Source organism: Bradyrhizobium sp. USDA 3262, assembly GCF_054060035.1.
Genome location: NZ_JBSSCT010000001.1, coordinates 6,685,976 through 7,589,372, shown reverse-complemented (window position 1 = coordinate 7,589,372; position 903,397 = coordinate 6,685,976). Strand labels below are relative to the sequence as shown.

At 64.5% G+C, this 903,397-nt stretch carries 843 protein-coding genes, 1 tRNA gene, 2 other RNA genes, 16 pseudogenes and 2 riboswitches (2 of these 864 cut by a window edge); of the genes and pseudogenes, 506 read left to right on the top strand and 356 right to left on the bottom strand.

What is annotated here, in order from left to right; all coding sequences use genetic code 11:
* Window positions 1-834 carry the 3' portion of a molybdopterin-binding protein gene (locus tag ACVWYP_RS35875; protein WP_304496569.1) on the top strand. It extends 276 nt beyond the left edge of the window, so only the last 834 of its 1,110 coding nucleotides appear in the window; its start codon lies off the left edge, out of view; its stop codon occupies window positions 832-834.
* Between the two features lie 9 nt (window positions 835-843).
* Window positions 844-2,793 carry a molybdopterin biosynthesis protein gene (locus ACVWYP_RS35870; RefSeq protein ID WP_304496568.1) on the top strand — a complete coding sequence of 650 codons (1,950 nt, stop codon included), beginning with the start codon at window positions 844-846 and terminating at the stop codon, window positions 2,791-2,793.
* Window positions 2,794-3,062: 269 nt separating this feature from the next.
* Here ACVWYP_RS35870 and ACVWYP_RS35865 read toward each other — a convergent pair whose 3' ends face one another.
* Both ACVWYP_RS35865 and ACVWYP_RS35860 read right to left on the bottom strand, forming a co-directional pair.
* Window positions 3,063-5,624, bottom strand: coding sequence for a fused MFS/spermidine synthase (locus ACVWYP_RS35865; RefSeq protein WP_304496567.1), 2,562 nt, complete (start codon window positions 5,622-5,624; stop codon window positions 3,063-3,065).
* 185 nt (window positions 5,625-5,809) lie between these two features.
* Window positions 5,810-6,067 (bottom strand): hypothetical protein, encoded by a 258-nt coding sequence (locus ACVWYP_RS35860; protein ID WP_311988559.1) that lies wholly within the window; start codon window positions 6,065-6,067, stop codon window positions 5,810-5,812.
* Window positions 6,068-6,649: 582 nt separating this feature from the next.
* Here ACVWYP_RS35860 and ACVWYP_RS35855 point away from each other — a divergent pair.
* From ACVWYP_RS35855 to ACVWYP_RS35835, 5 genes are all read left to right on the top strand, one after another.
* A complete protein-coding gene (locus tag ACVWYP_RS35855; protein WP_453945907.1) occupies window positions 6,650-6,952 on the top strand; it encodes a hypothetical protein in 303 nt (100 codons plus the stop codon).
* Between the two features lie 158 nt (window positions 6,953-7,110).
* The gene (mobB, locus tag ACVWYP_RS35850; protein WP_453945909.1) at window positions 7,111-7,656 is read left to right on the top strand and encodes a molybdopterin-guanine dinucleotide biosynthesis protein B; all 546 of its coding nucleotides are present in this window, start codon (window positions 7,111-7,113) and stop codon (window positions 7,654-7,656) included.
* 54 nt (window positions 7,657-7,710) lie between these two features.
* Window positions 7,711-7,980, top strand: coding sequence for a sulfurtransferase TusA family protein (locus ACVWYP_RS35845; protein ID WP_028332714.1), 270 nt, complete (start codon window positions 7,711-7,713; stop codon window positions 7,978-7,980).
* 323 nt (window positions 7,981-8,303) lie between these two features.
* A complete protein-coding gene (locus tag ACVWYP_RS35840) occupies window positions 8,304-9,959 on the top strand; it encodes an OFA family MFS transporter (protein ID WP_304496564.1) in 1,656 nt (551 codons plus the stop codon).
* A 153-nt stretch (window positions 9,960-10,112) separates the two neighbouring features.
* Window positions 10,113-10,361, top strand: coding sequence for a hypothetical protein (locus tag ACVWYP_RS35835; protein WP_028342462.1), 249 nt, complete (start codon window positions 10,113-10,115; stop codon window positions 10,359-10,361).
* Window positions 10,362-10,442: 81 nt separating this feature from the next.
* Here the strand turns inward: ACVWYP_RS35835 and lon are convergent, their stop codons facing one another.
* The 3 genes from lon to corA all read right to left on the bottom strand — a co-directional run bounded on the left by lon (window position 10,443) and on the right by corA (window position 14,438).
* Complete coding sequence (gene lon / locus ACVWYP_RS35830) at window positions 10,443-12,821, bottom strand: endopeptidase La (RefSeq protein WP_456684273.1); 2,379 nt, start codon at window positions 12,819-12,821, stop codon at window positions 10,443-10,445.
* An 11-nt stretch (window positions 12,822-12,832) separates the two neighbouring features.
* The gene (locus tag ACVWYP_RS35825; protein ID WP_016842263.1) at window positions 12,833-13,240 is read right to left on the bottom strand and encodes an Hsp20/alpha crystallin family protein; all 408 of its coding nucleotides are present in this window, start codon (window positions 13,238-13,240) and stop codon (window positions 12,833-12,835) included.
* A 181-nt stretch (window positions 13,241-13,421) separates the two neighbouring features.
* Entirely contained in the window at window positions 13,422-14,438 is a 1,017-nt protein-coding gene (corA, locus tag ACVWYP_RS35820) for a magnesium/cobalt transporter CorA (RefSeq protein ID WP_304496562.1), read from the bottom strand.
* Between the two features lie 262 nt (window positions 14,439-14,700).
* Here corA and ACVWYP_RS35815 point away from each other — a divergent pair, with 262 nt between their 5' ends.
* Both ACVWYP_RS35815 and ACVWYP_RS35810 read left to right on the top strand, forming a co-directional pair.
* Entirely contained in the window at window positions 14,701-14,976 is a 276-nt protein-coding gene (locus tag ACVWYP_RS35815; protein ID WP_304496561.1) for a hypothetical protein, read from the top strand.
* A gap of 1 nt (window position 14,977) precedes the next feature.
* A complete protein-coding gene (locus ACVWYP_RS35810) occupies window positions 14,978-15,142 on the top strand; it encodes a hypothetical protein (protein ID WP_304496560.1) in 165 nt (54 codons plus the stop codon).
* A gap of 245 nt (window positions 15,143-15,387) precedes the next feature.
* Here the strand turns inward: ACVWYP_RS35810 and ACVWYP_RS35805 are convergent, their stop codons facing one another.
* The 6 genes from ACVWYP_RS35805 to ACVWYP_RS35780 form a co-directional block, all read right to left on the bottom strand.
* The gene (locus ACVWYP_RS35805) at window positions 15,388-16,149 is read right to left on the bottom strand and encodes a slipin family protein (protein WP_304496559.1); all 762 of its coding nucleotides are present in this window, start codon (window positions 16,147-16,149) and stop codon (window positions 15,388-15,390) included.
* A complete protein-coding gene (locus ACVWYP_RS35800; protein WP_304496558.1) occupies window positions 16,146-17,555 on the bottom strand; it encodes an NfeD family protein in 1,410 nt (469 codons plus the stop codon). Before ACVWYP_RS35800 ends, ACVWYP_RS35805 begins: the two co-directional genes overlap by 4 nt.
* Before the next feature lie 114 nt (window positions 17,556-17,669).
* The gene (gene dapA / locus ACVWYP_RS35795) at window positions 17,670-18,599 is read right to left on the bottom strand and encodes a 4-hydroxy-tetrahydrodipicolinate synthase (protein ID WP_304496557.1); all 930 of its coding nucleotides are present in this window, start codon (window positions 18,597-18,599) and stop codon (window positions 17,670-17,672) included.
* Window positions 18,600-18,606: 7 nt separating this feature from the next.
* Window positions 18,607-18,861 (bottom strand): hypothetical protein, encoded by a 255-nt coding sequence (locus ACVWYP_RS35790; RefSeq protein WP_069278093.1) that lies wholly within the window; start codon window positions 18,859-18,861, stop codon window positions 18,607-18,609.
* Between the two features lie 174 nt (window positions 18,862-19,035).
* A complete protein-coding gene (locus tag ACVWYP_RS35785) occupies window positions 19,036-19,311 on the bottom strand; it encodes a hypothetical protein (protein ID WP_304496556.1) in 276 nt (91 codons plus the stop codon).
* 13 nt (window positions 19,312-19,324) lie between these two features.
* Entirely contained in the window at window positions 19,325-19,789 is a 465-nt protein-coding gene (locus ACVWYP_RS35780; protein ID WP_304496555.1) for a hypothetical protein, read from the bottom strand.
* Window positions 19,790-20,291: 502 nt separating this feature from the next.
* On the opposite strand from ACVWYP_RS35780, the gene ACVWYP_RS35775 reads away from it, so the two are divergent.
* The 7 genes from ACVWYP_RS35775 (at window position 20,292) to ACVWYP_RS35745 (ending at window position 28,881) form a co-directional block, all read left to right on the top strand.
* The gene (locus ACVWYP_RS35775) at window positions 20,292-20,381 is read left to right on the top strand and encodes a K(+)-transporting ATPase subunit F (RefSeq protein WP_016846764.1); all 90 of its coding nucleotides are present in this window, start codon (window positions 20,292-20,294) and stop codon (window positions 20,379-20,381) included.
* Window positions 20,382-20,500: 119 nt separating this feature from the next.
* The gene (gene kdpA, locus ACVWYP_RS35770; RefSeq protein WP_304496554.1) at window positions 20,501-22,204 is read left to right on the top strand and encodes a potassium-transporting ATPase subunit KdpA; all 1,704 of its coding nucleotides are present in this window, start codon (window positions 20,501-20,503) and stop codon (window positions 22,202-22,204) included.
* A gap of 23 nt (window positions 22,205-22,227) precedes the next feature.
* Window positions 22,228-24,339, top strand: coding sequence for a potassium-transporting ATPase subunit KdpB (kdpB, locus tag ACVWYP_RS35765; RefSeq protein ID WP_304496553.1), 2,112 nt, complete (start codon window positions 22,228-22,230; stop codon window positions 24,337-24,339).
* A gap of 108 nt (window positions 24,340-24,447) precedes the next feature.
* Window positions 24,448-25,053, top strand: a complete 606-nt coding sequence (locus ACVWYP_RS35760; RefSeq protein WP_304496552.1) for a K(+)-transporting ATPase subunit C — start codon at window positions 24,448-24,450, stop codon at window positions 25,051-25,053.
* A 39-nt stretch (window positions 25,054-25,092) separates the two neighbouring features.
* Complete coding sequence (locus ACVWYP_RS35755; protein WP_304496551.1) at window positions 25,093-27,804, top strand: sensor histidine kinase; 2,712 nt, start codon at window positions 25,093-25,095, stop codon at window positions 27,802-27,804.
* A complete protein-coding gene (locus tag ACVWYP_RS35750; protein WP_028342451.1) occupies window positions 27,801-28,490 on the top strand; it encodes a response regulator in 690 nt (229 codons plus the stop codon). Before ACVWYP_RS35755 ends, ACVWYP_RS35750 begins: the two co-directional genes overlap by 4 nt.
* A gap of 148 nt (window positions 28,491-28,638) precedes the next feature.
* Window positions 28,639-28,881 (top strand): DUF6496 domain-containing protein, encoded by a 243-nt coding sequence (locus ACVWYP_RS35745; protein ID WP_304496550.1) that lies wholly within the window; start codon window positions 28,639-28,641, stop codon window positions 28,879-28,881.
* Window positions 28,882-28,993: 112 nt separating this feature from the next.
* Here ACVWYP_RS35745 and ku read toward each other — a convergent pair.
* A pseudogene (gene ku, locus ACVWYP_RS35740) lies at window positions 28,994-29,880 on the bottom strand (non-homologous end joining protein Ku).
* Window positions 29,881-29,996: 116 nt separating this feature from the next.
* On the opposite strand from ku, the gene ligD reads away from it, so the two are divergent.
* Window positions 29,997-32,639 carry a DNA ligase D gene (gene ligD / locus ACVWYP_RS35735; RefSeq protein WP_304496549.1) on the top strand — a complete coding sequence of 881 codons (2,643 nt, stop codon included), beginning with the start codon at window positions 29,997-29,999 and terminating at the stop codon, window positions 32,637-32,639.
* A 174-nt stretch (window positions 32,640-32,813) separates the two neighbouring features.
* On the opposite strand, the gene ACVWYP_RS35730 is transcribed toward ligD, so the two are convergent.
* The gene (locus tag ACVWYP_RS35730; RefSeq protein ID WP_076823921.1) at window positions 32,814-32,978 is read right to left on the bottom strand and encodes a DUF3309 family protein; all 165 of its coding nucleotides are present in this window, start codon (window positions 32,976-32,978) and stop codon (window positions 32,814-32,816) included.
* A 168-nt stretch (window positions 32,979-33,146) separates the two neighbouring features.
* Here ACVWYP_RS35730 and ACVWYP_RS35725 point away from each other — a divergent pair, with 168 nt between their 5' ends.
* On the top strand, window positions 33,147-33,455 hold the full coding sequence (locus ACVWYP_RS35725) for a polyhydroxyalkanoic acid system family protein (protein WP_016846775.1): 309 nt from the start codon (window positions 33,147-33,149) through the stop codon (window positions 33,453-33,455).
* A 9-nt stretch (window positions 33,456-33,464) separates the two neighbouring features.
* Here the strand turns inward: ACVWYP_RS35725 and treY are convergent, their stop codons facing one another.
* Genes treY through ACVWYP_RS35695 form a run of 6 tightly spaced genes read right to left on the bottom strand, consistent with a single transcriptional unit; the run spans window position 33,465 to window position 47,507 of the window.
* A complete protein-coding gene (gene treY, locus ACVWYP_RS35720) occupies window positions 33,465-36,248 on the bottom strand; it encodes a malto-oligosyltrehalose synthase (RefSeq protein ID WP_304496548.1) in 2,784 nt (927 codons plus the stop codon).
* 4 nt (window positions 36,249-36,252) lie between these two features.
* On the bottom strand, window positions 36,253-38,025 hold the full coding sequence (gene treZ, locus ACVWYP_RS35715) for a malto-oligosyltrehalose trehalohydrolase (protein WP_304496547.1): 1,773 nt from the start codon (window positions 38,023-38,025) through the stop codon (window positions 36,253-36,255).
* Window positions 38,022-40,094 (bottom strand): glycogen debranching protein GlgX, encoded by a 2,073-nt coding sequence (gene glgX / locus ACVWYP_RS35710; RefSeq protein ID WP_304496546.1) that lies wholly within the window; start codon window positions 40,092-40,094, stop codon window positions 38,022-38,024. The genes treZ and glgX overlap by 4 nt, the downstream gene beginning before the upstream one ends.
* 3 nt (window positions 40,095-40,097) lie before the next feature.
* A complete protein-coding gene (gene glgB, locus ACVWYP_RS35705; RefSeq protein ID WP_304496545.1) occupies window positions 40,098-42,245 on the bottom strand; it encodes a 1,4-alpha-glucan branching protein GlgB in 2,148 nt (715 codons plus the stop codon).
* Window positions 42,242-45,547, bottom strand: coding sequence for a maltose alpha-D-glucosyltransferase (gene treS, locus ACVWYP_RS35700; protein ID WP_304496544.1), 3,306 nt, complete (start codon window positions 45,545-45,547; stop codon window positions 42,242-42,244). Before treS ends, glgB begins: the two co-directional genes overlap by 4 nt.
* 10 nt (window positions 45,548-45,557) lie before the next feature.
* The gene (locus tag ACVWYP_RS35695) at window positions 45,558-47,507 is read right to left on the bottom strand and encodes an alpha-1,4-glucan--maltose-1-phosphate maltosyltransferase (protein WP_304496543.1); all 1,950 of its coding nucleotides are present in this window, start codon (window positions 47,505-47,507) and stop codon (window positions 45,558-45,560) included.
* A gap of 203 nt (window positions 47,508-47,710) precedes the next feature.
* Here ACVWYP_RS35695 and malQ point away from each other — a divergent pair, with 203 nt between their 5' ends.
* Both malQ and ACVWYP_RS35685 read left to right on the top strand, forming a co-directional pair.
* On the top strand, window positions 47,711-49,663 hold the full coding sequence (malQ, locus tag ACVWYP_RS35690) for a 4-alpha-glucanotransferase (RefSeq protein ID WP_304496542.1): 1,953 nt from the start codon (window positions 47,711-47,713) through the stop codon (window positions 49,661-49,663).
* Window positions 49,664-49,678: 15 nt separating this feature from the next.
* A complete protein-coding gene (locus ACVWYP_RS35685) occupies window positions 49,679-51,487 on the top strand; it encodes a glycoside hydrolase family 15 protein (protein WP_304496541.1) in 1,809 nt (602 codons plus the stop codon).
* Between the two features lie 233 nt (window positions 51,488-51,720).
* Here ACVWYP_RS35685 and ACVWYP_RS35680 read toward each other — a convergent pair whose 3' ends face one another.
* From ACVWYP_RS35680 to ACVWYP_RS35645, 8 genes are all read right to left on the bottom strand, one after another.
* Window positions 51,721-52,524 carry a Cof-type HAD-IIB family hydrolase gene (locus ACVWYP_RS35680; RefSeq protein ID WP_304496540.1) on the bottom strand — a complete coding sequence of 268 codons (804 nt, stop codon included), beginning with the start codon at window positions 52,522-52,524 and terminating at the stop codon, window positions 51,721-51,723.
* Entirely contained in the window at window positions 52,521-53,009 is a 489-nt protein-coding gene (locus ACVWYP_RS35675) for a gluconokinase (protein WP_051002821.1), read from the bottom strand. Before ACVWYP_RS35675 ends, ACVWYP_RS35680 begins: the two co-directional genes overlap by 4 nt.
* Window positions 53,010-53,037: 28 nt before the next feature.
* Window positions 53,038-53,790, bottom strand: coding sequence for a 6-phosphogluconolactonase (pgl, locus tag ACVWYP_RS35670; protein ID WP_456684272.1), 753 nt, complete (start codon window positions 53,788-53,790; stop codon window positions 53,038-53,040).
* A 1-nt stretch (window position 53,791) separates the two neighbouring features.
* The gene (gene zwf / locus ACVWYP_RS35665) at window positions 53,792-55,285 is read right to left on the bottom strand and encodes a glucose-6-phosphate dehydrogenase (RefSeq protein WP_304496539.1); all 1,494 of its coding nucleotides are present in this window, start codon (window positions 55,283-55,285) and stop codon (window positions 53,792-53,794) included.
* A gap of 120 nt (window positions 55,286-55,405) precedes the next feature.
* A complete protein-coding gene (gene gnd / locus ACVWYP_RS35660) occupies window positions 55,406-56,389 on the bottom strand; it encodes a phosphogluconate dehydrogenase (NAD(+)-dependent, decarboxylating) (protein WP_304496538.1) in 984 nt (327 codons plus the stop codon).
* A gap of 12 nt (window positions 56,390-56,401) precedes the next feature.
* Window positions 56,402-59,248 carry a bifunctional transaldolase/phosoglucose isomerase gene (locus ACVWYP_RS35655; protein ID WP_304496537.1) on the bottom strand — a complete coding sequence of 949 codons (2,847 nt, stop codon included), beginning with the start codon at window positions 59,246-59,248 and terminating at the stop codon, window positions 56,402-56,404.
* 216 nt (window positions 59,249-59,464) lie between these two features.
* Entirely contained in the window at window positions 59,465-59,911 is a 447-nt protein-coding gene (locus ACVWYP_RS35650; protein WP_304496536.1) for a DsrE family protein, read from the bottom strand.
* Between the two features lie 54 nt (window positions 59,912-59,965).
* Window positions 59,966-60,583, bottom strand: a complete 618-nt coding sequence (locus tag ACVWYP_RS35645) for a hypothetical protein (protein WP_304496535.1) — start codon at window positions 60,581-60,583, stop codon at window positions 59,966-59,968.
* Window positions 60,584-61,082: 499 nt separating this feature from the next.
* On the opposite strand from ACVWYP_RS35645, the gene ACVWYP_RS35640 reads away from it, so the two are divergent.
* The 4 genes from ACVWYP_RS35640 (at window position 61,083) to ACVWYP_RS35625 (ending at window position 67,415) form a co-directional block, all read left to right on the top strand.
* The gene (locus ACVWYP_RS35640; RefSeq protein WP_028342433.1) at window positions 61,083-63,026 is read left to right on the top strand and encodes a PrkA family serine protein kinase; all 1,944 of its coding nucleotides are present in this window, start codon (window positions 61,083-61,085) and stop codon (window positions 63,024-63,026) included.
* Between the two features lie 119 nt (window positions 63,027-63,145).
* Window positions 63,146-64,414 (top strand): YeaH/YhbH family protein, encoded by a 1,269-nt coding sequence (locus ACVWYP_RS35635; RefSeq protein WP_304500358.1) that lies wholly within the window; start codon window positions 63,146-63,148, stop codon window positions 64,412-64,414.
* Between the two features lie 4 nt (window positions 64,415-64,418).
* Entirely contained in the window at window positions 64,419-65,963 is a 1,545-nt protein-coding gene (locus ACVWYP_RS35630; protein ID WP_304496534.1) for a SpoVR family protein, read from the top strand.
* A 255-nt stretch (window positions 65,964-66,218) separates the two neighbouring features.
* Window positions 66,219-67,415, top strand: a complete 1,197-nt coding sequence (locus tag ACVWYP_RS35625; RefSeq protein WP_369525536.1) for an ABC transporter substrate-binding protein — start codon at window positions 66,219-66,221, stop codon at window positions 67,413-67,415.
* A gap of 181 nt (window positions 67,416-67,596) precedes the next feature.
* Here ACVWYP_RS35625 and ACVWYP_RS35620 read toward each other — a convergent pair whose 3' ends face one another.
* From ACVWYP_RS35620 to ACVWYP_RS35605, 4 genes are all read right to left on the bottom strand, one after another.
* Window positions 67,597-68,652 carry a 2-oxoacid:ferredoxin oxidoreductase subunit beta gene (locus ACVWYP_RS35620; RefSeq protein ID WP_028332672.1) on the bottom strand — a complete coding sequence of 352 codons (1,056 nt, stop codon included), beginning with the start codon at window positions 68,650-68,652 and terminating at the stop codon, window positions 67,597-67,599.
* Window positions 68,649-70,496, bottom strand: a complete 1,848-nt coding sequence (locus ACVWYP_RS35615) for a 2-oxoacid:acceptor oxidoreductase subunit alpha (protein WP_304496532.1) — start codon at window positions 70,494-70,496, stop codon at window positions 68,649-68,651. Before ACVWYP_RS35615 ends, ACVWYP_RS35620 begins: the two co-directional genes overlap by 4 nt.
* Window positions 70,466-72,265 carry an FAD-dependent oxidoreductase gene (locus ACVWYP_RS35610; RefSeq protein ID WP_304496531.1) on the bottom strand — a complete coding sequence of 600 codons (1,800 nt, stop codon included), beginning with the start codon at window positions 72,263-72,265 and terminating at the stop codon, window positions 70,466-70,468. Before ACVWYP_RS35610 ends, ACVWYP_RS35615 begins: the two co-directional genes overlap by 31 nt.
* Before the next feature lie 290 nt (window positions 72,266-72,555).
* Window positions 72,556-73,227 (bottom strand): DUF4286 family protein, encoded by a 672-nt coding sequence (locus ACVWYP_RS35605; RefSeq protein ID WP_304496530.1) that lies wholly within the window; start codon window positions 73,225-73,227, stop codon window positions 72,556-72,558.
* 184 nt (window positions 73,228-73,411) lie between these two features.
* Between ACVWYP_RS35605 and ACVWYP_RS35600 the strand changes: the two genes are divergently transcribed.
* Entirely contained in the window at window positions 73,412-75,790 is a 2,379-nt protein-coding gene (locus tag ACVWYP_RS35600) for a caspase family protein (RefSeq protein ID WP_304496529.1), read from the top strand.
* A gap of 65 nt (window positions 75,791-75,855) precedes the next feature.
* Here ACVWYP_RS35600 and pip read toward each other — a convergent pair whose 3' ends face one another.
* The 6 genes from pip to pqqA (ACVWYP_RS35570) all read right to left on the bottom strand — a co-directional run bounded on the left by pip (window position 75,856) and on the right by pqqA (ACVWYP_RS35570) (window position 80,312).
* Window positions 75,856-76,827, bottom strand: coding sequence for a prolyl aminopeptidase (gene pip, locus ACVWYP_RS35595; protein WP_304496528.1), 972 nt, complete (start codon window positions 76,825-76,827; stop codon window positions 75,856-75,858).
* A complete protein-coding gene (gene pqqE / locus ACVWYP_RS35590; protein WP_304496527.1) occupies window positions 76,817-78,049 on the bottom strand; it encodes a pyrroloquinoline quinone biosynthesis protein PqqE in 1,233 nt (410 codons plus the stop codon). Before pqqE ends, pip begins: the two co-directional genes overlap by 11 nt.
* Complete coding sequence (gene pqqD / locus ACVWYP_RS35585; protein ID WP_016839838.1) at window positions 78,046-78,354, bottom strand: pyrroloquinoline quinone biosynthesis peptide chaperone PqqD; 309 nt, start codon at window positions 78,352-78,354, stop codon at window positions 78,046-78,048. Before pqqD ends, pqqE begins: the two co-directional genes overlap by 4 nt.
* Before the next feature lie 10 nt (window positions 78,355-78,364).
* Complete coding sequence (gene pqqC / locus ACVWYP_RS35580; RefSeq protein ID WP_028342422.1) at window positions 78,365-79,120, bottom strand: pyrroloquinoline-quinone synthase PqqC; 756 nt, start codon at window positions 79,118-79,120, stop codon at window positions 78,365-78,367.
* A 20-nt stretch (window positions 79,121-79,140) separates the two neighbouring features.
* Window positions 79,141-80,070 carry a pyrroloquinoline quinone biosynthesis protein PqqB gene (gene pqqB / locus ACVWYP_RS35575; protein WP_456684271.1) on the bottom strand — a complete coding sequence of 310 codons (930 nt, stop codon included), beginning with the start codon at window positions 80,068-80,070 and terminating at the stop codon, window positions 79,141-79,143.
* A 161-nt stretch (window positions 80,071-80,231) separates the two neighbouring features.
* Complete coding sequence (gene pqqA, locus ACVWYP_RS35570; RefSeq protein WP_035635412.1) at window positions 80,232-80,312, bottom strand: pyrroloquinoline quinone precursor peptide PqqA; 81 nt, start codon at window positions 80,310-80,312, stop codon at window positions 80,232-80,234.
* Window positions 80,313-80,638: 326 nt separating this feature from the next.
* On the opposite strand from pqqA (ACVWYP_RS35570), the gene ACVWYP_RS35565 reads away from it, so the two are divergent.
* The 9 genes from ACVWYP_RS35565 (at window position 80,639) to ACVWYP_RS35525 (ending at window position 90,496) form a co-directional block, all read left to right on the top strand.
* Window positions 80,639-80,896, top strand: a complete 258-nt coding sequence (locus ACVWYP_RS35565) for a DUF6894 family protein (RefSeq protein ID WP_016839844.1) — start codon at window positions 80,639-80,641, stop codon at window positions 80,894-80,896.
* Between the two features lie 166 nt (window positions 80,897-81,062).
* A complete protein-coding gene (locus ACVWYP_RS35560) occupies window positions 81,063-82,334 on the top strand; it encodes a PQQ-dependent sugar dehydrogenase (protein WP_304496525.1) in 1,272 nt (423 codons plus the stop codon).
* Window positions 82,335-82,454: 120 nt separating this feature from the next.
* Window positions 82,455-83,024 carry a c-type cytochrome gene (locus tag ACVWYP_RS35555; RefSeq protein WP_304496524.1) on the top strand — a complete coding sequence of 190 codons (570 nt, stop codon included), beginning with the start codon at window positions 82,455-82,457 and terminating at the stop codon, window positions 83,022-83,024.
* Between the two features lie 71 nt (window positions 83,025-83,095).
* The gene (locus ACVWYP_RS35550) at window positions 83,096-84,487 is read left to right on the top strand and encodes an amidase family protein (protein ID WP_304496523.1); all 1,392 of its coding nucleotides are present in this window, start codon (window positions 83,096-83,098) and stop codon (window positions 84,485-84,487) included.
* An 89-nt stretch (window positions 84,488-84,576) separates the two neighbouring features.
* Window positions 84,577-85,053 (top strand): glutathione peroxidase, encoded by a 477-nt coding sequence (locus tag ACVWYP_RS35545; protein ID WP_028342417.1) that lies wholly within the window; start codon window positions 84,577-84,579, stop codon window positions 85,051-85,053.
* Window positions 85,050-85,310, top strand: coding sequence for a DUF3297 family protein (locus ACVWYP_RS35540; RefSeq protein ID WP_028342416.1), 261 nt, complete (start codon window positions 85,050-85,052; stop codon window positions 85,308-85,310). The genes ACVWYP_RS35545 and ACVWYP_RS35540 overlap by 4 nt, the downstream gene beginning before the upstream one ends.
* 113 nt (window positions 85,311-85,423) lie before the next feature.
* On the top strand, window positions 85,424-86,593 hold the full coding sequence (locus ACVWYP_RS35535) for a mandelate racemase/muconate lactonizing enzyme family protein (protein WP_304496522.1): 1,170 nt from the start codon (window positions 85,424-85,426) through the stop codon (window positions 86,591-86,593).
* A 183-nt stretch (window positions 86,594-86,776) separates the two neighbouring features.
* Entirely contained in the window at window positions 86,777-87,838 is a 1,062-nt protein-coding gene (locus ACVWYP_RS35530) for a hypothetical protein (protein WP_304496521.1), read from the top strand.
* A gap of 294 nt (window positions 87,839-88,132) precedes the next feature.
* A complete protein-coding gene (locus tag ACVWYP_RS35525) occupies window positions 88,133-90,496 on the top strand; it encodes a TonB-dependent receptor (RefSeq protein WP_304496520.1) in 2,364 nt (787 codons plus the stop codon).
* A 272-nt stretch (window positions 90,497-90,768) separates the two neighbouring features.
* Here the strand turns inward: ACVWYP_RS35525 and ACVWYP_RS35520 are convergent, their stop codons facing one another.
* Complete coding sequence (locus ACVWYP_RS35520; protein ID WP_304496519.1) at window positions 90,769-92,121, bottom strand: malonyl-CoA decarboxylase; 1,353 nt, start codon at window positions 92,119-92,121, stop codon at window positions 90,769-90,771.
* Between the two features lie 158 nt (window positions 92,122-92,279).
* A complete protein-coding gene (locus ACVWYP_RS35515; protein ID WP_028342411.1) occupies window positions 92,280-93,080 on the bottom strand; it encodes an AraC family transcriptional regulator in 801 nt (266 codons plus the stop codon).
* A gap of 74 nt (window positions 93,081-93,154) precedes the next feature.
* Between ACVWYP_RS35515 and ACVWYP_RS35510 the strand changes: the two genes are divergently transcribed.
* The 6 genes from ACVWYP_RS35510 (at window position 93,155) to ACVWYP_RS35485 (ending at window position 100,509) form a co-directional block, all read left to right on the top strand.
* Complete coding sequence (locus tag ACVWYP_RS35510; RefSeq protein WP_304496518.1) at window positions 93,155-94,345, top strand: MFS transporter; 1,191 nt, start codon at window positions 93,155-93,157, stop codon at window positions 94,343-94,345.
* Between the two features lie 205 nt (window positions 94,346-94,550).
* Window positions 94,551-96,095, top strand: coding sequence for an SUMF1/EgtB/PvdO family nonheme iron enzyme (locus ACVWYP_RS35505; RefSeq protein WP_304496517.1), 1,545 nt, complete (start codon window positions 94,551-94,553; stop codon window positions 96,093-96,095).
* Between the two features lie 37 nt (window positions 96,096-96,132).
* Entirely contained in the window at window positions 96,133-96,558 is a 426-nt protein-coding gene (locus tag ACVWYP_RS35500) for a DUF4399 domain-containing protein (RefSeq protein WP_304496516.1), read from the top strand.
* Between the two features lie 157 nt (window positions 96,559-96,715).
* Window positions 96,716-97,462 carry a transporter substrate-binding domain-containing protein gene (locus tag ACVWYP_RS35495; RefSeq protein WP_080686834.1) on the top strand — a complete coding sequence of 249 codons (747 nt, stop codon included), beginning with the start codon at window positions 96,716-96,718 and terminating at the stop codon, window positions 97,460-97,462.
* A 431-nt stretch (window positions 97,463-97,893) separates the two neighbouring features.
* Window positions 97,894-98,712: a formate/nitrite transporter family protein gene (locus ACVWYP_RS35490; RefSeq protein WP_304496515.1), complete on the top strand. Its 819-nt coding sequence runs from the start codon at window positions 97,894-97,896 to the stop codon at window positions 98,710-98,712.
* A gap of 60 nt (window positions 98,713-98,772) precedes the next feature.
* Window positions 98,773-100,509, top strand: a complete 1,737-nt coding sequence (locus tag ACVWYP_RS35485) for a bifunctional protein-serine/threonine kinase/phosphatase (RefSeq protein ID WP_028343697.1) — start codon at window positions 98,773-98,775, stop codon at window positions 100,507-100,509.
* Between the two features lie 142 nt (window positions 100,510-100,651).
* Here ACVWYP_RS35485 and ACVWYP_RS35480 read toward each other — a convergent pair whose 3' ends face one another.
* Together ACVWYP_RS35480 and ACVWYP_RS35475 are read right to left on the bottom strand one after the other, a co-directional pair.
* Window positions 100,652-101,446 carry a substrate-binding domain-containing protein gene (locus ACVWYP_RS35480; RefSeq protein ID WP_304496514.1) on the bottom strand — a complete coding sequence of 265 codons (795 nt, stop codon included), beginning with the start codon at window positions 101,444-101,446 and terminating at the stop codon, window positions 100,652-100,654.
* 238 nt (window positions 101,447-101,684) lie between these two features.
* Complete coding sequence (locus ACVWYP_RS35475) at window positions 101,685-102,908, bottom strand: polyhydroxyalkanoate depolymerase (protein ID WP_028343699.1); 1,224 nt, start codon at window positions 102,906-102,908, stop codon at window positions 101,685-101,687.
* Between the two features lie 174 nt (window positions 102,909-103,082).
* On the opposite strand from ACVWYP_RS35475, the gene ACVWYP_RS35470 reads away from it, so the two are divergent.
* The 3 genes from ACVWYP_RS35470 to ACVWYP_RS35460 all read left to right on the top strand — a co-directional run bounded on the left by ACVWYP_RS35470 (window position 103,083) and on the right by ACVWYP_RS35460 (window position 104,654).
* Window positions 103,083-103,739, top strand: coding sequence for a glutathione S-transferase (locus ACVWYP_RS35470; RefSeq protein WP_304496513.1), 657 nt, complete (start codon window positions 103,083-103,085; stop codon window positions 103,737-103,739).
* Between the two features lie 321 nt (window positions 103,740-104,060).
* Entirely contained in the window at window positions 104,061-104,495 is a 435-nt protein-coding gene (locus tag ACVWYP_RS35465; RefSeq protein ID WP_016848368.1) for a cupin domain-containing protein, read from the top strand.
* 21 nt (window positions 104,496-104,516) lie between these two features.
* Window positions 104,517-104,654, top strand: coding sequence for a hypothetical protein (locus tag ACVWYP_RS35460; protein WP_304496512.1), 138 nt, complete (start codon window positions 104,517-104,519; stop codon window positions 104,652-104,654).
* Between the two features lie 90 nt (window positions 104,655-104,744).
* Here the strand turns inward: ACVWYP_RS35460 and ACVWYP_RS35455 are convergent, their stop codons facing one another.
* The gene (locus ACVWYP_RS35455; RefSeq protein WP_092085747.1) at window positions 104,745-104,969 is read right to left on the bottom strand and encodes a hypothetical protein; all 225 of its coding nucleotides are present in this window, start codon (window positions 104,967-104,969) and stop codon (window positions 104,745-104,747) included.
* Between the two features lie 193 nt (window positions 104,970-105,162).
* On the opposite strand from ACVWYP_RS35455, the gene ACVWYP_RS35450 reads away from it, so the two are divergent.
* A complete protein-coding gene (locus tag ACVWYP_RS35450) occupies window positions 105,163-105,534 on the top strand; it encodes a hypothetical protein (protein ID WP_304496511.1) in 372 nt (123 codons plus the stop codon).
* 106 nt (window positions 105,535-105,640) lie between these two features.
* Here ACVWYP_RS35450 and ACVWYP_RS35445 read toward each other — a convergent pair whose 3' ends face one another.
* Together ACVWYP_RS35445 and ACVWYP_RS35440 are read right to left on the bottom strand one after the other, a co-directional pair.
* A complete protein-coding gene (locus ACVWYP_RS35445; protein ID WP_028343703.1) occupies window positions 105,641-106,744 on the bottom strand; it encodes a mandelate racemase/muconate lactonizing enzyme family protein in 1,104 nt (367 codons plus the stop codon).
* A gap of 223 nt (window positions 106,745-106,967) precedes the next feature.
* Window positions 106,968-108,209 (bottom strand): ABC transporter substrate-binding protein, encoded by a 1,242-nt coding sequence (locus tag ACVWYP_RS35440; protein WP_051002824.1) that lies wholly within the window; start codon window positions 108,207-108,209, stop codon window positions 106,968-106,970.
* Window positions 108,210-108,447: 238 nt separating this feature from the next.
* Here ACVWYP_RS35440 and ACVWYP_RS35435 point away from each other — a divergent pair, with 238 nt between their 5' ends.
* Complete coding sequence (locus ACVWYP_RS35435; RefSeq protein ID WP_304496510.1) at window positions 108,448-109,287, top strand: AraC family transcriptional regulator; 840 nt, start codon at window positions 108,448-108,450, stop codon at window positions 109,285-109,287.
* Window positions 109,288-109,464: 177 nt separating this feature from the next.
* Here ACVWYP_RS35435 and ACVWYP_RS35430 read toward each other — a convergent pair whose 3' ends face one another.
* Complete coding sequence (locus tag ACVWYP_RS35430; protein WP_304496509.1) at window positions 109,465-110,475, bottom strand: polyprenyl synthetase family protein; 1,011 nt, start codon at window positions 110,473-110,475, stop codon at window positions 109,465-109,467.
* Between the two features lie 135 nt (window positions 110,476-110,610).
* On the opposite strand from ACVWYP_RS35430, the gene ACVWYP_RS35425 reads away from it, so the two are divergent.
* From ACVWYP_RS35425 to ACVWYP_RS35390, 8 genes are all read left to right on the top strand, one after another.
* Window positions 110,611-110,838 carry a putative signal transducing protein gene (locus ACVWYP_RS35425; protein ID WP_026193157.1) on the top strand — a complete coding sequence of 76 codons (228 nt, stop codon included), beginning with the start codon at window positions 110,611-110,613 and terminating at the stop codon, window positions 110,836-110,838.
* A 16-nt stretch (window positions 110,839-110,854) separates the two neighbouring features.
* Window positions 110,855-111,658, top strand: a complete 804-nt coding sequence (locus ACVWYP_RS35420; protein WP_304500357.1) for a tRNA1(Val) (adenine(37)-N6)-methyltransferase — start codon at window positions 110,855-110,857, stop codon at window positions 111,656-111,658.
* Window positions 111,659-111,904: 246 nt separating this feature from the next.
* Entirely contained in the window at window positions 111,905-112,816 is a 912-nt protein-coding gene (locus ACVWYP_RS35415) for a S49 family peptidase (RefSeq protein WP_028343707.1), read from the top strand.
* A 116-nt stretch (window positions 112,817-112,932) separates the two neighbouring features.
* The gene (locus ACVWYP_RS35410) at window positions 112,933-113,124 is read left to right on the top strand and encodes a hypothetical protein (RefSeq protein WP_026193154.1); all 192 of its coding nucleotides are present in this window, start codon (window positions 112,933-112,935) and stop codon (window positions 113,122-113,124) included.
* A 177-nt stretch (window positions 113,125-113,301) separates the two neighbouring features.
* On the top strand, window positions 113,302-114,237 hold the full coding sequence (locus ACVWYP_RS35405) for a glycine--tRNA ligase subunit alpha (protein ID WP_304496508.1): 936 nt from the start codon (window positions 113,302-113,304) through the stop codon (window positions 114,235-114,237).
* Window positions 114,237-116,465 (top strand): glycine--tRNA ligase subunit beta, encoded by a 2,229-nt coding sequence (glyS, locus tag ACVWYP_RS35400; protein WP_304496507.1) that lies wholly within the window; start codon window positions 114,237-114,239, stop codon window positions 116,463-116,465. Before ACVWYP_RS35405 ends, glyS begins: the two co-directional genes overlap by 1 nt.
* A 3-nt stretch (window positions 116,466-116,468) precedes the next feature.
* Window positions 116,469-117,062, top strand: a complete 594-nt coding sequence (locus tag ACVWYP_RS35395; protein ID WP_304496506.1) for a class I SAM-dependent methyltransferase — start codon at window positions 116,469-116,471, stop codon at window positions 117,060-117,062.
* Window positions 117,063-117,181: 119 nt separating this feature from the next.
* Entirely contained in the window at window positions 117,182-118,273 is a 1,092-nt protein-coding gene (locus ACVWYP_RS35390; protein WP_304496505.1) for a hypothetical protein, read from the top strand.
* Between the two features lie 224 nt (window positions 118,274-118,497).
* Here ACVWYP_RS35390 and ACVWYP_RS35385 read toward each other — a convergent pair whose 3' ends face one another.
* On the bottom strand, window positions 118,498-118,857 hold the full coding sequence (locus ACVWYP_RS35385) for a DUF1236 domain-containing protein (RefSeq protein WP_028343713.1): 360 nt from the start codon (window positions 118,855-118,857) through the stop codon (window positions 118,498-118,500).
* A gap of 233 nt (window positions 118,858-119,090) precedes the next feature.
* Between ACVWYP_RS35385 and ACVWYP_RS35380 the strand changes: the two genes are divergently transcribed.
* The 8 genes from ACVWYP_RS35380 to ACVWYP_RS35345 all read left to right on the top strand — a co-directional run bounded on the left by ACVWYP_RS35380 (window position 119,091) and on the right by ACVWYP_RS35345 (window position 127,944).
* Complete coding sequence (locus tag ACVWYP_RS35380) at window positions 119,091-119,246, top strand: DUF3096 domain-containing protein (protein WP_016844375.1); 156 nt, start codon at window positions 119,091-119,093, stop codon at window positions 119,244-119,246.
* A 91-nt stretch (window positions 119,247-119,337) separates the two neighbouring features.
* Window positions 119,338-122,247 (top strand): pyruvate, phosphate dikinase, encoded by a 2,910-nt coding sequence (gene ppdK / locus ACVWYP_RS35375; protein WP_028343714.1) that lies wholly within the window; start codon window positions 119,338-119,340, stop codon window positions 122,245-122,247.
* Between the two features lie 25 nt (window positions 122,248-122,272).
* Complete coding sequence (locus ACVWYP_RS35370; RefSeq protein WP_304496504.1) at window positions 122,273-122,536, top strand: hypothetical protein; 264 nt, start codon at window positions 122,273-122,275, stop codon at window positions 122,534-122,536.
* 123 nt (window positions 122,537-122,659) lie between these two features.
* On the top strand, window positions 122,660-124,138 hold the full coding sequence (locus tag ACVWYP_RS35365) for a cell wall hydrolase (RefSeq protein WP_304496503.1): 1,479 nt from the start codon (window positions 122,660-122,662) through the stop codon (window positions 124,136-124,138).
* 390 nt (window positions 124,139-124,528) lie between these two features.
* Window positions 124,529-125,773, top strand: a complete 1,245-nt coding sequence (locus ACVWYP_RS35360) for an MFS transporter (RefSeq protein ID WP_304496502.1) — start codon at window positions 124,529-124,531, stop codon at window positions 125,771-125,773.
* 45 nt (window positions 125,774-125,818) lie between these two features.
* The gene (acuI, locus tag ACVWYP_RS35355) at window positions 125,819-126,805 is read left to right on the top strand and encodes an acrylyl-CoA reductase (NADPH) (protein WP_304496501.1); all 987 of its coding nucleotides are present in this window, start codon (window positions 125,819-125,821) and stop codon (window positions 126,803-126,805) included.
* A gap of 187 nt (window positions 126,806-126,992) precedes the next feature.
* A complete protein-coding gene (locus ACVWYP_RS35350; RefSeq protein ID WP_028343719.1) occupies window positions 126,993-127,571 on the top strand; it encodes a hypothetical protein in 579 nt (192 codons plus the stop codon).
* Between the two features lie 139 nt (window positions 127,572-127,710).
* Window positions 127,711-127,944, top strand: a complete 234-nt coding sequence (locus ACVWYP_RS35345; RefSeq protein ID WP_016844381.1) for a DUF6894 family protein — start codon at window positions 127,711-127,713, stop codon at window positions 127,942-127,944.
* Window positions 127,945-127,969: 25 nt separating this feature from the next.
* Here the strand turns inward: ACVWYP_RS35345 and ACVWYP_RS35340 are convergent.
* The 5 genes and pseudogenes from ACVWYP_RS35340 to ygfZ all read right to left on the bottom strand — a co-directional run bounded on the left by ACVWYP_RS35340 (window position 127,970) and on the right by ygfZ (window position 133,521).
* Window positions 127,970-130,677 (bottom strand): annotated as a pseudogene (locus ACVWYP_RS35340) (DUF2339 domain-containing protein).
* A 109-nt stretch (window positions 130,678-130,786) separates the two neighbouring features.
* Window positions 130,787-131,293 (bottom strand): tyrosine phosphatase family protein, encoded by a 507-nt coding sequence (locus tag ACVWYP_RS35335; protein ID WP_018273050.1) that lies wholly within the window; start codon window positions 131,291-131,293, stop codon window positions 130,787-130,789.
* A 115-nt stretch (window positions 131,294-131,408) separates the two neighbouring features.
* Window positions 131,409-132,020: an HD family hydrolase gene (locus ACVWYP_RS35330; protein WP_304496499.1), complete on the bottom strand. Its 612-nt coding sequence runs from the start codon at window positions 132,018-132,020 to the stop codon at window positions 131,409-131,411.
* On the bottom strand, window positions 132,017-132,643 hold the full coding sequence (locus tag ACVWYP_RS35325; protein WP_304496498.1) for a DNA-3-methyladenine glycosylase I: 627 nt from the start codon (window positions 132,641-132,643) through the stop codon (window positions 132,017-132,019). Before ACVWYP_RS35325 ends, ACVWYP_RS35330 begins: the two co-directional genes overlap by 4 nt.
* Window positions 132,640-133,521 carry a CAF17-like 4Fe-4S cluster assembly/insertion protein YgfZ gene (gene ygfZ, locus ACVWYP_RS35320; protein ID WP_304496497.1) on the bottom strand — a complete coding sequence of 294 codons (882 nt, stop codon included), beginning with the start codon at window positions 133,519-133,521 and terminating at the stop codon, window positions 132,640-132,642. Before ygfZ ends, ACVWYP_RS35325 begins: the two co-directional genes overlap by 4 nt.
* Before the next feature lie 127 nt (window positions 133,522-133,648).
* Here ygfZ and ACVWYP_RS35315 point away from each other — a divergent pair.
* Window positions 133,649-134,984 (top strand): annotated as a pseudogene (locus ACVWYP_RS35315) (dihydroorotase).
* 83 nt (window positions 134,985-135,067) lie between these two features.
* Here the strand turns inward: ACVWYP_RS35315 and ACVWYP_RS35310 are convergent.
* From ACVWYP_RS35310 to ACVWYP_RS35290, 5 genes are all read right to left on the bottom strand, one after another.
* The gene (locus ACVWYP_RS35310; protein ID WP_028332620.1) at window positions 135,068-135,334 is read right to left on the bottom strand and encodes a hypothetical protein; all 267 of its coding nucleotides are present in this window, start codon (window positions 135,332-135,334) and stop codon (window positions 135,068-135,070) included.
* Between the two features lie 155 nt (window positions 135,335-135,489).
* A complete protein-coding gene (locus ACVWYP_RS35305; protein ID WP_304496495.1) occupies window positions 135,490-136,146 on the bottom strand; it encodes an HAD family hydrolase in 657 nt (218 codons plus the stop codon).
* Entirely contained in the window at window positions 136,136-136,513 is a 378-nt protein-coding gene (locus ACVWYP_RS35300) for a TIGR02301 family protein (protein WP_028343726.1), read from the bottom strand. Before ACVWYP_RS35300 ends, ACVWYP_RS35305 begins: the two co-directional genes overlap by 11 nt.
* A gap of 85 nt (window positions 136,514-136,598) precedes the next feature.
* Window positions 136,599-137,018: an NUDIX hydrolase gene (locus tag ACVWYP_RS35295; protein WP_028343727.1), complete on the bottom strand. Its 420-nt coding sequence runs from the start codon at window positions 137,016-137,018 to the stop codon at window positions 136,599-136,601.
* Window positions 137,019-137,060: 42 nt separating this feature from the next.
* On the bottom strand, window positions 137,061-137,561 hold the full coding sequence (locus ACVWYP_RS35290; RefSeq protein WP_304496494.1) for a hypothetical protein: 501 nt from the start codon (window positions 137,559-137,561) through the stop codon (window positions 137,061-137,063).
* Window positions 137,562-137,623: 62 nt separating this feature from the next.
* Between ACVWYP_RS35290 and ACVWYP_RS35285 the strand changes: the two genes are divergently transcribed.
* Window positions 137,624-138,385 carry an SOS response-associated peptidase gene (locus tag ACVWYP_RS35285; RefSeq protein WP_304496493.1) on the top strand — a complete coding sequence of 254 codons (762 nt, stop codon included), beginning with the start codon at window positions 137,624-137,626 and terminating at the stop codon, window positions 138,383-138,385.
* Window positions 138,386-138,788: 403 nt separating this feature from the next.
* Here the strand turns inward: ACVWYP_RS35285 and ACVWYP_RS35280 are convergent, their stop codons facing one another.
* Genes ACVWYP_RS35280 through ACVWYP_RS35270 form a run of 3 tightly spaced genes read right to left on the bottom strand, consistent with a single transcriptional unit; the run spans window position 138,789 to window position 140,108 of the window.
* Window positions 138,789-139,184, bottom strand: coding sequence for a RidA family protein (locus ACVWYP_RS35280; RefSeq protein WP_028343730.1), 396 nt, complete (start codon window positions 139,182-139,184; stop codon window positions 138,789-138,791).
* 4 nt (window positions 139,185-139,188) lie between these two features.
* The gene (locus ACVWYP_RS35275; protein WP_304496492.1) at window positions 139,189-139,668 is read right to left on the bottom strand and encodes a DUF6691 family protein; all 480 of its coding nucleotides are present in this window, start codon (window positions 139,666-139,668) and stop codon (window positions 139,189-139,191) included.
* Window positions 139,669-139,670: 2 nt separating this feature from the next.
* The gene (locus tag ACVWYP_RS35270; protein WP_304496491.1) at window positions 139,671-140,108 is read right to left on the bottom strand and encodes a YeeE/YedE family protein; all 438 of its coding nucleotides are present in this window, start codon (window positions 140,106-140,108) and stop codon (window positions 139,671-139,673) included.
* A 206-nt stretch (window positions 140,109-140,314) separates the two neighbouring features.
* Between ACVWYP_RS35270 and ACVWYP_RS35265 the strand changes: the two genes are divergently transcribed.
* Complete coding sequence (locus ACVWYP_RS35265; RefSeq protein WP_028343733.1) at window positions 140,315-140,749, top strand: lipid-binding SYLF domain-containing protein; 435 nt, start codon at window positions 140,315-140,317, stop codon at window positions 140,747-140,749.
* Window positions 140,750-140,888: 139 nt separating this feature from the next.
* On the opposite strand, the gene ACVWYP_RS35260 is transcribed toward ACVWYP_RS35265, so the two are convergent.
* Together ACVWYP_RS35260 and ACVWYP_RS35255 are read right to left on the bottom strand one after the other, a co-directional pair.
* Window positions 140,889-141,404: a mismatch-specific DNA-glycosylase gene (locus ACVWYP_RS35260; RefSeq protein WP_304496490.1), complete on the bottom strand. Its 516-nt coding sequence runs from the start codon at window positions 141,402-141,404 to the stop codon at window positions 140,889-140,891.
* Window positions 141,405-141,636: 232 nt separating this feature from the next.
* On the bottom strand, window positions 141,637-142,032 hold the full coding sequence (locus ACVWYP_RS35255; RefSeq protein ID WP_304496489.1) for a hypothetical protein: 396 nt from the start codon (window positions 142,030-142,032) through the stop codon (window positions 141,637-141,639).
* Between the two features lie 154 nt (window positions 142,033-142,186).
* On the opposite strand from ACVWYP_RS35255, the gene ACVWYP_RS35250 reads away from it, so the two are divergent.
* Entirely contained in the window at window positions 142,187-143,857 is a 1,671-nt protein-coding gene (locus ACVWYP_RS35250; RefSeq protein WP_304496488.1) for a flavin-containing monooxygenase, read from the top strand.
* Between the two features lie 104 nt (window positions 143,858-143,961).
* Here ACVWYP_RS35250 and ACVWYP_RS35245 read toward each other — a convergent pair whose 3' ends face one another.
* From ACVWYP_RS35245 to ACVWYP_RS35215, 7 genes are all read right to left on the bottom strand, one after another.
* The gene (locus tag ACVWYP_RS35245) at window positions 143,962-144,369 is read right to left on the bottom strand and encodes a hypothetical protein (RefSeq protein WP_304496487.1); all 408 of its coding nucleotides are present in this window, start codon (window positions 144,367-144,369) and stop codon (window positions 143,962-143,964) included.
* Between the two features lie 376 nt (window positions 144,370-144,745).
* Window positions 144,746-146,644 (bottom strand): phosphomethylpyrimidine synthase ThiC, encoded by a 1,899-nt coding sequence (gene thiC, locus ACVWYP_RS35240; RefSeq protein ID WP_304496486.1) that lies wholly within the window; start codon window positions 146,642-146,644, stop codon window positions 144,746-144,748.
* Window positions 146,645-146,802: 158 nt separating this feature from the next.
* On the bottom strand, window positions 146,803-147,411 hold the full coding sequence (locus ACVWYP_RS35235) for a thiamine phosphate synthase (RefSeq protein WP_304496485.1): 609 nt from the start codon (window positions 147,409-147,411) through the stop codon (window positions 146,803-146,805).
* Window positions 147,398-148,180, bottom strand: a complete 783-nt coding sequence (locus tag ACVWYP_RS35230; protein WP_304496484.1) for a thiazole synthase — start codon at window positions 148,178-148,180, stop codon at window positions 147,398-147,400. The genes ACVWYP_RS35235 and ACVWYP_RS35230 overlap by 14 nt, the downstream gene beginning before the upstream one ends.
* 206 nt (window positions 148,181-148,386) lie before the next feature.
* The gene (thiS, locus tag ACVWYP_RS35225) at window positions 148,387-148,584 is read right to left on the bottom strand and encodes a sulfur carrier protein ThiS (protein WP_304496483.1); all 198 of its coding nucleotides are present in this window, start codon (window positions 148,582-148,584) and stop codon (window positions 148,387-148,389) included.
* On the bottom strand, window positions 148,575-149,600 hold the full coding sequence (locus ACVWYP_RS35220) for an FAD-dependent oxidoreductase (RefSeq protein WP_304496482.1): 1,026 nt from the start codon (window positions 149,598-149,600) through the stop codon (window positions 148,575-148,577). Before ACVWYP_RS35220 ends, thiS begins: the two co-directional genes overlap by 10 nt.
* Window positions 149,588-149,728, bottom strand: a riboswitch (TPP riboswitch). Its footprint overlaps the gene before it by 13 nt.
* 171 nt (window positions 149,729-149,899) lie before the next feature.
* Complete coding sequence (locus tag ACVWYP_RS35215; RefSeq protein ID WP_304496481.1) at window positions 149,900-150,424, bottom strand: lytic transglycosylase domain-containing protein; 525 nt, start codon at window positions 150,422-150,424, stop codon at window positions 149,900-149,902.
* A 370-nt stretch (window positions 150,425-150,794) separates the two neighbouring features.
* Here ACVWYP_RS35215 and ACVWYP_RS35210 point away from each other — a divergent pair, with 370 nt between their 5' ends.
* Window positions 150,795-150,992, top strand: coding sequence for a hypothetical protein (locus ACVWYP_RS35210; RefSeq protein ID WP_016840916.1), 198 nt, complete (start codon window positions 150,795-150,797; stop codon window positions 150,990-150,992).
* Window positions 150,993-151,018: 26 nt separating this feature from the next.
* On the opposite strand, the gene ACVWYP_RS35205 is transcribed toward ACVWYP_RS35210, so the two are convergent.
* Together ACVWYP_RS35205 and ACVWYP_RS35200 are read right to left on the bottom strand one after the other, a co-directional pair.
* Window positions 151,019-152,377: an ATP-binding protein gene (locus tag ACVWYP_RS35205; protein ID WP_304496480.1), complete on the bottom strand. Its 1,359-nt coding sequence runs from the start codon at window positions 152,375-152,377 to the stop codon at window positions 151,019-151,021.
* Window positions 152,378-152,379: 2 nt separating this feature from the next.
* Window positions 152,380-153,117 carry a response regulator gene (locus ACVWYP_RS35200; RefSeq protein WP_018273044.1) on the bottom strand — a complete coding sequence of 246 codons (738 nt, stop codon included), beginning with the start codon at window positions 153,115-153,117 and terminating at the stop codon, window positions 152,380-152,382.
* 270 nt (window positions 153,118-153,387) lie between these two features.
* On the opposite strand from ACVWYP_RS35200, the gene ACVWYP_RS35195 reads away from it, so the two are divergent.
* Window positions 153,388-153,765 (top strand): PRC-barrel domain-containing protein, encoded by a 378-nt coding sequence (locus ACVWYP_RS35195; RefSeq protein WP_304496479.1) that lies wholly within the window; start codon window positions 153,388-153,390, stop codon window positions 153,763-153,765.
* 114 nt (window positions 153,766-153,879) lie between these two features.
* Here ACVWYP_RS35195 and ACVWYP_RS35190 read toward each other — a convergent pair whose 3' ends face one another.
* Window positions 153,880-154,140, bottom strand: a complete 261-nt coding sequence (locus ACVWYP_RS35190) for a hypothetical protein (protein WP_304496478.1) — start codon at window positions 154,138-154,140, stop codon at window positions 153,880-153,882.
* Here ACVWYP_RS35190 and ACVWYP_RS35185 point away from each other — a divergent pair.
* Both ACVWYP_RS35185 and ACVWYP_RS35180 read left to right on the top strand, forming a co-directional pair.
* On the top strand, window positions 154,124-154,663 hold the full coding sequence (locus ACVWYP_RS35185) for a PRC-barrel domain-containing protein (RefSeq protein ID WP_028344227.1): 540 nt from the start codon (window positions 154,124-154,126) through the stop codon (window positions 154,661-154,663). The genes ACVWYP_RS35190 and ACVWYP_RS35185 overlap by 17 nt on opposite strands.
* Before the next feature lie 223 nt (window positions 154,664-154,886).
* On the top strand, window positions 154,887-157,955 hold the full coding sequence (locus ACVWYP_RS35180; protein ID WP_304496477.1) for an alpha-mannosidase: 3,069 nt from the start codon (window positions 154,887-154,889) through the stop codon (window positions 157,953-157,955).
* Between the two features lie 84 nt (window positions 157,956-158,039).
* Here ACVWYP_RS35180 and ACVWYP_RS35175 read toward each other — a convergent pair whose 3' ends face one another.
* From ACVWYP_RS35175 to ACVWYP_RS35165, 3 genes are all read right to left on the bottom strand, one after another.
* Window positions 158,040-159,254, bottom strand: a complete 1,215-nt coding sequence (locus ACVWYP_RS35175; protein WP_028342234.1) for an ABC transporter substrate-binding protein — start codon at window positions 159,252-159,254, stop codon at window positions 158,040-158,042.
* 296 nt (window positions 159,255-159,550) lie between these two features.
* Window positions 159,551-161,119 (bottom strand): DUF4403 family protein, encoded by a 1,569-nt coding sequence (locus tag ACVWYP_RS35170; protein ID WP_304500356.1) that lies wholly within the window; start codon window positions 161,117-161,119, stop codon window positions 159,551-159,553.
* Window positions 161,120-161,309: 190 nt separating this feature from the next.
* Window positions 161,310-161,999, bottom strand: coding sequence for a L,D-transpeptidase (locus ACVWYP_RS35165; RefSeq protein ID WP_283069529.1), 690 nt, complete (start codon window positions 161,997-161,999; stop codon window positions 161,310-161,312).
* Window positions 162,000-162,249: 250 nt separating this feature from the next.
* Between ACVWYP_RS35165 and ACVWYP_RS35160 the strand changes: the two genes are divergently transcribed.
* Entirely contained in the window at window positions 162,250-163,473 is a 1,224-nt protein-coding gene (locus ACVWYP_RS35160; protein ID WP_304496476.1) for an acyltransferase family protein, read from the top strand.
* A gap of 23 nt (window positions 163,474-163,496) precedes the next feature.
* On the opposite strand, the gene ACVWYP_RS35155 is transcribed toward ACVWYP_RS35160, so the two are convergent.
* Both ACVWYP_RS35155 and ACVWYP_RS35150 read right to left on the bottom strand, forming a co-directional pair.
* A complete protein-coding gene (locus ACVWYP_RS35155) occupies window positions 163,497-164,279 on the bottom strand; it encodes a sulfite exporter TauE/SafE family protein (protein ID WP_304496475.1) in 783 nt (260 codons plus the stop codon).
* 115 nt (window positions 164,280-164,394) lie between these two features.
* On the bottom strand, window positions 164,395-165,777 hold the full coding sequence (locus ACVWYP_RS35150; protein ID WP_304496474.1) for a TAXI family TRAP transporter solute-binding subunit: 1,383 nt from the start codon (window positions 165,775-165,777) through the stop codon (window positions 164,395-164,397).
* 138 nt (window positions 165,778-165,915) lie between these two features.
* Between ACVWYP_RS35150 and ACVWYP_RS35145 the strand changes: the two genes are divergently transcribed.
* From ACVWYP_RS35145 to ACVWYP_RS35135, 3 genes are all read left to right on the top strand, one after another.
* Window positions 165,916-166,971, top strand: a complete 1,056-nt coding sequence (locus ACVWYP_RS35145; RefSeq protein ID WP_304496473.1) for a glycosyltransferase family 4 protein — start codon at window positions 165,916-165,918, stop codon at window positions 166,969-166,971.
* Window positions 166,972-167,004: 33 nt separating this feature from the next.
* A complete protein-coding gene (locus ACVWYP_RS35140; RefSeq protein ID WP_038383049.1) occupies window positions 167,005-167,694 on the top strand; it encodes a class I SAM-dependent methyltransferase in 690 nt (229 codons plus the stop codon).
* 248 nt (window positions 167,695-167,942) lie between these two features.
* Window positions 167,943-168,560 (top strand): hypothetical protein, encoded by a 618-nt coding sequence (locus tag ACVWYP_RS35135; protein WP_016841638.1) that lies wholly within the window; start codon window positions 167,943-167,945, stop codon window positions 168,558-168,560.
* Window positions 168,561-168,968: 408 nt separating this feature from the next.
* Here the strand turns inward: ACVWYP_RS35135 and ACVWYP_RS35130 are convergent, their stop codons facing one another.
* The gene (locus ACVWYP_RS35130) at window positions 168,969-170,633 is read right to left on the bottom strand and encodes an aminotransferase class III-fold pyridoxal phosphate-dependent enzyme (RefSeq protein ID WP_304496472.1); all 1,665 of its coding nucleotides are present in this window, start codon (window positions 170,631-170,633) and stop codon (window positions 168,969-168,971) included.
* A 34-nt stretch (window positions 170,634-170,667) separates the two neighbouring features.
* Between ACVWYP_RS35130 and asd the strand changes: the two genes are divergently transcribed.
* Both asd and ACVWYP_RS35120 read left to right on the top strand, forming a co-directional pair.
* Window positions 170,668-171,534, top strand: a complete 867-nt coding sequence (gene asd, locus ACVWYP_RS35125) for an archaetidylserine decarboxylase (RefSeq protein WP_304496471.1) — start codon at window positions 170,668-170,670, stop codon at window positions 171,532-171,534.
* 121 nt (window positions 171,535-171,655) lie between these two features.
* Window positions 171,656-172,456 (top strand): NUDIX hydrolase, encoded by an 801-nt coding sequence (locus ACVWYP_RS35120; protein WP_304496470.1) that lies wholly within the window; start codon window positions 171,656-171,658, stop codon window positions 172,454-172,456.
* On the opposite strand, the gene ACVWYP_RS35115 is transcribed toward ACVWYP_RS35120, so the two are convergent.
* Window positions 172,457-174,262, bottom strand: a complete 1,806-nt coding sequence (locus tag ACVWYP_RS35115) for a winged helix-turn-helix domain-containing protein (protein ID WP_304496469.1) — start codon at window positions 174,260-174,262, stop codon at window positions 172,457-172,459. It lies immediately after the preceding gene.
* Between the two features lie 163 nt (window positions 174,263-174,425).
* Here ACVWYP_RS35115 and ACVWYP_RS35110 point away from each other — a divergent pair, with 163 nt between their 5' ends.
* From ACVWYP_RS35110 to ACVWYP_RS35100, 3 genes are all read left to right on the top strand, one after another.
* Entirely contained in the window at window positions 174,426-174,731 is a 306-nt protein-coding gene (locus ACVWYP_RS35110; RefSeq protein ID WP_028332582.1) for a nickel-binding protein, read from the top strand.
* A gap of 78 nt (window positions 174,732-174,809) precedes the next feature.
* Window positions 174,810-175,220 carry a hypothetical protein gene (locus tag ACVWYP_RS35105; RefSeq protein WP_304496468.1) on the top strand — a complete coding sequence of 137 codons (411 nt, stop codon included), beginning with the start codon at window positions 174,810-174,812 and terminating at the stop codon, window positions 175,218-175,220.
* Between the two features lie 117 nt (window positions 175,221-175,337).
* The gene (locus ACVWYP_RS35100) at window positions 175,338-176,165 is read left to right on the top strand and encodes a class I SAM-dependent methyltransferase (RefSeq protein ID WP_304496467.1); all 828 of its coding nucleotides are present in this window, start codon (window positions 175,338-175,340) and stop codon (window positions 176,163-176,165) included.
* A 92-nt stretch (window positions 176,166-176,257) separates the two neighbouring features.
* Here the strand turns inward: ACVWYP_RS35100 and ACVWYP_RS35095 are convergent, their stop codons facing one another.
* The 6 genes and pseudogenes from ACVWYP_RS35095 to ACVWYP_RS35070 form a co-directional block, all read right to left on the bottom strand.
* Window positions 176,258-177,820, bottom strand: a complete 1,563-nt coding sequence (locus ACVWYP_RS35095; protein ID WP_439711112.1) for a FecR domain-containing protein — start codon at window positions 177,818-177,820, stop codon at window positions 176,258-176,260.
* Between the two features lie 159 nt (window positions 177,821-177,979).
* Window positions 177,980-178,306: a hypothetical protein gene (locus ACVWYP_RS35090; protein ID WP_304496465.1), complete on the bottom strand. Its 327-nt coding sequence runs from the start codon at window positions 178,304-178,306 to the stop codon at window positions 177,980-177,982.
* 141 nt (window positions 178,307-178,447) lie between these two features.
* Window positions 178,448-179,062, bottom strand: coding sequence for an inner membrane-spanning protein YciB (locus ACVWYP_RS35085; RefSeq protein WP_304496464.1), 615 nt, complete (start codon window positions 179,060-179,062; stop codon window positions 178,448-178,450).
* Window positions 179,063-179,102: 40 nt separating this feature from the next.
* Window positions 179,103-179,921, bottom strand: coding sequence for a CPBP family intramembrane glutamic endopeptidase (locus ACVWYP_RS35080; protein WP_304496463.1), 819 nt, complete (start codon window positions 179,919-179,921; stop codon window positions 179,103-179,105).
* A gap of 92 nt (window positions 179,922-180,013) precedes the next feature.
* The gene (locus tag ACVWYP_RS35075) at window positions 180,014-181,123 is read right to left on the bottom strand and encodes a helix-turn-helix domain-containing protein (RefSeq protein ID WP_304496462.1); all 1,110 of its coding nucleotides are present in this window, start codon (window positions 181,121-181,123) and stop codon (window positions 180,014-180,016) included.
* 152 nt (window positions 181,124-181,275) lie between these two features.
* Window positions 181,276-181,494: pseudogene (locus ACVWYP_RS35070) on the bottom strand (DUF2147 domain-containing protein); the annotation flags it as partial.
* A gap of 711 nt (window positions 181,495-182,205) precedes the next feature.
* Here ACVWYP_RS35070 and ACVWYP_RS35065 point away from each other — a divergent pair.
* From ACVWYP_RS35065 to ACVWYP_RS35055, 3 genes are all read left to right on the top strand, one after another.
* The gene (locus tag ACVWYP_RS35065) at window positions 182,206-183,441 is read left to right on the top strand and encodes an extensin-like domain-containing protein (protein WP_304496461.1); all 1,236 of its coding nucleotides are present in this window, start codon (window positions 182,206-182,208) and stop codon (window positions 183,439-183,441) included.
* Window positions 183,442-183,554: 113 nt separating this feature from the next.
* Entirely contained in the window at window positions 183,555-183,932 is a 378-nt protein-coding gene (locus tag ACVWYP_RS35060) for a response regulator (protein ID WP_016845813.1), read from the top strand.
* 75 nt (window positions 183,933-184,007) lie between these two features.
* Window positions 184,008-184,706 carry an ABC transporter permease gene (locus ACVWYP_RS35055; protein ID WP_016845814.1) on the top strand — a complete coding sequence of 233 codons (699 nt, stop codon included), beginning with the start codon at window positions 184,008-184,010 and terminating at the stop codon, window positions 184,704-184,706.
* On the opposite strand, the gene ACVWYP_RS35050 is transcribed toward ACVWYP_RS35055, so the two are convergent.
* A complete protein-coding gene (locus ACVWYP_RS35050; protein ID WP_304496460.1) occupies window positions 184,680-185,498 on the bottom strand; it encodes a substrate-binding domain-containing protein in 819 nt (272 codons plus the stop codon). The genes ACVWYP_RS35055 and ACVWYP_RS35050 overlap by 27 nt on opposite strands.
* A gap of 141 nt (window positions 185,499-185,639) precedes the next feature.
* Between ACVWYP_RS35050 and ACVWYP_RS35045 the strand changes: the two genes are divergently transcribed.
* Window positions 185,640-186,344 (top strand): SDR family oxidoreductase, encoded by a 705-nt coding sequence (locus ACVWYP_RS35045; RefSeq protein WP_016845816.1) that lies wholly within the window; start codon window positions 185,640-185,642, stop codon window positions 186,342-186,344.
* Window positions 186,345-186,462: 118 nt separating this feature from the next.
* On the opposite strand, the gene ACVWYP_RS35040 is transcribed toward ACVWYP_RS35045, so the two are convergent.
* Together ACVWYP_RS35040 and ACVWYP_RS35035 are read right to left on the bottom strand one after the other, a co-directional pair.
* Window positions 186,463-187,074 (bottom strand): ferric reductase-like transmembrane domain-containing protein, encoded by a 612-nt coding sequence (locus ACVWYP_RS35040; protein WP_304496459.1) that lies wholly within the window; start codon window positions 187,072-187,074, stop codon window positions 186,463-186,465.
* A gap of 20 nt (window positions 187,075-187,094) precedes the next feature.
* Window positions 187,095-187,583: a peptidase associated/transthyretin-like domain-containing protein gene (locus tag ACVWYP_RS35035; RefSeq protein WP_304496458.1), complete on the bottom strand. Its 489-nt coding sequence runs from the start codon at window positions 187,581-187,583 to the stop codon at window positions 187,095-187,097.
* A gap of 397 nt (window positions 187,584-187,980) precedes the next feature.
* Here ACVWYP_RS35035 and ACVWYP_RS35030 point away from each other — a divergent pair, with 397 nt between their 5' ends.
* Window positions 187,981-190,653 (top strand): flavin-containing monooxygenase, encoded by a 2,673-nt coding sequence (locus tag ACVWYP_RS35030; protein WP_304496457.1) that lies wholly within the window; start codon window positions 187,981-187,983, stop codon window positions 190,651-190,653.
* 435 nt (window positions 190,654-191,088) lie between these two features.
* On the opposite strand, the gene ACVWYP_RS35025 is transcribed toward ACVWYP_RS35030, so the two are convergent.
* The 3 genes from ACVWYP_RS35025 to ACVWYP_RS35015 form a co-directional block, all read right to left on the bottom strand.
* Entirely contained in the window at window positions 191,089-191,931 is an 843-nt protein-coding gene (locus ACVWYP_RS35025) for a GNAT family N-acetyltransferase (RefSeq protein WP_304496456.1), read from the bottom strand.
* Between the two features lie 136 nt (window positions 191,932-192,067).
* A complete protein-coding gene (locus tag ACVWYP_RS35020) occupies window positions 192,068-193,126 on the bottom strand; it encodes a helix-turn-helix transcriptional regulator (protein ID WP_304496455.1) in 1,059 nt (352 codons plus the stop codon).
* 138 nt (window positions 193,127-193,264) lie between these two features.
* Window positions 193,265-193,909: a TetR/AcrR family transcriptional regulator gene (locus ACVWYP_RS35015; RefSeq protein WP_028342209.1), complete on the bottom strand. Its 645-nt coding sequence runs from the start codon at window positions 193,907-193,909 to the stop codon at window positions 193,265-193,267.
* Between the two features lie 187 nt (window positions 193,910-194,096).
* On the opposite strand from ACVWYP_RS35015, the gene ACVWYP_RS35010 reads away from it, so the two are divergent.
* From ACVWYP_RS35010 to ACVWYP_RS34995, 4 genes are all read left to right on the top strand, one after another.
* Window positions 194,097-195,383 carry an HlyD family secretion protein gene (locus ACVWYP_RS35010; RefSeq protein ID WP_456684270.1) on the top strand — a complete coding sequence of 429 codons (1,287 nt, stop codon included), beginning with the start codon at window positions 194,097-194,099 and terminating at the stop codon, window positions 195,381-195,383.
* 213 nt (window positions 195,384-195,596) lie between these two features.
* A complete protein-coding gene (locus tag ACVWYP_RS35005; protein WP_028342207.1) occupies window positions 195,597-197,186 on the top strand; it encodes a DHA2 family efflux MFS transporter permease subunit in 1,590 nt (529 codons plus the stop codon).
* A gap of 740 nt (window positions 197,187-197,926) precedes the next feature.
* Window positions 197,927-198,460, top strand: a complete 534-nt coding sequence (locus tag ACVWYP_RS35000; protein ID WP_304496453.1) for an REP-associated tyrosine transposase — start codon at window positions 197,927-197,929, stop codon at window positions 198,458-198,460.
* Window positions 198,461-198,981: 521 nt separating this feature from the next.
* Entirely contained in the window at window positions 198,982-200,781 is a 1,800-nt protein-coding gene (locus ACVWYP_RS34995; protein ID WP_304496452.1) for an ABC transporter ATP-binding protein, read from the top strand.
* 66 nt (window positions 200,782-200,847) lie between these two features.
* On the opposite strand, the gene ACVWYP_RS34990 is transcribed toward ACVWYP_RS34995, so the two are convergent.
* Window positions 200,848-201,591 carry a sulfite exporter TauE/SafE family protein gene (locus tag ACVWYP_RS34990; RefSeq protein WP_304496451.1) on the bottom strand — a complete coding sequence of 248 codons (744 nt, stop codon included), beginning with the start codon at window positions 201,589-201,591 and terminating at the stop codon, window positions 200,848-200,850.
* A 105-nt stretch (window positions 201,592-201,696) separates the two neighbouring features.
* On the opposite strand from ACVWYP_RS34990, the gene ACVWYP_RS34985 reads away from it, so the two are divergent.
* A complete protein-coding gene (locus tag ACVWYP_RS34985; protein WP_304496450.1) occupies window positions 201,697-202,413 on the top strand; it encodes an alpha/beta fold hydrolase in 717 nt (238 codons plus the stop codon).
* 63 nt (window positions 202,414-202,476) lie between these two features.
* Here the strand turns inward: ACVWYP_RS34985 and ACVWYP_RS34980 are convergent, their stop codons facing one another.
* Window positions 202,477-203,382, bottom strand: a complete 906-nt coding sequence (locus ACVWYP_RS34980) for a transglutaminase family protein (protein ID WP_304496449.1) — start codon at window positions 203,380-203,382, stop codon at window positions 202,477-202,479.
* 185 nt (window positions 203,383-203,567) lie between these two features.
* Here ACVWYP_RS34980 and ACVWYP_RS34975 point away from each other — a divergent pair, with 185 nt between their 5' ends.
* The gene (locus tag ACVWYP_RS34975) at window positions 203,568-203,831 is read left to right on the top strand and encodes a GlsB/YeaQ/YmgE family stress response membrane protein (RefSeq protein ID WP_028342203.1); all 264 of its coding nucleotides are present in this window, start codon (window positions 203,568-203,570) and stop codon (window positions 203,829-203,831) included.
* Between the two features lie 215 nt (window positions 203,832-204,046).
* Here ACVWYP_RS34975 and ACVWYP_RS34970 read toward each other — a convergent pair whose 3' ends face one another.
* The 3 genes from ACVWYP_RS34970 to ACVWYP_RS34960 all read right to left on the bottom strand — a co-directional run bounded on the left by ACVWYP_RS34970 (window position 204,047) and on the right by ACVWYP_RS34960 (window position 207,687).
* Window positions 204,047-206,554 (bottom strand): arylsulfatase, encoded by a 2,508-nt coding sequence (locus ACVWYP_RS34970; protein ID WP_456684269.1) that lies wholly within the window; start codon window positions 206,552-206,554, stop codon window positions 204,047-204,049.
* Between the two features lie 254 nt (window positions 206,555-206,808).
* A complete protein-coding gene (locus ACVWYP_RS34965) occupies window positions 206,809-207,336 on the bottom strand; it encodes a hypothetical protein (RefSeq protein ID WP_304496447.1) in 528 nt (175 codons plus the stop codon).
* Between the two features lie 171 nt (window positions 207,337-207,507).
* Entirely contained in the window at window positions 207,508-207,687 is a 180-nt protein-coding gene (locus ACVWYP_RS34960) for a hypothetical protein (protein ID WP_016840044.1), read from the bottom strand.
* 227 nt (window positions 207,688-207,914) lie between these two features.
* On the opposite strand from ACVWYP_RS34960, the gene ACVWYP_RS34955 reads away from it, so the two are divergent.
* Together ACVWYP_RS34955 and ACVWYP_RS34950 are read left to right on the top strand one after the other, a co-directional pair.
* The gene (locus ACVWYP_RS34955) at window positions 207,915-208,934 is read left to right on the top strand and encodes a patatin-like phospholipase family protein (RefSeq protein WP_026193140.1); all 1,020 of its coding nucleotides are present in this window, start codon (window positions 207,915-207,917) and stop codon (window positions 208,932-208,934) included.
* A 4-nt stretch (window positions 208,935-208,938) separates the two neighbouring features.
* A complete protein-coding gene (locus ACVWYP_RS34950) occupies window positions 208,939-210,390 on the top strand; it encodes a GntP family permease (RefSeq protein WP_304496446.1) in 1,452 nt (483 codons plus the stop codon).
* Between the two features lie 173 nt (window positions 210,391-210,563).
* Here the strand turns inward: ACVWYP_RS34950 and rnpB are convergent.
* Window positions 210,564-210,978, bottom strand: an RNA gene (rnpB, locus tag ACVWYP_RS34945) — RNase P RNA component class A.
* A gap of 146 nt (window positions 210,979-211,124) precedes the next feature.
* Between rnpB and ACVWYP_RS34940 the strand changes: the two genes are divergently transcribed.
* Window positions 211,125-212,024, top strand: a complete 900-nt coding sequence (locus ACVWYP_RS34940) for a LysR family transcriptional regulator (RefSeq protein WP_304496445.1) — start codon at window positions 211,125-211,127, stop codon at window positions 212,022-212,024.
* Between the two features lie 106 nt (window positions 212,025-212,130).
* Window positions 212,131-212,565 carry a PAS domain-containing protein gene (locus ACVWYP_RS34935; RefSeq protein WP_304496444.1) on the top strand — a complete coding sequence of 145 codons (435 nt, stop codon included), beginning with the start codon at window positions 212,131-212,133 and terminating at the stop codon, window positions 212,563-212,565.
* 20 nt (window positions 212,566-212,585) lie between these two features.
* On the opposite strand, the gene ACVWYP_RS34930 is transcribed toward ACVWYP_RS34935, so the two are convergent.
* Both ACVWYP_RS34930 and ACVWYP_RS34925 read right to left on the bottom strand, forming a co-directional pair.
* On the bottom strand, window positions 212,586-212,786 hold the full coding sequence (locus tag ACVWYP_RS34930) for a hypothetical protein (RefSeq protein ID WP_304496443.1): 201 nt from the start codon (window positions 212,784-212,786) through the stop codon (window positions 212,586-212,588).
* 7 nt (window positions 212,787-212,793) lie between these two features.
* Window positions 212,794-212,949 carry a hypothetical protein gene (locus tag ACVWYP_RS34925; protein ID WP_157787882.1) on the bottom strand — a complete coding sequence of 52 codons (156 nt, stop codon included), beginning with the start codon at window positions 212,947-212,949 and terminating at the stop codon, window positions 212,794-212,796.
* 233 nt (window positions 212,950-213,182) lie between these two features.
* Between ACVWYP_RS34925 and ACVWYP_RS34920 the strand changes: the two genes are divergently transcribed.
* A complete protein-coding gene (locus ACVWYP_RS34920) occupies window positions 213,183-213,542 on the top strand; it encodes a YciI family protein (RefSeq protein ID WP_028332558.1) in 360 nt (119 codons plus the stop codon).
* Window positions 213,543-213,611: 69 nt separating this feature from the next.
* Entirely contained in the window at window positions 213,612-214,847 is a 1,236-nt protein-coding gene (locus ACVWYP_RS34915; RefSeq protein WP_038383091.1) for an RNA polymerase sigma factor, read from the top strand.
* An 80-nt stretch (window positions 214,848-214,927) separates the two neighbouring features.
* Here ACVWYP_RS34915 and ACVWYP_RS34910 read toward each other — a convergent pair whose 3' ends face one another.
* Window positions 214,928-215,158, bottom strand: coding sequence for a hypothetical protein (locus ACVWYP_RS34910; RefSeq protein WP_028342192.1), 231 nt, complete (start codon window positions 215,156-215,158; stop codon window positions 214,928-214,930).
* Window positions 215,159-215,278: 120 nt separating this feature from the next.
* Complete coding sequence (locus tag ACVWYP_RS34905; protein WP_304496442.1) at window positions 215,279-216,145, bottom strand: N-acetylmuramoyl-L-alanine amidase; 867 nt, start codon at window positions 216,143-216,145, stop codon at window positions 215,279-215,281.
* 580 nt (window positions 216,146-216,725) lie between these two features.
* Here ACVWYP_RS34905 and rsmH point away from each other — a divergent pair.
* From rsmH to murC, 10 genes and pseudogenes are all read left to right on the top strand, one after another.
* The gene (gene rsmH / locus ACVWYP_RS34900) at window positions 216,726-217,721 is read left to right on the top strand and encodes a 16S rRNA (cytosine(1402)-N(4))-methyltransferase RsmH (RefSeq protein ID WP_304496441.1); all 996 of its coding nucleotides are present in this window, start codon (window positions 216,726-216,728) and stop codon (window positions 217,719-217,721) included.
* A gap of 2 nt (window positions 217,722-217,723) precedes the next feature.
* Window positions 217,724-218,173 carry a cell division protein FtsL gene (ftsL, locus tag ACVWYP_RS34895; protein WP_304496440.1) on the top strand — a complete coding sequence of 150 codons (450 nt, stop codon included), beginning with the start codon at window positions 217,724-217,726 and terminating at the stop codon, window positions 218,171-218,173.
* A gap of 11 nt (window positions 218,174-218,184) precedes the next feature.
* On the top strand, window positions 218,185-219,942 hold the full coding sequence (locus ACVWYP_RS34890) for a peptidoglycan D,D-transpeptidase FtsI family protein (protein ID WP_225162869.1): 1,758 nt from the start codon (window positions 218,185-218,187) through the stop codon (window positions 219,940-219,942).
* Window positions 219,943-220,065: 123 nt separating this feature from the next.
* Entirely contained in the window at window positions 220,066-221,523 is a 1,458-nt protein-coding gene (locus ACVWYP_RS34885; RefSeq protein WP_304496439.1) for a UDP-N-acetylmuramoyl-L-alanyl-D-glutamate--2,6-diaminopimelate ligase, read from the top strand.
* Complete coding sequence (locus tag ACVWYP_RS34880) at window positions 221,520-222,953, top strand: UDP-N-acetylmuramoylalanyl-D-glutamyl-2,6-diaminopimelate--D-alanyl-D-alanine ligase (RefSeq protein ID WP_304496438.1); 1,434 nt, start codon at window positions 221,520-221,522, stop codon at window positions 222,951-222,953. Before ACVWYP_RS34885 ends, ACVWYP_RS34880 begins: the two co-directional genes overlap by 4 nt.
* Window positions 222,954-222,963: 10 nt before the next feature.
* Window positions 222,964-224,071: pseudogene (gene mraY / locus ACVWYP_RS34875) on the top strand (phospho-N-acetylmuramoyl-pentapeptide-transferase).
* An 8-nt stretch (window positions 224,072-224,079) separates the two neighbouring features.
* The gene (gene murD / locus ACVWYP_RS34870) at window positions 224,080-225,480 is read left to right on the top strand and encodes a UDP-N-acetylmuramoyl-L-alanine--D-glutamate ligase (protein ID WP_304496437.1); all 1,401 of its coding nucleotides are present in this window, start codon (window positions 224,080-224,082) and stop codon (window positions 225,478-225,480) included.
* 327 nt (window positions 225,481-225,807) lie between these two features.
* On the top strand, window positions 225,808-226,959 hold the full coding sequence (gene ftsW, locus ACVWYP_RS34865; RefSeq protein WP_028342184.1) for a putative lipid II flippase FtsW: 1,152 nt from the start codon (window positions 225,808-225,810) through the stop codon (window positions 226,957-226,959).
* Between the two features lie 112 nt (window positions 226,960-227,071).
* The gene (murG, locus tag ACVWYP_RS34860) at window positions 227,072-228,172 is read left to right on the top strand and encodes an undecaprenyldiphospho-muramoylpentapeptide beta-N-acetylglucosaminyltransferase (RefSeq protein WP_304496436.1); all 1,101 of its coding nucleotides are present in this window, start codon (window positions 227,072-227,074) and stop codon (window positions 228,170-228,172) included.
* 120 nt (window positions 228,173-228,292) lie between these two features.
* Window positions 228,293-229,696, top strand: coding sequence for a UDP-N-acetylmuramate--L-alanine ligase (murC, locus tag ACVWYP_RS34855; RefSeq protein ID WP_304496435.1), 1,404 nt, complete (start codon window positions 228,293-228,295; stop codon window positions 229,694-229,696).
* A gap of 56 nt (window positions 229,697-229,752) precedes the next feature.
* Here murC and ACVWYP_RS34850 read toward each other — a convergent pair whose 3' ends face one another.
* A complete protein-coding gene (locus tag ACVWYP_RS34850) occupies window positions 229,753-230,088 on the bottom strand; it encodes a GIY-YIG nuclease family protein (protein ID WP_304496434.1) in 336 nt (111 codons plus the stop codon).
* 20 nt (window positions 230,089-230,108) lie between these two features.
* On the opposite strand from ACVWYP_RS34850, the gene murB reads away from it, so the two are divergent.
* From murB to ligA, 10 genes and pseudogenes are all read left to right on the top strand, one after another.
* Window positions 230,109-231,029, top strand: a complete 921-nt coding sequence (gene murB, locus ACVWYP_RS34845; RefSeq protein ID WP_304496433.1) for a UDP-N-acetylmuramate dehydrogenase — start codon at window positions 230,109-230,111, stop codon at window positions 231,027-231,029.
* A 108-nt stretch (window positions 231,030-231,137) separates the two neighbouring features.
* Window positions 231,138-232,124: a D-alanine--D-alanine ligase family protein gene (locus ACVWYP_RS34840; protein WP_304496432.1), complete on the top strand. Its 987-nt coding sequence runs from the start codon at window positions 231,138-231,140 to the stop codon at window positions 232,122-232,124.
* A gap of 68 nt (window positions 232,125-232,192) precedes the next feature.
* A pseudogene (locus tag ACVWYP_RS34835) lies at window positions 232,193-232,517 on the top strand (D-alanine--D-alanine ligase); the annotation flags it as partial.
* Window positions 232,457-233,467, top strand: coding sequence for a cell division protein FtsQ/DivIB (locus ACVWYP_RS34830; protein ID WP_304496431.1), 1,011 nt, complete (start codon window positions 232,457-232,459; stop codon window positions 233,465-233,467). The pseudogene ACVWYP_RS34835 and the gene ACVWYP_RS34830, both read left to right, overlap by 61 nt.
* Entirely contained in the window at window positions 233,464-234,780 is a 1,317-nt protein-coding gene (ftsA, locus tag ACVWYP_RS34825) for a cell division protein FtsA (RefSeq protein ID WP_028332543.1), read from the top strand. The genes ACVWYP_RS34830 and ftsA overlap by 4 nt, the downstream gene beginning before the upstream one ends.
* A gap of 89 nt (window positions 234,781-234,869) precedes the next feature.
* Window positions 234,870-236,660 carry a cell division protein FtsZ gene (gene ftsZ / locus ACVWYP_RS34820; RefSeq protein ID WP_028342177.1) on the top strand — a complete coding sequence of 597 codons (1,791 nt, stop codon included), beginning with the start codon at window positions 234,870-234,872 and terminating at the stop codon, window positions 236,658-236,660.
* Between the two features lie 350 nt (window positions 236,661-237,010).
* A complete protein-coding gene (gene lpxC / locus ACVWYP_RS34815; RefSeq protein WP_304496430.1) occupies window positions 237,011-237,973 on the top strand; it encodes a UDP-3-O-acyl-N-acetylglucosamine deacetylase in 963 nt (320 codons plus the stop codon).
* A gap of 251 nt (window positions 237,974-238,224) precedes the next feature.
* Window positions 238,225-239,133, top strand: coding sequence for an outer membrane protein assembly factor BamD (locus tag ACVWYP_RS34810; RefSeq protein WP_439711111.1), 909 nt, complete (start codon window positions 238,225-238,227; stop codon window positions 239,131-239,133).
* A gap of 13 nt (window positions 239,134-239,146) precedes the next feature.
* Complete coding sequence (gene recN, locus ACVWYP_RS34805) at window positions 239,147-240,817, top strand: DNA repair protein RecN (protein ID WP_304496428.1); 1,671 nt, start codon at window positions 239,147-239,149, stop codon at window positions 240,815-240,817.
* 7 nt (window positions 240,818-240,824) lie between these two features.
* A complete protein-coding gene (gene ligA, locus ACVWYP_RS34800; protein ID WP_304496427.1) occupies window positions 240,825-242,972 on the top strand; it encodes an NAD-dependent DNA ligase LigA in 2,148 nt (715 codons plus the stop codon).
* Between the two features lie 155 nt (window positions 242,973-243,127).
* Here ligA and ACVWYP_RS34795 read toward each other — a convergent pair whose 3' ends face one another.
* Both ACVWYP_RS34795 and ACVWYP_RS34790 read right to left on the bottom strand, forming a co-directional pair.
* Entirely contained in the window at window positions 243,128-244,405 is a 1,278-nt protein-coding gene (locus ACVWYP_RS34795; protein ID WP_304496426.1) for a multidrug effflux MFS transporter, read from the bottom strand.
* Between the two features lie 294 nt (window positions 244,406-244,699).
* The gene (locus ACVWYP_RS34790) at window positions 244,700-246,529 is read right to left on the bottom strand and encodes an aminopeptidase P family protein (protein ID WP_304500355.1); all 1,830 of its coding nucleotides are present in this window, start codon (window positions 246,527-246,529) and stop codon (window positions 244,700-244,702) included.
* Window positions 246,530-246,720: 191 nt separating this feature from the next.
* Here ACVWYP_RS34790 and ACVWYP_RS34785 point away from each other — a divergent pair, with 191 nt between their 5' ends.
* Window positions 246,721-246,906 (top strand): hypothetical protein, encoded by a 186-nt coding sequence (locus ACVWYP_RS34785; RefSeq protein ID WP_304496425.1) that lies wholly within the window; start codon window positions 246,721-246,723, stop codon window positions 246,904-246,906.
* A gap of 18 nt (window positions 246,907-246,924) precedes the next feature.
* Here the strand turns inward: ACVWYP_RS34785 and ACVWYP_RS34780 are convergent, their stop codons facing one another.
* Both ACVWYP_RS34780 and ACVWYP_RS34775 read right to left on the bottom strand, forming a co-directional pair.
* Window positions 246,925-247,431, bottom strand: a complete 507-nt coding sequence (locus ACVWYP_RS34780) for a hypothetical protein (RefSeq protein ID WP_304496424.1) — start codon at window positions 247,429-247,431, stop codon at window positions 246,925-246,927.
* Window positions 247,428-248,312 (bottom strand): 50S ribosomal protein L11 methyltransferase, encoded by an 885-nt coding sequence (locus ACVWYP_RS34775; protein ID WP_304496423.1) that lies wholly within the window; start codon window positions 248,310-248,312, stop codon window positions 247,428-247,430. The genes ACVWYP_RS34780 and ACVWYP_RS34775 overlap by 4 nt, the downstream gene beginning before the upstream one ends.
* 170 nt (window positions 248,313-248,482) lie before the next feature.
* Here ACVWYP_RS34775 and ACVWYP_RS34770 point away from each other — a divergent pair, with 170 nt between their 5' ends.
* Window positions 248,483-248,647 carry a Flp family type IVb pilin gene (locus tag ACVWYP_RS34770; protein WP_028342167.1) on the top strand — a complete coding sequence of 55 codons (165 nt, stop codon included), beginning with the start codon at window positions 248,483-248,485 and terminating at the stop codon, window positions 248,645-248,647.
* A gap of 263 nt (window positions 248,648-248,910) precedes the next feature.
* Here the strand turns inward: ACVWYP_RS34770 and ACVWYP_RS34765 are convergent, their stop codons facing one another.
* The gene (locus ACVWYP_RS34765) at window positions 248,911-250,512 is read right to left on the bottom strand and encodes a phytoene desaturase family protein (protein ID WP_304496422.1); all 1,602 of its coding nucleotides are present in this window, start codon (window positions 250,510-250,512) and stop codon (window positions 248,911-248,913) included.
* Between the two features lie 179 nt (window positions 250,513-250,691).
* Here ACVWYP_RS34765 and ACVWYP_RS34760 point away from each other — a divergent pair, with 179 nt between their 5' ends.
* Window positions 250,692-252,956 carry a spermidine synthase gene (locus ACVWYP_RS34760; protein WP_304496421.1) on the top strand — a complete coding sequence of 755 codons (2,265 nt, stop codon included), beginning with the start codon at window positions 250,692-250,694 and terminating at the stop codon, window positions 252,954-252,956.
* Between the two features lie 46 nt (window positions 252,957-253,002).
* Here the strand turns inward: ACVWYP_RS34760 and ACVWYP_RS34755 are convergent, their stop codons facing one another.
* Window positions 253,003-253,590: a TetR/AcrR family transcriptional regulator gene (locus ACVWYP_RS34755; protein ID WP_304496420.1), complete on the bottom strand. Its 588-nt coding sequence runs from the start codon at window positions 253,588-253,590 to the stop codon at window positions 253,003-253,005.
* Between the two features lie 134 nt (window positions 253,591-253,724).
* Here ACVWYP_RS34755 and ACVWYP_RS34750 point away from each other — a divergent pair, with 134 nt between their 5' ends.
* On the top strand, window positions 253,725-254,282 hold the full coding sequence (locus tag ACVWYP_RS34750) for a DUF308 domain-containing protein (RefSeq protein WP_304496419.1): 558 nt from the start codon (window positions 253,725-253,727) through the stop codon (window positions 254,280-254,282).
* A gap of 105 nt (window positions 254,283-254,387) precedes the next feature.
* On the opposite strand, the gene ACVWYP_RS34745 is transcribed toward ACVWYP_RS34750, so the two are convergent.
* From ACVWYP_RS34745 to ACVWYP_RS34730, 4 genes are all read right to left on the bottom strand, one after another.
* Entirely contained in the window at window positions 254,388-255,236 is an 849-nt protein-coding gene (locus ACVWYP_RS34745; protein WP_304496418.1) for an alpha/beta fold hydrolase, read from the bottom strand.
* A 317-nt stretch (window positions 255,237-255,553) separates the two neighbouring features.
* Window positions 255,554-255,868 (bottom strand): hypothetical protein, encoded by a 315-nt coding sequence (locus tag ACVWYP_RS34740; protein ID WP_304496417.1) that lies wholly within the window; start codon window positions 255,866-255,868, stop codon window positions 255,554-255,556.
* Window positions 255,865-256,968, bottom strand: a complete 1,104-nt coding sequence (locus ACVWYP_RS34735; RefSeq protein WP_304496416.1) for an IS5 family transposase — start codon at window positions 256,966-256,968, stop codon at window positions 255,865-255,867. The genes ACVWYP_RS34740 and ACVWYP_RS34735 overlap by 4 nt, the downstream gene beginning before the upstream one ends.
* Before the next feature lie 75 nt (window positions 256,969-257,043).
* Window positions 257,044-257,838, bottom strand: a complete 795-nt coding sequence (locus tag ACVWYP_RS34730; protein ID WP_304496415.1) for a L,D-transpeptidase — start codon at window positions 257,836-257,838, stop codon at window positions 257,044-257,046.
* Between the two features lie 302 nt (window positions 257,839-258,140).
* Between ACVWYP_RS34730 and ACVWYP_RS34725 the strand changes: the two genes are divergently transcribed.
* Window positions 258,141-258,470: a hypothetical protein gene (locus ACVWYP_RS34725; protein WP_304496414.1), complete on the top strand. Its 330-nt coding sequence runs from the start codon at window positions 258,141-258,143 to the stop codon at window positions 258,468-258,470.
* Between the two features lie 232 nt (window positions 258,471-258,702).
* On the opposite strand, the gene ACVWYP_RS34720 is transcribed toward ACVWYP_RS34725, so the two are convergent.
* The 5 genes from ACVWYP_RS34720 to ACVWYP_RS34700 form a co-directional block, all read right to left on the bottom strand.
* Window positions 258,703-259,464, bottom strand: coding sequence for an ABC transporter permease (locus tag ACVWYP_RS34720; RefSeq protein WP_028342160.1), 762 nt, complete (start codon window positions 259,462-259,464; stop codon window positions 258,703-258,705).
* Window positions 259,461-260,384, bottom strand: coding sequence for an ABC transporter ATP-binding protein (locus ACVWYP_RS34715; protein WP_304496413.1), 924 nt, complete (start codon window positions 260,382-260,384; stop codon window positions 259,461-259,463). Before ACVWYP_RS34715 ends, ACVWYP_RS34720 begins: the two co-directional genes overlap by 4 nt.
* A gap of 142 nt (window positions 260,385-260,526) precedes the next feature.
* The gene (locus ACVWYP_RS34710; RefSeq protein WP_304496412.1) at window positions 260,527-261,219 is read right to left on the bottom strand and encodes an OmpA family protein; all 693 of its coding nucleotides are present in this window, start codon (window positions 261,217-261,219) and stop codon (window positions 260,527-260,529) included.
* Window positions 261,216-261,629 carry a hypothetical protein gene (locus ACVWYP_RS34705; protein ID WP_304496411.1) on the bottom strand — a complete coding sequence of 138 codons (414 nt, stop codon included), beginning with the start codon at window positions 261,627-261,629 and terminating at the stop codon, window positions 261,216-261,218. Before ACVWYP_RS34705 ends, ACVWYP_RS34710 begins: the two co-directional genes overlap by 4 nt.
* A gap of 76 nt (window positions 261,630-261,705) precedes the next feature.
* Complete coding sequence (locus ACVWYP_RS34700; protein WP_304496410.1) at window positions 261,706-264,318, bottom strand: ATP-dependent helicase; 2,613 nt, start codon at window positions 264,316-264,318, stop codon at window positions 261,706-261,708.
* Between the two features lie 293 nt (window positions 264,319-264,611).
* Here ACVWYP_RS34700 and ACVWYP_RS34695 point away from each other — a divergent pair, with 293 nt between their 5' ends.
* Complete coding sequence (locus tag ACVWYP_RS34695; RefSeq protein ID WP_016846258.1) at window positions 264,612-264,785, top strand: DUF1328 domain-containing protein; 174 nt, start codon at window positions 264,612-264,614, stop codon at window positions 264,783-264,785.
* Between the two features lie 42 nt (window positions 264,786-264,827).
* Here ACVWYP_RS34695 and ACVWYP_RS34690 read toward each other — a convergent pair whose 3' ends face one another.
* Window positions 264,828-265,316 (bottom strand): thioesterase family protein, encoded by a 489-nt coding sequence (locus tag ACVWYP_RS34690; RefSeq protein WP_439711215.1) that lies wholly within the window; start codon window positions 265,314-265,316, stop codon window positions 264,828-264,830.
* A 160-nt stretch (window positions 265,317-265,476) separates the two neighbouring features.
* On the opposite strand from ACVWYP_RS34690, the gene ACVWYP_RS34685 reads away from it, so the two are divergent.
* The 3 genes from ACVWYP_RS34685 to ACVWYP_RS34675 all read left to right on the top strand — a co-directional run bounded on the left by ACVWYP_RS34685 (window position 265,477) and on the right by ACVWYP_RS34675 (window position 269,038).
* Window positions 265,477-266,901 (top strand): FAD-binding oxidoreductase, encoded by a 1,425-nt coding sequence (locus tag ACVWYP_RS34685; protein WP_304496408.1) that lies wholly within the window; start codon window positions 265,477-265,479, stop codon window positions 266,899-266,901.
* Window positions 266,902-267,026: 125 nt separating this feature from the next.
* Window positions 267,027-268,406 carry a Spy/CpxP family protein refolding chaperone gene (locus tag ACVWYP_RS34680; RefSeq protein ID WP_304496407.1) on the top strand — a complete coding sequence of 460 codons (1,380 nt, stop codon included), beginning with the start codon at window positions 267,027-267,029 and terminating at the stop codon, window positions 268,404-268,406.
* A 239-nt stretch (window positions 268,407-268,645) separates the two neighbouring features.
* Complete coding sequence (locus tag ACVWYP_RS34675; protein ID WP_028342150.1) at window positions 268,646-269,038, top strand: hypothetical protein; 393 nt, start codon at window positions 268,646-268,648, stop codon at window positions 269,036-269,038.
* 328 nt (window positions 269,039-269,366) lie between these two features.
* On the opposite strand, the gene ACVWYP_RS34670 is transcribed toward ACVWYP_RS34675, so the two are convergent.
* The 3 genes from ACVWYP_RS34670 to ACVWYP_RS34660 form a co-directional block, all read right to left on the bottom strand.
* A complete protein-coding gene (locus tag ACVWYP_RS34670; protein WP_304496406.1) occupies window positions 269,367-271,055 on the bottom strand; it encodes a SulP family inorganic anion transporter in 1,689 nt (562 codons plus the stop codon).
* A gap of 84 nt (window positions 271,056-271,139) precedes the next feature.
* Window positions 271,140-271,871 carry a cytochrome c biogenesis CcdA family protein gene (locus ACVWYP_RS34665; protein ID WP_155258603.1) on the bottom strand — a complete coding sequence of 244 codons (732 nt, stop codon included), beginning with the start codon at window positions 271,869-271,871 and terminating at the stop codon, window positions 271,140-271,142.
* Between the two features lie 596 nt (window positions 271,872-272,467).
* Window positions 272,468-273,208 (bottom strand): FadR/GntR family transcriptional regulator, encoded by a 741-nt coding sequence (locus ACVWYP_RS34660; protein WP_304496405.1) that lies wholly within the window; start codon window positions 273,206-273,208, stop codon window positions 272,468-272,470.
* A gap of 161 nt (window positions 273,209-273,369) precedes the next feature.
* Between ACVWYP_RS34660 and ACVWYP_RS34655 the strand changes: the two genes are divergently transcribed.
* From ACVWYP_RS34655 to ACVWYP_RS34625, 7 genes are all read left to right on the top strand, one after another.
* On the top strand, window positions 273,370-274,401 hold the full coding sequence (locus tag ACVWYP_RS34655; RefSeq protein WP_453945919.1) for a TRAP transporter substrate-binding protein: 1,032 nt from the start codon (window positions 273,370-273,372) through the stop codon (window positions 274,399-274,401).
* 9 nt (window positions 274,402-274,410) lie between these two features.
* On the top strand, window positions 274,411-276,267 hold the full coding sequence (locus ACVWYP_RS34650) for a TRAP transporter large permease (protein WP_304496402.1): 1,857 nt from the start codon (window positions 274,411-274,413) through the stop codon (window positions 276,265-276,267).
* A gap of 12 nt (window positions 276,268-276,279) precedes the next feature.
* Window positions 276,280-277,263: an NAD(P)-dependent oxidoreductase gene (locus ACVWYP_RS34645; protein WP_304496401.1), complete on the top strand. Its 984-nt coding sequence runs from the start codon at window positions 276,280-276,282 to the stop codon at window positions 277,261-277,263.
* 161 nt (window positions 277,264-277,424) lie between these two features.
* Complete coding sequence (locus ACVWYP_RS34640) at window positions 277,425-278,621, top strand: ABC transporter substrate-binding protein (RefSeq protein ID WP_244435725.1); 1,197 nt, start codon at window positions 277,425-277,427, stop codon at window positions 278,619-278,621.
* 19 nt (window positions 278,622-278,640) lie between these two features.
* Window positions 278,641-279,498 carry a branched-chain amino acid ABC transporter permease gene (locus ACVWYP_RS34635; RefSeq protein WP_018273004.1) on the top strand — a complete coding sequence of 286 codons (858 nt, stop codon included), beginning with the start codon at window positions 278,641-278,643 and terminating at the stop codon, window positions 279,496-279,498.
* Window positions 279,498-281,297 (top strand): branched-chain amino acid ABC transporter ATP-binding protein/permease, encoded by a 1,800-nt coding sequence (locus ACVWYP_RS34630; protein ID WP_304496400.1) that lies wholly within the window; start codon window positions 279,498-279,500, stop codon window positions 281,295-281,297. The genes ACVWYP_RS34635 and ACVWYP_RS34630 overlap by 1 nt, the downstream gene beginning before the upstream one ends.
* Window positions 281,278-282,021 carry an ABC transporter ATP-binding protein gene (locus ACVWYP_RS34625; protein ID WP_051447974.1) on the top strand — a complete coding sequence of 248 codons (744 nt, stop codon included), beginning with the start codon at window positions 281,278-281,280 and terminating at the stop codon, window positions 282,019-282,021. The genes ACVWYP_RS34630 and ACVWYP_RS34625 overlap by 20 nt, the downstream gene beginning before the upstream one ends.
* A gap of 1 nt (window position 282,022) precedes the next feature.
* Here ACVWYP_RS34625 and ACVWYP_RS34620 read toward each other — a convergent pair whose 3' ends face one another.
* Genes ACVWYP_RS34620 through ACVWYP_RS34610 form a run of 3 tightly spaced genes read right to left on the bottom strand, consistent with a single transcriptional unit; the run spans window position 282,023 to window position 285,769 of the window.
* A complete protein-coding gene (locus ACVWYP_RS34620) occupies window positions 282,023-283,066 on the bottom strand; it encodes an A4/G1 family peptidase (RefSeq protein WP_304496399.1) in 1,044 nt (347 codons plus the stop codon).
* Entirely contained in the window at window positions 283,063-283,953 is an 891-nt protein-coding gene (locus tag ACVWYP_RS34615) for a phosphatase PAP2 family protein (protein ID WP_304496398.1), read from the bottom strand. The genes ACVWYP_RS34620 and ACVWYP_RS34615 overlap by 4 nt, the downstream gene beginning before the upstream one ends.
* 43 nt (window positions 283,954-283,996) lie before the next feature.
* Window positions 283,997-285,769, bottom strand: coding sequence for an adenylate/guanylate cyclase domain-containing protein (locus ACVWYP_RS34610; RefSeq protein ID WP_028342328.1), 1,773 nt, complete (start codon window positions 285,767-285,769; stop codon window positions 283,997-283,999).
* A gap of 682 nt (window positions 285,770-286,451) precedes the next feature.
* On the opposite strand from ACVWYP_RS34610, the gene ACVWYP_RS34605 reads away from it, so the two are divergent.
* Window positions 286,452-287,744: an MFS transporter gene (locus tag ACVWYP_RS34605; protein WP_304496397.1), complete on the top strand. Its 1,293-nt coding sequence runs from the start codon at window positions 286,452-286,454 to the stop codon at window positions 287,742-287,744.
* Window positions 287,745-287,748: 4 nt separating this feature from the next.
* Here ACVWYP_RS34605 and ACVWYP_RS34600 read toward each other — a convergent pair whose 3' ends face one another.
* Window positions 287,749-288,360, bottom strand: coding sequence for a TetR/AcrR family transcriptional regulator (locus ACVWYP_RS34600; RefSeq protein WP_028342330.1), 612 nt, complete (start codon window positions 288,358-288,360; stop codon window positions 287,749-287,751).
* A 156-nt stretch (window positions 288,361-288,516) separates the two neighbouring features.
* On the opposite strand from ACVWYP_RS34600, the gene ACVWYP_RS34595 reads away from it, so the two are divergent.
* Entirely contained in the window at window positions 288,517-289,749 is a 1,233-nt protein-coding gene (locus ACVWYP_RS34595) for a cytochrome P450 (protein WP_069277964.1), read from the top strand.
* Window positions 289,750-289,949: 200 nt separating this feature from the next.
* A complete protein-coding gene (locus tag ACVWYP_RS34590; protein WP_304496396.1) occupies window positions 289,950-293,669 on the top strand; it encodes an AsmA family protein in 3,720 nt (1,239 codons plus the stop codon).
* Between the two features lie 64 nt (window positions 293,670-293,733).
* Here ACVWYP_RS34590 and ACVWYP_RS34585 read toward each other — a convergent pair whose 3' ends face one another.
* From ACVWYP_RS34585 to ssrA, 6 genes are all read right to left on the bottom strand, one after another.
* Window positions 293,734-294,087 carry a VOC family protein gene (locus ACVWYP_RS34585; RefSeq protein ID WP_304496395.1) on the bottom strand — a complete coding sequence of 118 codons (354 nt, stop codon included), beginning with the start codon at window positions 294,085-294,087 and terminating at the stop codon, window positions 293,734-293,736.
* A gap of 56 nt (window positions 294,088-294,143) precedes the next feature.
* The gene (locus ACVWYP_RS34580) at window positions 294,144-294,419 is read right to left on the bottom strand and encodes a ribbon-helix-helix domain-containing protein (protein ID WP_024580116.1); all 276 of its coding nucleotides are present in this window, start codon (window positions 294,417-294,419) and stop codon (window positions 294,144-294,146) included.
* On the bottom strand, window positions 294,416-294,604 hold the full coding sequence (locus ACVWYP_RS34575) for a DUF4169 family protein (RefSeq protein WP_016841076.1): 189 nt from the start codon (window positions 294,602-294,604) through the stop codon (window positions 294,416-294,418). Before ACVWYP_RS34575 ends, ACVWYP_RS34580 begins: the two co-directional genes overlap by 4 nt.
* Window positions 294,605-294,878: 274 nt before the next feature.
* Window positions 294,879-296,297 carry a class II fumarate hydratase gene (fumC, locus tag ACVWYP_RS34570; RefSeq protein ID WP_304496394.1) on the bottom strand — a complete coding sequence of 473 codons (1,419 nt, stop codon included), beginning with the start codon at window positions 296,295-296,297 and terminating at the stop codon, window positions 294,879-294,881.
* 167 nt (window positions 296,298-296,464) lie between these two features.
* Entirely contained in the window at window positions 296,465-296,986 is a 522-nt protein-coding gene (locus tag ACVWYP_RS34565; RefSeq protein ID WP_057015035.1) for an SspB family protein, read from the bottom strand.
* A gap of 148 nt (window positions 296,987-297,134) precedes the next feature.
* Window positions 297,135-297,490: a transfer-messenger RNA gene (ssrA, locus tag ACVWYP_RS34560) on the bottom strand.
* A 99-nt stretch (window positions 297,491-297,589) separates the two neighbouring features.
* Between ssrA and ACVWYP_RS34555 the strand changes: the two genes are divergently transcribed.
* From ACVWYP_RS34555 to ACVWYP_RS34500, 12 genes are all read left to right on the top strand, one after another.
* Entirely contained in the window at window positions 297,590-298,201 is a 612-nt protein-coding gene (locus tag ACVWYP_RS34555) for a chromate transporter (RefSeq protein ID WP_038383352.1), read from the top strand.
* Window positions 298,198-298,731 (top strand): chromate transporter, encoded by a 534-nt coding sequence (locus tag ACVWYP_RS34550; RefSeq protein WP_304496393.1) that lies wholly within the window; start codon window positions 298,198-298,200, stop codon window positions 298,729-298,731. The genes ACVWYP_RS34555 and ACVWYP_RS34550 overlap by 4 nt, the downstream gene beginning before the upstream one ends.
* Before the next feature lie 92 nt (window positions 298,732-298,823).
* Window positions 298,824-299,324 (top strand): tripartite tricarboxylate transporter TctB family protein, encoded by a 501-nt coding sequence (locus ACVWYP_RS34545; RefSeq protein WP_028332491.1) that lies wholly within the window; start codon window positions 298,824-298,826, stop codon window positions 299,322-299,324.
* Window positions 299,325-299,331: 7 nt separating this feature from the next.
* Window positions 299,332-300,846, top strand: a complete 1,515-nt coding sequence (locus ACVWYP_RS34540; RefSeq protein WP_028342337.1) for a tripartite tricarboxylate transporter permease — start codon at window positions 299,332-299,334, stop codon at window positions 300,844-300,846.
* A gap of 184 nt (window positions 300,847-301,030) precedes the next feature.
* A complete protein-coding gene (locus ACVWYP_RS34535) occupies window positions 301,031-302,011 on the top strand; it encodes a tripartite tricarboxylate transporter substrate binding protein BugD (protein WP_304496392.1) in 981 nt (326 codons plus the stop codon).
* A 174-nt stretch (window positions 302,012-302,185) separates the two neighbouring features.
* Window positions 302,186-302,980 (top strand): thymidylate synthase, encoded by a 795-nt coding sequence (locus ACVWYP_RS34530; protein ID WP_028332488.1) that lies wholly within the window; start codon window positions 302,186-302,188, stop codon window positions 302,978-302,980.
* 20 nt (window positions 302,981-303,000) lie between these two features.
* On the top strand, window positions 303,001-303,486 hold the full coding sequence (locus ACVWYP_RS34525; protein WP_304496391.1) for a GNAT family N-acetyltransferase: 486 nt from the start codon (window positions 303,001-303,003) through the stop codon (window positions 303,484-303,486).
* Entirely contained in the window at window positions 303,486-303,998 is a 513-nt protein-coding gene (locus tag ACVWYP_RS34520; RefSeq protein ID WP_304496390.1) for a dihydrofolate reductase, read from the top strand. The genes ACVWYP_RS34525 and ACVWYP_RS34520 overlap by 1 nt, the downstream gene beginning before the upstream one ends.
* Before the next feature lie 144 nt (window positions 303,999-304,142).
* Window positions 304,143-305,282: an FtsH protease activity modulator HflK gene (gene hflK, locus ACVWYP_RS34515; RefSeq protein ID WP_028342342.1), complete on the top strand. Its 1,140-nt coding sequence runs from the start codon at window positions 304,143-304,145 to the stop codon at window positions 305,280-305,282.
* Window positions 305,279-306,178 (top strand): protease modulator HflC, encoded by a 900-nt coding sequence (gene hflC / locus ACVWYP_RS34510; RefSeq protein ID WP_028342343.1) that lies wholly within the window; start codon window positions 305,279-305,281, stop codon window positions 306,176-306,178. Before hflK ends, hflC begins: the two co-directional genes overlap by 4 nt.
* Window positions 306,179-306,271: 93 nt before the next feature.
* Window positions 306,272-306,472 carry a DUF2065 domain-containing protein gene (locus tag ACVWYP_RS34505; protein WP_028332483.1) on the top strand — a complete coding sequence of 67 codons (201 nt, stop codon included), beginning with the start codon at window positions 306,272-306,274 and terminating at the stop codon, window positions 306,470-306,472.
* A gap of 265 nt (window positions 306,473-306,737) precedes the next feature.
* Entirely contained in the window at window positions 306,738-308,234 is a 1,497-nt protein-coding gene (locus ACVWYP_RS34500; protein WP_304496389.1) for a Do family serine endopeptidase, read from the top strand.
* Window positions 308,235-308,383: 149 nt separating this feature from the next.
* Here the strand turns inward: ACVWYP_RS34500 and serB are convergent, their stop codons facing one another.
* Window positions 308,384-309,289, bottom strand: coding sequence for a phosphoserine phosphatase SerB (gene serB, locus ACVWYP_RS34495; protein ID WP_304496388.1), 906 nt, complete (start codon window positions 309,287-309,289; stop codon window positions 308,384-308,386).
* Between serB and miaA the strand changes: the two genes are divergently transcribed.
* From miaA to ilvC, 8 genes are all read left to right on the top strand, one after another.
* A complete protein-coding gene (gene miaA, locus ACVWYP_RS34490; protein WP_304500354.1) occupies window positions 309,288-310,217 on the top strand; it encodes a tRNA (adenosine(37)-N6)-dimethylallyltransferase MiaA in 930 nt (309 codons plus the stop codon). The two genes, serB and miaA, sit on opposite strands and share 2 nt — an antisense overlap.
* A 447-nt stretch (window positions 310,218-310,664) precedes the next feature.
* Complete coding sequence (locus ACVWYP_RS34485; RefSeq protein ID WP_016841059.1) at window positions 310,665-312,440, top strand: acetolactate synthase 3 large subunit; 1,776 nt, start codon at window positions 310,665-310,667, stop codon at window positions 312,438-312,440.
* Window positions 312,441-312,647: 207 nt separating this feature from the next.
* A complete protein-coding gene (locus ACVWYP_RS34480) occupies window positions 312,648-313,634 on the top strand; it encodes a threonine dehydratase (protein WP_304496387.1) in 987 nt (328 codons plus the stop codon).
* Window positions 313,635-313,655: 21 nt separating this feature from the next.
* Entirely contained in the window at window positions 313,656-314,198 is a 543-nt protein-coding gene (ilvN, locus tag ACVWYP_RS34475; protein ID WP_016841057.1) for an acetolactate synthase small subunit, read from the top strand.
* Between the two features lie 3 nt (window positions 314,199-314,201).
* Window positions 314,202-314,897 carry a class I SAM-dependent methyltransferase gene (locus ACVWYP_RS34470; protein WP_304496386.1) on the top strand — a complete coding sequence of 232 codons (696 nt, stop codon included), beginning with the start codon at window positions 314,202-314,204 and terminating at the stop codon, window positions 314,895-314,897.
* Window positions 314,898-314,932: 35 nt separating this feature from the next.
* A complete protein-coding gene (locus tag ACVWYP_RS34465; protein ID WP_304496385.1) occupies window positions 314,933-315,808 on the top strand; it encodes an EamA family transporter in 876 nt (291 codons plus the stop codon).
* Between the two features lie 7 nt (window positions 315,809-315,815).
* The gene (locus ACVWYP_RS34460; protein ID WP_304496384.1) at window positions 315,816-316,424 is read left to right on the top strand and encodes a LysE family translocator; all 609 of its coding nucleotides are present in this window, start codon (window positions 315,816-315,818) and stop codon (window positions 316,422-316,424) included.
* A 150-nt stretch (window positions 316,425-316,574) separates the two neighbouring features.
* A complete protein-coding gene (gene ilvC, locus ACVWYP_RS34455) occupies window positions 316,575-317,594 on the top strand; it encodes a ketol-acid reductoisomerase (protein WP_018272993.1) in 1,020 nt (339 codons plus the stop codon).
* Window positions 317,595-317,749: 155 nt separating this feature from the next.
* Here the strand turns inward: ilvC and ACVWYP_RS34450 are convergent, their stop codons facing one another.
* Together ACVWYP_RS34450 and ACVWYP_RS34445 are read right to left on the bottom strand one after the other, a co-directional pair.
* Window positions 317,750-318,856: a DUF2336 domain-containing protein gene (locus ACVWYP_RS34450; RefSeq protein ID WP_069277951.1), complete on the bottom strand. Its 1,107-nt coding sequence runs from the start codon at window positions 318,854-318,856 to the stop codon at window positions 317,750-317,752.
* Between the two features lie 193 nt (window positions 318,857-319,049).
* Window positions 319,050-319,754, bottom strand: coding sequence for an adenylate/guanylate cyclase domain-containing protein (locus ACVWYP_RS34445; RefSeq protein WP_304496383.1), 705 nt, complete (start codon window positions 319,752-319,754; stop codon window positions 319,050-319,052).
* Between the two features lie 106 nt (window positions 319,755-319,860).
* Between ACVWYP_RS34445 and ACVWYP_RS34440 the strand changes: the two genes are divergently transcribed.
* The 3 genes from ACVWYP_RS34440 to ACVWYP_RS34430 all read left to right on the top strand — a co-directional run bounded on the left by ACVWYP_RS34440 (window position 319,861) and on the right by ACVWYP_RS34430 (window position 321,555).
* Window positions 319,861-320,124 (top strand): hypothetical protein, encoded by a 264-nt coding sequence (locus tag ACVWYP_RS34440; protein ID WP_304496382.1) that lies wholly within the window; start codon window positions 319,861-319,863, stop codon window positions 320,122-320,124.
* An 818-nt stretch (window positions 320,125-320,942) separates the two neighbouring features.
* On the top strand, window positions 320,943-321,293 hold the full coding sequence (locus ACVWYP_RS34435; RefSeq protein WP_304496381.1) for a lysozyme inhibitor LprI family protein: 351 nt from the start codon (window positions 320,943-320,945) through the stop codon (window positions 321,291-321,293).
* Window positions 321,294-321,321: 28 nt separating this feature from the next.
* Window positions 321,322-321,555, top strand: a complete 234-nt coding sequence (locus ACVWYP_RS34430) for a hypothetical protein (protein WP_304496380.1) — start codon at window positions 321,322-321,324, stop codon at window positions 321,553-321,555.
* A 12-nt stretch (window positions 321,556-321,567) separates the two neighbouring features.
* Here ACVWYP_RS34430 and ACVWYP_RS34425 read toward each other — a convergent pair whose 3' ends face one another.
* Complete coding sequence (locus ACVWYP_RS34425) at window positions 321,568-322,188, bottom strand: hypothetical protein (RefSeq protein ID WP_304496379.1); 621 nt, start codon at window positions 322,186-322,188, stop codon at window positions 321,568-321,570.
* A 107-nt stretch (window positions 322,189-322,295) separates the two neighbouring features.
* Here ACVWYP_RS34425 and ACVWYP_RS34420 point away from each other — a divergent pair, with 107 nt between their 5' ends.
* Window positions 322,296-323,003, top strand: a complete 708-nt coding sequence (locus ACVWYP_RS34420; protein WP_304496378.1) for a TetR/AcrR family transcriptional regulator — start codon at window positions 322,296-322,298, stop codon at window positions 323,001-323,003.
* A 171-nt stretch (window positions 323,004-323,174) separates the two neighbouring features.
* A complete protein-coding gene (locus tag ACVWYP_RS34415) occupies window positions 323,175-324,887 on the top strand; it encodes a sulfatase-like hydrolase/transferase (protein ID WP_304496377.1) in 1,713 nt (570 codons plus the stop codon).
* Window positions 324,888-324,986: 99 nt separating this feature from the next.
* On the opposite strand, the gene ACVWYP_RS34410 is transcribed toward ACVWYP_RS34415, so the two are convergent.
* The 3 genes from ACVWYP_RS34410 to ACVWYP_RS34400 form a co-directional block, all read right to left on the bottom strand.
* Window positions 324,987-326,546, bottom strand: coding sequence for a glycine betaine ABC transporter substrate-binding protein (locus tag ACVWYP_RS34410; protein ID WP_304496376.1), 1,560 nt, complete (start codon window positions 326,544-326,546; stop codon window positions 324,987-324,989).
* Window positions 326,543-327,331 (bottom strand): ATP-binding cassette domain-containing protein, encoded by a 789-nt coding sequence (locus tag ACVWYP_RS34405; protein ID WP_304496375.1) that lies wholly within the window; start codon window positions 327,329-327,331, stop codon window positions 326,543-326,545. Before ACVWYP_RS34405 ends, ACVWYP_RS34410 begins: the two co-directional genes overlap by 4 nt.
* Before the next feature lie 147 nt (window positions 327,332-327,478).
* Entirely contained in the window at window positions 327,479-327,694 is a 216-nt protein-coding gene (locus tag ACVWYP_RS34400; RefSeq protein ID WP_016844293.1) for a hypothetical protein, read from the bottom strand.
* A 230-nt stretch (window positions 327,695-327,924) separates the two neighbouring features.
* Here ACVWYP_RS34400 and ACVWYP_RS34395 point away from each other — a divergent pair, with 230 nt between their 5' ends.
* The 4 genes from ACVWYP_RS34395 to ACVWYP_RS34380 all read left to right on the top strand — a co-directional run bounded on the left by ACVWYP_RS34395 (window position 327,925) and on the right by ACVWYP_RS34380 (window position 330,277).
* Window positions 327,925-328,761: a hypothetical protein gene (locus tag ACVWYP_RS34395; RefSeq protein WP_028342360.1), complete on the top strand. Its 837-nt coding sequence runs from the start codon at window positions 327,925-327,927 to the stop codon at window positions 328,759-328,761.
* Window positions 328,762-328,912: 151 nt separating this feature from the next.
* A complete protein-coding gene (locus ACVWYP_RS34390) occupies window positions 328,913-329,584 on the top strand; it encodes a hypothetical protein (protein WP_304496374.1) in 672 nt (223 codons plus the stop codon).
* Between the two features lie 41 nt (window positions 329,585-329,625).
* Window positions 329,626-329,901 carry a DUF3551 domain-containing protein gene (locus ACVWYP_RS34385; RefSeq protein ID WP_304496373.1) on the top strand — a complete coding sequence of 92 codons (276 nt, stop codon included), beginning with the start codon at window positions 329,626-329,628 and terminating at the stop codon, window positions 329,899-329,901.
* A 106-nt stretch (window positions 329,902-330,007) separates the two neighbouring features.
* Window positions 330,008-330,277, top strand: a complete 270-nt coding sequence (locus ACVWYP_RS34380) for a DUF3551 domain-containing protein (RefSeq protein WP_304496372.1) — start codon at window positions 330,008-330,010, stop codon at window positions 330,275-330,277.
* 33 nt (window positions 330,278-330,310) lie between these two features.
* On the opposite strand, the gene ACVWYP_RS34375 is transcribed toward ACVWYP_RS34380, so the two are convergent.
* From ACVWYP_RS34375 to ACVWYP_RS34345, 7 genes are read right to left on the bottom strand one after another with little or no spacing between them, the layout of a single operon-like run.
* On the bottom strand, window positions 330,311-331,510 hold the full coding sequence (locus ACVWYP_RS34375) for an FAD-dependent monooxygenase (protein WP_304496371.1): 1,200 nt from the start codon (window positions 331,508-331,510) through the stop codon (window positions 330,311-330,313).
* Between the two features lie 10 nt (window positions 331,511-331,520).
* Window positions 331,521-331,916 (bottom strand): hypothetical protein, encoded by a 396-nt coding sequence (locus tag ACVWYP_RS34370; RefSeq protein ID WP_304496370.1) that lies wholly within the window; start codon window positions 331,914-331,916, stop codon window positions 331,521-331,523.
* A 23-nt stretch (window positions 331,917-331,939) separates the two neighbouring features.
* On the bottom strand, window positions 331,940-332,122 hold the full coding sequence (locus tag ACVWYP_RS34365; RefSeq protein WP_304496369.1) for a hypothetical protein: 183 nt from the start codon (window positions 332,120-332,122) through the stop codon (window positions 331,940-331,942).
* A 46-nt stretch (window positions 332,123-332,168) separates the two neighbouring features.
* Entirely contained in the window at window positions 332,169-332,762 is a 594-nt protein-coding gene (locus ACVWYP_RS34360; protein WP_028342367.1) for a 3-phenylpropionate/cinnamic acid dioxygenase subunit beta, read from the bottom strand.
* Window positions 332,763-332,793: 31 nt separating this feature from the next.
* The gene (locus ACVWYP_RS34355; RefSeq protein ID WP_304496368.1) at window positions 332,794-333,600 is read right to left on the bottom strand and encodes an SDR family NAD(P)-dependent oxidoreductase; all 807 of its coding nucleotides are present in this window, start codon (window positions 333,598-333,600) and stop codon (window positions 332,794-332,796) included.
* Window positions 333,597-334,946, bottom strand: a complete 1,350-nt coding sequence (locus ACVWYP_RS34350; protein WP_028342369.1) for an aromatic ring-hydroxylating oxygenase subunit alpha — start codon at window positions 334,944-334,946, stop codon at window positions 333,597-333,599. Before ACVWYP_RS34350 ends, ACVWYP_RS34355 begins: the two co-directional genes overlap by 4 nt.
* Before the next feature lie 56 nt (window positions 334,947-335,002).
* Window positions 335,003-336,238 (bottom strand): ABC transporter substrate-binding protein, encoded by a 1,236-nt coding sequence (locus tag ACVWYP_RS34345; protein WP_439711110.1) that lies wholly within the window; start codon window positions 336,236-336,238, stop codon window positions 335,003-335,005.
* A gap of 130 nt (window positions 336,239-336,368) precedes the next feature.
* On the opposite strand from ACVWYP_RS34345, the gene ACVWYP_RS34340 reads away from it, so the two are divergent.
* Entirely contained in the window at window positions 336,369-337,166 is a 798-nt protein-coding gene (locus tag ACVWYP_RS34340) for an IclR family transcriptional regulator (protein ID WP_304496366.1), read from the top strand.
* On the opposite strand, the gene ACVWYP_RS34335 is transcribed toward ACVWYP_RS34340, so the two are convergent.
* Window positions 337,092-338,069, bottom strand: a complete 978-nt coding sequence (locus tag ACVWYP_RS34335) for a ketopantoate reductase family protein (protein WP_304496365.1) — start codon at window positions 338,067-338,069, stop codon at window positions 337,092-337,094. The genes ACVWYP_RS34340 and ACVWYP_RS34335 overlap by 75 nt on opposite strands.
* Before the next feature lie 198 nt (window positions 338,070-338,267).
* Between ACVWYP_RS34335 and ACVWYP_RS34330 the strand changes: the two genes are divergently transcribed.
* Both ACVWYP_RS34330 and ACVWYP_RS34325 read left to right on the top strand, forming a co-directional pair.
* Window positions 338,268-339,083, top strand: coding sequence for an ABC transporter ATP-binding protein (locus tag ACVWYP_RS34330; protein WP_304500353.1), 816 nt, complete (start codon window positions 338,268-338,270; stop codon window positions 339,081-339,083).
* A complete protein-coding gene (locus ACVWYP_RS34325) occupies window positions 339,083-339,868 on the top strand; it encodes an ABC transporter permease (protein ID WP_304496364.1) in 786 nt (261 codons plus the stop codon). The genes ACVWYP_RS34330 and ACVWYP_RS34325 overlap by 1 nt, the downstream gene beginning before the upstream one ends.
* A 450-nt stretch (window positions 339,869-340,318) precedes the next feature.
* Here ACVWYP_RS34325 and ACVWYP_RS34320 read toward each other — a convergent pair whose 3' ends face one another.
* Window positions 340,319-341,167 carry a helix-turn-helix transcriptional regulator gene (locus ACVWYP_RS34320; protein ID WP_304496363.1) on the bottom strand — a complete coding sequence of 283 codons (849 nt, stop codon included), beginning with the start codon at window positions 341,165-341,167 and terminating at the stop codon, window positions 340,319-340,321.
* Between the two features lie 92 nt (window positions 341,168-341,259).
* Between ACVWYP_RS34320 and ACVWYP_RS34315 the strand changes: the two genes are divergently transcribed.
* Window positions 341,260-342,144 (top strand): SDR family oxidoreductase, encoded by an 885-nt coding sequence (locus ACVWYP_RS34315; protein WP_304496362.1) that lies wholly within the window; start codon window positions 341,260-341,262, stop codon window positions 342,142-342,144.
* A gap of 114 nt (window positions 342,145-342,258) precedes the next feature.
* On the opposite strand, the gene ACVWYP_RS34310 is transcribed toward ACVWYP_RS34315, so the two are convergent.
* Together ACVWYP_RS34310 and ACVWYP_RS34305 are read right to left on the bottom strand one after the other, a co-directional pair.
* Complete coding sequence (locus ACVWYP_RS34310) at window positions 342,259-343,584, bottom strand: 4Fe-4S binding protein (protein WP_304496361.1); 1,326 nt, start codon at window positions 343,582-343,584, stop codon at window positions 342,259-342,261.
* Window positions 343,585-343,882: 298 nt separating this feature from the next.
* A complete protein-coding gene (locus ACVWYP_RS34305; RefSeq protein ID WP_304496360.1) occupies window positions 343,883-344,332 on the bottom strand; it encodes a cupin domain-containing protein in 450 nt (149 codons plus the stop codon).
* Window positions 344,333-344,514: 182 nt separating this feature from the next.
* Between ACVWYP_RS34305 and ACVWYP_RS34300 the strand changes: the two genes are divergently transcribed.
* The 10 genes from ACVWYP_RS34300 (at window position 344,515) to ACVWYP_RS34255 (ending at window position 354,262) form a co-directional block, all read left to right on the top strand.
* Entirely contained in the window at window positions 344,515-345,540 is a 1,026-nt protein-coding gene (locus ACVWYP_RS34300; protein WP_304496359.1) for an ABC transporter substrate-binding protein, read from the top strand.
* Window positions 345,541-345,552: 12 nt separating this feature from the next.
* Window positions 345,553-346,254, top strand: a complete 702-nt coding sequence (locus tag ACVWYP_RS34295) for an NUDIX hydrolase (RefSeq protein WP_304496358.1) — start codon at window positions 345,553-345,555, stop codon at window positions 346,252-346,254.
* A gap of 15 nt (window positions 346,255-346,269) precedes the next feature.
* On the top strand, window positions 346,270-347,034 hold the full coding sequence (locus ACVWYP_RS34290) for a substrate-binding domain-containing protein (protein ID WP_028342380.1): 765 nt from the start codon (window positions 346,270-346,272) through the stop codon (window positions 347,032-347,034).
* Between the two features lie 176 nt (window positions 347,035-347,210).
* Window positions 347,211-348,521, top strand: coding sequence for an ABC transporter substrate-binding protein (locus tag ACVWYP_RS34285; protein ID WP_304496357.1), 1,311 nt, complete (start codon window positions 347,211-347,213; stop codon window positions 348,519-348,521).
* A 22-nt stretch (window positions 348,522-348,543) separates the two neighbouring features.
* Window positions 348,544-349,317 carry an ABC transporter ATP-binding protein gene (locus ACVWYP_RS34280; protein WP_018272977.1) on the top strand — a complete coding sequence of 258 codons (774 nt, stop codon included), beginning with the start codon at window positions 348,544-348,546 and terminating at the stop codon, window positions 349,315-349,317.
* A 4-nt stretch (window positions 349,318-349,321) separates the two neighbouring features.
* On the top strand, window positions 349,322-350,026 hold the full coding sequence (locus ACVWYP_RS34275) for an ABC transporter ATP-binding protein (protein WP_028342382.1): 705 nt from the start codon (window positions 349,322-349,324) through the stop codon (window positions 350,024-350,026).
* Between the two features lie 185 nt (window positions 350,027-350,211).
* The gene (locus tag ACVWYP_RS34270; protein WP_028342383.1) at window positions 350,212-351,093 is read left to right on the top strand and encodes a branched-chain amino acid ABC transporter permease; all 882 of its coding nucleotides are present in this window, start codon (window positions 350,212-350,214) and stop codon (window positions 351,091-351,093) included.
* Complete coding sequence (locus tag ACVWYP_RS34265) at window positions 351,090-352,100, top strand: branched-chain amino acid ABC transporter permease (protein ID WP_028342384.1); 1,011 nt, start codon at window positions 351,090-351,092, stop codon at window positions 352,098-352,100. The genes ACVWYP_RS34270 and ACVWYP_RS34265 overlap by 4 nt, the downstream gene beginning before the upstream one ends.
* Window positions 352,066-353,007 carry a polyphosphate kinase 2 family protein gene (locus ACVWYP_RS34260; protein ID WP_304496356.1) on the top strand — a complete coding sequence of 314 codons (942 nt, stop codon included), beginning with the start codon at window positions 352,066-352,068 and terminating at the stop codon, window positions 353,005-353,007. Before ACVWYP_RS34265 ends, ACVWYP_RS34260 begins: the two co-directional genes overlap by 35 nt.
* Before the next feature lie 172 nt (window positions 353,008-353,179).
* Window positions 353,180-354,262 (top strand): phosphatase PAP2 family protein, encoded by a 1,083-nt coding sequence (locus ACVWYP_RS34255; RefSeq protein ID WP_304496355.1) that lies wholly within the window; start codon window positions 353,180-353,182, stop codon window positions 354,260-354,262.
* A 71-nt stretch (window positions 354,263-354,333) separates the two neighbouring features.
* Here ACVWYP_RS34255 and ACVWYP_RS34250 read toward each other — a convergent pair whose 3' ends face one another.
* The gene (locus ACVWYP_RS34250; protein WP_304496354.1) at window positions 354,334-354,771 is read right to left on the bottom strand and encodes a nuclear transport factor 2 family protein; all 438 of its coding nucleotides are present in this window, start codon (window positions 354,769-354,771) and stop codon (window positions 354,334-354,336) included.
* 125 nt (window positions 354,772-354,896) lie between these two features.
* Between ACVWYP_RS34250 and ACVWYP_RS34245 the strand changes: the two genes are divergently transcribed.
* The 5 genes from ACVWYP_RS34245 to ACVWYP_RS34225 all read left to right on the top strand — a co-directional run bounded on the left by ACVWYP_RS34245 (window position 354,897) and on the right by ACVWYP_RS34225 (window position 361,507).
* The gene (locus ACVWYP_RS34245; protein WP_304496353.1) at window positions 354,897-355,439 is read left to right on the top strand and encodes a bifunctional transcriptional activator/DNA repair enzyme AdaA; all 543 of its coding nucleotides are present in this window, start codon (window positions 354,897-354,899) and stop codon (window positions 355,437-355,439) included.
* Between the two features lie 361 nt (window positions 355,440-355,800).
* Window positions 355,801-357,360: a 2-isopropylmalate synthase gene (locus ACVWYP_RS34240; protein ID WP_069277921.1), complete on the top strand. Its 1,560-nt coding sequence runs from the start codon at window positions 355,801-355,803 to the stop codon at window positions 357,358-357,360.
* Between the two features lie 388 nt (window positions 357,361-357,748).
* Window positions 357,749-358,738, top strand: a complete 990-nt coding sequence (locus ACVWYP_RS34235; protein WP_304496352.1) for a LysR substrate-binding domain-containing protein — start codon at window positions 357,749-357,751, stop codon at window positions 358,736-358,738.
* A gap of 226 nt (window positions 358,739-358,964) precedes the next feature.
* Window positions 358,965-360,590 carry a hypothetical protein gene (locus ACVWYP_RS34230; protein ID WP_304496351.1) on the top strand — a complete coding sequence of 542 codons (1,626 nt, stop codon included), beginning with the start codon at window positions 358,965-358,967 and terminating at the stop codon, window positions 360,588-360,590.
* A 278-nt stretch (window positions 360,591-360,868) separates the two neighbouring features.
* Window positions 360,869-361,507, top strand: a complete 639-nt coding sequence (locus tag ACVWYP_RS34225) for an HD domain-containing protein (protein ID WP_304500352.1) — start codon at window positions 360,869-360,871, stop codon at window positions 361,505-361,507.
* A 118-nt stretch (window positions 361,508-361,625) separates the two neighbouring features.
* On the opposite strand, the gene mobA is transcribed toward ACVWYP_RS34225, so the two are convergent.
* Together mobA and ACVWYP_RS34215 are read right to left on the bottom strand one after the other, a co-directional pair.
* Window positions 361,626-362,258 (bottom strand): molybdenum cofactor guanylyltransferase MobA, encoded by a 633-nt coding sequence (gene mobA / locus ACVWYP_RS34220; RefSeq protein ID WP_028342393.1) that lies wholly within the window; start codon window positions 362,256-362,258, stop codon window positions 361,626-361,628.
* Complete coding sequence (locus tag ACVWYP_RS34215) at window positions 362,251-363,135, bottom strand: formate dehydrogenase accessory sulfurtransferase FdhD (RefSeq protein ID WP_028342394.1); 885 nt, start codon at window positions 363,133-363,135, stop codon at window positions 362,251-362,253. Before ACVWYP_RS34215 ends, mobA begins: the two co-directional genes overlap by 8 nt.
* Window positions 363,136-363,318: 183 nt before the next feature.
* On the opposite strand from ACVWYP_RS34215, the gene ACVWYP_RS34210 reads away from it, so the two are divergent.
* The 4 genes from ACVWYP_RS34210 (at window position 363,319) to dapD (ending at window position 370,523) form a co-directional block, all read left to right on the top strand.
* Window positions 363,319-364,572, top strand: a complete 1,254-nt coding sequence (locus ACVWYP_RS34210; RefSeq protein WP_304496350.1) for a molybdopterin molybdotransferase MoeA — start codon at window positions 363,319-363,321, stop codon at window positions 364,570-364,572.
* Between the two features lie 207 nt (window positions 364,573-364,779).
* Window positions 364,780-366,492 carry an NAD(P)H-dependent oxidoreductase subunit E gene (locus ACVWYP_RS34205; protein ID WP_304496349.1) on the top strand — a complete coding sequence of 571 codons (1,713 nt, stop codon included), beginning with the start codon at window positions 364,780-364,782 and terminating at the stop codon, window positions 366,490-366,492.
* A gap of 36 nt (window positions 366,493-366,528) precedes the next feature.
* Window positions 366,529-369,315: a formate dehydrogenase subunit alpha gene (gene fdhF, locus ACVWYP_RS34200; protein ID WP_439711109.1), complete on the top strand. Its 2,787-nt coding sequence runs from the start codon at window positions 366,529-366,531 to the stop codon at window positions 369,313-369,315.
* Window positions 369,316-369,551: 236 nt separating this feature from the next.
* Window positions 369,552-370,523, top strand: a complete 972-nt coding sequence (dapD, locus tag ACVWYP_RS34195) for a 2,3,4,5-tetrahydropyridine-2,6-dicarboxylate N-succinyltransferase (protein ID WP_304496348.1) — start codon at window positions 369,552-369,554, stop codon at window positions 370,521-370,523.
* Window positions 370,524-371,336: 813 nt separating this feature from the next.
* Here the strand turns inward: dapD and ACVWYP_RS34190 are convergent.
* Both ACVWYP_RS34190 and ACVWYP_RS34185 read right to left on the bottom strand, forming a co-directional pair.
* Entirely contained in the window at window positions 371,337-371,894 is a 558-nt protein-coding gene (locus tag ACVWYP_RS34190; RefSeq protein ID WP_304496347.1) for a cytochrome b, read from the bottom strand.
* Complete coding sequence (locus tag ACVWYP_RS34185) at window positions 371,891-372,754, bottom strand: isocitrate lyase/PEP mutase family protein (protein ID WP_304496346.1); 864 nt, start codon at window positions 372,752-372,754, stop codon at window positions 371,891-371,893. The genes ACVWYP_RS34190 and ACVWYP_RS34185 overlap by 4 nt, the downstream gene beginning before the upstream one ends.
* 156 nt (window positions 372,755-372,910) lie before the next feature.
* On the opposite strand from ACVWYP_RS34185, the gene ACVWYP_RS34180 reads away from it, so the two are divergent.
* Complete coding sequence (locus tag ACVWYP_RS34180) at window positions 372,911-373,378, top strand: MarR family winged helix-turn-helix transcriptional regulator (protein WP_304496345.1); 468 nt, start codon at window positions 372,911-372,913, stop codon at window positions 373,376-373,378.
* A gap of 989 nt (window positions 373,379-374,367) precedes the next feature.
* Here ACVWYP_RS34180 and ACVWYP_RS34175 read toward each other — a convergent pair.
* Window positions 374,368-375,324, bottom strand: a complete 957-nt coding sequence (locus ACVWYP_RS34175; RefSeq protein ID WP_304496344.1) for an MBL fold metallo-hydrolase — start codon at window positions 375,322-375,324, stop codon at window positions 374,368-374,370.
* A gap of 307 nt (window positions 375,325-375,631) precedes the next feature.
* Here ACVWYP_RS34175 and ACVWYP_RS34170 point away from each other — a divergent pair, with 307 nt between their 5' ends.
* The 12 genes and pseudogenes from ACVWYP_RS34170 to ACVWYP_RS34115 all read left to right on the top strand — a co-directional run bounded on the left by ACVWYP_RS34170 (window position 375,632) and on the right by ACVWYP_RS34115 (window position 386,636).
* Window positions 375,632-375,985: a DUF2200 domain-containing protein gene (locus tag ACVWYP_RS34170; RefSeq protein ID WP_304496343.1), complete on the top strand. Its 354-nt coding sequence runs from the start codon at window positions 375,632-375,634 to the stop codon at window positions 375,983-375,985.
* A 1,069-nt stretch (window positions 375,986-377,054) separates the two neighbouring features.
* The gene (locus tag ACVWYP_RS34165) at window positions 377,055-378,059 is read left to right on the top strand and encodes a TRAP transporter substrate-binding protein (RefSeq protein ID WP_304496342.1); all 1,005 of its coding nucleotides are present in this window, start codon (window positions 377,055-377,057) and stop codon (window positions 378,057-378,059) included.
* Between the two features lie 320 nt (window positions 378,060-378,379).
* A complete protein-coding gene (locus tag ACVWYP_RS34160; protein WP_304496341.1) occupies window positions 378,380-378,952 on the top strand; it encodes a TRAP transporter small permease in 573 nt (190 codons plus the stop codon).
* A complete protein-coding gene (locus ACVWYP_RS34155) occupies window positions 378,952-380,235 on the top strand; it encodes a TRAP transporter large permease (protein ID WP_453945923.1) in 1,284 nt (427 codons plus the stop codon). Before ACVWYP_RS34160 ends, ACVWYP_RS34155 begins: the two co-directional genes overlap by 1 nt.
* Before the next feature lie 162 nt (window positions 380,236-380,397).
* The gene (locus tag ACVWYP_RS34150; protein ID WP_304496339.1) at window positions 380,398-380,988 is read left to right on the top strand and encodes a Spy/CpxP family protein refolding chaperone; all 591 of its coding nucleotides are present in this window, start codon (window positions 380,398-380,400) and stop codon (window positions 380,986-380,988) included.
* A 164-nt stretch (window positions 380,989-381,152) separates the two neighbouring features.
* Window positions 381,153-381,228: transfer RNA gene (locus ACVWYP_RS34145), tRNA-Lys, on the top strand.
* A gap of 398 nt (window positions 381,229-381,626) precedes the next feature.
* On the top strand, window positions 381,627-382,031 hold the full coding sequence (locus ACVWYP_RS34140) for a hypothetical protein (protein ID WP_028340060.1): 405 nt from the start codon (window positions 381,627-381,629) through the stop codon (window positions 382,029-382,031).
* 3 nt (window positions 382,032-382,034) lie between these two features.
* Window positions 382,035-382,292: pseudogene (locus ACVWYP_RS34135) on the top strand (helix-turn-helix domain-containing protein); the annotation flags it as partial.
* Window positions 382,293-382,513: 221 nt separating this feature from the next.
* Window positions 382,514-383,764 carry an acetyl-CoA C-acetyltransferase gene (locus ACVWYP_RS34130; protein WP_304496338.1) on the top strand — a complete coding sequence of 417 codons (1,251 nt, stop codon included), beginning with the start codon at window positions 382,514-382,516 and terminating at the stop codon, window positions 383,762-383,764.
* 18 nt (window positions 383,765-383,782) lie between these two features.
* On the top strand, window positions 383,783-384,565 hold the full coding sequence (locus tag ACVWYP_RS34125) for an SDR family NAD(P)-dependent oxidoreductase (protein ID WP_304496337.1): 783 nt from the start codon (window positions 383,783-383,785) through the stop codon (window positions 384,563-384,565).
* Window positions 384,566-384,585: 20 nt separating this feature from the next.
* Entirely contained in the window at window positions 384,586-385,353 is a 768-nt protein-coding gene (locus ACVWYP_RS34120) for a crotonase/enoyl-CoA hydratase family protein (protein WP_304496336.1), read from the top strand.
* A 122-nt stretch (window positions 385,354-385,475) separates the two neighbouring features.
* Window positions 385,476-386,636, top strand: coding sequence for an acyl-CoA dehydrogenase family protein (locus ACVWYP_RS34115; protein ID WP_028340065.1), 1,161 nt, complete (start codon window positions 385,476-385,478; stop codon window positions 386,634-386,636).
* Between the two features lie 36 nt (window positions 386,637-386,672).
* Here ACVWYP_RS34115 and ACVWYP_RS34110 read toward each other — a convergent pair whose 3' ends face one another.
* Window positions 386,673-387,350, bottom strand: coding sequence for a GntR family transcriptional regulator (locus tag ACVWYP_RS34110; protein ID WP_304496335.1), 678 nt, complete (start codon window positions 387,348-387,350; stop codon window positions 386,673-386,675).
* A gap of 146 nt (window positions 387,351-387,496) precedes the next feature.
* Between ACVWYP_RS34110 and ACVWYP_RS34105 the strand changes: the two genes are divergently transcribed.
* From ACVWYP_RS34105 to ACVWYP_RS34095, 3 genes are all read left to right on the top strand, one after another.
* Window positions 387,497-390,898, top strand: coding sequence for a molybdopterin-dependent oxidoreductase (locus ACVWYP_RS34105; protein WP_304496334.1), 3,402 nt, complete (start codon window positions 387,497-387,499; stop codon window positions 390,896-390,898).
* A 53-nt stretch (window positions 390,899-390,951) separates the two neighbouring features.
* Window positions 390,952-392,406 carry a short-chain fatty acid transporter gene (locus ACVWYP_RS34100; protein ID WP_304496333.1) on the top strand — a complete coding sequence of 485 codons (1,455 nt, stop codon included), beginning with the start codon at window positions 390,952-390,954 and terminating at the stop codon, window positions 392,404-392,406.
* Window positions 392,407-392,770: 364 nt separating this feature from the next.
* On the top strand, window positions 392,771-392,992 hold the full coding sequence (locus tag ACVWYP_RS34095) for a hypothetical protein (RefSeq protein WP_304496332.1): 222 nt from the start codon (window positions 392,771-392,773) through the stop codon (window positions 392,990-392,992).
* Window positions 392,993-393,001: 9 nt separating this feature from the next.
* Here ACVWYP_RS34095 and ACVWYP_RS34090 read toward each other — a convergent pair whose 3' ends face one another.
* The 3 genes from ACVWYP_RS34090 to ACVWYP_RS34080 are packed head-to-tail and all read right to left on the bottom strand — an operon-like array spanning window position 393,002 to window position 397,245.
* The gene (locus tag ACVWYP_RS34090; RefSeq protein WP_456684315.1) at window positions 393,002-393,727 is read right to left on the bottom strand and encodes a formyltransferase family protein; all 726 of its coding nucleotides are present in this window, start codon (window positions 393,725-393,727) and stop codon (window positions 393,002-393,004) included.
* A 37-nt stretch (window positions 393,728-393,764) separates the two neighbouring features.
* The gene (locus ACVWYP_RS34085; protein ID WP_304496331.1) at window positions 393,765-395,123 is read right to left on the bottom strand and encodes a hypothetical protein; all 1,359 of its coding nucleotides are present in this window, start codon (window positions 395,121-395,123) and stop codon (window positions 393,765-393,767) included.
* A gap of 58 nt (window positions 395,124-395,181) precedes the next feature.
* Window positions 395,182-397,245 carry a hypothetical protein gene (locus ACVWYP_RS34080; protein WP_304496330.1) on the bottom strand — a complete coding sequence of 688 codons (2,064 nt, stop codon included), beginning with the start codon at window positions 397,243-397,245 and terminating at the stop codon, window positions 395,182-395,184.
* A 751-nt stretch (window positions 397,246-397,996) separates the two neighbouring features.
* Here ACVWYP_RS34080 and ACVWYP_RS34075 point away from each other — a divergent pair.
* The 11 genes from ACVWYP_RS34075 to ACVWYP_RS34025 all read left to right on the top strand — a co-directional run bounded on the left by ACVWYP_RS34075 (window position 397,997) and on the right by ACVWYP_RS34025 (window position 408,135).
* On the top strand, window positions 397,997-398,698 hold the full coding sequence (locus ACVWYP_RS34075) for an RNA polymerase sigma factor (RefSeq protein WP_411781464.1): 702 nt from the start codon (window positions 397,997-397,999) through the stop codon (window positions 398,696-398,698).
* 140 nt (window positions 398,699-398,838) lie between these two features.
* Complete coding sequence (locus ACVWYP_RS34070) at window positions 398,839-399,663, top strand: flagellin (RefSeq protein WP_016844634.1); 825 nt, start codon at window positions 398,839-398,841, stop codon at window positions 399,661-399,663.
* A gap of 63 nt (window positions 399,664-399,726) precedes the next feature.
* Window positions 399,727-401,424, top strand: coding sequence for a flagellar filament capping protein FliD (gene fliD / locus ACVWYP_RS34065; protein WP_304496329.1), 1,698 nt, complete (start codon window positions 399,727-399,729; stop codon window positions 401,422-401,424).
* On the top strand, window positions 401,424-401,867 hold the full coding sequence (locus tag ACVWYP_RS34060; RefSeq protein ID WP_028340075.1) for a flagellar export chaperone FliS: 444 nt from the start codon (window positions 401,424-401,426) through the stop codon (window positions 401,865-401,867). Before fliD ends, ACVWYP_RS34060 begins: the two co-directional genes overlap by 1 nt.
* 101 nt (window positions 401,868-401,968) lie before the next feature.
* On the top strand, window positions 401,969-402,475 hold the full coding sequence (locus ACVWYP_RS34055; protein ID WP_420888141.1) for a hypothetical protein: 507 nt from the start codon (window positions 401,969-401,971) through the stop codon (window positions 402,473-402,475).
* A gap of 237 nt (window positions 402,476-402,712) precedes the next feature.
* The gene (locus ACVWYP_RS34050) at window positions 402,713-403,372 is read left to right on the top strand and encodes a flagellar hook assembly protein FlgD (RefSeq protein WP_028340076.1); all 660 of its coding nucleotides are present in this window, start codon (window positions 402,713-402,715) and stop codon (window positions 403,370-403,372) included.
* 19 nt (window positions 403,373-403,391) lie between these two features.
* Window positions 403,392-404,681 (top strand): flagellar hook protein FlgE, encoded by a 1,290-nt coding sequence (gene flgE / locus ACVWYP_RS34045; protein ID WP_028340077.1) that lies wholly within the window; start codon window positions 403,392-403,394, stop codon window positions 404,679-404,681.
* A complete protein-coding gene (locus tag ACVWYP_RS34040; RefSeq protein WP_028340078.1) occupies window positions 404,678-404,932 on the top strand; it encodes a hypothetical protein in 255 nt (84 codons plus the stop codon). Before flgE ends, ACVWYP_RS34040 begins: the two co-directional genes overlap by 4 nt.
* A 19-nt stretch (window positions 404,933-404,951) precedes the next feature.
* On the top strand, window positions 404,952-405,407 hold the full coding sequence (locus ACVWYP_RS34035) for a hypothetical protein (protein WP_028340079.1): 456 nt from the start codon (window positions 404,952-404,954) through the stop codon (window positions 405,405-405,407).
* Between the two features lie 27 nt (window positions 405,408-405,434).
* Window positions 405,435-407,210, top strand: coding sequence for a flagellar hook-associated protein FlgK (gene flgK / locus ACVWYP_RS34030; protein WP_304496328.1), 1,776 nt, complete (start codon window positions 405,435-405,437; stop codon window positions 407,208-407,210).
* A 16-nt stretch (window positions 407,211-407,226) separates the two neighbouring features.
* Window positions 407,227-408,135 (top strand): flagellin, encoded by a 909-nt coding sequence (locus tag ACVWYP_RS34025; RefSeq protein WP_304496327.1) that lies wholly within the window; start codon window positions 407,227-407,229, stop codon window positions 408,133-408,135.
* A 12-nt stretch (window positions 408,136-408,147) separates the two neighbouring features.
* Here ACVWYP_RS34025 and ACVWYP_RS34020 read toward each other — a convergent pair whose 3' ends face one another.
* The 4 genes from ACVWYP_RS34020 to ACVWYP_RS34005 all read right to left on the bottom strand — a co-directional run bounded on the left by ACVWYP_RS34020 (window position 408,148) and on the right by ACVWYP_RS34005 (window position 411,580).
* Entirely contained in the window at window positions 408,148-409,086 is a 939-nt protein-coding gene (locus ACVWYP_RS34020) for a substrate-binding periplasmic protein (RefSeq protein WP_304496326.1), read from the bottom strand.
* Window positions 409,083-409,370: a c-type cytochrome gene (locus tag ACVWYP_RS34015; protein WP_304500349.1), complete on the bottom strand. Its 288-nt coding sequence runs from the start codon at window positions 409,368-409,370 to the stop codon at window positions 409,083-409,085. The genes ACVWYP_RS34020 and ACVWYP_RS34015 overlap by 4 nt, the downstream gene beginning before the upstream one ends.
* A gap of 76 nt (window positions 409,371-409,446) precedes the next feature.
* Window positions 409,447-411,111: a methanol/ethanol family PQQ-dependent dehydrogenase gene (locus ACVWYP_RS34010; RefSeq protein ID WP_038379118.1), complete on the bottom strand. Its 1,665-nt coding sequence runs from the start codon at window positions 411,109-411,111 to the stop codon at window positions 409,447-409,449.
* A 223-nt stretch (window positions 411,112-411,334) separates the two neighbouring features.
* Entirely contained in the window at window positions 411,335-411,580 is a 246-nt protein-coding gene (locus ACVWYP_RS34005; protein ID WP_304496325.1) for a hypothetical protein, read from the bottom strand.
* Window positions 411,581-411,773: 193 nt separating this feature from the next.
* On the opposite strand from ACVWYP_RS34005, the gene ACVWYP_RS34000 reads away from it, so the two are divergent.
* The 4 genes from ACVWYP_RS34000 to ACVWYP_RS33985 all read left to right on the top strand — a co-directional run bounded on the left by ACVWYP_RS34000 (window position 411,774) and on the right by ACVWYP_RS33985 (window position 414,052).
* A complete protein-coding gene (locus ACVWYP_RS34000; RefSeq protein ID WP_304496324.1) occupies window positions 411,774-412,172 on the top strand; it encodes an EF-hand domain-containing protein in 399 nt (132 codons plus the stop codon).
* Between the two features lie 335 nt (window positions 412,173-412,507).
* A complete protein-coding gene (gene pqqA, locus ACVWYP_RS33995) occupies window positions 412,508-412,588 on the top strand; it encodes a pyrroloquinoline quinone precursor peptide PqqA (protein WP_009031067.1) in 81 nt (26 codons plus the stop codon).
* Window positions 412,589-412,814: 226 nt separating this feature from the next.
* Window positions 412,815-413,699 carry a hypothetical protein gene (locus ACVWYP_RS33990; protein ID WP_439711108.1) on the top strand — a complete coding sequence of 295 codons (885 nt, stop codon included), beginning with the start codon at window positions 412,815-412,817 and terminating at the stop codon, window positions 413,697-413,699.
* 116 nt (window positions 413,700-413,815) lie between these two features.
* Complete coding sequence (locus ACVWYP_RS33985) at window positions 413,816-414,052, top strand: hypothetical protein (RefSeq protein ID WP_028340088.1); 237 nt, start codon at window positions 413,816-413,818, stop codon at window positions 414,050-414,052.
* 5 nt (window positions 414,053-414,057) lie between these two features.
* On the opposite strand, the gene ACVWYP_RS33980 is transcribed toward ACVWYP_RS33985, so the two are convergent.
* Genes ACVWYP_RS33980 through ACVWYP_RS33965 form a run of 4 tightly spaced genes read right to left on the bottom strand, consistent with a single transcriptional unit; the run spans window position 414,058 to window position 416,824 of the window.
* Complete coding sequence (locus ACVWYP_RS33980; protein ID WP_028340089.1) at window positions 414,058-414,411, bottom strand: hypothetical protein; 354 nt, start codon at window positions 414,409-414,411, stop codon at window positions 414,058-414,060.
* Window positions 414,412-414,451: 40 nt separating this feature from the next.
* Entirely contained in the window at window positions 414,452-415,162 is a 711-nt protein-coding gene (locus tag ACVWYP_RS33975) for an ABC transporter ATP-binding protein (RefSeq protein WP_028340090.1), read from the bottom strand.
* The gene (locus ACVWYP_RS33970; protein ID WP_028340091.1) at window positions 415,152-415,889 is read right to left on the bottom strand and encodes an ABC transporter permease; all 738 of its coding nucleotides are present in this window, start codon (window positions 415,887-415,889) and stop codon (window positions 415,152-415,154) included. The genes ACVWYP_RS33975 and ACVWYP_RS33970 overlap by 11 nt, the downstream gene beginning before the upstream one ends.
* Window positions 415,890-415,891: 2 nt before the next feature.
* Window positions 415,892-416,824: an ABC transporter substrate-binding protein gene (locus ACVWYP_RS33965; protein ID WP_304500347.1), complete on the bottom strand. Its 933-nt coding sequence runs from the start codon at window positions 416,822-416,824 to the stop codon at window positions 415,892-415,894.
* 149 nt (window positions 416,825-416,973) lie between these two features.
* Here ACVWYP_RS33965 and ACVWYP_RS33960 point away from each other — a divergent pair, with 149 nt between their 5' ends.
* Entirely contained in the window at window positions 416,974-417,315 is a 342-nt protein-coding gene (locus tag ACVWYP_RS33960; protein WP_371852187.1) for a hypothetical protein, read from the top strand.
* Window positions 417,316-417,439: 124 nt separating this feature from the next.
* Here the strand turns inward: ACVWYP_RS33960 and ACVWYP_RS33955 are convergent, their stop codons facing one another.
* Entirely contained in the window at window positions 417,440-418,264 is an 825-nt protein-coding gene (locus ACVWYP_RS33955; RefSeq protein ID WP_028340094.1) for a quinoprotein dehydrogenase-associated SoxYZ-like carrier, read from the bottom strand.
* A gap of 43 nt (window positions 418,265-418,307) precedes the next feature.
* Complete coding sequence (locus tag ACVWYP_RS33950) at window positions 418,308-419,234, bottom strand: quinoprotein relay system zinc metallohydrolase 2 (protein ID WP_304496323.1); 927 nt, start codon at window positions 419,232-419,234, stop codon at window positions 418,308-418,310.
* Between the two features lie 167 nt (window positions 419,235-419,401).
* On the opposite strand from ACVWYP_RS33950, the gene ACVWYP_RS33945 reads away from it, so the two are divergent.
* Together ACVWYP_RS33945 and ACVWYP_RS33940 are read left to right on the top strand one after the other, a co-directional pair.
* Entirely contained in the window at window positions 419,402-420,277 is an 876-nt protein-coding gene (locus ACVWYP_RS33945; protein WP_304496322.1) for a substrate-binding domain-containing protein, read from the top strand.
* A complete protein-coding gene (locus ACVWYP_RS33940) occupies window positions 420,274-420,828 on the top strand; it encodes a PQQ-dependent catabolism-associated CXXCW motif protein (RefSeq protein ID WP_304496321.1) in 555 nt (184 codons plus the stop codon). The genes ACVWYP_RS33945 and ACVWYP_RS33940 overlap by 4 nt, the downstream gene beginning before the upstream one ends.
* 27 nt (window positions 420,829-420,855) lie before the next feature.
* On the opposite strand, the gene ACVWYP_RS33935 is transcribed toward ACVWYP_RS33940, so the two are convergent.
* The 6 genes from ACVWYP_RS33935 to ACVWYP_RS33910 form a co-directional block, all read right to left on the bottom strand.
* The gene (locus ACVWYP_RS33935) at window positions 420,856-421,152 is read right to left on the bottom strand and encodes a copper-binding protein (RefSeq protein ID WP_304496320.1); all 297 of its coding nucleotides are present in this window, start codon (window positions 421,150-421,152) and stop codon (window positions 420,856-420,858) included.
* 142 nt (window positions 421,153-421,294) lie between these two features.
* On the bottom strand, window positions 421,295-421,912 hold the full coding sequence (locus ACVWYP_RS33930) for a hypothetical protein (RefSeq protein WP_304496319.1): 618 nt from the start codon (window positions 421,910-421,912) through the stop codon (window positions 421,295-421,297).
* The gene (locus ACVWYP_RS33925) at window positions 421,909-422,757 is read right to left on the bottom strand and encodes an ABC transporter permease (protein WP_304496318.1); all 849 of its coding nucleotides are present in this window, start codon (window positions 422,755-422,757) and stop codon (window positions 421,909-421,911) included. Before ACVWYP_RS33925 ends, ACVWYP_RS33930 begins: the two co-directional genes overlap by 4 nt.
* Window positions 422,754-423,575, bottom strand: coding sequence for an ABC transporter ATP-binding protein (locus ACVWYP_RS33920; RefSeq protein WP_304496317.1), 822 nt, complete (start codon window positions 423,573-423,575; stop codon window positions 422,754-422,756). The genes ACVWYP_RS33925 and ACVWYP_RS33920 overlap by 4 nt, the downstream gene beginning before the upstream one ends.
* Window positions 423,572-424,549, bottom strand: coding sequence for a YVTN family beta-propeller repeat protein (locus ACVWYP_RS33915; protein WP_304496316.1), 978 nt, complete (start codon window positions 424,547-424,549; stop codon window positions 423,572-423,574). The genes ACVWYP_RS33920 and ACVWYP_RS33915 overlap by 4 nt, the downstream gene beginning before the upstream one ends.
* A gap of 5 nt (window positions 424,550-424,554) precedes the next feature.
* Entirely contained in the window at window positions 424,555-425,736 is a 1,182-nt protein-coding gene (locus ACVWYP_RS33910) for an ABC transporter substrate-binding protein (protein WP_304496315.1), read from the bottom strand.
* A 144-nt stretch (window positions 425,737-425,880) separates the two neighbouring features.
* On the opposite strand from ACVWYP_RS33910, the gene ACVWYP_RS33905 reads away from it, so the two are divergent.
* Window positions 425,881-426,396 carry a DUF3280 domain-containing protein gene (locus tag ACVWYP_RS33905; protein WP_304496314.1) on the top strand — a complete coding sequence of 172 codons (516 nt, stop codon included), beginning with the start codon at window positions 425,881-425,883 and terminating at the stop codon, window positions 426,394-426,396.
* A gap of 167 nt (window positions 426,397-426,563) precedes the next feature.
* Here the strand turns inward: ACVWYP_RS33905 and fghA are convergent, their stop codons facing one another.
* The gene (fghA, locus tag ACVWYP_RS33900; RefSeq protein ID WP_304496313.1) at window positions 426,564-427,403 is read right to left on the bottom strand and encodes an S-formylglutathione hydrolase; all 840 of its coding nucleotides are present in this window, start codon (window positions 427,401-427,403) and stop codon (window positions 426,564-426,566) included.
* A gap of 30 nt (window positions 427,404-427,433) precedes the next feature.
* Window positions 427,434-428,054 (bottom strand): response regulator transcription factor, encoded by a 621-nt coding sequence (locus ACVWYP_RS33895; RefSeq protein WP_016847801.1) that lies wholly within the window; start codon window positions 428,052-428,054, stop codon window positions 427,434-427,436.
* A gap of 181 nt (window positions 428,055-428,235) precedes the next feature.
* Here ACVWYP_RS33895 and ACVWYP_RS33890 point away from each other — a divergent pair, with 181 nt between their 5' ends.
* Window positions 428,236-429,600: a histidine kinase gene (locus ACVWYP_RS33890; RefSeq protein WP_304496312.1), complete on the top strand. Its 1,365-nt coding sequence runs from the start codon at window positions 428,236-428,238 to the stop codon at window positions 429,598-429,600.
* Here the strand turns inward: ACVWYP_RS33890 and ACVWYP_RS33885 are convergent.
* Both ACVWYP_RS33885 and ACVWYP_RS33880 read right to left on the bottom strand, forming a co-directional pair.
* On the bottom strand, window positions 429,597-430,010 hold the full coding sequence (locus ACVWYP_RS33885) for a YkvA family protein (RefSeq protein ID WP_304496311.1): 414 nt from the start codon (window positions 430,008-430,010) through the stop codon (window positions 429,597-429,599). The two genes, ACVWYP_RS33890 and ACVWYP_RS33885, sit on opposite strands and share 4 nt — an antisense overlap.
* Window positions 430,011-430,040: 30 nt before the next feature.
* Window positions 430,041-431,015, bottom strand: a complete 975-nt coding sequence (locus tag ACVWYP_RS33880; RefSeq protein ID WP_016847804.1) for a helix-turn-helix domain-containing protein — start codon at window positions 431,013-431,015, stop codon at window positions 430,041-430,043.
* 420 nt (window positions 431,016-431,435) lie between these two features.
* Here ACVWYP_RS33880 and xoxF5 point away from each other — a divergent pair, with 420 nt between their 5' ends.
* The 5 genes from xoxF5 to ACVWYP_RS33855 all read left to right on the top strand — a co-directional run bounded on the left by xoxF5 (window position 431,436) and on the right by ACVWYP_RS33855 (window position 436,694).
* Window positions 431,436-433,241 carry a lanthanide-dependent methanol dehydrogenase XoxF5 gene (gene xoxF5, locus ACVWYP_RS33875; protein WP_304496310.1) on the top strand — a complete coding sequence of 602 codons (1,806 nt, stop codon included), beginning with the start codon at window positions 431,436-431,438 and terminating at the stop codon, window positions 433,239-433,241.
* Between the two features lie 122 nt (window positions 433,242-433,363).
* A complete protein-coding gene (locus ACVWYP_RS33870; RefSeq protein ID WP_304500346.1) occupies window positions 433,364-433,846 on the top strand; it encodes a c-type cytochrome, methanol metabolism-related in 483 nt (160 codons plus the stop codon).
* Between the two features lie 50 nt (window positions 433,847-433,896).
* Window positions 433,897-435,006: an S-(hydroxymethyl)glutathione dehydrogenase/class III alcohol dehydrogenase gene (locus tag ACVWYP_RS33865; protein ID WP_024580243.1), complete on the top strand. Its 1,110-nt coding sequence runs from the start codon at window positions 433,897-433,899 to the stop codon at window positions 435,004-435,006.
* A gap of 33 nt (window positions 435,007-435,039) precedes the next feature.
* Entirely contained in the window at window positions 435,040-435,603 is a 564-nt protein-coding gene (gfa, locus tag ACVWYP_RS33860) for an S-(hydroxymethyl)glutathione synthase (RefSeq protein ID WP_018272871.1), read from the top strand.
* 137 nt (window positions 435,604-435,740) lie between these two features.
* A complete protein-coding gene (locus ACVWYP_RS33855) occupies window positions 435,741-436,694 on the top strand; it encodes a hypothetical protein (protein ID WP_304496309.1) in 954 nt (317 codons plus the stop codon).
* Window positions 436,695-436,703: 9 nt separating this feature from the next.
* Here the strand turns inward: ACVWYP_RS33855 and ACVWYP_RS33850 are convergent, their stop codons facing one another.
* Window positions 436,704-437,159: a hypothetical protein gene (locus ACVWYP_RS33850; protein WP_304496308.1), complete on the bottom strand. Its 456-nt coding sequence runs from the start codon at window positions 437,157-437,159 to the stop codon at window positions 436,704-436,706.
* A 190-nt stretch (window positions 437,160-437,349) separates the two neighbouring features.
* Here ACVWYP_RS33850 and ACVWYP_RS33845 point away from each other — a divergent pair, with 190 nt between their 5' ends.
* Both ACVWYP_RS33845 and ACVWYP_RS33840 read left to right on the top strand, forming a co-directional pair.
* Window positions 437,350-438,489: an epoxide hydrolase family protein gene (locus tag ACVWYP_RS33845; RefSeq protein ID WP_304496307.1), complete on the top strand. Its 1,140-nt coding sequence runs from the start codon at window positions 437,350-437,352 to the stop codon at window positions 438,487-438,489.
* A gap of 238 nt (window positions 438,490-438,727) precedes the next feature.
* Complete coding sequence (locus ACVWYP_RS33840) at window positions 438,728-440,446, top strand: metallophosphoesterase family protein (RefSeq protein ID WP_369525534.1); 1,719 nt, start codon at window positions 438,728-438,730, stop codon at window positions 440,444-440,446.
* On the opposite strand, the gene ACVWYP_RS33835 is transcribed toward ACVWYP_RS33840, so the two are convergent.
* A complete protein-coding gene (locus tag ACVWYP_RS33835; RefSeq protein ID WP_304496305.1) occupies window positions 440,443-441,477 on the bottom strand; it encodes an AI-2E family transporter in 1,035 nt (344 codons plus the stop codon). The genes ACVWYP_RS33840 and ACVWYP_RS33835 overlap by 4 nt on opposite strands.
* 85 nt (window positions 441,478-441,562) lie before the next feature.
* Window positions 441,563-442,027 (bottom strand): GNAT family N-acetyltransferase, encoded by a 465-nt coding sequence (locus ACVWYP_RS33830; protein ID WP_069275393.1) that lies wholly within the window; start codon window positions 442,025-442,027, stop codon window positions 441,563-441,565.
* 294 nt (window positions 442,028-442,321) lie between these two features.
* On the opposite strand from ACVWYP_RS33830, the gene ACVWYP_RS33825 reads away from it, so the two are divergent.
* The gene (locus ACVWYP_RS33825) at window positions 442,322-442,954 is read left to right on the top strand and encodes an invasion associated locus B family protein (protein WP_304496304.1); all 633 of its coding nucleotides are present in this window, start codon (window positions 442,322-442,324) and stop codon (window positions 442,952-442,954) included.
* A gap of 69 nt (window positions 442,955-443,023) precedes the next feature.
* Here ACVWYP_RS33825 and ACVWYP_RS33820 read toward each other — a convergent pair whose 3' ends face one another.
* Window positions 443,024-443,497, bottom strand: a complete 474-nt coding sequence (locus tag ACVWYP_RS33820; protein WP_304496303.1) for a hypothetical protein — start codon at window positions 443,495-443,497, stop codon at window positions 443,024-443,026.
* A gap of 46 nt (window positions 443,498-443,543) precedes the next feature.
* Window positions 443,544-443,870 carry a hypothetical protein gene (locus ACVWYP_RS33815; protein ID WP_304496302.1) on the bottom strand — a complete coding sequence of 109 codons (327 nt, stop codon included), beginning with the start codon at window positions 443,868-443,870 and terminating at the stop codon, window positions 443,544-443,546.
* Between the two features lie 114 nt (window positions 443,871-443,984).
* Here ACVWYP_RS33815 and ACVWYP_RS33810 point away from each other — a divergent pair, with 114 nt between their 5' ends.
* On the top strand, window positions 443,985-444,917 hold the full coding sequence (locus ACVWYP_RS33810; protein ID WP_304496301.1) for a LysR family transcriptional regulator: 933 nt from the start codon (window positions 443,985-443,987) through the stop codon (window positions 444,915-444,917).
* A gap of 514 nt (window positions 444,918-445,431) precedes the next feature.
* A complete protein-coding gene (locus tag ACVWYP_RS33805; protein ID WP_259245052.1) occupies window positions 445,432-446,373 on the top strand; it encodes a transposase in 942 nt (313 codons plus the stop codon).
* 57 nt (window positions 446,374-446,430) lie between these two features.
* Here the strand turns inward: ACVWYP_RS33805 and ACVWYP_RS33800 are convergent, their stop codons facing one another.
* Window positions 446,431-447,225, bottom strand: coding sequence for a class II aldolase/adducin family protein (locus ACVWYP_RS33800; RefSeq protein ID WP_035632604.1), 795 nt, complete (start codon window positions 447,223-447,225; stop codon window positions 446,431-446,433).
* Between the two features lie 187 nt (window positions 447,226-447,412).
* Here ACVWYP_RS33800 and ACVWYP_RS33795 point away from each other — a divergent pair, with 187 nt between their 5' ends.
* Both ACVWYP_RS33795 and ACVWYP_RS33790 read left to right on the top strand, forming a co-directional pair.
* Window positions 447,413-448,909: a M81 family metallopeptidase gene (locus ACVWYP_RS33795; RefSeq protein ID WP_028343200.1), complete on the top strand. Its 1,497-nt coding sequence runs from the start codon at window positions 447,413-447,415 to the stop codon at window positions 448,907-448,909.
* Window positions 448,906-449,916, top strand: coding sequence for a glutathione S-transferase N-terminal domain-containing protein (locus tag ACVWYP_RS33790; RefSeq protein WP_028343199.1), 1,011 nt, complete (start codon window positions 448,906-448,908; stop codon window positions 449,914-449,916). Before ACVWYP_RS33795 ends, ACVWYP_RS33790 begins: the two co-directional genes overlap by 4 nt.
* 39 nt (window positions 449,917-449,955) lie before the next feature.
* On the opposite strand, the gene ACVWYP_RS33785 is transcribed toward ACVWYP_RS33790, so the two are convergent.
* The 5 genes from ACVWYP_RS33785 to ACVWYP_RS33765 all read right to left on the bottom strand — a co-directional run bounded on the left by ACVWYP_RS33785 (window position 449,956) and on the right by ACVWYP_RS33765 (window position 455,930).
* A complete protein-coding gene (locus ACVWYP_RS33785) occupies window positions 449,956-450,585 on the bottom strand; it encodes a 2-hydroxychromene-2-carboxylate isomerase (protein WP_028343198.1) in 630 nt (209 codons plus the stop codon).
* A 508-nt stretch (window positions 450,586-451,093) separates the two neighbouring features.
* Window positions 451,094-453,016: a flavin-containing monooxygenase gene (locus ACVWYP_RS33780; protein ID WP_028343197.1), complete on the bottom strand. Its 1,923-nt coding sequence runs from the start codon at window positions 453,014-453,016 to the stop codon at window positions 451,094-451,096.
* A gap of 9 nt (window positions 453,017-453,025) precedes the next feature.
* Window positions 453,026-453,799, bottom strand: coding sequence for an SDR family NAD(P)-dependent oxidoreductase (locus ACVWYP_RS33775; RefSeq protein WP_304496300.1), 774 nt, complete (start codon window positions 453,797-453,799; stop codon window positions 453,026-453,028).
* Entirely contained in the window at window positions 453,796-454,440 is a 645-nt protein-coding gene (locus ACVWYP_RS33770) for a TetR/AcrR family transcriptional regulator (protein WP_028343196.1), read from the bottom strand. Before ACVWYP_RS33770 ends, ACVWYP_RS33775 begins: the two co-directional genes overlap by 4 nt.
* Complete coding sequence (locus tag ACVWYP_RS33765; protein WP_304496299.1) at window positions 454,437-455,930, bottom strand: AMP-binding protein; 1,494 nt, start codon at window positions 455,928-455,930, stop codon at window positions 454,437-454,439. The genes ACVWYP_RS33770 and ACVWYP_RS33765 overlap by 4 nt, the downstream gene beginning before the upstream one ends.
* 171 nt (window positions 455,931-456,101) lie before the next feature.
* Between ACVWYP_RS33765 and ACVWYP_RS33760 the strand changes: the two genes are divergently transcribed.
* From ACVWYP_RS33760 to ACVWYP_RS33710, 11 genes are all read left to right on the top strand, one after another.
* Window positions 456,102-457,361, top strand: a complete 1,260-nt coding sequence (locus tag ACVWYP_RS33760) for an ABC transporter substrate-binding protein (protein WP_369525587.1) — start codon at window positions 456,102-456,104, stop codon at window positions 457,359-457,361.
* 98 nt (window positions 457,362-457,459) lie between these two features.
* Window positions 457,460-458,362 (top strand): branched-chain amino acid ABC transporter permease, encoded by a 903-nt coding sequence (locus tag ACVWYP_RS33755; protein WP_304496297.1) that lies wholly within the window; start codon window positions 457,460-457,462, stop codon window positions 458,360-458,362.
* On the top strand, window positions 458,359-459,387 hold the full coding sequence (locus tag ACVWYP_RS33750; protein WP_304496296.1) for a branched-chain amino acid ABC transporter permease: 1,029 nt from the start codon (window positions 458,359-458,361) through the stop codon (window positions 459,385-459,387). Before ACVWYP_RS33755 ends, ACVWYP_RS33750 begins: the two co-directional genes overlap by 4 nt.
* Window positions 459,384-460,163 (top strand): SDR family NAD(P)-dependent oxidoreductase, encoded by a 780-nt coding sequence (locus ACVWYP_RS33745; protein WP_304496295.1) that lies wholly within the window; start codon window positions 459,384-459,386, stop codon window positions 460,161-460,163. Before ACVWYP_RS33750 ends, ACVWYP_RS33745 begins: the two co-directional genes overlap by 4 nt.
* A gap of 2 nt (window positions 460,164-460,165) precedes the next feature.
* A complete protein-coding gene (locus ACVWYP_RS33740) occupies window positions 460,166-460,924 on the top strand; it encodes an ABC transporter ATP-binding protein (protein WP_304496294.1) in 759 nt (252 codons plus the stop codon).
* Complete coding sequence (locus ACVWYP_RS33735) at window positions 460,921-461,637, top strand: ABC transporter ATP-binding protein (protein WP_304496293.1); 717 nt, start codon at window positions 460,921-460,923, stop codon at window positions 461,635-461,637. The genes ACVWYP_RS33740 and ACVWYP_RS33735 overlap by 4 nt, the downstream gene beginning before the upstream one ends.
* 110 nt (window positions 461,638-461,747) lie before the next feature.
* Entirely contained in the window at window positions 461,748-462,947 is a 1,200-nt protein-coding gene (locus tag ACVWYP_RS33730; protein ID WP_304496292.1) for a CaiB/BaiF CoA transferase family protein, read from the top strand.
* 16 nt (window positions 462,948-462,963) lie between these two features.
* Window positions 462,964-463,098, top strand: a complete 135-nt coding sequence (locus tag ACVWYP_RS33725) for a hypothetical protein (RefSeq protein WP_456684268.1) — start codon at window positions 462,964-462,966, stop codon at window positions 463,096-463,098.
* Window positions 463,099-463,105: 7 nt separating this feature from the next.
* Window positions 463,106-463,741, top strand: coding sequence for an enoyl-CoA hydratase/isomerase family protein (locus ACVWYP_RS33720; RefSeq protein ID WP_456684267.1), 636 nt, complete (start codon window positions 463,106-463,108; stop codon window positions 463,739-463,741).
* On the top strand, window positions 463,742-464,197 hold the full coding sequence (locus ACVWYP_RS33715) for a MaoC family dehydratase (RefSeq protein ID WP_016847346.1): 456 nt from the start codon (window positions 463,742-463,744) through the stop codon (window positions 464,195-464,197).
* A 3-nt stretch (window positions 464,198-464,200) separates the two neighbouring features.
* Entirely contained in the window at window positions 464,201-465,055 is an 855-nt protein-coding gene (locus tag ACVWYP_RS33710; RefSeq protein ID WP_304496290.1) for an HpcH/HpaI aldolase/citrate lyase family protein, read from the top strand.
* Window positions 465,056-465,147: 92 nt separating this feature from the next.
* Here the strand turns inward: ACVWYP_RS33710 and ACVWYP_RS33705 are convergent, their stop codons facing one another.
* From ACVWYP_RS33705 to ACVWYP_RS33695, 3 genes are all read right to left on the bottom strand, one after another.
* On the bottom strand, window positions 465,148-466,299 hold the full coding sequence (locus ACVWYP_RS33705; RefSeq protein WP_304496289.1) for an OpgC domain-containing protein: 1,152 nt from the start codon (window positions 466,297-466,299) through the stop codon (window positions 465,148-465,150).
* A 164-nt stretch (window positions 466,300-466,463) separates the two neighbouring features.
* The gene (locus tag ACVWYP_RS33700; protein ID WP_038383504.1) at window positions 466,464-466,739 is read right to left on the bottom strand and encodes a hypothetical protein; all 276 of its coding nucleotides are present in this window, start codon (window positions 466,737-466,739) and stop codon (window positions 466,464-466,466) included.
* A gap of 161 nt (window positions 466,740-466,900) precedes the next feature.
* Window positions 466,901-467,539, bottom strand: a complete 639-nt coding sequence (locus ACVWYP_RS33695) for a LexA family transcriptional regulator (RefSeq protein ID WP_304496288.1) — start codon at window positions 467,537-467,539, stop codon at window positions 466,901-466,903.
* A 127-nt stretch (window positions 467,540-467,666) separates the two neighbouring features.
* Between ACVWYP_RS33695 and ACVWYP_RS33690 the strand changes: the two genes are divergently transcribed.
* The 4 genes from ACVWYP_RS33690 to ACVWYP_RS33675 all read left to right on the top strand — a co-directional run bounded on the left by ACVWYP_RS33690 (window position 467,667) and on the right by ACVWYP_RS33675 (window position 471,234).
* Complete coding sequence (locus ACVWYP_RS33690) at window positions 467,667-468,227, top strand: GcrA family cell cycle regulator (protein WP_304496287.1); 561 nt, start codon at window positions 467,667-467,669, stop codon at window positions 468,225-468,227.
* 94 nt (window positions 468,228-468,321) lie between these two features.
* Complete coding sequence (locus ACVWYP_RS33685) at window positions 468,322-468,897, top strand: DUF6456 domain-containing protein (RefSeq protein ID WP_304496286.1); 576 nt, start codon at window positions 468,322-468,324, stop codon at window positions 468,895-468,897.
* 352 nt (window positions 468,898-469,249) lie between these two features.
* Entirely contained in the window at window positions 469,250-469,672 is a 423-nt protein-coding gene (locus tag ACVWYP_RS33680; RefSeq protein ID WP_026193083.1) for a GFA family protein, read from the top strand.
* A 299-nt stretch (window positions 469,673-469,971) separates the two neighbouring features.
* Entirely contained in the window at window positions 469,972-471,234 is a 1,263-nt protein-coding gene (locus tag ACVWYP_RS33675) for a CaiB/BaiF CoA transferase family protein (protein ID WP_304500345.1), read from the top strand.
* Between the two features lie 248 nt (window positions 471,235-471,482).
* Here ACVWYP_RS33675 and ACVWYP_RS33670 read toward each other — a convergent pair whose 3' ends face one another.
* A complete protein-coding gene (locus ACVWYP_RS33670; RefSeq protein ID WP_225645895.1) occupies window positions 471,483-471,641 on the bottom strand; it encodes a hypothetical protein in 159 nt (52 codons plus the stop codon).
* A gap of 52 nt (window positions 471,642-471,693) precedes the next feature.
* On the opposite strand from ACVWYP_RS33670, the gene ACVWYP_RS33665 reads away from it, so the two are divergent.
* Window positions 471,694-471,876: a hypothetical protein gene (locus ACVWYP_RS33665; protein WP_016847357.1), complete on the top strand. Its 183-nt coding sequence runs from the start codon at window positions 471,694-471,696 to the stop codon at window positions 471,874-471,876.
* 25 nt (window positions 471,877-471,901) lie between these two features.
* Here ACVWYP_RS33665 and ACVWYP_RS33660 read toward each other — a convergent pair whose 3' ends face one another.
* The 4 genes from ACVWYP_RS33660 to ACVWYP_RS33645 form a co-directional block, all read right to left on the bottom strand.
* A complete protein-coding gene (locus ACVWYP_RS33660; RefSeq protein WP_304496285.1) occupies window positions 471,902-472,222 on the bottom strand; it encodes a cupin domain-containing protein in 321 nt (106 codons plus the stop codon).
* Window positions 472,219-472,905, bottom strand: a complete 687-nt coding sequence (locus ACVWYP_RS33655; protein WP_245288834.1) for a YqcI/YcgG family protein — start codon at window positions 472,903-472,905, stop codon at window positions 472,219-472,221. Before ACVWYP_RS33655 ends, ACVWYP_RS33660 begins: the two co-directional genes overlap by 4 nt.
* Before the next feature lie 94 nt (window positions 472,906-472,999).
* Window positions 473,000-474,292, bottom strand: a complete 1,293-nt coding sequence (locus ACVWYP_RS33650) for an MFS transporter (RefSeq protein WP_304496284.1) — start codon at window positions 474,290-474,292, stop codon at window positions 473,000-473,002.
* Window positions 474,292-475,026, bottom strand: a complete 735-nt coding sequence (locus tag ACVWYP_RS33645) for a hypothetical protein (protein ID WP_304496283.1) — start codon at window positions 475,024-475,026, stop codon at window positions 474,292-474,294. Before ACVWYP_RS33645 ends, ACVWYP_RS33650 begins: the two co-directional genes overlap by 1 nt.
* A 42-nt stretch (window positions 475,027-475,068) precedes the next feature.
* Between ACVWYP_RS33645 and ACVWYP_RS33640 the strand changes: the two genes are divergently transcribed.
* From ACVWYP_RS33640 to ACVWYP_RS33630, 3 genes are all read left to right on the top strand, one after another.
* Complete coding sequence (locus tag ACVWYP_RS33640) at window positions 475,069-476,088, top strand: GlxA family transcriptional regulator (protein WP_304496282.1); 1,020 nt, start codon at window positions 475,069-475,071, stop codon at window positions 476,086-476,088.
* A 164-nt stretch (window positions 476,089-476,252) separates the two neighbouring features.
* Window positions 476,253-477,386 (top strand): alpha-hydroxy acid oxidase, encoded by a 1,134-nt coding sequence (locus ACVWYP_RS33635; protein WP_456684266.1) that lies wholly within the window; start codon window positions 476,253-476,255, stop codon window positions 477,384-477,386.
* Window positions 477,387-477,529: 143 nt separating this feature from the next.
* Complete coding sequence (locus tag ACVWYP_RS33630; RefSeq protein WP_028343175.1) at window positions 477,530-477,733, top strand: hypothetical protein; 204 nt, start codon at window positions 477,530-477,532, stop codon at window positions 477,731-477,733.
* A 13-nt stretch (window positions 477,734-477,746) separates the two neighbouring features.
* Here the strand turns inward: ACVWYP_RS33630 and ACVWYP_RS33625 are convergent, their stop codons facing one another.
* Window positions 477,747-477,932 carry a hypothetical protein gene (locus tag ACVWYP_RS33625; RefSeq protein ID WP_304496280.1) on the bottom strand — a complete coding sequence of 62 codons (186 nt, stop codon included), beginning with the start codon at window positions 477,930-477,932 and terminating at the stop codon, window positions 477,747-477,749.
* Between the two features lie 217 nt (window positions 477,933-478,149).
* Here ACVWYP_RS33625 and ACVWYP_RS33620 point away from each other — a divergent pair, with 217 nt between their 5' ends.
* Window positions 478,150-478,503, top strand: a complete 354-nt coding sequence (locus ACVWYP_RS33620; protein ID WP_028343174.1) for a phasin — start codon at window positions 478,150-478,152, stop codon at window positions 478,501-478,503.
* Window positions 478,504-478,530: 27 nt separating this feature from the next.
* Here the strand turns inward: ACVWYP_RS33620 and ACVWYP_RS33615 are convergent.
* Window positions 478,531-478,792, bottom strand: a pseudogene (locus tag ACVWYP_RS33615) (hypothetical protein).
* 209 nt (window positions 478,793-479,001) lie between these two features.
* On the opposite strand from ACVWYP_RS33615, the gene ACVWYP_RS33610 reads away from it, so the two are divergent.
* On the top strand, window positions 479,002-479,304 hold the full coding sequence (locus ACVWYP_RS33610; protein WP_051002873.1) for a hypothetical protein: 303 nt from the start codon (window positions 479,002-479,004) through the stop codon (window positions 479,302-479,304).
* Between the two features lie 101 nt (window positions 479,305-479,405).
* Here the strand turns inward: ACVWYP_RS33610 and ACVWYP_RS33605 are convergent, their stop codons facing one another.
* Window positions 479,406-479,591 (bottom strand): hypothetical protein, encoded by a 186-nt coding sequence (locus ACVWYP_RS33605; RefSeq protein ID WP_028343172.1) that lies wholly within the window; start codon window positions 479,589-479,591, stop codon window positions 479,406-479,408.
* A 718-nt stretch (window positions 479,592-480,309) separates the two neighbouring features.
* On the opposite strand from ACVWYP_RS33605, the gene ACVWYP_RS33600 reads away from it, so the two are divergent.
* The 10 genes from ACVWYP_RS33600 to ACVWYP_RS33555 all read left to right on the top strand — a co-directional run bounded on the left by ACVWYP_RS33600 (window position 480,310) and on the right by ACVWYP_RS33555 (window position 486,208).
* Window positions 480,310-480,471 carry a hypothetical protein gene (locus ACVWYP_RS33600; protein ID WP_304496279.1) on the top strand — a complete coding sequence of 54 codons (162 nt, stop codon included), beginning with the start codon at window positions 480,310-480,312 and terminating at the stop codon, window positions 480,469-480,471.
* Window positions 480,472-480,726, top strand: coding sequence for a hypothetical protein (locus ACVWYP_RS33595; RefSeq protein ID WP_304496278.1), 255 nt, complete (start codon window positions 480,472-480,474; stop codon window positions 480,724-480,726).
* A gap of 215 nt (window positions 480,727-480,941) precedes the next feature.
* Complete coding sequence (locus ACVWYP_RS33590; protein WP_229188825.1) at window positions 480,942-481,211, top strand: hypothetical protein; 270 nt, start codon at window positions 480,942-480,944, stop codon at window positions 481,209-481,211.
* A 274-nt stretch (window positions 481,212-481,485) separates the two neighbouring features.
* Complete coding sequence (locus tag ACVWYP_RS33585; RefSeq protein ID WP_304496277.1) at window positions 481,486-482,259, top strand: hypothetical protein; 774 nt, start codon at window positions 481,486-481,488, stop codon at window positions 482,257-482,259.
* 72 nt (window positions 482,260-482,331) lie between these two features.
* Window positions 482,332-482,568, top strand: coding sequence for a hypothetical protein (locus tag ACVWYP_RS33580; protein ID WP_304496276.1), 237 nt, complete (start codon window positions 482,332-482,334; stop codon window positions 482,566-482,568).
* 4 nt (window positions 482,569-482,572) lie between these two features.
* The gene (locus tag ACVWYP_RS33575; protein ID WP_028343167.1) at window positions 482,573-482,866 is read left to right on the top strand and encodes a hypothetical protein; all 294 of its coding nucleotides are present in this window, start codon (window positions 482,573-482,575) and stop codon (window positions 482,864-482,866) included.
* 82 nt (window positions 482,867-482,948) lie between these two features.
* Window positions 482,949-483,377: a GNAT family N-acetyltransferase gene (locus ACVWYP_RS33570; RefSeq protein ID WP_028343166.1), complete on the top strand. Its 429-nt coding sequence runs from the start codon at window positions 482,949-482,951 to the stop codon at window positions 483,375-483,377.
* Between the two features lie 407 nt (window positions 483,378-483,784).
* A complete protein-coding gene (locus tag ACVWYP_RS33565; protein WP_439711213.1) occupies window positions 483,785-484,960 on the top strand; it encodes an acyl-CoA dehydrogenase family protein in 1,176 nt (391 codons plus the stop codon).
* Between the two features lie 10 nt (window positions 484,961-484,970).
* Window positions 484,971-485,525 carry a flavin reductase family protein gene (locus ACVWYP_RS33560; protein WP_304496274.1) on the top strand — a complete coding sequence of 185 codons (555 nt, stop codon included), beginning with the start codon at window positions 484,971-484,973 and terminating at the stop codon, window positions 485,523-485,525.
* Window positions 485,522-486,208, top strand: coding sequence for a TetR/AcrR family transcriptional regulator (locus ACVWYP_RS33555; protein WP_018272811.1), 687 nt, complete (start codon window positions 485,522-485,524; stop codon window positions 486,206-486,208). Before ACVWYP_RS33560 ends, ACVWYP_RS33555 begins: the two co-directional genes overlap by 4 nt.
* 6 nt (window positions 486,209-486,214) lie before the next feature.
* Here ACVWYP_RS33555 and ACVWYP_RS33550 read toward each other — a convergent pair whose 3' ends face one another.
* Together ACVWYP_RS33550 and ACVWYP_RS33545 are read right to left on the bottom strand one after the other, a co-directional pair.
* Complete coding sequence (locus tag ACVWYP_RS33550; protein WP_304496273.1) at window positions 486,215-487,090, bottom strand: polysaccharide deacetylase family protein; 876 nt, start codon at window positions 487,088-487,090, stop codon at window positions 486,215-486,217.
* A gap of 12 nt (window positions 487,091-487,102) precedes the next feature.
* Complete coding sequence (locus tag ACVWYP_RS33545) at window positions 487,103-488,200, bottom strand: LLM class flavin-dependent oxidoreductase (protein WP_304496272.1); 1,098 nt, start codon at window positions 488,198-488,200, stop codon at window positions 487,103-487,105.
* Window positions 488,201-488,369: 169 nt separating this feature from the next.
* Here ACVWYP_RS33545 and ACVWYP_RS33540 point away from each other — a divergent pair, with 169 nt between their 5' ends.
* From ACVWYP_RS33540 to ACVWYP_RS33505, 8 genes are all read left to right on the top strand, one after another.
* Window positions 488,370-489,251, top strand: a complete 882-nt coding sequence (locus ACVWYP_RS33540) for an FAD binding domain-containing protein (protein ID WP_304496271.1) — start codon at window positions 488,370-488,372, stop codon at window positions 489,249-489,251.
* On the top strand, window positions 489,248-489,733 hold the full coding sequence (locus tag ACVWYP_RS33535) for a (2Fe-2S)-binding protein (protein WP_304496270.1): 486 nt from the start codon (window positions 489,248-489,250) through the stop codon (window positions 489,731-489,733). Before ACVWYP_RS33540 ends, ACVWYP_RS33535 begins: the two co-directional genes overlap by 4 nt.
* Window positions 489,730-492,120, top strand: a complete 2,391-nt coding sequence (locus tag ACVWYP_RS33530; RefSeq protein ID WP_456684265.1) for a xanthine dehydrogenase family protein molybdopterin-binding subunit — start codon at window positions 489,730-489,732, stop codon at window positions 492,118-492,120. The genes ACVWYP_RS33535 and ACVWYP_RS33530 overlap by 4 nt, the downstream gene beginning before the upstream one ends.
* A gap of 67 nt (window positions 492,121-492,187) precedes the next feature.
* Complete coding sequence (locus ACVWYP_RS33525; RefSeq protein WP_304496268.1) at window positions 492,188-493,441, top strand: ABC transporter substrate-binding protein; 1,254 nt, start codon at window positions 492,188-492,190, stop codon at window positions 493,439-493,441.
* Window positions 493,442-493,494: 53 nt separating this feature from the next.
* Window positions 493,495-494,379: a branched-chain amino acid ABC transporter permease gene (locus ACVWYP_RS33520; protein WP_038379171.1), complete on the top strand. Its 885-nt coding sequence runs from the start codon at window positions 493,495-493,497 to the stop codon at window positions 494,377-494,379.
* Between the two features lie 9 nt (window positions 494,380-494,388).
* Complete coding sequence (locus ACVWYP_RS33515; protein ID WP_304496267.1) at window positions 494,389-495,375, top strand: branched-chain amino acid ABC transporter permease; 987 nt, start codon at window positions 494,389-494,391, stop codon at window positions 495,373-495,375.
* Window positions 495,372-496,142, top strand: coding sequence for an ABC transporter ATP-binding protein (locus ACVWYP_RS33510; RefSeq protein WP_304496266.1), 771 nt, complete (start codon window positions 495,372-495,374; stop codon window positions 496,140-496,142). Before ACVWYP_RS33515 ends, ACVWYP_RS33510 begins: the two co-directional genes overlap by 4 nt.
* Window positions 496,143-496,145: 3 nt before the next feature.
* The gene (locus ACVWYP_RS33505) at window positions 496,146-496,850 is read left to right on the top strand and encodes an ABC transporter ATP-binding protein (RefSeq protein ID WP_028343154.1); all 705 of its coding nucleotides are present in this window, start codon (window positions 496,146-496,148) and stop codon (window positions 496,848-496,850) included.
* 36 nt (window positions 496,851-496,886) lie between these two features.
* Here the strand turns inward: ACVWYP_RS33505 and ACVWYP_RS33500 are convergent, their stop codons facing one another.
* A complete protein-coding gene (locus ACVWYP_RS33500; protein ID WP_456684264.1) occupies window positions 496,887-497,540 on the bottom strand; it encodes a zinc-dependent alcohol dehydrogenase in 654 nt (217 codons plus the stop codon).
* A 25-nt stretch (window positions 497,541-497,565) separates the two neighbouring features.
* Window positions 497,566-498,039: an alcohol dehydrogenase catalytic domain-containing protein gene (locus ACVWYP_RS33495; protein ID WP_456684263.1), complete on the bottom strand. Its 474-nt coding sequence runs from the start codon at window positions 498,037-498,039 to the stop codon at window positions 497,566-497,568.
* A 192-nt stretch (window positions 498,040-498,231) separates the two neighbouring features.
* Between ACVWYP_RS33495 and ACVWYP_RS33490 the strand changes: the two genes are divergently transcribed.
* The 7 genes from ACVWYP_RS33490 to ACVWYP_RS33460 all read left to right on the top strand — a co-directional run bounded on the left by ACVWYP_RS33490 (window position 498,232) and on the right by ACVWYP_RS33460 (window position 504,222).
* A complete protein-coding gene (locus ACVWYP_RS33490; RefSeq protein ID WP_057020509.1) occupies window positions 498,232-499,239 on the top strand; it encodes an ABC transporter substrate-binding protein in 1,008 nt (335 codons plus the stop codon).
* A gap of 38 nt (window positions 499,240-499,277) precedes the next feature.
* The gene (locus tag ACVWYP_RS33485; protein ID WP_018272804.1) at window positions 499,278-500,093 is read left to right on the top strand and encodes an ABC transporter permease; all 816 of its coding nucleotides are present in this window, start codon (window positions 499,278-499,280) and stop codon (window positions 500,091-500,093) included.
* 4 nt (window positions 500,094-500,097) lie between these two features.
* Window positions 500,098-500,883: an ABC transporter permease gene (locus tag ACVWYP_RS33480; protein WP_028343151.1), complete on the top strand. Its 786-nt coding sequence runs from the start codon at window positions 500,098-500,100 to the stop codon at window positions 500,881-500,883.
* Entirely contained in the window at window positions 500,880-501,944 is a 1,065-nt protein-coding gene (locus ACVWYP_RS33475; RefSeq protein WP_304496265.1) for an ABC transporter ATP-binding protein, read from the top strand. The genes ACVWYP_RS33480 and ACVWYP_RS33475 overlap by 4 nt, the downstream gene beginning before the upstream one ends.
* A gap of 3 nt (window positions 501,945-501,947) precedes the next feature.
* On the top strand, window positions 501,948-502,787 hold the full coding sequence (locus ACVWYP_RS33470; RefSeq protein ID WP_304496264.1) for a phosphodiesterase: 840 nt from the start codon (window positions 501,948-501,950) through the stop codon (window positions 502,785-502,787).
* A gap of 296 nt (window positions 502,788-503,083) precedes the next feature.
* Window positions 503,084-503,821, top strand: a complete 738-nt coding sequence (locus ACVWYP_RS33465) for a Crp/Fnr family transcriptional regulator (RefSeq protein ID WP_051002875.1) — start codon at window positions 503,084-503,086, stop codon at window positions 503,819-503,821.
* Between the two features lie 131 nt (window positions 503,822-503,952).
* Complete coding sequence (locus ACVWYP_RS33460) at window positions 503,953-504,222, top strand: hypothetical protein (protein WP_304496263.1); 270 nt, start codon at window positions 503,953-503,955, stop codon at window positions 504,220-504,222.
* A 64-nt stretch (window positions 504,223-504,286) separates the two neighbouring features.
* On the opposite strand, the gene ACVWYP_RS33455 is transcribed toward ACVWYP_RS33460, so the two are convergent.
* The 3 genes and pseudogenes from ACVWYP_RS33455 to ACVWYP_RS33445 all read right to left on the bottom strand — a co-directional run bounded on the left by ACVWYP_RS33455 (window position 504,287) and on the right by ACVWYP_RS33445 (window position 507,188).
* The gene (locus tag ACVWYP_RS33455) at window positions 504,287-505,381 is read right to left on the bottom strand and encodes an amidohydrolase family protein (protein ID WP_304496262.1); all 1,095 of its coding nucleotides are present in this window, start codon (window positions 505,379-505,381) and stop codon (window positions 504,287-504,289) included.
* A 103-nt stretch (window positions 505,382-505,484) separates the two neighbouring features.
* A pseudogene (locus ACVWYP_RS33450) lies at window positions 505,485-506,318 on the bottom strand (Bug family tripartite tricarboxylate transporter substrate binding protein).
* 183 nt (window positions 506,319-506,501) lie between these two features.
* Entirely contained in the window at window positions 506,502-507,188 is a 687-nt protein-coding gene (locus tag ACVWYP_RS33445) for a cyclase family protein (RefSeq protein ID WP_304496261.1), read from the bottom strand.
* Window positions 507,189-507,351: 163 nt separating this feature from the next.
* On the opposite strand from ACVWYP_RS33445, the gene ACVWYP_RS33440 reads away from it, so the two are divergent.
* Window positions 507,352-508,158: an SDR family NAD(P)-dependent oxidoreductase gene (locus ACVWYP_RS33440; RefSeq protein WP_304496260.1), complete on the top strand. Its 807-nt coding sequence runs from the start codon at window positions 507,352-507,354 to the stop codon at window positions 508,156-508,158.
* Between the two features lie 248 nt (window positions 508,159-508,406).
* Here ACVWYP_RS33440 and ACVWYP_RS33435 read toward each other — a convergent pair whose 3' ends face one another.
* Both ACVWYP_RS33435 and ACVWYP_RS33430 read right to left on the bottom strand, forming a co-directional pair.
* Complete coding sequence (locus ACVWYP_RS33435; RefSeq protein ID WP_304496259.1) at window positions 508,407-509,108, bottom strand: molybdate ABC transporter substrate-binding protein; 702 nt, start codon at window positions 509,106-509,108, stop codon at window positions 508,407-508,409.
* Window positions 509,109-509,147: 39 nt separating this feature from the next.
* A complete protein-coding gene (locus ACVWYP_RS33430) occupies window positions 509,148-510,068 on the bottom strand; it encodes a tripartite tricarboxylate transporter substrate-binding protein (RefSeq protein ID WP_439711211.1) in 921 nt (306 codons plus the stop codon).
* A 205-nt stretch (window positions 510,069-510,273) separates the two neighbouring features.
* Here ACVWYP_RS33430 and ACVWYP_RS33425 point away from each other — a divergent pair, with 205 nt between their 5' ends.
* The 3 genes from ACVWYP_RS33425 to ACVWYP_RS33415 all read left to right on the top strand — a co-directional run bounded on the left by ACVWYP_RS33425 (window position 510,274) and on the right by ACVWYP_RS33415 (window position 514,429).
* A complete protein-coding gene (locus ACVWYP_RS33425; protein WP_304496257.1) occupies window positions 510,274-511,344 on the top strand; it encodes an ABC transporter substrate-binding protein in 1,071 nt (356 codons plus the stop codon).
* A gap of 125 nt (window positions 511,345-511,469) precedes the next feature.
* Window positions 511,470-513,569 carry a molybdopterin oxidoreductase family protein gene (locus ACVWYP_RS33420; protein ID WP_304496256.1) on the top strand — a complete coding sequence of 700 codons (2,100 nt, stop codon included), beginning with the start codon at window positions 511,470-511,472 and terminating at the stop codon, window positions 513,567-513,569.
* An 80-nt stretch (window positions 513,570-513,649) separates the two neighbouring features.
* Window positions 513,650-514,429: an enoyl-CoA hydratase/isomerase family protein gene (locus tag ACVWYP_RS33415; RefSeq protein ID WP_304496255.1), complete on the top strand. Its 780-nt coding sequence runs from the start codon at window positions 513,650-513,652 to the stop codon at window positions 514,427-514,429.
* Between the two features lie 203 nt (window positions 514,430-514,632).
* Here ACVWYP_RS33415 and ACVWYP_RS33410 read toward each other — a convergent pair whose 3' ends face one another.
* The 3 genes from ACVWYP_RS33410 to ACVWYP_RS33400 form a co-directional block, all read right to left on the bottom strand.
* Window positions 514,633-515,061, bottom strand: a complete 429-nt coding sequence (locus ACVWYP_RS33410) for a GlcG/HbpS family heme-binding protein (protein ID WP_028343121.1) — start codon at window positions 515,059-515,061, stop codon at window positions 514,633-514,635.
* On the bottom strand, window positions 515,054-518,032 hold the full coding sequence (locus tag ACVWYP_RS33405; RefSeq protein WP_304500344.1) for an FAD-binding and (Fe-S)-binding domain-containing protein: 2,979 nt from the start codon (window positions 518,030-518,032) through the stop codon (window positions 515,054-515,056). The genes ACVWYP_RS33410 and ACVWYP_RS33405 overlap by 8 nt, the downstream gene beginning before the upstream one ends.
* A 132-nt stretch (window positions 518,033-518,164) precedes the next feature.
* Window positions 518,165-518,917 (bottom strand): GntR family transcriptional regulator, encoded by a 753-nt coding sequence (locus ACVWYP_RS33400; protein ID WP_304496254.1) that lies wholly within the window; start codon window positions 518,915-518,917, stop codon window positions 518,165-518,167.
* A gap of 132 nt (window positions 518,918-519,049) precedes the next feature.
* Between ACVWYP_RS33400 and ACVWYP_RS33395 the strand changes: the two genes are divergently transcribed.
* From ACVWYP_RS33395 to ACVWYP_RS33355, 9 genes are all read left to right on the top strand, one after another.
* Window positions 519,050-520,252, top strand: coding sequence for a pyridoxal-phosphate-dependent aminotransferase family protein (locus ACVWYP_RS33395; RefSeq protein ID WP_304496253.1), 1,203 nt, complete (start codon window positions 519,050-519,052; stop codon window positions 520,250-520,252).
* A gap of 159 nt (window positions 520,253-520,411) precedes the next feature.
* Window positions 520,412-521,695, top strand: coding sequence for an MFS transporter (locus tag ACVWYP_RS33390; RefSeq protein ID WP_028343118.1), 1,284 nt, complete (start codon window positions 520,412-520,414; stop codon window positions 521,693-521,695).
* A 386-nt stretch (window positions 521,696-522,081) separates the two neighbouring features.
* Window positions 522,082-523,278: a pyridoxal-phosphate-dependent aminotransferase family protein gene (locus ACVWYP_RS33385; protein ID WP_028343117.1), complete on the top strand. Its 1,197-nt coding sequence runs from the start codon at window positions 522,082-522,084 to the stop codon at window positions 523,276-523,278.
* A gap of 47 nt (window positions 523,279-523,325) precedes the next feature.
* Window positions 523,326-524,123: an enoyl-CoA hydratase/isomerase family protein gene (locus tag ACVWYP_RS33380; protein ID WP_028343116.1), complete on the top strand. Its 798-nt coding sequence runs from the start codon at window positions 523,326-523,328 to the stop codon at window positions 524,121-524,123.
* Between the two features lie 1,057 nt (window positions 524,124-525,180).
* Window positions 525,181-526,158 (top strand): tripartite tricarboxylate transporter substrate-binding protein, encoded by a 978-nt coding sequence (locus ACVWYP_RS33375; protein ID WP_439711210.1) that lies wholly within the window; start codon window positions 525,181-525,183, stop codon window positions 526,156-526,158.
* A 135-nt stretch (window positions 526,159-526,293) separates the two neighbouring features.
* Complete coding sequence (locus ACVWYP_RS33370) at window positions 526,294-527,169, top strand: S-methyl-5'-thioadenosine phosphorylase (RefSeq protein ID WP_028343114.1); 876 nt, start codon at window positions 526,294-526,296, stop codon at window positions 527,167-527,169.
* Between the two features lie 41 nt (window positions 527,170-527,210).
* Complete coding sequence (gene mtnA / locus ACVWYP_RS33365; protein WP_028343113.1) at window positions 527,211-528,311, top strand: S-methyl-5-thioribose-1-phosphate isomerase; 1,101 nt, start codon at window positions 527,211-527,213, stop codon at window positions 528,309-528,311.
* A gap of 76 nt (window positions 528,312-528,387) precedes the next feature.
* Window positions 528,388-528,930 (top strand): tripartite tricarboxylate transporter TctB family protein, encoded by a 543-nt coding sequence (locus ACVWYP_RS33360; protein ID WP_283070085.1) that lies wholly within the window; start codon window positions 528,388-528,390, stop codon window positions 528,928-528,930.
* A gap of 16 nt (window positions 528,931-528,946) precedes the next feature.
* Window positions 528,947-530,458 (top strand): tripartite tricarboxylate transporter permease, encoded by a 1,512-nt coding sequence (locus tag ACVWYP_RS33355; RefSeq protein ID WP_038380818.1) that lies wholly within the window; start codon window positions 528,947-528,949, stop codon window positions 530,456-530,458.
* A gap of 56 nt (window positions 530,459-530,514) precedes the next feature.
* On the opposite strand, the gene ACVWYP_RS33350 is transcribed toward ACVWYP_RS33355, so the two are convergent.
* A complete protein-coding gene (locus ACVWYP_RS33350) occupies window positions 530,515-531,708 on the bottom strand; it encodes a CaiB/BaiF CoA transferase family protein (protein ID WP_038380817.1) in 1,194 nt (397 codons plus the stop codon).
* Window positions 531,709-532,007: 299 nt separating this feature from the next.
* Between ACVWYP_RS33350 and ACVWYP_RS33345 the strand changes: the two genes are divergently transcribed.
* From ACVWYP_RS33345 to wecB, 32 genes are all read left to right on the top strand, one after another.
* Window positions 532,008-533,561, top strand: coding sequence for a lipopolysaccharide biosynthesis protein (locus tag ACVWYP_RS33345; RefSeq protein WP_304496251.1), 1,554 nt, complete (start codon window positions 532,008-532,010; stop codon window positions 533,559-533,561).
* Window positions 533,562-533,563: 2 nt separating this feature from the next.
* Window positions 533,564-535,402 (top strand): asparagine synthase (glutamine-hydrolyzing), encoded by a 1,839-nt coding sequence (asnB, locus tag ACVWYP_RS33340; RefSeq protein ID WP_304496250.1) that lies wholly within the window; start codon window positions 533,564-533,566, stop codon window positions 535,400-535,402.
* A 3-nt stretch (window positions 535,403-535,405) separates the two neighbouring features.
* Window positions 535,406-536,500 carry a glycosyltransferase family protein gene (locus ACVWYP_RS33335; RefSeq protein ID WP_304496249.1) on the top strand — a complete coding sequence of 365 codons (1,095 nt, stop codon included), beginning with the start codon at window positions 535,406-535,408 and terminating at the stop codon, window positions 536,498-536,500.
* 149 nt (window positions 536,501-536,649) lie between these two features.
* Window positions 536,650-537,492, top strand: a complete 843-nt coding sequence (locus ACVWYP_RS33330; protein ID WP_304496248.1) for a methyltransferase domain-containing protein — start codon at window positions 536,650-536,652, stop codon at window positions 537,490-537,492.
* Window positions 537,489-538,058 (top strand): acyltransferase, encoded by a 570-nt coding sequence (locus ACVWYP_RS33325; RefSeq protein ID WP_304496247.1) that lies wholly within the window; start codon window positions 537,489-537,491, stop codon window positions 538,056-538,058. The genes ACVWYP_RS33330 and ACVWYP_RS33325 overlap by 4 nt, the downstream gene beginning before the upstream one ends.
* Complete coding sequence (locus ACVWYP_RS33320) at window positions 538,048-538,899, top strand: class I SAM-dependent methyltransferase (RefSeq protein ID WP_028343105.1); 852 nt, start codon at window positions 538,048-538,050, stop codon at window positions 538,897-538,899. Before ACVWYP_RS33325 ends, ACVWYP_RS33320 begins: the two co-directional genes overlap by 11 nt.
* 3 nt (window positions 538,900-538,902) lie before the next feature.
* Complete coding sequence (locus ACVWYP_RS33315; RefSeq protein ID WP_304496246.1) at window positions 538,903-539,832, top strand: NAD-dependent epimerase/dehydratase family protein; 930 nt, start codon at window positions 538,903-538,905, stop codon at window positions 539,830-539,832.
* Between the two features lie 227 nt (window positions 539,833-540,059).
* Complete coding sequence (locus ACVWYP_RS33310) at window positions 540,060-541,013, top strand: glycosyltransferase family 4 protein (protein ID WP_304496245.1); 954 nt, start codon at window positions 540,060-540,062, stop codon at window positions 541,011-541,013.
* 170 nt (window positions 541,014-541,183) lie between these two features.
* Window positions 541,184-542,998 (top strand): asparagine synthase (glutamine-hydrolyzing), encoded by a 1,815-nt coding sequence (gene asnB / locus ACVWYP_RS33305; protein WP_304496244.1) that lies wholly within the window; start codon window positions 541,184-541,186, stop codon window positions 542,996-542,998.
* Window positions 542,995-544,098 (top strand): glycosyltransferase family 4 protein, encoded by a 1,104-nt coding sequence (locus ACVWYP_RS33300; protein WP_028343102.1) that lies wholly within the window; start codon window positions 542,995-542,997, stop codon window positions 544,096-544,098. The genes asnB (ACVWYP_RS33305) and ACVWYP_RS33300 overlap by 4 nt, the downstream gene beginning before the upstream one ends.
* Complete coding sequence (locus ACVWYP_RS33295) at window positions 544,095-545,312, top strand: glycosyltransferase family 4 protein (protein ID WP_028343101.1); 1,218 nt, start codon at window positions 544,095-544,097, stop codon at window positions 545,310-545,312. Before ACVWYP_RS33300 ends, ACVWYP_RS33295 begins: the two co-directional genes overlap by 4 nt.
* Window positions 545,313-545,450: 138 nt before the next feature.
* The gene (locus ACVWYP_RS33290; protein ID WP_028343100.1) at window positions 545,451-546,092 is read left to right on the top strand and encodes a winged helix-turn-helix transcriptional regulator; all 642 of its coding nucleotides are present in this window, start codon (window positions 545,451-545,453) and stop codon (window positions 546,090-546,092) included.
* Entirely contained in the window at window positions 546,089-546,613 is a 525-nt protein-coding gene (nusG, locus tag ACVWYP_RS33285; protein WP_028343099.1) for a transcription termination/antitermination protein NusG, read from the top strand. The genes ACVWYP_RS33290 and nusG overlap by 4 nt, the downstream gene beginning before the upstream one ends.
* Window positions 546,614-546,731: 118 nt before the next feature.
* Window positions 546,732-547,673 (top strand): Gfo/Idh/MocA family oxidoreductase, encoded by a 942-nt coding sequence (locus tag ACVWYP_RS33280; protein WP_304496243.1) that lies wholly within the window; start codon window positions 546,732-546,734, stop codon window positions 547,671-547,673.
* On the top strand, window positions 547,670-548,266 hold the full coding sequence (locus ACVWYP_RS33275; protein ID WP_304496242.1) for an acyltransferase: 597 nt from the start codon (window positions 547,670-547,672) through the stop codon (window positions 548,264-548,266). Before ACVWYP_RS33280 ends, ACVWYP_RS33275 begins: the two co-directional genes overlap by 4 nt.
* Window positions 548,267-548,353: 87 nt before the next feature.
* Complete coding sequence (locus ACVWYP_RS33270; RefSeq protein WP_080686883.1) at window positions 548,354-549,160, top strand: ABC transporter permease; 807 nt, start codon at window positions 548,354-548,356, stop codon at window positions 549,158-549,160.
* Window positions 549,147-550,664 carry an ABC transporter ATP-binding protein gene (locus ACVWYP_RS33265; RefSeq protein ID WP_304496241.1) on the top strand — a complete coding sequence of 506 codons (1,518 nt, stop codon included), beginning with the start codon at window positions 549,147-549,149 and terminating at the stop codon, window positions 550,662-550,664. The genes ACVWYP_RS33270 and ACVWYP_RS33265 overlap by 14 nt, the downstream gene beginning before the upstream one ends.
* Before the next feature lie 8 nt (window positions 550,665-550,672).
* Complete coding sequence (locus tag ACVWYP_RS33260) at window positions 550,673-552,127, top strand: hypothetical protein (protein ID WP_304496240.1); 1,455 nt, start codon at window positions 550,673-550,675, stop codon at window positions 552,125-552,127.
* 204 nt (window positions 552,128-552,331) lie between these two features.
* Window positions 552,332-553,249 (top strand): class I SAM-dependent methyltransferase, encoded by a 918-nt coding sequence (locus tag ACVWYP_RS33255; protein WP_304496239.1) that lies wholly within the window; start codon window positions 552,332-552,334, stop codon window positions 553,247-553,249.
* Between the two features lie 91 nt (window positions 553,250-553,340).
* Window positions 553,341-555,287, top strand: coding sequence for an asparagine synthase (glutamine-hydrolyzing) (asnB, locus tag ACVWYP_RS33250; protein WP_304496238.1), 1,947 nt, complete (start codon window positions 553,341-553,343; stop codon window positions 555,285-555,287).
* Window positions 555,288-555,365: 78 nt separating this feature from the next.
* Entirely contained in the window at window positions 555,366-556,964 is a 1,599-nt protein-coding gene (locus ACVWYP_RS33245; protein WP_304496237.1) for a glycosyltransferase, read from the top strand.
* 15 nt (window positions 556,965-556,979) lie between these two features.
* Complete coding sequence (locus tag ACVWYP_RS33240; RefSeq protein ID WP_304496236.1) at window positions 556,980-558,173, top strand: glycosyltransferase family protein; 1,194 nt, start codon at window positions 556,980-556,982, stop codon at window positions 558,171-558,173.
* A 21-nt stretch (window positions 558,174-558,194) separates the two neighbouring features.
* Window positions 558,195-560,105, top strand: coding sequence for an asparagine synthase (glutamine-hydrolyzing) (gene asnB, locus ACVWYP_RS33235; protein WP_304496235.1), 1,911 nt, complete (start codon window positions 558,195-558,197; stop codon window positions 560,103-560,105).
* Between the two features lie 22 nt (window positions 560,106-560,127).
* Window positions 560,128-561,366, top strand: coding sequence for a glycosyltransferase family 4 protein (locus ACVWYP_RS33230; RefSeq protein ID WP_304496234.1), 1,239 nt, complete (start codon window positions 560,128-560,130; stop codon window positions 561,364-561,366).
* Window positions 561,367-561,427: 61 nt separating this feature from the next.
* Window positions 561,428-562,441: a class I SAM-dependent methyltransferase gene (locus ACVWYP_RS33225; protein WP_304496233.1), complete on the top strand. Its 1,014-nt coding sequence runs from the start codon at window positions 561,428-561,430 to the stop codon at window positions 562,439-562,441.
* 142 nt (window positions 562,442-562,583) lie between these two features.
* On the top strand, window positions 562,584-564,500 hold the full coding sequence (asnB, locus tag ACVWYP_RS33220) for an asparagine synthase (glutamine-hydrolyzing) (RefSeq protein WP_304496232.1): 1,917 nt from the start codon (window positions 562,584-562,586) through the stop codon (window positions 564,498-564,500).
* Between the two features lie 119 nt (window positions 564,501-564,619).
* Window positions 564,620-565,903 carry a nucleotide sugar dehydrogenase gene (locus ACVWYP_RS33215; RefSeq protein WP_259242320.1) on the top strand — a complete coding sequence of 428 codons (1,284 nt, stop codon included), beginning with the start codon at window positions 564,620-564,622 and terminating at the stop codon, window positions 565,901-565,903.
* Between the two features lie 8 nt (window positions 565,904-565,911).
* On the top strand, window positions 565,912-566,928 hold the full coding sequence (locus ACVWYP_RS33210) for an NAD-dependent epimerase (RefSeq protein WP_304496231.1): 1,017 nt from the start codon (window positions 565,912-565,914) through the stop codon (window positions 566,926-566,928).
* 36 nt (window positions 566,929-566,964) lie between these two features.
* On the top strand, window positions 566,965-567,912 hold the full coding sequence (locus tag ACVWYP_RS33205) for an NAD-dependent epimerase/dehydratase family protein (protein ID WP_028343083.1): 948 nt from the start codon (window positions 566,965-566,967) through the stop codon (window positions 567,910-567,912).
* A gap of 14 nt (window positions 567,913-567,926) precedes the next feature.
* The gene (locus tag ACVWYP_RS33200) at window positions 567,927-568,859 is read left to right on the top strand and encodes an NAD-dependent epimerase/dehydratase family protein (RefSeq protein ID WP_304496230.1); all 933 of its coding nucleotides are present in this window, start codon (window positions 567,927-567,929) and stop codon (window positions 568,857-568,859) included.
* 2 nt (window positions 568,860-568,861) lie between these two features.
* On the top strand, window positions 568,862-569,920 hold the full coding sequence (locus ACVWYP_RS33195) for an NAD-dependent epimerase/dehydratase family protein (protein ID WP_304496229.1): 1,059 nt from the start codon (window positions 568,862-568,864) through the stop codon (window positions 569,918-569,920).
* Window positions 569,921-570,967: a non-hydrolyzing UDP-N-acetylglucosamine 2-epimerase gene (gene wecB, locus ACVWYP_RS33190; RefSeq protein ID WP_304496228.1), complete on the top strand. Its 1,047-nt coding sequence runs from the start codon at window positions 569,921-569,923 to the stop codon at window positions 570,965-570,967. It abuts the gene before it with no gap.
* A 54-nt stretch (window positions 570,968-571,021) separates the two neighbouring features.
* Here the strand turns inward: wecB and ACVWYP_RS33185 are convergent, their stop codons facing one another.
* Window positions 571,022-572,398, bottom strand: a complete 1,377-nt coding sequence (locus tag ACVWYP_RS33185) for a hypothetical protein (protein ID WP_304496227.1) — start codon at window positions 572,396-572,398, stop codon at window positions 571,022-571,024.
* Between the two features lie 471 nt (window positions 572,399-572,869).
* Here ACVWYP_RS33185 and ACVWYP_RS33180 point away from each other — a divergent pair, with 471 nt between their 5' ends.
* From ACVWYP_RS33180 to ACVWYP_RS33170, 3 genes are read left to right on the top strand one after another with little or no spacing between them, the layout of a single operon-like run.
* Entirely contained in the window at window positions 572,870-573,931 is a 1,062-nt protein-coding gene (locus ACVWYP_RS33180) for a Gfo/Idh/MocA family protein (RefSeq protein WP_304496226.1), read from the top strand.
* Window positions 573,928-574,395, top strand: coding sequence for an acyltransferase (locus ACVWYP_RS33175; RefSeq protein ID WP_018272672.1), 468 nt, complete (start codon window positions 573,928-573,930; stop codon window positions 574,393-574,395). Before ACVWYP_RS33180 ends, ACVWYP_RS33175 begins: the two co-directional genes overlap by 4 nt.
* 18 nt (window positions 574,396-574,413) lie before the next feature.
* Window positions 574,414-575,511 (top strand): DegT/DnrJ/EryC1/StrS family aminotransferase, encoded by a 1,098-nt coding sequence (locus tag ACVWYP_RS33170; protein WP_304496225.1) that lies wholly within the window; start codon window positions 574,414-574,416, stop codon window positions 575,509-575,511.
* Between the two features lie 35 nt (window positions 575,512-575,546).
* Here the strand turns inward: ACVWYP_RS33170 and ACVWYP_RS33165 are convergent, their stop codons facing one another.
* Together ACVWYP_RS33165 and ACVWYP_RS33160 are read right to left on the bottom strand one after the other, a co-directional pair.
* On the bottom strand, window positions 575,547-576,077 hold the full coding sequence (locus ACVWYP_RS33165; protein ID WP_304496224.1) for an HAD family hydrolase: 531 nt from the start codon (window positions 576,075-576,077) through the stop codon (window positions 575,547-575,549).
* 104 nt (window positions 576,078-576,181) lie between these two features.
* A complete protein-coding gene (locus ACVWYP_RS33160) occupies window positions 576,182-577,405 on the bottom strand; it encodes a phenylacetate--CoA ligase family protein (protein WP_304496223.1) in 1,224 nt (407 codons plus the stop codon).
* A gap of 95 nt (window positions 577,406-577,500) precedes the next feature.
* Here ACVWYP_RS33160 and ACVWYP_RS33155 point away from each other — a divergent pair, with 95 nt between their 5' ends.
* A complete protein-coding gene (locus tag ACVWYP_RS33155) occupies window positions 577,501-578,652 on the top strand; it encodes an AGE family epimerase/isomerase (protein WP_304496222.1) in 1,152 nt (383 codons plus the stop codon).
* 64 nt (window positions 578,653-578,716) lie between these two features.
* On the opposite strand, the gene ACVWYP_RS33150 is transcribed toward ACVWYP_RS33155, so the two are convergent.
* From ACVWYP_RS33150 to ACVWYP_RS33120, 7 genes and pseudogenes are all read right to left on the bottom strand, one after another.
* On the bottom strand, window positions 578,717-579,556 hold the full coding sequence (locus ACVWYP_RS33150; protein ID WP_018272667.1) for an ABC transporter ATP-binding protein: 840 nt from the start codon (window positions 579,554-579,556) through the stop codon (window positions 578,717-578,719).
* Window positions 579,557-579,737: 181 nt separating this feature from the next.
* A complete protein-coding gene (locus ACVWYP_RS33145; protein ID WP_304496221.1) occupies window positions 579,738-581,021 on the bottom strand; it encodes an ABC transporter substrate-binding protein in 1,284 nt (427 codons plus the stop codon).
* 60 nt (window positions 581,022-581,081) lie between these two features.
* Window positions 581,082-582,155 carry a branched-chain amino acid ABC transporter permease gene (locus ACVWYP_RS33140; protein ID WP_304496220.1) on the bottom strand — a complete coding sequence of 358 codons (1,074 nt, stop codon included), beginning with the start codon at window positions 582,153-582,155 and terminating at the stop codon, window positions 581,082-581,084.
* A gap of 3 nt (window positions 582,156-582,158) precedes the next feature.
* Window positions 582,159-583,052: a branched-chain amino acid ABC transporter permease gene (locus tag ACVWYP_RS33135; RefSeq protein WP_028343071.1), complete on the bottom strand. Its 894-nt coding sequence runs from the start codon at window positions 583,050-583,052 to the stop codon at window positions 582,159-582,161.
* 217 nt (window positions 583,053-583,269) lie between these two features.
* Window positions 583,270-585,198 (bottom strand): long-chain fatty acid--CoA ligase, encoded by a 1,929-nt coding sequence (locus tag ACVWYP_RS33130; protein WP_304496219.1) that lies wholly within the window; start codon window positions 585,196-585,198, stop codon window positions 583,270-583,272.
* Window positions 585,195-586,016, bottom strand: coding sequence for an ABC transporter ATP-binding protein (locus tag ACVWYP_RS33125; RefSeq protein WP_016847995.1), 822 nt, complete (start codon window positions 586,014-586,016; stop codon window positions 585,195-585,197). The genes ACVWYP_RS33130 and ACVWYP_RS33125 overlap by 4 nt, the downstream gene beginning before the upstream one ends.
* 20 nt (window positions 586,017-586,036) lie before the next feature.
* Window positions 586,037-586,360 (bottom strand): annotated as a pseudogene (locus tag ACVWYP_RS33120) (transposase); the annotation flags it as partial.
* Between the two features lie 467 nt (window positions 586,361-586,827).
* Between ACVWYP_RS33120 and ACVWYP_RS33115 the strand changes: the two are divergent.
* From ACVWYP_RS33115 to ACVWYP_RS33100, 4 genes and pseudogenes are all read left to right on the top strand, one after another.
* Window positions 586,828-587,504 (top strand): annotated as a pseudogene (locus ACVWYP_RS33115) (Crp/Fnr family transcriptional regulator).
* Window positions 587,505-587,644: 140 nt separating this feature from the next.
* Window positions 587,645-588,745, top strand: coding sequence for a GDP-mannose 4,6-dehydratase (gene gmd, locus ACVWYP_RS33110; protein ID WP_304496218.1), 1,101 nt, complete (start codon window positions 587,645-587,647; stop codon window positions 588,743-588,745).
* A complete protein-coding gene (fcl, locus tag ACVWYP_RS33105) occupies window positions 588,726-589,670 on the top strand; it encodes a GDP-L-fucose synthase (protein WP_304496217.1) in 945 nt (314 codons plus the stop codon). The genes gmd and fcl overlap by 20 nt, the downstream gene beginning before the upstream one ends.
* Window positions 589,671-589,787: 117 nt before the next feature.
* Window positions 589,788-590,765 (top strand): tripartite tricarboxylate transporter substrate binding protein, encoded by a 978-nt coding sequence (locus tag ACVWYP_RS33100; RefSeq protein ID WP_304496216.1) that lies wholly within the window; start codon window positions 589,788-589,790, stop codon window positions 590,763-590,765.
* Window positions 590,766-590,864: 99 nt separating this feature from the next.
* On the opposite strand, the gene ACVWYP_RS33095 is transcribed toward ACVWYP_RS33100, so the two are convergent.
* Window positions 590,865-591,710 carry a uroporphyrinogen-III synthase gene (locus ACVWYP_RS33095; protein ID WP_304496215.1) on the bottom strand — a complete coding sequence of 282 codons (846 nt, stop codon included), beginning with the start codon at window positions 591,708-591,710 and terminating at the stop codon, window positions 590,865-590,867.
* A gap of 135 nt (window positions 591,711-591,845) precedes the next feature.
* Between ACVWYP_RS33095 and purU the strand changes: the two genes are divergently transcribed.
* Together purU and ACVWYP_RS33085 are read left to right on the top strand one after the other, a co-directional pair.
* Window positions 591,846-592,709, top strand: a complete 864-nt coding sequence (purU, locus tag ACVWYP_RS33090; protein WP_304496214.1) for a formyltetrahydrofolate deformylase — start codon at window positions 591,846-591,848, stop codon at window positions 592,707-592,709.
* Between the two features lie 63 nt (window positions 592,710-592,772).
* The gene (locus tag ACVWYP_RS33085; RefSeq protein ID WP_304496213.1) at window positions 592,773-593,558 is read left to right on the top strand and encodes a phosphodiesterase; all 786 of its coding nucleotides are present in this window, start codon (window positions 592,773-592,775) and stop codon (window positions 593,556-593,558) included.
* A gap of 54 nt (window positions 593,559-593,612) precedes the next feature.
* On the opposite strand, the gene ACVWYP_RS33080 is transcribed toward ACVWYP_RS33085, so the two are convergent.
* Window positions 593,613-593,813: a hypothetical protein gene (locus ACVWYP_RS33080; RefSeq protein WP_420888139.1), complete on the bottom strand. Its 201-nt coding sequence runs from the start codon at window positions 593,811-593,813 to the stop codon at window positions 593,613-593,615.
* 455 nt (window positions 593,814-594,268) lie between these two features.
* Here ACVWYP_RS33080 and ACVWYP_RS33075 point away from each other — a divergent pair, with 455 nt between their 5' ends.
* From ACVWYP_RS33075 to ACVWYP_RS33050, 6 genes are all read left to right on the top strand, one after another.
* Window positions 594,269-595,450, top strand: a complete 1,182-nt coding sequence (locus ACVWYP_RS33075) for an ABC transporter substrate-binding protein (protein ID WP_304496212.1) — start codon at window positions 594,269-594,271, stop codon at window positions 595,448-595,450.
* 208 nt (window positions 595,451-595,658) lie between these two features.
* Window positions 595,659-596,528 (top strand): branched-chain amino acid ABC transporter permease, encoded by an 870-nt coding sequence (locus ACVWYP_RS33070; RefSeq protein ID WP_304496211.1) that lies wholly within the window; start codon window positions 595,659-595,661, stop codon window positions 596,526-596,528.
* Between the two features lie 7 nt (window positions 596,529-596,535).
* A complete protein-coding gene (locus ACVWYP_RS33065; RefSeq protein WP_304496210.1) occupies window positions 596,536-597,567 on the top strand; it encodes a branched-chain amino acid ABC transporter permease in 1,032 nt (343 codons plus the stop codon).
* Entirely contained in the window at window positions 597,564-598,316 is a 753-nt protein-coding gene (locus ACVWYP_RS33060; protein WP_304496209.1) for an ABC transporter ATP-binding protein, read from the top strand. The genes ACVWYP_RS33065 and ACVWYP_RS33060 overlap by 4 nt, the downstream gene beginning before the upstream one ends.
* Complete coding sequence (locus tag ACVWYP_RS33055) at window positions 598,309-599,025, top strand: ABC transporter ATP-binding protein (protein ID WP_304496208.1); 717 nt, start codon at window positions 598,309-598,311, stop codon at window positions 599,023-599,025. Before ACVWYP_RS33060 ends, ACVWYP_RS33055 begins: the two co-directional genes overlap by 8 nt.
* A 31-nt stretch (window positions 599,026-599,056) precedes the next feature.
* A complete protein-coding gene (locus ACVWYP_RS33050) occupies window positions 599,057-600,175 on the top strand; it encodes a cobalamin-independent methionine synthase II family protein (RefSeq protein ID WP_304496207.1) in 1,119 nt (372 codons plus the stop codon).
* A gap of 129 nt (window positions 600,176-600,304) precedes the next feature.
* Here ACVWYP_RS33050 and ACVWYP_RS33045 read toward each other — a convergent pair whose 3' ends face one another.
* Window positions 600,305-602,032: a caspase family protein gene (locus tag ACVWYP_RS33045; protein WP_304496206.1), complete on the bottom strand. Its 1,728-nt coding sequence runs from the start codon at window positions 602,030-602,032 to the stop codon at window positions 600,305-600,307.
* A 198-nt stretch (window positions 602,033-602,230) separates the two neighbouring features.
* Between ACVWYP_RS33045 and ACVWYP_RS33040 the strand changes: the two genes are divergently transcribed.
* The 3 genes from ACVWYP_RS33040 to ahcY all read left to right on the top strand — a co-directional run bounded on the left by ACVWYP_RS33040 (window position 602,231) and on the right by ahcY (window position 606,526).
* The gene (locus ACVWYP_RS33040) at window positions 602,231-603,586 is read left to right on the top strand and encodes a hypothetical protein (RefSeq protein ID WP_253639407.1); all 1,356 of its coding nucleotides are present in this window, start codon (window positions 602,231-602,233) and stop codon (window positions 603,584-603,586) included.
* 60 nt (window positions 603,587-603,646) lie between these two features.
* Window positions 603,647-604,843, top strand: a complete 1,197-nt coding sequence (metK, locus tag ACVWYP_RS33035; protein WP_304496205.1) for a methionine adenosyltransferase — start codon at window positions 603,647-603,649, stop codon at window positions 604,841-604,843.
* Between the two features lie 255 nt (window positions 604,844-605,098).
* On the top strand, window positions 605,099-606,526 hold the full coding sequence (gene ahcY, locus ACVWYP_RS33030) for an adenosylhomocysteinase (RefSeq protein WP_018272646.1): 1,428 nt from the start codon (window positions 605,099-605,101) through the stop codon (window positions 606,524-606,526).
* A gap of 343 nt (window positions 606,527-606,869) precedes the next feature.
* Here ahcY and ACVWYP_RS33025 read toward each other — a convergent pair whose 3' ends face one another.
* The 3 genes from ACVWYP_RS33025 to ACVWYP_RS33015 form a co-directional block, all read right to left on the bottom strand.
* Window positions 606,870-607,676, bottom strand: a complete 807-nt coding sequence (locus ACVWYP_RS33025; protein WP_304496204.1) for an IclR family transcriptional regulator — start codon at window positions 607,674-607,676, stop codon at window positions 606,870-606,872.
* A 198-nt stretch (window positions 607,677-607,874) separates the two neighbouring features.
* Window positions 607,875-609,614, bottom strand: a complete 1,740-nt coding sequence (locus ACVWYP_RS33020; RefSeq protein WP_304496203.1) for an FAD-dependent oxidoreductase — start codon at window positions 609,612-609,614, stop codon at window positions 607,875-607,877.
* 10 nt (window positions 609,615-609,624) lie between these two features.
* The gene (locus tag ACVWYP_RS33015; protein WP_439711107.1) at window positions 609,625-610,827 is read right to left on the bottom strand and encodes an ABC transporter substrate-binding protein; all 1,203 of its coding nucleotides are present in this window, start codon (window positions 610,825-610,827) and stop codon (window positions 609,625-609,627) included.
* 353 nt (window positions 610,828-611,180) lie between these two features.
* On the opposite strand from ACVWYP_RS33015, the gene ACVWYP_RS33010 reads away from it, so the two are divergent.
* From ACVWYP_RS33010 to ACVWYP_RS33000, 3 genes are all read left to right on the top strand, one after another.
* Window positions 611,181-612,110, top strand: coding sequence for an aspartyl/asparaginyl beta-hydroxylase domain-containing protein (locus ACVWYP_RS33010; RefSeq protein ID WP_304496202.1), 930 nt, complete (start codon window positions 611,181-611,183; stop codon window positions 612,108-612,110).
* A 252-nt stretch (window positions 612,111-612,362) separates the two neighbouring features.
* Complete coding sequence (locus ACVWYP_RS33005) at window positions 612,363-613,262, top strand: helix-turn-helix domain-containing protein (protein WP_304496201.1); 900 nt, start codon at window positions 612,363-612,365, stop codon at window positions 613,260-613,262.
* A gap of 141 nt (window positions 613,263-613,403) precedes the next feature.
* Window positions 613,404-614,447 (top strand): alpha/beta hydrolase, encoded by a 1,044-nt coding sequence (locus ACVWYP_RS33000; protein WP_304496200.1) that lies wholly within the window; start codon window positions 613,404-613,406, stop codon window positions 614,445-614,447.
* Between the two features lie 241 nt (window positions 614,448-614,688).
* Here ACVWYP_RS33000 and ACVWYP_RS32995 read toward each other — a convergent pair whose 3' ends face one another.
* Window positions 614,689-614,844 (bottom strand): hypothetical protein, encoded by a 156-nt coding sequence (locus ACVWYP_RS32995; protein WP_018272638.1) that lies wholly within the window; start codon window positions 614,842-614,844, stop codon window positions 614,689-614,691.
* Between the two features lie 430 nt (window positions 614,845-615,274).
* Here ACVWYP_RS32995 and ACVWYP_RS32990 point away from each other — a divergent pair, with 430 nt between their 5' ends.
* The 4 genes from ACVWYP_RS32990 to ACVWYP_RS32975 all read left to right on the top strand — a co-directional run bounded on the left by ACVWYP_RS32990 (window position 615,275) and on the right by ACVWYP_RS32975 (window position 620,920).
* Window positions 615,275-616,972 (top strand): NAD-dependent malic enzyme, encoded by a 1,698-nt coding sequence (locus tag ACVWYP_RS32990; RefSeq protein ID WP_453945932.1) that lies wholly within the window; start codon window positions 615,275-615,277, stop codon window positions 616,970-616,972.
* Window positions 616,973-617,228: 256 nt separating this feature from the next.
* Complete coding sequence (ggt, locus tag ACVWYP_RS32985) at window positions 617,229-618,911, top strand: gamma-glutamyltransferase (RefSeq protein ID WP_439711106.1); 1,683 nt, start codon at window positions 617,229-617,231, stop codon at window positions 618,909-618,911.
* Window positions 618,912-619,159: 248 nt separating this feature from the next.
* Window positions 619,160-620,524 carry an MFS transporter gene (locus ACVWYP_RS32980; protein WP_304496198.1) on the top strand — a complete coding sequence of 455 codons (1,365 nt, stop codon included), beginning with the start codon at window positions 619,160-619,162 and terminating at the stop codon, window positions 620,522-620,524.
* 18 nt (window positions 620,525-620,542) lie between these two features.
* Window positions 620,543-620,920, top strand: coding sequence for an SPW repeat protein (locus ACVWYP_RS32975; protein ID WP_304496197.1), 378 nt, complete (start codon window positions 620,543-620,545; stop codon window positions 620,918-620,920).
* 87 nt (window positions 620,921-621,007) lie between these two features.
* Here the strand turns inward: ACVWYP_RS32975 and ACVWYP_RS32970 are convergent, their stop codons facing one another.
* Window positions 621,008-621,280, bottom strand: coding sequence for a hypothetical protein (locus ACVWYP_RS32970; protein ID WP_304496196.1), 273 nt, complete (start codon window positions 621,278-621,280; stop codon window positions 621,008-621,010).
* Between the two features lie 207 nt (window positions 621,281-621,487).
* On the opposite strand from ACVWYP_RS32970, the gene ACVWYP_RS32965 reads away from it, so the two are divergent.
* Window positions 621,488-621,712: a hypothetical protein gene (locus tag ACVWYP_RS32965; protein ID WP_028341608.1), complete on the top strand. Its 225-nt coding sequence runs from the start codon at window positions 621,488-621,490 to the stop codon at window positions 621,710-621,712.
* A gap of 67 nt (window positions 621,713-621,779) precedes the next feature.
* Here the strand turns inward: ACVWYP_RS32965 and ACVWYP_RS32960 are convergent, their stop codons facing one another.
* Entirely contained in the window at window positions 621,780-622,481 is a 702-nt protein-coding gene (locus ACVWYP_RS32960; protein ID WP_028341609.1) for a fumarylacetoacetate hydrolase family protein, read from the bottom strand.
* A gap of 153 nt (window positions 622,482-622,634) precedes the next feature.
* Here ACVWYP_RS32960 and ACVWYP_RS32955 point away from each other — a divergent pair, with 153 nt between their 5' ends.
* Window positions 622,635-623,813 carry a dipeptidase gene (locus tag ACVWYP_RS32955; RefSeq protein WP_304496195.1) on the top strand — a complete coding sequence of 393 codons (1,179 nt, stop codon included), beginning with the start codon at window positions 622,635-622,637 and terminating at the stop codon, window positions 623,811-623,813.
* 10 nt (window positions 623,814-623,823) lie between these two features.
* Here ACVWYP_RS32955 and ACVWYP_RS32950 read toward each other — a convergent pair whose 3' ends face one another.
* Entirely contained in the window at window positions 623,824-625,635 is a 1,812-nt protein-coding gene (locus ACVWYP_RS32950) for an ABC transporter ATP-binding protein (protein WP_304496194.1), read from the bottom strand.
* A gap of 109 nt (window positions 625,636-625,744) precedes the next feature.
* Complete coding sequence (gene galE, locus ACVWYP_RS32945) at window positions 625,745-626,758, bottom strand: UDP-glucose 4-epimerase GalE (protein WP_304496193.1); 1,014 nt, start codon at window positions 626,756-626,758, stop codon at window positions 625,745-625,747.
* A 138-nt stretch (window positions 626,759-626,896) separates the two neighbouring features.
* On the opposite strand from galE, the gene ACVWYP_RS32940 reads away from it, so the two are divergent.
* Entirely contained in the window at window positions 626,897-627,937 is a 1,041-nt protein-coding gene (locus ACVWYP_RS32940) for a glycosyltransferase family 4 protein (protein WP_304500341.1), read from the top strand.
* Here the strand turns inward: ACVWYP_RS32940 and waaF are convergent.
* Window positions 627,919-628,983, bottom strand: a complete 1,065-nt coding sequence (gene waaF, locus ACVWYP_RS32935; RefSeq protein ID WP_304496192.1) for a lipopolysaccharide heptosyltransferase II — start codon at window positions 628,981-628,983, stop codon at window positions 627,919-627,921. The genes ACVWYP_RS32940 and waaF overlap by 19 nt on opposite strands.
* Before the next feature lie 135 nt (window positions 628,984-629,118).
* On the opposite strand from waaF, the gene rfaD reads away from it, so the two are divergent.
* The 6 genes from rfaD to ACVWYP_RS32905 all read left to right on the top strand — a co-directional run bounded on the left by rfaD (window position 629,119) and on the right by ACVWYP_RS32905 (window position 637,077).
* Window positions 629,119-630,099 (top strand): ADP-glyceromanno-heptose 6-epimerase, encoded by a 981-nt coding sequence (gene rfaD, locus ACVWYP_RS32930; protein ID WP_304496191.1) that lies wholly within the window; start codon window positions 629,119-629,121, stop codon window positions 630,097-630,099.
* An 18-nt stretch (window positions 630,100-630,117) separates the two neighbouring features.
* Window positions 630,118-631,590 carry a D-glycero-beta-D-manno-heptose-7-phosphate kinase gene (gene rfaE1, locus ACVWYP_RS32925; RefSeq protein WP_304496190.1) on the top strand — a complete coding sequence of 491 codons (1,473 nt, stop codon included), beginning with the start codon at window positions 630,118-630,120 and terminating at the stop codon, window positions 631,588-631,590.
* Window positions 631,591-631,598: 8 nt separating this feature from the next.
* Window positions 631,599-632,879, top strand: a complete 1,281-nt coding sequence (locus tag ACVWYP_RS32920; protein ID WP_028341617.1) for an O-antigen ligase family protein — start codon at window positions 631,599-631,601, stop codon at window positions 632,877-632,879.
* An 84-nt stretch (window positions 632,880-632,963) separates the two neighbouring features.
* Entirely contained in the window at window positions 632,964-634,877 is a 1,914-nt protein-coding gene (locus tag ACVWYP_RS32915) for an SDR family NAD(P)-dependent oxidoreductase (protein WP_456684262.1), read from the top strand.
* A gap of 47 nt (window positions 634,878-634,924) precedes the next feature.
* Window positions 634,925-636,139, top strand: coding sequence for a glycosyltransferase family 4 protein (locus ACVWYP_RS32910; RefSeq protein WP_304500340.1), 1,215 nt, complete (start codon window positions 634,925-634,927; stop codon window positions 636,137-636,139).
* Window positions 636,136-637,077 (top strand): NAD-dependent epimerase/dehydratase family protein, encoded by a 942-nt coding sequence (locus tag ACVWYP_RS32905; protein ID WP_304496188.1) that lies wholly within the window; start codon window positions 636,136-636,138, stop codon window positions 637,075-637,077. The genes ACVWYP_RS32910 and ACVWYP_RS32905 overlap by 4 nt, the downstream gene beginning before the upstream one ends.
* A gap of 5 nt (window positions 637,078-637,082) precedes the next feature.
* Here ACVWYP_RS32905 and ACVWYP_RS32900 read toward each other — a convergent pair whose 3' ends face one another.
* Both ACVWYP_RS32900 and ACVWYP_RS32895 read right to left on the bottom strand, forming a co-directional pair.
* A complete protein-coding gene (locus ACVWYP_RS32900; RefSeq protein ID WP_304496187.1) occupies window positions 637,083-638,093 on the bottom strand; it encodes an MraY family glycosyltransferase in 1,011 nt (336 codons plus the stop codon).
* Window positions 638,094-638,103: 10 nt separating this feature from the next.
* Entirely contained in the window at window positions 638,104-639,090 is a 987-nt protein-coding gene (locus tag ACVWYP_RS32895; protein ID WP_304496186.1) for a lysylphosphatidylglycerol synthase transmembrane domain-containing protein, read from the bottom strand.
* 351 nt (window positions 639,091-639,441) lie between these two features.
* On the opposite strand from ACVWYP_RS32895, the gene ACVWYP_RS32890 reads away from it, so the two are divergent.
* From ACVWYP_RS32890 to ACVWYP_RS32865, 6 genes are all read left to right on the top strand, one after another.
* On the top strand, window positions 639,442-640,854 hold the full coding sequence (locus tag ACVWYP_RS32890; protein ID WP_304496185.1) for a mannose-1-phosphate guanylyltransferase/mannose-6-phosphate isomerase: 1,413 nt from the start codon (window positions 639,442-639,444) through the stop codon (window positions 640,852-640,854).
* A gap of 263 nt (window positions 640,855-641,117) precedes the next feature.
* On the top strand, window positions 641,118-642,122 hold the full coding sequence (locus ACVWYP_RS32885; protein WP_141713452.1) for a Gfo/Idh/MocA family oxidoreductase: 1,005 nt from the start codon (window positions 641,118-641,120) through the stop codon (window positions 642,120-642,122).
* Between the two features lie 32 nt (window positions 642,123-642,154).
* Window positions 642,155-643,306, top strand: a complete 1,152-nt coding sequence (locus tag ACVWYP_RS32880) for a DegT/DnrJ/EryC1/StrS family aminotransferase (RefSeq protein WP_304496184.1) — start codon at window positions 642,155-642,157, stop codon at window positions 643,304-643,306.
* Window positions 643,307-643,408: 102 nt separating this feature from the next.
* Window positions 643,409-644,938 (top strand): murein biosynthesis integral membrane protein MurJ, encoded by a 1,530-nt coding sequence (gene murJ, locus ACVWYP_RS32875; RefSeq protein WP_304496183.1) that lies wholly within the window; start codon window positions 643,409-643,411, stop codon window positions 644,936-644,938.
* 128 nt (window positions 644,939-645,066) lie between these two features.
* Window positions 645,067-647,376 carry a xanthine dehydrogenase family protein molybdopterin-binding subunit gene (locus ACVWYP_RS32870; protein ID WP_304496182.1) on the top strand — a complete coding sequence of 770 codons (2,310 nt, stop codon included), beginning with the start codon at window positions 645,067-645,069 and terminating at the stop codon, window positions 647,374-647,376.
* 103 nt (window positions 647,377-647,479) lie between these two features.
* Window positions 647,480-647,926 carry a c-type cytochrome gene (locus ACVWYP_RS32865; RefSeq protein ID WP_304496181.1) on the top strand — a complete coding sequence of 149 codons (447 nt, stop codon included), beginning with the start codon at window positions 647,480-647,482 and terminating at the stop codon, window positions 647,924-647,926.
* A 139-nt stretch (window positions 647,927-648,065) separates the two neighbouring features.
* On the opposite strand, the gene ACVWYP_RS32860 is transcribed toward ACVWYP_RS32865, so the two are convergent.
* Window positions 648,066-648,488, bottom strand: a complete 423-nt coding sequence (locus tag ACVWYP_RS32860) for a CHRD domain-containing protein (protein ID WP_018272606.1) — start codon at window positions 648,486-648,488, stop codon at window positions 648,066-648,068.
* 165 nt (window positions 648,489-648,653) lie between these two features.
* On the opposite strand from ACVWYP_RS32860, the gene ACVWYP_RS32855 reads away from it, so the two are divergent.
* Window positions 648,654-649,595: a c-type cytochrome gene (locus ACVWYP_RS32855; RefSeq protein WP_453945934.1), complete on the top strand. Its 942-nt coding sequence runs from the start codon at window positions 648,654-648,656 to the stop codon at window positions 649,593-649,595.
* 112 nt (window positions 649,596-649,707) lie between these two features.
* Here ACVWYP_RS32855 and ACVWYP_RS32850 read toward each other — a convergent pair whose 3' ends face one another.
* Entirely contained in the window at window positions 649,708-649,953 is a 246-nt protein-coding gene (locus ACVWYP_RS32850) for an Lrp/AsnC ligand binding domain-containing protein (protein WP_016845986.1), read from the bottom strand.
* A gap of 203 nt (window positions 649,954-650,156) precedes the next feature.
* Between ACVWYP_RS32850 and thiD the strand changes: the two genes are divergently transcribed.
* The 4 genes from thiD (at window position 650,157) to ACVWYP_RS32830 (ending at window position 654,202) form a co-directional block, all read left to right on the top strand.
* On the top strand, window positions 650,157-650,954 hold the full coding sequence (gene thiD, locus ACVWYP_RS32845; protein ID WP_304496180.1) for a bifunctional hydroxymethylpyrimidine kinase/phosphomethylpyrimidine kinase: 798 nt from the start codon (window positions 650,157-650,159) through the stop codon (window positions 650,952-650,954).
* A gap of 301 nt (window positions 650,955-651,255) precedes the next feature.
* Window positions 651,256-652,068 carry a UDP-2,3-diacylglucosamine diphosphatase gene (locus tag ACVWYP_RS32840; RefSeq protein WP_304496179.1) on the top strand — a complete coding sequence of 271 codons (813 nt, stop codon included), beginning with the start codon at window positions 651,256-651,258 and terminating at the stop codon, window positions 652,066-652,068.
* Window positions 652,065-653,156 carry a glycosyltransferase family 4 protein gene (locus tag ACVWYP_RS32835; protein ID WP_453945936.1) on the top strand — a complete coding sequence of 364 codons (1,092 nt, stop codon included), beginning with the start codon at window positions 652,065-652,067 and terminating at the stop codon, window positions 653,154-653,156. Before ACVWYP_RS32840 ends, ACVWYP_RS32835 begins: the two co-directional genes overlap by 4 nt.
* A 56-nt stretch (window positions 653,157-653,212) precedes the next feature.
* Window positions 653,213-654,202 (top strand): threonine/serine dehydratase, encoded by a 990-nt coding sequence (locus tag ACVWYP_RS32830; RefSeq protein WP_304496178.1) that lies wholly within the window; start codon window positions 653,213-653,215, stop codon window positions 654,200-654,202.
* Window positions 654,203-654,341: 139 nt separating this feature from the next.
* Here ACVWYP_RS32830 and ACVWYP_RS32825 read toward each other — a convergent pair whose 3' ends face one another.
* Window positions 654,342-655,619 (bottom strand): hypothetical protein, encoded by a 1,278-nt coding sequence (locus ACVWYP_RS32825; protein WP_453945938.1) that lies wholly within the window; start codon window positions 655,617-655,619, stop codon window positions 654,342-654,344.
* A 75-nt stretch (window positions 655,620-655,694) separates the two neighbouring features.
* On the opposite strand from ACVWYP_RS32825, the gene ACVWYP_RS32820 reads away from it, so the two are divergent.
* Window positions 655,695-656,897 carry an MFS transporter gene (locus ACVWYP_RS32820; protein WP_304496177.1) on the top strand — a complete coding sequence of 401 codons (1,203 nt, stop codon included), beginning with the start codon at window positions 655,695-655,697 and terminating at the stop codon, window positions 656,895-656,897.
* Window positions 656,898-656,922: 25 nt separating this feature from the next.
* Here ACVWYP_RS32820 and dgcA read toward each other — a convergent pair whose 3' ends face one another.
* Window positions 656,923-657,924: an N-acetyl-D-Glu racemase DgcA gene (dgcA, locus tag ACVWYP_RS32815; protein WP_304496176.1), complete on the bottom strand. Its 1,002-nt coding sequence runs from the start codon at window positions 657,922-657,924 to the stop codon at window positions 656,923-656,925.
* A gap of 141 nt (window positions 657,925-658,065) precedes the next feature.
* Here dgcA and ACVWYP_RS32810 point away from each other — a divergent pair, with 141 nt between their 5' ends.
* From ACVWYP_RS32810 to ACVWYP_RS32800, 3 genes are all read left to right on the top strand, one after another.
* The gene (locus ACVWYP_RS32810) at window positions 658,066-659,199 is read left to right on the top strand and encodes an MlaE family ABC transporter permease (protein WP_018272597.1); all 1,134 of its coding nucleotides are present in this window, start codon (window positions 658,066-658,068) and stop codon (window positions 659,197-659,199) included.
* 2 nt (window positions 659,200-659,201) lie between these two features.
* Window positions 659,202-659,972 carry an ABC transporter ATP-binding protein gene (locus tag ACVWYP_RS32805; RefSeq protein ID WP_168855021.1) on the top strand — a complete coding sequence of 257 codons (771 nt, stop codon included), beginning with the start codon at window positions 659,202-659,204 and terminating at the stop codon, window positions 659,970-659,972.
* A 119-nt stretch (window positions 659,973-660,091) separates the two neighbouring features.
* A complete protein-coding gene (locus tag ACVWYP_RS32800) occupies window positions 660,092-660,961 on the top strand; it encodes an MlaD family protein (protein WP_028341638.1) in 870 nt (289 codons plus the stop codon).
* Between the two features lie 268 nt (window positions 660,962-661,229).
* Here the strand turns inward: ACVWYP_RS32800 and ACVWYP_RS32795 are convergent, their stop codons facing one another.
* A complete protein-coding gene (locus ACVWYP_RS32795) occupies window positions 661,230-667,250 on the bottom strand; it encodes an apolipoprotein A-IV repeat region-like domain-containing protein (RefSeq protein WP_304496175.1) in 6,021 nt (2,006 codons plus the stop codon).
* A 382-nt stretch (window positions 667,251-667,632) separates the two neighbouring features.
* Between ACVWYP_RS32795 and ACVWYP_RS32790 the strand changes: the two genes are divergently transcribed.
* Entirely contained in the window at window positions 667,633-668,010 is a 378-nt protein-coding gene (locus ACVWYP_RS32790; RefSeq protein ID WP_304496174.1) for an Hpt domain-containing protein, read from the top strand.
* A 161-nt stretch (window positions 668,011-668,171) separates the two neighbouring features.
* Complete coding sequence (locus ACVWYP_RS32785; RefSeq protein ID WP_018272592.1) at window positions 668,172-668,492, top strand: 2Fe-2S iron-sulfur cluster-binding protein; 321 nt, start codon at window positions 668,172-668,174, stop codon at window positions 668,490-668,492.
* Between the two features lie 7 nt (window positions 668,493-668,499).
* Here ACVWYP_RS32785 and ACVWYP_RS32780 read toward each other — a convergent pair whose 3' ends face one another.
* A complete protein-coding gene (locus ACVWYP_RS32780; protein WP_038380717.1) occupies window positions 668,500-668,961 on the bottom strand; it encodes an acyl-CoA thioesterase in 462 nt (153 codons plus the stop codon).
* A gap of 164 nt (window positions 668,962-669,125) precedes the next feature.
* Here ACVWYP_RS32780 and ACVWYP_RS32775 point away from each other — a divergent pair, with 164 nt between their 5' ends.
* Together ACVWYP_RS32775 and ACVWYP_RS32770 are read left to right on the top strand one after the other, a co-directional pair.
* Complete coding sequence (locus ACVWYP_RS32775) at window positions 669,126-670,154, top strand: NAD(P)/FAD-dependent oxidoreductase (RefSeq protein ID WP_304496173.1); 1,029 nt, start codon at window positions 669,126-669,128, stop codon at window positions 670,152-670,154.
* 127 nt (window positions 670,155-670,281) lie between these two features.
* Window positions 670,282-670,848: a DUF2147 domain-containing protein gene (locus tag ACVWYP_RS32770; RefSeq protein ID WP_026193022.1), complete on the top strand. Its 567-nt coding sequence runs from the start codon at window positions 670,282-670,284 to the stop codon at window positions 670,846-670,848.
* Between the two features lie 69 nt (window positions 670,849-670,917).
* On the opposite strand, the gene ACVWYP_RS32765 is transcribed toward ACVWYP_RS32770, so the two are convergent.
* On the bottom strand, window positions 670,918-672,885 hold the full coding sequence (locus ACVWYP_RS32765) for an SGNH/GDSL hydrolase family protein (protein WP_439711105.1): 1,968 nt from the start codon (window positions 672,883-672,885) through the stop codon (window positions 670,918-670,920).
* A 103-nt stretch (window positions 672,886-672,988) separates the two neighbouring features.
* The gene (locus ACVWYP_RS32760) at window positions 672,989-674,065 is read right to left on the bottom strand and encodes a lysylphosphatidylglycerol synthase transmembrane domain-containing protein (RefSeq protein ID WP_028337716.1); all 1,077 of its coding nucleotides are present in this window, start codon (window positions 674,063-674,065) and stop codon (window positions 672,989-672,991) included.
* 617 nt (window positions 674,066-674,682) lie between these two features.
* Here ACVWYP_RS32760 and ACVWYP_RS32755 point away from each other — a divergent pair.
* Both ACVWYP_RS32755 and ACVWYP_RS32750 read left to right on the top strand, forming a co-directional pair.
* Entirely contained in the window at window positions 674,683-676,071 is a 1,389-nt protein-coding gene (locus tag ACVWYP_RS32755; protein ID WP_304500338.1) for an MFS transporter, read from the top strand.
* Between the two features lie 147 nt (window positions 676,072-676,218).
* Window positions 676,219-678,621 (top strand): EAL domain-containing protein, encoded by a 2,403-nt coding sequence (locus ACVWYP_RS32750; RefSeq protein WP_304496172.1) that lies wholly within the window; start codon window positions 676,219-676,221, stop codon window positions 678,619-678,621.
* 14 nt (window positions 678,622-678,635) lie between these two features.
* Here ACVWYP_RS32750 and ACVWYP_RS32745 read toward each other — a convergent pair whose 3' ends face one another.
* Window positions 678,636-679,070, bottom strand: a complete 435-nt coding sequence (locus ACVWYP_RS32745) for a hypothetical protein (protein WP_304496171.1) — start codon at window positions 679,068-679,070, stop codon at window positions 678,636-678,638.
* A gap of 71 nt (window positions 679,071-679,141) precedes the next feature.
* Here ACVWYP_RS32745 and ACVWYP_RS32740 point away from each other — a divergent pair, with 71 nt between their 5' ends.
* Window positions 679,142-679,762, top strand: a complete 621-nt coding sequence (locus ACVWYP_RS32740) for a hypothetical protein (RefSeq protein WP_304496170.1) — start codon at window positions 679,142-679,144, stop codon at window positions 679,760-679,762.
* Between the two features lie 113 nt (window positions 679,763-679,875).
* Here the strand turns inward: ACVWYP_RS32740 and ACVWYP_RS32735 are convergent, their stop codons facing one another.
* Together ACVWYP_RS32735 and ACVWYP_RS32730 are read right to left on the bottom strand one after the other, a co-directional pair.
* On the bottom strand, window positions 679,876-680,163 hold the full coding sequence (locus ACVWYP_RS32735; protein WP_304496169.1) for a hypothetical protein: 288 nt from the start codon (window positions 680,161-680,163) through the stop codon (window positions 679,876-679,878).
* A gap of 146 nt (window positions 680,164-680,309) precedes the next feature.
* Window positions 680,310-681,654, bottom strand: a pseudogene (locus ACVWYP_RS32730) (aminotransferase-like domain-containing protein).
* 246 nt (window positions 681,655-681,900) lie between these two features.
* On the opposite strand from ACVWYP_RS32730, the gene ACVWYP_RS32725 reads away from it, so the two are divergent.
* From ACVWYP_RS32725 to ACVWYP_RS32715, 3 genes are all read left to right on the top strand, one after another.
* Window positions 681,901-682,071: a DUF1127 domain-containing protein gene (locus tag ACVWYP_RS32725; protein ID WP_304496167.1), complete on the top strand. Its 171-nt coding sequence runs from the start codon at window positions 681,901-681,903 to the stop codon at window positions 682,069-682,071.
* Window positions 682,072-682,365: 294 nt separating this feature from the next.
* The gene (locus ACVWYP_RS32720; RefSeq protein WP_304496166.1) at window positions 682,366-684,906 is read left to right on the top strand and encodes a sensor domain-containing protein; all 2,541 of its coding nucleotides are present in this window, start codon (window positions 682,366-682,368) and stop codon (window positions 684,904-684,906) included.
* A gap of 402 nt (window positions 684,907-685,308) precedes the next feature.
* Window positions 685,309-688,326 (top strand): autotransporter family protein, encoded by a 3,018-nt coding sequence (locus tag ACVWYP_RS32715; protein WP_304496165.1) that lies wholly within the window; start codon window positions 685,309-685,311, stop codon window positions 688,324-688,326.
* A 309-nt stretch (window positions 688,327-688,635) separates the two neighbouring features.
* On the opposite strand, the gene ACVWYP_RS32710 is transcribed toward ACVWYP_RS32715, so the two are convergent.
* The gene (locus ACVWYP_RS32710; protein WP_304496164.1) at window positions 688,636-690,396 is read right to left on the bottom strand and encodes an adenylate/guanylate cyclase domain-containing protein; all 1,761 of its coding nucleotides are present in this window, start codon (window positions 690,394-690,396) and stop codon (window positions 688,636-688,638) included.
* Window positions 690,397-690,712: 316 nt separating this feature from the next.
* Between ACVWYP_RS32710 and ACVWYP_RS32705 the strand changes: the two genes are divergently transcribed.
* Window positions 690,713-691,567 (top strand): Bug family tripartite tricarboxylate transporter substrate binding protein, encoded by an 855-nt coding sequence (locus ACVWYP_RS32705; protein ID WP_304496163.1) that lies wholly within the window; start codon window positions 690,713-690,715, stop codon window positions 691,565-691,567.
* A gap of 215 nt (window positions 691,568-691,782) precedes the next feature.
* On the opposite strand, the gene ACVWYP_RS32700 is transcribed toward ACVWYP_RS32705, so the two are convergent.
* The 4 genes from ACVWYP_RS32700 to ACVWYP_RS32685 form a co-directional block, all read right to left on the bottom strand.
* A complete protein-coding gene (locus ACVWYP_RS32700; RefSeq protein WP_304496162.1) occupies window positions 691,783-691,968 on the bottom strand; it encodes a hypothetical protein in 186 nt (61 codons plus the stop codon).
* 196 nt (window positions 691,969-692,164) lie between these two features.
* Window positions 692,165-695,419: an AMP-binding protein gene (locus ACVWYP_RS32695; protein WP_304496161.1), complete on the bottom strand. Its 3,255-nt coding sequence runs from the start codon at window positions 695,417-695,419 to the stop codon at window positions 692,165-692,167.
* Between the two features lie 327 nt (window positions 695,420-695,746).
* Window positions 695,747-696,172 (bottom strand): universal stress protein, encoded by a 426-nt coding sequence (locus tag ACVWYP_RS32690; protein ID WP_016840840.1) that lies wholly within the window; start codon window positions 696,170-696,172, stop codon window positions 695,747-695,749.
* A gap of 157 nt (window positions 696,173-696,329) precedes the next feature.
* Window positions 696,330-696,872, bottom strand: coding sequence for a SixA phosphatase family protein (locus ACVWYP_RS32685; protein ID WP_304496160.1), 543 nt, complete (start codon window positions 696,870-696,872; stop codon window positions 696,330-696,332).
* 94 nt (window positions 696,873-696,966) lie between these two features.
* On the opposite strand from ACVWYP_RS32685, the gene ACVWYP_RS32680 reads away from it, so the two are divergent.
* From ACVWYP_RS32680 to ACVWYP_RS32660, 5 genes are all read left to right on the top strand, one after another.
* A complete protein-coding gene (locus ACVWYP_RS32680; protein ID WP_453945940.1) occupies window positions 696,967-698,463 on the top strand; it encodes an NAD(P)/FAD-dependent oxidoreductase in 1,497 nt (498 codons plus the stop codon).
* A gap of 76 nt (window positions 698,464-698,539) precedes the next feature.
* Window positions 698,540-699,040, top strand: coding sequence for a peptide-methionine (R)-S-oxide reductase MsrB (msrB, locus tag ACVWYP_RS32675; protein WP_141340720.1), 501 nt, complete (start codon window positions 698,540-698,542; stop codon window positions 699,038-699,040).
* Window positions 699,041-699,223: 183 nt separating this feature from the next.
* Window positions 699,224-701,056, top strand: a complete 1,833-nt coding sequence (locus ACVWYP_RS32670) for a flagellar hook protein FlgE (protein WP_304496159.1) — start codon at window positions 699,224-699,226, stop codon at window positions 701,054-701,056.
* A gap of 46 nt (window positions 701,057-701,102) precedes the next feature.
* The gene (flgK, locus tag ACVWYP_RS32665; protein WP_304496158.1) at window positions 701,103-702,980 is read left to right on the top strand and encodes a flagellar hook-associated protein FlgK; all 1,878 of its coding nucleotides are present in this window, start codon (window positions 701,103-701,105) and stop codon (window positions 702,978-702,980) included.
* A gap of 7 nt (window positions 702,981-702,987) precedes the next feature.
* A complete protein-coding gene (locus ACVWYP_RS32660; RefSeq protein WP_304496157.1) occupies window positions 702,988-704,871 on the top strand; it encodes a flagellar protein in 1,884 nt (627 codons plus the stop codon).
* Between the two features lie 125 nt (window positions 704,872-704,996).
* Here the strand turns inward: ACVWYP_RS32660 and flbT are convergent, their stop codons facing one another.
* Window positions 704,997-705,428, bottom strand: a complete 432-nt coding sequence (flbT, locus tag ACVWYP_RS32655) for a flagellar biosynthesis repressor FlbT (RefSeq protein ID WP_016847775.1) — start codon at window positions 705,426-705,428, stop codon at window positions 704,997-704,999.
* A gap of 227 nt (window positions 705,429-705,655) precedes the next feature.
* Window positions 705,656-705,808: a hypothetical protein gene (locus ACVWYP_RS32650; RefSeq protein ID WP_157788012.1), complete on the bottom strand. Its 153-nt coding sequence runs from the start codon at window positions 705,806-705,808 to the stop codon at window positions 705,656-705,658.
* Here ACVWYP_RS32650 and ACVWYP_RS32645 point away from each other — a divergent pair.
* The 3 genes from ACVWYP_RS32645 to ACVWYP_RS32635 all read left to right on the top strand — a co-directional run bounded on the left by ACVWYP_RS32645 (window position 705,795) and on the right by ACVWYP_RS32635 (window position 707,931).
* On the top strand, window positions 705,795-706,964 hold the full coding sequence (locus ACVWYP_RS32645; RefSeq protein ID WP_304496156.1) for a flagellin N-terminal helical domain-containing protein: 1,170 nt from the start codon (window positions 705,795-705,797) through the stop codon (window positions 706,962-706,964). The two genes, ACVWYP_RS32650 and ACVWYP_RS32645, sit on opposite strands and share 14 nt — an antisense overlap.
* A 207-nt stretch (window positions 706,965-707,171) precedes the next feature.
* Window positions 707,172-707,537, top strand: coding sequence for a flagellar biosynthesis regulator FlaF (flaF, locus tag ACVWYP_RS32640; protein ID WP_016846762.1), 366 nt, complete (start codon window positions 707,172-707,174; stop codon window positions 707,535-707,537).
* A gap of 28 nt (window positions 707,538-707,565) precedes the next feature.
* Complete coding sequence (locus tag ACVWYP_RS32635) at window positions 707,566-707,931, top strand: hypothetical protein (protein WP_016846761.1); 366 nt, start codon at window positions 707,566-707,568, stop codon at window positions 707,929-707,931.
* Window positions 707,932-707,962: 31 nt separating this feature from the next.
* On the opposite strand, the gene ACVWYP_RS32630 is transcribed toward ACVWYP_RS32635, so the two are convergent.
* The 5 genes from ACVWYP_RS32630 to ACVWYP_RS32610 form a co-directional block, all read right to left on the bottom strand.
* Window positions 707,963-709,027 (bottom strand): IS630 family transposase, encoded by a 1,065-nt coding sequence (locus tag ACVWYP_RS32630; RefSeq protein WP_038380919.1) that lies wholly within the window; start codon window positions 709,025-709,027, stop codon window positions 707,963-707,965.
* A gap of 42 nt (window positions 709,028-709,069) precedes the next feature.
* Window positions 709,070-709,456 (bottom strand): hypothetical protein, encoded by a 387-nt coding sequence (locus tag ACVWYP_RS32625; RefSeq protein ID WP_304496155.1) that lies wholly within the window; start codon window positions 709,454-709,456, stop codon window positions 709,070-709,072.
* Between the two features lie 159 nt (window positions 709,457-709,615).
* Complete coding sequence (locus tag ACVWYP_RS32620) at window positions 709,616-710,119, bottom strand: hypothetical protein (RefSeq protein WP_304496154.1); 504 nt, start codon at window positions 710,117-710,119, stop codon at window positions 709,616-709,618.
* Between the two features lie 19 nt (window positions 710,120-710,138).
* Entirely contained in the window at window positions 710,139-710,495 is a 357-nt protein-coding gene (gene flgJ, locus ACVWYP_RS32615; protein WP_028337696.1) for a flagellar assembly peptidoglycan hydrolase FlgJ, read from the bottom strand.
* Window positions 710,495-711,619 carry a flagellar basal body P-ring protein FlgI gene (locus ACVWYP_RS32610; protein WP_038385504.1) on the bottom strand — a complete coding sequence of 375 codons (1,125 nt, stop codon included), beginning with the start codon at window positions 711,617-711,619 and terminating at the stop codon, window positions 710,495-710,497. The genes flgJ and ACVWYP_RS32610 overlap by 1 nt, the downstream gene beginning before the upstream one ends.
* A gap of 265 nt (window positions 711,620-711,884) precedes the next feature.
* On the opposite strand from ACVWYP_RS32610, the gene ACVWYP_RS32605 reads away from it, so the two are divergent.
* Window positions 711,885-712,298 carry a flagellar assembly protein FliX gene (locus ACVWYP_RS32605; RefSeq protein ID WP_018272569.1) on the top strand — a complete coding sequence of 138 codons (414 nt, stop codon included), beginning with the start codon at window positions 711,885-711,887 and terminating at the stop codon, window positions 712,296-712,298.
* A 58-nt stretch (window positions 712,299-712,356) separates the two neighbouring features.
* Here the strand turns inward: ACVWYP_RS32605 and ACVWYP_RS32600 are convergent, their stop codons facing one another.
* Window positions 712,357-712,743, bottom strand: a complete 387-nt coding sequence (locus ACVWYP_RS32600; RefSeq protein WP_028337693.1) for a winged helix-turn-helix transcriptional regulator — start codon at window positions 712,741-712,743, stop codon at window positions 712,357-712,359.
* Window positions 712,744-712,847: 104 nt separating this feature from the next.
* On the opposite strand from ACVWYP_RS32600, the gene ACVWYP_RS32595 reads away from it, so the two are divergent.
* The 3 genes from ACVWYP_RS32595 (at window position 712,848) to ACVWYP_RS32585 (ending at window position 715,080) form a co-directional block, all read left to right on the top strand.
* On the top strand, window positions 712,848-713,459 hold the full coding sequence (locus ACVWYP_RS32595; RefSeq protein ID WP_304496153.1) for an NAD(P)-dependent oxidoreductase: 612 nt from the start codon (window positions 712,848-712,850) through the stop codon (window positions 713,457-713,459).
* 210 nt (window positions 713,460-713,669) lie between these two features.
* Window positions 713,670-714,035, top strand: a complete 366-nt coding sequence (gene dksA, locus ACVWYP_RS32590) for an RNA polymerase-binding protein DksA (RefSeq protein ID WP_170991616.1) — start codon at window positions 713,670-713,672, stop codon at window positions 714,033-714,035.
* Window positions 714,036-714,273: 238 nt separating this feature from the next.
* Window positions 714,274-715,080 carry a phytanoyl-CoA dioxygenase family protein gene (locus tag ACVWYP_RS32585; RefSeq protein ID WP_304496152.1) on the top strand — a complete coding sequence of 269 codons (807 nt, stop codon included), beginning with the start codon at window positions 714,274-714,276 and terminating at the stop codon, window positions 715,078-715,080.
* Window positions 715,081-715,196: 116 nt separating this feature from the next.
* On the opposite strand, the gene ACVWYP_RS32580 is transcribed toward ACVWYP_RS32585, so the two are convergent.
* Window positions 715,197-715,625: a winged helix-turn-helix transcriptional regulator gene (locus tag ACVWYP_RS32580; RefSeq protein WP_304496151.1), complete on the bottom strand. Its 429-nt coding sequence runs from the start codon at window positions 715,623-715,625 to the stop codon at window positions 715,197-715,199.
* Window positions 715,626-715,723: 98 nt separating this feature from the next.
* On the opposite strand from ACVWYP_RS32580, the gene ACVWYP_RS32575 reads away from it, so the two are divergent.
* Together ACVWYP_RS32575 and ACVWYP_RS32570 are read left to right on the top strand one after the other, a co-directional pair.
* Window positions 715,724-716,752: an SDR family oxidoreductase gene (locus ACVWYP_RS32575; protein WP_304496150.1), complete on the top strand. Its 1,029-nt coding sequence runs from the start codon at window positions 715,724-715,726 to the stop codon at window positions 716,750-716,752.
* Window positions 716,753-716,860: 108 nt separating this feature from the next.
* A complete protein-coding gene (locus tag ACVWYP_RS32570) occupies window positions 716,861-717,646 on the top strand; it encodes a 2-keto-4-pentenoate hydratase (protein ID WP_304496149.1) in 786 nt (261 codons plus the stop codon).
* Window positions 717,647-717,855: 209 nt separating this feature from the next.
* On the opposite strand, the gene ACVWYP_RS32565 is transcribed toward ACVWYP_RS32570, so the two are convergent.
* Entirely contained in the window at window positions 717,856-718,608 is a 753-nt protein-coding gene (locus tag ACVWYP_RS32565) for a carbonic anhydrase (RefSeq protein WP_304496148.1), read from the bottom strand.
* Between the two features lie 775 nt (window positions 718,609-719,383).
* Between ACVWYP_RS32565 and ACVWYP_RS32560 the strand changes: the two are divergent.
* The 5 genes and pseudogenes from ACVWYP_RS32560 (at window position 719,384) to ACVWYP_RS32540 (ending at window position 721,546) form a co-directional block, all read left to right on the top strand.
* Window positions 719,384-719,708, top strand: a pseudogene (locus ACVWYP_RS32560) (ArsR/SmtB family transcription factor).
* Window positions 719,705-720,136, top strand: coding sequence for an SRPBCC family protein (locus ACVWYP_RS32555; protein ID WP_225647911.1), 432 nt, complete (start codon window positions 719,705-719,707; stop codon window positions 720,134-720,136). The pseudogene ACVWYP_RS32560 and the gene ACVWYP_RS32555 overlap by 4 nt, the downstream one beginning before the upstream one ends.
* A 147-nt stretch (window positions 720,137-720,283) precedes the next feature.
* A complete protein-coding gene (locus ACVWYP_RS32550) occupies window positions 720,284-720,517 on the top strand; it encodes a hypothetical protein (RefSeq protein ID WP_076825666.1) in 234 nt (77 codons plus the stop codon).
* 59 nt (window positions 720,518-720,576) lie between these two features.
* Window positions 720,577-721,008 (top strand): DUF1801 domain-containing protein, encoded by a 432-nt coding sequence (locus ACVWYP_RS32545; RefSeq protein ID WP_304496147.1) that lies wholly within the window; start codon window positions 720,577-720,579, stop codon window positions 721,006-721,008.
* A 34-nt stretch (window positions 721,009-721,042) separates the two neighbouring features.
* Window positions 721,043-721,546: a GNAT family N-acetyltransferase gene (locus ACVWYP_RS32540; protein ID WP_304496146.1), complete on the top strand. Its 504-nt coding sequence runs from the start codon at window positions 721,043-721,045 to the stop codon at window positions 721,544-721,546.
* A gap of 200 nt (window positions 721,547-721,746) precedes the next feature.
* On the opposite strand, the gene ACVWYP_RS32535 is transcribed toward ACVWYP_RS32540, so the two are convergent.
* From ACVWYP_RS32535 to flgF, 8 genes are all read right to left on the bottom strand, one after another.
* Window positions 721,747-723,189, bottom strand: a complete 1,443-nt coding sequence (locus ACVWYP_RS32535; RefSeq protein ID WP_304496145.1) for a DUF1254 domain-containing protein — start codon at window positions 723,187-723,189, stop codon at window positions 721,747-721,749.
* A 187-nt stretch (window positions 723,190-723,376) separates the two neighbouring features.
* Window positions 723,377-723,697, bottom strand: a complete 321-nt coding sequence (locus tag ACVWYP_RS32530) for a hypothetical protein (protein ID WP_283070290.1) — start codon at window positions 723,695-723,697, stop codon at window positions 723,377-723,379.
* Window positions 723,698-723,900: 203 nt separating this feature from the next.
* Window positions 723,901-724,194 (bottom strand): hypothetical protein, encoded by a 294-nt coding sequence (locus tag ACVWYP_RS32525; RefSeq protein WP_026193017.1) that lies wholly within the window; start codon window positions 724,192-724,194, stop codon window positions 723,901-723,903.
* A gap of 96 nt (window positions 724,195-724,290) precedes the next feature.
* Entirely contained in the window at window positions 724,291-724,725 is a 435-nt protein-coding gene (locus ACVWYP_RS32520; RefSeq protein ID WP_304496144.1) for a hypothetical protein, read from the bottom strand.
* A gap of 327 nt (window positions 724,726-725,052) precedes the next feature.
* The gene (flgH, locus tag ACVWYP_RS32515; protein ID WP_304496143.1) at window positions 725,053-725,805 is read right to left on the bottom strand and encodes a flagellar basal body L-ring protein FlgH; all 753 of its coding nucleotides are present in this window, start codon (window positions 725,803-725,805) and stop codon (window positions 725,053-725,055) included.
* Between the two features lie 5 nt (window positions 725,806-725,810).
* Window positions 725,811-726,866 carry a flagellar basal body P-ring formation chaperone FlgA gene (gene flgA / locus ACVWYP_RS32510; RefSeq protein WP_304496142.1) on the bottom strand — a complete coding sequence of 352 codons (1,056 nt, stop codon included), beginning with the start codon at window positions 726,864-726,866 and terminating at the stop codon, window positions 725,811-725,813.
* A 2-nt stretch (window positions 726,867-726,868) separates the two neighbouring features.
* The gene (gene flgG, locus ACVWYP_RS32505; RefSeq protein WP_028337173.1) at window positions 726,869-727,657 is read right to left on the bottom strand and encodes a flagellar basal-body rod protein FlgG; all 789 of its coding nucleotides are present in this window, start codon (window positions 727,655-727,657) and stop codon (window positions 726,869-726,871) included.
* Between the two features lie 17 nt (window positions 727,658-727,674).
* Entirely contained in the window at window positions 727,675-728,439 is a 765-nt protein-coding gene (gene flgF, locus ACVWYP_RS32500; RefSeq protein ID WP_304496141.1) for a flagellar basal-body rod protein FlgF, read from the bottom strand.
* 382 nt (window positions 728,440-728,821) lie between these two features.
* Here flgF and fliL point away from each other — a divergent pair, with 382 nt between their 5' ends.
* From fliL to ACVWYP_RS32480, 4 genes are read left to right on the top strand one after another with little or no spacing between them, the layout of a single operon-like run.
* Window positions 728,822-729,310 carry a flagellar basal body-associated protein FliL gene (gene fliL, locus ACVWYP_RS32495; RefSeq protein WP_028339793.1) on the top strand — a complete coding sequence of 163 codons (489 nt, stop codon included), beginning with the start codon at window positions 728,822-728,824 and terminating at the stop codon, window positions 729,308-729,310.
* An 18-nt stretch (window positions 729,311-729,328) separates the two neighbouring features.
* The gene (fliM, locus tag ACVWYP_RS32490) at window positions 729,329-730,531 is read left to right on the top strand and encodes a flagellar motor switch protein FliM (RefSeq protein ID WP_028339794.1); all 1,203 of its coding nucleotides are present in this window, start codon (window positions 729,329-729,331) and stop codon (window positions 730,529-730,531) included.
* Window positions 730,528-731,001 carry a DUF6468 domain-containing protein gene (locus ACVWYP_RS32485; protein WP_304496140.1) on the top strand — a complete coding sequence of 158 codons (474 nt, stop codon included), beginning with the start codon at window positions 730,528-730,530 and terminating at the stop codon, window positions 730,999-731,001. The genes fliM and ACVWYP_RS32485 overlap by 4 nt, the downstream gene beginning before the upstream one ends.
* Window positions 730,998-731,810 carry a MotE family protein gene (locus tag ACVWYP_RS32480; protein ID WP_304496139.1) on the top strand — a complete coding sequence of 271 codons (813 nt, stop codon included), beginning with the start codon at window positions 730,998-731,000 and terminating at the stop codon, window positions 731,808-731,810. The genes ACVWYP_RS32485 and ACVWYP_RS32480 overlap by 4 nt, the downstream gene beginning before the upstream one ends.
* 39 nt (window positions 731,811-731,849) lie before the next feature.
* On the opposite strand, the gene ACVWYP_RS32475 is transcribed toward ACVWYP_RS32480, so the two are convergent.
* Window positions 731,850-733,070 carry a glycosyltransferase family 87 protein gene (locus ACVWYP_RS32475; RefSeq protein ID WP_304496137.1) on the bottom strand — a complete coding sequence of 407 codons (1,221 nt, stop codon included), beginning with the start codon at window positions 733,068-733,070 and terminating at the stop codon, window positions 731,850-731,852.
* A 512-nt stretch (window positions 733,071-733,582) separates the two neighbouring features.
* Here ACVWYP_RS32475 and ACVWYP_RS32470 point away from each other — a divergent pair.
* On the top strand, window positions 733,583-734,800 hold the full coding sequence (locus tag ACVWYP_RS32470) for a glycosyltransferase family 87 protein (RefSeq protein ID WP_304496136.1): 1,218 nt from the start codon (window positions 733,583-733,585) through the stop codon (window positions 734,798-734,800).
* Between the two features lie 130 nt (window positions 734,801-734,930).
* On the opposite strand, the gene ACVWYP_RS32465 is transcribed toward ACVWYP_RS32470, so the two are convergent.
* Window positions 734,931-735,377 (bottom strand): SgcJ/EcaC family oxidoreductase, encoded by a 447-nt coding sequence (locus ACVWYP_RS32465; RefSeq protein ID WP_304496135.1) that lies wholly within the window; start codon window positions 735,375-735,377, stop codon window positions 734,931-734,933.
* A 528-nt stretch (window positions 735,378-735,905) separates the two neighbouring features.
* Here ACVWYP_RS32465 and ACVWYP_RS32460 point away from each other — a divergent pair.
* Complete coding sequence (locus tag ACVWYP_RS32460; RefSeq protein WP_304496134.1) at window positions 735,906-736,748, top strand: c-type cytochrome; 843 nt, start codon at window positions 735,906-735,908, stop codon at window positions 736,746-736,748.
* Window positions 736,749-736,841: 93 nt separating this feature from the next.
* Here the strand turns inward: ACVWYP_RS32460 and ACVWYP_RS32455 are convergent, their stop codons facing one another.
* Together ACVWYP_RS32455 and ACVWYP_RS32450 are read right to left on the bottom strand one after the other, a co-directional pair.
* Window positions 736,842-737,132 carry an addiction module antidote protein gene (locus ACVWYP_RS32455; protein WP_028339801.1) on the bottom strand — a complete coding sequence of 97 codons (291 nt, stop codon included), beginning with the start codon at window positions 737,130-737,132 and terminating at the stop codon, window positions 736,842-736,844.
* Between the two features lies 1 nt (window position 737,133).
* Window positions 737,134-737,424: a type II toxin-antitoxin system RelE/ParE family toxin gene (locus ACVWYP_RS32450; protein WP_028339802.1), complete on the bottom strand. Its 291-nt coding sequence runs from the start codon at window positions 737,422-737,424 to the stop codon at window positions 737,134-737,136.
* Between the two features lie 187 nt (window positions 737,425-737,611).
* On the opposite strand from ACVWYP_RS32450, the gene ACVWYP_RS32445 reads away from it, so the two are divergent.
* Window positions 737,612-741,439 carry a tetratricopeptide repeat protein gene (locus tag ACVWYP_RS32445; protein WP_304496133.1) on the top strand — a complete coding sequence of 1,276 codons (3,828 nt, stop codon included), beginning with the start codon at window positions 737,612-737,614 and terminating at the stop codon, window positions 741,437-741,439.
* Between the two features lie 12 nt (window positions 741,440-741,451).
* Here the strand turns inward: ACVWYP_RS32445 and ACVWYP_RS32440 are convergent, their stop codons facing one another.
* Window positions 741,452-742,288: a glyoxalase superfamily protein gene (locus tag ACVWYP_RS32440; RefSeq protein WP_304496132.1), complete on the bottom strand. Its 837-nt coding sequence runs from the start codon at window positions 742,286-742,288 to the stop codon at window positions 741,452-741,454.
* A 273-nt stretch (window positions 742,289-742,561) separates the two neighbouring features.
* Between ACVWYP_RS32440 and ACVWYP_RS32435 the strand changes: the two genes are divergently transcribed.
* The 5 genes from ACVWYP_RS32435 (at window position 742,562) to ACVWYP_RS32415 (ending at window position 746,242) form a co-directional block, all read left to right on the top strand.
* Window positions 742,562-742,798 carry a hypothetical protein gene (locus tag ACVWYP_RS32435; protein WP_304496131.1) on the top strand — a complete coding sequence of 79 codons (237 nt, stop codon included), beginning with the start codon at window positions 742,562-742,564 and terminating at the stop codon, window positions 742,796-742,798.
* Window positions 742,799-742,823: 25 nt separating this feature from the next.
* The gene (locus tag ACVWYP_RS32430; RefSeq protein WP_304496130.1) at window positions 742,824-743,765 is read left to right on the top strand and encodes a LysR family transcriptional regulator; all 942 of its coding nucleotides are present in this window, start codon (window positions 742,824-742,826) and stop codon (window positions 743,763-743,765) included.
* A 127-nt stretch (window positions 743,766-743,892) separates the two neighbouring features.
* Entirely contained in the window at window positions 743,893-744,603 is a 711-nt protein-coding gene (locus ACVWYP_RS32425; protein WP_028339807.1) for an SDR family NAD(P)-dependent oxidoreductase, read from the top strand.
* A 23-nt stretch (window positions 744,604-744,626) separates the two neighbouring features.
* Window positions 744,627-744,875 carry a tautomerase family protein gene (locus tag ACVWYP_RS32420; RefSeq protein WP_137480105.1) on the top strand — a complete coding sequence of 83 codons (249 nt, stop codon included), beginning with the start codon at window positions 744,627-744,629 and terminating at the stop codon, window positions 744,873-744,875.
* A gap of 122 nt (window positions 744,876-744,997) precedes the next feature.
* On the top strand, window positions 744,998-746,242 hold the full coding sequence (locus tag ACVWYP_RS32415) for a YbfB/YjiJ family MFS transporter (RefSeq protein ID WP_304496129.1): 1,245 nt from the start codon (window positions 744,998-745,000) through the stop codon (window positions 746,240-746,242).
* On the opposite strand, the gene ACVWYP_RS32410 is transcribed toward ACVWYP_RS32415, so the two are convergent.
* The 4 genes from ACVWYP_RS32410 to ACVWYP_RS32395 all read right to left on the bottom strand — a co-directional run bounded on the left by ACVWYP_RS32410 (window position 746,239) and on the right by ACVWYP_RS32395 (window position 750,108).
* On the bottom strand, window positions 746,239-747,390 hold the full coding sequence (locus tag ACVWYP_RS32410) for an aminotransferase class V-fold PLP-dependent enzyme (protein ID WP_304496128.1): 1,152 nt from the start codon (window positions 747,388-747,390) through the stop codon (window positions 746,239-746,241). The two genes, ACVWYP_RS32415 and ACVWYP_RS32410, sit on opposite strands and share 4 nt — an antisense overlap.
* A 52-nt stretch (window positions 747,391-747,442) precedes the next feature.
* A complete protein-coding gene (locus ACVWYP_RS32405) occupies window positions 747,443-748,330 on the bottom strand; it encodes a hypothetical protein (protein ID WP_304496127.1) in 888 nt (295 codons plus the stop codon).
* A gap of 87 nt (window positions 748,331-748,417) precedes the next feature.
* Complete coding sequence (gene fliP, locus ACVWYP_RS32400; RefSeq protein WP_304496126.1) at window positions 748,418-749,170, bottom strand: flagellar type III secretion system pore protein FliP; 753 nt, start codon at window positions 749,168-749,170, stop codon at window positions 748,418-748,420.
* Entirely contained in the window at window positions 749,167-750,108 is a 942-nt protein-coding gene (locus ACVWYP_RS32395; RefSeq protein ID WP_304496125.1) for a flagellar biosynthetic protein FliO, read from the bottom strand. Before ACVWYP_RS32395 ends, fliP begins: the two co-directional genes overlap by 4 nt.
* Before the next feature lie 359 nt (window positions 750,109-750,467).
* Between ACVWYP_RS32395 and flgB the strand changes: the two genes are divergently transcribed.
* From flgB to ACVWYP_RS32345, 10 genes are all read left to right on the top strand, one after another.
* Window positions 750,468-750,878, top strand: coding sequence for a flagellar basal body rod protein FlgB (gene flgB, locus ACVWYP_RS32390; protein WP_304496124.1), 411 nt, complete (start codon window positions 750,468-750,470; stop codon window positions 750,876-750,878).
* A gap of 111 nt (window positions 750,879-750,989) precedes the next feature.
* Window positions 750,990-751,415 carry a flagellar basal body rod protein FlgC gene (gene flgC / locus ACVWYP_RS32385; protein WP_018272466.1) on the top strand — a complete coding sequence of 142 codons (426 nt, stop codon included), beginning with the start codon at window positions 750,990-750,992 and terminating at the stop codon, window positions 751,413-751,415.
* 26 nt (window positions 751,416-751,441) lie between these two features.
* The gene (gene fliE, locus ACVWYP_RS32380) at window positions 751,442-751,753 is read left to right on the top strand and encodes a flagellar hook-basal body complex protein FliE (protein WP_016844765.1); all 312 of its coding nucleotides are present in this window, start codon (window positions 751,442-751,444) and stop codon (window positions 751,751-751,753) included.
* Window positions 751,754-751,863: 110 nt separating this feature from the next.
* Complete coding sequence (gene fliQ / locus ACVWYP_RS32375; RefSeq protein ID WP_016844766.1) at window positions 751,864-752,127, top strand: flagellar biosynthesis protein FliQ; 264 nt, start codon at window positions 751,864-751,866, stop codon at window positions 752,125-752,127.
* Between the two features lie 18 nt (window positions 752,128-752,145).
* Window positions 752,146-752,916, top strand: coding sequence for a flagellar biosynthetic protein FliR (gene fliR, locus ACVWYP_RS32370; RefSeq protein WP_304496123.1), 771 nt, complete (start codon window positions 752,146-752,148; stop codon window positions 752,914-752,916).
* Window positions 752,917-752,926: 10 nt separating this feature from the next.
* On the top strand, window positions 752,927-754,000 hold the full coding sequence (flhB, locus tag ACVWYP_RS32365) for a flagellar biosynthesis protein FlhB (RefSeq protein WP_304496122.1): 1,074 nt from the start codon (window positions 752,927-752,929) through the stop codon (window positions 753,998-754,000).
* 142 nt (window positions 754,001-754,142) lie between these two features.
* Window positions 754,143-756,707, top strand: a complete 2,565-nt coding sequence (cckA, locus tag ACVWYP_RS32360) for a cell cycle histidine kinase CckA (protein WP_453946203.1) — start codon at window positions 754,143-754,145, stop codon at window positions 756,705-756,707.
* A gap of 242 nt (window positions 756,708-756,949) precedes the next feature.
* Window positions 756,950-757,912, top strand: coding sequence for a Tim44 domain-containing protein (locus ACVWYP_RS32355; RefSeq protein ID WP_304496121.1), 963 nt, complete (start codon window positions 756,950-756,952; stop codon window positions 757,910-757,912).
* Between the two features lie 480 nt (window positions 757,913-758,392).
* The gene (ltrA, locus tag ACVWYP_RS32350) at window positions 758,393-759,769 is read left to right on the top strand and encodes a group II intron reverse transcriptase/maturase (protein WP_225164672.1); all 1,377 of its coding nucleotides are present in this window, start codon (window positions 758,393-758,395) and stop codon (window positions 759,767-759,769) included.
* Window positions 759,770-759,940: 171 nt separating this feature from the next.
* A complete protein-coding gene (locus tag ACVWYP_RS32345; protein ID WP_304496120.1) occupies window positions 759,941-760,618 on the top strand; it encodes a lectin in 678 nt (225 codons plus the stop codon).
* 224 nt (window positions 760,619-760,842) lie between these two features.
* Here ACVWYP_RS32345 and ACVWYP_RS32340 read toward each other — a convergent pair whose 3' ends face one another.
* Entirely contained in the window at window positions 760,843-761,238 is a 396-nt protein-coding gene (locus ACVWYP_RS32340; RefSeq protein ID WP_304496119.1) for a DUF3606 domain-containing protein, read from the bottom strand.
* A gap of 152 nt (window positions 761,239-761,390) precedes the next feature.
* Between ACVWYP_RS32340 and ACVWYP_RS32335 the strand changes: the two genes are divergently transcribed.
* Window positions 761,391-762,098, top strand: a complete 708-nt coding sequence (locus ACVWYP_RS32335; RefSeq protein WP_304496118.1) for a glutathione S-transferase — start codon at window positions 761,391-761,393, stop codon at window positions 762,096-762,098.
* Between the two features lie 101 nt (window positions 762,099-762,199).
* Here the strand turns inward: ACVWYP_RS32335 and ACVWYP_RS32330 are convergent, their stop codons facing one another.
* Complete coding sequence (locus ACVWYP_RS32330; protein WP_137480094.1) at window positions 762,200-762,559, bottom strand: GFA family protein; 360 nt, start codon at window positions 762,557-762,559, stop codon at window positions 762,200-762,202.
* 9 nt (window positions 762,560-762,568) lie between these two features.
* Window positions 762,569-763,243 carry a methyltransferase family protein gene (locus tag ACVWYP_RS32325; protein WP_304496117.1) on the bottom strand — a complete coding sequence of 225 codons (675 nt, stop codon included), beginning with the start codon at window positions 763,241-763,243 and terminating at the stop codon, window positions 762,569-762,571.
* 146 nt (window positions 763,244-763,389) lie between these two features.
* On the opposite strand from ACVWYP_RS32325, the gene ACVWYP_RS32320 reads away from it, so the two are divergent.
* Window positions 763,390-763,716: an ArsR/SmtB family transcription factor gene (locus tag ACVWYP_RS32320; protein WP_304496116.1), complete on the top strand. Its 327-nt coding sequence runs from the start codon at window positions 763,390-763,392 to the stop codon at window positions 763,714-763,716.
* Window positions 763,716-764,156, top strand: coding sequence for an SRPBCC family protein (locus ACVWYP_RS32315; RefSeq protein WP_304496115.1), 441 nt, complete (start codon window positions 763,716-763,718; stop codon window positions 764,154-764,156). The genes ACVWYP_RS32320 and ACVWYP_RS32315 overlap by 1 nt, the downstream gene beginning before the upstream one ends.
* Here the strand turns inward: ACVWYP_RS32315 and ACVWYP_RS32310 are convergent, their stop codons facing one another.
* The gene (locus ACVWYP_RS32310; protein WP_456684261.1) at window positions 764,157-764,348 is read right to left on the bottom strand and encodes a hypothetical protein; all 192 of its coding nucleotides are present in this window, start codon (window positions 764,346-764,348) and stop codon (window positions 764,157-764,159) included. It abuts the gene before it with no gap.
* Window positions 764,349-764,393: 45 nt separating this feature from the next.
* Here ACVWYP_RS32310 and ACVWYP_RS32305 point away from each other — a divergent pair, with 45 nt between their 5' ends.
* Window positions 764,394-765,458, top strand: a complete 1,065-nt coding sequence (locus ACVWYP_RS32305) for an IS630 family transposase (RefSeq protein WP_038380919.1) — start codon at window positions 764,394-764,396, stop codon at window positions 765,456-765,458.
* On the opposite strand, the pseudogene ACVWYP_RS32300 reads toward ACVWYP_RS32305, so the two are convergent.
* Window positions 765,451-765,738, bottom strand: a pseudogene (locus ACVWYP_RS32300) (hypothetical protein); the annotation flags it as partial. The gene ACVWYP_RS32305 and the pseudogene ACVWYP_RS32300 sit on opposite strands and share 8 nt — an antisense overlap.
* A 102-nt stretch (window positions 765,739-765,840) precedes the next feature.
* On the bottom strand, window positions 765,841-766,158 hold the full coding sequence (locus ACVWYP_RS32295) for a Kazal-type serine protease inhibitor family protein (protein WP_304496114.1): 318 nt from the start codon (window positions 766,156-766,158) through the stop codon (window positions 765,841-765,843).
* 231 nt (window positions 766,159-766,389) lie between these two features.
* Here ACVWYP_RS32295 and ACVWYP_RS32290 point away from each other — a divergent pair, with 231 nt between their 5' ends.
* Complete coding sequence (locus tag ACVWYP_RS32290; protein ID WP_028337141.1) at window positions 766,390-768,045, top strand: fumarate hydratase; 1,656 nt, start codon at window positions 766,390-766,392, stop codon at window positions 768,043-768,045.
* Window positions 768,046-768,054: 9 nt separating this feature from the next.
* Window positions 768,055-768,726 carry a DUF429 domain-containing protein gene (locus tag ACVWYP_RS32285; RefSeq protein ID WP_304496113.1) on the top strand — a complete coding sequence of 224 codons (672 nt, stop codon included), beginning with the start codon at window positions 768,055-768,057 and terminating at the stop codon, window positions 768,724-768,726.
* Here ACVWYP_RS32285 and ACVWYP_RS32280 read toward each other — a convergent pair.
* The 5 genes from ACVWYP_RS32280 to ACVWYP_RS32260 form a co-directional block, all read right to left on the bottom strand.
* The gene (locus tag ACVWYP_RS32280; protein ID WP_304496112.1) at window positions 768,723-769,667 is read right to left on the bottom strand and encodes an SH3 domain-containing protein; all 945 of its coding nucleotides are present in this window, start codon (window positions 769,665-769,667) and stop codon (window positions 768,723-768,725) included. The genes ACVWYP_RS32285 and ACVWYP_RS32280 overlap by 4 nt on opposite strands.
* Before the next feature lie 19 nt (window positions 769,668-769,686).
* The gene (locus ACVWYP_RS32275; protein WP_028337138.1) at window positions 769,687-769,983 is read right to left on the bottom strand and encodes a hypothetical protein; all 297 of its coding nucleotides are present in this window, start codon (window positions 769,981-769,983) and stop codon (window positions 769,687-769,689) included.
* A 119-nt stretch (window positions 769,984-770,102) separates the two neighbouring features.
* Complete coding sequence (locus ACVWYP_RS32270) at window positions 770,103-770,657, bottom strand: inner membrane-spanning protein YciB (protein ID WP_304496111.1); 555 nt, start codon at window positions 770,655-770,657, stop codon at window positions 770,103-770,105.
* A 54-nt stretch (window positions 770,658-770,711) separates the two neighbouring features.
* Window positions 770,712-771,299, bottom strand: a complete 588-nt coding sequence (locus ACVWYP_RS32265; protein ID WP_439711104.1) for a hypothetical protein — start codon at window positions 771,297-771,299, stop codon at window positions 770,712-770,714.
* Between the two features lie 313 nt (window positions 771,300-771,612).
* Window positions 771,613-773,016, bottom strand: a complete 1,404-nt coding sequence (locus ACVWYP_RS32260; RefSeq protein WP_304496110.1) for a carotenoid oxygenase family protein — start codon at window positions 773,014-773,016, stop codon at window positions 771,613-771,615.
* Window positions 773,017-773,129: 113 nt separating this feature from the next.
* Between ACVWYP_RS32260 and ACVWYP_RS32255 the strand changes: the two genes are divergently transcribed.
* Complete coding sequence (locus ACVWYP_RS32255) at window positions 773,130-773,855, top strand: TetR/AcrR family transcriptional regulator (RefSeq protein ID WP_304496109.1); 726 nt, start codon at window positions 773,130-773,132, stop codon at window positions 773,853-773,855.
* Between the two features lie 269 nt (window positions 773,856-774,124).
* Here ACVWYP_RS32255 and ACVWYP_RS32250 read toward each other — a convergent pair whose 3' ends face one another.
* The gene (locus ACVWYP_RS32250; protein WP_304496108.1) at window positions 774,125-774,727 is read right to left on the bottom strand and encodes a hypothetical protein; all 603 of its coding nucleotides are present in this window, start codon (window positions 774,725-774,727) and stop codon (window positions 774,125-774,127) included.
* A 164-nt stretch (window positions 774,728-774,891) separates the two neighbouring features.
* On the opposite strand from ACVWYP_RS32250, the gene ACVWYP_RS32245 reads away from it, so the two are divergent.
* Entirely contained in the window at window positions 774,892-775,563 is a 672-nt protein-coding gene (locus ACVWYP_RS32245; protein WP_304496107.1) for an SET domain-containing protein, read from the top strand.
* Between the two features lie 23 nt (window positions 775,564-775,586).
* On the opposite strand, the gene ACVWYP_RS32240 is transcribed toward ACVWYP_RS32245, so the two are convergent.
* Window positions 775,587-775,877, bottom strand: coding sequence for a DUF6522 family protein (locus ACVWYP_RS32240; protein ID WP_304496106.1), 291 nt, complete (start codon window positions 775,875-775,877; stop codon window positions 775,587-775,589).
* Complete coding sequence (locus ACVWYP_RS32235) at window positions 775,874-776,308, bottom strand: RrF2 family transcriptional regulator (protein WP_304496105.1); 435 nt, start codon at window positions 776,306-776,308, stop codon at window positions 775,874-775,876. The genes ACVWYP_RS32240 and ACVWYP_RS32235 overlap by 4 nt, the downstream gene beginning before the upstream one ends.
* A gap of 83 nt (window positions 776,309-776,391) precedes the next feature.
* Between ACVWYP_RS32235 and ACVWYP_RS32230 the strand changes: the two genes are divergently transcribed.
* Both ACVWYP_RS32230 and ACVWYP_RS32225 read left to right on the top strand, forming a co-directional pair.
* Window positions 776,392-776,853 (top strand): group III truncated hemoglobin, encoded by a 462-nt coding sequence (locus ACVWYP_RS32230; protein ID WP_304496104.1) that lies wholly within the window; start codon window positions 776,392-776,394, stop codon window positions 776,851-776,853.
* Window positions 776,850-777,008, top strand: coding sequence for a hypothetical protein (locus tag ACVWYP_RS32225; protein WP_304496103.1), 159 nt, complete (start codon window positions 776,850-776,852; stop codon window positions 777,006-777,008). The genes ACVWYP_RS32230 and ACVWYP_RS32225 overlap by 4 nt, the downstream gene beginning before the upstream one ends.
* Before the next feature lie 55 nt (window positions 777,009-777,063).
* Here the strand turns inward: ACVWYP_RS32225 and ACVWYP_RS32220 are convergent, their stop codons facing one another.
* On the bottom strand, window positions 777,064-777,462 hold the full coding sequence (locus ACVWYP_RS32220) for a hypothetical protein (RefSeq protein ID WP_304496102.1): 399 nt from the start codon (window positions 777,460-777,462) through the stop codon (window positions 777,064-777,066).
* A gap of 32 nt (window positions 777,463-777,494) precedes the next feature.
* Window positions 777,495-777,719, bottom strand: a complete 225-nt coding sequence (locus ACVWYP_RS32215; protein ID WP_453945943.1) for a hypothetical protein — start codon at window positions 777,717-777,719, stop codon at window positions 777,495-777,497.
* A gap of 94 nt (window positions 777,720-777,813) precedes the next feature.
* On the opposite strand from ACVWYP_RS32215, the gene ACVWYP_RS32210 reads away from it, so the two are divergent.
* From ACVWYP_RS32210 to ACVWYP_RS32200, 3 genes are all read left to right on the top strand, one after another.
* A complete protein-coding gene (locus ACVWYP_RS32210; RefSeq protein ID WP_304496100.1) occupies window positions 777,814-778,638 on the top strand; it encodes a helix-turn-helix domain-containing protein in 825 nt (274 codons plus the stop codon).
* Window positions 778,639-778,699: 61 nt separating this feature from the next.
* Window positions 778,700-779,365 carry a DsbA family oxidoreductase gene (locus ACVWYP_RS32205; RefSeq protein ID WP_304496099.1) on the top strand — a complete coding sequence of 222 codons (666 nt, stop codon included), beginning with the start codon at window positions 778,700-778,702 and terminating at the stop codon, window positions 779,363-779,365.
* Window positions 779,366-779,450: 85 nt separating this feature from the next.
* Window positions 779,451-780,089: an NIPSNAP family protein gene (locus ACVWYP_RS32200; RefSeq protein ID WP_035631194.1), complete on the top strand. Its 639-nt coding sequence runs from the start codon at window positions 779,451-779,453 to the stop codon at window positions 780,087-780,089.
* Window positions 780,090-780,366: 277 nt separating this feature from the next.
* Here ACVWYP_RS32200 and ACVWYP_RS32195 read toward each other — a convergent pair whose 3' ends face one another.
* Together ACVWYP_RS32195 and ACVWYP_RS32190 are read right to left on the bottom strand one after the other, a co-directional pair.
* Complete coding sequence (locus ACVWYP_RS32195; protein ID WP_028339840.1) at window positions 780,367-781,551, bottom strand: GNAT family N-acetyltransferase; 1,185 nt, start codon at window positions 781,549-781,551, stop codon at window positions 780,367-780,369.
* 172 nt (window positions 781,552-781,723) lie between these two features.
* Window positions 781,724-782,176, bottom strand: a complete 453-nt coding sequence (locus ACVWYP_RS32190; RefSeq protein ID WP_304496098.1) for a hypothetical protein — start codon at window positions 782,174-782,176, stop codon at window positions 781,724-781,726.
* Window positions 782,177-782,336: 160 nt separating this feature from the next.
* Here ACVWYP_RS32190 and ACVWYP_RS32185 point away from each other — a divergent pair, with 160 nt between their 5' ends.
* The 4 genes from ACVWYP_RS32185 (at window position 782,337) to ACVWYP_RS32170 (ending at window position 787,086) form a co-directional block, all read left to right on the top strand.
* The gene (locus ACVWYP_RS32185; protein WP_016848541.1) at window positions 782,337-782,564 is read left to right on the top strand and encodes a hypothetical protein; all 228 of its coding nucleotides are present in this window, start codon (window positions 782,337-782,339) and stop codon (window positions 782,562-782,564) included.
* Window positions 782,565-782,664: 100 nt separating this feature from the next.
* Window positions 782,665-784,104, top strand: a complete 1,440-nt coding sequence (locus ACVWYP_RS32180) for a caspase family protein (protein WP_304496097.1) — start codon at window positions 782,665-782,667, stop codon at window positions 784,102-784,104.
* 72 nt (window positions 784,105-784,176) lie between these two features.
* Window positions 784,177-786,201 (top strand): pyrroloquinoline quinone-dependent dehydrogenase, encoded by a 2,025-nt coding sequence (locus ACVWYP_RS32175; RefSeq protein ID WP_304496096.1) that lies wholly within the window; start codon window positions 784,177-784,179, stop codon window positions 786,199-786,201.
* A gap of 684 nt (window positions 786,202-786,885) precedes the next feature.
* Entirely contained in the window at window positions 786,886-787,086 is a 201-nt protein-coding gene (locus tag ACVWYP_RS32170; protein ID WP_304496095.1) for a hypothetical protein, read from the top strand.
* Between the two features lie 33 nt (window positions 787,087-787,119).
* Here the strand turns inward: ACVWYP_RS32170 and ACVWYP_RS32165 are convergent.
* Both ACVWYP_RS32165 and ACVWYP_RS32160 read right to left on the bottom strand, forming a co-directional pair.
* Window positions 787,120-787,327, bottom strand: a pseudogene (locus ACVWYP_RS32165) (PRC-barrel domain containing protein).
* A gap of 32 nt (window positions 787,328-787,359) precedes the next feature.
* Window positions 787,360-787,560 (bottom strand): hypothetical protein, encoded by a 201-nt coding sequence (locus tag ACVWYP_RS32160; RefSeq protein ID WP_304496094.1) that lies wholly within the window; start codon window positions 787,558-787,560, stop codon window positions 787,360-787,362.
* An 893-nt stretch (window positions 787,561-788,453) separates the two neighbouring features.
* On the opposite strand from ACVWYP_RS32160, the gene ACVWYP_RS32155 reads away from it, so the two are divergent.
* Together ACVWYP_RS32155 and ACVWYP_RS32150 are read left to right on the top strand one after the other, a co-directional pair.
* Window positions 788,454-788,690 carry a DUF6894 family protein gene (locus ACVWYP_RS32155; protein ID WP_304496093.1) on the top strand — a complete coding sequence of 79 codons (237 nt, stop codon included), beginning with the start codon at window positions 788,454-788,456 and terminating at the stop codon, window positions 788,688-788,690.
* A 523-nt stretch (window positions 788,691-789,213) separates the two neighbouring features.
* Window positions 789,214-789,507 carry an HdeA/HdeB family chaperone gene (locus ACVWYP_RS32150; RefSeq protein WP_304496092.1) on the top strand — a complete coding sequence of 98 codons (294 nt, stop codon included), beginning with the start codon at window positions 789,214-789,216 and terminating at the stop codon, window positions 789,505-789,507.
* A gap of 424 nt (window positions 789,508-789,931) precedes the next feature.
* Here ACVWYP_RS32150 and ACVWYP_RS32145 read toward each other — a convergent pair whose 3' ends face one another.
* Together ACVWYP_RS32145 and ACVWYP_RS32140 are read right to left on the bottom strand one after the other, a co-directional pair.
* Window positions 789,932-790,393 carry a PaaI family thioesterase gene (locus ACVWYP_RS32145; RefSeq protein ID WP_304496091.1) on the bottom strand — a complete coding sequence of 154 codons (462 nt, stop codon included), beginning with the start codon at window positions 790,391-790,393 and terminating at the stop codon, window positions 789,932-789,934.
* A 41-nt stretch (window positions 790,394-790,434) separates the two neighbouring features.
* Complete coding sequence (locus tag ACVWYP_RS32140) at window positions 790,435-791,910, bottom strand: amidase (protein WP_304496090.1); 1,476 nt, start codon at window positions 791,908-791,910, stop codon at window positions 790,435-790,437.
* A gap of 179 nt (window positions 791,911-792,089) precedes the next feature.
* Between ACVWYP_RS32140 and ACVWYP_RS32135 the strand changes: the two genes are divergently transcribed.
* From ACVWYP_RS32135 to ACVWYP_RS32125, 3 genes are all read left to right on the top strand, one after another.
* Window positions 792,090-792,221: a hypothetical protein gene (locus ACVWYP_RS32135; protein ID WP_038380672.1), complete on the top strand. Its 132-nt coding sequence runs from the start codon at window positions 792,090-792,092 to the stop codon at window positions 792,219-792,221.
* 88 nt (window positions 792,222-792,309) lie between these two features.
* Window positions 792,310-792,612: a hypothetical protein gene (locus tag ACVWYP_RS32130; protein ID WP_028339850.1), complete on the top strand. Its 303-nt coding sequence runs from the start codon at window positions 792,310-792,312 to the stop codon at window positions 792,610-792,612.
* Window positions 792,613-792,709: 97 nt separating this feature from the next.
* Window positions 792,710-792,940 (top strand): hypothetical protein, encoded by a 231-nt coding sequence (locus ACVWYP_RS32125; RefSeq protein WP_016848527.1) that lies wholly within the window; start codon window positions 792,710-792,712, stop codon window positions 792,938-792,940.
* A gap of 67 nt (window positions 792,941-793,007) precedes the next feature.
* Here ACVWYP_RS32125 and ACVWYP_RS32120 read toward each other — a convergent pair whose 3' ends face one another.
* A complete protein-coding gene (locus ACVWYP_RS32120) occupies window positions 793,008-793,211 on the bottom strand; it encodes a hypothetical protein (protein ID WP_016848526.1) in 204 nt (67 codons plus the stop codon).
* 869 nt (window positions 793,212-794,080) lie between these two features.
* On the opposite strand from ACVWYP_RS32120, the gene recA reads away from it, so the two are divergent.
* Entirely contained in the window at window positions 794,081-795,169 is a 1,089-nt protein-coding gene (gene recA, locus ACVWYP_RS32115) for a recombinase RecA (protein ID WP_304496089.1), read from the top strand.
* Between the two features lie 381 nt (window positions 795,170-795,550).
* Window positions 795,551-796,429 carry a hypothetical protein gene (locus tag ACVWYP_RS32110; protein ID WP_439711209.1) on the top strand — a complete coding sequence of 293 codons (879 nt, stop codon included), beginning with the start codon at window positions 795,551-795,553 and terminating at the stop codon, window positions 796,427-796,429.
* A gap of 26 nt (window positions 796,430-796,455) precedes the next feature.
* Here the strand turns inward: ACVWYP_RS32110 and ACVWYP_RS32105 are convergent, their stop codons facing one another.
* The 4 genes from ACVWYP_RS32105 to gcvT all read right to left on the bottom strand — a co-directional run bounded on the left by ACVWYP_RS32105 (window position 796,456) and on the right by gcvT (window position 801,708).
* Entirely contained in the window at window positions 796,456-796,893 is a 438-nt protein-coding gene (locus ACVWYP_RS32105; protein ID WP_304496087.1) for an acyl-CoA thioesterase, read from the bottom strand.
* Between the two features lie 253 nt (window positions 796,894-797,146).
* Complete coding sequence (gcvP, locus tag ACVWYP_RS32100) at window positions 797,147-800,020, bottom strand: aminomethyl-transferring glycine dehydrogenase (RefSeq protein ID WP_304496086.1); 2,874 nt, start codon at window positions 800,018-800,020, stop codon at window positions 797,147-797,149.
* Window positions 800,021-800,176: 156 nt separating this feature from the next.
* On the bottom strand, window positions 800,177-800,542 hold the full coding sequence (gcvH, locus tag ACVWYP_RS32095; RefSeq protein WP_016848516.1) for a glycine cleavage system protein GcvH: 366 nt from the start codon (window positions 800,540-800,542) through the stop codon (window positions 800,177-800,179).
* 20 nt (window positions 800,543-800,562) lie between these two features.
* Window positions 800,563-801,708 carry a glycine cleavage system aminomethyltransferase GcvT gene (gene gcvT / locus ACVWYP_RS32090; protein ID WP_304496085.1) on the bottom strand — a complete coding sequence of 382 codons (1,146 nt, stop codon included), beginning with the start codon at window positions 801,706-801,708 and terminating at the stop codon, window positions 800,563-800,565.
* Between the two features lie 141 nt (window positions 801,709-801,849).
* Window positions 801,850-801,938: riboswitch (glycine riboswitch) on the bottom strand.
* A gap of 202 nt (window positions 801,939-802,140) precedes the next feature.
* Here gcvT and alaS point away from each other — a divergent pair.
* Together alaS and ACVWYP_RS32080 are read left to right on the top strand one after the other, a co-directional pair.
* Window positions 802,141-804,828 (top strand): alanine--tRNA ligase, encoded by a 2,688-nt coding sequence (gene alaS, locus ACVWYP_RS32085; RefSeq protein WP_304496084.1) that lies wholly within the window; start codon window positions 802,141-802,143, stop codon window positions 804,826-804,828.
* A gap of 11 nt (window positions 804,829-804,839) precedes the next feature.
* Window positions 804,840-806,090, top strand: a complete 1,251-nt coding sequence (locus ACVWYP_RS32080) for a cyclic nucleotide-gated ion channel (protein ID WP_304500336.1) — start codon at window positions 804,840-804,842, stop codon at window positions 806,088-806,090.
* Between the two features lie 93 nt (window positions 806,091-806,183).
* Here ACVWYP_RS32080 and ACVWYP_RS32075 read toward each other — a convergent pair whose 3' ends face one another.
* From ACVWYP_RS32075 to ACVWYP_RS32060, 4 genes are all read right to left on the bottom strand, one after another.
* Window positions 806,184-806,690: a DUF3455 domain-containing protein gene (locus ACVWYP_RS32075; protein ID WP_439711103.1), complete on the bottom strand. Its 507-nt coding sequence runs from the start codon at window positions 806,688-806,690 to the stop codon at window positions 806,184-806,186.
* Between the two features lie 30 nt (window positions 806,691-806,720).
* Window positions 806,721-807,935: an NADP-dependent isocitrate dehydrogenase gene (locus ACVWYP_RS32070; protein ID WP_016848511.1), complete on the bottom strand. Its 1,215-nt coding sequence runs from the start codon at window positions 807,933-807,935 to the stop codon at window positions 806,721-806,723.
* Window positions 807,936-808,061: 126 nt separating this feature from the next.
* A complete protein-coding gene (locus ACVWYP_RS32065; protein WP_456684260.1) occupies window positions 808,062-809,084 on the bottom strand; it encodes a hypothetical protein in 1,023 nt (340 codons plus the stop codon).
* A 13-nt stretch (window positions 809,085-809,097) separates the two neighbouring features.
* On the bottom strand, window positions 809,098-809,790 hold the full coding sequence (locus ACVWYP_RS32060; protein WP_456684259.1) for an alpha/beta hydrolase family protein: 693 nt from the start codon (window positions 809,788-809,790) through the stop codon (window positions 809,098-809,100).
* 314 nt (window positions 809,791-810,104) lie between these two features.
* On the opposite strand from ACVWYP_RS32060, the gene ACVWYP_RS32055 reads away from it, so the two are divergent.
* Window positions 810,105-811,304, top strand: coding sequence for a TrmJ/YjtD family RNA methyltransferase (locus ACVWYP_RS32055; RefSeq protein WP_304496081.1), 1,200 nt, complete (start codon window positions 810,105-810,107; stop codon window positions 811,302-811,304).
* 369 nt (window positions 811,305-811,673) lie between these two features.
* Here ACVWYP_RS32055 and ACVWYP_RS32050 read toward each other — a convergent pair whose 3' ends face one another.
* From ACVWYP_RS32050 to ACVWYP_RS32025, 6 genes and pseudogenes are all read right to left on the bottom strand, one after another.
* A complete protein-coding gene (locus ACVWYP_RS32050; protein ID WP_456684258.1) occupies window positions 811,674-812,519 on the bottom strand; it encodes a class I SAM-dependent methyltransferase in 846 nt (281 codons plus the stop codon).
* 163 nt (window positions 812,520-812,682) lie between these two features.
* Window positions 812,683-812,922 carry a hypothetical protein gene (locus tag ACVWYP_RS32045; RefSeq protein ID WP_155258411.1) on the bottom strand — a complete coding sequence of 80 codons (240 nt, stop codon included), beginning with the start codon at window positions 812,920-812,922 and terminating at the stop codon, window positions 812,683-812,685.
* A gap of 179 nt (window positions 812,923-813,101) precedes the next feature.
* On the bottom strand, window positions 813,102-813,794 hold the full coding sequence (locus tag ACVWYP_RS32040; RefSeq protein WP_304496079.1) for a glutathione S-transferase C-terminal domain-containing protein: 693 nt from the start codon (window positions 813,792-813,794) through the stop codon (window positions 813,102-813,104).
* A gap of 116 nt (window positions 813,795-813,910) precedes the next feature.
* Window positions 813,911-815,356: a PAS domain-containing protein gene (locus ACVWYP_RS32035; RefSeq protein WP_196238139.1), complete on the bottom strand. Its 1,446-nt coding sequence runs from the start codon at window positions 815,354-815,356 to the stop codon at window positions 813,911-813,913.
* Window positions 815,357-815,635: 279 nt separating this feature from the next.
* Window positions 815,636-816,750 (bottom strand): annotated as a pseudogene (locus ACVWYP_RS32030) (ABC transporter substrate-binding protein).
* A gap of 234 nt (window positions 816,751-816,984) precedes the next feature.
* On the bottom strand, window positions 816,985-817,446 hold the full coding sequence (locus ACVWYP_RS32025) for a PACE efflux transporter (protein ID WP_051447777.1): 462 nt from the start codon (window positions 817,444-817,446) through the stop codon (window positions 816,985-816,987).
* An 86-nt stretch (window positions 817,447-817,532) separates the two neighbouring features.
* Between ACVWYP_RS32025 and ACVWYP_RS32020 the strand changes: the two genes are divergently transcribed.
* Both ACVWYP_RS32020 and ACVWYP_RS32015 read left to right on the top strand, forming a co-directional pair.
* Complete coding sequence (locus tag ACVWYP_RS32020; protein ID WP_304496077.1) at window positions 817,533-818,423, top strand: LysR family transcriptional regulator; 891 nt, start codon at window positions 817,533-817,535, stop codon at window positions 818,421-818,423.
* Window positions 818,424-818,524: 101 nt separating this feature from the next.
* Window positions 818,525-819,244 (top strand): SDR family oxidoreductase, encoded by a 720-nt coding sequence (locus tag ACVWYP_RS32015; protein WP_304496076.1) that lies wholly within the window; start codon window positions 818,525-818,527, stop codon window positions 819,242-819,244.
* A gap of 23 nt (window positions 819,245-819,267) precedes the next feature.
* Here ACVWYP_RS32015 and ACVWYP_RS32010 read toward each other — a convergent pair whose 3' ends face one another.
* Complete coding sequence (locus tag ACVWYP_RS32010) at window positions 819,268-820,485, bottom strand: diguanylate cyclase (RefSeq protein ID WP_453945949.1); 1,218 nt, start codon at window positions 820,483-820,485, stop codon at window positions 819,268-819,270.
* Window positions 820,486-820,754: 269 nt separating this feature from the next.
* On the opposite strand from ACVWYP_RS32010, the gene ACVWYP_RS32005 reads away from it, so the two are divergent.
* On the top strand, window positions 820,755-821,246 hold the full coding sequence (locus tag ACVWYP_RS32005; protein WP_304496074.1) for a GlcG/HbpS family heme-binding protein: 492 nt from the start codon (window positions 820,755-820,757) through the stop codon (window positions 821,244-821,246).
* Between the two features lie 71 nt (window positions 821,247-821,317).
* Here the strand turns inward: ACVWYP_RS32005 and ACVWYP_RS32000 are convergent, their stop codons facing one another.
* Window positions 821,318-821,983, bottom strand: coding sequence for a TetR/AcrR family transcriptional regulator (locus ACVWYP_RS32000; RefSeq protein WP_304496073.1), 666 nt, complete (start codon window positions 821,981-821,983; stop codon window positions 821,318-821,320).
* A gap of 267 nt (window positions 821,984-822,250) precedes the next feature.
* Here ACVWYP_RS32000 and ACVWYP_RS31995 point away from each other — a divergent pair, with 267 nt between their 5' ends.
* The 7 genes from ACVWYP_RS31995 to cynS all read left to right on the top strand — a co-directional run bounded on the left by ACVWYP_RS31995 (window position 822,251) and on the right by cynS (window position 828,920).
* Window positions 822,251-822,793: an OsmC family protein gene (locus tag ACVWYP_RS31995; protein ID WP_038385944.1), complete on the top strand. Its 543-nt coding sequence runs from the start codon at window positions 822,251-822,253 to the stop codon at window positions 822,791-822,793.
* 36 nt (window positions 822,794-822,829) lie between these two features.
* Window positions 822,830-823,999, top strand: a complete 1,170-nt coding sequence (locus ACVWYP_RS31990) for an acyl-CoA dehydrogenase family protein (protein ID WP_304496072.1) — start codon at window positions 822,830-822,832, stop codon at window positions 823,997-823,999.
* Between the two features lie 125 nt (window positions 824,000-824,124).
* Complete coding sequence (locus tag ACVWYP_RS31985; RefSeq protein WP_304496071.1) at window positions 824,125-825,003, top strand: sulfurtransferase; 879 nt, start codon at window positions 824,125-824,127, stop codon at window positions 825,001-825,003.
* A 106-nt stretch (window positions 825,004-825,109) separates the two neighbouring features.
* Window positions 825,110-826,501, top strand: a complete 1,392-nt coding sequence (locus ACVWYP_RS31980) for a CmpA/NrtA family ABC transporter substrate-binding protein (RefSeq protein ID WP_304496070.1) — start codon at window positions 825,110-825,112, stop codon at window positions 826,499-826,501.
* A 157-nt stretch (window positions 826,502-826,658) separates the two neighbouring features.
* The gene (gene ntrB / locus ACVWYP_RS31975) at window positions 826,659-827,498 is read left to right on the top strand and encodes a nitrate ABC transporter permease (protein ID WP_304496069.1); all 840 of its coding nucleotides are present in this window, start codon (window positions 826,659-826,661) and stop codon (window positions 827,496-827,498) included.
* Between the two features lie 2 nt (window positions 827,499-827,500).
* Window positions 827,501-828,412 (top strand): ABC transporter ATP-binding protein, encoded by a 912-nt coding sequence (locus tag ACVWYP_RS31970; RefSeq protein ID WP_304496068.1) that lies wholly within the window; start codon window positions 827,501-827,503, stop codon window positions 828,410-828,412.
* Between the two features lie 19 nt (window positions 828,413-828,431).
* Window positions 828,432-828,920 (top strand): cyanase, encoded by a 489-nt coding sequence (gene cynS / locus ACVWYP_RS31965; protein WP_304496067.1) that lies wholly within the window; start codon window positions 828,432-828,434, stop codon window positions 828,918-828,920.
* A 147-nt stretch (window positions 828,921-829,067) separates the two neighbouring features.
* Here cynS and purB read toward each other — a convergent pair whose 3' ends face one another.
* Together purB and ACVWYP_RS31955 are read right to left on the bottom strand one after the other, a co-directional pair.
* Window positions 829,068-830,498 (bottom strand): adenylosuccinate lyase, encoded by a 1,431-nt coding sequence (gene purB / locus ACVWYP_RS31960; protein ID WP_304496066.1) that lies wholly within the window; start codon window positions 830,496-830,498, stop codon window positions 829,068-829,070.
* A gap of 196 nt (window positions 830,499-830,694) precedes the next feature.
* The gene (locus ACVWYP_RS31955) at window positions 830,695-831,507 is read right to left on the bottom strand and encodes an isocitrate lyase/PEP mutase family protein (protein WP_304496065.1); all 813 of its coding nucleotides are present in this window, start codon (window positions 831,505-831,507) and stop codon (window positions 830,695-830,697) included.
* 112 nt (window positions 831,508-831,619) lie between these two features.
* On the opposite strand from ACVWYP_RS31955, the gene ACVWYP_RS31950 reads away from it, so the two are divergent.
* A complete protein-coding gene (locus ACVWYP_RS31950) occupies window positions 831,620-832,564 on the top strand; it encodes a LysR family transcriptional regulator (RefSeq protein WP_304496064.1) in 945 nt (314 codons plus the stop codon).
* Between the two features lie 28 nt (window positions 832,565-832,592).
* Here ACVWYP_RS31950 and ACVWYP_RS31945 read toward each other — a convergent pair whose 3' ends face one another.
* Window positions 832,593-832,916: a DUF1476 domain-containing protein gene (locus ACVWYP_RS31945; RefSeq protein WP_016843453.1), complete on the bottom strand. Its 324-nt coding sequence runs from the start codon at window positions 832,914-832,916 to the stop codon at window positions 832,593-832,595.
* A gap of 349 nt (window positions 832,917-833,265) precedes the next feature.
* On the opposite strand from ACVWYP_RS31945, the gene purC reads away from it, so the two are divergent.
* From purC to ACVWYP_RS31915, 6 genes are read left to right on the top strand one after another with little or no spacing between them, the layout of a single operon-like run.
* Window positions 833,266-834,033: a phosphoribosylaminoimidazolesuccinocarboxamide synthase gene (gene purC / locus ACVWYP_RS31940; RefSeq protein ID WP_016843454.1), complete on the top strand. Its 768-nt coding sequence runs from the start codon at window positions 833,266-833,268 to the stop codon at window positions 834,031-834,033.
* Between the two features lie 15 nt (window positions 834,034-834,048).
* Window positions 834,049-834,291, top strand: coding sequence for a phosphoribosylformylglycinamidine synthase subunit PurS (gene purS / locus ACVWYP_RS31935; protein WP_057018386.1), 243 nt, complete (start codon window positions 834,049-834,051; stop codon window positions 834,289-834,291).
* An 11-nt stretch (window positions 834,292-834,302) separates the two neighbouring features.
* Complete coding sequence (locus tag ACVWYP_RS31930) at window positions 834,303-834,557, top strand: hypothetical protein (RefSeq protein ID WP_304496063.1); 255 nt, start codon at window positions 834,303-834,305, stop codon at window positions 834,555-834,557.
* The gene (gene purQ / locus ACVWYP_RS31925) at window positions 834,554-835,255 is read left to right on the top strand and encodes a phosphoribosylformylglycinamidine synthase subunit PurQ (protein WP_304496062.1); all 702 of its coding nucleotides are present in this window, start codon (window positions 834,554-834,556) and stop codon (window positions 835,253-835,255) included. Before ACVWYP_RS31930 ends, purQ begins: the two co-directional genes overlap by 4 nt.
* Window positions 835,252-835,905 (top strand): PDDEXK family nuclease, encoded by a 654-nt coding sequence (locus tag ACVWYP_RS31920; protein WP_304496061.1) that lies wholly within the window; start codon window positions 835,252-835,254, stop codon window positions 835,903-835,905. Before purQ ends, ACVWYP_RS31920 begins: the two co-directional genes overlap by 4 nt.
* 9 nt (window positions 835,906-835,914) lie before the next feature.
* Complete coding sequence (locus ACVWYP_RS31915) at window positions 835,915-836,910, top strand: tripartite tricarboxylate transporter substrate binding protein BugD (protein ID WP_304496060.1); 996 nt, start codon at window positions 835,915-835,917, stop codon at window positions 836,908-836,910.
* Window positions 836,911-837,096: 186 nt separating this feature from the next.
* Here ACVWYP_RS31915 and ACVWYP_RS31910 read toward each other — a convergent pair whose 3' ends face one another.
* The 3 genes from ACVWYP_RS31910 to ACVWYP_RS31900 all read right to left on the bottom strand — a co-directional run bounded on the left by ACVWYP_RS31910 (window position 837,097) and on the right by ACVWYP_RS31900 (window position 841,569).
* On the bottom strand, window positions 837,097-838,065 hold the full coding sequence (locus ACVWYP_RS31910; protein WP_304496059.1) for a DMT family transporter: 969 nt from the start codon (window positions 838,063-838,065) through the stop codon (window positions 837,097-837,099).
* Between the two features lie 262 nt (window positions 838,066-838,327).
* The gene (locus ACVWYP_RS31905; protein ID WP_304496058.1) at window positions 838,328-840,562 is read right to left on the bottom strand and encodes an alkaline phosphatase family protein; all 2,235 of its coding nucleotides are present in this window, start codon (window positions 840,560-840,562) and stop codon (window positions 838,328-838,330) included.
* A gap of 527 nt (window positions 840,563-841,089) precedes the next feature.
* Complete coding sequence (locus tag ACVWYP_RS31900; protein WP_057018395.1) at window positions 841,090-841,569, bottom strand: PaaI family thioesterase; 480 nt, start codon at window positions 841,567-841,569, stop codon at window positions 841,090-841,092.
* A gap of 173 nt (window positions 841,570-841,742) precedes the next feature.
* On the opposite strand from ACVWYP_RS31900, the gene purL reads away from it, so the two are divergent.
* Window positions 841,743-843,974: a phosphoribosylformylglycinamidine synthase subunit PurL gene (gene purL, locus ACVWYP_RS31895; RefSeq protein ID WP_304496057.1), complete on the top strand. Its 2,232-nt coding sequence runs from the start codon at window positions 841,743-841,745 to the stop codon at window positions 843,972-843,974.
* 97 nt (window positions 843,975-844,071) lie between these two features.
* Here the strand turns inward: purL and ACVWYP_RS31890 are convergent, their stop codons facing one another.
* On the bottom strand, window positions 844,072-844,332 hold the full coding sequence (locus ACVWYP_RS31890) for a GlsB/YeaQ/YmgE family stress response membrane protein (protein WP_016843463.1): 261 nt from the start codon (window positions 844,330-844,332) through the stop codon (window positions 844,072-844,074).
* A gap of 107 nt (window positions 844,333-844,439) precedes the next feature.
* Window positions 844,440-844,916, bottom strand: coding sequence for a redox-sensitive transcriptional activator SoxR (soxR, locus tag ACVWYP_RS31885; RefSeq protein ID WP_057018397.1), 477 nt, complete (start codon window positions 844,914-844,916; stop codon window positions 844,440-844,442).
* A gap of 164 nt (window positions 844,917-845,080) precedes the next feature.
* Here soxR and ACVWYP_RS31880 point away from each other — a divergent pair, with 164 nt between their 5' ends.
* Window positions 845,081-846,196 (top strand): efflux RND transporter periplasmic adaptor subunit, encoded by a 1,116-nt coding sequence (locus ACVWYP_RS31880; protein ID WP_304496056.1) that lies wholly within the window; start codon window positions 845,081-845,083, stop codon window positions 846,194-846,196.
* Between the two features lie 28 nt (window positions 846,197-846,224).
* Complete coding sequence (locus tag ACVWYP_RS31875) at window positions 846,225-849,305, top strand: efflux RND transporter permease subunit (protein ID WP_304496055.1); 3,081 nt, start codon at window positions 846,225-846,227, stop codon at window positions 849,303-849,305.
* On the opposite strand, the gene ACVWYP_RS31870 is transcribed toward ACVWYP_RS31875, so the two are convergent.
* Complete coding sequence (locus ACVWYP_RS31870; RefSeq protein WP_028339889.1) at window positions 849,306-850,490, bottom strand: acyltransferase family protein; 1,185 nt, start codon at window positions 850,488-850,490, stop codon at window positions 849,306-849,308.
* 187 nt (window positions 850,491-850,677) lie between these two features.
* Between ACVWYP_RS31870 and ACVWYP_RS31865 the strand changes: the two genes are divergently transcribed.
* Window positions 850,678-850,851, top strand: a complete 174-nt coding sequence (locus tag ACVWYP_RS31865) for a DUF1328 domain-containing protein (protein ID WP_024582607.1) — start codon at window positions 850,678-850,680, stop codon at window positions 850,849-850,851.
* 127 nt (window positions 850,852-850,978) lie between these two features.
* Here ACVWYP_RS31865 and ACVWYP_RS31860 read toward each other — a convergent pair whose 3' ends face one another.
* Complete coding sequence (locus tag ACVWYP_RS31860; protein ID WP_304496054.1) at window positions 850,979-851,338, bottom strand: DUF427 domain-containing protein; 360 nt, start codon at window positions 851,336-851,338, stop codon at window positions 850,979-850,981.
* A 185-nt stretch (window positions 851,339-851,523) separates the two neighbouring features.
* Between ACVWYP_RS31860 and ACVWYP_RS31855 the strand changes: the two genes are divergently transcribed.
* Together ACVWYP_RS31855 and ACVWYP_RS31850 are read left to right on the top strand one after the other, a co-directional pair.
* Window positions 851,524-851,760, top strand: coding sequence for a BolA family protein (locus ACVWYP_RS31855; RefSeq protein ID WP_024518049.1), 237 nt, complete (start codon window positions 851,524-851,526; stop codon window positions 851,758-851,760).
* A 34-nt stretch (window positions 851,761-851,794) separates the two neighbouring features.
* Complete coding sequence (locus tag ACVWYP_RS31850) at window positions 851,795-852,976, top strand: low temperature requirement protein A (RefSeq protein WP_304496053.1); 1,182 nt, start codon at window positions 851,795-851,797, stop codon at window positions 852,974-852,976.
* Window positions 852,977-852,985: 9 nt separating this feature from the next.
* Here the strand turns inward: ACVWYP_RS31850 and ACVWYP_RS31845 are convergent, their stop codons facing one another.
* From ACVWYP_RS31845 to egtB, 3 genes are read right to left on the bottom strand one after another with little or no spacing between them, the layout of a single operon-like run.
* The gene (locus ACVWYP_RS31845; RefSeq protein WP_304496052.1) at window positions 852,986-853,381 is read right to left on the bottom strand and encodes a DUF4345 domain-containing protein; all 396 of its coding nucleotides are present in this window, start codon (window positions 853,379-853,381) and stop codon (window positions 852,986-852,988) included.
* Between the two features lie 27 nt (window positions 853,382-853,408).
* Window positions 853,409-854,377 carry an L-histidine N(alpha)-methyltransferase gene (egtD, locus tag ACVWYP_RS31840; RefSeq protein WP_304496051.1) on the bottom strand — a complete coding sequence of 323 codons (969 nt, stop codon included), beginning with the start codon at window positions 854,375-854,377 and terminating at the stop codon, window positions 853,409-853,411.
* A gap of 53 nt (window positions 854,378-854,430) precedes the next feature.
* Window positions 854,431-855,684 (bottom strand): ergothioneine biosynthesis protein EgtB, encoded by a 1,254-nt coding sequence (gene egtB, locus ACVWYP_RS31835; protein ID WP_304496050.1) that lies wholly within the window; start codon window positions 855,682-855,684, stop codon window positions 854,431-854,433.
* A 292-nt stretch (window positions 855,685-855,976) separates the two neighbouring features.
* Here egtB and grxD point away from each other — a divergent pair, with 292 nt between their 5' ends.
* From grxD to ACVWYP_RS31810, 5 genes are all read left to right on the top strand, one after another.
* Window positions 855,977-856,309 (top strand): Grx4 family monothiol glutaredoxin, encoded by a 333-nt coding sequence (grxD, locus tag ACVWYP_RS31830; RefSeq protein ID WP_016843475.1) that lies wholly within the window; start codon window positions 855,977-855,979, stop codon window positions 856,307-856,309.
* Complete coding sequence (locus ACVWYP_RS31825; protein WP_304500335.1) at window positions 856,306-856,857, top strand: O-acetyl-ADP-ribose deacetylase; 552 nt, start codon at window positions 856,306-856,308, stop codon at window positions 856,855-856,857. The genes grxD and ACVWYP_RS31825 overlap by 4 nt, the downstream gene beginning before the upstream one ends.
* A gap of 49 nt (window positions 856,858-856,906) precedes the next feature.
* The gene (locus ACVWYP_RS31820; RefSeq protein WP_304496049.1) at window positions 856,907-858,193 is read left to right on the top strand and encodes a serine hydrolase domain-containing protein; all 1,287 of its coding nucleotides are present in this window, start codon (window positions 856,907-856,909) and stop codon (window positions 858,191-858,193) included.
* Between the two features lie 103 nt (window positions 858,194-858,296).
* Entirely contained in the window at window positions 858,297-859,559 is a 1,263-nt protein-coding gene (locus tag ACVWYP_RS31815; RefSeq protein WP_304496048.1) for a serine hydrolase domain-containing protein, read from the top strand.
* A gap of 21 nt (window positions 859,560-859,580) precedes the next feature.
* Window positions 859,581-861,095, top strand: coding sequence for a serine hydrolase (locus tag ACVWYP_RS31810; protein WP_304496047.1), 1,515 nt, complete (start codon window positions 859,581-859,583; stop codon window positions 861,093-861,095).
* 43 nt (window positions 861,096-861,138) lie between these two features.
* Here the strand turns inward: ACVWYP_RS31810 and ACVWYP_RS31805 are convergent, their stop codons facing one another.
* From ACVWYP_RS31805 to murI, 8 genes are all read right to left on the bottom strand, one after another.
* Window positions 861,139-862,206 carry a threonine aldolase family protein gene (locus ACVWYP_RS31805; protein WP_304496046.1) on the bottom strand — a complete coding sequence of 356 codons (1,068 nt, stop codon included), beginning with the start codon at window positions 862,204-862,206 and terminating at the stop codon, window positions 861,139-861,141.
* Window positions 862,207-862,346: 140 nt separating this feature from the next.
* A complete protein-coding gene (locus tag ACVWYP_RS31800; protein ID WP_369525530.1) occupies window positions 862,347-862,625 on the bottom strand; it encodes a type II toxin-antitoxin system RelE/ParE family toxin in 279 nt (92 codons plus the stop codon).
* Entirely contained in the window at window positions 862,622-862,849 is a 228-nt protein-coding gene (locus ACVWYP_RS31795) for a hypothetical protein (protein ID WP_304496044.1), read from the bottom strand. The genes ACVWYP_RS31800 and ACVWYP_RS31795 overlap by 4 nt, the downstream gene beginning before the upstream one ends.
* Before the next feature lie 118 nt (window positions 862,850-862,967).
* Entirely contained in the window at window positions 862,968-863,585 is a 618-nt protein-coding gene (gene rpsD, locus ACVWYP_RS31790; protein WP_016843156.1) for a 30S ribosomal protein S4, read from the bottom strand.
* Between the two features lie 270 nt (window positions 863,586-863,855).
* A complete protein-coding gene (locus ACVWYP_RS31785) occupies window positions 863,856-864,641 on the bottom strand; it encodes a hypothetical protein (protein WP_028339900.1) in 786 nt (261 codons plus the stop codon).
* Window positions 864,642-864,760: 119 nt separating this feature from the next.
* Window positions 864,761-865,150, bottom strand: a complete 390-nt coding sequence (locus ACVWYP_RS31780) for a cupin domain-containing protein (protein WP_028339901.1) — start codon at window positions 865,148-865,150, stop codon at window positions 864,761-864,763.
* 295 nt (window positions 865,151-865,445) lie between these two features.
* Window positions 865,446-866,222, bottom strand: a complete 777-nt coding sequence (locus tag ACVWYP_RS31775; RefSeq protein ID WP_028339902.1) for an HpcH/HpaI aldolase family protein — start codon at window positions 866,220-866,222, stop codon at window positions 865,446-865,448.
* Between the two features lie 59 nt (window positions 866,223-866,281).
* Window positions 866,282-867,079, bottom strand: a complete 798-nt coding sequence (murI, locus tag ACVWYP_RS31770) for a glutamate racemase (RefSeq protein WP_304496043.1) — start codon at window positions 867,077-867,079, stop codon at window positions 866,282-866,284.
* A gap of 184 nt (window positions 867,080-867,263) precedes the next feature.
* Here murI and ACVWYP_RS31765 point away from each other — a divergent pair, with 184 nt between their 5' ends.
* Together ACVWYP_RS31765 and ACVWYP_RS31760 are read left to right on the top strand one after the other, a co-directional pair.
* The gene (locus ACVWYP_RS31765) at window positions 867,264-867,827 is read left to right on the top strand and encodes a cytochrome b (protein WP_304496042.1); all 564 of its coding nucleotides are present in this window, start codon (window positions 867,264-867,266) and stop codon (window positions 867,825-867,827) included.
* A 96-nt stretch (window positions 867,828-867,923) separates the two neighbouring features.
* Window positions 867,924-868,982: an agmatine deiminase family protein gene (locus tag ACVWYP_RS31760; protein WP_456684257.1), complete on the top strand. Its 1,059-nt coding sequence runs from the start codon at window positions 867,924-867,926 to the stop codon at window positions 868,980-868,982.
* A gap of 55 nt (window positions 868,983-869,037) precedes the next feature.
* Here ACVWYP_RS31760 and ACVWYP_RS31755 read toward each other — a convergent pair whose 3' ends face one another.
* The 3 genes from ACVWYP_RS31755 to ACVWYP_RS31745 all read right to left on the bottom strand — a co-directional run bounded on the left by ACVWYP_RS31755 (window position 869,038) and on the right by ACVWYP_RS31745 (window position 872,408).
* Window positions 869,038-870,210 (bottom strand): M20 aminoacylase family protein, encoded by a 1,173-nt coding sequence (locus tag ACVWYP_RS31755; RefSeq protein WP_304496040.1) that lies wholly within the window; start codon window positions 870,208-870,210, stop codon window positions 869,038-869,040.
* A 172-nt stretch (window positions 870,211-870,382) separates the two neighbouring features.
* Window positions 870,383-871,036 (bottom strand): response regulator, encoded by a 654-nt coding sequence (locus ACVWYP_RS31750; RefSeq protein ID WP_028339906.1) that lies wholly within the window; start codon window positions 871,034-871,036, stop codon window positions 870,383-870,385.
* 1 nt (window position 871,037) lies between these two features.
* On the bottom strand, window positions 871,038-872,408 hold the full coding sequence (locus tag ACVWYP_RS31745; RefSeq protein WP_028339907.1) for a histidine kinase: 1,371 nt from the start codon (window positions 872,406-872,408) through the stop codon (window positions 871,038-871,040).
* A gap of 249 nt (window positions 872,409-872,657) precedes the next feature.
* Between ACVWYP_RS31745 and ACVWYP_RS31740 the strand changes: the two genes are divergently transcribed.
* The 7 genes from ACVWYP_RS31740 to ACVWYP_RS31710 all read left to right on the top strand — a co-directional run bounded on the left by ACVWYP_RS31740 (window position 872,658) and on the right by ACVWYP_RS31710 (window position 878,408).
* Window positions 872,658-873,440, top strand: coding sequence for a MotA/TolQ/ExbB proton channel family protein (locus tag ACVWYP_RS31740; RefSeq protein WP_304496039.1), 783 nt, complete (start codon window positions 872,658-872,660; stop codon window positions 873,438-873,440).
* Window positions 873,437-874,126, top strand: a complete 690-nt coding sequence (locus tag ACVWYP_RS31735) for a hypothetical protein (protein WP_028339909.1) — start codon at window positions 873,437-873,439, stop codon at window positions 874,124-874,126. The genes ACVWYP_RS31740 and ACVWYP_RS31735 overlap by 4 nt, the downstream gene beginning before the upstream one ends.
* On the top strand, window positions 874,119-874,727 hold the full coding sequence (locus ACVWYP_RS31730; protein WP_028339910.1) for a hypothetical protein: 609 nt from the start codon (window positions 874,119-874,121) through the stop codon (window positions 874,725-874,727). The genes ACVWYP_RS31735 and ACVWYP_RS31730 overlap by 8 nt, the downstream gene beginning before the upstream one ends.
* 625 nt (window positions 874,728-875,352) lie before the next feature.
* Window positions 875,353-875,487, top strand: coding sequence for a hypothetical protein (locus ACVWYP_RS31725; RefSeq protein WP_016843141.1), 135 nt, complete (start codon window positions 875,353-875,355; stop codon window positions 875,485-875,487).
* Window positions 875,484-876,077 carry a TetR family transcriptional regulator gene (locus ACVWYP_RS31720; protein ID WP_304496038.1) on the top strand — a complete coding sequence of 198 codons (594 nt, stop codon included), beginning with the start codon at window positions 875,484-875,486 and terminating at the stop codon, window positions 876,075-876,077. Before ACVWYP_RS31725 ends, ACVWYP_RS31720 begins: the two co-directional genes overlap by 4 nt.
* 106 nt (window positions 876,078-876,183) lie before the next feature.
* Window positions 876,184-876,924 (top strand): metallophosphoesterase family protein, encoded by a 741-nt coding sequence (locus tag ACVWYP_RS31715; RefSeq protein WP_304496037.1) that lies wholly within the window; start codon window positions 876,184-876,186, stop codon window positions 876,922-876,924.
* Between the two features lie 5 nt (window positions 876,925-876,929).
* Entirely contained in the window at window positions 876,930-878,408 is a 1,479-nt protein-coding gene (locus tag ACVWYP_RS31710) for a serine/threonine protein kinase (RefSeq protein ID WP_028339913.1), read from the top strand.
* Between the two features lie 13 nt (window positions 878,409-878,421).
* On the opposite strand, the gene rpe is transcribed toward ACVWYP_RS31710, so the two are convergent.
* Window positions 878,422-879,123 carry a ribulose-phosphate 3-epimerase gene (rpe, locus tag ACVWYP_RS31705; RefSeq protein WP_028339914.1) on the bottom strand — a complete coding sequence of 234 codons (702 nt, stop codon included), beginning with the start codon at window positions 879,121-879,123 and terminating at the stop codon, window positions 878,422-878,424.
* A 252-nt stretch (window positions 879,124-879,375) separates the two neighbouring features.
* Here rpe and ACVWYP_RS31700 point away from each other — a divergent pair, with 252 nt between their 5' ends.
* A complete protein-coding gene (locus ACVWYP_RS31700) occupies window positions 879,376-880,173 on the top strand; it encodes an EF-hand domain-containing protein (protein WP_028339915.1) in 798 nt (265 codons plus the stop codon).
* 221 nt (window positions 880,174-880,394) lie between these two features.
* Here ACVWYP_RS31700 and ACVWYP_RS31695 read toward each other — a convergent pair whose 3' ends face one another.
* The 6 genes from ACVWYP_RS31695 to ACVWYP_RS31670 all read right to left on the bottom strand — a co-directional run bounded on the left by ACVWYP_RS31695 (window position 880,395) and on the right by ACVWYP_RS31670 (window position 886,687).
* Window positions 880,395-881,390, bottom strand: coding sequence for a P1 family peptidase (locus ACVWYP_RS31695; protein ID WP_304496036.1), 996 nt, complete (start codon window positions 881,388-881,390; stop codon window positions 880,395-880,397).
* A 181-nt stretch (window positions 881,391-881,571) separates the two neighbouring features.
* Entirely contained in the window at window positions 881,572-882,690 is a 1,119-nt protein-coding gene (locus tag ACVWYP_RS31690; RefSeq protein ID WP_028339917.1) for a branched-chain amino acid ABC transporter substrate-binding protein, read from the bottom strand.
* A 167-nt stretch (window positions 882,691-882,857) separates the two neighbouring features.
* Entirely contained in the window at window positions 882,858-883,607 is a 750-nt protein-coding gene (locus ACVWYP_RS31685; RefSeq protein ID WP_018272406.1) for an ABC transporter ATP-binding protein, read from the bottom strand.
* Window positions 883,604-884,437, bottom strand: coding sequence for an ABC transporter ATP-binding protein (locus ACVWYP_RS31680; protein WP_304496035.1), 834 nt, complete (start codon window positions 884,435-884,437; stop codon window positions 883,604-883,606). The genes ACVWYP_RS31685 and ACVWYP_RS31680 overlap by 4 nt, the downstream gene beginning before the upstream one ends.
* Entirely contained in the window at window positions 884,434-885,759 is a 1,326-nt protein-coding gene (gene livM / locus ACVWYP_RS31675; protein WP_028339920.1) for a high-affinity branched-chain amino acid ABC transporter permease LivM, read from the bottom strand. The genes ACVWYP_RS31680 and livM overlap by 4 nt, the downstream gene beginning before the upstream one ends.
* Before the next feature lie 10 nt (window positions 885,760-885,769).
* Window positions 885,770-886,687 carry an ABC transporter permease subunit gene (locus ACVWYP_RS31670; RefSeq protein WP_028339921.1) on the bottom strand — a complete coding sequence of 306 codons (918 nt, stop codon included), beginning with the start codon at window positions 886,685-886,687 and terminating at the stop codon, window positions 885,770-885,772.
* A gap of 368 nt (window positions 886,688-887,055) precedes the next feature.
* Here ACVWYP_RS31670 and ACVWYP_RS31665 point away from each other — a divergent pair, with 368 nt between their 5' ends.
* Window positions 887,056-887,202 carry a hypothetical protein gene (locus ACVWYP_RS31665; RefSeq protein WP_162832451.1) on the top strand — a complete coding sequence of 49 codons (147 nt, stop codon included), beginning with the start codon at window positions 887,056-887,058 and terminating at the stop codon, window positions 887,200-887,202.
* Window positions 887,203-887,296: 94 nt separating this feature from the next.
* Here ACVWYP_RS31665 and ACVWYP_RS31660 read toward each other — a convergent pair whose 3' ends face one another.
* Window positions 887,297-888,055, bottom strand: a complete 759-nt coding sequence (locus ACVWYP_RS31660) for a hypothetical protein (RefSeq protein WP_028339922.1) — start codon at window positions 888,053-888,055, stop codon at window positions 887,297-887,299.
* Window positions 888,056-888,249: 194 nt separating this feature from the next.
* Here ACVWYP_RS31660 and ACVWYP_RS31655 point away from each other — a divergent pair, with 194 nt between their 5' ends.
* Window positions 888,250-888,777: a hypothetical protein gene (locus ACVWYP_RS31655; protein WP_304496034.1), complete on the top strand. Its 528-nt coding sequence runs from the start codon at window positions 888,250-888,252 to the stop codon at window positions 888,775-888,777.
* Here ACVWYP_RS31655 and ACVWYP_RS31650 read toward each other — a convergent pair.
* From ACVWYP_RS31650 to ACVWYP_RS31640, 3 genes are all read right to left on the bottom strand, one after another.
* A complete protein-coding gene (locus ACVWYP_RS31650) occupies window positions 888,757-889,149 on the bottom strand; it encodes a carboxymuconolactone decarboxylase family protein (RefSeq protein WP_028339924.1) in 393 nt (130 codons plus the stop codon). The two genes, ACVWYP_RS31655 and ACVWYP_RS31650, sit on opposite strands and share 21 nt — an antisense overlap.
* A 111-nt stretch (window positions 889,150-889,260) precedes the next feature.
* Window positions 889,261-890,043 (bottom strand): 3-oxoadipate enol-lactonase, encoded by a 783-nt coding sequence (gene pcaD / locus ACVWYP_RS31645; protein ID WP_304496033.1) that lies wholly within the window; start codon window positions 890,041-890,043, stop codon window positions 889,261-889,263.
* Between the two features lie 83 nt (window positions 890,044-890,126).
* Complete coding sequence (locus ACVWYP_RS31640; RefSeq protein WP_304496032.1) at window positions 890,127-891,482, bottom strand: 3-carboxy-cis,cis-muconate cycloisomerase; 1,356 nt, start codon at window positions 891,480-891,482, stop codon at window positions 890,127-890,129.
* Between the two features lie 210 nt (window positions 891,483-891,692).
* Between ACVWYP_RS31640 and ACVWYP_RS31635 the strand changes: the two genes are divergently transcribed.
* The 9 genes from ACVWYP_RS31635 to ACVWYP_RS31595 all read left to right on the top strand — a co-directional run bounded on the left by ACVWYP_RS31635 (window position 891,693) and on the right by ACVWYP_RS31595 (window position 899,252).
* A complete protein-coding gene (locus ACVWYP_RS31635) occupies window positions 891,693-892,139 on the top strand; it encodes an SRPBCC family protein (protein ID WP_016840413.1) in 447 nt (148 codons plus the stop codon).
* A 168-nt stretch (window positions 892,140-892,307) separates the two neighbouring features.
* Window positions 892,308-892,793 (top strand): (2Fe-2S)-binding protein, encoded by a 486-nt coding sequence (locus ACVWYP_RS31630; RefSeq protein WP_028336799.1) that lies wholly within the window; start codon window positions 892,308-892,310, stop codon window positions 892,791-892,793.
* An 82-nt stretch (window positions 892,794-892,875) separates the two neighbouring features.
* Window positions 892,876-893,682, top strand: coding sequence for an FAD binding domain-containing protein (locus ACVWYP_RS31625; RefSeq protein ID WP_016840415.1), 807 nt, complete (start codon window positions 892,876-892,878; stop codon window positions 893,680-893,682).
* A 48-nt stretch (window positions 893,683-893,730) separates the two neighbouring features.
* Window positions 893,731-894,639 (top strand): AAA family ATPase, encoded by a 909-nt coding sequence (locus ACVWYP_RS31620; RefSeq protein ID WP_016840416.1) that lies wholly within the window; start codon window positions 893,731-893,733, stop codon window positions 894,637-894,639.
* Window positions 894,640-894,759: 120 nt separating this feature from the next.
* Window positions 894,760-895,962, top strand: coding sequence for a vWA domain-containing protein (locus ACVWYP_RS31615; protein ID WP_304496031.1), 1,203 nt, complete (start codon window positions 894,760-894,762; stop codon window positions 895,960-895,962).
* Between the two features lie 28 nt (window positions 895,963-895,990).
* Complete coding sequence (locus ACVWYP_RS31610; protein WP_018272401.1) at window positions 895,991-896,314, top strand: XdhC family protein; 324 nt, start codon at window positions 895,991-895,993, stop codon at window positions 896,312-896,314.
* 2 nt (window positions 896,315-896,316) lie between these two features.
* A complete protein-coding gene (locus tag ACVWYP_RS31605; RefSeq protein ID WP_304496030.1) occupies window positions 896,317-897,018 on the top strand; it encodes an XdhC family protein in 702 nt (233 codons plus the stop codon).
* Window positions 897,015-898,619, top strand: a complete 1,605-nt coding sequence (locus tag ACVWYP_RS31600; RefSeq protein ID WP_456684256.1) for an NTP transferase domain-containing protein — start codon at window positions 897,015-897,017, stop codon at window positions 898,617-898,619. The genes ACVWYP_RS31605 and ACVWYP_RS31600 overlap by 4 nt, the downstream gene beginning before the upstream one ends.
* 225 nt (window positions 898,620-898,844) lie before the next feature.
* Window positions 898,845-899,252: a DUF4189 domain-containing protein gene (locus ACVWYP_RS31595; protein ID WP_304496028.1), complete on the top strand. Its 408-nt coding sequence runs from the start codon at window positions 898,845-898,847 to the stop codon at window positions 899,250-899,252.
* Between the two features lie 68 nt (window positions 899,253-899,320).
* Here ACVWYP_RS31595 and ACVWYP_RS31590 read toward each other — a convergent pair whose 3' ends face one another.
* On the bottom strand, window positions 899,321-900,538 hold the full coding sequence (locus ACVWYP_RS31590; protein WP_304496027.1) for an NAD(P)/FAD-dependent oxidoreductase: 1,218 nt from the start codon (window positions 900,536-900,538) through the stop codon (window positions 899,321-899,323).
* 310 nt (window positions 900,539-900,848) lie between these two features.
* Here ACVWYP_RS31590 and ACVWYP_RS31585 point away from each other — a divergent pair, with 310 nt between their 5' ends.
* Window positions 900,849-901,259 carry a DUF2000 family protein gene (locus ACVWYP_RS31585; protein WP_304496026.1) on the top strand — a complete coding sequence of 137 codons (411 nt, stop codon included), beginning with the start codon at window positions 900,849-900,851 and terminating at the stop codon, window positions 901,257-901,259.
* 29 nt (window positions 901,260-901,288) lie between these two features.
* Here the strand turns inward: ACVWYP_RS31585 and ACVWYP_RS31580 are convergent, their stop codons facing one another.
* Entirely contained in the window at window positions 901,289-902,266 is a 978-nt protein-coding gene (locus tag ACVWYP_RS31580) for a bestrophin-like domain (RefSeq protein ID WP_304496025.1), read from the bottom strand.
* Between the two features lie 165 nt (window positions 902,267-902,431).
* Here ACVWYP_RS31580 and ACVWYP_RS31575 point away from each other — a divergent pair, with 165 nt between their 5' ends.
* Both ACVWYP_RS31575 and ACVWYP_RS31570 read left to right on the top strand, forming a co-directional pair.
* Window positions 902,432-903,166 carry a TetR/AcrR family transcriptional regulator gene (locus ACVWYP_RS31575; RefSeq protein ID WP_304496024.1) on the top strand — a complete coding sequence of 245 codons (735 nt, stop codon included), beginning with the start codon at window positions 902,432-902,434 and terminating at the stop codon, window positions 903,164-903,166.
* A protein-coding gene (locus ACVWYP_RS31570) for an HlyD family secretion protein (RefSeq protein WP_304496023.1) crosses the window boundary here: on the top strand, window positions 903,163-903,397 show its start. It continues 551 nt past the right edge of the window; the window shows 235 of its 786 coding nt (coding positions 1-235); it begins with the start codon at window positions 903,163-903,165; its stop codon lies beyond the right edge, outside the window. The genes ACVWYP_RS31575 and ACVWYP_RS31570 overlap by 4 nt, the downstream gene beginning before the upstream one ends.

Below are 903,397 nucleotides of genomic sequence, written 5' to 3'. Positions count from 1 at the left end.
GCGATGCCTGAAGGCACCGACTGCGTGGTTGATGCCGATGCCGTCGATACCTCCGGTCCGCTTCCGCAGGTGCTCGCCGAAGCAATCCCGGGACAGGGCGTCAGGCGTGCCGGCAGCGACATCGCCGTTGGGCGCACCGTGATCGCAGCAGGGGAGCCGCTGCTGCCGCGCGGCCTGCTGCTCGCGCGCGCGGCCGGACTGCAGGTGTTGCGTGTGCGACGGCCGCGGCTTCGCATCGTCAACGTCGCCAATGGTGAGCTGACCGCACAATTGATCGCCGACACCGCGCGCCTTGCGGGCACTGAGGTCGTCGGCATCGAGGCGGCACCCGATGTGGCGGCGATTGCAAACGCACTCGATACCGACGGTTGCGATTTGATCATCACGATCGGGGGCACCGGTGTTGGTCACACCGACGCGACAGTGAATGCACTGGCATCGCGCGGCACGCTGATCGCGCACGGCATCGCGCTGGAGCCCGGGCGCACCACGGCGATCGGACGGATCCATACAACGCCGCTCGTCGCCTTGCCGGGCGCGCCGGATCAGGCTTTCGCGGCCTGGTGGGCGATTGCGCTTCCCCTGCTCGACCGCCTGTCGGGTCGGCGCTCGCGCAAAACGCTGGCGCTGCCGCTGGAACGCAAGATCGCCTCCGGCGTCGGTGTTGCCGAGGTCGTGCTGCTGATACGCGAGCAAGGTTCCTGGGCGGCGCTTGCGACCGGCGACCTGTCGCTCGATGCCATCGCGCGCGCCGAAGCCCTGCTGATCGTGCCTGGCGCCGCAGAGGGCTTCGCTGCGGGCACGGTGGTCGATGCCTATATATTGCGGGAGTGAGTTCCCGAGATGACCAACAGTTTCACGCCGAAACCCAATCCGTCCGTCGAGCAGGACCAGTTCCTGACCATCCTGTCGCGCGAGGAGGCGCTCGCACGCTTCGAGGCGGCGCTGTTCCCGCGCCAATTGCCGTCGGAGAGGCGGCTGCTCGCCGATGCGCTCGGCCGTGCGCTGGCGGAGGACGTGGTGGCGCCGATCGACGTGCCGCCGTTCGATCGCTCCAATGTCGACGGCTTTGCCGTGCGCTCGGCCGATCTGGCGCGCGCCGGCGAGGCCGCGCCGGTGCAACTCGCGCTGAACAACGAGACGATTTCGTGCGGGACTGCGCCCACCCTGCCAGTGCTCCCGGGTACTGCAACTGCGATTGCGACCGGCGGTCCGGTGCCGCGCGGCGCGGATGCCATCGTGATGGTCGAGCACACCCAGCCCGCCGGCCACGGCACCATCGAGGTCCGGCGTGCGGCGTCGCCCGGCCAGTTCGTGTCCTATGCCGGCTCCGACATCGCGCGCGGCGAGGCGCTGCTGCGCGCGGGAACGATGATCGGGTCGCGCGAGATCGGCATGCTCGCGGCCTGCGGCATCGCCGAGGTTGCGGTGACGCGCCGTTCGCGCGTCGCAATCCTCTCGACCGGCGACGAACTGGTGCAGCCGGGTGAGACGCTGCGGCCGGCCGCGATCTACGACACCAATGGTGCGATCGTCACCGCGGCGATTGCCGAGAATGGCGGCGACGCGGCGTTCCTCGGCGCGATCGCCGACAACGAGGCAATGCTCGAGGCCGCGATGCGCAAGGCGCTGGCGGACAGCGACATGCTGGTGCTGTCGGGCGGCACCTCCAAGGGCGCGGGCGACGTCTCGCACCGGATCATCGCTCGCCTCGGCAAGCCCGGCATCATCGCGCATGGCGTGGCACTGAAACCGGGCAAGCCGCTGTGCCTTGCGGTGTGCGACGGCAAGCCGCTGGTCATCCTGCCGGGCTTTCCGACCTCGGCGATGTTCACCTTCCACGACATGATCGTGCCGACGCTGCGGCGGATGGCCGGGCTGCCGCCGCGCTCGGATGCCAAGGTGGCGGCGAAGGTGCCGGTGCGCATCGCCTCCGAGCTCGGGCGCACCGAGTTCGTGATGGTGTCGCTGGTCGAGGGCGCCGACGGCCTGATCGCCTATCCGAGCGGCAAGGGCTCGGGCGCGATCACCTCGTTCGCGCAGGCCGACGGCTTCCTGAAGATCGAGGCGCTGGCCGACCAGCTGCCGGCCGGCAGCGAGGCTGAGATGACGCTGTTCACGCCGCATGTGCGGGTGCCCGATCTCGTCATCGTCGGCAGCCATTGCACCGGGCTCGATCTCGTCACGGCGCCGCTGGCGCATGCCGGGCTTGTAGTGCGTTCGATCGCGGTCGGCAGCCTCGGCGGGCTCGCTGCCGCCAAGCGCGGCGAATGCGATCTCGCTCCGATCCATCTGTTCGACGACAAGACCGAGACCTACAACACGTCGTATCTGGCCGACGGGCTCGAGCTGGTGCCGGGCTGGCGGCGCATGCAGGGTATCGTGTTTCGCAAGGACGACACGCGCTTTGCCGGCTTGAGCGCAGAGCAGGCGGTGCGCGCCGCGCTCGCCGATCCCGCCTGCATCATGGTCAACCGCAACCAGGGAGCCGGCACCCGCATCCTGATCGATCGCTTGCTGGCGGGCAGCCGGCCCGACGGCTACTGGAATCAGCCGCGCTCGCACAATGCGGTTGCGGCCGCGGTGGCGCAGCACCGCGCCGACTGGGGCATGACCATCGCGCCGGTCGCGGCAGCCTCCGGGCTCGGTTTCATTCCGCTTGCCGAAGAGCATTACGATTTCGCGCTGGTCACGGCGCGCAAGCAGCGACCGGCAGTGCAGGCCTTTCTCGATGCGCTGGCGTCGGATGAAGGGCGGGCTGCATTGACGAAGGCGGGGTTCAGGCCGGCGTAGCGTGAGTGTTGGCGTGTGCATGGCGCGCGCGAGTGCCGCAGCAATCACTGCTGTCGTCCCTGCGAAAGCGGGGACCCATATGCCGCGGCGGGCGTTGCAGGCGGGACTTGTCGTTCCAGCATCGCGTAACAATTTGCATTTGTGGTTATGGGTCCCTGCTCCCGTGCGCAATTGCGCACTAGGCAGGGACGACACTGAATGCGTCGCGCGGCCAGAGGGTCACGCAACGCATTCTCGCGACATGAATTGTCCTGCCGAAGGCACCCTGATCACTCGCTTAGCTTGCGGTCCAGGAAGTCGACGTAGGAATTGTCCGGGTCCAGTTTGACGGCCAGGCGAAGCGCTGCTCGGGCGGCGGACTTGTCGCCGTCGGCCGTGGCCTTGTGCTCATCCAGGATCGCATTGGCCACCGTGCGCGCGGTGTCGAGACGGGCCTCGTCGATGGAGCGGTCGGCAAGATAGGCTTCCACCGGCTCGCGGAGGCGCTTCAGCTCGTCCACGCTGACCGAACTCAGCGGATACCAGTTGTAATATTCAAGACGCGGCCGATCATCCGTGAGGCTCGGCACATCCCCGACAAAGGCCGCGAGTTTGTCATCAGCGGCGATGAATGTCGCCAGGAAATCCTCGGGCGAGCCGAGGCCGTTTGCCGTCAGGTCTTCAGCCACCGCGGGCTTCGACATACGCATGGCGAGCTCGCGCGGATCGATGTTCAACGGTTCATCGGAGGCGATCGCCACGCCTTCCATTCTGGACGGCAGCCACAGCGAGACATGCTTGAACTGGCCCATCATGGCCTTGAGTATCATCTTCGGAAGAATGCCGCGGTTGAAATCCAGCGGCACCCATTGCGCGAGAACGCCGCCGGGACGCATCTTCTGCTTTGCCAGCGCATAGAATTCCTCCGTGTAGAGGTTGATGACGCCGGCATCATGAGGCGGTGGCGGCTCGAGCGTGATGACGTCAAATGTCTCCTTGGTCCCCAGCAGGAAGTGGCGCCCGTCCGCGACGATCTGATGGACTTTGGGATTTTGATAGAATTGCTTGTTGATCGGCACGAAGTGGGGCGCAAATTCGAAAACCGTCGATGCCAGATCGACCGCGTCGATGGATTGCAACTCTTCATGGGTGCTGACCGCTCCCACCGTGGTTCCGGTCCCGATGCAAATGACGACAGCCGTTTCAACCGGGCCCTGGTGCAGCAGAATGGGATAGTGCCCCATCGCGGCCATGTAGCGTCTGCCCTCGGGACGGTTGTTGGCATAGCTCTTCGAATTCACCACCAATTGCTGATAGGTGCCCGCCGCCTTCTCGCGATACTCGACCACCGCAAACGTCGCTTGCCGGGTTTCCCGCAACTCGAGCACATTGGCGCCCTCGATCGCGGTCAGGACCCGCTCCAGATAATGTGGGGTGAAGAGCAGCAGCGCTACGGCGATGACGCTCGCGGCGATCGTCCCCTGCCGCCACAGGCTCCTTTCCCTCAGAAGATCCGGCTGCGACACGGTCGTCGCGACGAACAGCAGGACGTTCACGACAATCAGCGCGGTGAGCGCGCCCTGGCTGCCCAGACAGGGGATCAGCAGAAACCCCGCCGCCAGCGAGCCCACGACGCCGCCAATCGTGTTCAGGGCGTAGAGCGTGCCGATCCTGCGGCCCAGCGCGCTCATCTGCATCACGGTCAGTTCGCTGGCCAGCGGAAAGCTGATGCCGATCAGCGTCGTCGGCAGCAACAGGGCAACAGCGCAGACCAGGAAGAATGAAACGTCACCTCCCAACAGCTCCTGCACCGGGACTGGAAGCAGGCCCGATATGACGGGAGACAGCGCCACTCCCATGGTCCGTGCCTTGCCGAGTATTCCGACGGTCAGCGTGGCCGCAACCGCGATCAGCAGCTGCGTTACGGCGAAGTATCGCAGCAATTGATCCTTGCGGGGGGCAAGCAGTTTGGCGCAGATCAGGGCGCCGATCACGAGCCCCAGCAGGTAAACGCCGAGCATGCCCGAGAACGCGTAGACACTCGAGGTGCTGACATTGGTCAGGAATCGGAACCAGACGACCTCATAGGCGATCGACACAAAACCGGAGCACGCGAAAATCCAGATCAGGATCGACGTCCTGTCACGCGCGGTCGCGGCGGTTTGCACCGGCGCCCGTGCCGCAACCGGCAAGAGCGGGCTTGCGCCGCGCGCAACGAACAGGGCCACAACGCCGACGCAGATATACAGCGCTGCCGCAACCAGGCTCGATCCTGCGATGCCCCAAAGGCCCATCAGCACAAAGCCGACAACCAGGGTGCCGATGGCGGCGCCCAGCGTGTTGAACCCGTAGAGCAGACCGATGCGATTGGCGAGGTCGGTTTGCGTGCGGGTCAGGAATTTCACCAGGAAGGGCAGGGTCGCGCCCATCAACATCGTCGGCAGCGACAGGATGGCGAGCGACACGGCGACCATGAGAGGCAACCGGAATGGCGACTCCAGGTCCAGCATCGGTGACAGCCAGCCCACCCATGTCGGCCAATGCGACAGGAACGCGGTGACCGCGAGAGAAACGAGGGCGAGGGCGAGTTCGAGAAACCCGTAGATTTTCAGGGGGCGGCTGACGGTGTCGGCGATCCGGCCTCCCAGGGCGCTGCCCAGCGAGAGACCGAAAAAGAAGCTTGCCACCGTGACGCTGACGGAGACAGTCGCGCTTCCCAGCACGAATTGCAGTTGCTTGAACCAGAGAACCTGCAGGATCAGCGATGCCGCGCCCGATGCCAAAAAGATCGCCGTGACCAGGACCCGGTTTGTCAGGCTTACGGCGTCTCGAACGCCACCACGATTGCGCACTGGACCGGTCTCCCATTGAACGGGAGAACAGGTAAGGCAAATGCTCTTAATATTGCCTTATGGCGGAGCGGCGCTGCGCGGCAGCCGAATCGCGTTGAGATTGCTCGGAAAATTGCCGTTTGGCGGATGCTTGCCGGGAGCCGAACGATCGCGCTGTGAGAGGGCCTGTGCGTTGCGGATCCAGCTCAGTGCCGCATGGCGGTCTCCACGAACTCCAGCACGGAGCGCGGGACCTCTTCGTATTCGACGAAACGGCGCCGAAGCTCGTCGGCAATGTCGGTCGTGACGTCGCGCGACCATCCTTCATTGGTATTGAAGGCCACGATGCGGACCGGACGGCTGTACTGGTCATCCAGCAGGCGGCGGATCAACGTTTTCCGGTCAGTGCCTTCTTCATCGGTTTCGCTCCAGGCACGACCCAGTCGGCCAAAATCGTTCAGCACCAGATAGGTGTCGTGGTCGATTGAATGCGGCACAATCGAAGGTGAGCGAGGCATACATGGTCCTCCACGGTGCACATTATCGTGTTCCGATCGCCCTGCGCATTGGAAATTTTGAGGTAAATCCGGTGGATAGCGGGATCACGCGCCGTCAGACGAAGGATGCAGTGGCTCCCTTGGAGCAAAGCGTCCCGTCGCTGGTTATCTCTCATCACCGACATGGGCCCTGTTGCGGACGTCGGTGGTTGAGCGACCGATGGGGCTCCCACCCGCTCGAGGAGCGGAGCGATGTTAAGAAGGCTTCGTTTTAGGAATACAACGCTGGAAGAAGTGCTGGCAGTCGATACGCAGCGGCCGCGGAAGAGGCTGCGGATGCGTGACCAGCCCCCGAGAGAGAGCCGGTCAGCAAGGCTGGCCAAGCCGGGGCGGCCGGTCAGTCAACGAAACGACTGACCCTGCGGGATAGCGAGCCGCACGGGGCGAGCCCGACGCTGCCGAGCCCCACTTGGTGCGCCCGACTTTGGGTGAGCCCGGCTTGCGCGGCGGCCCGTGAACTGGTTCGCCGATTGCGGCGACCAACCCGTCATGGCACTCGACACCGTCAATTTTCGCAGGATTGCCGCGCTCGTCGCGGCGGCCGGCACCTTGTTTTGGCTCTACACCTTCTACGCCATCGCCCATGTGCCGCCTGGCGACGGCACCGGCTTCCAGTGGCTGGCGGTGTTTCCGCTCGGCATGGTGTTCGGCCTGTTCTTCCTGCCGGCCTGGCTGCTCGTCGCCATCGGCCGATTGCCGAGATTCACCGCGGCGCTTGGGGTCTGTGGCCTGATCGCGTTTGCAGTGCTGTGGGCGCAGCTGCTGCAGGAGTTTCCGAGGGCCGTCCTCTAGCGCGCCAGTCGATCCTCTTCCGCCGGCAAGCCTGGCATGACATTGCTCCAAGGCTGATATAAGCAGCGTTGGGCGCAAGTCGCGGCTTTCCGTCGTCACGGCTGGTCCCGGCCATCCATGTCGGCGGAACAGCAGGCGTGGATGCCCTAACGATTGGTATGTCTTCGGAGACGCGTATGAAAGTGATTGGCCTCGCGGGCTGGAGCGGTGCCGGCAAGACCACCCTGCTGTCGCGGGTGATCCCCTGCCTGCTGGGCCGCGGCCTGCGCGTCTCCGTGATCAAGCACGCCCACCATGAATTCGATGTCGACGTGCCCGGCAAGGACTCCTGGGTGCACCGGCAGTCCGGTGCGACCGAGGTGCTGGTGTCCTCGACGCGGCGCTGGGCGCTGATGCACGAGCTGCGCGGCGCCGATGAGCCGCGGCTGCCGGAGCTGCTCGCCAAGATGGCGCAAGTCGATCTGGTGGTGGTCGAAGGCTTCAAGCGCGAGCCGGTCAACAAGATCGAGGTGTACCGCGCCGCCAACGGCAAGCCGCTGCTGTTTCCCGACGACCCGCGTGTGGTCGGGATCGCCAGCGACGTCGCCGTTGCAACCACGCTGCCGGTCGCGCATCTCGACGACATCGAGGACGTTGCCGAATTGATGCTGCGCGCCGCGATCGCCGTCGACGACGTGCTCGCGTCGGCTCCGGCCGTAGGCTGACGTGGATGAGGAGGCAGCGTTGACGATGCAGGACGGCTTCGCCATGGTCGAGCCATGACAACGACGAAGCTCGATCTCACCGGCCTGAAATGCCCGCTGCCGGCGTTGAAGACGCGCAAGGCCCTCAGGAGTGTGACGGCGGGAGATTTCCTCGAGGTGCATTGCACCGATCCGCTTTCGGTGATCGATATCCCGGCCCTGATCCAGGAGACCGGCGACAAGGTCGAGATCACCGAACGCAGCGACGCCCGGATCGTCTTCTTGATCGAGAAGATCAATGGAGCGATAGGCAATTCGAATGCTGCGTTGCCGCGTACCAGCTAGATGCAGCTTGATATCTACCTTTTGCCTATCGACACCTATTTTCCATTCTGCGCGAATTGATAATGTCCGCCGGGTTGTGGTGATGGAGGTGTGCTCGAGTGTGCGCATCGACGGACAACGACTGGGCCTGTGTCCAGATCACGGGCGGCACGGCCGGGCATATCCGGTCGTATTGGGGGCTAGCATTTCCGGAATGTGCGTGGTTGGTCCCGGCGCATTGAGGAAATGTGCGGCGCAGCCGGCTGACGCTGGCCGCAATGGGCTGAGACGGGATCGAAGACGCAGATGCGCCTGTCGTAATGGCGGCTGCAGGGGAGGTGTCAATGACCACAGTGAGCAGCGCCGGACGCGTATCCGCGTCAGGTGCAGGTTTCCTCGACAAGGAACATACAATCGCGACCGCCGGCTTCAACCGCTGGCTGGTGCCGCCGGCCGCGCTCTGCATCCATCTGTGCATCGGCATGGCCTACGGCTTCTCGGTGTTCTGGCTGCCGCTCTCGCGCGCGATCGGCCTGACCGCGCCGAAGGCATGCCCGGACATCTCGCTGGTGCAGGAGCTGTTCACCACCACCTGCGACTGGAAGGTCGCGAGCCTCGGGTGGATGTACACGCTGTTCTTCGTGCTGCTCGGCGTCTCCGCCGCGATCTGGGGTGGCTGGCTTGAGAAGGTCGGTCCGCGCAAGGCCGGCTTCGTCGCGGCGCTGTGTTGGGCCGGCGGTCTCGTGATCGGCGCGCTCGGCGTCTACACGCACCAGCTCTGGCTGATGTGGCTCGGCTCCGGCGTGATCGGCGGCGTCGGCCTCGGTCTCGGCTACATCTCGCCGGTGTCGACGCTGGTGAAATGGTTCCCCGACCGGCGCGGCATGGCGACCGGCATGGCGATCATGGGCTTCGGCGGCGGCGCGATGATCGGCGCCCCGCTCGCCGACAGGCTGATGAACTACTTCAAGACCCCGACCTCGGTCGGCGTCTGGGAGACCTTCCTCGCCATGGGCGCGATCTACTTCGTGTTCATGATGATCGGCGCGTTCCGCTATCGCATTCCGCCTGCCGGCTGGCAGCCCGAGGGCTGGACGCCGCCGACGAAGGCCAATGCGATGATCTCGAGCAAGCACGTCCATCTCGACAACGCGCACAAGACGCCGCAGTTCTGGCTGATCTGGTGGGTGCTCTGCCTGAACGTGTCGGCGGGCATCGGCGTGATCGGCATGGCCTCGCCGATGTTGCAGGAGATCTTCGCGGGCAAGCTGATCGGCCTGCCCAATGTCGGCTTCAACCAGCTCGATGCCGGACAGAAGGCGCAGATCGCGGCGATCGCGGCCGGCTTTGCCGGATTGCTGTCGCTGTTCAACATCGGCGGCCGCTTCTTCTGGGCGTCGCTGTCGGACAAGATCGGCCGCAAGAACACCTACTACACGTTCTTCATCCTCGGCATCGCGCTCTACGCGCTGGCGCCGACCTTCGCCGCGATGGGATCGAAACTTCTGTTCGTGCTCGGCTTCGGCATCATCCTGTCGATGTATGGCGGCGGCTTTGCCACCGTGCCGGCCTATCTCGCCGACATGTTCGGCACCCAGTTCGTCGGCGCCATCCACGGCCGTCTGCTGACGGCATGGTCGACCGCCGGCATCATCGGTCCTGTCGTGGTGAACTACATCCGCGAGTTCCAGCTTGCCGCCGGCGTGCCGCGCGACCAACTCTACAACACCACGATGTACATCCTGTGCGCCATGCTGATCGCGGGCCTGATCTGCAACTACCTGATCAAGCCGGTCGATGCGAAATGGCATATGAGCGACGCCGAGGTCGCCAAGCTGCAGGATGCGAGCGCCAGCGCCGCGGCGGCCGGACCGCACGGTTCCTACGGGATCGGGTTCGGCGGGCTCGACGCCAAGGCGGCGCTGTTCTGGCTGTTCGTCGGCATCCCGCTGGCGTGGGGCGTCTACATGACGCTGCTCAGCGCGGTCAAAATCCTCTGATCGCAGACCGGGCCGCGCGCGGGACATCTGGCATCCTGCGCGCGGCCCGAAGCGTTTTCGGGCGAAGTGGATGCCGGTTCGCGTGAAGAAAACGCGTCAGACAAGAAGCTCTACGCCGTTCAATTCAACAGATAATCAAGGGACATTTCAGTCATGTTTCGTACCGCAAGCTGTCTTGTGGCCGCCTTGCTTCTCGCCGGCTCGCTGCACACCGCGTCGGCCCAGACCACCGAGGCCAAGCCGTCGAAGGTCAAGCTCACCATGCAGAAGCTGAAGGACATGAAGGCGAAGTGGAAGGCCAACAAGCCAAAGCTGAAGGCCTGCCGCGCCGAGGTGAAGTCGAAGGGCCTGACCGGCGACGACCGCTGGTTCTACATCGAAGAATGCATGGGCAAGAGCTGAGCGGCACCGCTCCGCCATCTGCAACGGAGGAGGGCGTGACGGCGATCGCTGTCACGCCCTCTTGTTGCGTTTGAGACGCGATCACTCCGCGGCGGCGGGCGTCGTCTTGGCGGCCTCCAGCGCTGCTGCGATCGCCTCGTCGACCCGTTCGAGCCAGATGAACTCCAGCTTGGCGCGGGCGCCGGCGGGGATGTCGTCGAAGTCGCGCTTGTTGCGCGCCGGCAGCATCACACGGGTCAGGCCGGCAGCCGCGGCCGCGACCACCTTCTCCTTGATGCCGCCGACCGGCAGCACGAGGCCGCGCAGCGAGATCTCGCCGGTCATCGCGGTGTCGCTGCGCACCGTGCGGTCGGTCAACAGCGAGGTGAGGGCGGTGAACATCGCAACGCCCGCGCTCGGGCCGTCCTTCGGCGTCGCGCCGGCCGGAACGTGGACATGGATGTCGCTCTTCTCGAACACGCCGGGATCGATGCCGAGCTGGGAGGCGCGGCTCTTCACCAGGGTCAGCGCGGCCTGCACGCTCTCGCGCATCACCTCGCCGAGCTGGCCGGTGAGGATCAGCGCGCCGCGGCCCGGGGTGCGCGACGCCTCGATGAACAGGATGTCGCCGCCGACCGGGGTCCAGGCGAGGCCGGTGGCAACGCCGGGAATGCTGGTGCGCATCGCGATCTCGTTCTCGAACCTCGGCTGGCCGAGCAGCGACACGATGTCCTTCGGCGCGATCGTGACGTGGTTGGTGCTGCCTTCGGCGATCTGCACCGCGACGTTGCGCAGCACCTTGCCGATCTCGCGCTCCAGGTTGCGCACGCCGGCCTCGCGGGTGTAGCTGCGGATGATCAGCCGCAGCGCATCCGGATCGATCTCGACCTGCTCGGCCTTGATCCCGTTGGCCTCGAGCTGGCGGCGCACCAGATAGCGCTTGGCGATCTCGAGCTTCTCGTCCTCGGTGTAGCCGGCGAGGCTGATCAGCTCCATGCGGTCGAGCAGCGGCCCGGGCACGCCGTCGAGCATGTTGGCGGTGGCGATGAAGACGACGCGCGAGAGGTCGAACGGCACGCCGAGATAATTGTCGCGGAAGGTGCTGTTCTGCTCGGGGTCGAGCACTTCGAGCATCGCGGCCGACGGGTCGCCCTGGATGCCGCGGCCCATCTTGTCGATCTCGTCGAGCATCATCACGCAATTGCGCGCGCCGGCCTTCTTGATCGCCTGGATGATGTTGCCGGGCAGCGCGCCGATATAGGTGCGGCGATGGCCGCGGATCTCGGCCTCGTCATGCACGCCGCCAAGGCTGACACGAACGAACGGCCGCGACATCGCGCGCGCGATCGATTGGCCGAGCGAGGTCTTGCCGACGCCGGGCGGGCCGAGGAAGCACAGGATCGGCGCCTTGCCGCCGGGCGCGAGCTTGCGCACCGCGAGATATTCGATGATGCGGCTCTTGATCTTCTCGAGGCCATAATGGTCCTGGTCGAGGATCTTGCGCGCCTCCGCGATGTCGATCGGCTTCTCCTCCGGCAGGCTCCAGGGCAGGTCGATCAGCCAGTCGAGATAGCTGCGCACCATGCCGGACTCGGCCGCGGCCTCCGGCATCCGCTCGTAGCGGCGCAATTCCTTCTGCGCCTGGCTTTCGGCCTCCGGCGGCATCTTGGCATCTGCGATTGCCTTGGTCAGCTCGGCGACTTCCGCAGCCTTGCCGTCGCCTTCACCGAGCTGGCGCTGGATCGTCGCCATCTGCTCGCGCAGGATCGCCTCGCGCTGCCGTTCGTCGAACACGGCCTTGGTCTTCTGCCCGATCTCCTGGCTCAGCCTCAGCACCTCAATGCGCTCGGCGAGGTGACGCGACACCTTGTCCATCCGCGCCACGAGATCGATGGTTTCCAGGATGTCCTGCTTCTCCGACGGCTTGATGTCCATGTAGGACGTCGCAAGGTCGGCGAGGGTTGCCGGCGAGGTGGTGCCCTGCAGCGCAGCGATCAGCTCCTGCGGCACTTGCGGCAGCAATTGCGCGGCCTCCAGCGCCTGGCGCTGCAGATTGAGGAAGCGCGCCTCGATCTCGGGCGAGGTGGTGGTCGGCTCCGGGATCTGCAGCACGCGGGCCGCGAGGAACGGCGTGCCGGGCAGATAGTCGAGCACGCGCATGCGCTGCACGCCCTGGCAAACCAGGTGATGGGTGTCGTCGGCGCCGGTGATGTAGCGCACGATGTTGGCTGTTGTGCCGACGCGGTAAAGCCCGTCGGGGCCGGGATCGTTCGTCTCGGGATCGCGCTGCAGCAGGATGCCGATCGGCCGCTGCTCGCGTACCGCCTGCTGGGCCGCGGCAATCGACGTCGCGCGGGCGATCGAGATCGGAATGATGACATCCGGAAACAGCACGGTGTTGCGCACCGGGACGATGATCAACGCGTCGCTCGGGATCGGCGTCGAAGTCGATGCTGGGCTTGAAACGTCTGAGGCAGCCATGTCGAAATCCTTTAGCTCGACTTTCCAAGCCGCAGGCCGACGCAACCATGCGCGGCAAAGCGGCTGATGGTGTAGCGGCCGGTCGGCAGCGCGATGCGGCGCTCGAACCGGCCCTGCGGCAGTTCGAGGCGCAGGATGCGGGCGTTGCGGAGTTCAGGGGGCAGGGTGCGGCGGCCGGAGATCACCAGCGTGCCGCCGTCGAGCGCGGCCTCGACCTCGTCGGGATCGACCCCCGGGAGCGCGACCAGGATCAGGATTTCATCCTCGGTCTCGATCACGTCGGTCGGCGGTTCCCAGCTCGGCTCGCTGCTTCCCGCGCGCGGGTGCAAATTGAGGAAGCTCTGGTGCAACCGTTCGGCGCGGGCGAGCGCCTCGATCGCATCCGACAGCATCCAGTTGATCTGATCCTTGGGCCGCATGGGCACTCTCCACGTCGCATTGGGAGGCGAGGTTACCGGTCTTGCCGCCGACCGTAAACCGGCCCCTCGCGCCGCTAATCGAGGGTAAAATTGTCCGAAATCTCGCGATTTGCGGCATGGCCGCGGTGCAACGGCGCCGCTTGATCCCGGTGCGCATGATCGGGTTCTGCGATGACAAGCCCTACAGCCAGCCTGCGCGTCGGAATTGCCAGAACAGGGCGCCGCACACGGTCAGGATCAGGCTCATCACGGCGAAATAGCCGTACTCCCATTGCAGCTCAGGCATGTTCTTGAAGTTCATGCCATAGATGCCGGCAATCGCGGTCGGCACCGCAACAATGGCAAGCCAGGAGGCGAGTTTCTTGGAGATCGCCGTTTCCTGCGCCTGACCGACCAGCAGGCTTGCTTCAAATGCAAAGGCAAGCACCTCTCGCAGCGCGTCAATCCGCTCCTGGATGGTGCGGACGTGGTCGGTGACGTCGCGGAACAGGGGGCGCATCGTGTCGCGCACCATCGGCAGGTTGTCGCGCTCGAGTCTGCGGCAGACCTCCACCAGTGGTCCGACCGCGTTGCGCAGCCTCAACAGGTCACGTCGCAGCAGATAAAGCCGCTCGATCTGCGCCCGTGTCATCGCGCTCGCCAGCACCTCCGCCTCCATCGTCTCGACCTCCTCCTGGATCGTCTCGAGCACGGGCGAGTAGTTGTCGACGATGAAATCGAGAATGGCATAGAGGATGTAGTCTTCGCCGCGAGCAAGGGCGCGCGGGCAGCTCTCACAGCGCTCGCGGACCGGCGTATAGGATGTCGAGGCGCCGTGTCGCACCGAGACGATGTATCCCTCGCCGACGAACAGATGCGTCTCGCCGAACGCGATGCTTTCGCCGTCGAGTTGCGCGGTGCGCGCCACGATAAACAACGCATCGCCATATTGTTCGATCTTCGGTCGCTGATGCGCATGATCCGCATCCTCGATCGCGAGATCGTGCAGCTGGAATTGCCGCTGCAGGCTGCTCAGCAACGTCATGTCGGGCTCGTGCAGGCCGATCCACACCACGTGATCCGGCTTGCTGCGCCAATTCGCGGCCTCGTCGATCGCGATATTGGCGACGCGTCGTCCCTCGACATAGACGCCTGCCGCGATTACGCCATCAGAGTGGACCGGCCCGGCGGTTGCGACAGTTGGCGATACGAGGTCCATGGTCTCCACCCTCGGTTATCGAACCCGCTTGACGCTATTCGTTGCCGAAAGGCTAGCACTGAACGGGTCCCGGTCAACACAGGCAGAGACGTTGCGTTCCGGATCGTGGGGATGGAGCGGCCCGAGCCGATCGCCGGTTGGCGACCCTTATACGGCTCCTATACCGCACCGCGGCGTGCCCTCTCGAATTCCTACGGCCTTCCCAGCATCTTTTGGCGTGATGCGGTGCGCTCGCGCGCGCCGCCAAACGGGAAGGTGGCACATGACCTTGCTCCATTACCACGATGCCCGTCCGCACGGTTCGGCCGGCGCCGTGCCCTTGATCCTGCGGCGGACGTTCCGGCGGATCGGCCTCGTCTTCAGGACTGTTCACCGCGCGATCGCCGCCGCCAAGATTCATCGGCTGCGCAATGAGCTGCTGCTGCATCGCGGCCACGAGGATTGGGCGCGGACCAACCTCAACGTCGGCATGCTCGGCGGCGACGCCGAGAGATATCCGCGGGCGCCGGTCGTGCTCGGCGAGAAGTGGGACTACTGAGATGCACGCGGCTTCATTCCTCGGTGCCTTGCTGCGCCGCGCCGCAGGAGGGCTGCTCACATTCCTCGCCTGGATCGGCGAGGAGCCGATTAGCGGCTACCGGCCCGAGGCGCATTACATGCGCGGTCCGGGACCTGCGTGGCGGGCCAAGCATCGCGGGCGTTAGAACGAGATGACCTTACTCGGAATCGGCGACCGGACTCCGCTTCACCTCGCCCCGCGTGCGGGGAGAGGTCGGAACGCATCGTTAGATGCGTTCCGGGTGAGGGGGAGCTGCCGCAAACGCAGCTATCACGTATAAGCGGAGACGGCCCGTCACCCCAACCCTCTCCCCGCAAGAGCGGGGAGAGGGAGCGCGGTGCCGTCGTAGTCGCTACACAGTCCAATCTCATCAAGCTTTAGCAAACCAGTTCACGTCGCTTCACGTCGCGGCGCCAGATGATCGAGCAGGTTCATCGGGAGCGGGAAGACCACGGTCGAGGAGCGCTCGCCGGCAATGTCGTGCAGCGCTGCGAAGTAGCGCAGCTGCATCGCCTGCGGCTCCTGGGCGAGGATCCGGCCGGCTTCGACCAGCTTCTCGGCGGCCTGCTGCTCGCCCATCGCGTTGATCACCTTGGCGCGCCGCAGCCGCTCCGCCTCGGCCTGCTTGGCGATCGCCCGCACCATCGTTTCGTTGATATCGATATCCTTGATCTCGACCGCGTTGACCTTGATGCCCCAGACGTCGGTCTGCTTGTCGAGAGTCTCCTGGATATCGGCGTTGAGCCGGTCGCGTTCCGCCAGCATCTCGTCGAGCTCGTGCTTGCCGAGCACCGAGCGCAGCGTGGTCTGGGCCAGCTGGCTGGTCGCGGCCATGTAGTCGCTGACCTTGATGATGGCGCGCTCGGGGTCGACGATGCGGAAGTAGAGCACGGCGTTGACCTTGACCGAGACGTTGTCGCGCGAAATCACGTCCTGCGGCGGCACCACCTGGACCACCACCCTGAGATCGACCTTCACCAGCTGCTGCACCACCGGAATCAGGATGATGAGCCCCGGACCCTTCACCCCGGTGAAGCGGCCGAGCGTGAAGATGACGCCGCGCTCGTATTCGCGCAGCACGCGCACGGCCTGGGTCAGGAATACGATGATCAGCAGCGCGATCGCCGCATAGGTGAAATAATCAAGCATCATGCTGTACCTCCTTCGCCGGCGGATGCCGGCGCACGCCGCACGACCAGCGTCAAATCGATGATGTTGGCGACCTCGACCGTGTCTCCCGCCGTGAACGTCTCGGTGCTGCGCGCTTGCCAGCGTTCGCCGTTGGTGAAGACGTGACCCGTGGTCTCGGACCAGTCGAGCACTTCGGCCGATAGCCCGCGCATGGCTTGCGCTCCGATCCGCACCGGGCCCTTGCGCGCGCGGCGGAGCGCGCCGAGCACGACGAGAATCAGCCCCGTGAACATCGCTGCGACGATGCCGATGACCGGCCATGACAGCCGGTATCCGGGCGCCTCGATCCGAAACAGCATGGCTGCTCCAAGCACGAAGGCGACTATTCCTCCGAGGCCGATCACGACGGTCGGATTGAAGGCTTCGATTGCGAGCAGCGCGATCCCGACCAGCATCAGGGCGAAGCCGGCGTAGTTGATCGGCAGCATGTTGAGCGCGTAGAGACCAAGCAGCAGGCAGATCGTCCCGACAACCCCCGGCGCCACGGCACCGGGCGACATGAACTCGAAGATCAGGCCGTAGATGCCGACCATCAGGAGAATGAATGCGATATTGGGGTCGGTGATGACCGCAAGCGCGCGCGCGATCCAGGTGGGATCGATGGCCTCGATCGCGGCTTCCCTGGTCGCCAGGCGTTGCGTCTTGCCGCCGGGAAGCTCGATGGTCCGGCCATCGACCTGCCTGAGCAGGTCGGCCGGATCGCGCGCGGTGAGATCAATGACGTTGGCCAGCAGCGCAGCGTTGGCGGAGAGGGTGGCGGCATCGCGTACCGCCTTCTCGGCCCAGTCGGCATTGCGGCCACGCAATTCGGCGAGGCTGCGGATGAAGGCAACGGCATCATTCGTCACCTTCGCCGTCATGGCATCCTTGGTTTCGGACGGATGGCTGCCGTCCTTCTGGTCCTTGCCGCCCTTGTCCGGGGTGCTGCCCGGCAGCCCCGGTATCGGGCCGCCAATCTGCACCGGCGTCGCGGCGCCGATGTTGGTGCCGGGCGCCATGGCCGCGAGATGGGTCGCATAGAGGATATAGGTCCCGGCGCTCGCGGCATGGGCCCCGGATGGCGCAACGTAGCCGACCACGGGAACGGGCGAGGCCAGCACGTCGGCGATGATCTCACGCATGCTGGTGCTGAGGCCGCCCGGCGTATTCAAACGCAGGATGACAATTTCGGCGCGACGCTCGGCGGCCTTGGCCAGGCCGTCCTTGACGTAGCTGGCCGCTGCCGGCCCGATTGCCCCGTCGATTGAAATGGTCAGGGCAAGATTGCTGTTGTCCGCGGCCGGACCGGGACGGATGGAGACAACCAGAGCGACCAGGACGGTCGCAACAACGAGGGCCGCCTTGAAGGTGGTGTGCACGGCAAGCACTCCCTTGCCGTGGATATGGGGCGCCGTTTCGGAACCTCAAGTTGGCGTCGTGTCACGGGCACCGCGTGCTGATCGCATTGTGCATTGCGATGGCTTATGTCGGGTCGGAAAATCTCAATGCGCGGCTGCGAGGTACTCGTCGGCAAGCTCAGCCATCGCTTGCGAGACCTCGGCCTTTGCCGACCCGTTCAATTGCACGATCGGCAGCCGCGTCGCCGGCTGCATGAATCCCAGAAGCGCCAGCGCGAACTTCAATGCGGCGGGATGCTCGCGCTCCAGCAAGGTCGCAAGCGGCACCAGCCGCTGGTGCAACTCCCGCGCCTGATACAACCGTCCCTCGCGGAAATGCCTGTGAACGGCCACATACAGATCGGGCGCGACGTTCGTCACGGCCGAGATGCAGCCATCGCCACCGGCGGCGAGCCAGGCCAGCGAGGCGGCGTCGTCGCCGGTCAGCATCCGGAATGTCGCCGGCAGGCGTGAGCGCAGGCGCGCCAGCCGGGCAACGTCACCACTGCCGTCGCGCAATCCCACGAAGCGCGGCGATGCAGCGAGCTCGAGCAGCGTCTCGTCCGCAAGGCCCTTCACCGTGCGCGACGGAATGTCGTGCAGGATGACGGGCAGTGTGGTGGCCGCGGCGACGGCGCGGAAATGCGCCGCCGTGCCTCGTGGCATCGGTTTGTTGTAATAGGGCACGACCGACATGACCGCGTCGGCACCGGCGGCTTCCGCGGCCCGGGTGAATGTGACGGCGCGATCCGTCGCGTTCGATCCGGCGCCGGCGATGATGCGAACCCGCTTGCGCGCGACGCCTGCGGCGATGCGCACGAGCTGCGCGCGTTCCGCGGGCTCCAGCGTCGTGCTTTCACCGGCGGTCTCGCCGACCACCAGCGCGGTGGCGCCGGCTGCGATCTGGCGCTCGCACAGCCGGCCGAATGCGTCCGCATCGATTTCGCCCCGATGGCTGAAGGGGGTCGGAAGATCGGGGATGAAGCCCGACAGCCATCCGGCCGTGTCGGCTTTCGCAGCCGTTTGCCAGGTCATGGGTGGCTCACGCCACGCGGCTTGCTGGGAGGCTCGCGGTCTCGCCGCGCATATCGAGCTCGATCTCACGCGACAGCTCGACGATCATTTCAGGATGCTGGCCGTTCTCGAACAGCGCGTATTTGACGGCCTGGGCGCGGTTGACGAACAGGCCGCCATAGAGGCCGTTCTGTTGCTGGGCGACCCACTGGCCGCGATGGTTGCGGCCAATGAAGACGATAGTGGACGCGGCGCTACACGAGGGAGGTTCGACGAGTTTCACGGTTGTAGTCCTTCTTTCGTTTCTGACGCGTTTTCCGAACGCGAACCGGTATCCGGTTCGCTCGAAAACGCTTCAGTCACAGTCACGCGATCAATGTCTGATTTGCCGGATATGAAATCGAGCGCGAAGGGCGGCCGACTTCATAGGAGCGGCATAGGATTTTCCGGGATGGATTCAGAGGCGCTGGACGATGCCGGGGCCGAGCGCACACAGCGCGACATAGGCGGTCATCTCGTCCCAGTGGTTGAGGTTTGCGGCAAACGGCATTTCGCGCTTGGCGATCCCTGCAAAGGCACAGATCACCGCCGACATCCACAGCAGCGTGACGAGGCCCTTGCCGAAGCCGGTACCGGCGAACACGGCAAAGCCGATCATGATGGCAAGCCGGAAGCCGAACCGAACCATGACCTGGACCGACTGCAGCTGCCGCGGCAGTTGTTTGGTGTCCACGCCGGCGCCGCCTTCAGCCGATATTGTCGACGAACAGCGGCTCGTACACCGCGCGCGTGTCGCGACGGACGGTCGGCACGCTGGTTCGGCTATCGGGTGTGGAGATCCGCTGTGCCTCGACGAAGGCGCTGAGGATCGCAAGCGCAAGATCGGCATGGCGGGTCTCGATCGACTGGTCGAGCCAGTCCGGCAGTTCGCGTTCGCGCGACAATGCGCAGTGCCACTCGCCCTCGTCATAGACCAGGCGGCGAATCTGCCATTGCGGCAGTTCCAGATCGAGCAGCGCGATCGCGGCGTCGGTCCAGGCGCCTGACTGGATCAGGCGCTCGACGCGGCGGGTCTTGCCGCTCTGTCCGACCGAGGGGAATCGCCGGCAGGTCTGGCTGATGATGTCGGCCATGAATTCGGCTGTCACCGCATAGGCATCGCGCAGCCGTTCGCCGAGATCGATGGAGGTGTTTTGGGAAAGCACTGACATGGCGTCATCTCGTCTTGCGCGGCCCAAGGAAAGCCAAGCTCAAGGCATTGGCCGCAGGCTCAAAATGGCCGGAGTGCCATTTGAAAACGAGATGAGCCGAGGGGCGGAGATATAGGGATTCCATAAAGGCCAAGTTGTCGTCCTGGCGAAAGCCAGGACCCATTACCACCGAATCTGCTTGTGAGATCAGGTTGGGGCCCCAGCCATCGCAAAACTCGGACCTGTGGTTATGGGTCCCGGCTTTCGCCGGGACGACGGCTGCGGAAGTCGTGGCACTTATACGATTCCTATAACGTCCTTATTCGCCACCTCTCGAAAACCTATGCCCCGGATGGCACCTCACGGCCATCCCTCGCGGAGCGCTTATACGGTCGCCCCGCGCCCCCTCGGATGCATAGGAGTCTTTCATGATGGACATTCTCATGGCGGCGCTTGCGGTCGGCTTCTTCGCGGCCGGCATCGGTTACGCCTACGCCTGCGAACGGCTGTAATGGAGGCGGCGATGATCTTCGATTATTCGCTCGCCGGCCTCGTCTCGCTCGGCCTGCTGTTCTACCTCACTTACGCATTGCTGCGGCCCGAACGCTTCTAGGCGGCCCGCGATGTCAGCGCTTTGCACAATTCTGTTAGCCGACGCGATGCTGACCGGGCTGTTGCTCGGCTTGTTCGCGTCGATGCTGCGCTTCGCTCCCATTCGAAAGGTTTGACGCAATGACCGTCATCGGCTGGATTCAAATTATTCTGTTTTGCGCGATCGTTGCCGCGCTGGTCAAACCGCTCGGCTGGTACATGACCCGCGTGTTCAATGGCGAGCGCACCTTCCTGTCGCCCGTGCTGCGCCCGGTCGAGCGCGGCATCTACTGGGTCGGCGGCGTCGACGAGCGGCGCGAGCAGCACTGGCTGACCTATACGGTCGCCATGCTGCTGTTCCACGTCGGTGGCTTCGCCATCATCTACGGGTTGATGCGGCTGCAGGCAGTGCTGCCGTTCAACCCGGCCGGGCAGTCGGCGGTATCGGAGGATCTCTCCTTCAACACCGCGGTCTCCTTCATCACCAACACCAACTGGCAGAACTACGGCGGCGAGAGCACGCTGTCCTATCTGGTCCAGATGGTCGGCCTGACCCACCAGAACTTCCTGTCGGCGGCGACCGGCATCGCGCTGGCGATGGCGCTGATCCGCGGCTTCACCCGCTCGTCGATGCGCACGGTCGGCAATTTCTGGGTCGACGTCACGCGCTGCACGCTCTACGTGCTGCTGCCGATCTGCGTCGTCTACGCGCTGTTCCTGGTCTGGCAGGGCATGCCGCAGACGCTCGGCGCCTATGTCGACGCCACCACGCTGGAGGGTGGCAAGCAGACCATCGCGCTCGGACCGGTGGCTTCGCAGGTCGCGATCAAGATGCTCGGCACCAATGGCGGCGGCTTCTTCAACGCCAACGCCGCGCATCCGTTCGAGAACCCGACCGCGCTGTCGAACCTCGTGCAGATGGTCTCGATCTTCGCGCTCGGCGCTGCCATGACCAACGTGTTTGGCCGCATGGTCGGCAACGAGCGCCAGGGCTGGGCGATCTTCGCCGTGATGGGCATCCTGTTCGTCGCCGGTGTCAGCGTCACCTACTGGGCGGAAGCCAACGGCACCACCGCGTTGCACGCGCTCGGCCTCACTGGCGGCAACATGGAGGGCAAGGAGGTTCGCTTCGGCATCGTCGCGTCCTCGCTGTTCGCCGTCGTCACCACTGCGGCCTCCTGCGGCGCGGTCAACGCGATGCATGACAGCTTCACCGCGCTCGGCGGCATGATCCCGCTGATCAACATGCAGCTCGGCGAAGTCATCATCGGCGGCGTTGGCGCCGGCTTCTACGGCATGCTGCTGTTCGTCGTGCTGGCGATCTTCGTCGCCGGCCTGATGGTCGGCCGCACCCCGGAATATGTCGGCAAGAAGATCGAGGCGCGCGAAGTCAAGATGGCGATGCTCGCGATCCTGGTGCTGCCGCTGATGTATCTCGGCTGGACCGCGGTCAGCGTGGTGCTGCCGTCGGCGGTGGCCTCGATGGCGAACTCCGGCCCGCACGGCTTCACCGAGGTGCTGTACGCGTTCACTTCCGCGACTGGCAATAACGGCTCGGCCTTCGCGGGCCTGACCGGCAACACCCTGTTCTACAATCTGACGCTCGCCTCCGCGATGTTCGTCGGCCGTTTCTTCATGATCGTGCCGGCGATGGCCATTGCAGGTTCGCTGGTCGAGAAGAAGTCGATCCCGGCCTCGGCGGGCACTTTCCCGACCACCGGCGGGCTGTTCGTCGGCCTCGTCATCGGCGTGATCCTGATCATCGGCGGTCTCACATTCTTCCCGGCGCTGGCGCTCGGGCCGATCGTCGAGCACCTCGCGATGAACGCCAACACCCTGTTCTGATCGAATTGTCCGGAGTGACAACCATGGAAACCACAAGACTGCAGAAGCAGGTGACGGCGTCGACCATGTTCGACCCGAAGATCCTGGTGCCGGCGATCCGCTCGGCCTTCGTCAAGCTCGATCCCCGCCTGATGGCGAAGAACCCCGTGATGTTCGTGGTCGAGGTCGTGGCCGCGTTGACCACGGTGATCTTCGTCCGCGACCTCGTCACCGGCAGCGCCAATCTCGGCTTCACCTTCCAGATCATCCTCTGGCTCTGGTTCACGGTGCTGTTTGCCAATTTCGCCGAGGCCGTCGCCGAAGGCCGCGGCAAGGCGCAGGCGGAATCGCTGAAGAAGACCCGCACCGAGAGCCAGGCCAAGCTGCTCACCGGTACCGACCGGACCTATCGCATGGTGCCCGGCACTTCGCTGAAGGTCGGCGACATCGTGCTGGTCGAGGCCGGCGACAACATCCCGTCCGACGGCGAGGTGATTGAAGGCGTGGCCTCGGTCAATGAAGCGGCGATCACGGGTGAATCCGCGCCGGTGATCCGCGAGTCCGGCGGCGATCGTTCCGCGGTCACCGGCGGCACCCAGGTGCTGTCGGACTGGATCCGCGTCCGCATCACCGCAGCCCAGGGCTCGACCTTCATCGACCGCATGATCAAGCTGGTGGAGGGCGCCGAGCGGCAGAAGACGCCGAACGAGATTGCGCTCAACATCCTGCTGGCGGGCCTCACCATCATCTTCGTGTTCGCCACGGTGACGATCCCGAGCTATGCGGCCTATGCCGGCGGCTCGATCTCGGTCGTGGTGCTGGTGGCGCTGTTCGTGACGCTGATCCCGACCACGATCGGCGCGCTATTGTCGGCGATCGGCATCGCCGGCATGGACCGCCTGGTGCGCTTCAACGTGCTGGCGATGTCCGGCCGCGCGGTAGAGGCTGCCGGCGACGTCGATACGCTGCTGCTGGACAAGACCGGCACCATCACGCTCGGCAACCGCCAGGCGACGGCATTCCGTCCGATCCGCGGCGTCTCGGAGCAGGACCTCGCCGACGCGGCGCAGCTTGCCTCGCTAGCCGACGAAACGCCGGAAGGCCGTTCGATCGTGGTGCTGGCCAAGGAGAAATACGGCATTCGCGGCCGCGACATGCATGAGCTGGCCGCGACCTTCGTGCCGTTCACGGCGCAGACCCGCATGAGCGGCATCGATGCCGGCACGTCGTCGGTCCGCAAGGGCGCGGTCGACGCCATCCTCGCCCATGTCGACGGCGGCTCGTCGCGTGCGCTTGCTTCGGGCAATACGGTCCGCGCGGTCGCGGCGACGATGAGCGCCGAAGCGCGCGAGATCCAGTCGATTGCCGACGAGATCGCCAAGGCCGGCGGCACGCCGCTGGCCGTCGCCAAGGACGGCAAGCTGCTCGGCGTCGTGCATCTCAAGGACATCGTCAAGGGCGGCATCCGCGAGCGCTTCGCCGAACTGCGCCGGATGGGCATCCGCACCGTGATGATCACCGGCGACAACCCGATGACCGCGGCCGCGATCGCGGCCGAAGCCGGCGTCGACGACTTCCTTGCGCAGGCAACCCCCGAGGACAAGCTCAAGTTGATCCGCGATGAGCAGTCCAAGGGCAAGCTGGTCGCGATGTGCGGCGACGGCACCAACGACGCGCCGGCGCTGGCGCAGGCCGATGTCGGCGTCGCCATGAACACCGGCACGCAGGCCGCCCGCGAGGCGGGCAACATGGTCGACCTCGATTCCAACCCGACCAAGCTGATCGAGGTGGTCGAGATCGGCAAGCAGCTGCTGATGACCCGCGGCGCGCTGACCACGTTCTCGATCGCCAACGACGTCGCGAAGTACTTTGCGATCATCCCGGCGATGTTCCTCGCGTTCTATCCGCAGCTCCAGGTGCTGAACGTGATGCGCCTGGCGAGCCCGCAGAGCGCGATCCTGTCGGCGATCATCTTCAACGCGCTGATCATCATCGCGCTGATCCCGCTGGCGCTGAAGGGCGTCAAGTATCGCGCGGTCGGTGCCGGCGCGTTGCTCGGCCGCAACCTGATGATCTACGGCTTGGGCGGCATCATCATCCCGTTCATCGGCATCAAGGCGATCGACCTCGTCGTCGCCGCTTTGGGCCTGGCTTAACCACAACGTCATTGCGAGGAGCGAAGCGACGAAGCAATCCATCCATCCGCTGATCCATGGATTGCTTCGCTTCGCTCGCAATGACGAAGGAGACTTAGGAGACCTATCATGTTGAAAGAAATCCGCCCCGCCATCCTCGTGCTGGTCCTGCTGACCGCGATCACGGGCCTTGCCTATCCGCTCGCCATCACCGGGATCGCCGGCGTCATCTTCCCGCGGCAGGCGCAAGGCAGCCTGATCGAGCGGGACGGCAAGGTGATCGGCTCCGCCCTGATCGGGCAGGAGTTCAAGGAGGACAAGTATTTCCACGGCCGGCCGTCGGCGACGGTCGCGCCCGATCCGAATGACTCCACGAAGACCGTGCCGGCGCCCTATAACGCGGCCAACTCCGGCGGCTCCAACCTCGGTCCGACCAGCAAGGCGCTGAACGACCGGGTCAAGGAGGATGTCGAGAAGCTGAAGGCGGAGAACCCGTCCGCCAGCGTACCGGTCGATCTCGTGACCACGTCGGGCAGTGGGCTCGATCCGGATATCTCGCCGGACGCTGCGCTGTTCCAGGTGCCGCGGGTCGCCAAGGCGCGCAGCATGTCCGAGGACGCGGTGCGCGAGCTGGTGACGCAGAACACGCAGGGCCGCTTCGCAGGCGTGATCGGCGAGCCCCGCGTTAACGTTCTTGCGCTCAACCTGGCGCTCGACGCGGCAAACGCAAAATAGGGGAGTAGGCTGTCTCTCGCAGGATGACTATATTGCGATATGGCCAATCAGCGCGACCCTGACAAACGACCCTCGCCGGATGCGCTGCTGGAGGCGGCGCGCCGGGAGACCGATCGATCGGGGCGGCTGAAGATCTTCATCGGCGCCGCCCCCGGCGTCGGCAAGACCTACGAGATGCTCTCGAGCGCCCACGCCCGCCTCAAGGCGGGCGTCGACGTCGTGGTCGGTGTCGTCGAAACCCACGGTCGAATCGAGACCGAGGCGCTGCTCAGGGGTCTCGAAGTGCTGCCGCGGAAGCGGCTGGCCTATCGCGACCAGACGCTCGAGGAGATGGACCTTGACGCATTGATCGCGCGGCGGCCGCAGCTCGCGCTGGTCGACGAGCTCGCCCATACCAACGCGCCGGGCAGCCGGCATCCCAAGCGCTATCTCGACGTCGAGGAATTGCTGTCGCACGGCATCGACGTCTACACCGCGATCAACATCCAGCACATCGAGAGCCTCAACGACGTCGTCGCGCAGATCACCCATGTGCGGGTACGCGAGACGGTGCCCGACTCGGTGGTCGATCGCGCCGATGCGATCGAGCTGATCGACCTGACGCCCGACGATCTGATCCAGCGGCTGAAGGAGGGCAAGGTCTATGTGCCGAGACAAGCCGAGCGGGCGCTGGAGCACTATTTCTCGCCCGGCAATCTGACCGCGCTGCGCGAGCTGGCGCTGCGCCGCACCGCAGAGCGGGTCGACGAGCAGCTGCTCAACCACATGCAGGCCAATGCGATCCAGGGGCCCTGGGCCGCCGGCGAGCGCATCCTGGTGTGCCTGAGCGAGGACCCGCGCGCGGCCGGCCTCGTGCGCTACACCAAGCGTCTCGCCGACCGGCTGCATGCGCAATGGACCGCGGTCAGCATCGAGACGCGGCGCAGCCTGCAACTGAGTGACGAGCAGCGCGACCGGCTGGCCGACACCATGCGGCTCGCGGAATCGCTCGGCGGCGAGGCGCTGACGCTTCCCGGCGTCGGCCGCCGCATTGCCGACGACGTCATCAATTTCGCCCAGGCCAACAACGTCACCCAGATCATCATCGGCAAGTCGACGCGCTCGCGCTGGTTCGAGCTGACGCATGGATCCGTCGTGCACGATCTGGTGCGCCGTGCCGGCAATATCAGCGTCAACGTGATCGCCGGCGACGAGCTGCCGGTCGGCAAGGCGGCGGTGCAGACCGCGCAGCGGCAGGAGCCGTTCAATCCGCGGCCCTATCTGATGGCGCTGCTGCTGGCGGCGCTCGGGCTCGGCGCGGCCAAGCTGATCCAGCCGTTCTTCGGCATCGAGAATGTCGACCTCGTCTTCCTCACCGCCGTGGTCGGCGCCGCGGCGCGCTACGGCCTCGGGCCGTCGCTGCTGGCGAGCGTCGCGGCCTCGCTGTGCTACAACTTCTTCTTCCTGCCGCCAGTCTATACCTTCACCATCACCGACCCGACCAATGTCGCGGCGTTTTTCTTCTTCATGCTGATCGCGCTTCTGGTCTCCAACGTCGCGGCGCGGGTGCGCACGCAGGCCGACACCGCGATCAGCCGCGTCCGCACCACCGAATCGCTCTACGCCTTCAGCCGCAAGCTCGCCGGCACCGCGACACTGGACGACGTGCTGTGGGCGACCGCCTACCAGATCGCGCTGATGCTCAAGGTGCGCGTGGTGCTGCTGCTGCCGGAGGACGGGATGCTGACCGTCAAGAGCGGCTATCCGCCGGAGGATCAGCTCGATCAGGCCGATCTCGCCGCCGCCAACTGGGCCTGGGGCAACGATCGCCCGGCCGGCCGCGGCTCCGACACACTGCCGGGCGGCAAGCGGCTGTTCCTGCCGATGCGCACCGGGCGCGGTCCGATCGGGGTGATCGGCATCGACGACGACCGCACCGGGCCGTTGCTGACGCCGGACCAGCGCCGGCTGCTCGATGCGCTGGTCGACCAGGGCGCGCTGGCGATCGAGCGCGTGCTGCTGGTCGAGGACATGGACCGCGTCAAGCGCACGGTGGAATCCGACCGGCTGCGCGGCGCGCTCCTGACCTCGATCTCGCACGATCTCAAGACGCCGCTGGCCTCGGTGCTCGGCTCGGCCTCGGCGCTGCGCGACCTCGGCGCCAACCTGAGCGATGCCCAGAAGCACGATCTGCTCGCCACCGTGATCGACGAGTCCGAGCGGTTGAATCGGTTTATCGCCAATCTGCTCGACATGACCAAGCTGGAATCCGGCGCGATCGTGCCCAACACGGCGCGGCACGATGTCGGCGAGATCGTCGGCAGCGCGCTGCGCCGGGCGAGCAAGATCCTGGTGCATCACCGGGTGTCGCTGGAGCTCGCGGCCGACCTTCCGATGCTGGAGCTCGACGCCGTGCTGTTCGAGCAGGTGCTGTTCAACCTGCTCGACAACGCCGCAAAATACGCCCCATCGGACACCACGATCTCGATCCGCGGCGCCCGCGATCGCGACACGATCGCACTGCAGATCCTCGATGAAGGCAACGGGATTCCCGCGGCCGAGCTCGAAAGCGTGTTCGACAAATTCTATCGCGCCGAGAAGGGCGACCATGTCCGCCCCGGCACCGGCCTCGGGCTTGCGATCTCGCGCGGCTTCGTCGAGGCGATGCGCGGCACGATCGCGGCGGCCAACCGCGCCGACCGCAGCGGCGCCGTCATCACCATCCGCCTGCCGATCCCCGCCGACACCAGCGCGCTGGACACTGCTGCATGAACGCCACGCCGATCAAGGTCCTGGTCATCGACGACGAGCCGCCGATCCGCAAGCTGCTGCGGATGGGGCTGAGCACGCAGGGCTACGACATCCTCGAGGCATCCAACGGCAAGCTGGCGCTGGAGATGCTGGCCGAGGGGCCGGCGCTGATCATCCTCGACCTCGGATTGCCCGACATCCAGGGCCACGATCTCTTGCGCATGATCCGCGGCCGCAACGAGAGCGTGCCGATCGTGGTGCTGTCGAGCCGCGGCGACGAGGCCGGCAAGGTGCAGGCGCTCGACCTCGGCGCCGACGATTATCTGACCAAGCCGTTCGGCATGGACGAACTGCTGGCGCGGTTGCGCGCGGCGCTGCGCCACCAGTTGCAGGTACAGGGCGAGCGGCCGGTGTTCCGATCCGGCGATCTTTCGGTCGATCTGGTGCGCCGGATCGTCAAGGTCGGCGACAGGGAGATCAAGCTGTCGCCGAAGGAATACGACCTGTTGCGCGTGCTGGTGCAGCATGCCGGCAAGGTGCTGACCCACCGCTTCCTCTTGAAGGAATTGTGGGACGAGCTGACCGACGCGCAATATCTGCGGGTCTATGTGCGCCAGCTTCGCCAGAAGATCGAGGCCGACCCGGAGCGTCCGCAATTCGTGCTGACCGAGACCGGCATCGGCTATCGGCTGCGCGCAGCGGACTAACATGTAGCCCGGATGAGCGAAGCGATATCCGGGGCATCTCCCGCATGTCGCTGCGCTCATGCGGGCTACGTTGGCGCCGTCGCCCGACGATACCAAGCGGAACTTTCGCTGCCATCGAGGCTTGTTTTCCCTCACCGGGAGAGAACCCATGGCAAGGAAATATTCGCGGAAAGCATCTCGCGATGTCGAGCGCGCGATGAAGAAACGCAAGGCCGGCACGCTGCGCAGCGGCCGCTCCAAGAAGAAGGTGAAGAGCCGCAAGCAGGCGATCGCGATCGGGCTGTCCGAGGCGCGTGCCAAGGGGCGGAAGGTGCCGAAGAAGTCGTCCAAGAAGAAGACGGCGAAGAAGCGCAAGACGGCCAAGAAGCGGAAGAGCTCGAAGAAGAAGTAGCGGACGAGTTGCATCCATCCGTCATTGCGAGGAGCGTAGCGACGAAGCAATCCACCCCTTCGCGTATGTGGAGAGATGGATTGCTTCGCTGCGCTCGCAAGGACGAGAGATCTCACCCCGCCTTGCGTCGCCGCGCGCTTGACCGGTGCGTCTTCTTGGCGGCGCGGCGATGCGAGGTCGGGCGGCGCGCGGTGGAGCGCGAGCGCCTTGCGCCGCTCTTGCCGCCTTTCAGGCTCTGCTGCAGCGCGTCCATCAGGCTCACGACGTTGCTTGGCTTCTGCTCGCGCTCGGCGGTCTTGATCGGCTTGCCGGCCGCCTTGCGGCGGACCAGGGCCTTCAGCGCGGTCTCATACTCGTCCTTGAATTTCGACGGATCGAAATGCGCGACCTTGCTGTCGAGGATATGGCCTGCGAGCTCGATCATGTCTTTCGTGACCTTCGGGCTCTTGATGTCGTCGAATAATCGTCGGCGTCGCGCAGCTCGTAGGGGTAGCGCAAGGTGGTGCCGAGCATACCCTTGTCGAGCGGCTCGATCGCGATCACATGCTCGCGGTTGGTCAGCACGATCCGCGCCAGCGCGACGCGGTCCTGATCCTTCATGGCGTCGCGGATGACCGCGAACGCGTCGACGCCGGCCTTGCCGTCGGGCCTGATATAATAGGGGTGGTCGAGATAGCGCTTGTCGATCTCGCCCTCGGGCACGAAGCTGTCGATGTCGATGGTATGGTTGCTCTCGATCTGGACCGCTTCGAGCTCGTCCTTCTCGATCTCGACATAATTGCCCTTGCTGACCTCGTAGCCGCGGCCCTTCTGGTCGCCCTCGACGACGTCGCCGGTCTCGGTATCGACCATCTGCTGCTTCAGCCGGTTGCCGGTCTCCCGATTGATCATGTGGAAGCGGGTCTTCTCGACCGCGGTCGAGGCCGGGTAGAGCGCCACCGGGCATGACACCAGCGAGAGCTTGAGCGTGCCTTTCCAGTAGGCGCGGGGAGCGGCCATGATCGCCTCCAAACAGCTTGAGTTTGGAACTTGAACGGATACCGTGGGTTTTGGTTCCTGATGGCCGCACGGAGGCGGCGGCCGTCGTTTGCGCCGAGGGTTTGCCGAGGTTTGTTGTGTCGCTGAGAAACCTGTCCACCTATCGCAAGAAGCGCGATTTCGAGAAGACCAGCGAGCCGTCGGGCGACGTCAAGGTCGCACCTAGCAAGCAGCGGCGCTTCGTCATCCAGAAGCACGACGCGACGCGGCTGCATTACGATCTGAGGCTCGAATTCGACGGCGTCTTCAAGTCCTGGGCGGTGACGCGCGGGCCGTCGCTCGATCCGCATGACAAGCGGCTGGCGGTCGAGGTCGAGGATCATCCGCTCGACTATGGCGATTTCGAAGGCACCATTCCCGAAGGCCAGTATGGCGGCGGCACGGTGCAGCTGTGGGATCGCGGCACCTGGGAATCGGACGATCCCGAGCGCGGCTTCAGGAAGGGCGACCTGAAGTTCACGCTTGAGGGCGACAAGCTGCACGGCAGCTGGGTGCTGGTGCGGATGAAGGGCGACCGCTTTGGCGGCAAGCGCACCAACTGGCTCCTCATCAAGCACCGCGACGAATATGCCGTTGACGGCAACGGCGAGGAGATCCTCGACGAGGACCGTTCGGTCGCCTCCGGACGCTCGATGGCGCAGATCGCGGCCGGCAAGGGCCGGGCGCCGAAGCCGTTCATGCTGGCCAAGGGCAACGGCAAGGCCAAAGCGGACGCGGTCTGGCAGTCCAACCACGGCATGGCTGCGGACGCGCGCGCCAGGACCAAGGCGCCTGCGCCCAAGGAGCGGCTGAAAGTGGCGCGGCAGGCGAAACCGAAGCAGGTATCGGAGATGCCCGATTTCGTCGCGCCGCAGCTCTGCGCCGCGGTCGAGTCTCCAGCCAATGGCACGGGCTGGTGCCACGAGATCAAGTTCGACGGCTACCGCGTGCAGTTGCGTGTCGAAGACGGCGAGGCCGTGCTGAAGACGCGCAAGGGGCTCGACTGGTCCGCCAAGTTCGGCGCGATCGTGAAGGAGGCGGAGAAGCTGCCGGATGCGCTGATCGACGGCGAGATCGTCGCGCTCGACAAGAACGGCACGCCGCATTTTTCGACGCTGCAGGCCGCGCTCTCCGACGGCAAGACGGATCGGCTGATCTTCTACGCGTTCGACCTGCTGTTCGCCGGCACCGAGGACCTGCGCCCGCTGCCGCTCGCCGAGCGCAAGGCGCGGCTGAAGCAATTGCTCGCGGCACGCAAGGGCAAGAACCTCCTGATCCGCTATGTCGAACATTTCGAGGAGCGCGGCGAGGCGGTGCTGGAATCCGCGCGCAAGCTCGGCCTCGAAGGTATCGTCTCCAAGCGGCTCGACGGTGCCTACCGTTCCGGCCGCTCCGACGACTGGACCAAGGCAAAAATCCGCGCCGGCCATGAGGTGGTGCTCGGCGGCTGGAAGACCACCAACGGCAAATTCCGCTCGCTGATGGCGGGCGTCTATCGCGGCGATCATCTGGCGTTTGTCGGCATCGTCGGCACCGGCTTCGGCCAGGATACCGTCCGCCGCATCATGCCGGCGCTGAAGGTGGCGGAGGCGGACAAGAGCCCGTTCGGCGGCAAGGACGCGCCGAAGAAGACCCGCGACGTGCACTGGCTGAAGCCGGAGCTGGTCGCCGATATCGAGTTCGCCGGCTGGACCGACGCCGGAAATATCCGCCAGGCCGCCTTCAAGGGCCTGCGCCAGGACAAGCCGGCGCACGAAGTCGAGGCCGAGCGGCCGGTTGTAACCAAAGTGGTGAAGCCGATGGCCAAGGGCGTGGCGAAGAAGGGCACCGGGAAGGCGTCCAGCGAGGTGATGGGTGTCGTCATCTCGCATCCGGACAAGGCGCTGTGGCCCGATGCGGGCGATGGCGAGCCGGTGACCAAGCTCGACCTCGCCAACTATTTCGAGGCGGTCGGCGAATGGATGATCTCCTATCTCAAGGGCCGGCCGTGCTCGATCGTGCGAGCGCCCGACGGCATCAAGGGCGAGACCTTCTTCCAGCGTCATGCGATGGCCGGCACGTCAAAACTCCTCAAGCTTGCGAAGGTCTCGGGTGACCGCAAACCCTATCTGCAGATCGACCAGATCGAGGGCCTGGCGGCGGTCGCGCAGCTCGGCGGCCTCGAGCTGCATCCCTGGAATTGCGCGCCCGATGCCTATGACACGCCGGGCCGGTTGGTGTTTGATCTCGATCCCGCGCCGGATGTCGCATTCACCGACGTGATCGATGCCGCCAAGGACATGCGGCAGCGGCTGACCGCGGTCGGTCTCGAAAGCTTCTGCAAGACCACCGGCGGCAAGGGGCTGCACGTCGTCACACCGCTGCTCGCAGGCAGCAGGGACAAGGTGACATGGAAGGAGGCCAAGGCGTTCGCGCAGGCGGTCTGCCAGTGGATGGCGCAGGACGATCCCGAGCGCTATCTGATCAACATGTCCAAGGCCAAGCGCACGGGAAGGATATTCCTCGACTATTTGCGCAACGACAGGATGTCGACGGCGGTCGCGGTGTTGTCGCCGCGGGCGCGTCCGGGGGCGACGGTTTCGATGCCGCTGACCTGGCCGCAGCTGCGCGGTGATCTCGATCCGAAGAAATTCACGCTACGCACCGTGCCGGCCTTGCTCGCCAAGACGAAGACCTGGGATGGCTACGAAGACGCGGCATCGTCGATCAAGTCGGCGATGAAGAAGCTTGCGGCGCAGTAGAAACTGTTGGGCAAGCTCGTGCCGTTGGCTTGGTTCGTCATACCCCGCGGAAGCGGGGTATCCAGTACGCCGCGGCTTATCGGTTCAATAGCAAGCGTCTCTGGAATACTGGATCACCCGCTTGCGCGGGCGATGACAGTCGTTGATGCGGATCGGGCACAGTGCCGCCACGCGCTACAGTCGTCCCATCAGGAGCAGGATCAGCAGGATCACGACGACCAGGCCGAGCCCGCCGCCGCCGTAATAGCCGGTGCCGTAAAACGGTCCGCCGCCGATGCCGCTGAAGCCGCCAAGCAGCGCAATGACCAGAATGATGAGAATGATCGTTCCAATTGACATCTAGCGTCTCCTCAGCCCCGCGGGCTCGTCTCGTTTCTGCCCTTCGGGAAGGAAAACAACCCGTAACTGTGAAGGTTCCGGAGTTGGCGGCGCGATAAAACTGTGTGGTTCTTCCGTTTGCCTTGGAACAGAACTACATCAACGAAATCCACGGAGGAGTGCATCGCAATGTCGGCGCCGCTGATCGTTTCGATACCCCATAGCCTCGGCCGCGACGAGGCGATGCGCCGCTTGAAAACGGGCCTGTCGCGCGCGACGGCGAACCTGCCGGTGCTGAGCGTCGACGAGGAGCGCTGGGACGACAACCGGATGAGCTTTCGTGTCCGGGCGCTGGGGCAGGTCGCGGCCGGGCATGTCGATGTCGAGGATGCCCATGTGCGGGTCGAGGTGACGCTGCCGTGGCTGCTGCAACGGTTCGCCGAGGTCGCGCAGGTGGCGATCCAGAAGCGCGGGAAATTGCTGCTGACCAAGCGCTGACGCACCAAACTAGGCGTGCGAGCGCGCTCGTTTTGAGGTTGATTTCGACGCCGTTGCGGCCTTGGCCTTTAGCACCGCGACCGGAAGATTGGCGAACAGCGCCGGGAGCTGAATCCTGGTTGCTCCGTCCGGGAGTGCATATCCAGCCGCGTCGATTTCACCCTCAAAAGCTTCGGGGCGCGGCCAGCTGCGGCCGCCTTGCGTGAACGGGGCGAATGATCTTGCCACCGCAACGATGGCCGCCTCGCGGCCATGGCGCCGCGCGAAGGCAATGACATGATCGCGGTGCGGGCCGCTGACCGCGAGCGGCACGTAGTCGCCGCTGGTGAATACATCGGGCATCTCGTTGCGGAGCCGGAGCAGATGCCGCGTCCATGCGAATTTGAGACGGCCGTCGCGCCAGTCTTGCGCCAGCGCGTCCCAATCCGGCGTCTCCAGTGTGGCGAGCATTCCTGCCCGTTCGGTAAAGTCGACCGGACGGCGGTTGTCCGGATCGACCAGCGAAAGATCCCAGCCTTCGGTGCCCTGGTAGAAATCCGGCACGCCCGGCATGGTTGCCTTCAGCGTGATCTGGCTGAGCGAATTCAGCGCGCCGATCAGCGCGGTGCGCCGCGCCAGCGTCCCCAGCGCATCGAGGAATTCGGGCGAGGTCTTGCGCTCGAGGATTCGTTCGACAAAGGCTTTCACGCCGGCCTCGTAAGGCTGGTGCGGATTGAGCCAGCTGGTTTCCTGCTTGCCCTCGCGCGCCGCCTTCAGCGCGTAGGCCTGGATGCGCGCGACGAGCGAGGCATCGTCGGGATCCCAGGCGCCGAGCAGGGCCTGATACAGCATGTATTCGAACGTCGCCGATGGCGCGCGCATCTTGCCGTCGAGCACGAGATGCGGCGCATTCAGCACCTTCCAGCGCGCCACCGCGCTGGTCCATTCGCCGGGGATTTCTGCAAGCGCCATGATGCGGGCGCGGGCGTCCTCGCCGCGCTTGGTGTCGTGGGTCGCGGTCGCCGTCATGCCGTGCGGCCATTCGCGGGCGCGGGCCTGCATCATGGCGTGGAAGGTCTCGGGTGCGATCGCGCCCGCCGCCGGATCGCCGCCGACCTCGTTGAGCGCCAGCAGCCGGTGATAGCGATAGAAGGCGGTATCCTCCAGCGACTTCGCCATCATCGGCCCGGTGAATTGCTGCACCTTCAGCGCGAAGCGCCGGACCCGCGGCGCGCCATGCGGCGGCCGGCCGGGCTGCAAAAGGTCCATGGTCAAGGCGTCGCGCAGGAAATCGAAGATGCCTTCGTCGGCGGCGAACCAGTCGGCGCGGGCGCGCGCGATGGTCTCGCGGATCAGTGCGCGGTCATGCGCGGCTGGTCCCGAAGCGGTGAGATAGGTGCGATAGACCGGAAAGTGCAGCACATAGAGCTCGAGCGCCTGCCGCAGACTGTCGCCGGAGAAGTCGCGGGTCGAGTAGTGTCCGCTGGCAACGCGCGCGAGCAGCCGCGCCAGCACGGTGAATTCGCTGGTGAGCAGCGTCTCCAGCACGCGCTGCTTGGCCTCGCGCAACACCGGCGTCAGGTTCGGCGACTGGTTGCTGATCTGTCGCCAGATCTCGTTGAGCGGATCGAGGCCGCGACCGTCGACCAGTGCCTGGCTGATCGTGTTCATCCATTCATAGCCGGTGGTGCCGTGAACGCCGCTGAATCTCGGCAGCTTCTCGTCCTCGCCGAGGATCTTCTCGATCACCATGTAGAACGGTCTGGCTTTCGCGCCCTGCGCGGAGCGGATCAGGCGGCGCAGCCGCTGGAAGTACTGCGCGGGATCGCGCAGGCCGTCGATATGGTCGAGCCGCAAGCCCTGCAGCCGGTCCTCGGCGATCAGCCGCTTGACGAGGCTATGGCTTGCCTCGAAGGTGGCGGCGTCCTCGACCCTGAGGCCGGCCAGCGTGTTGACGTCGAAGAAGCGGCGATAGTTGATGTCGCTGGACGCCAGCCGCCAGTGGCCGAGCTTGTAGTGCTGGCGTTCCAGCAGATGATGCAGCGCCAGTGTCTGGGTCGGGCGGTCCTCACCGGCGCGATAGGCATCGAGGCCGCGTGCGATGATGTCGGCGCCGCCCTCGATCGCCTTGATCGCCGCCTTCAGCGCCGGCGCCTCGAGGCGGTTGGGATGACGCAGCCCCCGATATCGCACGGCGAGCTCGAGCATCGCGCGTCCGGCGGCGCTCTGTTCGGCAGCGGCCTCGCGGACGACGGTGCGCAGCACCTCGCCATAGCGCTCCGGCGCGATCGGCAGGCGGTGCTCGAAATACCAGGCCGAGAAGCTGCCCTCGTTCGCGTCATAGCGCAGCTCGATGTCGCCGCGCTCCAGCGCCTGGCCATAGGACGAGCCGAGGATCGGCAGCAGCACGCCGCCGCGCGCACGATAGGGCAACTGGTCCCAGTCGATGTCGAAGGAGACCGCGTGCGGCGACGCCGGTCCCCATTCCAGCACATCGAGCCACCACGGATTGTCGGCGAAGTGAACGCCGACATGGTTCGGCACGAAATCCAGGATCAGGCCGAGATCGTGGCGCTTCAATGCGTCGCTCAGCCGCGCAAAGCCCTCCTCGCCGCCGAGCTCCGGGTTGAATTTGGTGTGGTCGACGACGTCATAGCCGTGGGTCGAGCCCTTGCGCGCCTTCATGAGGGGCGACGCATAGACATGGCTGATGCCGAGCGTCTTCAGATACGGCGCCACGCCGGCGGCGGCATCGAAGTCGAAATCGGCAGTGAGTTGCAGACGGTAGGTTGCGATCGGGATCGCCGGAGGCATTGTGCTATCCGATGTGCCAGCGCACCGCCCAGCCGGGGAGGTCGCTCGACAACGCGCCGCCCCAGATCGCAGTTCCCTTCGGTTCCGGAGCGTCGACGATGTTGCGATCGGACAAATTGGCTGTCAGCCGCAGCGTGCCGCCGTCGCCCATCTGCCAATGCGCCGTCAACAGGTCGCCCGCCACGGTGGCGTCGCCGAAGCGGCACCCTCTGAGCCGGGGCATGATCTCCTGCCGGCGCACGGCGAGCAGGTCGCGCACCAGCGCAAGCCGTGCGCGCGCCGGATCATGGCCGAGGGCCGCCCAGTCGAGCACGGCCGATCGCACCGTCGCCTCGGCAAGCGGGTCGGGAATGTCGTCGCCATATTTGGCATAGGCCCAGGCGAATTCCCTGCGCCGGCCGGCGCGGACGGCGTTGGCGAGATCGCCCTTGAAATCGCAGAAGAACGGGAAGGGCGTCGTCGCGCCCCATTCCTCACCCATGAACAGCATCGGCGTGGTCGGCGCGATCAGCGTCACCGCCAGCGCCGCCGCGACCGCCTCCGGCCTGGCTATGCTGACGAGACGATCGCCGAGCGGCCGGTTGCCGATCTGGTCGTGGTTCTGCAGGAAGTTGATGAAGCAGGTCGGCGACAGCATACCGCTCGGCTCGCCGCGGGCCTTGCCGCCCCAGAACTCCGAGACTTCGCCCTGGTAGATATAGCCGGACGACAGTGCGCGTGCGAGGTCCTGCTTCGGCGCCCGGTAGTCGCCATAGTAGCCCTGCGTCTCGCCGGTCAGCAGCACGTGCCAGGCGTGATGATAGTCGTCGTTCCACTGGCCGCGGAATTTGCCGTGCGGCGGATCCTCGGCGGCATCGAGCAGGCTTGCTATGTTGTCGCCGTTCTCGAGCACGAGGTTGATGTAGCGGCCGGTCTCGGTGGCGAGCTTGCCGGCGGCCTTGCTGAAGTCATGGATAACGGCGATCTCGCCGGCTTCGACGATGGTGTTGACCGCATCGAACCGCAGCCCGTCGAAGCGATAGTCGCGCAGCCAGCTCATCACGCTGCCGATCGCAAACGCGCGCACCTCGGGCACGCGATAATCGATCGCGCTGCCCCATGGCGTGTGCGCGTTACTGAAAAAGGACGGCGCATAGCGGCCGAGATAATTCCCTTCGGGGCCGAAATGGTTATAGACCACGTCGAGCATCACCATCAGCCCGCGCAGATGCGCTTCGTCGATCAGGGTCTTGAGGTCGTCGGGCCGGCCATAGGCGCTGTCGGGTGCGTACCACAGCACCCCGTCATAGCCCCAGTTGCGCTTCCCGGCGAAATCCGCCAGCGGCATCAGCTCGAGCGCGGTGATGCCGGTCGCCACCAGATGATCGAGCTTGTCGATCATGGCGCGATAGGTGCCCTCTCGGGTGAAGGTGCCGACATGGGCCTCGAGGACGACGGTCTCGTGCCAGGGACGTCCGCGCCAGTCCGTCGCGTGCCATTTGAAGGCCGCGTGGTCGATCACTTCGCTCGGGCCGAACACGTCGTCCGGCTGGAACGCGGAGGCGGGATCCGGCACATCGACCTCGTCATCGACGCGGAATTTGTAACGCGTGCCGGCGCGCGCGCCTGGGATCTCGGCGACGTACCAGCCGGCGGCGTCGCGCGTGAGCGCATGCGCATCGCGGCTTCGCGCATGCGGCTGGTCGATCAGGAGGTCGACGCGCTTGGCCGCCGGCGCCCACAGCCGGAAGCGCGTGCCGTCAGGTGTCAGCTCGGCGCCGAAATGTTGTCTATTCATGTGGAGCCTGCAAATGCCAGCACCGAGCGCGGGGGTGCCTTGGTATCGGCGCCGGATGCGAATTGCTCAGCCGTTTGCTCGGCCCTGGTTGTGTTCAGGACCTGCTGCCAGCTCCTGTATTCCGCCATCCTCGGCATCCTGAACACGATCTCCTGCGGTGCGGCATTGAGCACGATAAAGATCGGCGCCTGTCCTGGTTCCATCGGCCCCAGCACATAGGCGAGGAATCGGCTCTCCGGGAATTTCCAGTCGGATTCCTTCATCTCTTCCGCCGCGGGCGTCAGCCAGAGCACGCCGTAGCTGCCGTCGGTGCGGCGGCCGTCGAGCCAGCTCTGGCAGCGGATCTGGCCGAAGCGACGCCGCAGCGCGGTCAGGTGGCCGATGAAATCGATGGCGTCGTCGTCCGTGCCGAGGTTCTCCCAGCCGATCCAGCCGGTCTCGTTGTCCTGGCAATAGGCGTTGTTGTTGCCGTCTTGCGTGTTCGCGACCTCGTCGCCGGCGAGGATCAGCGGCGTGCCTTGCGCCAGCAGCAGGCAGGCCAGTGCATTCTTCCTGAGCTGGCGGCGCAGCGCGATGATGGCAGGATCGTCGGTCGGGCCTTCATGGCCGCAATTGTTGCTGTGATTGTCGTTGGAGCCGTCGCGATTGTCCTCGCCGTTGGCCTCGTTGTGCTTCTCGTTGTAGCTGAAGAGATCGGCGAGCGTAAAACCGTCATGTACCGTGATGTGGTTGACGCTGGCGCGGGTCGCGCGATTGTCGTGGTGAAACAGATCCGAGGACGCGGTCATGCGGCCCGAGATATCGCCGATCAGGCTGCCTTCGCCGCTCCAGTAGCGCCGCATCGCGCTGCGATAGCGGTCATTCCATTCCGACCATTGCGATGGAAACGCACCGACCTGGTAGCCGCCGAGACCGAGGTCCCAGGGCTCGGCGACCATCTTGGCGGTTGCCAGCACCGGGTCCTGGCGGATCGCGGTGAGGAAGGGGTGGTTGCGATCGAACCCGTTCGGCCCGCGCGCCAGGGTCGTGGCGAGATCGAAGCGGAAGCCGTCGATATGGCAGACCTCGACCCAGTAGCGCAGCGAATCCATCACCATCTGCAGCACGCGCGGATGGGTGAGGTTGACCGAGCTGCCGCAGCCGGTGAAGTCGTCGTAGAAGCGCGGGTTCTCGCGATTCAGCCAGTAATAGGAGGCGTTGTCGATGCCGCGGAAGCACAGCGTCGGGCCCATATGGTTGCCCTCGGCGGTGTGGTTGTAGACGACGTCGAGTAGCACCTCGATGCCGGCATCGTGCAGCCGCGCCACCGTGGTGCGGAAGGAGTCGAGCGCATTGTCCTGGGCGTAGCGCGCCTCCGGCGCGAAGAAGGCGATGGTGTTGTAGCCCCAGTAGTTCGCCAGCTTCTTCTCGACCAGGATACGGTCGTCGATCAGGCCGTGGATCGGCAACAGCTCGATGGTGGTGACGCCGAGCCGCTTGAGGTGGTCGATCATCGCCGGCGACGACAGGCCGCCATAGGTGCCGCGCAGGTTCGGAGACACGTCCTCGCGCTTCTGCGTCAGGCCCTTGACGTGGGCCTCGTAGATGATGGTGTCTTCCCAGGGAATGTGCGGCCGGATCTCGCGGCGGCCCCAGTTGAAGCTCTCGTCGACCACCACCGCCTTCGGCATGCCGCGGGCATTGTCGCGCCGGTCGAAGGAGAGGTCCTCGCGCGCGCTGCCGGTGCGATAGGCGAAATGCGCATCGCTCCACACCAGCCGGCCGGCGAGCCGCTTGGCATAGGGATCGAGCAGCAGCTTGTTGGCGTTGAAGCGGTGGCCGCGCTCCGGTGCGTATGGTCCGTAGACGCGATAGCCGTAGAGCTGGCCGGGCGAGACGTCGTTGAGATAGCAGTGCCAGACGTCCTCGGTGCGCTCCGGCATCTCGATCCGCTCGAGCTCGCGGCGGCCCTGGCCGTCGAACAGGCACAGCTCGACCTTCTCCGCATTCGCCGAGAACAGCGCAAAATTGGTGCCTCTGCCGTCCCAGCTTGCACCGAGCCGTGCGGACGTACCCCCGGTCAGTCGCATCAATCAGCTTTCCGGTACGAGGAAGATCGCAGCCAGCGGCGGAATGGTCAGGCTCAGTTCAGGCGTGGGGCCCTCCGATGCGCGCACCTCGCCGACATTGCCGACATTGGTGCCGCCGTAATGCGCGGAGTCCGAGTTGAACACCTCGTGCCACTTGCCCGCGAACGGCACCCGGACGCGATAGTTGCGGTAGACGTTGGGCGAGAAGTTCGCGACCACAAGGCAGCGTGCGCGCTCAGCATTGCCCTTGCGGATCCAGCCGAACACATTGTTGTTGGCATCGTCGGTGATGACCCACTCGAAGCCGGCCTGGTCGCAGTCGAGCTCGTGCAGCGCCGGCAGCGCGCGATAAAGCCGGTTGAGGTCGCGGACAAGGTTCTGGATGCCGCTGTGCCTCGGCTGTTGCAGCAGATGCCAATCGATCGAATAGTCGTGATTCCACTCGCGCTCCTGGCCGAATTCGCAGCCCATGAACATCAGCTTCTTGCCGGGGTGGCCGAACATGAAGCTGTAATAGGCGCGCAGATTGGCAAAGCGTTGCCAGTCGTCGCCGGGCATGCGGCCGAGGATCGAACGCTTGCCGTGCACGACCTCGTCGTGGGACAGCGGCAGGATGAAATTTTCCGAGAAGGCGTAGTGCAGGCCGAACAGGATGTCGCCGTGATGGAATTTACGGTGGATCGGATCCTTGCCGATATATTTCAGCGTGTCGTGCATCCAGCCCATGTTCCACTTGTAGCCGAAGCCGAGCCCGCCATATTCGACCGGGCGCGACACCTGCGGCCACGCAGTGGATTCCTCCGCCGCCGTCGTTGCCTGCGGGAAGTGGGCGAATAGCTCGGTGTTGAAGCGGCGCAGGAAATCGATCGCCTCGATGTTTTCCCTCCCGCCATATTTGTTCGGAATCCAGCCGCCGGCGGGACGGCTGTAGTCGAGATAGAGCATGGAGGCGACGGCATCGACGCGCAGGCCGTCGATGCCGTAGCGATCGAGCCAGAACAGCGCGTTCGACACCAGGAAGTTGGTGACCTCGGTGCGCCCGTAATTATAGATCAGCGTGCCCCAATCGAGGTGGCGGCCCTGCAGCGGATTGGCGTGCTCGTAGAGCGCGGTGCCGTCGAAACTGCCGAGCCCGTGCGGATCGTCGGGGAAATGCCCGGGCACCCAGTCGAGCAGCACGGCGAGCCCTGCGCCGTGGCAGGCGTCGATCAGCGCGGCGAAATCGTCCGGCGAGCCGAAGCGGCTGGTCGGCGCGAACATGCCGGTCGGCTGGTAGCCCCAGGAGCCGTCGAACGGATGCTCTGATATCGGCAGGAATTCGACATGGGTGAAGCCCATGTCGCTGGCATAGGCCGGCAGCTGCTCCGCCATCTCGCGATAGGTCAGCCACTCGTTGCGGCCCTTGCGCCGCCACGATCCGAGATGGACCTCGTAGATCGACATCGGCGAGTTCAGCGCGTTGACCCGATCCGGCGCCGGGCGCGGATGCGGGATCCTGCGCTCGTCGATCACGATCGAGGCGGTCTTCGGGCGCACCTCGGCGGCGAACGCCAGGGGATCGGACTTCAGCGGCAGATGCTGGCCGTTGCGCCCGATGATCTCGAATTTGTAGTGGTCGCCGACCCGCGCGCGCGGGATGAACAGTTCCCAGTAGCCCGGGCCGCGCACGCGCATCGGATGGCGCCGTCCGTCCCAGAAATTGAAGTCGCCGACCACGCTGACCCGCCGCGCATTCGGCGCCAGCACCACGAAGCCGATGCCGTCGACGCCGTCGAGCGTCATCGGATGCGCACCGAGCGTATCGTAGACGCGCTGATGCGTGCCTTCGCCGAGCAGGTAGAGATCGAAATCGCTCAGGATCGGCGGAAAGCGGTAGGCATCCTCCAGCTCGACGACGTTGTCGCCGAAGCGGGCGCGGAGCTGGTAGCGCGTCGAGCCGTTCGGCAGGGGACCCGCGAACAGGCCGGCGTCATGGATCCGCGCCAGCGGCGCCGTCTCGCCATGCTCGCCGATCGCCTCGACATTGCTGGCATCGGGCAGGAAGGCGCGCACGACGTTGCGGTCCCCCTCGGGGTGAAGCCCGAGATAGTGGAAGGGGTCGGAGTGGCGGCCCTCGATGATGGCATAGGCCTCGGCGGGCAGTTTGCTCATGCAACCTCATGCGGCTGTTGCGCCAGGATCCTCAGCAGGCCGGTGAGCGGCACCCGCAGCCAATCCGGCCGGTTGGCCAGCTCATACTCGATCTCATAGAAGGCTTTCTCAAGCAGGAAAAAATTGAGCAGGCGGTCGGCCGTCTTGGTGTCGGCGGGCCACAGGCGCTGGCCGGCCATCGTCTCGCGATAGGCCGCCAGCAGGGTATCCGCGGCCTGGTCGCGCCATTCGGCCAAGGCGAGGCTCAGCCGGCCGCTCTCGTCGGGGGAGACCTTGAGCGTCCGTTCCAGCGCGGCCGTTGCCGCATAGTCGATAGAACGGATCAGCCCGGCGACGTCGCGTGCCGGCGGTGCCTTGCGCCGCCGCTCGGCGATGGTGCGGCCCGGTCCGCCGTCGAAATCGATGATGAAGACGTCGTCCTTGACCACCAGCAACTGACCGAGATGCAGGTCGCCGTGATGGCGGATGTTGAAGCCGTCGGTCTCGCGCGGCAGCAGTGCCTTGAGCCGTTCCGGCAGCGTGTCGTGCTGGGCCTGCAACTGATCGGCCAGCAGCCGGTCGGCCTCCTTCAGGGAGCCGCGCCGCTGCTTTAGCGTATCGAACACGCGCTCGGCCCGCGCCATGATCTCGTCGGCCCAGCGCTGCAGGTCGTCGGGCTTGGTCGGCTCGGGCGCGAAGTCCGGCAGGTCGCGGTTGCTGGCGAGCGCGATATGCAGCTCGGCGAGCCGCTTTCCGCTATGCGACATGTGGCGCAGATAGGTCGCCTGGTCGCCGTTCTCCACGGGGTGCTCGCTCACCGTGAGCAGGCGCTGCCGTTCGACCAGGCGGTCGAGGTGTGCGCCTGCGATGGTCCAGAGTTCGCCCTGGTTGACGACCATCGCATGCAGCACGGCGATGGCGCTGCGCTTGTCGCCCTCGATCAGTTCGGCGGTGCCGAGCAAGGCAGGAGTGTTCGGAAAATTGACCACTTCGGTGAGGAAGCGGCCCATCTCGATCTCCGGATTGATGCCGACCTCGAGCTTGCGGTAGATCTTGGTCACATATTCGTTGTCGACCAGCGCGGTCGAATGCGGCTGATCGTTCTCGAACACCCGGATGCGCTCGGGCTGCCGTACCGGCCGGTCGGAGAAGCGGCTGGTCGGCCGGAATTCGAGCTTGAGGCCTTGCTCGCCTTCGTCGACCGTGAGGTTTTCCCGCAAGTTTCGCAGGAACAGGCCGGTGAAGATCTGGTCGGTGGCGACATCGAGCAAGGTGCCCTCGCGCGCGCCCTGGCGCACGGCGGCGAACGCGCGCGGATTGTAGCGCTCGCGGTCGAAGCGCACCCACTCGATCTGCATCGGCAGCACGTAGCGGCTGGTGGTGCCGCGCTGCGTGGTCTCGAAGAAGGCAAGCCACGGCCGGTTGTCGCCGATGTCGCAGAATGGGATCGCGGAGACCAGCATCGGCTGGATCGCGCTGGCCGAGCGCTCCGGATACCAGCGCGTGCGGGCGAGATGACCGGGCAGCACGTCGTGCTCGAACACGCCGCGGGTGCGCGCCAACGACATCCAGGTCGAATTCATCGGCACCACCAGCGTCTCGAATTCCGGCACCGCGCGCGGCGTCACCGGCTCGGACTTGTCGCGCTCCTGCAGCTGGAACCAGTAGAAACCGTAGGGCGCCAGCGTGATCATGTAGGGCAGCTCGCCGATCGCCGGGAAGCGCGTGCGCCCGAGCATCTCGAGCGGAATGCGGTCCTTGAAGGCGGAGAGGTCGAGCTCGGTGGCCTGCGCCGACCGCGACAGATTGGCGACGCACAGGATTGCCTCACCCTGGTACTGGCGCACATAGGCCAGCACCGAGCGGTTCTCCGGGCGGATGAAGGTCATGGTGCCGCGCCCGAAGGCAAGCGTCGATTTGCGCACCGCGATCAGCCGCTTGGTCGCCGAAAGCAGCGACGACAGGCTGCGCGACTGCGCCTCGACATTGACGGATTCGTAGCCGTAGACCGGGTCCATGATCATCGGCGCGTAGAGCCGCGCCGGATCGGCGCGCGAGAAGCCGCCGTTGCGGTCCGGCGACCACTGCATCGGCGTCCGCACGCCGTTGCGGTCGCCGAGATAGATGTTGTCGCCCATGCCGATCTCGTCGCCGTAATAGATGATCGGCGTGCCCGGGAACGACAACAGCAGCGAGTTCATCAGCTCGATCTTGCGCCGGTCGTTGTCCATCAGCGGCGCAAGGCGGCGGCGGATGCCGACATTGATGCGGGCGCGCGGGTCGTCGGCGTAGGTCGACCACAGATAGTCGCGCTCGACGTCGGTGACCATTTCCAGCGTCAGTTCGTCGTGATTGCGCAGGAACAGCGCCCACTGCGCAGCGGCGGGAATGTCGGGCGTCTGCCGCAGGATGTCGGTGATCGGAAAGCGGTCTTCCTGGGCGATCGCCATGTAGATGCGTGGCATCAGCGGGAAGTGATAGGCCATGTGGCATTCGTCGCCATGGCCGAAATATTCCTGCACGTCCTCCGGCCATTGATTGGCTTCGGCCAGCAGGATCTTGCCCTTGGCATAGGCGTCGAGCTCCTGGCGCAGCCGCTTGATGATGGCATGCGTCTCCGGCAGGTTCTCGTTGTTGGTGCCGTCGCGCTCGCACAGATAGGGAATGGCGTCGAGCCGGAAGCCGTCGACGCCGGTGTCGAGCCAGCGCTTCATCACCTGCACGATGGCCCGCACCACGCGCGGATTGTCGAAATTCAGGTCCGGCTGGTGCGAGAAGAAGCGATGCCAGTAGAACTGACCGGCTTCAGGATCCCAGGTCCAGTTCGACTTCTCCGTATCCGTGAAGATGATCCTTGTATCGAGGTATTTCTGGTCGGTGTCGCTCCAGACATACCAGCTGCGCGCGCTCGAATTCGGCGGGCTGCGGCGCGCGCGCTTGAACCACGCATGCTGGTCCGAGGTGTGGTTGACGACGAGCTCGGTGATGACGCGCAGGCCTCGCCTCTTGGCCTCCTGGATGAAGCGCTTGAAGTCCTTCATCGTCCCGAAATCGGGATTGATGTCGCCATAGTCGCCGATGTCGTAGCCGTCGTCGCGGCCGGGCGAGGGATAAAACGGCAACAGCCACAGCGCGGTGACGCCGAGCTCCTGCAGATAGCCGAGTTTCTCCGTCAGCCCCGCGAAGTCGCCGATGCCGTCATTGTTGCTGTCGGCAAATGCCTTGACATGCAGCTGGTAGATGATCGCGTCCTTGTACCACAGCTGGTCCGCAGTCTCGGTTGCGACCTTCTCCTTGATGTCGACGTTGGAGAATACGTTCATGACGGCTCCTTCAGGCGATACAGCGTAGCAGCAACGCGGGATCGCGCGCAGGATCGATACGTAGGCGGATGCCTCCCCATTCGAGCGCGTGGCGCTCGCCGGTGACAAGGTCTTCCACTGCCGAGACGGGGCGGCGGGCATCGCCACGGCCGACCATGACGTCGCCGAGCGGCAGCCAGACCTCACGCAGCTCGGCTGACAATGCAATCGCGGCCGCGATCACATTGCTCTGATCGACCGCCTCCTTGATGAAACCGATCACGCCGCCGTCATCGACACTGATAAAGCGCAAATTGGCGAATTGTTGCAGGGCCGGACACCCGCGCCTGATCCGGTTGAGAGCCGCGACATAGGGCTTGATGTTCCCCGGCTGCTCCCAGTTGCGAACCCTGATCTCGTACTTCTCGGAGTTGAGATATTCCTCGCGGCCGGGGACCGGCGTGTGCTCGAGCAATTCGAAGCCGCTGTAGATGCCATAGCTGCTTGAAAGCGTCGCGGCCAGCGCGAGACGCGACTTGAACATCCAGGATTCGCCGCTTTGCAGGTGGAAGGGCAGGATGTCCGGTGTGTTGACGAAGAAATTCGGCCGAAAGAAGTCACGCTCGGGATAGGAGGTCAACTCGCCGAGATATTGTTCGAGCTCAAAGCGCTGCGTCCGCCAGGTGAAATAGCTGTAGGATTGCGTGAAGCCGAGCTTGGCGAGGCCCTTCATCAGTTTCGGGCGCGCGAAGGCTTCCGCAAGGAACAGCACGTCCGCGTCGCGGTCCCGCACCTCGCGGATCAGCCATTCCCAGAACGCCAGCGGCTTGGTGTGCGGATTGTCGACCCGGAAGATCCTGACGCCCTGCTCGACCCAGAACAGCACGACGTCGCGCAGCGCGCGCCACAAGGCGCCGGCGTCTTCGGACCCGAAATCCGGATTGACGACATCATCCCAGCGCTGCGGTGGATGCTCGGCCGTGCGCATCGATCCGTCCGGGCGCCGCTTGAACCACTCTGGATGCCCGTTCAGCCAGGGATGATCGGGGGAGCACTGCACGGCGAAATCGAGCGCGACCTCGAGGCCATGCGCCTGGCATGCCGCCACAAAGGCGCGGAAATCGTCGAGCGTGCCGAGTTCCGGATGCACGGCGTCGTGGCCGCCCTCGGCTGCGCCGATCGCGTAAGGGCTGCCGGGATCGCCCGCCTGTGCGATCGCGGCATTGCTGTGGCCCTTGCGGTGCTGCCGGCCGATCGGGTGGATCGGCGCGAGCAGGACGACGTCAAAGCCCATCGCGGCGATGTCGGGAAGCCGCGCGATGCAGTCGTTGAAGGTTGCATGCATGCCCGGTGTCTTGCCCTGGCTGCGCGGAAACATCTGGTACCATGCGCCGCTGCGCGCCCGCGGGCGGTCCGCGGTGAGGGGGTAGAGTTGCGATCGCATCAGATCGCGGCGAAACTGGCTGCCGGCCATCGCCTCCCGCAATTCGGGCGCGAGCAGCGCACCTGGTTCGCCGGTCTGCAGAAAGATTTCGCACTGCCTGATGATGACGGCCGCCGCCGCCGGGCTGCCGGCCTGCGCCTGGGTCAGCATGCCCGCGCCTTCGAGCGCGTCCAGCGTGTGGTCGCCACCATCGCGCGCCTTCTGCTCGAAGCGATGCCGCCAGCTGGCGAATTCATCGGTCCAGGCCTCGATCGCGAAGGCGTAGCGGCCGGGCCTGTCGGGCACGAAGGCGCCGCCCCAGCGGTCGTCGCTGTGCGGCGTCATCGGCGCGACCTGCCATTCGCCGTCGCCCTCGCGCCGCCACACCAATGCCGCCGATATCACGTCATGTCCGGCACGGTAGATGTCGGCCCACACCTCGACAGGTTCGCCTACAATGCGCTTGACCGGAAAGCGGCCGCCATCAACCGACGGATAGACATCGGTGATATGAAAAGTGCCATGGGCACTCTCGACAGGCCGGAGGGTTTTGTTCACGGTGATGCCGCCATTAAAAATGCAAATGACGTCCCGGCGCCGGGAAGGAGGCGCGCCAGACCCATATAGAAAGCCGCTCGCCGGGCAATGGTTCCCGGCGGGAACGCCGGATAGGGTAGAGCGTTGAACATCAACTATCCCTTTCCCGTATCTGTACAATTTAGCAACGATACACCTACCGTTGCGAGCAGGCAGCGTGCCGAATGGACCTTTACGCCAAAGCCCAGACCCTGGGAATCCAGACCGAGTATATCGATGGCAGCGGTCACCGCCGTGTGACAACCCCCGAGGCGCTCACGGCGATCCTCGACGCGCTGCCGCCGCAGGCGCCCCGTCGGATCATTGCCGATCCCGTGGTGATCAGAGGCGGCCAGGCCGCGCAAACGCAACTCTCGGAGGCTACCCGGCTTCCGGTGCAATGGAAGCTTGCGAATGGGACCGGGGTGCTCGCGCAGGGCGAGGCGCGTGAGCGCAGTGTGACGTGGCCGTCCGGTCTGCCCGAAGGCGTGCATCGGCTGCAACTGTCGGACGCATCGGGCGCCAGCGAGGAGCTGCCGCTGCTGGTGGCGCCGCACGGCGCGTTCGGCGGCGAGTTCGACCGCTGCTGGGTGATCGCGGTGCAGCTCTACGGCGTGCGGTCAGCGCGCAACTGGGGCATCGGCGACTTCACCGACCTGCAGCACCTGCTCGAATTCGCCCACCGGCTCGGCGCCGACGGCGTTGGGCTCAATCCGCTGCATGCGCTGTTCGACGATCGGCCCGGCGATTGCAGCCCGTACTCGCCGAACAGCCGGCTGTTCCTCAATGGGCTCTACATCGACGTCGAGCAGATTCCCGAATTCCGCGTCGATGCCGAGACCAGGGCAGCGCTGGCACAACTCCGTAGCCACGACATGGTCGACTATGTCGGCGTCGCCGCGCAGAAATGGCCCGCGCTGCGCGCGGCGTTCGCGGCCTTCAAGGCCAATCCCGGCCTCGGCCGTTGGCAGGATTTCGAGGCCTATCGCAACGAGCAGGGCACACTGCTGTCGCGCTTCGCCTGCTTCGAGGTGATGCGGCACAAATTCAACACGCCGTGGTGGGAATGGCCGGACGAATGGCGGCAGCCGAGCGATGCAGCTTGCGCCAAATTGCGCCGTGCGCGCGACTCCGCCGCCGAGGTCGAGTTCGTCGAATTCGTGCAATGGACCGCGGACCGTCAACTCGGCGCCTGCCAGGCGCTTGCGCACAAGCTCGGCATGCGGGTCGGGCTTTATCTCGATGTTGCCGTCGGCGTGCAGTCGGACGGTTTTGACGCCTGGAATGAGCAGACCGCGATCTCGCGCCATCTCGGCGTCGGCGCGCCGCCGGACCCGCTCAACACGGCGGGCCAGGACTGGGGGCTTGCCGGCTTCAATGCCGCGGGCCTTGAACAGCGCGCGTTCGAGCCGTTCAGGCAGATGCTGCGCGCCTCGATGCACCATGCCGGCGCAATCAGGCTCGACCATGCCTTCGGGCTGAAGCGGCTCTATCTGGTGCCGCGCGGCTTCGGGCCGGCCAATGGCGCCTATGTGCTGATGCCGTTCGAGGCGCTGCTGGCGGCGACCGCGCAGGAGAGCGTGGCGAGCCGCTGCGTCGTGATCGGCGAAGACCTCGGCACCGTACCTCCCGGGTTCCGCGAGCAGATGAACGGCTGGGGCATCTGGTCCTATCTCGTGATGATGTTCGAGACCGACGACCAGGGCGTCTTCCGCAATGCCGACTACTATTTGCCGGATGCGTTGGTGACCTTCAACACCCACGACCTTTCGACCTATGCGGGCTGGCGCTCGTTCAGCGACCTCAAGACCAAGCGTGCGCTCGGGATCGATCCCGGCGAGACCGACCAGGGGCGCTGGGATGCACTCGGCCATCTCGATGACGTGCTGCGCCGGCACGACATCCACGCCAACGATTTCTATTCGGTGGCGAGCTTCCTGGCACGGACGCGGTCGCGGATGATGGCGGTGTCGATGGAGGACCTGCTCGGCATTGTCGAGCAGCCGAACATCCCCGGCACCGTCTACGAGCATCCGAACTGGAAGCGGCGGCTCCCGGTCTCGATCGAGCATCTCGCGTCGGCGATCGACGTCGACGCGCTCAAGCGCGCGACCCGCGAGCGCTCGCACACCGGGTAACGCGGAGCGCAGCGCGTGGCCTCTCGTATCGAAGACTATGGGCTGATCGGAGATTGCGAGACCGCAGCCCTGGTCGGCCGCGACGGCTCGATCGACTGGCTGTGTTGGCCCGCGTTCGATTCCGACCCCTGCTTCGCGGCGCTGCTTGGCACGTCGAGGAATGGCCGCTGGCTGCTGGCGCCCGCCGGAGAGATCAGGCAGACCGCGCGGCGCTACTGGGACGATACGCTGATCCTGGAGACCCGGTTCGAGGCGGAAGGCGGCGCGGTCGCACTGATCGACTTCATGCCGCCGCGCGGCAACGCCTCCGATGTGGTCCGCCTCGTTCGCGGCGTCAGCGGCCGCGTCAAGATGCGCATGGAGCTGGTGATCCGCTTCGGCTTCGGCGTCGATGTTCCCTGGGTGCGGAAGAATCCGGATGGCGACGGACTTCTGGCGATCAGCGGGCAGGACATGACCGTGCTGCGCACGCCGGTCGAAACCCGCGGCAAGGACCTGACCACGTTCGCCGATTTCGAGGTCGGCGAGGGCGACACCGTGCCGTTCGTCCTGACCTATGGACCGTCCTATCACCCGGTGCCGGAGGCGATCGACCCCGAGGCTGCGCTGAAGGACACCGAGGAATACTGGCGGGAATGGTGCAGCCGTTCGACCTATGACGGCAGCTACCAACGCGCCCTCGTGATGCGCTCGCTGATCACGCTGAAAGCGCTGACCTACAGGCCGACCGGCGGCATCGTCGCGGCACCCACCACGTCGTTGCCGGAAAAGCTCGGCGGCGCGCGCAATTGGGACTACCGGTTCTGCTGGCTGCGCGATGCCACCTTTACGCTGCTGGCCCTGATGAATTCGGGCTACACCGAGGAAGCGGCGGCCTGGCACAACTGGCTGCTGCGGGCCGCAGCCGGCGCGCCGGCCAACATGCAGATCATGTATGGTATCCTGGGCCAGCGGCGCCTCCTGGAGTGGGAGGCCGGGTGGCTGTCCGGCTATGAAGGGGCGCAGCCGGTACGCGCCGGCAACGCCGCGCATGCGCAGCTTCAGCTCGACGTCTATGGCGAGTTGATCGACGCCTTCCACCAGTCCCGCATGGCCAAGCTGAAACTCGACGAAGAGAACTGGTCGCTGGAATGTACCGTCGTCACCCATCTCGCCGATGTCTGGGATCAGCCGGATCACGGCATCTGGGAGCGCCGCGGCACTCCCAGACACTACGTATTCTCCAAGGTGATGTGCTGGGTCGCCTTCGACCGCGCCATCAAGAGCGCAGAGCGGTTCGGCTTCAAGGGGCCGCTGGTCAAATGGCGGGTGCTGCGCGAGGCCATTCATCGCGACGTCTGCCAACGCGGCTTCGACCCTGGCCTCAACAGTTTCGTCGAGAGCTATGGCTCAAAGCTGCTCGACGCCAGCCTGCTGCTGCTGCCGTCGGTCGGCTTCCTGCCGCCGGCCGATCCGCGCATCCGCGGCACGATCGACGCGGTCGAGCGGCACATGATGCGCGACGGGTTCGTGCTGCGGCACGATCCGCGCGAGGTGTCCGATGAGATCCAGCCGATCGAGGGCGCGTTCCTGGCCTGCAGCCTGTGGCTTGCCGACGCTCATGTGCTGGCGGGAGATGTCGACAAGGCGCAGACCATGTTCGACCGCGTGGTCGCGGTCGCCAACGATCTCGGACTGTTGGCCGAGGAGTTCGATTCCGGCGCCGGCCGGCTGACCGGCAATTTCCCGCAGGCGCTGACCCATATCGCGTTGATCAACACCGCGCACAATCTCAGCGCCGCCAGGGCCGACGCCGAGAAGCCTGCGGTGCAGCGGTCGACCTAAACCACCGCGGCGATGCCGCCCTCCGTCTTTCGCTTGCGGGACCGCCGCAGGTCCGCGCTGCCAAAATATCGAAAACAACCCCATGCAAAGGAGCCGGCAGCTGCCAGCGTTCGACGAGTCAACTTGACATGTCGGGCAAATCAGGAGTATATTTCCAATATTCCGAAATCGTGCAAGCGACGATCACGCTGCGGCCCGCGCTCGATCACGGGTGGGGCGATCGTCCGCACGCCTCAGCGAAGCTGCAACACCGTGTCCATCGCGCGTGCGAAACCGTCGTGCTCGTTGGTTTCGGTGACATGCGTGGCGCGCGCCTTCACGTCATCGCCGGCATTGCCCATCGCGAAGGAGACGCCGCTTCGTGCGAACATCGGCAGATCGTTCTGCATGTCGCCGATCGTGGCGACGTTCTCCAGCGGCACGCCAAGGCGCTTGGCGATGCCCTCGACGAAGGTTCCCTTGTCGTGGCCCGGCGGGGTGACGTCGAGATAGTAGGTCTGCGAGCGGACCGCGGTGGCATCGCGGCCGACCATCTGCTGCATCTCCGCCTCGCAGCGTTGCAGCAGGGCTGCATCCGAGCTCGCGCCGACGATCTTGCAGGCCTGGTCGAGATAGGGAGCGAAATCGCCGACGATGGTCGGATCATGCTTGATCGTGTGCTGCTCGTGGGCGGTGTACTCGCCGTCAGGGTTGCGCGTCAGCCAGCGATCGTTGGTAAACAGCCAGATATCGACGCCGCGCTCGTGCAGCATGTCGATGCAGCGTTTTGCGACCGCTGCCGGGATCAAATGCTGCTCGAGGGGCTTGAGCTGCGGATCGACGATCGAGGAGCCGTTGAAGGCACCAATCGGCTGCGTGATCGCAAGCGGCGCAATCAGGAAACCCATCCCGATCGTCGGCCGGCTGGAGACGATGGTGAAGCCGATGCCGGCCTCATGCAGCCTGCGCACTGCCGCCCTGGCGCCTTCGGTCAAGGTCTTGTCCTTGGTGAGCAGCGTGCCGTCGACATCGGATACGACAAGGGCGATACGGGTCATGGGCGGTCCAGCTTCAGTTGAGTGACGATGTCTTCGACGATGATTTCGACCGGACGGTCGATCGCAACCGTGATCGGACGTTCCTCCGGTGTCGGCGGCTCCAGCGTCTTGAACTGGCTGGCGAGCAGCCCCGGCGGCATGAAATGGCCCTTGCGCGCGCCGAGCCGCGTGGCGATCAGCTCCTGCGAGCCGTCGAGGAAGACGATGCGGATATCGTCGCGGCCATGCACCAGGATGTCGCGATAGGCGCGCTTCAGCGCGGAGCAGGCGATGACGGCGCGTTCGCGGACGCCGCAGGTACGGTCGATCTCGTCGGCGATCGCGCGCAGCCAGGGCCAGCGATCCTCGTCGGTGAGCGGTTGTCCCGAATGCATTTTGGCGACATTGCTTGGCGGATGAAAACTGTCGCCGTCCTCGAAGCGCCAGCCGATCCTGATCGCAAGGCGGTCGGCGATGGTGCTCTTGCCCGAGCCGGAGACGCCCATCACGACCAGTGCGCAGGGGGTTTGTCCGTCACCCACGAAAGTCCTCCGGCAGCGCGGCCTGATCGATCAGCCAGACGGTCTCGCCCTGCGATCGCGCGCGGTTTGCCGGCGGGTTCTCGCCTGCGAACAGGCGCGTCAAGATCGCGCGCTTGTTCTCGCCCGCCACCTCGAACAGCATCTCGCGGCACGAGGCGAGCGCGGGCAGGGTCAACGACACGCGCGGCACGAACGGCTCGACATTGGCCTTGGGCACGCCGACCACCCAGCGCTGCGTTTCCTCGACCGCGGGATAACCCGGAAACAGCGAAGCGGTGTGGCCGTCGGGGCCGATGCCCATCAGCACCAGGTCGAACAGCGGCCGCTTCGGATCGAGCTGTTCGGCGCCGTAGAATGCCATCAGCTCGTTCTCGTACAGCGCCGCGCTGACGTCGGGATCCCTGAGATCGGCGGTGTCGGTCGCGATCGGATGGACATTCGCGGCCGGCGCACAGCGGTCGAGGAAGGCCTGGCGCGCCATGCTCATGTTGTGCAGCTTGTCCTTGCGCGGCACCAGTCGCTCATCGCCGATGAACCAGTCGATACGGTCCCACGGAATCCTCTGGCGATAGTCCGGCGTCGCCAGCAGCTGGTAGAGCGCCTTGGGGCTGGAGCCGCCGGTGAGGCACACGGCGATCCGGCCGCTGTTCTGGTCGATCCTGGCGATCATCCGCTCGGCGGCCGCCTGCGCCAGTGCCGCCGGATCGGCGACCGTGATGATCTGGCGCTCGCGGCTCGCGGTCATGTCAGCCCAGCTTCCGCCAGCTGCGGCCGTCGCGGGTGAGCAGCGCGTTGGCGGCCTCCGGGCCTTCGGTGCCGGCCTTGTAGGGCTGCAGGCCGCGGCTGCCGGCGCTCTTCCAGGCGTCGAGGAAAGGCTGCACCGCCTGCCACCCGGCCTCGACGCTGTCGGCACGCTGAAACAGGATGTTGTCGCCGATCATGCAGTCATAGATCAGCGTCTCGTAGCCGGTCGACGGCTCGGCCTTGAAGTAGTCCTTGTAGCGGAACTTCATCTCGACGCCGTCGATGTTGATGGTCGGGCCGGGTACCTTGGTGTTGAACTGCAGCTCGATGCCCTCGGTCGGCTCGGTGGAGATGACCAGGTAGTTCTGCGAGAGGCGGTCGACCGCGGTGTCGCGGAACATCGCGAACGGCGCCTGCTTGAACTTGATCGCGATCTCGGTGCGCTTGGTGGTGAGCGCCTTGCCGGTGCGCAGGTAGAACGGCACGCCGGCCCAGCGCCAATTGTCGATGGTCAGCTTCAGCGCGGCGTAGGTCTCGGTCGAGCTGTCGGGCCTGACGTCGGGCGTCTTGAGAAAGTCCTCGATCTCGGTGTCGCCGATCCGGCCGGCGCGATACTGGCCGCGCACCGAATTGTGCAGCGCTTCCTGTTCGCTCTGGGTCTGGATCGCGCTCAGCACCTCGGCTTTTTCGGAGCGCACCGCATGGGCGTCGAAGCGCGCCGGCGGCTCCATCGTCACCAGCGATAGCAGCTGGAACAGATGGTTCGGCACCATGTCGCGCAGCGCGCCGGTGGCGTCATAGAAGCTGCCGCGATGACCGACGCCGAGCTTCTCGTCCACGGTGATCTGGATATGGTCGATGTGGTTGCGGTTCCAGATCGGCTCGAACATGCCGTTGGCGAAGCGCAGTACCAGGATGTTCTGGACGGTTTCCTTGCCGAGATAGTGATCGATCCGGTAGATCTGGTGCTCGTCCATCAGCTTCAGCAGCGCTGAATTCAGCGCCTTGGCCGATGCCAGATCGGTGCCGAACGGCTTCTCCACGATCAGCCGGCGCCAGGCGCCGTTCTCCTCCAGCATGCCGGTGCGCCCGAGCTGCTGGCTGATCGGCAGGAACGCTCGCGGCGGGGTCGCGAGATAGAACAGCCGGTTGCCTCCGGTGCCGCGCGCCGTCTCGAGCTTGTCGAGCCGTTCGTTCATGGCATCGAAGGAGGGCGGATCGCTCGGATCGGCCTCGATCGAGGTGACGCATTCGAACAGCCGCGTGACGACCGCCTCATCGAGCGGCCGGGTCGCGAACTTGCGCAGCCCTTGCATCAGGCTGTCCTTCATCTGGTCGCTCGACATGCCCTTGCGGGCGATGCCGACGACGCAGAATTTGTCCGGCAGCAGATTGCCGGCAGCGAGATTGTAGAGCGCCGGGACGACCAGCCGGTGCGTCAGATCACCGGTGGCGCCGAAGATGATGAAGGAGCAAGGATCGGGTTTCTTCTGCACGTGACCTTCCGCGGTTATCTCGAGAGCTCCGTTCCGATTGTATCGGAACGGAGCTCTCGATTCTTGTTTTGACGCGTTTTCTTCACGCGAACCGGTGCCCACTTCGCTTGAAAACGCTTTTTAAGTTTTTTTCGGCGGCTCCTTGTGGCCGCCGAAACCCGCGCGCATCGCCGAGAGGATCTTCTCCGCGAAGGTGTGATCCTTGCGCGAGCGGAAGCGCGTGTAGAGCGCGGCGGTCAGCACCTCGGCCGGCACGGCTTCGTCGACCGCGGCATTGACGGTCCAGCGGCCTTCGCCGGAATCCTCGACAAAGCCGGAATAGTTGTCGAGCGTGTGGTTCTGCGCCAGCGCCGATGCGGTGAGGTCGAGCAGCCAGGACGGGATCACGCTGCCGCGCCGCCAGACTTCGGCGATGTCGGCGATGTCGAGGTCGAAGCGATGGTCCGGCGGCAGCGCCTCGATATTGGCGTTCTTCAGGATGTCGAAGCCTTCGGCATAGGCCTGCATCAGGCCGTATTCGATGCCGTTATGGATCATCTTGACGAAATGCCCTGCGCCGATCGGACCGGCGTGGATGTAGCCCTGTTCGATGCGCGGATCGCGGCCCTCGCGGCCGGAGGTGCGCGGAATGTCGCCGATGCCGGGCGCCAGCGTCTTGAAGATCGGGTCGAGCCGGTCGACCACCTTCTTGTCGCCGCCGATCATCATGCAGTAGCCGCGCTCGATGCCCCAGATGCCGCCGCTGGTGCCGACATCGACGTAATGCAGCCCGCGCTCCCTGAGCGCCTTGCCGCGGCGGACGTCGTCCTGCCAGAAGGTGTTGCCGCCATCGATGATGACGTCGCCTGGCTGCATCAGCTTCGACAGCGCCTCGATGGTGGCTTCGGTGATCTTGCCGGCCGGCAGCATCACCCAGGCGGTGCGCGGCGCCTCCAGCTTGAGGACGAAATCCTCCAGCGACGAGGACCCGGTGGCATTGTCGGCGACGAGCGCCGCGACGGCCTTCGGATCCTTGTCGTAGACCACGGTGGTGTGGCCCTGGGTCATCAGGCGGCGGACGATGTTGCCGCCCATCCGCCCGAGGCCGATCATGCCGAGTTGCATCCCTCGCCTCCGTCAGTTCAGTGCAGCCGAGATCGCGGCATCGAGCGCCGCGAGCCCGGAGGTGAGATCGCCCTTGAGATGCACGCGCAGCGCCCGCCGGCCGCGCTCGGTGAGCACGTCGAAATCGCCGCGCGCCTGCGCCGCCTTGATCACGCCGAAGCTCGCCTTCTGGCCGGGTACCGGCAGGTCCTCCGTATCGTCGGTCGTGACCTGCAGGAACACGCCGCTGTCGGGTCCGCCCTTGTAGGCCTGCCCGGTCGAATGCAGGAAGCGCGGACCGAACTCGGCGCAGGTCGCAAGGTGCTTTGCGTCGCGTAGCTTCAGCCGCATCGCCTGCATGGCGTCGATGGTGTCGCCGTCGCGCTCGATATAGGCGAGCAGGGCGACATAGTCGCCGCGGCCGGACCGCGAGAGGTGCGCCTTGATCCAGGAGTTGAGATCGCCGTTCGCACCGGCCTTGCGCAGCTCCTCGGCGTTCTGCGCGTCGGTGTAGAGATCGACCCCGTCCGCCGATACCACCGGCTGTTCGGCCGGCAGCGATCCGGTCTTCTCGAACGCGGCCGTCAGCTCGCGGGTCTTGATCTTGGCAGCTTCGACGTCGGGCTGGTTGAACGGGTTGATGCCGAGGATCGAGCCGGCCACCGCGGTCGCGATCTCGAAGCGGAAGAACTCCTGGCCGATATGGTCGATCGACTTCATCACGATCCGAACCACGGGATGGCCGGCGGCCTCGAGCGCCGCGAGTTTGGCCTCATGCGCGGCGTCGTTCTCGCTATCCGTGCGCAGATCGATGAAGAAGCGGTCGTTGCCGTAGACCGCCGCCTCGCCAATCGTCTCGCCCTCGATCGGGATCAGGCCCTTGCCGTCCTTGCCGGTCGATTCCGCGATCAGCTGCTCGGCCCAGGCGCCGAAATCGGCAACGTCCGGCGAGGCGAAGATCGTCACCTTGTCGCGGCCTTCGAGGCCCGCGATCCCCATCGCGAGCCCGAGTTGCACGCCCGGGTTCTCCTGCGGCGGCACGTCGGCACCGCAGGAGCGCACCATCGCGAGCGTATGGCCGAGCAGGCTGCGGACGTCGATGCCGGCAGCGGCCGCCGGCACCAGGCCGAACGGCGACAGCACGGAATAGCGGCCGCCGATCGCAGGGTCGCCGTAGAAGATGCGGGCAAAACCCTGCTTGATCGCGACCTTCTGCAGCGAGGAGCCGGGATCGGTCACCGCGATAAAGCGGTGGCCGGCCTTGTCCTTGCCGATCGCCTTCGCCACCCGATCGAAGAAATAGTCCTTCATCACGTTCGGCTCGGTGGTGCCGCCGGATTTGGAGGAGACGATGAACAGCGTCCTTGCGATGTCGACATACTCCTCCATCGCGCGCACCTGCGCCGGATCGGTGGAATCGAGCACGTGCAGCCGCGGGAAGCCGGACCGGTGCGGGAAGGTCTGGGCCAAGACCTCCGGCCCGAGGCTCGACCCGCCCATGCCGAGCACGACGGCATCGGTGAAGTTCTGCCCCTTCACGCGCTGGGCGAAGTCCTCGTAGTCGGCGACGTTCGCGGTGGCCGCGCTGGTGAGCCAGCCCAGCCATTTGTCCTCGTCGTCGCCGGTCCAGACCGATTTGTCCTTGTGCCAGAGCCTTCGGATCCTGGCCGAGGCGCGCCATTCCTCGGTGCTCTTCTCGACCGCCTTCTCGATGGCGGCGCCGAGCGCGAGCTTCTGGCGGTCGATGCCGCCGCCGAGCGAGGTGGCGCGCTTGTGGGCGACCGCGCCGTAGAGCTTGTCGGCCGCGTCGGCGAACAGCTTGACGCCGTCCTTGACCAGCTCCTCGGTGATCGCATCGAGCGAGATGCCGGACTTCTCCAGCTCCTCCAGCACATGGCGGGCGGCCTCGACATTCTCCTCGAGGCTGTCGCGGACCTTGCCGTGGTCGCGGAAGGCGTCGAGCGTCGCCGGCGGCACGGTGTTGACGGTGTCGGGACCGATCAGTTCCTCGACATAGAGCACGTCGCTATAATCCTTGTTCTTGGTGCCGGTCGACGCCCACAGCAGCCGCTGCGGCTTGGCGCCCTTGGCGGTGAGCTTGTCCCAGCGCGTGCCCGAGAACAGCCGCTTGTAGTCCTGGTAGGCAAGTTTGGCATTGGCGATCGCGACCTTGCCCTTCAAGGCCGCGAGCCGCTCCTTTTCGTGCGGATCGTTGGCCTTCGCGATCTTCTCGTCGAGCTGCTTGTCGACGGCGCTGTCGATCCGGCTGACGAAGAAGCTCGCGACGCTCGCGACATGGGAGGGATCGCCGCCCTTGCCGACGTATTTCTCCAGGCCCTTGAGATAGGCCTCGGCGACCTGGCGATAGACCTTCTGCGAGAACAGCAGCGTGATGTTGATGCTGATGCCTTCGCCGATCAGGTACTCGATCGCCGGCAGGCCCTCGGGCGTCGCCGGCACCTTGACCATCAGGTTCTTGCGGTGGACGTCCTTCCAGAGCCGTTCGGCTTCCGCGATCGTTCCCTTGGTGTCCATCGCGAGATAGGGCGACACCTCGAGGCTGACGAAGCCGTCGCCGCCGTGGCTCTGGTCGTAGACCGGGCGCAGCACGTCGGCGGCGTGCTGGATGTCCTCGACCGCAAGGTGCTCGAACAGGTCGGCGACCGAGCGGTCGCCGTTCTTGAGGGCCTTGCCGATCGCCCCGTCATATTCGTCGGAGCTGCCGATCGCCTTCTCGAAGATCGAGGGGTTGGATGTCACGCCTTTGACGCCGTCGGTCTCGATCAGCCGCTTCAGGTCGCCATCGGCGACGAAGCCGCGGGCGAGGAAGTCCAGCCAGACGGCCTGGCGGTGATTTTCGAGTGCTTTGACGGGGTTCATGGGTGCCTGTTCTCGTTCGGTCGAGGGTCGATTTTTGGGTTCCCGGGCAGCTTTCGGGGGCGGAGGGGGATTGTCAACATGGCTGGGGCCCCGGGCGGAATATCAGCATTTCCAAGGGATAACGCCATTCACAACAGTTCGATCCCCTCGGACGCGGTCCGAGCAGACCCTGATCTCGGCACATTTTTATGACGCGTTGCGGCGCAGGACCGCGCGTCAGGGCCGCAGGTAGAGGTAACCCTGGGATTGCAGCTCGGCGACGCGGACCACCCCGCCGCGCTCGGCGGCGACGAAGCCGGGGAGCAAGTCGGCGAGGCCGATGTTCTGCGATTTCATGGTGTTGCCGCAGGCGGCGAACTCGATCCCATCCCTGGTGAATTGCCTGACATGTTTTGACAGGTCGGGATTGGCGGCGGCTGAATGAAACGCCTTCAGCGCCTGGCCGTGCACCACCACCGCAATCGTGACATTGCCGGGGCCGCCGACGCCGTCGAGATGGTTCTGGATGTTGCCGATCACGAAATTGACCTTGTCGAGGTCATTGAGGTGATAGACCACCTTCAGCTTTTGCGGCGGCGCTTCGGTGGCGGCGTCGGCTCGTGACGCTGCGAAGACGGCGCCGATCGCCGACACGGTGCCCCACAGGATGCTGCGTCGGTGCATGGCGTCCCTCGCGCAACTATTGTTGATCCGGTGTTGTCCCTTTGGGCAAACCTATCATTTGTGCCGGAGCGCGGCGAGTTCCTTGCGGTCGGTCACAAGTTCGGCGCATTCGCCTAAGTCGACGCGATCGACCCGAAAGATCTTGTCGTCGGCGCCGGCGAACAGCGCTTCGCCCGCATCGTCGTCGGGCTTGTTGCGATTCCACACCATGATGCGGCCAAGGCGCGCAATGGCGGATTTATTGTCCCTGGATAACGCCACGGTGATGCCGCCGCCCTCGCAATCCACGCTGCATTCGAAGCGTATTTCGTGTCCGGATTCGGTCGCGATGGCGTGATTGCAGTAGCCGCTGGAGTCGAAATTGCCGGAGCGGTGGTGGTATGTGACGCCGAGCCGGAATGAATGGTTGGTGGCCTTGTCCTCCGGCGCGTCTTCCGCTGCCACCAGAAGCTTCATCGCGCTGACCTTCTGCTTTGGATGCTGCGCCAGATGATTTGCATCGTACCGCCGCACAAAGCAGGCATAGGCTTTCGCGCCAGGCGGGCCAGCGAACATCCTGTTGTCGAAGGCGGCCGCCGCGGCCTTGTCGACGCCCTCCTGCGCCTGGGCGGTTAACGGCGCGCCGGTACAGCCGGCGGCTGCAAGTGCGACAACAAGGAACGCCTGCTTCATGGCCGGCCTCGGGAATAGCTGGCGCCTCCAAGGTGTCATCTTTAAAGCGCGGCAATGGTGCCGCGCGGAACTGCGCGGGCTCGTTGCCTTAGTCGCGGCGACACGGAGGCACGTTCAACGGCGGCTAAACGTTTGTTCATGCGAGTCTGTGACGCGCGCATCTTGACGCCACGGCTGAACGGTCACACTTTTTCAGGGAAGCCCAACGTTCATCGCCGGACGGGAAAGTTGCCCGCTCGGATGTCCGCTTCGGAGGCCTGGGCCCCGGTAAACCACGGATGTGGCGAAGGGGTTACAGCCACCAAAAACAAGGGGATATTGATGAACCATTAAGCTTCCTGCCTGTTGATAAGGCAGAGGCTGCACGCGCCGTGCATTGCCGAACTGAGTCGGTCGAGTGTCCAATAGACCCAGCGTGCCGACGCTGATTCGATCCTAGGACGCTCTTGTTACGACTCGTGTCAGTCGTGCGGCGATACATATCGTGGAGAGAGGGATCATGTACAACGATTCTTTGTTCAACGCCTTCGCAAGGTCGTTTGAAGCGCGAAGCCAGACCGACATGTCGATGGCCGAGTATTTGGAGTCGTGTCGAAGTGATCCGATGCGATATGCAAATGCGGCCGAGCGGTTATTGGCGGCAATCGGTGAGCCCCAGATGATCGACACGGCCAAGGACCCACGCCTTGGCCGTATCTTTTTGAACCGTACCATCAGGTCGTATCCGGCCTTCGCCGGCTTCTACGGCATGGAGGACACGATCGAGCGCCTCGTCGGCTTCTTCCGTCACGCCGCGCAGGGCCTCGAAGAGCGCAAGCAGATCCTCTATCTGCTCGGGCCGGTCGGCGGCGGCAAGTCGTCGCTCGCCGAGCGCATCAAGGCGCTGATGGAGATTCATCCGATCTACGTGCTGAAGGCGGGCGACGAGCTGTCGCCGGTGTTCGAGAGCCCGCTTGGGCTGTTTGATCCCGAGACGCTTGGCCCGATGATCGAGGAGAAGTACGGCATTCCGCGCCGCCGGCTCAGCGGGCTGATGTCGCCCTGGGCCTACAAGCGGCTCGAAGCCTTCGGTGGCGACATCTCGCAATTCCGCGTCGCGCGCATCCAGCCTTCAAGGCTGCGCCAGATCGCGGTTGCCAAGACCGAGCCCGGTGACGAGAACAACCAGGACATCTCCTCGCTGGTCGGCAAGGTCGACATCCGCAAGCTCGAGACCTACGCCCAGAACGATCCCGACGCCTACAGCTATTCCGGCGGCCTCAACCGCGCCAACCAGGGCGTGCTCGAATTCGTCGAGATGTTCAAGGCGCCGATCAAGATGCTGCACCCGCTGCTGACCGCGACGCAGGAGGGCAACTACATCGGCACCGAGAATATCGGCGCGATTCCGTTCACCGGCATCATCCTCGCGCACTCCAACGAGGCGGAGTGGCAGAGCTTCAAGACCAACAAGAACAACGAGGCCTTCATCGACCGCATCTGCGTCATCAAGGTCCCGTACGTCCTGCGGGTCACCGAGGAGCAGAAGATCTACGAGAAGCTGATCCAGGGCTCCGAGCTTGCCGCAGCACCTTGCGCTCCGGCGACGCTGGAGACGATGGCGCGCTTCTCGGTGATGTCGCGGCTGCGCAAGCACGAGAACTCGACGCTGTTCGGCAAGATGCGGGTCTATGACGGCGAGAGCCTCAAGGAATCCGATCCGAAGGCGCGCAGCGTTCAGGAGTACAAGGACGCGGCCGGCGTCGACGAGGGCATGGACGGCGTCTCCACCCGCTTTGCCTTCAAGGTGCTCGCCTCGACCTTCAACCATGACACCACCGAAGTCGGCGCCGATGCGGTGCACCTGATGTATGTGCTGGAGCAGGCGATCCGCCGCGAGCAGCTGCCTGACGAGACCGAGAAGCGCTATCTCGAATTCATCAAGGCCGACCTCGCGCCGCGCTATGCCGAGTTCATCGGCAACGAGATCCAGAAGGCCTATCTGGAATCCTACGCCGACTACGGCCAGAACCTGTTCGACCGCTATGTCGACTACGCCGACGCCTGGATCGAGGATCAGGACTTCAAGGATCCCGACACCGGCCAGCTGATGAACCGCGAGCTCCTGAACCAGGAGCTGACCAAGATCGAGAAGCCCGCCGGCATTGCCAACCCGAAGGACTTCCGCAACGAGGTCGTCAAGTTCTCGCTGCGTTCGCGGGCGCACAACAATGGCAAGAACCCGAGCTGGACCTCCTACGAAAAGGTTCGCGACGTGATCGAGAAGCGGATATTCTCGCAGGTCGAGGATCTGCTTCCGGTGATCTCGTTCGGTTCCAAGAAGGACGGCGAGACCGAGAAGAAGCACGGCGAGTTCGTCGAGCGGATGGTGGAGCGCGGTTATACCGAGCGCCAGGTCCGCCGGCTCGTCGAGTGGTACATGCGGGTGAAGCAGGCCGGCTAATGCGCGATCCGGAAAGCCGGCACCGGCTTTCCGTTTCGTCCCGTCTCGTCCCGTCCCGTCGAAGAAAAATGCGATGCGACTTTCATGATCGCATCCGGTGAGGCAGATGCAACGTGGTCATGCATATCGTCGATCGGCGGTTGAATCCGGGTAGCAAGAGCCTGGAGAACCGGCAGCGCTTCCTGCGGCGCGCCAAGGCGCTGGTGCAGGGAGCTGTCAAGAAGTCGTCGCAGGACCGGGACATCAAGGATGTCCTGGAGGGCGGCGAGGTGACGATCCCGCTGGACGGCATGGACGAGCCGCGGTTCCGGCGCGAGGGCGGCACGCGCGACATGGTGCTGCCCGGCAACAAGAAGTTCGTCGAGGGCGACTGGCTGCAGCGCCCGAACCAGAGCGGTGCCAAGGGCTCCGGCGCTGGCGAGGGCGACAGCGAGGACGCCTTCCGCTTCGTGCTCAGCCGCGAGGAGTTCGTCGACCTTTTCCTCGACGACCTCGAATTGCCCGACCTTGAAAAGCGCAAGCTCGCGGAAACCGAGAGCGAGGGCCTCCGGCGCGCGGGTTATGCGACATCGGGCTCGCCCGCTAACATCTCGATCAGCCGCACGGTGAGCCGGGCGCTGGCGCGGCGTGTGGCGCTGCGCCGGCCGCGCAAGGACGAGATCGAGACGCTCGAGGCCGAGCTTGCGGAATGCGAGGACGATACGCGCCGCCGCGAACTGCTCACGCTGCTCGAAGCGCTGAAGGCCAAGGCCAAGCGGATCCCGTTTATCGATCCGATCGACATCCGCTATCGCCGCTTCGAGACGGTGCCGAAGCCGGTGGCGCAGGCCGTGATGTTCTGCCTGATGGACGTCTCTGGCTCGATGTCCGAGCACATGAAGGATCTGGCAAAGCGGTTCTACATGCTGCTCTACGTGTTCCTGAAGCGGCGCTACAAGCACGTCGAGATCGTGTTCATCCGCCACACCGACCGCGCCGAAGAGGTCGACGAGGACACGTTCTTCCATGGACCGGCGTCGGGCGGCACGCTGGTGTCGAGCGCACTGGTCGCGATGCACGATATCGTCCGCACCCGCTTCCGTCCGGCCGACTGGAACATCTACGCCGCTCAGGCCTCGGACGGCGACAACATGACTTCCGATAGCGCGCTGACCGGCCATCTCCTGACCGAAAAGATCCTGCCGGTTTGCCAGTTCTTCGCCTATCTCGAGGTCGGCGAAGCCGCCAACTACACCTTCGACATGCCGGATTCCTCACTCTGGACCCTCTATGAGCGCCTGCGCAACGAGGGCGAGCCGCTGTCGATGCGCAAGGTGAGCGAGCGCGGCGAGATCTTCCCGGTGTTCCAGGACCTGTTCAAGCGCCGCAGCAAGCAGGAAAGGGTGTAGCGTGATGGGTTCTTCCGGGGAACGGCTGTTCGAGGGCGCCGATTGGGATTTCCAGACCTTGCAGCGGGTCCACGACGCCTGCGAGAAAATCGCGCGCACCGAGCTCGGACTCGACGTCTATCCCAACCAGATCGAGGTGATCACCGCCGAGCAGATGCTCGACGCCTATTCCTCGGTCGGCATGCCGCTGTTCTACAAGCACTGGTCGTTCGGCAAGCAGTTCGCGTTCCAGGAAGCGTCCTATCGCAAGGGCCTGATGGGCCTCGCCTATGAGATCGTGATCAATTCCTCGCCGTGCATCTCCTATCTCATGGAGGAGAACACGGCGACGATGCAAACGCTGGTGATCGCGCACGCGGCGTTTGGGCACAATCACTTCTTCAAGAACAACTATCTGTTCAAGCAGTGGACCGATGCCGACGGCATTCTCGACTATCTGGAATTCGCCAAGGGCTACATCTCGGTCTGCGAGGACCGCCATGGCCGCGAGACGGTGGAGCGAACGCTCGATGCCGCGCATGCGCTGATGTCGCATGGCGTCGACCGCTATCCCGGAAAGAAGACGCTCGATTTGCGTGCCGAGGAGAAGCGGGCCGGCGAGCGCCGGCAGCACGAGGAAAGCGTGTTCAACGATTTGTGGCGAACGGTGCCGAACACCAAGGCCAAGAGCAAGGCTACGCTCACGGCGGAGCGCCGCCGCGCGCTGCTCGGCTTGCCGCAGGAGAATATCCTCTATTTCCTCGAGAAGACCGCGCCGCGCCTTGCACCCTGGCAGCGCGAGCTCATCCGCATCGTGCGCCACATCGCGCAGTATTTCTACCCGCAGGGCCAGACCAAGGTGATGAACGAGGGCACCGCGACCTACGTCCATTACCGCATCATGAGCCGGCTGCATCAGCAGGGCCGGATCACCGACGGCAATTTCCTCGAATTCCTGCAGTCGCACACCAATGTGGTGTTCCAGCCCGAATTCGACGACCGCCGCTATTCCGGTTTCAATCCCTACGCGCTCGGCTTCGCCATGATGCAGGACATCGAGCGGATCGTGAAAAATCCGGAGGACGAGGACCGCGCGTGGTTCCCCGACATCGCCGGCAAGGGTGACGTCGAGGGCGTGCTGCGCGAGATCTGGAGCAACTACCGCGACGAGAGCTTCATCAACCAGTTCCTCAGCCCGGCGCTGATCCGGCGCTTCCGCATGTTCCATTTGCACGACGACCCCGCGGAAAGCCAGGGGATCAAGGTCGACGCAATCCACGACGAGCGCGGCTACCGCCGGGTTCGCCGCGAGCTGGCGCGGCAATACGACGTCGGCTTCGTCGACGCCAATATCGAGGTCGTGGATGTCGATCTCGACGGCGATCGCCGGCTGATGCTGCGTCACACCACCGTGAAGGGCGCGCAGCTCAACGAGACCGACGCCCGGCGCGTGCTGCAGCATCTCGCCGATCTCTGGACCTACGACGTGGCGCTGACCGAAATCGACGGCACCGACAAGGTGCTGAAGGAATATGTCGTCAGCCCGCGCGCGGCGGCGGTCGCGGCTTGAGGATGACGCTCTCGCTGACATGAGCGCGGCGCGCACCGCCTCGCGGAACGCGAGTCTTGCTCGGTGAACCTTCGTGACTATCGAAGGCTCACATCATGAACATCCCGGCAACAATCCGGATCTTGAAGGCGCATGGTGTTCCGTGCGCGAACGGCGATTGCCGGCATGCGGAAATCTCATTGCAGTCTTCTTCGCGATTGCCTGCGCGGGCGCGATTGATAAGGTGCGCCGCGTCAAGAAAACCAAGAAAAGGATATGCCCTTGTCAACTCGCTCCCGCCTGGCGGGCTTTCTCGCCTTCACCGCGCTCACGGCCTCGTTGATCTCGCCGTCCGTGGCAGCTGATTCCGTAATCAAGATCGGGAACACCGCGCCCTATAGCGGCCCGGCGTCGGCCTACGGCACGATCGCGCGCGCCGAAGCCGCGTATTTCCAGATGCTCAACGATCAGGGCGGCATCAACGGCCGCAAGATCGACTTCGAGAGTCTCGACGACGCCTATTCGCCGTCGAAGACGGTCGAGCAGACCCGCAAGCTCGTCGAGCAGGACGAGGTGGTTGCGATCTTCAGCGCGGTCGGCACCGCGCCGAACATCTCGGTGCAGAAGTACCTCAACATCAAGCACGTGCCGCAGCTGTTCGTGTCCTCCGGCGCGACGCGCTGGAACGATCCGAAGCAGTTTCCGTGGACGGTCGGTTTCAATCCGACCTACGAGCTCGAAGGCCGGCTCTACGCAAAATACATCCTGAAGACCAAGCCGGATGCGAAGATCGCCGTCATCACGCCGAACGAGGATGCCGGCAAGGACTATCTCAGGGGTTTCAAGGACGGGCTCGGCGAGCATGTAGGCCAGATCGTCGCGGAGACCACGTATCTCACGACCGATCCCACCATCGATTCCCAGATGGTGACGATGCGCGAGTCCGGCGCGGACGTCTTCTTCGCCGAGGCGACGCCGAAATTCGCGGCCCAGGCGCTGCGCAAGGCGGCGAGCATGGGCTGGAAGCCGCTGACCATCCTGCCGACCGTCTCCAACTCCGTCTCCGCGGTGCTTGAACCTGCCGGCCTTGAGAACGTCATCGGCGTCGTGACCGGCCTCTATCTGAAGGATCCGACCGATCCGCGCTGGGCCGACGATCCCGCGCAGAAGGAGTTTGCGGCCTGGATGAAGAAGTACCAGCCGAATGCGAGCCCGGGCGACCTCTTCAACGTGCAGGGCTACACGGTGGCGCAGGTCATGACGGCGGTGCTGAAGAACTGCAACGGTGATTACAGCCGCGACAACATCATCAAGCAGGCGACCAATCTGAAGGCGCTCGAATTGCCGATGCTGTTGCCCGGCATCAAGGTGCAGACCGAGCCCGACAATGTGACGCCGATCCGGCAAATTCAGATGGCGCGGTTCGACGGCAAGTCCTGGGCGCTGTTCGGTGACGTCTTGAGCGACAAGTAGCCGTCACCAACTCCGCTGTCGTCCCTGCCTAGTGCGCAATTGCGCACGGGAGCAGGGACCCATACGCCGCGGCTTCTGTTGTGAACGGGACTCCTCGTCGTTCCAGCGTAGCCCGACGATCTGCATCGGTGGTTATGGGTCCCTGCTTTCGCAGGGACGACATGGAGTGTGCTGCCACTGTTCAGCGCAGGCTGGCGTTGATCTTGTCGAGCACCGCTGAGCCGGGGCACAGCGCCTGCTCGTCCAGCGTGTTGAGCGGCGTCTCGACGGTGTCGAGATGGGTATGCAGATCCTCGGCATCCGGATCGACATAGAGCAGACCGGTGACGATCTGGCCCTTGGCCGCGTGCTTCTGCAGGAAGGTCATCGCGCCGAGGCGATCATGCGGATCGTAGTCCGCGTCGAGCTTGCGCAGCGCGAGCCGCGAGCCGTCATGCTGCTCGACCACCTGCACGGTGCCCGGCGCATAGTCGACGCTGATCGGATCGCGGCCGACCAGCACGTCGAGGCGGTTCACCGCGTCGTTGTGCTCGCGGACATAGTCAAAACTCTTGGTCGAGCCGGCGTGGTTGTTGAAGGCGATGCAGGGGCTGATCACGTCGATGAAGGACGCCCCCTTGTGGCGGATCGCAGCGGCAATCAAGGGAACCAATTGCGTCTTGTCGCCGGAGAAGCTGCGCGCCACGAAGGTGGCGCCGAGCTGCAGCGCGATCGCGACGAGGTCGATCGCATTGTCGGTGTTGGTGACGCCCTTTTTCGACTTCGAGCCACGGTCGGCGGTGGCCGAGAACTGGCCCTTGGTCAGGCCGTAGACGCCGTTGTTCTCGACGATATAGGTCATGTTGACGGCGCGCCGGATCGAATGCGCGAACTGGCCGAAGCCGATCGAGGCGGAATCGCCGTCGCCGGAGACGCCGAGATAGATCAGGTCGCGGTTGGCGAGGTTGGCGCCGGTCAGCACCGACGGCATGCGGCCATGCACCGAGTTGAAGCCGTGCGAATTGCCGAGGAAGTAGTCCGGCGTCTTCGACGAGCAGCCGATGCCTGAAATCTTCGCCACCCGGTGCGGCTCGATCGAGAGCTCATAGCAGGCCTCGATGATCGAGGCGGTGATCGAATCGTGGCCGCAGCCGGCGCACAGGGTCGAGATCTTCCCCTCATAGTCGCGGTGGGTATAGCCCAGCTCGTTCTTCTTCAGGCCCGGATGATGGAACTTCGGCTTTGCAATGTAGGTCATGTCACGGCCTTGCGGAGAGGGGTCACCTTGAGATGATCCTGGTGGTCGCCGATCGCGCCTGCGATGAAGCGCGCGGTGATCGGCGTGCCGTCATAGTGCAGGATCGGCACCAGCCTGACGGGGTCGATGCCGTTCTCGTTGACGATCAGCTGGCGGAGCTGCGCGTCGCGGTTCTGCTCGACCACGTAGACGAAATCGTGGTCGGCGATGAAGCTCGCGACGCTGGAGTGGAACGGGAAGGCGCGGATGCGCATGCGGTCGAGCTGATGGCCGCGCGCCTCTAGGATCCCGATCGCCTCGTCCATCGCGGGCGAGGTCGATCCGAAATAGATCACGCCGTATTTGGTCGGCTTGGCCGCATTGGCCTGCAGCGGCCGCGGCACCATGTCCTGCGCGGTCTCGAACTTGCGCACCAGGCGCTGCATGTTGTCGGCGTAGACCGCGCCTTCCTCGGAATAGCGCGCGTAGCGGTCGCGCGAGGTGCCGCGGGTGAAGTAGGAACCCTTGGTCGGATGCGTGCCCGGATAGGTGCGATAGGGGATGCCGTCGCCGTCGACGTCGAGATAGCGGCCGAAGTCGCGGCCTTCCTCGAGCATCTCCGCCGTCATCACCTTGCCGCGGTCGTATTGCTTCGCGTCGTCCCACTTCAGCGGACGGCACAGCCGGTGGTTCATGCCGATGTCGAGATCGAGCATCAGGAAGATCGTGGTCTGCAGCCGCTCGGCGAGGTCGAAGGCGGCCGCGGCGAACTCGAACGCCTCCGCCGGATCCTCCGGGAACAGCAGCACGTGCTTGGTATCGCCATGCGAGGCATAGGCGCAGGCGATCACGTCGCATTGCTGGGTGCGGGTCGGCATGCCCGTCGAGGGGCCGGCGCGCTGGATGTTCATGATCACAGCCGGGATCTCGGCGAAATAGGACAGGCCGATGAACTCGGTCATCAGCGAGATGCCGGGACCCGAGGTCGCGGTGAAGGCCCGTGCGCCGTTCCAGGAGGCGCCGATCACGATGCCGATCGAGGCGAGCTCGTCCTCGCCCTGCACGATCGCGTATTTCGCCTTGCCGGTCTTGGGATCGTGGCGGTACTTCTTGCAGTGGCTGGTGAAGGCTTCCGCCACCGATGATGACGGCGTGATCGGATACCATGCGCACACGGTGGCGCCGCCATAGACGGCGCCGAGCGCGGCCGCGCTGTTGCCTTCGACGAAGATGCGGTCGCCGACCTTGTCGGACTTTTTCACCCGCAGCCCGAGCGGGCATTTCAGGTTCTGCAGCGCCCAGTCGCGGCCGAGATGCAGCGCATGGACGTTGGAGGAGAGCAGCTTCTCCTTGCCCTTGTACTGCTCGCCGATCAGCTGCTCGACCAGCTTGGGATCGAGGTCGAGCAGCGCGCAGAGCGCGCCGAGATAGATGATGTTCTTGAACAGCTGGCGCTGCCTGGGATCGGTGTAGGTCGAGTTGGTGATCGCGGTCAGCGGCACGCCGATGACGGTGATGTCCTCGCGGAATTTCGACGACGGCATCGGCTTGGTCGAATCGTAGAACAGATAGCCGCCGGGCTCGATCGAGGCGACGTCCTTGTCCCACGTCTGCGGGTTCATCGCCACCATCAAGTCGACGCCGCCGCGGGCGCCGAGATGGCCGTCCTCGGTGACGCGCACCTCATACCAGGTCGGCAGGCCCTGGATGTTGGAGGGGAAGATGTTGCGTGGTGAGACCGGCACGCCGTGGCGCAGGATCGAACGCGCGAACAGTTCGTTGGCGGAGGCCGAGCCCGAACCGTTGACGTTGGCGAAGCGGACGACGAAGTCGTTTACGCTGCTGATCGGGCTTTGGACTGACATGTTGATCCCGCTTGAACCATATCGATGAGGTACTTCTGCATGTCCCAGGCGCCGGTCGGGCAGCGCTCGGCACACAGCCCGCAATGCAGGCAGACGTCTTCGTCCTTCACCATGACGCGGCCGGTCTTGAGGTCGCCGGAGACGTAGAGCGCCTGGTCGTGATGCGGCGAGGGCGCTTTCAGGCGCTGCCGCAAATCATCCTCCTCGCCGTTCTCGGTGAAGCTGATGCAGTCCATCGGACAGATGTCGACGCAGGCGTCGCACTCGATGCACAGCGGCGCGGAGAAAACCGTCTGCACGTCGCAATTCAGGCAGCGCTGCGCCTCGCCGAGCGCGAGCTTGAGGTCGTAACCGAGCTCGACCTCGGCGCGGATGTCCTTCAGCGCGACCACCTTGTCGCGATGCGGCACCTTGAAGCGCTTGTCGGCGGAGATGTCGTTGTCGTAGCTCCACTCGTGGATGCCCATCTTCTGCGAGGAGACGTGCACCTCGGGCAGCGGGCGCTCGTTGATGTCCTCGCCGGACAGCAATCGGTGGATGGAGAGCGCGGCATCGTGGCCGTGCGCCACCGCCCAGATGATGTTCTTCGGCCCGAACGCCGCATCGCCGCCGAAGAACACCTTCGGATTGGTCGAGACGAACGTCTTGGGATCGACCTTCGGCATGTGCCACTTGTCGAATTCGATGCCGCAATCGGCTTCGATCCAGGGGAACGCGTTCTCCTGGCCGACCGCAACGAGCACATCGTCGCAGGACACGGTCTCGTCAGGCTCGCCCGAGGGCACCAGATTGCGGCGGCCCTTGGCGTCGTACTCCGCCTTCACCTTCTGGAAGGTGACGCCGATCAGCTTGCCGGCGACATGCTTGAACGCCACCGGCACCATGTAGTTGAGGATCGGGATGTCCTCGTGCAGCGCGTCTTCCTTCTCCCACGGCGAGGCCTTCATTTCCTCGAAGCCGGAGCGGACGATCACCTTGACGCTCTCGCCGCCGAGGCGGCGCGCGGTGCGGCAGCAATCCATCGCGGTGTTGCCGCCGCCGAGCACGATGACGCGGCGGCCGATCTTGTCGACGTGGCCGAACGAGACGTTGGCCAGCCACTCGATGCCGATATGGATGTTGGCGGCGGCCTCCTTGCGGCCGGGGATGTCGAGCTCGCGGCCGCGCGGCGCGCCGCTGCCGACGAAGATCGCATCATAGTTCTCGGCGAGCAGCTGCTTCAGGCTGTCGACACGCTGGCCGCCCCTGAACTCGACACCGAGGTTCAGGATGTAGTCGGTCTCCTCGTCGATCACGCTGTCGGGCAGGCGGAATTTCGGAATCTGGCTGCGCATCATGCCGCCGGCCTTGGGATCGCCGTCGAACACGGTGCAGTGATAGCCGAGCGGCGCGAGATCGCGCGCCACGGTGAGCGAGGCGGGGCCGCCGCCGACCAGCGCGACGCGTTTGCCGTTCTTCGGTCCCGGCTTCGGCAGGCGATGCTTGATGTCGTCCTTGAAGTCCGCGGCGACGCGCTTCAGGCGGCAGATCGCGACCGGATTGTCCTCGACCCGGCCGCGGCGGCATGCCGGCTCGCATGGACGGTCGCAGGTGCGCCCGAGAATGCCGGGGAACACGTTGGACTTCCAATTGATCATGTAGGCGTCGCTGTAACGCCCCTCAGCAATCAACCGGATGTACTCGGGAACAGGGGTGTGTGCGGGGCAGGCCCATTGGCAGTCGACTACTTTATGAAAGTAATCCGGCGCCGAAATATCAGTCGGTTTCATTCCTACCTTTGACCCGCGCGAAAATGCCAGACCCGCGCGGCCTTATCGTTGACGACGAACGCTCACGTGGCGTTGTTCTGGTTTTTGAATTGGATCATAGGCTTATCTTATTAGAGCCGTTCAAGGGAAGGCAAAGGCTAAATTGTCCGATCATCCGCTTTCGCGCGGCTGATGCGCGTGTAGCGTTAATCTCGATTGCGTTATGTGGCGGTGCAGCATGATCTGCACCGCCACGCTTGCTTGAGAGGATATTTTTCGGAAAAGCGCTTCGCACGTTTCCCGATCGTGCTTTACGGGCGCGGAAGGTCGCTCTTCGCGATATCCCACAACAGCCTGTAGACGCCGCTGGTGACCACGAGCGGCTTCAAGGCTGCATTGCCGGTGATGCCTGCAGCGGCGTTGGGAACCGTGCTGACGTCGGTGGCGTCGATCAGCACGAACCAGTCGCCGGCGCCGGGATCGGCTTTCTCCGCATCCGCCGTGAGCGGTTTCGATAGATCAGGGTCGTTCTCCAGGAGGTGCATCGAGATGATGCCGTCGCGCGAGGCTGGATCGAGTTGCTCCCGCAATGCAGCGCGAAGTTTGTCCGCGCCTTCGGCGGGCGGGCGCAGGCGGATGATGCCGAGCGCTGCGCCCCTGCCGACGCCGCGGCTGATCGTGACGCGCGCGACCCCGCGGATCATGTTCTGAAAGCGCGCGATATTGGCCTTCGACCAGTCGGTCTGGTTGGCGAGCGCCTTGCGATAGGCCGGGCTCTCGAGCACGTCGAAGGTCGCGGTCGAGTAGAGGCTGAGATATTTCGGCTTGCCGTCATGGGCGACGTAGCGGCGGGCTTCCAGGAAGCCGTCGATGGCGACCCGTTCCTCGAGATGCTCGCGGTCGTACCAGCGATTGAATTCAGCTTCGTGCAAGCTGTCGATATCCATCGAGGTCAGCAGCATGCCTTGTCCGGCGATTGGCATCGAGTGCTCCTTTTTTGCCTGTTTTATCCGCGCAATATCGCCTGATCGCGCGGACCAGGGAAGCCGGTTCCCGTCACCACAGACCAAGGATTGCCACAATTGCTGCAATCCTGTTCAGCACCGGTTCACAGAGGTAGCATTTCATTCGTTACGCCAACTCTCGAGAAGAAAAGGGACGACCACCATGGCACGCATTCTGTGGGCATTGATCGTCGGTCTGGTGTCGTTCGCCTCGCTTCCCGTGCATGCGCAGGATCAGGAAAAGCGTCTCGCACTTGTCGTCGGCAACGGCGCCTATGAGGCCGGCGCGTTGCAGACCGCCGCGAACGATGCCGGCCTGATCGCGCAGACCTTGCAGGCCGCCGGCTTCGACGTGATCGGCGCACGCGATCTCGACGGCGAGACGCTGCGCAAATCGTTCCGCGATTTCATCCAGAAGGTGCAGGAGGCGGGGCCCAATACCGTCGCCTTCGTCTATCTCGCCGGCTACGGCGTGCAGCTCACCGGCGAGAACTACTTCGTGCCGGTCGACGCCAAGATCGCGCGCGACACCGACGTGCCGGTCGAGGCGATCCGCATCTCCGACTACAGCCACCAACTCTCGGCGCTGCCGATCAAGGCCGGCGTGATCGTGCTCGATGCGGCGCGCAGCAATCCGTTCGCCAAGGAAGGCCAGCCGCTGGCAGGCGGCCTTGCGCTGGTCGATCCCGATCCGAAGATGCTGATCGGCTTCAATTCGGCGCCCGGCACCGTTGCCCCTGACGGTGCGCCGCCCTACGGGCCATACGCGCAAGCGTTGGCGGAAATGATCCGCACCGGCGGCCTGACCTTGCCCGAGGTGTTCGACCGCGTTCGCCTGCGCGTCAACGAGATGACCAAGGGCGCCGAGATCCCGTGGGATGCGCACAAGGTCGACGCGCCCTTCATGTTCTTCGAGCGCAAGCCGGACGCCCCGCCGCAGCAGGTCGATGCCGGGCTGCGCACCAAGCCGATCCGCGATTTCTCGGCGCAGGATGCCTACGCCGCGGCGCTGGAGCGCGACACGCTGCAAGGCTATGAGGACTACCTGCAGGCCTATCCGAACGATCAGCTGGCGAGGCGCGTGCGCGCGATCGTGGCGGCGCGGCGCGAGGCGATCACCTGGCGGCGCACCTACAACGCCGACACGCCTGATGCGTACTGGTCGTACCTGCGGCGTTATCCGCGCGGGCCGCATGCATACGACGCCCGGCGCCGGCTCGCCTATCTGTCGGCCGCGCTCGAGCCGCCGCCGCAGTTCACGGTGCTCGACTATGACGTGCCGCCGCCGCCGCCCGACGAGGTCGTCTATGTCGACCGTCCGGTGCTGTACTACAGCGATCCGGTGTTTGACTTCGCACCGCCCCCGCCGCCGCCGGTGGTCTTCCTGCCGCCGCCGCCGCCGGACTTCGTCGTGCTGCCGCCCCCGCCGCCGCCGATCGGCCTGTACGTGCTGCCGACGCCGATGTTCGTGGCGATGCCGGCCTATGTCGCCGCACCGGCCTATGTTGTGCCGCCGCAGAACAACATCGTGTTCAACAACATCCACAACACCACGGTCATCAACACGGTCATCAACAATCCCAACCCGACGCCGGCGCAGCTCCATGCGGCCGGGGTGACGGCGGCGATGGGCGGCGCGCCGGTGACGGCGGCACCGCGACTGCCCGCTGCGGCAATGCAGCGCGCCAATCTGCCGGGCGCTCCGCAAGGCGTGACGCCCGCGCAAGGTGCGGCGATGGGAGCTCCGCGCGCCGCACCAAACGCTGCCGCGGCACCGAACGCTGCTGCCACTCCGAATGCTGCCGCCGCTCCGAATGCGATGGGCGCGCCGGGCACACCGGGTGCGCACACCCTGCCGGGCGCAAAGAATGGACCGCCGCTGCCGCAGTCGGCGACCGCACCAGCCAATGCCATGCAGCATGGCGCTGTGCCGCCGGGAGCCGTACAACCCGGCGCCGCGCAACCGGGGGCAAAGCCGAATACGGTGGTGCCGGGCAAGCCGGCGACCGCGATGGCGCCTGCCAATGCGCAGCCTGCTCCTCCGGCCAAGCCCGGTGCCGCCCCGGCGACAAACGCGCCGGCGTCGCCCGCGGCCGCCGGTAAGCCGGGCGCGAAACCGCTCCCGCATGCTGCGACCGCTCCGACCGCAAACGTGAAGCCCTCGGCGATGCCGTCACCGGCGGACCGCGCGATGTCGACACGGCCGCCGCCGGCCGCGCGCCCGGCACCCGCCCGCGCCGCAGTGTCGCCGGCGCCGGTCTCCCGGCCCGCGCCGGCGCATGTGGCAGCTCCGCCAGTGCGGGCCGCAGCTCCGCCAGTGCGGGCCGCAGCTCCGCCGCCGCGGCCGGTTGCCCCGCCGCCGCGCGCCGCCGCCGTTGCGCCGCGTCCGGCACCGGCCCCGCACGTTGCGCCGCCGCCACCACGGCCGGCGATGCAGGCGCAACGCGCAGCGCCGCCACCGCGGATGGCGGCGCCGCCGAGGCCCGCGGCCGCACCACGGGCCGCAGCGCCGGCATGTCCTCCCGGCAAGTGCAAACATTGAGGGAAGCAAGGGAGCCGGTCGAGTTCTTCACCGGCTCCCGATGTCGAGGGTATTCCTGCGGCGGCCTAGCGCTTGGCCGCGAGGTCGGCGATCGCCTTCATCACGGCGTTGCGGATGCCGGGATCGTAGAGGATATGGCCTGCGCCATCGACGATGCGGACCTCGCTGCCCGGCCAGCGCGCAGCGAGCGCGTGCGATGTCGCTGGCGGGCACAATAGATCGTAGCGGCCCTGCACCAGAATGCCGGGAATGCCGGCGAGCCTGCCGGCCTCGTCCATCAATTGATGCGGCCGCATGAAGCAATCGTTGGCGAAGTAGTGCGCCTCCATGAACGGCGTCGAGGGCAGGGCGCCTGAGGCCTTGAGGTCGAGCCGCGTCTGCTTCGGCGTGTGCTCCGACAGCGCGCGTTCGGTGTCGTGCCAGGCCCGCGCGGCCGGCGCATGCACGGCGGCGTCGGGATCGAGGATGCGGCGATAATAGGCCGCAAGCGGCGCTGCGCGCTCGCTCTCGGGCAGGAAGTTGAGGAAGTCCTCGGAGAGGGCGGGATAGAAGCGCGGCAAGGCGCGCAGGAAAACATCGTCCAGCTCCTCGGCTGTGCCGAGAAACGTCGCGCGCAGCACCAGCCCGCTGACTCGCTCGGGATGGGCCTGTGCATAGGCCAGCGCCAGCGTCGCGCCCCAGGAGCCGCCGACCACCATCCAGCGCGCGAAGCCGAACCGTTCGCGGATTTTCTCCATGTCCGCGATCATGTGCTGCGTCGTGTTGTTGTCGCGGCTGCCTTTCGGCCGGCTGCGACCGCAGCCGCGCTGGTCGAACAGCACGGCGTGAAAGCGCTCGGGATCGAACAGCCGGCGATGATCGGGCTGGCAGCCGCTGCCGGGGCCGCCATGCAGATAGACCGCGGGAATGCCGCCCTCGCGCCCGACGCTCTCGACATGGAGATCGTGGCCATCGCCGACGTCGAGCCATTCCGACGTCAGCGGCGCAAAGGGATCGGCACGCCTCGCCGCCTTGCCGACATCGGCGTCAGGCGCCATTGCGCTTGTCCTGGGATTCGTTCCGGGGTTCGTCCGTCTCCAGCGTGCCGCCGGCGAAGTTGCGATACAGGAAGCGGTTCTGCGTGCCGGCGGATTCCCGCTCGGCCTGCTTGAAGATCTCCTCGTGTCGCGGCGACAGCGCGCATGCCGGGTCGGTGTTGCCGGCATCGCCGGTCAGCGCAAAGGCCTGGCAGCGGCAACCGCCGTAATCGACCTCGCGGAATTCGCAACTCTTGCACGGCTCCGGCATCCAGCCGGTGCCGCGATAGCGGTTGAAGGCCTCAGAGTTCTGCCAGATCCAGGCGATCGAATGGTTCGATCGCACCGATTCGAATTCGAGCCCGGTGATGCTTTCGGCGGCGTGGCACGGCAGCACCTTGCCGGCCGGCGAGATGTTGAAGAACTGGCGGCCCCAGCCGCCCATGCATTTCTTCGGCCGCAGCGCGTAGTAGTCGGGAACAACATAGTCGATCGCGAGCGTGCCCTTCAGGCGCACCTGGGCTTCCTCGACGATGCGGCTTGTCTCCTCGATCTGCTCGATCGTCGGCATCAGCGCGGCGCGGTTCTTCAACGCCCAGCCGTAATACTGCACGTTGGCGACCTCGAGCCGGTCGGCGTCGAGGTCGACCGCCATCTGGATGATGTCGGGCAGCTGATGCAGGTTCTGCCGGTGCATCACCGCATTCACCGTGAGCGGCAATTCCACCTCGCGCGTCCATTTCGCGACCTCGAGCTTCTTGCGATGCGCGTCCTTCAGGCCCGCAACGCGATCGGCGACGATGGGCTCGTTGCCCTGGAAGCTGATCTGCACATGGCTGAGGCCGGCATCGGCCAGCGCCGAAAGCTTGTCCCTGGTCAGCAGCACGGCTGAGGTGATCAGGTTCGAATACAGCCCGACATCGGTCGCGTGCTGCACCAGCTCGACGATATCCTTGCGCGCGGTCGGCTCGCCGCCGGAGAAATGGACCTGCAGCACGCCGAGCTCGGCAAGCTCGCTCAGCACCTTCTTCCATTCGTCCGTGGTGAGCTCGGTCGAGCCGCGGTCGAGCTCGACCGGGTTGGAGCAGTACGGGCATTGCAGCGGGCAGCGGTGGGTGATCTCGAGGAGCACCGCAAGGGGAATGCCGTAGGTCTCCGCCGCCGAGCGCGTTTGCTCGAGCACCGCGAGCCCGTCGGTCGGGCCTGGCGCTGTCATCTTGTTGTCGGCGAGTGTGTCACTCATGCTGTGCTCTCGCGCGCTTCGGTGAGAAAGCCCTTGTCGGCCAGATCCTGCAACATGGCGATCACGTCGGTCGCGATCGCCTCGCGCGGGGCGGCATATTTCTCCGCAAGCTGGTCCACCATCGCGGCGACGCTGCGCACGCCGTCGCAGAGTTGCAGCACCTCGACCGCGATGTCATCCGGCGCCAGCACGCGCTCCGGCGCCAGGATCACCCAGACCTGCCGCGTCTCGTCGAATTTCAGCTTGGTATGGCGCGGCAGTTTCGGCCGGCTGGTCTCGCTGACGCTGATGTTGCGGCTGGCCATGATCGTGTCCCTAACCTGTCTTCGGCACGAAGGCGCCGGGCGGAATCTGGCCGTCGACATAGGCGTGATAGAGCGCATCGAGTTGCACCCACAGCACGTTGGTCTTGAAGATCAGCGCGTTGCAGACCGCCTCGCGCTCGGCCGGCGTCCTGGCGTGCTGCTTGACGTAGTCGAGCGCGAAGCCGGCGTCGCGCGGTGCCTGGGTCAGGCGGCGGCTGAAATAGCTCATGATATCAGGATTGACGAAGTCGTAGTGCTTCAGCATCCCCGAGATGCGCTCCTCGTGCAGGTTCGGCGCGAACAATTCGGTGAGCGAGGAGGCGATCGCCTCCAGTGGGGTGCGGTCGCGGCAGAAATGCACATAGGCTTCGACCGCAAAGCGCGTCGCCGGCAAGATGCCTTCGGTGGACTCCACATAGGCCGTGTCGAGTCCGAGGCCTTCGGTCAGCTTCAGCCAGCGCTCGATGCCGCCCTCATTGCCGAGATCGCCGTCGTGATCTTCGATACGGTGGCGCCATTCGATCCTTGTGTTGCGGTCGCGGAAGCGCGAGATCACCATCGCGTCCTTCAGCGGGATTGTGCTCTGGTAGTAATAGCGGTTCAGCGCCCAGGCCTGGACCTGACCCTTGTTGAGCTTGCCGCCGTGCAGCAGGCGGTGGAACGGGTGCAGACTGTGATAGCGCGTGGCACCGATCGTGCGCAGCGTCGCCTCCATCTCCTCGGCACTGTCGAGCGTGATGCCCTTGCCGATCGAGAGCGCGGTCATTCCGGTGGTAGGCACGACATTCACAGCACGATCTCCGTTCCGTCGGAGGGAATCTGCCAGCCCGCCTGTTCGGCCGCCTTGCGTTCGGCCGAGGTCCCAAGCAGCGCCGGGTTGGAGTTGTTGATATGCAAAAACACTTTTCGTCCGATGTCGAGCCCGGCGAGGCTGGCGATCGCACCCTGATCGCCCGACATCGCGATATGGCCCATGCCCTGGCCGGTCTTGTTGCCAAGCCCCGCCGCGATCAGCTCGTCGTCGCGCCACACCGTGCCGTCGAAGAACACCAGCGGGGCGCCCTTGAGCCGTGATTTCAGGTCGTCAGTCACCCGTGCGCAGGCGGCCAGGAAATAGAAATATTGGCCGCTCTGCCTGTCCGCAATACGCAGGCCGAGCGTATCGCCGACGCCGTCGGCGCCCGCCGGATGCGCCTTGCCCTCGAGATACCACGCGCCCTTGCCGGGAACCTCGAACGGCAGCACCTCGAGCCCGGACGGCGATCCGTCGGGCAGGGCCGGTTCGAAGGCCTGGTCGACCGCAATCGGCCGGCGGTCGACATTTTTGTCGCTGAGCACGTTGAAGATGCTGTTCGAGCGCAGGATCGCAAGCACCCGCTCATGCGCGTAGATCGTAAACGGCGAGCCCTCACGCATCGACAGCAGCCCGGCGACCGCGTCGATCTCGCCATTGGTGAGGATGACGCCCGCGATCGGGCTGTGGCGCAGTGCGCCGTGCTTCGGATGCAGCTGCGGCGTGGCAATCAACTGCTGGCGCAGATCCGGGGACGCATTGACCAGGAACCAGTGCACGCCATCGCCGCTGACGGCGATCGAGGCTTGTGTGCTCTGCAGCTCGGGATGGTCGCTTCGCGCCGTCCTGCAGACGGCACAGCCGCAGTTCCACTGCGGAACGCCGCCACCCGCCGCGGCACCCAGGACGACGACACGAAGCATGATCCGTCCCCTGGAGAAGCTTGGCCCTGGGAGAAGTTTGTTGGACCCAGAAACGTTACGAGGTGGACCCCGGATTTGAAACACACTCCCTTGCTCGGGAGCGCGTTACGCCCGGATGTCCACCTGCGCTAAAACGCTAAACGTGTATGGGGCGCTGCCGCTTACTTGCGGGTTGCGCACATATACATGTTGATTTCCATGCCGACCGACACTTCCACGATCTTCGGTGCTTTCCAGGCCATTTGGCTCTCCTTGTTGCAACCGGACGAACTTTCCGCCCTGCAGAGTAAAGTACTGTGGTTGGAGAAGTTCGCCAGTTAAATTTTCTGTAAGGTGCCGCCTCGCAAGGTATGCTGCACTGCGGCAGGCAAGTTCTGCCCACTCACAAATTTGTGCGCGCGTTTCCCGTCAAAAGCCCGTGGCATCAGACCTTTTTCCTGTTGTTCGCCACACGGTGAATGGTGATGTTGGAATAAGTAAACAGCAGCCCCGCGGTCCTCCGAAGGTCCCGGTGACGATCCTGTGCTTCCCCGTGACGGGAGGCGACTAACCGAGCCGAGTTCAGCCGATGCCACGCTATTTCTTCAATACCCGTATCGGCGACGAGCTGATCTCCGATCCCGACGGCGAAATCCTGCGGGATCCGGATCGTGCGTGGGAAATGGCGCGCGCGATGATTCGCGAACTGCTCAAGACCGAGGGCGCCGACGGCGCGCTGCTCAGCGCCGTGATCGAGGTGACGGACGACGAGGGCGAGATCGTTCTGGAGTTTCCATTCACGGAGGCGATTCTCGATCGTCCGGACCGCTCGATGACAAGGCACTGACGCGCGCTGGCCCGCCGCGTGGTCATAACCATGCGTTGGCCGATGTCAGCACGTTTCCGATTGCAATTGTCCGGACAAATTCACAAGACTATGAACGGAAAGCCGAACGGCGCCGGGCGACGTCAATGGCGCAATCAACAACGGCTTCCACCCAGGGGAGATCTTCATGAAAAAACACTCGTTCGCACCGCGCAGCTTGCTGCTCGCGGGGGCCATGCTCGGGGCGTTCACGCTCTCTGCTGCGGCGCAACAGCCAGCCGCGCCGGCGGCAGGTGCCGCCCCCGCCGCCCAGCCGCTGCCGCCTGGCTCGCCCTTGCTCGGGCGTCCCGATAACGAGGCCGCCGCCAAGCTCGCGCCGGTGGCGCCGCCGCCGCTGCCGTCCGCGCCCGACAAGCTTCCGCTCGCCAAGCTCAAGGCGCCGGCCGGCTTCAATGTCGAGGTCTATGCGGCCGGCATGGCCAATGCGCGCTCGCTGGCGCTCGGCGACAAGGGCACGGTGTTCGTCGGCAGCCGGCTCGTCGACAAGGTCTATGCGATCGTCAACAAGGACGGCAAGCGCTCGGTCAAGGTGATCGCCTCCGGTCTCTATCGTCCGAACGGCGTCGCCTTCAAGGACGGCACGCTCTACATCGCCGAACTCTCGAAGGTCTCCAAGATCGACAAGATCGAGGACAATCTGGACAACCCGCCGAAGCCCACCGTGATCTACGACAAGCTGCCGAAGGACGAGGCGCATGGCTGGAAGTTCATCGCCATCGGTCCCGACAACAAGCTTTATGTTCCGGTCGGACAGCCCGGCAACAATGTGCTGCATGACGCCGACCACGGCCAGATCCGCCGCATGAATCTCGATGGCTCCGGCGCCGAGGTCTACGCGCTCGGCGTGCGCAACACGGTCGGCTTCGACTGGAATCCCGAGAACAAGCAGATGTACTTCACCGACAACGGCCGCGACTGGCTGTCGGAGACGGTGCCGGAAGACGAGCTCAACCGCGTCACCAAGGCGGGCGAGGATTTCGGCGCGCCGTACTGCTACCAGGGCAACATCATCGACCAGGAACTCGGCTGGGGCAAGAACTGCAAGGATTACACCGCGCCGGTCGGCCTGATGGGCCCGCATACCGCGTCGCTCGGCATGCGCTTCTACACCGGCAGCATGTTCCCGAAGAGCTACAAGAACGTGATCTTTGTCGCGCGTCACGGCTCCTGGAACAAGTCGCAGAAGCAGGGTGGTGACGTGGTCGCCGTCAGGCTGAACAAGGACGGCACGGTGAAGTCGATGGAGCCGTTCCTGACCGGCTTCCTCGAGGACAACAAGTATGTCGGCCGCCCGGTCGACGTGATGCTGCTGAAGGACGGCTCGCTGCTGGTCTCCGACGACTGGAACGGCGCGGTCTATCGCGTCAGCTACGGCAAGCCGAAGGTCGCCAATCAGTAAGTTGAAAGTCTAGTCACCGTCATTGCGAGCGAAGCGAAGCAATCCATTCCGCCACTTGCGGAGCAATGGATTGCTTCGTCGCTTCGCTCCTCGCAATGACGGCTCATGCCGGAGTGGCCAATGTATAAAACCATCACCACCGCCTTGGCGCTCGCGTGCATCGCCTTCTCCGCAAATGCAGAGACCATCCAGGAGCGCGCCGCGGCGTGCTTTGCCTGCCATGGCGAGCATGGCACGTCGGAGACCGAGAACACGCCTTCGCTCGGCGGCCAGACGGCGCCCTATGCGCTGATCCAGCTCTTCATGTTTCGCGAGAAGCTGCGGGTGTTCGAGCCGATGAACGAGATGGCGAAGCCGCTGACCGACGACGATTTGCGAGGCTTCTCGGATTTCATCGCCACCTTGCCGAAGCCCACGCCGCCCGCCGATACCGGCGATCCGGCACGGATGGCGCGGGGCCAGGCGCTGGCGCAGCAGAACCGCTGCAACAGCTGCCACAACACCGATTTCTCCGGCAAGGACAACGTCCCGCGCATCGCCAACCAGCGCGAGGACTACCTCGCCAAGACGCTGGCCGAATACAAGGACAACAGCCGCCACGGCTATGATGCCACCATGGCCGACGTGATGCAGACGGTCACCAAGGAGCAGATCGGCGACCTTGCCTATTACATCGCGCATGTCCGCTGAAACATCGGGCGGCGGACCGCTGGCCATGTTCTCCGCGCGGCGCTAAAACGCAGCGTCACACGGAGTTGCACATGCAGGATATTTGGCGTCTGTCGGCGGCCGAGCTCGCCAGCCTCATCAAATCGAAGAAGGTGTCGGCGAAGGAGGCGGCGCAGGCCGGGCTCGCCCGGCTCGACGCGGTCAACCCGAAGCTCAACGCGGTGGTCGATCACCGGCCGGACGACGTGCTGGCGCAGGCGGCCAAGGTCGATGCGGCCATTGCGCGCGGCGAGGCGGTCGGGCCGCTCGCCGGCGTGCCGGTCACCATCAAGGTCAATGTCGACCAGGAGGGCTACGCCACCACCAATGGGTTGAAGGCGCAGCGCGACGTCATCGCCAAGGTCGACAATCCGGTGGTCGCCAATCTGCGCAAGGCGGGCGCGGTGCTGCTCGGCCGCACCAATTGTCCGGCGGTCTCCTATCGCTGGTTCACCACCAACCTCATTCACGGCGACACCAAGAACCCGCGCGACCCCGGCATCACCCCGGGCGGCTCGTCCGGCGGCGCGGGCTCGGCGGTCGCGGCCGGCATCGGCCACATCGCCCACGGCACCGATATCGCGGGCTCGGTCCGCTATCCGGCCTATGCCTGCGGCGTGCACGGCCTGCGGCCGAGCATGGGCCGCATCCCGGCCTTCAATTCGGCTCTGCCGGAGCGTCCGATCGGCCCGCAGATCAGCGCGGTGTCGGGCCCGCTGGCGCGCACCGTCAACGATCTGCGCATCTCGCTCGCGGCGATGTCGGCGCCGGACTATCGCGACCCCTGGTATGCGCCGGTGCCGCTCGAAGGACCGCCGCGCGAGAAGCGCGTTGCGATGTGCCTCAATCCCGATGGTCTCAACCCGGTGCCGGAAGTGGTCGCCGCGGTCGCCGACGCCGGCAAGCGATTGCAGAAGGCCGGCTGGATCGTCGAGGAAATCGCCGACACGCCGTCCTTGCGCGAGGCGGCCGAGATTCAGACCCGGCTCTGGCTCGGCGACGGCTATGAGGCCCAGCTCGCTTTCGCCGAGCGCGAGGGCGATCCCGGCGCACTGGCTTGCCTGCGTGGCGTCCGCGCCCGCGTGCATCCGTTCGACCTGTCGCATGCGCTGACCCGCCGCGCGACCTTGACGCGCGAATGGTTCGCCTTCTTCGAGAAATATCCGGTGCTGCTGATGCCGGTGTCCGGCGAGCTGCCGTTCCCCGACCATCTCGACCGCAAGGACGAGGCGTCGTTCGCGCGGGTGTGGCACGCACAGCTGCCGCAGATCGCGATCCCGTTCATGGGGCTTCCCGGGCTCGTGGTCTCCACCGGTCTCGTGGGACGGATCCCGGTCGGCGTGCAGCTGGTGGCCGGACGCTACCGCGAGGATCTCTGCCTTGCCGCCGGCGAGGCGGTCGAGGCCGGCGGCACGCCGTCGTCGCCGATCGATCCGGTACTCTAGCGCATGATGCGGAAAAGTGGGTACCGGTTTTCCCTCGCGACAAACGCGGAACGCGTTTGCGCGGAGATCATGCGCAAGTGAGGTGAACGATGGCGACCGTTTACGATTTCACCGCCAAGTCGCTCGCCGGCGACGAGGTGCCGCTGCAGCGGTTCGAGGGCCAGGTGCTGCTGATCGTGAACACGGCGAGCGCCTGCGGGTTCACGCCGCAATACAAGGGCCTCCAGGAGCTGCATGCCGGCCTCTCGGCGCGCGGCTTTGCCGTGCTCGGCTTCCCCTGCAACCAGTTCGGCGCGCAGGAGCCGGGCGATGCGAGGCAGATCGCCGCGTTCTGCGAGACCAACTACGCCGTGACGTTTCCGATGTTCGCCAAGATCGACGTCAATGGCAGCGGCGCGCATCCATTGTATGAGCACCTGAAACGTGAGAAGTCGGGCCTGCTTGGGCCCGCGATCAAATGGAACTTCACCAAATTCCTGGTCGATCGCGTCGGCAAGGTCGTTGCGCGGCATGCGCCGACCGCCCGGCCCGAAGGATTGAGGAAGGAAATCGAGGCGCTGCTATGAGCGACGACAACGACACCAACGACCAATTCCCCGACCGCCTCTCGGTCGATCCGAACAGCCCGTACTACAATGCGGATATTCTCGCCCGTGATGTCGGCATCCGATTCAAGGGTGCCGAGAAGACCAATGTCGAGGAGTACTGTATCAGCGAAGGCTGGGTCCGCGTCACCGCGGGCAACGCCAAGGACCGTTACGGCAATCCGCTCACCATCAAGGTGCACGGGCCGGTCGAGCCGTATTTCCGGGATAAGAAGTAGGACGCAGTCATTCCGGGGCACGCGAAGCGTGAACCCGGAATCTCGAGATTCCGGGTCTGGTGCTTGCGCACCATCCCGGAATGACGCGGCAAGTAACCTGAAAGCGAATCCCCATGTCCGTTCGCATCGTCGACGTCCGCGAGGTCACAAAACCGATCTCCTCGCCGATCCGCAATGCCTATATCGACTTCACCAAGATGACCTCGAGCCTGGTGGCCGTGGTCACCGACGTGGTGCGCGACGGCAAGCGGGTGGTCGGCTACGGCTTCAATTCCAACGGCCGCTACGGGCAGGGCGGTCTGATCCGCGAGCGCTTTGCGCCGCGCCTCAAGGAAGCCGATCCGAAATCGCTGCTCGATGCCGATGGCGGCAATCTCGATCCGGACAAGGTCTGGTCGACGCTGATGTCGAACGAGAAGCCGGGCGGCCATGGCGAGCGCTCGGTCGCGGTCGGCACCATCGACATGGCGGTGTGGGACGCGGTGGCGAAGATCGCCGGCAAGCCGCTGTTCCGGCTGCTCGCCGAGCGCCACGGGCTATCAGCCAATCCGCGCGTCTTCGTCTACGCCGCCGGCGGCTACTATTATCCTGGCAAGGATCTCGGCGCGCTGCGCAAGGAGATGCGCGGCTATCTCGACCGCGGCTACAACGTCGTGAAGATGAAGATCGGCGGCGCGCCGCTCGCCGAGGACCGCGAGCGCATCGAGGCGGTGCTGAAGGAGATCGGCAGCGCGGCGCAGCTCGCGGTCGACGCCAACGGCCGCTTCGATCTGGAGACCGCGATCGCCTACGCCAAGATGCTGCGCGAGTACCCGCTGTTCTGGTACGAGGAGGCCGGCGATCCCCTCGACTACGCGCTGCAGGCCGCGCTGGCCGAGTTCTATCCCGGCCCGATGGCGACCGGCGAAAACCTGTTCAGCCACCAGGATGCGCGGAACCTGATCCGCTACGGCGGCATGCGGCCGGACCGCGACTGGCTGCAATTCGATTGCGCGCTGTCCTACGGGCTCTGCGAATATCAGCGGACGCTCGAGGTGCTGAAGACCCACGGCTGGTCGCCGAGCCGCTGCATCCCGCATGGCGGCCACCAGATGTCGCTGAACATCGCGGCCGGCCTCGGCCTCGGTGGCAATGAGAGCTACCCCGACCTGTTCCAGCCCTATGGCGGCTTCCCGGACGGCGTGCGCGTCGAGAACGGCCACATCGTGATGCCCGACCTTCCCGGCATCGGCTTCGAGGGCAAATCCGATCTCTACAAGGAGATGAAGGCGCTGGCGGACTGAGTCCGGCCAGCGACTGCCGATCTGCTGGGCGCGGGGCGGGCTTGCGTTCGCTTGCAAGATTTTGTGAGCGACGCTCAAGAAATTATTGAACGTTGCTCATTTCTGGATATACTCATGAGAACAGGGCGTCTTTGTCCCGGATGATCGGGAGCAGGCGCAAAAACCGGCCGTGAGGAGTGCCGCATGCCATATTCAGCCAAGGATCTCCGGGACGCCGCAAATGCCGGAGTGATCAGCCCGGCCGATCTGGAACGGTTGCTCGCTTTTCTGGCGAGCAGCGCCGGGCAGGGTCCGGCGGGCGATCCAAGTCCCACCGCCAAATTCGATGCCGCGCATGTGCTCTGGTACGCCGGCGCGCTCATCGTGATCGGTGCGATGGGCCTGTTCTCGACCCTGGCCTTCACCCAGATGGGCGGCCGCGCGCTCACGGCCTGCGCGATCGCCTATGCGGTCGGGTTCAGCGTGGCGGGGCACCACCTCTGGCACGACAAGAATCTGCGGGTTCCCGGCGGCCTGCTGATCGCGATCGCGGTCTCGATGGCGCCGCTCGCCGTCTACGGCATCCAGGACGAGCTTGGCTGGTGGGGCAAGTTCGGCAAGCCGGGAACCGTGCAGGACTTCTACGTCTGGGTGAAGGGCAGCTGGATCTTCATGGAGATTGCGACCGTCGCCGCCGGCATCGTCGCGCTGCGCTACTACCGCTTCGCCTTCATCGTCGCGATCATCTCGGTCGCGCTGTGGTTCATGTCGATGGATCTGGCGCCGTGGTTCAGCGGCATGGCTCACGCCGATTTCGAGATGCGCCGCAGGGTGTCGATCTGGTTCGGGCTTGCCGTGCTCGCGGTCGCCTGGATCGTGGACTATCGCAGCCGCAACGGCGACTTTGCGTTCTGGCTGCATCTGTTCGGCCTGATGGCGTTCTGGGGCGGAATTAGCGCGTCCGAAGGCTCAACCGAATTGAGCAAGGCGGTGTACTGCCTGCTCAATGTCGGCCTGATCGTGATCTCCGTGATCCTGATGCGGCGCGCCTATGCGGTGTTCGGCGCGTTCGGCATCTGCCTCTATCTCGGCCATCTCGCCGACGTCGTGTTCAAGGACTCGCTGTGGTTTCCGTTCTCGCTGTCGCTGATCGGCATTGCCGTGATCGCCGCAGGCCTGCTCTACCATCGCAACGAGCGTGCGATCACCGGCTGGATCGACGCGCATCTGCCGGCGGGGCTGCGGCCGCGGTCCGCGACGGCGTGATCGAGACGTTAGTCTAGAATCGCTACAATCTGGAATCTCTACAAGAAGAGCGGCGCGCGAGTGCCGCTCTTCTTTTCTCGGCGCAAATCCGGAAGCCGACAGAAACCATTCGCATCCTTGACTTTTCCAACCCTGCGCTCGCCGCGAGGTGTATCCGCGTCCATTCGTCGCGACTTTATTCCGTCGTCACGCAAAAATTTTCTCGCGCCCGTCGTCTGGACGCACAGCGCCTCACCTCACTAGAGGACGGCGCATCGCCTTCAGCGAAGGCGAAAGTTGCTTGGGGACGACGTCATGACATCAAGAACACAAGCCCATCGTCGCACTGTCTTGCTTGCGCTGCTCACGACGAGCTATCTCGCGCTCAGCGTTCCGCTCGCAACATCTGTCGCACAGGCGCAATCGGCGCCGTTGCAGGCCGGCGCCTCGTCGCTGCCGCCGGTGACCGTCACCCCGCCGGCCACGCAACGCCGCCGCAGCGCGCCGAAGGCCGCGCGCAACACCGCCGCCGCACGAGGCCGCCGCACCCAGACGGCGCGGCGGATCGCGCCCGCGGCGACGGCAAAACCCTTCGCGGAATCGCAGGACGCCCGCACCGGCACATCGGGCTATTTCGCCAACAGCACGTCGGTCGCGACCAGGACCAACACCGCCATCGTCAACATCCCGCAATCGCTCAACGTGATCACGCGGGAGCAGATCCGCGACCAGAACTACCAGGGCCTCACCGACGTCACCCGCTACGTCCCCGGCGTTGCCGTGCATCAGGGCGAGGGCAATCGCGACGAGCTCGTGATCCGGGGCGTCGATTCCAGCGCCAACTTCTTCGTCAACGGCTTTCGCGACGACGTGCAGTATTTCCGCGACATGTACAACGCCCAGAGCATCGAGGTGCTGAAAGGGCCGAGCGCGCTGACCTTCGGCCGTGGCGCCGGCGGCGGCCTGCTCAACCGCACGCTGAAGGAAGCCGACGGCAACCGCGTCTACGAGGCGACGGCGCAGACCGGCTCGTGGGGCGATCGCCGCGTCAGCCTCGATGCCGGACAGGCGATCAACGACAACGTCGCAGCAAGGCTCAACGTGTTCTACGAAGGCGCCGATGCCTTCCGCGATTTCAATCATCTGGAGCGCTACGGCATCAATCCGACGGTGACGCTGAAGCCCGACGACAACACCAAAATCAAACTGAGCTATGAATACTTCCACGACGAGCGCACCGCCGATCGCGGCAATCCCTCGCAGGGGCTGCCGGGCGGCGCGACCCGCTTCAACCCGACCACGCCGTTCGCGCCGAACGGCGACTTCTCGACCTTCTTCGGCAGCCCAAGCCTGAACACCGCGCAGGCGACGGTGCAGACCGGGATGGCCATTATCGAGCACGATTTCGAGAACGGGCTGACGGTGCGCAACGGCACCATCGCCGCCGACTACCAGAAGTTCTATCAGAACGTCTATCCGACCGGCGGCCCGCTCGCTGGCGCGGTCAATCCCGCCGACACCGCGGTCAATCTCGGTGCCTACCAGCACACGACCAACCGCGACAATGTCTTCAACCAGACCGATTTCACCTACAAGACCTGGACCGGGCCGCTGTTCCACACGGTCGGCTTCGGCACCGAGTTCGGCCGGCAGACCGGCGTCGACATCCGCAACACCGGCGTGTTCCCGAACGGCACCAACACCATCGTGCAGAACCCGTTCGCGCCGACCTATTTCGGCCCGGTGACGTTTCTTCACCACTTCACCGGCACCAACAGCGACGGCGTCACCACGCCCGATTCGAACAGCCGCTATGCGCTGAACATCCAGTCCGGCTATCTCAGGGACACCATCGAGATTTCGCGCGCCGTGCAGATCATCGCCGGCGCGCGGTTCGATCGCTACGACATGTCGGCCACCGACATGAACACCAACATCAATCGCAATCGCGTCGACAATCTGGTGTCGCCGCAGGGCGCCCTGATCATCAAGCCGATCGATTCGATGTCGGTCTATACCGCCTACAGCATCTCCTTCCTGCCGGCCTCGGGCGACCAGTTCAGCGCGCTGAACGACGGCACCCTGATCCTGCAGCCGCAGCGCTTCGAGAATGTCGAGCTCGGCATGAAATGGAACATCAACCCGAAGCTGCTGTTCTCGACCGCGGTCTACAATCTGAACCGCACCAACCAGCCGATCGCCGACGGCAACAATCCCGGCTTCTTCTTTCCCTCCGGCAGCACGCTCACGCGAGGCGTCGAAGCGAGCCTGACCGGCTATGTCACCGAGCAGTGGCAGTCGTCGCTGGCCTATGCCTACACCGATGCGAAGATCACCGGCGCGACCTCGGCGACCGTCGTGCCCGGCAACCGCGTTCAGCTGGTGCCGTACAATCAGTTTGCCTGGTGGAACAAGTATCAGTTCACGCCGATGTGGGCCGCCGCGCTCGGCGTGATCTATTTCGGCGATTCCTTCGCCTCGTCCGACGACACGGTGCGGCTGCCGGGCTTCGTGCGTTTCGACGCGGCGGTCTATGCCAAGATCGACGAGACCTGGAGCGCCCAGCTCAACGTCGAGAACATTTTTGACAAGGGCTATTGGGCGTCGGCCGACGGCAACAACAACATCTCGCCGGGGCAGGGCCGCACGGTAAGGCTGATGGCGCGCGCGAGGTTTTAGGGGCGGGGAGCGTCGACCGCCGTGCCGTCATTGTTGTCGATGTTCACTGCCCCGTCATCCTGAGAGACCGTGAATGTATGACTCTCGATGACGCAACATACTCGATGTCGTCCCGGCCTAGTGCGCAATTGCGCACAGGAGCCGGGACCCATAACCACCGAAGGTCATTGTTGCGCGACGCTGGGACCACAGCCTTCTAACAACTCAACCCTGTGGTTATGGGTCCCGGCTTTCGCCGGGACGACGAGGGGAGAGATTGCGCTGTATCCCCGTCACCCCAGCCGCATATCCAGCAGCCGCCGGCCCTCGCCCTTCAGCAGCTTCTTCACCGCGCTCGAGGCGATTACGTCGCCATTGTTGGCGTAGGCCTCGTGGTTCTTCTCGATGTCGTCGAGGCGGTAGAGGTAGTTGACCATGATGCCGGCGGATTCGCGCAGGCCCTTGGGCGAGAGGTCGCCGAGCCAGTTGATCCGCTCCAGCCGTGCGCCGTTGCCGAGATGGAAGCGCGCGACCGAATCGATCAGCCGTCCCTTCGGCGTGCGCGCCTTCAGGAAATAGTAGGCGGCAAGCGGCTCCAGCACGGCGCGCAGCTGGGTGGCGAGCTCGGCGTTCTCGAACCAGTCGGGCTTGCCGAGGCTTTCCAGCAGCTGGCGGTCCTCTTCGGTGAGCGGCACGTCGTCGGCCTGCTTGACCCACTGCATGAAGCCCGGCACCGGCGACAGCGTCACGAAGTTGTCGAGCTTCGGCAATTCGCGGCGCAGCTCCTCGACCACCTGCTTGATCAGGAAGCTGCCGAAGGAGATGCCGCCAAGGCCGCGCTGGGTGTTGGAGATCGAATAGAACACCGCGGTGCGGGCGCGCTCGACCGGGACCGGCTCGCGCTCTTCCGCAAGCAGCGGCGCGATCGCGCCCGGGATGGCTTCGGTCAGTGCGACCTCGACGAAGATCAGCGGCTCGTCGGCCAGCGCCGGATGGAAGAAGGCGTAGCAGCGGCGATCGATCGGATCGATGCGGCGGCGCAGATCGTCCCAATCGCGGATCTCGTGCACGGCCTCATAACGGATGATCTTCTCCAGAATATTGGCCGGCGACGACCAGTCTATCCTGCGCAGCACGAGGAATCCCCTGTTGAACCAGGACGAGAGCAGGTGCACCACGTCGCGATCGAGCGCGGCGAGGTCCTTGTTGCCCTTCATCAATGAAAGCAGATCCGAGCGGATCGACACCAGCTCGCCGGTGCCGCCCGGCGCGCGATTGAGGCGGCGGATCAATTCCTGGCGGCGCGGCTCGGAGGCGAAATGCAGGTCGCTGGCGTCGTCGCCATTGGCTTTGGCGCGCCAGCTTTCGATCGCCTGCGCCAGCTTGGCGTGATCGGGGCCGAAATCGCGGGCCAGCGTCTGGAAGAACGACAGCCGCCCGGCGGCATCGAGGTGGTGGTAGCGGTCGAGCACTTCGCGCGCCATCGCGGTGCCGGAGGCTTCGCCGCGGCCGGACAGCAGCGCTTCGCACAATTCCAGCAGTTCGGAAGCATCCTGCTTGTCGTTGGCCGGGCTGGCGCGGCCGAGCAGGACGCGGCCACGTTCGGAAATCGTCGAGAGCAGATCGGAGAAGAAGGCATTGGCCATGAGCAGGTCGTATCCAGCAGGTCGTATCCAGTGAAGCCGGACCTTACACGGGATTTAAGGTCGGGAGCACTGCAATCAAGCGCATGGATCGTACGGAAATATGTCGCAGCGCGACAGCGGTATAATTCGTCGTCACTGCGCCCGGTGGCGAATCCCGTTCACGTTTTCTCCGCGAACGCGGTCGGTGTCTTGCCGGTAACCTGGCGGAACGCGTGGGAAAATGCCGGCACGCTGGCATAGCCGAGGTCGGAGGCGACTTGCTTGACCGAAACGTTCGCGGTGCTCGACAGGCGCTCGATGGCGGCCGCGATGCGGGCGCGCTGGCACCAGCTCTTGAACGAGAGCTGCGTCTCCGCCGAGAACAGCCGCGACAGCGTCCGCGCCGAGGTGCCGACCGTGCGCGCCAGCGCATCGATGTCGTGGTCCTTCGTCGGATCGGCCAGCACGATGTCGGCGGCGCGGCGGCAGCGCGGCTCCTGCGGCAGCGGGATGAAGGTCGCCGAATCCTCGGCCTGGTGCAGCTCCAGCATCACGAGGCGGATCAACAGAGCGGTGCGCTCGCGTCCGCATGAGGCGTCGAACAGTGCCAGGATCGCCTGGTGCACCAGCGGTGACACCCGCACCACGAATTCGTGGTCGAGGCTGTCGCTGCGCTTTTCGCGCGCAAGCCAGGCCTGGTCGAAATACAGCGTGCGCATCTCGATGTCGGCGAGCACGTCGATCGCGTGCGGGAGCAGGGCAGGGACCCACACCGCGCGGTCCGGCGGCACCAGCCAGCGCCCCTTGGGCGTCGTGACCTGCATGGTGCCGCTGGCGGCATAGACCAGCTGCGCCTCGCGGTGCATGTGCGGGTCGAGCCGGACGCCCTTGCGATAGCTGCGCGCCACCAGATGCACGCCGTCCCCGGTGACGCGCCGGTCCTGGTGGAGGGCTCTTATTGGCGGCTCAGCGATAGTCATTGGCGACATCCCGTCAGGACAAGCACCTATAACCTATTTTCGAGCAATTGAAGAATCGCGTGAGAGACGTGCCGATGAACGGTCCAAGCAACAGTCCGAGCCGGGTGATCAGCTTCGTCAACGCCGGCCATTTCATCGACCACTATGCGATGCTGATTTTCGCGGCCGCCGTCATCATCATGGGCCCGGCGCTGGGCATCGCCTATTCGGAACTCCTGCCCTATGCGACCCCGGGCTTCATCGCCTTCGGCGCCGGCTCGCTGGTCACGGGCTGGCTCGGCGACCGCTGGAGCCGCCGCCACATGATGGTGATCTTCTTCGTCGGCATCGGCCTGTCGATGATCTCGGTCGGCTTCGTGCAGACGCCGCTGCAACTCGGCGCCGCACTGCTGGCGATCGGCATCTTCGCCTCGATCTATCATCCGGTCGGAACCGCGATGATCGTGTCCTATGCCGAGAAGCTCGGCGCCCAGATGGGAATCAACGGCGTCTGGGGCAATCTCGGCGTCGCCTCGTCGGCGCTGGTCACCGGCGTGATCGGCCAGTATCTCGGCTGGCGCTGGGCGTTCATCGTGCCCGGCACGGTCACCGTGCTGATCGGCATCGTCTTTGCGATGACGGTGGTGCATGAGGACCGCAAGGGCTCCAGGCAGGCCGCAGCCCAGGCGCGGGTCGCCAAGGAGGACATGTGGCGGGTGGTGCTGTCGCTCCTGATCGTGGTGATCGCGATCTCCACCACCTTCAACGCAGTGACGGTGGCGCTGCCGAAGCTGTTCGCCGAACGGCTTGCCGATCTGACCAGGAGCCCGGCGCTGCTCGGTGTGATCGCGGCCGGGGTCTATGTGTTCGGCGCGATGACGCAGTACACCATCGGCAAGCTGCTCGACAGATATTCGCTGAAGACGGTGGCGCTGCCGCTGTCGTTCCTGCTGGCGCCGTTCCTCTATCTGGCGGCGAGCCTGTCCAACCTGCCGCTGATCGTGGTCTCGATCGGCATCGTGATGGGCGCGTTCGGCCAGGTCACGGTGAACGATGCCATGGTCGGCAAGTACACCACCGAGGAATGGCGCTCGCGCGCCTATGCGGTGCGCTATTTCGTCGGCTTCACCGCGGCCGGCGCTTCCGTCGGCCTGGTGGCCTGGCTGTACGACCAGGGCGGCTTCTCGATGATGCTGCGCGCCTTCGCGGCGCTGTGTCTGCTGGCGATCGCGGCCGCGATCATCCTGCCGCGCGAGATCCGCACCCCGGCCACGCAGGCGGGCTGACACGGGCGTCTTGCGCCAGCTGCCGTTGAGGAATGCGTGCGCCGACCTGCGGTGCGCCGCTCGGGCACCGCCGGCAAACCGTGACCTGGTCACGGTTCGCCAACTTTGTTCCAACCCGAAGGTGTGGTAAGTTCAAGCGGGCCTCGGGGACGACGGCGCCGGTTGCGCCTCGAGCACGCAATTTTTTTGGAGCAGCCGGAGCGCCATGGGAGAAATTCGCGACTTCAAGTCAGGCCGGTCACAGCCCGACAATACACAGCCTCCCGGCGATTCAATGCCGCGGCGCCTGGCCGCGATCGTTGCCGGCGATATCGCCGGCTACAGCCGGCTGATGCAGCTCGATGAGGAAGGCACGCATACGCGCGTCAAGCGGACCCTGCGCGACCTGATCGAGCCCACCATCGCCGAGCACCACGGCAAGCTGGTCAAGACCACCGGCGACGGCTTTATCGCGATGTTCGACAGTCCTGTCGAGGCCGTCCGTTGCAGCATCGTGATCCAGCAGAACATGATCGGCCGCAACGCGGCGGTCGCGCGAGATCACTGGATCGAGTACCGGATCGGCGTCAACCTCGGCGACGTCATCATCGAACCCGACGATATTTATGGCGACGGCGTCAACGTGGCCTCGCGTCTGGAAGGAATCGCGGCGCCGGGTGACGTCTTTATCTCCGGCGGCATCTACGAGCAGATCAAGCACAAGATGGTCTGCGGATACGAATCGCTCGGCGACCGCAAGGTCAAGAACATCACCGATCCGGTCCGAGTCTATCGCGTGCTGCCGGATGCCGCCGCGTACCAACGGACGCGCAGGCGCCGTGAGTCCGTCCTGCTCACGCTGCTCGGATTGGCGATCGCGATCATTGCGGGGGGCGTGCTGTGGTATCTGCTGGCGCAACCGCGCGGCAAGCCGGCCGATGTGGCACAGGCGCCTCCGTCACCGACGGCATCGCCTGCCGTCCAGCCGCCGGCACCAAGCCCGGCTCCGACCCAAACCGCAAGTCCGACCCCGGCGGCACCGACGCAGCAAGCGTCGCCTCAACCCGCGCCCTCCGCGAGCCCCACCCCGGACCTGCCGGAGCCCGAGCTGGTCTTGCTTCAAGCTGGCAGCTTCTCGATGGGAAGCAATGACGATCCTTCCGAGCGGCCGATCCGCCGGGTGACGGTCAAGCCCTTTGCCATGGGCAAATATCCGGTCACGGTCCGCGAATGGAACGCCTGCGCAGCGGCCAAGGCCTGTGGCTTCACGGCCAGCGGCAAGGACGACGTTCCGGTCACCAATGTGAGCTGGGGCGACGCGAAGCAATATGTGACCTGGCTCGCCGAGCGCACCAAGAAGTCCTACCGGCTGCCGAGCGAAGCCGAGTGGGAATATGCGGCGCGCGGCGGAACGCAATCGAAGTACTGGTGGGGCGACCAGGTGCAATCGGGCCACGCCGGATGCAAGGATTGCGGCGGCGACGGTTCGGCCGAGCAGCCGGTCAAGGTCGGCAGCTACAAGCCGAATCCGTTCGGCCTCTACGACATGGGCGGCGGGGTCGATCAATGGGTCGAGGATTGCTGGCACAGGAATTACCAGGGCGCGCCGACCGACGGTGCGGTCTGGTCCGGCGGCGACTGCGCCTCCCATGTCATCCGCTCCGGCTCGTGGAAGAATGACGCACGCTATGTGCGTCCGGCCAATCGCGATAATTACGACACCAATGTCCGTTATCCGACCCACGGTTTCCGGGTCGCGCTGTCTCCCTGAGCGATCATCCCTGATCGCCAGGCTTCATGGAGGGGCTATGAAAAGTGCAGGCTTGATCATGCTCGCCGCGGCACTGACGCTGTTCGCGGTTCCGGCCGACGCGCAGAACAAGCCGGCCGGCAAGGACACCAAGCTGTATTTCATCTGGCCGCGCGACGGCGCCAAGCTCAAAAGCCCGTTCTGGTGCCGCTTTGGGCTGCGCAACATGGGCGTCACCCATGCCGGCGACGACTATCCGAACAGCGGCCATCACCATCTTCTGATCGACGTGAATGAGCCGTTGAATCCGAATGAGCCGATCCCGTCGGACAAGTCTCACCTGCATTTCGGTGCCGGCCAGACCGAGACGCAGCTCGATCTGGCGCCCGGCAAGCACACCCTGCAGTTGGTGCTGGGCGACGCCAAGCACTATCCATTCAGCCCGCCGGTCGTCTCCGAAAAAATCACCATCCGGGTCAGATAGGCCGATACGGATAGCTCCCTTGCGGGAACCGGCGCTTGCACAAGGCCGCGCCGTACGGTTTGTTGCGCGCCTGCCGGACAGCAAGATTCGGCGTGGAGGAAGTCTGATGTCGTCTCGACTGCTGCGTCTGGCCGGCCTCGTTTTGGGAGTGATTGTCATGGCCACATCAGCGGATGCCGACGCCTTGAAGGATCAGATCGCGCCGACCGGAAAGCTCCGGGTCGCGATCGCGATCAGCCCGGCCGGCGGCGCGTTCTGGTCGACCAAGACCGAGAACGGCTATGCGGGCGTTCCCGCCGATCTCGGCCGCGAGATGGCTGCGCAACTCGGCATCCCCGTCGAATATGTCGTGCATCAGAATTCCGGCCAGATCACCGACGCGGCGGCCAACAACACCTGGGACATCACCTTCCTGCCCAAGGATCCCGAGCGTGAGACCAAGATGACATTCGGGCCGATCTACGAGGTTGCCGACGCCACCTATATCGTCAAGCCCGGCTCGACGATCACGAATTTCGCCACGCTCGACCAGGACGGCGTCAAGGTCGCCGCCGTCAATGCCACCACGACGATGCGCGGCGCGATCGCCCATCTCAAGCACGCCAAGGTCACGGGCTATCAGACCTATGACGAGATCTTCAATCTGCTGAAGAGCGGCGAGATCGACGCCTTCGCATTGTCGCGCGATCAGCTCAATGCGATGGCGAAGAAGATCCCGGGCACGCGCGTGCTGGACGAGACCTTCAAGCAGACCGTCACCGCGGTCGCGGTGCCGCTCAACCATCCGCTCGCCGCGGCCTTCGCCACCAGGTTCATGACGGAGGCGGTCGCCAACGGCACGCTGCGCAAGGCCTACGACAACAACGGGCTGAAGGGCTCGCCGGTCCGCACCGAGGTGAAGTGAACTAGTGGTGCGTATCGACTCTTTCCCCGTCACCCCCGCGCAAAGGCGAAGCCTTTGCGCGGGGATGACGGTGATGGAGGGGCGCGCATCCTCTGGGCGACATCTGGGCATGCTGCATAATTCCGCGCCATCGCGCCGCGCGTTTCCTGCGGCGCCAGCCTAACTCATTGTATTGACAGGGATTTAAAGCCAACCGCCAGCGTCGCCGCTTGGCACATCCATTGCTTTTGATTGCACCAGTCAATGACGACTGCCGTCCTCCGGATTGCCAAGGGCCAACGCTGGCCGAGGCGAGGGGATCAAGGCGCCCGGCCCGGGCGTCTCGAGCAATCGTTGACCCCCCATCTCCCGGACGAACGAGCATTTCAACCAACCCGCGTCGCTTCCGGCAGGCAACCGGCGCGGCCGAATTGCGCAAGGGGATTTTACGAATGGCCTATCTCGCTCCGTCCGAATTCGTCACCAAGATGGTGGATGCCGGCGAATCCAAGATCTTCATGTCGACCCGCGACACCGTGATCCGCGCCTATATGGCCGGCGCGATCCTCGCGCTGGCGGCCTGGTTCGCCGTGACGATCAACGTCAATACGGGTCAGCCGCTTGTCGGAGCATTGTTGTTTCCGGTCGGCTTCGTCATGCTCTATCTGCTGGGCTTCGATCTATTGACCGGCGTGTTCGTGCTCTCGCCGCTCGCGCTGCTCGACAAGCGTCCCGGCGTGACGCTCGGCGGCGTGCTGCGCAACTGGGGCCTGGTGTTCATCGGCAATTTTGCCGGCGCGCTCACGGTGGCGTTCATGATGGCGTTCGTGACGACGTTCGGCTTCACGCAGGAGCCCGACAAGGTCGGCATGACCATCGGCAACATCGGCGAGGGGCGAACGCTGGGCTACGCGGCGCACGGCGCAGCGGGCATGGCCACGCTGTTCATCCGCGGCATGCTCTGCAACTGGATGGTCTCGACCGGCGTCGTCGGCGCGATGATCTCCACCACGGTGCCCGGCAAGGTGATCGCGATGTGGATGCCGATCCTGGTGTTCTTCTACATGGTGTTCGAGCATTCGGTGGTGAACATGTTCCTGTTCCCGTCCGGACTGATGCTGCATGCGAAGTTCTCGATCATGGATTACCTGATCTGGAACGAGATCCCGACCGTGCTCGGCAATCTCGCCGGCGGTCTCGCCTTCACCGGGCTCACGCTCTACACCACGCATGTGAAGACGGCCCCGAAGCGCCAGCGCCTCGCGGCTTGATCCTGGCTAGCTTATGGGGCTCTCCTGTCGCGGAGGGCCCCATTGGCTTTGGGACGGTCGATGCCGCGCGCGCTGACAATATCGGTCGGGCAATTCTCTGATCAGGGCCGCAAGGACGCCAATCAGGACTTCCACGGCGCCTTGATCCCCGGCGAGCCGCTGCTCGGCCTGAAGGGCATCGCCGTGGTGCTCGCCGACGGCATCTCCTCAAGCAGCGTCGGCCGCATTGCCGCCGAGTCCGCGGTCAAGAGCTTCCTGACCGACTATTACTGCACCTCGGAATCCTGGTCGGTGAAGAGCTCGGCGCAGCGCGTGCTGGAGGCGACCAATTCCTGGCTGCACGCGCAGACCAGGCGCAGCCAGAATCCCTACGACAAGGACAAGGGTTACGTCTGCACGCTGAGCGCCCTGGTCGTTCGGTCGACCACCGCGCACCTGTTCCACGTCGGCGACTCCAGGATCTACCGCGTCGCCGGCAACAGCCTCGAGCAACTGACCAACGACCACCGCGTCGTGATCTCCTCGCAGCAGAGCTATCTCGGCCGCGCGCTCGGCGTGAACCCGCAGCTCGAGATCGACTACCAGGCTCTCCCGCTGGAGCGCGGCGACATCTTCCTGCTGGTGACCGACGGGATCTACGAGCATGTCCCGGCGCGGCAGCTGGCGAAGGCGATCAAAGACGGCGCCGCCGATCTCGATGTTGCCGCGAAGTCGATCGTCGAACAGGCCTATGAGAACGGCAGCCCGGACAATCTCACCGTGCAGATCGTCCGGATCGACGAATTGCCCGACGGCGATGCCGGCGAGGTGTTCGGCCAGCCGACCGAACTGCCGCTGCCGCCGCTGCTCGACGCACGGATGCTGTTCGACGGCTATCGCATCGTGCGCGAGCTGCACGCATCGCACCGCAGCCACATCTATCTCGCGGTCGATGAGGACAGCGCCACCACGGTCACGATCAAGATCCCCTCGATCGACCTGCGCGACGATCCGGCCTATCTGAAGCGCTTTGTGATGGAGGAGTGGGTCGCTCGGCGGATCGACAGCCCGCATGTGCTGAAGCCGTTTCTGCCGCAGCGCAAGCGCAACTTCCTCTACGTCACGATGGAATATATCGACGGTCAGACCCTGACGCAGTGGATCACGGACAATCCAGCACCGGCGCTGGAGACGGTGCGCGACATCACCGAGCAAATTGCAAAAGGGCTGCGCGCCTTTCACCGCAAGGAGATGCTGCATCAGGACGTCAGGCCCGACAACATCATGATCGACAGGACCGGCACGGTGAAGATCATCGATTTCGGCTCGACCCGGATTGCGGGTGTCGCAGACGCGGTGCCGGCGGGCGTCGAGGACATCCTGGGCACCCAGCAATACACCGCGCCGGAATATTTCCTCGGCGAGGGCGGCACTGCGCGCTCCGATCTGTTCTCGCTCGGCGTCGTCACCTACCAGATGCTGACGGGACGCTTGCCCTATGGCGCGCAGATCGCGCGGGCCCGCACACGAGCCGACTTCAACCGGCTGGCTTACCGGCCGGCCGCGCATGGCGGCCGCGACGTCCCGACCTGGGTCGACGGCGCGCTGGAGCGCGCCGTGCACGCCAATCCGCTCAAGCGCTACGAGAGCTTTTCGGAATTCTTGTTCGACCTGCGCAATCCCAACGCAAAATATCTGACGACGTCATCGACCCCGCTGATCGAGCGCAACCCGGTGCTGTTCTGGAAGTCGACCACGCTGCTGCTGGCGCTGGTCGTGGTGGTGCTGCTGGCCTACGGCGCGCATCACTTGCGGTAGCGGATAGCCGGCCCTCTTCCCGTCATCCTGAGGAGCGCGTAGCGCGTCTCGAAGGATGAACGGCCCGCTGGTGGCCGATTCATCCTTCGAGGCTCGCTCCGCTCGCGCCTCAGGATGACGGGGAGAGGGAGGGAGGCCGACTTCAGTGCGTCCCACCCGCCGCGATCGGATCGAGGCCGCTCTTCACCAGCGCGTCGCGCGCATCTGATGAGGCGAGGAAGCTGATCAGCGCCTTGCCGGCCTCACGCTCCTTTGCAACCGTCGCGATCCCGGCGGAAAACACCGTGATCTTCTGCAACGGCTCCGGCAATGGGCCGACGATGTCGATGCCGGTCACCGGCTTCAGCTCGGAGATCTGCTGCAGGCCGATCTCGGCCTCGCCTTTGGCCACGATCTCGCCGACCGGGGTCGCCGGGATCATCCGCGCCTTGTCCTTCATCTGATCGGCGATGCCGAGCTTTGCGAACATCTCGGTCGAGACATAGACGCCGCTGGCGCTGTCCGAATAGGCGACTGATTTCGCCGCCAGCAGCGCCTGCTTGACGGTGTCGGCCGAGCCGATGTCCGGCTTCGCCGCGCCTGATTTCACCGCGATCCCGATCGGCGACTTCACGAGGTCGACGCGGCTGTCGGCCACCACCTTGCCCTGCTCGATGAGATCGCCGAGCGCATAGCCGACCATGATCAGCACGTCGGCCGGCTCGCCGCGCTCCAGCCGTACCGGAATGGCATTGGTCGTGGTGCCCATCGACGGCCCGAAAGCGGTCACCACCTTGTGCCCGGTCTTGCGCTCGAACTCCGGCACCAGCGCCTTGTAGGCCGCCGTCAGCCCGCCCGAGATCATGACATGGACTTCGGCGGCGGATACGGCTGAGGTGAAGGCGAGGGCGCCGATGACGGCGAGTGTGAGGGCGCGGAAGGCGGTAGGCGCGCGCATGGAGTTTCTCCCTGGACGATTCTTCGGAAGCGGGTCGTCGTGGCCGGGGAGACTACTGCGCGAGGGCAGGCATGGCTAGCCGCAGCGTCTTTGCGAGGCGCGCAGTGATGGAGATGGAGCAGTGTCGGGAGGCGAGATTTCGTAGCCCGGATGAAGCGGAGCGAAATCCGGGGCCGGCTTCTCCGCAGAAACACCTTCCCGGATTGCGCTTCGCTTCATCCGGGCTACCGGGAATCACTCACGAATTCACATGCACGAAATCGCGCAGCAGCGGGTAGATCTCGTTGTTCCAGCGCTTGCCGGAAAACACGCCGTAATGGCCGACGCCGGCCTGCATGTGATGCACCTTGCGATAGGTGCGGACCCCGGTGCAGAGGTCTTGCGCGGCGAGCGTCTGGCCGATCGAGCAGATGTCGTCCTTCTCGCCTTCCACCGTCATCAACCCCATGCGCCGGATCGCCGCCGGATTCACCGGGCGGCCGCGATGCATCAGCATGCCCTGTGGCAACAGATGTTCCTGGAACACGTCGCGCACCGTCTCGATGTAAAACTCCGCCGGCAGGTCCATGACCGCGAAATATTCGTCGTAGAAGGTCTTGATCACCGCGGCCTTGGCGGTCTCGCCCTTGGCGAGATGATCGGCCAGATCGATATGCTGCTTGATGTGCCGCTCCAGATTCATCGACACGAACGCCGTGAGCTGCACGAAGCCGGGATAGACCTGACGCAACGCGCCCTTGCACTGCATCGGCACGTAATTGATCAGATTGTCCTCGAACCATTTGATCGGCTTGCTTTTGGCGAATTCGTTCACCTTGGTCGGCTGGATCCTTGTGTCGATCGGCCCGGCCATCAGGGTGAGCGAGGCCGGCCGCGCCGGATGATTGTCCTCCGACATGATCGCGGCGGCCGCCAGCGCCGACACCGAAGGCTGGCAGATCGCCACCATATGCGCGCGCGGGCCGAGCTGGCCGAGGAAGTCGATCAGATGGTCGGTGTAATCCTCGAGCCCGAAGCGGCCCTTGCTGCGCGGGATGTCGCGCGGGTTGTGCCAGTCGGTGATGTAGACGTCGTGGTCCTGCAGCAGCGTCTTCACGGTGCCGCGCAGCAGCGTGGCAAAATGCCCGGACATCGGCGCCACCAGCAACAGCCGCGGCTGCTCCGGTCCGTCCACCTTCCTGAAATGCAGCAGCGAGCCGAACGGCGTCGCGTAGGCGACCTCCTCCGTCACCTCTAACTCCCTGTTGCCGACGGTCACGCTGCCGATGCCGTAGTCGGGACGGGCATAGCTCAGGCTGGAGCGCGAGATCAGCTCGAGCGCGGCGGCGAGCCGGCCGAACGTCCGGTAGGACGCGCCGCGCGGCACCAGATTGAGATAGCGCAACGCCGCCGCGGCGCCGGTTCGCCACGGCGCGGTGAGGTCCATGTGGTTCTGATAGGCCTGGTACAGCATTGACATCATACGCATCCACCCGTGGCCCGGCTTGCCATGCAATATCGACGCCAGAGGCGGGGCCGGCCGCCCGGCAAATTGGCACGTGGCTTGCTGCAAAAACTGATGGCGCCGGGTGCGCGGCGGCTGAACCGGCGCGCGATGTCCGGGAGCTGAGGACGCGTTCAGGCGTGAGGGACCGATATGGCGAAAGCGACACTCACCATCAGCAGCAAGAATTACTCCTCCTGGTCGCTGCGCGGCTGGCTGCTGGCGAAATTCGCCGGGCTCGAGTTCGAGGAGGTGGTCACCGCGCCCGACGACCCGTCGGCCCGCGCCGAGCTGCTGCTGCTGTCGTCCTCGATCCTGGTGCCCTGCCTGCGCCACGACGGTGCGACGGTGTGGGATACGCTGGCGATCGGCGAGTATCTCAACGAGATCATGCCGCATGCCGGGCTGCTGCCGGAAGACCGGATCCGGCGCGCGCATTGCCGCTCGATCTCGGGCGAAATCCATTCCGGCTTCACCACGCTGCGCTCTTCGCTGCCGGTCAATCTCAAGGGCCATTTCCCCGGCTTCAAGATCTGGTCGCGGGCGCAGGCCGACATCGACCGCGTCTGCACTATCTGGCGCGATTGCCTCGGCGCTTCGGGCGGGCCGTTCCTGTTCGGCGAGCGCCGCACCATGGCGGACGCGATGTATGCGCCGGTCGTGACCCGCTTCATGACCTATGACGTCAAGCTCGAGCCTGCGCTTGCGGTGTATGCCAAGACCATCATGACGATGCCCGAGATGCAGGAATGGATCGAGGCCGCGAAGGCGGAGCCGGCCGACGTCGAGGAGCTCGAGGTCGAATATTAGGCAGCGCCCGGGCCGGCCTGCCTGCATCGGCGGCTCAAGCACGAGGCAAGCCTTGCTCAATGGACGTGCCGTCGGCGTCAGGCATTGGCGCCACGCGACGGGTGTGCGCGACAGCCGTCGAAGTGCAAATTCGCGCCTCGCTCCAAATGCTTCCGCGGCGATACCAGCGTATGGCGAGACGGTTCGCCGCAGCCCAACCCGGCTGGCAAGGATTTCGCATGGCAATGACCGAGCTGTGACCGCGACGATGCGACGCTGCCGAAAATTTGGACGCTGAGCCGCGCCGCGATCTCGCGAACACGAGAACCGTGGAGGCTTGAAATGAACCAGCACGCCGTCGTCAGCAAATTCTCCCACGTCAAACCCGGTGACACCGAGTTCAAGGGCGGAGGTCTGCGCGACTTCTTCCTGTATCGCGATCTTGGCATCGCCGATGCCACCAGCGGGCAGGTGATCTGCCACTTGGTCAAGGCCAATCCCGACATGCCGCCGGAGCAGGGCACCGGCTGGCACAAGCATCTGTGCGATTTTCAGATCGTCATCATGACCAAGGGCTGGGCGCGCTTCATGTACGAGGACAAGGAGACGCTGGTTGAGGCCGGCGATGTCATCCATCAGCGTCCCGGCATCACCCACTACCTGTTCGACTACTCGAAGGACATGGAATACCTCGAGATCGTCAGCCCCGCCGATTTCAAGACCGTGGACGTGCCGCCGGCGACCGAAACGGTGCCGCCGATCACGCCGTGGAAATGATCGCCAACGAGAGGGATCGCAATGTCGTCTGCGGAGGAGTTAACCTTTGTTATCGGCCGCTGGCTGCGGCCGATCGTCATGGTTCTGTATGTGGTGCGCAGCCTCGGGCTGATGACCACATCTAGCCGTGAACAACGCGGTACGCTGCTCGATCAGTGATTCGGACGCGGTTCGTTCCACCCGCGTTCCAAATCTTAAGACAAGGTGCGCGCGCGTCGCGTTTTGAAACAGCGCGCGCCGATGCCGGCCTCAGGCCATGCCCGCCTGCTTCTCGCGCGGCTTCCGCCAGGCGATGACGTTGGCTTCCAGCGCGCCGCCGGTGGTGTCATTGCGCCACTGGCCGTTGACGAAGCGGCAGGCGAACGGCAGCTGATACGTTCCGCTATGATCCTCACAAAGTACTTCCACGCGCTGTTCCGGCGCAGGTTCGCCATTGCCGTCGAATTGCGCCATCCGTTTTTCGCGCGTTGCCATGCGATCTGTCTCCACTGCCCAAGGCCGAGCCAAAAGGGATCGAACCAAACAAGTTCCGAGGCCCCCGTCCCCACGAGTAGTCCCGTAATGGGTGAAGCACACCGCTTGAATGCGGTTTCAGTGTGGTATGTCTGCCTCGCTTTCAGCGTCGCGAGCACAAAACTGTGAATGACGCATTTGCCTGGAGACGCCGATGACCGCTCGTTTTGTTCTCGCCTTGCTGGCTCCGCTTGCACTCGGCGTCGCCGCAACCGCGCATGCGCAGGACGTTCCCGGCATCGAGATCTGCACCGTCGAGAAAACCATGGAGCGGCGCACGAGCTGTCTGCAGAGCAATATCGATTTCCTGCAGAAGACGATCAACAAGCTCACATCGGATCATCAGCAAAAGCTCGACGCCGCCAACCGGCAGATCGCGAGCTTGCAGAGTTCGGTTGTGAGCTTGCAGAAGCTCGTCACCGATCTGCAGGCCGCGCAGGTCAAGCTCACCGAGGACCTGAAGAAGAAAGCCGACGCGCCGCCGGCGAAGGATGCCGCGCCCGCCGCGAAGGATGGGACGAAGTAGAAAACCGTCATTGCGAGCGAAGCGAAGCAATCCATCCCACCGCGCGTGCGGAACGATGGATTGCTTCGTCGCTCCGCTCCTCGCAATGACAGGAAGCGTGTCTCAGCTACGCCACCCGATACTTCTCCATCACGTCGCGATCCGGCTCGTAACCGAGTCCGGGGCCCTGCGGCACGGCGACATGGCCGTTGGCGTCGACGTCGATGCGGTCGCCCCACAGGCAGGCGGGACGCTTCATGAAGAACACCTCGATCAGCCCCGCGTCGCGGATCGCCATCAGATGCAGCGTGGCGAGGAAGCCCGGCCCGAAATAGGGCGAGTGCGGAATCACCTGGACGCCGAACTCGTCGGCGAGGACGGCCACCCTGAGGAATTCGGTGATACCGCCGACCTTGATCACGGAGGGCTGCGCGTGACTGACCGCGCCCGCGGTCATCATCTGGCGGAATTGATGCACGGTGCAGGCGTTCTCGCCGGCCGCGATATCGAGCCGGCCTTCTCTGCGCACCTCGGCGAGCGTCGCAAAATCCTCCGGCGGCCAGACCGGCTCCTCCAGGAACAGCGGCGCGGCCTGCTTGCAGTCGCGCGCGAACTGGATCGCCGCGGGTCCGTCCAGCGGGCAGTTCATGTCGACCATCAGCGGCACGCCCGGGCCGATCGCTTCGCGCGCGGCGGCCACCGCAGGCACGGTGGTCTCGTGCAGCTTGATCGCGGAATAGCCCAGCTTGATCGCCTTCTTGCATTCGGCGGCGATATGCGCGGGATTGCCGATCCGCATCAGGCTCGCATAGGCCGGGATCGTGCTGCGCTTCGCGCCGCCGATCAGTTGATGCAGCGGCACGCCCTTCACTTTGCCGGCGAGATCCCACAGCGCGATGTCGAGCGCCGAGATCGCAAACATCGTGATGCCGTAGCGGCCGAACAGATGCAGGTTGCGCTGGATCTGCTCCATCGCGGCGGGGATGCTGGCGGCGTCGGGCACCTCGAGGCCGCGCGCCTGCGGCGCAATCATCTCGGCCACCGCCGTGCAGCTCGTCTTCGGGCAGACATAGGCGAAGGCGTCGCCCCAGCCGGTGAGGCCGGCATCGGTCGAAACCTCGACCAGCACCATGTCGAGCGCCGAGATCGCGGAAGCTCCCTGGCGGAAGCTCGCGGGCCCGGCGTCATAGGGAATGCGGATATGGTGGGCGCGGACGTCGGTGATTTTCATTGTTGTTGTCCTTCCGATCGCAGGATGTGCCTGGAATTCGTGGTGGCCGGACATTTGAGCCTGAAGAACGGCGTCGCTTCGGCTGGTCTGGGTTCCGGCCATCGCAAATCTTGCTCGTAACGAGTCTTGCTTGCGACAAGTCTTGCTCGTGAATCATGTCGAAGACGTGGATGCCCGGCGCACGGCCGGGCATCACGAACCGCAAAGTTGTGGAGGAAAGCCCTCAACTGCTCTTCTCGCCGCTCATGATGGGGCCGAATCGCTCCCAGCTCTCGCCCTTGAAGCGCATCATCTGCAACTGCTCGATCGGCGCATAGTCGTCCGGCCCGGTCTTGATCTTGGTGCCGGGCAGATAGATGCCGATCTCGAAGTTGAGGCTGGCCGCCTGCTTCATCAGATTCTCGCGGGTAAGATTGTCGCCGCACTGCCGCAACACCTGCTCGAGACCCTTGGCGACACCATAGCCGAATACGGTCGCGGCGTCGTCGAGGTCGCCTTCGGGATACCATTTGGTCATGAAGGCGCGCCACTCGGTCATCGCCGGATCGTTCTTCCACTCGGTATCCTTGGGGTCCTTGAGATACGCCGTGGACAGCACGCCCTGGCTCGCTTCATAGCCGGCCGGCTTCATCACGCCGCCGATCGAGCCGGACACGTTGGTCAGGAACTGCACCGGATGCCAGTCGAGCTCGGCGGCTTTCTTGATCGCCTGCGCCGCGAATTTCGGCGTTGCAATGTTGACGAAGATGTCGGGGTTGGCGCCCTTGATCTGCACGATCTGCGAATCCACCGTCGGTGACGAGGTCTCGTAGGAGGATTCGACGACGATCAGCTTCTTGGCCTGGTCGCCGAGCCCGTCGTGCAGGCCGATCAGATAGTCCTTGCCGAAATCGTCGTTCTGATAGAGTACGCCGATGGTCTTGCCCGGATAGTTCTGCAAAATGTACTTGGCATAGATGCGCGCTTCGACCTGGTAGCTCGGCTGCCAGCCCATGGTCCACGGGAAGTTCTTCGGATCATTCCACTTGGCCGCGCCGGTGGAGACGAACAGCTGCGGCACCTTCTTGGCGTTCATGTATTTCTGGATCGCGGTGTTGCCCGGCGTGCCCAGCGGATTGAAGATCAGGAGCACCTCGTCGCTCTCGACCAGCTTGCGGGCCTGCTCGACCATCTTCGGCGGTGAGTAGGCGTCATCGTAGGAGATGAAGTTGACCTTGCGGCCGTTGATGCCGCCTTCGCTGTTGAGCTTGTTGAAATAGGCGGCTTCGGTCTTGCCGATCGTGGCGTAGGCGGACGCCGGACCGGAATAGGGCATGATGTTGCCGACCTTGATTTCGGTGTCGGTTGCGCCCGGATCGTATTTCTTCTGCGCGTTGGCTGCGCTTGCGAAGGCGATCGTCAAAAGCCCCGCAAGCGCCGCGGACTTGACGCAGTTGGCATAGCTCAAGCGTTGGTGGTGCATCATTGTCCTCCCTGACATGCTGGCCGCGGCTCTTGCAGTCTTGATTATCGGGCAGCTTGGTGAGCCGTCGGATCGATGCGTCGGCGAGTATGCACGATTGCAACATTGTTGCCAGCGACGGCTTTGCGGGTAAATTTCCGTGGAGCGGAACCACGGTTTCACCGCCGGGCAGCAAGGACTGTCAAATGCCGCGCGCGGCAGCCGTGCATGATGCCCGAGCTTTGCAGGAAGGCCGTCGTCCATGAATCCAGCCCAGAAGGCGCTCTGGTACATCGAAAGCCATCTCGGCGCGCCGCTGACGCTCGACGAGATTGCCGCCGTTGCGGGCGTCTCGCGCTTCCATCTGGTACGGGCGTTCGCGGAAGCGACCGGGTTCTCGGTGATGCGTTATGTGCGGGCGCGCCGCCTCAGCGAAGCCGCGCGCCAACTCGCGGCCGGTGCGCCCGATATTCTCAGCCTCGCGCTGGATGCGGACTACGGCTCCCACGAAGCATTCACCCGCGCGTTTCGCGACCATTTCGGCGTCACGCCCGCGACGGTGCGCGCGACAACGTGCCTGACGAAGCTCAATCTCCAGGAGCCGATCACCATGATCTCGACAGCTCTCGACCACATCGATCCGCCGCGCATTGCCACCGGAAAGGCGTTCCTCGTCGCCGGCATCGGCGAGCGTTACAATCACGACAATGGCAGCGGTGCCGGCATTCCGAAGCAGTGGCAGAGCTTCCACCAGCAATGCGCGCATATCCCCCGCCAGGTCGGCAACGTCGCTTATGGCGTCTGCTGCAACGGCGACGATGCCGGCAATTTCGATTACATCGCCGGCGTCGAGGTCGCCGATTTCTCCGACCTGCCGCGCGAGTTCGCGCGCGTCCGCATTCCCGAGCAGAAATACGTCGTGTTCACCCACGCCGACCACATCTCGACCATCCGCCGCACCGTCAACACGATCTGGAATCGCTGGCTGCCGCAATCCGGCATGAAGGTCGCGGACGCGCCGAACTTCGAGCGCTACGACGAGAAGTTCGACGCGAGCACCGGCAATGGCGGGCTGGAGATCTGGGTGCCGGTGAAGGAGTAGCGGGCGCCGGTGCAGCAAACCCTGGTGTCGTCCCTGCGAAAGCAGGGACCTATAACCACCGATGCTTGTTATTTGCGTGACGCTGGAATGACGAGTCCCGCCTACAACTCTCGCCGCGGAGTATGGGTCCCTGCTTTCGCAGGGGCGACACCGTCTTGTTGCTCGCGAGTGCCTAGATCAATGAGAGCGCGCCAGGCAAAATGCGACGACCTCTTCCAGCGCCGTCTTCATCGGTGAGGGCGGGAACAGCGCCAGCGCGTCGACGGCCATCGCGCCGTAGTGCTGGGCGCGGTTGATGGTGTCTTCGAGGGCGCGGTGCTTGGTCATCAGGCCGATGGCGTGGTCGAGGTCGGCCGATCCGATCTCACCGCGCTCCAGCGCGCGGATCCAGAACTTGCGCTCGGTGTCGTTGCCGCGGCGGAAGGCGAGCACCACCGGGAGCGTGATCTTGCCCTCGCGGAAATCGTCGCCGACATTCTTGCCGAGCTTTGCGGATTTGCCGCCATAGTCGAGCACGTCGTCGACGAGCTGGAAGGCGATGCCGAGATTCATGCCGACCGAGCGGCACGCGGTCTGCTCGGCCTTCGGACGGTTGGCGATCACGGGGCCGACCTCGCAGGCCGCGGCGAACAGCTCCGCCGTCTTGCCGCGGATCACGGCGAGATATTCGTCCTCGGTGGTCGCGGTGTTCTTGGCGGCCGCAAGCTGCATCACCTCGCCCTCGGCGATGGTGGCGGCGGCTGCGGACAGGATGTCGAGCGCGCGGAGCGAGCCGACCTCGACCATCATCCGGAACGCCTGGCCGAGCAGGAAGTCGCCGACCAGCACGCTGGCCTCGTTGCCCCACAGCATCCGCGCGGACAATTTGCCGCGGCGCAGTTCGCTCTCGTCGACCACGTCGTCATGCAGCAGGGTCGCGGTGTGCATGAATTCGACCGCGGCGGCGAGCTTGATATGGCCGTCGCCGGAATAGTCCGCGAGTTGGGCCATCGCCAGCGTCAGCATCGGGCGCAACCGCTTGCCCCCGGAGGAGATCAGATGGTTGGCGACCTCGGGGATCATGGTGACCTCGGAGCCGGTCCGCGAAAGGATCGTCGCGTTGACGCGCTCCATGTCGGCGGCGACAAGTCCCACCAGCCCGTCGATCGAAGCATTGGACGGGCTTTCGAAGGGTACAATAACCGCCACGCTGGTCTCCAATTTTGCCGAATACGCACTATGCTCAGCTATAACAATAGAAACTGCGCGGTGCAGCGGCAAGGCCATCAAGTTATTGACATGTGGCGCAAGTGCCGCACAGCCGGGGCGACAGGAGAGCGTATTTTGCGGGAATTGGTACGGACCAATGACATGGTGCTGGTCTCCGCCATTGGCGCGCTGCTCGACAGCGCTAACATCCATCATCTGGTGCTGGACCAGAACATGAGCATCATTGAGGGCTCGCTCGGCGTGCTGCCGCGGCGGATCCTGGTGCATGAGGACGACAACCACGAGGCCCGCCAGCTCCTGACCGATGCCGGCCTCGGCCACGAATTGCGGGCCGATGATTAGAACGTTTTCAAGCGAAGTGGACCCCGGTTCGCGTGAAGAAAACGCGTCAAAAAAGGAGTCTCCGGCGGCCGAGATCACCGAAGACGGATTTCTCGGTGGCCAATTGCGCCTGCGGCAACCCCGCAGCGGCCACCGCGCCGGCCATGACGCGATCCTGCTCGCCGCGGCGACGCCGGCTCGATCGGGCGACCGCGTCGTCGATCTCGGCTCCGGCGTGGGCGCCGCCGGGCTGGCGGTGGCGCGGCGGGTGAGGGGGATCGATCTCGTTCTGGTCGAAATCGACCCGGCCTTGGCCGAGCTTGCGCGGAATAATGCCGGCACCAACGCGATCATGGCGGAGGTGATCGTGCTTGATGTCGAAGCCGGCGCCGCGGCCTTCGATGATTCCGGCCTCGGGCCCGATAGCGCTGACGTCGTGCTGATGAACCCGCCGTTCAACGATCCGTCGCGGCATCGCGCCTCGCCGGACGGTGTACGCGAGCGCGCCCATGTCGCGACCGCGACCACGCTGGCCGGCTGGGTTCACGCGGCGCGGCGGATTCTCAAGTCGAACGGGCAGCTTGCGCTGATCTGGCGGGCCGACGGCATTGCCGAGGTGCTGGCCGCGCTGGACCGCGGCTTTGGCAGTGTCGAGATCCTGCCGGTTCACGGCGACGGGACGTCGCCGGCGATCCGAATCCTGGTGCGGGCAACCAAGGGCGGCCGGGCGCCGACGCGGCTCCATGCCGCACTGCTGCTCAATGAAGAGTCAGGCGTGCCCAATAAATGGGTGCAGGAGGTGTTGGCTGGGAAGGGGGAATTGCCGCTGGCGCGGCGCTAGCGGGCAGGCATGCTGCCCACGTCGTCAGAGGCACTAAATCACTGCGAAGCCGTTTCCGACTGGCGGTCCGGCGTGGACGTGAAGTGGATCGCCGCCAGGAGTGTACCGATCAGCAAAATCAGCAGATAGATTTTCATGAGTCCCTCTCCGCTCGCGCATTGCAGCCCCAATGACAAAATGCAAAACGCGTTCCACGGATTCCAATGACAGTGGCGTGATAAAAAGTGGTTAATTCGAGGTAACGGCATGAGTGAACAAAGAAGTGATCACGCTGGACGTTCGGGACTGCTCGAACGCGTGCAGGCAATGTTGCCGGCGCGCTTCAGGCGCGGCGCGGCCGTCGTGCCGGTGGTGCGGCTGGCAGGCGTGATCGGCGCGGTGACGCCGCTGCGGCCCGGCATGACACTCTCCGGCGTCGCCAAGATGCTGGAGCGCGCCTTTGGTACGCGGAATGCCAAGGCGGTGGCGCTGGTGATCAATTCGCCGGGCGGCTCGCCGGTGCAGTCGCGGCAGATTTATTTGCGCATCCGGCAACTCGCCGCCGAGAAGAAGCTGCCGGTGCTGGTGTTCGTCGAGGACGTCGCGGCTTCCGGCGGCTACATGATCGCCTGCGCGGGCGATGAGATCTATTGCGATCCGTCCTCGATCCTCGGCTCGATCGGCGTGGTCGGCGGCAGCTTTGGCCTGGAGGGGCTGATCAAGAAGATCGGGGTCGAGCGCCGGCTCTATACGGCGGGCAGCCACAAGGCGATGCTCGACCCCTTCCTTCCCGAGAACCCCGACGACGTCGCCCGGCTCAAGGCGATCCAGCGCGAGATCCATGCGATCTTCATCGCGCTGGTCAGGCAGAGCCGCGGCAGCCGGCTCAATGGCGCCGACGACGTGCTGTTCACCGGTGAGTACTGGGCCGGCGATACCGCGATCGGTCTCGGGCTCGCCGATGGCATCGGCGACATCCGCTCCACGCTGCGGGCCCGCTATGGCGACAAGGTGCTGACCCCGGTGATTGCGCCGGCCAGCGGCTTGCTGTCCGGCCTGCTCGGCCGACGGGCGCCGGGGGCAGGGTCGCTGGCGGCGCTGGATGGGCTGGCCGCGCTGCCGGACGAGGTGATCTCGGCGCTGGAAACCCGTGCGATTTGGGCCAGATTCGGGCTGTGAACACAGGGATGTGAGCGCGCCATTTAGTCCCAAAACCGCGATTGCGGCGCAGGCCACCTTGCGCGAGAATGCTCGGCATTGGGGGCCTGACAGACGTGAACGACAAGGATCGACCGATGCCGCCGCTGATTGCATTCGCAGGCGTCTTGGGAAGCTTGGCCGTGGTCCGCTGGGCGTACAAGACGGCCGTCCGGATCAACCAGGAACTCGAAGAGGCGCGATTGTCCCGCGTGGCCGAGGCCACCCGCGCGGGCGAAATCAAGACCCTTCGCCGCGACCCCGTGACCGGGGCCTATCGCCCGGGCTAACATCGTGGTCATTCCGGGGCGATGCGTCAGCATCGAACCCGGAATCTCGAGATTTCGGGTCTGGTCCTTCGGACCATCCCGGAATGACGCTAAACATCTCCCATCGCCTTGATTCCATTGGCTGCCGCCGATACGGTCCCGCGCGCCTCACACCCCTCCGCGAGATCGATTCCAACGATGGACGCCCTGCCTGACCACATGCGCCCGGAACGTTCGTTCCAGGGCTTCATCCTGGCCCTCCAGCGGTTCTGGGCCGAGCAGGGTTGCGTCATCCTGCAGCCCTACGACATGGAAATGGGCGCCGGCACCTTCCATCCCGCGACCACGCTGCGCGCGCTGGGGCCAAAACCCTGGAACGCGGCCTATGTGCAGCCCTCGCGGCGGCCCAAGGACGGCCGCTACGGCGAAAACCCCAACCGCCTCCAGCACTACTACCAGTTCCAGGTGATCATGAAGCCGTCGCCGCCGAACCTTCAGGACCTGTACCTGAAGTCGCTGGCCGCGATCGGCATCGACGCCGCCGTCCATGACATCCGCTTCGTCGAGGACGACTGGGAGAGCCCGACGCTCGGCGCCTGGGGCTTGGGCTGGGAATGCTGGTGCGACGGCATGGAGGTGTCGCAGTTCACCTACTTCCAGCAGGTCGCCGGCGTCGAATGCGCGCCGGTCGCCGGCGAGCTCACCTACGGGCTTGAGCGGCTCGCGATGTATGTGCAGGGCGTCGACCGCGTCTATGACCTCAACTTCAACGGCCGCGAGGGCGCCGAGAAGGTGACCTATGGCGACGTCTTCCTGCAGGCCGAGCAGGAATACTCACGGCACAATTTCGAAGTTGCCGACACCGCGATGCTGTTCGAGCAGTTCAGGATGGCGGAAGAGGCCTGCCGCAAATATCTCGCCGCCGGCTGGCGCGAGGGTGGCAACAGTAAGGAACATCTGATGGCCTTGCCGGCCTACGACCAGTGCATCAAGGCGAGCCACGTGTTCAACCTGCTCGATGCCCGCGGCGTCATCTCGGTGACCGAGCGGCAGAGCTACATCGCCCGCGTGCGCGACCTGGCGAAGGCCTGCGGCGAGGCATGGATCCACACTGAAACGGGCAGGGCGGTCTGATGCCCGATCTTCTCCTCGAACTGTTCTCCGAAGAAATTCCCGCGCGCATGCAGGCCAAGGCGGCCGACGATCTGCGCCGCATGGTGACCGACAAGCTGGTCGCCGAAGGCCTCGTCTATGAGGGCGCCAAGGCGTTCGCGACCCCGCGCCGCCTGGCGCTCACCGTGCACGGCATTCCCGCCCGCCAGCCCGATTTGAAGGACGAGCGCCGCGGCCCGCGCGTCGGCGGGCCCGAGCCCGCGATCCAGGGATTTTTGAAGGCCACTGGTCTCGCCTCGATCAGCGAGGCAAAGATCCAGCACGACAAGAAGGGCGACTTCTACATCGCGCTGATCGAGAAGCCCGGTCGCGCTGCGATCGACGTGATCGCGGAAATGCTGCCGGTGATCATCCGCACCTTCCCCTGGCCGAAATCGATGCGCTGGGGCGCGCGCTCGGCGAAATCAGGCTCGCTCACCTGGGTGCGCCCGCTGCACGCCATCACCGCGACCTTCGGTCTGGAGACCGAGGAGCCTGACATCGTCAAGTTCTCCGTCGACGGCATCGAGGCCGGGCAGACCACCTACGGCCATCGCTTCATGGAGCCGGGTTCGATCTCGGTGCGCCGCTTCGAGGATTACGAGGCCAAGCTGAAGGCCGCGAAGGTCATCCTCGATCCGCAGGCGCGCAAGGACATCATCCTCGAGGACGCCAAGGAACTGGCGTTCGCGCAGGGCCTCGAACTGGTCGAGGACCAGGTGCTGGTCGACGAGGTCTCCGGCCTCGTCGAATGGCCGGTCGTGATGATGGGATCGTTCGAGGAGCAATACCTGTCGATCCCCGACGAGGTGATCCGCGCCACCATCCGCAACAACCAGAAGTGCTTTGTGGTCAGGGATCCTAAGACGGGGAAATTGACCAACAAGTTCGTGCTGACCGCGAACATCGAGGCGCCCGACGGCGGCAAGACCATCGTCGCCGGCAATGAGCGCGTCATCCGTCCGCGACTGTCGGACGCGAAGTTCTTCTACGAAACCGATCTGAAGACCAAGCTCGAGGACCGGCTGCCGAAGTTCGAGCAGATCGTGTTCCATGAGAAGCTCGGCACCCAGGCGGAGCGGATCAAACGGATCGAGCGGCTCGCCGCCGAGATCGCGCCGCTGGTCGGCGCCGACGTCGCGAAGACCAGGCGCGCGGCACGCCTCGCGAAGGCGGATTTGCTGACCGAAGTGGTCGGCGAATTCCCCGAGTTGCAGGGCTTGATGGGCAAGTACTACGCGCTGGCGCAGGGCGAGGATGCCTCCGTTGCGGCCGCAAGCGAGGAGCACTGGAAGCCGCAGGGGCCAACCGATCGGGTGCCGACCGATCCGGTCAGCGTCGCTGTCGCGCTGGCCGACAAGATTGATACGCTGGTTGGGTTCTGGGCGATCGACGAGAAGCCGACTGGATCGAAGGACCCATATGCTCTACGTCGTGCCGCACTGAGCGTGATCAGACTCGTTATCGAGAACAAGCTTCAGATAGGACTAAAAGCGCTCCTGGATAGCGCTGCTGATACTATCGGTGGCGACCTTCTGAATGAAGAGCTCGACAGGCAGTATCAAGCGGCTCAGATGCTTGATAACGCACTTGGCGGTGACTCCCGAGTCGACGAGGTATTATGGCGCGATACGACTGGGTCTGATGGTTTTGGTCGTTCCGAACAGACGACTTCGGCGGTACTCGGTGATCTGCTCGCCTTCTTCGCCGATCGCCTGAAGGTTCAGCTCCGCGATCAGGGCGCGCGTCACGATCTCGTCGATGCCGTGTTCTCGCTCGGTGGCCAGGATGATCTGCTGCTCGTCGTCCGCCGTGTCGAGGCACTCGGCAAGTTCCTCGACAGCGACGACGGCAAAAACCTGCTCGCCGGCACGAAACGCGCCAGCAACATTCTCGCGATCGAGGAGAAGAAGGACAAGCGGACCTTCGACGGCGCGCCTGACGCCGCGCTCTACAAGCTCGATGAAGAGAAGACGCTGGCCAAGGCGATCGACCAGGTGAAGGCCGAGGCCTCCGCCGCCGTCGCCAAGGAAGACTTCGCCGGCGCGATGAGCGCGATGGCCAAGCTGCGTCCGGCGGTCGATGCGTTCTTCGACAAGGTCAAGGTCAACGACGACGATCCGAAGGTGCGCGAAAACCGCCTGAAGCTCCTCAACGAGATCCGCGCCGCGACGCGTGCGGTGGCGGATTTCTCCAGGATCGAGGGCTGATCGATGGACCGCGCGACGCTCGCCGCTTACGACAAGGATGCGGCGGCGTTTGCGCAGGACTGGCACGAACAGCCGGCCCCGGTCGATCTGCACGACATCGTCACGCGTTTCTTCATCAGGGGCGGCGCGACCGCCGATATCGGCTGCGGCAGCGGCCGCGAGGTGGCGTGGCTCAATGCCAACGGCTTTCCGGCCGAAGGCTATGACGCCTCCGAGGGCCTGCTCGCGGAGGCCCGCGTTCGCTATCCGACGTTGCGCTTTGCGCACGCTGAGCTGCCGGCGTTGTCCGGTCTGGCCTCCGGCAGCTTTGACAACGTCTTGTGCGAGACCGTGATCATGCATCTCGATCACGCGCTGATCGCACCATCAGTCCGCCGCATGCTCGAACTCGTGAAACCCGGCGGCGTGCTCTATCTGAGCTGGCGCGTCACCGCGGGCGACGATGCGCGCGATGCGCACGGGCGGCTCTACGCGGCGTTCGATGCGGCGCTGGTGCGGACTGAGCTGGCGGCGGCCCAATTGCTGCTCGATGCCGAGGTCGTCAGCGCCTCGTCCGGCAAGGTCATTCACCGCATCATCGCGCGAAGGCGCAACTGATCCGGCCTCCTGAAATATTTCGACACAATTTGCAATTTGTTAACCATGCCCTGCGAAGGTCCTGACGAAGCAACGATTTCTTAAGACATCGCCCCTCGCGCCAATGCAGGGACCGCCCGATGACCTCGATCGGCACCACGCCCAATCCCTACGCCCAATATGGTTCGGCCTATGCGCGGGCAGCAGCGACGCCCTCGCTGGCGGCGACCTTGTCGGGCGACGGCACCGCCGGCGATCTATCGGCGTCCAACGCCGCAACCAATCTCACGCTGTCGGACGCCGCCCGCGCGCAACTCGCCAAGGCGCCGCTGCCGGATTTTGCCACCGTCACCAGCGACGCGCGCATCACGCTCGACCGGCTCTACACGGTCGCCGGCGTCAAGGCACCGATCGTCGACGGCAAGACCACCATCGATCTCTCGACGCTGGACCGTCGCTCGCTGTTTGCGATCTCGACCAACAATGGCGGCAAGTTCACGCCGGACGAGCAGGCGGTTGCGGCCACCGAGCTGAAGCAGCGCTTCGACAAGGCGTTGGAACCGTCGCTGGCGACCACGCGCCTGACGGGCGACTACAGCGTCAGCTACAAGGCCGCGCTCGATTATCTCGATGGGGCGAGCGATGAGGAGAAGGCCACCGCAACCTGGGCCAACCAGCGCGCCGCGGTGCTGAAGGGCTATCAGGCGACGCAGCAGAATCCCAACACGGCGCCATCGGGAATTTCCGGCGATCCGATCGCGGCCGCGCTGGCGGGGACGGCGCCTCCCACAAAGAGCACGACGCGCGACTTCAGCAGCATCGCCAGCGACGTGCGCGCCTTCCTCGATCGGCAGAAGAGCGAGGCGGCGAAGAGCGGCAAGGAGCTGGTCTACGATTCCCGCCGCAAGACCGGACAGCTCGCCGACCTGTCCTCGCTCGACAACCGCTCGCTCTCGGCGATCTCGCTGAACCAGGACAAGAGGTTCTCCACCGAGGAGATCTTCGCGGCCAAGCAGGAACTCAACACGCGGACGCGTCTCGCCGTGCTCGACGCGCTGAAGCAGAGCCAGACCGCCGGCGATCCGCGCCAGTTCAGCCTCGGCATCCTCAAGCAATATTCCTCGATGAGCGCGGAGGAGCGCCAGGCGACCAACTGGACGCAGGATTTCCAGGACGCTGCGATCAAGAGCTACAAGTCGACCTCGACGCTGCTCTCGATCCTCAAATCGTAACCCACTCGACACTGAAGCGAAGCGCGCAGCGGGTTGCGTGAAGAACGTGAAGAAAGCGCGTCAAGGACAGGCGCTGGAATTCATCACAACACGACGATCACAACACACGGAAGAACCCCGCCCGGAGGGGAGGCCGGACGGGGCTTTCTGGTCCGGTCGATCCTCGCGCACATCCGCTTGCGCGGCGCCCGGACTGTCGTTCAGGCGATCGTGCTGACGTTGATCTAGTCGACCACCTGAACGATCCGTCGCGAACGCGGCTCGACCAGAACGGTCTCACCGTTCACGACGGTGTAACGATAGGGCGTCGCGCCGAACCGCTGCGGCACGTCGTAAGTGGTCACGCCGGCGTCCGGCAGCACGGTGCCGACCACGATGCGATCCGGAACCGTGTAGTTCGGCACGCGCTCGCGCACGATGTACTCGCGGAAAGCCGGACGCTGCTCGACAGTAATGCCCTCGTCATCATCGACAGCAACCGGCGGGCCACCGCGGACGACGCCAACGGTCTGGGCCTGTGCGGCAACAGCCGGCACCGTGATCGCAGCAGCAACCGCTGCAACGGCAAGTATTCTGTTTCGCATGGCTCGCTCCATTCTTTTTCGGTGCGCGCCAGCCTTCGCCGATGCGCACGGCGAGCCAATGCATCGGCTGCGGTGATGTTCCGGAAAACCGCCGCCATATACGCGGCAATTTGGAGCAATTTTCGTGAGTTACGGGAACTCTCAGGCCGCGCGGGCGTCTTGATGTGGGAACCCCCTCAGCGGATAAACTGCCGCTCGATTCGCTCTTCCAAGAAACCCCGGAGACAACTTCAATGACCATCACCGCTGGGCATCTGCCTGCTATCGTGGCTCTGATCGCAGGCGTCCTGATCCTGATCATGCCGCGGCTCCTGAATTACATCGTCGCGATCTATCTGATCTTCGTCGGGCTCGTGGGGATGGGTCTGCTGCGCTGGCTGCACCTCTAGCGGGAAAGCGGGGTTTCGCGGCTTGCGCGGAACCCCTCAAAATGGTGTAAGGCGCGCATCTTCGACCCCTCTTTTCGGATTGTTGTCTGACATGGCCAAAGCCGTCGCGAAGTCCAAGAAAACTGCCGAGAAAACAGCAGCGAAATCAAAGCCCTCCGCCGCAGCCCGCAAGGCCGCACCAGTGCGCAAGGCGCTGAAGAAGAGCGCCCCGAAGGCGGCGCCGAAAGCCGCCCCCAAATCGGCTGCAAAGCCGGCCGCGAAGCCGGCCAACAAGGCGCCGGCGAAGGCCGTTGCGAAGAAGGCGGCCCCGGCTGCGATCAAGGCCGGCAAGTGGGTCTATACATTCGGCGACGGCAAGGCCGAGGGCCAGGCGACCTTGCGCAATCTGCTCGGCGGCAAGGGCGCCAACCTCGCGGAAATGGCCAATCTCGGCCTGCCGGTGCCTCCCGGCTTCACCATTCCCACCTCGGTCTGCACCTATTTCTACGAACACGACAAGACGTATCCGAAGGAATTGAAAGCTCAGGTTGAGAAAGCGCTCGACTATGTCGGCAAGCTGACCGGCAAGACGTTCGGCGACGCCAAGAACCCGCTGCTGGTCTCGGTCCGCTCGGGCGCGCGCGCCTCGATGCCGGGCATGATGGACACCGTACTCAACCTCGGCCTCAACGACAGCACTGTCGAGGCGCTCGCCGAACTCTCCGGCGACCGTCGCTTCGCCTATGACAGCTATCGCCGCTTCATCACGATGTATTCGGACGTCGTGCTCGGCTTCGAGCATCATCACTTCGAGGACATCCTCGACACCTTCAAGGACGGCCAGGGCTATTCGCTCGACACCGACCTCACCGGCGACGACTGGGTCGAGCTGGTCGGCAAGTACAAGGAGGCCGTCGCCAAGGAGACCGGCCACGACTTCCCGCAGGATCCGCACGATCAGCTGTGGGGCGCGATCGGCGCGGTGTTCTCATCCTGGATGAACGCCCGCGCGGTGACCTATCGCAAGCTGCACGACATTCCGGAATCCTGGGGCACCGCCGTCAATGTGCAGGCGATGGTGTTCGGCAACATGGGCGAGACCTCGGCGACCGGCGTCGCGTTCACCCGCAACCCCTCGACCGGCGAGAGCAAGCTCTACGGCGAGTTCCTGATCAATGCGCAGGGCGAGGACGTCGTCGCCGGCATCCGTACGCCGCAGGACATCACCGAGGAAGCGCGCCAGGAATCCGGCTCCGACAAGCTGTCGATGGAAGCCGCGATGCCGGTCGCGTTCAAGGAGCTGACGCGGATCTACACGCTGCTCGAGAAGCATTACCGCGACATGCAGGACATGGAGTTCACGGTCGAGCAGGGCAAGCTGTGGATGCTGCAGACCCGCGGCGGCAAGCGCACCGCGAAGGCGGCGCTGCGGATCGCGGTCGAGCTCGCCAATGAAGGCCTGATCTCGCGCAAGGACGCGGTGACGCGGATCGATCCGGCATCGCTCGACCAGCTGCTGCACCCGACCATCGATCCGGCCGCCAAGCGCGACGTGATCGCGACCGGCCTGCCGGCGTCGCCCGGCGCCGCCTCCGGCGAGATCGTGTTCTCGTCGGACGAAGCGGCCAAGCTGCAGGCCGACGGACGCAAGGTCATCCTGGTCCGCATCGAGACCAGCCCGGAGGACATCCACGGCATGCACGCCGCGGAAGGCATTCTCACCACCCGCGGCGGCATGACCTCGCACGCGGCGGTGGTCGCGCGCGGTATGGGCAAGCCCTGCGTCTCCGGCTGCGGCACCATCCGCGTCGATTACGGCCGCGGCACCATGAGCGTGGGCTCGCGCACCTTCAAGACCGGCGATGTCATCACCATCGACGGCTCGGTCGGCCAGGTGCTGGCCGGCCGCATGCCGATGATCGAGCCGGAACTGTCCGGCGAGTTCGGCACGCTGATGGGCTGGGCCGACGAGGTCCGCAAGCTCGGCGTCCGCGTCAACGGCGACACGCCCGATGACGCGCGCACCGCGGTGAAGTTCGGCGCCGAAGGCATCGGCCTCTGCCGCACCGAGCACATGTTCTTCGAGGAGACCCGCATCCGCACCGTGCGCGAGATGATCCTCTCCGAGGACGAGCAGTCGCGCCGCGCCGCGCTGTCGAAGCTGCTGCCGATGCAGCGCGCCGACTTCGTCGAGCTGTTCGAGATCATGCAGGGCCTGCCCGTCACGATCCGCCTGCTCGATCCGCCGCTGCACGAGTTCCTGCCGCACACCCAGGCCGAGATCGAGGAAGTGGCGCGCGCCATGAACACCGATCCGCGCAAGCTCGCCGACCGCGCCCGCGAACTCTCCGAGTTCAACCCGATGCTCGGTTTCCGCGGCTGCCGTCTTGCGATCGCCTATCCGGAGATCGCCGAGATGCAGGCGCGCGCGATCTTCGAGGCCGCCGTCGAGGCCGGCAAGCGCACCGGAAAGCCGGTCGGTCTCGAGGTGATGGTGCCGCTGATCGCGACCAAGGCCGAGTTCGATCTGGTCAAGGCGCGGATCGATGCGACCGCCAACGCGGTGATGAAGGAAACCGGCGTCAAGCTGAGTTACCAGGTCGGCACCATGATCGAGCTGCCGCGCGCCTGCCTGATGGCAGGCGAGGTGGCCGAGACCGCAGAGTTCTTCTCCTTCGGCACCAACGATCTGACGCAGACCACCTACGGCATCAGCCGCGACGACGCCGCGAGCTTCCTCGGCACCTATGTCGCCAAGGGCATCCTCGAGATCGATCCGTTCATCTCGGTCGATCGCGACGGCGTCGGCGAACTGGTCAGGATCGGCGTCACCCGCGGCCGCAAGACGCGGCCGCGCCTCAAGGTCGGCATCTGCGGCGAGCACGGCGGCGATCCCGCGTCGGTCGCGTTCTGCCACGAGGTCGGGCTCGATTACGTCTCGTGCTCGCCCTATCGCGTGCCGATCGCGCGTCTCGCCGCAGCGCAGGCCGCGCTCGGCAAGGAGATCGCCAGCCAGGCCTGAGCGATTAGTAGTTCAGAGAAGTGCAATGGCCGGGACCCAGTCCCGGCCATTTTGCTTGTTGAGGCAGCGTGCAAATAGCGTCATTGCGAGCGAAGCGAAGCAATCCATGTTTCCACTTGCCGCGACGTGGATTGCTTCGTCGCTGTCGCTCCTCGCAATGACGACGGGTGGGTATCGTGCCTGCAACACTTTGTTCACCATCTTCGTTGACCTGCTGTTCACGCCTTTCGTGCGCCGCGCGTTTACCAAGGCGCGCAATGCAACATGCGAAAGATGTGCGATCGCTTGAGTGTAGCGCGCGAGCAACGCCGATTAACTCCGCAGCAACCTAAACGGTTTAGCAACGAGAAAGGTCGAATTGCGCGGATGTACCGCGTTCGATTGCACTCAGTAAGCGTTGCGTGAGCGTACGATGTTTGTGTCGCGTAACCAGCCGAAGGGCGCACGTCTTGCGCTCTTCGGTCTCGGTCTTGGCATCTTCGCACTTATGCCGACCGAGATCGGATATCAGGATATTGCCTCGCTCCTGGCCCGGCAGCCCGGCGTCGCCGAGCGCTGGCAGAAGCGCGTCTTCGCCTCCGCCGTCGGCTCCATCCAGGTCGCGACCTACAGTTTCGGCCGTCCGATCGGCACGTCCGCGCCGCAAGCCCCGCAAATCCTGCTCGCAAGACTGGACAGTTCGAACCTCGACATCACCGGAACGGTGACGCGCAATCCGATCACAGCCCCGCCGCCGCGCTACCAGGCATCCGATTTTCCCAGGGTCGATCGCACCCTGAAGGGCGATCGCCTCGTCGTTCGGCGGCCTGATCAGGTCGAACCTGCGGAGCCTGCAAATACGGCGCCGGCGAACGAAGATCCCGCGACATCGAATTCGTCGGTCAAAGGCATGAAGACCGCGACCGCGCCGGCCGATAGCGCGCCGCTCGATCCGGAATTGCAGGAGGCGCTGCGCGCGCCGCCCTTGCCGCAATATGCCAAGCCGTCGCCGCAGCAGAACGACGTGTCGCTGTCGCTCGAGGCCAACCCGCTCGACGATCTGAAGCCCGCGCCCGCGAAGCCCGCGGTTGCGCCCGCCGATGCGGCGCGCGAGCGCGACCCGTTCGCATTCCAGACCGCCAGCCTGTTCTTCGGCTCGTCGCTCGGCACGCCGGAGAACCTCGAGCGCTGGCAGCCCGGCGAGGCGCCGGTTGTCGTGACGCCGGCAGCAACGCCCGATCCCGACATGAAGGTGATGGCATCACTGCCGGTCGATGCCGATGGTCCGGTCAAGGCCGGCGAGATGGGCGAGAGCATCGCGCCGAAGGGCGAGGTCAATGCCGACGACCAGCACACCAAGACGCCGGCGGAGCGGCTCGGCCTGTTCGACGAGAAGTCGCGCGCCAAGTCGGAGAAGTGCCTCGCCGAGGCCGTCTATTTCGAAGCCCGCGGCGAAGCGGTGCGTGGCCAGATCGCGGTCGCCCAGGTGGTGCTGAACCGCGCCTTCTCCGGCAAATATCCGGAGACGGTGTGCGGCGTGGTCTACCAGAACAAGAACCGCCACTACGCCTGTCAGTTCACCTTCGCCTGCGACAATATCGCTGACGTCGTCCGCGAGCCCGACATGTGGGATCGCGCCAGGAAGATCGCGAAGGCGATGCTCGACGGCGAATTGTGGCTGCCGGAAGTCGACCGCTCGACCCACTACCACGCCTATTGGGTGCGGCCGTCCTGGGTCAGCGAGATGAAGAAGATGTACAAGTTCGGCGTCCACACCTTCTATCGCCCGCGCGCCTGGGGCGACGGCAGCGACGCGCCGAGCTGGGGCAACCCGGCCGAGACCGCCAAGATCTCGGCGCAACTTGCCGAGGCCGCCCAGAGCTCGGCCGAGCAGGCCAGCGCCAGGCGATAGGGCTGCCAACCTAACCTCCCCTTGAAAAGGGGAGGTCGCTTTGCTCGTCAGAGCAAAGCGGTGGGGATCTGGTCCCTCCACGAGCAGCGATGCTTGACCCCCATCCCAACCTTCCCCCTTTCAGGGGGAGGAGACGGCAACGTTCCCCGCCATTCGGGCCTGAGCCGTCGCGATTTCGGGGCAGACGCGTCGCAACCTAACGACGTCGTTCCGGGATGGCCGGCAGGGCCTGCCCCGGAATGACGGTCATCATCCTCTCCGATTCTGCAGAGCAGCCCTGCAGGCGAATATTTTTCTCCGGCCCCTCTTGGGGTTTTCATGCACCTGCATTAATTCCCCGTAATGTTCGGCGGGGCTGCTCCCCGCGCAGCAGTTGCTGGGGAAGACAAGATGGCCGTTACCACCGGGGATCTTCGACCGACGTCGGGCACGTGGCGCACGCCGCTTGTCATCATCGTCTGCGGCTGCGCGATTGCGCTGCTGAGCTTCGGCCCGCGCTCCAGCCTCGGCTTCTTCGTGCAGCCGATGAGCCATGAATTCACCTGGGGCCGCGACGTGTTCGGCCTCGCGCTGGCGCTGCAGAACCTGCTGTGGGGGCTCGGCCAGCCGATCGCCGGCGCAATTGCCGACCGCTTCGGCCTGCTGCGTGTGATGGTCGTCGGCGCGCTGCTTTACGCCGCGGGCCTGCTCCTGATGCGTTACTCGGCGACGCCGCTCTCGCTCAACCTTGGCGCCGGCGTCCTGATCGGCTTCGGCCTGTCGGGCTCCTCGTTCAACCTGGTGCTGTCGGCGTTCAGCAAGCTGCTGCCGCCCGCGCAGCGCGGCATCGCGCTCGGCGCCGGCACCGCCGCGGGCTCGTTCGGCCAATTCCTGTTCGCGCCGTTCGGCGTCGCGATGATCGACAATTTCGGCTGGCAGACCGCGCTGCTGGTGTTCGGCGCGCTGATGCTGCTGATCCTGCCGTTGTCGCTGGCGCTCTCGACACCGCCCGCGGAGGCGAATGACGTCGCGCCCGCCGATCAGCAGTCGTTCAAGACCGCGCTGGCGGAGGCGTTCGGCCATCGCTCCTACGTGCTGCTGGTGCTCGGCTTCTTCACCTGCGGCTTCCAGCTCGCCTTCATCACCGTGCATCTGCCGGCCTATCTCGCCGACCGCGGCATTCCGGCATCGACCGGCGGCTGGGTGATCGCGGCGATCGGCCTGTTCAACATCGTGGGCTCGCTCAGCGTCGGCTGGCTGCAAAACGTCTTCCCGAAGCGCTACATCCTGTCGGTGATCTACTTCACCCGCGCGCTGTCGATCATCGCCTTCATCTCGTTCCCGATCACGACCTTCTCGGCGATCGCGTTCGGCGCGATCTCTGGCCTGACCTGGCTCTCCACAGTGCCGCCGACTTCGGCGCTGGTGGCGCTGATGTTCGGCACGCGCTGGTTTGCGACGCTGTACGGCTTCGCCTTCGTCAGCCATCAGGTTGGCGGCTTCCTCGGAGTCTGGCTCGGCGGCATCGTGTTCGAGCAGTATGGCTCCTACACCCCGATCTGGTGGCTGTCGGTGCTGTTTGGCGTGCTGTCGGCACTGATCAACCTGCCGATCGTCGAAAAGCCCGTCGTCCGCCCGGTTGCGCAGCCTGCCTGATGGGTTAAACACTCCCCGAAACCAAGATTACGGGGAGTGCACATCGTGGCAACGTTCAAGGCAATCAGGATCGACAAGGCGGACAAGGGTACCACCGCCGCACTCACCCAATTCGATGAAGCCGAGCTGATGGACGGCGACGTCACCGTCCGCGTCGAGTGGTCGACGCTGAACTACAAGGACGGCCTCGCACTGACCGGCAAGGCGCCGGTGGTGCGCCGGTTCCCGATGATCGCCGGCATCGATTTCGCCGGTACGGTCGAGCAATCCAGCCATCCGGACTGGAAGGCGGGCGACAAGGTCGTCTGCAACGGCTGGGGCATGGGCGAGACCCATCTCGGCGCCTATGCGGAAAAGGCCCGGGTCAAGGGCGACTGGCTGGTGCGGCTGCCCGACGGCATCTCGGCCCGCGATGCGATGGCGGTTGGTACCGCCGGCTATACCGCGATGCTCTCGGTACTGGCGCTGGAGAAGCACGGTCTGACCCCGAAGAGCGGCCCGGTGGTGGTCACGGGTGCCGCCGGCGGCGTCGGCTCGGTGGCGATCGCCGTGCTCTCGAAGCTCGGCTACCACGTCATCGCGTCGACCGGGCGGATGTCGGAGACCGACTATCTCAAGGGTCTCGGCGCCAGCGAGGTGATCGACCGCGCCGAACTGTCAGGTGCGCCCAAGGCGCTGGCGAAGGAGCGCTGGGCCGGCGGCGTCGACAGCGTCGGGTCGACCACGCTCGCCAACCTGCTGTCCATGACCAAGTATGGCGGAGCCATCGCGGCCTGCGGCTTGGCGGCCGGTATGGATCTGCCGTCGTCGGTCGCGCCCTTCATTTTGCGGGGTGTGTGCCTTCTCGGTATCGATTCAGTGATGTGTCCGATCGAACTGCGCAGGACCGCCTGGCGCCGCCTCGCCAGCGACTTGGATAAGGCAAAACTGGCTGATATCACTCACGAAATCGCCCTGGACGAAGTCATCGGCTTTGGCGCAAAAATCCTCGGTGGCCAGGTCCGCGGCCGCATCGTGGTAAAAATAGTCTGAGGACGTTCAGACTTTACCAACCAAGCTGCTCCAATGTTGCCACTGTTGGTATGGTAAGCAGCGGGTAAAGAGACTTGCGGCATGATCCCGGGGGGGCCGGGTTTCCTCGCGCAGACGCCGAGAAGCGTTGGTGCGGGGATCATGCGCAACAAGGAGCGGGTGCCCGCGCTCGTCAGTGGAGTAGCTCATGCTTGCGCGTTTGGTGTTGGGGGCCGTCACGGCCGGAGCGATGGTCGTGCCGGCATTCGCGGGCCAGATGAACGCCGATGAGGCCCGCAGGTTCGTCGCCGGCAAGGTGTTCGCGTTCACCTGTTTCGACGGCACCCGCGGCGCCGGCCGCATCCTCGACGATCTGGGTGCGACAGGCTCGATCCAGTTCTCCGGCTCGGGGCCGATCCGTCACGTGCGCCTGCCCGGCAACACGCTGCAGATCCGCGGTCAGAGCGTTTGCGCGTCCCTGAAGGGCATTCCGTTCGAACCGTGCTTCAATCTCGACAAGCAGGATGACCGCACGTTCCGCGGTTCGGTCTCCGGCATGGGCTTTGCCTATTGCGATTTCCATCACCAGGGCGGCCAGCAGATGCTGATGGCGCGCGCGGCGGCGCGTCCGCGCTCGCTGCATCCGCGCACCCGATCCGCGGATGCCTCGCAGACCGAAGTGTCGCGCGTTGAGACGCCGCAGGTCGGAAGCGCGAAGCTCGAGCCGGTCAAGGCCGAGCCCGCCAAGGTCGAGAGCGCGCCGGAATTGCGCCGCTCCACTGACTAACCTTTCATCTGCGCGCTAGCGGGAATAGCGCCGCCAAGCCGTAGTCATACGGATGGCGGTCGCCACGCCTTGCTCGCTACTCAATACCTGGCGTTCGCCGCGAGGCGGGACATTGGGGACTCTGATTTTGAGTAGTCATATGGCGCAGTATTTTTTTCGAATCAGTGACGGCGATTACGCTGGTGCATCCGACCACGCGACGGAGTTTGAGAGCCGCGACGTGGCCTGGGCCGAGATGACCAAGGTCTGCGGAAATTTTCTCGGCAGCATTTCGCGCAATCTGAAGCAGAACAGCGAATGGCACATGGAGCTGCTCGACGAGGGCAGAAAACCCGTGTTCAGGATTCGACTGGTCGCCGAGTCCGTCGACTGAAGGCTGTCTTTCGAGACGGCAGGTTCTAACTCTCGGCCTGCGCGAGCGGCGGAGCGGCCCGCCTGCGAAACAGGATCCGCTGATACAACCAGCCGATCGCGACCAGCACGATGCCAAGGCACATGAACGACAGCGCGCGGTAGACACCAGTGAGCGTCGACATGTCGATCAGGAACGCCTTCAGGATCGTCAGCCCGATCACCGCGGCAGACGCGAGCCGCGCCCGCTGCGAGTTGACCATGATGCCGACGCCGAGCAGCGCGACGCCGAACATCAGCCAGGCGATCGAATAGGTGTATTGCTCTGCGCCCGTGGTCTCGCCACGCGTCAGCACTGGTCCATGGTAGAGCCTGCGGATTTCGAACGTGACATAGGCGAGCGCAAGCACCAGCGCGCCGGCGGCGATCGTGTTGGCGTAGCCGGCAGGACGATGGCCCGCCACCGCATAGGACAGCAGCAGCGCCAGCACCGCCGGCAGCGCATAGCCGAGCAGCAGCAGGTTGATGAAGCTGCCGCCGACGTCCTGCCACCACAGCATCGGGTTCTCCAGCGCCAGCAGCCCGAACAGGCTGGCAAGCCCGGCGAACGCGGTCAGCAGGATCGCGCCGACATTGTGCACGATGCTGCCGCTGCGCGCAGGCGCAGCCGCTCCAGTCCGATCGCCATCGCAAGCGTCACGCCGACCTGCAGTGCGACCTCGGTCAGCCCGGCGCTGGCGTAATAGACATCGCCGCTATTGACCGCGTGGCGGATCTCCATGAAGGCGAGCAGCACCGTGAACAGGATCGCCGCGGATTCGACGATGCGCAGCGGGACGTCGTCGCCGTTGCGGCGCAGGAAATGGCTTGCCGCCCAGAATGACAACGCCGGCACGCCATAACCCCACAGCAGCCAGTTGAAGATCGGCGTGCTGCCGACGGCGTCGCCCGCGATCCGCGGTTCATAGCCGATGCGCAGCACGACGATGCCGGCCAGGATCGCGGCAAGCCAGCGCAGGAACGGAATCGGCCGCCGCACCGACAGCCACGCCGTGCCCATCGAGACCAGCGCGAGCGCGATGGTGAGCCAGCCCTTGTCGAGCGCGAAGGTCAGCGCCAGCGCCAGCGAGGCGAGGGCGCCGGTGGCGGGCAACGCAATCGAAGGCGACAGCTCCGGCCGCTCGCCGCGCCGGGTCAACGCCTCGGTCGCGGCTGCATAGGCCGCCGCCAGCATCACGGCTGATATCGCGAACGGGATCGAACGGTCGAGATGCGCGATGCGTGCGTAGAGCGCGACCAGCAGCGCGACCGGCGTGAACACGGCCGCGGCGGCCCAGGTCACCGTGATCTTCGTCGTGGCAAAACGCAGTTGCGCGAGGAAGCCGGCGATGCCGAAGGCGGCTGCGAAAATCGCCGCGGTGACGAGATGCAGCGAGACCGAGCCATCGGTCGCGGACGGGCCGATGCCGGGGATCGCGCCGCCCGGCAGCACCAGCATGTCGACGTTGCGGCGCACGGCCCATTCGCCGAACACGATGAAGACGAACACCGATGCCGCGCCGATCGCTCCGGCGGCGGCGGGCGCGCGCCAGGCGACAAAGAGGCTTGCGGCCGTCAGCAGCGCAAAGCCGATCATCGCGGTGTCGGCGTGGGCGCTGTTGAGCACGATCAGCATCGCGCCAAGCAGATAGGCGGCGAGCGAGCCCGAGGAGATCGGCTCGATCTCCTCGCCATCGCCGTCGGGACCGAACATGAAGCCGCAGACCACGAGCAGCGCCGCCAGCACGAAGCCTGCGATCACATGGAAGACGTGCGGCGCGATCATCTCGGGCCCGCACGCCAGGCATGGGAAGGTCCACAGCAGCGCGAAGGCGATCGTCGTGACCGCGAGCCAGCGCCACAGCCGGATGCGCGCGAGGCCGAACGCCGCCGCCGTGACGATGGCGAGGTAGATGTAGAGCGACCAGAAGTCGGGTTTGTCTGACGACACCAGGAGCGGCGTGACGAAGGCGCCGACGATGCCGAGCCCGGCCAGCGCGGGTCCGTGCAGCAGCGCGGCCGCCAGCGTGCCGAGCGCGACCATGCCGAGCAGGATGAAGGCGGTTGCCGGCGCGAGGAAGTCGTACAGCGCATAGGCGGCGTAGACGGTGGCGAATGCCACCGCGGTGCCGGCCGCGGTGAGGATCGCCGGGATGTTGGCGATCGGCAGCGCCGCGATATTGGAGATGCTTTCCTGGCGCCTGGTCCATTCACCGGCGCCGAGCAGCGCCAGCGCAAACAATCCGCCGAGCATCGTGCGAACGCCGGGGCCGAGCAACCCGGCCTCGATCGAATAGCGCACCATGAAGAAGCCGCCGAGCGCGAGCGTCAGGCCGCCGATCCAAACCACCCAGCGCGTGCCGAGCGTCTCCTCGAAGCCGGGCGCCGGCTGCGGCGGAGCTGGCGGCTCCGGCAGGGGCGGCGGTGCGGCGCCTGCAGCGTCCGCGGCTGGCTCGCTCTGCGCGGCCGGCTCGCCGGGAGCAGCCTCCGGGAGCGGTGGCGGCGCGGCGGAAGGCGCCGTCGGCAGCGGTTGCTCGAACTCCTGCAGCGGGGCCAGCGGCGGCGGCACGACCGTCCGCACGGCGCCGCCGCCCGCGGCCTCGATCGCATCCAGGCGTCGCTGCAGCAGGTCGATTCGGCCCAGCGCCTTGCGCGCGAAAATGATGGCGACGATGGCGAGGACCAGCGTCAGGAAGTCGAACGGCGAATCGAACATCGGGCCTCCGGCAGGACGCGCCGGACTTGGCCAGCCGGCGGCCCGTCGCAACCTAGTAGTGCAGTGAGGAGGACCGGAAGTTCAAGCGATCGGGCGTGACCGGCCGCGCTTAGTCCAGATCGATGTGGAAAGGCCGGCCTTCGACGCTCATGCTGCCGGGACCCATCGCGTCGAGTGCACGCAGCATACGGCCCTCGCGTCCCAGCGCCTTGTCGGCGAGGCTGACGATCAGCCGGTTGGGGGCCGCGATCGGCGAGGCCTCGCGGATCATCCGGGCGATGGACATTTCGTCGCGGTGCGGGTTGAGCGCGCAGACCGTGGCAAATGCGCTCGCGGTCGAGCGGCTGATGCCGGCGTAGCAATGCACCACCATCGGTGCTTGGCGATCCCAGCCGCGCACGAAGCTCAGCACCTTCTCGATATGCGTCTCGTTGGGCGCAACGAACCCGTCCATCTGTTCGATGATGTCGTCCATCGACACTTTCAGGTGGTTGGCCGGCAGCACGGAGGGTGGCCGCTGAACCTGGTCGACATTGGCCATCACGGTCAGCACATGGCTGGCGCCGGTGGCGCGAACCGTGTCGGAGAGTGCGGCAAGCGAGCAGACGTGAAGCATGATGGTCCTTCTATCGGGTGTACCGGATTATAACGGCTGCTCCCGAGTGGGCAAAGGCGGGGGTGCCATGCCGATTCTTCGTTTTGCGGCGCAACCGACGGCACGTGTGCCGCTCCTACGACGCGTGCAATGCCTTGAAGCGCTCGAGGAACTGCTTTTCGGCCCGCGCTGCGGTCCACGGCGTCAGATAGTCGCGTTCGGTCGCTTCCGGCAGTTCCGGATCGCGGCCGAACAGCCGCTTGGCCTCGGCTTGCGAAAATCCCGCCAGATGCGTCGCCTCCAGATACGCGGCGCCGCGATCGGCGGCCTTGATCTGCTGGGTGATCTCGTCCGCCAGCACGGCGGGCAGGCCGAAGCGGACATGGATCGCCGACAACAGCCGCTTCTCCACCACCTTGTATTCGCCGGCCAGCACCGCCTTGAACGGCGAGATCATGTCGCCGATGACATATTCGGGTGCGTCATGCAGCAGGGCGGCGAGACGATGGCTGATATCGACGCGCGGCATCTGCTGGCGCATCACCGCCTCGACCAGCAACGTATGCTGCGCCACCGAGAAGATGTGCGCGCCGCTGGTCTGGCCATTCCAGCGCGCGACCCGCGCCAGCCCATGCGCGATGTCGACGATCTCGATATCGAGCGGTGACGGATCGAGCAGGTCCAGCCGGCGCCCGGACAACATCCGCTGCCAGGCGCGGGTTGTCTCCGTCGATTTGCGCGCCGTCATTTCTTCTTGAGTCGCGGTGTGCGGAGCTTGCCGCCGCAGGCTTCGTGGCAGAAGCAGGTGACGAGGTGGTCGTTGACCATGCCGGTCGCCTGCATGAAGGCGTAGACGATGGTCGGGCCGACGAACTTGAAGCCGCGCGCGCCGAGCTCCTTGGAGACCTTGATCGAGACCGGCGTCGACGCCGGCACGCTGGCGGTGGTCTTGAATTGATTGACCTTCGGCTTGCCGTCGACGAAGTCCCAGAGGAATTTCGAGAAGCCGGGGCCCTTCTCCATGATCTCCAGATAGCCCTTCGCACTCGCCATCGCGCCTTCGATCTTGGCGCGGTTGCGGACGATGCCGGCATCGTTCATCAGCGCGTGCACCTTCTTGTCGGTGTAGCGCGCGATCTTCTCGGGCTGGAAATCGTCGAAGGCTTTGCGGAAGTTCTCGCGCTTGCGCAGGATCGTGATCCAGGAGAGGCCGGCCTGGAAGCCGTCGAGGATCAGCTTCTCATAGAGCGCGCGGTCGTCATATTCCGGCACGCCCCATTCATTGTCGTGATAGGCGACGTAGAACGCATCCTCGCCCGGCCAGGGGCATCGTGTCTTGCCGTCGGGATGCAGTTGCGCGGTACGGCTCATGCGACGGTCTGCTTGGATGTGATGCGGACGGCGTCAGGTTCGGCGAGGTGAAGCGACAGCCCGCCCGCGGTCAGCGCTAGCCCGGCGTCGAGCGCGTCGGCGACGCGGTCGATGCGGACCAGCGCGAGACCTTTCTCGCCGGCGGTTGAGCCGATGGTGCCGACCTGCTTGTCGCCGGCCAGGATCGTTGCGCCGGCTTCGGGGGCGGGGCCGTCGAGGACGATCTTCACCGTACGGGTGCGCGCCGTGCCGCGGTGCTGCATGCGCGACACCACCTCCTGGCCGACATAGCAGCCCTTGTCGAAATCGACGCCGTTGAGGCGGTCCATGTTGGTCTCGTGCGGGAAGGCGTCGCCATACATGAAGTCGAGCCCGCCGCGCGGCACGCCGGTGGCGATCCGATGCGCCTCGTAGGCGCTGGAGTCGACGAGATCGGCTCCGATCAGCTCAGCGAGCTTCTGCTTCAAATCTTCCGGGATCAGGATGCGCCAGCCAAGCGCCGCGTTGCGCGGATCGGCGAACGCAAGATCCGGTGTCGCCGACGGCTCGCCATCCCAGGCGGCAAGCACGCCGAGGCTGTCGGAAAGGTTCTCGACCACGACCTTGGCGCGCAGCTTGTAGAAGCCGAGCTTGTCGGCAAGGCCCTTGGCGAGCGCGCGCGGCGCGTCGATCAAAAAGCCGCCGCCATGGCCGGCAGGTATCTCGGTGATCAGGAAATCGACGATGATCTTGCCCTGCGGCGTCAGCAGCGCGCCAAACCGGGCCTGTCCCGCGCGCAACTCGGCGATGTCGGCGGTGATGAGGCCGTTGAGGAAGTTGCGGGCGTCCTCGCCAGAGACCTTGACCACGCCCCGATCTGGAAGAAACGCTGCTTTCATTCGCAAAATTGGCTCTTTTCCAAGTTCCTTGGGAAACGCGCAGGCCGCGATATCCCCTGCCAAGCTAAGGCGCTAGAGTGCGCCGAACAAGGCCCGCGCGACAGCCGAAAGCGGGCGTCGAGGACCGATGAATCAGCAATTTGACACCATTCTAAAATCCGGCACCGTGGTCAATCAGGACGGCGAGGGCGTGCGCGATATCGGTATCGCGGGCGGCCGCATCGCCGCGATCGGCTCGCTCGGTCAGGCTTCGGCCGGCGAGGTGATCGACTGCAAGGGCTTGCACATCCTGCCCGGCGTGATGGACACCCAGGTGCATTTCCGCGAGCCCGGGCTGACCCAGAAGGAAGACCTCGAGACCGGCTCGCGCAGCGCGGTGATGGGCGGGGTCACCGCCGTGTTCGAGATGCCGAACACCAATCCGCTGACGGTCACGGAAGAGGCGTTCACCGACAAGATCAAGCGCGGCCGCCATCGCATGCATTGCGATTTCGCGTTCTTCATCGGCGGCACCCGCGAGAACGTGCGGGATCTGCCGGAGCTCGAGCGCGCCCCGGGGCTGCGCCGGCGTCAAGGTGTTCATCGGCTCCTCCACCGGCGCGCTGCTGGTCGAGGACGACGAAAGCCTGCGGCGGATCTTTCAGGTGATCCGGCGCCGCGCCGCGTTCCACGCCGAGGACGAATACCGCCTCAACGAGCGCAAGCCGCTGCGGATCGAGGGCGATGCTCGCTCGCATCCGGTGTGGCGCGACGAGACCGCCGCGCTGATGGCGACCGAGCGCCTGGTCAATCTGGCGCGCGAGACCGGCAAGCGCATCCACGTGCTGCACATCTCGACCAAGGAAGAGATTCTGTACCTGCGCGACCACAAGGATGTCGCGTCCTGCGAGGCGACGCCGCACCACCTCACCATGGCCGCGCCGGAGTGCTACGAGCGGCTCGGCACACTGGCCCAGATGAACCCGCCGGTGCGCTCGGCCGATCATCGCGCCGGCATCTGGTACGGCATCGAGCAGGGCATCATCGACGTGCTTGGCTCGGATCACGCGCCGCATACGCTGGAGGAGAAGGCCAAGACCTATCCGGCCTCGCCGTCGGGCATGACCGGCGTGCAGACGCTGGTGCCGCTGATGCTCGATCACGTCAATGCCGGGCGGCTGTCGCTACAGCGGTTCGTCGATCTCACCAGCGCGGGGCCTGCGCGCCTGTTCAACATCGCCTGCAAGGGGCGCATCGCGGCGGGTTACGATGCCGACTTCACCATCGTCGACCTGAAGCGCAGCGAGATCATCACCAACAAGTGGATCGCCTCGCGCGCCGCCTGGACGCCCTATGACGGCGTGCGGGTGCAGGGCTGGCCGGTCGGCACCTTCGTGCGCGGCAGGCGGGTGATGTGGCAGGGCGAAGTCACGACACCGTCCACCGGCGAACCGGTCCGGTTCCTCGAGACGCTGAAGGCCTAGCGCATCAAATGCGCTAGATTCTTGTTTGACGCGTTTTCTTTACGCGAACCGGTGCCCACTTCGCTCGAAAACGCTTTGCCGGATTACTGCCTGGCCAATGCCAGCGAGAACTCGCCGTTGCGCACGCGCGCGGCGAGGCCCTCGGCGAATTTCGCCACCGCGTCCTCGCCATAGGTGCCGACGAGCTCGGCGAGCGCCGCGAACAGGCTCGCCTGCGCGAGGCAGTCGCCATCGACGCCGTCGTGACGCGCTTCAGCCCAGGCCTCGTTCAGGTAGCCCAGCGCTGCCTGTTTCTGCTCGTGGTCGGGCCGCGGGTCTTGATGATGGGGGAAGGACGCTGGATGGCGCATGAAACTCTGCAAAATGGATGCGCGCGGTCCGAGGAGCGAACCACTGCGACGTGCGAGATGTATCACGCATGCGGGTACCGCCTAGCCCACATCTTTCGAAAAGGTTAACGGCGGCCCCGGCATTTAAAGGGGAATTCCGGATATCCGGGCCGCGATCAGCCAAATGAGCTGTGGATATGGGCCAGCACCGCGCGCGGCGTGGCGCACAGATGGCTGGCGCCGGCCTCGGTCAGCTCCTCCGGCGTGCCGTAGCCATAGGTGACGCCGACCGCCCGGATGCCGTTTCGATTCGCCCCGATCACGTCGTGGCTGCGATCGCCGATCATCAGGGATTTGGCCGGATCGGCCCCGGTCTGCGCCAGCGCATAGCCGAGCAGGTCGACCTTGTTGACCCGGGTTCCGTCGAACTCCGAGCCGAACACGTGGTCGAAATAGCCGCCGAGGCCGAAATGCCCGACGATCCGCGTCGCGAACACATGCGGCTTCGAGGTTGCCACGAACATGCGGCCCGGCGCCCTGCGCAGCTCGGCCAGCACTTCCGCGATATCGGGATAGACCGCGTTCTCGAATAGCCCCACATCGCCGAATCTTTCGCGGTAGAGCTCGACCGCGCGGTCGGCGAGTTCCTCGCCGCCGAGCAGCATCGCAAAGCTCGCCCTGAGCGGCGGCCCGATGCACCAGGTCAGGTCATCCTGCGAGGGAACCGGCCGGCCGAGCTTTTCCAGCGCGTACTGGATGGAGCCGGTGATGCCGGGCTTCGGGTCGGTCAGGGTGCCGTCGAGGTCGAAGAAGATCGCCCGTTCAGTTGGCATAGCGGGCCGTCAGGTCGCGCGAGATTTTCGAGCCCTCCTCGATGTAGCGGCGGATCGCCACGGTGGCTGCGGGCGTGCAGGTCCGGTAGGTCTGCTGGAAGCCGTTATAGCCGCGGTTGAAGCCCGCGATCATGCGGGCGCGGCGGTCGCCGGAGGGGGTCTCGGCATCGATCAGCGCCTGCATCTCGTTGCGCCATTTGGCGCCCTCGTTGGAGCCGCAGATGCCGCGCAGATAGTGCAGGGCGCCGAGGATCTCGGCCAGCCGCTGCAAATCGCCGTCGAACGGCGCAGCCGCGTCCTGCGCCCGGGCGGGCGTCGCAAGGCATGCCGACATCAGGATCACAACGGCGAGAAAGGCTCTGATCATCAGGGGTTCCGGAATGGCGGTGGTATGCCCCCTCAATGCGCCCGAGGCAAGGCGGCAGGGCCCGCCAAAGCCGCCAAAACGGGCCTCAAACCAGCCGCCGGGCGGCCGCAATGACCTCATGCAGTCCGCCAGTGACCTTGAGGTCGCCGATCTCCTCCGGCGCCAGCCATTTGAAATCGTCGTGCTCGTCGTTCAGCACGGGCTCGCGGGATGCCCAGCGCGCGGCGAAGGTCATGATCAGATAGTGCCCGCCTCCGGGGCCGGTCGGCAGCACCTCGCGCCAGCCGGCAAGGCCGACGATCTCGACCTTGAGGCCGGTCTCCTCGTCGATCTCCCGGTACAGGGCGGTGTGCAGCGTTTCGCCAAACTCGACCCGGCCGCCGGGCAGCGAATAGAAGCCCTTGCCCGGCGAACGGGCGCGGCGCACCAGCAGCACCTTGCCGTCACGGAAAATCACGCCGGACACGGCGAGCTGCGGGCGGATCGGAGGTTCGGGAGAGGTCAAGGTGATTGGCAGCCGGTTGTGACGGCCATCATGCCCGATATCTCAGGCGCCCGCCATGATGCTGTCGACATCGGCCTCTGCGGCGCCGTTGATGACGCCGGCGGTCTGCATCACCAGCGGCTTGACCCAGACGATCGCCTGCTCGGCGAGCGCGACCCGGCTCTTGTCCTGCTGCAATTGCTGCATCGCCGCCCCAACCTCGGTCAGGATCTTCGTCATGCTGTCGGTGAGCTGGTCGAATTCGACCCGGATTGCGATATCCGCGGTCTCATAGGCCTCGATCGCGAGATCGCGCGCCTTGAAATTGGACGCGGTGAAATGCTCGGCATAGGACAAGGGCTGCCATTCGAGGAAATCGCTGGCGCATTCCGGCAGGTCCGGGACCATCTCCAGCAGCATGATGGCTTCGTTGAAGTGATTGAGGTAGTCGGTGGCAAGCCCGGTGCGGGGATTGATGTTGGCGGCGCGCAACAGCGCCGCCCGCGCCTCGTCGGGGTACGTCGGTCGCGGGGGAGAGCCCGCTATGGCGGCCGTTGAGGTCATTGATCGCAGTCTTTAACGGTCCAAGTTAAGGCAGAATAAACGGATACCACTCTGGACGGCAAATGTGCGGACGCTTTGTCATTACCTCGCCGCCGGCGGCCTTGCGCGAGATGTTCGGCTATATCGAGCAGCCGAATTTTCCGCCGCGGTATAATGTTGCGCCGACCCAGCCGATCCCGGTGGTGCTGCTGCAGAATGGCGGCCGGCATTTTCAGTTGATGCGCTGGGGCCTGATCCCGTCCTGGGTCAAGGACCCCAGGACCTTCTCGCTCCTGATCAACGCGCGCTCGGAGACGGTGCGCGAGAAGCCCGCCTTCAAGAACGCGATCAAGCGGCGCCGCGCGCTGATCCCGGCCGACGGCTACTACGAATGGCAGGATGCCGGCGGCCGCAAGCGGCCGTTCTTCATCCATCGCCGCGACGGCCACCCGCTCGCCTTCGCCGCGCTTGCCGAGACCTGGATGGGACCGAACGGCGAGGAGCAGGACACGGTCGCGATCGTCACCGCGCCGGCCAGTCCCGACCTCGCGCAGCTGCATCACCGCGTGCCGGTCGCGATCAGGCCCGAGCAATTCACGCGCTGGCTCGACTGCCTGCCGAACGATGTCGACGACGTGATGCCGATGCTGAAGGGCCCCGAGGTCGGCGAGTTCGCCTGGCACCAGGTGACAATGCGCGTCAACGCCGTCGCCAACGATGATGCGCAATTGCTGCTGCCGATGACGGCGGAGGAGATCGCCGCGGAGGACGCGCCGGCGCCGAAGAAGGCCGCGCCAAGAAAGGCGACTGTGCGGGAGGACGACGGGCAGGGGTCGTTGTTTTAGGGAATGTCTGCGCAGCTGGGGCCGGGATTGAAGCGCAGCTCTCTCCACGTCGTCGTCCCGGCGAAAGCCGGGACCCATAACCACAGGGCTGCATTGTTGAAGCGCGCTGTAGCTCCAGCTTCGCAAACCAATTGAGATTTGTGGTTATGGGTCCCGGCCTTCGCCGGGACGACACTGAATATGTTGCACGGGCAGTGGATCAAACTTCGACATTCTCGCAACATGATCTGCCCGAGCTTTGCATTTCGTTTCGCCGCTCTCTCCACTCGTCATTCCGGGGCTCGCGAAGCGAGAACCCGGAATCCATTTCGCTACACGCTGCGTGGCCTGAGGATTCCGGGCTCGCGCAAGTGGCACACCCTCAGATGCGCAATTGCGCATCGGGGAATGACGGAGAGAGTTGTCACCCCTTCACGTGTGCCACGCCCTCGATCTCGATCAGCATCTTCGGATTGGGCAGCGCCACCACCACGCAGGTGGTGCGCGCGGGGTAGGGCGCGGGGCCGAACGCGCCGGCATACAGCGCGTTCATCGTCGCGACGTCGCTGGCGCGCGTCAGCAGCACGTTGACCTTGACGAGATCGCGCATCGTCGCGCCCGCTTCATTCAGCACGCGCTTGAAATTGGTCACGACATTGGCGAACTGCGCCTCGAAGCCGTCGGGCAGCTCGCGATTGGCGTCGAAGCCGGGAATGCCGGAGATGAACAACAAATCGCCGACGCGGGCGCCGAACGAGAGTGGCGGCGCCTGGACGCCGGGCGGAGGAGGGAAGTGCTTGATAGCTGTCTTTTCAGTCATTGGGTCACCCGTCTGCGTGTGATGGAAGGGGAGAAGTTTCGATGGCGCGCGGCGCCGCTGCACGCCGGCGCCAAAGATTCTTGCCGAATAGATTCTGGCCGATCATGCCTGCGAGCATCGCGACGACGAAGACCACGATCGGCAGCGAGAGGCCGGCGAGATTGACCAATGCCGGCCCGGGGCAGATGCCGACGAGGCCCCAGCCGATGCCGAACAGCACCGCGCCCGCAACCAGCGGCGCATCGATGTCGTTACGGTCGGGCCAGAGGAAGCGCGACGAGAACGCCGGTGCGGCGCGCCGCCGCGCGATCGCAAAGCCTGTTGCTGCAACCGCAACCGCGCCCGCCATCACGAAGGCGAGCGTCGCGTCCCACGCGCCGAACAGATCGAGGAAGCCGAGCACCTTCTGCGGATCGGTCATGCCGGAGATCAGAAGCCCGGCGCCGAAGATCAGGCCGCAGACAAAGCTTGCGAGAGGTGCCATCGCTAGCCTCCGATCCCGTGCCTGACGATTGCGACCGTCGCGATCGCCGTCAGCATGAAGATGCACGTTGCCGCAATCGAACGGCCGGACAGCCGCGCAAAGCCGCAGACGCCGTGGCCCGAGGTGCAGCCATTGCCCATCCTTGTGCCGAATCCGACCAACGCGCCCGCGATCGCGACCACCACAAGGCTCGCATTCATCGCCGGCCGCGGCAGCGGCGCCCCGAACAGCGCCGCAATCAGGGGCGCTGCGATCAGTCCCGCGATGAACGCGATGCGCCAGGAACGATCGGCGCTACGGTCGGCGGTATCGGCCTGCAGCGCGCCGCCGACGATGCCGGTGACCCCGGCGATTCGCCCGGTCAGCAGCATCAAGAGCGCCGCGGCGAGCCCGATCAGCGCGCCGCCGGCAAGGCCGGAAAGTGGGGTGAAATCGTGCATCGATGCAGATCCCTGTTGCGCAAACTCCTCAGCGGTCCGGCAAAGCGGTGGGCGCGCATGCGCCAGTGGTCGCGCGGCTGCGGAGGCGATGATAGACTCCGCACCATCAGGAACAAGCGCAATCCCGCATGTTTCGCGGCATTTCAGTGGTGCCGCCGGTCGGTGGGTTGCCGCGATTCGCTCTCACTTCGTCCGGAGAATCCCCCATGAGATTGCCATCCGTCGCCCGCGCCGCGCTGCTCGCGCTGGCGCTGCTCACCGGAACGTCCGCCGCCCTGGCTGACGAGGGCGCGGTGACGCTCGTGATCTTCAAGGGCGGCTGGGTGTTCGGCGGCTCCGCCGGCAAGGGTGTCATGACGTTCCACGGCCAGACCTATGGGCTCACCGCCGGCGGGCTGGACTATGGCCTCGTGTTCGGCGGCTCGCAGACCACGTTGCAGGGGCGGGTGCGCAATATCCGCCGTCCCCAGGATATCAATGGCGTCTATGCCGCGGCGGGCATGGGCGTTGCGCTCGGCGCCGGCGTGCGCGGCATCCTCTTGACCAACCCGAACGGCGCGGTGCTCGAACTGAGCGGCAAGCAGGTCGGCCTGATGGCCAATGTCGACCTCAGCGGGCTTGCGATCACGTTGAAGGAATAAGGGGCGGTCTCGTAGCTACCTCGTAGGATGGGTAGAGCCAAGCGAAACCCATCGACTTCGGTACGCCGGGAGAGATGATGGGTTTCGCGGAGTTTATCATCGGGCCGCGCTTTGCGCGGACCCGTTGGCTCTACCCATCCTACGATTCGGTGATCCACTCGGCGAGCTCGCGCCACGGCTGTAAGGTCCAATGCCCGGACGCCGCGCCTGATGGCGACGGCAGCACGAACACCTCGGGAAAACCGCTCATGCGCGGCTGCCGGCCGGGCAGGAGCGCACTGGTCGGCCTGTTGTAAAACAGGCTCGCCGCCTTCCTGCTGGTGAAGGCGACGGTCCTCGGCCGATAGGTCTCGATCTTCGCCCGGAAGCCCACGACGTCGAACGACTGCCTGCTGATTTCGTGATCCATCCCGGCGCCGGTCTTGGAGAGATCGGTGAAGCCGATGCCGAGCGCGAGCAGCGCGGCGAACTCATCCGGCCGATAGCGCCGCGGCGTGATGCCGGCCTCATGCAGCGCGCGCCAGAACCGGTTGCCAGGATGCGCGTAATAATGCCCGACGGCGGCTGACCGCGTGCTGGCCGCGGTGCCGACGAACACCAGGCGCAGATTGGCGCGGAGCTGGTCGGGGAGGCGGTGGAGGTTGTGATCGGGCATCTCGGAAGGGTCAATAGAGCATTGATGAGACAGAGTTGCGTAGCAGCCGCGAAGGAGCTGCGCTCCCTCTCCCGCTTGCGGGGAAGGGCTGGGGTGGGGCCTCGCTCCGCGGGTCGCATCGTAGAGAGAGCCCCCACCCGGCGCTACGCGCCGACCTCAGAGCGAGCTTCGCTCGTCTCGAGGTGGAACGAGTTTGTCTCACCAGACCCGTTCAAGCAAACTTCATCGCGCGCTAGCGCACCGGCTCTTTGATCTCTTCTTCCGTCGTGACCGCTTGCGACGGTCCGGTCGCGCGCACCATCAGGAACGTGCCCGAGAACGCCGTGCCGCGGATGCTCCAGCGGCCGTCGATCTCGGTCGCGTCGGCGTTGACCGCGCCTTCATAGTGCACGGTGTCGTAGCCGTAGCCCGGCGGCTCGTAGCGTTTGACGAACGTAACGGCGCTGCCGGAGCGATGACCCGCGAGCGAGGCATTGTGCGTGCTGACCGGACAGCCCGGCATCACGCAGGGTTCGGTCACGCTGCCGCCGAGCGCGCCGCCAGCGTCGATCAGCGTCGCCAGGAACGTGACCATCCCGCTCGGCTGAACATAGCTGCCGTCCCAGACGCCGGTGAGATTGTCGGTCATGTCGCTTGCCCGGACTGCGCTTGGTGAATTGCAGTGATCGATGTGGTGCAGGCAGCGCCTCAACGCAAGTCGCGCCTGCGCTCGCGCGGTTGCCTGACCGGGTAAAACGGTCTGTAATCCAGCCCAACAGATCAAGATGAATTCGGGAGCGGACATGACGGGAGAGGCGAAAACCCATTACGAGGTGATCGTGGTCGGTGCCGGCGTCGCCGGCATCTACCAGATCAAGCGGCTGGCCGATCTCGGCATCGACGCCACGGTGCTCGAAGCCGCGCCCGATCTCGGCGGCACCTGGTACTGGAACCGCTATCCGGGCTGCCGCTTCGATTCCGAGAGCTACACCTACGGCTTCTCGTTCTCCCGCGAGCTGCTCGACGAGTGGCACTGGAAGGAGCGCTTCTCGGGCCAGCCGGAGAATTTGCGCTACCTCAACTACGTCGCCGACAAGTTCGACCTGCGCAAGCACATGCAGTTCAATTGCAAGGTCGAGACCATGCAGTTCGACGAGACGCGCGATCTCTGGCAATTGAGGATCAGTGACGGCCGCGAACTGACCTGCCGCTTCGTGGTGCTCGCGATCGGGCTGTTGTCGGCGCCGACCATGCCGCGCGTGCCTGGAATCGACGACTTCAAGGGCCGCTCGTTCCACACCTATTACTGGCCGCACGAGCCGATCGATCTCAAGGCTAAGAAAGTCGCGGTGATCGGCACCGGCGCGACCGGCATTCAATTGATCGGCGAGATCGCCGACAAGGTCGGCGAGCTCACGGTGTTCCAGCGCCGGCCGAACTGGAGCGCGCCGCTCAACAACTCCGCGATCTCCGCTGAGGAGATGGCCGACATCCGCGCCCGTTATGACGAGATTTTTGCAGCCTGCGCGCTGACGCCGGGCAGCTTCGTGCATGGCCCCGACAAGCGCGGCTTCTACGAGGTGAGCCGCGAGGACCGGCTCAAGCTGTGGGACAAGCTCTACGACGAGCCCGGCTTCGGCATCTGGCTCGCGAACTTCCGCGAGATTTTCATGGATGAAGCCGCCAATGCGGAGCTCTCGGAATATATCGCGGGCCGCATCCGCCGGCGCGTGAACGATCCTGATGTCGCCGAGAAGCTGATCCCGCGGGATCACGGCTTTGGCGTGCAGCGCCTGCCGCTGGAGACCCGATATTTCGAGGCGTACAATCGCGACAATGTGCAACTTGTCGACCTCAGCGATACGCCGCTGGTGCGCGTCACCGAGAAAGGCCTGCGCACCACGGCGCGCGACTACGATTTCGACATCATCGTCTACGCCACCGGCTTCGACGCCATCACCGGCGCCTACGACCTGATCGACATCCGCGGCATCGGCGGAGAGCGGCTGGCCGACAAATGGAAGCATGCGCCGTCGACCTTCCTCGGCATGCTCGTGCACGGCTTCCCGAACCTGTTGATGCCGACCGGCCCGCAAAGCGCCTCCGCCTCGACCAACTTCCCGCGCGGCATCGAGAACGGCGTCAACTGGTGCACGAATCTGCTGCAATACATGTGGGATCGCGGCCTGACCCGCGCCGACGCTACGCTGGAGGCGCAGCAGCGCTGGACCGCGCATGTCGTCAAGATGTACGAGATCATGTTGATGCGCAAAGCCAAGTCGTGGTTCACCGGCTACAACTCCAACGTCGCCGGCCACGAGGAGGGCACCGTCCGCTACTTCGTCTACAACGGCGGCACGCCGAAGTTCTTGGGGATCATCAACGGCGTCGCGGCGGAGGGGTATCGGGAGATTGAGTTTGGTGCGATCGCCGGTGGCGCCGTGCAGGAGGCGGCCACTGGCGCGTCGGCATAGCGTAGCCCGCATGAGCGCAGCGATATGCGGGTCAGATAGAAACCCCGGATATCGCTTCGCTCATCCGGGCTACTAGCTTTGTTTTCAGGCCATCGCCACCACTATCACATCGAGCAGCGAACATACGGCGTCTCCACGGGCACCGGTTCCTTGGAGCTGAGTATGATCTTGTTCTCGCCGGAGAGCTTTATGTCGAATGACACGTCCGAAACCGCGACGCCGTCCGAGCACGATGCAATCACGCGAACATTCTGCCCGTCATCATGCAGCGATTTGACGGTGCATTTTTGAAACGTGCCGGTGATTTGCTTGCCCTGGACGATCAGGCCACCCGCGTTGAAATCGGCATCTTTCCTGAACGCGAGCTTGTTGTTCTCCTTGGTGAAGACCTGGTTGCAAGCCGAGGCGTCGATCGTCCAGGCTCCGCTCAAATCCGCAGCCTGTGCCGAGGCCGCTTGCGCAACGAGAAGTATGAATAGCACCGCATTGAAGGTTCTCATGAAACTCTCCAATCAAATGGTCATTAGGCTATTGGACTCTCTGCGAGACGAACGTGGAATTGGCGCTCAATCGTCTATTTGAGGGCAAGGGTAATATCCCCGACGCAACCTTCATCGCTTTTGAGCGTCATAGCAAGCCATGAGATGGCCGATTTTTCGTTGATCCAGGTCAAGGGTTCTTCGGACCGGTCGGTGGCCCTGGGCCGGCTGCTGTCGTGACCGGCCCTCCACAAGCCGCACACACGCACTGGATCATAAGTGAACGGTCCAGACGCAAAAAGGCCGGGCTTTCACCCGGCCTTTCGTATTTCGATGGATGCGCGGGTCATCTCGCGCGAGGACGCGCTTCGCGCTGTTGCCCGGCACGACGAGCGGTGAGGGCGAGCCCTCACAACACCCGATTGCTCTCCTTCACCTTGTCCGCATCGAGATATACGCTAGATCCCATCTCCTTGAACTTGGCGCTCATCGTCGCCATGCCGTCCTCGATGGTGGCTGACACCGACATCCCGACGCCCGTCGGATCGTTGAGCGTCGCGGCGTAGTCGCGGACGTCCTGGGTGATCTTCATCGAGCAGAATTTCGGGCCGCACATCGAGCAGAAATGCGCGACCTTGTGGGCTTCCTTCGGCAGGGTCTCGTCGTGGAAGTTCTTCGCGGTGTCGGGATCGAGGCCGAGGTTGAACTGGTCCTCCCAGCGGAAGTCGAACCGGGCACGACTGAGCGCATCGTCGCGGAGCTGCGCGGCGGGGTGGCCCTTGGCCAGATCCGACGCGTGCGCCGCGATCTTGTAGGTGATGACGCCGACCTTGACGTCGTTGCGGTCGGGCAGGCCGAGATGCTCCTTCGGCGTGACGTAGCAGAGCATCGCGCAGCCGAACCAGCCGATCATCGCCGCGCCAATGCCCGAGGTGATGTGGTCGTAGCCCGGCGCGATGTCGGTCGTCAGCGGCCCGAGGGTGTAGAACGGCGCCTCGCCGCACTCCTTGAGCTGCTTGTCCATGTTGATCTTGATCTTGTGCATCGGCACGTGGCCGGGGCCCTCGATCATGACCTGGCAGCCCTTGTCCCACGCGATCTTCGTCAACTCGCCGAGCGTCTCCAGCTCCGCGAACTGCGCGCGGTCGTTGGCGTCCGCAATCGAACCCGGGCGCAGACCGTCGCCGAGCGAGAACGAGACGTCATACTTGCGCATCAGATCGCAGATCTCGTCGAAATGCGTGTACAGAAAACTCTCTTTGTGATGCGCGAGGCACCACTTCGCCATGATCGAGCCGCCGCGCGACACGATGCCGGTGACGCGGTTGGCGGTGAGGTGGATGTAAGGGAGGCGCACGCCGGCGTGGATCGTGAAATAGTCGACGCCCTGTTCGCACTGCTCGATCAGCGTGTCCTTGTAGAGCTCCCAGGTCAGCTTGACGGGATCGCCGTCGCACTTCTCCAGCGCCTGGTAGATCGGCACCGTGCCGATCGGCACCGGCGAGTTGCGCAAAATCCATTCGCGGGTGGTGTGGATGTTGCGCCCCGTCGAGAGGTCCATCACGGTGTCGGCGCCCCAGCGGATCGCCCACACCATCTTGTCGACCTCTTCCTCGACCGACGAGGTCACCGCCGAGTTGCCGATATTGGCGTTGATCTTGGTCAGGAAGTTGCGGCCGATGATCATCGGCTCGAGCTCGGCATGGTTGATGTTGGAGGGAATGATGGCGCGGCCGCGCGCGATCTCGCTGCGGACGAATTCCGGCGTGATGAAGGCCGGCACCGCAGCGCCGAAGCTTTCGCCGTCGGCAAGCGCGGCCTCGGCGCGCTCGAGCTGTTGCTTGCGGCCGAGATTCTCGCGCTCGGCGACGTAGATCATCTCCTTGGTGATGATGCCGGCGCGGGCGAACTCGAGCTGCGTGATCTTGTGGCCGTCGAGGCCGCGCAGCGGCGTGTGGTGCGCGGTGAACGCCTTGGCGGCATGGGAGGCGCCGACATTGCCGTTGTCCTCCGGCTTGATGGTGCGGCCCTCATATTCCTCGACGCCGCCGCGCTCCTTGACCCAGGCGAGGCGATTGCGCGGCAGGCCGGCGTTGACGTCGATCGTGACGTTCGGATCGGTGTAGGGCCCCGAGGTGTCGTAGACCGGCAGGTTCGGCTCGCCGGCGCCTTCCGACAGCATGATCTCGCGCAGCGGCACGCGCAGATCGGGCGCGGCCTCCGGCGCCGCAAAGATCTTGCGCGAGGCGGGCAGCGCGCCGGTGGTGACGGCGGGACGGGTGGTGTCGGGATTGGAGCGGATGTTCATGAGGGATCCTCCGTTTTAATTCGTGTGCGAAATGTTGACCTCGTCATCCTGAGGAGCGCGAAGCGCGTCTCGAAGGATGAACGAGCCGGGCCGTCGACCCTTCGAGACGCGCGTGCCGCGCTCCTCAGGGTGACGGAATGGGCAGGGTATTGTGTGCATCACGCGGCCTCCGCGCTGAGGCCGAGCCATTGTCTGACCCGCGCGTCGGGGTCGGGGTTCTGGGTGACGTCACTGACGACGGCGATCGAGTCCGCGCCGGCGGCGAAGATCTCGGCCGCGTGCTCGAACTTGATGCCGCCGATCGCGACAAGGGGGATCGCGCCGATCCGCTTCTTCCACTCGGTGATCTTCGGAATGCCCTGCGGCTCGAACCGCATTGATTTGAGCGTGGTGAAGAAGATCGGGCCGAGCGCGACATAGTCGGGCTTGGCGGCGAGCGCGGTGGCGAGCTCGGCGTCGTCATGGGTGGAGATGCCGAGCGTCAATTTCGCTTTGCGGATCTCGGCGAGGTCGGCCTCAGCGAGGTCTTCCTGACCGAGATGCAGATGCTCGGCGCCGGCGACGATCGCCGCGCGCCAATAGTCGTTGACGACGAGCTTTGTCGGCGTGCCCTTGGTCACTGCCAGCGCATCGCTGACGATCTGCAGCGCCCCGGCATCGTCGAGCTCCTTGGCGCGCAGCTGGATGGTGCCGACGCCGAGGTTTGTCAGTCGCTCGACCCATTTGATGCTGTCGACGACGGGATAGAAGGGGTCAGGATACGGCATGCCAGAACGGGGTCCCAACGACAGGGGTGGAGGGGGAGGCGAAGTCGCGGGCTTCCATCAGCCCGGCCTCATAGGCGGTGCGGCCGGCCTCGACGCCGAGGCGGAAAGCATCGGCCATCGCAACGGGATCGGCAGCTTTGGCGACCGCGGTGTTGAGCAGAACGGCGTCATAGCCGAGCTCGAGCGCCTCGGCGGCATGCGATGGCGCCCCCAAGCCGGCGTCGACCACCAGCGTGATGTCGGGCAGGCGGTCGCGCAGCAGCTTCAGCGCGTCGCGGTTGGTGATGCCCTTGGCGCTGCCGATCGGTGCTGCCCACGGCATCACCACCTTGCAGCCGGCGTCGACCAGCCGAGAGGCGACCGAGAAATCCTCGGTGCAGTAGGGGAACACCTCAAAGCCGTCCTTGATCAGGATGCCGGCCGCCTCGACCAGGCCGACCACGTCGGGCTGCAGCGTGTCGTTGTCGGCGATCACCTCGAGCTTGATCCACGGCGTGCCGAACAATTCGCGCGCGAGCTTGGCGGTGGTCACCGCCTCCTTCACGCTGCGGCAGCCCGCGGTGTTCGGCAGCACGGTGACGCCGAGCTCGCGGATCAGCGACCAGAACGCATCGCCGGTCTTGCCGCCCGCCGCTTCGCGCCGCAGCGACACCGTAACGATGCTGGCGCCGGAGGCGCGGATCGCGTTCTGCATGATCGCAGGCGAGGGATACAGCGCCGTGCCGATCAGCAGGCGGGATGGGAAGGATTTGCCGTAGAAGGTGACCATGGTGTCAGTGTCTCTCCGCTCTCAGCCCCGCACTCAACTCGTCGTCCCGGCGAAGGCCGGGACCCATACGCCGCGGCCCTTCAGTGAGGCACGCGGGGCGACGTTCTTTCCGGCAATTGCTGGTCGTGGTTATGGGTCCCGGCTCCGTGCGCAAGCGCGCACTCGGCCGGGACGACGTGGGGAGGGAGTGTGCGAAATAACTCACATCACCCTCCCTGCCGCGGCGTGATGATCTCGATCTCGTCGCCAGCTTTCAGCGCGGTGTCGGCCCAGCGGCTCTTCGGCACCACGTCGTAGTTCAGCGCGATCGCGAAATGCGTGCCCTCGTAGTCGAGCTCGGCCAGCAGCGCGTCGACGCTGGCCGCACTGATCTCCCGCTGCTCGCCGTTGACGATCACGCGCATTGCATCACCTCATTGTCGATTTCGCCGCGCGCGAGATAGGCGAGCGTCAGCTCGGCCAGCGCCGGCGCCAGCAGGAAGCCGTGACGGTAGAGTCCGTTCACCGTGATGCGTTCCTGCTCGATCCTGATTTTCGGCAGATTGTCGGGGAATGCTGGGCGCAGGCCGGCGCCGAATTCGACGATGCGCGCCTCGGCGAACGCCGGATGCACGACATAGGCGGCACCGAGCAGCTCCAGCGCCGAGCGCACGCTGACGCCGTTGTCCTCGGCCTCGAGCGAGGTCGCGCCCAGCATGAAACGGCCGTCGCTGCGCGGGATCACGTAAAGCGGCCAGCGCGGATGGATCAGCCGCACCGGGCGCGCCAATTCGACCTCGGAGGTCTCGATGATGATCATCTCGCCCTTGACGCCGCGCAAGCTCGGCTCGCGGTCGCGTGCGGCGAGCCCGCGGCAGTCGATCACGAGGCCGTCGAGACCTTGAGCCAGATCCTGGGCCTCGGTGTCGCTGCCGAACTTGATGGCGCCGCCGGCCTTGGCGATCGCGGCATGCAGCCGCGGCAGCACACGGCGCGGCTCGACATGGCCCTCGTCGGGATAGAACAGGGCGTCACGGAAACGGCCCTCGAGCGACGGCTCGATCGCGCGAACGCCCTCGGCGTCGAGCCGGCGATGGCCTGACGTGAGGCGGGCAAAGCGCTCGAAATCGGCTCGGTCGCGCGGATGCGCCACCACCAGCGAGCCGTTGAACGGGGTTTCCGGGACGTGCTGCCGCCACAGCGCGAGCGAGCGGATGCCGAGCCGGGAGATCACGGGCTCGGAGGCCTCCGCCTCGCACCACGGCGCGAGCATCCCGCCGGCCCAGTGGCTTGTGGATTCCGTCATCGCGGCGTCACTGCGCTCATGCAGGGTGACGGCACGTCCGGCCTCTGCGAGCAAGAGCGCATGCCAGGCGCCGGCTATGCCTGCGCCGATGATGGAGACGGGGGAATCCCCCCGCGGTCTTGACGTCTGATACATCCCTGTCCCTTCGCCGGCATGACCCGGATCAGGTTCAAAGGGTCACCGCGGTCCCGGACTATTGCCTACTGGCTAGTCCAAGCTTGCGGTATCTCAGCTCCTCCTTCGGAGCACCCCTCGGAACGCCCCTAATGTAGGCGGATAGGCTTGTGTGTCAACTTGTATGCCAGACGCGGGCGCGCTGCGGTGCCGCACCTCTTCACACCAGGTTGCTAGCGGAACGATTACGTGATTTGCGGTGTGAACGGTGCGCGTCCCGGACGGCAGGACCCATCAGCGCGATCCGGACGCGATCGGCGCTATTTTTCGGCCTGTTCCGGCTTCGGCTCGGCGGTATCGGCCGTCATTTGCTCCGACTTGGCGAGCTCCTTCGGCGGTGCACCCGCGCCGCCATGCTTCGCTTCCTTCAGGCGATCGCCGCGCTGGCGCTTTGCGACGTAGTAATACCCGCCCGCGAAATAACGCACGGCTCGATCGTGATTGCCATTGGCGGCGCGATAGGCGCCGGCGAGGTACTTGATGCCGTATTTGAGGTTGGTCTGGGGATCGCGCAGACCCTCGGCGGTACCGGTGTAGCCAAGGCCTCGTGCAGTGCCGAGCTTGATCTGCATCAGCCCGATGGTGCCGCCGCGTCCGATCAGCTGCGGATGGTACTTGCTCTCGCGCACGATGACGCGATGCACCAGCTCTTTCGGCACGAGGTTCGCCTGGGCCTCGGCCGCCACCATCGCCTCATATTGCGCGCGCGATTGCGCCTGCGCGCTCGCGCAGGACGCCAGCACCGCGATTGCGGCAAGGCAGCCAAGGGCTTGTGCGGTCTTCATGTCGGTCGCTCGGGGCTTTCAGATGCGCGTCGGTTCTGCGGTCTCATTGGTACGGCGAGCGGGCAGGAATGTGGCAGAACCTTCGCATCAGCGAACGCTATGCGTCCGTGATTGTCCGGATGCCGGTGGGCCGGCCGACGATTGCGCGAATGATGCTTCAAATTGTTCGCTTCAACCGTCTCAGCCAAAAATTGTCTTGGCCTGCAATTTCCTTGTAATTTTTCTGACTAATTTTGCCGCACGCTATCCACAGCAGTTTGTCGTGCAAACGAATCAATGAAGGTCTAGACTTCATCCACGACAGGGTGCGCGATCGTTCAGTCAGCAGCTCTGTCCAAGCACGCAAGAAACAACATTCGGGAGATGCGCCATGGTCCGTCAGGACACCGGCTATTTGCCTCGCGAAAATCCCTGCGCGCAATGCGGCAAGCCGATCGCCCGCCCTGACTGGGTGGAGCACAGCGAAGGCCGTACGTCATTCCTGTGGAATTGCCGCGCATGCAATTACCGCTTCGAGGCCATCGCGATCTACGAGGAAGCGGAGCTAATTACGCCGCTCGCCGCCTGACGTCTCATCACATCGGCTTGCGCTGATCAGGCCGCGGATTTCTGCCGCGGCTGCAATTGCTGTTGCCGCGCCGGCAATTCGATCCGGACCACGAGCCCGTGCGGCTTGCGATCGTGCAGCGACAGCGTGCCGGCATGCGCGAGCACGATGGCGTTGGCGATCGACAGACCAAGGCCGAAGCCTTCGGCCTCATCCATGTTGCGCGCCTGGTCGCCGCGCACGAACGGCTCCAGCACGCTCGCCTTGTGCGCATCCGAGATGCCGGGCCCATCATCCTCGATGTCGACGACGAGGCGGTCGGGCTTGACGTCGAGGCGGACGGCCACTTCGCCGCCGAACCGCACGGCATTCTCCACCAGATTGGTGATGCAGCGATGCAGGTCGGCCGGCCGCGCGGTCGCCATCGCGTGCTGCGGGCCCGCGTAGCTGACCTTGTGTCCCATGTCGGCGAACTGATCGGTGACGAGGTGCAGCGTGCTCGCGATGTCGACCAGCGTCATCTCTTCGAGCTTGCGGTCGTTGCGCAGGAACGACAGCACCGATTCCAGCATCGAGCGCATCTGGTCGAGGTCGCGCAGCATGCGGTGGCGGTGGGTCTCGTCCTCGATGAATTCGGCGCGCAGCCGCATCCGCGTGATCGGCGTGCGCAGATCATGGCTGATCGCGGCCAGCATCTTGGTGCGATCGTCGATCAATGCGGTGATGCGCTCGCGCATCCGGTTCAGCGCCCGGGCCAGCGAACGGATCTCCTCCGGACCGCGCTCGGGCAGCGGCGCGGCGGCGCCGTTCAGGCTGAAGGTCTCGGCGGCCTTGACGAAGGACGACAGCGGCGCGGTCAGCGCCCATGCTGCCCACAGGCCGAGCAGGGTGACGCTGATGACGGCGAACAGCACCGTCATCATCCACGGTCCACCCCAGAACGGCCGCATGTGCTGATCCGGCGTCAGGTTGGCGGCGAACATGGCGCCGTCGGGCAGGCGGATCGCGACGCGGCGAATTTCGCCGTCATGCGGCGTGCCGCCGGCCTCGCGCGGCAGCAGGAAGATGCGATAGCCGGCGCCGAGCCGGCGCAGCGCGTGCAGGCTCGGCGCGTCGGTTTCGGTGAGCGCGCCGGCATCGGCCGGCAGGTCGCCGATCGCAAGTTGCGGGAAGGCGCGGGCGACGTCGGCCACGAGCCGCGGCCGCTCCGATGCCGGGGCATGCCCGAGCAGCTGCGCGGCGGCGGCGAGCTGGGTATGCCAGCGATCCGAAGGCTCCAGCCGATCAGGGCGATGGATCAGGAAGGTGGCGGTGATGATCAAATGCAGCGCGACGATCGAAACGACGACCAGCGCCGCCATCTGGGCGCCGATCCCCCGCAGACTCAGCACGCGCAGCAGCTTCATGGTCAGTTGTTCGTGGCGGCAACCGCCTCCACCCTCGGCGTGAACACATAGCCGCCGGAACGCACCGTCTTGATCATGGTGGCTTCCTGCGGATCGGGCTCGATCTTGCGGCGGATGCGGCTGACCAGCACGTCGATCGAACGTTCGAACGAGCCGGCGCTGCGGCCCTGGGTCAGGTCGAGCAGGCTGTCGCGCGACAGCACGCGGCCGGGCCGCTCGCAGAAGGTGCGCAGCAGGTCGAACTCGGCGCTGGTCATGGCGACGCGCGCGCCTTCGGGGTTGCGTAGCTCGCGCAGGCGGATGTCGATACGCCAGCCGAGGAAGGTCAGCGTGGTCGCGCCCTCGATCGCGCTGGCGTTGCGCGCGGCGGCCTGCCGGCGCAGCACCGCGTTGATCCGCGCCAGCAGCTCGCGCGGGTTGAACGGCTTTGCCAGGTAATCGTCGGCGCCCATCTCGAGGCCGAGGATGCGGTCGACGTCCTCGCCGCGCGCGGTCAGCATGATGATCGGCGTCTGCGATTCCGCCCGCACCTTGCGGCACAGGCTGAGGCCGTCTTCGCCGGGCAGCATGACGTCGAGCACCAAGAGGTCCACTCGGTGGTCGGTCATCGCCTTGGCCATCTCGCGGCCGTCGGAGGCGGTCGTGACATGACAGGAATTGGTACGGAGATATTTTGCGATAAGGGACCGCGTCTCGCGGTCGTCCTCGACGACAAGGATATTGGGCGCAGCCTGGGTCATACCGATCTTTTGTCCGTGATTCGGGGAAAGCGGCTCAGGAATTTTGTTTCAGTGTGTGTCTGAAATCTTGCCCGGGTATCCGGGTTAACAGGTCGGCGGCAGGGAGAAAAGTTATCGTTCTGTCATCAATCCTGATGCCCTGGAATGCGGGCAGAACCCTTCCGGGACAGCCATGGCAGCCGGAGAAAGGGAAGGGCGGCTGTCATATCCGGGGGCGGAACCCGTCCCCCTTGCGACGCGTTATTTCCCTTTCAAGTCAGGGAGGGTGAGATGTCTGTCGAGGTCGAGACCAGGCCGCATCAGCTCATTGCAAGCGACCGGGTCGAGGGGACGGCGGTGCGCCGGGCCAATGGCGACATGATCGGCCATATCGAGCGGCTGATGATCGACAAGATCTCGGGCAAGGTATCGTACGCGGTGTTGAGCTTCGGTGGCTTCCTGGGCATTGGAACCAATTTGATCCCGCTGCCCTGGGGCCGGCTGCACTACAACCCGAAGTTCGAGGCCTATGAGCTCGACATCGAGGACGAGGAGCTGAAGCGCGCGCCGTCGTTCCGTGCCGACAAGGATTTCGATTGGGGCGATCGCTCGCAGGAAGTCGAGCTGCATCGCTTCTACGGCGTGCCGCCCTATTGGGGCGGCTTCTGATCGCGCGGCAACATGCGCGCATGCCGACGCTCGTCGATCGATGATGCGGTCGCGGGGCGAGCGTGCGGCTTGTGGAGCGCGGTTCGCCGGGACGACTTAGTGAGCCAAACATCGTCACATCATGGACTGCGCGTCCGGCGCAGTCGTGAGGCTCAACCGCAAGCTTAGTTGAGAGATCACGATCACTTTCGTCAAGCGGCGCAGCGTTCCATGCGCTGAAAGTCCCCATCCGCCAGTCGGCCGCATCGCCTTATCGTGTTCCTCGGCATCCAAGCGGCTTTTGATCGCAGGTCCGTTAGGAACGGTTGCGAAGATGACGGGTTTTCCCAGCATCGATTTTGGAAGAGGAGAGCCATCAATGTTGGTCAAATCCATCGTCGCCGGCCTCGCCGGCACCGCGCTGCTCGCGACCGTCGCCGTTGCGCAGACGCCAACCGACAAGGGCGACAAGATGTCTCCTGCGGCCACGTCGCCGGCTCCAGCGGCATCGACGTCAGCGACGTCGCCGACCGAGTTCAAGGGCAACTGGCGTGCGTCGAAGGTCGCCGGACTCAGCGTCTATAACGACAAGAACGAGAGCGTCGGGTCGATCAACGATCTGCTGATGGACAAGAGCGGTACGATCAAGGCGGTCGTGATCGGTGTCGGCGGCTTCCTTGGCGTCGGCGAGCATCTGGTCGCCGTGCCGCTCGACAAGGTGAAGTTCGTCAGCGAGCCGATCGCCTATACCGGCGCGTCCAACAGCACCGGCGGCACCGCCAAGACGAACACCACCACGGGTGCAGCCCCGGCGGCGGCGGCGTCGAAGCCGAATCCCTGGTATCCGGATCACGCCGTGTTCAACGCGTCCAAGGATGAACTGAAGGCGATGCCTGAGTTCAAGTACTCGACCGACTAAGGCATATCGCGACCTGCAAGAAAAAGCGCGTCCGGCTGCTGCCGGGCGCGCTTTTTGTTGGCCGATGGATAAAATCCGGGAAGAATGTAAGGATTAAGTCGGGCAATCCAATTCGGACAGCGCGTCTCCAGGATATCGGAGAGGGGAGGTCCGCGAAGCGACCCGTTGCAATCTTCATCAACCAATTGGGCTTACGTAATCCTTCTTTGAATGGCTGAACCTGATGAATGACAAGGACCGCGAGAGCGGCGATCCCGCGGTAGCCCGGATTCGCGGCCGCTACCCGCAATACACGCGGCGCCGGTTGCAAGGCTTTGCGGAGCGGCTGCAACAGAAGATTCATGCCGACCGCGTGCCGGTCACTTCGCTCGCGCTTGCCGGTCCCACCGAACGGATCAGCCTCGAGGACGCGCTCAAGCTCGATTATCGGGCGGTCCCACTGGGCGAGACGCTGGGACCGCTGTGGGCGACTTATTGGGTGCACGTCGTGGCCGAGGTGCCGCAGGCCTGGGCCGGCTCGCGCGTGGATCTGTATTGGGACAGCCGCTCGGAAGCGCTGCTTTGGCTCAACGGACGTTCCTCGCAGGGTCTCAACCCCGGCCGCCACACCGCGCCGCTCGTTCAGTCGGCCCGCGGCGGGGAGACCGTCAGCTTCCATGTGGAGGTGGCCTGCAACGGCTTGTTCGGCGCGTTCTGGAGCGATCCGCAGGCCTACGCGCTGGTCGCCTGCGAGCTGCGCCGCTTCGATCCCGAGGCCTCGGCATTCTATTTCGACTACGAAGTGCTGCGCCAGCTCGAGGCTGACCGCGATCCCACGACAAAATCGAGGTCATACGGAGCTGTCGGCGAGACGGCGCAGCCGGCGCTGGATCGGACCTGGGCGGGGCTCCTGCTGCACGATCTCAACCGTATCTGCAACATCACCGATCCCGACGATCGCGCGACATGGCCGGCGGCGCGGGCGATCCTCGACGGCCTGCTCGCGGCACGAAATGGCAGCATCACCCACGAGATGTCGGCGATCGGCCACGCCCATCTCGACACGGCATGGCTGTGGCCGCTGGCGGAAACCCGGCGCAAGGCGCAACGCAGCTTCTCCACGGCGGTGGCGCTGATGGAGCGCTATCCCGATTTCAAGTTCGCCTGCTCGCAGGCCTATCAGTACGCCGTCATCGAGCAGAATGACCCTGACCTGTTCGCCCGAATTCGCGCCAAGGCCGCCGCGGGCCAATGGATTCCGGTCGGCGGCAGCTGGATCGAGCCGGACTGCAATCTGCCGTGGGGCGAGTCGATCTGCCGTCAGTTCCTCTATGGTCAGCGCTATTTCGAGCGAACGTTCGGCGTGCGCTCCAGCGTGTTCTGGAATCCCGACGTGTTCGGCTACGACGCCCAGCTGCCGCAGCTGATGCAGTCGGCGGGGATGTCGCGCTTCCTGACCCAGAAGCTGTCGTGGAACAAGTTCACCTCACCGCCGCATCACAGCTTCCATTGGCGCGGACTGGACGGCAGCACAGTGCTGGCGCATTTCCCTCCGGCGGACACCTACAACGGATCGGCGCAGGTCGCGGAGCTCCGCTATCACGCCGCCAATTACAAGGACGCCGACCGTTCGTCCGACGCACTCTATCTGTTCGGCTATGGCGACGGCGGCGGCGGTGCCGACGAGACGATGCTCGAGACGTTGCAGCGCGCAAGGGATTTGCAGGGGCTGCCGCGGATCCAGATTCGCTCCGTCGACGAGTTCTTCGACCGCCTGGCGATATCGGCGCCGGATCTGGTGACGATCGAAGGCGAGCTCTATCTCGAATATCATCGTGGCACCTACACCACGCAGGCCGAGACCAAGCGCCTCAACCGCGCTTGCGAGGCCGGCCTTCAGGCACTCGAATTCGTGACGACTGTCGCGGCTGCCTGCCGGCAACCGGCGCCATCCGCACAGGAGATCGAAGCGCTGTGGCGCACGCTGCTGGTCAACCAGTTCCACGACATCATTCCCGGCAGCAGCATCCGCGAGGTCTATGAACGTGCGGAGGTCGAACTCGCCGGCGTGGCGGAGGAGGCCGGGCGTCGCACGCAAGCCGTGCTGGCGACACTGTGCGATCCCGAAGGCGGCACTTGGACACCCATCAACACGCTGGGCTGCGCGCGTGCCGAGGTCGCGTCCGACCCCGACGGCGAGCTTCGTCACATCGTCGCCGCGCCGTTTGCGGCGGGCGAAACGACGACGACCGACGATCGCGTTGTGGTCGCCGCCGATGCGGACGGATTCGTGCTGTCGAACGCGCGGCTCGAAGCGCGCATTGATCGCAGCGGACTTGTTCGGTCGCTGCTGCACGTTGCGACTGGCCGCGAGACCTTCGCATCACCGGCAGCCCGGCTGCTGCTGCTCGATGACCGGCCGCTCGATTTCGAGGCATGGGATATCGATCCGTTCGCGCTGGAGACCGCGCGCGAGGTGACAGGGGAGGTGAGCTGCGCCGTGCTGTCGGATGGCGGACTGCGCGGCGAGGTCCGTTTCGAGCGCGGGCTCGGACGTGCGAGCCGGCTCGCGCAGGTGATCCGCCTCGATGCCGGTGCCGATCATCTCGAATTCGAAACCACGGTCGATTGGCAGGAGCGCAAGACGGCGCTGAAGGTCATGTTCCCGATGGCCTGCCGTGCATCCAACGCAACCTATGAAACCATGTTCGGCGCAACCGAGCGACCGACGCATGCCAACACGGATGCCGATGCGGCCAAGTACGAGGTGCCCGGCCATCGCTGGGCCGATATCGCCGAGCCGGATTTCGGCGTGTCGCTGTTCAGCGACTGTCGTCACGGCTATTCGGCGTTCGACAACCAGCTCGCGCTGACGCTGCTGCGCGGATCCGAATTGCCCGATCCGCAGGCCGATATCGGGCGGCACCGGATGCGCTATGCGATCTATCCCCATCGCGGCGACTGGCGCAGCGCGGACACGGTCGGGCGCGCCTTGCGGTTCGAGCGTCCGGTGCTGTGGACGAAAGGAAAACCGCGCGCGCCGTTGCGACATTCGCTTTTGGCCGCGTCCCCGGCCAACGTGATCGTCGATACGATCAAGCCCGCCGAGGATGGCGACGGCTGGGTGGTGCGACTCTACGAGAGCGCAGGCATTCGCGCCGCCGCGGCGCTCGATTTCGGCGTCGACATCGCGTCGGTGTGGATGAGCAACACCCTGGAAGACCGCATCGAGGCCCTGCCGATCGAGGATCGGGTATGCCGCCTGGCACTGCGTCCGTTCCAGATCGCAACGCTGCGGGTCTTCCAGGCGTAGTGCTTGCAGTGAACTTTCGCTCCGCCCGGCTTGCGCGGAGAAGCCGGATCGCATCGCTCGACGCGATCCGGTGTGGACTAGCCGTCAGTTCGACTTCACCAGCGGACAGCCGCCCTTGTCGAGCGGGCGGAACGCCTCGTCGCCGGGCACGGTGGCGATCAGCTTGTAGAGGTCCCACTCGCCCTTGGATTCCTCGGGCTTCTTGACCTCGAACAGATACATGTCGTGCACCATGCGGCCGTCGATCCGGATATGGCCGTTCTTGGCAAAGAAGTCGTTGACCGGTGTGGCGCGCATCTGGGCCATCACCTTCGGCGCCTCGTCGGTGCCGATGGCCTCGATCGCCTTCAGGTAATGCATGGTCGCCGAGTAGAGGCCGGCCTGGATCATGGTCGGCATGTGGCCGACCTTCTCGTTGAAGCGCTTCGAGAAGGCGCGGGTCTCGTCGTTCATGTCCCAGTAGAAGGCGTCGGTGACGATCAAGCCCTGGGTGGCCTTGATGCCGAGCGAATGGGTGTCGGTGATCTCCTGGAGCAGCGCGATCATCTTCTGGCCGCCCTGGGTCAGGCCGAACTCGGAAGCCTGCTTCAGCGCGTTGGTGGTGTCGCCGCCGGCATTCGCCAGCGCCACGACCTTGGCCTTGGAGGCCTGCGCCTGCAGCAGGAAGGACGAGAAGTCCGACGAGTTGAGCGGATGACGCACGTCGCCCAGCACCTTGCCGCCGCTCTCCTTGACGACATTGGCGGCATCGCGCTCCAGCGCCATGCCGAAGGCGTAGTCGGCGGTGACGAAGAACCAGGTGTCCTCGCCGCGCTTGACCATCGCCTTGCCGGCGACGTTCGACAGCGCGTAGGTGTCGTAGGTCCAGTGCACCGTGTTGGGCGAGCAGGCGGTGCCGGTGATATCGGAGGAGCCACCGCCGGAATTGATGTGGATCTTGTTCTTCTCGCGCGTCAGCGCCGAGATCGGCAATGCGACCGACGAGGTCGGCACGTCGAGGATCGCGTCGACCTTGTCGTTGTCGTACCAGTTGCGTGCGATGTTGACGCCGACGTCGGGCTTGTTCTGGTGGTCCGCTGCGATCACCTGCACCGGCTTGCCTTTCACCTTGCCGCCGTAATCGGCGACCGCCATCTCGACGGCGGCGACCGAGCCCTTGCCGGTGGCGTCCGCATAGAGGCTCGACATGTCGGTGAGCACGCCGATCTTGACGACATCATCGGAGATCTGGGCGTTCGCCGCGGTCGCGGAGACCGCGAGCGCGAGGCCGGCCGCCGCTGCGGCCAAGAGTGTTTTCATCGTGTTTTTCTCCCTGACTTTTTCGTTGAGGGTTGCTTCCACCGGGGCGTTCTAGCCGCTGCGACAAGCTGTCGCAAAGACGACTTTTTGAGCATGGGCAGGGCAGGGGCGGATGGAACGCGCGAGCGGAGGCCTTGTTAGCTCCCCCCGCTCGCGGGGAGAGGCCGGATTGCGAGGCAATCCGGGTGAGGGGGCACCGGTTTCAGGACAATCGCCACCTGTGGAGAAGGTCCCTCACCCCACCCGCTCAGAGCGAGTCTCTTCCGGCGAAGAGCAGGGAGAGGGAGAGGACTCGGTTACAGCGCCGGTAACGCGGTGACGGCGGCCTTGATGGTGCCGTCGGTTTCCACGATCACCCGCAACGTCTTGGAATCGAAGTCGATGCCGGCCAGCCGGATGCTGTTGACCTCGGCGTCGACGCGGATGCCTTCTTCGTTCTTCTGCAGGTCGGCGATGGCGGCGGCGACCTTCCGCTGCGCGTTGGTCGCGAATGGCTTCAGGTCGACCACCAGCCGGTCGTTGAGGGTCTGCTGCATGTGCGGGATCGCGGCGCGCGCGGCGGCGCCGAGCAGGCCGAACGCGGCCTCGGATTCCACCGCCAGCTCGACGTCGGTCAGCCGCAGCGTCTGCGACGGCTGGTCGAGCCGCGGGCGGCCCCAGATGTGCACGGTCGCCTCGGCGCCCAGCCCGAACCAGCTGGCCTTCTCCTTGGCGTGCACCAGGAGCGAGATCAGAAGCCGGTCGCCGGAGGCGGCGATGCTCGCGCTCTTGACGGTCACGTCGACCGGCCCGGAGCCGTCCTCTGGGAAGGTCTTGCCCTTGAGCTGCGCCTCGACCAGTTGGCTCAGCGTGGTGAAGGACAGGTCGACCGGCAGGCCGATCGCGACCTGGCTCGCCATCGGCGGCACGATCGAGAGTTTTTCCGGGAATGGGCAGTTCGGGGTGGTCTGCGCCTCCGTGATCCGCGTTTCGGCCTCGATCCCCATCGTCAGGATCAGCGAGGACGCATCGACCTTCGGCTGCGCGGCGATCGCGCGGGTCGGTCGCAGCTCGAGCCACATCGGCGGCATCGAGGTGGTGCCGCCGGTGCCTTGCAGCGGGATCGAGCGGCAGGCCTTGGCCCATTGCACGCGGGCGTTGTTCTGGAACACCGGGTCGTTGTGCAACCGGGCCTCGACCACGGAAATCTGGTCGGCGACCGCCTTGTCGATGACAGGCTTGACCTGGGCCGGCACGCTGATGCGGATGCCGGCCGTCGACAGGCTGGTGTCGCCGAGATTGACCTGTGCCTGCAGATTCGGCTCGATCCGCCAGGACGCGCCGAGCTTCGGCCGCGCGGTGAGGGTGACGTTGCCCTTGATCTCGGCGTTGGCGTTGACGTTCTTGATGTTCACGGCGCCGATCTGCTTGGCGACATTGCCGCCGAGCAGGCTGCCGAGCGCGTCGCTGACCGCGCCGGTTGCCTTGGCGGACAGCGCGCCGGTGACCTTGAGCGTGCCGTTGATCGGTGTGGTCAGCGTCAGCACGTCCTGCGCGCCGGTGGCCGCGATCGGCCCGCGCGATGCGGTCCAGCCGATGTCGGCATTTTGCAGGATTTGCTGGACCGGGTTGTCGGCCTTGCCGCCGAAGGTCTTCGGCGCGCCGCGTTCGGCGGCGTCGCGGATCGCCGACAGCGCGACCGAGACCTGCGCCACGATCGTCGAGGAACGCGGCGCCTGCGGCAGCGGCGGCAGCTCTGCGAGCTTCGGCTTCTGCACGGTGACGCTCGGCGCGAGCCAGTCCATTGCCTTGAGGCTGATCACGAACGAGACCAGCACCACCGCGATCCCGAGCGCTATCGTCCTTGGATGCATCGGTAGACGCATCATTCCCCCGGATGAAAATCAACTTGACGGGTTGTACAGGCCCCCCGACGAGGGCGCCAGTGTGGCGGGATCAAGCTGCTTCAGGGGCGGAAGGCGTTAAGGTTGATGAACGCGGCCACGGCCCCGGCACGAAGTGCCGGAGCCGTCCTCGAGGACGCCTTTATAAAGGCACGCCTTGGAGGGGAGGGACTTAGCGGACGGCCGAGCCGAGATCGGCGCGGCGGTCGGTCATCGGCAGCACGATCACCTTGGTGCCGACGCTGACCCGCGAATAGAGGTCGGAGACATCTGCATTGGTCAGGCGCAGGCAACCGGAGGACACGCGGGTGCCGATCGTCTCCGGCGCGTTGGTGCCGTGGATGCGGTAGATGGTGCCGCCGAGATACATGGCGCGGGCGCCGAGCGGATTGCCGGGGCCGCCGGCCATGTGGCGCGGCAGATAGGGCTGGCGGGCGATCATTTCCGGCGGGGGCGTCCAATCCGGCCACTCCGCCTTCTTGGTGATGGTCTGGGTACCCGACCAGGTGAAGCCGTCGCGGCCGATGCCGATGCCGTAGCGCATGGCCTGGCCGTTGCCGAGCACCAGATAGAGATAGGTGTGCGGGGTGTCGATGATGATGGTGCCGGGCGCCTCGCGCGTCGGATAGGCGACGACCTGGCGGCGCAGGCGGGCGGGCAACTCGACGGAACGGTCTTCCTCCTGCGCCTGCGGCATCGACTGCACCGGCGGCTGCACGGCCTCGGTCGGCGGCGTCAGGATGAAGGGGAACATCGGCAGCGGAGCGGCCGCGGCGGTATTTGCGAATGAGACGGTGCCAATCGCCAGCGCACCGAAGGCGGCGGCAGCGAGACGCGAGTTCAGCTTGATGGAATTGAACATTGTCGACCCCTGTTGTTTGCGCCCTGCGCGCCAGTTCCGGCGCGTCGTTGGGTCAAACCAGTACAGGTGAGGCGTTTCAGGACGTTTGCACGAAATCGCCAAAATGGTTTCGTGCCGTTAGGGAATTGTTTCGTGCGTGTTTCGTCGCACGGTTAAGGCCGGGTTGCCGGGCAGGGGGTGTGCCGCCGCAAGACAGTCTTCCTGGCACGGCGCTTGCTGTCCCAGCGCATTGTTTTGGAATGGAGTGGAAATGATGCTGGGGCACACGATCGGCAGCATGCTGGATCGGCACAAGGGCTTCGGCCCGGGGTTCGATTTTCTCCGTATCGCACTGGCGATTTCCGTCGTCGCCGCCCACGTGCCCTATGTCGCGAGCGGCAGTGGCGACGGCGAGCAGGCGTGGGTCGCCTGGTTTCCGCACTACGCCATCCTCGTGATGTTCTTCGCGCTGAGCGGGTTTCTGATCGCGGCGAGCGGGCTGCGGCTTTCCCTGAAGGAGTTTCTCACCAATCGCGGCATGCGGATCATTCCGGCGCTTGCGGTCGAGATCGTGCTGTCGGCACTGATCCTCGGGCCGATCTTCACCGCGCTGCCGCTGCGCGACTACTTCACCAATTTCGGCACCTACAAATATTTCACCAACATCATCGGCCTCGTGAACTACGTCCTGCCCGGCGTGTTCAGCGGCAATCCCGCGCCGGAGGTCAACAGCTCGCTGTGGACGGTGCCGTTCGAATATGGCTGCTACGCGCTGATGACGGTGTTCATCCTGTTCGGCCTGTTGCGCAAGCCGCCGCTCATCGTGCTCGGTGCGCTCCTGCTGGTCGGCATCGGCCTTGCGCTCGCGTTGACCGGACACGCCGCGCAACCCTCGCAACTGCCCGCCGGCGTCGCCGGCACGCTGCATGACAGGATCTTCAGCACGGCGCCGTTCCTCGGACGCGGCGCGAAGCTGCCGGTCGCGTTCATGCTCGGCATCGCGATCTATCTCTATCGTGACCGCGTTCCCTACAACGGATGGCTTCTCGCCGCGTGCTGCACGCTCTGCGCGGGCGCCGCGCTGCTCGGCCCGGCGGACTGGATGAGCCAGCCGGTGCTGAATCTTCTGATCGCCCCGGCGCTGGTCTACATCACCGCGTATCTCGGCGTCTCGAAGCTGCCGCGGCTGCCGCTGGTCTCGCGCGGCGACTATTCCTACGGCATCTATCTCTACGGATTTCCGGTGCAGCAGGTGGTGCGGGTATGGCTGCCGCACGCGCCCGTGATCGTTCAGTTCGCGATCGCGCTGCTGCTGATCACGCTGTTCGCCGCGTTCTCCTGGCACTGGATCGAGAAGCCGATCCTGAAACTGCGCAGCCGCTTCTCGTTCGTGGCGCGCCAGCGCCTTGCGCCGGACGACGCGGTCGCGACGCGTCCAGACATTGCACCGCTTGCCGTTGCCGCGAACGCCGTCCGCAGCAGGCAGTCCTCCTGACGAGGAGCCAGCACTTTCGCGGTTCAGGAACTGAGATATCCGGCCAATCCGTCCCACAGCAGCTTGGCGGCGGTGATGACCAGAATGGCGTAGCAGGCGCGGTACAGCGCGCGCTGGTCGAGACGTTCGTGCAGCCGCCATCCGGCCCAGACGCCGACCGGCACCGCCGGTACGCAAAGCGCCATCAGCATCCACAGGCTGCGCGACGGCGTGGCGAGCACGAGCCACGGGCCGGCCTTCAAGAGGTTGCCGACCGTGAAGAACAGGCTGGTGGTGCCGGCGTAGAGCGCCTTCGGCAGGCCGAGCGGCAGCAGATAGATCGCAAGCGGCGGCCCGCCCGAATGCGCCACCATCGTGGTGACGCCGGAGGACAGGCCGGCGAACGTCGCCTTGAACGTCGAGCGCGGACGCGGCTTGATCTCGCCGCCGCCGAGAAACCACAGCGCGGCGAACACCAGCGTCACCACGCCCATCACGATCTCGACGGCATGCCGGTCGAGATCGCGCAGCACGAAGTAGCCGATGCCGATGCCGACGACGAGCGCCGGCAGCAGCATCGCGAGGTCGATGCGCGACCATGTGCTCGGGCGCCAGAACCGCAGCGCGGTGACGTCCATGACGACGAACAACGGCGCCAGCAGCGCGCCCGCCGCGATCGGGTCCATCGCCAGCGACAGCAGCGGGATGCCGACGATGGCAAAGCCGCCGCCGAACGCGCCCTTCATGAAGGCGATCAGGAAGACGCCGGCGAAGGCAACCGCGAGCACGAAAGGCCCGGGCAGGTCAGCGACGATGGACGTGATCATGGTGTCGTGCGAAGCGTTGTGGTGGTACTCAACATGGCCACGCGCGCCTGCACGCGCAATCCAAACATTGCTCTCGGTGCACATTGCTCTCGGTGCAATTCGGCGTGCACGCGGCCTAGCCGGCGCGCATCCGCGGCAGGCCCGGCTTGTCGCCGTTGATCACGGCGCGGCGGTCGGAGACGGCATGGTGGAATTGCTCGAGCGTCAGCCCGATCACCGAGAGGTCGCCTTCCTCGATTGCGCCGTCGTCGTAGCAGTCGAGCGCCTCGCGCAACAGGGCATCCGCATCGCCCTGCATGGCCGCGAGCTGCTCCGGCGTCTCGGCGCCGCGCACCTGCGAGATCAGGGTCAGCAGATTGTCGCGATGGGTGATGTAGTGCTCGCGCTCGTCGCGCTTCACGTAGTGGCGCAGCCAGGCGCCGGCCGAGCCGAGGCCGGAGAGCAGCAGGATGCCGCCCCAGATGTAGTCGGAGTATTTTTCGAGGAAGGTGCGCTCGGTGCCGTCGATATAGGCGGCGGCGCCCTGATGCGCCGGCAGCGCGGCGTCCTTGTCGGTGTCCGGTTTCTCGATCTTTGCCGCCGCCGGCAGATCGCGCGCGACCTGGAGGCGCAGCGTGAACAGCTGCCGGTCGAGCGCGCCGACAGTCGCCTCGCTCAGCGCATGTTGCGCGATGATGAGGTGATTGACGCTGACGGTCTCGACCTTGTCCTCGGGCCGCGCCGGCGACGAGGAGAAGATGCTGCCGGCGATCTCCTCGGACTCATAGCGCGGATGCTTCTGCGCGATCGCTTCCGAGACGTCGATCGGGAGGAAGACCGGCTCGCCGCGCGCGGCCGCCGTCGCCGTAATCGCTTCCGCCGTTATCTTGCTGTCGAGCGGGCCGACGGTCATGTAGGCATCGAGCGAGGGGTCGCGCGCGAGGTCGGCGATCTTGTTGACGGCGAACTGGCTGACCGCGACCTTGTCGGGGTTGACGCCGGACTCGGTCAGGATCACGCGCAGCAGCGTGACGTTGGCCTGGGTGCTGCCGACCACACCGACCTTGTGGCCGGCGAGGTCGTCGATGCTCTTGATCTTCGCGGACCGCCGCTTGCCCTTGGCGCCCGAGGGCGCCCACAGCACGACGACATTCTTGCGCAGGATCGCAACCGACTCGGCGCTCGCGGGCAGATCGAGGTCGCCGCGCACCACCGCGAGGTCGACCTTGTTCGCCGTGAACAGCGCGATGCTCTCGGCGGAGCCCTGCGTCGTGACCGGCTTCAGCCGCACCGAACTGCCGTCGTGCGTAAAGGCCTGGGCGAAACCCTGGATCAGCTTGACGTCCTCGCTGCCGGTCGGGCCGACCGCGATCGCGAGCGTCACCGGACGCAGCGCGTAATACAGCGCGCCGGCGGCGAGGCCGAACACAAGCATGCCGGCCGCAAGGATCAGCAGCGACGAGTTTCGTCGCCTGAGCCTGCGGCGCTTGGCGCCGGGATTTTCACTCTGCTCTGACATCTGGCTGTCACGTTACACGAAAAACCGGCCGTTTGCCGGGAAAAACTACCTAACATTTCGATGACGTCATACGTTTGAAACATCCATGTCAGAACGTCGTGCGAGCAGAATCAAGATTAACGATTTGGATCTCCTGCAATGCGCATACTCGTTGCGACCGATGCCTGGCATCCGCAAGTCAACGGCGTGGTCCGGACGCTGACGTCGCTTGCGCGCAGCGCAGCCGGGCTCGGCGCCGAGATCGAATTCCTCACTCCCGACGGTTTCCGTTCGGTCGGCGTGCCGACCTATCCGGGCCTGCGCGTGGCGCTGCCGAACCGCCGCGAGATCGCGCGCCGGATCGAGGAGGCTGCGCCGGAGGCGATCCACATCGCGACCGAAGGGCCGATCGGCTGGGCGGTGCGCGGTTATTGCCAGCGCAACAAGCTCGCCTTCACCACATCCTATACAACGCGCTTCCCGGAATATGTTTCGGTGCGTACCGGCATTCCCGACAGCGTCGGCTATGCCGTGCTGCGCCACTTCCATGCCGCCGGGTCGATGACGATGGTCGCAACCGACTCGCTGCGCACCGAGCTCGCCGAGCGTGGCTTCCGCAGGCTCGGCTTCTGGACCCGCGGCGTCGACACCAGGATCTTCAATCCGGACCAGCCGGCGATGCTCGATCTGCCGCGGCCGATCTTCATGACCATGGGCCGCGTCGCGGTGGAGAAGAACCTCGACGCCTTCCTGTCGCTGGACCTGCCGGGCTCCAAGGTCGTGGTCGGCGACGGCCCGCAAAGGGCGGCATTGGAACAGAAATATCCCGACGCGATTTTCCTCGGCGAGAAGAAGGGGCAGGATTTGACCTCGCACCTCGCCGCCGCCGACGTCTTCGTGTTCCCGAGTCTGACCGACACCTTCGGCGTCGTGCAGCTCGAGGCGCTGGCCTGCGGCACGCCGGTCGCGGCATTCCCGGTCACCGGCCCGAAGGACGTGATCGCCAACCATCCGATCGGCGCGATCGACAACGACCTGCGCAGCGCCTGCCTGCGCGCGCTGACGATGTCGCGCGCCGACTGCCGCAATTTTGCGCTGGAGCGTTCCTGGGAAAACAGTGCACGTCAGTTCATCGGCAATCTGGCCACGCTGCAGCCGAGCCGCGCGCCGCGGCCCGCCCGCCGCGTTGCCGGCCGCAGTGCGGTTCCGAATTAACAGCTCAATCGAACGAGAGACGAGAGACGATCTATGGCTGAAATCATCAAGCTGGGTGCCGACCGTTCCATGGACTTCGACCGCGAGACGGTCGAGCAGGCCTATGACCGCTGGGCGCCGATCTACGACCTCGTGTTTGGCGGTGTGTTCAGCAAGGGCCGGCAGGCCGCGATCCAGGCCACCAACAAGATCGGCGGCCGGGTGCTCGAGGTCGGCGTCGGCACCGGCATCTCGCTGCCGCTCTACAGCCAGAACGTCCGCATCTTCGGCACCGACATCTCGGAAGCGATGCTGGAGAAGGCCAAGAAGCGGGTTGCGGAGCAGGGCCTGAAGAATGTCGAGGGCCTCGCGGTGATGGACGCCGAGAAGCTCGAATTCCCCGACAATTCGTTCGATGTGGTGATGGCGCAATATGTGCTGTCGGCGGTGCCGAACCCGGAAGCCGCGCTCGACGAGTTCGCCCGCGTGGTGCGTCCGGGCGGCGAACTGATCATCCTGACCCGCGTCAGCGCCGATGCCGGCGTCCGCCGCTTCATCGAGCAGAAGCTGCAGCCGGTGGTGCGCCCGCTCGGGTTCCGGACCGCCGAATTCGCCTGGTCGCGCTACACCAAATGGCTCGCGGGCGCGCGCGGCATGGAGCTTGCGGAGCGCCGCCTGATTCCGCCGCTCGGCCACTTCTCGCTGGTCCGATTCCGCAAGGCGGATGTCGCCAAAGCCGCCTGAGAGGCGGCGTAGTCGCCCTTGATCCTCATGGTGAGGAGGCGCACTGCGCCGTCTTGAACCATGAGGCCACGGTGTCGATCCTCGGCCTCATCCTTCGAGACGCTTGCTGCGCAAGCTCCTCAGGATGAGGGGAGAGGTTGAAGTTGCGTCAAGGCGTCGCTCCGCATTGTCATATGTCATTATGATGATGTCACACGCGATACATCGAATCCCTGTAAATCCTGTTCCGAACGATGTTGGGGGAACCAATGATCAAGAATTTCCTGCAAGAGCTGCGTACCCAGCGCTGGGATGACCATCGCTTCTACCATCACAGCCGGATCAACCAGAGCCTGCACTTCGTCAGCGCGCTGAGCTTCCTGTTCGCCTATGTGATGCTGTTCTTCGATCCGGTCGTGTCGGCGCTGGTCGGCTGGCTGGTCTCGATGACGTCGCGTCAGGCCGGTCACTTCTTCTTCGAGCCGAAGGGCTATGACCACGTCAACCAGGCGACCCACGAGCACAAGGAAGACATCAAGGTCGGCTACAATCTGCAGCGCAAGGTCGTGCTGATGGCGATCTGGGCGCTGTCGCCGATGGTGCTGTACTTCGATCCGACGCTGTTCGGCCTGTTCAAGCCCTGGGTCACGATGGGCGACTTCACCCGCCAGGTGGCCAAGATCTGGCTCGTGGTCGGCGTCGGCGGCCTCCTGTTCCGCACCATCCATTTGTTCTTCATCCGCGACGTCGAGACCGGCCTCGTCTGGATGACCAAGATCATCACCGACCCCTTCAACGACCTGAAGCTCTATCACAAGGCGCCGCTGTTCCTGATGAAGGGCGAACTGATCGATCCGGGTCTCGAGAAGCACGTCAAGCACGCCTGATCGTTGCTCCCAGCGTCTTCAAACTGCGTCATGCCCGGGCTTGTCCCGGGCATCTACGTTCCTAGGGTTACGGCGGATATTCACTTGTTGAGCGCTTTCGGCCGCGCGTGCACTTCACCTCGCCCCGCTTGCGGGGAGAGGTCGGATTGCATCGATAGATGCAATCCGGGTGAGGGGGGCTCACCGCGAGTCCGTCTGTCACCGATTTTGTGGATGCAGCCCCTCACCCCAACCCTCTCCCCGCAAGCGCGGGGCGAGGGAGTAGGAGGGCCGCGCGTTGCCTCAGCGCCTGAACTTCACGGTGACGACCTAAACGCCGTCATTCCGGGGCGATCGCGCCAGCGAGCGAACCCGGAATCTCGAGATTCCGGGTTCGATGCTGTGCATCGCCCCGGAATGACGGTGTGCTCAGCGGCCGAACCTCACGGCGACCATCTCCTTCAGGATCTGGCGCTTGATGTTCTTGTTGGTGAGGCCGGGCTTATGCCACCACCAGCCGTCGCGCTTCATCTTCTCGGCTGCCGCGACGAAGCGGTCGCTGACCTCGGCGAAGTCGGCGTCGGTGTAGTTGAGGGTGAAGATCAGGCGGCCGGTGCCGACCCAGCTCAGCGCCAGTCCCTCGGCCCGCAGATAGTATTGCAGCATCCAGTTGTAGCGGGACGGCTCGGTGTAATAGACGGTCCAGATCGACGAGATGTTGCCGACGCGAGCCGGAAGGCCCGCGGCTTTGAGCCGGTCGTTGAGCGTCTTGGCACGGCCGTTCCAGGTCTCATCCAGCCCGTTGTAGATCGAGCGGAAGTTCGGGCTGGCGAGCCGGCTCAGGAACTCGTCCATCGCCGTCATCACATAGGGATGCGAGTTGAAGGTGCCGCGGGCAAAGCAGATGTCGGCCGGGCGGTCGTCGCGGAAGCGCCGCATCAAATCCTTGCGGCCGCACACCACGCCGACCGGAAGCCCGCCGGCGAGGCTCTTGCCGTAGGTCGCCATGTCGGCCTTGACGCCGAAATATTCCTGGGCGCCGCCGGCGGCGAGGCGGAAGCCGACGAACACCTCGTCGAAGATCAGGACGATGCCGCGTTCGGTGCACACCTCGCGCAGCTTCTTCAGCCATTCGGTGTAGGCGGCGCGGTCGTATTTGGAGGAGCGCGAGGAGTCGACCAGCGCGGAATCGCCGGGCGCGTTGGAATTCGGATGCAGCGCCTGCAGCGGGTTGACCAGCACACAGGCGATGTCGTTGCGCGTCCGCAGCACGTGCAGCGTCTTCTCCGACATATCGGCGAGCGTGAAGGTCTCGTGCGGCGACACCGGGTTGCCGACGCCGGGCTGCACGTCGCCCCACCAGCCGTGATAGGCGCCGGCGAAGCGCACGAGGCGCTTCCGCCTGGTGTGGTAGCGCGCGAGCCGCACCGCCTGCATCACGGCCTCGGTGCCGGACATGTGGAACGAGACCTCATCGAGGCCGGACAGCTCGCAGAGCCGCTTGACGTTGTCGGCGATGACCGGGTGATAGGGGCCGAGCACGGGGCCGAGCGCGTGCGCGCGCTTCTCACCCTCGGCGATGCACTCCTTGTAGAAGTCGTTGCCGAAGATGTTGACGCCGTAGGAGCCGGTCAGGTCGTAGAACACATTGCCGTCGACGTCGGTGACAGTGACGCCGCTGGAGGCCTCGACGAACGCCGAGGTGCCGAGATGTTCGCGCACCAGGCGGCTGTACTGGAACGGCACGCGGTAGGTTTCGGTGAACTGCAGGTCGGAGATGCGCTCCGTCACCTCGGCGGTCAGCGTGCGGCCCTTGGGGTAGCGATCCCCGTAGAGGCCGGCGAGGCGGAAGAAGCCGTCCTGGCGCTGCATCGCGACGTCCTTCGGCGCGCCGTCGGAGCGGAAGAAGTCGTCGATGTCGAATTCGTAGTGCGGGACCATGCGCGCGACCATCTTGGACATCTTGGAATGTCCGGTCAGCGAGCGGTGCTTGGCGCGCGACAGCGCGATGCGGGCCTGAATTTTGGGGAAAGCTGCGGCGGCGCCGGCAAGCGCGGCGGCGGACAGCGAGAGAATCGGAAGGGATGTTTCCATGACAGAAGCGCTAGCCTCAGCACCTAACAGATTCATGACAGTCAAGGGCCTGATCTCGGCATTCACCCAGCAGGAAGACCTCAATTTCCTGCTAACCAACCGGATTCCGCGCGCCGCGCTGACCCGCTTCATGGGCTGGTTCTCCAAGGTCGAGAACCCCCTGGTGCGCGACGCCTCGATCGCCTGCTGGAAGCTGTTCTCCGACCTCGATCTGTCGGAGGCGAAAAAGACCGAGTTCAGGAGCCTGCATGATTGCTTCACCCGCGAGCTCAAGCCCGGCCTGCGTCCGGCCGCAGCCGATCCTGCTATCATCGCGAGCCCGTCGGATGCGATCATCGGCGCGCATGGGCGGATCGAGGACGGGCAATTGTTCCAGGTCAAGGGCGCGCCTTATTCGCTGCTCGATCTGGTCGGCGATCCGGCGCTGGTGGAGCAGCACCGGAACGGCCGCTTCGTCACGCTGCGGCTGACCTCGAGCATGTATCACCGTTTCCACGCGCCCTATGATCTTGCCATCGACAAGGTGACGTTCATTCATGGCGACGTCTGGAACGTCAATCCGATCGCGCTGAAGCGGATCGAGCGGCTGTTCTGCAAGAACGAGCGCGCGGTGCTGCGCGCCAAGCTTCCAACCGGCGAAGCACTGACGCTGGTTCCGGTCGCCGCGATCCTGGTGGCGAGCCTCCGCCTGCATTTCCTCGATATCACGCTGAACGCGCAGTCGCGGGGCCCGGTGGATTTTCCCTGTGACGCGCATGTGAAGAAGGGCGATGAGCTCGGCTGGTTCGAGCACGGCTCGACGATTATCGTGCTGGCGCCCGGCAATTTCGAATTCTCTGAAAATGTCGCGGAGGGAACGCGGATCAAATGCGGCGAGCCGCTGCTGCGCAAGCCATTGTAGCCTTGTTTCCATCGCGCTCATCGTTTGAGCATGAAAACCGGCTTCCACTTTTCGAGATCATGCTTAGAATAGTCGGGATCGTCGTGCGACGATCCTAAATCGCAAACCTGATGGACACGAGATGGCGCGGACGCCTGTTCTGGCGGCGGGAGGCATTGTGCTGCGGCGGGAGACACCGCCGCGCTTTGCCGTCGTGCGCCTGCGCAAGCGCAATGAGTGGGTGTTGCCGAAAGGCAAGCTCGACGACGGCGAGACGCCGCGCGCCGCCGCCGAGCGCGAGGTGCTTGAGGAAACCGGTCACGACGTCGACGTGCACGAATTCCTCGGCACGCTGGTCTATGATTCAGGCGGCCGTTCCAAGGTGGTGCACTACTGGCGCATGGATGCCGGCGGCAAGCCGATGCGGGCGCTGATGAGCGACATCCGCGAGGTGGATTGGCTGCCGCTCGATGCGGCGCTCGAGCGTCTGTCGCGCGGCTATGAGCGCGCGTTCCTGGAAAATGTCGGACCGATCGCTTTGCAGGCCGCGGCGCTCGCCGAGCGCGAGCGGCGCGCGCGGACAAGGGCCGTGGCCGCAGAGCGCCGGCGGAGTCGCGAAACCGCAGTGCCACAGGCCATCGACGAGCAGGAGGTCGCCGGTGCGCCTGATGTTGCCGATGCGGCTGCCCCGGCGGAGACGCCGGCCATCGATCAGCCGCCGCTGGCGCAAAGCGAACCCGATCCGCCGGCCATGGCGCCGCAAGACGTTCCGGTGGCCGCACCCGATGCAGCTGCCGAGACCGAGCGGGGCGCCGAGACGGTGATCCCTGACCAAGCGCCGCCATTGGTGCACAAGGTCGTGCCGGCCGGCGCGGCACCTCAGCCCGCGCCGCGCAAGAATCTGATCGAACGCGTGCGCGACTGGCTGCGTCGCGCGGCGTGATCATCCGCACATCTGACGTCGTGCCGTTGGCTGCCAGGCCTCAATGTCGCGCTGCAAGGCAAGACACTCGGCAAGACGCTTGGGCGAGCCCAGGTCACGCGCCAGAAGCTGTGCCGCATGAACTTCGGCCATGGCGCCGCGAACGTCTCCATGCTCCAGCTGGAGGCTGGAGATCTGAAGCCTCAGCCGCACGATCTGAACCCGCCCTTCGATGCTGGACCACAGCTGGCGAGCAAGATGGAGATGCCGCATGGCTGTTTCATGATCCTGCCGGGAAAGCGCGAGGATCGCCTGCGCTTCGTTGGTGAGCGCGCGGATCGAGGGCATCGGCCAGCGATCCGGACTTCCCGAAAGTTCGCAGATCAATGCCTTCGCTCGAGCGGTCCGATGCGTGTGTGCGGCAACCAGCGCCAGATGCGCGAGCAGGATTCCGCGCCGCTGCAGCGTCCACCAGGTCTTGCCGATCAGGCTCCGCTCGAGGCTTGCATAGGCGGCCTCCGCTTCGCCTCTTGCGAGCAGCAGCATGGCGCGGCCCGGTTCCGGGCACCAGCCCAGCGTGTAAGCCCTGTCATAGGCTTCGAGCGCTGCGTCGTCATTGCCGATCGCCGCCTGAATATCGCCCAGCACCCGGTTGGCATCGCCCAGCGACCAGGGCGCATCGCTGGTCAGGCGCGCGAGCGCGTCCCGAATGCGCGCCAGCGCTTCGTCGAGCGAGCCTCGGATGCCGAGCACCTCGGAGCGGTGCAACTGGCATGAGCCCGTCAGCTCCATGCCGCTGCCCGAGCAGAAATTCTGGTAGCTCCGCGTCCACTGGTCGGCGCGTGCCCAATCTCCGAACATCCGGGCCGCCCAGAGGATGTTGCAGTAGAGGTTGCCGCCCATGATCGGGTCCAGATTGTTGCTGGACAGCGCAACTGCGGCGGCATGGTCCTGATCGGCCAGTCCTCCGTGTGTGTCGCCGAGGCACAGCCGATAGAAGCCGCGATAGGCCAGGCTCAGCGCTTCGATATTGATCGCATCCTTGTATCTGACGGCGGTGTAGGCAGCGTCGGCCAATGCGAGTGCCTGTTCCGGCTCGCCATCGAAAGCAGCCAGTTTCGACTTCATCCATAACACCAGGGCCGTCGTCGGGGGATCGTCGAGCGTTGAAGCCCAATCCTCCGCCCGCGCGAGCCAGCCCTTTCCGATCGCGGCCTGGCCGCTTTCGAAATGCAAAGCCGAGAGTGCTATCGCGTCGACCGTGGCGCCTGCCGCGTCACCGGCCTGGCTGCGTGCGGCGACCGCGCGAACCAGAATCGGAATCGCTGCCGTGGCCCTGCCGAGGCACTGCAGGGCAAGCGCCCAATCGTGGAAATCTTCAGCGTTAAGCTGGCCGCTTTCATCCGCGCTCGCGAACAGGGTCGCTGCCTGCAACCACAATTGTCCGGCCGCCGCGCGTCGGGCGAGACCGATTGCACCGACGGTGCCTTCGACTTGCCTGGGGTCGATGCGTTCCGGCTGTCTAAGCTCGGACTCGAGGAAGAAGCGATAGCCTTTGCCCGGCAGATTTCGGATCGCGCCGTCCATGCCGCCGTTGCGGAGCGCGGCGCGCAACGCACTCACCGCCCGCTGCAGCGAGTTGTCGGTGACCGTCACATCCGGCCAGACGGCTTCGAGGAGTTCTTCCTTGGAGATGACCCGCTCGCGGTGTCGAACCAGATAGATCAGCAGATCGAACACACGCGGCTGCAATGGGACCTCTTGGCGCGCGCACAGCAACACGCGTCCAGCTTCATCAAGCTCGAACAGTCCAAATGAGAATGCCATGTGTATGAGTTGGGGCTCGGCGGAAAAGGTTCAGGCAAAGATCAGACAAAGATCAGGCAATGATCAGTCCGCGGTAAGGACAGTCGGCATCGACGGCGTCTATAGCTCATCATGGCTCGCCATGAGCGCCTGCCGTTCAATAATTGCAACCGAGGAGATTTCGATGGAACTCTATGTCATTCGCCGTCCGAGCGCCTGGGCGAACATGAGCGAGCTGGAACTCGCCGGCGCAACGTCCGCCAGGATCGGCGACGAGCAGATGCCGGACCGCGTGCGCTGGATCCGCAGCTATGTGGTGCATGAGGCGGATGGTCGCATCGGCACATTCTGCATATACGAGGCGCGTGACGGTGACTCGATCCGGGAGCATGCGCGCTGCGTCGGCATGCCGGGCGAGGAATTCTACAAGGTCGCGGCAACCGTGGTGGTGCGTGGTGATCCGGTCCAACCGCCCATTGCAGCCGAATGACGCCTGCGCGGCGTCGCATGGCGTATCCCGACCAAACCTGATCCGGAGCGCCATCACACTTCGATCAAGGAAACGATTATGTCGATTTCATACATGGAATCCATTTCAAGTCCGGTACGAAGGCATTTTTCCTTCCTGCTTTTGCGTATCCGCCGGATCGTCAATCAATCGGTCGCAGGCATGCTCGCACATCGCGAGCGGCAGGCCAGTCGCCTGATGCCGCGCGAGGCCGGCGGCCGTCAGCCGAAGGGCGCCGGCAGCCGCTGCTCGGGGCCGGTCGTGCGAAGCGTACTGCTCGGGCTGGTGATCGCGGGTTTGTCCTCGCCCGTGTTCACCAGAGCGGAGGAGCCTGTCGTTCGGGAGCATCGTGCAGCTCCGGCGCAGCAGGCTGCTTCGACTCAGCGTAGCAGCCACGGCTGCAGGCATCGCTCGGATTGGAGCATAGTTGCCGCATCGACCATCCCGGTTCTGCTCGACCGCCGCACGTAGCGCGCAGCACATTTGAAGTCATTGCACTGCTCGACGCCTTTTTGGCGCAACTCGCGGACTCTCGGCGAGGCCGGCGGCCTCGCCACGAGCCGCATCACATTTTCAAAGGAGATGCACATGAACGTTCAGACCGAAATGCCGACTGTCGATCTCGCCGCCGTCAAGGCGCGCCAGCAAGCCACCTGGAGTTCGGGCGACTACGCGATCGTCGGCACCACGCTCCAGATCGTCGGCGAGATGCTCTGCGAGGCGGTCGACCTGCGCAGCAATCAAATGGTGCTCGACGTCGCCGCCGGCAACGGCAATGCGACGCTGGCCGCGGCACGGCGCTTTGCCGACGTGGTCTCGACCGACTACGTCGCGGCGTTGCTCGAGCGCGGCCGCGAGCGGGCGGCCGCGGAGCGTCTGCCCGTCACGTTCCAGGAAGCAGACGCGGAGAAGCTGCCGTTTGCCGACGTCAGCTTCGACGTCGTGCTGTCGACCTTCGGTGTCATGTTCACCGCCGATCAACAGCAGGCCGCGAACGAATTGCGCCGCGTCTGCCGCATCGGCGGCAAGATCGGACTTGCGAGCTGGACGCCGGAAGGGTTCATCGGCCAGGTATTCAAGACCATCGGCAAATATGTGCCGCCGGCGCCGGGCGTCAAATCTCCCGCGCTGTGGGGCACCGAGGCGCATCTTGGCGCCTTGTTCGGCGCGCAGGCGACGCTCGATGCCAAGCGCAGGCACTTCAATTTCCGTTACAGGTCGCGCGAGCATTTCCTCGAGATCTTCCGCACCTATTACGGTCCGGTGCTGAAGGCATTCGGGGCGATCGATCCGGTCAAGCAGCAATTGCTCGCTGCCGACATGTTCGGCCTGATGGACCAGTTCAATATCGCCAGGGACGGCACGCTGGTGATCCCGGGCGAATATCTGGAGGCTGTGATCACCAGACGCGGCTGATCTGCCGCTCGCCATTGGTCGATCTGCGCGTGGCGCCGGCGTTCTCGCCGGCGCCATTCGCACGTTTGATCGACATTGATGCGATCGCTCGGTTACTGACGCTTGTCCCTGGGCGGAGGCTTCGCGCTGCGCGGCGGAGGCGGCGCGCGCCGTTGCTGGAAGCCTGGACGCGCCTGCACCGCGGGCCGTTGCATGCCCGGACGCACGCCCGGTACGGCCTGCTGGATGCCGGGTCGCGTCTGGCCGGGCGCTTGCGGCACAGGCTGCGCGGTGCCTTGGCGCGGCGCGCCCGATGGACCCGGTTGGGCCGCTGGTGGTCCTGGCTGGCGCACGCCGCCCGGGGCCTGCGTGCGGCCGGGCTGCAGGCCGCCTTGCCGTGCCGGCGATTGTTGTCCGCCGGGTTGCGTCGCGCCGCCTTGGCGCGCGGGCTCTTGCGTGGGGGCTTGGCGCGTTGGCTGTTGTCCGGCTGGCGTTTGGACGCCGGGCGCGTGCGGCAGCGTCGCGCCGCCGGGTTGGCCGGGCAGCGCATGCTGTGCGCCGCGTTGCTGCTGCGTGCCGGGCTGCTGCGAGCCTTGCCGGCCAGGCGTGCCCGGTTGCTGGCCGGGACGGTTCGGCTGACCGGGCTGCTGCATCTGGCCCGGACGGTTCTGCTGACCCGGCTGCTGCGGGGCGTTGCGGTTCTGGCCCGGCAGGCCGTTCTGCCGCTGCGGGTTCGGCTGCACCGGCTGGCCGCGGTTCGGATAGGGCGCGGCCGGATTGGCCCTGCGGAAATCGGGATTGGCGCGGCGGAAGTCGCGCTGCTCGGTCACGACCTGACGGCCGAGCGTCTGCGCGCTATGGACCTGGCGCACAAAGCCCTGGTCGCGTGTGATCTGTTGCGGCGAGATCGTCAGCGGCACCGCGGCGAAGCGGGCGCCGCCGGTGCCCGGACGAATCGCAAAGCCGCTCGCGCCGCGCGTCAGCACGCCGAGCGAAGCGCCGCTGTGGTCGTTGACCTCGATGCGGCCGACATGTCCGTCGGCGTCGGGATAGAGCTTGATGCCGACATTCCTGCTGGTCGCGGTGGCGCCTTCGGGCACCTCGACGAGGCCGGTGGTGCCGCGGATGCCGAGCGTCGCGGTCGGGGTCGAGATCTTCATGTCGCCGGTCTTGGCGACCGCGGCGGCGACGAAGGCCGCCGTTCCCTTGGTAACGTTGAACAGCGCACTGTTCTGCTGGCCGCCGTCCTCATAGACATAATTGTCGATCGTGATCCTGGCATTGGCGCGCAGGTTGAAGGTGGTGCCGTCGTTGAAGGTGATGCCGAGCGAGGAGGTCGCTGATGTCGCGACCTCGTCATTGGCAAAGATGTCGTCGCGGATCTGCAGCGGCGTCGCCGTGTTGTTGCGCGTGACGGTCGCGGCTCCTGTCAGTGTTGCCACGTTGCCGATTGGCTCCGGCGCCGCGGGCTGCGCATTCGCGGCCGGCGCCGGCGTTGCAGGCGCGGGTGTTGCAGGAGCAGGCGTAGCTGGCGTCGGACTCGGCGCCGGGGCGGGCGCCTGTGCAGGCTGCGCCTGTGCGAGCTGCGGCAGGTCCGGCGCGGCATTGGCCGTTGGTTGCCAACCGATCGTGACGCCGGCGCCAAGCAGAAGCGCAAAGAGAAAGCTGCGGCGCATCACCATCGATTCCCGGGGAGGCAGTGGGCACGGCAATTGAGCCGCGTCAGGCTGAATGCCGGATGAACGGTCCCGCCTTGTTGTCATGACGAACCGAAACGATCAAGCACCGCGCTCCGTTGCCGGAAGCGCGGTGCCTGGTCGCTGTTGGGGTTTTGTTTAGCCGCGCTTGTGAGGAGTGATATTGAGCGGTTTCGCCGGCTTGGTCGCGGGCGCGTAGCTCGCGGGTTGCGCAGCCGCCGGCGGCACGTAGTGGAACACCGCCTTGCAGCCGTCGCTGAGCAGCGCGCGCTGGCGGATCATGCAGGCGGTGACGCGATCGACATCGGGAATTTCCGAGCTGCACAGCCGCATGGCGTCGCTGGTGCACATCTGCTGCTGCTCGTCGGTGTAGGCATAGGACGCCGAGCTCAGCAGACCGAGCGTGAACGCGGTCGCCGCCAGCAGTTTGCCGTGACGAAGTGCGGAAGCGGTGAAAGCCATCATGTCCCCCTTGTGATCGCGCCGAAGCAGCGCGTTGTCGAGGCCATCACTAGGCAGGCTTGGTTTCGGCAATTCTTCGTCGCCAGGGCAAAATGGTTTCGTCGCGCGGGCCGTTTGTTTCGTCAACCGCATCCCGATCGGGGGTTACGGCGCCGCGGGCGCCGGTGCCCCTTCGAGCGCGAGCACGGCCTCGCGCTGGGCCTCCGGCATGGCGCGGATGCGGCGCCTTGCGGTGAGGCGGAGCGCGGCAAAGCCGCCGAGGAACACCACGATCTTGCTCACGATGCCGAAGATCGGCATCACGACGGCCCATGTCGTGATCTCGCAGGTCAGCGCGACGATGGCGTTCACCGCGGCGGAGGCGAACATCAGGGCGGCCCAGGCATAGCCGACCTTGACGGCGACATCGGGCACGACCTTCTGTGCGATCTCGGGCAGGTAGCGGTTGAGCCAGCCGGGCTTCAGCATCACGACGCCGACGATCGCGTAGATCACGCTCGGCTTGAACAGCACGAAGCGCGGGTCATGGGTCAGCAGCGTGGCGGTGCCGGCGGCGACGACCAGGAACAGGCTGAGCCACTCCATGGTGTCGATCCGCTTGCGGCGCACCATCTGGACGCCGATCTGCACGACGCCGAATGCGATGCCGAGGCCGACCGCAAGCGCGGTGTTGTGCGTCAGCAGGAACAGAACCAGAAAGACAAGGGTCGAGGCGAGATCGAGGGCCAATAGTCTTGCCGCGGTAAGGAAGTGCTTCATCCTTGGTTAAGCTCCGCTTTTGTTCGCTGCCGCATGACGATCAAGAGAAAATGCCGGGATGTATTGCAGGTGCGATCCGTTTGATCAGCGGCAGGATCAGGACTGGCTGTGCGTTGAACAGGAAGTGGGTGAGCCACGCCGGAGTGAGGGAGCTGTATCGCAGGCGGATCGCGAAAAGGATCGCGCCGAACCCGACCATGACGGTGCCCCAGACGAGACCGAGCGGGAGGATGTGATTGGCTCCGAACAGCAGGCTGCCTGTCAGCCAGATCGTCGGATCGCCGAAGCCTGCGCGACGAAGCCAAGCGACCAGCAGCCCGCGATAGAGGATCTCCTCGCATAGTGGAGCAGTCATCACAAACAGCAGGATGTAAATTGCGGTTGCATGCGCACCATGGAAGTCGATCCGCGCTTTCCCCGGACCATTGCCACCGGCGATATCCGACAACCAGTGTGTCGCAATGGGCGCGCCGTACATCGCGATCACGAACCCCGCCAGGCTCGCGGCCAGGGCAGGCCAAGTCAGTCCGCGAAAGATGAATACGTTGCGGCGCAATCCCCGGCGCGACGACCAGAGCCACGCCGCTGTCACGCTAATCCAACTGCCGGCGACATAGAAGGCCATGCCAAGGAGCTGAAACTCGGCGCGTGTCGGCATATCAACGGGCAGGCCACGGACGATCTGCCAGCCTGCGAGCGCGAATCCGGCTGCTGTGGTCAGGATGATCGCCAATCCGACGGGCGCCAGGACCATTGCGAGAACAACAATTCCCTCGCGCCAACCGGGCGTGGCCGCACCGACTTGGAAGGCGGTGGATTCGATCGGCGCGGGTGGGCGGTCGGACATGATCTCGTTCATCTGCGATGCCCGGAAAAGCCAAGCGTCGTGGCCCAGCTAGCGCGATTCAGCTGCCGCTAGCCTATCGATTTTCAAAATCGAGGAGCGAAAAGTCAGTTCGAACGGAAGATTTCCGCGTTGCCATCCACGTTTTGCCCGCCCGCCGCCCGTCGGCGAAACTCGCTCGGCGTCAGCCCGGTGTCCGCCTTGAAGGCGCGGTTGAACGGCGCCAGCGACTGGAATCCGGCGTCGAGCGCGATTGTCAGCACCGGCACCTCGGCTTGGCCGGCATTGGCGAGCGCCGCCTTGGCCTCGTCGAGCCGATAGCGGTTGAGGAAGGCATTGAAGTTGCGGTGGCCGAGTCCGTCATTGATCAATGTACGCAGCCGGTATTCCGGCATGCCGAGCCGCGCCGCCAACAGGCCGATGGTCAGCCCTTCCTGCCGATAGGCGCGTTCGGTCGTCATCAGATGGTTGAGGCGATTGAGCGACGCGCGGTCCTGAGGCGATGGGCCGTTGGGTTCTGACGATCCGGACGCCCGGCCGGCCGGGCCGCCGGAGCTCGCGTCGGCAATCGCCGGCTGGCTCTCGGGCGGATCGAACAGCATCGCCCAGATCGACATCAGCGCGAATGCACCAAGGCCGAGTGCGCCGCTCAGGCCGATGGACCGGGTCGGAATTGCGGCCAGCCCTGCCATGGCTGCAAGGGTCATCTGGAGGCCGATGCCGATCACCAGTGCGATCAGGATCCGGCCGCGCGCCGTGGTCACGGCGATACGCCATCCCTTCGCAATTTGCGCGATCCCGAGCCCGGCGAAGGCGATCGTCGCCAGCGCTAGCACGCGGCCGCAGGTCCGGGCGAGATCGGGCCAGATCGTCCAGCAATTGTGGCTCACAACGCCAAGGACGGCGAGCAGCGTCCATACGGCCGCATGCCAGGGCCGCAGGGTAAACCGCTCGTCGAACATCGCACGCGCCCATAGCCAGAAAATCACCGGCGAGCCCATCGCGAAGGCGACGAACGGAGAGCTCCAGCCGAATGTCGACGTGGGAAAGAACGGTGCGGTCGAAACCGCATAGGCTGCGCCGGCGACGCCCATCGCGGCACCAAGATACGCGGCGCGATGCACCGCTGCGTAACGCAGCAGCAGCACCGCGCAAACCACCAGGAACAGCGCGACCACCGCGCCGCGGAGGCCGAGTTCAAGAGCCGTCATCGCCATCGCAAGCCGCCCGCAGGTTCAATTCCACCTCGACACAGCTCTTATAGCGCGCCCGGCGATCCACATGAAGCGACCGCCGGTGGGTAAAAATCTTATGTCCGCTTGCCGTTGGCGCGGCCGGCGGACCTCAGAGCAATCCGGAAATGTCAGACCTAGCTGACCCGCTTCCAGGTCTGGCCGCCGCAGAACATGCCGAAGGCACAGCCCTGCACGCGCATCGCATTCGGGCCCTTCATCGCGATCGTCGAGTCATAGTTGCGGCCGGAATCGGGATCGTGGATGCGGCCGCTCCACTTGCTGCCGTCGGGCTTCATGTTGATCAGGATGCGCTCGTTGCTTTTGACCGAATAGCCGCAGAGATTGGCGCCGCAGATGGCCGACGCAAACAGCAAAGCGCCCGGCGGGGGCGGCCGCCGGGCGCCAAACACTCATGGCCTGTCGAATGGTCTAGAACACGCCGAGAATAATGGCGCCGACGAAGGCTAACGCGATGTACGCGGCCACAATGCTCAGCTTGCTCAGCAGAGGACTCGCGAAATCCATTGGGGAAGCTCCCTCGGTTCACAACGCTGCCCGCATTAACGCCGAGGCTAGCAACTGGTTCCCGGCCGAAAAAGTCAGCCGTGCTGTCGGGCCTTCAGTTCCGGGGCGATGCCGCATTGCGGTGTGGGGCAAACGGACGCCAAATCAAGTGGTTGAAGTGCGCGCAAATATATTCTGAAGCATCGCGAGTATCGACGTGTCACCGCTCCGGATGTTGTCCACCGCCCCGGGTTGGATGCTACTTTGCATGGGGTTGTTTCGATATTTCGGTTGGGGCGGATCATCGCGCACTATGTTTAGTCACTACCTTGAGCTGATGGAGCTTGCCGGCACGCGATGTCGAAGCGCCGACGCATCCTCAATCGCCAAGGGGAACGAAGGCCTTCATCCCACTCCGCAGCGGTAGCGCCGCTGAAGGACGCGCGCGACGCGACACGATCGCAGTCCCTCGGGTTCCGTCGCATGGTTAAGGACAGCTGAAAACAACGCATCGAAATGCGTTGAAGAGTCTTTAATCAAATTCGCAGAACCTCCGCGCCATGACGCGTGGAGTTCGTTTGTATCTCGTCGGCTCCCTTGTCCTTGTGTCGCTTGCTGGTTGCGGTCGCGGTCTGTTTCAGACTGCCGAGCGCGAACCGTGGCGGGCCGAGGCCGAGGCCGCATGCCTGAAGTCGGGCGCGGTCAAGGAGAGCGCCGACCTCGTCCGCATTGATCCGATCTCCGGTCCCGGCGTCTGCGGCGCCGAGTTCCCGCTCAAGGTCGCCGCGCTCGGTGAAGCCAGTTCAGCTTACGGATTTGCCGACGACAGCCTGCGGCCGCCGGCATCGGTTGGCAACCAGCCGCGCTGGCCGATCAACCGCCAGCCGTCTCCGCCGCCCGTGCAGGCGCCGTATTCCAATCAGGCCGTCGGCCAGCCGAGCTATGGCAATGAGCCGAGCTATGGCAACCGTCAGAATGGGCCGGTCTCGCTGTCGGCGCCCGGCGTTCCGCAGCAGCAGGACGAGATCGATTTGCCGCCGGATGGCTCGCCCGACGCCAGGGGCGAGCGACCTTATTATCCGGGCCTGCCTTCCAATCCGCAGCGCGACAGCGCGGCCGCGCCCTATTCACCGGCACCGTATTCCCAGCAGCCGCCCGGCGCGCCACCGCCGCCGCGGCTCGGTCCCTCGAGCGGCAATCCGGTGGTGACGGTCGGCCCGGTCGCGGTGAAGCCGGCGGCAACGCTGGCGTGTCCGATCGTCTCGGTGCTCGAGCACTGGCTCGCCGATTCCGTGCAGCCGGCGGCGCAGCGCTGGTTCGGCGCGCGTGTCGTCGAGATCAAGCAGATCTCGGCCTATTCCTGCCGCGGCATGAACGGCAATTCGCACGCGCATATTTCCGAGCACGCCTTCGGCAATGCGCTCGACATCGCAGCGTTCACCTTGGCTGACGGTCGCCGCATCACCGTGAAGGATGGCTGGAAGGGCTTGCCGGAAGAGCAGGGCTTTCTGCGCGACGTCCAGGCCGCCGCCTGCCAGCAATTCACCACGGTGCTGGCGCCGGGGTCCAACGTCTATCACTACGACCACATCCATGTGGATCTGATGCGCCGGGCCAGCCGGCGCCTGATCTGCCAACCCGCCGCCGTCTCCGGCGAGGAGGTCGCGGCGCGTGCCGGCGGACGTAACCCCTATGCAACGCGCGAGCCGTATGTCACAGGATCGCTCGGCGGCAGAAAGCCGGCCCCGCGGGGTAAGGCGGGGGTCAACGAAGAAGACGAATTCGCCGACGAATAGGGGCGCGTCTGATACCCGTATTTTTACTGGGTGACACCGTGCAAACGGTAGCCACTTTTGTTGCATATGCTCGCTGAGTCGGGCGCACCCGGCTGATTGTTTGGGGGATAACTTTGCAAGACGCGCCGATCATTCTCGTCATCGAAGACGATCGTGATCTTCAGATGATGGTGGAGGACGCCCTGAGGGACGGCGGCTATGAGCCGGCGATCGCAGGTTCGGGCGAGGAAGCCCTGACGCTGCTGAAGGCGTTCCGCACCAAATACTCAGCACTGGTCACCGACATTCGCCTGCTCGGCCGGCTCGACGGCTGGCGTGTGGCGCGCGGCGCCCGCGAGATCGACCCGTCATTCCCGGTGCTCTACATCACCGGCGGCGGCGGCGACGAGTGGCCGACCAGGGGCGTGCCGGACAGTGTGCTGCTGAACAAGCCGTTCTCGCCCGATGAACTGGTTGCGGCCGTGGCGAAGCTGCTCGAGAATGCCGCGTAGGCCTCAGCGATTGATCGCCCCCGCGAAATCGGCGATGCGGAGGTTGTACGGGGCAAACGTGTCTTCCGGGCCGGCATGAATGACTTCGCACAGTCGATCACGGCGGCAGCTTCCCTGATAGCCGGTCGCGATCCGGTCCTGCTTGGGATCGTCGCATTGTCGTTGCGTGTCAGCCTGCTGGCGAGCCTGCTCGCGCTGCTGATCGGCGCGCCGATCGGCGGCTGGCTTGCGATATCGAGATTTCGCGGACGGCAGGTGGTGATCGTGCTCGCCAATGCCTGTCTCGGCCTGCCGCCGGTCGTGGTCGGCCTCGGGCTTTACCTTCTGCTGTCGCGATCCGGACCGCTGGGTTTCGCCGGGCTGTTGTTCACGCCGACGGCGATGGTGGTGGCCCAGGTCATCCTGGCGACGCCGATCGTGGTTGCGCTGGTGCATCGTCCGGTCGCGCTGCTGTGGGCGGAATATGCCGACCTGATCCGCACCGACGGCCTGTCCCGCTTGCGCAGCCTTGCGTTGGTGTTCTCGCTCGGCCGCGCCTCGCTGCTCACCGCATTCCTCGCCGCGTTCGGCCGCGCCATCGCGGAGGTCGGCGCCATCATCATCGTGGGCGGCAATATCAGCGGCTATACGCGAACGATGACGACCGCGATCGCGCTCGAGACCAGCAAGGGCGAGCTGGCGCTCGGTCTCGGGCTCGGCGTCATCCTGCTTGCGCTGAGCGTCAGCGTCAGCACGATCGCGTTTCTGCTAGTGCGCGGCGTTGGGGAAAAATAGCTGTTCGCCGCCGACCTTGTAGCCGGCGATGGCCGACTGCCCGGCCTGCGAGACCAGCCAGTCGATGAAGGCCTGGCCGTCCGCGGCCTTCACCGTCGGATGCTTCGCCGGATTGACCAGCATCACGCCGTACTGGTTGAACAGCCGCCGGTCGCCTTCGGTCAGCACGGCGAGCTCGCCGCGGTTCTTGAACGACAGCCAGGTGCCGCGGTCTGACAGCACATAGGCATTCGACGCCGACGCCATGTTGAGCGCCGGACCCATGCCCTGGCCGATCTCGCGATACCACGGGCCCTTCGCCGAGCCGAGATCGACGCCGGCCGCTTTCCAGAGTCGCAGCTCGGCCTCGTGCGTGCCGGAGTGGTCGCCACGCGAGATAAAGGCCGATTTGGTCGCGGCGATCTTGCGCAGGGCGTCCGCGACATCCTTGTCGCCGGCGATATGCGCCGGATCGGACTTCGGGCCGACGATGACGAAATCATTGTACATGACGTCATATCGCCTGGTCGCAAAGCCCTCGGCCAGGAACTTCTCCTCGGCCACGCGATCATGAACGAACACGACATCGGCATCGCCGCGCCGTCCGATGTCGAGCGCCTGTCCGGTGCCGACCGCGACCACCTTCACGGCGATGCCCGAGGCTTCCGAGAAGCGCGGCAGCAGATAGCCGAACAGGCCGGACTGCTCGGTCGATGTCGTCGAGGCCACGATGATGGACCGGGGCTGCGCGAGCGTCGGGCCGGCGAACAACAGCGCGGCGGCGATGAGGAGGTTTCGAACGAACGATGTCATGTGAATACTGCGTACCGGAGAAATGATGTCGGTCACCTTGCCGCATTTCGTCCGGTGACGCAAAGCAGGCGCGATGTCGCGCGCTGCGATTGGCAGTGCTAGGTTCGCCCCGAACGAAGCATGAAGAAGGGATATCGGATCATGGCAGCAGAGAAGGTCGCGCTCGTTACCGCAGGCGGCAGCGGCATGGGAGCAGCGGCGGCGCGGCGCCTCGCGGCCGATGGTTTCCGCGTTGCGATCCTGTCGTCGTCGGGCAAGGGCGAGGCGCTGGCGAAGGAGCTCGGCGGCCTCGGCTTCACCGGCTCGAACCGTTCCAACGATGATCTGAAGCGCGCCGTCGACGGCGTGGTGGCGCGCTGGGGCCGCATCGATGCGCTGGTCAACAGCGCCGGCCACGGCCCGCGCGCCGGCGTGCTCGAGCTGACCGACGAGCAGTGGCACACCGGTCTCGACGTCTATCTGATGAACGTGATCCGCCCGACGCGTCTCGTTGCACCTCACATGCAGGCGCAGAAGTCGGGTGCGATCGTCAACATCTCCACCGCCTGGGCGTTCGAGCCGAGCGCGATGTTTCCGACCTCGGCGGTGTTCCGCGCCGGGCTCGCCGCGTTCACGAAACTGTTCACCGACAGCTACGCCGCCAGCAATGTGCGCATGAACAATGTGCTGCCGGGCTGGATCGACAGCCTGCCGGCAACCGACGAGCGCCGCGACAGCGTGCCGATGAAGCGCTACGGCAAAGCTGAGGAGATCGCCGCAACCATCAGCTTCCTCGTCTCCGACGGCGCGGGCTACATCACCGGCCAGAACATCCGCGTCGATGGCGGATTGATGCGCTCGATTTGAGGACTTGCCGAACGACCGGAAAGTGAAGCTAGCCAGCGTCGCGCTGCAATCGCGAGGCTGTAGAAGATGATGGCCCGGAAGGGTGTTGCGACGCAATCCAAGAAACGGCGCGAGATCGCTAAGTGCGCGACGTCGCGCGCTTTCGCCATACCCGCAAGTCAGCCATGACCTTTATGCTCGCGCCCAGCACCAGTGCGCACAGCGCAGTCTTCGACACCGTCTCCATCGTCCCCTCGACCAGCATGCCATGGATCACGCTGCCTGCGACGATGATCACCGCAAGCGACATATGGGCAAGGCGCCATGTTCGCGGTCGCAGTCGCAATCGCCGGCGCAGTGCCGCCAGCAGCGCGACGGCGAAGATGGCCCACATGGCGATCACACCCCATGGGGAGAACGGCGTCGGCGATGAGAAGAGCAGGGCGTCGATCATGTCCGGCGGACTGGTGATCCAAAGGCCGGCGACATGGATCACCACCGCCGCGACCAGCGCGCCTCCAATCCAGTGGTGTGCTCGCCGTCCGCGATAAGCGGCCAGTCCCGGCAAGTATCCGCCAATCAGCAGGGGCTGAACGAGCGCAAGACCCAGCGCGATAATCCCTGCGAATCCCGCCAGGATGTAGACCGGACCGCGCCATGCGAGCAGTGGGCTCGCCGCTGCCGCGGCGATCGGCACGCAAACGGCGGCCACAAGGGCGGCCCAGATCAGGGTCGCCCGGGCCAATCTCATCCTGTTTGATCCCAACCCGGTCAGGCCGGCTGAAGCACGAAATGCGCCTCAAGGCTGGTATCTTTTGCGCTCCGCATCACGGGACGCAGAAAGACGGTTTTGAATTCACCGCTGTCATAGGCGAGGTGACCATGCGGTTGGCCGAAGATCGGAATGATCTGCGGGATCTCGAGACGAAACGCCCCGTCCTTGTCGGTAAGCGTGGCGCCATGGCTCTGCGGCTCGTGCTCCTGCCCTTCGGTCGTGTGCCCCCAAATCTGGATGCGCTGCCCGGCAAGCGGAGCCCCGTCGCCTGCGCGGCGTACGGTGCCGCTCATCCAGAAGCCGCCTTTGCCGATCCGATCCACGATCGGCGCACCCTTGCGGTAGTTGTTCGACCCGCCCGCCATCGAGTCAGTCGGTGCGAGGCCTTCAGCGCGGGCGGGTAGCAGGAGCCCGGCAACCCCGGTTGCCAGGGCGGAGCCGCCAGCGGCGAGCAGGATGCGACGGTTGAACACGACGGTGGTCATGTGGATTCTTCCTCCTGGCGACCGTGCAATTGCTCCGTGCAGGCTACAACAACAGCCGCGAGGTGCCCAGCTGAGGGACGCGAAGGGCGCGATAGGTCGCAGAGTTGTGAATGGGCGTGCCGGCCGCTCGACCCGCGTCATTGGCGAGGCAAATTGATGCCTCCGTGTATGCGGTGCGGTGGGATTGCGTCGGTTCGCGCGCAGTGATGGAATGCGGCGTCGACCTTCCGTCATGTGCCCGGGCCCGCAGCAACACCACTTGCGTCTACGCGCTGCGCGGCGCGCTCCAGGCCGCGCGCGTCATAATTGCGGCGACCTCTGATTGCGTTTGTCGTGATGACAAACTGAAAACGCAGGGCTAGCCTTCCGTCAAATCAAAACATACGGGAGGAATGGCATGCCAGACGCAGCAGTTGCAGCACGCGCTTCAGACTCCACGCAGAGCGGAACCACGCAGCAGGTCGACGTTGCGGTGGTCGGCGCCGGCTTCGCCGGACTTTACCTGCTGCATCGATTGCGCAAGGCGGGCTTCTCGGCGGTCGCGCTCGAAGAGGGCGCCGATGTCGGCGGCACCTGGTACTGGAATCGTTATCCCGGCGCGCGCTGCGACATTCAGACCATCGACTACAGCTACACCTTCGATCCCGAGCTCGATCAGGCCTGGACCTGGTCGGAGAAATACGCCACCCAGCCGGAAATCCTGCGCTATCTCGGCTTCGTCGCCGACCGCTACGATCTGCGTCGCGACATCAGGTTCGGCACCAAGGTCACGAAGGCGACCTGGAACGATGCGACCGGGCGCTGGCAGATCTCGACCAACAACGGCGCCAACGTCTCGTGCCGCTACTACATCATGGCGACCGGCTGCCTGTCGTCGCCGAAGCCGCCGGAGATCGACGGCGTCAAGGATTTCAAGGGCGAGATCTATTTCACCGGCCGCTGGCCGCATCAGGGCGTCGATCTCAAGGGCAAGCGCGTTGCCGTGATCGGTACCGGATCGTCGGGCATTCAGTCGATTCCTTTGATCGCCGAGCAAGCCGCGCAGCTCACCGTGTTCCAGCGCACCCCGAACTTCGCGCTGCCTGCGGGCAACGGCCCGGCGCCGGAGGATCGCAAGACGTATTTCGAGAGCGACCGCGCCGCCTATCGCGAGCAGGCGCGCCAGTCGATGGCCGGCGTGCCCTATCCGCAGCAGACCGTGGTGAGCTGGCAATTGAGCGACGCCGAGCGTCGCGAGCGGTTCGAGAAGGCGTGGGCGGCGGGCGACCTCGTCCACATCCTGACCCAGCTCTGGGCCGACCAGGCGGTCGATGTCGACGGCAACAGATTGGTCGCCGATCTGATCCGCGAGAAGATCGGCGCTGTGGTCAAGGATCCGGAGACGGCGGCGGCGCTCGCCCCGCATGATCATCCGTTCGGCGCCAAGCGGCCCTGCCTCGATACCAATTACTACGCGACCTACAACCGCCCGAACGTGACGCTGGTGAATCTGCGGCAGGAGCCGATCGAGGGGATCACCACCAGCGGCATCTCCACCAACGGACGCAAGTTCGATGTCGACGTCATCGTGTTCGCCACCGGCTTCGACGCGATGACCGGCGCGATCATGGCGGTGCATCCGATCTCCGGCCGTGGCGGCAAGTCGTTGTCGGATGTCTGGGCGCACGGACCGCAGACCTATCTCGGCGTCACCGTCGCGGGCTTCCCCAATCTGTTCATGATCACCGGTCCCGGCAGCCCGTCGGTGCTGTCGAACATGGCGGTCTCGATCGAGCAGCATGTCGACTGGGTGGTCGACCGCATCGCCGCGCTGCGCGACGCCGGCTTCAGCACGATGGAAGCGACCGAGACCGCGCAGGCCGGCTGGGAACGCCACATGGCCGATTGCGCGACGCTGACGCTGCATCGGCTCGCCAACACCTGGTACACGGGCGCCAACGTGCCCGGCAAGCCGCAGGGCGTGATGCCTTATACCGGCGGCGTAGGCCCGTATCGCAGCATCTGCAACGAGGTGGTCGGCCGCGGCATGCTCGGCTTCAAGCTCTCGGGTCCCGGCGTTGCCGAGCAATGCAATGACGGCGAGATCGTGCGCCTGCAGCCGGACGTGCGGCTGGTGCTGAATCTGCTCGGCGAGATGAACCTGCCGCCGCTCGAGACGATGGGGGCGCAGGGCGCGCGCGACTTCCTCACCGAGTTCAACAAGGGCCGTCCTGCCGGCCGCCCGGTCGGCGAGGTCGGCAGCGGCATGCTGCAGGGCGCAGACGGTCCGCTGCCGTACAAGCTCTACCGGCCGGCGACGCCGGGGCCGCATCCGATCGTGGTGTATTTCCACGGCGGCGGCTGGGTGCTCGGCGACGAGATGTCGGACGATCCGTTCTGCCGCGACCTGTGCCGGCGCACCGGCATGATCGTCGTCAGCGTCGGCTATCGCCATGCGCCCGAGCATCGCTTCCCGGCCGCGGCCGAGGACGGCTATGCGGCGGCGCGCTGGATCGCAGCCCACACCGCCGAGCTCGGCGGCAGGGCAGGGCCGCTGCTGGTCGCCGGCTGGAGCGCCGGCGGCAACATCGCGGCGGTCACCTGCCAGCTCGCGCGCGATCGCGGCGGGCCTGAGATCGCGGGCCAGCTCCTGATCTGTCCGGTCACCGACTCCACATTCGACCGGCCGTCCTATCTCGACAACGCGGCCGGCTATTTCCTGACCCGCGGGCTGATGTACTGGTTCTGGGACCTGTACTGCTCGCCGGCCGACCGCACCGACCCGCGCGTCGCGCCGCTGCGCGGCAAGCTCGAAGGCCTGCCGCCGGCATTCATCGCGACCAGCGAGTTCGACCCGCTGCGCGACGAGGGCATCGCCTATGGCGACGCGCTCGCCAAGGCCGGCGTCAAGGTCGAGCAGCTCAAGGCGCAGGGCCACTTCCACTCGTCGTTCGTGATGGTCGACGTCATCATCACCGGCGTTGCCGGCCGCGTGAAGATGGCGAAGGCGTTGCGGCGCTTCGCCGGCCTGCCCGAGGAGGTCGAGCAGGACAACGTCGCCGCGCCGGAGGTCAACGCGGCGGCGAACTAGATCGGGTTTGAATTGCAGCCGCGCTCCCTCTCCCGCTTGCATGCACTTGCGGGGGAGGCGCGTTGCGAAAATATCGAAACAACCCCATGCAAAGGAGCCGGCGGTGGCAGGCGTTCGACCAAGCCACTTGACGCGTCGGGCAACTCACGGATATATTTCTAATATGCCGAAATCATGCGGACGCACGCTCGCCTCAGCGTGCATATGGCATTTGCGTGCTTCCGTAACCGAGGTTTCCACGTCGTCGTGGCCAATAGCCATATGCGATAGCCCTGCGCTTGCGGGGGAGGTGCAGCAGTCTGCCGCGAGACCTTTCAACCTGGCGACATCTCGCGCTAGAGCTTCGGTTCTGATTGAATCAGAACCGAAGCTCTAGATTCTTGTTTTGACGCGTTTTCTTCACGCGAACCGGTGTCCGCTTCGCTCGAAAACGCGCTAACCGAGCTCGAACGTCGTGACGCCGAACACGCGATCGATCCGCAATGGCGGGATCGCGCCGGTATACATCCGCGCGGTCTCGAACACCGGTGACAGCCCGAGATCTTGCGCCAGCGCGACGGCGTCACGGTTGATCGCGGGGACGTCGAGGAAGATCTCGCCGCCGCCTGCGCTCGCGAGCAAGGCCGACAGGATGGTCTTGGCACCGGTGCGGTCGTCGGCCACCAGCGGACCGATCTTGCGGCCGGTCCGGCACGGGCGGATCACGCCCCAGCCGGCCAGCCTGCCGTCGCGCATCAGCGCGCGCCCGACATGTCCCGGCGTGTTGATCCAGCTGCGCAGGAAGGCCGGGCGGGGCGCGGGAAATACCGTGGCGTCATCGGCCTCGATCAGCGCCATCGGTACATCGCTCAGCGCGACGATGCCGGCATTCGGTGCCGGCGGTGCGGCGACAGTGCCGCCATAGCGCACATTGGCGTAAGCGAGAGCGAAGCCGGACTTCTGGTAGTTCGCCTGCTGCGCCACCACGCCATCGAGCCCGATCACGCGCGGGCGCGCGTGCGCGATGGCCGCATTCCAGGTCTTCAGGCCGTGGCCGCGGCCGCGCAGGTCCGGGCGCACGATGTAGAAGCCCAGGAAGGAAAATTGCGCGCCGTAATTGACGCAGGAGATCACCGCGGCCGGCTGGCCGTCGAGCTCACCGATCAAGAATCCTTGCGGATCCTCCGTGGCAAAGCAGGGCGCATCGGCGAGACCGGGATTCCATCCCTCCGCCGCGGCCCAGTCCACCGCCAGCGCGATTTCGTCGGGCTGCATCGTGCGTATGATGATTTCGTTCATGGCCGATGATCTCTTCGCGCCGGTGTTGTTGATCGTGCACATCGACGGCGGGAGAACAATCCCCCTTGGGGGCCTAAAGAGTGTGGGTCCGTCAAGCTGATGAGGCCGCAGGGACCGCGCCGGTGCGGCGCCATGCTCAGGCGAGGCTGACCAGTTCGGGCTGGCGGTGCGTGCCGGTTTTGGCGAAGGCCGACTTCAACTGGTTGCGTGCCGTGTCACGAACGATTCCGAGCCGTTCGGCCGCGTCGGCGATCGAGAGGCCGCCCGCGAGCAGCGCCACCAGCCGCGCTTCTGCCGGCGTGAGGTCGAATGCCTGCGCGATCAAGCAGGGCTCGGGCATCGCGCGTGGCGTCAGATTGACGAAGACCAGCATCGCCCGCGCGCCGAGGAAGACGTTGCGTGCCGCACCGTCGACCGGCAACACGCGCAAGACCACCGGACCCTTGTGCGTACGGCGGATCAGGATTGGCTCGATTGGCAGCGCCGCGCGCTCGGGTGCGGCGCGGATCAGATCGACGACTTGATCAAACCGCGCCTGTGCCGCTCTGTCGCGCACGATCAGCCGGCGATCCCTGATCCTGATGTCCGCATCGAAGCCGGCATCGGCGGCTGCGTTGTGATCAATCACGAGGCCGGCGCGGTCGAGTACGGCGGCCGGCTGCCGCACCCGATCGAGGATACCGGTCATGGAGGCGAGCGCGATGCGGCCGACCACGGTCGACAGTGTCGCTGTCTCTGTCAGGCGCGGCCCCAGCTGCGCCAGTAGCCGCGTCTCGCGTGTCTCGAAAAGTCCCTCCTGTCCGGTGCGCTGCAACGTCAGCACCCACGGTGCGCGGTCGGCCCAGAAGCCGATGCCGGCGAACCATTTGAAGCCGAACGGATACAGCACCTCATTGTACATCGGATCGGACCGGATCTGCTCGGGCGTCAGCAAGTCCTGATCGGTGATCACTTCGCCGGCCATTGCTCGCGGAACGCCTGGAGCGCGAGAGTCCTGCTCATGCCAGTTGTGTGCGAAGTAGAGCTGCACCATTTCTTCGGTCGACGCCGTGCGCGGCACATCCGGGGTCCGCACATCGCTTTGCAGCAGCACGGCGCCGGTTGCGCCCACCGCTTCGCAGATCGACGTCATGATGTCGGTCCACGCCGTCGGGTCGACCACCGCGTCCCCCAGCCGCGCCATCACGCTGGACATTTGGTCTGGGTCGATATCCCCGTTCATGCAGGGAATTGTCGCGCGAGGTGGCGTCGCGCGACAAGCGCCAAGTTGCGGTCCTTCCAAAAGAAATAGTCGGATTGGATCGTCACTCGCCGGTCTTGCGACGGCCGGGGATCAATCCGCCTGCTTCGGCCGGTACGCCGCAAAGAACACGCGCGTCGCGCTGTCGACGACGGTTGCGATCCGCTCCGGCGAGGGCGACGGCCTGGCCTGGAAGATGAACGCCTGGAACAGCGTCGCCTGGCACATCTGCATGAACTGCCAGGCCGCGAGCTGGTAGTCGTCGATCACGAGCTCGCCGAGCGCGGCGCGCGCCTCGAGATAGGCGGCGAAGCGGTCGACGGTGTGGGCGATGACGTGGGTGTAGAACCGGCTGCCGAGCTCGGGCATCCGCTCGGCGATCGCCATCACGGTGCGGATCGCCGAGCCGCCGCCGGGCCGGCACAACACCGCGACATAGGCGCGGCCGAATTCGGGAAGGGTGGTGTCGACGTCGCGCGCCGGATCGAAATTGAAGACGACCTTGCCCTGCTCGAGCTTTTCCTCCTCGACGATCGCCGCGAACAGCCCGGCCTTGTCGGGGAAATAGACGTAGAGTGTGCCTTTGGAGACGCCGGCGGCGCGCGCGATCTCGCCCATGCTCGCGCCGTCAAAGCCGAGCTCCAGGAACACCTTGCGGGCGCCGTCCAGGATCTGGCGGCGTTTCGACGATTCCTCCTCGCCGACGGATTGGAGGGAGGTTCGGGGCGCTGCAACCATTGATTTAGCTTCTCGGGAAAGAACTCAACCCAGAGTAGGAAAGGGAAGAATCGAAGCTTTATAATCTAACGGGTGGAATATAGATTGACCGAACCGTTCGGTCAATGGTATCTCAGGAGTGACGATGCGCCGCACGGCCCTTATTCCGCCATCGCGCGCGTCAAGATTTTTGTGGGGAGCCTCGGCTATGGCCGCAGCACGGGATCAGGCTGCACGCATTGTTCGTTCCGAGCCTGAGATGGCCGAGGACGCGGTCGCGCGCGATGCATCCGCCGATGTCGGCGAGCAGAGCCGTGCCGATGAAGCCAAGCGTCCCGCGGAGGCGCCGCCCGCGTCTGCGCCCGAGCAGCCGGCGGCTTCGCCCGCTGCGGCGCCAGCGCCGAAATCCGGCAAGCGCAAATTCGTGATGATGGGCGTGGTCGGCCTGCTCGCGCTCGCCGCAGCAAGCTACGCCGCCTATTACCTGATGGTCGGGCGCTTCTACGTCTCGACCGACGATGCCTATGTCCGCGCCAACAACTCCATGCTCGGCGCGCGCGTCGCGGGCCATATCGCGGCGATCCTGCCCGGCGACAACGCACTGGTGCGCGCGGGCGACGTGATTTTCCGGATCGATGATGGCGACTACCGTATCGCGGTCGACGCCGCCCGCACCCGGATCGCGACCCAGCAGGCGACGATCGAGCGCATCGGCCGCCAGGTTGCGGCGGCGGTGAGTTCGGTCGAGCAGGCTCAGGCGCAACTCGTGTCGGCGCAGGCCGGCCTGAAGCGCGCCGATCTCGATTTCGACCGCCAGCAGGCGCTCAGCACCAAGGGTTTTGCCTCGCGCGCCACCTTCGAAGTCTCGGAGGCCGGCCGCGATCAGGGCGCGGCCAGCGTGCGATCAGCGCAGGCGGCCTATGATGCTGCCAAGGACAATGTCGAGGTGACCAAGGCGCAGCAGGCCGAGGCCCGCGCCCAGCTCGCCGAATTGCAGACCCAGCTCGCCAAGGCCGAGCGCGATCTCGAATTCACCAATGTCCGTGCGCCGGTCGACGGCACCTTCTCCAACCGCCTGGTCAACACCGGCGACTATATCAATGTCGGTCAGCGGCTCGGCAATGTGGTGCCGCTCGACGGCGTCTACATCGACGCCAACTATAAAGAGACCCAGCTCAAGCGCATCCGCACCGGGCAGCGCGTGACGATCAAGGTCGACGCCTACGGCTTCCGCAAGTTCACCGGCCTCGTCGACAGCATTTCGCCGGCGGCGGGCTCGGTGTTCACGCTGCTGCCACCCGACAACGCCACCGGCAACTTCACCAAGATCGTGCAGCGCCTGCCGGTCCGCATCCGCGTGCCGGCCAGCGTCGCCAGGCAGGGCCTCTTGCGCGCCGGCATGTCGGTCTACACCACCGTCGACACCCGCGAGGGCGCGGCGGACGCCGACGCCGAAACCGATCTCGACGCGCCGATGATGATCCATCCGCAGTGATGTCTTGAGAGCAGGCGGCATATGACGTCTGATCGGAGAATTGCCGCATCAACTGTCCACCTCTCCCCTTGTGGGAGAGGTCGGATTGCATCGCCAGATGCAATCCGGGTGAGGGGTTCCGGCCTCTCGTGGGACCTGCGGCCCTCACCCGCGCCTTCGGCGCGACCTCTCCCCAACGGGGAGAGGTGTTAGGAAGCAGCGAGCTCATAGCCCATGGCTGATACGACCACTGCTTCGCCCTCGATGATGACCGGCGCCTCGGAGTCCGAGCGCCTCCAGCCGAAACGGGTGGTTGCCTTCATCATCATGGTGTTCGGCATGTTCATGTCGATCCTGGACATCCAGATCGTCTCGGCCTCGCTGTCCGAGATCCAGGCCGGCCTGTCGGCGAGTTCGACCGAAGTGTCGTGGGTGCAGACCGCCTATCTGATCGCCGAAGTGATCGCGATTCCCTTGTCCGGATTCCTGTCGCGCGCGCTCGGCACAAGGCTGTTGTTCGCGATCTCGGCGTTCGGCTTCACCGCCTCGAGCCTGCTGTGCGGCTTCGCCTCCTCGATCGAGCAGATGATCCTGTGGCGCGCGCTGCAGGGCTTTCTCGGCGCCGGCATGATCCCGACGGTGTTCGCCTCGGCCTACACGATCTTCCCGCGCACCAAATTCCACATCGTGGCGCCGATCATCGGCCTCGTCGCGACGCTTGCGCCGACGGTTGGACCGACGGTCGGCGGCTACATCACCGATCTGATGTCGTGGCACTGGCTGTTCTTCATCAACATCGTGCCTGGCGTCATCATTACAGCTGGCGTGCTGGCACTGGTCGATTTCGACCAGCCGAACTTCGCGCTGCTCGAGCGCTTCGACTGGTGGGGCCTGATCTTCATGGCCGGCTTCCTCGGCTCGCTCGAATATGTGCTGGAGGAAGGTCCGCAATATGAGTGGCTGCAGGACACCTCGGTCGCGGTCTGCGCCGCGATCGGCTTCGTCTCGGCGGTCGCGTTCTTCTGGCGCGTCCTGACCGCGGAGGAGCCGATCGTCGATCTCTACGCCTTCTCCAACCGCAACTTCGCGGTCGGCTGCGTGCTGCAGTTCTGCATCGGCATCGGGCTCTACGGCCTGACTTACGTCTATCCGCGCTATCTCGCCGAGATCCGCGGCTACAGCGCGCTGATGATCGGCGAGACCATGTTCGTCTCCGGCGTCACCATGTTCTTCATGGCGCCCGTGGTCGGGCGGCTGATGCAGAAGGTCGATTTGCGCTATATCATCGCCTTCGGTCTCGTGACCTTCGCGCTCGGCTCCTGGCAGATGACCTGGATCACCCGCGACTATGATTTCTACGAGCTGCTGCTGCCGCAGATCCTGCGCGGCATCGGCATGATGTGCGCGATGGTGCCGACCAACAACATCGCGCTCGCGACATTGCCGCAGGACCGCGTCAAGAACGCCTCCGGCCTGTTCAACCTGATGCGCAACCTCGGCGGCGCGGTGGGGCTCGCCGTCATCAACCAGGTGCTCAACGACCGCACCGATCTGCACATCTCGCGGCTGCATGACCGCGTAACCTGGGGTAACACCACCGCGGTCGAGACCCTCAACATGTTCACCCAGCGCATGCAGGGCATGGGCGATTCCGCCATCATGGCGATGAAGCAGCTTTCTCAGATCGTGCACCGCCAAGCCGCGGTGATGGGCTATGGCGACGCTTTCTTCATGCTGTCGCTGTTCTATGTCGCGCTCAGCCTTCTGGTGCTGTTCGTCAACAAGCCGCCGTCGATGACCGCGAGCGGCGGCGACGCGCATTAGGTGGTGTCATTTGTTCTTCGTAGCCCGCATGAGCGAAGCGACATGCGGGACCGATCTCAGCAGTTCATCACCGAACGTGACGCGGCCCCGGATATCGCTTCGCTCATCCGGGCTACGAAGCTTCGAGATGCCAAGCGCTGATCTGTATTGACGCAAGCGTCTGCTCGTCTGCAATATTCCAGCATCGTAGCCCGCATGAGCGAAGCGACATGCGGGACCGATCTCAGCAGTTCATCACTGAACGTGACGCAGCCCCGGATATCGCTTCGCTCATCCGGGCTACGAAGCTTCGAGATCCCAGCCGCTGATCTGTATTGACGCGAGCGTCTGCTAATCTGCAATATTCTGACATCGTAGCCCGCATGAGCGAAGCGACATGCGGGACCGATCTCAGCAGTTCATCACTGAGCGATGACTGGCGTCCCCGGATATCGCTTCGCTCATCCGGCCTACGAAGCTTCGAGATCCCAGGCGCCGATCTGTATTGACGCAAGCGTCTGTCAATCTGCAATATTCTGGCATCGTAGCCCGCATGAGCGAAGCGACATGCGGGACCGATCTCAGCAGTTCATCACCGAACGTGACGCGGCCCCGGATATCGCTTCGCTCATCGGGGCTACGAAGCTTCGAGATCCCAAGCGCTGATCTGTATTGACGCAAGTGTCTGCTAGTCTGCAATATTCTGGCATCGTAGCCCGCATGAGCGAAGCGACATGCGGGAATGCTGCGGGGGCTGGGGCATGGTCAGATACCGACGCAACTTCATCCCGGGCGGTACGTTCTTCTTTACGGTCACACTCGATGACCGGCGATCCAGCCTGCTCGTGGATTATATCGCGGCGCTGCGGGATGCGTTCGGTACCGCCCGTCGCGAACGTCCGTTCTCAGTCGATGCAGTGGTGGTGCTCCCCGATCACCTCCACGCGATCCTTACACTGCCGCAAGGCGATTCCGATTTCGCAGGTCGCTGGCGTCGGATTAAAGGACACTTCAGCAGCCGGTTGCTTGCTGCCTCGATAGAGCTGAAGCGTCGATCGAATGGCGATCTGGCGCTTTGGCAGCGGCGGTTTTGGGAGCACACAATCCGCGATGAAGATGACTTCGCGCGGCACGTCGATTACATCCATTTCAACCCAGTCAAGCATGCCTTGGTCCGGCGCGTGTGCGATTGGCCGCATTCCTCGTTTCATCGTTATGTGAGGGAGGGCGTGTTGCCATTCGACTGGGCGGGCGATGCGGGAGAAGGCGGAAGTTTTGGCGAACGTCGTGAGTGAGATGGGTTGGCGGATCTTCATTCGTAGCCCGCATGAGCGGAGCGACATGCGGGGACGGTGGCCGACCTGATCCGATGATCGCATCGAGCGATGACCGGCGCCCCCGGATATCGCTTCGCTCATCCGGGCTACGAAAGTGTGCCGTTGTCGCGGGCTGAGCGCATCGGATTCGCGCGCGGGCTGCGCCCGGTCGCGTGAATAGCTGATATCGTCGACACATTGACGCACTCACGCCGATGTTACCTTGCCAATCGCACGTGATGCATTTATAAGCAGCGCTTCCTTACTCGAACCGGGGAGATGCGCATGAAGTCGCTTATTTCGCAGATCGCGCGCCCGCGTTCGACGGTGCTGGACGCCTTTACGCGTTAGCTCCCGGCGCTGATCGGGCCTGATCCCCGATCAGCAAAACTTCCCAACGATTTATCGACAATTTCCAGCGGCGCTCGCGGTCGGATTCCGTCCGCACGTCGCCTCAGATGGAGCCGGCTCGCGCTGCAAAAGCGTGGCCGGAATGTGCCATGACCTCTCTGACGACCAAGCGGCCGGCCGCGATCCGGATCGTGCTTCCCTTTGTCTTCCGCCATTGGCTGGAACAGCCGCTCCGTGCCTCCGCGGTGACGGCGGGATTCCTCGGCGCAACCGCGGCCGACCTGTTCATGCCGGTGTTTTCCGGCCATCTGGTCGACGCGCTGACCGCGGGCGCCACCGATGCGGCCGCGCGCCACGCGGCGATGCTGGCGTTCGGCGCCATCGTCGGCCTCGGCGCGCTGTCGCTGGTGCTGCGGCTGGTCGGCATCCAGACCATCGTGCCGTTCACGCTGAAGACGATGTCCGATGTCGGGCAGCAGGCCTTCATGCGGGTGCAGCGCTTCTCGACCGACTGGCACGCCAATTCGTTCGCCGGCTCCACCGTGCGCAAGATCACGCGCGGCATGTGGGCGCTCGATTTGCTGAACGACACGATCCTGATGGCGCTGCTGCCGTCGGCCGTGGTGCTGGTCGGCTCGATGATCCTGCTCGGCGTGCATTGGCCGCAGCTCGGCGCGGTGATCGCGGTCGGCTCGGTGATCTATGTCGCGATGACCATGGTGTTCCAGGTGCGCTATGTGGCGCCTGCCGCGCGCGTTTCCAATGCGTGGGACACCAAGGTCGGCGGCACGCTAGCCGACGCCTTGACCTGCAACGCGGTGGTGAAGTCGTTCGGCGCGGAGACGCGCGAAGACGTGCGGCTCGATGGCGTCATCAGCCGCTGGCGCCGGCGGGTGCGGCGGACCTGGTTCCGCTACAACCACACCTCGACGGCGCAGCTCGTGGTGCTGCTGTGCTTCCGCGCCTCGGTGATCGGCGGTGCGATCCTGCTGTGGGCGCAGGGCCGCGCCACGCCGGGCGACGTCACCTATGTGCTGACCAGCTACTACATCATCCACGCCTATTTGCGGGATGTCGGCATGCACATCAACAACCTGCAGCGTTCGGTGAACGACATGGAGGAACTGGTGCAGATCCATGGCGAGCCGCTCGGCATTGTCGATGCGGATGACGCTGGGACGATCGACATCCAGGGCGGCCGCATCGTGTTCGACGACGTCACGTTCCACTATGGCGGCCATCGCCGGCCGCTCTATGACGAGCTGTCGGTCGACATCGACGCCGGCGAGCGGGTCGGCCTGGTCGGGCGCTCCGGCTCCGGCAAGACGACCTTCGTCAAGCTCGTGCAACGGCTCTACGACGTCTCCGCTGGCCGGATCCTGATCGACGGTCAGGACATCGCCAGGGCGACGCAGCAATCGCTGCGCAGCCAGATCGCGATCGTGCAGCAGGAGCCGATCCTGTTCCACCGCACGCTGGCGGAGAACATCGCCTATGGCCGGCCGGGCGCCGGCATGGAGGCGATCGAGCAGGCGGCGCGGCTTGCCAATGCGCACGACTTCATCATGCGGCTGCCGAAGGGCTACGGCACGCTGGTGGGCGAGCGCGGCGTCAAGCTGTCGGGCGGCGAGCGGCAGCGCGTGGCGCTGGCGCGCGCCTTCCTGGCAGATGCGCCGATCCTGATCCTGGACGAGGCGACCTCGAGCCTCGATTCGGAATCCGAGGCGCTGATCCAGCAGGCGATGGAACGGCTGATGAAGGGGCGGACCTCGATCGTGATCGCGCACCGTCTCTCAACGGTGCGCAGCATGGATCGCATCCTGGTGTTCGACCGCGGCGAGATCGTCGAGCAGGGCACGCACGAGGTGCTGGCCGCGCGTCCCGGCGGCATCTATCGCGGCCTGTTCGAGCGCCAGGCGACCGAGTTCGGCCAGGCCGCGGCTGAGTGAGCGATGACGCGTGGCTGGAGCGTCGGTTCTGATTGGATCAGAACCGACGCTCTCGCATCGCCCGCGCTATTTCTGCGCCAGTCCGTTCCACACCAGCGCGACGCCGGACAGGAACAGCAGCAGCAGCACGACGTCGGAGAAATTGCGGTCGCTGAGCGCGTGATAGAGCCTCGCGCCGAGCCAGGCGCCGAGCAGCGTCCCCGGGAACGCGCACGCCACCAGCCAGATCAGCTCGGGCTTCACAAGGCCGCTTGCGATCTGCACGCAAAGCGCGGCCGCCAGGATCGTGAAGTTGAAGATCTGGAACACGCCGCGGCGCTGCTGCTTGCCCCAGCCGCGCACGCTGGCCCACAGGATCGGCAGCGGGCCGGACAGTCCCGCGAGGCCGCCGAGGATGCCGCCGGCAAAGCCGATCGCGCCGTCGGCCCATTTGCCGCCGAAGGCGATCGACATCGGCTTGCGTTGCAGGAACAGCGCGGTCGGAAACACCAGCAGGAAGACGCCGATCGTCAGCTTGAAGACCTCGGGGTCTGCCTGCGCGATCAGCAGGATGCCGATCGGCACGCCCGCGAGGCCTGCGATGACGAACGGCCAGACCAGGCGAAAATCGATGCTCTTCCAGATCGACGGCAGCGTCGAGAGCTGCGCGATGACCGAGCAGACCAGCACCAGCGGCACCGCGAGTGTCGGCGGCAGCACATAGAGCCAGATGCCGAGCGCCATCAGCGCCGTGCCGAAGCCGGCAAGGCCGGAGACGAAACCGCCGGCAAGCGCGCCGAAGAACAGGATCGCATAGCTTGCCGGGGTCATCCTCATCTCGTTCTTATGATCGTTGCCGGGACGTTTACACGACGCAAGCTGTCGGTACACTTCAAAATCGCGGCTCATCAACGACAATCGGAACGGAAGCATCCCATGACTGCGAACTCGCAAAAAACCTTTCTGGTCTGTCACGGCGCCTGGTCGGCAGGCTGGGCATGGAAGAAGATGCATCCCCTGATGCAGGCCGCCGGGCATCGGCTGGTCACGCCGAGCTACACCGGGCTCGGCGAGCGCGCGCACCTTGCGCATCAGGGACTCGACCTCGAAGCGCATATCCAGGATGTGCTCAGCGTCATCAGTTACGAAGACCTGCACGACATGGTGCTGATCGGGCACTCCTATGGCGGCATGGTCGCGACCGGCGTCGCCGACCGGGTGCGCGAGCGCGTCGCGCAGATGATCTATCTCGACGCCTTCGTGCCGCGCGACGGCCAATCACTGTTCGATCTCAACGAAGGGGCCATCGAGACCATGCGTGAGCTCGCGAGCGACGGCGACGGCTGGCGCATACCGCCGATGCCGGTGCCGCCGGACACGTCCGCCGCCGACGTCGCATGGCTGAGCGTGCGGCGCGTCGACATGCCGATCAAATGCTTCGAGCAGAAATTGCGGTTGAAGCACGGCGAGACGAACCTGCCGCGCAGCTACATCTACGCCACCCGCGCCACGCAGGCCGACACGTTCCGCCAGTTCGCCAGCCGCATCAAGAACGAAGCCGGCTGGCGCTATTTCGAGATCGACGCCAGCCATTCGCCGAACGTCACCGCGCCGGAGGCGCTGATGGCGATGCTGCAGGAGATCGTCTCGTGATGAGCCGTCGTACCGTCCAAACGCGCAGCATCGAGGCGTCGCGGGCAGCGCAGCGATTTCCAGCTATCCTTCCGAAGGATCGTGCACTTCGCCGATCTTATGGACTGCGACATTGATCGACATGCCGAGGTAATCGGCGGGATCGCCGAACCACGAGCCGGCCAGCGGAACAGCCTGGCCCGGATGCCGCGCAATGGCCACCGGGATGAGGTCAAAGCCGCTGCTGAGGCAGTTGGTCGGGTCATAATCGAGCCAGCCGGCGCCGGGAAGGAACACCTGCACCCATGCGTGCGTCGCGCCGGAGCCGGTCATCCCCACGTCGCCGCCATCGAGCGCCGCGTCGTACAGATAGCCGCTGACGAAGCGGGATGCGAAGCCGAGCCGGCGCAGCGTCTCGATCATCAGCCAGGCAAAGTCCCGGCAGGTGCCCGATTTGGTGCGTAGCGTCTCGTTCGGAGATTGGGTGCCTTCCGCATCTCTCCCGCGATAGCTGAACCCGCTGCGAAACGTCTCCAGCATCCGGTGCAGCACGTCGATGGTGCCATCCTGATCGCCGGCAACGAAGCTTTTGGTCCACGCCGCAAGGCTGCCGTCCGGATCTTCGGTGTGCGGACGCAGGTAACCGGAAAGGTCGGTCCACTCGTCCGGGGTATACTGCACGGGGACTTCGTCAGCCCGTGACTCCAGCGGAAACGCCTCGATCCCCTTGATGCCGAAATAGATGCCGCGAACCTTGAACGTGAATGTCAGCTCGCTGCCCGGTGCGTTGAATTCAATCACCGTGACGGCATTGGAGCGGGAGTCGGTGACCCAATGCACCTTCGACGGCACGCTCGTGCGTGCGCACCAGCTGAGCAGGCGGGTTGAGGCGCCACGCCGCGGCAAGAACATCGCGCGGTGCGTCCCGAACGTGACCGGCTTTGAATAGCGATAGGTCGTGGTGTGCGTGATTTCGCCAATGATCGCCATGCCCTGGTCCGCTTAGCGACGTGTGCAGCACGGCAGCCGCGCCATGCCAAGTCATATCAAGTCATGTCAAGTCCGCCTCCGATGCCGAATACAATGGGTTGGGCCGGGAGAACGTTGATCTATCTCAATGGTCGCGGGTTCGTTTTGGGCGTGGATGCGCGAATTAACCGAATGGAGCCATGGAAATGGGCATCCTCTGGACGATCATCATTGGATTTATCGTAGGAGTAGTCGCGAAGTTCATTATGCCCGGCAACAAATCCGAGCCCACCGGATTCATTCTGACCACGGTCTTGGGAATCGTCGGCGCGTTCGTCGCGACCTATCTCGGTCAAGCGGTGGGATGGTATCGGTTCGGGGAGGGGGCGGGCTTCATCGGCAGTGTCGTCGGCGCAGTCATCCTGCTTTTTGCGTACGGGCTTTTCACTGGCCGCGAAGGGCGTGCTTGATTGCGACCAGCGTTGCCGACGGCGCGCGCGATTGCGCAAATGCACCCGATCGTTTCGTGGTGAGCGAATTGGCGAAGCCTTCCGCACCGGCGGCGCTGTTCGGCGGCCGTTGATGATGGGAGGCGACGTCTCGTTCGGTCAGATCCGCAGCCGCGCCACGGACAGCAGGTGCGGGCTCTCCGCCATGTGGCGCGGCCCGCACGCATGCCGTGCGATCAGTCGGCGCTGGCCTTTTCCTGCATCGTCGCCTGCAGTTTCTTGATGTCCGCGGGCGTGAGTTGCGGACGATCGACCTTGATCGTCAACTTGTTGAGCTTGGCGGTCAGCGGGAACGGCGGCTTGTAGTCTGCGTCGTTCACGCCGGTGAGCGTGTCGGAGCCGACGTCGAAGCTCTCATCCCATTGCAGGATCATCGGCAGGGTCTTCTGCATTCGCTTCGTGGCGACTTCCTTGCCGTCTACCCTCAGCGTGCCGGTGCCGGGCTGTGCCAGGCCGCTGAAGTTGTTGTACTGCAGCGTGCCAGCACCGATGCCTTCGTATTTGAAATCAAACTCGACCGTGTGTCGGCCTGGCGACAGTGCGTCCGGACCTTCCCACTTGATGCGTTCGAGGTCGACCATGTTCCATAGGAATACAGGCCTGCCCTGCAGCAGGTAGAAGCCATAGCCGGCGAAGCGGCCTCCGGAGGTCAGGATCATGCCCTCGGCGCCGCCTTGCGGCACGTCGATGTCGGCGGTGATCGTGTAGGAGGCGTTGAGCAGCAGGGGCGAGTCACCCTGCGGCAATCCCGTCATCGGCCGCGTGTACACGAATTCCTTGCGACCCGCTGTGATGTTCGGGCGTGGCGCGATCATGCGCGCCGCCACCGACGCATCCATCGGGAAGACCTGGTACTTCTTGGCTTCCGCAACGAACTTCTGCCGCATCTCCTTTACCTTTTGCGGGTTCTGCGCCGCGATGTCGTCGGTCTGGCTGAAGTCGTTGTTCAGGTTGTAGAGCTGGAAGACCTGATTGTTGAGCGGATCCGGGTTCGCCGGACCGAACGCCTCCCACGGTGCACGGTTGACCTTGGTGGACAGCATCCAACCGTCGTCATAGAGCGCCCACTGGCCCATCATCTCGAAGTACTGGGTCTTGTGGCGGGACGCGGTCTTGGCGTTCGCCTTGTCGAACGTGTAGGCAAAGCTCGTGCCTTCGATCGGCGCCTGCTTGATGCCGTCCACCATTTCCGGCGGTCGGATACTGGCGGCTTCGAGGATCGTCGGCACGACGTCGATCATGTGGACAAACTGCTCGCGCAAAGCGCCCTTGTCCTTAATGCGGGCCGGCCATGACACCACCATGTTCTGGTTGATGCCGCCGAGCCGCGAGGCGTTCTGCTTGAACCAGTCGAACGGAGTATCAAACGCCCACGACCAGCCGGCAGACATGTGGTTGTACGTCTGCTCGGTGCCCCAGACATCGTAGTACTTCATCTGTACATCGACCGGGAGTTCATTGAGGCCGTTGAAGAATGCCACCTCGTTGGGCGTGCCGAGCGGTCCGCCCTCGGCACTGGTGCCGTTGTCGCCGTTGATGTAGATGACCAGCGTGTTGTCGAGCCTGCCAAGTTCCTGGAAGTGCTGGATCACGCGGCCAATCTCGTGGTCGTTGTAGGCCGCGTAGGCGGCGTAGACCTCGACCTGGCGGAGGAAGAGTTTCTTCTCATCGGCGCTAAGCTGGTCCCACGGCTTCAGCATTTCCTTGGGCCATGGTGCCAGCTTGGTGTCCTTCGGAACGACGCCGAGCCGCTTCTGGTTCTCGAGGATCCGCTCGCGCAGCTTCTCGTAGCCATCGTCGAACAGATGCATCGCGCTGATCTTGTCGACCCACTCCTTGGTGAGGTGGTGCGGCGCGTGTGTGGCGCCCGGCGCGTATTTGATGAAGAGCGGCTTCGACGGGTCGGTCTGGTGCATCCGTGTCATCCAATCGATGGCGTCGTCGGCCATCGCGGTGACGAGGTTCCAGGTGCCGGGCGGCTTGCCCTGGAACGGATAGATCTGCGTCGTCTTGCGGAAGAGATTTGGCTCCCACTGGTTGGCGTCGCCTCCAACGAAGCCATAGAAATACTCGAAGCCCATGCCGATCGGCCATTGGTCGAACGGGCCGACTTGGCTCGCCGTGTAGACCGGCGTGTTGTGGTCCTTGCCGAACCAGGACGTGCCGTAGCCATTGTCGAGCAGGATCCGTCCGATCGTCGCCTTGTCCTTGCCAATAATGCTGTTGTAACCCGGGAAGCCAGTCGACTGCTCCGAGATTACGCCGAAGCCGGCGGAATGGTGATTGCGTCCGGTGATCAGAGCCGCGCGGGTCGGCGAGCAGAGCGCGGTGGAGAAGACGCGGTTGTAGCGCAGGCCCTCATTGGCGATGCGGTCCATCGTCGGCGTCGGGATGACACCACCGAATGTGCTTGGCACGCCGAAACCGGCGTCGTCCGTGATGATCAGGAGCACGTTCGGTGCGTCCCTGGGCGGGACGACACGCGACGGCCACCACGGCTTCGACTGCAGGGCGCCGTCCTTGATAATGCCGCCGAACTTGGGATCGGGTGGCGGAAGTTGCCTTCCGTCGATTGCTGCCGTGGCGCTGGGCGAGCCGGGCGCAGCGGTGTTTTGCTGGGCTAGCGCCGAAGTGGAGATGAGCAATCCAAGGGTAAGAGCCGACACAGCTTTCGGGCAATGCATGGTGACGCTCCCAAAATTAAAAAATATGGGCAGCGTCACCTGTCATGGCGGCAGCAACATTGATGTACATCAAGCCGGAAAGCGCGGGCGAGGATTGGAGCGATCCCGACCAGGTCAGCGGCATTGACCAATGCCGGTGAAACGCCGCGCTGTCCGCTTCAGCATGCGGCAGACCGCGCGCAACCGCGACGGCTGGCGCATCCCGCCGATGCCGAGGCCGCGTCGAAATCAATCAGATGCGCTTGTTGTCTAGGTCATGCACCGCGTGCGTCGCGCACGGCCTGAGCGACCTTTGTCGCCTGCGATACTCGTCCGATCTTCGCGCCTGCAATGATCTTTCGTCGGCGTTCGCTTGGCTTCGGCGCCATGCCTTCGCCCGCGGTGGCTCCAGCCGAGGGATGCGTTGTGAAGTTCGCGGCCCGGTGCAGTGCGAGGGCCTTTCGCGCCGCTTCGACATGTGCGGTCCGGGCTGCCAAATTGTGCTGACGCCGGAGCTCCGTGTTCACCCGTTTCAGTGCCGCCGCAAACACCTGTTTTCGCTCTGAAGCATGCTTGGCGGTTCCCGGAAAGCTCGTCCCGCGAGCCTCGGCCTTTCCGCGGCTCTCTCGTTGCTTTTGTCGGCCGACCGTTCGCTCCTTGTCGCGCATCTTGCGCAAGCGGGGCCGCATGGCCTCGAGCTCAGCCACCTCGACGCTGTAGATGGCGGGATGATGCGTCAGGCGGATCGCCTCATATTCTTCATGGCTGAGGATGCTGCGTTCGAACTTGCAGGCGACCGACATTCCTATTCCTCCTTTTGATCTTCTTGAATCTCGGGGCAGAAGGACACGTCCAGCTCTGGCGGATCATAGCTGCAATGCCGCCGGATAGCTAATCTGCCACTATGCAGACTTGGCCGGCGCTTCGATCGCAGGGATCGATTGCCTTGCCATGGCGTCAAGGCATAGTGGCTCCTACTTTTCTGCTTCGTCGTCCTTGAGACGAATCCCCTCAGTCCGCAGAGCCGCAAAGAGAGCCGCGATATCTTCAGGCTCCATATTGTTGGGGCACATCCCGTTCAGTTGCTCGGTTGTGATCGTGCCGCTGCTCCTGGCGATGTCTCTTGCCTTCGCCATGATCTTCTGAAGGTCCATCTGTGTTCCTCCGCGAGGGACATACTCTACGCTCGCCACCCATGCATGTCGCCTTCTAAGAAACGTGGGCCTGTGGCTGCACTGAAGGATCGGTTCGCTTCACTTCGAGTTGAGACAATTTCGTTCGAAGTTCGCCATCGGAATTGGGCAGCGACCGCAACTTTGTCTCGCATGTTCGGTTAAACTGCGACATAATCCATGTCTCGCGTGCTGGTGAGCATGGATTCATGAACCGCAGCCCCGTGCTCGTAGACCTGGCGCTTCAAGGTGGGGGATCGCACGGTGCGTTCACGTGGGGTGTCCTGGATCGCCTTCTCGAAGAGCCATGGTTTCAGATTGCGGGCATATCCGGGACATCGGCCGGAGCGATGAACGCAGCCGTGCTGGCGGATGGTTGGACCGCGGGCGGCGCTGCCGGCGCACGCGAAGCGCTTGAAAAATATTGGCGAAGCGTCTCGCGCGCCGCCGCATTCAGTCCGTTGCAACGGTCGCCGCTCGACCGCCTGATGGGACGCTGGTCGCTTGACAGCTCCCCGGCCTATCTCTTCACCGATTTGATGTCGCGGATGCTTTCACCCTACGACCTCAATCCTCTTGGCTTCAATCCGCTCCGCGACATATTGAACGACAGCATCGATTTCGAGCGTCTTGCACGCGCGCCGATCAAGCTCTTCATAACCGCCACGCGCGTGCGTACGGGCCGCGGACGGATTTTTCGCAACGCGGAGATTACCGCGGATGTCCTGCTTGCGTCGGCTTGCCTGCCAACGATGTTTCGCGCGATCGAGATCGATGGCGAGCCCTATTGGGACGGCGGCTACGCCGGTAATCCCACCATTACGCCGCTCGTCCGCGAGACCGACGCGCGCGACACCGTCGTCGTCCAGATCAACCCGACCGAGCGGCCGGAGCAGCCGCGCACGGCCGCTGACATTCTCAACCGGCTCAACGAGATCTCATTCAACTCGCCGCTGGCAAAGGAGCTGCGGATGATCGCGTTGCTTCGCCAGGTCGCCGACCCAGGTACCGGGGAGGGCGCCCGCTGGGCGCAGATGAAGACGCACCGGATCAAGAGCGACATGCTTGCGACGTTCGGTTCGTCATCCAAGCTCAATGCCGAATGGGCGTTCGTGGCCAAGCTGCACGAGGAAGGGCGGCGAGCCGCCGGCGAATTCCTCGACGCGCATGGCGCCGATCTCGGTGAGCGCTCGACGGCGGATCTCGATATTCTGCTGGCGGAGTGCTGAGACGATGGGTCTTCTCGGCATTCTCGTCGGGCTTGGACTGCTGGTCTGTCTTGCTTTCCGCGGTTGGAGCGTGCTGCTGCTCGCGCCGCTCTGCGCGCTGGTGGCCGCAGCCTTCGGTGGCGAGCCGCTGCTTGCCAACTGGACGCAGACCTTCATGGGTAGTGCGTCGGGGTTTCTCGCGCAGTTCTTTCCCATTTTTCTGCTTGGCGCCGTGTTCGGAAAGCTCATGGATGACAGCGGCGCGGTCGCTGCGGTCGCGGGCTTCATCTCGCGGTGCCTGGGCGAACGCCGGATCATCCTCGCGGTCGTGCTCGCAGGCGCACTGGTCACCTACGGCGGCGTCAGCCTGTTCGTCGCCTTCTTCGTCATCGTTCCGATGGCGCAGTCGCTGTTTCGCTCGGCGGGGATTCCACGTCGTCTGGTACCGGCGGCGGTCATTCTCGGGACTTCGACCTTCACCATGTCGGCGCTGCCGGGCACGCCGTCGATACAGAATGCGATACCGATGCCTTTCTTCGGCACGACCCCCTTTGCCGCACCGGGCCTCGGCGTTGTCGCATCGATCATCATGCTGGGCGTCGGGCTGTGGTGGCTTCTTCGCGCGGAAAAAGCAGCGCACCGGGCAAAAGAGGGTTATGGCGACGAGCCGCCGGTTCCGGCGGATGCCGCCGACGATGAGCTGTTGCGCGAGCGGGCTACGACGGCGCGAGAATTCGACCCGGCGGAGCTCCGCCACGGATATCACAGCAGCGCCGCTGTCCCGATTTTCAACGCCATCCTTCCGCTGATCGTCGTCGTCGCCGTCAATCTGGTGATGTCGCTCGTTGTGCTGCCTCGGCTTGATTTCTCTTTCCTGGCCGAACAGCGGTGGGGCAATACATCGCTGGCTGCCGTGGCCGGTGTTTGGTCGGTTGTCGTGGCGTTGGCGGGAGCGATCGTGACGGTCATCCTCTGCAACTGGACGCGGCTGCCCGCACTCCGACGAACCATGGATGCGGGTGCCAACGCGTCGGTCTTGCCGGCCCTGAGCGTCGCAAGCCTTGTCGGATTCGGCGCCGTTATCGCCTCGCTTCCGGCCTTCGGCGTGGTGCGGGACTGGGTGTTGCGAATTGAGGGCGGCCCATTGGTGTCGCTCGCGGTCGCGACCAACATCCTTGCCGCGCTGACGGGGTCGGCTTCCGGCGGCTTGACGATCGCGCTCGATGCGTTGGGCCAGACTTATATGCGCCTTGCCGCGGAGGCGGGTATCGACCCCGGCCTTTTGCATCGCGTCGCGGTGATCGGCTCGGGAACGCTGGACATTTTGCCTCACAACGGCGCGGTCGTTAGCCTGCTTGCGATCTGTGGGCTCAAGCATCGCGACAGCTATCTCGACATCGTCATGGTCGGCATTGTGAGTTCTGTCATTGCGCTCGCAGCGGTGATTGCGATCGGCACCGCTTTCGGGTCGTTCTGACGCAAGGGTCATGGGTCGGCTCTGCTGGCCGCAAGGCGAGCCCGGCTGGAATGACGGTCATCTGAAAATGGCGAGGGGCCCGGCGTGTTGCGCCGAGCCCCTCATGGTCCATCTAAGCAAGACGCGTTTTCTTGATGCTAACCGGAACTCCACTTCGCTCGAAAACGCTTTAGAATATCAGCCGGCCTGTAAGCCGGGTTCTGTAGGACACCATTCTTGCGAATGATGCGCGACGGCCATTCCTCTGGGACAAGGTTCGCACCTTGCCTCGGGCAACCTACCCGGACAGCGGGCCTGACATCGCCCTGCGGTGTTATCGCGCATGCGCGAACTAACCGCGTTGCCGTCCCTATTCGGTTTTGCTCCCGGTGTGGTTTGCCATGCCGTCTCCGTTGCCGGAAACGCGGTGCGCTCTTACCGCACCTTTTCACCCTTACTTCCTCCGAGGAGGGAGCGGTTCGTTCTCTGTGGCACTTTCCCTGGGGTCGCCCCCGCCGGATGTTATCCGGCACCGCATGTCGATGGAGCCCGGACTTTCCTCCCCCGCGGCCTTTCGGCGCTTGCGGGAGCGGCCGTCCGGCCGACTGACGGCGTACGCATGCGGGCTTTGGCCGTCCGCGTCAAGCGATTGCGATGGTTAACCCTTGGCTTGGCGCCCGGCCGGTCCTCGATTTTGACATTCGCAGAGGAGGAGCCTTTGATATCGATTTGATCGATTCAAAGGTCGAGGCGCCATGGATACCGAACTGGCCCGGACGTTCCTGACGGTGGTGAGCGCCGGCAACTTCATCACTGCGGCGGAGCGGCTGCATGTCAGCCAGTCGACCGTCAGCACCCGCATCCACACGCTCGAGCAGCAGCTCGGCTGCATGCTGTTCGTGCGCAACAAGGCCGGCACCACGTTGACGCCGGCGGGCCGGCAGTTTCAGCGCCACGCCTCGGTGCTGGTCCGCACCGTCGAGCAGGCGCGCCATGACGTCGGAATCCCCAAGGGATTTTCCGCGACGCTGGTGGTCGGCGGCCGCATCGGCCTTTGGGAAGAGTATCTGCTGCGCTGGCTGCCGCTGATGACGCGGGCGCATCCCGACGTCTCGATCCGCGCCGAGAGCGCGCTCGAGCCCGAGCTGATGCAGGGGCTGGTCGAGGGACGCATCGATATCGGCGTCATGTACACGCCGCAGAGCCGCCCCGGCCTCAAGGTCGAGCAGCTGTTCGAGGAGCAGCTCATCCTGGTGTCGACCGATCCGAAGAGCGCGCCGGAGCCGGGACCGGGCTATGTCTATGTCGATTGGGGACCCGAATTCTACGCGCGCCACGCCACGCTGTTTCCGAATTTCGCCGGCCCCGCGCTGACGGTGAACATCGGCTGGCTCGGCTTGCAGCATCTCTTGGAGAATGGCGGCTCCGGATTCTTTGCGCGCCGTATCGTGGAGCCCCTCCTGAAGGCGCGGCGGCTGCACGCCGTCGCCGGTGCACCTGGCTTTGCGATGCCGGCCTATGTCGCCTATCCGGCTGACAGCCAGGACGATCATCTGGCGCGCGCGGTCGAGACCATGCATCGGCTCGCCGCGTCGCATGTCAATACGAGTGCGGACCTCCCGCGGGCGAAGCCCGCCACGCGGCGGCGGCGCTGACCGCGATTGCTATCGGCATCATCGATCAGTTCCATCGGCTTTCTTCGCTTGTCAGCGCAAACGTCCGCGTTCACAGCAGGATCGGCATCAGCAGGAGGTCAGACGAATGGATATTGCGGCAGAAGTGGCAGACGCGTTGCTCAAGGGCGCCTCCGACGCGATCGTTGCGACCGATGCCGAAGGCCGCATCACCTTGTGGAATCCCGGCGCGGTCAGGATGTTCGGCTTCAGCGCCGAGGAGGCGATCGGACAATCGCTCGATTTGATCATTCCGGAGAATCTGCGCGCGCGTCACTGGGCCGGCTTCCGGCACACGATGGCGACCGGGATGAGCCGCTACGGTCAGGGCGATCTGCTGTCGGTGCCGGCGCTGACCAGGCGCGGCACGCGCATCTCGGTCGAATTCACCATCGAGATGCTGCACGATGCGGCGCACAAGGTCGCCGGCACCGTCGCCGTGATGCGTGACGTGACCAAGCGTTTCGAGGAGCTCAAGGAGTTGCGGCGCCGCGCCGCGCAACAGGCCGGGACATCATCATGACGCCGGCCGCGAGGTGACCGCTATTTTCCCGATCGCAGGCGGGTCTCCGCGAGCGCGGTCACGAGGCCGATGACCAGCATCGAGGCGACGATGTCGGCTTCCGCGCCGAAACCAAATGCGATCACCGTCGCTGCGGCGACCGCCGCAAGGATCGAGATGGTCAGCCCTTCGTCGGCGATCAGCTGACGCAACGCCTTCAGGCGCGTGGTGCCCCGTTGCATTGCCTGCTCACACGCCGAGCGGATGGCCGCCCGCGGCGATGGTCGAGGCGACCTGACTGGCGTGGTGGCGCGGTTTCGCCACGATCCGGCTGCGCAGGATTCGGTACAGCATCGACAGCAGCAGCCGGGAAAGGCGCGTTGCTGTCTGCGGCAGTGGTGTCATGGCGGGTCCTCCGGGCATCCCGACCCAAAGGCTACGCGCTGCCATAAATTTAACAAACGAATAATACTGGCGATTACTATCGGACTATCCGATATAAGTCCGCTCCGCGGCCCGCCGGGCAGGCGTGGCATTCACGCCGGGCGGCCAAAATAATTTATCCTGACGATGTCGTCCTGCGTGTCGCCCGTTCGACTGGGTGTCGGCGATCCAGCCGATCAAGAGGAGTTCTCAAGATGCAATATCTGTTGCTGATCTACCGGAGCGACGCGGAATATGGCGGCATGAATGCCGACGACCGCAAGGCCCTGTCGGCGGAATATGCCGTATACACCCAGTCCATCATCCAGAGCGGACACTTCAAGGCGGGAGACGGGCTGCAGCCGGTATCGACCGCGACCACCGTGCGGGTGCGCGACGGCAAGACGCTGACGACCGACGGGCCGTTTGCGGAAACCCGCGAACAGCTCGGCGGCTACTATCTCGTCGATGCCAAGGATCTCGACACGGCGCTCGGCCTTGCGGCGCGGATTCCCGGCGCCAAGACCGGCTCGATCGAAGTCAGGCCGGTGATGATCTACGATAACCCGCGATAGCGGCATCGTCGCCAGATGGATGTAGCGGCCGCGTCGCCCGGCGCGGCCGCCGAGCAACGATTGATCGCCATGACCCCCAGCCAGATCGAAAAAGTGTTTCGCGACGAGGCGGGCCGGGCGCTCGCAACGCTGATCCGGCTCGTCGGCGATTTCGATCTGGCCGAGGATTCGCTTCAGGATGCGTTTGCGGTGGCGCTGCAGCGCTGGCCGATCGGCGAATTCCCCTCCAATCCGCGTGCCTGGCTGGTCAATGTCGGCCGCAACAAGGCGATCGACCGCGTCCGCCGCGCGGCGACGTTTCGCGGCAAGCAGCAGGAGCTGACGCATCAAATCCTGCTCGATGCGGAGTCCTCGCCCGAGCCGGCCGATGCAACGCTCGACGACGACATGCTGCGGCTGATCTTCACCTGCTGCCATCCGTCCTTTGCCGCCGAGGTCCAGGTCGCGCTGACCTTGCGCACGGTGTGCGGGTTGACGACGGTCGAGGTCGCGCGCGCCTTCCTGGTGAGCGAGGACGCCATGGCGCAGCGCCTCTTGCGCGCCAAGCAAAAGATAAAACTCGCCGGCATTCCCTATGAGGTGCCCGAGCGCGAGGCGCTGGAGCCGCGCCTCACCGGCGTGCTCGCCGTGATCTACCTCGTCTTCACCGAAGGTTATGCGGCGACGGCCGGCGAGGATCTGATGCGGCCCGATCTTGCGCGCGAGGCGATCCGGCTGGCGCGGCTGATCGATGCGCTGATACCGGCGCGCGGCGAGATCAAGGGGCTGTTGGCGCTGATGCTGCTGCATGATGCGCGGCGCGCCGGCCGCCAGACCGCCGGCGGCGATATCGTGCTGCTCGAGGAGCAGGACCGTTCGCTGTGGGATTTCCAGCAGATCGCCGAAGGCCTCGAACTGGTCGAGGAGGCGCTGCGGATGCCGGGCCGGCCGCAGTCCTACGCCGTGCAGGCCGCGATCGCCGCGCTGCACGCGCGGGCACCGAGTTACAAGGACACCGACTGGCCGCAGATCGCCGGTCTCTATGAGGTGCTGCTGCGCATCAGCCCGTCGCCGGTGATCGAGCTCAATCACGCCGCCGCGGTGTCGATGGTTGACGGCCCGGCGCGCGCGCTCGACCTGATCGACGCGCTGGACGCGCGCGGCACTTTGAAGGGATATGACCAGCTGCCCGCGGTGCGCGCCGATTTGCTGCGCCGCCTCGGCCGCAAGGACGAAGCGCGGCGGGCCTATCTCGCCGCAACGGCAGCCACGCAACTCGAACCGCTGCGGCGGCTCTATGCGCGGCGGATCGCCGAGATGGGGTGACGCACCCCATCTCGTGCATGGCCTGTGACGGCGCGCCATTCATCCACGATCGTCAGCGCGCCGTGCGGCGTTGAGCTTGCTCAGTACCCTGTCTTGGCCTTGGCGCCGGTGCTCGACTGCCCGGTCGTCGCCCCACTCGACATGCCGGTCGTGGTGCCGGGTGCCATCTTTGTCTTCTTCTGCGCATGATGGACTTTTTGGGTCTTGTGCTTGGTCGACATGGTCTTGTCCTGGGTCGACATAGCGCTTGCGGCTGTCGGAGCGACGATGAGGCCGATGGCGACAGCTCCGGCGATGAGTGCTTTGAACATGGACGAATCTCCACTCGGACCGCCCCAGCTAGAAAGACGGCATTTGACGGAAAGTTCCAATGTGCACGAACACTTGGCCGGAAAATGCACCGCTCCTCGCAATGACGGACGGAGGCGAGCCTAGCTCGACGCGACCACCGTCGCCGCATCCGGCGGCAGGCTCTCGAGCAGCGCGTGCAGCGTCGCCATGGTGGAGCGGTCGGCGATCCCGTCGATGCGCTCCGGGCGGAAGTGGCGCTGGAAGGCGGTGACGACCTCCATGGTCGGGCCGTCGAACTTGCCGTTGGTCGGGATGTTGTAGCCGTAGCGCCGGAACGCGGCCTGCATGTTGGACACGCTGTCGCTGATCGCACCGAGCTGCAGCGCGTCGCCGCGCACGACCGGCGCCGGCTGCACCCAGTGCCCGACGCCGGAATTGGCCAGCGAGTGCCACGGGAATTTCTCGCCGGGATCCTTCTTGCGCGCCGGCGCCACGTCGGAATGGCCGAGCACGCGATGCGAGACGATCTTGCGGCGAAGCATGATGCCGCGGCATAGCGCGATGACGGCTGCGATCTGGCGCAGCGGAAAGTCCGGATAGCCCCAATCGTGACCGCGATTGACGATCTCGACGCCGATCGAGCAGGAGTTGATGTCGTCATCGCCGGCCCATGCCGACACGCCGGCGTGCCAGGCGCGCTTGCTCTCCGGCACGCACTGCACGATGCGGCCGTCCTCGAGCACGATGTAATGCGCCGAGACCTCGGTGCCGGCCGTGCAGAGCTGGGTGATCGCACCCTCGACGTCGGGCATGCCGGTGTAGTGCAGCACGATCATGTCGGGTTGCCGGCCATTGGCGCGATCGCCGAAGTTCGCCGACGGGATCACGTCGGAGGCGATCGAGGAATCCGGCGTGAACGTCTTCGCGTCCGCCACCCCCTTTGGAACAGGGAGGGCGCGCTGACGCTTCGGATCAGCGTTGCCGGACGAAGACGAACTTGAAGCCATACGAATCACTCAAACCCGAACCAGGAGAAAGCATTTTGACATATGGATAAACAAATAGGCGTTTACTATCCCTTTACCGTGCGGGCCGCGCAATCGACCCCTGCCGGTTCCACGATCCGCGCGATGCGCCGCGTCGTTGTGCCCGGAATGGGTCTCGAGGGTATCACTCGAATGCGGATCAAAGGCGCGCGATTCCGCTAACCGATCATCAACGTTTTCTTAACGTTAAGTGCCGTTACTGAGAGGTGAAGTGCCGAACCGGTTTCGGGGGACGGCCAAAGGACGCTGAGCCCCGCTGTTTGCGCGAAATCCCATGGAAACCCTCCCAATTCCGGTCGGATATCAGGATTTGCGGCCGAGGACGGGAGTTGGCGCTGGCGCCACGCAGCGGCTTTTTCACGCGTTTTCGAGCGAAGTGGATACCGGTTCGCGTGAAGAAGACGCGTCAAGACAGGAATCCAGAGCCCCGTTCCGATCCAATCGGAACGAAGGAGGCTCTGGGCGCGAGGATTCGAGGCGCAATGAGTCGGCGCGCACCCAGCTTGCATGCCAGTTACGCGGCCCCGCCGGGGAGCGGCGCATGAGCGAGCGTGCGCCGCGTCACATTTCGGTGCTGGGCCGCGAGGCGGTCGCGTATCTCGCTCCATGCGCCGGCGGCATCTATGTCGACGCGACCTTCGGTGCAGGCGGCTACAGCCGGGCGATCCTCGATGTCGCCGATACCCGCGTGATCGGGATCGACCGCGACCGCACCGCGATAACCGGCGGCTTCGATCTGGTCGACGGCGCGGGCGGTCGGCTCACGCTGGTCGAGGATCGCTTCTCCAACCTCGCCGAGGTCTGCGCGTCGCAGGGGGTGGATGCGGTCGACGGCGTCGTGATGGATGTCGGCGTCTCCTCCATGCAGCTCGACCAGGCCGAACGCGGCTTCTCGTTCCGCCTCGGCGGTCCGCTCGACATGCGGATGGCCCAGAGCGGCCCGACCGCGGCCGATGTGGTCGCGTCGGCATCCGAGAAACAACTCGCCGACATCATCTATATCTTCGGCGAGGAGCGCCATTCGCGCGGCGTCGCCCGCGCCATCGTCGCCGCGCGCAAGGACGCGCCGATCACGACGACCGACGCGCTTGCCGATATCGTCGCGAAAGTCGTGCGCGCCAAGCCGAACGAGATCCATCCGGCGACGCGGACCTTTCAGGCGCTGCGCATCTTCGTCAATGAAGAGCTCGACGAGCTCTATCTGGCGCTCGCAGCCGCCGAGCGCGTGCTGAAGCCGGGCGGCCGGCTCGTCGTGGTTTCCTTCCATTCGCTGGAAGACCGCATCGTCAAGAATTTCCTCACGGAACGCGGCAAGGTCTCCGCCGGCTCGCGGCATTTGCCCGAAGTGGCGCAAGCGGCGCCGAGCTTTCAGATCCTGACCAAGCGTCCGGTGACGCCTGATGAGGCCGAGCTTACCGCCAATCCGCGCGCGCGATCGGCCAAGCTGCGTGCCGCCGAACGCACCGCGGCGCCGGTGCACGCCGACGACGACCTGCCGTCATGGCCGCGCCTGTCCGACCTGAAGCGGGGAGGGTGACGATGCGCCTTCTCCATCTCCTCGTCATCGGCATGCTGATCTTCGCGGCGTCCTATGTCTACCGCATCAAGATGGAATCGACCGCGCGCGTCGAACGCGTGCTGCAGCTCAATGCCGAGATCCGCGAGCAGCGCAACGCGATCGCCGCGTTGCGCGCCGAATGGGCCAAGCTCGATGCGCCGCTCCGGCTGCAGGGCCTCGCCGAGCGCCACCTGCCGCTGAAGCCGGTCAACGCCAACCAGTATGATTCCCTGAAGAACCTGCCGGAGCGGCCGCCGAGCTTCACGCGGCCCGGTTCGCGCGATCCGATCGGCGCGATGATCGACACCATCGAGGCCGCCGCGGCGCCCGACAGCACGACCGGATCGATCGACAAGGCGGCGACCGACCAGCCGGCCGCCGACCAGCCTGCGCCCGAAGACCCCGGGCAGGGCGGGGGAGACCAGCAATGACGGGACCAGCCATGACCGATCCGGCACCCGCCAACACGCCGGCCGTGAAACCCACCGAGCCCTGGAACCAGCGGCTGATCCGCACGCTGCTGTATGGCAGCAATGTCGACCGCGCCGCCAAGGCGCGCGCGCGCGTTGGCCTCGCCATCCTCGCTTTCGCCGCGGTTTATTGCGTGCTGGCGGGGAGGCTGGTGCTGTTCGCCGTCGGCGCCGACAGCCACGGCGCGCGCCGCACCGCCTCGCAGGACGCCATCGCGACCGCCAGGCCCGACATCACCGACCGCAACGGCGAAATCCTCGCCACCGACGTCAAGGCGCCGAGCCTGTTCGCCGAGCCGCGCCGCCTGATCGACAAGGACGAGGCGATCGAGCTCTTGACCGGAGCCTTGCCCGATCTCGACACCAGTGAAGTGCGCGACCGCCTGTCGTCGCGCAAGGGCTTCGTCTGGCTGAAGCGCGAGATCACGCCGAAGCAGCAGAGCGACATCCATCGCCTCGGCCTTCCCGGCGTCGGCTTCCTGCGCGAGAACAAGCGCGTCTATCCGACCGGCAACGAGGTCGCCCACCTGATCGGCCTCGTCAACATCGACAACCAGGGCATTGCCGGCATGGAGAAGTGGCTGGACAGCAACGGTCTGGCCGATCTGCATCGCGCGGGCTTCGCCACCGACCGGCTGCAGAAGCCGGTGGAGCTGTCGGTCGACCTGCGCGTCGAGCATGCGCTGCGTGACGAACTTCTCAAGGCAAAGGAGAAGTTCAAGGCCAAGGCCGCCTCCGGGCTCGTCTCCAACGTGCGCACCGGCGAGATCGTGGCGATGGTGTCGCTGCCGGATTTCGACCCGAACAATCCGAAGGAGGCGCACGATCCCGATCGCATCAACCGCCTGACCACCGGCGTCTACGAGATGGGCTCGACCTTCAAGGCGTTCACGCTGGCGATGGCCCTGGACAGCGGCCGGTTCGATCTCAACTCGATGTGGGATGCGCGCGGCCCGCTGCACTACGGCAAGTTTGCGATCCATGACGATCACAACATGGGCCGCATGATCAACATGAAGGAGGTGTTCTACTATTCCTCCAACATCGGCGCCGGGCGCATTGCGCTGGCGATGGGCGTCGACGCGCACAAGGCCTTCCTGCGCAAGATGGGGCAGCTCGAGCGGCTGCGCACCGAACTGCCGGAGAGCGCGTCGCCGATCGTGCCGAAGAAGTGGGGCGAGTTGAACACCGTCACCATCTCGTTCGGTCACGGCATCGCGGTGGCGCCGCTGCAGGCGGTGATGGGCATCGATGCGCTGGTCAATGGCGGCTACCTGATTCCGCCGACCTTCCTGAAGCGCACCGAGCAGGAGGCGATGGCGCTCGCCAAGCGCGTCATCAAGCCCGAGACCTCGGACAAGATGCGCTATCTGATGCGGCTCAATGCCGAGATCGGCACCGCGAAGAAGGCCGACGTCAAGGGCTACTATATCGGCGGCAAGACCGGCACCGCGGAGAAGGTGATCAACGGCCGCTACGCCAAGAAGCGCGTGCTCAACGCCTTCACCGCGATCCTGCCCGCCGACAATCCGAAATATCAGCTCCTGATCATGCTCGACGAGCCGCAGCCCCTGAAGGAGACCTACGGGTTCATCACCTCGGGCTGGAATGCGGTGCCGACCGGCGGCAATGTGATCGCCCGAATTGCGCCGCTTTTGGGCGTTGAACCGCGATTCGACCTGCCGCCGTCCGACCGCCTTATTCTTGCGGCATCCAGAACAACCCAGTAAGGCGTATATTCACGGCATGATCCGGACCGGAACGGCCGCGTTAGCGAGAAGTGCGATGCGGTTTTCCGGATAGATCATGCTCAAGCGACGGCGCCAGAACGGCGCCGGCCAGACTGGAAGATCATGAGACTTCGCGACCTCTTCGACGCCGATGCCACGATCGATCCAAGTGCCGACACTATCGTCGTCGGAGGGCTTGCGGTCGACAGCCGTGCGGTGAAGCCGGGCGACCTGTTCTTCGCGCTGGCCGGCAGCAGGACCGACGGCGCGCGCTTCGTCGATGCGGCGATCGCCGCCGGCGCGGTCGCGGTCGTCAGCGACCATCTGCCGCAAGGTCACGCTCGCGCCCCCTTCGTCATCACGCCGAATCCGCGCCGCGCGCTGGCGCTCGCTGCGGCCAAATTCTTTTCCCGCCAGCCCGCGACGATCGCGGCGGTGACCGGCACCAGCGGCAAGACCTCGGTCGCAGCGTTTACGCGCCAGATATGGCAGCGGCTCGGTCATTCCTCCGCCAGCATCGGCACCATCGGCCTCGTCTCGGACAAGCGCACGATCTACGGCTCGCTGACCACGCCGGATCCGATCGCGCTGCATCGCCAGCTCGACGAGATCGCGGGCGACGGCGTCACGCATCTGGCGTTCGAGGCGTCCTCGCACGGCCTCGACCAGTATCGTCTCGACGGTGTGCGCATCGCCGCCGGCGGCTTCACCAACCTGTCGCGCGATCACATGGATTATCATCCCGATGTCGCGCATTACCTCAACGCAAAACTCCGGCTGTTCCGCGATCTCGTCGCGCCTGGCGGCGCCGCGGTGATCTCGGCCGACCATGACTGTTCGGGCGCGGTGATCGATGCGGCGCGCTCGCGCGGCCTGCGCATCATCGCGGTCGGCCGCAACGCCGATGCAAGCGATGGCATCAGGATCCTTGATGCCGCCATCGAAGGCTTTGCCCAGCGGCTCCTGATCGAGCACCGCGGGCGCAAGCACGCGATCCGGCTGCCGCTGGTCGGCGAATTCCAGATCGAGAATGCGCTGGTCGCGGCCGGACTTGCGATCGGCACCGGCAGCGCCGCCGCCGACGTATTCGGCTGCCTCGAACATCTCGAAGGCGCCAAGGGCCGGCTGGAATTCGTCGGCGAGCACAATGGTGCGCCGATCTTCGTCGACTACGCCCACAAGCCCGATGCGCTCGCCAAGGCGTTGCAGGCGCTGCGGCCCTATGCCAAGCGCAAGCTCGTCGTGATCTTCGGCGCCGGCGGCGACCGTGACGCCGGCAAGCGTCCGATCATGGGCGCGATCGCGGCCGAGAATGCCGATCAGGTCATCGTCACCGACGACAATCCGCGCAGCGAGAAGCCGGAGGCGATCCGCGCCGCGATCATGGCGACGGCGAAGGGCGCGCGCGAGATCGGCGACCGCGCCGCGGCGATCCGCGCCGGCATTGCCGGCCTCGCGCCGGGCGATGCGCTGGTCGTTGCCGGCAAGGGCCACGAGGTCGGGCAGATCGTCGGCAACACGACGCTGCCGTTCAGCGATCATGAGGCGGTCGCCAGTGCACTGGCTGCGGAGGGCGCATGAGCACGATGTTGTGGACCTCGGATGCGATGGCGACGGCGATGCGCGCCGCCACGCAAGGCGCGCTGCCGGACGGCGTCAGCGGTCTCTCGATCGACAGCCGCACCATTGCAAAGGGCGAGGCGTATTTCGCGATCAAGGGCGACGTCCATGACGGCCACGCCTTCGTCGAGGCGGCGCTGAAGGCCGGCGCCGGGCTCGCGGTGGTCGAGACTGCGCAACGGGCAAAGTTTCCCACTGATGCGCCGCTGCTGGTCGTCGACGACGTGCTCGCCGGTCTCGTCGAGCTCGCCCATGCCTCGCGCGCGCGGCTCAACGCGCGGATCATCGCGGTGACCGGCTCGGTCGGCAAGACCTCGACGAAAGAGGCGCTGCGCCGCGTGCTGTCGGCGCAGGGCGAGACCCATGCGTCGGTGGCGTCGTTCAACAATCACTGGGGCGTGCCGCTGTCGCTGGCGCGCTGCCCGGCCAGCACCCGCTTTGCGGTGTTCGAGATCGGCATGAACCATGCCGGCGAGATCACGCCGCTGGTGAAGATGGTGCGCCCGCACGTCGCAATCATCACCACGATCGAGCCGGTGCATCTGGAATTCTTCGCTGGCATCGAGGCGATCGCCGACGCCAAGGCGGAGATCTTCGCGGGGCTCGAGCCCGATGGCGCCGTCGTGCTCAACCGCGACAACGGACAATTCGCGCGGCTGCAGAAGCAGGCCAAGCAGGCCGGCATCTCGCGCATCGTCTCGTTCGGCACCGACAAGCGCGCCGAGGCGCGGCTGCTCGACCTGTCGCTGCACGCGACCTGCTCGGCGGTGCATGCGGATATTCTGGATCACGACATCACCTACAAGATCGGCATGCCCGGCCGGCACATGGCGATGAACTCGCTCGCGGTGCTCGCCGGTGCTTCGCTGCTCGGCGCCGATATCGCGCGCGCGGCGTTGTCGCTGTCGCAGCTCGAGGCGCCGACCGGCCGCGGCTTCCGCCGCACCCTCGAGGTCGGCCATGGCGAGGCGATGCTGATCGACGAGAGCTACAACGCCAACCCGGCCTCGATGGGAGCCGCGCTCAACGTACTCGGCCAGGCCCAGACCGGGCCGCATGGCCGGCGCATCGCCGTGCTCGGCGACATGCTCGAACTCGGGCCGACCGGGCCCGAATTGCACCGCGGCCTCAACGAGGCCGTGACTGCCAACCGCATCGACCTCGTATATTGTTGTGGTCCGCTGATGCGGAATCTGTGGGATGCCCTTTCCACCGGCAAGCGGGGAGGCTATGCCGAGAGCTCGGCGGCGCTCGAAGCGCAGGCGGTCGCCGCGGTCCGTGCCGGTGACGTGATCATGGTGAAGGGCTCGCTGGGATCGAAGATGAAGCTCATTGTCAGCGCGCTGGAAAAACGCTTCCCCGACAAGGCCGCGCACGAAGAAGCGGTATAGGACTCCTCGAATGTTCTACTGGTTGATCGAACTGTCCAACACCGTTCCGGGGTTTGGGGCATTCCGCAGCGCGCTGAACGTGTTCCGCTACATCACGTTCCGCACCGGCGGCGCGATGGTGACCGGACGCGCTGTTCGTGTTCCTGTTCGGGCCCTGGATCATCGATCATCTGCGGTTGCGGCAGGGCAAGGGCCAGCCGATCCGGACCGATGGTCCGCAGTCGCATCTGATCTCCAAGAAGGGCACGCCCACCATGGGCGGGCTGATGATCCTGTCCGGGCTCGTGGTGTCGACACTGCTCTGGGCCAATCCGCTCAATCCCTATGTCTGGATCGTGCTGGCGGTGACGCTCGGCTTCGGCTTCGTCGGCTTCTATGACGATTATCTGAAGGTCACAAAGCAGTCACACTCTGGCTTCGCCGGCAAGCTGCGGCTGCTGATCGAAGCCGCGATCGGGCTTGCCGCCACCTACGCGCTGGTCCGGCTCGGGCGCGACGTGTCCTCGACGTCGCTCGTGATTCCCTTCTTCAAGGACCTCGTGATCAATTTCGGCTGGTTCTTCGTGATCTTCGGCGCCTTCGTGATGGTCGGTGCCGGCAATGCGGTGAACCTGACCGACGGCCTCGACGGTCTTGCGATCGTGCCCGTGATGATCGCCGCCGCCAGCTTCGGCATGATCTCGTACCTGACCGGCAACGCGGTGTTCTCGGATTATTTGCAGATCAATTACGTCGCCGGCACCGGCGAACTGGCGGTGCTGTGCGGCGCGGTGCTTGGCGCGGGCCTCGGCTTCCTCTGGTTCAACGCGCCGCCGGCCTCGATCTTCATGGGCGACACCGGCTCGCTGGCGCTCGGCGGCATGCTCGGCGCGACGGCGGTTGCGGTGAAGCACGAGATCGTGCTCGCCGTGATCGGCGGCCTGTTCGTGCTGGAGGCGGTCTCGGTCATCGTCCAGGTCACCTCGTTCAAGCTCACCGGCAAGCGCGTGTTCCGGATGGCGCCGCTGCACCATCATTTCGAGCAGAAGGGCTGGACCGAGCCGCAGATCGTGATCCGGTTCTGGATCATCTCGGTGATGCTGGCGCTCGCCGGCCTCTCCACCCTCAAGCTGCGCTAAGCGTCGCCATGATCCCGGTCACATCCTTCTCCGGCAAGACGGTCGCGGTGTTCGGGCTCGGCGGCTCCGGGCTCGCGAGCTGCCACGCGCTGAAGGCCGGCGGCGCGGAGGTGATCGCCGCCGACGACAATGCCGACAACGTCGCCAAGGCGGCGCAGGCCGGCTTCACCACCGCCGATCTGCGCACCGTGTCGTGGGCGAATTTCGCCGCATTGATCCTGACTCCCGGCGCGCCGCTGACCCATCCGGCGCCGCACTGGAGCGTGCTGAAGGCGCGCGAGGCGGGCTGCGAGGTGATCGGCGACGTCGAACTGTTCTGCCGCGAGCGCCGCCGTCACGCGCCGAACGCGCCGTTCGTCGCCATCACCGGCACCAACGGCAAATCGACCACCACGGCGCTGATCGCGCATCTGATTGATGTCGCCGGCTACGACACCCAGATGGGCGGCAATATCGGCACCGCGATCCTCTCGCTGGAGCCGCCGCGCATGGGCCGCGTCCACGTGATCGAGATGTCGTCCTACCAGATCGACCTCGCACCGTCGCTCGATCCGTCGGTCGGCATCCTGATCAACATCAGCGAGGATCACATCGACCGCCACGGCACGCTCGAGCATTACGCCGCGGTCAAGGAGCGGCTGGTCGCCTGCGTGCAGGCCGGCGGCACCGCGATAACAGGCGTCGACGACATCTGGTGCCGCAACATCGCCGACCGGCTCGATCGCGCCGGCAAGCGCGTGGTGCGCATCTCGGTGAAGAACCCGCTGCCCGACGGCCTCTATGTCGAGCACGAGACCATCGTGCGTGCATCTGGCGCAGCGCGCAGCGAGATCGCGCGGTTAGGCGGCATCGGCTCGCTGCGCGGCCTGCACAATGCGCAGAACGCCGCCTGCGCCTCGGCCTGCGCGCTGGCGATGGGGATCGCGACCGACGTGCTGCAGAACGGCCTGCGCAGCTTCCCGGGTCTCGCGCATCGCATGGAGCAGGTCGGCCGCCGCGGCAACGTGCTGTTCGTCAACGATTCCAAGGGCACCAATGCGGATGCGGCCGCGCATGCGCTGTCGTCGTTCGCCGACATCTACTGGATCGCCGGCGGCAAGCCGAAGGCCGGCGGCATCACCAGCCTGACCGGCTACTTTCCGCGTATCCGCAAGGCGTATCTGATCGGCGAGGCGGCGGCCGAATTCTCCGGCACGCTTGGCGAGCGCGTCCCGCACGACATGTCCGGCACGCTCGAGGTCGCGATCGCCAGCGCCGCGCGCGATGCCGAGGCATCGGGTCTCGCCGAGGCCGTCGTGCTGCTGTCGCCGGCCTGCGCCTCGTTCGACCAGTACCGCAATTTCGAAATCCGCGGCACCGCCTTCCGCGACATCGTCCAGGCGCTGCCCGGCGTCAAGCCGGTGGTGTAGGCACAACCCCTCCGTTATTCCCCGGTGCGCAGTTGCGCAGAGAATGCGGGAGTCTGACTCACAGGCCGCGCAACACGCTCGGTGTCGTCCCTGCGAAAGCAGGGACCCATAACCACAAATGCCAATTGTTGGGCGATGCCGGAATGACGAGTCCCTTTCACAAAACCCGCCGCGGAGTATGGGTCCCTGCTTTCGCAGGGACGACAGCGGTGCGTGGGTCCGCAGCGGAGGCTCACTTGCCTCCCTCAAAAGTTACCCATCCCGTTAACCCCTTGGAAACCATCCTGCGCCACGAATGGACGTTATCTCTGCCATCTGGGGACGCCCATGCTCGCCCGTGACCAACGCACCCCGTTCTCGGACTGGTGGTGGACCGTCGACAAGCTGCTGCTTGTCGCGATCGCCGCGTTGATGCTGGCCGGCGTCATCCTGTCGCTGGCCGCGAGTCCGCCGGTGGCGACCCGGATCGGGCTCGATCCGTTCCACTTCTTCAACCGCCACGTCATGTTCCTGGTGCCGTCGCTGATGGTGCTGATCGGCGTCTCGTTCATGACGCCGCGGCAGATCCGGCGCACCGCGCTGATCGTGTTCGCGGTCTCGATCGCGCTGATCGTGCTGACGCTGCTGATCGGACCCGAGGTCAAGGGCTCGCGGCGCTGGATCACGCTGCTCGGCGTCAACATCCAGGCCTCCGAAGCCGCAAAACCCTCCTTCGTCATCGTCGCGGCCTGGCTGTTTGCGGAATCGACCAAGCGGCCGGAGATGCCGGCGACCTCGATGGCGCTGGTGCTGTTGCTGACGCTGGTCACGCTGCTGGTGATGGAGCCCGACTTCGGTCAGACCATGCTGATCCTCACAGTCTGGGGCGCCCTGTTCTTCATCGCGGGCATGCGGATGATCTGGGTGTTCGGGCTCGCCGGCGCGGCGGGCGCGGGCCTGTTCGGCGCCTACCTGCTGGTGCCGCACGTCGCCGGCCGCATCAAGCGCTTCATGAATCCCGCCTCCGGCGACACCTTCCAGGTCGACACCGCGATGGAGGCGTTCTGGAACGGCGGCTGGTTCGGCTTGGGGCCGGGCGAGGGCATCGCCAAGCGCAGCCTGCCGGACAGCCACACCGACTTCGTGTTCGCGGTCGCCGCGGAAGAGTTCGGCATCATTCTCTGCTTGATGCTGGTCGCGCTGTTCGGTTTCATCGTGATCCGCACGCTGACCCGCGCCTATGCCACCGAGGACATGTTCTCGCGCTTCGCAGCCTCGGGGCTTGCGATCCTGTTCGGCGTGCAGGCGACGATCAACATGGCGGTCAATCTGCAACTGATCCCGGCCAAGGGCATGACGCTGCCGTTCATCTCCTATGGCGGCTCCTCGTTCGTGTCGCTTGCCTATGGCGTCGGCATGATGCTGGCGCTGACGCGGCAGCGACCGCGCACCGAGATCGAATCGATGGAAGGCGCCAGCGCTCAGCGCGCCTACGCGTAGGTGAACCCTTGTTGTCATTGCGAGGAGCGAAGCGACGAAGCAATCCATCCCTCCGTTCTGCGGGGTTATGGATTGCTTCGCTTCGCTCGCAATGACGATGTAGAAGGCGGCCATGGACAACGCGCCCCTGATTCTGCTGGCGGCCGGTGGCACCGGCGGCCATCTGTTCCCGGCCGAAGCGCTCGCCGTGGAACTGATCAGGCGTGGCCTGCGGGTCCGGCTCGCCACCGACGGCCGCGCGCTGCGCTATTCCGGCCTGTTCGGCCGGGAGAGCATCGACCTCGTGCCGAGCGCGACCGTGCGCAGCCGCAACCCGATCTCGCTGGCGCGGACCGCGCTGATGCTCGGCTACGGCACGCTGGTCGCCGCCAATCTGGTGCGGCGGCTGAAGCCCGCGGCTGTGGTCGGCTTCGGCGGCTACCCGACCTTGCCGCCGCTAATGGCGGCGCGGCTGCTCGGCGTCCCCGGCATCATCCACGACGCCAATGCGGTGCTGGGCCGCGCCAACCGTTTCCTCTCCGGCCGCGTCAATGCGATCGCGACCTCGCTGCCCGGCGTGCTCGATCGCGATCCAGCGCTTGCCGGCAAGGCCACCACGGTCGGCACGCCGATGCGGCCGGCGATCCTTGCGGCTGCGGCAGTGAAGTACACGCCGCCCGAGGCGAACGGTCCGCTGCGCCTGCTCGTCGTCGGCGGCAGCCAGGGCGCGCGGGTGATGAGCGATATCGTGCCGCCCGCGATCGAGCAGCTCGCGCCCGCGCTGTGGAGCCGCCTGATCGTCACCCAGCAGGTGCGCGAAGAAGACATGGATCGGGTGCGCGCGGTCTACGATCGGCTCGAGATCAACGCCGAGCTCGCGCCGTTCTTCGCCGACCTGCCGGCGCGCCTCGCCTCGAGCCAGCTGGTGATCTCGCGCTCCGGCGCGGGGACCGTCGCCGAACTCGCCGCGATCGGCCGGCCCTCGATCCTGGTGCCGCTGCCGGGCGCGATCGATCAGGACCAGTTCGCCAATGCCGGCGTGCTGTCGCAGGCGAGCGGCGCGCTGCGCATCGCGCAGAGCGACTTGACGTCCGAGCGGCTGGCCGCTGAAATTTCGGCCTTCGCCGCCGAGCCCGCGAAACTGACTGCGATGGCGGCGTCGGCGCGCGGCGTCGGCCGGCTCGATGCCGCCGAGCGGCTCGCCGATCTGGTTGCGAAAGTGGCCAGAATTTAGGCCGCTTTCGAGGAATTTCGGCCGTGGGACGCCATGGCCGGGCTTGTCCCGGCCATATCAGTCTTTCATAAGTCGAAGAAGTGCCGGGGTGAGTCCGGACACGATGAAGGTGTTAGCAAAATGAGACTGCCGCGCGAGATCGGACCCATTCACTTCGTCGGGATCGGCGGCATCGGCATGAGCGGCATCGCCGAGGTGCTGATCAATCTCGGCTACACCGTGCAGGGTTCCGACGCTTCGGACAATTACAACCTCGACCGCTTGCGCAAGAAGGGCGCCAAGGTCTCGGTCGGCCACGCCGCCGAGAATGTCGACGGCGCCGATGTTGTCGTGGTCTCGACTGCGATCAAGCGCGACAATCCCGAACTGATGGCGGCCCGCGCGCGACGCATTCCGGTGGTGCGGCGCGCCGAGATGCTGGCGGAACTGATGCGGCTGAAGAGCTGCGTCGCGATCGCCGGCACCCATGGCAAGACCACCACGACGACGATGGTGGCGACCCTGCTCGATGCCGGCGGGCTCGATCCGACCGTGATCAATGGCGGTATCATCAATGCCTACGGCTCCAACGCGCGGCTCGGGGCCGGCGACTGGATGGTGGTCGAGGCGGACGAGAGCGACGGCACCTTCCTGAAGCTGCCGTCCGATGTCGTCATCGTCACCAATATCGACCCCGAGCATCTCGATCACTTCAAGACCTTCGAGGCGATCCAGGACGCGTTCCGCAATTTCGTCGAGAACGTCCCGTTCTACGGCTTTGCCGTGATGTGCACCGATCACCCGGTGGTGCAAACTCTCGTCGGCAAGATCGAAGACCGCCGCATCATCACCTACGGCCAGAACCCGCAGGCCGATGCGCAACTCAAGGATCTCACGCCGATGGGTGGCGGTTCCAGGTTCACGGTCGCGATCCGCGATCGCAAATCCGGCGCGGTCCATGAGATCGCCGATATCATGCTGCCGATGCCGGGGCGCCACAACGCATCGAATGCGACGGCGGCGATCGCGGTCGCGCACGAGCTCGGCGTGTCCGACGACGTCATCCGCCAGGCCATGTCCGGCTTCGGCGGCGTCAAGCGGCGCTTCACCAAGACCGGCGAGACCAACGGCATCACCGTGATCGACGATTACGGTCATCATCCGGTCGAGATCGCGGCGGTGCTGAAAGCGGCGCGGGAATCCGTCAACGGCAAGATCGTCGCCGTGGTGCAGCCGCATCGCTACACCCGCCTGCAATCCTTGTTTGAGGAATTCTGCACCTGCTTCAACGATGCCGACGCGGTCGTCGTCGCCGAGGTCTATCCGGCGGGCGAGGCGCCGATCGCCGGCATCGACCGCGACCATTTCGCCGCCGGCCTGCGCGCCCACGGCCATCGCAACGTTGTCCCGCTGCCGAACGCGGGCGAACTCGCGAAGATCGTGCACGGTCTCGCCAAGCCCGGCGACCTCGTCGTCTGCCTCGGCGCCGGCAACATCACGCAATGGGCCTACGCGCTGCCCGGCGAATTGAAGGCGCTGGGGTGATGATGGCCTCGTATCCATCCTCGTCATGGCCGGGCTTGTCCCGGCCATCCACGTCTTCACTGCACTATCGTGTCGTACAGGTCGTCCCAGTTCGGGTTCGCTGCGATGATCTTGCGGATCTTCCAAGCGCGCGGCCAATGCTTGATGGTGTGTTCGCGCTGGATGGCTGTACGGATGTCGTCAAAGTGCTCAAAGTAGACGAGTCGCTTCAGTCCGTATCGCTTGGTGAAGCCATCGACGAAGCCGGAGCGGTGCTCGAATATCCGGCGGACGAGATCGCTCGTTACCCCGACGTAGAGCTCGCCGTTCGGACGGTTGGTCAGAAAATAAACGTATCCCCCTGCCATGTGGAGATACTGCAAGACGTGGATGGCCGGGACAAGCCCGGCCATGACGGATGGAGAGGTTACCCATGACCTTTCCCGACATCACGCCCGACCTGAAAGCCGCGATGCCGGAGCTGCGCGGGCGGCTGCTGGCTAACCAACGTCTGGCGGAGCTGACATGGTTTCGCGTCGGCGGGCCGGCGCAGGTGTTGTTCACGCCGGCAGATGAAGACGACCTTGCCTATTTCCTGACGCGCCTGCCGCCGGAGCTGCCGGTCTATGTCGTCGGCGTCGGCTCCAATCTGATCGTGCGCGATGGCGGCATGCCCGGCGTCGTGATCCGGCTCGCCCCACGCGCCTTCGGAGAGACCACCGCGGCCGGCGATGTCGTCACCGCCGGCGCAGCGGCGCTCGACAAGCGCGTCGCCGAGACGGCTGCGGCGGCTGACATCGGCGGCATGGAATTCTTCTTCGGCATTCCCGGCACGGTCGGCGGCGCGCTGCGCATGAATGCCGGCGCCAATGGCGGCGAGACCAAGGACGTGCTGATCGAGGCCACCGGCATCGGCCGCGACGGCACGAAGCATACGTTCGGCAATGCCGACATGAAGTTCGTCTACCGCAACAGCGGCGTCGATCCGTCCATCGTCTTCACCTCGGCGCGCTTTCGCGGCAGGATCACCGATACTGAGGTGATCCGCGCCCGCATGAACGAGGTGCAGACCCATCGCGAGATCGCGCAGCCGATCCGCGAGAAGACCGGCGGCTCGACCTTCAAGAATCCGCCCGGCAACAGCGCCTGGAAGCTGATCGATGCCGCCGGCTGCCGCGGCCTCAAGGTCGGCGGCGCACAGGTGTCGGAGATGCACTGCAATTTCCTGATCAACACCGGCAACGCCACCGGGCACGACATCGAGACGCTCGGCGAGACGGTGCGCGAACGGGTCAAGCAGAGCAGCGGAATTGAGCTACACTGGGAAATCAAGCGGATCGGAAATTCATCGTAGTCGTCATTCCGGGGCGATGCGCAGCATCGAACCCGGAATCTCGAGATTCCGGGTCTGGTCCTTCGGACCATCCCGGAATGACGGAAGTAGCGAAGACAGGCAAAGAAGATGCAGGTGACCATTCTGTTCGGCGGCACCAACAAGGAGCGGCTGGTCTCGGTGGCGAGCACGCAAGCGCTGCACCGCGCGCTGCCCGACGCGGATCTCTGGTTCTGGGATGTCGACGACACCGTGCATGCGGTGACGTCGGAAAAACTGCTCGGCCACACGCGGCCGTTCGAGGTCGACTTCAAACCCGACGGTCGCGGCATCGCCCTCGACCAGGCGCTCGACAAGGCAAGCGCCGAGCAGCGTGTGCTGGTGTTCGGTTTGCATGGCGGCCGCGCCGAGAATGGCGAATTGCAGGCGATGTGCGAGCTGCGCGGTGTCGCGTTCACCGGCTCCGGCTCGGCGTCGTCGCATCTGGCGTTCGACAAGCCGTCAGCGAAGCGTTTCGCCGCGATCGCAGGTCTCAACGCGCCGCAGGGCATCACCGTCGAGCAGATCGATGACGCCTTCGCGAAACACGGCAGACTGATTGCAAAGCCCGCCAAGGACGGATCGAGCTACGGGCTGATCTTCGTCAACGCGAAGCAGGACCTTGTCGCGGTCCGCAATGCCGCAAAGCATGAAGAGTATCTGATCGAGCCGTTCGTGTCGGGCGTGGAGGCGACCTGCGGCGTGCTCGAGCAGTCCGACGGCTCCGTGTTCGCGCTGCCGCCGATCGAGATCGTGCCGGGGGAGGGAACCTTCGACTACACAGCTAAATACCTGCTGAAGTCGACCCAGGAGATCTGTCCCGGCCGTTTCGCGCCCGAGGTCAGCGCCGCGATCATGGACCATGCGCTGCGGGCGCACCGCGCGCTGTCCTGCACCGGCTATTCGCGCAGCGATTTCATCGTCTCGGCCACTGGCCCGGTCTACCTCGAGACCAACACCCTGCCGGGCCTCACCGCGGCATCACTGTACCCTAAGGCCTTGAAAGCACAGGGCATCGCCTTTGCCGACTTCCTCAACGACCAGATCGAGCTCGCCCGCCGCCGCGTCCGAAGTTAATGCCCGGCCGGGCGGGAACCCGCCAGGTCGGACGGATGGAACCCGGCTGCTGTTGCTAAAATGCTAACGAGTTCGCGGCAAAGTACTCACAGCGTTGGTCAAAACACGCTCCAGGCCGAAGTCGTTTACCGTTTGTTTACCAGGAAGCCCGAAGGTTAACGCTGGCGGCGCATGTAGCGCTTGGCTGCCGGGGCGTGAGCTGTCGCGGATTACCGCTTCGAGGATCGCAACCAGGGAACAGGGGGCCACTCTAATCCCACCGGTCTAGCCGAGACGTGATTTGTGCCGGGACCCGCGGGGTTTGCGGGCACAACATGTGACGAGCTCGTGCAATGGATGGTGCAGGACGCCTCACCCGATCGCTGCGATCGCTGGGGCCTCAAGCTGACCTGAGAGCAGCCGCTATTGGAGCGGCGGTGCTGCTGCGCGAGTATGTCGGCGCCCATCTCGCGCGCCGCAGGCAGCGTCCCGCCAGGCGGCCGCAAGTCATCATCGATCGCGAGCCGCCGAACCGCTACATCCTGATGGTCGAACGCTATCTGCCGCGCCGCATCGGGCTGGTCGCGACGCTCGCGATCCTGTTCGGCAGCCTGGGCCTCGGCATCGTCAAGGGCGGCCATGTCGAGGAATTCACCACCGCGCTCAGCGACGCCCGCAACGCGCTTGCCAATACTGCCGGCTTCCGCATCACCACCGTCGCCATCAACGGCCGCAAGCAGCTGAGCCAGGACGAGGTGCTCGCGATCGGCGGCGTCAATGGCCGCTCCTCGCTGCTGTTCCTCGACGCCGACACCGTGCGCGCCAAGCTGAAGGCCAATCCCTGGATCGCGGATGCCACGATCCTTAAGCTCTATCCGGGCCGGCTGCAGATCGACATCGTCGAACGCACCGCCTTCGCGCTGTGGCAGCAGAACGGCCGCCTGTCGGTGATCGCCTCCGACGGCGCGGTGCTCGAGCCCTACGTCTCGCGCCGCTTCCTCAATCTGCCGCTGGTGGTCGGCAAGGGCGCCGACGTCAGGGCCCACGACTTCCTGGCGCTGCTCGACCGTTATCCGCAAGTCCGCTCGGTGACCAAGGCCGCGATCTTCGTCGGCGAGCGGCGCTGGAACCTGCGCCTCAAGGACGGTCTCGACGTCCGCCTGCCGGAGAACGACGTCGGCAATGCGCTCGCTGCGCTCTCCAGGCTCGACAAGGACGAGAAGCTGTTCTCGCGCGACATTGTCGCCGTCGACATGCGCCTGCCCGATCGGCTGATCGTGCAATTGTCCGAGGACGCCGGCAAGGCGCGCGACGAACTGTTCAAGGACAAGAAGTCCAAGAAGAAGGCCGGTGACTCCGCATGACCGGCCTCGATCGCAATTTGACCCCGAAGACCCGCCCGATGCAGAAGCGCACCGCGATGGTGGCTTCGCTCGATGTCGGCTCCAGCAAGATCGCCTGCATGATTGCGCGGCTGAGGCCGTCGCCGCCGAACGAGGCGCTGCGTGGGCGCACCCATGCGGTCGAATTGATCGGCTACAGCCAGATCCAGTCGCGCGGCGTCAAGGCGGGCTCCGTCGTCGATCTCGCCGAATGCGAGAAGGCGGTGCGCCATGCGGTGGCGCTGGCCGAACGCATGGCCAAGGTCCGTGTCGAATCCGTTCTGCTGTCGGTCTCCGGCGGCCGGCAGCATGGCCAGCTGGTCGAAGCCGCGGCCGATATCCGCGGCGGCTCGGTCACCTCGGACGATATCAGCCGCGTCACGTCGGCTGGCATGCGCCACGCCGCCGGCGCGGGCCGTACCGTGCTGCATGCGCTGCCGGTCGGCTACGCACTCGACGGCGTCAAGGGCATCCGCGATCCCAGAGGCATGGTGGCGCGCCAGTTCGGCGTCGACATGAATGTGGTGACGTCGGACGCGACGGTCGCCAAGAACCTGATGCTGGTGGTCGAGCGCTGCCATCTCAACGTCGAAGCCATGGCGTCGAGCCCCTATGTCGCGGGCCTCTCGGTGCTGACCGATGACGAAGCCGATCTCGGCGCTGCCGTCGTCGAGATGGGCGCGGGATCGACCACGATCGCGACATACTCCGGCGGACGTCTCGTGCACGCATCCGGATTTGCGCTCGGCGGGCAACACATCACGATGGATCTTGCGCGCGGCATCGGCGCGTGCATTGCGGATGCCGAGCGAATCAAGACCTTATACGGCACGGTGCTGACCGGCGGTTCGGACTCGCGCGAGCTGATGTCCGTTCCCACCGCAGGCGATGATCGGGAGACACCGCAAATCGTGTCCCGCGCCACGATTGCGAATATTGTCCGGCATCGCGCCGAGGAGATTTTCGAAATGGTCCGTGACCGGCTCGCGGATTCCCCCTTTGCGGCAGAGCCGAGGGCGCGCGTGGTGTTGAGCGGCGGCGCCTCGCAGCTCACCGGCACCGTCGAGCTTGCCACCCGCATCCTGAACCGTCAGGTCCGCATCGGCCGTCCGCTCGGCTTCGGCCGGCTGCCGAACGAGGCGAAGGGCGCCTCGTTCTCGGTGCCCACGGGCCTCCTGGTCTATCCGCAATACGCACATCTTGAACATGTCGAACCGCGGCGCACGCGGCAGCTCAGGACAGGGACAGACGGTTACTTCGGAAAGGTCGGACGATGGCTTCGCGAGGGCTTCTGATGACCGAACCCCGGCTCACAGCATTTTCACCAGCTCCGGCGGCCAGCGGCCGGGACGAACCAACGCGCGCATAATCGAGAGAGGCAACCATGGCACTCAATCTGACACCCCCTGACATCAGCGAGCTGAAACCGCGGATCACCGTCTTCGGCGTCGGCGGCGCGGGTGGTAATGCCGTCAACAACATGATCACCGCCGGGTTGCAGGGCGTCGACTTCGTCGTCGCCAACACCGACGCGCAGGCGCTGACCATGTCGAAGGCGCAGCGCATCGTGCAGATGGGCACCCAGGTCACCCAGGGCCTCGGCGCCGGTTCGCAGCCCGACGTCGGCGCTGCGGCCGCGCAGGAGGTGATGGACGAGCTGCGCGATCACCTCACGGGCGCCAACATGGTGTTCGTCACCGCCGGCATGGGCGGCGGCACCGGCACCGGTGCTGCACCCGTGATCGCGAAGGCCGCTCGCGAGATGGGAATCCTCACCGTCGGCGTGGTGACCAAGCCGTTCCACTTCGAAGGTCAGCGCCGCATGCGCACCGCCGAGCACGGCATCGCCGAGCTGCACAAGGTGGTCGACACGCTGCTGATCATCCCGAACCAGAACCTGTTCCGGGTCGCCAACGAGAAGACCACCTTCGCCGACGCCTTCGCGATGGCCGACCAGGTGCTCTACTCGGGCGTCGCCTGCATCACCGACCTGATGGTCAAGGAAGGCCTGATCAACCTCGACTTCGCCGACGTCCGCGCCGTGATGCGTGAGATGGGCAAGGCGATGATGGGCACCGGCGAAGCCACCGGCGAGAAGCGCGCGCTGACCGCCGCGGAAGCCGCGATCGCCAACCCGCTGATCGACGACAGCTCGATGAAGGGCGCCCGCGGCCTCCTGATCTCGATCACGGGCGGCAAGGACCTGACCCTGTTCGAGGTCGACGAAGCCGCCACCCGCATCCGCGAAGAGGTCGACGCCGACGCCAACATCATCGTCGGCGCCACGTTCGACGAATCGCTCGACGGCGTCATTCGCGTCTCGGTGGTCGCAACCGGTATCGAGCAGGCCGCCATCGCCTCCCGCGCCCAGGCTCCCGCCGCGCAGCAGTCGGGCGGTTCGCCGGAGAGCCGGCTGGCCGATCTGACCGCCCGCCTGCGTGCCGACAATCAGCGCATGGCCGAGCGTGCCCAGAAGCTGGAACCGTCGACCGGCGTGACGGTCGCGCCGATCGCGGCTCCGGCCGCTCCGCAGCAGCGTCCGGCCGTCGAGCGCGCCGCGCTCGCGGCGATTGCCGCCGCGGTTGCTCCCGACAGCGCGCCGGCTGCCCAGGCGCCGATGCAGCCGGCCTCTTACGGTGACGTCACCGTGCGGCCGATTGCCCAGAAGCCCTCGCTGTTCCCGGACCACGAGGCCGCCCGGGCCGAACAGCATGAGCCGATGCCGCCCGAGACCTTCATCCCGCAGGCGGCGGAACGGTCGCCGGTCCGTGCTCCGCGGATGCCGAAGTTCGAGGATCTGCCGATGCCGGCGCAGGCCGAAATCCGCCAGGCCAGCGGTGACGGCGAGGTGGAGCACCCGCAGAAGACCCGCCTGTCGCTGCTGCAGCGGCTGGCCAATGTCGGCCTCGGCCGCCGCGACGAAGAGACCGAGCCGCCGATCGCGGCCCGTGCCTCCGGTCCGGCCATGCCGACGATGCCGCCGCTGCCCGAGCGCAAGCCGGCCCGCAGCGTCGCCCAGCAGATTTCGGCAAACGAATCGCCGGTATCCGAATATGCAAAGCGCCCGGCGCCGCAGGGTCTGGACGCTCATGGCCGCCAAGCACCTGTTGCCCCAGCGCCACAGGGCGACGACCATCTTGATATCCCGGCCTTCCTGCGCCGGCAGGCAAACTGAAGTTTGTTACAAGCTTGGCGACGAAGAAGGCCTCGGCGGGGAACCGCCGGGGCCTTTTCCTTGGCGCGGGCAGGCGATTGCGCCGGATAAACAAGCAACTGATTTTAAATGATTAATTATTCTTTCGGTGGTCAGATGGCGCGTCGCCGAGGGCCGTTTTCGCTGCCGCAATTTGGTTAACCTTGGGCGTGAATGCGGCGGAGATGGGGTAACAATCGGTAAAGAAGCGTGAGTTGGCGCGGTTTAGGGCTGTGACTATGGTCTGCCGTGACTTGGGGAGCTCAAGCGAGTCGGCCTTGGGGAAATTAGGCCACTTGAATTGAGTGAAGTCGGGTAGTGGGCATTATCGAATGAAGTTCAGCCGTCAAACCACGCTTCGGTCGCAAGCCACCGTGACTGGCGTAGGCGTTCATTCCGGTCTTCCTGTCAGTCTCACCTTGGGACCTGCACCTGTTGATGCGGGTTTTATTTTTGTCCGCACCGGTCTCGACGGTTCCGACCGCGAAGTCGTGGCCACCGCCGATGCGGTGATCGCGACCGAGTTCGCGACGGTGCTGGGTGACCGTGAAGGGCCGCTGGTTTCCACCGCCGAGCACGTGCTCGCGGCGCTGCGCGGCATGGGCGTCGACAACGCCACCATCGAAGTCGACGGCGCCGAAGTTCCGATCATGGACGGCAGCGCTGCGGCGTTCGTCGCGGCCATCGATCAGGCCGGCATCGTGACCCAGCCCGGCGTCCGCCGCTTCATCCAGGTTTTGAAGCCGGTGCAAGTCAAGATCGGCGAATCGGTTGGCGAGCTGCGTCCGTTCGCCGGCGGGTTCCGCGCCGAAGTCGAGATCGATTTCACCAACCAGGTGATTGGCCGCCAGACCTTCACCTTCGATCTGTCGCCGGAAGGTTTCCGCCGCGAGGTCGCACGGGCCCGCACGTTCGGCTGCATGAGCGACGTAGCGCGGCTGTGGGGCGCAGGCTTCGCGCTCGGCGCGTCCTTCGACAACACCGTGGTGTTCGACGAGGCCCGCCTCCTCAATGCCGAGGGCCTGCGCTACGCCGACGAATGCGCCCGCCACAAGGTGCTCGACGTGATCGGCGATCTGGCACTGGCCGGCCTGCCGCTGCTCGGCAGCTACCGTTCGGTACGGGGCGGCCACAAGCTCAACAACGCGGTGCTGAAGGCGCTGCTCGCCGACCGCAGCGCTTGGCGGGTGGTCGAATCGGACACCGCTCGGCGGCCGCTCCGTGGCCATGTCGAAGCCGGTGCAGGTACCGTGGGCGGCCTCGTCGCCCCGGCCTACGGCCCGGACGTGTCCTGATCGCCCAAGTCCTGATCTCCTGGCAGGTCGGGTCCAATTTCCGTAATAACCACAGCAGGCTGTGAGCTTCGCCGGGTCGCCTTATTCCCGGCGGAATGGCTCCGTATTCGGTTGGTCCACGGTCATTTTTCGGCTAAGCAGGCCTGCGGTTGCGAGAAACGGTAGCCTGGAAATATTGCATCCATGACCGCGGTTCATGGGTGGAGTGGGGTCGCCGTTAACCGCATCAAAGGCGTCAGGTTTTACAATTCATGTCGGCAATGCGTATGGCGCTCGAATCACGCAATTCTTCTGACGTCTCCGGCCTGACCAAGGCCGCGCGCACGCTGCGTTTTGCGGCGGGCCTGATTGTGCTGGCCGTGCCGCTCAGCGGCTGCGGCACCGGCGCGCTGTGGGACAAGTTCATGGCCAAGGACGACACGTTCGTCGATGAGCCCGCGGACAAGCTCTACAATGAGGGCTTGTACATGATGAACGAGAAGAAGGACCTGAAGGCCGCTTCGAAGAAGTTCGAGGAAGTCGACCGTCAGCATCCCTATTCGGACTGGGCGCGCAAGTCGCTCTTGATGTCGGCCTATTCGTTCTACCAGGCAGGCGACTACGACAGCTGCATCGGCTCGGCCACCCGCTACGTCACGCTGCATCCCGGCAGCCCGGATGCGTCCTACGCCCAGTACCTGATCGCGGCATCGCATTTCGACCAGATCCCGGACATCTCGCGCGACCAGAGCCGTACCGAGAAGGCGATCGCGGCGCTCGAAGAGGTGGTCCGCAAATATCCGACCTCGGAATACGCCACCCAGGCCAAGTCCAAGATCCAGGCTGCGCGCGACCAGCTCGCCGGCAAGGAAATGGCGGTCGGGCGCTATTACATGGGCAAGCGCGACTTCACCGCCGCGATCAACCGCTTCAAGACCGTGGTCACGCAATACCAGACCACGCGCCACGTCGAGGAGGCGCTCTACCGTCTCACCGAGGCCTACATGGCGATCGGCATCGCCGGCGAGGCGCAGACCGCGGCCGCGGTGCTCGGCCACAATTTTCCAGACAGCCGCTGGTACAAGGACGCATATAATCTAGTAAAGTCCGGCGGTCTCGAGCCGAGCGAGAATCAGGGATCCTGGATCAGCAGGACCTTCAAGAAGATAGGTCTCGGCTAGGAATTGTCCTCGCATGCTGGCGCGTCTGTCGATCCGTGACATCGTCCTGATCGAACGGCTCGATATCGAATTTTCCCGTGGCCTCGCGGTGCTGACCGGCGAAACCGGCGCAGGCAAATCCATCCTGCTCGATGCCTTTGCGCTGGCGCTCGGCGGCCGCGGCGATGCCGGACTGGTGCGCCACGGCGCCGAACAGGGGCAGGTCACCGCCGTGTTCGATGTCCCGAAGGGGCATCCGGCGGCCGGGATCCTGGCCGAGAACGGCCTCGACGACACCGGTGAGATGATCCTGCGCCGCGTGCAGCTCGCCGACGGCCGCACCCGCGCCTTCATCAACGACCAGGCGATCAGCGTGCAGACCCTGAAGGCAGTCGGCGCCGCGCTGGTCGAGATCCACGGCCAGCATGACGAGCGCGCGCTGGTCGACGCCTCCACCCATCGCCAGCTGCTCGATGCCTTCGCCGGACACGAGAAGGACGTCGCGGCGCTGGAAGCGCTGTGGGACATCAGGCGGACCGCCAATGCTGATCTCGACGAGCATCGCGCCGGCATGGAGCGCGCCGCGCGCGAGGCGGACTATCTGCGCCACGCCTCGCAGGAATTGAAGACGCTGGCGCCGAAGGAAGGCGAGGAGACCGAGCTCGCGGGTCGCCGCACCACGATGATGCAGGGCGAGAAGATCGCAACCGACCTGCGCGAGGCGCAGGAGGCGATCGGCGGCTCGCATTCGCCGGTGGCGTCGCTGTCGGCCGCGGTCCGGCGGCTGGAGCGCCGCGCCGCCAATGCGCCTGCACTGATCGAGCCCGCGGTCAAGGCGATCGATATTGCGATCAACGCGCTGGAAGAGGCCGACCAGCACCTCAACGCCGCGCTGGCGGCGACCGATTTCGATCCGGCCGAGCTGGAGCGCATCGAGGAGCGGCTGTTCGCGCTGCGCGCCGCTTCGCGTAAATATTCAACGCCGGTCGATCTGCTGGCCGCGCTGGCGGCGCAATATGCCGGCGACGTCGCGCTGATCGATGCCGGCGCCGACCAGCTGAAGAAGCTGGAAGCGGCCGCCGGTGAAGCCGACAAGCGCTATGCGGCGGCTGCCGCCAAACTGTCGGTGGCGCGCACCAAGGCTGCAGAGAAGCTCAACAAGGCCGTCAACGCCGAGCTTGCGCCGCTCAAGCTCGAGCGCGCGAAGTTCATGACCCAGGTCGAGAGCAGCGCGGCCGCGCCGGGGCCGCAGGGCATCGACCGTGTCGAGTTCTGGGTGCAGACCAATCCGGGCACCAAGCCGGGGCCGATGATGAAGGTCGCTTCCGGCGGCGAGCTGTCGCGCTTCCTGCTGGCGCTGAAGGTCGTGCTGGCCGATCGCGGCTCGGCGCCGACTTTGGTGTTCGACGAAATCGACACCGGTGTCGGCGGCGCGGTGGCCGATGCGATCGGCTCGCGGCTGGCGCGCCTTGCCGGCAAGGTGCAGGTGATGGCGGTGACGCACGCGCCGCAGGTCGCCGCCCGGGCGAGCCAACATCTTCTGATCTCCAAGGACGCGCTCGACAAGGGCAAGCGGGTCGCCACCCGCGTCAACGCGCTCGCCGCCGATCACCGCCGCGAAGAGATCGCGCGCATGCTGGCCGGCGCCGAGATCACCGCGGAGGCGAGGGCGGCCGCGGAACGGCTGCTCAGGGCGGCGAGTTAGTTCGCCGATGGCCACCAAAGCCAAGAAAGCGCTGGTCGACGTCGACAAGCTCACCAAGGCCCAGGCCAAGGTCGAGTTGATGCGCCTTGCGCTCGAGCTCGAAGGTCACGACAAGCGCTACTATCAGGACGATGCGCCGAGCGTCACCGATGCCGAATACGACGGGTTGCGGCAGCGCTACAATGCGATCGAGAAACGCTTCCCTGAATTCGTCACCGCGGAATCGCCGTCGCAGAAGGTCGGCGCCGCGCCGTCGGGGCGCTTCAGGAAGGTCCGGCATTCGCTGCCGATGCTGTCGCTCGACAACGCGTTCGCGGAAGCCGACGTGGTCGACTTCGTCGGACGGATCACGCGCTTCCTCAAGTTGCCCGATGACAAGATCGATTTCTCGGCCGAGCCGAAGATCGACGGGCTCTCGATGTCGCTGCGCTATGAGGGCGGCGAGCTCGTCACCGCGGCAACCCGCGGCGATGGCGCGGAGGGTGAGGACGTCACCGCCAACATCCGCACGCTCGAGGACGTGCCGCAGAAGCTGAAGGGCCGCAACGTGCCCGACATCTGCGAGGTGCGCGGCGAGGTCTACATGACCAAGAAGGCGTTCCTTGCGCTCAACGAGCGGCAGAAGGCGGCCGGCGACACCATCTTCGCCAATCCGCGCAATTCGGCGGCCGGCTCGCTGCGGCAGAAGGATCCCACCATCACCGCCTCGCGGCCGCTCGGCTTCTTCGCCTATGCCTGGGGCGAGATGAGCGCGATGCCGGAGGACACCCAGACCGACATGATCCACTGGTTCGAGCGGTGCGGCTTCAAGACCAATCCGCTGACCAAATTGTGTCACTCGGTCGAGGAGTTGATCGCGTTCCATCGCAAGATCGAGGAGCAGCGCGCCGAGCTCGACTACGACATCGACGGCGTCGTCTACAAGGTCGATCGCATCGACTGGCAGGAGCGGCTCGGCTTCGTGTCGCGCACGCCGCGCTGGGCGATCGCGCACAAATTCCCGGCCGAGCGCGCCACGACGGTTTTGCGCGACATCGAGATCCAGGTCGGGCGCACCGGCTCATTCACGCCGGTCGGCAAGCTCGAGCCGGTCGGTGTCGGCGGCGTGATCGTGCAGAACGTCACGCTGCACAATGAGGACTACATCAAGGGCATCGGCAACAAGGGCGAGGTGCTGCGCGAGGGACGCGACATCAGGATCGGCGACACCGTGGTGATCCAGCGCGCCGGCGACGTGATCCCGCAGGTCGTCGACGTCGTGATCGACAAGCGGCCGAAGAACGCGAAGGAATTCCACTTCCCGAAGAAATGCCCGTGCCCGCTGCACACCGATGTGGTGCGCGAGGAGACCGCGGCCGGCGAGGAGGGCTCGCGCGCCCGCTGCACCGGCGAGTTCGCCTGTCCGTTCCAGAAGGTCGAGCACCTCATTCTGTTCGTGTCGCGCCGCGCCTTCGACATCGACGGTCTCGGCGTGAAGCAGTTGCAGTATTTCTTCGACGAGGGATGGGTCAAGGAGCCGGCTGATATCTTCACGCTGCAAAAGCGCAACGCGAAGCTGAAGCTGGAGGACATCGAAGGCTACGGCGAGACCTCGGTGCGCAATCTGTTCGCGGCGATCGACAGCCGGCGCAGGATCGGCCTGGAGCGCTTCATCTACGCGCTCGGCATGCGCCATGTCGGCGAGACCACCGCGCTGGCGCTGGCGCGCGGCTATGGCTCGTGGGACGCGTTCCACGATGCCTGCCTCAAGGTCGCCAAGGGCGACGAGGACGCGATGGCGGAGATGGATGCGCTCGACCAGATCGGCGACACCGTGATCAAGAGCATTGCCGACTATTTCGGCGAGAGCCACAATCGCGGCATCGTCGAGCGGCTGACCGGGGAGCTCGATGAGATCATCGACGCCGAGAAGCCGAAGAGCAATTCGGTGGTGGCCGGCAAGACCGTGGTGTTCACCGGATCGCTCGAAAAGATGACGCGCGACGAGGCCAAGGCGACGGCCGAACGGTTGGGCGCCAAGGCTGCCGGCTCGGTGTCGAAGAAGACCGACTATGTCGTCGCGGGGCCGGGCGCCGGCTCGAAGCTTGCCGAAGCGCAGAAGCACGGCGTCCAGGTACTGACCGAAGACGAGTGGCTCAAGCTGATCGGGGAGTAGGCGCGCAGCGGCGCCGCGTGCTCCACTGTCGTCCTCCGCGAAAGCGGGGGATCCGGTATTCCAGAGACAGTCATTGTTGAGCGGATGGGCCGCGGCGTGCTGGACCCCCGCATGCGCCGGGGATGACGAGTTGAGGTGCGGCGTCAGCGCCGCTCTCACATCATCCCCTGCTCATCCTCCTCGGCCTGCGCGATCAGCTCTTCGCTCACCACCACCTGCCGCCGCGGCACCACGAAGATCATGGTGCAGGCGCAGGCGATCGAGATCGCGAAGATCGCCGCGGTCAGCGGCAGCGTCGTCGTGGAGTGACCGCCGAGATAGGCGCCGAATTGCGAGATCAGCGCGCCGATGCCCTGCTGCAGGAAGCCCATGGCGCCCGAGGCGGTGCCGGCGGCCTCGGGCCGGATGCTGATGGCGCCGGCGGCGGAGTTGGCCATTACGAAGGCGTTGGCGATCATCACGATCATCTGGGTGCCGAACAGCCAGAGCGGGGCCTGATTTACTCCAGTAAAACTCCAGACCAGGTTCAACAGGCTGCCGCCGACCTGCAGCGCGAGGCCGAACCAGATCAGTTTCTCCAGCGAGTGCCGCGGCGCAAAGCGCACGCACAAGAGATTGCCGACGAAGTAGCCGAACCCCGTCATCGCGAACCACGCGCCATATTCGGCACTGGTCCGGCCCATCTGGGTCACCACGATGTAGGGGCCGCCGCCGGCGAAGGCGAAGATGATCTGTGACGCCAGCACCTGGCACAACAGGTAACCGACGAAGGCGCGGCTCGTCATCAGCTTGCCGAGGTCGCCGCGAAAGCTGGAGCTGTCGGCGCGGTCGCGGCGGGTTTCCGGCAGCGCCAGCGCGATGAAGATCGTGGTGCTCAGCGACGCGGCGGTGATGAGATAGAGGATCGCGCGCCAGCCGAATGTGGTCTCCAGCAGACCGCCGGTCAGCGGGCTCACCATCTGCGCGATCATCAGCGCGGCGACGACGAGGCTGATCATGGCGCCGACCCGCTCGCGCGGATAGAGATCGCGGATGATGGCACGGCTGATCACCATGCCGCTGGCGCCGCCGAGCGCCTGGAAGAAGCGCGCCGCGATCAGTTGCGGCAGGGTCTCGGCGAACACCGAGCCGACACCGGCGACGACCATCAGGCCGAGGCCCGCGAGCAGCACCGGCCGGCGGCCGAACCTGTCGGACAGCGGCCCCATGATCAGCTGTGAAAGCGCGATGCCGACCATGTAGAGCGACACGGTCATCTGCGCGACGGAGATGTCGCGGCCGAAAGTGGTCGCCAGCACCGGTAGCGCCGGCACCAGCATGTAGAGCGAGATCGGCGCCACGCCCGTCATCACGACGAGCATCAGCAGCATGACCTTCGATGTCGCGATGTTGTCTTTGGCCGCGCCGGGCGGCTTGCCCATCACGCCGTGCATTCAGGTCCGATCCAGCATTGTGGAAAGACTGTAGCGTGCCCGTCCGCGCGGAATACGGGTGTTTCGGCATACGCCCATGCGATTTCAGGAGACGCCAGCGACGATGTTTCGTCTCGCGCAATAAACACACGGTCGTCCAGGCGCGAATTCCGCTGTCGTCCTCCGCGAAAGCGGGGGACCCAGTATTCCAGAGGCAGGCGTATTTGAATTGATAGGCCGCGGCGTACTGGATCCCCCGCTTTCGCGGGGGACGACAGCGAGTACGAGGAGAGGATGACGGTAAACTCGGCGCCGCTACCTCAACGCCGCCGTCGCCTCGTCCAGCCACAGCTTGGTTGCGTTGTCGTCGAGATGCGGGCGCACCACCTGCGCGACGCGGGCGTGGTAGTCGTTGAGCCAGGCCAGTTCGTCCTGGCTCAGCATGCTGACCTCGATCAGGCGGCGATCGATCGGCGCAAGTGTCAGCGTCTCGAATGCGTTGACGGGCTTCTCGGCGCCGGCAATGTCGGTGCCGATCACGAGCTCAAGGTTCTCGATCCGGATGCCGTAGGCGTCAGTCTTGTAGTAGCCGGGCTCGTTGGACAGGATCATGCCGCGCTTCAGCGGCGTGGTGCCGAGCTTGGAAATCCGCGCCGGCCCTTCATGGACGCTGAGATAGCTGCCGACGCCGTGGCCGGTGCCGTGCTCGAAATCGATCCCGGCCTGCCAGAGATATTGCCGTGCCAGCGTGTCGAGCTGCGCGCCGGTGGTGCCGTCGGGGAAGATCGCGCGGGCGATCGCGATATGGCCGCGCAGCACGCGGGTGAAGCGGTCGCGCATCTCGTCGGTCGGCTTGCCGATCGCGACGGTGCGGGTGACGTCGGTGGTGCCGTCCTCGTATTGCGCGCCGGAATCGATCAGCAGGAGGTCGCCGGGCTCGATGCGGCGGTTGCTCTTGCGCGTCACGCGGTAGTGCACGATGGCGCCGTTCGGCCCGGTGCCGGCGATGGTCGGGAACGAGACGTCCTTCAGCGCGCCGGTCTGGCGGCGAAACGTCTCCAGCGCCTCGACGGTGTCGATCTCGGTGAGGCTGCCGGAGGGCGCCTCGCGGTCGATCCAGGCGAGGAAACGCACCAGCGCCACCGCGTCGCGCTGATGCGCCGTGCGCGTGCCCTCGATCTCGGTGATGTTCTTGACCGCCTTCAAGAGGCTCACGGGATCGCTGCCACGCACCGGCTTGCCGCCGGCACCCGCGATCAGGCGGCTCAAGGCGTCGGCTGCGGTCGCGCTGTCGAGCGCGATCGAGGCGCCGCGCTTGGCGAGCTCGGTGAGTTTTGCCGCCAGCACCGCGGGCTGCTCGACATCGGCCGATTGCTCGAGATGGTCGCGCGTCGAGTTGGACAGCTTGCGCTGATCGATGAACACCAGCGGCCGGCCTTCCTTCGGCACCAGCGCATAGGACAGCGGCAGTGGCGTATGCGAGACGTCGGCGCCGCGGATGTTGAAGGTCCAGGCCACCGCGTGGCTGTCGGACAGCACCAGCGCGTCGACGCCGAGCTTGTTGATCTCGAGCCGGATGCGCTTGAGTTTCTCGGCTTCGATCTCCCCGGAAAACTGCGCGCCGTGGATCGTAACCGGGCCGAGCGGCGGTACCGGCCGCTCGTGCCAGATCGCATCGACCGGATTGCTGTCGACGGCGACCAGTTCCGCGCCGGCCTTGGCGCAGGCGGTTGCCAGCCGTTCGGCTGCCGAAGAAGTGTGCAGCCAGGGGTCAAATCCCAGGCGGTCGCCGGCCGCCAGATGCCGGGTCAGCCAATGCTCCGGCGGCGGCTCGACCAGCGGCTCGACCTGCCAGGCCTTGCGGTCGACCTGCTTGCCGGCCTGCAGCGTGTAGCGGCCGTCGACGAACAGGGCCGCTTCCTTGCTCAGCACGATCGCGAGCCCGGCCGATCCGGTGAAGCCGGTCAGCCAGGCGAGCCGCTCCTCGGAGGCTGCGACATATTCATTCTGCTGCTGGTCGGCGCGCGGAACCACGAACCCGGTCAGCTTGCGCCGCGCCAGTTCCTCGCGCAGCGCGCTCAAGCGTGCGGTCAGCGCCACGCCGCCTTCGGGCTCTTCGAACGTCTGGAAATGGGCTTCGAACATCGCCGTCGTACTCTCTTCGGATGGAAGCATGACCTTCGCGCGAGCGCGGTCAAGCATGACCATATTTTTGGCATAACTTATGCTTGAATATGGCATAGTGGAATTGACCGGACGATGTCCACTGCACGTCAACGGTCAAGCGTATGGGGAGTGTCCAGGAGTGTCTCAACTCAACGGTGAGGAGATGCACGATGCCTGCATTCACGTTTGAGAAGATCTCGCCGCCGGTCCGCCGCGGCCCGATTGCGCCGGTCGAACAGAAGCAGCGCGGCGTCATCGTCCAGATGCTGGACCGTCTGGTCGAGGCGCGAGCCAAACGTGCGGCCGGTCAGGACAAGGTCGAGACCATCCGTAACGATTCTCCAGCACCCGAATAGCTAATCCACGGATCGCGGCTACCGTTCCAGATTCGACGCCTTCGCCACGGTCACATTGACGACCTTGCCGTCCTCGAGCTCGCGCACGATCCGCTCATCAGGGCCGACGATGCCGAGATCGAATTCGCGATCGGGCGTCAGCAGCGTCATGCGCTGGCCGGCGATCACGACGACGGTCATGTCGAGCGTCTCGCCGGAGATCGCCCATTCCCTGAGCTCGTTGCGAAACGGCTCCCTGCGCCAGGCGTCGGGGAAGCCCGGATCGCATCTGACCTCAAGACCATCTTCGGACGTGGTCAGGACGAGCTTCGACCTGGAAGGCTTCCAGTGCTCCTCCAGCAGGTCGTTTGCCAGCCAGACGCAGCTGAAGGCGCGGCATTCCGTCGGCCGGCCCGGATAGGTCCGGCAGCCGCGCCCCGGCTCGCAATGCGGGCACCACCTGTTGGCGGGCTTTGCCAGTTCCTCGATCGCCATCACCTTGCAGCAGAGCGTGCAGTCGCCGCACTGTCTGCCGGTCGCGGTCACTTCACGAAACGCAGCAGCAGGCTGCTCCAGCCCTCGATCTTCAGATGCCGCAGCGGCACCAGCCCGCGGGCACGGTAGGCGGCGATGACCGCCGGCGCCTGGTGCGTCAGCAGGCCCGAGAGAATGACCTGCGCCGACGAGGCGAGGTGGCGCGCCATCGGGCCGGCCAGTTGCCGCAGCGGATTGGCGAGGATGTTGGCGAGCACCAGGTCGAACGGACCGTCCTCGGCAAAGCGCGGTGCGGCAAAGCCGGTGGCTGGAATCACGTCCACCAGATCGCCTGTGCCGTTCAGCCGGGCATTCTCCTCGGCGACCCGGACCGACGGCGGGTCGATGTCGCTCGCCAGCACCTTGCCGTGCAGCGCCTTGGCGGCGGCGATCGCCAGCACGCCGGTCCCGGTGCCGAGATCCAGCACGCGGCGGGGCTGATACGCCTTCAGCACGTGGTCGAGCAGCAGCAGGCAGCCGCGTGTGGTGCCGTGATGGCCGGTGCCGAAGGCCAGCGCCGCCTCGATCTCGATCCCGAGCTTGTTGGGGGGTATCCGGTGCCGGTCATGCTGGCCGTGGACGATGAAGCGGCCGGCCGCGACCGGGACGAGGTCCTCCAGGCTGGCCTTGACCCAGTCCTTGGCCTCCACGGTATCAAAAACTAAAGTCGATGCGACATCTTGCCGCGCCACCTGGCCGACCAGCTCGCGCAGTAAATTTTGGTCCGGCAACTCGGCAAAATGGACGGTGACGTCCCAGCGGCCATCGGGCCGCTCGAAGGCCGCAAACGCCGCCTGATCCTCGAAAAACAGCTCGGAAAGCGCGTCTACCACGCGCTTTGCGGTCGATTCATCTTGAAGGGTAACGCTGGCGCAGTGTGTGGACGGGGTCATCGGAGGCCGGTAGCGCGATTTTTGTTAAAATTTCAAGCCGGATTCAATCGAATATCGCGAGAATTGAGAGGTTCCCGGTTCAGACAACCTTAGATGTTGCCGTACTAGTACGGTGGCGGAACTGGGAACACCCTTCGTTCCAAGGCATCACAACCAAGGGCAGGGCTGCAATGAAGGCTTTTATCGTTAAGTTTTTGCGGAATGAATCCGGCGCGACCGCCATCGAATACGGACTGATCGCGACCGGTATCGCCATCGCCATCATCGCTGCGGTGAATGGCGTCGGCTCGGCACTGAGCGGGACCTTCAACTCGATCAGCGGCTCGCTGAAGTAATCTCTCGAACGGCGTTCTCAGGGAAGCACCGGGCGACATGTCGCCCGGTGTTTTCTTTTTGACCGGTTGTCCACAGAGCCACACCCAGCTTGTCGACAAGACATCAACCGCGTTCTCCAGGGATTGTCAGCGTCCGTCGCACAGCCGGTCCACAGCGACGTCCACCGGTTATCCCGTCTTGAGACGACGCCTCTGTCCACCGCAGACCCACAGCCTCTCAACACGCCTGTCCACAGCTTGTCCCGCGGCGCGTGATGCGTCGCCTACGAGAACAGCGCGCGATGGTCGGCCAAAATCGCCCGCGCGGCATTGTGGCCGGGGGCGCCGGTGACGCCGCCGCCGGGATGGGCGCCGGAACCGCAATGGTAAAGACCCTTCAGAGGTCCGCGATAATCGGCATGGCCGAGCATCGGCCGCGCCGAGAACAGCTGATTCAGTGTCAGCGCGCCGTGAAAGATGTCGCCGCCGAGCAGGCCGAACTGCCGCTCGAGGTCGAGCGGCGACAGGACCTGGCGGCCGATCACGGTGCCTGCGAACCCGGGGGCATATTGGTCGACCGTTGCGATCATCAAATCGGCGACCTCGTCGCGATGATCGTCCCACGATCTGCCGTCGGGCAGTTGCGGCGCAACGTGCTGGCAGAACAGGCTCGCGACATGCTGGCCCGGCGGGCTCAGGCTGTCGTCGAGCGTCGAGGGGATCAGCACCTCGACGACCGGCGCGCGGCTCCAGCCGAATTCGCGCGCATCGCGCCAGGCGCGATCCATGTAGCCGAGGCTCGGGGCGATGATGATGCCCGCCGTGAGGTGATCGCCGGGGCCCGGCAGCGCGGTGAACGAGGGCAGGGCGCTGAGCGCCACATTCATCCTGAACGTGCCGGACCCGTTCTGCCATCGTGAGATGCGCGCGCGAAACTCGGGCGCCAATGCGCCTTCCGGCACCAGGCGCGTGTACAGCAGCTTCGGATTGACGTTCGAGACGACGTATTTGGCGCGCACGGTCTTGCCATTGTCGAGGACGACGCCGACGGCGCGCGCCTTCTCGACGATCACCTCGCGGACGGGCGCATCGGTTTCGATCTCGACGCCATGGCTGCGCGCGGCACGCGCCATCGCCTGCGTGATCGCACCCATGCCGCCGATCGCGTGGCCCCAGACGCCCTTCTTGCCGTTTACTTCGCCGAACGCATGATGCAGCATCACATAGGCCGAGCCCGCCGCGTAGGGGCTGGCATAGTTGCCGACGATGGCGTCGAAGCCGAACAGCGCCTTGACGAGGTCGTTCTCGAAACGCTCGTCGAGCATCTCACCGGCCGATCGCGTGAACAGGTCGAGCAGATTGCGCTGCTGTTCCAGCGACAGCCGGCGCAGGATGTTGGCGGTGCCGAGCGCGTTGAAGGCTTCGCTGACCGCGGCGATACCAAAGCCCTCGACGAGGTTCGGCGGCGCGCGCAGCACGAATTGCCGCAGCACGTCGGCGATGGCTTCGAGTTCCCCTGAGAACGCGCCGATTGCGACCGCGTCCCGGCGGCTGAGCTTTGCGACCGACTCCCGGGTCCGGCCTTCGCCGGTCAAAAGATAGCTGCCGTCGGGTGCGGGAAGGAAGTTCTGCGCGCGCCGCTCGACGATCCTGAGGCCGTGATCGGCAAGTTTCAGGTCAGACATGATCTGCGGATTGAGCAGGCTCACCGTGTAGGCGGCGACGGAGTTGCGGAAGCCCGGGCAAAATTCTTCGGTGACCGCGGCGCCGCCGACCACCTTGCGGCGTTCCACGACCTTCACCCGCAGCCCGGCCATCGCGAGATAGGCCGCGCAGGTGAGGCCGTTGTGCCCCGCACCGATGATGACGACGTCTGTTTCGTTCATGTCCGCTTCAAGAAGCAGTGATTAGAGCATGTGCTGTGGCGCCGCAGCGCCGCGTCGTCAAGTCCGCGTGACCGCCGTTTCTTGTCCGTGATAGTGCCGTATGCTCAACTGAAATCCTCCGGTGGGGTGCCACCGGACTGTCCGCCTCCGGCGCCCGCCGGGTCCATGCCGGAGCTTTCATGACGTCTGAGCCGACCGCCTCGCGCAACCGGCTGGTGCTGGTTGTCTACACCGCCGCGATCTTCGTCAGCGCCCTGTTGCTGTTCTCGGTGCAACCGCTGTTCACCAAGATGGTACTGCCGCGGCTCGGCGGCTCGCCGGCGGTGTGGTCGGTGGCGATGGTGTTCTTCCAGTCGCTGCTGCTCGGCGGCTACGCCTATGCGCATCTCTTGATGAAGCTGAACGGCCGTATTGCGCCGGTCGTGGTGCATCTGGTGCTGCTCGTCGTCGCGCTCGTGACCTTGCCGCTGGCGATCAGGAGCGGCTGGGGCGAGCCGCCGACGTCCGGCTATGCGGTCTGGCTGCTCGGCCTGTTCGCGGCTTCGATCGGCCTGCCGTTCTTCGCGCTCGCCGCCAACAATCCGTTGCTGCAGGCCTGGTTCGTGCGCACCGGACATCCCAACGGTCCCGATCCGTATTTTCTGTACGCATCCTCGAACATCGGCAGCTTCCTGGCGCTCTTGTCCTACCCGGTGCTGCTCGAGCCGATGTTCACGCTGCGCACCCAGAACCTGATCTGGACCGGTGGTTATGGTCTGCTGATCATTCTGATCGCGAGTTGCGGCGTGCTGCTGTTGCGGTCGCCTGCCAATGCCGCCGCACTCAACATGCAGGTCGACGACGCCAATGCGCCGGCGCCGTCCTGGCCGCTGCGGGCGCGCTGGATCTTCCTCGCCGCGGTGCCGTCCGGCCTCTTGATCGCGGTGACGGCGCATATCTCGACCGACGTCGCCGCCGCGCCCTTGCTCTGGGTGCTGCCGCTGTCACTGTATCTCTTGACCTGGGTGCTGGTGTTCCAGTCGCGGCCGCTATTGCCGCACAAATGGATGCTGCTGGCGCAGCCGCTGGCGATTGCCGGCGTCGTGATCCTGCTTGCGGTCGGCGGCGAGCAGAACCTGCTGCTCACGCTCGGCGGCCATCAGCTCTGCTTCTTCATCATCGCGATGGCCTGTCATGGCGAGCTCGCGCGCACCCGCCCGGCGGCGAAATATCTCACCGGCTTCTACGTCGCGCTGTCGTTCGGCGGCATGGTCGGCGGCCTGTTCGCGGGGCTTATTGCGCCTTTTACTTTCTCGTGGGTTGCCGAATATCCGATCCTGCTGGCGCTCGCGGCGCTATGCCGCCCGCCCGGCGGCGCGGAGCGGCTGCCGCGCTGGAGCGCCTGGTACTGGCCGTTCCTCGCGGTGCTGGCGGTGGCGCTGATCGCGCCAAGCTATTCGGCCGGCGACATCTTCAACTGGTTCGATGTGCACCGGGTCTGGGTGATCGGCGCGGTCGGCGTGCTCTCGGCGCTGCTGGCGCTCGCGCTGAACGCCAATCGCTGGAAGATCTTCGCCACCGTCGTGGTCGCGTTGGTGGTGCTGCGCGCCTATCCATCCGACGACGGCCGCGTCGAAACCGTGCGCAGCTTCTTCGGCGTGCACAAGATCGTGGTGACGCCGAACGGGCAGTATCACGTGCTGATGCACGGCACCACGATCCATGGCGCCGAGAAGTTCAAGAACGATGACGGCACGCCGGTCGCCGGAACGCCCGAGCCGATCAGCTATTATCACAAGGACGGCGGCATCGGGCGGGCGATATCAGCGATCCGCGAGCGTAAGGGCGCGCCGCTGAAGGTGGCGGTGATCGGGCTGGGTTCGGGGACGCTGACCTGCGCGTCGGCCCCCGGCGAGGACTGGCGCTTCTTCGAGATCGACCAGTCGATGGTCGATACCGCGCGCGATCCGAAATACTTCACCTACATCCAGAACTGCGAGCCGAACCTCAAGCCTGTCATCGGCGACGCGCGGCTGACCTTCGCCAAGGAGCCGGACGGCGTCTACGATCTGATCATCGTCGACGCCTATTCGTCGGACGCGATCCCGATCCATCTCGCGACCGAGGAGGCGATGGCGATCTACAAGGAGAAGCTGGCCCCGCAGGGCGCGGTCGTGATGCACGTCTCCAACCGCCATCTCGAGCTTGCCAGCGTCGTGGTCGGCATTGCGGACGCCAACGACATGAAGAGCTGGGTCTACAGCGAGGATTCCGGCCGCGACAACGAGTACATCTTCTCGACCTCGGTCGTGGTCTCCGCGCGCGAGGAGGAGGACGTCGGCAAGCTCGCATCGTCTGATGTCTGGACCGAGACCGAAGCCGATGAGAAGCAGCGGGTCTGGACCGACGACTATTCGAACGTGCTGGGAGCGGTGTACCGCCGCCTGCGCGACGGCGAGCAATAGGACCTGCAAGCCGAGTCAATCGCGGCAGCTTCCGCGCGATAATTCTCTAGCGTTCGGCTACCAGCAGTCTGGCGATCTGGGGCTTGACGATCGCGGCAAACATTCCGGGATCGTCGAAAGCCCTCGCCGAGAGCATTGCCCCATGAACCGATGCCATCAGCATCTGGGCCTCCTCGTGCGGCCGCTGGTCCAGCCGGAACAGATGCTGTTCCGCGCCGGCCTGCAGCACCGAGGTGAGCCATCCCGCAAGATGATGGAAATGGGCGCGGACGCGCGATGCGACCTCGTCCGGCAGCATCGGCATCTCGCCGGCAAGCATCGCGCAGACGCAGAACGGCAGCGAGGCATCGCCGATGCACGCCCGCCAGAAGTTCACGTAAGCCTGCAGCTGGTCGGCCGGGCTTGCGAACTGTTCCTGAAGCGACTTCAGGCCCAGCTCGGTCTGCTGCCGGTACCGATCCACCAGCGCCGAGACCAGCTCGGCCTTGGTCGGGAAGTGATGGTGGATGCTCGCCTTCCGGATGCCGATGGCATCCGAGATGTCGGCATAGCTGAAGCCGTTATAGCCCCCGGCGACGATGAGGGGCTGTGCGACGTCGAGAATTTTTTCAGAAGTCGAAATCATCACGTTCACGTCATGCCTACCTTCCAGTAGGTATATTCACAAGATAAATCAAGGCCTTCGTCTCCATATAGTGTGTCCGAGCGTCAGATTGACTCGGATTTGTCATCTACCTACTAGTAGGAAGACAAACAAGGAGCCTGTCAATGCAAAGCCACCTTTCGACCCAATCCGCCTGGCTGCGATCCTATTATCTCGGGCGCGCCATCTTCTCGGTCGCCTGGGTCGCCGCCGCCGTTCTGTTCAGCGGCCAGGCCGGCCCCGCCGCGGTTCTGCTCGTGATCTACCCGGCGTGGGACGGCATCGCCAATCTGGCCGACGCCCGGGTCAACGGCGGCCTGAAGGCCAACCCGTCCCAGGCCCTGAATGTCGCGGTCAGCACGATCACGACGCTCGCCGTGATCGTGGCGCTCGGCCACAGCAGCTATGCCGTCCTGGCCGTGTTCGGGGTTTGGGCGATCCTCGCGGGTGTGCTGCAATTGTACACGGGCGTCAGGCGCTGGCGTCATTATGTCGCGCAATGGGCGATGATCCTGAGCGGCGCGCAGTCGGCACTCGCCGGCGGCTACATGATCAGCCAGTCCATCGGCACCGTTGCGCCGACCATTCTCGACGTCGCTCCCTATGCGGGCTTCGGCGCGTTCTATTTCCTGCTTTCCGCAATCTGGCTCGTTGCCACCGGCTATCGCCACGCGCGCGCCTAGAGTCAAAGCAACAATCTGGAGCTCCGTTCCGATTCAATCGGAACGGAACGGGCTCCAAGCGCTGTCCGGCAGCACCGGAAAGCGCTCGCCTTCAGCGCGACGCGACTATTTGTTCTCTGGCGGCGCCGCACTCGCGGAGGCGGGCGTCGAGGCGGCGAGCAGCGGCATCGTCGGCGTGCTCTCGCCGGCGTCCTCGTCGAGGAATTGCTCCACGCCGGCCTGGATCGACGACTTCGCGCTGTCCGGGCCGCGGTCGCTGAGATCGTTGTGCTGGAATTCGGTTCTGACCACCTTGATGCCGAGTCTCGCGCAGGTCTCGTCGTCGGGCACGACGCCCGGATCGGCCTTGAACACCGGATCCCTGGAGCGGAACGAGAGGATCTTGATCCTGCCGTCGGTGATGAAGGGAACGCGCAGATTGTCCAGCGTGACGACCTTCTTGACCAGGTCGGGATGCTGTTTGGCGAAGAACATCGAGATGTCGCCGCCGTTGGAATGGCCGATTAATGTCAGCTGGCGATAGTTTGCGTTCGGATAGAGCTTCTTGAGCTCGTCGATCGCATACATGATGTTGAAGACGCCGCGATTGTACTGCATGCGGCGCCCGACATATTCCTCGCCGACCTTGGTGACCATCGGCGCGTCGGTGTCGAGATCATGCTGAATGCTGACCACGAGGTAGCCGCGCGACGCGAACAAATTGGTGAGGAACGAGTACTCGGTGTTCTTGACGGTGTTGCCGTGGCTCAGGATCGCGACCGGCAGCTCGATCATCTCGGCCATCGCCTGCATTTGCCGGTCGCGGCGCACCGCGACCTCGACCGTGACGTTGCGGTCGTCGCGCAGAACGTCGTGGAACGTCAGCGTCGTGTGACGGATGGCCCATCTGTCCGTCGTGAAATAAGCGGCCATCGCCACGATGCACAGGCAAAGGACAATGATGCCCCGTTTCATGTCGACCTCTGATCTTGCCTACGTGACCCGCGCTTCTCGCCCTGGTTTCATCGGGCATGCCGCGTGAATCGGCTTCCAGGGGCCCGGCGGGCGCTTGTGCCGCCGAATATCGGGCTAGTTTTACAATCAGATGACGACGCGACGACGGGCCCCGGCGCACGATGACGGGGGCGTTTTGCGACGGTCACAAGCGGGTGAGGGGAGCGTGAACTGACGGCGCGCTGCCTGCGGCGCCGTCAGTGGACCAGGAGCGTGCGGCAGATTTTTTTGACGCGTTTTCTTCGCGCGAACCGGCGCCCACTTCGTTCGAAAACGCTCTAGCAGGCTGTTGAAGAAGTCTTTGAACGGCGCGCGGTGAATGGGATGCTGTCGCCGTTGAGGAGGCAGATCTCCCCCTCGAGGGAGCCGTCATCGTGCAGTTCGGCCCAGCCGTCACCCTCGGCCGGCTCCATTTCGTCGTTTCCTTGCCAGCCGAACTCGACGGCATCGCCGTGGCAGGCTCCTTGAATGGAGCCTGTGAGGCAATCGAAGGCGAACTCGCCTCCGTCCTCGTCGAACAGGATATAGGCGCCCGCCAAGGCCATGTCGTAGCCCGGTGTCTCGACGACCTGCCATCTGCCCCAGATGCTCATGCCGGTGCCGCCAGGAGCTTGGGCAGCCGGATCAGATTATAGGCCGCAAGTGCCATGACGAAGACGGCATCCACCCGGTCGCGACCTCGCAGCTTGACCTTGGCCAAGCCAGCGGAACTCTTGATCCAGCCGAAGACTTCTTCGATGCGTTTGCGACAGCGCTGGCTGAGGTCATAGCCACTGTGGCGTGTGGTACGTGTGTCAATTGCCGTCTTGCGCCGCTTGCCGGTCTTACTCAGATGTCCATCAATCGCGATATGCGGGGTAACCGATCTATCTCTCAGGTCATGCACGAACTGCGTGACGTCATAGGCCTTATCGGCCCCCAGAGTGATCCGCTTCGCGCACCTGTGTCTGTCGATCATGGCAAGCGCAATCTCCCGTTCGGCGGTGCCCGTCGCTTGGCTCACCCCACCCAAAACCGCCAATCCATTGCGGTTCTCCATCAGAGCATGGCCCATATAGCTCAGCTTGGCTGGTTGGCCGTCACCCTTCTTGTAGAGCCGCGCCGCGGCATCGGTCGTGCTCTCATGGGTCTCGTTGGATCGCCTCTCCTTGTGGAAGCTGCGCTCGGCGTTGCGTCCCGGACCATCCTCGTCTTTGTCGCCGCCATCCTTCTTCCGGAAGCTCTTGATCGAAGCCCAGGCTTCAATCAGCGTACCATCCACCGAGAAGTGATCGCTCGATAGCAGACGCTTGACCTTTGGCTGCGCCAAAAGCGCGTTCAGGAACTTGGCCGCAATCTCGCCTTCGAGCAGCCGGTCGCGGTTCTTCGAGAAGGTCGAATGGTCCCAAACCGCATCGTCCATCCCAAGCCCAACGAACCAGCGGAACAGCAGATCGAACTCTATCCGTTCCATCAGATGCCGTTCCGAGCGAACCCCATAAAACGCCTGGAGGAGCATCGCCCGAAGCAACTTCTCCGGTGCTATCGAGGGGCGACCGAAGTCCGTATAAAGCTTGCCGAACTCCCCAGACAGGTCGCCCAGCGCTGAATTCGCCAAGTCTCGGATCACCCGTAGCGGATGGTCGACGCGAACTCGAGCCTCCAAGTCCACATAACTGAAAAGCGAGCCGGACCGTTCATCACTCCCTCGCATCGCGCCCCCCAGTTAATCCTGGTCCTAGAGAATCACGATACGGAACGCTTCGCCACCGACTTCTTCAACAGCCTGCTAGTCCTGATAGGTGTTGCCGTAGAAGCCGCGCGGCTGATAGGTGGGGCGCGGCTGGTAGTAGCCCTGCGGCGCCGGCGCGTAGCCCTGATTGCCGTAATACTGCTGCTGCTGGCCATAGGCCTGCGCGTCGTAGACGCGGCGGCTCGACGGCGGTGCCGGATAGCGGCGATCAGTCGAGCTGCCGTCGGCCGGATAGATGTAGCCGTCATCGGTGCGGGCCTGCGCCGGATAGTCGCGCGGCTGCGGCGTCAGCACGACCGGGTCGCCGGCGGCGGCGGTGCCGTACTGCTCGTCATATTGCTGTGGCGCGCGGCGGGCCACCGCGGTGCCGTTGCGTCCACGCGGATTGCGCGCCAGCGCGACCTGCGACGAGCCGGTGAGCGTCACGGTGGTGTTGAGCACGCCTTCCTTCTGGACCAGCGCGTAGAGCGTGGTTGCGTTGTCGCGCGACAGCCGCACGCAGCCATGCGAGGCCGGCGAGCCGAGGCGGTTCACCGAGTCGGTGCCGTGAATCGCGTGCCCGATCTTGGTGAAGAAGATCGAGTGCGGCATCGGCGCGTCGTCGAATTCCTTGGAATAGTGATCCTCTTCCATGCGGAAGGCGCGGAAGCTGCCGTTCGGCGTTTCGCGCGACGGGATGCCGGTCGAGACCGGCCAGTGATAGCGCGCGACGCCGTCGACCGCGACGGTCATCTGCTGGTTGTCCTTGTCGATGGTGATATCGACCTTGGCGTGTGCGGCGCCAGCGGTGAAGAGCATCACGGAAGTGAACGCAATGAGGAACGAACGCATTTTACCTTTGGCCTCCAGGCCTGCTCGCGAAGCCGCGGCTCTCCGTCCCCGGCAATCAATATGCACGGAATCCGAACTTGGTTCCAGTGGCGGGCCAAGGCCGTGATCAATCGCCATGGTTAATCCCGCGCGCGGCGCAAACAAGGCCGAAGCCGGGCCTGCCTGTCACGGCGGGCTGACTTTTTCGCGAGCAGGCCGCGACGACGGCCCAATTGGTCTCCGACGCGCAACCATTTGGCCGCATGGGCGTTTAACAAATCCCCGCCCGGCGGCGCGTTCGCGCCGCGCATCAAGGAATCCAGATGAACAACACCAAGGTGAAGACCGCGGCCGTCGTCTCAGCCGGCCTCTCCGCGCGGCTCCTGCTTGCGGCCGCAGCCCTCGCTTTGACGCTGGTCGCAGTCCCCCATGCCGGCCATGCCCAGGGCATCGTCCGCGGCGCCCATGAGGGCGCCTATGAGGGCAACCGGGTCGCAGGTCCGGTCGGCGGCGTGGTCGGCGGTGCCGTCGGCGCCGGTGTCGGTGGCGCCATGGGCGCGGTCAAGGGCGTGTTCGGCATCCCGGATCGCGGCTACCGCCGTGGCCACCGCTGCCGCGGCTATTACCGCCACGGCCATTTCCACTGCTATTGATCGTTGAAGAACCTGTAGCCTGGATGGAGCGAAGCGAAATCCGGGTTCTGCAGGCTTGGCGATAGGGTCCCGGATTGCGCTTCGCTCCATCCGGGCTACGGGCGAGCGTCATTCCGTGGCATGCGAAGCATGAACCCGGAATCTCAAAGTTACGGCGCGAGATTCCCCGATGCGCAATTGCGCATCTGAGGTTCGCGCTAAGGCGCGCCCCGGAATGACTTGCTTTCGCAAGTCAGTTCTTCAGCCGGTAGCCGGTCCTGAAGATCCACGCCACGATCGCCATGCAGGCCACCAGGAATCCCACGGTCATGCCGAGGCTCAGCGGCACGCTGACATCGGCGATCTCGTAGAAGCTCCAGCGGAAGCCGGAGATCAAATACACCACGGGATTGAGCAGCGTGATGGTGCGCCAGCCCGACGGCAGCATGTTCACCGAATAGAAGCTGCCGCCGAGGAAGGTCAGCGGTGTCACCACCAGCATCGGGATCATCTGCAGCTTCTCGAAGCCGTCGGCCCAGATGCCGATGATGAAGCCGAACAGGCTGAAGGTGACCGCCGTCAGCACCAGGAACGTCAGCATCCACACCGGATGCTGGATATGCAAGGGTACGAAAAGCCCGGCCGTCGCCAGGATGATCAGGCCGAGGATGATCGACTTGGTGGCGGCGGCGCCGACATAACCGATGACGATCTCGAAATAGGAGATCGGCGCCGACAGGATCTCGTAGATCGTGCCGACGAATTTCGGGAAGTAGATGCCGAACGAGGCGTTGGAGATGCTTTGCGTCAGCACCGACAGCATCACGAGTCCCGGCACGATAAAGGTGCCGTAGCTGACGCCCTCGACCTCGGTGATACGCGAGCCGATCGCGGCGCCGAACACCACGAAATACAGCGAGGTCGACACCACGGGCGAGACGATGCTCTGCAGCAGCGTGCGCCAGGTGCGCGCCATTTCGAACAGATAGATGGCCCGGATTGCGCGGTAGTTCATGGCGCCCTCACGAGGTTGACGAAGATATCCTCGAGCGACGACTGCCTAGTATCGAGGTCCGAGATGCGGATGCCGGCATTGCGGAGATCGTTGAGCAGGCTGGTGATGCCGGTGCGGTCGCCCTTGGTATCGTAGTCATAGGTCACGGTGCGGCCATCGTCGGACAATTCGAGATTGTAGGCAGACAGAATATCGGGAATGGCCTCGAGCTTGTTCTGCAATTGCAGCGTCAGCTCCTTCTTGCCGAGCTTCTGCATCAAGGTCGCCTTGTCCTCGATCAGGATGATCTCGCCCTTGTTGATGACGCCGATGCGGTCGGCCATCTCCTCGGCTTCCTCGATGTAGTGCGTGGTCAGGATGATGGTGACGCCGGAAGCCTGCAGCGTGCGGACCACTTCCCACATGCCCTTGCGCAATTCGACGTCGACGCCGGCGGTGGGCTCGTCGAGAAACAGGATCTGCGGCTCGTGCGACAGCGCCTTGGCGATCATCACGCGGCGCTTCATGCCGCCGGACAGCGTGATGATCTTGTCGTCCTTCTTGTCCCACAGCGACAGGTCACGCAGCACCTTCTCGATATGGGCGGGGTTCTTCGGCTTGCCGAACAGGCCGCGGCTGAAGCTGACGGTTGCCCAGACCGACTCGAACGCGTCGGTGTGCAGTTCCTGCGGAACCAGCCCGATCATCGACCGCGCCGCGCGATAGTCGGCGATGATGTCGTGCCCGCCGATCGTGATGCGGCCCTCGCTCGGATTGGCGATGCCGCAAATGATGCTGATCAGCGTGGTCTTGCCGGCGCCGTTCGGCCCGAGCAGCGCGAAGATCTCGCCCTTGACGATATCGAGATTGATGCCCTTCAGCGCCTTGAAGCCGGAGCCATAGGTTTTCGAAAGATTGGATACGGAGATGATCGGCGACATGAAGAGTCGGAAGCGTGAGGGAGGGGGCGCGCGGATTGGGGCCCGGGCGGGGGCGGGTCAAGCGCAGATAGGGACGTATGATCCGTTCTGCAATCACCCGCCGGGGCAGAAATTTATTCCGCGGCGTGGCGGAAATGCTGCTTCAGTGCTTCTTCGCCGATTTCGCCGGCTTCTTGGCGGCGGCCGCAGGGGCAGGGTGCGCGGGCGGCGCGCTGTCGGCGAGCTTCGCGACCAGCATGATCTGCACCTGGTTGTTGACCGGCGCGTTGGGCTTGGCGGGATCGAGCAACTGCTCTTCGCCGAGCCCGACCGATTGCAGGCGCTTCGGTGTGATCTTGAAGGTGTTGACCAGGATGTCGCGGATCGCGTCGGCGCGCCGCTGGCTCAGCAGCACGTTGTTCTCGCGCCGTCCGGTCGATTCGATGTGGCCGACGATCAGGAAGGTGTAGGGCAGCAGCGAGGAGTGCGTCAGCGCGTCGGCGATCCGCCCGACGGTCTGATACGACTCCGGCAGCACGATCGGCGTGTCGACGTCGAACGCAATGTCGACGTTGAACGTCGGCAGCTTGGTCAGGTCGGGGGCGATCGGCGGCCGCTTCGAGGGCGGCGGCTCGTTCTTCGATCGCGACTTCGATCGTTCGGCCGCCTGCTGGCGTAGCGCGGGGACATCGACCTCGGCGTCTGTCTCGTAATGATTGAGCTTGGCGATGACGTCGTCGCGCGTGATGGCGGTCTGCGCACGCGCCGGCGCAATCGGCATCGCCAGCAAAGCCAGCGTGCCCAGCAGGGCCAAAAGGCCAGGATCGCGCAAGCCTCGCCTCGTCAGCCGCATCATTGATACCCCGCGTCATTGATCGCCTGGGCGCAGTTGCGGCTGAGGCCCTTGGCGCTGACGAGACAGGGCACCGACTTGCTGGTCTCCTTGGTCGAGCCGCCGCAGACCTTGACGATCTCGCGGGTGCAGGCATTCGCAACGGTGACGCGCGCCACGATGCGCTTCTGGATCGCATCGAGGGTGGAGAAGTAGCTCTCCTTGCACTGCGGCGATATCACGTCGCGGTTGCGCGACAGGCATTCCTTGAGGCGGTTGGAGTCGAGGTTGACGCCGCGGCAGTTGGCGGTGATGTCGGCGCCGCAGGCCTTGGCCAGTTGCGCTGCAGAATCGCCAAAGCTCATCGTCTCCGCGACCGCCAGCGACGGCGCGGTGAGCGCGATGACAAAAAGGAAAAACCTCCCCCGGACCATGGGGCCATCTCAACCCGTGAAATCAACTGGGGTCAAGGGCTACCAACAGAGAAGACCGCCAAAGAAGGTCGCTATGTCACACCCGTTGCACAAAGCTGTCGACCACCTTCTTCTCGCCGGCCTTTTCGAAGGCGATGGTCAGCTTGTTGCCGTCGATCTTCACCACATGGCCGTAGCCGAATTTCTGGTGAAATACCCGGTCGTCCAGCGAAAAATCCGACGTCGTGCCGGTGGACTTCGCCACCAGCTCGCCCTCGATCACGACAGGGCCGCGCTTGGTGCGATTGAAGTTTTCGGAGGAGGTATCGCCCCGCGAACCCGAAAAGGACGATTGCCGCTCCTCGAAGCCGCTGCCGCCGCGGCCCCCGCCGCCGCGGTTGCGGTTGGCCTGGGCGCGCTGCCAGCCCGGGGTCGAATAGCTCGAGCCGAATGATTCGAGGTTGTCGAAGCGAGAGGCGCCATAGCCGCCGCTGCCGCCCCAGCCCGATCCGCCCTTGGATTCGGTGATCTCGACATTGTGCGCCGGCAGCTCGTCGAGGAAGCGCGAGGGGATCGTGGTCGACCAGGTGCCATGGATGCGGCGGTTGGTGGCGAAATAGATCTTGGCGCGGCGGCGCGCCCGGGTCAGCCCGACATGGGCGAGGCGGCGCTCCTCCTCGAGCCCGGCGCGGCCCTGTTCGTCCAGCGTGCGCTGGCTCGGAAACAGGCCTTCCTCCCAGCCCGGCAGGAATACGTTGTCGAATTCCAGCCCCTTCGCCGAATGCAGCGTCATCAGCGACACCGCCTCGTCGCCGGCCTCGCCGTCGCGGTCCATCACCAGCGAGATATGTTCGAGAAACCCTTGCAGGTTCTCGAATTCCTCCATCGAACGCACCAGCTCCTTGAGGTTCTCCAGCCGGCCGGCGGCATCAGCCGAGCGGTCCTTCTGCCACATCTCGGTGTAGCCGCTCTCGTCGAGCACGATCTCGGCGAGCTCGGTATGCGAGGTGACCTCGCGCTGGGCACGCCAGCGGTCGAACTGCATGACGAGATCGCGCAAGGAGCCGCGCGCCTTCGGCTTCAGCTCGTCGGTCTCGACCACGGCGCGCGCCGCCTCGAACAGCGGAATGCGGCGCTTGCGGGCATGGTCGTGCAGCAGCTGCACGGTGGCGTCGCCGAGCCCCCGCTTGGGCACGTTGACGATGCGCTCGAAGGCGAGATCGTCGGCCGGCGAATTGATGGTGCGCAAATAGGCCAGCGCATCGCGGATTTCGGCGCGCTCGTAGAATCTGGGGCCGCCGATCACGCGGTAGGGCAGGCCGAGCGTGACGAAGCGGTCTTCGAACTCGCGCATCTGGAACGAGGCGCGCACCAGAATGGCGACGTCGTTGAGGTTTTCACCCGCGCGCTGCAGCTCCTCGAGCTCCTCGCCGATCGCACGCGCTTCCTCCTCCGAATCCCAGGAGCCGGTGACGGTGACCTTCTCGCCGTCGACATCCTCGGTGCGCAGCGTCTTGCCGAGGCGGCCTTCATTATGCGCGATCAGATGCGAGGCCGCGGCCAGGATATGGCCGGTGGAGCGGTAATTGCGCTCGAGGCGGATGACCTTGGCGCCGGGGAAATCGTGCTCGAAGCGCAGGATGTTGTCGACCTCGGCGCCGCGCCAGCCATAGATCGACTGGTCATCGTCGCCGACGCAGCAGATGTTCTTGAGGGGTTGTTGCGTGGTGACGTTTTCCTCGTCATTCCGGGGCGCACCGCCAGGTGCGAACCCGGAATCTCGAGTTGAGTCCTCATTGCTTCGGGATTCCGGGTTCGCCTCTTCGAGGCGCCCCGGAATGACTGGCGCGTTGGTTGCTCCCGGAATGACGTCGGCAAGGCGTCGCTCCGGCCGCGACGGCGCCTGCGACAGCAGGCGCAGCCACAGATACTGTGCGACGTTGGTGTCCTGATATTCGTCGACCAGGATAAACCTGAAGCGGTTCTGGTACTGCCGCAGCACGTCCGGATTTTCGCGGAACAGGCGGATGTTCTCGAGCAGCAGGTCGCCGAAATCGGCCGCGTTGAGGATCTTCAGCCGCTCCTGATAGGTCGCGTAGATCTTGCCGCCCTTGCCGTTGCCGAACGAGGCCGCTTCGCCCGCCGGCACCTGCGACGGCGACAGGCCGCGGTTCTTCCAGCCGTCGATCAGGCCGGCCAGCATCCGCGCCGGCCAGCGCTTGTCGTCGATGTTCTCGGCCTGCAGCAATTGCTTCAACAGCCGCACCTGGTCGTCGACGTCGAGCACCGTGAAGTTGGATTTCAGCTGCACCAGCTCGGCATGGATACGCAGGATGCGGCCGCCGATCGAGTGGAAGGTGCCGAGCCACGGCATGCCCTCGACCGCCTGGCCGAGCATCTGGCCGAGCCGCAGCTTCATCTCGCGCGCCGCCTTGTTGGTGAAGGTCACCGACAGGATTTCGTGCGGCCGCGCGCGGCCCTGGCTCAGGATATGCGCGATGCGCGTCGTCAGCACGCGCGTCTTGCCGGTGCCGGCGCCCGCAAGCACCAGCACGGGGCCGTCGAGCGTCTCGACCGCCTCGCGCTGCTCCGGATTAAGGCCGTTCAGATATTGCGGACCGGCCGCCGCCCGCGCACGCGCGGCGATGCCGCCAGCCGCCGGCTGGTGCTCGGGAACGCCGTGATGGGGCAATTTGCTCGGCTCGGTCATTGGCGAATCGTCTCGGCCCCACGATGGCACCGCAGGATGGTGAAGGGGAGCCTTCTTAACAGGGATTGAAGGCCATATAGGGCCTGATCGGCCGTTTTGACAGGTTTTATCGCGGCTGACGGGAACGCTTTTGGCAGCAGCCCGCACTCAATCCCGGTTCCGGAAATCGGCGAAAATTTCGCGGTTTCATGCTCAGGAACCAGCATTTCCCCGCCGGATTGTTTCAACAGGTGCGGCGCCGGGCTGAGGTCCGCGCCAAGCAACAACAGGGAAAACGAAGCGGAGTTTTGATCATGCTGAGCTGGGTCGTCACGTTCCTGGTCATCGCCCTGATCGCGGGCATTTTGGGCTTTGGCGGCATCGCCGGCGCCTCCGTCGAAATCGCCAAGGCGATCTTCTTCATCGCCGTCATCCTGTTTCTGGTGTCGGCGGTGGTCGGATTGGTGCGCGGCCGCACAAGGGTCTAGCGAGGCCGCGAACCGGCGGCGGCTTCGCTTGAAAACGGCAAGTTATTTTGCCGAGGGCATCGCCACGTTGCGGCCGATGCCCTCGGGACGTGGTACACCCGCATAGCTGTCGACGATCGCGCGAGCGCGGGCGCGGATATCGGGCGGAAACGGCGCCACCTTGCGCGCCTCCATGTCGATGTGCAGCGTGAGGTTTTCCGAGGTCGCGGAGAGCCAGCCCTCGGTGGCATGGCGCAGCTCCTCGAATGTGTGCAGCCGCTTCTCGTCGGCGCCGAGCAGGTGGACGTGGACTTGCACGGGATCGCCGAGATGAATTTCCTTGAGATAGCGGACGTGGCACTCGGCGGTGAAGGTCGAGCAGTGCCGCGCCTTCATGTAGGCCGGCCCGATGCCGAGCTGCAGCCACATCTCGTCGATGGCGCGGTCGAACATCACATTGTAGTAGGCCATGTTGAGATGGCCGTTGTAGTCGATCCATTGCGGCTCGATCTGCATCACCGAGGATCTGAACGGGGCCGGCGGAAGCGGCATCTCGCTCGTGGCAGTCACTGAAGTCATGATCCATCCCCGGTTTGCTGGCGTTCGAGCATGAACTTTTCTGTGACTCCGGCGTCCACTTTTTCAAGTCAGGCTCTCTTGACCCCTTATACAAGCTTTGCCACGGTCGGCTAAAGGTGGGAGGAAATTTGACGTGGCGACAACGATTTCGAGCACTGTGACGCGCCCTGAGCCGCAGGCCCTGAAGCGCGCGATCGACGCGCTGGCGGCGCGGTTCGGCAACCGGCTCGTCACGTCGCAGGCGGTGCGCGAACAGCACGCCCATACCACGACATGGCTGCCGACCCAGCCGCCGGATGCGGTCGTGATGGCGCAGGAAACCGCCGACATCCAGGACGTGGTGCGAATCTGCGCCGCCAATCGCGTGCCGGTCATCGCCTTCGGCACCGGAACCTCGCTCGAGGGTCAGGTCAACGCGCCCGCGGGCGGCATCTGCATCGATCTGCGCGACATGAACAAGGTGCTCGAGGTGCATGCTGAGGACCTCGACTGCGTGATCCAGCCCGGCGTAACGCGGAAGGCGCTCAACGAGCATCTGCGCGACCAGGGCCTGTTCTTTCCGATCGATCCCGGCGCCGATGCCTCGCTCGGCGGCATGACCTCGACCCGCGCCTCCGGCACCAACGCGGTGCGCTACGGCACGATGCGCGAGAACGTGCTGGCGCTGAAGGTGGTGCGCGGCGACGGCGAGATCATCACGACCGGCACGCGCGCCAAGAAGTCGTCGGCCGGTTACGACCTGACCCATCTGTTCGTCGGCGCCGAAGGCACGCTCGGCATCATCTCCGAACTGACCATCCGCCTGCGCGGCATTCCCGACACGATCGCGGCGGCGGCCTGTTCGTTCGAGACGGTACGCGGCGCCTGCCAGGCCACGATCCTCGCGATCCAGACCGGCATTCCGGTCGCCCGGATCGAGCTGCTCAATGCCGCGCAGGTGAAAGCCTGCAACAGCTATTCGAAGCTGTCGCTGCCGGAGACGCCGCTGCTGCTGCTGGAATTCCACGGCAGTGAGGTCGAAGTCGCCGAGCAGTCGAAGAATTTCCGCGACATCGCCGCCGAATGCGGCGGCGGCGACTTCACCTGGACCACCAAGCCGGAAGACCGCACCAAGCTGTGGCAGGCCCGGCACGACGCCTACTGGTCCGTCAAGGCGCTGCGCCCCGGCGACAGCATCGGCGTGGTCGCGACCGACGTCTGCGTGCCGATCTCGCGGCTTGCCGACTGCGTCACCGAGACCGAGGAGGATCTCAAGCGGCTCAATCTGCTGTCGCCGATCGTCGGTCATGTCGGCGACGGCAATTTCCACTGCTCGCTGCTCTGCGACGTCGACAACAAGGACGAGATGGCGCGCGGCGAGGAGTTCATGCACCGCCTGGTCGAGCGTGCCCAGGCCATGGGCGGCACCTGCACGGGCGAGCACGGCATCGGGCAGGGCAAGCAGAAATATTTGCAGGCTGAGCTCGGGCCGGAGGCGCTCGACGCGATGCGGGCGCTGAAGCATGCGCTCGACCCGCAAAACATCTTCAATCCCGGAAAGATCGTCCCGGCCGCCTGAGGCGCCGTCACGCCGCGCAGGGTCCGCCAACGTCCGCGCGGCGCGCGTCGTGCGTGGAACTTTTCCGCCAGCCCGGCGTCTCTCTTGTGTTGCCGCGATGTGTGCGGTGCGCGGAGGAGAACGCCGTGATCGGACGGGTATTCGGAATTGCGGTTGTGGTCCTTGCGATGGCGCTGTCGGGCGATGCGATCGCCCGAGGCGGTGGCGGGCACGGTGGCGGCCATGGCGGAGGACATGGTGGCGGCCATGGGCATGGTGGTGGCCACGGGCACGGCGGTGGCCATGGACGTGGCGGGCATGGCTTCGGCCACATGCATTTTGGCGGCGGCCATCATGGCGGGTTCGGCCGCTCGCACGCGATCTCGCGATCAGGCTTCGCCGGCCATGGCGCCTTCGCGTCGCGCGGGGGCGGCAATTTCGGCCGGATGCGAAATGCCGCGATCGCACCAGGCCATATGCGCAATACGTTCAACTCGCTGTCGCGCACCGGCGCATTGCGCAACGGCCGGCTGTTGAGCAACCCGGCGGCGCGCGCGCAGATCGCCGCGGCCGCGGCGCTCGCCGGCTGGCACGGCGGGGCGGTGGCCAACGGATGGTGGCAGCATCCCGGCGGCGGCTATGGCTGGGTCGGCCCGCTGTTCTGGCCGTTCGCGTACAACGACATCTACGACTACGCGATCTGGGGCGACGACATCGGATTCTGGGGCTACGGCTATCCGGACATCTATGCCGGCATCTTCGGGCCTTATGGGTATGACGATCTCCGGGGCTATCTGCCGGAGCGCCGGACGGGCCGCCGTTACCGCGGCGGCGGGCGCATCGAGCAGATGTGCGGCAATGACAGCCGTTCGGTCGCCGGCCTGCCGGTGGATCAGATCGCGGATACGGTGCAGCCGACCGAAGCGCAATCGGCGGCGCTCGGCGAGCTCGGCAACGCGTCGCTCGCGGCTGCCCAGGTCATTCGGGCGGCATGTCCTGCGCAGGTGGTGTTGACGGCGCCGAACCGCCTCGCCGCCATGCAGCAGCGGATCGAAGCGATGGTCACTGCGGTCGGAATCGTGAAGCCTCCGCTGGAAAGATTCTACGGCCTGCTCGATGACGAGCAGAAAGCGCGGCTCAACGCGCTCGCCGAGAACCAGCGCAAGGAAGCCGCGGCCCGTGATCCGAGCGCGACGGTCGCCCAGAGCTGCGGCGCTGCACAGCCTGCGATGCAGGAATGGCCGACCGGCGAGATCGAGGCGCGGCTGCAGCTCAGCGACACCCAACGCGGTGCGCTTCAGGTGCTGCAGGACGCCAGTGCCGACGCCGCGCGGAAGCTGAAGGCCGCGTGCCAGACCAACGAGGCGATGACCCCGCCCGCGCGTCTTGCCTTCGTTGCCAAGCGGCTCGACGTCATGCTGCAGGCGGTCAGGGATGTCCGCGCCGCGCTTGAGAATTTCTATGCCACGCTCAGCGATGAGCAAAAGGCGCAGTTCGAGGCGATCGGGCCGAAACGATCTGCGTAGAGTGTTGTCGGTTCGCGCGAAAACGCGGCAAGCGAGAGTCCCGCAGCCTCGGCTCTGACGCAATCAGAACCGAAATGGGCTTTATTCCATGAATTCGACATCGATTCGCGCGGGGATCGGCGGCCGGTGTGGCCGCCGGGCCATAGTGTGCACCTCTTGCTCGGCACCGAGTGGACTCCGCGGTTCACAGGTTGCGCCAAGGCCAGCTATGCTTGCCGTGCTTTTTTCAAGGTGCGGCGATGTGGTGGTTCAACAAGGCCGGGCGCAAGGATATCTGGGACGATCCCGTCGAGCGTCCGCTCGGCGACATCGAGGCTGCGCAGCGGATCCGTGCGATCTGCCGCGATGCCGCCGGCTGTGCCGAGGCGGTTGGCTCGCCCGACAAACGTTCACCGAACAAGCAGCAGATCGAGCGTGATCGCTACGAGCGTGCCGCCAAGGTCGCGATGGAGACCGCGATGAAGATCTCCGACGAGCTGGTGCGGGATTCCGCGGTGCGCGAGATCGTCGGCCTCTGCATGAAGGCCAATAACATCAAGACGGGGCGGGCGCTGTTTCGTGCCATCCACGCCGGCTCGATCAAGGCGGAAGTTTTGAGGGAGCATCCGACGCTCGAGGGCGAGCAGGCCTGAGGCCGTTCGGTCGAGACGAGTGCCCGTAGCCCGGATGGAGCGCAAGCGAAATCCGGGACGGTTCACCAACGCGCGAGAAAATCCCGGATTACGCTTCGCTTCATCCGGGCTGCGCAGCTGAGTCGCCCAAAATTTGTAGCTCCGTCATTGCGAGGAGCGATAGCGACGAAGCAATCCATGCTTCCGCATATGCCACGCGATGGATTTGCTTCGCTTTGCTCGCAATGACGGAGGATAGTGCGTAGCCCGCATGAGCGAAGCGATATGCGGGAACGGTTTCCCGGGTATCGCTTCGCTCACCCGGGCTACGGACTGATCCCGTCAATCTCTACGCCTGCCCGCCGAGCGTGCGGACCGCTTCGTCGACGCTGCGGAAGACGTGGTCCCGCGGCAACACCTCGTAGAGACCGAAGCGCTCGAAGGCGTCCTGCGCGCGCTCGGATTCGAGCCGCGCCACCGCCACCGTCACGCCGTCATCGCGGCATTCGCGGAACAGGTCGCGCAGCGCCTGCGCCGCCGTGAAATCGATCTCGATCATGCCGCTGGCCTCGATCACCAGCAGCCGCGGTTTCGGTGTCGCCCCGCTGATGGTCTTGAGCACGCCGCTGTGGAAGCTTTCCGCGTTGAGGAACGACAGCGGCGCCTGCAGGCCGACGACGGCAATGCCGGGCGTGCGCTCGCCTGTGACGTGCGGGCCCGTCGGCCACCAGATCGTGGTGCCGGGTACGTGCACGAATTCGGCAAGCTGGCCGCGCGTCGTGGTCCAGATGCCGTGCAGCAGCGACAAGGCGATGCCGACGGCGACGCCTTGCTCGATCGGCAGCACGATGATCGCGGCTGCTGTCGCCACCACCAGCAGGAATTCATAGAATGACTGACGGAAGATCGCGACGATCTGCTTCACGCGGATGATGCGCAGTGCCACGAACAGCAGAACCCCGCCGAGTGCCGCGTCGGGCACGTGCTGCAGCAGCGTCGCGCCGAACGCGAGCAGCGCGAGCACGATGGCCGCGGCAAACAACCCCGAGAGCTGCGTATGTCCGCCGGTCTCCGACACGATGCCGGTTCGCGGCGGACTGGCGTTGACCGGAAATGCGCCGAACAGTCCGGACAGCAGGCTGCCGGCGCCGGCGCCGAGGAAGTCGCGATCGACGTCGGCCGGCTTGTCCGGATCGGACAGGAACGAGCGCGTCGTCGCGGCGGTCTGCACCATGACGACAACCGCGATCAGGATCGCCAGCGACAACAGCTTGATCCATCGCTCCGGCGCAATGTCCGGAAACGATGGCGTCGGCAGCGTCCCGGGCACGGTGCCGACCACCTTGACGCCCTTGCTTTCGAGATGGCCGGCGATCACGGCGACGGTGGCTACGACAAGGCCGATCAGCGCGCCGGGAATGCGTACGCTGATCTTCTCCGATCCGGCGACCAGCGCCAGCACGCCGAGGCCGATCGCCAGCGTGTAGAAGTTGGTTTGGCCGATCTCTTCAGTGAGCAGCCCGAGCTTGTAGAGCGTCGGCCCGTCCGGGGTGGTCAGGCCGAGCACGCCGGGCAATTGCGAGACCAGGATGTGGACCGAGATGCCGGCAAGGAAGCCGACCGTCACCGGCGTCGACAGCAAATTGGCGATCCAGCCGAGCTTGAACAGGCTGCCGGCGATCATGATCGCGCCGACCATCAGCGCCAGCGCCATCGCGAGCGCCTGATAGTCTGGCGAGCCGGCGGTCGCCATCAGCGCGAGGCCGCCGGCGAAGATCGGCGTGATCGTGGAGTCGGCGCCGCACGACAGGAAGCGGTTGGCGCCGAACATCGCAAAGCCGATCGAGCCGGCCATGAAGGCAAAGAAGCCGATCTGCGGCGAGAAGCCACCGAGCCGCGCGGTCGCCATCTGCTCCGGGATCGCGATCGCGGCGAGCGTCAGCCCGGCGATCAGATCACCCGGCAGGTCGCTTGGCCGGAACGACTGCAGCGAACTGAAGATCGGCCAGCTGGCGCGCGTCTGACGATCCTGGCCCATCGGGGTCCCATGAGTATTGCGGCGATTCCGCAATAGTCCGACATGGCGCGGCCAAAAGCCAGCGGCCGGCGCCGGCGCGAAGGCCTAGCCGATATTTTGCAGCGCCGGGAAGGTTTCCAGCAGCCAGACGCTGACGCTCGAGACTGCGCCGGTCAAGAAGCCGATGCCGGTGACCACCATCAGCACGCCCATCACCCGTTCGACGGTGTCGAGATGGCGCTTCATCCGCGCGAACAGCGAGGAGAACTGCTTGACCATGAAGGCCGCGAGCAGGAACGGGATGCCGAGCCCGGCGGAATAGACCGCGAGCAGGCCGGCGCCTTTTGTCACCGTGGCCTCCGCGGCCGCGATCGAGAGGATCGCCGCCAGGATCGGCCCGATGCATGGCGTCCAGCCGAAGGCGAAGGCCAGGCCCATGACATAGGCGCCCCACAGCCCGACCGGTTTCGGCGCGGTCAGCCGTCCCTCGCGCATCAGCAGGCCGATCCGGGTCACGCCGAGGAAATGCAGGCCCATGATGATGATGACGATGCCGGCCAGGATCGAGAACTCGGCCGACCAGGCGCGCACCAGCCCGCCGACGAAGGACGCGCTGGCGCCGAGCGCGACGAACACGGTGGAGAAGCCCAGCACGAACATCAGCGCCGCCGTCATCACCGCGCGCTTGGAGGCCGCGGTGGCGCCGTCCTGGTTGACCTGCTCGATGGTCGCGCCGGTCAAATAGATCAGATAGGGCGGCACCAGCGGCAGCACGCAGGGCGACAGGAAGCTGACCAGACCGGCGATCAGGGCCGCCGGGATCGAGACGTCGTGCATCAATGAAACCTTCGCAGATAGCGCTCCTGTCTTGGCGTCTACGCGGCCAACAATCCAGAAGTTTCGTCGTCGCAGCCTTCAACTATGGTCACAGGGTCGTGTGCGGGTCGACTCTGACGTGGCGGGCGCGGAATGACGGTGAGGTGAGCACGCCGCGCGGCTCCCACTCCCGCAAGGGGGGAACCCTTCCGGCGGTGCCTCGCTCACGCGTCAATCACTGATGCGGATTCTTGACCGCAAGCGGCACCACACATTCGCTGTCGTCCCGGCCTAGTGCGCAATTACGCACGGGGGGCCGGGACCCATAACCACCGCGGCAAATGGTTGCGCAATGCTGGAACGACGAGTCCCGCCGACAACATCGGCCGCGGCGTATCGGTCCCTGCTTTCGCAGGGACGACGATTGGGATGTAGGTCACGCCCCATATTCGATGTCGTCCTGGCGAAAGCCAGGACCCATTACCCCAAATGTCAGGTCTTGCGCGACGCTGGGGCCACGATCCCGGTCACAACCACTTGCGGTGGTTATGGGTCCTGGCTTTCGCCAGGACGACCATGTGGAAGCAGTGAGCTCATCACGACCGCAGTCACCAACATCATCGGCGCTTGGCTGGACGCGGCGTGTCGAACTCCCGGCCACGGATTCGCACCAGATCGTCGGCGGAATTCGCCAGCAGCACGACCGTAGCTTGGCGCGCGCCGTCTGCATCTCCGGCGGAGATCGCGTCCAGCACTGCGCGGTGCTCGCGCAACGCCCGCGGACGGTGCGAGCCCGGTGCTGCGATCGTAAAACTCTGGCGCAGCATGATCTCGAACATCTGCGCGATCGGCCAGAAGAACTCGTTGCGGGTGGCGAAATAGATCGCCTGGTGGAACGCAATGTCGGCGGCGACGAACTCCTCATTGGTCTTTGCCGCGTCCATGCCGTCGCATCCGGCGCGGATGCGGGCGACGTCGACCTCCTCGGCATGGTTCGCCGCGAGCGCCGCCGCGGCCGGCTCGACCGCGGCGCGCAGCTGGAACAGCTTGGCCAGATAACGGTCGATCTCCGCGCTCTCGAGGTGCCAGCGCAGCACGTCGGGATCGAGCTGATTCCACTGCTCTGGCGGCCGGACCCGCGTGCCGCTCTTGGGTCGGGATTCGATTAGGCCCTTGCCGGTCAAGGTGCGGATCGCCTCGCGCACCACGGTGCGGCTGACGTCCATCATCTCGCAGATCCGGATTTCCGGCGGCAGCGTCTCGCCGACGCCGATCTCGCCGCGCACGATGCTGCTGCCGACGCGGTCGGTGACCTGGCTGTGCACGCTCCGACGCAACGCGTTGGATGTCTGGAACATCGAGGGCCTCCCTGCGGTTGCAGCCTGCGCCGCCGCCGAGCCGCGCCCTTGCACAACCGTATCCGTTTTGTCATACATTATGACAAATCGGCTGCCAAGCTCACGCCGTCAAGCGGCCGGCCAACACAACAAAAGATCCGTTCCCGGGGAGGAGCACCATCATGACGTCGAACCGCGTGAGCCGCCGCATTGTGCTGCAGTCGTCGGTCGCCGCGACCGCGTGGATTGCCGCCGCGCCTGCCATCATCGGCCGCGCCGAGGCCGCGACCATGAAGATGCGATGCTCGTCGTCGCTTCCGAACGATCCCAAATACGCCAATGGCCGCGTCTACTACGACAATCTGGTCAAGAGCCTGAAGGCGAACGGGCTCGGCGAGCAGATCGAGGTCACCTTCTTCCCCGACAACCAGCTCGGCCAGGAGATCGACGTCATCAACTCGGTGAAGCTCGGGGTGATCGACCTGATGGTGTCGGGCTCGTCGATCTCGGCGAATCTCGTGCCGCTGGTCGGCACCTTCGACCTCGGTTACCTCTTCACCAGCTTCCAGCAGCAGACCAAGGCGTTCGACGCCGGCGCGGCGAAGCCGATCGAGGCTGCGCTGCTCAAGGGCGCCAGCATTCACATCATCGGCTGGGCCTATAATTTCGGCGCGCGCAGCGTGCTGGCGAAGAAGCCGGTGAAGACGCCGGAGGATCTCGCCGGCCTGAAAATCCGCACGTTGCCCAATCCGATCATCACCGAGTGCCTGCGGCTGATGGGGGCCGCCGCAACGCCGCTGGCGTTCGGCGAGATCTACACGGCGCTGCAGGCCGGCGTGCTCGACGGCCTCGAACACGATCCGCCGACCATCCTGGCGAGCAAGTTCTACGAGACGGCGAAGCACTATGCGCTGACCCAGCACATCTTCTCGCCGCTCGCGGTGTATTTCAGCGACACCAGCTTCAACCGCATGGCTCCCAAGCTGCGCGAAGGCTTTCTCGACGCGGCGAACAAGGCCGCGACCGACACCCGCGCGCACGGTCTTGCGGTGGAGAAGGAGGCGCTGGCGGCGCTGGTGGAGAAGGGCGTCACCGTCGTCGAATGCGACAAGGAGGCGTTCCGCAAGCGCGTGCTGCCGCAGACCGATAATTTCATCAAGGCGCGGCCCGAGTCCAAGGCCGTCGTCGACCTGATCCGCGCCACGCAGGCCTGAGGTCGGCGCATGTCAGTGGCCGCAGTCGAGGCGAGAAGCAGCGCTGATCGGATCACGGCGCCGCTGCTCGCCGTCAGCGACGCGATCGCCGCGCTCCTGCTTGCCGCCGATCTCGTGGTGGTCTGCGTCTCGGTGCTGGCCCGCTTCCTGTTCAATGCGCCGGTCGAATGGTCCGACGACGTCGCCCGCGGCCTGATGGTCGGGTCGAGCTTCTTCGGCGCCGCAAGCGCGCTCGCGCGCAGCGAGAATCTCGGCGTCGCCTTCTTCGTCAACATGCTGCCGCACGCCCTGCGGCGGATGGTCGACGCGGTCGGTGCGCTGCTCGTCACCATCATCGCCGGCTATGTTGCGTTCAATGCCGTCAAGATGGGCTGGCTGACCACCGGCCAGACCTCCGGCTCCGGCCTGCCGCTGGAATGGACGTTCTATCCGATGGGGATCGGCGCGGCGTTCATGACGATCTTCGCGTTCGAGACGTTCTGTGGCCGGCCGCTGCGCGACATGGCGGCAGCCATCGTCGCGACCGCCGTCATCGTCGGCCTGTATCTCGCCTGGGATGCGCTGGCGCCATCGTCCGTGCTGTCGTCGCAGGCGTTGATGCTGATCGGCTTCTTCCTCACCTTGTTCGGCGGACTGCCGATCGGCTTTGCGCTGGCGCTGGCGGCGCTGATCTTCATCTGGGTCGAGGGCACGCTGCCCGGCGTGATCTTCGCCCAGCAGATGGCGCGCGGCATCGACAATTTCGTGCTGCTCGCGATCCCGTTCTTCATCCTGGTCGGCTACCTGATGGAAGCCAACGGCATGTCGGTCCGGTTGATCGAGCTGCTGCAGCGCGCGGTCGGACGGATGCGCGGCGGGCTCAACGTCGTCATGGTGATGTCGATGGTGCTGTTCTCCGGCATCTCGGGCTCCAAGATGGCCGACGTTGCCGCGGTCGGCTCGGTGCTGATCCCGGCGGCGCGCCGCTCGCGGCAGAATCCGGGCGGAGCCGTCGCGCTGCTCGCGGCCTCCGCTGTCATGGCGGAGACCATTCCGCCCTGCATCAATCTCATCATCCTCGGCTTCGTCGCCAACCTCTCGATCGGCGGACTGTTCGTCGCCGGCATGCTGCCGGCCGCGCTGATGGCGCTGGCGCTGATTGCGGTGTCGATCATCTTCGGCAAGCGTCCCGCCGCGAACGTGGAAGCCGAGCCGCGCGCCGCGGTATCGGGACTCTGGACCGGTGCGATCGCCTCGTTCGGGCTAATCTTCATGATCTTCTTCGGCTTCAAGAGCGGCTTTGCCACCGCGACCGAGATCTCCGCCTTCGCCGCGGTCTATGCCATCGCCGTCGGCAGCCTGCTGTTCCGCGAGCTCGGCGCGAAGAGCCTCGCGCACTGCTTCGTGCAGTCGGCTGTTCGTTCGGGGCTGGTGCTGTTCATCGTCGCCGCGGCGCAGTCGCTGGCCTTCATCCTGACGCTGCAGCAGGTGCCGCATGCCGTCGGCGACCTCATGCTGGCGATCTCGGGCAGCCACGGGGTCTGGCTGTTCATGCTGCTGTCGATCCTGGTGCTGGTGGTGATGGGCTCGGTGCTCGAAGGCGCCGCGGCGCTGATCATTTTCGGCCCGCTGCTGCTGCCGGTTGCCGTCAAGCTCGGCATCGATCCGCTGCATTTCGGCGTCGTGCTTGTGATCGCGATGGGGCTTGGGCTCTTTGCCCCACCACTTGGCCTTGGGCTCTACGGCGCCTGCCTGATCGGCAACGTGCCGATCGAGCAGACCATCAAGCCGATCGCGGGCTATCTCGGCCTGCTGTTGCTGTGCCTGCTGGTGATCGCCTTCGTACCGGCGATCAGCACGGCCTTGCCGCATGCGCTCGGCTATTAGGGGGATGCGATCGTGAAGGTGCTGCTCGCCCATACCCCGCAGATGCGCCGCGATTATTACGGCGAGCGCAGCCTGAACGGCCTGCGCGCGGTCGCCGACGTCAAGTTGCACGAGGGGGAGGAGGCGCTCGACGCGGCCGCGCTGGTCAGGGCCGCGGCTGATGTCGACATCATCGTCGCCGACCGCATGACCCAGGGGCCGGGAGCAATCTTTCGGCAGCTGCCGAAGCTGCGCGCTTTTGTGCGGTGCGCGGTCGATATCCGCAATATCGACGTGGCCGCGGCCTCCTCCGCCGGCGTGCTGGTGACGCAGGCGAGTGCCGGCTTCGTCCAGTCGGTCGCCGAGCTCGCGCTCGGCTTCATGGTCGATCTGTCGCGCGGCGTCTCGCGGGCGACCGCGGACTATCATGCGGGCAGGGCGCCCGAGGTCGTGATGGGCCGCCAGCTTGCGGGAAGCACGATCGGCATCATCGGCTATGGCAGCATCGGGCGCTATCTTGCCGGGATCGCAAAAGTGCTCGGCATGAATGTGCTGGTCGCCGATCCCTACGTAACGATCGATGATGCGGCGATCCGGCATCTGCCGCTCGACGATCTGCTGGCACGCGCCGACTACGTTGTCTGTCTCGCGATCGCCAACGCGCAGACCGAGAACCTGATCGGGCAGGCCGCACTGGCGCGGATGCCGAAGCATGCATTCTTCATCAACCTTTCGCGCGGAAACCTCGTCGACGAGGCGGCGCTGTCGGCCGCGCTGCGCGATGGCCGCATCGCGGCTGCCGCGATGGATGTCGGCCGCGCGCCGGACCAGATGCCGACGCCCGAGCTTGCGAAGCTGCACAATGTGATCGCAACACCGCATGTCGGCGGTCTGACGCCGCGGGCGATCGAGCATCAGTCATCGGAGACGGTACGCCAGGTCGCGAAGATCATTGCCGGCGAGATACCCGTCGGCGCGGTCAACGCCGGCCACTGGACGCGGCGGCCTCGGCCATGAAAGTTTGGCGAAGCCCAATGTCGTCCGCGGGGCTGGACAAGAGCTTCGCATCCGGCCCAGACTTGGCCCGCATAACCGCGGCCCCTGAGCGCGCGGACAATCAATGAACGGACGTCCCGCAACAAACGACGGGCGCCGAGAGGGAAACAGGGAGGCATCACATGGCTATGTCACGCCGTGACGTTTTGTTGGGCAGCGCCGGCGCATTGGGCGCCGCATCATTTTCCTTCCCAGCGCCTGCCATCGCACAGTCGGAACCGATCAAGATCGGCTGTCTCGCGGCGATCACCGGCCCGAGCTCGGCGCCGACCGTCGGCTTCAATCGCGGCGTCAACTTCGCGGTCGACGCCATCAACGGCGCCGGCGGGGTGAAGGGCCGCAAGATCGAGCTCGTGATGCGCGACACCCAGGGCGATCCGACCAAGGCGGTGAACGCCACGCAGGAGCTGATCAGCCAGGCCAAGGTGCATGCGATCTGGGGCCCGCTGAACTCGGGCGAGGCGCTGGCGACAACGCCGATCATGGCGCGCGCCAAGATGCCGGACCTGCATCCCTGCGTCGTCGAGACCCTGATCGACCCGGTCAAGTTCCCCAACGCGTTCCGCATCGCGCCGTCGAACAACCAATGGGACGATGCCGTGCGCAACTACTGTCTCAAGATCCTCAAGGTGAAGAAGGTCGCGGTGATCGGCGACACCACCGGCTATGGCGTCACTGCGGTCGGCGCCTCCGTCGCGGCATTCAAGAAGGACGGCGCCGAGGTGGCCTATCAGGCCAATATCGACGCCACGCAGCCCGACATGACGCCGGATATGCTGCGCGCCAAGAATGCCGGCGCGGAAGCGATCGTGGTATGGAGCGTCTCGACCGGCATGGAGGCGCGCATGTTCAACACCCGCGCCGCGATGAACTGGGACGTGCCCTTTGTCGGGCATCCCTCGATGGCGTCGGGCGAGCTTGCGAGCCTGGTCGCCAAGCCGGAGAACTGGAAGAAGGTCTATGCGATCGGCTACAAGAGCTGCAGCTATGACGGCGCCGGCAAGCTGCCGCCGAAGAGCGCGGACCTGGTCGCGCGCCTGACCAAGGCCAACATCGCGCTGAACGACACGTTGTTGTGGTGGGTCGCCGGCGGCATCGATTGCATCGAACTGATCGCAAAGGCGGTCGCCGAAAGTGGCTCGACCGACAGCGCCGGCATCATCAAGTACTGGAACACGCTGTCGACCTATCCCGGCTATTTCGGCAATTACCGCTTCTCGCCGACCGAGCACAACGGCTATTTGACCGAAGAGATCGTGATGTCGGAAGCCTCTACCGCCAAGGACGGCACCTTCGCGCTGGCGCCGGGGTACACATAGAAGGGCGAGGGCGCAGCCGATGCTGGCCTCGATCCTTGCATCCGGTCTCGCGGCGGGCGCGATCTACGCGCTCGTCGGCGTCACCTACAACACGATGTTCTCGACCTCGCGGGTGATGAGCTTCACCGCCGGCCAGCTGGCGATGCTGGGCGGCGTGTTCGGCTCGATGTTCACGCTGAAGCTCGGCCTGCCCATTGCCGTCGGCTTCGTGCTGACGCTGCTCTGCTGCGCGGTGATCGGAATCATCACCGAATTCGTCGCGGTGCGGCCGGTGCTCAAGAGCCTCGACCAGCATCTCTACGTGCTCTCGACCCTCGCGGTCGCGCTGATGATCCAGCAAATCACCGCGATCAAATGGGGCACCGAGCCGCAGCCGTTCCCGCGCATCGCAGGATTCGGCGAGGGCGTCCTCGATGAGAAGTTCTGGCTGCCGGTCCTCGCCTGCGCCGTCACCATCATCGGCCTTGAATGGCTCTACCGCCGCACCCTGGTCGGCCGCGCGTTCCTCGCCATCGCGGAGGATAATTTTGCGGCACGGGCGCTCGGCTTGCCCGAGCGCAATCTGCGCGTCGCGAGCTACGCACTTGCCGGCGTGGTCGGCGGCATCGCCGGGTTTTCCGGCGGGCAGTTGCTGCTCGCCTTCTTCGCCAACGGCGCGCTGCTCAACTTCTACGGCTTCGTGCCGGTGGCGCTGGGCGGGCTCGGCAACAACAGAGGCGCGATCATCGGCGGGCTGGCGCTCGGCCTGTTCCAGCAGGCCGCGAACTTCCTGGTCGGCGGCATCTTCTCCTCGGTCGCGGTGTTCACGCTGTTCATCGTGGTGCTGCTCGCCGCGCCGCAAGGGCTGTTCGGCGCTTCGACCGCGCGGAGGGTGTGATGACGTCGGTCGTGGCCACTCCGTCCCGAACCGACAGCGGCGCATGGCGCACGGCGCTGCCGCACGTCCTGCCGTTCCTCGGCATTCTGGCGGCGGCGGTGCTGCTGCCGTTCGTCAGCAACGATTACTGGGTGCTGATCGGCACCCGCATGGCGATCTATTGGGTGCTGGTGTCGGGCCTCAATCTGGTGGTCGGCTTTGCCGGTCACCTTGCGATCGGCTATGTCGCGCTGCTGACGCTCGGCGCCTACACGACGAGCGTGCTGGTTGCCGGCAATGTGATGCCGGCGATTCCGGTGTTCGTCGCCTTGCCGATCGCCGGCTTGATCGGCGCGATTTTCGGCGTGGTCGTCGGCCTGCCGGCCCTGCGCCTGCGCACCTTCTACTTCGCGATGTCGACGCTCGGCTTTGCGACCATCGTGACCCAGATCGCGCTGGCCTGGCAGAGCGTGACCGGCGGCGGCATCGGCATTGCCGGTCCGGAATTCCCGGTACCGTTCAACACGCCGTGGGGCTTCTACGCCCTCTGCATCGCCTTCGCCGCATTGACCACCTGGATGAGCGCCAATGTCGCGCGCAGCCGGTTCGGTCGCGCGTTGATCGCGGTCCGCGACGCCGAGGTCGCCGCCGAGGCCAGCGGCATCTCCAAGCCGAAAATGCTGATCGCGATCTTCCTGTTCGCCGGCGCGCTGGCGGCGATCGCCGGCGGATTGTTCGCGACCCTGCAGACCTACATCACGCCCGATGCCTTCACCTTCGATCTTTCGGTGCTGTTCTTCATCGCGATCCTGATCGGCGGCCGCGGCTCGATCCTTGGCCCGATGCTCGGCACCATCATCCTGACCATCCTGCCCGAGATCGCGGCGCCGCTCGCGGCATGGTCGACGTTCCTCTACGCGGTGCTGCTGCTCGTGATCGTGCTGGTGATGCCGGGCGGCATCGCGGCGTTGCTCGATTTCCGCAACCGCCGTCCGCTCGCCAGCAACCGCGCCATCGTTCCACGCCCCGCTGCACTCGCCGACATCGTGCGCCGCAGGGACGGCGGCAAAACGCTGCAACTGCGTGGCATCGCGCTGAGCTTCGGCAATGTGAAGGCGATCGACGGTCTCGATCTCGATATCGCGCCCGGCGCGATCCACGGGCTGATCGGACCGAACGGCAGCGGCAAGACCACGACGCTCAACGTGATATCGGGCTATTATGCCGCCAAAGCCGGCACCATGACGCTTGGCGGCGAAGTCCTGGCCGCGGGCCAGCCGGTCAAGCGCGCCGCGTGCGGCATCGCGCGCACCTTCCAGACGCCGCGCGTGGTCGGCGAAGCTTCGGTGCTGGAGAACGTCATGATCGGCGGCTCGATCGAGGGCCGGGCCAATTTCGTCGAGGCGATGCTCGCACTGTCGCGCAACGGCGCCGATGAGCGTCTGCTCGCCGCCAAGGCGCACGCGCTGCTTGGCGTCGTCGGCCTCGAGGCGCTCGCCGACATACGCGCTGATCGCCTGCAGCACAGCGAGCTGCGCTTCATCGAGATCGCGCGGGCGCTGATGCTCGATCCGGACTTCCTGCTGCTCGACGAGCCCGCCGCGGGTCTCTCCAATGACGAGATCGAGCGGCTCGCCAGCCTGATCAAGGCGATCTGCAGCCGCGGCACCGGCGTGCTGCTGGTCGAGCACCATGCCGATCTGATCTTCGATATCTGCCATCAGGTCACCGTGCTCAATCTGGGCCGGACGCTAGCGGCGGGAACCCCGGCGGAGATTCGTGTCCACAAGGAGGTCGTCAGTGCCTATCTCGGCGGCTGAACCGTTGCTCGCGGTCAATGGGCTGGAGTCCGGCTACGGCAAGATCCGTGTGCTGCACGGCATCGACGTCACGATTGCCGCCGGCGAGGTCGTGGCGCTGCTCGGGCCCAACGGTGCCGGCAAGACCACGCTGCTGCGCGCGATGTCCGGACTGTTGCCCGTCACTGCCGGGCGGGTCCGGTTCGGCGACCGCGACATGACCAACGCGACGCCGCGCGATGCCGCGCGGGCCGGGCTCGTGCACGTGATCGAGGGACATCGCGTGTTCACGCAGATCTCGGTGACCGACAATTTGCTGCTCGCCGGTTATGACCTGCCGCGCGCCGAGCGCGCCGTGCGGATCGAGGAGGCGTTGGCGTTCTTTCCCGAGATCGCCGAGAAGCGGCATGAACGCGGCGGCGCGCTGTCGGGCGGGCAGCAGCAGATGCTGACGGTGGCGCAGGGCCTGGTCCGCCGACCTCGGCTCCTGATGCTCGACGAGCCGTCCGCGGGGCTGTCGCCGGTGCTGGTCGATCGGGTCCTCAACGTCATCGGCCGGCTGCGCGAGCAGGGCACCTCTGTGCTGCTGGTCGAGCAGCTGCTGGAAAAGGCGCTCGCCTGTGCCGATCGCGTCTACGCGCTGGTGCAGGGCGCGATCGCGCTGGAGGCGCCGACCGGGGAGAGCGACCTCGCGCACCGGCTCGAGCGCGCCTATTTCGGCCATGAAAGCCACGCGTTAGGGTAAGCTAGCGGAAGTGCGTCAGAAACTCCGTCGAACCGATCGGCTTCGCGATGGAGGGCTTCTCGGTTCTTTCCGGCTTCTCCTTCTCCTTCACGACATGCATGTCGATGAGCTTAGCGCCGGAGAGATTGCGCTCCACCATCGCTCCGGTATCCGTGTTGATCGCCGACGCGCCGCAGTCGTGGAAAACCACCGTACCGTAGTCTGGAAGCTGCAAGGGGGTTGGATTTCCCGGGGCGGCCGACCTCTCCATCACCCATTCCGCCGTTGCGCCGGGAATCTTGAAGGGCTGCCCAAGATGGGTGAGGGGTGCGGTTTGAAAGAACTGTACGGAGCGACTGGTCGTAAGGTTCGTGATCACGAACGACACACCCGTGCGATCCGGCGCTACCTGCATGAGGCACATGATCAGATCGCCGGCATGAACTTTCGGAGACATAAGCGTTACGGGAAACGCTTGAGCCGGGTCGCCCCTTACCCACCATTGCCACCACGCGAAGAACGACGTCGTCGGGCCGCCCGCGCCCGTGGCTGGGTCGATGTTCTGCGCGGTGCCAATTTGCGGCAAGGTCGATCTGTAATACCGACGTTGTCCATCGAAGCCGATCCAGGTCGAGCTGTGATACGTCTCGCTGGCCAGGCCGCCGGCCGGCCGGGTTGGTGTTGGAACCTGAAACTTGCCCCAGATCGACGAGAAGATGGTGCCATCCCGCGGCGTGATGTAGGCACCGGACCAGTTGAGGCTGCTTTCCCGCCGCGGCGATTGGGCGGAAGATCCGCGGAGGCCCGCAGTGACCGGGGAAAGCACCTGGAAATCGAAGGCCTCGAAGGCCACCGTCGGACTGAACATCTTTTGCCAGAATGCATACTCGGCCGGCTGACGCGCCGGGTCCGGTCGTCTTGGAAAACCGAGCGCCTTCAACTCGTCCTGCGACGCCACCAACGTGCGAAAGCCGGTGGGGGGAAGAACGCTGGTCGTCGAATCCTTTATGACCTTCGTCGCGCCTTCGACGTCGTATGTGGGGCTCTGCCCATCCTGGTTGCTCATTGCCATTCGCCTGCGGCAGCCGTGATTGCGGCGTCAAACATCCCCACGGTGGTTGGCGTCAGAATGACGGTGTCCAGCAGATCGGCGATTCTGGCGCCGGCTTCTGAATCCTTCGGATAGTGCACACCGGCGATCTCGCGGTTTCGGGCAATCGAATCCGCCAGAATCGACAGGTCGGACTTCCATACGCCCTGGTCGGCCCCAGACATTGTCGTTGCGGCGAACACCCGAAGCATGCAGTTCTTCATAAAATGCGCCTGGGTCGAATGCCCGCTGGGCCAGGACGAGTGACCGGGGACCTGGATCGGCGGCAGCAAAGCGGGACAAATCTGCGACGGCCGGGGCAAATCGTACTTGTCCTTGAAATACAATGCAGCAAAGGACCCAATCAAACTCGCGATATTCAATAGGCGCCAGGTTTGCGGATGCGAACCAGGCCTGGCGGTCAGCACGGCGAGAAAATCCGAGAAGAATTCAACGTCCTGCGAGAGGATCGCGCCCATGGCATCCGGCCGTTCATCCCGCGCGGCGAGCACGAGGTTGTCGATTTGGGCGGCATAATTGGCGACCAGGTCGCCCCGAATTTGCGTGAAGGTGGCGTCAGCATCGATGGTGGCCGCCCAGGTGGGGACATTGGCGATGAACTGATGCAGGACACGCCACGCATACCAGTTTGCAGACCATTGTCGGCTGCCGAAATACGTCGGCGGCGTCCGTCGCAGGCTGCCAAGCTCGGCTGTGCCCGAGGGGTCGAGCCTCGTGACGAACGGCAAATCAACGCGGTCTGAAATAAACCAGCCACCCCCTCCGATGTTGCCGGTGTTTCCGGTGTTGCCGGTATTGCCGGTGTTTCCGGTATTGCCCGTGTTACCTGTGTTGCCTGTCATCGACGTCTCTCCCTCTCTCGGCAGTTGCCGTCAGCAATACCAGTCAATCAGGAAGCCCCGCCGATCGCAGGTGGCCGAGCCAGGTTTCCAATGCACCGCCACGAAACGGGCAGTGTGGCGCGTAGGACGAAATGCGAAATCCGGGTTGAATTTCCAGGTAGCGGCGGGCCGCCTCCGCTGCTTCTTCACGGCGGCCCAAGGCACCAAGCGTGACGATGAGCAGACGATGATTGAAGCGAATAAGTCCGTTGCGGTTCAGTGCGCCACGCACCCACTCCAGCGCCTGCTCATAGTCGCCATCCACGTAGTGAGCCTGGCCGAACAGCCCTTCGTGCCAGAACGAGCGCGCGTCGAGCGGCGAGAGCCGGACGCCCTGCTCACCCTGGCGGACGGCGGCTGGGCCATCGCCAAGAAAGCCGGATGTAGCACTCGCCATGGTCCAGGCCATGGCCGAACTTGGGCCGGCGGCAATCGCGCGGTCGAGGGCTTTCCTTGCGCTTTGAAAGTCATGCAGCAAGAACGACTGGACGTGACCATACACCGCCAGCGCGAATGCATCGTCGCCGCCTCGATCGATCGCCTCCTTGGCGTATCTGGCGCCGGCGATGACATCACCCTCGGGATCCGGCGATCCGATTTCCCCTATCCGGAACACATACCACAGCGCGACGTAGGAATAGGCCAACGAAAAATTTGGATCGTGTGAAATGGCTTGCTCGAGCAAGCCGCGCGCCTTGGAAAAGGAATCGTAGTCCATCCGGTACAACAGATCGAGCGCCTGCAATACGAGATCGTAGGCGGTGAGGTTCTGCGGATGTTTCCGCATCGATCGCATAAGCTCACGCTCGCGAACCTGCGGCGCGATCTGTCTTACAACGTTGATGGCAATCCGATCCTGGAGCGCAAAGAGTTCGCGAAGGTCGCCTTCATGCAAGTCCGAGCGAATGACTTCGCCCGACTCGGCGTCGCTGAGTTCGGTCACGATACGGACCGAGGTCATCGTCCTCTGAATCCCCCCGTAGAGGACATAACGAACCCCGAGCCGGCGCCCGATTTCGCGCACGTCGACGTTGCGGCCGCTGAAGCCGAGGCTGGATCCGCGTGATACGACGAAAAGCTCCTTGAGCCCGGCAAGGCCGCGAATGATGTCGTCAACGACACCATCAGCGAAATACCCCTCTTCCGGGGTGGTCAGGTTCATTCGGAACGGCAGAACGGCAATCGAGGGGCGAGGTTCCGAGCCTGCCGGGGCTTCGCCAACAAGCTTCGCGGGCTGCATGGATCGGTGGAGCGCATATACGCGGACAGGCCGGCCCATGTTGCGAAGATGCAGATCGCCAAGATCAATCACGCTGACGTCCAGGTCCCGGCCGATCTGCTCCGCAACGGCTCCCGAAATCACGACGCCGCCCGCTTGCGCATAGTTCTGAAGACGTGCCGCGATGTTGACGCCCTCGCCATAGACGTCATTTTCCTCAACGATGATATCCGCGGCATTCAGCCCTATGCGAAAGCTGATGCGCTCGTCAGCGGGCATCCCGGCTGTATTCACGGCAACAGCCTCTTGCAGTGAGAGAGCGCACCGCGTTGCGTCGCGCGCGGTATCGAATGTTGCAAGGAAGCCGTCGCCGGTATTCTTGACGATCCTTCCGTTTTGCGCCGTGACGCCCGGGTCGAGGATTTCCGAGCGCAATTGCATCAGCCGGGTATGGGTGTTTTCCTCGTGCGCCTCCATCAAGCGCGTATACCCGACCACATCTGCCGCAAGGATTGCCGCAAGACGTCGTCGAACTTCCGGCGTCGATGGGGTCATCATATTATTGATACTTCTGCAAATTTTACTGATACGCGATTAAAATCCGGCACAAAGGAAAAGACCTCAACGCGAAAAGAATATCTTCATCAAGGTCATAAAGGAAGACTTCATCCGGCAGGGATGTGCCAACCGAGTGGACTGGTACAGTATGATGTTTGCAACCTTTGAGGAGGCGGTCGCGGACGCGCAAGCGCGATGCCTCCAACGGGTGGGCCGGGTGCGGACCAAGCGGCATTCGCGCCTTGAGCATGCGATGCAAATGCGTCCCTCGACTTCATGGCTGGATCATCTCGCGGCGAAAACTCGTCACCATTGATCTGCGTCAATGCAGGAAATGGTGTTTTCCCGCTTGCCGCCGATCATGGGCGAGTTTGGCCGGGAGCGCGGCGGTACTGTCGGAGTGATTGCCATCGTTGTATCCGGTGCTGCCAGTCGTCCGACCGAGCCTGGTCGGAATTCCCGCAGATAACAGAAAGTCACTGGCATGGCCGAGGTGGTTGACATCGCGCGCAAGTCTGCCGCGTCGGGCCTGACTGTCTATGAATTGCTTCACACAATTTGCGCCGTTCATTGAACGAGTTGACGCGGGCTGGTGCCACTTTGTCGGTCCGTGGGACTTGACCGTCAGCGGGCGCGGGCTGAAACAGGTATTCGTCCTCTGACCCTGGCAACGAAGACCCACATGCGACTTCCCTTTTTCTACGGCTGGATCATCGTCGCGGTGACCTTCGTCACCATGGCGATCGGTGTCAACGCGCGTACGGCGTTCTCGCTGTTCTATCCGCCGATCATCTCGGAATTCGGCTGGGAGCGCGGCATCACGGCGGGCGCCTTCTCGTTCGGCTTTGTCGCCTCGGCGATCGCAAGTCCGCTGATCGGCCGGTTGATGGACCGCGGCGGTCCGCGCGCGGTGATGGAGCTTGGCGTGCTCTTGATGGGCTCGGGCCTGCTGCTGGCGCCGCTGACGACGCAGCCCTGGCACCTCTATCTCACGATCGGCGTGCTGGTCGGCGCTGGCAGCGTCTGCCTCGGCTATTCCGGACAATCGCTGTTCGTGCCGAACTGGTTCCTCCGCCGTCGCGGACTTGCGATCGGGCTCGCCTTCGCCGGCGTCGGCATCGGTTCGGTGACGCTGCTGCCGTGGGTGCAGCACATGATCGAGCACACCGGCTGGCGCACCGCGTGCACCGCAATGGGGATCGTGGTGCTGGTCGTGCTCGCGCCGATCAATCTCTTGCTGCACAAACGGCCGGAGGACATCGGCCTGCAGCCGGACGGCGATGCCGCGCCGACGGCGACGTCAGCCAGGCCGGCGTCGAACATCGTCGACCCGGTGTGGGCCGGCACCGACTGGACGCTGTCGCGTGCGCTGCGCACCGCGCGGTTCTGGTGGATCGCGACCGGTTATTTCTGCGGCCTGTACATCTGGTACGCGGTGCAGGTGCACCAGACCAAATTCCTGCTCGACATCGGCTTCAGCTCCAGCGTCAGCGTCTGGGCGCTTGGCGTCGTCAGCCTGCTCGGCATTCCCGGCCAGATCTGGCTCGGGCATCTCTCCGATCGCATCGGCCGGGAATGGGTGTGGGCGATCTCCTGCTTCGGCTTCGTGATCTGCTTCGCCGCGCTCGCCGCCTTGAAATACTGGCCCAACATGGCGCTGATCTATCTCATGGTCTTCACCCAGGGCGCGCTGGGCTATGGCCTGACATCCGTGATGGGACCGGTCGTGCTGGAGATCTTCCAGGGCAAGCATTACGGCAGCATCTTCGGCACCGTGATGCTGGCTGCGCTCGCCGGCGGCGCTGCGGGCCCCTGGATCACCGGCCAACTCTATGATCTCTCGGGCAGCTATACCAGCGCCTTCCTGCTCGGGATCGCCGTCAGCCTGCTGTCGGCATTTGCGATCTGGCAGGCCTCGCCCCGCAAGGTCCGCGCCGTCGCCGGACAGATGCACAAGGTCGCAAGCGCGGCCTGACGCGTCAGGCCGACGAAACTCCGATCGCGCGCTGCAGGTCGGTGATCGCGCGCAGGCAGCTGTCGGCGGGGGTGGTTTCCGGATCGATCAGGCGGTGCAGTCGGAAACCATCTTCCAGCGCCAGCACGATCGCTCCGGTCCAATCCGGATCGAGTCTGCCGTTCCTGCCGCTGTTCTTCTGCGCAGTCGTGACAATGTCGGCGATCAGCTTGCGCCGCGCGCGCAGACGCTTGGCGAGCTCGGGCCGGCGCTTCTCGGCGCGCGCCACGAACAGGATCATCTCCATGTGCAGGAGAGGGGAGCGGCCGAGCGGATCCTGCCGGCTGCGGTCCATGGTGCGCAGCGCCTCGAGGAAGTCGGCTAGGTTGCTGTGCCGGGCGAGCAAATCGAGATTGCGTCGGATCGATTGCTCGACGTGATCCTCAAGCATCGCGAAGATCAGCTCGTCCTTGCTCTTGAAGTTCGAATAGAAAGCGCCGCGGGTGAAGCCCGCCGCGGCCGCGATCGCCTCGATGCTGGCGCCGCCGATGCCCTGTTCCTCGAACACCCGCGCCGCCGCCTCGAACAGCTTCTCGCAGGTGTCGTCCCGTGTCGGTCTGGTTCGAACCCTTGACATCGGCGCATTTTAGGGCACAATGCAACTCGATACAAGAGTGTATCGAGTTGCATTCGACAGAACCAGAACAGCCGCATCCGTGATGATGCGGTCTTGAGGATGACACCAGGGCGCGCCAGGTCGCATGCACCGGCGTAGCGAGCGAACGAGGTCACCATGAACGAGCAAGTTCAGCCGGCGAGCGGCGAGCCGCTTTTCAATCCACTGGCGCCTGAATTCATTCGCAATCCCTATCCGTATTACGAGCGGCTGCGCCGCCTCGATCCGATGCATGTCAATGTGCACGGCGCCTTCGTCGCCAGCCGGCACGCCGAGGCGAGCCTCGTGCTGCGCGACAAGCGGTTCGGCAAGGATTTTGCCGAGCGCTCGATCCGCCGCTACGGTCCGAAGATCATGGAGGAGCCGGTCTTTCGCAGCATGAGCCACTGGATGCTGCAGCAGGATCCGCCCGACCACACCCGCCTGCGCGGCCTTGTCGTCAAGGCCTTCACCGCCCGCCGGGTCGAGGACATGCGGCCGCGCATCCAGCACGTCGTCGACGAGACGCTCGATCGCATCATTCCGCAAGGCAAGATGGACCTGATCGAGGATTTCGCGTTCCGCCTGCCGGTCACGATCATCTGCGACATGCTCGGTATCCCCGAGGAACACCGCGAGGCCTTCTACAACGGTTCGCGCGATGGCGGCCGTATCCTCGAACCGGTGCCGCTGACGCCCGAGGAAATCAAGCAGGGCAACACCGCAAATGCGATGGCGGCGATGTATTTCCATCAGCTGTTCGAGCTGCGCCGCAAGCAGCCCGGCGACGACCTCACCACCCAACTGGTGCAGGCCGAAGAGGACGGCCAGAAGCTCACCAATGAGGAACTGACCGGCAACATCATCCTGCTGTTCGGCGCCGGCCACGAGACGACCGTGAACCTGATCGGCAACGGCCTGCTGGCGCTGTTCCGCAACCCGGACCAACTCGCGCTGCTGAAGGCCAATCCCGGCCTGATCACCAATGCGATCGAGGAGTTCCTGCGTTACGATTCCTCGGTGCAGCTGACCGGCCGTGTCGCACTTGAGGACATCGACGACCTCGGTGGCAAGCGCATCCCGAAGGGCGAGAGCGTGCTGTGCCTGTTGGGCTCGGCCAATCACGACGAGGCTGTTTACCCCGATCACCCCGAAAGGCTCGACATCCGGCGGCCGAACGTCAAGCCGCTGTCGTTCGGCGGCGGCATCCATTTCTGCCTCGGCGCCCAGCTGGCGCGGATCGAGGCCGAGATCGCGATCTCGACGTTGCTGCGCCGGATTCCCGACCTGCGGCTCGATGACGCGGAAAATCCGGAGTGGCGGCCGACCTTCGTGCTGCGCGGGCTGAAGCGCCTGCCGGCCAGCTGGTGACGTTCCTGCGGGGCGGCGATCCTCGGCGAGGCCGGCACACGCACGCTTGAACGGGAAATCCACTATCTGTCCGAAGTCCCAGCAGTATACCGGCTGTGACTTCGCCGTACTTGTCTCTATATTTGGGGTGCTCCGGCCAAAGGTTGGCAAAGGGTTCAGCATGAGGAGGCTGCCGCGGAGCTGGCTCAAAGGGAGACACCGTGCAGACGACGCTGCTCGGCCTGGCAATTGCCTTCATTCTTGCACTGGTCGCGGCGCTGATCGGTCCGTATTTCGTTGACTGGAACCAGTTCCGGCCGCAGTTCGAGGCGGAGGCGTCCAAGATCATCGGCGTGCCGGTCCGGGTCGCCGGCAATCTCGACGCGCGTCTGCTGCCGGCACCCTCGCTGCGGTTGAAGACTGTTACCGTCGGCGGCGCCAACGACCTTGGCAAGGTCCGGGCCGCCAATCTCGACGTCGAGTTCAGCCTGAGCTCGCTGATGCGCGGCGAGTGGCGCGCGAACGAGCTCACCATCAACGGCGCGTCGCTCGATCTCGGGCTCGACCCGAAAGGGCGGATCGACTGGTCGCCGTCGAGCGGGAGCTTCAACCTCGCTTCACTGGCGATCGACCGGCTCAACCTGACCGGCCGCCTCGCCCTGCATGATGCCGCGAGCCGCAGCACGCTCGAGCTGAACGACATTGCTTTCAGCGGCGACGTCCGCTCGCTTGCCGGCGCGGTCCGCGGCGACGGCAATTTCATGTTCGACGGCAACCGCTACCCGTTTCGGGTCTCCTCGGGGCAAAGCGCCGATGGTAGCGGCACCCGCCTGCACTTCAGCATCGATCCCGGGCAGCGGCCGGTGTCGGCCGATCTCGATGGCATCCTGACCTTCGAGGCCCGCGCGCCGCGGTTCGAGGGCACACTGACGCTGGCGGGTGCGCCCGGCCAGCGCGGCGGCGATGCGCCGCCGTGGCGGATCGCTGCCAAGGTGAAATCGGATTATTCGGCGGCGCGGCTCGACCAGATCGAATTGAGCTATGGCGCCGAGGATCGTGCGCTGAAGCTCGCCGGCAATGGCGATCTGCGTTTCGGTGCGTCGCCGCTGCTGCGCGCCTCGCTTACGGCGCGGCAGCTCGACGGCGACAAGTTCGCCGCCAAGGATGGCGGCAAGGACGGCAACAACGGCAATGTCGAGCCGGTCCGCGTGCTGCCGGCCATGCGCGCGGTGTTGTCGGGTGTTCCGCAAAGCCCGATACCGGCGCAGGTCGAACTGGCGTCCGAGCAGATCATGCTCGGCGGCCGTCCATTGCAGGACATCTCGGCGGAGCTGCAATCGGATGCGAAATCCTGGACGGTGCGCCGGCTGGAGTTTCGCGCGCCGGGATCCACGCGGGTCTCGATGAGCGGTGCCAGCGCGCAAGCCGGAGCCGCGAACAGCTTCAAGACCGCGCTCAACATCGAATCGTCCGATCCCGACGCGCTGATGACCTGGCTGCAGGGGCGCAGCGACGCCACCTATCGCAGCCAGCGGCCGCTGCGGTTGCGCGGCGACGTCATGGTATCGCCATCAGGCTTTTCTATCGACGCGATGAAGGCGGAGATCGAAAGCGGCACGCTCGAGGGCCGCGTCGCGGTTACGCACCGCGAGGCGACCAGTGGCTCGAAGGTCGAGGCGCAGTTGAAGGCGGATCGGCTCGATCTCGACGCGACCGCTGCATTGATCCGCTCGCTGGCCGGTCCGCAAGGCGAATGGCCCGACGAGGCGCAGCTGTCGCTCGACGTCGGGCGCGCCGTCTCTTCCGGGCAGGAATTGCGGCCGCTGCTGACGAAGATCGCCTATGGCCCGAAGAATATCGTGCTCGAGCGCGTCAAGATCGGCCAGGCCGACAATGTCACGCTGGACGGCAGCGGCAATTTCGACCGCGCCAATTCGACCGGCAAGCTTGCCGTCGACGCGACCGCCGCGTCGCTTGGCCGGCTGACCGCTGTGGTTCAGCCGTTCGCGCCGGCGCTGGCCGCGCGGCTTGGCGTGCTCCGCGCGGATTCCGGCCCGGTTCGTGCCAGGTTCGCGCTCGACCTCGGCAAGGGCAAGGCCGCCGATCGCGTCAGCGCGCGCGCGACGCTCGATCTCGACACGCCGCAGCTCAAGGGCAATACAGTGATCTCGGCGACGCCGCAGGTGGCCGCGATCCGTGCGCTGGATTTCGATGCACTCCGCAGCAACGAGGTTACAGCGGAGACGAAATTCTCGGCCGGCGATGGCAATGCTTTGCTGGCGCTGCTTGGGCTCGACCATGCGGTCGCAGCCGGTGCGGGCGCGACGCAATTCGAAGGTACATTGAGCGGTGCCTGGCGCGCGCCGTTGCGGCTGAAGGCAAGGCTCTGGGGCGCAGGGCTCGACGCGGATGCCGAAGGGACCGCGGAGCCTTGGACCAAGGACGGGGCCAGCGCGAGCAAATCGAGCATCAGCCTCCGCGTTCGCAGCGCCGACATCAGTCCGCTGCTCAATCTGAAACCAGCCGATCCGGTCGCAAACATCCGCCTGTCGTCGAAGCTGACGCTCGCGGGCGACAGGCTGAACTTCGACGATCTCGACAGCATCATCGCCGGTTCACGGCTGCGCGGCCATCTGGCGCTGACGCTCGCCGATCAGAAAAGCGTCGACGGCGAAGTCGGTCTCGATCAGATCACGCTGGCGCCGATTTTCGCGGCCGCGATCGGCGCGGCCGGTCACGGTGCGACGGAGCCGCTCGGCCAGGGGCTCACGAGCGCCTGGCGCGGCAAGGTCACGTTCGAAGCGCTGCACGGTCTGCTGCCGGGTGGCGCCGAGCTGCAGCCGGTCAGCGGCACCATCAGGTCGGACGGGCAATCGCTGACCTTCGATGGCATCAAGGGCAAGGTCGGCGGCGGCGAGGCGACTGCCACCGTCGATGCGCGACAGGGCGCCAACGGACTTGCGCTCAGCGCCAATGTGCAGCTGTCCGGCATCGACAGTTCAGCCTTGCGCTACCGCAGTCTCGCGATGCCCAAGGGACGTACCTCGATGCAGATGACACTGTTGACGCAGGGCCGCAGCGCCTCGGCGTTGACCGGCGCGCTGTCCGGCAGCGGCACCGTGACGCTGGAGGGGCTGAGCCTTCCGGGTCTCGATCCGCGCGCCTTCGAGGTTGCGATCCGCGCCAGCGATTCCGGGCAGGCGACCGACGACACGCGGCTGCGGCAGATCGTCGAACCGGCGCTCGCGGGTGGCGCGCTGTCGATTCCTTCGGCGCAAATCCCCTTCAACATCCGCGACGGCCGCCTCCGGGTCGGCGCCACCACGCTCGCGGCGAACGGCGCCAATGCGATCGTATCCGGCGGCTACGACATTCCGGCCGATCAGGCCGACATCCGCGCCGCCCTGGCATCGACGCAGGTCGGCACGGCCAACAGCCGACCGGAAATCCAGCTGCTTGCCGTGGGCACGCCCGACGGCTTGTCGCGCAGCATCGACATTGCGGCGTTGTCGTCGTGGCTTGCGGTGCGCGCGATCGACCGGGAGACCAAGCGGCTCGACGCCATCGAGCGTGGCGAACCGGCGCCGCCGCCGACCCCGACGGCCCTTCCGCATCCGGCCGAGCCGGCGCCGGATGCGTCCAACCCAAATTCGACAGGATTGCCTTCTGCCAACTTGCCGGGGCCCGGCCCTGATCCGCGCCGCGTGCCGGCGAAGCCGAAGATCGTTGCGCCGCGTCCGCCGACTGTCCCACCGGTCGTCACCGCGCCCGCCATTGCGCCGCCCGCGTCGGTTGCGAGCCAGCCGCAGCTGGCGCCGCTGCCACCGCCGATCGAGGTCAAACCGGTGCCCGGCGCAGCCAAATCAAGGCCGCTGCGACCGCCACTGTCGTTGACGCCGCAGGTCGCCAATCCGCCGCCGCGGCCGGCGATGCAGAACTAAACGCGCTTTCAAGCGAAATGGGCACCGGTTCGCCTCTAGAAAGCGCGTCAAACGAAGCGCTGGCTCACGATCGGTGCTGGAGAATACTGATCAGCTTGCCGAAGGGATCGCGGACGAAGAAGCGCCGCACGCCCCATGGCTCCTCCGCCGGTCCGTATTCGATCGCGATGCGGGCTGCCTTCATCCGGCGCAGGGCCTCGTCGAGATCATCGACCTCGATGGAAAGATCAGGCACCGGCGTGCCGGAGCCGCCTTCGGAAGCGAAGCTGATTTGAGCTTGCATTGTTTCGGATGAGCCGTAAGTCGCAACCCAACCGAAATCCATCAGTGGCTCGAGGCCAAGCAGGTCCCGGTAGAACGACTTCGCTGCCGCTGTATCTGGTGCGGCAACGTTCGCGACGATCCGATTGACCTTCATGCTGAAGCCCGCGCGTCGGAACGACCGTCTGCCGATGGCGACGGTCGGAGAGGCCGTCAGGCCTGCTGACGCGTGTCGACCTGTTGCGGCCTGACATCCGTGGGCACCGCCGGCGTGGCGCGCGAGCGGAAGTAGTCGAGCACAAAGAGCCGGATCGCGGAGGACAGATTGCCCTGCTGACGGTTGTTGTCGATCTCGCCGACCAACTCCGACAGCGTCATGTTCCGCAGACCGGAAATCTCCTTCATGCCATTCCAGAAGGCTTCTTCGAGGCTGACGCTGGTCTTGTGTCCGGCGACGACGATCGAGCGCTTGACGACGGGAGACTTCATGATGCGTCTCCGTTTTCGATGCGGTGCTGATCGAGCACACGCGCGTTGCGCTCGCCGAGAAATTCGTCACGCGCTCGTTCGGATTTGGTGCGACCGAATAGCGCACGATTGGCTTCGGCCTGCTTCGCTGCTTGTTCGCGCTCACCGCGCTTCTTGAATCGTTTCAAGTTGACCACGTCGCCCATGCTCGTCGTCCTCATCGTCCCCAGAGCGGAATTGGTGATGCATCGTGACGAAAGCAAGAGCGACTGCACTACGCGCCCGGCTCGATATCCATCCCGAATCCCCGTTTGATGCTCTGATAGCATCAAAGAATCCGTTTCGCTCTGCGAAAACTAGACGTCTGTACCACGCGCCAGCGCAGAGCTCATAGGTAACGCGCCTTAGTCTTTAGGCGTTATGATCCATAATTATATCACGCGCGCTGACCGTAATTATCCGGACAATGCGCGCTTCGCTTTAGCCCGGGTGTGTCATTTTGTCCGGCTGCACGAGGCGATCGAATTCATCCGCGGAAACAAATCCGAGCCGTAAAGCCTCTTCCTTCAGCGTCGTTCCGCGCGCATGCGCCGACTTGGCGACCTTGGCTGCGTTGTCGTAACCGATCTTCGGCGCGAGCGCGGTGACCAGCATCAGCGAGCGCTGCATCAGTTCGTTGATGCGCTTTTCGTCGGCGCGTATTCCGACAACGCAATGCTCAGTAAATGAGCGGACAACGTCAGACAGCAACTGAATGGAATTTATCATACAATATGCCAACACGGGCTTGTACACGTTCAGCTCGAAATGGCCCTGGCTGCCGGCGACGGTGATCGTGGTCTGATTGCCGAACACCTGGCAGCAGACCATGGTCATGGCCTCGCACTGGGTCGGATTGACCTTGCCCGGCATGATCGACGAGCCCGGCTCGTTCTCGGGCAGGATCAACTCGCCGAGGCCCGAGCGCGGGCCCGAGCCGAGCAAGCGGATGTCGTTGGCGATCTTGAACAAGCCGGTCGCCACCGAGTTGATCGCGCCGTGCACCAGCACGTAGGCGTCGTTGGAAGCCAGCGCCTCGAACTTGTTGGCCGCGCTGGTGAACGGCAGCTTGGTGATCTTGGCGACCTGGCGCGCGAAGGTTTTCGCAAATCTCGGCTTCGAGTTGAGGCCGGTGCCGACGGCGGTGCCGCCCTGCGCGAGCGGAAACAGATCCTTCACCGCGACACGCAGCCGCGCGATGCCGCTCTCGACCTGCGCGGCGTAGCCGGAGAATTCCTGGCCGAGCGTCAGCGGCGTCGCATCCTGGGTGTGGGTGCGCCCGATCTTGACGATCTTGGCAAACGCCTTCTCCTTGTTGCGCAGCGCGCGATGCAGTTCGGTGAGTGCCGGAAGCAGATCGGCGACGATGCGGCTCGCCGCGGCGATATGCATCGCGGTCGGAAACGAGTCGTTCGACGACTGACTCATGTTGACGTGATCGTTCGGATGAATCGGCTTCTTGGCGCCAAGCTCACCGCCGAGCATCTGGTTGGCGCGGTTGGCGATCACCTCGTTGACGTTCATGTTGCTCTGCGTGCCCGAGCCGGTCTGCCAGACCACCAGCGGGAAATTGTCGTCGAGCTTGCCTTCGATCACTTCCTTCGCTGCGCGGATGATGGCGCCGGCGCGGCGCGCATCGAGTTGGCCGAGCTCGCGATTGGTCTCCGCAGCCGCAAGCTTCACGATGCCGAGTGCATGGACGATCGCGATCGGCATCCGGTCGTGGCCGATCTTGAAGTTTTGCCGCGAGCGTTCAGTCTGTGCGCCCCAATAGCGGTCCGCGGGAACGTCGATCGGACCGAAGCTGTCGGTCTCGCTGCGGGTCTTTGTCTTGGAGGGGATCGTCGATCGAGCCATCATGCTTTCCGTGGATGCTTGCCGTTGCGTCATCAAAACGTGACCCCGCGCGGCAACGCGAAAGCGTCCGCGCTAAGAGCACGTTCATGCAGAAGGTAGGCCGGGACGACGATTTGTCATCCCGATCCCGGCAAGCATCCTACAAGGTCGAGGCGCGATCTGTGCTTAGATTATTTCTTGCGGAAGCGGTCCAGCCGCACGACCTCGGCGCCTTCGCTGGGCTTGGCGGGCTCCTGCTCGGTCTCGGCGCTCTCGGTCTCGGCCGCTGCGTGGGCCGCAGGAGCGGGCAGGGGAGAGGCCGGCGCCGTGGCGGGAGGGGCTTCTTCGGACAGTGCGTCCGAGACGTCGAAGCGCAAATCGAACGGTGCGGACGGATCGAGGAAGCGCGTCACTGCGGCGAACGGCACGGTCAGCCGCTCGGGAATCCCGCCGAACGAAAGGCCGACCTCGAAGCGATCCTCGGTCACCACCAGATCCCAGAACTGGTGCTGCAGGATGATGGTCATCTCCTCCGGATACTGCGCGAGCAGCCGCGGCGACAGCTTCACGCCGTCGCCGTGCGACAGGAAGGTGATGTAGAAATGGTGCTCACCCGGCAGGCCGTGTTCGGCGGCGTCGGACAACACCCGGCGCAGCACCCCGCGCAGCGCATCGCGCGCCAGCACGTCATATCGGATGTGATCGGTCGCCATGGTGATCCTGTCGCTTCGAAAATGCCCGCCAGGGCTGCGCCGGACCGTCCGACTCGCCCTTTTGCCATGCTACCCCGCCGAGAGCCGGAAATCAGCAGGGCTGACAGCTGAAATGCGGGCGGACGCCCGATCGGGAAATGATGAATAAAGTGGAGGCTTCTGTTGCCAGGTGCCTCCGAACCCCGCCTAGCGGAGCTTAACCCGCTAGGACTTTAAGATGGTCTTTCAAACTGCGTTACGCAGCCTGAGCAACCGGAGCAAAGTTGTCGTTGGCAACTATTGCATTGGCCCGATGTCGGCGGAACCATACCGAGAAAAAACACGCCCTTTACGCCCTCGTCGATCCTATTTCGCCCCCGCCGAAAGCCACCGCGACGGATGGGTTTTGGTGGAGGCGCCGGGTACCGCCCCCGGGTCCGAATGGTTTATTGCGACGGTCATTTATTTCCATAGCCGGCGAACCGGCACCCCCAATATAGCGGCAAAGTCTTAGAAAAACAGAGCCGATTCAGACCCTTTCGGCTGTGAAAACCCACCGATTTGGGGTTGGCCAGGGTTTGGCGAGGTCTTGGCGCTGTCCCGGCGCCGTTCTAGGTTTTGTCCATGCCCCCGGATTCTCCGCCGGTTGCCGCCCCGGCGCCGGATGCCTCCACACCATCGCCGCCCCACCAGCCCGGCCTGCTCGAGCTGTTCCTGGCCTTTGCCAAGATGTCGCTGGCCGGCTTTGGCGGGGTTCTGGTCTGGGCCCGGCGCGCGATCGTCGAGCAGCACCGCTGGATGACCGCGGAGGAGTTCAACGAGACCTTCGCGCTGTGCCATTTCCTGCCAGGTCCGAACATCGTCAACCTGTCGGTCGTGTTCGGCTCGCGCTTTCGCGGCATAGCCGGCGGGCTCGCGGCCTTCGCCGGGCTGGTCGGGCCGCCGATGGTGATCGCGACCATCCTTGCCGCGCTCTATGCCCGTTACGGCGATATCGATGTGCTGCGCCGGACGCTCGCCGGCGTCGCCTGCGCCGCGGTCGGGCTGCTGTTCGCCGTCGTCTTCAAGATGATGATGCCGCTCCTGAAGCGGCGCGATGTCACGGGCCTTGTCATTCTGGCTGCGGTTTTCGTCGCGATCGGACTGATCCGGTGGCCGCTCCAGATCGTGCTGCTGGTGGCGATCCCGCTCAGCATTGCGACGACGGTCCTGGCCCGCCGCATGGTGCGGGCATGAGCTCCGAGTCCAATCCGATCGCGGCGCTGGTCTGGACCTTCGGGCTGATGTCGCTGTTTGCGGTCGGCGGCGCCAATTCGGCGATTCCCGAAATGCACCGTGCCGCCGTCGACGTGCATCACTGGCTGACCGACAAGCAGTTCGCCGACGTGTTCGCGATCTCGCAGCTCTCGCCGGGGCCGAACGTGCTGATCGTGACCTTGATAGGCTATTCTGTCGCAGGCGTCGCCGGGGCGTTGGCCGCGACGGTGGCGATGTGCGGACCGACCGCGCTGCTTGCCTATTATGTGAGCCGTTTCCTCGATCGCTCGCGCGACGCGCGCTGGCCGGCGATCATCCAGGCGGCACTGGTTCCGTTGTCGATCGGTCTGATGGCAGCGTCCGGCCTGATCGTGGCGCAGACCTCAGACCAAAGTTGGATCGCGGTCCTGATCACCATTGTCGCGGCCGCGCTTGCTTTTACGACGCGGATCAACCCTTTGTGGATGTTGCTGGCCGGAGGCCTCTTGGGTTTCGCTGGCGTTATCTGACGAAAATCGCTAGCAAGGCTTTCGGTCAACGGACCGCAAGCCAGCCATTCAATCAAAACGGGCGGGACAGCCCTGACGGGGGAAGCGAAGTCATGAGCGATACGCCGAGCGAGGCGCCGGTCAAATCGATCTTGCCGAAATGGGTGCGCGGTCCGCAGGACTTTGTCGGCGGGCTCGCCATGATGGCGGTTGCGCTGTTTGCCTTGTGGGCCTCGAGCGATTTGCAGGGCATGCACGGATTTTCGTTCGGCGCCGGAACCGCGCCGCGCATGTTCGCCGTGCTGCTGCTGTTGCTCGGCGGTGGTGTCGCGCTGATGGGAGTTCTGCAGGCCGGCCCGCATATCGCGGCCTATTCCTGGCGCGGCCCGTTGTTCGTATCCGCGGCGATCGTGTTCTTCGCATTGGCGATCCGGCCGCTCGGGCTTGTGGTCTCCGCCTTTGCCGCCTTCATGATCGCGGCGATGGGTTCGCAGGAGACGAAACTGGTCGAGGCCGTCATTGTCGGCGCCTGTCTGACCCTCGGCTGCGCGCTGCTGTTCCCCTATGTGCTGGGACTTCCGATGCCGATGTTCCCGCGTTTCCTGATCCAGTGAGGGCGTGATGGAACTGTTCGCCAATCTCGCCCACGGTTTCGCGGTCGCATTCTCGCCGATCAACCTTCTGATGTGCCTGATCGGCGCGCTGGTCGGCACGCTGGTCGGTGTGCTGCCGGGCATCGGCACCATCGCCACCGTGGCCATGCTGCTGCCGATCACCTTCGGCCTGCCGCCGGTCGGTGCGCTGATCATGCTCGCCGGCATCTATTACGGTGCGCAATATGGCGGCTCGACCACCTCGATCCTGGTCAATATTCCGGGCGAGGCGACCTCCGTGGTCACCGCGCTTGACGGCCACCAGATGGCGAAACAGGGTCGCGCAGGTCCGGCTCTGGCGATCGCCGCGATCGGCTCGTTCTTCGCCGGCTGCGTCGCGACCGTGCTGATCGCCGTGCTCGGCGCGCCGCTGACCAAGCTCGCGCTGGCGTTCGGCCCGGCTGAGTATTTCTCGCTGATGGTGCTCGGCCTGATCTTCGCGGTGGTGCTCGCCAAGGGCTCGGTGCTGAAGGCGATCGCGATGATCGTGTTCGGCCTGTTGCTGTCGATGGTCGGGTCCGACATCGAGACCGGCGCCTCGCGCATGGCCTTCAACATCCCCGAGCTCGCCGACGGTCTCGGCTTTGCCACCGTGGCAATGGGCGTGTTCGGCTTCGCGGAGATCATTCGCAACCTCGACCACGGTGCCGAGATGAACCGCAACCTGGTGCAGCAGAAGATCACCGGCCTGATGCCGACCAGGAAGGACCTCGCGGATTCCACGCCGGCGATCCTGCGCGGCACCGTGCTCGGCTCGATCCTCGGCATCCTGCCGGGTGGCGGCGCCGTGATCGCCTCGTTCGCGGCCTATACGCTGGAGAAGAAGCTGGCGAAGGATCCGAAGCGGTTCGGCCGCGGCGCGATCGAGGGCGTGGCGGCGCCGGAAAGCGCCAACAACGCCGCGGCACAGACCTCGTTCATCCCGCTGCTTACGCTCGGCATCCCGCCGAACGCGGTGATGGCGCTGATGGTCGGCGCGATGACCATTCACGGCATCGTCCCGGGTCCGCAGGTGATGCAGAAGCAGCCCGATCTGGTCTGGGGCATGATCGCCTCGATGTGGATCGGCAATCTGATGCTGATCATCATCAACCTGCCGCTGGTGGGCATCTGGGTCCGTCTGCTGCGCGTGCCGTACCGGCTGATGTTCCCCTCGATCGTGGTGTTCTGCGCGATCGGCATCTACTCGGTGAACAACGCGCCGGTCGACGTCGTGCTCGCAGGCGTATTCGGCCTCGTCGGTTATTGGCTGATCAAGCATGATTTCGAGCCGGCACCGCTGCTGCTCGGCATGGTGCTGGGCCCGCTGATGGAGGAGAACCTGCGTCGCGCGCTGTTGATCTCGCGCGGCGACTGGAGCGTGTTCGTCTCGCGGCCGCTGTCGGCGGTGCTGCTGGCGATCGCGGCCGGTCTCCTGGTGCTGGCCGTGCTGCCGACCTTGCGTGCCAAGCGCGACGAAGTGTTCGTCGAATCCGAGGGCTGAGCATGATCCGGAAAAGTGTGAAGCGGTTTTCCGGATAGATCATGCTCAAACAGCGAGCCGCCGGCCCTGCGTCGGCGCGCCGCAGGCGGAAGTCGAATCGACACTCGATGTCGTCCCGTGAAATGAAAATGCCGGCCGATTTGGCCGGCATTTCTATTGGTCAAACGTTCCGGGAGGAATTGAGATGATGTCCATTCGCTCGCTTGCGGGCGCATGCCTTTCGGCATTTGTAGCGCTCGGCGCATTCGCCATGCCGGCGTCCGCGCAAAATTATCCGACCCGCACCATCACCATGATCGTGCCGTTCGCAGCCGGCGGCCCGACCGACGTTATCTCGCGCATCGTCACCGCGAACATGGCGCAGACGCTGGGACAGAGCATCGTGATCGAGAACGTGGTTGGCGCCGGCGGCACCACCGCCACGACGCGCGCCGCACGCGCCGCCAATGACGGCTATACGTTGATCACAGGGCATATGGGCACGCACGCCGCCTCCGTGCCGCTCTATCCGAAGCTTGCCTATCACCCGGAAAAGGATTTCGAGCCCGTCGCGCTGCTCGCCGGCACGCCGATCCTGATCCTTGCCCGCAAGGACTTTCCGCCGAAGGATCTCAAGGAATTCGTCACCTACGTGAAGGCCAATGCCGAGAAGGTCAACGCCGCGCATGCCGGCATCGGCTCGGTCTCGCACGCCTCCTGCGAACTCCTGAACTCGATCCTCGGCATAAAGCCGGTCGGCGTGCCCTTCAACGGCACCGGCCCGGCCATGAATGCGCTGGTCGCCGGCCAGGTCGATTACATGTGCGACCAGATCGTCAACGCGGTGCCGCAGATCAACGCCGGCACCATCAAGGCCTATGCGGTCGCCACCCCCGAGCGCAACCCGTCGCTGCCCAATGTGCCGACCACGACGGAAGCCGGCTTGCCGGCGTTCCAGGCCCAGGCCTGGAACGCGATTTTCGCGCCGAAGGGAACTTCGCCCGCCATCATCGCCACGTTGAATGCCGCGGCCATCAAGGCGCTCGACGATGAGAACGTCCGCAAGCGCCTGCTTGAGCTCGGCAGCGTGATCCCGGCGCCCGCCAACCGCACGCCGGAGGCGCTCGCCACCCTCGTCAAGAACGAGATCGCGAAGTGGACGCCGGTGCTCAAGCCGGCAACTTAATTCAGCACGATCAAGTGGATAGGACAGGGGCGGGACGCGAGTTCCGCCCCTTGTCGTTTGGCGCGGAGTGCTCACTTTTCAGGGTATAATCGGTGCGTTCAGCCGAATCAGCGTGCCGACCAGCGGCCTTGGCCGCTACATTGGCCGTTCTCTCGAAAGCCCGAAACAGACGCCATGAACCAGTATCACGACCTGCTCGAACGCATCCTCGCCGACGGTGCCGAGAAGCACGACCGCACCGGCACCGGGACGCTGTCGATCTTCGGTCATCAGATGCGTTTCAACCTCGCGGCCGGCTTCCCGATGCTGACCACCAAGCGGCTGCCGCTGAAGGCGATCGTGCACGAGCTGCTGTGGTTCCTCGCCGGCGACACCAACATCAAATATCTCAACGACAACGGCGTCACGATCTGGGACGAATGGGCCGACGCCAACGGCGACCTCGGTCCGGTGTACGGCTCGCAATGGCGGTCGTGGCCCGCGCCGGATGGCCGCAGCATCGATCAGATCGCCGGCGTGGTCGAGATGATCAAGCGCAATCCGGACTCGCGGCGGCTGATCGTCAGCGCCTGGAATCCGGCCGAGGTCGACAAGATGGCGCTGCCGCCGTGCCATTGCCTGTTCCAGTTCTATGTCGCCAACGGCAAATTGTCCTGTCAGCTCTATCAGCGCTCGGGCGACGTCTTCCTCGGCGTGCCCTTCAACATTGCCTCCTATGCGCTGCTCACCATGATGGTCGCGCAGGTGACCGGGCTCAAGCCCGGTGATTTCGTGCACTCGCTCGGCGACGCGCACCTCTACTCGAACCATCTCGAGCAGGCGCGCCTGCAACTGACGCGACCGACGCGGCCGTTGCCGACGATGGCGATCAATCCGGACGTGAAGGATATCTTCGCGTTCCGCTACGAGGACTTCAAACTCGAAGGTTACGACCCGCATCCGCACATCAAGGCCGAGGTGGCGGTATGAGTTGCGGTCCGAGGGATTGAATGTCGCTGACGATCCGCCGCGCGCGGCCCGATGAGGCCGGACTGGTGTTCTCGCTGGTCCGCGAACTTGCCGAATACGAAAAGCTTCTGCATGAGGTTCACGCCAGCGAGGCCGATATCGCCGACGCGCTGTTCGGCGCCGATCCGCGGCTTTATTGCGACATTGCGGAATGGAACGGCGAGCCTGCCGGCTTCGCGGTCTGGTTCGTCAACTTCTCGACCTTCGCCGGCCGTCACGGCATCTATCTCGAAGACCTCTTCGTGCGTCCGGCGCTGCGCGGCGAGGGCATCGGCAAGGCGCTACTCGTGCATCTGGCGAAGCAATGCCTCGCCAATGGCTGGTCGCGCCTGCAATGGGCGGTGCTCGACTGGAACGCGCCGTCGATCGCGTTCTACAAGTCGCTCGGCGCCGAGTTGATGGACGAATGGACGATTTGCCGCGTCTCCGGCGAGGCGCTGTCGACGCTCGCGGAAGGGACGCGCTGATGGAGATCGTGCTCGTCGTAGCGGTCGCCGAGAACGGCGTGATCGGGAGCGACAACGCTATTCCGTGGCGGCTGAAATCCGACCAGCAGCGTTTCAAGGCGATTACGCTGAACAAGCCCGTCGTGATGGGGCGCAAGACCTTTGAGTCCCTGCGCAGGCCGCTGCCGGGCCGCACCAACATCGTGGTGACGCGCGATGCCAACTACCGCGCGGGCGGCGCCATCGTCACGACGTCGTTTGAAAACGCCCGCGCTATTGCGCTTGGTGACGCGCTGCGGCGTTTCGCCACTGAGATTGCAATCATCGGTGGCGCGGAAATCTACGCGCAGTGGATCGGCACCGCCGATCGCCTTGAGATCACCGAGGTCCATGCCCGGCCGGACGGCGACACGCGGTTCGACAAAATCGATGCGCAGCAATGGGACGAGGTGGCGCGTGTGCGAAATCCGGCAGGTCCGGACGACAGTGCCGACTTCTCCTATGTGACATATCGTCGGCGCGGCCGGGGTTAACCAATGTTTGCATTGACAATTATGCCCCGGCGCATAGCTCGTCCGGCCAGGAAGCTTGCGTTGTAAGGGCCCTAGCGGTCCCCTATAACCGGGCCGGACATTCGAGGCCGGGCGTCCCGTCCGGACTTGCCGAGGAGATGTTTGATGCCGTGGAAAAATCAAGGCGGGGGGCCCTGGGGCTCGGGCCCGAAAGGGCCATGGGGCACCGGTCCGCAGTCAGCCGGGCCAAGGCCGCCGGATCTTGAGGATCTGCTGCGGCGCGGCCAGGACCGCCTGCAGCAGTGGCTGCCCGGCGGGCATTTCAGCGGCATGGGCGTCGCGCTGGTGCTGGTCGCCGCGCTGGCGATCTGGTTCGCGACCGGCATCTTCCGCGTGCAGTCCGAAGAGCTCGGCGTCGTGCTGCGCTTCGGCAAATATGTCCGCGATGCGCAGCCGGGCCTGCGCTATCACCTGCCATATCCGATTGAGACAGTGCTGCTGCCCAAGGCGCTGCGCGTCAACACGATCTCGATCGGCATGACCCTGATCGACGATCCTGCTCGCCGCGGCCGCACCATGCGCGACGTGCCGGAAGAGAGCCTGATGCTGACCGGCGACGAGAACATCGTCGACGTCGACTTCACGGTGCTGTGGCGCATCAAGCCGGGTGGGGCCGGCGCCTATCTGTTCAACATCCAGAATCCGGAAGGCACCGTGAAGGCGGTCGCCGAAAGCGCGATGCGTGAGGTGATCGGCCGCTCGCAGATCCAGCCGATCCTGACCGGGGCGCGCAACGTTACCGAGCAGAGCGTCCAGGAGCTGATGCAGAGGACGCTCGATACCTACAACGCGGGCATCCAGATCACGCAGGTGCAGATGCAGAAGGTCGATCCGCCGGCGCAGGTGATCGACGCATTCCGCGACGTGCAGGCGGCACGCGCCGACCTCGAGCGCAAGCAGAACGAGGCACAGACCTACGCCAACCGGATCGTGCCGGAAGCGCGCGGTCGTTCCGCGCAGATCCTGCAGGCCGCCGAAGGCTACAAGGAGCAGGCGGTCGCCGATGCCAAGGGCCAGAGCGCACGCTTCCTGAAAGTCTATGAAGAGTACAAGAAGGCACCCGACGTGACGCGCGAGCGCATCTATCTGGAGACCATGGAAAAAGTGCTCGGCGGCTCCGAGAAGCTGGTTTATGACGGCGGCCCGGGCCAGAACATCGTGCCCTACCTTCCGCTCGGCGAACTGACGCCGCGGCGTCCGGCGGCACCGGCCACGACCGGCCAGCAGCAGGGAGCCACCCGATGAGGTCCCCCGTCACCGGCATTGTGTCCCTGATCATCCTCTTCATTGTGCTCGCCGTCGGCTACAGCTCGGTGTTCACCGTGCAGCAGACCGAGCAGACCATTGTCTTGCGGTTCGGCGAGCCGGTCGACATCGTCACCGAGCCCGGTCTGCACTTCAAGGCGCCGTGGAATTCGGTGATCAACGTCGACAAGCGCATCCTCGATCTGGAGAACCCGTCGCAGGAGGTGATCGCCTCCGACCAGAAGCGGCTCGTGGTCGACGCCTTCGCGCGCTATCGCATCAAGAACGCGTTGCGCTACTACACCAGCGTCGGCTCGATCCAGGCCGCCAATCTGCAGCTGACCACGCTGCTGAACGCGGCGCTGCGCCGCGTGCTCGGCGAGGTCAACTTCATCACCGTGGTGCGTGACGATCGCGAGAAGCTGATGCAGCGGATTCGCGAGCAGCTCGACAGGGAAGCGGACGGATACGGCATCGAGGTCGTCGACGTCCGAATCCGCCGCGCCGACCTGCCGGAGCAGAACAGCCAGGCCGTCTACAACCGGATGAAGACCGAACGCGAGCGCGAGGCGGCCGAGTTCCGTGCCCAGGGCGACCAGAAGGCGCAGGAGATCCGCTCCAGGGCCGACCGCGAAGCGACCGTGATCGTCGCCGAGGCGAACTCGGCCGCGGACCAGACCCGCGGTGCGGGCGATGCCGAGCGCAACCGCCTGTTCGCCGAAGCCTATGGCAAGGACAAGGACTTCTTCGCGTTCTATCGCTCGATGACGGCCTATGAGAACGGCCTGCGATCCAGCGACACGCGTTTCCTGTTGCGGCCGGACTCGGAATTCTTCAGATACTTCGGCGGTGCAAACGGCAGGTTGCCTGAGGCGGCCGCCGCGCCGAAACAGTAACGTCACGACTTGAACATCGGGACTTGGCGGCGATGCGGATGACGCTTCGCCGCCGACCAAAACAACAAGTATCGAGCGGGAGGCTGCCATCCGATGAAGTCCATAGCGTTCGGCGACTTCCTCATCGGGTTGGGAATCCTGTTCGTCCTCGAAGGCATCCTGTTCGCGGCAAGCCCCGCCTGGATGCGCCGGGCGATGAAGAGCGCGCTGGCGACGCCCGACAACATCCTGCGCATCGTCGGTATCGGCTCGGCGGTTGCCGGGCTTGTCCTGATCTGGGTGGTGCGAAGATAGTCGCCGTTCCGGAGCATGCGAAGCATGACCGCCAATGCGCGATTGCGCATCGGGGAACCTCGAGATTCCCCAAGGCGCAATTGCGCCTCTGGGGTTCAGCCCTGTTGGGCTGCCCCGGAATGACGAGCAAGACTGAACATAATCGTGAGCCTCTTGCAGCCGGTTTTTCGCCGAAATGCCGGGCTGAGATGCTTGCGCCGTATGCCCGTTCGGGCGCACTCTGTAACCAGCTCATTTGAACCCGTTTGCCTGGAGAAACTCCGACATGACCGCTGCCAGACCAGCCCTGAGCCGCCGCTTCCGCATGATGGGAGCTGCGATCTCGATCGGTGCTGCGAGCATGCTGAGCTCCGTGCCGGCGTTCGCACGCGGTCCTGAAGGCATCGCCGACATCGCCGAGAAGGTGATCGACGCCGTCGTCAACATCTCGACGTCGCAGACCGTCGAGGCCAAGGACAGGACGATGCCGCAGCTGCCGCCGGGCTCGCCGTTCGAGGAATTCTTCGACGACTTCTTCAAGAACCGCCGCGGGCCGCCTGGCAAGGGCGGCGACAAGAGCGGTGAGTTCCAGCCACGCAAGACCAACTCGCTCGGCTCGGGCTTCATCGTCGACACCGCGGGCATCGTCGTCACCAACAACCACGTCATCGCCGACGCCGACGAGATCAACGTCATCCTCAACGACGGCACCAAGATCAAGGCCGAGCTGGTCGGCGTCGACAAGAAGACCGACCTCGCGGTCCTGAAATTCAAGCCGTCGAAGCCGCTCACCGCGGTCAAGTTCGGCGACAGCGACAAGATCCGGCTCGGCGACTGGGTGGTCGCGATCGGCAACCCGTTCAGCCTCGGCGGCACGGTGACCGCGGGCATCGTCTCGGCCAAGAACCGCGACATCAGCCAGGGCCCGTATGACAGCTACATCCAGACCGACGCCGCCATCAACCGCGGCAATTCCGGCGGTCCGCTGTTCAACCTCGATGGTGAGGTGATTGGCGTTAACACGCTGATCATCTCGCCGACCGGCGGTTCGATCGGCCTCGGCTTCGCGGTGCCGTCGAAGACCGTGGCCGGCGTCGTCGACCAGCTGCAGAAATTCGGCGAGCTGCGCCGGGGCTGGCTCGGCGTGCGCATCCAGCAGGTCACCGACGAGATCGCCGACAGCCTCAACATCAAGCCGGCGCGCGGCGCGCTGGTTGCCGGTGTCGACGACAAGGGGCCGGCCAAGCCGGCGGGCATCGAGCCCGGCGACGTCGTCGTCAAGTTCGACGGCAAGGACGTCAAGGATCCCAAGGATCTGTCGCGCATCGTTGCCGACACCGCGGTCGGCAAGGAAGTCGACGTCGTCGTCATCCACAAGGGCAATGAGGAGACCCGCAAGGTCACGCTCGGCCGGCTCGAGGACAACGAGAAGGTTCAGCAGGTCAACGCCAAGTCGAAGGACGACACCGCCGAGAAGCCGGTGACCCAGAAGGCGCTCGGTCTCGACCTCGCCGCGCTGAGCAAGGACCTGCGCACCAAGTACAAGATCAAGGACAGCGTAAAGGGCGTCGTCGTCACCAGCGTCGACGGCAACTCCGATGCCGCCGAGAAGCGGCTGTCGGCGGGCGATGTCATCGTCGAGGTGGCGCAGGAGGCGGTGTCGAGTGCCGCCGACATCAAGAAGCGCGTCGATCAGCTCAAGAAGGACGGCAAGAAGTCGGTGCTGCTGCTGGTCTCGAACGGCGACGGCGAACTGCGCTTCGTCGCGCTCGGCGTGCAGTAGGAGTGTCGTCCCGGCGAAAGCCGGGACCCATACGCCGCGGCCTCTCTTGTTGAGGAAGTGGGCAAGGGCTTTTCTAGGTAACCGGCATCGGTGGTTATGGGTCCCGGCTCCGTGCGCAAGCGCGCACTCGGCCGGGACGACGCCGAGGATCAATTCTCGACGAACTCATCCCGCCGATAGCCCTGCGCGTACAGCAGCGCGGTGAGATCGCCGTGGTCGATCCGGACCGCGGCCGCGGCCGCGACCGCCGGCTTGGCGTGATAGGCAACGCCGAGGCCCGCAGCCTGGATCATGCCGAGATCGTTGGCGCCGTCGCCCACTACCAGCGTGTCGAGGTCGTCGAGATCGAAGGATTCGGTGAGCTCGATCAGGGTGGCGAGCTTGGTGGCGCGGCCGAGGATCGGTTCGACCACCTCGCCGGTCAACTTGCCGCCTGCGACCTGCAGCTGGTTGGCGCGGTTCTCCTGAAAGCCGACCTTCGCCGCGACGACCTTGGTGAACAAGGTGAAGCCGCCCGAGATCAGGCAGGTATAGGCGCCGTGCGCGCGCATGGTCATGACCAGTTCGCGGCCGCCCGGCGTCAGCGTGATCCGCTTGTCGAGCACCTCGTCGACCACGCCGACCGGGAGGCCCTTGAGCAGCGCCACCCGCTCGCGCAGCGCGGATTCGAACTCGATCTCGCCGCGCATCGCGCGCTCGGTGATCGCGGCGACATGGGCCTTGAGCCCGGCGAAGTCGGCGAGCTCGTCGATGCACTCCTGGCCGATCATGGTGGAATCCATGTCGGCCAGAAAAAGCTTCTTGCGCCGGGCGATGCGAGGCTGCACGACAATGTCGATCGGCAGGTCGCCGCGGGCCTGGCGAAGGCGTTCCTCGATCGCCTTGATACCGTCCCTGCTGCTGTCCTCGCTTTCGAACGGAATGTCGGCGGCGACTTCGTTGAACAGCCACTGCGCCGGGCCGGGTGAGGGCAGCACGGCCCGCGCACCGTCGACGATGGTGGAGTCGAGCGCGGGGCTTGCCGGATTGCAGATCAGCGTGGCAACGAGGGACATGCAGGCGCATTCGGGATTGTTGAACAAGGCAGTGCTTATCGCAGGGCCGACCGCCAGCGGCAAGTCGGCGCTGGCGCTCGAACTCGCGCAGCGGACCGGCGGGGTCGTGATCAACACCGACTCCATGCAGGTCTATCGTGACCTCCGGATCATCACCGCGCGGCCGACCGCAGGCGAAGAGGCGCTGGTTCCGCACCGGCTCTACGGCCATGTCGACGCCGGCGTGAATTTTTCCGCCGGCGGCTGGGTGGCCGATGCGGCGAAGGTGCTCGGCGAGGCGCGTGCGGAGGGACGGCCGCCGATCTTCATCGGCGGCTCCGGCCTCTATTTCAAGGCGCTGACGCGCGGCTTGTCGGCGGTGCCGCCGATCCCGGCTGATGTGCGCGACGACGTGCGCGCACGGCTCGAGCAACGCGGCGTCGAGGCGCTGCATGCCGAGCTTGCCGAGCGCGATCCGGTGTCGGCCGAACGGCTGAAGCCGCGCGACCGCACCCGCATCGCGCGGGCGCTCGAGGTGGTCGAGGCCACCGGCCGCCCGCTGCCGGACTGGCATCGCGAGGGCCTGCCGCCTCTGCTGCCGCCGGGCGATTTTCATGCGCTGTTCCTCGCGCCGGAGCGCGAGACGCTCTATGCACGGATCGACGCCCGGTTCGGTGTCATGCTCGATACCGGCGCGCTCGACGAGGTCGCAGCGCTAGCGGCCCGTGGGCTCGATCCGCTGCTGCCGGCGATGAAGGCCCATGGGGTGCCGGCGCTGATCCGGCACCTGAGGGGAGAGATCAGCCGCGAGGAGGCGGCCGAGATCGGCCGGGCCGACACCCGCCATTACGCGAAGCGCCAGTTCACCTGGTTTCGCCATCAGCTCCCGGAGTTCGACTGGGTCGAGCCGGAAGCTGGCCGGGAATGGCTGGAGAGCCGGGTCCCGTAGCCCGGATGGAGCGCAGCGCAATCCGGGGACCTCGCCGCGGGAGACGTTGGTCCCGGATTTCGCTTCGCTCCATCCGGGCTACGGACCCCGCCGCGTGCTGGCAGCGCACGCCCGTCAGCCATGCGCGTTCGCCTGCGGAAAAACACTCGCCGAACGAGCGGAACCCCGGTAGAGTACGGAAATCGCGAAAGTGCTTGCCTTGCCTTGACATTCAGGCTTTGGCCGCTATGTTCGCGCAACCTTTGGGAAGACTGGGTCGTCTCGTGCGCAACATTATTACCAAACTGCTTATCGCCGTCGTACCCAGGCACACCGCCGGGGATGGCTAGCGGCCATCCAAATTCGGGCGGTGTGCATGGGGCCTCTGGGGCCCCTTTTTATTGCCCGAAGCCGAACTGACGAGAACTGACAAAAGCCGCGCAAAAACAAGCGCATCCGGAGCGAACCATGACCGACAAGAGCCACGATCCCAATCAGATGACCGGCGCCGCGATGATCGTGCGCGCGCTCATCGATCACGGCGTGCAGCATGTCTTCGGCTATCCCGGCGGCGCGGTGCTTCCGATCTACGACGAGATCTTCCAGCAGAGCGAGGTCGAGCACATCCTGGTCCGTCACGAGCAGGGCGCCGGCCATGCCGCCGAAGGCTATGCGCGCTCGACCGGCAAGCCCGGCGTGGTGCTCGTGACGTCGGGCCCCGGCGCCACCAACATGGTGACGCCGCTGACCGACGCGCTGATGGATTCGATCCCGCTGGTCTGCATCACCGGCCAGGTGCCGACCCACCTGATCGGCAACGACGCCTTCCAAGAGTGTGACACCGTCGGCATCACGCGGCCGGCCACCAAGCACAATTGGCTGGTCCGCGACGTCAACGACCTCGCCAGGGTGCTGCATGAGGCCTTCTATGTCGCCACCACCGGCCGGCCCGGCCCGGTCGTGGTCGACGTGCCGAAGGACGTGCAGTTCGCGACCGGCACCTATCATCCGCCGCGCAAGTCGGACGTGCACATCTCCTACACGCCGCGCGTCAAGGGCGACGCGACCCAGATCCGCAAGGCGGTGGCGCTGCTCGCCAACGCAAAGCGTCCGGTGATCTATTCCGGCGGCGGCGTGATCAATTCGGGTCCCGAGGCCTCGAAACTGCTGCGCCAGCTGGTGGAGGCGACCGGCTTCCCGATCACCTCGACCCTGATGGGGCTGGGCGCCTATCCCGCCTCGGGCCCGAACTGGCTCGGCATGCTGGGCATGCACGGCACCTACGAAGCCAACATGACGATGCATGATTGCGACGTCATGCTGTGCGTCGGCGCGCGCTTCGACGACCGCATCACCGGCCGTACCGACGCGTTCTCGCCGGGCTCGAAGAAGATCCACATCGACATCGACCCGTCCTCGATCAACAAGAACATCCGCGTCGACGTGCCGATCATCGGCGACGCCGGCAACGTGCTCGGCGATTTGCTGCAGGTGTTCAAGGCCGAAGCCAAGAAGCCGGACATCAAGTCGTGGTGGCAGCAGATCGCGCAATGGCGCGCGCGCAACTCGCTGTCCTACCGCAAGAACAACGATATCATCCTGCCGCAATACGCGATCCAGCGCCTGTTCGAGCTGACCCGCGGCAAGGACACCTACATCACGACCGAGGTCGGTCAGCACCAGATGTGGGCCGCGCAGTTCTTCGGCTTCGAGGAGCCGCATCGCTGGATGACCTCGGGCGGTCTCGGCACCATGGGCTACGGCCTGCCGGCCGCGGTCGGCGTGCAGGTGGCGCATCCGGACAGCCTGGTGATCGACATCGCCGGCGACGCCTCGGTGCAGATGACGATCCAGGAGATGTCGACGGCGGTCCAGTTCGAGCTGCCGATCAAGATCTTCATCCTGAACAACCAGTACATGGGCATGGTTCGGCAATGGCAGCAGCTGCTGCACGGCAACCGCCTGTCGCACTCGTACTCCGAGGCGCTGCCGGACTTCGTCAAGCTCGCCGACGCCTATGGCTGCGTCGGCCTGCAGGCGACCAAGCCGTCCGATCTCGACGGCGCGATCAAGGAGATGATCTCGATCAAGCGCCCGGTGCTGTTCGACTGCCGCGTCGCCGCGCTGGAGAACTGCTTCCCGATGATCCCGTCGGGCAAGGCGCACAACGAGATGCTGCTGCCGGAAGAGGCGACCGACGAGGCCACCGCGAAGGCCTTCTCCGGTGGCAAGGCGCTGGTGTGATGATGGATCGGCGCGGAGCACTCTCTCTTCACCTCGCCCCGCTTGCGGGGAGAGGTCGGATTGCGCGCGAGCGCAATCCGGGTGAGGGGGAGTCTCCGCGAGTCCGTCTCTCACCGCTTTCTTGGAGGCAGCCCCTCACCCCAACCCTCTCCCCGCGAAGAGCGGGGCGAGGGAGCCTATCGCGCGCTCGGATGGAGGGCGGCTCCCATGTTTGACCTCAACGAGCTCGAGCGCGCGCACCGGATCGTCGTCACAGCGGTGCCGGCGACGCCGGCGCACGCCTGGCCGCTGCTCGCCGAGCGGCTCGGCACCGAGGTCGTGGTCAAGCATGAGAACCACACGCCGACCGGCGCCTTCAAGGTGCGCGGCGGCCTGGTCTATCTCGAACGGCTGAAGCGCGAGCGGCCCGACGTGCCGGGCATCATCTCGGCGACGCGCGGCAATCACGGCCAGAGCCTGGCGTTCGCGGCAGGGCGTCATGGCGTGCCGGCGACGATCTACGTGCCGCGCGGCAACTCGGTCGAGAAGAACCGCGCCATGCACGCGTTCGGGGCCGAGCTCGTCGAGCACGGCGACGACTTCCAGGCCGCGCGGGAGGAGGCCGAGCGTCGCGCCCAATTCGCCGGCCTGCATATGGTGCCGTCGTTCCACCCGGACCTCGTGCTGGGTGTCGCGACCTACGCGCTCGAACTGTTCCGTACCGCGCCCGGTCTCGACATTCTCTATGTGCCGATCGGGCAGGGCTCCGGCATCTGCGGCTGCATCATGGCGCGCGACCTGCTCGGACTGAAGACCGAGATCGTCGGCGTGCAGTCGGCCGAGGCGCCGTCCTACGCTTTGTCGTTTGCGGCCGGAAAGATCGTCACCACCGAGACCAGCAATACCCTTGCCGACGGCATGGCGACGCGGATTCCGGACGCCGATGCGTTCGCGCTGATCCAGAAGGGTGCGTCCCGCATCGTGCAGGTCAGCGACGACGAGGTCGGGCAGGCGATCCGCGCCTACTGGACCGACACCCATAATCTCGCCGAGGGCGCGGGCGCTGCGGCGCTTGCGGCCGCGCTGCAGGAGAAGAGCAGGCTCGCCGGCAAGCGGGTCGGCTTGATCCTGAGCGGTGGCAATATCGATTTCGATCTGTTCCGGACCTGGATCGGAACGGATGCTGCGCCGGCCGTCGAGCGGGCGGTGGCGTGAACAGAATGTAAGGGGACGACCATGAACCAGCCCGCATCCGCCTACTTCCTCGAAGAGCGTCACGATCCCAATGAGACGCATACTTTGTCCGTGCTCGTGCAGAACGAGCCCGGCGTGCTCGCGCGCGTGATCGGCCTGTTCTCCGGCCGCGGCTACAACATCGAGAGTCTCACCGTCTCGGAGACCGAGAGCCAGAAACATCTCTCGCGGATCACGATCGTCACCACCGGCACGCCGATGGTGATCCAGCAGATCAAGCATCAGCTCGACCGCATGATCCCGGTCTACCGCGTCGTCGACATGACGCTGACCGGCAGCTCGATCGAGCGCGAGCTCGCAATGGTCAAGGTGCGGGGGGGTGGCGATCACCGCGTTGAGGCGCTGCGGCTGGCGGACGCATTCCGCGCCCGGGTGATCGACGCCACGACCGAGAGCTTTGTGTTCGAGATCACGGGCAATTCGTCCAAGATCAGTCAGTTCATCGACCTGATGCGTCCGCTGGGTCTGGTCGAGGTGTCACGAACCGGGGTGGCCGCGATCACGCGTGGGCCGGAAGGGATGTGAGTCATGTTGGCGCGCGACTGGTACTACACGCAACGGCGGCAGGTCGGTCTCGATACCGCGGTGGCCTCGATCTATGACGTCAGCGAGGACAGTGATGTCCGTGCCCGCCAGGCGCTGACCATGCTCGGCGTCAAGCCGGGCTGGCGGATCGCCGATATCGGCTGCGGCAACGGCGTGCTGGCCACCGAGGCGGCGCTGATGGGCGCCGAGGTCGATGCCATCGACATCTCGCCGGCAATGATCGGGCTTGCCGAAATCTATGCGCGCGACCGCAAGGCGAAGATCCGGACCCAGCCGGCCGGCCTGTTGTCGTTCGCCTATCAACCGAATTCCTACGACCTCATCGTCAGCGAGTTCACGCTGCACCATCTTCCGGACTTCTGGAAGGCGGTGGCGCTGTCGCGAATCTTCAACGCGTTGAAGCCGGGCGCGAACTTCTACCTGCGCGACATGGTGTTCGTCGGCATGCCCGACGGTGTCGATCGCGATGTCGAAGGATGGGCCGACTTCTCGATCAAGAATCACGGTTTCGAGCGCGAAAGCGTGATCACCCATATGCGCGACGAATACTCGACCTTCGGCTGGGTGATGGAGCGCATGCTGACCGAGACCGGTTTCACGCTGATCTCCGTTGATTACCACGCGCCGCTGCACGGCACCTATCTGCTGCGCAAACCGAAGCCCGACGACCAGATCTAGATCCCGACCGAAACGGAAGCAAAAGAAGAACAACAATGAAGCCGGCCGATGTTGGCATCGCCGTCATGGTCGCGGTGATCTGGGGGCTTGCGTTCGTCGCAAGCCGGATCGCGCTCGATGAGTTCTCGCCGGAGCTGATGACGACGCTGCGCTTCGCCATTGCCGCGCTGCCGTGCCTGTTCCTGCGCAAGCCCGGCGTTTCCTGGCCGCTTCTGATCGCGATCAGCGCCACGCTGTTCCTCGGCCAGTTCCTCGCACAGGCCTTTGCGATCGCGCATGGGGTTCCGGTCGGGCTTTCCAGCGTGATCGTGCAGAGCCAGGCGCTGTTCACCATCGCCTTTGCTGCCTTGGCTTTCGGTGAAATCCCGACGCGGACCCAGGCGATCGGCATCGCGATCGCCGCGCTCGGCCTGCTGATGATCTGCGGGACGGTCGGCTACGACTTCAGCGTCGCCGCGTTTGCGATCATCATGATCTGCCCGATCAGCTTCGCGATCGGCAATCTTCTTCTGCGGCAGGCGAACGGCGCGCCGATGTTCGATCTGTTCGCCTGGCTGTGCCTGTCCGCCGCGGTGCCGCTTGCGGTGCTGACCTTGATCACCAACGGCCCGCAGCCGACCTGGCATGCGCTGACCCATATGTCGCTGACCGGGCTCGTCTGCATGCTCTGCCTCGGCGGCATCTCGACCAGCATCGCCTACTGGCTGTGGGGCCGGCTGCTGCGGGATTATCCGGCGGCGCAGGTGGTGCCGTTCGCGCTGCTGGTGCCGTTCGTCGGCTCCGCCGCCTCCAGCATCGTGTTCGGCGAGACATTCGGGCCGCTGCGGCTGGCCGGCATGGTCACCGTGATCGCCGGCATTGCCGTGATGCTGCTGTCGAAGCGGCCAAAAGCTCTGCCGAAAGTCGCGTGAGGGCACCATGTCGAGTTCGCTGCTGTTCGCCTTTGTCGTGTTTGCCGTCGTGATGTTCTTCACGCCGGGCCCCAACAACATCATGCTGCTGTCGTCGGGGCTGACCTACGGCTTCCGCCGCACGGTGCCCCACATCGCCGGCATCACGGTCGGGTTCGCCTTCATGGTCGGCGCGGTCGGCGTCGGGCTAGGGGCCGTCTTCATCGCCTATCCGGTGCTGCAGACGATCCTGAAATATGGTGGCGTCGCCTACCTGATCTATCTCGCCGCCGTTATCGCCATGGCCGAGCCGCCCTCGGCGGACAAGGACGACAGGGGCGGCCGCGGCCCGATGACGTTCTGGGGCGCCGCCATGTTCCAGTGGATCAATGCCAAGGGCTGGGTGATGGTGATCGGTACCATCACGGCCTATGCGGCGATTGCCGCCTTTCCCTGGAACATCGCGATCCAGGTCGGCCTGAGCCTGATCCTGGGCACGGTGTCTTGCATCGTCTGGGCGCTGTTCGGGACCGCCTTGCGGCCGATCCTGACCTCGCCCCGGGCGATCCGCGCCTTCAATGTGGTGATGGCCATCCTGCTGCTGGCCTCGCTCTACCCGGTCTTCATGGACGCATGATGCCGCACCGCGCCATGCGAGATGAGGGTTTCCCCTGAGGGGGAAAATGCTCTAGACAACGCCGGAAATTCGCGGGCGCCCGGCGGTTCTGACCTTCCGAAAGCCTGATTCATCGGCCGATTTTGGCCCCCTTCAAACGAGGAAACCACGATGCGAGTTTACTACGATCGCGATGCCGACCTGAACCTGATCAAGGGCAAGAAGGTCGCCATCGTCGGCTACGGCAGCCAGGGCCACGCCCATGCGCTGAACCTGAAGGATTCAGGCGTCAAGGAAGTGGCGATTGCGCTGCGCAAGGGTTCGGCCTCGGCCAAGAAGGCCGAGAACGCCGGCTTCAAGGTGATGGAAGTCGCCGAAGCCGCCAAGTGGGCCGACCTCGTGATGATGCTGACCCCGGACGAGTTGCAGGGCGACATCTATCGCGAGCACCTGCACGACAACATGAAGAAGGGCGCGGCGCTCGTGTTCGCCCACGGCCTCAACGTGCACTTCAACCTGCTCGATCCGCGCGCCGACCTCGACGTGCTGATGATCGCGCCGAAGGGCCCCGGCCACACCGTGCGCTCGGAATACCAGCGCGGCGGCGGCGTGCCCTGCCTGATCGCGATCGCCAAGGACTCGTCGGGCAACGCCCATGACCTCGGCCTCAGCTATGCCTCGGCGATCGGCGGCGGCCGCGCCGGCATCATCGAGACCACCTTCAAGGAAGAGTGCGAGACCGACCTGTTCGGCGAGCAGGTGGTGCTCTGCGGCGGCCTGGTCGAGCTGATCAAGGGCGGCTACGAGACGCTGGTCGAGGCCGGCTACGCGCCCGAGATGGCCTATTTCGAGTGCCTGCACGAAGTGAAGCTGATCGTCGACCTGATCTATGAAGGCGGCATCGCCAACATGAACTACTCGATCTCCAACACCGCCGAATACGGCGAGTACGTCACCGGTCCGCGTATCGTCACGGCCGAGACCAAGGCCGAGATGAAGCGCGTGCTCGCCGACATCCAGGGCGGCAAGTTCGCCCGCGACTGGATGCTGGAGAACAAGGTCAACCAGACCTCGTTCAAGGCGACCCGCGCCAAGCTCGCCGCGCATCCGATCGAGGAAGTCGGTGCCAAGCTGCGCGACATGATGCCCTGGATCAAGAAGGGCGCGCTGGTCGACAAGAGCAAGAACTGACAGGCGAAGCCTGTCATTCCGGGGCGGTCCGCAGGACCGAACCCGGAATCTCGAGATTCCGGGTTCGCCTCTTCGAGGCGCCCCGGAATGACGCGGTGATGAAAAAGGGTGGGCGCGTTGCCCACCCTTTTTCTTTGTCGCAGAGGCGCGGCGCCTTAGCCGGCCGCCATCGGCTGCTTCTCGATCCTGTTGTGCAGCTGCCAGAATCGCACCGTGCGCTGCGCGGTCTCGAGCGAGAGCCGGCGGTAATCGCGCTGCGCGATTTCGAGCGTCGCATTGTCGAGCGGCAGCGGCAGCGGCCGCTTGCGCAGGATGGTTTCGACGGTCGGCCAGTTGAGCCGCGCCGAGCGGCACGGGATCAGAATCAGGTCGGAGCGGAGGCCGAGCATCAGGCGTTCGATCATCGCGATCGGCATGTCGTTGAGCACGGCAAGCGCGACCGTGACCTCGTCGAGCTTGCCCTCTTCGGCGAACTTGTAGACGGCCGCATCGTCGAGCTCGTTCAGCTGCTTCATCAGCTTGACCAGCTCTTCGGCGATGCCGTAGTTGCGGCGCGGCGCCGCAGCCTCTTCCTGGGCGATGTCGTTCAGCACCTGGCTGATCTCTTCGCGCGCCCTGGGCGACGCGATCGAAAGCAGACGGGCGCGCACCGTATCCTTGGCGCGCTGCAGCAGGTCGCGCAGCAGCTTGGCCGGAATGTCGATGCGCAGACCGAGGATCTCGACCAGCTCGTCGTCGCCTTCGGCGCGGGCGACGATGCTGGAATAGCCGTTGTCGGAGAACTGCGCTCCGGCGTTCTTGGCGAGACGCCGGATCACCTTGTCCTCGCCGCGGTCGATGATCACGTCGGTGACGGAAGGCGGCAGGTTTTCCCGCGCGGAGATCGCGAACAGGTGGTCCTGGCCCTTGCTGCTCGCGATCTCGCGCAGGGCGTCGTTCGAGAGGCGGCTGGAGTGGGTCAGCACGTCGCCGGCGACGCTGATGTCGTCGTCCCAGGCGAGGTGCTGAATCACCTCGAACGGCGCATAGTCGAGCGGCGCGAGCCGCTTGCTGAGCTCGGCCCGCGCACGGGTCTCGACGCGCGCGACCAAGAGGCAGAGCACGTCGTCGAACACCTTGACCTGTTCATCGTTGAGGCGGTCGCCGTCGTTCAGGAACAGATCGGTGACCTGCCGCAGCGTCTGCACACGCTTGGCCGATGTCCCGTCCCGGACCGCATCCTCGAGTTCGGCAATAATCGATTGTGACGCCTGTTGCGCCATCGATGGGCAACCTTGTTTTTGTTGAATGACACCTGTCTGCGCACCATGCGGGGCGCGGTCTTACACCTGCGTTAAGGTGGAACCCGGTGCAAATACGGTGTGCGTCGCATCCTTAACAGGCTGCGACCGGACTCGATTCAATGCGCGCTTTCGGCTCAGCGGAAGCTGATGCCGGTGCATTTTAAGAAATCGTTTAGGACGATACGCGCCGCGCGACGGAAAAGATGTCGATCGACGCTGCACGTCCGCGCAATTGCGTCGAGCCGAGCGGCTCGACGACTAAATCCCGGTCCGGCGGCAGCAGGCGGAGCAGGTCGCCCGATACCAGCAGCGGCCGGCCGGCCTCCTTGCAATGCGCCTGCAGCCGCGCTGTCACGTTCACGGTATCGCTGAAATAGGCGATCTGTCGCCGCGAGTCCCCGCATTCCGCGATGACGACCGGACCGGCATGCATCCCGGCCCTAAACGCGGGCACCACGCCGAACTCCTTGCGATATTGATCGGCCCGCTTGGCGAGGTGATCCTCGATCGCGAACACGCAATCGAGATACCGCCGCGATCGCCCGTCGGCATTGGCCGGCCAGGTCACGATCACTTCGTCGCCGACATAGGCGTGGACTTCGCCGCCGTGCGACACGATCGGCTCGTCGATGTCGAAGAAGAAGCGCGTCAGCAATTCCTGCACGCGCAGCTCGCCCATCGACTCCGCCAGCGTCGTCGAGCCGACCAGGTCGAGAAACAGCAGCACGCGCTCCTCGCGCACCGGCTGCCGATAGCGTCCGAGCACGATGCCGAGCAGCGTATGCCCGCCGATCATCCGGACCAACTCGTAGATCGTTGTGATCGGGATCGACAGCAGCAGGCCGACGCCAATGATCTTCAGGAAGGTTTCGCGCATCCACTTGGCTCGAGCCCATGCCCGTAGAGCACGATTTCCAGCGCGATCGCGGCGGCCGCAACGGTGACGGCGAGGATCACAGAGCGGCCGATCAGCTCGACGATGAGTGATTGCCGTCGCAGCCAGATGGAGCAAGAATCTTGATATATTCCTTGGCGATCGACAGTCGGCCGAAACAATTGAGCTGATGCGCATTGCCTCGGACGCTCCTCGAAAGGAGGAACGCAAAGAAGCTGCCCAGAAGCTACTCGAATCCATCAAGGATGAAGAAGTCGCTTCTTTTCTTCAAGGCTTATCTCTCGGCGACAAAGCAAGGTCGTTTCGATCCTGGTTGCGAAGCAAGCTCACCAGCTCCTCGACTGAAGTCTGATTGGTCGTCGGCAAAGTGCAAGAGTGGCGATGATTTTGACGAGGCCCCGCTTGTTGGGGTACGAAACGAATTCGTCTCCATCTTCTATGAGTAGACCCGATTTCGGGATTTCTAGTTCAAGGACTACGTCGTAATAGTTGGATTGTTTTGGCTCGACTGAGCCAACGAGCTCGCCGCTAAGAAGTGTTCCGCTCAAATATTTTTGGCTCGGGCGCGAATCGAAAACCAAGCTTGGGCCGTCAGCGTCTCCTCGCCAAAACACATGCTGCCAGGTTGTTGTGTTCTCTAACTTGGTTTCCTCGGCTGAGGATGTCCCTTTTCTTGAACTGCTGTTCAGTTTCGCAGAAGGTAGGGAGGATGCTGTCAATCCAATCTGATCGGTTTCAGACTCCGTGCGCGATAGGCGCTTTTTCAATGTGGCTTTAGCTTTGCCACTTAGCGACCAAGTCTGCTCTAGATTGCAAGCCAACGGAAATGCGCAGTTTTCAAGTCGGAAATTTAGGTAAGCACGTGCAAGCGCAACCCGGATTTGGATTGGACCTAGCGACAAGACATCGTCTGAAAATCGGGTTGTCAGATGGAGATTAGGTCCAGGCGCATTCCGTTCTCTAAAGTCGGCTTCGACGGTGCAGAGATAAGGTGCCTTTCTCTTGGTGATCAAAGGCGATTTGGTCATCATGTCTTCCCCCTTGTCGAATTGTAGGTGTATTTCCGCCGTTTTCAACTGAGGAGGGAAGCGATTGAGTGGCGCAGCGATGTTGGCTCTTTTTCCTAGTTCGATCTGGAATGTCCCGAATTTGCAGCTTGGGCCGAAGAGATTGTTTGTATTATTCGTCCTCATCTCGTCGGCCTGGGCCGGCGATCAGAGCGTTGGCGAGCCATCCTGCGACGGCGGCTCCTACCAGATGGTCGAATGCCTCAAGGCCAAGACTGCGCAGTGGGACAAGCGGATGAACGTCGCCTATCAGAAGGCGTTGAAGGATGCCGCCGACGACAAGCAGCGCGAACAGCTGCGCACCGCGCAACGGCTGTGGATCCAGTACCGTGTCGCCAACTGCCTGTATTACGACCTCGGCGAGGGCACCATCGCCCGCCTTGATGCCGGCGAATGCATGCGCAGCATGACCGAAGCCCGCGCTAAGGAACTGGAGAATCTTGGCCATCAGTGAGCCATCTTCCGGAGTCAGGACCGAGGTCATGACTGATGGAAAGAGCCAGGACGAATTGACCCAGCTTGCCGAGGAGGCGCTGCGCGCCCAGCCCGGCTGCGAAACCGCGCGTGTGCCGGCGGTCGCAGCGCTGCCCGATGCGCAGATCGGGCGCAACTGGGAAATTCCGAACGTCGTGCTCGGTGACAGCCTGATCAGCGACGTCGACCGCGCGGTGCTGTCGGTTCATCGCCAGCTCGGCCGCAAGTTTCACCTGGTGTAAGGCGGCCCGATCTCAGCTCGCTTGCGCCGGACGCGGCGCAGGCCGCGCGGCCATGCTGATGATCCTGAGCGCGAACACGGCGGCGAGCGGCACGAGAAACAGCGTGTAGAGCGGCATCTCGGGAATTCGCTTGCCGAACGAGACCATGAACTGCAGCAGCAGATAGTAGCCGCCGATGAGATGCAGCCTGCGCCAAACGCGCGGGCCCAGCATCGCGGCCGTGCGATCGAATGAGGTCGCGGTCAACGCGATGATGAAGGCATAGCCGATGCCGCCGAAGATATAGGAGACCGCCGAGGTCGCGGCGGCGAAGCCGGGCGGATCGAGCGTCGCGAAGGCTGCGATCGCGACCGCATGGATGGCGTGCGAGGCCGCGAAGGTGACGCCCAGGTAACGGCGGTTGCGGCGCTGCCAGTGCGTCCAGGCGTTCGACCACAGCCGCGCCAGCGCCGCCGCCGAGAAGGCGAGGCAGAAGAACAAGAGCGAGGTCCGCGCCGTGAAGCGGATCACCATCCGCACGCCCTCGACCTCGAACTGCCGCATCGCGGCGATCCAGATCGAAAGCCCGATCAGGGTGAGCGTGAGCAGGCCAAACAGCCGCCAGCCCTCGAACCAGTTGCGATGCGTCGCCATATCCCGCCTCCCGTTTATGTAATCACCAGTTACATTTCGCGCCCGCGCGCGGTCAATCCGTGTAATCATCGCTTACATTCACAAGCGGGTGATGCTAGTGGTGCGCCATGCGCCGCTCCGCCAAAAGCCCGCCCACCGGCCGCCGGCCCGCCAAGCCGCGTCCGGTCGCGACGCGGGCGCAGGCGGCCAGGCCGTATCACCACGGCGATCTCCGCCGCGTCCTGATCGATGCCGCCATGCAACTGGTCGGCGAGGGCGGGCCGGAGGCGGTCAGCGTGCGCGAGGCCGCGCGCCGCGCCGGGGTCTCGCCGGGCGCGCCGTTCCGGCATTTCCCGAGCCGGGACGCGCTGATGAATGCGGTGGCGGAGGAGGCGCAACGCCGCTTTCGCGCAGAGATCGAGGCGGCGCTGGCCGAGGCGCCGTCAGGCGATCCGCTCGGCCGCTTCCGCCATCTCGGGATCGCCTATCTGCGCTGGGCGATGAAGAACCCGACCCATTTCGAGATCATCTCCAGCCGCCGCTTCTTCGACCACGACCGCTCGGCCGCCGTCTCCAGCGACAATGCCGAGTTGATCGGCCTGACCGAGCGCACGCTGGCGGAGGCATTTTCAGCTGGCCAACTCGGGACGCGCGACCTCAGGCAGGTCCAGATCGCCGGCCGCGCGCTGGTCTATGGCTTCGCACGGATGCACATCGACGGCCATTTGCCGCGCTGGGGTGTCGGCGATGCGGAGGTCGAGCAGATGGCTGCCGACATCGTCGATCTCTTCATCGCGGGCATCGCGAGCCACGCCGCGCCAGCCGCCAAAGTTTAAGGCATGCGCGCTGCCTGCCGCGGCCAGGCTGGGCGCGGCAAATTCATTGCGCGTTCATGACGATTCAATTACGGTTTTGTGACGCGGTCCAGACACCGGCTGTGCCGCATGCCTCCTGGCCGTTGCCAGTCAAGGCGGTGGCATTGCGCCGGGTTGTATTGCGTCCCGCCCATGGCGCCCGCGCCTCAGCAAAACTCCTCCGTTGCCGCACTGGCCGGCGGTCTTGCCGCGCTCGGCATCTGGCGGTTGATGGCGGTCGCGGCACCGCATTTCGGCGCGCTGATCCTGATGCTGCGCACCGAGACCGATTTCGGCTCGCGGCTTTGCTTCCTGCTCACCTGGGGAATCCTGAACTTCCTGTTCATCGCGCTGCTGCGCCGGCCGGCGCTGTCGGGCGCGCTGTCGCTGACGCTGGTCGTCGTGTTGGTGCTGTTGTCGCGCTTCAAGCACGACGTGGTGCAGATGACCGCGAATTTCGTCGACCTGATGGTGATCGACCGCGACACCGCGGCGTTCCTGCTGACGATCTTCCCGAGCCTGCGCTGGTCGATTATCGGCGCCGGCCTCGTCACGCTGCCCCTGATGTACGCGCTGTGGTGGCTCGATCCGTTCCGCATCCGCCGCCTGCCGGCTGCGGCCGCCTGCCTCGCCTGCACCGCGGCCCTCTCGGGTTATGCCTTCGCCTGGCCGGACGAAGCCTGGCGCGGCTATTACGACGACGGCTATCTCTCGAAGTTCGCGCGCTCCGGCGTCACGGCCGTGTCCGATTTCGTCGCCTACGGTTTCATGGAGTCGGATCCGACCGCGAGCGACCAGCTTAGGGTGCCCCTGGTCGATGCCTGCCATCCTGCCGGGCGGCGGCCGAACATCATCATGATCCATGATGAATCGAGTTTCGACATCCGCGCCGCCTCCGGCGTCAAGGTGCCGCCGGGCTATGGCAGCCAGTTCAAGTCCTATGACGGCGTCGAGCGCAAATTCCTCGCCGAGAGCAATGGCGGGCCGAGCTGGTTCACGGAGTACAACGTGCTTGCGGGATTGTCCTCGCGCTCGTTCGGCCGGTTCTCCTATTTCGTCACCCGCATCGCATCGGGACGCGTGGAGCGCGGCCTGCCGTTGGCCCTGCGCCGCTGCGGCTACGACACGCTCTCGCTCTATCCCGCATTCGGCGCCTTCATGAGCGCGCGCAACTTCCAGACCACGACCGGCATCCAGCGCTTCTACGACGCGCATGACCTGCATGCGAAGGACGTCGAGCCCGACAGCTTCTTCTATGACAAGGCGCTGAAGCTGATGGCCGAGCAGAAGACGTCAGGTACGCCGCTGTTCGCCTTCGTCTATCTCGCCGCCAATCATTTCCCCTGGGAAACCAAATTCCATCCCGAGTTGCTGCCGTTGTGGAAGCGGCCGGGCAACACGCCCGCCGTCGACGAATATCTGCGCCGGCAGGCGATGAGCGCTGGCGACTATGCCGGCTTCGTCGCGGCGCTGAAGAAGAAGTTTCCGGCGCAGCCTTTCCTGATCGTGCGTTACGGCGATCATCAGCCGGAATTCTCGCCGCAGCTGCTAGATCCCGATCTCGATGAGGCCGGCATCGGCAAGAAGCTGATGGATTACGATCCGCGTTACTACGCGACCTACTATGCGATCGACGCCGTCAATTTCGAGCCGGTGAAGAGCCCGGCGGTGATGGACACGATCGACGCCGCCTATCTGCCGCTGGTGATTCAGGAAGCTGCGGGCATTCCGCTTGATCCGTCGTTCGAGGAGCAGAAGGCGATTATGCTTCGCTGCAACGGCGTGTTCTATTCCTGCAAGGACGGCGCAGAAGCCCGCCGCTTCAACCGCCTGTTGATCGACGCGGGGATCATCAAGGGGCTTTGAGACGTCGTCATTGCGAGGAGCGTAGCGACGAAGCAATCCATCTTTCCTCGCATGCGGAGAGGTGGATTGCTTGGCTTCGCTCGCAATGACGGCGAGAGGCTATTTTCTGCCGACCTTCTCCCACAGCCAGCGCGCCACGGCGTCGGGCGACGATGATGCGTCATTGCCCGACGCGCGCAAATTCGCCTCGCGCATCTCGGCGATATCGATCTTGCCGAGCAGCGGCCGCAGCGCCGCCTTGAGCGTCTCGTCGTCGCGTCGCTTTGGCGACAGCAGCACGATGGCGTCATAGGGCGGGATGGCGTGCCTGTTGTCCTCGAGCGTGACAAGATCGTATTTCGCGATCAGTCCGTCGCTGGTGTAGCCCGCGATCACGTCGACCTCGCCGGAGGCGACCGCCGCATACATGAAATCCGGCTGCATCTGACGCTGGGCGCGGAACGCCAGCCCGTAGGCCTTCTGGATGCCGGCCCATTCCGGCCGCGAGAAGAATTCATAGTCGCCGGCGATCGACATCGTGGCGGCGCGTGAGGCGAGGTCGGCGATCGAATGGATGCCGAGCTCTTCGGCGCGCTTCCTCGGCATCACCAGCGTATAGGCATTCTCGAAGCCGAGCTCGCCGAGCAGCGTGATGTCTTGCTTCGCCAGCGTCGTCTGCAACTCGCCCAACAGCTCGGCGCGGGGTTTGATGTCGGTGTGGTGGAACTGGTTGGCCCACAGCGTGCCGGAATAGTCGACATAGACATCGATATCGCCGGCCGTGAGCGCGTCGAAGATCACGTTGGAGCCGAGGCCGGCGCGGGTCGTGGCTGGAAGGCCGGCCGCCTGCAGCCGCTGCGCGATCAACGCCGACAGCACATATTGCTCGGTGAACGTCTTGGCGCCGACGACGATGCCCGCATGCGGGCGCGCGATCGCGGGCACCAGCGTCGCCGCGATCAGGGCGGCAATACCAAGCCCGCCGAGCGCCGTCCGGACGCGGCTGCGATTGCGCAGGCCGTTCTCGATCAGCGCCAGCAATTGGTCGACCACAAGCGCGAGCACGGCCGCAGCGAAGCAGCCGAACAGCACGAACACCCAGTTCTGGGTCTGCAATCCCGCGAAGATATAGTTGCCGAGGCTGGTCTGGCCGATTGGCGTCGACAAGGTGGCGGTGCCGATCACCCATACCGCCGCGGTGCGGATTCCGGCCATCATCACCGGCAGCGCCAGCGGAACCTCGACCATGGTGAGCGATTGCCGCGGCGTCATGCCGACGCCCTGGGCGGCTTCCAGCACCGCCGGATCGACCCCCGACAGGCCGGTGATGGTGTTGCGCAACACCGGCAGCATCGAATAGAGCGCGAGCGCCAGCACCGCCGGCAGGAAGCCGAACGCGGAGAAGCTGAAGCCGAGCCACGCCGCGGTCAACGCGGCGAGCGCCAGCAGCAGGGGATAGAACAACGCGAGCAGCGCGAGACCGGGCACGGTCTGCACGATGCTGGCAAGCCCGAGCAACGTCGTGCGCAGCACCGGCCGGTTGCGGGCGATGATCGCAAGCGGCAGGCTGATCAGAAGCCCGAGCGCCAGCGCGGCGACGCTGACCCGCACATGATTGCCGAGATAGTCGGGCAGATGCGCGAGCGCCTCGCTCCAGCGCGGATCGGCTGATAGGTTCATGCGGTGTCGCCCCGCGGCAGCAAAGCGCCCAGGCGTTCCGCCTGCCGCCGCGGCGTGCGCATCAGTTCGCCGACGTAGCCGTTGGTGCTGGCCGAGAGCTCCGCCGGCGTGCCCTGGGCCAGCAGCCTGCCGCCACGCATCACCGCGACACGATCGGCCAGCAGCAACGCCTCGGTCATGTCGTGGGTGATCATGACCGTGGTCAGGCCGAGCTCGCGGTGCAGCGTTCGATAATCGTCGCCGAGCGCGTCGCGGGTGAGGGGATCGAGTGCGCCGAACGGCTCGTCCATCAGCACGATGCGCGGCTTCGCAGCCAGCGCACGCGCGACGCCGACGCGTTGACGCTGGCCGCCGGAGAGTTCGTGCGGCATGCGCTCGCGATATTGTGAGGGGTCGAGCCGCACAAGGTCGAGCAGTTCGTCGACCCGCGCCGAGATCTCCGCTTGCGTCCAGCCGAGAAGCTTCGACGTGATGCCGATGTTGCCGGCGACGGACAGATGCGGAAACAGCCCACCGCTCTGGAAGACATAGCCGATGCGGCGCCGCAGCAGGATGGGATCGACGCGGCTGACATCTTCACCTTCGACGGCGATCCGGCCGTGGTCGGCTTCGATCAGGCGATTGGCGAGCCTCAGCAGCGTCGTCTTGCCGGAGCCCGAGCCGCCGACGATCGCCAGGAATTCACCCTCGGCCACGTCAAGCGAGACGTCGTCGACCGCCACCACGCGACCACTGTCAAAACTCTTGCCGACATGCGCATAGGCAATCAGCGGCGTTACGGGCATTCCAGGGCGACCTCATGTCTCACCGTCGTGAACGACAGTGATAGCCCATAAAATGGACTTTGACTTGAGGCGCGCGCCTGCGCCGTGTGGTTTCGCAGGCTGTTCCGGTCGAAGCGGATCAGCCCCGTCCGGGGCTGTGAGCACACATCACACTTCGTTCTTGGGTACGTACTTGCCCATGATGCATTTATAGCTCTGCAGGTGCCATTCGTGATACGGCCCCTTGGCGAGCCAATCGGCGATGCCGATCTGCGCATTCACTGCGCAGGCGCCCATGGTGATGCCGGATTGGTCACTCGTGGTGACGACCTTTTCCATGCAGAGTTGAGCATTGCAGAGGATGGCGACGAGCGTAACGAGCATGACGGCCTTTATCAGTGGGATTAACCCGGTCTGACCCGAATCATGCAGGGTTCATGCCACTATCAGCAGCTTTGGCGCCGCAGCGGGCAAGACCGGGAAAGTACGGCCGGAGCGAATCGTCACGTCCGTCAGCGCGTAGCCGCACGCCCGTAGATGCGCTATAGTCGCTGCCCAACTACGACGTGAGATCGGGGCGAGCGAGGAACGTTGCGCGGTCGGGGGCTGCATCGATGATGACGTTACCTGAGTTGGCGGCAGGTGCTTTGGAGAAGTTTCTCGCCACGCATGTCAGCCGCACCTTCGGCGCTTCGCAGGCGCGCTTCGGCGAACTCCTGCCAGCCGCCGCGCGCATCGCGCTGGAATGCATTGGCAACAGCGACGCGCTCTACCACAATGTCGAGCACACGATGCTGGTCACGCTCGCCGGGCATGACATCATCCGCGGCCGCGCGCTGCACACCCACGTCACCGCCGAGGACTACACCCACACCATCATCGCCTGCCTGACTCACGACATCGGCTATGTGCGCGGTCTTTTGAAAGGCGATGGACCCGATGGCTACGTCATAGATGCCTCCGGCAAGAAGGTGGTGCTGCCGCGTGGCTCGTCGGATGCCGGCCTGATGCCGTATCATGTCGACCGCTCGAAGCTGTATGTGCTCGACAGGCTCGAGGCCGTCCTTCCGCTCGATCGCGAGCGCGTCGCGCGCAACATCGAGGGCACGCGGTTTCCGGCGCCCGAGGGCCAGGAATATGACGATGAGGCGTCGATCGTCCGGGCGGCCGATTTCATCGGTCAGCTCGGCGATCCCAACTACATCAGGAAGGCCAACGCGCTCTATCACGAGTTCGAGGAGGTCGGCATCAACCGCCAGCTCGGCTATGAGTCGCCGGCCGATATCGTCGACCGCTATCCGCAATTCTACTGGAACATGGTTGCGCCGCACATTCAGGGCGCCATCAACTGCCTGAACATGACGGCAAGCGGCCGCCAGTGGATCGCGAACCTCTATAGCAACGTGTTCCGCGCCGAGCGCGAGGTGACGCTGTCCGGCCCGCAAATCTGACGCCGCGGCCTTTCAGCACGGATTGCGCTGCGTTCCCCAGCCGTTCGCGGAGTGTCCACATTTAGGCCTGCTTCGTCGTTGCACAGTCCGTGGAAATCAGCGACCTTGCGCCATGGATCCCTCCAGCGACCGTGTTTTCGACCGTTTCAGCATGATCTCCCGTTTCGCTCAATTGATTGCGGCTGCCGTCCTCTGCTGGCCGGCGCTCGCCGTTGCCGCCGGTCCGGTCTACGACGTCGACCTGTACGCGTTGATGTCCGGCACTTGCCGCAATGTCACCGTTGCGGGCCGCAGTTACACCTGCAAGGCGGTCGCCTATTTCCACACTCTGCGCGGCCGTTCCGAATTCACCGTGGTGCTCGACGATCCCGCCGACAAGAGCCACATCATCTCGTTCTCCGGCGAGAGCACCGAGCGCACCCAGGACAATCTGTTCGAGCTCGCGGTCGACCGCATGTTGCTGAAGTCCAGCGACCGCCCGCGGGTGGATGGCCTGCCGGTGCCGCTGGTCGAGATGTCGACCGGCTCATGCCGCCAGGTCGGAAGCTTCATCACGCGGCAGGTGTCCACCATCTCCTGCGCCGCGACCGACCAGAACGGCAAGAAGTACGAGCTGAGCTTCGAATCTGACGGCTCGCCGATGACGTTGCGCCGGTTGCGGCAATCGACGCTGCCGTCGGAACGGCAGAGGGCGCGCCAGATCGCGCAGCTCGAATGTCGTCTCAAGGCGCGCGCCGCGCAGGTGCTGCCGCGGGACACGACGGCCTTTATGATCCGCTGCCTCGGCGAGGGCGACGGCAAGCCGGCCGACGAACAGCGATAGCCACGCGCCCGGCGATCCGGACCAGGCTTGAGGAGAATTCGATGCGCTTGAAATTCATCATCGTCATCGCCGCCCTCGGCGCTGGTCTCGCCGGGCCCGCCGCCGCGCAAATGTACGATCCGAATTATCCAGTCTGCATGGAAGTCTATGAAGGCAGGCTGACGCCCGAGTACGTCGATTGCAGCTTCACTTCGCTTCCGCAATGCCAGGCGACGGCCTCGGGGCGGTCCGCATCGTGCTCGGTCAATCCATTCTACAAGGGTGCAAAAAAGCCGACCAAGGAGCGGGGTCAACGATACCGCCAACCCGGTAACTAGCGCTTGGGCTGACCGTCAATCATGCCCGCATGGCCGTCGCGCCGCTGGTGTGGTTGACTAACTCCGGCAGTTGTGGGGAAACCGTCCGAGCAACAAGGAGGGACCGATGCGCCTGAAACTGTTCGCGATCGCCGCATTCGCGGTCGCCCTGGCCGGACCTGCAGCCGGGCAGGCTTACGATCCGAACTATCCGGTGTGCATGCATGTCTATGGCGGCCGGGTCGGCGGCGGAAACTATATCGATTGCAGCTTCACCTCGATCCCGCAGTGCCAGGCGAGCGCGTCGGGCCGTGGCGCGATGTGCTCGGTGAATCCGTTTTTTGCTCCGCCACCGCCTCCGAAGCGCCGGACGCATCGCCGCCATCATGCTTACTGAAGCAGGAGTACCTGGTCCGTCGAACGCCGGCCGTCAGACCGGCAGGTTCAACGCATCGTAAGTGAACAGCCAGTCATAGCGCTCGCGCACCCGGTCCGGCTGCCATTCGCGCGAGACATAGGCGTCGGCCCCTTCGGCGTCGGCAAGCGCGGGATTATGGAAGCGCCTGGCGTTCTCGGCCGACTTCACCACAATCGCATTGGTCCGCATCAGCCGCGCGGTCTGGTAGCGCCGCAGCGCTTCCTCGGGAGGGAAGTTTTCAAGACAGCGCGCTAGCACCATGCCGTCCTCGATCGCCATGTTGGCGCCCTGGGCCAGGAACGGCAGCGTCGGATGCGCTGCGTCGCCGAGCAGGCAGGCGCGCCCGACGACGAAGCGATCGAGCGGGTCGCGGCCGAGCAGCGCCCATTTGTAGGGAATATCGAGGTTCGCGATGATGGTGTGGATCTCTGGATTCCATCCGGCAAAGGCACCGCTGCAGGCCTCGCGCGTGCCGCGTTCGGTCCACGATTCGACCGACCAGCTCTCACCCTCGAAGATGCCGACGAAGTTCAACAGCGCGCCGCGGCGCACCGGATAGGTGATGACGTGGCCGCCCGGGCCGATCCAGTTGGTGCCGACGTCGCGCCTGAGGGGTGGCGGTAGCCGTTGCATCGGCACCAGGCCGCGCCAGGCGGCCACGCCCGAGAAGAGAGGTTTGGTGTCGCCGCCGATCTGCCGGCGAATTTCGGAGTGCACGCCGTCGGCGCCGATCACGACGTCGCCGCGCCGACGCTCGCCATTGGCAAGGTGCAGCCAGATGCCATCGCCGTCCTGCTCAAATCCGCTGCAGCGACTGCCGAGATGCAGGCGCCCCGGCGCCCGAGCCGTGAATGCGTCGACCAGCACGCGGTGGAAGTCGCCGCGATGCACCATCCAGTAGGGCGCGCCGTAGATCGCGCGCGAGGAGGCGCCGAGATCGAACAATTTCCAGGTCCGCCCGGTGCTGAACAGCCTGATCTCCTTGCCCGAGGGCTCGCAGGCGATCGCCTGCATCTCTTGCTCGAGCCCGAGCGCGATCAGGACGCGTGTGCCGTTGGCGCTGAGCTGGACACCGGCGCCGAGCTCGCGCAGCTCGAACGCCTGCTCGAAGACCTCGACCTCGATGCCACGCTGCAGCAGCGACAGCCCCGCGACAAGGCCGCCGATCCCGGCGCCGGCAATCAGCACTTTTGGCTTGCGGTGTGTGCTCACGCGAACATCGCTATCTGCGCGTGATCAGGAAGTCGTCGGTGAATTCGCCGCGCGACAGCTTCACCGGGATCTCGCCGTCGCTGCCGATCTCGACGATCTCCGAGCCGGACTTGTGATCCTCAGGGGTTAACAGCTCGATGCGCTCGGCGATTTGCTCCGCCTGCCAATCGGTCAGCTTCCAGGCAAAACAGCCGCCGAGATCGCGCATGCCGAATTCGTCGTCGGCGGGCGCCAGCACCAGCGTGTCGCGCGAGACGGCGCCGGGAATCCGCTCCGCCACGGCAATGGTCTGCGGGTTCTCGGCAAAGCGCCGCAGCAGCGTTGCCAGCGCGGCGAGATCGGCGGCTTCGCCGAGGAACAGGAACAGCGGATGAAAATCGCTTGGCATGTATTCAAATCGCAGCATGATCGTCGGTCCGTTGACTGGGACTACTCGCTAAGCACCTTGATGACGTCCTGCGCGTGGCACAGCTCCACCGTGCCGACGTCAGAGGGCCGGGCGGGGCACTCCAGATAGCGCACCTGCAGCCACTGGCCATCGTCCATGTTCTCCACCACTTCGGCGAGGACGCCGGCCTCCAGTTTCAGCCGCGTCCCCACCTTGATCGCCATCACGTCAATCATCGCTACCCTTGACCTCGCCCGGAGTTGGCCTCGCTCAGAAGAACGTGGTGAGATTCTTGGCCAGCAGGATGTTCTGTTCAAGCAATATCTCGCGCCGCGCGATCTTCCAGCCATTGTCGGTCAGGCGCAGCGTGTCGTTGCGACGGCCGACGAAGATGTAGGTCTCGTACTCGACGCGGTTCTGGTAGACGAGGAAGCGGCTGGTGATGTCCAGCTCGCGCGCCGCCTCGATATCCGGCCGCGCGCCCTTGATCTGCACATTGCTGACCATGTGCGTGATGCGCGACAGCGGCTCCTCGGCATAGTGCACCCCGGTCAGGATCTGCTCGACCCGCTTGGTCAATGTCCATTTGTCCTCGTCGAACCAGCTGATGCCTTCGCCCCGTTTGGTGTTCTCGCGCGCGGCCTGCTGGCCGAACTTCACGTTGCGGCGGATCGGCATGAAATAGCTGATGTCGTCGGTGAGTAGCTCGAGCCAGTCGCGGAAGCGCCGATCGTCGAGCAAATCGGCCTCGTGATAGTAGAAATCCTCGACATCGGCCTTCAGCCGATAGTAGGCCGCGGATCGCTCGACCGCCGCGTTGCCGGCGTGTTGTTGTTTGTCCTGATCCTGAACGGTCGTCATCATCGCTATCTCCTCATCAGGCATCACAGGGTTGTCAGAGCGCCGGCTTGGGCGGGATCGGTCCGCCCTGCTGGGCGAAGCAGCCGACATCGATCACGGTGCCGGACAGCGTTTCCGCGTCTGACGACAGCAGGAAGGCGACCACATTGGCGATGTCGTCACCGGTGGCGACGCGGCCCGCGGCGGTGCCCGGCGCGCCCGTGCCGAAACGCGCCGCATCGCCGCCGACACGGCCGAGGCTCATGCCGCTGACGATGCCGCCACCACCGGGGATCACGGTGTTGACGCGGATGCGCTGGTGAAAGAAGTCGTAGGCCATCGCCGCGCTCAGCGCGACAACGCCGCCCTTGCTCGCGCTGTAGACCGCCATGTTCGGCTTGCCCCAGCCGGCGCCGGATCCGATGTTGACGATCGAGCCGCCGCCTTGCGCGATCATGTGCGGGATCGCGGCGCGGCTGGTCAAATACGGTCCCTTCAGATTGACGGCGATGATCCGGTCGAACAGCGCCTCGTCGGTGTCGAGCACGGTACCGAGCGGGCCGATCGCGGCGTTGTTGACGACGCCGTCGATGCGCCCGAACCGCGCCATCGCGTGCGCGACCACCCTGGCGACGTCGCTCGCTTGCGACACATCGGCTTCCATCAGTTCGGCGGAGAGCCCTTCGCGATCAAGCTGTTCGCGCAAGGCCGGAATGGCGTTCTGCGGGGTACTCGAGACCTGCGGCGCTTCGAGGCCGAAGGCGACCACCGCGTGGCCGCGCCGGGCGAGGCCGAGCGTGATCGCGCGGCCGATCCCGAAGGTGCCCCCGCTGACGAGGACGGTTTTTGCGGGCGCGGTCATTCTGCGGCCTGGCGGTTGCCCGCGGGCGATCCGAGCAACTCGTGCCAGTCGCCGCCCTGCATGTAGGTGGTCCAGCGGCGATAGAAGCCGCGCGCGATCTGCTCGGTGACTTGGGTCGAGACATCGCCGCCGAGCGGATGATCGGTCACGTAGGCGCCCATCGACTGCTGATAGTTGAAGGGATAGCGCCGCGCCACCGTGCCGGTGCTCGCCGCGGTCGCATAGAGCCAGTTCTCCATGTCGTCCTGCTCGGTCATGCCGGCCGGGCCGGAGTAGCGCATGTAGTAGCGGCGCAGATATTCCTTGGCTTCCTTCGGCGCGTCCTTGTCGACAAGGAAGAAGCGCCAGCCTTCGGTCGAGGTCGGGCTGTGCGGATGCCAGGCGCAAAGTCCGCGCGGCTGGCGGCCGTGATAGGAGGTGTTGGGGAAGATCGTGCCGACGAACGGCAGCAGCCGCGCCCCTTCGCCGAGCCGCCGCTTGCGCTCCTCGAAACAGTGCCGGAAGTATTTTTCGAGGATCGGGTTGTCGAGGAAGGACTCGATGTATTCATTGGCCTCCGGCTGGATCGCGCTGTGCACGCCATGGCCTTCCGGAAAGCTGATCCAGACGTGCTGCGCCTTCTCCAGCTCGTCGTCGCGGCGACCCTTCTTGCCGGCGGCAGCGCTCGGCCCGATGCCGATCAGGTCGACCGAGCGATGGCTTGGGTTGTGATAGGTGTCGCCGAGGAAATTCTCGGCCGCGAATTTCCAGTTGGCGGGGAACACCCATTTGTGGACGCCGATCACCTCGGAGCCGCCCTCGCGGCCGTCGCGGCAGTCGAGCGCCTGGTCGAGATGGACCTTGGCATCGCCGAGATAGGTGATGAAGTCGGGCGCGTCCTTGTCCCAGGTCGCCCAGATCGAGCCTTTGTAGTTGCAGAGCTTCGCCACCGAGACCAGCGAGTTGGCCTCGCGGTCGAGCACCCCATCGTACAGCGTCCGGTGCAGCGGAACGCCCTGCAGCTTGCCGTCGGTGGTGTAGGTCCAGCTGTGATAGGGGCAGGTGAACAACGACGTGTTGCCCTGCTCGTAGCGGCACACCTTCATGCCGCGGTGCCGGCACGAATTGAGGAAGACGTGAATCTCGCCCTTCTTGTCGCGGCACAGGATGACGGATTCCTCGCCCATCCGCGACGTGTAGAAATCGCCGGGATTGGGCACCAGGCTTTCGTGGCCGACCAGCAGCCAGGCGCGGGTGAAGACCTTGTCGAGCTCCTGCCGGTAAATATCGGCGTCCACGAAGATCTCGCGGCTGATGAAGCCACCCTTGACGTTAACAAGCTGATCGAAATCGTTGCGAAGCGGCATCGGCTCCTCCTTGATCTAGCATGCGCGACCGTGCGTCGCGGCGATAATGGTGCGTCCTACTTGTCGAGCTTGCAGCCGCCGGTTCCCTCGGGGCGGAACGCCTTGTCGCCGGGGATGGCCGCGATCTTCTGGTAGTAGTCCCAGGGATATTTGCTCTCATCCGGCTTCTTCACGCGGTAGAGCGAGAGGTCGTAGACGACGCGGCCGTCTTTCCGGATGTGCGCGGGGCGGCCGAAGAAATCGACCGGCAGCTTGCGCATCTCGGCATTGACCACCTTGGCCTCGTCGCTGCCGCCGGCCTCGATCGCCTTCAGGTAATGGCGCACGGCGGCGTAGGTCGCGGCCTGCAATTTGGTCGGCTCGCGCTTCTCGATCTCGATGAAGCGCTTGGCGAAGGCGCGGGTGCCGTCGTCGTCATCCCAGTAATATTGGGACGCGATGTACATGCCCTGCGCGTCGCGCAGGCCGATCGAATGGACATCGGAGATGAAGGTCAGCATGCCGACGATGGTCTGCCCGCCCTGTTGCAGGCCGAATTCGTGGGTCTGCTTGACCGCGTTGACGGTGTCGGCGCCGGTGCCGGCCAGCGCCACCACCTTGGCGCCGGAGCTCTGCGCGGCCAGCAAAAAGGATGAGAAGTCGGTGGTGTTGAAGGGATAGCGCACCGCGCCGATCACCTTGCCGCCGGCATCGGTGACGGCGCGTGAGGCATCCTTCACCATCGCGCTGCCGAACGAATAGTCGACCGCGACAAAGAACCATTCCTTGCCGACGCGGCGGCTCAGCTCGCCGACCAGGCCGGCCGACAGCGCGTAGGTGTCGTCGGCCCAATGCGTGACGACGGGCGAGCATTTGTCGCCGGTGAGGTCCGATGTCGCTGCGCCCGAGACCAGCGCGGTGCGGTTGCTCTGCGTCGCAAGGCCGGCGACGGCGAGGCCGACCGAGCTCACCGCGAGATCGGTCACCGCGTCGACATGCTCGACGTCGAACCATTGCCGGGCGATCCCGACCGCGACGTCGGGCTTGTTCTGGTGATCCGCCGAGATGATCTCGATCGGCTTGCCCAGCACCTTGTTGTGAAAATCCTCAGCGGCAAGCTTGGCGGCGGTCACCGAGCCCGGCCCGCCGAGATCGCGGCCGCTGCCGTAATCACCCAGCACTGCAATCCGCACCACGCCGTCCGAAATGCCCGAGCCGTCGGATGCGGCGTGCGCCAGCGGCGTCGAGAGCATCAGCGTGGCGATCGCGGCGGCGGCCCATCTGCGCGAGGCGTCTGTCTGCAGCAATTCCAATCCTCCCGTCGATTTTCATATGTCCATCTAGTGGACATTATTCTCATAATTTGCGATAGTATCCGCGCGGGCCGATTGGTCAAGCGCGCTGGATGCAGCGCGCCCCTGCCGAATTTGCGGATGTGGACGGATGGCAAAGAAACCGAAGGCGGAAGTTCAGGACGCGGAGCAGGGGGCGTCAGGCGTGCGGGCGGTTGACCGCGCCATAGCGATCCTGCAATGCTTCACGCCGGATCAGCCGGCGATGAGCGTGATCGAGATCCAGAAGCGGGTCGGGCTGAGCCGGCCGACGCTTTATCGCCTGCTGCAGACGCTGGCGCAGCGCGACCTGATCCAGGCCGAAGGCGACCCGCAGCGCTTCCGGCTGTCGCACGGCGTGATGAAGCTGGCCCATGTCTGGCTGAACGGTCTCGAGGTGGTCGCGATCGCGCGCCCGGTCGTCGAGGGCCTGCGCGAGGCGACCGGCGAGACCGCCGCGCTGTTCCGTGAACAGGATGATCGCGGCATCTGCATCCTCGAATGCGAGAGCCGTCACGTGCTCTCGATCAGCCGCGGCGTCGGCCACAGTCTGAGCCTGATCCAGGGATCGACCGGCAAGGCGATGCTGGCCTTCATGGACCCGAAGCGGCAGGCCGCGCTTCTTGCCAGCATTGCAAAGAGCGCGGATCGCGCGCGGCTCGAGGACGCGCTGACCTTTGCGCGGCGCAACGGCTATGCGACCAGCCATGGCGAGATCTTCGCCGGAGCGGTCGCCGTCTCCGCGCCGTGTTTCGATCATCGCGGCGAGGTCGTCGGTTCGGTCGGCCTCTACGGACCGAGCGCGCGCATCGACGAGCGGAAGCTATTGGAATATTCAAAGCTGGTGCGCGAGGCGGGCCGGCAGATTTCGGTTCTGCTGGGCTATCAGGACGGCGCGCCCATCGCGTAGGGCTTCAACACCGCATAGAGCATGTCGTGCGTCGGCGTCGCGACGCCGAGCTTGCGGGCGGCCGAGTTCGACCACCTTGCCGTTCAGCCACGGCAGTTCGAGCCGGTTGCCACGCTCGAGATCGAGCGCCATCGAGGCCTTCATCGCCGGTGGCGCGTGTCCGATGAAGTCGAGCACTTTCGTCAGTGCATCCGGCGGCAGCTTGATGCCGTTGGCGTGCGCGATGGCGATGATCTCCTCGCAGGCCGACACGAAGAGCGGGCGCAAGTCGGGATCGTCGCGCAGCTTGCCGATCGGCAGCCTGGTGACCGCGGTCATGCCGGCATTGGTGGCGAGGCCGACGAACTTCATCCAGAGCTCGGTATTGATCTGCTCGCTCAAGGTCGCGTCGAAGCCGGCCTTCAGGCAGAGATTGAGCAGCGCCTTGCCGCGCGGCGTGATGCGGCCGTCGAGCTCACCGAAGATCATGCGCATGAAGGTGCCGACCTGGTTGATGACGCCAGGCTTGATGATCGAGGCCGAGATCTGCGCCACGCCGCCCATCACGGCGTCGCGTCCGAGGATCGGGACCAGCCTGTCAGGCGCGTCGATGCCGTTCTGCAGCGGGATCACCGCCGTGTCGGGGCCGACCATCGGCCTGATGTGCTGGCCGGCGCTTTCGACGTCCCACAGCTTGACACAGAACAGCACGATATCGACCGGGCCGACGCTTGCCGGATCGTCGGTCGCCTGGGTCGGGACCAGATGGGTTTCGCCGCGGCCGCCCTGAACCTTCAGCCCCTCGCTGCGCATGGCGGCCAAATGAGCGCCGCGCGCGATAAAGGTGACGTCGGCGCCGGCATGCGCGAGCGCCGCACCAAAGCCGCCCCCGACGCCTCCGGCGCCCACCACTGCGATCCGCATGATTGTCTCCCTGTCCGTCGCTTTGGGTCGCAGCCTCGACGATGTCGGCGCAATGCGCAACCCGGTTGCGCTATTGCGTAACCCGGCCTGTGTGAAAATCACGTGACCGCAGCCTTGTTTGCTACGCCATCTTCCTGCGTTGACTTGCCCGCCCGAACCGCTAAGCCATTTCGGAAAGTTCGGGAGGAATGCGTGGCGATGACGGAGCCGACGGCGGTCGCGCTTGACAGTGCGACGGTGGCGTTTCGGTTGGCGGATGGACGCGTCTATACCGCGGTCGAGCAGGCCAATCTTTCGGTTGATCATGGCGAGTTCGTCGCCATTGTCGGTCCGACCGGATGCGGGAAGTCGACGCTGCTTAACGTCACGGCCGGGCTGCTCAAGCCCGCGGCCGGAACGGCAAGGATCTTCGACAAGCCGCTGAGCGGCCTCAACCGTGATGCCGGCTACCTGTTCCAGGCCGATGCGCTGTTCCCCTGGAAGACCGCGATCGACAATGTCGCGATCGGGCTCGAGATATCAGGCACGGCGCGCGCCGAGGCGCTCGCGCGCGCGCAGAAATGGCTGACATCGATCGGGCTCGGCGCCTTCGCCAATCGCTATCCGCACATGCTGTCGGGCGGCCAGCGCAAGCGCGTCGCGCTGGCGCAGGTCCTGATCCGCGATCCGAAGATCCTCCTGATGGATGAGCCGTTCGGTCCGCTCGACGCCCAGACCCGGCAGATCATGGGCAATCTGCTGCTGGAATTGTGGAGCGCCGACCGCAAGGCGGTGCTGTTCGTCACCCACGATCTCGAGGAAGCGATCGCGCTGGCCGATCGTGTCGTGATCATGTCGGCCGGCCCCAGCGCGCGCATCATCGGCGACTGGCGCATCACGCTGCCGCGACCGCGCGACATCGCCGAGATCCGGATGGAGAAGGATTTCCATGCCCTGCACCGCGAGATCTGGGGCGTGCTGAAGGACGAGGTGATGAAGGGCTATGTCCAGTCGACGCAGGCGGGAGCCGCCTGATGTCGCGCGTCGCGTTGCTGTCCCTGCAGGTTCTGGTCGCCGTCGTCACACTGGTACTGTGGCAGCTCTTCTCGACCGTGCCGGTGTTCGGCAAGGTGCTGCTGCCGCCGTTCTTCTTCTCCAATCCGGTCGACGTCTTCAGCCAAATTGTAAAGTGGTTCTCGACCGGGGTGATCTGGAAGCATCTCGCGATCACGCTGTGGGAATCCATCCTCGCCTTCGTGATCGGCTCGGCCAGCGGCATCCTGGTCGGCTTCTGGTTCGCGCGGCAACCGCGCGTCGCCGCGGTGTTCGATCCCTATGTGAAGATGGTCAACGCGCTGCCGCGCGTGGTGCTGGCGCCGATCTTCGCGCTGTGGTTCGGGCTTGGCGTCTGGTCCAAGGTCGCGCTCGGCGTGACCCTGGTGTTCTTCATCGTGTTCTTCAACGTCTATCAGGGCGTCAAGGAAGTGCCGACCACGGTGCTCGACAATGGCCGCATGCTCGGCATGAACGAGCGGCAGCTGATGCGCCACGTCTACTGGCCCTCGGCGCTGTCATGGATGTTCTCCTCGCTGCACACCTCGGTCGGCTTTGCGGTGGTCGGCGCGGTGGTCGGCGAATATCTCGGCTCCGCCGCCGGCCTCGGCTACCTGATCCAGCAGGCCGAGGGCGTGTTCGACGTCGCCGGCGTGTTCGCGGGCATGTTCGTGCTGTCGGCCTTCGTCATCCTGATCGACATGGGCGTGACTGCGGTTGAGAAGCGGCTGTTGGTGTGGCGGCCGACGGCGGTGACGCGGGACTAACCGTCATTGCAATCAAGGAGGCCGCCTCCGTTGGCGGCCTCGACGCGTTCTGAGTGCGAAACCGTCAGGTCTTGTATCCCTGGCTGTGGCACCACCACGAAATGCCATTGGTATCGTGGCCAAACTTGAGCAGGGATTCCCTGCATTCGTTGAAGTTGTGGAAACGTTTGACGCCCTCCGGCCAGCAAACCACCGGCGTAGGATTGGGCCAGCTGCTGGAGACGGAGCAGGGTGCTCCCGAGGCTGCCTGCTTAGCGAGTGCGGGTTTATTCTCAGCATTTGCGGGGGCGATCGACAAGATCGCGACAGCTAGGCCCGCGAGGAGTGACGTGGCTTTCATGGCTATCTTCTCCCAAATCCCACCGTTGGGTCGGTGGTGGGCGACTATATCTGAGGTCGTGTCAGGGAAGCGACTCAATTTGCGTTTCGGTTTGTGGGGGCGCGCGACGATCACGCGCGTTCGTGCGCCGGCGCCGCCTCCATCAGCCCGCGGATCTTCTCCGTCATCTCCGGATCAACAGGATTGTAGACGATCATGCTGAGGTCGGGCCGGCCGTCGACCGCGAACGCCGAATATTCGAACTTGACCGGGCCCAGGATCGGATGCCGGAGCTGCTTGACGCCTTCGCCGTGCGTTCGCACGTCGTTGTCGCGCCACAGCGCGGCGAATTCCGGACTGAGCCGGCAGAGCTCGTCGACGAACGGCTGCACCTCGGCTGCGGCACCGGCGCGTGCCGCGTCCACCCTGAAGGCGCCGACCACGAAGCGCGCCACGCTGGCCCAGTCATGTTGTGCGGCGCGGACGCGCGGATCGAGGAACATGAAGCGCAGCACGTTGCGCTCGCGCGGCGGCAGCGATCCGTAGTCCGTCAGCATCACGGTCGCGGCCCGGTTCCAGGCGACGATATCCCAGGTCGCGGTGCGTATCACGGCGGGGCGCGGCTCCAGCGCGTCGAGCACGCGCTGTAGCCGGGGCGTGACGCCTTCGCTCCTCTGGTAGCGCACCTCGGGCGTGCGTCCGAGACCGAGCAGGAACAGATGCTCGCGCTCGACATCGGTCAGCATCAGCGCACGCGCGATGCGGTCGAGCACATCGGCCGAGGGTGCGCCGCCGCGGCCCTGTTCGAGCCATGTGTACCAGGTCGCGCTGATGTTGGCGCGCTGCGCCACCTCTTCGCGGCGCAGGCCGGGCGTGCGCCGCCGCTCCGGCGGAAAGCCGAACACGGCCGGATCGAGCTTGCTGCGGCGGTCCTTCAGGTAGGCGCCGAGCAGGTTCTCTTGCGCGAGCGGTTCGCTCATCCTGTTAGCTATTATACCATGATAAGGTCACTACTTTAACAGGATAGCGCGCAGAGCCAGATTTGTCTCCAACGAAACCTGGAGACTTCCTCATGCGTGTGTTCGTCACTGGTGCCACCGGATTCATCGGCACTCCCGTCGTCAAGGACCTGATCGCCGCCGGACATCAGGTTCTTGGCATGGCCCGTTCGGAAGAGGGGGCCAACGCGATCTCTGCCGTTGGTGCGGAGGCTCTTCGCGGCTCGCTCGAGGACCTTGATAGCCTGCGCAAGGGGGCAAGCGCTTCGGATGCTGTCATTCACCTCGGCTTCGTTCACGACTGGTCCAACTTCGCGAAGAGTTGCGAGATCGACCGCCGCGCCATCGAAGCCTTGGGCTCTGTTCTGGCTGGATCGGACAGGCCATTGATCGTAACCGGGGGCTTGGCGGGATTGGCCAAGCCCGGCGAGATCGCGACTGAGAACCAAACGATATCGCCGGATTTCCCGTTTCCCCGCGTGTCGGAACAGACGGCCCTGTCGCTGAAGGGCGTCCGCGCGTCGGCCATGCGTCTTCCCCAGGTCCACGATCCTGTCAGGCAGGGTCTCATCACCCCATTGATCGCGGTGTACCGCGAAAAGGGCATGTGCGCCTATCTCGGCGACGGGCAAAATCGTTGGCCGGCGGCGCATGTTCTCGACGTGGCGCGCCTCTACCGGCTGGCCATCGAAAAGGCTGAGCCGAACGCAAGGTATCACGCCGTCGCCGAAGAGGGGGTCTCGATGCGCGACATTGCCGAAACGATCGGACGGCGGCTGAAGCTGCCGGTCAAATCCATCGCCCCGCAAGAGGCGCAAGCCTTCTTTGGCTGGCTCGGCACGTTCGCTGCATACGACATGGCGGCCTCCAGTGAGCAGACGCGCAGGAAGCTTGGATGGCAACCGACCGGGCCGGGGTTGATTGTCGATCTCGAGCAGCTGGTCTATTCCGTCCAGTAAGAAGCAGCGCAGTAGGATGCGTAGAATGGGTTAGCCGAAGGCGTAACCCACCATTTCTCCGCGGGTGAGCAGAGTTGGCGGGTTACGCTTCGCTAACCCGCCCTACGCTGCCGATTACAGCGGGAAGCATCGCATGTAGGCCGCAAACAGCTTCTCATCGCTGTAGCTCACCAGCCTTGCGTCGATCGCGTCCGCAAGTTCGAGGTCACGATTCTGAATGCGCAGCCATGCCTGCGAGTCGGCGGTGATGGTCAGAGCCGCCTCTCCGACATGCCGTCCCGGCACGACCTGGAGATCCTTGCCCTTGATCACGACTGTCATATCCAGCGCGCTCGTGCCGGTGAAGCGCAGATGCGTCACGAAATCCAGGCCTCGGGCCCGGCCGCGCTGAAATCCGAGCGAGAGCGAGAAGATGTAGGCCTGCAGGCTGCCGGTGTGGCGGCCGGACGTGACATGCTGAAGCTTCTTGTGCGGAAAGCGCCGCGTCACCGTGTCCTCGGCGTCGGTATCCGGGATCACGTAGACGAACTCGTCCTTGTCGATCAGCGGCTGCACCACATCGGCGAAATGGGCGTCGCGATCGTGCAGGAAGGGGCCGATCACGTCTTCGCCGGCCGGGCAGGCGGAGATGCAATAGGCCGCCTTGTAGCCCGGCTTGAACGACAGCGATTGCCAGATGTTCAACGTCTCGGTGCGGGGAACGCGGGCGCGATAGTCCCTGGCGTCCTTTGCATCCGCGACCTTCTCCACCCACTGCGAGAAGTTGCCGAGAAAGTCGTGATAGTTGTGGGTGTGGCAGGACAGGAAGTCGAAGCCGCCGTCCGGCTTGATGGCGCCGACCGGGCAGGCGGCGACGCACAATTTGCACTCCAGGCACGGATTGTAGTCGATCGGGTGGTCATGGGCGTCGACCTCGCATCCGAGCAGGATGGTGCCGAGCAGGACGAAGCTGCCGAATTTCGGATGGATCACGCTGCGATGGATTCCCATGCGGCCGAGACCGGCTTCCACCGCGATCGGCTTGTGCTGGACCATCATGATCCTGGGAAGGTCCATCTCCATCGGGAACGCGGCAACCGAGTTGCAGGCCGGGATGCCGTGCTCGTCGAGCGCGCGAACGATGGCGCGCGCGGTTTCGTTGACGTGATCATAGGTGCTGTGGAATTCCTCATTGGCGACCGAGCGCGATGGCGAGCGCACCGGCTCGCGGTTCATGTGGCAGACGATCGCGAGCAGGGAGCGCGTCCGGCCATAGACCTTGCGAATGAAGTCCCGCTGCGGCGCGATGGCGGCCCGTTCGAACTCGATGGTGCCGACATCATCGGCTCCGCATCTGCGCGCGATGTCCTTGATCAGCTCCGATGAAACCGGGACGTCGCGGACCGGTTCGCTGCTGCGCGCGCGCACCGCCCTGACCGTGGGATGATCGTCCAGGCTCATGGTTCCTGCTCTTTATAAATGACGATCGTCATATTATGGAGTGAGCGGACGCGGGGCAAGTGAATTATCTGTCAAGCGTCGTGTCATGGAACCCGGCAGTTGTGCGCCTGACAAATATGCTATGCGTCGATTGAGCCCTGCAAGCTCCGTCATCCTGAGGTGCGAGCGGAGCGAGCCTCGAAGGATGAATCGGCCCGGCTGGTGGCCGTCGACCCTTCGAGGGCCGCTGAAGAAGCGGCCGCCTCAGGGTGACGATGCTTGTATGACCCTTCGCGCGATGACGGCGAACGGGCCGTAATCAATCCAGCAGTTTGGTATCATCCGGCGCCTGCGGCGGCGTCTTGATTGCGATGGCCTTGATGGCACGGCCGTTCGGCTTGGTGCCGCCATGCGGCGTGCCCTTGGGGATCACGATCAGGTCGCCCGGCTTCACCGTCACTTCCTTGTCGCCGAGCCAGACCGTGCCGGTGCCTTCGAGGACGAACTGCATCTCGTTGGTGTTGGGATGCATGTGCTTCGGCACATTGCCGTCCTGGATCGAGACGGTGGCGCCGTCGGCGGAGACGAACATCTTGGAACGGAAGCCGACCTTGTTGGCGTCGCCGAGCTTGTCGCCCTCCATCTCGCCGGTGTGGATGACCTGCGCCGTGATGTTCTCGGCGGCGAGCGCCGGCCGCAGCACATGGGTGACGCCACAGCCCGCGGCAAAGGCGGCAGCGATCGACAGCGCGGTTGCAATACGATTCATGAAGACCTCCCTTGATGTTTCCCCTGAAGTATTCTTGGTGCTTCTAGCTTTGGCGCTTCTTCGGCGTTTTCTTGTAGCCACGATGCTATGCTGCAGCCGCTGGCTTGACCAGCTGTCGGAAAGTCGCCTTCTCAAGACCTCCCGGCTCCTCTATCTTGCCGGGCAGTCGAACGGAGGACGTCATGAACAAACTGCTTGGCAAGCTTGCCGGAATGCTGTTGGCGCTGACCCTGTCCACGGGCCTTGCCGCGGCGCAAAGCAAGATCACCATCGCGGTCGGGGGCGGCGCCTGCCTGTGCTATCTGCCCACCGTGCTGGCCAAGCAGCTTGGCGAATATGACAAGGCCGGGCTTGCGGTCGAACTGGTCGATCTCAAGGGCGGCTCGGACGCGCTCAAGGCCGTGCTCGGCGGCAGCGCCGATGTCGTCTCCGGCTATTTCGACCACTGCGTCAATCTCGCGGCCAAGAAGCAGGAGCTGCAGGCCTTCGTGGTCTATGACCGCTATCCCGGCCTCGTGCTCGTTGTTTCGCCGAAGCATACCGGCGAGATCAACTCGATCAAGGATCTCGCCGGCAAGAAAGTCGGCGTCAGCGCGCCGGGCTCCTCGACCGACTTTTTCTTGAAGTATCTGCTCAAGAAGAACGGCCTCGATCCGGCCGGCACCGCCGTGATCGGCGTCGGTCTCGGCGCGACGGCGGTCGCGGCGATGGAGCAGGGCCAGATCGACGCTGCCGTGATGCTCGATCCTGCCGTCACCGTGCTGCAGGGCAGCTACAAGGACCTCAAGATCCTCAGCGACACCCGCACCCAGCACGACACGCTTGCGGTGTTCGGCGGCGAATATCCCGGCGGCGCACTGTATTCGACCGCGGCCTGGGTCAACGGCCACGAGAAGGAGGTGCAGGCGCTGACCAATGCGATCATGGCGACGCTGGCCTGGATCCACTCGCACAGCGCCGAAGACATCATGGCCAAGATGCCGGACGAGATCGTCGGCAAGGACAAGGCGCAGTATCTCGCGGCGCTGAAGAACACGATCCCGATGTATTCCGAGACCGGCAAGATGGACCCCAAGGGTGCGGAGGCGGTGCTCGCGGTGTTCAGCGAGGGCTCGCCCGATGTGGCGAAGGCCGGCATCGACGTCACCAAGACCTACACCAACAAGTTCGTCGATCAGGCCAAGAAGACCACCGGAAGCGGAAAGTAAACGCGTACGGACATGCAGTCTCCGCTCATTTGTCGTGTCACCGCGCTCGACCTTGCCTTGCAGCGGCGTCCTTGGCCGTTCGCGGACGAGCGGCGTGCCGAGATTGACGCGCATTTCGCCGAGCAGCAGCGGCTGAACCCGAACCTGTGGAACGGCCGCGTGCTGCTCGGACGCGATCCGGTCTTCGCCGGCGAACGGCTCAGCGCGAGCTATTTCGAGACCGATTTCGCCAGCTTCCTCGCCTGGCGCGACTGGGGCTTTCCGGACAGCGAGGTGTTCAACGGTTTCGGCATGGGGGCGCTGCTCGCCAGCGACGGCGCCTTCGTGTGCGGGGTGATGGGCGAGCAGACCGCGAATGCCGGACGTATCTATTTCCCGTCAGGGACGCCCGATCTCGACGATATCAGGGGCGAGACGGTGGATATCGCCGGCAGCGTGATGCGCGAACTCGAGGAGGAGACGGGACTGTTGCCGTCGGATTGCCGCGGCGACGCCGACTGGCACTGCATCTACACCGGGCCTGCGCTTGCGATGATGCAGATCCTGCGCGTCGATATGCCCGGTGACGCGCTGCGTGCGCGGATCGAGGCCAATCTCGCATGCCAGGCAAATCCCGAGCTTGCCGGCATCTATCTGGTGCGCAGCCGCGCCGATCTCACTCCCGCAATGCCGCGTTTCGTCACCGCGTTCATCGAGACGCAGCTGCCGGCCTAGGCAAAGGAATGCGCAATGATCGAGCAAGCCACCGCTGCCGCTGCATTGACACCGGCAATCGCCGATGGCGCCAAAACGATCAAGGTCATCATTTCGGGTGGATTCGCCGCGGTCTACCGCGACGTGCTGCCTGAATTCGAGCGAAGCACGGGCATCAGGGTGGAGACTGGATCTGGCGCGTCGGAGGGCACCGGTCCGAAGACGATCAGGCACCAGCTTGCGCACGGCACCAAAGCGGACGTGGTTATACTTTCGCGCGAGGGACTTCGAAGTCTGACCGAAGACGGCCGAATTCGCGCGGGGTCGGAAGCAGGACTGGCGACGGCACCTTTGGCCGCGGCGGTTCGAGCAGGCTCTCGCAAGCCGGACATCGGCAATGATGTCGCGCTCAGGAAAGCCTTGATCGAGGCCGGCGAGGTGGTGGCGCCGAGCAGCACGAGCGGACAGTACGTCCGCGACAAGGTTTTCCCCAGGCTGAACTTGCCGGACACGGTCAGGCTCACCCTCGAGGCGCGCGGAACCGAGGCGGCCGAAGCGCTGAGAGCAGGCAAGGCAAATCTCTCGATCGGTCCGACCAGCGAACTGGTTCAGGAGAGCGGCATCGAAGTTGTCGGTCTGCTGCCGTCGGATCTCCAGCTGGTCCAGACCTTCACGGCCGCGATCGTCAGCGACGCGCAGGCGCCGGAAGCAGCCAAGCGCCTGATCGATTTTCTTTCCCTGGACAGCGATATTTTGCTCGCGGCCATCAAACGGGCCGGCATGGAACGGCCCCGCGGATAAATTGCCGCCGCCAACCGCACGCCCGAGCACCGTGCGTCGGCAGCGTTCCGCCGAAACTTTGCGCAAGCCTGCGCGGTGCGGACGCAGCCATCGCGCTTGACATCATCGGCCGCTCCCCCTGTGATAGGGCGGCACGACAACAAAAAATGCAGTGCACAATCTCTGGGGAGGGATTCATGCCGGTCAGGAGGGCTGCCCGCTGGCTTGCGGGTCTATCTGTCGCGCTTGCGGCGCTTGGTGTGGCCAATGCAGCGCATGCGCAGGACAAGAAGATCAAGATCGGCGTGATCTTTGATTTGACCGGTCCGCTGGCCGGCGGCGGCTCCGAGCTGCAATACACCGGCGTCAAGATCATGCTCGACCATTGCGCCAAGACCGGCGTCGAGGGTTACAAGGTCGAGGCCGTCTATGCCGACGCGCAGAGCAAGCCCGACATCGCGATCAACGAGGCCGTCCGCCTGCTCGAACAGGAGAAGGTCGACATGGTAATGGGCTTCTTCTCCTCGGCGCAATGCGTGCCGGTGTCGGCGCGGGTCGAGCAGATGAAGAGGTTCATGTGGATCACGACTTGCATTTCCTCCGGCGTGTTCGACGGCAAGAACTACAAATACGTGTTCCGTCCGCAGGCCGCCGGCAACCAGTACGGCATGATGACGACCGACTTCATCGCGCAATACTCCATGTCCAAGTTCGGCAAGGAACCGAAGGACCTCCGCGTCGCCATCATCCATGAGGACGGCGCCTATGGCGTCGACGTCTCCAAGGGCAATGAGGCCGGTGCCAAGAAGGCCGGCTTCAACATCGTGCTCAAGGAGGGCTATTCGGCGACCGCGCCCGATCTGTCGGCGCTGGTCACGAAGCTGAAGCGCGCAAAGCCCGACGTGATCTTCCACACCGGCTACAATCCGGACATTACCCTGTTGTTCCGCCAGGCCCGCGAGCAGGGGCTGAAGTTCGGCGCCATCGTCGGCCACGGCGCGGGCTACGGCGTCTACGAGAAGCTGAAGGAAGGCCTCGGCGCCGACGCCAACTATCTGTTCAACACCGACCCGATCTCGATCTGGCTTGCCAACCAGAAGAGCATGGATCCCAAGCTGCCGCCGGTCATCAAGATGGTCGGCGAGGAGTTTGACCGGCTGAAGCCCGGCGTGCCGATCCGTTCCGCCCATGTCGGCATCGGCGCGGCCAACGCCTATGTCTTCCTCGACGACGTCTTGCCGCGCGCGATCAAGAAGTATGGCGGCGTCGATCCGGATGCGCTGCGCAAGGCCGCGCTCGACACCGACATACCCGAGGGCGGCACCATGCTCGGCTACGGCGTGAAGTTCTACGGCGAGGGAGAGCAGTATGCCGGGCAGAACGCGCGCTCGTTCCCGGTGGTGCTGCAATATATCGACGACAAATCCTATGTGGTGTGGCCGAAGAGCCAGATGCAGCGCGAGACCGAGCTGCCGCTGCCGGCCGGCACCACCTACAGCTACAAATAGCTCGCTCGCGAAGGGAACTGCCGTGCTCGCCGTGGAAGGCCTGGTCAAGCGGTTTGGCGGCTTTCGTGCCGTCAACAACGTGTCGTTCCGCGTCGAGCAGGGCGAGATCCTCGGTCTGATCGGCCCGAACGGCTCGGGCAAGAGCACGATCTTCAACATGCTCTCGGGCACCTTGCCGCCGACCTCCGGCTCGATCCTGTTCGACGGACACGAGATCGCGGGGCTCGCCCCGCACCGGATCATCAACCGTGGCATCGGCCGTACCTTCCAGATCCCGCGGCCGTTCCATCGCCTCAGCATCTTCGAGAACGTCGTGCTCGCCGGGTTCTACGGCCAGGGCCGCCACAGCCGCGGCAAGGCCGAGGAGGCCGCCGAGCGGGCGCTTGCGATGGTCGGCCTGCCGACCGATCGCAACGCCAGCGTCGAGGGCCTCGGCGCCGCCGGGTTGAAGAAGCTCGAGCTCGCCAAGGCGCTCGCCACCGGCCCGAAGCTGTTGCTCGCGGACGAGAGCCTTGGCGGTCTCGACGAGGCCGAGATGGACCAGGCCGCCGACATGCTGCGCCGGATCCGCGACGAGCTCGGCATCACCATCATCTGGGTCGAGCACATCATGGGCGTATTGATGCGCGTGGTCGATCGCGTGATGGTGCTCGATCACGGCGAGAAGATCGCCGAGGGCCTGCCGGCCGATGTCGCCGGCGACGCAAAAGTGATCGAGGTCTATCTCGGCACCGATGCGGATGCGAGCCTCGCGGCCGCGGCGGCAGCCCAGGCGCGGCGCCGGATCGGGGCGTGAGCGCATGCTGGAATTGAAATCGATTGACGCGGGCTATGGCAGCTTCCAGGCGCTGTTCGACGTCAGCCTCGACGTCAAGGCGGGCGAGGCTGTCGGCGTGATCGGCCCGAACGGCGCCGGCAAGACCACCTTGATGCGGGTGATCTCCGGGTTGATCCGACCGATCAGGGGCACGATCGCGATGGAAGACGCCGACGTCGTCGCGACGCCCCCACATCGCATCGTCAGCCTCGGGATCGCGCATGTGCCGGAAAATCGCCGGCTGTTTCCGCGGCTCACCGTCGCCGATAACCTGAAGATGGGCGCCTTCATGCCCGGCGCCCGCGCGCATTACGCCGAGCGGCTCGAGTTCGTGTTCGAGCTGTTTCCGCGCATGAAGGAGCGCCAGCACCAGATGGCCGGGACGATGTCGGGCGGCGAGCAGCAGATGTGCGCGATCGGCCGTGCGCTGATGTCGAACCCGAAACTGCTGCTGCTCGACGAGCCGTCGGCCGGGCTCGCGCCGGTCGTGGTGCAGCAGGTGTTCGAGCTGGTCAAGCGCATCCGCGCCAGCGGCCTGACGGTCCTGATCGTCGAGCAGAACGTGCAGCAGGTGCTGCGCGTGGTCGACCGCGCCTATCTGCTGGAAGCCGGCAGCATCCGCGCCGCCGGGTCAGCGGCGGAGCTCGCGGCGAGCGACACCATCAAGCAGGCGTATCTCGGGGTGTGAGGATGATGATCGTGGACCGGGCTAGCACCCTTGCACATTCTGCCGTCATCCTGAGGTGCGCGCTCTTGCGCGCCTCGAAGGATGGACGCAGCCCGTGGCCCATCCTTCGAGGCTCGCTGCGCTCGCACCTCAGGATGACGGCGGTGCTAGGTCAGCTAGCTGTCACAGTCTAGGGCGCAATGGCCATGCAGTCCTTCTTCGACATCTTCGACATCTACCTGCTGGAGGCCGTCATCAACGGCATCCTGCTCGGCGGCGTGCTGGCGCTGCTCGCGCTCGGGCTCAACTTGATCTTCGGCGTCATCGACGTCACCTGGATCTGCTACGCCGAGCTCGTGATGATCGGGATGTACGGCATGTACTATCTCGTGCAGGTTTTTCACTTGCCATACTGGGCCGCCGCGCCGCTCGTGATCCTGCTGGTGGCGCTGCTCGGCGCCGCACTGCATTTCTTCGTGATCGCGCCGCTCCTGACTGCGCCGCCGATCAACCAGCTGCTCGCCACCGGCGGTGTGCTGTTCATCCTGCAGAGCTTTGCCACCGTCGCCTTCGGCATCGACTTCCGCAATCTCGGCATCCGCCTGCCGGTGCTCGCGCTCGGCGAGATGAATTTCAGCTACGCGCGATTGCTGTCGTTCGGCGCCGCGCTGCTCGGCATGATCGGCGTCTATCTGTTCCTGACCCGCACCTTCACCGGCACAGCGATCCGCGCCATCGCGCAGGACCGCCAGATCATGCCGCTGATGGGCGTCGATCCCAAGCGCATCTATCTCGTCACCTCGGCGATCGGCGGCGGGCTCGCCGGGCTCGCCGCCTGCCTGCTGGTGCTGCAATATGACGTGCATCCGTTCGTCGGCCTGTCGTTCGGGCCGATCACCTTCCTGATCTGCGTGCTCGGCGGGCTCGGCAATTTCATCGGCGGCTTCATCGCCGCCTTCGTGTTCGCCGAGATCATCTCGCTCGGCGGCCTGTTCTCCGATCTCGAATGGGGTTACGTGCTGGCCTTTGCCTTCTTCATCGTCATGATGTTCATCCGGCCGGCGGGCCTCCTGGCGAGGCGCTCGTGAACAGGCAAGCCGCCGGCTGGATCATCGCGCTGATCGCGCTCGTCGCGGTGCCTTTCGTGCATCGCGATCCCTATCATCTGCACGTGCTGGTGCTGATCCTGATCTGGTCGTTCGCCTACACCTCGTGGTCGATCATGGGGCGCTTCGGCCTGGTTTCGCTCGGCCATGGCGGCTTCATGGGCATCGGCGCCTATGTCACCGCGCTGCTGTGGAACCACCTTGGCGTGTCGCCCTGGATCGGCATTCCCCTCAGCATGGCGACCGCGGGCGTGCTCGCGCTCGTCGTCGCCTATCCCTGCTTCCGCTTCCGCATCACCGGGCATTATTTCGTGCTGGTGACCCTGGCGCTGTCGGGCATCGTGCTGCAGGTCATCACCGCGACCCGCGACTATACCGGCGGCTCGCTCGGCTACACGCCGCAGCGCGCGCCGAGCGGCAAGGGGCTGCTCGCGCTGCAATTCGACGACAAGACCACCTGGTATCTGATCGCGCTCGCGGTCTGGGTCTTGGGCCTCGTGATCTGGCGCGCGATCGATCGCAGCATGATCCGCCATGCCATGGAGGCGATCTCGGAGGACGAGGATGCCGCCGCCGCGGCCGGCGTCAACGTCACCGCCGAGAAGCTCAAGATCACCCTGATCAGCGCACTGATGACCGCGCTGTCGGGCGCGCTCTACTGCCAGTACCAGATGTTCATCTCGCCCGACACGGTGAGCGGCATCGCGGTCTCCTTGCAGATGGTGTTCGCGGCGATCGTCGGCGGCGTCTATGTCGCGCTGGGACCGACGGTCGGCGCCGTCATCACCATCGTGCTGGCCGAGGTGCTGCGCATCTCTTTCGGCACCAAGGCGGTCGGCTGGGACAATCTGGTCTATGGCGTGCTGCTGGTGCTGTTCATCATCTTCCTGCCCAAGGGCATTCTTGGTAGCGTGATCGACCGGATCAAGTCGTCACGCAAGCCGTCGAGAAGCCATGAGCAACAAACCGTCCCCATCGCTCGCCGATGAACTGAAGCCCTTCGTCGCGCCGTTCCGCTTCGACGGGTCGGGCGAATTTCACCTCAAATCGTATCCGACCGCCGAGAAGGGCGGCATCGACAAGGACGCCGGCGGCAAGATCATCGAGGCCAACCGCAAGCGGCTCAACGATTTCCAGGAGAAGCTCTACGCCCAGGACCGCTGGTCGCTGCTGCTGATCTTCCAGGGCATGGATGCCGCCGGCAAGGATTCTGCGATCAAGAGCGTGTTCGAGGGCGTCAATCCGCAGGGCTGCGAGGTTTCCTCCTTCAAGCAGCCGTCGACCAGGGAGCTCGACCACGACTTCATGTGGCGCGCGATGATCGCGCTGCCGGAGCGCGGCCGCATCGGCATTTTCAACCGTTCCTATTACGAGGAGTGCCTGGTGGTGCGGGTGCATCCCGAGGTGCTCGACAAGCAGAAGATTCCGAAGCGCCTCGTCACCAAGGACATCTGGCGCGAGCGCTTCGAGGACATTGCGGCGATCGAGCGCTATCTGTCGCGCAACGGCACCGTAATCCTGAAATTCTTCCTCAACGTCTCCAAGGAGGAGCAGCGCCAGCGCTTCCTCGACCGGCTCGAGGAGCCGGCCAAGAACTGGAAGTTCTCGATGGCCGACGTCGCCGAGCGCAAGCTGTGGGCCAAATATCAGGCCGCCTATCAGGACATGATCCATCACACCGCGACCGGGCAGGCGCCCTGGCACATCGTGCCGGCCGACCACAAATGGTTCGCCCGCGTCGTGATCGGCTCGACCATCGTCAACGCGCTCGACAAGCTCGACCTGAAATTCCCCGAGGTGGACAAGGCCGACTTAAGCGAATTCAAGCGCGTCCGCGCGGCGCTGGAGACGGAAGGCAAGGGGGCGGAGAAGAAGGCCGCGACGGCGAGAAAATAGGGCGCGGAGAAGCTGGATGACATCCCGCGGTCCCGCGACGTGAGCAGACCGCGGGCTCTCGCTCCCTTTGCGGCGTGGGAGGCGTCCCACCCGCCGGAGCCGTCCTTATGTGCGCGTCTGGCGTCCGCAGTCTCGCGGGCAATCTATCGCAAGGTGACGCGTTGTCGGCCGCATGCGGATATTCCCCGCTCAAACCGGCCGCATGCAAGGTAATATTAATGAATTGACGCAACATGAGGGCATGGCAACCGCAGATTTAGCGACAGGCAATCACAACGTGAATGATGACGCGCTGAGGGGCGTGCTCTGGGCGCCCGTCCTGCTATTCTTGGCCGGTTGTTTTGCCGCCTTCCATTGGTCCGGCTTCAGGCACGTCGACGTCGATTGGGATGGGTATGGCAAGGTAGCCGCGATCGTTCTCAGCATCTACCTCGTGGCAAAGGGACTGCGCATCCAATTCGTTCAATTGTTCATAAATACCTGGTCGCAGAATATCATCGTGGCGATCGCTGCAACGATGTTGACCTATGCGGCAGCGACGGTCGGCCGTCCCCTGGTTGATGCTCAGCTTCTGCGTGCCGATCAATTGATGGGCTACGACTGGAGGACCTATGCGGGCCTGTTCGCTGGTTCGGACATGATGGCCCGCATCGTGACCGAGGCCTATAACTCCATTTTCCTTCTTCCCCATCTCGTAATCCTGGTGCTGGCCGCGACGGGGAGAATCCAAACGCTCGAAAAATTCATCCTGGCGGCGATCATATCGCTAACCATCACCATTGCGGTTTTCGCCTTGTTGCCCGCCACTACGGCATGGACCCATCTGCACGTCAGCGATACGGAAGTGTCTTCGTTCCGGAATTTGCCTCTGACCTCCGAGGGCTGGATCGACGATCTGATCCGGATCCGCGACGGGAGCCTCAGGAGCCTGCGCAATTTTCATGGCCAGGGACTGATCGCGTTTCCAAGCTTTCACTGTACCGCGGCTTTGATCCTGATCTGGGCATGCTGGAACGTTCGATGGCTTCGCATTCCGATGACGCTGGCAAATCTGGCCATGATACTGGCGACGCCCATCGTCGGCGGTCACTACGTGGTGGACTTGATCGGCGGTCTGGTGGTCACGATCGTGTCTGTGATCCTCGCCGGTTGGCTTCATGCCTGGATGTTGCGCCATGTGACCATGTTCCGGCGCGGGGCGTGGGCGATGATTCCAGCAACTCATCGAGGTGAGCCCCGCGCGGAAGTGCGGTGAGCGGGCCGCTCAGGCTCCCTCTCTCGCAAGGAGAAGGGAGCGCCGGCGTCTCCGTGACATGAACGCGGACCTCATGCCGCGGCTTCTCCGAACACCAGCTGCCAGCCCTTGCGGGTGTCCATGTATTCGCGCACCTGCTTGATGCGGCCGGCCTCAACCACGAACACGAAGCAGTAGTCATTCTCATAGCGCCGGCCGTCCGCCAGCGTCGCGCGCATGCGCTCCTCGACGATGACGCTGTCGCCGTCGGCATGAACGGCGCGGAACGCGATGTCGATCTCGAAGAACAGGCGGTGCATCTCGGTCGAGATGAAGCGGGCGATCGCGTCAGCGCCGATCATGTGATCGGCGTGATCGAGTGCGATCGCGGTGGCGTTGCGGGCGGGTGCGATCCATTCGGCATCCGGCGCGAACAGCGCGGCAATCAGCTTGGTGTCGCGGGTCCTGAAAGTCTGCCAGGCGTTGAGGACAATTTGCTTGTTGGTTTCCCTGGCTGTCGGGTTGGTCACGGCGATGTCTCCGGTTTGATCGATCGGATCGATCTAGGTCAGCGCTGCGGGTCGCGCTGGCCGGAATCGGACCTCATCACCTCGGGCCACTTTCCTTGACCGCGCGATGCGCTAGACTCCGCCTCATGCTCAGCTTCGATGCCTGCAACGCTGCGCGACTGCGGCGGGACGCGCGCTACGACGGCCGCTTCTTCACGGCGGTGAAGACCACGCGGATCTATTGCCGGCCGGTCTGTCCGGTGAAGCATCCGCTGCCGCGCAACGTCACTTATTACCCGACCGCCGCTGCGGCCGAGGCGGCCGGCTATCGGCCGTGCCTGCGCTGCCGTCCCGAGACCGCGCCGTTCTGTCCGGCCTGGAACGGCACGCGCTCCACGGTTGCGCGTGCGCTGAAGCTGATCGACGGCGGCGCGCTGGAGCGCGGCTCGGTCGCAGCACTGGCCGACCGGCTCGGCATCACCGCGCGCCACCTCGCCCGGCTGTTCGAGCGCCATGTCGGCGCCAGCCCGCAACAAGTCGCGACCACGCGCCGCGTGCAGCGCGCCAAGCGCCTGATCGACACCACCAACGACGCGATGACCGCGATCGCCTTCCGCGCCGGCTTCGGCAGCGTCCGCCGAGAAAGGGGTGCGACTAGCCATACCGGAACGTTAGGTCAACCCACCTGACCATCTTTACCCATTGCGGCGGCTTGCCATAATCGTCTAGAACGACGGCGCACAGCGCGTCCCGGCAACCAACCGTCAATGGTTTTGTCCGAGGATTTTGGCGCTCAACAGGGTCTGGCAATGCTGATTCGCGGCCAAATTGATGGGATTTCGGGGGAGGTGGCCCAGGCTACCGCCACGATCCCTGCCGCAGCGCCCACCCTGCTTATTGGCGGCCTTCTTCTTACCTGCCCCTGAGGGCCGGCTGGGCGTTTGCGCCTGGGCACTCAGGGGTTTGTACGAGATCACCGAACCCTGATATCGCCCAAGTAATTGCTCAAGGAGCAACATGACGGGCGCAAAGCTTAAAGGAATTTCTAACATGGCCACCGCGAACAAGTCCGAGAAGGACCGCGTCATCATTTTCGACACCACCTTGCGCGACGGCGAGCAGTGCCCCGGCGCCACCATGACCTTCGAGGAGAAGCTCGAGGTCGCCGAGCTGCTGGACGACATGGGCGTCGACGTCATCGAGGCCGGCTTCCCGATCACCTCGGAAGGCGATTTCCAGGCGGTCAGCGAGATCGCCCGCCGCTCCAAGAACGCGGTGATCGCGGGCCTGTCCCGTGCCCATCCGGCCGACATCGACCGCTGCGCCGAAGCCGTGAAGTTCGCCCGCCGCGGCCGCGTCCACACCGTGATCGCGACCTCGCCGCTGCACATGCGGGTGAAGTTGAACAAGACCCCCGAGGAAGTCATCGAGACCTCGGTCGCGATGGTCGCCCGTGCCCGCAACCAGATCGACGACGTCGAATGGTCGGCCGAGGACGGCACCCGCAGCGAGATGGACTATCTGTGCCGGATCGTCGAAGCGGTGATCAAGGCCGGCGCCACCACGGTGAACATCCCCGACACCGTCGGCTACACGGTGCCGGAGGAATACACCCACTTCATGCGCACGCTGATCGAGCGTGTGCCGAACTCCGACAAGGCGATCTTCTCGGTGCACTGCCACAACGACCTCGGCATGGCGGTCGCGAACTCGCTGGCCGGCGTCGTCGGTGGCGCGCGGCAGGTCGAGTGCACCGTCAACGGCATCGGCGAGCGCGCCGGCAATGCCGCGCTGGAAGAGATCGTGATGGCGATCAATGTGCGGAACGACAAGTTTCCGTTCTGGAACAAGATCGACACCACGCAGCTCACCCGCGCCTCGAAGGTGGTGTCCGCGGCCACCTCGTTCCCGGTGCAGTACAACAAGGCAATCGTCGGTCGTAACGCGTTCGCGCATGAGAGCGGCATCCATCAGGACGGCGTGCTGAAGGACGCCTCGACCTACGAGATCATGCGGCCCGAGATGGTCGGCCTGAAGCAGTCTTCGCTGGTGCTCGGCAAGCATTCCGGCCGCCACGCCTTCATCCACAAGCTGGAAGAGATGGGCTACAAGCTCGGCGCCAACCAGCTGGAGGATGCCTTTACGCGGATGAAGGCCTTGGCCGACCGCAAGAAGGACATCTACGACGAGGACATCGAGGCGCTGGTCGACCAGGAGATGGCGGCCGCCCACGACCGCATCAAGCTGACTTCGCTGACCGTGATCGCCGGCACCCATGGCCCGCAGCGCGCGACCATGAAGCTCGACGTCGACGGCCAGATCAAGATTGAGGAGGCCGAGGGCAACGGCCCGGTCGACGCCGTCTTCAACTGCATCAAGCGCCTGGTGCCGCACGAGGCCAAGCTGGAACTGTATCAGGTGCACGCGGTGACCGAAGGCACCGACGCGCAGGCCGAAGTCTCGGTGCGTCTGGCCCATGAAGGTCGCTCGATGACCGCCCGCGCCGCCGATCCGGACACGCTGGTCGCCTCCGCAAAGGCCTATCTCGGCGCGCTGAACAAGATCGTGATGAAGCGCCAGCGCGACGTGCCGGCCAAGGCCGCGGGCTGATAGGCGCGATCAAAGCATTCGGAAACGCGGCGCTTCGGCGCCGCGTTTTTGTTAGGGGCCCATCCAACCCGTCATCCCCGCGCAAAGGCTTCGCCTTTGTCGCTGGAGGTGCTCGCGAAGCGAGCCTCGAAGGATGCACGGCCCTGTTGTTTCCGCGAGTGACGAATCCCTCGCGGACAGAGTCGGGCCGTCGCCCTTCGAGGCTCGCATTCGCTCGCACCTCAGGGTGACGGTAATGACAGCTGCGGTCGGCTGGTTGGGATAAAAACCACCCAACTCGATCATTGTTGGAATCCTATCCCAACAATCCGCTCCATCCCGCACTGCTTTGGAATCTTCCGCGCCATCTCCAGCGCTACGCTGCGTTCTTTCCCGGGGAACGCCGTCCATGCCGATCTCCTCCATCGTGACAGACCTTCCGCGCGCCGCCACGCCGGCGGAGACCGCGCTGACGCGCCGGGTCGACCTGACAACGCTTCGCCTGTTCGTCGCGGTCTGCGACGAGCAGAACCTCACCCGCGCCGCGCAGCGCGAGGGGATCGCGGCGTCGGCGGTGTCGAAACGGATGAACGATTTCGAGCTGGCATTCGGCGTCACGCTGTTCAAGCGGCTCGCCAAGGGCATGGCGCTGACGCCGGCCGGCGAGGCGCTGCTGCACCACGCCCGGGTGACGCTGCTCAATGTCGAGAAGATCGCGGTCGAGCTGTCGGAATATTCGCAAGGCGTGCGCGGCCATGTCCGCATGCTCGCCAATCTCTCGGCGATCGTGCAGTACCTGCCCGAGGATCTCTCCGCCTTCTTCGCCGCGCATGAATTGCTCCGCGTCGATCTGCAGGAGCGGCCGAGCGGGCAGGTGGTGCGCGGCATCGAGGAGGGCGCAGCCGAGATCGGCATCTGCTCGGCCGAGGCCGACAGCCGCGCGCTCGAGGCCTTCCATTATCGCTACGACAATCTGGTGGTGGTGATGCGCGCGGACCATCGGCTGGCCGGCCGCGAGACATTGCTGTTCACCGAAACACTCGATTTCGACCATATCGGCTTGCACACCGCGAGCTCGATCTACCTGCGCTCGCAATATGCGGCGACGCAAGCCGGCAAGGCGATGCGGCTGCGCATCAATGTGCCCGGCTTTGATGCGGTCTGCCGCATGGTGCAGGCCAATATGGGGCTCGGGCTGATCCCCGACCGCGCCTTCGAGGTGGTCGGCGCCGGGATGGGCCTTCGCGCCATCCCGCTGCGCGACGATTGGGGACGGCGCGAGCTGAAGATCGTGACCCGCGACACCGCGCATCTGTCGGCAACCAGCCGCCTGATGCTGGACTATCTGCGGGCGATCGAAACGGATCGTGTCGGCCGGCTTGGCGGACGGGCCAGCTAGGCGATCAACGCTAAACGTTTGCGCGGCGATCATGCTCGAACCATGAGCCAAGGCCCGATGACGATCCGATCCGATCTCATCGCCCTTTAGCGTCCGCATCGGCGGGCACGCGAGCTACGCGATTTCCGGAACGTGACCACGAACTGCGGCAATCTGTCACACGAGTGTCGCGATCGGCCCCGTATGAGGAACCCATTCCAATTTTCAAAAAATGGGGGGTCTTCGCATGTTCAAATCAATCGCCAAATCGCAAACAACTCCGGAAACATTTCGCCGCGCCATTGTCCGGCGCCTGATCGCGGGCACGGCGCTCTCACCGGTGCTGTTTGCGGTCCATCCGGCACTGTCCCAGACCGCGGGCAATCCGCATGAATTGCTGGTCAGCACGGCGGTCTACGCGGGCAACCCATCGACCGTCACCGTAGGCCAGACGCTGCCGACCGGCGCGACGGCTGTGGCCGACGGCAGCTATCCGGGGGTCTTCAACAACGTCGCCGTCGATTCGAACTTCGGCGTGACCGCGCCGGTCGTGATCAAGAAATTTCATCTGGAAGGCCGTCGGCTGCGCGAAATCGGCGCGCTGACCGTCCCGGCGGACGTGGCGGTGACGAGCTTCAGCTCCAAGTCTGAACTGTCGCTGCATTTGTCGCCCGACGGCAAGGCCGTGACGTTCATGGGCTACGACGCGGCGGTGAACCAGCTGGACGTCTCCAACTCCAACTCGCCGAACCACATCGATCCCACCAATCCGGACACCGGCGTGCATGCGCGCTTGGTCGCGGAGCTGGATTTCGACGGCTCGCTGCACCGGACCAAGGTTAACGTCTATAGCGGCGACAATGGCCGCGGCGCGATCCGCGCCAACAAGGTCAATGGCACCCAGGTCGACCAGTATTTCACGGTCGGCAATGCCGGCAACGGCAGCGGCACCCAGCCGGTGCTTGTCGTCAATGACACCGGTGTGCAGCTCGCAACGCCCGGTGTCGATGGTTCCGATGCCGTGGTTGGCGTGCAGCAGGGCACGCCCGGCAGCAAGAATGGCTTCCAGTTCGGCTTCTCGGTTGCCCAGCTTGGCTTTGCCGCCGACAAGTCCGGCAAGGACGATAATTTCCGAGGTCTCGCGATCTCCGACAACACGCTCTACGTCACCAAAGGCAGCGGCAGCAACGGCATCAACACCGTCTATCAGGTCGGCCAGCCGGGCGTGCTGCCGACCCGCGATACCGCCGCCTCGACGGTGTTCAGCATCCTTCCGGGTTTCCCGAGCAATCCCTCGGCGAACTCGGGCGCGAGCGGCTTCTATCCCTTTGGCATCTGGTTCGCCAACGCGACGACGCTCTATGTTGCCCAGGAAGGTGACGGCCAACTGGCCGACGCCGCCACGTCACCGACCGCAGGCCTTCAGAAGTGGGTGTATGCCAACGGCAGCTGGAGCCTTGCCTACACGCTGCAGAAGGGCCTGAACCTCGGCGCGCTCTATCATGTCAACGGCTATCCGACTGATCCGGCAACCGGCGGCCTGCGCAACATCACCGGCCGCGTCAGCCGCGACGGTACCGCGACGATTTTCGCGGTGACGTCGACCGTGGGCAACTCGGTCGAGCCCGGCGCCGATCCGAATCAGGTGGTCGCCATCACGGACAGGGTCGCGGCGACGACGCTTCCGGCGAACGAAGCCTTTGACGTCGTTGTGCCGCCGGCGTTCGGCATGGTCTATCGCGGCGTGTCGTTCGCTCCCGTCAATTGCGATGGCGATCACGGCCGGATGAAGGACAATGGCCGCGGCCACGACAACGACAAGGACTCGCAGGACGACGTCTGCGGCCCGACCAGGATCGCTGCGGGACATTGATCGCCGGCAGTCGGCGGAGCCTGTGCCGGCTGCTTCCGGTCAGGCTTCGCCTGGATCAGGCCAGGCGCGATCGGCTGAGCTCGATCGCGCCTTCCGTATTGCACCAGCCTCACGATCTCCCTGCAGAATCTTCATGGCGCGGGGGCCTTCCGGTTGCCGCTTTGCGGGTTAGGTAGTGGATACGATTCACTGCAGCGAGTGCCGGCGCGCATGAATCGCGACGCCGTTGGCCGTCCAGCGCATGCATCCGGCAGGCTACACAGGGCAGGAGTGCGATGATGGCGGACACGATTTCCGGCATTCGAATCCCGGACAGCAAGATCGCGCGGGAGGCCGCCGAGCTGGTGCGGCAATACGAAACCGAAATGTTGTTCAATCACTCGGTCCGGGTGTTCGTGTTCGGCGCGCTCAAGGGCGTCAGGCAAAATCTGAAGTTCGACCCTGAACTGCTCTATGTTGCTGCGCTGTTTCATGATCTCGGCCTTGTCGATCACTTCCATACCGAGACCAAACGGTTTGAGCTCGACGGCGCCGATGCGGCGCGCAAGTTTCTCAGGAGCCACGGCATCGCCGAGCCGAAGGCGGACCTGGTGTGGGAAGCGATCGCCTTGCACACCACGCCCGGCATTCCGCAATACATGCGCCCGGAAATCGCGCTCACCAATGCGGGCGTATTGGTCGATGCCATCGGCGTCGGTTACGATGACTATACGGCCGAGCAGCGCGACTGCGTCCTTGCCGCGTTTCCCCGCGGCGATTTCAAGAACGAGTTCATCGAGGTTCAGACCTGCTCGGCCCTGAAGAAGCCGCAGACCACGTTCGGCACCGTCAATTTCGACTTCGTCGCGGAGCGCGATCCCGGCTTTCACCGGCCGAATGCCTGCACCCGGATCCGCAACACGCCGTGGCCGAGCTGATCCGGGCGGCGGACATTAGAGCGTTTTCGGGCGAAGTGGACACCGGTTCGCGTGAAGAAAACGCGTCAAAACAAGAATCTAGAGCTTCGGTTCTGATTCAATCAGAACCGAAAATGCTCTAGCCGCCGTCGAGCGCGGCGAGACGGTCGGCTTCCGCGATGTCTTCAACGGTATTGGCATTGAAGAACGGATCGAGCGGCTCGGTCGGCCACTCGACCGTCGCGAGCGGATAGCGCGCGGTCCAGCGGTCGATCTTGCGTACGTCCTCGACGACCAGCGCTTGGCGCAATTCATTCCGCAGGCGGACGCTCCAGAGGCCGATGACGGGATGCGTCTGCCCGCCGGATGAAGCGACCGCGAGCTCGGCATTTTTGGCCACGCGCGCCTGCTCCAGGCGCGTGACGAGATCGCGCGGCAGAAACGGACAGTCGCCCGCGGCGCTGAGCACCCATTGCGCATCCGGCCGGTTGGCGGCGGTCCAGTCGAGCGCGGCCAGGATGCCGGCGAGGGGACCGGGATAGTCGGCAACGTCGTCGGCGACGACCGGGAGGCCGAACGCGGCGAAGCGCGTGGGATCGCCATTGGCGTTGATGATCAGCCCACTGCATTGCGGGGCGAGACGGTCGATCACCCGTTGCAGAATGGTGCGGCCCGCGATCTTGCGCATCGGCTTGTCGCCGCCGCCCATCCGCCGCGCGAGGCCGCCGGCGAGCAGCACGCCCGGGACGGCAGTCCCCGGAATATCAGTCATTGTCGGTCTCGCCCTTGCGCTTGTGACGCATCGATTCCTCTTCGACATAGTCGAGATTCTGGTCGTAGACGATCCGCTCCTGGCCCGACAGCGCGATGAAGCGCTTGCCGCGGGCGCGACCGACCAGCGTCAATCCGACCTGCCGCGCCAGATCGACACCCCATGCGGTGAAGCCGGAGCGCGAGACCAGGATTGGAATCCCCATCCGCACCGTCTTGATCACCATCTCAGAGGTCAGCCGCCCGGTGGTGTAGAGAATCTTGTCGGCCGGATCGACATTGTGGCGATAGATCCAGCCCGCGATCTTGTCGACGGCGTTGTGCCGGCCGACGTCCTCGGTGTAGCACACCGGCGTCGCCTCCTTGCACAGCACGCAGCCGTGAATGGCGCCGGCTTCCAGATAAAGCGACGGCATCGTGTTGATGGTGTGCGTCATCCGGTAGAGCCAGGAGGTCCGCAGTTCGGCCTTCGGCAGCGCGACCTTCTCGACGGCTTCGAGCAGGTCGCCGAACGCCGTGCCCTGGGCGCAGCCCGAGGTCTGCGTGCGCTTCTTCAGCTTCGCCTCGAAATTGGTGTGGTGCGCGGTACGCACCACGACGACCTCGAGATCGTCGTCATATTCGACCTCGGTGACGACGTCGTCGTATTTGAGCATGTTCTGGTTCAAGAGGTAGCCGAGCGCGAGGTATTCGGGATAGTCGTTGATCGTCATCATCGTGACGATCTCCTGCGCGTTGAGGTACAGCGTCAGCGGCCGCTCGACCGGCACCTTGATCTCGGTCCGTGCGCCGGTCTGATCGACGCCGACCACGCGCTCCGTCAGGCGCGGATCGTCCGGATCAGGAACAATGATGGGAGCGGTGGTTTTCTCGGTCACTGCTGGACGTCCGAATGGGTTCACATGACAACGGAGCTGGGGATATAAGCACGTTCGGAGACTGACTGGCGACTCTCCGCCGCGTCGCGGGAACTGCCGTCGATCGGTCCGGCTTTAAGGATAACGCGCAGTTCGCGATCTGGGTCGAACAAATCTTGTCGATGGCCGAGGACTGAGGGACACATGGCGCAGCTTTCGGACGACTGCTTCGCGTTCGGCGGACCGATGATGTCGGTCGACGAAGCCGTCGCGATCATCGCCGCGCGGGTCAAGCCTGTCGGCGAGACCGAAACCGTTGCCCTGGTGGATGCGGACGGACGCATCCTGGCCGGCGATATTGTCGCGCCGCTTGCACTGCCGCCGTTCAAAAATTCCGCCGTCGACGGCTACGCGGTATCCGGCGCGGACCTGCCGGCGAGCGGCGAGCGCGCATTCCCCGTTGTTGGGCGGGTGCAGGCGGGAGCGTCGGCGCAGCCGGCGCAGGCGGGCCAGGCGGTGCGGATCTTCACCGGCGCGCCGATGCCCGATGGCACCGACACCGTGTTCATGCAGGAAGACGTGCGGATCGACGATGCGGGAAACGTAATTCTGCCGTCCGGCCTGAAGGTCGGCGCCAATGTGCGTCCGGCCGGCGAGGACATTCCGCGCGGCCATGTCGCGCTGGCATCGGGACGGCGCCTGCGCCCGCAGGATATCGCGGTCGCTGCGGCCTTCGGGCTCACCACGCTCGATGTGGTGCGGCGGCTTCGCGTCGGGGTGTTCTCGACTGGCGATGAACTGGCTGCGCCCGGGAGCGCGCGCACCGAAGCGCAACTGTTCGATTCCAACCGCTTCATGCTGATGGCGATGTTGCGGCGGCTCGGTTGCGAGGTCGGCGATCTCGGCATCCTGCGCGACGAGCGGGCCGAACTCGCCGCTGCGCTCAAGCAGGTCGCGCGGCGCTACGACCTGATCCTGACCACGGGCGGGGTCTCGACCGGCGAAGAGGACCACGTCAGGGCCGGCATCGAACAGGCGGGCTCGCTGGTGCTGTGGCGGATGGCGATCAAGCCCGGCCGCCCGGTGGCGATGGGAATCATCGACGGCACCCCGCTGATCGGCCTGCCCGGCAACCCGGTAGCGAGCTTCGTCACCTTCGTCCATGTCGTGCGGCCGACCGTGCTGGCGCTGTCGGGCGCTGTGCCGTCCCCCTTGCTGCCGATGCCGGTGCGTGCCGCCTTCAGCTACAAGAAGAAGAGCGGGCGGCGCGAATATGTCCGCGTCTCGCTGCGACGGGCGGCGGACGGTGCGCTGGAAGCGAACAAGTTTCCTCGCGAAGGAGCCGGCCTGCTGTCGTCGCTGATCGAGACCGATGGACTGGTCGAACTCGGCGAGTCCGTCGTGCGGGTTGAACCTGGCGATGCCGTCGGCTTTCTCGGCTACGCCGACCTGCTGTGAGAGCTGAAACGCGGTCGAGACCGCGCAGCGCGACGAGCGCGCGATAGCAAAATCAGATCGCCCGATAGGCAAACATTAACAACGGCCTACGCGGCAACCCGACGCTGCTAGAGGCGTTCTAAAACTGCTTGCCTCTGGCATACCAGAGAATACAGTTCGTCGAAGCAGTGCAATTCGCGCAAAGCGTGGTTCCCAAGGCGAGGCTTCATGAGTCGAGACGACGTTCACAAGGTTCGTGCGTTCGAGCATCCCGGACAGGGCAGGAAGCGAGCGAAAGCCACGCCCAAGGGACGCCAGGTCGACCCTGTGGCCGCCCATGAGATCGAGGCGCTGCTCGCCGATCGTCCGAGGCAGCGCGACCTCCTGATCGAGCATCTGCATCTGATCCAGGACAAATACCATCAGATCTCGGCGGCGCACCTTGCCGCGCTCGCCGACGAGATGAAGCTGTCATTCGCCGAAGTGTTCGAGACCGCCACCTTCTACGCGCATTTCGACATCGTGAAGGAAGGCGAGCCTGACATCGCGCCGCTCACCGTGCGCGTCTGCGATTCGCTGACCTGCGCGATGCTCGGCGGCGAACAGCTGTTGAAGGATCTGCAGAACCGCGCCGGCCCCGGCATCCGCGTCGTGCGCGCACCGTGCGTCGGCCGCTGCGACACCGCGCCCGCTGCCGAGGTCGGCCACAACTTTGTCGATCATGCGACCGTCACCGATGTGCTGGCGGCGGCGAAGAACGGCGACACCCATGTGCACCTTCCGCCATATGTCGGCTACGACGCCTATGTGGCGGGCGGCGGATACCAGCTGCTGGCGCGCCTGCGCTCGGGCGAGCTGCCGCGCGAAGACCTGCTGAAGGCGCTCGACGATGCGTCGCTGCGCGGCCTCGGCGGCGCCGGTTTTCCGACCGGCCGCAAGTGGCGCGCGGTGCTCGGCGAACCCGGTCCGCGATTGATGGCGGTGAACGGCGACGAGGGCGAGCCCGGCACGTTCAAGGACCGCTATTATCTCGAGACCGATCCGCATCGCTTCCTCGAGGGCATGCTGATCGGCGCCCACGTGGTCGAGGCGCCCGAAGTCTACATCTATATCCGCGACGAGTACCCGGCCTGCCGCGAGATCCTCGCGCGCGAGATCGCAAAGCTCCCGCCGGGTGGTCCGACGCTGCATCTGCGGCGCGGCGCCGGCGCATATATCTGCGGCGAGGAATCCTCGCTGCTGGAATCGATCGAGGGCAAGCGCGGCCTGCCGCGGCACAAGCCGCCATATCCGTTCCAGGTCGGGTTGTTCGGCCTGCCGACGCTGATCAACAACATCGAGACGTTGTGGTGGGTGCGCGATGTCGTCGAGAAGGGCGCCGACTGGTGGAAGAGCCACGGCCGCAACGAACGCCACGGCCTGCGCAGCTTCTCGGTGTCGGGACGCGTCAAGGATCCAGGCGTCAAGCTCGCTCCCGCCGGCATCACGCTGCGCGAGTTGATCGACGAGTTCTGCGGCGGCATGGCCGACGGCCATACTTTGCAGGCCTATCTGCCGGGCGGTGCATCCGGCGGCATCCTGCCGGCGTCGATGGACGACATCCCGCTCGATTTCGGCACGCTGGAGAAATATGGCTGCTTCATCGGCTCCGCCGCCGTGGTCGTGCTCTCGCAGGTCGATGACGTCAGGGACGCCGCGCTGAATCTCATGAAGTTCTTCGAGGACGAGAGCTGCGGGCAGTGCACGCCGTGCCGCGCCGGAACCGAGAAGGCGGCGCTGTTGATGCAGCAGCCGGTCTGGAACAAGGAACTGCTCGACCAATTGAGCCAGGCGATGCGCGATGCGTCGATCTGTGGCCTCGGTCAGGCGGCCTCCAATCCGCTGACCTCAGTGATCAAATATTTTCCGGACGGCTTTCGTCCGCAGCAAGCCGCCGAGTAGGCGAGGCCGAGCAGACGAATTTCGACGAGGATTTGAATGAGCAACAATCAGAACTCAGGCCTGACGATTCAGTTCGAGCTCGACGGCCAGCAGGTCGAGGCGCGGGCCGGCGAGACGATCTGGCAGGTCGCCAAGCGCCAGGGCACCGAGATCCCGCATCTGTGCTATTCGCCCGCGCCGGACTACCGGCCGGACGGCAACTGCCGCGCCTGCATGGTCGAGATCGAAGGCGAGCGCGTGCTGGCGGCGTCCTGCAAGCGGACGCCGACGGTCGGCATGAAGGTGAAGTCGGCCAGCCAGCGCGCCGTCGCGGCGCAGAAGATGGTGATGGAGCTGCTGGTGGCGGACCAGCCGGCGCGCGAGACCTCGCACGATCCGGACTCGAAGTTCTGGCACTGGGCCGAGAAGACCGGCGTGACCGAAAGCCGCTTCCCCGCGACTGAACGCTGGCACGCCGACACCAGCCATCCGGCGATGAGCGTCAATCTCGACGCCTGCATCCAGTGCGGCCTCTGCGTGCGGGCGTGCCGCGAGGTGCAGGTCAACGACGTGATCGGCATGGCCTACCGCAACCACGACGCCAAGATCGTGTTCGACTTCGACGATCCGATGGGCGAATCGACCTGCGTCGCCTGCGGCGAATGCGTGCAGGCCTGCCCGACCGGCGCCCTGATGCCGGCGGTCATGCTCGACGACAAGCAGACCCGCGTCACCTATCCCGACAAGAAGGTGGATTCGCTCTGCCCGTATTGCGGCGTCGGCTGCCAGGTCACCTACCAGGTCAAGGACGAGAAGGTGATCTACGCGGAAGGCCGCGATGGTCCCGCCAATCACAACCGGCTCTGCGTCAAGGGCCGCTTCGGCTTCGACTACATCCATCACCCCAATCGCCTGACCAAGCCGCTGGTGCGGCTGCCCGGCGTCAAGAAGGACGCCAACGACCAGGTCGATCCGGCCAATCCCTACACCCATTTCCGCGAAGCATCCTGGGAAGAGGCGCTCGAGCTCGCCGCCGCGGGCTTGCGCAAGATCCGCGACCAGAAGGGCGCCAAGGCGCTCGCCGGCTTCGGCTCGGCCAAGGGTTCGAACGAGGAAGCCTATCTGTTCCAGAAGCTGGTGCGCACCGGCTTCGGCTCCAACAATGTCGACCACTGCACGCGGCTGTGCCACGCCTCGTCGGTGGCGGCGCTGTTCGAGGGATTGAGCTCCGGCGCGGTGTCGGCGCCGTTCGCGGCCGCGGCCGACGCTGAGGTGATCTGGGTGATCGGCGCCAATCCGACCGTGAACCATCCGGTCGCCGCCACCTACATCAAGAACGCCGCCAAACGCGGCGCCAAGCTCTATGTGATGGACCCGCGCCGGCAGACGCTGTCGCGCCACGCCACCGAGCACCTGCAATTCAAACCGGGCAGCGACGTCGCGATGCTGAACGCGATGATCCACACGATCATCACCGAAGGCCTGACCGACGACCAGTACATCGCCGGCTATACCGAGGGCTATGACGAGCTGAAGGCGAAGATCCAGGAGTTCACGCCGGAGCGCATGTCCCAGATCTGCGGCATTCCGGCGGAGACGCTGCGCGAGGTCGCGCGCGCCTATGCCCGCGCCAAATCGTCGATCATCTTCTGGGGCATGGGCATCAGCCAGCATGTTCACGGCACCGACAATGCGCGATGCCTGATCGCGCTGGCCCTGATCACCGGCCAGGTCGGCCGCCCCGGCACCGGGCTGCATCCGCTGCGCGGGCAGAACAACGTGCAGGGCGCCTCCGATGCCGGCCTGATCCCGATGTTCCTGCCGGACTACCAGCCGGTCGGCCGCGACGACATGCGCGGCGCCTTCGAGAAGCTGTGGGGGCAGGAGCTCGATCCGGTGCGCGGGCTGACCGTCGTCGAGATCATGAACGCGATCCACGCCGGCGAAATCCACGGCATGTATGTCGAGGGCGAGAATCCCGCGATGTCCGACCCGGACCTGCAGCACGCGCGCGAAGCGCTGGCCAAGCTCGATCACCTCGTCGTGCAGGATCTTTTCGTCACCGAGACCGCCTTCCATGCCGACGTCATCCTGCCCGCTTCGGCGTTCGCCGAAAAGTCCGGCTCCTTCACCAACACCGACCGACGCGTGCAGCTGGCGCGCGAGGTGATCAAGCCGCCGGGCGATGCAAGGCAGGATCTCTGGATCATCCAGGAGATCGGCAAGCGGATGGGACTGCCCTGGAATTATGCGGGGCCGGGCGAGGTCTTCACCGAGATGGCCGAGCTGATGCCGTCGCTGAAGAACATCACCTGGGAGCGCCTGGTGCGTGAGGGCGCGGTGACCTATCCGGTCGACGATCCCGACAAGCCCGGCAATGAGATCATCTTCACCACCGGTTTCCCGACCGAGAGCGGCCGCGGCAAGATCGTGCCGGCCAAGGTGATCCCGCCGGACGAGTTGCCCGACAACGAGTACCCGATGGTGCTGTCGACCGGCCGCGTGCTCGAACATTGGCACACCGGCTCGATGACGCGCCGTGCCCAGGTGCTGGACCAGATCGAGCCCGAAGCGGTCGCGTTCATGACCCCGAAGGACATGCGCAAGAAGGGACTCGCGCCCGGCGACTTCATCCGTCTCGAGACGCGCCGCGGCGCGGTCGAGGTCAAGGTGCGCGCCGACCGCGACGTGCCCGAGAACATGGTCTTCATGCCGTTCTGCTACGCGGAGGCGGCGGCGAACCTGTTGACCAATCCGGCGCTCGATCCGTTCGGCAAGATTCCGGAGTTCAAGTTCTGCGCGGTCCGCGCCGAGAAGATCGATATCCGGACCGCGGCGGAGTAGCGGTCCGGGGACGAAGCGTGGAGGGCGAGCCGGCCGACCCGGCTACTCGCTCGCTCGCCCGACACGGCACCGCAAACACCGTCGGTCGACATCCGCCCGGAGCATAGGAGCGGGCGTTGCTGCGGCGTGGACCCATGTCGCCCGTTGCCCCGGACGTGTTTGAGAGTCCGGAAGTTGCCGTTTCCACGAAAACTCGCGTATGCATGACGTGCAGGATCGTAGTGTGAGACATTCGAATGGCGATGGAACTGAGGGGCGCGAGAGGCGAGGGATTTGCGACGATTGCCGCTGACGGTCGCGTGCTGGATTCCTGGTTTCTTCAGCTGCGCCTGGTTGTAGAGGCCGACAAGGCGGCAACGGTGCGGCTGGCGAACGACGAGGTCAGGAGATCGTTGGGCGAGTCGGCGGACGGATATGCACGACACGACGATATTCGCAATGTCGACATCGTTCCAATCCGCACAGAGATTGGCTCCCTTGCATCTGCGCCGACTGACGTGCACGACGCATATCTTCGACTCCATCTGCTGAGCCACCGGCTCGTCCAGCCGAATTGCCTGAACCTCGAGGGTGTTTTCGGTCTTTTACCTAACGTTGCGTGGACGACCTTCGGTCCCTGTGAGTGCTCTCGTGTACCGGACGCGCGAATGGAAGCACGAAAGCGTGGCCTCGCGTTTGAGGTGACAGGCGTGGATAAGTTTCCGCGCATGACCGATTATGTGACGCCTGCGGAGGTGAGAATTGCAGATGCGGATCGCGTAAGGCTCGGGGCCTACCTGGCCCCGGGCACAACCGTCATGCATGAAGGCTTTTGCAATTTTAACGCGGGTACGCTCGGTCCCTGCATGGTCGAAGGCCGGATCAGCGCCAGCGTGGTTGTCGGAAGCGGCAGCGACGTTGGTGGCGGTGCGTCGATCATGGGCACTCTGTCCGGAGGAGGGAAAGAGAGGATTACAGTTGGTGAGCGCTGCCTGATCGGAGCCAACGCCGGTATCGGCATTTCATTGGGTGACGATTGTATCGTCGAAGCGGGCTGTTATGTCACGGCAGGCGCGCGCATCCTTTTGGAAGATGGCCGAGTGCTGAAAGCCAAGGAACTCTCCGGCCAGAAGGGCCTGCTTTTTCGTCGGAATTCCCAGAGCGGCGCTCTTGAGGCAACCAGACGTACGCCAAATTGGGACGGCCTCAACGCGCAACTTCACAGCTAGTGTCCCGAATCCGAAGTTCGCATCATTCGCCGCACCTTCGAAGCGAACTTCGGATTCGATAAGGACACTAGCAAACTTATGATTCTAGTGTGCTTTATGAATGCGAAGTTCGTGAAAGTGGCTGCCGCGAAATCGCACGAACTTCGCATTCAGCACACTAGTCCCCGTCCGTCAGGAGACGATCACCACTCGGAATGCGATCTGTTTGGCGCGATCGCCGCTCACCACCAGTATGGCCACCGCCACGCCTCATAGAGGCGCCACGACGACTCCAGGGGCGGGGCGTATGGATCGACCCGGTCGTCTTCAGGGCGATATTGATATCGTGGAACAATATAGTAATCCCACGGAGTTGGCCTTATCACGGGCGTCGGGATAATGATCCGCCTTGGTTCATGAACGACTTGTGCCTTCCGCGCCCGGGCTTCAGCACCAGACGTCCCGAGGTTGCACAGCACGAGGGCCGCTCCGAGAGCGCACGCGACGGTCATTATCTTCATGCATCGGCCTCCTTGCCTGAGAGTGCAAAAGGACTCAAAGCAAAGCAAGCTAATTCGCGCTCAACTGGGTTGAATGACCGCTTATGGCCCATAGCTGACGATCTGGATGACCATCGCGAACGGCAGCTCTCCGAAGTGAACCGGAAGTCCCCAGGTTCGGCTTTTGACCTATTGCCGAACTGAAAGTCACTCTTTGTCCGGCCCCGCCGCCCGCCCCGGGCGCGCGGCGTAGCGGTTCGAGACGGCCAAATCGCCGTCATCGGGCTCACCGCTTTTCACCTTCGATGCTTGCTTGTCATTCGCACAGCGCCGCTCACCGCTCAGTCAGGGGCGGCCACATCCTGCGCAAAACCCCGTCCTTGATCACATAGCGGTGGAAGAGCGCGGCCGCGGAATGAAGCAGTGCCACAGTGACGATGATATTTGCGAACAATCCGTGCCACGCATTGATGCTACGCATGAATTCGTCACCGCCGAATTTCGGAAAGTGCAGAATGTTGAACAGTGGGAAACCGTGCGCAAACACATTGGTGATGCCCAGTGCGACCATGATCACTAGCAGCAGGTCGAGTAGCCGGTGCATTGCCACTGCCGTCACGTGCAAGACGCCGCGGTTAATCGGCGGCAATCTACGGCCGCGTGTGGCGCGCCAGAACATTCCAAAGATCACTACGCTCGCGAACACAAAACCAAACAGGACATGCACGGACCAGATGTCGACCCGAAGCGGGCCACGCTGCAGAAGGTTAGTTGTCCTACCGATCAGAAACTGGATCGCGACGAGAATTGCGGTCGTCCAGTGCAGCGTGATCGTTGTGCGGTCATAGACTTCCGGCTGACTTCCAGATGTGTCCGTCACGTCGCGGCTCAATCCGCTTCCAGTGAGGCGTATTTCCTCTCGAAAGCCCACACCTCCTGAAAACCAATCAACGAGCTGAACACGTTGAAGTCATAGAGCGGCTCCTGCACCGGCTTGTCTTCGGCCAGCGCGCTATAGACGTTGTTCAGAGCATAAGCGGTAGCGAGCAGGCCCGCCGTCGGATAAATAGCCATCCGGTAGCCGATTTCCCTAAGTTTATCCTGGTTGAGAATGGGGGTCCGACCCCCGTGTAGTTGGTTCGAGACCAGCGGCACGTCCAAAGCCATTCCGATCTTTCGCATCTCCGCTTCCGATTCCGGACTCTCGATGAAAATAATGTCGGCCCCGGCTTCAGCATAGGCTTCGCTGCGGCGGATCGCTTCATCGAGGCCAAGTTGCGTGCGAGCGTCCGTGCGTGCGATGATTAGGAAATCTTTCGACGAGCGCGCATCGTTCGCGACGGTCAACTTGTTGACCATCTCCTTGGCAGAGATCACGTGCCGGTTCGGCGTGTGCCCGCACTTCTTGGGGCTTTGCTGATCTTCAAGCTGGATCGCTGCGGCTCCAGCCCTCTCGTAGCCGCGGACGGTATGATGAACATTCAGCAAGCCACCGTAACCGGTATCGCCATCGGCGATCAGCGGCTTGCGCACGGTTTGGGCGATAACCTGCACGCGATCTAGCATCTGCGAATAGGTCGCTAGACCGGCATCGGGCAGTCCGAGGTAAGACGCCGCGACCCCATAGCCTGTCATGTAAAGCGCGTCGGCCTTGGTGCGATCGGCGAGCTTAGCGGAGACCAGATCGAAGACACCGGGACAGGTCACAAACGGCTTTTCCTCGATCAACTTTCTCAGGGTTTTGGACGTCATCGTGATCTCCTCAACTGATTTTGGATGATGAGGTGGGCTGCGATCGTCACGATTGCCCGGAGGTGGCCAGCGCAGCAGTCCTTCTGCACGGAAACATTCAACAGATTGCTCATGGCCTCTATTGCTATGCGTCAATAGCTATTTGATAGTAGCAATATGAGAATTCAACGCCGGAACCGCGACATCACGCAATTGCGAAGGCAGTTGATGGACACTTCCCGCCGGCTGCGCCATGAAGCCACCGCGGACGATCGATCCTGGGCACGGTTGCTGGTGCTGGGTGCGATCGACCGCCACGGCGAAGCGGCCACACCTTCGGTGCTCGCGGCCGACGAGGGCATGCGCTCTTCAAATCTTGCTGCAACGCTGCGCTCCCTCGAAGCGCGCAAGCTGATCGTGCGGACGCCGGATACCGAGGACCGGCGCAAAGTCAGGCTCCGGCTTAGTTCAGCCGGGCAGCGATTTCTCGATGACAGCCGCGCCCGCGGCGAGCGCTGGCTCACCGAAGCCATGGATGTATACCTCACAGCCAGCGAGCGCTCGGACCTGATCAAAGCCGGGGCCTTGCTCGACCGCATCACGGCTTACTCCAAAGCGGCAATGCGGCGCAGCCGAAAATCGTGAGAATTCCGTACGACTGATTTCAGTTTCAATGTCAGCAATCCGCTTATGGCTGACGATCTGAATGACCTCGAGAGCGTCGGCTCTCCGAAGTGAACCGGAAGTCCCTGGGTTCGGTCGTGATCGACGGCTTTTGACCCGATGCGGACATTGGGGCCAGTAACGAGGGTGGACCGAAGCGCGCATGTATCCGCCCATGGCTCCCAACTTTCGTCAATTTTGATCGCCATGTCAGATGAGGAAATTTTTGCCGAAGCGTGGCGATAGGAGTCACGCGATCAATGCTTTCATTCCAAGTGATTTGCAGGACGAGTAATGAAGAACGCAACACTGTTTGCCCTTGGTTTATTGGCCGCGGGAGTTTGGTCACAAGACAGCGCGCGATGTCAGAACTCGCTTTCCCCTCCGCTTTCGCTTGCGCCGCCGCCGTCGAATGAGGGATCGGCATCTCCGGCCGCAACCAACAGCGTCTGGCCGCCGGCGGCGACCGCTAAGAGTTCGCTACTGCCCCGAGCCGCTAAAGATTTCTTGCCACCCTCCACTGCTCCACGATCTCCCACTGTCGAACACACGCCATCAGAGTCCGACAGCGTTTCGCCGGCACAAGTGATCGACAGGTCGCCGCCGTCGGCTAGACCGGTCCCCGATTACGATGGTTTTAGCGTCGGCCTCGACGACGACACGTCAACCCGGACGACGCGACCCGTCAGGTCACACCGGGCAAAGCAGCCCAAGCTCGATCAAGAAGCAGATCGTGTATCTGGGCAGCAATCGGTCGATCCCGGGGACGATGACAAACTAAAGGGCAAGCTTACGATTTGCCGCGGCTGCAAGTAGCAAGCAGGTGCCACTCCGGGCGGACATTTGAATTGGCCCGTTATTTCGTGGTGATCGGCCCGTGACCGGACCGCGATCGGCCGCGCGGAAGCCGGAGCCCGCACCCATGATCGATATGAGTACGCGCCCCGGTTCGGCTCTAACTCGACAAGGTCTCAGTAGTCCCAGAACACCGGCACCCAACGGAAGGCGTCACCCTCGACCGCGACATGTCCGACGGACGGGAACGGCATATGCGTGGCCACCAGCAACTCGCGGTTCGCCGCCAGTTCCCGCAACAGACTGATCCGGGCGCGGGCCGCCTCTTCGGGATCGTGCTCGAAGCCGTTGTGCCATTCGGGGTGCTCGAAGCCGACCGCGAACACGAGGTCACCGGCGAATGTCAGCCGGTCGCCGCCGGACGCCAGGCGAACCACGCTGTGACCGGGGGTATGGCCACCGCTGCGACGGACGACCACTCCGGGCGCCACCTCGTGCTCCTCGTCGAACAGCCGCAACTGGCTCTGGTACTCTTTCCTGAACCGCTTGGCGGTCGCACGAAGCGCGTCCGGGAATCCCGGCGGCATCGAGACGCGGGAGAAATCGGGCGCCTCCCAGAACTTGACCTCGGCGGCCGCCACATGGATCCGCAGGTCCGGACGCAGCCGCTCCTTCACGCCCTCGACGAGCAGCCCGCCCACATGGTCCATGTGCATGTGGGTTAGCACCACGTCGGTGACGGACCCAAGATCGATGCCGGCGGCCTCCAGTCGCTTGACCGTCTGCCCGGCCTTCGGCAGGTGCAGGTCTGGGTCCGACCCCAGCCCGGCGTCGACGAGGATGGTTTTCCCGCCGCTTCGTACCACGACCACGTTCAGCGCCCAGTCGAACGCGTCCGGCGGCAGGAACATGTCGTCCAGCCAGGCTGCGCGGACGGCCGGCTCGGCATTGTGTGCCAGCATCTTGGTTGGCAGCGGCAGCACCCCGTCGCTGATTACCAGCACGTCGATCTCGCCGATCTTCAGCGCGTAGCGCGATGGCACCAGTTCGCTGGGCCCCGGTCGGCCGGTGTGCGAGACATTGTCGAGGTTCATGCTTGTCTCCTGCTGCGTGTTGCGGATCATCTGGTTCATTGTTCAAAACTCCTGCGTTCGATCCTGGTGTTCGATCCCGACGGGCGGCGCCTTGTTTCCGCCCGTGGATTGGACATGGTGATGATCTAGCGGATCAGGTGTGGCGCTGCCCCAGAGCGGTTGCCGTCGCTGTAGAGCGATTGCTGCCAACGCATGCGCACCGCCGCAGGCGAGCGCTGGGGACGAAACGGGAGGCACAGGCCATCGCCATGCCCTCAGCCACATGCGACACTTCGGATTGGCGAAGCCGGTTCAACCCAGGACTAATATCGTCGAGACCACGGAATACGAACGTTCGGAGCAATTCATGGCCAAGCATCGGATCTATACAACGAGCTTCGCAAGCGTCTACCCGCTCTACGTCACGAAAGCGGAGAAGAAGGGACGCACCAAAGCGGAGGTCGATCAGGTGATCTCCTGGTTGACCGGCTACGGTCCGAAGGAGCTGGAAGCTCAGTTGGAGAAACAAACCGACTTCGAAACGTTCTTCGCAAAGGCGCCTGAAATGAATCCTTCTCGGGCCTCGATCAAGGGCGTGGTGTGCGGTGTCAGGGTGGAGGAAATCAAAGAGCCGACCATGCGGGAAATTCGCTACCTGGATAAACTGATCGATGAGCTGGCACGAGGAAAGGCCATGGATAAGATCCTGCGGAAGGAATGATGTCTGATCGACCGGATTCCGTCCGCGCGGCGAGGCGACATTGGACGCTGATGCGTCGCCCGCAATGACGAACGGAGCGGGGAGGGCCGTTGCCACTGATTTGCCCGACGGCGCAGCCCCCGCAGCAAAAATATTTCGCTTTATCCGAAGTGGAACTCAGTGTATGGTTTGCCCCGTCTCACCCGATCGAGGGGCGCTTCGCGGTCGTCACGAACGTGGGTCGAGATGCGGTGGACGCCGATTGCGCAACTGACGAGTGCGCATGAAGCGGACGGTGAAGTCGTGTGGTCCTGACGCCCTAGCGGCAGGTGTCCTCTCGCAAGGTGCGAAAGTGCTTTGCGAAGGCGGTGACAAGCAAGCCCAGTCTCGCCGGGGAGAGCACGTATAAGCCGAAACCCATCGCGCAGGGAAAGCCGGATTGCTCCGGTTACACCTGTGGTCCTACCCCCGAGCTTTCTACCCATTGCTCGGGGCCCATGGGTGCGATCGGCACCCGGCTTTCCCTGCGCCCTCTGCTTGAGGTGAGGGCGGAACAAGATGCAAAGCTCGGACGCCATGCGCCGCGAGAGTGCGGAAGCATGAGCCACACGTCGTCCAACACATTCAGTGTCGTCCTGGCGAAAGCCAGGACCCATTACCCCCAAATGAGATTTGTTGCGCGATGCTAGGGCCACGACCTCGTCCACAATCAAATGCGGTGGTTATGAGTCCTGGCTTTCGCCAGGACGACAACGAAGAGTCCCATCCGCAACATTTGCCGCGGCGTATGGATCTCTGCTTTCGCAGGGACGACAGCCGGCAAGAAACGCGCAGCATTCGCGCCCGGCGAACCCGCCATTGCCAAACCTCGCATTGACCTCATTGCCGTGGCCGGGCACAGCGTGCGGGCGGTGTCATTGAACGGTCGCAAGAGCCGAAGGGGATACCGCCGTATCGAATTTTGCAGTGCAGCAATGGTGCAATTGGCCCCTGCTAAAGGGGCAATGGCAATCGTCTTTGCTTGTCTGTAATGGTGCGACCGGATGTCTCGGGGCCGGTATTCGCGCTCCGCAATTACGCGGGAGGAAACATGCGTAAACTCATATTGGCTGCGGCGTCGATCGCGGCTTTGACCTTTGTCGGGCCTGCGGCGGCGCAGTCGCCGATCGTTCTCAAATTCAGCCACGTGGTGGCCTCGGATACGCCGAAGGGCAAGGCGGCCGACAAGTTCAAGGAACTCGCCGAGAAGTACACCGGCGGCAAGGTGAAGGTCGAGGTCTACCCGAACTCGACGCTTTACAAGGACAAGGAAGAGCTCGAGGCGCTGCAGCTCGGCGCGGTGCAGATGCTGGCGCCGTCGAACTCGAAGTTCGGCCCGATCGGCATCAAGGAATTCGAAGTCTTCGATCTGCCCTACATCCTCCCCGACCTGAAGTCGCTGCGGAAGGTCACCGACGGCCCGCTCGGCGCCCAGCTGCTCAAGAAGCTAGATTCCAAGGGCATGACCGGTCTCGCCTACTGGGACAACGGCTTCAAGCAGATGAGCGCGAACAAGAAACTGGTCGCGCCCGCCGACTACAAGGGGCTCAAGTTCCGCATCCAGTCGTCGAAGGTGCTGGAAGCCCAGTTCCGCGCACTCGGCGCGATCCCGCAGGTGATGGCATTCTCCGACGTCTACCAGGCGCTGCAGACCGGCGTGGTCGACGGCCAGGAGAACACCTGGTCGAACATCTACACCCAGAAAATGCATGAGGTGCAGAAGTACGCCACCGTCACCAATCACGGCTACATCGGCTACGTCGTGGTCGTGAACAAGAAGTTCTGGGACGGCCTGCCGGCCGATACCCGCGAGCAGCTCTCCAAGGCGATGAAGGAAGCCACCGAGTTCGGCAACAGCCAGTCGGCCAAGGAAAACGACGACGCACTCGCCGAGATCAAGAAGGCCGGCAAGACCGAGATCGTCGCGTTGACGCCGGAGCAGGACGAGGCGATGCGCAAGGCGATGATGCCGGTCTACAAGGACGTGGCCTCGCGCGTCGGCCAGCCGCTGATCGACGAATTCCTCAAGGAAACCGGCCGCAGCCCGATGAATTAGCTGCGATGCTCCGCCGCCGAGGCGATGCCAGAAGAGCTCCCTCTCCCCGTTCTTGCGGGGAGCGGGTTGGGGTGAGGGGCCTTCTCCGCGAACGCGGCTCCAGATGCGCTCGCGGAAGCTCCCCCTCACCCGAAATTCAAGCTGCGCTTGAATTTCGACCTCTCCCCGCACGCGGGGCGAGGTGGATCGGAGGCAGCTCCGATCGACAGCAACAGTCACGCGGGACTTGAACCGCAAACAAAGTGAACGCCGCGGCCGCGTGAGGTCGCGGCCAGGGTGCCGTGGCCGGTCGCCGCATCAGGCCATGACAGGGGAGATCAATGCTGCTTAAAATTCTGGACCGGCTCGAGGAAATCATCATCGCGAGCCTGATGGGGGCCGCGACGCTGCTGACCTTCGTCACGGTCGTGCACCGTTTTCTGGTCGACGTTCCCGTGCTCTATCCGTACCTGTTCGGCATCAATCTCGCATGGTCGCAGGAACTCTGCATCTACATGTTCATCTGGATGGCGAAGTTCGGCGCCGCCTATGGCGTGCGCGCCGGCGTCCATGTCGGCGTCGACGTCCTGATCAACCGCCTCAACGATTTCTGGCGCAAGCGCACCATCATCTTCGGCCTGCTCGGCGGCGCGCTGTTCACCGGGATCGTCGGCACCATGGGTGCCAAATTCGTGTTCGAATTGATGCATACCGACCAGGTCTCGCCGGATCTCGAGATCCCGAGCTGGATCGTCTACGCCTGCATCCCGCTCGGCTCCTACCTGATGTGCTTCCGCTTCCTGCAAGTGTGCTGGAACTACTGGTGGACCGACAACCTGCCGCACCATGACGCCTCCCATGTCGATGGCGTCGAGACCAGCAAGACCGCGCCCGTCGCGCTTGGAGAAGCGTGATGAGCGCCGCACTTATTTTCGGACTGCTGTTTGCCCTGATGCTGACGGGCATGCCGATCTCGATCTCGCTCGGCCTGACCGTGCTCACCTTCCTGTTCACGATGACCGAGGTGCCGATCGAGAGCGTCGGCCTGAAGCTGTTTTCGGGCCTCGACAATTTCGGCATCATGGCGATCCCGTTCTTCATCCTGGCCGGCACCTTCCTGACCCGCGGCGGCGTCGCGCGGCGCATGATCGCGTTCACGACCTCGCTGGTCGGGCATCTGCCCGGCGGCCTTGGGCTCGCCGGCGTCGCGGCCTGCGCGATGTTCGCGGCGATCTCGGGCTCGAGCGTCGCCACCGTGGTGGCGATCGGCTCGATCATGATGCCGGCGATGGTCGATCACGGCTATCCGAAGCGGTTCGGCGTCGGCGTGATCTCGACCTCGGGCGCGCTCGGCATCCTGGTGCCGCCCTCGATCATCCTGGTGCTGTACGGCGTTTCCACCAACACCTCGATCGGCGCGCTGTTCATGGCCGGCATCGTGCCGGGCGTCGTGCTCGCGCTGATGCTGGCTGCGGTGACTTTCTTCGTCGCGCAGCGCAACGGCTATCCGAAGATGCCGCGCGCGACCATCGGCCAGCAGTTCACGGCGTTCCGCGAAAGCATCTGGGGCCTGTTGCTGATCGCGATCGTGCTCGGCGGCATCTATGGCGGCATCTTCACGCCGACCGAAGCGGCCGCGGTCGCCGCGACCTACGCCTTCTTCATCACCGTGTTCGTCTACAAGGAGCTGAAGCTCTCCGAGGTGCCGAAGGTGCTGCTGCAGGCGGCGAGCATGAGCTCGATGCTGCTTTATATCATCACCAACGCTGTGCTGTTCTCGTTCCTGATGACGCACGAGCAGATCCCGCAGGAGATGGCGGCCTGGATCATCGACAAGAACTTCTCGGTCTGGATGTTCCTGCTCGTCGTCAACGTCATCCTGCTGCTCGCCGGCAACGTGATGGATCCGTCGTCGATCCTCTTGATCATGGCGCCGATCCTGTTTCCGCTGGCGACCAAGCTCGGCGTGCACCCGGTGCATCTCGGCATCCTGATGATCGTCAACACCGAGGTCGGGCTGTGCCACCCGCCGGTCGGGCTCAACCTCTACATCGCGAGCAGTATCGCCAAGATGGGCATCAGCGAGATCACCATCTCGGTCCTGCCGTGGCTGTGCGCGATGCTGGTGTTCCTCGGCCTGATCACCTACGTGCCGGAGATCTCGCTGTGGCTGCCGCGCTTGCTCGGAATGATCTAGCGCAAACAACAGAAATCCAAAGCGCGACCTCGCGCTTTGGATGTTTCTGCGGTGCAATGAAAGCGGATTACATCTTGGTAACAGAGCTCTCTCTGTCCAATCCGTAAGTTGAAGGCGCGGGCGGGCGGCATCATCTTCGAGCAACCTTCAAAGGAGGTTCGTATGAAGAAAGTTCTGCTCGCCGGTATCGCGGCGCTCACGATTGCCGGTTCGACCGCGGTCTATGCCCAGCATCGTCCCTGGTTCCACGGCCATATGCGGATGAGCCCCGAGGATCGGGCCGCCTTCCTCGACGCGCGGATCGCCGCCGTCCACGCCGGGCTGAAGCTCAACGCCGATCAGGAGAAGCTGTGGCCGCCGGTTGAGGCTGCGGTGCGCGACTTCGCCAAGATGCGGCTCGATCGCGCCAATGCGCGGATGGCCGCCGAGAAGACCGATGCGGACAACGCGCAGAAGCCGGACGATCCGGTCGCCCGCCTGCGCGAGCGCGCCGACAACATGGCGGCGACCGCGACGTCGCTGACGAAGATCGCCGACGCCGCCGACCCGCTCTACAAGACGCTCGACGACAACCAGAAGCGGCGGCTGAGCATGCTGACCCATATGGAAGGGCGCGGCTTCGGCGCCGAGGGCTGGCGCCGCCACCGCCTCGAGCGCGGCATGGACCGCTGGGAGCGCGGCGGCCGCGGCTTCGATCACGACCGTTTCGACCGCGACGATGGCCCCGATCAGGAGCGCTCCGGCCGGCTCTGAGCGCCGTCCGCCGCCGCCCTCGCCAAGCCTATGAAAGACCGCCGGATTCCGGCGGTCTTTCGGTTGTCAGAAAGTCGGGAAAACTTGCTCGAGCTTGCTGGACATCGGGGAATCGCTTTGCTAAACGACCGCTCTCTTGCGAGGGTCATTTCCGGACAAGTTCCGGGCGCATAGCTCAGTTGGTAGAGCAGCTGACTCTTAATCAGCGGGTCCCAGGTTCGAGCCCTGGTGCGCCCACCAAGCTTTCATAGCTTAGGTTCGCCCTCGTAACGGCCATCCCGGCCAGCGGTCGTGTCTGTTCCGACAACCGCTATTGCCTGCTTCCTTGCTTCCTCACGCCGCTGCCTGATCCCTGCTCTTATGCTTGCGCGTGCGTTTCGCACCGGTCAGCAAATTGTCGGGGCATGTCCGCTATCGCGTGTGGAATGTCGATCACCGTTCGGCGGCGGACTGAATTTGACGAAGTTCATCACGACGAATCCCTGATCACTGCGCTGACAGGCGTTCGGGTGAAGGTGCGGGCTGAGCGCGGGGCGCCCTGCGGCGAGGGCGGTTGACAGCGGAGAGCGCCCACTTTAATCACCTGACTAATTAATCAATTAATTAAAGCGCAAAACCCTAGGGAAAGAATCCGCCTGATGCCGGCCGGCCAGAGACATCCGAAGCTGCTTGCCCCGCGCGGTCGCGGCTTCACTTGGCTGGAAAACCAGGTGTTCCTGCATTCCGTGCGCAGCGCTCTCGAACAGGCTGAGAGTGACCAGACCGCACGCGTTGCCGCGCGCAGCGTCGGCGTGATCACCGCGGGCGGACCGAACGCCGGAGCGACCGGCCATCGCGTCAGACCGTCGATCCCGGAACAAGCTGTGCAGCACCGCTGCAATCGCCCACGCGGTGCACGCCGCGGGCCCCTGCCGCCAAATCCCGCACATCAGTTCGCGCGCGCGAGCGTTGCGCGCCCGGCCGTGATGTCGCGGATCGGCGTCGGCCGCTCGAAGCAGAGTGGGCTTCGTTCACCCGTATGGAAAATGAGGAGTGAGGCGTAAACGATGGGACGTCGATCTGAGGTACTGATGGCGCAAGAGACCGCCGGCACGGACAACCGGCGCGTGATCCAGGTGGTGTCGCGCGCATTCGACATCGTGCGTTGCTTCGAAGGTCGAAGCATACGCTTGGGAAATCGCGAAATCGCCGATCGCTGTGGTCTTCCCCGATCGACGGTGTCGCGTCTCACCTTGACGCTTACCCAGATCGGCCAGCTGATCTATCTGCCGCAGGAGCAGAAATATGCTCTCGGTCCCCACGCCGCCCCGGCCGGCGCGCCGTTGTTTGCGCAGGGTTGCGACAAGCCTGTCTGCGCCGACGAGCAGCAACTCCGGCGGGTGCCGCGCTTCGGGTACTTCGAAGATCAGCGCAACTCAATTGCCGAGCCGCAGCGGTGACGCCAAACCGTTGATGCCTCGCCGAAACGGTTGGGACCATCAGCACGAGCGCAAACTAACGAAACATCCGAAGCAAAGGGAAACGCATGTCTGAAGCATACATCATTGACGCTGTTCGCACGCCGCGGGGCATCGGCAAGCCGGGCAAGGGGGCGCTGTCGCACCTGCATCCGCAGCATCTGGCCGCGACGGTGCTCGGCGCGCTCAAGGAACGCAACGAGCTCGACACGTCGACCGTCGATGACATCATCTGGTCGACATCGACCCAGGAAGGCAAGCAGGGCGGCGATCTCGGACGCATGTCGGCGCTCGCAGCGGGCTATGACATCAACGCCAGCGGCACGACGCTGGATCGTTTCTGCGGCGGCGGCATCACGTCGGTGAATCTCGCGGCAGCGTCCGTGATGTCGGGGATGGAAGATTGCGTCATCGCCGGCGGCACCGAGATGATGAGCTATCAACAGACCCTCGCAGCCGAGCGCTCCAAGGCCGGGCAGCCGGCGCGGATGATGGGTTCGGGCAATCCGGCGCTCGACGAGATTCACCCGCAGTCGCACCAGGGCGTGTGCGGCGACGCCATCGCGACGCGCGAGGGGATCAGCCGCGAGGCCTGCGATGCCCTGGCGCTGACGAGCCAGCAGCGCGCCAAGCGCGCCATCGATCAAGGCCGCTTCGCCAAGTCGGTGATCCCCGTCCTCAACGACGACGGCAGCGTTGCCCTCAATCGCGAAGAATTCCCGCGCCCGGAAACCACTGCCGAGGGACTGGCTTCGCTGAAGCCGAGCTTCGAGCAGCTTGCGGATTTCGATCTCGGCAACGGCGTGACCTTCAAGAAGCAGATCCAGCGCCGCTACCCGGACCTCGAGTGGAAGGGCGTTCATCATGCCGGCAACAGCTCGGGCGTGGTGGACGGCGCCGCCGCGGTGCTGATCACGTCGAAGGCATATGCCGAGAAGCACGGCCTCAAGCCGCGCGGCCGAATCGTGGCCTATGCCAACCAGGGTGACGACCCGACCTTGATGCTCAACGCGCCGGTTCCGGCGGCCAAGAAGGTTCTCGCCAAGGCCGGCCTGACCAAGAACGACATCGACGTCTGGGAGATCAACGAGGCGTTCGCGGTCGTCGCCGAGAAATTCATCCGCGACCTCGAGCTGGACCGCGAGAAGGTCAACATCAATGGCGGCTCGATCGCGCTCGGCCACCCGATCGGCGCGACCGGATCGATCCTGATCGGCACGGCGCTCGACGAACTCGAGCGGAGCGGTGGACGCTATGGCCTGGTCACCATGTGTGCCGCCGGCGGCATGGCACCGGCCATCATCATCGAACGCATCTGATCGCGAAAGGATATTGCCATGAAACTCGATTCATCGGTCGCCGCCGTCGTCACCGGCGGCGCTTCCGGCCTTGGTGCTGCCACCTCGCGCGCGCTCGCTGCGCAAGGCGTGAAGGTCGCGATCTTCGACTTCAACGAAGAGAAGGGTGAGGCCATCGCCAAGGAAATCGACGGTGTGTTCTGCAAGGTCGATGTCACCTCGGACGAGCAGGTCGATGCGGGCTTCGCCAAGGCCCGCTCGGCGCATGGCCAGGAGCGCATCCTGGTGAACTGCGCCGGCACCGGCAACGCGGTGAAGACCGCGGGCCGCGACAAGAAGACCGGCGAGCCCACGCACTTCCCGATCGACGCCTTCAACCGCATCATCCAGATCAACCTCGTCGGCACGTTCCGTTGCATCGCCAAGTCGGCGCAGGGCATGCTGTCGCTGGCTCCGCTGGAGCACGGCGAGCGTGGTGCGGTCGTCAACACAGCCTCGGTCGCGGCCGAGGATGGCCAGATGGGGCAGGCAGCCTATTCGGCCTCGAAGGCCGGCGTCGTCGGCATGACCCTGCCGATCGCGCGCGACCTGATGGCCGAAGGCATCCGCGTCAACACCATCCTGCCGGGCATCTTCAACACCCCGCTGCTGCAGGGGGCGCCTGAGAACGTCAAGGCCGCGCTCAGCGCATCGGTGCCGTTCCCGAAGCGTCTCGGCATGCCTGAGGAATATGCGCAGCTGGCGCTGACCATGATCACCAACGGCTACTTCAACGGTGAAGACGTCCGTCTCGACGGCGCCATCCGCATGGCTCCGCGTTAAGCGATCAGGAGACGAAAGCGATGCCCGAAGAAACTCCGGTCCTCACTGAAGTCGGCGGACCGATCCTGATCATCACCCTGAACCGGCCGGAAGCGAAGAACGCGGCCAACCTCGCCCTCTCCAAAGGCGTGGCCGCGGCGATCGACCGGCTCGACGCCGACGACTCCCTGAGCGTCGGCATCATCACCGGCGCCGGCGGCACATTCTGCTCGGGCATGGACCTCAAGGGGTTCCTGAAAGGCGAGCGGCCGTCGATCCCCGGCCGCGGCTTCGCCGGCCTGACCGAGGCGCCGCCGAAGAAGCCGCTGATCGCGGCTGTCGACGGCTACGCGCTCGCCGGCGGGATGGAGATCGCGCTGTCGTGCGACATGATCGTCGCCAACCGCAACGCCAAGTTCGGCATCCCCGAGGTGAAGCGCGGGCTGGCAGCCGCGGCCGGCGGCCTGATCCGCATGCCGCGCCAGATGCCGTTCCGTGTGGCGATGGAGTTCGCATTGACGGGCGAGTTCTTCGGCGCGGAGCGTGCCTACCAGCTCGGCATCATCAACCGTTTGACCGATGGACCGGCGCTCGACGCGGCGCTCGAGCTCGCGGCAGCGATTGGTGCCAACGGCCCGCTCGCCGTAAAGGCATCCAAGCAGGTGATCGTCGAATCCCGGCTCTGGCCGGAAGATGAGATGTGGAAAAGGCAGCAGGAGATCGTCGGTCCTGTCTTCGTATCCGAGGATGCCCGCGAGGGCGCGGCTGCCTTTGCGGAAAAACGCCCGCCGAACTGGAAGGGCAAGTAGGGCATCGCCTGTTTCGGTGACGGAGCGTCGGTTTTGATTGCAGCAGAACCGGCGCTCCAATTTTTTGTACCGGTGCCTCAGCGTATGCCGGCGGTTTCCATGACAGCGCTATTAGGTGATTGATGCGTAGCTTTACCGAAGACCAGGTCATCTTCCGCGGCTCCTACCGCAAATTTCTCGCCAGCGAGATTGCGCCCCATATGGAGGAATGGCGGGAGGCCGGCATCGTCGACCGCAGCGCGTTCAAGAAGGCCGGCGACCTCGGCTTCCTGATGATCTGGCCCGAGGAAAAATATGGCGGAATGGGCGACGAGGACTTCCGCTACGAGCAGATCATCATTGAGGAGACTGCGCGATCCGGCTGCAAGGGCTGGTACAACACGCTGCACAGCCGCTTGGTCGGTCCTTATTTCAAGCGCTTCGGCACCGAGGAGCAGCGCGACCGATTCCTGCCGAAATGCGTCAGCGGCGAGACGATCCTGGCGATCGCGATGACCGAGCCGGGCGCGGGCTCGGATCTTGCTGGCATGCGGACGACGGCGGAAGACAAGGGCGATCATTTCCTGCTCAATGGCTCGAAGACCTATATTTCCAACGGCATCAATTGCGACGTGGTGATCGTCGCGGCCAAGCTCGCGGGCGCCGAGAAGAAGCATGCCATGGTGCTCCTGATCGTCGAGCGCGGCATGGAAGGTTTTGAGCGCGGCCGCAATCTCAAGAAGATGGGCATGCCGGCGCAGGACACAGCCGAACTGTTTTTCAACAATGTGAAGGTGCCCAAGGCCAACGTGCTGGGAGAACCCGGCAGGGGCTTCTACTATCTGATGGAAGGCCTTGCCGAGGAGCGGTTGATCTCCGCGGTCGGATCGATCGCCAACGGCCGCAAGGCGTTCGACATCACGCGCGCTTACGTGATGGACCGCAAATTGTTCGGCCGGCCGCTCGCCGAACAGCAGAACACCCAGTTCCGCATGGCGGAGGTGGATGCCGAAATCGATCTCGTGCAGGTCTATGTCGATCACTGCGTGACCGAGCACAATGCCGGACGCCTGACCAGCAACATGGGCGCCAAGGCCAAGATGATGTCGTCGGAGGTCGAGTGGAAGATGCTCGATCTTGGCGTCCAGCTGCACGGCGGCGCGGGATACATGGACGAATATCCGATCAGCCGCATGTTCACCGATGCGCGCGTCAATCGAATCCTGGCTGGAAGCTCCGAAGTGATGCGGCTGATCATCGGCCGCGATGTCTTCTCGGAGCACTACAAGAGCATTCTGGACTAGCCGTTCACCACGACCGGCTAGCTGCGTCCGCCCGCGTCAGCCGCGGGCCTGCCGCAGCGGTTCGCGCGCATGCTCCTTCGAGCGCAGCAATGCATCGACGAAGATCGGCTCCCAGGAGCGGATGTGAGTGCGGAGCAGGGTGGTCAGCGCCTCGGTCTCGCCGGCGAGCGCGAGCTCGATCAACCGGTAGTGCTCGGGCACTGACGCTTGCTGCCGCTCGTGGCCGGCGCGGGAGCTGATGCCGTAGAGCCGCATCTTGTCGCGCAGGCCCATCACCGTGTCGGTCAGCAGGTCGTTGCCGGCGGCCGCGATGAACTCGCGATGATAGTTGCGGTCGGCTTCCAGATAGAGCTGGACGTCGTCGGTCTCGACGGCCTTGGCGATCTGGTCGGCCCAGCCGCGCACGACTGCCAGATCCTTTGGCGGATTGGCGGCGACCAGCACGGCGGCGTGGAGCTCGAGTACCTCGCGCATGTCGAACAGGTTGCGCAACTCGGTCAGAGTCGGCTCGACCACCTTGAAGCCGCGGTTGCGCATCGGCTCGACCAGACCGCCGCGGCTGAGCTCGAGCAGCGCTTCGCGTACCGGCGTCGAGGAGACGCCGAGGCTCGCCGCGAGACTCGGCACCGAATACATCGTGCCCGGAAGGCTCTGCCCGGAAATGATCTCGGCCCGCACCCGCTGCAGCACCTGTTGTCGCAAATTCTGGTCCATCGGTGGTCGTGGCCGCCCTCTCGCTGGGAACTCCGATTCGTCGCTGATTATTACTTAGCCTTGACGCGGCCGGTAGCGTATGACGTAAATGTGTAACGCATTACAAAAATGCGTCACATGGATTGACTGGGATAGGTGAGACGGCGGTGAAACAGCGGCTGCCCGGCTATTGCACGCTTTGTCGCTCGCGCTGCGGTGCCGTCACCGTGGTCGAGGATGGGCGCCTTGTCGGGGTAGAGGTATTAAATAACCACCCGACCGGCGGCGCGCTTTGCGCCAAGGGCAGGGCGGCGCCCGAAATCGTCGCCAGCCCGCGCCGTCTGACCGTCCCGCTCAAGCGAACCCAGCCGCGCGGCGCCGCCGATCCGGGCTGGGTCGAGGTGTCATGGGACGAGGCCTTGACCGAGATCGCCGCCCGGCTCGGTACGATCCGCGCGGAGAGCGGCGCCGAGGCGGTGGCGTTCGGCGTCACCACGCCGAGCGGCACGCCCATGGTCGACAGTTTCGAGTGGGTCGAGCGCTTCATCCGCGGCTTCGGCAGCCCGAACCTGATCTATGCCGTCGAGATCTGCGGCTGGCACAAGGACTATGCGCACGCGCTGACCTTCGGCCGCGGCACCGGCTTTCCCGACTACGACAATGCCGATGCGATTATCCTGTGGGGCCACAATCCGGCGCGGACCTGGCTCGCCCAGGCAACGCGGATCGCCGATGCGCGGCGGCGCGGCGCCAAGGTCGTGGTGGTCGATCCCAAGCCGAACGGCTCGGGGCAGCAGGCCGATCTCTGGCTGCGCATTCGCCCGGGTGCCGATGGCGCGCTCGCGATGGGGGCGATCCGTCACCTCATCGCGGCCGGCAGCTTCGATGCGGATTTCGTCAACGCATGGACCAATGGATCGCTGCTGGTCGATCGTGCGACCGGACGCTTCCTGCGCGCCGACGCGTTGTGGCCGGATGGCGCGCCGGAGGCTTTCGTTCGTCTCGATGCGTCGGGCGCGCCCGTGCCTTGCGACACCCGCTACGCGCCGGAGAGGTGTGGCCAGCTGCGTGGCGCGCAGCAGGTCCGCACACGCGACGGCGGGATGATAGCGGCGGCTACCGCGTTCGAACTGCTCGCCGAGCGAGCCGCGCCTTACACGCCGGCGCGCGTCGCGGAGCTGACCTGGCTGCGCGTCGAGGACGTCGACGCGTTCAACGCGCTGCTCGCTCGCCGGCCGCGGCTCGCCTATCATTCCTGGACCGGCGTCGGGCAGCACACCAACGCGACCGCGATCGAGCGCACGATTGCGACGTTGTATGCGCTGACCGGCGCTTGCGATCGGCCCGGCGGCAATCGCTGGCCGGTGCCGCCGCCGACCCGTGCCCTCAACGATTACAATATCCTGTCGCCGGAGCAGCAGGCAAAGGCGCTGGGCATTGCCGAACTGCCGCTCGGCCCGCCGGCCAAGGGCTGGATCACGGCGCGCGATTTCAGCAGGGCGGTGCTCGACGGCGAGCCCTACCGGGTGCGCGCGCTGGTCGCCTTCGGCACCAACTTCGTCGTCTCGCAGGGCCATTCCGAGCGCAACCGCGCCGCGCTGAACGCGCTGGAATTCCAGGTTCATATCGACATGTTCATGAACCCGACCGCGGAGAGCGCCGATTTCGTGCTGCCCGCCAGCACGCCGTGGGAGCGCGATGCGCTCAAGATCGGATTCGAGATCACGCAGGAAGCCGTCGAGACCGTGCAGTTTCGCCCGCGCATGGTCGAGCCGGTCGGCGCAGTGAAGGCCGATTACGAGATCGCCGCCGCGCTCGCGCTCAGGCTCGGGATGGGCGATTTGTTCTTCGGCGGCGACATCACGGCCGGCTGGAACTATCAGCTCGCGCCGCTCGGCATCGGTGTCGAGGATCTGCGCGCGCACCCCGAAGGCCGCCGCTTCCCGCAGATCTTCCGCGACGAAAAATACGCCGTGGCGCGCGAGGACCGAACGGTTGCCGGATTCGCGACGCCGACGCGCCGCGTCGAGCTTTATTCCGAGCTGATGCTGGGACACGGCTATGATCCCTTGCCCGACCACGTCGAGCCGGTCGGCAGCCCGCTCACGGCAGCGCCGGACGCACGCTTTCCGCTCGTGCTTTCCACTGCCAAGAGCGGCTGGTTCGTTCACTCCTCTTATCGGCACGTCGCCTCGCTGCGGCGCAAGTCGCCCGATCCGGCCGTCGAGATCAGTCCGCAGCTCGCCGAGCGGCGCGGCCTTGCCGAAGGCGACTGGGCCGTGGTGGAGACGCATGGCGGTGCCGTGCGCCTGAAGGTGCGCCTCAATGCGGCGCTCGACGATCGGGTCGTCGTCGCCGAATTCGGCTGGTGGGAAGACTGTCCGCCGCTCGGCCGCGAGCGTTTCGCGACGGCAGGCATCCACACCCGCAACATCAACGCCGTGCTACATGACGATGCGCGCGATCCGGTCAGCGGGTCCGTCCCGCTGCGCGCGATCGTCTGCGATATCAGGCGCGACGGAATTGCCAGTCGTGGCCTGTGGAGCGGTCAGCGGCGGTTCAAGGTTGGCGCGCGTCGCGCCGAGGCAGATAATGTCATCGCGCTCAACCTGCTGCCGCTTGACGGTGGTCCGCTGCCCGACTTCCTGCCGGGCCAGCACGTGATGGTCTCGCTGCCCGGCGCAACGGAGGCGCGGGCCTACTCGTTGACCGGATCGGGTGATCTGCTGGATGTGCTCTCGATCGCGGTGAAGGGGCGCTTCTTCAACGAGGCGCCGAGTGGCGATGCGCCGTTCTTCATGCCGGATCGTCTGCACCGTCTTGCCGTCGGTGACGAGGTTGTGCTGGAGCCGCCGGGCGGCATCTTCACGCCACCGCTGAAGGGGCCGCGGCCGCTGATCTTCCTCGCCGCCGGCATCGGCATCACGCCGTTCATGAGCCATCTCGAAACGCTGCAACGCATTGCACCACAGGATCGCGTTGGCGAAATCCTGCTGCTCCACGGCTGCCGTAGCAGCCGGGAGCATCCGTTTGCCGAGCGGCTTGCGGAGTTGGAAGCCGGTATTCCGGGGCTGAAGCGTGTGACGTTCTATTCCGCGCCGTTCGCGCAGGACCCGATCGACTCGCATTCGTTGCGCAAGGGCAGGGTTGATCTCGGACAGGTCAAGCCGCTGTTGGCGCGCTGGCCGCTGGTCTACATCTGCGGCTCGCCGGAATTCGTTGCGGCACAGATCGAGGCCGTGACGGCGCTCGGCGTGCCGCGCTTCGACATTTTTGCCGAAAGCTTCGTGTCGCCGCCGTCGGTGCCGAGCAATCTTGCGCCGCGCACCGTACGGCTTGCGGGCAGCAAGAAGAGTTTTTCCTGGGGGCCGGAGCAGGGGACGCTGCTTGATGCGGCGAGTGCGGCGGGCGTCGCGCTGCCGAGCGGCTGCCGTGTCGGGCAATGCGAAAGCTGTGCGGTTCAGGTCGTCGATGGGGAGTTCACCCATCTCGGCCCTGTCGATGGCAGCGAGGGACAGTGCCTCGCCTGCCAGGCCGTGCCGCTGACCGATCTCACGCTCGCGCTTTGATGACCAAACACGATTGAAGGCTGTAACCGCATTACCGGAAGGGGATCAGATTGATGACGAATGCAACGCACGATCAAGCCGTGAGTTTGCGAAAACCTGTCGCGGACAACATCATCGCGCGATTTTCGCAAGCCCTGGTGGCGTTTGCGGAGCGCTGGTTTCCGGATGCCTACGTCTTCGTCCTGATCGCGGTGATTGCGGTCGCAATCGGCGCGATCCTGCATGGCGGTTCGCCGCTCGCCGTCAGCCGCGCGTTTGGTGACGGGTTCTGGAACATGATTCCCTTCACGATGCAGATGGCGCTGGTCGCGATCGGCGGCTATGTCGTGGCGATGTCGCCGCCGGTGGCGGCCGTGCTGGCGCGGCTCGCCAGCGTGCCAAAGACCGGGCGCGGCGCCGTGGTCTTTGTCGGCGTGCTCAGCATCTTTCTGTCGCTGCTGAACTGGGGCCTGAGCCTGATCTTCTCGGGTCTTCTGGTGCGGGAGATCGCACGGCGCACCGACATCAGGCTCGACTACCGGGCGGCCGGCGCCGCCGGCTATCTCGGGCTCGGCTGCGGCTTCACGCTCGGCATCACGTCATCAGCTGCGCAGCTGCAGGCGAATGCCGGCAGCATTCCGGCATCGCTCCTGCCGATCACCGGCGTGATCGGTTTCTCGGAAACCATCCTGACCTGGCAGAACATGGTCACCGTCGTGATGGTGACCGTGGTCTCCGCTGCGATTTGCTATTTCACGACGCCTGCGCCCGGACAGGCGAAGACGGCGGAAGACCTCGGCGTTGCGCTTGGCGATGATCGCATCGAGGCCAGGAAGCCGGCGCGTCCGGGCGACTGGCTGGAGTTCAGCCCGCTGCTGACGATCCTGATCGCCGTGCTTGCCGCCGGCTGGTTGTGGCAGACATTCCAGTCGGGCAATCCGTTGATCACGTTGTCCGGCCTCAACACCTATAACTTCGTCTTCCTCATCCTCGGCATCGTGCTGCACTGGCGTCCGCGCAGCCTCATCGAGTCGTTCTCGAAGGCGATGCCGAGTGTCTCAGGCGTGCTGTTGCAGTTTCCGTTCTACGCCGGCATTGCGCAGATCCTGACCAAGGTCCCGAACAGCAGCGGCACGACGCTGTCGGACACGATCGCACACTGGTTCGTCGGTGCCTCCAGCAATTCCACCGTGTTTTCGTTCCTGGTCGGAATTTATTCGGCGCTGCTCGGTTTCTTCGTGCCGTCGGCCGGCGGAAAGTGGATCATCGAGGCGCCCTACATCATGAAGGCGGCCAACGACATCGGCGCGCATCTCGGCTGGACGGTGATGGTCTACAACATCGCCGAGACGCTGCCGAACTTCATCAACCCGTTCTGGATGCTGCCGCTGCTCGGCATCCTCGGCCTGAAGTCGAAGGATCTGATCGGCTACACGTCGGTGCAGTTCTTCATCCACTTTCCGATCGTGATGCTGCTGGCGGCGATCCTGATGGCGACCTTCACCTATCACCCGCCGATCCTGCCCTGAGCGATCATGGCCGGGCACCAGGACATGTGGTGCCTGGTCAATTCAGCGCTCAACGACCGTCATCACCAAAACTGTGCTGTTTTTCCGCCCGCCGCGAATGAGGCGTCGCGCCGGGCTCTTATCTTTGGTCAGCCATTTCATTGACCGCGGCGCGGTTCGGCCGGATATTGATGCGCGATATCCGTGTTGTCCAAGGTCACCGCAATGAGACATGATCACCGCAGCTTAATGTGCGACATGCGAAGCCGCATGCAGCATCGCTGCGTCTCGGCGGCGACCGGCGTCTGTTGTTGTTGATCGCTTCGACAAATCCAAAGCACCCGACAATTAGACAGGAACGCCGTCATTCGGCGATTGAGCACGCATGTCCCAACCCCAAATGTCCCAAGCCTATGTCATCGAAGTATCGGATCGCACCGCCGGCATCGTCGTCAGTGATAACCGCGGCTTCTGCTTCTTCTCCTCTGACCGCGCCTTTGACGGGCTCGACGGTGGTTATTTCGGCTCCGCGCGCGCCGCGGAGCGTGCGGTGAAGGCGCACTTGCAGCAGCGCCGCGAGGTTCGAGGCCGTGCGACGCGCGGTTGAGGCCGATTCTCAGGAGGCCGCGGCGAGCGGGGGCGAGATCACCTGCGGCGCCTCGGGCGCCTGCGTGGCAGTCGTCAAGAGCTGGAACCGGATGCCGTGCAGCGAGCAGGTCAGCGGGATGCCGCGAAAGTCGTCGTGGAAGGCGCGGATCCGGCGCGCCAGCTCGCCGGCGCTGATGCCGGCGGGAAGCTTGCACATCTCGCGGTACATCTGTCGGGTGCTCTTGATTCTGCACCAGGCGATCTCCAGTTCCGCCAACGGCGTGGGATCGCAGGCGAGATCGCGCGACATCCGCCAGAACAGATGGGCAAGCCGCACATAGGCGATCTGTTCGAGTCCGCGTACGCTGATCTTGTCGGGAATGATGAAGGACTCGACCCCGACGATCGGGCCGGAATCGACGCGCGCGGCCATCACATGGGCCGTCGCGCCGAAGGTGCGGGCACCGTCATAGAGTGCGAAATGCGCCGGTGCCCAGCCGGGATATTGCGGCGGGCCGGGATGGAAATTGTAGGCGCCGTGGCCCAGCGCCGCCAGAATGTGCTCCGGCACGATGACGCTGGTGGTGAAGGCCAACAGCCGGGCCTCGCGCAAGACCTCCGGCTCGATCGCGGCGAGCTCGTCGGCCGTTACCGCGCAGCGAAACGACAGCGCCGGATTGTGCGCCTTCAACAGTTCGGTGAGCGCGAATTGCTGATTTGCGGTGCCGGTAAGAAGGATGATTGTCTTCATGATGTCGATGTCCTTCCTTGCTCTGTCTTTCCGGCGTTCATCAACCGCGCTGCCCGGCCATCACGACGACGCTGCCGGCATCGCGGGACTGGCCCACGGTGCGGAACAGGTCGGCCGGCAGCGTCTGCCACGGCGCGATCTCGATGATGCGGTTGTTCGCGCTTTTCGCGGCCGATTTCGCCGCGCGGATATCGTCCTGCCAGGGGCAGAGTGCGAGCTCGAGCCGGCCGAACCCGCCGCAATCGGCCGCGAACGCGCCGGTGACCGCCTCGATGCTGGCAGCCATTTCGTGCGCGTCGCTGGTCGCGATATCGCGCATGATCACGGTGATCGCATCATTCGAGGCCGCCTGCGACCGGATCACGATCATGGCGTCACGGCCGCCGCTGCGGCTCGCGCGCCGCGCGGCCCGCATTGCGACGCCGAATTCGGCGTCGGGTCCGAGATCGCTGTTATCGGCGGGCAGGTTGTGGACGATTGTGGTGTGGCGGGGTGTGCCGGCGTCTTCGGCCGGAGCGTGGTATGAGCGCGGCAGCCAGACGGTGTCGAGCGCCATCTGCGACGATGTCAGGCTCCATGCCTGGTCGAGCAAATAGCCTTCCCAGACCGCGGGATAGGCGCTCGCGACGTGATGCCAGTTGCGCAGCAACGCTTCGGCGGCGGGCGAACGGCCGAGATAGAGGGTGCGCGCCGACATTTCCCACCGGTTCCATTTGTGGAGCGCGATGTCGCAATCAAGGTATGACGGCAGCAATGGCGGCTCGCTGAGGACTGCGTCGGCCTCGATGAAAAGCAGCGGCTCGTGGTGCTGCTCCCACATCCGCAGCATGAAGCCGGATTTCTCGGCTGCGCGCATGTGCTCGCCGTCTGCGGTGTCGATCGGTGCGATATCGCAGGCGATCCGGAATTCGGCCAGCTTGTCGCGGAGGGCGCGGGCATGATCGTCGCCGCAAGCGCGGGGGTAGCAGGAGACCACGCGCAGCGATGCCTCGGACCTCGAGCCTTGCTCGGGCGCGATCGGGCGCCAATTGAGGCCGCCCCACCACATCTCATGCGGGCCATCGAAGCTCGGCCCGATCGTTCCGAAGTCGGTCAGCTTGCTCTTCAGGAAGTCAAAGGCGGGATTTTCGCCGAAGGGGACGACGACCGCGCAGTCGGCGCGAAGCGACCGGTAAAGCATCTCGGCGGCGGGGCCGCTCGGCGGCTCGACGAGGATGATGACGCCATGGTCCCTCGCCGGCACCGAGCCGGCCTGATGGACGACCGCGGGTCCGAGCCGCTCCGACAGCCATGCGAGCCGCCGGCGCTGCGCCGCGCTCATCCGGATGCCGTTCGCCGCCAGCAATTGGTCGAAGTTCGTCTGCAAGCCGTCCGCTTGCGCCGTGTCAGCCGAAATCATGCCCGCACTACCCCTCGTTAACCTTCTACGTGCGGGGCGGCCGGATCAGGCGGACAAATCAACTGTCGTTGTTCGTTGCGAGCGTGTCGTTGGCGCTGCGCCAGGTCAGTGTGGCCGAGGGGGCATCGATGCCGCCGTGGTCCGCGACCGCAAGGATGCGGTCATGGTCGAGCGCGGTCAGCGCGACCGTGTAGATGAGCTTGGCCAGCGGCAGCGCGATGGTCGCGATTGCCATCCGGCGCGACAGCGGTATCCGCAGGCGGAGGTCGCCGAGCCCGGTATGATAGACGCTGACCGCCTCCAGCGACGCCTGGCCGTTCCGATCGAACAGACCGACCTGCAGCGTCCCGCACGGTGCTTCGCCGAACACATTCGCGGGCAGGCGATTGGCGCCGAACAGCGTGTAGAGATAGGCGTGCGACGGCGACAGGGTGGCAAAGCTGCCCGCCAGCCACATCGGGGGCGCCGGAGCCGTGCAGGCGGTCATGAGGCCGCCGGCGATGATGCAATCATTGATGAAGTCGGCATCGAGCAATGGCGCCAGCGCCTGGGTGCCGAGATTGACGTCATGCTTGATGCCGCCGAGCAACGCGAGCTCATCGTCGTCCGGCAGCAGCAGGAGGCGCCCGAGCACGGCGGCGGCCCAGCGCGCCGCGACCACGGGGTCGGCATCGGGCTGCAATCCGTAGCGTGGTGCCAGCTCGCGGGCGCGCGAAACATAGGCCAGCGTCCCGGATTGCACCTCGCTCGCGAGCGCCAGCTGGGCGGCCGGGCGCTGATCACCCTCGCGCAACACGTCACCGTCACGATAATCCCGCGCCGATCCTTCACTGGAACAGCACAGCTGTTCCAGCAATGCGACGTTGCGGATCAGCATGCGCTTGACGTGCGGCGTGACGATGCGATCCGAGACCAGTCCCTCCGCGGTATCGTCATCGGCGATGTCGTCGAAGGCATCGTCAAGCGTCAGCAGATAGGCGCCGTGCAGGCGGATGCGGATGCCCTCGCGATCGAAGATGCGCCGCAGCGATTTCTGCACGCTTGCGGAATAGCCGAGGTCGACCAGGATCAGATCGGTGCAGCCGTCGAAATCCCGGATCTTCGCGCGAAGGTAGGTAAGCAGACGCGCCCGGACGCCAGCAGCGATATCGGTGATTTCGCGCGGGTCCATCAGATCGGGCAGGGCGTCGGCGAGTTCGCGGCCGCTCGCAATGCCGTCGGGATACTGCGCGAAGAACTTCATCACGGCGGGCGGCTGCACCTTGACGATGTCGACAAAGGTCGCCGCGTCGATCTTGACGACCCGGTTCAGCAGCTCACAGAGCGGTTCGAGCGTGTCAGCAGACCCGACCAGGCTGACGCGACGATTGATCTCGATATAGGCGCCGGTCTCGCCGTGGTTTGCCTGCCAGACCCGATACGGCAGCAGACCGTCGCGACCGAGGAATCCGACCGCAACGCGCGCGCCGTCGCGAGCAAGCGCAGTGCGCCGGGCGGCAATGAATGCATCGAACGCCGCCATCACCGGGCCGAGCACGGTCACGCCGAGGTCGAAAGCGGGAGAATGCTCCGCGCCCTTCGCCGTCACAGCGCGCCGAAGCGTGCGGGCGCCGCAATCGAGCCGCGACGGCTGATCGGGACACAGCAATTCGAAGATCGATGTCTCGCGCTGAAACTTGGAGGCCAATGCCGCGCCGGCCTGCGGATAGTAGCGCGGACGGATGCCGTGACGGCGCGCCCCCTTGATATCGGCGGTGTGGTTGTCGCCGACATGGAACGAGCTTGCCACGTCGATGCCTTGCTCGGCGAGATAGGCCTCAAACAGCGCCTCACTCTTGCTGCTGCCGTGATCGCAGGACGCATAGAGGAAATCCCAGCTCAGCCCGGGACTGCAGGAATGCAGCAACTGCGCGAGTTGGTCGCTGCTCCAGTAGGTGTCGGAAATGAAGCCGACGCGAAAGCCGCCGCGCTTCATGTCCAGATATTGCTCGAGCATTTCGGGATTGACGCGGCACAGTTCGAGTTCGGTCTCGAACTCGATCTGCGCGAGATCCTGCAACGCATCGCGGCTCAGGCCGAACAGCCTGAACGGAAAGTATTTGTAGACGTCGGCGATGTGCACTTCAGTTGAGCCGCACCGCTCTTGCGATACCTTGCGCGCTCGCGCCTCCGCCTGAATTCGATGCTGAACGAAACTGGCAGACATGTTCGGAAATTTTTCAGCACTGCATGAACGCTGAAAAACCCTTTCAAATACGCCATCCGGCGTCGTGCAGGCGCGCAACAGAAATGTATCGAAAACATCGAACGAACATGCAGAAACATTCTGCGCTCGACGCGTCGCGTCGACCGTCATGATCGTCATGCGCAAAATTCCCGCCAGTCCTCATGCGTTGAACGCGCGCATGAGACAAATCAGGCGCGACAGTTCAAAAAAGTTGATGCGGGATTCGAAAACGCGCGCTTCGCGACTGACAGATTCAAAAAATCCGATAACGTCGAAACAGTGATTCGGAAAAAATTGCCTAGTCGCAATCGTCGAATGCAAGATGGCGACCAACGGCGATGAATCACTCGCATGCTCCGCGCATGCATGTGTTCGCGTGGCGTTAGTTGGTGTGACAACAGCGTTTTCCGACGCGACGATCTCTTCCGCGGAAATGCGAGGCGATGCTGAACGACTGCTCCAAACTCCGTCGAATTTTTCCCTGCGCCTACGCGCAGCGGCAGCTTTTGCCGGGCGGTCGGCAAAATCATCCAGCTAAGCGTTTGAAAAATAACGAAAAAAGTTCGCCTGGTTTGCGGGCCCCCTTCGTTCAACGCTCAGAAGCCGCATGGAATGTGTGCCAGCGGCGTTGGTTGGAGAGCGGCGGATGAGTTACGCGCTTGATATGAGGGCACCGGCCGAAGTGGAGGCCACGCCGGCCGCGGTTGCGCCGGCCGAGGCGGCTGCTCCGTGGAGCAACGTCCCCACCGTTGCCGATGCGGGCCCGCTCGACACCGTCGAGATCCACGACGAAGACAAGGAATTGCTCGACCGCCTCGCCGCCGGCGACGAGACGGCGTTTCGCGCTCTGGTCGAACGTCATGTCGATCGCGCCTACGCGATCGCGCTGCGCATCGTCGGCAACGCCGCCGACGCCGAAGACGTCGTGCAGGACACGATGCTGAAGGTGTGGACGCATCGCGGCCGTTGGCAGCATGGCCGCGCCAAGTTCTCGACCTGGCTCTATCGCGTCGTCAGCAACCGCTGCATCGATCTGCGCCGCAAGCCGCGCACCGAGAATGTCGATGTCGTGCCCGAGGTCGCCGACACCCAGCTCGATGCCTCCGCCGTGATCGAGCGCAACGAGATCGGCAATCTGCTGGAGGTCGCGATGCAGCGCCTGCCCGAGCAGCAGCGCGTCGCAGTAATCCTGTCGTATCATGAGAACATGAGCAACGGCGAGATCGCCGAGGTGATGGACACGACCGTGGCCGCGGTGGAGTCGCTGTTGAAGCGAGGACGGCAGCAACTGCGCGAGATGCTGAAGCGGCACGAGCGCGAGCTGCGCGGCGCGTTTACCGACTGCTAACCATAAATTCCGGCTTCTGAAGATTTTGCGCCTGACCACCGGCGGCCCACCCGTTTGATCGGGCGGACGGGGGCTGGATCCGCGTCACCTCTCTATTTCACGATGCGGCATGCCATGCCCCATCAGCACAGGAGCTACTCATGCCGGCAATCTCCACCAACACCGCCGCGAACTCCGCGGTCCGTTACCTCAACATCAACTCGCAGCAGGAAACCAGCGCGCTGTCGAAGCTGTCGAGCGGCTCGCGCATCACCTCCGCCTCCGACGACGCGGCCGGCCTTGCGATCTCGACCCGCATCTCCTCCGACATCACGACGCTGCAGCAGGCCGCCACCAACGCGGCGCAGGCGACCTCGATCCTGCAGACCGCCGACGGCGGCGCCTCCAACATCTCGGACATCCTGGCTCGCATGAAGTCGTTGGCCTCCGAGTCCGCCTCGGGCACCGTGGCGGATTCCAGCCGCGCCTACATCAACTCGGAATTCACGCAGCTCAAGGGCGAAATCGACTCGATCGCCAGCGGCACCCGCTACAGCAGCCAGAGCTTGCTCGACGGCTCGAGCGTGTTCTCCTCGGGCGTCTCGGTGCTGGTCGGTTCGACCTCGGCCGACACCATCACGATCACGCTGACGAGCCTCACGGCCTCGTCGCTGTCCGTGACGTCGCTCGACGTCTCAAGCCTGTCGAGCGCTACCAGCGCGATGTCGGCTCTCGACACCGCGATCGACAAGGTTTCGTCCGCACGCGCCGAGATCGGTGCTCAGGAATCCCGCTTCAACTTCAGCGCCGACTCGATCTCGACCCAGACCCAGAACCTGCAATCGGCCAACTCGGCGATCAAGGACGTCGATATCGCCTCCGAGCAGGCGACGCTGTCCTCGGCCGAGGTGAAGACCCAGGCCGCGGTTTCGGCGGAAACCGCGGCGAACCAGATGCCGCAGTATCTGCTGAAGCTGCTCGGCTAATTCGAAAGACCGATCGGGCCGGCATGATGCCGGCCCGATTCCTATCGCGGCGGAAGTGTCGACATGACGGTTAGCAGCGCCACCTCGAGCACATCAGGCACGACGTCGACCAGTTCTGCCAGTACGGTGACAACGACCGGCACGACCAATTCGACCAGCATTGATTGGGATGCCCTGATCGAGGCCGAGGTCAATGCCAAGCTCGCAGCGGCGACCTCGATCACCACGACGATCACCTCGAACCAGGCCAAGATCACCGCCTACCAATCCCTGCAGACCGAGCTGTCGACGCTGGCAAGCGGGTTGTTGTCGCTCAGCACCTCGATCATCAATTCGATTGCCACCAACGCGTTCGCCACGCGGGCGGCGACGATCTCGTCCACCGGTGACGTCAGCGCCTCGTCGGCGCTCAACATGAGCGTCAACAGCGGCTCGGCGACCGGCGATCACACGCTCCAGATCACCCAGCTCGCGACCGCGCAGAAGGTGATCGGTGCCTCGCAGTCGAGCAGCTCGACGGCGCTGGGCCTCTCCGGCACTTTCTCGCTCGGTCTGTCCGGCGGCACCAGCACGGCGATCTCGATCACCACCGGCATGTCGATGCAGGATATCGTCGACACCATCAACGCCCAGGCCTCGACCACCAATGTCCAGGCCTCGATCGTCCAGGTGTCGAGCGGGTCCTATGAGATGGTGTTGACGGGGACGCAGGACGCCGCCGACATCACCTATTCGTCGACATCGGGCGATGACATCCTGAACAAGCTCGGCGTCACCGACACGTCCGGAGCGTTCACCGACGTGCTGCAGAAGTCACAGCCCGCGGAGTTCACCCTCGACGGCATCGCGCTCACGCGGAACACCAACGACATTTCCGACGTTCTGTCCGGCGTCACTTTCGACCTGCTGCAGTCGACGCCGAGCGGCACCAGCCTCAACATCAGCATCGAGACCGACACCAGCCAGATCACGTCAGCGCTGCAGACTTTCGTCACCAACTACAACGCATTTCGCGACCAGGTGATCGCGCAGTCGGCGCAGAATTCCGACGGCACGGCCGCATCAAGCGCGGTGCTGTTCGGCGACAGCACGATGCGCGATATCATGACGCAGCTGCAGCAGGTGCTTAGCGGGACGGTCGGAGGCATGACGATGGCCGATCTCGGCCTGTCCTTCAACGAGAACAACGAGCTCCAGCTCGATACCGGCACGCTGTCGACGGTGCTGACGCAAAATCTCGCCGGCGTCACCAAGCTGCTGTCGGCACAGACCACCACTTCGTCCAGCCAGCTCAGCGTGGTCAATACCGGCACATCGCCGCAATCCTTCACGCTAGACCTCACGGTGGACTCCACCGGTATGCTGACCGGAGCCTCGGTCGGCGGCGACAGCTCCGGCTTTTCGGTGGTCGGCAACACGATCATCGGCAATTCGGGCACGATCTACGCCGGCATGGCCTTTACCTATACGGGCTCGACCTCGCAGTCGATCACGGTGACATCGTCGTCCGGCCTCGCGACGCAACTCTACCAGCTCGCGCACACCAGTTCCGGCACCAGCGGTCAGCTGCAGACGCTGATCACCAACTTGCAGTCGCGCGATACCGACCTGCAGTCCCAGGTCAGCGACATTCAGAGCAATGCGGCGACGTTCAAGGCCCAGCTGCAGGTTCAATACGCCAATTACCAGGCGGCCATCGAAAGCGCGAACAACACGCTGGGCTACCTGAAAGCACTCCTAGACGCATCATCGAGTAACTAATGACCCAGAACGCGACCGCCTACCAAGCCAACAATGCCTATCGATCCGCCGCGGTGGCGGTGCCGCCGTTGAAGGCGGTCGTGATGCTGTGCGACGGCGCGATCACGCTGTTGCAGAAGGCGCTGGACGCGCACGAGGCGAAACGATTCGAGGAAGGGCACATCTATCTGACGCGGGCGACCGCGATCCTGCGCGGGCTGAGCCACAATCTCGACTTCACCCGCGGCGGCGCGATGGCCGATCGTCTCTACCGCACCTATAACGCCCTGATCATGGCGTGCCTGCGCTCCTATGGCCGGCCGCAGGCCAGGGACAATTTCCGGCGCATCATCGCAAGCCTGGTGGAATTGCGCGACGCCTGGAAGTTCGTCGAGGCGACCGCCGGCAAGGCCGCCAAGGCCAGGGCACTCGACAGGACGCTCGAATCAGCCGCCGGCCGCTGAGCCCGGAGAGAGCCGCGAATCACCCGGCGAGGGCGTTTAGCCGGCGCAGCAGGGGCTTGGGCGGCGCCCTGGTTGAGGAAAATAGCCGCCCGGCGAGCACCATGCTGGACCTGACGCGACAGCGGCGGAAATTGATTTCCGCCATCCCGCGAATGCTTTATGACAGCCTTGGCGACGAGGCTGGATCTGCGCGCGCGATGGATGTTGCGACATTCGAAGACCTGATCGACCGGCTGGGGGAGGATCTGTCCCGCTGGCCCGACGATCAACGTCTTGCCGCCGTCCAGCTCCTTGCATCCTCGGCTGAGGCGCGGACACTCTACGAGGAGGCGGGAGCGGTACGCCGCGCGCTCGCGGCGCCGCCGGTTCGCGCACCCAAGGGCCTTGCCGACCGCATCGTGACCGCGGCGGCGAAATTGCCCCAGAAGCCTATTTCGGGGCCGGTCCCGGCTGACGATCAGCCGAACGATGCACAACCACCGGGCCGATCCGCACCGCAAGGCAAGGTGCTGCCGGCGCTGCTGCTGGCCCTCTGCCTGTTGCCCGCATTGACGCCGCCGGCGTTGATGCTCGGCGAGCCGGATCTGCCGATCAGCCTCTCGCTCTAAGACGTTCCGCATTGCCATTGCAGCTGTCCGCGTGCTTTCGCGGCGAGATGCTTGCGCACGCCTGCGAGCCACGAATCCGCAACGGACACGGCAAATTCTGCCGCTTCATCAGGTGATTCCGGGTGGATGAATTCGCGCCTGAAATCGGCGCGTCATCCGTTTTATCTGCGAACGACATCACGACCCCAATGTTCCACCGCGTTCCGTCGCGCATTCCGCGGCGAAGAGAGCCTTGTCATGACCGTCTCCTCGGCAACCTCTGCTGCAACCTCCACCACGTCGAGCTCGTCGTCGAGCGCGTCGATGGGGATGAGCTCGACCGATTTCCTCAACCTTCTCGTCAGCGAGCTGCAAAACCAGGATCCGCTGAACGCCACCAGCACGACCGACTTCATCAACCAGCTCACCTCCTACGCCAACTTCACCGAGCAGCAGTCGACCAACGCCAGCATGACGTCGCTGGCGAGCTCGTTCTCGAGTCTCGTGACGCTCAACTCGGTCAACTATATCGGCCACACCGTCGAGGCGAAGACGAACACGGCCGAGCTGACCAACGGGTCGGCTACCTTCGGTTACACGCTCACCTCGGCCGCGTCCAACGTCGCGATTACGATCCAGGACTCCTCGGGCAATACGGTGTGGAGCGGCAAGGGGACCGGAAACGCCGGCTCCAACAGCTTCACCTGGAACGGCCAGACCTCCGACGGCACCCAGCTCAAGGACGGCGGCCAGTACACGATTCAGGTCACTGCGACCGACTCCGCCGGAAACTCGCTACTCAGCTACACCACGATGACGGGAACGGTGACCGGCATCGATGCCTCCGGCTCGACGCCCTCGCTGCTCGTGAACGGTGTGCCCGTCAGCGCCGCCAACATCATCGGCGTCACGTCCTGATTGCTACCGGAGTAATATCATGAGTCTCACTGGTGCTCTTTCCTCGGCGATCTCGGCGCTCAATGCGCAGAGCCAGTCGCTGGCAATGATTTCCGACAACATTTCCAACGCCGATACCACGGGCTACAAGACCACGTCGGCGATGTTCCAGGATCTGGTGACCGCGTCGAACAGCGCCACCTCATATACGTCCGGCGGCGTCACGGTGTCCGGCCGCGCCAACATCACCCAGCAGGGCTTGCTGTCCGCGACCACCAACGCCACCGACGTCGCGATCCAGGGCAGCGGCTTCTTCGTCACCACCAACGCGACGTCCGGCGGCACCACCTCTTATACACGCAACGGCGCGTTCACCACCGACAATCTGGGCTACCTCGTCAACAACGGCAACTACCTCGAGGGCTGGCGCACCGACGCTGACGGCAACATCATCGGCAATGCCTCCGCCGCGAGCCTCGGGCCAATCAACACGCAGGTTGCCTCCACCAGCGGCAGCGCCACCACCAAGACCACGGTCGCGGCGAACCTGCCGGCCGATGCCGCCGTCGGTGCGACCTTCAATAGCTCGATGACGGTCTACGATTCGCTTGGCACGGCAAGCACGATCCAGATCGACTGGAAAAAGACCGCCGACAACAGCTGGCAGGCCAGTTTCGAAACGCCAAAGCTCGCGTCGGACTCCACGACAGACAGTGCCAACGCGATCACCGATACGGTAGATATCACCTTCAACAGCGACGGCTCGCTCGCCTCGACCAGCCCGAGCCCTCCCGTCATCTCGGTGACGGGTTGGAAGGATGGGGCGGCCGACAGTTCTGCCGCGAACGGCACGGCCATCACGCTCAATCTCGGTACGGCCGGCAAGACCGACGGCCTGACGCAGTATTCATCGGGTGAGACCACGCCAGCGGTCGATCTCACCAGCATCACGTCGGACGGTCTGCCCTATGGCAAGCTGAGCAGCATTTCGATCGGCAAGGGCGGCGTGGTCGACGCGACCTACTCAAACGGGCAGACGATCGCGATCTACAAGATTGCGGTCGCGACCTTCAGCGACCCCAACGGATTGAGCGCGGCCAGCGACGGCATGTACTCCGCGACGGCCGCCTCCGGCAACGCCACGCTGCAGACCTCGGGCACCAATGGTGCCGGCACGATCTACGGCAGCGAACTGGAGTCGAGCACCACCGACACCAGCGGCCAGTTCTCCAACATGATCTCGGCGCAGCAGGCCTATTCGGCGGCGTCGCAGGTGATCACCACCGTCGACAAGATGTTCGATACGCTGATCTCGGCGGTGTCGCGATGATGACCGAAAAGAAAAATGACCGCTTGCTGGTCAGGCTTCAGCGGCTGAAGGCGAGGGCCGCTTCGGTCCGGCCGGACGATCGGGCGCAGCTCCGTGCGTTGCTCGACGATGTCGGAACGTTGCGGGATCAGTTGATGCGCGAATGCGCGCGGCTCGACCAGGAACTCAACCGGGCCGCGGTCCGGGTAACGGCAATCACCGCGTACGGGCGCAGCGCACAATCGGTTCGCGCCCTGCGTCGCGGACACTAGCTTGAACGGGAGCGATGACATGACACCGGAACGCAACATCAAGATCAATCCCGCGGGCAATGACGAGCGCGCAAGGTCGTTGATCGCGCTGATCGACAATCTGATCGCGATCGTGAACGAGGAGAATGTCGAGCTCGCCAAGGGCTTGCCGGCCTCGCGGTTGAAGGAGGTCGACGAGAAGCACCGCCTTGCCACCCTGTTCGAGCAGTGTGTGGCGGAGGCGGTCGGCAAGACGGCAAATCTCCACGTTCAGGATCGCGTGCTGCGCGAGCAGCTGATGGACCGGATCCTGAAGCTGCGCATGGCGATGGACGAGAACGTGATGCGGCTGCGCGCGGCAATCGATGCCAGCAATCGCAGGATCGAGGCCATCATGCAGGCGATCCGCGAGCAGATCGCCAACGTATCGCCTTATGGCGCCGGCGGCCGTCGCGTCACGCCGGCGATGTCCTACGGCACCAATGTGCGGGCCTGATCGGGCCGACGCCGGAGGGAGTGGGTCGTGTCGTCGCTCGATATTGCACGAAGCATCGCATTCAGCGGGCTGTCAGCCACGCAGGTGCAGATCAGCGTAGCCTCGGCCAATATTTCCAATGCCGACACCAAGGGCTATACCGAGAAGACCGCCAACCAGAGCAGCAGCGTCACCTCCGGTGTCGGTACCGGCGTCACGATCACAGGGATCAGCAGCGCGGTCGACAAGCTGCTCCTGAAGTCGCTGGTCGGGGCCGATTCCGATCTCGGCGCCGCCGACACCACCAACAGCTTTCTGACCGAGCTCCAGCAGCTCTATGGCAGCACATCGAGCTCGGACAGCTCCACGACGGGCACCTCGCTGGCCAACACGATCGCGGCATTCGAGTCGGCGTTGTCGTCGCTGGCGAGCACGCCGAGCGGTGCGTCGCTGCAATCGAACGCCGTCAGCGCGCTTGCGGCGGTGACGACGCAATTGCAGCAGACCTCGAGCGGCATCCAGACGCTGCGCTCCAATGCCGACCAGGACATCGCATCGTCGGTTACCGACATCAATTCCGACCTGCAGCAGATCTCCGACCTCAACAAGCAGATCAGGCAGCAGGCGGCAGCCGGGCAGTCGACGGCCGATCTGGAGGACCAGCGCAACAGCGCGCTGCAGGATCTCGCGTCGATGATGAATGTGAGCTTCTTCACCACGTCGAGCGGCGATCTGCAGGTCTATACTGGCTCGGGGCAGGCGCTGGTCGATAGCACGGCGCATCCGCTGAGCTATACGGCGCTGCCCAGCGTCACGGCGTCGACGACGTATAGCGCGGGATCGTCGAGCGGTTTCAGCGGTATCACCGTCAACGGGGTCGACATCACCTCGCAGATCTCCTCAGGCAAGGTCAGTGCGCTGATCACGCTGCGCGACCAGACGCTGCCGGCGGCGCAGTCGCAGCTCGACGAGTTGGCTCAGCAATTGACCGCGACCGTCAACGCTGTGTCCAACCAGGGCACATCGGTGCCGCCGCCGGCCAGCCTGACCGGAACTGCCCCCGTGAGCAGCACGACACCGTTCTCGGCAACCGGCACGGTGCGCATCGCGGTTGCGGACAAGAGCGGCAACCTGGTGTCGTACCAAGACCTCGATCTGTCATCCTACGCCACGGTCGGTGATCTCGCCACTGCGATCAACGGTATCTCGGGGCTGTCAGCTTCGGTCGATGCCAATGGACACTTGTCGATCTCGGCGACCACATCCGGCAACGGCGTTGCGATCAACGAGATGACGAGCTCGGTCGGCAGTTCGAGTGAGGGCTTTTCGGATTACTTCGGGTTCAACGACCTGATCACAGGGACCGGCGCGTCCGACATCGCCGTTCGCAGCGACATTCTGAACGGCACGGCGGCGCTGCCGACGGCGACGCTCGATGCGTCGTCCACGCTGACGGCCGGAAACTCGGTGCTGTCGCCGGGCTCGGCGACGGTGGTGAACGCGCTCTCGAGCGCGCTGACGGGGTCGACCAATTTCGGCATGGCCGGCGGCCTCGGCGCGACCACCGGCTCTTTTACGGACTACGCGGCCGCCATCGTTGCTAACGTCGCCGGCAAGGCGACCCAGGCATCGGCGGCCTATACCGCAAAGCAGACGGCGCAGTCGACCTATGCGAATTCGCTGTCGTCGCAGTCCGGCGTCAACATTGACGAGGAATCCGCAAATCTGAGTGCGTTGCAGAACAAATATGCTGCCGCGTCCCAGATCATTACCGCCATCAACGCCATGTTTTCGGCGCTGATGACCGCGATGAGCGCCAGCTGAGCCCGAGGCCGTCGTCATGATGATGCGTGTTGCCACCTTTGCACAGTCGGACCAGATGATCTCAAACGCGCTGCGGGTTCAGGCGGTGATGGCCAACGAGCAGGTGCAGGAGTCCTCCGGGCTGCAGTCCGAGGATTTCGGCGGCTACGGTTCCGGCGCCGGACGCGTCATCAATTTGCAGGTGTCGGTGACGCGCGCGCAGTCCTATATCGATGCCAGCCAACTCGCCGACAACAAGGTGCAGGTGATGTATTCGGCGGTCGGCTCGGTGACCGACATCATCACGCAGCTGCGGACCCAGCTCAGCGCAGCCACCACCGGCAGCAGCACGGCGACGGCATCGGTGATCAACTATGCGCAGCAGGCCATGGCGCAGATGCAGGGGCTGCTCAACACTCAGTATGACGGCGAATATGTCTTCAGCGGCGCCCGCACCGACACCGCGCCGGCCGACCTGTCGAGCTATGGGACGGGCACCGGATCGCTGACGACATCAGACACCAGCTACTACAAGGGCGACGGCGAGATCGCGTCCGTGCGCGTGTCGGACAGCCAGTCGATCTCCTACGGCATCACCGCCGACAATCCGGCGTTCGAGCAGGTGATGCGGCTCTTGAAATACGTCGGCAACAGCTCGAATTTGTCGTCGAGCGATGTCTCGCAGGCACTCGACCTCGCCAGCAATGCGCTGGATGCGACGTCCACCGTGCAGGCAAAGCTGTCGACCGCGGCGTCGCAGATCGAGACCGCCAGCACGAATCAGAGCGACTATCAAAATTTTGCGAAGACGCTGTCGACGGACCTCACCAGCGTCGACGTTGCGGCCGTGACGGCGCAGCTTTCGACCTATCAGGCGCAGCTGACGGCGTCCTATTCGGCGATCTCCAAGATCCAGAGCATGAATCTGGCGAGCTATTTGCGATAGCCATCGCCGGCATCACCGGTTCAGGATCTTCAGCCAGACATCGCCGAGGATGATCGGCTCGCGCGGCGGAAGCCAGGTGAGGCCGGCGGCTTTTCCGAGCTCGGCGATGGTGCCCTTGGCCTGCAGATCGGCGAGGACCTTGTTGACGGATTCCAGCAGCGCCTTGTCGGTTTCGAGCGCAACGTAACCGCGGTTGGCGCCGATCGGATAATAGTAGCCCGACGCCGTGATCCTGGTGTCCGGATGTTCAGCGCGGTAGGCGTCGAAGCGGCGCAGGTCGAGCAGCGTGGCGTCGAATTCGCCGCGTTCCAACTCTCCGAGCAGGTCGCTGCGCCCTGGAACGAGGTGCGTGATGTCGTCGATCAGCTTTCCCTTGTCGAAGGTCATCAGGATGGCATCGCCCAGCGTGCCGCTTTCGATCGTCAGGCGAAGGCCGGCCAGATCGCCGATATCGGTGATCTTGCGCTCCTTGATCTTGTCCTTGGCCTTGGGACCGAGGACGACGGTCATCGGCGAATAGATATAGGGCTGGCTTGGCGCCAGCACCCCGATCGGGATCCGCCGGCGGCGATCCTCGCGGGTGGCGCCGTCGAAGTCCGGCAGCTTGGCCGTCGTGACGCCGGCCGCCTTCAGCGAGTCCTTGGTGAGGGCGTAGCCGCCGACAAGCGAGCAGCGCCCGTCCGACAGCAGCGCGTTGGCTTCGAGCGCGGGGCTCGAATCTTCGTCGAGCTTGCTCTCGAACCACTGGATCTTGAGCGGCTGTCCAAGCCGCTCGGCAATGGCCTGGGCGAGCGCCACGTCGAAGCCGGCATCCGGTTTGCCGCGATGATGCGCCGACAGCGGCGGCAGATCCTCGTCGAGGCATACCGTGAGCGGGTCGTCGGCAGCGTGTGCTGCCGCCGATATGGCAAGAAGCAGAGCTGTCGCGGCGCCCGCAAGCAGAGCCCTCATGGGCTCCTCCGGCTCGACACGAAGGCCCAGACGTCGGCGATCTCCTGCTCGTTCAGGATGTCGACCCAGGGCGGCATCTTGCCGTTCTTGCCTTGCTTTACGGTGGTCACGAAGCGCGTCTTGTCGTCGGGAAACGCGCGCAAGTCCGGCGTGATGGTGCCGGAGTTGACCATGTTGGGCCCATGGCAATGCGAGCAGTTCTTGGCGTAGGTGACCTTGCCCTGGTCGGCCTGACCCTGAAGGTCGATTGCGGTGGTTTGCTGTGCGGCGGCCGGGATCAACATGATCAAGGCCGTCGCGACGGCGGCGAAGATCGCCGCCGTCAACAGGGTTACTCGTTCAGTCACGTGTGCTCCGCGCTCAGTTCTTGACCGCGAAAACCCACAGCGAGCCGCCGGGTGGAACCTTGGCAAGCCGCTCGTCGCCCGAGAACAGCGAATAGACGCCGCCATAGCCGGAGGTGACGGCGACATACTGCACGCCGTCCTGCTGCCAGGTGACGGGTTGTCCTTCGATGCCGGAGCCGGTCTGGAACTGCCAGAGTTTCTTGCCGGTGTCGGCATCGAACGCCTCGAATTCGCCGGTCAGCTGACCGGAGAACACCACGCCGCCGCCGGTGGAGAGCACGCCGGAGAAGCGCGGAATGTCGCTCGGCGCTTCCCACTTCGCCTTGCCGGTCATCGGATCGATCGCCTTCAGGTGGCCGCGCGGTCCGGTGCCCCATTCCCAGGGATCGGTGAGATCCATGCCGAGATACCATTCGCCCTGCTTGAACGTCACCGGCTCGGCCTTGTACTTGCCGCCGAAGGCGAGCGTGTTGGCGTAGGCGAGGCCGGTCTGCGGATTGAACGACATCGGCTCCCAGTTCTTGCCGCCGAGGATCGACGGGTAGACCGTGACCTTCTTGCCTTCACGCGCATCCTTGGTGATGTCGGTCTCGATCGGCCGTCCGGTCTTCATGTCAATGCCGGTGGCCCAGTTGACGTTCACATAAGGATTGGCCGCGAGCAGCTTTCCGTTGGTGCGATCGAGCACGTAGAAGAAGCCGTTGCGGTTGGCGTCCATCAGCACCTTGGTCGGTTTGCCCTCGACATTCATGTCGGCGAGCACCATCTCGGCCACCGAGTCGTAGTCGAACGGGTTGTTCGGCGAGAACTGGTAGTGCCACTTGATCTTGCCGGTCTTCGGATCGAGCGCCAGCACCGAGCAGGTGTAGAGGTTGTCGCCGGGACGCACCGCCGAGTTGAACGGTCCGGGATTGCCGATGCCCCAATACACCGTGTTCAGTTCGGGATCGTAGGAGCCGGTGATCCAGGTCGAGCCACCGCCGAGCTTCCAGGTGTCGCCCTTCCAGGTGTCGCCACCGGGCTCGTCCGGGGTCGGGATCGAGTAGGTCCGCCAGAGCTTCTTGCCGGTTGCCGGATCCCAGCCATCGATGAAGCCGCGGGTACCGAATTCGGCGCCCGAGATGCCAGTGATCACGACGCCGTCGGCGACCAGCGGGGCCACCGTCATCGAGTAGCCTTCCTTGATATCCGCAGCCTTCTGGCGCCATAGCTCCTTGCCGGTCTTGGCATCGAGCGCGATCACGTTGGCGTCGAGTGTGGTGCGGAACACCTTGCCGTCATACAGCGCGGCACCGCGATTGATGATGCCGCAGCAAACGATGCGCGGCGTCTCGGCGGGATACTCGACCTTGGTCTTCCAGATCTGCTTGCCGGATTTGGCGTCGATCGCGATCGTGGCGTTGTGCGTGGTGACGTAAATGACGCCCTGGTAGACGAGTGGCTGCGATTCCTCGCTGCGGTCGTCGTTCAAACTGTAATTCCAGACCGGCACCAGATTTTTGACGGTGTCCTTGTTGATCTGGTTCAGCGTCGAGAAGCGCTGAAGATTGTAGCCCATTCCATAATTGAGAACGTTCGATGTATCAGTCGCACCCTTGACCAACTGCTCGCTGGTCTGGGCGCTTGCCCCATAGGATGCAAGAATTACGAGGCTCGCGGCCAGCGCAATACGTCTCATCATATCCTCCCAATGAACCTTTTTCTGCACGCCTATTCCTGACGTTGCGGACGGAACCATCCGCCTGAAACCAAAACGGGTCAATACGAAAACGTGAACGAGCGCCCGCTAACCGCGCGAGGCCGGTCGAAGGCGTCAGGTTTTGGCAAACGCGTCCGTGGCTTACCGTCGCGTGGAATACGCTACACCAGTGCAGCCCGCCGTTATGCCGCAGCGCGAACGGTCAGCTTGACGGTGTGGGGGGACAGACATTCGGCCGCGGTTTCGCGCCCCGCTTGTCCGGCGGCACACTGCAATTATCGATACGCTGCTCGTCGGTCCACTTGCGGCCGAGCCGCTCCTTGCCGGTGAGCACGCGCTGCTGGACCGCTTCCGCCGATGGGGCAGGGTGCCGGGTCTGCGCGGACACAGGCGCGATCAGACCGAATGCAACGAGGCTGCCCAATGCGTTCTTGCAAATGCTGGTCATGGGTCACCTCGCTCGTTGTGGTGCAATCGAGAGCGCCACAGATGACCCGTGAGGCAACCGCTTTCCACCCGAATCCCGACAGGATTTCGCCGCGTACACGAACCGTGGGAAGCTCCGCTGAAGCTGCTATGATAGGGTCCGATCGCTGGGCGCTCCGTGTCTTCGCCGGAGCGGCACTAACGGGAGACGAACGATGATTTCGCGCCGATCGCTTGCGCTGAGTTTGGCTATGGTTGTCCTGTCAGGTCCCGCGTTGGCCGCATCGCGCGGTCGCAGCGCGCTCAGGATGCTCGACCCCGACAATGACGGCACGGTCGACCTTGCCGAAGCCAAGAAGGCTGCCGCGAACCTGTTCGCGAAGCTCGATCCCGACCATGACGGCACGCTCGACGCGCGCGAATTGCGCGGACGGCTGACCGCGAAAGAACTGGCCGCTGCCGATCCGGATCACGACGGCACCCTGACGCTCGACGAATACCTTGCGGTCGTCGAGCAGCGCTTCAAGGCCGCCGATCCCGATAATGACGGAACGCTGGATGCGAAGGAGTTGAAGTCGCGTGCCGGCCGAGCCCTGCTGCGCCTGCTCAAATAGGTTGCCAGCCGGCGAACTTTGCCGGGCGGATTTGCCGGATATTGACGCAGGATTCCGCGCATAACAAAAAAAGTTGCGATTTCGCTCTTGGGCAAGACGCGGCTGGATGATTCGGGTCTCCTTACCCGCGCGTCGCCGCCCGGCAGCCGGAAAATGCCCGACAGATCAGTGTCGGAGTTCCCGACGCCGGGTGGACGTCAGCGAACCGTCGTCCGCTTCGGCATGTCCAGCAGCGAAGTCGGGTCCTTACCCGGCCGGCTTGCGCCCTGGAAAAGGCAGCCCTAGCTTGCCGCGCGGCGCGAGGCTTGCGCCAACTTATGACTTGGGAGAAGGAAATGGCCTGGAAAACACCGAAGATCGTCGAAGTGCCGGTGGGCATGGAAATCAACATGTACGCCTGCGCAGCGCGCAAATAATCTTAAGACAAGTAACGCGAGACAGCCTGCCCGGCTCGTGCAGCGCGCTGCATCGAGCCGGGCAGGCGTCTTTTGTGGAAAGTGTCTTTCGCGGGCCCTGATGCGGCCGCTCGGACAGCTTCCCTCATACCCTTCCCACAAGACCTTGAGACCGACACCACCTGCGCGATTGGCGGGCCTTGCTGCTTTGTCCTACAGTGTGGCCTGAGGCGGTGGTGCGGGGACGATGAATCCAAAGATCAAGACCGGGCGTTGGGCGGGGATGCTGTGCGCGGTGGTTGCCGGCATCGCGGCGGTGCTGCCGCCTCGCGCCTATGCCGAGGACTTTGATACCGAGCACATCTTCGGCTTCATGATCGGCTCCGACGTGGGCAATGTCGGCGAGCGTGAATTCCAGAGCCAGACCACCGGGCGCTTCGCCAAGGACGGCGGCCGGTATCGCACGCTCAATCAGGAAATGGAGCTCGAGCTCGTGCCCGCGCCGAATTTTCGTGTCGAGCTCGGAACGTCATTCGGCGCATACGACATCAGCCGTGTTCCCGGTCTTGACGATCGGCGCCAGCTGTCGTGGCAGAGCGTCTCGGTCGATTTCCGCTATCGCTTTCTGAATCGCGAGACGGCGCCATTTGGCATGACGGTCGCGCTGGAAACGCGAGCCGATCGCGTCGACGAGACGACGGCCGCGGCGGTCCGCAGTTATGGCACCGAACTTACGGTCGCGTTCGACCGTGAGGTGATCCCGAATTTTGTCATTGCGGCCCTTAACCTAAGCTATGAACCGGAATGGACGCGCACGCCGCGCACCGGTGCTGCGGATCAGGATGCAACCATCGGTGCCGCATTCGGCCTGATGGCCAGGGTGAAGCCGGATATCCTGATCGGCGGCGAAGCGCGCTATTTCAGGAAGTATGAGGGAATCGGCCTGGATGAACTTTCAGGGCAGGCGCTGTTCATCGGGCCCACCGCCTATTTCCAGCTCTCCGAACGTTCACGCCTGACCGCGACCTGGAGCGTCCAGGCCTGGGGGCAGCGGGCCGGGAGCAACGCTGCCCTCGACCTCGTCAATTTCGAGCGCCATCAGGCGCGGCTGGTGTACGGTTTGAACTTCTAGAGCGTGAAGCCTCTGGGACCGGGTTGCCCACCTTTCACGGGGCTGTGAAACCCGGCCTTGGCTGATTACGTATTTCGTCGTGTTATCTATTGCATGAGCACGCTTGGGGATCGCGCATGAACCCGATTGATCTGATCGTCACTGTATGTGCCGTGCTGTCGCCCGCCACCTGCGAGGAGCAGCATCTGGTGTTCAACTGGAACGGCTCGCTGCAGCAATGCGCCATGGCCGCGCCGCCTTACATCGCGCGATGGGTCGGCGAACATCCGAAATGGACCGCGGTGCGCTGGCGTTGTGAATATCCGCACAGCAACGATCGGGCCGGCGCGGGCGGCGAGCCGCCGGCGGGTTAGCCTTCCTATTTGTTGCAGTCCTTCAGGTCCTTGTCGGACACCGAAAACACGGCGTCGGCCTTGATCTCGATGTCGCGAACGAAGCACTGCCTGGCGCCGCTGTAGCCGACCTTGGCATCGTAGCGGCCGGGCTCGACGCCGGTGATCCGCAGGCGCTCGTCGTGGTCGACTTCCTTGTCCTTGTCGTTGAGCGTCTGGTTGGGACCCCACTCGTTCTTGCCTGCCGGCGACAACTCAAAGCTCGAAATCGTGGCGCTGGTCAGATTCCACAGCCGAATGCCTTTGCCCTTGCTTTGGGCGAGCACTGTCGCCGGCAGCACAAGCAACGCAACACCAACAGCGATCAACGCGCGCGACATCCAGCCTCTCCCTTATGTTTCGTCCAAGGATGACGGCGTCTCACATATTTGCAAGGTCCAACTGCGAGAGCTGCCGCTTGATTTCGTCGATCTCGGGCTCGCCGCGCGTCGCGCGTGGTGCGGCAATGGTCTCGACGTGAAGGATTCGGGCCGGCCGCGACGACAGGAAGAACAGGCGATCGCCGAGGCGAACGGCGTCGTCGAGATCGTGGGTGACGAGCAAGGTCATCATTTTCCGGCTGGCCACCAGCGTTGCGACCTGGTCGCGCAGCCGTCCCGCGAGTGCATTGTCGAGCGAGGCCAGCGGCTCATCGAGGATCAGGAAATCGGGCTCGATGGCGAAGGCGCGGGCCAGCGCGACGCGGCGGGCGAGCCCGAGTGACAGCTCCGCGGGAAAATGGTTGCGGTGCGCGCCCAGTTCGAGCACCTCGAACAGCGCAGAGAGCGTGCTGTCGCCGACATGCGGCGCGGCCAGCCGCACATTCTCCTCGACCGTGCGCCAGGGCAACAGCCGAGGCTCCTGGAAGACCATGCCAAGGCGCATGCCCGGCGATCGCGTGACATGGCCCTGGTAGTTGCCGTCGAGCCCGGCGAGGATCCGGAGCAGGGTGCTCTTGCCGCAGCCTGACGGGCCGAACAGCACGCCGACCTCGCCAGCGTTCAACGTGAAGGTGACGTTGTCGAGCACGTCGTGCCGCTTCCCGGCCGCGCTCTCAAAACTCTTGCCGGTGATATTGACCTCAAGCTGCACGGAGCCGCCACCGCGTTAGCCTGGTTTCAAACGGCTGCACCAGCAGGGTTTCGATGACGAGCACGACACCCGCAAAGCTCAGCGAATAGGCGAGCAGCAAGGGGATATCGAACAGCTGGAAGGCGACGCCGATCTCGAAGCCGACACCGTTCGGCCGTCCGAGATATTCAGCGACCAGCACGATCTTCCAGACCAGCGAGAGCCCGGAGCGCGCAGCGGCCGCGATGTAGGGCGCAAGCTGCGGCAGGATCACATGACGAAAGGCGCGGCCGCGCGGAAAAGAAAACGCCGTCGCCATTTCGTCGAGCGCAGGGTCGAGCGCGCGCGCGCCTTCGCGCAGGGTGACGACGGCAGTCGGCAGCTTGTTGATGGCGATGGCGGCGATCGCGGCGACCTCGGTCAGGCCGGCCCAGATGTAAGCGAGCACGATGACGACGAGCGCGGGCAGGTTGAGCAGCAGGATCAGCCAGGGATCGCCAAGGCGATTGGCAAGCGAGACGCGGCCCATGAGGTAGCCGATCGCCGAGCCGAGCGCCATCGCAAGGGTGAAGGCCAGCGCGACGCGCGCCAACGTCGCGCCGAGATTGACGAACAGCGCGCCCGATCGGGCCTCGGCGACGAGCACCGACAGCACTGCCGGCGGTGCCGGCAGCTTCGCATCACCGATCAGCAGCGAGGCAATCCACCAGGTCGCGATGAACAGCGCGAATGAGAGGAGACGCAGCACCGCTAGTCTCCCGGGATCGCTTGATAGAAGGTGCCGGGATCGAGCTCGGTTGCCGTGCCGACCAGATCGCGGCCGCCGAGCTGCGCCAGCACGCGGTAGAGCACGCGCGCATCCGCCTCCTCTTCGGCGATCGGACGGCGCGGGATGCCTTCGCGGTAGCGCTCACGATAGGCATGCAGGGTTGCGGCATCCTGCGCACCGGTGAGCGGCGCGATCGCGTCCCATGCGGCATCCGAGGTCGCCAGAATCTCTTTCGCGGCGCGCGTCACGGCGATGAAGCGGGCCACCAGATCCTTGTTGGCGTTGGCCCAGGCTTCGTCGAACACGTAGCCGATCATGGCGATGCGGCCCTTGCTGCCGAGCTTTTGCAGGATCTCTTCCATCCCGGCGAGCCGGCGAAAGCCCTTGGCTTCGAGCGCGGCGCAGAAATTCCAGTAATTGAGCGTCGCGTCCATCTCGCCGCCGAGCGTCTTGGCGGCCAGCAGCGGCGGTGCGCCATAGACGATGGTCGCCTGCGACTTCAGGTCGACGCCGTCCTGCCTCGATGCGGCCTGCAACAGCAGCCAGTTCTTGTCGATCGCCCCGCCGGCGATGGCAAGCTTGCGCCCCTTGAGGTCCGCGAGCGTCTTGACCGGCGAGGAGGCCGGGACCATCACGGCGCCCAGCGCGCTCGAATAGGGATAGAATTGCAGCTTGGCGCCGAGCGACCGCTCGCGCGACACCCAGGGCCAGTCCGATACCATCACGTCGGCCGTGCCGGCGCGCAGCGCGATCTTGCCGGCCTCGGGACTGGCCAGCTCGATGACGTCGATCGACAGATTGGCCTTCTTGTCGAGACCATGGGAGCGAATGACGGCCAGTTCCCAGGCCAGCGTTCCGGTCTTCTGCGCTGCAACGCGGATGGTCTGCGCGTAGCACGAGGTGCCGAACTGCATGACCGCCAGAACTGCCGCAGCCAACACCGTGCGTACAGAGATGATCATCGTTTCTTGAGCCACTTCCCCGAATGTTTTCTTTTCTGATCAACATCCATAGCATAGCTTGCGGAAAGAGAAGAGGAAGCAGGACCATGGCAGGAGCTGGCATGCTACGACCGATTGTCGCCATCCTGGTGCTCGCCGGGACGGCCGTCAGCGTGCGGGCCCAGGAGATCAACGACTATCCGACCTCGGCGCGGGCGGAATATGTGTTCGGTTGCATGAAGGCCAATGGCGAATCCCGGCAGTCAATCGAGCAATGTTCCTGCTCGATCGACGTCGTCGCCTCGATCATCCCCTATGACCGCTACGTCACCGCCGAGACCGTGCTGAGCATGGCGCAGGTGCGCGGCAATTTGGGCGGCCAGTTCCGCTCGTCCGAGCAGGCCGCGAATGCGCTCAACGACCTCAGGCGCGCCCAGGCCGAAGCCGAAGTCAGGTGCTTCTAGAGCGCTTTCGAGCGAAGTGGACCCCGGTTCGCGTGAAGAAAACGCGTCAAAACAAAAATCTAGAGCCCCGTTCCGATTCAATCGGACCGGGACTCCAGCGTTGATCGTGAGAATCGCCGGCGCGTCAGGTGCCGGGATTCTCGACCTTCCATTCGTGTTCGAAGATGTGCCCTTCGGTGTCCTTGGCTTCGGCACGGAAGCGCTTGGCGCCATTCGAGACGTAGGTGAAGCGGATATTGGGATCCTCGGAAATCGAGATTCCGCCCTCCATCGCCAGCACCGGACTGTCGTCCTGCCAGATGTGCAGCTCGTTGACGAAGAAGGCCGGGATATAGAGCTGCGTGACCTGGTCCATCTGCAGGCCTGAATTATTCGGATGCCCGATCATGATCTGGGCTTCCCGCGTGCTGGTCGCAGGTCCCTGTTCGGACTTGGTGAATTGCCGGTAGCGCATCTGGCCAAGGCGGTTCTTGGCTTCCTCGACGTTCTTGCCGGCCGGCGCCGAGCAGCCGCCGGAGGCTTTGACATAGACCTTGCTGACATAGAGCTTGCCGTCGCTGAGCTCTGCGACGGCGTGCACATTGGTGTAGTTGTTGACGCGGACGCGGGTCGAGATCTCGGTGACGTTGGCGGCCGGCCCCAGCGTGAACTTCGCGGCCATCGGCGCCGGATTCTCGTCGATCACAAGCGTGATCGCGACGACGCGGCGGCTGTCGCTCGGCTGCAGCTTGGTGCGCAGCGTCACCGGCACGATCGCGGCGTCTTCCGCGCGCATCGGCATCTCGATGCCGATGACATCATTGCCGTCATTCATCGGACGGTTGCTGAAGATGTCCTGGACGAGACCCGGCCAGGGATCATAGGCCTCCGCCGCGGGCGCAGCCGGTGTGCCCAGCGCGATCGTGAGCAAGCTTGCGATGCAAATCAGGCGGGCGCGATGTCCGGTCATGGTCGCGAAATCCTATGCAGCCGCGTCACTATAGGACGAACAGCTATTCCCATTCAATTTCCGAGAATGCTGCAGTTGCGTTGCGGGCGTTGTAATCGTCGAACAATTGCCAGCGCGGCCGCTCGGCGGCTGCGGCGTGCTCTGCCGCGGCCGTAATCGGCTTGCCGCTTGCGACCAGTGCGCGCACATCCGCGGCCAGCACCGCAAGATAACGGCGCTCGTCGGCAAGCGCTGCCGGCCACGCGCTCACGGGTCCGTGACCGGGAACCACGCGCTCGGCGGAGATCGCCGCGAGCTCGTCGAGCGCACGCAGCCAGCCCTTGAGGCTGCCGTCGACTACAGGAATATGGATGAGAAACACCATGTCGCCGGCGAACAAGGTCCTGGTTTGCTCGTCGAGGACCGTGAGGTCGTTGTCGCTATGGGCGGGCGGCCACGCCTTCAGGGTGAGGGCCCGTCCGCCGAGGTCGAGCTTCAGCGTGTCCGCGACCAGCACGGTCGGGGGGACGATCTTCACCTCGTCGATCAGCTCATCGCCCATGGTCCGGCGAAACCCGTCGAGGTAGAATTGCCCGCGCGCGGCCAGCGCGCGCGGCAGCGACTTGTGGCCGACGAAGCTGGTCCCGTCGCCGACGAAAGCCGCATTGCCGAAGCTGTGATCCGGATGCGCGTGGGTGTTGATCACGTAGCGGATCGGCTTGTCGGTACGGCTGCGGACCGCGGCGAGCAGTTGTCGTCCTTCGCGGACGCTGCCGCCGGTGTCGATGACGGCGACGGCGCTGTCGCCGATCACGAATCCCACATTGGCGATGGCGCCTTCGTTCTCGCGCGTCATCAACGCGGTGACCCCGGTGTGAACGAATATTCCGGGAGCGACTTCGCTTACAGGCAATTCCACCTCTTGCGCCCGCGCTATGGTCGGCGCCCAAAGCATCAGGAGCAGCGCAAGCACCGAACCGCCATGAGCCATGTTTCCGCCTCAGTTACTCCGGGACGCGCGATCGATGTCGTCGCGTTCCAGTTTGCGCTGCAGCAAGCAACGCGGCGTGGTCGCGATCATTATTCCTGTTGCACGTCATGGTGCGCCGGGCAATTGCTGGATGGCGGCGATCGATCCGATCAAGAGGAGACCGCGTAATGAGAATTGTCGGATGCCGTCCTGTTCTGCTCGCGCTTGTCGGCTTCATCACCTGTCTGGCCGGCACCGCGCGCGCGCAGGTCAACGACCAGGGCGAACTTTCCATCGAGCTCATCGATGCCCGCGTGCTGCGCATCTGTGCCGATCCCCGCAACCTGCCGTTCTCGAACGACAAGGGCGAGGGATTTGAGAACAAGATCGGCGAACTGCTGGCCGGGAAACTGCAAAAGAAGCTCGACTACATGTTCTTTCCGCAGGCGACCGGGTTCGTGCGGATGACGCTCGGCGCGCATCGCTGCGACGTGATCATGGGTTTTCCGCAAGGCGATGACCTCGCGCAAGGCACCAATCCCTATTACCGCACGGCCTATGCGATCGTCGCCAAGCCGGGCAGTGGGCTCGATGAGGTCACGACGCTCGAGGACGAGCGGCTGAAGGGCAAGCATATCGGCATCGTGGCGGGAACGCCGCCCGCGACCAACATGGCCATCAACGGCCTGATGACCAATGCGAAGCCTTATCCGCTGATGATCGATACGCGCTACGATTCGTCGGCCGAGGCGATGATGAACGATCTCGCCAAGGGTGAGATCGATGCCGGCATCCTGTGGGGGCCGATGGCGGGCTTTTACGCCAAGAAGGCCAACCCGCCGCTGCACATCACGCCGCTGGTCAAGGAGACCACGGGACCGAAGCTCATCTACCGCATCGGCATGGGCGTGCGGGCGTCCGACCAGAACTGGAAGCGCCAGCTCAATCGCCTGATCCAGGAGAACCAGCCCGAGATCAACAAGATCCTGCTTGACTACGGCGTCCCGCTGCTCGACGAGAACGACCGTCCAATCGGGCCGGAGACCGCGACCAAATCACCATGATCAGGCTCGCGGCCATGCTGGCGGTGATGTTCGTCGCCGCTTCGCCTGTCCGCGCGCAGGACCCACCCGCAGAGCCGGAGGGCTATCGCACCGAGGACTACCGCGCGCCGGTGCCGGTGACGCTTGCCGGCGCACGGGTGCTCACCACCGCGGAAGCGGAAGCAATCTGGCGCGACAAGTCCGCTGCCTTCGTCGACGTGCTGCCGCGCGCGCCGAAGCCAAATCTGCCCGCCGGCACGGTGTGGCGCGAACGGCCGCACCTCAACATTCCCGGCAGCATCTGGCTGCCCGACACCGGCTACGGCAAGCTCGCTGCGCCCACGGAGGATTATCTACGACGCGGGCTCGTCCGCGCCTCAGGCGGCAAGGCGACCAGATTGCTCGTGATCTACTGCCAGGAGAATTGCTGGATGTCATGGAACGCCGCCAAGCGCGTGCTGTCCTACGGCTACCGCAACGTGGCCTGGTATCCGGAGGGAACCGACGGCTGGGACCGTGCCAAATTGCCGCTGGCGGATGCAGAGCCCGAGCCGCGCGAGGGCGAGCAATGAGCCCGCCCCCAACGCGCCACCCGGGCGTTACTTCTGCTTGTCGAGCTTGTTGATGGTCTTGCCGCCATCGCTGTCCGTTGTAGTGAACGTGACCTTGTCACCGGCGTGGAAGGCCTCCAGCGATTGTCCCTTGGGCACCTTGTATTCCTGGATCGCGCCGGCGGACGCGCCCACCGTGCCGCTTTGCGTCTGCTGGATCGAGATGGTTCCACTCAGTCTGTCAATCTTGGTGACCATTCCCGACATGGATTGCTGGGCCAAAGCCGCTGAGGTGACCAGGCTCGCGGCGGCAAGGCTGGTCATGACGATCTTGGCTGCTTTCATGGAGGTCTCCCAACTTCAGATATAGTTGGAGACAACGAGCGGGCAGCGATGTTTGTTCCGGATCGGCGTGGCCCAAAAGATTGTTACCCAAGAGATCGTCAAAGCGGCGCGTTAACGATCCCGGGACGATCGGTCGCAGGCCTCAATCGAGCTCCTGCTGGATGGTGCGGCCGAGCGCGAACAGCCGCTGATCGATGGCGGTCGGCACCTCGCAGACGAATTTCACCACGCGCCCGCGGTCCTCGAAGATGCGGGTCTCCCAGACCAGCTGATTGCCGAGATCGTCGACCTTGGCCTGGTCCGGCGGCGTCGCGTCCTGCAGCGCCTGCAGCTTGAGCGTGTCGTCGCGGATCCTCTCCGCGGCCTCGCGCTGCTTGCGCATCACGCGCTCGAGCCCGTTCATGACCGAGGCGCGCTGTCCGTTGAGCAGATCGAACAGGCCCGCGAACAGCAGCTTTCCCGCATTGGCCTTGTCGGCCGCAGCAGCTGACAAGAATTCGGTGATCTCCTTCTGCGCCTCCTCCAGCGGGACGCGGCGTGCCGCGAGCTTGATCGCGAGCGCGCTGACTTTCGGGTCGTCCTTCCACTTGGTCTCGGCATCGCCGAGCGGCGGCCCGGCCCAGACCGCGGCGAGCGAGATCTCGGGCACCTTGGCCTGCTGGCAGGGCCAGTCCGGATAGCGCGGGTCGGCAGCCGATGCGACCTGGTTCGACAGAACCATCGCGAGTAGCGCGCCAAGTCCTGTTCGCCAGCCTGTCATGCCTCGCCTCCGCCGGGTCCGCGGCGCACCAGGCCGCGCGATGGATCGTAAGCCAGGATTGCGCCGATCATGAAGACGACGGTGCAGCCGCCGACCACCGCGAGCGAAACCCAGTTCATCTTGCCGTACAGCGCAAACCGGATCAGCTCCACCGCATGCGTGAACGGATTGCACTGGCAGATATAATACAGCATCGGGCTGCCTTCCTGCACGCGCCACAGCGGGTAGAGGGCTGACGATGCGAAGAACATCGGGAAGATCACAAAGTTCATCACGCCGGCGAAATTTTCCAGCTGCTTGATGCTGGCCGAGATCAGCATGCCCAGTGCGCCGAGCATCAGGCCCGACAGCACCAGCGCCGGAAGCACGGTGAGGTAGCCGATCGTCGGCGGCGCGATGTCCCAGAACCACGCGATGACAAGGAAGGCATAGACCTGGAGCAGCGACACCGCCGTGCCGGCGAGCAGCTTGCAGAACAAGAGATAGCCGCGCGGCAGCGGGCTGACCAGCAGTGTGCGCATATTGCCCATCTCGCGGTCATAGACCATCGACAGCGAGGATTGCATGCCGTTGAAGAGCTGGATCATCGCCATCAGCCCGGGCGCGATATAGACCTCGTAGAGGATGTAGGTCTCGTAGGGCGGGATGATCGAGATGCCGAGCACCTGCCGGAAGCCGGCCGCGAAGATGAACAGCCAGACCAGCGGCCTGACCAGCGCCGACACGAAGCGCTCGCGCTGATGCAGGAAACGCAGCGCCTCGCGCCACACGATGCCGTTCAGGCAGACGATGTATTCCGACAGCGAGAAGCCGCTTCGCTCAGGCGCAACCGTCGTGCTGGTCATGACGGCGGTCTCCCCGCGAGTGTTGCCGTTCCGGTCAGCCGCATGAACGCGGTATTGACGTCCTGGGCGCCTGCGTCCGCGATCACGCGCGACACCGGGCCGTGCGCCAGCATTCGGCCCTGATGCAGCACGACGAGGTCGTCGTTTGGCATGATCTCGTCGAACAGATGCGTCGCCCAGAGCACGCCGATGCCCTGTTCGGTGACGAGCTGCCGGACATGGTCGAGAATGTCGGCGCGCGCCTTGACGTCGAGCCCGACCGTGGCCTCGTCGAGCAGCAGCAACCGGGGCCGGTGCAGCAGCGCGCGGGCGATCTCAAGCCTTCGCATCTGCCCGCCCGAGAGATCTCGCACCTTGCTGGCGGCGCGGTCGGCAAGCCCGATGCGGCCGAGCACCTCGGCGCTGCGCAGCCGCGCCTCGCGCCGCGAGATGCCGTGCAGCGCGGCGTGATACAGCAGGTTCTGCGTCAGCGAGAGATCGAGATCGAGCGTGCGCGGCTGGAACACGACGCCCATCAGCCGCAGCGCTTCACCCGGCGTCCGGCTGATGTCGTGGCCGAATATCTTGATCTGGCCGTTCTGGATGCCGAACAACCGCGTCACCAGCGAGAACAGCGTGCTCTTGCCGGCACCATTGAGGCCCAGCAGCGCGGTGAAGCTCGCAGGCTGGACCGTGAAACTGACATCGATCAGGGCGCGGCGCGGACCGTAGCTGTGGCTGACATTGCCGATCGACAGCGCCGGCTGCACGACCGCGGCGGTTGCAGGGCCTGCATCCGGCGAGGGCTGGCTCGCGATATGGGCGTCGGTTGCGGTCATGGCTGCGCGATCGTGATCCCCCAGGGCAGTTCGCCGACCTGAATGGTCTTGATCACCTTCTGGGATGCGACGTCGATCACCGAGACATCGTTGGAGACGCCGTTGGTGACCAGCAAATATTTTTCGTCCGGGGTGAAATCCATGTGCCAGACCCGCTGGCCGACCAGGAGATATTTGAGGACCTTGTGGGTCACCCCGTCGACGACCGCGACGCGGTTGGCGGGGCCGAGCGCAATGAATGCAGTCTTGCCGTCCTTGGTCATGCCGATGCCGACAGGCTGGATCGCTTCGTTGCGCAGACCCGGAATTTCAAAGGTGATCTTGCCGGTCACCTCGCGCTTGACCGGATCGATGATCGACACCGTGCCGCCGATCTCGGAGGAGACCCACAATTCGGAGCCGTCGCGCTTGAACTGGGCAAAGCGCGGCCGCGAATCCACCAGCACATTGGCGACGATCTGGCGCGTCGATGTGTCGATGAAATGCGCCATGTTGGTGGTCTCGGAGGTGTTGATCAGGATCTTGCCGTCCGGGCTGATCGTCATGCCCTCGGGCTCGACGCCGACCTGGATGTCGCCGATCCGGGCGCGCTTTTCGAGATCGATCACGGTCACCGTGTTGTCGTTCTCGTTGGCGACATACATGGTCTTGCCGGCGGCATCCTGGGTGAACAATTCAGGGTCGGGACCGGAGGGCAGGGTGTCGACGATCTCCTGGGTCTTGGTATCGATCACCTGAATCGTGTCGTCGTCGCCGACCGCGACCATCACGAACTTGCCGTCGCGCGAGAACTCGATGCCGCGCGGCCGCTGGCCGACCTTGATGGTTTTGGTCACCGTCCAGCTGTTGGTGTCGATCACCGTGACGGTGTTGCCCTTCTCGTTGGAGACGTAGGCAACGAAGGCGGACGCCGGTGTCGCGGCAAGCCAAACGAGCATCCCGGTCAACAGACAGCGGCGCCACATGCGTTTCATCTCCCTCACTGCAGCTTGCACTTCGTTTCAGGCCGGTCAACTCCGAGCGTGTCGAGTTCGGAGACCTGATGCAGGAAACCTTCCTGCGGCGAGACCGAAACGACCATACGACCATCGGCCAGCAGGATCGGTTGGCGGAGCTGCAGATTCCAGTCTCGCAGGGTCAATCGCGTGCCCTTGAAAGCGGCAATCGAGAAATCCTTGCCCTTGAGGAAGGCGATGACCTTCTTGGGGTCCCCCGAATTGGTGCGCGATGTGGCTTCGCCGATCATGCGCGCGGCGGTCCAGGCCTGCATGTCGAGCGCCGTCATGCGGCGCATGTTCAGCTTGACGAAGCGGTTCTGGATCTGGACCGCGCCCCACTGGTCATGCGCCGCATCCCAGCTGGTCGGCACGAGGCCCGCGGAGCCGGCCACCGGGCGCGGGTCCCAGGTGCGGTACGGCAGATAGTTCGCGAACACTTCGCTCTCGTCGGCTGCGACCAGCACGTCGTAAGCCGGCGCCTGCTGCGTGAACACCGGCATCTGGCGCTGGATCAAGGTCACGCCGCTGTCGGTGCGGCGCGCACCGCCGGTGTCTTCGAAGGTCCGTTCCTGGACGATCTTGGCGCCGAAACGGGTGGCGGCGCGGCGCAGCGCGTCGGCGTAAAGCTTGTCCTGATCATGCGAGCCGACCACCAGCAGCCAGCGTTTCCACTGCTTCCACACCAGATACTGGCCAAGCGCGTCCGCCAGCATCGAGCGGGTCGGTGCGATGTGGATGACGTTGGCGCGGCAGTCCTGCTCGCGCAGCCGATCGTCGATCGCGCCGGCGTTCAGCAGCACGGTGCCGCGGTCGCGCAGCGCGTCGGCGACCTTGAGCAGGGCATCGGCCGGCAGGTCAGTGATGATATAGTCGTTGCGGCCGGCAAGATCGGTCGCGACCTTGGCGACATCGTCGCTGTCCTTGACCTTGACCTCGTCGAGCACGAAGCGCTGGTTGAGGAATTTCCCGGTTGTATTGTTGTCCTCGATCGCAAGGCGCGCGCCGGCGATACCGTCATTGTCGGCGGGCTGCTCGATCAGCGAGAGCGTCGATTTGACGCCGGTATGGCCGAGATAGCCGATATGAACCTCGACGGGATCAGCCGCCAGCGCGCCGGTCGCCACCATGCTGAGCGCGATCGTGCCGATCAGCCATCGCAACATAACTCCTCCCGCAGTCTTTTTCACTCGGCATGGCCTTCGGAAATCCGGCTTCCATGCTGTTGACTTGCAAGATGCCGGAATTGGCCTAGCTTGCAACCCCGCTTTTTGTCGTTGCGACGTTACAAATTCGATTGGTTCACAATCATGAGATCGGCGCTTGGCGTCGTCATATCTTTGCTGGTGATGTCTGCGGCGGCGCGCGCCGAACCGCCCAAGCTCGCGGTGTTCGACCTCGAGATGATCGACACCAGCCTGCAGGGCGAAGTGAGCGGGCCGCGCGCTGATGAGCAGGCGCGCCTGCTCCGGGCCGGCGACCAGGTGCGCAAGGAGCTCGCGGACTCAGGCAAGTTCCGCGTGCTCGACATCGCCCCCGTCAATGCTGCGGCGCATGGCAGCAATCTTCAGGCATGTGGCGGCTGCGATGTGAAGCTGGCCGGCGAGCTGGGCGCTGATCTCGTGATGACGGGCGTGGTGCAGAAGGTCTCCAACCTCATCCTCAACATCAATCTCTATCTGCGCGACGTCCATAGCGGGCAATTGCTGGCAGCGGCGAGCGCCGACATGCGCGGCAATACCGACGAATCCTGGTCGCGGGCTACCGACTACCTCGTGCGCAATCGCCTGCTCGCGCCGAACTACGGCGCGCCGCAGGCGCGGTAGCCTGCGCTCACGAATGGACCTCCGTCATCCTGAGGTGCGAGCGGAGCGAGCCTCGAAGGATGAATCGGCCCGGTTACAGCCACACGCAGAAATTCGGGCCGTGCATCCTTCGAGACGGCCGCTTCGCGGCCTCCTCAGGATGACGGGTTGAACGGACTGCGTGACGCTCAAGCCTTCAGCCGCGCGGCGTGCCAGCGCAGCTGATCGGCCATGAAGGTCGAGATGAAGTAGTAGCTGTGGTCGTAGCCCGGCTGACGCCGCAGGGTGAGGGGGATGTTGGCCTTCTCGCATGCCGCTTTCAGGAGTTCGGGCCGCAGCTGTTCGGTGAGAAAGCCGTCGGCATCGCCGTAATCGACCAGCAGATCGGAGAAGCGGGCGCCGTCCTCGATCAGCGCTACCGCGTCGTGCTTGCGCCACGACTGCTTGTTGCTGCCGAGATAGCCGCCGAGCGCCTTGTTGCCCCATGGCACCTGCGACGGCGCCACGATCGGCGCAAACGCGCTCGCCGCCCGATAACGATCGGGATAGCGCAGTGCCACCGTCAGCGCGCCATGGCCGCCCATGGAGTGACCGAGGATTGACTGCCGCGTCGTGTCGACCGGGAACTGGTCGGCGATCAGCTTGGGCAATTCCTCGGTGACGTAGCTCCACATCCGATAATTGGTCGCGAACGGCTGCTCCGTCGCATCGACATAGAAGCCCGCGCCTAGTCCGAAATCGTATGAATTGGCGGGATCACCGGGGACGCCTTCGCCGCGCGGACTGGTGTCGGGTGCGACGAAGATCAGGCCGAGCTCGGCGCACGCCTGGCGGAATTCGCCTTTCTCGGTGACGTTGGCGTGGGTGCAAGTCAGGCCCGACAGATAGGTGACGACGGGCAGCTTGGTGCCGGCTGCATGCTCAGGGACGAACACCGAGAAGGTCATGTCGGTCTTGGTCTCGCGGCTCGGATGCCGATAGACGCCTTGCGTGCCGCCATGCGACTTGTTCTGGGAAACCGTCTGCATTGTCGTATTCCTCTTGGTTGGAGCGCTGCGTCAGGCGACGCCGCTCTCGATCGCCAGCCGCACCAGCTCTGCCGAAGTGCGCACGCCAAGCTTCTGGCGCATGATCGATGACGTGTTTGCGACCGTCTTGTATGACGAATGCACCAGCCAGGCGATCTCCGACAGGCTCTTGCCTGAACTGAGCAGGCGCAGAATCTCCATCTCGCGCGAAGTGAGCTTGGAGAGTGGATTTTGCGCAAAACCCGGCCGCGCGAACGCCACGTTGCGCGCGATCGCCGGCGGCAGATAGACGCCGCCATTGCCGACCTCGCGCACCGCTTCCACCAGATCGTTGGGATCGCCAGTCTTCGAAACGTAGCCCTTGGCGCCGATGTCGATGGCGCGGGCGGCGAACACCGGGTCGTCGTTCATGCTGAACATGATGAGGCGCGCAGATGCATCATGCGTCAGGATGCGGCGCGCCAGCTCGAAGCCGGAGACCGTCGGCAGGTTGATGTCGATCACGCAGAGATCGGGCTTCTCCGCGACGAACGCCCGTTCGCCGCTTTCGGCATCGGCCGCTTCCAGCAACGTGATCTCGGGATCGTCGGCAAACACCGTGCGGCAGCCGGAGGCAACGATTGGATGATCGTCAACGATCAGAATGCGCATGGCGTTGTTCCGGCGACCTGCTTCGATTCACTCATCATCACATCGGTTTGCGCGAAGGACAGGTCGGTTCCGACCGGTTGTGCACCTCGTGCGAGATTGCGATAGGGTGCGATTAGATAGCCGGGCAAATTTGGCTGTCAACGATCCTCTCGGAGGAGGGATCGCGGTCGGGGGCAACGTCATGTGGCAAAAGCTATCCTTGCGCGCGCGGATCAACCTGCTGCTGGCGCTGATCCTGGCGCTTGGCCTCGGCATCAATATTGCGCGGCTCGTGCTGGAAGCGGGACCGCGTGTCCAGGCCGAGGACCAGAGCGTGATCCGCCTGGCGCGCGAATTCGTTGCGACGATCGTGGCGGGTCTCGACGAGGCGCCGGATCCCGATGCGAGGCTCGACCAGATCGTCCAGGACCTGAGCCGGCTGCGTCATGTCAGCATCACGCGGCAGGATGGCGCGACCGCAAAATCTCCTGATCGCCCCGAGGACGCCGGTGATCCGCGCGCTCCGCCGCAGTGGTTCGTCGCGCTGGTCCATCCCGAGCAGACTTCGGTGCGGGTGCCGATCTCGGTGCACGGCAAGCCGCAATCGCTGGTCATCACCTCGCATCCCGACGACGAAATCGCCGAGATCTGGGACGGCATCGTCACCCAGCTCGAGGTCGGCTCCGCAATCGCAGTCGCGCTGCTTCTGGTCACCATGCTGGTGGTCGGCCGCGCGCTGGCGCCGCTGGAGGCATTGTCGCAGGCCATGACCGGCATCGAGGCCGGGGACTACGATGCACGCGTCGAGCCCGGCGGATCGCCGGAATTGGCCGCGATCTGTGCCAAACTGAACCATTTGGCGGCGACCCTTGGCGACGCCGTGGAGGGCAAGCGGCAGCTCGCCGAGCGCGCGGTCTCGGTGCAGGATTCCGAGCGCAAGGAGATCGCGCGCGAATTGCACGATGAGTTCGGGCCCTATCTGTTTGCCCTGCGCGCGCATGCCGGCGCGCTGACCCGGCTGTCGGAAGTCGAACGGCCGGACCCTGCGGCATTGCGCAAGCACGGCAACGCCATCCTCGAGCAGGTCAACGCGCTCCAGCAGTTCACGCGCCGGATTCTGGAGCGCTTGCGGCCGGTCGGACTGGCCGAACTCGGGCTTGCGGAAGCGCTCGGCGCGCTGGTTCGGCTATGGAGCGAAACCCACCCGGAGGTGGAGATCGAGAGCCGCATCTCGCCGGCGCTCGGCGATACCGGCGAGATGGCCGACCTCACGATTTATCGCATCGTCCAGGAAGCGCTCACCAACGTGTTCCGCCATGCTGGTGCGACGGCGGTCGATATCACGATCGAACCGGTGGAACGGCAGGCCGGCCTCCGCGGCAGCCGCGACTGTGCGCTGGTGCGGGTTCGTGACAACGGCCGCGGCCTGCTGAGGGATCACAGGCTTGGTCGCGGTTTGACCGGGATGCAGGAGCGGATCCTCGCGCTCGGCGGCACGCTTAACATCAATTCCAGCGATGACGGCGTGACGGTCGAGGCGCTCGTGCCAAAGGCCGCACGGTCCTAGACGATTGGCAGTCGCCAGTATCTGAAAGCCGCCCAAGCCAGCGCCGCTGCGCCGGCGATCCAGAGCACGACGATCGCGATCATTCCCGCCCGGCTGGTCGGACGCTGCAAGACGGCGCTCGCCTTGGCACGGCATTCCGTCATCACCTCGTCCGGCACGAGCGAGATCGCGAGCCAGATGCCGAGCGGCAGCAGGATCAGATCGTCGAGATAGCCGATCACCGGAATGAAATCCGGGATCAGATCGATGGGAGACAGTGCATAGGCCGCGACGGCGACGGCAAGGGCCTTGGCATACCATGGCACACGCGGATCACGCGATGCGAGATACAGCGCAACGCTGTCCCGTTTGAGGTTGCGTGCCCAAACCTTGATCGAGGACAGCTTGATTGGGGAAAGTGCGGACGGCATGGCTCAACGCCTGCACGTCGGCTGGAACCGCTATTCGAGCACCACATCGGCCGGCATACCGCCGTGCAGGCCCTTGTGGACGGAGGAGGGCGCGATGCCGAAATACTTCCGGAAGACGCGGCTGAAATGCGACGAGCTCGAGAAGCCCCAGGAGAACGCGACGTCGGTGATGGTCTTGCCGTTCTGGGACTCCAGCTCCTGCCGGCAATTCTGCAGCCGGGCCTTCCAGATGTAGTCGCTGACCGTCATGCCGCGATCGCTGAACAGCATGTGCAGATAGCGCTTCGAACAGCCGAGCGCCGCCGAAATGCGGTCGATGCAGAGATCCGGATCGCGCAGATGCTCGCGGATGAAGCCCTGGGCCCGCACATAGGTGGCCTCGGCGCTGCCGCGGTCGAACATGGCGCCGGTCTCGCGCAGCGGCAACAGCAGCAAGTCGATCAGCGCATCGGCCACGCCGACGGCGTTGACCGGCGTCAGCGTCGGTGCCTCGCCGAAGGCGGCATGGACGAAATCATAGGCGATGCGGCCGGTGCCGTTGCGCGCCGACAGCTTGCACGGCGCCATCTTGGAGAGCTGGAAGCCGCGCTCCTTGAGCAAGTCTTTTGGAACGATGACAACCTCGTGCCGCGTCAGCGACGGGCTGATGATGGTGTGCGGACACGACACGTCGTAGGCGAAGCAGTCGCCCGGCATGATGTCGAAGTGCAGGCCGTCCTGCTCGAAATGCGAGACGCCGTGGGTCTGGAACACGATCTTGATGTAGGGGTGCTCGCTCAGCTTGATGCGCGAGATGGTGTGCGCGATGCGGTGCTGGCTTGCCTCGATCTGGCACAGCTTCAGGCGCGATACCGTCGTGAAATTGACCCGGGCTTCGAGCGAGGATCCCTCCAGCGCATCGACGTCGAACTGGCCGCAAAGGTCGGTGAGCGCATCCGACCAGCGCTGGATCTGCCGCTTGGGCGTCAATCCGTTCGTGCTGAGAGAATGGACTGTATCGGACATCTTTCCAGCCACCGATTCGATCCCCACGTGACTGCTCACCGAGCTTAAGTCTGGCCCGGGATGATGCGCCTTCTCCCTGATTCTGAATAGCTTAGGGAGGCGGCGGGATTTCTTCCCGGTTAATGTCGGGTGATCCTCCGACTTAGTTCTGGGCTCGTCAAGCGCAACCTTAGCACGCGTCAATCTGGCATCCGGATCGCGCCGGCCGCGATTGATGCCCTGCAACATGAAGCAAGCTTTCCAGCTAATTCAGGGCCGGTCGACAAAAATCTGACGAAGCTTCGCTTTTGAGCAAACGGCTCTTCTCTTTTGGGCAAGTCAGCGTGCTTCGAGAGGACTACGACTGGGGTACCAAAATGGAAGAAGTGGGGCCGTTTCGGCGGAAACCCTTGAGCTCTTGAACCTGGGAGGAAATCCACGATGCGCAAGATGCTTTACGCGACCGGCCTTGGGGCAATGGCGGTATTTGCCGTCGGAGCTGCCAACGCCAATGACGAACTCCACAAGATGTCGCAGAACCCGAAAGACTGGGTGATGCCGGCCGGAGACTACGCCAATCAGCGTTACTCCAAGCTGAATCAGATCAACGCCTCGAACGTCGGAAAGTTGCAGGTCGCCTGGACGTTCTCGACCGGCGTGCTGCGCGGCCACGAGGGTGGCCCGCTGATCATCGGCAACATCATGTACGTCCATACCCCGTTCCCAAACAAGGTCTATGCTCTTGACCTTTCGCAGGACAACAAGATCGTCTGGAAGTACGAACCGAAGCAGGATCCGAACGTCATTCCGGTGATGTGCTGCGACACGGTCAACCGCGGCGTTGCCTATGGCGACGGCAAGATCTTCCTGCACCAGGCCGACACCACGCTGGTGGCGCTCGATGCCAAGACCGGCAAGGTGGAATGGACGGTGAAGAACGGCGATCCCAGCAAGGGCTCGACCGGCACCTCCGCGCCGCTGGTGGTCAAGGACAAGGTGCTGCTCGGCATTTCCGGCGGTGAGTTCGGCGTCCAGGCTCATGTGACCGCTTACGACATCAAGACCGGCAAGCAGGTCTGGCGCGGCTACTCGGAAGGTCCGGATGACCAGCTTCTGGTCGACGACAAGACCACCGAGCTTGGCAAGCCGATCGGCAAGGACTCGAGCCTGAAGACTTGGCAGGGCGATCAATGGAAGATCGGCGGCGGCGCGACCTGGGGCTGGATCTCCTATGATCCCGAACTGAACCTCGTCTATTACGGGTCGGGCAATCCCTCGACCTGGAATCCGAAGCAGCGTCCCGGCGACAACAAGTGGTCGATGACGATCTGGGCGCGTAACCCGGATACCGGCGTTGCCAAGTGGGTCTACCAGATGACGCCCCATGACGAATGGGACTATGACGGCGTCAACGAGATGATCCTCTCGGATCAGTCGATCGACGGCAAGGCGCGCAAGCTGCTGACGCACTTCGACCGTAACGGCCTCGGCTACACCCTCGATCGCACCACCGGCGAACTGCTGGTCGCCGAGAAGTACGATCCGAAGGTGAACTGGACCTCCGGCGTCGACATGAAGAAGGACTCGCCGACCTATGGTCGTCCGAAGGTTCTTGATGCCGCGTCGACCGACAAGGCCGGCGAGGACGTCAACGTCAAGGGCATCTGCCCGGCCGCGCTCGGCTCGAAGGACGAGCAGCCGGCAGCCTACTCGCCGGACACGCAACTGTTCTACGTGCCGACCAACCACGTCTGCATGGACTACGAGCCGTTCAAGGTGAGCTACACCGCAGGTCAGCCCTATGTCGGCGCGACGCTGTCGATGTATCCGCCTCCCGGTGAGACCAACATGGGCAACTTCATCGCCTGGGACGGCAAGACGGGCAAGATCGTGTGGTCGAACAAGGAGCAGTTCTCGGTCTGGTCGGGTGCGCTCGCGACCGCCGGCGGCGTGGTGTTCTACGGCACGCTGGAAGGCTACCTGAAGGCTGTCGATGCCAAGACGGGCAAGGAGCTCTACAAGTTCAAGACCCCGTCCGGCATCATCGGCAACGTCACCACCTATGAGCATGCCGGCAAGCAGTACGTCGCCATTCTGTCGGGTGTTGGCGGTTGGGCAGGCATCGGCCTCGCGGCCGGTCTGACTGATCCGACGGCCGGTCTCGGCGCAGTCGGCGGCTATGCCGCGCTGAGCAACTACACCGCGCTCGGCGGAACGCTCACCGTGTTCTCGCTGCCGCAGCAGTGAGCTGAGCAACCTCGTTCCGGCGCATGGGCGATCTCCATGCGCCGGTCCGTCTTCAATCTGCACGCGAGGATATGCTTTTGCGTAAGATCTGGTTTGTGAGTGCTGCGATCTTTGTCGTGGCAATGGGAGGAGTCGCCTCCGCCGAGGACGCTGGCGACCCGACCGCCGTCAAGTCCGAAGACGGCAAGTATCTCGACAAGGATGGAAACCCGACGTTCAAGGTCGCGCCCGACGGCACGACGGACTGGTACACCTACTCCGGCTACCGCCGCTATCATTCGGAGTGCCACGTCTGCCACGGTCCCGACGGAATGGGATCGACCTACGCTCCGGCGCTGGCGAATTCGCTGAAGACCATGACCTATCCGGATTTCATGGGCGTGGTCGCGAGCGGGCGCAAGAACGTCTCGACGGCGCAGGAAAACGTCATGCCGGCATTCGGCGATAACCCGAACGTTGCCTGCTACATGGACGACCTCTATGTCTACCTGCGCGCCCGCGCCAATGATGCGGTTGGGCGTGTTCGGCCGGCCAAGCACGAAGACAAGTCGGAAGCCTATGGAAAGGCGGAAGACGCCTGCATGGGCCACAACGACAAGAAGTGAGCGTGTCCGGCGCGAATGAGAAACCTGTTTGATGTTTTGTGGAGACCAAGATGAAGACCCGCGCCGCAGTCGCATTTGAAGCAAAGAAGCCGCTTGAGATCGTCGAACTCGATCTGGAGGGCCCCAAGGCCGGCGAGGTCCTGGTCGAGATCAAGGCGACGGGCATCTGTCACACCGATGCCTATACGCTCGACGGCTTCGATAGCGAGGGCATCTTTCCCTCGATCCTCGGGCACGAAGGTGCTGGCATCGTTCGCGAGGTCGGCGCCGGCGTGACGTCGGTCAAGCCGGGCGATCATGTGATCCCGCTCTACACGCCGGAATGCCGGCAGTGCAAAAGCTGCCTGAGCCAGAAGACCAATCTCTGCACCGCGATCCGCGCCACCCAGGGCAAGGGCGTGATGCCCGACGGCACCTCGCGGTTCAGCTACAAGGGCAAGACGGTCTTCCACTATATGGGCTGCTCGACCTTCTCGAACTTCACCGTGCTGCCCGAGATCGCGGTGGCCAAGATTCGCGAGGACGCGCCGTTCGACAAGAGCTGCTACATCGGCTGCGGCGTCACCACCGGTGTCGGCGCGGTCGTCAACACCGCCAAGGTGACGCCGGGCTCCAACGTGGTCGTGTTCGGCCTCGGCGGCATCGGCCTCAACGTGATCCAGGGCGCCAAGATGGTCGGCGCCGACAAGATCATCGGCGTCGACATCAATGACTCCAAGGAAGCCTGGGGCAAGCAGTTCGGCATGACGCATTTCGTCAACCCGACCAAGGTTGGCGGCGACATCGTGCAGCACCTGGTCGGGCTCACCGATGGTGGCGCCGACTACACCTTCGACTGCACCGGCAACACCAACGTGATGCGGCAGGCGCTGGAAGCCTGCCATCGCGGCTGGGGCGTCTCGGTGGTGATCGGCGTCGCGGAATCCGGCAAGGAGATCGCGACCCGGCCGTTCCAGCTCGTCACCGGACGGGTCTGGAAGGGCACCGCGTTCGGCGGCGCGCGCGGCCGCACCGACGTGCCGAAGATCGTCGACTGGTACATGGGCGGAAAGATCCAGATCGATCCGATGATCACCCACGTGCTCAAACTCGACGAGATCAACAAGGGCTTCGACCTGATGCACGAGGGAAAATCGATCCGTTCGGTCGTCGTATTCTGAAATCAAAACACCAAGCACTAGGAGGATAGGTCAATGACTGTTCATATCCACCCGTCGGTCGACAATGGCGTCAAGCAAGGCTCCGGCAGCTTTGCCGGCGGCACGCTGGTCTGTAAATGCGCGGACAAGCCGGTCAAGGTCGGGATCAAGGGCGACGTCGCCCACAACCATGCTTGCGGCTGCACCAAGTGCTGGAAGCCCTCGGGCGCCACCTTCTCGGTGGTCGCGGTGGTTCCGCGCGAGAACGTCACCGTGCTGGAGAACGGCGACAAGCTGAAGATCGTTGACGCTGCGGCGGTGATCCAGCGCCATGCCTGCACCGGATGCGGCACCCATATGTACGGCCGGATCGAGAACAAGGGCCATCCGTTCTATGGCCTCGACTTCATCCATCCCGAGCTGTTCCAGGAGTCCGGCTCGGCTGCGCCCGGATTTGCCGCCTTCGTGTCATCGGTGATCGAGTCCGGCGTCAAACCGTCCGATATGGCCGGGATCAGGTCGCGGCTCAAGGAGCTTGGGCTCGAGCCCTATGATTGCCTGTCGCCGCCGCTGATGGATGCGATCGCCACCCACGTGGCGAAGTCCAAAGCGGCCTGACGACGGCACGGTGACAAAGGCGGCCTGACCGGCTCGCGTTGACGAGATCCTGCGCCGGCAGAGGATCTGCCGGCGAGGGATATGCTGGTAGTACCCGTGACCTTGAACCTTGCATGCCCTGCGGACGACCACAGGGCATGCATTTTATTTTCCGCCTTGCGCTCGTCCTTTCCCCAATCCTGCTGCTTTCGCCGACCCGCGCCGCGTCGCCGGAAGACCGCTATATCGCCGCGCGTGACGCCGCGATCGCCAAATTCGCCAAGCTGTCGAACGACAACAAGATCAATGAGGCCGTCGACAAGGCTGAGGCGGCCGCGCGCGACGAGCTGAAGGGGCAGCTGACGGCCATCCTGTCCCAGCCCGCCCGGCCGGGCTTTGCTCCCTCCCAGCTCAACCTCGACACTCTATATAAGGGCGACATGGGGTTCGGCATGCTGGACGGCCTGCGCTTCGATGCCGAGACCGGCAGGGACGGAGCAAAGATCGGAGAAAAGCGTGCCGACGGCAGCTTCGTCGAGCCGAAAGCCCATATCATCGTCACCACCGAGCCTCTGTTCACGCGCTGGCTGCACGAACACAAGACGTGGTGGGACAAGGGCAGCAAGAACGTGCCGCAGCAGGTCGATGCTGCGCTGAAGTTCGAAGGCCTCTACACCCAGGCGATCTCGACCGATGCCGCGGTGGTCAATTTCGACGAGCTGCCGATCGCCAAGCCGGCGTCCGTCACCCTGGCTTACGGCTTCCTGGCCGGCCGCACCCAGGATTCATTCCCCGACAAGGCCGACGAGGTGTTCGTAGCGGCGCTCGCCGGCGGCAAGATGTACGTCGCCTATGGCGAGATCGAGCCGGTCGTGCAGGTGCCGGCCTGCACCGCGATCCGCACCGACTACAACAAGAAGGCCGACGCGGCGGCCGAGAAGCTCGAGCGCAAGCAGATAACCAGGCAGGCCTATGACAAGCTCGGCGACCTGCGCCAGCAGGGCGAGGAGGCGTTCAAGCGCTGCTTCACCGAGCGCGGGCCGCAACAGCCGGCCTTCGCCGCGGCCACCAAGCAGGCCCAGGCGCTGCTCGAGGCGGTGATCGGCAAATAGCTCAGCGAGCTATTCCCACTCGCCGAACAGCCATAACGCCCACGTCACCTGCATGATCGGCCAGGCAGCAAATACGGCACTCAACAGCCAATTGGGCAGCGCCTTCCGACCTCGGCGCACGTTCACGAGGGAGGCTACCCCAAATGGAACCAGCAGAAGAAATGTCGGTGCGAAAAGCACGCCATAGGAGATGACGAGCGACGCGTGACCGGTAACGCCTGTCTCCAGGATGGATTGCAGCACGAAGAAGTAGGTGACGAGGAGCACGGGCGCAAACAGGGCGGACGTGACTGCCGGTGAAAACTCGGTCGAATCGATTCCGGGTTTTTTCACCCATCTCCTGATCATGATCCAGGCGGACAAGAATGCGATGACCAGCGGCAATCCCAACTTCAACACCGCATCTTGCCTGTCATGGATGCTGATCAGATAGCTTACCACCACGCGCTCCATCTCCTGCGACATCAGCGCTTCGATCGCGTTTGATGTCGATCCATCGCAGCTGCTGTCTTAGCAAGATCGCGGTGCCGATAATGGATATTGTCGTGCAGACTTCGCGGTTTGTCGTGCAGGCGAGGTTTGCGGCGTGGGGTTTGATCGGCGACCCGCGCCAGCCTATCTTTCCCTGAAAGTTCAGCATCCCCGGGGAGACGCCATGACCGCCATCAGCCCGTTCCGCATCGCCGTCAGCGACGATGTCCTCGAGGATCTGCGCGGCCGGCTGCGCCGGACCCGCTGGCCGGAAGCCGAGCTGGTCGACGACTGGAGCCAGGGCGCGCCGCTGCGCTGGATCAAGGACATCTGCCACTATTGGGCCGAGACCTATGACTGGCGGCAGCGCGAGGCGCGGCTCAACCGCTTCAGTCAGTTCACCACCGAAATCGACGGGCTCGACATCCACTTCATCCATGTCCGCTCGAAGCATCCGGAGGCGCGGCCCTTGATCATCACCCATGGCTGGCCGGGATCGATGGTCGAATTCCACAAGGTGATAGAGCCGCTGACCGATCCTGTGGCGCATGGCGGCCGTGCTGCCGATGCCTTCCACGTGGTGTGCCCGTCACTGCCGGGTTTCGGCTTCTCGGCCAAGCCTATAGCGACGGGCTGGGGCGTCGACCGGATCGCGACGGCCTGGGCCGTCCTGATGCAGCGGCTCGGCTACGCCAGCTATTTCGCGCAAGGCGGCGACTGGGGCTCCGCGGTCACGACTGCGATCGGCGGGCAGGATACTGCACATTGCGCCGGCATTCACATCACGCTTGCGATGTCGACCCGGCCCAATGTCGAGGGGCAGCCGACGCCGGAGGAGACGAGGGCGCTCAACGGCATCAAATATTATGCCGACTGGGATTCCGGCTATTCCAAGCAGCAGTCCACGCGGCCGCAGACGCTCGGCTATGGCCTGACGGATTCGCCCAGCGGGCAGGCGGCCTGGATTCTCGAAAAGTTCTGGGCCTGGACCGATTGCGACGGCCATCCGGAAAACATCCTCAGCCGCGACGAACTGCTCGACAACGTCATGCTGTACTGGGTCACCGCAACGGCCGCGTCGTCGGCGCGGCTCTATTGGGAAAGTTTTGGGCCGGGCAAGCGAACCCCGCACAAGGTGAGCGTGCCGACCGGCGTTGCCGCGTTCCCCAAGGAGATCGTCACGCCGGTCCGCAAATGGATGGAGACGAACTTCAGCAACATCCAGCACTGGAGCGAGATGCCGAAAGGCGGACATTTCTCGGCATTCGAGCAGCCCGAGCTGTTCATCGGCGAGGTGCGCGAATTCTTCGGCAAGCTGCGCTGAAGCATGATCCGGAAAAGTGCGAAGCGGTTTTCCGAACAGATCATGCTCAAGCAAGCTGCGGCACGCCTCGAGACCGCTGTAACCATCCGCTCTCGATCGCCTCAGCCTCCCGATCAAGGCCCTGGCGAAACCTCCAGGTAAGCATGGTGTCAACGACGCAACCCACCAGGGCCGGGAGCGCGTATGTTGGTCTGAAGCGGTTTGTGACAGAATGCGCCGTGCAACGGAGGACGTCGGCGTGCTGCTTGATCCCCGCCACGGCGACTTTGAGGACAATGCCGCCAGCCCGGAACAGCGTTCGTTGTTGGCGATCGTGGGTAGCCTTCTGGTTGAGATAAGCCCGGCGAAACTGTTGTTCGCCTGGACGATTTCGCTTCTGCTTCCGGGCGTGCTGCTCGGCCTTGCGCCACTGGTCGCGTCTGCCTGGATTTCGAGCCTTTCGCAGCACGCCCTTGCCCTGTCCGAAGTGGGCGCCGTGCTGGCGCTGGTTGTGATCGCGGCGTTGGGATGGCTCGGCGGACGACCGCTGTTACAAGTCGCGGAAACAAGCTTCTGGTCACTGAACGCGCTCGCGGTCCAACCGAGTTATGCCTTCACACGCGAGGCGCTGGGCCATCTGGCGGAGCTGCTCTGGCGCACCGGCCCAACTCCTGCCTCTCGCACTACGCTGCGGCGCAGGTGCTCGGTCGGCGCCGGCATACTGCTCTCTGTGGGGGCGGCATCGATCGCGGCCCTGGCCTGGCCTGCTTCGCAATGGACCGCGACCATCAATGACCTGGTTCTGATCCATCGTCTTGTGCTGCCAACCTTCGCGAACGCCGTGGTGCTGGTGTCCTGCTATCTTGCGATCGCATCACTGGCCTGGAGCGTGGCCGACGCCAGTACGGAACAACCGGCCGACCTGGCCGGATTCGACGCGGCGCCGTCCGGAGCGCGCTGCTGGCGCGTTGCGCATCTGTCCGATCTCCACGTGGTCGGCGAGCGATACGGCTTCCGCATCGAAAGCGGGACCGCCGGTCCGCGGGGAAACGAACGCTTCAATCGCGTGTTGGCTCGCCTTGCCGAAATTCATACCATTGATCCGCTCGACCATGTGCTGATCAGCGGCGACATGACGGACGCCGGCCGGCCCGGCGAATGGGCGGAATTTCTCGATGCATTGGCAGGTCATCCCGAGCTCGCAGCACGCATCATCATGCTTCCGGGCAATCATGATGTTAACGTCGTGGATCGTGCCAATCCTGCGCGCCTCGACCTGCCGTTCAGCCCAGGCAAGCGGCTCCGGCAGATGCGTACCCTGTCGGCGATTGCGGCCGTTCAGGGCGATCGCATGCGCGTCATCGACGGTTACGGCAAACCGTCGGCCACGTTGAACCAGGCGCTGGCCCCTTATCATGATCGGATAACGCAATTTGCGCAGCACGGGGGCGTGCGCCGCGCGGCGGCGCTCCGCGGCCTGTTCGATGATCAATTCCCAATGATCCTACCGCCGGACCAGGACGGTGGCCTCGGGATCGCCATTCTCAACTCCAACGCCGAAACCCACTTCTCCTTCACCAACGCGCTCGGTTTGGTTTCGGAAGCGCAAACGGGGCGGTTGGAGGCTGCGATCCGTCATTTCCCGACGGCATGCTGGACCATCGCGCTCCATCATCACTTGATGGAATATCCCATGCCGGTGAAGACATTTGCCGAGCGCATCGGGACGGCCTTGATCAACGGCAGCTGGTTTGTACGCAGGTTGCAAAGGTTTTCCGATCGCTCGGTGGTGATGCACGGTCACCGGCATATCGATTGGATCGGTACGTGTGGTGCGTCGAAGGTCGTCTCGGCCCCGTCGCCGGTGATGGGAGCTGACGATGCAGTCAGTTATTTTTATATCCACAGAATGATGGTCGGCCCGGACCGGAAGCTCTGCCTCGCCGAGCCCGAGCGGGTTGAGATTGCCAGAAGCTAGGACGCTTCCGGCTTATCTTCGTGCGATCCGCCGAACAGATCAGCGATCCAGGCGGCCGACGGACTCTCGGCACAGAACGTCAGAATAGCGAGCGTGATCGGCACGCCGATGAAGGTCCCGAACAGGCCCCAAAGCGAGCTCCAGAAGAAGATCGCAAACAGCACCAGGAACGGCGAGATCGACAATGTCGAGCCGGCCACCCGCGGTTCGATATAGCTGCCTACCACGAACTGGATGACGTTGAGACAGGCGAACACACCAAACACCGCGGGCCAGCTCTCGAACTGCGTCATAGCCAGCAGCGTGGGGAACAGCGTCGCGATGAAAGGGCCGACGAAAGGAATGTAGTTGAGGACAAAGGCGATCACGCCCCATTCGAATGCGAATGGCAGTCCGGTCACGGCGGCGAACAGGCCGACCAAGAGACCCGTGACCGCGCTCATCTGCGTCCGCACCAGCATATATTTGCGAAACTTGGCGGCCGTCGCTTTGCTGCCCTTGAGCAGGACGCGCGCAGCGGTGCGATTCTCCAACCGCTGGATTCGTCGACCAGCTCCTTCGACCTCGAGAAGTCCCAGCACGACATAGACCAGCGCGACGAGCCAGAAACTCAACGTGGTATTGACGCGGCCGGTGACGTATTGCGTGGTGCGCAGCAGCCAGCCGACATTAAAATGCTCCGCCCAAAGGCCGGCGAACGAGACGCCATGGCCGTCGAGCCAGATCACCGCGGTATCGTAGAAGGCTTGATACCGCGCCGCATCTGTAATCAATGATCGCCCGACGCGACCGAACCCCCACGCCGCCAGCGAGGCAAATGCGACGCAGGTTGCGGTCGTAACGACGACGGTAACCGCGAGCGCGAGGAGTTTCGGAATCCACGACTGGAGCCGTTGCTGAACGGGCCAGACGATCGCGATGATGAACAGGGCGGCCGCAAGCGGGGCGAGCACGCTGCGCGCCTGAGCCACCGCCGCAATGAGCAGCACCGCGGCGATGATGCCGGTCGTGATCTTCAACCCGCCCGCCATCCTTGAATTGTCCGACCTCCGTGAACGCAGAGATTGTCAGTCTGTCTCGTAGCGCGACAAGACCGGAAAGGGACTTGCGGCGCAGCTACAGCAATCCTCGATAGATTCCCGGCGCGGAGCCTTCGATGGCTACGGCGCCGACGGCCTTCGAATAGAATTCTGCCGGCCCGACGCCGCCGATGATGGCATAGCCAAAGCCCTGGTGTTTCATGTCCTCGAGGCAGGCGAACAGCAGCGCCTTGCCGATTCCGCCCTGCTGCGCCTTCGGCGCAACACCGGTCGGGCCGAAGAAGTTGCGACATGCCGCGTCGTGGCAGGCAAATCCCACGATCTTCTTTTGCTGGATCGCGATGAAGCAGGAAACCGGTTGGCGGCTGAATGCGACCTCGGCTTCGCTGGCCCACGCCTCGCTGAATGTCTCCCGCACCCAGGCCACGACCTTGTGCTTTTCAGGCGCGAGCGCGCGGCGCATCGCAATTCCGGCCTTGAGCAATCGATCATAGGCGGGCCGGGAATCGGGCAGGGCGTAGAGCTTGACGAGCATGTCCATCCGGCGAGCTTAGTTGAAAACGCGTCCCGCGGGCAAATCACGGGAGCAAGGTGACGGCGCCGGACTACCATTTGCGTTGTCGCTTGTTCGCGGTCGTCCTGACTTCACGTGCAATTGCCCAGAAATACCCGCTGCAGAATGCAACAATCGCGACAATTACACCGGCAGCGATCAGCTCTTGCATATCAGCGGTTCTCCAAGTATTCGTACCTCGAGTACGTGGGAATTATACCCACAAATATGCCGACGAAAAGGCAGGTCGGTTTCGGGACGTAACGTGGCGGAGCGAATGCAATGGTGACGGTCAGCGCAGCAGACAGGCGTTTTCGGGCGATCGTCGTTCTCGTCGTCATGGCCGGCGTCGGTGCGGCGCAAGCCGCCCGAACTCCCGATGTGTCGGATGCCAGTGGGAGCACCGCCTCCATGCCGATCGACACACGGAGCCAGACGTCCGCGATGGATGGCGTGGTCCGCGCCGTCCAGCTTCCCAAGGGCGCTTCCGCGATCAGCGAGACCTACGGAGACTGGATCGTCAAATGCCAGCTCGACGGCGGGGCCAAGCTGTGTACCCTCGGGCAGACACAGCTCGCCAAGGAAACCAATCAGCAAATCTTCGCCATCGAACTGATTCCCAGGGACGGAAAGGCCGAAGGCAACATATTGATGCCGTTCGGGCTGAAGTTCGACGCCGGCGCCGTCCTCAGGCTGGACGGCAAGGATCTGGAGCAGACGCGCTTTTCCACCTGCACGGCGCAAGGCTGCCTGCTGCCGGTATCCTTTCCCACGGTCGTGACCGACACCATCAGCAGGGCCAAAACGCTCACCGTTGCCGCCCAGAACATCAGCAACGGGCAGGCGGTCGTCTTTAACGTCCCTCTCAACGGCTTCGCCGCGGCGCTGGAGCGCACCATTCAACTCGGAAGCTGACACGCGCAGGTCTCGCGCTGCGAGGCCGCGGGGCCGAACTTCAGTCGCGCGGCGGGTGCAGGGTGGGCGCTATGCGGCGACCCGATCGCGACGGCTGGCGGCAGCACTCCGGGCCTCCATCGCCTTGACCGAGTTTTCGAACGCTTTCTCCAAGACGCCTCTGCCGACGGTGCGGAGCACGAGACCGACGATCCATCCCTTCAGGTTCTTGCCGTCGCGCACCACGACCACGTCGATGTCGGTGCTGCCATCGGGTCGGCGCGTGAAGTGGTAGATGTGGCCCGACGCTCCGCCCCACACATTGGAATCGGCCGTTGTCAGGACGACATGGTCGGGATCTGACCAGTCGTAGTGCAGGCGTTCCCAGATGCCGCCCGAGCCTTCCGTCACGTCGGCATGCAGAGGTCCGCGATCATGCACCTTGAGATCGGCGTCGGCACTGTTGGCGAAGAGCTTCGAGCGGCCCGGCCCGAAGTCGGTGAGGCCGGCTACGTACTGCTCGGGCGTCAGGCTCGTCGTGCGATGAAGGCGGATCGTGGACATCTGTGGCTCCTGCACTGGTAATCGAAAGGCACCGGCGGCGTCGGAACTAGTTGGAGAGTGCGCCCGACTTGCGCAGGGTCAGGCTGTCGCCGTTGCGGCTGATCTCCAGTGCGGCCGCCTGGTTCGGCGTCGAGAGCAGGGCACGCTGACCGGGTGACAGCACCGACACGAAGCGGACCGGCGTTCCGGCATCGCCCTGTGCGAGTGTGGTCACGACGCGATATCCATCAGGCTCGACCGTGTAGTAGACGACGCCGGACAGATCGCCGAGATGGATGCTTCGGCCTTCGATTGGTCTGAGCGGGCTTGCGTGCGTGGCTCCCAGTGAGGCCAGGGTGAAGGCGGCGGCGAGAATTGTGCTGCGGATCGACATGAGATCCTCCATTGGCTTGAGGGTGTTGACCTGGGCGGCGGGCGATGGCCCGTCCGCCCCTTGCCGCAAGAGATGGTCAGGCTATGATCATCGATCAAACAGATAGGATCGATAATGGCCATCGATACCGTCAATTTAGGTCGTATCGACTTGAATCTGCTGGTTCATCTCGATGCCCTGCTGACCGAACGGAGCGTGACAAGGGCAGCCGCCTGCGTCGGGATTGGCCAATCCGCGATGAGTCACAACCTTGCCCGCCTGCGCGAGCTGTTCGATGACGAGCTTCTGACGCGAGGGGCTGACGGCATGCGTCTCACCCCGCGTGCAGCAACCCTGCGCGAGCCGGTGCGCACCGCGCTCGCACATGTCGAGGCGGTGGTCCTGCGCGATCAGACCTTCGACCCGGCCACGGCAGTGCGGACGTTCAGGCTCGGACTATCGGACAGTATGGAAATCCTGATCATGCCCGCTCTCCTGGCGCGCATGCGCGAGATCGCACCCGGCGTTCACTTCCGGCTCTACAACGTCGATGCGTCCCGGCTGCTCGATGACCTCGACGCCGACGAGTTGGACCTCGCCGTCGCCCACGGGCCGCTCCCGCAGGGACAATTGCATCACAAGCGGCGCACGCTGCTGACCGAGCGCTTCGTGTGCATGTTCAATGCCGAGAAGACCGGTATCCCGCCGCCGATCTCGCTTGAGGATTACGTGCGGCTTCCGCATGTGCTGACCAGCCTGCGGCCGGCGCGCAGCGTGCGCGGAATTGTGGACGAAGCGCTCGACAAGCTGGGACTGCAGCGTACCGTTGCGTTGACCACGCCGCGCTTCCTTACCGTCCCGCATCTGGTGGCGCTTGCGCCCGTTATCGTCACCATGGGAGCGCGCCTGGCCACGCGGTTCTCCGCCGAGCTCGGGCTCAGCCTCAGCCCGCCGCCGGTGGAGCTGAGCGAGATGCCGGTGACGTTGCTGTGGCACGCCTCCTACGATCACGATCCAGCCCATGCCTGGTTGCGAAACCAGGTGGCCCAGCTGGCAGCCGAAATGTGAGGGGCGCGTCTTGGGCGGCGGCGCGTTGGTGCGAATCGTTCGCGCTGTTCGGCGAAGAGGTGATCCCGCAATTGCGGCGGGCGCAGATCAATTGACCTGCGAAAAATCACCCCGACGGCCAAATCGCGCGATCGGCACCCGGCTTTCCTTGCGCCCTCTTCAACGAGAGGGCGAGACGAAGAGCGGAACTCAGACAAATCATGTTGTGAAAATGCGGATGTTTGACTCGCAGGCGACACCACACGCGGCGTCGTCCCGGCGAAGGCCGGGACCCATTACCACGAATGCGAATTGTTGCCCGACGCTGGGGCCACAGTCTGCTCTCAACAACGCAACCCTGTGGTTATGGGTCCCTGTGTCTTGGAAGTCTGTCAGGATGAGGGTGGGCGGGAAGCCGTTGGGTCCTTGGCGCTTGACGCCGTGAGCCGGCTCGGTCTCCCGCCCGTTCCATCTATCAACCTGAACAGTTGCACGAGGCTGCGCCAACAGACCTCGCATCACAGGGACAGGCACCGTGATCATAGCTCTTCGTTACGTCGGAATCGACATCTCCAAAAACCACCTCGATATCTTTGATGAGGCTGACGGCGTGCCGCGGCGCATTGCCAACGCGACACAGGCCATCACACAGCAGGTGGCGCGTTGGCAATGCGATGCGCTGGTCGTCTTCGAGGCGACGGGTATCTATGACCTCGCGCTTCGCGAGGCGCTGCGTCAGGCCGGGATCCAGTTCGCACGGATCAACCCGGCCCGTGCCCGCGACTTTGCACGGGCCAGCGGCCTACTCGCCAAGACCGATCCGATCGATGCGCGGATGCTGGCGGCCTTTGCGCGGGCCATGCAACCCGCCCCCGAGCAGGTCGCCGATCCTGCACGGGGCGCCTTGGCGAGGCTTGCAAAACGGCGGGATCAGCTGGTCCTCATGCGCGCCCAGGAGAAGAACCGGCGCAGCGAGGCCGACGATCGCGCCATGGCCGAACGCATCGGCCGCCTCATCGAGGTCCTCGACAGCGAGATCGCCGAGATCGAGGCCGACATCAGCGCATTGATTAAAGCCGAAGCGGAGATCGCGGACGATGCGAAGTTAATGCGTTCGCTGCCCGGCGTGGGTCCCGTGGCCTGCATGCAGCTCATCGCGCAGATGCCGGAACTCGGGCGGGTCGGACCGAAACAACTCGCAGCGCTCGCTGGCCTTGCTCCCTTCAACGTCGACAGCGGCGCCTTCCGCGGCAAGCGCAAGATTGCGGGCGGCCGAAAGCGCGTTCGTGACGCCCTCTATATGGCGGCCCTCAACGCAGTTCGCAGAGCAGATCCGTTCAAGGCCTTCTATGCACGACTGCGACAGGCGGGAAAACCAGCCAAACTCGCCCTCATCGCCGTCGCCAGGAAGCTGCTCACGGTCCTCAATGCCATGATGCGAGACCGAAAGCCGTACCTGCAGACCAAACCAACATAACAGTTGCCGGCTTTCGCCGGGACGACGAATGGAGAAAGCCTGCGCCGGCTTTCGCTCTCAATCCCGATACGACGGATCCGCCCGGTCGAGCTTGCGCAGCAGCGCGGGCCAGGCGAGTTCGCCGTTGCGGGCAGCGCGGCCGGGCTTCGGCAGCATCCGCTCATAGGTGTCTTCGAGGATATTTTGCGGCGGATAGATCAGCTTGGTGTTGCAGGACAGCGCCATCACCTGGGTCTGGCAGGCGCGCTCGAGGCGGAACAGCACGTTGAAGGCGGCGGGCACGGTGCGGCCGACAACCAGCAGGCCATGGTTGCGCAGGATCATCGCCTCGTTGTCGCCGAGGTCGCGGACCAGGCGTTCGCGCTCGTCGACATTGTCGGCGATGCCCTCGAAGTCGTGATAGGCGATGTGCAGGAAGCGCATCGAGGTCTGCGCCAGGGGCAGCAGGCCGCATTCCATCGCGGAGACCGCCATGCCGGCCGGGGTATGGGTGTGCGCGACGCAATCCATGTCGTGCTTGGCCATGTGGATGGCGCTATGAATGACGAAGCCCGCGACATTGACGTCATAGTCGGTTGCGTTGAGCAGCGTGTTGCCTTCGACGTCGACCTTGATCAGGCTGGAGGCGTCGATCTCCTCGTACAGCATGCCGTAGGCATTGATCAGGAACTGGTTGGCGGTGCCGGGCACGCGGCAGGAGATGTGGTTCGCGATCATCTCGGTCATGCCGTACATCGCCGTGAGCCGATAACAGGCGGCAAGATCTACGCGGGCCTGCCACTCCTCGGCGCTCACCTGCTCGCGGACGGATTTGACGACCTTGATCGCGGGCGAGCTGACGGGGGGATTCATGGCGTTCTCTCCTCGAGATATCTGCGGGGCCGGGGCCCGATTGTTGCGGCGGACCATAGCAGAATCCGCGCGGCGGCAAGCTTTGGCGCGTCTGTGTATTTGCAGGGCTGGCGGGCAAAAACCGAATGCGGATTGGCGCGCCGCGCCTTCAATGCCACAATGCGGAAAACAGCCGAGGCGCACCAAAATGAGCGATCGCAAGATACGTATCGCCGTCCTGCATTTCTCCCACGAAACCGTCTCGTTCCTGCCGAACGAGACCACGCTCGACGACTTCATCTATCCGGGCTCGCCGGCCAAAGGCGAGGCGCTGCTGCAGTTCGATCCCAAGAACTATATGGGCGGCTTCGTGCAGGTGGCACGCGAGTTCTCCGAGGTCGAGCTGGTCGGCATCGAATCCCCGCTCTGGCCGAAGACCTACACCGGGTCTGGCTGGATCACCCAGGAAGCCTATCGCACCTTTGCCGGCAAGATGATCGACGGGCTGAAGGAAGAGGGCCCGTTCGACGGCGTCTATCTGTGCCTGCACGGCGCGATGGCCGTGCGCGACGTGCCGCGGCCGGAGGCCGATCTGGCGCGGCAGGTCCGCGAAGTGGTCGGCCGCTCCGCCTTCATTGCGGCGACGTTCGATCCGCACGGCAATGAGGACGAGGCGTTCCTCGAGCAGGCGGACATGGCGTTCGCGGTCAAATATTTCCCGCATTATGACGCGCATCTGCAGGGTGAGCGCGCGGCACGCATGCTGGTGCGGGCGATCCGCGGCGCCTACAAGCCGACGCACAGAACGATCAAGGTTCCCGTGATCTCGCCCACCGTGCTGCAATGGACCGGGGCGCGGCCTTGGATGGATCTCGTGCAGCGCGCGCTGGTCTGGGAGGCCCGCGAGGTCGACGTCTACGTCAACATCTTCTTCGGCTTCCCGTTCGCGGACGTTCCCGATGTCGGCATGACCGTTCAGGTTCTGACCAACGACAATCCAAAGCTCGCCGAGCAGGTCGCGCGCGATCTCGCCGGCACGATCTGGCGGCTGCGCGAAGCCTTGCTGCAATCGACCAGGCTGTACAGCATCGCCGAGGGCGTCGCGCTGGCCAAGCAGGCCGTCGCCGCTGGCAACACGCCGGTGGTGCTGGCCGATCACAGCGACCGGTCGGGGTCGGCGACCTGGCTGCTGCGTGAGATCATCGCGCAGGACCTCGCCAACACTGTCATCGCAACCATTGCCGACGCGAGGGCGACGGCAAGCCTCAAGGCCGCCGGCGCGAAGGCCGGCGATGCCTTCGACATAGAGATCGGCGGCCTTGCCGACGAGTCGGCGGGCGATCCGGTTCGGATTCAGGGCACCATCTCGGCTGCGGGCGAGGGCTACGGGCAGTTCTGGGTCTGCGTGCGCTTCGGCCGCAACAATGTGCTGATCCTGTCCACCTACCTGGTGCAGGTCATGGAGCCGTTTTCGCTCAAGGCGCTGGTGCCCGACATCGGCACCTTTGACGTGATGGCGATCAAGTCGCGGGTCCATTTCCGGCGCGGTTTTGACGACAACGGCTTTGCCAGCACGATCCTCCTGGTCGAGCCCGAGCAGCCGTTCCTCGGCACGACGCGTCTCGACAAGCTGCCGTACAAAAACGTCGATCTCGCGCGGTTCTACCCGTACGGCAATCCGGCGTTTTCGGAGCAATCGTCATGACGGAAAACCGCTATCGCCTGATCGGCTCGACCGCCTCGCCCTATGCGATCAAGCTGCGCGCGCTGATGCGCTACCGGCGGATTCCGCACGATTGGGTGATCATGACCAAGGCCTTGCGCGAGGCAACCGCGCATCTGAAGCCGATGCTGATCCCGGTGCTGCAATATCCCGACGGCAGCTATCGCGGCGAGACCACGACACTGGCTTATGATCTGGAGGCGCGCCATCAGGGACGGTCGGTGATCCCGGAAGACAGGGCCATCGCTTTCATCTGCGATCTGCTCGAGGACCTCGCCGACGAATGGGCGGTGAAGCCGTTGTTTCTCTATCGCTGGTGGGATCCGGAAGATCAGGCCTATGTCTCGCGCTGGGCCGGCGAGGAATGGTCGACGTCGGAGGCCGAGGCCGGCAGCCGCGACGAGATCGAGGAGTTCCGTCTGCGGCAGATTTCGCGCATGGTCGTTCTCGGCGCGACGGATGAGAACAGGCCGCTGCTGGAAGAGAGTTACCGGCGGACGCTTGCGGCGTTCGAGCCGCATGTCGGCATGACGAATTATCTGTTCGGCAGCCGGCCGTCGCTGGCGGATTTTGCCTGGTTCGGCCAGCTCAGCGAGATGGCGACCGACCCGACCCCGATGCGGATCATGCGGGAACGTGCGCCGTTCACCGATCACTGGGTGCGGCGGCTCGATGACGCGTCAGGTGTCGAGGGCAGCTGGTATCCTCGTGAGCAGGCGCTTGGCGGGTTCGCGGAGGCGCTGCTGCGGATCGCCGGCGAGCTCTATCTGCCGTTCCTTGAGGCCAATGCGGATGCATTCGCGAACGGCCTCGAGCGGCTCGAGATCAACGTCTGGGGACTGCCCTATGCACTGGCGCCGTTCAAATATCAGGTCAAATGCCTGCGGCAGCTGCGCGAGAAGTTTACTGCGCTCGATGCCGGCGAGCGCGCGGCGTTGAAACCCGTGCTGGAACGCACCGGGTGCTGGGCGATCCTGAACGGAGGCTGATCGATCCGCGACGATAGGCAGATTCGAAACGGTCGGCGCCTACGTCCGATGCCGGCTGCCAAGCGCGATCGCAATCGTCTCCGGCTGCTTGATCCGCTCGATCAGCATGTCGATGCGGTCGCCGCCCCAGAACAATTCGCCGTTGAACACCATGCTGGGAACGCCGAATACGCCGAGCGCTTCGGCCTCGTCGATGATGCGGTCATGTTCGGCGCGGGCAGGGCCGCGAACATAGGCATCGAAGGCCTCAGTTGAGCCACCGACGGCGGTGATCACGCCGGCAATCTCGGACAGCTTGTCGATCTCCAGCTCGTGGTTCCAGAATTTCCGGAACACCGTGTCGTGATAGGGCCGGAACAGTCCGTGGCGCTGCGCGAACAGCATGCCGGCGCTGGCGTAGAAGGCGTCATAGATCCGGCGTGGGCCTTTCATGGTCAGTCCCTGCACGTTGGCGAACCGGCGCGCATCCATGTAGGCGTAGCGCACCTTGCGCCAGAAGTGCGGCGTGCGCTCCTCGACCGTGCCCATGAATTCGGGAATGCGCAGCGTGTAGGGCAGCCATTCCAGCTCGACGCCGTACGTCTCCTCAAGCTCGAACAGCCGCTTGTTGGCGACATAGGCATACGGAGACTTGTAGTCGGTGTAAATTCGGACCCGCGGCTTTTCCATCATCGTTCCTCGCCTCGTCAGGATAATTGTTCCCGATCCCGCGCGGTGGCGCAATGCGGGTGTGACGAAGAGGAAATCGCGGGCAAACGAACGGGCCCCGGTGCAGTCAAGCATCGCGGGGCCCTGCTACTTCGTTTTAGCGAAGGATCTCTGGTGTAGACCAGTGGTGTTTCGGGACCTAAAAGCGCGTGGCCTTTGCGCTCCTGTCCTGCGGATATGTTCAGATTGTCGGCAGTGCACGCGGCTAGCAGCTGCTGTTCGCCTCAACGTGCACCGAGACCTTGCCGCTGAGCAAGGTCGCTGGCTTGCGCCGGTGGCGTCATGCTCCTCTCCAAGAGGTGGGCCGACGGACGTCTGTCCGCTTCTGCTGCCTGGCGGCCGATCCCATAATCGTCCGTCAATTCCTGCGACGCGAGGAGCGAGCGCTCCAGCACCCCAACAGGTGCAGTCGGCGAAATGCTGCGGCAGTTATGGCCATCTGTCAAGTTAACGAGCGGGGTAATTCAGGTCAGGATTCCTGTCGCGACTTGGTCTTTCGATATTGGCTGAAATCCGGATCGTGCGTCATCTTCCAGTAGTCGACGAACCGCCACGGCATCGCCGAGAACACGCGGCCGCTTCTGTTGCGGTAGTAGGTCGTCATGCCCGGATGCGTCCAGATCAGTTGCTCATGCTCGGCGTCGACGTCGCGGATATACGTGTCATGCGCGTCGGGATGCACGTCGATCGCGGCGATGTCGTTCTCGATCATCTCGACAAGGCAGGCGGAGATGTAGCGGCTCTGGCACTCCGACTGGAAGATGACGCTGCCGCCATGCGCAGGCCCTGAATTGGGGCCGAGCATCAGAAAGAGATTGGGGAAATCAGGCACGGTGAGGCCGAGATAGGCGGTCGGATTGTCGTCGCGCCACGCCTGCTTGAGGTTCTTGCCGTCACGTCCGGTGATGTTGAGCCGCGCCGCCATCTCGGAGACCTTGAAGCCGGTCGAGATCACGATGACGTCGTGCTGCCGCGATGTGCCGTCGGCAGTGACGATTCCGTCCGCGGCGAAATGGTCGATCTTGTCGGTGACTAGCTCGACATTCGGTTTGGTCAGCGTCTTGAACCAGTTGTTGTCGAGCAGGATGCGCTTGCCGTAGGGCGGATAGGTCGGCATGCATTTCTCGATCAGGTCGGGGCGATCCTTCAGCTCGGAGAGGATGAAGTCGGCCAGCTCCTGGCGATGCCGGTCGTTGCCCTTGTTGACGGCGCGGTCCGGATGCGGCCATGCCGGATCCTTGCGCAGGAACGGCAGCAATCCGTCGCCGTAACGCCAGAACATGTTGAAGCGATACCACTGCACATAGAACGGCAGATGCGCCAGCAGCCACTGCGCACCTTCGGTGATCGGATCGGAATAACCCTTCACCGGCCGCGCCCATTGCGCGGTGCGCTGGTAGACGGTGACCGAGGCGACACGGTCGGCGATCGACGGCACCAGCTGCATCGCGGTTGCGCCGGTACCGATCACGGCGACATGCCTGCCGTCGAGCTTGATATCGTCGGACCACAGCGCCGAATGAACCTTCAAACCGGTGAAGTCCACGTCTCCCTCAAAGCGGGCAGGCAAGGGATCATTGAGCTGGCCGATCGCGCTGACCAGCGCGGTGGATTCAAAAGTTTCTTCGCCGCGGGCGGTCTTCAGCGTCGAGATCCAGCGCCGCTTGCCTTCGTCCCAGCGCGAGGCGACGAGCTCGGTATTGAGGTGGACGTGCTTGCGGATGTCGTATTCGCGCACGACCTTGAGCAGATAATCGAGCAGCTCCTGGCGCTGCGCGAAATAGCGGGTCCACGGATTACGGGCGCCGAACGAGAAGGAATAGGAGTGGTTCGGCGTATCGACGCCACAGCCGGGATAGCGGTTGACGTACCAGGTGCCGCCGATCTCGTCCTGCTTCTCGACAATCGTATAGAGAATGCCGAGCCGGCCGAGCGCAACGCCAAGCGCGATCGCGCAGACCCCGGCGCCGACGATCAGCACATGCTGCTGCGCCAGCTTCTCGCCAGAAGGGCGCTCGCGCCAGCGCGCGTCGCGCGGAACGAAGCCCATCTCCTCCCGCATCAGCGGGGCATATTCCGGCGCGACATTCTCGCCGAGCGTCGCGCGCATCATCCGCAGCATCAGCTCATCGCCGGGATCGGTGATGACGGGCTTGGGCGTGCCGTGCGCGAACAGGTTCAGGACGGCCGCGCGAATCTCGTCCTGGATCTGCTTCGGCACGCCGGCGTCGGGATCCGGGATCAGGCGGACGTCGCGCTTCGGCTTGTAGGGCGGCTCGAGCCACTTCTCGTCGCCGGTCATGTGCACCAGCACCATCAGCAGCACGCGGATGTCGCCCTCGGCGATGGCGGAGGACAGATCGAGGTGTTTGCGCGAAAGCTCGATATTCATGCGTTGTCCTCAGCTACGTGGGGCTTCCGGCAGGCCGCCATAGGCGGCCCAGGTGGTGCCTGCGATGTAGCCGGCATCGACCGGCAGGTTGATGCCGGTGACGCCGCTGCTCTGCGGCGAGAGCAGCCAGGCGATCGCCTGCGCCACTTCCATCGGCTCGACCAGCCGGTTCATTGCTGTCGGCCGTGCCAGCAGATCCTTGTCGAGGGCGCCCGATGCGATGCCGGCTTCGAGCGCGGCCGTGCGGGTGAAGCCGGGCGACACCGCGTTGACGCGGACGCCGGTGCGGCCCCATTCGGCGGCGAGCGTCTGCGTGATCTGGATGACGCCGGCCTTTGCCGCGGTATAGGCGTGGATCGGGCCCGACGTCATGCCGGCCACCGAGGCGACGTTGACGATCGCGCCATGCCGCCGCTTCGCCATTCCAATACCGACGCTGCGCGCAACCAGGAAGGTGCCGCGCAGGTCGATATTGACCTCGCGGTCCCATTGCTCCATCCGCACCCGCTCGATCGTGTGCATCTTGCCGAACACGCCGGCGGCGTTGACGAGGCCGCTGATCGGACCATGCGCAGTCTCGATATCGGCAATGCCCGCGACAACGGCGCTCTCGCTCGCGACGTCGAACGGCGCCGGCCACAGGACGGCGGCTGTTCCAACCAGCGGCTCGGGTGCGATGTCGACGATGACGACGCGATGCCCCTGATCGGCGAGCAGTGTCGCGGTCGCCGCGCCAATGCCGCGGCTGCCGCCTGTGACGAGGATTGTGCCCTCAGCGCTCATGATTTTCTTCCCTTGTCGCTGGTGGTGAACAGGCCGCGGGTGACCAGCTTTTGATAGGCCGTGATCACATAGTCGGGCACCGCGGTGACGCCGCGTTCGGAATAGGAGTAGCGGCGGCTGAGATAACCGCGCGCGCCCATCAGCACCTGGACGATGGCCTCGAATTCCTCGTCGCTGAAGGTGTTGGTCGCACCCGCAGCCCGCGCGCGTTGCAGGATCCGTACATAGGCGCTCGAGATGTTGTCGAAATGCTTCTGGTAGCCGATCGGCGCGAAGAATTCGGCCTCGTTGAGGATGCGCAGGAATTCCGGCACCTCGCGGATGAAATCGAAGAAGGCGCTGAAGCGCTCGACCTCCTGCCGGGCCTCGCTCGCGGTGCCGGTGCGCGCATGGATGAAGCGGACCATGTCGAGGCCGATCTTCGGCAGCAGCTGGTCGAGCAGCTCCTGGCGGTTCTCGAAATGATTGTAGAAGGTGCCCTGCGCGACGCCGGCGGCTTCGGTGATGCGCGCGACCGAGGCTTCGGCATAGCCGTATTTGCCGACGACCTTGGTCGCGGCGTCGAAGATCTTCTGCTTGGTCCAGGCGTTGCGCTCGACCCGGTTGAGTTTTGTCACTTTGGCGGATGTCGCTTGCGTCATGCGGTGGCCTCGAGTTCGGCGCGGAGCACGCGTTTGAGCACCTTGCCGGATGGATTGCGCGGCAGGCTGTCGCGGATGACGAGCTGCCGCGGCACCTTGAAGCCGGCGAGCCGTGTTCGGCAGAAATCGGCGAGATCGGGCAGGTCGAGCTTGGCGTCGTCGGCCAGCACCACGATCGCGACCGGCTTCTCGCCCCAGCGCGCGTCCGGCAGGCCGATCACCGCGACCTCGCGCACTTCAGGCATTTCGTAGATGACGCGCTCGACCTCGGAGGAGGCGATGTTCTCGCCGCCGGAGATGATCATGTCCTTCTTGCGGTCGGTCAGATAGAGGAAGCCGTCATCGTCGAGATAGCCGACATCGCCCGTGCGGAACCAGTCGCCGAAGAACGCGGATGCGGTCTTCTCCGGATCCTTCCAGTAGCCCTGCGTGACCTTCGGGCCGCGCAGGCAGATCTCGCCGTTCTGGCCGGCCGGCAGGCGCTTGCCGGCATCGTCGCGGATCTCGATCTCGACATGGGCGATGGCGCGGCCGGTCGAGCCGATCTTCTCGATCTCGCGGCCCGCGTCCATGAAGGTATCGCCGCCGCAGCTTTCGGTGAGGCCGTAGGCATCGATGTAGCGCGCGTTCTTGAAATAGTCCGAGAAGGCGCGGATGCGGAGCTCCGGCGTCTTCTCGCCGCCACCGATCGCCCATTGCAGGCTGGAGACGTCGTAGCGGTCGCGGTTCGGGCAGGTGAGGAGCGCCGTGGTCATGACCGGCGCGAACCATGCCGCGTTGAGTTTCTCCCGCTCGATCGCGGCGAGCGCCGGCTCGGGCTCGAAGGTTCGGTGAATGCACAGCATGCCGCCATGCCAGAGCACCGCGATGCCGGGCAGGTCGAGCGCGCCGACGTGATAGAGCGGGCCGACGACGAGCAGCCGCGTGTCGGCGTTGAGTCCAAGCACCAGGGTCTGGTCGGCGGACTTCCAGTAGATGTTCTCGTAAGTGAGCATCACTCCCTTGGGACGATCCGTCGTGCCCGAGGTGTACATCAGCCGCATCAGGTCGCGCGGCCGGCGCACATGGATCGGCGCCGGTGCGATGTCGGGCGCGAGGTTGGCGACGCTGGACTGCGCGACCTCATCGAGCAGCACGACGGGCGCGCCGGTCGCGATCGCGGCGAATTCCTCGTCGGCGACCAAGAGGCGCGCACCCGAATTGCCGACGATGTAGCCGACCTCGTCGGCCGACAGCCGATAGTTGATCGGCAGGAACACGGCGCCGATATGGCTCGTCGCGAACACCAGCTCGAGAAAGGCCGTGCTGTTCTTCATCAGCACGGCGACGACATCGCCGGGCGCGACCCCGCGCCCCGCGAGCCAGCCGCCGACCTGCCGGATCCGCAGATCAAATTCGGCGTAGGAGACGTCCTCGCCGCGATATTTCAGCGCACAGCGGTCCGGAGTCCGCCGGGCATGAAATGCGATGAAGCTGGAAAGGTTGATCATTTGCCGCTGGCGGGGCCGATTCCGGCGCCGTTTTCTCCCTAGATGAATTATGAGTCGTAATTCATCTTTGGCTTGACGTCACCCCCCTTGCTCTGAAAACATTGTGGTCATGGAGACGAAACGATCTCCGGCAGGGATTTTGGGAACGCGAACCCGACAGGGAGGGGAATGATGAAGTGGACCCGGAAACCGGGCATCACCCGGCGCTCGACGCTTGCGCTGATGGGCGCCGGTGCGGTGAGCTTTGCCGCGCCATGGGTGGCGCGCGCACAGGCCAAGACGATCAAGATCGGCATGCCGACCATTCTGTCGGGCCGCGTCGCGCAGCTCGGGACGTCCTCGCGCAACGCGGTGCTGCTGGAGGTCGAGAAGGTCAATGCCGCGGGCGGCCTTGCCGGACGGCAGATCGAAATGGTGATCCGCGACTCCAAGGGACAGCCGCAGGAAGCCGCGCGCATCGCGCGCGAGCTCGTCAACACCGACGGCTGCGAGATGCTGCTTGACGGCGAAGCATCCTCGGGATCGTTCGCGGTTCACGAAGTGGCGCGCGATCTCGGCGTGCTCTGCATCCACACCTGCTCGGAAGCGTCATCGCTGACCGCCGATCCCAAGCAGCACATTCCGAACGCCTTCCGCTGCGTGCGGCAGGGCATTCATGACTCTATCGTCGGCGCCAGCTACGCGTCAGGGATCGCCAAGGCCAAGGGCCTGAAGAAATGGGCGACCTGTTCGCCCGACTACGCCTATGGCCGCGACACCACCGGCGAGTTCGTGCTGTATCTGAAGAAGTTTGCGCCCGACGTCGAGATCATCAGCGAGTCCTGGCCAAAGCTGTTCCAGCCCGATTACACCGAGGTGGTGACGAAGATCCTGCAGGCCAAGCCGCAGGCGCTTTATTCGTGCCTGTGGGGCGGCGATCTCACCTCCTACATCGACCAGGCCAACATCTACGCGATGTTTACCCAGATGGAGGTGTTCGCGGTCAACATGGCCGACTACACCGCGCTTACGGTGGTGAAGAACCTGCCCAAGGGTATCCACTCCGGCGACCGCTACATCAAGACATTCCCGCCGACGCCCGAAAATGCCGCCTGGGGCGACGCCTATAAGGCCAAGTACAACGAGTATCCGACCAACTGGTCGTGGCAGAACGCCACGGCGGTCATGTTCCTCAACGAGGCCGTCAAGAAGGCGAACTCCACCGACGGCAAGAAGGTCGCGGAGGCGCTCACCGGCCTCACGATCAAGTGCCCGTTCGGCGCCGACGGCACCGTCACCATGCGCGCCGACGACCACACGCTGGTCGGTTACGCCATCGGCTGGGGCACCACGATCCCGCAGGAGCCCTACGTGCCCGATGTGAAGGCCGGAGACTGGAAGACCATCTTCGAGCTCGAGGCCGAGTGGAAGAAGAGCAAGGGCTACACCTGATTCGCGTGTGCGGCGGAGGCGGCAATCTGCTGCCTCCGCCTCGCATCTGATGTTTGTCGCGCGCCGACGTTGCGGCCCGCCGTGATGGATGATTTTCCGTGGACCTCGACGCGCTCGCCAGTTGCCTCGCCAGCCCTGCTTGCCTGGTGACGCAAACCACCAGCGGCCTGATCATCGGCATGCTGCTGTTCCTTGTCGCCGTTGGGCTGACGCTGATCTTCGGCGTGCTCAAGGTGGTCAATTTCAGCCACGGCGCCTTCTATATGTTCGGCGCCTATTTCGCGATGACGGCCTATCAGCTCACCGGCAGCTTCGCGCTGGCGATGCTGAGCGGCGCCGTCGGCACCGCGATCCTCGGCCTGATCTTCGAGCGTGTGTTCATGAGCCGGGTCTACGGCCGCGACGTGCTGATGCAGCTTTTGGTTTGTTACGCCTTCGTGCTGATCTTCGACGACGTCGTCCGCATGATCTGGGGGCCTGAGTTCAAGTCGATGGGCATGCCGGCCGCGTTCCAGGTGCCGCCGCTGTTCATCGCCGGCGGCGTGGTGCCGCCATATTATCTGCTCTTGATCGGGGTGGCGCTCGCCGCAGCCGTTGTTCTTGGCCTGGGGCTGGCGCGCTCCAGGATCGGCAAGGTGATCCGTGCGGCCGCGCATAATCCCGGCATGGTCTCGGCGCTCGGTATCAATACCGGGCTGATCTATGGCGGCGTGTTCGCGCTCGGCGGCATGCTGGCGGGACTGGCGGGAGCGCTTGCGGCGCCGGTGCGCTCGCTGACGCCGGGCATGGGGTTCTCGGTGCTGATCGAGTCGTTCATCGTGACCGTGATCGGCGGCATGGGCTCGATCCTCGGCGCGCTGATCGGCGCGCTTTTGATCGGCCTGATCCGCTCGTTCGGATCGCTCGGCTTCCCGCTGTTCACCGAGGGCTTGATGTATCTGTTCATGGTGATCGTGCTGGTGTCGCGTCCGACCGGGCTGTTCGGCAAGGAGGTCGCATGACCGAATTGCAGGCCGGGCAGGGCACGCAGCCCCTCGATGTTGCCCGGATCGACGCCAGGCCGCAGCGTTACCGCGATGTGCTGATCGCGCTCGTGGCTTTTGTCCTGCTCGCGCTGCTTCCGGTGCTGTTCGGCAGCAAGCAGCTGCTCGACTTCGTGATCCGCTGCGCCGCCTATGGATTGTTCGCGACGTCGCTCAACCTTCTGGTCGGCTACACCGGATTGATCTCGTTCGGCCACGGCATGTTCTTCGGCCTCGGCGCCTATGGTTTCGGGCTGATGATGCAGAAGACCGGTGTGCCGATCCCGGTGGCCTTCGTCGCCACGCTGGCGATGACCTTCGTCGTTGCGATCGTGATCGGCGCGATCTGCGTGCGGCTGAAGGAAATCTACTTCGCGTTCGTCACGCTGGCGTTCCAGATGCTGATTCACTCGACCATCCTGTCGTGGCAGTCGCTGACCGGCGGCGACCAGGGCCTGCGCGGCGGGATTCCCCGACCGCCGTTTCTCGGCATCGATCTGTCGAACCATCTGCATCTCTACATCACGAGCTGCGCCCTGCTGGTGATCGGCCTGCTGCTCATGCGCCAGATCGCGCAATCGCCGTTCGGCTACACGCTGCGCATGATCCGCGACAACGCCACGCGGGCGAGCTTCATCGGCATCGATGTCTGGCGCGCCAAGCTGACGATCTTTGTGCTCGCCGCGCTGTTCGCGGCGACCGGCGGCATCATCATGGCGTTGTTCGTCTCCGGCGCCTATCCCGAGTTTGCCTATTGGACGATCTCGGGCGAGGGCATCTTCATCAACATGCTCGGCGGCGTGACAACCTTTCTCGGACCGATGGTCGGCACGGTGCTGCTGCTGATCCTCAACGATACCGTTACCCGCCTGACCGAGTATCACGGCATCGTGCTCGGCATCGTGATCCTGTTCTTTGCCATCGGCCTGCGAAAGGGCCTGATGGACTTCGTCGTCGAATGGTTCGCGCAGCGTCGCGGAGAAGCCGGGGAGCGCGCGCCATGAGTGCACAGACGCGGATCAGCGTCGTTACCGGCGGCGCCAGCGGCATCGGCGCGGCGTGCGTGCGCGAGCTCGCGGCGGCCGGCGATCTCGTCGCCGTTCTCGACCGCGATCTCGCCAAGGCGCAGACGGTTGCGGCGGAGGTCGGCGGCAAGGCGTTTGCGGCTGACGTGGCGGACGAGCGCAGCGTCGAGGCCTGTGCGGCCGCGATCGAGCGCGACTGCGGCCCGGTCGTGGTGCTGGTCAACAGCGCCGGTATCATCCAGGTGCCGGTCCGGCCGCACGATCTGCCGATGACCTCCTGGGACGACGTCGTGCGCGTCGACCAGCGCGGCACCTATGTCGCCTGCGTTGCCTTTGCGCGGCAGATGATCGCGCGCAAGCGCGGCAGCATCGTCAACATCGCCTCGATTGCCGGCATGCGCTCGATGCCGCTGCATGCCTATGCGCCCGCCAAGGCAGCGGTGATCGCCATCACCGAATGCCTCGCGGCCGAATGGGGGCCGTCCGGCATCCGCGTCAATGCCGTTTCCCCTGGCTATACACTGACGCCGGCCTTGAAGAATGCCATTGATCGCGGAGAGCGGGATGTCTCGGCGTTGGCTGCCAACGCAGCACTTCGCCGCCTTGTCGACCCCTCGGAAATCGGCCGCGTCGTCGCATTTCTGGCGTCCGATGCGGCCTCCGCGATGACCGGCGCCAACGTGCCGGTCGATTGTGGCTGGCTTGCCGGCACATCGTGGAGCACCTATGGCGGTCTGCGGGAGGCGAGTGGCTAGCCATGCTGGAGATTCGCGGACTCTCGAAATCCTTTGGCGGCGTCAAGGCGACCGACAACGTCTCGCTCGACTTCGCCGACGGTTCGCTCACCGCCGTGATCGGCCCCAACGGCGCCGGCAAGAGCACGTTCTTCAACCTGATCACGGGCGCGCTGCGGCCGGACGCCGGGCAGATTTTGCTCAACGGCGTCGACATGGCCGGCAAGGCCCCGCCGGAGATCGTGCGCCACGGCATCGGTCGCGCCTTCCAGGTCGCGAGCATCTTCCCGTCGCTGACGGTGGAGGAGACGATGCTCGCTGCCGTCTGTGCCGATCAGCGCCGCGCCGGCGTGATGCATCGCCGGTTTCCGCTGGCCGAGACGCGCGACCGCGCCGAGCATGCGATGGAGCTGCTCGGCCTCGCCGGCAAGCGCAACCGGACCGCGGCGACGCTGTCGCACGGCGACCAGAAGCTGCTCGATATCGCGCTCGCGCTGGTGCTCGAGCCCAAGGTGCTGCTGCTCGACGAGCCGACCGCGGGCATGGGCACCGAGGAGCGCTGGCGCATGATCGACAAGGTGCGTGAGCTCTGGGAGAAGCAGAAGATCACCGTCGTGTTCATCGAGCACGACATGGACATCGTATTCAAGATCGCGCCTCGGATCGTCGTGCTGTGCTACGGCCGCATCCTGGCGACCGGGACGCCGGACGCGATCCGCAGGAATGATGCCGTGATCGAGGCCTATCTCGGCAGCGACGACCACGCGGGAGCGGTGGCATGAGCGCGCAGCCGGTGGTGCAGGTCGACGACCTCGACGTCTATTATGGCACCAGCCAGATCCTGTTCGGCGTCGGCCTGTCGGTGCGGCAGGGCGAGACCATGGCGCTGCTCGGCCGCAACGGCGCCGGCAAGTCGACCACCATGAAGGCCATCATGGGGCTGACGCCGGCGCGCCGCGGCAACGTGACCCTGCGCGGCCAGGTGGTCTCAGGAATGCGGCCGCATCACATCGCGCGAGCCGGGCTCGGCTTCGTGCCGGAAGACCGCCAGATCTTTCCCGAGCATACGGTGGAGGACAATCTCGTCATCGGCCAGAAGAAGGGACCTGATGGCGAGGACGAGTGGTCGATCCGCCGCGTCTATGACGTGTTCCCGCTGCTCGAGCCGCTGAGGCACCGGATCGCCGGAAGGCTCTCCGGCGGCGAGCAGCAGATGCTGGCGATCGCCCGCACGCTGATGGGCAATCCGGTGCTGCTGCTGCTGGATGAGCCGAGCGAGGGGCTGGCTCCGATCATCGTGCAGCGCATCGGCGAGTTGCTGCGGCAACTCCGCGGCACCGGTGCCACAGTATTGATCGCCGAGCAGAACATGCATTTTTGCCTTGGCCTTGCGAGCCACGCGACGGTTATCGACAAGGGACAGATCGTCTACACATCCTCGATCGAAGAGCTGAAGGCCAACGACAACATCCGGCAGCGCTATCTGGCGCTGTAGGGCATGATCCGGGAAAAGCGCGCAGCGGTTTTCCCTCGCGACAAACGCGCAGCGTTTGCACGGGGATCATGCCCCAAGGACAAGGCTCTTCGACAGCGATGGGAGGACAAATGGCGGGCAAGCTGACGCCGACGCATGAAGCGCCGTATCGCGGGCTGAAGGTACTCGATTTCGGGCAGGGGATTGCCTCGCCCTATTGCGCGATGCTGCTCGGTGTCTACGGCGCCGACGTCATCAAGGTCGAGCCGCCGGAGGGCGACTGGTCGCGCTATCTCGGCACGACCTACGGCAATCACACGACGCTGTCGGCGGTCTACAACCGCGGCAAGCGCAGCCTGTGCCTCGACATGAAGCACAAGGACGGGATCGCGATCGCGCAGCGGTTGGCGCGCGAGGCCGACGTCTTCATCGAAGGATTTCGCCCGGGTGTCGCAGAGCGGCTCGGGCTCGGCTATGAAGGCCTGTCGCGCGACAACCCCGGCCTGGTCTATCTGTCGGTCAGCGGCTTCGGGCAGAGCGGCCCCTACGCCAAGCGGCCCGGCTCGGATTCGGTCGCGCAGGCGTTCTCGGGGCTGGTCTCGGTCAATCTCGGCGTCGATGGCGTGCCGCATCGGGTCGGCACCACGATTTCCGACGTCGTCACCGGCGTCTATGCGTTCCAGGCCATCGCCACGACGCTGTTCGCGCGTGCGACCGTCGGCACCGGCCGCTGGATCGACGTCAATCTCTGCCAGTCGACGTCGGCGCTGCTCGGTCACAAGGTGGCGGAGTTCATCCTCGAGGGCGGCGCGCCGCGCGCGCTGAACGTTCCGGCCGGCACCTACCAGACCCATGACGGCTGGATGATGGTCACCCTGGTGAACGAGCCGCAATACAAGCGGCTGTGCGGTGCGATCGGCCGTGAGGATCTCGCCGGCGATCCGCGTTTTGCCGACTTCGCCAGCCGCGCCGATGCGGCCGACGCGCTGATTCCGCAATTGCGCGAGGTGTTCCTGACCCAGGCGACGGATGCCTGGCTCACGCGGCTGCATGCGGCCGATATCATCGCCGAGCGGATCCTCAATCCCGGCGAATGGCTGCGCAATGTCCATGTCGAGGCGACCAGGGCATCGGTGCGCCAGGACACACCTGGCGTCGGCGCGGTCTATACGCCACGCACGCCGGGGATCGCGAGCCTGTCCGAGGATCACCTTTGCCCCGCGCCTGACGTCGGGCAGGATAGCCGCGCCGTGCTGACGGAGGCTGGCTTCGGTTCCGCCGAGATCGACGGCCTGCTGCTGTCGGGCGCCGCGCGGCAGGCCAAGAGCTAACGGGAGGCAATACATCATGAGCACCGACCTCGTTCGTTACTCGGTCACCGACCAGATTGCGGAGATCGTGCTGGATCGCGCGCCGGTGAATGCGCTCAGCATCCCCCTGATCGACGCGCTGCTGGCGGGCGCTGGCGAAGGCGCGCGATGATGAGGCGGTGCGGGCTGTGATCGTCAGCAGCGCCCATAAGGTGTTTTGCGCCGGCCTCGATCTCGACATCGTCAGGGGCAAGCCCGCGATCGAGACCAAGACATTCCTCGAGCGGCTATACTTCGCGTTGAACGATACGCAGTATCGCATGGGCAAGCCGACGATTGCGGCGATCGATGGCGCGGTACGCGCCGGCGGCATGACGATCGCGATCTCCTGCGACATGATCGTCGCGGGCGACGGCTCGACATTCGGCTATCCCGAGATCGATGTCGGCCTGATCCCGGCGATCCATTTTGTGCAGTTGCCGCGGCTGGTCGGAAAGCACCAGGCATTCGGCCCGCTGTTCCTTGGCGAGCCCTTCGATGCCGCGACCGCCTTTCGCATGGGGCTGCTCAGCGAGGTGGTGCCGAAGGGCACTGCGCTTGCGCGGGCGCGCGAGATCGCACGCAAGCTCGCGGCGAAATCGCCGATCGTGATGAAGATCGGACGCGACGCCTTCATGCGTTCGGTCGATGCCGATTTCCGCCGCTCGGTGGAAAACACGGCGGAAAGTTTTGTTGTGGTCGCATCGACGGAAGACTGCCAGGAAGGGCTGAATGCGTTCGTCGAGAAGCGGGCACCCAATTACAAGGGACGGTAAATGGCTGGATTGTATTTCGAGGAGTTCGAGATCGGGCAGGAATTCCACCACGAGTTCAGCCGGACCGTGACCGAGATGGACAACACCATGTTCAGCCTCCTGACCATGAACCCGCAGCCGTTGCATATCGACGCACATTTTTCCGAGAAGACCGAGTTCGGCCAGCGGCTGTTCAACAGTCTCTATACGCTCGGCATCATGATCGGCATGAGCGTATACGACACGACATTGGGAACCACCGTCGGCAATCTCGGCATGACCGACGTCAAGTTCCCCAAGCCGGTGTTCCATGGCGACACGCTGAAGGCGCACACCAGGATCATCGGCAAGCGCGCCAGCAAGTCGCGGCCGACCCAGGGCATCGTCGAGTTCGAGCACACCATGACCAACCAGCGCGGCGAGGTGGTGGCGAGCTGCCGCCGCACCGGCCTGATGCACTGCAAGCCGAAGGCGTAAGCGATGCGATCGTTCCTGTTCGTTCCCGGCGACAGCACCCGGAAGTATGAAAGCGCGAAGAAGACCGCGGCCGACGCGCTGATTCTCGACCTCGAGGATTCCATCGCACCGGACCAGAAGGTGGTCGCGCGCGGGATCACGCGCCAGATGCTCGATGCACGCAACCCGGAGCAGAAGCTCTATATCCGCGTCAACGCACTCGACACCGACCTGACGCTCGGCGATCTCGCCGCCGTGATGCCGGGCAAACCCGATGGAATCGTACTGCCGAAATGTGCCGGCGCCGCCGACGTCAACAGGCTCGCACTCTATCTCGACGCATTCGAAGCGGCCTCTGATATCGCGCAGGGCACCACGCGGATCGTGACGGTCGCGACCGAGACCGCGCGGTCGGTGCTGAAAATCCTCGATTTCGAGAACATGAGCCCGCGGCTGTGGGGCATGATGTGGGGCGCGGAGGATCTCGCGGCCTCGCTCGGGGCAACGCGCAACCGCAGCGATGGCCGCTATCACTCTCCTTTTATCCTGGCGCGCGATCTCTGCCTGATCGGCGCGGCCGCCGCCGGCGTCGTCGCGATCGATACCATCGCGACCGACATCAACGATCTCGATGCCTTGAAGGCCGAGGCGATCGCCGCGCGGCAGGATGGCTTCCTCGCCAAGGCCGTGATCCACCCCAAGCATGTCGACGTCGTCAACGCGGCCTTCATGCCGACGGATGAAGAAATCGCATGGTCGGAGCGGGTGATCGCTGCGTTCGCCAATAACCCATCGGGGGTCGCCAAGATGGACGGCAAGATGCTCGACAAGCCGCATCTGCGCGCCGCCGAGAAGATCCTGGCGTCGCGCAGGAAATAGTCGGCAGGCGGGCCGGAGGCCGGACACCGCCATGTTGCGCGAGAGCGAGGTGCGGCTGCGGCGGTCGCTGGCGATCGACTGAACCGCGGGAATCAGGAATGAGCGACGGCCGACTTGCCGTCCTGCAGCTTCGACCACGAGACGTAGTAGGCGACGGCCGTCATCGCCGCGATGCCGGCGATGCTGACCGCTACCTGCCTTGCCAGTGAGTATGGGCCCGTAATCAGGATCAGGTGCGCGGCGAATGAGAGGAAGACGCCTGCACAGAACACGGCCAGCCATTCCTCGCCGCACTTGATGATCGGCTGCAAGGCGGGAGATCGCAGGTATTCCCAATCGCGCGGCACCAGCCACGTGAACAGGAACGTCAGGGTCAGGAAGTGCAGGATGCGATGAGGCGCGACATCCTCCCGGTCGTTTGGCGGCAGCATATCGCTCAGCCCGCTCGGCATCATTTGCGCGAGTGCCGGGATATCGCTGCTCGAGACGATCGTCAGGGCGAACAGCAGATACAGCAATGCCATGGCGCGCAGCGCGGGAGCAGCCTGCATCGCGCGGATCGCGGGTGCATATCGCGCGCCGATCAGCGCGAGCCAGCCGCCCATCACGAACAGCAATTGCCAGCAGAACGGATTGAGATACCAGTCTCCATACGGATATGACGACAGGTTCCAGTTGAGCAGCCGGCCAGCCGCATAGATGGTCACGGACGCGACGACCGTCACGTTCGGCACGTACAACAGCCCGAACACGATGATGGGCTGGAACGCCATCAAGGCAATGGTGAGTTGCAGCACGTCGAGATTGAGCGGCTTGGCCTGCAGGAACAGGCCGTAGATCAACGTCCGGATCGGGTGGTCGATGAATCCGGTGATGTTGAACTCGCTGATGATCTCGGGCGCCGCGGTCCGGGTGGCGACATAGCTGATCAACTCGACATAGATCACGAACAGAACGATATAGGCGGCATAGAGCTGCCATACGCGCTTGAAGATGCGGGTTGCGGCCACCAGGAATCCGCGTTCCAGCGTCATCCTGGCGTAGATGAGCGTCACGGCGTAGCCGCCGACGAACACAAAAAGGTCGGTTGCGCCGCTGAAGCCGAAGTTGCGCATGGTCAGCGCGCCGACAACGTTGTGCGGAATATGGTCCAGAAACAGAAACCAGTTTGCGATGCCAAGCAGCAGCGCGATCCTGAGATCGCCATCGGCTTTCGCGATCTCGGCGTTTGTTGTCGAAGTCATCTGAAGCTGAAATTTGCCGGCCCGAGAAACGAATCGCTAATCTAGAGGGAACCCGCGCCTGGTCCGAATAGACTTTGCGTGAACCCTATCTAGTCCGTTTCGGGTTCCGGCCAAGTGGCCGGCTCAAGAAAGATCACGTTTTCGCAATCAACTCGTGAGCGGTGTCAGACCGGCTCGTGTTTGCGCAGGTCGCGGGCGTGATCGAGCGTATTGGCTTGCAGGTTCGCGCCGGTCACGGGGAGCTCCGGCAAGGCGGCCTCGGCCAGGAGATCGTCCGTGACATCCTCGACCGAACGCTCGGCAATCTCGTGAATGAAGCTGATGTTCGCATATTCTCCCGAGGCGATTCGTGAGACGACGTCGCGTCGTGTCATTTCGGGATCGACGATCGCCTCGCGGCCACGGCGGCCATAGTCGATCATCACGACGAAATACTGCATTGCCTGATCGTTCGATGTTCTGACTGTCACCGGGCATTATTTCCGATAATCGGAAGTATGTCAAGGTGAATTGTTGAAAACCGAAATTCACGCATGCATAGCCGGACCGATTCGGCTCGAAGGCGTCCGAATCGGTCCGGCCGGTCCCTGAAGCAACACGGTTACTTCTCGGACGATCGCCCGCCCTGAGTCCGGGCAGATTTGCGACCCTTCGCCGCCGACTTGCCGCGCAGCCTTTCGATCTGGCCGCGGGGCAGGGTGACGCAGATTTCGCCGATCCATTCGAGCTTTACGCCGTTGATCGGCTTGGCATTAAAGCTCTTGAGGTTGACGGTGCCGGACGAACTGCCGCGTTCGATCGTCTTCAGATACCGCTCGCCGCTCTTCAGCCGGACCGCGGCTTCCTCTCCGTAGAAGCTCGACAGCGGATAGCGCTGCTCGCGATACACCACGATGACGTCGCCGTTCTCGTATTTCGGCAGCATCGAATCGCCCGAGACCTCGAAAGCGACGGTCTCCTCCGTCACCGGGAACGGAAGCTCGATTTCGCCGAGCCCCTCCGGCGGGACCTGCTCAAGCTCCGGCTGGATCGAGGCGCCGGCGCCGACCCGGCCCACGATCGGCACCGAATTCAGCTCCAAATACTCCATGATCGGGGCAATCTCGGATGCCTTGATCAACCTTATTCCCGACAGGATTTCGGAGACGGCCCCAGCCCGAACCCCCATCGCGCGGGCAAGCCCGCCTTTGCTCTTCCCGGTCTTTTCCAGTGCTCGTTCGATCAGTGCCGCGTCCAGCATGTTTCATCCTTTCCCAAACCCGGACACACTATATCCGTTACGATTATCAGAAACAAGCTTGACTTTTTCTTCGGAATATCGGAAGGTGTGCGAGGCGCCGGCGGAATGACAGAAATGGGAATTTGGAATGGAAACGATGAACTGGCTGCCGGAGCATTCGGCAGCCTTGCAGGACCTCCGCGCCCGCGGCTTGTCCTATTCGGAAATCGCTGACACGATCAACGCTACCTTCAATACGGCCTATACACGCAATGCGGCGCTCAGCCGGGCGCAGCGCATGGGGTTGGCGGGCCTCGAAAGGCTCGAGCCGTCCCTGCCGGGGCACCTCGATCCGCCCAAACCGTCCCTGCCGGAGCTCCCAAGGATCGGGCGGCTGCATGAAGGGCTCGCCGAACCGACGCCCGATTTGCTTCGCGGGCCAAGGATCTTCATTGAAACGGTGGAGATGCCGCAACTTCGTTGCGCCACGGTCGTGCCGCGGCATCTTTCGCTGCTCGACCTTAAGCCCGGAGACTGCCGCTATCCCTATGGCGGGGATGGCGACGGCGAGACAATCACCTTCTGCGGTCATCCGTGCCGGTCGGGCTCGAGCTACTGCACCCCGCATTTTCACCTGAGTCGCGATCCTGAAGCCACGGCGAGGCCGGTGTTGAGCGCCGCCTGGCTTCAAGCCATCGGGGCCGGTTGAGGCAATTCATCACCTGACCGACGGACATCGGTCCGCAACCGCGATCGCGCGGAAGCCTCCGCGCGCCCATCATCAGACATTTTGGAGGTTACCAATGTCGCGAGCCAAGCGCCGGAAGCCGTACGATCCCGCCGGAGTGCACGATCGACGTGCCCAGGATCTGCCCTTTAATGCCGAGGTGGCGACCGTCGAGGTCGACGATCCCCTTGCGCTCGAGCCGGGCGAGAAGATCGTTGCCTTTCGCTCGATCCGCAACGATCCGCTCGGCCGGTTGCATGCGCACCGCCAGATCGACGATACGCAGTATCGGAGCGGCCGGGCGTTCCAGAACGACTGGGAAAAAGCCGAGCGCGGCCCGCGCGCGGTGGATACGACACGCGAATATGTCGATGGCGGCCTGCGACGCGAGCCGATCACCGAGGGGCAGCGCCAGGCGACGTTGCGCCTCAATCGCGCCGAGCATGAACTCGGCGCCGACGGTTCGGCACTGGTGCACGATGTTCTGATCCTCGGCATGACCATGGAGCAGGTTGGACAGCGGCGCGGACTGCGTACGCAGCGCTGGCAAGACTATTTTGTGCGGCGTCTCAAGGAATGCCTGGATCGGCTGGCGCTGATGTACGGGCTTGCGACGGCAAGCAGGGTTCCGGTGAAGGACCGTCAACGCTGATGTGATTGCTGACGTGCCGGTTTGCCGCGCTGGAATCCGGCACGGCAGCAACTCACGACATGACTGTGCCTTGCCTCACACTGAACTCATTCCTTGTGTGCGGTCGGGATTGGGCCCGGCCAGGCTGTGGCGAAGATGGTCGACAGCGGCACGGACTCTCATGTAACTTCCGTCGCGTCGACGACCTGCCTGCATTCGAGGCCTCTCGCGCGGGGAAGGGTCTGGTACGTCCACGCAAGGGAGTTTGCCGCTACGCACTGTGTACATCTTCTCTGCATGACGAACACCACGAGCAACGTGGATCGATGCCGACGCGGAGCCCAATCAAGATAACCCAAGGGAGAACCGACCGATGAATCACACTGGAAACTGCTTTTGTGGCGCCGTCGAACTCAAGGTCAGCGGGGAGCCCGAGGCAATGGGCTATTGCCACTGCCGTTCATGCCGTTCCTGGTCTGGCGGTCCGGTGAATGCGTTCAGCCTCTGGAAGCCCGAGGCGGTCGAGGTCACCAAGGGTGCCGACCACATCGCGACATTCGAGAAGACCGCGATGAGCCAGCGCAAATATTGCACAAAGTGCGGCGGTCACCTGATGACCAACCACCCGACGCTCGGGCTCGTCGACGTGTTCACCGCAACGATCCCGACGCTGAAATTCAGCCCGGGCGTTCACGTCAACTATTCCGAGGCAGTGCTGCAGATACGCGATGGCCTGCCGAAGTTGAAGGATTTTCCGGCCGAGTTCGGTGGCTCCGGCGAAATGATCGCCGAATAGCCCGAAGGCTCTCCATCACGAAAGCGGGTGGCGGCGGCGTGCCGCCACCCGTCTTCGTATGGGCTCCGCCCAACAGATCGGTATCCGGCAGGCTCGCTTCGCATGCGAGGCGTCTGACCATGTCGGCGGCCGCCCGCGCCGCCGGTCGTCCTGACCATTGACAGCCATGTCCGACGATGGTCCCGCCCTGCAAAATCCGGGTTTGGTTTTGCTGACGAGCTTCCGCTAAAAGGCGAGCAGTGCCGGTCTTGGCAGGGACCGTCGTATTTCGCCTGACAAAATAACAGAGGAAGCGTCAGATCATGACCAGACCAGAATTGCCGGGGCGCACGCCGCGCGGGGAGGGAGTTCCGACGGCGCTCGACGGCCTGCTGGTCGTCGACTTCACCCGCGTCGTGGCCGGCCCGGCCTGCACGCAAACGCTGGCCGACTTCGGGGCCGAAGTCATCAAGATCGAAAACCCGGACGGCGGTGATGACACGCGCGCCTATGAGCACGCCGAAATCGGCGGGGAGAGCGCGGCATATCTGAGCCTCAATCGCAACAAGCGCGGCATTGCGCTCGATTTCAACAATCCGGCCGCGCTCGAGGTCGCGCGCGCGTTGATTGCCAAGGCGGACGTCGTGGTGGAGAATTTCTCCGGCGGCGTGATGAAGAAATTCGGTCTCGATTACGCGTCGGTGGCGCCGACCAACCCCCGGCTGATTTATTGCTCGATCTCCGCCTACGGCCGCAAAGGCGATTTCGCGCTGCGCCCGGGCTTCGACCCGATCACGCAGGCCGAAAGCGGCTTCATGTCGCTCAACGGCTTTCCGGATGGCGAGCCGGTGCGCACCGGGCCGCCGATCGTCGACATGGCAACGGGCATGTCGGCCTGCAACGCCATCCTGTTGGCGCTGATCGCGCGCGATCGGCTCGGTCGCGGTCAGCAGGTCGAGGTCGCATTGATCGACACCGCGGTGTCAATGACCGGCTTCTACGGCATGGCCTATCTCATCAATGGCAACAATCCCGGCCGCTTCGGCAACTCTCCGAACGGTTCGCCGACCGTCGGCGTCTACCGGGCGTCCGATGGTCCGCTCTACATGGCCTGCGCCAATGACCGGCTGTATCGCCGGCTGGTCACCGACGTGCTGGAACGCCCGGATCTCGTCACCGATCCCGAGTTTGCTCACCGCAAGGCGCGGACCGCCAACAAGGAGAAGCTGCGCGCGATCATTGCCAGTGTGTTTGCGGGCGACACGCTCGATAACTGGATGGCGAAGATGAAGAAGGCCAACATTCCGGTTGGCTATCTGCGGACGGTCGAGGAGGGGTTCAACGCGCCCGAGGTCCGCGACCGGCATCGCCTGAGCAGGATTGCGCATCCAACCGCCGGCTCGGTTCCGAACATCGAGTCGCCGGTCAATATGAGCCTGACGCCGACCGTTGATCCCATTGCGGCTCCGCTGCTCGGTCAGCATACGAAGGACGTGTTGAGCAAGACGCTCGGCTACGACGACCGGCGCATCGCCGCGCTGGCCGAGGCTGGCGCGTTCGGCAAGGCAGGCAACACCGGCTAGAGCCTTTTCCGTTCCGATGGAATCGGAACGGGGCTCCTAGATTCCAGTTTGAGGCGTTTCCTTGACGCGAACCGGTATCCGCTTCGCTCGAAAACGCTCCAGCGTGCTCGGCCTGCACAAAAGATCAACTACTCGCAAACCAACCTGACCGCGGGCGAGAGGAATCCTCTCGCCTCGCGAGATGTCTTTCAGGCGTCGCAGGCCCCGGCGCGTCGCCGGCGGCCCGGGAGCTGGTCCGTTTCGGGAACTCAGTTCGGCTTGCTGCGCAAGTTGTTCCTTGGCATACTTTCAACTTCCTCGGGCTCCGCCCGATCAATCTCGAGGCGTGCCATCCGGAGGATGAGGGTTGCCGTGGTGAGGCCGAGGCGTTCGGCCTCTTGTGCTGCGGTGTCGACCTTCTGGGCCAAGCCTTCACGTTTACCTGGGTATGCCATTCGTAATCCTCACTTAAGGTGCGAGATGAAAAATCCCACATACGTTGCAGAGCTGCAGAAGAAGCTCGGAGCTCCATCGAGCGAAACACTGGAAAGCCTGCGACTGTTGAAGGCTTTCCTTCGACTTGCGCCCGATCAGCGTTCCGAGGTCATCGAGCTGGTCGAACGTTTGGCGGTTGAGCCGCCGCGCGATCCCTCACTGTCCTGAGGTGCTCGCAAATCTTTCCTGTGCGTCAGTTGTTCATCGGCTTGGCGGGCGGCTGCGTCGCGATCACGTAGATTGCGCCGCCCTCGAGCGCTTCGGATTGATGCGGCGTGCCGGCTGGCAGCAGGATGGTGTCGCCGGAGCCGACCACCCGCTCGCCGCCATCCCAGATGAAGTTCAGCCGGCCGCTGATGATCATCAGGATCTCGTCGACCGGATGGGTATGAAACTGATGCACCTTGCCGGCCGCATCATGCTGCAGCTCGACCGAGCCCTGGGCCGGGAGAAGGTCCAGGATCTCCGTGTCGATGGCAAATTCAGTCTTCGTGCCTGCGATGATCTGGGTCATGCTGCCTGCTCCTTGTTCGCGATCGGTTGCGCCTTGTTCTGCGCGAGCTTGGCGAAGGGGCAGCCCGAGCTCGCATTGTTGTCGTCGTGCAGGAAGTACTGCAGATACTCGCGGCCGTCGGTTGCGCCGTAGCGGCCAAGAAGCGGAGAGGGGCTCGCGCTGTCGTACGGGATCAGGCGCTTGCGCACCTCCGCGAACGCGGCGTTCGCGGCTTTCTCCGTCCCGAGAATCTTCTCGAATACCCAGCGCGGCTGGAACGTGAGCATGAAGGCGCTGGACCGGCGGCTTTGCCGCATCACATGCGCGGGCGTCGTGCAGACCACGAAGATCGGCTCGCCCGCAAATGAGAACTCCCACATCGGGTGGTCGATCTGTTCCGGAATCTCCGATGGCCACGGGTTCTTGTCCAGCCGTGCGAGCTGGTCGAGCGTCAGCCACATCTTGCGATAATAGGCGTCGAGCGTCTGTACCGGGCGGGGCCGCGTGAACACGATCAACGAGGTGTTGGGACCGAACGAGCGCGCCTGCGAGACATATTGCCCGAGTTGCTCGCCCAGCACCGCCACATCATATGGATCGAGGAAAAGGTAGCGGAGCTGATCCTGGCGATGTCCGGTCACGCCGAACACGCAAGGGAACGGCCTTGCCTCGCTGCTCATCTGCGCTTCAAACTCGGAGAACATCACGCTCTGCCAGCTGCTGACCGGAAAGTTTGACGCGACTTCGCCTTTTCTCAAGAACAAGCGCTCCATAACACCCCCTACACTCATAACCACACTAACGAGCTATCAACTTGCTTCTCATCAAGAGCGGCCCGGCAATGCCCGGCAGCGACATGAGAAGCAGAATGACAATCAAGGCGCTGTAGCCGCCGTCGCCGATCGCGGCCGTGTTGTGTACGGCGTCGGTCCCCGAGGCGTTGCTGGCGGCGAGCATCGCGAAGCCGATGATGGGCTGCGAGATGCCGGCGAAGATTCCGGCGGCTGTGGTGTTCACGGATGCGCCCACGCCGATCAGATCGGCGGTGTAGAGCTTCTTGACGCATTTCAGCACCAGCGGGACGGTGCCGCCGGCGACGAGCCCCAAGGCAGTGAACACGACGGTGACGTAGGCGAGTCCAAATGTCTGGGCGATCGGCGGCAGCAGCATCGCGATCAGCAGCATGCGCAGTACGCAAATGCCGATCAGCGCACGGTCAAGCGCCGCCGCGGCGCGATCGGCGGCGTGACCCAGGAAGATCGAGCCGAGCGCATTGCCGATCATGAAGGCGAGCAGGGGCGTGCCGGCCGCCGTCGGGGAGATGTGAAAGAAGTGCGCGACCATCGGAATGCCCCAGACGCCCGACAGCGTCGTCACCACCGCGAAGTGCGACGCAAACGTCATTGCGCAACCCCAGTTCGCGACATGGGCCAGCGATTGCCGCGCGGCGGTCATCACGCCCTTCAGCGTCTTGTTGCTATGCGAGGCCGGATCTGGCTTGAGCGCGAGCTTGGCGAAAGCGAGGTTGGCCAATCCAATGCACGCGATGAACAGGAAGCAGGCCCGCCAGCCAAAGCCTGAGACTGCGGCTGCAAGCGGCGTGGTCGCGATGACGCCTCCGACATAGCCCGAGACCTGCGAAATGCCCGACATCATGCCGAACCGCTCATCCGCGAAGCTCTGTGCCACGAGCTTCAGGAGTGCGGTGAAGACCAGCGCATCGCCGCAGGCGACGATCAGGCGTGCAACAAAAACGTCGAGCAGGTTCGGTGCCAGCGCGAACGCGGCGCTGCCGAGCGAGGAGGCGATCATGCTGACGAGGACGACGCGCTTGACGCCGTAACGGTCGACCAGAAGGCCTGCCGGAATCTGCATCAAGGTGTAGCCCCAGAAGTAGCTTGAGGCGAGCATCGCAACGCCGGCCGCGTCGGTGTTGAAGTCGTGCATGAAGCTGAGGCTGACCGACTGCGGCGATACGCGCTGCAGGAAGGCTATGGCGTAAGCGATGGCCACCGCAGTCCACGCGAGATAGGTGCGATCGGTGAAGCGCGACGTCGGGGCATAAACAGCTTGTTGTCCGAGCATCGACATCACACCCTCGCGTAACCTACCGAGAAAAGGGCATCCGCTGAATTCGGAATCTTCCGCGACATCGCGGCATCGACCAGCGACGCGGTGCCATGATAGGCCTGCCGATGGTGCTTAATGTGGCCGTAAGCGCCACGCATGATCATGTCGGGCAGTTCGAGCGGCTTGCCCGGATAGAGCGAGGTGCACATCTCGATACAGGCCGCCTGCAGGGCGAGATCCTGCGTATCGTCGAGCAAAGATGGAGTCACTTTTTCGCAAATCTTAGCGTTCGCTGCCCAGACGATCGGGTTGCGGGTTCGCCAGCCGTAGAGCACGTTGCCCTCGGCTCTCGCGGCGGCGCCGGAGCATTTCAGGACTTCCGATGTGAAGAAGCCGTAGAAGCCGCGGCCCTGGTGCGCCGGAAGCACTTCCGTGCCGCTGCGATAGATTCCAAGTCCGGCCGACATCTCCAGGACGCGGTAGACCGAGAAGGCAATGAGGCCAGACCGATCGTAGACAAGGATCAGGCTGTATTTCTTGTCGAAGGGCGAGGAGGTTGCTGTCCAGTGCGGCTCGGTGGCCTGCCAGTTGACGGCAATGATGCCGTTCATGGCGTCCATCAGCGGCTGACGGTCGCAGGCTTCGACCCGAGAGGCATCGGGTAGACTGTAGATCGCGTAATCCGTCCAAGGCGATTTGATCGCCTCGTATCCGCTGCCCAGATTTCGCGACATGGCAGAGCTCCAGAATTCCATTGCGAGCTATACAGGGCAGCCTCGAATGGCTTAAAGGACAATATGCCCTCGAAAACTGCCAAAGCGCCCCGGCCTGAGCCGCGCGACAAGAAAGCAACGCGGCGAATCGCGATCGTTGCCTTTCCGGGTGTGACCTTGCTCGACATCTCGGGACCGGCGCAGGTGTTCGCAGAACTGGAAGCGATCGAGCTGCCGGGACCGGACTACTCGCTGTCCTACCTGTCGACCTCCGGCGGGTTGGTGCCGACCGATGTCGGCATGATGATCGACACGGCGCCGATCGACAGTATTGTGCCCGCCGAGGTCGACACGCTGGTGATCCCCGGCGGGCCCGGCATCTGGAAGATCCGCAACGACGCGAAGTTGATGAACTGGATCGCGGAGGCGCTGCCGAAGGCGCGCCGTATCGCGTCGGTTTGCCTTGGCGCATTTGCGTTGGCCTGGACCGGGATTCTGGACGGCAAGCGGGCAGCAACGCACTGGCGTTATTGTCCCCGTCTGCAGGATAGCTTTCCCAATATCCGGGTTGAGCCCAACGCGATCTTCGTCAAGGACGGACGGGTCTGGTCATCGGCCGGGGTCAGCGCCGGCATCGATCTGGCGCTCGCCATGATCGAGGAGGATTTCGGCCACACCATTGCGCTCGATGTTGCGCGCAGACTTGTGGTGTTTCTGAAACGGCCGGGCGGTCAGAGCCAGTTCTCGACCGTCCTTGCCGCCCAGGCATCGGACGTCGAGGGACGCTTCAGCGCGCTGCACGCCTGGATCATCGAGAACATCACGAGCGACCTCAAGGTCGAGACCCTCGCGGAAAAGGCGGGGATGACGCCGCGCACCTTTGCCCGGACCTATGTCAGCCGCACCGGCATGACACCCGCAAGCGGCGTCGAGGCGCTGCGCGTGGAGACCGCGCGCTTGCTGCTCGAAAGCCGCCAGATCGGCGGCGTGGTCGAGGTCGCCAAGCGCGCGGGATTTGGCGATGACGAGCGAATGCGGCGGGCCTTCCTGCGCCACCTCGGCGTATCGCCGACCGAGTACCGAAACCGGTTTTCGGGCAGCTAGCTCGCCTCGGGCGAGGCCGTCTGGACTCGGCCGCTTCGCGTCGAAAGCCGATCTATCTCACGAGCGAATAGCTGGCCTTCGCTGGCCGGATTCGTGGCTCAAGGTGGTAGCTTTTCCGGTTTGTCTGCGGCTAATGTGCCGGCCAAATCGGGAGAAGAAACACCATGAATGACGGGACCCCCATTCGACAGGCGCGCAATGTCGAACTCGGCGCCAGCGGCGAGGAATTCCAGAACCTGCACGAATTCGCGCGAAAGGCCCGCGCCAAGCTGAATCAGAACGCCTGGGACTACATCGTCGGCGCCTCGGAGACCGAGACCACGATGCGCCGCAACAGAATGGCGCTCGACGAGATCGCGTTCCGGCCGCGCGTCCTTCGCAACGTCATCAACGTCGATCCTTCCACCGAGGTATTTGGACGCAAGCTCCGGCTTCCCGTGATGATCGCCCCGGTCGGCGCGCTCGAGATCTTCGATCCGGATGCGGGCGCGGCCGTCGCGCGCGGAGCGGGAACGTTCGGCGCGGCGCACATGCTGAGTTCGGTGTCCGAGCCCGGGCTGGAGAACACCGCCAAGGCGGCACCGGATGCGCTTCGCATCTTCCAGCTCTATGTGCGCGGCGACGATGCCTTTGTCGAGGATGTGGTCAGCCGCAGCATCGACAACGGTTACGCCGCGTTCTGCCTCACCGTCGACACCGCCCATTACAGCCGGCGTGAGCGCGACATAGCCAAGCGCTATGTCCGCGAGAGCCGCATCCGCGCCACCGGCGGCGATTTCCAGAAGGGGCTGGAATGGCGGACGGTGAAGTTGATCAAGGACAAGTTCAAGATTCCACTTATCCTCAAGGGGATCGCCACCGCCGAAGACGCCAAGATCGCGCTCGACCACGGGGTCGACTGGATCTACGTCTCAAATCATGGCGGCCGACAACTCGACCATGGCCGTGGGTCCATGCATGTCCTGCCCGAGATCGTTCAGGCGGTCGCCGGCCGCGCCAAGATCATGGTCGACGGCTCGTTCTGCCGCGGCACCGACATTGTGAAGGCAATCATTTCGGGCGCTGATCTTGTCGGCATCGGCCGCCTGCAATGCTGGGCGCTCGCCGCGGCCGGCGAGGCCGGCATTGTCCGGATGCTTGAACTGCTGGAGGACGAGGTGATCCGCTGCCTCGGTCTGCTCGGCGTCACCAGCTTTGCCGAACTGGACAAATCCTACCTACATCCGGCGATGCCGACCAATCTGCCGAGCGTGTTCAGCGCATTCCCGCTTCTCGATATCGATCCCTACCGCTACTGAGCCGCTGCGAGCGATGCATGAAGCGCTGGCGCGATCGAGGCAATGTGCGCCTCGATCGCGCCAGCCGCCATCAATCTGTGGTGTCCATGAAGCCGCCGCGGCAACGACAAAGTCTGATCCAAATGCCGCACTAGTCGAGGCGCATGGCAAATAATCCATTCGCGGAATTTCCACTCGAACGCGCGATCGGCTTGCGCTGGACCTTGCGGGATATCCAGGCGGGCAGGCTGAAATTGTCACCGGTCAGCGACGAGGATCTGCACATCCTCGCTGAGCTCGGTCTGATCGAGCTGCATGACGACGAGCCGGGGCTGACAGAGGCGGGGGCCGCCGTGCTGAGCGACTGAACGGGCGCCCGGTCTAGCGCGCGTTCAGGAAGCTTTCACCGGAATTGCAAGGCGTGCACTGATAGGTCAGCACGTCGTAGACTTGGTCGCGCGGCTCGATCAAGGCAAGCCGCATTTGCGTGCCGCACTTCATGCACGGCATCTCTATGCTGGTTTTGAACCAGGTGCAGGTCGGTGTTGGACGAACGGCGCGCAGCATCGGATCCCCTTATTCCCCAGAGACGCGAACGCGACCGACGAAGAAGCCGAATCACTATGCCACAGTGCTGACATGATTGGAATCGGCTGTCGGTCCGGGCTAGGTAATTTTTCCTCGATCGGCCGGAACGGGTGAGGCTTTCATGGCTGCGATCCGGCGCTGACGCCGTCACAATCTATGCTAACCTCGCCAGACGCTTATTTCAGGGGGCGCGATCATGATTGAGCCGAAGCTTGAAGTTCCAGCCGAGTTGCGCGATCTCGCGGAAAAGACCATCGACCAGGCCGAACAGGCCTTCAGCCTGTTCTTTGATGCCGCGAGCAAGTCGATGACGACGATGCCGGGCGCCGGTACCGAGATCTCCAAACAAGCGCTGTCGTTCACCGAGCAGAACATGAAGGCGGCGTTCGAGCATGCGCGCAAGCTCGTGCACGCAACGGATCTGCAGGAGGCGATGCGGATCCAGTCGGAATTCCTGCGCAGCCAGTTCACCAATGCCGGCGAACATATGCGGCAGATCAGCGGTAGCGTGATGTCGGCGACCAAGGACGCGACGAAGGGGAAGTTCTAGGGCGGCTTTCGCGGTCCCATCGACGCTTTAGCGCCGGCGCGCGACGGCGACGCCGAGCAGAAACGCGACGAAACAGGCTTGCGAGCGGCGCTTCGCGCGTGACCGCACTCACGGTGGCCAGGGCTCCGCCCGGTCGGCGCGAGGTCGCGATGGCATCGCTGAGGCGATCGGCGGCCGCTCGAAGTCCGTCCGACACCTCCGTGATCGTACGCGAGACGTCCGTCGCGGTGTCGATCGCTCGTTCACCGAGTGTGGGTTGAAGCGGGGACTCGGGTATTTCGGAGCTCATGTGCGGTGCCGCGATTTCAAGGCCACTGACTGACGTCAAGTGACCACCACCTTTGCTATCCGCCCGTTCTGAACGGCGGTGGCGGCCACATATCTCAGAAATTCCGCAGCGGTGGATTGGTTCCACCGACATGCCTCGCTTTCACATTCGGGAACCGGAAACTTACGCGCGGGTCGCGGCTTGTTTCCGTGGAGGAGGCGATGATGACAATGCAGGCGCATGGCATTGCGGATGGCGGTTCGGTCAAGCATCGAAATCGGCATGGTGGCACGCCGCTGTTGGTCGCGGCCGTGGTTGCGATCCTCGGCGTGCTCGGCATGCTGATCGTGGATCACGGTCCGTGGAACAAGCCGAACGTGCAGCCGGCCGCTTCGGCCAACTACTCAACGACCGGCGAGGCGGCCCGAGCCGCTGGCGCAAAGGTAATACCGACCGAGCCCAAGGCACCGATCGAGCCTGTTCCACCCGGCCCAAAGCCCGCTCATCCGGCAAATCCGAGCACGCCGCAATAGATGCCGGTGTTGGTGGGATCACATCCCGACGCAGGCCGCAGGAATTGACTCGTCGGGCAAATCAGCGGCACAAAATCATCGTCGGAAATATCGCGGGATGATCAGCGAACGCTGACCAGCATGCCCCACGCTGCTGCAAATCCTGCACCGACGAGAACCAGCACCGGACTATCGCAGAACATGCCGCCATACTGGCACATGGTGGCACCAAGAGAGCCGATCTGATGATGGCCCGCGGCGTAGAACAGGCCGGACAGGACCGCGAGCACGGCAGCAACGAAATACATCGACGCTTCCTCCTTGCAATCAAATGCGGCGCGGGTCAGTTCGACCGACGCGAGCCAAAACTGTATTGATGTCGATCCAAATACTGTGAACCGTCCGCTTGACGCGTCGGGCAACTCAGCGGCACACTGAGATCATCGCAGCAAGCATAGGCACTTGGCGCCGGCTGGCGTTGCGATTCCGGATCAATGCGCAAACTTTCGCTCAAGGCGGTTTCTCACCGTCGAAGCCGACGCATCGCATTTTACCGATCGCATTCAGCCCGAAAAAAGGGTTTGACACGTCGGGCAACTCAGGGGCATAATCCGAAAATCAGAAATTGTTGAGCCCGCGCGGAGCAATCCGCGGCGGGCTTTTTCTTTGCCGTTTCACCAATCGGACGGCGGCCGCACCGTCACGACGCCACATCCTCCCAGCCCGTCGCCTGAGCGTCGCAAGCGCGCCGCCGTCCGAACCCTTTGAAAAGATCAACCGAATTGGCCGGTGCGCGCGAACGCGCCGGTCCTGCGGCGCGGCGCAAGCCGGCGCCGCCCGCGGCCCCACTCGTCAGGGATAAGGTTCGCGCCCCAAAGATCGCCGCCCGCTGCGCGATCTGCCGCACATTCCATTCCATGGCCGTGTCGCACGCCCACGGCCGATCAATGAGGTTTACATGACCGCCTATCTGATATCGCTCGCGCTGGCGGGCCTGCTTGCCCTCGCCCTATGGGAGTCCGCAGCATGAGCGCCGAGATCATCCAGTTCATCCCGCGAGCCCGTCAGGATCGCGAGCCGACGGACTTTCCCACGATCGCATTTCGCTCCGTGTTGCCCGATCCCGAGACGAATTGCATCGACACGGCGCCGAGCGAATACCTCCCGACCGATTGGCAGGAGAAATGAGTGGCGAAAACGATTACGCAGATACGCTCGCTTGCTCGAAGCCATACGCGAAGCGCACTCAACGCTTTGGTCGGCGTGATGCGGTCGACCAGCGCAACCCCGGCTGCCCGCGTTTCCGCTGCCAACGCCATCCTCGATCGCGGCTGGGGTAAAGCGCCGCAGGCGATCGAGAACGGTGACGGAGCGCTAGAGCTTGTGCACCGCATCGAACGGATCATCGTCGAGCCCGAAGAAGTCGAAGACGAAAATACCTGAGAGGCGTGGGCGCAATCCTCTCTGAGGCAGAGCGCTCGAACTGCCTTTGTCCGACGTCTGTTCGAATGCGTTCAATCACTTCACCGCTCGCGGCCGGACCACTCCTGTCGCCGCTCGCGGTACCGTGCTGCAGAACCGCCCTACCAGGGCACGGATCAGCATGATATCTATCATGGCGTGCTCCGCGCAAAAAGTGCTGCTATGGCGAGAGTCTGATGTGGATCGTCGCGACGGCTGTTGAACTGCTTGTATTGTTTTTTGTCGACCTCGTTGGTTACAACGTGGCGCGGTTTGTCCTGCCACTTCTTTCGTTTGGAAGAATTAGCGTGGCGCCCGGCATGTCGAACGACCAACGAGAGTTCGGCTGGCTCGGTGCCAGGCGTGACGGGCTCGGAAGAGTAGAGCTGGGGGCGAGCGCTGCCGGCGGGATCGGACTTATTATCTGTGCTCTCTGTTTAGCGGCGGTCTTGTTCTTCGTGCGCTGATGTAATCGGTGTGACCGATAAGGGTCTCGGCGGAAGAGCCGGCGATGGCATTCGTTGCGATAAATCGCACGATGTTCGCAGCATTGATCGGGTTGGCATTCTGTTGCGCCGGTCTTGCGGTGGTTCTGCGTTCCGTCCGCCGGTAGCCGCTCCCAAGCGAACAAATTCTGAAAACACTCGACAACGATAAGACGTCTTCCCGAAATCGCGCATGCGCGGGCCAAACTTACTCGGACCAATTCGGGCGGACCTCGTGCCAAGGCTGAAAGTACTCATGTGGCAGTTGATTCTGGAAGAAGTTGCTCGAGAACTTGAGAGGAGGGCTGCCCAATGGGCGGGACGAAAGGTCTTCCGCAAAACTGTAGATGGGGGCGAGCCGAATAAGCCTGAAGCATATGCCGACAGGATCAATCGAGAGTTCGGGCTCCGCGATTATTTCAAGGCATGGAATCTTTATGATTCGGATCGTGCATATTGGGAAGAACTCTTCGGTAACGACCCTTTGAATTCCCCCGATCATCCTGCCTCACCTCCAGGCAGCCTGTTGCCGCGCGCGGACGCGCCGCGCAATCCCCGTTATGATTATCTCAATCCGGCGCCGAGGGCGGCTGGCGCCTTCGGCCGGTTTGGCACCGGCGGACAGTTTTCGGCGGGATCAGCTATATCGTCGCAACCGCTCTACGAGACGCGATCGTTCGTGGGGCCACCTGACGGCTCTCCGCAAGAATCGGACAGCAACGGAGCGCCTGTCCGGCGGCTGGTGCGAGTACCGACGGCGGGCGAGAGCCAGGCCAGATTCGACGGTGGAGCACCGGCCGTGCCGTTCGTTCCACGGGCTACGAAACCGGGGCGTCCCGCCACATTCAGCGAGCGCTTCGGAGGATTCGCATCCCCAATGGCCGAGCCTCGGGCTCCCATCGATGGACAGCCTATGCCGAGTCCTCCGTTGCCGCCGTCGGTCTTTCGCTTTCTGGACAATTCCGACATTCCGGAGATGGATTTCAATAATTGGCTTGCCAGTCTGATCAGGCCGCGTGCTCGTCAATGACAGTTCACGGCCGACGATTGCAGCAAGGTAGCTGCCCGGCGCTCAATCGATCTTGCCTCATCGAGAGTAGTCTTGTCGATCCTGAAAATTCTAACGGCAAAAGTGTTCGAGCCGCTGTTGCGGCCGGCGCGTTACAAGGGTGCATTCGGTGGCCGCGGATCGGGAAAATGCGTCGTGTGGGACAAGGTTCTCGGTCTTGGAACGACGCCGCAGCTCGCGGGAGACGTAAGCACCTGGGCTGGCATGATCATGGGCTTCTATTTTGGAAAACGCACGTTCGAGAATGTCGCGCGCATCATTCGACGGTGATCGCATGCACGAAGCTGATGTCAAAGCGATCGTAATGGAAACGTTGATTGAGCAGGATCGGGTACGACGAAGCGATATCGACGCCGTGGTGGTCAAGACGATTGCGACTGTTTTGTCTTCATTCGGTTTTGAAGAGGGAGACCGACGCGAACTGCGCGCCGATTTTCAGCACCTCCGGCGGTGGCGACGAAGCGTCGAGCAGGCGCAGAGCTATACATTCAAGGCGGTCATCACTGTGATTGCCACGGGTTTTCTCGGAGCCGTTTGGTTGGGCATCAAGGCCACGCTCGGAAAATGACTCGCAGAGCGCGGAGCGGATTGATGTCCTTGGACACAGATCTGGGCGCCTTGGCGGACAACAGAATTATTGAGGCGCAGAAATGTATCAGATACGCGAGGTCGAAACCCAGGACGAGGCGGTGGCGGACTCGCTCGCCGAGCTTCACCAGCTGATATTCTGCGACGGGACCCGTGTACCGGACTTCGAGCAAGGATATTGGTGGATTGCGTTCTGTGGAGCGAAGCCAGTCGCATTCGCGGGTGTCGTTCCTTCAACCCATGTTACAAATGCTGGATATCTGTGCCGCGTTGGCGTCGTGATGCCACACTGCGGCCACGGCCTGCAGGTGCGGCTTACTCGCGCGCTGGAAGCACGAGCGCGGCGTGCCGGCTGGAAGGCGATCGTTTCGGATACCACCGATAACATTTTCTCGGCCAACAATTTTATCCGGCAAGGGTATCGGCTCTTCGAACCTGTCTCGCCCTGGGCATGGCAGCACACGCTGTATTGGCGGAAGGAACTCGTCTAGGCCACGCGACCTGGTTCGGGTTGTTGCGAACAATTCAATGACGTGGAGCGCCCGGTGGCTTCGGCCGCCGGGCTTTTTTCAGTTTCTGGTCATGGGTAACACCCTTCGGCAAGCAGCGGTCGTAGCTGGTATCGAATCTTGGGCGCGGGAATGCTAGAATGGGCGTGTGCAGTGCGAACGAAGCATCGCTGGAAGCGTTTCCTCAAATGGGCGCCCGGCGGCAGTCGTGGATCCTGAGCGTTGAAATCGCGAAATGCAGGCTTGCGCGTCTTGATCTCTGGTGATCGATCGATAAACTGAGTTGACGGCTCGATCGCACGTGCAAATGTCTTGGAGATCGAACGAAGGAAGAGACCATGGTTGAGGTTGACCGCGGGCTCGACACGAAGGTACAGCCAGGCCCGGATATGGATCGTTATTCGGTCATGGTCGCACGAGCCGGAGCGCTCGTTCCGGCTTTGCGCGAGCGGGCATCGCGGACCGAAGAGCTGCGCCGATTGCCGCCGGAGACCGAGCGGGATTTGCTCGATAGCGGCCTTTTCCGGATTCTGCAGCCCAAGCGCGTCGGAGGCAGCGAACTCGACTATGTTGCACTGGTCGACTGCGCCGATGCCCTCGGGCAGGGAGACGCCTCGGTCTCCTGGAATTTTGCCAACCTTGCAAGCCACCACTGGATGCTAGGTATGTTCGCGCCCGAAGCGCAGAGCGCGGTGTGGGGAGAGGATCCGGATGCGCTGATCGCGTCTTCCTTTGTCTTCCCGGCAGGTCGTGCGAGGAAGACAGGTGGCGGATATGTTCTGAGTGGTCATTGGCCGTTTTCCTCCGGGGTGGAAGCCTGCGGATGGAACATGCTCGCGAGCGTGGTCGCCTCGGATGATGAGGCCGATGGTGTCGAGTATCGGCTATTCCTGTTGAACAAGCGGGACTACAGCATCGACGACACCTGGAATGCGGCTGGTTTGCGCGGGACGGGGTCGAACGACGTGCGGGTAACCGACGCATTCGTTCCCGAGCATATGACGGTTGCCGTCAGCGATCTGGCGGGAGGTGCGACGCCGGGCAGTGTCGTCAATCCGAATGCGCTCTACATGCTTCCGGTCTTTTCGTTGTTTCCCTATGTGTTGTCCGGGGTTGGTTTGGGAAATGCGCAGGCTTGCCTTGATGACTATGTCGAGATCGCGCGACACCGCGCTTCGACATATAACCGGGCCAAGATCGGCGACCTGCAAAGCACACAGATCAAGATCGCCGAGGCGTCGGCGAAGATAGATGCCGCGCGCCTGATCATGCGCACGAACTGCGTTGAGGCGCTTGCGGAGGTCCGGCGAGGAGATATCCCGGACATTGCAGCGAAGACGAAGCTCCGGCGCGACGGCGCGTTCGCGGTCAATTTGTGCACGGAGGCCGTGTCTCTTCTATTTGCGGCGGGCGGCGCACGCAGCCTGTTCACCTCGGGAGCGTTGCAGCGCCAGTTCCGCGACGCGCATGCGGTGAATTCGCATCTCGCGTTCAATTTCGACGCGGCGGGCACCAATTACGGGCGGGTGGCTCTCGGGCTGCCGTCTGAAAACCTGACGCTTTGAGGTTGGCCGGATGTCCGACTCACCCAAACATCCGCTGGATCCCGCCGGTGAGCTCGCAAGCGATAGTTCGGCGATCGATCCCCGTGATTTCCGCAATGCGCTCGGCACGTTCGCAACAGGTGTGACGATAGTCACCGCGATGTCGGCTGAAGGACGGCCGTATGGAATTACTTGCAATTCCTTTGCATCAGTGTCGCTCAATCCGCCACTGGTGTTGTGGAGCCTGGGCATGTTTTCGCAGGGACTGCCGATCTTCCAGAATGCCAGCCATTTCACGGTCAACGTTCTAGACGCGTCGCAGCAGGCGCTGGCGATGCAGTTTGCCAGATCGTCGGGTGACAAGTTCGCGGGTGTGAGCTGGACGCCGGGTCTCGGGAATGCTCCCGTGCTTGCCGATGTGGTCGCGAATTTCCAATGCCGTGCCGCCAACCGCTACTATGGCGGGGATCACGTCATTTTCCTGGGCGCGGTGGAAGCCTACGCCTATAACCGGAACAATCCGCTGTTGTTCGCGCGCGGAGGTTTTGGCCGGTTCCAGGCCGACGGTGGTGACAAGACATCATGAATCGAAAGACGCCCGTCAAGCGCGTTCGTGCCAAGCAGAGGCGACTATCAGCTGTCGATCGTCGCAGTGAATTCGTTACCAAGGCAACCGAGCTGTTTGCGGAGGAGGGATTTGGCGGCGGCACGCGCGCCCTTGCTCACAAGCTCGGCGTGACGCAGCCGCTGCTTTACCGCTACTTCCCGAGCAAGGACGATCTCATCAAGGAGGTCTACCGCAAGGTATATCTCGAACCCCTTGAAATCGGCTGGGAGAAGTTGCTCTCGGATCGGTCACGTCCGCTCCGCGTGCGGCTTCAGGAATTTTACGAAATCTATACCGACGCGATTTTCAACCGAAGATGGCTCCGGATCTATCTCTACTCCGGCTTGAAGGGCCTCGATATCAATCGCTGGTATGTCGGTATGGTCAAGGACAAGATCCTGACGCGCATTCTCAGGGAATGCCGCCACGACGCGGGCCTCGCGACGCAAGGCAGGCCCAGCGCCGCAGAACTCGAGCTGGCCTGGGTGTTTCACGGCGGCATTTTCTATTATGGCGTACGCAAGTACATCTACGAAGCGCCTGTCCTCGAGGACAAGGCGCAAATGATCAGTGACGCGCTGGATATCTTCCTCGCGGGATTTGAGAGGATGGCGGAGAGCGCGACCGACCGTCGACGGGCGCCGATCAAGGTCGTCGGCTGAGTCGCGCTACATTGTCGCCATCTGACCCCGATACCAATCGCCGATCTCGCTTGCCGTCATGAGGGCGACGCCGTCATGGCCGATGACGTAATCGAGCAGGGCCTCAAGGTACTTGATACGGTGCGGCACGCCCGTGATGTAGGGATGCACCGAGATCGCCATGATCCGCGCGTTCTCTGCGCCCTCGAGGTACAGCCGGTCGAACTGGTCAGTGCAGCGCGTCAGGAACTGTTCCGAAGGAAGGTGTTGCAGCGCGTGAATGACAATGTCGTTGGTCTCGACCGAATAGGGAATCGTCGTCACGGTGCCGTGCGGCGTGGCGATGTCCTGGGGGAGATCGTCGATCACCCAATCGGCCACGTATTCGATCCCGTTGAGGCGCAGGAGATCGAGCGTTTCTTCGGTTTCGGTCAGGCCCGGGCTTTCCCATGATCGCGGCGGCTTGCCGGTAAATCCAGCAATCGTGTCGATCGCGCGTTTGATTGCGTCCGCCTGGTTCTCGACCTTGTGCATCGGGCCCTGCACAAACCCATGTCCCATGAATTCGAAGCCCGCCTCGTGCGCCGCCGACGCCACACGCGGATAGCTGTTGCAGACGTTGGCGTTCGCAGCCAGCGTCACCGGTATCTTTCGATCGGTGAAAGCTTTGAACTGCCGCCAGAAGCCGGCGCGCATGCCGTATTCATGCCACGACCAGTTCGGCACGTCGGGCAGCAGGGGCTGGCCCATTGGCGGGCTCAGCACGGTGCGCGGCATCGCGTTCTCGATGCGCCATTCCTCGACATTGAGGATAACCCACACGGCAAGCTTCTTGCCGTCAGGCAATGTCAGTTTCGGGCGGTCGACCTGCGCCTGGTACGGAATGCGATCAGTAAAGGTCATGTCGAACCTCCTTCACGTCGATGATCCGGTAGCGGCGGCATTGATCCGCGGCAGGACCTTCTCGGCCATCAGGATCATCGATTGACGGCCAAGCTCGCGATCTTTCCAGTCCTTGCCGGCGTAAAGCAGGGTTCCGAAGGTGCCAATCTCTTCCTGGAACGCCAGCAACTGGTCAGCCACGCTTTCGGGCGTGCCGTAGATGATCAATTTGTCGCAGATCGACTCCAGTGTAACCTCAGCGTCGGGTTGATCCCGTCGCGTCTTGAACAACTCGAGCCGGCCACTGCGCTTCAGCTTCGTGAACAGCTGGTGATAATAATACACGTAGGGACCATCGGGCGATGTCGCATACGCCTTCGCGGTTGCTGCATCCTTTGCCACGAACACGCTCTTGGCGACACGCCAATTGGCAGGCTCGGCTGCCCGGTTCACGCGCGCGCAACCCTCGACATATTTCGGCCAGTGGCTCTTCACCCAGGCCGGCATCAGGAAGTTTGCCGAGATCGGATCCCAGCCGCGCGCCGCCGCCTCCGTGACGCCCTTTGAGAATGGCGCAACCGCGGTCACCACGATTGGCGGGTGAGGGGCCTGCAAGGGGCGAGCGACGATTCCCTGGCCGATGTCCTCGATCAGAGTCTTTTTGACCGAGATGTTCCAATATTTGCCTTGCAAATCATAGGGCGGCTTACCGGCCCAGATATCAAGAACCTGGTTGATGGCCTCGATGAACATCGCATTACGGTCGGCATCGAGATTGCCGAAAACCTCCGCGTCGGACAGCAATCCACCAGGGCTGATTCCAAGTATGAAACGGCCGTCAAGCATGTGATCAAGCATGGCGACAGCCGCTGCGACTGCTGCCGGATGCGCGTTTGGCATGTTGATGGTGCCGGTTCCAAGCTTGATCCGCTTGGTTGCGGCTGCGAGCCAGGCAATGAAGGCGATGCTGGAGGTGATGTTCTCGGCCTTGTCGGTGACGTGCTCGCCGACATACGCCTCGGTGAACCCGAGCTCGTCCGCGAGCAGAAAAGCCTCGCGATCCTCCCGGAGCGATTGCCGCCAATCCTTGTCGAGAGGATGGATCGGCATCGTAAAAAAACCGAGCTTCATGATCCGCCTCCCCGCGATTTGAACTTTTGTTGGCAAGGAACCTGCGTCCTTCCCGAGGCGAAGACAAGCCCTGCCGCACAAATAATCACTCGATAAACAAGCTTGACCTTTGAAGAGGGCGGCCCTCTAATCGGGCAAACCAAAATTGGGCCCGGGAGGCCACGCCCACATGAAAGCTGCGGCTTTCGCCTACGCCCGCGCGACCAGCGTCGTGAATGCGCTGGAGTTGCTCGCCATGCATGGCGACAAGGCGAAGGTTCTGTCGGGTGGTCAGAGCCTGATGCCGGCGATGAACCTGCGGCTGCTGTCCCCGGACATTCTGGTCGATATCGGCGGCCTCGCCGAGTTGCGCGGCATCACCGTGAGGGGAGACGTGCTTATCGTTGGCGCGCTGACCCGGCACGTCGATCTGCTCAGATCGCCGGAGGTTGCACTGCACGCGCGGCTGTTGCGCGATGCCGTTGCCCACGTTGCCCATCCCGCAATTCGCAATCGCGGAACGATCGGCGGTAGCCTCGCTCACGCCGATCCTGCATCGGAGCTGCCGGCCTGTGTTGTGGCGCTTGACGCCACCATCGTCGTTCGGGGCTCGGCCGGCGAGCGCCGGATTGCTGCGACTGAGTTTTTCAGGGGAATCTACGAAACAGCTCTGCTGCCGGACGAGTTGCTTGTCGCGGTCGAGGTGCCGGTCGCGGGCCAAGGCTCGACATTTTTCTTTCAGGAGTATGCCCGGCGGCATGGCGACTACGCTGTTGTTGGTCTTGCCGCCCGTGCGGTAGTTGCGGCCGGCAGGTTCTCAGCTCTTCGGCTCGGCTTCTTTGCTGTTGGCGATCGGCCATTGCTCGCGGCGGCCGCCGGCAAGCTAATCGATACCACGGTAACTCCCGCCTTGCTCGCAGAGGCGGCGACCGCACTGGCCGATGAACTCGATCCACACGAGGACCAGCAGGCGACCGCGGCCATGCGTCGACACCTCGCGACGGTCTTGCTCCGCCGCTGCGTGGCAGCATTGCTCGCACGGCCAGAACTGGGAACGGGAGTCGGCAAGTGAACGCTCCGGTACCGGTCTCGCTTCTGGTCAACGGCGAACCCATCGACGCATTCGTCTCGCCGCGGCTCAATCTTGCCGATTTCCTCCGGGAAAATCTCAAGCTGACCGGAACCCACGTTGGGTGCGAGCACGGCGTTTGCGGTGCCTGCACAGTCCGGCTCGATGGCGAGATCGTTCGCTCCTGTCTGATGCTGACAGTCCAGGCGCAGGGGGCGTCAGTTGAGACAATCGAGGGGCTGTCTGACAGCGGTGAAATAGCCGATCTTCAGGCGGCATTTCGCGAGCGCAATGCATTGCAGTGTGGCTATTGCACGCCCGGGATGCTGATAACGGCGCAGGACCTGCTGAAGCAAGTGTCCGTGCCTGATCGTCGAGCAATCCGCGAGCATCTTTCCGGCAACTATTGCCGCTGCACAGGCTATCAGGCCATCGTGGATGCGGTGGAGGCGACAGCCAAGATGCGCGCGGAGCGGGGCGTATGACGGTGACGCGGGCGCCAGCAGACACGCTTTCGGTGCTTGATCGCCCGAATTCCTACATCGGCAAGACCGTGTCGCGGCCGAATCTCGACAGGTTGCTGCAGGGGCGCGGCCAATATGTCAGTGATCTCGAACTGCCGCGGATGGCGCATGTGGTTTTTCTACGGTCGCCACATGCCCACGCCAAAATCGCAGCGATCGACGTCGACGCGGCAAGGCGCATGCCGGGTGTCATTTCCATCGTCACGGGTCGTGAACTTGAAGCGGTCATCACGCCGTGGGTCGGAGTGCTCTCGCACCTGAAGGGACTGAAGTCAGCACCGCAGCACGCGATCGCGGTCGACCGCGTGTGCTGGCAGGGCGAGGCCGTTGCGGCGATTGTGGCGACCAGCCGTGCTGCAGCCGAAGATGCCATGGAGCATATCTCAGTCGACTACGAGGAGCTCGAAGCGGTGACGGACATGCGAGCTGCGCTCGATCCGGCAGCTCCCGTCATTCATGCCGTTCTCGGCGACAATCTTGCCTTTGAGCGGACGCTCGACGCCGGCGACGTCGATCATGCATTGTCGGGGTCCGAACTCGTCGAAGCCGACTTCGTATTCGGGCGGCACACCGGCGTGACACTTGAACCGCGGGCCGTCGTTGCCGACTGGAATGCGGCCGAGGCACGGCTCACGATCTATCAGGGCACGCAGGCGCCCCACATGGTGCAGAACATCGCAGCGCTGCATCTTGGGTTAAGGGAAGCGCAGGTCCGGGTGGTCTGCAAGGATGTCGGCGGCTCGTTCGGCATCAAGGTCCATATCTACGCCGACGAAATGGCGACCTACGCACTGTCCAAGCTGTTGCGCCGGCCGGTCAAGTTCGTGGCGGACCGCGTCGAGAGTTTCAACACGGACATCCACGCCCGCGATCATCGGTGCAGGGGACGGATCGGCGTCAGACCGGACGGTACGATTACGGCCTTCGAGATCGACGACCTGACGGGGATCGGCCCGTATTCGATGTATCCGCGCACCAGCGCCATCGAGGCCAATCAGGTGGTCAATCTGGTCGGCGGGCCCTATGCCACGGCGAACTATCGGGCGCGGGCGCGCGTCGTCTTCCAGAACAAGAACGTGATGTGCCAGTACCGGGCGGTCGGACACCCGATCGCCTGTTCGGTCACCGAAGGCCTGGTCGATCTGGCGGCAGCGAAGATCGGCATGGACCCCGTCGAAATCCGGCGGCGCAATCTGATCGCCGACGATGCCTATCCGTGTGCGTCACCCTCGGGCATGAAGTTCGAGCAGCTCTCGCATCACGCCTCGTTGACCAAGCTGCTTCAGATGATGGATTACGACGCGTTGCGCGCTGAGCAAGCGGCCTTGCGCACCAGAAACGTCCATCGAGGCATCGGAATCGCGAGCTTCATCGAGGTGACCAATCCCAGCGCTGCGTTTTACGGCGTGGGCGGCGCGAAAATCTCATCGCAGGACGGCGTTGCGGTCCGGCTCGACGCGCAAGGGTCGGTGGTCTGCCAGAGCAGCATCACGGAACAGGGGCAAGGGTCGGAATCGCTGACGGCCCAGATCGTCGGCAGCGTGCTTGGCGTTTCGATGGAGCGCGTTCGCGTCATCCTGGGCGACACCGACAACACGCCCTATGGCGGTGGCACCTGGGCCTCGCGCGGTGCCGGCATCGGCGGCGAAGCCGCATTACAGGCAGCCAAGGCCCTGCGAGAGAATATTCTGAATGTCGCTGCGGCCATCCTGCAATCGACGCCGGCCGAGCTCGATATCGTCGACAACGGTATCGTCAACACCGCCGACGGCGCGCCGCGCATCGAACTGCACGAGCTTGCGCGGATCGTCTATTTTCGACCGGACACCCTGCCGCCGGGCATCCAACCTGAATTGATGGCGACCCGGCATTTCGTTCCGCGCCGATATCCCTTTGCATTCACCAATGGCGTTCAGGCCTCATGGCTTGAGGTCGATACCGAGACCGGGTTTGTTAAGCTGCTGATGCATTGGGTTGTCGAAGACTGCGGCACCATCATCAACCCGCAACTGGTCGACGAGCAGATCCGGGGCGGGGTCGTGCAGGGGCTCGGCGCGGCGTTGTTCGAGAAGTGCATCTACGACGAACGCGGTCAGCTGACCAATGCCAATATGGCGGACTATCTGGTCCCGATGTCCGGAGAGATGCCCGATATCGAGATCGGCCATGTGGTGTCTCCGACGCAGGAATCGGAACTGGGAGCCAAAGGGGCAGGGGAGGCGGGGACGGCCGGCGCGGCAGCGGCGGTTGCCAACGCGGTCAATGACGCGCTCCGGCCGTTTGGCGTAACAATTACCGAGAGTCCGCTCACGCCTCAGGTTATCCTGACCGCCTTGGGACGGATCTGAGCGGAGACGTTCCGGGCAACGATAATACGATAAGCAAAGCGCAGACAGTTCTTGGGGAGGAATAGTCATGACGAAGAAGGTCACCAAAGCTGGATCGATATCACGGCGTCGTCTGCTGACGACGGCAAGCGCCGGCGCCGTTCTCGCCGTCTCGCCCTTTCGCATCAATCTGCTTCAGGCCCAGGAAGCGCCCATCAAGATCGGCTTCCCGGTTCCTTTGACCGGTCCATACGGCGCCGAGGCCCAGGACCAGGTGCGGGCGGGTCAGCTTGCTGTCGCTCAGTTCAATGATGCCGGCGGTCTCAACGGCCGCAAGGCCGAGCTCGTGGTGCGCGACGACAAGCTGAATCCCGGCGAGGCGGCGACGCGGACCCTGGAATTGGTCGAGAAGGAGAAGGTGAATTTCGTCGTCGGCAGTCTGTCCGCGGCGGTTCAGCTCGCGATCAACAACGTCACCAAGGAGCGCGGCGTCATCTTCAATTCGATCAGCCAGTCCGACGCCATCAACGAGGCGGCAGATTTCAGCAAATACACGTTCCACGAAGCGCTGAACCCGCACATGACGTCAGGGGCGGTCGGTCGCTACGCCTTCACCAAATTCGGCAAGAAGGTTGCGTTTCTCACCGCGGACTATGCTTACGGTCACGAGATGGTTCGCGGCTTTCTCGAGGTCGGCAAGCAATTCAACATCGAGAATCTTGGTGACATCCGCCATCCGTTAGGGACGACTGATTTCTCGACCCTGCTGCCACGTCTCCAGGCGCTGAAGCCCGATATTCTCTGCATCAGCAATTTCGGCCGGGATCAGCAAATCGCACTGAAACAGGCAACCGACTTCGGCATCAAGAAATCGATCCAGATCATCGCGCCGCTGCTGTCGCATGCTAGCCGCGTGGCGGCGGGCCCTCAGGCATTCGAAGGCGTCGTCGGCGGCTGCTCGTTCTTCTGGGGCATCGAGGACAAGTTCGCCTCGACCAAGGCGTTCAACGACGCGTTCCGCAAGATGTATGACGGCAAATTGCCTACCGACTACGGTGCGCTCGGCTATGGCGGTGTTCGGACGGTGCTCGAGGCGGTCAAGGGCGCGGGCAGCGTGGAGACCGACAAGGTCGTCGCGGCGTTGGAGGCTCTGAAGTACGACTACTACAAGGGGCCGCAATACTATCGCAAATGCGATCACCAGTCGGTGCAATCGGTGCTCGTGATCAAGTCGAAGTCCAAGGACATGAAGAACGAGTCCGATGTGTTCGAGGTTCTATCGACCGAAGAGCCTGACGAGAAGAACCTGCGTAGCTGCGACGCGCTTGGCCACAAGAGCTGAGCCATGCGCCGGCGCGCACCGCGGGGCGGTGCGCGTCGTGCTGAGGGGGACAAATGGCGGGCCTGAGCTTTGACCTGATTGCACTGCAACTATTCGCCGGGCTGGCGCTCGGCGCGATCTATGTGTTGTTTGCGATCGGCCTCTCGCTGATCTTCGGGATGTTGACCGTCGTCAACTTCGCCCATGGCGCCTTCTACATGGTCGGCGCCTATGTCGGGCTGTACCTGATCTCGATCGGCGGCAATTTCTGGCTCTGCTTGCTGGCGGTACCGCTTCTGATCGGGCTGTTCGGCCTTGCCGTCGAGCGCGTGCTGATCCGGCCGCTCTACGGCCGCGGCATCGATTATCCGCTGCTGCTGACCTTCGGGCTGAGCTACGTCATGGTCGAATGCGTGCGCATTGCCTTCGGCAAGACCGGCTATCCGTTCGATACGCCCGAGCTTCTGCAGGGGGCTGTCAACATCGGTGTCGGATATTTTCCGCTCTACCGCCTGTTCGTGATCGGCGCGACGGCCGTCGTTTTGTTGGCGCTCTGGCTGTTCCTGGAAAAAACCAGCTTCGGACTCATTATCCGCGCCGGCGCGCGCGATCCGCAAATCGTCCGCGTCCTTGGGGTCGACGTTTCCAAGGTCTGGTTGATCGTGTTCGGGATAGGCACCGCGATTGCGGGCTTTGCCGGGCTGCTGGCTGCCCCGCTTCAAGGCGTCATTCCCGAGATGGGCGGCACGATTCTCGCCGAGGCTTTCGTGGTGACGGTGGTAGGAGGCATGGGTTCGATCGGTGGCGCCGTACTGGCGGGCCTCCTCGTCGGTGTGGTGGTCAGCATGACTTCGCTGTTTGCACCCGAGATGGCCAAGGTTTCGATCTTTGCCCTGATGGCGATCGTCCTCATCGTCCGTCCCCAGGGCTTCTTCGGCCGCGCCGGATTGATGAGCTGAGAGCCAGGGATGACCGGAGCCACCGAATCCATCAAACAGCCTCGTGCCACGACAGGCAGTTGGTACGAACTCGCAACGCGGCATCGCGCCAGCATTGTGGCGGCGGTGATCCTGATTTTCCCGTTGGTGATGCCGTTCACGGCCCTCGCGGTGAACATCCTGATCTATGGATTGTACGCCGTCGGCTTCAACCTCGTCTTTGGCTATCTAGGTCTGCTGTCGTTTGGTCACGCGGCGCTGTTCGGAACCGGTGCCTACCTCTGTGGCATCGCCATCGTCCATTTTGGCTGGCCTTGGTATGCGGCCATCGCGGCCGGGGTCGCCGGCGGCCTGTTGATGGCATCGTTGATTGGCGTACTCGCGATCAGGACCCGCGGCATCTACTTCGCGATGGTGACGATGGCGCTGTCGCAATGTATCTACTACCTTTTCTATCAGGCGGTTGATCTGACCGGTGGCGAAAACGGCCTCCGCGGCATCAACGTCCGCACCATCGATCTGTTCGGCTTGCGGCTCGACTTCATCAATCCGATGGTCCGTTACTATGTCATCGCGGCCTTCGTGATTGCCGCTTTTTTCGTGATGTCGCGCATTCTCGCCTCGCCATTTGGCGCCGTCATCGAGGCCGTGCGGGAGAATGAGATGCGCGCCCGCGCGTCAGGCTATGACGTCACCAAGACCCGATTGCTGACCTTCGTTTTGTCTGGCGGCTTCTGCGGTCTCGCGGGAGCATTGCAGGCGCTGCATCTGTCGATCGTTCCGATCGAGATCCTGCACTACGAGACCTCGGGCCTGGTTGTGATGATCGCATTGCTGGGCGGTATGGGAACGTTCTTCGGGCCGATGATCGGCGCCGCCGTCTTCCTGGTCCTGGAGAACGTGGTCTCGGTGTGGACGGTTCATTGGCAACTGATCGTTGGCGCCATTTTCATTGCATGCGTGCTGTTCTTCCCCGCCGGCATCTGGGGCACACTGATCGCGCGAGGCAGGCGATGAGCGCCGCGGAAGGCCAAATCAAAGAAATCATTCTGCGCACCAGGGGCGTCGGCAAGACGTTCGGGAAGTTTGTCGCTCTGAACAATATCTCGGCGGAGTTTTCCAGAGGAGCGATCACCTCCATTATTGGTCCGAACGGGGCCGGAAAGAGCACCTATTTCAATTTGCTGTGCGGTGCGTTTGCGCCCACCAAAGGCAGCGTTGAATTCGAGGGCAGGGATGTCACCGGCCTGCCGCAGCACCGCTTTGCGCATATGGGGATCGCAAAGTCCTTTCAGATCACCAGCGTGTTTCCGCAGCTCACGACCCGTGAAAACATCCGCGTCGGTCTGCAGGCGTTGGTGTCGAGATACGACATCTGGCGTCCCCGCGCGCGCCTGACCGAGCTGGTCGAGCGGGCGGACGAGTTGCTGGCCCTGGTCGGGCTGTGGGAGTCCCGGGAACGTGCCGCCAAGACGCTGGCCCATGGCGAGCAGCGGGCGCTGGAAATCGGCATGGCGCTTGCCAGCCAACCCCGGTTGCTGTTGCTGGATGAGCCGACGGCCGGCATGAGTCCGGAAGAAACCCGGACCATGATGGATCTGATCGTGAAGCTCGCAAAGGAGCGTACGGTCATCCTCGTTGAGCACAAGATGAAGCTGGTGCTCGGGATCAGCGATCGCATCCTCGTGCTGCACCACGGAGAACTTCTCGCAGAAGGAACGCCACAGGAGGTCCGGCAGAACGAGGCGGTGAAGCGGGTCTATCTCGGCCAGCGGGAGCATTGACGAATGCTGCAGATCAGCAAGCTCAATGCCTGGTACGGCGCAAGTCACGCGCTGCAGGACATCACGCTCGAGGTGGCCAAAGGCGAGATCGTCTGCCTGATCGGTCGCAATGGAGCCGGCAAGACGACGACACTGAAATCGATCATGGGGTTGATGGGACGAACGCGCGGCTCGGTCACCTTCAAGGGCGAGGAGCTGCTGAGCCAGCCGGCGCATGTGCGCTTCGCGCTCGGACTTGCCTATGTTCCCGAAGAGCGGCGGATTGTGCAGGGATTGTCGGTCCGGGAAAATTTGCGGCTCGGGCTGGTGGCGTCGCCGGCGAAGAAGCGGGAAGCCGAGCTGATCGACGAGATCGCAGGAGTATTCCCACGGCTGGCCGAGCGCATGGACCAGGAGGCGGTCACGATGTCCGGCGGCGAGCAGCAGATGCTGGCGATCGCGCGGGCGATGATCGCAAAGCCCGACCTGATCATGCTGGATGAGCCTTCGGAGGGCATCATGCCGGTCCTGGTCGACGAGATGTTCGAGCTATTCCGCAACATGAAGTCGCAGGGAACGACGGTGCTGCTGGTTGAGCAGAATGTCGAGCTCGCGCTTGGCATCGCCGATCGTGCCTACGTCCTGGATCAGGGAGCGGTGGTGCATCAGGCGTCGGCGCAGGCCCTGCTGGCCGACGACGAGATCAAGGAACGATATTGTTCGGTGTGAGCGGGCTTCCCGGTCTCCCGCCGGCGCGAATGGACCTCACTCCGCAGCGCGCGCGATCGCGTCGGCCTTGCGAGTGGTGACGACGACCTTGATCGCGTCATCCACGCGATCCCGCGCATATCTGAGCGCCGTCGGCAGGTCGGCCAGCGGAAACGTATGCGTGTGGATTCGTGTCGCGTCGAACCGCTTCGCTGCCATCAATTCCATGGCGCGGCGAGTGGCGCTGCGGCCCTCGCCGCGGATCCCGTAAGCGTAGATGTTGTTTCGCACGAGATGCGCGATGTCCAGCGTCGCGGCCTCGTGCGGGAAGGCGGCCAGACAAATCTTGCCGCCACGATTGGTCATGTGAATGGCCTGGTTGAGTGTCGCTTCGGTGCCGGCACATTCGACGACATAGTCCGCGCCGATCCCCCCTGTTAGTTGCTTCACGACCGCAACGGCGTCTTCGTCGTTGATGTTGATGACGCGGTCGGCCCCCAGTTCCCGGCCGATCGCCAGCCGCTTGTTGCGCGTTCCGGTCAGAATCACCGGGCTTGCGCCAAGCGCCTTGGCCACAGCAACTGCGAGAAGTCCGATCGGCCCCGGGCCGATCACCACGACACTCTCGCCCGCCACCAATCCCCCCAATTCAGTCAAGCCGTACATCGACGTGCCCGCGGTCACCACGAGCGTCGCCTCCGCGTCGCTCATGCTATCCGGGACGCGCGCCAGCGTATTAATGTGGTTTGACTGCGTACTCCGCGAATCCGCCGTCGGTCGTAAAGCCGTTGGCGCGGTGGCCCTTCTCCGGCTTTCCATAGTTGAGGCATGACGTGTACATGCCCTGGCGGCACCGTTTGCATTGGCCGCAGCCGGCGTGGATTTCGACGCTGACCCGCTCGCCGATCCTGAATTCGTCAAGGTCCGGCCCGAGCGCGGCGACCGTGCCCATGTATTCGTGGCCCGGCGTAAAGTTCTTGTTGAAGGGCAGGCCGCCCTGAATGCTTGCCGGCGACCCGGCATGGATAATTTCGAGATCGGTGGCGCAGATCGCAACCGCGTCGATGCGCACCAGCACCTCGGCACGCGACGGGACCGGCGTCGGCTTTTCGCGAAGCAGGAGCTGATCGGGGCCACCAAGGACCCAGGCTGTCATCAGGTCTGGGACGGGAAGATCGGACGATGTCTTGACGCCGGGCGGCTGGTACATGGGCTTCCTCTTTTGGCCGGCAGCCTAGCGCGAAACCAGTGGTTGCCGCGAGCACCGGATCGTCGGCATCGCGGCCGTTGCATTTGCTGCACGGCAGCAAGCGCGTCGCAAAACATTCATACGCGGCCTATACTTGGTCGCCCGGTTGATGTTGAAATCCTCATTGCATCCTCTCCCAGACCGGAGCCTCCCATGAAGACCGTCCGCCTTGTCCTCGCGTTGCTGGCGCTGACGCTGATCGCGCCGTGGCAATCCGCCAGGGCGGCCGACGTGATCTGCTACAACTGTCCGCCGGAATGGGCAGATTGGGCCTCGATGCTGAAGGCGATCAAGGCGGATCTGAACTACGATATCCCGCATGACAACAAGAATTCCGGCCAGGCGCTGGCCCAGATCCTGGCCGAGAAGAGCAATCCGGTCGGCGATATCGGCTATTTCGGCGTGACCTTCGGCATGAAGGCCAAGGCCCAGGATGCGCTCGAGCCTTACAAGCCGGCGCATTGGGATCAGGTCCCGGCCGGCCTCAAGGACCCCGATGGCTACTGGACCACGATCCACTCCGGCACGCTCGGCCTGTTCGTGAACAAGGATGCGCTTGGCGGCAAGCCGGTGCCTGCCTGCTGGAAGGATCTTCTGAAGCCCGACTACAAGGGGATGGTCGGCTATCTCGATCCGTCGTCGGCGGCGGTCGGCTATGTCGGCGCGGTTGCCGTCAATCTGGCGCTCGGCGGCTCCCCCGGCAACTTCGATCCGGCGATCAGCTTCTTCAAGGAACTGCGCAAGAACGATCCGATCGTACCCAAGCAGACGTCATATGCCCGCGTCGTCTCCGGTGAGATGCCGATCCTGTTCGACTACGACTTCAATGCCTATCGCGCGAAGTACTCGGAGAAGGGCAACTTCGAGTTTGTGATTCCCTGCGAGGGGTCGGTGGTGTTTCCTTATGTCGTTGGTCTCGTGAAGAACGCGCCCGACAAGGAGAAGGCCAAGAAGGTGATGGACTATCTCTTGTCCGACAAGGGGCAGGCGATCTGGACCAATGCCTATCTGCGTCCGGCCCGCCCGATTGAGCTGCCGGCTTCCGTGAAGGGGAAATTTCTCCCCGACAGCGACTATGCTCGTGCCAAGAGCGTCGACTGGGGCGAGATGGAAAACGTGCAAAAAGCCTTCGTCGACCGCTATCTCGCCGAGGTTCGCTGAGGCAATATGGTGCCCTTCGCCGGGGCACCATTCTTCCGATGTCGCAAAAATCCTTCGTTTGGCTCTGCCTGCTGCCGCTCGCGGTCGTGACCACGGCATTCTTCCTGCTGCCGATGGCACGGCTGGTGGTCGCGGGTGCCGAAGGACCGCACGGTCTCGCCGGATATCTCGCCATCCTGACCGAAGCTCGTTACCGCGCGACGCTGATCAATACCGTGCTCCTGGCCGCGGCAACGACGGTCGTCACGCTGATCGTGGCGACGATAGCCGGAATGTTTCTGCAGCGGCACCGCTTTCCCGGGCGGGCCGTGCTGATCGCGATGCTGACCTTTCCGCTGGCGTTTCCCGGCGTGGTGGTCGGCTTCATGATCATTCTGCTGGCGGGGCGGCAGGGCCTGATCGGCGATCTCTCCAACCGGATCTTCGGCGAGAAGTTCGTCTTCGCCTATTCGATCTACGGGTTGTTCCTCGGCTATCTCTACTTCTCGATCCCGCGCGTGATCCTGACCATCATGGCGGCCGTGCAAAAGCTCGATGTCGGTCTGGAGGAAGCCGCGCGTTCGCTCGGCGCCAGCCCCTGGGCGGTGCAGCGTGACGTCGTGCTGCCGGCGCTGGCGCCGGCTTTCGTTGCGTCCGGTGCGATTGCGTTTGCGACCGCGATGGGGGCCTTCGGGACTGCGTTTACGCTGGCAACGAACATCGATGTGCTGCCGATGCTGATCTACACCGAGTTTACGCTGGCCGCCAATTTCGCGACCTCGGCTGCGCTGTCGGTGGGACTTGGCCTGATCACCTGGCTCATCCTCGCGCTCGCCCGCTCGTTCAGCGGCAGCGCGGTCGCGGCGGCCGGGTGAACGCATGCGTGATCGCTTGATCTTCACCGGCCAGTTCATCTTCACGCTGCTCGTTGCCGCCTTCCTGGTGGTTCCCGCGGGGCTGTCGATCTCCGCGGGCGTGACCGTCAATTACTTCCGGGGCATCCAGTCCGGCGTGACGCTGCAATGGGTCGCGCAGGTCTGGGAGCTCTATGCCGGCACCATCCTGCTCTCCTTCGTGATCGCATTCGCGACCCTTGCCGTCACGCTGCTCGCCGGCGTTCCCGCAGCCTATGCGCTGCATACGCGGGGAGGCCGGCTTGCGCGCATCGTCGAGGAGATCATCACGTTGCCTTTGGCGATCCCTGGGCTAGCGATTGCGCTTGCACTGCTGCTCGCCTATGGCAGCTTCGGTGACTTTCGCCGTTCCTGGCTTTTCATCCTGGTCGGCCATGTGATCTTCACCATGCCGTTCATGGTGCGGTCGGTGATGGCGGTGTTTGCCACCGTGGACATCAAGACGCTGGATGAGGGCGCGGCTTCGCTCGGAGCGTCGCCATGGCGGCGATTCCGCGACGTCATCGTGCCGAACGCACTGCCGGGAATTCTCGCCGGCGCGCTGATGGTGGTTACGCTGTCGCTCGGTGAATTCAACCTGACCTGGATGCTGCATACGCCGTTGACGAAGACACTGCCGATCGGGCTCGCCGACAGCTACGCCTCGATGCGGCTCGAAGTGGCGTCGGCCTATACGCTGATCTTCTTCGTGATGATCATTCCGCTGCTGGTCGCGATGCAGCTGCTGGCCGACAGGGATCACAAGCGATGAGTACGGCCGGGCACGGTGCAGCGGTGCGGATCGAGGCGTGCGGCAAGACCTTTGCCGACGGCACGCGCGCGCTCGATCCCGCAACCCTCGACATTGCGCGCGGCGAGACGCTGGTGCTGCTCGGGCCGTCCGGCTGTGGCAAGACCACGATGCTGCGCATCATCGCAGGGCTCGAGCTGCCGGATGTCGGCGGCAAGGTCCTGTTCGACGGCAAGGACATGACCTCGGTCCCGATCGAGCGGCGCAATGTCGGGATGGTGTTTCAGTCCTACGCCCTGTTCCCCAACATGACGGTGGCGGACAATATCGCCTACGGGCTGAGGATCCGCGGTGTTGCGAGGGGCGAGCGCGCCGCGCGCGTCGCCGAACTGGTTGCTCTGACGAACATCACGGGATTGGAGAATCGCCGCATCGACCAGCTTTCGGGCGGCCAGCGTCAGCGCGTCGCGCTGGCGCGCGCCGTCGCGATCCGGCCCGGCATCTTGCTGCTCGACGAGCCCTTGACCGCGCTCGACGCCGCGTTGCGGGACCGGCTGCGGAGCGAGCTTAACCGGCTGTTGCGCGCGCTTGGGATCACGACGATCTATGTCACCCACGATCAGGCCGAAGCCATGGAATTGGGCGACCGGATTGTCGTGATGCGGAAAGGCGCAATCGCGCAGATCGGCACGCCGCGCGAGGTCTACTTCGCGCCGAAGGACCGGTTTGTGGCGGAGTTCATCGGAGCGGCGAATATTGTGGAGGCTCCGGTCGAGAACGGCGTATTGATCCTGCCCGGTGGGCGACTGCCGATCGAGGGTGGAGCGACGACCGCGAACGCGACCGTCATGATCCGCCCGGAAACCATTCGCGTGACGGAGGCGGGCGCGGGTTTGCTCTCGGGAATCGTCGATTCCGTCAGCTTCATCGGCGACCGACAGCGGCTCGTCGTGAGCGGTGCATCGAGCAAGCCGCTCAATGTCGACGCTCCCAACACGAATCAAGCCAGGTTCGGCGATCGTGTCGGGCTTTCGATTGCGCCCGACGCTGTCCGTCTGCTCCCCTCCGAACCACGAGGTTGATCGATGCCGTCGAAACCGGTCCTCATCGCCCAGATTTCCGACCTCCACATCAAGCCGCCCGGAGCATTGGCCTATGGCCGGGTCGATACCGCGAAGGCGCTTGAACGCTGCGTGGCCGCGCTCAGCGCATTCGAACCGGCGCCCGATTTCGTCGTCATCTCGGGCGACCTTGTCGATACGCCCTCGGTCGAGGAATACGACTATCTCAAGCGACTGCTCGCGCCGCTGCGCGTTCCGTTTGCCGGAATTCCCGGCAATCACGATTCGCGTGCGTGGATGCGCGCCGCGTTTCCTGCAGCACCTTATGTTCATGCGACAGGTCCGCTCGACCAGCAGATCGAGGTGAATGGCCTCGATCTGCTGCTGCTTGATTCAAGCGTTGCCGGAAAGCCTCATGGCATGCTCGAACCGTCGACGCTGCAATGGCTGGACGCGACGCTGGCGGCAGCGCTCGACCGGCCCGCGCTGCTTTTCCTGCATCACCCGCCGTTCAAGGGCGGCATCTGGCACATGGACCGTCAGGACCTTTTCAATGCCGCCGAACTGGCAGCAATCGTCAGGCGTCACCCGCGGGTGCGTTTGATCGGCTGCGGGCACGTGCATCGTGCCATGCTGGCCTCTTTCGCCGGGATACCCGTGACATTGTGCCCCGCGCCGAACCATGCGGTCGACCTAGACCTCGGACAGCTCCGCGAACCATCGTTCAAGGTGGAACCGCCGGCATTTCATTTGCACACATGGTTTGGCGGGCCGGATTATGGACAATTGGTCACGCATCAGGTCCCGATCGGTCAGTTTGACGGGCCGCATCCGTTCTTTGGGCCAGACGGCAAGCTGCTGTGAGTTGGCCGCGTTGACCCCTCGCACAGACGGGATTTTGCCAGGCGAGATTGTCGCGGATGGGCCGGGCATGTCAGATCAAGGGCAGCCCGCAGCCTGCAATTGAGCGTTGCATCGACACATATTTATTCCAAATTGTACCTTGGATGCCTTCTATCCCATTGCGCCGGCTCGGACCTTTTGTTGCTGTAGGCCCCCGGGGGGGCTATACTTCTGTCTGCTTTCATTGATCGATGGCTTTGTCGGCGTCCGCTGTGCTGGCGGGCCGATTGAACGCAACACAATCAGTCTGGATCACGATGACCGGTGCGTCGCCCATAGAACGAACTTCCGGCGCGCCGTTGTTTTCGAACAACAAGCTGTCGGTGTTGCGCAAGCATCCCTATTTCGCGGATCTCGAGCCCGAGGCATTCGATCAGCTCTGCCGCTACGCCAAGCACACCACGCTGAAGCGGGGGACGACGATCTTTTCCAAGGGCGATCCTGGCACCAGCCTGATTGCGGTGATCTCGGGCACGGTCAAGATCAGCATCTCGTCGCCGGATGGTCGCAACGCGATCTTGAACCTGATCGAGGCCGGCGAGATCTTCGGGGAGATCGCGCTGCTCGACGGCTTGTCGCGGACGGCCGATGCCACCGCCAACACCAATTGCGAGCTGTTCGTCATTGACCGGCGCGAGTTCATTCCGTTCGTGCGCAGCCAGCCGACGCTTGCGATGAAGTTCATCGAGCTGCTTTGCGAAAGACTGCGCCGGACCAGCGATCAGGTCGAGCAGGTCATCCTGCAGAACTTGCCCGGCCGTCTGGCCAGCGCGCTGCTGCGCCTGAGCGACAAGCACAAGCCGCAGGGACGCACCATCTCGATCACCCAGCAGGAGATCAGCGAGATGGTCGGGATGACGCGCGAGAGCATCAACAAGCAGCTCCGCGCGTGGGCGATACGCGGTTGGGTCAGGCTCGAGCATGGCGCGATCGTCGTGCTGAAGCCCGAGACGCTCCAGGAGCTGGTCGACGCTGGGGCGAACGACGGCGAGTAGTCGCGCTGGCTGCCCGGTCGGTCGCGCATTTCACGAAACGGTGAGCTGAACAGGCCTGTGAAGCCATTCACATCGGCCTTGCGTGCGCTGCGGTAAGTGACGCGTCAGGGGAGCACAATATGGAGGAATCCATGCAGAGCTCTTTCGACAAGCGACGGCAGGATCCACATCACAATTACCAGAGCTTCAGCATCAAGCTGGTCGCGTTGCCGCTGCTCGTCATCGTTGCGTTGATCGGTATGCTGGTCAGTCATCCGGCGGCGGTCAGATGGATATCGGACGCGGCGCAAGCGGAGTTCGTCGGAACCGACGCCGTCTACACCGATCCGGTACCCAATATCGCGCAGGTGGCACCAACAGTCCGGCCTCTCAACGAGATCCGGACGGTGAAGGCCTACTGATCGTTGATGCCGTCGTCGCGCGGCACGGCGCGACGATAGCTGCCTGTCCAGCAGCAAGCCGTCCTCATGCGGCTACGCCAAGCAGCTTTGCTGCGGTCCGCCCGAGAATATTGGCCTTGTCATCGTCGCTCAGCGACGACGAGGCGAAGATGTGGTCGACCGGTGCCAGTTGCCATGGATAGGGATAGTCGCTTCCCAGCACGATCTGGCCGACGCCAACCTGGGCGGCGAGGTGCCTGATCGCCTCCGGCGTGAAGATCAGAGAGTCGAAATAAATCTGTTTGAGATATTCCGCCGGCGCCTTCTGGAGCTTGATCTCCGGATTGCATCCCTTGGGTCCAACCAGGCAGGCATGGTCCGAGCGGTCGGCATACGAGCCGAGATAACCGCCGCCATGTGCGGCGATGATTCTCAGTCCCGGGAAGCGATCGAGCGTGCCCTCGAAGATCAAATGGGAGAGTGCGATCGTGGTCTCGAGCGGATTGCCGATCGTGTTGCCAAGCCACCCATTGCCGGAGAGCCGCTTGTTGAGCTCGGGCACGCCCTGCGGATGGATGAACAGGGGGACACCGAGTTCCTCGGCCTTGGCCCATACCGGATGAAACTTCGGATTTGAGAATTCGACGCCATCGACGACACCGCCGATCGCCGCGCCCTTCAGCCCCTGCCTTTTCACCGCCGTCTCCAGCTCCTGCACCGCAAGGTCCGGCGCCTGCAGCGTCAGCGAGGCGAAAGCTGCGAACCGGTCGGGCTTCGAGGCACAGAGCTCGGCGAGCTTCTCATTCTGGATTTTCACGATCTGCGCGGCAACGTCCCGGTCGCGGTCGTACCAGAACGGATTGATCGAAAGCACCTCCATATCGACGGCCTGCGCGTCCATCGCAGCCAGCCGCTTGTCGATCTCGATGAAGGCCTCGCTGGCGCCGTTGACCGGCGGCAGTTGCAGCTTTCCGGCGTCGGCGCCGAGCAGGGCTCCCGCCTCGCGGAAATGGCAATGCGCGTGGATGTCGATCGTCTTGACACGTTTGCCGTTGACCGTGACCGGCAGTTGCTGGCGCGATTGCTGCGCATTTGCGTTGTGGACGAGCCCGCAGCCGCAGAACACGATGCCTGCCGCCGCCGTTGCTCCCGCTTTTAGGAAATCCCGCCTTGTGGTCATGACGATCGCCTCCCTGGTTGTTTTGTTATGGACGGGGAGCCTAGGGATGCTGGCTAATGGTCGCAAGATCACACGCTGTGCGTGTCGCGCAATGTTGATCTGCTCAGACCGGCTTGATCCCCGCCTTTGCGATGATGCCGCGCCATTTCGGCACTTCGTCTGCAATACGCCTGCGCATGCCATCGGGCCCGTTCGCAAGCACCTCGAAGCCGTCGTTGCGCAGCTGTTCGGCGATCTTCGGCGTCTTCAGAATCTCGATCGATTTCGCCGACAGCAACGCGACAACGGAGGAGGGCGCATTCGCAGGCGCGAGAAAGCCCTGAAAGGTGTCGGAGACGAAATCCCTGTAGCCGAGCTCGATCATGGTCGGCACATCAGGCAAATCGAACCATCGATGGGTTCCGGTGACGGCCAACGCTTTCAATGCCCCTCACTCGATGTGTGGATGGGCAGGCGGAAGCGCCGCAAAGGCGACCTCGGTCGTTCCGCTCAGGATCGCCTGGATGGCGGGACCGGCGCCCGAGAACGGCACGTGCGTCATCTGGAGCTGGCCCATGATCTTGAACAGCTCGCCGGCGAGATGTGGCGTCGTCCCGAGGCCAGGGCTGGCATAGTTCAGTTCGTCCGGGTTTGCCTTTGCGCGTGCGATCAGCTCGGCGATTGAATTGATCCCAAGCTTCGGATTGACCAGGATCACGTTCGGCGACGTGCCAAGCTCGGCAATCGGCGCGAAGTCCTTGACCGGATCGTACGGGATTTTGGCGTAGAGGCCGGGATTGACGACAAAGGCGCTCGACGTGATCAGGAGCGTATAGCCGTCGGGCTCGGCATGTGCGGCAATGCCGATCCCGATATTGCCACCGCCACCGGGGCGGTTCTCAACCACGATGGTGCCGCCGAGCGCTTCGCCAAGATGGGTGCCGAGGATGCGGGCCATGATGTCGGTCGGTCCACCAGGCGCAAACGGCACGATGACCTTGATCGGGCGTTCCGGGTAGCCGGCGGCCTTGGCCCGCCCGGTAAGACCAGCGATCGCAAGTGCGCTACAGGCTTTCAGGATCGAACGACGCGAGGAAGGGGCTAATCTACCTGTCATCGGACATGCCCCCGCATCACGAATCTAAAGGTCGAATACCGCTACGGCGCGGATCGGCGACGCGGTCCCGTTGCGCCATTTCATCGGCAGGCCGATGAAGGTGAATTGCCCCTGGCCGAGCAGGGCTTCCAGATTGCACAGGCTTTCGATGTGGGTGATGTCGAGATCGAGGCAGGCCTTGTGAACGAGCAGGTTCTCGTCGCTGTCGGGACCGGGGCGCATCGAGTCGATGCCGAAATGAACGATGCCGTGTTTCGCCAGCCACTCGGTCGCCGCGACATTTACGCCGGAATTGTCGGTCGAATATTCCTTGCGCGGAAACGTCCGGGCATGGTGGCCGGTGCAGAGCAGGACGGTGCCGCCCATCGGGATCGGCCGTCCGGCCTCCTTCACGGCCGCTTCGAGGTCGGAAGGGGTTATCTCGGCACGCGGCGCGATGTGGCGAAGGTCGAGACAGATGCCCGGTACAATGCACTTTTCCAGCGGATATTCATTGATCGGTATGCCGCTCGAGCCGAAATGCCGGGGCGCATCGATGTGGGTTCCGCCATGGTCGGGCATCGAGATGAACATCGATGCCAGGCCATAGACGTTTCTCGATTCCGCAAGGGCTTCCTCGTGGTTCTTCCACATCCCGTGCATGATGGGCGGATGGCCGGGATAGCTCGGCGTGCGGTGATAGAGCTCTCGGCTCAGGTCAATGATCCTCACGACGGGTGCCCTTTCTTGACGGAGCTGGCGCAGGCGCGCTTCTGCCCGCAATGCTGACGCGTTTGCCGCGCTTGTGCAAGATGGCGCTTGCCCTCGGTGTCGAACCTGAAGCAAATCGGGAAAGTGTTGCATTCCGGCATGCGTCGCCGAAGGGAGGATTCACGTGACCGACTATCGCAAGCTATTCGATCTCACCGGCAAGACCGCCGTCGTGCTGGGAGCGGCCTCAGGAATCGGCAAATCCTCGGCCGAAGCGCTGGCGTCGCTCGGCGCGCGCGTGCTCTGCGCCGATCGAGCGCAAGAGGGCGCGGAGGCAACGGCCGCTGCGATCCGGCAGCAGGGCGGATCGGCAACATCAGCCAGCTGCGATGCGGCCGATCGTGCCGGCGTCGAGGCGCTGGCGGCGAAGGCGCTCGCGGAATTTCAGCGGATCGACATCGCGGTGACGACGCCGGGGCTGAATATCCGCAAGACCATCCTCGATTACACCGAGGAGGATCTCGACCGCGTCATCAACCTCAACGTCAAGGGCACGGTCTGGTTCTTCCAGGCGTTCGGCCGCATCATGGTCGAGCAGCACGGCGGCAGCCTGATTGCATGTTCCTCGGTGCGTGCCGTGACCATCGAGCCGGGGCTTGCAGTCTATGGATCGACCAAGGCGGCGATCGGCCTTCTGGTCAAGGGCTTCGCGTCCGAGGTTGGCCGATCCGGCGTCCGCGTCAATGCGATCGCGCCGAGCATCGCGGAGACCGCATTGACCGGTCCGTTCAAGCAGCGGCCCGATATCTACAACCTCTATGCCGGCCATACCGTGTTCAATCGCTGGAGCAGCGCCGACGAGGTCGCGACCGCCGTCGCCTACCTTGCATCGGATGCGGCGAGCTATGTCAGCGGCAGCACGCTGTTCGTCGATGGCGGCTGGACCGCGGTTGATGGACCGCCGACGGGGCTCACGCAGCTGGCAGGCTAAAGGCGCGCCGAAATTGGGTCGAACAGCGACCGCGGCAGCGCTGTGCTCCCTCGCCCCGTTCTTACGGGGAGAGGGTTGGGGTGAGGGGCTCTCTCCGCGTATTCGGAGATAGCTGCATTTGCGGAGAGTCCCCCTCACCCGGAACGCATCTAACGATGCGTTCCGACCGCTCCCCGCACGCGGGGCGAGGTGAAGCGGAGTCCGCCGTTCGATTCAACGTAAAGTCATCCCGCACTGGGTGGCAGTGTCTACGACGAGACAAAGCCAGCCTGGCTGCGTAGCTCAGACGTTTCCGGCGACGTCAGCAGCGCGATCAGGCGTTGCGCCTGCGATGCCGACGATGCCTGCGTCGGGATCGCAGCCGTATACATCGTCGCGAGCCCGCATTCCGACGGCAAGGCGCCCGACAGCACGACGCCAATGGTGCTGATGATCTCGGTCGATTGCGTGCAACCGATCGGCCGCCGGTCTCTGGACTCCGCCAGATGCCGCATCGCGGTCGCGCCGTTCGGAAAGATTCTTAGTCGATCCGCGACGACATCAGCAATGCCGAGCTGCGCGAGCACCTTGGCGACATGAATTCCGGCGGTCGATGCCTTGGTATCGGGCACGAAGATTGCGTCCGCGGCGAGCAATGCCGCGCGCAGGCTGGCCGCGTCGTCGGCGCCGACCGACGGATCGCCGGCCCGGACGGCAAGGGCGGTTTCCACGCGGCCGATGTCCGTGATCGAGCTGCGCAAAACCAGCCCTTCGTCGGCCAGCTTTGCGATCAGGGCAGCGGTCAGGATGACGATGTCGGTCGGTACGCCGGCGCGCAATTTGTCGGCCATGGCGCCGACCGCGCCAAAATCACCGGAGATGCCCAGGCCGGTATCGGCTTCAAACGCGGGTGCGAGGCTGCGCACCAGGCCCTGTGCCGCCCCGCCACTCAGGATGTTCAAGGTCTTCATGCGCCCTGTTCCTTCGCTCGCGGACTCGCCGCTGCGTGCTCATTGGGGCTTGTCCAATCTCTTGACGACGTCTGCCCACTTCACGATATCGGCGCGCAGGAATTTGTCGAACGCCTCCGGCGTCATGGTCATCGCCGCCGCGCCTTGCGCGGCCCAGAGCTTCTCGACGTCTGGCCGCCTGATCGCCGCATTCACCGCCGCGTTGAGCTTGTCGATGATTGGCTTCGGCGTGCCCGCCGGGGCCATCAGGCCGAGCCAGATTGTTGCCTCATAGCCGGACACGCCCGCCTCGATCACGGTCGGAACGTTGGACAGCACCGTCGAACGAATCTTGCCGGTCGTTGCGAGCGCTCGCACCTGGTTTTCGGCGACATTCGGCGCCATCGCCGGAACGGCATCGATCATCATCTGGACCTGGCCGCCGATGACGCCGCCGCGGGCTTCGCCGCTGTTGCGGTAGGGCACGTGCACGACGTCGATCCCCGCCATGGCTTTGAACAACTCGCCCGCCATGTGATACGGCGTGCCCTGACCTGACGACGCATAGTTCAGCTTTCCGGGCTGGGCCTTTGCGAGCGCGATGAACTCCTGCAAGGTCTTTGCCTGCACGGCGGGGTGGACCACGATCACGAGATCCGAAGTGTTCAAGGACGCGATCGGCGTCAGGTCGCGCATCAACGCATAGTTGCGCTGCGGTACCAGCGATTCGTTTGCAGTCTGGGTGTTCGACATCATCAGAAGGGTGTAGCCGTCGGCAGGCGCCTTTGCGACCTCGAGCGTGCCGATCACGCCGCCGGCGCCGGTGCGGTTTTCCACCACGAAGGGCTGGCCGAGGCTTTCCTGCAAGATGCCGCCGACTTGTCGCGCGACGACGTCGGCCGGACCGCCGGGACCAAAGGGAACGATGATCCTGACCGGCCGCGCAGGATACTCTTCGGCCTCAGCATATGAGCCTGACATGGACACGGTCAGCAACGCCGCGACAAACACCAAGGCGTATCGCAGGCTCGCCATTGACTGAATCCCCCAACTTTAGTCTTGTTTCTTGATCAGAAGTCTAGCTGCAACTTGAAGCTTCTGTCGACGACAGACTCCGTTTTCGCGCATCGGAATAAGAGCGGGAGGACGGTGTACTCAAACTTCGCCATCGCGTGCGGGGAATCATATGAGGAAACATCCTGGGCTATCGCGCCGTGACATGCTGAAGGGCTCGGGCGGGATGCTGGCTGGGGCGGCCCTTTCAACGCGCGTGATGGCCGCCGCGCCACCTGCGGAACCGGTGACGCCGACGTTGATCGAGGCGGCGAAGAAAGAGGGGCAGGTCGTCTATTACACCTCGACCGATCTGCCGGTTGCCGAGAAGCTGGCAAGGGCATTTGAAGCCAAATATCCCGATATCACCGTGCGCGTCGAACGCACCGGTGCGGAGCGTGTGTTCCAGCGGGTCGGCCAGGAATATTCCAGCAACATTCATGCCGTCGACGTCGTGAATTCCTCCGACGCCGCACATTTCATCGTGTGGAAGCGCGACGGCATTCTCGCGTCCTATGTTCCGGAGGAGGTCGCAAAATACTATCCTGAGGAGCATCGCGACGCGGACGGGCAATTCGCAAGCTTCCGGGTCTGGTTGTCGATCATTGCCTACAACACCAATCTCGTGAAGGCCGAGGAGGCGCCCCAGAGCTTTGCCGATCTGCTGGATCCGAAATGGAAGGGCAAGATCGTCAAGGCGCATCCCGGCTATAGCGGCACCATCATGACCGCAACCTATCAGATGCAGCGCGATCTCGGCTGGAGCTTCTTCGAGAAGCTCGCCAAGCAGAACATCATGCAGGTGCAGTCCTCGACGGATCCACCCAAGAAGCTCGATCTCGGCGAGCGCGCCGTCATGGCCGACGGCAACGAATACAACATCTTCCAGATGAAGGAGGCCGGCCGCCCGGTCGAGCCGGTCTACGCCACCGAGGGGTCGCCGATCATCGTCGGCCCCAACGGGATCTTCAAGGACTGTCCGCACCCGAATGCCGCCAGGCTGTTTCAGTCCTTCGCGCTCGGGCGTGAGGGCCAGCAGCTCAATGTCGAGATCGGCGGCCTCAGATCCGTCCACGCGCAGGCCAAGGAGAAGGCTGGACGCAGGCCGCTAAAGGACATCAAGACGATGAAGGACGATCCGGTGGCGGTGGAGCGGGAAGGGGAATCGATCAAATCGCATTATACCCGCATCTTCCGAGTCTGATGGGACAGCTCAGACCAATAACTGACCGTCCGGGCGCCTGCCGCATGGCACGTGCCCGGATTTCGCGCGAGCTGGGTCAATAATGCCCCTCGGCGGAGGCGGCGTTTGATGTTACCAATTTGGCCATGAACCAGCATGCCAAGGTCGACATCCGCCATTCCACCTGTCCGCACGACTGCCCCTCGGCATGTGCGCTCGACGTCGAGGTGATCGAGGGACGCTCGATCGGTCGAGTCAGGGGCTCCAAACAGCAGACCTATACGGCCGGCGTGGTCTGCGCCAAGGTGGCGCGCTATGCCGAGCGGATTCATCACGCCGAGCGGCTGATGTATCCGCTGCGCCGGACCGGGCCGAAGGGCTCCGGCCAGTTCGCGCGGATCTCCTGGGACGAGGCGCTGGACGAGATCGCGGCGCGCTTCGACGCGGCCGAGCGGGAATTCGGCGCCGAGTCGGTCTGGCCTTACTATTACGCCGGCACCATGGGGCTGGTGATGCGCGACGGCCTCAACCGGCTGTCGCATGTGAAGAAATATTCGCGCTTCTACGGCACGATATGCGCAACCATCGCGCGCATCGGCTTTGCCGCCGGGACCGGCAAGATCGCCGGCGTCGATCCGCGCGAGATGGGCGTCTCCGACCTCGTCGTGATCTGGGGCACCAATCCGGTGAACACCCAAGTCAATGTGATGACGCATGCATCCCGCGCGCGCAAGGAGCGCGGCGCGAAGATTGCGGCGGTCGACGTCTACAACAACGAGACCATGAAGCAGGCCGACATCAAGATCCTGCTGCGGCCGGGGACGGATGGCGCGTTCGCCTGCGCCGTGATGCATGTGCTGTTCCGCGAGGGATTTGCCGATCGCGATTATCTTGCGCGCTATACAGACTGCCCGGACGAGCTGGAGGCGCATCTGAAGACCCGTACGCCGGAATGGGCCTCGGCGATCTCGGGCGTGCCGGTCGAGGAGATCGAGGCGTTCGCGCGGCTGGTCGGACAGACCAAGCGCTCGTTCTTCCGTCTTGGCTACGGCTTCACCCGCAGCCGCAACGGCGCCGCCCAGATGCACGCTGCGTCGTGCATTCCCGCCGTGACCGGCGCCTGGCAGTATGAGGGCGGCGGCGCGTTCTTCAACAATGCCGCAATCTGGCGCTTCGACGAGTCGATCATCGAAGGCCATGACGCGATCGATCCCTCGACGCGCGTGCTTGATCAGTCCAAGATCGGCAGCATCCTGACCGGAGATCCCGAAGCGCTGCGCGGCGGCGGGCCGGTCAAAGCGATGCTGATCCAGAACACCAACCCAATGACGGTTGCGCCCGAGCAGGCGCTGGTGCGCCAGGGCTTTGCCCGCGAGGATCTGTTCGTCGCGGTGCACGAGCAGTTCATGACCGAGACGGCCCAGATGGCCGATATCGTGCTGCCGGCGACGATGTTCATGGAGCACGACGATCTCTATTACGGCGGCGGCCATCAGCACATCTCGGTCGGCCCGAAGCTGATCGATCCGCCCGGCGAGTGCCGTTCCAATCACGAGGTGATGCAGGGGCTCGGCCGCCGCCTCAACGCCGTACATCCCGGCTTCGACATGACGCCGCGCCAGCTGATCGATGCAACCTTGAAGAAGAGTGGCCACGGCACGATCGAGGCGCTGGAGGCCGACATTTGGCGCGACCTGCAGCCCGATTTCCGCACGTCGCATTACCTCGACGGCTTTGCCCATTCCGACAAGAAGTTCCACTTCAAGGTCGACTGGGGCAAGGTCCCCGTCGGGGCCGGCGGGCTGATGGGCGCGTGGGACAAGATGCCCTCGCTGCCCGACCACTGGACCATTATCGAGGAGGCGGACGCGCAGCATCCGTTCCGGCTCGCGACGTCGCCCTCACGCAGCTTCCTCAACACCAGCTTCAACGAGACGCCGTCGTCGCAGGCCCGCGAGGGCGCGCCGACCGTGATGATCCATCCCGAGGATGCGGCTGATCTCTCGATCGCCGACGGTGACGCGGTGACGCTCGGTAACATGCGCGGCGAGACCACGCTGACCGCAATGCTGTTCGACGGCGTTCGCCGCGGCGTGCTGATCGCCGAGTCGATCCATCCGAACAAGTCCCACATCGGCGGGCGCGGCATCAACATGCTGACCGGGGCGGAGGCCGTCGCACCGCTCGGCGGCGCCGCGTTCCACGACAACAAGGTCTGGATCCGGAAGGCATCGGCCGCCGCATAAATCCTGCTTGCAGTCGGCGCCGATCCTGCCGCAAATGTCGGCTGACAATGGCACATTGGCCAAGAAAACAGGCAGGAAACATGACCGACAACAGCGTTCTTCTCGAAAAGCGCGGGCAGGCGTTCTGGATCACCATCAACCGCCCGGACAAGCGCAACGCGCTCAATGCCGGTGTGATCGCGGGCATCGCCAAGGGCTATCGCGAAGCGCATGACGACAGGGACGTGCGCGTCATCGTGCTGACCGGCGCGGGCGACAAGGCGTTCTGCGCCGGCGCCGACCTGCAGAACAGCGGCGCGGCCTTCTCGATGGATTTCTCGCGCCCCAATGTCGACTATGCCGACCTGCTGCGGCTGTCGCAGAGCGCGACCAAGCCCGCGATCGCGCGGGTCGGCGGCGTCTGCATGGCCGGCGGCATGGGCCTGTTGTGCATGACCGACATGGCGGTGGCTGCCGATGGCGTGATCTTCGGTCTGCCCGAGGTGAAGGTCGGCGTGTTTCCGATGCAGGTGCTGAGTCTGCTGCAATCGATCGCCCCGCCGCGCCTGGTCAACGAATGGGCGCTGACCGGCGAACCGTTCGATGCCAAGGCTGCCCAGGCCGCGGGCCTGCTCAACTATGTGGTGCCGGCTGCCGAGCTCGACGCCAAGGTCGATTGGCTGATCGGCCGCATCGTCGACAAGTCGCCGACGGCGATCCGTCGCGGCAAATACGCGATGCGGGCGATCGCCTCGATGTCGTTCGATGAAAGCATCGCCTACACCGAAAGCCAGATCGCGCTGCTCGCGATGACCGAGGATGCCAAGGAAGGCCTCAAGGCCTTCGGCGAGAAGCGCAAGCCGACCTGGACCGGCCGCTGAGCACTTCGCTTCACCTCGCCCCGCGTGCGGGGAGAGGTCGGAACGCATCGTCAGATGCGTTCCCGGTGAGGGGGAGTCTCCGCGAGCGCAGCTGTCACCGTCTACGCGGAGATTGCCGCTCACCCCAACCCTCTCCCCCGTAAGAACGGGGCGAGGGAGCACAGTCCCGTCTCGGTCGCTATTCGACCTGAACTGACCGCACTCTAGCCCGCGTTGGGCTTCAGGCCGGCGGCTTCGATGCCGGCCACGGCGCAGATCTCGTCATTGTCCGAGGTGTCGCCGCTGACGCCGACGGCGCCGAGCAGGGTCGTACCGTCCATGATCAGGACGCCGCCGGGGACCGGCACCATCCGGCCCTGCGCCAGCGTGTTCACGGCGTCGACGAAATAGGCCTGCTCCTGCGCGCGCTGAAACAGCGCCCGCGATCCCATCCCGAGCGCCAGCGCGCCATAGGCCTTGCCATGGGCGATCTCGGCCCGCATCAGACTGGTGCCGTCCTGTGCCGCGGTCACCTTCACCGCGCCGCGCGCGTCGAGGATGGTGACGACCAGCGGCTTGAACTTCTTCTCGACCCCCTTGGCCAGCGCGGCATCCAGAATCTTGCGGGCAATTTCGAGAGTGAGCTCAGCCATGGGCCTCTTCCTTTGTCGGTAACAATCTGTCGGAATTCGATTTCGCACGTTTCAGGCTCATCGCCAATACGCTGGCGACATGCAGCGGCGTTCGCCCGCTGCCGTCCTTGATCTGATGCCGGCATGAGGTCCCGTCGGCCACGATCAGCGTGTCCTGATCGGCGCTGCGGACCGCGGGCAGCAGCGACAGCTCGGCCATCTCGATCGAGGCCTGATAGGTGTCGGCACCATAGCCGAACGCGCCGGCCATGCCGCAGCAGCTCGACTCGATGGTCTTGACGTCGAGGCCCGGCACCAGGCGCAGCACCTTCTCCACCGGCTTGAACGCGCCGAAGGACTTTTGGTGGCAATGGCCGTGCACGACGGCCTTGCCGGCGACCGCGCCGAGCGGCAAGGCGAGGCGCCCGGCCTCGGCCTCGCGCACCAGAAATTCCTCGAACAGCAGCGCGTGGGCGCTGACGGTCTTGGCGGCCTCATCCGAGCGCAGCGACAGCAGCTCGTCGCGCAACGTGAGAAGGCAGCTCGGCTCCAAGCCAATGATTGGCACGCCGCGGGCCGCGAACGGGACGTAGGTCGCAACCAGCCGGTCGAGCTCGGCGCGGGCCTGCTCCACCAGTCCGGCCGACAGGAACGTTCGCCCGCAGCACGGCGGCCGCCCGCCGTCCGACGGCCTCGGCAGATGCACGCGATAACCGCCGGCGACCAGCACCTCGATCGCCGCGTCGAGATTCTCGCGCTCGTAGCCGCGGTTGAACGTATCGGCGAACAGCACCACTTCGCGGCCATCCACCGGGCCCAGCGCCTCGGCGTCGAGCCGGAACGTGTCGCTGCGAAATTCCGGCAGCGCGCGCTTGGCGCTGATCCCGGCGAGTTTCTCGAACAGCGCGCGCAGCAGCGGGCTGCGGTTGCGCCAGTTGGCGATCGGAGCAAAGCGCGAGGCGAGATCGACATAGCGCGGCAGGTAGCCGACCAGCCGGTCGCGCAGCGACAGACCGTGCGTCGCCGCGCGCGCGGCCAGCACCTCGATCTTCATCTTGGCCATGTCGACGCCGGTCGGGCATTCATGGCGGCAGGCCTTGCAGGAGACGCAGAGCTTCAGCGTCTCCATCATCTCGTCGGAGGCGAGCGCGTCCGGACCGAGCTGGCCCGAGATCGCCAGCCGCAGCGTATTGGCGCGGCCGCGGGTAACGTCTTTCTCGTTGCGCGTCGCCCGATAGGACGGGCACATCACGCCGCCTTCGAGCTTGCGGCAGGCGCCGTTGTTGTTGCACATCTCGACGGCGCCCTGGAAACCGCCGCCGGCGCCGGGAAAGGCCGACCAGTCCAGCATCGTCCTCAGGTCGCCGACGCGATAATCCGGCGCGAAGCGGAACAGCGAACGGTCGTCCATCTTGGGCGGATCGACGATCTTGCCCGGGTTGAGCGTGTTGCCGGGATCGAAGCGCTGCTTGACCTCGCGGAAATCGGCCACGATGCGCTGCCCGAACATCGCTTCGTGGAATTCCGAGCGCACCAGGCCGTCGCCGTGCTCGCCGGAATGCGAGCCCTTGTATTCGCGCACCATCGCGAAGGCTTCCTCGGCAATGGCGCGCATTGCCTTGACGTCCTTCTCGAGCTTGAGATTGAGCACCGGGCGCACATGCAGGCAGCCTTCGGAGGCATGCGCATACATCGTGCCGCGGGTGCCGTGCCTGGCGAACACGGCGTTGAGCCGTTCGGTATAGTCGGCAAGATGCGGCAGCGGTACCGCGCAGTCCTCGACGAACGAGACCGGCTTGCCCTCCTGCTTCATCGACATCATGACGTTGAGGCCGGCCGCGCGGAAATCGGCGATGCCGGTTTGCAGCGCGGGCTCGACGATCTCGACCACGCCGCCCCATTTGCGCTGCGGCTTGTCCCAGCCGAAGCCGAGGTCGGCCATCAACTCGCCGAGTTGCTTGAGGCGGGCGAGATTGTCGGCCTGGTCCTCTTCGGCGAACTCGACCACCAGGATGGCATCCGGATCGCCGCGCACGGCTGCCGAGATGATCGGCTGGAACATCGCGATGTCGCGGCCGAGCGCGATCATGGTGCGATCGACCAGCTCCACAGCGATCGGCCGCAGCTTGACCAGATGCTGGGCCGCGTCCATCGCCTCGTAGAAGCTGCCGAAATGGCAGACGCCGAGCGCCTTGTTTCGGATGACCGGCCACAGCTTCAGCTCGACCTGCGTCGTGAAGGCCAGCGTCCCTTCCGAGCCGACCAACAGATGCGCCAGATTGTTCGGCGCGTTGCGCGGCACCAGCGCGTCGAGGTTATAGCCGCCGACGCGACGCTGCACCTTGGGGAACTTGTTCGCGATCTCGAGCGCCTCGCGCTCGCCGAGATCGAGCATGTCGCGAAACAGCTTCAGTCCGCTGTCGGACGAATTGACCTGCGTCAGGTCGCGCGGCACCTCGCCGAAATGCAGCAGCGTGCCGTCGGCGAGCGCGGCATCCATCGACAGCGTATTGTCGCGCATCGTGCCGTAGCGCAGCGAGCGGCCGCCGCAGGAATTGTTGCCGGCCATGCCGCCGATCGTGGCGCGCGAGGCGGTGGAGACGTCGACCGGAAACCACAGCCCGTGCTTCCTGAGTTGCCGGTTGAGGTCGTCGAGCACGATGCCGGGCTCGACCACGCAGGTCCGATTCTCGACGTCGAGCGAGAGGATCCGGTTCAGGTGCTTGGACAGGTCGACGACGATGCCGTCATTGACGGTCTGGCCGCATTGCGAGGTGCCACCGCCGCGCGGGGTGACGATCCGCCCGGCGTCGCGAATGATCGCCAGCGCCCGCAGCGCCTCGTCGACGGTTCGCGGCACCACCACGCCGGCCGGCATGATCTGGTAGAACGAGGCGTCGGTCGCGTAGCGGCCGCGGTTGAAGGCGTCGAAAAACACGTCGCCGGTCAGTTCGGACCGCAGGCGCTGTTCGAGCGAGGAGGCGTTCTTCATCCCAGATCCGATGTGATCCATGACGCGACCGTGGCTGCTCATGGATTATGCATTCTCTCGACGTGAGAATTACATTATGAATTCATAATGGGCAAGGATAGCTGCCCTCCAGCCATCCTTGTGCCGACCCCTTTAATCGTTCTGGGGCGTCGTCTCCAGGCCGCAGTCCGGCCCCTCCGCGAGGTGATCGATGGCGGCGGCCCGCTTGTTGCGCAGGTGCTGGAACAGGATGTCGCTGAGCTCGCTTGCCGCGCGCCGGCGCAGCGCATCGAGGATCGCCTCGTGCTCGCGCATCGCCTCGGCCCAGCGCTGCCGCTTGCGGGCAAAATTGGCGGAATAGCGGACACGGCGGATGCGGCCGGCGAAGTTGGCGTAGGTGGCCTTCAGCGTCTCGTTGCGCGCGGCCGCAACGATGCTTTCGTGGATTTGCTGGTTGGTCTGGAAATAGCCGTGCATGTCGCGGTGCAGATAATGGCCGTACATCTCGTAATGCAGCCGCTCGATCGCGACGATTTCCTCATCGGTGATCACTTCGCAGGCCAGTCGTCCGGCCAGGCTCTCGAGCCCGGCCATCACGTCGAACAGTTCCTCGAGGTCGCGTGGGCTGAGCCGGCGCACCCGCGCGCCGCGGTTGGGCAAGAGCTCGATCAGGCCCTCGGCGGCCAGCACCTTGAGCGCTTCACGCAGCGGCGTCCTGGAAATGCCCAGCATCTCGCAGAGCTGCCGCTCTGGAACGCGGGCGCCCTCGGGAATGTTGCCTTCCACCACATAGTCGCGGAGCCGCAGCAGGATCTCGCCGTGAAGTGAGGCCTCCTGGCGGTCGCTGCCATTGTCGGCGGCGGGCGGGCTGATCGGAACCCCGGCTTCGGGAATCGCGGATTTCATATTCTGAACAATAATTTGCCGGCGCGGTCGCGTCGATGTTTTCAATCGAATACCAAAATTGGATTGAAAAGACAAAAAATGAATGCAAAATAGTTTGCCGAGGAGCCGAAATCCGGCGATTGGGAGGTTCTCATGCATCAAGGGCGCCATTTCCTGCAGATTCCAGGGCCGAGTCCGGTCCCGGATCGCATTCTTCGCGCGATGGACATGCCGGTCATCGACCACCGCAGCGCCGAATTCGCCGCGCTCGGCCGGGCCGTGCTCGAAGGCAGCCAGAAGGTGTTTCAGACCAAAGGGCCGGTGGTGATCTTCCCGTCGTCCGGGACCGGCGCCTGGGAGGCCGCCATCGTCAACACGCTGTCGCCCGGCGACAAGGTCCTGATGGTCGAGACCGGCCACTTCGCCACCCTGTGGCGGCGGATGGCCGGCCGCTTCGGCATCGAGGTGGATTTCATGCCCGGCGACTGGCGCCGCGGCGCCGACCCCGCCCAGATCGAGGCAAGGCTTGCCGCCGACACGGCGCACAGCATCAAGGCGGTGATGGTCGTCCACAACGAGACCTCGACCGGCGCGACCAGCCGGATCGCGGATATCCGTGCCGCGATCGACCGCACCTCGCATCCGGCGCTCCTGATGGTCGACACCATTTCCTCGCTGGGCTCGGTCGATTACCGGCACGACGAGTGGAAAGTCGACGTCAGCGTCAGCTGCTCGCAGAAGGGCTTCATGCTGCCGCCCGGCCTCGGCTTCAACGCGATCTCGGACAAGGCGCGCGCCGCGGCGCGTACCAACCGGATGCCGCGCTCCTATTTCGACTGGGAGGAAATGCTGAAGCCGAACGCCAAGGGCTTCTTCCCCTATACGCCGGCGACGAACCTGCTCTACGGGCTGCGCGAGGCCATCGCGATGCTGCTGGAGGAGGGGCTCGACAACGTGTTCGCCCGTCATCAGCGGCTCGCCGCTGCGACGCGCGCCGCCGTCAATCAATGGGGGCTCGAGGTGCTGTGCCAGGAGCCCTTGGAATTCTCGCCGGTGCTGACCGCGGTGATGATGCCGCCCGGCCATGATGCCGATCAGTTCCGCAAGGTCGTGCTCGACAATTTCAACATGTCGCTCGGTGCCGGCCTGTCGAAGGTCGCGGGCAAGGTGTTTCGCATCGGTCATCTCGGCGAGTGCAACGAGCTGACGCTGCTTGGCGCGCTGACCGGCGTCGAGATGGGGCTGTCGGTCGCCGGCGTCCCGCATCGCCCGGGCGGCGTCGAGGCCGCGATGCGGCTTCTCGAGCAGCGCGACCAGCGCAACGCGTCGTCGCATCTGAAGGTGGTCAGCACTTAAAGCGTTTTCGAGCGAAGTGGACGCCGGTTCGCGTGAAGAAAACGCGTCAACAAAAATCTAGAGCTTCGGTTCTGAACTAATCAGAGCCGTAGCTCTAGCAGCCACGGCATCCGCAGCGCAACGAATTCAGAACAATCGCGGATCGGGGGAGGGGATGATATGAGGCTTCGGTTCAAGGCCACCCATGTCGTGTTGGCCATGCTCTGCGTGATGTACTTCATCACCTATGTGGACCGGGTGAACATCGGCACCGCGGCCGGCGAGATCCAGAAGGAGCTCGGCCTGTCCAACACCGAGCTCGGTCTGGTGTTCTCGGCCTTCGCCTATCCGTACCTGCTGTTCCAGGTGATCGGCGGCTGGGTCGGCGATCGCTTCGGGCCGCGCCAGACCTTGTTCTGGTGCGGCATGATCTGGGCCGCCGCGACCATCATGACCGGCTTTGTCCATGGTCTTGCCGCGCTGTTCGTCGCGCGTTTCGCGCTGGGGTTCGGCGAAGGCGCGACGTTTCCGACCGCGACGCGCGCGATGCAGTACTGGACGCCGGCGAACCGCCGCGGCTTCGCGCAAGGCCTGACGCATTCATTCGCGCGGCTCGGCAATGCCATCACCCCGCCGGTGGTCGCGCTCCTGATCCTCTGGCTGACCTGGCGCGGCGCGTTCGTCGTGCTCGGCGTTGTCAGCCTGATCTGGGGCGTCGCGTGGGTCTGGTACTTCCGCAACGAGCCGAGGGACCATGGCTCGATCACCGCGGCCGAGCTTGCGACATTGCCGCCGCGTCCGCAGGGCGAGCGGCCGAAGGTGCCGTGGGGACCGCTGCTGCAGCGGATGTGGCCGGTGACGCTGACCTACTTCTGCTACGGTTGGTGCCTGTGGCTCTATCTCAACTGGCTGCCGCTGTTCTTCAAGAACAACTACAGCCTCGATCTGAAGAATTCGGCGCTGTTCGCATCCGGCGTGTTCTTTGCCGGCGTGATCGGCGACAGCATCGGCGGCGTTATCTCCGACCGCATCCTTGAGCGCACCGGCAATGTGCGGCTGGCGCGACTCAGCGTGACGGTCGTGGGCTTCGCCGGCGCACTGCTGTCGCTGATGCCGATCCTGTTCGTTCACGACATCACGGTGGTGGCGCTCTGCCTGTCGGCCGGCTTCTTCTGTGCCGAGCTCGTGATCGGGCCGATGTGGTCGATCCCGATGGACATTGCGGCGAAATATTCCGGCACCGCCGCGGGGATCATGAACACCGGCTCGGCTTTCGCGGCTATCGTCTCGCCGCTGGTCGCCGGCTTCGTCATCGACGCCACCGGAAACTGGTACCTGCCGTTCCTGATGTCGATGGGCCTTCTGCTGGTCGGCGGCTTCTCGGCGTTCCTGATGCACCCCGAGCGGCCGTTCGAGGAGACCGGCGAACTGGTGGCGCCGGGCAAGGTGGTGGCCGCTGAATAGCAACGAGGCTGAATGGCGGCCGCAACGGAAGTAGGCTCCCTCGCCCCGTTCTTACGGGGAGAGGGTTGGGGTGAGGGGCTATCTCCGCAGATGCGGTGATAGTTGCGCTTGCGGAGGCTCCCCCTCACCCGGAACGCATCTTGCGATGCGTCATAGCCGAAGCTCTGCTTCGGCGTTCTTGAGAACGGCCGCCGAAGGCGGCCTATGCCTCTCCCCGCACGCGGGGCGAGGTGAAGCAGAGCCAGTTGCTTGGCGTGAGCTCACGCGGCCCCGGCGGAGCGCCGTCAGATATGCATGACGGACCCCCGCCGGGCCTAGGACAAACCCGGCGAATAGTGATATGCGAGCGGCTCACCACGACCAAGACGAGACCGGGAAAGACGCTCATGACCGTGCATACTGGAAGGCATTTTCTGCAGATTCCGGGACCGACCAACGTGCCGGACCGGGTGCTGCGGGCCATGGATATGCCGACCATGGACCATCGCGGTCCCGAGTTTGCCGAGATCGGTTTTGCCGTGCTTTCTGCGATGCAGCGTGTGTTCCGCACCAAGCAGCCCGTGATCATCTACCCGTCGTCGGGGACCGGCGCCTGGGAGGCCGCGATCGTCAACACGCTGCAGCCCGGCGACAAGGTTCTGATGTGCGAGACCGGCCAGTTCGCCGTGCTGTGGCATGGCATTGCCGACAAGTTCAAGCTCGACGTCGATTTCATCGCGGGCGACTGGCGCCACGGCGCCGACCTCGAGCAGATCGAGGCCAGGCTGTCCGCCGACAAGGCGCATAAGATCAAGGCGGTCTGCGTCGTCCATAACGAGACCTCGACCGCCTGCGTCACCTATCCGCGCGACGTCCGCAAGATCCTCGACACGCTGAAGCATCCGGCGCTCTTGATGGTCGACACCATCTCCGGCCTCGGCTCGCTGGAATATGAGCATGATGCATGGGGCATCGATGTCTCCATCGCCGGCTCCCAGAAGGGGCTGATGCTGCCGCCCGGCCTCGGCTTCAACGCCGTGTCGGAGAAGGCGCTCGCCGTGGCCAAGGCCAATCCGGGCATGCGCTCCTATTGGGACTGGCAGGAAGTCATCAACATCAACAAGGCCGGCACCTGGCCGTATACGCCGGCGACCAACCTCCTGTTCGGCCTGCGCGAGGCCGTGAAGATGCTGGAGGAAGAGGGGCTCGAGAACGTCTTCGCCCGCCACAAGCGCCACAGCGAGGCGACACGTGCCGCGATCAAGGTCTGGGGCCTCGAGACGCAGTGCCAGGAGCAGGGCGCGCACTCGCCGGCGCTGACCGCGGTGCGGGTGCCTGACGGTCACGACGCCGATCATTTCCGCAAGGTCGTGCTGGAGAATTTCGACATGTCGCTCGGCACCGGCCTCAACAAGGTCAAGGGAAAGGTGTTCCGGATCGGCCACATCGGGCACTTCAACGACCTGATGCTGATGGGCACGCTGTCCGGCGTCGAGATGGGCCTTGATCTGGCCAAGGTGCCGCATCGCAGCGGCGGCGTGCTGGCGGCGATGGAAGTCCTGAAGGGACGCGAAGCTTCGCAGGCGTCCAAGGCTGTGGCCTAGAAGGCCGTCGCCTGAAATCGAATCGCAAACAACAGAAAGAGCGAGACATGAACGCGCCCGTCACTTCGACCGAAGACCTGATCTACTCCGTCGAGGACGGGATCGCGCGCATCACGTTCAACCGGCCGCAGGCGCGCAATGCGCTGACCTTTGCGATGTACGAGCAGATGGCGGCGATCTGCGAGAACATCAATCAGGATCACTCCATCAAGGCGCTGATCATGACCGGCGCCGGTGACAAGGCGTTCGCCTCGGGCACCGACATCTCGCAGTTCCGCGCGTTCAAGACGGCGCAGGATGCGCTCGACTATGAGGCGCGGATCGATCGCGTGCTCGGTACGCTCGAGCAGTGCCGCGTGCCCGTGATCGCGGCGATCGCCGGCGCTTGCACCGGCGGCGGCGCCGGCATCGCCGCCTGCTGCGATATTCGGATCGGCACCGAGGCGACGCGGATCGGCTTCCCGATCGCGCGCACGCTCGGCAACTGCCTGTCGATGTCCAACATCTCGCGGCTGGTGTCGCTGATCGGTCCGGCGCGGACCAAGGATCTGATCTTCAAGGCGCGCCTTGTCGAGGCGCCCGAAGCGCTGGCGCTCGGGCTGTTGAACGAAGTCGTCCCCGATGTGGAAACGTTGCAGCGCCGCGCCACCGAGACGGCGAAGCTCGTCGCCGGCCACGCGCCGATCACGCTCGAAGTGACCAAGGAAGCGGTGCGCCGCATCCGCCGCACACTGTCGCGCGAGGAGGGCGAGGACCTGATCCTGCGCGCCTATATGAGCGAGGATTTCCGCGAGGGCATGGACGCCTTCCTCAACAAGCGCGCGCCCAACTTCAAAGGCAAGTAACGGCTGCGCTCAATCACTGAGTTGCCCGACGGGTCAAGCCCTCAAAGCAGAAATATTTCGCTTTATCCGAAGGCCAACTCAGTGCTATGGAAATAGCCGTCTCGCCCGATCGAGGGGCGCTTCGCGGTCGTCACGAACGTGGGTCGAGATGCGGTGGACGCCGATTGCGCAACTGACGAGTGCGCATGACGCGGACGGCGAAATCGTGCAGACCTGACGCCCTAGCGGCAGGTGTCCTCTCGCAAAACGCGCAAGCGTTTTTGCGAAAGCGGTGACAAAAAAGCCCAGTCTCACCGGGGCGAGCACGTATAAGCCGAAAACCATCGCGCAGGGAAAGCCGGGTTGTATCCGGTTACACCTGTGGTCCTACCCCCGAGCTTTCTACCTTTTGCTCGGGGCCCATGGGTGCGATCGGCACCCGGCTTTCCCTGCGCCCTCTGTTCGAAGAGGGCGGAACGAAGAGCAAAGCTCGGACAGATCATGTCGCGAGAATGCGGATGTGTGACTCGCAAATCGCCCCACAAATTACAAATTAGGTGTCGTCCCGGGCAAGCCAACGGGTCGGCGCAAAGCGCCGCCCGATGACAGGCTCCGCGCGACCCGGGACCCATAACCACCGAAGGTCATTGTCGGACAACGCTGGAGCCACAGCTCGCGTCAACAACGACCAACGTCTGTGGTAATGGGGCCCTGCTTTCGCAGGGACGACAGTGAACAAGCTGTTTGAAAGTTGAATCAAAACTCACCCCGTCATCCCCGCGCAAAGGCTTTGCCTTTGTCGCTGGAGGTGCGAGCGGAGCGAGCCTCGAAGGATGCACGGCCCGGCTGGTGGCCGTCGATCCTTCGAGACGCGCGTTCCGCGCTCCTCAGGATGACGGGACTGTTGCAAAGCGGTTATGCTAAGCGAAGCGACGCACCCACCTCATTCCAAAGTCATAGGCCATGCGGCAGTTCGCGGCTTGAACTCACCTTCATTCTCGGCACAATGACGCGAGCCCGCCACCTCGCAGGTTTTGCCAAGCCGAACAAAGAGATAGGGAAGAAACACGTGGGACAGATTGTTAAAACCACGGCTGCAATCGCGGCCCTGCTGCTGAGCACGCCGGCCTTTGCCGGCTGGGAGCCGAGCAAGCCGGTCGAAATCGTGGTCGCGGCCGGTGCCGGCGGCGCGTCAGACCAGATGGCGCGCATGATGCAGGCGGCGATCCAGAAGAACAATCTGATGAAGCAGCCGATGGTGGTGTCGCTGAAGGGCGGCGCGTCGGGTGCGGAAGCGCTGATGTACATGAAGTCCAGCGAGGGCGATCCCAACAAGGTGCTGATCGCCTATTCGCTGATCTATATGCTGCCGCTGTCGGCCAAGATTCCGTTCAACTGGCGCGACCTCACCCCGGTGTCGGTGATCGCGCTCGACCAGTTCGTGTTGTGGGACAACGCCTCCGGTCCGAAGACCGTGAAGGAGTTCATCGATGCCGCGAAAGCGGCGAGTGCGCCGTTCAAGATGGGCGGCACCGGCTCCAAGCGCGAGGATCACGTGTTGACCGTGTTCATGGAGCAGAAGACCGGCGCAAAATTTTCCTACCTGCCGTACAAGTCCGGCGGCGAGGCCGCGACCCAGCTGGTCGGCGGCCACACCGAGTCCAACGTCAACAATCCGAGCGAGAACCTCGAAGTCTGGCGCGCCGGACAGGTTCGCGCGCTCTGCGTGTTCGACAAGGAGCGCATCTCCTACAAGACCAAGGTCACCGACACGCAATCCTGGAACGACATCCCGACCTGCAAGGAGGAGGGGCTCGACGTGCAGTATCTGATGCTGCGCGCGATGTTCCTGCCGGGCAAGGTCACGCAGGAACAGCAGGCGTTCTATGTCGACCTGTTCCAGAAGGTGACGCAGACGGCTGAATACAAGGACTACATGGAGAAGCAGGCGCTGAAGCCGATCTTCCTCACCGGCAAGGACATGGTCGAGTTCCTCGAGGATGACGACAAGCAGAATGCGTCGCTGATGAACACGGCAGGGTTCGTCGCAAAATAGCGGTCGCGGTCCGGAATTGCCTTGCAAGCGGCAGCGGCGCAGTGATTACTGCGCCGCAGTATGGCCGAACGTCCGGCGAGCCCGATTGGGCTCGGTCACCCCTCCGGCGCCGTTGCGGGACCGTGAGGAGCGATCATGACCAAAGCCGTGTTGGGGATCATCGGTGGATCCGGCATCTACGATCTGCCGGGCCTGGAAAATGTCCGCGAGGAGGCGATCACAAGCCCCTGGGGCGAGCCGTCGGCGCCGCTCCGACGCGGCGAGATGGCGGGACTCCCGATCGTGTTCCTGCCGCGCCACGGCCATGGACACGCGCTGTCGCCGTCCGACATCAACTATCGCGCCAATATCGATGCGCTGAAGCGGGCGGGGGTCACCGACCTCGTCGCGCTGTCCGCATGCGGCTCGTTCAAGGAAGAGCTGCCGCCGGGCACTTTTGTATTGGTCGACCAGTTCGTCGATCGCACCCACAAGCGCGAGAGCTCGTTCTTCGGCAAGGGCTGCGTCGCGCATGTCTCGATGGCGCATCCGGTGTCGCCGTTGCTGGCGAGGCATCTCGCCGCCGCGGCCGAGGCCGAAGACATCGCCTTCGCCCGCGGCGGCACCTACCTCTGCATGGAGGGGCCGCAGTTCTCCTCGCTCGCCGAAAGCCTGACCTACAAGGCGCAGGGCTATTCGGTGATCGGCATGACCAACATGCCGGAAGCCAAACTCGCCCGCGAGGCCGAGATCTGCTACGCCAGCGTGGCGATGGTCACCGATTTCGATTGCTGGCATCCGGCGCATGATGCCGTGACGGTGCAGGATATCATCCGCGTGCTGAATTCGAACGCCGAGAAGGCAAAGGCGCTGGTCGCGCGTTTGGCGCGGGATTTTCCGCGCGAGCACGAGCCGTGTCCCGTTGGTTCGGATCGGGCACTCGACACCGCGCTGATCACGGCGCCCGCGGCCCGCGATCCGCAGCTGCTGGCCAAGCTCGATGCCGTCGCCGGACGGGTGTTACGGTCGTGAAGAAGTAATCTAGCGAGCGCGCGACGCGAAGGGCGTAGGACATGAAGGTCGATGGACGACATTTTCGCAGCATCTGGCTCGAGCCCGACGGCTGGTCGGTCGGCGCGATCGATCAGCGCCGGCTGCCGCATGAATTCATCGTCGCCAAACTCACCACCGCGGACGAGGCCGGCGAGGCGATCCGTTCGATGCTGGTCCGCGGCGCGCCGCTGATCGGCGCGACCGCAGCCTATGGCGTGGCGCTTGCGATGCGCGCCGATGCGTCGGATGCGGCGCTCGAGCGCGCCGGCAAGATGCTGCTTGCGACCCGGCCGACCGCGGTCAATCTGAAATGGGCTGTTGACGAGATGCAGCGCGCGCTGGCGCCGCTCGCGGCTTCGGCCCGCGCCGAGGCGGCCTATGCCCGCGCGCGCGAGATCGCCGATGAGGATGTCGAGATCAACCGCGAGATCGGCCGTCACGGGCTCGGCCTGATCGAGACGATCGCCGCGACCAAGAGGCCGGGCGAGGTGGTGAACGTCCTGACGCATTGCAACGCCGGCTGGCTTGCAACCGTGGATTGGGGAACGGCGACATCGCCGATCTACCAGGCGCATGATCGCGGCATTCCGGTCCACGTCTGGGTCGACGAGACGCGTCCGCGCAATCAGGGCGCTTCGCTCACCGCCTGGGAACTCGGTCACCACGGCGTGCCGCACACCGTGATCCCCGACAACACCGGCGGCCATCTGATGCAGCATCGCATGGTCGATCTCGCGATCGTCGGGACCGATCGCGTCGCCGCCAATGGCGACGTCTGCAACAAGATCGGGACCTATCTGAAAGCGCTCGCGGCCCGCGACAACAGCGTGCCGTTCTATGTTGCGCTGCCGTCGCCGACCATCGACTTTAGTATCGATGACGGTGTCAGGCAGATTCCGATCGAGCAGCGCGCGGCTGCCGAGGTGACGCACCTCACGGGACGCACGGCGGATGGACGAATCGAGACCGTTCGCGTGGTTCCGGACGGCTCGTCGGTTGCCAATTTCGGCTTCGACGTGACGCCGGCGCGGCTTGTGACCGGATTGATCACCGAGCGCGGCGTGCTCAAGCCGGAGCGTGCTGCACTTGCGAGCGCCTTTCCCGAACGTTCCACTGTTTAGCTGAAGGCTGCATTGACGGTGGTTGCATCAGCACGCTATCCCAATCGTTGCCCTCGCAAGCCAGACCGTCTCACCCATGTCCAATACCGAACTTGAGATCGTCGTCGACGATCCGACCGCACCTGAAGATAACTCGCCGGCGGTCGTCAGCACCGGCGTCGTCGACGTCGTCGTGTCGCTGCTGTTGCTTGCGCTCGCCGTGGTGCTCGGCTGGGACAATTGGCGCACCGGCGCGTCGTGGGACTCGACCGGCCCGCAGCCGGGCTATTTTCCGTTCTACCTCTCGGTCATCCTCGGCGGCGCCAGCCTCTATGGCCTGGGGGCGGCCTTTGTCTCGCGCCAGGAGGCTGCCGAGACCTTTGTCACCCGCGCCCAGCTTCGCCGGGTGATGGCGGTGTTCGTGCCGACATTGCTGTTCTGCCTCGCCACCCAATATCTCGGCCTCTATGTCGCGAGCTTTCTCCTGATCGCAGGCTTCATGCGCCTGGTCGGCAAGATCGCGCTGTGGAAGTCGCTGCTGACCGCCTTCGTCTTCACCGCCGCAATGTTCGTGACCTTCGACATCGCATTCGACGTCATCATGCCGAAGGGGCCGCTCGAAGCGGCTCTCGGCCGCTAGCGAACCGAGTCGAACCATGGAAGCTTTCGGTCTCCTGCTGCACGGCTTTGCCGTCCTTTTGACGTGGAAGACGCTGCTGTTGATGATGGTCGGCCTCGTGCTCGGCATCTTCGTCGGCGTGCTGCCCGGGCTTGGCGGCCCCAACGGCGTCGCGATCCTGCTGCCGCTGACCTTCACGATGGATCCGACCTCCGCCATCGTGATGCTGTCGTGCATCTACTGGGGCGCGCTGTTCGGCGGCGCCATCACCTCGATCCTGTTCAATATCCCGGGCGAAGCCTGGTCGGTCGCGACCACCTTCGACGGCTATCCGATGGCGCAGCAGGGCAGGGCGGCCGAAGCGCTCACCGCGGCGTTCACCTCGTCCTTCGTCGGTTCGCTGGTCGCGGTGCTGCTGATCACCTTCCTGGCGCCGATGATCTCGTCGTTTGCGCTGAGGTTCGGCCCACCGGAATTCTTCGCTGTTTATCTCCTGACCTTCTGTTCCTTCGTCGGCCTCGGCCGCGAAGCCAAGCACAAGACGGTCATCTCGATGTCGCTCGGGCTGCTGCTCGCCGGCGTCGGCATGGATACGGTGTCCGGGCAATTGCGCATGACGTTCGGCTCCGCGGAGCTCTTGCGTGGCATCAACTTCCTCGTCGCTGTCATCGGCCTGTTCGGCATCAGCGAGATCCTGCTCACGATGGAGGAGCGCCTCGCGCTGCGCGGACACGCCGCCGGCATCAGCCTGCGCGTCGTGCTCTCGGTGTGGAAGGACTTGCCGAAATACTGGGTGACGCTGCTGCGCTCGTCGGTGATCGGCTGCTGGCTCGGCATCACGCCGGGCGGCGCGATCGCGGCCTCCTTCATGGGCTACAACCTCGCCAAGCGCTTCGCCAAGGATCAGGAGAGCTTTGGCAAGGGCCGGATCGAGGGCGTGTTCGCGCCGGAGACCGCCGCGCATGCCTCAGGCACCTCGGCGCTGTTGCCGATGCTGGCGCTCGGCATTCCCGGCTCGGGGACTGCTGCGATCCTGCTCGGCGGCCTGATGGTGTGGGGCCTCAACCCGGGGCCGCTGCTGTTCGTCGAGCACAAGGATTTCGTCTGGGGCCTGATTGCCTCGATGTATCTCGGCAATGTCGTCGGCCTGGTGCTGGTGCTGACCACGGTGCCGATCTTCGCCTCGATCCTGCGCGTGCCGTTCGCGGCGGTAGCACCGATGATCGTGGTGTCCTGCGCGATCGGCGCCTACGCGATCCAGAATGCGATGTTCGATATCTGGCTGATGCTGGGCTTCGGTGTCGTCGGCTACGTCTTCAAGAAAATCGGGATCCCGCTCGCGCCGTTCACCCTGGCTTTGGTGCTCGGCAACCGCGCTGAGGACGCGTTCCGTCTGTCGATGATCGGCTCCGGCGGCGACATGAAGGTGTTCTGGTCGAACGGCCTGGTCGGCACCATCACGACGCTGGCGATCGTGCTGCTGTTCTGGCCGGTGATCGACAAGGCGTTCGTCGGGCTCGGACGAATGCTGCGGCCTGCACGGGCGTAATGGCGGTCCGGGATCTGTCGACCTCGAACCGCTGGGGCGTTGGTGGTTTGATACCGTCAGACCACCTTGCGCTGACGGAGTTCGGCGATCTCATCCTTGCCGAAGCCGAATTCGGCCAGCAGCTCTTCGGTCTGCTCGCCGAACTCCGGCGGGCGGGCGGCCATCCTGCTCGGCGTCCGCGACAGCGTCACCGGCTGGCTGACCAGCTGGATTTGCCGGTTCTCGTCATTGGGCACGTGCTGGGCCATGCCGAGATGCTTGACCTGGGCATCCTCGAACATCTGGTCGATCGAGTAGATCGGCCCGCACGGCACGCCGGCGGCGTTCAGCTCCTGCACCCAGGTCTCGGTCGATTTCTTCTCGGTCAGCGCGCCGATCCTCGCATTCAGCGCGTCGCGGTTCTTCGAGCGGGCCGGCGCGGTCGCGTAGTCGGGGTCGGTGATCAGCTCGGGCGCGCCGATCGCCTGCGCGCAACGCTCCCAGATCCGACCTCCTGTCGTGGCGATGTTGATGTAGCCGTCGGAGGTCTTGAACACGCCGGTCGGGATTGAGGTCGGATGGTTGTTGCCGGCCTGTTTGGCCACTTCCTTTTCCATCAGCCAGCGGGCCGCCTGGAAATCCAGCATGAAGATCTGGGCCTGCAGCAGCGAGGTCTGCACCCACTGGCCTTCGCCGGATACGTCGCGTTCCAGCAGCGCAGTGAGGATGCCGATCGCACAGAACAGGCCCGCGGTGAGGTCGGCGACGGGAATGCCGACCCGCATCGGTCCGCCGCCGGGCGCGCCGGTCACCGACATCAGGCCGCCCATGCCCTGGGCGATCTGATCGAAGCCCGGGCGCTTGTGATAGGGGCCGTCCTGGCCGAACCCGGAGATGCTGCCATAGACGATCCGCGGGTTGATCTTGCGGATGCTCTCGTAATCGATGCCCAGCTTGGCCTTGACGTCCGGCCGGAAGTTTTCGACCACGACGTCAGCCTGTTCGGCCAGCCGCTTGAACACCTCGAGCCCCTTGGGGTCCTTGAGGTTCAGCGTCATGGCGCGCTTGTTGCGATGCAGGTTCTGGAAATCGGACCCGCCGCGCGGGCCGCCCGGCTGCTCGCCACCGCCGTCCTCCAGAAGCGCATCGATCTTGACGACATTGGCGCCCCAATCGGCCAGCTGACGCACGCAGGTTGGCCCAGACCGGACCCGGGTCAAATCCAGCACGGTGAAACGGGAAAGGGCTTGGGATGCGCGGGGAAAGGGCATTGAGACACCTCTTGTTGGGCGGGGCCGCCAGGGGGCTTCAGCCCATCTGCCATAGACAATTTGGCAGGCCTTTCCAACTGTTACCCGGATCACAAACAGGGCTGGAAACAACCAGCCATGGTTCCGTGGAGATCGGCTCCTGCCTTTGCTGCGGCCCTGGTCTGGCCCCACACCTCCCCGCCGTCGGCCAACCCTCGACAATCACCGCGCCGGCTGCTAGCCCGTCGCCATGCCGAATGGGTTTTGCCCTTACGGAAGAGGCACTTGAGGCGTATCGGAGCGATGGACCGAAAGCGGGCATGGCGGTGAAAAAGGGTCCATCCCATCTGCTCGGTAACTCGGCATGGAACGCGACCGCCTTCGCGGTCGCGGTGCTGCTCAACCTCGCGATCCTGCCGTTCGTGATCTTCCGGCTCGGTCTCGCCGCGTTCGGTGTAGCGGGTCTGGTGACGGCCTGTGTCGCGCCCGCGCTGATGTTCAGTAATGCCCTTGGCCTTTCGACGGCGCGCGAGCTCGCGCAAAGGTTGGAACCGTCCGATCGCGACATGGCGCGGCGATTTTTCGCGACCGCTCTCGCGCTTGCCATCGTCCTTGGCGGCCTGATCGCGGCGTTGCTTGCCTTTGCCGGAGCGCCACTCGCACGACTGGGATTTCATCTGGGCGGCCCGGCCGCCGACGACCTCGGGCTCGCCTTCGCATTGGCCGGCGCCGGTTGGCTGTTCCAATGCCTGTTCGCCGTCTTCCTCTCGCTGTTCACGGCGCGTCAGGACTATCGGCGGATCGCGTCGATCAGCATCACGGGCACGGTGGTGACGACGATGTCGATGCTGCTGCTGATCCCCTACGCGCCGCGTGCCTCGACCTTCCTCGGCTGTCAGGCCTTGGGCTTTGCGACAAATCTCGTGATGGCCTTCGCCTGGTCGCGCCACGCCATCAGCGACTGGCTGGCGCGGCCGGCGCTCGATCGCGGCGCGTTGCGTGCGCTGGTCAAGCTTGGTGGTTGGCAGTTCGCAGCGCAAAGCGGCGCGCTGTTCGCCGGGCAGGCGGACCGCTATCTGCTCGGCGCGCTGCTGCAGCCGCAATTCGTCGGCTTCTACAGCGTCGCGCAGCGGCTGGAGGAGGCTGTCTATATCGGCGTGCTGAAGATCGGCGAGATCTTGTTCCCCTTCTTCAGCACCCTGCAGAGGGAGGATGACGATCGCAAGGTCGACCTCCTGCTTCGCTCGTCCTGGATTCTCAATGTGCTTGCCGCGAGCGCGCTGGGCGGCCTGATCCCGGTCGCAGGCGCATTGCTGCATCGATGGACCGGCGCCGAGGTCGCGGCCGAGGCCCAGCTGGTGCTGGTGGTACTCGCGATCAGCGGAATATTGGGGTCCAGCGCCAATGTGTTTGCGTTCTATCTGCTGTCGCAGGGGCGCTCCAGTTCCAACGCGCTGATTTCGCTCGTCACGGGTATCTTCACGCTGGCGACCAGCGCCGTCGCGTTGCCGTATTTCGGCTGGCAGGCGGCCGGCTGGAGCTCCTGCGTCGGGATGGTCGCCCAGATGGTGATCACCGTGCTGTTGCTGCGGCGAACCTTCCGGCTTTCAGGTATGTGGTCACGGATGTTGCATTTCGTATTGATCCCGCTCGGCACGGGAGTAGCCATCGCGCTGGCGCTGCGTTCGCAGCTCGGCCATGCGTCATTCGACCACGCACCGTCATGGTGGTATGTGGTGTCGCTCTACGGCGTGTCGGCTGCGGCGATCTTTGTCGCCGCCGTCGCGATGTCGCAGCTCGGTCCCTATCGCGCCGTGTGCTGGCGGGATCTCCGCGTCATCAGCAGTCGCTTCCTGCCCTTCAAGGCCATCTAGACATGTGCGGCATCGCAGGCATCGTCAATCTGCGCGGCGCTCCTGTGGAGCCGGCCGACATCTCGCGGCTCACCAATTTGATCGCGCATCGCGGTCCGTTCGGCGAGGGCACCTGGTTCAATGCCAAGCGAAACGTCGCCTTCGGCCATCGCCGGCTCGCGATCATCGATCCCGGCGAGGGCGGCTATCAGCCGATGGTGTCAGGCGATGGCCGCCATGTGATTGTCTACAATGGCGAGATCTACAACTTCCTCGAATTGCGCCGCGAGCTCGAGGCAAAGGGCGCGGTCTTCCGCAGCCAGTCCGATACCGAAGTGATCCTTGCCGCCTGGCAGGCGTGGGGCGAGGACATGCTGCTGCGCTTCAACGGCATGTGGGCGCTGGCGATCTACGACACGGCCACGGATGATTTGTTCCTGGCGCGCGATCGCTTCGGCATCAAGCCGATGCTGTATGCATTGTCGTCCGAGCGGTTCGTGTTCGCGTCCGAACAGCGGGCGCTGGCGCGGAGCGGGCTGGTTGAGACGTCGCTCGATATCGACGTGGCGCGGCGGCTGTTGCTTGATCCGTTCGGGATCGAAGGCAGCGAGCGAACTCTGTTCGCGCAACTGCGCCGCCTGCAGGGCGGCCACTGCATGTGGTTGCGCCAGGGGCGTGTGCAGGTGCGCCGCTGGTGGCGGACCGTGGATCACCTGCCGGCGATTCCGGATACCGAGGCCGAACGCGTCGAGCGCTTTCGCGAATTGTTTCAGGACTCCGTCGCGCTGCGGATGCGCAGCGACGTTCCGATCGGGACCTGCCTGTCCGGCGGCTTCGATTCGTCCGCGGTGATCTGCGCCATGGCGACCCATGAGAAAGCCGGCATGGGACCGCGTGACTCCACGGCCTGGCGACACGCCTTTGTCGCGACGTTTCCCGGCGCCAGCAACGACGAGCGGCCGATGGCGGAGGAAGCGGCCGCGTGGGCCGAGGTGGCACCGAGCTTTCTTGAGATCGGGCGCTCCGACGCGCTCACCGACCTTGACCGCATTCTCGACGACAATGACGACGTCTATATCGGGCTGCCGAGCGCGCCGTGGTTGATCTATCGCGAGCTCCGGCGCCAGAACGTCACCGTGTCACTCGACGGCCACGGGGCGGACGAATTGATGGGCGCCTACCTGCAGGAGGGACAGTCGGCCGCATTCCGGATCCGGAACGCAGCAGCCGCGCTCACCTCACGATCGCAGCTGGCGCAGCGCGGCATCGACTTCCTGCGAGCACAGATGATCAGGCGCGAGGGGCACTACTTCCTGCGCGGAGGCGCTGCGGCCGCCCCTGCGCCGCTGCCGCTGGTCGCCGAAAATGACGAACTGCCGAGTGCGTGGGGCGCGTTGAACCGGCGGCTCTACCGCATGTTCCATTCGACCACGCTGCCTACCATTCTGCGCAATTTCGACCGGCTCTCGATGGCGCACGGGATCGAGGTCCGCATGCCGTTCATGGACTGGCGGCTGGTCACCTACACGATGGCGCTTCCGGAAGCGAGCAAGTCGGCGGATGGCCTGACCAAGGTGGTGGCGCGGCAGGCGATGGCGAACCTGATGCCTGAAAGCATCCGCACCGCGCGCCGCAAGGTAGGCTTCAACTCGCCGATGCCGGAATGGCTGAACGGGCCATTGGCGGGCTGGACGGCAGAGCTGCTCGAGCGGAATGTTCCGGCATTTGCCGAGTTCGTCGACGAAGCGCCCCTTCGAAAGGCGGTCGGCCGCTTGACGGCGTCGCAGAGCTGGGATTGGAAGAGTGTCGGCCGGATCTGGCCTTACTTGAACATGAAATGGATGTTGGCAAGGTCCGCGTAACCAATGCGTCTGTTCCAGAATAGCGGTCTCTATCCGTCCTATTTGCCGAGGCTGAACCAGCTCGCGGCAAAAGCGTCAAGTTTCGACGCGCGCCGCGACGTGTTCCAGCATGATCGGTTTGGCGCCGCGCATTTTCTCAAGCCCGTGCTCGACGGCGCAACTGAAGCCTTCTTCACGAATGGCGACGACGAGGTGCTGCAGCGCCAGTGGGCGCGTGAGCAGGGCATGAAGGAAGCGCCGACGCTCGAGGCCATTCTGCTCGCGCAGATCGAGCATCACAGAACCGAGGTGTTCTACAATCTCGATCCGGTGCGCTATCCGAGCGCGTTCGTCGCCAAGCTTCCCGGCTGCGTGAAGAAGACGCTGTGCTGGCGCGCCGCGCCCTCCGGAAATGCCGATCTCACCGCCTATGGCGCGGTGCTTGGAAACTTCCCCTCGATCCTCGAGGCGTGGCGCAGCAAGGGGTGCCGGGCCGAGCTCTTCTTTCCCGCGATCGACCCCGTCATGGAGCAGTACGGTCACGGCGAACGGCCGATCGACGTGGCGTTTGTCGGTGGATATTCGCGGCATCATAGCGCGCGGGGCAGGACGCTCGAGCAGGTCGCTGCGCTGGCGGCTGATCGCAAGATCGTGTTCTGCCTCGATGCGTCGCGGCTGACTCGCCTTGCCGAAAGCGCGGTCGGTCGATTGCTGCCGCTGCGCAAGCACCGACGGCCCGACGTCATCGCGCGAATCGCGAGGTTGCCGCTGTTCGGCAGGGACCTTTACGAGCTGTTTGGATCGGCGAAGATCGTGCTCAACGGCGCAATCGACATGGCTGGCAACGATCGCGGCAATATGCGCTGCTTCGAGGCGATGGGTTGCGGGTCGCTGCTCGTGTCGGATGCCGGCAACTATCCGGAGGCGATGCAGGACGGTGTCACGATGCGCACGTACGACGCTCCCGAGCGGGCCGCCGAGGCGATCTCACACAGCCTGCAGGATTGGCCTCAATGGGCTGGGATCGCCGCCTCCGGCAGGAGCCGTGTTCAGGAGACCTACAGCAAGGCTTCGCAATGGACACAGTTTATCGATCTCGTCGCGCGGATTGGGCCGTGATAGAGAGCGTTTTCGAGCGAAGTGGGTGCCGGTTCGCGCAATGAAAACGGGTCAAAACAACAATCTGGAGCCTCGTTCCGATTCCATCGGAGCGGAAAAGGCTCTAGACGGTGCACAGGGCCGGCCAGCAGGCGGGCGATCGGGCCGAGATGATGTCTGCAAGTGACTTGATCCACCAGCTGAAATGGGCGGCCGATGGGCTCGCGGTGCCGCTGTTCAGGTTGCGGCCGCGGCCGTTCGGCCCGGGCTATCAGACGGTCAAGCGCGATACCATCACCGCGGCGATCGATGCGGGCCTGCTTCAGGCAGGAAAGGAGCTTCCGCCCGGCTACGGCGTCGCGATGGACGAGCGCGTGGTGGAATATCCCTGGGCCTATGCCCGATTGAACAATGTCGGCAAGATGCTGGACGCGGGATCGACGTTCAACCACGATTTCCTGCTGCAGCGGCCGCCGCTGCGCGGCGCGGATCTCACCATCATGACACTAGCACCGGAGAAGCGGTGCTATTGGCATGACGGCTACTCCTATGTGTTCGGCGATCTCCGCAAGACGATGTTCGGCGATCAGGTCTTCGACACTGTCGCCAGTATTTCAACGATCGAGCACATCGGCCTCGACAATCAGATGCTGTACACCGGCGATCCGCGCGACGCCGAGACCGATCGCGACGGCTTTGTGCCGGCGGTGCGCGAGTTCAAGCGCATCCTCAAGCCCGGCGGGACCTGCTTGATCTCGGTGCCGTTCGGCAAGCGCGACAATCTCGGTTGGTATCAGGTGTTCGATCTCGCCATGATCGAGCGGATCATCGAGGCATTCGGCGCGACATCCCATCATGTCGATTATTTCGGCTATTCGCGGCAGGGCTGGTCGCGCCAGAGCGCCGAGGCGCTCGCCGACGCGACCGTTTTCGACATCCATACCGGCAAAGGGCAGGGCAATGACCTTGCGGCGTCGTCGCGCGCCGTCGCGTGCCTGCAGTTGACGGCATGAATGTCGATTACCTGATCCAGCGTCTGATCGGTCGCGCGACTTGCCGCCTGCAGCCGGACGCGGCGCTCGGCCGCTATGCCAGGATCAGAAACATTCGCGGCGATTCCGACAAGATCGTCGTGGGCCGCAATAGCCGCATCCTGGGCGAGCTTTTGACCTTCGCGCATGGCGGCGAAATCAAGATCGGCGAATGGTGCTACGTCGGAGAAGGAACCCGGATCTGGTCGGCAGCCTCGATCGAGATCGGCAACCGCGTCCTGATCTCGCACTCGGCGAATGTCTTCGACAATCTCACGCACCCGCTGCGGGCGGCCGAGCGGCACAAACAGGTCCAACAGATTTTCACCCGCGGGCATCCGGACGATATCTCGCTTGATGAGAGTCCGGTTAAAATCTGCGATGATGCCTGGATCGGCGCGGGTGCGATGGTCTTGCGCGGTGTGACGGTGGGCCAGGGCGCTATCGTCGCGGCCGGCGCGGTCGTGACCAGGGATGTCGCGGCGTTTTCGATCGTGGCGGGCAATCCGGCCGTATTGGTGAGGGAGCTTGGGCCCGATGAACGGTGAGCGCAAGTTTACCACCTGGGAGGACGCGGTGGTCTGGTTGCGCAATCAGCCGGACCAGCGCCAGCTTGTGCTCGATGCATTCTACGACGATCCGCTGGCCGGCGCTGCCGAACGCTATTTCCGGAGCTCCGAGTGGCAGGCGGTCGCTTCGCTGCTGGCCGGCCGGTCCGGCGCCGCGCTCGATGTCGGCGCCGGCCGCGGCATTGCGAGTTACGCGCTCGCCCGAACCGGCTTTGCCGTGACGGCGCTCGAGCCGGATCCCAGCGCGATCGTGGGAGCGGCGGCGATCCGCGATCTGGCAGGGCAGACGCAACTGCCGATCCGGGTGGTCGAAGAGTTTTCCGAGCGGCTGCCATTTGCCGACGCGGCGTTCGATCTGGTCTTCGCCCGCGCCGTGCTGCACCACACGCGCGATCTCGAGGGCGCATGCCGGGAGATGTTTCGCGTGCTGCGGCCCGGCGGCATGCTGATCGCGGCGCGCGAGCATGTCATCAGCAAGGAGGCGGACCTTCCCCAGTTCCTCGCGCAGCATCCGTTGCATCATCTCTACGGGGGCGAGCATGCCTTCCTGCTCGATCGTTACACCGGCGCGCTGACCGCCGCAGGCTTTTCCGCGATCGACACGCTGGCGCCGCTGCAAAGCCCGATCAACCTGTTTCCCTATACGCTGGAGACCCTGAAATCGGCGATCGTGACCAGGTTGACGCAAAAGGTTCCGGTGGCGCCGCTGTGGCGAACCGCGTTTGCGTCACGCCTTGTGTTCGGCTCGCTGCTGTCGATGGCCGAACGTTTCGACAATCGACCGGGCCGGCTCTACTCTTTTGTCTGTCACAAGGCCTGAGCGATGATCGTCTGGGTCACAGGCGCGAACGGGTTCATCGGCCGCCATCTCGTGCATGAGCTGGCGGGAGCGGGCCATGCGGTGCATGGCGTCGGGCATGGAGCGCTTGATGCAGCGGAAGCCCGGCGGCTTGGTTTGCAGAGCTGGATCAACGGTGAAATCGACGCGGCCAATCTCAACGCGCTTGCCACAGCCCACGGGCTGCCGGCGCAGATCTTTCATCTGGCTGGCGGATCGTCGGTCGGCATCTCGATCGAGCGGCCGTTCGAGGACTTTTCGCGGACCGTGGCGAGCACCGCGCGGCTGCTCGAATGGCTGCGCGGATCGGCGCCGAACTGCGCCGTGATCGCGGCGTCAAGTGCGGCCGTCTATGGGGCCGACCATGTCGGCCCGATCGCTGAAAGCGCAATCGCAACGCCGATGTCGCCCTATGGGCAGCACAAGTTGATGATGGAGCAATTGTGCGGGAGCTACGCGCAGTCGTTTGGCATCCGCTGCGCGATCGTGCGGCTGTTCTCGGTCTATGGCCCCAATTTACGCAAGCAGCTGCTCTGGGACATCTGCTCGCGGCTGGCGGCCAAGGAGCAGGTGCTCACGCTTGGCGGGACCGGCAACGAAATCCGCGACTGGACCGACGTGCGCGATGTCGCAAGGCTACTCGCAAGCGTCGCGGCACCGTCGCCGCAGGCGGCTTTCCGGGTCATCAATGGCGGGTCGGGTCGCGGGACCAGCGTTGCCGATATCGCAGCCGGTCTCATCCGGCAGTGGGGCAGCAACACGGTTGTGCGACACTCGGGCGTAAGCCGGCCCGGCGATCCCGTGAGCCTGTTGGCCGACGATGCCGTGCTGCGCCAGATCGGGTTCGATTGGCGCATTCCGCTCGATCAAGGCCTTGCCGATTACGTGGCCTGGTTCAAGGGGCAGGCTTCGTGACGCCCCGCCCATTGCGGTTCGCGTTCAGTCACATTTCGCGACGGCTTTGGGCCGGCGGCTACAATTATCAGCGCAATCTGTTCGCGGCGCTTGCCAGGTTTCTGCCCGGCGAATTCGTTCCGATCGTCTTTGCCGGGACCAGGGCCGAGGAGAATGAGCTCGCGGAGCTTGCCGCAATACCGGGTGTCGAGGTCGTTCGATCGGAAGCATTCGATGGACAGCCAGGGTTGGCCGCGGCACTCGGGCTTGGTCTCGATCGCGGAGCCGCGGCGGCGTTTCGAGACGCCGGGATTGATGTCGTCGTCGAATCGGCACGTTTCTTTGGTTGGCGGCTCGCGCGTCCGGCGGTGGCATGGATTCCGGATCTGCAGCACCGCTCTCTGCCGCAACTGTTTCCAGCGACGGCACGCTGGCGCCGCGAGCTTGGCTTTCGCATGCAAATCGCCTCGGGCCGAACCATCATGCTGAGCAGCGAGAGCGCGCTGCGTGATTTCAAGGCCTATTATCCGAGCGCAAGAAACAAGGTCTGCGTCGTTCGCTTCGCGACCCAGCCGCCGGCCGCGTTCCTGAACACCGACCCGTCGGAAGTGATCGCGGCATATGATCTGCCTGCGAACTATTTCTACCTGCCCAATCAGTTCTATCGCCACAAGAACCACCAGCTCGTCGTCGACGCCTTGACGATCCTGAAGGGGCGGGCGGTCGACGTGGTGATCTGTGCATCCGGCAGCAAGGAAGATCGGCGCGAGCCGGGCTATTTTGATCTGGTCAACTCCGAGATCCAGAAGCGCGGCCTTGAAGCGCACTTCCGCCACCTTGGCGTTATCCCGCTGCCGCATGTCTACGCGCTGCTGCGCGCCTCAACCGCACTGATCAACCCATCGCGCTTCGAGGGCTGGAGCACGACCGTCGAGGAGGCGAAGTCGTTTGGCGTTCCGATGATCCTGTCTGATATCGACGTGCATCGGGAGCAGACCGCCGGTAGCGCCCGCTATTTCGGCGTCGACGATCCGGTCGCGTTGGCGGACCACCTGATGCAGGCCGCGCAGCAGGCGCGCGGGCCCATCATTCGCAACGTCGTCCCGCACCAGGACGATAACGTCAGCGCGTTCGCAGCGAGTTTTGCGGCGACAATGCGACAGGCCGCAGGTCGGGAGGGTGGTGAACAGATCGGAAGATAGACGTTAAGTCAGCTCGCGCGAGCGCTCCTTCACCCGGTGAGGTTGACGTTCATCGCGTGAACGGGTTAGAGGTGAGCCCAGGCGCCGGATGGGATTTCAAGCCATAGCGGCTCGAATGCGTTTCCCGTCGCATTGTCCACGAAACCCAAGCGGATATAGGTCAGTCACTCGTGTGCGGCATATTCGGCCTAGTCGCCAAGAACGGGCTCGTTGATGCTGATCAAGTCGATCGACTGACCGATCTCGTCGCTCACCGCGGTCCGGATGGACGCGGAGTGAGAGTCAATGGCGCGGTCGGGTTAGGGCACCGGCGGTTGGCCATCATCGACTTGACCGACGACGGCGCGCAGCCGATGCGCGATCGACTGCTTCCGATCTGGATCACCTACAACGGTGAGATCTACAACTATCTCGAGCTTCGTACAGAACTCGAAGCGCTCGGTCACGTCTTTCATACCGCCTCCGACACCGAGGTCTTGCTGGCGGCCTATGTCCGCTGGGGCGAGAAGTGCCTCGACCGTTTCAACGGCATGTGGTCGTTCGCGATTCACGACGAGCGCGACAATACGCTGTTCTGCGCGCGCGATCGTTTTGGCGTAAAGCCGTTCTACTTCGCAAACACGGCGACGCAGTTCGCCTTCGGCTCGGAAATTCGCCAGCTGCTTCCCTTGATCGGGCGTTCGATCGCGGACGACGATCTCGTCAGGGATTTTCTCGTCTGCGGTTTGAGCGATCACACCAGCCGGACCTTCTTCAAGGGGATCGAGAAGCTGCCGCCCGGACACAAGTTGCGCGTCGACGTGTCGACGGGGCGGATCGAGATCGAGCGCTATTACTCGCTAGCGCCTCGTTTGACCGTGGGGAACGAACAGGATGCGGCCAGGTTACTGGCGGAGCTGCTCGACGACGCGACGCGCCTGCGCCTGCGCTCGGATGTTCGCGTCGGAACCTGCTTGTCGGGAGGTTTGGACAGTTCGAGCGTCGCGACGCTGGCCGCAAGGCACTACGCGTCGTCCTCCAATGGTCGCTTCTTTGCCATCACCGCGGTGAGCGAGCAGGCGGCGAACAACGAGGAAGCCTACGCAGCCGATGTCGTGGAAAAGGCCGAGCTGAACTGGTTGCGCACCAAGCCGAGCTATGAGGATTTCGCATCGACCGCGGAAGCCTTGCTCGAAGTGCAGGAAGAGCCGTTCGCTGGTCCCTCGATCATGATGCAATACGAGGTGATGAAGACGGCGCGCGCGAACGGCGTGATTGTGCTGCTCGATGGTCAGGGAGGCGATGAGACGCTGCTGGGCTATCATCGCTATTATGCGGCGTGGCTCCGCGACCAGCTGGATCGCTCCGGTGTAAGGGGATTTTTCACCGCCTTCCGCGCGGCCACACAGGCTGGCGTTTCGGCTCAACGCTTGCTGATGTACCTGTTTGGCGCCAGCTCGGCGGTGCTAAGGGCCACATTCTACCGTTGGCGATATGCCTTCCTGAAGAACCCGGACTTGCCGGAGTGTCTTCGCCGTTTTGCGCGGGAGACGAGGGACGCGCAGGAAATGCAGGTACTGGAGATCACGGAGACCAATCTGCCGATGCTGCTCCGTTTCGAGGACAAGAACTCGATGCGGTTTGGGATCGAGACGCGATTGCCGTTCCTGGATTACCGATTTGTTGAGTTTGCGTTGAGCTTGCCAACGCGCATCAAGTTGAACAACGGGTGGACGAAGTGGCCGCTCCGTGCAGCCATGCAGGAGGTTCTTCCGACCAGCATCTCCTGGCGCAAGGACAAGATCGGTTTCGCCGCGCCCGATCAGCTATGGCTCAATCGACACTCGCCTGCGATGTATGAAAAGGTGGCCGGCAGCGCACTGCTTGCTCGGTACGCGGACATGGCTGCGGTGAAGAGGAAATTTCACCGGCTCGACCTCGGAATGCGCTGGCGGCTCTATTGCGTGGCGCTTTGGGCTGAACGCTTCGGGGTTGAAGCTCCATGAAGATCTGCATGTTGTCGAGTGTCCATTCGGCCGATGACATTCGAATCGTCGAGAAGGAGGCGCGAAGCCTCTCCGAGGCCGGTCACGACGTGACTGTCGTGGCGCGATCACCCCGTCCGAGCGATCCAGGCCGCATTGAATTCAAGTTGATCGAGGTGCCGCCGGTTGCCCGATGGAAGCGCCCGTGGGTCGTGGGACGAGCGGCGCTCGCGCTTGCCCGCGCGACCGGCGCGGACGTCGTGCAATTTCACGATCCCGAACTGATTCCCTTCGCGCTGCGGCTGAAGAGTCGACGTTGCAAGGTGATCTACGACGTCCACGAGGATGTGCCGGCGGACATCTATTCCAAGAGATGGATTTGGCCCTGGATGCGGCCCGCTGTGGCGCGCGCGATGGAACTGGTGGAGCGGAGCGCCGCGCGACGTTTTGATGCGATCGTGGCTGCGACGCCGGCCATTGCCGATCGCTTTCGCGTCTATGGTGCAGCCGTCACGCTGGTGCGAAACACCGTGCGACTGGGCGAATTCATCGAGCCGACGCCGACGACGAGGCGCCGGCGGCAGGCGGTTTACGTGGGCCGGACGAGTTTCGATCGCGGGTTGGTCGAAATGGTGGAGGCATGTGCCGCGGTGCGTTTGCCGCTCGTGCTCGCCGGGAGCATCGGCCGCGAAGAAGAAGCCTGGCTCGAGAAATCTTCCGCCGACGTATCATACCGGGGTAGGCTCGGGCGGGGCGAGATAGCGGCGCTGCTGAACGAAAGTCTCATCGGTCTCAATCTGCTGTTGCCCGAACCGAATTATTTGCTGTCACTTCCAACCAAGCTTTTTGAATACATGGCCGCCGGGCTGCCCGTCATTTCAAGTGACTTGCCGAAATCAAAGGAGATCGTCGAGGCGGCGGAGTGCGGATTCGTCGTGTCGCTCAACGATCGCGCGGCGCTGCTGAACGGCCTGTCCATGCTCGCGGATGACCCAGAACGGGCGATCCGATTGGGGCTGGCGGGACGGGCGGCGGTCGCCAGGAATTTTAATTGGCAGCATGACGCGCTGGAGCTCAACGAACTCTACCGACGATTTGCCTCGCTCGGAGCGGTGGCATGAACATCTGGCTGCTGCATCCTTTTGCAGGAGGCCCGGGCCTGGGGCGCCACTATCGTCCGTTCTGGCTTGCCGACGCCTGGAAACAGATGGGGCATCGGGTGCTGGTGGTCAGCGCCGCCTTCCATCATCTACACAGGCAGCCGCGCGTTCCGGGGCCGCAGCGGATCAACGACGTCGACTTCTGGTTTCTGGATACACCGCGTTATGCCGGCGGCAGCCTGGGGCGGCTTCGGAACAACCTGAGCTTTGGGCCGGCCTTCCGCTCGGCAGCGTCTGCAATCGCCGCGCAGTTCGGCAAACCGGATCTGATGATTGCGTCGAGCCCGCATTTGTTCTTCATCTCGGCGGCAGATCAGATCGCGCGGCAATTCGATGCCAGGTTCTGGCTGGAGGTCCGCGACCTCTGGCCGGAGAGCATCGTGGCGCTTGGAATGACCCCCGCCTGGCATCCGCTGATGAAGGTGCTCGGCTGGAAGGAGCGCTCAGCCTATCGCGCGGCAGATCGCGTGATCTGTCTGTTGGCCGGAGCTGAAGCCCATATGCGCGCGCGTGGCTTGCCGTCTGGTAAGTTCACGTGGATCCCCAACGGAGTGTCCGACGGTGAAATACAGAGCGCGCTGACGATCGAAAATCTGGGTCACCCTCTGATCGATCGCATCAATCTGTTGAAGCGGCAGGGCAGGCGCGTCGTTCTCTACGCCGGCGGCATGGGCCCTCCAAATGCCGTGGAGGCCATTCTCGACGCGGCTTCCATCCTCGGCAAAGCAAACCCCGAGATCCATTTCGTGATGATCGGTTCAGGCACCTCGAGGGAGGCGTTGAGACAGCGGGCGGCCACGCTAGCCAATGTGGAGTTTCACGATGAAGTCGATCGATCGGTCGTGCACGGCATGCTGCATGCCTCCGATTGCGCCGTCGTGGCCTTCCACAACAACGCGCTCTATCACCATGGCATCAGCCCGAACAAACTCTTCGACTACTGCCTGTTTGCCCCGCGGAGCGTCATCGCGTGCGAGGGCAGGGCGCTCGCGGGGCTTGAAGAGCTGGTCACGTCTCGATGTGCACCGGATGATCCGCCAGCGCTCGCCAAGTCCCTGGTCGCGGCGCTGAATGGCCCGGAGCGTTCGCGGGGCGATCGGATCGCCGCAGCCCGGCAGTACAGTTACTCGGTGCTGGCAGCGCGATACTTGACGCCATTGGATGACCACGCTTGACATTTGGTGGGGACGAGATGTCGGCTCATCCGATAAATTCTTTTTAAAAACAATGACTTGATCTGTTCATCGCGTGAACGATTTGGCTTGACGTTCATCGCATGAACGCGCTAATGCACGCCTTGCAGGAATTGGCGCATGGCAAACACACTCCCGACGGACGACAGAGACAGCGACCGACTTGTGCTCGGTCTGCTCACCTCCGTTGAAATCGACGGGGCGCGCTCGCAGCGGCGCATCGCGGCGGAACTTGGAATCGCGCTTGGCTTGGTCAATGCCTATTTGAGGCGCGCCATCAAGAAGGGGTTCGTCAAGGTTGGCCAGGCGCCGGCCCGTCGATATGCCTATTATCTCACGCCCCAGGGCTTTTCCGAGAAATCAAGGCTCACCGTTGAGTTCCTCTCTTCGTCGTTTTCGCTCTTTCGAAGAGCCAAGGAAGAGTATTCGCGCGTGTTCGATCGCGCTCAGGTGCTGGGCTTCAAGCGAATTGTTTTCGCCGGGAAGTCCGATCTTTGCGAAATAGCCATCTTGTGCGCCGTGGACAGCCCGGTGTCCATCGTTGCCGTTGTCGATGCCGATGAAGCCGCGTCACACTTCTTCGGGATCGAAGTGGTGCCATCCTATGCCGAAGTGGCCGAGCCGTTCGACGCGGTCGTCGTTACACATCTCAACAAGGCCAGGGATGTGTTCGATCAGGCTGTCGATATGTTCGGGCCGGAAAGAGTATTGACGCCGGACCTGCTGGGGTTACGTCCGCCTGGCGTGCAGAGAGTGGAATGATGGCAACGGAAGCGCAGCTCGGCCTCAGCTGGTATGTCGTGCAGACGCACGTCAATGCCGAAGTGAAGGCGGCGGCCAATCTGGTCCGCCAGGGATTTGGTGTCTATCTTCCGCGCTACCAAAAGCGCCGCAGTCACGCACGCCGGGTCGACGTCGTCGCGCGGCCGCTGTTTCCGCGCTATCTGTTTGTCGCCATCGATCTCGCAACGCAGAGGTGGCGCGCTATTCAATCGACACTCGGTGTTTCCCATCTGGTCTGCTTGCATGGCAGGCCGGCGTCGGTGGAGAACGCCGTGGTCGGGGCGTTGAAGGCGCGTGAGGACGAAGCCGGTTTCATCGCGCTCTCGCGTCGGTCTCCCTTTGCACCCGGAGACAAGGTGCGGATCACCGAGGGGGCGTTCGCTGATAGTCTCGCGCTGGTGGAAGGCGTCAGCGATCATGAGCGTGTCGCGGTCTTGCTCGACCTGTTGGGGCGCAAGGTGCGTGTGATGGTCGGCGCCAATCTGATTGCCGCGGCCTGACGGCGTCTGCCGTCGGCAGGCGTGGTGGTAGAGAAATCCGGCTCGGGGTGGTGCTCGATTCACCCCGAGTGCGGTAGCTTGGAAAAATTGAACTTCGTTGGGAGGCGTGAGAAGCCAGATGCATTCGTTTGCGTTGATAGGAGCAGCCGGTTATGTGGCGCCGCGTCACATGCGGGCGATACACGCGGTAGGCGGAGATCTGAAGATCGCCTACGATCCAAATGACTCAGTCGGCATTCTGGATAGTTATTTTCCCAATGCCCACTTTTTTACCGAGTTCGAACGATTTGATCGCCACGTCGATAAGCTGCGGCGGCGTGGCGAGAAAATCGACTACGCGTCGATCTGCTCACCCAATCATCTGCATGATGCGCATTGCCGGTTCGCCCTGCGATCAGGAGCCGACGCAATTTGCGAGAAGCCGCTGGTTCTGAATCCATGGAACATCGACGGTCTCGCCGAGATAGAGCAGGATACCGGCCGGCGCATCTCGACCATCCTGCAGTTGAGGCTTCATCCCGCCATCATCAACCTGCGGGAGAAGTTCGGGACGAGCAACAAGCGCCACAAGGTGGAGCTCACTTATATCGCCTCACGAGGCCGCTGGTATTACACATCCTGGAAAGGCGAGGATGCCAAGTCGGGAGGGGTCGCCACCAATATCGGTGTGCACTTCTTTGACATGCTGAGCTTCGTGTTTGGTTCGGTCAAGCGCAATGAGGCGCATCTGCGCCAGCGCGAGCGGGCGGCCGGATTCCTCGAATGCGAGCGGGCAGACATCAGCTGGTTTCTGTCGGTAGACAGCAATGATCTGCCGCCTGATGTGCAAGGCAAGAAGACGACCTTCCGCTCGATCACCGTTGATGGTGAGGAGGTCGAGTTCTCGGAGGGCTTCACCGATCTCCATACGCGGAGCTACCAGGAGATTCTGGCAGGGCGCGGTTTCGGCCTCGACGACGTGCGGGCTTCGATCGACATCGTGTCTGCCTTCCGCCAGGCACCATTGACCACCGGGCATGAATGGCAGCATCCGTCCGCGCGTGGGGCGTCGTCCAAATGAGCGAGATGAAGGATGATCCGCGATTTCCGGGCGTGCTGATCCACCCATCCAGCTACGTGGACGATGGCGTGATCATCGGGCGAGGTACCAAGATCTGGCACTTCTGCCACGTGCTTCCCGGCACCGTCATCGGTCAGAATTGTTCGATCGGACAAAATGTCATGATCGGGCCGCGCGTAAAGATCGGCGCCGGGTGCAAGATTCAGAATAATGTGTCGCTCTACGACGGTGTCGAACTCGCAGACGACGTGTTTTGCGGTCCGAGCTGCGTGTTCACCAACGTCAACAATCCGCGTGCCGATGTGTCGCGCAAGGACGAGTTTCGAAGCACACCCGTCGGGCGTGGCGCCAGCATCGGTGCCAACGCCACTATCGTGTGCGGCCATTCGCTCGGGGAATACTGCTTCATCGGCGCCGGCTCTGTCGTGACGAAGAATGTGCCGGCATTCGCCTTGATGATTGGCAATCCGGCGCGACGGGCCGGCTGGATGAGCCGAAGCGGAGAGCGGCTGGGCGCAGATCTGGTCTGTCCGCGAACCGGCGAGAAATACAAGCTCGACTCGTCAGGAGCGCTCAGCGCTGACGCCGGCTAGCGTCGTGCAATTCGAGGAAGTCGATCGACGGGGCAGACCAAGGCCCAAGGAGCTTCTTCTCCACCGCATCGATGAAGCTGATGGAAAATGAAATACTCATCAAATCTGAATGTTTTTCGACTTCTTTCGATCTACGGAGCGCGCGTCATCGAGGGGGTGGCTCACGACGTGCGCCAGCGTTATCTTGGATCAGTGGTTGGCATTGGTTGGGCAGTCCTTCTGCCCGCGATGCAGCTAAGCATCTACGCCGGATTGTATGCTTTCGTATTCAAGGTCCGCCCCAGCGGTCTCAATGAGTGGGGCTATATCCTGCTGGTCTTCTCCGGGCTGGTTCCGATCATGGCCTTCAACGAAGCGCTCACGAGCTCAATTTCCTCGGTCTCTGCAAACAAGAATCTGCTGCTCAACACGGTGTTTCCCGCGGAGTTGATCCCGCTGCGATCTGTGGTGGCGGCGCACTTCCCTCATCTGTTCGGTCTCGCAATCACGCTCTGCCTGGGCTTCGTTCTTGGGCGAACCGATTGGAAGGCCATCGTGCTCGTTCCCGTGTGTTGGCTCCTCCTGCTGATGTTTGCGACTGGAATTGGATGGATACTTTCGCTTGTCTCGTTGATTGCGAAAGACATTCAGCAGGTCATCGGACTGGTTCTTATGGTCATGATGATCATCAGTCCGTTCGCCTATACTCCGGAGATGGTTCCGGGTGTCATGAAGCCGCTGCTTCTCCTGAATCCGCTTTCCTACTTCGTGCTGACGTTTCAGCAGCTCATCTGCTACGGCAACTGGCCCGACCCCCGCATTTTCGGCGGCGCAGCTCTGATAGCGATCACGAGCTTTATGGTGGGATACTCGTTCTTCCAGCGCGCAAAGGGTGTGTTCTTTGACTACGCTTGAGCAGTTCGCGATCAAGTTCGAAGCGGTTTCCAAGATCTACAAGCTCTATGGAAGTCAAGGCGACCAGCTGGTCGACGTTCTTGGCCTGCAGCGCTTCGGATTTCGAACCCGCCAACAGCCGAAGATTTTTCCTGCGCTCAGCGACATTTCCATCGCGGTGCCGCGTGGCCACAGGATCGGGATCATCGGGCGGAACGGGGCGGGAAAGACCACGCTGTTGAAGCTCGTCTGCGGAAATTTCTCGCCGACACATGGATCGGTGTCGGTGAATGGGGAAGTTCAGGCACTGATGGCCGCGGGCCTCGGGTTTCATCCGGAACATACCGGGCGGGAAAACGTCGAAGCTTCATTGCAGTACAACGGCCTTCGCAAGGACGAGTATCGGGACGCAATCGAGGGAATCATCGAGTTCTGCGAGCTCGGCGACTTCTTCGATCAGCCGATCAAGACCTATTCGTTGGGCATGCTGGCGCGCCTGATGTTTGCCGCCGCAACCGCGATCCGGCCGGAGATATTGATCGTCGATGAAGTCCTCGGCGCTGGGGATGCTTACTTCGTCGCAAAATCGAAGGCCAGGGTGGAGGCCCTGGTGCGAAGTGGCTGCACGATGCTGCTTGTTTCCCACTCAATGCCGCAGGTACTCGAGCTGTGCAGCGAAGTGATCTGGCTTCACGAGGGCAAGATCCGCATGCAGGGGGATGCCTTCGCAGTGGTGAAGGCCTATGAGGAGTTCGTGCACGGAGGGGGCGATCAGCGCTTTCAGGCGCCCGTGGTTTCGTCTGCCGCCGGCGACGATGGCGCAGCGGCAAGGGCTGCTGGTTCAGTGTCGCTGCCAGCGCGATCAGAAAAGCCCGCGGATGGCAAAGCAACATTTGATCGAGAGGTCTTGTTGCAGGAGCCGCATTTCGCTCCACACGCGACGGCAGCTGTTTTTCCGGCGATCGAGCCGCCCCGGGATTTCAAGTTCGTCGCGCGTGGCGGGCTATCGAGATGGGCATCAAGCGGCGATTTGAAGCTGTCCGGATTTACGATGGTCACGGAGCGCGGAGAGACCAACAGATTGATGGCGCTGGCGCCGGCCAAGCTGGTGCTGAATGTGGTTGCCTGCGTGGATGGGGACTTTGAGTGCCGATACGGCATCGTCGTGCTCGACTATTTGGGAGCATGCCGGGCAAAGCTCATAAGTCCCCCCGACAAGTTTTCCGCGACGAAAGGACAAGAACGCTGCGTGGAGATGCTGTTTAATCCAGTGCAGCTCGGGCCGGGTGAATACGTTGTAAGCCTCAGTATCCATGGGGCCGATCACCTGGCAAAATTCAACGGCACCGTGCGTCACGACTTGTTGTCGCGAAGCTTCGATCTGATCGTTGAGGTTCAGGAATCTCTGGTTGACGTTTCCGCGGACTTCTTTCATTCGGCGGAGTGGCAGTTCGCTCCCGATCAGGACTCGGGTTCGAGCTTGAATCCGGAGGCTCGGCATTTGCTGGATACCGAGATTCGATGACAGGTCGAGTGATGCGGGTTCTGGTAGCCTATTCGGCTGCCGCGAATGTTGTCCCGACAACATTGGAATACCTTACTGCGCTGAAGGACCTTCCCGGCTGCGAAGTCCAGTTCGTGCATTGCACGGACGACGCACGGCTGAATTTTGACATCAATGAATTCGATGTCCTGATCAACAGCTACAGTGCGCGGCTCTGTTTTGATTGGTACTTGAACCCCGATTACGTGCGAGCCGTTCTGTCGTTTCGTGGCCTGAAGATCGCAATAGCGCAGGACGAGTACGATCGGACAGGTGTGCTGCGGAGTGCGATCAGGCGCCTCGGCTTTCACGTTCTGCTTACAAGCGTTCAGAAGGAATTCTGGCCGCTTGTGTACCCCGCGATGCAGCTGCCGGGTGTTGCTTTGAGGCAGGTGCTGACGGGATACGCGCCGGCCGCACATCCGGATCGCCGGATCAAGCCGCTGGCTGAGCGACCTTTTCCGATCGGTTATCGCGGCCGTCAAATCGGCGCGAGGTACGGACGACTCGGCTTTGAGAAATTCGAGATTGGCCGCTACATGGCCGCGCTTTGCGATGAGTTGGGCCAGCCGCACAACATCAGGACTGATGAAGCCAGTCGAATCTACGGCGAGGACTGGTTCAACTTCATCGGTGACTGCCGAGCTATGCTTGGCAGCGAGAGCGGAAGCAACGCCTTCGATTTCGACCAGGAGCTCGAGCGGGAGATTGAGCGATTCCGTGCCCTGCATGGCCGTGCGCCTGAATATCCAGAGCTGGCTGACTTCCTGGCGCCTTTCGAGCAGCCATTTGATACCGGACAGGTCTCTCCGCGTGTGTTCGAATGCGCTGCGATGATGACGCCAATGATTCTCTTTCGAGGACGCTATTCCGATGCGATCGTCCCGGATGTTCACTACATCCCGTTGGAGAAAGATTTCTCGAACGCCCGCCATGTTCTGGCACAGCTTGACAATCTTGAGTCCCTGCAGGGCTATGTGGAACGAGCTCACGAACATCTGATTGCATCTGGTAACTACAGCTACCGTGCGCTCACTTCGGTGATCGCGTCCGCGATTGAAGAGCTTTATCCAAGCGTCGTCACAGATCCCGAAAGGCAACATTGGCAGTCGGTTGCGCAGCCGTGGCGATCTCCCCATGATCCGCAGGATCCCTACACGGTCGCATTGTCGGAGGTGCCCACCGACGTACCTCAGTTGTCAGCCTATCTGTCTGCCAAGCAGGACCATCTAAGGCAGCTGCTCGAACCGAGGAGCGAGCCGCAAAATGATGCTGTGCCTCGAGCCGCGGATGATGTTCCGCTGGCCGAAGATGATGCTCGTCAGGCGGCGGAGCCGGTCGAGCCGGATATGAGTCCGGTTGGACCCATAGGGAAAATGTGGAGAGCGGTGCGTGGAAGGGTCAGAAGCCGGGTCAGTCCGCTGTTGGCTTGGTTGGCGAGGTAACTTCTCTGATCGCCACCGGCAAATGCCGAAAGGCGCTCATGTCAGGGCCGTCTCGGCTTCGTTGGCGCCGAGGTGAGTGTTGATCTCGTGGCCGGCAATTTCGCTGAAGGACCAACAAAGTGGCACGGCGGGCGTTTGACGTTTTGGGTCTCTACGTCAATTCGGTAGGAGCTTAGATCAATGTTGAGGCGAATAGGAGCATCTTTGGCGAACAAGTTTAAGGGCGGCCGCACGGTGCTTGCGGCTGCGACCTCGCCTCACACCGAGGCCGATCCCTCTTCTGAATCTTACTGGAGCGACTTCAACGTCACGCTCCATAAGAAATTCTCGTCGCCGGCCGAGTCTCTCGACTATATGCATTGGCGAAACGACCAATATGTCGACTACATCAAGTTTCTGCCGGTTTCGTCTCACGATGGCGAGGTGATCGTCGATTACGGCTGCGGTCCCGGTCACGACCTGGTTGGGTTTCTAACGTATTCCCGCCCTGCAGCCGTGTATGGCATGGACATTTCCCGCCCGTCGCTGGCGGAGTCGGCGGATCGCCTGCGCGTTCACGGGTATGATTGCAAGCTTATCCATGTATCCGAAACTGACGATCGCATCCCCCTTGATGATGGAACGGTTGATTATGTGCACTGCTCCGGAGTGCTCAATCACGTCCCGAGCCCGGAGAAAATTCTGAAGGAGTTTCGGCGAATCCTAAAGCCGTCGGGATACGCGCGGCTGATGGTCTACAATCGCAACAGCATCTGGGTTCATCTGTTCGTTTCTCACGTCTTGCCGGCGAGCGACGCAAAATATCGCGGTCTTTCGCGTGAGGAAGCCTTCAGGCGATCTACCGATACTTTCGACTGTCCGATAAGCCGAAATTGGACGACGCAAGAGATGAATGAGCTTGCGCGCATTTCGGGGTTCAGTGCCAAGCACATCGGGAATGCGGTTTCCATCTTCGAAATGTCGTTGCTGCCGCAGCGGTTCACGCCGATGATGGATCGATCCTTCGACGCTGAAAGTCGTCAGTTTCTCTCGAGGCTGGAATTTGATGCCAGAGGTGTGCCGTATGTCGACGGACAGGCCGCCGGAATTGACGGCTGCTACGAGCTTCGGAAAGTGGAATGACATACTCCGTGTACTCGAAGACACTTTCCATTGCTCGTTGCGGTAGTCGCGCGAGTGGGCCGAGTGTCCTGACTCAGATGTCGTATCGCTGATGTGCGGCATATTCGGCGTGTTCGATCGCGGTGGATTCCGCATGCCACCGAGGGATCTCCTCAAGGGGTTGTCCGTTGCTGCGCACCGTGGTCCTGACGGAGAGGGGGCCGTCTGGTTCGATACGCGACAGGGCAGGGGGAAAGTTATTCCCGACGGTGATTTGTCTGCAAATGGAGATGAGGCCAATCTCCTTCTTGCGCACCGGAGGCTCGCCATCATCGACCTGTCGGACTCCGGCCATCAGCCGATGGCGTCCGATGACGGGCGACTCTGGATCACCTACAACGGCGAAATTTATAACTATCTTGAACTGCGCGCCGAACTGGAGGGGCGCGGGGCTATATTCCGCTCTCATTCCGACACGGAAGTCATTCTTCGAGCCTATGAGGCATGGGGACCTGATGCTTTCACCCGCTTCGTCGGAATGTGGGCGCTCGCAATCCTCGATCTTCGCCAACGTCACCTGATTCTGTCGCGCGATCGTTTCGGGATCAAGCCGCTTCACTATGCTGCGGTCGGCGACCGCTTTGCGTTTGGTTCGGAGATCAAGCAACTGCTTGAAGTCCCGTGGGTGCCACGGACGCTCAACACCCGAGCGGTGTACGATTATCTTCAGTACGAGATTTCAGACGTCAGTGACGAGACGTTTTTTGCCGGTATCAGCAAGCTCCGTCCTGGAAGGACGCTCGTATTGCCCCTGGACCAGGGCGGGCTGGACGAGCGGCGGTACTACACCCCCGCCGCGGGTCCCGTGCTCGAGGGCATTTCGCCGGAAGAGGCGGCCCGACGATTCCGCGAACTGCTTCGCGAAAGCGTTCGCATCCATCTACGCGCCGATGTGCCGGTGGGTACCTGTCTTTCGGGCGGACTGGACAGCGGCGCCATTGCGGTGCTGATGCGGGATATTTCACAAGAATCGCAATTGCCGGTCGAGAGGCACGCGTTTAGCTGCCACTTCGACATCGCCGTAGCGAATGAGTTGGAATTCACCCGGCAGAACATGGCTGCAGCCGAGGTGCAGCCGCATTTCATTGAGCCGGGCGACAGGGACATTGAGGCGGACCTGCAAGCTCTCATATGGCATCAGGACGAGCCCTTTGGGTCGACCTCCATCTTCGCGCAGTGGTCGGTGTTTCGCTTGATACGCGATACGGGCGTGAAAGTGGTGCTCGACGGGCAGGGGTCGGATGAGATGCTCGGAGGCTACGCGAGCACTGTACCGCACTTCTTCCTGGAGATGGCTGCGAAGGGGCGGTTCCTGAAGGTATTGCTTGAGAGCTGGCAATGGTCCCGCATGCAAGGAACACCTTGGCATACGGCTCTTCCATGGAGCCGGCTGCGCGGGATATTCGCCGCCCTGGCTGGCGGGAAATCGCCACCAGCGAGCGCGCCTCAGCTCCCCTGGATGCGGGCGGATTTCGAACGAGCATGTGCTGACGCATCGCGGACCAGATTGCAGTTTTTTGAGACCGAGTGGGACGCCAAGGCGCCATTCGCGAGCGTGCTTCGCCGCTTCTTCTTCGAGAGCAACCTGCCGGCGCTGCTGCGCTTCGAGGATCGAAACTCGATGGCTTTCTCGGTTGAATCCAGGGTGCCGTTCCTCGATCATCGTTTGGTTGATTTTGCATTTGCGCTTCCGTCTGACATCAAATTCCGCGGCGGCTACGCGAAGCGTGTGCTGCGTGACGCGATGGATGGAATTTTGCCGGAACCTGTCAGGATGCGCGCTCGAAAGATGGGCTTCGCAACGCCGGAGCTGCACTGGCAGACAACCGTGTTGAGTCCTCTCATCTCGGATGCCGTAAACTCGGATGCTCTTGCCGATTTCATCGACCGCGACGGCGCCCGCGCCGCTTTCTCGAATATCAAGGAAGCTGGCCGTCTCGACTTTTTGCCTTGGCGTTGGCTCAATCTCTATATGTGGCGGAAGCAGTTCAATGTCTGATCGCTCTCACGTATTTTCGTTTCTTGTATCGTGGAAGCCTGGACTCCCGAACTGCCTGATTGCTGGGTGAAGAATCGGATGAAGGACGTGGACCGCAGGCCCGTTGTTGTTTCGCTAACGCCGCTGCCATTGTCGGCTGACAGCCGGACGCTCAAACAAGTCACCTCCGTGCATCGGTTTGGATTCAAATCGATTGTTATCGAGGGGGCGCCGAGCCGCCTTGCCGATGAGGCAATCCCGTTCGAGATCATTTCGATCGGCGCCCGCGCTGAGCCTCAAACGTCCACTGATGCTGCGCCAGTCGCGGCCGAAGCGGTCGCAGCTCCACCCCCCGTGGCTGAGGAGAAATTAGCTGCCGCTGCTCCAGATCCCGTTGGAATTCAGGATATCAAGAGCCTGTCGATACTGCAGCGATGGCCTATTGGCCGGCTTGCCCTTCGTATTCCAGGCTTGAGGCGTGTCGCGCGCGCCCTGCAGCGCAACCTTCTTCGAGCGCTTGTTTCCCTGAAGGGAGGCAAGCAACTCCAACAGCGTCCCTCTATCGCGCAGATCATTTTCGCTCTTCCCTACGCGATGATCCTGCTTGCCAGGGAAGTCGTGGGGTGGTTGCCCACTCGAATTCTTCCTCCTGGAATCTCCCAATCACTCCGTGCTGCTGCCATCAACCCTCTGGCCTTCGCTAACTATCTCGCGACGTACCTCGATCAACACGTCTTTGAGGTCCTTTCCGTCACTCCTCGTGCCGATCTCTACTATCTTCACTCATTCTATCAATTTCCTGCGGTTTTCCTGCTCTGCCTTCGGTATCGAGCCAGGATGATCTACGACGCACATGATTTCTATCAGCATCAAAAGGAGGACCCCACTGTCTCCTCCTATTGGAAGAAGTGGGTGATTCCGTTCGAAGGCGCGATTGAGGCCGCATGTATCCGGTTCGCCTCCGACGTCGTGACGGTCAATGAGGGTATCGCAGCCCTGATGCGCGAACGGTTTCGGTGCGAGCCGGTGATCCTGCGCAACGCGCATGATTTCCGGTTGGATCGTCAAGTTCCCCGGACAATCCGCGACGCGATTGGTCTCGCGCCGGAAGCGTTCCTCGTCGTGTTTATCGGAAACTATAAGTCGGGCATGACCCTCGAAGGCGCCTTCGACGCTTTGGTATCCCTGCCGAAGCACGTTCATCTCGCATTCCTTGGCGGACGCTATCCTGATTGCAATGATGCGCTCGCGACGCGTGGCCTGGAAGGCCGCGTGCACTTCGTTCCGCCGGTGCTGCCGCAGGAAATCGTCCCCGTCGCTGCGTCAGCCGACGTCGCGGTCCTGCTCTATTTCAAAAGGACTATCCAATATCCCAACATCCTGCCGAACGGCTTCTTTCAGTCGGTGGCGGCAGGGTTGCCGCTGGTTTATCCCGATCTCGAGCAGATCCGACGCGTTGCCGAGCGCCACAAGCTTGGAATCATGGCCAATGCACAGGACGCCAACGAGATCAGATCAGCGCTCCAGCTGCTGGTCGAGAATGACGAAGTTCGCGAGACCTTTCGGGAAAATGTTCGGGTAAGCCGTCAGGAGCTTTGCTGGGCGTATGAGGAGCGCACGCTCGAGCCGCTTCTTAATCGACATCTCAGCAAGTCGGCTCCAAATGTGTCGCGCATTGAAGACAAAGTTGCGCACTGACCGAGAAGTAACAAGGTGACAAAGAAGAAAGTTCTTTTCCTCGACCAAAACGGAACCGGGAAGGTCGTCCTGACGGCTGCGACGGTGCTGCGTGGTGTTTTTGGCGTAAAGGCAGGTGCTCAGCCTCCCGGCCCGCTCAAGCGCAGTGCACTGGTACGCAACCTCTATGCGCATTTGTATGACTTCAACCAGCGCCTCTCATACGTTAGGGACTGGCGCGATGCGTTTTGCCGGTCTCCCAAGCTCGATGTAACGGTTTGCGACATCAACAACCTGGTCGATCTTGGACGTCACCTGCTGCGCATTCGATCTTACGATCTCATCATCGTGTCTCATGTCGCGGCCGGCGACGACCTGTCGCTGATTAGCCGAGCGGCTCCATTCCTGGCCCGCCGCGCTTGTCCCATCATAGTATTCCTTGGCAACGAGTATGATCTGCTCGATCAGAAGCTCGAGTTTTGCCGGGAGGTGAAAGCCGAATTCCTCTGCAGTCAGCTTCCCATTGCGGCAGCCGAATATCTCTATGGCGGGTTGGAAGGAACGCGCATCCTTGCGACGCCGCACGCGCTCAATCCTTCCGTATATTCACCGCAGCCTGATGCGCGTCGTGATATCGACGTGGGGTTTGTCGGTGACATCTATTGGCCCTTTGTTGGAGATCGAGAACGAACCGATCTGATTGGGTATTTTGAAAAGCACGGCGAGGAGCTGGGCATTCGATGTGACATTCGAGGTGGCCGCTCGTCGCGAATGCCGCGCGACGATTGGGCTGTCTTCCTCAATCGCTGCCGCACCTTGATCGGCGCGGAATCTGGGACCTACTACCTCAATGAAAAAGGCGCGCTTCTCGATCGCGCCAGAACCTACAACCTGAAGCAGAACCAGGATGCCAGCTTCGAGGAAGTGTTCGAGAAGTTCTTTATTGGCGTCCCCCGCGGCGTGTCGGGCAAGAGCATCTCGTCAAGGCACTTCGAAGCGATTGGTACCAAGACCTGCCAAGTCCTGATCGAAGGAGGCTATAACGGCATTCTCAGGGCCAACGAGCACTATATCCCCGTGCGGTCCGACCTGTCGAACGTCGACGAGGCTGTCCGTGCGCTCCGGGACGAGACGCATTGCCGCGAGATTGCGGAACGTGCCTATGATTTGGCGATGTCCGGGCACACCTACGATCATCGCGTGGCCGACATTTTGGCACGCGCTCTTTAGCCAATGGGCAGATAATTCAAGATGTGCGGAATCGCGGGAATCCTGAATTTTGATCGGCAAAGGCCGGTTGATCGCGAACTGGTCGTGGCGATGACAAGAGCTGTCGCCCATCGAGGTCCGGACGCCGAGGGCATATGGGTGAACGGCCCTGTGGGGCTGGGTCACCGTCGCCTTTCGATCATCGACCTCTCGGTGGCCGCCGAACAGCCGATGGTTTCCGACGACGGACAGGTCCGCATTGTCTACAACGGCGAAGTCTACAACTTCGTCGAGCTGAGGCGCGAACTGCAAAAGAGAGGCTATGCCTTCCGAACCTCGTCCGATACCGAGGTTATTTTGCAAGCCTATCGATGCTACGGCGTGGACTTCCTGACGCGGTTGCGAGGCATGTTCGCGCTGGCGATCTGGGATGCCGGGCAAAGGACGCTGCTGCTCGCACGCGACCGGATCGGGATCAAGCCGCTCTACTATCATGTTGGCCAGGACGCCGTATCGTTCGCATCGGAGTTGAAGTCACTTCTGGCGGACCCGCGCACGCCGCGCGAGGTCGATCAGGCGGCGCTGGCGGACTTCCTTCATCTCCTCAGCATTCCGGATCCGCAATCAATTCTGAAGGGAATTCGGCGGCTCGAGGCCGGTCACGTGCTTATCGTTCGCGGACGTGATGTGCAGGACCGCGAGTACTGGAGCGTTCCCTTGCCGGCCGCTCCGCGCGCTCTTTCGCTCGCCGACGCTTGCGCTGAATTCGATGAGCGTTTTGGAAGCGCCGTTCGAAGCCATCTTGTCGCGGATGTACCGGTGGGCGCTTTCCTCAGCGGTGGGGTCGACTCGAGTTCGGTCGTCGCCTTGGTCGGGCCGCAGGCCAGCGCCGGCATGCGAACCTTTTCTGTCGTGTTTCGTGGGGATGAGGTTTTCGACGAGGGACCTTATGCCAGGGCCGTGGCGGAGCGCTATGGTACCGCGCACCGGGAGATAGACCTCGGCGCGGAGGCGGGCGACTTTCTTCCCGCGATGGCCTGGCACTGCGATGAACCCTTTGCCGTGTCATCGGCGCTCGGGATCTACTTTCTGGCCAAAGCGGCGAGGGACGACGGAATCAAGGTCGTTCTGACGGGCGACGGCGGTGACGAGGTGTTTGCCGGATACGCTTGGAGGCACCAAGACTTCGTCCCGCTGCGCGGGCAAAAATACGGCCCCCTGCAGCGGATTCTCGCTCGGACTGGAGCCATCGGCAATCGAATTGCTCCGGGACACCGGTTGTGGCGCGCAATGAGCAGGGATCAGCGAGAGTCGGGGCGCTATATCGACAGTTATGCGTGCTTCCGGGACATGGATCTCGTGGATTTTGTGCACCCTGATCTCTGGCCTCATCTAAAGGAAGCGTGGTCGAACAATATCACGGCCCAACACTACGATGCGACGATCGGTCAGCCGGAGCTGACGCGCAAGCTCTACACCGATATGAAGTCATCGCTGATCAGCGAGATGCTGACCAAGGTCGATAGGCTCACAATGGCCGCTGGCGTTGAGGCGCGCGTTCCATTTCTGGATCACGAGCTGGTCGAATGGGCATTCTCATTGCCAGGCGATCTCAAGATCAAGGGAAGCGAGGGCAAATTGATCGTGAAGAAAGCCATGGAGTCGCATCTGCCAACCGACATTCTCTACCGCCCCAAGGCAGGCTTCAATCTGCCGCTTGGCAAGTGGCTGCGGACTGGGTTGAAGGACATGGTCTATGACCTGCTTTCGCCAGCAAGCGTCGCGCGCAGGGGATATTTCAGACCCGATGTTGTCTCGACAATGGTGGATCGTCACATGAAAGGCGGCGACGATATCGGCAACCGGCTGTTCGTGCTGCTCATGCTCGAGCTTTGGCACCGGCAAGTTCTTGATCCCGGCCATTCTGCAATGACCGTCGGTTCGGCGGCTTAGCGGGACGAAGGTGGCAGCTTCGATGACCCGTCCGTTGAAGATTCTGGCGATTGGTTACGCTACGAGCACCCATGTCGTGAACCGGGTGCGCTGTTTTTCCCCCTTGGGGCACAAGGTCTACCTGCTGAGTGCTCCTCCCGCCGCCGGACTGAGCGAAATCATAGAACTCACGCCGTCTGTTCGCCCTGGACAGGATGAATGGATCTCGCGCCTTGTGCGTTTGGGCAGCAAGCTGGCCCGGCGGGATCTGAGCGGACTGTCCGATATGGCGCGGCTGTTCTTCGATTTCCGTCGGCTCGTCAGGACGACAAACCCGGACGTCATCCATGTGCATTACGCATATAGCACCTGGGCGTGGCTGGCAGGCGCTCTGGGATTTCGACCTCTGGTGGTCAGCGTCATGGGGGGCGACGTCCTCTACGAAGAGCAGGGGGCGCCGACGCAACGCGGAATTGCGTTGACCAAGAGACTCTTTGCGGTAGCCGACCGCATAACGGCAAAATCCGACTTCCTGATTGGCAAGCTCAATGAGCTCGGCGGCTACGGCAGCAAAGCGACGCGCGTGGTGTGGGGAGTTGATCCGCAGCAGTTCCGGCCGATGGATGCGTCAGCGCTTCGCGCCGAATGCGGAATTCCGGAAGGCGCCCGGGTCGTGCTCAGCCCGAAGATCCTTCAGCCGTTCTATAATATCGATGTCCTTGTCGAAGCCATGGCGTTGGTGGTCAAGCGGGTTCAGTCGGCGCATCTGGTTGTCACGGAATATGCTGCCGATCCGCAGTACCGCGCAGAACTCGTGGCGCGGATTGAAGCGCTCGGCCTCGCGCGCCATGTCAGCTTTGTTGGCCGCATCCCCCATGACCAGATGCCGATGTTCTATTCCATTGCGGAAGTTGCTGTCGGAATCCCGCGCTCGGATGGCCTGCCGCAGACGCTTCTCGAAGCGATGGCCTGTGGGGTCCCAAACGTCGTCGGTCGGCTCGATCGCTATGGTGAGATTGTCAAGGACGGTGAAAGCGTACTGTTTGCCGACATCGATCCCGCTGATGTCGCCAATGCGATCCTTCGCCTGCTCGAGGATGAGGCCTTGCGTGAGCGTATCGCTGCCAGGGGGCGGACTATCGTTGTCGAACAGGCCAACTTCCCCATCGACGTGCAGCGTGTCGAGGCGATGTATCGGGAATTGGCCTCGAAGCCTCGAAAGCGCGCCTTCTATCGTCCGCTCATGCTGGTCGATGTGGTCCGCTACTGGCTACGCGTCTGACATGAGCTTGCGCCCCCACTCCTGGACTCCCGACCTTATTTCAATTGGATAACTCGCCAGCATGAAGCCGATCGTTCCACTCATCTGCCCTGAGACGGGTGAATCACTGCAGCCATTGCCGATGTCCGACGACATCTCCAACCGGACAACGGCGCTAAAGGCATCCGGTGGTCGTACGTATCCCGTCGTCGGGGGCATTCCGCGCTTTGTTGCGCCGGAGAACTACGCCGCAGCTTTTGGACTGCAATGGAAGACTTTCCGCAAGACCCAGTTGGACTCCTTTACGGGAACGTCGATCAGCCGGGATCGGCTGGAGCGATGTCTTGGCGGCTTCGACGCCGTTCGTGGCAAGAAGGTCCTGGAGGCAGGTTGCGGCGCGGGGCGGTTTACCGAGGTGCTGCTATCCGAAGGCGCGGAGGTGTTTGCGTGCGACCTTTCGACCGCCGTCGAGGCAAACCTGGAGAACTGCGGGGGAAAGCCGGGCTATTTCGTTTGTCAGGCCGATATCCGTGCTCTTCCGGTTGCACCTCAATCATTCGATGTCGTGATCTGCCTTGGAGTCATCCAGCATACCCCCGACCCAGATGAGACCATCAAGGCCCTTGCGGCTCACGTCGCCCCGGGGGGGCTTCTGGTGATCGATCACTATCGATACAGCCACGAGGACATGACCAAGACGCGCCAGCGGCTGCGCAAGTTCCTTATTCGGCAGGATGCAAAGCTTGCGATGAATTTCATCAAGACGCTCGTTGCGGTCCTGTGGCCCTTGCACCGCCTGAGCTGGCGCTACCGAAAGCTTCCGCTCGGCAGCAAATTTCGGCAGGCCGTCCTCTACTACTCGCCCGTTCTCGACTATCACGACTATTATGGACAACTGGGACCCAAGCTGCTCTATGCTTGGGCTGTCCTGGATACTCATGACGCGCTCACCGACCGGTACAAGCACAAGAGGTCGACAGAGCAGATTGCGCAAGCGCTCGATGCGATCGGCCTGGTTGGAGTCGAAGCGAGCTACGGTGGGAACGGCGTAGAGGCGCGAGCTCGCGCGCCCGAGCTGTCTCCCGGAAGAAGTTGAGCTATCGAGTGTGGCCGCCGCGCCATGCACAGAGGTAGCTTTCGGATCTCAGGACACTGCTCTCATGGCGTGGGATTGAACGGTCCGGCGCAACCGTGTGATTGCGCCCATTCCTGAATTCGAAACAGCTTAGGGTTATCGTATGTGTGGAATTGCCGGCTTCCTGTCGCTAGGCTCCGATCCCTTTCCCAAGGGAGAGGCAGCGCTGCGCGCAATGTCCTCGCTGATCAGTCATCGCGGTCCCGATGGGGCCGGCGAGTGGACATCGAGGGACAGGCGCGTGGGTTTCGTCCACCGACGGCTCGCCATCATCGATCTGTCGACGGGTGGCGCGCAGCCGATGATTGCGCCGAACGGCACCGTCATCACGTATAACGGTGAGATCTACAACTACATCGAACTGCGCAACGAGCTGTCGTCCGGATGGGCGTTTCGTTCGACGTCAGACACGGAAGTGATCCTTGCCGCTTATGACAAGTGGGGAGACGATTGCGTTTCTCATCTGAGGGGAATGTTCGCATTCGCGATCTGGGATGAGAGACGGCAAAGACTGTTCGCCGCGCGAGACCGTTTCGGGATCAAGCCCTTCTACTATACGGAGCAGGACGGCACTCTGTTCTTTGCATCAGAGGCCAAGGCTTTGTTGCCCCTGCTGCCGGAGATTCGCACTGACTCGACCGCGCTCGCGGAATATCTGACGTTCCAGTATACGATTGGTGCCAAGACGCTCTTTGCGCATGTCAACGCACTCCTGCCTGGGCATGTGTTCACAGTCGACAATGGAAATGTTCGCGTTCAACGCTACTGGGACGTGCAGTATGTCGTCGATTTCGACCACAGCCCGAGATATTTCGAGGAACGCTTCAGGGAGTTGATCGCCGACTCCATGAATGTCCATTTGCGGGCTGATGTCCCGATCGGCGGCTACGTGTCAGGAGGACTCGACTCGAGCCTCGTCGCCCTTCTGGCTTCGAGTCACGATCATCGCAATCGTCTCGCTTTCCACGGCCGCTTCACGGAGTACCCGGGGTACGACGAGAGCCGCTATGCGCAGGAAGTGGCCAACCGGGCCGACATGACGGTGCATATCGCGGATATCACCGCGGAGGATTTCAGACGCTCGCTGCACGATGTCATCTACCATCTTGATTTCCCGGTTGCCGGCCCGGGCTCCTTTCCGCAATTCATGGTGTCCGCGCTCGCTGCGAAGCATGTGAAAGTCGTACTCGGTGGGCAGGGCGGGGATGAGCTTCTTGGTGGCTACGCGAGATATCTCGTCGCCTATTTTGAGCAGTGCATCAAGGCCGCCATGGACGGTACGTACCGGGAAGGAAATTACGTCGTTACGATCGAGTCCATCGTTCCGAATCTTGGCTTGCTGCGTGAATACAAGCCGATGATCAAGGAGTTCTGGCGCGAGGGGTTGTTCGACGATCTGGACAAGCGGTATTTCAGGCTTGTTGACCGCTCCACCGACATGGTCGGTGAAGTCGATTGGAAGTCGCTCGACAAGCCGCGCGTCTTTGAGGCGTTCCGCGAAATCTTTAACAACAAGGACAATGTGAGGAAGGAAGCCTATTTCGACAAGATGACTCACTTCGACTTCAAGTGTCTCTTGCCGGCATTGCTGCAGGTCGAAGATCGAATGAGTATGGCGCACGGACTCGAGAGCCGGGTGCCTCTACTCGATCACCCACTGGTCGAGTTTCTGGCGACCGTGCCCGCCGACGTGAAGTTCAAGGGCGGGCAGATGAAGCAACTGATGAAGACCGTCTATCGAGATATTTTGCCCGAGGGCATCTTGAGGCGGCGGGACAAGATGGGCTTTCCGGTTCCGCTGAAGGAGTGGTTTGAAGGGACGCTTCAGGAGTTCGTGACGGATATCTTCGATCAGCAGCGAGCGCGCCAGCGCGACCACTTCAACAGCGGCGTAGTGCTTGCGAACTTTCAGAGTGCTTCCCGCTTCTCGCGCAAGACCTGGGGCCTGTTGTCGCTGGAATTGTGGCACCAGCGCTTCCATGACCGGGCTGCCGAATTCAGAGCCATGGTTCGATCGTAGCCAAACCGAACGGCAGAAAACCCGGGTGATGTTTGACAAAGGCGACTGCCATGTTATCGCATCATGCCGAATGCTCTCCATAGGCTTGGGGCCGCGCCAAGCTTAAATCAGGATCGAAAATGAGACACGGACGCAACATCGCTGTAATTGGGTTGGGCTATGTCGGTTTGCCTGTAGCCGTGTCGTTTGCACGATCGGGCGTGCCGGTGGTCGGGTTCGATATTGACCAAAGGCGCGTTGCCGAGCTCACGGCTGGTAACGACAGAACGCGAGAGGTTGAGGCGCACGATCTGCGTCAGCCGTCGCTCGTCTTCTCATCCGATCTCGAGGCAATGGCTGGCTCCGATTTCTACATCGTGACGGTGCCCACGCCGATCGACGAGGCGAGACGGCCAGACCTGGGCGCCATGATCTCCGCATCGCGATCAATCGGCCGCGTGCTGAAGAAGGGCGATATCGTCGTCTATGAGTCAACGGTCTATCCCGGCGCCGTCGAAGAGGAATGCATTCCGGTCCTGCAGGCGGTATCGGGGCTCAAGGCGGGCGAGGATTTCACGGTCGGCTATTCGCCGGAACGAATAAATCCGGGCGACAAGCAGCACCGGTTCGAAACCATCGCCAAGGTGGTTTCGGCGCAGGATCAGCGCACGCTCGATGTCGTTGCCGAAGTCTACGGATCGGTCGTAACGGCCGGTATTCATCGCGCGCCGACCATCAAGGTGGCAGAGGCAGCAAAGGTCATCGAAAATACCCAGCGCGATTTGAACATCGCCTTCATGAACGAACTGTCGCTGATCTTTCAGGCCCTCAACATCGATACTGCGGACGTGTTGTCCGCCGCACGGACCAAATGGAATTTTCTGCCGTTCCAGCCAGGGCTCGTCGGTGGTCATTGCATCGGTGTTGACCCCTACTATCTGACTTATCGCGCAGAGAAGGCCGGCTATCATCCGGAGGTCATTCTCGCGGGTCGGCGGATCAATGACGGCATGGGGCAGCGGGTGGCGCGGGAGTGCGTCAGGGGGCTGCTGCGACGCAAGGCGCAAAGCGGTGTAGTCACGGTCCTTGGACTCACATTCAAGGAGGACGTCCCGGATACGCGGAACTCGCGGGTCGTCGATATTGTGCGCGAGCTGCAGTCGTTCGGCTTGGTGGTGCAGCTGCATGATCCTCTCGCAGATGCAGCCGATGCTGAGGAAGAATACGGGGTCAAACTCTTGCCGCTCAACGAGCTGCAATCGGCGGATGCCGTCGTTCTGGCGGTAGCCCACAACGAATACGCGACCGGCGGGTGGCCGCTGATTCAGCGGTTGCTGACCGATGGCAATGGTCTGGTCTACGATGTGAAGTCGACGCTTGATCGAGGCACCAGGCCGGCCGGCATTGAGCTGTTGCGACTTTGAGTGCGAGCATGTCCAGCAAGGCAGTTCTTGTCACCGGGGCAGCCGGCTTCATCGGTTTCCACGTCAGTCAGCGCCTGCTGTCGGAAGGCCATGACGTGGTTGGCGTTGATAGTATCAACGACTACTATGATCCCAGCCTCAAGCTGGCGCGCCTGGATCTGCTCAAAAGCAATTCCCGTTTCAGCTTTGAAAAGCTTGATCTCGCTGATCGACGGGAGGCGAAAGCGCTGTTCGATCGGTGTCGCTTTACCAGGGTGATTCATCTGGCAGCGCAGGCCGGCGTCCGATATTCAATCCAAGATCCGCACGCGTATGTCGACGCGAATATGCAGGGCTTCCTCAATATCCTGGAGGGATGCCGGCATAACGGATGTCAACACCTGGTTTACGCGTCGTCATCCTCAGTCTATGGCGCAAACTCCAAGCTCCCGTTCTCGACCGAAGATGGCGTCGATCATCCGATCAGTCTCTACGCGGCTTCCAAGAGGGCGAACGAGTTGATGGCTCATTCCTATAGCCATCTTTATCGCCTTCCCACGACGGGGCTCCGTTTTTTCACGGTGTATGGCCCGTGGGGCCGTCCCGATATGGCGATGTTCATTTTTGCCAGATCCATTCTGGCTGGAGAGCCAATCCGGCTCTTCAATCACGGTCGAATGCGTCGGGACTTCACCTATGTCGACGACGTTAGCCAGGGCATCGTTCGTCTCATCGATCGAGCGCCGCAGGGCCTCCAGGATTGGAACAGCGACAAACCCGACCGAGCGGCCAGCAGCGCTCCGTGGAAGATCTACAATATCGGGAACAACAAGCCCGAGGAACTGACATATGTCATCTCGCTCCTCGAGAAGGAGTTGGGTAAGGTGGCGGTGAGGGAGATGCTGCCGATGCAACCCGGCGATGTCGAGGCGACCTACGCCGACATCAAGGATCTTGAGCGGGATATCGGCTTTCGGCCCGCGACACCAATCGAGGAAGGTGTCGCGCGCTTCGTCAAATGGTACCGGGACTACTACCGGATTTAGCAACAGTAGCTGACTTTCTCAAATCTGGGTAATCGGATGAAAATCTTTGTCACCGGCGGCGCCGGCCAGGTCGGATCAACCGTCATCGATATGTTCTTGTCGCGCGGCGACGAGGTGGTTGCGATCGACAACTATACGACCGGCCGGGCCGACAATCTGACCAAACATGAAAACCTGACCTTGGTCGAAGACACGATCGCGAATGCCGACGTGATCAATCGACTGTTTTCAGATTTTCGGCCCGAGATCGTCGTTCATACCGCGGCGTCCTACAAGGACCCGGAGGATTGGGGAACCGACGCTCTGGTGAATGCCGTCGGCACGGCAAACGTCGCGAAGGCCTGCAAGACCTTCGGCGTATCTCGCCTGATCTACTTTCAGACGGCGCTTTGCTATGGCACCAAGCCGCTGCAGTCCCCGATCCCACTCGATCATCCGATCAATCCCGTCAATTCGAGCTATGCCATCTCGAAGACGGCCGGCGAGAACTACGTGCAGTTTTCTGGCGTGGATTGGGTCACTTTCAGGCTCGCCAACGTAATTGGGCCAAGAAACGTATCCGGTCCGCTGCCGATCTTCTATGGCCGGTTGGCGAAGGGACAGAAGTGCTTCGTTACGCCGGCCCGGCGGGACTTTTGTTACGCGGGTGATTTGGCAAAGGTCGTTGTCAGGGCCGCCGATGGCGTCGGTCGCGGCACCTATCATTTTTCCTCGGGCAAGGACGTCGCGATCAAGGAGCTCTACGACGCAGTCGTGCGGGCAATGAAGATCAATGACTATCCGGAGCCCGAGGTTAAGCCGCTTGGTCCGGATGATGCCGCTTCCATCCTTCTGGACCCCGAACGCACGTTCAAGGACTTCGGCGCAGTTGAGTTCACTTCGCTCGATGAGATCGCCCGTCTGTCGGTTGAGCGCTGGCAGAGGGAGGGCGTCGTCGGTGGCTACACACACCTGAAGGAAGCGCGTGCGGAAATCCGCACCTGATCGGATCAAGTTCGATGCGCATCATTATCACCGGCGGGGCGGGGTGCCTCGGCTCGAACCTTATTGAGCACTGGTTGCCGCAAGGTCACGAAATTCTTGTCATCGACAATTTCGCGACCGGCAAGCGTGAGGTCGTGCCCGCGCTTCCCGGCCTAAATCTCGTCGAAGGTTCGATTGCCGATCGTGATCTGGTGGCGAAGGCCTTTGCCGACTTTGCCCCAACTCACCTGGTACATTCGGCCGCTTCCTATAAGGATCCGGCAAACTGGCGCGAGGATATCGCGACGAACGTTGAGGGGACCGCGAATCTCATTGAATTCGCGCGGACCGCGGGTATTCGCCGGGTCATAAATTTCCAGACCGTCTTGTGCTACGGGCGCCCCGAGAGCACGCCTATTGCCGTCGAGCATCCGCTGCGGCCGTTCACGAGCTATGGCATTTCAAAGGTCGCCGGCGAGCAATATCTGGCCATGAGCGGTCTGCCTTTCGTCTCCCTGCGCCTTGCGAACGTCGCCGGCCCGCGCCTCGCAATCGGTCCGATCCCGACCTTCTACAAGCGACTGAAGGCGGGACAGGCATGCTTCTGCACGGCGGCCTACCGGGATTTCCTCGATATGTCCGATTTCGTCGCCGCAGTAGACATTGCGATGGCCGAGGGCGCGCCGACCGGCATCTTCAACGTATCCAGCGGAGCGGGACATTCCATCAAGGACGTATACGATCTGGTCCGATCGCATCTTCAGTTGCCGGCCGACCCGGATGTCAAGGTGGTGCCTGTCGGAGAAGATGATGTTCCCTCCGTGGTGCCGGATCCTACCAGGACGCAAGAGATCCTCGGCTGGAAAGCAAGGGTTTCGTTTCAAGAGACAATTCGGCGGCAGCTCTCGTGGTACGACGCCCACGGAGTGACGGACGTCTACAGTCACCTGGCTGCACCTAAGGGGTGAAGATGAGTTCTTTCAATGGAGCTACCGTCCTTGTCGTTGGCGGAGCTGGATTCGTCGGATCAAATCTCGTCAAGAAGCTGCTGGAGCAGGCACCGGCTCGGGTCGTCATAGTCGACAACCTGTTGTCGGCCGACGTTTCAAATGTACCGGACGATCCACGGGTCGAATTCATTCGGAACTCCATCACGGACGACGCAGTGCTTGCGGCGTTGCCGGGAAACCTGGACTACGTCTTTCATCTCGCCTGCTATCACGGCAATCAGTCCTCGATCGCCGATCCGCTTGCGGATCACGCGAACAATACGCTCACGAGCCTGAAGCTCTTTGAAAGGCTCAAGAGCATTGGTTCGCTACGGAAGGTTGTGTACGCCGCCGCAGGCTGTGCCGTGGCCGAGAAGACCTTCCAAGGGGCCGAGGCGACGCGAGAGGATGCGCCGGTTTCTCTGTTTCACGACAGTCCGTACTCGATTTCGAAGTTAATCGGCGAGATGTACGGCAACTACTACTTTGCGCGATATAAGCTGCCGTTCGTGAAGGCGCGCTTTCAGAACGTTTACGGTCCCGGCGAAATCCTTGGCGCCGGCCGCTGGCGCGGAACGGTGCATACCGTATGGAGAAACGTTACGCCGACTTTCATATGGAGAGCGCTGCACGGCGAAGCCTTGCCGGTTGAGAACGGCGGGATCGCATCTCGTGACTTCATCTATGTGGAAGACATGGCGAGAGGATTAATGGCGTGCGCGCTTTTGGGCGAGCCCGGCGAAATTTACAATCTCGCCTCTGGCGTCGAAACCAGCATTCTTGAACTAGCGACCCGCGTGAATTCCATCGTCGGCAATGTGACGCCGATTGCGCTGACGCCGGCGCGGGATTGGGACAGGTCGGGGCAGCGCTTCGGCGATCCGGCCAAGGCGCGTGAGAAACTCGGCTTCGTCGCGACCGTGTCTCACGAGGATGGTCTTCGGAAAACCATCGATTGGACGCGCGCAAATCGCGAGCGCATCGTCGGCTGCATGCGAGATCACGTTGCGCAGCTGCCCGATGTCGCAAGGTATTCCTGAATGCTGAAGATTCTCACGGTTGTCGGCGCCCGTCCGCAATTCATCAAGGCGGCGGCTGTCAGTCGTGCGATCCGCGAGACCAACGGACTCACGGAAGTGATGGTGCATACCGGTCAGCATTTCGACACGAACATGTCCGACGTGTTCTTCGAGGAGCTGGATATTCCAAAGCCGCAATATCATCTCGATATCCATGGCGGTGGTCACGCCGACATGACGGGACGTATGCTGATTGCGATAGAGCCTATCCTGCTCACGGAAAAGCCCGACTGGGTTGTCGTCTATGGTGACACCAATTCGACTTTGGCCGGCTCGCTCGCGGCGTCGAAGTTGCACATTCCGGTCGCGCACGTCGAAGCGGGGCTTCGTTCGTTCAATCGCCGGATGCCAGAGGAAATCAATCGGCTGGTAACCGACCATCTTGCCACGTTGAATTTCTGTCCGACGGCCGCAGCCGTTGCCAACCTCGCCGCCGAGGGCGTAACCAAAGGCGTACATCACGTCGGCGACGTGATGTACGATGCAACCTTGTTCGTGACGGACAAGGCCGAGGAAAGTTCGACCATACTCACCAGCCTCGGGCTGGTCCCGAAGACATATTCACTTGCTACGATTCATCGCGCTGAAAACACCGACGACCGGGAGCAGCTTCTGGCCGTCGTGCGGTTTCTGCAGGATCAGTCGCAGAAATACCCTGTTGTTCTACCGCTGCACCCGCGCACCCGGCAGGCTGCTTTGCGTATGGGAGTTGCTCTCGACGGCTTGAAGATTATTGATCCAGTCGGCTACTTCGATATGGCCAAGCTTCTGCACAACGCAGTTGAAGTCTATACGGACTCGGGAGGCGTCCAGAAGGAGGCCTATTTCCATCGCGTGCCCTGCACCACACTGCGTGACGAAACCGAGTGGACGGAAACGATTGCACACGGCTGGAATCGGCTCTGGATGCAACCGGCGCAGGCCATTCGGCGCGAGATAGAGGAATACGGGACCGGTCGCGCAGCTTACAATGTCACGCGTTTGTTGAGTTCTGGCGGCTTGCCTTAGGTTGATCGAAGCGTAATTGCCGAGTACTGAAGCTTCGTAGCCTCTGTGCTCGATTCAGTTCAGGACGACCTGCTGCAAGCTTGCATTTTGCAGGCGCTCGCCTGCCGCAGTCGTCGACGTTGCCGTCTGGTCGAACGCTGACCGCGGCGTAATGTACCAGAGCAGGAACAGCAGCCCGGTGCCGTTCGTCAGCAAGGCTGTCGAAAGCGGTACATTGAGGAGAACCTGGGGGAGCAACCCCGCGGAGAGCAGCACGAATTGCGCGGGCAAGCCGGACGACAGGCGATTGCCGAGGGCAATGATCAGGCCGCAGCCCAGCGCGGATACCGGGGCGAGCACGAGGCCGACCGAAGCGACCCCTTCGGTGGCGAACAGCGAAGCGTTGAAGGCGCCGAGATCGTAGGCCTTGGCCATGACGGCCCATATCGGCTCGTCATAGGCGCATGCAACCACGAGCTTCAACGCGTTGATCTGGCAGAAATGAGTCAGCGGGTGCGCCGAGAAGTAGTTGTTGTAGACTTCAAGGGCGAGCGACGGGATCGCAACCATCCTGGTGTTGACGGTGCCGAAATAAACCAGTGCGGGCTTGAGCGGCAGCACCTCGGCTTTGACCAGGAAGAACAAGATAGTGCCGATCAGGATAGGCAGGAAAAACGACAGGATCGTCGTGACCCTGGCCTCAGCCAGCTTGCAGATCAGCGCGAGAAACAGCAGCCAGACCGGAGCAAACAGCGCCATCTTGGTCAGCATGATCGGGTAGAACATTAGCATCAGAAGCAGAGCGGCCCCTGCCTGCCAGATCCGCTTGCTGGCGACGAAGCAGGCGAAGGCGAACGGCAACAGGGCGTTCGAGACGATCCAGACGGCATATCGCAGGACGCCGGGCAACGCGAGCTCCGCGCGATATTTGTAGATCTCGGCGAGATCGACCAGCTTGAGGTTGTAGAGAGACCCGATGCCGATGATTGCGGCCGAGGCAATCAGGATGACGGAAGGCATCATGTGAAAGGCGCGCGCCGGCATGACGACAGCCTGCCGTACCGGCGCGGTGATGAACAGCACGGGGGCGAGGAATGCGAGCGCCGAAAGCACGATCGAGGCGAGCGCCAGGCGATGATCGTAATCGAGCACCGAAAATTCGATCAGCCAGAGATACCCCAGGACCATGATGTAGAAATAGAAGCCGACGAGATAGCCAAAGCTGAAGCGACTGATTGCGAACAGGATGACGACGGGACTGAACGCCAACACGTTGACGATTGCGGATGCAAGATGTGCCTTGTCGAAGGCGATGACACCCGGGAAGGAATCGGTGATCGTGATGCAGTACAGCGAGATGCAGCAAACCACGACGTGGGCATAGGCAAGCAGGGCAAGCTTGGTCTGGCGCCACCCGAAACCAGGCTCCAGCTGAATAGCGCGATCGTTCATTCTCACCTACCGCCGCATCGGGCTGCGCGTTTGGGACCGTCTCGTGGATAGTCATCGTATTCGGCAGACTAACCCGCGATCGCCAACCGATGCCGCCTTTTGAGCCAGGGGCATGGCACGACGCCGATAAGACGACAAGGACAATGCCGGTCCTTCATCCTATTATTCCTGGTTAATAACGCAAATGCCGCTTGTTGCTCCGGGGGGTAGAGGAGCAGTTGTCCCCGATCGGATCGCCGTTACCCGGCGAGGCTTGTCGCAAGGACCCTTGCCACGCTCACAAAGGCCAAGCGAGCCGAGGCAGCGCGAAATCATGGTGCCGCGGCCGCGCCGCCTGACTGGTGCATGGCCTTGCCTTACCCCGAGTTTTCTGGGTAATGGACGTTATCGCGCGGCTCGCAAGGCCGCTTGTTCCCTCGGCTCTTCGGCCGGCTGCAATGGCCGGTCACGAGACAAGACAGGGCCTGTTGCATGATCAGATTTGGCCTGCTCGGGTGCGGGCGTATCGCCAAGCGTCACTCGGATCTCCTGGGTGGCAATCACATCGAGGGAGCGAGCCTGGTCGCGGTCTGCGATCCGATCCGCGCGCGCGCCGATGCGGTTGCCGGGAAGTTCGGCGTTGCGGCCCATTACGACATGGACGAATTCCTGGCGCGGAAGGACATCGATGCCGTCGCCGTGCTGACGCCGAGCGGGCTGCATCCCGCGCATGTGATCGCCTGTGCCAAGGCCGGCAAGCACATCGTGGTTGAGAAGCCCATGGCGCTGCGGCTGCAGGACGCCGACGACATGATCCGGGCCTGCGACCAGGCCGGCGTCAAGATGTTCATCGTCAAGCAGAACCGCTTCAACGTGCCGGTGGTCAAGGCGCGCGAGGCGCTCGACGCCGGCCGCTTCGGCAAGCTCATCCTGGGGACGGTCCGAGTGCGCTGGTGCCGCGACCAGGCCTATTATGACCAGGACGATTGGCGCGGCACCTGGGCCTATGACGGCGGCGTGCTGACCAATCAGGCAAGCCACCATGTCGACATGCTGGAGTGGTTCTTCGGCGACGTGGTGAGCGTGCATGCGCGCGCGGCAACGGCACTGGCCAATATCGAAACCGAGGATACGGCCGTCGCGACCTTGAAGTTCCGCAACGGCGCGCTCGGGATCATCGAGGCGACCACCGCGGCGCGCCCGACCGATCTTGAGGGCTCGCTCTCGATCCTGGGCGAAAAGGGCACGGTCGAGATCTCGGGCTTCGCGGTTAACCAGATCCGGCACTGGCGCTTTGTCGACGAGCTGCCGTCGGACAAGGACGTCGTGGAGAAGTTCTCGGTCAACCCGCCCAACGTCTACGGCTTCGGCCATCAGGCCTATTATCACCATGTGGTCGATTGTCTGGTGAATCAGCGCGCTGCGCTGGTGGACGGGCTCGAGGGCCGCAAGAGCCTGGAGCTGATCTCGGCCCTCTACGAGTCGATCGAGACCGGCGAGGAAGTCGCGCTGCGCTTCACGCCACGGTTGAGCCGGCTGGGCGTCGTTTCGTGAACCGGCCGGAGGTGCATCAGGCCAGCGTGCGCGATGTCGCGTTCGGCGAACGCGTCAAGATCGTCGAGCCCTGCAACCTCTATGGCTGCAAGCTCGGCGACGACTGTTTCGTCGGCCCCTTCACCGAAATCCAGAAGGGCGTGATCGTCGGGGCGCGCACCCGCGTGCAGTCGCATGCCTTCGTCTGCGAGCTCGTTACCATCGGCGAGGATTGTTTCGTCGGCCACGGCGTGATGTTCGTCAACGACACGTTCTCCACCGGCGGCCCGGCGCGTGGACGCAAGGAGCTGTGGCGCGAGACGGTGATCGGCAACCGGGTGTCGATCGGCTCCAATGCGACGATCATGCCGGTCAGGATCGTCGACGACGTCGTCATCGGCGCCGGATCGGTGGTGACCAAGGACATCACGATATCAGGCACCTATGCCGGCAATCCGGCGCGCCGGCTGCTGACGAGCCAATAGGGCAATAGGGGAATATCGATGGCGGTGCCGTATGCCGACCTGCAACTGCAATACCAGTCCATCAAGGGCGAGATCGACGCTGCGATCGCCGGCGTGATCCGCGACAACGCCTTCATTCGCGGCGGCTATGTCGACGCCTTCGAGCGAGAATTTGCGGCGGCGGCCCAGGTCGCTCATTGCGTGTCCTGCGCCAACGGCACCGACGCGCTTTACCTCGCCATGCGGGCGCTGAAGGTGAAGCCGGGCGACGAGGTGATCACGACGGCGCATTCCTGGATCTCGACCGCGGCGATGATCACCCATTCCGGTGCCACCGTCGTATTCTGCGACACCGACGAGGCCACGTTCACGATCGATCCGGCGGCCATCGAGGCCGCGATCACGCCGCGCACGGTCGGGATCATCCCGGTGCACCTGTACGGCCAGCCCGCGGATATGGACGCGATCATGGCGATCGCGCAGAAGCACAGGCTGTGGGTGATCGAGGATTGCGCCCAGGCCCATCTGGCGCGCTACAAGGGCCGCATGGTCGGCACCTTCGGCGCGGCCGCGACCTATTCATTCTATCCCGGCAAGAATCTCGGCGCGATGGGCGATGCCGGCGCGGTCGTCACCAGCGACGCGGCGCTCGCCGAGCAGATGGCCATGCTGGCGCGCCATGGTGGACTGGTGAAGCACCAGCACCACATCGAAGGCATCAACAGCCGGCTCGACGGCATGCAGGCGGCGATCCTCTCCGCCAAGCTGCCGCACCTTGCCGCCTGGACCGAGGCCCGGCAGGCCGCGGCCGAGGTCTATGATGCCGGCCTCAACCAGATCGAGGATGTCGTGGTGCCCGAGGTCGCGCCGGCACGCAGCCACGTCTATCACCTCTACACGATCAGGCATCCGCGCCGCGACGCGCTCGCCGCCCATCTCAACGCCAACGGCGTGCAGACCGCCATCAACTATCCCACCGCGCTGCCGTTGCTGCCGGCCTATGCGCGGTTCGAGCATCGGCCGGAGCAGTTCCCCAACGCGCATCGCGATCAGGGCCGGATTCTCTCGCTGCCGATGTTCGCTGAGATCACGCGCCAGCAGCAGGACGAGGTGATCGAGCTGATCCGGAAGTTCTGATCGCGATCGCGACCACGCGCCTGACGCTGTGGTCTTCAGCTCCCGAGCAGCAGGGGCCTCAGGAACAGCTCCAGATTGGATCCCGAGAACAGGTAGCCCTTCAGCCCGGCCGCACGTGCCGCCTCGAGATCCGTCGGTTGATCGCCGACCAGAAAGCTGCGTTCGACGTCGACCGGAAAACGTTCCAGCAGATCATTGATCATGCCCGGCGACGGTTTGCGCCGGTGGCTGACCTGCCGATATCGTTCAACCGTCCCTTCAGGATGGAACGGGCAGAATTCGAAGGCGTCGATATGCGCGCCGATCCTGCCGAGCTCATCGGCCATCCAGTCGTGAAGCCGCCGGACGTGTGTCTCCTCGTAGAGACCCCTTGCAACGCCTGACTGGTTGGTCACGACGAACGCAAAATACCCCATGTCGTTGACCGCCTTGACCGCCTCGCGCGCGCCGTCGATCCAGACCAGCCTGTGGCTTTCGAAGAGGTAGCCGATGTCCTGGTTCAGGACGCCGTCCCGATCGAAGAACACGGCTGGCCTTCGCGGCTGATCTCCGGAAGCGCTGCTCATGAGGTGATGATCCGTTCGTCTCCACGAGGCATGAGCTAGCTCAATAGTTCACAAAGCCGCGCGCGACAAATCTGGATCGATCACGCCCGGTGTGGTCTCGACGTTTATCGCTCGTCCGCAATCACCTTGCCGTCGTTCGGCAGCGAGCCGGTTCCGACCAGCTCGACGGTGCCCCCCAGTTTGGTCACCGCACGCAGCGTCGCTGCAACTTCGCTCAACAGGGCATCCGGCGCCGAGGCACATTCGGCTCTCAGCGTCATCACGTCGGCCTCGCCGGCGCGCGTGACGACAAGGCGCAGCCGTCCAAGCTCGGGATGGCGCTTGCCGATCTCCGCGATCTGCTCGGGGCGCACGAACATCCCCTTCACCTTGGTGGTCTGGTCGGCGCGGCCCATCCAGCCCTTGATTCGCATGTTGGTGCGCCCGCACCGGCTCGCGCCGGGCAGGGCAGCGGTCAGGTCGCCGAGCGCGAGGCGTATCCAGGGATGGTGCGGATCGAGCGAGGTCACCACGATCTCGCCGACGTCACCCGGCGCAACGGGATCGCCGGTGCCGGGCTTGACGATCTCCAGGATCAGGTCCTCGTTGACCGTCATTCCCTCGCGCGCCGCCGTCTCGAACGCGATCAGGCCGAGATCGGCGGTGCCGAAGGCCTGGTAGGCCTCGACGCCGCGCGACTTCATCTCCTCCTGCAGCGATTTCGGAAATGCCGCGCCTGAGACCAGCGCGCGCTTGATCGACGATACGTCACGGCCGGCGGTGGCGGCCGCGTCGAGCAGGATCTTCAGGAAGTCCGGGGTGCCGCTATAGCCGACCGGGCGATAGGCCTCGATCAGCTCGAATTGCTGCTCGGTATTGCCGGGGCCCGCCGGGATCACCGCACAGCCGAGCGCCCGCGCGGAAGCATCGAAGATGAAGCCGCCGGGGGTGAGGTGATAGCTGAAGGTGTTCAGCACCACATCCCTCTCGCGAAAGCCCGCCGCGAACAGCGCCCGGGCGCCGCGCCAGGGGTCCGCCTGGCGGCCCTCGGGCTCGAAGATCGGTCCGGGCGAGGTGAACAGCCGGGCGAACGAGCCGGGCGTGTCGGCCACGAAGCCGCCGAACGGCGGGGCGGCCTTGTGCAGGGCCGGCAGTTCCGACTTGCGCAGCACCGGCAGTCCCGCCAGCGCCTCCCGGCTGGTGATGGAGGCGGGATCGGTGCCCCTCAACAGGTTGGAATAGGCGGGCGCCGCCATCGCCTTGCGCAGCACCTCGGGCAGTCGGGCGAACAACGCGGCCTCGCGCTCGGCCGGATCGCGCGTTTCAAGGGCGTCGTAATGGTCGGTCATGGCAGGTCCTTGAGAGGATGTGCGCGGGTTGCGTGCCGGTCCGCCCGTGCTATCAGACGGTGACCGCTGACATTGGGACGGTTCCAGGGAGCACGATGGCTGAGGCAGAGAGCGTTGCGGCGGACGGGGCCGCCGACGTCGTCGCGAGGCTGAAGCGCCGCATCATTGGCGAGGCCCTGCCGCTGTGGTCGACCGCAGGCTGGGACAGCACCGCCGGCGGCTTTGTCGACCGGCTGCATCAGGACGGGACAGCGGACCGCGCCGCCCCGCGCCGGATCATGGTGCAGGCGCGCCAGATCTATTGCTACGCCAAGGCGGCCCAGCTCGGCTGGTATCCGGAAGGACGCGCGGTCGCGCTGAAAGGGCTGGACTACCTGCTGGCCAAGGCCAAGGCGCCGGACGGCCGGCCCGGCTTCGTCTACAGCCTGACCGCGGAGGGCGGCGTGCACGATCCGCTGCGCGACACCTACGGCCACGCCTTCGTGCTGCTCGCGCTCGCGACCGTCTACAGCCTCGACCAGGACTCCCAGATCTGCGCCGAGATCGACGCGCTGCTGTCGTTCCTCGACACCCAGCTGCGCTCGCCCCATGGCGGCTTCCACGAGGGCCTGCCGCCCTCGATGCCGCGCCGGCAGAACCCGCAGATGCATCTGTTCGAGGCGATGATCGCCTGCTTCGACGCGACCCACGACTTGTCGTTCCAGAACCGCGCCGGCGATTTCTTCGCGCTGTTCCTCGCCAACCTCTACGACAAGCAGACGCGCACTCTCGGCGAATATTTCGAGGAGGACTGGTCGAAGATCCCGCCGGTCAGCGTCGAGCCCGGGCACCTCGCGGAATGGGTCTGGCTGCTGAAGGGATTCGAGCGCATCACCGGCTGCCCGACCGGGCGCCCGCGCGGCGAGCTGCTGGCATCGGCGCTGCGCTATCGCGACGCGGCCACCGGCTGCCTGGTCGACGAGGGCGACGCCGAGGGCAACATTCGCCGCCACACACGGCGGCTGTGGCCGCAGAGCGAGCTGGCGAAGGCGTGGATCGCGCAGGCCGAGTCGGGCGAAGCCGGCGCGGCGGATGAGGCGCGCGCTGCGCTGGTGCTGCTCGAGCGGCACTATCTCGGCCATCCCGTGACCGGCGGCTGGTACGATCAGTTCGACCGCGACGGCAATTCGCTGGTCGCCACGATCCCGGCGTCGTCGTTCTATCATGTGCTTTGCGCGGTCACTGAAGCCGAGCAGGTGCTCGGATAGAACCGCCTTCCTGGTCTGACGCGTTCTCTGCACACGCAACTCCGCCTGAAAACGCTCGATATCCTCACAGCCAGCGCTTGCGCCGCTTGAAGCTCTTCAGGTTCTTGAAGCTCTTGCGCTGGTCGCCGGCGCCGCCGAGGTAGAATTCCTTGACGTCCTCATTGTCGCGCAGCTCGTCGGCGGAGCCGTCGAGCACCACCTTGCCCTGTTCCATGATGTAGCCATGGCTCGCGACCGAGAGCGCGGCGCGCGCATTCTGCTCGACCAGGAGGATCGTGACGCCGAGGTCGCGGTTGATCTCCTTGATGATCGCGAACACTTCCTTGACGAGCAGCGGTGACAGTCCCATCGACGGCTCGTCCATCAGGATCATCTTCGGACGGGCCATCAGCGCGCGGCCGATCGCGAGCATCTGCTGCTCGCCGCCGGAGAGATAGCCGGCGAGGCCGGTGCGCTCCTTCAGGCGCGGGAAATATTTGAACACCATGTCGATGTCATCGGAGACCTCGCCGTCGCGCCGGGTGAAGGCACCGAGCCGCAGGTTCTCCAGCGACGTCATGTCGGCGACGATGCGGCGGCCTTCCATGACCTGGAAGATGCCGCGGCGGACGATTTTGTCCGGATCGATGCCGTTGATGCGCTGGCCCTCGAACAGGATCTCGCCGCGGGTGACCTCGCCGTCCTCGGTCTTGAGCAGGCCCGAGATCGCCTTCAGCGTGGTCGACTTGCCGGCGCCGTTGGCGCCGAGTAGCGCCACGATCGCGCCCTTCGGCACCTCGAGGCTGAGGCCGCGCAGCACCAGGATGACGTCGTCATAGACGACCTCGATGTTGTTGATGCTGAGCAGCGGCGGCGGCGGGACGGCCGTCGGCCCCGGGCGGGTGGCTTCGAGGGTTTCGTTCATGGTCTCGATCACTCTCCACTGTCGTCACCCGCGTTTCGTGCGCAACTGCGCACTCGAGCGGGTGACCCAGGATTCCAGAGGCGCCGGCGATCAATCGAGAGGCCGCAGCGTACTGGATCCCCCGCTTTCGCGGGGGATGACGATTGTTGTCGAGGCTGCGCTGGGTGGCAGCCCCACGACCTCACCAGCCAAACCATTCGGGTTTGCGCGGCAGTTCGACGGTCTTCACCTTCTCGAGCTTGATGGTGCCTTTGGCCATCAGGTCGTTGATGTCGCCATCGGTCGCGCCCGAGATCTTCGAGCGATAGAGGTCGACCTTCGTGGTCGGGCGGTGATCCTTTTCGGTCCAGGTCGAGGGATTGCAGACGCCGTCCATGCCGGCCGGCACCCAATCCTTCTTCTGGTAGAAGCCCTTGGCGACGTTCTCGCCGGTGGCGCCGCCGTTCTTGGCGGCCCAGTCGAGCGCTTCCTTCAGATAGAGCGCGCTGCAGACCGCGGCGATGTAGTGTACCGGCCGATAGACCTTCCCGGACGGGTCGGACATCTTGGAGATTTCCATCACCGTCTTCATGCCGGGCGCGTTGCCGCCCCAGCTCACCGCCGTGCGGAGCGGGAAGATCACGCCGTCGGCTGCATCGCCGGCGGTCTTCGCCGCGTTCTCGTCCATGCCCCAGACATTGCCGAGGAACTGGACGTCGACGCCGGCGGTCTTGCAGGCCTTCAGCACCGAGATGTTCGAGGCCGCCGTGTTGCCGAGATAGGCATAATTTGCGCCCGAGCTTTTCAGGCTGAGACACTGCGCCGAGTAGTCGCCGGGGGACAGCGCGAACACCAGCGGCGGCAGCACCTCGAAGCCGAGCTCGGTCGCCAGCGCTTCACCGGCCGCCTTCGGCGCGTTCGGATACGGATGGTTGGCGCCCATGTGGACGAATTTCGGCTTGCCGGGCTTGCCCTTGGCCTTCCAGTCCTCCGCGGCCCAGGTCAGCATCGCGCGCATCGAGTCCGAGTAGCTCGGACCGTAGAAGAAATTGTACGGTGCGGGCTTGGCCTTGCCGCTGGTGCCTTCCGGATCGGTCAGCGCGGCGGCGTAGGAGCCGGAGATGTCCGGGATCTTGTCCTGCGCCAGGAAGCCGGTGAGGGCTTCGGTATCCGCCGTGCCCCAGCCCATGATCGCCGCGACCTTGCCGTCGGGCGCCGACCACTTCTTGTACAGCGCGATGGCGCGCGGCACCTGGTAGCCATAGTCGTTGCTGTCGACATTGAGCTGCTTGCCGCCGATACCGCCGTTCTTGTTGACCCAGGCGAAGGTGTCCGCGACGCCCTGGCCATAGGGGGTGCCGACGTCGGACGTGCCGCCCGAGAGGTCCTGCAGATGGCCGATGGCGATCTGCGCCTGCGCGGTGGCGGCCGCGCTGCTGATCAGCAGCGCAAGGGAGACCGAGCTCAAAAGGGATCTAATCGTCATTCTTGCTTTCCTCCTGCTTATTCGTTGAACCGAATTTTGAGTTGCGTTCCGTGCGTTGCGTCAATGCGAGAACGGGTAGAGCTTCCAGTAGGCCTTGATCTGCCGCCAGCGATGCGCGAGGCCGTCCGGCTCGAACATCAAGAAGCCGATGATGATCAGGCCGATCGCGATCTCGCGCAGGAAGGTGATGTTGTTGTTGAGCTGCAGCGCCTTGTCGATGGCGCCGCCCTTCAGCCAGGCGCTCAGCCACTCCATCGATTCCGGCAGCAGCACCACGAAGGCCGTGCCCATCAGCGTGCCCATCACCGAGCCGGTGCCGCCGATGATGACCATGGCGAGGAACAGCACCGAGCGCTCGATGCCAAAGCCTTCCTGCGAGACCACGAGCTGATAGTGCGCGTAGAGCGCGCCGGCGATGCCGGCAAAGAAGGCGGCAAGCCCGAACGACAGCGTCCGGTACTTGGTGAGGTTGATGCCCATGATCTCGGCGGAGAGATAGTGATCGCGGATCGCGACCAGCGCGCGGCCGTCGCGGGTGCGCATCAGATTGGTGACGAGCAAATAGCTGATCACCATGTAGGCGAGCACGACGTAGAAGTACTGGCGGTCGCCGCGCAGGGTGTAGCCGAAGATCGAGAACGGGTTGGCGCTGGCCGGCACCGAGCCGCCCGAGAACCATTCGGCGCGCGAGAAGAAGTCGAGCAGGATGTACTGCGCGGCGAGCGTCGCGATCACGAGATAGAGCCCCTTCAGCCGCGCCGCCGGCACGCCGAAGATCAGGCCGACCAGTGCCGTGACGACGCCGGCGAGGGGGATGGCAAAGAACACCGGGATCGGCGCATTGTTGGAGATGTAGGCCGAGGTGAACGCGCCGAACAGGAAGAACGCGGCGTGGCCGATCGAGATCTGGCCGGTGAAGCCGACCAGGACATTGAGGCCGAGGGCCGCGATCGCGAAGATGCCGATCTGGATCGCGATCGAGAGCAGGTAGTTGGACAGCAGCATCGGCGCGAAGCAGGCCAGCACAATGCCGAGGGTCGCGAAATTGCGGCTGGTCGCGGTCGGGAAGATCGTGGTGTCGGCCGCATAGCTGGTGCGGAAATCGCCCGAGGGGATGAGTGTGCTTGTCGCCATTGATCAGACCCGCTCAATATCTTTGGTGCCGAACAGGCCGTACGGTTTGATCATCAGGATGATGATCAGGACGTAGAACGGCGCGATCTCGTAGAGATTGCCCCAGTGGAGATACTGGCTGTCGACATACTGGGCGACATTTTCCAACAGCCCGATGATGATGCCGCCGAGCACGGCGCCGCCGACCGAGTCGAGCCCGCCCAGGATCGCGGCCGGAAACACCTTGATGCCGTAGGCGGAGAGGCCGGACGACACGCCGTTGACCACGGCGACCACCACGCCGGCGACCGCCGAGACGGTGGCCGAGATCGCCCACGCCATCGCGAACACGTTCTTGACGGAAATGCCGAGCGACTGCGCGACCTGCTGGTTGAAGGCGGTTGCGCGCATCGCCAGGCCGTATTTGGAGGCCCGGAAGAACCAGGCCATGCCGACCATCATGGCGAGCGAGACCACGAGGCTCATGACATAGACGGTCTGGATCTGCAGCCCGAACAGGCTGACCGACTGGCTCTGGAACACGCGCGGGAACGGCTGCGGGTTGACGCCGAAGATCCACTTCAGCGCGGCCTGGAACACCGTCGACAGGCCGATCGTCACCATGATCACGGAGATGATGGGCTCGCCGATCATCGGACGCAGGATCACGACCTGGATCGCGATGCCGAAGATGAACATGAAGACCAGCGTGATCGGCATGCCGACCCAGAACGGCACCTGATACTTCGTCAGCAGCGCCCAGCACACCCAGGCGCCGACCAGCAGCAATTCGCCCTGCGCGAAGTTCACGACCTGCGTCGCCTTGTAGATCAGCACGAACGACATCGCGACCACGCCGTAAAGCGTGCCGACCACGAGGCCGTTGACGATCAGCTGGATCAGGAACTGGGTGTTCATGGGGTGCGGTCGCTCCGAACTGCGGCGCCAGCACCCTCTCCCCTTGTGGGAGAGGGTGGCTTCGCAAAGCGAAGCCGGGTGAGGGGTTGTCTCCGCATCGGGATCGTGGAGAGGGTACCCCTCACCCAAGCGAGTTCGTGTCGACTGGCGGTGTAGCCCTCTCCCACAAGGGGGGAGGGCACATTCATGAGCACCGCGCTCCGGTCGCGCAACACAGTCATTCCGCGGCCTCCGCGAGCACGGCGCGGCCGAGGTCGACCACCTCGAGCGTGGTGCGGACGCGCTGCGTCGAGCCGTCCTGGAAGCGGATCACGGTGTCGACGGGGATGCGGGCCTTGCCGCGGTAGATCGCATCGATGATGTCGGCGTATTTCTCGTTGATCACGCCGCGGCGGACTTTTCGGGTCCGGGTCAGCTCGCCGTCATCGGCATCGAGCTCCTTGTAGAGCAGCAGGAAGCGCGAGATGCGTTGCGCAGGCGGCAGGGTGGCGTTGACCGTTTCGACCTCGTTCTTGAGCAGCGCATAGACCTCGGGCCGCGAGGACAGGTCGGTGTAGGTCGTGAACGAGATCCGGTTCTTTTCCGCCCATTTCGAGATAATCGAGTAGCGGATGCAGATCATCGCGGCGAGCGCGTCGCGGCCGGCGCCGAGCACCACCGCTTCGGCGACATAGGGCGAGAACTTCAGCTTGTTCTCGATATATTGCGGCGAGAAGCGCTCGCCGCGCGAGGTCTCGGCGAGATCCTTGATGCGGTCGATCACGACAAGCTGCCGGTTGTCGTTGTAGTAGCCGGCATCGCCCGAATGCATCCAGCCGTCCTTGATGTCGGCGACCGAGGCTTCGGGGTTCTTGTAATAGCCGTGGAACATGTTGGGATGCCGCACCACGATCTCGCCGACGCCGTTGACGTCGGCATTGTCGATGCGGATCTCGATGTCGTCGGCCATCGGCACGCCGGTGGTGTCGGGATCGACCTTGCCTTCGGGATGCAGCGTATAGGCGCCGAGCAGCTCGGTCTGGCCGTACAGCGTGCGCAGCGGCACGCCCATCGCCTGGAAGAACTTGAAGGTATCCGGCCCGAGCGCCGCGCCACCGGTCGCCGCCGAGCGCAGCCGCGTGAAGCCGAGCCGGTCGCGCAGCGCGCGGAACAGCAGCTGGTCGGCGAAAACAGAACGCTTGCCCTCGGCAAGCGCCGCCAGCCCGGTCTTCATGCCGAGGTCATAGAGCCGCTGCTTGAACGGCGAGGCGTCCATCACCCCGGCGCGGACGTCGGCCGCGATCGATTCCCAGACCCGCGGCGCGAACAGCACGAAGGTCGGCGCGATCTCGCGGAAGTCGTGCATCATGGTGTCGGGCTCTTCGACGAAGTTGACCTTCATCCGGGAGAGCAGCCCTTTGCCCAGCGCGTAGATCTGTTCCATGATCCAGGGCAGCGGCAGCACCGAAACATACTCGTCGTCCGGCCCCTTCGGATCGAAGGCGAGATAGGTCGCGCAGTGCCGCAGCACGCGCCCGGCCGAGAGCATCGCAAGCTTCGGATTGGCCGTCGTGCCCGAGGTGGTGCAGAGGATCGCGACGTCCTCGCCATCAGTGGCGTCGACCAGCCGCTCGTACAGGCCGGGCTCGCGCGCGGCGCGATCGCGACCCAGCGCAACGAGCTTGCTCGCCTCCATCAATCGCGGATCGTCGTATTTGCGCATGCCGCGCGGGTCGGAATAGACGATGTGCTTGAGTTGGGGCACGCGATCGGCCAGGCCGAGCAGCTTGTCGACCTGTTCCTCGTCCTCGGCGAAGACCAGCTTGGCCTCGCCATAGGTCAGGAGATAGGCGGCCTCCTCGTCCAGCACGTCGCGGTAAAGACCGAGGCTCATCGCGCCAATCGCGTGGGCCGCGATCTCGGCGGCGACCCAGTCCGGCCGGTTGTCGCCGATGATGCCAATTACGTCGCCGCGGCCAAGCCCGAGCTCGACCATGCCGAGCGCGAAGTCATGGGTGCGGGTCTGGTAGTCGTTCCAGGTAAATTCGCGCCACAGCCCGAAATCTTTCTCGCGCAGCGCGATCTCGCTGCCATGCTCCTTGGCGTTGAGGCGCAGCATCTTGGGAAAGGTATTGGCCTGCGCGGCGCGACCGGCATAGTCCATCATGCCGCACTCTCCCGCACCGCCGGCTTATCGTCGGGGTCGACCAGCACTTCGTCTTCCTCGCCGAGATAGGCGCGCTTGACATGGGGATCGGCGAGCACGGTGGCCGGATCGCCCTCGGCGATCTTGCGGCCGAAATCGAGCACCATGACGCGGTGGGAGATGTCCATCACGACGCCCATGTCGTGCTCGATCATCATCACCGTCATGCCGAACTCTTCGTTGAGATCGACGATGTAGCGCGCCATGTCTTCCTTCTCTTCGAAGTTCATGCCGGCCATCGGCTCGTCGAGCAGGATCAGTTGCGGCTCGAGCGCCATCGCGCGGGCGAGCTCGACGCGCTTGCGCAAGCCGTAGGGCAGGGTGCCGGCGGTGGCCTTGCGCACCGACTGCAGATCGAGGAAGTCGATGATCTCCTCGACCTTGCGGCGGTGCTCCAGCTCCTCGCGGCGCGCGCCGGTCAGCCAGTACAGCGACCCCGTGATGAAGTTGTTCTTCAGGAGGTGATGGCGGCCGACCATGATGTTGTCGAGCACGCTCATGTGGTGGAACAGCGCGAGATTCTGGAAGGTCCGGCCGATGCCGAGCCGGGGCCGCGCGTTCGGGTTGAGGCCGGTAATGTCCTGGCCGCGATAGAACAGCTGGCCTTCGGTCGGCCGGTAGCGGCCGGAGATACAGTTGACGATCGAGGTCTTGCCGGCGCCGTTCGGGCCGATGATGGAGAACAGCTCGCCCTCGTTGACGCCGAAGCTCACTTCGGTCAGCGCGCGGACGCCGCCAAAGCGCAGTGAGACTCCGCGCACCTCGAGACTATTAGCCACCCTGTTCCCTCCAGATACGGGCGCTTAGCAAGCCTGCGCGCGATTTCAACCAAGGCGTCATTGATCAAGTCCAACACCCCGCTGTCGCGCAGGCCATAAAAATAGTACTGGACCGTCGTAAAGGGAGGAAAATCCTTCGGCAAAAGCGCCCATTGGCATCCCGTCGTCGCAATGTACTGGATCGCATCCCATACCGATCGCATGCAGGTCTTGCGCGGTCGACCCACCTTGCTCCGCCCTGGCATCAACAGCTCGATCAAGGCCCATTCCGCATCCGTACAATCGCTTGCATAGCGCAGCGCTCGTCTGTCATGCTGACAGCGGGTGATTTCGGTCCAGGTCATCTGCTTCTCCGATGGCTTCGAACACCTCGAAGAATCACAACCTGCTGAAATCACCCAACTTTAATTTCCGGTCATCTTAGGCGCGCTCTTTATCTTCTTATCTTCACTTCGATCTTGCTTCGATCTTACACTTCGATCCTACATGGGCCACCGAAGGGAGACCATCCGACTAATGATGCCGGCGTTCGGGAGATCTCTCGCCCCGATCGCCTGCGTCATGCGCGGTAACGCCGCACCCTGCAAGCCCGTCTCTCACGTCGTCCGCCTTCAGCGATCCATCGAGGAGCTGCGCGACGTTACGCGAGGTGGCTCTGAATACGAGAAAGCGATAGGTTGAATTGTCATGTGCCCGACATTTGGTCAGGAATTTTCGCTGGCATTCCAGGCCCCGGGTCCCTGGCTTCGCGCACGGCGTTGCTGCGGTGCAATATCGTTGCAGTATCTTGGGGTGGGATGCCGTCGCTAGAATGATTGCTGCTGATTACCTGAAACGCATCGCGGCCTGGTCGCGCGAATTGAGCGAGCAAGAAATCGAAATCGCGCGCGCGGGCATTTCCGAGAAATCCTACCGCGCGCCAACGAATTCATCTTCATGCGCGGCGACAACTTCCAGTACTGGACCGGCATCGTCACCGGGCTGGCGCGCATGGGCATCGTCTCGCGCGGCGGCAAGGCGGCAAGTTTCGCGGGCCTCACCGCGGGCGCGTGGTTCGGTGAGGGGACCGTGCTCAAGAATGAACCCCGGCGCTACGATGTGGTCGCGCTGCGCGACACGCGACTGGCGATGATGGATCGCCGGACCTTCGTCTGGCTGTTCGAGAACAGCGTCGGCTTCAACCGATTCCTGGTCGGCTCGCTCAATGAGCGGCTCGGCCAGTTCATCGCGCTGCTCGAATATGGCCGCACGCTGGACGCCACGGCGCGGCTGGCGCGCTCGATCGCCTCGCTGTTCAATCCGATTCTCTATCCCGACCTGACGCTGCACCTTGAGATCACCCAGGAGGAGATTGGGGCGCTGTCGGGAATCTCCCGGCAGAATGCCAACCAGTGCCTGAAGCGGCTCGAGCGGGAAGGGCTGTTGCGGCTCGAATATGGCGGGGTGACCATCCTCAACCTCGACCGGCTGCGCCACTATGGCGAGTGACGGGTTCCGGGCGCATTGAGCCGTTTTCGCAGGCCTAAAGTCCTGATTTCAAACGATTAAGCCATTAGACTTGGGGCAGGCTGGATGCTACAGACCGGCCTCGTCGGGATCGCGCGGTTTTCGCGCTCTCTGGAGATGACATGGCGGTTAAGGATTCGGCGGCTCAGGACTCAAAGCGGCGCGTTGCGCTGATCACCGGCGTTACCGGGCAGGACGGCGCGTATCTCGCCGAATATCTGCTCGGTCTCGGCTATACCGTGCACGGGATCAAGCGGCGGTCGTCCTCGTTCAACACCGCGCGCGTCGACCATCTCTACCAGGACCCGCATGCCGGCAACGTGCCGTTCCTGATGCACTACGGCGACATGACGGATTCGACCAATCTGATCCGGCTGGTGCAGCAGATCCGGCCGACCGAGATCTATAACCTCGCCGCCCAGAGCCACGTCCAGGTCAGTTTCGAGAGCCCGGAATACACCGCCAACGCCGACGCGATCGGCGTGCTGCGGCTGCTGGAGGCGATCCGCATCCTCGGCATGGAAAAGGAGACGCGGTTCTACCAGGCCTCGACCTCGGAGCTTTACGGGCTCGTGCAAGAGGTGCCGCAGAAGGAGACCACGCCATTCTATCCGCGCTCGCCCTATGGCGTCGCCAAGCTCTACGGCTACTGGATCACGGTGAACTACCGTGAGGCCTATGGCATGTTCGCCAGCAACGGCATCCTGTTCAACCATGAGAGCCCGATCCGCGGCGAGACCTTCGTGACGCGCAAGATCACCCGCGCCGTCGCGCGCATCGAGGTCGGCCTCGAGAACAAGCTCTATCTCGGCAATCTCGACGCCAAGCGCGACTGGGGCCACGCCCGCGACTATGTCGAGGGCATGCACAGGATCCTGCAGGTCGACGAGCCCGGCGACTTCGTGCTCGCGACCGGCGAGACGCGGTCGGTCCGCGAGTTCGTCGAGCTGGCGTTTGCCGAGGTCGGCCGCAGCATCGAATGGCGCGGCAAGGGCGTCGAGGAGGTCGGTGTCGACAAGGCGTCCGGCAACACCCTGGTGCAGATCGATCCGACCTATTTCCGCCCGACCGAGGTCGATCTTCTGATCGGCGACGCCAGCAAGGCGCGCGCCAAGCTCGGCTGGGCGCCGAAGACGCCGTTCGCGCAGCTAGTGAAGGAAATGGTCGCCGGCGATCTCGTCGAGGCCAGGCAGGACGCGGCCAATGGCAAGCACGGCGTTTGAGCTGAAGGGCAAGACGGTCTTCGTTGCCGGCCATCGCGGCATGGTCGGCTCGGCGCTGATGCGCCGGCTGGCGCGCGAGGAGGCCGATCTCCTGACGGTGTCGCGCAGCGAGGTCGATCTGCGCGACCAAACCGCGGTCAACGCGTGGTTTGCCGCGAAGCGGCCGCAGGCTGTATTCCTCGCTGCCGCCAAGGTCGGCGGCATCGTCGCCAACAACACGCTGCGGGCGGAATTCCTCTACGAAAATCTGGCGATCTCGAGCAACGTGATCGAGGCGGCCCACGCCAATGGATGCGAGAAGCTGATGTTCTTCGGCTCGTCCTGCATCTATCCGCGCCTGGCGCCGCAGCCGCTGCGCGAGGATTCGATGCTGACCGGCCCGCTGGAGCCGACCAACGAGCCCTATGCCATCGCCAAGATCGCCGGCATCAAGATGGCCGAGGCCTATCGCAGCCAGTACGGCGCCGATTTCATCAGCGTGATGCCGACCAATCTCTACGGCCCCGGCGACAATTATCACCCCGAATACAGCCACGTCGTCGCCGCGCTGATCCGCCGCTTCCACGAGGCCAAGGTTTCGGGCGCCGGCAACGTCGCGGTGTGGGGCACCGGCACGCCGCGCCGCGAATTCCTCTATGTCGACGATCTCGCCGACGCCTGCATCCATCTGATGAAGACCTATTCCTCGCCCGAACTGGTCAATATCGGCACCGGCGAGGACATCACCATTGCCGAGTTCGCGCGCGTCGTCGCGGCCGCCATCGGCTATCGCGGCGGGATCAGCTTCGACACGTCGCGCCCGGACGGCACGCCGCGCAAGCTGCTCGACGTCGGCCGGCTGGCCAGGCTCGGCTGGCGCGCCACCACCTCGCTCGAGGATGGCATCGTCCTCGCGTACCAGGCCTATCTGCGCGAGACGAAGTGACGCGGTGAACCTCCCGCCCTCCGACTGAGAATATCTGTCGGCTTGGCGACGCTGCGCGGCTAGGATGCGCGTGCCCAAGCGTGCCGCAAGAGCCGCCAGTGCGTCGGAGGAGACATCATGAAGGTTCTACGCCGCCAGTTCCTGCAACTTGCAGCCGCTACGGCTGCGCTTCCGCTCACATTTGGAAAAGCGATTGCCGAGGCCTATCCGGCGCGGCCGGTTCGCCTCGTGATCGGCTATACCCCCGGCGGTTCGGCGGACCTGACGGCGCGCCTGATGGGGCAGTGGCTGTCGGAAAAGCTCGGGCAATCCTTCATTGTCGAGAACCGGCCGGGCGGCGGGACCAACATCGCCACCGAGCAGGCGCTGCGCGCGGCGCCCGACGGCTACACGTTGCTGCTGGTCGCGCCGGCCAATGCGATCAATGCGACGCTCTACCAGAAGCTCCCCTTCGACTTCATGCGCGAGATGGAGCCGATCGCGGGCATCATTCGCTTTCCCAACGTCGTGGTGGTGCACCCCTCGCTGCCGATCAAGTCGATTCCCGAATTGATCGCCTATGCAAAGGCCAATCCCGGCAAGCTCAACATGGCGTCCTCAGGCAACGGTTCGACGATCCACATGTCGGGTGAACTGTTCAAGATGCTGACCGGCATCAACATGCAGCACGTGCCCTACCGGGGCGGAGCCCCGGCGCTCACCGATATGCTGTCCGGCGTGATGCAGGTGATGTTCGACAATCTTCCGACCTGCGCCGAGCACGTCAAATCCGGCAAGCTGCGCGGACTTGCGGTCACCAGCACGACCCGTTCGGACGTGCTTCCGGACCTGCCGCCGGTCGCCGACTTCCTGCCGGGTTACGAGGCCAGCGCCTGGTACGGCCTCGCGGCGCCGAAGAACACGCCGCCTGAAATCGTCGACAGGCTCAACAAGGCCGTCAATGAAATCCTCGCCGATCCCAAAGCGAAGGCGCGGTTCACCGAAATCGGCGCGATCCTGCTGCCGGGCTCGGCTGCCGACTTCGGCAGGCTGGTGGCCGACGAGACCGAGAAGTGGGGCAAGGTGGTCAGGTTCGCCGGCGCCAAGGTTGACTAGAGCCTTTCCGTTCCGATTGAATCGGAACGGGGGGCTCTAGATTTTTGCTTTGACGCGTTTTCTTCACGCGAACCGGTATCCACTTCGCTCGAAAACGCTCTAGCTTCGCGCCGTCGCGCGCGGCGGATTTTTTGAAAGCGCCGCTGCCATCGCCGATATCAGCGGCCGCATGAAGAAGGCGTCTTCGGCCGGATAGATGTCGGTGCGCAGGCCGTGGGACTTGAGTTCGTCCGATACCGCCGGTCCGACGGAAGCGATCGGCGTACGCTCCAACCCCTGGCGTAACCTGTCCTCGCAACCGCGCGCCCGTGCCACCTCGATGAGGCGGCGGACCTGGCCGAGATTGGTCAACGCGATCGCATCGATGCGGCCTTGCGCCATCTCCTCGATCGCGGTGACGATGTTGGCGTCGGCGGCCTGCGCATCATAGACATAGGGCAGCACCGTATCGACCTCGGCGCCCTGTGCCTTGATCGCGCCGATCAGGGTGGCATGATCCTTGTCCGGATAGAGCTGCAAGCCGAGCCGATGGCCGGTCAGGTCGAGCTTCGACAGCATCTCCGCGACGCCTTCCGACGTCGGCTTCTCGGTCGTCATTTGCGGTTCCAGGCCGATCTCGCGCAGCGCCCGGCCGGGCTTGGGGCCGCGGGCGAATTTGCGCGCCTTGGCGAGGCTATCGACAAACTCCCGCTCGACACCGATCCGGCGCACGACCTTCATCAGGCGGCGCAGGCCTTCACCGGTCATCAGCACGAGGTCGTCGAGTGGCCGTTCGATGGCGCGGCGAATCCAGCCCTCGATCGGCGCCGCATCAGGCGCATCGTGGATGGTGAACATCGGGCATTGCAGCACGTCGGCGCCCTGCTCGGCGAGCAGGCGGGAAAACTGCGCTTCCTCGCGCGTCTCGAGGATCAGGATGCGGTAGCCGTTCAGCCGGTCAGCCATGATGGTCCCTAACAAACATTGTCGTCATTTGTTCGATTTGACCCCCGCGCCGGGATTGGCGCAAGGCCGCCTGCGGTGTAGACGAGGGCCGAAAATGACCGTTCCACGTATCTGCTCAAGCTTTGGTCAATTGGCATGCCCGACCATCAATTCGTTCTGACCCTGTCCTGTCCTGACCGCCCGGGGATCGTCTCGGCGGTCTCAACCTTCCTCGCGCATAATGGGCAGAACATCCTGGACGCCCAGCAATTCGACGATATCGAGACCGGCAAGTTCTTCATGCGCGTGGTGTTCACCGCGGCCGACCTCGCGGTCGAGCTCGCGGCGCTGCAGACCGGCTTTGCAGCGATCGCCGAACGTTTCGGCATGGAATGGCAGATGCGCGACCGCGCCAGCCGCCGCCGGGTGATGCTGTTGGTGTCCAAATCCGATCATTGCCTGGTCGACATCCTGTATCGCTGGCGGACCGGCGAGCTCGAGATGATCCCGACCGCTGTTGTCTCCAATCATCCGCGCGAGAGCTATGGTTCGCTCGATTTCGGCGATATCCCGTTCCATCATCTGCCGGTGACGAAAGAGACCAAGCGGCAGCAGGAAGACGCGGTGTGGAAACTGGCCCAGGACACCAAGACCGACCTCGTGGTGCTGGCCCGCTACATGCAGATCCTGTCGGACGAGATGTCGGCGCGGCTGTCGGGCCGCTGCATCAACATCCATCATTCCTTCCTGCCGGGCTTCAAGGGCGCCAAGCCCTACCACCAGGCGCATGAGCGCGGCGTCAAGCTGATCGGCGCCACGGCGCATTATGTCACCAGCGATCTCGACGAGGGGCCGATCATCGATCAGGACGTCGAGCGCATCAGCCATCGCGACACGCCTGAGGACCTCGTGCGCAAGGGGCGCGACATCGAGCGCCGGGTGCTGGCGCGCGCGATCCGCTACCATCTTGCCGATCGCGTCATCCTGAACGGACGCAAGACCGTGGTGTTCGTGGACTGATCCGCGGTTCACTCGGCTGTCGCGCTTTGACGGCTATGGTATAGCCCTGCAACGAGGCGCTGCATGAAACTCATCCACATGAGCGACATCCATCTGACGAGGCCGGGGCGGGCGATCTTTGGTCGCGATCCCCTGCGGAATTTCGATCGCGCGCTCGATCAGGTGCTTGCCGATCATCGCGACGCCGAACTCATGGTGATCACGGGTGATCTTTCCGATCTCGGTGAGCTCGCGGACTATCATTTGCTGCGCGAGCGCCTGAGCGGATTTCCGATCCCGGTGCGGCTTTGCATCGGCAACCACGACCATCGCGCGACGTTTCTCGACGTGTTTCCCGAATGCGCCGACACGGACGGATTCGTACAAGGGGTTCACGACGCTTCCTTCGGCCGCTGCCTGCTGCTCGACACGTACGAGCCGCAGACGGCCGCCGGCAGCTTTTGCCGGACGCGGCAGGCCTGGCTGGAGCGGCAGCTAGCGGAGCATGACGGGCCATTCTTCCTGTTCATGCACCACAATCCATTCCCGACGCATATCGGTCCGCTGGACCGGATCGGGCTGCTCGATGATACCGCGTTCCGGTCGATCGTCGCGAGGCACCGAAGCAAGATCAGGCACATCTTCTTTGGTCACTGCCATTTGGTGCTCAGTGGTTCGGTTGCCGGCGTCCCCACAACCTCGCTGCGTGGAACGAACCACGCCAGCTATCCCGTGTTCGCGGACGTGCTGACCGTTGCCGATCTGCCGGAGGCCTACGGCGTGGCCTTCATGGGCGCTGACTACGTCACCGTGCACATGGTGGAGTTCGGCTACCGCGGCGAAATCCTCAGCGAGGATTCCCTCGACTAGGCTGTCCCCGGGCCCGTCACAACGCGATGAAAGCCCAGCCGTGCAGCCGGATGCTCAATGGACCGCGTCCTGCGCGGTCGAGGCCGGCTTCGCCTCGTCGCCACGCTGGGCCGCAGGCATCAGCCGCTTGCGTTCCCGATCCTGCATGAACTTGTCGTATTCCGGGGTGCCCGGCCGCGGCGGCGCATCCGCCGGCAGGCCGCCGGCCCAGGCTGGAATGGTGTCGGCCATGCCGGCCGAGAGCTTCTGGTTCATGGAGCTGCATCCCCCGAGCGCGCCGGCCGCGAGCGTGAGGGCAGTCAGGACAGCGATGGGGCGCGTGACGATTGGCATTGGAAGCAGGATACAGCCCTGGTCTTTATGGATGATGATCTTGGGCGCGACCGTTCGGCTGCAATTGTGCTTGTTTGTTGACATTGCCGCTGCCTTTGTACGATCGTACAAATGAATCGAGCCGGCGACGGCCTTGAATGCGCGAGACCGGCTCTCGCGGGGCATTGAGTTTTGCGGAGCGATATTGGTATCCTGATACTTGTCTCTACGGCCAAGCCCGATCGCGTCGCGCGCGGCACACGTCCATCGTCCGATTGACAGAGGGCACGGGGAGACGCCTTGTCGCGTTGCGGCTTGGCCGTGCATGCTTGAGTTAAAACAAGGCAAGAGCCGGGACCAAGGCTCGATGCAGAAGAGCGGAAGGGGGAGGGACGTCGATGTTCAATCGTCGCAAAATGTTGCTGTGGGGCGCCGCTTCGGCCCTGCTTCCGGGGTTGTGCGCCAGCATGCCGGCGTGGGCGGACGACGCCGTCAAGATCGGGCTGATCCTGCCGATGACCGGCGGTCAGGCGTCGACCGGCAAGCAGATCGATAACGCCGTCAAGCTCTACATGCAGCAGAAGGGCGACACTGTCGCCGGCAAGAAGATCGAGATCATCCTGAAGGACGACGCCGCGGTGCCGGACAACACCAAGCGGCTTGCGCAGGAACTGATCGTCAACGACAAGGTCAATTTCATCGCCGGCTTCGGCGTGACGCCCGCGGCGCTCGCCGCGGCGCCGCTGGCGACGCAAGCCAAGATCCCGGAAGTCGTGATGGCTGCCGGCACCTCGATCATCACCGAGCGTTCGCCCTACATCGTGCGTACCAGCTTCACGCTGGCTCAGTCCTCCACCATCATCGGCGACTGGGCGGTGAAGAACGGCATCAAGAAGGTCGCGACGCTGACCTCCGACTATGCGCCCGGCAACGATGCGCTGACCTTCTTCAAGCAGCACTTCACCGCCGGCGGCGGCGAGATCGTCGAAGAGGTCAAGGTCCCGCTCGCCAATCCGGACTTCGCGCCGTTCCTGCAGCGCATGAAGGATTCCAAGCCCGACGCGATGTTCGTATTCGTGCCGGCCGGGCAGGGCGGCAACTTCATGAAGCAATATGCCGAGCGCGGGCTCGACAAGAGCGGCATCAGGGTGATCGGACCGGGCGACGTCATGGACGACGATCTGCTCAACAATATGGGCGATGCCGCGCTCGGCGCGGTGACGGCGCATCTCTATTCGGCCGCCCATCCGTCCGCGATGAACAAGGAGTTCGTCGCCGCCTACAAGAAGGCGTTCGGCAACCGCCCCGGCTTCATGGCGGTCAGCGGCTATGACGGCATCCATCTGATCTTCGAGGCGCTGAAGAAGACCAATGGTGCGACGGACGGCGACAAGCTGATCGAGGCGATGAAGGGCATGAAGTGGGAGAGCCCGCGCGGCCCGATCTCGATCGATCCGGAAACCCGCGACATCGTGCAGAACATCTATATTCGCAAGGTCGAGAAGGTCGACGGCGAGCTCTACAATGTCGAGTTCGCGACCTTCGAGGCCGTCAAGGATTCCGGCAAGACCAAGAAATAGCATCGTCATCGGCGGCGTGCGCTCCGGCCTCACCACGTCATGCCCGGCCAAAAGCGCGAAGCGCGTCTTCGCGCAGGTGTGCCGGGCATCCACGTCTTTCTTCCCGGCGAGCAGAAAGACGTGGATGGCCGGGACAGGCCCGGCCATGACGATGACCCTGACGTTCGAGCTGTTGTTCTTGTTGCGTCCTCACGGCTAAGCTGACTCCATGGCCTCTATCCTCACCAACCTGTTCGACGGCGTCGCCTACGGCATGCTGCTGTTCGTGCTCGCCTGCGGGCTTGCGGTGACGCTCGGGCTGATGAATTTCGTCAACCTCGCGCATGGCGCCTTCGCGATGGCCGGCGGCTATATCTGCGCCGTGCTGGTGAATAATTCCGGCTGGCCGTTCTTCGCAGGCCTGCCGCTCGCCTTTGTCGGCAGCGCCGTCATCGGCATCGCGCTGGAGCGCACGCTGTACCGCCATCTCTACAGCCGCAGCCATCTCGATCAGGTGCTGTTCTCGATCGGCCTGGTGTTCATGTCGGTCGCGGCGGTCGACTACATCATGGGATCGTCGCGGGTCTTCATCAAGCTGCCGCCGGCGCTGGAAGGCCAGATCGACCTGTTCGGCGTCGGCATCGGCCGTTACCGGCTGATGATCGTCGTGATCTGCGGCCTGCTCACCCTGGCGCTGCAACTGATCCTCGCCAAGACCCGGTTCGGCAGCCGGCTGCGCGCCGCAGTCGACGATCCGCGCGCCGCGATCGGGCTCGGCATCAACGTGCCGCAGGTGTTCGCCTTCACCTTTGCGTTCGGCTGCGGCCTCGCCGGCCTCGGCGGCGCGCTGAGCGCGGAGATCCTCGGGCTCGATCCGTATTTCCCGCTGAAATTCATGATCTACTTCCTGATCGTCGTCACCGTCGGCGGCTCCTCGTCGATCACCGGACCGTTCCTGGCGTCGCTTTTGCTCGGCATCGCCGACGTCGCGGGCAAGTATTACGTGCCGAAGCTCGGACCGTTCGTGATCTACACGGTGATGATCGTGATCCTGCTCTGGCGTCCGAACGGCCTGTTCGGCCGCACCGCGGCGCGGTGAGGCGGGCATGACGGCGCTATCAGACGTTTCCGCTCACGCGATGGCTAGCGCGCGCTGGCGGATCAGCGAGGTCGCGTTCTGGGCGCTGGCGCTCGCCTGCGCCTTCCTGTTCCCGTCGCGTTATTTGATCATGACCGACATCGTGCGGCTCGGTTTGTTCGCGCTTTCGCTCGACCTGATCCTCGGCTACGCCGGCATCGTTTCACTCGGCCACGCGGCCTTCTTCGGCGTCGGCGCCTATTCGGCCGGCTTGCTGGCGCTGCACGGCATCATCAACGAGCCCGTGATCGCGCTGGTCGCCGCCGGTCTGGTTGCGGCGTTGCTCGGCTTCCTGACCAGTTTCCTCGTCATCCGCGGCGTCGACCTGACACGGCTGATGGTGACGCTCGGCATCGCGCTGCTGCTGGAAGCGCTCGCCGAGCGCTTCTCCAACATCACCGGCGGCACCGACGGGCTGCAGGGCATCGAGATGCAGCCGATCCTCGGTCTGTTCACCTTCGACATGTTCGGCAAGACCGGGTTCTTCTACTCGCTGATCGTGCTGTTCATCTTGTTCCTGCTCGCGCGACGCGTGGTGCATTCGCCGTTCGGCCTGTCGTTGCGCGCGATCAGGAACAATCCGCTGCGCGCGGCCGCGATCGGCGTGCCGGTCAACCGCCGCCTGATCGCGGTCTATACGCTCGCCGCCTTCTATGCCGGGATCGCCGGCGCACTGTTCACCCAGACCACGGCACTCGCCTCGCTCGACGTGTTCTCCTTCGAGCGCTCCGCCGACCTGATGCTGGTGCTGGTGATCGGCGGCACCGGTTATCTCTATGGCGGTCTGATCGGCGCCGTCGTGTTCAAGATGCTGCAGGAGCTGTTTCAGAGCATCACCCCGCAATACTGGCTGTTCTGGATCGGCCTCGTGCTGGTCGTGATCGTGCTGGTCGGCCGGGCGCGCATCCACCGCTGGGTGCTGTTCGTGCCGAATCTGATCATCCGGCAGTTCGCCGGCCGCAAGGCCGCGGTCACCGTGCCCGAGGGCGACGCGTCATGACCGTCGCGCTGGAAACCCGCAATCTCGAAAAATCTTTCGGCGGTCTTCGCGTCACCCGCGATCTTTCGCTGAAGGTGATGCAGGGCGCCCGCCACGCGCTGATCGGGCCGAACGGCGCGGGCAAGACCACCGTGATCAATCAGCTGACCGGCGTGCTGACGCCGAATAGCGGGCGCATCCTGCTCGAGGGCAGCGACATCACCGGCCTGTCCGTGCACAAGCGGGTGCTGCGCGGGTTGTCGCGCACCTTCCAGATCAATCAGCTCTATCCCGACCTGACCCCGCTCGAAACCATCGGGCTTGCGGTCTCCGAACGGATGGGCCGCGGCGGCGACTGGTGGCGACGGATGGGGACCCGGAGCGACGTCAATGCCGAGATCGCCGATATCCTGTCGCGCTTCCATCTGCTCGACGTGATGACGGAGCTCACCTCGACCTTGCCCTATGGCAAGCAGCGCCTGCTCGAGATCGCGGTCGCGATCGCCGCGAAGCCGCGGGTGCTGCTGCTCGACGAGCCCGCGGCCGGCGTGCCCGAGAGCGAGCGCCACGATATCCTGGCGGCGGTCGCGGCACTGCCGCGCGACGTCACCGTGCTCCTGATCGAGCACGACATGGATCTGGTGTTCTCCTTCGCCGACCGCATCTCGGTGCTGGTCAATGGCGGCCTGCTCACCGAGGGCGCGCCCGACGAGGTCGCGCGCGATCCGCAGGTGAGGGCGGTCTATCTCGGCGAGGCGGCCGATGTCTGATCTCCTCTCCATCCAGGGCCTGCGTGCCGGGTACGGCGAGGCGGTGGTGCTGCCCGATATGTCGCTGGCGCTCGCGGAGGGCCAGGTGCTCGCGCTGCTCGGCCGCAACGGCACCGGCAAGACCACGCTGATCAATTCGATTATCGGCATCGTCAGGCGCCTCAGTGGCAGCCTAGCGCTCGCAGGCCACGACATCACGGCGATGCGGCCCGACCAGCGCGCCCGCGCCGGAATCGGCTGGGTGCCGCAGGAGCGCAACATCTTCCGCTCGCTGACGGTGGAGGAGAACATGACTGCGGTGGCGCAGCCCGGGCCGTGGACGGTCGAGCGGGTATACGAGATGTTTCCGCGGCTGCAGGAGCGGCGCCGCAATTTCGGCAACCAGCTGTCCGGTGGCGAGCAGCAGATGCTGGCGATCGGCCGCGCGCTGACCCTGAATCCGAAAGTGCTGCTGCTCGACGAGCCGACCGAAGGCCTCGCGCCGATCATCGTTGAGGAATTGTTAAAAGCGATCGGAACCATCACGCGCTCAGGCGGCATCTGCTCGATCATCGTCGAGCAGAACGCGCAAAAGATTCTGGGGCTCGCCGACCGCGTTGTGATATTGGAACGCGGCACGATCGTGCACGATGCCGCAAGCAGCGCGCTGAAGGCCGATCCCTCCGTCCTCGAGCGCCACCTCGGCGTCTCCGGGGCCAAGGCACACTAGAAGGCACACTGGAAACGTCCGGGAGTTGACCATGCAGCGAACCAAGCCTCCGTTCCGCGCCGACGAGGTCGGCAGCCTGTTGCGGCCGCCGAAGATCAAGGAGGCGCGCGCCAGATTGGAGAAGGGCGAGATCTCGGCCGACGAGCTGCGCAAGGTCGAGGACATGGAAATCGAGAAGGTCGTGCACAAGCAGGCCTCGGTCGGCCTGAAGCTTGCTACCGACGGCGAGTTCCGCCGCTCCTGGTGGCATTTCGATTTCCTCAGCCATCTGACCGGCTGTGAGCTGTTCCATCCCGATATGGGCATCCAGTTCGCGGGCGTGCAGACCCGGCACGACGCCATCAGGGTGATCGGCAAGCTGGATTTCTCCGATCATCACCCGATGCTCGATCACTTCCGCTTCCTGAAGAAGTACGCCGACCAGGCGCATGTCACGCCGAAGATGACGATCCCCTCGCCGGCGGTGCTGCATTTCCGCGGCGGCCGCAAGCTGATCTCGAAGGAAGTCTATCCGGACCTCGAGGAATTCTATCAGGATCTCGGCAAGACCTACCGCAAGGCGGTCAAGGCGTTCTACGATGCCGGCTGCCGCTATTTGCAATTCGACGACACGGTGTGGGCCTATCTGTGCTCGCAGGAGGAATTGCAGAAGTCGCGCGACCGCGGCGACAATCCGGACGGTTTGCAGGAGATCTACGCCCGCGTCATCAACTATGCGATCGCCGACCGTCCGTCCGACATGGTGATCACGACCCATGTCTGCCGCGGCAATTTCCGCTCGACCTGGATCTCCTCCGGCGGCTACGAGCCGGTCGCCGAGACCCTGCTCGCCGGCACGAATTACGACGGCTACTTCCTCGAATATGATTCCGACCGCGCCGGCGGCTTCGAGCCGCTGCGCTTCCTGCCCAAGGGCAACAAGGTCGTGGTGGTCGGCGTCATCACCTCGAAGTTCGGCGAGCTCGAGCAGAAGGACGACATCAAGCGGCGGCTGGAGGAGGCATCCAAATTTGCCCCGATCGAGCAGCTCGCGGTGTCGCCGCAATGCGGCTTTGCCTCGACCGAGGAAGGCAACATCCTCTCCGAGGAAGAGCAGTGGGCCAAGCTGCGGCTCGCGGTCGAGGTCGCGAACGAGGTGTGGGGGAAGTGACGCGCTAGCGTCATTCCGGGATGGTGCGCGAGCACCAGGCCCGGAATCTCGAGATTCCCCGGGGCACAATTGCGCCCCTGAGGTTCGACGCTGCGCGTCGCCCCGGAGTGACGCTGTCCCGTCGCACCATCATTGCTCCGCCAGGTAGACCTCGCCGAGCAGCGACGAGTTCGACCACGGCACCTGCTTGCCCTTGGTCGCGGCGACGACCTCGGCGCGGACCCGCGTCAGCATCTGCTGCACCTCGAGGCCGGGCGTGCCGACATGGCGCGACAGCGCCGCCGAGAACGGGCTGTTGGCGCCTTCGCCGTCGAGCGCGACCTGGCCCGGCGCGGTCGCAAACGCGATCAGCGTGCCGGCGCCGAGCGTCGAGCCCGATCCAAGCGAGGCGGGCGCGGCAAGGCCGGAGCCCGCTTCGATGCCGCGGCTTGGACCTGCGGAGGCGAGCTGCGGCGCCATCGGATTGTTGCGGCAGGCATCGAGGATCAGGATGTTGGTGCGGATCTGGTCGTCGAGCCCGGCCATGATGGTGTCCATGTCGACCATCGCGTCGGTGGCGCGGCTGCCCGGCTTGAACTCGATGTCGACCGGCACGAGATAGTTGCGGCCGTCGACCTGCACGCCATGACCGGCATAGTAGACCACGGCAATCTGCGACCGCGCCGCCTCGCGCAGGAAATCGTTGATCGTCTTCTGCATCGTGCCGCGATCGAGATCGAGCCCCTCGGAGACGGTGAAGCCGATGTCGCGCAGGCTCCTGGCGATGGCGCGCGCATCGTTGGGCGGATTGGGCAGCGCCTTGACATGCGCGTAGGCGCCGTTGCCGATCACCAGCGCAACGCGCCGGCCGGTTGCTGCCGCCGGGGGCGGCGCGGCGGGCGGGGCCGGTGCCGTGACGGAAGCGGCCGGTGGCGCGGCCGGGCTGCTCTCGGCGGCCGGCGCCGCCGCGGTCTTGCGCGGTGCTGCGTCGGCCTCCTTGAGCAGCGCGAGCCGTACCTTCGCGGTGGCCTGGTTGGCCTTGCTGCCGGCATCGGATGCCACGCCTTCGAGCACCGAGGCGTAATCTTCCTTGGCATGCGCAGCATCACCCTTCGCTTCATAGCTGAGGCCGCGCTGGGTATAGGCCGAGATCAGCACGCTGCCGGGCGGCGTCATGATGTTGACGGGCGCCTTGGCCTTGGCGAGCCGGATTGCCTCCGTCGTGTCCGCAATCGCGCGCTCGATCTCGCCCTTGGCGCGCCAGATCACGGCGCGGCTGATCAGCGGCTGCGGCAGCGACGGGTCGATCCTGACCGCCTCGTTGATGTCTGCGAGCGCGCCATCGAGATCGCCGAGTGCCCGCTTCGAGGCGCCGCGGTTCTGATAGGAGAAGGCTGACTTCGGACCGGCCTTGATCGCAGCGTCATAGTCGGCGATCGCCTTGGCGTAGTCGCCCTTGCTGCGATAGGCGTTGCCGCGATTGTGGAAGATGATGCCGCTCGGCGGCCCCATGCGCAGCGCATCGTTGAAGTCGGCGATCGCGATGTCGTACTCGCCCTTGTCGAAATAGGCCGAGCCCCGGAGATTGTAGACGGCGGTGCTAGGCTTCAGGCGCAGCGCCTCGGTGGCGTCGGATATCACCTGGGCATAGTTGCCCTTCTTGTTCCAACCGACCGCGCGCCAGAAATAGATGGTCGCGAGCTTCTCGCCGGAAAACACCTTCAGCGCGATGATCTTGGTGCAGGCGTCGATCATCTGGTCGGCCGGCGTGGTCTCGGTCGTGCAGAGCGGGCCGAGCTGGGAGCGCGCCTGGGCGAAACAGGGCGCCGACCAGAGCAGAGCGGCCAGGAGGGCGGGGATCAGGAGCAGGCGGCGCATCGGTCATCCGGGGGTAAAGCCGTCATGGCGATCGACGACGGCAGGGCGGTCCAAGAGACGGTCCAGGGGGGCGGTCCTGACTGTTTGGTGATCGGGCAGCAGAGGGGGGTTCAACTGGTGGGAAAATGGTGATAACACGCTGTCAGTCATCACTTCTGCCCACTTCCGTCCCACTCGCCGCTGCCCACCCCAGGCGCCATGAAGAACGACGAAATCCTCAGCCAGATCACGGATTTCTGCCGCCGCTCCGACATGGCGGAGACGACGTTCGGCCGCCGTGCCGTCAATGACGGCAAGCTGGTGTACCGGCTGCGCGAGGGCAAGCGCATCACCATCGATACGCTCGACCGCATCAACGCCTTCATCGCGACCTCGACGCCGGGCGGCGTGGCGCCGCCGCGCGGCCTCGTGGTGCCGCCGGAAAAGCGCGATCCACGGGGCAATTTCCGGTTCTTCGAGAACCGCCAGCGCTATTTGCTGTTCGTCCACACCTGCAGCGAGAAGCGGGTGATCGCCGACCGGGTTGCGCTGGAATTGGCGGCCATCCACCCGCGGCCGCCGGCGCTGCGGGTGTTCGATGCCGGAATGGGCGACGGCACCGTGCTGGCGCGGGTCCTGCGCGCCATGCATGGCCGCTTCCCACATATGCCGTTCTATGTCGCCGGCAAGGAACTGAGCCTCGAGGACGTCCGCCTCACCCTCGACAAGGTCCCTGATCGCCTGTTCGAGCATCCGGCCAGCGTCTTCGTGTTCACCAACATGTATTACGCCGAGGCGCCCTGGCTGACGCCGAAGAACTCCGCGGCGGCTGCCAGCATGATCTGGCACGAGGTAGCCCTGCGGGGCGCTTCCTCGGGCGAATTCGAGGCGCAAATCGCCGAACTCGGTCCATTCCTGGAGCAGAACTGGCGCGCCAATCTCAGCCCCGGCAATGCGATGCCGATCTATGAGCGGCCGGTGGCGCTGGTCCTGTACCGGGACGATCACCGGTTTCTGCTCGATTCCATCATTCCGCGGGCCGGCCGCACCGAAGCCAATTTCGATCTTGTGATCGCCTCGCAACCCTACCGTGCTAAATCCTCGGTGAACTTCCGCGCCAAGCGGATCATCGCGCCGCTGGCCCGCGCGCTGCGCGGCGGCGGACGGCTGATAGGAATCCACTCCCACGGCGGCGACCCCGGACTTGAAATCATTCAAGCGGTCTGGCCCGGAGAAAATCCTTTCGCCGTCAGCCGTCATGAGATACTGCGCGCGGTGAAATACGAACTGGGCTCCGCCGGACGCGAGCTGAACTTCAACGCCTACGCCGATAACCGTTCGATCTTCCGATATGATATGGAAGCGCTGCCCAATGAGGTAACCGGCTCGATCGGAACCTCGACGGCCTTTGCTGCGTGGAATGCGGCGGTGTATGTCGCGCAGATCGAAGATGAGCGGCTGACCGAAACGACCGAAAACGGACGAGCTCTCGAAGCCACACGCGAAGTTCTCCGCAAACACAACGGGCTGTGGTTCTACGACGAATCCTACGTCATCTCGCGGCGACGAGACTGACATGCCGGGGACATATTCACCAACCAACGTCGGACTTCGACTTAACAAGGGGTTTGCTTGATGCGCGCGTCTTACCTGTTCACCAGCGAGTCGGTCTCGGAAGGCCATCCGGACAAGGTCTGTGATCGTATTTCGGATGAGATCGTCGATCTGTTCTATCGCGAGGGACCGAAAGCGGGCATCGACCCGTGGCAGATCCGCGCGGCGTGCGAGACGCTCGCGACCACCAACAAGGTGGTGATCGCCGGCGAAACGCGCGGCCCGAGCTCGGTCACCAACGACCACATCGAGAGCGTGGTTCGCTCTGCAATCAAGGACATCGGCTACGAGCAGGACGGCTTCCACTGGAAGAACTGCGACATCGAGATCCTGCTGCATCCGCAGTCGGCCGACATCGCGCAGGGCGTCGACGCGCTGCAGCCGGGCGAGCTCAAGGAAGAGGGTGCCGGCGACCAGGGCATCATGTTCGGTTACGCCACCAACGAGACGCCGGACCTGATGCCGGCGCCGATCTTCTACGCCCACAAGATCCTGCGGCTGATCTCCGAAGCGCGCCACTCCGGCCGCGAGAAGGTGCTGGGTCCGGACTCCAAGAGCCAGGTCACGGTGCAGTACGAGAACGGCAAGCCGGTCGGCGTCCGCGAGATCGTGGTCTCGCACCAGCATCTGGTCGAGGACCTGTCGTCCAAGCAGATCCGCGACATCGTCGAGCCCTATGTCCGCGAGGCGCTGCCGAAGGAGTGGATCAGCGACAAGACGATCTGGCACATCAATCCGACCGGCAAGTTCTTCATCGGCGGTCCCGACGGCGACTCCGGCCTGACCGGCCGCAAGATCATCGTCGACACCTATGGCGGCGCGGCTCCGCATGGCGGCGGCGCGTTCTCCGGCAAGGATCCGACCAAGGTCGACCGCTCGGCGGCCTATGCCGCGCGCTATGTCGCCAAGAACATCGTCGCGGCCGGTCTCGCCGACCGCTGCACGCTGCAGCTCGCCTATGCGATCGGCGTGGCGCGTCCGCTGTCGATCTACATCGACACCCACGGCACCGGTAAGGTGTCGGAGGATCAGCTCGAGAAGGCGGCGGCCAAGGCGATGGATCTGACGCCGCGCGGCATCCGCAGCCATCTCGATCTCAACCGCCCGATCTACGCGCGCACCTCGGCCTACGGTCATTTCGGCCGCACGCCCGACAATGAGGGTGGCTTCTCCTGGGAGAAGACCGATCTCGTCGAGCAGCTGAAGCGCGCGCTCTGACGCTCTTGCCTCGCACCGCTTGCGGGGAGAGCGTAGGCCGCCTTCGGCGGCCGTACTTGAAGAGAACGCCAAAGCATAGCTTCGGCTATGCACGAAGCGGCGGGTGAGGGGGACTCTCCGCGAGTTCGTCTCGTGGGTAGAGCCCCTCACCCCAGCCCTCTCCCCGTAAGAACGGGGAGAGGGAGAAGATCGTGCCACATCGCGTTCCGCTCGCTTTGTTGCTGACACGCTGAATTCACTCATTAGGAAACCGACATGAACGCCCCCACGAAGCCCGGCTTCACCGACTACATCGTCAAGGACATTGCGCTCGCCGATTTCGGCCGCAAGGAGATCTCGCTGGCCGAGACCGAGATGCCCGGCCTGATGGCCACCCGCGAGGAGTATGGCCCCAAGCAGCCGCTGAAGGGCGCGCGCATCGCGGGCTCGCTGCACATGACGATCCAGACCGCGGTGCTGATCGAGACGCTGGCCGCGCTCGGCGCCGACATCCGCTGGGTCTCCTGCAACATCTACTCGACCCAGGATCACGCCGCCGCCGCGATCGCCGCCGCCGGCATTCCGGTGTTCGCCGTCAAGGGCGAGACGCTGACTGAGTACTGGGACTACACCGCGAAGCTGTTCGATTGGCACGGCGGCGGCACGCCGAACATGATCCTCGATGACGGCGGCGACGCCACCATGCTGGTGCATGCCGGCTACCGCGCCGAGCAGGGCGACACCGCCTTCCTCGACAAGCCGGGCTCCGAGGAAGAGGAGATCTTCTACGCGCTGGTCAAGCGCCTCCTGAAGGAGAAGCCGAAGGGCTGGTTCGCCGAGATCGCCAAGAACATCAAGGGCGTCTCGGAAGAGACCACCACGGGCGTGCATCGCCTCTACGAGATGGCCAACAAGGGCACGCTGCTGTTCCCGGCGATCAACGTCAACGACAGCGTCACCAAGTCGAAGTTCGACAACCTCTATGGCTGCCGCGAGTCGCTGGTCGACGGCATCCGCCGCGGCACCGACGTGATGCTGTCGGGCAAGGTCGCGATGGTCGCCGGTTTCGGCGACGTCGGCAAGGGCTCGGCCGCCTCGCTGCGCCAGGCCGGCTGCCGCGTCATGGTCTCCGAGGTCGATCCGATCTGCGCGCTGCAGGCGGCGATGGAAGGCTATGAGGTCGTGACCATGGAAGACGCGGCGCCGCGCGCCGACATCTTCGTCACCGCCACCGGCAACAAGGACATCATCACCATCGAGCACATGCGCGCGATGAAGGATCGCGCCATCGTCTGCAACATCGGTCACTTCGACAACGAGATTCAGATCGCCTCGTTGCGCAATCTGAAGTGGACCAACATCAAGCCGCAGGTCGACGAGATCGAATTCCCCGACAAGCACCGCATCATCATGCTGTCGGAAGGCCGGCTGGTGAACCTCGGCAATGCGATGGGCCACCCGTCCTTCGTGATGTCGGCCTCCTTCACCAACCAGACGCTGGCGCAGATCGAGCTGTTCGCCAACAACAAGGACAGCAAGTACGCCAAGAAGGTCTACGTGCTGCCGAAGACGCTGGACGAGAAGGTCGCCCGCCTGCACCTCGCCAAGATCGGCGTCAAGCTGACCGAGCTGCGCAAGGACCAGGCCGACTATATCGGCGTCAAGCAGGAAGGTCCGTACAAGTCGGATCACTACCGCTACTGATCCGCGGTCATCGCGAGCGATGAAGTGAAGAGCCCCGGCAAGGTCCGGGGCTTTTTGCTGGGCTGACTTGCAGGCGCCTCTCCATTCGTCAGGGCGACACCGATTGTGCGGCGCGGCCTGCATCTACAAGCCGTCGTCCCGGCGAAGGCCGGGACCCATACGCCGCGGCGGATGTTGTCGGCGGGACTCGTCATTCCAGCATCGCACAACAATGAACTTCGGTGGTTATGGGTCCCGGCCTTCGCCGGGACGACGATGAGGATGGTTCTGGGTTCATGATGTCAGCCAAGCTCTCGGTGTAATCACCCGCGCATGCGCATGAGAGAGCGGCTGAACACTCTGATCACTTCACCGCAATATCGACACCCCGCGCCGTGCCGTGCCCCAGCTGCCGCGAGATATCGCCCGCGTAGCCCCGCAACGCGACGGCGATCGCACTGTCCCAGCTGGCGTCGAAGGTGCCTTCCGGCCCCATCGCGGTGATGACCAGCGCGACGTGGCCGGCGTGATCGAACACCGGCGCGGCGAAGGCGTTGACGCCGGGCAGCGGATCGCCGATCGCCCGTGCCAGCCCGCGGCTGCGGACCTCGGCGAGGATCTCGGCTGTCTTCGCGTCCGCCGGCGGACGTTTCGGATTGTAGCCGACGCCGAGGCGATCGAGGCCGCTCTCGAGCGCGGTCCTGATCGCGTTCGGCGGCATGAAGGCGGCGAAGGCGCGGCCGGTCGCGGTCTCGAGCAGCGCCACCACCGATCCGACGCGCATCGCGATATGCACCGGATGGCTCGGCTCCTCGAGCCGTACCACGGTCGCGCCGTGGGTGCCCCAGACCGACAGCGACACCGCGTGATTGATGCTGTCGGCGAGCGCTGCGATCCGCGGCGTTGCGATCCGCACCGCGGACTGCCGGCGCAGGCTGATCAGGCCGAGCTCGAGCGCCAGCGCCCCGATCTCGTAGCGGCCGGTGGTCTCGTCCTGCTCGATCAGGCCGATGCGGGAAAAGCTGACCAGATAGGGATGCGCCTTGGCCGGCGGCATGCCGGCTTCGCGCGCGAGATCGCGCAGCATCATCGGTTCGCCGCTGCGGGCCAGCGCGCGGAGCAATTCTCCGCCGACCTCGATCGACTGTATGCCGCGGCTCTCTCTCGTCATGTGGCCCTGTTGGCGTTCCGGGTTCGCAATTAGCAGGAAACCTTGCCGTCCGCGAGACGCGAGGTGGCACATCAATCCTGGCGCATCAAATCCGTCTTCTCCTCCGTCATCCTGAGGAGCCGCGAAGCGGCGTCTCGAAGGATGCACGGCCACAGTCGGAGGCCGTCGATCCTTCGAGACGGCCGCGCTGCGGCCTCCTCAGGATGACGGGACTCTCGCCGTGCTGCTGCCTTCTGAGCCAGCAATGTGCTTGCCCGCGATGTAGCCGAAGGTCAGCGCGGGCCCGAGCGTGATGCCGGCGCCGGGATAGTTGCCGCCCATGATGCTCGCCATGTCGTTGCCGGCGGCATAGAGGCCGGCGATCGGCTGGCCGTCGGCGTCAAGCGCGCGGGCATTGGCGTCGGTTCTTATGCCGGCATAGGTGCCGAGATCGCCGATCACCATCTTGATGGCGTAGAACGGACCGTGCTGGATCGGCGCGATGCAGGGATTGGGCCCGTGCAGCGCATCGCCCTGGTAGCGGTTATAGGCGCGCGAGCCCTTGCCGAAGGCGGGATCGCGGCCCTCCGCCGCAGTGCTGTTGAACTCCGCGACGGTCGCCTCGAGCGCCTTGGCGTCGATGCCGGCCTGCGCGGCGAGCTCCGTCAGCGTCGCGCCGCGCTTGAGATAGCCGGTCTTCAGATGATGGCCGAGCGGCATCGGGCGCGGCGGCACGCAGCCGAGGCCGTATTTGCGCAGCGTCTCGTGATCGCAGATCAGATGCGCCGCGATCTCCTCGCCGGGCCTCGCCGCCTTGATCATCGCCTGCACGAAGTCGTGGTAGGAATTGCCTTCATTGGCAAAGCGCCTGCCGTCGGCCATCACCGCGATCACGCCCGGCTTGGCACGATCGATGAAATGCGGCATCACGCCCTTCGAGCCGTCCTTGCGCGTCGTGACCGAGACCGGCACCCAGGCCGCGGCATTCGGCAGCGAGTCGTCGACGCGGCCGCCGGCGGATTCCGCAAGGCGCAAGCCGTCGCCGGTATTGCCGACAGGGCCCGGCGAGTAATGCTCTTTTCCAGTAGGGGCATGCGGAAACATCTTCTGCCGTCGCGCGACGTCGTGCGGAAAACCGCCGCAGGCGAGCACCACGCCACGCTTCGCGTTGACGCGGATCGTGCGCCCTTCACGCACGACGATTGCGCCATGCACCGCGCCGTTCTCGACGATCAATTCGCGCACCGGCGAGTTGAGCCAGAGCGGGATCTTGAGGTCGAAAGCGGATTTCGCCAGCCGTCCGGCGAGCGCGTTGCCGTTGGTCAGCGTCATGCCGCGGCCGTTGCGCATCACGTCGATGGCGTGTTTCGACAACCGTTTGGCGACATAGGCCGCCGAGGTCAGCGATCTCGTCGCGCGCATGAAATGCACGATCTCCTTGCCGGAGCCGAGCATCATGCCGAACACGGTGAGCTCGGGCAGGGGGCTGCCGAGATCCTTGAGGGCGTCGCCGAGCTCGTGGGCGTCGAACGGCCGCGTCACCATCGAGCGGCCGCCCTGCGCGCCGCCCGGCGCTTCCGCATGATAGTCCGGGAAGGTCAGCGGCATGTCGAAGCGCACCGCGGTGCTGGTGGTGAAGAAGTCGACCGCCTTCGGCCCCTCGGTCAGGAACGCATCGACGCGGGCGGCGTCAAAGCTGTTGCCGGCCTCATGGCGCAGATAGGTTTTGGCCTGATCGGGGCTCTCCTCGATGCCCCAGGCCTTGGCCAGCGAGGTGCCGGGAATCCACAACCAGCCGCCGGAGCGCGCGGTGGTGCCGCCGAACCGCGGCTCCTTCTCGACCACCAGGACCTTGAGGCCGTGATCGCCGGCGGTGACCGCCGCCGACAGCCCGGCGCAGCCGGAGCCGACGACCAGCGCGTCGCAATGATACGTTTCCTGGGTTTCTTCGTTGGCCACGCGATCGATCCTATTTCTTGAGCAGCGGGCACTTCGACTCGGAGACCGGACGATAGGCGTCCTCGCCCTTCACCGTCTTGACGATGTCGAGATAATCCCACGGCTCCTTGGATTCCGAAGGCTTCTTCACCTTCGCCAGATACATGTCGCGGATCACGCGGCCGTCCTCGCGCAGCTTGCCGCCATGCACGAAGGTGTCCTCGATCGGCAGCTCGCGCATCTTGGCCATCACCGCCTTCGGATCGTCGGTGCCGGCGGCCTGGATCGCCTTGAGATAATGCAGCACCGAGCCGTAGACGCCGGTCTGGATCATGGTCGGCATCACATTGGCGCGGGCGTAGAACTTCTTCGACCAGGCGCGCGTTTTCTCGTCCATGTTCCAGTACGATGCCGTCGTCATGTAGGTGCCCTGCGCGGCGTTGAGCCCGATTGCATGCACGTCGGTGTCGAACATCAGAAGGCCGACCAGCTTCTGGCCGCCCTGCACGAGGCCGAACTCGCCGGACTGCTTGATCGAATTGTCGGTGTCCTGGCCGGCGTTGGCGAACGCCACCACGTCGGCCTTCGAGCTCTGCGCCTGCAGCGCAAAGGAGGAGAAGTCGGCGGTGTTGGTCGGATGCTTGACGCCGCCGAGCACCTTGCCGCCCATCTCGTTGATGAAGCGCGTCGCGTCCTTCTCGAGCTGCTGGCCGAAGGCGTAATCCGCGGTGACGAAGAACCAGGACTTGCCGCCTTCCTTGATCACGGCCGAGGCCGTCACCTTGGATAGCGCGTAGGTGTCGTAGGCGAAATGCACCGTGTTGGGGCTGCACAATTCGTCGGTCAGCGAGCTCGCGCCGGGGCCGGAGAGGAGCGCGATCTTGTTGCGCTCGCGCACCATGTTGTGCACGGCGATCGCGATGCCGGAATTCGGGATGTCGACGACCGCGTCGACCTTGCCGTTATCGAACCAGCCGCGCGCGATCTGCACGCCGACATCGGTCTTCATCTGGTGGTCGGCGGAGATGATCTCGATCGGCTTGCCGAGCACGGTGGGGCCGAATTCCTCCACCGCCATCCTGGCTGCCTCGACCGAGCCCGGGCCCGAATTGTCGCGTCCCCAGCTCGACAGGTCGGTCAGCACCCCGATGCGCACGACGTCATCGGAAACCTGGGCGTGAGCGGCCGTGGTCATCGCCGCGACAATGGCTGCCGCCAAAAACTGTCTCATCATTCCTCCCTTTGGATGTCCGCGCTCTTCGGCGGGTCATCTCAGGATTAGGAATTGTCTAATCAGTTTGTCAATGGCGAATTAAGTGTGTGAATAGTGTCACAAAGTTGGCGCCCGTGCGGCGCGGCGCTTCACATTTGGTGAGCGAACGCTTACATGGCTCGTCCGGGACGGCACCGCGGCAAGGCTTCCGGCTCATTTGCCAGACCGCGCCGCAGTGCCAAGTCACTATGAAACAGGGGAATTTTCGCGGACGGCGACGCGTTTCGCCGCCCGGACCGGGCCACCCGTGAAGGGCAAGGCTCCTGCGGGGCGGGGCATGAAGGGCGTCGGCGGGCAGCGATCATAGACGGATCATGTTGAGACAGCTCTTCGCGCCGCAGCTCGTCATTCTTTACGTGCTGGTGGTCTCTACGCTCTACGTTCACTTCCGCGGCAAGCAGCGGTTGCGCTTCGCCCGCCAGCTCGGCGATCACTCGACCTACCTCGCGCCCTACAATGTGCTGATGTATGCCGGCTCCGCGGTATCAAACACGCCGGTGATTCCGGTCGAGCAGTTTCCCGAGCTCAAGAAGCTCTCCGACAATTGGGAGACGATCCGCGACGAGGCCACGCGCCTGTTCGACGAGGGCTTCATCCGCGCCGCGGCCAAGAACAACGACTGGGGCTTCTATTCCTTCTTCAAGAGCGGCTGGAAGCGCTTCTATCTGAAATGGTACGACGACTTCCTGCCCTCGGCGCGGACGCTGTGCCCGAAGACGGTGGAGCTGCTCAACTCGATCCCGAACGTGCATGGCGCGATGTTCGCGATGCTGCCGCCGGGCGGCAAGCTTGGGGCGCACCGCGATCCCTTCGCCGGCTCGTTGCGCTATCACCTTGGCCTGGTGACGCCGAACTCGAAACAGTGCCGCATCCTCGTCGACGGCGTCGAATGCGTCTGGCGCGACGGCGAGGCCTTCATGTTCGACGAGACCTTCATCCACAGCGCCGAGAACAAGACCGACGTCAACCGCATCATCCTGTTCTGCGACGTCGAGCGCCCGATGAAGTACGGCTTCATGACGGCGATGAACCGCTGGGTCAGCCACAACATCGTCAAGGCGTCGGCCACCCAGAACGTCGACGGCGAGCATGTCGGCGCGCTGAACAAGGTGTTCGGCAAGCTCTACGAGGTCCATCTCGCCAGCCGCAAGGTGAAGGAGTGGAATCGGAACGTGTATTACACGCTCAAATATTCCGCGACCGCGCTGATCCTCGGCCTGATCGTAATGTCGGCGTTGCATTGATCGCGGCGTTGCCGCGCTGAAAAGCAGAGCCCTGGAGCAATCCGGGGCTTTTGCCTTTTTTGGGCGTGTAGTGATGCGTGACGTCCGCTCGCAGGAGCAACAGCGATATGTGCGCCGGACTTGAGTGTGTTGCGCTTTTGACGCAAACGAGATCTCAAGCGAGAGCCGCCGTGGCAGTGGCGCGGATATTGCCTTTCTGTTCGGGGTGCGCTGGCACAGTCTTAAATCGTCCGTAAGGTGGCTTGGAGTCTCATGCAAGGCCAAACACAGGGAAATCTGAAGTACCCGGAATCGACGCTGCTCAAGTCGTCTGATGGTTTGGGCTGGTCCACAATATCTGCCGACCTTCGAACACACCGCAGCTGGCAGGGGCAGCCTACTGCCCTTGCGTCGCACGTCGAAGTGACCGTTGCAGTCCGTGGTTCGGACGAAGCCGTTGCGACCTGCAAGGTGGCCGGAAAATGGCACCCGGTGCCGTTGCAGACAGGGACAATCTGGCTCAATCCGGTCGGAGCCAAGGCCGACGAAATCCGTATCTCCGCGAGCGAGGTGCGCGCCCTGCACTTATATGTGCCCACTTCGGCATTTGCGCGGCTAAGTCATGATTACAATCTGCCCCTACTGCCTGGCAATTCGGTCCGCTATTCATCCGGTGTGCAGGATGAAGTGATCAGGCAGATCGGGCTGTCGATGCTGTCGGAGATGGAATGCCCGACCGCGGCGGGGCGCATGCTGGCGGAAACCTCGTCATTCTTCCTCGCTGCGCGGCTCATGCAAGCGCACGCCGAGTCCATGATCGCCGGCGGCGTGTCGGTCTCCGCTCAACGTTTGGAAAATGGCAGGCTGAAGCGCGTGCTCGCCTACGTCGAAGAGCATATCGATGACGACGTTACGGTAACTGAACTCGCCGACGTCGCTTGTCTCAGCGTCTTTCATTTTACTCGGGCGTTCGCTGCGGCAATGGGGGTGCCTCCGCATCGTTACGTCAGCCAGCGCCGCCTCGAGGCGGCGAAGGCGTTGCTAGCGACGAACAGGTCGTCTCTGAGCGAAATCGCACTAAAGTCCCGGTTCTCCTCGCAATCGAGTTTTACGCGTGCCTTCAAAAGGGCGACCGGCGTCACGCCGGCGGAGTACCGGCAAAAAGCACGATAGCGGCGCTGCGCAGCAAGATCGGTCAAAACAACAGCAGGCACGGGACAGACGCAGGGGAAGCTGCTTCCTAATGTTGGCTGAGGCCTGCTCTCGTCCGGATGGGGTGACCAGGCTCCACAGACGAACAGACGGAGCTCTCCCTTGAGCCGAATTGCGAAACTCGCAGCCTTGATTATCGGAGCAAATCTCGTGACCCACGTTGCCGCAGCGGCGCCCGACGCCGCGATCGACCCGCGGATTGATCCTCAGATTCGGTCCTTCCTCGCCAAGATCAACAAGGACGGAAGTCCCTTCTGGGAACTGCCGCAGCCGAAGCCGCAGGAGATTCTATCCGGTCTCCAATCGCAAACCGCCGTCGATATGTCCGGCGTCACGACGACCGAACGGACGATCAGTCAGGACGGCCGCACGGTGAAGCTGTTCATTATGAAGCCAGAGCACGTCGGAGAAAAGCCGGGCGTGCTGCTTTTCATCCATGGCGGCGTCTGGATCGTCGGTAACTTCCAGAACCACCAGCGCCTCTTGCGTGACCTTGTCGTCGGTTCGGGCCAGATTGGTGTGTTCGTCGAGTACACGCCGCTTCCGTCGGCGAAGTTTCCGACACAGCTGGAGGAATGCTATGCCGCGCTGAAATGGGTTGCCGCGCATGCAGGTGAGTTTGGCGCGGATGGCAGCCGCATTGCGGTGGCCGGCAATTCCGTCGGCGGCAACATGACCGCCGCGCTTACTCTGATGGCGAAGGACCGCAACGGACCCAAGGTCGGTTACCAGATACTCTTTGTTCCGGCGACCGACGCGAGCGTCGATACCGAGTCGTACCGCGAATATGGAACCGGACGCTTCCTGGCGCGCGCCTTCATGAAATATGGCTGGGACCTCTATGCACCGGACGCTCGGACCCGAGACAATCCCTATGTCTCGCCGCTCCGCGCCAGCATCGATCACCTCAAGGGCCTGCCACCCGCGCTCGTGATCACCGCTGAGAACGATCCTCTGCGCGACGAGGGTGAAGCCTACGCGCGCAAGCTAAAGCAGGCAGGCGTCAGCGTCGATGCGGTTCGTTACAACGGGACTATCCACGACTTCATGCTGCTGAACGCCCTGCGCCATGAGCCCTCCACCGAGGCGGCGATCGAGCAAGCCAATGTGGGCGTGCGCCAGCGCCTTCAGCCCTTGGCGAACTAGCGGGTCCGATCACGACGCGGCGGCTAAGGCCGCCGCGTCCAAGACCCCCCGGAGCGAGCTCCGAGGCTTGTTTTCCGGGACGCATACTGAGAAGTGCGCGATGTCCGAAGTCCAGGACTTATGGCGGGGATGCGCTCATAACTTGAGCAGATCAACCATTGCTACTAACCGGACAGGTGAGGTTGTGCAGAGCACTGCAGCACGGTCCGAAGTGCGGGCGTGAGGAGCGAAACGGCCAGGATCAGTCGCGTTCGAAGACCTTGGCGCCGGGGTAGACGCGCCGGGCGTACGCGACGACCCACTCCCGGTCCTGCGTCTCCACGAATGGAGTTCGGATCTTGCACGACCCGACGATGAGGTGCCACAGGCCGTTCAGCTTCTGAATGTTGACGATCATTTGAGTGTTCCTTGAACAACCCGCATGCGTGACGGTCTTGCTATTCACGAATCGGAGCAGTGATCCTGATCACAGATTCGGGAGCACAACTCGCGCCCTCTGTAGAACGAGGATCGCTACTGTTAGTCGCGCCTCCGCAGAGTGAAGTTCGGAGCTATTTGTGCGTCCGCTAGAGTAGCCCCGAGCATAAAATGGCCTCTCCATCGCTCAATTGTACGAGCGTCAGCACAGGTCATGACAAGGAATAGAGAAGTTATACCAACGTATGTCTGTCCGCAGGCGTAGCGGGAGTGGGTTGCCGGAGCCTGGACGACCGTTCATCGCCTCTTAGCCAACATTGCGCTTGGCAAGCACGACGCCCTTCGCTCTCGATCCGTTACACTGAAGTGATACAGTTGCATCTGGCGTTTCGCATTGAGGGGACCTTGTCATGTCGGAGTCATCAGGAGCTTTTGCGACCACTGCGCTGAGCGGCTACGAGCTGCTGGCCGATCCGCAGCTGAACAAGGGTACGGCGTTCTCCGAGGCCGAGCGCGAGGCGTTCGATCTGCACGGCCTGCTGCCGCCCAATATTCTGACGCTGGACGAACAGGTCTCGCGCCGCCTCGAGGCGCTCCGCAGCTTTGAGACCGACATCGAGCGCTATGCCTTTCTGCGCGAGCTGCAGGACACCAACGAGACGCTGTTCTACGCGCTCCTGGTCGGCAACCTGGAAGAGCTGTTGCCGATCGTCTACACGCCGACCGTCGGCGAGGGCTGCCAAAAATTCAGTCGGCTGTTCCGCAAGCCGCGCGGGCTGTTCCTCAGCATCCCGCATCAGCACCGGATCGACCGCATTTTCGCCCATCCGCGCTTCGATCACGTCGAGGCGATTGTGGTCACCGACGGCGAGCGCATCCTCGGCCTCGGCGACCAGGGCGCCGGCGGCATGGGCATCCCGATCGGCAAGCTCGCGCTCTACACCGGCTGCGGCGGCCTGCATCCGGCGACGACACTGCCGATCATGCTCGACGTCGGCACCGACAATCCCGATTGCCTCGCCGATCCGCTCTATATCGGCTGGCGCAACGAGCGCGTCCGCGGCCAGGCTTATGACGACTTCATCGAGGCGTTCGTCGCGGCGGTCGTGAAGCGCTGGCCGCGCGTCTTGCTGCAATGGGAGGATTTCGCCAAGAACAACGCGACGCGCATGCTCGAGCGCTATCGCGACCGGCTCTTGACCTTCAACGACGACATTCAGGGCACCGCGGCGGTGGCGACCGGCGCCTTGCTCTCCGCGATCAACGTCACCGGCGTGCCGCTCACCGAGCAGCGCGTCGCCGTGCTGGGCGCGGGCTCGGCCGGCTGCGGCATCGCCAGCCTGATCCGCGCCGCGATGGTCGATGCCGGCCTGCCGGAGAGCGAGGCGGCGAAGCGCTTCTTCATGGTCGACCGCGACGGGCTGCTGCTCGAGGGCATGAGCGGGCTCGCCCCGTTCCAGCTGCCGTTCGTGCAGAACAGGCAGGCGATCGCGAGCTGGCAGCTCAGCCATCCCGACAAGATCGCGCTGCTCGACGTCGTTCGCAACGCCAGGCCGACGGTGCTGATCGGCGTCTCCGGCCAGGCCGGCGCATTCTCCGAACCGATCGTCCGCGCGATGGCCGAATGCAACAAGCGGCCGGTGATCTTCCCGCTGTCCAACCCGACCTCGCGCGAGGAAGCGACACCGGTCGATATCGAGGCGTGGACCGAGGCGCGGGCGCTGATCGGCGTCGGCAGCCCGTTCCCGCCGATCATGCGCGACGGCGCGCGCTTCAAGGTCGACCAGACCAACAACTCCTACATCTTCCCGGGTGTCGGCGTCGGCGCGCTCGCGGTCGGTGCCAGCCGGGTCAGCGACGGCATGTTCATGGCCGCCGCCAAGGCGCTGGCCAGCGTCTCGCCGGCGCGCGACAACCCGAAGCACAATCTGCTGCCGCCGGTCAGCGCCTTGCGCGACGTCTCGCAGACCGTGGCGCTTGCGGTCGCGCTGCAGGCCCACAAGGAGGGATTGGCGAGGGATGTTCCGATCGACCAGGTCGAGGCGCGGATTCACGCCAAGGTCTGGACGCCGCGCTACGCGCCGTACCGCCGCAGCGATCGGGCTTAGAGCTCGGCGCGTCGGCGCGGCGCGATCCTCCGCGCCGCGCGCGGCCCCGCATCGGTCTGGCTACCTCCTGATTCTGGCAGGGGCGCGAACTCGACCTCGCTCGCGCCTTCTCAACGGGCTTGACCGAAGTAAGAATTTTCTTCAATCTTGGTATGCCAAATGCCAGTGGCGGTCCTTCGGGGATTTGGACGTCGCGGTGTCCGCAGCCCGCGATCGCACAACATCGACACAACGAGAAAACGGGGAGGGAAGTCGAATGGCCAATCTTGGCATGTCGCGCAGGGAGTTGCTGGTCGGGTCCATGCTCACGGCGGTCGCCGCGGCGGCGCCGCGAGCGCTCTGGGCCCTCGACAATACGGGCGCGCTGGCGCGATCGAAGACAGGCATGGTGACGAGCCCGCACGAGCTCGCCACGCAAGCGGGGCTCGAGGTGCTGCGCAAGGGCGGCAATGCGATCGAGGCGGTCATCGCCATCGGTGCCACGCTGTGCGTGACCTATCCGCATTTCAGCGGTCTCGGCGGCGACAGCTTCATGGTGATCAGTGACCGCAAGGGGAATGTGCGGACGCTGTCCGGCGCGGGTCAGGCCGCGCTCAACCTGCCGAACTACAGCGGCTCGGTCCCGATCCGGGGGCCGGGGTCGGCGCTGACCGCGGCCACGACCGTCGACGTCTGGGACCAGGCGTTCGATTTCAGCCGCAAATCGTGGGCCGGAAAGCAGAGCTGGGCGTCGCTGTTCGCGCGCCCGATCGAATACGCCAGCAAGGGCTTCCCGGTCACGCCGTCGCAGCGCTTCTGGCAGGACATGGAAGCGAAGAACCTGAAGGACTGGCCCGACATCCAGCGCATCTTCATGCCCGCCGGCCGGATGCCTGAAATCGGCGAGCCGCTGGTTCAGGCCGAACTCGCGAAATCGCTGGAGATGCTGGCGGCAAATGGCGGGCGTGATTTCTACGAAGGAAAGCTCGCCGCGCGCATTGCGGCCGGACTGAAGCAGATCGGCTCGCCGCTGACCGCCGACGATCTGGCGCGCTGCCGCGCGCGCGACGAGACGCCGTTGCGCGTCGGCTATCGCGGCGGCGAACTGCTCGGGCTGCGTCCGCCGACGCAAGGTCTCACGACGCTCGAGATCATGGGCATTCTCGACCGCTTCGAGCTTGCGAAATATCCGGAAGGGAGCGCGGACTACTATCACCTGCTGGTCGAAGCGGTGAAGCAGGCCTTCATCGACCGCGGCCGCTACATCGGCGATCCGGAATTCGTCGACGTTCCGGTCAATCAGCTGCTCTCGGCGAGCTACCTCGACGCGCGCGCGAAGGCGATCAGCCTCGAGAAGGCGATGCCGTGGCCGCACGTGTTCAAGAAGGGCGACACGGTTTATCTCGCCGCGACCGACCGGGACGGCAATTGCGTCAGCATGCTGCAAACCGTCTACTACGATTGGGGAAGCGGCATGGTGGCCGGCGACACCGGCATCATCTGGCACAACCGCGGTGCGTCGTTCAACCTCGACCCGGCCAGCCCCAACTGCCTCAAGCCGGGCAAGCGGCCGTTCCACACGCTCAATCCGGGAATCTTTCTCAAGAGCGGACGGCCGCATCTGCTGTACGGCACGCAGGGAGCCGACGGCCAGCCGCAGACGCTCGCGGCGGTGCTGACCAGGCTGATCGACTACAACATGGATCCGCTCACCGCGCTGTCGCGACCGCGCTTCCTGCTCGGCAAGACGTTCTCCGATGCGCGCGACAGCCTGAAGCTGGAGAAGGATGCCGGTGAAGAGGTCTTCAAGGCGCTCGCCGGGCGAGGCCACGAAATCAGTCCGATACCGGCCCAGAGCCCGCTCGCGGGACATCCGGGTGCGATCCGGATCGACGCCGACGGAAGCATCACCGGGGCGCATGATCCGCGCAGCGACGGGCGGGCCCTCGGGCTGTCATGAGACGAAGCGCGGCAGATTGACGGAGCCGCCCGGCGGCTGCCGGGCGCTCCGGCAGCCATGTGCGAAGCATGGTCCGCCACCCGGTGCGGGAGGCGGACGACGCCTTCGGCGATTGTCGCTCGCCGTGGCCGACTAAAGTTCAAGCCTCGATGTTCACTTCCGGTGGAACTTTCCGGGGCGCGTTATCGTTCGTACTCAAACGAACTACCGTCAATATCCGTCCGGGGGCCTGCGAGGGAGACACCCCCATGGCAACATTTGGCCCAACGCTTCGTCCAACCCCCGGCCTCGACGCCAACCAGCTCACACCATCCGAGCACCAGCTCCAGATGCGCCGTGCGGTGATCGCCTCCACCGTCGGGACCGCGATCGAGTGGTATGACTTCTTCCTCTACAGCACCGTCACCGGCCTGGTTTTCGCAAAACTGTTCTTTCCGCATTCCGATCCCTGGGTCGGCACGCTCGAGGCCTTCGCCATCTATGCGGTCGGCTTCGTCGCGCGGCCGATCGGGGCTGCGATCTTCGGGCACTATGGCGACCGAATCGGCCGCAAGTCGACGCTGATCGCGACGCTGCTGTTGATGGGCCTGGCGACCGCGGCGGTCGCATTGGTGCCGACCTATTCCAGCATCGGCATCTGGGGCGCGGTGATCCTGACCGTGCTGCGCTTCATCCAGGGCGTCGGCGTCGGCGGCGAATGGGGCGGCTCGGTGCTGATGTCGATGGAATGGGCGCGCAACGATCGCTCGCGCGGCCTGATCGCGTCGTGGCCGCAATTCGGCGTGCCCTGCGGGCTGTTCCTCGCCAATCTTGCCGTGCTGGCTTTCAGCCAGATGTCGGGCGACCAGTTCCTGGCGTGGGGCTGGCGCATTCCGTTCGCGCTCAGCATCGTCCTGGTCGGCGTCGGCCTCTACATCCGACTCGGCATTCTGGAAACGCCTGTCTTCACCAGGCTGCTGGCCGAGCGTCAGCTCGACCGCACGCCGATGCTGACGGTGATCCGCGATCATCCGAAGGAGATCCTGCTGTCCGCCTTCGCGCGGATGTCCGAGCAGGCGCCGTTCTACATCTTCACCGCCTTCGTGTTCTCCTACGGCGTCGGAACGCTGCACGTCTCGCGCGACTTCCTGCTGACCGCGGTGCTCGCGGCCTCGGTGCTGTCGTTCGTCTCGATCCCGCTGTGCGGGCACATCTCCGATCAGATCGGCCGCAAGAACATGTACATGATCGGCGCTGCCGTGACCGGCGTGTTCGGCTTCATCTATTTCGCGATGCTTAACACCGGATCGGAAACGATCATCTTCCTCGCGATCTTCCTGTCGCTGATTCCGCACGACATGCAGTACGGCCCGCAGGCGGCCCTGATCGCAGAGAGCTTTACTGGTCGCCTGCGCTACAGCGGCGCCTCGCTCGGCTATCAGCTTGCTTCCGTGATCGCCGGCGGTCCGGCACCGCTGATCGCGACCTGGCTGTTCGGCACGTTCCATTCGGCGACCGCGATCGCGGCCTATATCGCGGCTTGCGCAATCATCACGCTGGTCGCGACCGCGATGATGACCGACTACACGGGCAGGGACATCAATGCGCCCGAGGCGCATCAGCAGCGGGTTTGAGCAGCAAGGGAGCAATCGATGATGAAGTGGCGAAAAGAATCCGCGCTCGATCTCTATAACCTCGTCGCAGCGATTTTCCTGCTCGCTGCGCCGTGGCTGTTCGTGCGGGCCAATCCGACCGCGGCGGTCGATCTCAGGATCAGCGGTGCGGCGATCGCGATCATGTCGCTGGCGGCGATCGTTGCGTTCTCGATCTGGGAAGAATGGATCAACCTGGTCGTCGGCTGCTGGCTGATCGTCTCGCCCTGGCTGCTCGGCTTCGCGCATACCCGCGCGATGCATTTTGCCATCGCCGCCGGCGCGGTGGTGGCCTTCATGGCGCTGCTCGAGCTGTGGCTCGAGTACGAGAAGACGCATTTCGGCCCGGCGGCGCCGCAGGCCGCCGAACGGCAGTAAGATCCGCCGCCGGCGAAACTGAGGTGTGGCTCTTTGTCTTTGAGCATGGTCCTCGGAAGACCGCTTCGCACTTTTCCGGATCATGCTCTAGCAGCCGCGGCAAATGCCCTTGATCTTGCGGTCGACGATCGCGTCCTCCTGATCGATGACCTGCTGCGATGTCGATGTCGTGGCCGGAATATCGGCGGCGCGCGGCTGGCGATGGCCGACCGGCGCCGACCACGGCCTGCTCGCGGTTTCGTTTGACGCGTAGGCGCGGGGCTGCCGGACCGCCGCCTGTGCGAAGCAAGCGGTCGCCATTGCCGCGGACATAATCGCAGCCAAGCCAAGCCGTACGCCGGGTCGTCGAAGATCGATCATGAAAATCTCCATGCCGTCATCGCCGCGTTTGCGCGCGGCCTTGATGACATGGAGTGCTCCGGTCGCTCCGGTATTCCCCGCTCCATCTGATGTGATCGGGCGCTCGCGGCGCGGTGATCGCGCGTGATGAAATAATTTCCGGGCGCGCGCGGTCCTGATCACAGGAGCCGAGCTAGGTCGGCTTCATCCACCGTACGGAGAAATCCCATGACCAAATTGACCCTCGCAGCGCTTGCGCTGGTTGCGGCAGCCGCCTGTTCGACGCAGGCGTCCGCCGCCGGCAACAACGCTGCGGTGCGGCGCGCCAATGCTTCGATGACGACAACGACGGTCAGCAGCAAGACCACCGATTGCGTGCGCGCGCCGAAGGTTGGATCGTTCGCGACCGCCCCCTTCACCGAGCCGCCCTGCATGCCCGGCACTATGCGCTGACCGCGCACAGCAAAAAGTCCCGGACCTGAAGTCCGGGGCTTTGGGCCTGGCCTCGTTCCTGAGGCGGTTATTCCGGCTTGCCGATCGTCACCGCGAGCTTGCCGACGCCGTCGACGCCGCATTCGAGCTTGTCGCCCACCTGCAGTTGCGAGACGCCGGCGGGCGTGCCGGTCATGATGATGTCGCCGGCGGCGAGCTTCACCTGCTGCGAGAGCTGCCAGATGATTTCAGGCACGTTCCAGATCAGCTCGGTGAGGTCGCCCTTCTGCGCTTCCTTGCCGTTGACGGTGAGCCAGATCTTGCCCGCGGTCGGGTGGCCGATCTTCGCGGCCGGCTGGATTGCGGAGCAGGGCGCGGAATAGTCGAACGATTTGCCGATCTCCCAGGGCCGCTCCTTCTTGCGCGAGGCGATCTGCAGGTCGCGGCGGGTCAGGTCGATGCCGACGGCATAGCCGTAGACATGCTCGAGCGCCTTGTCGGCGGGAATGTTCAGCCCGCCGCTCTTCATCGCCACCACCAACTCGACCTCGTGATGCAGGTCCTTGGTCAGCGGCGGATAGGGGATGGTCGCGCCATCGGGCACCAGCATGTCGGCATGCTTGCCGAAGAAGAACGGCGGCGCGCGCTCGTCATTGCCCATCTCCCTGATATGCTCGAGATAGTTACGGCCAACGCACCAGATGCGGCGGACCGGATAGGTGCCGGATTCGCCGACGACGGGAAGCGAGGGCTGCGGGGGAAGCGGAATGACGGTGGATGCGGCGTTCATGAACGGGTCCCGGAGGGTTGAAGGAGGGAGCGCGGGCGGTATTTACGCGCTTACGCCGCTCAGGGCTAGTGGCCGCGGCTGCATCCGGCGCAGAGGTGAGGCCAGCTTCCCGCCGAGCGCGGCCGCCTTTGGTCGACAAAGGCGGTGGTGCCCATGAGGAAATGGCTTTCGATCGGCCTGGTGCTGATCGTTGTGGTCCTGATCGCGGCCGCCGTCCGGGTTTTCATGGTCGTCCCGGAGCGGATCGACCGGGCGCAGAACAGAGTCCAGCGCGTGGCGCTGGATATCACGCCCGCCGCAACGGCCTTGCAGGCGACGCTCGACGTGGCGGACATGCATGCGGACAGCCTGTTGTGGAAGCGTGACCTGATCGCGCGATCCGATCGCGGCCATATCGATCTGCCGCGCCTGATCGAGGGACACTACGCGCTGCAGGTGTTCTCGTCGGTCACCAAGTCGCCCAAGGGCCAGAACTATGATGCCAACGGCGCCGACACCGACACCATCACGAATCTGGCCATCATCGATCTGCAGCCGCCGCGGACGTGGTTCTCGTTGCTGCAGCGCTCTCTGTGGCATGCCGAGAAATTGCACAGCTTCGCCGAGCAGTCCGCCGGGCGGCTGCGCCTGATCGCGACGCCGGCCGACCTCGATCGCCTGCTCGCCGACCGCAAGAGCGGCGCGACGGTGGTTGGCGGCATGCTCTCGATCGAGGGTTTGCAGGACATCGAGGGCAATATCGGCAATCTCGACGTGCTCTACGCCGCCGGATTCAGAATGGCCGGTCTCGCGCACTTCTTCGACAACGACGTCGCGGGCTCGATGCATGGCGTCGCGAAGAGCGGCCTGACGCCGCTCGGCCGGCAGGTGGTGCTGCGGATGGAGGCGATGGGCATGATCGTCGACCTCGCGCATGCGAGCCACGCGGCGGTCGCCGAGGTGCTGGCGATGGCGACGCGCCCCGTGGTCTCAAGCCATGGCGGCGTTCAGGCGACCTGCAAGGTCAACCGCAACCTCACCGATGACGAAGTCCGGGGTGTCGCGCGGACCGGCGGCGTGGTCGGCATCGGTTTCTGGCAGGGCGCGGTCTCCTCGCTCGATCCGAACAATGTGGCGCGGGCGATTGCCCATGTCCGCGACCTGGTCGGGATCGACCATGTCGGCCTCGGCTCGGATTTCGACGGCTCGACCACCACGGGCTTCGATGCCGGCGAGATCGTCGCCGTGACCCAGGCGCTGATGTCGCGCGGGTTCTCGGAGGACGACATCCGCAAGGTCATGGGCGGCAACGTACTGCGCGTGCTCCGCGCAGGCATTGCCCCGAAGGGATGAGAGGCGGGCCCTAGCCGGTGGCGCTGATCGGTGCCAGCGCGAGCGGTGACGGGTCGTGGTGGTGCTGCAGGCGGAAGAACGAGGCGTAGCGGCCGCCGCGGCGCAGCAACTCCTCGTGCCGTCCGCGCTCGACGATCTCGCCACCCTCGACCACCAGGATCGCATCGGCATGCATGATGGTGTGCAGGCGGTGCGCGATCACGATCGTGGTGCGGCCCTGGCAGAGATGCTCGATCGCTTCCTGCACCTGCTTCTCGGACTCCGAGTCGAGCGCGGCAGTGGCCTCGTCGAGCAGGATGATCGGCGCGTTCTTGATCAGCGCGCGGGCGACCGCGATGCGCTGGCGCTGCCCGCCGGACAGTTGGGTGCCGTGCTCGCCGACCGGCGTGTCATAGCCGAGCGGGAAGCTCATGATGAAGTCGTGCGCGCAGGCGGCTTTGGCGGCGTCGACGATCTCCTGCTCGGTGGCGCCCTGCTTGCCGAAGGCGATGTTGGCACGGATGGTATCGCGGAACAGATAGACGTCCTGCCCGACATAGGCGGTCTGCTGCCGCAGCGACTTGCGCGACACCGACGAGATCGGCTGTCCGTCGATCAGGATGTCGCCCTCGCGCGTCTCGTAGAAGCGCAGCAGCAAGGCCAGCACGGTCGATTTGCCGCCGCCGGAGGGGCCGACCAGCGCGGTCACCTTGCCGGGCTCGGCGACGAAGCTCATGCGGTTCAGTACCGGCTCGCCCGGCCGATAGGCGAAGCTGACGTCGCGCAGCTCGATCCGCGCGTCGGAGAGTTTCAGCGCCGGCTTGTCGTCATCGATCTGTTCGCTCGCCGGGCTGTCGACCACCTCGAGCAGCATCCGCGCGCCGACCAGCTGGCTGTTGAGGTCGATGTTGAGCCGCGCCAGCCGCTTGGCCGGCTCGGTCGCCATCAGGAAGGCGGTCAGGAACGTGAAGAACTGGCCCGGTGTGGAGCCGAGCGCCACCACGCTGTAGCCGCCATACATCAGGCAGCCGGCGACCGCGAAGCCGCCGAGCATCTCCATCAGCGGATTGGAACGGTTGGCGACGCGCGCCATCTTGTTGGCATTGCTCTCGACGGTTGCGATGTGCTCGTCGATCCGTTGCTGCATGGTGCCTTCCAGCGTGAACGCCTTCACGGTGCGGATGCCCTGCAGCGATTCCTGCATCGTCTCCATGATGTCGGCGGTGCCGGTGAACTGGTTGTAGGCGAGCCCCTTGATCCGCTTCACCAGCCTGCGCAGCATCAGCATCGCCGGCGGCACCGCCACGAGCCCGATGAACGACATCAGCGGGTCCTGCCAGACCATGACGGCGACCATGCTGATGAGCATCAGGAAGTCGCGGCCGATCGCATTGACCAGCATGTTGAGTACGTCGGTGATCGACTTGGCGCCGGCGGTCAGCCGCGCCAGGAATTCCGACGAGTGCCGCTGCGAGAAAAAGCCGATGCTCTCGCTCATCAGCTTGGCGAAGAGTTGCCGCTGGTTGCTGGCGAGGATGGCGTTGGAGATCTTGTTCAGGATCACCATGTGGCCGTAGGTCGCCACGCCCTTGATGAACAGCAGCACCACCGTGATCCCGGCGAACATCGCGATGCCGGGGATGTTCTTGTCGACATAGGCCTGGTTGATCACCTGGCCGAGCACGTAGGTGGCGCCGGCCGTCGAGCCGGCCGCAACGGCCATCAGGGCGAACGCCGTCAGATAGCGCCGCCAATAGGTAATCCCTTGTTCCATGACCAGGCGGCGAATCAGGATCGCCGCGCCATAGGGATCGTCGGTAATTTTCTTTGGAAACTGGGCCATCCGCGTTCCATTGACGGCGGGCAGCGCCGGCCGTCAGGGTTGCGGGACCTCCTTGCCCGCTTGGCGGGGCTTTTTCAAGCACAATAACTGCTTGATAACGGTTTGTTTTTTAGGCCGATTCCGCCTGTCGCGCGGAGCCCGCGCGCTCCCGGAACAGCTTCTCCTCCCAGGCCAGTGCGTGGCTCGCGATGGTCTCGAGATCGTCGAAGCGCGGCGTCCAGTCGAGCAGCGAGCGGATCCTTGTCGTGTCGGCCACCATGGTCATGATGTCGCCGGGCCGGCGCGCGGCGTAGGCGACCGCGAAGTTGCGCATCGAGACCCGGCGCACCGCCTCGATGGTTTCGAGCACGGAATAGCCGCGGCCATAACCGCAATTCAGCGTCACCGATTGCCCGCCGGCGCGCAGATAGGACAGCGCCGCGCGATGCGCCTCGACGAGGTCGCTGACATGGATGAAGTCCCTGATGCAGCTGCCGTCCTGGGTCGGATAGTCGGTGCCGAACACGTCGATCTTGGCGCGCTGGCCGGTTGCGGCCTCGACCGCGATCTTGAGCAGATGGGTGGCGCCGGTGGTGGCAAGGCCGACGCGGCCCTTCGGGTCGGCGCCGGCGACGTTGAAGTAGCGCAGCACGACGTAGCTCATGCCATGAGCGGATGCGACGTCGTGCAGCATGATCTCGGTCATCAGCTTCGACGAGCCGTAGGGCGACAGCGGACGGGTCGGTGCGATCTCCGGCACCGGCACCCGGTCCGGGTTGCCGTAGACGGCCGCGGTCGAGGAGAAGATGAAGCGGCTGACGCCGCCCTTCACCGCCGCGTTGAGCAGGCTGCCCGTCGTCATGGTGTTGTTGCGGTAGTAGCCGAGCGGATCGCGCATCGAGTCCGGTACCACGACGGAGCCCGCGAAATGGATGATGCTGTCGATGCCGTGCTGGGCGATCACGCCTTCGACGAGGTTCTCGTCGCCGGCGTCGCCAATGAACAGCGGCACGCCTTCGGGCAGGAACGCGGAGAAGCCGGTGGAAAGGTTGTCGATCACGACGACGCTCTCGCCGGCATCGACCAGCGCATGAACCATGTGACTTCCGATATAGCCGGCACCGCCGGTCACGAGCACGGTCATGGATAGAGCTCTCCCGATATTCTTTAACTGACGATGCTAGCGGGAGTGCGGTGAAGAGGGGGTTTCGCCGCGGCCGAACTGGCCACTATGCTTAATGTTGCGTATAGGAACTGGCACGAAACGGAGACTTGCGTGCCGATCGAGAACACACCTGCCGGCGAGCTCGAGCTCATCGTGCCCAATCTGCACCGACGCTATTCGGGTGTCACCGCGACCAACCGCATGGTCGCGCCGAAGCTCGCCAAAATGTTTCGCGCAGGCTGGCTCGGCTCGCATCGGCCCGACGGCATCGACGCGATCGGAATTGCCGATCTCCTGTACCTGTGGCGGCGCGCGCGGCCCGTGATCTGGCATGCGCGGCGCAACGACGAGATGATTGCCGGGCTCGTGCTGCGCGCGCTTGGCTGGCCGCTGAAACTGATCTTCACCTCTGCCGCGCAGCGCCATCACACCTGGCTGACGCGCTGGCTGATCCGCAACATGGATGCGATCATCGCGACCAGCCCGCTGTCGGCCTCCTATCTGAAGCGCGACGCGACGGTGGTGATGCACGGCGTCGACACCGATCGTTATGCGCCGCCCGCCGATCGCGCGGCAGCCTTCGCCGAGAGCGGACTGCCGGGGCGCTATGCGATCGGCTGCTTCGGGCGGGTGCGCGCGCAGAAGGGCAGCGACGTCTTTGTCGAGGCGATGTGCAGGCTGCTGCCGCGCTATCCCGATTTCACCGCCGTCATCGTCGGCGCCGTGGTGCCGGAGCAGTTGGCCTTTGCCAATGAGCTGAAGCGGAAGATCGAGGCAGCCGGCCTGCAATCGCGCATCATCATCACAGGCGAACTGCCGATCGAGGATGTCGTGCGCTGGTACCAGCGGCTGACGATCTACGCCTTCACCTCGCGCAATGAAGGTTTCGGCCTGACCCTGATCGAGGCGATGTCGGCGGGCGCGGCGCTGGTGGCGGCGCGCGCGGGCGCGGCCGAGTTCGTGGTCGAGGACGGCGTCACCGGCGTGCTGACGTCGCCCGGCGACGCCGACGCGCTTGTGGCCGCGCTGGAGCCGATGATGCGCGATCCGGCAGCGGCCGCGGCGATGGGGGCGCGGGCGCGCCAACGAGTTGTGGATAAGTTCAGCCTCGATGCCGAGGCGAACGCGATCGCCAAGGCCTATCGCGCGCTGACCTGAGCCAGCACCCGCTGCGCAATCTCCACGACCTCTTCGGGCGCGATGTCGCGCATGCAGCGATGGTCGTTCATGGTGCAGACCGTGCGCTGGCACGGCTGGCACGACAACTTGCTTTTGGTCTGCAGCACCGTCGCGGCGAGGCCGTTGAGGGGCGCCCAAAGATAAGGATCGGTCGGGCCGAAGATGCCCATGGTCGGCGTGCCGATTGCGGCGGCGATGTGCATCAGCCCGGAGTCGTTGGTCACAGCGACGCTGGCCGCGGCCATCGCAAGGATGCCGTTGCGCAGATCGGTGCCGGTGAGGTCGCGGACCCGCGCGCCGCCGGCTGCCGTGATCTCCTGCGCCAGCGCCTTCTCGCCGGGGCCGCCGACCACCCAGACGTCGAAGCCATGTTCCGCGAACAGCTGCGCCGCTTGCGGATAATAGGTCCAGCGTTTCGAGGCGCCGACCGAGCCGGGGCCGAGTGCGATGGCGGGACCGCGGCCGAGGCCGTTGGCCTGCCGCCAGCGTTCGATGTCGTCCGCGGGAACCCGGAGCTGCGGCGCCGGCCATTCCGGCGGGCGGGCGGCGCCGTCAGGCAGCGCCAGGATCGCGTTCTTGTCGATGAAGCGCGGCTGCCGCTTTTCGCCCCATCGCATCGCGTTGATGAGGCCGAACCGCACCTCGCCAAAGAAGCCGACCCGTTCCGGGATGCCCGCCAGCGCCGGCGCGAGGGCGGCCTTCCAGGTCCGCGGCAGCACCAGCGCGGTGGCGTAGTTCCGGCTGCGAAGCTCGGCCGCGAGCGCCTGCTGCTGGGCCAGCGCCAGCCGGCTGCGCGGCAGGTCGAACACGATCCCGGCACGAACATCGGGCATATAATCGACCAAAGGGGCGCAAAGCCGGGATGTCAGAAGGTCGATCGGCCGGTTCGGCCAGCGCTTGCGGAGCACCCTGACCACGGTGTGCCCGCGCACGAAATCGCCGATCCAAACATAGGGCACGACGAGGATAGGTCTGGTATCCTCGGTGTCCTGTGTTTCGATATCAGATATTGAATCAATATTCATTTCTAAGTAGGCCAGGGCCGATCGGGCGCGGCCAAGTCGGTAACCGGTTCGCGATGAGAGGTAAAGCCGTCGTTGCCTGCGACGCGGGAGTGGGGCAAAGCTGACGGCTGCAAAGGAATCTGGCGGGATTTCATCATGTTTCTGGTAACCGGGGGCGCCGGTTTTATCGGATCGAACGTCGTGGCCGCGTTGAACGACGCCGGGCACAGCGACGTCGCGGTCTGTGACGTGCTTGGACAGGACGGCAAGTGGCGGAACCTGGCCAAGCGCCAGCTTGCCGATGTCGTTCCGCCGGCCGAACTCGGCGACTGGCTGAAAGGGCGGCGGCTCACCGCCGTGATCCATCTCGGCGCCATCTCCGAGACCACGGCAACCGACGGCGATCTGGTGATCGAGACCAATTTCCGCCTCTCGATGCGGCTGCTCGACTGGTGCACGGCGAATGCCACGCCGTTCATCTATGCCTCCTCGGCCGCGACCTATGGCGACGGCGAACGGGGGTTCGACGACGACGCGTCGGTCGAGGCGCTGAAGCGCCTGCGGCCGATGAACCTGTACGGCTGGAGCAAGAACCTGTTCGATCTTGCGGTCGCCGAGCGGGTGGCGAAGGGCGAGCGTCTGCCGCCGCAATGGGCCGGGCTGAAATTCTTCAACGTGTTCGGCCCCAATGAATATCACAAGGGCCCGATGATGAGCGTGCTGGCGCGCCGCTTCGACGACATCAAGGCGGGCCGTGTCGTGCAGCTGTTCAAGTCGCATCGCGAGGGCATCGCCGACGGCGATCAGCGCCGCGACTTCATCTATGTCGACGACGTCGTGCGGGTGATGATGTGGCTGATCGCGACGCCGCGGGTCTCCGGGCTGTTCAATGTCGGTACCGGCAAGGCGCGCAGCTTCAGGGACCTGATCGTCTCGGCCTATGGCGCGCTCGGGCTCGAGCCGAACATCCAGTATGTCGACATGCCCGAGCAGATTCGCGGCAGCTACCAGTACTTCACCCAGAGCGCCGTCGATCGTCTCGGGCGCGCCGGATACAATGGCGGTTTCACCCGCCTGGAAGACGCAGTCGGGGCCTATGTGACGGGCTTTCTCGATCGCGCGGATCGCTATCGCTAGTGCGGATGACGGTGACTGATGTTCGATTTTGAAGCGATCTCGCGTGCAATGTCCGGCCAGACCGTGCTCTGCGTCGGCGACCTCATGCTCGACGAGTTCGTCTATGGCGAGGTGTCGCGAATCTCGCCGGAGGCGCCGGCGCCGGTGATCGCGGTCAGGCGCAGCGAGACCAATATCGGCGGCGCCGGCAACGTCGCGCGCAACATCGCCGCGCTTGGCGGGCGCTGCATCTTCGTCGGCCTGATCGGCGAGGATGCCGCCGGCGCGGTGCTGGCCGAGGCGCTGGCGAAGGAGGCCGCTATCGAGGCCGTGCTGGTGCGCGACGCCGCGCGTCCGACCACGCGCAAGGTGCGCTTCGTCTCCGAGCAATTCTCGACCCACATGCTGCGCTCCGACTGGGAGCTCGCCGCGCCGGCCGCGTCGGCCATCGAGCAGCAGCTGATCGATGCGATCCTGCCGCGTCTTGCGCGGGCCGACATCGTGCTGCTGTCGGACTACGCCAAGGGCGTGCTCACCGCGCGCGTGATCCGCAATGTGATCGACGCGGCGCGCCAGGCGCAAAAGCGCGTCATCGTCGACCCCAAGAGCGCCAATCTCGCGATCTATCGCGGCGCGACCGTGCTGACGCCGAACCGCAAGGAATTCGCCGAAGCGACCCGCAGCCGCGCTGACAGCCACGACAGCATCGCGCAGGCCGCGCCCGATGCGATGTATCTCGCGGATTGCGAGGCGATGCTGGTGACGCAGGGCGAGCGCGGCATGACGCTGGTGACGCGCGGCGGCGAGTCGATCCACGTGCCGGCGCTGCCGGTCAAGGTGCGCGATGTCTCCGGCGCGGGCGATACCGTTGCCGCGGCGCTGGCGCTGGCGCTGGCGGGCGGCGCCGATTGGGAAGGCGCGCTGCGGATCGCGAGCGCGGCGGCGGCGGTTGCGGTCGGCAAGACCGGCACCGCGATCGTCAAATCCGCCGAATTGCGCCGAAGGATCCTGCCGCACGCTTCGCTGGCGGCCGAGGAGAAGATCGTCCCGGCCGGCGGCGACATCGATGCACATCTCGAGGAGTGGCGCCGGCAGGATCTGCGCATCGGCTTCACCAATGGCTGCTTCGACATTCTGCATCCCGGCCACGTCAAGGTGCTGACCGCCGCGCGCGGCGCCTGTGACCGCCTGGTCGTCGGGCTGAACAGCGACGCCTCGGTGAAGCGGCTGAAGGGCGAGGGACGTCCGGTGCAGGACGAGCGCGCCCGCGCCGAGGTGCTGGCGGCGCTGGAAGCCGTCGACCTCGTCGCGATCTTCGAGGAGGACACGCCGATCAATCTGATCACGCAGGTGCGACCGAGCGTGCTGGTCAAGGGCGGCGACTATACCCGCGAGCAGGTGGTCGGCCACGAGATCGTCGAAGCCGCCGGCGGCGAGGTGGTGCTGGTCGAGATCCTGGCCGGCCACAGCACGACGTCGCTTGTTGCGCGGGCCCGTGAGGGCAAGGCGTGAGCGCAAGCATGGCATCCCCGGCAGGCGCCGCGGCGTGTCCGGCCTGGCGCGATCCGGCGCGCTGGCAGACCGCGACCGATGTGGTCGCGGTCCTGATTGCGCTGTCGCTGCCGTGGTCGACCTCGCTGGTCGGCATCTTCGGCGTGGTGCTGCTGATCGCGATTGCGCCGACGGTCGATCTGAAGGCGTTCTGGGCGCTGCTGAAGCGGCCGATCTGCCTGGCGCCGGTCGCGTTGTTTTGCCTCGCGCTTGTCGGCACGCTCTGGTCGGACGCCGCCTGGGGCGCGCGATTCTACGCGGTCGGACCGACCGCAAAGCTCCTGGTGCTTCCGGTCCTGCTCTATCATTTCCAGCGCTCGGCCCGCGGGACTTGGGTGTTTGTCGCCTTTCTGGTCTCCTGCACGCTGTTGATGCTGATGTCCTGGCTGGTGCTTGCCTATCCGCACCTCGCGCTGAGGGCGCCCGCGCCTGGCGAGCAGGGCGTCTTCGTCAAGAACTACATCGACCAGAGCCAGGAATTCACGCTGTGCGCGGTCGCGCTGGCCTATCCGATCGTGATGCTGCTGCGGACCAAACGCATCCTGCCGGCCATGTTGCTGATCGCGATTGCGCTCAGCCTGTTCGCCAACATGGCGATGGTGGTGGTGTCGCGCACTGCATTGGTGACGGTTCCGATCATGTTCGCGGTGTTTGCGCTGCTCCATCTGCGCTGGCGCAGCATCGTCCTGATCCTTTGCGCGGCCGCCGCGTTAGCCGTGGTGGCGTGGTACGGCTCGCCGCAATTGCGCTCGACGGCGGAGTCATTCGAGCGCGACTACAAGCTCTACATGCAGCGCAACGAGCCGACCTCGCTCGGCTTGCGGCTCGAATTCTGGCGCAAGTCGCTCGGCTTCTTCGCCGAGGCTCCGGTCATCGGCCACGGCACCGGCGCGACGCGGGGCCTGTTCGAGCGCGTCGCGAAGGGTGGTGTGACCCAGGCTTCCGGCGAAGTGATCGGAAACCCCCACAATCAAACGTTGAACGTCGCCGTGCAGTGGGGCATTGTGGGTGTAGCGATACTGTACGCGATGTGGCTCCTGCACCTTTTGCTGTTCCGCGGCGACGGTCTCGTCGACTGGATCGGGCTTCTCGTCGTGGTACAGAATATTTCTAGTTCGTTGTTTAATTCACACATCTTCGACTTTCATGAGGGCTGGATGTATGTGCTGGGCGTCGGAGTTGCGGGCGGCATGGCGTTGAAGGGGCAATTGGGGGCCGATATGGAACCCGAACCTCCTGCTCGTCCATGATCGCTGGCAAGGGCTCTGCAGATACGCTATCAGCCTGCCAATGTCCCATCGCGAACTCCCAGTTGCCGGCAACCCGTCCGTTAGATGACGCGCCTTTCACAATTCACCCTGCGCAATTTCCTGATTTTGGTGCATGACGCGCTCGCGACGACGTTTGCGTTGCTGGGGAGCTTCTATCTGCGTTTCGAGGGCAGCCTCCTTACCGATCGACTGCCGCATCTGCTGCTCATCCTGCCCTGGTTCGTGCTGTTCAGCGTTTTCGTCAGCTATTTCTCCAATCTGACCACGACGAAATGGCGCTTCACCTCGCTGCCGGACGCGGTGAATATCCTGCGGGTTGCAGCTGTGCTGACGCTGGCGCTGGTCGTGCTGGACTACGTCTACTTCTTCACCGGCACGAATTCGCAAAGCCCGGTGTTCCTCGGCCGGGTCACGATCATCCTGTTCTTCTTCCTCGAGGTGTTCGCGCTGAGCGCGTTGCGCCTCGGCTACCGCTATTTCCGTTATTCGCGCACGCGGCTGCATGCCCGATCCGACAATGCCGCGCCGGCGCTGCTGGTCGGACGTACGGCCGACGCCGAAGTCGTGCTGCGCGGCATCGAGAATGGCGCGATCAAGCGGCTCTGGCCGGTCGGCGTGCTCTCGCCGTCGGACGCGGACCGCGGCCAGATGATCCGCAACATTCCCGTGGTCGGCGGCGTCGACGACATCGAGGCCGTGATTCGGGATTTCGAGACCCGCCAGCGGCCGATCAAGCGCGTGGTCATGACACCGTCGGCCTTCGAACCCGAAGCGCATCCGGAAAGCGTGCTGATGCGCGCCCGGCGGCTCGGCGTGATGGTCAGTCGGCTGCCGTCGCTGGAGGGCGGTGACGCGCCGCGACTGACCAATGTCGCCGTCGAGGACCTGCTGCTGCGCCCGAGCCAGAAGATCGACTACGCGCGGCTCGAGACGCTGGTGCGGGGCAAGTCCGTCATCGTGACCGGCGGCGGTGGCTCGATCGGCGCGGAAATCTGCGAGCGGGTCGCGACCTTCGGCGCGGCGCGCCTCCTGGTCGTTGAGAACTCGGAGCCGGCGCTCTATGCGGTCACCGAGGCGCTGTCCGCGCGCGACTCCGGTCCCGAGATCGAGGGCCGGATCGCCGATATCCGGGATCGCGAGCGCATCACGCGGCTGATGAGCGAGTTCAAGCCCGACATCGTGTTCCATGCCGCGGCGCTCAAGCATGTGCCGATCCTGGAGCGCGACTGGAGCGAAGGCGTCAAGACCAACATCTTCGGGTCGGTGAACGTGGCCGACGCCGCGCATGCCGCGGGCGCGAGCGCGATGGTGATGATCTCGACCGACAAGGCGATCGAGCCGGTGTCGATGCTGGGCCTGACCAAGCGGTTCGCCGAGATGTATTGTCAGGCGCTGGACCATGACCTGATGACCGAGGCAAAGGGCAAGCCGCACATGCGGCTGATCTCGGTGCGGTTCGGCAATGTGCTGGCGTCCAATGGATCGGTGGTGCCGAAATTCAAGGCGCAGATCGAGACCGGCGGACCGATCACGGTGACCCATCCGGACATGGTTCGCTACTTCATGACGATCCGCGAGGCCTGCGATCTCGTGATCACCGCAGCGACGCACGCCGTGACGCCGGCGCGGCCCGACGTCTCGGTCTATGTGCTGAACATGGGGCAACCGGTGAAGATCGTCGATCTCGCCGAGCGGATGATCCGTCTGTCGGGCCTGCAACCCGGCGTCGACGTCGAGATCGTGTTCAGCGGCATCCGTCCCGGCGAGCGGCTGAACGAGATCCTGTTCGCAAGCCAGGAGCCGACGCTCGAGATCGGCGTCGCCGGCGTCATGGCGGCCAAGCCGAACCAGCCTCCGATGTCGACGCTGCGCAAGTGGCTCGCGGCGCTGGAGGATGCGATCGAGAGAGATGACCGTGTGACCATCCGCTCCGTCCTTCAGGACGCCGTGCCCGAGTTCGGATCGAATGCCGCCTGACCGCGCCGTTCTGCGGACGCCGAGACAGGACCGTTTCGAAAGCCATGATGCCTAGTTCTCGAAAAGTCGTGGTCGTCAGCCAGCACTATCCGCCGGACCACAGCACGACCGCCGCGATCATGTCTGCGATCGCCGAACGGATCGCGCAGGAGTCGGAGGTGATGGTGGTCTCCGGGATGCCGGGCTCGGCGCGGGCACCGGCGCCCGGGCGGCCCACCGTCGTCGAGATCAGGAACTGGCTGCCTGGAAAGGCGGCGCTGATCAAGCGCGCGCTGGCCGAGGCGCTGTTCACCGGCCGGATCTTTTTTGCGCTGTTGTCGCTCCTGAAGCGGGGCGACGTGGCGCTGACGGTGACCGCTCCCTTCGCGCTGCCCTATGCGGTTGCCGCCGCGGCAAGGTTGAAGGGGGCCAAGTCGGCGCTGATCCTGCACGACCTGTTTCCCGACGTGCTCGTGATGGCCGGGCTGCTGCGGCCGTCCTCGCTGGTCGCGCGGGCGATGCGCGCGATCAATTCGCTGATGTTCCGGGCCCTGAACGCGGTCATCGTGATCGGCCGCGACGCCGAGAAGCTGCTGCTGCGATATGGCGGCATGACTCAGGACAAGATCAGGTTCATCCCGAACTGGGCCACGCTCGACCCCGGCAACCGTCCCGTCAGCCCCGACAATCCGTTTCGCAGGGCCATCGCCGCCCGCTTCGTCGTCGGGCTGTCCGGCAATCTCGGCTTCACCCACGATCCGGACATCGTGTTCGAGGCCGCGCGACTGTTGCGTGACGAAGGCGAGATCCATTTCCTGCTCTCGGGATGGGGCATCGGCTTCGCGCGGCTCAAGGAGCTGCAGGCCACCGCGCGGCTTGCCAACGTCACGCTGGTCGACCGCGTCGCGGACAGCGAACTCGATGCGCTGCTCTCCAGCGCGGACGTCTGGCTCATTCCCTATCGCAAGGACGTCGCCGGCGTGTCGGTGCCGAGCCGGTTCTACAATCTGTTGGCGGCCGGCCGGCCCGTCATTCTCGTCTCCGAGCCCGAGGCCGAGGCCGCGCTCACTGTCAGCGAAAACCGGCTGGGCTGGGTCGTCAAGCCGGGAAGGCCCGATCAACTCGCCGATGCCATCCGCCTGGCGTCGCGATCGCAGGACGCCGCGATGGCCGAGCGCGCCGTCGCGACCGCGCGGACCTTCAGTCCCGAGCGGGCGCTCGCGAGCTATGCTGCGCTGGTCCGGGAACTGCTATCCAATCGCGATGTGGAGCGGACGGTATGAATGACGGTCGCCGGACGGTTCTGGTGACGGGTGCCAGCGGCTTTGTCGGCCGCCATGTGGTGCCCGTATTGGCGCGCAACGGCTGGGTGGTGCGACGCGCGGTGCGAACGGCGCCGCAGGATGCGAACGACGTGACGATCGGCTCGCTCAGCCCGGTCACCGATTGGAGCGCAGCGCTCGATGGCGTGGACGCGGTGGTTCATCTTGCGGCCCGCGTTCACCAGCAGTCCGACGAACAGGCGATAGAACTCTACCGCAACGTCAATATCGAGGGCACGCTGCATCTGGCGCGTTCCGCGGCCGCTGCCGGCGTGCGCGATTTCATCTTCGTCAGCACGATCCTGGTGCATGGGCGCAGCAATTACGGCCGTCCTCCGTTTCGCGAGGACGATGTCCTGACACCGCGCGGCCTCTACGGAAACTCGAAGGCGGCCGCCGAGGTTGGCTTGAAGGAAATTGTGCCGGGCAGCGGCATGAGGGTGACCGTCATCAGGCCGCCGCTGATCTACGGCGCCGGCGCCAAGGGAAATTTCGCGTTGCTCAAGCGTGCCGTGATCAATCGCATGCCGCTACCGCTCGCCTATGTGAAGAATCGCCGCGCCTTCGTGTCGGCGGAAAACCTCGCGTCGTTCATCTTGCACCGGTTGTCGCATCCGGGAAGCGATTTCGACGTGTTCCTGGTGGCTGACCGCGAGCAGGTCTCGACGCGGGAATTCGTCGAGCGCCTGGCCCGGGCGGCGGACACCTCGCCGCGTCTGTTCTGGCTGCCGCCGCCGCTGTTGAAGCTGGTGCTCGGGATCAGCGGCCGCAAGGAAGCCTATGACAGCCTGTTCGCTTCGCTCGAACTTGATCTTTCCAAGATCGCGGGCACCGGATGGCAGCAGCCGATCAGCCTCGACGAGGGGCTGCGGCGCGCGCTACGCCAAACGGATAGCTGAGGCGATCAGAGCGGTCGCGAGAACCGCCGCAGCTGCCAGGCGACGGCGAGCGCACCGGCCAGCAGCAGCGCGATGTCTGCGGTGAGCGAATTGAGGGCGACTGAGGCGAATGCGAGCAGCGCCAGCGCCGCGTTCAGCGCAAACACCTCGCCGACGACGCGCCACACCGTGAACCCGTTGTCGGTCGCGCGCTGGTAGAAGTGCGAGCGATGCGCGGCCCAGAAAGGCTCGCGCCGCGCCATGCGGCGAAACAGCGTGACCGTCGCGTCCGTCAAATAGTACAGCGGCAGCAGCAGCGCGGCGGCGAACTGCCGATGCAGGGCGAGCTCGAGCAGGCACCAGCCGAGCAGCAGGCCGATCGGCAGGCTGCCGACATCGCCGAGGAATATCCTTGCGACCGGTCGGTTGAACGGCGCGAAGCCGAGCAGCGCGCCGCACAGCGCTGCCGCGACCAGCGCGGGAGCTGCGGGGACATAGCCGAAGCTGCCGAGCAGGGCGATCGCCACGGTGATCGGCACGGCCTCGGCCGCGGTCATCAGGTCGAGCCCGTCCATGAAGTTGACGAGGTTCACGAACCAGAGGCCGGCGATCAGCAGCAGGCCGCGTTCGAGCCAGAGCGGGCTGGCCGGAACCAGCCTCAGACCATCAGGCGCGGAAAACACCACGGCCGCAACGGCGGCGGCCTGCAGCAACAGCCGCGGGACGACGGGCAGCGAGCGGATGTCGTCGGCAAAGCCCACCACCGCGATGAACAGGCAGGCCGCGAAGACGATGAAGGGAATTGTCAGGTCCGGCGATCCGGCCAGGACGATGACGATCCCGCCCGCCAGCAGCGTCGCCGCCGTGACCGCGATGCCGGCACCCTGCGGCGTTGGAATACGGTGCGACGAGCGCGCATTCGGCTTCGCCAGCGCCACACGCAGCAGCAGCGGCCGCGTCGCCTGGATCAGGACAGCTGAGATCGACGCAGCCAGAACCGCTGCGATCAATGACAGGAGGATTTCGAAAGCGCTCATTCTGGTCCGGCTATTGCGATCCCGGGATTCGCGATTGCGATCCGGGGACTTCGATCGGTTCTGTGCCCTTGGCGGCCTTCTCCGGGCTCAGGATCCACACCAGGCCGCCAAACACGCCAACCACGAACGATACCGCGCCGAACAACAGCGAGATGTTGACGCCCTCATTGGCGATCAATCCGGCGTAGCCGAAGGCCAGCGCCATCGTGGCCTCGCGCACGCCCCAGCCCGCGATCGAGATCGGCATCATCGTGATCAGCATCACCGGCGGCAACAACTGGAAGATCTGGCCGAAGGTGACGGGGGCGGTGATCGACTTCACCACGCACCAGGCGATCACGACGGTCACCACGTGAATGGCGATCGATAGGGTTGCGACCCTTAATCCATGCTTGCGGCTGAACAACACCCGGTTCGCGATGACAGCGCAGGCGTGGATGTGATGCGTCGCCCACCATTGCTTCAGCCAGGCCCACGGCAACACGCCGATCAGCAGGAAGCCAAATCCGGCCGCGAGTGCGGCGAGGTCGAGAAGCAGCAACGCCATCCAGCCGTGGGAATCGGAAATCAGCCGATAGCTCCAGGGCAAGGTGGCCGCGATAACGACGGCGAGGGCGATCAGTCCGATCGCGCGATCGACGAAAATCGAATAGGTGGCTGCGCGCCAGCCCGCACCGGCCCGCGCGACTAGCCAAAGCCGGACTGCGTCGCCGCCGATCGAGGAGGGCAGTGTCTGGTTGAAGAAGGTGCCGATCACGTTGAAGCGCATGGCCTGACCAGTCTCCAGCGGGGCGCCGCACTCCACGCTGATCTCCCGCCAGCGCAACACCCCGAGAAAGATCTGCAGGAACGTGACCGCGATCGCGAGCCCGAGCCAGCCCAGGCTCTCGACCTGGATACGGGAGGCAAGGTCGTACAGATTGACCTTGCGCAGCGAGAAATAGAGCAGCGCGGCCGAGATCAGGATCTTGACGGTCGAAAGCAGGATTCGGCGCATTTCCGTTCGCGCTGCCAGGTTTCAGAATGTGTCAAAAACAGCGCAAAACGCTTTCGCGCGCCCAAATTCGCCGCCTTGGTATGGTTTCCGCGCCGATCTGGCAATACCCGTACTGGTCCCTATTGCGGCAGGCGCGAAGGGGTGGCTAAAGAGGCCGGAACGGGGGACGGCCGGCCACTCACCGGGGATTTACGTTACCGGTAAAATCCGACCAGACGCGTGGGGGCGCGTGCTACTGCTTGGATAGTGCTTCCGAGGCAACAGGGCCGCCGGCTGCGACGGCCCGGGCCGATTTGGTGTGTCGTCCGCAGGCGGATACGACAGATTTGCACGACAGGACTTGAGGCATCGATGGATCGACGAATTATTCCCCTGATCATGTGCGGCGGCGCGGGCACGCGGCTGTGGCCGGCGTCACGCGAGGTGCATCCGAAGCAGTTCCTGTCGCTGTTCGGGGCCCGCTCGACCTTCCAGGAGACGCTGCTGCGGGTCTCCGATGCCGGCCTGTTCGAGCGTCCGATCGTGATCACCAACGAGGCCTATCGCTTCATGGTGCTGGAGCAGCTGGCCGAGATCGGCCGTGAGGCTGACGTGCTGCTGGAGCCGATGCGCCGCGACTCGGGGCCGGCGATCGCGGCCGGTGCGGCGTTCGCGCAGAGCCGCGACAGCGAAGCGATCGTGCTGGCGCTCGCCGCCGACCATCTGGTGCGGGACACCGCGGCTTTCGTCGCCGCCTGCCGCGGCGGATTGGTGGCTGCGGACGCCGGCCGCATCGTGACGTTCGGCGTCAAGCCGGAGCGGCCGGCCACCGAATACGGCTACATCAATCCGGGTGAGGCGGTCGCCGGCGAGGTGCGCACGGTGGTGAAATTCGTCGAGAAGCCGGATGCCGCGACGGCGGCGGGCTATATCGATGCAGGTTATCTCTGGAACAGCGGCAACTTCATGTTCCGCGCCGGCGTGCTGCTCGACGAGTACCGCAATGTCGATGCGGACAGCGTGGCCTCGGTGGAGCAGTCGGTTGCGTCGGCGGCGCGCGATCTCGGCTTCGTCAAGCTCGATGCGCAGGCCTTCGGCGCGGCGAAGGCGATCTCGATCGACTACGCGGTCATGGAGAAGACATCGCGTGCCGCGGTGGTGCCGGTGGCGTGCGGCTGGTCAGACATCGGCTCGTGGCGGCAGGTCTGGGAGCTGTCGGACAAGGACAGCCTGGGCAACGCTGCGCGCGGCACTGCGGTGTTCGAGGACTCCCGCAATTGCAACGTCTCGACCGACCGGGCGCTGGTTGCGCTCGAAGGCGTCGACGATCTCGTCGTGGTCGCGACCCAGGACGCCGTGCTGGTGTCACGCCAGAAGGACGCCAACGGGCTGAAGCGGCTGGTCGCGAAATTGAAAGTGGCGGCGCCGGAGGTGACCGAGAATCACATCAAGGTGCATCGCCCCTGGGGCTCCTATCAGTCGGTCGACAATGGCGATCGCCACCAGGTCAAGCGCATCGTGGTCAAGCCGGGCGGACGGCTGTCGCTGCAGAAGCACCATCACCGCTCCGAGCACTGGATCGTGGTGCGCGGCACCGCGCAGGTCACCGTCAACGAGCTGATCAAGACGGTGCACGAGAACGAATCGATCTACATCCCGATCGGCGCGGTGCACCGGCTGGAGAACCCGGGCAAGATCCAGCTCGAGCTGATCGAGGTGCAGACCGGCAGCTACCTCGGCGAGGACGACATCATTCGCATCGAGGATGACTATCGGCGCACCTGAGGCGAACGGGCCCCGCGCTCAAGATCGAGTCGCGGGCGATGTAACTCTTTGAATCAAAACGTGTCCGGATTTCGCCGTTGGCATTCGCCACATTTGTGACGCCGTGCTATAGCGGCTGCCAACGAAGCGGGTCGTGATTTGCGCCAAAGGCGCGGATCGGGCAGAGGGGCCTTGGTGCTGATTCCCTCGGAGCTGGGATGGCTCCCTGAGAAGCCGGGACAACCGCCAGAACGTTACTTGGGGTCTACGATATGAATGCAAAAATGTCCGCAGCCGGCGCGAAGGCCGATATCGGCCGCGCATTGCGCGTCGGCGTGATCGGCGCCGGCGTGATGGGCAGCAACCATGCCCGGGTGCTGGCCGGACTGCCCGGGGTGCTGTTGATCGGCATCGTCGATCCGCTGCCGGAACATCGCACGCGCGCCATCGACCTGGTCGGCTGCCGCGCCTTCGAAAGCCTTGATCAGCTGTTCGCCGAGGGCATCGATGCGGTGACGATCGCAGCTCCCACCCATCTGCATCACGAGATCGCGCTCGCCTGCATCGCGCGCAACATTCACATCCTGGTCGAGAAGCCGGTCGCATCCACGGTCGAAGAGGGCCGCGAGATCGTCGCGGCCGCCGAGCGGGCCGGCGTCACGCTGATGGTCGGCCATGTCGAGCGTTTCAATCCGGCGGTCGCCGCGATCAAGAAGGCGATCTCGGGCGAGGACATCCTGTCGATCGGCATCACCCGGGTCGGCCCGTTCCCGCCGCGAATGTCCAATGTCGGCGTCGTGATCGATCTCGCCGTGCACGACATCGACCTGATCCGCTGGTTCACCGAGTCCGATATCGTCGAAGTGCAGCCGCAGCTCTCGAGCGCCGTCGCCGAGCGCGAGGACATCGCGCTGCTGCAGTTCCGTACCGCTTCCGGCGTGCTCGCCCACATCAACACCAACTGGCTGACGCCGTTCAAGGCGCGCAACGTGACGGTCGCAACCCGCGGCAAGTATGTGATGGGCGATCTGCTCACGCGTCAGGTTACCGAATGCTTCGGCTTCAAGCCGGACGGCAGCTATTCGATGCGTCATCTGCCGGTCGGTCATGACGAGCCGCTGCGCGCCGAGCTGATCGCCTTCCTCGATGCCGTGCGTGGCGGCAAGCTGCCGGCCGTGTCCGGCGACGAGGGCGTGGCGAGCCTCGAGATCGCGATCCGCTGCCTGGAATCGCCCGCCAGGCCCGCCGCCTCGACGATGCGCAAGGGACCGCGCCGCATCGCCGGCTGATTGTCATTCATTAACACGTGCAAAGAGCTTCCATGAACCAGCATATGCAGCTTGAGCCCATTCCCTTCATCGATATCGCCGCGCAGCGCCGGCGGCTCGGCAAGTCGATCGATGACGCGGTCGCGCGCGTGCTCGACCATTGCCAGTTCATCAACGGTCCCGAAGTGACCGCGCTGGAGAAGGCGCTGGCGGACTATAGCGGCGCAAAGCATGTGGTCAGCTGTGCGAGCGGCACCGACGCGCTCTTGATGGTCCTGATGGCGAAGAATGTCGGGCCGGGCGATGCGGTGTTGTGCCCGACCTTCACCTTCTGTGCGACCGGCGAGGTTGTGACGCTGACCGGAGCGACGCCGGTTTTCGTCGATGTCGATGAGGAGACCTTCAACATCGACATCAACTCGCTGAAGCGCGGCATCGCGACGGCGCGCGCGCGCGGGCTGAAGCCGGTCGCCGTGATCCCGGTCGACCTGTTCGGCCAGAGCGCCGATCATGACGCGATCGGCGCGGTCGCCGAGGCCGAGGGGCTTTTCGTACTTGACGATGCCGCGCAGGGCTTTGGCGCCACCTACAAGAACCGCAAGCTCGGCACCTTCGGACTCGCCACCGGGACCAGCTTCTTTCCGGCCAAGCCGCTCGGCTGCTTCGGCGACGGCGGCGCGATCTTCACCGACGACGAGGAGCTCGCGCGCACCCTGCGCAGCATCCGCGTGCACGGCCAGGGCTCGGACAAGTACGACAATGTGCGGCTCGGCCTCACGGCGCGGCTCGACACCATGCAGGCGGCGATCCTGCTCGAGAAGCTGAAGATTTTCGACGACGAGATCGCGGCGCGCAACAAGGTGGCGGAGCGCTATTCGCGCGCGCTGGGCAACCTCGTCGCAGTGCCGCGCCTTGCGCCGGGCTGTACCTCGGTGTGGGCGCAGTACACCATCCGCCTGTCCGACGGCATCGATCGTGACACCTTCGCGGCGGCGCTGAAGGCGCACGGCGTCCCGACCATGATCTACTATCCCAAATCGGTGCACCAGCAGACGGCCTACAGCCACTATCCGGTTGCCGACGGCGGCCTGCCGGTCAGCGAGCGCCTGTCCAAGGACGTCATCGCCCTGCCGATGCACCCCTATCTCGACGAGGCGACCCAGGACCGCGTCATCCAGGCTGTGCGCAGCGCGCTACAGGCATGATCCCGAAAAGTGGCTTCCGGTTTTCGGGCAGGATCATGCCTAAATCGTCAACGGCCTGACAGGAAACTTTTTCGTACCGTAATCATGCGCTAGAAGCAGCGCATGCTTGGGCGCATCTTCACCGTCGGCGGCTATACCCTGCTATCGCGGGTGACCGGGTTCGCACGCGACATCATGCTCGCGGCGATCCTCGGCGCCGGGCCGGTCGCCGACGCCTTCTTCGTGGCGCTGCGGCTGCCCAACCATTTCCGCGCGATCTTTGCCGAAGGCGCCTTCAACGCCGCCTTCGTGCCGGCCTATGCCCATGTCCATGGCGAGCGCGGCGAAGCGTCGGCACGGCTGTTCGCCGACCGCATCTTCACGCTCCTGTTCGCCTCGCAGGTGATCCTGCTGGCGGTGGCGATGGCATTCATGCCGCAGGCGATGAGCATCCTCGCGCCGGGCTTCACCGAGGACGCGGCGCAGCGCAAGCTCGCGATCGAGCTGACGCGGATCACCTTTCCCTATCTGCTGCTGATCACGCTGGTGACGCTCTATGGCGGCATGCTCAATGTGATGCATCGCTTCGCCAGCGCGGCTGCGGCGCCGATCTTCCTCAACCTCGCCATGATGATGACGTTGGCGCTCGCGGCGTTCTTTCCGAGCGCGGGCCATGCCGCGGCCTGGGGCGTGCTGATCTCGGGCTTCCTGCAATTCTTCCTGCTCGCCGGCGACCTCGCGCGCCACGGCGGCCTGCCGCGGTTCGCGCCCTTGAAGCTCGATGAGGACGTTCGCGGCTTCTTCCGCGCGCTGGGGCCGGCGACGCTGGGCTCGATGGGCACGCAGGTCGCGTTGTTCGCCGATACCATCATCGCGACGTTCCTCCCCGCAGGCGCGCTGTCGGCGCTCTATTATGCCGACCGCCTCAACCAATTGCCGATCGGCGTGATCGGGATCGCGATCGGCACCGTGCTGTTGCCCGAGATGTCGCGGCGGCTGAGCGCCGACGACCACGCCGGTGCGATGGCCGCGCAGCGCCGCGCCTTCGATTTCACGCTGCTGTTCTCGGTGCCGTTCGTGGCGGCGTTCCTGACGGTCGCCGATCCGATCATGCGCGCGATGTTCGCCCGCGGTGCCTTCTCCAAGGCCGATGCCGCAAGCGCCGGCGCCACGCTCGCCGCCTATGCGGTGGGGCTCATTCCGTTCGTGATGATCCGCAGCGCGGTTGCGACCTTCTACGCCCGCAAGGACACCGCAACGCCGGTGAAAGCGGCGCTGACCGGGGTCGCGGTCAACGTCGCGCTGAAGATCGCGCTGGTCGGCACGCTGGCGCAGGTCGGGCTCGCGCTCGCGACCGCGATCGGGGCCTGGGTCAATCTGCTGCTGGTGCTGATGTTTGCCGTGCGCCGCGGCTACCTCGCGCTCGATCGCGCGCTGATCCGCTCCTTCGGCACCTTCGCGCTGTGCGGCGTGCTGCTCGCGGTCGCGCTGTGGCTGACCTCGCATTTCGCGGTGGTGTGGTTCGCGCCGATGCAGATCTTTCGCGACGAGCTGATCCTGCTGCTGCTGATTGCGGTCGGCGTCTTCGTCTACGCCCTCTCGATCCTCACGCTGTTCGGCCGCGGCTGGCTGTTCGCGCTGCGGCGCGTATAGTTTTACCTGTCAAATCAAATGCATAGGAGGCGGCTGTGTGATAGCGCCGCGCGCGGCGGAAAGCGGTTTGCGCTTCGCTGACAACCACGCCAATATGCATGCAAACAACCAAGGCAATTGGAGAGACGATGGCAGCTCCCATCAAATTCGGCGTCGGACAAAGTGTGCGGCGCAAGGAGGACGACGCTCTGATTCGCGGCAGGGGCCGCTACACCGACGACGTTGCACCGTCTCCCGCATTGCACGCGCTGATGCTGCGTTCGCCGCATGCGCACGCGACCTACACGATCGATGCCGGCAAGGCCCGCGGCATGCCCGGCGTGGCGCTGATCCTGACCGCGGCCGACGTCGCCGAGCTCGGCGGCCTGCCGTGCCTGTTCAATCTGGAAACCGATCCGTTCACCGCACCGCCTTATCCGATCCTCGCCAAGGACGAGGTGCGCCATGTCGGCGACGCGGTGGCCTTCGTGGTCGCCGATACCGTCGATCATGCCCGTGACGCGATCGAGGCGATCGACGTCAAATGGACGCCGCTGCCGGCGGCGGTCGGCCTCGTCAATGCGGTGAAGAAGGACGCGCCGCAGGTCTGGCCGGACAAGCCCGGCAATGTGCTGTTCGACGTCTCGATCGGCGACAAGAAGGCCGCCGAGGACGCGTTCGCCAAGGCGCATGCGGTGGCCGAGATCACCATCGTCAATCCGCGCGTCATCACCAATTTCATGGAGACGCGCGCCGCGGTCGCGGAATACGACGCCAAGAAGGACCATCTGACGCTGACGATCGGCAGCCAGGGCAGCCACCGCCTGCGCGAGATCCTCTGCGACATGATCCTGAAGATGCCGAAGGAGAACATGCGGGTGATCTGCCCGGATGTCGGCGGCGGTTTCGGCACCAAGCTGTTTCCCTATCGCGAATATGCGCTGATCTCGGTCGCCGCGCGCAAGCTCAAGAAGAGCATCAAATGGACGGCCGAGCGCTCCGACCATTTCATGGGCGACGCGCAGGGCCGCGACAATCTCACCACCGCGAAGATGGCGCTCGCCGAGGACGGCAAATTCCTCGGCATGGATGTCGACCTGATGGGCGACATGGGCGCCTATCTCTCGACCTTCGCGCCTTACATCCCGCATGGCGGCGCCGGCATGCTGCCGGGCCTCTATGACATCCAGGCCTTCCACTGCCGGGTCCGCACCGTGTTCACCAACACGGTGCCGGTCGATGCCTATCGCGGCGCCGGCCGCCCGGAGGCCGCCTATGTCATCGAGCGCCTGGTGGATGCCGCCGCGCGCAAGCTCGGCATGACGCCGGACGCCATCCGGCGGAAGAATTTCATTCCGCCGAAGTCGCTGCCGTACACGACAGCGACCGGCAAGGTCTACGACTCCGGCGACTTCGTCGCGCACATGAAGCGCGCGATGGAAATTGCCAACTGGAAGGAGTTTCCGAAGCGCGCCAAGGCCGCCAGGAAGGACGGCCTGGTGCGGGGCATCGGCATGGCGAGCTATGTCGAGGTCTGCGGCACGATGGGCGAGGAGACCGCCAATGTAGCGCTCGATCCCAATGGCGATATCTCGGTCCTGATCGGCACGCAGTCGAGCGGGCAGGGCCACCAGACCGCCTATGCGCAGATCGTCGCCGAGCAGTTCGGTGTACCGCCCGAGCGCGTCCATGTGCTGCAGGGCGATACCGACAAGATCGCGACCGGCCTCGGCACCGGCGGCTCGGCATCGATCCCGTCCGGCGGCGTCAGCGTGCAGCGCGCGACGCATGATCTCGGCAACAAGCTGAAGGAGCTTGCGGCGCAGGCGCTGGAAGCCGGCGCCGGCGATCTCGAGATCGCCGACGGCCGCATCCGCATCGCCGGCACCGACCGCTCGATCAGCTTTGCCGATCTCGCCAAACGCCCGGGCGGCGATACGTCGAAGATGAATGCGAGCGCGACCTTCGCCAGCGCCGACGGCACCTATCCGAACGGCACGCATCTCGCCGAGGTCGAGATCGATCCCGCCACCGGCATCATCAAGATCGTCGGCTACGTCATCGTCGACGATTTCGGCGTCACGCTCAATCCGCTGATGCTGGCGGGCCAGGTTCATGGCGGCGCGATGCAGGGCATCGGTCAGGCGCTGATGGAGCAGGCGGTGTACAGCCCGGCCGACGGTCAGCTCGTCACCGGCACGTTCATGGACTATGCGCTGCCGCGCGCCTCCGACGGGCCGTCCTTCGTGTTCGAGACCCATAACGTGCCCTGTACGACCAATCCAATGGGCGTGAAGGGCGCGGGCGAGGCCGGCGCGATCGGCTCGTGCCCGGCGGTCGTCAACGCGATCGTCGAGGGGCTGCATCGCGAGTACAAGATCGACCACATCGACATGCCGGCCACGCCAGAACGGGTCTGGATCGCGATCCGCGAGGCGCAGCGCCGCCATAATCTCTGATAAATTGTCGCAGGCGGAATGAAGATTCCGCCTGCGGTGTTTTGCAAACCAGGCCGGCCGCAGATCGCGGACCGGGACAGAGCGGAATTGAGGGGTTTTGCCGATGAAGCGGATTGTCGTCGTCGCAGCGATGCTTGCGTTGAGTGCAGGGGCGGTGGTGGCCGACCAGAATCAGGTCAAGCAGACCCAGGCCCAGATGAAGGAAACCGGCAAGAATGCGGGCGCGATAGCGGCGATGATCAAGGGCGAGAAGCCCTACGATCAGGCAGCGGTCGATGCCGCGCTGGTGAAGTTCGAAGACACTGCCAAGAAGCTGCCGACTCTGTTCCCGGACAGCAGCAAGGGCCTCAAGCCGGATGGCGACTATTCCCCCGCGCCGAAGGTCTGGGAAGACAAGGCGGGCTTCGAGCAGCACATTGCGAGCTACGCCAAGGCCGTCGCCGATACGAAAGGCAAGGTCAAGGACCTCGACACGCTGAAGGCGGAAATGCCGCCGCTGTTCAAGCAGTGCGGCGGCTGCCACGAGACCTATCGCCTCAAGAAGGGCTGATCGCCGTTCGGTCAATGAAATGAAAAGGGCGGACGCTTTGCGGCGTCCGCCCTTTCTTGTGTCGGCCGTTTCTTGTTGGAGCGCGTATGCGACGATTGCTTGGTCGGGATTGCTTGATGACGGATTACTTCGTCACTTGTTATTTCGTCACCTGGCCGCGGATTTCGCCGCCCGGGTTGGCCGCGGTGTGAACGTTGACATAGTACTTGCCGGCGAGGAGATCGGCGGCCTGCGCGTCGGTCAGCGTTGCGCTGCCTTCGACCGGGCTCGACGTCGCGTTCGGGATCGCGACTGCGACACCGGAATTCTTGCCGGCCTCGGCGGGGCCGTGGAAATGCGCGGCGGTGACCGGGCCCGAGAGGCCGGAATAGGTCAGCTTCCAGCTCAACTTCTTGCTGGCGGCATCGTAGTCGATGTCGGCGGTGCCGGTGCCGGCGCTGGTATTCGGCGGCACTTCGCTCTTGCTATCCAGCTTCGCCGTGAACTTCTCGGCAAAGGCCGGACCGGCGAGGGCGATGGCGGCGCCGAGCGTCAGCGTGGCAAGCAAGGTCTTGTTCGACATGGTTCTCTCCCCTTTGACGTCACAGGATGGTTGCAATCTTCAAACAGCAGCTTTTCGGATTTATTCCCCAAATGATCGTGGGTGCGGCAAATTTGATGCGAGCTTGTCCGACTGGTTGCCATCATACTGGTCCATGAACTGACGCGACCAATGACGGATCGGTGAATGCTGCGACGAATTTTCCTCCTGGCGATTCTGGCCGGCGTAATCGGCGTTGGCGTGTTCTGGTGGCTGACGATCCCCGCGACCGTTGCCGCCGGCGCGCTGCCAGCCTATCAGCCTGACCTGGCCAACGGCCTCACAACGTTCAATGCCGGAGGATGTTCCTCCTGCCATGCCGTGCCGAAGCAGGACGACCGCACGAGGCTCGGCGGCGGGCTCGCGATCACCTCGCCGTTCGGCACCTTCTATGCGCCGAACATCTCGCCCGACCCGAACGACGGCATCGGCCGCTGGAGCGAGGCCGATTTCGTCACCGCGGTCATGAAGGGCACCTCGCCATCGGGCACGCACTATTTCCCGGCGTTTCCGTACCCGTCCTATCAGCACGCCAAAGTCAGCGATGTGCGCGACCTGTTCGCCTATCTGAAGACCTTGCCGCCGGTCGCCGGCAAGGTGCGCGACCACGATTTGCCGTTTCCGTTCAACATCAGGCGCAATGTCGGCGTCTGGAAATTGCTGTTCATGAACGGCAAGCCGTTCATCGCGGATGCAAGCCGCTCCGCGCATTGGTATCGCGGCGCCTATCTCGTCAACAGCTTCGGCCATTGCGCCGAGTGCCACAGCCCGCGCAATGTGCTCGGCGGCATCGTCACCGCGCAGCGCTTTGCCGGTGGTCCGAATCCGGAGGGCGAAGGCTGGGTGCCCAACATCACGCCGAGGGGGATCTCGGACTGGAGTGTGAAGGATATCGCCTATTTCCTCGAGAGCGGCCAGACGCCGGACGGTGATAGCGCGGGCGGGTCCATGGTGCGCGTGATCCGCAACACCTCGCAACTCTCGTCGTCCGACCGCGACGCGATCGCCGAATACATCAAGTCGCTGCCGCCGGTCGAGGGACCGCCGAAGCCGGTGAAGAAGGAGAAGGAGAAGGAGTCAGCGGGATGAGTTTTGCTTGAACCGGCTCGCCGCGGTTTCGGTTCACCTCTCCCAAGGGAGAGGTGAACTTTCGACGCCGTTCAAGCTCGACCCAATCTCATCATGCTGTCGTGGGCGCGATCTACTTCGCGCCGAACGCCTTGAAGGTGATGATGGTGAGCGTGTCCTGGATGCCCGGGATCACCTGAACCTTCTCGTTGATGAAATGGCCGATGTCGGTGTCGTGGTCGACGTAGAACTTGACCAGGAGGTCGTAGTTGCCCGCGGTGGAATAGATCTCGGACGCAATCTCGGCCTCCGCCAGCGCGTTGGCTACGGTGTAGGACTGGCCGAGCTTGCATTTGATCTGGACGAAGAAAGGAACCATCAAAGTCGTCTCCGGGGATTTCCGCGACTATAGGCCAAAAACGGGCGGCCAAGGCAAGGGGACAAGAAGGGGCAAGGCAGCGTCAAGGCAAGGCCAACCCGCGGTAAAGTCAGGCGAACTTGCCGTCGATCCGCGGCCGGGCTAGGACAGGCCATGGTCTTGTTCGCGATGGTCGCATTCGTATCAACCGCCGGTGCTGCACGATGACGCCGGTCGCGCTCACCATTGCCGGCTCGGACTCCTCGGGCGGGGCGGGCATCCAGGCCGACCTCAAGAGCTTTGCCGCGCTCGGGGTCTATGGCGCCTCCGCGATCACGGCGCTGACCACGCAGAACACCAAGGGGGTCAGCGGCATCCATCCGGTGCCCGCTTCATTCGTCACCGCCCAGATCGATGCGGTGTTCTCCGACCTCGAGGTCGGCGCGGTCAAGATCGGGATGGTGGCGCAGGCCGAGACGATCGCGGCGATCGCCGATGGGCTGAGGCGCTGGGCGCCGCGCCATGTCGTGCTCGATCCGGTGATGGTCGCAACCTCGGGCGATCGGCTGCTTGCCGCCGAGGCGGTCGATGCGCTGAAGACCCTGCTGTTTCCGCTGGCCTCGCTGATCACGCCGAACCTGCCGGAAGCGACGGCGCTGCTCAACGAGCCGGTCGCCGAGAGCGAAGCCGACGTCGAGCGACAAGGCAAGCGATTGCTGGCGATGGGATGTCGCGCGGTGCTGGTCAAGGGCGGCCACGGCCACGGCGCCGACAGCATCGACTATCTAATCGATGCCGAGCGCAGCATCGCGCTGGCCGCGCCGCGGATTGCGACCGCCAATACGCATGGCACCGGCTGCTCGCTGTCCTCGGCAATCGCAGCAGGGCTCGCGAAGGGCGAGAGCATGGAGACCTCCGTGCGCAACGCCAAGGCCTGGATCACCGAAGCAATCGCCGCTGCCGATCGTTTTGCCGTCGGCCACGGCCACGGGCCGGTGCATCACTTTCACAAGTATTACTGATTGCCGTGACTTGTAGCCCGGATGAAGCGTAGCGAAATCCGGGAACGGATGATCCGCGGAAGCTCCCCGGATTGCGCTGCGCTTCATCCGGGCTACGCACCGCGCGCGTCGTTCCGCCACGATATGCAGGCAACACAACGCCTCTTCCCCACAGCCGCGACCGCCGATGTCGCCAGATTGTCGCACGCTGCTGTTATCCGCAGGGCAGGGGCGTGCTGCTGATTCTCGTTAACTGTTTGTGGGGCCTTGGGTCGCGGGGATCGTCATCGCCTTGTCACAGGAATCTGTTAGGTGCACAGGCATGGGAAGTGACTCCTTGAGTGAAGAAAGTCCCGAGCGGCACTTTCGCACTTTGTTTATCTCCGATGTCCATCTCGGAGCCCGCGGTTCGCAAGCCGACCGCCTGCTGGACTTCCTCCGCTCTCACGATGCCGACACGATCTACCTCGTTGGTGATATCGTCGACGGCTGGGCGCTGAAGTCGAACTGGTACTGGCCGCAGACCCATAACGATTTCGTGCAGAAGATGCTGCGCAAGGCGCGCAAGGGCGCCAAGGTGGTCTACGTCCCGGGCAACCACGACGAGTTCCTGCGCAAATATTACGGCACGCATTTCGGCGGCATCGACGTGGTGGAGAACACCGTTCACACCGGCGCCGACGGCAAGCGCTACCTCGTGATCCACGGCGACATTTTCGATCTCGTGGTGCAGAACGCGCGCTGGCTCGCCCATCTCGGCGACAAGGCCTACGACTTCGCGATCCAGATGAATCGCTTCGTCAACTTCTTCCGCAAGATGTTCGGCGTGCCGTACTGGTCGCTGTCGCAATGGGCCAAGCTGAAGGTCAAGAAGGCGGTGAACTATATTGGCGCGTTCGAGGCGACGCTTGCCGGCGAGGCGCGGCGCCACGGCTGCGACGGCGTGATCTGCGGCCACATCCACTACGCGACGATTCATGACGAGCACGGCATCCGCTACATGAATTGCGGCGACTGGGTTGAGAGTTGCACCGCGCTCGCCGAGCACGAGGACGGCCATTTCGAGATCATCACCTGGACCGACCCGGTGCGCCGGATCGCGCCGGTTCCGCGAGTGACGGCACGCGCTGCATGACGCATATCCTGGTCGCGACCGATGCGTGGCATCCCCAGGTCAACGGGGTTGTCCGCACGCTGACCATGATGGCACAGGCGGCGAAATCGCTCGGCGTCGAGGTGAGCTTCCTGACGCCGGACGAGTTCCGCACCTTCGCGATGCCGAGCTATCGCGATCTCCGGCTGGCGCTGCCCTACCGGGCCAAGGTCGCAAGTCTGATCGAGGCGGCGAGGCCCGACAGCATTCATATCGCGACCGAGGGCCCGATCGGGCTTGCAGTGCGCCGCTATTGCCGCAAGCGCGGCCTGCCGTTCACGACGAGCTTCCATACCCGCTTCCCCGAATACGTCTCGGCGCGGACGCCTGTCCCGGAGGCCTGGGTGTGGCGGGCGCTGCGCTGGTTCCACAGGCCGAGCCGGGCGGTGATGGCGGCGACCCCGGCGCTGGCGGCCGAGTTGCGTCAGCGCGGCTTCCGCAACGTGGTGCTGTGGTCGCGCGGCGTCGATACCGCGCTGTTCCATCCGCGCGACGTCGATCTCTGCCTGCCGCAGCCGGTCTATCTCAGCGTCGGCCGGGTGGCCGTGGAAAAGAATCTGGAGGCCTTCCTCGATCTCGATTTGCCGGGAACCAAGGTCGTGGTCGGCGACGGCCCGGCGCGGGCGGCGCTGGAGCGGAAATATCCGGACGCCGTGTTCCTCGGTGCCCGCCATGGAGAAGAATTGGCTGAGATCTATGCCGCGGCCGATGTGTTCGTTTTCCCGAGCCGGACCGATACGTTCGGTCTGGTGCTGCTTGAAGCGTTGGCGAGCGGCCTGCCGGTTGCCGCTTTTCCGGTCACCGGTCCCCGCGACGTGATCGGCGCGGCGCCGGTCGGTGTGCTTGACGAGGATTTGCGCCATGCCTGCCTGGAAGCGCTCAGCATCTCGCGGCAGGCCTGCGTCGATTTTGCTGCGCTCCACACCTGGCAGGCGTCGGCCCGGGTGTTCATCGACCGTTGCATGAACGTCCGTCCTGCGCCGCCGGATGGCGAGGGGGAGGCGTTCGAATTTGGTGCCGAAGAGCACCATTTCGCCGTCCTGCCGACACCTCAGCCGAACTCACGCTAGTTGGGTCACGCTAAAGCGTCTTGCCCGCCAGCCCGTCGCCGCGATACAAATCGCGAATGACGGACACCGTTCTCAATCCACCCGTCGCTGCCGCGGACATCGATGCCGCCGCAAGGGTGGTCGCGCCGTTCGCGGTGCGCACGCCGCTCCTGACCTTTCCCGTTCTCAACGAACGCGTCGGCAGCCAGGTCTTCCTCAAGCCCGAAATGCTGCAGCGGACCGGATCGTTCAAGTTTCGCGGCGCCTTCAACAAGCTCGCCTCGATCCCGCAGGACAAGCGGAGCGGCGGCGTCGTCGCGTTCTCCTCGGGCAACCACGCCCAGGGCGTCGCCGCGGCGGCCAAGATCCTCAACATGCAGGCGACCATCGTGATGCCTGCGGACTCGCCGATCACCAAGCGCGAGCGCACCAAATCCTATGGCGCCGAAGTCGTGCTCTACGACCGCGATCGCGACGACCGCGAGGCGATCGCCAACGGCATCGCCGGCAAGCGCGGCGCGACCTTGGTGCGCCCCTACGACGATCCCTTCGTGATCGCGGGCCAGGGCACCGCCGGCCGCGAGATCGCCGAGGACATGGCTGCGCTCGGACTGACGCCCGACATCGTGGTCGCGCCGGCTTCAGGCGGCGGATTGATCGCCGGTGTCGCAACGGCGGTGAAGGCGAAATATCCGCAGGCCCAGGTGATCGTCGCCGAGCCCGCTGGCTATGACGATCACGCCCTGTCGCTCAAGGTCGGACATCGCGAGGCGCATCCGGTCGCAGCGCGCACCATCTGCGATGCGCTGATGGCGATGATGCCGGGCGAGCTGACCTTCGCCATCAACAGCAAGCTGCTCGCGAACGGTGTCAACGCCACCGATGACGAAGTCGGCGCCGCCGTTGCCTTTGCCTATCGCGAGCTGAAGCTCGTGGTCGAGCCCGGCGGCGCAGTCGGGCTCGCCGCGCTGCTTGCCGGGCGGATCGATACCAAGGGCAAGAACGTCGTCATCGTGCTCTCGGGCGGCAATGTCGACGCCGACCTGTTCGCGAAACTCGTTGCCTGACACCGGGTTAGGCACAGATGCTGCCGCGGTACATGAGCTGGTTCACGTTGCGCGTGCGGTCCATTGAACATGAATGCTTCGCGCGCCAGTCGTCATGCGCGGGTCAAGCCCGGCAATGACAGGACATGAACAGTCGAGATTACGAGAAGAACGCGATCTTCTCGGCTTGGCTCATGCGGCGGATCGGCGCGAGTGGATCGTTGGCCGCGACGCTTGGCCTTTTCAGAAGACCGCTGGCGATGATCGTCGAGCCGAGTGAGATCTCTGCTGCGGGAGCAGGGGCAGGCTCAACGGCGGGCGGGAGAGGTGGCGGCATCACCAGAGTCTCGGCAATCGCCGCTGCCGCTCGCGGTGGCGGCTCCATCTTGACCTCGACCTTCGGCGCGGGCGCCGGTGCAGGCTCAGGCTGAATGGCCGGCGCAACCATTTCCGGCTCGGCGGCCATCGCCTCGGCGACACGCATCTCCTCGGCGGCGCGCATTTCCTCCGCGATCGCCTCCTCGTCGATCGGATCGGGCGCACCCATCTCCATCGCGATGAGGTCAAGCACCGCCTCGTCATGGGCGTCGGCCGCCGCATCGTCGGTGACGCGGGCGAGTTCTGCGGCCTCGGCTTCGGCCAGCGCCGCTTCAGCCTTGATCCAGGCCTCGCTCGGCTGCGGCATCACGGCCGCAGTGCCGGGCACGGCGGCGGGAATCGCGGCTTCGACGTTCGGCGTCGCAGCGGCCTCCTGAGGTGGCGCTGGCGGCGTAGCGGCCATATCGGGGGCTGCACTTTCGGCCACCGGTGGCGACGCGGGGGCCGCTGCCGGCGGCTCCGCAACCGGCGCCTCGGCCACATCAGGCTCGGCCGCAGGCGTCGCCGCCTTATCCGGATCGAATTCGCTCAGGCGGCGTGCCAGCGCAGCGAAGCCGGCATCCAGCACGGCCTTGGCATCGTCCATCGAGACCTCGGCGGCACCGGCCTCGATCGCGCTGACCTGCGAATCGATGATGTCGCAGATCCGGCCGTCATTGCCGATCTCGCGCAGCCGCCAGGAGATCTCCCTGATCACCCGCACGCCCTTGCGCACCGGCGCGAGGCTCTGCTCGAAGCTGATGCCGTCGAGCGCGGCGATGGCCGAGGCCTGGGCGGCCTCGATTGCGCCGCGCAGGGCGGCCAGCGCCTGCGCCAGCTGCTCGTCCCTGATCGCCGCTGCGGCGGCTTGCCGCTGCGCGCTGAGGCTTTCCTCGATCCGCGCCACGGCATCGAGCACCATGCGGGTATCGGCGTTGCGGTTGCGCTTGGCGTATTCGCCGAGGAACCAGCGGCCCCGCGAAGTCTCCATGAAAGCCGCGCTGATCGCGGCATAGTCCTCCTCGCTCGGCAGGGCCGCGCGGGCGGATATCGGCGACAGGGCGAATGCTTCTTCGGCCATCACAATCTCTCCGCGCAAATCACTGCGCGTTACGCTAACGATCACCACGATATCGCGCGAATCGCAATTGAATTGATGTCTTCCGAATCACAAATCCCCATCGCAGCAAAGGTTGCATCGCGGCGATTCGCGAACCGACTCGCGGCATTCTACGCCACGCTGTTCGGCATGACCGGGGTTCACCTGCCGTTTTTCACGGTGTGGCTGAAGGCGATCGGCATCGACGCCACCTGGATCGGCATCATCACCGCGGTGCCGCCGGTGACGCGCTTCACCGTGCTGCCGCTGGTCACCGCGGCGGCGGAACGGCGCCAGATGCTGCGCGGCGCGATCATCGCCACCGGATTCGCCACGGCGTTCGGCTTTGCCGTGATCGGCACCCAGCACCAGCCGTTCGTGCTGCTGGCGATCTATGCGCTGACCTGCTGCGTCTGGACGCCGATGGTGCCGCTCACCGACGCCTATGCGCTGCGCGGCGTCAGGCAATTCGGCCTCAACTACGGACCGCTGCGGCTCTGGGGCTCGGCCGCCTTCGCGGTCTGCGCGCTGGTGAGCGGCTTCCTGCTCCGCTATGTCGCGGAGGTCGACCTGATCTGGATCGTCACGGCCGTGACGATGCTCGGCGCGCTGGTCGGGCTGACGCTGCGGCCGCTGGGCCGTCCAGTGGCTGCCGTCACACCTGCGGCCGGCGCGCCAAAACTGCTGCGCAATCCCACCTTCCTCGCCATCATCGTATCCTCGGCGCTGATCCAGGGCAGCCACGGCGCCTACTACATCTTCGCATCGATTGCCTGGCAGCAGGCCGGCTTCAGCGGCCTGACGATCGCTTGTCTCTGGGTGCTCGGCGTGATCGCCGAGATCGTGCTGTTTGCGGCCTCGCCGCGCTTCACGCTGCCGTCGGCTGTGATGGTGATAATCGCGGCGTCCAGTGCCGCGGCGCGCTGGGCGATCACCGCGCAGGACCCGCCGCTTGCGGTGCTTGCAGTTGTGCAGCTCGGACACGGGCTGAGCTTCGGCCTGACGCAGGTCGGCATCATGGGCCTGATGGTGCATCACGTGCCGGTTCACGTGATGGCGCGCGCGCAAGGCTATCTCACCGCCTGCGGCGGCATTGTCGCGAGCACCACGGCGATCGTCAGCGGCATGGTCTATGCGCGCTTCGGGCTCGGCGTCTACGACATGATGGCCGCAATGGCGGCCACGGGCGGGCTCGTGATGTGGCTGGCGCGCAAGCGCTTCATAGCGTTTTCAAGCGAAGTGGGGACCGGTTCGCGCTAGGAAAACGCGTCAACAAGAGAGCCGATTAGCCCCAGAGCCCGGCGTCGGGCGGATAGACCAGGCTGCCCTCGTAGCGCAGGCCGTGGTCGCGGTCCTTCGCCAGCAGCAGCGGGCCGTCGAGATCGACGAAGCGTGCGGCTTGCGCGATCAGCATCGCCGGTGCCATCGCGAGCGAGGTCGCGACCATGCAGCCGATCATGATCTCGAAGCCGAGCGCACGGGCGGCATCCGCCATCGCCAGTGCTTCGGTCAGGCCGCCGGTCTTGTCGAGCTTGATGTTGACGGCGTCATAGCGGCCGCGCAGGCCGGCAAGCGAGGCGCGGTCGTGCACGCTCTCGTCGGCGCAGACCGCAACCGGGCGCCTGATCCGCGCCAGCGCCTCGTCCTTGCCCGCCGGCAGCGGCTGCTCGATCAGGGTGACGCCGGCATCGGCGCAGGCCGCGAGATTGGCGGCGAGGTTGTCCTCGGTCCAGGCTTCGTTGGCGTCGACGATCAATTCGGATCGAGGCGCCGCTTTGCGCACGGCGGCGATCCGTGCGCCGTCGCCATCGCCGCCGAGCTTGATCTTGAGCAACTGACGATGCGCAGCCTTCGCGGTGGCCTCCGCCATCGCCTCTGATGTCCCGAGCGAGATCGTATAGGCGGTGGTGCGCGGCTCCGGCGCGGGCCGGCCGAGCAGGTTCCAGATCCGTTTGCCGGCGCGTTTGGCCTCAAGGTCCGCCAGCGCGCAATCCAGCGCATTGCGGGCGGCGCCGGCAGGCATCCGGGCCTGCAAGGCGATGCGGTCCATGCCGCCGGCGAGTGGCGCCTGCATCGCCTGGATCGCCTGCAGCGTCGCCTCGGGCGTTTCGCCATAGCGCGGGTAGGGTACGCATTCGCCGCGGCCAATGAGGCCGCCCTGGCTTGCCTCGGCGACCACGACGATGGCCTCGGTCTTGGCGCCGCGGCTGATCGTGAAGGTCCCCGCGATCGGCCAGCGCTCGATCCGACTGGTCAGGGAAATTGCTCCGGATGGGGTGGAAGTCATTTTAAAGTCTACTATTTCCTGAACCGTAGCTTGCGACGCGCAGCCAACTATGGCTGTTTAGCGGCAGATTCGACAAGCCGATCCGGCAGCGCCGGAGATCAGCGTTAGCGGCAGCCAGCCGGCTTGAGGGGTAGGCAAAAGGTGAGCGGCGACCCGACACTGGAGCGGATAGCCCAAGGCGAAGGACTGGCGTTGTGTGCGGCGGGCAACTGGACCGCCCGCTTTGCCCCTGCGCTCGAGCGTATCGTCTCCGACGCGGAGAAGCTGCGCGGCAGCCGGCCGCACATCTTCATCGACGTGTCGCAGGTCGCGAGCCTCGACACCTTTGGCGCCTGGCTGATCGAGCGGCTGCGCCGTAGCCTCAGCGACGCCGGCGCGGAAGCCGAGATCGCGGGCCTGTCGGCCAACTATTCCAGCCTGGTCGACGAGGTCCGCCGCGTCGGTCCCGCGCCCAGGGTCGTCAGCGACCCGTTGTCGATATCAGGCATGCTCGAGCAGATCGGGCGCACCGTGGCCGGGATCGGCGGCACGATCATCGGTCTCGTCGACATGCTCGGCGCGGTGCTGGTGGCCGCGGGCAAGGTGCTGATCCATCCGCGCAGCTTCCGCCTGACCTCGACGGTGCATCACCTCGAGCAGGTGTGCTGGCGCGCGGTGCCGATCGTGGTGCTGATCACCTTCCTGATCGGCTGCATCATCTCGCAGCAGGGCATCTTCCATTTCCGCAGGTTCGGCGCCGACATCTTCGTCGTCGACATGCTGGGCGTCTTGGTGCTGCGCGAGATCGGCGTGCTGCTGGTCGCGATCATGGTCGCGGGCCGTTCCGGCTCGGCCTATACCGCCGAGCTCGGCTCGATGAAGATGCGCGAGGAGATCGACGCGCTGCGTACCATGGGTTTCGATCCGATCGAGGTCCTGATCCTGCCGCGCATGCTGGCGCTGGTGCTGGCGCTGCCGATCCTGGCCTTTCTCGGCGCGATGGCCGCGCTCTATGGCGGCGGCCTGGTGGCCTGGCTCTATGGCGGCGTCGATCCGGAGGCCTTCCTGCTCCGCCTTCGTGATGCCATATCGATCGACCATTTCATCGTCGGCATGGTCAAGGCGCCGGTCATGGCGGCGGTGATCGGTATCGTCGCTTGCGTCGAAGGCCTGGCGGTGCAGGGCTCGGCGGAGTCGCTCGGACAGCACACCACCGCATCGGTGGTGAAAGGGATCTTCTTCGTGATCGTGATGGACGGCGTGTTCGCGATCTTCTTCGCCTCGATCGGGATGTGATCATGGCGGAAGAGGACAACGACGCCATCATCCGGGTCCGCGACATTACCGTTCAATTCGGCAACACGCGGGTGCTCGACGGCCTCAACCTCGACGTCAGGCGCGGCGAGATCCTCGGCTTCGTCGGGCCCTCGGGCGCCGGCAAGTCGGTGCTGACGCGCACCATCATCGGGCTCGTGCCGAAAGTCGCCGGCCGCATCGAGGTGTTCGGTGTCGATCTCGACGCCGCGAGCTCATCGCAGCGCCGTGCCGTCGAGCGCCGCTGGGGCATCCTGTTCCAGCAGGGCGCGCTGTTCTCCTCGCTGACGGTGCGCCAGAACATCCAGTTTCCGGCGCGCGAATATCTGCGCGTCTCGCAGCGGCTGCTCGACGAGATCATGGTGGCGAAACTCGTGATGGTCGGGCTGAAGCCGGAAGTCGCCGATCGTTATCCGTCGGAATTGTCGGGCGGCATGATCAAGCGCGTCGCGCTGGCGCGCGCACTCGCGCTCGATCCCGAGCTCGTGTTTCTCGACGAGCCGACCTCGGGTCTCGATCCGATCGGCGCCGGCGAGTTTGACGAGCTGGTGCGCACCCTGCAGCGCACTTTGGGGCTGACCGTTTTCATGGTAACGCACGATCTCGACAGTCTTTACACCGCGTGCGACCGTATCGCCGTTTTAGGGAACGGTAAGATCATTGCTGCAGGATCGATCGCCGACATGAAGGCATCGCAGCATCCATGGCTGCAGCAATATTTCAACGGCAAGCGCGCCCGTGCCGTTGTGGCCTAGCCCATGATCCCGAAACCTGGAGCCGATTTTCGGACGAAATCATGCGCCAACAGGGAATTCGACGGGTTTGAGCGCAGCCGGCTGCGCAAGGGCCCAAGAGTGATCAACGCGAGTAATTGATGGAAACGCGGGCGAACTACGTCTTGATCGGGGCTTTCACGCTGGCGGTGATCGCCGCCGCGTTCGGCTTCGTGCTGTGGTTCCAGAGCCTCCACACCACCAAGCAGCGCAGCCCCTTGCGGGTGATCTTCGAAGGGCCGGCGTCAGGCCTGCGCAATGGCGGCAATGTCAATTTTAACGGTATTCGGATAGGGGAAGTGGTCTCGGTGAAGCTCGACAACCCGCGCCGCGTGGTCGCGCTGGCGATGATCGAGAACAACGCACCGCTCCGCAAGGACACCCTGGTCGGTCTCGAGTTCCAGGGTCTCACCGGCGTCGCCGCGATTTCGCTCAAGGGCGGCGAGGAGGCCGCCCCGCCGGTGCCGCTGGACGAGGACGGCATCCCGGTGCTGACCGCCGACCCGAATGCGCTGCAGGACGTCACCGAGGCGATCCGCGCCACGCTGCAAAACGTCAACCGCATCGTCGCCGACAATCAGCAGTCGGTGAAGAATTCGCTGAAGAATCTCGAGGTCTTCACCCAGGCGCTGGCGCGCAATTCCGAGAAGATCGACAACGTCATGCTCAAGGTCGACGGCGTGATGGGCAAGGCCGACAGCCTGATGCTGGGCCTCAATGCGATCGCGGGCGGCAACAATGGCAGCGAGCTGAACCTGATGGTGAAGTCGATCCGCGAGCTCGCCGAGGATCTCGACAAGCGCTCCAATCTCCTGATCAACGACGGCCGCAGGACGCTGTCCGACATCAGCCGCGCGGTGAACAATTTCGACCGCAACCCGAGCCGGGTGATCTTCGGCGGCAGCAACAACGCCGCACCCGAGCCCGCGCCGGCTCCGGCCACCGCGCCCGGGCCGCGGCGGCGGCAATGACGTGACGGGCGAATGGTGCGTGGCGGATAGCCAATAGCCAATAGCCTTCCTTCTCTGCCAGACCCGTCATTGCGAGCGAAGCGAAGCAATCCATCGTTCCGCATGCTCGGCGCGATGGATTGCTTCGTCGCTTACGCTCCTCGCAATGACGCCGGTGAGTACTGGCACGCCGGTGCCACAGCGAGACTCTGCGGCGTCGCCCCAAAATAAAACGGAGGCCCTTCGGCCTCCGTTTCCATTTGCTATTCGCTACTCGCTATTCGCCGACTTATCCCAGCCGTCCCGCGGCGTGCGCGAGCAGGGTGTAGACCAGCCCGGTCTCCGAGGTGAGGTGGCTGCTCAGCTCCTGCTGGCCGCGGCCGTCGCGGGCGACTTCGTCGAGCAGGCGCTCGAACTCCGCGATGTAGCGGTCGACCGTCTGCTTGAAGCCGCGGTCGGAGCGGTACTTGCGGGCCACCTCATCGAAGGCCTTCTGGCCGGCCGGCGTGTAGAGGCGCTTGGAGAACGCCTTGTTCTCGCCGCGCTGGTAGCGATCCCACATCTCGGCCGCAAGCGTGCGGTCCATCAGCCGGCCGATGTCGAGCGACAGCGACTCCAGCGGATTGACCGGCTGCTGCTGCGGACGCGGGCGCTGCTGCGCGTCGCGGCTCTGCGGGGCGGGCGGCGGCGCGTCGCTGCGGTTGAGCAGGTCGGACAGCCAGCCGTCGCCGTTGTTGTTGGGGCCTGCCGGGCTGACCGGCGGGGCCTCGGTGCGGCGCGAGCTCGCCATGCCGAGATCCGGCGGCGGCAGCGTCGAGGCGCTGTTGCCGTTGTCCCGCATGCGCACATCGCCGCGGCCGCCGGCGGCAGCCATCACCGGCTCCTCCTGGCGAATGCTGGCGCGGTTGGTGCTGACCACGTCGAGTCCGCGGCCGTGATGAGCGACGATGCGGTTCAGCTCGGCCAGCGCCTCGATCTGGTCGACGATCACCTTGCGCATCTGGGCGGTGTTCTCGGCGGCCTCCTGCGGCATTTCGAGCACGCCACGGCGCAGCTCGTTGCGGGTGGACTCGAGCTCGTTGTGCATCTCGCTCGCCATCTGCTTCATCGCCGTGACCATCGCGGAGAACTTCTCCGTCGATTCCTTGAACATCGCATCGGTCTCGGCATTGCTCTGCTGGTAGAGGTCGTTCATGGCGTCGACGGTCTGCTGACGCTCGTTCTCGGCTGCCTGGCGCACCGCCTCGAACTGCCTGCTGATCGCAGCCGAACCGGCGCCTGCGGTCTCCGCCACCACGCGGGCGATGTCGCGGGCGCGTTCCTCGGCCGCTCCGAGCGATTCATCGAGCAGCCCGGTGAAGCGCGACAGCCGCTGGTCGAGATCGGTGGTGCGCAGGTCGATGGTCGTGACCAGCGCTTCCAGCGCCGACTTGCGCTCGCTGACGGAGGCCGTCGTCGAGCGGTTGGCCTGCTCGACCACGGCAGCCGCATCGATCAGCGCCTTGCCATGGGTCTCGAACTGGCTCGACAGCGCGCCGAGATCTTCCAGCGCCTTGCCGGTCTTGCTGTTGAACACCGTGAGCTGGTCTTCCAGCGTCTGGGTTGCCACGCCGTTGCGCGAGGTGACGTCGTTCATGGCGGACACGAAGTCGGCCACGCGGGTCACCAGCGCGCGCTCCAGCGAATTGAGGTTGTCGTGGGCGCCGGTCAACACTTCCTGCAAGAGGATGTTGCCTTCGCGCAGCCGCTCGAACAGCGCGACCGTATCGGTGCGCAGGATCTTGCTGGTCTCCTGCATCTCCGTGACGGCCGAGATCGAGACCTGGCGCGACTGGTCGATCGCCGCGCGCGAGGCCTGCTCGAGCTCCTTGAGCGATTTCGCCACCGCGCCGGTCGCCTGATCGCCGGCCGTGGTGATGTTGCGCGCGACATCGCTGCCGTGGGCCGACATCGTCTGCGAGAAGGCGAGGCCGCGGGTTTCGATCGCCTTCAGCGCGTCCGCCGTGGCGCGATCCATGTCGCTCGACAGCTGCGTGGTCTTGGCGGTCAGCGCCTCGACCAGCGAGCCGCGGCGGCCGTCGACCATCTGCGACAGACGCTCGGTCTGCTGCTGCACATAGGTGACGATCTCGTCGGTCTTGCCGGTCATCGCCGAGCCGAAGGCGCTGGAGGCCGACAGCACCGAACGTTCGATGTCGGCGGAGGTCGTCTTGACCTTGGTCGAGACCTCGTTGGACATGGTGATCAGCGCGGCCTGCGCGTTCTGCGCCGAGGTCTGGATGTTGTCGGTGGTCTTGGCCGTGACCGCACCCAGCGCGCGCTCGATATCGGTCGAGAGCGTGCGGATCTGGGCGGCGGCATCGGCGGAGGTCGCCGCAAACGAGCCCTGGGCCTCGCGGGCGCTGCCCAGGATGGTCTGCGCGGTCTCCGCGCTGGCTGTGGTCAGCGAGCGCTCGATCTCGGCGGAGATCTCGCGGATCTGGCTTGCGGCCTCGCTGGAGGTTGCCACGAACGAGCTTTGGGCATCGCGGGCACTGCCGAGGATCGCCTGCGCGGTGTTGGTGCCGACCGAGGTCAGGGTGCGCTCGACATCGACGGCCAGCGACTTGACGTGGTTGGCTGCCTCCGTCGACGCGGTGACGAGGGTGTTCTGCGCCTCGCGGGCGCCGGCCGTCAGCATCTCGACGGTGCCGGAGCCGGCCATCGACAGCGCACGCTGGATGTCGGCGGCAAGCGCAGACACCTTGGTCGCAGCGTCGGTCGACGCGTTGACCAGCGTGCTCTGGGCCTCACGCGCGCCTGATGTGATCGATTCCGCGGTGGCGGAGCCTGCCATCGACAGCGAACGCTCCATGTCGGCCGCCAGCGAGCGGACCAGATCGGTGGCCTCGGTGGATGCGCCGGCCAGCGTGCTCTGGGCCTCGCGGGCGGAGGCGACGACGGCTTCCGCGGTGGCGGAGCCTGCCATCGACAGCGAACGCTCGATGTCGGCCGACAGTGTCCGGACCAGGTTGGTGGCGTCGGTGGATGCGCCGGCGAGCGTGCTCTGGGCCTCGCGGGCGGAGGCGACGACGGCTTCTGCGGTGGCGGAGCCTGCCATCGACAGCGAGCGTTCGATGTCGGCCGACAGTGTCCGGACCAGATTGGTGGCGTCGGTCGACGCGCCGGCGAGCGTGCTCTGGGCCTCGCGAGCGGAGGCGACGATGGATTCCGCGGTGGCGGTGCCGGCGGTCGAGAGCGAGTGCTGCACGTCGGCCGCGAGCGTGCGGACCAGGTTGGCGGCTTCGGTGGATGCACCGGCAAGCGTGCTCTGGGCCTCGCGAGCGGAGGCGACGACGGCTTCGGCGGTCGCGGTGCCGGCCATCGAGAGCGAACGCTCGACGTCGCTGGCGAGCGACTTGACCTGGCCGGTGACGTCGGTCGAGGTCGCGATCAGCGTGGTCTGGGCCTCGCGCGCACCGGTCATGATCGCTTCGGCGGCGGCGGAGCCGGACATCGACAGCGACTGCTCGACATCGGCGGCCAACGACTTGACCTGGCTTGCGGCTTCGACCGAGGCGCTGACCAGCGTGGTCTGCGCGTCGCGGGCGCCGGACAGCACGGAGGCTGCGGTGGCGCTGCCGGCCGCCTGCAGCGTGCGTTCGACATCCTCGGACAGCGACTTGATCTGCGAGGCGACGTCGCCGGAGGCCGAGACCAGCGACACCTGGGCGTCGCGGGCACTGGTGAGGATCGAGTTGGCGGCGCTGGTGCCGACGGCGGTCAGCACGCTCTCGACCTCGGCCGAGCTCAGCTTGAGCTGGTTGCCGACGTCAGCGGACACGGTGAGCAGCGCCTGCTGCGCGGTGCGCGCGCCGGTCTGGATGGTTTCGCTGGTGTTGACCACGAGGTTCGTCAGCGAACGCTCGGCGTCCTCGACGTGGGACTTGATGCTCGACGACAACAGCTCGGCGCGGGACATCAGGTCCTCGCTCGCCTGGCGGCCGCTGCTCTCGATGCGGCCGGCGACGGCCTCGACGCGCGAGCCCAGCAGGTCCTCGAACTGCGCGACGCGGGTGTCGATGTCGCCGGCGATGACGCCGACGCGGCTCTCGATGCCCTGCTGGATGTCGGCGAAGCGCGCCGAGATGGTGTCGGTCAGGTTGGCGCTGTGACCATTGATGGTGTCGGCGAGGCGGGTGCTGTGGCCGTTGAGGGTGTCGACCAGGCGGACGCTGTGGCCGTCGATGGTTTCGGTAACGCCGTTGATGCGATGATCGACCGCGGCGATCGCCTGCACGGTGCCTTCGGTCAGGGTGGTGGTGAGCAGGCCAAGCCGAGAGTCGATCGACTGGATCGCCTGGGTGGCGCCGTCGGTCAGCTGGGTCGCGAGCGTGCCGAGATGGCCGTCGATGGTGTCGGTGACCGACTTGGCGCGGCTCTCGAAGGTGACCTCGAGGGACTTTATGCGACCGTCGATCGCGTCATCCAGCGACTGCAGGCGGCCGTCGAACGAGCCGATCTTGCCGGCGAGCGAACTGTCGAACGACGACAGCTTGTCGGTCAGCGAGGCGTCGAGATTGGTGACGCGGCTGCCGAGCGTGGTCTCGAACTGCAGCAGGCGCTGGTCGAGCGAGGCGGTGATCTCGCCGCTGTTCGTGGTCACGCGATGGTCGAAGGTGTCGACATAGGTCTTCAGGCTGTCGGCGATGTCCTGGGTCCGCTGGCCCATGCGCTCGACGATGTCGCCGCCGAAGGTCTTCACCGTGCGGTCGAATTCAGAGATGTGGCGGGTGATCAGCGCGCCGAGCGTGCCGGAGTCACGGGCGAATTTCTCGGCGAGCTCGCTGCCATGGTTTTTCACCAGGTCGTCGAACGCGCTCATCTGCAGCGACAGCGAGTCGTGCGCGGTCTCGGTCTGGCCCACCACCTTGGCGACCAGCGAGTTGACGGTGACGTCGAGCGCCTCGCTCGCCTTGTCGCCGGACGTCAGGATCTGGCCGGCGAGGCGGTTGCCGGCGTCGTCGATCTTGCTGACGAGGTCGTTGCTGCGCAGCTCGAGCTCGAGCAGCAGCGAGTCCGCGGAGTTCTTCAGGGAGTCGTGGACCTCTTCGGTGCGGTCGGAGATGCCGTCGACGATGACGGACGAACGCTGCTCGAACTCGCCGGTGATGCGGTCGATGCGCTCGTTCAGCAGCTCGTGGACGCGATCGGCCAGATCGACGAACTCGTCATGGACGTGGCCGGTCTTGAAGTTGAGGCTGGTGGTCAGCCGCTCGGAGGCATCCATTACCGCGCGCGTGGTCTCGGCGCTGGCTTCCTCGAGGCGGTCGAGCAGGTCGCCGCCGCGCTCGCCGAGCGCGAGGATCATGTTGTCGCCGGCATGGCTCAGCGCGGTCGTGATGTGCTGGCCGCGCTCTTCCAGCGCGCCGGTGATGCTCTTGGCGACTTCGTCGACGCGCGAGGCGATCGCGTCCGAGATCAGCGCGATGTCGTGGCGCAGGTCGATCTGCACGCCGGAGATCGCGCTGCGCACCTGCTCGGCCTGGCCGACCAGGTTGTCGCGCTGGTGGGCGATGTCCTGCAGCAGCGCGCGGATGCGCACCTCGTTGTCGGAATAGGCGCGTTCCAGCGCCGCGACCTCGTTGGCAACGAGGGTCTCGAGTTCGCCGGCGCGCGCGATCGCGCGCTCGACGCCGTCGCCCATCGCCGCGACCTCGCGGCGGATCGCCTGGCCGACCGTCACCATGGAATCGGCGGCGGCGTTTTCCGGCTCGGAGAATCGCATCGCGACCTGCGCCATCGATTGCGCGATCATCTGCATGCGCTGACCGTGCGAGGCGAGGCTGGCGAGATAGTAGAACAGCAGGATCGGCACGGCGAACAGCGCGGCAAGGCCGGCGAGCACCAGGACGCCGGTGCCCTGGGCCATCGAGGCCTGCAGGGCCGGCCAGAACGCGATGGTGAGAATCACGCCGCCCAGCAGCCAGGCGCCGGAGCAGACAAAGAACAGCGTGAAGGCGTTGCGCGCGCGTCCTCCCTGCAGCGTCTGCAGCATCTGGCCGATGGTTTCGCGATCGTCGTTGGCGGCGCGGCGCGGCGCGCGCGGTTCTTCGATCGGCTCGAACGCCGAACGATCGGTATTATTCGGACGGGACTCGAACGATGCGGCTGAAAAATCGGCCGCGGACGGCGGCAGGTTCGGCGGCGCGGCGCCTTCGTTGAGGGGGCTGCGATTCTCCGCGCCCTGTTCGCTGATGTTGAGGGCTTCCTGGATGGCAGAAAGCGCGACTTCGGTGGGATCTTTGACCTTCTTGGGAGTGTTCGCCATGTTCAGTCTGAGCCCTCTCACTATTTTACGCGTCGGCGAGCCTGCGATCGTCCCCACGCAAGCTCGAAGCCGGTGCCCACAAGCGGAGCGCAAGCGGCCCCCTGGGCGGCTTGTCCGCTACATCCGCAAACATCCTATTGGGAGAGCGATGCGAATGAAATGCTTGCGATTAATACTTTCTTAAATCATCGTTAACAGCTTTGCGCCATAAGGCCTTATGGGTACTCGAAATTCCGGCCGTAGAGCGTCGATTGTGTCCGGAAATTGTCCAGAATCGGGCGGTTTTGCCGATCATCCCGACAACAATCCGTTAACCAGTTTCGTGATTGGCTGGGCCAACGATCCGCCGGCGAGGGCCCGGCGGAGACGACAGGGACAGGCCATGCCGCTTCATCTCGAACGGGTCGAATGGACGCAATCGCCGCCGCTGGCGCCCGGCGCCGGGCCGATCGACGTCGATCATCTTCAGCGCATGACGCTGGGCGATCCGGGCCTCGAGCGGGAAGTGCTGGCCATGTTCGCGGCCCAGTCGGCCCGGATCCTCGGTGAACTGGCCGCCTTGCCGCCCGAGGCGGCGACCCACGCCCACACCCTGAAAGGATCGGCGCGGGCAATCGGCGCCATCGGCGTCGCCGAGGCTGCGGCCCAGCTGGAGACCGCGCTGACCGGCGGTTCCGATGCGGCCCAGCCGCTTGCCGCGCTCGGCGCCGCGATTGCCGAGGCGCGCACGGCGATCGAGCTGATCCTGGGCCGCTCCTAGGCGTCCGGCGTCTCGGCGGCGCGCCGCGGCAGCTTGGGCGGCTTCCCAACCGGCGGGCAGGTTTTCGGTCTCCGCGCTAGCGCTGTGCGGATCGACCCGTTATACGACTGCCCGGGACCTTTCCATCCATCGTCCGGCGCATTCCGGCAGCACGAGCAATCATGGCCAAAATCCACTTTATCGACCATTCCGGCGAGAAACGCACAGTTGAGATCGAGAACGGCGCGACGGTGATGGAAGGTGCGATCCGCAACGCCATTCCCGGCATTGAAGCCGAATGCGGCGGCGCCTGCGCCTGTGCGACCTGCCATGTCTATGTCGATGAAGCCTGGCGCGAGAAGGTCGGCGCGCCGTCGCCGATGGAAGAGGACATGCTGGATTTTGGCTTCGACGTGCGTCCGAATTCGCGGCTGTCCTGCCAGATCAAGGTAACCGACGATCTCGACGGACTGGTCGTGTCGACGCCGGAGCGGCAGGCCTAAGATTCTTTCATTCGCCGTCCGGATTCACACCGCGACGGATCCAGCGGCGGAAGTTCTGCTTGACCTCCGCCGGCAGCGGCGTCGGCCTGCGCGTGGCCTCATCGATCATCACCGTGACCGCCTTCGCCGACGCCACGCATCTGCCTTCCGAAAACACCACCTGGTCGAAGGTGGTCGATGTGCGTCCAAACTTGACGAGACCGAGCCCGAGCTCGATCTGACCCGGCCAGTGCAGCTCGGCGCGGAAATGGATGTCGAGGCGCACCATGATCCAGCCGAGCCCCGCCGGCATCAGCCCCATGCTGCGGTCCTTCACCAGCGTGACGCGGCCGGTTTCAAAATAGCTCGCATAGACGGCGTTGTTGACGTGCCCGTTGGGGTCGAGATCGGCAAAGCGCACATTGTCGGACAGGCGATAGGGAAAGTCTTCCAGGCGCGGCGCATCGTCAGCACGGACAGGGGCATTCACGAGGGGGATCTCCGTCGGTTTCCCGCCCATACAGCCGAGTTGCGCAGGCTCGGCAAGGGGTTGCCGCGCCAGCCGCTGTCCCTATTATGCATGTCGCGATCCGGCCCACTTGGCTGGACAGGCGAAAAAGCCGTCCAGTCGATTTCAACTGAAAAGAAGCGGACATGAGCGAAGCGATCAAGACCGATGTGCTGATTATTGGCGCGGGCCCTTGCGGACTGTTCGCCGTGTTCGAACTGGGCCTGCTCGACATGAAGGTGCATCTGGTCGACATCCTCGACAAGATCGGCGGGCAGTGTGCCGAGCTCTATCCCGAGAAACCGATCTACGACATTCCCGGAATTCCCTTCGTCACCGGCCAGGGCCTCACCGAGCAGTTGATGGAGCAGATCAAGCCGTTCAATCCGACCTTCCATCTCAACGAGATGGTGGAGAGCATCGAGAAGATCGGCGATCCATTGTTCCGCGTGAAGACCGATGCCGGCAAGGAGTTCGAGTGCAAGGTCGTGGTGATCTCGGCCGGTGGCGGCTCGTTCCAGCCGAAGCGTCCGCCGGTGCCGGGCATCGAGGCCTATGAAGGCACGTCGGTGTTCTATGCCGTGCGCAAGATGGAGCAATTCCGCGACAGGAACATCCTGATCGTCGGGGGCGGCGACTCCGCGCTCGACTGGACGCTCAACCTGCATCCGATCGCCCAGCGCATCACGCTGCTGCACCGGCGTGACGATTTCCGCGCGGCGCCGCACAGCGTCGAGCAGATGCGTGCGCTCGTTGCCGACGGCAAGATGGATCTGAAGATCGGCCAGGTCACGGGGCTCGAGGGCGCCAACGGCCAGCTCTCGGGCGCCGCGCTCAAGGGTAACGACAATGCGGTCTCGACGATCGCCTGCGATACGATGCTGCCGTTCTTCGGGCTCACCATGAAGCTCGGTCCGGTCGCGAACTGGGGCGTGGCGCTGGAGAACAATCTGGTGCCGGTCGACACCGCGGCGTTCGAGACCAACGTGTCCGGCATCTTCGCGATCGGCGACATCAACACCTATCCGGGCAAGCTCAAGCTCATTCTCTCCGGCTTCCACGAGGGTGCGTTGATGGCGCAGAAGGCGCACCGCTACGTGTATCCGGACAAGCGGCTGGTGTTCCAGTACACAACCTCGTCATCGAGTCTGCAGAAGAAGCTTGGGGTGCACTGATTCCACTCGAGCAGAGACCAATGCCAGAGGCATGGGCCATTTGCTGCGCGGCGCGGGTACTGGAACACTCCGTGAAATGGCCATAGTCTGCTTGTACTCGAGTTGGTCGATCGATCAGGTGATGATGATGCGGAACACGCTATCCAGACTTCGGCTGATCCTCGCGATCGCCACGGCCTTTGCGCTAGCTGCTCCGCTTGCGGCCTCGGCGGCCGACCCGTCGGCGGCCGGCCTGTGGCAAAAGGTCGAAGACGGCAAGCCCGAGGGCTGGTTCCTGGTGATCGAGCGCAATGGTCTGTTCGAAGGCATGATCGCAAAGATGTTTTCATCGCCCGGCGATCCGCCCAATCCGGTCTGCTCGAAATGCACCGACGATCGCAAGGACATGCCGTGGCTCGGCATTCCCCTCATCCGCGACATGAAGCGCAACGGGCTCGCTTATGAAGGCGGCAACGTGCTCGATCCGCGCAACGGCAAGGTCTACAAGGCCAAGATGACGTTGAGCGCCGATGGTCAGACGCTGACGATGCGCGGCTTTCTCGGCATCTCGCTGTTCGGCAAGGATGAGGTCTGGACCCGGCTGCCTGACACCGCGGTGGCCCAGCTCGATCCCGCGATCGTCGCCAAATATCTGCCGGCGCAAGCCGCGGTGGCGAAGCCGGCGGCGCCGGTGCCCGCGACGAAGCGGCACTAACACTTCTCTCTCGCTAACGCTCCGATCTGCGCGCGCTCACGCTCCGCTCTTGCGTGGCAGCGTGAGCGTTCAGCGCTGTCCCGTCGGTGCAATCGGCATCGGCAATGGCGCGACCGGTTCGGAAATCACTTCGGGCACCGCGGTGTTCAATTGCAGCACGGTGGCGGCCGCGGGGACCGCGGCATCGGCCATCGCCGCATGGCCTTCGGCGCTCGGATGCACCGCGCCGCCATACACCGCCGACAGGATGCCCCATGTCGCGTCGTGGATGTCGCTTGGCTGCATCGAGGACGGCAGACCCTGCGGGTAGGTCATCGCCGTGAAGTAGCTGTCATTGGCGTCGCGGATCCAGCGCGCGCGCGGCAGATAGGCGCGGTATTCGCCGGCGCTGCGGCCGCATTTGAGCGGCTGGTTGGCCGCGGCGACGATGTCCGACACGAAGCTGTCGCCATTGGCGGCGAAGCAGTCGCGGTCGAATTCCGGATCGGTCGACGCGCGTGCGCAGAAGCCATGGCTCGCAAACGCGTCCTGATGCGCGTCGACGAAGGTCATGCGGTCGGCCTGCGGATTGCGGCAGATGATACCGGACTGGCACTGCGCGATCGCCTTGAGCTGCGGCAGGAACTCGTTCTGCACGAAGCTCGAGACCGACGCGAGGCGTTTGGGATCGGCGTTGAACGAGGGATGGATCTCGAAGCCGGCGCGGCCGCCGGGGCAGGGTGCGCCGCCATTGGCCAGCGCCGGATTGGCATAGGCCGTGTAGATCACGTGCGAGAGATCGCCGCCGACCAGCGGCTTCAGCGCATCACGCAGCTTGGCAAAGTCGGCCGGCAGGTCGCGCGCCAGCGCCGAACGGGCATCGTCGACGCTGGCCATCGAGCCGCCGCGGCTGAACAGCGTGCGCTCGGTCGGCGTGTCGACGATCACGTTGGCGACGAGGCCGGAGAAGTAGATGTCGTTGGCGCCGATCGACAGCAGCACGAGGTCGAGGGTGCGGTCGGGCTGACGGCGCTTGGCGGCGGCGAGTGCCGTGCGCAGCTCCGCGATCTGGCCGTTGACGGTGCCCGAGCAGGTGTTGGCTGTCTTCGTCGGCAGACATTCCCGCGCCTGCTGCGAGCCGAGCAGGCCGTCGGAGATGGTGGCGCCGGTGCAGGCCAGCGGCAGATAGGTCACCGCGATGTGCGGATATTGCACGGCGAGCGCGAGCGCCGTGCGGGTCTGGTAGCTGTACAGCGACCGGTGACAGGCCGAGTTGAGCCACAGCGCGCTCTGGCGCTGCCAGTTGGTCAGGGTGTCCGGCGCTTCGCAGGCGCGGCCGCCTTTGTAGCCGGCGCGGCTCGGCCGGTAATATTGCGCCCCGCCGAGATAGGAGCGGAAGCAGAACCCCTCGTCGGAGAGCGCAATCGCGCGGTCGGGATTGCCCTCGCCGGATGCGATGCTGTCGCCGAGGCCCGCGATCAGCAAGTCGCGCACCTCGATCGGCGTCGTCACGCGCTGGTTGGCGTCCGAGCCGCTCGCGACGTCGACGGTCGCGACCGTGGTGCGGCCGTAGCGGACGCGCAGATTGACCGGCTCGGCGCAATCGAATGTCGAGGATTGCGGCCCGTCGCCGTCGTCGAACGACCAGGCGCAGGTCGCGCCGACCGGAACCGGTCCGGTGAGCTGCACGACGATCGGATGATCGATCGGCGTCAGATAGCTTTCCTTGACGTTGTCGCGCGTGCAGGGCTCGCTGACGCGGCCCTGCAGGTCGATGCAGAGCCGGTTCACGGTATTGCGCGCCCAGCCGCGGCCGTCGCTTTGCAGTTCCAGCGCCTGTTCCGAGGCCAGTACGCTGCGGCCAAGCCCGCTTTCGACATGCAGGCGGAAGTCGCGTTCCTCGCGGAACAGGCGGAAGCGGTTGCGGACCTCCCAGGAGATCTGCAGCTGATTGTCCTGCGCGTCCGCGGCTGATGCGAATACCGCTGCCAGCGCGCTGCCGAGCAGCACGCTGCAGACCGTCACCCGAAACGAAAATCGAACCAAAAAGCCAATCATGGCGCGGTTTGACGCGAGCGGTACGGCGAAAATAAGAGAAGCGGCTGCGAGGATCGAAAATCCGGGGTCGAGGGGCCCGCACGAGGGCCGATAACGTTGTCTGCTACCGTTTCAGCTGCCTGACCCGCTGCTGCCGGCTTTCGATCGGTTGCCGCACGGTCGCCGAAGCCGTGCAGGCTTGGCTTAGTCGTTTCCGCTCTTGCCAGGGCTGCACCACGTTGAGCCAGAGCTCGCGCATGCCCATGATCGAGATCGAAATCCCGAACGGGATCAGGAAGTAGAGGATGCGGAACACGACCAGCGTCGCCAGCAATTGTTCCTTGCTGAACTCCGGCAGCGCCACCAGCATCGCGGCGTCGAACACGCCGATCGAGCCGGGAGCGTGGCTGGCGAAGCCGAGCAGCGTCGCCAGGATGAACACGACCGCCAGCGAGACGAAGTCGATATGCGGCTCGGTCGGCATCAGCAGGTACATTGCGAGCGCGCAGAAGCCGAGATCGACCACGCCGATCAGGATCTGCAGCAGCGTCAGCTTGGCCGAGGGCAGCACCACCTTCCAGCCGTTCTGGCCGAGCTCGCGGCGCTTCTCGCCGGTCAGGAGCCAGACGAAATAGGCGCCGATGCCGGCAAGGCAGCCGAGCGCGATCAGCCGGTTCATCGCCGGCGGCAGCAGGTCCATCGCCGACGCCGCCGCCGGGTGCCAGGCCATGCCGAAGCCGAGCACGAACAAATTGCCGAGCCAGAAGGTCAGGCCCGACAGAAAGCAGATCTTGGCGACGTCGATCGCGGAGAGGCCGTAATCGGAATAGATCCGGAAGCGGATCGCGCCGCCGGTGAACACCGTGGCGCCGATATTGTGGCCGATCGTGTAGCTCGTGAAGCTCGACAGCGCTGCGATGCGGTAGGGGACATGGATCTTGCCGATCGTGCGCAGCGCGAAGAAGTCGTAGAAGGTCAGCGTGCAGAACGCCCCGACCACGCAGAGCGCCGCCAGCGCGATCCGATGCGGCGCGATGTTGGTGAGCGCGGTGAGAATGATGCCGGTATCGACGCCCTTCAGGGTGTGAACAAGCGACGTGATCGCGAACGCGATGATCAACACACTCGCGGCGATCCCGAGCCGTTTCCAGCCGATCTTTTCCTTGAAACCACGCCCAAGCGTGGTCAGCAGCCGAAGCATTCATCCTCCCGGCGGGGCGGCAATTTCAGTGGGACCCGGTCACGGACGGCGACGGGTGACGGGCAAACGCACCGTACGCGATGACCCATAAGGCAAAACCGATGCGTTGTGCAGCCCTTGACAAGCCAAGCTTCGGCCCTCGTCCAGCGTCATTGTCATATTGGCTACATATGTTCTCGCTCTGCGGAATGTGAGTCGCAGGACAGCGACGGGGCCACTGCATGTTCCGCCGTTCCAAGCGATTTCGTCGGCTTTTTCGCCGATTTTGCCGCCGTCCCGGCGTCGATGCGGGTCAGTTGGCGCGAGGCGAATAGACGATATGCATCAGCATGGGGACGCCTGAGCCGGCTATGGCGTTTACCAAAGTGTGAAGTCGACGCGCGCTTGCGCATGATCCGCCCTGCGCTCGGGGCCAAATGAGGCGCGCGAGGGCGGTCCGTAGGTCTATTGAGGCAAAACGCCGCGCAAGCCGGCCGCCGTCGGGCAGGCCGGCCGGCATGCGATTCCACACTTCGATCGGTGGCGAAGTGTTGCGGCGAAACGAAGGCCTATGTCTCGCATTGGTTGCCGAGAGCAAGGACAAGACCATGCAACAGACATCCCTGAACGTCCGGCACATGCCGGACCGCCGTGCAACGTCGCATCAGCAAACGAGCGGGCTCGCGGCGACGTTGACGCTCGCCGCGATGAGTCTCGGCTATGGCGTCGTGCAGCTCGACGTCACCATCGTCAACACGGCGCTCAATGCGATCGGCGCCTCGCTTGGCGGCGGCGTTGCCGAACTGCAATGGGTGGTCAGCGCCTACACGATTGCCTTTGCGGCCTTCATCCTGACTGCGGGCGCGCTCGGCGACCGGATCGGCGCCAAGCGCATCTTCATGGCCGGGTTTGCGATCTTCACCGCGGCATCGGTTGCCTGCGCGGTCGCGCCTGATGCGGCGACGCTGATCGCCGCCCGCTGCGTGCAGGGGCTGGCCGCGGCCATCCTGGTGCCGAACTCGCTGGCGCTGCTCCGCCATGCCTATGAAGACGAGAAGGCGCGGGGACGCGCGGTCGGGGTCTGGGCCGCGGGCGCGAGCCTTGCGCTGACCGCCGGCCCGTTCGTCGGCGGCGGACTGATCGCGCTGGTCGGCTGGCGCGCGATCTTTCTGGTCAACCTGCCGATCGGCCTCGCCGGCTTGTGGCTCGCCTGGCGCTTTGCCAGCGAAACCACGCGTCATCAGCAACACCGGCTCGATCTGCCGGGTCAGGTCGCGGCGATCGCCGCGCTCGGCACGCTGGCCGGCGCGCTGATCGAAGGCGGCGCGCTCGGCTGGGGCAACCCGTTCGTGATCGCGGGCTTCGCTCTCGCCGCCGTCTTCTCCGTGCTGTTCGTCTGGCGTGAGGCGCGCGCGCCGCAGCCGATGCTGCCGCTCTCGCTGTTCCGCCACCGGATGTTTGCCCTGACCTCGCTGGTCGGCCTTCTGGTCAATGTCGCGTTCTACGGTCTGATCTTCGTGCTCAGCCTCTACTTCCAGCAGGTCAACGGCCTGTCGGCGTTCGCCACCGGCCTCGCGTTCGTGCCGATGCTCGGCGCCGTGCTGCCCGCCAACCTGATCGCACCGCGTGTCGCGGAGCGGATCGGTGCGCCGGCGACAATCGCGCTCGGTGCAACGCTCTCGGCCGCCGGATGCCTGGCGCTGCTGTTCATCGGCCCCGGCACGAGCTATCTCGCGATCTGCCTGCAATTGCTGGCCATGAGCGGCGGCCTCGGCCTGCTGGTGCCGCCCCTGACATCGGCGCTGCTCGGCAGTGCCGAGCCGCAGCATGCCGGCATCGCGGCCGGGGCGTTGAACGCGACCCGGCAGACCGGCAGCGTGCTCGGTGTCGCGCTGTTCGGCTCGATGGTCAGCCGGTCCGCGGCCTTCATCGCCGGCCTGCATGCGGCGCTCGTCATCTCCGCCAGCGTGTTGCTTGCGGCCGCAGCGCTGATCTGGATCGGCGCATGGTCAGAGGCTCGGCGTTGAGACGAACTGCAGCGAGGCATCTCCGCCTTGCGCTGGCTCGATCGCCTGCATTCAAGGCTTCTTCACCATGCGTGGAACCCTGCTGCAGTGCGGTTACCGTTCGTACACGAATGCGTCTGTTCTTATAGGTCCATAAAGGGGGCCTATATGTATCGCGTTCTGACCTGTCTCACTTTGGAACATGACTGGCGGCTGGTCGTCCTTGGCGGGGTGATCTGCCTGCTCGCCAGCGCCGTCGCGATCAGCCTGTTTCACCGTGCCCGCGCCGCACAGGGTCGTGCCCGCGAGATCTGGATCGGCCTCGATGCGGCGGTCGGCGGTTGCGGTATCTGGGCCACCCATTTCGTCGCCATGCTGGCGTACGATCCCGGCATCGAGGCCGGGTACAACATTCCCATCACGCTGCTGTCGCTGGTGCTCGCGGTTGCGATCCTGGCCGTCGGATTGGCCGTCGCCACGCTCGACGAACGCTGGCGGACGGTTGCGGCCGGCGGCGCGATCGTCGGCGCCGGTGTCGCGGCGATGCATTACACCGGCATGCTCGGGCTGGAGCTGCCCGCGCGTATCGTCTGGTCGCCCGGCATCGTCGCCGCGTCGATCGCGTTCGGAAGCCTGTTTGGCGCGCTCGCGCTCGTCGTTGCCACGCGTGGCGAACGTTTCGGCACCACCGCCGCCGCGACCGGTCTTCTGACCGTCGCGATCGTCTCGCATCATTTCACCGCGATGGGCGCGGTGACGCTCGTCCCGGATCCGACGATCGTTTCCGGCGGACTTACGGTCTCGCCGCGCGTGCTCTCATTCATGACCGCCGTTGCGGCCTTCGCGATTCTCGGCCTCTCGCTGATCGCCTCGATCCTCGACCGTCGCGCCAAGACCGAGCTTCACAAGCAGAAGGTGGTGCTCGATACCGCGCTCGAGAACATGTCGCAGGGGCTGTGCATGTTCGATGCCGACGGCCGCATCATGCTGTTCAACGAGCGCTACAGCGAGATGATGGGGCGCAGTCGCGTGCCGCTGCACGGACGCCTGCTGATCGACGTCCTGCAAGATCTCCATTCCATCGGCGAGTGGGACGGCGATCCCGAGGAGTTCTGCAATGCTCTCGTCGCCGAGGCAAAGGCCGGCCACAGCGCGACGCGGATCGTCAGCCGCAACGAGCGCGCGATCCGTGTCGTCGACCAGCCGATGAAGGGCGGCGGCTGGGTCGCGACCTTCGAAGACATCACCGAATGGCAGCAGGCCCAGGAACAGATTTCGCACATGGCGCGGCATGACGCGCTGACCAATCTGCCGAACCGGACGCTGTTCCGCGAGCAGCTCGAGAAGGCCTCGCGACTGGCCAAGCGCTCCGACCAGCTAGCCGTGCTCTGTCTCGATCTCGATCATTTCAAGGAAATCAACGACACGCTCGGGCATCCGATCGGCGACGCGCTGCTGCGCGAAGTCGCGCGCCGGCTCGGCGAATGCGTGACCGAGCACGACACCGTGGCGCGGCTTGGCGGCGACGAATTCGCCATCGTGCAGTTCTGCAGCAATTGCGAGCCGTCCGTCGTGTCGTCGCTGGCAAGCCTCGTGGTCGAGCGGATCGCGGCGCCCTACGAGATCGGCGGCCATCAGCTCGTGATCGGCGTCAGCATCGGCATCTCGCTCGCGCCCGAGGACGGCAAGGATCCCGACGAATTGCTGCAAAAGGCCGATCTTGCGCTATACCGCGCCAAGGCCGACGGCCGCGGCACCTATCGCTTCTTCGAGACCGGGATGGATGCGCGCGCGCAGGCGCGCCGCCTGCTGGAGCGCGACCTGCGACTCGCGCTCGAGCATGACGAGTTCGAGGTCTACTATCAGCCGATCCGTGATCTCGCGGGCGATCGGATCGTCGCCTTCGAGGCGCTGGCGCGCTGGAACCATTCGTTGCGTGGCCTGATCGCGCCGAACAATTTCATTCCCGTCGCCGAGGAAACCGGGCTGATCGTTCCGCTTGGCGAGATCGTGTTGCGCAAGGCCTGCGCGGATGCCGCGGGCTGGCCCGAGGCCGTCGCGGTCGCCGTCAATCTCTCGCCGGTGCAGTTCAAGAACCCGAACCTGGTGTCGTCGGTGAAGGCGGCGCTGCAAGCATCGGGCCTGTCGGCGGACCGGCTCGAGCTCGAGATCACCGAATCGGTGCTGCTGCAGAACAGCGAGGCGACGCTCGCGGTGCTGCATGAGCTGCGCGGCTTCGGCGTCCGCATCTCGCTGGACGATTTCGGCACCGGCTATTCCTCGCTGAGCTATCTGCGCAGCTTCCCGTTCGACAAGATCAAGATCGACCGTTCCTTCGTCACCGACCTTGCGACACGCGAGGACTCGATGGCGATCGTGCGCGCGGTCACCGGCCTCGGCAAGAGCCTCGGCATCGTCACGACCGCCGAAGGGGTCGAGACCGACACCCAGTTCGACCTGCTGCGTCAGGAGGGCTGCACGCAGGCGCAGGGCTATCTGTTCAGCCCGCCGCGGCCGGCAGCCGACGTCGCCAAGATGTTGCGTCGGGCGCCGGAACGGTCGGTCGCCTGAGTTGGAAGGCTAGCTCAGCTCTTGCGCAGGGCAAAATAGGCGCCGCAGAACGCCATCACCGCGCCGAGGCACAGGGCGGCAAGGCCGGCGAGCACGGCGGAAATGGTCGAAACCGTGCTCGGCGCCGACGCGGCCTGGCCTGCGCCGGCCAGCATCAATACGCCGAGGACGATCAGGAAGTTGCGCATCCGCTGCGGGATCTGGCCGGCCACAGCGCTGTGCATCAGATTCGCGGTGAAGTAGCCGCCCGAAAATCCGACGGTCGCGATCAGCCACCACGCGATCGCCGCGCCCGCCGGCATGAACTCGTGGCTGTCGGAGCGCCACAGGCCGCCGAGATCGAGCCCGTAGCGCGCGCCGAGCATGTGCACGGCAAGCGCCAGCAGCACGCCGGATATCATCGCGCCGCCGAGGATGAGGTAACGCGGAAAATAGGTCGTCTCGGGCATGGCTCGCTTGTAGGATAGGCGCGACAGGCTGCGCAAGCTTGCGCGTAGGTTTGAACAGGTGGAACGGCGAATTGCCAACAACGTTGCAGGACCGGTCGGAGGCAGGCGAGGGCACGGCGGTGCGCTACGCCTACAAGGCCTCCTTGATCGGCTCGGCGCACCAGTTCGAGCTGACCGGGGACGGGCTGGCGTGGCGGATCGCCGGCCGGTCCGGCGTGTGGGACTATGCCGACATCTCCGCGGTGAAACTGTCCTATCGCCCGGTCTCGATGCAGCAGCAGCGGTTTCGCGCCGACATCGACAACGCCAAAGGCGGGCGGATCGCGATCCTCTCGACCACCTGGCAGACCGCGACGCTGGTGGCGCCGCAGGGACATCTCTACCGCGACTTCATCGTCGAGCTGCATCGCCGGATGCAGGCGGCGGGCAGCACGGCCAGGCTGGTCGGAGGCCTCGGACCGAAGACGTATACCGCCGCGCTGGCGCTGCTGGCGTGTCTTGCGGTGGCAATGGCGGGACTGCTGCTGATGGCGCTGCTGACATCGAACTGGATGGGCGCGCTGTTCCTGGTCGGCTTTGCGGCGCTGTTCACCTGGCAGGTCGGTGGCTTCGTCACGCGCAACCGGCCGCGGCGCTACAGCTTCGATCAATTGCCCGATGCGCTGCTGCCGAAGGCGGTTCGCAATCAGTGAAGCGGTTCGCGCGGCCGGACTGTAAGCGGGCTGTAAGCAACGCGCTGTAAACTCGGCGACGGATTTGCTTTTGGCTGGAGGGTCAGATGACAATCCGGGCTCCATTTTTGGCTCTATGCCTTGTGCTCCTGAGCATCCCGCCGGCGCTTTCCAAGGGCAGCGTAGGCAACAAGCATGATCCGCTGGATCACAATCACGTCGACAATCTGCCGCCCGACGTGCGGCAATACGTTGCCGGAATTTGCAAGGGAACGCCGGTCGCGCAGCACGACTTTGCGACCTATTCCCCGCAGGAAAAGCGCTGGCGGATAAACCTCGAATATCTGCAGTGCGGCGTGATCGGGGAATATCGCAGAGGCAACCAGTGCATGGATGTGGACTTCGTAGCCGAGGGCGCGCATTTCCGTCTCGTGAGAAAGACGTATGCGGCCTGTGGCTTTTGATGTTCTGGCGCGATCACTGGAAATAGGCCGCCGCGAGTGCCGCGATCGCGAGTGCCACTCGTATCCAATTCTGGACTGCCGCGCCGCTTCGGAGTGAACGCGCGTCACTCCGTCGAGTCAAAATCCTCCTCGGTCGCGCTCAGCATGCCTGCGAGAGTCCGCAGGCCGAGGTCGAGTTGCTCCATCGGCGGTGCGGCGAGCGCGAGCCGCACCGCATTGGGCGCGTGCCCCGGCGTGGCGGCAAAGGTCGTCGACGGCGTCAGCGCGATGTCGCGGCGCGCTGCGGCCGCCACCAGGGTCTGCGAGCGCCAATGTGGCGGCAAGGTCAGCCAGAGATGATACGACTTCGGATTGGTCTGGATTTCGAAATCGGCCAGATGCTTCGCCGCCAGAAGCTGGCGGCGGCCGGCATCGATCCGCTTCAGCCGCGACAATTCGGCGGCGGTGCCGTCGGCCATCAGCCGCTGCCCCGCGGCGAAGGCGTAGCCCGACGCGGTCCAGCCGCCCGAGCGCACCGCGGCCATGATGCTTTCGCGCAGCCGCGGCGGTGACACGATGAAGCCGAGCGCGAGGCCCGGCGCGACCTTCTTCGACAGGCTGTCGAGCATGATGCAGCTGTCGGGCGCGAGCGCGGCGAGCGGCGCCTCATCGTCGAGGAAGCCGTAGACGCCGTCCTCGATGACGACGAGGCCGAGCTTCTCCACCACGCGCAGCAGATCGGCGCGGCGCTCGGGCGGCATGGTGATGCTGAGCGGGTTCTGGATCGTGGGCTGGACGTAGATCGCGGACAGATGCGCCTCGCGATGCGCCTTCTGCACCGCATCCGGTCGCACGCCGTGTTCGTCCATCGCGAGCGGCACCAGCGAGATGCCGAGCCGCGCGGCGATGCCTTTGACGAACGGGTAGGTCAGCGCCTCGACGCCGCAGCGTCCGCCGGGCGGCACGACGGCGGCGAGCGCGGCGGCGATGCATTGCCGGCCATTGGCGGTGAACACGATCTGGTCCGGATTTGGCGTCCAGTTCTTGCGCGCCAGAAATTCCGAGGAGATGGTTCGTGCCGCCCGCGTGCCAAAACTGGTCGCCGGCCGCAGCGCGCCCTCGAGCACCTCGGGCCGCTCCAGCCCTTCGAGGCTCTTGGCGATCATCGTCGCCTGGTGCGGCAGCAGCGGATAGTTGAACTCGAGGTCGATGCGGGCGCCGCGCGGCTCGGTCGGCGCCGCGATGCCGCGGGCGCGCCTCGCCGGAGACGAAGGTGCCGCGGCCGACTTCACCGACCACCAGCCCGCGCCGCAACAGCTCGGTGTAGACCCTGCTCGCCGTCGAGACGGCGATGTTGCGGTCATAGGCGAAATGACGCTGCGGCGGCAGCCGGTCGCCCGCCTTCAGCGCGCCGCTGGCGATCTCCGCGGCCACCGCATCCGCCAGCTTCAGATATTCGAACCTCGACATTATTGCACCGAGAGCAATGTTTTACTTGCTCCGAGCAATGTACCGGATCATTTAAGAGGGAACAAGCCCATGATTGCACCGAGGAGCGCGCAAGCAATCCGAGGTCCCGACGGCACAGACGCTAAAACGGCATTTGCGTCAATGGCGTAGCTTTGCCCATGGGCAGCGAAGGAGATGACAATGTCAGCGATATCCTCAGCCGCCGCAGGGCCCGCGCGGTCCAGCATGTTGGGCGGATTGCTCCGATTGCTCCGAGTTTGGGGCGATGCACTCGCGACCCATTGGGTGCGCCGCGAGGCGATCAAGACGCTGCGCCAGCTCGATGACCGGGCGTTGCGCGATATCGGACTCTCACGCTGCCAGATCGAGACCGCCGTCACCGGCGACTTCGACCTCGAGCTGGTGCGGATCCGTTAAGATGCCGGTGCGGCGCTAAGGCATGATCCGGAAAAGTGCGAAGCGGTTTTCCCTCGCGACAAACGCGGGACGCGTTTGCGCAGAGATCATGCTCAAACAAAGAGCTAAAGCGCGATGACGATTCAACCCAATCACGTCGCGCTTTAGGGCCGGGCGCCGACTGCCGGTTGCAGAATTCACCGAAACTACACCAAAGAAGCGGAAGAACCCCATCTCCTCACCGCCGTCGCTCCAAGGTTGTGAGGCCATATGCTAGCCTGTTAGCTGCGTACGCTAGCGTTGAGTTGGGGACCGATGGCCGCTCGCAAATTGTCGCAAGGGCAGGCCCCGACCCGGGAAGCGCGTCGCCGCTGGCACGAGGAGCGATCGCTGCGCTGTGCGATCAGGTTGGCCCGCATGGGCTACTGGGAGTCGCAGAGTGCCGCCGCGACCGATCTCTGGATATCGCCTGAGCTCGCCGCATTCTACGAATTCGAGACCGCCGACGGCTACATCCCCATCGCCACGGTGCGCGAGCGCTATTTGCCTGAAAGCCGGAAGCTGCTGGAGGCGCATTACGCGGCTTGCTGGGCGGAGGGGCGGCCCTATGCGGTGCGGACGAGACTCCGCGGTCCCGATGGCAGCCTGCTCGACTGCGTCGTGCATGGCGAGCCGGAATTCGACGCGCGCGGTCAGGTTCGACGCGTGTCCGGCATTGTCCGCGACGTCACGGAGGAGACCTCCGCGCTGCGGCGCCTGGCGGAGAGCGAGCAACGGCTGGCCGATTTCGTCTCTACCGCCTCGGACTGGTGCTGGGAGAGCGACGCCGAGCATCGGCTGCTGCCCTATCCCAAATCGCTTGCCGGCAATGCGGCGTTCCAGACCGTGGCCGCCGGCAGGAAGGCGCGCTGGGAACTGACTTATGCGCCCGAGGATGGGGAGGCCATGGCGCGGCACCGGGCCGATATGGAGGCCCATCGCCCTTTTCGCGACTTCACCTATACGCTGATCGGCAAGGACGGCTCGCGCGTCAGCATCTGCACCAGCGGCAAGCCGATCTTCGCCGATGACGGCAGCTTTCTCGGCTACCGCGGCACCTCCAGCGACATCACCCAGCTCAGGGCGGCCAAGGCGCTGCTCGACCAGCGCACGCGGGCGCTGGAGGAAGCCCACCGCCTCGGCAAAATCGGCACCTGGAGCCACCGGCTGGAGAGCGGCCGCACGATCTGGGCGCCCGAGCTCTACCAGCTTCTCGGCTTGCCCGACACGTTCGAGCCGACCGATGAGAACATGAGGCCCTATTTCCTGGACGGCGACGCCGACCGCTTCCGGGAGGTGCAGAAACGGGTGCTGCGCACCCGCCGGACCGAGGCCACCGACCTGCGCATCCTGCACGCGGACGGTATGCCGCGCGATCTGGCTGTGATCTGCAAGGCGGAGGTTGCCCACGACAAGGTCATCGGCATCATCGGCACCGTGCAGGACGTCACCGAGCGCAAGGAAGCCGAGCGCCAGCTCGAGCAGCTCGCCTACAGCGATCCGTTGACCGGCCTTGCCAATCGCGCGCTGTTCACGCGCCAGCTCGCCGCCCTGACCGAAGGCTGCTCCCAGGGAGGCCGGACGGGTGCGCTGCTGCTCATCGACCTCGATCGCTTCAAGGAGGTCAATGATTCCCTCGGCCATGCCGCCGGTGACGAATTGCTGATCAAGGTGGCGGCTGCGTTGCGGCAGGACCTGGGGCCGCGCGCCTTCATCGCCCGGCTCGGCGGCGACGAATTCGCCGTGCTGGCGGATGGATGCGACACGTCCGACGCCGCGCTGACCGGGCTTGCCGATCGGCTCATCGGCAAACTGTCCGGCCCCGTCGATCTCGCCGAGGGCGAGGCCTCGGTCGGCGCCACCATCGGCATCGCCCGCCTGCCGGAGCATGGCGCGACGGCGGAGACCGCCGTGCGCAACGCGGACCTCGCGCTCTACATGGCCAAGGAGGCCGGGCGCGGCCGGGCGCAACTGTTCGAGCCGGTCTATGCGCAGGCGGTCGATGAAAGGCTCGATCTCGGCCGCCATCTGCGCCACGCCGTGGAGGCCGGCGCCCTCGAGGCGCATTACCAGCCGCAGGTGGACCTGAAGACCGGCCGCGTCACCGGCTTCGAGGCGCTGCTGCGCTGGGCCCATCCCGAGCGCGGGCCGATCTCGCCGGCGGAGTTCATCCCGATCGCCGAAAGCTCCGGCCTCATCGTCGACCTCGGCCTGTGGGTGCTGCGCGAGGCGTGCCGGCAGGGCCGCGCCTGGCTGGACGCCGGGCTGCCGCCGCGCTCCATCTCGGTCAATGTCTCGCCGGCGCAGATCTGGAGCGTGGATTTCGAGACCGCGGTCTCGGCCATCCTGGCAGAGACCGGCTTTCCGGCGGAGCTGCTCTGCCTGGAGCTGACCGAAAGCCTGTTCGTGGATCATACCGAGCAACGGATCAGCCGCACGCTGACGGCGCTGTCCGGCTTGGGCGCCCGGCTGGCGCTGGACGATTTCGGCTCGGGCTATTCCTCGCTCGGCTACCTGACGCGCCTGCCTTTCGACTGCCTGAAAGTGGACCGGGCTTTCGTGGATGGCATTTCCACCGCGCCGGAGAAACGCAAGCTGCTCGGCGGCATCATCGCCCTGTCGCACGGGCTCGGCATGACGGTCGTGGCGGAGGGAGCCGAATTGTCCGCCGAACTGGACGTGCTCGGCGGGCTCGATTGCGATGTGGTGCAGGGCTTCGTGCTTTCCCCGCCGGTCGCCGCCGACAAGGCGCCGCTGGTGGCCGCCAGCATCGAGCGCGAGGCGCGCCGGATCCAGCCGAAATGGAATCGCCTCTAGCCGAACACCGCTTCGGCGGCATTCTTTTTGTGCGTGGCTTTGCCTCGATGGTGGCAGCTGACCATTCAGCCAGGACACGGACTCACCATCGGAGTTGGATGAGGCTCGCTTGACGTCCGCTCTCACCCTGACAGCCGCGAGAAAGCGGACCTCGCCGGAGGTTCGAGAAGGGCCAACAGCGGCTGTGGGCAATCGCAGCAACTAAGCTGGTAATGCCAAGCATCCGAGCTGTCCGACAACGTAGCGCGAAAGCCACAAGCGGCGGCAATCCATATTGCAAATTCCATCTTTGATTGATTGTGAGCTGGCACACAAATAGCGTTACCGCGGGACGCGAGGGGGCGAATTGTGTATTCGCAGCAATTGCGTGCGCGAGCCGCACGTATCGACTCATCCGATGGCATGGCAACGCCGGCGGACCGCGGCGATGTCGCAGGCCGCATCGTCGCACGACGGCGCACGGCATTGCTCTCCGGCACCACATTGATCGCAGCGACCGTTTGCATTGCACTTGTCGCCATTTCGATGGCGCCGACGCCCGCGCGCGCGGACGGCGGCAAGGGCGGCGATGCATCCAACTCAGGCGGCGCGGGCGGCAACGATCCAAACGGCGGTGCCGGAGCCAACGGATTGACTGGCCTTGCAGGTTCGGGCGGCGGTGGCGGGGGCGCAGGGGGTGGCAACGGCGGCTCCGGCGGGACCGGCTCAACCGGCGGGCTCGCAGGCGCCGGCGGCAATACGCCCGGCGCAAACGGGACAAACGGAGGCGGCGGCGTCGGTAGCGCTGGCGGTGGTGGCGGCGGGGCCGGGGGTACTAACGGAACCGTGGCGACGACACTTGGCAATGTCGGTGCGCTGGCCGGCGGCACCGGCGGGAACGGCGGGAGCGGCGCCGGCGGTGGTGGTGGCGGCAGCGGCGGCTATGGAGCCATCGTCTCGGGGGCAACCGCCAACACGAATTCCGGGTCGATTGACGGAGGAACAGGCGGCAACGGCGGCAACGGAAATCTCATTCAACCCTTTGCCGGCGGCGGCGGAGGAAACGGCGGAGCTGGTGGGTCCGGCGGAGTGGGCGCCTATTTCGTCGACTCGGGTGCAATGCTCACGACCTCCGGAACCATGACGGGGGGAAGTGGCGGAAGCGGCGGACGTGGTTTTGCGACCATGGGCTTCATCGGATCGGGTGGTGCGGGCGGCTCCGGCGGTGCGGGCGTCTCCTTCGCCGGCACCGGCGGGATGCTCACGAACACCGAAGCCATTACGGGAGGAAACGGCGGAAGCGGCGGGATCGGCAGTTTCGGCGCCCCCGGCGGGAACGGCGGCTCCGGCGGAGCGGGCGCCTATTTCGCCGGCACGGGTGCAACGCTCACGACCTCCGGAACCATAACGGGTGGAAATGGCGGAAACGGCGGGCAGAGTTCTACGGGCTTGAGCGGCGCCGGATCGGCTGGCGCGGGTGGCTCCGGCGGAGCGGGCGTAGCCTTCGCCGGCACAAGCGGGTCGCTGACGAACGCCGGATCCATTACGGGAGGAAACGGCGGAAGCGGCGGCATCGGGCTCGTCAGCGCCTCCGGTGGGAACGGCGCCTCCGGCGGTGTCGGCGTCTCCTTCGCCGGCGCCGGTGGGACGCTCACGAACGCCGGATTTATTTCGGGTGGAAATGGCGGAAGCTTTGGCATCGGGGGCGGCAGTGCCACCCCCGGCGCCGGCGGTGCCGGCATCAGCGGCGCGGGCCTCGCGATCGTCAACAACGGCACGATCACCGGCGGCCTTTCCGGGGACGGTGTGACGCGTGCCGATGCGATCGTCTTCACCGCTGGCGTCAACTCCCTCACCGGAACGGGCACGACCGGCAGCTTCACGATGACCAGCGGCGGCACGTTCGCGCCCGGCTCGGGCGCCGCCGGCAGCTCGATGACGGTCGCCGGCAACCTCGCCTTCCAGTCGGGCGCGGTTTATCTGGTGCAGGTGAGCCCGTCGGCCGCGAGCTTTGCCAACGTCACGGGCACGGCGACGCTCGCTGGCACCGTGCAGGCCGTGGTCGGCCCCGGCTCCTTCACGCGTGGGCAGGCCTATACGATCCTGCACGCCAACGGGCTGGGCGGCAGCAGGTTCGACGGGCTGAGCGTGAGCAATTCGAATTTCACCTTTGGCCTGACCTATACCGCCAATGACGTAGTTCTCACCCTGACGAGTGCCGTCTTAGGGGCGGGCACCGGCCTCAACCAGAACCAGCAGAACGTCGCGAGCGCGCTCAACAACTTCTTCAACAGCGGCGGGACGCTGCCGCCGGGCTTCGGCAACCTGTTCTCCCTAACCGGCGCCAATCGCGCCAACGCACTCACGCTGCTTTCGGGCGAGGCGGCGACCGGCGCGCAGCAGGGTGCCTTCCAGCTGATGACCCAGTTCCTCGGCGTCATGCTCGATCCGTTCGTCGATGGACGCAACGGCGTCGCTGGCGCCGGCAGTCCCACGCTCGGCTTTGCGCCCGATCGGCCGGAGCTGCCCGCCGACATCGCGCTCGCTTATGCCAAGGTGATGAAGACGCCGCTCTACAAGGCGCCGCCCGCGGTGTACGAGCCGCGCTGGAGCGTATGGGGCGCCGGCTTCGGCGGCTACAACAAGACCAATGGCGATCCGGCCGTGCTCGGCAGTCATGACCTGACGTCGCGTGCCGCGGGCTATGCCACCGGCCTCGACTATCATTTCACCCGCGACACGGTATTGGGCTTCGCGCTCGCCGGCGGCGGTACACGATGGGATCTCGCACAGGGCTTGGGCGGTGGCAGGAGCGATGCATTCCAGGCCGGCGCCTATGCCGCGACCCGCTCGGGTCCGGCCTACGTCGCGGCATCGCTGGCGTTTGCCAATTACTGGATGTCGACCGACCGCGTCGCGGCGTTCGGCGACCACCTCACCGCCGATTTCAACGCGCAGAGCTTTGCCGGACGCGCCGAAGGCGGTTATCGCTTCGGCTCACCGGTCGCCGGGATCACGCCCTACGCTGCGCTGCAGGCGCAGAACTTCCGCACCCCTGGCTACAGCGAGGTCGACGTCAGCGGTGGCGGCTTCGGGCTGACCTACAATTCGCGCGCCGGCACGGATACCAGGAGCGAGCTCGGCAGCCGTTTCGACTATGTGACGGCGTTCTCCCGCGATGCCGTGCTGACCTGGCGCGGACGCGTTGCCTGGGCGCACGACTGGGTGAGCGACCCGGCGCTGACCGCCGTGTTCCAGACGCTTCCCGGCGCAAGCTTCATCGTCAACGGCGCGGCGCCCGCGAAGGACTCCGCGCTGGTATCCGCGGGCGCCGAGCTCAAGCTCGTCAACGGCGTCACACTTCTCGGCAAGTTCGACGGCGAGTTCGCGCGCGGCTCGCAAACCTATGCCGGCACCGGCACGATCCGTTACACGTGGTAGAGCGGGCGGAGCGACATGCCGTCGTGATGATGCGCCGCATCTAAAGCGACTATGGCAAGTCCGGTGGCGGGTCAAAAGGTGAAGAGCTCAACGTGAGCACAATGCGTCCGCTCTTCGGTCCATAGCGATCAATCGCCGTCGGTCAGCGCCTCATTGAGCCTGACTGCCGAGCCGGCTCTAGCGCCTGACCGAAGGAGCCGAATCATGCACCACGAACTCCGACGACGAATGGACCGCCATCACGCCGATGCTGCTCAGCAAGCCGCGTGGACGGCGGGCTGCTGTCTTGCCCCCGCGCATTCGCCGAGACTATGCTGGAAGGCCGGCCTTTCGCAGCCCGTCGACCAGGTGCTCCAAATCTTCGGCGCGTTTGAGAATGGATACCTGCTGCTGGGTGCCGCTGATGCTGTATCTTGGATTTAAGCGTAGAACCTCGTTTGCCTCTGCACGAGCATCTTCCATTCGTCCCAGCTGAGCGTACGTCGCAGCCAGGAAGGCGTGGCCATACTGGTGATTGGGCGCGCGGCTAATGGCTTCGGTCAACCAATGTTGGGCATCGTGGTATTCTTTGAGGTGGTAGTGAGCTACGCCGACCATCAACGGCGCAAAATGCGGATGGAATGGATCAAGGCGCATTTGCAACTTGGCGATGGCAATAGCTCTGGTCGGCTCTCCCACCGAGTAAAATATTTGCGCGAGGCGGTAATCCGCGAAATTAGGGTTTAGCGCCAGCGCTCTTTCGGCGGCGCCAGTCGCTGCGTCGAAGTCACGCTTCCGGATGATGTTATAGCCCAACTCGGCATAGGCTTCGGGCAGGCTCGGATTGTGGGCAATTGCCGTGCGCGCCAATTTGATGGCCAGGTCAAGGATAGTCGGGCTCAAATATTCATCATTCAGCGGATTGAGCCAAGCCACCCGGTGAGTGCTGGCCAGCATTGTATAGCAACGGGCATATTTCGGATCGATGGCCAGCGAATCTGCGAGGTGCCCTCGTGTCCTCAATAATTCCGCCATTTGCCACGAGGACTGGAACGCTATCCACGCCGCACTTGCGCGCATGTAGTGATCGTAGGCCTGCCAAGTCTTGGGCGGCTTGAGCAAGGTGCGTTCAGCTTCCGCCATGTTCACATGCGCGACCAGAATTGCGGCGATCGTCCGCGCCACGTCGTCCTGGATCGCAAATACATCCTTTAACTTCTGGTCATAGCGCTCGGCCCAGCGGTGGACGCCACTTGCAGCATCAATCAGCTGCGCCGTGATCCGAACTCGGTCATTGCCCCGACGAACGCTACCCTCCAGAACATAGCGCACGCCGAGTTCTCGACCCACCAGACGCAAATCAACCGCTCTGCCTTTGTATCGAAAACTCGAATTGCGTGCGATCACGAACAAGTCCGAGAAGCGGGACAACTCGGTGATGATGTCTTCCGAAATTCCATCCGCAAAGTACTCCTGCTCCGGGTCGCGACTCATATTCTCAAAAGCCAGGACGGCGACCGATGGCTTGTCGGGAAGCGCAAGCGCCGGTCGCGCCGGGGCGTTGCCGAACGACACGCGATAGACCCGCACCGGCCGTGCAATGTTCTTCAGTTGATGCTCGCCACTATCTTCGAATTCGACGTCAAGCTTATCCTGCGTATCTTCGCGCACGCGTTGCGATACACAGATGTCGCCCGGCTCACAAAGCGCCTCGAGCCGAGCCGCAACATTTACCCCGTCCCCAAAGATATCGCCGCCTTCTATGATGATGTCGCCGGCATTGATGCCAATGCGGAACTCGATCCGCTTTTCAATTCGCACATCGGTGTTTCGAGTGATCATGCCACGCTGTATCGCAACGGCGCATCGCATCGCGCCGACCACGCTGGCAAACTCCACCAAGATTCCGTCCCCGGCGCTCCTGATGAGCCGCCCGCCGTGCTTTTCGATCTCGGGATGGAGGAGCGCGGACAGATGTTCGTTCAGCCGGGCGTGCGTACCCTCCTCATCAGCACCCATGAGGCGGCTATAGCCAGCCACATCGGCCACGAAAATAGCACTCAGTCGCCGTTCCACACGGTCTGCGGCCATAAAAGCTCGCCCTGATCCGATCCGATCTTTAGTCAAAGACTATTGTCAGAAGAAGGAGGTGTCTATCGGGCTCCGAACACCGGTGTTGTTCAGTTAGTGCCAGCCCGCGTGCGAGCTTGGCGAGATCGCCCCCGGTATCGAATTCTGCCTGCTTTGATGGCGAACAGCGTGCGAGTCGCGGACGGATGGTCCCGCTTGCAGGGTGCCCGAGAGCGCCAGCTGGTCGGATGACGTTCTTTCGGAGGTTGCGCCCTTGAAGGGCGCGTGGTCCAGTTGTCTTTGAAAATCGCGATGCCCGGCGGAAAGGGATCAGTGCATGACGAGACTCACGCCGCTATTTCTCGCCGCGCTTGTGATGCTCTCCAGTCCCGCCCTGCCGAATGAAGGGCAGATTACATTGGTCGTGGGATTTGCAGCAGGGGGAACCTCCTCAACCGCGGCCAGAATCGTGGCTGAAGCAACCGAGCAGATGGCGCGAATTTCCACGATCGTGGAAAATCGACCTGGCGCAGGAGGGGCGATAGCGGCGGATTGGATCCTTCGGCAAAAGGGGACTCGAACGCTCTTGTTCATGTCCTCCACGTCGTCGCTCAGGACGTCACCCCAAAGCGGGCTCGTGCCGATCGGAATTTTGGCGACCTTCTCCTACGTTGCTGTCACGAGAAAAGACGCTCCCGCGCACCTTGCTGAATACATGCAGGAAGCCTCGCGCGAGGAGAAATATCGCACCGTAGCCACCGCAGGCGCGGGGAGCATTCCACATCTGATAGGCACAAAGCTTTTCAGTGACTACGGAGTGCCGATGGTGCACGTGCCGTATCAAGGGTCGGCGCCGGCGATCCTCAGCGTCCTTGGGGGGCACGTCGCGGTTGCGATTGTTCCTTTTCCAGATTTTCTCCCGTTTCAAGATTCGCTTCGGATTATTGCGCAAACCGGTAGCGGGATTGAGACGGAAGGATGGGTCGGCATCCTCGCTCCGCCGGATACATCAGCGGAGGAAGTCGTCCGCCTCGCCGAGATTTTCCGGCAAGCGTCGCAAGGTTCTCAGGAAAAGCTGAAGAATGTTGGATTCAAGCATGTATGGCGATCCGGTGCTGAGGCACGAGCGATGCATGAGAGGGATTACGCCCAGTGGACGCCCATACTTAAGGCGCTCGGAATCCAACCCTGACACAAGAGCAACGGTGGCCGGCCATGACGTGACCAACGGGCTTCACATCCTGCTGCCCGGAGCAGCGTCGATTTTGCGTGCTCTTGCTCAGGGCTCCGCCGTCTCTTCCGCATTCGGCAAGCGCATATTTGGACGCTGCCTTGAGCTCCGATCACGGAGCCCCGGCACGGACCGAGACCAGATTGCAGCTTTGTCGGGCGCTGGCGGCCAAGGCACTAACGGCCCTTAGATACTTTCTGGACCGTCTTGAGCGCTTGATTGACGCCCTTCAGCGATTCATTGACATCCTCCAGCTGCGCTTGCAGAGCATCCCTGCGCTTCTGTAGGTCCTTCAGCAGTGCTTTCCTTTGCGCCGCGGTCAATTCCTCGAAGTCAATGAGATCCACTGCAAATCTACACATCGCCGCCTCCAAAGTGGCAAAACTAGATTTGATTAATCCCTTGTCCAATACACGGCTGAATTGTCGACAATTTCTAGTGGATAATCAAGCGGGATGATACTCGGCTCCGACGAATTTTGGGCGAGCTTGCGCGGCGTGACACCGACACAAAGCGTTGCACTTTTGGCACCGGCTTGGTGCGACTGACCTGATCGTTTCAAGGATCAATCAATCGGCCAAGCTGCGCGTTGGGGTTTGCGGCCGCATTGACCAGGATTGCCGTGTAGTCGGCAATCCAATTCTGGACGGTGTGCGGCTCGAACAAGTCGTCCTTGCGCCCGCATATGCCGGTCATTCCCGACGGGGTGTCCTTGAGGGTCATCGAGAGCCAAGCGCGATCAATCGGCATGGCAGAGCGTTCCTCCTGGTAGCCGAACGGGCGAACCGTCAGATCGGGCAGCCGGAGCGCTCGGCGGAACGCAACCTGGAGAACGAAATAAACTTGAACGAGTGATGCCGGGCAGAGGCCGGTTTCTTCCGCCAGTCGGCTGGCAATGATATCGAATGGAAGTTCTTGTCTGGCGTGAGCCTCCAGGACGGCCTCGCGCACGCGATTGAGCGCTTCGCCAAAGGTCAGATCAGCATCAAGTTGGGTGCGGATGATCGTGGTGTTCGCGAACGGACCGATCACGCGTTCTGTCCGGAGTTGAGACCGATTGGCCATCAAGGTCGCTACGCAAATGTCGTTGCGCTCGCTCCGGAGCAGCAGCAGGGTCTTGAAACCGGCGAGTAAGCTCATGAACAGGGTTGCGCCCCGGTCACGGCTCATGGCGCTGAGCTGCGTCACCAGATTGTTGGATATTTGAAAAGGCTCCTGGACAACGCGCGAGGTCAATTCACCTCCAACGCTGCTTTTCGGGGCTGCAAATGGAGGTGAGGCTTTGTCGAGGCACCGCTTCCAGTAAGCGAACTGCCTGTTTGCTTCCTCGGTGCTGGACCACAAACGCTGCCAGCGAGCGAAATCGGAAAACTGAAGCGACGGTTCGGGCAGTTGCACCTTCGCACCGGAAATCGCAGCGGCATAAATCTCCAGAAGCTCTTCCATGAAGATTGCCATCGACCAGCCATCGATGATGATATCGTGCATGACCAGAAGCAAAACATGGTCTCTGGCATCGAGCCGGAAGATATAGGCCCGGAACAGTGGCGCATTGTTCATGTCGATCGGCGCCAGGGAGCTCCGTTCGGCTTCCAACTTCGCCTTTACCAGCAGAAGTTCCGTGGCTCGAGCATCTCCGGTCTGCGCCGGGGTTGCATAATCCTTCACGGTCAGGATCGATCTGACGTCGACGTCCGGCACGACGTGAGCGAGAGGGACATCACCCTGCCAGATAAACGCCGTGCGCAGCATGTCATGCCGACGCACGACCTCGGCAAGGCTCCGCTCGAGCACGGGAATGTTGAGTCGGCCCTGCAATCGATAAGCGAACGGCAGGTTGAACTGGGGCAACCCGGATAATTTTCGCTCGATGCGTAGCATGCGCTCCTGCACGATGGAGATTGACTGTGCGTCATCTCCATCAGCGCGCGAAATCTGCGGTTGCGGATCGTGCGGGCGCACCAACGAGCCGGCGCCCCCTTTCAATGATTCAAGGTGAAGCGCAAGAGCCGCAACGGTCGGCCAATTGAAGATATCTTCGAATGACAGGGTGCTGCCGAAGCGCTCCTCCACACGCAAAATCAACTGGGTCATGGCAAGTGAATCCACCCCGAGCGCGAAGACATCCTGATCAACGCTGATCCGATCGATGCCCAGGATGTCCTTCCAGATACCGGCCAATTGACGCTCCAATTCCGAGCTGGGCGCAACTCCTTTGCCGCCGTTCTGGATTGGTCGAATCTTTGAAAAGCCGGCCGCAAGTTCATTGCGCTTGATCTTCCCGCCGGGGCCTTTCGGAATCTCCGGTACAATCACGATGAGGCCAGGGACCTTAAACCCGGCCAGGCGTCCTCGGGCAAAGTCTCGGAGACTCTGTATGCTCACCTTTGCGTCCTGACGCAGCACGATAGCGGCGGCGACGTCCGCGCCTAGTCGCTCATGGGGGACAGGGAAAGCAGCGGCTTCGATCACAGCCGGGTGGCTTAGCAAGGCCTCCTCTACCTCGGCGGGGGCAACCTTCTGCCCGCCCTTATGGATGATCTCCTTGATGCGACCGACGATGAAAAGATACCGGTCGGCGTCCAGGTATCCGACGTCGCCGGTCCGGAACCAGCCGTCCTGAAATGCGGACGCGGTAGCGTCGGCATCATTGTCGTATCCCCTGGTTATGGTGGGACCTCGCAGCGCGATCTCTCCACGTTTGCCGGATGGCAAGCGACGACCCACACTGTCCAGTATCGCGATCTCGGGGCCGGCCGGCCGGCCGACTGAATCGCGCTTTCGCCGCTCCAAGGGATTTGCAGCGATCTGGGTGGCAGCCTCCGTCATGCCATAGGTGTCGATAACGGGAACACCAAACAACGCTTCCAGTCCGTCGAGCACTTCCGACGACAGAGACGTCGAAGCCGAACGAACGAGCCGCAACGAGGACCGCTGTGCAGCCTGCCTGTAGGGATCGGCCGCTGCCAATAGCGCGCGATGGATTGCCGGTACCGCAGTGTACCAGGTCGGTCGAAACTCCGTCAGCCAGCCGAAGAAGGCTGTTGCATCGAAGCCGGGAGGACAGACCGCACTGGAGCCTGCCGCAAGCGCGGCCAGAAGTCCCGAGATCAAGCCATGCCCATGAAAGAGAGGCAGCACGCTCAGCAATCGGTCGCGAGCCTCAAGCTCTAGGGCGGCGCCAACGTTGTCGGCCGACAGGCAGACGCTCGCATGGGTCAGAGGGACCGTTTTGGGCCGCGACGTGCTGCCAGATGTCATCAGAATGAGCGCGTCGTCAGCACTGGACGCAAACTCATCGTCAGCCAGCCGTTGCGGTGCCCGATCGACAACGCTGAACGCGCCGGCCCCCTCGTTGGGCCGCATCGACACATCGATCACCGGCACGCCCTGGACGCGGGCGGCACGTCGGCTGGCCGAATTCAAGTCGGCGTGCGTCAATAGCGCCGCCAGCTGCAATTCGTGGAAATAACGCTGGTATTCATCGCAGGTAAAACCCGGATTGAGAGGCACACAAACCGCGCCGGCCGCAACCGTGATCGCCGCTACTGCAGCCTCTGGTCCGTCCGGCAACACGACCGCGACCCTGTCAGTTCGGCGCACGCCGACGTTCCGCAACCCGAAAACCACTTCATTTGCCTGCGTCCATAGCGCGCCATACGTCATCGGGCGGCGCGCCGGGGCCAGAATGGCATGGCGCTCCGGCGCAGTTTCCGCATGGTCGGCGAGGAGGTCTCGAACGCACGGAAAGGGGCGTCTTCCGGCGCTCTTGCGTGCGTTACCTTTCCGCAATTCCTTGACAATATTCGACAACGCCGCCCCTCTTGGTCAATGCCGCTCCGTATACTGAACTGGTGAAGTCAATTCCCAGAACCCTCAAACACATCGAAGACGAGAATACGCGGATAGCATCGTCGGGCAATCGACCGCGGGCGCCTCGGCTGCGCTCAGGCAAGTTGCCCGTTCTGACAGTGTGGGGAGGGGATGTATGCACAATTTCGGAATATTAGAAGAATATCCCTGAGTTGCCCGACGTGTCAAGTTGCCTGGTCGACGCCGGCAACCGCCGACTCCTTTGCATGGGGTTGTTTTCGATATTTTGGCAGCGCCGCCTGCGACGGCCCCATAACTCATTCCGCTTTAGTGCCGCACCACCAGCACCGAGCATTTGGCGTAGCGCACCACGTGGCCGGCATTGGAGCCGAGGAAGTAGGTGCGCATCGCCGGGCGGTGCGAGGTCATCACGATCAGGTCGGCCTTCATGGTCGCGGCCTCCTCGAGGATCTCGTGATAGATGCCGCCCTGGCGGACCACGCCCGAGATGCGGGAGGGTGCGATGCCGGATTCGCGCGCGACGATCGCGAGCGCCTCTTCCGACGTTTCGCGCTGCTGGCTGTCGAAATCCGCCGGCACATATTCGGCGAGCATCACCGGCGTCATCGGCAGCACGTTGAGCAGACGCACCGTCCCGTTCCATGTTTGCGACAATGTTGCAGCGGTTGCGATCGCCGGCTTCGCCAGATCGGTGTCGGCGAGGTCGATCGGCACGAGAATGGACTTGTACATCTGCGCCTCCTGTCCGCGATTGGTCTGGAGCCGTTTGGTCCCGGTGCCCGGGACGCGCGCCTTCTTGTTCTTGAAGTCGTTCTGGTATCGACGCGAACCGGTCCCCCTGTCGCGCAGACGTCAATATAGCATGGCGGAGCGGCGCTGTCCGCTTGCGTCAGCTGCGCGAGGCTTGCTTCAACAGTTTAGGGCTGACGAACAGGACGAGCTTGCCGCGCCGGAACGAGACGTCGTTCCAGTCGTCGGTCGCGAAGTCGAAGACGGCGAGCCCCGAGGTCGGCAGATTGTCGCCGAGCGCGCGCTTTGCGGCCTCGTCGCCGCTGCCGGTCAGCGTCAGCGCGAGCTCGTGCATGCCGGGGTTATGGCCGATCAGCATCAGCCGCTTCGGATCGGTGACCGAAGCCATCCGGATCGCGGTCAGCAATTGCACGGGATCGGCGCCGTAGAGGTCCGGCACGAATTCGACTTTCGGCGCAGGTCCGGCGCCCTTCAGCGCCTCGCGCACGATGTCCCAGGTCTGTGCGGTGCGGACTGCCGGCGAGACCAGTGCCAGATTGGGCAGGGGCGGACGACGGGCGATCCAGCCGCCGATCTCCGCCGCATCGCGGTGGCCGCGCTCGTCGAGGCGGCGGTCCTGGTCGTGCCCCGAAGGCGCGTCGTGTTCGGTCTTGGCGTGACGCAGCAGCAGCAAACGGCGCATGGACTTCCATTCTCGATTCGGTCAGGTCGAATTAATCTACAGGCTCATGCCCTGGACAAGGTGACAAGCGCCGCAGCGGTCCGTAAGAAACGCCATGAGCGAGAGTTCCACAAGTGCGGCAGACGGCCCCGATCAGGCGGACTCGCAGTTCGGCGACCGTCTGGCGTTCGACCTCGACGTCGACATTTGCGTGGTCGGGGCCGGGCTGGCCGGCCTGACCGTGGCGCGGGAGGCGGCGCGGCTCGGCGCGAGCGTCGCGGTGCTCGAGGGCCGCCAGATCGGCTGGAACGCCTCCGGTCATCATCTCGGCACCGTGATGCCGGGATTCGGTCTGCCGATGACAGATGTGATCGAGCGCGTCGGCCTCGACGATGCCCGCGAATTGTGGGCATTGTCGAAGGAGGGCGCCGATTATGTCCGCGCCACCGCTACCGAAGATTTGATCCCGGGCATCAAGCCGAGTGATGGCGCGCTGGAGGTCTCCAATGTCGATGTCGGCGAGGCGCTGATCGGCCGCCTGCAGACGCTGGGCGAGGATTTCGCGACCGAGGTCGAGGGCTGGCAGGTCGATCGCGTGCGCAGCGTGCTCAGGACCGGCCGCTATTTCCACGGCATCTATTATCCGAAGGCGTTCCAGATCGATGGCCGCAAATATGTGCATGGCCTCGCCGCGCTGGCGATGCGGGCGGGCGTGCGGATCTTCGAGGAGACGCCGGTCGTCAGCATCGATTTTTCTGGCATCCGCAAACGCATCGTGACGCCGACGGCGCGGCTGCGCGCCAACCATATTGTCCTCGCCGGCAACATCCATCTCGGCGCGCCGTTGAAGCGCTTGTCCGATACGCTGCTGCCGGTGTGGCGCTACGCGGCTTTGTCCGAGCCGCTCGGGGAGCGGCTGGCGGAGACCATCGCGTTTCCCGGCTCGGTCGTCGACAGCAACGGCATCGACCATTTCCGTGTCGTCGATGGCGATCGGCTGTTGTGGGCGAGCCCCGAAACCACCTGGGACGCACGGCCGAAGCGGCTTGGCGGGGCGGTGCAGCGCCGCATCGCCACGGTGTTTCCGCAACTCGGCAAGGTTCCGTTCGCGGAGATGTTCGGTGGCGCGGTCGGCGTCACCGTGCACGGCATGCCGCAGATCGGCCAGTTGCGCCGGGGCCTGTGGGTGGCGAGCGGCTTCGGCCGGCAGGGACTCAACACCTCGGCGCTCGCCGGGCAGTTGATCGCGCGCAGCATCCTGTGGGGCGACGACCGCTGGCGGCTGTTTTCGCCGTTCGAGCTGGTCTGGGCCGGCGGCACCACCGGCCGCGTCGCCGGTCATTTCGTCAGCCTGTGGGCGAGGGGCGCCGCGTCCGCGGCGGGTGTTCTGGCGCGCTACCGCGAGGGTGCACGTGCGAAGGAGCGCCTGCGGGAGGCGCGGCTCGCCGAGGCCAATCTCAGGGCGGGAACCAGGGGACCCGCACCCCGCCGTCCACCCCCGTCGGGGGTGCGGCCGGCGCGGCCGCCCGCGCCCAGGCAGATCGAGGACGGCGAGGCGCCGTATCCGGATGCCTCGCAAGAAAGTGAGCGGATCTCCGACGGGCGGATGTAACGTCCGCCGGCGGGGTTCGTATCTCTTGACGAACCTCGGGCACGCCCTGCTGAGCCGTCCGCACCGGAGATGATTGATGATCGATCGCCGCATCCTGCTTGCTTCCGTCGCCGGCCTGTTCGGCTTCGCCGCCTTCCGCTGGCTGCGCGCCTCGCCGGCGCAGGCCGCCGAGAAATTCGAGATCGAGAAGACCGACGCCGAATGGCGCGCGCAGCTGACGCCGCAGCAATACGAGATCCTGCGCAACCAGGGCACCGAGCGGCCGGGATCCAGCCCGCTGCTCAAGGAGCACCGCAAGGGCACCTTCGCCTGCGCCGGCTGCGACCTGCCGCTGTTCTCGTCCGAGACCAAGTATGAGAGCGGCACCGGCTGGCCGAGCTTCTGGAAGCCGCTGGACAATGCGGTCGGCACGACCTCGGACCGCACCTTCGGCATGGTGCGCACCGAGGTGCATTGCCGCCGCTGCGGCGGCCATCTCGGCCACGTCTTCGACGACGGCCCGAAACCGACCGGACTGCGCTACTGCATGGACGGTTTTGCGCTGGTGTTTCACCCGGCGGCGCCGTCGGCGACCTGACATTCCTTCCCGGCAATTGTTGCCGTTCCCGGCAAATGTGCCCCGGTCGAACGACCGGGGCATTTTTTTCAAGCGGATGATTTTGTTACGTTTTGTTTCGTGGCACGACCTTTGCGACATGCTCCGCCGATGCGGCCATTCCTGTGATTGCCAGCCGCCGGGAATCGAATTGGAGAACATGTCATGGGTATCTTCGGCGCTCTCACGACGGCTGTCGGTGGCTTGCGCGCGGGGTCTTACGCGCTCGAAAACATCTCCGGCAATATCGCCAACTCGCAGACCACCGCCTTCAAGCGCATCGACACCTCATTCCTCGACCTCGTCCCGCAGACCGCGCTGACCGCGCAGCTCGCCGGCGGCGTCACCGCGCAGTCCCGCTCGACCAACTCGGTGCAGGGCGACGTGCAGTCGGCATCGGTCGCGACCTTCATGGCGATCAACGGCAACGGTTTCTTCGCGGTGCAGAAGCCCGGCAGCTTCACCGACGGTGCACCGGTGTTCGACGGCGTCGACCGCTACACCCGCCGCGGCGATTTCCAGCTCAACAAGGACGGCTATCTCGTCAACGGCGCCGGCTACTATCTCGAGGGTGTGCCGATCGACCCGACCACCGGCAACCCGGCAGGCTCATCGCCGCAGGTGCTGCAATTCAAGAACGACTTCCTGCCGGCGCAGCAGACCACCAAGATCGACTATCGCGCCAACCTCGCGTCCTATCCCTTGACCACCGCGCACGACACTTCGGTTCCCGGTTCGGAGTTGATCCGGCCGGGCGCGTTCAGCAGTGGAAATAATCCGTTGGTGCTGGGCACGCCGGCTGCGCCGTATACCGATTCCACCATCACCGGCACCGCGCAAAACAACAAGGCGACGCCGTCGGTGGCCATTACCGCCGCGACCCTGCTTTCGGGCGCAGCCGGCACCGATTCGATCAATACCAATTTCAGCGCCGGCTCTGCCGGCCCGCCCGTCGTGCCCGCCGACACGATTACGGTCAACGGAACCGTCATCACCTTCGTGGCTTCGGGGGCGACCGGCAACCAGCTCAACGTCACCGACAGCATCGGAACGCTGCTCGCGAAGATCGACTCGATTACCGGTACCACGACGTCATCGACGATCAGCGGCGGCAAGATCACCTTGCACTCCGGCAAATTGGCCGATCTCAACGTGACGAGCTCGAACGCGACCGCCTTTGCGGCGCTCGGCTTCACCGGCTCGGCGGTTGCGGTTCGCGGCGGCGGCGGCACGGTCGGTACCGGCCAGGTTGTCGGCAACGACAACTCGACCTTCCTGAACGAATCCGTCTCGGGCGGCGCCGTCACGGCCTACGACGTGTCGGGCGCGCCGGTGAACCTGCAATTCCGCTGGGCCAAGACCGACAGCTCCTCGCTGGGCAACGGACATACCGACACCTGGAACCTGTTCTATCAGGTCAATCCCAACGCGACCGGCACGCAGGTCTCCTGGCAGAACGTCAACGTCAACTTCACCTTCGCCTCGAACGGCCAGATGTCGCCGGCGATCTCCTCGGTGGCGCTCACCAATGCCGTCGTCAACGGCGTGTCGCTGGGCAGCCCCGTCATCAATTTCGGCTCCGGCGGCGTGACCCAGTTCGCCGACGCCAACGGCAACGTTCAGGTCAACCAGATCCAGCAGGACGGCTTCCCCGCCGGCCAGCTGCAGTCGGTCAGCGTCTCCACCAACGGCCGCATCGTCGGCAACTACACCAACGGCCGCAACATCGACCTCGCCGAAATCTCGGTGGCGACCTTCAACGGCACCAACTTCCTCAAGCGCATCGACGGCGGTGCGTTCGAGGCGACCGACGAGTCCGGCGCGGCGCTGTTCGGTAAGGCCGGCACCATCGTCGGTTCCTCGCTCGAGAGCTCGAACACCGATATTGCCGACGAATTCACCAAGCTGATCGTGACCCAGCAGGCCTATTCGGCGAACACCAAGGTGATCACCACGACCAATTCGATGGTGCAGGATCTCCTGAACGTGGTGCGCTGATCGCGTCGTTGCTGCACGTGTGAAGAAGTAAAGGCGAGTACACATCATGGGTTTGAGCCAAGCCCTCTCCACCGCGATGTCGGGCCTGCGCGCCACGCAGGCCTCGCTCTCGCTCGTGTCGTCGAACGTCGCCAACGCGGAGACGCCCGGCTACGTCAGGAAGACGCTCAACCAGGTCACCGGCACCACCGGCCAGTACGGATCGAGCGTCCTCATCACCGGCGTCAACCGCCAGCTCGACGAATTCCTGCAGACCCAGCTTCGCACCGAGACGTCGGGAGCGGCCTACGCCGACGTCCGCTCGGATTTCCTGGCCAATCTGCAGGGCGTGTACGGCAATCCCGACTCCACCGGCACGATCGAGGACGCCTACAACAAGTTCCTGACCGCGCTGCAGGGGCTGTCGACCAGCCCGGAATCGCAGTCGGCCCGCATCGGCGTGATCAATGCCGCGCAATCGATGGCGCAGCAGCTCAACGCGACCTCGCAGGGAATCCAGACGCTGCGCGCCAACGCCGAGGCCGGCATCAGCGATTCCATCAACAGCGCCAACAATGCGTTGCAGCAGATTGCGCGCCTCAATGTCCAGCTGGCGGCTAATGGCGGCACGACCGATGCCTCGACCGCGGCATTGCTCGATCAGCGCGACCGCTACGTCACCCAGCTCTCGCAGCTGATGGACATCCGCACCGTCACCAACAGCCAGAACCAGGTGAGCGTGTTCACCAATTCCGGCGTGCAGCTGGTCGGCACCGAGGCCGCGACGCTCAGCTTCAACGCCCAGGGCACGATGACGCCCAACACGTTGTACGATACCGACCCGACCAAGAGCACCGTCGGCACCATCACCATCACGTTCCCGCATGGCGGCACCTATGACATGGTGTCGACCAACTCGATTCGCTCCGGCAAGATCGCCGCCTATCTCGAGTTGCGCGACAACACGCTGGCGCAGGCCCAGACACAGATCGATCAGTTCGCCGCCGCGATGTCGAGCGCGCTGTCGGACAAGACGACCGCAGGCACCGCGGCGACGGCGGGGGCGCAGTCCGGCTTCGACCTCGACCTCTCGGGGCTGCAGAACGGCAACACCATCCACGTCTCCTACAAGGACAACACCACCGGCCTGACGCATAATCTGTCGATCATCCGCGTCGACGATCCGAGCGTGTTGCCGCTGAGCAATACCGCGACCGTCGATCCGAACGACGAGGTGCTGGGCATCGATTTCTCCGGCGGCATGAGCTCGGTGCTGTCGCAGCTCAACGGCGCGCTCGGTGGAACCGGCCTGCAATTCTCCAATCCGTCCGGGTCGACGCTGCGCGTGCTCGACGACGGCGCCGTCAACAAGGCCGATGTGACCGCGGCGTCGGTCACCTCGACGGTTTCGTCGCTGACCTCGGGCGATCCGCACCTTCCGCTGTTCACCGACAATGGCGGGCTCTACACCGGCGCGATCGCCGCGAACGGCTCGCAGACGACCGGCCTTGCCGCGCGCATCAGCGTCAACACCGGCCTGATCGGCGATCCCTCGCGCATGGTGGTGTACTCGACCAATCCGCAGACGCCGGCCGGCGACACCACGCGCGCCAACCTCGTTCTGAACCAGCTGTCGAACGCCTCGTACAGCTATTCGCCGCAGACCGGCCTTGGCACTACCGGCGCGCCGTTCACCGGCACGCTGCTCAACTTTGCCAAGCAGTTCATCAGCCAGCAGGGCGAGTCGGCGACCGCTGCCAAGCAACTGGCTGACGGCCAGGATGTGGTGCTCAACACGCTGCAGACCAAGATGGACTCGACCTCCGGCGTCAACATGGACGAAGAGATGGCGCATCTGCTTTCGCTGCAGAATGCCTATTCCGCCAATGCGCGCGTGATGTCGTCGATCAAGCAGATGTACGACGCGCTGCTGCAGCTCACGTGAGGGTAACATGTCGATCGACGGCGTAAGCGGCAGAACTTCCTATATCGGCACCACGATCCTCAACCTGCGGAATCAGCTCAATGACCTGACCACGCAGCTTGCGACCGACAAGGTATCGACGACCTATGCGGGGCAGGGGCTCGATCGCGGTTTTGCGCTCAGCCTGCGCGCGCAGATCAGCGGCATCAACGCGTTCTCCGATACCGCCACCAACCTCAACACGCGCCTGAGCGTCGCGAACCTCACCTTGCAGGGCCTGTCCGACGTCGGGACCCAGGTGAAGAACGCCGCGACGACGGCGACGCTGACGCTCAACGACGGCGGCCAGACCTCGGGCCAGATCACGGCGCAGGCGGCCTTCGCCAACGCGGTCGCGATGCTGAACAGCCAGTCGGGCGACCGCTATCTGTTTTCCGGCCGCGCGATGGATACGCCGGCCACGGTGTCCGCCGATACCATGCTCAAGGGCACGGCAACCCAGGCCGGGCTTACGCAGCTCATCAATGAGCGCAAGCAGGCCGATCAGGGCGCCGGCATGATGGGGCGCCTGAGCGTCTCGTCGCCGCCGGCGACCACGACGGTCACGAGTATCGCCGAGGACGGCTCGCCCTTCGGCCTGAAGCTGTTGTCGGTGCAGTCGTCATTGACGGGTGGCGCCACGGTGACGCAGCCGACCGGCACGCCGAAATCGGCTTCGGTCGATCTCGGCGCCGTCAATCCGAAGGACGGCGACAAGATCAAGTTCAACTTCACGCTGCCCGACGGCACCACCGATGCGATCGAACTCACGGCGACCACGACGAACCCGCCGCCCGCCGGTTCGTTCCTGATCGGCGCCGACACCGCGGCGACGACGGCCAACCTGCAGTCGACGCTGACCTCGTCGATCAAGACGTTGAGCGACACGTCGCTGGTCGCGGCGTCCGCGGTCGCGGCGTCCAACAATTTCTTCAATCCGGTCGCGACCGTCTCGGGCGCGGCGGTCAACAACCAGAATACGCCGCCGGCGCCGATCAGCGGTGCGACGGCTCTTTCGGGGGCGGCGGGCACCGACTCGCTGTCGACGAGCTTTGCCGCCGGTGACACCATCACGGTGAACGGCACGCCGATCACCTTCGTGGCCTCGGGCGCCACCGGCAACCAGGTCAACGTCACCGACAGCGTGCAGACGCTGATGGCCAAGATCGACCAGATCAGCGGCACCAAGAACCCGTCGACCATCAGCAACGGCGCGATCACCTTGCACGGCGCCGACGGCGAGAGCCTGTCGATATCGAGTTCCAATACAGCCGCACTCGGCGCGCTCGGCATCGCCAACAACACCACCGCAGCGCCGGCGCCGCTCAGGGTAGGGGGACCGCCGTTCGACACCGCGACCAATCTGGTCGCGGGCACGCCCGGCAACACCGTCTACTGGTACACCGGCGAGAATGGCCCGGGGTCGGCGCGCGGCACCGCGGTCGCGCAGGTCGATCAGTCGATCACCGTGCAGTATGGCGCGCGCGCCAACGAGCAGGCCTTCCGCTATTTGCTGCAGAACGTCGCGGTGTACGCAGCCGTCACCACCAATGCCAGCAACCCGAATGCGAGCGCGCAGGTGACGGCGCTCGCGCAGCGCGTGAGCGCCAACCTCGCCCCGCAGAACGGTCAGCAGCAGATCCAGGACGTGCAGGCCGAATTCGCCGGCGCGCAGACCGCGACCAAGGCGGCCACCGATCGGCAGACCCAGCTCAAGGGGATGGCGGAAACGATGCTCGACTCCGTCGAGGGCGTCAATCAGGACGAGGTCGCGACCAAGATCCTGGCGCTGCAAACCAGCTTGCAGGCGTCGTACCAGACCACGTCGATGCTGTATCAGACGACGCTGCTGAAATACCTGCCGATCAGCTGATCGCCCGCCCCTTAACTCCAGCCAGCAAAAAGGCCTCCGCGAGGAGGCCTTTTTCGTTCAAGCGAGCGTTTTCAAGCTAGGTGGACGCCGGTTCGCGTGAAGAAAACGCGTCAAAACAAGAAGCTCTACGCGCTCTTGCGTGCGTCGTCGCGATCGGCGTTCTGCTGGTCGCGCGCGGTTTCCAGCAGCTTCTCCTCGTGTGCGATCAGCTTCTTGGACTCCTTCAGCGCGTGATAGAGGTCGCCGTTGAGGATGAAGTTGTTGACGCTTTCGATAAACGGCCACGCGCTCGGCATCGCGGTGATGATGTCGCGCACCAGACTGAAATAGGTCGGGTGGTGCGCCATCGGGTCCGGCGACAGATACATCAGCTGGACGGCGAGATAGATCAGCTTCGCCGGCGTGTCCGCGGTCTCGGGCGTCAGGATATCCTTCTCGCGCAGGATCGGGATGCGGTCGCCGTCGATCAGCAGGCGGGCGCGCTGGTCGGTGTTGGTGATCACGCAATTGCCGACGATGATGCGCTCGTTCGGTTTGAGTTCGACCTTCAGGGCCATGACCGTTCTCCTTTGCCTGCAGTCGCGCGACGTCTTCGCTGGCGGAGCGAAGTGGTTCGGCACTGCTTAGCAGCCGCCGTTGCGGGCAGGGGCCGATGCGACAGCGATCCTTTCCCATGATGGTTAATGCTTGGTGAACGAGGGGCGGGCGCTGGCGCCGTTATCTGGCCGGAATTGTCAGTCGGCTCAGTAGTTTTCGGGGCGAACCTCGCCCAATGGCGACAATTTTATTCTTCGGCCTTTGTCTCAAATGCCGTGCCGGAGATTTCTTTTTCCTTCGCGGCCAGACCGCAGGATCGGCCATCCGCCCGATCAGAAAGGATTGGAGCGGCTTTTTCCTCAGTTTCACACCAGAAAGGTATGAAAATGTCCGACATCATTCTCTCCTCCTCCGTTCGCCAGAACCTCCTCTCCCTCCAGTCCACCGCCGATCTGCTCTCCACGACGCAAAACCGCCTTGCGACCGGCAAGAAGGTCAACACGGCGCTCGACAACCCGACCAACTTCTTCACCGCGCAGTCGCTCGACAACCGCGCCAGCGACATCAACAACCTGCTCGACGGCATCGGCAACGGTGTGCAGGTGCTGCAGGCCGCCAACACCGGCATCACCTCGCTGCAGAAGCTGGTCGATACCGCGAAGTCGATTGCCAACCAGGTGCTGCAGAGCCCGACCGGCTACACCACCAGGTCGCAGGTCACTTCCACCGCGGCGCTCGGCGGCACGTCCGCCAACCTCGTCGACGGCACCACGATCAAGAGCGGTGACGTGCTGGCGATCGCGGCTTCGGCTGGTCAGCCTGCCTTCAGCTTCACCTTCGGGGCCAGCACGTCGCTGGCGCAGCTGAACACGTCGCTCGCGGCCAGCAACCTGACGGCGAGCCTCGACAGCTCAAACAAGCTCGTCATCACCACGACCAACGACGCGGCGTCCTCGACCATTGGTGCGGTGACCTTCACGAACACCGGTGGCGGCACCGCGACGTTCAGCGCGGCCGGCACGGCCCCCGTTGCCGACCAGGCCTCGCAGTCGGCGCGCGCCGCGCTGGTGACGCAGTACAACAACACCATCGCGCAGATCACGACCACGGCGCAGGACGCCTCGTTCAACGGCATCAACCTGTTGAACGGCGACAGCCTGAAGCTGACTTTCAACGAGACCGGCAAGTCGACGCTCAGCATCACCGGCGTTACCTTCAATGCCAGCGGCCTCGGTCTGAAAGCGCTGACCGCGGGCACCGACTTCCTCGACAACAACTCGGCGAACAGCGTCATTGCGTCGCTGAGCTCGGCGAGCTCCTCGTTGCGCAGCGAAGCCTCGACGCTGGGTTCGAACTTGTCGATCGTGCAGATCCGTCAGGACTTCTCGAAGAACCTGATCAACGTGCTGCAGACCGGTTCGTCCAACCTGACGCTGGCCGACACCAACGAGGAAGCGGCCAACAGCCAGGCGCTGTCGACCCGCCAGTCGATCGCGGTCTCCGCGCTGGCGCTCGCCAACCAGAGCCAGCAGAGCGTGCTGCAGCTGCTCCGCTAAGCGCGCCGGCAAGTGCTTCGAGAACGGCGGGGGAAACCCCGCCGTTTTCTTTTGTCTCCGGGATATTACGGTGTCTGTCCATGCCCTCAGAACGGCGCATTTCGTAACGGCTGCTAACCATATTTAAAGGCGCCGGATGCATAAATATCGGGCGCTAGAATTGCGTCTTCGCGGCTCGAGAAATCCGCATCCCATCGAGGTCATTGAATGTCGAATGCAGCCCAGGCCTACGCTCGTACCTCCACGACGACGGCGTCCCCACGTGAAATCGAAGCGCAGGCGCTGTTGAAGGCCGCGCGGCAGCTGCAGGAAGTCCAGACCAACTGGAACGGTCCCGACAAGGCGCTCGATCATGCGTTGCTGTTCAATCGCCGGTTGTGGTCGATCTTTCTCAGCGCCGCGCAAGGCGACGACAATCCGCAGCCGCTCGAGATTCGCCAGAACATCGCCAATATCGGCGTGTTCGTGATGAAGCAGACCGTCGACATCCAGATGAATCCGGATCCGGCGAAACTGAAGTCGCTGATCGATATCAATTGCAATATCGCCGCCGGCCTCTCGGGCCGCGGCTGATCGATCGATTCCTGACGGAGCCCTCGGCATGGCCGACGTGTTGAGCATCCTGTCGGCCAACTACAAGGCCGCCGGCCTGACGGTCCCGTCGAAGACGCCCTATGTGGCTGTCGATCCGAACCTCTATGAGGGCAGCTGGAGCGGCAAGTACGCCAACAACAAATCGTTCAACATCTCGGTGTCGAACGTCGATGGCTTCCGCGCCAAGGTCCACTACCAGAGCGACGGCACCAGCAAGTATCAGGACGTGCTGATCAAGGACGGCGGGTTCCGGATCGGCGATACCAAGTTCGCGCTGGTGCAGCAGGGGACGGCGTTGATCGCCAATGTCGTCACCGATCCGGCCACCGGAGCGACTTATCTCGACAAGGCCTATGCCACGCAGAAGACCTGAGCGGTCGTTGGTCCGCGCCTAGTACCCGGAATCAGAGCTGAGTGATACGGCGGCCTTTGAAACGGCGTTGACGGACCTTTTTCTTGGTCCAGACGAAGGGCTCGGCTTTGTCGTTGTACGCGTTGACGTAGGCATCGATGTGGTCCTGAAGCTGCTTGAGGCTTGTGAAGGAGGTGCCGCTGAGCGACTGCCCCTGCAAGATCGAAAACCATACCTCGACCTGATTGAGCCAGGACGCACTTGTCGGCGTGAAATGAAATTGCACGTTGGGGTGGGCCTTGAGCCAGTCCTCGTTCTTCTTGTGGGTGTTAAGGTTGTCGAGGATGACGTGAAGCTGGCGGCTCGGAAAGGCCGCGGTGAGGCTGTTCATGAAATCGAGAAACTCGACGCGGCGACGGCGTTTTGAATGCGTTGCGATGATCTTTCCGGTGGCGACTTCGAGCGCCGCAAACAATGTTGTGGTGCCATGCCGCTTGTAATCGTGGCTCTGGCCGGTCAAGGCGCGGCCATTGGGCAACTTCAGATAACCCTGCGCTCGCTCCAAAGCCTGGATCGAAGGCTTCTCGTCCACGCATAGCACAATGGCCTTCGCCGGCGGGGCGACGTAGAGGCCGACAACATCGGCGGCCTTGGCCGTAAAGTTCGGGTCGTTGCTCTCGCACCAGGACTTGCGAGCCGCGAGGTCAATCTTGTGGCTGCGCAGGAACCGCCAGACATATTGGACGTCAACATCGCCCAGCGCTCCGGCCAGCAGAGGACCGGTCCAGCGCGCAAACCCGTGCGGCGGCGGCTTATCCAACAGCTTCAGAATCCGCTTGTCGGTCGTCTTCGTATAGATCGGCTGCTTGCCCGGTCGCGGCTTGTCTTGCAGCCCTTCAAGGCCATGGTCGGCATAGCGATGCCGCCAAAGGCTGACAATCCGCGGCTGGACCCCAACTTCCTTGGCGATCGACCGGGTGCTGCGCCCGTCCGCCGCCAACAAGACTATCCGCGCCCGCTTCAAATCGCGCTGCAATGTCATCGGTGAGCGACAACACGCCTCTAGCACCTTGCGATCTTGCCTCGAAAGGCGGACTTCTCTTGCTTCGGGTATCATCCCGACCTTGAATCACGACTCACGTTCCAAGAAAAGTGGGTACTAGGCGCGGCGATCGGTGGCACGCACCCGCGTCGGCGCGTCCTTGCTGAGATCGAGTGCGCGGAAATAGGCGCGGCGGCGCAATACGGCTTCTTCCGGAAACTGCCTCACCACCAAATTCGTGCGATTATCGACCACCTGATAGACCACGGCGCGCGCGTCGCGGTCGATGATGACCTGGTCGCTGACCGACGGAGCCTGATTTGAAATCGATGCGTTGACGGCGTTGGGGTCGATGGTGACGCGCACGCTCGGCTCCGGAGCGGTGACGCTCTGGCTCGCCGGCAGTTCAGTCTTGACCGCCTTCTGCGCCGTATCGCTCGTGGGAGAGACCATCGGCGCCGCGACCGGTGCCCCCACCGGCTTGATGTTGAAATCTGTACTCATGGCAGCCTCGTAGTGCACAGGCACTAGTTTGCTTGAGTCAAATCCCAACCCCTCACGATCCGCAACTCTACGGGGAACCTCTCAATAGGCTGTTAGAAAACACGCTGAATGCCGCGCTGCCGGGGCGGCGTCGAATTGAACTAAATTGTAAGCGTAGCGTCAGAGCGTGCGGCTGACCGCGATCGGCGTCATGTTGCGCGGGCCGGGCGTAGCGCGCTGTCCGCTTGCGGTATAGGTGTTCGGAATGTTGCGGCGCTGCACCTCGGCATTGACGCCGCGCACGATCCCTTCGGAGACGGCATGCGCGGTCGCAAGCACGGTCAAATTGACCTGCAGCATGGCGCGGAACGTCTCGTGATGTCGGCGCAGCGTTGCGAGCAGCTCGGGATCGGTCTGCGACAGCATCTTCTGCATCGATTTCAAATGCTCCACCGCGAGCATGTAGCGCCGCGACAGCTCCGACTTCTGCGCCTCGAGCCGCATGCCCTCGCGGATCTTGCCGGCGCGGACGAACTCGGTCTCCTGCTCGATCACGGCGAGCAGGCCGCTCATCACTTCGGTCAGCTCGTTGGCGAGACGCGCGACGTCCGGCGGCGTCGACGTCGCGGACCGCGCGGCGGGGGCGGATGCTACAGGCCGCGACTGCTGTGGACGCTGGTTCATCGCGCTGCTCCTTGAAACCCTAGCTCTTGTTCGCCTGCTGCAGGATCAGCGAGCGGAACACTTCGTTGGAAATGCCGACGCCGCCGGCCTTGGCGAAATTCTTCGAGTATTCGTCGGTCAGCATCGACCGCCATGCGCCGGTGCCGACGGTGTCGCCGTACGGGCCGTCACCCTTCAGGCCGGTCGTCATCTGCGAGAACATCGAATTGAGGAACATCGATTCGAAATCGGTCGCGGTCGCCTTTGCCTTGGCGGCTTGCTGCGGCGTCACCTTCTTCAGCGCGTCCTGCAGCACGGGATCGGGGCGGCCGTTGAACATCGGCATCAACGCCTTGTTCGGCATGCTGCCGGTGGTGCTGTTGATCAGGCTCGCCATCACATCACCTCGATGTCGGCTTCGATCGCGCCGGCGGCCTTGATCGCCTGCAGGATGCTGATGAGGTCGCGCGGTCCGATGCCGAGGCCGTTGAGGCCGTCGACCAGCTGCTGCAGCGAGACGCCGTCCTTGACCACGGCGAACTTCTTGCCGTCCTCGCTGACGCCGACGCTGGTGCGCGGTGTCACGACTGTTCGGCCGCGCGACAGCGGATTGGGCTGGCTGACCTGCGGACTCTCGGAGATCGAGACGGTGAGATTGCCCTGCGCCACCGCGACGGTGGCGACGCGGACGTCGCGGCCCATCACGATGATGCCGGAGCGCTCGTCGATCACGATCTTGGCCACGAGATCGGGATCGACCTGCAGTTGCTCGATCTCGGTCAGGAAGGCGACGACGTTGCCCTTGAACTCCGTCGGGATCGCAAGCTGCACCGTGGAGGGATCGATCGGCTCGGCGGTCTTGACGCCGAGATAGTCGTTGACCGCGGCGGCGATCCGCTTGGCGGTGGTGAAGTCGGCGTTGCGCAGCGCGAGGCGCACATTGGGCAGGCGGTTGAGCGCGAACTCGATCTCGCGCTCGATGATGGCGCCGTTGGCGATCCGGCCGACGGTCGGCACGCCGCGCACGACGCTGGCGGCGGCACCTTCGGCCGCGAAGCCGGCGACCGCCACCGATCCCTGCGCCACCGCGTAGACATTGCCGTCGGCGCCGAGCAGGGGAGTGACGAGCAGGGTGCCGCCCTGCAGGTTCTTGGCATCGCCGAGCGCCGAGACGGTGACGTCCATGCGCGTGCCCTGGGTGCCGAACGCCGGCAGATTGCCGGTCACCATCACGGCGGCGACGTTGCCGGTGCGGATGGTGGCGCCGCGGATGTTGACGCCCATGCGCTCGAGCATCGCCTGCAGCGATTGCTTGGTGAAGGGGATGTTGTTGAGTGTATCGCCGGTACCGTTGAGGCCGACCACGAGGCCGTAGCCGATCAGCTGGTTCTGGCGTACGCCCTCGATATTGGCGAGATCCTTGATCCGCGACGTCGCGGCCGCCGGCATGACGGAGGCCGCCAGCGCCAGCAGCGCGGCGCAGGCCACTCCGAACAGATTTGCGATGCGGATGCCGGGCATCCCGATGCTCCCCTCGAACTGAACTCGCGGATTGCGCGACACTCCCATGACGGCGATCCGCCATTAACCATGCGAGCTGCGTGCCACTCCGCTTCGCTTGGGCAATGTGTTGATATATTTATCGAAATTGTCTGGCCGTCGTTTTGCTTCGGTTCGCCAGGGAGCGCGAAACTGCCGCGCGGCGGCAGAAATTGCCGGGTCGTTTACGCGCCGTTAACCATAAAACGGCGATGCTCGGCCCATTCAGGCCTGCGGGATCACGACGATGCGCATCTATGGACCGAACGGCACCACGCTTGGCACGTCCACCGGCGCCACGCGGCGCACGTCGTCGAGCGGCTTCTCGCTGCCGGATGCGACGACCGCGCAGGAGGAGGTCCGCTCCACCGCGGCGCCGAAGGCCGCCGCCAGCCTCGATGCGCTGCTCGCGCTGCAGGGCGTCGAGGACCCGACCGAACGGCGCAAGCGCTCGGTGGCTCGCGGCAAGGGTGCGCTCGACGTGCTCGACGCGCTCAAGCTCGGACTGCTGTCCGGCAATTTCGATTCCTCCACGGTGAACCGGCTGCGTGATGCTGCGGCGAGCCTGAAGGAATCCTCCGGCGACCCCGGCCTCGATGCCGTGCTCGGCGAGATCGAGCTGCGCGTCGAGGTCGAGCTCGCCAAGGCCGGGCAATACTAGGCTCCTCCCGATCAGCTCACCCGTCCCACGCCGCCAGTGCCTTCAGGCGGCCAGTGCCTCAGGCCGCCAGTGCCTTGCGCTGCGCGTCGTAGCGGCGCTGCGCGGCCAGCACGTCTTTCAGATTCCGTTCGGCCCAGTCGCGCAGCGGATCGACGGCTTCGGCGAGCGTCGATCCGAGCGGCGTGATTGAATACTCCACCGTCACCGGCACCGTTGCGATCGCCCGGCGGCGCAGCAGCCCGTCGCGCTCCAGGCTCTTCAGCACCTGCGACAGCATCTTCTGCGAGATGCCTTCGATGGCGCGTCGGAGCTGGTTGAAGCGCATCGGCTCGCTGCGCAGCAGCAGCAGGATCAGCACCGCCCATTTGTCGCCGACCCGGTCGAGGATCTGGCGCGTCGGGCAATTGGCGGCATAGGCGTCCGGCTTGAGGCTCGTGGCTTTCATCGCGGTTACTCCGGCGTGATCAGGTGAGGCAAGAGTGCCTTCTTCACACCTACATCCATTTCGCTATCTAGTCACCATTGGAAACCATCAATCGGAGACTTGAGATGAAGATCGCCATCGCCGGCGCGTCCGGCCAGGCCGGCTCGCGCATCACGGCGGAACTCGCCCGCCGCGGCCACGCCGTCACCGCCATCGCCCGCAACCCGGAGAAGATCGCCGGCCTGCCCAATGTCACTGCCCGCAAGGGTGACGCGAACGACCAGGCCGCCCTGGCCGCGCTATGGGCCGGCCACGATGCCGCGATCAGTTCGATCCATTTCCTGGTCAGCGACCCCGCCAAGCTGATCGGGGCTGCCAAGGCATCCGGGGTCGGCCGCTATCTCGTGGTCGGCGGCGCCGGCAGCCTCGAGGTGGCGCCGGGCGTCCGCCTGGTGACCACCCCCAACTTTCCGCCCCAATACAAGGCCGAGGCCTCCAAGGGGGCTGAGTTCCTCGACCTGCTGCGCCAGGAAAAGGACCTGAACTGGACCTTTTTGTCGCCCTCGGCGCTGTTCGTGGCCGGCGAGCGGACCGGCAAGTTCCGCCTCGGGACCGACCAGCTTCTGACCGCAGCCGACGGCAAAAGCTCGATCTCGTTCGAGGATTTCGCAGTTGCACTCGCCGACGAGATCGAGCGTCCGGCCCATATCCGCCGGCGTTTCACGGTCGGTTATTGAGGGGGCAGGGCCGTCCCCGGGCAGGGCGGATAAGTTTGCCTGTGCAAGGCCTTGGGGGCGGCCCGCCTTTCGCGGTGGCAGATATTGTCTGTCACATGACGTGGCTATATAAGGCGCCGCGCGGAGGGGTTGTGTTCCCTCCGCCTGACAGGGACATGGCTGCCTTTGGAAAAGCTGAAGAACTACCGGCCGACTGAAAAAGAGCCTTTCATGAATGAGCGGCAGCGCGATTATTTCCGCGCCAAGCTGCTGGCCTGGAAGGATGAGATCCTCCGCGAATCGAAGGTCACGTTGCAGACGTTGCAGGAAGAGAACGTCAATCATCCCGACCTCGCGGACCGAGCGTCCTCGGAAACCGACCGCGCGATCGAACTTCGTGCCCGCGACCGTCAGCGCAAGCTGATCTCCAAGATCGACGCGGCGCTCCAGCGCATCGAAGACAACACCTATGGCTATTGCGAAGAGACCGGTGAGCCGATCTCGCTGAAGCGGCTCGAAGCCCGCCCGATCGCAACGCTGTCGGTGGAGGCGCAGGAACGCCACGAGAAGCGCGAGAAGGTCTATCGCGACGAATAGTGGCGACGGATCGCCACGGATTGCTACCGGCGCGTACCGGTTGTACGTTCGCGCCGCCATGATGACACGCACTCTCAACATCGCTTCGGTGTTTTTCCTGGGCTGATCCCGCTTCCTTCTGGAAGCGCTGAGCGGCCCCACGAGCTTTCGCTCCTGGGATTCCAGTGAAACCGAATGAGCCGGTCAGGTTCCGCACGTCGCGGAGCAGCGATGGCTGGCGACAGTTTGAGAGACAATCATGCCCCCTCGAAACGACCCGCGCGCGCTTGACGGCGCGCAGATCGAGCAATTCATCCAACAGGGCTTTGTCCGGATCGACAGCGCCTTTCCCCGGGAACTCGCCGCCCGGGGACGCGCCATCATGTGGCGTGACCTGCCGTGCAGCGAGCACGATCCGTTGACCTGGACCCAACCGGTGATCCGGTTGCCGGGGTACGGCGGCACGCCGTTTCGCGAAGCGATCAACACGCCGCTGCTGCACCGGGCGTTCGACCAGATCGCCGGTCCCGGCCGCTGGCGCCCGCGCGACGATATCGGAACCTTTCCGGTGCGCTTCCCGCATCCGGACGATCCCGGCGACGCCGGCTGGCACATCGACGTCAGCTTCCCCGGCGAGGATTGCGACCCCAACGAGCGCAGCGACTTCTCCGCCTGGCGGGCCAATGTCGTCTCGCGCGACCGGGCGCTGTTGCTGCTGTTCCTGTTCTCCGATGTCGGCGAGGACGACGCGCCGACCCGGATCAGGGTCGGCTCGCATCGGCCGATGGCGCGCTATCTCGCGCCCGCCGGCGAGGCCGGGCGCGCACGCATGGTGCTCGACGATGTCGGCGCCGACTGCGAGGTCGCGCTCGCGACGGGTGAGGCCGGCACAGTCTATCTGTGCCATCCGTTGCTGGTGCATGCCGCGCAGAAGCATCGGGGCACGACGCCGCGCTTCATGGCCCAGCCGTCGCTCGCTGCCGGCGAACCGTACCGGCTGGAACGTGCGGATGGTTCGTATTCGCCGGTCGAGATCGCGATCCGGCGCGCACTTGGCATGGAGTGAAGTCCGATGATGCGTGGTCAAGCCTTGCCACGCATTCGCTGCACCCTAGCCCTCCCCCCGCAAGCGGGGGAGGGAATGTAATTCCTATGCCGAAACGGTTTATGGCGAGACGACATTCAGGTCAGTCCGGCTCCGAGCGTCGTCGTGCTTGCCGCGGCACTGCGGCGTGGGCCGAACGTCTTCGACCATGCCAGCAATTCGCGGAAAGCCGGCGTCAGGCTCCAGGCCGAATCCGTCAGCTCGTATTCGACCTGCAGCGGCTTCTCGGCGAGCACCTTGCGCGCCACCAGGCCGTCGCGCTCGAGCTCGCGCAGCTGCGCGGTCAGCATATGTTGGGTGATCGGCGCGAGCGCGCGGCGCAGCGCGCCGAACCGCACGCCGCCATTCATCAGTGTGAACAGGATCTCGAGCTTCCATTTTCCCCCGAGCGCGTGGATCGCGTGCTTGAATTCGATCAGCACATTGGGGTCTGTCGGACAGCTCTCGCACTCACCGCCGTCACACATATCGCTGGTATTGTTTTCCATACCGGTCTCGAATTTCATCCTACTTGTCCAAGGTCAGATAGGTGACCAGATGCGGCCTGTGCAGGGCGGGCAGCGCAATGTTGGGCCCATCCGCCGAACATGAAGAAGGCAGGGACATGAGCACGGTATTGGTCACGGGCGGATCGGGTTTCATCGGCGTGCATACCATTCTGCAGCTGCTTGCCGACGGGCATGCGGTGCGAACGACGGTGCGCAATCCGGGTCGCAGCAACGACGTGATCGCGATGCTGCGCGAGGGCGGAGCGCTTGCTCCCGACCAGCTCGGCTTCGTCACCGCCGACCTGCTGCGCGATGACGGTTGGCGTGAAGCGGCCACCGGGTGCGACTACGTGCTGCATGTCGCATCGCCGCTCGGCGCCTATGTGCCAGAGGACGAGAATGAGCTGATCGTCCCGGCGCGCGAAGGCACGCTGCGGGTGTTGCGCGCGGCGCGTGACGCCGGCGTCAAGCGCGTCGTCGTGACGTCGTCGTTCGCGGCGATTGGTTACGGCCATCCGCCGCAAGCGGCGCCGTTCAACGAGACAGTGTGGTCCAATCTCGATGGTCCCGGCGTGCAGGCCTATCCGAAATCCAAGACGCTGGCCGAGCGCGCCGCCTGGGATTTCGTCGCGCGCGAAGGCAATGGCCTCGAGCTTGCCGTGGTCAACCCCACCGCGGTGTTCGGCCCGGCGCTCGGTGCCGACTTCTCCGAGTCGATCGGCATCATCAAGGCGCTGCTCGACGGCGCGATGCCGGCGGTGCCGCGGATCCATTTCGGCCTCGTCGACGTGCGCGATGTCGCCGACCTGCATCTGCGCGCCATGATGTCGCCCAAGGCGAGCGGTGAGCGCTTCCTGGCGGTCGCCGGCGAGACCATGTCGATCCTCGGGGTCGCCCGGGTGCTGCGCGCAAAGCTCGGCAGCAAGGCGCGGCGCGTGCCGCGGTTCCAGGCGCCGGACTGGATGATGCGGCTCGCCGCTCGGCGCAACCCGATGGCCCGCGCCGCGCTGCCGCTGCTCGGCAAGGTGCGCCGCGCGACCAGCGCCAAGGCGCAAAACCTGCTCGGCTGGCGCCCGCGCGGCAATGAGGAGATGATCCTCGCGACCGCCGAGAGCCTGATCCGGCTCGGCCTCGTCAAGGCCTGACGGCAGATCCCGTCCAGCGCGCTTGCCAGACGGGTCGGCGAGTGCTGAATTGCAGCGAGCAGACGGAGGCGCCACCGCCCCGCCGAGAACACCAGGGAGGCTGCGCAGATGGATCGGGTCCTCGCGGCCGCAAAGGCGATCGCCAGCGCGCGCCGCAGCCGCGCGCCGCTCAAGGCGCTTCCGAAGGACGTCGCGCCACGCGACGAGGCCGAAGGCTACCAGGTGCAGTACGCGCTGCACGCTCTGATGCAGCCACACGTCGGCAGCCTCGTCGGCTACAAGATCGGCTGCACCAGCGCGGTGATGCAGGAATATATCAACATCCCGCACCCCTGCGGCGGTGGCCTGTTCGAGAAGGTCGTGCATGACAGCGGCGTGCGGCTGCCGGCGGCCGAGTTCGTCCATGTCGGCGTCGAGTGCGAGATCGCGGTGCGGCTCGCCCGCGATCTTGCTCCCAGCGAGGCGCCGTTCACCGCCGAATGGGTCGCGGAAGCGATCGATGCCTACTATCCCGCGATCGAGATCGTCGACGACCGCTATGTCAAATGGGAGACGCTGGGCGCGCCGACGCTGATTGCCGACGACTTCTTCGCCGCCGGCTGCGTGCTCGGGGAGGCGGTGCCGCGCATCACCGTGCCCGATCTGCGCGCGGTCGCGGGACGCGCGATCGTCAACGGCAAGGAAGAAGGCCGCGGCACCGGCGCCGACGTGCTCGGGCATCCCCACAACGCGCTCGCCTGGCTCGCCAATCATCTCGCCACTGAGGGCCGTGGCCTGCATGCCGGCCAGATCGTGCTGACCGGCAGCCTGGTCAAGACGGTGTGGCTGAACGCGGGCGACACGGTCGTGATGGAGCTCGACGGTCTCGGCAAGGTGGAAGCGGCGTTTACGTGAGGCAACGTTGTGCGAGCCTGCCTCCGCATAAAAGATGTCGTCCCTGCGAAAGCAGGGACCCATAACCACGAATGCTGATTGTTGCACGGCGCGGGAACGACGAGCGCGGTTCACGACAGCCGCCGCGGGGTATGGGTCCCTGCTTTCGCAGGGACGACATCGAATGTGCAGCGCGACCTTGACTTGACTCTACTGGATTCACCCGAATTTCAAGTCGCCGGGCGTTTGGTGTCCGTGACGAGCTCGACCTTGCCGTCGGTCAGCCGATAGACCGCGCCGACCACCCGGAGCTTGCCCTGATCGACCGCGGCGCTGAGGATCGGCGTCGCCGATTTCAGCTTCGCGACGTTGTCGATGACGTTCTGCCTGGTGGCGTTGGCGAGCCGGTCGCCTCCCTTGCCCTCGGTCGCCTTCACCGCCGGTGCGATCGCGTTGACCAGCGAGGGCAGATGGCCGGGCAGGGTGGTGTTGTCCTTCAGCGACTTGATGGCGGCGTCGACCGCCCCACAGCTGTCGTGGCCGAGCACCATGAACAACGGCACGTTGAGCACGGCCGATGCATATTCCAGGCTCGCGATCGTCTCGTCGCTGGCGAAATTGCCGGCGATGCGGCAGACGAACAGATCGCCGCGGCCGGTGTCGAACGCGTATTCCGGTGCGATGCGGGAGTCCGCGCAACTCAGGATGCCGGCGAACGGATTCTGTCCGCCGGCCAGCGCCTCGCGCTCGTGCTTGAAATCATGCCGCCGCGAGACGCCTTCGACATAGCGGAGATTGCCCTTCACCAGCCGGTCCAGCGCCGCGTCCGGCGCCAGCACATTCTGCGGCTTCGGCGGCGATTTGGTTTCCCTGGCGGAAACCGGCGGCGCAAGGGCGAGGCTGGCGGCGGTGCAGGCCGCGGCAGCGAGGAAGCGGCGCCGGGAGGTCTGGGTGGGAGCTGTGATTTCGCAAAGCTGGCACATCAAAAATCTCCGTAAAATTATCCAAGAATAGCAATCGCGTCCGTGCAAAGGTTGTAGATCATGCGCAGTGCCACCGCAACGACACGGTTTCATGCACGGTCCCTGCTCCCATGTGCAATTGCGCACTAGGCAGGGATAACGGTGAGGACGAGTCGCAATTCAAGATGTCAAACAGCGCAGTGTGATGACCCGCTAAAGCGAAAGCGGGTGATCCAGTATTGCAGAGACGGCTGTGCTTGAGCCGAGAGGCCCGCGGCGTACTGGATCGCCCGGGTCCCGTCTTCGCCAAGGCTTCGACGAGGCCATGCATCTCTGGCGCGCCGAAGCTTTAGCGGAGGCGGCGAGCCGGGCGATAACGGTGCGGACACACACGATCGTCGTCCTGGCGAAAGCCAGGACCCATAACCACCGCACTTGATCATGAACGGGATCGTAGCCCCAGCGTCGCGCAACAATTGAGATTTGGGGTAATGGGTCCTGGCTTTCGCCAGGACGACATGGAATGTGTTGCGCGCGTTGTAAGTCAAACTTCCACATTCTCGCGAGATGATTTGCCCGAGCTTTGCTCTTCGTTCCGCCCTGAGTTGCCCGACGGGCCGGTCGGCGCCACCGGATAACCTGCGGGTTATGAAAGGCCCGGGCGGTCTTTTTGTGCGATTGAGCCGGAAAACCCCAGGTGTCGCGGCCACGGCCCGAACCGCCGAAGTTTGCGGTTGACTCATCCATAGCTGGATGGTTATACGTTAATCCATAACCAATGGGTTATTGATCGCAAATGCCAGACGCTCACGACATCCTGTTTCGAACCCTTGCAGACCCGACCCGCCCGGGCCATCTTCGAGCGCCTGTGCCGCGAAGGCGAGCAGACCGTCGGCGCCCTGACGGCCCGCGCCAGGATCTCGCAGCCGGCGGTGTCGAAGCATCTCGGTGTGCTGAAGCAGGCCGGGCTGGTGCGCGACCGCCATGAAGGCAGGCAGACCCATTACAGCGCGCAACTCGGCGCGCTGGCGCCGCTGATCGACTGGACTAGCCAGATGGCGGGCTTCTGGCAGAACCGGTTCGACCACCTCGAAGATCTCCTCAAAAGGATGGACCAATGAACAAGACCACCGCTGAAACGCGTTCCGCGATCGTCGAGCGTGAATTTCCTCATCCGCCGGAAAAGCTCTGGCGCGCGCTGACCCAACCGCATCTGATGGAGGAGTGGCTGATGAAAAACGATTTCAAGCCCGAGGTCGGGCACAGCTTCAACCTGCGCGGCGAGTGGGGCGGCGTGCTGGACTGCAAGGTGCTCACCGTGGAGCCGCACAGGACGCTGTCCTATACCTGGAATTTCGCGCATGCGGATGCCGCCTACAATCTCGAGAGCGTCGTGGTCTTCACGCTGACGCCGACGGCCACCGGCACCCATCTGCGCGTCGAGCAGTCCGGCTTCCAGCCGCATCAGAAGCAGGCCTATGGCGGCGCCCATGCCGGATGGAAGCAGTTCCTCGAGAATCTCGATCAGCTGATGGCGCGGGAAGGTTGACGGTCTCTCTCTCTCTCTCTCTCTCTCTCTCGTCATTGCGAGCGAAGCGAAGCAATCCATCGCCGCATATGCGGAAACATGGATTGCTTCGTCGCTGCCGCTCCTCGCAATGACGCTGGATCATTCACCCACCAACAGGAGGTCACATTGAACTGGAACAACTGGATCCGGCAATCGCACCGCTGGCTCTCGATCGCCTTCACGGTCGCCGTCATCATCAACATCGTCGCCATGGTCCTGCAGCAGCAGGCGGTCTGGATCGGGTTGCTGGCCCTGTTCCCGCTGATCTTCATGCTGCTCAGCGGCCTCTATCTGTTCGCGTTGCCTTATCTGTCGCCGCGGCGTCAGCATGGGGGATCGACGTCCGCGTCCCAAGTGTGATTGCATGACGTGACGACTTGACGTGACGATTTGGGGCGGATGAGGCGCGAGAGACAGCAATGACGGCATCGGAACGTATCGACCGGATGATCGAGGACCTCACCGACTGGCGCGGCAAGACGCTCGCCAGCCTGCGCAAGAGCATTCTCGCCGCCGATCCTGAGATCATCGAGGAGTGGAAGTGGATGGGCAGCCCGGTGTGGTCGCGCGACGGCATCATCGCGGTCGGCAACGCCCACAAGGGCAAGGTCAAGCTGACCTTCATGTATGGTGCGCAGCTGCCGGACCCCGACAGACTGTTCAACACCGGCTTCGAGGGCAATGCGCGGCGCGCGATCGATCTGTTCGAGGGCGACAAGGTCAACGCCCCGGCGCTGAAGACGCTCATTCGTGCCGCGATCGAGCTCAACCAGGCTAAATCAAAAAAATCCGCGAAGAAGCCGGCGAAGAAGGCCGCCGGTACCCGCACGACCGCGAAGAAGAAGGCGTGAGCTGCGCCGCCATGGTGCTCGCGATCTACCCGAGATGATCAATACCAGGCTCGCCACACCGCTGGATGCGGACTCCATCTCCGCGCTGCTGACGGCCAACAGCGGCGACCGCGGCGGCATGCTGCTCGGGCAATGGCCGCGCGAGGTGATCGAGACGCGCATTGCAAACGGGCAGCCGATCGTCGTCGCGACCGACTATGAGGGCAGGTTGCTCGGCGCGCTCCTGACGTCGGAGAAGGGGTATGGCGAGGCGCCGCCGGTGCAGGCCATGCTGAAGGCCTGGCTGGGGCGGGCAGATGCGTATGTTTATGGTCCGGTGTGCGTCTCGCGGGACGCGCGCGGCCTTGGCGTCCTGGAGGCGTTGTACGCGAAGCTTCAGGCGACCTTTCCCGGCCGCGAGGCAATCCTCTTCATCAGGGAAGACAACCCGCGCTCGCTCAAGGCGCATCTGCGGCTCGGCATGCGCGAGGTCGCGCGATACGACTTCGGCGGCAAGGTCTTTATTGTCCTGAGCGACAGGCCCGACCTCGGGTCATAGCCAGAATTCTCCCGGTCATCGAGCGTAGCCCGGATGTGCCCACGGGTCGCGCGAACGCATCTACTTCCGCTTTCGGCGGAACAGCGGACATAGCCGGGGCCTGCCACTCGGTGGCCCCGGTCGCGAATTACTCACAGCGGACAGCACGAGAACCGGCGATCGCACACCGCCGTGATGGGAGGCGTCGAGACCTGCGTCTTCTATGAGAACTTTTTCACGCCGGGTGGCCGCCATGTCCCTTCGCCCGCCGGCAAGATCGAAGGTGGCGTAGGCTTCGGCCAATAGAGGCGCATCACGAGGTAGATCTTGTCGTCCGGCGCCGGAAGCCAATTGGCTTCCCTGTCCGCGCCGGGGCTGTCTTTTTGAATGTACAGCGTCAGCGAACCGTCTGCGTCCTTTTTCATCGCCGACAACATCGGAGAGTTAATGAGGTAGCGATTGATCGGATTCTTGACCAAGAACTGGCTCTTGCCGTCGTACATCGTAACGGACCAAAACGCATTCACTGGCGGCAACTGGTCGGGTGCAAAGGTGATGGTGTACTTGTGCTTGCTGCCGTCGAGCAACTCACCGGCCGCGTCCTTCCGTGTATAGGGGTACATCGCTTCTACGGCATCGTTGCCATAGAGACCGCCCTTGGCGGCGCCTGCCCGCATCGCCCAATCGCCGTTGAAGAAGGCCTCGTCGCCGAAGAACGAACCAACGTTCCAGCCATTGATGTTTTTGTTTCCGCTGGCCAGCCATTTGTCGACCTTGTCGTCACCCTGCTTCATGCCCACCAGGATTTCGGCCTTGTGTTCGAGCGATAGATCCCTGAACGCGAAGGTCTTTCCGGGACCGATGCCAATTCTCGCAAGTTTCGCACGGATCGCCTTGTCCCTCGGCGTCTCGGGGACGAATTGCAGGGCTGCGTCGAGATATTGGAAGAAGTTATCCTTGATCCCGGCCGTGGTGGCAGGAAGGAAATCGATCTTCGGCGCGGCGGGCGGGGCGGGCTGTTTGAGGAAGGCGGAAAGCGGTTGGGCCTTGTAGCCGGCCTGAACTTTCTCGACGTTCGGCATGTCGCCGGGATTGAAGAGCTGGGTGCGGAAAGCCGCGAATGTGAACGGCGTCGTCGATCGGAAAACCTTCTTGATTCCGGTCGGCGTTTCGCCTTTCCAGTCGGGGCCGACCACCAGATAGTCGCCCGGCTCGGTCCCCGTGGCGCGCGTGCCGATGTAGCCGAAATTGTAGGTGTTGCCGTCGATCAACTGGACCGAGTAGTAGCGGTCCTTTTCGACCGTCGGCACCGAGATGACCATTGGTTCGGCGCGCAAATCCAGCCAGAGCATCGAGTAAGGGGTGTCGCTGTTCGGCGTGATGATTGCCGTGTCCGCCGGGGTGGCGACGTGGTGCATGTTGTAGATTTCGTTGAACGGTGCCTTGAACTGCCCCGAGTTCCTGTCCACGGCATATTCTTGCATGACCGCATAATTCATCACGAGCGGCAAGCCGTAGATGAAGCCTTCCTCAGCGATGTCCTTGGCCTCTAACAGCCTGGGCCAATCGGCATTGTTCTGCGCAATTGCCGGGGTGGACTTCGCCATGGCTACGGTGAGCGCGCTCATTGCAGCAGAGCGAAGTAGATCGCGTTTCGTAAACATCAAAACAACTCCTTCCGGTTCGCAACTTGTGATAATGCACGTATGGGTAGCAGGAACTGATAGCGCCCTGTTCGATGGTTGGCTATGCAAAAAGCGGTCAATCCAACGCGCGCCCAATGATAGCCTCCGCGATCCGGGGATGTTCAGATGCCCGGATGTCGCAGCGCTCATGCGGGCTACGAGCAACCTAGGCCGAGATGTCGACCGCCTGGCCGGCCTTGCCGGCGTTCTTCTGGAACGCCTGCTCGATCAGCTCCTTGATCTTCTGCTCGACCGCGGCGCGCTGATCCGGCGTCATGTTCTTGAGGTCTTCTTCCGACATGCCCATGCTTTTGAGGATGTTCGCACGCATCCGGTCCATCGGGCTCATCTGCGCGTATTTGAGAAACTTCTGTTCGACGGTATCGCCGAGCGAGCTGCCGCCGGTGGCGTCGGCGGTCAGCGGTTTCTTCAATGTGCCAGTCGTCATGCTGGCGGTGACCGATCCAAGGCCCGAGATCGACGTCATCTGCGCGCGCAGTCCCCATTGCAATGCTGCAATCGTGGAGCAAATGGCGTGCCATCCGTTGCAGCTGTGATTTCAAGGGGATCGCGACGCCGCCATGCGCGCACGACGCGCCGCGGGCAGCTTCTGCCCGGTGAAGTTTGCCGGTTGCGGCCTTCAGGCTATGGTGTGCACGATCACTGGACCCGCAACCCCGGTTGCGGCCTTCAGGCTATGGTATGCACGATCACTGGACCCGCAACCGCGGTGGCCTGGCCGACCAGCAATGGACCGAGATTGTCGTCGATCCAGGCCAGCGCGCGGCGGTTGGCCTCTTCGGCGCCCGCATGGTTGTTGAAGACGCTGATCGCGGTGACCGTATCGTCGCCGGCATAGACCACGTAATAGGCCATGAAGCCTTCGACGTCGCTGATGATCGGGATTGCGCCTTCCTTGATCCGGCGCGCGAGTTCTTCGGCGCTACCAGTCTTCGCCTTGGCGTGACGGATGGCGGCATACATGCGTTCCTCCTTCCGGCTGCATCGATCGGGCTGCGCTTCGCGCATGCGCGATCGTACGCCGGACCGGGTGGCGACGCCATCGGGATTGCGGACGGATTAGCTGAAACGCCTGCTCACGACCGTCGTGCGCCGGTCGGGGAGTTTTGGCAGCCTCGCGACACCCGCGCGCGTTGTCGTGGTCCTTGGTCCGGGGGCGGGCTCCGGCTCCTGCTGCTGCAGAAACAGCGTGGCTTCGAACAGCACGCCGGGGGCCTGCTTGGCCGTGCCCGAGCACACCGCCCGGTTGCCGTTGAACGAGCCGGTCAGCTGCGCCTCGACCTCGTCGCATCCGAACACCGTGGTGAACGGGCCGTCGGCATAGCGGTGCGTCGTCAGCGTCGCCGTGAAGCGGTCCTGATCGAGCTGATAGGTGCCGCCATAGGTGAACATGGCGTCGCCGCCCGAGATCCTGCCATTTGCGAGCTGGACTATTCCGGTGCCTTCGCCTCGCGGCGTCCGAAACCACGCCGCATATCTTCCGTCTCTTTGCATGACCGTCATACAAACAGAAAACCCTGCGTTGTCGTCTCCCTACGTTGCAAGCGGCGGGACTTCTACTGTGCGCTGCTGCGAGGGTTAACGAACCGACAAGGCGATGGCACGACTTTCGTGAAGCGGTATCGGACTGATGCGCGACGATCGCGCAAGCGCACGCCGCCGGTCACAAAAAGCCACGGCCCTCGCCAGGGGAGCTAGCGAGGGCCGTGTTGGTACACCGCGCCGCGCCTAGGTTCGCGACGAGATGTGGGAGCTCGTAAAAGTCCTACTTAGGCATGATCCGTTTCCGAGAACCGGTTTCCACTTTGCGGGATCATGCCGTTAGAAGGGCAGCAGCACGTCGAGAACCTGTTGGCCGTAGCGCGGCTGTTGCACGTCGGTGATCTGGCCGCGGCCGCCATAGGCGATGCGGGCCTGGGCGATCTTCGAGGAATCGATGGTGTTGTCGCTCTGGATGTCCTCCGGGCGCACGATGCCGGCCACGATCAGCTCGCGGATTTCGAAGTTGACGCGGATCTCCTGCTTGCCCTCGACCACGAGATTGCCGTTCGGCAGCACCTGGGTGACGACCGCGGCGACGCTGGTCTGCAACGCTTCCTGGCGGTTCACCGAACCCTTGCCGTCGCTCGAGGCCGTTGAGTCGGCGGTCAGAATGCGGCCGGGCAGGATCTTGTTGGGCTGCGTGATGGTCTGCGAGCCCAGGAAATTGGTGACGCCCGAATCTTCGGAGTTGGTGCGGCTGCGCTGGGTCTCGTTGGCGATCGCGGCCTTGTCGGTGAAGTTCACCGTGACGGTCAGGATGTCGCCGACGCGCGCGGCGCGCTGGTCCTTGAAGAAGGCGCGGGAGCCGCTGCGCCACAGCGAATTCGGGCTGTAGGAGGCGACCTCGGGCTTCGGCATCGGCATCTGCACCGGCTTGTAGCCGGGCTGGGTGGTCGGATTGTCGATCGACGTCAGCTTCGGCTGCTCGCCGATCTGGGAGAGACGGTCGATCGACGAGCAACCGCTGGCGATCGTTCCGAGTGCGAACAGCGCGCCGGTCAGGACGAGGCGGTTGATGCGGTACTGGGACATGAACTTTACTCGGCGTTTGGTGCGACTGAACTCAGCTTGACGGAAGCGGAATTGGACTCGGTGGCGTCGGCGGTCGGTGCCGGGCGCGGGGTCGCGACCGAGATCGAGACCTCGCCGCGGCCGGTGACGACGCCGGAGACGGCACGCTTGGACTGCAGATTCATCACGCTGACGGTGTCGCCCTCGGCGCCGCCATCCATCGCCTTGCCGCGGATCGTGAGGTAGAGGCCGGCGGTGCGGTAGACCAGCGTGACATTCTGGTCGCGGGTGACGAGATCTGGCTTCGCGAGGTCGGCGACGCGCAGCGCCTGGCCGGGGCGGAGCTGGCGGCGGACCTGCATGCCGACGGCGCTGTCGCGCACCGCCGCGTCGTTGCCGATTTCGGCCTTCGGACGGCGCTCCACGATCACGTCGGAGGCCTTCAGCACGTCGCCGCGCTCGACATTGCGCGTCAGCACGGCGGCCTCGATGGTTTCGATCGCGGTTCCGGTGAAGCGCAGCTTCGACGGCGCGGTGCCGGCGTCGTTGCCGATCTCGAAGGTCAGGTCGAAACGCGTCGAGCGCGGGTCGTAGCGCACGGCGATCGGCTGCATCACGCCGGTATTGGTCGCCTCGAGGCGGATGTCGCCGGGATCGCGGTCGAAGGTCAGCGCGATGTTGCCGGCCCTGCCGAGACCGTGGCGGCCCTCCAGCGCGCGCGACACCTGCTGCTCGATCTCCTTGCTGTCGATGGTGCGCGCCAGCCGGGTGACGGTGATCTCCTTCAGCTCGCGGGTGTCGACGCCGATCACCTGGTGCGAGCGCAACACGTTCAGCACCTGCGCGACCGGCAGCGTGCCTGTCGTGCCGAGGTCCGGCGCGCGGTAGACCGCGACGCTGCCGGCGCTGCCGGCATTGTCGATGAGGTCGCCGACCCGCACGATGTCGTCGGCGACCGTGATGCTGGCGCGCAGCGTCGGCACCGCGATGGTCTCGCGGCGGCTTTGCGCGGCAGCCGAAATCGACGAGGCTGCAAGAAGCGCGGCTGCGATCAGGAGTGAGCGGGCGATCATCGACATCATCCTCAGCGGAACAGGTTGGAGGTCGACTGCATCATCTGGTCGGCGGCGGATACCACCTTCGAGTTCATCTCATAGGCGCGCTGCGCGGCGATCAAGTCGGAGATTTCCGAGACCACCTCGACATTGGCCTGTTCGAGGTTGCTCTGCTGCATGTCGCCATAGCCGTCGGTGTTGGCGGTGCCGTCCTGCGGCTGGCCGGAGGCCGGCGTTTCCTGGAACAGATTGTCGCCGATCGGCATCAGGCCGGCCTTGTTGATGAAGCGGGTCAGGCCGATCTGGCCGATGTTGGTCGATGCGGTCTGGCCCGGCAGCGTCACCGAGACCTGGCCCTGCGCATTGATGGTGAGGCCGGATGCGTTCTGCGGGATCGTGATCGTCGGCTGCAGCAAATTGCCCTGCGCGTTGACGATGCGGCCCTGGTTGTCCATCTGGAACGAGCCGTCGCGGGTGTAGGTGAAGGTGCCGTCCGGCATCAGGATCTTGAAGAAGCCTTCGCCGCGGATCGCGATGTCGAGATCGTTGCCGGTCGGCGACAGCGTGCCCTGGGTCATCATGCGCGGCGTGCCGACGGTCTTCACGCCGCCGCCGAGGTCGATGCCCATCGGCATGATGGTGTTCTGGTCGGAGGCCTGCGCGCCGACCCGGCGCACATGGTCGTAGATCAGGTCCTGGAACGCGGCGCGCTGCTTCTTGTAGCCGGTGGTGCGCAGGTTCGCGATGTTGTTGGAGATCACCTGAACGCTGAGTTCCTGTGCCGCCATTCCGGTCGCAGCTGTATAAAGTGCGCGCATCGGTCAATCCCCCCGGATCAGTTCGGCACGTCGGCGAGCTTCTCGATCGCCGATTTGTGCAGGTCGCTCTGCTGCTGCAGCAGCGAGGCGATTTGGGTGTAGGTCCGCGTGATCTCGATCATGCGGCTCATCTCGACGACGGAATTGACGTTCGACTTCTCGATGAAGCCCTGGCGGATCTGCGCCTTGGTGTCCGGCAGCGCCTGCGTGCCTTCGCCCGGCCCGTAGAGGTTGGAGCCTTCCTTCAGCAGGCGCTGGGCCTGCGCGAACGAGACGAGGCGCAGCTTGCCGCGGATCGAGTCGAGGCGGGAGGTGCCCTCGAGCACGGTGATGTTGCCGTCGGCGGCGATCGAGACGTCGTGGTCGGTCTGCTGGAAGGTGATCGGGCCGGCGGTGCCGAGCACCTGGTAGCCCGAGGCGGTGACCAGCTGGCCGCGATTGTTGATCTGCAGGCTGCCTTCGCGGGTGTAGCGCTCGCCACCCGGCGTCTGCACCACCAGGAAGGCATTGCCGTCGATCGCGACGTCGAGCGGGTTCTTGGTCTCTTCGGTCGGGCCCTGCGAGAAATCGTGGAAGGTCGCGCGGTCCTGCACGAAGGAGACGCGGCGGTCGGAGGACGCGAAATTGTCCTCATGCGCGTTCGAGGACAGATATTCCTGGAACAGCGACCGGTCGGCCTTGTAGCCGTTGGTGTTCATGTTCGCGATGTTGTTGGAGACGACATCCATCTGCCGTTCCAGCACCATCTGCTTCGATAGGCCGACCAGAAGGGTATTCTGCATCGGTGGTTCTCCCCTGTGAGGCGATCCGAATGCAGGTTCTCCCAAACCTTCACGCCGGACCCGTCGGTAACCATTGGGTTCTCCCAAACCCTCGGGTTACGTCGTCCTCTCAGCGAAAGCCGTGCCAACTTGAAATAGCGTGTTATTTGAACGGCTTAGGTGTTTGGCCGTGGCGCGCAAGGGGCGGCAGAAAGGTCTTGTTGACCATGTTTGCCCGGCAGTTTTTTCCTAGTGGATGGTAAATCCTAAGCTTCCGTTAACCATTATGACCCTAGCGTTGCCATTATTGGGGCGCGTGTGCGCCGGCGGCATTTGTATCGCGTCTTCAAGCCAGGGCTGGTGCCAATCGCGTTCGCATCCTTCTGGGTGAAGCGAGCGGACGATGGCGGACGAGGAAAAGACTGAGAGCGGCGAGGGCGCGGCCGCTCCGAAGAAGGGCAAGCTCAAGCTGATCATTGCCGTCGTCGGCTTCCTCGTCGTGCTCGGCGCGGGCGCCGGCGGCTGGTTCTTCTTCATGCGCGGCCACGGCGAGGAGCAGCACGCCGAAGCGCCGCCGCCGAAGCCGCCGAGCTTCGTCGACGTGCCTGACATGCTGGTCAATCTGGTCGGCGCGCCCGGCGAGCGCGTGCAATATCTCAAGCTGAAGCTCGTGCTCGAGGTCAAGGAAGAGAAGCAGGTCGAGGCGATCAAGCCGGCGCTGCCGCGCGTCACCGACCTGTTCCAGACCTACATGCGCGAGCTGCGCCCGAGCGACCTCAACGGCTCGGCCGGCCTGTTCCGCCTCAAGGAAGAACTGACCAAGCGCGTCAATCTCGCGCTGGCACCCAACCAGGTCAACGCGGTGCTGTTCAAGGAAGTCGTGATCCAGTGACGGGGTGGATGTAAAGCCATGGCCGGCAACGACCAGATGGACCAGGACGCCATTGCGGCGCAGTGGGAAGCCTCGCTCGATTCCGAGGATCCCGAGGCGGCCGCGGCGGAAGCCGCCAAGAACGAGCTCACCGAGAACATGGCGCTGCAATGGGCCGCCATGGTCGAGGACGGCAGCCGCGACTTCGGCGGCAAGAACACCAATGGCGAGCGCGTGCTGTCGCAGGAGGAGATCGACAATCTCCTCGGCTTCACGGTCGGCGACGTCAGCCTCGACGACCATTCCGGCATTCGCGCCATCATCGATTCCGCGATGGTGTCCTACGAGCGTCTGCCCATGCTCGAAATCGTGTTCGACCGCCTGGTGCGGTTGATGACGACCAGCTTGCGCAATTTCACCTCCGACAACGTCGAAGTCTCGCTCGACCGCATCACCTCGGTGCGCTTCGGCGACTACATGAACTCGATCCCGCTGCCCGCGGTGCTCTCGGTGTTCAAGGCGGAGGAGTGGGAGAATTTCGGCCTCGCCATGGTCGACTCCAACCTGATCTATTCGATGATCGACGTGCTGCTCGGCGGCCGCCGCGGCCAGACCCAGCTCAAGATCGAGGGGCGGCCCTACACCACGATCGAGACCAACCTCGTCAAGCGCCTGGTCGAGGTGGTGCTGTCGGATGCCGAGCAGGCGTTCCGGCCGCTGTCGCCGGTGACTTTCACGATCGACCGGCTCGAGACCAACCCGCGCTTTGCCGCGATCAGCCGCCCGGCCAATGCCGCGATCCTGGTGCGCCTGCGCATCGACATGGAAGACCGCGGCGGCAATGTCGAATTGCTGCTGCCCTACGCCACCATCGAACCGATCCGCAACGTGCTGTTGCAGATGTTCATGGGCGAAAAATTCGGCCGCGATCCGATCTGGGAAGGCCATTTCGCCACCGAAGTGGCGCAGGCCGAGATCTCGGTCGATGCGGTGCTCTATGAAGCCGATATCCCGCTGAAGGAGCTGATGAAGCTCAAGGTCGGCGATACCCTGCCGCTGGATATCCGCTCCGACGCGCTGGTCTCGGTGCGCTGCGGCAACGTCACCCTGACGGAAGGGCGCATGGGCCGGGTCGGCGATCGCGTCGCGATCCGCGTCACCAAGAATTTGCGTAAACCCCAAACCACCTTCGCGATGTTCGAGAAGGCGGACGAGCGGACCAAGATGATGGAGGCACCATGAGTCATGTGCTTGGACTAGCAATCGAGAGTCTGGTAGCCGTGCTGCTGATGCTGACGATCGGCTATTGCTGGCTGCTCAACAAGCGCCTGCAGCGGCTGAAGGCCGACGAGCATTCGCTGAAGGCGACGATCGCCGAACTGATCACCGCGACCGAGATCGCGGAGCGGGCGATCGGCGGGTTGAAGCACGCGGTGCGCGACGTCAACGAGAACCTCGGCAACCAGCTCGATGCCGCGACCCAGATGTCGGGGCTGCTGAAGAGCCAGCTGGCGGAGGGCGACCACGTGGTGCGCCGCCTGTCCAAGATCGCGCTGGCCGCGCGGCCGTCCGAGCCCGCGCATGCGCCGGCACAGGCAGCTGCGCCCGCCGCGCCAGTGGCGCCGGCGCCCAGGGTCTCGGCCGCGCACGCGGTTGCCGCGGCGGCTGAAGCCTTCACCGAGCGCAGGAGGGCCGGCGGCCTCGCTGCATGAAGTTGCTTCGTGACATCAGAGTGATGCCCGTGGTGCTGGTCGCGATCTTCGGCCTGATGGTGCTGAAGGTTGCCGGCCTCGTGCTCGATGGCGGTTACGTGTTTGCCGACGATACGCCGCCGGCCGGCGCAGCCGGCCCGTCCTGGGCGCAGCAGAACTTCAACTTCCCCGGCGCCGGCAAGGCGGTGGTTGACAGCAAGATCAAGGGCGATCCCGGCGACATCACGGGATCGGTCGAGCACAAGGAGGCCAAGAAGGACGAGGCGCCGAAGCCGGCCGCACCGGCCGCGGAGCCGTCCAAGCCCGATGGCGTTGTCGTCAATCTGGATGCACCCGCGCCGGTGTCGGCATCGGAGCGCGCGATCCTGGAACGGTTGCAGGCGCGCCGCCAGGAACTGGAGACGCGCGCGCGCGAGGTCGAGATCCGCGAAAGCCTGTTGAAGGCCGCCGAGAAGCGCATCGAGGCCAAGGTCGAGGAGTCCAAGGCCAATGATACCAAGGCGAATGCCGATGCCGCGGCAAAGGCGGAAGCCGATGCCGCACGTTTCAAGGGCATCGTCACCATGTACGAGAACATGAAGCCGAAGGACGCCGCGAAAGTGTTCGATCGTCTGGAAATGAACGTGCTCTACCAGATCGCCTCGCAGATCCAGCCGCGCAAGATGTCCGACATCCTCGGCCTGATGCAGCCGGAAGCCGCCGAACGGCTCACGGTCGAACTCGCCCGCCGTGCCGGCGGCGACAAGTCGGCCTCGACCGACGACCTTCCCAAGATCGAAGGCAAGATGCTCACGCCGAAGACGAATTGACCGGAGCTATCGGAAGTTCGTGAATTGGCGCTGGCCTGCTCAGCCGTAAGCCAGATCCGACTTAGCACCGGGTTGCCTGCATCTCATCCAGATCATCGCGATGAGTGTCGCGCACATGAACGGACCGACGGGCACGAGTGCGACCGGGTAGGTGAACCCCGCCAGGACAAGCACGCCGAACCCGATCCGGAGTTCGGAGCGATTCGAGAGAAGCGAGCCATGTTCGGCCACGGGCGCGTTCATGAGAAAGATGAGCGCGAGAGCCAGTAGCGCCGTATCGTAGATCGCGAAGTAGGGAGAGACGAGCAACGTTGCGACGAGCAGGCTCGCGGCCTTGACGGCGAAGCTGACGTTGCGGCGCCATATGATCAGCATCCACAAGGCGGCTGCCGCAGCGACTGTGACGTGCAATGCCATGGCCGATCCATAGCCCAAGCCGGCAAACCGAAGCACACCGTAGACGCTCTGCAGTTTGTACCAAGCCAGTGTGCCGGTGAGATGGAACTGCGTCGTCGCGAAGATGGCTGCCTCACGGAACCCCTCAAAGGTATCCCAGCCGAAGGTAAGCCCGGTGAGCAGCAAGAGCACCGGTGTCACCAAACTGGCTGTGATGAAGACGGTCCAGCGTCCAGTAGCGATCAGAACGAGGGGAAGCAGGACGCCATATTGCGGCTTGAAGATCAGCAGCGCGATCAGGAAGCCGCTGACGATCGGACGCCTGTCCAGCGTCAGCAGAATGGCGCCGAGCAGCGATGCCGCGAGCAGGGAGCTCTGGCCGACAATGAAATCGTAGAGGACGGCCGGCACGGCGAATGCCAGCAGCAGTACGGCGAAGCGCGGTCGGATGGCGGAAACAACGAGCCCCCAGCACAGCAGCTTTGTGGTGCTCCAGATCCAGAACGCGGTCGGAAACGGCAGCAGTGCCAGCAGTGTCGCCGCAAAGAAAAAAAACGGCGGGTAGAAAAACGGTATCGGCACCTCGTAAACGGGGAACGGAGCCTGGTTCAAGCTGGGGTGTATTTGAATGATCGCTTGCCGCAACCGCGGCCAATCGTAGGCGGTGGCGGCATGGCCATCGAGAGCCATCTGCCCCGCGCTCCAAAAGCATGAAAAGTCGAGCCCGGTCGCGCCGGTACCGTCAACGACTTTCGGTAGCACGCAGTACAGGGTAAAGCCCAACACGATGAGGCAGGCAATGGCCAATGCACGGTCGTATCCGCTGCGCTCCGCACGGGCGCGCACCATTCCAAATCCGTTCATGAAACTGCCAGAAACTAAGAATTGCTTGAAATGTAAGCGTTTGTATACCGCAACTGGCGGTGGCGCAAGCGAGTGGCCGATCTCCATGCGGCGTTGGGTTAATCGCCAGAGGTTCCGCACATGCCCGGTGGATCGGGGGGTGACCCTCTCGATGCAAAGACGGAAGCCGACGCCATCGGCTTCAGGGGCATCGTCATCACGTACGACAAAGGTGCAGTCGGAGGCGCTGCAGCGCTATGTGCCGGCTGGCAGACGGGGATGTTCGCTGTCTCCGGTCATGCGGGCTCGACGGGATCTCAGCGAAGCCAAACGCGTATCGACGCCGAGAGGTGTCTGATTGCGATCTTATCCCAATGCGGGATGCGGAGATCTTTTGCGCTCTGCCCGATGGGCACGATCGCCACCGGGCACCCGGGTTATGGTAGCCTTAACCGGTAGCGTTAAGTTGCAGCCGATTTGTCATTCTGGAATTGAAGTCGCTATGTCTCAAGGTGGTGTTTCAGGAATTGCCGATGCTGAAAGACATGCCATGGCTCACCGCGCCGCGCGCCCGATTGTACGTGAGTGGCGTCGCTATTGTGCTGGTGCTGACCCTTGCGAGGTCGCTTTTGCTATTTTACCGCGATGGCGGCTATGGCGCGAATAACTTTCTGCTCGGCTCGGACTTCCTGACGTTCTGGGCGGCCTCGCTTCAGGTCTTGGCCGGGCATCCCGCCGAGGTTTATGTGCCCGAATTGCATCTGCTCGCGGAAGCTCCATACCTTCGAGAGGGCTACGAGGCGTTCTTCTATCCGCCGACGATGTTGCTCTTGTGCGTGCCGCTCGCGCTCGCGCCGTATTTCGTCTCGCTGTTCGTATTCATCAGTGTGACGGCAGCGTCGTTCGCCGCGGTGATCTGGCGTATCTTGCGAACGCCCTGGTGCCTGGTCGCGATCCTCGCCTATGCGCCGGTCTATCTTAATGCCGTGGCAGGGCAGAACGCCTTTCTGACGGCATCGATCCTTGGGTGCGGTCTCAACATCATGGACCGGAGGCCGAAGCTCGCGGGCGCGATCCTCGGGCTGATGGTGATCAAGCCGCATTTGGCGCTGGCCGTGCCGATCGCCCTGATCGTCACAGGTCGCTGGCGCACGCTGATCTGGGCAGGCCTGTCGTCGATTTCGCTCGTCGTGCTGTCCGCGCTGCTGTTCGGCCTGGATACGTGGCGCAACTTCCTCGACGTCTCTCACTCGGCCCGTCAGGCCCTGGAGAACGGCGACGTCGAGTTTTCATTGCTGCAGAGCGTGTACGCGACGGCGCGCCTGCTCGGGGCCGGCGTCAACACGGCCTTTATCATTCACGGCCTCGTGGCGCTGGGCATGACGTGTGTGCTGGTCTGGATGTTGCGTCAGAAGATCAGTGCTGCGACCGAACGCTCGATCATCGTGCTCGCCTGCCTTCTGATTACGCCGTTCTGCCTGTTCTACGACATGCTCATCATGGCGCTGCCGCTGGCCTGGATGCTCCGCGAATGGTTGAAGGTCGGCTTTCCGGCCTGGTCGAAAATGGTGCTTGGCGTGACGTTTCTCGCGCCGATGGTCTTCTACCTACCTGTCCTCTATCAACTGTCGGTCGTGAAGCCGCTGCCTTTTGGTTCTCCGGTCATCATCCTGTTCTGTTGGTTGCTGGTCCGGGAGAGCACGCAGACGCGGCAAGCGGCGCATGGCGAGCGAGAGGTCGCGGCGGTCTGAGTTCGGAGCACCTCACTTTGCGCTAGGTCGCCAATCGCCGCGCCGGCGGCGACAAATCGGCCTCGACCGACGACCTTCCCAAGATCGAAGCCAAGATGCTCACGCCGAAGACGAATTGACGGGGCTGCCGTCAGGTTTTCGGGAGTGGAGACCGGTGCAGATGGACAATCTTCCAATCCGGGCCTTGCTTCGCGATCACGAATGTGACGCGGCCGAGGCTGCTATAAGGCTGGCCATCCTTCATGACCCCGGAGATGGTGTCGAACCCGGCGAGCACCGCCGTCCTCTCGTCGATCAGGAGAGTCTCCGCGCTTTGCAGCGCCACGGTGTTGGGGCGCGAATTGAGGATTGTCGTTTCGAAGTATTTGCGGATTTGCTCCGGCGTCGTCATGACGACCTTGCCGAACGTTCCGATCATGGTCGCTTCCGGGGCATAGAAACTGACGATACCTTCAAGGTCGGCGTCAGCGAAGGCTTTGCTCCAGCGCTCAACGAGCTGCGCTGCGTCCTCCTTCGGATCGGCTTGGGCAATCGAGACACTCATTAAAAGAGCAAGAATTGATAGTGGCTTTCGCATGGGTGATCCTCTCAAAAGAAATTATTGCAGAACAATCGGAAATCGAGTGAGGCAGCAGCGCTGCTTCCGCGTTGCGATAAATCATTATTGCCAATCAACAGGGCGGCTTGGCCGCTTCGATGTCCGTCCGGCCGAGTTCGCCAAGTCGCCCCGATCCGGTGCAATGGACCAGCGGGCACAAGGCTTCCGCAAATCGCCGGCCTGATGGTCACGATCCTTCGCCGACATAGGCGGAGCAGGGCGGCTTGTGGCCCCCTTCTTGTGGCCCCTTGGCGTACATCCGCACCGAACGCCGCCAACGCCATTGCAACAGAGCCATCGCAGACATTGCCAAATTGCTTGATGCGAGTCTAGCATTGGCGTGAGGAAGGCGAGCGCGACTTCGCTGTTTTGGAGCCTTCCGTGATTGCGGTCGCATGGACCGCGGCCTGAGTTGCTTGATTGAATTGCTCATTTGTGCCGGGCAGCGAAGCTGCGCCCGATCAGAGATTGAATTTTTAGTCACCAAGAAATTTCGAGGAAACCAATATGCGTAGCCTGTTCATGATGCTTGTCGTCATCGCCACCACCAATCTGGCATGGGCCCAATCCGACCTGGTCAAACGGGGCGATTACCTCGTCAACGGCATTCTGGCTTGCGGCAATTGCCACACGCCCAAGGGACCGAACGGCGACGTTTCGGAGAAGGCGTTTTCGGGTGGAGGATACTGGGACGAGCCTCCCTTCACGGTGCATGCCGCCAACATCACGCAAGACAAGGAAACAGGCATCGGAAACTGGAGCGATGCCGATATCAAGAAACTGCTGCGAACCGGGCAAACCCCAAAGGGCGTGCATACCGCGATGGTCATGCCGACCAGCTTCTATCACATCCTGACGGAAAATGATCTCGACGCGGTCGTCGCATATTTGCGTACGATCACGCCGGTCCACAACAAGGTGCCCGATCCGATCTACAAGGTGCCTCAAGTCGAGAACGTTCCGCCGGGCGGCGAGAACGCGTTCGCCGAACCGATGATGAGCGACAAGGTGCAGAAGGGATTCTACCTCGTCACGATCGCGCATTGCATGGCGTGCCATACGCCGATTGGACCGAGGGGACGAGAATACAAAAGCAGCCTTGGCGCCGGTGGCGTCAAATTTTCCGGGCCGTGGGGAATCTCGGTTTCACGCAACATCACGCAGAACAAGACCAATGGGATCGGCACCTGGAGCGACGATGAGATCAAACGTGCGATCACCGAAGGTGTCAGCCGCGATGGCAGCCGTCTCGGTCGACCGATGGGATACCACTACTACGCCCGGATCAGTCCCGATGACCTCGATGCCATCGTGGCGTATTTGCGCACGGTACCCGGCAGCGCGGAGTAAGCCTCGTTACAAATCCCGTCCAGTCACAGCCGGGCAGCGGGCTCCTGGCTGACTCCAATTCTGCCAGGATAGCGCGCACCGCTATCTGTGCAGCTAGGCGGCGCTCGGAACAAGCTTCAGCTTCAAACCGAGCGCTTTTGTCGCCTTGTTCAGGGTTTCAATAGTCGGATTGCCGCCGGGCCGGAATGACTTGTAGATCACTTCGCGGCTTAAGCCAGTTTCGCGTGAAAACTGCGATACGCCGCGAGCTCTGGCGATGTCGCCGATAGCTGTCGCGATGAACGAGGGATCGTCCTCTTCCAGCGCCGCTTCGAGATAGGCGATCTGCTGCTCTAGCGTCTTCAGATGATCCTTGATGTCGAACTTGGTCGTCTTGAGCGGCATCTCAAATCTCCTTCACCATCTTCTGGGCCGCCTTGACGTCCTTGCTTTGGGTTCGCTTGTCGCCACCGCAGAGCAGGAGCACGATGGTTTTGCCTCGACGCGTGAAATACACCCGGTAGCCGGGGCCGTAATCGATCCGCATTTCGCTTACGCCTTCGCCCACCGATTTAACATCGCCTGGATTTCCGAGTTCGAGACGCCGGATGCGTGCGCCGATCCGGGCGACCGCTTTCATGTCGGCTAGCGAGTTGAGCCAGTGCGCAAAAGCGTCGGTCTGAACGACCTGGATCATGTGTATTATCATACACGACGCGGTCGATTTGTCAACTATAGTACACAGCCATTCCGTGGCAGCGGCCGGGTCCGAAACAATCCGTTGACGTTAACAGGTCCTTAACGCCGCCCGATCCAAGATCGGGAGGCGTGGGCGAGGGCGCTTCGCGCTTGGTATGGCTGGGGTCCCGAGAAGACGTTTCGAGATGGCGCGAACCGCTGCCGCTGGAACATGGTCGCTAGGCCGCGCCTGGGCGCGGACCGCGCGTCTGTGCCTGCTTGCCACCGCCCTTGCGCTTACAACCCTTACCTGTCGGACTGCGGCGCGGGCCGAAGACGCGGTGCCGGGTGAGGCGACATTCTCTGCCGCGAACGGCTATGCCCGGCTAGTGCTGAAGCTGAAGGAGGATGTCGAGTCGGAGGTCACGACCGCCGGCTCGATCATCGTGATCCGCTTCAAACGCCCGGTCGATATCCCCGTCGAGAAACTGCAGGATGCGGTGCCGGATTATGTCGGCGCCGCGCGCCGCGATCCCGACGGCTCGGCGATCCGCCTGTCGCTGGCGCGTCGCGTCAGCATCAACACCATGACCGCCGGCGAGCGCATCTTCATCGACTTCCTGCCCGACAGCTGGACCGGCCCGCCGCCGTCGCTGCCGCAGGAGGTGATCCGCGAGCTTGCCGAGCGGGCCCGCGCCGCCGAGCGCCTGCTGCGAATGCAGCGCGCCGCCGATGCCGCCAGGAAGAAGCCGCCGGTGCGCGTTCGCGCGCTGGTGCAACCCACCTTCGTCCGCTTCGTGTTCGAGGTGCCCGACGGGGTCAGCGTCTCCTCGGTGCTGAACGAGCAGAAGTTGACGCTGTCCTTCAATTCGGTCCTGACCTTCGACCTTGCCGATGCCAAGGTCGCCGCCCCGCCAAATGTCGCGTCGATCAGCGGGCGCGCCGACACGGACACGTCGGCAGTCGACGTGTCGCTGATTGGCGATGTCGACGTGCATTCGTTCCGCGACGAGAAGAACTACATTGTCGACGTCGCCTTCCAGCAGAACGAGCAGCAGGCGGCAAAGCCCTCGCTGAGCTCATTGTTGCCGACGCCGCGCGCCAAACCCAAAGGCGCCGCGGCGATCGCGCCGGTGACATCGGAAAGCATCGCCCAGCAGGCCAAGATCGAGATCAAGCCCGAACAGTCCAAAACCGAGCCGGCGAAACCCGAACCGGCGAAGTCCGAACCTGCCAAGTCCGAACCGCAGCGCTCCGAGCCGCTCAAACCCGAGCAAGCCACGGGCGAGCAACCGGCGGCCGCGCCCGCCAAAACGGAGCAGCCCCGATCGGAACTGTCCGATCCGGAGCTGCCGAAAATGGCGGCCGCACCTGCGGCCAACGCCGAGAACGCTGCTGCGCCGACCCCGCCGCACGAGGGTGGCGCCGGCTCTGCGGCGGAACAGAACACGGCGCCCGTGACCGACGCGCCGAAGCCGGTGCCCGCTGTCGCCGCCGCCGCGCCGGCGACGGAAGCGCCGAAGGCGGCTGCGGCACCATCGCCGCCTGCCGAGGCCCGTGCCGACGGCAAGCCCGCGGTCGAAGCCCAGCGCGACAGCGACGGCTTGCGCGTGACGTTCTCATTCCCCGGCGCGACGCCGGCGGCGTTGTTCCGCCGCGCCGACACGGTTTGGATGGTGTTTGACACCGCTGAGGCAATCGACGTCGATCCGGTCCGCGCCAAGGCCGGCTCGCTGATATCGGATGTCAGCCGGATCGCGCTGGACAAGGGCCAGGCGGTGCGGTTCCGCCTCAACCGGCCGCAGATGCCGTCGCTCGAAAGCGACGACCGCTCGCGCGGCGTGAGCTGGACGCTGACCTTTGCCGACCGCGTGCAGAAGCCGCCATTGCCGCTCACCGTGGTGCGCAACATCTCGGAGCCCTCGCTCGCCAATGTCAGCGTGCCGCTCGCCAATCCGGGCCAGTTGCACAGACTGATCGATCCCGACGCCGGCGATACGCTCTGGGTGGTGACGGCGCCGCCGCCGACCCGCGGCATCATCAAGCGGCAGGATTTCGTCGAGCTCTCGCTGCTGGAATCGATCCACGGCGTCGTGGTTCATCCGAACGCGGACGACGTCAAGGCCGAGGTCGGCGCCGACAAGGTGATGCTGGGCCGGCCGGGGGGCCTGACGCTGTCATCGGCCGACGTCGCCGCCGAGCGTGCGACCGCGGCGGTGAAGCCGTTGTTCGATCCCGACGAGTGGCGCAAGAACCAGTCGGAGACTTTCCTCAAGCAGCTCGACGGCCTGATTGCGGCGGCCGCGTCGGCCAATGCCGAGCAGCTGCCGCAGGCACGGCTCGATCTCGCCGACTTCTACATGGCGCGCGGCATGTACCAGGAAGCCCATGGTGTCGCCAATCTGATCCTGTCCGAGAGCAAGCGCGGCAGCGAGACGGCGTCGGTGGTGATGGTGCACGCGGTCGCCAGCATCCTGATCGGCCACCCGGCGCAGGGCCTGAAGGATCTCGCCAATCCGGTGATCGGCAACGGCTACGATTCCCAATTGTGGAAGGGGCTCGCCTTCGCCCGCGAGGGCAAATGGGCCGAGGCGCGCGAGAAGTTCAAGAACGCCGAATTCGCGGTGGCGACGCTGCCGCCCGATTTGCAGCGCATCGTCACCATGGACTCGATGAAGGCCTCGCTCGAGGTCAAGGACTATGCCGGCGCCGCGCGGCGCAAGAGCGATCTCGACGTGGTCGGCGTTCCCGGCGAGCTGAAGCCCGCGGTTGCGGTGCTGCGCGGCCGGCTCGCCGAGGCGCTCGGTCAGGAGAAGGATGCGCTCGACGCCTATCGCTTCGCCGCCAATTCGGCCGATCGCCAGGCCGCCGCCGAAGGCAGGTTGCTGGAGACGCTGCTCAAGCAGAAGCGCGGCGAGATCGGCCGCGACGATGTGCTGAAGGAACTCGAACTGTTGTCGATGCTGTGGCGCGGCGACAATATCGAGCTGAAGACGCTGTACGTGCTGTCGAAGATCTACGCCGAGACGGCGCGCTATGCCGACGCCTTCGCGGTGACGCGTGCCGCGACCCGGCTGCAGCCGAACGCGCCGGAATCGCGCCAGGCGCAGGATGCCGCCTCGGCCTTGTTCGTGCAGCTCTACCTCGGCCCCAAGGGCGACGAGATGTCGCCGATCGATGCGCTCGGCACCTTCTACGAATATCGCGAACTGACGCCGATCGGCCGCCGCGGCGACGAGATGATCCGCCGTCTCGCCGACCGCCTGGTCGGCGTCGATCTGCTCGACCAGGCCGCCGACCTCTTGCAATACCAGGTCGACAAGCGGCTCGAAGGCGCGGCCCGCGCCCAGGTCGCGGCGCGACTTGCGATGGTCTATCTGATGAACCGCAAGCCCGACCGCGCCATTGCCGCACTGCGCTCGACGCGGATCGCGGATCTCTCCGGCGAACTGCGTCAGCAGCGTCTGCTGCTCGAGGCGCGCGCGCAGAGCGACGTCGGCCGGCACGATCTCGCGCTCGACATCATCTCGAACATCACCGGCCGCGAGGCAATCCGGCTGCGCTCCGACATCTATTGGGCGTCGCGGCACTGGCGCGAGGCGTCCGAGCAGATCGAGCTCTATTATGGCGACCGCTGGCGCGACTTCGCCCCGCTCAACCCGGGCGAGAAGGCCGACATCATCCGCGCCGTGGTCGGCTACGCACTTGCCGAGGACGCCATCGGGCTGTCCCGGTTCCGCGAGAAATACGCGCCGCTGATGTCCGGCGATACCGACAAGCTCGCCTTCGACTCGGCCAGCAAGCCGGTCGCGACGTCCAGCGCCGAATTCGCCCAGATCGCGCGAATGGCCGCCAGCGTCGACACGCTCGACGGCTTCATCCGCGAGATGAAGACCCGCTTCCCCGACGCCACCGCCCGCGCACCATTGCCCGATCCGGTCGCGACCGGATCGGTGACTGACAAGCCAAAGGCCGAGCCGGTGAGCGCGCTGCCGGCGATCAAGGGCGAGCGCCGCGCCAGCGCGGCGCCGTAGCAGCGCAGGGGCTCACGGCCCGGCAGACACCCACGCGGTGGAAATGATCCCGGTGGCGTCGAGCGCGATCCGCCAATGCGAGGCGCCATTGGCGTGTCGCACACTGTAGACATCCTCGCCCTGCGCGCCGACGCCGAGGAAGCGTGTTGACTCGATCGCGCCGAGATCGGCGAGGAAAGGCTGCAGGTGTGGCAATTGCTCGCGGGTCGCCGCGGCGAGCGCGGGGGTCATGTCCGCATAGTCGGGCTGTCCCGATGCGACCCGCTCGATCAGGCGGCGGAGTGCGGCCTCGGTTCCGGGAGCCGGCGACTGGTTCTTCACACGCTCCGCGGTGCGATCCGCAATCTGCTTCGCGCTTGCAGCGTCGATGCGCGGCATCGGCTTGTCGCCATTTTGATGCAGGATCAGCGACGTCGCCTGACCGTCAGCCGCGATGACAAAGCTGATCTGCGCGTTGACCTCCCTGGCGAAAAACTCGGTCTGGCTCTCCGCAAAGAACGCTACGGCACGCTGCCCGGTGAGCTGTACAGCCAGGTGGTGATCCTCGCGCATCACACTGAGGACGGCCTGCTCGCTGAGCTGGTAGAAGCCGGCATAGCCATCGAGCGCCGCTGTCGCGACTGCGATCTCTTGCCGCACCGCGTCCGGCGGCGATTGCTGAGCGGGAGCCGGCACGTCGGCAGATCCGCCGGCGGCCTGTATTCGCGCCGCCAGCGTGTTCCAGTCGCGCTGGCCGAACAGTTTGGCGATCAGCTCCAGGCTGTCACTGTGGGTGAGGGGGATCGATTTGGCGCCGAGCGCTTCGCGCAGCGTCTGCGCCATGGTCTTGGCATCACGAAAGTCGCGCATGGGATCAACCTTTGCATCGACGAACGGAAGGCGTCAGGGGCTTGCGTTGCTGACCCGTTCGTGCGGGCAAAGGAAGCCTGAAACATGGCTTGATACATTCACCGTCCCCGGGCGGGGTGCAAGCGGCGGGTGGTATCAACCCTGCCAAATGTTCGCCGGGGACGAGCATTTTGTCAATTGCAACTGGTTGTGATCGCACGCGTGCTCTCGACATCCTGCCGTCAAATCGGCAACCATGGCGTCCGTTGCAAAGCGCCGGGAGGACGTCCTTACATGAGCAAGCCGATCAAGACCGAAGCCGAACTCATCGAGATGGCGCGGGCCGAGTTGAAGGCCCATGCCGACTGCCCCGACGGCATCGACATCTCCGTGCTGCGCGACGGCGACAGCTGGGAGTTTCGCGCCAGCGCCAATGACGCCACGGTGGCGAGGCCCGGCTATCCCGAATGCGTCGCGATGCTGGTGCAGATCGGCGACCACCTCAGCAAGCAGTATGACGTGACGGAGTAACGGCGACCGCGAAGCTGGGGGATCGATGGACCGCATCGACGCCATGAAAGTCTTCGTCGCGGCGGTCGACGAGGGTAGCCTTGCCGGTGCCGGCCGGAAGTTGCGGCGCTCGCCGGCGGCGGTCAGCCGGGCGATCGCTTTCCTTGAGCATCATGTCGGCGCCGAGCTGTTACATCGCACGACACGCTCGCTGAAGCTGAGCGATGCCGGCCAGCGCTATGCGGCGGCGTGCCGGCGCATTCTCACCGAGCTCGAGGAAGCCGACATCTCGGCCGGCGGCGAGCGGTCGGTGCCGCGCGGCACGCTGACCGTCACCGCGCCTGTCGTCGTCGGCGAGGACGTGCTGCGGCCGGTGCTCGATGCCTTCATGACGCAATATCCGGCCGTGTCAGTGCGGCTCGTGATGCTCGATCGTACCGTCAATCTGATCGACGAGGGGATCGACGTCGCGCTGCGCATCGCCCATCTCGCCGATTCCAATTTCATCGCGATCAAGCTCGGCGAGGTGCGCCGCGTGGTCGCGGCATCCCCCGGCTATCTCGCGCAGCATCCGCTGATCAGCGAGCCGGCGGACCTGGCGAAGCACCAGATCATCGCGATGACGCATTTCGGGCTCGACTCCTGGAGCTTCCCGCCGGCAGCGAAGTCGAAGATCGCGCGCGCCGTCCAGTTCGCGCCGCGGCTGGTGGTCAACACGGTGCGCGCGGCGGTGGCCTCGGCCAGCGAAGGACACGGCGTCACCCGGCTGTTCTCGTATCACATCGCCGAGGAAATCCGCGACGGGCGGCTGCGGATATTGCTTGCCAAGGACGAGCATCCGCCGTTGCCGGTGTATCTTTTGGCGCCGCAGGGCCGCTTCGACGTGCCCAAGGTGCGGGCCTTCGTCGATTTCGCGACGCCGCGGCTGAAGCGCTATTTCGAGCGGCTGTCGCGCGAGGCCAGCAAGGCTGGCGCGAAAGCCCGATGATGTCGGTCGTTCGCGCCGCGGAAGAGTGTCTGCCGAATAGCGGGCATTCGCGCGGAAAGCGGATGTATCTAGCTTGCTCTCCATCGAAGCGGCGCTGGGTCGCTTCAGCAACAGATGGAGAGAGATCATGGGTGCAGAGCAGAAGGTTGCCATCATCACCGGTGCGTCGCAGGGCCTCGGCGAGGCCATCGTCAAGGGCTATCGCGACCGCAACTGGCGCGTCGTCGCCAATTCCCGCAGCATCAAGCCGTCGACCGACAGCGACGTTCTGACCGTCGCAGGCGACATCGGCGATCCCGAAGTTGCCGACCGCATCGTTAAGCAGGCGCTCGGGCGCTTCGGCCGCATCGACACGCTGGTCAACAACGCCGGCATCTTCCTTGCCAAGCCCTTCACCGACTACACCGACCAGGACTACGCGCAGGTGCTGGCGACCAATCTCAACGGCTTCTTCTACATCACCCGGCGCGCCGCCAGGGAGATGGAGAAGCAGGGATCCGGGCACATCGTGCAGATCACGACCAGCCTCGTCGATCACGCCAACAGCAACGTTCCCTCGGTGCTGGCCTCGCTGACCAAGGGCGGCCTGAACGCCGCCACCAAGTCGCTCGCGATCGAATATGCCGCCAAGGGCATCCGCGTGAACGCGGTCTCGCCCGGTGTGATCAAGACACCGATGCACGCACCCGCGACGCACGACTTCCTCGCCAAGCAGCATCCCGTCGGACGCATGGGTGAAGCCAAGGACATCGTCGACGCCGTGCTGTTCCTGGAAGGCGCGGGGTTCGTCACCGGCGAGATCCTGCATGTCGACGGCGGCCAAAGCGCCGGCCACTGACGAGTGTGATGCGGAGGAGTGCCATGCCTATCGTCACCATCCAGGTCACGCGTGAGGGGACGGCGCCGGGTGCGTCGTCCACCACGCCGGAGCAGAAAGCCGCACTGATCAAGGGCGCCAGCGAGCTGCTGCGCGACGTGCTCGGCAAGCCCATGGAGTCGACCTTCGTCATCATTGAGGAAGTCGACACCGACAATTGGGGCTGGGGCGGGCTGCCCGCGCTCGACTATCGCAAGAAGCTCGCTGCTTCTGCGGCGGCATCTTCCCGCTGACGGCTTTCATCACATCGAACCGAGCACCTCTCCCGATCGGGAGCGGTGCGCCGCGATCGCCGTGAACGATTGCTGCGATCGCAACTAATCATTTTTCACGAACGGCCGGAGCGCCTACTGCGATGTCCATGTCAGCCAATGTCGATCATGACAGGCGCCATCATCACGCCGAGCCGCACCGGGATGCAGGCGGGCCGCTGTGGCTGTCCGCGGCCGCGGGGCTCTGCGCCTCGCTGGTCGGGCTCGGACTGGCGCGCTTCGCGTATACACCGCTGATCCCGGCTTTGATCGCCGCAAAGTGGTTCACGCCGGCGGAAGCGGTCTATCTCGGTGCCGCCAACCTTGCCGGCTATCTCGCCGGCGCGTTGATCGCCCGCGATCTCGGCGCGCGCATCGGCTCGGTGTGGGCGCTGCGCGGCATGATGGTGCTGGCCGCCATCACCTGCTTTGCCTGCGCGGTGCCGATCTCCTTCATCTGGTTCTTCGGTTTTCGCTTTCTCGCCGGCGTCAGCGGCGGCGTGATCATGGTGCTGGCGGCAACGGCAATCCTGCCGCATACCGCACCCAGCAAGCGCGGCTTGATCGGCGGCGTGATCTTCGCCGGCGTTGGCCTCGGCGTTGCTGCGTCCGGCACGCTGGTGCCGCTGTTGCTGCAGCAGGGCGTCAAGCAGGCCTGGTACGGTCTTGGCGTGTTGTCGGCGGTGCTGACACTGATCAGCTGGAAGGCGTGGCCCGCCGAAGCTCCTGCCGCGCGTAATGTGACGGAGCAGCCCGTCGCGTCGCACGGTGTGCGCTCGCCGCTGGTGATCGGGCTGTGCCTGGAATACGGCCTCAACGCGCTGGCGCTGGTGCCGCACATGGTGTTCCTGGTCGATTTCGTCGCGCGCGGGCTCGAGCAGGGGATCGCGGCGGGATCGCATTACTGGGTGCTGTACGGCATCGGCGCCGTGGTCGGACCGTTGCTCACGGGACACCTCGCCGATCGCGCCGGCTTCGCCGCGGCGCTGCGCGCGGCGTTCCTGGTCGAGGCCGTTGCGGTCGCATTGCCCGCCGTGACGAATTCGCCTGCTGCGCTGATCGTGTCGAGCCTGATCGTCGGCGGCTTCACGCCCGGCATCGTGCCGCTGGTGATCGGCCGCATCCACGAGCTGATCCCGCATTCGGCGGCGAGCCAGCGTTCAGCCTGGGCGCAGGCCACCACGACCTTCGCGCTGTTCCAGGCGGCGGGCGCCTACGGCCTGTCGTATCTGTTCGCGCACAGCGGCGGCGACTATGCGCTGCTGTTCCTGATCGGCGCGGCCGGAGTGGCCGCCGCGCTGGCGATTGAATTATTCAGCGTCGTCGGACTGCGGCACAAGTCTACCTAGCCGCGCAGCGCTTTCGTGAGCACCGCGACGAGGTGGTCGACATCGGCCTCGTCGTTGAAAACGTGCGGCGAGATCCGCATCCGGCCAAGCCGCAGCGCGACATGGATGTTCTCCGCGGCGAGCCGCGCGATCAACTCCTTCGGGATGCCACCTGCCATGCCGAGGCTCAGGATGTGCGGCGCGCGCATGCTGCGCGCCGGCACCTCGAGTCCGAGGTCACGCACGCCGTCGGCGATCCGCTCGTTGAGCATCGCGAGCCGCGCGCTGACGGCAGCGGCGCCCCATTCCGCCATCATCTCCATGCCGATCGAGGCCATCTCCAGCGTGATGAAATGATCGCGCTCGCCCATGTCGTAACGCGTGGCGTTGTCGACATAGGCGAGATCGCCGAAATAGACTGGGTTCTCTGAGTTCACGTTGCGGCGGCCGCTGGAGGTCTGCTCCAGCGGCACGCCGTTCTGGTGGCGTTTTGCAATGTAGAGGAAGGCGCGGCCGTAGGGGCCGATCAGCCATTTGTAGGTCGGAAACATCACGGCGTCGGGGTCGAGTCGTGTCACGTCCATCGCCACGACACCCGCGCTCTGCGTCGCGTCGATCACGAACGTCGCGCCATGCTGCCGCAGCGCTGCCTGCACCTTGTCGACGTCGATCATGCCGCCGTCCGACCAGTGCACCGAGGAGATCGAGGCGAGGCCGACCGGCGGCGCGCCCGGCCGCTCGATCGTTCCGAGCACGGCCGATGTCCAGTCGCCGTCGGCGGGCTGGCGCACGGTGTCGACGACAAAACCCTGCGCCTCGGCACGGGCGTGCCATTCCAGCACCGGCGAGGAATGGTCGTTCTCCAGCACGATGACGCGCGTGCCGCGCGGAATGCTCAGCGCCTTCGCCACCGTCGCGACGCCGTAGCTGATCGCGGGGATCAGCGCGACATCGTCGGGTGCGGCATTGATCAGACGGGCCGCCGCGCACCGGGCGCGCTCATGCTGGCGGCTAGCGAAGCCGGGATCGATCGTCCAGGGCTGGCCCTTGCGTCCCACCGCTGCGCGGCCGGCGTCGAGCGTCTTCAGCGGCAGCGGGCTGTAGGACGCCGAGTTCAGGTAGCAGACCTCGCGTGGAATCTCGAACAGATGGCGCTGGGAAGGAAGCATGTCGTCTCGTTGCTGGAATTTGCGAGGGATGGCGTGACGCGGAGGTGTGCGCTCAGCCGTCATACTGGTCCGGCCCCATCGCCCATGGCGCCTGGTCGTAGCCGTTGGCGAAGGTGCGGTTGGTCTGCGCCGGGTTGCGGTTGACCAGCGGCCGCAGATACATCGGGTGGGTGGCGCTGCGCACCTCATGCTCGACGGTGAACAGATGCCGGCCGTCGGCCGGATCGACGATGTCGCAGAAGCGGTACTGGTATTGATTGTCCTCGCGCGAGACCAGATTGCGCTCGCGCAGCCGCTGATAGGGGCCCGAGAAGTCCGTGATGTAGATCTGGATGTGATGGCCGTCGAATTCGCCCGGCGCCGCGTCGCTCTCGCGGAATTGCAGATACTGATCCTTGCCGACTTTTGCGCGCGCGACGACGCCGTCACCGTTCACAACGCTGGCGGGGATGCCCATGATCTCTGGATAGAACCGGCTGATCGCCTCAGCCGTGCCGCGCGGCACCTCGAACTCGACATAGGGCATGCCGAGCGCGATACGCCCGAACCGTTGGGCGTCCGGTTCAAAGCAGCGTAGCCGGTTGCCCCAGGGGCAGGTGGCCTCGACGTGATCGTTGCGCTCGCGATAACTGAACGCGGTGCCTTCGAGCTTGGGCGCGACCGAAGCGAGCCGTTGCAGCAGGGCCTGCCGCCCGCCAATCACGATGCCGGTGTGGCCGCGCAGCACCTGCGGCCGGCCGCTCGGCAGATGAAACTGGCTGCGGCCGGCATTCACCCACATGTTGCTGTCGGAGACCATCAGATAGGGATCGCGGGTCAGCCCGATGCCGGCGACGTAGAACAGCGCGGCGAGGCGCTGGTCGGGTACCTGCACATTGACATGTTCGAGATGGATGGCGTTGCCGAGGTCTTCTGCGGCGCGGTCGAATGGTTGCTGCACGGCGCGGCTCCCTGGATGCGGTGCTGCGCATGATAGTGCAATGGCACGGCCGATCCAGCTGACGGGCCATGAATGTTTCGCAGGGCGCTACCCCCCGTAACTCTGCACCAGGCTGCCGGCGACCAGGGCCCAGCCGTCGACCAGCACGAAGAAGATCAGCTTGAACGGCAGCGAGACCACCACCGGCGGCAGCATCATCATGCCCATCGACATCAGGACCGAGGCGACCACGAGGTCGATGATCAAAAACGGCAGGAACAGCAGGAAGCCGATCTCGAAGGCGCGTTTCAGCTCGGAGATCATGAAGGCCGGCACCAGGATGCGCAGCGACATCTCCTCCGGCGTCGCCGGCGGCGGCTCGCCGGAGAGGTCCATGAACAGCTTCAAATCCTTCTCGCGGACGTTCTTCTGCATGAAGCCCCGCAAGGGGACCGAGGCGCGCTGCAACGCGTCCTCGACGCCGATCTGGTTGGCGACCAGCGGCTTGATGCCGTCGTCATAGGATTTCTGCAGCACCGGGCCCATCACGAAGGCGGTAAGGAACATCGCAAGCGCGATCATCACCGAGTTCGGCGGCGCGGTGGCGGTGCCGAGCGCGGTGCGCAGCAGCGACAGCACGACCACGATCCGCGTGAACGACGTCATCATGATCAGGATCGACGGCGCGATCGACAGCACCGTGAGCAGCGCGATCAGCTGGATCGCGCGCTCGGTCACGCCGCCATTGCCGCCGCCGAGATTGATGCTGATATCCTGCGCCATCGCCGGATCAGCGAGGGATCCGGCGGCGATCAGGACACCGATGAAAAAAACTCTACGCGGGACTGCCCCTGGTCTCACGAAGGATTCTTCGGTCGGCCGAGCAGCGAGGCCATCTCATCCTCGAGATTTTCGAACCCGCTCTTCTGTCCACCGGCGGGCGGGGCGGGCGGCTCGCTGCGCTGCGGGCGCACCGGCGGCGCATCGGGCGCAACCGGCGGCGCAACGGTCTCGCCGGCGCCGGTCGGGCGGCGCAGCGCCGCTTCGAGCCGTTGCGCCATCTCGGCGAGATTGGCGTCAGCGTTCGATGGAGGCGGCGCAGCCGAAGGCGCCTGCGTCGCAGTCGGCGGCGGTGCCTGGGGAGGCGGTGGCGGCGGCGTCACGGCGCGCTCGGTTGTGCGCAGCGGCGGCGGCGCCTTCGGCGGCTCGGCGGCGCGCGGCGGACGCGGGACCACCGGCTCGGAGCGCGGCGGCAGGCGTGGCGGCATCGGATCGGGCCGCGGCTCGCCGCGTTCGGGCGTAAAGCCGGCGAGCGGATCGCTGCGACGCTCGGCGAGCGGCGGCGGGGGCCGGCGCAGCTCGTCGGCGAAGGAGGGCCGCGCCTGACGCGGCGGCAGCTCCGGCTCGGGAAGCTCGAAATTGTCGGAGCGGGCGGCTTCGCTCTCGTTCCAGGCCGCATCCGGAAGCGGCGCCACGCGCGGCGGCGCGGCATCGGCTGCGACCGCGGGGCGGGTCGACATTTGATCGCGCGCGGGCATCGCGCGGACGATATTCGGCTCGACAACGATATCGGTGGGGCCGCCGATCATCAGGAGATGCTCGATGTTGTCGCGGCGGACCAGCACCAGGCGGCGCCGCCCGTCGACGGCGGCAGCGTCGATCACCGCCAGGCGCGGCATGCGTCCTCGGTTGGCGTTGGCCCCGAGGCGGTTTCCGGCGAAGCGGCGGACGAGCCATGCGGTCACGCCAATCAGCGCCAGCACGACAACGAATGCCAAGACGAATGTAATGACCTGCATATTGGAGTCCCCGGCCATCTTGGCCTTCCTCAGCTTTCGCCATCAACGGGCGCGGATTGATAGGTACGGTTTGCGCAGCGAATCGCGCCCGAGATTCGCCTTATTTCTTAATTCCCAGCGGCTTGCAGCCCACTGTTCTATTAATAAACCAAGAATCGCTTGTCCCAAAACGACTTCTCAGTGCCCCACACTGTCTTGGTTTGTGCTGGTTAACGCAGCATTCGTGGCGAAAATGCGCTCGCGGGCTGCAGTTGCGGCGTTCTCCACGGATCCGTCCGGCATTTTAACCACCTGTTAACCATACACCGGGCAAATTCTGCCTACCTCGGAAGAGCCCAGAGGTTAACGGAGCCGCGGCGATGGCCATGAACGATCTCCCGATCCTGTCGGCGTTGCGCACCAAGATGCAGTGGCACCAGGAGCGCCAGCGGGTGCTCGCCGAGAACATTTCCAATTCCGACACGCCGAGCTTCCGGCCGCGCGACCTGGTCGAGCCGAAGTTCGACCGGACCGGCGCCACGGTCGGCGACGGCGTGGGGACGCTGCCGATGATGCAGACCAGCACCACCCACATGGCGGCGTCCGGGGCGCCCGACAGCTTCGACAACGATCGCGGCAAGAGCGGGTTCCAGACCCGCCCGGCCGGCAACGCGGTCAATCTCGAGGAGCAGATGCTGAAGGTGTCGGCCAACCAGATGGACTATGCGGCCGTCACCTCGCTCTACAGCCGCAGCCTGCATCTCCTGAAAACCGCGATCGGCAAGGGCTAGGGCATGACCCGGAAAAGTGTGCACCGGTTTTCCGTCGCGACAAACGCGGAACGCGTTTGCGCGGAGATCATGCCCCAACCAGCAAAAGCCTGACGGCGGCAGGAGGATCCCATGGCAGATGGAACAAGCGATTTCGCCCGCTCGATGAGCATCGCGACCTCAGGCCTGCGGGCGCAAGCGGGACGCATGCGGGTGATCTCGGAAAATATCGCCAATGCCGATTCGACGGCGCAGACCGCGGGCGGCGACCCCTACCGCCGCAAGGTGCCGACCTTCTCCTCCACGCTCGATCGCACGCTCGACGCCCAGGTCGTGGCGCTGGGCCGGATCCGCCCCGACCAGTCTTCGTTCCGTGTCAAGCACGAGCCGGGCAATCCGGCGGCGGACGCCTCCGGCAATGTCAAATATCCGAACGTCAATGCGATGGTCGAAATGACCGACATGCGCGATGCCCAGCGCTCCTACGAGGCCAACCTCAACATCATCAGCGCGACGCGGCGGATGATCCAGCGCACGCTCGACATCCTCAAGTCCTGACGCAACAAGAACAGGGAACGTAAATCATGGCTTCACCGACAGTCGCCGCCAACGCCTACGCCAACCTCGCCAAGATGATGGAGCGCGGCGGCGCCGAGAAGGCCGGGCAGGCCGTCGCCGGCCCATCCTTCAGCGCGCTGCTGAAGGACTCCGTCGGCAGCGTGCTGGAGGCGGGCAAGAAGTCCGACGCGCAGACCATGGCGATGGCCTCGGGCAAGGCCAACGTGATGGACGTGGTGACGGCGGTCGCCGACACCGACGTTGCGGTGTCGACGCTGGTCTCGGTGCGCGACCGCGTGATCCAGGCCTATGAAGACATCATGAAGATGCCGATTTGATTTCACTGTCGTTCCGGGGCGCGAAGCGAACCCGGAACCTCGAGATTCCGGGTTCGCGCTACGCGCGCCCCGGAATGACGAAACAAGTTGCAAGAAGCGAGAACTCAACAATGACCGGCCCCGAAACCCTCGACGTGGCGCGCGATGCGATCTGGACCATCGTGGTGGTGTCGTCGCCCCTGATGGTGGTCGGCCTCGTGGTCGGCGTCGTGGTGTCGCTGTTCCAGGCGCTGACGCAAATCCAGGAACAGACCCTGATTTTCGTGCCGAAGATCCTCGCGATCTTCGTCACATTGCTGCTGGCGCTGCCGTTCATGGCGGACTCGCTCTCCAGCCACATGATGCGGATTTCATCGCGAATCATCGGCGGTTGATGCACTAATGCCGCGGTCATGCGCATCGATGTCTCCCTGCTGCCGGCGCTGGCCGCGATCTTCGTGCTGGTCTTCGCGCGTGTGGGCGCGATGGTGATGCTGCTGCCCGGTTTCGGCGAGAGCAACATCCCGGCGCGGGTCAAGCTGTCGATCGCGCTATTGCTGACGCTGATCATCCTTCCCCTGCATCGCAACGCCTATCATGTCGACCTGACGTCGATCTCCTCGCTCGGGGTCCTGATGGTGCATGAGCTCATCATCGGCATCGTGCTCGGCGCGACCGCGCGGGTGACGCTGTCGGCGCTCAACGTCGCGGGCTCCGTGATCGCGCAGCAGCTCGGCCTCGGCTTCGTCACCGCGGTCGATCCGACCCAGGGGCAGCAGGGCCAGATCATCGGCAACTTCCTCACCATCCTCGGCCTCACGCTGCTGTTTGCGACCGACAGCCACTATCTCGTCATTGCGGCGCTGAGCGAGAGCTACCGGATCTTCTCGCCGGGCGAGATCATGCCGACCGGCGACATCGCCGCGCTTGCGACCTCGGCTTTCTCCGCCGCCTTCAAGATCGGCCTGCAGCTGTCCGCGCCGTTCCTGGTGTTCGGCCTGGTCTTCAACATCGGGCTTGGCGTGCTGGCGCGGCTGATGCCGCAGATGCAGGTCTATTTCGTCGGAGTGCCGCTCTCGATCATGGTCGGGTTCCTGATCTTCGGCGTCGTGCTCGCCGCGATGATGAACACCTATCTCGACTATTTCCTCGGCGTCATGCGCCAGCTCGCTCCGATGAATTAGGGGGGAAGAAGTGGCGGACGATACCGAAGACAAAACAGAAGACCCTACGCAAAAACGTCTCGATGAAGCCCTCGAGAAAGGTGACGTCGTCAAGAGCCAGGAGGTCAACACCTGGTTCGTGATCGCCGGCGGCACCTTGGTGCTGTCGACCTTCTCGGGCTCGATCGGCAGCGGCATCTTGATGCCGCTGCGCAACCTGATCGCCAATTCATGGATGATCCGCACCGACGGCGCCGGCTTGCTGGCGCTGACACAGTCGCTCGGCTACGCGGTGGTCGCCGCGATCGGCGTGCCGTTCCTGTTGCTGGCGCTGGCCGCGATCGCGGGCAACATGGTGCAGCATCAGCTGGTGTGGTCGGGCGAGCAGCTGAAGCCGAAATTCTCCAAGATCTCGCCGGCTGCCGGCTTCAAGCGGTTGTTCGGCAAGCAGGCGGTGGCGAATTTCCTGAAAGGGCTGTTCAAGCTGATTGCGCTCGGCGCCGTGATGGTCGCGGTGCTGTGGCCCGATCGGATGCGGATGGAATCCTTCCTGCGGGTCGATCCGGCCGAGCTGCTGCCCGCCATCACCGGCATGACGGTGCACCTGTTGGCGGCGGTGGTGGCCATCCTCGCTGCGGTCGCGATCGCCGATTACTTCTTCCAGTACCGGACCTGGTACGAGCGTCACAAAATGTCGCTGCAGGAGATGAAGGAGGAGTTCAAGCAGTCGGAAGGCGACCCGCACGTCAAGGGCAGGATCAAGCAATTGCGGGTCCAGCGCGCCAAGAAGCGCATGATGGCCCAGGTTCCGAAGGCCTCGGTGATCATCACCAACCCGACCCACTATTCGGTGGCGCTGGCCTACGACCGCAGCATGTCGGCGCCGATCTGTGTCGCCAAGGGCGTCGACATCATCGCGTTCAAGATCCGGGAGATCGCCAAGGAGCACGACATTCCGATCGTGGAGAACGTGCCGCTGGCCCGGGCGCTCTATGCGACGGTCGAGATCGACCGGGAGATCCCGGTCGAGCACTATCACGCGGTTGCCGAAATCATCGGCTACGTGATGCGGCTGAGGCGCGGCCTGTCCGGCCTGCGTCAGTAAGGGGCGGAAAACCCGCTTGAAATGCGCGTAACTTGCGAAATTGCCGCCTGATGGACTTGCGTTTTCGGGTCCGATTCAGGCACTCAGGGGCGAGGTGGCCGGCCGGTCGCCTTCGTGATGCAGACGAGCCATGTCTCTCCAGATGATCGCCGATAGCAACGATCCTTCCGTGACCGAGCCGTTCGTGGCCCATGGACCAGCGCGGCGGAACGGCAGCATCCTGCTGGTGGTCCTGATCGCGGCCGGCATCGTCGCGGTGGCGGTCTGGCTGATGACCATCGGCCGCACCGAGGCGCAGCCCTATATCCTCGGCGTGCTGGCGCTGCTCGCCACCGTCGGGCTGTTCAACCTGTTCGCCCTTGCCGCCGGCATCATCCGCTTCTCCGACCGCGCCACCGATGATCCGGTGATGGCGCGGATCGCCGACCAGGCCCAGGAAGGGCTCGTCGTCACCGACTCCCGCGGCCACGTGGTCTATTCCAACGCCGCCTATCTCACGCTGACCGGCGCGGCCGGGCCGCAGGACGTCCGTCCGGTCGAGCGCGTCTTCATCGGCAACCCCGACGTCTCCGAGGCCGTGTTCCGCCTTTTGAAGGCTGCCCGCGAGGGCAAGCGGCAGCAGGAGGAGGTCCGCGTCGCCGGCCAGGAGGCCGGCCAGGGCCGCTGGCTGCGCCTGCGGGTACGCCCGCTCGGCGAGGGCAAGCGCGATGCGAAATATGCGGTTTGGTCGATCGCCGACGTCACCCGCGACCGCGAGCGCCAGGAAGACGTGTTCCAGGAGCTGCGGCACGCGATCGAATATCTCGATCACGCGCCATGCGGCTTCTTCTCGGTCAATCCGGCCGGCGAGATCGCCTATGTCAACGCCACGCTGGCCAACTGGCTGGACTACGATCTGGCCGAGATCGGCTCGGGCGGCCTGAAACTGACCGACATCGTCTCGGGCGACGGCGCGGCGCTGTTGACCTCGATTGCGGCGGTGCCGGGCGAAGTCAAGACCGAGGTGTTCGACATCGACCTGCGGATGCGCGGCGGCAAGACCGTGCCAGTGCGGCTCTATCACAAGCTCGCCTTCGGCGCCGACGGCGCGGCGGGCGCCTCGCGCACGCTGGTGATCAGCCGCGCCCGCGACGAGCATTCCGATCCGGAGCGCGCCGCCGAGGTGCGCTTCATGCGCTTCTTCGACCATACGCCGATGGCGATCGCGACCGTCGATCGCGGCGGCAATGTGGTCGGCGCCAATGCGCGCTATGCCAAGCTGGCGCAGGGCCTGAATGGCGACGGCGGCGCCGCCAAGTCGATCTTCCGCGCCGTCAATCCGCGCGACCGCGGCCTCCTGATCGCCGCGATCAACCAGGCGGCCGAGGGCCAGGGCGACATCGCGCCGGTCGAGGTGATGCTCGACGGGCCCAAGGAGCGCTTTGCCCAGTTCTTCGTCACCACCGTCGAGAAAGACGAGCGCGACGCCGAGACCGCGATCGTCTACATGCTCGAGACCACCGAGCGGCGCGCGCTGGAAAACCAGATCAACCAGTCGCAGAAGATGGAGATGGTCGGCCAGCTCGCCGGCGGCATCGCGCACGACTTCAACAACGTGCTGTCGGCCATCATGATGGCCAACGACTTCCTGCTGAACGCGCACAAGCCGACCGACCCGTCGTTCCAGGACATCATGCAGATCAAGCAGAACGCCACCCGCGCCGCGACACTGGTGCGGCAGCTGCTTGCATTCTCGCGCCGCCAGACGCTGCGGCCGCAGGTGCTCGATCTCGGTGATGCTTTGAGCGACCTCACCATGCTGCTGCGCCGGCTGATCGGCGAGAAGGTCAAGCTCGACCTCGTGCATGGCCGCGACCTGTGGCCGGTGAAGGTCGACGTCTCGCAGTTCGAGCAGGTGGTGGTCAATCTCGCGGTCAACGCGCGCGATGCGATGTCCGACGGCGGCAAGCTGATCATCCGCACCGCCAATGTGCCGACCGAGGAAGCCGCCCAGCTCGCCAACAAGGGCATGCCGGCGGCGGACTATGTGAAGATCGAGATCGCCGACACCGGCACCGGCATTCCGGCCGAGATCATCGACAAGATCTTCGAGCCATTCTTCTCGACCAAGGAAGTCGGCAAGGGGACCGGTCTCGGCCTGTCCACCGTCTACGGCATCGTCAAGCAGACCGGCGGCTTCGTCTATGTCGATTCCGTGCCGGGCGGCGGCACCACGTTCCGGATCTATCTGCCACGGCATCGCCAGGAGCAGGAGGTCGCACCGGAGGCCCAGGTCGGCAACGGCGCGGCCAAGGAAACCGCCGTGGAAGCCGCCAAGCCGAAGCCCGATCTCACCGGGCAGGGCACCATCCTGCTGGTGGAGGACGAGGACGGCCTGCGCTCGCTCAATGCGCGCGGCCTGCGTTCGCGCGGCTACAGCGTGATCGAGGCGGCGAACGGCGTCGAGGCGCTGGAGGCGTTCGAGGAGAAGAACGGCGCCGTCGATCTCGTCGTCTCCGACGTCGTGATGCCGGAGATGGACGGCCCGACGCTGCTGAAGGAAATGCGCAGCCGCAACGCGGAGCTGAAGATCATCTTCGTCTCAGGCTATGCCGAGGACGCGTTCGAGAAGAGCCTGCCGGAGAACCAGCAGTTCGCGTTCCTGCCGAAGCCCTTCACGTTGACGCAGCTGGTCGCCGCGGTGAAGGAAACCATGACGGCGAACTAGCCGCGCGGCGATGCGCGTTACGGATTCACCTGTTGCAGGGACGTGGCGGGCGGGTGCTGTTCCGGTTGATCCTCGGCCGCATATCGGGGTAGGACGCGCCGTCGCAGCCACAAGGACCATAGTGTCACATCTCCGCGACCGAGGGCCGCAGCCGCGGTTCCCGTTTCCCGCTTCACTTTTAACCGGCCCTGCCCATCTTAGGGGCGTTTCCCCATGCCGGGGAATCCTTTGAGGAAACCAACATGAATTTCTCGCAACGCACGCGTGGAATTGTTCGGGCGATCGCCGTCGCGATGGCGTTGGCGCTGCCCGTGATGATGACCGTTTCGGCGGCCGACGCCCGCGTTGGCGGTGGCGGCTCGCGCGGCTCGCGGACATTCTCCGCGCCGCCCTCGACCAACACGGCGCCGGGCTCGGTTGCGCCGATGAACCGCACCTTCAGCCAGCCCGGTAGCCCGAACATGGGCGCGCCGGCGGCGGCGAACTCCGGCGGCCTGTTCGGTCGCGGCGGAATGGGCCGCGGCCTGCTCGGCGGCCTGGCCGCGGGCTTCCTTGGCGCCGGCCTGTTCGGCATGCTGTTCGGCGGCGGGCTGTTCTCGGGTCTCGGCGGCCTGTCGTCGATGCTCGGCCTCTTGCTGCAGATCGGCCTGATCGTGCTCGTGGTTCGCCTTGCGATGTCGTGGTGGCAGCGCCGCAACGCGCCGGCGGCCGCCTATGCCGGTGGCCCCGACGTCGGCCCCGGTCCGCAGGCGAACGCCCGCTCGGGCTTCGGCTTCGGCCTCGGCGGCGGATCGAATGCGCCGGTCGAGATCGCGCCTGGCGACTACGAGACGTTCGAACGGCTGCTCGGCGACATCCAGACCGCGTGGTCGAACGAGGACATCGCGAAGCTGCACACGCTCGCGACGCCGGAGATGGTGTCGTACTTCTCGAAGGATCTCGAGGAGAACAAGGCGCGCAACGTCATCAACAAGGTGACCAATGTGAAGCTGCTGCAGGGCGATCTGGCGGAAGCCTGGCGCGAAGGCGACAGCGAGTATGCGACGGTCGCGATGCGCTACTCGCTGGTCGACACCGTGCTCGAGCGCGGCACCGGCCGTCAGGTCGGCGGCAGCACGCAGCCGGAGGAGGTCACTGAGGTCTGGACCTTCGTGCGCCAGCGTGGCGGCAATTGGGAACTTTCGGCGATCCAGCAGACCAACTGATCGGTTGCCGGAGATGACAGAATACAAGGCGCCGCGGCCTGGTCCGCGGCGCCTTTGTTTGTGTGCCGAGTATGAACGACAGCTTGGAGGTGGAAGTCCTCTACCCAGCCTGATGGCGGCGAAGGGTTAGCGAAGCGCAAGGGCATCATCGCGAGGTGGGGTCTGAAGAAAGCGTGGAGCAAAGCCGCGGCCCGATGGACAAGAACCGGATAACGAGGCCTACCCGGCCGGACGAGCGAGCAAACGGTCGCGAAGTCCAAGGTCATCAAGGGTCGGGGTGGTAAATCCGGCGGGCGTGCGGCGAAGGCGGTCGGTCTTACCTCGGGAGGTCTGCGCTGTGTCCCGGCAACGGGACTGAGGTCGTCGCAAGGCGGCCTGACCGCAGCGCAGAAGTCAGCCGAGGGCATAGTAGGCGGCAGCGCGCCGCCGAAGGCCCGAACGGTGGAAGTGGTTAGTAGAGCGGTCGATCTCGCGCGAGCCATGCGGCAGAAGAATCAGGTTGAGCTGAACTCGGACACCGGAGCGAAGGGTGAAGCCCAAAGCGCCGCCGTCCGAGAGACCGAAGCAAGCGCGGCGACGGCCAGTCTTGAACGCCCGGCGGTCGCAGGGCTGTCGATGGAAGCAGTGGTCGAGCGTGAGAATCTGAAGAAAGCGTTGGCGCAAGTGAAGCGCAACAAGGGCGCGGCAGGCGTCGATGGGATGACCGTCAACGAACTGCCGGCCCACCTGAAAGAGCACTGGCTCGCGATCCGAGCTCAACTGCTTGACGGCACCTACAAGCCGCAGCCGGTGCGGCGGGTCGAGATACCGAAGGCGTCGGGCGGCCTGCGGCCGCTCGGCATCCCGACGGTGCTCGACCGCGTCATCCAGCAGGCGGTGATGCAGGTGCTGCAGGCGGATTGGGATGGGACGTTCTCCGAGACGAGCTTCGGCTTCCGGCCGACCCGCTCGGCGCATCAGGCGGTGGAACGGGCGCAGGCGTATATCGCGTCCGGGCACGCCGTCGTCGTGGACATCGACTTGGAAAAGTTCTTCGACCGGGTCAACCACGACGTCCTGATGGGGCTGGTCGCCAAACGGGTGACTGACAAGCGCCTTCTGAAGCTCATCCGCGGATTCCTGAATGCGGGGGTGATGGAGGGAGGGGTGGTCAGCCCGACGGAAGAGGGCACGCCGCAAGGCGGTCCGCTCTCGCCGCTGTTGTCGAATCTGATGCTGGATGTGCTGGACAAGGAACTGGAGAAGCGCGGCCACCGCTTTGTGCGTTATGCCGATGACTGCAACATCTATGTGCGCAGTCAGCGAGCGGGCGAACGGGTGCTGGCCGGCATCGAGAAGTTCCTCGAAAAGCGCCTCAAGCTCAAGGTCAACAAGGCCAAGAGTGCGGTCGCCAAACCGAGCGTTCGCAAGTTCCTGGGCTTCAGCTTCACCGGCGGGACAGCACCGCGGCGGCGCATTGCGCCGCAGGCGCTCGCCCGCTTCAAGGCGAAAGTTCGGGAGCTGACACGGCGCACGCGCGGCCGAAGCCTTGCGCAGATTGTCAAGGAGTTGTCCGTCTATCTGATCGGATGGCGCGGCTACTTCGGCTTCTGCCAAACCCCGTCGATATTGCGCGACCTTGATCAATGGCTCAGGCGGCGGTTGCGCGCCATCGCCTGGAAGCAGTGGAAGCGCGGAATCACTCGTTTTGCCGAGCTGCGACGCCGCGGCGTCGGCCGGGATCGGGCGGCGCAAACCGCCGGAAGCCCACATGGCCCCTGGCGGCTCGCGAACAGTCCCGCACTCACCATCGCCATGCCAATCGCGTTCTTCAGTTCACTCGGCTTGGCTTCCGTCGCGGCGCTGCAGACCGCATAATCCACTGAACCGCCGGATACGGACCCGTATGTCCGGTGGTGTGGGAGGGGCGGAGCCGCGAGGCTCCCCCCTATCCCGATTGTGCCTTCATTCACATGTCGCGGCGCCGGAATATCCGGAGGGCCTGCGGGTTGATCTCAGCGGACCATAACAACCATCGGGAGGATTGAGATGAAGATCGTTGCGCAGATCGCGGTTCCGGCCTGTCTTGCGTTCGTCGTCGTGGCGGCGCCGCCGGCGGCGGCGCAGACCGCCGACACCAGCTTCTTCCTGACCAGCAACGGCATCGGCAACGGCGGCAATCTCGGCGGGCTCGCCGGCGCCGACAATCATTGCCAGACGCTGGCGCAGGCCGCCGGCTTCGGTGCGCCGAAGACCTGGCGCGCCTATCTCTCGACCCAGGCGGCCGACGGCAAGGCAGCGGAGAATGCGCGCGATCGCATCGGCAAGGGACCGTGGAAGAATGTAAAGGGCGTCGTGGTCGCCAAGGACGTCACCGACCTGCACAGCGCCGGCAACAATCTCACCAAGCAGACCGCCCTGTCCGAGAAGGGCGAGGTCGTCAACGGTGCCGGCGACACGCCGAACCGCCACGACGTGCTGACGGGGTCGCAAGCAGACGGTACGGCATTTGCGGCCGGCGAGGACCGCACCTGCAAGAACTGGACAAGCAGCACGCAAGGCGCCGCCATGCTAGGGCATTTCGACCGCAAGGGCCTGCGCGACGACGAGCCGTCAAAATCCTGGAACACGTCGCATCCCTCGCGCGGTCCCGATGGCGGCTGCTCGCAGGCCGACCTGAAGAGCACCGGCGGCGACGGCCTGCTGTACTGCTTCGCGGCGAATTGAGGGTCGACGAGCAGCCAGCAGTCGCCAAGCGTCGCCGCTCGTTACAGGGCGATCGCATTTGGAATGGGCTGCGTTTTCCGCACCGTCATGGCCGGGCTTGTCCCGGCCATCCATGTCTTTCTTGGCGTGGAGATGAAGACGTGGATGCCCGGGACAAGCCCGGGCATGACGAATTTGTGGAAGTGCCGATCACCTCGAGTTCCAAATGCGAGCATTAAGAGCAGTCAGCTCTTTTTGCGCTTGACGGTCTTCTTCGCAGTCTTCTTTTTCTTCGCGGTTTTCTTCTTCGCCGCGAAATAGGCTTCGACCTTCTTCGAGGAATGCCCGACCGCGGCGACCGCGGTCTTGAGCCGGGCAGGGGTCACCTTGAACTTCTTCGACCAGTAGCGGACCTCGTAGGGCTCGCTGATCGCGATCCGCGCGCGGTCGGCGGCTTTGTGGCGTTGCTCCTTGAAATAGGCTTCCACCTTCTTGGCGGAATGTCCGACCTTCTTGACGGCGGCTTTCAGCTTCGCCGGCGTGACCTTGAACTTCTTGGACCAGTACGCAACTTCGTAGGACTCGCTCAACGCGATCAGAGCGCGATCCGCCGCGCCCCGCTTCTTCTTGCTATCCGCCATAAGATGATCCCTCATCGAAGATTCGACGTTGGAACCTTAGCAGCCTCTGTGCGGTTCGCACAGGCAGCGGTGCGCGATGGACGATCTGACCGCGGCGCGGCTACGATCGAGCTGAAGCGAAGCGATGCGGCGAAGTTTTCGGAGGTAACTGCATGCACTATCAGCTTTACTACTGGCCGATGATCCAGGGCCGTGGCGAATATGTCCGTCTCGCGCTCGAGGATGCAGGCGCTGGCTACACCGATGTCGCGCGGGCCAAGGGCGGCACGGGCGCCATGATGAAGATGATGGAGGCACACAAGGGCACGCCGCCCTTCGCGCCGCCCTTCCTCAAGGCCGGCAGTCTCGTGATCGGGCAGACCGCCAACATCCTGCTCTATCTCGGCGCGCGCCACGGCCTGGCGCCGAAAGCGGAGGGCGGAAAGCTCTGGCTGCACCAGCTGCAGCTCACGATCGCGGACTTCGTGCTGGAGATCCACGACACCCATCATCCGCTCGGGCCGTCGCTGTATTACGAGGACCAGAAGGCGCCGGCGAAGAAGCGCACCGAGGAGTTCTGGGATTCGCGGGTGCCGAAATATCTCGGCTATTTCGAGGACCTCGTGCAGGCCAACCGCGGTTCGTTCCTCACCGGCCGCCGGCTGACCTACGCGGATCTGTCGCTGTTCCAGATCGTGGAAGGCCTGCGCTATGCGTTTCCGAAGCGGATGGCGGCGTTCGAGAAGAAGATCCCGCGCCTGATCGCGCTGCGCGATCGCGTCGCCGAGCGGCCGAACATCAAGGCGTATCTGGCCAGCGAGCGGCGGATTTCCTTCAACGAAGAGGGTATTTTCCGGCGATACAAAGCGCTGGATTTGTAGGCACCGTCATTCCGGGGCGCGAAGCGAACCCGGAATCTCGCGCCACAATCTCTGGATTCCGGGTTCACGCTCCGCGTGCCCCGGAATGACGGCGTGGAAGGCTACCTATTCCGCCCATCCACCGGCGTCATCGCGATCTTCGACAGATCGATGCCATCGATGCAGCTGACATTCAGCGCCACGATGTCGGTGCCGTCGGGCTTCTTGCCGCGCGCGAACACGTCGACGCCGCAATCGACGCAAAGCTGATGGCGGATCGCATGGCGGTTGAAGAGATATTCCTTGAGGTTCTCGGCGCCGGCGCGAAGCTGGAAGCTCGACGGTGGCATGAACACGAAGTGCAGGCCCTTCTTGGTGCAGATCGAGCAGTTGCAGGCCGTCACCATGGCCATATCGGTGGTGCATTCGAAGCGGACCTGTCCGCAATGGCAACCGCCGGTGTAAGTCTTGCTCTCCGCCATGATGATCCCTCACCACAGCCCGGGCACGAGGCGGTAGCGCACCCGTGCCGCATAATCGGCGTAGCCTGACAATCCCGTCACCAGAGTGCGCTCCTCAATCCGGGTGCGGATCGCAAACATCACGAAGAACACCGGCACGAAAGCGAGGCCCCACCAGGAGCCGAGCGTCAGCGGCACGCCGATGAAGAACAGCATCACGCTCGTATACATCGGATGGCGGACCAGCGCGTAGGGACCGGTCGAGATGACGTGATGGTCGCGCTCGGTCTGCACCTTCACGACCGGCGCGGCGAACGAGTTGGTGCGGAACACCCAGAGAATCAGGACGGTCGACAACAGGTACAGCGCAAGGCCGAGCACGATCAGCGGCACGCCGTCATTGACGCCGTCAAAGCGCCGGTCGAGCCCCATCGCGACGAACCACAGCACGGCAATGACCAGGAACACCAGCATGAACCGCTTGTCCTCGGTGGGCTGGCCTTCACGCGCGGTGAGGCGCATGCGCTCGGCCAGCAGCCCGGGATCGACCTTGGCGAGCCACAGCCCGCAGGCCGGGCCGATCACGGCCGAGGCGATCAGATAGGCCCATGCGCCGGGCCAGTGCAGCGTACCTGCGAAGGCAAACAGCAGCACGGCCATGGCGATGACGAAGAAGGTATTCTGCAGAAGGAGCTTTGCGATCATGAGCGGCTCCGCGCGATTCCAGTCGATATTATCGCACCCTTTTCCCGGCAAGCATGCGACCGCAGCGATCAACTTTCGGAGCAGGCGAGACGTTCCTGCGTCGCGACTGTATTGACAATCATATAAGCAATTGCTTATATATTTTCATGCCTGTCGCCACGCAGCTGACCGATGTGTTGAAGACCCTCGCGGACCCGACGCGGCGGGCGGTGTTTGAGCGGATCGCGCGGGAAGGCGAGATCGCCGCGACCGGCCTGGTGCAGGGCTCAAAGGTGTCGCAGCCGGCGGTGTCGCAACATCTGCGCGCGCTGCGCGATGCCGGGCTGGTCGCCGAGCGGCGCGAGGGCCGGCATATCCATTATCGCATCGCGCCGAAGGGGCTCGGCCCGCTGATCGACTGGCTCGGCCATTACGAGACGTTCTGGGCCGAGCGCTTCGCAAACCTGGAACGGCTGCTGAAGGAGAGTGAGTGATGGGTGAGACACACGCGATCACGGTCGAGAAGGTGCTGCCCTACGCGGCCGGAAAGATCTGGCGGACGCTGACGACGAGCGACCGGATCACGAAATGGCTGATGCCGAACGATTTCGTGCCGGCCGTTGGCCATCGCTTCAATTTCCACACCAAGCCGATGGGCGACTGGGACGGTGTCGTACATTGCGAGGTGCTGGATTGCGATCCGCCGCGTCTGTTGCGCTACTCCTGGAAGGGCGGCGCTGATACCAATCCGGAATACGGCTCGAAGCTCGATACGATCGTCACCTGGACGCTGACGCCGGTCGAAGGCGGCACCCATCTGCGGATGGTGCATGACGGCTTCGTGCTGCCGGGCAACCGCTTCGCCTTCGACATGATGAGCCCGGGATGGGGCCGGGTGCTCGACGCCATCGCGCGCATCACCGGCGAAGGCTGATCACTCGTTGTTGCCGCGACGAACCGTGATCGAGGCGTCGGTCTTGTTGCGGGTGCATTCGAGGTTGAGGCGGCGATAGCGCATCGTGATGGTGTTGCCGCGCAAGATGCCCATCCGCTTCAGGCAGCGCGAGGTGCCGGTGACGGCGTCGTCCTTCGGTACGGTGAAGATCAGCGCCGTGGCGGAGCCCACTAGTACCCACTTTTCTTGGAACGTGAGTCGTGATTCAAGGTCGGGATGATACCCGAAGCAAGAGAAGTCCGCCTTTCGAGGCAAGATCGCAAGGTGCTAGAGGCGTGTTGTCGCTCACCGATGACATTGCAGCGCGATTTGAAGCGGGCGCGGATAGTCTTGTTGGCGGCGGACGGGCGCAGCACCCGGTCGATCGCCAAGGAAGTTGGGGTCCAGCCGCGGATTGTCAGCCTTTGGCGGCATCGCTATGCCGACCATGGCCTTGAAGGGCTGCAAGACAAGCCGCGACCGGGCAAGCAGCCGATCTATACGAAGACGACCGACAAGCGGATTCTGAAGCTGTTGGATAAGCCGCCGCCGCACGGGTTTGCGCGCTGGACCGGTCCTCTGCTGGCCGGAGCGCTGGGCGATGTTGACGTCCAATATGTCTGGCGGTTCCTGCGCAGCCACAAGATTGACCTCGCGGCTCGCAAGTCCTGGTGCGAGAGCAACGACCCGAACTTTACGGCCAAGGCCGCCGATGTTGTCGGCCTCTACGTCGCCCCGCCGGCGAAGGCCATTGTGCTATGCGTGGACGAGAAGCCTTCGATCCAGGCTTTGGAGCGAGCGCAGGGTTATCTGAAGTTGCCCAATGGCCGCGCCTTGACCGGCCAGAGCCACGATTACAAGCGGCATGGCACCACAACATTGTTTGCGGCGCTCGAAGTCGCCACCGGAAAGATCATCGCAACGCATTCAAAACGCCGTCGCCGCGTCGAGTTTCTCGATTTCATGAACAGCCTCACCGCGGCCTTTCCGAGCCGCCAGCTTCACGTCATCCTCGACAACCTTAACACCCACAAGAAGAACGAGGACTGGCTCAAGGCCCACCCCAACGTGCAATTTCATTTCACGCCGACAAGTGCGTCCTGGCTCAATCAGGTCGAGGTATGGTTTTCGATCTTGCAGGGGCAGTCGCTCAGCGGCACCTCCTTCACAAGCCTCAAGCAGCTTCAGGACCACATCGATGCCTACGTCAACGCGTACAACGACAAAGCCGAGCCCTTCGTCTGGACCAAGAAAAAGGTCCGTCAACGCCGTTTCAAAGGCCGCCGTATCACTCAGCTCTGATTCCGGGTACTAGGTTGAAGAACTCCGGCTTCATCTTGCGATCGGTCTTGGCGTAGAGCTCGATCGAATAATCCTTGCCGCGGCAGCCGAGCGACAATTCCTTCGCCGCCGGGTGCGTGAGGTAGGTGATGTTGGCGGCGCTGAAATTGACCTTCAGCCCGTCGATCTGGCCGGCGAGCTGCTTGGCGATGTCCACGCAGGGATCGGCATGCGCAGGCGCTGCGACGAAAACCGTCGCCAGCGCGATCAGCGCGGCCGGCAGTGTGGAGCGGATGCTCAAAGGCAAGCGTCGGCGCAACGATGCTGTCACGAAATACCCCCGCGGTATGAAAATACGCAAAGCTACATGCAGGCTCCCGCGGAGCCCGTCAATATGGCCGCGTCAGGACGAGCACTTGCCGTCCTGCGCCTTGGAAACTCCGGCAGCCCGGCGCTCGCAATCATTGCCGTAGGTCTTGCCGTCGCAGCCGCATACGGGCTTGAAGATCTTGTTGCAGATCGTCGGGCGGAACGCGCAGGTGCCGGTCTGGTCGAAGCGGCCGCAGGTCCCGGGCTTGAACTGGCAGAACTGGCCGCGACTGCTGCATTGCAGGCCGGCAAGGCCGCCGCACGGCTTGCCGAGGCGGGCGGCATCTGCGCCGGTCGGGACCGCGATCAGCAAGGCCAGCGCCGCGAACCAGACGAAGAGCGCTGTCTTCATGAAGGTCTCCTGATGGTTTCCTGATGGTTTCCTTGGCCGTTTCGCGGCTTGCCGGCGTTGTGGCAACCTGGGATTACGATGGCATGAAACATAGCACGTGGATTGCCGGTCCCGCGCATGGCTGGAAGGCGGCCGGCTTCCCTTTCCTTTGTCGGAAAAAGGCTTAGAACGGCTCTACATTGCCGGCGGCCCCGCTGCCGGCATCGGCCTTTCGAAACCGACGAGCAGCTCATGAACGCCCCCTCAGCCTTCCCCGACCAGCAGAAGCCCGTTCCGCCCTACAAGCACACGCCTCTGTTCCCGCTTGGTGCCGACACCACGCCCTACAAGAAGGTGACGAGCGAGGGCGTCCGGGTCGAGAAGGTGTTGGGCAAGGACATGCTCGTGGTGTCGCGGGAGGCGCTGCGCGCGCTCTCCGAGGCCGCCTTCGGCGACATCAACCACTATCTGCGGCCGGGCCACCTGAAGCAGCTGCGCTCGATCCTTGAGGACAAGGAAGCCAGCGACAACGACAAGTTCGTCGCCTTCGACTTCCTGAAGAATGCCAACATCGCGGCCGGCGGCGTGCTGCCGATGTGCCAGGACACCGGCACCGCGATCATCATGGGCAAGAAGGGATGCAACGTCATCACCGACGGTGACGACGAGGCCGCGCTGTCCGAAGGCGCGCGCGATGCCTATCTGCGCCGCAATCTGCGCTACTCGCAGGTAGCTCCGTTGTCGATGTATGAGGAGAAGAACACCGCCAACAACATGCCGGCGCAGTGCGAGATCTACGCCGAGGGCGATGATGCGTACAAGTTCATGTTCATGGCCAAGGGCGGCGGCTCGGCCAACAAGAGCTTCCTGTTCCAGGCGACGCCGTCGGTGCTGACCAGGGATCGCCTGCTCGCCTTCCTGAAGGAGAAGGTGCTGACGCTCGGCACCGCGGCGTGTCCCCCTTATCACCTTGCGATCGTGATCGGCGGCACCTCGGCCGAGCTTTGCATGAAGACCGTGAAGCTCGCCTCGGCGCGCTATCTCGACGCGCTGCCGACCCACGGCTCGGCTGATGGCAACGCGTTCCGCGATCTCGAGATGGAGCAGGAAATCCTCAAGATGACGCAGTCGCTCGGCGTCGGCGCCCAGTTCGGCGGCAAGTATTTTTGCCACGACGTGCGCGTGATCCGCATGCCGCGCCACGGCGCCTCGCTGCCGATCGGGTTAGGGGTCTCCTGTTCGGCGGACCGCCAGGTGCTTGGCAAGATCACCAGGGACGGCGTCTATCTCGAGGAGCTCGAGCACAACCCGGCGCAGTATCTGCCCGCGGTCGAGCAGTCGCTCGGCGGCGAGGTCGTCAAGATCGACCTCAACAAGCCGATGAAGGAAATCCTCGCGACGCTGTCGCAATATCCGATCAAGACCCGCGTCTCGATGACCGGCACCATGATCGTCGCGCGCGACTCCGCGCACGCCAAGCTGCGTGAGCGGCTGGAGAAGGGTGAGCCGCTGCCGGATTACTTCAAGAACCATCCGGTCTACTACGCGGGGCCCGCCAAGACGCCCGATGGCTATGCCTCGGGCGCATTCGGCCCGACCACGGCGGGGCGCATGGACTCCTTCGTCGACCAGTTCCAGGCCGCGGGCGGATCGATGGTGATGGTCGCCAAGGGCAACCGCGCGGTCGCGGTGCGCGAGGCCTGCAAGAAGCACGGCGGCTTCTACCTCGGCTCGATCGGCGGCGCCGCAGCGAACCTCGCCGAGCACTGCATCAAGAAGGTCGAGGTCGTCGAGTATCCCGAGCTCGGCATGGAAGCGATCTGGCGCATCGAGGTGGTCGACTTCCCGGCCTTCATCATCATCGACGACAAGGGCAACGACTTCTTCAAGGAATTGAATCTCGGTTGAGAATCCGGGTTGATTGCGGTCGGCCTCGACGGTTTTTCCAAGGGCTGGGTCGCCGTCACCATCGACGGCGACCGGCGCACGATTTCCTTTCACAGTGACATTGCGGACGCGCTGGCGCGCCCGTTCGATCGCGCCGGGATCGATATCCCGATCGGTCTGACCGATGACGGCGAGCGCGATTGCGACCTGCTTGCGCGCGTGAGATTGCGCCCGCACGCCTCGCGCGTCTTCACCGGCGCGCGGCGCTGGCTGCGGCAGCAGTTTGACGATCCCGATCTCGCGAATGCGGAAGCGGTGCGTCGCGGCCAGACCCGCGTGTCGCGCCAGCTCTGGCACATCGGGCCGAAGATCATGGAGGTCGACGCGCTCGTGCGCGCGAACGCCACGCGCGATATCCGCGAGGTGCATCCCGAACTGGTGTTCCTGCGGCTGAACCGCGGCACGCCGTTGCCGCGCAAGAAGTCGGAGGAGGGCGATGCGCTCCGCTGCAGGCTGCTGAAACGATCGGGCTTTCGCGAGATCGATCGATGGCTCACCGAGATGCGGACCGGCACAGGCGCGAAGCGCGACGATGTGCTGGATGCGTGTGCAGTGGCGCTGGCTGCGCGCGAACCTTGCGGAAGCGTTCCCGAAGCGCCGCCGCGAGACGTGTACGGTCTGCCGATGCAGATCTGGTTCTAACTGCAGTTGGTCACCTGGTTGGAGCACAGGCTGCGCCACCAGCCGCGCACGCCGTCATGGCTCTCCACCAGCGCCCAGTGCCCGCTGCAGGCGAGGATGCGTTTCGGACCGTCGTCGGTATCGAACTCACCGCCGAGCTTGCGCAGCGCCGGCGTCCACTTGGCATCGACGAAGGGTGCCTGGAACAGCCCGCCCATGCGGGTGTAGCCGTTGGCGTAGCTCGCGCCGACCTTGTTGGCGGCAACCCATCCGCGCCCGGCATAAGGCTTTGGCGCGTTGCGCGGATAGCGCTTGTCATCCTCGTAGGCCTTGCCCGGCGGCATCGCGCCCTCGATCAGAAACCAGCCGTCCTTGAAGCCGATGATACGAAACTCGGTGAGCCAGCCGCCCTCCGGCGTGTTCTCGGCCCCGCCCATCTTGAGATGGTAGGGCGGCGGCAGCTTGCCGAGCACGCGTGCCTTCGCCGACGGCTCGGCGCGCACGTTGAGGCCTGCGAGGTCCTTGTCCTCCGACCAGGCGCCGAGGTCGCACGGTTCGGTGCCACCGGGCAGTGCGTTTCGCTTCGCGTCAAGTTCGGTCTGGCGCGCGGCAAAATCATTGTCCGCGCCGTCGGCATTTTTGGTCGCGATATCGCTGGGACCGCGCGGCTTCAGTTCGGCCGACAGGGCGCGCGTGCCATCCTTGCTTAGCGTCACGACCATCATCTGACGCGGCGCGAAGACGCTTGCTGGCGTCTTCGGGTCGTCTGCGTTCGCGGCATAGACCGCGAGGTAGCCGGTGGTGCCGGCGGCATCCGTGCTGGAAGAGGTGCCCGCAACATATCCGGCCGGCACCAGCGCGACCGCGCTCGCGCGCCACGCCGGTTCGGCTTCGCTTGCTTGTTGCGCGGAAGCCGTCGCGGCTGATAACGCCATGACGGCAACGGATGTCAGGATGCGCATGCGTGTGCGCGTGCTGCGGTTACGCTCGCGTGCCGGTGAAGGGGAAGCTGCCCATCGGGCCGATGCCCATCTCGCCGGAGATGCCGTCGCCGGAGACCTTGCCGGTGAATTCGAGCGTCAGAGGCATCGGATTGGTGATGGAAACCTTCCAGGCGACGTCGTCGCCGTTCACGGTGCCGTCGAAGATTTCGGTGGAGTTGCCCTCGGCGCCCTGCGTGCCGGTGAGCGTGCCGCCCGAGCTTGCCAGCGACAGCGTCGCCTTGCGCTCGCCCATCGGGGTCGTCATCGTGAGATTCCAGTTTCCGTCCACCGCCATTGATGCCTCCCCTCCAGGTAAAGCGCTTTCAAGCGAAATGGCTACCGGTTCGCGTGAAGAAAACGCGTGCGCGGGTATAGCCCATCTTGCCGCGCGCGCCTAGTTCGCGGCTGCGGCGATCAGGCGCGGGCGGCGGCGCGCAGCCGGCTTCCGACCAGGAAGCGGAAGGCGACATACTGGATCGCGAAGGCGGCGATCTTGGCGCCGACCAGCACCACCGACACGTAGAATGCCCACAGCTTCATGTCGCCGGTCGCCGCGATCGCAATGGTGCCGGCGGCGAGGATGAACATCAGCCCGGCCCAGGCGTAGCCGGCGAGGGTGGCGTATTCCGGAATCGTCTCGGTCACGATCGGCGGCAAATAGCGCAGCATCCAGCCGCGCTTGAGCATGATCGCGCCGATCGCGATGTGGCCGATCGCGGGTTTCGCCAGTACGAAGCGCGGATCGTTGGTGAAAAGCGTCGCACCGCCGAGCACGATCACCAACCCAAGGCTCGCCCAGGTCATGTAGCCGAGCGCCTGTCCCTTGACGCGCGCATAGACCACTTGTGCGATCGCGCCCGCGATCGCAACGCCCGTGGCGATCAGGACATTGTCGGTGGCGAAATAGACCACCAGGAAGACGATGGTGGAGAGGAAGTCGCTCGCAAGCCTGGCAAATACGCTCTTCATCGTCGTGGTTTCCGTTTCCTCGGGATGATCGTGGTGATGTTGTTATGACAGCGTTTAGCGGGACGGCAGCGCGCCGGCCGGCGGCGCCGCGTCCTTGGCCGCGCGATGGTGCGGATACCAGTGGGTGAAGTACACCGCCGCGTTACGTGCGGCGAAGGCGATCAAGAGGCCCGTCCACAGCGGCAGCGCCGGCACGTAAAGCACCGCAATGTTGCCGATCAGCATGAGCAGCATCGCGACGGTCCAGGCACCGGTGATCAGGTAGTTGGCACGGAGGAAGCCGGGCAGCTTCGCGGTCTCGGCATCGACCTGCTCCAGCGCATATTGCCGCGTGAAGGGATGGCCGATCATGATCGAGCCGAGCGACACCAGCAGCATGCCGGCATCGACCGCGATCTTCACCGCGATGCTGCTCGACGTCGCGTCGACGAAGATGAGGTAGAAGCCGACCGCGGCGAACACGATCACCGAACCGACGCCGAGGATCTTGATGCTGCGGCCGCGTGCGACATCGAACGCGATCACGGCAAGGCAGATCAGGGCGGCACAGAGCAGGCTCACCGTGGCCGAGGTCAGCAGCATCAGCATGGCGAAGGCGCCGTAGGGAGCGAGGATCAGGAAGATCGTCATGGTGAGCCTCATCGGCTGATCTTTACATCGTAAAGATACCCTAGAGGCGAGCAATGGAAGCGTCAAGCGAAATCTTTACAGTGTCAAAATCGTGAGGTGACTGGAAAAAATCCAGTTCTGACAGTGACATAAAGGTGGCTCTCGCACTTGGCGCTCGCCATCCCGCATCGTTATGGCCGGGCATGGCCGTTGACGGGCGGCGTCGCTTCCGCTGGCTTATGTCCCGGCCATCCACTTTCCCGCAAGTGGCGACAAAGATGCCCGGCACGAGGCCGGGCATGACGAGCGGAGGAATTGCTGTGCTGACGTCTGGGACGATCGACGATTACTCCGCGCCCACCCAATTGCCGTGGAATCCATCCGGCACGCGGTGGCCGAGATGGACCAGCGCGGTCGGGCCCGCTTCGACATCTTGCGCGTTGAACACGGCGAGGTCGCTGCGGTTTTCGCGGGCGCGCCAGACCACCGCGAGCAGCCAGCCGTCGCCTTCCGCGGCGTCAGCGCCGCGCTCGACGAAGACAGGCTCGGAGATCGTATCGCCGGCGGGCAGCAGATAGTGGCCGAGCCGCTTGCCACGGCCGTCGACATGCACGATGCCCGACAGCGCACCGAACATCGGCAGATCGGGGTTGGCGCAGGCATACCAGCCGTGATTGCTGGCAAATCCGGCGCGGCGATCGTCGACGCGGGGGAATTCGCCGGTGAGGTCGTCGAGATAGGTTTGCGTGAAGCGGTCGGTGTTGCCGGAGAGGTCGAAGGTCCAGCGGCAATAGCGCGCGCGGTTCTTCCGCGGGTCGGTCGGCGAGCCGTCGGGATGGTTGAACAGCGGCGCTTCCTCGAACTGCATCACGTCGGCGATGATGCGGTTGCCGTCCTCCCACGCGTTCATCACGTGGAAAACGTAGCAGGTCTCGGCGCGGAACCAGACGATGTCCTTTGACGCGCCGCTGCGCTTCATGACGCCGACATAGGCGCCTTTCTCCGGCTCCCAGGCATAGGGCGCCTGTCCGCGCATCGCGCGCTGCATGCTGCCGGTGATCGGCAGGATCGGAAACAGCACATGGTTCTCGGTGACGATGAAGTCGTGCACCATGCTGGCATAGGGCGCCTCGAAGCGTTCGAACCGCGTCACCACGCCGGACGAGCTGACCGCGCCGAACGACAGTGCCGGCGTCAGCGGGCCCGCGGCGTTGTAGCCGAAGAACACCATCTCGCCGGTGACCGGATCGATCTTGGGATGCGCGGTGAAGGGGCCTGTGATTGCGCCCTTGTAGTCGCAATAGCCGAGGCGATTGAGCGTGCCGGGCTCGATCTCGGTCGGCAGATGGCCTTCCTCCAGTGCGAGCAGGCGGCCGCCATGGAAGATGATGTTGGTGTTGGCGACGCCGCCGTCGGTCGTGGTCGTCGCCGGCGTATCCGGCATCTTGCGCCCGAAGCCGCCGAACAGCGCGCGGCCGGCATCGTGCTCGGCCTGCCATTTCGGCGTGCGGACCCAGCGGTTGCGGTAGCTGGCGCGGCCGTTCTCGAGATGGAAGGCGTGCAGCATGCCGTCGCCGACGAACCAGTGCGCACCCGGCGCCTCGAATTGCGGATTGGGGCCGTTGCGATAGAGCGTGCCGTTCAGCTCGCGCGGCAATTCGCCCGAGATCTTCAGGAATGGCGCGTCGGCTTCGAATGGGATCGGCGCCAGATTGGTGCGCGCCGCATTGGATGTGACCTGGTCGAGCATTCCGCATCTCCCTGCATTATGATCTTTACATCGTAAAGATATCAGTAGGGATGACGCCACCGATCGTCAAGCAAAATCTTTACAGTGTAAAAATTGCGACATATAAGGGCCCGATGGCAAGAATCTCCAAAGAAAACAAGGCGACTCGCCCGGCACGGGCCCCGACCCGCCGGGTTGCACGAACCGCGGCGGCTCGTCCGGCCCCACGGCGCCGCGCCAACGACACGCCGTATCATCACGGCGATCTGCATGAGGCACTGTTGAAGGCCGCCGAGCGCGTGCTCGAGCGTGATGGATTGGCGGGACTGACATTGCGTGCGGTGGCGCGCGAGGCCGGTGTGTCGCACGCCGCTCCGACGCATCATTTCGGCGATCTCACCGGTTTGCTCAGCGAACTCGCGGCGATCGGTTTCCGGCAATTTGGCCTCGCGATGGCGGCTGCGGATGCTTCGGCGGCCACGACGCCCGAGAAGGGCGTGGCGAGCGCCAAGGCTTATGTTGCCTATGCGCAGGCACATCCCGGCATGTACGGGCTGATGTTCCGCAGTGAGCGGCTCGATCATTCGCGGCCGTCGCTGCACGAGGCGTCCGAGGCGTCGTTCGCAGGGCTGACCCGCGGCGTCGGCGCCAGCCGGCACGAGCAGATTTCCAAGGAGCAGCTCACGCTGGATCAGGCCGCCGCGATCGCGTCCGCCTGGTCGCTCGTGCATGGTTTCACCATGCTGCTGCTCGACGGACGCCTCAAGACGATTCTGGATCGGTCGCCCGAGGGCACGTCCGCGGAAATGTTGTTGACCGCGATGCTGCGATTGTCCGCGGGCCGCTCGGCGCGGCCGTAATGAAGCTACCCTTGTCGTGCCGGCGCGTTGACGCGGCATGGCACGATCACCGCGCGTTCCCTGGAAACGTCCGAACCCGCGCAAGCGGGCGGGCGAGGCAGAAGGGCTGAGGTTCTCGTCACCTCGCCCCGCCTGCGGGGAGAGGTCGGAACGCATCGCTAGATGCGTTCCGGGTGAGGGGACTCTCCGCGAGCGCAACTATCACCGTATACGCGGAGACAGCCCCTCACCCCGTAAGAACGTTGAGAGGGAGCGCAACGCCGTGCGCGCTAGCGTTTGGTCAGCGACGTGGTCCGGCCGCTCTGTCCGACCGTCTTCACCGTATCCGTGCCGCATTTGAAATCGCGGGCGAAATCGTCGGCGGCCTGCCGCGCCAGCGCGTTGGCATTGGGATTGGCCGCGACGTCGACATAGGCGACATGACAGACATCGCCCGGCGGCAGCCGGGTCACGGCGAGCATCGCCCGCGAGACAGGGCCGCCGCGCTTGTCCTGCTCGCTGTTGTCGGCGATCTGCCAGCGCTGGATGATCGCAAACGGCTTGCCGCCGACTGCTCGCCATTCGACCGTATCGCCGGTCGAGCTGAACGGGCCGAACCAGGCCTGCGCCGCCGGTTCCCTGGCTGCTGCCTCGTGGTTTCGGCCGACCGAGACCACTTCGCGCAGGTCGCCCTCGTTGATCAGCACCACGAGCCCGGATTTTCCCGGACAGACCCTCGTGGTGCTGCCGTCCTCCTCGCTGGGCTTGCCGATCATGCGGCAGGCCTTCGGCGCGGTCGATGTGTAGCTGCTGCTGATCGTCTCAGCGCCGGCCTGACCAGGATTTGCACCGGCAAGCGCCATAACGACTGTTGCAAAAGCAAGGTATTTCATCGGGGGAAACCTGGGATCCGGACGTTACTTTGTGTCTGACATATGCAATCTGGGGAAGGTTCAATAGACACGCGGGAAACACCTGACAGGCGCGCGGAATCGTCCTAGAAGGGCGGCTTCGCAACTTCTGTCGCGTGCACTTGCGTGCCGTAACCTTGATCGTCATGTCCACGATATCATCCAACAAGCCCTATCGCGTCGGCCGTTCCCGTACCGGTCTTGGCCTTTTCGCCACCAAGCCGATCAAGAAAGGCACCAAGATCATCCGTTATTTCGGGCCATTGCTCGACTCGAAGAAGAAGGATGAGGACGCGATCGAGAACAAATATCTGTTCGAGCTCACCAACCGCTGGACCATCGACGGCTCGATCCGCGAGAACGTCGCGCGCTACATCAACCACGCCTGCAGGCCGAACGCGGAATCCGACGTTCGCCCACGCAAGCGCAAGGTGTTCATCCGCGCCATCAAGGACATCGAGCCCGGCGACGAAATCAATTACGACTACGGAACCGACTATTTCAAAGCCTATCTGAAGCCGATCGGCTGCAAGTGCGATGCCTGCGAGAGGAAGCGCAAGAAGAAGCGCGCGGAGGCGAGGGCGGAGCGGGTGCGGCTGAAGGAAAGGGCCGAGCGGAAGGCGCAGCGCAAGGCCGAGAAGCTCGCCGAGGAGCGGGCCAGGCAGCGGAAGGCGAAGAAGGCTGCCAAAGCAAACGGCAAGCTCGTCAACGGCACGGCGCTGAACGGCAGTCACCTCAATGGTCACAGCCTGATCAACACGGCGGGCAAGGAGGCTGCCTCGTCGAAGCGCGGCACCGCTCGGGCGCTGAACGCCTGATACCCACGTCGCTCGAAAACGCTCTAGCGGCTCGGCCGGTGCGCCGCGCGTGGTAACGGGGAATTGCCGAAATCCAGCGTCGAGCGCTGGATGATCGTGCCGTGCTCGTCGATGACGAGACGGAAACGCTTGCTCCCCGAGAAGAATGTGAGGCGATGGCGTCCCTGATCGGCGTCGAGCCCGCGCTCCGAACGCGTCGTGATTGCGCCCGAGCGCATCCCGGCCTGCAGCAGCGGAACCGCGATGCCGAGGCCTTCGGCGACGATATTGGCGTCGACCTCGAACGCGCCGTCCGCGAATGTGATCGTCGTCATGATGCCCTCGCGGGATGGTGGACGGGACGCGGCACGTAGGCGCATTCGGCGAGCGTCGTCCCGTCGAGCTCGCGCATGAAGGCCTCGCGCGCCGCGGCAAGCTTCGCCTTCAGCCGGCAGCGCGGCAGCAGCAGGCAGTCTCCGCCATCATCCCTGAAACATTCGACCAGCGCGCTGCCGCCTTCCAGCGCGCGCACCACCTGGCCGAGGGTGATGGTCTCCGCCGGCCGCGCCAGCGAAAAGCCGCCGCCGGCGCCGCGTTGGGTGGCAATGAAGCCGGCCTCGGCAAGATCGCGCACCACCTTGGCGAGGTGGTTGCGGGAAATGTCGAACTCGGCCGCGATCTCGCTGGTGGCAAACGAACGGTCCGGCTCGCCGGCCAGCCGCATCAGGGCGCGGAGCGCAAAATCCGTGAACGATGTCAGGCGCATGGAAGCCCTTCGAAATCAGCACTTGGCGGATCAGCTATAGCAGGCTAAATAGGTATTTGAAATGCATATTTAGGATGTGAGCCATGACAGGAGCAGAGCGCCGCGAGCAGATCACCGCAGGGATCGTCGCGCGGACCGGGATCACCGAGGCCATGATCGAGCAGCTGGTGCATGCCTTCTACGCCGAGGTCCGCAAGGACCCGGTGATCGGGCCGGTGTTCGAGAGCAGGATCAGCAATTGGGCGCCGCATCTGGCCCAGATGTGCGCGTTCTGGTCCTCGGTCGCGCTGATGACCGGGCGCTATCACGGCACGCCGATGGTCAAGCATATGCCGCTGCCGATCGACGCCGCGCATTTCGACCGCTGGCTCGAACTGTTCGAGGCGACCGCAGCCGAGCTGTGCCCGCCGGCGGCGGCGGCGCATTTCATCGATCGCGCGCGGCGCATCGCCTCGAGCCTCGAGATGGGCGTTGCCAGCGGGCAGGGCGTGATGCTGGCGGTCGGCGAGCGTTACAGGCGAAGCGAAGCAGGAGCAGTGCAATGAGGAACAGGGCGAAGGCGATTGCGCGCGCCATCGACGGCGCATGGTTTCATCAGGATCAGGCCGATCCGTTTTCCGGCAGCAGCCTCATGCCGATGCTGATCATCGGCCTGGCGCTGACCTTTGCCGGCATGATCGTCGCGGTGGTGCTGAGCTGACAGAAACGGCCGCCGCGTTTGCCGCGACGGCCGCTCGTCACGTCTGGCATTCGGTTTACGCCGCGACCGCCTCACCGCTGCGGCGCAGCCCGACATATTGCAGCTCGGCGAACACGCCGGCGGCGATCGCCTGGGCGAGGATCACGATGGTCCCGAAGAGGTTTGGCGATACCGCGCCCGACAGCAGCAGCGCGATGCTGGCGAGCGTCCAGGCCGCGTTGCCGACGACCACCAGCATCACCAGCGGCTTCGGCACCGACATGCGCGTGCCGAGCCAGCCGACCAGCGCGGTATAGGCGATCAGGAACAGCCCGGTCTCGCGCAGCAGCGCTTCCGGCAGGCCGAGCAGTGATGCCAGCGCGCCGGCGTCGAGCACCATCGCTATGGCGGATACGCCGCTGAAGACGGCATCGGCAAGCAAAGCGCGGCGCAGCAGCTGGGACGAATGGATCATGGCAGGGTCTCCTCTGGTTGGGATGGGGGTGGTCAGCGGAACAGGGACTGCAGCTGACGCCACAGCCGGAGCGGACACAGCGCCTTGCCGACTCTCGTCTCGACCGCATAGACCTGCGCGAACACGAACACGCCGGTTGCGTGCACGAGCGGCTGCGGCATGTTGAGCGAGCGCGCCAGCAGCCAGGTGGTCAGATGCACCAGCCACGGCAGCAGGACGGCGAGGGCGCGGACAAGGGACAGCATCAGCATGGTCATCTCCTGTGTCGTGGAAGATGAGCCGGCCGGCGCGCCAATTCGATTACCTCAGGCGTAATGGAACGGGCGAATTCCGCATGGTAGGTTTTGCACCATGAACGCACATGCATCCATGGCGCGGGCCGAGCCCGCCAAACCCATCCTGATCGGCGAGCACCTGCGCGATTGGCGGCAGCGCCGCCATCTCAGCCAGCTCGACCTTGCCGTCGATGCCGAGATCTCGGCGCGGCATCTGAGCTTCGTCGAGACCGGCCGCTCGGCGCCGTCGCGCGACATGGTCCTCAAACTGGCGGAGCGCCTTGACGTGCCCCTACGCGAACGCAACGTGCTGCTGGTCGCCGCGGGTTTCGCGCCCGCATTCCCGCAACGCTCGCTGGATGATCCGGCGCTGAAATCGGCGCGCGAGGCGATCAATCTGGTGCTGAAAGCGCACGAGCCCAATCCGGCGCTGGCCTATGACCGGCACTGGAATCTGGTCTCTGCCAACCGCATGGTTGCGCCGCTGCTCGAGGGCGTGCCGCAGCGGCTGCTCGGCCAGCCCTTCAACATCCTGCGGCTTGCCTTCCACCCCGAGGGCCTCGCGCCGCGCACCGTGAACCTCGCGGAATGGGCCGCGCACCTACTGGAGCGGCTGCATCGGCAATGCGAGGCAACGGCCGATCCGGAGCTGCTCAAGCTCTATCAGGACCTGAAGTCCTATCCGATCCCGGCGCGGTCGGCCCCGATCACCACCGACAACAACGTCGCGCTTCCCTTCAAGCTCCGCCTCAATGGCGAGATCCTGAGCTTCATCTCGACCACCATGGTGTTCGGCACGCCGGTCGACATCACGCTGCAGGAGCTGGCGCTGGAGACCTTCTTCCCGGCCGATGAGCTGACCGCCGAGCGGATGCGGCAGATGGCAGCCAGTATGAAATAGCGGCTTGTCTTGGGGCGCGTTCGGCCTACCTTTGGGGTTCCATTTCCGCCGGGAACCCGCCATGAGCGATCTGAAGCCGCTTCGCCTCGACATCGTCTCCGACGTCGTTTGCCCCTGGTGCTATATCGGCAAGCATCGCATCGAGGATGCGCTCAAGCTGGTGCCCGATGTGCCGGTCGAGGTGCATTGGCGGCCGTTCTTCCTCAACAATTGGGTGCCGCGCGAGGGCATCAGCCGCGAGGAATATCTCACCGCCAAGTTCGGCTCGGTCGAGGCCTACAAGGGCATTGCCGGCCGCGTGGTCGCCGCCGCCAATGAGGAGGGGCTCACCTACCATCCCGAGCTCGTCAAGCGGCAGCCCAACACGATCGACTGCCATCGCCTGATCCACTGGGCCGAGGCCAAGGGCAAGGCGGCCGAGATGAAGCAGCGGCTGATGGAGCTGTATTTCCGCGACGGCGGCGATCTCACCGACAGCAACGTGCTGGTGCAGGCAGCAAGCGACGTCGGGCTCGATGCCGACGACGTGCGCAAGCGTCTCGCCACCGACGAAGATGTCGCCCTGGTCTCGGCGCAGGCCCAGGAAGCCGCCGAGAAGGGGATTTCGGGCGTGCCGACCTTCGTGTTCGCGCAGAAATACGCGGTGTCCGGCGCCCAGCCGGCCGAGCAACTCGCCCGCGCCATCCGCCAGGTCTCGGCCGAGATCAACGCGCAGGCGGCGCAGTAGTCCGCAGTCCACATCGAAAGCCCGGCTCATGCCGGGCTTTTTCGCTTGCCCACATCATCCATCGGAAACAATCAGGGAGACCATCATGATCTATGAGCTGCGCACCTACACGGTACGTCCAGGCGCCGTCGGCGAGATGGTGAAGGCCGCGAGCACGATCTCGCGCGATATCCGCGCCGACAATTTCGGCAAGCTGGAAGGCTACTGGATCACCGAGATCGGTCCGCTCAATCAGGTCATGCATATGTGGAGCTACGCCGATCTCAACGAGCGGACCCGGCTGCGCGCCGAGCTCGCCAAGAATCCGCGCTGGACCGGCGAGTATATTCCGGTGATCCGTCCGCTGCTGGTGCGGCAGGAGGTGCGGCTGCTCAATGCCGTGATCCCGCCGGTGGCGCCGGCGACCAAGGGCAACATCTACGAATTCCGCAACTATCGCGCCAAGCCGGTCGGCGGCGCCAAGCAATGGCTCGATCTGATCACCGGCGTGATGCCGGAGCGCGAGAAATACTCCAAGATCGTCGGTCTCTGGACCACCGAAGCCGGGCAGCCCAACGAGGTCTGCCACATCTGGGCCTATCCCGATCTCAACGCCCGCGCCGCCGCACGCGGCAACGCGATGAAGGATCCGGCCTGGCTGGAATTTTTGAGCAAGGGCACGCAGGTGCTCGAGGAGATGCACTCGACCATCATGCTGCCGGCACCGCACTCGCCGTTGCAGTAAGGCAGGCGCTGGTCGCGCCGCGTTTCCCAATGATGCGCCGAGCGCAAGGCAGAGAGGCCGCCGGTTGAGGCGGCCTTTTCGTTTGGCGTCGGGACGTCGAGAGCGCGGGCAAAAAGCCCCATCCGATGTTTCCATCAGATGAGGCTTTCGAAGCAAGGGCGCGCGCCGTCTGAGAACCAGCGCGCCACAACGCTAGTCGGGCCAGCTGACACCAACCTGACGGCGGCTGCCCGTTGTTTCCCGATGTGTCTGCATGCCTACGAAAGGGTAAACCGCATTATCCGGGCTTGCCGCGCCGGCTGCGGATGAAGCGCACGGCGCCGCGCGCGCCTTCGTAGGCGAATTTGTTCAGGGTCAGCGCGGCGTGAATGGCCGGCACCAGCGGATCGCGGCGCCGCAGCGGCAGCAAGACGTCGCCGATCGCGAAGCGGCCGCGCCAGATCGGGTCGATCATGGGGTGGCCGGGCGCCGCCGTGGAATCGGCCGAATTGATCGCGGGATCGGCGCAGAGATGGCGCGTCAGCTCCAGCGTCAGCTGCGTGCCGGGCGAATGTTTCGCAAAACGCTCGTCGACGCCGATCTTGAAGAAGAAGGCTCGGTCCTGGTGGCGCACCACGATGCCGCCCGCGACCGGCGTGTCGCCCGCATGCAGCGTGATGATCTCGCAGCGGCCGGCTTCGGCCATCGTCGACGTCGCGCGGCGGATGAAGGCCGCATCGCCGGCATGCTGGCTGAGCGCCGTGCCGCGCTGGCCCTTCCAGCCACCGGCTTCTAGGACAAGGAAAGTCTCGAGCGCCGTCGCAACCTCGTGCGGCGTGCGGGCGACATCGAAGCGCACCGCGCCGTGGTCGGACAGGCGATGGTGCTGACGGCGCAGCTCCTTCAGCTTCTTAGGCCCGAGCGCGTCGCGCAACAATTCGTCGGCATCGCGCGTCGCATCCAGCTGGGCGCGCTGATAGGCGCTCAGCACGCGCGGCTGCAACCCGTCTCGCGCCAGCACCGCGCGGATCGCCGCCATGGCCGGGCCCTCGAGCGACATGGTGCGCAGGATCAGCGCATGCGCGCCCGCATTGCGCGCCTGCCGCAGCATCTTGCCCACCGCTTCCTCGGCGGCGTCGCGGTCGAGCAGCGGCGTGCACAGCGTGCCATAAGGTTCGGCGCCGACCAGCGCGGGCAGGGGGATGCGGTAGATCCGCCGCATCGGAACGACCGGCAACAGCCCGATCAATTGCCCGGCATCGCCTGCGGCACTGAGCAGCGCCGCGCCGGTGCGGCCGCGCGCGGAGGCATCGACCGCCAACTCCCAGTCGGGCTGATAGTAGCCATTGGCCTCGATCGCGCGCGCGGCAAGCGCACGCCATGCATTGAGCGGCGCGGCCGACAGCGGCGGCAACGTGCGATCGTCCGTGGCATCCCTGCGCGATGCACGGTGGATCATTGCCTGGTCAGCAATATCGGCCACGTCCCTGTTTCCCCAGTCCGCGAGGCCGATTGGCCTTGCGTTCGTCAGGGCAACGCTAGCGGAAAGAAATGGAAAATGCCGTTGAGGCCATCAGGCAATTTGAGCGGTCGTGTTAACGGGCCGTTCAGCATACCCGGTGCGCGCCGGCCTGGCCGTCTCGCCGGCTCAAGCGCTAGGGTTTGGCGCTCCGCTGCGCTTCCGCCGCAACGGTGCTCTCGACCGGTTCGTAATTCTGCGTCACGCAATTGTCGTCGGCCTCCACCTGCCGGCGATCGAAGATCGCGCCGTCGTTGATGAAGACGCGATAGGTCTGCGTCCCCAGGGGCTTGCCGATCACCGATGTCAGCTCGGCGCGGACGCAGGCGGTCCAGCCGGTGCCGCGCGGGTCGTGCAGCGGGGCGGAGACCCGCACATGGGTCGGCTGTGAACCGGCCGTGAACACCGAATCCAGCTTGCCCGCGACCAGCCGTTTGACGTCCGGAGGCGTCTCGAGCGGGGCCGGCTCTGTAGCCTTGACCTTCAAGGCCTCCGGCCACACCGCGTGGCTGTCCGCCAGCCCGCAGCCACTCAATATGAAGGCGGCGCCGGCCAGCAGCGCCGCCAGATGTACTTGTCCCTGTCCCATTGAGCGAATTTAATGTGCCACCGCCAAGATTGCGCCCCCCTGGTGGCGCTGAATTCGCATCGCGCGGCGCTTTGTCGATCAACAAATGTCGAGCGACAAGTTATCGTTGGGGTAGAGGTATTACCGGATGTTGCTGCGGCGGCGGGGGAGACAGACTGACATGAAACGCTTCACGGTTGCTGCCGTCATTCTGGCGCTGCTCGCGACGCCCACGCTGGCGCAAGGCCGGCGAGGGGGCGGTGGGGGCGATACGAAGACGGAGCAGAAGCCCAAAGTCGACGAGAAGGCCTACAAGGCCGCGCTCGATCGGATCCCTGAGCCCAAGGAGAAATACGATCCCTGGGGCGTCACCAAGCCGGCAGCCGATCCGGCCAAGAAGCCGAAATAGCCGGGCTCGCGAGGTCTCTGCGGCCATTCGACATCCGAACGGCATGAACCTTGGCCTGACGGCATCCGACCCATCTTCGATGTCATTGTCGGAGGCCGCCATGCTTCGCCGTTCGCTCCTCAGCCTGATCGTTCCGGCAGCGATCCTGCTCGGCGCCGTGCCGGCGGCGGCGGAAAACCGGCTGGCGCTGGTGATCGGGCAGTCGGCCTACAAGTCGGTGCCCGCGCTGCCGAATCCGGCCAACGACGCCAGGGCCGTGTCGCAGATGCTGACCGATGCCGGATTTGCAGTCACGGCCGCATCGGACCTGTCGCAGGACGAGATGCGCGCACGGCTGAGCGATTTTGCCGGCCAGGTGGCGGCAAAGGGCGCCGACACCGTGGCGCTGGTGTTCTATGCCGGACATGGCCTGCAGATCGACGGCGAAAACTATCTGGTGCCGGTCGATGTCGATCCGAAGCGCGAGGCCGATATCCCGATCCAGGCGGTTCGGCTCAACGACATCCTGAATACCTTGACCTCGGTGCCGAGCCGGATGCGCATCGTGCTGCTCGATGCGTGCCGCAACAATCCTTTCCCGGAGCTCAGCAAGACCGCGGGGCACGGGCTCGCCATCGTCGATGCAAAGGTCGGCTCGCCCGGCACGTTTGTCTCGTTCTCGACCTCGCCGGGCGCGGAAGCCGAAGACGGCAGCGGCGCCAACAGCCCCTACACGACCGCGTTGCTGGCCTCGGCCAAGGAGCCGGGCATCCCGATCGAGGACACCTTCAAGCGCGTTCGCCTGGCGGTGAACAAGGCAACCGACGGCCGCCAGACGCCGTGGGACTCCTCCTCGCTCACCGACGACTTCCGTTTCATGTCGGGTGCTGCGGCGTCGCCCGCAGCGACGCCGCCGCCGGCCGCGGCCAAACGCAGCGTCGACGAATGGAAGCGCGAGTTGCAAGGCAAGCCGATCGAAGCCGCGAATGAGCTGATGGTTATCGACGGCTCCGACGAATCCTATGAAGCCTTCGCCGCGATCTTCGCCGGTACGCCACGCGGCCTGCAGGCACGCGACTGGCTCGACCGGCATCGCCGCATGGTGGCGTGGAATAGTGCTGTTCTCGCCAACACGGCGGCGGCCTATCGCGGCTTCCTCGCGCAATATCCTGACACCGACCTGACAGCGACCGCGCGCAAGATGATCGAACGGCTGCGCTACCGTCCCGATCCGGCACCCGCCGTCGCGCTCAGTGTGCCGGCGACCAACGTCGCGCTGACGGCGCCGACCTGTCCCTGCAACGCCACGCCGCCGCAACAGCCGCTGCAGCAGAGGGCCAACGTGCCGGTGAAAAAGCGGGCCGATCCCGATCCGCCGCGGCGCGCGGGCAAGCGCCCGCCGCGCGTCGTGGTCGAGGACGACGTCGTGGTGGTGCGCCGTCCGCCTCCAACCGTGGTCTATGAGCCTGCCGGACCGCCGATCGGAATCGGGATCGGCATCGGTGGCGGCGGTGGTTATCGCGGCAACTACGGCGGCGGCTATCGCCGGGGTGGATACTGACGCGCCGATCGCGTAGAGGCTTTCCCCGCATGAGATGCGGCGCCTGGTGATCGCATCCTGGGGGAGGACGCGATGCGGTCGCTGCTTTGCCTGCTTGCCGCGCTGCTGCTGTGTGCTCAGCCGGCGCGCGCCTGGGAATATTGGGGCGGCGACCGCGGCGGACAGCGCTTCTCGCCGCTGACGCAGATCACATCAGACAATGTCGGCACGCTGGTGCGCGGCTGGGAATTCCGCACCGGCGATCTCGATACTCGCCCGCCCGAGGTGATGAAGCGCACCAAGTTCGAGGTGACGCCGCTGTTCGTGGAGGACAGCCTGATCCTCTGCACGCCGTTCAACGAAGTGATCGCGCTCGATCCCGGCACCGGTGCGCAGAAATGGCGTTTCGATCCGAAGATCAGCATGGCGCAACGACCGGCCAATCGCTTTGTCTGCCGCGGCGTCGCGCACTGGACGGATGATCGTGCGGCGGAAGGCGCGGCCTGCAAGTCACGCATCTTCACCGGCACCAACGACAGGCGCCTGATCGCGCTCGATGCCAGAACCGGCAAGCCCTGCGCCGATTTCGGCAACGGTGGCGAGATCAAGATCGACGTTGGGATGAAGCTGGAATGGCCGGGCGAGTTTCAGATCACGTCGGCGCCGGTGACGGGACGCGGCGTGGTCGTGGTGGGGTCCGCGATCGGCGACAACCGGCGGGTCGACGCGCCGCTCGGCGCGGTGCGCGCGTTCGATGCGCGGACCGGCCAGCCGCGCTGGAGCTTCGATCCGCTCGTGCACAATGGCGTCGAGGCCGGCCACAGCAATGTCTGGGCGCCGATGTCGGTGGACGAGGAGCGCGGCCTGGTGTTCCTGCCGACGACTTCGCCCAGTCCGGACTTCTGGGGCGGCAAGCGCCCCGGCAACGACGAGCACGCCAATTCCGTCGTCGCGCTGCGGATCCAGACCGGCGAACTCGCATGGGCATTCCAGACCGTGCATCACGACGTCTGGGACTACGACCTGCCGGCGCAGCCGACGCTGGCGCGGATCGACACCGGCGATGGTCAGCGCGACGTCGTGATCCAGCCGACCAAGCAGGGCTTTGTGTTCGTGCTCGATCGCGACACCGGCAAGCCGGTGTGGCCGGTGGAAGAGCGCGCGGTGCCGCAGAACGGCGCCGAGGGCGAGCAGCTGTCGCCGACGCAGCCGTTCCCGACCCATGTGCCGCCGTTGCTGACGCAGCGGATGACAGCCGACGATGTCGCCGGCCTGCTGCCGGGCACCGGGAGCTCGGCCTGCGAGACGCTGCTCGCGCAATCCCGCAATGAGGGCCTTTACACGCCGCCATCGACGCAAGGCACTGTGATCTATCCGATGACCGGCGGCGGTGTGAACTGGGGCGGCGCGGCGTTCGATCCGGTCAATCAGATCCTCTACGCCAATGCCAGCCATGCGGCGCACATCGTCACACTGATTCCACGCGACCAGGCCAAGGGCTTCAATCCGCCGCCGGGTCATGAATTCGGCCAGCAGGAAGGAGCGCCGTTCGCGATGTCGCGGGCGCTGGCGAAGTCGGCGGTCGGGTCGCCCTGCAACAAGCCGCCATGGGGCGAGACGGTGGCCGTCGATCTCAAGGCCGGCAAGATCCTCTGGCATGCGTCGGTCGGCACCAGCGAGGATCTCGCGCCGCTCGGCATCGCGCTCAACACCGGCACGCCGCTGGTCAACGGCGTCGCGATCACCGCGGGCGGACTGGTGTTCACCGGCGCGATGGATGCCTATCTGCGCGCGTTCGATGCCAGGTCGGGCAAACAGCTTTGGCTCGGCCGGCTTCCGGTGCCCGGCGTCGCCAATCCGATGACCTATCTCTGGAAGGGCGAGCAGTACGTCGCGATCGGCGCCGGCGGCCATTCCGAGGCCGGCACATCGATCGGCGACAGCGTGGTGGCATTTCGATTGCCGCGTCAGGGCGAGGGGGCATCGTTGTGGACTCGCCTGATCGACTGGCCCGGCGGGCGGTTCACCGCCAAGGCTGTGGCCGCCGGACTCGTGCTCGTGGCCCTCATTGCGCTGTTGTGGCGCTGGCGGCGGAGCCGTCGCTCGCGATCCGCTTAGGTGCTCCCTGCCGCAGGTGCGCGCCGCCAAAATATCGAAAACAACCCCATGCAAAGTAGCCGGCGGCTGCCGGCGTTCGAAAAGCAACTTGACACGTCGGGCAACTCAGGGGTATTTTTCTAATATTCCGAAATGATGCAAGCGCCGCCTCGCTCCGCTAAGGCGCGATGAATTCTGGTTGAATCGGCCTGGCGGCATTCGGTGCATCTCCCCCCGCAACCGGCAGGGCAATCGCATTTGGGAAAAATCTGGCGAGAAGCGCCCCTGCGGCCCATCCTTCGAGACGCCCGCCTTTGGCGGGCTCCTCAGGATGAGGTCTTGTTTAGCGGCACAATAGTAGACCCTCATGGTGAGGAGCGCCGCTTGCGGCGCGTCTCGAACCACGAGGCCGAGTACGTGCGCAACCGCCCAAGGGACATATGCGATTGCCCTGCCCCGCAACTGGAGAGGGAGCGCAGGTTCTTTGCGGATGCAATTGAACCTGGGGCGTGGACTCATAATTCTAAGATGTCGCTTCCGAGAGGAAATGCGGGCACGCGGCGTAGACTGCGGGGATGTCGCCTTGTGGACCAGCTTCGCCGCCTCCGACTGGTCCGGTGTTGGGTGCAGTCCGGACTTCTCGTCAACGATCCTCGACCGCCGCTTGTGACCCTAAGCGGCTTTGCCTTTATTCGGCCGCCTCGGATGTCCGCGCTGCTCGCATCTCGCGCCGTTTCGTTTGGAACCGAAACATTTTCTGGCCTGATGATTTACTCTTGGGGCTTCGCAAGATGCGAGGCATTCATGAACCCTCTCCCGGCGAGCGACGTGTTCCTTACGGTCGCGATCATGAGCGTCACTTTCCTGGCCGAAATCGCTCTTTTCATCTTGATTGGACTGATCTGAAAGGATCGTGCTGTGCAGCGCGCGGCCGAGCGACTAGTTCTCCGTGATCTTGATGGTTGAGACCGGCCACCTTCCGTCATGACCTTTGATCGAAATCCGAAGCCCGTGCAATTCGTCCAGCCAAACGTACTCGATCGTGCCTGCTTTTCCATCGGTAAGGACGACTTTTACCGATCAATTCGGCTTGCGCCTCGCCGTACTCATTCAGAATTTTTGACGCACGACGCTTCACCGATGGCATCGCTCATCCAATTCGGCTGAGCCGTCTTTCGCTCAGCGGCGAACCTTGTCCCAGCGCTCAGCCGCTGGAATGATCGATGGTGATTGCTCCTCCAATTCGCGGAGGCGGTCGATTTGCTGTCTAAGTCCCTCTGGTAGTCCCGGCTCTGGCTTCAGCGACGCGCCCAATCTCTCGCCGATCTCTCGAACGATGGCGCGGCTGTGCGTGCGGTCAAGGTCAACGCGATGGTCCATGCTATTGCTCTCGTTCCGGTAAAGGCAACGCCAGCCATGTCCAGCACCGTAGCGCCCCTCCGCAACCTCAATGGAGGCACGACCAGCGACTTTTGAATGGAACCGGAGACCGCCGCTTTTGGCTATCTGCGCGAGCGCTCGTTTTGACAACAGCGGGTCTTTGGTAGCGACCTTTGGCTATCCGCGACATGCGCCGGCTTTTTACCAGCGAGCGGCGGTCTCGTGTTTCTCTAAAGCCTGGCATGCGCTTTCGTTCCTTTGATCTCTAATCACTACGCGATGTTCCATTCGGAGGAACCCGGAGCGGGGACGACATCCCCACAAGACTTACCGAGTGCGTGCCATCGTCGCGCGCGGGAACCATTTCTGAGAGTGTCCAGTTAGTTCATGGGGCGATGAAGGGACCATCGTCATGAGGACCAAATATCTCGCTGCGATCGCGATAGCTGTTCTTGCCGCTTGTAGTGGGCTGGTCGTGAATTCCGTCGGCTCGCTTCATCCCGAAGAGAACTCCACGCTGTCCGCCAGACAAGTGGCAGACCGATTAGCTGGATCCTTGGATCCGTATTTGACGCGGTCTGGTGGGTGACAGCCGGCGTCACTCAGAATGCATCTGGCGGCGCTGCCTAAAGTGATGGGGCATGGGGCTCGTTTGGCAGGGCCATCGGCTTGTCCAATCCACGGCCGATGTCCACGCGCGACGATACTGAGCGCCCCGTCCGGCAAGAAACGCTCTAACGCCTTTGTCTCACATCCCATGGCGCTCGCATCCATACGGCGCGTTCCTCGTCTGTCGGGTTGATCGCGTTGAACACTGCTTCTTGTCTATGTCGCAACGTCGCGTCCGCTGGGCTGCGCGAGGAACATCCCCCTCCTTCTCTGCATTTCACCAGATGCGAAGATATTATTTTGACCTTCGCGACGGCGAAGCACTGATCCCGGATGAAGAGGGAATGGTGTTGCCTGACATGGGATCGGTTCAGGAAGAGGCCGTGAAAGCCTTGGCCGACATGGTCCACAATGCAGCCCAAAAATCCGCCAGCCTAATTCAGATGGCGATCGAGGTACGCGACGACGACGGGCCCGTGATGCAGGTTAAATTCGCGTTCGATATCGTCAGGCCGCATTGAGGACAACAGGACGGAGAAGCCGTTCATGTGTGAAAAATGCGCTGAGTTCGACAAGAGGATAGTGCATTACACGGAGCTATCCATGCGGACCACGGATCAACTGACCCTGGAGGGCATTGCGCTGTTGATCGAGCAATACGAAGCACAGAAGCGCGAGTCGCATTTAGAACCGAAGGAGTAAGGCCGCGTCAGTTGGCGGCCTCTTTCACCGCGACTGTCACCTGTTGGCCCTGGGCGGACATTCACCAAAGCATCGCCGATGTCGGCTTTTGAGAGCGACACGGACCTCGCGATCCCCGCTCGCACACATTGGATTTTTGAGTACACGCCCTGTTCTCATCAAGTTTTAGCGCGGCGCCGTCACAAATCAGAAACACGAGTTCTCAATCCGCGCATCGAAGCGACGTGCGGGGCGGTCTGCGCGTTGCCATGCTTGCGTTCGCCGCGGTGCTTCGTTTACGACGCGCGAGCGGAAGCGCTGGGCTTCCCGTTGATTTCAAAATACTTGCCCATGGAGATTGCGATGAAGATCACTGCCTCGATCATGCTTGCCGCCGCGCTCGCTCTGTCGTCGGCACCGGCCGGCGCCACCGTCCTCGATCTCTCGACCATGACCTGCAAACAGTTCGTCGAAGGCGGCGACGACACCATCAAGATGGTGCTGGTCTGGATGGACGGCTGGTACAAGGGCGATTCCGACGAGGCGATCATCGACACCGACGTGTTTACCGAGAACGCCAAGAAGTTCGGCACCTATTGCGGAAAGAATCCGACCATCAGCATCGTCAACGCCGCGGAGGCCGTGCTCGGCAAGTAAATCTTGCTACGCAAGCTATGGCGGGATTGGTCTAGTCGGCTTGCTCAGTGTCATCACCCGCGCATGCGGGTGATCCAGTATTCCGCAGACCGTGGTGATGGAATGAGAGGCCGCGGCGTACTGGATCGCCCGGTCAAGCCGGGCGATGACAGTTGCGTAGGATGGGTAGAGCGAGGAGAAACCCATCATCTCAATGCGCGGCAAGAAGCTCGGCAAGTAAATGTTGCAGCTTGATTAGCCTGAACCCTCATGGTGAGGAGCGCGGAACGCGCGTCTCTGTACGATGCTTCGCATCGCCAGGCGAACCATGAGGCCGGGCTGGTGGCCTCGTCCTTCGAGACGCTTGCTGCGCAAGCTCCTCCAGCGACAAAGGCGAAGCCTTTGCGCGGGGATCAGGAGATACACCGTCTATGATGCGAGAGGCCTATCCCGGCAGCATCGCAAAGGCGCTCGACACCATCGCCACCGGCTTGTTGTCGGTGGCGGAGGATAGCGTGACGCGACCGAAGCTCATGGTGCGGCCGAGCCGGACCACGCGGGCGTCGGCCAGCACGTCGGACGCCGTCACGGCGCGCATGAAATGCGTGGTCTGGTCGACCGTCGTCATCGGCCGATAGCCCTTGTTGGCCGCGAGGTTGGCGAGCACCATCGCGGTGTCGGCGAACGCCATCAGCGCCTGGCCGCAGACGATGCCGCCATTGCGGCACAATCGCTCGGAAAACGGCATGCGCAGGATGGCGCCGGGCTGCCAATCGGCATCGCCGCCTTCAGGCGGGGCGATGTCGAACTGCTCGATCGCCAGATTGAGGTCCTGCACCCACGGCGCAAAGACGTCGCCGAGCACGCGTTTCGCATCGTCGATCCCGAATTCACCGGCCTGCTGCATGACGTCCCGTTTCCTCCGCTGATGGTTTTGCCATTTATCGCCTAGTTGCGCGTGACATGCACGGCCGGCGTGTTGCCCGCATTCCACTTGCCGTCGATCGCCCGTTCGATCTGGGCGGCGAGCTGCAGCAACAGCCCGTCACTTGCTTGTTTTCCGATCGCCTGAATGCCGAGCGGCAGGCCGTGCTCGTTGGTCGCGAGCGGCAGCGAGATCGCGGGGATGCCGCAGAGATTGGCGAGCGGCGTGAAGGCGAAGTTGCGCCAGAGATTGCCGAACCAGTCCAGCACCGACGGATTGTCCGAGATGGTGAGATACTCCGTGGTGCCGACCTTCGGCGTCGGCAGCGCCGTGACCGGCGTCAGGATGATGTCCCAGTCCTCGAAGAAGGCGCCGAAGCCGCGCGAGGTGGTGTTGAAGACGGCCTGCATGCGGGCGCGATCGGCGAAGCTGAAGTCGCGGCCATGCTCCCAGATGCGGATGTTGATCGGCTCGATCAGCTCCACTGGGGGCCGCTCGAGGCCGCGCGCGGCGAGCATGTTGCCGATCACGACGGCGAAATTGCTGATGTAGCAAGTGGTCTGCGCCGCGAAGGCTTCCCGATAGTCGATCGCCGGCAGTGCGTAACCGACCTGATGGCCGAGGCCTTCGAGGAAACGTCCGACCCGCTCGAGCTCGGCTGTGATGTGCGGCGTCGCGCGATAGTCGCCCCATGTGTGCGACAGCGCGATTCTGAGCCGGCCGGGATCGCGCGCGATCATCGCGGCATATGGCTCGGGCGAAGTCCAGAACGGCATGAACTCGCCGGGCGCAGGTCCCCGGCAGGCATCGACGAAGCCAGCGGTGTCGCGCACCGTGCGCGACTGGCAGCCCTGGATCGAGACCAGCCCGGTGAGATCCGACAGATGCGGCGCGAGTGAGAACACGCCGCGCGAGACTTTCAGGCCGATATTGCCGTTGACCCCGGCGGGAATGCGGATCGAGCCGCCGCCGTCGGTCGCATGCGCGATCGGCACAGCGCCGGCGGCGACCATCGCCGCGCTGCCGGCCGACGAGCCGCAGGTGGTGTAGTCGGTGTTCCAGGGATTGCGCGTGACATAGACCGCGGGATTTTCCGCCGAGCTGCAGACCCCGAACTCCGGCGTCGTGGTGCGGCCGATCAAATTGAGGCCGGCCTTGCGCATCTTCGCGGTCAGGAAGGTATCCGCCGCGGCGCGATTGCCGCGCATCATCAGCGAGCCCATCTCCTGCAGCCGCCCCTTCAAGGTCGGGCCGAGGTCCTTCATCAGGAAGGGCAGGCCGGCGAACGGGCCGTCGAGGTCGGCGCCGTCGCGCGCGGGGTCGGCGATCACATCGTCGAACAGCTCGACGACGCCGGAGAGCGCGGGATCGACCTTGGCGACGGCGCTGGCTGCCTGCGACGCCAGCTCACGGGGCGTCAACTCGCCGCTCCGGACGCGCTCCGCGAGCGCCGTCCCGTCATGCTGCGTCCACTCGTCCCAGCTCATCGCCAAAGTCATTTGATCGATTCCTTTTCTGCTTTGTTGCGCAGTGTAATTTGCGCGGCTGCCCGGTCAAACCGACGCGCGCTGCGCTGCGTTCCGATGCGCGCTTGCGCTGCGCTGCAAGCGCCGTGCCCGGCTTGAAAATGCCCCAGTTTCGGCGCTCAGTCGCCTCCTCGCGAGTGGTGGGGGCGTACATGTTCCGCAAATTGGTGTTGCTCGGCGGCGTGGTTGCGATCGGGCTTGCGCTCAGCGGTTGCACGCGCTGCGGTCCGGTCTGGGACGACTGGATGCAGTCGCCGAAATCCTGCAAGTCAGACCATCTCTAGGGCCGGGGCAGGCGCGCTTGGCCAGACACGCTTGGCGACGGCTTTCTTGCGGTGATATACCGGCGACGAAAATGCAAGGAGCGTACTCATGAGAGTTTTGTGCGCAGTCGCGGTTGCGGTGCTGCTGTCGGCGCCGGCCTATGCGCAGATGCCGAACGTCAACCTGATGCCTGAGGTCAAGACCAGGACCCAGGAGGAGAAGGAGCAGGACGCGGTCAGAGACAAGGCCTACAAGGACTCGCTCAGCAAGATTCCCGATGCCAAGGGATCGTCCGATCCCTGGGGTGTCGTGCGCAGCGATCCGCCGAAGGCGGCCGCCCATCCCGCCAAGCCGAAGACCAAGACCGGAAGTTCGGCGCAGCCCGGAAGCGCCGCGCCGCGTAGCCAGTAACGCCCGTTCGGGGCGACTTCATCCGTCTCCCGCAGACTCGGATTCTCCTGCCGCCGCCCCTATATTGGGGTGTCGTCAGTTGGTCCGGAGTTGCGGCATGGTGTCTCGTCCGCGCGATCTCGCCAGCCGGATGGCCGAGCGGCGAAAGCCGGACGACGGCTATCTGCGCGAGACCTTCAGCCTGCCACGCGATCAGGCCCGCGTGAGGGCGCGTGACTTTCTCAAGCGCTACCCGAAAGCGGCCTATATGAGCGCCGTCGAGAGCTGGCGCGAGCTCCCCGGCGGCGACATCGAGTTCACGATGCGGCGGCTGGCAAGCGCGGATTGAAGCGTTTTCGAGCGAAGCGCGAGGGCCTGCCGGTCATGGCATCGGGGCGTGCACGATAGGCCGTGCCTCAGTCCCCATTGCTGCCGCGGGTCCGTTCCCGCTCCAGATTGTTCAGCTCGCGATCGATCCGTAGCTGCACCCGGCGGATCGCCAGAAGATCGAGCTTTGCTTCGGTCTTGCCCGTGAAGACGCGATCGCCGATCTGGAAGCGCCATTTCCAGACGCCGGCCATCAGCTGGGTGACGCTGAACTCGATGCCCCTGTGGATCATCTGTAACGGTTCCGCGAATGAAGGCGGTCGTCGATACTTAAACCATTAGTTGTAGTAATGATTGGCACCCGTAAAAAGATCGTGTGAAAGGCCGCGCCCGTTCGAGCCGTCGTTGTGGATTCCGGAAAGGATTCGTCCGCCGGCAGCATCGCCAGGGAACCGTCGCCAGCCGTGTTGCCTGTCCAGCGCCGCGCAATTCGCGTTGGTTGAGCAGGCCAATGTTACGAACACTGGCGGAACCCGAGTCTTCCGTCGAACGCTACGGAGTTTTTCCAGGGCTCAGGAGGGGTACGAAGGTAGTATGCAGATTGTGCCAGCCGTTATCTGACGCGGTCGAGCCTGTCAGGTTAACTTGTTGATTATCAGGGGAACTTCGGGCGCAAGATGCGTCGTACGGCCCGGAACTTTGTTCTTGGCCGGAGAACTACGGAATTTTAAACGGCCCCAACAGGGGGCCGCCAACCCGTCCCGGAGGCGGGTTTTCCTCCAGCAGTCGGGGGGCTACCTGTCTGGCTGGGGGCCCCCAAATAAGGGCACTGCCGGGCCGATTGTTCCAGTAAATATTCCGCGAGAACAGATCGCGACCCGCAGGAAGTTATGGGGCCAGAACATCTGAGGGCCTCCTCAGTAGTCCTACCGAGAACATCGGCTAACCCTTGGTTGCGATGGGGTTAAACCCAAACCAGGCCACTCCAAAAATCAAAGCAGGCCATTGTGGATGGAAACGGGCCGGCACCTCCTTGCCTGAAAGAACATATTGCGAACATAGAACAAACGTGGTACGAGGTTCCAATCAACAACGCATTCCACCCGACCTCATCACCCGTTTGTCCCGCTAGCGAATCCCCGCCATAAGGAGCACATCCCAAATGTCCGCCACTACACTGCGTATCGTCGAAGGATCCTCCATGGACAAGTCCAAGGCCCTCTCAGCCGCGCTCTCCCAGATCGAGCGCCAGTTCGGCAAGGGCTCGGTGATGAAGCTCGGCAAGAACGACCGTTCGATGGATGTCGAGACGGTGTCGTCGGGGTCGCTCGGGCTCGATATCGCGCTCGGCGTCGGTGGCCTGCCGAAGGGACGCGTCGTCGAAATCTACGGGCCGGAATCCTCGGGCAAGACCACGCTGGCGCTGCACACCGTGGCGGAAGGCCAGAAGAAGGGCGGCATTTGCGCCTTCATCGACGCTGAACACGCGCTCGACCCGGTCTATGCGCGCAAGCTCGGCGTCAACATCGACGAGCTGCTGATCTCGCAGCCGGACACCGGCGAGCAGGCGCTGGAGATCTGCGACACGCTGGTGCGCTCCGGCGCGGTCGACGTGCTGGTGGTCGATTCGGTTGCGGCGCTGGTGCCGAAGGCCGAGCTCGAGGGCGAGATGGGCGATGCGCTGCCGGGCCTGCAGGCGCGCCTGATGAGCCAGGCGCTGCGCAAGCTCACCGCCTCGATCAACAAGTCCCACACCATGGTGATCTTCATCAACCAGATCCGCATGAAGATCGGCGTGATGTACGGCTCGCCGGAGACCACCACCGGCGGCAACGCGCTGAAATTCTACGCCTCGGTCCGCCTCGACATCCGCCGCATCGGCGCGATCAAGGAGCGCGACGAGGTGGTCGGCAACACCACCCGCGTCAAGGTGGTGAAGAACAAGCTGGCGCCGCCCTTCAAGCAGGTCGAGTTCGACATCATGTACGGCGAGGGCGTCTCCAAGATGGGCGAGATCCTCGACCTCGGCGTCAAGGCCGGCATCGTCGAGAAGTCGGGCGCCTGGTTCTCCTATGACAGCCAGCGGCTCGGTCAGGGCCGCGAGAATTCCAAGGCATTCCTGAAGTCGAATCCCGACATCACCGCCAAGATCGAAGCCGCGATCCGGCAGAACTCCGGCCTGATCTCCGAGCAGATCCTCGCCGGCACGCCCGAGCGCGACGCCGAAGGCGAGGAGCCGACGGAAGAGTAAGCCTCCAGCATGATCCGGAAAAGTGCGAAGCGGTTTTCCCTCGCGACAAACGCGAAGCGTTTGCGCGGAGATCATGCTCAAACGGTCACATGACTTCGCTGCAAGCGGGCGCTGAGGACGTTGAGTTGCCGACGTCTTCGGCGCCCGTTTGGACTTCACTGACCACAATCCGATCAATCGCTGGTGGGGCGGCACGCACCTCACCAACGACAACCTTTGGCGCTGGAATCCGGCGTTGATTGGCCATGGCCCGCAGCGGGAGCAGCGCGCATCGTGACAAGTCTGATCCTGGCGACAAGCGATCTCGCGAGCTATCGCCTGCGGCAGGCGGGAAGGGCGGATATCGTCGTCGGGTTGAGGCCGCGCTTCGTTTGGGGACAAATGCCCTCGTCGGCTGACCTCACGATCCTGCTGGAAGCGCGTTCCGCAAAGCATGTCGATTTCGACACGCACTGGCTCGACTTCGCCACTTCAAGATGGACCGGCTCGATCGGCAGGGACGTCGGTCTCGTCGAGCTGTGTGAGCGTTGCGACAGCGTCGAGCTGTGGGCTGATCCTCAGCCGAACGACCAGCTGGTCCTGGCCTGGCTATTCGACGTGCTCCGCCCGCACCGGCACATCGTTTCGAAGCTCAGTCTGGTCCAGACCGATGCCGAGATCGCCAGGTACCGAGGTGAGAGCTCGGCGAAATGGCGACTGCCTGCACTTGCGGTGACCGATGATCGGTTGGAATTGGCCAGTCGCGCCTGGAATGCCTTTCGCGCACCGACGCCCGAGCCCTGTTTCGACCTTCTCATGCAGGATCTGTCGGCCCTCCCGCAGCTCCGCGCGGCGCTGATTGCGTTGCTCGAGGAGCTACCCGGGCGAGACACTGGCCTCGGCGCGTCTGAACTGCGGATGCTGGATCTCGTCGCCGAAGGCGAGACAAAGCCACAGGCCCTTTCAAGCGAGCTGAACAGGGAGCGCGGCGTGTTCGATTTTCAGGAAGCAGAGTTGATCCTGGATGGGCTCGTCTATTGTCGATCGCCGGTTCTGGCCGGATTCCCCGCGGAGATCGAAGCGCCCGACGATCTGAAGGCCCGAAACAACCGACACCGGGACAGTCGGCTGTCGCTCACCGATTTCGGCCAGGAAGTGTCGGATCGCGAGCTCGACTTCAGCCAGTACAATCCGATTCGCCGGTGGTGGGGCGGCACCGAGCTGACCAATGAGCGGCTGTGGCGCTGGGACGCCGAGAGCCGCACCCTGGTCGCTCCCTGAGCCTGATCTGTGCGACGCCCGTCGGCTTAGCCCCGCGCCAGCGCCTTTTCGCGGCTCGCAATCAGCGCCCGCAAATCTTCGGTCACGGCGACCGACTGGTGCGTTTTCTGGTCGGTCGCGACCCAGATGATCTCGCCGGTGGCGCGCAGGTCATCGGAGTCCTTGGCGAAGATCGCGAGCGCAAGGTTGATCGAGGAACGGCCGATCCGCGCGACGCGTACGCAGACCTCGATGTCCTCGTCGAACCGAATCGGCGCCTTGTATTCGACGACCGACTTCACGGTGTGAAAGTCGATCCCGGTCCGCGCCACTTCGCCGAGATAATCATAGCCGAGCGCGCGAAAATATTCCGTGATCGCGGTGTCGAAATAGGTCAGGTAGTGGGCGTTGAACACCACGGCCTGCGCGTCGACCTCGGAATAGCGGACGCGGAACGGGAAATGAAACCAGAATTCCTCGCGCATGTTTCCTCCTGCCGCGGGCGGCCCTCGCTATCGTTCGTCCCGCGGCCCGCTTCGACCGATGCAGGTCGCGGACAAGCGAAACGACGAGCTCTTTTCTTTGAAATGGTGGGTTGAGCCGCAGGGCTCAACCCATGCTCCGATTGGATCGTAGGATGGGTAGAGGGAAGCGAAACCCATCACCTCGCCGCCCAGATGCAATTGATGGGTTTCGCTGCGCTCTACCCATCCTACAATGGTGACATCAACGGCCGATCTACTCTGCCGCCTGCGCGTAGTCCTCGACCGGTGGGCATGAGCATACCAGGTTGCGGTCGCCATAGACGTTGTCGACGCGGCCGACCGGGCTCCAGTATTTGTCGGAACGCGACACGCCGGCCGGGAAGCAGCCCTCGGCACGGGTGTAGGCCCTGTTCCAGGCATCGTCGGCGATGTCGTGGACGGTGTGCGGCGCGTGGCGCAGCGGTGAGGCCTCGACCTTCCAGCGGCCCTTTTCGATCTCCGCGATTTCGTCGCGGATCGCGATCATGGCGTCGCAGAACCGGTCGATCTCGAACTTCGATTCCGATTCCGTCGGTTCGATCATCAGCGTGCCCGCCACCGGGAAGCTCATGGTCGGCGCGTGGAAGCCGTAATCGATCAGCCGCTTGGCGATGTCGTCCACGGTGACGCCGCTCGTCGTCTTCAGCGCCCGCGGATCGACGATGCACTCATGCGCAACCCGGCCGCGCTCGTTGCGGTACAGCACCGGGAAGTGCGGCTGCAGCCGTGCGGCGATGTAGTTGGCATTGAGGATCGCGATCTCGGTGGCGCGCGTGAGGCCTTCGCCGCCCATCATCAGGATGTAGATGTAGGAGATGGTCAGGATCGACGCCGAGCCGAACGGCGCGGCCGACACCGGGCCGATGGCGTGCGCCGTCGTGCCGTCGGTTGCGGGATGGCCTGGCAGATAGGGCGCAAGATGCGCCTTCACACCGATCGGGCCCATGCCGGGGCCGCCGCCGCCATGCGGGATGCAGAAGGTCTTGTGCAAATTGAGATGGCTGACATCGGCGCCGTAATCGCCGGGCCGCGACAGCCCGACCTGCGCGTTCATGTTGGCGCCGTCGAGATAGACCTGGCCGCCATGCGCATGCACGATGTCGCAGATCTCGCGGATATGCTCCTCGAACACGCCGTGGGTCGACGGATAGGTGATCATCACAGCGGCGAGATTGGCCGAATGCTTCTCCGCCTTGGCGCGGAGATCATTGACGTCGACGTCGCCGCGCGCATCGCACGCCACAACCACGACCTCCATGCCGACCATCGCGGCCGAGGCCGGATTGGTGCCGTGCGCGGAGGAGGGGATCAGGCACACCTTGCGGTGCGGCTCGCCGCGCGCCAGGTGATAGCCGCGGATCGCCAGCAGTCCGGCATATTCGCCCTGCGCGCCGGAGTTCGGCTGCAGTGAGACCGCGTCATAGCCGGTGATGTCGCACAGCCATTGCTCCAGCCGCTTGAACAGCGTGTGATAGCCCTTGGCCTGATCCGCGGGCGCGAACGGATGCAGATTGCCGAACGCCGGCCAGGTCAGCGGGATCATCTCGGTGGTGGCGTTGAGCTTCATCGTGCAGGAGCCGAGCGGGATCATCGCGCGGTCGAGCGCGAGGTCACGATCGCTGAGCTTGCGCATGTAGCGCAGCAACTCGGTCTCCGAGCGGTGGGTGTTGAACACCGGATGGGTGAGGAACGCGCTGGTGCGCCGCAGATCCTTCGGCAGCGCCTCGCGCGCGGCCGCTTCGATCTCGGCAAAGCTGAGCTTGCCGCCGAACACGCGCCATACTGCCTCGACGGTCTCCGGCGTCGTGGTCTCGTCGAGCGCGATGCCGAGCGTGGTCGCACCGATGCGCAGATTGATCCGCTCCGCCTGCGCGCGGGAGACAATCTCGATCTGCTTCGCTCCGGCCTCGACGGTCACGGTATCGAAGAACGCTTCGCTGGTCGGCGCAAAGCCGAGCTTGCGCAGGCCGGCGGCAAGCACGGTGGCGCGGCGATGCACGCTGCGTGCGATATGGGTCAGGCCCTCGGGACCGTGATAGACCGCATACATCGAGGCGATCACGGCGAGTAGCACCTGCGCGGTGCAGATATTCGAGGTCGCCTTCTCACGGCGGATATGCTGCTCGCGGGTCTGCAGTGCGAGGCGATAGGCGGGCTGCCCACGCGAATCCACCGAGAGGCCGACGAGACGGCCGGGCAGCGAGCGCTTCAGCGTGTCGCGCACCGCCATGTAGGCGGCGTGCGGTCCGCCATAACCCATCGGCACGCCGAACCGCTGCGCCGAGCCGATCGCGATGTCGGCGCCGAGCTCGCCGGGCGAGGTGAGCAGCGTCAGCGACAACAGGTCCGCCGCGACGATCGCAAGCGCGCCCCTGGCGCGCAGCGATGCGATGGCAGGCTTGAGGTCGCGCACCGCGCCCGATGTTCCCGGATATTGCAACAGGGCGCCGAGCACGTCGGCGTTGTCGAGCTCGGTCAGGGGATCGCCGACGACCAGCGCCCAGCCCAGCGGCGCGGCGCGCGTGCGCATCACCGCCAGCGTCTGCGGATGCACCTCCTTGTCGACGAAGAACACCTTCGCCTTGACCTGCGAGTGGCGCTCGGCGAGCGCCATCGCTTCGGCCGCCGCGGTCGCCTCGTCGAGCAGCGAGGCGTTGGCGACGTCGAGCCCGGTGAGGTCGCAGATCATGGTCTGGAAGTTGAACAGGGCCTCGAGCCGGCCCTGGCTGATCTCCGGCTGATACGGCGTGTAGGCGGTGTACCAGGCCGGGTTCTCCAGGATGTTGCGCTGGATCACCGCGGGCAGGATGGTGCCGGAATAGCCTTGGCCGATCAGCGAGGTGAACACCTGGTTCTGCGCGGCGAGCTCGCTCATATGCGCGAGCGCCTCGGTCTCGCTCAGCGCCCGGCCGAGATCGAGCGGCGCCTTCTGCCGGATCGACGCCGGCAGCGTTTCATTCATCAGCGCCTGCAGGCTCGCGGCGCCGACCGTCTCCAGCATCGCGTTGATGTCGCGCGGCGACGGTCCGATGTGGCGGCGGACGAAATCGGTGGCGGCTTCGTTGATCGGCTTGAAGGGCGCGTTCATGACGTGGTCCTCGTTGTCAGCCGTCATACTCCGCGAAAGCGGGGTATCCAGTACGCCGGGACATCAGTGATTGAGCTGAAGGGCCGCGGCGTACTGGGTCGCCCGATCAAGTCGGGCGATGACAGTGAGTGTGTGGTGGCAATCTGCTTCATTCTCTCAGGCGGTGTGCGCGGCGTAGGCGGCCTCGTCCATCAGGCCGCCGAGCTCGCCCTTGTCGGCAATCTTCATCTTGAAGAACCAGGCCTTGCCGCCGGCGTCCGAATTGACCAGCGCGGGCTCGGCGGCGAGCGCGTCGTTGACCTCGACCACCTCGCCGGTGATCGGTGCGTAAACGTCGGAGGCGGCCTTGACGGATTCGACGACAGCGGCGGCCTCGGCCTTCTTCAGGCTGCGGCCGACCTTGGGCAGTTCGACGAACACGACGTCGCCGAGCTGCGACTGCGCATAGTCGGTGATGCCGATCGTGGCGACGTCGCCCTCAATGCGGAGCCATTCGTGGTCGGACGTGTACAGCGTCGTCATGGGGAGCGATCCTTTGGCGTTTAGCGTTTGTAGGTATTGGGGACGAAGGGCGTGGCGGCGACTTTCAGCGGGAGCCGCTGGCCGCGCACTTCGGCGAAAACGGTGGTGCCGACGGCGGAAAGGGCGGTCGGCAGATAGCCCATCGCGACCGGCGCATTGAGGCTCGGGCCGAAGCCGCCCGAGGTCACCTTGCCGATCTGTTCGGTCGAGGTCGGATCCGCGAACAATGCGGCGCCTTCGCGCACCGGGGCGCGGCCGTCGGGCTTCAGGCCGACCCGCCGGCGCGCGGCGCCATCTGCGAACTGCGCGAGAATCTTGTCGGCGCCCGGGAAGCCGCCGGCGCGGGCGCCGCCGCTGCGGCGAACCTTCTGCACCGACCATTCCAGCGCGCCTTCGACCGGCGTCGTCGTGGTGTCGATGTCATGGCCGTAGAGGCACAGCCCGGCTTCAAGCCGCAGGCTGTCGCGCGCGCCGAGCCCGATCGGCAGCACGTCGGGATTGTCGAGCAGCGCGGTGACCAGGGCTTCCACCTTGTCTGCGGGCACGGAAATCTCAAAGCCGTCCTCGCCGGTGTAGCCGGAGCGCGAGACGAAGCAGTCGACGTCGCCGACGCGGCGCGGACCGGCGTCCATGAATTTCATCGAACTGACATCTGCACAAAGTTTCGCCAGCGCCGATTCGGCTTTCGGCCCCTGCAGTGCGATCAGCGCGCGGTCGGCCAGCGATACGATCTCGCAAGTGTCGGCGAGATTCGCACGCAGATGCGCCTCGTCCTCGGCCTTGCAGGCGGCGTTGACCACCAGGAACAGGTGATCGCCGAAATTCGCGACCATCAGGTCGTCGAGCAGGCCGCCGTCATTGTTGGTGAATTGCGCGTAGCGCTGCCGTCCCGGCGCGATACCGACGATGTCCTGCGGCACCAGTTTTTCCAGCGCGAGCGCCGCGTCGGTGACCTTGCCGGATTTGGCCTTCAGCACGAGCTGGCCCATGTGCGACACGTCGAACAGGCCGGCTTCCTTGCGGGTGTGCAGATGCTCCTTCAGCACGCCGGCCGCATATTGCACCGGCATGTCGTAGCCGGCGAACGGCACCATCTTGGCGCCGCGCGCCAGGTGCAGCGCGTGCAGCGGGGTCTGTTTCAGCGGAGAAGTTTCGCGTGCAAGCATCACAGGGCCCTCGCGGTTCCCGTCGGGGACCTATTTCCCCTTGAGAAACCTGCAGAAAGCCCCATCTGTCGCTGTGCCTGAGAGTATTATCCCGTCGGCGGACGCATCGGGGCGAACCCCAGCGTCTCTTTCCAGATGTCAGACGTCACGCGGTCCTTTTGCCTGAGAGTTTCCGGGGCGGTTGCTCCTTCGGCGCCGGCGGTAAGGCCGGTCTCTCCCGACGTGACTAGGTATAGGTAGGTAGAAAACACGGCGCCACCAAGACTGTCAACGCAGCTGCAGCAACTATCCAATGGGCTTTGTGCTGCCGCGGCAAGCCCATGATCCGCCTGCACAGTTTCTGGACACCGCAGCTGGCAATGTCTAAAAGCGTTCGGCCGGAAAATGACGCCTTTTTGCGGCTGGCCGGCCCCTTTTTCCGATTGGATGAACATGAGCAGCGTCAACGACATCAGGTCGACATTTCTGAACTTCTTCAAGGAGAACGGCCACGAGATCGTGGCCTCGTCGCCGCTGGTTCCGCGCAACGACCCGACCTTGATGTTCACCAATGCCGGCATGGTGCAGTTCAAGAACGTCTTCACCGGCGTCGAGAAGCGCGGCTATCAGCGCGCCACGACGTCGCAGAAGTGCGTGCGCGCCGGCGGCAAGCATAACGACCTCGACAATGTCGGCTACACCGCGCGCCATCTCACCTTCTTCGAGATGCTCGGCAACTTCTCGTTCGGCGATTACTTCAAGGAGCGCGCGATCGAGCTCGCCTGGAATCTGATCACCAGGGATTTCGGGCTGAAGGAGGACAAGCTGCTGGTCACCGTCTACCACACCGACGACGAGGCGGCCGGCTACTGGAAGAAGATCGCGGGCTTCTCGGACGACCGCATCATCCGGATCCCGACCTCGGACAATTTCTGGGCGATGGGCGACACCGGCCCGTGCGGTCCGTGCTCCGAGATCTTCATCGACCGCGGCGAGCACATCTGGGGCGGACCTCCGGGCAGCCCGGAGGAGGATGGCGATCGCTTCCTCGAATTCTGGAACCTGGTGTTCATGCAGTACGAGCAGGTGACGAAGGAGGAGCGCGTGGCGCTGCCGCGTCCCTCGATCGACACCGGCATGGGGCTCGAGCGCATGGCGGCCATCCTGCAGGGCGTCGAGAGCGTGTTCGAGACCGATCTGTTCCGCAATCTGATCGATGCGGCGGCGTCGGCCCTCGGCCACGGGCCGAGCGAGCAGAACGTGGCCTCGTACCGCGTGATTGCGGACCATCTGCGCTCGTCGGCGTTCCTGATCGCCGACGGCGTGCTGCCGTCGAACGAGGGCCGCGGCTACGTGCTGCGCCGGATCATGCGCCGCGCGATGCGCCATGCGCAGCTCTTGGGCGCGAGCGAGCCGCTGATGCATCGCCTGGTCTGGGCGCTGGTCCGCGAGATGGGCCAGGCTTATCCGGATCTGGTCCGCGCGGAGAAGCTGATCGAGGAGACGCTGCGGCTGGAGGAGACGCGCTTCCGCAAGACGCTGGCGCGCGGCCTGTCGATCCTCGACGAGAAGAGCGCCGGCCTCAAGAAGGGCGACATGTTCGACGGCGACACCGCGTTCACGCTGTACGACACCTATGGTTTTCCGCTGGATCTGACGCAGGACGCGCTGAAGTCGCGCGGCATCAGCGTCGACCAGGCTTCGTTCACCGACGCGATGGAGCGGCAGCGCGTGAAGGCGCGTGCCTCCTGGGCGGGCTCGGGCGAGGCGGCGAGCGAGGCGATCTGGTTCCCGCTGCGCGAGAAGCTCGGCGCGACCGAATTCCTCGGCTACGAGACCGAGAGCGCGGAAGGCGCGGTGACGGCGCTGATCAAGGACGGCGCCGAGGTCGAGAGCCTGAAGGCCGGCGAGAGCGGCGCGATCGTGCTGAACCAGACCCCGTTCTACGGCGAGTCCGGCGGCCAGGTCGGTGACATCGGCGTGCTCACCGGCGAGGGCGTCAAGTTCCGCGTCACCGACACGCAGAAGAAGGCCGGCGATCTGTTCGTGCATCTCGGCACGGTGGAGCAGGGCACGCTCGGCGTCGGCACCGCGCTGCAGCTCGAGGTCGATCACGCCAGGCGTTCGTCGATCCGCGCCAACCATTCGGCGACGCATCTGTTGCACGAGGCGCTGCGCCAGGTGCTGGGTGATCACATCGCCCAGCGCGGCTCGCTGGTCACGCCGGACCGGCTGCGCTTCGACTTCGTGCATCCGAAGCAGATCACGCCGGAAGAGCTCGCCCGGATCGAGGACATCGCCAACGATGTCGTGCTGGAGAATGACGAGGTCACCACCCGGATCATGGGCGTCGACGATGCCCGTGAGGCCGGCGCCCGCGCGCTGTTCGGCGAGAAGTACGGCGACGAGGTCCGCGTCGTGTCGATGGGCAGGGGGGCCCGCGATCACGGCCAGAACGCGCTCGGCTGGTCGGTCGAGCTCTGCGGCGGCACCCATGTCCGCCGCACCGGCGACATCGGCATGATCTCGGTGACCGGCGAGGGCGCGGTCGCGTCCGGCGTGCGCCGCATCGAGGCGCTGACCGGGCATCACGCGCGCAAGCATGCCAACGACACCATCGCGCTGGCCAAGACCGCGGCGCTGGAGCTGCGCACCACGATCGACGACGTGCCGGCGCGGATCGCCGCGCTGATGGAGGAGCGCAAGAAGCTCGAGCGCGATCTGTCTGACGCCCGCAAGAAGCTCGCGATGGGTGGCGGCGGTGCGTCGAACGGCGCCGCCTCAGCCGTTCGCGAGGTCGGCAATGTCAAGCTGCTGGCGCGCGCGGTCGAGGGCGTCGAGACCAAGGATCTCAAGAGTCTCGTCGACGACGGCAAGAAGCAGATCGGCTCGGGCGTGGTCGCGATCGTCGGCGTCACCGAGGACGGCAAGGCCGGCATCGTGGTCGGCGTCACCGCCGATCTGACCGCGCGGTTCAACGCGGTCGAGCTCGTCCGCAAGGGCTCCGAGGTGCTCGGCGGCAAGGGTGGCGGCGGCCGGCCCGACATGGCGCAGGCCGGCGGGCCCGACGGCGCCAAGGCCGACGCCGCGTTGTCGGCGATCGAACAGGCCATGACTCAACAGGCATCGGCCGGCGCCTGACGGAGAGGCTGATCGTGGCGACGGCTCCGCTCAAGCCCACGATCGGCGATCCCGGGCTGCGCGACCGTCTCTACGAGCTGCTCGAACGCGATGATCTGCCGCATTCGGGCGGCTTGCGGTTCGCCCGGATCATCGTCGCCATCATCGCCTTCGATGTGCTGGCGGCGATTCTGGCCTCCGTGCCCGAGATCGACGCGCAGTTCGGCTGGCTGCTGACGACCATCGAGATCGCGGCGGTCATCGCCTTCGCGTTGGAATATGCCGCGCGGCTCTGGAGCGTGGTCGGCCACTCGCTGCGCGACATGACGCCGGCGCGGGCACGGCTGGAATACGCCTTCTCGGCGCTCGGCGTGATCGACCTGCTCGCCTTCCTGCCGTCGGCCATCGCGCTTGCCATCGGCGACAAGACCACGCTGGTGCTGTTCGGCATGCTGCCGTTCCTCAAGCTGGTGCGCTATTCGACCGCGATGCGCTCGCTGCTGGCGGCGCTGCATGCCGAGCGGCGCACGCTGTTCGGCTGCGTGGTGATCCTGACCGGCGCGGTGCTGCTGTTCGCCTCGCTGCTCTATGCCATCGAGCACAAAGTGCAGCCTGACAAGTTCGGCACCATGCCGCAGGCGATGTGGTGGGCGATCGTGACGCTCGGCACCGTCGGTTACGGCGACGTCGTCCCGATAACGCCGCTCGGCCGGACCGTCACGGTGGTCGCGATCGTGGTCGGCTTCGCGATGATCGCGCTGCCGGTCGCGATCATCTCGACGGCGTTTGCCGACGAGGTCCGGCGCCGCGACTTCGTCGTGACCTGGGGCATGCTGGCGCGGGTGCCGCTGTTCTCGCATCTTGGCGCCGCCGATATTTCCGACATCATGCGGCTATTGCGGTCGCAGACCATCGAGGCCGGCGAGGTGCTGGTGCGGCGCGGCGATGCGGCCTCATCGATGTATTTCATCACCGCGGGCGAGGTCGAGATCGACCTGCCGAGCCAGCTTGTACGGCTCGCCGACGGCGCGTTCTTCGGCGAGATCGCGCTGCTGCGGCGGACCAGCCGCTCCGGCACGGTGACGGCGACGCGCAAGACCAAGCTCCTGGTGCTCGATGCGCAGGACTTCCATGCCCTGATCGAGCGCATGCCGGCGCTCGCCGCGCATGTCCGGGAGACCGCCGAGGCGCGGCTTGCCGATCCGCTCGCGGCCGGCGGCGACCTGGCCGCCGCAGAGATCGCCCAGGCGCCGCGCGAGACCGACGGCGGCATCCGCGACTAGAGCCTCATTCGATCGAATCGGAACCAGGCTCTCGATTCTTCGTTTGACGCGTTTTCTTCACGCGGACCGGTTACCCACTTCGCTCGAAAACGCTCAGTCCCGTCGCAGGAACACGTAATCCGCCGAATATGCCGCGCCCTTCAGCGCGCCTGATTTGTCGCAGGCGCCGCTGAGCTCGCCGCCCGAGGTGTTGATCCGCTGCACGGTTGCGACGCCGGAGAGCAGGCCGTTGCCGCGGTGGGCAATCACCTCGAGCTTCAGCCAGGCAATGTCGGAAGGCGTTGCGCCGGGTGCGCTGCCGGAGGTGCGGGCGGTCACGGCGCTGCCGTCGACATGCTCCCAGTTCGGACCCGCATAATGCCGGCCGACCGTGCGGCCATCGGCGATCAGGGTCGCGACCGGTTCGCGGAACGACCAGGCGAGCTTGCCGTCGGTGACCGGCTTGCACTCATAGACCTGCACGCCCTCGGCATGGACCGACAGAACCGGGGACTCGCCGGGCGCCGCGACCGCGTCGGGCAGGGGGCCGGCAGCGAATGCCGCCGACCCGGTGAGCGAGAACGATGCGAGCACGACGGCTCTGACAAGGGCCATGGTCATGCTCGCACCTGTCTTCCCAGGATGACGGCCTCAGGCCGCGATCGCCTTCACGAGGTTGTCGGACACCTTGTCGAGGAATCCGGTGGTCGAGAGCCAGCGCTGGTCGGCGCCGACCAGGAGCGCGAGATCCTTGGTCATGTAGCCCTCCTCGACGGTCGCGACGCAGACCTTCTCCAGGGTGGTGGCGAACTTCGCCAACGCTTCGTTGTTGTCGAGCTTGGCGCGATGGGCGAGGCCACGGGTCCAGGCGAAGATCGACGCGATCGAGTTGGTCGAGGTCTCCTTGCCCTTCTGGTGCTCGCGGTAGTGGCGGGTCACGGTGCCGTGGGCGGCCTCGGCTTCCACGGTCTTGCCGTCCGGGGTGAGCAGCACCGAGGTCATCAGGCCGAGCGAGCCGTAGCCCTGGGCCACGGTGTCGGACTGCACGTCGCCGTCATAGTTCTTGCAGGCCCAGACATAGCCGCCGGACCATTTCAGCGCCGAGGCCACCATGTCGTCGATCAGGCGGTGCTCGTAGGTCAGGCCCTTGGCGTCGAATTCCTTCTTGAACTCGCGGTCGAAGACGTCCTGGAAGATGTCCTTGAAGCGGCCGTCATAGACCTTCAGAATCGTGTTCTTGGTCGACAGATAGACCGGGTAGTTGCGCATCAGGCCGTAGTTGAACGAGGCGCGGGCGAAATCGGTGATGGAGTCGTCGAGATTGTACATCTCCATCGCGACGCCGGCGCCGGGCGCCTTGAACACTTCCTTCTCGATCACGGTGCCGTCCTCGCCGACGAACTTCAGCGACAGCGTGCCCTTGCCGGGGAACTTGATGTCGGTGGCGCGGTACTGGTCGCCGTAGGCATGGCGGCCGATGATGATCGGCTTGGTCCAGCCGGGAACCAGGCGCGGCACGTTCTTGCAGATGATCGGCTCGCGGAAGATGCAGCCGCCGAGGATGTTGCGGATGGTGCCGTTCGGCGACTTCCACATCTGCTTCAGGCCGAATTCCTTCACCCGGGCCTCGTCGGGGGTGATGGTGGCGCATTTGACGCCGACGCCGACCTTCTTGATGGCTTCGGCGGCGTCGATGGTCACCTGGTCGTTGGTCTCATCGCGGTATTCCATGCCCAGATCGAAATAGAGCAGTTCGACATCCAGGAACGGGTTGATCAGCTTGTCCTTGATGTACTGCCAGATGATCCGGGTCATCTCGTCGCCATCGAGCTCGACGACGGGGTTGGATACCTTGATTTTTGCCATGATGGGGAGGCCCTCTTGGGAACGGCGCGCTTTTGACGGCGGGGATGGAAAAGACGCCTGCGCTATAGCACCGCCCGGGGGCGGGCGGAAGCGGAGGGGTTATGCACTTTCAGCCCATCTTTTCACCTAAAATGGGACCTGAGTGGCCGTCCCCGCGACGATGTACCAGGTCACGAACAGGCCCGCGATCAGGGCCCCCGGCAGGCTCGATCCGGTCCGCCGCCAGGTGAAGGTCGCGATCACGGCGACGATCGCGAGCAGCGGCACGAACTGGATCGCGACGATGGTCGAGAGCGGCACGAAACCGGGGTCCGGGACCGGGTTGAACAGCTTCCCCGTCAGCCACAGCGTGCCGTATTGCAGCACCAGCAACACGATGAAACCGAACGTCAGCGCCAGGATGTTGGTCAGGTACAGCGCCCCGCGCGGCGCATCCATGGTCGAGAAATTCCGGTGCAGCACGTGCAGCGCCACGACGAAAAACGCCGTGAACGGAATCAGATAGATCAGGAAGATGAGGAATTGCTTCGCGCTCATCAACTTGAGCGCGACGATCCAGAAGCGGAAGTCGATCTTGAAGGCGAGGTCGGCGAGCCACAGCGCGGCATAGCCGACCGCGACCGAAGCCAGCGCGATCACGACGGATTGACCGACGAGGCCGGTCCGGCTGGCGCGCCTCGGAGCGAACCGCATCAGGGCGAGCGTGATCAGCCCGTTGATGATGGCCCAGACCAGGATCTGGTTGGTGATGCCCTGCGGCAGGAACGCGCTAGGGGTGACGAAGGTGCCGCCCAGCGCAAAGGCCGGGTAATAGGTCAGCGCCGGGATGAAGGCGGACAGGATGAACGCCGTGGTCCAGCGCCGGCCGCTCGCGGCCTGATGCGGCGGCATCGTGCCGTCGGCAACCGCCGGCAGCCGCAGGCGGGAGAACATCCTGGCTTCCAGCAGCCCGTCGAACGTCCCGATGACCAAGGCAATGAAACCGATGAGGGCGACCAGCGTGCCGATCTCCTTGCGGAACCAGATCTGGTCGTCGACCGGACGCGGCGTGCCGCCCTTCAATGTCTTGGCGAACCAGTCGAGGCTGTAGCCGATCGCCTCATGCGAGATGTGCTCGGCCGGATGGGTCATCGCCGGGGTGTACAGCACCCGCGCGGTGCCGCTAGCCGGATCGCCATAGACCTTGCCCGGCTCGACCGCGCCTTGCGTGCCGAACAGCGCCCCAGAGCTTTGGGCTCTTGGTGACGTCGCGCGCGAGCTGGACGCCCCACATCAGGTCGGGGAATTCCTCGTACTGCGCGAACACCAGCGCGGTGTTGCGCGGCCCGTTCGCCGTGCCCTCGGCGGCGAATGGCTTGCCGGTGGACGAGCCCTCCAGCACCATCGACTTGTAGTCGTTGGGCATCGCTGCCGCGGCCGCCAGAACCGTCCAGCCGCCCATCGAATGGCCCTCGAGCCCGATATTCTCCTTGTCGACGAATTGGAGGCTGCGGAGATAGGCAAGGCCGTCAGGTCCGCCAAAACCGTTGGCGAAGGAGGGCGGGTCGCTATAGCCGTGGCCGGTCTGGTCGAGCGCGAGCACCACGTAGCCGCGGCGGGCGAACTCGATGGCGAAGCCGTCCTGGGTCTCGCGCGAATTGATATAGCCGTGGACGGCGAGGATGCCGGGCGCCGGAATCTGCGGCGTGGCATTCGGTGGGATGTAGAGCAGGGCGCTCATGGTATTGCCCTTGGCGCCCTTGAAGCGCACATCCTCGATCCGGATGCCGCCGGCGGTCTGCGTGACGTGGGCGAGCAGACCCCCCGCCACGATCAAGATCAGGCCCAAAATCGCCAGCGTCCATCTGCCCCGCATCGTCGTCCCCCCAAGGTGCCTCGCCGTTCAACCGGCGTCTCAAGCGTGCCTTTACAGCTTCGCTTTGGTTGTGGTTGATAGCCTATCCGAAGGCCAAGTGCGCGCGAGCGGCAGCCTTCGCTTCGTGCGATTGGGACTCCGATTGAGGATTCGCAAACGCCGCTAACCCTGTTATCTCCTTGGAGAAAATGGTCCCGCGCAAAACCGGTGCAAAGCTGGTCGATGCGGTCTTGGGCCCCTGCTTGAGATTTTGAATCAGCCGCTTTGGATGCTGATTCAAAATCTTCAGACGTTGAATCAGAAAGTGAAGTGAGATGTCCGGCACCGACAAGACCAAGGCAGGGCACGACCTTGCCGGTCCCGTCGTCATCCTGGTCGAGCCGCAGCTTGGTGAGAACATCGGCATGGCCGCGCGCGCGATGGGAAACTTCGCGCTGTCGAGGATGCGCATCGTCAACCCGCGCGACGGCTGGCCGAACATTGCCGCCCAGCGTGCCGCCGCCGGCGCCGACCACATCATCGGTTCCGTCGAGCTGTTCGACACGGTCGAGCAGGCGATCGCCGATCTCACGCTGGTGTTTGCGACCACCGCCCGGGCCCACGACCAGGCCAAGCCGGTGGTCGGGCCGGAAGGCGCGGCGGGTGAGATCGTCGGCCACGTCGCATCCGGCGGCGGCGCCGGCATCCTGTTCGGGCGCGAGCGCGCCGGCCTGACCAATGAGGAGGTCGCGCTCGCCAACCGCATCATCACCTTCCCGGTGAATCCAGGCTTTGCTTCGCTCAATCTGGCGCAGGCGGTGCTGTTGATGGGCTACGAGTGGTTCAAGCTCTCGACCGCGGGGGCGCTGCCGTTCGCGATGCCCGAGCGGTCCGAGCCGGCCTCCCAGCACCAGATGCAGGCGTTCTTCGACAACCTCGTCGCCGAGCTCGACAAGGTCGAGTTCCTGCGGCCGGCGGAGAAGCGCGACACCATGCTGGTGAACCTGCGCAACATCTTCACCCGGATGGATCCGACCAAGCAGGACATGCACACGCTGCACGGCGTGGTGATGGCGATCGCCGAGGGCCGCAAAGGCCCCGCCAAGGGCGGGGTGCTCGACGGGGCCCAGGCGACGCGCTTGCGGGCGCTGCTCGCCGAGCAGGGGCAGGGTGGCGCGACCGCCGACAGCAGCAGCACCGTGCGCGGGCTCGCCCGGCTGCTCCGCCGCAATCCGACCGACGCCGAACGGATCCTGTGGCAGGCGCTGACGCGGGACCGCCGCTTCGCCGGCCAGTTCAAGCGCCAGACCCCGGTCGGCCGCCACATCCCCGACTTCGTCTCCTTCGTGCACCGGCTCGCGATCGAACTGGTCAACCCGAACGAGAGCGAGGCCATCGGAGCCGACCGCGCCAAGCGCAGAGCCTGGCTCGAGGCGCGCGACTATCGGGTGGTCGACATGCACGTGGCCGAAGTCGAGCGCGATCTCGACGGCGAGCTCGCGCGGCTGGAGGCGGGGCTGCAGCAGGCGCGGTAGCTTACGCAATTGCTCTGTCCGCGGAGCAAGAACGGGATTCGAGTAAGCGACTCTTTACACACGTCGTCCTGGCGAAAGCCAGGACCCATAACCACCGCATTGGATTGTGAAAGGGATCGTGGCCACAGCGTCGCGCAACAATTGAGATTTGGGGTAATGGGTCCCTGCTTTCGCAGGGACGACACTGTGTTTGTTGCGCGGCCGGTGAGTCACACATACGCGTTCTCGCGACGCGCTTCGCCCGAGCTTTGCTCGTCGTTTCGCCGCTCTGACTACAGAGGGCGAAGGGAAAGCCGAGTGCCGACCGCAGGCGGGGTGCGGCGCGGATGGCGTGGTATCTGCCGTCACAATCCCGAAGGCAGCATCTCGCTAGGCTCGTGCCGACACCAGCCACAGACCCACATGCAGGTCGCGCCCATCCGCTCCGAGGCTTGCGGCGAGCGCGTTGCGTACCGCTTCCATGGCGCGATGACGTTGATCGTCCGTGGCATTCTCGAGCAGCGCAGGCAGCGGGCCGGCCTGCGTGATGAAGGCCATGCTTTGCGCGATGTCGCCGCTATGGATCGGCACGTCGGCGGCCTTGAGCGCAATCTCGTGAAATCCCGCCTCGGTCAGGATGCCGCGAACGCGCTCCTCGCGCGCGAACGAAAACATCCCAGGCGCCGATGGATCGAGCGGCGGCTGTGGCGGCACGTGCGGCCGGGCCGCCTCGATCGGTACGCGAAACCACGGCGACTCCGGCATGGTGCGAAAACAGACGAACACCAGCCGCCCGCCCGCCCTCATGCCGCTGCGGATGTTGGTGAAGGCCTTGACCGGGTCATCGAAGAACATCAGGCCAAAACGAGAATACACCAAGTCCGCCCAGCGCGGTTCGAAGCCGTAGATCGTCGCGTCGGCCAGCGCACAAGTGACGTTGCCAAGCCCCGCCTCGGCGACACGATGCCTGGCCAGATCCAGCATCGGAACCGAGATATCGACACCCAACGCAGTACCTGACGGACCAACAACCCTGGCGAACGCCAACAGTGTGTCACCGGTGCCGCATCCGATATCGATCACATGATCACCCGGTTTTGCCGCCGCAGCACCCAGGCTGACGCTGGTGACCGACGTGAAGACATCGCTGATCACGGCTTGCTGCGAGACCCATGAGTGCCCCATGGTGCTGTTCCAAAACTCTGCTCCTCGGGGGTTTGCGGTAGGCGTCTGCATTTGATCAATCTCCTGGTGCTGAAAATCCGACGGAGTGTCGCCTGAAACAAACTGCAAAAAATTCCAAATGGAATGCGAACTGCAGCCGACGCGCTTCCCATGTCGGCTTCAGGCCATCAGGACGTCTTCGCACGATCCGCATCTGATCGATGCTGGACGGCGCTCAGGTGGTGGAGTCATTGCCGCCGCTGCCCTTCGGCCTGGACATCGGAGGGATGCAGCTGCCGAAGCGTGGATCGAGCGGATCGTAGCGCGACCTCATTCTCGCGACGATGTAGAGCGCCGCCAGTGCGAAGGAGCCGAGCAACAGCAGGCCCCATGCAGGTGGCGGACCTGCAATCAAAAGCACTGCTGCTCCAACGAGGACTAATGCGAAAATGCCCGAAGACAGTTTTGAAGCCATGATCGGCTCCGCAGTTAGCGCAAGGACGGGATACTACCCTGAAATCGATCTAGTTGTGAGAGGCTGGCTGCGACACGCCAGCGCAGATATATCCACCTGCGCCGTGAACGGAGCAACGGCCAGTTCGCTCCCGGCCGCGAAGGTCACTGTTGCGAGTTAGACGTTGAGTTGGCCCCGGCTCACTTGCTCACTGCCGCGTGGATGGCGCGGCAATGTTGTACCAGTACGTCATGCGAGACCACGAAGTCCTTCAACGGCGTCTTGATGTCGTAGAAGTAGATGTTGGCCACGAAGCCATAGATGCCGGCATCGACGGTCGTCGGTTTGTCGCCATGCACATAGCCACGGCTCGGGATCAGGCTCGCCAGTGCGGCGAGATCGGCGAGCCCGCGGGCCATCGCGGCATCAGGCTCGAAGCGGCCGATGCCCTGGTAGTAGTAGCGCCGGGCGTTGAACTCCTTGGCCTTCATCAAGCCGTCGTCGGTGAGGCCCGGATGCTCGCCCTTGAGCGCATCGCGGAACTGGGGCCAGTAGCGCTCATCCTGCCAGCGCGAATAGGACATCACCCAGTAGAGATCGTCGAGCGTCCGCGTGACGAGGAGATTGGTCGTGCGCTGCGCCGGCGTCAGCGCGGCATCCAGCGTCACGCCATATTTTCCGGTGACATAGGCGAGGATGGTCTCGCTGTCGCCGACGGTGTCACGGCCGTCGACGATATAAGGAAGTTGCTGGCGCGGCGCCTTCGACGCATCGAAGATGTGCTCGTGCCGGAACGGCACGCCGGCGAGCTTCAGAAAAGCGAATACCTTCAGACCATAGCCATTATTGTCGGCGACGCCGAACAACGGAGGATAGGAATAGAGCGTGAGCATGGCGGCTCGTCACGTTCAAGGGCGCTGCAGGCTATCTCAGATACGCCAGCTAGGCGAGCCCCGCGACTTCCATCAAGGTCCACAAGGAGGAGAAATCTTGTCGTCCCTTTCTGTCCTCAAACCCCAAGGCGATCCAAAGGAGCCTTGATCCTTATCTTGAGGCCGTTCTGCCGCCAGTCGTATTCGATCTTGCCCCCGAGCTGACCGGCAATACTGCGCTCCGTGAGTACGCTGCCAAAGCCGGCGGCTTGCGGCGGCGCGGCAATCATGGGCCCGCCGGTCTCATCCCACTCAAAATGCAAGTCGCCACCTTGCGTCTCCCATTTGATACGGATCGCCCCGCTCGGCTCCGAGAGTGCCCCGTATTTGGCTGCATTCGTCGCGATTTCGTGCAGCGCAAGGGCGAAGCTCGTTACGGCCATCACGCCTACAGGCACATCGGGGCCGCCGATCATGATGCGGTCGCGCGAGCCGTCGTCATAGGGTTGCATGACGGTTCGCACGACCTCGTCCACCGTCGTCCGTTCGCTATGCGCCTCCGTACCCATGATCCCCGGACGTATAAGGTCCTTGGCCCGCATGAGGGCATCCAGCCGCCCGCGAAGCGAATGTGCCATTTCTTGCGGCGTTCGAGCTGATCGAGCACTAAGGCTAATGATGCCGTGGAAGATCGCGAACAGGTTTTTCACCCGGTGGTTCGCCTCTCGCGCAAGCAACCGTTGATGCTCTTGCGCTTCCTTCTGAGTGGTGATGTCCACCACGACACCGACGAAGTTGGTAAGCTCGCCGTTCGCGTCTCTCAGGCATTCGCCGCGCGCCTCGACCCAGCGGATGGTTCCGTCTTTGTGGAGCAGCCGGTATTCCTGGATGTACTTTTCTCCGGTGGCGACCGCGAGACTCACGGCCGCAGTAGTCCGCTCCACGTCCTCCGGATGGATGCCCGCGACATATTCCGACAAAGGTGCGCCTTTCTCGCCCTTGGCGGGATCGACTGAGAACATTTGTGCGAAATACGCATCCGAATAGAACGTGTCCGTCGGCACATGCCAGTCGAACGTGCCTATCATGCCGGCGGCACTTAGCGCTTGGGTGAGCCGTTTCTCCGCTCTGGCCAGTTCGCGCTGTGCCACAACCCGTTCAGTTGTCTCGTTCACGATGCAGAGGACGCCGCCTATGTCGCCCGCCTCGTTCCGAACCGGGGAATAGGAGATGTCGAAATAGACGTTCTCCGGATAGCCGTGCCGCTCGATGTAGAATGGACGATCCTTGGCGAATACGGTCTCACCAGTGTCGAGGACGCGCCTTAGCAGAGGTTCAAGATCGTCCCAAAGCTCCGCCCAGTTCTCTCGCGCGGGCCGCCCAAGTGCCCTTGGATGCTTCTCACCGATGGTCGGTGCGTAGGCGTCGTTGTAGAGGGCCACGAAGTCCGCGCCCCAGAACAGCACGATTTGTGCGTTGGCAGGCAGCATGAGGCTGACCGCGCTCTTGAGATGTGCAGGCCATCCGTCAATGGGTCCCAAACTGGTCGTGGACCAATCGAGCGCGCGAATGAGCGCACTCAATTCGCTCCCGCTCGGCAGGAAGTCAGTTTGACATTTGCCGCTGGGACTCGTCTCGCGAGTGGTGCTCATTGCATTGAAGCAAACAGGACTTTGCGACCGGAGACAAGAGCCGCGTTCTCCTGCCACTCCCTTAGTCAACTGAGCCAGTTGAGCCAAATGAGCTAACAATGGTTATTCGGGCAATATCCGGTTCGGGTCATGAGCCGCCGATGACGCCCAAGCCGGGCGGCTTCCGCTTTGCCATCGGAAGCCGACGCCAGCGGTGCACGCTTCGGACGGTCAGGCCTTCGAGATCCCGCCGTCGATCACCGGTCCCATCGGCTCGTAGCGCTCGCCGCTGAAGCGCACCAGTTGCAACTGCTCGAGCGGATAATAGTCTGATGGCGAGGTGTTGATCCGGATGCCGGGCAGCAGCATGTCGGATTCGAAATCCTTCAGGTTGGCCGCCTGCTTGATGATGCTTTCGGACGAGACGTCGTCGCCGCACTGCTTGAGCACCTGAACCAGGATCTGGCTGGTGAGATAGCCGGTGACGGCGTAGATGTCGTTCTTGGCCGCCGCCGGATCGTATTTGTCGAGGAAGGCGCGCCATTTCTGGATGGCGGGATCGTTGTCCCAGGCGGCGTCGACGGGATCCTTCAGATAAGCGCTCGAAATGATGCCCTTGGAGACGTCGAAGCCCGCAGCCTTCAGCGTCGAGCCGGCGGAGGAGGCGTTGTTGCCGATGTAGTGCGCCGGCTGCCAGCCGAGCTCGGCGATCTTCTTGATGCCTTGGGCGGCGAATTTCGGCGTGGTCATGCTCATGAGCACGTTGGCGCCGGCGGATTTGCAGCGGACCACCTGGCTGTCGATGGTCGGATCGGCGGTCTCATAGGACAGCTCCGCCACGATTGCGGACGTCCTGGCGCCAAGTCCGTCCTTGAAACCCTTCAACACGTCGCGGCCGAAATCATCGTTCTGGTAGACGATGCCGATCTTGGGGTCGTTCTGTGTCGACAGCACATGCTGCGCGAAGGCGCGGCCCTCGATCTGGTCGGCGCACCGAGCGGCGCAAACAGCACGTCGATCTCGTCGCCTTCGACCAGCTTGCGCGCCTGTTCCACTGTCTTGGCCGGGCTGTAGGCGTCGTCATAGGTGATGTACTTGATCATGCGGCCGTTGATGCCGCCTTGCTCGTTGATCATCTTGAAATAGCCGCCGGGCGTGCGGCCGATCGACGAATAGACCGCAGCCGGTCCCGAATAGGCGTCGATGTTGCCGATCACGATTTCGGTCTTGCCCTCCGCCTTGCCCTTGGCAATGGCGGGCGTGCCGAGCAGCAGCGTGGCCGACGTGGCAGCAGTGCCCTTGATGAGATCACGGCGTGTGAGCCGGGATGAACGGTTCCTTGGCATTGTCGTCCTCCGTTTCTTGTTGTTGGCCGTTTTGGCATTGTTGGCCGGTTGGCAGCCTCTGACGGGCATGTCGGCTTGAAGCATTCCATAGTGCTTCAGCCGGATCAAACCAGTCTATGAGTGAGGCGCGGCAGAACTTGTGTGCAGTCGCTATCGCCGGAAATATTCGCGCGGTGTCAGGGTCCGGAGCGGCGCGGCAGATCACATGATCCGCCGCGCCGACGCCGAGATCGATCAGGCCGCCAGAGCCCGGTTCGCCGCGCGATCGTGCGCGTCGAGCTCGCGCACCGGAAACACGCGATCGTAGGCGATGTTAAAGGCGAACGCGTAGACCAGATAGAACGCGACGATGGAGATATCCATCATCAGCGCCGCCCACAGCGAGACGCCGAGATACCAGGCGACGAACGGGATCAGCAGCACGATCAGGCCGGCCTCGAACAGCATCGCGTGCGCGACGCGGATCGGCATCGTCTTGGCGATACGGCCGGTGACGCGGACCAGCGCGTGGTCGAAGCCGAGATTGAACAGCAAGTTCCAGACCGTCGCTACCGTGGCCGAGACGATTCCGATGACGCCCATATGGGCGACCGGCTGATTGAACAGCCAGGCGGCCGCCGGCGTGAAGATGGCGATACCGATCAGTTCGAACAGGACTGCGTGCCTGACCCGGTCGGAGAAGGAACGCATAGACATTTTGAAACCCTTTCTTGTCGTTGCGACCGGGTTTCTATCTGATATTGTGCCATAACAAAGTTAGGTATTATCTGGAAAAGAGATAGATGTCCGTTTCCATGGACCAGCTCGAATCCTTCGTGGCGGCGGCCGAGCAGGGCTCGTTCTCCAGCGCGGCGCGGCTTTTGAAGAAGGCGCAATCAGCGGTCAGCACGCATGTCGCCAATCTGGAGGCCGATCTCGGCATCGCGCTGTTCGACCGCGCCGGCCGCAATCCGGTGCTGACCGAGGCAGGGGCGCGGCTGTTGCCGGAAGCAAAACTGATCCTCGATCGCCGCGAGCACCTGATCGGTGTCGCCAGCAGTTTCGAGGCCCATGTCGAGAAGCGCCTGGTGGTGGCGATTGACGAGCTCTATCCGGAGAGCGCGGTAGGCGAGCTGTTCGCGGAATTCGCCGGGCGTTTTCCCCATGTCGAACTGGAACTGCTGTTTCCGATCATGGAGGACGTCAGCCGTCTCGTGCTCGACGGCAAGGCCGATGTCGGCGTGATGTGGCGGCAGGAGCACCTGCCGCCAGAACTCGGCTTCAAGACCATCGGCTGGGTGCCGCTGCAGCTGGCTTGCGGCAAGAACCATCCGCTGGCGCATGGCCGGGTGGATTGGGAGGAGCTGAAGCGGCATCGCCAGATCATGGTCACGGTGCGCAACGAAGGCACCGAGCGGCATCGATTGCGTGTCGCAGCCGAGGTGTGGTGGGTCGAGAGCCATTGGGTGATCCTGCAGATCCTCAAGCAGGGCGTCGGCTGGGCGCTGATTCCGGCGCACATCATGGCGAGCTCGCAGGTTGCCGATGAGCTCGCCATTCCCGAACTGGAATTCGACGAGGGCGCACATCCCGTCGCGCTTGAAGTGGTCTGGCACAAGCAGCGGCCGGCTGGGCCGGCGGCAAAATGGCTGCGCCGCCGTTTCGCTACGCGGCCGCCCATGCTGCGCATGTGACGGGATCAGACAAACGTGGAGTTGCTCATCGCATGGTGAGCTGACATCGCGACCATGATGTGTTGCGATAGGTGCTGCACGGACCTGACAGGGTGGAGACGATGGCGAAGCAATTGGAAGGTAAGGTCGCGGCCGTGACCGGAGCGGCGTCGGGCATCGGACTGGCCAGCAGCGAGGCGATGCTGGCGGCCGGCGCGCGCGTGGTGATGATCGACCGCGACGCCGCCGCGCTGCAGGCGCTCGCCGCCAGGCATGGCGATGCCGTGATCCCGCTGGTCATCGACCTGCTCGACCCGAAGGCCTGCGCCACGCTGCTGCCGCGGGTGCTCGAGAAGACCGGCCAGCTCGACATCCTGCATGCCAATGCCGGCATCTATGTCGGCGGCGACCTCGTCGATGCGGATACGAGTGCGATCGACCGGATGTTGAACCTCAACGTCAACGTCGTGATGAAGAACGTGCACGATGTGCTGCCGCACATGATCGGGCGCGGCACCGGCGACATCATCGTGACGAGCTCGCTCGCCGCGCATTTCCCGACGCCATGGGAGCCGGTCTATGCCTCGTCGAAATGGGCGATCAACTGCTTCGTCCAGACGGTGCGGCGCCAGGTGTTCAAGCACGGCATCCGCGTCGGCTCGATCTCGCCGGGGCCCGTGATCAGCGCGCTGCTCGCCGACTGGCCGGCGGAGAAGCTGCAAGAGGCCAAGGCAGCGGGCAGCCTGCTGGAGGCCAGCGAAGTCGCCGAGGTCGTGATGTTCAGCCCGCGCGGCATGACCATCCGCGACGTCGTGATGCTGCCGACGAATTTCGATCTGTAGGCGCATTTCTGCCGGACGTCGCCTCAGGCGGCGCCGCGATCGAACGCCGGTGCGGGGTCCTTCTTCGTCAGCCGGCGCAGCGCCGCGACATTGGTCGCGACGGAGGCCAGGCGGCACTGCGCCTTGCCGTCGGATTTGGCCTCATAGAGCGCGGCATCGGCAACGGCCAGGAGCTCCTCGGCCTCGGTACCATGCTCGGGCGACACGGCGACGCCGACACTGACGCCGACCTTTGCAAGCGTGCCGTCGGCGAGCCGGTAGGGCATCGTGACCGCCTGGATGATGCGATGGCCGACGGCGAGTGCCTGCTCGGTGGTGACGCCGTTCGCCAGCACCACGAATTCATCGCCGCCGAGCCGCGCGATCACTGTGGTCTCGGGCAGGGCGCGCCGCAGCCGCTCGGCGGCCAGCATCAGCACCTGGTCGCCGGCTGCGTGGCCGTAGGTGTCGTTGACCGGCTTGAAATTGTCGAGGTCGAGGAACAGCAGCGCGTACGGCCTGCTATCTCCGGTCGGGGCCGCGAGCTTCGCGTTCAGCGCGGCGACGAAACCGGCGCGATTGCGCAGGCCGGTCAGGGTGTCGTGATGGGCCAGATGGCCGTTCTCGCGCTCGGCGCGCATGGTCGCGATCAGCATCTTGTTGAGGCGGAAGGCCGCGACCGTCATCGCCGCGAGATACATCGGCACTTGTAGGAACACGATGAAGAGCAGTGGCTCGCCGGCCAGCGCCGCCCCGGGCACGATCGGGCCGAGGCTGAGCAGGATCATGGTGCCGGCAAGGCGCGGGGCGCTGAAGTTGCGGAAGCAGATGCCGCCGACCATCGCCGCCGCCGACAGCGAGGCCAGCATCGCAACCACCCAGTCGCCGCTTGCAAGGCTGATCAGGATGCCGAAGCCGACGCTGGCGCTCCAGGCGACCGCAAGGACGAGGTGCAGATCGGTCGGCGTCGGCCGCCGCTCGCGTGCCGCGCGATGCGCAGACACCAGCACCGCCAGTCGCGAGAGGCAGATGACGAGTTCGAGGATGACCCAGGTGATGAACGGCGCGGTCGGCTCGCGGATCGCAATCACGGCCGCGACGGCAACCGTATTGACCGCACCGGCCGCGAACACCGGCAACGAGCCGTAGAGATCCCCGATCAGCGCCGCGCGGATGTCATCAGGCACGCCCGGACCCGCATCGGCGAGCCAGCGCGTCACGCCCCACCGCGGCTGGCTGTATCGTCCTTTTTCGGACTGCATTGTTCTTGCCTCGTACTTTCACCTCGCAACTGACCCGGCCGGACCTAACAGGCGTTTAAGGCCGGGGCGGATCGCGCGTCGTGATTGACGACGGGTAAACCCGGCGGGCGATCGCGCCGCAGAAATACCGCCGCCGGAGGCCGCGCTGCGGCCGCTGGTCGCGACGATCGGTTCGGCCGGCGGTTTATTTTCGCGCAGCGACGGGATTAATCGCCACCGGCAAGGGTTCAAGAAGGTCACAGAACAACACCCTTCAGGGAGGCTTCCTCATGCGTCGTGTCAGTCTGGCTTTGATCGCATCCGCAACCATGCTCGCCGCCGCGCCGGCGCTGGCGCAGGCGCCGCTGGTCGAGAAGAACGTCTCGATGGCGATGTCGCTCGCGATCATGCAGGCGGCGCTCGATCAGTGCACCAGGGATGGCTACAAGGTGTCGGTCGTGATCGTCGACAAGGGCGGCAATGTCGCGGCCTCGGTGCGCGGCGACGGCACCGCTCCGCACACCATGGAATTCGCGCGGATGAAGGCCTACACGGCGCGCACCCGCAGCCAGACCTCGCTCGCCACGATGAAGCAGATGGAAGATCCGGCCAACGCCTTCCTGAAGCAGATCCCCAATGTCGTCGGCGTCGGCGGCGGCGTGCCGATCAAGGCGGGCAACGAGGTGATCGGAGGGGTCGGTGTCTCCGGCGCGCCCGGCGGCGAGAAGGATGAGGTCTGCGCCAATGCCGGCCTTGCCAAGGTGGCGGACGCGCTGAAATAGCGGACACTGCGCCTTCAGCCGAAAACATGTGGTGAGAGCAGGGGGCGCCGCCGGTTGCGGTGTCCTCGGCATTACATCGCGAGAAGCTGTTGCTCCGCCTCGCGGCCCGCGCGCTTCGCCTTCTTGATCCTGGCCGGCGCGAACAGATTGCTTGCGGCAAGGCCCGCGGTGTCGGCGACCGTGGGGTCACACGACACCATGGCCGCGACGATGGCGCCGTCAATCAGCAGCGCGAGCTGGTGCGCGAGCACGGCCGGCTCGGCCGCGCCCATTTCGCCGGCGAGCTTCTCGATATGCGCCAGCACCACCTTCTTGTGCTTCAGCGCGATGTTGCGGAACTGCTTGGCGTCCTTGTCGTGTTCGGCGACCGCGTTGATGAAGGGGCAGCCGTAGAAGCGCTCCTCGGCGAACCAGGTCTTCAGGGCAGGGAAGATCCGCGACAACTTGGTCTGCGGATCGCCGCCGCCGGCCTCGATCGCGCCGATGAACCATTCGCGCCACTGCCGGCCTTCGCTCTCCAGCACCGCATGCACGAGGTTGGTCTTCGAGCCGAACAGCTTGTAGAGCGTCGTCTTCGCGGTTCCGGCCTCGTCGATGATCGCATCGATGCCGGTGGCGTTGATGCCGTTCTTGCAGAACAGCCGCGTTGCGGCGTTCAGCAGGCGCCCGCGCGCCGATTCATCGTCGCCGGCGGTGAACGCCGCGGCAGTTTTTTTCTTCGCAAGCGATTTGGCCATGCGCGGCAGTAAATCGGAGCGCGGCGAAATCATCAAGCCGCATCTTCACGGGGGCGGGCATGTGTGCCGTCCTGCGCTCAAAATAATCGCGGCAGCGCGGCAGATGCACCGCGTTTGAGCAGCCGCGCGCTGATCAATCCGCAGGCAGGCGCAGCTAAGCGCCTGCGGAATTTCGCCTTTTGATTTGGCGGAGGACTGGCATGCTTCGTGCAGGAAACAGACCGTTCGGTATCCTGACCAATTCCATCGCTCCCAGGGAGAAAACTGATGACCGCTGTCGCCCAGAAAACCGCACTGACCGGCTGCCTCGCGCCGATCGACAGAGGCGGGCTCGAGCAGCTGATTGCCAATGGCAAGGCCAACCCGAAGGTGATCAAGACCTTGAAGTGCAAGACGGTGGCCGAGGGCAAGTTCCGCCACGCCAACTACATCCGCAACCTCGCGCCCTACATCGTCGACGAGCCGCCGGGCCTGCTCGGCGACGACACCGCGCCCAATCCCTCCGAGGCCTCGCTCGCCGCGCTCGGCTCCTGCCTCGCTGTCGGCCTGCACGCCAACGCCGTGCATCGCGGCTGGATCGTCAACAAGCTCGAGCTCGAGCTCGAGGGCGATCTCAACATCACCGCGGTGTGGGGCACCGGCGACGTCAGCGAGAAGCCGGTCGGCTTCACCGACGTCCGCGTCAAGGTCGACATGGAGTGCGAGGGGGTCTCGCAGGCCGAGATCGACGCGCTGGTGGCGCATGTGAAGAAGTGGTCGCCGGTCGCCAACACCTTCACCCGTCCCGTCAATCTCGAGGTCAGCGCGTAAACGCCCGACCGGCAATTCAAGGTGCGGAGATCATCCATGGGTTCACTGGCTTTGTCGCGGGTCGCAGCTCAAGATCCCGCACCGACCATTGCGGACGAGGTTGCCCGCCTTGCCCGTCAGGAGCTGGCGCCGATCGCAGCCGCGGTCGATGCCGGCTCGGTCTATCCCGGCGAATTCCTGCACCGGCTCGGCAAGGTCGGCGCCTGGAGCAGCCATGTGCCCCAGGAAGGTCCTGCCGACCTGCGCTGGGCCATCCAGTCGATGGCCGCGCTCGGCGAGGTCTGCGGCGCCACCGCCTTCATGGCGTGGTGCCAGAACACGCTGGTCTGGTACGTCGCCAACTCCACCAACATGAAGCTCGCCGCGCGCTTCGGTGACTGCTTCTCGCGCGGGCGCGTGCTCGGCGGCACCGGGCTCTCCAACCCGATGAAGAGTTTCTTCGGCATCGAGCGGCTGAAGCTGAAGGGCCGCAAGGTCGAGGGCGGCTACATCGTCCGCGGTGCGCTGCCCTGGGTGTCGAACCTCGGGCCGGGCCATTACTTCGGCACGATCTTCGAGCGCGAGGGCACCAAGGGCGAGCCGGGCGGCATCGCAAGCGGCGAGCCGGGCAGCATCGCAAGCGGCGAGCTGGGCAGCACCGTGATGTTCCTCGCCGACTGCTCCGATCCCGCGATCACGCTGACGCCCTGCAAGCCGTTCCTGGCGATGGACGGCACCGGTACCTATGGTGTCCAGTTTCGCGACGTGTTCGTGCCGGACGAACTGATCCTGGCCGAGCCGGCTGCGCCGTTCGTCAAGAAAATCCGCGCCGGCTTCATCCTGTTGCAGGCCGGCATGGGTCTTGGGCTGATGAAGGATTGCATCAACATCATGGACGAGGTCGATGCGCCGCTCGGACACGTCAACCGCTATCTGCCGCAACAGCCGCTGCAATTCCGCGAGCTCCATGCCGAGTTCGAGAAGGAGGCGATGGCGCTGGCAAGCGATCCCTACAATGCCGATGACAGCTACTGGCGCCGTGTCGTCGCACTGCGGCTGCGGATCGGCGATGCCAGCGTCGCATTCGCACATGCCGCGATGCTCCATTGCGGCGCGCGCGGCTATCTGATGAGCCACCGCGCCCAGCGCAGGCTGCGCGAGGCCTATTTCGTCGCCATCGTCACGCCCGCCACCAAACAGCTGCGCAAGATGCTGGCGGACGGCTGAAGCATGATCCGGAAAAGTGGAAACCGGTTTTCCCTCGCGACAAACGCGGAACGCGTTTGCGCGGAGATCATGCTCAAACAAGTTCGGGACCACCACAACTGCAACCACAGACAGGAGAGGCTGCCATGACGGACGTTCTGATCACCTCCGGCGAACTTGCCGAGCTCGTCAAGAAAGACCCGTGTGTCATCATCGACACGCGGAATCCGGATGCCTATGCGGCCGGCCATTTGCCCGGTGCCGTCAATGTGCATGACATCTTCACGTTCCTTGCGACCTCGACGCCGGAAGGCATCCACGAGCTGAAGAGCAAGTTCGCGGATGCGTTCGGTGCCGCCGGTCTCTCCGGCAAGGAGACCGCCGTGATCTACGAGCAGTCGATGAATTCCGGCTTCGGCCAATCCTGCCGCGGCTACTATCTTCTGACGATGCTGGGCTATCCCAAGGTGAAGGTGCTGCATGGCGGCTTCGATGCCTGGAAGGCGGCCGACCTGCCGGTGACCACCGACGTTGCGGCGCCGGCGAAGACCTCCTTTGCGATCGTGCCGGAGGCCGGCGACATCATGATCGACGCCAAGGCGATGCTGGCGGCGGTCGGCAAGCCCGGCGTTGCGATCCTCGACGTGCGCGACGTCGACGAGTGGATCGGCGAAAGCTCCTCGCCCTACGGCAAGGATTTCTGCCCGCGCAAGGGCCGCATCCCCGGTGCGGTGTGGCTGGAATGGTACCGCATGATGAAACCGACCGCCGAGGGCCCGCGCTTCAAGTCGAAGGATGAGATCCTGGCGGAGTGCGCCACCGTCGGCATCTCGCAGACCACATCGGTCTATCTCTACTGCTTCAAGGGTGCGCGCGCCTCGAACACCTTCCTGGCGCTGAAGAACGCCGGCGTGAAGGACGTGCGGATGTACTTCGGCTCCTGGAACGAGTGGTCGCGCGACCCGTCGCTGCCGATTGATGAGGGCTTGCCGACCGCGCCCGTCGTCACCGGCAAGGCGGCATAGAACCTGCATGTTTGTTGGTGTCCGGCGGCGCAAAACGCGGCCGGACGCCGATCAATGAACCGGATCGCGGAGCTTTCTGCGTTTCGGTGCGACAATGGGGCGCAGCATGTCCACGTCAGATGATCCCTTCGACGCCGACCGCGTGCTCACGCGATCGGGTTGCGCCTGCGGTTGGCATCGCTCAGCCGCCGAGCATGAGCAGGCCGCGCGCACGCTGCGCTGCGAGTCGGTCGCCGATCTCGGCGAACAGAAGCGTTATGAAGGCATCGTCGCGTCGGCGGTGATGCGGGCGGTGTTTCCGCAGGATGTCGCGCGCCGCGCTTTCCTGAAATCGGTTGGCGCCGCGACGGCGCTCGCCGCGCTGTCACAGTTCTTCCCGCTGAAGACGGCGACAGAGGCGTTCGCCGACGCCGGGCCGCCGGAGAAGAAGGACCTCAAGGTCGGCTTCATTCCGATCACCTGCGCGACCCCGATCATCATGGCGGCGCCGCTCGGCTTCTATGCCAAGCAGGGCCTCAACGTCGAGGTGGTGAAGACCGCCGGCTGGGCGGTCATTCGCGACAAGACCATCAACAAGGAATACGACGCCGCCCACATGCTGGCGCCGATGCCGATCGCGATCTCGCTCGGCCTTGGCGCCAACGCCATACCGTTCACGGTCCCTGCGATCGAGAACATCAACGGGCAGGGCATCACGCTGGCGATGAAGCACAAGGACAGGCGCGATCCGAAGGACTGGAAGGGCATGAAGTTCGCCATTCCGTTCGACTACTCCATGCACAATTATCTGCTGCGCTATTACCTCGCCGAGCATGGGCTCGATCCGGATACCGACGTGCAGCTCCGCTCGGTGCCGCCGCCGGAGATGGTCGCCAATCTGCGTGCCGACAATATCGACGGTTTCCTCGCGCCCGACAACATCTGCCAGCGCGCGATCTATGACGGGGTCGGCTTCCTGCACATCCTGTCCAAGGAGATCTGGGACGGCCATCCCTGCTGCAGCTTTGCCGCCAGCCGCGAGTTCATCACGACGGCGCCGAATTCCTTCGCGGCGCTGACCCGCGCGATCGTGGATGCCACCGGCTACGCGGCGAAGGCCGAGAACCGCAAGCAGATCGCGGAAGCGATTGCGCCGGCCAACTACATCAACGCGCCGGTGACGGTGCTGGAGCAGGTGCTGACCGGCACCTATGCCGACGGGCTCGGCGGCGTGAAGACCGATCCGAAGCGCGTCGACTTCGATCCGTTCCCCTGGCAGTCCTTTGCGGTGTGGATGCTGACGCAGATGAAGCGCTGGGGCCAGATCAAGGGCGACGTCGACTACAAGGCGGTCGCCGAGCAGGTCTATCTCGCCACCGATACCAAGAAGGTGATGGCCGAGATGGGGCTCGCGCCACCCGCCACCTCGTACAAGTCGTTCTCGGTGATGGGCAAGAGCTTCGATCCGGCCAAGCCCGACGATTATCTCGCGAGCTTCAAGATCAGGAAATCGTCGTGAGCGGCGAGGTTTTCTCCACGGCGTCGTCCCTGCGAAAGCAGGGACCCATACGCCGTGCTCTCTCGGTTAGGCGCGCGGGGAGACACTCAGCGCAACAATTGGGGCCGGTGGTTATGGGTCCCTGCTTTCGCAGGGACGACGCGGGGAGGGAGTGCGCGTGACCTTTTCCCTCCGTCTCCGCGCCGCCATCGTCTCGATCGCGCTGCTTGCCGCCTTCCTTGGCGCCTGGCACCTCGCCACCCGCAGCAGCGGCACGACGGCGGCGATGAGCCCGGAATACGCCAGGCTGATGGGGCTGAGCGCGACGCAGGGCAAGTCGGCGATGCCCGGGCCGCTCGATGTCGGCGCCAAGCTGTGGGAGCATCTGAAGCGGCCGTTCTACGACAATGGCCCGAACGACAAGGGGCTCGGCATCCAGCTAGCCTATTCGATCGGGCGCGTCGGGCTCGGCTATCTGATCGCGGTCGTCGTCGCGATTCCGCTCGGCTTCATGATCGGCATGTCGCCCCTGATCAGCAGGGCGCTCGATCCCTTCATCCAGGTGCTGAAGCCGATCTCGCCGCTGGCCTGGATGCCGCTCGCGCTCTACACCATCAAGGATTCCTCGATCTCCGCGATCTTTGTCATTTTCATCTGCTCGGTGTGGCCGATGCTGCTCAACACCGCGTTCGGGGTCGCCGGCGTGCGCAAGGAATGGATCAACGTCGCGCGGACGCTCGAGGTCGGCACCATCAGGCGCGCCTTCACCGTGATCCTGCCGGCGGCGGCGCCGACGATCCTGACCGGCATGCGGATCTCGATCGGGATCGCCTGGCTCGTGATCGTCGCCGCCGAGATGCTCGTCGGCGGCACCGGCATCGGCTACTTCGTCTGGAACGAGTGGAACAACCTGTCGATCACCAATGTGATCATCGCGATCCTCCTGATCGGCCTTGTCGGCATGCTGCTCGACCAGGTGCTGGCGCGATTCACCCGCATGGTGACGTTTCCGGAGTAGCGATGACCGACAAGTTCATCTCCATCGAGGGCATCGCGCGGCGCTATCCCGGCGCCGGCGGCGGCACCACCGCGGTGTTCGAGAATTTCTGGCTGTCGATGGCGCGCGGCGAGTTCGGCTGCGTGATCGGCCATTCCGGCTGCGGCAAGACCACGGTGCTGAACATCCTCGCCGGCCTCGACGAGCCGAGCGAGGGCACGGTGATCGTCGACGGTCAGGGGATCGAGGGCACCAGCCTCGACCGCGCCGTGATCTTCCAAAGCCATGCGCTGCTGCCGTGGCGCACCGTATTGGGCAATGTCGCCTATGCCGTCAGCTCGAAATGGCGCAAATGGGACCGTGCGCGGGTGAAGGCGCATGCGCAGAAGTTCATCGATCTCGTCGGGCTCACCGGCTCCGAGCACAAGCATCCGTCCGAGCTCTCCGGCGGCATGAAACAGCGCGTCGGCATCGCGCGGGCGCTGTCGATCACCCCGAAGATCATGCTGATGGACGAGCCGTTCTCGGCGCTGGACGCGCTGACCCGCGGCACGCTGCAGGACGAGGTGCGGCGGATCTGCCTGGAGACCGGGCAGACCACCTTCATGATCACCCACGACGTCGATGAGGCGATCTTCCTCGCCGACAAGATCTTCCTGATGACCAACGGTCCGGGCGCCGTGCTGGCCGAGATCGTCGAGAACCCGCTGCCGAAGGAGCGCGGCCGCATCGACCTGCACCGCCATCCCTATTACTATGCGCTGCGCAACCATATCGTCGATTTCCTGGTCAGCCGCAGCAAGAGCTTTGCCGCCGAGGTGACCGGTCACGATCCGCGCCGCGTGCCGACGGTGCGGCCCGGCGTCGGCGAGCCCGTGATCGTCTCGCCGCCACGCGTCGTCGAACCCAATCCCGCGCAGAGCGCTGCGCGCTGAAGCCTGAGGAGGAAACCTGATGAAACGCGAAGACCTCACCGAGAAGCTGCTCGACATCAAGCGCGAGAAGGGCTGGAGCTGGAAATACATCTGCGGGAAGATCGGCGGCTATTCCGACGTGCTGATCACGGGCGCCATCCTCGGCCAGATGAAATTGACGAAGCCCCAGGCGGCCAACGCCGGCGAATTGTTCGGGCTGTCGAAGGCCGAGATCGCGATGCTCAACGAGGTGCCGATGCGCGGCACCGGCACGCCGATGCCGCCGACCGATCCCTTGATCTACCGCTTCTACGAGATGGTGATGGTGAATGGCCCGGCGTGGAAGGCGCTGATCGAGGAGGAGTTCGGCGACGGCATCATGTCGGCGATCGACTTCGACATGGCGCTGGAGCGCGTCGCCAATCCGAAGGGCGACCGCGTCAAGATCACCATGAGCGGCAAGTTCCTGCCGTACAAATATTACGGCGCCAGCGGCAACGTGCCGGAATACGGCTTCAAGGAGGAGTGACGCTAGCGTCGCGTAAGCGACGGCAGCGTCATTCCGGACGACGCGGAGCGGCGATCCGGAATCTCGAGATTCCGGGTCTGGTCCTTCGGACCATCCCGGAATGACGGGAACGCTTCACGCTTCTTGCTCCTCGACCGCGCCCGGACCTCACAGGATCGTGCCCGGCGCGTAGCTCGCGGCTTCCGGCTTGGCCTTGGCCAGGGCCTCGACCTGCTCGGCGAAGAAATCGACCTGGGCGCCGGCGTCACCGGAATTGGCGCGGCCCTGGTCGAGCACGTGCTGCAGTTCGGCTGCGCTCAAGCCAAGACGCTTGTCGGCGGCGAGACGTTGCAGCAGATCGTTCTGCACGATCTTGCCGGTGCGCAGGTCGCCGATGGCCGCGACGGCATGCTCCTTGATCGCCTCGTGGGCGCCTTCACGGCCCGCGCCCTTCTTGACCGCTTCCATCATCACCGTGGTGGTCAGCAGGAAGGGCAGATAGCGGTTGAGCTCGGTCTCGACGACGGCTTCGAACACCTCCATCTGGTCAAGCACTGTGAGCAGCGTTTCGAGCAGGCCATCCATGGCGAGGAAGGCGTCGGGCAGCATGACGCGGCGGACGACCGAGCAGGAGACGTCGCCTTCGTTCCACTGATCGCCGGCAAGCCCTGCGGCCATCGCGAGATAGCCCTTCAGGATCACATGCAGGCCGTTGATGCGCTCGCAGGAGCGGCTGTTCATCTTGTGCGGCATCGCCGAGGAGCCGACCTGGCCCTTGGCAAAACCTTCGCTGGCGAGTTCGTGGCCTGCCATCAGGCGGATGGTCTTGGCGAAATTGCCGGGTCCGCTGGCGAGCTCGGTGAGCACGCTGACCGCACGGAAGTCGAGGCTGCGCGGATAGACCTGGCCGACGGCGTCGAGCGCCTTCGGCAGGCCGAGGTGGACGAGGACGCGCTGCTCGAGCGCGCGCGCCTTGCCGGCATCGCCATTGAACAGGGTGATCTGGTCAAGACGGGTGCCCACCGCGCCCTTCAGGCCGCGGGCGGGATAGGTTTGCAGCACATTGACCAGGCTCTGATGCGCCAGCAGCATCTCCTCGCCGGACATCGCGATGCGCTTGCCGAGCGTCGTGACCTGCGCGGCGACGTTGTGGGTGCGCGCGGTGAACGGGACGTCGCGCAATTGCTTCGCGCGCGTGGCAAAACGGATGAGCGCGGCGATGCTCTTGATCTCGATGAGCTGCAGCGCGCGGTAGACCTGCAATTGCTCGACGTTCTCGGTGAGGTCGCGGCTGGTCATGCCCTTGTGCAGGTGCTCATGGCCGGCGAGCTCGCAGAACTCCTCGATGCGGGCCTTGACGTCGTGGCGGGTGACGCGCTCCCGCTTCATGATAGAGGCCAGGTTGATCTGGTCCTTGACGCGCTCGTAGCTCTCGATCACGCCATCCGGCACCGCGATGCCGAGATCGCGCTGGGCCTTCAGCACGGCGATCCAGTAGTCGCGTTCGAGGCGGACCTTGCCTTCGCCGCTCCAGATGGCGCGCATGGCGGGCGAGGCGTAACGTTCGGCGAGGACGTTGGAAATGTGATCTTGGGACATCCCGCTCTCTTGGCATTGCCTGAGGCTGGCTGCAAGCCGCGACCTGCGATGAATCGTCAGGTCTGGTAACGCCTCGGCCGGGCTTGCGGTGCCGGCGCCAGCATACCAGATTCTAGAAGGCGCCGCCTCGGGCAATCCGGGGCGGCGCTGGCATGCTTCGCGCTGGCCGGCGGCGCACCTCGCGATGAGGGGGCGATCAGTTGAATGCCGCGCGGACCTCCTTCACCGGCGCCATATCGCGGACGAAGCTGAACGCGCCGTTGTCCTTCATCTCGCGGGCACAGCGCAGGAACGCAGCCAGCGCGTGGCGCTGCATCGCGCCGCCGACGCTGATGCGCTTGACGCCGGCGGCCGACAGCTGCTCGACCGTCAAGGTCGGATCGGCATAGCCCATCACCAGGTTGAACGGCTTCTTGACCGACGACACCACGGCCTTGATGGTGGCGAGATCGTAGAGGCCCGGCGAATACAGCACGTCGGCGCCGGCGGCCTCGAACGCCTGCAGCCGCTTGATGGTGTCGTCGAGATCCTTGCGGCCGTGCAGGAAGTTCTCCGCCCGCGCCGTCAGCGTGAACGGGAAGGGCAACGCTCGCGCGGCCTCGACCGCGGCCTGCACCCGCTCGACGGCGAGCGTGAAATCGTAGATCGGGCGCTGCGGGTCGCCGGTCGAATCCTCGATCGAGCCGCCGACCGCGCCGGCTTCGGCGGCGAACCGGACCGCCTCGGCCGCAAGCTTCGGCATGTCGGCGCCGCAATTCTCCAGATCGGCATTGACGGGCAGCTCGGTGGCCTCGGCGATCTCCCGGCAATTCTCGATGATCTCGTCGAGGCTGACGGTCGAACGGCCAAGCGTGTTGGCGACCCCGAGGCTGGTGGTCGCAAGCGCCTCGAAGCCCATGGATGCGAGCAGCTTCGCCGTCCCGGCGTCCCACGGATTTGGAATGATGAAGGCGCCGGGCCGCTGATGCAGCTCGCGAAACCGTGCTGCCTTGTCCGCCTGGGTGCGCATGTGAACTCCTGCTGTTGTCAAAAGCGACTGGCAGCAGCGATAGGGCGGTTTCGCCCATCAGACAAATTTGTTATTTCTCTCGATATCATCAGTTTTTTGCATGAGGTTCGGCATGGACAGCGACGCGCTCAACACGTTCCTGGTGGTGCATCGCCGCGGCGGGATCTCGCATGCCGCCAAGGCGCTGCATCGCTCGCAGCCGGCGATTTCGCGGCGCATCGCGCTGCTCGAGCAGGAGCTCGGCGTGCCCCTGTTCGAGCGGATCGCGGGCAAGACGCGGCTGAGCGACGCCGGGCGGGTGATGGTACCCTATGCCGAACGGGCGGTGGCGGCGGCGCAGGATGCCGAGAACGCCGTGCGCGCGCTGCTGCGCGACAATTCCGGCCCGGTGGCGCTGGCGGTGACCGGCACGCTCGCCGGCGAGCGGCTCTCGAACGTGCTGAAGCGCTTTGCCCGCCGGCATCCGGACGTTGCGTTGACGCTGCGCACCGCGACCAGCGCCGAGGTCAGCGACTTGATCCGGCGCGGCGAGGCGACGATCGGGTTGCGTTACGACCGCGACCGCTCGCGCGACCTCGATTGCGAGGTGCTGTTTGCCGAGCCGCTCTGGGTGGTCTGCGCGCCGGACCATCCGCTGGCGGGACGCCGGGTCGGCAAGCTTGCCGATCTCAGGGATGAGCGGTGGATCGCCTTCCCGGAAGTGCCGGGGCGCCGCGAAATCACCGCCTCGCACGTCTTCGCCCTGTTCCTGACGCACGGGCTCGGCGAGGTCGGCTGGACGCCGGTCGACAGCCTCACGGCGCAGAAGCGCCTGGTCGAGGCCGGGCTCGGGATCGCGCTGCTGTCACAAAGCAATGCGGCGGAGGAATTGGGTAGCTCCAGGATCGCGACGATCCGCGTCGGCGATCTCGCCGCAAGCCACGAGGTCGTCGCCGTGACGCGGCATGGCGGCTTCCTCAGTGCCGCCTCACGCCGTCTGCTCGACATCCTCCGTGCCGATTTCACCAGGACGAGGGGCACAAACACGTCGCGCCGGAACGGCGTCCGGCGCGCGTAAAGGTCGAGTTGGTCAGTGTCCCGGGAACTCAGCTTCCCGCCTTGACCTGCGCCGCGGCTACCGCCAGCAGCTCGTCCATCTTGGCGCGGATATCGCGCTCGGTAACGGCCTGGCCCTTGGCGGTGAGGTCCTTCAGAACCTTGTGCAGCACGTCGTTATCGCCGGCTTCCTCGAAGTCGGCGGCGACCACTTCCTTGGCATAGGCGCTGGCGGCATCGCCCGTGATGCCGAGCTTCTCGGCGGCCCACAGGCCGAGCAGCTTGTTCCGGCGGGCTTCAGCCTTGAACTTCTGCTCCTCGTCGAGGGCGAACTTCTTCTCGAAACCTTCCTCGCGCTTGTTGAATTCGCTCATGGCTGAAGTTCCAATTCCCTTGCTGAATGAGGGCCGCCGCGCGTTGCGGCAACCCCGATGCCTGCCTAGATAAGTGGGAGGAATCGGCAAGACAACGAGCCGTTAAGCCGCAGGCAAATCTGGCGGAATCGGCCCTTTATGATAGGGCGGTATAAGTGCCCCCAAGGGGGCACTATCGATTGTGCTGGATGGGCCAATCGGATAGGTTGCCAACAGGCATGGTTCTTGTTCTGTTTCCAGTTGGATTACCCAGGTTCCAGGCCTCCGCGGCAGCTCCGTCGTGGGTCGTAACCCCAAGTCATCCGGAGCACCCAAATCCATGGATTTCAACAAAACACGGTACATCCCAATGAGCCGTCGACGCCGTATTTATGAAGGCAAGGCCAAGGTGCTTTACGAAGGCCCCGAGCCGGGAACCCTGATCCAGCACTTCAAGGACGACGCGACCGCGTTCAACGCCAAGAAACACCAGGTGATCGAGGGCAAGGGCGTCCTCAACAACCGGATTTCGGAGTACCTGTTTCAGCACCTCAACGACATCGGGGTGCCGACCCACTTCATCCGCCGCCTCAACATGCGCGAGCAGCTGATTCGCGAGGTCGAGATCGTGCCGCTCGAGGTGGTGGTGCGGAATGTCGCCGCCGGCTCTCTGTCGCAGCGGCTTGGGATCGAGGAGGGCACCCAGCTGCCGCGCTCGATCATCGAGTTCTATTACAAGAACGATCAGCTCAACGACCCGATGGTGTCGGAAGAGCACATCACCGCCTTCGGCTGGGCGACGCCCCAGGAGATCGACGACATCATGGCGCTGGCCATCCGCGTCAACGACTTCCTGACCGGCCTCTTCCTCGGCATCGGCATCCGCCTCGTCGACTTCAAGATGGAGTGCGGGCGGCTGTTCGAGAACGAGATGATGCGGATCATCGTCGCCGACGAGATCTCGCCGGACTCCTGCCGGCTGTGGGACATCAAGTCGAACGAGAAGCTCGACAAGGACCGTTTCCGCCGTGATTTGGGTGGCTTGCTTGAGGCCTACACCGAAGTGGCAAAACGGCTCGGCATTTTGATCGAGAACGAGCGCCCGGCCGGCAGCGGCCCGGTGCTGGTGAAGAGCTAAGCTGAAGGGGCGACCGTGAAGGCACGTGTGACTGTGACGTTGAAGTCGGGCATCCTCGATCCGCAGGGCAAGGCGATCGAGGGCGCGCTGAAATCGCTCGGTGTGGATGGCGTCGCCAGCGTTCGCCAGGGCAAGGTGTTCGACATCGAACTCGCCGCGACCGACAAGGCCAAGGCGGAGGCGGCGCTGAAAGCCGCCGCCGACAAGCTCTTGGCGAATACCGTGATCGAGAACTACGCGATCGAATTGAAGGCTTGAGGGCAAGCAATATGGCCGACGTGACGATGGAGCCGATGTTCGAAGTGATGAAATCGGTCCAGGCGCGTTTGGCTCAGGTCGACGGCAAGATCGATGAGTTGAAGCAGGAAATGCAGGCATCGCGAACGTCTCAGAATGGTATCCGCCAGGAAATTACCGGCGTGTTCCAGGAGATTTCCGGTATTCACGCGACGCTGGTTCGCCACGAAGGGCGTCTTGACCGCATAGAGACACGTCTCGAATTGAACGAAGTACCAACTCCATGAAATCAGCCGTCCTCGTCTTCCCCGGTATCAACCGCGAGCGCGATATGGCGCGTGCGCTCAAGCTCGCATCCGGCAATGAGACCGCGATGGTCTGGCATGCCGAGACCGCGCTGCCCAAGGGTACCGACCTCGTGGTGGTGCCCGGCGGCTTCTCCTATGGCGACTACCTGCGCTGCGGCGCGATCGCGGCGCGCGCGCCCGTGATGGACGCGGTGCGCGACTTCGCCGCCAAGGGCGGGCTCGTGCTCGGCGTTTGCAACGGCTTCCAGATCCTCTGCGAGTCCGGGCTGTTGCCGGGCGTGCTGATGCGCAATGCCGGGCTGAAGTTCATCTGCCGCGACGTGCATATGCGCGTCGAGCGCTCCGACACCCCGTTCACCCGCGGCTACAATGCCGGCCAGGTGATCCGCGTGCCGGTGGCGCATGGCGAAGGCAACTACGAGGCGGACGAAGAGACGCTGAAGCGGCTCGAGGGCGACGGGCGGGTGCTGTACCGCTACTGCACGCCGGAGGGCGTGGTCGACGAGGCCTCCAATCTGAACGGCGCCGCGCATTCGATCGCCGGCATCGTCAATGAGCGCGGCAACGTGCTTGGCATGATGCCGCATCCGGAAAACCACGTCGAAGAGATCATGGGCTGCACCGACGGCCGCGGCCTGTTTGCAGGGCTGGTCCAGCATCACGAAGAGGCGGCGTGACCGAGGAGCCAGTCTCGGCTCTAGTCGCGGAAAAGCTGGCGGTCCTGTTCCAGTGGCAAAAGACCCGTGATTTCTCCCGTCACGTTGCGAAGCTAGACGAAGAAATCGAGGTCGATCTACTCATTGGTGGTCGCTGGAAGCCTCTAAGGGAGGCGCTGATATTGCGCGATCTCGCAACTACCCTCGGTTACCAAGAGTGTAGGCTCGAGTACGGAGAGTTTCCGGACGGTGTCCTGCGCTCCGCGGGCGATGAACTGCAAGTTGAAATTACTGAAGTACTCACACCTGGTCGAAAGCGGGACGAGGAGTATCGGCGGCTCAAAGAAAGTGCTTCACCAACCTCCCTATCCCATCACGATTCGCGAGAGGTCAGAGAAGCCGGTGAGCGATGGGTCGATTGGATAGTCGCAGCGGTAAAGAAAAAGCTCAAATACAGCAACCGCTTGAAGTTTGACATTGTTGTCTACAACAATATCGACCACCTTTTCGAGCTACCTGAAATGACCGAACTAAGCCAGCAGATCGGAAGTCTCTTGGCTGAGGTTGGTTACCGAGACCATTGGGTTTGGCAAGTGCGTTCAACCACTGTCGATCTCCTCTGGCCTCGCGTTCTTCGACTGAAAATTCCTGATTGGGAAGAGCGATTCTAGATATCCGAAATGAGCAAGATGGTGTTCCAGGCCTATCGCAATCTGTCCGTACAATTTTGGACTTTGGCAGTTTTCATCGCGCTTCCGTTCACCTGTGCGCACGCCCAGGACTTCCCGAAGCGTCCGATCACGATGATCGTGCCGTTCACGGCAGGCGGCACCTCCGACGTTATCGCCCGCGCGGTCGCCGACCAGATGGGCGCCGCGCTCGGCCAGAGCATCATCATCGAGAATGTCGGCGGCGCCGGCGGCTCGACCGCGCTCGCCCGTGCTGCGCGGGCCGAGCCGGACGGCTATACCATCGCGATCGGCAATGCCGGCACCAACGCCGCGACCTACACGATCTATCCGAAGCTGCCGTTCACGCCTGACTCCTTCGCGCCGATCGCCATGGTCGCGAAGACCTTCGGCATCGTCGCGCTGCGCAAGGATTTTCCGGCCAAGGACCTCAAGGAATTCATCGACTACGCCAGGAAGAATCCGGGCAAGGTCAATCTCGGCCATGCCGGCGTCGGCTCCTCGAATTACCTGATCTGCAAGAGCTTCGTGCATGCCGCCGGCATCGACGTGCAGCTGGTCGGCTATCGCGGCGCGGCGCTCGCGCTGACGGACGCGATCGGCAGCCAGATCGACGGGGTCTGCGATGCCGCGGCCTCGGTGTCGCAGGCGATCGACGACAGACTGGTGAAAGCGGTCGTGGTCGGTTCGACGGTGCGGCTTGCGTCGCTGCCCGAACTGCCGACCTCGGCCGAGGCCGGACTGCCCGAGTTCGAGGCGCAAGGCTGGAACGGCCTGTTCGCTCCGAAGGGCACTCCGCCCGAGATCATCGCCAAGCTCAACGCCGCCGCGCGCACCGCGGTCGCGAGCGAGGCGGTGAAGAAGCGCTTCGCCGACCTGTCGACCGTCGCCCCCGACGCCAATGAGCTCGCGCCCGAGGTGCTGCAGCAGCTGGTGACGCGCGACGTCGCGAAATACCGCGCCCTGCTGGCGGACGACAAGAAGTAGCGGCTTCGCGGCGCCGCCGGACGCGCGGAGCAGAAGCGGCTGTCGGCTTGAGCTGCGATAGACGTATGTGACTCGTCATTGCGAGCGGAGCGAAGCAATCCATCGTGCCGCAAGTGGAGATATGGATTGCTTCGTCGCTGTCGCTCCTCGCAATGACGTCGACAGGCTGTGTACAAGTACCCGCTTCTACAGCTTTCGCAGCCAGCGCTTGACAGCTTCGACGGGCACCGTCATCGCGGCGACGCCGGCCATGACGAGCAACAGGCCGAGCGCGAGATTCGACGGCACGGATTCTCCGAGCAGGATCACCGACAGCGCGACGCCGATCGGAATGCGCAAGTAGCCCTGCGCATTGGTCGTGAGCGTGCCGAGCCGGGTCAGGCACATGTAGAACAGCATCAGGCCGAACGCGCTGGAGAAGATGCCCATGACGACGGTGGCGACCAGCGCTTGCGGCGTCGGGTGCAGGGTCCAGGGATGGTCGACGATCAGGGCGACCGGCAGCAGCACGGTGCCGCCGAACAACAGCGAGCCGGCCGCCACGACCATCGGATCATAGTCCGACAGCCGAAGCCCGAAGATCGTGGCGCAGGCGAACGAGACGGTGGCGAGCAGGATCGCGATCTCGGCGAAGATCTCCTTGCCGAAGCCTGAGAGCGCGTCGAGGCCGATGATCGCGACCGTGCCGGCGAGGCCGAGGATCGCGCCGACCAGCTTGAGCAGCGAGGCCGGCTCGTGTCGCGTGATCGCCCAGGTGATCAGGAAGGCGAAGATCGGCGTCGTCGAGGCTAGCACCACGGTGTTGGATGCCGGCACGTAAAGCTGCGCCCAGGTGATCACCAGGAACGGGATCGTGGAGTTGATGGTCTGCTGGAACGCGAACAGCTTCCAGGCTTTGATGTCGGTCGGGATGCGGATGCCGCGAACGCGCAGCACGATGAGCAGGAAGGCGGCGGCCACCAGCGAGCGCGCGGAAATGAAGGTGACCGGCGGGATCGAGCCGAGCCCGATCTTGGTCAGCGGGTAGGTCGAGCTCCAGCAGCAGGCCAGCGCCAGCAGCAGCGCATAGTCGCGCCAGCCGCGCGCGCCCGGCGTCGACGGAGTGGGCACTCTCGCGGGAGCCGTCACGCCCGTCCTGGCTCTTGGTTTGAGCATGATCTCCGCGCCAACGCGTTCTGCGTTTGTCGCGAGAGGAAACCGCTTCGAATTTTTCCGGATGATTCTCTGGCTGTGCTCTGCGGCACCTTGATTGGCTCCCTTCGCGCATTGGCGCGCGATGGAGCGAATGTAGCTTGGTGGCGGGGCGAAAGGCTAGGGGCGACGGATCAGGCGCGCAATTCCGAGCCGGATATGCGCGAGTATGGAAAAAGCGACGGACGCCGGCCCGGCGTCCGTCGCGCGGAATTTGCCCGAAATCCTAGCGCAGGACCTGGCCCAGCACCTCGCCGTCGACCTGCTGCGGTGCCGAGCCGAGGATCCGCATGATGGTCGGCGCCACGTCGATATTGCGCATGTGCCGCACCACGGTGTCCTTGCGGATCTGCGGCCCCGCGGCGATGAACGTCGCGCTCATCACCGGAAGCTCGGGGTCGTGACCGTGGGCGCCATAGAAGTTCGGCATCGACAGCATGGTGGTTGCCGCGTTGAACGGCGCGTCGCCCTGGCGCGCGACGCCGGGGTTCTGGATGCCGTCGAAATTGTAACCGGGCGCCATCAGCGCGAACACGTCGCCATAGTCCTGGCCGATGGTCTTGCTGATGCATTGTCCGGTTCCGGCGTCGCATTGCAGCGGCCGGGTCTCGACGACGGTGAAGATGCGCTGGTCCTTGAGTGAGTAGTTGAAGCGGGCATTGGGGTCGACCGCGTTCTTCACCGCGTCGGTGATCTGCGCCACCAGTGTGCGGTAGGTCGCCAGATCGACGGTGCCGCCGAGCTCGCGGTTCTGCAGGTTGATGTAGATGTCGGCGGCAGGGCCGGACGTGCGGATCCCGACCTTGCTGGTGTCGATCCCGGCGTTGCGCAGGATGTTGGTGAGATTGACCGAGGTGTGGAACGGCGCGAAGCCGTGGTCCGACACCACGATCACGTTGCTGTCGCGGCCCGCCGCATCGGCGATCTGCTTCACCGCTCTGTCGGCCGTCTGGTAGGCGAAACGGATGTAGGACGCGTATCGCTTGACCTTGGCGGCATCCTGGTTGGCGCCGATCGAATTCGGGTCGGTCGGGTTGGTGCCCTGGCGGGGATCGGTCAGCAGGAACTGGTGCTCGGAGCCGTCGGGCTGCTCGATATAGACCATGACGAGGTCGGCGTCCGGATGGGTCTTGATCGCGCGCTCGCCGATATTGGCCTGGTAGCGCACGAAGGTCTTCACCATATCCTCGAACATCGTCTCGATCTCGACGTCGGGGAAATTGGTGAAGCCCGGGCTCAGCCGCTCCGGAATGCGGAAGTCGGCCTGCGGACGCCAGAACCCGATGTTGTTGTTGATGTCGTCGACGTCGGCGAGAACAGGCGTGTTGCGCGGGATGTAGTTGGCGCCGTAGCGGGCGAAGCGCACCACCGAGAGATCGGGAGACAGCGCAGAGACGAAGTACGCGGCACCAACCTTCGCCCCGCTGCCTTCAAAGAAGAACGGTGCGTTCTCGCCGCCGAACTTGACATAGGCCGGTCCGGTCGACGGCGCGTGGAACGGGCCTGCGGTGATGCCGCGGTTGGCATCGAAGAACACCAGCGTGTCGTAGTTCACCTTACGATCGTTGGTGGTGTCGATCGCGGCGACACGGATCGAATATTTGACGTCGAGCGTCGAGGCGTTGGTGCAGGTCGCGGTTGCCGCGGCGGAGCAGGAGAACGTCTCGATCGGTGCCGAGGTCACCAGCACCGGGCTGAACGAGAAATGGCCGGCAGCCTGCAGCGCCGCCACGATGCTCGGGTCGGTCGTGAAGTCGCCTCGCGACAGCGAAAAGCCCTGGGCCCCGATGCCGCCGAACGCGCCGAACGGGACCGTGAAGTCGGTGATGCGGGTCGGCTGGGCCGGCTGCACCACGGTCTTGTTGATGGAGATGTCGGCGCCGTCGCCGCCGGGCCAGGTCGCCGTGACGACCTTCTTGCCCTGCTGGCGCAGTTGCACCCACAACGGCACCGCTGTCGGGTGCGGCGATGGCCCGAGCGGGCTCTCGCTGTAGCCGCCGATCGGCGCCGCAAAGCCGCTGATGCTGCCGGAGATCGGCCCGACGATCGGCTCGAACGTGTTCGAGGGGATGTCGTTGTGGACCGCCGTCGAACCGGTCGCGATCGCGATATGCGACACCGCGGTGAGCGACGGTGACGCCGTCACGTTCTGCAACGCCACCGCGCCGCGCCGGCTGAGCCGGGCGAGGCCGCCGTCGCGCGGCAGCACGCCTTCCTCGATGAACTTCTGGATGAAATCGGGTTTGGCACCGTCGAGCGAGATCATCACCACGCGCGGCTTGCGGCCATGATGACCACCGTCATGGTCCTGGTCTTGATCCTGATCGTGACCGCGAGCATCGCCAACGCCGCGATCACCATTATCGCCGTCTTGACCGGCGCGTGCCGCAGTTGCAGTCCATGCCAGCGACGCGACAAGCGACATCGCCGTCGTAACGGAAACGAAAGTCTTCAATTTCATGAGGATGCCCCAACATCGCTGCGCGAACGCACAAACGGAAACCGTTCAGCAATCTTCGGGGGCTTGCCTGACGCGCATGTGACGCGCGCGCGACGACGCAACGACAGTGCGTCGATGCGTCACAACCGCAGTTCGTATTGCCTCACGCGAAGAACGCGCGTGAACACAACGCGCTAGCATTTTCGAGCGAAGTGGACACCGGTTCGCGTGAAGAAAACGCGCCAAAGCAAAACAAGAATCGATGCCTGCATGCGCGGGTATGACACCGGAAAGAACGAGAGCCCGGGCTCCCTCCACACGTCGTCCCTGCGAAAGCAGGGACCCATACTCCGCGGCGGGTGTGGTTAAGGGGACTCGTCGTTCGACGACCGCAACAATGACCATCTGTGGTTATGGGTCCCTGCTTTCGCAGGGACGACCCGAATATGTGGCTACGCCCAGCGGATCAATCTAGAGCTGCGCTGCCGATTCAGTCTGGTCCGATGTAACGGCGCGATGACGGCGCATTTCCACAGACGTCACACGCTTTACGCCGTTGCCTGCGCCGGCGCCCTGCGCTTCACCCGCTTGATGGTGCCGGAGAAGGTGAACAGCGGCCGCTCCGCCGATGTCAGCATGCCCCGCACGAAGATCAGCGACATGCCGGCGCGGGTGACCTCGCCGGTGCACTCGATCAGGTCGCCCTCGCGGGCGGCGTCGAGGAATTCCGAGGCGAACGAAACCGTGACGCCCGGGCCCTGCAGCACCGAGCCGGCGAGCGCGAACAGGCAGTAATCGGCGAAGGTCATGAAGCAGCCGCCGTGGACGTTGCCGGAGCCGTTGAGGTGCTTCTTGCCGACCCGGAACGCGCAGGTGATGCGGCCGTTCTCGTCCATGCGGTGGTAAAACGGGCCGGTATGGGTCTCGAAATTGTCCCGGGTCCAGGTTCGCCAGCCGGCGAATTCGCCCTCGGTTTCGACGTGCAGGTCGGGGCGGCGGTTGAATGCGGTTTTGGCGAGCTCGTTCACGAAATATGGCCTTCAATTATCGGGTTCGGGTCCTTAAATCCGATCCATCCCCATTGTGCAAATCCCGGGACCAAATCCCGGGGCGCGGCCAGCTGCCGCAAAGCTCTGGACAGGCCGGAAATGGGCCCTAAAAGGCCTTTTCGCCCCCGTTCTATCTACCTATTAAGGGTCCCATGAACGTGCCCAAGAACGACGCCAAGAACGAGCCCCAAATCACCCCCGAACTCGTCGCCGCCCACGGGCTGAAGCCGGATGAGTACGAGCGCATCCTGAAGCTGATCGGGCGGGTTCCGACCTTCACCGAGTTCGGCATCTTCTCGGCGATGTGGAACGAGCATTGCTCGTACAAGTCGTCGCGCATCCATCTGCGCGGGCTGCCGACCAAGGCTCCCTGGGTGATCCAGGGCCCCGGCGAGAATGCCGGCGTGATCGACATCGGCGACGGGCAGGCCGTGGTCTTCAAGATGGAGAGCCACAACCACCCGAGCTACATCGAGCCCTACCAGGGCGCGACCACCGGCGTCGGCGGCATCCTGCGCGACGTCTTCACTATGGGCGCGCGCCCGATCGCCTGCCTGAACGCGCTGAGCTTCGGTGCGCCCGAGCACCCCAAGACCCGGCATCTGGTGTCCGGCGTGGTCGCGGGCGTCGGCGGCTACGGCAATTCGTTCGGCGTGCCGACGGTCGGCGGCCAGGTTCGCTTCCACACCCGTTACGACGGCAACATCCTGGTCAACGCGATGGCGGTCGGGCTCGCCGACGCCGACAAGATCTTCTATGCGGCGGCCTCCGGCGTGAACATGCCGATCGTCTATCTCGGCTCCAAGACCGGCCGCGACGGCATTCATGGCGCCTCGATGGCCTCGGCCGAATTCGACGACGCCTCCGAGGAGAAGCGCCCGACCGTGCAGGTCGGCGATCCCTTCGCCGAGAAGCTGCTGCTGGAAGCCTGCCTCGAGATCATGGAAAAGGGTTGCGTGATCGCGATCCAGGACATGGGCGCGGCGGGCCTGACCTGCTCGGCGGTCGAGATGGGCGCCAAGGGCGACCTCGGCGTCGAGCTCGACCTCAGCGCGGTGCCGACCCGCGAGACCGGCATGAGCGCCTACGAGATGATGCTCTCGGAGAGCCAGGAGCGCATGCTCATGGTGCTGAAGCCCGAGAAGGAAGAAGAGGCCGAGGCGATCTTCCGCAAATGGGGGCTCGATTTCGCCATCGTCGGCTACACCACGCCGACCAAGCGCTTCGTCGTCAAGCATGCTGGCGACGTGATGGCCGACCTGCCGATCAAGGAACTCGGCGACGAGGCGCCGGTCTATGACCGTCCGCACGTCGCCTCGAATACGCTGCCGGTGATCCGCGGCCAGGACGTCAAGCCGCCGCTCGGCATCGCGGACGCGCTGGAAAAGCTGATCGGCACGCCCGAGCTGTGCTCGAAGCGCTGGGTGTGGGAGCAGTACGACCACGTCATCCTCGGCAATACCATGCAGCGCCCCGGTGGCGATGCCGCGGTGGTTCGCGTCGAGGACGGACCGAAGGGCCTTGCGCTCACCGTCGACGTCACGCCGCGCTATTGCGAGGCCGATCCGTTCGAGGGCGGCAAGCAGGCGGTCGCCGAAGCCTGGCGCAACATCACCGCGGTCGGCGGCCGGCCGCTCGCGATCACCGACAATCTCAATTTCGGCAATCCTGAACGGCCCGAGATCATGGGCCAGTTCGTCGGCTGCCTGAAGGGCATTTCGGAGGCCTGCCGCACGCTGGATTTCCCGGTCGTGTCCGGCAACGTCTCGCTCTACAACGAGACCAACGGCCGCGGCATCCTGCCGACGCCTTCGATCGGCGGCGTCGGCCTGCTCGACGACTTCACCAAGTCCGCGACCCTGGCATTCAAGACGGCCGGCGAGGCGATCCTCTTGGTTGGCGACACCCAGGGCTGGCTCGGCCAGTCGGTCTATCTGCGCGACGTCTGCGGCCGCGAGGAGGGCGCTCCGCCGCCGGTCGATCTCGCTGCCGAGAAGCGCAATGGCGACGTGGTGCGCGGCATGATCCACGCCGGCACCGCGACCGCGGTGCACGACGTCTCCGACGGCGGTCTTTTGATCGCGCTCGCCGAAATGGCGATTGCAAGCGGCATCGGCGCGCAGCTCCTGGCCGCGCCGGCCTCGATCGTGCCGCATGCCTATTGGTACGGCGAGGATCAGGCCCGCTACATCGTCACCGTGCCGGCCGCCGACGCAGGCCTCGTGCTGGCCAAGATGAAGGGTGCCGGCGTGCCCTGCGCGCGCATCGGCACCACCGGCGGAGATGCGATCGCAGTGGCTGGGGAGTCGCCGGTTGCGGTCGAAAGCCTGTCGCGCGCTTTCGAGCACTGGCTGCCGAACTACATGCACGGCACCGCCGCCTGATCCGGCTGGATCAGGCGCCGCGAGCAACGATTCAATGGCGCGATGAACCCATCATCGCGCCATTTCTATTCCGAACTTGATCCCTTCGGATCATGCCTTATGTCGCGCCGCGGACCGCGCGCCAGGCAAAGATGATGATGCAGGCGCCGATGAAGCCGGCGACGAGATAGCTGAGCCAACCTCCGCCGAGCGACACGCCGAGCAGACCCAACAGCCAGTTCGCCAGCGCGGCGCCGACAATGCCGAGGATGATATTCATGAAGATGCCGGTTCCGGACTTCATGAACATTTCGGCGAGCCAGCCCGCCAGTCCGCCGACGATGATGGCGGCGATCCATCCAACTTGTGGGTCGTTCATCTCAGGACTCCCTAGGGTCAAGCAGTCCGGCCAGCATACCTGAGAATCACCTGGCGGGATGTGACCAAAGGCAGGTTGTGCGCAACTTGTCGGCCGCGAAAACGCCGTCAGCCCCGCCGCTTGCGCCGCGCCCGGCGTTCGGCCGCGGTGATCAGGATGCGCGGGCCCGGCCCCTGGGCGCCGAGCTTGTCGTCGCAATTGCGCAGCGGGCAGTCGGTCACCGACAGGCAGCCGCAGCCGATGCAGTTGAACAGCTTGTCGCGGAGGTCGGTGAGATCGTTGATGCGCTGCTCCAGCGTCTCGGTCCAGGCCCGCATCGCGCGCTCCCATTCGCGCACGGTCGGCGCGCGATCGAGCGGTATCGCGGCGAAGGTCTGCCTGATCTCTTCCAGCGGGATCCCGGCGCGCTGCGCGATCCTGATCACCGCGATCCGTCGCAGCACGCCGCGCATGTAGCGGCGCTGGTTGCCGCCGGTGCGCCGGCTCGCGATCAGCCCCTTGCTCTCGTAGAAGTGAAGGGTGGAGACGGCAAGCCCGCTGCGCCGCGCCACTTCGCCGACTGAAAGCTCCTGCGCAAGCGTCATTGACCAAGCAATCCCTGATCAGAGGTCCTGCATTGGAAATCTTGCGTTAGAAGTCTTGCAAGCTGCCAGCCTTGACCTCAACCATACTTGAGGTTCTATATCAGTTGCGGGCTTGCAGGGGCAAGCTTCCGGCCGACACGCCGGGGTTCGTTCTTGGAAGCGATATGCCGTCCGCATCATTGTCGTCGCGCCGCTGGCTCGGGCTTCGTGCCAAGCCGTTCGGCATCACCGTTCTGTTGCTCGTCTGTGCCGCGGCCGGCTTGCTTGCCTGGCGCGCAGGCGGATCCAGCGCCTCGGCCAAGGCCACCGCCGAAGCGCCGCCGACGCCGGTGGCGGCGATGGTGGTGCGGACCGAAACCTTGCCGCGGTCGATCGAGGCGATCGGCTCGCTGCAGGCGGTGCGGCAGGTGATTCTGGCGCCGGAGGTTGCCGGCCGCGTCACCGCGATCAACTTCGATGCCGGCACCGATTTCGCCGAGGGCGCGCCGCTGGTGCAGCTCTATGACGCGCCGCTGCGCGCCGCGCGCGCGGTCGCGGTCTCCAAGGGACGATTTGCGCAGCTGCAGGAGAAGCGTTCGCAGGGCCTCGCGCCGTCCGGCTTCGTGACTCAGGAGACGCTGCAGCAGCGGCAGGAAGATCTGAAGCAGGCCGACGCCTCGCTCGACCAGCTCGATGCGCAGATCGCGCAGATGACGATCCGGGCGCCGTTCGCGGGCCAGATCGGCCTGCGCAAGGTCAATCTCGGCCAATACGTCAATGCCGGCGATGCGCTCGCGACGCTGACCGCGCTCGACCAGCTCTATGCCAATTTCACCGTTCCGCAGCAGCGCCTGTCAAATCTGAAGGTGGGAGGCGCGGTGACGATCCGTACCGACGCTTTCCCCGATCGGGTGTTCGAGGCAAAGATCAACGCCATCGAACCGCAGGTCGCCGAGGACACCCGCAATGTCCTCGTGCAAGCCCTGTTTTCCAATCCCGACCGGCTGCTGCGGCCGGGCCTCTTCGCGATGGTGAACGTCGTGCTGCCGCCGCAGCCGGACGCCATCGTGGTGCCGGTCACCGCGATCCAGACCAGCGCATCCGGCGAGAGCGTGCTGGTCGTGCGCGACAACAAGGCGGTCGGCGTCGCCGTGAAGACCGGGCAACGGATCGGCGAGCGTGTCGTGGTGGAGCAGGGGCTTTCGCCCGGCGATCACATCGTCACCGCGGGCCAGCTCCGCGTCATGCCCGGCGCGGCCGTCCAGACGACCATGGCGGAGACGCCGGAGAAGGGACGCTAGCTTCGCGAGCAGCGCCCGAGGAATCATCATGCATTTCACCGACATCTTCATCCGCCGACCGATTCTGGCGACGGTCGTCAGCCTGCTGATCCTGTTGATCGGCACCGCGGCGATGGTCTCGCTGCCGGTGCGGCAATATCCCAGCATGGAGAGCGCGACGATCCAGGTCGACGTGTCGTTTCCCGGCGCGACCCAGGACGTCATGCAGGGCTTCGTGACGTCTGTCATCGCGCAATCGATCGCGACCGCCAACGGCATCGAGTACATGACCTCGAACTCGACGCTCGGCCTCAGCCAGATCAAGGCCAAGCTGGTGCTCAACGCCAATGCCGACCGCGCCATGACCGAGGTGCTCGCCAAGGTGCAGCAGGTCAAGTACCGGATGCCGGCCGGCGTGTTCGACCCTGTCATCACCAAGATCACCGACGGCGCGTCGGCGGTGCAGTACATCGCCTTCACCAGCGACACGCTGACGCCGGCGCAGATCACCGACTTCGCGACCCGCGTAGCGCAGCCGCTGCTTACCTCGGTGCCCGGCGTCGCGTCGGCCGACACCTCGGGCGGATCGTCGCTGGCGATGCGGGTGTGGATCGATCCGTTCAAGCTCGCGGCGCGCGGGCTGACCGCGGCCGATATCTCCGCCGCGCTGCGGTCCAACAACGTGCAGGCGGCGCCTGGGCGGCTGCGCGGCGAGATGACCGTCACCAACATCACCGCGGCGACCGATCTGCGCAATCTCGACGATTTCCGCAAGATGGTGATCAAGACCGGCGCCGGCGGCGGAGGCCTGGTGCGCCTCGGCGACGTCGCGACGCTCGAGATCGGCGGCGAGAACTACGATTCCAATGCGCGCGACAGCGGCAGGCCCACTGTCTACATTGCGGTGCAGCCGACGCCCGACGGCAACCCCTTGGAGATCGTCGCCGCCACCGGCAAGGTGATCGAGGACCTCAACCGCGTGGCACCGCCCGGTTTGAAGGTTGCCGACGTCTTCAACATCGTGCACTTCGTCAAGGCCTCGATATCAGAGGTGCAGCATTCGCTGGCCGAGGCGATCGCGATCGTTGTGGTGGTGATCCTGCTGTTCCTGGGATCGTTCCGCTCCGTGCTGATCCCCGTGGTCACCGTGCCGCTGTCGCTGGTCGGCACCGCCGCGATGATGCTGGCGCTCGGCTTCTCGATCAATCTCCTGACCCTGCTCGCGATGGTGCTGGCGATCGGGCTCGTGGTCGACGACGCCATCGTCGTGGTGGAGAACATTCATCGCCACATCGAGGAAGGGCGGAGCCCCGGCGACGCCGCCCTGATCGGCGCGCGCGAGATCATCGGTCCCGTGATCGCGATGACGATCACGCTCGCCGCGGTCTATGCGCCGATCGGCCTGATGGGCGGCCTGACCGGCAGCCTGTTCCGCGAATTCGCCTTCACGCTGGCGGGCTCGGTGGTGGTCTCAGGCGTCATCGCCCTGACCTTGTCGCCGATGATGAGCGCGCAGCTGCTCGGCGAAGCGACCTCGCACGGCCGGTTTGCCCGTTTCGTCGAGCATCAGTTCTCAAGGCTGTCGCGCGGCTACGGCCGGCTGCTGGCCGCGACGCTCAAGATGCGCGCCGCAGTGCTGCTGGTGGCATTCAGCGTGCTGGCGGCGATCGTGGTGCTGTTCCTCGGCAGCCAGCGCGAGCTCGCGCCCTCCGAGGACCAGGGCTATGTGTTCACCGTGCTCCGCGCGCCGCAATATGCCAGTGTGGATTACACCACGCGCTCTTCCGACCAGATCGAGCGGCTGTTTCGCTCGTTTCCCGAATACCACGCGAGCTGGTTTATCAACGGCACCGACGGGCAGAACCATGCCTTCGGCGGCATCACCCTGACCGATTGGGACAAGCGCAAGCGCTCGGCCAACGACATCCAGAACCAGCTCTACGGCATGTCCTACGGCGTGCTCGGCGCCAGCGTGACGCCGTTCCAGCCGGCGGCGCTGCCGGCGGCGACCGGCGGCCTGCCGTTCCAGATGGTGGTGCGCTCGGCCGGCGACTTCGCGACCATCTATCAGGAGGTCGAGACGCTGAAGCAGGCTGCATGGAAGAGCGGGCTGTTCGCCTTCGTCGACAGCGACCTCGCCTTCGACAGCCCGACCGCGCGGATCACCATCGATCACGCCAAGGCGGCCGAGGCCGGAGTCAGCATGCAGACCATCGCCGACACGCTCGCGGTGCTGGTCGGCGAGAATTATGTCAACCGCTTCAATTTCTTCGAACGCTCCTACGAGGTGATCCCGCAGGTGCGCCAGGCCGACCGGGTCACGCCCGAAGGGCTCGGAAACTTCAACGTCCGCTCGAGCTCGGGGCAGATGTTCGCGCTGTCGACGGTGATCAAGGTCAACGTCAAGCCGGAGCCGAACCGGCTGCCGCAGTTCAACCAGATGAACGCGGCGACGATCTCGGCGGTGCTCAAGCCCGGCGTCACCATGGGACAGGCGGTGTCGTTCATGCAGGCGCAGAAACTGTCGCCGGGCATGACGGTCGACTGGCTCTCGGACAGCCGGCAATATGTCCAGGAGGGCAACCGCCTGATCGTGACCTTCGGCATGGCGCTGATCGTGATCTTCCTGGTGCTGGCGGCGCAGTTCGAAAGCTTCCGCGATCCGCTGGTGATCATGGTGACGGTGCCGCTCGCGGTCTGCGGTGCGCTGCTGCCGCTGTATTTCGGCTTCGCCACGCTGAACATCTACACCCAGATCGGCCTCGTCACTTTGATCGGGCTGATCTCCAAGCACGGCATCCTGATGGTGAGTTTCGCCAACGAGATCCAGCATCATGAAGGGCTCGACCGGGTCGCCGCGATCCAGAAGGCGGCCGCGGTGCGGATGCGGCCGGTGCTGATGACGACAGCCGCGATGGTCGCGGGCCTCGCGCCGCTGCTCTATGCCGACGGCGCCGGCGCGGCGAGCCGCTTCGCCATCGGCATCGTCGTGGTGATGGGCATGCTGATCGGCACGCTGTTCACGCTGTTCGTGCTGCCGACCTTCTACATCCTGATCGCCCGCGACCATCGCGCGGCGGCCGCCCCGCGGCTGGAAAGCGTGGCGGCGAGGGGCGAGATCGCGGCGTGATTAGAGCACGTATCTTGAGCCGGGAATCTTGCGCAGCACGGCCGTGACCGCCCAGCTCAGCGCCACGGTGGCGAAGAACGCGATCGCGGCCTTGGCGAACGCCGGCAGCTCCATATCGAACAGCCAGTATTGCAGCCACAGCACGATCGGATAGTGCACCAGGAACATGCCGTAGGCGTCGCCCTGCATGCGGTCGAGCAGCGTCGGGCCCGACGATTTCGATTGCAGGAAGTAGGCCAGGATCGCGAACAGGATCGAGGCGCTGAACAGCACGTAGAAGCTGCCGTAGATCCCGAGATACCAGCCGGGCAGCGGATCGGGGTTACCGATGATCATACGCTTGATATAGATCATCACCCACATCAAACAGTAGGGGATCAGCGTGATGCCGGTCCAGAACCAGCGCCGCTCGGTCAGCCGTCCGTGCGCGCTGAGCACGCCGCCCTCGAGGTTCGCCGCCCCGATTCCCGCACCGATGAAGAAGTAGGACGCATACAGCAGCACGCGGCTCGCCTGCACCGAAAACGGTCCGAACTCGAACCAGTAGTTCTGGCCGTAATGAATCAGCATCGGCAGGTAGGCGGCGGCACTGACGATGACGAGGAACAGCCAGAACTTCGAGGGACGTTGAAATCCCTTGATCGACAGACGGTTGATCGGATCGAGCAGACGCGGCGACACCCGGTACAGAATGCTCGCCGTGAGGTCGAAGGCCATCAAGACATAGACGAACCAGATCGGACCGCTCGGCCATGGTCCGACCGTCATGGTTTTCCACCAGAATTCGGAGAAGCTCAGCCCCGGCGTCTGACGCAGCGCGATCGCGTAATAGGCGAGCGGAATCACGCTGACCGCGCAGACCACGAACGGCAGGCCGAGCCGCAGCAGCCGGTCGCGCAGGAAGATCAGCCATGGCTTGTTGCCGAGCCCCGGCCAGACGAACAGCCCCGACAGGAAAAAGAACATCGCCATGAAGAAGCTGTCGGTGGCGAGCACCACGCAGTCGAAGCCGATCCACGATGTCGGGTCGGTGTGCCCGAAATAGGTGTAGGGGATCACCGCGTGGTGCAGCAGCACGACCAGGGTCAGGAAGGTACGCGCGCGGTCCAGCGCGACATTGCGCTTGTGGAGCTTCGGTGCTGCCTGGATGTCGACGGCCGGAGCCGCGTGAGCAATCGATTTCATGGTGCCACCAGCCGGGTCTGCACTCTGATGTTGCAATCGGGAACCCGATTCAGCAAGGCCCAATCGGCCGGATCGGGGAGTATCGAGGTCGGTCATCTCGGCGAATCTGTTTCGTTTTTGGAACTGCGGTCGGGTGCGGGCGTTCTCGTCCGAACTGGCGGACGCGCGCGGCTATCCGGGGTGAACAATGACAATTCTGAAATGGGCGCTGATCTTCCTTGTCGTATCGATCATCGCAGGTTTGCTTGGCTTCACCGGCATTTCCGCCGCCTCCGCCGACATCGCCCGCTTTCTGTTCTATGTATTCGTCGTGATCTTCCTGGTGCTCCTGATCCTCGGGCTCACGATATTCCGGGTATAGCTGGGATCGGCCGAGCGCTCCCGACGTCATGCCCGGGCCTCGCCCGGGCATTGCCGTTTTGCAGGCTGGGTCAGCGCGCGACGAAAGGCCGGGCGAGACCCGGCGCTTGCGGCAGGCGACGATTCCCCTAGGCGACCTCCTCGATCTTCACCTTGTCCGGATAGAAGGCGAGGTGGCCGGCGATCTCGGTCATGGCCGGGAAGGGCTCCTCATAGGTCCAGATCGCGTTGTCCAGCGTCTTGCCGTTGGCCTTGATGCTGAAGTAGCTCGCGTCCCCCTTGTACGGGCAATGCGTGATCCGCTCCGTGCGGGTCAACAGCTCCATGTTGGCGTCCTGCCGGGGGACATATTGCACGGCCGGATAGCTCGCTTCCTTCAAGGTCAGCGCATGGGTGGTCTCGGCGATCACGACGCCGTCGGCGGTGACGCGGACGCGCTTGGCATTGGGCGTGATGGTGATCGGATGGTCGGGGCCGGGGAGCTTCATGATTCTGCGCCTCTTCTGGTCATTTTGGCGTGATGGCTTGTGACCGATTGATGCAGGTTTAAATCGCTGGGAATGGGAATATAGTGTGCCCGGGATGACCTAGAAGACCCCAAGGGCTAGGTTTTATCCTTAGGTTTATCTGGCCGAGCGGCCTGATTCGAACGACCTGACGGAGGTGGACTGGGATGCCGATGGACGCCCGTGATATCGAATCGATGATCAAGGCAGCGATTCCCGATGCCGAGGTGACGATCCGCGATCTGGCCGGCGACGGCGACCACTACGCGGCCACTGTTATTTCCGAGTCCTTCCGCGGCAAGTCCCGCGTCCAGCAGCACCAGATCGTCTACCAGTCGCTGAGGGGCCAGATGGGCGGCGTGCTGCACGCGCTGGCCCTGCAAACCGGCGTGCCGGAAGGCTAGGGCCCCGGCGGCCAGCGGGCGGGGGCCTCGAGCGATGGCAGACAATCCGCGCGGCGCGATGTTTCGTGTCATCGTGCCGAACCAGCACAGCCGCGTCACCAATGCCGAGCTGTTCTTCGACCTCGTCTTCGTCTTCGCCGTCACGCAGCTGTCGCACACGCTGCTGCACCACTTCACCCCGCTTGGGGCGGTGCAGGTCACGCTGCTGTTCCTCGCGGTATGGTGGGTGTGGGTCTACACCACCTGGGTCACCAACTGGCTCAATCCCGACCTGACGCCGGTCCGCCTGCTGCTGTTCGTGCTGATGCTGGGCGGGCTATTGCTGTCGACCTCCATACCGACCGCCTTCGAGGGCCGCGGGCTGTGGTTCGCCGGGACCTATGCGGCAATGCAGGTCGGCCGCACCGCGTTCTGGCTGCTGGCGACGCCGCGGCGCCGGACGGCGGTGCGCCACAACGCCATCCGCATCCTGACCTGGCTATCCTGCTCGGCCGTGCTGTGGATCCTCGGCGGCTTCGCCGAGCACGAGACGCGGATGTGGCTCTGGATCGCGGCGCTGACCATCGAATATATCGCGCCGGCCGCGCGGTTCTGGACCCCGGGGCTCGGCTTCTCCTCGATCGAGGCGTGGTCGGTCGAGGGCGGCCACATGGCCGAACGCTGCGCCGGCTTCATCATCATTGCGCTCGGCGAGGCCATCGTGGTCGACGGCGCGACCTTTGCCGAGCTGACCTGGACGCCGGAGAACATGGCCGCGTTCATCTCGGCGCTGGTCGGCAGCATCGCGATGTGGTGGATCTATTTCCACAAGGGCGCCGAGGCCGGCTCGGACATGATCTCCAAGTCCGAGGAATCCGGCCGCGTGGCGCGGATCGCCTATACCTATCTGCACATGCCGATCGTCGGCGGCATCATCCTCACCGCGGTCGCCGACGAACTGGTCCTGAAACACCCGTCCGGCCATTCCGACCTGAACACGATCGTCAGCTCGATCGGCGGGCCGATGCTGTTCCTGGTCGGGACCATCCTGTTCAAATATGTGATCCGCAACTTCCTGCAGCTGTCGCACGGCGTCGGCATCGTCGCGCTGGCGATCACGGCCTATTTCGCGCGCGAGATGTCGCCGCTGGTGCTCTCGATCGTGACCACCGCGATCATGATCGTGGTCGCGGCGTGGGAGTCGATCTCGCTGCGGTCGACGGGGGAAGAGGAATAGCGGCCGCCGCTACTTGCGGCCGGCCGTAGCCACGCGGTGCTGCCAATAGACGAACAGCGGTGCGCCGATCACTTCGAGCGCGGTGAAGCCCACGAAGGGCAGCGGCGGCAAGCCGACCATCAGCATCGACAGCGGCCTGCCGATGCCGCCGAGGAAGATGCCGCCCCAGACCATCCGAAACAGCACGCCCTCGCTCTCGATGCGCGGCACCAGCCAGAGCAGTGCGAGCCCGAGACCGAGCCAGACCCCGCCGAAGAAGCGCAAATTGCTGTCGAGCACCGGCAACGCCGGAACGCCCGAGGAGGCGTAGAGCGGATCGCTGACGCCGAGCATAGTGATGATGCCGGTCAGGATCGGGACCAGGGCGAGCAACGCCGTCGCGATCTGCTGCGGACGCCTGCCCATGATTTGCCCCGTCCCCAGGTTTGGGTGCTAGTCCGCGACCAGCGCGTGCACCGAGAACATCGTGTTGGCGTCGGTCCAGCTCTCGCGCACCGTCCAGCCCCCGCTGCGGGCGAGCGCGGTGAAACGCTCGAGCGAGTATTTGTAGCTGTTCTCGGTGTGAATGCTCTCGCCCGGACGGAACGCAAAGGTACTGCCGAGGATGCGCACGGTCTGCGCCTTGCGGCTGATCAGGTGCATCTCGATGCGATGGCGGTCGCGGTTGTAGATCGAGCGGTGCGTGAAGCCCGACAGATCGAAATTGCCGCCGAGCTCGCGGTTGATGCGAACCAGCACATTGAGGTTGAACCGCGCGGTGACGCCGGCCGCGTCGTTATAGGCGTCGTACAGCACGCGCTCGTCCTTCTCGAGGTCGACGCCGATGATCATCTGCGCGCCGTGGCCGAGGATCTGGCGTGCGCTGCGCAGGAAGGCCAAGGCCTCGCTCGGTTCGAAATTGCCCAGCGTCGAGCCGGGGAAGAAGCCGACCTTCGGCATCGCGGCGACGGCCTCGGGCAGCGTGAACGGCGTGGTGAAATCGGCCGCGACCGGGTAGATGCCGAGACCGGGGAAATCCTTCCGCAACCCGTCGGCCTGGGCTTTGAGGAAATCGCCCGAGATATCGACCGGCACATAGGCTGCGAATTCGCAATGCTCGAGCAGCAGGCGCACCTTGGTGGTCGCGCCGGCGCCGAACTCGACCAGCGCCGCGCCGTCAGGGATGATCGCGGCGATCTCGTCGCCGCGGTCGCGCAGGATGCCAAGCTCGGTGCGCGTCGGATAATATTCCGGCAGCACCGTGATCTGCTCGAACAGCTCGGAGCCGGTGGCGTCGTAGAAATATTTCGGCGACAGCCGCTTCGGGTGACGGGCGAGATTGCCGATCACGTCGCCGGCGAACGCCGAAGTCGCTTCGTCGAACGGATACGCTTTGGCCAAAGCGGCGGCATGCACATTCATGATACTCTCCCGAACGCGCTTACCGGCGCGCCATTGATGTCGACAGTGCTTGATCAGGCATAGTCGGCGAGGCGTAACCCCGTGAATTGCCAGCGATGGTGCGGATAGAAGAAGTTGCGGTAGGTGACACGGCTGTGACCTGCGGGCGTCGCCAGCGACGAGCCGCGCAGCACGAGCTGGTTGACCATGAACTTGCCGTTGTACTCACCGAGCGCGCCTTCGATCGCGCGGTAACCCGGGTAGGGCGAATAGGAGCTGCGGGTCCATTGCCAGACGATGCCGTAGGCGTCGTTGAGCAGGCCGGCGCGCGCGGCGACCTCCCATTCCATCTCGGTCGGCAGGTGCTTGCCGGCCCATCGGGCGAAGGCGTCGGCTTCGTAATAGCTGACGTGGCAAACCGGCGCTGACGGATCGATCGGCTGCAGGCCGCCGAGCGTCATGATCTTCCATTCGCCGTCGATCTCGCGCCAATGGCCGGGTGCCTGCCAGCCCTCGTTGCTCACGGTGCCAAAGCCATCCATCAGCCACAGCGTGGCCGTGGAATAGCCGCCGTCCTTCATAAAGGCGAGCCAGTCGGCATTGGTGACGAGATGCTTCGCGAGCTTGACCGGGCCGACCAAAGCCCGATGCGCGGGCTTCTCATTGTCGAAATGGAAGCTGTCGTCGGCGTGGCCGACGGTGTGGATGCCTTCGTTGAGCGTTACCCATTCCTCAGGCCCGCGATGCGCCGCCGGGAAGCGCCACGCCGGATCGTAGGCCGGCGGGATCGGGTTCTGCGCGAAGGCATGCAGGATGTCGGTGTACATCAGCTCCTGATGCTGCTGCTCGTGATTGAGGCCGACCTCGACCAGCGGCACCAGCGCCTCGAGCTTGTCGGCTCCGGCAGTCTGGAAGAATTTCACCACCTCGGCGTCGACATGGCGGCGGTAGGCGGTGACTTCGTCGGCCGTCGGGCGCGTCAGATGGCCACGCTGGTGGCGGGCGTGCCGCGGGCCGGCGCTGACGTAATAGGAATTGAACAGATAGGCGTAGTCCGGATGGAATGGCGTGTAGCCCTCGACGTGCTCGCCGAGCAGAAACTGCTCGAAGAACCAGGTGGTATGGGCGCGGTGCCATTTGACGGGGCTCGCATCCGGCATCGACTGGATCAGCTGGTCTTCGGGCGACAGCGGCGCGGCCCGGCGCTCGGTCTCGTCGCGGACGGCGCGATAGGCGTCCACGAGCCGCTCGGCGAGCGGCCCGGATTCGGAGGACAGTGACGGGGAGGCGGCGGGAAGGGCGGCCGCGGCAGAGGCTGGTTTCGTCACAGGGGTCTCCGATTCAAGGGAGAGAACGTTGCTTCGGCAAACTGGTTCCCGACGGACAGTTCGTCCTAGATAGGGGCTCCGTTACGGGAAAAAAGCCTCCCCCCGCGATGATATTGGGGCCGTCAGATAATCCCGGCCCCTTTCGGGCGCCCGCAGCGCCCAGCGCATGCCAGATTTCCGCCATTTTGCTTTGGATGCACAATGGTTTGAGCTACATATATAGTCAGTCACGGGTTAGAAGGGCGGGCCGGCCCGTCAAGGCCTGAGAGCGTCGCCCCCGAAGGAAGCGAAAATGAGCATCGAGCAATTCATCGACAACGAAGTGAAGTCGAACGACGTCGTGCTGTTCATGAAGGGCACGCCGCAATTCCCGCAGTGCGGGTTTTCCGGTCAGGTCGTGCAGATCCTCGACCACATCGGCGTCGGCTACAAAGGCCTCAACGTTCTCGAGTCCGCCGAACTGCGCAACGGCATCAAGGTCTATTCGAACTGGCCGACGATTCCGCAGCTCTATGTGAAGGGCGAGTTCGTCGGCGGTTGCGACATCATCCGCGAGATGTTCCAGGCCGGCGAATTGCAGCAGCTGTTTGCCGACAAGGGCATCCCGGTCGACGTGGCTGCCTGACCTTGACGGCGCGCCAGATCGGCAAGGCGCGGCTCGAAGTCATCGTTACCGACATCACGACCCTGCGCGTTGACGCCATCGTCAACGCGGCTAATTCATCGCTGCTCGGTGGCGGCGGCGTCGACGGCGCGATCCATCGTGCCGCGGGCCCCGAGCTGCTCGTCGAGTGCCGCGCCCTGCACGGCTGCAAGACCGGCGACGCCAAGATCACCAAAGGCTATCGGCTCCCGGCCAAGCACGTGATCCACGCCGTCGGCCCGATCTGGCACGGCGGCACCCAGAACGAGGATGCGCTGCTCGCATCCTGCTATCGCCGCGGCATTGAGCTGTGCCACGCCAATCAGCTTGGCTCCATTGCATTTCCCGCGATCTCGACCGGCGTCTATCACTTCCCGCCGGACCGCGCCGCCGGCATTGCGGTCAAGGCCGTCGTCGATGCCCTGGTCGCCGCACCCGGCGTCACGCAGGTGATCTTCTGCTGCTTCTCGCCCCAAAGCGGTCAGCTTCATCAGGAGGTCCTGGAGGCCTTTGGCAGCCCTTGTGCCTGATGATACCGCCGCTACACTTCCCCGTGATTTCCGGGGAGGGATAGTTCAAATGCATTCATTTCGTTTGACGTGCGCCGCCGCAGCCGCCGCCGCGGTGGTGCTGGCGGCGCCGGCGTACCCGCACACCGAGGGCACCTACGAGATTCCGGCGGGTGCGCATTTCAATCCCGCCAAGCTCGCCAAGATCAGCGAGTTCTTCAAGAACGAGGTCGCGACCGGAAAGATTCCCGGCGCTATCGTCCTGATCCAGCAGCACGGCAAGCCGGTGTATCACGAGGCCTTCGGCGTGCAGGACGTGGTCAGCAAGGTGCCGATCACGGACAAGACCATCTTCCGCCTGGCCTCGATGTCCAAGTCGATCACCGCCGTGGTGTCGATGCAGTTGCTGCAGGAAGGGAAATACAAGCTCGACGATCCCGTCTCGAAATACATTCCGTCCTTTGCCAACGTGAAGGTCGGCATCGAGAAAAAGGCCGAGGACGGCACCAAGACGCTGGAGCTGGTGCCGCCAAAGCGGCCGCTCACGATCCTCGATCTGATGACGCATACGTCGGGAATCACCTACGGCTTCTATGGCGACAGCCTGGTCCGCAAGGCCTACAAGGAAGCCAATATCTACGGCGGAGATTTCGATCTCGCCGAATTCGCCGAGCGGATCGCCAAGCTGCCGCTGCACAACCAGCCCGGCGCGCTCTGGCAATACGGCCATTCCACCGACATTCTGGCGCGCGTGATGGAGCTGACCACCGGCGAGAAGCTCTCGACGATCGAGCGCGATAGGCTGCTCGACCCGCTCGGCATGAAGGACACCGGCTTCTTCGTCACCGATCCCGAGAAGCAGAAGCTGATGGCCGAGCCGATGCCGAACGACAGCGACTTCCGGGTCGGCCGGGTCAACGATCCGACCAAGGTCAAGAAATGGGAGTCCGCCAGCGGCGGCATGGTCTCGACCATGGCGGATTATTCGCGCTTCGCGCAGATGCTGCTCAATGGAGGCACCCTCGACGGCAAGACCATCCTGAAGCCCGAAACGTTCAAGGAGCTGACGACCGACCGTGTCGGCCCGGGCTCAGGCGTCGAGCGCGACTTTTTCTACTTCCCCGGCGACGGCTTCGGCTTCGGGCTTGGCATCGCGGTACGCACCGATCCGGGCACTGCGAAGCCGCCGCCGCCCGGCGATCTCGGCGAGCTGAAATGGGACGGCGCCAGCGGCTGCTATTATGTCATCGACCGCAAGCAGGACTTCTTCTTCGTCCTGCTGGAGCAGACGCCGACCGAGCGTCAGCGCATCCAGCGGACGCTGAAGCAGCTCGTTTATGAAGCCATGGAAAACTAGAGCGTTTTCGAGCGAAGTGGATACCGGTTCGCGTGAAGCAACGCGTTGAAAAGAAGGGAATGACGGCATGATCCGATTCAGGCGGATCGGCTCATGTGCTTGCATGCGTGGGGGCCGCGCGTTCGTCGCGTCACTCGCGTTCGCGTTGGTCGCAACGGTTGCGAAGGCCGGCTCCGCGGCGCCGGCCGCGCACAGCTTCTCGGCGGAAGGCCTCGCCAAGGTCTCCGACTATGTCCGGAACGAGGTCGCGACCGGAAAGATCCCGGGCGCGATCCTGCTGCTGCAGCAGCATGGCAAGCCGGTCTATTACGAGAAGTTCGGGGTTCGCGACGTCGCCACCGAGTTCTCGATGAGCGCGGATACCATCTTCCGCCTCTATTCGATGTCGAAGCCGATCACCACGGTCATCGCGATGATGCTGGTCGAGGAAGGCAAGCTCGCCCTCGGCGATCCGGTGTCGAAATATATCCCGGCCTTTGCCGATATGAAGGTCGGGGTGGAAAAGCGCGGCGATGAGGGCAAGATGGCGATGACGCTGGAGCCGTTCAAGCGCCCCATCACCATCGAAGACCTGATGCGCCACACCGCCGGCCTGCCTTACGGCTATTACGGCGGTGGTATCGTGAACAAGACCTACGCCGATGCCGGCCTGTTCGACAACGATCCCGACAATGCCGAATTCGTGGCGCGGCTTGCGGCATTGCCGCTTGCCGAACAACCCGGCGCACAATGGGACTACGGCCATTCCACCGACGTGCTCGGCCGCATCATCGAGGTGATAACAGGCAAATCGCTGTTTCAGGTCGAGAAGGAGCGGCTGCTCGGCCCGCTCGGGATGAACGAGACCGCGTTCTATGTCGCCGACCGGGCGAAATGGCCGCTGATCGCCGAGCCGATGCCGAACGATCGCACCATCAGTCCGGTCGCCGACGTCCGTAATCCGCGCAAGCCGCTGCGATGGGAATCCGGCGGCGGCGGCATGGTCGGCACCATCGGCGACTATGCGCACTTCTCGCAGATGCTGCTGAATGGCGGCAGCTACGAGGGCCGGCGCTATCTGAAGCCGGAGACCATCGCGCTGATGGTGAGGGACCATATCGGTCCGGAGACCGGCGTCGTGCGCGACCAGAACTACTATCCCGGTCCGAACTCCGGCTTCGGCCTCGGCTTCGCGGTCCGCACCTCGGTGCCGCCGAGCACCGACTGGCCGTTGGGCGAGTATCGCTGGGACGGTGTCGGAGGCACCTTCTTCTTCATCGATCCCGCGGACGATCTGTTCGGCATCTTCATGGTGCAGACGCCGTCGCAGCGCGGCCGGATCCAGCAGGAGCTGAAGACGCTGATCTACCGGGCGATGGGACGGTAGACGTGGCGCGTGGAGGTGGTCATGCAGGCGATGACTTTCACTCTCCGCAAGCTCATCCTGGTGGCCGTCACATCCGCCGCCATGACTGCGTGCCGGCCTGTTCTGGCCGAAGAACCTCGCCGCCTCGGTGATGCCGACGTCATGCAGCGGATCGACTATGTCTTGAACGGCCTGAGGACGGCGATTGTCGTCGACGGCGATGTGCCGATGACGCTTGCCGATCGCATGAACGAGCTGCACGTTCCCGGTGTCAGCATCGCGGTGATTCATGGCGGCGCCATCGAATGGGCGCGTGGCTTTGGCTCGGTTGCCATCGGCGGTCCGCCCGTGGTGCCGGAAACGCTGTTTCAGGCGGCCTCGATCAGCAAGCCGGTGACCGCCATCGCCGCTCTGGCGCTGGCCCAGGCCGGCAAGCTCGATCTCGATGCGGACGTCAAAGTTGCGCTCAAGAGCTGGAAGATTCCGGACTATCCGTATTCCCAATCCCGGGTGACAGTTCGGCGGTTGCTGAGCCACACGGCCGGGACCAACGTGCCCTACTACCCGGGCTATCGGGCCGGCCAGCCGGTCCCCTCTCTTCGCCAGATTCTCGATGGCACGCCACCTGCGAACAGCGCGCCTGTCCGGGTCGAGCACGAACCCGGCAAGCAGGATCAATATTCCGGCAGCGGCTATACGATCGTTCAGCAACTGCTCGTCGACGTGACGGGGCGGCCGTTTCCTGCGCTGCTCGACGACGTCGTCCTCAAGCCTTTCGGGATGACGATTTCCAGCTTCGCGCAGCCATTGCCTGCGGATCGTTTGACGATGGCCGCCACACCGTACCGGTCAGACGGCGCGCCGGTGCCGGGCGGCCCGCACGTCTATCCCGAACTGGCCGCCGCGGGATTATGGACGACGCCGACCGATCTCGCCCATCTCTTGCTCGGCGTGCTGGATTCGTTGGCCGGTCGGAGCAATCCCGTTCTGTCGCAATCGATGACGGCCGAGATGCTCTCGCCGGTTCTCGGCAGTGCCGACGGGCTACCTCCTGGGATCGGACGACGGGGGCTGGGCTGGCTGGTTCGCGGCTCGGCGCCCAACCGGCAATTCTGGCACAACGGCGTGAACGAGGGCTTCATCGACACCATGGTCATTTTCGAGAATGGCGATGGCGCCGTTGTCATGACCAACGGCTGGGGCGGTCGGATCCTCGTCGACGAAATCCTGCGCAGCATCGCGGCCGAGTACGGCTGGCCGGATCGCCAGGCCAAGGTCGGGAAGTTCATCGCAGTGAGCCCGCAGACGCTGGACCGTCTGGTCGGGACCTATCGGTTCTCGCCGGAATTTTCGATCCGCGTCACAAGGGAGGGCAATCGCCTGTTCAGCGAGGCGACAGGGCAGGAGCGGCGCGAAATCTTCGCCACCAGCGATCACGAGTTCTTTTTCAAAGTCGTCGATGCGGTGCTGTCATTCGACACGGACGGTCGGAACGTGGCAAGGCAAGTGACCCTTCACCAGGAAGGAACGGACCACGTCGGAAAGCGGCTGCCGTAGTTTGGCAGCCGGATTTCGTGGAGCTCCATCCGGGCTACGGGAGTTACGCCGCGCGCACGATGTCCCTGACGTGTCCGACCGCTTCCTCGATCATCGCTGCCGTGACATCGAGATGCGTGCAGGCCCTGATCCGGCCGTCCATCATCGCCAGTGTCACGCCGCGCTTGCGCAGCTCAGCGACCATCTTGTCGCCTGATACCCCGGCGCCGTCGGGCTTGAAGAACACGAGGTTGGTCTCCGGCGCCTGCACCGCGATGCCGTTGATCTGCGACAGGCCGCGCGCCAGGGCTCGCGCATTGGCGTGGTCGTCGGCGAGGCGGTCGACATGGTGATCGAGCGCGTGGATGCAGGCGGCAGCGCAGACGCCGGACTGCCGCATCGAGCCGCCGAGCCGCTGCTTCCAGCGCCAGACATCGTCGATGAACGCCCGGGTGCCGGCGATCACGCCGCCGATCGGCGCGCCGAGGCCCTTGGAGAAATCGATCCAGGCGGAATCCCAGCCCGCCGTCATGTCGCGCGGCGAGATGCCGGACGCGACGGTCGCATTGAGCAGCCGCGCGCCGTCCATGTGGGTGACAAGGCCGTGGGCCTTGGCGATGCGCACGACCTCGTCGAGCGCCGCCTTCTTCCAAATCGTGCCGCCGCCGATATTGGCGGTCTGCTCGACGCTGACGAGCACCTGCGGCGGCTGGTAGCGGGTGCGCGGATGCAGCGCGGCCTGGAAGGTGTCCGGCGTGAACTGGCCGTCATCGCCCGGCAGCTGCGTGATCTGGAAACCGCCGAGCGCGGCATGGGCGCCGCCCTCGCGCGCAATGATATGCGCGGTCGCATGCGCCAAAATCTCGTCGCCGGGACGGCAATAGGCCAGCGTCGCCGCAACGTTGCACATGGTGCCCGACGGCATGAACACGGCGGCTTCCTTGCCGAGCAGATCGGCGACGCGGGCGCAGAGCTCGTTGGTGGTCGGATCGTCCCCGACCTGCTCGTCGCCGACCTCCGCCTTCGCCATCGCCTCGCGCATCGCCGGCGTCGGCCTGGTCTGCGTATCGGACAGAAGGTTGATGCGAACGGGCGGGGCCTTGGGATCGGGCCGGGCAGGGGTGTAGTGCATGGCTTTCCTCATCGCTCCGCACTGAGGGCGGATTCGCTGCTGAAACGCGATGAGATAAGATGAATCGTCATCGCGCCCTGGCTTCTTGTTTGAGCATGATCGTATCCGGAAAACCGCTTCGCGCTTTTCCGGATCATGCTTTAGCGTATAGGCCTCCGGGCGGCGTGACGAAACCGCATAATGATGATCTCGGTGGGCGTCACGCGATAGTCGATCAGGTAGGGATATGGTGTCGCCGAAATCCGGCGGACGCCTGGGCGGCTTGTCGGGCGCCCCGCACGCGGCTGCTCTTGCAGCAGCGTGACAAGTGCCAAGATGCGGTCGCGCACATGGACCGCGCCCTGGGGCGATCGTGTTTCGATATAGGAAAGTGCCCGATCAATCTGAACAAGAGCGCGTCGCGTGTAACGGACGTTCACAGCCCGTGCTTTGCCCACATCGCACGGACTTCCTCGGCCGTTGCCAGCTCGCCGCGTGCAATCTCGGCGTCGGCTTCAGCCAGATCGGCGTCTTCTTCCGGCGTGAGCTGGAGCGGTGGTTGGTCGACTCCGGCAAGCTGCAGCATGATGCGCGCGAGCTCGTCCTGCTCTGTGTCAGGCAAGCTTGAAACTGTCTCGAAGGCCTGTTCGAGTAACCGGGTCATCGGCAAGAAACCTCAACGGCAACCATCTGCCAAGTCCCGCATATGATAGTCGTCTTGTGGGCAAACAAAAAGGCCCCGGCAAAACCGGGGCCTTTCGGATCTCGCAATGCTGAAGTGATCAGCGCGAATAGAATTCGACGATCAGATGCGGCTCCATCTGCACCGGGAACGGTACGTCCGAGAGGCCGGGGGTGCGCGCGAACTTCGCGGTCATCTTGGAGTGATCGACCTCGATGAAGTCGGGCACGTCACGCTCGGGGAGCTGGGCCGCTTCCAGCACCGGGGTCAGCTGCTTGGAGGATTCCTTGACCTCGATGAGGTCGCCGACCTTCAGCTTGTAGCTGCCGATGTTGACCTTGCGGCCGTTCACCTTGATGTGGCCGTGGTTGATGAACTGGCGCGCGGCGAACATCGTGGAGACGAACTTGGAGCGATAGACCACGGTGTCGAGACGGCGCTCCAGGAGGCCGATCAGGTTCTCGCCGGTGTCGCCCTTCAGGCGGCTGGCTTCGACATAGATGCCGTGGAACTGGCGCTCGGAAATGTTGGCGTAGTAGCCCTTGAGCTTCTGCTTGGCGCGCAGCTGCACGCCGAAGTCGGAGAGCTTGCCCTTGCGGCGCTGGCCGTGCTGGCCGGGGCCGTATTCGCGGCGGTTCACGGGGCTCTTCGGGCGGCCCCAGATATTCTGGCCCATGCGGCGATCGATCTTGTACTTCGCCTCACTGCGCTTTGTCATCGCGTCCTCTTTTGCATAGCCGTCGCACCCAGCGTCCGGCGTTTTGTCAGTTTCAGGTTTGAGGAGACGCGCCCTCCTGTGTACCGGCCAAAGGGCCTGTACCGACAGGTCCGCCTCGAAAGCTCGGGGAGGACCACGGGTCGCGAAACGCATCGCGGGCCGAAACCGGCCCGCGAGCAAGGGTGGTCTTAAGGAGAAAGTCCGGTTCTGTCAAACAAAACGCAGGGCATTTTGGGCCGAATCGGCGTCGAAATTGGCCAATTTCGTCCCTCAGAGGCGGCTTCCGGCCGCCCGGACCAGCCGGGCATCGGCTTGCGGCCGGCCCGCGCCCAGTTCCGCGGCGATTTCGCCGCCCAGCACCTGCTCGAGGCGGGTCAAGGTCTGCGCGATCAGGGCGGCGTCGCAGACCAGATGGTCCCAGCGCAGCACCACGTCGACGGTGTGGTCCGGCCTGATCACGCCATAGCTCAACAGGAATGGCCCCGGGCTCAGCGCGTGCAACTCGCCGGGGCCATAGGCCGCGACCGAGGTCACGCCAAAACTGCCGCAGAAATTGGCGCGCTGCCGGCCAAAATTCATCCCGATCGCCCACGCCAGGCGGCGCAGCGGCAGCGGCAGGCGCGTCACGCAGAGTATTTTGCGGAACGAGGGGATTTCGTGGAGCGGCGCGGTCTTGGCGCGGCGGATCAGCGCGTCGACCTCAGCGAGCGGCATCTCGTCGGCGGCACAGACGCGCTCGAACAGCACGCAGTCCTCGCCCTTCTCAACGCGCGCAATCGCCACCATGCCGACGCTGCGCGGCAGCTCGTAGAGGCAAGGCCACGGCCACTTGACGTGCAGCGTGCGCAGGGTCGGCTCGGTCCTGGCGACCAGCGCGAATGCCTTGACGAAGATGGCGGCCCAGCCCGGTGCCTGCGCCGCACGCGCACGGGCCTCGACGATTGCGCGGACGTTCAAGGTGCGCTTCAGGGAGACCAGCGGCACGCCGGCCGATGCATGCATCAGATCGGCGACGAGACGGCGCGGCAATGAAATCTGACGAAATTTACCGCGCATCCGTTCGGTTCAGTTCCCTTGCAAACAGGCAAAAAATCAAAGGCCCGGCGAGCTCAAATGATTGCTCGCCGCACCTGAAGCTCAGATGAACCGACTGGTCGAGGACCAAGGGGTTCTGCTCACGGCGCTGGTTTTGCCAACGGCTCGCCGGCCTTGACCACGTAGACGCCGAGCACCTTGAGCGGCTTGTCGCCGGACGTCTTGGCGTCGTGCACCGCGCCTTCCGGGATCTGGTAGGAATCGCCCGCCTTCAGCTTCAACGGCGGCTTGCCGTCGATCAGGAGTTCGAGCTCGCCTTCGAGCACATAGCCGGTTTCAGCGCCGGGATGGGTGTGACGCCCCGACGCACCCCCGGCCGGAACCTCGGCGATCGCGGTGACCGTATTGTAGCCCGGCGGAAAATCGACCTTCTGCAGCGGCGTCCGCTTGATGCCGCTCTGCTGCGCAAAGGCAGCGCCGGCACCGGCAAGCGCAATCACGGTGAGACCAAGCAGTAATTTCCTGAACATGCATTTTCCTCCCAACCCGCAAAACTCTAGCAGCGCGGAATCGCGGCGGAAAGCGGGCGATGTGTGATGTGCACTTGCGACATTGGGATTAGTCCGTTCATCCAACAGCGCGGGTTTGCGCCGCATATTCATGAGCTACTCAGGCGAACGAGCTGTCTCGGCAATGGTGATGCGTACTGTTCACTCCATCGCAGGCGCGGCGCCGGAAGTTGCGCCGCGGTTCCTTCTCGACGTGACGGGAACCTGCTCGCCGGCAGCTGTGAACGAGCGGAGCGCCGCGCGGCCGCGTTGACGCCTACCGCTTGATCCCCGCGAACGCAGCCGCAATGCCGCGCTGGAACAGCGACCAGTCGAAGCCCAGCGCGAGCGCGAGGTAACCGCGCTCGATCATCGCATTGGCCTGTTCGGCGGTGCGCGCCACGCCGCCGATCGGCACGCCGCTTTTCATGATGCCTTGTTCGGCGCGCTGCATCAGCGCGACCACTTCGGGATCGTCGGGCAGACCGCGCTTGTTGATCGAGGTGGCGAGATCGCCGGGGCCAATCACCGCGAGGTCAATGCCCGGCGTCGCCATGATCTCGTCGATGCGGTTCACGGCATCGACATGCTCGATCGTGATCATGCAGATCATGTCGTCGTCAGCGGTCGCCATGTAGTCGTTCATCGAGACGCCCCAGCGGAACGGCGCATGGAACGGTCCCCAGAGCCGGTCGCCTTTCGGCGGATAGCGCACGCTGCGCACCGCCTTCACCGCATCGCTTGCGTTGCAGATCATCGGAAAATTGATGCCGAGCGCGCCGATGTCCATCGGTGCCTTGGCGAGATGCGGCTCGTTGGCGGCGATCCGCACCATCGGCACGCAGGGCGTGCCAGAGGTCGCCACGATCATCGCATGGGCGGTGCCGAGATCGATCGGGCCGTGCTCGAGATCGACGATGATCCAGTCCAGCGACTGCGCCATGATCTGCACGGTCTGGATGCTCGGAATGGTCGCGATCGCGCCGAAGGTCGGGCGCTTGTCGCGCCACTGCTTGCGCAGGCGATTGAGTGGCGTCAGCGGGGCTGCGGTCAAATTCGGTCCTCCCTCGAAGGAGAGCAGAGGCTAGCAGCGCGTTGTGACGGCGAAAAGGATCAGGCCGGGACGCGGCCGCCGAAGAATGGCGTCAAGGCTTCCGTCAGCGCGTGCGGGCGCTTCGAGGTGAAGATCATCTCGGCGCCGGCCTGGTCGCTCTCGTGGCGGGCCGGGCCGAGCAGGTCGGCGACGCGGCGTGCGATCGCCGGCGCCGGATCGATCCAGTCGACCGGCCAGGGTGCGAGCCGGGTGAGGCGTTCCAGCAGCAGCGGATAATGCGTGCAGGCGAGCACGACGGTGTCGGTGCGGGCAGGGTCGTGGGCGCCATCGCCGACGAAGCAGGGCGCGAGCTCGGCCGCGATGTCCTCGTCGCGCACGCTCTCGCCGCTGAGGGCAGCCTCCGCCAGCGAGGCGAGCTCGCCGGAGCCGACCAGCGTCACCTCGCAGCCCTGCGCAAAGTCCGAGATCAGCTTGCGGGTATATTCGCGCTTCACGGTGCCCCTTGTGCCGAGCACCGACACGCGCTTCGTTTTCGACGAGGCGCAGGCCGGCTTGATCGCCGGCACGGTGCCGACGAAGGGCAAAGGATAGGCGTCGCGCAGATGCGACATGACCAGGGTGGATGCCGTGTTGCAGGCGATCACGACGAGGTCGGGCGCGTGGGCCGCGATCAGCTCACCGGCCAGCGGCACCACGCGGGCGATGATCTCGTCCTCGCCGTGGTGGCCATAGGGGAAGAAGGCGTCGTCGGCGACATAGACGTAATGCGCGTCGGGCCGGGCGCGGACGATCTCGCGCAGCACGGTGAGGCCGCCGAGGCCGGAATCGAACACAAGGATGGTCGGGGGTGTGGACACGCGAAAACTCTATCCGAAGCAGGGTTACCATTCAGTTGTTTTTGGCTATCCGGCCGCTTCGGCCGACAAAAGGCGGAGAAGCCGGGAATTTCACATGGCCTTGACCGATAGCTGCAAGTATCACGGCAAACTATTGCTGCGACGTGTGAAATCCAAAAATGCGGCCGCAAGGGGGCCACGCGACATGATCCGCAATACCGCCGCGAGCTGGGGCTCGCTCGCCCGCGCGTTCCACTGGGGGCTCGGCATCGCCATCATCGGCATGCTGGCCTATGGCTGGTGGATGAACCACGTCCCGGCGCGGGCGGACAAGTTCTTCTACCGCTCGATCCACGCCGATATCGGCTACCTGGTGCTGCTGTTCACCGTGCTGCGGCTGTCCTGGCGCGGCCTTAACCCGACGCCGGCGCTACCGGCCGACATGCCCGCTTGGCAGCGGATCGCCGCCCGCGTCAGCCACGGCGCGCTCTATGCCGTCACCATCCTGGTGGCGATGCTGGGGTGGGCGCATTCCGGCGCCCGCGCCCAGGATTATTCGAGCTTCTTCGGCCTGTTTCACGTTCCCCAGATCACCTCGCCCGACAAGGCGGCGGCGGATGCCTATGAGGATCGCCACATCTTCTTCGCCTATGTCTTGCTGGCGCTGATCGTGCTGCATCTCGCCGCGGTCGCCTTCCACCACTTCGTCAAGCGCGACCGTGTCGCCGCGCGCATGATGGGGACAAGCGAGGTCGACCCCGCCCGCTAGGCATGGGCGGCCGGCTCGGTGCGTTCCAAAATGGTCGCCCGCGCGGGGACACCTGCGTTACCCTGTGACGAACGGGGGGCGGCCATCGCGGTTCGAATGCTCATGAACGATTCTGCACGACATCAAACGAACTGGCGCATGCCGGACGAGGGCGCCCCGCATGCCGCCACCTGGATGGCCTTCGGCGCCGACGTGGAGCTTTGGGGCACGAAGCTTCTTCCCGTCATAAGAAATAATCTCGCCAGCGTTGCCAAGGCAATCGCGGTCTATGAGCCGGTGAAGATGCTCGTGCGCGAGGAGGACTACGACATCGCCGCGCGGCTGTGCGGTCCCTCGGTCAGCCTCGCCGTTCAACCGCTCGATGATGTGTGGCTGCGCGACACGGGACCGGTCTTTGTGACCAATCCTGCCGGGCAGCTCGGCGCCGTCGGTTTCAATTTCAACGGCTGGGGCAACAAGCCGCAACCGTACGCACGCAAGCAGCATCTATATGCACGCGATGCCAAGGTTGCAGAGCATCTGGCCGGAGCCGCGCAGGCAATCTTCTTGAAGGCCGATCTGGTGCTGGAAGGCGGCGGGATCGAGGTCGACGGTGAGGGGACGGCCATCATCACCGAGAGCTGCGTCCTCAACCCAAATCGCAATCCCGACGTCTCCAAGGCAAAATGCGAAGACGAATTGTCTCGCCTGCTCGGACTGGACAAGATCATCTGGCTGCCCGGCATCGCCGGCAAGGACATCACCGACGGACATACCGACTTCTACGCGCGATTTGCCAGTCCCGGCGTTGTCGTAGCCGGCCTGGAACCAGACCCGTCGTCCTTCGATCATGCGGTGACCAAACGACACCTCGATTTGTTGCGCGGCGCTGTTGATGCGAAGGGCCGGCGCCTGGATGTCGTGGTGTTGCAGGGCCCGTCGACGGTGCGTCCGAAGCACAGCAGCAAGGACTTCGCCGCCGGTTACATCAATTTCTATGTCTGCAACGGTGCCGTGATCGCGCCGGAATTCGGTGACCCAGCGGCGGACCGCAACGCGCGCGACAAGTTGCGCGAACTGTACCCGGACCGGGAAATCATCCAGCTCAACATCGATGGCATCGCCGCCGGTGGCGGCGGCATCCACTGCACCACGCAACAGCAGCCGCGCTTGTGAAAGCTGGCGGCTTGGTCGCGAAGCGAGCGACCGGGCCGTGGCTGCATGAGCGGCGCTAGCCCGCCGGCATCTGCTTCTCGACCAGGCGCACCCAGTAGGAGGCGCCGTGGCCGAGGATGTTGTCGTTGAACTTGTAGGCGGGGTGGTGGCACATCGGACCGTCGCCCATGCCGAGGAAGACGAACGCGCCGGGGCGCGCCTCCAGCATGAACGCGAAATCCTCGGCGCCCATCACCGGCACCAGATTGTCGTTGACGCGGTCGGCGCCGACCACGTCGCGCGCGACCTCGGCGGCGACGCCGGCCTCGCGCGCGTGGTTCAACGTCACCGGATACATGCGTCCATAATCCGTCTCGGCCGAGCCGCCATAGGCCTTGGCGATGCTGGAGGCGACCTCGCCGATCCGGCGCTCGACCAGGTCGCGCACACCAGGATCGAGCGTGCGCACGGTGCCACCCAGCGTCACGGTCTCCGGGATCACGTTGAACGCGGTGCCGGCCTCGAACATGGTGATCGAGATGACCGCCGATTTCAGCGGGTCGACATTGCGCGATACGATCGACTGCAGCGCATTGATGATCTGGGCACCGATCAGCACGCTGTCGACCGCCTCGTGCGGCGCGGCGCCGGCGTGGCCGCCCTTGCCGTGGACGACGATCTTCAACGTATCCGACGAGGCCAGCATCGCGCCCGGCGTGGTCGCGAAGTAACCCTCGGGCAGCCCCGGCATGTTGTGCAGGCCGTAGACCTCCTGGATGCCCCAGCGGGTCATCAGCCCGTCGTCGACCATCGCCTTGCCGCCGGCGCCGCCTTCCTCGGCGGGCTGGAAGATCACGACCGCTGTGCCGTCGAAATTGCGGGTCTCGGTGAGATATTTGGCGGCGCCGAGCAGCATCGCGGTGTGGCCGTCATGGCCGCAGGCGTGCATCTTGCCGGGAATCTTCGAGGCATAGGCGACGCCCGAGGCCTCCGCGATCGGCAGCGCGTCCATGTCGGCGCGCAGGCCGATGGTCTTTCCCGATGTTGATTTGCGGCCGCGGATCACGCCGACCACGCCGGTGCGCCCGATCCCCGTCACCACCTCGTCGCAGCCGAACTCGCGCAGCTTCTCGGCGACGATGCCGGCGGTGCGATGGACTTCGTAAAGTAGTTCAGGATTCTCATGGAAGTCATGGCGCCAGGCGGCCATTTCATCCGAGAGGGCGGCAACGCGATTGACGATGGGCATGGGGAGCGTCCGTTTCTTGTGATTGCGTAGGGCGGGTCAGCGTAGCGTAACCCGCCGCGTTGTCACGGGGCAATGGCACCAGCTCGTAGCCCGGATGGAGCGAAGCGCAATCCGGGGACCGAGTGGACGGGACGATCCCGGATTTCGCTGCGCTGCATCCGGGCTACGAAGTTCACAAATTCGCCAGCCCGCATTCGACGGCGAGGCGGACCAGCTGGGCGTCGGTCCGCATGCCGGTCTTTGCCTTGATGAGGTAGTGATAGTTCTGCACGGTCTTGGTGCTGAGGTTGAGGTTGGCGGCGATCTGCTCCTTGGTGCTGCCGGCCGCCAGCTGCCGGAGGATTTCGATCTCCCGCTCGCCGAGCTGGTCGAGCGCCGATCGGGTCGGCACCAGGCTCTCCAGCGCCAGCACGCGCGCGACGTCGTCGCTCATCGCATGCTCGCCGCGCGCTACCGAGCGGATCGCTGCGATCAGCTCGGCCGGTTCGCTGCCCTTGGTGACGAAGCCACTGGCACCGGCGCCGAATGCCGCCTTCACCTGGGCCGCCTCGCTGTGCATGCTGAAGACGAGGATGCGCGCGTCGGCATCGCGCGCGCGGATGTTGCGGATCGCCTCCAGTCCGCTGGCACCCGGCATCGAAATGTCCATCACCACCACGTCGGGCTGGTGCGACTTGAACGCGCGATAGGCATTGGCGGCGTTGTCGGCTTCGGCGACCACGCGGAAATCGTCCTGATGCTCGAGCACGCGCCGGTAGCCCTGGCGGACGACCGGATGATCGTCCACCAGCAGGATCGAGATGCCGCGGGTAGTCACCGTTGTCATCTCAGGCGGCGAGCGGGATCGTGGCGGCGACCGACAGGCCGCGGCTGGCGCGCGCGATCGACAGCGAGCCGCCGAGGGCCGTGACGCGCTCGCTGACGCCGGTGAGGCCGAAGCCCGCGGATTGCGCCACCTTGGCCGCATCGCCGCCGCCGTCGTCCTCGACGCGGACCAGCAGGGCGTTCTCGCTTCCGGTCCGCCGCTCGATCCGCAGCACGATCTCGCGCGCCGAGCTGTGGCGCAGCGCATTGGTCAGGCACTCCTGCGCGACGCGGTAGGCGGTGGCGGCGACCGTGCCGCTGATGTCGGCAAGGTCGCCCTGCAAATCGAGCTGGATCATCGGCTGCGCCGTGCGCGACCGCCAGCTGTCGACGAGATCGACCAGGCTTGCCTCCAGCCCGAGCTCCTCGGCCGGCGGATGGCGCAGCCGGTTCAGTGTATCGCGCAGGCACGCCATGATGCGGCGCGTCGCCTGCGAGATCATCCGTGCATCCTGCGCAATTTCGGTGCCGGCGGCGTACTTGTCCCCGGCGCTTGCCTCGATCGTGTTGGCGAAGGCGAGGATCGCGGTGAGATTCTGGCCGAACTCATCGTGCAGCTCGCGCGCCAGCGTGCGGCGTTCGTCGTTGCGGATTTCGAGCAGCCGCCTCGTCAGCACCGTGCGTTCCTCCTCGGCAAGCGCGAGGCGGTCGCCGAGATCGCTGACGGCGCGCCCGATCATCGCGAGCTCCATCGAGCGGACGCGCGGCAGCGGCGTACGGTACTCGCCGTCGGCCATGCGCCGCAGCGCCGACACGATCGAGTGGGCGGGCGCCAGCGTGTGCGCGATCGCAAGCGAGGCGAGCAGGGCGATGGCGAGCGCCATCAACAGCGCGACATGGATGTTGTCGAGAATGTGCTGCCAGGCGAGCGCGATCGCGGCGTCCGGATCGGCGATGGCGCGGACGGTTCCCGCGGTCGCGGCGCGGGCGCTGATCGGCCGCTCCACGGTGGCGTGATCGCCGAGCACCATCTGCACGGTGGCCGCGAACCAGCGCGGCGGCGCCTTGCCGATCCCCTTGCTCTGGCCGCAGAGCGGCTTCTCGAAGGCGCCGGCCGGTTCGAACTGCACGCAGATCCCGGGCGCGATCAGGCCCATGGTTTCGATGGTGCGCCAGTCCGGTGCCGGCAGCAATTGCTCGCGCATCCGGTTGCTGCGCAGCAGCAATTCGCGCCAGTACAGCGCTTCGAGCGATTGCGAAACCCGCTCGGCGGACGCCTGCGTGGCGCGATCGACGCTGCGATAGGCGTCGATCGTGGCCCAGACGGTGGCTGCGCCGAGGCATAGCGCGACGATCACGAGCAGGCGGGCGACCAGTTGAAGCACGAGGCGCATGCGATCACTCCACGGCCAGAGCATGATCCGGAACGGAGAGACGCGGCTGGTCATGCTCAAACGAGAAATGCGATGCTAACAGCAGCGCTGTTCCCCGCCAATCGCAAGCATGCGAAGCTGTGCAGGTCGGGAAATTTGCCCGACGAAATCTGGGCAGATGTCTTTGGACGGCGCAGGCCGGCTCTGCTCTAACGGAAAGTGAGGCCCGCGGAGCCTCATGGAACAGTCGCCACAGGGAGCTCACGCAGCATGGATGCCAAGGTCGACGTCGCGGCCGCATCGGCCGGCACGGACGCGGCGGAGCGCAGCGCCCTGCTGCTCTGGTTGATCTTCACCGGCCTTTCGGTGTTCGCCGCCTTCCTGCTGTGGCGCTACGGGCTGATCCGCCTCATGATCAGTTCGGACCGCACCTACATTTCCAGCGTCATCGCGGTCCTCTACATCGTCACCTGCATCCATTGCTTCTGGCGGACGCGGGCGATCGCGCGGGAAGGCGAGGTCGCGCGCTCCTGCCGCACCATCCTCGCCGCGCCCGATGGCGCCAGGATCCTTGCATCAGGGGCGCTTGCATCGGATGCGCGCGGCCTGCCCGGCGGGCTCGTCACCGATCACATCAAAAGCCTGGTGCAGAAGGCCGAGGCGCAGGCCAAGGGGCGCATCGACCAGACCCTGCTGCTGCGGACGCTGGCGGACCGGCTGCGCGGGTCCAACGGCTTTGGCGCCTTCGTCTCCGATACGCTGATGAAGCTCGGCCTGCTCGGCACCATCATCGGCTTCATCATCATGCTGGCGCCGATCGCTTCGCTGGATGCCGCCGACAAGGTCGCGATGAAATCGTCGATGGGCCTGATGAGCGACGGCATGGCGGTCGCGATGTACACGACGCTGGCCGGACTGATTGGATCGATCCTGGTGCGGATCCAGTATTACATGCTCGATTCTGCGACCCAGCGGGTGTTTTCCGACGCCGTCGTGCTGACCGAGACGCACGTCACGCCGGCCCTGGAACGTCGCCTTGGTACGCCGTCATGATGGATGAGTTCGGGCTCTATCCGCGCGAGGAGCCGTTCGATCCGCTCGGCGTGATGCTATTCAAGGCGCTGCAGGTCATCGCCTTCCTGTTCTTCCTGGCGCTGCTTGCGGTGTCGCCGGACTCCAAGGAAGGCAAGATCGAATCCAAGGCGGAGTTCATCATCACGATGGACTGGCCGGACAACCATCCTGACGATCTCGACCTGTTCGTGCAGGATCCGGCCGGCAACATCGCCTGGTACCGGCATCGCGAAGCCGGCTTCCTGACGCTCGATCGCGACGATCGTGGTGGCGCCAACGACTTCATCATCGTCAACGGCAAGAAGATCGCCTCGCCAATCCGCGAGGAGATCGTCACGCTGCGCGGCGTCGTCGCCGGCGAATACACCGTCAACGTCTCGCATTTCCAGGCGACGACCGGCGAGCCGGTGCAGGCCAATGTGAAGGTGCAGAAGCTCAATCCGACGGCGCAGGTGATCTTCGACGACAAGCTGACCGTCGATCACACGGGCGACGAGAAGACCGCGGTCAGGTTTCGTCTCGACGCCGAGGGCAAGGTGATCAACGTGGACCGGCGGCCGAAGTCGCTGCTCGAGACCTTCCGCAGCAGTTGGCGCAACGGCGGCGACCTCGATCCGAAAACCGGTGTCCCGAAAAGCGGCGTCAGGGTGCTCCGCAATGATTAGCTTGCAGTCGGTCATTCTCACGCTTGCGGTCGCATACGCGGTGGTCGGTGCGCTGCTCCTGATCGTGCTGGTCTATGCGCGACTGCACTGGTCGCTGAAGGCTGTCGTCATCGTCGTGACCAGCGCGTTCTACTTCGTCAGCTTCGGCGGCATGCGCGGTCTGCTCGGCTGGGCGTCCGCGGAAAAATTGCCGGCGAACTTCAAGCTGCTGTCGACGCGGATCGTGGAGCCGCATTCGCTGGAGGGCGACTCGGGCTCGATCTATCTCTGGGTCGAGGAGCTCGACGAGGACAACCGGCCGAGCGCGATCCCGCGCGCTTTCCGCATTCCCTATAGCGAGGCGTTGGCGGAGCAGACCCACACCGCCGAGAACGAGATCAAGGCCGGGCATCCGCAAGGCGGGCGGGCGGCGGATTTCGGCGGCGGCGACGGCACCATCATGGACTTCGTCAGGGAGTACATCACGCCGAAGACGATCGTGGAGACCACCGGCGGTGATTCCACCACGGGGACGTTCGTGGCCCCGCCGGCCGGCGCGCAAGGGTCGGTGTTCACGCCGCTGCCGCCGCCCCGGATGCCGCCCAAGGACGCGCAGCAATAGCGGGATGCCTGCCCAGGAGGGTGGCATAAAAATAGGGATCGGCAATAATCAGTCAGCGGGGTGGACAGTAATCATCCGGAATTCCTCAATTCCCTGAAGTGTGTAGTCTTGGGGCTAACCGGGGCTAGATTTTATCCCCAAGCCATTTTTCCCGGCAAAGGGGCCGCTGCGTGAAGCGGCCCCTTTCGATTCCGGCGGCAGGGCACGGTGAGGGGCCGGCGCGGTGGAGCGGGCTTACAGCACCGTCAGGAATGCGATCGCGAGAACCATCAGCCACCCGACAATGACGAGCGAGACCACCGCGCCCGCGGTGATCTTGGCGATCTCCTTCAAGGTCATTGGCCGGTCCATGCAAACCTCTCCTGGGTAGCCCTGAGCGAGACATAGGCGCGGACTGGCAGATCGCCCCGGCTGCTCACGGAACGTTGTAGCGCCCATGAGCCAGGGGTGGGCCCTTCCGGAGGCCCAACCTGTCATTTCACAAAATATTGTCTGACAGATATTGAAATCTGTCAGCGGGATGGTGTATACACTCACCAGCCCCAAGGGAGGAGGGCGCCCAGTGGCTGTTCCGGCGTTGGCCGGGGAGCCGGACTTAATTTGACTACCTCGAAGGACTACCTCCATGACCATAGAAATCTTTCAATTGACCGCCCAGATTCAACAGTGGCTCAATCTTCGCGTCGCCCGCCACTTGGCCGCCCAGGCCGCCAAGTTCACCCGCGGGCAGGACAGCGATAACCAGACGGTAAACGCATGAACGAGGCGGTGGTTTTGACACCCGAGCGGATCCTCGAGGCAACTGAGGATGTCTTGAGGCGCTTCGGGCTGACCAAGGCCACCGTTGTCGACGTTGCCCGTGCGCTGGATGTCAGCCACGGCAGCGTCTACCGTCACTTCCCCAGCAAAGCCTCGCTGCGCGATGCCGTCGCCAAGCGCTGGCTCGACCGCGCCAACGAGCCGCTGTGCAAGATCGCAGCTGGCAATGGCCCCGCGCCGGAGCGGCTGGAGCAATGGCTGCGCACCGCCTTCACGATCAAGCAGAAGAAGGTGTGCGACGATCCCGAGATGTTCGCGACCTATCTGGCGCTGGCGCAGGACGCGCGTGAGGTGGTGGAAGCCTACAAGGACAAGCAGGTCGACCTGATCGCGAAAATCCTGTCCGACGGTGTCGCGCAGGGCGTGTTCGAGATCGACAATGTGAAGGCGACCGCGCGTGCCGTGTTCGACGCCACCGTCCGCTACCATCACCCGGCGCATGCCGAGGAATGGGCCAAGCCGGAATGTCCGGGACGGATCGATGCGCTGCTGGCCCTGCTGCTGAAGGGTCTGCGGGTCTGCAAGCCCTGACCGACCTTTCTGCCGACATCCTCTGACCACCTGACGCCTTTGGCCCGATTGCGAGCCCGGGGCCGCGTGTGCTGATATCGGATAGGGATCAGCAACGCGGACCACGATGCGGCTTGCACTGTTCGCCGATATTCACGCCAACCGGCAGGCCTTCGTCGCCTGCCTCGACGCTGCGCGTGCGCGCGGCGCCGAGCGGCTGATCTGCCTCGGCGATATCGTCGGCTACGGCGCCGATCCCGAATGGGCCGTCGATACGGTGATGGACCTCGTCGCCAAGGGTGCGATCGCGGTGCGCGGCAATCATGACAATGCGATCGGAGTGCCGAGCGACAGCATGAATGCCGAAGCGCAGGCCGCGATCGACTGGACCCGCGGCCGGCTCAGCGGCGAGCAGAAGGAGTTCCTCGCCGAGCTTCCGATGTCACGGCAGGAGGACAACAGGCTCTACGTGCACTCCGAAGCTTCGGAGCCCACGAAATGGCGCTATGTTCGCGACACCGCCGACGCCGCGCGCAGCATGATGGCAACCGAGCTGCAGATCACGTTCTGCGGCCACATCCATCGTCCCGGCCTCTATTCGATGTCCTCGACCGCCAAGATGACGAGCTTCGTTCCGACTTCGGGCATCGCCGTTCAATTGCTGCCGGGGCGGCGCTGGCTTGCGGTGCTCGGCTCGGTCGGCCAACCGCGCGACGGCGATCCCGCGGCGTCGTTTGCGATGTTCGACACCATAAGCCGCGAGATCACCTATCATCGCGTGCCCTACGACGTTGCGACCGCGGCGGCGCGGATCAAGGCGAGCGGCCTGCCGCACTGGCTCGCCGACCGTCTGCCGCTCGGCCGGTGACGCCGATGGCGGCGCTGGCGATGCAGGCGGGCGCCGAGATCGACGGCTTCACCATCGGCGAACGCGTGCACCGCGGCGGCATGGCGACGCTGTGGAGCGTCACCCATCCCGGCATCACCGTGCCGCTGCTGATGAAGGTGCCGCTGACCTCGGAGGGCGAGGATCCGGCCGCGATCGTCAGCTTCGAGATGGAGCAGATGATCCTGCCGCGGCTGTCAGGGCCGCACGTGCCGGCCTGTTTCGGCACCGGCGACTTCGAACGCCAGGCCTATGTGGTGATGGAGCGCATCCCCGGGCAGACGCTCTACAAGCGGCTCGGCGAGCTGCCGCTGCCGTATGAGGAGGCGAGGGTGATCGGCGGCAAGGTCGCCACCGCGCTCGCCAGCCTGCACCGGCAGAACGTCATCCATCACGACATCAAGCCGAGCAGCATCATGTTCCGCGAGCGCGGCGAGGCGGTGCTGATCGATTTCGGCCTCTCGCACCACCGCCATCTGCCCGACCTGTTGCAGGAGGAGTTTCGCCTGCCTTACGGCACCGCGCCCTACATGGCGCCGGAGCGCCTGCTCGGCGTGCGCGACGATCCGCGCAGCGATCTGTTTTCGCTCGGCGTGCTGCTCTACTTTTTCACCACCGGCGTCCGCCCGTTCGGCGAGACCGAAAGCCTGCGCGGCATGCGCCGGCGGCTGTGGCGTGACCCGTATCCGCCGCGCCAGCTGAAGCCCGACTATCCGCCATGGCTGCAGGAGATCGTGCTGCGCTGCCTGGAGATCGACCCCGCGGCGCGCTATCCGACCGCGGCGCAGCTTGCCTTCGATCTCGGCCATCCCGATCAGGTGAAGCTGACGGCGCGGGCGCAGCGGCTGAGCCGCGATCCGCTCGGCACGGTCTGGCGCCGCCGTTTCAATCTCGGCGCGGTGCCGCCGCGGCCGAAGTCTGATGTCGCGGCCCAGCTCGCCTCGAGCCCGATCGTTGCTGTCGCGCTCGATATCGGCGAGGGAGCCGAGGCGCTGAACGACACCATCCGCGTCACCGCCGAGCGGGTGCTGTCGACCTCGCCGTCGGCGCGACTGGCTTGCGTGAATGTGCTGAAGCTCAATCGCCTGGCGATCGACCGCACCCATGACGAGCAGGGCCAGAACAAGCACGTCGACCGCCTGGTGGCGCTGCAGCACTGGGCGCGGCCGTTCGGGCTCGAGGAAGGACGGCTGACCGTGCATGTGCTGGAGGCGATCGATCCCGCCGCCGCGATCCTGGAATTCGCCGCGGTCAATCTGGTCGACCACATCATCATCGGCGCGCGGCAGAACTCGCCGCGGCGTGCGCTGCTCGGCACCGTGTCCGCCAAGGTCGCGGGGGAGGCGCCGTGCACGGTGACCGTGGTGCGGCCGTCGCGGCTGGCCTCGCAAGCGGAGGACGGCGAGGGCGATGAGGCGGCGGACCAGGCGGCCAATGCCGCGGTCACGCCGCCCGCGTTGTTCTAGTTTCTCCGGATCATCAGATCGCCTCGCCGCGTGCCTCGGCCGCCGCATGGCGGATCGCGGCGATGTTGGTCTTGTAGGCCTCGACGGTGCCGCCCTTGAACACGGCGGACCCCGCGACGAAGGCGTTGGCGCCGGCGGCCGCGAGCTGGCCCGCGACGTCGGGCGCAACGCCGCCGTCGACCTCGATATCGATCGGGCGGCCCGCGACCATCGCCCTGACGTCGCTGATCTTGCCGATCGCCGAGCGGATGAAGGCCTGGCCGCCGAAGCCGGGATTGACCGACATGACCAGCACGAGGTCGATCAGGTCGAGCACATATTCGATCGCGCTCGCCGGCGTTGCCGGATTGAGCGAGACGCCGGCCTTCTTGCCGAGCGCGCGGATTGCCTGCAACGAGCGGTGCAAATGCGGGCCGGCCTCGGCATGCACCGTGATGTGGTCGCAGCCCGCCTTGGCGAACGCCTCCAGGTAGGGATCGCAGGGCGAGATCATCAGATGGGCGTCGAAGATCTTCTTGGTGTGCGGCCGCATCGCCTTGATGACGTCGGGGCCGTAGGAGATGTTCGGCACAAAGTGTCCGTCCATCACGTCGAGATGGATCCAGTCGGCACCGGCCTGGTCGACGGCGCGGACCTCCTCGCCGAGCTTTGAGAAATCCGACGCCAGGATCGACGGAGCGATAACGAGGGGACGCGGGGTGAATGACTGAGTCATGTCAGCTGTTCCGGAAGACTTCAGGGGGCGACGGGTGAGCCCGCCTAACATGCGGACGCGTGGCGGGCAATGCGAACCGACGGCGCTCCGGGATCGGAAAATTCTTCCGCCGGCGGCAGCTCTTGCCGGGTGCGCGGAACCCGCTTCGACGCGGGACCGCCTGGTTTTACTGGGTTTTTGCCATGGCACGCCCCTTGCTCAGCCACTGACCAGCGTTTGAGCCGCCAGGCGCGGCCCTGTTGGAGTATTGCCATGCTGTTCGCCCTTGGCGCTGCGTCGTCGGCCATTGACCTCTTGAGCTCGCTGATGTCGTCGAAGTCGACGACCCAGACCGGCAGCTCCGGTCAGGGGAGTCAGACCACCGGCCTGTTCGCCCCTTCGACCGGTACCTCGACGTCGACCGGCAGCAGCACCGGCACCGGCTCGGGCAGCGGCTCCGCGCAGATTTCACCACTGACGATGGGCGCGCTGATTTCCGCGCAAAGCCAGTCGCAGACCGCGGTTTCAAACAGCCCGACGGCGGCCAGCCGGTCGGATGCCCTCAAGGACCTGTTCTCGCAGATCGATGCCGACGGCAACGGCAAGATCACCCAGTCCGAATTCGAGAACGCGCTCGGCGCCGGCGGCACCAACACGGCGCAGGCCGACGACGTGTTCTCCAAGCTCGACAGCAATGGCGACGGTAGCGTCAGCCTCGACGAGATGTCGCAGGCATTGCAGAGCCATAAGGGCGGCGGCCATCATCGCCATCACATGGCCACTGGCTCGACCGATGGATCCGGCTCCGGCAGCGGCGCGGGCGGATCGAGCTCAGATCCCTTGATGCAGGCGCTGGACGGCGCGACCTCGACGTCGGTGACCAACAGCGACGGCTCCACCACCACGACGACGACCTATGCCGACGGCTCGAAGGTGGCGATGACGACGCCAGCCGCATCCTCCGCGACCCTCAACGCGGCCTCGTCCTACAATATCGTCGAGCAGCTGATCCAGCGCCAGGCGAAGGCGATCTCCGCGCAGAACTTCGCTGCGATCTCGGTCAGCGCGTAACACATTACGCTATCTGAGACAGCGTAGCCGCGAGCTCCGCCTCTCCCCGCGTGCGGGGAGAGGCCGGAACGCATCGCTAGATGCGTTCCGGGTGAGGGGAGTCTCCGCGAGTCCGTCTGTCACCCACGATGCTGAGGCAGCCCCTCACCGCAATCCTCTAAGAGCGAGCTTGGCTCGTCTCGACCCCGTAAGAACGGGGCGAGGGAGCACACGGCCTTCGCCTAACCGAATCTGTCCCGCCAGCTCGGCAACGCGCCGGCGAACGGCAGCGCGGTCGCCGAATGGACGCCGCGGGCGATGGCGCGCGCCACCGTGTTGGCGGCGAGCGCACCGAGCTTAGTGAGGCCGAACAGCGGATCGATCGGCTTGGCGCCGGTCGCGGCGGCAAACACCACGTCGCCGTCGAGCGGGGCGTGCACGGGATAGATCGCGCGCGCCATGCCGGTCTGCGCGATCATCGCAAGCCGCCGCGCCTGCGGCTTCGTCAGCTGCGCATCGGTCACGACAACGACGAGGGTGGTGTTCTCGGCGGCGCTGGCGTCGGCGCCGCCCTTCAGCCGCGCCTTCAGCATGTCCGGCGTGAACGCGGGCGGCAGGCCGCGCCCGCCGAACTCGCCGCCGACCTCGAACGGCGCCGCCCAGAACCAAGGGCCGCTGCCGACCGTGACGCTGCCGACCGCGTTGACCACCGCGAGCGCCGCCACCTTCACGCCGTCATCGGTCACGTCAGACGCCGAGCCGAGGCCGCCCTTCAGATTGGCCGTGGTCGCGCCCAGGCCAGCGCCGACGCTGCCGAGCTCGAAGGCATCAGAGGCCGCATTGGCCGCCGCGTAGCCGAGATCGCGATAGGGCGGAAAGCGTCCCCACGCCTTGTTGCCGCCGTTGAGCAGGTCGAAGCAGATCGCGCCCGGCACGATTGGGATCACCGCGTCGCGGATGCGGAAGCCGCGGCCGCGCTCGGCGAGCCAGGCCTGCACGCCGCCGGCGGCGTCGAGCCCGTGCGCCGAGCCGCCGGACAGCGCGATGGCGTCGATTGCCTCGACGACATTGTGCGGCGAAAGCAGCGCTTCCTCGCGGGTGCCGGGACCGCCGCCGCGGACATCGATCGAGGCGACTGCCGGCCGCTCGAACAGGATGGCGGTGACACCGGAGGCGACCGTGGGATCGTCGGCATGGCCGACGGCAACGCCGGCAATATCGGTGAGAAGGTTTTTCACGATGGGTCCATCCGCCTGCTGTCCGATCGATCCGGTATAGCAGCCGCGACGGATGCATCAACCGTCCGGCGCGCGGGCGGGCGGAGACGGGCGGTAAGACTTGCAGGCATCAGGTCAAAAAAAACGCCCCGGCGGACCGGGGCGTTCTCGTATCTCTGATTGGATCAGACGCGCGAGAGGCTCAGGAGCCCTTCGGATTGATCTCGGTGTAGTTGCCCTTGGCGTCCCACTTGTAAACGACGTAATCGATCGCCTTGATGTCGCCCTTGGCGTCGAAGGCCATCTTGCCGAGCACGGTGTCCCACTCGCCGGCCTTGATGGTGTCCATCACCTTCTTGGCGTCGGTCGAGCCGGCCTTGGCGACTGCCTGCGTCCACACCTGCATCGCGGCGTAGGTGTAGAGCGTGTAGCCCTCGGGGTCGATGTTCTTGGCCTTGAACTTCTCGACGATCGCCTTCGCGGTCGGCTTGTTGCGCGGATCCGGACCGAAGGTGAACAGCGTGCCTTCGGCGGCGGGGCCGGTGATCGAGGCGAACTCCTTGTCGTTCATGGCGTCGCCCGCCATCAGCACGGTCTGCAGGCCCTGGTCGCGCATCTGGCGCAGGATCAGGCCGGCTTCCTGATGGTAGCCGCCGACATAGACCAGATCGATGTTGTCGCGCTTCAGGCGCGAGACGATCGAGTTGAAGTCCTTGTCGCCCTTATTGTAGGACTCGAACATCTTCTCCTGGAAGCCGGCCTTGTTCAGCGCCTTCTTGGTCTCGTCGGCGAGGCCTTTGCCATAGGTGGTCTTGTCGTTCAGGATCGCGACGTTCTTGCCCTTGTAGTTCTTCATGATGTAGTCGGCGGCGACCAGGCCCTGCTGGTCGTCACGGCCGCAGACGCGCGCCACGTTCCAGAGCTTGCGCTCGGTGAACAGCGGGTTGGTCGAGGCCGGGGTGATCTGCAGCACGTTGGCGTCGGCGTAGGCCTCGGAGGCCGGGATCGAGGACGACGAGCAGAAATGGCCGGCCACGAACGGGATCTTCGAAGAGCCGATCTTTTCCGCGATCGAGCGCGCCTGCTTCGGATCGCAGGCATCGTCGTCGGCTTCCAGCGCGAGCTTCTTGCCGAGCACGCCGCCGGCGGCGTTGATGTCGGCGACCGCCTGCTCGGCGCCGTTCTTCATCTGCCGGCCGAAAGCGGATTCGGAGCCCGTCATCGGGCCCGCGACTGCGATGGTGATGTCTTGCGCGAACGCGCTCGCCGATAATGCGAACGAGGCGCCAAGTGCCAGGCCGATGAGCTTCAGTGATTTCATGAGACGTCCCTCGTGGTCGTTGCCTCTTGCGGGAGGGGCCCGGCACGCCGGGCCCCAAAACCGCGGGCATTCTCAGCTGATTTCGCGGCGAAGTCACCGGCAATTTTCAGGTAAATCGACGCTGCATCCGCCGCGTCTTGCTTGCGGGGGCGGCACGGAACGTTAAGCTAGCCGCGGCGGCCGCCTTCCAGATAGGCGGCGCGGATTTCCGGGCGCTGCAGCAATTCGGCGCCGGTTCCGGCCAGCGTGATCAGGCCGTTGACCATGACATAGCCGCGATGGGCGAGCTTCAGCGCATGATTGGCGTTCTGCTCCACGATCAGGACGGTGAGGCCGTCCTGCCGGTTCAGCGTGCGGATGGCGTCGAAGATCTGCCGCGCGATCAGCGGCGCGAGCCCGAGCGAGGGCTCGTCCAGCATCAACAGCCGCGGCCGGCTCATCAGGGCGCGGCCGATCGCCAGCATCTGCTGCTCGCCGCCCGACAGCGTGCCGCCGCGTTGTGCGACCCGTTCCTTCAGGCGCGGGAACAGCGCGAACACCCGCTCGAGCCCGGCTGCGCGCTCGGCCTCGCTGCATTCGGTGGCATCGGCGCCCATCTGCAGGTTTTCCGCGACGCTCATGCGCGGAAAGATCCGCCGGCCCTCCGGCGATTGTGCGATGCGCAGCCGCGCGATCTCGTGGGTCGGCACGCCGGTGATGTCACGGCCGTCAAACTCGATGGCGCCGGCGCGGGCGCGCGGCCTGCCGAAAATCGTCATCATCAGCGTCGACTTGCCGGCGCCGTTGGCGCCGATCAGGGCAACGATCTCCCCGCGATTGATCTCGATATCGACGCCCTTCAGCGCCTCGATCTTGCCATACGCCGCGCGCACGCCGCGCACCGCGAGCAGGGGTGTCGTTGCCTGTGCCGCGCTCACGTGCCGCTCTCCATCACGGCGATCGCCTCTTCCTCGTCGGCGCCGAGATACGCGGCGATCACCTTGGGGTCGTCGCGCACCGTCTGCGGCGTGCCTTCGGCGATCTTGACGCCGTAATCCATGACCACGACGTGATCGGAGATCTCCATCACGACCGACATGTCGTGCTCGATCAGAAGGATCGAGGTGCCCTGTTCGTTACGGATCGACAGCAGCAGTTCGTTGAGCCCGCCGCTCTCGCGCGCGTTCAGTCCGGCCGCCGGCTCGTCGAGACAGAGCAGCGCCGGTTCAGTGCACATCGCGCGCGCGATCTCGAGCCTGCGCTGGTCGCCATAGGGCAGGTTGCCCGCGGCATCGTCGGCACGGTCGAGCAGGCCGACGCGCGCGAGCCAGGTCCGCGCCAGATCGATGGCGCGCTGCTCGGCCTCGCGCCAGGACGGCAGGCCGAGCAGTCCGAGCAGGGTCAGGCCCGAGGCGCGCATCAGCGCGTTGTGCTGGGCGACCATCAGATTTTCCAGCGCCGTCATGCCGGGAAACAGCCGGATGTTCTGGAAGGTGCGCGCCACCTTGGCCTGCTTGGAGATGCGGAAATCGTTCAGCCGCTCGAGCTGGATGGTGCGGCCGTCGTCATGGGCGAGGCGGATCGCGCCGCCGCTCGGCCGGTAGAACCCGGTGATGCAGTTGAACACTGTGGTCTTGCCGGCGCCGTTCGGCCCGATCAGCGCGGTGATCTTGCGCCGCTCGGCGGCAAAGGACAGCTCGTTGACCGCGACGATGCCGCCGAAGCGCATCATCAGGCGGTCGACGGTGAGGATGTGGTCGCCGCTCATCCGTGGCCCTCCTTGACGAGGTCGGACGAGATCGCCTGGTTGCGTTCCAGGAACACGGTCGGCGAGCGATGGCCGATCAGCCCGCGCGGCCGCCAGATCATCAGCAGCACCATCGCCATGCCGAACACCAGCATGCGGTATTGATCGAGGCCGCGGAACAGCTCGAAGCCGCCGATCATGGTCAGCGCGGCGAGCGCCACGCCAAGCTGCGAGCCCATGCCGCCGAGCACGACGATCGCCAGCACCAGCGCCGATTCCTGGAAGGTGAAGGATTCCGGGCTGATGAAGCCCTGCCGCGTGGCGAAGAACGCGCCGGCTAAGCCGCCGAACATCGCACCGGTCGCGAACGCCGTCAGCTTGGTCGTCGTGGTGTTGATGCCGAGCGCGCGGCAGGCGACCTCGTCCTCGCGCAGCGCCTCCCAGGCGCGGCCGATCGGCAGCCGCCGCAGCCGGATCGTCACCCAGTTGGTGATCAGCGCCATCGCCAGGATCAGATAGAACAGGAAGACGAGGCGGTGGGTCGGCGAGAATTCGATGCCGAGCTTGGCGGCGAGCCCGTCATCACCCGCCGTCAGCGGAATGCCGAACATGGTCGGGCGGGGAATTCCCGAGACGCCGTTGGGGCCGCCGGTCAGGCTCTGCCAGTTGATGATGACGAGGCGGATGATCTCGCCGAAGGCGAGCGTCACGATCGCGAGATAGTCGCCGCGCAGCCGCAGCACCGGGAAGCCGAGCAGCACGCCCCAGAACGCCGCCAGGATGCCGGCAAGCGGCAGGCAGACCCAGAACGACAATCCGAAATTGGTGGCAAGCAATGCGTAGGAATAGGCGCCGACCGCGTAGAAGGCGACATAGCCGAGGTCGAGCAGGCCGGCGAGGCCGACCACGACGTTCAATCCCCATCCCAGCATCACATAGGTCAGGACCAGGATCGACAGGTCGAGAATGTAGCGCTGGTTGTAGAAGATGACAGGCACGAGGAACGTGAACACCAGGAGCGCCGGCGCCAGCCAGCGGCCGGCGAACGACATCGCCGATTGCACCGGCTTCGGCACGACGCGGTCCTTGTCGACCGGTCCCCACCATTGCCGCAGCAACTCGACGACGATGCTGCCGCCGAACACCGCGCCGACGAGGGCTGCGAGGTCGCCGAACCGCGTCCAGTAGATCAGGCCGCCCTGTGGCCCGGCCTCGGTGCGAATGCCGATCATCAGCGAGAACAGCACCAGCGCGACAAGGGCGCTGATCAGGGCTTTCTTAAGAATGAAGGCGCTGCCCGAGGGCTGCGCGGCGTGCGAGGGGCGGGCTGAGGTCGCGCTCACGAAGTGCCTGTCAGACTTTTTCGACTTCGGGACGGCCAAGCAGGCCGGTCGGCATGAAGATCAGCACCACGATCAGGATCGAGAACGCGGCGACGTCCTTGTACTCCACCGAGAAATAGGCCGACCAGAACGTCTCGATCAGGCCGATCGCGAGCCCGCCGAGCATCGCGCCCGGCAGCGAGCCGATGCCGCCGAGCACGGCGGCGGTGAACGCCTTGATGCCGGCGACGAAGCCCATGAAGAAATCGACCAGGCCGTAATACAAGAGATACATCATGCCTGCGACCGCGGCGAGCGCGGCGCCGATCACGAAGGTCATCGAGATGGTGCGGTCGACGTCGACGCCGAGCAGCGCGGCCATGGTCTGGTCCTGCTCGCAGGCGCGCATGTCGCGTCCGAGCCGGGTGCGCGAGACCAGCCAGGTGAACAGCGCCAGCACCACGATGGTGGCCAGCACGACCATGATCTGGATGTTGGAGAGCTGCACGGCGAAGCCCGACGAGCCTTCATGCAGCGTATAGCCGCCGGTGATGATCGGCGGCACCGGCTTCACCCGCGCGCCCTGCGACACCTGCGAGAAATTGGTCAGCACGAACGACATGCCGATCGCCGACAGCATCGGCGCCAGCCGGAACGAATGCCTTAAGGGCCGGTAGGCGATGCGTTCGATGGTCCAGCCATAGAGCGCGGTGATCGCCATCGAGACCAGCAGCACGATCAGCAGGATCAGCGGGATCGCGGTGAGGCCGAGCGACACCAGCACCAGGAACGAGATCAGCGCGATGAAGCCGCCGATCATGAAGATGTCGCCGTGCGCGAAGTTGATCATGCCGACGATGCCGTAGACCATCGTGTAGCCGATGGCGATCAGGCCGTAGATCGAACCGAGCACGAGGCCGTTGATCAATTGCTGGGCGAAATAATCCATACGCTGCCGTCAGAGCCTGTTCGGTTGAGAACCGACCAGGCTCTCGTGTTGATCTGGACGCGCTTTCTTCACGCGAACCGGTTCCCACTTCGCTCGAAAACGCTACGTCGAGGGTGACGCGGCGAGGGCCCCGGCAGCCTGATCCGTCGCGTCGTGTCGTTTTCTAACAGTGGAACCCCGGGCGCGGCAACAGCGTGGCAGCAGCAGAAAGGGCTTGTACATAACTAGTTTGGCGGATGCGGTTCCGATGTCACAGGGCCGACATGGCTTTGCCCTGCAATGATCACGCCGGAACCCGTGTTCCCCGAGAACCGCGCTTCCGACGCGCGCGTTGTCCCCAGCTTGATGAAAGCAAAGGGAGTAGCTGAATGAGCAACCCAAATCAGAATCCGGGACAGCCGAACCAGAACCCCAATCAGAAGCCCGGCCAGCAGCAGCAGGGCGGCGGCCAGAAGCCCGGCCAGCAACAGCAGGATCCGGGCCGGCAGGGCCAGAAGCCCAATCCGGAGCGCTAATTCGGACAATTGAGCCGAACTAGCGGGGAGGCCTCGCCGAAAGGCGAGGCCTTCCTTGTTCAGGCTTAGACCCTTTTCGCTTGGGCTGTCTTGTTCAGGCCAACTGGTCGGCGAAGCGGCCGCGGAAGGCGTATGAACCGAAATGCGTGAGCTCGCTTCGAAGGTCGAGCCAGATTTCGCCGCCGAGATCGATCCAGCGCCGGCAGAACGCGTAATCTTCGGACAAATACTCGCCGGTCGTCTTGTCGATCATGCATTCGAACAGCGACACGCGGTCGAGGTCGGCGCGAACCAGGTCGCCGGTGTTCAAGTCGTTGCTCTTGTGGTTCGCCCGATATTTGAGTTCGGGATGGGCGTCGCACAGCCTGACGAGGGCGGATCGCTTCATCATGAGAAAGCCGGTTCCGGCATAGCGGACCTTGGCAAAGCCGTCGCCGCGCGCCGTGATCTGATCGCCCTCCCATGTGACGACATAGTCCAGCGAGGATGACGCGAGGTTCTTGCGCTTGGCCTCCGCAGCCCGCTGCACCTTGGCCCAATCGATGTGCTTCAGCGGATAGGCCGCGGCCGAAACGTCAGTGCCGCAATCCAGCAGCCGGAACACGGACTCGGGTTCGAACCCGATATCGGCATCGATGAACAGGAGATGGCTGGCGCCGGATGCAAGGAATTGGTGGGCCAGTTCGTTCCGGGCGCGCACGATCAGCGATTCGTTTCCGATCAGATGGAACTGGATGTCGATGCCCCGGGCAGTGGCCGCAGCCTGAAGCTTCAGGGCGGACAACACATAGGCCATCTTCAGATCGCCGCCGTAGCAGGGCGTTGCGACGAAAACGCGCGTTCTTTCGGTCATTTTACCCCCTTTAATCCCGGCTGGCGCCGATCTCGCGCAGATCCCGGCCGGGCCCCGATCGCATCGATCCGGAACCATCGCATCGCGCTTAACCTTAACAAAGGGTTTAAATTGCTGCCGGCAATTGATCGGCGTTAGCTCGCGCCCTGAATCGTCGCCGATCGGATAAGGCGCGGGAAGCACGGGAAGCGGCAATGTCGAACAACTGGCGGATCAGCTCCTTCAACGGCGCGCTGCTTGCGGCCTATTTCATTCCGGTCTGGACCATCATTGCCTTCAGCATCATGGTGTCGCCGATCCATGGCCTCTATGAGCGGCCGAGCGTGTCGATCGCGTTCTATGCCAGCGACTATCTGCACCTCGGCAAGATGGCGACGGTGCGGCTCGCGTGGCTGCTCGCGCTGGCGCGGATCACCGTGGTGGCGTTCTTCGCGGTCTTCCTCGCGATGACCGCGTTCTCGCCGCTGCGCAAGAGCAGCAGCGGCGCCGACGAGGCGCTGGCGGTGGCGCTCTGCCTCGGCAGCGTGCTGAGCTTCGCCAGCATGATGATCGCTTCCAAGGTCGGCGAGGTCGAAGCGCTGCGCATGCATGCATCCGAGCTTCTGATGCTGCTCGGCACCGCGATCGTGATGTTGTTCGAGACCTCGCCGAAGCGAGCCGTCGAGGCGCCTGTCGTCGAGGCGGGCGCGCCTGCGAGCCAGCTATCCCTTCAGCAGCCCTAGCTCGGCAATGATTGCGCCGGCTTCCTTGACGGCGTGATTGGCCGCAGGCACGCCGCAATAGATCGCCTGCTGCAGCAGGATCTCCTTGATGTCCTCGGGCGTGAAGCCGCCTTCGGCGAGCGCCGCGCGCACATGCAGGCGGAATTCGTCCCACTGGCCGAGCGCGACCATGGTGCCGATCACAAGCACGCGGCGGGTGCGGTGATCGAAATGCGGCCGGGTCCAGATGTCGCCCCACGCATAGCGCGTGATCAGGTCCTGGAAGTCGGTGTTGAACGCGTTGCGGTTCTTGATCGACTTGTCGACCCATTCATTGCCGAGCACCTTGCGGCGCTGCGTCATGCCGTCGTCGCGGCGCTGATTGTCGTCCATTGACGTCTCCTCCCGTCATTGCGAGCGAAGCGAAGCAATCCATCTCACCGATTGACGAGGCATGGATTGCTTCGTCGCTTTGCTCCTCGCAATGACGTCTGTGGTTGTGGATTACCGTTGCGTCAGGAAGCCGACCACGGCTTCGGTGAAGGCGTGCGACTGCTCGACGTTGGAAATATGCGCGGCATCGAGCAGCGTCATGCTGGCGCCGGGAATGCCGCTGCGGATCATCTCACCCGCCGACACCGGTGTTGCCATGTCCTGCTTTCCTGCGATCACCAGGGTCGGGCTCTTGATCCTGGGCAGCAGTGCGCGCTGGTCGAGTGTCGACAGCGCCTCGCAGCAGGCGAGATAGCCTTCGACCGGCGAGGCAACCAGCATCGCCTTCATGCGCGCCGTGGTCTCCGGCTCGCGCTCGCGGAAATCGGCGGTCAGCCAGCCCGCGATCACGGTGTCGGCAACGGCGGCGATGCTGCCTTCCTTCACCGCCTTGATGCGGTTGAGCCAGTTGGTCGGATCGGGATAGTAGCAGGCGGTGTTGGCGAGGATGATCTTGCCGAATCTTTCCGGAGCATTCGCTCCCAGCCACTGTCCGACCATGCCGCCCATCGACAGCCCGCACCAATGCACCTTCTCGATGTTGAGATCGTCGAGGATCGCCAGCACGTCGCGGCCGAACCGCTCCATGGAGTAGGGGCCCGCCGGCACGCCGGATTTGCCGTGACCCCGGCGGTCGTAGCGGATGACGCGGAACAGCTGCGTCAGTGCCCGCATCTGCGGCTCCCACATCTGCAAGGTGCAGCCGAGCGAGTTCGACAGCATCAAGGTCGGTCCGCCGTCGCGGCCGTCCACCTGAACGTTGAGCAGGCACCCGTCGGCGTTGATCATCGGCATCGTCTTGTCCCTCTCGTCATGCGCTTGCCGGGTCATCTGCGCGAAGACGCGCTTCGCGCTTTTGTCCGGCAACGACATCGTCGCTATTTGTCATCCAGTGAAGCCAGCAGGCGGTCGATCAGCGCTTGCGAGGCGCCCTGATAGGCCATCGGGTCGAACAGCTCCGCGATTCGTTTCGCGTCGAGATGAGCGGTGACCTTGGCGTCCGCCGACAGCACCTCGCGCAGATGCTTCTTCTCTGCGACCGCGCGCTTGCTGGCGGCCTCGATCAGATGGTGGGCGTCGCTCTTGCCGATCTTTTCGGCGAGCGCGAAGGTGACGGCTTCCGCCATGATCAAGCCATGGGTCGCATCGAGATTGACGCGCATCCGCGCCGCATCGACCTCGAGCCCTTCGGCGAGATCAACGATCGCGGCAAGCGCGCCCGAGGTCGCCAGCATCAGGCCCGGCAATGTCGGCCATTCCGCGTGCCACGGGCCGGCGCTGCGCTCATGGTCCTGCACCTGCGCGGCGAAGATCGTCGCGGCGAGATTCGGCGCCATGGTCGCAGCGCCAAGCGCGCTCGCGGCGGCGACCGGATTGCGCTTGTGCGGCATGGTGGAGGAGCCGCCGCGGCCGGCACCCGCCGGCTCGAACGCCTCGCCGACATCGGTCTGCATCATCAGCGAAACGTCGCGCGCGATCTTGCCGCAGCTGCCGGCGAGGATCGCGAACACCGACGCTGCCTCGGCGATGCGGTCGCGATGGGTATTCCAGGGTGCATCCGGCAGCGGCAGATCGAGCTCTTGCGCAAGGGCGGCGGCGACCGCGAGGCCCTTGTCGCCAAGCGCGGCGAGCGTCCCGGCGGCGCCGCCGAATTGCAGCGCCAGCGTCTCGCGGCGCAGGCGCAGCAAGCGCTTGCGGGAGCGATGCAGCGCCGCGGCATATTCGGCGAGCTTGAGGCCAAACGGCATCGGCAGGGCGTGCTGCAGCCAGGTCCGCGCCACCACGGCGGTGTCGCGATGGGCGCGCGCAAGCTTGGCGAAGCCGGCGACGGCGCGGTCGAGGTCGGCCAGCAGCGCGTCGATCCCCGCGCGCAACGACAGCATCGTCGCGGTGTCGATGACGTCCTGGCTGGTCGCGCCCCAATGCACGTAGCGCGCCGCCTCGGCATCCGCCTTGGCGACATTGGCGGTCAGGGCCTTCACCAGCGGGATCGCCAGATTGCCGGACCGCGTCGCGGCGTCCGCCAGCGCGGCCAGGTCGAATGATTCGGCCTTGCAGGCGCTGGCGATCGGTCCCGCGCCAGCTGCGGGAATCACCCCGCAGGCCACCTCGGCGCGGGCCAGCGCGGCCTCGAAATCCAGCATGTTCTGCAGCGTGGCGGCGTCGTCGCACACCGCGCGCATCGCGGCGCTCGACAGCATCGGCGCAAGCAGGGGAGAGAGGGCTGTGCTCATCGCCGGCGACCTAACCATTCCCGCGCGTCCCTGCCAATGCCCCGGGGCTGCCTGCATTTTCAACAATGCGGATTGCGCGATTTCGTGAACAACGGGCTTGGCTTGCTGCGGTTGCGAATATGCATCGCTCATCCTCCGAAGGTGCCCTTTCCTTTGCGCCCCGGCTGCTTTACTTGGGGGAAAAGGTTCTAGCGATCGAGGAGATCCCCCATGGCCATGACAATGACCGGCGAAGTCCAGCTTGCAGCGCCGCGCCAGGCTGTGTGGGACAAGCTCAACGATCCCGAAGTGTTGAAGGCCTGCATTCCCGGCTGCGAAGAGCTGGAGAAGACCGACGAGGGCGGCTTCCGTGCCACCGCCAAGATGAAGGTCGGCCCGGTCTCCGCCCGCTTCAAGGGCAAGGTCACATTGAGCGATCTCGACCCGCCGAACGGTTACAAGATCTCAGGCGAAGGCGAGGGCGGGGTCGCCGGCTTCGCCAAGGGCGGCGCCACCGTTGGCCTAGCCGACAAGGATGGCGGCACGCTTCTGAGCTACAATGTGGAGGCGCAGATCGGCGGCAAGCTCGCCCAGCTCGGCCAGCGCCTGATCAACGGCGCCGCCAAGAAGCTGGCCGATGAATTCTTTGCAAATTTCGCCAAGGCGGTGCAGGGTTAGCCCCGCCTTTCGGCTGGATTATTCAGGTCCGGCCATGTCTTGCCGTTATGTCCTGGATGGGTGGCTCCAAAGGTTGCCCATCGCGGGGCGCGCCCATATTATGCCGTCTGGAATGATTTAAAACCGCCTGCTTCGCCGATATGCGGTGGCGCAGATAAGAGAGTGCTGATGGCCAAGATTTCAATGATCGTGAACGGCAACCCCGTGAACGCGAATGTCGACCCCCGTACCCTTCTGGTCCAGTTTCTGCGCGAAAACCTGCGGCTGACCGGCACCCATGTCGGCTGCGACACCTCGCAGTGCGGCGCCTGCGTCGTGCATCTGGACGGCAGGGCGGTGAAGTCCTGCACGACGCTTGCGGTGATGGCCGACGGTCATGAGGTCAAGACCATCGAGGGGCTGGCGGCCGATGGCGCGCCGCTGCATCCGATGCAGGAGGCCTTCCGCGAGCATCACGGCCTGCAGTGCGGCTTTTGCACGCCGGGCATGATCATGACCGCGGTCGACCTCGTCCATCGCAAGGGCCACGAGCTCTCCGACGAGGTGATCCGCGAGGAGCTGGAAGGCAATCTGTGCCGCTGCACCGGCTACCAGAACATCGTCGCTTCGATCGCCGCCGGCGCCAAGGCGATGGCCAAATCGGACCTCGCTTAGGGCATGATCCGGAAAAGTGTGAAGCGGTTTTCCGAAAAGATCATGCCCCAGTAAATATCGCGACCGCGATCAGGACATTCCAATGTACGAATTCAAATATCATCGTCCCGGCACCGTGCGGCAGGCCGCCAACCTCCTGGTGAAGAACGAGGACGCCAAGCTGATCGCCGGCGGTCACACGCTGGTGCCGGTCATGAAGCAGCGGCTCGCCAGCCCGCCGCATCTGGTCGACCTCTCCCATATCGAAGGTCTCGACACGATCGAGATGAAGGGCCGCTCGCTGGTCATCGGCGCCACCGCCAAGCACGCCGAAGTTGCCAACTCCGCGGTCGTCGGCGAGGCGATCCCGGCGCTGGCCGAGCTGGCCGGCCTGATCGGCGATCCCGCGGTGCGTCACCGCGGCACCATCGGCGGCTCGCTCGCCAACAACGACCCGACCGCCGACTATCCGGCCGCGGTGCTGGCGCTGGGCGCGACCATCGTCACCAACAAGCGCCGCCTCAAGGCCGAGGAGTATTTCCAGGGCCTGTTCTCGACCGCGCTGGAGGCCGACGAGATCATCACCAAGGTGATGTTCCCGCTGCCGAAGAAGGCGGCTTACGTCAAGTTCCGCAACCAGGCCTCGCGTTATGCGTTGGTCGGCGTGTTCGTGGCCAAGCGTCCGTCCGACGTGCGCGTCGCGGTCACCGGTGCGGGCTCCGACGGCGTATTCCGCGTCACCGCGTTCGAGGACGCTCTTAAGAAGCGCTTCTCGCACAAGGTGCTCGACGGCATCGCGGTTTCGGCCGACGGGCTGAACAGCGACCTGCACGGCAGTGCGGAATACCGCGCGCATCTGATCGGCGTTTTGACGCGCAGGGCGGTGGAAACCGCGAACGCCAAGGACTAAGTACCAAGGCGTGACTTTGCTCACTCTCGTTCGAAGACTGGCTGTTCCATGAGTGCATCGGCGTTACCCACTTCCGTCGATGCGCTCGAGGATCTCTTGACCTCGCGCGGCTATCTCGCCGAGCGGTCGCTCGCGACCGTGACCTATCTCGCGCTGCGGATGGGCCGGCCGCTGTTCCTCGAGGGCGAGGCCGGTGTCGGCAAGACCGAGATCGCAAAAGTGTTGTCGGCGGCGCTCGGGCGCAAGCTGATCCGCCTGCAATGCTATGAAGGCCTCGACGTCGCCTCCGCCGTCTACGAGTGGAGCAGCGCGGCGCAGATGATCGCGATCCGCCTTGCGGAGGCTTCCGGCGACACCGATCGCGACCAGCTCGCGAGCGACATTTTCGCCGAGCGCTTCCTGATCAAGCGGCCGCTGCTGCAGGCGCTCGAGCCCGATGTCGCAGGTCCTCCGGTGCTGCTGATCGACGAGCTCGACCGCGCCGACGAGGCGTTCGAGGCGTATCTGTTGGAAATCCTCAGCGACTTCCAGGTCACGATCCCCGAGCTCGGCACCGTGAAGGCGCCGGCGCCGCCGATCGTGATCATCACCTCGAACCGCACGCGCGAGATTCATGACGCGCTGAAGCGGCGCTGCCTCTATCACTGGGTGGATTATCCCTCCGCCGAGCGCGAGCTCGCGATCGTCAAGTCGCGGGTGCCGAACATTTCCGCAAAGCTGTCGCAGCAGGTCGTCCGCTTCGTGCAGGCGCTGCGCAACCAGGATTTCTACAAGTCGCCGGGCGTCGCCGAGACCATCGACTGGGCCACCGCGCTGTCCGAGCTCGACGCCCGCTCGCTGACGCCGCAGGTCGTCGGCGACACGCTGGGCGCGCTCTTGAAGTATCAGGACGACATCGCGCGCATGCAGGGCGATGCGCTGCAGAAGACATTGAAGGAAGCGACGAGCGAGACGTAAGTCGCGCGTCATAACAACGTCCGTCATTCCGGGGCGATGCGTCAGCATCGAACCCGGAATCTCGAGGTTCCAGGTTCGCTCGCTTCGCGCGCGCCCCGGAACGACGGGAAATGGATCACGATGGCGATCAACCACCTCGCGCCTCCGACCGGCCACATGGCCGACAACGTGATCGGCTTTGCCCGCGCGCTGCGGGCGGCCGGGCTCCCGGTCGGACCGGGCTCGGTGATCGATGCGCTCGACGCGCTGCAGCTGATCGAGGTCGGGCATCGCGGTGACTTCTACGCCACGCTGGAAGCGATCTTCGTCAAGCGCCATGAGCACGCGCTGATCTTCCGCCAGGCCTTTATGCTGTTCTTCCGCGCAGCCGAGGAGTGGAAGAGCATGCTGGATTCCGTCCCGCTGCCGGACCACGCCAGGAAGAAACCGCCGCCGGCCTCGCGCCGCGTCCAGGAGGCGATGGCGCAGCCGGCGAAGAGCGAGGAGCGTCCGCAGGCCCAGGAGCAGGAGCTCAAGCTCTCGGTCTCCGACAAGGAAATCCTGCAGAAGAAGGATTTTGCGCAGATGACCGCGGCGGAGATCGCCGAGGTGACGCGCGAGATCGCCAAGATGCGGCTGCCGCAGGCCGAGCTCGTGACCCGCCGCTACCAGCCGGACGCGCGGGGTTTGCGGCTCGACATGCGCCGCACCGTGCGCAACTCGCTGCGCACCGGCGGCGAGATCATCGATATCAGAAAGCTCGGCCGGATCGAGAAGCCGGCGCCGATCGTGGCGCTGCTCGATATCTCGGGCTCGATGAGCGAGTACACCCGCCTGTTCCTGCATTTCCTGCATGCCATCACCGACGCCCGCAAGCGGGTCTCGGTGTTCCTGTTCGGCACCCGCCTCACCAATGTGACGCGGGCGTTGCGGGCCCGTGACCCCGACGAGGCGCTGGCGAGCTGCTCGTCCTCGGTCGAGGACTGGGCCGGCGGGACCCGGATCGCGACCTCGCTGCACAGCTTTAACCAGCTCTGGGCCCGCCGGGTGCTCGGGCAGGGCGCCATCGTCCTCCTTATATCCGATGGACTAGAACGGGAGGCTGATGCCAAACTGGCCTTCGAGATGGACCGATTGCACCGTTCCTGCCGCCGCCTGATCTGGCTCAATCCGCTGCTGCGCTACTCCGGCTTCGAGGCCAAGGCGCAGGGCATCAAAATGATGTTGCCCCACGTTGACGAATTTCGCCCGGTGCATAACTTGACGTCCATCAAGGGCTTGATCGGGGCGCTGTCATCCCCGCCGCCGGCGCACCACCGCAGCCTGATCCGCTCTGTAGCCTAAGAAGCATCCGATTTCACAGGAGGCCGCCATGCTGAACCGCGACGAAGACATCCTGCAGGCCGCCGAGACCTGGCAGAAAGAGGGCCATGGCGTGGCGCTTGCCACCGTGGTCGAGACCTGGGGCTCGGCGCCGCGCCCGGCCGGCTCGAGCCTGGTCATCAATGACGACGGCACGTTCCTCGGCTCGGTCTCCGGCGGGTGCGTCGAGGGCGCGGTCGTGACGGAAGCGCTCGACGTCATCGCGAGCGGCCAGCCAAAAATGCTCGAATTCGGCGTTGCGGACGAAACCGCCTGGAATGTCGGCCTGTCCTGCGGCGGCACCATCCGCGTGTTCGTCGAGAAGGTCGGTTAGCCGTGAAACTCGAGATCCTGAAAGAGCTGAACGCCGAGCGCGCCGCGCGCCGCCCGGTGATCATCGTCACCGACACCGCCAATGGCGAACAGCGCCTGGTCAAGGCCGCGGACATCGCCGCCGATCCGCTGCGCGCCGAGCTCGCAAAGCAGCTGCGGATGGGCAAGAGCGGCAATGTCGAGGTCGGGACCAAGAAGCTGTTCCTCAACGTCTACGCGCCGACCGCAAAGCTCGTGATCATCGGCGCGGTCCATATCAGCCAGGCGCTGGCGCCGCTGGCGCGCTCGCTCGACTATGACGTCACGGTGGTCGATCCGCGCACCGCGTTTGCGAGCCCGGAGCGCTTCCCCGACGTGCCGCTGGTCGCCGAATGGCCCGACGTCGCGCTGCCGCCGCTCAATGTCGATCACTACACCGCCTTCGTCGCAGTGACGCACGATCCGAAGATCGACGATCCGGCGCTGCTGCACGCCTTCGACCGCGACTGCTTCTATATCGGCGCGCTCGGCTCGCGGAAGACCCACGCCAAGCGCGCCGAGCGGCTGCGCGCGCAGGGCGCCAGGGACAGCGACATCGCGCGCATCCACGCGCCGATCGGCCTCGATATCGGCGCGGTGTCGCCGTCGGAGATCGCGGTCGCGATCATGGCCGAGATCACCGCGCAGCTGCGCCTGCCTCCCAAGCAAAAAGAAGAAGCGGCATGAAATTCGGTCCCGCCAGACCGGCCGACGCGATTGGCGGCGTCACCGTTCATACCCTCCGCCAGGGCACGCTGGTGCTCAAGAAGGGCACCACGATCGGCCCCGCCGAGGTCGAGGCGCTGACCAAGGCCGGCGTCGACGAGATCGTCGTGGTGCGGCTCGACGAGGGCGACGTTTCCGAGGACGCCGCGGCCGCCAGCATCGCGCAGGCGGTGGCCGGCGAGGGCGTCAATGTCGAGCGCGCTTTCACCGGCCGCGCCAATCTGTTCGCGGCGCGCCCCGGCGTGCTGGTGATCGATCGCGCCGCGGTCGACCGCATCAACGACGTCGACGAGGCCATCACCTTCGCAACCCTCGCCGCATTCAAGCCGGTGGTCGAAGGCGAGATGATCGCAACCGTCAAGCTGATCCCGTTCGGCGTCGAGGGGCGCTTACGCGATGCCGCCGTCGCGGTGGCCGGCAAGGACACGCTGCGCATCGCGCCCTATGTGATCCGGAAGGTCGGCGTGGTCTCGACGCTGCTGCCGGGCCTCGCGCCGAAGGTGATCGACAAGACGCTGCGCGTCACCGCCGAACGGCTCGCGCCGGCCGGCGCCACCATCATCGCCGAGCGCCGCGTGCCGCATGACGAGACGGTGCTCGCGGCCTCGATCAAGGAATTGCTCGAGCTGGGCGCCGAGCTCGTCATCGTGTTCGGCGCGTCCGCGATCGCCGACCGCCGCGATGTCATTCCCGCTGCGATCACCGAGATCGGCGGCGCCGTCGAGCATTTCGGCATGCCGGTCGATCCGGGCAATCTGCTGCTGATCGGCAGCGCCGGCGGCGTGCCGGTGCTGGGCGCGCCGGGCTGCGCGCGTTCGCCGGTCGAGAACGGCTTTGACTGGGTCTTGATGCGGCTGCTCGCCGGCATCAAGGTGAAGCGGTCGGATCTCACCGGCATGGGCGTCGGCGGCCTGCTGATGGAGATCGTGACGCGGCCGCAGCCGCGCACCGTGCCGGACACCGAAGGCAACCGCAACGTCGCCGCAATCGTGCTTGCCGCCGGCCGCTCGACCAGGATGGGCGGCCCGAACAAGCTGCTCGCCGAGCTCGACGGCAAGAAGCTCGCGCGCATCGTCGCCGAGCAGGCGCTGGCGTCGAAGGCTTCCGAGGTGATCGTCGTCACCGGGCATCAAGCCGAGCTGGTCGAGCAGGCGCTCGATGGCCTCAAGGTCAAGTTCGTCCGCAACCCGGATTTCGCCGGCGGTCTCGCCAGCTCGGTCAAGGCGGGCATCTCGGCGGTGTCGGACAGCGCCGACGGCGCGATCGTCTGCCTCGGCGACATGCCGCTGATCGATGCGAAGCTGATCGATCGCCTGATCGAGACCTTCGCGCCGGACCGCGGCCATCTGATCGCGGTCCCCGTCAGCGAGGGCCGCCGCGGCAATCCGGTGCTGTGGTCAAGGCGCTTCTTCAAGGAGCTGATGACGCTCGACGGCGACATCGGCGCGCGTCACTTGATCACCAAGCATGCCGAGGTGGTCGCCGAGGTCCCTGTCGAAGGCAACAGCGCCTTCCTCGACATCGACACGCCGCAGGCGCTGGAAGCGGCAAGGCGGAGTTAAACACTATCCGCGTCGTCCCGGCGAAGGCCGGGACCCATTACCACCAATCGTTGTTGTTGGTGGGACAGTGGCCAGAGCCTCGCGCAATCATCACCATCAGTGGTTATGGGTCCCGGCTTTCGCCGGGACGACGAGTGGATGGAGCAGCGTCGCCCTCAACCCGTCATTCACCATCTGGAAACGACCCCTGCGTAGAGTCCGCGCCGGACTTTGGGGGATTTCCGCTTGATCATTTCGACCGCCGCCGCGCAGCGTCGCGCGCTGACGATTCTCGTCCTGACATTGCTGCTCAGCGCCGCGCGTTTCTCCGTGGAAACCTTCGTGCCCAAGGCGCGCGCGGCCGGCGCGTTCGCGGTCGGCAAGTGCGGAGCGTACGGCCAGGCCTATGACTATCCGGCGGAAGGCGCGGCGCGTGCCGCGGCGCTGAAGCAGTGCAAGGGCGATTGCACCACCGTCACCATGAAGCGCGCCTGCGCCGCGCTCTCGATCGACATGAAGAATCCCTGCGGTGCCCATGGCTATGCCGTAGCGCCGAAGATCTCGAACTCGCTCAATGCCGCGACCAAGAAGTGCTACGACTATGGCGGCAAGGAATGCGTGATCCGCGCCTGGGCCTGCGACGCCAAGGGGTAGGGCGGCCGCCGATCGCGAGGTCCGCTTGACTGGCAAAGTGCGCTGATAGCCCTATGTCCGAGCCGCGCTCAGACGGCACCGTAGAAGTGTCGGTATTGCCAGGCGGCGTCGCGCTCCAATTGATCTTCAGACCACGATTGGTCTTTGAACCGCGTGACCGACATCGGCGATAGATCGACGGGCGGCTCGCCGTCCACGATCCAGGCCGCGAGCGCCTCGCCGACGGTCGGCGAGATCGACAGACCGGCGACGTTGCACCCGCTCGCAAAATAGAAGCCGGTCACGCCGGCGGCCGGGCCAAGAATATGATGGCCGTCGGCGGTCATCGTCGGAATGCCGCCGCGAAATTCCCGCACCTTGGCGGTTCGCAGGAACGGGAGCTGGTCCTTGACCTCATCGGCGGCTGCATGAAGCACGCCGATGTCGAGCGGCATGTCCTTGACGTCGAAGCCGGCCCCAAGCGATTGCATGTCGAAGAAGCGCGGCGTTTCCTCGTAGACACCCCACAGGAAACCGCCCTGACACGGGCGGGTATACACCGCGGCGTCCATGATGCGGATCATCGGCAAGTCGGCACGCGCGCCATCCAGAGGCTCGGTGACGATCAATTGCTGCCGGGTCGGCACCAGCGGCACGCGAATCCCGCTCGCCTCCGCGACCTGCCGGGTCCACGCGCCGGCTGCATCGACGACAACCGGACTTTCAATGACGCCGTTCGCCGTGGTCACGCCGATCACGGTGCCGCCGACGATGTTGACGGCGCGCACGTCTGTCTTCGGCAGCAAGGTTGCACCGTTGGCCGCCGCGGCTTTGGCGAATCCGACGGCAACCTGCGCCGGGTCGAAATACCGGTCGTCGCCGATCCGCATCACTGCGACGACACCCGCCGGCTGCAGGAACGGATTGAGACGGCTCGCCCCTTCCGGAGAGATCAGCTCGACATCGAGGCCGGTGCGGCGTCCGCGCTCGAAGTCGTGCTCGATCACTTCGGCGTCCTGCGGCCGACGCGCAATCTTCAGGCTGCCCGAATGCACCCAGTCGAGCGGCTGACCGGTTTCTTCCGTGAACGCCTCGATCTTGCGACATGCGTCCTTGATGAGGCCGATCATCAGGTCGCTCTTGCGCGCGCAGCTCACCATGCCTGCCGCGCGGGGCGAGGTTTGCGATCCGATCTCATGCTTGTCGACAAGGGCGACGCTGAGACCTCCACGCTTGCTCAGGTAATAGGCTGTGGCCGCGCCCAATCCGCCCGAACCAATAACAACAACATCGGCCTTGCTGATCATGATGCAATGCCCTGAAATATGCTGATGGTAATTGAACGCCCGAAGCCTACTACGCGGCGCAGGACCTGACTATCGCTTTCCGTCCCGGCACGGGCCGGGCGTTTGCGACGTCGCACGGCTAGCGGTCGACGTGTGGGTTGAGCTTCTTCGCCGCAGCGATATCAGCTTCGCCAGCCGCGACGTCGCCCTTCAGGCGGGCAGGGGCCGCCTGTGGGTTGCTTAAGAAACGAACGTCAGCGCCTGACGGGCAGATGAGGGATGCGCGGTCAGAACTGGCGTTTGTCGTCAACCTGCGGATAGATTTATCGCCATGCAGTTCGACACCAAGATCGCGGTCGTGATCCGCACCGACCTGGAAGTGTGGCAGAAGCTCAACGTGGCGTCGTTTCTGGCCGGCGGCATCGCAGCTTCCTTTCCCGAATGCATCGGGGAGAATTACGAGGACGGCTCGGGGACCAGATATCTCTCTTTGATCGGCCAGCCGATCCTGATCTACGGTGCCGACGGGCCTGCGCTGTCGCGGGCTCTGGAGCGCGCGCTGGCGCGCAACGTGCAGCCGGCGCTTTACACCGAGGACATGTTCAAGACCACGCATGACGCCGCCAACCGCGAGGTGGTGAAGGCGGTCGCGCGCAGCGAGCTCAATCTGGTCGGCCTCGCCATTCGCGCCGAGCGCAAGGTGGTCGACAAGATTCTCGACGGGCTGAAGTTTCACACGTAGCGGACAGCGAGCGTAATGCGGTCCGGCGCTTATCGGCTCGCCTCCTTGTCCGGCATGATTTGCAGCAACGGCGTCGGCGCAATCGAAATCTGACCGGTGAATGGTCGATCGTGCGCGGCAATCAGCAGAACCGATGTTGCCACGCCGGTCGCGAACAGGCCCATCGCGATGGCGGATCCCAACCGGTTGTCGCAGTGAACAAGGGCAATGACCAATAGCTCGCAGATGGCCTGAAGGTAGAGGCACCACCATTTGATCGAGTCGACTTCCGTCTGGCTGACGATGATCCGTTGTCGTCGCGCATCGAGTGCCGAATTCAGATTGGTGATGATCTCGTGCTGCGTCGTCTGCTGGCCCGGGTTTTGCGCGGGCGTTGACACGACAAGCCGCAACGCCGCGGTCAGCGCGGGAGGCGCTGCCTTGAGCGATGCAGCCTGGCGCGCCATCATCGGCCATTCCACGGCGACGGTTTCCTCGACGTAGTCGCGAACGAGGCCGCGCAGGCGCGCCTCCTGCTCCGGCGGCAGGCCGCCGGCGAGCAGGACGACCGCCCGCAGCGAACTGGCTTCGCGGCTCACCGCCGCGGTGGCGCGATCGCTGTCACTCCAGACCTGTGCCGCGGTGAACGCGACAAACAGGCCGAAAAGGATGCCGAGCACCGGCAACATGCCGGGCGAGATCGATTTGAAGGACGTTGCGCGCTCCTTGGTCGACAGGATCGCAACGCCTGCGAAAATGAGAATGGCAACAAGATAGGTGAAGCCGAAGACGATGAAGGCCATCCACGGCACGGAAAGATTGTGTAACCAATCGCTCATAGGTGTTTCCCCCAGCCGATCGCTTGTATCAAAATCCCCCCGATCTTGCCGGGGAGAGCACGAAGTGAGCCGTAGCGCATCGCGCAGGGAAAGCCGGATTGCTCCGGTTACACCTGTGGTGCCACCCCTGCGCCTTCTTGTTGCACAGGGCCCGTGGGTGCGATCGGCAACCGACTTTCCCTGCGCCATCTATTCTCCGGAGGGACGGAAATAAGCAGCAAACTCGGGCATTTGCGCCGCGAGATCGCGAACCCAGGCACACCCTCAGTGAGCCGCGAAGGCCGACAGGAACGCTTCCGGCCGGCAGACGTTTTCTCTGAACGCATTGACAATGACTGACTGGTCAGTCATAATATGACTATGACAAAGCGCATCGAAAAAACGCCCCGCTCCCGGCCCGCCAAGCGCCGGACCACCACGATCCGGGCTGCCGCGGCGAGGATCCCGAAGGTGGCCTCGGCAAAGCTGCCTGAGCCGAAGCCTGCCGCGAACCGCGCCGAGAAATCGGCGGAGCGACGCGCCGCGATCGTCGAGGCGGCGATGGACGAGTTCATCGCGCGCGGCTTTGCCGCGACGCGGCTCGACGATGTCGCCAAGCGGGCGGGCGTCGCCAAGGGCACGCTCTATCTGTACTTCAAGGACAAGGAGTCGATGTTCGAGGAGTTGATCCGCACCGCCGTCGTGCCCTTGGTCAATCGCATGGCCGCGCCGCCCACCATCACCGGCCCGGTGCGCGATGCGGTGGAGAGATTCGCCGAGACCTTCATCCGCGAGGTCGTATCGACCCGGCGCGGCGACATCATCCGCCTGATCGTCTCCGAAGGGCCGCGCTTCCCGGCGATCGCCGACTTCTATTTCCGCGAGGTGGTGTCGAAGGGGATGGCCGCGATGCAGGCGCTGATCCAGCTCGCGATCACGCGCGGCGAGATCAGGCAGCGCCAGCTAGCGCAGTTTCCCCAACTCGTCGTGGCGCCCGCGATCGTCGCGGTGATCTGGCAGAGCCTGTTTGCCCGGCACGCGCCGCTCGATGCCCTCGCGATGTTCAAGGTTCATCTCGATCTGATCTTCGGCGAACGGAGCAAGCCATGACCGTCTCGCGCATGATGAGGCTCGTGACCGCAGCCGCGCTGGCGGCGGCGTTGGCCGGTTGCCAGGAGAAGCGCGATCCCGGTTTCCAGGGCTGGGTCGAGGCCGACATGATCTTCGTCAGCCCCGATGAATCCGGCCGCGTCATCAAGCTCAATGTGCGCGAGGGCGACGAGGTCAAGCCCGGCGATCTGCTTTATTCGGTCGACGACGATTTGCAGCGCGCCGATCTCA

Bases quoted from the DNA above. Each gene is read 5' to 3' on its own strand.
- ACVWYP_RS35870 (WP_304496568.1), top strand. From the start codon at position 844: ATGACCAACAGTTTCACGCCGAAACCCAATCCGTCCGTCGAGCAGGAC.
- ACVWYP_RS35855 (WP_453945907.1), top strand. From the start codon at position 6,650: ATGGCACTCGACACCGTCAATTTTCGCAGGATTGCCGCGCTCGTCGCG.
- mobB (WP_453945909.1), top strand. From the start codon at position 7,111: ATGTCTTCGGAGACGCGTATGAAAGTGATTGGCCTCGCGGGCTGGAGC.
- ACVWYP_RS35845 (WP_028332714.1), top strand. From the start codon at position 7,711: ATGACAACGACGAAGCTCGATCTCACCGGCCTGAAATGCCCGCTGCCG.
- ACVWYP_RS35840 (WP_304496564.1), top strand. From the start codon at position 8,304: ATGACCACAGTGAGCAGCGCCGGACGCGTATCCGCGTCAGGTGCAGGT.
- ACVWYP_RS35835 (WP_028342462.1), top strand. From the start codon at position 10,113: ATGTTTCGTACCGCAAGCTGTCTTGTGGCCGCCTTGCTTCTCGCCGGC.
- lon (WP_456684273.1), bottom strand. From the start codon at position 12,821: ATGGCTGCCTCAGACGTTTCAAGCCCAGCATCGACTTCGACGCCGATC.
- ACVWYP_RS35825 (WP_016842263.1), bottom strand. From the start codon at position 13,240: ATGCGGCCCAAGGATCAGATCAACTGGATGCTGTCGGATGCGATCGAG.
- corA (WP_304496562.1), bottom strand. From the start codon at position 14,438: ATGGACCTCGTATCGCCAACTGTCGCAACCGCCGGGCCGGTCCACTCT.
- ACVWYP_RS35815 (WP_304496561.1), top strand. From the start codon at position 14,701: ATGACCTTGCTCCATTACCACGATGCCCGTCCGCACGGTTCGGCCGGC.
- ACVWYP_RS35810 (WP_304496560.1), top strand. From the start codon at position 14,978: ATGCACGCGGCTTCATTCCTCGGTGCCTTGCTGCGCCGCGCCGCAGGA.
- ACVWYP_RS35805 (WP_304496559.1), bottom strand. From the start codon at position 16,149: ATGATGCTTGATTATTTCACCTATGCGGCGATCGCGCTGCTGATCATC.
- dapA (WP_304496557.1), bottom strand. From the start codon at position 18,599: ATGACCTGGCAAACGGCTGCGAAAGCCGACACGGCCGGATGGCTGTCG.
- ACVWYP_RS35780 (WP_304496555.1), bottom strand. From the start codon at position 19,789: ATGTCAGTGCTTTCCCAAAACACCTCCATCGATCTCGGCGAACGGCTG.
- ACVWYP_RS35775 (WP_016846764.1), top strand. From the start codon at position 20,292: ATGATCTTCGATTATTCGCTCGCCGGCCTCGTCTCGCTCGGCCTGCTG.
- kdpA (WP_304496554.1), top strand. From the start codon at position 20,501: ATGACCGTCATCGGCTGGATTCAAATTATTCTGTTTTGCGCGATCGTT.
- kdpB (WP_304496553.1), top strand. From the start codon at position 22,228: ATGGAAACCACAAGACTGCAGAAGCAGGTGACGGCGTCGACCATGTTC.
- ACVWYP_RS35760 (WP_304496552.1), top strand. From the start codon at position 24,448: ATGTTGAAAGAAATCCGCCCCGCCATCCTCGTGCTGGTCCTGCTGACC.
- ACVWYP_RS35755 (WP_304496551.1), top strand. From the start codon at position 25,093: ATGGCCAATCAGCGCGACCCTGACAAACGACCCTCGCCGGATGCGCTG.
- ACVWYP_RS35750 (WP_028342451.1), top strand. From the start codon at position 27,801: ATGAACGCCACGCCGATCAAGGTCCTGGTCATCGACGACGAGCCGCCG.
- ACVWYP_RS35745 (WP_304496550.1), top strand. From the start codon at position 28,639: ATGGCAAGGAAATATTCGCGGAAAGCATCTCGCGATGTCGAGCGCGCG.
- ACVWYP_RS35730 (WP_076823921.1), bottom strand. From the start codon at position 32,978: ATGTCAATTGGAACGATCATTCTCATCATTCTGGTCATTGCGCTGCTT.
- ACVWYP_RS35725 (WP_016846775.1), top strand. From the start codon at position 33,147: ATGTCGGCGCCGCTGATCGTTTCGATACCCCATAGCCTCGGCCGCGAC.
- treY (WP_304496548.1), bottom strand. From the start codon at position 36,248: ATGCCTCCGGCGATCCCGATCGCAACCTACCGTCTGCAACTCACTGCC.
- treZ (WP_304496547.1), bottom strand. From the start codon at position 38,025: ATGAATAGACAACATTTCGGCGCCGAGCTGACACCTGACGGCACGCGC.
- glgX (WP_304496546.1), bottom strand. From the start codon at position 40,094: ATGCGACTGACCGGGGGTACGTCCGCACGGCTCGGTGCAAGCTGGGAC.
- glgB (WP_304496545.1), bottom strand. From the start codon at position 42,245: ATGAGCAAACTGCCCGCCGAGGCCTATGCCATCATCGAGGGCCGCCAC.
- treS (WP_304496544.1), bottom strand. From the start codon at position 45,547: ATGAACGTATTCTCCAACGTCGACATCAAGGAGAAGGTCGCAACCGAG.
- malQ (WP_304496542.1), top strand. From the start codon at position 47,711: ATGGACCTTTACGCCAAAGCCCAGACCCTGGGAATCCAGACCGAGTAT.
- ACVWYP_RS35680 (WP_304496540.1), bottom strand. From the start codon at position 52,524: ATGACCCGTATCGCCCTTGTCGTATCCGATGTCGACGGCACGCTGCTC.
- ACVWYP_RS35675 (WP_051002821.1), bottom strand. From the start codon at position 53,009: ATGGGCGTCTCCGGCTCGGGCAAGAGCACCATCGCCGACCGCCTTGCG.
- pgl (WP_456684272.1), bottom strand. From the start codon at position 53,790: ATGACCGCGAGCCGCGAGCGCCAGATCATCACGGTCGCCGATCCGGCG.
- gnd (WP_304496538.1), bottom strand. From the start codon at position 56,389: ATGCAACTCGGCATGATCGGCCTCGGGCGGATGGGCGGCAACATCGTC.
- ACVWYP_RS35655 (WP_304496537.1), bottom strand. From the start codon at position 59,248: ATGAACCCCGTCAAAGCACTCGAAAATCACCGCCAGGCCGTCTGGCTG.
- ACVWYP_RS35650 (WP_304496536.1), bottom strand. From the start codon at position 59,911: ATGCACCGACGCAGCATCCTGTGGGGCACCGTGTCGGCGATCGGCGCC.
- ACVWYP_RS35645 (WP_304496535.1), bottom strand. From the start codon at position 60,583: ATGAAGCAGGCGTTCCTTGTTGTCGCACTTGCAGCCGCCGGCTGTACC.
- ACVWYP_RS35640 (WP_028342433.1), top strand. From the start codon at position 61,083: ATGTACAACGATTCTTTGTTCAACGCCTTCGCAAGGTCGTTTGAAGCG.
- ACVWYP_RS35635 (WP_304500358.1), top strand. From the start codon at position 63,146: ATGCATATCGTCGATCGGCGGTTGAATCCGGGTAGCAAGAGCCTGGAG.
- ACVWYP_RS35630 (WP_304496534.1), top strand. From the start codon at position 64,419: ATGGGTTCTTCCGGGGAACGGCTGTTCGAGGGCGCCGATTGGGATTTC.
- ACVWYP_RS35625 (WP_369525536.1), top strand. From the start codon at position 66,219: ATGCCCTTGTCAACTCGCTCCCGCCTGGCGGGCTTTCTCGCCTTCACC.
- ACVWYP_RS35620 (WP_028332672.1), bottom strand. From the start codon at position 68,652: ATGACCTACATTGCAAAGCCGAAGTTCCATCATCCGGGCCTGAAGAAG.
- ACVWYP_RS35615 (WP_304496532.1), bottom strand. From the start codon at position 70,496: ATGTCAGTCCAAAGCCCGATCAGCAGCGTAAACGACTTCGTCGTCCGC.
- ACVWYP_RS35610 (WP_304496531.1), bottom strand. From the start codon at position 72,265: ATGAAACCGACTGATATTTCGGCGCCGGATTACTTTCATAAAGTAGTC.
- ACVWYP_RS35605 (WP_304496530.1), bottom strand. From the start codon at position 73,227: ATGCCAATCGCCGGACAAGGCATGCTGCTGACCTCGATGGATATCGAC.
- ACVWYP_RS35600 (WP_304496529.1), top strand. From the start codon at position 73,412: ATGGCACGCATTCTGTGGGCATTGATCGTCGGTCTGGTGTCGTTCGCC.
- pip (WP_304496528.1), bottom strand. From the start codon at position 76,827: ATGGCGCCTGACGCCGATGTCGGCAAGGCGGCGAGGCGTGCCGATCCC.
- pqqE (WP_304496527.1), bottom strand. From the start codon at position 78,049: ATGAGTGACACACTCGCCGACAACAAGATGACAGCGCCAGGCCCGACC.
- pqqD (WP_016839838.1), bottom strand. From the start codon at position 78,354: ATGGCCAGCCGCAACATCAGCGTCAGCGAGACCAGCCGGCCGAAACTG.
- pqqC (WP_028342422.1), bottom strand. From the start codon at position 79,120: ATGACCGCGCTCTCGATCGGCAAGGGCATCACGCTCGACAGTGCCGAG.
- pqqB (WP_456684271.1), bottom strand. From the start codon at position 80,070: ATGCTTCGTGTCGTCGTCCTGGGTGCCGCGGCGGGTGGCGGCGTTCCG.
- pqqA (WP_035635412.1), bottom strand. From the start codon at position 80,312: ATGGCCTGGAAAGCACCGAAGATCGTGGAAGTGTCGGTCGGCATGGAA.
- ACVWYP_RS35565 (WP_016839844.1), top strand. From the start codon at position 80,639: ATGCCACGCTATTTCTTCAATACCCGTATCGGCGACGAGCTGATCTCC.
- ACVWYP_RS35560 (WP_304496525.1), top strand. From the start codon at position 81,063: ATGAAAAAACACTCGTTCGCACCGCGCAGCTTGCTGCTCGCGGGGGCC.
- ACVWYP_RS35555 (WP_304496524.1), top strand. From the start codon at position 82,455: ATGTATAAAACCATCACCACCGCCTTGGCGCTCGCGTGCATCGCCTTC.
- ACVWYP_RS35550 (WP_304496523.1), top strand. From the start codon at position 83,096: ATGCAGGATATTTGGCGTCTGTCGGCGGCCGAGCTCGCCAGCCTCATC.
- ACVWYP_RS35545 (WP_028342417.1), top strand. From the start codon at position 84,577: ATGGCGACCGTTTACGATTTCACCGCCAAGTCGCTCGCCGGCGACGAG.
- ACVWYP_RS35540 (WP_028342416.1), top strand. From the start codon at position 85,050: ATGAGCGACGACAACGACACCAACGACCAATTCCCCGACCGCCTCTCG.
- ACVWYP_RS35535 (WP_304496522.1), top strand. From the start codon at position 85,424: ATGTCCGTTCGCATCGTCGACGTCCGCGAGGTCACAAAACCGATCTCC.
- ACVWYP_RS35530 (WP_304496521.1), top strand. From the start codon at position 86,777: ATGCCATATTCAGCCAAGGATCTCCGGGACGCCGCAAATGCCGGAGTG.
- ACVWYP_RS35525 (WP_304496520.1), top strand. From the start codon at position 88,133: ATGACATCAAGAACACAAGCCCATCGTCGCACTGTCTTGCTTGCGCTG.
- ACVWYP_RS35520 (WP_304496519.1), bottom strand. From the start codon at position 92,121: ATGGCCAATGCCTTCTTCTCCGATCTGCTCTCGACGATTTCCGAACGT.
- ACVWYP_RS35515 (WP_028342411.1), bottom strand. From the start codon at position 93,080: ATGACTATCGCTGAGCCGCCAATAAGAGCCCTCCACCAGGACCGGCGC.
- ACVWYP_RS35510 (WP_304496518.1), top strand. From the start codon at position 93,155: ATGAACGGTCCAAGCAACAGTCCGAGCCGGGTGATCAGCTTCGTCAAC.
- ACVWYP_RS35505 (WP_304496517.1), top strand. From the start codon at position 94,551: ATGGGAGAAATTCGCGACTTCAAGTCAGGCCGGTCACAGCCCGACAAT.
- ACVWYP_RS35500 (WP_304496516.1), top strand. From the start codon at position 96,133: ATGAAAAGTGCAGGCTTGATCATGCTCGCCGCGGCACTGACGCTGTTC.
- ACVWYP_RS35495 (WP_080686834.1), top strand. From the start codon at position 96,716: ATGGCCACATCAGCGGATGCCGACGCCTTGAAGGATCAGATCGCGCCG.
- ACVWYP_RS35490 (WP_304496515.1), top strand. From the start codon at position 97,894: ATGGCCTATCTCGCTCCGTCCGAATTCGTCACCAAGATGGTGGATGCC.
- ACVWYP_RS35485 (WP_028343697.1), top strand. From the start codon at position 98,773: ATGCCGCGCGCGCTGACAATATCGGTCGGGCAATTCTCTGATCAGGGC.
- ACVWYP_RS35480 (WP_304496514.1), bottom strand. From the start codon at position 101,446: ATGCGCGCGCCTACCGCCTTCCGCGCCCTCACACTCGCCGTCATCGGC.
- ACVWYP_RS35475 (WP_028343699.1), bottom strand. From the start codon at position 102,908: ATGATGTCAATGCTGTACCAGGCCTATCAGAACCACATGGACCTCACC.
- ACVWYP_RS35470 (WP_304496513.1), top strand. From the start codon at position 103,083: ATGGCGAAAGCGACACTCACCATCAGCAGCAAGAATTACTCCTCCTGG.
- ACVWYP_RS35465 (WP_016848368.1), top strand. From the start codon at position 104,061: ATGAACCAGCACGCCGTCGTCAGCAAATTCTCCCACGTCAAACCCGGT.
- ACVWYP_RS35460 (WP_304496512.1), top strand. From the start codon at position 104,517: ATGTCGTCTGCGGAGGAGTTAACCTTTGTTATCGGCCGCTGGCTGCGG.
- ACVWYP_RS35455 (WP_092085747.1), bottom strand. From the start codon at position 104,969: ATGGCAACGCGCGAAAAACGGATGGCGCAATTCGACGGCAATGGCGAA.
- ACVWYP_RS35450 (WP_304496511.1), top strand. From the start codon at position 105,163: ATGACCGCTCGTTTTGTTCTCGCCTTGCTGGCTCCGCTTGCACTCGGC.
- ACVWYP_RS35445 (WP_028343703.1), bottom strand. From the start codon at position 106,744: ATGAAAATCACCGACGTCCGCGCCCACCATATCCGCATTCCCTATGAC.
- ACVWYP_RS35440 (WP_051002824.1), bottom strand. From the start codon at position 108,209: ATGATGCACCACCAACGCTTGAGCTATGCCAACTGCGTCAAGTCCGCG.
- ACVWYP_RS35435 (WP_304496510.1), top strand. From the start codon at position 108,448: ATGAATCCAGCCCAGAAGGCGCTCTGGTACATCGAAAGCCATCTCGGC.
- ACVWYP_RS35415 (WP_028343707.1), top strand. From the start codon at position 111,905: ATGAGTGAACAAAGAAGTGATCACGCTGGACGTTCGGGACTGCTCGAA.
- ACVWYP_RS35410 (WP_026193154.1), top strand. From the start codon at position 112,933: ATGCCGCCGCTGATTGCATTCGCAGGCGTCTTGGGAAGCTTGGCCGTG.
- ACVWYP_RS35405 (WP_304496508.1), top strand. From the start codon at position 113,302: ATGGACGCCCTGCCTGACCACATGCGCCCGGAACGTTCGTTCCAGGGC.
- glyS (WP_304496507.1), top strand. From the start codon at position 114,237: ATGCCCGATCTTCTCCTCGAACTGTTCTCCGAAGAAATTCCCGCGCGC.
- ACVWYP_RS35395 (WP_304496506.1), top strand. From the start codon at position 116,469: ATGGACCGCGCGACGCTCGCCGCTTACGACAAGGATGCGGCGGCGTTT.
- ACVWYP_RS35390 (WP_304496505.1), top strand. From the start codon at position 117,182: ATGACCTCGATCGGCACCACGCCCAATCCCTACGCCCAATATGGTTCG.
- ACVWYP_RS35385 (WP_028343713.1), bottom strand. From the start codon at position 118,857: ATGCGAAACAGAATACTTGCCGTTGCAGCGGTTGCTGCTGCGATCACG.
- ACVWYP_RS35380 (WP_016844375.1), top strand. From the start codon at position 119,091: ATGACCATCACCGCTGGGCATCTGCCTGCTATCGTGGCTCTGATCGCA.
- ppdK (WP_028343714.1), top strand. From the start codon at position 119,338: ATGGCCAAAGCCGTCGCGAAGTCCAAGAAAACTGCCGAGAAAACAGCA.
- ACVWYP_RS35370 (WP_304496504.1), top strand. From the start codon at position 122,273: ATGGCCGGGACCCAGTCCCGGCCATTTTGCTTGTTGAGGCAGCGTGCA.
- ACVWYP_RS35365 (WP_304496503.1), top strand. From the start codon at position 122,660: ATGTTTGTGTCGCGTAACCAGCCGAAGGGCGCACGTCTTGCGCTCTTC.
- ACVWYP_RS35360 (WP_304496502.1), top strand. From the start codon at position 124,529: ATGGCCGTTACCACCGGGGATCTTCGACCGACGTCGGGCACGTGGCGC.
- ACVWYP_RS35350 (WP_028343719.1), top strand. From the start codon at position 126,993: ATGCTTGCGCGTTTGGTGTTGGGGGCCGTCACGGCCGGAGCGATGGTC.
- ACVWYP_RS35345 (WP_016844381.1), top strand. From the start codon at position 127,711: ATGGCGCAGTATTTTTTTCGAATCAGTGACGGCGATTACGCTGGTGCA.
- ACVWYP_RS35335 (WP_018273050.1), bottom strand. From the start codon at position 131,293: ATGCTTCACGTCTGCTCGCTTGCCGCACTCTCCGACACGGTTCGCGCC.
- ACVWYP_RS35330 (WP_304496499.1), bottom strand. From the start codon at position 132,020: ATGACGGCGCGCAAATCGACGGAGACAACCCGCGCCTGGCAGCGGATG.
- ACVWYP_RS35325 (WP_304496498.1), bottom strand. From the start codon at position 132,643: ATGAGCCGTACCGCGCAACTGCATCCCGACGGCAAGACACGATGCCCC.
- ygfZ (WP_304496497.1), bottom strand. From the start codon at position 133,521: ATGAAAGCAGCGTTTCTTCCAGATCGGGGCGTGGTCAAGGTCTCTGGC.
- ACVWYP_RS35310 (WP_028332620.1), bottom strand. From the start codon at position 135,334: ATGCGCCATCCAGCGTCCTTCCCCCATCATCAAGACCCGCGGCCCGAC.
- ACVWYP_RS35305 (WP_304496495.1), bottom strand. From the start codon at position 136,146: ATGCCAACTGAACGGGCGATCTTCTTCGACCTCGACGGCACCCTGACC.
- ACVWYP_RS35300 (WP_028343726.1), bottom strand. From the start codon at position 136,513: ATGATCAGAGCCTTTCTCGCCGTTGTGATCCTGATGTCGGCATGCCTT.
- ACVWYP_RS35290 (WP_304496494.1), bottom strand. From the start codon at position 137,561: ATGACCTCAACGGCCGCCATAGCGGGCTCTCCCCCGCGACCGACGTAC.
- ACVWYP_RS35285 (WP_304496493.1), top strand. From the start codon at position 137,624: ATGTGCGGACGCTTTGTCATTACCTCGCCGCCGGCGGCCTTGCGCGAG.
- ACVWYP_RS35280 (WP_028343730.1), bottom strand. From the start codon at position 139,184: ATGACTGAAAAGACAGCTATCAAGCACTTCCCTCCTCCGCCCGGCGTC.
- ACVWYP_RS35275 (WP_304496492.1), bottom strand. From the start codon at position 139,668: ATGGCACCTCTCGCAAGCTTTGTCTGCGGCCTGATCTTCGGCGCCGGG.
- ACVWYP_RS35270 (WP_304496491.1), bottom strand. From the start codon at position 140,108: ATGCACGATTTCACCCCACTTTCCGGCCTTGCCGGCGGCGCGCTGATC.
- ACVWYP_RS35265 (WP_028343733.1), top strand. From the start codon at position 140,315: ATGAGATTGCCATCCGTCGCCCGCGCCGCGCTGCTCGCGCTGGCGCTG.
- ACVWYP_RS35260 (WP_304496490.1), bottom strand. From the start codon at position 141,404: ATGCCCGATCACAACCTCCACCGCCTCCCCGACCAGCTCCGCGCCAAT.
- ACVWYP_RS35255 (WP_304496489.1), bottom strand. From the start codon at position 142,032: ATGACCGACAATCTCACCGGCGTCTGGGACGGCAGCTATGTTCAGCCG.
- ACVWYP_RS35250 (WP_304496488.1), top strand. From the start codon at position 142,187: ATGACGGGAGAGGCGAAAACCCATTACGAGGTGATCGTGGTCGGTGCC.
- thiC (WP_304496486.1), bottom strand. From the start codon at position 146,644: ATGAACATCCGCTCCAATCCCGACACCACCCGTCCCGCCGTCACCACC.
- ACVWYP_RS35235 (WP_304496485.1), bottom strand. From the start codon at position 147,411: ATGCCGTATCCTGACCCCTTCTATCCCGTCGTCGACAGCATCAAATGG.
- ACVWYP_RS35230 (WP_304496484.1), bottom strand. From the start codon at position 148,180: ATGGTCACCTTCTACGGCAAATCCTTCCCATCCCGCCTGCTGATCGGC.
- thiS (WP_304496483.1), bottom strand. From the start codon at position 148,584: ATGCGCGTGATCGTCAACGGCGAGCAGCGGGAGATCAGTGCGGCCAGC.
- ACVWYP_RS35220 (WP_304496482.1), bottom strand. From the start codon at position 149,600: ATGTATCAGACGTCAAGACCGCGGGGGGATTCCCCCGTCTCCATCATC.
- ACVWYP_RS35215 (WP_304496481.1), bottom strand. From the start codon at position 150,424: ATGAAGACCGCACAAGCCCTTGGCTGCCTTGCCGCAATCGCGGTGCTG.
- ACVWYP_RS35210 (WP_016840916.1), top strand. From the start codon at position 150,795: ATGGTCCGTCAGGACACCGGCTATTTGCCTCGCGAAAATCCCTGCGCG.
- ACVWYP_RS35205 (WP_304496480.1), bottom strand. From the start codon at position 152,377: ATGAAGCTGCTGCGCGTGCTGAGTCTGCGGGGGATCGGCGCCCAGATG.
- ACVWYP_RS35200 (WP_018273044.1), bottom strand. From the start codon at position 153,117: ATGACCCAGGCTGCGCCCAATATCCTTGTCGTCGAGGACGACCGCGAG.
- ACVWYP_RS35195 (WP_304496479.1), top strand. From the start codon at position 153,388: ATGTCTGTCGAGGTCGAGACCAGGCCGCATCAGCTCATTGCAAGCGAC.
- ACVWYP_RS35185 (WP_028344227.1), top strand. From the start codon at position 154,124: ATGTTGGTCAAATCCATCGTCGCCGGCCTCGCCGGCACCGCGCTGCTC.
- ACVWYP_RS35190 (WP_304496478.1), bottom strand. From the start codon at position 154,140: ATGGATTTGACCAACATTGATGGCTCTCCTCTTCCAAAATCGATGCTG.
- ACVWYP_RS35180 (WP_304496477.1), top strand. From the start codon at position 154,887: ATGAATGACAAGGACCGCGAGAGCGGCGATCCCGCGGTAGCCCGGATT.
- ACVWYP_RS35175 (WP_028342234.1), bottom strand. From the start codon at position 159,254: ATGAAAACACTCTTGGCCGCAGCGGCGGCCGGCCTCGCGCTCGCGGTC.
- ACVWYP_RS35170 (WP_304500356.1), bottom strand. From the start codon at position 161,119: ATGCGTCTACCGATGCATCCAAGGACGATAGCGCTCGGGATCGCGGTG.
- ACVWYP_RS35165 (WP_283069529.1), bottom strand. From the start codon at position 161,999: ATGTTCAATTCCATCAAGCTGAACTCGCGTCTCGCTGCCGCCGCCTTC.
- ACVWYP_RS35160 (WP_304496476.1), top strand. From the start codon at position 162,250: ATGATGCTGGGGCACACGATCGGCAGCATGCTGGATCGGCACAAGGGC.
- ACVWYP_RS35155 (WP_304496475.1), bottom strand. From the start codon at position 164,279: ATGATCACGTCCATCGTCGCTGACCTGCCCGGGCCTTTCGTGCTCGCG.
- ACVWYP_RS35150 (WP_304496474.1), bottom strand. From the start codon at position 165,777: ATGTCAGAGCAGAGTGAAAATCCCGGCGCCAAGCGCCGCAGGCTCAGG.
- ACVWYP_RS35145 (WP_304496473.1), top strand. From the start codon at position 165,916: ATGCGCATACTCGTTGCGACCGATGCCTGGCATCCGCAAGTCAACGGC.
- ACVWYP_RS35140 (WP_038383049.1), top strand. From the start codon at position 167,005: ATGGCTGAAATCATCAAGCTGGGTGCCGACCGTTCCATGGACTTCGAC.
- ACVWYP_RS35135 (WP_016841638.1), top strand. From the start codon at position 167,943: ATGATCAAGAATTTCCTGCAAGAGCTGCGTACCCAGCGCTGGGATGAC.
- ACVWYP_RS35130 (WP_304496472.1), bottom strand. From the start codon at position 170,633: ATGGAAACATCCCTTCCGATTCTCTCGCTGTCCGCCGCCGCGCTTGCC.
- asd (WP_304496471.1), top strand. From the start codon at position 170,668: ATGACAGTCAAGGGCCTGATCTCGGCATTCACCCAGCAGGAAGACCTC.
- ACVWYP_RS35120 (WP_304496470.1), top strand. From the start codon at position 171,656: ATGGCGCGGACGCCTGTTCTGGCGGCGGGAGGCATTGTGCTGCGGCGG.
- ACVWYP_RS35115 (WP_304496469.1), bottom strand. From the start codon at position 174,262: ATGGCATTCTCATTTGGACTGTTCGAGCTTGATGAAGCTGGACGCGTG.
- ACVWYP_RS35110 (WP_028332582.1), top strand. From the start codon at position 174,426: ATGGAACTCTATGTCATTCGCCGTCCGAGCGCCTGGGCGAACATGAGC.
- ACVWYP_RS35105 (WP_304496468.1), top strand. From the start codon at position 174,810: ATGTCGATTTCATACATGGAATCCATTTCAAGTCCGGTACGAAGGCAT.
- ACVWYP_RS35100 (WP_304496467.1), top strand. From the start codon at position 175,338: ATGAACGTTCAGACCGAAATGCCGACTGTCGATCTCGCCGCCGTCAAG.
- ACVWYP_RS35095 (WP_439711112.1), bottom strand. From the start codon at position 177,820: ATGCGCCGCAGCTTTCTCTTTGCGCTTCTGCTTGGCGCCGGCGTCACG.
- ACVWYP_RS35090 (WP_304496465.1), bottom strand. From the start codon at position 178,306: ATGATGGCTTTCACCGCTTCCGCACTTCGTCACGGCAAACTGCTGGCG.
- ACVWYP_RS35085 (WP_304496464.1), bottom strand. From the start codon at position 179,062: ATGAAGCACTTCCTTACCGCGGCAAGACTATTGGCCCTCGATCTCGCC.
- ACVWYP_RS35080 (WP_304496463.1), bottom strand. From the start codon at position 179,921: ATGAACGAGATCATGTCCGACCGCCCACCCGCGCCGATCGAATCCACC.
- ACVWYP_RS35075 (WP_304496462.1), bottom strand. From the start codon at position 181,123: ATGGCGATGACGGCTCTTGAACTCGGCCTCCGCGGCGCGGTGGTCGCG.
- ACVWYP_RS35065 (WP_304496461.1), top strand. From the start codon at position 182,206: ATGACGCGTGGAGTTCGTTTGTATCTCGTCGGCTCCCTTGTCCTTGTG.
- ACVWYP_RS35055 (WP_016845814.1), top strand. From the start codon at position 184,008: ATGAATGACTTCGCACAGTCGATCACGGCGGCAGCTTCCCTGATAGCC.
- ACVWYP_RS35050 (WP_304496460.1), bottom strand. From the start codon at position 185,498: ATGACATCGTTCGTTCGAAACCTCCTCATCGCCGCCGCGCTGTTGTTC.
- ACVWYP_RS35045 (WP_016845816.1), top strand. From the start codon at position 185,640: ATGGCAGCAGAGAAGGTCGCGCTCGTTACCGCAGGCGGCAGCGGCATG.
- ACVWYP_RS35040 (WP_304496459.1), bottom strand. From the start codon at position 187,074: ATGAGATTGGCCCGGGCGACCCTGATCTGGGCCGCCCTTGTGGCCGCC.
- ACVWYP_RS35035 (WP_304496458.1), bottom strand. From the start codon at position 187,583: ATGACCACCGTCGTGTTCAACCGTCGCATCCTGCTCGCCGCTGGCGGC.
- ACVWYP_RS35030 (WP_304496457.1), top strand. From the start codon at position 187,981: ATGCCAGACGCAGCAGTTGCAGCACGCGCTTCAGACTCCACGCAGAGC.
- ACVWYP_RS35025 (WP_304496456.1), bottom strand. From the start codon at position 191,931: ATGAACGAAATCATCATACGCACGATGCAGCCCGACGAAATCGCGCTG.
- ACVWYP_RS35020 (WP_304496455.1), bottom strand. From the start codon at position 193,126: ATGTCCAGCGTGATGGCGCGGCTGGGGGACGCGGTGGTCGACCCGACG.
- ACVWYP_RS35015 (WP_028342209.1), bottom strand. From the start codon at position 193,909: ATGGTTGCAGCGCCCCGAACCTCCCTCCAATCCGTCGGCGAGGAGGAA.
- ACVWYP_RS35010 (WP_456684270.1), top strand. From the start codon at position 194,097: ATGGCCGCAGCACGGGATCAGGCTGCACGCATTGTTCGTTCCGAGCCT.
- ACVWYP_RS35005 (WP_028342207.1), top strand. From the start codon at position 195,597: ATGGCTGATACGACCACTGCTTCGCCCTCGATGATGACCGGCGCCTCG.
- ACVWYP_RS35000 (WP_304496453.1), top strand. From the start codon at position 197,927: ATGGTCAGATACCGACGCAACTTCATCCCGGGCGGTACGTTCTTCTTT.
- ACVWYP_RS34995 (WP_304496452.1), top strand. From the start codon at position 198,982: ATGACCTCTCTGACGACCAAGCGGCCGGCCGCGATCCGGATCGTGCTT.
- ACVWYP_RS34990 (WP_304496451.1), bottom strand. From the start codon at position 201,591: ATGACCCCGGCAAGCTATGCGATCCTGTTCTTCGGCGCGCTTGCCGGC.
- ACVWYP_RS34985 (WP_304496450.1), top strand. From the start codon at position 201,697: ATGACTGCGAACTCGCAAAAAACCTTTCTGGTCTGTCACGGCGCCTGG.
- ACVWYP_RS34980 (WP_304496449.1), bottom strand. From the start codon at position 203,382: ATGGCGATCATTGGCGAAATCACGCACACCACGACCTATCGCTATTCA.
- ACVWYP_RS34975 (WP_028342203.1), top strand. From the start codon at position 203,568: ATGGGCATCCTCTGGACGATCATCATTGGATTTATCGTAGGAGTAGTC.
- ACVWYP_RS34970 (WP_456684269.1), bottom strand. From the start codon at position 206,554: ATGCATTGCCCGAAAGCTGTGTCGGCTCTTACCCTTGGATTGCTCATC.
- ACVWYP_RS34965 (WP_304496447.1), bottom strand. From the start codon at position 207,336: ATGTCGGTCGCCTGCAAGTTCGAACGCAGCATCCTCAGCCATGAAGAA.
- ACVWYP_RS34960 (WP_016840044.1), bottom strand. From the start codon at position 207,687: ATGGACCTTCAGAAGATCATGGCGAAGGCAAGAGACATCGCCAGGAGC.
- ACVWYP_RS34955 (WP_026193140.1), top strand. From the start codon at position 207,915: ATGAACCGCAGCCCCGTGCTCGTAGACCTGGCGCTTCAAGGTGGGGGA.
- ACVWYP_RS34950 (WP_304496446.1), top strand. From the start codon at position 208,939: ATGGGTCTTCTCGGCATTCTCGTCGGGCTTGGACTGCTGGTCTGTCTT.
- ACVWYP_RS34940 (WP_304496445.1), top strand. From the start codon at position 211,125: ATGGATACCGAACTGGCCCGGACGTTCCTGACGGTGGTGAGCGCCGGC.
- ACVWYP_RS34935 (WP_304496444.1), top strand. From the start codon at position 212,131: ATGGATATTGCGGCAGAAGTGGCAGACGCGTTGCTCAAGGGCGCCTCC.
- ACVWYP_RS34930 (WP_304496443.1), bottom strand. From the start codon at position 212,786: ATGCAACGGGGCACCACGCGCCTGAAGGCGTTGCGTCAGCTGATCGCC.
- ACVWYP_RS34925 (WP_157787882.1), bottom strand. From the start codon at position 212,949: ATGACACCACTGCCGCAGACAGCAACGCGCCTTTCCCGGCTGCTGCTG.
- ACVWYP_RS34920 (WP_028332558.1), top strand. From the start codon at position 213,183: ATGCAATATCTGTTGCTGATCTACCGGAGCGACGCGGAATATGGCGGC.
- ACVWYP_RS34915 (WP_038383091.1), top strand. From the start codon at position 213,612: ATGACCCCCAGCCAGATCGAAAAAGTGTTTCGCGACGAGGCGGGCCGG.
- ACVWYP_RS34910 (WP_028342192.1), bottom strand. From the start codon at position 215,158: ATGTTCAAAGCACTCATCGCCGGAGCTGTCGCCATCGGCCTCATCGTC.
- ACVWYP_RS34905 (WP_304496442.1), bottom strand. From the start codon at position 216,145: ATGGCTTCAAGTTCGTCTTCGTCCGGCAACGCTGATCCGAAGCGTCAG.
- rsmH (WP_304496441.1), top strand. From the start codon at position 216,726: ATGAGCGAGCGTGCGCCGCGTCACATTTCGGTGCTGGGCCGCGAGGCG.
- ftsL (WP_304496440.1), top strand. From the start codon at position 217,724: ATGCGCCTTCTCCATCTCCTCGTCATCGGCATGCTGATCTTCGCGGCG.
- ACVWYP_RS34890 (WP_225162869.1), top strand. From the start codon at position 218,185: ATGACCGATCCGGCACCCGCCAACACGCCGGCCGTGAAACCCACCGAG.
- ACVWYP_RS34885 (WP_304496439.1), top strand. From the start codon at position 220,066: ATGAGACTTCGCGACCTCTTCGACGCCGATGCCACGATCGATCCAAGT.
- ACVWYP_RS34880 (WP_304496438.1), top strand. From the start codon at position 221,520: ATGAGCACGATGTTGTGGACCTCGGATGCGATGGCGACGGCGATGCGC.
- murD (WP_304496437.1), top strand. From the start codon at position 224,080: ATGATCCCGGTCACATCCTTCTCCGGCAAGACGGTCGCGGTGTTCGGG.
- ftsW (WP_028342184.1), top strand. From the start codon at position 225,808: ATGCTCGCCCGTGACCAACGCACCCCGTTCTCGGACTGGTGGTGGACC.
- murG (WP_304496436.1), top strand. From the start codon at position 227,072: ATGGACAACGCGCCCCTGATTCTGCTGGCGGCCGGTGGCACCGGCGGC.
- murC (WP_304496435.1), top strand. From the start codon at position 228,293: ATGAGACTGCCGCGCGAGATCGGACCCATTCACTTCGTCGGGATCGGC.
- ACVWYP_RS34850 (WP_304496434.1), bottom strand. From the start codon at position 230,088: ATGGCCGGGCTTGTCCCGGCCATCCACGTCTTGCAGTATCTCCACATG.
- murB (WP_304496433.1), top strand. From the start codon at position 230,109: ATGACCTTTCCCGACATCACGCCCGACCTGAAAGCCGCGATGCCGGAG.
- ACVWYP_RS34840 (WP_304496432.1), top strand. From the start codon at position 231,138: ATGCAGGTGACCATTCTGTTCGGCGGCACCAACAAGGAGCGGCTGGTC.
- ACVWYP_RS34830 (WP_304496431.1), top strand. From the start codon at position 232,457: ATGGATGGTGCAGGACGCCTCACCCGATCGCTGCGATCGCTGGGGCCT.
- ftsA (WP_028332543.1), top strand. From the start codon at position 233,464: ATGACCGGCCTCGATCGCAATTTGACCCCGAAGACCCGCCCGATGCAG.
- ftsZ (WP_028342177.1), top strand. From the start codon at position 234,870: ATGGCACTCAATCTGACACCCCCTGACATCAGCGAGCTGAAACCGCGG.
- lpxC (WP_304496430.1), top strand. From the start codon at position 237,011: ATGAAGTTCAGCCGTCAAACCACGCTTCGGTCGCAAGCCACCGTGACT.
- ACVWYP_RS34810 (WP_439711111.1), top strand. From the start codon at position 238,225: ATGTCGGCAATGCGTATGGCGCTCGAATCACGCAATTCTTCTGACGTC.
- recN (WP_304496428.1), top strand. From the start codon at position 239,147: ATGCTGGCGCGTCTGTCGATCCGTGACATCGTCCTGATCGAACGGCTC.
- ligA (WP_304496427.1), top strand. From the start codon at position 240,825: ATGGCCACCAAAGCCAAGAAAGCGCTGGTCGACGTCGACAAGCTCACC.
- ACVWYP_RS34795 (WP_304496426.1), bottom strand. From the start codon at position 244,405: ATGCACGGCGTGATGGGCAAGCCGCCCGGCGCGGCCAAAGACAACATC.
- ACVWYP_RS34790 (WP_304500355.1), bottom strand. From the start codon at position 246,529: ATGTTCGAAGCCCATTTCCAGACGTTCGAAGAGCCCGAAGGCGGCGTG.
- ACVWYP_RS34785 (WP_304496425.1), top strand. From the start codon at position 246,721: ATGCCTGCATTCACGTTTGAGAAGATCTCGCCGCCGGTCCGCCGCGGC.
- ACVWYP_RS34775 (WP_304496423.1), bottom strand. From the start codon at position 248,312: ATGACCCCGTCCACACACTGCGCCAGCGTTACCCTTCAAGATGAATCG.
- ACVWYP_RS34770 (WP_028342167.1), top strand. From the start codon at position 248,483: ATGAAGGCTTTTATCGTTAAGTTTTTGCGGAATGAATCCGGCGCGACC.
- ACVWYP_RS34765 (WP_304496422.1), bottom strand. From the start codon at position 250,512: ATGAACGAAACAGACGTCGTCATCATCGGTGCGGGGCACAACGGCCTC.
- ACVWYP_RS34760 (WP_304496421.1), top strand. From the start codon at position 250,692: ATGACGTCTGAGCCGACCGCCTCGCGCAACCGGCTGGTGCTGGTTGTC.
- ACVWYP_RS34750 (WP_304496419.1), top strand. From the start codon at position 253,725: ATGCAAAGCCACCTTTCGACCCAATCCGCCTGGCTGCGATCCTATTAT.
- ACVWYP_RS34745 (WP_304496418.1), bottom strand. From the start codon at position 255,236: ATGAAACGGGGCATCATTGTCCTTTGCCTGTGCATCGTGGCGATGGCC.
- ACVWYP_RS34740 (WP_304496417.1), bottom strand. From the start codon at position 255,868: ATGAGCATCTGGGGCAGATGGCAGGTCGTCGAGACACCGGGCTACGAC.
- ACVWYP_RS34735 (WP_304496416.1), bottom strand. From the start codon at position 256,968: ATGCGAGGGAGTGATGAACGGTCCGGCTCGCTTTTCAGTTATGTGGAC.
- ACVWYP_RS34730 (WP_304496415.1), bottom strand. From the start codon at position 257,838: ATGCGTTCGTTCCTCATTGCGTTCACTTCCGTGATGCTCTTCACCGCT.
- ACVWYP_RS34725 (WP_304496414.1), top strand. From the start codon at position 258,141: ATGAACAACACCAAGGTGAAGACCGCGGCCGTCGTCTCAGCCGGCCTC.
- ACVWYP_RS34720 (WP_028342160.1), bottom strand. From the start codon at position 259,464: ATGAACTACCGCGCAATCCGGGCCATCTATCTGTTCGAAATGGCGCGC.
- ACVWYP_RS34715 (WP_304496413.1), bottom strand. From the start codon at position 260,384: ATGTCGCCGATCATCTCCGTATCCAATCTTTCGAAAACCTATGGCTCC.
- ACVWYP_RS34710 (WP_304496412.1), bottom strand. From the start codon at position 261,219: ATGATGCGGCTGACGAGGCGAGGCTTGCGCGATCCTGGCCTTTTGGCC.
- ACVWYP_RS34705 (WP_304496411.1), bottom strand. From the start codon at position 261,629: ATGGTCCGGGGGAGGTTTTTCCTTTTTGTCATCGCGCTCACCGCGCCG.
- ACVWYP_RS34700 (WP_304496410.1), bottom strand. From the start codon at position 264,318: ATGACCGAGCCGAGCAAATTGCCCCATCACGGCGTTCCCGAGCACCAG.
- ACVWYP_RS34695 (WP_016846258.1), top strand. From the start codon at position 264,612: ATGCTGAGCTGGGTCGTCACGTTCCTGGTCATCGCCCTGATCGCGGGC.
- ACVWYP_RS34690 (WP_439711215.1), bottom strand. From the start codon at position 265,316: ATGCCGCTTCCGCCGGCCCCGTTCAGATCCTCGGTGATGCAGATCGAG.
- ACVWYP_RS34675 (WP_028342150.1), top strand. From the start codon at position 268,646: ATGTGGTGGTTCAACAAGGCCGGGCGCAAGGATATCTGGGACGATCCC.
- ACVWYP_RS34670 (WP_304496406.1), bottom strand. From the start codon at position 271,055: ATGGGCCAGGATCGTCAGACGCGCGCCAGCTGGCCGATCTTCAGTTCG.
- ACVWYP_RS34665 (WP_155258603.1), bottom strand. From the start codon at position 271,871: ATGCACGACGTCTCGATCCCGGCGGCCCTGATCGCCGGTCTGGTCAGC.
- ACVWYP_RS34660 (WP_304496405.1), bottom strand. From the start codon at position 273,208: ATGTTCCAGACATCCAACGCGTTGCGTCGGAGCGTGCACAGCCAGGTC.
- ACVWYP_RS34655 (WP_453945919.1), top strand. From the start codon at position 273,370: ATGACGTCGAACCGCGTGAGCCGCCGCATTGTGCTGCAGTCGTCGGTC.
- ACVWYP_RS34650 (WP_304496402.1), top strand. From the start codon at position 274,411: ATGTCAGTGGCCGCAGTCGAGGCGAGAAGCAGCGCTGATCGGATCACG.
- ACVWYP_RS34640 (WP_244435725.1), top strand. From the start codon at position 277,425: ATGGCTATGTCACGCCGTGACGTTTTGTTGGGCAGCGCCGGCGCATTG.
- ACVWYP_RS34635 (WP_018273004.1), top strand. From the start codon at position 278,641: ATGCTGGCCTCGATCCTTGCATCCGGTCTCGCGGCGGGCGCGATCTAC.
- ACVWYP_RS34630 (WP_304496400.1), top strand. From the start codon at position 279,498: ATGACGTCGGTCGTGGCCACTCCGTCCCGAACCGACAGCGGCGCATGG.
- ACVWYP_RS34620 (WP_304496399.1), bottom strand. From the start codon at position 283,066: ATGAGCAACCAGGATGGGCAGAGCCCCACATACGACGTCGAAGGCGCG.
- ACVWYP_RS34615 (WP_304496398.1), bottom strand. From the start codon at position 283,953: ATGACAGGCAACACAGGTAACACGGGCAATACCGGAAACACCGGCAAT.
- ACVWYP_RS34610 (WP_028342328.1), bottom strand. From the start codon at position 285,769: ATGATGACCCCATCGACGCCGGAAGTTCGACGACGTCTTGCGGCAATC.
- ACVWYP_RS34605 (WP_304496397.1), top strand. From the start codon at position 286,452: ATGCGACTTCCCTTTTTCTACGGCTGGATCATCGTCGCGGTGACCTTC.
- ACVWYP_RS34600 (WP_028342330.1), bottom strand. From the start codon at position 288,360: ATGTCAAGGGTTCGAACCAGACCGACACGGGACGACACCTGCGAGAAG.
- ACVWYP_RS34595 (WP_069277964.1), top strand. From the start codon at position 288,517: ATGAACGAGCAAGTTCAGCCGGCGAGCGGCGAGCCGCTTTTCAATCCA.
- ACVWYP_RS34585 (WP_304496395.1), bottom strand. From the start codon at position 294,087: ATGAAGGTCAATCGGATCGTCGCGAACGTTGCCGCACCAGATACAGCG.
- ACVWYP_RS34580 (WP_024580116.1), bottom strand. From the start codon at position 294,419: ATGAAGTCTCCCGTCGTCAAGCGCTCGATCGTCGTCGCCGGACACAAG.
- ACVWYP_RS34575 (WP_016841076.1), bottom strand. From the start codon at position 294,604: ATGGGCGACGTGGTCAACTTGAAACGATTCAAGAAGCGCGGTGAGCGC.
- fumC (WP_304496394.1), bottom strand. From the start codon at position 296,297: ATGATGGCTCGATCGACGATCCCCTCCAAGACAAAGACCCGCAGCGAG.
- ACVWYP_RS34565 (WP_057015035.1), bottom strand. From the start codon at position 296,986: ATGGCGACCGATCACATCCGATATGACGTGCTGGCGCGCGATGCGCTG.
- ACVWYP_RS34555 (WP_038383352.1), top strand. From the start codon at position 297,590: ATGCCCCCGGATTCTCCGCCGGTTGCCGCCCCGGCGCCGGATGCCTCC.
- ACVWYP_RS34550 (WP_304496393.1), top strand. From the start codon at position 298,198: ATGAGCTCCGAGTCCAATCCGATCGCGGCGCTGGTCTGGACCTTCGGG.
- ACVWYP_RS34545 (WP_028332491.1), top strand. From the start codon at position 298,824: ATGAGCGATACGCCGAGCGAGGCGCCGGTCAAATCGATCTTGCCGAAA.
- ACVWYP_RS34540 (WP_028342337.1), top strand. From the start codon at position 299,332: ATGGAACTGTTCGCCAATCTCGCCCACGGTTTCGCGGTCGCATTCTCG.
- ACVWYP_RS34535 (WP_304496392.1), top strand. From the start codon at position 301,031: ATGATGTCCATTCGCTCGCTTGCGGGCGCATGCCTTTCGGCATTTGTA.
- ACVWYP_RS34530 (WP_028332488.1), top strand. From the start codon at position 302,186: ATGAACCAGTATCACGACCTGCTCGAACGCATCCTCGCCGACGGTGCC.
- ACVWYP_RS34525 (WP_304496391.1), top strand. From the start codon at position 303,001: ATGTCGCTGACGATCCGCCGCGCGCGGCCCGATGAGGCCGGACTGGTG.
- ACVWYP_RS34520 (WP_304496390.1), top strand. From the start codon at position 303,486: ATGGAGATCGTGCTCGTCGTAGCGGTCGCCGAGAACGGCGTGATCGGG.
- hflK (WP_028342342.1), top strand. From the start codon at position 304,143: ATGCCGTGGAAAAATCAAGGCGGGGGGCCCTGGGGCTCGGGCCCGAAA.
- hflC (WP_028342343.1), top strand. From the start codon at position 305,279: ATGAGGTCCCCCGTCACCGGCATTGTGTCCCTGATCATCCTCTTCATT.
- ACVWYP_RS34505 (WP_028332483.1), top strand. From the start codon at position 306,272: ATGAAGTCCATAGCGTTCGGCGACTTCCTCATCGGGTTGGGAATCCTG.
- ACVWYP_RS34500 (WP_304496389.1), top strand. From the start codon at position 306,738: ATGACCGCTGCCAGACCAGCCCTGAGCCGCCGCTTCCGCATGATGGGA.
- miaA (WP_304500354.1), top strand. From the start codon at position 309,288: ATGCAGGCGCATTCGGGATTGTTGAACAAGGCAGTGCTTATCGCAGGG.
- serB (WP_304496388.1), bottom strand. From the start codon at position 309,289: ATGTCCCTCGTTGCCACGCTGATCTGCAATCCGGCAAGCCCCGCGCTC.
- ACVWYP_RS34485 (WP_016841059.1), top strand. From the start codon at position 310,665: ATGACCGACAAGAGCCACGATCCCAATCAGATGACCGGCGCCGCGATG.
- ACVWYP_RS34480 (WP_304496387.1), top strand. From the start codon at position 312,648: ATGTTTGACCTCAACGAGCTCGAGCGCGCGCACCGGATCGTCGTCACA.
- ilvN (WP_016841057.1), top strand. From the start codon at position 313,656: ATGAACCAGCCCGCATCCGCCTACTTCCTCGAAGAGCGTCACGATCCC.
- ACVWYP_RS34470 (WP_304496386.1), top strand. From the start codon at position 314,202: ATGTTGGCGCGCGACTGGTACTACACGCAACGGCGGCAGGTCGGTCTC.
- ACVWYP_RS34465 (WP_304496385.1), top strand. From the start codon at position 314,933: ATGAAGCCGGCCGATGTTGGCATCGCCGTCATGGTCGCGGTGATCTGG.
- ACVWYP_RS34460 (WP_304496384.1), top strand. From the start codon at position 315,816: ATGTCGAGTTCGCTGCTGTTCGCCTTTGTCGTGTTTGCCGTCGTGATG.
- ilvC (WP_018272993.1), top strand. From the start codon at position 316,575: ATGCGAGTTTACTACGATCGCGATGCCGACCTGAACCTGATCAAGGGC.
- ACVWYP_RS34450 (WP_069277951.1), bottom strand. From the start codon at position 318,856: ATGGCGCAACAGGCGTCACAATCGATTATTGCCGAACTCGAGGATGCG.
- ACVWYP_RS34445 (WP_304496383.1), bottom strand. From the start codon at position 319,754: ATGCGCGAAACCTTCCTGAAGATCATTGGCGTCGGCCTGCTGCTGTCG.
- ACVWYP_RS34430 (WP_304496380.1), top strand. From the start codon at position 321,322: ATGACTGATGGAAAGAGCCAGGACGAATTGACCCAGCTTGCCGAGGAG.
- ACVWYP_RS34425 (WP_304496379.1), bottom strand. From the start codon at position 322,188: ATGGCGACGCATCGCAACTGGTTCGAGGGCTGGCGGCTGTTTGGCCTG.
- ACVWYP_RS34420 (WP_304496378.1), top strand. From the start codon at position 322,296: ATGCGCCGCTCCGCCAAAAGCCCGCCCACCGGCCGCCGGCCCGCCAAG.
- ACVWYP_RS34415 (WP_304496377.1), top strand. From the start codon at position 323,175: ATGGCGCCCGCGCCTCAGCAAAACTCCTCCGTTGCCGCACTGGCCGGC.
- ACVWYP_RS34410 (WP_304496376.1), bottom strand. From the start codon at position 326,546: ATGAACCTATCAGCCGATCCGCGCTGGAGCGAGGCGCTCGCGCATCTG.
- ACVWYP_RS34405 (WP_304496375.1), bottom strand. From the start codon at position 327,331: ATGCCCGTAACGCCGCTGATTGCCTATGCGCATGTCGGCAAGAGTTTT.
- ACVWYP_RS34400 (WP_016844293.1), bottom strand. From the start codon at position 327,694: ATGCTCGTTACGCTCGTCGCCATCCTCTGCAATGCTCAACTCTGCATG.
- ACVWYP_RS34395 (WP_028342360.1), top strand. From the start codon at position 327,925: ATGATGACGTTACCTGAGTTGGCGGCAGGTGCTTTGGAGAAGTTTCTC.
- ACVWYP_RS34390 (WP_304496374.1), top strand. From the start codon at position 328,913: ATGATCTCCCGTTTCGCTCAATTGATTGCGGCTGCCGTCCTCTGCTGG.
- ACVWYP_RS34385 (WP_304496373.1), top strand. From the start codon at position 329,626: ATGCGCTTGAAATTCATCATCGTCATCGCCGCCCTCGGCGCTGGTCTC.
- ACVWYP_RS34380 (WP_304496372.1), top strand. From the start codon at position 330,008: ATGCGCCTGAAACTGTTCGCGATCGCCGCATTCGCGGTCGCCCTGGCC.
- ACVWYP_RS34370 (WP_304496370.1), bottom strand. From the start codon at position 331,916: ATGCTGCGATTTGAATACATGCCAAGCGATTTTCATCCGCTGTTCCTG.
- ACVWYP_RS34365 (WP_304496369.1), bottom strand. From the start codon at position 332,122: ATGGCGATCAAGGTGGGGACGCGGCTGAAACTGGAGGCCGGCGTCCTC.
- ACVWYP_RS34360 (WP_028342367.1), bottom strand. From the start codon at position 332,762: ATGATGACGACCGTTCAGGATCAGGACAAACAACAACACGCCGGCAAC.
- ACVWYP_RS34355 (WP_304496368.1), bottom strand. From the start codon at position 333,600: ATGACCGCGCCCGCAAAAACCGTCCTCGTCAGCGGGGGCACCTTCGGG.
- ACVWYP_RS34350 (WP_028342369.1), bottom strand. From the start codon at position 334,946: ATGCCGCTTCGCAACGATTTCGATCAGCTTGTTAACGTCAAGGGTGGC.
- ACVWYP_RS34340 (WP_304496366.1), top strand. From the start codon at position 336,369: ATGGCAAAGAAACCGAAGGCGGAAGTTCAGGACGCGGAGCAGGGGGCG.
- ACVWYP_RS34335 (WP_304496365.1), bottom strand. From the start codon at position 338,069: ATGCGGATCGCAGTGGTGGGCGCCGGAGGCGTCGGGGGCGGCTTTGGT.
- ACVWYP_RS34330 (WP_304500353.1), top strand. From the start codon at position 338,268: ATGACGGAGCCGACGGCGGTCGCGCTTGACAGTGCGACGGTGGCGTTT.
- ACVWYP_RS34325 (WP_304496364.1), top strand. From the start codon at position 339,083: ATGTCGCGCGTCGCGTTGCTGTCCCTGCAGGTTCTGGTCGCCGTCGTC.
- ACVWYP_RS34320 (WP_304496363.1), bottom strand. From the start codon at position 341,167: ATGAGCGAACCGCTCGCGCAAGAGAACCTGCTCGGCGCCTACCTGAAG.
- ACVWYP_RS34315 (WP_304496362.1), top strand. From the start codon at position 341,260: ATGCGTGTGTTCGTCACTGGTGCCACCGGATTCATCGGCACTCCCGTC.
- ACVWYP_RS34310 (WP_304496361.1), bottom strand. From the start codon at position 343,584: ATGAGCCTGGACGATCATCCCACGGTCAGGGCGGTGCGCGCGCGCAGC.
- ACVWYP_RS34305 (WP_304496360.1), bottom strand. From the start codon at position 344,332: ATGAATCGTATTGCAACCGCGCTGTCGATCGCTGCCGCCTTTGCCGCG.
- ACVWYP_RS34300 (WP_304496359.1), top strand. From the start codon at position 344,515: ATGAACAAACTGCTTGGCAAGCTTGCCGGAATGCTGTTGGCGCTGACC.
- ACVWYP_RS34295 (WP_304496358.1), top strand. From the start codon at position 345,553: ATGCAGTCTCCGCTCATTTGTCGTGTCACCGCGCTCGACCTTGCCTTG.
- ACVWYP_RS34290 (WP_028342380.1), top strand. From the start codon at position 346,270: ATGATCGAGCAAGCCACCGCTGCCGCTGCATTGACACCGGCAATCGCC.
- ACVWYP_RS34285 (WP_304496357.1), top strand. From the start codon at position 347,211: ATGCCGGTCAGGAGGGCTGCCCGCTGGCTTGCGGGTCTATCTGTCGCG.
- ACVWYP_RS34275 (WP_028342382.1), top strand. From the start codon at position 349,322: ATGCTGGAATTGAAATCGATTGACGCGGGCTATGGCAGCTTCCAGGCG.
- ACVWYP_RS34270 (WP_028342383.1), top strand. From the start codon at position 350,212: ATGCAGTCCTTCTTCGACATCTTCGACATCTACCTGCTGGAGGCCGTC.
- ACVWYP_RS34260 (WP_304496356.1), top strand. From the start codon at position 352,066: ATGAGCAACAAACCGTCCCCATCGCTCGCCGATGAACTGAAGCCCTTC.
- ACVWYP_RS34255 (WP_304496355.1), top strand. From the start codon at position 353,180: ATGCGGATATTCCCCGCTCAAACCGGCCGCATGCAAGGTAATATTAAT.
- ACVWYP_RS34245 (WP_304496353.1), top strand. From the start codon at position 354,897: ATGCTCAGCTTCGATGCCTGCAACGCTGCGCGACTGCGGCGGGACGCG.
- ACVWYP_RS34240 (WP_069277921.1), top strand. From the start codon at position 355,801: ATGGCCACCGCGAACAAGTCCGAGAAGGACCGCGTCATCATTTTCGAC.
- ACVWYP_RS34235 (WP_304496352.1), top strand. From the start codon at position 357,749: ATGCCGATCTCCTCCATCGTGACAGACCTTCCGCGCGCCGCCACGCCG.
- ACVWYP_RS34230 (WP_304496351.1), top strand. From the start codon at position 358,965: ATGTTCAAATCAATCGCCAAATCGCAAACAACTCCGGAAACATTTCGC.
- ACVWYP_RS34225 (WP_304500352.1), top strand. From the start codon at position 360,869: ATGGCGGACACGATTTCCGGCATTCGAATCCCGGACAGCAAGATCGCG.
- mobA (WP_028342393.1), bottom strand. From the start codon at position 362,258: ATGACTGATATTCCGGGGACTGCCGTCCCGGGCGTGCTGCTCGCCGGC.
- ACVWYP_RS34210 (WP_304496350.1), top strand. From the start codon at position 363,319: ATGGCGCAGCTTTCGGACGACTGCTTCGCGTTCGGCGGACCGATGATG.
- ACVWYP_RS34205 (WP_304496349.1), top strand. From the start codon at position 364,780: ATGAGTCGAGACGACGTTCACAAGGTTCGTGCGTTCGAGCATCCCGGA.
- fdhF (WP_439711109.1), top strand. From the start codon at position 366,529: ATGAGCAACAATCAGAACTCAGGCCTGACGATTCAGTTCGAGCTCGAC.
- dapD (WP_304496348.1), top strand. From the start codon at position 369,552: ATGGCGATGGAACTGAGGGGCGCGAGAGGCGAGGGATTTGCGACGATT.
- ACVWYP_RS34185 (WP_304496346.1), bottom strand. From the start codon at position 372,754: ATGACGTCCAAAACCCTGAGAAAGTTGATCGAGGAAAAGCCGTTTGTG.
- ACVWYP_RS34180 (WP_304496345.1), top strand. From the start codon at position 372,911: ATGAGAATTCAACGCCGGAACCGCGACATCACGCAATTGCGAAGGCAG.
- ACVWYP_RS34175 (WP_304496344.1), bottom strand. From the start codon at position 375,324: ATGAACCAGATGATCCGCAACACGCAGCAGGAGACAAGCATGAACCTC.
- ACVWYP_RS34170 (WP_304496343.1), top strand. From the start codon at position 375,632: ATGGCCAAGCATCGGATCTATACAACGAGCTTCGCAAGCGTCTACCCG.
- ACVWYP_RS34165 (WP_304496342.1), top strand. From the start codon at position 377,055: ATGCGTAAACTCATATTGGCTGCGGCGTCGATCGCGGCTTTGACCTTT.
- ACVWYP_RS34160 (WP_304496341.1), top strand. From the start codon at position 378,380: ATGCTGCTTAAAATTCTGGACCGGCTCGAGGAAATCATCATCGCGAGC.
- ACVWYP_RS34155 (WP_453945923.1), top strand. From the start codon at position 378,952: ATGAGCGCCGCACTTATTTTCGGACTGCTGTTTGCCCTGATGCTGACG.
- ACVWYP_RS34150 (WP_304496339.1), top strand. From the start codon at position 380,398: ATGAAGAAAGTTCTGCTCGCCGGTATCGCGGCGCTCACGATTGCCGGT.
- ACVWYP_RS34140 (WP_028340060.1), top strand. From the start codon at position 381,627: ATGCCGGCCGGCCAGAGACATCCGAAGCTGCTTGCCCCGCGCGGTCGC.
- ACVWYP_RS34130 (WP_304496338.1), top strand. From the start codon at position 382,514: ATGTCTGAAGCATACATCATTGACGCTGTTCGCACGCCGCGGGGCATC.
- ACVWYP_RS34125 (WP_304496337.1), top strand. From the start codon at position 383,783: ATGAAACTCGATTCATCGGTCGCCGCCGTCGTCACCGGCGGCGCTTCC.
- ACVWYP_RS34120 (WP_304496336.1), top strand. From the start codon at position 384,586: ATGCCCGAAGAAACTCCGGTCCTCACTGAAGTCGGCGGACCGATCCTG.
- ACVWYP_RS34115 (WP_028340065.1), top strand. From the start codon at position 385,476: ATGCGTAGCTTTACCGAAGACCAGGTCATCTTCCGCGGCTCCTACCGC.
- ACVWYP_RS34110 (WP_304496335.1), bottom strand. From the start codon at position 387,350: ATGGACCAGAATTTGCGACAACAGGTGCTGCAGCGGGTGCGGGCCGAG.
- ACVWYP_RS34100 (WP_304496333.1), top strand. From the start codon at position 390,952: ATGACGAATGCAACGCACGATCAAGCCGTGAGTTTGCGAAAACCTGTC.
- ACVWYP_RS34095 (WP_304496332.1), top strand. From the start codon at position 392,771: ATGTCCCAACCCCAAATGTCCCAAGCCTATGTCATCGAAGTATCGGAT.
- ACVWYP_RS34085 (WP_304496331.1), bottom strand. From the start codon at position 395,123: ATGATTTCGGCTGACACGGCGCAAGCGGACGGCTTGCAGACGAACTTC.
- ACVWYP_RS34075 (WP_411781464.1), top strand. From the start codon at position 397,997: ATGAGTTACGCGCTTGATATGAGGGCACCGGCCGAAGTGGAGGCCACG.
- ACVWYP_RS34070 (WP_016844634.1), top strand. From the start codon at position 398,839: ATGCCGGCAATCTCCACCAACACCGCCGCGAACTCCGCGGTCCGTTAC.
- fliD (WP_304496329.1), top strand. From the start codon at position 399,727: ATGACGGTTAGCAGCGCCACCTCGAGCACATCAGGCACGACGTCGACC.
- ACVWYP_RS34060 (WP_028340075.1), top strand. From the start codon at position 401,424: ATGACCCAGAACGCGACCGCCTACCAAGCCAACAATGCCTATCGATCC.
- ACVWYP_RS34055 (WP_420888141.1), top strand. From the start codon at position 401,969: ATGCTGGACCTGACGCGACAGCGGCGGAAATTGATTTCCGCCATCCCG.
- ACVWYP_RS34050 (WP_028340076.1), top strand. From the start codon at position 402,713: ATGACCGTCTCCTCGGCAACCTCTGCTGCAACCTCCACCACGTCGAGC.
- flgE (WP_028340077.1), top strand. From the start codon at position 403,392: ATGAGTCTCACTGGTGCTCTTTCCTCGGCGATCTCGGCGCTCAATGCG.
- ACVWYP_RS34040 (WP_028340078.1), top strand. From the start codon at position 404,678: ATGATGACCGAAAAGAAAAATGACCGCTTGCTGGTCAGGCTTCAGCGG.
- ACVWYP_RS34035 (WP_028340079.1), top strand. From the start codon at position 404,952: ATGACACCGGAACGCAACATCAAGATCAATCCCGCGGGCAATGACGAG.
- ACVWYP_RS34025 (WP_304496327.1), top strand. From the start codon at position 407,227: ATGATGATGCGTGTTGCCACCTTTGCACAGTCGGACCAGATGATCTCA.
- ACVWYP_RS34020 (WP_304496326.1), bottom strand. From the start codon at position 409,086: ATGAGGGCTCTGCTTGCGGGCGCCGCGACAGCTCTGCTTCTTGCCATA.
- ACVWYP_RS34015 (WP_304500349.1), bottom strand. From the start codon at position 409,370: ATGTTGATCCCGGCCGCCGCACAGCAAACCACCGCAATCGACCTTCAG.
- ACVWYP_RS34010 (WP_038379118.1), bottom strand. From the start codon at position 411,111: ATGAGACGTATTGCGCTGGCCGCGAGCCTCGTAATTCTTGCATCCTAT.
- ACVWYP_RS34005 (WP_304496325.1), bottom strand. From the start codon at position 411,580: ATGACCAGCATTTGCAAGAACGCATTGGGCAGCCTCGTTGCATTCGGT.
- ACVWYP_RS34000 (WP_304496324.1), top strand. From the start codon at position 411,774: ATGATTTCGCGCCGATCGCTTGCGCTGAGTTTGGCTATGGTTGTCCTG.
- pqqA (WP_009031067.1), top strand. From the start codon at position 412,508: ATGGCCTGGAAAACACCGAAGATCGTCGAAGTGCCGGTGGGCATGGAA.
- ACVWYP_RS33990 (WP_439711108.1), top strand. From the start codon at position 412,815: ATGAATCCAAAGATCAAGACCGGGCGTTGGGCGGGGATGCTGTGCGCG.
- ACVWYP_RS33985 (WP_028340088.1), top strand. From the start codon at position 413,816: ATGAACCCGATTGATCTGATCGTCACTGTATGTGCCGTGCTGTCGCCC.
- ACVWYP_RS33980 (WP_028340089.1), bottom strand. From the start codon at position 414,411: ATGTCGCGCGCGTTGATCGCTGTTGGTGTTGCGTTGCTTGTGCTGCCG.
- ACVWYP_RS33965 (WP_304500347.1), bottom strand. From the start codon at position 416,824: ATGCAGTTCGGCACCTCGTGCTACGCGCAGACCATCCGCGTTGCAGCG.
- ACVWYP_RS33960 (WP_371852187.1), top strand. From the start codon at position 416,974: ATGCTACGACCGATTGTCGCCATCCTGGTGCTCGCCGGGACGGCCGTC.
- ACVWYP_RS33955 (WP_028340094.1), bottom strand. From the start codon at position 418,264: ATGACCGGACATCGCGCCCGCCTGATTTGCATCGCAAGCTTGCTCACG.
- ACVWYP_RS33950 (WP_304496323.1), bottom strand. From the start codon at position 419,234: ATGGCTCATGGCGGTTCGGTGCTTGCGCTGCTCCTGATGCTTTGGGCG.
- ACVWYP_RS33945 (WP_304496322.1), top strand. From the start codon at position 419,402: ATGAGAATTGTCGGATGCCGTCCTGTTCTGCTCGCGCTTGTCGGCTTC.
- ACVWYP_RS33940 (WP_304496321.1), top strand. From the start codon at position 420,274: ATGATCAGGCTCGCGGCCATGCTGGCGGTGATGTTCGTCGCCGCTTCG.
- ACVWYP_RS33935 (WP_304496320.1), bottom strand. From the start codon at position 421,152: ATGAAAGCAGCCAAGATCGTCATGACCAGCCTTGCCGCCGCGAGCCTG.
- ACVWYP_RS33930 (WP_304496319.1), bottom strand. From the start codon at position 421,912: ATGACAGGCTGGCGAACAGGACTTGGCGCGCTACTCGCGATGGTTCTG.
- ACVWYP_RS33925 (WP_304496318.1), bottom strand. From the start codon at position 422,757: ATGACCAGCACGACGGTTGCGCCTGAGCGAAGCGGCTTCTCGCTGTCG.
- ACVWYP_RS33920 (WP_304496317.1), bottom strand. From the start codon at position 423,575: ATGACCGCAACCGACGCCCATATCGCGAGCCAGCCCTCGCCGGATGCA.
- ACVWYP_RS33915 (WP_304496316.1), bottom strand. From the start codon at position 424,549: ATGAAACGCATGTGGCGCCGCTGTCTGTTGACCGGGATGCTCGTTTGG.
- ACVWYP_RS33910 (WP_304496315.1), bottom strand. From the start codon at position 425,736: ATGTTGCGATGGCTGATCGGCACGATCGCGCTCAGCATGGTGGCGACC.
- ACVWYP_RS33905 (WP_304496314.1), top strand. From the start codon at position 425,881: ATGAGATCGGCGCTTGGCGTCGTCATATCTTTGCTGGTGATGTCTGCG.
- fghA (WP_304496313.1), bottom strand. From the start codon at position 427,403: ATGCAGACGGTTTCCCAGAACAAGTCGCATGGCGGCACGCAAGGCGTC.
- ACVWYP_RS33895 (WP_016847801.1), bottom strand. From the start codon at position 428,054: ATGCGCATTCTGATCGTTGACGATCATCCAATCGTTGCCTCCGGCTGC.
- ACVWYP_RS33890 (WP_304496312.1), top strand. From the start codon at position 428,236: ATGTGGCAAAAGCTATCCTTGCGCGCGCGGATCAACCTGCTGCTGGCG.
- ACVWYP_RS33885 (WP_304496311.1), bottom strand. From the start codon at position 430,010: ATGCCGTCCGCACTTTCCCCAATCAAGCTGTCCTCGATCAAGGTTTGG.
- ACVWYP_RS33880 (WP_016847804.1), bottom strand. From the start codon at position 431,015: ATGTCCGATACAGTCCATTCTCTCAGCACGAACGGATTGACGCCCAAG.
- xoxF5 (WP_304496310.1), top strand. From the start codon at position 431,436: ATGCGCAAGATGCTTTACGCGACCGGCCTTGGGGCAATGGCGGTATTT.
- ACVWYP_RS33870 (WP_304500346.1), top strand. From the start codon at position 433,364: ATGGGAGGAGTCGCCTCCGCCGAGGACGCTGGCGACCCGACCGCCGTC.
- ACVWYP_RS33865 (WP_024580243.1), top strand. From the start codon at position 433,897: ATGAAGACCCGCGCCGCAGTCGCATTTGAAGCAAAGAAGCCGCTTGAG.
- gfa (WP_018272871.1), top strand. From the start codon at position 435,040: ATGACTGTTCATATCCACCCGTCGGTCGACAATGGCGTCAAGCAAGGC.
- ACVWYP_RS33855 (WP_304496309.1), top strand. From the start codon at position 435,741: ATGCATTTTATTTTCCGCCTTGCGCTCGTCCTTTCCCCAATCCTGCTG.
- ACVWYP_RS33850 (WP_304496308.1), bottom strand. From the start codon at position 437,159: ATGTCGCAGGAGATGGAGCGCGTGGTGGTAAGCTATCTGATCAGCATC.
- ACVWYP_RS33845 (WP_304496307.1), top strand. From the start codon at position 437,350: ATGACCGCCATCAGCCCGTTCCGCATCGCCGTCAGCGACGATGTCCTC.
- ACVWYP_RS33835 (WP_304496305.1), bottom strand. From the start codon at position 441,477: ATGGCGGGCGGGTTGAAGATCACGACCGGCATCATCGCCGCGGTGCTG.
- ACVWYP_RS33830 (WP_069275393.1), bottom strand. From the start codon at position 442,027: ATGGACATGCTCGTCAAGCTCTACGCCCTGCCCGATTCCCGGCCCGCC.
- ACVWYP_RS33825 (WP_304496304.1), top strand. From the start codon at position 442,322: ATGGTGACGGTCAGCGCAGCAGACAGGCGTTTTCGGGCGATCGTCGTT.
- ACVWYP_RS33820 (WP_304496303.1), bottom strand. From the start codon at position 443,497: ATGTCCACGATCCGCCTTCATCGCACGACGAGCCTGACGCCCGAGCAG.
- ACVWYP_RS33815 (WP_304496302.1), bottom strand. From the start codon at position 443,870: ATGTCGATCCGCAGCACAATTCTCGCCGCCGCCTTCACCCTGGCCTCA.
- ACVWYP_RS33810 (WP_304496301.1), top strand. From the start codon at position 443,985: ATGGCCATCGATACCGTCAATTTAGGTCGTATCGACTTGAATCTGCTG.
- ACVWYP_RS33800 (WP_035632604.1), bottom strand. From the start codon at position 447,225: ATGAATCCCCCCGTCAGCTCGCCCGCGATCAAGGTCGTCAAATCCGTC.
- ACVWYP_RS33795 (WP_028343200.1), top strand. From the start codon at position 447,413: ATGAGCGATCGCAAGATACGTATCGCCGTCCTGCATTTCTCCCACGAA.
- ACVWYP_RS33790 (WP_028343199.1), top strand. From the start codon at position 448,906: ATGACGGAAAACCGCTATCGCCTGATCGGCTCGACCGCCTCGCCCTAT.
- ACVWYP_RS33785 (WP_028343198.1), bottom strand. From the start codon at position 450,585: ATGGAAAAGCCGCGGGTCCGAATTTACACCGACTACAAGTCTCCGTAT.
- ACVWYP_RS33780 (WP_028343197.1), bottom strand. From the start codon at position 453,016: ATGAATATCGAGCTTTCGCGCAAACACCTCGATCTGTCCTCCGCCATC.
- ACVWYP_RS33775 (WP_304496300.1), bottom strand. From the start codon at position 453,799: ATGAGCGCTGAGGGCACAATCCTCGTCACAGGCGGCAGCCGCGGCATT.
- ACVWYP_RS33770 (WP_028343196.1), bottom strand. From the start codon at position 454,440: ATGACGCAAGCGACATCCGCCAAAGTGACAAAACTCAACCGGGTCGAG.
- ACVWYP_RS33765 (WP_304496299.1), bottom strand. From the start codon at position 455,930: ATGATCAACCTTTCCAGCTTCATCGCATTTCATGCCCGGCGGACTCCG.
- ACVWYP_RS33760 (WP_369525587.1), top strand. From the start codon at position 456,102: ATGAAGTGGACCCGGAAACCGGGCATCACCCGGCGCTCGACGCTTGCG.
- ACVWYP_RS33750 (WP_304496296.1), top strand. From the start codon at position 458,359: ATGACCGAATTGCAGGCCGGGCAGGGCACGCAGCCCCTCGATGTTGCC.
- ACVWYP_RS33745 (WP_304496295.1), top strand. From the start codon at position 459,384: ATGAGTGCACAGACGCGGATCAGCGTCGTTACCGGCGGCGCCAGCGGC.
- ACVWYP_RS33740 (WP_304496294.1), top strand. From the start codon at position 460,166: ATGCTGGAGATTCGCGGACTCTCGAAATCCTTTGGCGGCGTCAAGGCG.
- ACVWYP_RS33735 (WP_304496293.1), top strand. From the start codon at position 460,921: ATGAGCGCGCAGCCGGTGGTGCAGGTCGACGACCTCGACGTCTATTAT.
- ACVWYP_RS33730 (WP_304496292.1), top strand. From the start codon at position 461,748: ATGGCGGGCAAGCTGACGCCGACGCATGAAGCGCCGTATCGCGGGCTG.
- ACVWYP_RS33725 (WP_456684268.1), top strand. From the start codon at position 462,964: ATGAGCACCGACCTCGTTCGTTACTCGGTCACCGACCAGATTGCGGAG.
- ACVWYP_RS33715 (WP_016847346.1), top strand. From the start codon at position 463,742: ATGGCTGGATTGTATTTCGAGGAGTTCGAGATCGGGCAGGAATTCCAC.
- ACVWYP_RS33710 (WP_304496290.1), top strand. From the start codon at position 464,201: ATGCGATCGTTCCTGTTCGTTCCCGGCGACAGCACCCGGAAGTATGAA.
- ACVWYP_RS33705 (WP_304496289.1), bottom strand. From the start codon at position 466,299: ATGACTTCGACAACAAACGCCGAGATCGCGAAAGCCGATGGCGATCTC.
- ACVWYP_RS33700 (WP_038383504.1), bottom strand. From the start codon at position 466,739: ATGCAGTATTTCGTCGTGATGATCGACTATGGCCGCCGTGGCCGCGAG.
- ACVWYP_RS33695 (WP_304496288.1), bottom strand. From the start codon at position 467,539: ATGCTGGACGCGGCACTGATCGAACGAGCACTGGAAAAGACCGGGAAG.
- ACVWYP_RS33690 (WP_304496287.1), top strand. From the start codon at position 467,667: ATGGAAACGATGAACTGGCTGCCGGAGCATTCGGCAGCCTTGCAGGAC.
- ACVWYP_RS33685 (WP_304496286.1), top strand. From the start codon at position 468,322: ATGTCGCGAGCCAAGCGCCGGAAGCCGTACGATCCCGCCGGAGTGCAC.
- ACVWYP_RS33680 (WP_026193083.1), top strand. From the start codon at position 469,250: ATGAATCACACTGGAAACTGCTTTTGTGGCGCCGTCGAACTCAAGGTC.
- ACVWYP_RS33665 (WP_016847357.1), top strand. From the start codon at position 471,694: ATGAAAAATCCCACATACGTTGCAGAGCTGCAGAAGAAGCTCGGAGCT.
- ACVWYP_RS33660 (WP_304496285.1), bottom strand. From the start codon at position 472,222: ATGACCCAGATCATCGCAGGCACGAAGACTGAATTTGCCATCGACACG.
- ACVWYP_RS33655 (WP_245288834.1), bottom strand. From the start codon at position 472,905: ATGTTCTCCGAGTTTGAAGCGCAGATGAGCAGCGAGGCAAGGCCGTTC.
- ACVWYP_RS33650 (WP_304496284.1), bottom strand. From the start codon at position 474,292: ATGTCGATGCTCGGACAACAAGCTGTTTATGCCCCGACGTCGCGCTTC.
- ACVWYP_RS33645 (WP_304496283.1), bottom strand. From the start codon at position 475,026: ATGGAATTCTGGAGCTCTGCCATGTCGCGAAATCTGGGCAGCGGATAC.
- ACVWYP_RS33640 (WP_304496282.1), top strand. From the start codon at position 475,069: ATGCCCTCGAAAACTGCCAAAGCGCCCCGGCCTGAGCCGCGCGACAAG.
- ACVWYP_RS33635 (WP_456684266.1), top strand. From the start codon at position 476,253: ATGAATGACGGGACCCCCATTCGACAGGCGCGCAATGTCGAACTCGGC.
- ACVWYP_RS33630 (WP_028343175.1), top strand. From the start codon at position 477,530: ATGGCAAATAATCCATTCGCGGAATTTCCACTCGAACGCGCGATCGGC.
- ACVWYP_RS33625 (WP_304496280.1), bottom strand. From the start codon at position 477,932: ATGCTGCGCGCCGTTCGTCCAACACCGACCTGCACCTGGTTCAAAACC.
- ACVWYP_RS33620 (WP_028343174.1), top strand. From the start codon at position 478,150: ATGATTGAGCCGAAGCTTGAAGTTCCAGCCGAGTTGCGCGATCTCGCG.
- ACVWYP_RS33610 (WP_051002873.1), top strand. From the start codon at position 479,002: ATGCAGGCGCATGGCATTGCGGATGGCGGTTCGGTCAAGCATCGAAAT.
- ACVWYP_RS33605 (WP_028343172.1), bottom strand. From the start codon at position 479,591: ATGTATTTCGTTGCTGCCGTGCTCGCGGTCCTGTCCGGCCTGTTCTAC.
- ACVWYP_RS33600 (WP_304496279.1), top strand. From the start codon at position 480,310: ATGAGCGCCGAGATCATCCAGTTCATCCCGCGAGCCCGTCAGGATCGC.
- ACVWYP_RS33590 (WP_229188825.1), top strand. From the start codon at position 480,942: ATGTGGATCGTCGCGACGGCTGTTGAACTGCTTGTATTGTTTTTTGTC.
- ACVWYP_RS33585 (WP_304496277.1), top strand. From the start codon at position 481,486: ATGTGGCAGTTGATTCTGGAAGAAGTTGCTCGAGAACTTGAGAGGAGG.
- ACVWYP_RS33575 (WP_028343167.1), top strand. From the start codon at position 482,573: ATGCACGAAGCTGATGTCAAAGCGATCGTAATGGAAACGTTGATTGAG.
- ACVWYP_RS33570 (WP_028343166.1), top strand. From the start codon at position 482,949: ATGTATCAGATACGCGAGGTCGAAACCCAGGACGAGGCGGTGGCGGAC.
- ACVWYP_RS33565 (WP_439711213.1), top strand. From the start codon at position 483,785: ATGGATCGTTATTCGGTCATGGTCGCACGAGCCGGAGCGCTCGTTCCG.
- ACVWYP_RS33560 (WP_304496274.1), top strand. From the start codon at position 484,971: ATGTCCGACTCACCCAAACATCCGCTGGATCCCGCCGGTGAGCTCGCA.
- ACVWYP_RS33555 (WP_018272811.1), top strand. From the start codon at position 485,522: ATGAATCGAAAGACGCCCGTCAAGCGCGTTCGTGCCAAGCAGAGGCGA.
- ACVWYP_RS33550 (WP_304496273.1), bottom strand. From the start codon at position 487,090: ATGACCTTTACTGATCGCATTCCGTACCAGGCGCAGGTCGACCGCCCG.
- ACVWYP_RS33545 (WP_304496272.1), bottom strand. From the start codon at position 488,200: ATGAAGCTCGGTTTTTTTACGATGCCGATCCATCCTCTCGACAAGGAT.
- ACVWYP_RS33540 (WP_304496271.1), top strand. From the start codon at position 488,370: ATGAAAGCTGCGGCTTTCGCCTACGCCCGCGCGACCAGCGTCGTGAAT.
- ACVWYP_RS33530 (WP_456684265.1), top strand. From the start codon at position 489,730: ATGACGGTGACGCGGGCGCCAGCAGACACGCTTTCGGTGCTTGATCGC.
- ACVWYP_RS33525 (WP_304496268.1), top strand. From the start codon at position 492,188: ATGACGAAGAAGGTCACCAAAGCTGGATCGATATCACGGCGTCGTCTG.
- ACVWYP_RS33520 (WP_038379171.1), top strand. From the start codon at position 493,495: ATGGCGGGCCTGAGCTTTGACCTGATTGCACTGCAACTATTCGCCGGG.
- ACVWYP_RS33515 (WP_304496267.1), top strand. From the start codon at position 494,389: ATGACCGGAGCCACCGAATCCATCAAACAGCCTCGTGCCACGACAGGC.
- ACVWYP_RS33510 (WP_304496266.1), top strand. From the start codon at position 495,372: ATGAGCGCCGCGGAAGGCCAAATCAAAGAAATCATTCTGCGCACCAGG.
- ACVWYP_RS33505 (WP_028343154.1), top strand. From the start codon at position 496,146: ATGCTGCAGATCAGCAAGCTCAATGCCTGGTACGGCGCAAGTCACGCG.
- ACVWYP_RS33500 (WP_456684264.1), bottom strand. From the start codon at position 497,540: ATGAGCGACGCGGAGGCGACGCTCGTGGTGACCGCGGGCACGTCGATG.
- ACVWYP_RS33495 (WP_456684263.1), bottom strand. From the start codon at position 498,039: ATGTACCAGCCGCCCGGCGTCAAGACATCGTCCGATCTTCCCGTCCCA.
- ACVWYP_RS33490 (WP_057020509.1), top strand. From the start codon at position 498,232: ATGAAGACCGTCCGCCTTGTCCTCGCGTTGCTGGCGCTGACGCTGATC.
- ACVWYP_RS33485 (WP_018272804.1), top strand. From the start codon at position 499,278: ATGTCGCAAAAATCCTTCGTTTGGCTCTGCCTGCTGCCGCTCGCGGTC.
- ACVWYP_RS33480 (WP_028343151.1), top strand. From the start codon at position 500,098: ATGCGTGATCGCTTGATCTTCACCGGCCAGTTCATCTTCACGCTGCTC.
- ACVWYP_RS33475 (WP_304496265.1), top strand. From the start codon at position 500,880: ATGAGTACGGCCGGGCACGGTGCAGCGGTGCGGATCGAGGCGTGCGGC.
- ACVWYP_RS33470 (WP_304496264.1), top strand. From the start codon at position 501,948: ATGCCGTCGAAACCGGTCCTCATCGCCCAGATTTCCGACCTCCACATC.
- ACVWYP_RS33465 (WP_051002875.1), top strand. From the start codon at position 503,084: ATGACCGGTGCGTCGCCCATAGAACGAACTTCCGGCGCGCCGTTGTTT.
- ACVWYP_RS33460 (WP_304496263.1), top strand. From the start codon at position 503,953: ATGCAGAGCTCTTTCGACAAGCGACGGCAGGATCCACATCACAATTAC.
- ACVWYP_RS33455 (WP_304496262.1), bottom strand. From the start codon at position 505,381: ATGACCACAAGGCGGGATTTCCTAAAAGCGGGAGCAACGGCGGCGGCA.
- ACVWYP_RS33435 (WP_304496259.1), bottom strand. From the start codon at position 509,108: ATGAAGACCTTGAACATCCTGAGTGGCGGGGCGGCACAGGGCCTGGTG.
- ACVWYP_RS33430 (WP_439711211.1), bottom strand. From the start codon at position 510,068: ATGTCAGGCTCATATGCTGAGGCCGAAGAGTATCCTGCGCGGCCGGTC.
- ACVWYP_RS33425 (WP_304496257.1), top strand. From the start codon at position 510,274: ATGAGGAAACATCCTGGGCTATCGCGCCGTGACATGCTGAAGGGCTCG.
- ACVWYP_RS33420 (WP_304496256.1), top strand. From the start codon at position 511,470: ATGAACCAGCATGCCAAGGTCGACATCCGCCATTCCACCTGTCCGCAC.
- ACVWYP_RS33415 (WP_304496255.1), top strand. From the start codon at position 513,650: ATGACCGACAACAGCGTTCTTCTCGAAAAGCGCGGGCAGGCGTTCTGG.
- ACVWYP_RS33410 (WP_028343121.1), bottom strand. From the start codon at position 515,061: ATGGCTGAGCTCACTCTCGAAATTGCCCGCAAGATTCTGGATGCCGCG.
- ACVWYP_RS33405 (WP_304500344.1), bottom strand. From the start codon at position 518,032: ATGAAGAACGCCTCCTCGCTCGAACAGCGCCTGCGGTCCGAACTGACC.
- ACVWYP_RS33400 (WP_304496254.1), bottom strand. From the start codon at position 518,917: ATGAAATCCGCGATTCCCGAAGCCGGGGTTCCGATCAGCCCGCCCGCC.
- ACVWYP_RS33395 (WP_304496253.1), top strand. From the start codon at position 519,050: ATGCATCAAGGGCGCCATTTCCTGCAGATTCCAGGGCCGAGTCCGGTC.
- ACVWYP_RS33390 (WP_028343118.1), top strand. From the start codon at position 520,412: ATGAGGCTTCGGTTCAAGGCCACCCATGTCGTGTTGGCCATGCTCTGC.
- ACVWYP_RS33385 (WP_028343117.1), top strand. From the start codon at position 522,082: ATGACCGTGCATACTGGAAGGCATTTTCTGCAGATTCCGGGACCGACC.
- ACVWYP_RS33380 (WP_028343116.1), top strand. From the start codon at position 523,326: ATGAACGCGCCCGTCACTTCGACCGAAGACCTGATCTACTCCGTCGAG.
- ACVWYP_RS33370 (WP_028343114.1), top strand. From the start codon at position 526,294: ATGACCAAAGCCGTGTTGGGGATCATCGGTGGATCCGGCATCTACGAT.
- mtnA (WP_028343113.1), top strand. From the start codon at position 527,211: ATGAAGGTCGATGGACGACATTTTCGCAGCATCTGGCTCGAGCCCGAC.
- ACVWYP_RS33360 (WP_283070085.1), top strand. From the start codon at position 528,388: ATGTCCAATACCGAACTTGAGATCGTCGTCGACGATCCGACCGCACCT.
- ACVWYP_RS33355 (WP_038380818.1), top strand. From the start codon at position 528,947: ATGGAAGCTTTCGGTCTCCTGCTGCACGGCTTTGCCGTCCTTTTGACG.
- ACVWYP_RS33350 (WP_038380817.1), bottom strand. From the start codon at position 531,708: ATGCCCTTTCCCCGCGCATCCCAAGCCCTTTCCCGTTTCACCGTGCTG.
- ACVWYP_RS33345 (WP_304496251.1), top strand. From the start codon at position 532,008: ATGGCGGTGAAAAAGGGTCCATCCCATCTGCTCGGTAACTCGGCATGG.
- asnB (WP_304496250.1), top strand. From the start codon at position 533,564: ATGTGCGGCATCGCAGGCATCGTCAATCTGCGCGGCGCTCCTGTGGAG.
- ACVWYP_RS33335 (WP_304496249.1), top strand. From the start codon at position 535,406: ATGCGTCTGTTCCAGAATAGCGGTCTCTATCCGTCCTATTTGCCGAGG.
- ACVWYP_RS33330 (WP_304496248.1), top strand. From the start codon at position 536,650: ATGATGTCTGCAAGTGACTTGATCCACCAGCTGAAATGGGCGGCCGAT.
- ACVWYP_RS33325 (WP_304496247.1), top strand. From the start codon at position 537,489: ATGAATGTCGATTACCTGATCCAGCGTCTGATCGGTCGCGCGACTTGC.
- ACVWYP_RS33320 (WP_028343105.1), top strand. From the start codon at position 538,048: ATGAACGGTGAGCGCAAGTTTACCACCTGGGAGGACGCGGTGGTCTGG.
- ACVWYP_RS33315 (WP_304496246.1), top strand. From the start codon at position 538,903: ATGATCGTCTGGGTCACAGGCGCGAACGGGTTCATCGGCCGCCATCTC.
- ACVWYP_RS33300 (WP_028343102.1), top strand. From the start codon at position 542,995: ATGAAGATCTGCATGTTGTCGAGTGTCCATTCGGCCGATGACATTCGA.
- ACVWYP_RS33295 (WP_028343101.1), top strand. From the start codon at position 544,095: ATGAACATCTGGCTGCTGCATCCTTTTGCAGGAGGCCCGGGCCTGGGG.
- ACVWYP_RS33290 (WP_028343100.1), top strand. From the start codon at position 545,451: ATGGCAAACACACTCCCGACGGACGACAGAGACAGCGACCGACTTGTG.
- nusG (WP_028343099.1), top strand. From the start codon at position 546,089: ATGATGGCAACGGAAGCGCAGCTCGGCCTCAGCTGGTATGTCGTGCAG.
- ACVWYP_RS33280 (WP_304496243.1), top strand. From the start codon at position 546,732: ATGCATTCGTTTGCGTTGATAGGAGCAGCCGGTTATGTGGCGCCGCGT.
- ACVWYP_RS33275 (WP_304496242.1), top strand. From the start codon at position 547,670: ATGAGCGAGATGAAGGATGATCCGCGATTTCCGGGCGTGCTGATCCAC.
- ACVWYP_RS33270 (WP_080686883.1), top strand. From the start codon at position 548,354: ATGAAATACTCATCAAATCTGAATGTTTTTCGACTTCTTTCGATCTAC.
- asnB (WP_304496238.1), top strand. From the start codon at position 553,341: ATGTGCGGCATATTCGGCGTGTTCGATCGCGGTGGATTCCGCATGCCA.
- ACVWYP_RS33245 (WP_304496237.1), top strand. From the start codon at position 555,366: ATGAAGGACGTGGACCGCAGGCCCGTTGTTGTTTCGCTAACGCCGCTG.
- asnB (WP_304496235.1), top strand. From the start codon at position 558,195: ATGTGCGGAATCGCGGGAATCCTGAATTTTGATCGGCAAAGGCCGGTT.
- ACVWYP_RS33230 (WP_304496234.1), top strand. From the start codon at position 560,128: ATGACCCGTCCGTTGAAGATTCTGGCGATTGGTTACGCTACGAGCACC.
- ACVWYP_RS33225 (WP_304496233.1), top strand. From the start codon at position 561,428: ATGAAGCCGATCGTTCCACTCATCTGCCCTGAGACGGGTGAATCACTG.
- asnB (WP_304496232.1), top strand. From the start codon at position 562,584: ATGTGTGGAATTGCCGGCTTCCTGTCGCTAGGCTCCGATCCCTTTCCC.
- ACVWYP_RS33215 (WP_259242320.1), top strand. From the start codon at position 564,620: ATGAGACACGGACGCAACATCGCTGTAATTGGGTTGGGCTATGTCGGT.
- ACVWYP_RS33210 (WP_304496231.1), top strand. From the start codon at position 565,912: ATGTCCAGCAAGGCAGTTCTTGTCACCGGGGCAGCCGGCTTCATCGGT.
- ACVWYP_RS33205 (WP_028343083.1), top strand. From the start codon at position 566,965: ATGAAAATCTTTGTCACCGGCGGCGCCGGCCAGGTCGGATCAACCGTC.
- ACVWYP_RS33200 (WP_304496230.1), top strand. From the start codon at position 567,927: ATGCGCATCATTATCACCGGCGGGGCGGGGTGCCTCGGCTCGAACCTT.
- ACVWYP_RS33195 (WP_304496229.1), top strand. From the start codon at position 568,862: ATGAGTTCTTTCAATGGAGCTACCGTCCTTGTCGTTGGCGGAGCTGGA.
- wecB (WP_304496228.1), top strand. From the start codon at position 569,921: ATGCTGAAGATTCTCACGGTTGTCGGCGCCCGTCCGCAATTCATCAAG.
- ACVWYP_RS33185 (WP_304496227.1), bottom strand. From the start codon at position 572,398: ATGAACGATCGCGCTATTCAGCTGGAGCCTGGTTTCGGGTGGCGCCAG.
- ACVWYP_RS33180 (WP_304496226.1), top strand. From the start codon at position 572,870: ATGATCAGATTTGGCCTGCTCGGGTGCGGGCGTATCGCCAAGCGTCAC.
- ACVWYP_RS33170 (WP_304496225.1), top strand. From the start codon at position 574,414: ATGGCGGTGCCGTATGCCGACCTGCAACTGCAATACCAGTCCATCAAG.
- ACVWYP_RS33165 (WP_304496224.1), bottom strand. From the start codon at position 576,077: ATGAGCAGCGCTTCCGGAGATCAGCCGCGAAGGCCAGCCGTGTTCTTC.
- ACVWYP_RS33160 (WP_304496223.1), bottom strand. From the start codon at position 577,405: ATGACCGACCATTACGACGCCCTTGAAACGCGCGATCCGGCCGAGCGC.
- ACVWYP_RS33155 (WP_304496222.1), top strand. From the start codon at position 577,501: ATGGCTGAGGCAGAGAGCGTTGCGGCGGACGGGGCCGCCGACGTCGTC.
- ACVWYP_RS33150 (WP_018272667.1), bottom strand. From the start codon at position 579,556: ATGAACGAAACCCTCGAAGCCACCCGCCCGGGGCCGACGGCCGTCCCG.
- ACVWYP_RS33145 (WP_304496221.1), bottom strand. From the start codon at position 581,021: ATGACGATTAGATCCCTTTTGAGCTCGGTCTCCCTTGCGCTGCTGATC.
- ACVWYP_RS33140 (WP_304496220.1), bottom strand. From the start codon at position 582,155: ATGGCGACAAGCACACTCATCCCCTCGGGCGATTTCCGCACCAGCTAT.
- ACVWYP_RS33135 (WP_028343071.1), bottom strand. From the start codon at position 583,052: ATGAACACCCAGTTCCTGATCCAGCTGATCGTCAACGGCCTCGTGGTC.
- ACVWYP_RS33130 (WP_304496219.1), bottom strand. From the start codon at position 585,198: ATGATGGACTATGCCGGTCGCGCCGCGCAGGCCAATACCTTTCCCAAG.
- gmd (WP_304496218.1), top strand. From the start codon at position 587,645: ATGGCGGTTAAGGATTCGGCGGCTCAGGACTCAAAGCGGCGCGTTGCG.
- fcl (WP_304496217.1), top strand. From the start codon at position 588,726: ATGGCAAGCACGGCGTTTGAGCTGAAGGGCAAGACGGTCTTCGTTGCC.
- ACVWYP_RS33100 (WP_304496216.1), top strand. From the start codon at position 589,788: ATGAAGGTTCTACGCCGCCAGTTCCTGCAACTTGCAGCCGCTACGGCT.
- ACVWYP_RS33095 (WP_304496215.1), bottom strand. From the start codon at position 591,710: ATGGCTGACCGGCTGAACGGCTACCGCATCCTGATCCTCGAGACGCGC.
- purU (WP_304496214.1), top strand. From the start codon at position 591,846: ATGCCCGACCATCAATTCGTTCTGACCCTGTCCTGTCCTGACCGCCCG.
- ACVWYP_RS33085 (WP_304496213.1), top strand. From the start codon at position 592,773: ATGAAACTCATCCACATGAGCGACATCCATCTGACGAGGCCGGGGCGG.
- ACVWYP_RS33080 (WP_420888139.1), bottom strand. From the start codon at position 593,813: ATGAACCAGAAGCTCTCGGCCGGCATGGCCGACACCATTCCAGCCTGG.
- ACVWYP_RS33075 (WP_304496212.1), top strand. From the start codon at position 594,269: ATGTTCAATCGTCGCAAAATGTTGCTGTGGGGCGCCGCTTCGGCCCTG.
- ACVWYP_RS33070 (WP_304496211.1), top strand. From the start codon at position 595,659: ATGGCCTCTATCCTCACCAACCTGTTCGACGGCGTCGCCTACGGCATG.
- ACVWYP_RS33065 (WP_304496210.1), top strand. From the start codon at position 596,536: ATGACGGCGCTATCAGACGTTTCCGCTCACGCGATGGCTAGCGCGCGC.
- ACVWYP_RS33060 (WP_304496209.1), top strand. From the start codon at position 597,564: ATGACCGTCGCGCTGGAAACCCGCAATCTCGAAAAATCTTTCGGCGGT.
- ACVWYP_RS33055 (WP_304496208.1), top strand. From the start codon at position 598,309: ATGTCTGATCTCCTCTCCATCCAGGGCCTGCGTGCCGGGTACGGCGAG.
- ACVWYP_RS33050 (WP_304496207.1), top strand. From the start codon at position 599,057: ATGCAGCGAACCAAGCCTCCGTTCCGCGCCGACGAGGTCGGCAGCCTG.
- ACVWYP_RS33045 (WP_304496206.1), bottom strand. From the start codon at position 602,032: ATGCGCCGCCTGCTCCTGATCCCCGCCCTCCTGGCCGCTCTGCTCTGG.
- ACVWYP_RS33040 (WP_253639407.1), top strand. From the start codon at position 602,231: ATGAAGAACGACGAAATCCTCAGCCAGATCACGGATTTCTGCCGCCGC.
- metK (WP_304496205.1), top strand. From the start codon at position 603,647: ATGCGCGCGTCTTACCTGTTCACCAGCGAGTCGGTCTCGGAAGGCCAT.
- ahcY (WP_018272646.1), top strand. From the start codon at position 605,099: ATGAACGCCCCCACGAAGCCCGGCTTCACCGACTACATCGTCAAGGAC.
- ACVWYP_RS33025 (WP_304496204.1), bottom strand. From the start codon at position 607,676: ATGACGAGAGAGAGCCGCGGCATACAGTCGATCGAGGTCGGCGGAGAA.
- ACVWYP_RS33015 (WP_439711107.1), bottom strand. From the start codon at position 610,827: ATGATGAGACAGTTTTTGGCGGCAGCCATTGTCGCGGCGATGACCACG.
- ACVWYP_RS33010 (WP_304496202.1), top strand. From the start codon at position 611,181: ATGTTGAGACAGCTCTTCGCGCCGCAGCTCGTCATTCTTTACGTGCTG.
- ACVWYP_RS33005 (WP_304496201.1), top strand. From the start codon at position 612,363: ATGCAAGGCCAAACACAGGGAAATCTGAAGTACCCGGAATCGACGCTG.
- ACVWYP_RS32995 (WP_018272638.1), bottom strand. From the start codon at position 614,844: ATGATCGTCAACATTCAGAAGCTGAACGGCCTGTGGCACCTCATCGTC.
- ACVWYP_RS32990 (WP_453945932.1), top strand. From the start codon at position 615,275: ATGTCGGAGTCATCAGGAGCTTTTGCGACCACTGCGCTGAGCGGCTAC.
- ggt (WP_439711106.1), top strand. From the start codon at position 617,229: ATGGCCAATCTTGGCATGTCGCGCAGGGAGTTGCTGGTCGGGTCCATG.
- ACVWYP_RS32980 (WP_304496198.1), top strand. From the start codon at position 619,160: ATGGCAACATTTGGCCCAACGCTTCGTCCAACCCCCGGCCTCGACGCC.
- ACVWYP_RS32975 (WP_304496197.1), top strand. From the start codon at position 620,543: ATGATGAAGTGGCGAAAAGAATCCGCGCTCGATCTCTATAACCTCGTC.
- ACVWYP_RS32970 (WP_304496196.1), bottom strand. From the start codon at position 621,280: ATGATCGATCTTCGACGACCCGGCGTACGGCTTGGCTTGGCTGCGATT.
- ACVWYP_RS32965 (WP_028341608.1), top strand. From the start codon at position 621,488: ATGACCAAATTGACCCTCGCAGCGCTTGCGCTGGTTGCGGCAGCCGCC.
- ACVWYP_RS32960 (WP_028341609.1), bottom strand. From the start codon at position 622,481: ATGAACGCCGCATCCACCGTCATTCCGCTTCCCCCGCAGCCCTCGCTT.
- ACVWYP_RS32955 (WP_304496195.1), top strand. From the start codon at position 622,635: ATGAGGAAATGGCTTTCGATCGGCCTGGTGCTGATCGTTGTGGTCCTG.
- ACVWYP_RS32950 (WP_304496194.1), bottom strand. From the start codon at position 625,635: ATGGCCCAGTTTCCAAAGAAAATTACCGACGATCCCTATGGCGCGGCG.
- galE (WP_304496193.1), bottom strand. From the start codon at position 626,758: ATGACCGTGCTCGTGACCGGCGGTGCCGGCTATATCGGAAGTCACATG.
- waaF (WP_304496192.1), bottom strand. From the start codon at position 628,983: ATGAATATTGATTCAATATCTGATATCGAAACACAGGACACCGAGGAT.
- rfaD (WP_304496191.1), top strand. From the start codon at position 629,119: ATGTTTCTGGTAACCGGGGGCGCCGGTTTTATCGGATCGAACGTCGTG.
- rfaE1 (WP_304496190.1), top strand. From the start codon at position 630,118: ATGTTCGATTTTGAAGCGATCTCGCGTGCAATGTCCGGCCAGACCGTG.
- ACVWYP_RS32920 (WP_028341617.1), top strand. From the start codon at position 631,599: ATGGCATCCCCGGCAGGCGCCGCGGCGTGTCCGGCCTGGCGCGATCCG.
- ACVWYP_RS32915 (WP_456684262.1), top strand. From the start codon at position 632,964: ATGACGCGCCTTTCACAATTCACCCTGCGCAATTTCCTGATTTTGGTG.
- ACVWYP_RS32910 (WP_304500340.1), top strand. From the start codon at position 634,925: ATGCCTAGTTCTCGAAAAGTCGTGGTCGTCAGCCAGCACTATCCGCCG.
- ACVWYP_RS32905 (WP_304496188.1), top strand. From the start codon at position 636,136: ATGAATGACGGTCGCCGGACGGTTCTGGTGACGGGTGCCAGCGGCTTT.
- ACVWYP_RS32900 (WP_304496187.1), bottom strand. From the start codon at position 638,093: ATGAGCGCTTTCGAAATCCTCCTGTCATTGATCGCAGCGGTTCTGGCT.
- ACVWYP_RS32895 (WP_304496186.1), bottom strand. From the start codon at position 639,090: ATGCGCCGAATCCTGCTTTCGACCGTCAAGATCCTGATCTCGGCCGCG.
- ACVWYP_RS32890 (WP_304496185.1), top strand. From the start codon at position 639,442: ATGGATCGACGAATTATTCCCCTGATCATGTGCGGCGGCGCGGGCACG.
- ACVWYP_RS32885 (WP_141713452.1), top strand. From the start codon at position 641,118: ATGTCCGCAGCCGGCGCGAAGGCCGATATCGGCCGCGCATTGCGCGTC.
- ACVWYP_RS32880 (WP_304496184.1), top strand. From the start codon at position 642,155: ATGAACCAGCATATGCAGCTTGAGCCCATTCCCTTCATCGATATCGCC.
- murJ (WP_304496183.1), top strand. From the start codon at position 643,409: ATGCTTGGGCGCATCTTCACCGTCGGCGGCTATACCCTGCTATCGCGG.
- ACVWYP_RS32870 (WP_304496182.1), top strand. From the start codon at position 645,067: ATGGCAGCTCCCATCAAATTCGGCGTCGGACAAAGTGTGCGGCGCAAG.
- ACVWYP_RS32865 (WP_304496181.1), top strand. From the start codon at position 647,480: ATGAAGCGGATTGTCGTCGTCGCAGCGATGCTTGCGTTGAGTGCAGGG.
- ACVWYP_RS32860 (WP_018272606.1), bottom strand. From the start codon at position 648,488: ATGTCGAACAAGACCTTGCTTGCCACGCTGACGCTCGGCGCCGCCATC.
- ACVWYP_RS32855 (WP_453945934.1), top strand. From the start codon at position 648,654: ATGCTGCGACGAATTTTCCTCCTGGCGATTCTGGCCGGCGTAATCGGC.
- ACVWYP_RS32850 (WP_016845986.1), bottom strand. From the start codon at position 649,953: ATGGTTCCTTTCTTCGTCCAGATCAAATGCAAGCTCGGCCAGTCCTAC.
- thiD (WP_304496180.1), top strand. From the start codon at position 650,157: ATGACGCCGGTCGCGCTCACCATTGCCGGCTCGGACTCCTCGGGCGGG.
- ACVWYP_RS32840 (WP_304496179.1), top strand. From the start codon at position 651,256: ATGGGAAGTGACTCCTTGAGTGAAGAAAGTCCCGAGCGGCACTTTCGC.
- ACVWYP_RS32835 (WP_453945936.1), top strand. From the start codon at position 652,065: ATGACGCATATCCTGGTCGCGACCGATGCGTGGCATCCCCAGGTCAAC.
- ACVWYP_RS32830 (WP_304496178.1), top strand. From the start codon at position 653,213: ATGACGGACACCGTTCTCAATCCACCCGTCGCTGCCGCGGACATCGAT.
- ACVWYP_RS32825 (WP_453945938.1), bottom strand. From the start codon at position 655,619: ATGGCCGAAGAAGCATTCGCCCTGTCGCCGATATCCGCCCGCGCGGCC.
- ACVWYP_RS32820 (WP_304496177.1), top strand. From the start codon at position 655,695: ATGTCTTCCGAATCACAAATCCCCATCGCAGCAAAGGTTGCATCGCGG.
- dgcA (WP_304496176.1), bottom strand. From the start codon at position 657,924: ATGACTTCCACCCCATCCGGAGCAATTTCCCTGACCAGTCGGATCGAG.
- ACVWYP_RS32805 (WP_168855021.1), top strand. From the start codon at position 659,202: ATGGCGGAAGAGGACAACGACGCCATCATCCGGGTCCGCGACATTACC.
- ACVWYP_RS32800 (WP_028341638.1), top strand. From the start codon at position 660,092: ATGGAAACGCGGGCGAACTACGTCTTGATCGGGGCTTTCACGCTGGCG.
- ACVWYP_RS32795 (WP_304496175.1), bottom strand. From the start codon at position 667,250: ATGGCGAACACTCCCAAGAAGGTCAAAGATCCCACCGAAGTCGCGCTT.
- ACVWYP_RS32790 (WP_304496174.1), top strand. From the start codon at position 667,633: ATGCCGCTTCATCTCGAACGGGTCGAATGGACGCAATCGCCGCCGCTG.
- ACVWYP_RS32785 (WP_018272592.1), top strand. From the start codon at position 668,172: ATGGCCAAAATCCACTTTATCGACCATTCCGGCGAGAAACGCACAGTT.
- ACVWYP_RS32775 (WP_304496173.1), top strand. From the start codon at position 669,126: ATGAGCGAAGCGATCAAGACCGATGTGCTGATTATTGGCGCGGGCCCT.
- ACVWYP_RS32770 (WP_026193022.1), top strand. From the start codon at position 670,282: ATGCGGAACACGCTATCCAGACTTCGGCTGATCCTCGCGATCGCCACG.
- ACVWYP_RS32765 (WP_439711105.1), bottom strand. From the start codon at position 672,885: ATGATTGGCTTTTTGGTTCGATTTTCGTTTCGGGTGACGGTCTGCAGC.
- ACVWYP_RS32760 (WP_028337716.1), bottom strand. From the start codon at position 674,065: ATGCTTCGGCTGCTGACCACGCTTGGGCGTGGTTTCAAGGAAAAGATC.
- ACVWYP_RS32755 (WP_304500338.1), top strand. From the start codon at position 674,683: ATGCCGGACCGCCGTGCAACGTCGCATCAGCAAACGAGCGGGCTCGCG.
- ACVWYP_RS32750 (WP_304496172.1), top strand. From the start codon at position 676,219: ATGTATCGCGTTCTGACCTGTCTCACTTTGGAACATGACTGGCGGCTG.
- ACVWYP_RS32745 (WP_304496171.1), bottom strand. From the start codon at position 679,070: ATGCCCGAGACGACCTATTTTCCGCGTTACCTCATCCTCGGCGGCGCG.
- ACVWYP_RS32735 (WP_304496169.1), bottom strand. From the start codon at position 680,163: ATGCGCGCCCTCGGCTACGAAGTCCACATCCATGCACTGGTTGCCTCT.
- ACVWYP_RS32720 (WP_304496166.1), top strand. From the start codon at position 682,366: ATGGCCGCTCGCAAATTGTCGCAAGGGCAGGCCCCGACCCGGGAAGCG.
- ACVWYP_RS32715 (WP_304496165.1), top strand. From the start codon at position 685,309: ATGGCAACGCCGGCGGACCGCGGCGATGTCGCAGGCCGCATCGTCGCA.
- ACVWYP_RS32710 (WP_304496164.1), bottom strand. From the start codon at position 690,396: ATGGCCGCAGACCGTGTGGAACGGCGACTGAGTGCTATTTTCGTGGCC.
- ACVWYP_RS32705 (WP_304496163.1), top strand. From the start codon at position 690,713: ATGACGAGACTCACGCCGCTATTTCTCGCCGCGCTTGTGATGCTCTCC.
- ACVWYP_RS32700 (WP_304496162.1), bottom strand. From the start codon at position 691,968: ATGTGTAGATTTGCAGTGGATCTCATTGACTTCGAGGAATTGACCGCG.
- ACVWYP_RS32690 (WP_016840840.1), bottom strand. From the start codon at position 696,172: ATGTACAAGTCCATTCTCGTGCCGATCGACCTCGCCGACACCGATCTG.
- ACVWYP_RS32685 (WP_304496160.1), bottom strand. From the start codon at position 696,872: ATGCGCCGTTTGCTGCTGCTGCGTCACGCCAAGACCGAACACGACGCG.
- ACVWYP_RS32680 (WP_453945940.1), top strand. From the start codon at position 696,967: ATGAGCGAGAGTTCCACAAGTGCGGCAGACGGCCCCGATCAGGCGGAC.
- msrB (WP_141340720.1), top strand. From the start codon at position 698,540: ATGATCGATCGCCGCATCCTGCTTGCTTCCGTCGCCGGCCTGTTCGGC.
- ACVWYP_RS32670 (WP_304496159.1), top strand. From the start codon at position 699,224: ATGGGTATCTTCGGCGCTCTCACGACGGCTGTCGGTGGCTTGCGCGCG.
- flgK (WP_304496158.1), top strand. From the start codon at position 701,103: ATGGGTTTGAGCCAAGCCCTCTCCACCGCGATGTCGGGCCTGCGCGCC.
- ACVWYP_RS32660 (WP_304496157.1), top strand. From the start codon at position 702,988: ATGTCGATCGACGGCGTAAGCGGCAGAACTTCCTATATCGGCACCACG.
- flbT (WP_016847775.1), bottom strand. From the start codon at position 705,428: ATGGCCCTGAAGGTCGAACTCAAACCGAACGAGCGCATCATCGTCGGC.
- ACVWYP_RS32645 (WP_304496156.1), top strand. From the start codon at position 705,795: ATGTCCGACATCATTCTCTCCTCCTCCGTTCGCCAGAACCTCCTCTCC.
- ACVWYP_RS32650 (WP_157788012.1), bottom strand. From the start codon at position 705,808: ATGATGTCGGACATTTTCATACCTTTCTGGTGTGAAACTGAGGAAAAA.
- flaF (WP_016846762.1), top strand. From the start codon at position 707,172: ATGTCGAATGCAGCCCAGGCCTACGCTCGTACCTCCACGACGACGGCG.
- ACVWYP_RS32635 (WP_016846761.1), top strand. From the start codon at position 707,566: ATGGCCGACGTGTTGAGCATCCTGTCGGCCAACTACAAGGCCGCCGGC.
- ACVWYP_RS32630 (WP_038380919.1), bottom strand. From the start codon at position 709,027: ATGATACCCGAAGCAAGAGAAGTCCGCCTTTCGAGGCAAGATCGCAAG.
- ACVWYP_RS32625 (WP_304496155.1), bottom strand. From the start codon at position 709,456: ATGAGTACAGATTTCAACATCAAGCCGGTGGGGGCACCGGTCGCGGCG.
- ACVWYP_RS32620 (WP_304496154.1), bottom strand. From the start codon at position 710,119: ATGAACCAGCGTCCACAGCAGTCGCGGCCTGTAGCATCCGCCCCCGCC.
- flgJ (WP_028337696.1), bottom strand. From the start codon at position 710,495: ATGGCGAGCCTGATCAACAGCACCACCGGCAGCATGCCGAACAAGGCG.
- ACVWYP_RS32610 (WP_038385504.1), bottom strand. From the start codon at position 711,619: ATGCCCGGCATCCGCATCGCAAATCTGTTCGGAGTGGCCTGCGCCGCG.
- ACVWYP_RS32605 (WP_018272569.1), top strand. From the start codon at position 711,885: ATGCGCATCTATGGACCGAACGGCACCACGCTTGGCACGTCCACCGGC.
- ACVWYP_RS32600 (WP_028337693.1), bottom strand. From the start codon at position 712,743: ATGAAAGCCACGAGCCTCAAGCCGGACGCCTATGCCGCCAATTGCCCG.
- ACVWYP_RS32595 (WP_304496153.1), top strand. From the start codon at position 712,848: ATGAAGATCGCCATCGCCGGCGCGTCCGGCCAGGCCGGCTCGCGCATC.
- dksA (WP_170991616.1), top strand. From the start codon at position 713,670: ATGAATGAGCGGCAGCGCGATTATTTCCGCGCCAAGCTGCTGGCCTGG.
- ACVWYP_RS32585 (WP_304496152.1), top strand. From the start codon at position 714,274: ATGCCCCCTCGAAACGACCCGCGCGCGCTTGACGGCGCGCAGATCGAG.
- ACVWYP_RS32580 (WP_304496151.1), bottom strand. From the start codon at position 715,625: ATGAAATTCGAGACCGGTATGGAAAACAATACCAGCGATATGTGTGAC.
- ACVWYP_RS32575 (WP_304496150.1), top strand. From the start codon at position 715,724: ATGAGCACGGTATTGGTCACGGGCGGATCGGGTTTCATCGGCGTGCAT.
- ACVWYP_RS32570 (WP_304496149.1), top strand. From the start codon at position 716,861: ATGGATCGGGTCCTCGCGGCCGCAAAGGCGATCGCCAGCGCGCGCCGC.
- ACVWYP_RS32565 (WP_304496148.1), bottom strand. From the start codon at position 718,608: ATGTGCCAGCTTTGCGAAATCACAGCTCCCACCCAGACCTCCCGGCGC.
- ACVWYP_RS32555 (WP_225647911.1), top strand. From the start codon at position 719,705: ATGAACAAGACCACCGCTGAAACGCGTTCCGCGATCGTCGAGCGTGAA.
- ACVWYP_RS32545 (WP_304496147.1), top strand. From the start codon at position 720,577: ATGACGGCATCGGAACGTATCGACCGGATGATCGAGGACCTCACCGAC.
- ACVWYP_RS32540 (WP_304496146.1), top strand. From the start codon at position 721,043: ATGATCAATACCAGGCTCGCCACACCGCTGGATGCGGACTCCATCTCC.
- ACVWYP_RS32535 (WP_304496145.1), bottom strand. From the start codon at position 723,189: ATGTTTACGAAACGCGATCTACTTCGCTCTGCTGCAATGAGCGCGCTC.
- ACVWYP_RS32530 (WP_283070290.1), bottom strand. From the start codon at position 723,697: ATGACGTCGATCTCGGGCCTTGGATCGGTCACCGCCAGCATGACGACT.
- ACVWYP_RS32525 (WP_026193017.1), bottom strand. From the start codon at position 724,194: ATGTATGCCGCCATCCGTCACGCCAAGGCGAAGACTGGTAGCGCCGAA.
- ACVWYP_RS32520 (WP_304496144.1), bottom strand. From the start codon at position 724,725: ATGCAAAGAGACGGAAGATATGCGGCGTGGTTTCGGACGCCGCGAGGC.
- flgH (WP_304496143.1), bottom strand. From the start codon at position 725,805: ATGTCCCAGTACCGCATCAACCGCCTCGTCCTGACCGGCGCGCTGTTC.
- flgA (WP_304496142.1), bottom strand. From the start codon at position 726,866: ATGATGTCGATGATCGCCCGCTCACTCCTGATCGCAGCCGCGCTTCTT.
- flgG (WP_028337173.1), bottom strand. From the start codon at position 727,657: ATGCGCGCACTTTATACAGCTGCGACCGGAATGGCGGCACAGGAACTC.
- flgF (WP_304496141.1), bottom strand. From the start codon at position 728,439: ATGCAGAATACCCTTCTGGTCGGCCTATCGAAGCAGATGGTGCTGGAA.
- fliL (WP_028339793.1), top strand. From the start codon at position 728,822: ATGGCGGACGAGGAAAAGACTGAGAGCGGCGAGGGCGCGGCCGCTCCG.
- fliM (WP_028339794.1), top strand. From the start codon at position 729,329: ATGGCCGGCAACGACCAGATGGACCAGGACGCCATTGCGGCGCAGTGG.
- ACVWYP_RS32485 (WP_304496140.1), top strand. From the start codon at position 730,528: ATGAGTCATGTGCTTGGACTAGCAATCGAGAGTCTGGTAGCCGTGCTG.
- ACVWYP_RS32480 (WP_304496139.1), top strand. From the start codon at position 730,998: ATGAAGTTGCTTCGTGACATCAGAGTGATGCCCGTGGTGCTGGTCGCG.
- ACVWYP_RS32475 (WP_304496137.1), bottom strand. From the start codon at position 733,070: ATGAACGGATTTGGAATGGTGCGCGCCCGTGCGGAGCGCAGCGGATAC.
- ACVWYP_RS32470 (WP_304496136.1), top strand. From the start codon at position 733,583: ATGCTGAAAGACATGCCATGGCTCACCGCGCCGCGCGCCCGATTGTAC.
- ACVWYP_RS32465 (WP_304496135.1), bottom strand. From the start codon at position 735,377: ATGCGAAAGCCACTATCAATTCTTGCTCTTTTAATGAGTGTCTCGATT.
- ACVWYP_RS32460 (WP_304496134.1), top strand. From the start codon at position 735,906: ATGCGTAGCCTGTTCATGATGCTTGTCGTCATCGCCACCACCAATCTG.
- ACVWYP_RS32455 (WP_028339801.1), bottom strand. From the start codon at position 737,132: ATGCCGCTCAAGACGACCAAGTTCGACATCAAGGATCATCTGAAGACG.
- ACVWYP_RS32450 (WP_028339802.1), bottom strand. From the start codon at position 737,424: ATGATCCAGGTCGTTCAGACCGACGCTTTTGCGCACTGGCTCAACTCG.
- ACVWYP_RS32445 (WP_304496133.1), top strand. From the start codon at position 737,612: ATGGCGCGAACCGCTGCCGCTGGAACATGGTCGCTAGGCCGCGCCTGG.
- ACVWYP_RS32440 (WP_304496132.1), bottom strand. From the start codon at position 742,288: ATGCGCGACTTTCGTGATGCCAAGACCATGGCGCAGACGCTGCGCGAA.
- ACVWYP_RS32435 (WP_304496131.1), top strand. From the start codon at position 742,562: ATGAGCAAGCCGATCAAGACCGAAGCCGAACTCATCGAGATGGCGCGG.
- ACVWYP_RS32430 (WP_304496130.1), top strand. From the start codon at position 742,824: ATGGACCGCATCGACGCCATGAAAGTCTTCGTCGCGGCGGTCGACGAG.
- ACVWYP_RS32425 (WP_028339807.1), top strand. From the start codon at position 743,893: ATGGGTGCAGAGCAGAAGGTTGCCATCATCACCGGTGCGTCGCAGGGC.
- ACVWYP_RS32420 (WP_137480105.1), top strand. From the start codon at position 744,627: ATGCCTATCGTCACCATCCAGGTCACGCGTGAGGGGACGGCGCCGGGT.
- ACVWYP_RS32415 (WP_304496129.1), top strand. From the start codon at position 744,998: ATGTCCATGTCAGCCAATGTCGATCATGACAGGCGCCATCATCACGCC.
- ACVWYP_RS32410 (WP_304496128.1), bottom strand. From the start codon at position 747,390: ATGCTTCCTTCCCAGCGCCATCTGTTCGAGATTCCACGCGAGGTCTGC.
- ACVWYP_RS32395 (WP_304496125.1), bottom strand. From the start codon at position 750,108: ATGCAGGTCATTACATTCGTCTTGGCATTCGTTGTCGTGCTGGCGCTG.
- flgB (WP_304496124.1), top strand. From the start codon at position 750,468: ATGGCCATGAACGATCTCCCGATCCTGTCGGCGTTGCGCACCAAGATG.
- flgC (WP_018272466.1), top strand. From the start codon at position 750,990: ATGGCAGATGGAACAAGCGATTTCGCCCGCTCGATGAGCATCGCGACC.
- fliE (WP_016844765.1), top strand. From the start codon at position 751,442: ATGGCTTCACCGACAGTCGCCGCCAACGCCTACGCCAACCTCGCCAAG.
- fliQ (WP_016844766.1), top strand. From the start codon at position 751,864: ATGACCGGCCCCGAAACCCTCGACGTGGCGCGCGATGCGATCTGGACC.
- fliR (WP_304496123.1), top strand. From the start codon at position 752,146: ATGCGCATCGATGTCTCCCTGCTGCCGGCGCTGGCCGCGATCTTCGTG.
- cckA (WP_453946203.1), top strand. From the start codon at position 754,143: ATGATCGCCGATAGCAACGATCCTTCCGTGACCGAGCCGTTCGTGGCC.
- ACVWYP_RS32355 (WP_304496121.1), top strand. From the start codon at position 756,950: ATGAATTTCTCGCAACGCACGCGTGGAATTGTTCGGGCGATCGCCGTC.
- ltrA (WP_225164672.1), top strand. From the start codon at position 758,393: ATGCGGCAGAAGAATCAGGTTGAGCTGAACTCGGACACCGGAGCGAAG.
- ACVWYP_RS32345 (WP_304496120.1), top strand. From the start codon at position 759,941: ATGAAGATCGTTGCGCAGATCGCGGTTCCGGCCTGTCTTGCGTTCGTC.
- ACVWYP_RS32340 (WP_304496119.1), bottom strand. From the start codon at position 761,238: ATGGCGGATAGCAAGAAGAAGCGGGGCGCGGCGGATCGCGCTCTGATC.
- ACVWYP_RS32335 (WP_304496118.1), top strand. From the start codon at position 761,391: ATGCACTATCAGCTTTACTACTGGCCGATGATCCAGGGCCGTGGCGAA.
- ACVWYP_RS32330 (WP_137480094.1), bottom strand. From the start codon at position 762,559: ATGGCGGAGAGCAAGACTTACACCGGCGGTTGCCATTGCGGACAGGTC.
- ACVWYP_RS32325 (WP_304496117.1), bottom strand. From the start codon at position 763,243: ATGATCGCAAAGCTCCTTCTGCAGAATACCTTCTTCGTCATCGCCATG.
- ACVWYP_RS32320 (WP_304496116.1), top strand. From the start codon at position 763,390: ATGCCTGTCGCCACGCAGCTGACCGATGTGTTGAAGACCCTCGCGGAC.
- ACVWYP_RS32315 (WP_304496115.1), top strand. From the start codon at position 763,716: ATGGGTGAGACACACGCGATCACGGTCGAGAAGGTGCTGCCCTACGCG.
- ACVWYP_RS32305 (WP_038380919.1), top strand. From the start codon at position 764,394: ATGATACCCGAAGCAAGAGAAGTCCGCCTTTCGAGGCAAGATCGCAAG.
- ACVWYP_RS32295 (WP_304496114.1), bottom strand. From the start codon at position 766,158: ATGAAGACAGCGCTCTTCGTCTGGTTCGCGGCGCTGGCCTTGCTGATC.
- ACVWYP_RS32290 (WP_028337141.1), top strand. From the start codon at position 766,390: ATGAACGCCCCCTCAGCCTTCCCCGACCAGCAGAAGCCCGTTCCGCCC.
- ACVWYP_RS32280 (WP_304496112.1), bottom strand. From the start codon at position 769,667: ATGCGCATCCTGACATCCGTTGCCGTCATGGCGTTATCAGCCGCGACG.
- ACVWYP_RS32275 (WP_028337138.1), bottom strand. From the start codon at position 769,983: ATGGCGGTGGACGGAAACTGGAATCTCACGATGACGACCCCGATGGGC.
- ACVWYP_RS32270 (WP_304496111.1), bottom strand. From the start codon at position 770,657: ATGAAGAGCGTATTTGCCAGGCTTGCGAGCGACTTCCTCTCCACCATC.
- ACVWYP_RS32265 (WP_439711104.1), bottom strand. From the start codon at position 771,299: ATGAGGCTCACCATGACGATCTTCCTGATCCTCGCTCCCTACGGCGCC.
- ACVWYP_RS32260 (WP_304496110.1), bottom strand. From the start codon at position 773,016: ATGCTCGACCAGGTCACATCCAATGCGGCGCGCACCAATCTGGCGCCG.
- ACVWYP_RS32255 (WP_304496109.1), top strand. From the start codon at position 773,130: ATGGCAAGAATCTCCAAAGAAAACAAGGCGACTCGCCCGGCACGGGCC.
- ACVWYP_RS32250 (WP_304496108.1), bottom strand. From the start codon at position 774,727: ATGAAATACCTTGCTTTTGCAACAGTCGTTATGGCGCTTGCCGGTGCA.
- ACVWYP_RS32245 (WP_304496107.1), top strand. From the start codon at position 774,892: ATGTCCACGATATCATCCAACAAGCCCTATCGCGTCGGCCGTTCCCGT.
- ACVWYP_RS32240 (WP_304496106.1), bottom strand. From the start codon at position 775,877: ATGACGACGATCACATTCGCGGACGGCGCGTTCGAGGTCGACGCCAAT.
- ACVWYP_RS32235 (WP_304496105.1), bottom strand. From the start codon at position 776,308: ATGCGCCTGACATCGTTCACGGATTTTGCGCTCCGCGCCCTGATGCGG.
- ACVWYP_RS32230 (WP_304496104.1), top strand. From the start codon at position 776,392: ATGACAGGAGCAGAGCGCCGCGAGCAGATCACCGCAGGGATCGTCGCG.
- ACVWYP_RS32225 (WP_304496103.1), top strand. From the start codon at position 776,850: ATGAGGAACAGGGCGAAGGCGATTGCGCGCGCCATCGACGGCGCATGG.
- ACVWYP_RS32220 (WP_304496102.1), bottom strand. From the start codon at position 777,462: ATGATCCATTCGTCCCAGCTGCTGCGCCGCGCTTTGCTTGCCGATGCC.
- ACVWYP_RS32215 (WP_453945943.1), bottom strand. From the start codon at position 777,719: ATGACCATGCTGATGCTGTCCCTTGTCCGCGCCCTCGCCGTCCTGCTG.
- ACVWYP_RS32210 (WP_304496100.1), top strand. From the start codon at position 777,814: ATGAACGCACATGCATCCATGGCGCGGGCCGAGCCCGCCAAACCCATC.
- ACVWYP_RS32205 (WP_304496099.1), top strand. From the start codon at position 778,700: ATGAGCGATCTGAAGCCGCTTCGCCTCGACATCGTCTCCGACGTCGTT.
- ACVWYP_RS32200 (WP_035631194.1), top strand. From the start codon at position 779,451: ATGATCTATGAGCTGCGCACCTACACGGTACGTCCAGGCGCCGTCGGC.
- ACVWYP_RS32190 (WP_304496098.1), bottom strand. From the start codon at position 782,176: ATGGGACAGGGACAAGTACATCTGGCGGCGCTGCTGGCCGGCGCCGCC.
- ACVWYP_RS32185 (WP_016848541.1), top strand. From the start codon at position 782,337: ATGAAACGCTTCACGGTTGCTGCCGTCATTCTGGCGCTGCTCGCGACG.
- ACVWYP_RS32180 (WP_304496097.1), top strand. From the start codon at position 782,665: ATGCTTCGCCGTTCGCTCCTCAGCCTGATCGTTCCGGCAGCGATCCTG.
- ACVWYP_RS32175 (WP_304496096.1), top strand. From the start codon at position 784,177: ATGCGGTCGCTGCTTTGCCTGCTTGCCGCGCTGCTGCTGTGTGCTCAG.
- ACVWYP_RS32170 (WP_304496095.1), top strand. From the start codon at position 786,886: ATGTCCGCGCTGCTCGCATCTCGCGCCGTTTCGTTTGGAACCGAAACA.
- ACVWYP_RS32160 (WP_304496094.1), bottom strand. From the start codon at position 787,560: ATGGACCATCGCGTTGACCTTGACCGCACGCACAGCCGCGCCATCGTT.
- ACVWYP_RS32155 (WP_304496093.1), top strand. From the start codon at position 788,454: ATGCGAAGATATTATTTTGACCTTCGCGACGGCGAAGCACTGATCCCG.
- ACVWYP_RS32150 (WP_304496092.1), top strand. From the start codon at position 789,214: ATGAAGATCACTGCCTCGATCATGCTTGCCGCCGCGCTCGCTCTGTCG.
- ACVWYP_RS32145 (WP_304496091.1), bottom strand. From the start codon at position 790,393: ATGCAGCAGGCCGGTGAATTCGGGATCGACGATGCGAAACGCGTGCTC.
- ACVWYP_RS32140 (WP_304496090.1), bottom strand. From the start codon at position 791,910: ATGACTTTGGCGATGAGCTGGGACGAGTGGACGCAGCATGACGGGACG.
- ACVWYP_RS32135 (WP_038380672.1), top strand. From the start codon at position 792,090: ATGTTCCGCAAATTGGTGTTGCTCGGCGGCGTGGTTGCGATCGGGCTT.
- ACVWYP_RS32130 (WP_028339850.1), top strand. From the start codon at position 792,310: ATGAGAGTTTTGTGCGCAGTCGCGGTTGCGGTGCTGCTGTCGGCGCCG.
- ACVWYP_RS32125 (WP_016848527.1), top strand. From the start codon at position 792,710: ATGGTGTCTCGTCCGCGCGATCTCGCCAGCCGGATGGCCGAGCGGCGA.
- ACVWYP_RS32120 (WP_016848526.1), bottom strand. From the start codon at position 793,211: ATGATCCACAGGGGCATCGAGTTCAGCGTCACCCAGCTGATGGCCGGC.
- recA (WP_304496089.1), top strand. From the start codon at position 794,081: ATGTCCGCCACTACACTGCGTATCGTCGAAGGATCCTCCATGGACAAG.
- ACVWYP_RS32110 (WP_439711209.1), top strand. From the start codon at position 795,551: ATGCCCTCGTCGGCTGACCTCACGATCCTGCTGGAAGCGCGTTCCGCA.
- ACVWYP_RS32105 (WP_304496087.1), bottom strand. From the start codon at position 796,893: ATGCGCGAGGAATTCTGGTTTCATTTCCCGTTCCGCGTCCGCTATTCC.
- gcvP (WP_304496086.1), bottom strand. From the start codon at position 800,020: ATGAACGCGCCCTTCAAGCCGATCAACGAAGCCGCCACCGATTTCGTC.
- gcvH (WP_016848516.1), bottom strand. From the start codon at position 800,542: ATGACGACGCTGTACACGTCCGACCACGAATGGCTCCGCATTGAGGGC.
- gcvT (WP_304496085.1), bottom strand. From the start codon at position 801,708: ATGCTTGCACGCGAAACTTCTCCGCTGAAACAGACCCCGCTGCACGCG.
- alaS (WP_304496084.1), top strand. From the start codon at position 802,141: ATGAGCAGCGTCAACGACATCAGGTCGACATTTCTGAACTTCTTCAAG.
- ACVWYP_RS32075 (WP_439711103.1), bottom strand. From the start codon at position 806,690: ATGACCATGGCCCTTGTCAGAGCCGTCGTGCTCGCATCGTTCTCGCTC.
- ACVWYP_RS32070 (WP_016848511.1), bottom strand. From the start codon at position 807,935: ATGGCAAAAATCAAGGTATCCAACCCCGTCGTCGAGCTCGATGGCGAC.
- ACVWYP_RS32060 (WP_456684259.1), bottom strand. From the start codon at position 809,790: ATGCGGGGCAGATGGACGCTGGCGATTTTGGGCCTGATCTTGATCGTG.
- ACVWYP_RS32055 (WP_304496081.1), top strand. From the start codon at position 810,105: ATGTCCGGCACCGACAAGACCAAGGCAGGGCACGACCTTGCCGGTCCC.
- ACVWYP_RS32050 (WP_456684258.1), bottom strand. From the start codon at position 812,519: ATGCAGACGCCTACCGCAAACCCCCGAGGAGCAGAGTTTTGGAACAGC.
- ACVWYP_RS32045 (WP_155258411.1), bottom strand. From the start codon at position 812,922: ATGGCTTCAAAACTGTCTTCGGGCATTTTCGCATTAGTCCTCGTTGGA.
- ACVWYP_RS32040 (WP_304496079.1), bottom strand. From the start codon at position 813,794: ATGCTCACGCTCTATTCCTATCCTCCGTTGTTCGGCGTCGCCGACAAT.
- ACVWYP_RS32025 (WP_051447777.1), bottom strand. From the start codon at position 817,446: ATGTCTATGCGTTCCTTCTCCGACCGGGTCAGGCACGCAGTCCTGTTC.
- ACVWYP_RS32020 (WP_304496077.1), top strand. From the start codon at position 817,533: ATGTCCGTTTCCATGGACCAGCTCGAATCCTTCGTGGCGGCGGCCGAG.
- ACVWYP_RS32015 (WP_304496076.1), top strand. From the start codon at position 818,525: ATGGCGAAGCAATTGGAAGGTAAGGTCGCGGCCGTGACCGGAGCGGCG.
- ACVWYP_RS32010 (WP_453945949.1), bottom strand. From the start codon at position 820,485: ATGCAGTCCGAAAAAGGACGATACAGCCAGCCGCGGTGGGGCGTGACG.
- ACVWYP_RS32005 (WP_304496074.1), top strand. From the start codon at position 820,755: ATGCGTCGTGTCAGTCTGGCTTTGATCGCATCCGCAACCATGCTCGCC.
- ACVWYP_RS32000 (WP_304496073.1), bottom strand. From the start codon at position 821,983: ATGGCCAAATCGCTTGCGAAGAAAAAAACTGCCGCGGCGTTCACCGCC.
- ACVWYP_RS31995 (WP_038385944.1), top strand. From the start codon at position 822,251: ATGACCGCTGTCGCCCAGAAAACCGCACTGACCGGCTGCCTCGCGCCG.
- ACVWYP_RS31990 (WP_304496072.1), top strand. From the start codon at position 822,830: ATGGGTTCACTGGCTTTGTCGCGGGTCGCAGCTCAAGATCCCGCACCG.
- ACVWYP_RS31985 (WP_304496071.1), top strand. From the start codon at position 824,125: ATGACGGACGTTCTGATCACCTCCGGCGAACTTGCCGAGCTCGTCAAG.
- ACVWYP_RS31980 (WP_304496070.1), top strand. From the start codon at position 825,110: ATGTCCACGTCAGATGATCCCTTCGACGCCGACCGCGTGCTCACGCGA.
- ACVWYP_RS31970 (WP_304496068.1), top strand. From the start codon at position 827,501: ATGACCGACAAGTTCATCTCCATCGAGGGCATCGCGCGGCGCTATCCC.
- cynS (WP_304496067.1), top strand. From the start codon at position 828,432: ATGAAACGCGAAGACCTCACCGAGAAGCTGCTCGACATCAAGCGCGAG.
- purB (WP_304496066.1), bottom strand. From the start codon at position 830,498: ATGTCCCAAGATCACATTTCCAACGTCCTCGCCGAACGTTACGCCTCG.
- ACVWYP_RS31955 (WP_304496065.1), bottom strand. From the start codon at position 831,507: ATGCGCACCCAGGCGGACAAGGCAGCACGGTTTCGCGAGCTGCATCAG.
- ACVWYP_RS31950 (WP_304496064.1), top strand. From the start codon at position 831,620: ATGGACAGCGACGCGCTCAACACGTTCCTGGTGGTGCATCGCCGCGGC.
- ACVWYP_RS31945 (WP_016843453.1), bottom strand. From the start codon at position 832,916: ATGAGCGAATTCAACAAGCGCGAGGAAGGTTTCGAGAAGAAGTTCGCC.
- purC (WP_016843454.1), top strand. From the start codon at position 833,266: ATGAGCCGTCGACGCCGTATTTATGAAGGCAAGGCCAAGGTGCTTTAC.
- ACVWYP_RS31930 (WP_304496063.1), top strand. From the start codon at position 834,303: ATGGCCGACGTGACGATGGAGCCGATGTTCGAAGTGATGAAATCGGTC.
- purQ (WP_304496062.1), top strand. From the start codon at position 834,554: ATGAAATCAGCCGTCCTCGTCTTCCCCGGTATCAACCGCGAGCGCGAT.
- ACVWYP_RS31915 (WP_304496060.1), top strand. From the start codon at position 835,915: ATGAGCAAGATGGTGTTCCAGGCCTATCGCAATCTGTCCGTACAATTT.
- ACVWYP_RS31910 (WP_304496059.1), bottom strand. From the start codon at position 838,065: ATGCTCAAACCAAGAGCCAGGACGGGCGTGACGGCTCCCGCGAGAGTG.
- ACVWYP_RS31905 (WP_304496058.1), bottom strand. From the start codon at position 840,562: ATGAAATTGAAGACTTTCGTTTCCGTTACGACGGCGATGTCGCTTGTC.
- purL (WP_304496057.1), top strand. From the start codon at position 841,743: ATGAACGTGCCCAAGAACGACGCCAAGAACGAGCCCCAAATCACCCCC.
- ACVWYP_RS31890 (WP_016843463.1), bottom strand. From the start codon at position 844,332: ATGAACGACCCACAAGTTGGATGGATCGCCGCCATCATCGTCGGCGGA.
- soxR (WP_057018397.1), bottom strand. From the start codon at position 844,916: ATGACGCTTGCGCAGGAGCTTTCAGTCGGCGAAGTGGCGCGGCGCAGC.
- ACVWYP_RS31880 (WP_304496056.1), top strand. From the start codon at position 845,081: ATGCCGTCCGCATCATTGTCGTCGCGCCGCTGGCTCGGGCTTCGTGCC.
- ACVWYP_RS31875 (WP_304496055.1), top strand. From the start codon at position 846,225: ATGCATTTCACCGACATCTTCATCCGCCGACCGATTCTGGCGACGGTC.
- ACVWYP_RS31870 (WP_028339889.1), bottom strand. From the start codon at position 850,490: ATGAAATCGATTGCTCACGCGGCTCCGGCCGTCGACATCCAGGCAGCA.
- ACVWYP_RS31865 (WP_024582607.1), top strand. From the start codon at position 850,678: ATGACAATTCTGAAATGGGCGCTGATCTTCCTTGTCGTATCGATCATC.
- ACVWYP_RS31860 (WP_304496054.1), bottom strand. From the start codon at position 851,338: ATGAAGCTCCCCGGCCCCGACCATCCGATCACCATCACGCCCAATGCC.
- ACVWYP_RS31855 (WP_024518049.1), top strand. From the start codon at position 851,524: ATGCCGATGGACGCCCGTGATATCGAATCGATGATCAAGGCAGCGATT.
- ACVWYP_RS31850 (WP_304496053.1), top strand. From the start codon at position 851,795: ATGGCAGACAATCCGCGCGGCGCGATGTTTCGTGTCATCGTGCCGAAC.
- ACVWYP_RS31845 (WP_304496052.1), bottom strand. From the start codon at position 853,381: ATGGGCAGGCGTCCGCAGCAGATCGCGACGGCGTTGCTCGCCCTGGTC.
- egtD (WP_304496051.1), bottom strand. From the start codon at position 854,377: ATGAATGTGCATGCCGCCGCTTTGGCCAAAGCGTATCCGTTCGACGAA.
- grxD (WP_016843475.1), top strand. From the start codon at position 855,977: ATGAGCATCGAGCAATTCATCGACAACGAAGTGAAGTCGAACGACGTC.
- ACVWYP_RS31820 (WP_304496049.1), top strand. From the start codon at position 856,907: ATGCATTCATTTCGTTTGACGTGCGCCGCCGCAGCCGCCGCCGCGGTG.
- ACVWYP_RS31815 (WP_304496048.1), top strand. From the start codon at position 858,297: ATGCGTGGGGGCCGCGCGTTCGTCGCGTCACTCGCGTTCGCGTTGGTC.
- ACVWYP_RS31810 (WP_304496047.1), top strand. From the start codon at position 859,581: ATGCAGGCGATGACTTTCACTCTCCGCAAGCTCATCCTGGTGGCCGTC.
- ACVWYP_RS31805 (WP_304496046.1), bottom strand. From the start codon at position 862,206: ATGCACTACACCCCTGCCCGGCCCGATCCCAAGGCCCCGCCCGTTCGC.
- ACVWYP_RS31795 (WP_304496044.1), bottom strand. From the start codon at position 862,849: ATGACCCGGTTACTCGAACAGGCCTTCGAGACAGTTTCAAGCTTGCCT.
- rpsD (WP_016843156.1), bottom strand. From the start codon at position 863,585: ATGACAAAGCGCAGTGAGGCGAAGTACAAGATCGATCGCCGCATGGGC.
- ACVWYP_RS31785 (WP_028339900.1), bottom strand. From the start codon at position 864,641: ATGCGCGGTAAATTTCGTCAGATTTCATTGCCGCGCCGTCTCGTCGCC.
- ACVWYP_RS31780 (WP_028339901.1), bottom strand. From the start codon at position 865,150: ATGTTCAGGAAATTACTGCTTGGTCTCACCGTGATTGCGCTTGCCGGT.
- ACVWYP_RS31765 (WP_304496042.1), top strand. From the start codon at position 867,264: ATGATCCGCAATACCGCCGCGAGCTGGGGCTCGCTCGCCCGCGCGTTC.
- ACVWYP_RS31760 (WP_456684257.1), top strand. From the start codon at position 867,924: ATGCTCATGAACGATTCTGCACGACATCAAACGAACTGGCGCATGCCG.
- ACVWYP_RS31755 (WP_304496040.1), bottom strand. From the start codon at position 870,210: ATGCCCATCGTCAATCGCGTTGCCGCCCTCTCGGATGAAATGGCCGCC.
- ACVWYP_RS31750 (WP_028339906.1), bottom strand. From the start codon at position 871,036: ATGACAACGGTGACTACCCGCGGCATCTCGATCCTGCTGGTGGACGAT.
- ACVWYP_RS31745 (WP_028339907.1), bottom strand. From the start codon at position 872,408: ATGCGCCTCGTGCTTCAACTGGTCGCCCGCCTGCTCGTGATCGTCGCG.
- ACVWYP_RS31740 (WP_304496039.1), top strand. From the start codon at position 872,658: ATGGATGCCAAGGTCGACGTCGCGGCCGCATCGGCCGGCACGGACGCG.
- ACVWYP_RS31735 (WP_028339909.1), top strand. From the start codon at position 873,437: ATGATGGATGAGTTCGGGCTCTATCCGCGCGAGGAGCCGTTCGATCCG.
- ACVWYP_RS31730 (WP_028339910.1), top strand. From the start codon at position 874,119: ATGATTAGCTTGCAGTCGGTCATTCTCACGCTTGCGGTCGCATACGCG.
- ACVWYP_RS31725 (WP_016843141.1), top strand. From the start codon at position 875,353: ATGACCATAGAAATCTTTCAATTGACCGCCCAGATTCAACAGTGGCTC.
- ACVWYP_RS31720 (WP_304496038.1), top strand. From the start codon at position 875,484: ATGAACGAGGCGGTGGTTTTGACACCCGAGCGGATCCTCGAGGCAACT.
- ACVWYP_RS31715 (WP_304496037.1), top strand. From the start codon at position 876,184: ATGCGGCTTGCACTGTTCGCCGATATTCACGCCAACCGGCAGGCCTTC.
- ACVWYP_RS31710 (WP_028339913.1), top strand. From the start codon at position 876,930: ATGGCGGCGCTGGCGATGCAGGCGGGCGCCGAGATCGACGGCTTCACC.
- rpe (WP_028339914.1), bottom strand. From the start codon at position 879,123: ATGACTCAGTCATTCACCCCGCGTCCCCTCGTTATCGCTCCGTCGATC.
- ACVWYP_RS31700 (WP_028339915.1), top strand. From the start codon at position 879,376: ATGCTGTTCGCCCTTGGCGCTGCGTCGTCGGCCATTGACCTCTTGAGC.
- ACVWYP_RS31690 (WP_028339917.1), bottom strand. From the start codon at position 882,690: ATGAAATCACTGAAGCTCATCGGCCTGGCACTTGGCGCCTCGTTCGCA.
- ACVWYP_RS31680 (WP_304496035.1), bottom strand. From the start codon at position 884,437: ATGAGCGGCGACCACATCCTCACCGTCGACCGCCTGATGATGCGCTTC.
- ACVWYP_RS31670 (WP_028339921.1), bottom strand. From the start codon at position 886,687: ATGGATTATTTCGCCCAGCAATTGATCAACGGCCTCGTGCTCGGTTCG.
- ACVWYP_RS31665 (WP_162832451.1), top strand. From the start codon at position 887,056: ATGAGCAACCCAAATCAGAATCCGGGACAGCCGAACCAGAACCCCAAT.
- ACVWYP_RS31660 (WP_028339922.1), bottom strand. From the start codon at position 888,055: ATGACCGAAAGAACGCGCGTTTTCGTCGCAACGCCCTGCTACGGCGGC.
- ACVWYP_RS31655 (WP_304496034.1), top strand. From the start codon at position 888,250: ATGTCGAACAACTGGCGGATCAGCTCCTTCAACGGCGCGCTGCTTGCG.
- ACVWYP_RS31650 (WP_028339924.1), bottom strand. From the start codon at position 889,149: ATGGACGACAATCAGCGCCGCGACGACGGCATGACGCAGCGCCGCAAG.
- pcaD (WP_304496033.1), bottom strand. From the start codon at position 890,043: ATGCCGATGATCAACGCCGACGGGTGCCTGCTCAACGTTCAGGTGGAC.
- ACVWYP_RS31640 (WP_304496032.1), bottom strand. From the start codon at position 891,482: ATGAGCACAGCCCTCTCTCCCCTGCTTGCGCCGATGCTGTCGAGCGCC.
- ACVWYP_RS31635 (WP_016840413.1), top strand. From the start codon at position 891,693: ATGGCCATGACAATGACCGGCGAAGTCCAGCTTGCAGCGCCGCGCCAG.
- ACVWYP_RS31630 (WP_028336799.1), top strand. From the start codon at position 892,308: ATGGCCAAGATTTCAATGATCGTGAACGGCAACCCCGTGAACGCGAAT.
- ACVWYP_RS31625 (WP_016840415.1), top strand. From the start codon at position 892,876: ATGTACGAATTCAAATATCATCGTCCCGGCACCGTGCGGCAGGCCGCC.
- ACVWYP_RS31620 (WP_016840416.1), top strand. From the start codon at position 893,731: ATGAGTGCATCGGCGTTACCCACTTCCGTCGATGCGCTCGAGGATCTC.
- ACVWYP_RS31615 (WP_304496031.1), top strand. From the start codon at position 894,760: ATGGCGATCAACCACCTCGCGCCTCCGACCGGCCACATGGCCGACAAC.
- ACVWYP_RS31610 (WP_018272401.1), top strand. From the start codon at position 895,991: ATGCTGAACCGCGACGAAGACATCCTGCAGGCCGCCGAGACCTGGCAG.
- ACVWYP_RS31600 (WP_456684256.1), top strand. From the start codon at position 897,015: ATGAAATTCGGTCCCGCCAGACCGGCCGACGCGATTGGCGGCGTCACC.
- ACVWYP_RS31590 (WP_304496027.1), bottom strand. From the start codon at position 900,538: ATGATCAGCAAGGCCGATGTTGTTGTTATTGGTTCGGGCGGATTGGGC.
- ACVWYP_RS31585 (WP_304496026.1), top strand. From the start codon at position 900,849: ATGCAGTTCGACACCAAGATCGCGGTCGTGATCCGCACCGACCTGGAA.
- ACVWYP_RS31580 (WP_304496025.1), bottom strand. From the start codon at position 902,266: ATGGCGCAGGGAAAGTCGGTTGCCGATCGCACCCACGGGCCCTGTGCA.
- ACVWYP_RS31575 (WP_304496024.1), top strand. From the start codon at position 902,432: ATGACTATGACAAAGCGCATCGAAAAAACGCCCCGCTCCCGGCCCGCC.